Genomic DNA, 922,746 nt, shown 5'->3' with positions numbered 1-922,746 from the left:
TGCATGGAGAAACTGTTTTGGGAGCGCCCAGTAAAGCAGTCGTAAGATCCTTAAAACGCAGTTTAAAATACCTTGGTAAAGAAAAAAAAAACTTAGAGGATAAGTTGTTGGCCTTAGTGAACCTAACTCATCAAGATCTATTAACTCGTTTAAAAACGATTCCAAGTATTGGTCCAAAAACATCTATTATGCTAATAGTTTTAACAGGAGGTTTTGATCGCTTTAAAAGCGCAAGTGAATTATGTAGTTATGCAGGATTAACACCAGTAATTAAACAAAGTGGAAGTAGTGTAAAAGGGCGACCAAGAATTAGTAAAATGGGTAATCAAAAGCTTCGTAATTTATTATTTATGTGCAGCCTTAATGCATGTAAATGTAATAAAGCTTGTCGAGAACTTTATGAGCGAATAGTTGCAAAAGGAAAGAGTAAAAAATTAGCATTAATTGCAATTTGTAATAAGCTATTAAAACAAGCTTTTGCTATTGCTAAATCAGGATTAATATATGATGAAAGCTATAGAAGTGTTTTAGTGAAAAATTAATGGGATTTTACTTGTTTTTCACCACAGTACTTTGTTACCCAACGTTTTTATTTCGGTTATATAATTCAGTTTCCTTTCTTTCAAAAGCAGGTTTTGCTATAATTCCTTCCCAATTTTTATCTAATTTTTCTAAAGAATTTTATCATTGGTTGGTCATAATGAAGCACAACAAGGGAATAAAGATCGGTAGTTTGCTTTTTTTTATAATTTATTTGTTTTGAGTAAACGGCTTAATTATGGGTAACGTAACGGTTTTGTATAATTTAAGTTAGCTTTATTTACTTTTATTCCGTTAATTATTATTTCGTTTTTCAATTTCGACATAGTTTTTAATTCCGCCGTTGGATTCCACTCTCTTAAAATCAATTCGTTTTTATCAATTTTTATGATTGACCAAAAAATTCGTGAATAACCTAATCCGAATTTGTCGAATTGATATTCGTAATATATATATATATATTATTTGTTCGGTGAATTTGAGTCGGAAAGGATTATCAAATCAGATTCATTTAGAGGGTGTTCCGAATTAAAAGCTTCCACAACATCATTCAAATTCGAGTTGATTTTAATGCCAATTCCGATAATTCCAGCGGAGAGTCCTAATTATTTAGAAAATTATTAAAGAAGCAACGTCCCCTGCGAGAGACGTTGCTAAGAAAAAAGTAGAGTGATTTCATGCTGCAAAAACTAACATAGATAGACGTTGCAGAGTAAAAAAAGTTAACTAATTTATTGTTTTGGTTTCATTGAAGAAATGATTGTCTTATTATCCGGACCATACACTTCCCACGATTTAATGGACGTTTCATCTAGTCGCTTTAAAGTGAATTTATATTTAGTGGAATATAACCCAGTAGCATAACCCGGAGAAACTAGAACCGTCGTTTCCTTCCCACTAATTTTTTCTGTACCTGTAGATTTTTCATTTGTCCAAGCCATACCAAATTCTGCAGACATTTCAAACTTCACCGGGCTGGCCTCGCCTGTACCACCAGTTACCGAAACAGAAAAACTTTCTGTTCTAGAATTAGATTCCGATTCGGTAATACCGGAAGAGTAATAATATTTTATTTCGATTTCGTTATTATTTCCAGAGTTATCGGATTTGTCTATCTCAAGTATATATGATTCCTTAATTAGCTTGTAGAATGGTGAATACTTTATTTTTTCTGTATTAGTCAGTCCATTATCCTTTATAATAAAAGCAGGTAAATATTCAAACTCAGATGCAAAAGGCTTATCAGTTTTTGGATAAACCGGATTGCCATTAGACCAAGTAATTTCTAAGTTCGGTTTTTTATTGCTGGTTTCAGCATTAATTGAAGGAGTTCGCATGTTATATCCTTTTGCTTTCCATAAAACAATATTGCTTAAGCTGGGGGAATTAGCAGCATAGGTATACGTTACATTTCCAAAATTGCCATTACTTAAATGTTTAGCGCCCGAAAATGCTTTATTCCAATAAGAATTCTTAATAGTAAAGCCTTTACTGCTGTTGGGAATAAAAAGCCATTTCTGCCCTTTTTTTGCATCAAAATACATATTAACTACAGGATCTAAATCGTCGTAGCCACTCATGTTTAATGGTTTACCAGTATATTGATTGATAATATAATATTGCTCATAAGAAGTACCATCCAACCACACTGGTTGATCGCCAGTAGGTAAAATAAGCCACTGTTGCATCATTTTTGTATAGCCAGTATGTTTTCTATTATACCAATAAGTATTATCCATATCGCCGCTGCCGCTGACTGATAAAACATGGTCTTTGCCTGGTTTAATTACTTCTAATTGATACACATCACCAGTTGGGTTTTTGATATTGGGTAGATCATCGGTTCTTTGCCATTGTGTAGGATTAATTTCTACTTGTGCTTTAACTTCATTTACTCCGCTGCTCAAAAAGCAAATGACGAACAGAGAGATTTTAATGCAATTATTTAACATACAATTATTTTTATTGGTTAATACGAGACGATTGAATTATAATATCTGTGAAACTAATAATTAATTTTAAAGTGCACAATAATATCATACGTCAAACGAAGTTCGACTATTTATTTTACAATGTCAAGTTTATAAAAATCAAAACAGCCAAAACAAAATAGGTTTTGGCTGTTAAATCTAAATTAGATTAAATTAAATACTGTTTGTTAGCTTAATGTATTAATAATCTTCAATACTGTTAGTTTGTATAAGATTTTATTCAGAATTAATATTTTTAATTTTTTTGAAGTTTCATTTGCTGCCTTTTTTTAGGCATAAATAAGGCTTTCACTTCTATTCAAAGCATCTTCCTTTGTTTCTGAAGTGAATTTAGATGTTATAGAAATATATCCGTTTTTTGAATTTATATCAATCAAATTAGCGTCTGAATGATCCATCCAAACACCTAAATTGTTATTTGTTTTCATTAAACTTTAGTATCTTTTAATGTTCTTTTGAATAAGTTTCTAATATCTTATTTAGAGAATCTAAATAGTCTTTTAGTGCTTTGTTATTTACTTCTTTTTCTGTTTTTAATAAAAAGTTTCTTGGTATTTCATCTATGTATTTAATTAGTTCTGGATGTTCCTCTTGAATTTTTATGGTTGTCAATCGGATATTTTCATTAAGTTCATTTTGAGATTCCATTTCTGTGATTTTCTAAAAATTAAAAGTATCTTTTATTTAAAGATTTTTTTGATAAATGCTATATAGACTTAACGTTTATAGCATGTTGGTTTATATTTTTCTTTGTGTTTTTTTCTATGGGATGGCTATATATCTTGTTTTTAGCGATTCTCATTTTTCGTTTTGCTGTTTTTTTATGGTTGACTCACCAATCTTATACTCTTTGTTTAGTTGATTGGTATTACCAGTCGGGTTTGTTGGATTTGTTTGTTCTTTTAAATTTCTTTCTGTCTTTAATCACTCCCATGTTTGTTGTTTTAATTGTTCAATGATAGTATACAGCTTTAATGCTTAAACATTGCTAATACTATCTTAAAATCAGTAACTTATGGTTAATTAACTTAACCGTTAACGTTAGGTTTAATTAATATTTTTTATTTGACGTGATTATTGTTACGTCTAACTTCTCTGTTATTCTGTAAACATGGAAGTTTAGAGTTTTGTACTTAAAGGACGTTCTACATTATAGCTAATATTTTGTTCTATAAAACCGTTTAAATATTCTATACCAACGTTAAATAAAATTCGATTATTTATATTAAAAACTCAAGTTTATAAAAATCAAAACAGCCAAAACAAAATAGGTTTTGGCTGTTAAATTTATAGTAATAAAATACTGTTTATTTCTTCTCGGCAGTAAGCTCACAAATTTTACAAATTACTTCGGTTGCTTTTATCATACTCTCTACAGGTACGTACTCGTAACGGCCATGAAAATTATGTCCTCCTGCAAAAATATTTGGACAAGGTAAACCCATGTAACTTAATTGAGAACCATCTGTTCCACCACGAATGGCTTTAATTAATGGCGTAATACCTAATTGTTTCATTGCTTCTTCGGCAATATCTACAATATGCATTACAGGCTCTACTTTTTCCTTCATATTAAAATATTGATCTTTAATCTCAATTTCAATAACTTCTCTTCCGTATTGGCTATTTAACTCTTTAGTTAACTTTTGCATTACTTCTTTTCTAGCTTCAAAATGTCCAAGATCATGATCACGAATAATATACTCTAGCTTCGTGCTTTCAACCTCTCCTTTAATAGAATACAGGTGAAAGAAACCTTGGTAGCCTTCTGTATGTTCTGGTGTTTCCATGCGTGGTAAAGAGTTTATAAACTCTGTAGCAATGTACATAGAGTTTACCATTTTACCTTTTGCATAACCAGGATGCACTATTTTACCTTTTACGGTAACTACAGCTCCTGCAGCATTAAAGTTTTCGTATTCAAGTTCTCCAATTTGGCTACCATCCATTGTGTAAGCCCAATCTGCACCAAATTTTTCTACATCAAATTTGTGTGCGCCACGACCAATTTCTTCGTCTGGTGTAAAACCAACTTTAACGTCACCATGTTTTATTTGCGGATTAGCAATAAGATATTCCATAGCAGAAATAATCTCTGTAATTCCAGCTTTATCATCTGCTCCTAAAAGCGTTGTACCATCTGTTGTAATTAAGGTCTGACCTTTGTAAAGTAATAAATCGTCGAAATAATCTGGAGATAATACAATGTTTTCGGCTTCGTTAAGCATAATGTCTTTACCATCGTAGCTCTCAATAATTTGAGGTTTTACGTTAGCACCAGTAAAATCTGGAGTCGTGTCAAAATGCGAAATAAAACCAATAGTTGGTGTGTCGTAGTCTACATTACTAGGTAAAGTTGCCATAATATAAGCGTTTTCATCTATAGAAACATCGCTCATGCCAATAGCTTTTAATTCTTCGACTAGCGCGTTTGCTAAATCCCATTGTTTGGCAGTACTTGGTGTTGTGTCGCTTTCTGGATCAGATTCTGTATCAACAGTTACATAACCTACAAAGCGTTTTATTATATCTTGTTTAGAAATCATTTTATCAATGTTTTGTTTTATGAATTCGAGTGAGTGAACTTAATAACTCTTTAGAGTTTCAAAGTTACAATTATTAAGTTTTTTGGCTTTTGAATTGTTCATCTTTTTTTTTAGAAGTATTTTTGTACAAACATTATTAGATGTACAAATTACTACTAAGACCATTATTTTTTCTTTTCGATCCCGAAAAAATTCATTATTTCACTTTTTCATTAGTAAAATTCACTTCAAAAATTCCTGGAGTAGCAGCTTTATATAGAAGTCTATTTCTTATTGAAGATGCTAAACTAGAACGTAAGCTTTTTGGTTTAACCTTTAAAAATCCAGTAGGATTAGCAGCGGGTTTCGATAAAAATGCGGTGTTGTATAACGAATTAGCAAACTTTGGTTTCGGCTTTATAGAAATAGGAACTGTTACACCAAAAGGACAAGCTGGGAATCCTAAAAAACGTTTGTTTAGACTTAAAGACGATAAAGGAATTATTAATAGAATGGGTTTTAATAATGAAGGACTCCAAGCTGCCATAACACAACTTAAAAAGAATAAAGGCAAGTTAATTATTGGAGGAAATATTGGTAAAAACACGCAAACAAAACCCGAAGATTATACTAAGGATTATTTAGAATGTTTTAATGCATTACATCCTTACGTCGATTATTTTGTACTTAATGTAAGCTGCCCAAATGTTGGTAGCCATGCAAAATTAAATGATAAAGATTATTTGTTAGAATTGATTGGTGCTGTGCAAACAGCAAATAAAACATTTGATAAGCAAAGACCAATACTTTTAAAAATTGCTCCAGATTTAAATAACGGACAATTAGACGAAATTATAGAATTAGTTGCCGAAACAAACCTAGATGGTGTAATTGCAAGTAATACTTCTAACGATAGATCGGGTTTAAAAGCTTCGGAAGAAAGGCTTGCCGAAATAGGAAACGGAGGATTAAGCGGACAACCCGTTTTAGAAAAATCGACACAGGTTATTAAATACTTATCTGATAAGAGTAAGCAATCCTTTCCAATTATTGGAGTAGGTGGAATACACTCTGCCGAAGATGCTTTAGCAAAAATTGAAGCAGGAGCAGACTTAGTACAAATTTATACAGGTTTTATATACGAAGGACCTTCGCTTATTAAAAAAATAAATAAGGCAATCTTAAAAGACTTTTAAGTGAATTACGATATACTTATAGCGTTTATAATAGCGACTTCGGTTTTAGCGATCTCACCAGGGCCAGACAATATTTATGTTTTAATGCAAAGTATTGTAAACGGAACAAAATATGGTCTAGCAACTGTTTGTGGGCTAATTTTTGGTTGTTTGTTTCATACTACTTTAGTCGCGTTTGGAGTGTCTGCTATTATTAAAGAAAATGATACTTTATTTTTTGCTATTAAATGCTTAGGAGCCGGCTATTTGTTATACTTGGCTTATAAAGTATATAAAAGTGATGCAAAAGTGGATTTAAATAGTGATGCTGTACCCAAAAAAAGCATGTTGCAATTGTTTAAGCAAGGTGTAATTATGAATGTGCTTAACCCTAAAGTTTCAATTTTCTTTCTAGCTTTTTTTCCAGGGTTTTTATATTCTGAAACCTTAAGTTCTGTAAAGCAGTTTTATGTTTTAGGCTTGTTGTTTATGGCTACTTCATTTGTAATATTCTCAATAATAGCAATTTTGGCAGGTTCAATTTCTACGTATTTAAAATCTCATAAAAATATTGGAGTTGTTTTAAAATGGTTACAAATAGTGGTGTTTGTTGGTATTGCTATTTTTATTCTCTTTTCAGAAAAATAGAGTACTATAATTTCAGGAGTAATAGTAGCAAGTTTGGCTATGCCATTTGGTATTTTTTTAGGAGAATTAATTTTACCGTAATCTATAAAGAATAAAAAGTTGTAAACGACTAATCTTTTTTATCTTTGAATTTAATATGAAAGACCACGTTAAAGTTATAGAATGTCCAAGAGATGCCATGCAAGGCATAAAAGCTTTTATTCCCACGGAAAAGAAGGTGCAATACATTCAATCTTTACTTCGCGTAGGTTTCGATACTATCGACTTTGGAAGCTTTGTATCACCAAAAGCAATACCGCAAATGGTAGATACAAGAGCGGTGTTATCTCAATTAGATTTAAGTAAAACAACCAGTAAGCTATTAGCTATTATAGCTAATACTCGTGGAGCAGAAGATGCTTGTAAGCATCCGGAAATAGATTATTTGGGTTATCCGTTTTCTATATCTGAGAATTTTCAAATGCGTAACACACACAAAACTATAGCACAATCGGTAGTAACTTTACAAGAGATTTTAAATAAAGCAGACCAAGTAAATAAAGAGGTTGTGGTTTATATTTCTATGGGTTTTGGTAATCCTTATGGAGATCCATGGAGTGTAGAAATTGTAGGAGAGTGGACAGAACGTTTAAGTAAAATGGGTGTTAAAATTCTTTCTTTAAGCGATACTGTTGGGACTTCTAATCCAGAAAATATAGACTATTTATTTTCTAATTTAATTTCAGCTTATAAGGGTATAGAATTTGGTGCACATTTGCATACGACACCTACTACTTGGTTCGAAAAAATAGATGCAGCTTATAACGCAGGTTGCCGCAGATTTGATGGAGCAATACAAGGTTTTGGTGGTTGCCCAATGGCAAAAGATGAGCTTACAGGTAATATGCCAACTGAAAAATTACTCTCGTACTTAACAACTAAAAAAGTTTCAGATTTACATGCTATGGCTTTTGAGAGTAGTTATAATGAAGCGACTAAGATCTTCACTAAATATCATTAAGTAAAAACACTTTCTTTTCATAGAGGTGCTTGTTCTCACTATTCAGTTTTTTATTTCAAATGAAATAATTTAACACTATATAATTCATTGTATTTTAAATATTTACATCTAATTTTGTTTCTTTATTTAAAATTGTTCTAAATAAACTTGCACGAACTACTTTTCATTTCTATTTTTGCACTCGAAAATATAATTATTTATAATTAGTCTTAATAAGAATAAAGTAAATTTACAATGAAAAAAGCAATTTCAATTTTAACAATTTTAGTCAGTGCATTAGCTTTCGCACAAACAGCTCCAGATTCTTTATCTGTTAGCCCTCAATTACAACAAAATGCAGCACAACGCATTCTGTCTGGAAATATCAATTCAGGAGTTACTGTAGGTGGTTATGGAGAAATTACATACAACCAACCAGAATCTAAAAACGGAGAATTAGACGTACAACGTTTAGTATTATTATTTGGTTACAAGTTTAGTGATAAAGTGCAGTTTGTTACAGAAGTAGAATTAGAACATGTAGAAGAAGTGTTTGTAGAGCAAGCGTTTGTGCAATATAAGTTAGGCGAAAACATAAATGCACGTGGTGGTTTAATGTTAATTCCAATGGGAATTACCAACGAATACCACGAACCAACAACCTTTAATGGAGTAGAGCGCCCAAGTGTAGATGGTAGTATTGTACCAACAACTTGGCGAGAAATTGGAGTAGGAGTACAAGGTCGTTTTAACGAGATTTCTTTAGGATACCAAGCCTATGTATTTAACGGATTTCAATCTGTAAACGGAACGAAAGTATTAGGAGGAAGCAACGGTTTACGTAATGGTCGTCAAAAAGGAATTAAATCAACAGTAGATTCTCCAAACTTATCTGCAAAAGTAGATTATTATGGTCTTCCAGGTTTACGTTTAGGTTTAGCAGGATACTTTGGTAGAACCCAAGCAGAAGACGATGTAGAGAAAATAGATGGATCGAGTATTGGTATTTCTATGGTTGGCTTAGACGCAAGATATGCATACAGACGCATTACAGCAAGAGGACAATTTATTCATGCAAGTCTAACCGATACCGAAGATTATAACACTTTAAACAGTGCCGATTTAGGTAGCGCATTACAAGGTTGGTATTTAGAAGGTGCATACAATTTATTGCCATTAGCTAAAGAGCAACAGCTATTTGCTTTTGCTAGATATAGCGATTATGATACGCATGCTTCTGTAGCTGGTGGATTAGCAAAAAATGAGAGTTATAATAGAGACGAATGGACGTTTGGTTTAAGTTTTAAAATGGCTCCTGGAGCTGTGTTAAAAGGAGATTACCAATTAAAAGGTAATGCGTTAGATAATTCTGATACTGTTGGCCAATTAAACGTTGGGTTAGGTGTTTGGTTTTAAAATACAATTGTCATTGCGAGGAGTAAGCGACGTGGGAATCTCATAAAAATGAAACAACAACACAATTTTTTAAGTGCCTTATAGCTAATGCCGAAAATATATTTTTTCACATTAGCTATTTGGCATTTTAATTGCTTAATAAAATAAATAATCAATACTTTTGAAAAATGTACTTTAAAAAGATTTCAATATTAGTTTTTGCATTAACTTTTCTGTCTTTCGGATTGCCTAAAAACATACAGAAGAAAGTAGATAAAGAGATTAAAAGTGCTTTCGAAATTGAAAACTTTTCTTTCGAATCTAAGACTATTACTTCAGAGATTGTAAGTACATTACCTTCAGTTTTTGGCAAGGATAATTTCTTCAGTATAAAAAATAACAATAAACTTCTAGGCTATGCTTACGTGTCTAAGGCACCAAGTAAAACCGATGAGTTTGATTATTTAGTGCTTTTAGACGCGAACTTAATTGTAAAAAAAGCTAAAATATTAGTCTATAGAGAAGATTATGGTGGAGAAATAGGAAGCAAACGTTGGTTAAAACAATTTATAGGTAAAACTAAAACCGATGAGCTACGTTATAATGATACTGTTGTTGCAATTTCTGGAGCAACCATTTCTGTTCGTGCTATGACTACTGCAATGAACGATCTCTTACAGTCATTAAAAATACTTAACGAAAAAGGAATTTTATAATGCAAAACCTAAACGGACTCCTTTATACTTTCCCTAGAGAAATAAAATTATTGCTTACTGCATTTGTAATAGTATTAAGTGTTGGTTTTTTTACGGGTTTACTATTTGTAAATAATACGTCTTCTGTTAACCCAAATGGTATTCAAGAGCAATATTTAGGGAATGAAGATAATGAGGAAGCTGTAGAGATGAAGTTTAAAAAAACGGATAAACACATGCTAAATATTGTGCATAGTCACATATTATCTATGGCATTAATATTCTTTTTAATGGGTTTAATATTAAGTACAACACAGCTTAATTATAAATTAAAAGTCTTCTTAATGGTAGAGCCATTTCTTTCTGTAATTTTAACTTTTGGAGGTGTTTATTTCCTTTGGAAAGGTATCACCTGGATGAAATATGTGGTTATGGTTTCTGGTGCTTTTATGACTATAAGTTACTCGCTTTCTGCTTTTATTATTTTAAAACAATTACTTATTTCTAAAAATAAATAAATCGTATTTTATGCTTATATTTTGAGTCAAATACTCAAAATATCAATGAAACAATTGCTTTTATTATTCTATTCTTTTTTAATTTTTCGTCTCAAGCTCAGGAATGGAGATCTCTTAGTTGTTATAAAAAAAAAACAACAAAACAAGAAACCTTTTCGAAATCTAATTGGTTAAAAAAAGATATAAAGCATAACACGGTTGTGTAGCAAAATGCTAATAGGTCTAATCTAGAAAATAATCTACCACAAGCTTATATTACAATAAAATAACAGCGAGGCTTTTATGCTTGATATTATAGCGAGATTTTAAAAAAAAGGACATGGTGTTGTTTGTCTTTTAATGGCTAATTTTGTTTCAAATAAATTAACATAATCTTTATTTAGTAGCCGAAAATGTATTTCCTGTTTTTAGAAAAAAGCTGTTTAGATTAAACCTTGATAGTTTTTCTAAGCTTTTTATAATGAGTTTTTAATACCTTATTTTTAATATTGTTAAAAGGTATTTTAAAAATGATATTTAGAGGGGAATATTATTATATATATATCTTAATAATGCTTACCTTTACGCGCAATTAATTCCAATTGCAATGACAGCACACGAAAACAAGATAGTAGGTGAAGGTTTAACTTACGACGATGTACTATTAGTACCAGCTTTTTCTGAAGTTCTACCAAGAGAAGTCAATATTCAAACAAAATTTACACGTAACATTACTATTAACGTTCCTATTGTATCTGCAGCGATGGATACAGTTACAGAAAGTAGAATGGCAATTGCTATGGCTAGAGAAGGAGGAATAGGTGTTTTACATAAAAACATGACTATCGAAGAGCAAGCAGCTAAAGTTCGTAAAGTTAAACGTGCAGAAAGCGGTATGATTATCGATCCTGTTACATTACCTCTTACTGCTGTGGTTTCAGATGCTAAAAATGCCATGCGCGAACATAGTATTGGAGGTATTCCAATTGTAGATGATAACGGTAGGTTAAAAGGAATTGTAACGAATAGAGATTTACGTTTCGAACACGAAAACAATAGACCTATTGTTGAGGTGATGACGAGCGAAAACCTAATAACAGCTCCAGAAGGTACAAGTTTAAAAGGTGCCGAAATAATTCTTCAGAAAAATAAAATCGAAAAACTTTTAATAGTTAAAGATGATATTTTAGTTGGTTTAATTACGTTTAGAGATATTACTAAAGTAACTCAAAAACCAATAGCAAATAAAGATACTTATGGTAGATTACGTGTTGCAGCAGCTATTGGTGTAACAGGTGATGCGGTAGATAGAGCAGCAGCTTTAGTAAATGCAGGAGTAGATGCTATAATTATAGATACAGCACATGGTCACACAAAAGGTGTGGTAAATGTATTAAAAGAAGTAAAAGCAAAGTTTCCAAATTTGGATGTAGTTGTTGGAAATATAGCAACAGCAGAAGCTGCTAAATATTTAGTTGAAGCAGGAGCAGATGCCGTTAAAGTTGGTATTGGACCAGGTTCTATTTGTACAACACGTGTAGTTGCAGGTGTAGGTTTTCCTCAGTTTTCGGCAGTATTAGAAGTTGCAGCAGCTATAAAAGGCTCTGGAGTTCCAGTAATTGCAGATGGAGGAATTAGATACACAGGAGATATACCAAAAGCAATTGCAGCAGGTGCAGATACAGTAATGCTAGGTTCGTTATTAGCTGGGACTAAAGAATCTCCAGGAGAAACTATTATATATGAAGGACGTAAATTTAAGTCGTATCGTGGAATGGGCTCTGTAGAAGCTATGAAACAAGGTAGTAAAGACCGTTATTTCCAAGACGTAGAAGACGATATTAAAAAACTAGTACCAGAAGGTATTGTAGGTCGCGTACCTTATAAAGGTGAGCTAGATGAAAGTATCCACCAATTTATTGGAGGCTTAAGAGCAGGAATGGGATACTGTGGAGCTAAAGATATAGCAACGCTTCAAGAAACTGGAAGGTTTGTGAAAATTACAGCTTCTGGAATTAACGAAAGTCACCCACACGATGTAACCATTACAAAAGAATCTCCTAACTATTCTAGATAGAGTTTTAGGTTTATATACTATTGAAAAAGCACAACTTATGGTTGTGTTTTTTTTTTTTTTTTTTTTGAGATTCTTAAAACTGAAATAATTAGATGTTTTGGATAATTCATAAGCTAAATATAATGTTAAGCTCTTTTTGTTTTATTTATTAAAGATTCTGTCAGTGTTTCTATTAAAAGATCTCTCTGACTATAAATTGCATTCCATTGTTTTACGGTCCATGTTTCTGATTTAGTTAGAAACCAACCACGTGCTATAATATTTCTTAATTCGGAATATTTTTTGGCTCCAATCATTTCATTTTAAGATAATATTTTTTGTCTGATTATATTTTGCTCTGGATTAAAAGATAAAGCCGTTTGTATTTCGCCTATTATAGATTCGGGTATGGTTGATTGTGAGTAAAGTGTATTAACCAATAACAGCAGTGTAATTAATTTAAATTTCATGTCCGTATTAAGATAATAGACAATAATTCAATTACTAAATATTTAACTTTAAGCTAAAATATTTTAACAGTATAATACTTTAAAATATTAATGCTTACTTTGTTTAATAAGGATTTACAAGAGTTTTTTATGTGAAGAGATGAGGTAAGCTAAGAATGTTTAAAATAATGCATTACTCAGTATAAACTTGACCACGATGAGGTTTTAATACATCTCTAACTGGTTTCATTTCATCTTCATTAACAACCATAAATGCAATGGCATGAAAATCGGTAATGGTTTCAAAACCAGTAATGTTTAAACTTAAATTCTCAATAGAAATGTACTCTTTTAAATGAATTTCGTGATGTTGGGCTATTTTTAAACCATCAGGCCCTTTAAAATCCCATATTAATTTTAATTTACGCATGTTCTACAGAAGTGCCTTTTTCGGCAAAGTTTTTAAAATCGTTAAGGTACACCATAGATTGCTTTTTAAAAGACTTGGGTGCTAACAAAGTCATAAAATGCATAAAGAAATTTGTAGGTATAAATTCACTTTTACAAATCCATTTGGTATAGCCTTCTTGAGTTTGGTTAAAATAATTATGTTGTATGTTATGCATCCCTTTTGTATCATAGATTACATGTAATTCGCTAGTAGAAACATTTTCGGTAATGGTTTCAAGAAGCGTCATTTTACGTTTCCCAAAACTATAATTAAGCTTCATTTTAGCTCCAATTCTTCCAGGATCTCCAGAAACATGCTCAACACTCTCTAAGCCACGTTGCCAATGTTTCTTGTTTTCGAGACTATCCAATTTTTTTATAAACAGTTCAAGAGGAACTTCTACAATAATTTGCGAAGTGTATTTCATTTTAATTCAAATTAATGGAGTAAAATTATACAAATTAATAGTAGTAGTTATTAAAATTACGCTAAATGATTTTTTTATTCGTTAAAAGGAAACTAATAGCAGTATCTTGAAGCATTATATTAAACAAACAAGCAATTGTCACTACAATAAACATTCTTTATCTATCGTTTGGTATTGTACTTGTATTATAGGCTAATATTGTTATTTTTGTAGCACTTTAGAATATTTATATATGATTAAGAAACGAGCATGTTAAAAATATTATCATTTATAGAAATGATAAACAATAAACAGTCCCGAAGCTTCGGAAACTATTAAAAACAATTAATAAAAACACATGAAATTTAAACACCTATCATTAATTTTTGCTTTTATTTTCACATCAGTATCCTTAGTACAAGCTCAGGATAAAGAAGTTCTTTTTACAATTGATAAAGCACCAGTTTATGCTTCTGAATTTATTAGAGTTTACAATAAAAATTTAGACTTAGTTAAAGACGAATCTCAAAAAGACATCGATGGCTATTTAAAACTCTTTATTAATTACAAGCTTAAATTACAAGAAGCAAAACGCTTAGAATTAGATAAAAAACCAAGCTATTTACGTGAATTCGAAAGTTATAAAAATCAATTAGCTAAAAATTATTTAACAGATAATAAGGTAACAGATGCCTTAGTTGAAGAAGCCCATAATAGATTAAAAACCGAAGTTAATGCAAGTCACGTTCTAGTAAGAATAGACGAAAATGCAAGTCCAAAAGATACGTTAGCAGCATACAATGAAATTGTAAAACTAAGAGAGCGTGTTATAAACGAAGATTATAAGGTTGTGCAAAAAGATGTGCATAATGGTAAAACTATTTTTGCCGAAGATTTAGGTTATTTTTCAGCATTTAAAATGGTGTATCCTTTCGAGAATGCTGCCTTTAATACTAATGTAGGCGAAGTGTCCCAACCATTTAGAACGCGTTTTGGATATCATGTAGTTATCGTTTTTAATAAACGAGAAGCCAGAGGCGAAGTTTCTGTTGCGCATATAATGATTAAAACAGAAAAGGAAAACGATACCGAAAGTGAAACTAAAATTAACGAAATTTATAAACGTATTCAACAAGGAGAGGCGTTCGATGCTTTAGCAAAACAATTATCTGAAGATAAAAGCACTTCAAGTAAAGGAGGATTATTAAAACCATTCTCTAGCGGAGAAATTAGTGCTCAAGAATTCGAAGATGTAGCATTCAATTTAAAAAATATCGATGATGTTTCTAAACCTTTTAAAACCCAATTTGGGTGGCATATTGTAAAACTTAAGGCTAAAAAAGGAATTCAACCTTTGGCAGAAATGAAGCCACAACTAGAATCTAAAATTAAGCGAGATTCTAGATCTAAAGTTATTAACGACTCTAGAATTAAAGTATTAAAAGCAAAATATACTGTTACAGAAAGTGCTACTGATCTAAGCTATTTTAAAGAGATCCTAAATAAAGACTACTTTAATAATAGATGGAGTTTACCTTCAAGTTTTGATGCAGAAAAAACGTTTATTAAAATTGAAGATAAAACATTAAGTTATAACGATTTTGGTCAGTTTTTAATTAAAAATCAAAAGAGTTACAGTAATAGGACTTCAGCAATATCTGTTATTGTGGATAAGATTTATGAGACTTTTTTAGAAAATGAATTACAAAAATATCAAGAAGATAATTTAATTACAGAAAATAGTGACTACGCTCAAATTGTTGGAGAATATAGAGATGGTTTATTGTTATTTGATTTAATGGAAACCGAAATATGGAACGTTGCCAAAAACGATTCTGTTGCACTCGAAAAATATTATAACTCACATAAAAGTAGTTATTTTTTTTCAGAACGTGTAGATGTAGTAGTGGCTTCTTCGGCTAAAAAAAGCATTATAAAAAAGATAGCAAAATTAATGAAGAAAGGTGCAGATATTGAAGCTATTAAAAACTTAATCAATACTAAAGACCAGGTTAACGTTAGTTTTTCTTCAGGAGAAATGGATGGAAAGCATCAAGCATTACCAGAGCAATTCAGCTTTAAAAAAGGAGTATCTAAAGTTTATAAGCATAATGATGGCTATATTGTAGCCAATGTAAAGAGTGTTTTGTCTAAAACGCCAAAAACGTTTAAGGAGGCTAAAGGCAGAGTCACTAGTGATTACCAGTCTTTTAAAGAAGAAAATTGGCTTAAAGAATTAGCATTTAAATACACAATAAAAGTTAATCAAGACGTTTTAAGTACTATAAAACAAACTCTAAAAAAATAATATGTTAAAGCGAATTGTATTGTATGTAATTATTGCTTTGGCTTTTGCTTCATGCGAATATTTTAAGCAAGCCGAAAGTCAAGATGCAATTGCTAGAGTTAATGAAACCTATTTATATAAACAAGATATAAAAAACGCGCTCCCCGAGAATTACACAAAGCAAGATAGCACTGTTATAGTAAACAATTTTATTAATAATTGGGCAACTGAACAATTGTTGGTTCAAGGTGCTACTTTAAATTTAGACGAAAACACCCAAAACGAATTTAACGGTTTAATAGACCAATACAGAAACGATTTATACAGTAAAGCCTATTTAGAAGCTTTAGTTTATAAAAATTTGGATACTGCAGTCTCTACTATAGAAGCCACAAAATACTACGAAGAAAACAAGCAAGCTTTTAAACTTAATGAAAACCTTATAAAATTCAGATATATTAATATAGAAGAGAATAGACTAGATTTTAGTGACGTCAAGAAGAAATTTAAACGTTTTAATACTAAAGATAAACGCGAGTTAGATTCTATAGCAATTCAATTTAAGTCCTATTCATTAAACGATTCGGTTTGGATAAGATTAGATCAAGTTATTACTAAAATACCGACAGTTACTACAGATAATAAAAATGAACTGTTAAAAAAATCTAATTTTATACAAAGCAAAGATTCATTAGGACTATATTTGATGCAAATTAACGATGTCCTACTTAGAAATGCCGAAGCACCTTTAGAATATGTGCGACCAACAATTAAGCAAATAGTAGTAAACAAACGTAAGTTAGAACTAGTAAGACAACTGGAAAAGGATATTACAAAAGATGCAATTAAAAACAAACAATTTGAAATTTACAATTAATTTGAAACACATAATAGCAGTTTGCTTAACACTTTTTGTAGCTAATGGAATGTTAGCTCAGGAAATTATTGACGAAACACCTATAGTAGAAAAGGTAGAAGACAGTATTAAACCAACAACTAACATTAAAGTAGATGGCGTATCTGCTGTGGTTGGAGACTATATTATTTTAGAATCTGATATCGATAAAACATATTTACAATTAAAAGCGCAAGGTGGAGATCCTTCTGCAATTTCTAGATGTCAATTATTTGGAAAACTTTTAGAAGATAAATTATATGCGCATCATGCAATACAAGATAGTATTGTTATTAATGATGCCGAAATACGCTCTTATGTTAATCAACAATTAGAACAAATTAAGCAACAAGTTGGTGGCGAAATGCAACAAGTTCTTGATTTTTATAAGAAAGCGGACGAACAGAGTTTAAGAGACGAGATGTTCGAAATTAATAAAGCACAGAAATTAGGAGCAGAAATGCAACGTAAAATTATTGACGAGATTGAGGTGACTCCAGAAGAAGTACGTCAGTTTTTTAATAAAATACCTAAAGAGCAACGTCCTACATTTGGAACAGAGCTTAAAGTAGCACAAATAGTACTTAAGCCAGAACCAACACAAGCTGAGATAGATAATGTAATTGTTAAGCTTAAAGCTATAAAAAGAGACGTAGAAGAAAACGGAGCAAATTTTAGATCTAAAGCTTTATTTAATTCAGACGATCCAGGTTCTAAGAAAAATGGAGGAGCATTACCACCAATGAATAGGTCTAGACCTAAAATGGTAAAAGAGTTTAGAGAGGTTGCTTTTTCTTTACAAGAAGGTGAGATTTCAGAACCTTTTAAAACACAATATGGTTACCATATTATATTACTAGAGAAAATTAGAGGTCAAGAATACGATGTTAGACACATATTAATGATTCCTGAGGTAGCAGAAAGTTCTGTAAAAGATGCAAAAGATAAAATTGAAGAAACTAAGAAAAATATTGAAGAAGGTAACATTACTTTTGCAGATGCAGCAAGAGAAGTTAGTGACGAAGTAGAAACTAAGTTTCAAGGCGGTCAATTAATTAATCCTGCAACACAAGATTATAATTTTGAATTAACTAAAATGGATACAGAAATCTATGTAAAAATTCAAGATTTACCAAACAATACAGTTTCAGACGTTATTGTAGATAGAGATGAAATTGGAAATGTACAATTCAAGATTCTTACAGTTACAGATAGAATAGATGAACATGAAGCAAATTATTCTCGAGATTATCTTAAAATTAAAGAATTAGCACTTAACGAAAAACGTTTGGACGCTATTGGTAAATGGCAAGAAGAAAAAATACAAGACACTTACATTAAAATAAGTGGTGATTATAGAGATTGCGATTTTACTAACAATTGGCTTAAAAAATAATCTAGAAGAAAAAGAATGTCAGACGTAGCAGCTATCAACCAATTAGTAATTAAGTATAACGCATTAAGACAAGAGATTGCAAAAGTAATTGTAGGTCAAGACGATGTTGTTAATCAAATATTAATTTCCATTTTTTCTGGAGGACATGCCTTATTAATTGGTGTTCCTGGTTTAGCAAAAACGTTAATGGTAAATACCATTGCACAAACTTTAGGATTAGATTTTAAACGTATTCAGTTTACGCCAGATTTAATGCCTAGTGATATTCTTGGAAGTGAAATTCTAGACGAAAGCCGAAACTTTAAATTTATAAAAGGTCCAATATTCGCTAATATTATTTTAGCAGATGAAATAAACCGTACACCTCCTAAAACGCAAGCTGCTTTACTTGAAGCTATGCAAGAAAGATCTGTAACAGTTGCAGGGCATAATTACAAATTAGATTTACCATACTTTGTATTAGCAACACAGAATCCAATTGAGCAAGAAGGAACCTATCCTTTACCAGAAGCACAATTAGACCGTTTTATGTTTGCTATTAATTTAGATTACCCAACTTTCGATGAAGAGGTACAAGTAGTAAAAGCAACAACAAGCGATGCCAAACCAACTGTAAATGCATTATTTAATGCACAAGAAATTATAGATTTTCAGCAATTAATTCGCAGAATTCCTGTAGCAGATAATGTTATAGAATATGCTGTAAAAATGGTCGCTAAAACCAGACCAAACAAAGATACAGCTGCAGACTTAGTAAAGCAGTATATAGATTGGGGAGCAGGACCAAGAGCATCTCAAAACTTAATTTTAGCAGCAAAAACGCACGCTGCAATTAATGGTAAGTTTTCTCCAGATATTGAAAACGTACAAGCAGTAGCTACAAGTATTTTGCGTCATAGGATTATTAAAAATTATAAAGCTGAAGCTGAAGGTGTAAGTGAAGAGCAGATTATTCAAAGTCTGTTTTAAATGAAAGCTAAACAGTTTGTTCTCCCATTAGTTATCTTCATATTGGGAATCATCCTTACTATTATAGGTGCTTTATTCAAAATTCAGCATTGGCCATATGCACCGCAAATTCTAACATTAGGAACAATTGTAGAAGTTATTGGTTTACTCCTTTTAATAGTTGTGTTAATCAAGTATTTTTTTAAGAAATAGTCAATAACTATTCATTAATAGTAAAATATTATTTTGCAAATAGACTCCTTGTAGATAAACTAAATAGCATTTCTTATTAATATGGTATTTTTTAAACATTCAAATTACCATTTTAATAAAAAATAGCACCATTAAATTAATAATATTGAATTATTCGCAAACGTTTTCGTATTGCGTTACAAATTTTTAAATTCTTCAATATTTCGTACTTTTGAATTCCAATTTTAATCAAATATTTAATGTTATTTAAACATTAAATATATTTAGAATATGGAAAACATTAAAGCTTACTAACACAGCCTTAAAAGCTGCATAAAAACAGAACTAATTCTATTATATGAACATTTATAACGATTACCTTAAGCAGATCGAGAACCGAAAAGAGCAAGGGCTTCGCCCTCAACCAATTGATGGTGCTGAATTACTTAGCCAAATCATTGATCAAATTAAAGATTTAGATAACGAGCATAGAGAAGGTTCTCTTAACTTTTTTATCTATAACGTTTTACCTGGTACCACTAGTGCTGCTGGTGTTAAAGCAAAATTTTTAAAAGAGATTATTTTAGGGGAATCTGTAGTAAAAGAGATAACACCTACTTTTGCTCTCGAGCAATTATCACACATGAAAGGTGGACCTTCTGTAAAGGTATTGTTAGATATAGCTTTAGGTAATGATGCTGATTTAGCAAAACAGTCTGCTGAAATTTTAAAAACACAAGTTTTTCTTTACGAAGCAGATACAGATCGTTTAGAAGATGCTTTTAAAAATGGAAGTAAAATAGCAAAAGGTATTATTGAAAGCTACGCTAAAGCTGAGTTTTTTACTAAGCTTCCAGAAATAGACGAAACAATAGATGTAGTTACTTATGTTGCTGGTGTTGGTGATATTTCAACAGATTTATTATCTCCTGGAGGAGATGCGCATTCAAGATCAGATCGTGAATTACATGGTCAATGTATGTTTGAGCATAATAAAGACATGCAAAATGAATTACTAGCTTTAAAAGAACAACATCCTGATAAGCGTGTAATGCTAATTGCAGAAAAAGGAACAATGGGAGTTGGTTCTTCTAGAATGTCTGGTGTAAACAATGTGGCTTTATGGACAGGTGTTCCTTTTAGTCAATATGTACCATTTATTAATTTTGCTCCAGTAATTGCAGGTACTAATGGTATTGCTCCAATTTTCTTAACAACAGTAGGTGTAACAGGTGGTATAGGTTTAGATCTTAAAAACTGGGTACAACAAAAAGATGCAGAAGGAAATACTGTTAGAGATGAAAATGGTGAGCCAATATTAAAAGAAACGTATTCTGTAGCTACAGGTACAATTCTTACAATTAATACAAAAGAGAAAAAATTATATAACGGAGATAAAGAACTTAAAGATATTTCTGCAGCATTTACACCACAAAAAATGGAGTTTATGAAAGCAGGAGGTTCTTATGCTGTTGTTTTTGGTAAAAAATTACAAACATTTGCAGCAAAAACTTTAGGAATTGAAGCTCCTCAAGTATATGCTACTGCAAAAGAAGTGTCTATTGAAGGACAAGGATTAACAGCAGTTGAGAAAATATTCAATAAAAATGCAGTAGGAACTTCAGGAGCAACTTTACATGCTGGTTCTTACGTTCGTGCTGAAGTAAATATTGTGGGTTCTCAAGATACTACAGGATTAATGACGTCTCAAGAATTAGAGATGATGGCTGCTACAGTTATTTCTCCAATAGTTGATGGTGCATACCAATCTGGTTGTCATACAGCTTCTGTTTGGGATGATAAGTCTAAAGCTAATATTCCAAGATTAATGAGCTTCATGAACGACTTTGGTTTAATTACAGGTCGTGATCCAAAAGGAAAGTACTTTCCAATGACAGATGTTATTCATAAAGTATTAAACGATATTACAGTAGGAGATTGGGACATCATTATTGGTGGAGATTCTCATACACGTATGTCTAAAGGTGTTGCTTTTGGAGCAGATTCTGGTACTGTAGCATTAGCATTAGCTACGGGTGAGGCAAGTATGCCAATTCCCGAATCGGTTAAAGTAACTTTTAAAGGAGAAATGAAATCGTATATGGATTTCCGCGATGTTGTTCACGCAACACAATCTCAAATGTTAAAGCAATTTGGTGGTGAAAACGTATTCCAAGGTCGTGTTATTGAAGTACACATTGGAACGCTTACTGCAGATGAAGCTTTTACATTTACAGACTGGACAGCAGAAATGAAAGCAAAAGCATCTATTTGTATTTCTGAAGATGATACGTTAATTGAATCTTTAGAGATTGCAAAAGGTCGTATCCAAATCATGATTGAAAAAGGAATGGATAATGCTAAGCAAGTACTTAAAGGTTTAGTAGACAAAGCAGAAACTAGAATTATAGAGCTTAAAACGGGCATAAAACCATCTTTAAGACCAGATGCTAACGCTAAATATCATGCCGAAGTTATTATTGATTTAGATGAGATAGTAGAGCCAATGATTGCTGATCCAGATGTAAATAACGACGATGTTTCTAAACGTTACACACATGACAACATTAGACCATTATCTTACTACGGAGGAACTAAAAAAGTAGATTTAGGTTTCGTAGGATCTTGTATGGTTCACAAAGGTGATATGAAAATATTAGCTCAAATGTTAAAAAATGTAGAAGCTCAATATGGTAAAGTAGAGTTTAAAGCACCTTTAATTGTTGCACCTCCTACATATAATATTGTTGATGAGTTAAAAGCAGAAGGAGACTGGGAAGTTTTAGTAAGATACTCAGGTTTCGAGTTCGATGACAATGCACCTAAAGGAGAAGCACGTACAGGATACGAAAACATGTTATACTTAGAACGTCCAGGATGTAATTTATGTATGGGTAACCAAGAAAAAGCTGCGCCAGGAGATACTGTAATGGCGACTTCAACACGTTTATTCCAAGGTAGAGTTGTAAAAGATTCTGGAGAGAAAAAAGGTGAATCATTATTATCATCTACTCCAGTTGTAGTTTTATCTACAATTTTAGGTAGAACACCAACTATGGCAGAATATGAAGCTGCTGTTGATGGTATTGTTTTAACGAAGTTTAAACCTTCTACAAAGCAATTAGTGAGATAACATAAAGAATATATATATACTTAAAAGCCTGAATCGAAAGATTCAGGCTTTTTTATTTTAAATAATTATAGCATATAAAAAAACTATTTTAGAATCAATCTATAATATCAATAGTGTTTTTAAAGTCACTCTGTATTTTGTATATTAGGAGAATTAAACAATAAAAAAAAACAGTATGGCATTTGACATAGATATGATTAAGAAAGTTTACAGCCAAATGGCAGAACGCGTAGATGCAGCACGTGAAGTCGTTGGTAAGCCACTAACACTTTCAGAGAAAATTTTATACAATCACCTTTGGGATGGTAAAGCAACTAAAGCTTTTACTAGAGGTAAAGATTATGTGGATTTTGCTCCAGATCGTATTGCTTTACAAGATGCAACAGCTCAAATGGCTTTATTGCAATTTATGCAAGCAGGTAAAAGTAAAGTTGCAGTGCCAACAACTACGCATTGCGATCACTTAATTCAAGCTAAAGATGGTGCTTCTACCGATTTAAAAAACGCTAATAATACATCTAGTGAAGTTTTTAATTTCTTAGAATCGGTATCTAATAAATATGGTTTAGGTTTCTGGAAGCCAGGAGCAGGAATTATTCACCAAGTAGTATTAGAAAATTATGCATTTCCAGGAGGAATGATGATTGGTACAGATTCTCATACAGTAAACGCTGGTGGATTAGGAATGGTTGCTATTGGAGTTGGTGGAGCAGATGCTGTAGATGTTATGGCTGGAATGGCTTGGGAACTTAAATTCCCTAAATTAATAGGTGTTAAATTAACAGGTAAATTATCAGGTTGGACAGCACCAAAAGATGTTATATTAAAAGTAGCAGGAATTGTCTCGGCAAAAGGAGGAACAGGAGCAATAGTTGAGTACTTTGGAGAAGGAGCAACCTCTATGTCTTGTACAGGAAAAGGTACTATTTGTAATATGGGAGCCGAAATTGGAGCAACAACTTCAACTTTTGGTTACGATGATTCTATGGAACGTTATTTACGTGCTACAGATAGAGCAGATGTTGCAGACGAAGCAAATAAAATTAGACCATATTTAACTGCTGATGCAGAAGTTTATGCTAATCCAGAGCAATATTTTGATGAAGTTATTGAAATTAATTTATCTGAATTAGGACCATTGTTAAACGGACCTTTTACACCAGATTTATCTACACCAATTGGTAGAGATATGTCAGCTAAAGCAAAAGAAAACGATTGGCCTATAGCTGTAGAATGGGGATTAATAGGGTCTTGTACGAACTCTTCTTACGAAGATTTATCTCGTGCATCTTCTATTGCTCAACAGGCTATAGACAAAGGTTTAAAAATGAAATCTGAATTAGGAATTAACCCTGGTTCTGAAAAAGTAAGATACACAGCAGATAGAGATGGTATTTTAGGCATCTTCGAAAAACTAGATGCTAAAATATTTACAAACGCTTGTGGACCATGTATTGGACAATGGGCAAGATATAGCGATCCTAAAAATGCACCAAAAAATAGTATTGTACATTCTTTTAATAGAAACTTTGCTAAGCGTGCAGATGGAAACCCAAATACACATGCCTTTGTTGCATCACCAGAAATAACTGCTGCAATAGCAATTGCTGGTCGTTTAGATTTTAATCCGTTAACAGATAGTTTAATTAACGAAAACGGAGAAGAAGTAATGTTCGATGAGCCAACAGGATGGGAATTACCACCTAAAGGTTTCGAAGTTAAAGACAACGGTTACTTAGCACCTCAAGCAGATGGAAGTGGAGTAGAAGTTAAAGTGAGTTCAACGTCTGAACGCTTACAATTATTAACACCTTTTACACCAATTGGAAGTGAAATTAAAGGAGCTAAATTATTAATAAAAGCATTTGGAAAATGTACAACAGACCATATTTCTATGGCTGGACCTTGGTTACGTTTCCGTGGACACTTAGATAATATTTCTAATAATTGTTTAATAGGTGCAGTTAACGCATTTGGTAAGAAAACCAACTTTGTTAAAAATCAATTAACAGGAGAATTTGGTGGAGTGCCAGATACGGCAAGAGCTTATAAAGCTGCTGCAGTTCATACAATTGTAGTAGGGGATCATAACTATGGTGAAGGATCTTCTAGAGAGCATGCAGCAATGGAGCCAAGACACTTAGGTGTTGTTGCTGTTATTGTAAAATCTTTTGCACGTATTCACGAAACAAACTTGAAAAAACAAGGGATGTTAGGTTTAACATTTGCTACAGAAAGTGATTACGATTTAATACAGGAGGATGATACATTCAACTTTGTTGATATGGCAGATTTTGCACCAGGAAAACAATTAACACTAGAAGCTGTTCATGCAGATGGAAGTAAAGATGTTATTATGCTTAATCATACGTATAATCAATCTCAAATAGATTGGTATAACGAAGGTTCTGCATTAAATTTAATAAAAAAGGAGAACGTTTAATTAACCTCTCTTTTTAAAATTTTAAAACTCCTAATATTTATTAGGAGTTTTTTTATACTATTTCTGTAAGTAATATTAAAAGATTACGACAAGTAACTATTAGTAGTTAACAAACAATAATATGAATTCACTTTGGTTTTTCGAAGACACCAATCTTTTTAAAGTGCTGTGTCCTCACAAGTTTAAAGCATACAAGAAAGAGCACGATTTTGATGCCTACAAAAAGAAGGATTACATTTATTTTACAGAAGATTCTGCGAACAAAGTTTATCTTATAGAAAAAGGAAAAGTTAAAGTCGGCTATTATAGTGAAGATGGACAAGAAGTAGTAAAAGCTATTTTATCTAAAGGGCAGTTATTTGGTGAAAAAGCAATTCTAGGAGAATTAAAGCGAGATGAGTTTGCACAATCTATAGACAATAGTACTTCTATTTGTCCTATAAGTGTAGATACTATGCATGAGCTTATGAGAGATAATCAAACCTTTAGTTTTAAAGTGTATAAATTTATTGGATTTAAGTTTAAAAAATTAGAAAGACGTCTTCAGCTTTTAATGTTTAAAGACACTAAAACAAGATTATTAGATTTTTTAGATGAATTGTGTACAGAATATGGATACGATTGCCCGAAAACAGGAGATCATGTTATTAAACATCCTTATACTCAAAAAGATATAGCTTCATTAATAGGAACTTCAAGACCTACTTTAAATATTTTAATTAATGAATTGAAAGAAGAAAAGGTTTTAGATTTTAATAGAAATGAAATTAGAATGTTTAAAACATCAGCATGATTTAAAGGATGTTTTTTTAAAGTTAGAAATACAAATTACAACCATAGCATCTGCTATGGTTTTTTTTATAAAAGAAGAACCCATACTCTTTTTATAGGTTTTTTTAAAAAAATGAGCATATGTTAGCTAGCTAACATTTAATAAGAATTTACTCATCTAATTTTGTAATAACAAATACAAACTTTAAAAAAAAACAAAACAATGATTAGAAAAATGATTTTAGGAGCCTTGGTATTAGGATTTTTTGCCACCTCTTGTAGTAACGACGACGATGCAGTAGTAGCAGCATCAACAACTTCTGGTTTAACAGTTAACCTTGAAGGATTGGAAGCACTTGGAGATGATTTCGTGTATGAAGGTTGGGTAATAGTAGATGGAAATCCAGTATCGACAGGTACATTTAGTTCTGTAACTTTTCCACAAACATTTCAAGTAAATACAGCACAATTAAATGCAGCAACTACGTTTGTTCTTTCAATTGAACCAGCAGTAGATTCAGATCCATTACCAGCTACAACAAAAATATTAGCAGGAGATTTTTCAGGAAACTCTGCTGCAGTAAACTCTAATTTAGTAGCAGATTTTTCTCTAGTAGCAGGAACTTACATTTTAGCAACACCAACAGATATGGACGATACTAATGAGTCTAGTGGTGTTTGGTTTTTAGACAATTCATCAGGTAGTGCAGCTATTGGTTTAACATTGCCAACATTATCTAGTGGATGGAAATATGAAGGTTGGGCAGTAATAGAAGGAACCCCAGTAAGTACAGGTACATTTATAGATGCATCAATGGCAGATAATAATGCAGGAACATCACCATTTAAAGGAGATGCAGGAAATGGCCCTGGTTATCCAGGAGAAGATTACTTACAAAATGCACCAACTGGAATAACATTTCCAACAGATTTAAAAGGCGCAACAATTGTAATTTCTGTAGAGCCAAGTCCAGATAATAATGCAGCACCATTTACATTAAAACCATTAGCGCATATGGTGCCAAGTGATGCTATGGATCATACAGCAATAACTATGGGTACAGGTCCAGTAACTTCTTTGTCAGGATCAGTAACAAGATAATTATAGATAAAACCACAGAATACTATTAATTGCCGAAACAGTATATAAGGTACTATAGTATAGTTTGTTTTTATTAGATTTGAAGCGTTAACTCAAAAGGTTAGCGCTTCATTGTTTTATAGTAGTTACAAATAGAATTTAATATTGGTATATATTATGGCTAAAAGAAAAATTTCAACTAAAAATATAATTTTTATAATAATTATTGCTTTGTTAATTATTCCGCAAACACGTCAGCAAATTCAAATAGCTTTACATATTGTAATTGCAAAATCGAGCCCTAGTGTTGAAAAAGAAGATGCTTTAGAAAAGGTAAGTAGTTATAATTGGCAGTTACAGGACTTAGAAGGGAATAGCTTCCAATTAGATCAAGCAAAGGGAAAAGTAACATTGGTGAATATTTGGGCAACCTGGTGTCCTCCTTGTATTGCAGAAATGCCTTCACTTCAAGATTTATATAATGATTATAGCGATAAAATTGAATTTGTTTTAGTCTCTAATGAAAAACAAGAAGTAATAAAGACTTTCTTGAAAAAGAAGAACTATAATTTAAAAATCTACTCACCTTTAACTGAGGCTCCCGAAACATTTAATGTAAGCAGTATTCCAAGAACTTTTCTATTAGATAGAGAAGGTAATATTATTATTGACGAATCTGGCGCTGCAAATTGGAATAGCGAAACTGTTAGAAATACTATAGATGAATTGATAAAACTATAATGTTTTAAAAAAGGCCTTTATAAATGCTAAAGAAAATAAAGATTTCATAACTTTTAATTCTTCTAATAATGAAGAGTCTTCGTCTAAAAACCGAAACATAGTTTCAATAGTGTTTTTAGCATAAAATTGCTCGAAAATCCATTCTCCTTTTTTGTTTTCGTCTAGTAAAACTTTTAGAAACACCTTATCGTAAAACTCGTATTTTTGTTTAAATAGCCCTTTTGATGGCTGTTTGTATAGTTTTAAATTTTCTACAATTGATGCCACTTTTTTTTCTGTGTGTTTAAACGAATAGCCAGTAGAACCTTTAACCCAACCACCAGCTGTACCAATTTTTGTAATATTTTTAGTTGAATAATTTTCGAAAGGAAAATTCGTCATTGGGATGTTTCCGCTTTCTGTTTCTATTATTTTATAACTTTCAATTTTTAAAATATCTTGAATGTATTTTTTAATGTAAACATCGTAGGTTTCTTCATCTACCAAATTTGCAGTAAAATACGTAAACTCTACTAGTGCTTTAGTTTCAGAGAAAGGCAAAACGTAAGTAAATGTAGTTTGTTCTCCATCTTTAAGTCTATAATCCATCATTGTAAATTGAGCTGGATTAAAAACGGGAGTTTCAGTTTCAATAATCCAACCTTTAAAATGCTGAATAATTTTAGTATAATTGTTTAATTCTGAAAAATAAACGTCAGTAATTCTACTATCAAAAACATGATGAGCAGAGTAGGAGTTAGATGCTGTTTTTACTACTGGTTTTGCTAAATCTTCAACTAAAACAACTTCATCTATAATAAAATGAATATTAGATTTTTCTATAAGTCTTCGTTTGGCTTCAGTATAAAAATCTAAAGCATATATGGCTTTATAAGTATAGGGACTAAGGTTTAATGAAAGTTGTTTCTCAGAAGAATAAAACAAAGCTGTATTCCAAGATTTTTTAACAATATTATCCCATTTCCCTTTGCCTTTTTCCCAAAAACTCCAGGTTTTATCGTTTATGCTTTTTTTAGATTTATCTATTAAAGCAATTTGTTTTCCATCGAAAAAAGAATCTTCAGCAAGTGATAATGCTAATTGTAAACCAGCAAGACCATTGCCAATAATAATGTAATCGAAAGATTTGCTACTTAGCATATTCTGTTTTAACGCTTAAAATATTTAAATGGCACGAATAGCATTCCAAAACATTCTCCATCACCTTTCCCTAAATGTTTATGATGCATTTTATGAGCACGTCTTAAACCTTTAGCATACCAATTATTAGAGTTTCTCAAAAGCTTAAAACGTTGATGAATAAAAATATCATGTACAATAAAATAAGAAGCACCATAAGCCATTATAGCTAAGGCTATTGGTAGACAATACCAAATACCTTCGTAACTCCAAAGGTAAAAGCAGGTCATGCTTACTATAGCATAGAAAATAAAAAAAGTATCGTTACGCTCGAACCAACTATCATGTTCTTTATGGTGGTGATCTTTATGTAATGACCATAAAAAACCATGCATTATGTATTTATGGGTAAACCACGCCATAAATTCCATGGCACTAAATGTTACTAAAAAAACGAGGATCCAGAATAAAGTTTGCATTACAATAAATTTAGTTGATATTTTACGTAACTCCTAGTTAATAGCTCTACTTTTTTATAATTTGGAACTCTTATTCGTGTATTTTTAATTTCTAAAGCAGGTGTCTTTTTTAATTTTTTTAATAGTTGATTGTAATAACGATAAGCCATAAAAACACCAAATTTTGCTTCTATAGGCAGTAGTTTTACACCTTCAAGACCTTTTGCGAAATCACTTTCAATATCTTTTATAATTAATTGCTTAGCACTTTCGTCAAGATTATTTAAATCTGTATTAGGAAAATAAGAGCGTTCTAAAACATCAAAATCTGCTTTTAAATCTCTTAAAAAATTTACTTTCTGAAAAGCAGAGCCTAACGACATGGCTGATGCTTTTAATTCGTTGTATTTAGTATCATCTCCTTTAACAAAGACTTTTAAACACATAAGACCAACAACATCTGCAGAACCATATATATAATCATTGTATTCGTTTTCTGTTAAATAAGTAGTCTTAGAAAGGTCAAGTTTCATACTTCTCATAAAAGAATCTACCATATGCTTCTCAATGCTGTATTTATGGTATGTGTGCTGGAAAGCATTAAGAATTGGGTTTAAGCTTATTTTGTTTGCCAAAGAGTCTTCTAAATCTGCTTCAAATTTTATAAATAGTGTTTCCTTGTCGTAATCGTGAAACGAATCTACAATCTCATCTGCAAACCTAACAAAACCGTAAATATTATAAATATCTTGTCTAATCGAAGTCGCAAGCATTTTCGTAGCCATAGAAAATGACGTGCTGTAAGATTGGGTAACAATCTTACTACAACTATTAGAAACCGTATCGAATAATGCTTTCATAAATTAAATATGGTGTTTTTTTATTAATCCTGCAACCAGTTTTCCTGAGATAAGAGCTGGAGGAACTCCTGGACCAGGAACCGTTAATTGTCCAGTAAAATATAAATTATCTACTTTATTACTCTTTAAATTAGGTCTTAAAAAAGCAGTTTGCATTAAGGTATTTGCCATTCCGTATGCATTTCCTTTATAAGAGTTATAGTCTTCTATAAAATCGTTTACACAATAAGACTCTTTAAAGATAATCGATTCTCTAACATCTTGAGAAGTTAATTTTTCAAATCTTTTTAAAATTTTCTCAAAATATAGCGTTCTTAATGCTTCTGTATCTTCAATTCCTGGAGCTAATGGGATTAAAAATATTCCCGCTTCTTTTCCTTTTGGAGCAGAACTTTCGTCTGTAATACTTGGGAAACTAGCATAGAACAAAGGGTTTTCTGGCCATTTCGGATTGTCGTAAATATCTTGGGCGTGAACATCAAAATCCACATCAAAAAATAAAGTATGATGATTAACGTTTTTTAGTTTTTTGTCAAAACCAACATAAAATAATAACGATGATGGAGCGAATGTTTTTTTGCTCCAATATTTTTCAGAATACTGTCTGTACTCATTATCAAGCAAAGTCTCACTATGGTGGTAATCTGCACCACTTAAAATAACATCTGCTGTATGTGTTTCTCCGTTCGAAATAATACCAGTTGCTTTTCCATTATCTACGATAATTTTATCAATTGGGCTTTCTGTTTTAATAACAACTCCAAGAGATTTCGCTAAAGCTTCCATTGCGAGTACTACTTGGTACATTCCTTTTTTAGGATGAAATGTCCCGATACCAAAATCGGCATAATTCATAAAACTATAAAAAGAAGGAGTTCTACTTGGTTTAGCTCCCAAAAACAATACGGGAAACTCTAATATTTGAGCTAAACGTTCATTTTTAAATTCCTTTCTAACATCACGTTTTATAGTGCTTAAAAACTGACTTATTTTTTTTATAGTTACAGGAGTAACTAACTCTAATGGAGAAACACCAGGTCTATATACTAAGTCTTTTATAGCAACATCGTAATTGTTTTGAGCATTATCAATAAATTTCTTTAGCTTTTTTGCGCTTCCTGCTTCTTCTTTTTCAAATGCTGAATATATTTTTTCTATTGTATCTTCAATAGTGATGTAGTCGTCTTTTCCAAAGTAGACACTATAAGCTGGATTAAGTTTTTCTAATGTGTAGAAATCTGAAGGTTTTGTATTGAAATCAGAAAAGAAACGCTCGAAAACATCTGGCATCCAATACCATGTTGGCCCAATATCAAAGGTGAAACCTTCTTTTTTTAATTGTCTTGCACGACCTCCAATAGAGGAGTTCTTTTCAAAAATAGTTACTTCGTTACCTGACTGTGCTAAGTAGCACGCAGCAGATAATGATGAGAAACCAGAACCTAATATGTGTATAGTTTTTTTCATTTGTTCAACAAATATAATAAATAATTAAACAAAATTGTTTTTTATCTATATTGAGTTTAGTAAATTTTCTATTGAGTTAAATTTATATGTGCCTTTTGGAAGTTTTTCTTCACTAATAGTATTAGTTTTATAACCTAATATACAAAGATTTGCTACTCCATTATTTGTGATTTTTTTATTAAAATTACTTATGTAAGAATACATATCCTTATTATCAGGTTTAACCGTAAAGTAAGTTATAAACGTAATATCTTTAAAAAGGGTTTTAAAACTGCTTAAATTATCTAAAGGAACACTTTCTCCAAGATAAATAGTTTTGTAACCTCTACTTCTTAGTTCATAATTTACAAATAATAAACCAATATCATGAATTTCATTTTCAGGTAAGAATAAAACGAACGTTTTGGTTTCGTTCTCAGGAGCTGAGTTTGCTAGTCTTTCTATATTAATTAATACTTTTTGTTTTATTAATGTAGAAATGAAATTTTCATGAGCAGGTATTATTGTATTCGTTTGCCACAATAAACCAATGTCATTAAATAGTGGTAAGAAAATAGAATGAAAAATATCTTTAAACGATCTCTTTTCTATTTGCTTATTATAAGTATTATTAAATAAGACTTGGTCAAAATTTAACATCGAAATCTTTAATGCATTTATTGCATCATCTTCACTTTTTTCTAATAAAGCAATTTCTTTAACTTTTTCGGTAATGTCTTGCTCGTTTAACCTTGCTATTTTTGATATTTTTATACCATTATTATTTAGGTAAGTAATATTTAAAAGCTTCTGTAAACTTTCAAGATTATAGTTTCTAATATTGGTATCAGATCTATTGGGTTCAAGTAGCATATATCTTTTTTCCCAAATTCTTATAGTATGAGCCTTGACACCCGAAAGGTTTTCAAGATCTTTAATGCTAAAGTTTGTTTTAATATTGTTCATAGTATTGCTAAAATAGTTAAACAAAACAAAACAATAGCGTTTAGTATTAAAATTTTTTAAACTAAATTGAAAAATAAGAAACTGAAGAGTAATGTAAAAAGAAGGATTTAATTGTACGCACGAGAAGATTCGAACTTCCACGATCTTATCGATCACTGACCCCTCAAGCCAACGCGTCTACCAATTCCGCCACGTGCGCATTTAAAATTTAGGATAAAAAAAAGTTAAGCAGGGCTTAACTTTTTTAGTGACCGGGCTGGGGCTCGAACCCAGGACCCTCTCCTTAAAAGGGAGATGCTCTACCAACTGAGCTACCAGGTCATTTTGTTGTTCGAATGCAAGTCTTTACTTGTTATAGTAATGTACATAAATATACGTTTGCTATAAAAAAAAATAAAAAAAAAGTTAAGCAGGGCTTAACTTTTTTAGTGACCGGGCTGGGGCTCGAACCCAGGACCCTCTCCTTAAAAGGGAGATGCTCTACCAACTGAGCTACCAGGTCATTCGTTATTCGGGTGCAAATATAGAACCTTTTATTAGTATTCCAAGTGTATTTTAATTTTTTTTTTGTTTTTTTGTCTACTTGAATTCTACTTATTTAATAATCAAATAATAAGACATAAAATGAATATTGTTTTAATTGGATACATGGCATCTGGAAAGTCTAAAATAGGTGTAGAGCTTGCAAAAAAATTGAATTACACCTTCAAAGATTTAGATAATGTTATTGAAAAAGGAGAAAATAAAAGCATAAAAGAGATTTTTGTCGATTCTGGTGAATTGTATTTTAGAAAGAAGGAAAAAGAATATTTAGATTCTTTAATTAAAGAATCTAATAGTACAATAATTTCACTTGGAGGAGGAACACCGTGCTATTACGACACAATGGAAAGTATGTTAACTAATAGTAGTTTAAAAACCGTATACCTAAACGTTAGTACTCCTGTTTTGGTTAGTAGGCTAAATAATGAAAAGTCGAAACGACCATTAATAGCTCATATTAAAACAGATGAGCTATTAACAGAGTTTATTGGGAAGCATCTTTTCGAAAGAGCTTTTTATTATAATAAGTCAGAAGTGAAAATAAATGCTAATGGAAAAGTAGAAGATATAATAGAAGATATTATCCTTCAGTTATTTTAAATTTACTTCAAACTTTTTACCCTCTAAAATAACTTCAACATGTTCATTTAATGATGTAGAAAGAGAAATGCCTTTAAAATCTGCTTTAACAGGATATTTTTTATGATTTCTATTAACCAGTACAGCTGTTTTAAATTTCTTTAATGGTACATCTAAAAAGTGCTTAACTCCGTAAATTAATGTTGTCCCTGAGTTTAAAACATCGTCAATAAGGATTATCGATTTATTTTTATAATCTTCTTCTGGGATTGATGTTTTTATAGCCTCTAATGGGTTTTTCTTATCAATTATTACTTTACATAAAACTGGATTAATAGGAGAGATTCTACTAAGAACAGATTTTAGTTTTTTAGCTAAAATGTAACCATTAGAGTCTATTCCAGCTAAAATGACTTCAGTTTCATTACTATTAGCTTCATAAATTTGATAAGCGATTCTTCTTATTTTATGGGTTATCTCATCGTGAGAAAGAATACAATTTTTTAAAGTAGTCATAATCTTTTGTTTTAATTGAAAGAATAATTATTCTTCTTCATTTTCTTTATAGACGTCATCAATATCTCTTCTGTCCTTTTTAGTCGGCCTTCCTGTACCTTTTTTTCTATAGTAATCTTTTGCGAATTTAAGTAACTCCTGAGATTCAAAGGCAGATTTAGGTGTGGTATCAACCCTATAAATATCAACTAACTTAGCTCCAATACGGTTTGGAGGTATATCTAAAATAGAAACAGTATAGTTAATTTGATTCTTCCGTATTTCAATTTTATCTGTTGGATAAACATCTCTACTTGGTTTTGTAACTTGGCCATTCACCTTTATATGGCCTTTTTTACATGCTGTTGTAGCTATATTTCTAGTCTTGAAATATCTAACACACCATAAATACTTGTCAATTCGCATATAATTTAACTTAATTCTACGTTAATGATATTGTGCAAAGTTATTATATAGTTTATCTTGCACCCAAAAATAAGCAAAAATGAATTTAAGAAAATTTTTAATCCCAACTTTATCGTTGTTTTTTATAGCTTTCTCTTGTAAAGATGATGAGACAGAATTTGAAAGTACTCCACCAAGAGATAGACAAGAGGTTTACGACGAGAATGAGGTAGAAATTCAAACATATCTTGAAACACATTTCTTTAACTATGAAGATTTTGATTTCACCGATAATACCAATCCAGCTAACGACGAGTTTACTTTAGTTTTAGATCTTATTTCTACAGATAACGGTACTCAAGATAGAACACCAATTATCGATTATTTAAATCAAGCAGATGGTGTTTATCCAAGATTGGATATAAAAATAGTAACTGAAAATGATATAGATTATAACCTGTACATTTTAAAAGTTAGAGAAGGAGAAGGAGATAATATAAGTACACTAGATGCTGCTGCTATGACTTATAGTGGAACAATAGTAGACGGTTCTGTGTTCGATAGTCAAGTTAGTATAGAGTCTGGACAGCCTTTTATTCTTACAGGAGTAGGAAGTGTTGGAGGAGTTGTTGCTGGATTTAGAGAAGGAATAGTTGAATTTAAAACATCGACAGGGTATACAGAAAATGGAGATGGATCTGTAGGTTATCAAGGCCATGGAATTGGAGTAATATTTATGCCTTCAGGTTTAGGCTACTTTTCATTACCGCCAACTGCTGATATACCTCAATATTCACCTTTGTTTTTTAATTTAAAAGTGGTTTCAAGAAGTAATACAGATTACGATTCAGATGGAGTACCTTCACATTTAGAGCACCCAGATGGTGATTTTACAGAGGATGATGATGATACAGATGGAGATTCATTTGTGAATTTTATAGATAGTGATGATGATGGAGATGGTGTATTAACTAGTGATGAAGTGCAGCAAAAAGAATATGAAGATGATGGTACAAGCCAATTCATGACTAAAGCAGATGCACAAGCTTATTATACAGCTAATGCCGCTTCAGATGAAATATTTATTAGAATTGAAGCAGAGCTGGATGGAACATATACTTTACACACTTTAATAGTGCCAGCAACAATGGTAAATGGTGTTTCTTTACCTAACTACTTAAATTCTGCGATTACTACCGAATTAGAATAGTTTAATAAATACATAAAAAAAGCCCAATTTAAAATTTAAATTGGGCTTTTTACGTTTTAGAGGTTTTATAATTCAATAGAAAGACTTAATATTAATTGATTTGATCTTGTGTCTAATCTGTCAATATTTACTGTAGAATTGTTTGAAATAATAGTTACTTCATTATCCGTAAAACCACGTTCGTAACGTAAATCTATTCCAATAGAGTCAAAGTTTATTCCAATTCCAAAGTTTAGACCTACTGTAAAATCATTCTCTAGATTGCTAACACGTGCACTGTCAAAATCCGAATCTAAGATATATTGAAACGCAGGACCAGCAAAAACACTTAACGGTCCTAAAACTTTAATACCAACTAAAATAGGAGCATCAATACGTTTTTGCTCAAAATCTCCAGTATCATATTCACTGCCAGTTTTAGTATACATAAGTTCTGGTTTTAAGTACACTTTGTCTCCTATTTTACCAAAAACACCAATGTGATAGCCAATTGCTCGTGTTGGATCATCGAAAGTGTTACTAATAGAATTAAAGTAATCACCATTAGCATTGTAATTTATTCCACCTTTAATTCCAAATCCGCTTCCGTTTTGAGCAATTGCAGATAAAACAATAGCCAGAATAAAGATGGTAGATAAACATACTCTTTTACTTAAATCACTTTTACTAATGAAGTGATTCTGAAGATTTTCAAAATTTCTCATAATTGTCGCTTTTTAATGTGAACTGTAACTTTAAACGAAAATCATGCCAATATATTTTATTATACAATTGACTCTAAGATTGTAATAAATAAAAAAAGGCTAAAAAATTAATTAATTTTTTAGCCTTTTAAGAATGTTTTATTTTAAAGAATACTACTTTCTTTTTACCACTTTTTCACAAGCCTTAATAATAGCATTGGCATTTAAACCATACTTTTCCATTAATTGAGCAGGTGTTCCAGACTCACCAAAAGTATCGTTAGTAGCAACAAATTCTTGAGGTGTTGGTTTGTGTTGAGATAAAACTCTTGCAACACTTTCTCCAAGACCACCTAAATGGTTATGTTCTTCGGCAGTAACAATACATTTTGTTTTACTTACAGAATCTATAATTGCTTTAGCATCTAAAGGTTTAATAGTATGAATATCTATAACTTCGGCAGAAATGCCTTTTTCATTTAAAGATTTTGCAGCCTCTAGTGCTTCCCAAACTAAATGTCCCGTAGCAACAATAGTAACATCTGTACCATCTATTAAATGTAATGCTTTACCGATTTCAAATTTCTGATCAACAGGAGTAAAGTTTGCTACTTTTGGTCTTCCAAATCGTAAATACACAGGACCTTTATGGTCTGCAATTGCTATAGTAGCAGCCTTAGTTTGGTTGTAATCACAGGTGTTAATTACAGTCATTCCAGGTAACATTTTCATTAATCCAATATCTTCAAGAATTTGGTGTGTTGCACCATCTTCTCCTAAAGTTAAACCAGCGTGCGAAGCGCAAATTTTCACGTTTTTATCAGAATAAGCAATACTCTGTCTAATTTGATCATAAACACGACCAGTAGAAAAGTTTGCAAAAGTTCCCGTAAATGGTATTTTGCCACCAATAGTTAAACCGGCTGCAATACACATCATATTTGCTTCTGCAATTCCAATCTGGAAAAAGCGTTCTGGGTTTTCTTCTATAAATTGATCCATTTTAAGGGAGCCAATTAAATCTGCACAAAGTGCAACTACATTTGGGTTTGTTCTTCCTAATTCTGTTAATCCTGCTCCAAATCCTGAGCGTGTATCCTTATTTCCTTGATTTTCGTATGTTTTCATCTTTTGTCTCTTAATTTGAAGGATTAATAATCGCCTAAAGTTTCAGCATTCTGTGCTAAACCAATAGCTAATTGGGCATCGTTAGGTGCTTTTCCATGCCAAGCATGCGTATGCATCATAAAATCTATTCCATTACCCATTACTGTTTTTAATAATACGCAAACAGGTTTTCCTTTTCCAGTTAAAGATTTTGCTTCTGCCATACCTTTTAAAATAGCATCGATATTATTTCCTTCTTCAATTTCTAAAACAGTCCAACCAAAAGCTTCAAATTTACCTTTTATACTACCCATTGGTAATACAGTATCTGTCGAACCATCAATTTGCTGACCATTTAAATCTATTGTAGCAATTATATTATCTACATTTTTTCCTGCAGCATACATAATAGCTTCCCAATTTTGGCCTTCTTGTAATTCGCCATCTCCATGTAAGCTATAAATTAAGTGATTACAACCATTTAGTTTTTTTGCTTGTGCGGCACCAAGAGCAACACTCATACCTTGTCCAAGAGAACCTGAAGCAATACGAATACCTGGTAATCCTTCGTGAGTTGTTGGGTGTCCTTGTAAACGTGTGTTTAATAGTCTAAAAGTATTTAACTCTTCTACTGGAAAATAACCACATCTAGCTAAAACACTATAGTAAACAGGTGAAATATGACCATTAGAAAGGAAAAATAAATCTTCACCAATGCCATCCATGTCAAAACCTTCTTTTCTATCCATTATCTCGTTGTAAAGCGAAACAAAAAATTCTGCGCAGCCTAAAGAACCTCCTGGATGTCCAGAATTCACCTTGTGTACCATTCGTAAAATATCTCTACGAACTTGAGTTGTAATGTCTTCTAATTGTTGTGTGTTTGCCATTATTTTTAGCTTGATTTATAAAGCATCAAAAATAACTTTTTTTATGAAGCTAAACAAAGACAGAGTTAGTGCACTTATTAACGAATTAATACAATTTGCTAACAATTGTAAAGTTTTAGTGTATAATAAAAATTATTTGGGCGTTACCACAAGGGTCGCGCTATCCACTACAAGTCCTCGCACTTCCTACGTCAGGCTGTGGGCTTTCCGCTACTATCACTAACGCGCTTGCCTATAAAGTACAGTTAAACCACGATACTAATTTTATTTTTGTAAGTAATAGAAACTTTTTAGAATTTTATTAAATGTTTAAGAAGCTATGTTATTTTGTTAATTATCTTTACCAGCTGAATATTTCCATAAATTATGACATTCGAATTAAAAGGTAAAGATGCACAAAGTAGTGCAAGAGCAGGAGTATTGACTACAGATCATGGTGTAATAGAAACACCAATTTTTATGCCAGTTGGTACAGTTGCTTCTGTAAAGGGAGTGCACCAACGTGAGCTAAAAAACGATATCAATCCAGATATTATTTTAGGTAATACCTATCATTTATATTTAAGACCTCAAATAGACGTTTTAGAAAAAGCAGGAGGTTTGCATAAATTTATGAATTGGGACCGTAATATTTTAACAGATTCTGGTGGTTACCAAGTCTATTCTTTATCTGCTAATAGAAAAATTAAAGAAGAAGGCGTAAAGTTTAAATCTCATATCGATGGTAGTTACCATACATTTACACCAGAGAGTGTAATGGAAATTCAACGTAGCATTGGAGCAGATATTATTATGGCTTTCGATGAGTGTACACCATATCCTTGCGATTATAATTATGCAAAACGCTCAATGAAGATGACGCATAGATGGTTAGATCGCTGTATTAATCATTTAGAGAAAGTACCATTTAAATACGATTATTCTCAAGCATTTTTTCCAATTGTACAAGGAAGTTGTTATAAAGATTTGCGTGTGCAATCTGCAGAATATATTGCAAATTCTGGAGCAGTAGGTAATGCTATTGGAGGATTATCTGTTGGAGAACCAGCAGAAGAAATGTATGCGATGACAGAAATAGTAACAGCAATACTTCCAGAAGATAAACCACGTTATTTAATGGGAGTTGGTACACCAATTAACATTTTAGAGAACATTGCACTTGGTGTAGATATGTTTGATTGTGTTATGCCAACACGTAACGCAAGAAATGGGATGCTTTTTACAGCACATGGTTCCATAAATATTAAAAATTTAAAATGGAGAGACGATTTTTCTGCTTTAGATGAAATGGCAATTACTTGGGTAGATACAGATTATTCTAAGGCCTATGTAAGACATCTATTTACTGTAAACGAAAGATTAGCAGCCCAAATAGCAACTATTCATAATTTAGGTTTTTACATGTGGTTGGTTCGTGAAGCTAGAAAGCATATCTTGGCAGGAGATTTTAGAACTTGGAAAGATATGATGGTTAAACAAATGGATAAAAGGTTATAAAAATTGAATTTGAACTCGAAATTGAAACTAAAAAATAGAAAAAGTAAATAAGCAACAGTTTCCTTTCCTTTGGAAAGGATTAAGGATAGGAATTGTTAAAAGAGGATGAAAATACTAGATTGGTACATATTAAAGCGCTATTTACTCACATTTTTAATGATGATATTACTGTTTATTCCTATTGGAATAACAGTTCACCTTGCAGAAAAAATAGGAAAAATTTTAGAGAATAATGCGCCATTTGGTGAAGTAATGCTATATCTATTAGATTTTACCGTTTACTTCGCTCACCTATTATTTCCTTTGTTTTTATTCCTTTCGGTAATTTGGTTTACTTCAAAATTAGCAAATAATACAGAGATAGTTGCCTTTTTAAGTTCGGGAGTTTCATTTTCAAGATTTTTAAGACCTTATTTAATAGGTGCCACTATAGTTGGGTTAATTTCTATTGTTTTAGGCTTGTACCTAGCTCCAAATGCTAGTAAAGGGTTTAACGATTTTCAGTATAAATACTTAAAAGGAAGAAAAAGTACTCAAAGTCAAAAACTGTTTAAACAGATTAATGATAACGAAATTATTTACGTTAGTAGTTTTGATGCATCTAGAGCTCAGGCTTTAAACTTTACTCTTGAACATTTTGAAGAAGATAAATTAATCTATAAAATTAATGCAAATAGCATAAGATATATAGAGGAAGATTCTATTTATAGAATGCGTAATTATTTTAAACGTACAATTACAGAAGGAAATGATATTCTAGTTACTGAAAGAAAAAAAGACACTATTTTTAGTTTCGAGTTGGAAGACTTAGTACCAGACGATTATATTGCAGAAACTCTTAATTATATAGATTTAAACCGCTTTATTACACGCGAAGAAAAAAGAGGATCGTCTAATATTGGTCGTTATAAATTAGAATTATATAGAAAATGGAGTTTACCTGTTTCTGTATTTATATTAACAATTATAGCAGTTGCTGTGTCCTCAATTAAAAGAAGAGGTGGAATGGGCGTAAATCTTGCTTTTGGTATTACTATTGCCATGATTTTTGTGTTCTTCGATAAAGTCTTTGGTACTATGGCAGCGCAGTCCGATTTCTCACCATTAATAGCCGTTTGGTTTCCTAACGTAGTTTTTGGTATTTTAGCAGTTATATTATTATACAATGCTAAACGATAAACTTAAAAACTATTTACATTTACATTTTTTAGTCTTTATAGCTGGCTTTACAGCTATTTTAGGAAAACTTATTACTATTGAAGCTGTTTCTTTAGTATGGTTTCGTATGGTAATTGCTACCATATTCATGCTTATTTATATAAAAGTAGCAAAAGTAGATATCTCAATAGATAGAAAAACACTTTTTAAGTTTTCTGTTGGAGGAATTATTATCGCTTTACATTGGATTACATTTTTTGGAGCGATCGATGTTTCTAATATATCAATAGCTTTAGCTATGTTTTCTACAGGAGCATTTTTTGCTTCATTTATAGAGCCCATAGTTTATAAACGTAAAGTTATTTGGTACGAAATTCTCTTCGGAATTATAGTAATTATAGGAATTGCAATCATTTTACAAACAGAAATGAAGCATATTACAGGAATATTATTGGGTATTTTATCTGCCTTTTTTTCATCATTATTTGCAGTATTAAATGGTAAGTTTCTTGAAAAAGATTCAGCTACAAAAATTTCATTTTACGAGTTTATTGCAGGTGTTATTTTTATTTCACTGTTTATACTACTATTTGGAGATGGTTTTTCTGCAGAATACTTCAAATTAAGTCTTGAAGATTTTATATATCTATTAATTTTAGCAACCATTTGTACTGCTTATGCATTTATCGCATCAGTATATGTAATGAAGCAAATTAGCCCATATACAGTAGTGCTTACCTATAATTTAGAACCTATTTATGGTGTTGTTTTGGCACTTATTATATTTCCGTTAACAGAAACCATGTCACCTTCATTTTATTATGGAGCATTAATAATATTGACTACTGTAATATTAAATGGGATAATAAAAAACACAAAAGCCTTTAAAAATAAGAAGACACAAAACCAAAAAATTGTGTAATTTTGTAAACTAACTAAGAAATTATTAATACAATTCTCAATGGAATATTTAGAATTTGAATTACCAATAAAAGAACTAGAAGACCAATTAACTAAATGTCAAGTTATTGGTGCAGAAAGCGATGTAGATGTTACAGAAACTTGTAAACAGATAGAGAAAAAGCTTGTTGCTACTAAAAAGGACATCTACAAGAACTTAACACCATGGCAACGTGTACAAATGTCGCGTCATCCAAACAGACCATATACTTTAGATTACATTAAAGCTTTATGTGGAGACTCTTTTTTAGAGTTACATGGAGATCGTAATTTTAAAGACGATAAAGCCATGATTGGTGGTTTAGGTAAAATTGGAGACCAAAGTTACATGATCATTGGTCAACAAAAAGGGTACAATACCAAAACAAGACAATATAGAAATTTTGGAATGGCAAATCCTGAAGGTTATCGTAAAGCATTACGCTTAATGAAATCTGCAGAAAAATTTGGTATCCCTGTAATTACACTTCTGGATACTCCTGGAGCATATCCTGGATTAGAAGCAGAAGAACGTGGTCAAGGAGAAGCTATTGCTAGAAATATTCTTGAAATGACACGCCTTAAAGTACCAATAATTACTATTGTAATTGGTGAAGGTGCTTCTGGTGGAGCATTAGGTATAGGAGTAGGAGATAAGGTGCTAATGTTAGAAAACACATGGTATTCTGTAATCTCTCCAGAATCTTGTTCTTCAATTTTATGGAGAAGTTGGGAGTATAAAGAACAAGCTGCCGAAGCTTTAAAATTAACTGCTAACGACATGAAAAAAATGAAGATAGTTGATGAAATTATTAAAGAACCTTTAGGAGGAGCTCATAGCAATAGAGAAAAAACCTTTGCAACTGTAAAAATAGCTATAGAAAAATCTTACGATGAGTTTAAAAACTTATCACCAAAAGATTTAGTTGCTCAACGTATGGATAAATATTCTCAAATGGGAGTTTATAAAGGCTAACAGTAATAAATACTTAAAATATTAAAATCTGAAAGTTGACCTTTCAGATTTTTTTATGCTTATTAACAATATTATTGACTTATTAACAGTTCAATTGTTAATGAGGTGTTAAGATTCAACAGTCTTAAAAACCACATTCTCGTAACAATTGTTTTACATTCGCTTAAGATGAAGCAACCACAAAACGTATCTGGATACAAAGTAGATAAAAGTACAATTATCTCTCTTGAAAAAGGGAAAATACCACCGCAAGCTATTGATTTAGAAGAGGTTGTGCTTGGAGCGATGATGATTGATAAAAAAGGTGTCGATGAGGTAATCGATATTTTAAGCCCAGATGCTTTCTATAAAGAAGCGCATCAGCATATTTTTGAAGCCATCTTTATGTTGTTTCAAGAGAGTCAACCAATTGACTTATTAACCGTTTCTACGCAATTAAAAACTAATGCTAAGTTAGATTTATCAGGAGGTGATTTTTACCTTATTTCGCTAACCCAAAAAGTATCATCTTCTGCACATATTGAGTTTCATGCACGTATAATTTTACAAAAATTTATTCAGCGAAGCTTAATTAGAATTTCAAGCGAAATTATAGAAACAGCTTACGATGAAACTCAAGATGTTTTCGATTTATTAGATACTGCTGAATCTAAGTTATATGAAGTAACCCAAGGTAATATTAAAAAATCAAGTGAAACAGCTCAAGATTTAGTAATACAAGCCAAAAAGAAAATTGAAGAAATTTCGAAAAAAGACGGAATGAGTGGTGTTCCTTCTGGTTTCGATAAGCTAGATAAACTAACATCAGGATGGCAACCAAGTGATTTAATTATCGTTGCAGCACGTCCAGGTATGGGGAAAACAGCCTTTACTTTAACAATGGCTAGAAATATAGCTGTAATGCATAATATTCCTGTAGCTTTTTTCTCTTTAGAGATGGCATCTGTACAGTTAATTACAAGACTAATTTCTAGTGAAACAGGTTTGTCATCTGAGAAATTAAGAACAGGAAAATTAGAAAAACATGAGTGGGAACAATTAAATGTTAAGGTAAAAGCACTTGAAAAAGCACCTTTATTTATTGATGACACACCATCACTTTCAATTTTCGATTTACGTGCAAAAGCAAGACGTCTAGCATCTCAGCATGGCATTAAAATGATAATGATTGATTACTTACAGCTTATGACAGCTGCAGGTAGTGGAGGAAACAGAGAGCAAGAAATATCTACTATTTCTAGAAACTTAAAAGCATTAGCAAAAGAATTAGAAGTGCCTGTAATTGCACTATCACAATTATCGCGTGCTGTAGAGACACGTGGAGGAAGTAAAAGACCTTTACTTTCAGATTTACGTGAATCTGGAGCCATCGAGCAAGATGCAGATATTGTATCGTTTATTTACAGACCAGAATATTATAAAATTGATGAATGGGATGACGACGATCAATCTCCAACTGCTGGACAAGGTGAGTTTATTGTTGCTAAACATAGAAATGGTGGGCTAGATAGTATTCGTTTAAAGTTTATTGGAAACTTAGGTAAGTTCGATAATTTAGATGATTTCGATACACCTTTTTCATCTGGGCAAGAATTTCACAGTAAAATGAATGCTGCATCAAACGATGACACTTTTAAAACAGATAATTTTACAGCATCACCAGAAGATGCCTTTGGAGCTCCGGATGATGAGGTGCCATTTTAAAATATTTAAGCTTTAAAAGCTTAATCTACTGTTAAAATCAATAAATAAAAGTTTACATTAAATTATCTTTACATAAACAAGTGTAACAATAATGGATAAAGTCCGTACAACAAACTACTTACTGTTAATTATAGTAATACCAATAATATTTTATTTACTTAAAGTATTGTCGTTTATATTTATTCCGTTGTTTTTCTCAATGTTTATAGCATTGTTGTTTTTACCATTAATGCGTTTTCTAAAACGTAGAGGTGTGCATAAAATAATTAGTATTTGTATAGTATTATTAATAATAATTCTTGGTGTAAAGCTAGGAGTAGAGTTGGTAAAGTTATCGAGTAAGCAAATAATGGAAAGCGATTCTGCTTTCTTTCTAAAAGCACAAACTAAAGTAAATGATTTAGTTTACGATGTAGAATCTGTTTTTGGTACAGATACAATTAAAGATGACAACGCAAAACTATCGCGTTTTTTAAATAAAGATGCTATTTTTAAAAATTTCGGTAACACGCTAAGCGTTATTAGTAAGGCGCTTACAGCCTTGTTAATGACGGTTTTCTTTGTAGTACTTTGGTTAGCTGAATCGATAAATATTGAAAACCTTCTAAACAAAACCATATTAAAGAAAAGACACCAATCTATAAAAACGTTTATTAAAATTGAAAACGATTTAATAAAATTTATTAAAGTAAAAGTACTTGTTAGCTTTCTTACAGGCTTGTTTACAGGTTTAGCATGTTATTTCTTCGATGTTAGCTTTCCTATTTTTTGGGGATTATTTGCATTCTTGATCAATTTTGTACAAATGGTAGGTTCTTTTATTACGGTTATATTACTTTCTGTCTTTGCATTTGTAGAATTAGAAGCGTCCAGTGCATTACTATTTTTTATTATTGCAATTGCAGGAACACAAGTATTATATGGCTCTATATTAGAACCCATATTTATGGGAAAATCTTTTTCTATAAACGTTATAACAGTTCTTGTAGCCTTAATGTTTTGGGGATTTATTTGGGGAGTTCCAGGTTTAATAATGGCCATTCCTGTTACTGTATGCTTAAAAATTATTCTTGAGCAATTTCCTAGTACAAGAGAAGTGGCTAAGCTTATTTCGGCTTAATTAATTTTTACCATTTCTGTAATACCATTTCTAAAAAGGAATAATTTTTGATTATCTTTCAAGAGGATTATTTCAATACTAATCCTTTTTTGAAATAATTAGAAACAAGACAATGAGAAAAATACTATTCATATTAATTTTCCTATTAACAAGCCAAAGTTATGCATCATATATATTGGTGCCAATGGATTCCGAAACACAAGAAAATCACCTAAAAGCATATGGAATTACCTATTGGACGTTAGCAAAAGATATAAAAGTAAAATGGCTATTAAACTATAGAGGTGGTTCTTTTTTATTGCCAGACACAGACGAAATTCGAAAAGAATGTAAAATTAGAGGCGTAAGTTTCGAGGTGTTAAGTAATGATAATGCAGAAAGTATTCTTAAAGACATTAGCAGTCCAAGCAAAAATATGGAAGCTGTAGTTTTAGAAAAAGCACCAAAAATTGCAGTTTACACTCCAAAAGGTAAATTGCCTTGGGATGATGCAGTGACAATGGTATTAACTTATGCCGAAATACCATACGAAACCATTTATGATGAAGACGTATTAAAAGATGAACTTATTCTCTACGATTGGTTACACCTGCATCATGAAGATTTTACAGGACAGTTTGGCAAATTCTATGCACGATACAGGACAGCAGCTTGGTATATAGAAGAAAAACAATTAGCCGAGGCTCTAGCAACAAAATTAGGATATAACAAAGTATCTAACGAAAAAAGAGATGTCGCTCTTAAAATTAGAGACTATGTTGTAGGTGGAGGGTTTATGTTTGCTATGTGCAGTGCCACAGACAGTTTCGATATCGCATTATCTGCCGAAGGTGCCGACATCTGCGAGCCAATGTTCGATGGAGATGCAAGCGATGCCAATTACCAATCCAAAATACAATACCATAAAACCTTCGCTTTTAAAGATTATACATTAGAGCGCAGTCCAATGGTTTATGAGTTTTCTAGTATAGATATGACTTCAAAACGAAAAATCCCTAAACAAACAGATTATTTTACACTAATGGATTTCTCAGCAAAATGGGATCCAATCCCAACCATGTTATGCCAAAACCACACAGCTTTAGTAAAAGGCTTTATGGGACAAACAACCTCTTTTACTAGAGAGCAAATTAAAAGTAACGTGCTTGTAATGGGAGAAAATAGAACCAATGGAGAAGCAAAATACATACATGGTATTAAAGGAAAAGGCTTTTTTACCTTTTATGGAGGTCACGATCCTGAAGATTATACGCATAAAGTTGGTGATCCTAAAACAGAATTAGACCTGCATCCAACGTCTCCAGGTTATAGATTAATACTTAATAATGTGTTATTTCCTGCGGCTAAAAAGAAAAAGCAGAAGACTTAAATTATTTTAGACGTTACCAAAACATGCCTCAAAAGCATGTTTCGGTCAGGCTCTCGGCAGTCGCTTCCAGACAAAAAGTCTGGAGAGCTCCAACAATGCCTCCATCCTTAACGCAATATCCCAAACATAGTTTCTTAATTCAAATTACAGTAATACTTAAATATTAAGCAATGTCAGCAAAAGACGATATTTTAAAAAAAATTCAAATATTAATAACCAACCATTTTAGAACTCCAGAAGAAGCTTTTCGTTTTTTCGATGAGAATGGAGATGGCAAGCTCTCAAAATCTGAAATTAAAAACTTACTTAAAGAAGCAGAAATCAGTGGATTTATTCGTGGGATGGTAAGCTCTAAATTAATAGAAGGTTACGATAAAGATGGAGACCATTCAATAAACTGGGAAGAATTTAAAGCAGCAATAGACGAAATTTCTAATTAAATAAAAGTGAATAATTACATTTTACAATTTTTACGTTTATTAATACAAACAGTTGTTTTCTGGGTAATTGCCTTTAGTATTTTTATATATATAAGGTACTATGCTATAGGTTCCGAAGAAGGAAATATTGCTACAGATTATCATATATCAGATATATTAAGGTTTGGAATTTTATTAGGAACTTTAATTGGATCCATATTTGCCATAGTAGAATTTCTCTTTGATAAGTTCTTATCCAAAAACTTATCTCTTGCCTTAGTTTTGGTCGAAAAAATAATCATCTATTTAATGGGTCTAATTTTATCTTTAAATTATGTGTTTCCATTGGCAGAATACGAGTTGAATTTGGAGTTGACAACAGATAAAGGTTGGTGGAAAACAAGTGAAATATTCTGGATTACAGTTGGCTATTTTTTAATCTGTTCTATTATTTTTTCATTTATAAAAATTGCAAACGAAAAATTTGGTAGAGGAGTTTTCTTTAACTTTCTAATTGGTAAGTATAGAAAGCCAAGAGAGGAGAAGCGTATTTTTATGTTCTTAGATTTACAAGCATCAACAACCATAGCTGAGCAAATTGGGCATTACCACTACAGTGAGTTAATTCAAGATTGCTTCTACGATTTAAATAGAATTGTAACCAAATACGATGCAGAAATATACCAATATGTTGGCGATGAAGCTGTACTTAGTTGGAAATATAAAACAGGAATTAATAACAACAACTGTGTTAATCTATTTTTTCATTTTCAAAACCGTATTCTAAAAAAGCAAAAATACTATATGTCTAAGTACAATCTCGTTCCTGTATTTAAAGCAGGTTTACATGGAGGTAAATTAATAGTAACAGAAGTAGGTACAGTTAAAAAAGAAATTGCGTATCATGGAGATGTTATTAATACTTCGGCAAGAATACAAGGAGAGTGCAATAAATACAACGAGTTGCTATTGTGTTCAAACCTACTAATCGAAGATTTAACATTATCAACTAAATATACTACAGAGTTTATTGGAGATATTGAGTTAAAAGGAAAAGAAGAAAAATTTAAAATCTCAGCGATTAGAATGTTTTAATAGCAGCCTTTTTAGCTTCAATAGTTTGTTTTAATATATATTCAACACCATTTTCATCGTTACTTTTAGTTTCAAAATTAGCTACAGCTTTAACATCTGGGTGCGCATTTTGCATAGCGAAGCTAAACTTAGCCAATTTTAGCATTTCGATATCATTTTTATAATCACCAAACACCATTGTTTCCGCAGTAGTAATATTATAATTTTCTTGAATAAGTGAAATCGCATGGCCTTTATTAGCTTTGTTTTCAGAGATATCAACCCAATGGTTTGCGCTAACTTTTACTTTAAAACGTTTTTCAATGTGTTTCACAAATGGATAAATAAAACGCTCAGAGCTTACTTCATGAAATAAAGCAACCTTATAAATAGGTTCCGTAATCTGTAAAGGATTAGAAACGACATTATATTTCGGGTAGTATTCTTTAAGTAATTCTAATAGCTTTTGCGAATCACTTAAAACATATGCTTTATTTCTAGCACAAAATACAGCGTGTGCATCTTTTATACCAGAAGCTAAATCATATATTTCTTTAAAGTTGTCTCCATCAATAGGGTTAGATAAAAATAATTCTTCATTTTTTATGCCAAGTCCACCATTTTCAGAGACGATAATAATATCATCTTTAATTTTAGAGAGCTTATCTATCATACTATAATACGGTCGTCCACTAGCTGCAACAAATAAAATACCATGTGATTTTATTTGGTTAAATAATTCAAAAAAATCATCACTTACTTCATGCTTAGAATTAAGTAATGTACCATCCATATCTGTGGCAATTAATTTCACTTTAGATAAATCCATACTATTGCGTTTCTTTTAGGTCAAAGGTAATTAGTATTAGTAAAATAAACTTAGCAATAACATTAAGTTAACGTAAATGTTATATACAAAAAAAGTCCGATTCTTTCGAATCGGACTCTCTATCATATAAGTGAAATGATATTATTCAATTGGCAAAATGCCCTTATTTAATTTTGTTCACGATTGCTTCAAAAGCACCTGGGTGATTCATTGCTAAATCGGCTAAAACCTTACGGTTTAATTCGATATTGTTAGCTTTTACTTTTCCCATAAATTGTGAATAAGACATACCGTGTAAACGAGCTCCAGCGTTAATACGCGTGATCCATAATGCACGAAATGTTCTCTTTTTTACTCTACGGTCTCTGTACGAATATTGCATCGCTTTGTCAACCGCATTTTTTGCTACTGTCCAAACGTTTTTACGACGTCCGAAGTAACCTTTTGCTTGTTTAAGCACTTTTTTTCTTCTGGCTCTTTTGGCAACAGAATTTACTGATCTTGGCATAATTTAAATGTGTTTTGTAGCAGGCGGTCAATAATTTGACACTTGTTTTAAATCTGAGTTTGCCTAACTCCAGGGTTTATAAATAATTTGTAACCTATTAAGGTAATGTTACTTTAAACGTAGCATTACTTTAATATTGTTCTCATCGGCTTTATGTACTAAACCATCATGAGTTAATTTAAGCTTACGTTTCTTAGACTTCTTTGTTAAGATGTGACTCTTAAACGCGTGCTTTCTTTTAATTTTACCAGTACCTGTAAGCTTAAAACGCTTTTTAGCACTAGATTTTGTTTTCATTTTAGGCATCTTGTTTCCTAGTTTTTAATTATTTCACTTATAATATCTTTACTGCTGAACTTATTTCAGCATCTCTTCCTTTAATTCTAAATCTTCATTTGCAAGCAAATAAAAGTTTACTTTTTAGGAGCAATAAACATAGTCATTCTTTTTCCTTCCAACCTTGGCATTTGTTCAACTTTACCAAGTTCTTCTAGGTCTTGCGCTAAACGCAATAATAAAATTTGACCTTGCTCTTTAAACACAATAGAACGTCCTTTAAAGAATACAAATGCTTTTAATTTAGCACCTTCCTTTAAAAACTTTTCAGCGTGTTTCCTTTTAAACTGATAATCATGATCATCAGTTTGTGGACCAAAACGAATTTCTTTAATAATAACTTTCGTTGCTTTACTTTTTAAAGCCTTATCACGTTTCTTTTGTTCGTAAAGAAACTTCTTGTAGTCCATAATTTTACACACAGGAGGATCTGCTTTTGGTGAAATCTCCACCAAATCAAATTCTTGTTCTTCAGCCATGGCTAAAGCTTCCTTAGTTGTGTAAATACCAACTTCGATGTTCTCTCCAACTAGACGCACTTTTTCTGCTCTAATTTTTGAGTTTATTCTGTGTTGGTCTTCTTTAATGACTCTTAAAGGGCCTCTCGATCTTTTTCTACGTATTGCTATGACTTTATATTTTTAGTTAAACGTTATATTTAAAATTGTTTCAATGTCTTATTTATTTCTATAGTAACAATCTCTGAGAACTCTTCTACACTTATCGTGCCTAAATCTTCTCCTCCATGTTGTCTTACAGATATCTTGTTTTCATTCTCCTCATTCTCTCCTATGATAATCATATAAGGCGTCTTCTTCATTTCTGCCTCCCTAATTTTCTTACCAATAGTCTCACTTCTATTATCTACAAGTGCGCGAATTTCGTGTTTTTCTAGCAAATTTAAAACTTTTTCACCGTATTTTTCATATTTCTCACTAAGAGTTAATATAGAAACTTGATTTGGCATCAACCAAAGCGGAAAATTCCCACCAGTATGTTCTAATAAAATTGCTATAAAACGTTCCATACTCCCAAAAGGAGCACGGTGTATCATTATAGGTCTATGTAATTCGTTATCACTTCCTTTATAAGTCAATTCAAAACGTTCAGGTAAATTATAATCAACCTGTATTGTACCAAGTTGCCATTTTCTACCTAAAGCATCTTTAACCATAAAGTCTAACTTAGGACCATAAAACGCAGCTTCGCCAGTTTCTATAACATAATTTAAATTTTTATCTTTCGCTGCACTAATAATAGCCTGTTCAGCTTTCTCCCAATTTTCAAGACTACCAATATATTTTTCAGGAGTCTTAGGGTCTCTTAAAGAAACTTGTGCTGTAAAGTTTTCAAATCCTAAAGAACCAAAAACATAAAGAACTAAATCTATAACATTTTTGAACTCTTGATCTAATTGGTTTGGAGTACAAAATATATGTGCATCATCTTGCGTAAAACCACGAACACGAGTTAAACCATGTAATTCACCACTTTGTTCGTATCTATATACAGTACCAAATTCAGCAAATCTTTTAGGTAAATCTTTGTAAGACCATTGCATTGCGTTGTATATTTCACAATGGTGTGGGCAATTCATCGGTTTTAACAAAAATTCTTCATCCTCTTTCGGTGTTTTTATTGCTTGAAAACTATCCTCACCATATTTAGCATAATGGCCAGAAGTAACATAAAGTTCCTTTTGTCCAATATGTGGAGTCATTACCATTTCGTAACCCGCTTTTTTTTGTGCAGCTTTTAAAAAGTTTTCTAAACGCTCGCGTAGAGCAGCACCTTTTGGTAACCATAGAGGTAAACCAGCACCCACTTTTTGCGAAAATGTAAACAATTCTAACTCTTTACCAAGTTTTCTATGGTCACGTTTTTTAGCCTCTTTTAATAAAGCTAAATACTCAGTTAATTCCTTTTGTTTCGGAAATGTAATACCATAAATACGCGTTAATTGTTGCTTAGTTTCGTCTCCTCTCCAATAAGCTCCAGCTACAGATAGTATTTTAGGCGCCTTAATTATTCCAGTATTTGGAATATGTCCACCACGACATAAATCTGTAAACGTAGAGTGGTCGCAAAAAGTAATAGTACCATCCTCTAGATTTTTAATCAACTCCGTCTTAAACGAATTATCCTTATAAAACTCTAAAGCCTCAGCCTTAGAAGTACTTCTCATTTTAAAATCATGTTTTCCACGAGCAATCTCCAACATTTTGTTTTCAATCGTCTTAAAGTCTTTGTCGGATAAAACAGCATCACCAAAATCTACATCATAATAAAAACCACGATCAATAGCAGGGCCAATAGTCAATTTTGCATTTGGATATAATTCTTGTATAGCTTGCGCCAAAACATGAGCACTAGAATGCCAAAAAGCAGTTTTACCTTCATCATTATTCCAGGTATATAATACTATAGAGCCATCCGTTGTTAAAGGAGTAACTGTTTCAACCGTTTCTCCATTAAAACTTGCAGAAATAACATTTCTTGCAAATCCTTCGCTTATGCTTTTTGCAACATCCATAGGAGTCGAATTCGTTTCTAACGATTTAACACTCCCATCAGGTAAAGTAATTTGTATCATATATAAGTTTAAATTCAGTTAACAAAGATAATAGGTTATAAAGACACAAGCAATACATATATGTAAATTATCACTATTAACTATTTGGGCGTTACCTAAAGGTCGAGCTTTTCACTATATCTTTTTTCTAAAAGATAAAAAAGGATGCCGTTTCAATCCCTAACGCTGTATTTGTAAGGCTAACTTCTAATCTATTTTAGAGAAGGTAAACTACTACTAATAATAGGATAGAAGTTAGGCTTCAAAAACAACACTAAATAAGGTATATATAATAAGGACAATCAAGATAAAAATACAGCAAAAAAAATAGCACTACAACTAACTGATTAGAAGACTTTAAAACGCATTCCAAAAATTAAAACTAAAAAACATTAAAATAAAGCTTGTGTAAGTAAAAAACGGTTGTACATTTGCAGCCGCTTAGCGCCGCAGTCAAAACGATAAGGTAAAAAGCGAAGTTCCTAAACAAGACGAAAAATAAAAATATAAAAAACTTCAAAAAAAGCTTTTTATATTAAAAAAGGTTTGTATATTTGCAGCCGCTTAAAACGTCAAAATTTAGAGCAAAAAAGTTCAGTGAAATTCAGTGTTTTTTTAGAGTGTTAAAGCTTTAATATTTTTTAAAAGAAAAACAAAAAAAACATTGCACAGAAACAAAAAGGGTTTTACATTTGCAGCCCGCTAAGTAATTTACTTATTTAGCAAATTAAAAATAAGAATACAAGTTCATAAACATATTGAATTGACAGCGTAAGTTTATAACTGGAAACGGTTGTAAACAAACAAGAGAATAAACCATTCGAGTACTAATTTAATTTCTTTGGTTGTTAAGCATATTAGTGGAAACACTTAAAAATTTAACGATGAAGAGTTTGATCCTGGCTCAGGATGAACGCTAGCGGCAGGCTTAACACATGCAAGTCGAGGGGTAACAGAGAAGCTTGCTTTTGCTGACGACCGGCGCACGGGTGCGTAACGCGTATAGAATCTACCTTATACTAAGGAATAGCCTTTGGAAACGAAGATTAATGCCTTATAGTATGATGACTTGGCATCAAGATATCATTAAAGATTACGGTATAAGATGACTATGCGTTCTATTAGCTAGATGGTGTGGTAACGGCACACCATGGCTACGATAGATAGGGGCCCTGAGAGGGGGATCCCCCACACTGGTACTGAGACACGGACCAGACTCCTACGGGAGGCAGCAGTGAGGAATATTGGACAATGGAGGCAACTCTGATCCAGCCATGCCGCGTGCAGGATGACTGCCCTATGGGTTGTAAACTGCTTTTATACAGGAAGAAACACTCTCTCGAGTAGAGAGCTTGACGGTACTGTAAGAATAAGGATCGGCTAACTCCGTGCCAGCAGCCGCGGTAATACGGAGGATCCAAGCGTTATCCGGAATCATTGGGTTTAAAGGGTCCGTAGGTGGATAATTAAGTCAGAGGTGAAATCCTGCAGCTCAACTGTAGAATTGCCTTTGATACTGGTTATCTTGAGTTATTATGAAGTAGTTAGAATATGTAGTGTAGCGGTGAAATGCATAGATATTACATAGAATACCAATTGCGAAGGCAGATTACTAATAATCAACTGACACTGATGGACGAAAGCGTGGGGAGCGAACAGGATTAGATACCCTGGTAGTCCACGCCGTAAACGATGGTCACTAGCTGTTCGAACTTCGGTTTGAGTGGCTAAGCGAAAGTGATAAGTGACCCACCTGGGGAGTACGTTCGCAAGAATGAAACTCAAAGGAATTGACGGGGGCCCGCACAAGCGGTGGAGCATGTGGTTTAATTCGATGATACGCGAGGAACCTTACCAGGGCTTAAATGTAGTGTGACAGGACTAGAGATAGTTTTTTCTTCGGACACATTACAAGGTGCTGCATGGTTGTCGTCAGCTCGTGCCGTGAGGTGTCAGGTTAAGTCCTATAACGAGCGCAACCCCTGTTGTTAGTTGCCAGCGAGTCATGTCGGGAACTCTAACAAGACTGCCAGTGCAAACTGTGAGGAAGGTGGGGATGACGTCAAATCATCACGGCCCTTACGTCCTGGGCTACACACGTGCTACAATGGTAGGGACAGAGAGCAGCCACTGGGCGACCAGGAGCGAATCTTCAAACCCTATCACAGTTCGGATCGGAGTCTGCAACTCGACTCCGTGAAGCTGGAATCGCTAGTAATCGCATATCAGCCATGATGCGGTGAATACGTTCCCGGGCCTTGTACACACCGCCCGTCAAGCCATGGAAGCTGGGAGTGCCTGAAGTCCGTCACCGTAAGGAGCGGCCTAGGGTAAAATCGGTAACTAGGGCTAAGTCGTAACAAGGTAGCCGTACCGGAAGGTGCGGCTGGAACACCTCCTTTCTAGAGAAAGACGACCAAGAATATTTATATGGAAAAAATTGTTTATTCTCCTGCTGTTAATTTAAATAAAACTTATAGTAGAGTCTCATAGCTCAGCTGGTTAGAGCGCTACACTGATAATGTAGAGGTCGGCAGTTCGAGTCTGCCTGAGACTACTAACTACTATAATAAAGGAAATTCTAGAAGTTGTCAATTCTAAATAATAAAATTCTGAATGCAATATTCGGAATTTATAATTGGGGGATTAGCTCAGCTGGCTAGAGCGCCTGCCTTGCACGCAGGAGGTCATCGGTTCGACTCCGATATTCTCCACAATTCAGTTTTAGACTGAAAAACGTTCATTGACATATTGAAAAAAGATACATGAAATTAAAGATTTGAGATTCGTCTCAATGACAATAATATTAAATACTAATAGTTAGCCACGAGCGACTATTAGTAATGTAACTCATTAAAAAAGCAAATAGTACAATAAGCTAAATAAGAGCGTATGGGGAATGCCTTGGCTCTCAGAGGCGATGAAGGACGTGATAAGCTGCGAAAAGCTACGGGGATTGGCACATACAAATTGATCCGTAGATATCCGAATGGGGCAACCCAGCATGTTGAAGACATGTTACACCGTAAGGTGAGCAAACCCGGAGAACTGAAACATCTAAGTACCCGGAGGAGAAGAAAACAATAGTGATTCCGTTAGTAGTGGCGAGCGAACGCGGATTAGCCCAAACCAGTAATGTTAAGGCATTACTGGGGTTGTAGGACTGCGATATTTGAGCTGTAATGAATTAGAATAGTTTGGAAAAACTAACCATAGAGGGTGATAGTCCCGTATAAGTAAAGAGCAGTAAGATAGCAGTATCCTGAGTAGTGCGGGACACGAGTAATCCTGTATGAATCAGTCGGGACCATCCGATAAGGCTAAATACTCCTGAGAGACCGATAGTGAACTAGTACCGTGAGGGAAAGGTGAAAAGAACCCTGAATAAGGGAGTGAAATAGATCCTGAAACCATACGCTTACAAGCGGTCGGAGCCCTTTGGGGTGACGGCGTGCCTTTTGCATAATGAGCCTACGAGTTACCGTTGCTAGCAAGGTTAAGTGATTAAGTCACGGATCCGTAGCGAAAGCGAGTCTGAATAGGGCGCTTTAGTTAGTAGTGGTAGACGCGAAACCGTGTGATCTACCCATGGGCAGGGTGAAGCTGTAGTAACATACAGTGGAGGCCCGAACCGATATACGTTGAAAAGTGTTCGGATGACCTGTGGGTAGGGGTGAAAGGCCAATCAAACTCGGAAATAGCTCGTACTCCCCGAAATGCATTTAGGTGCAGCGTTGATTTATAGTTTTATAGAGGTAGAGCTACTGATTGGATGCGGGGGCTTCACCGCCTACCAATTCCTGACAAACTCCGAATGCTATAAAATGTTAATCAGCAGTGAGGGCATGGGTGCTAAGGTCCATGTCCGAGAGGGAAAGAACCCAGACCATCAGCTAAGGTCCCAAAATATATGTTAAGTTGAATAAACGAGGTTGAACTGCTTTGACAGCTAGGATGTTGGCTTGGAAGCAGCCATTCATTTAAAGAGTGCGTAACAGCTCACTAGTCGAGCGGTTCGGCATGGATAATAATCGGGCATAAACATATTACCGAAGCTATGGACTTGTAAAAGTGGTAGGGGAGCATTGTAGTGGCGTTGAAGGTGTGCTGTGAGGCATGCTGGAGTAGCTACAAAAGAAAATGTAGGCATAAGTAACGATAATGCGGGCGAGAAACCCGCACTCCGAAAGACTAAGGTTTCCTCAGCTATGCTAATCAGCTGAGGGTTAGTCGGGACCTAACGCGAACCCGAAAGGGGTAGTGGATGGACAACAGGTTAATATTCCTGTACCTGCTCTCATTAAAAGTGACGGAGGCGAAAAGTTAGTGCGCACAGACGGAATTGTGCGTTGAAGAGAGTGGTAACACCTCGATAGTACACTAAGACTACGGTCGCGGTGATAATCTAGCAAATCGACTTCCAAGAAAAGCGAGAGAAGCAGCCCGTACCCTAAACCGACACAGGTAGTTGGGATGAGAATTCTAAGGAGCTCGAGAGATTCATGGCTAAGGAACTAGGCAAAATAGACCTGTAACTTCGGGAGAAAGGTCGCCACCCTTCGGGGTGGCCGCAGTGAAAAGGTCCAGGCGACTGTTTATCAAAAACACAGGGCTATGCTAAATTGAAAGATGACGTATATGGCCTGACACCTGCCCGGTGCTGGAAGGTTAAGTGGAGTTGTTAGCTTCGGCGAAGCAATCAAATGAAGCCCCAGTAAACGGCGGCCGTAACTATAACGGTCCTAAGGTAGCGAAATTCCTTGTCGGGTAAGTTCCGACCTGCACGAATGGTGCAACGATCTGGACACTGTCTCAGCCATGAGCTCGGTGAAATTGTAGTATCGGTGAAGATGCCGATTACCCGCTGTGGGACGAAAAGACCCCGTGCACCTTTACTATAGCTTAGTATTGGTTTTGGATAAGTAATGTGTAGGATAGGTGGGAGACTTTGAAGCGGCGTCGCTAGGCGTTGTGGAGTCATTGTTGAAATACCACCCTTTGCTTATCTAGAGTCTAACCTTCATTGAAGGGACAGTGCTTGGTGGGTAGTTTGACTGGGGTGGTCGCCTCCAAAAGAGTAACGGAGGCTTCTAAAGGTTCCCTCAGCACGCTTGGTAACCGTGCGTAGAGTGCAATGGCATAAGGGAGCTTGACTGAGAGACCTACAAGTCGATCAGGTACGAAAGTAGAGCATAGTGATCCGGTGGTTCCGTATGGAAGGGCCATCGCTCAAAGGATAAAAGGTACGCCGGGGATAACAGGCTGATCTCCCCCAAGAGCTCATATCGACGGGGGGGTTTGGCACCTCGATGTCGGCTCGTCACATCCTGGGGCTGGAGAAGGTCCCAAGGGTTGGGCTGTTCGCCCATTAAAGTGGCACGCGAGCTGGGTTCAGAACGTCGTGAGACAGTTCGGTCTCTATCTACAGTGGGCGTTAGAAATTTGAGTGGATCTGACTCTAGTACGAGAGGACCGAGTTGGACTAACCTCTGGTGTATCTGTTGTTCCGCCAGGAGCATTGCAGAGTAGCTACGTTGGGAAGGGATAAGCGCTGAAAGCATATAAGCGCGAAACCCACCACAAGATGAGATTTCTTTAAAGGGTCGTGGGAGATTACCACGTTGATAGGTCATAGGTGTAAAGGCAGTAATGTCATAGCCGAGTGATACTAATAACCCATAGGCTTATTGTACGCCTGTTTTTTTACTAAGTACAATACATATTATTACGATTTTCATGTTTAATACACTTAAGTGTACTTTTTTCAATATGTTATTTTATACGGTTAAGTAGATGATGTAAATCACTACACACACCGAAAGATTTAAGGTGATTATTGCGATAGGGCTCACCTCTTACCATTCCGAACAGAGAAGTTAAGCCTATTTGCGCCGATGGTACTACATTCGTGGGAGAGTAGGTCGTCGCCTTTTTTAGAGAATCCTCAACATTTATTTGTTGAGGATTTTTTTTGTTTTAAACCTTTTTTGAAATACTTTAACTATTTAGAATACCACAGACTTAAGTTGATAGGCCTTGCTCTATAATTGAAAGAAAAGTAGCACTAAAAAAATATTAACTTCTTTATTAATATAGTCAGTTATTGTATGTTTATTCTTAAATAACGACTAATGGTTGAGATTAATTTTAATAATCAATTAATTCTAATTAAATTCGTAAATATGAATAACATTATTGAATCATCTTTATTAACTCTTCAGAAATCTAAAGATCTATTATTGAAACTGTCTAATGAAGAACTTAGTGATGCATCTGTATCTCCATACTACTCTAGTATTGGTTCGCACTTGCGACATATATATGATTTTTATTATTGTTCTTTAGAATTTAATAATGAAGGAAAGATTGATTTAACTTCTAGAAAGAGAGATTTAACCGTGGAAAATTGCTGTAATTCTGCGAGTAATTATCTTAATAAAATTATTGAAAGCTTACAAGCTGTTGAAGGTAAGTTAACAGATTCTATAATTGTTATAGACGATTTAGGTTGTGGTAAGATAGAGATTGATTATACTTATTCTGCATTATTGGCTCAAGCAAATAGCCATACGATACACCATTATGCTATAATAGGTTATATACTTGATAGACTTAATATTACTTTTGAAGATTCTAATTTTGGATATAATCCTACAACACCAAAAAAGGAAAGAGTATTGGTTAAGAATTAGTTTGACTTGTTACTTTTAAACATACTGTCTAGTATAGTATTTAACCCTATAAAAGCAAAGTAAATTGCTGATATGCAAGCCACTATTCCGATTATTAATAAAGGGATATAAAGTGGTTTTTCTTGATTACTAAAAGCTATATATATAAATGATGGACCAAGGAACATTAGTGCTAAAGATATCCCCATTTTTTTAAGACCTTTTGTTAGGACATCTTTATCTGTTTTTTTAGTTTCCATTTTTTATAGAATTATAAGCGTCTATTGATGCTCTTACATTATGATTTACCTTTAAAAGATTTTTTGCTTCTTGCTCGTCAATTTTTAGTTCTGACATAATCATTTTAACACCTCTATCTACCAGCTTATTATTACTAAGTTGCATATCGACCATCTTGTTACCTTTAACTTTGCCTAGTTTTATCATAGTAGAAGTTGTAAGCATATTTAGCACTAATTTTTGAGCTGTACCAGCTTTCATTCTTGAACTTCCAGTTACAAATTCAGGTCCTACAACAACATCGATAGGAAAATTTGCTGTATTTGACAAAGGACTTTTACTATTACATGAAATTGAACCTGTAATAATATTATTATTGTTGCATTCTTTTAAAGCTTCTATAACGTATGGCGTAGTACCAGATGCTGCAATACCTACTACTACATCATTTTTAGAAATATTATTTTCTTGTAGATCTTTCCATCCTTGATTTATAGAATCTTCGGCAAACTCTACAGCTTTTCTAATCGCTATATCTCCACCAGCTATTAGACCTACAACCATTTCATGCGGTACACCAAATGTTGGAGGACATTCTGAAGCATCTACAATACCTAATCTTCCGCTTGTTCCTGCTCCAATATAAAAGAGTCTTCCTCCGTTTTTTAGTTTTAAAACAATTTGCTCTACAAGTTTTTCAATTTGTAGCAATGCTTTTTCAACTGCTAATGGTACTGTTTGATCTTCCTTGTTTATGTTTGTTAAAAGTTCTAATGTGCTCATTTTTTCTAAATGATTATAATTAGATTCCTTTTCTGTAGTTTTTTCAAATGTCATAATTCAAAAATACGATAATTGTGTTTAATTGTTGTGTGGTATTTGCGTTAGTGGTAGAAGCGGCATCCTTTTTTCTAAATTTGAAAACTAATTTTATATTTAGACTTTAAGTTTATTAATAAGTCTGTTATTGAAGTTTTGGTACTGGTTCGGAAAAAGATATAGTGGATGACACGACGAAGACATGCTTTTTTAGCATGTGTTGGTAACGCCCCAATTATTTCACTCTATTATATAAATAACTTCTGTTGCTTGTGATACTCTAAAATAGCCAAATGGAAAGTTTTCTGGATTAGTTTGGTTTATGCAGTTACCACGAACGGTTGCTGGTTGAATTTCAAATGGTCCACCACCTCCATCTGAGGTTTGCTGTAATAGTAAATTCATGAATTCGTAGAATTGACTTGAAATACCATAATTTCTAATCATTAACTCGTTTCCTGTTTCTGTATCTTCATTGGTGTAAAAAGCGAATATTTGATTTCCGTTTATAAACTCATCATCGTAAACATCTAGCATAGGATTGGTTTCGAATTCTTCTTTAAATTCGAAAAAGTAAAAATTTTCTTCGTCTGCAGGATCTGTGTAGAATGCTTTTATTTCTATTTCATCACCAGAAAAACCACCATTGTCTTCTTGTTCTATAAAATCTATAGGTGTTACACTTTTCATGGTTTCTGAGCCAATATAGGTTTCGTTATTGTAAGTAATTGTTAGTGCGTATTCTTGATTTATTTGTGGATTAAAGTTGAAACATTCGTAAATACCGTTAGCATTAGAATCTACAAAGTTGAATATATTGTTATTTTGATCTGTAACAAGAACAGTTGCTCCTGTTGCTGGTGGAATTTCATTATTAAAAAATGGTGCAGAAAGTGTTAATTTGATAAATTGATTTGTTCCTGTTGTACCCTCAAACCAATTTAATGAAGCATCTATTACTAAACGTGTTTCGGCATTTGGTACTTCTAGCTCGATTACATCTTCGCAAGACGAAAACATAAAAAATAGTAATAAGATGTATAGTGAGTTTTTCATTTTTAGAATTTAAAGTTATAAGATATAGATGGTACAGCACCAAAAATGGATAAACGTGTCGCTTCATTATTACCTGTATCTTCATTTTGAGCAAAAGAAATAGAAGCTGCATTTCTTCTGTTGTAGGCATTATATAAACCAAAAACCCATGAGCCTTGAAAACCTTTAATTTTTTCAGGTTTTGGTGTGTAAGTTGCAGAAAAATCTAAACGATGATAGCTTGTTAGACGTGTAGAGTTTCGCGCACTATAATTTGGAACAACAATATTGTTATAAGTATATTGACCGTTTGGATAGGTTGTAGGTTGTCCTGTTTGGAAAAGGAAATTTGCATTAAAATCCCATTTCTTATTTAGATTATAACTTGTAGTAATAGACAAATCGTGAGTTTTATCGTAACCTGTATTATACCAATTGCCATTATTTATTCCGGTTTCGTTAGGATTTCGACCTTCGGTTTTTTGTTCAGATTTTGATATTGTATAAGCAATCCAACCTTTAAAGCGACCTTCGTTTTTTCTAAATAAGACCTCTAAACCATAAGCTCTAGCTTTTCCGTTTAATATTACGCGTTCTATGGCGTCGTTTGCAATTAGATTTGCGCCATCAATATAATCGATTCTGTTTTTCACATCTTTATAATAGCTTTCTATTTCGAAAGAATAGTCGCCATCTTTAATATTTTTAAAATAACCAATTGCATATTGATCTAAAATTTGTGGTTTAATATAGTTGCCACTAGGAGTCCAAACATCTAATGGTGTTGGCGAGCTTGTATTAGATAATAAGTGTAAGTATTGCGACATACGATTATAGCTTGCCTTTACCGATGCATTTCTATTAAATTGATAGGCTGCCGAAAAACGAGGTTCTAAATTTGCAAACGTTTTTATAGTTTTACTTCTGCTTGAAGATTCTGTACTTATAGCATCTGCACTTTGATATATTTGAAACTCGTTGTTAAAAATTACGGCCTCATTATTTTCATAAATATTTAATTCACTTTGGCCTAAACGTTGAAATGTACTTAATCTTAAACCGTAGGCAAGCGTTAGGTTATCTAATACTTTATGTTCTGCATCTATATAAACAGCATTTTCAAAAGCATACTTATCGATTAATTTTTGTGTGTTTATTCCAGAATCTGGAGTAGAAGGTTCTATTTCTCCAGGATTAAATTTATAATAGATGCTATTTAAACCATACTGTAACTTGAAATCATTGCTTATATAATGTTTAAAATCGTACTTAAAATTAAAATTCTGAATACCAGAATTCCATTTAAACTCCACAAAATCTAGATTTAGTCCGTAATAATAGTCTGAATAAATAAGAGACATATTAGAAAATAGTTTGTCATTAAATAAGTGATTCCATCTAAAGTTTACAATTGTATTTCCGTAGGTGTTTTCGAAACTATCAGATAAATTAAATACATCTCTACCAAAATAACCAGAGAGGTAAACGTTGTTATTCTCGTTTAATTTGTAGCTTAATTTTGTATTTAAATCGTAAAAATAAGCAACATTATCAAGATCGAATAAAGGTAGAAATAGATGAGCATAAGAACTTCTACCACCTAATAAAAAGGAACCTTTATCTTTCTTTAAAGGACCTTCGGCTAATAAGCGGCTAGACACAATACCAATTCCTCCATTGGCATGAAACTCCTTGCTATTTCCTTCTTTTTGATAGATATCTAAAACCGAAGAAACGCGTCCTCCATAACGAGCAGGAATACCTCCTTTATATAATTTTAAATCTTTAATTGCATCTGGATTAAACACAGAAAATAAACCAAATAAATGAGAAGAATTAAAAACAGTAGCCTCGTCCAAGAGAATTAAATTTTGATCTGCAGCACCACCACGAACATTAAACCCAGATGATCCTTCTCCAGCATTTGTAACACCAGGTAATAATGTAATTGCTTTTAAAACATCTGCTTCACCAAGCACAACAGGAATTTGTTTTATTGTAGAAGCAGAAAGTGCATTAACGCTCATTTGCGGTTTTCTAATGCTAAGTTTCTCAATGTTTTCTGTAATTATTACTTCTTCGAGACTCTCTGTAGCTTCATTTAAAAAAATATTTTTTTTAAAATTTTCATTAAATATTATTGTTTCAGTTTTGTCTGAATACCCAATATAACTTAGTACTAATTTATACTCACCTTTTGGTAAAGTAATGGAGTAAAATCCATACTCGTTAGTTGTTGTTCCAGTGTTAAGCTCAGGAAACAGAATATTTACACCTATTAAGGTTTCGTTAGTGTTTTCGTCTTGAATAACACCACTTAGGGTGAATTTTTCTTGAGCTAAAAGAAAGCTACAACTAAAAAAAAAGAGTAAGAATGCGATTGATTTTGATTGATACATTTATAGCAAATTTATTTAGGTAAAGTTAAGTAAAACTTAATTTTTTCAGGAATTGTTTAACATATATTTGGGCGTTACCAAGACTAGAAGAAAAACATTTCTTAGATAGTCTTTGGGTAGTCTCTCTATTTAAAGTTTCAACAAAGCTACACTTAAGAAGTATTTAAAATTTATTATTTTAATAATATTGATGTGTAATCCTTAACGTAAAAAAGCTCCCAGAAAGGGAGCTTTTAAAAGGACATTACTATTTATGTATATTATCCTAAAATACTATTAAACGTTTTACTTGGACGCATAGCAGCATTTATTAAATCTTCTTTTGGTTCGTAATAGCCACCAATATTTACAGGTTTTCCTTGTATATCGTTAAGTTCGCTTACAATTTTAGCTTCGTTAGCTTCTAATTCTTTTGCAATAGGAGCAAACTCTTTAGCTAAATCACCATCTGTAGTTTGGTTCGCTAACTCTTGAGCCCAGTACATAGCTAAGTAAAAGTGAGAACCTCTATTATCTAATTCACCAGATTTACGACTAGGTCCTTTTTTGTTTTCTAATAATGTTTCCGTAGCGTTATCTAAAGCATCTCCAATAACTTTGGCTTTAGGGTTGTTATTTACTTGGCTAAAATGCTCAAGTGAAACAGCTAAAGCTAAAAATTCACCTAAAGAATCCCAACGTAAATGGTTTTCTTCTGTAAATTGCTGAACATGTTTTGGTGCAGATCCACCAGCTCCAGTTTCAAATAAACCACCACCATTCATTAAAGGAACAATAGATAACATTTTTGCACTAGTTCCAACTTCAAGAATTGGAAATAAATCTGTTAAATAATCACGTAATACATTTCCAGAAACAGAAATGGTATCTTTTCCATCTTTTAATCTTTTACAAGTAAATATTGTAGCATCGATAGGAGATAGGATACGTATATCTAATCCGTTAGTATCATGATCTTTTAAATATGTATTTACTTTCTTAATTAATTGTGCATCGTGAGCTCTCTTTTTATCTAACCAGAAAACTGCAGGAGTTGCAGATGCTCTTGCTCTTGTAACAGCAAGCTTTACCCAATCCTGAATTGGTGCATCTTTAACTTGGCACATTCTCCATATATCTCCAGTTTCAACATCATGAGATAATAAAACCTTTCCTTTAGCATTTATAACTTCAACTTTTCCGTTAGAAGCCATTTCAAATGTTTTATCGTGAGAACCATATTCCTCAGCTTTTTGAGCCATTAATCCAACATTAGGAACTGTTCCCATTGTTGTAGGATCGAAAGCACCATTTTCTTTACAGAAATCTATAGTTGCCGTGTAAATTCCAGCATAACTACTATCTGGAATTACTGCTTTAGTGTCCTGAGATTTCCCATCTGCATTCCACATTTGTCCAGAGTTACGAATCATTGCTGGCATAGAAGCATCAATAATAACATCACTAGGTACGTGTAAGTTAGTAATACCTCTTTCGCTATTTACCATAGCTAAATCGGCACTATGTTCTAATGCGTAACGAATATCTTCTTTAATATCTTCACGTAAACCTTCTGGTAATTCTTTTAATTTACTTAGTAAGTTTCCAAAACCATTATTTACATCAACGCCAATTTTTTTGAATGTTTTACCGTGCTTTTTAAATAAACTTTTAAAGAAAACACGAACAGCATGACCAAAAATAATTGGATCACTAACTTTCATCATTGTTGCTTTCATGTGTAAAGAAAACAAAACACCTTTATCTAAAGCATCTTCAATTTGTTCATCTAAGAATTCAATTAAAGCAGTTTTACTCATTATTGTAGCATCAATAATTTCATCTTGTAATAATGCTAAATTATCTTTTAAAACTATCTTTTTTCCATTTTCGTCTGTATGCTGAATTTTAACAGTGGTAGCTTCTGTTAAAGTCACAGACTTTTCGTTATGTGCAAAATCTCCAGCTGTCATTGTAGAAACGTGAGTTTTAGAGTCTTTAGACCATGCTCCCATAGAATGCGGATTCTTTTTTGCGTAATTTTTTACTGCTTTTGGTGCACGTCTATCACTATTTCCTTCACGTAATACTGGGTTTACAGCACTGCCTTTAATTTTATCGTAACGAGATTGTATATCTTTTTCTGTAGCGTTAGTAGTCTCATCTGGATAACTAGGGATTTTAAAACCTTTTTCTTGAAGTTCTGCTATTGCTGCTTTTAATTGCGGAAGAGAAGCACTAACATTTGGTAATTTCACGATATTTGCTTCTGGTTTTTTTGCTAATTCTCCTAAGAAAGCTAAATCGTCACTCACCTTTTGGTCATCATTTAAAAAGTCTGGAAAGACAGCTAATATTCTAGCTGCTAGAGAAATATCTTTAGTTTCAATATCAATTCCTGAAGATTTTACAAAGGCTTGAACAATAGGTAAAAAAGAACGTGTTGCTAAAGCTGGTGCTTCATCTGTTTTTGTATAAATGATTTTTGGTGTTGTAGACATATATATTCGATGTTTAAATTCTTAATATTCCGAAAAAATTTCGGTTTACGAATATACAAAATTTCAACACCATTTTAAAGTGAGGAGTCTACGACTTTATGGGTTTTTTAAAGACTATAACTATTAGTCTTTTATTTTATTAAATTGATAATTTTATGGTCAATAAATTATTCAATTATAATATTATAGTCTTTTAAAAGTCCAAATATTTCGTTTTTAGAAAACTTGGCACCTTTTATTTTGTTTTTTGAAGGAGAGATAGAGTAGTTGTAAGCTGTTAAAAAGTTTACTTTTTCTAAGTTTGTATTCTCAAAGATGGATAGGTTTAAATCACAATTATTAAAAGTTGACTGTTTTAAATCTGTATTTGAAAAGTCTGTGCTTTCTAATTTACATTTTTCAAAAAGCGTGTTGTTTAGTTTTAAATTATAAAAGGAAGCTAAATTTAGTTGGCAATTTTTAAATGCCATTACTAGTAAGAAAGTATCACATTCATTAAAAGGAGTGCCAACTAATTTACAATCACTAAAAAGTACTTCTTTAAAAGAAGTTTCTCCTAATTTAACAGAACTTAAGTTACAGTCTATAAATTCACATTCTAAAAAGGAGAATCCAGATAAATAGGTATTACTAAAATCACAGTTACTAAAAGTACAGTTATCGTATTCTGCTTTTGGTAAATTGTTTGTTGTGTAATCTTTGGACTTGAATATTTTATCTGTTACTAAAGGAAGATTCATTTTATAAAAGTAATGCTTTTTGATATTCCTTCGAATCAGGAAACCACAATTACTTGTAGTTTTTATTAGATTCCTGCTTCCGTAGGAATAACACAAATATCCCAACCTTTCTTGGGATTAGTTCTACTAACACTTTTAAATACGCCTTTGGTTTTTTAGAAGTGAGTTTCACTAAAAAACAAAAGCCATAACACAATAGATTTAACTATTAGAATTATGGCTTTTTTTGAGATAACATCAACTGATCTATTTAGTTTTCACTAACTCAATTTAAAACCGGAGTTTTACATTTTTTTTCGATTCAAAATCTGTTAAATCAATGACACATTTGGGTAACTTTCAAAATGTATTGACCTGTTACGCCTCTTGCACCTGTAATTGTTTTTCTTTAAACTTTAACTTGTGTACCGCGTTTGCACGTTGTATTTGTTTTAAAGTCTTGTTTCGTCTTTTCGTATTCTCTTTCGATCTGTATTACTTATCCGAAAACTTTCAATTTATCTTACTACAATCTGCCTAGACATACTGTAATTTTTAAAATATCATGGTTTTATAATTGTCATAACTACATATGGTATTTTAAAACCTCAAAAAACAATCAATACTTAAAAGTTAAATTTAAGTACTTATTTTAAAACTCATTAGCTATTTTCATAACAAAGTTTTAAAATCAATTATATATAAATACCGTTTTTAAGCAGTAACCAACACAAGGTTGTTATTAATTGTTTTACTAAAGTACATTATAACTTCAATATAACAAGTGTTTTTAACACGCTACTTATCAACTAGTTATAAACCTGTGTTATTAACATTTGTTAATAACCAAAAAAGCCTAACTCGATTGAGTTAGGCTTTTTAATACTATTTATAAGGAGTAGATTATTTTCTTCTCGCTTCTTTAATTCTAGCTTTCTTACCAGTAAGACCTCTAAAGTAAAAGATTCTAGCTCTACGAACTTTACCTCTTTTGTTTACTTCAACTTTCTGTAATGCAGGTAAGTTAACTGGGAAGATACGCTCTACACCAATTGTTCCAGACATTTTTCTAATTGTAAAAGTCTCTGTTAAACCAGATCCTCTTCTTTGTAATACAACACCTCTAAAAAACTGTGTTCTACTTTTTTCACCTTCACGAATTTCGTAGTATACAGTAATTGTATCACCAGCTGAAAATTCTGCAAAGTCCTTTTTTGGTACAAACTCGTCTTGTACAAATTTAATTAAAGATTCCATCTTTATTGTTTTTTATTATTAATCCAGAACAACATTCACGTATATCGCCAGAGGTTAACCCGAAATTGGATGCAAAAATAAGTATTAATTACTAATCTACAACGTATTATTTAATTTTTTTGGGTGTTCCTTTTTAAGCTTGAAAATAGCTCAAAAAGTCAGGCTTTCACAAGTCGCTATCAAAGATGAGCTCCAACAATTGTTCAATCCTTAACACTTAAATCCTTTTTCATAATTTAATATGTGCTGCGATGACAAGCTTTCTTTATTATAATAATTTTTTCTAATAAAGAGATTGCCACACCATTACTGTGTTACGTCTCACAATGACGAAATTATTTAAGTTTTATAGGAATCCAAACCGTTTCTTCAGAATCTGGATTGTTACGTTTTGCTTTCTCGCCTAAGAGATTAAAATGTGGTCTTTGGTCTAGTTGGTATTTAGATTTTGGTAACCAATTTGTATAGATATAAGACATAAATACACCAAAGTCTTTAGGTAAGCCTTTGTAATTAAAGACAGCGTATAAACCAGAATCTAGGTTTAAATTTTTCATACCTTCTGGAATAGTATTGTAGTTTTCTACTGCAACACTTGCCCATTTTGTGAATGTATTTGCTGGATTAAAATTTTCGAGGTAGTTATTATCATATAGTAACACTTCAAATATATCTGTGCTTAAAGCATTTTTAATTTCCTTACGTTGTGGCATAAAACTAGAAAACAATTCAAACGTTTTATTTTCTACTAAAGACATTTCAATAGATTGTCCAACTAGTTTTTTGTTCTCTAAAGTTACAATGTTTGGAACTTGCTTCATTTTAAGTTTTTTGGAAATATAACAGTTCTCGATACAAAATTGCAAAAAAGCAATTTCACTCGAACTGACAAATGTAATAGTTCTCGATACAAAATTGCAAAAAAGCAATTTCACTCGAACTGACGAATGAATAGTTTCTAATTGCCGAGTTAATCGAGAAATTCAACCAAACCAACAATCAAATCTAATCTTCTAATAAATCTGGTCTTCGTTCTTGAGTTCTTTTATAGGCTTGATCTTCTCTCCATTTTTCAATGTTTGCTTTATGACCGCTAAATAATATTTCTGGAACTTTAAACCCTTTATAGTCTCTAGGTTTTGTGTAAATAGGTGGTGCTAATAAATTATCTTGAAAACTGTCTGTAAGTGCAGAAGTTTCATTTCCTAAAACACCAGGAATTAGTCTAATTATTGAATCGCATAATACAGCTGCTCCCAATTCTCCACCAGATAATACGTAATCTCCAATAGAGATTTCTTTGGTTACAAACATATCGCGAACACGTTGGTCTACACCTTTATAATGACCACAAAGAATTATTATATTTTCTTTTAAAGATAAATGGTTTGCAATACCTTGGTTTAAGGTAGTGCCATCTGGAGTCATGTAGATAATTTCGTCGTAATCGCGTTCTGCTTTTAAAGCCGAAATACATTTGTCTATAGGCTCACAGGTCATTACCATTCCAGCTCCACCACCAAATTGAGTATCGTCTACAGATTTGTAATTATCTGTAGTGTAATCTCTTAGGTTGTGAAAGTGAACCGAAACTAAATTAGCGTCTATTGCGCGTTTTAATATTGAGGCATCAAACGGGCTTTTTAGTAATTCTGGTAAAACGGTAATTATGTCTATTCTCATTATGTTTTATGTGAAATTATACTGATGAAAGGGATTGTTTTTTGAGGAGTTTCGAAATTAATATAACGGTATTGTGTATGATTAGTGGCGTGTTTAAGCAACTAAGTTAATAAATAAATACTGAATAGAAAATCCGCGAGGATTTTCGTAAGCAAGCTAAAACTAGCCATTAATTATACACGGTGTTACCCAACGTTTTTTTTCAAAGTGATAGTTCATTTATAGTTTCGACCATCGATTTTTTATTAGTGATTTTAAAAGTCAATTTCTCAATGTTTGTCATTCCACTTCTATTATTCGGCATACTGTGAAATCCGATTTTACATCTTGGACATTTCACATTACTAAATATTGGTTCAAATTCTCCATCACTCAATTTTGCGATTAATTTTAAACGAATATCTCTTTTTTTATAGTTGTTTTCATTTTCAAAAGTAGAGTCAGAATTCAGTTTTGCAGTTACTATTTTTTCTATGTTTTCATTTTCGAAGTAGTTAAAGTATCTAAATTTTCGAGTTTTATAATTCACAAACAGAAACTCTCCATAACTAAATTCAGAAAGACAAGGAATTAAAAATTGCTTCCAACAAACATAACATCTAACATTAAATTCAGCTATTTTCATACAGTATTTCTCAAATGTTGGGTAATGTCTCTAGAATATGATTCCGTTTCAATGCATTATATTCAACGTTATATTAATTTCGAATTTCGTCATTTTTTTTCACAAAGTCAAGTTTTTATTTTCTTGATTTTCAATATAAAGACTTAGACATGAGCGCATAAAATGATATTGCAATACAGAGTTTACACTATGAAAAAACTGCAAGAATCCAGCAGTATTGCCTTCCGCGAAAGCGTTATAAAAACAAAAATTATTCTCTATTAGTAACCTCTTCAGTCTCACAACCAAATAAGCTTTTCTCCATAATTAATTTGCTTACACCTTCTGGCAACATACTTTGCCAACCGTCTTCACCTTTATTAATCATGCTTAACACTTTTCTAGAAAAAATATTTAGAGTAGCAGGATCGTAGTCTGTAATATCTACTACTTTACCATTATATTTAAAGAACTTGTAAAGCTCTTTCATACGTGGATGTACCTTTAGGTTGTCGCTTGTGGTTAGTGTACCATCTTCGTTTTCCATTGGGTATAAATACACACGTAAATCTTTAAAGAATAGTTTACCAAAGGCTTCTAGTATTCCACCACTTAAATGTCTGTAGTATTTCTCGTCGAAAATATCTACTAAGTTATTTACTCCCATTGCTAAGCCCATTCTAGCTTTAGAGTATTGAGAGAAGTATTCTACTAGTTTGTAGTATTCTTGGAAATTAGATATTAATACGGTTTGCCCTAAAGAACATAATAACTTTGCGCGATCCATAAAATCTTGCTCGTCTATTTCTCCTTCTGCACGTAAGTTAGACAATGTGATTTCGAAAATAACTTGTGTTTTATCTTCGTCTACCTTATTTTCTTTTAAAAACATGTCTAAAGATTTTTTATACATGTCCATATTTACTTTGGTAACTGGTCTAAAACTTCCACGAAGTGTTAAAATGTTACGTTTGTAAAGTACTCTTGCTGGTAATACGTTATTTCCATCTGGAGCAAACATTACAGCATCTGTCATTCCGTTTTTAACAAGTTGTAAACTCATTAAACGGTTATCTACATTCTCGAAAACTGGACCTGAGAAATTAATAGTATCAATTTCTAATTGGTCTTTATCTAAATGATCGTATAAATAGCGTAGTAATTTTCTAGGTTGGTTATACTTGTAAAAAGCGCCATAAATAAGGTTTGTACCTAATTTACCTAAAGTTTCTTGTTGTAAACGCGCATCGTTTTCTTTAAAACGAATGTGTAAAACAATCTCGTTATATTCTTGGTCTGCATCAACTTGGTATTTAATACCAACCCAACCGTGTCCTTTGTATTTTTTAGCAAAATCTATAGTTGCAACCGTATTGGCGTAACTAAAAAACATTTTATGAGGATGCTTGTCTCTAGTAATACGTTGCTCTGTTAGGTTCATCTCGTGATCTAACATTTTACGTAAACGTGCTTCGGTTACATAGCGTTTATCGTCTTCAATACCATAAATGGCATCACTAAAATCTTTATCGTAAGCTGACATTGCTTTGGCTATGGTTCCAGAACCACCACCTGCTCTAAAAAACTGACGTACAGTTTCTTGTCCAGCACCAATTTCGGAAAAAGTTCCGTATATATTCTCGTTTAAATTAATACGAAGTGCTTTGTCTTTAAGTGAAGGAATAGATTCTATATCCTTGTCTCCTTTTAGTGTAATTTCCATAGTTTCAAGCATTGTTTTACTTACGTACAAAGGTATTAAATAACTAAAGCAAACAAAAAAAATATCTTACTTTTGTGATAAATAACACTGATATTGAAAATTACATTTTTAGGTACAGGAACTTCACAAGGTATACCAGTAATTGGCAGTACACATCCTGTTTGTTTAAGTGCTAACTCTAAAGATAAACGCTTGCGTGTTTCTATATTAGTAGAATGGCAAGATTTTACATTTGTTGTGGATTGCGGTCCAGATTTTAGACAGCAAATGTTACGTGCTAATCCAGAAAGAATAGATGCCGTAATTTTTACACACGAACATGCAGACCATACTGCTGGATTAGACGATATTCGTCCGTTTTTTTTTAGACAAGGAGATATTGATATTTATGCTCATAATCGTGTTTTAGGTGAGTTACAACAACGTTTTGAGTATATTTTTACTTCGGAAATAAAGTATCCTGGTGTTCCAAATCTTATTCAAAATGAAGTTAAAAACGAGCCATTTACTATTAATGGTTTAGAGATTATTCCTGTTGAAGGACTCCATTATAAACTGCCAGTTTTTGGTTATAGGTTTGGCAATTTTGCTTACCTCACAGATATGAAAACTATTGCTGAAGCCGAAAAACTAAAGCTTGAAAATTTGGGTGTTTTGGTGCTTAATGCCTTGCGTGAAAAAGAACATATTTCGCATTTTAATTTAGCTGAGGCGTTAGCTATTATTTCAGAATTAAAACCAAAAAAAGCCTACTTAACTCATATTAGTCATCATTTAGGATTTCATGACGAAGTACAACAAAAATTACCAGAGAACGTTTTTTTAGCCTACGATGGGCTTACAATAGACATTGCTAACTAATATATTTATTTTTAAAAAACCCATTTAATTTTTTATTATTATGAAGAATCGCATTTTTATGTACCTGTTTATATTTTCGGTTTTATTGTTGTTATTCAATTATATTAACTCGAAAAAAATATTTGACGATAGTAATGTTAGAGTAGCAAATTCTAAGGAGCAAGTAGTAAAATACAGAGATTCTATTTTAACTTTAAAAGATGATATTAATAGTTTGTCTCAATTTAGTTTCGATTATAACGAGTATTCTTACGACTACTTTTTAAAGCAAGGTTACGATGTAGAAAAATTAATGATTACTGTTAAAGATGCTTTGTATGCGCAAAACGAATATGAAGGAGACCAACATCCTTTAGTGCCTTATGCTTCTACAACCGGAAAGAAAATTTTAATAAATTCGATTAGAGTTTTAAACCATAAATGGATTATTGCCGATTTTACCGATGGACAACTTTGGGGAGAAATGCTAGTTGTTTATTCGCTTAACGACAAAGGCGAACTTAATTTTAGGGTTTCAGAATCTTTATTAAATCCTATGTAATTTAGTTTACATTAAAATAATTAGTGCTCACTGTATATTCTCCATTTGTATTATAACCTTCTAGTGTTATTTTATCGGCATAGGTATATAGTATCATAAAACATCCTTTTTGGTGAGAAAAGTATGTTTTAAATAATAAGTATTAATGATTACGATTTTTCACAATTAATTGTGCATTTTTCTACTAAATTACACAAAAACATGTTATTGAATAATATGTAATATGCTATCTTAAGGTTAAGTACTTAAAGATTTATAGTAAATTGGTTAACCATTCTTTAAGTTCGTAAAAGTTTTGTGGAGCAACACCATGACCTACAGGGAATTCAGAATATTTGTGTTTAATATTTAAAGCCGAAAGAAATTCTGGAGACTTTCTAGCCCAATCTACAGGTATAACTTGATCCACAGAACCGTGAGAACAGTAGAAGTTTAAATGCTTGTAGTTTGCTTCTGGTTGCGTTTCAAACAAATCGTCATTAATATAGCCACTTAAAGCAATAATGTTATTAATTTTTTCTGGGTAGGTGAGTGCTACTGCATAACTTAAAATAGTACCTTGACTAAAACCTAAAAGCGATACGTTGTCTTTATTAACAGGATATTTAGCTATTACTTCGTCTATAAATTTAGCAATTAAATCTCTAGATTCTATTGCTTGTTCATTATCACTCCATTTGCCTTTATCTGCATCAAAATTAATAGCATACCAAGCATTACCATAAGGTTGCATTGGGTAAGGAGCTCTTGCCGAAACAATAAATAATTCTTCTGGTAGTTCGCTAGCAAAAGAAAACAAATCGTTTTCATCGCTACCATAACCATGAAATAAAATAAGAAGTGGCGCATTGTCTTTTAAAGACGATTCGCGTATTACGTGAGTTAGAGATAAATTTGGCATTAGTTACCTAAGTCTTTAAACCATTGCTGAAATTTCTCACCAACAAAAGGAATTAATTTTGCTTCACCTTTTATGGCAAAAATTATTGCATATAGCCAGCTTGAAAATGTAACAAGCCATAAAATTGACCCAAATGTGCTGTTAACGTATTTTTCTACAACGTTAGATATAATAAGCATAAGTATTAAGCCTATCATTTGACGAAGGTGGAAGCTTGTAAAAGGATTCTTTCTTTCAAAATTCATAAAAATAGCAATAAAAGTACCTATAAATGTTAAGTAGCTAATTATTGCAAGTGTTTTTCCTTCTTCTATGGTTTCTTTATTCATTTTTATAAAACAGTTTTGTTATTTGCTATTATACCATAAACTTCACCTTTTAAGTCTTTGTTTAAAAAGAGACTGTTTTTAGAGGTAGAGTGTATGTTTTTTGTAGTAAACGTGTATTTTGTGTCTGGATTAAATAGGGTTAAATCGGCTTTGTTTCCTTCAGTAATTGTAGAGGTTTCAACATTAAACCTAGACTTTCCTTTTGTTAGTAATCGTACAGTTTTTTTAGTAGAAAAGAGTGTTTGTAAAGCTCCAAAAGCTGTTTCAAGGCCTATTGTTCCGTAGTCTGCATAATCGAATTCTACTTTTTTGTTTTCTATTGTTACAGGATTGTGATCGCTAGTAACCATATCTATTGTGCCATCTTTTATGCCTTCAATTAAAGCATCGATATCGCTTTGTGTTCGTAAAGGAGGAAGCACTTTGTAATGTGTATCGAAATCTTCTAATTCGCTATCTGTTAAACACAAGTTGTGTATTGCAACACTACACGTTACGTTTAGTTTTTTCTTCTTGGCGTTTCGTATTAAATCTATAGATTCTGTTGTAGAGATTGTTGGAATATGTAATTTTCCTCCTGTATATTCTAATAAGTATAAGTCTCTAGCGACTTGTAAAGCTTCGGCTAGACTAGGATTTCCTTTTAATCCTAAACCTGTACTTGTTATGTTTTCGTTCATAACACCATTACCAGAAATTCTGTTTTCTTGAGGGAAAGAGCATACTAAACCATCGAAATTACTAGCGTATTGTAAAGCTATTTTAAGTAAATTAGGATTGGTAATAGGTTTTTTATAATCTGAAAAGGCAACAGCTCCAGCTGTACTCATATCATACAACTCAGCTAAATCGACGCTTTCGCTATTTTTAGTTAATGCTCCAATTGGTAATAAGGTTACAGCATTATTTTGGGCTTTCATATTAATAAAAGCGATTGCTGAGTTTGTATCGATAATTGGATTGGTGTTGGCTTGCATAGCAACAGTTGTAAAACCAGACTTTGCAGCCGTTTTTAATCCGTTTGCTATAGTTTCTCGATCTTCGAAACCAGGTTCTCCAAAACACACACTACTATCGAACCAACCTTGAGAAACATGTAGATTGTCAAGATTAATCTCTTTGTAATTGTTTGTGTTTTCAATGGTTTTGGCAATTTTAGAAATGTTGCCTTTCTCGATTAAAATGTCTTGAGTGGTGTTATGAAAATCACTCTTAGAATCAATTATTGTTGCAGATTTTATAAGTACGTTCATTTAAAATATTTTAAGATGAGCATTTCAAAAACTAAAAGTATTAATGCTAAAATAACAAACCATTTCCATAGCTCGTTTGTTTTATTATCACTCTTTATAGTATTAAAAACTTCTGAAATTGAATTACTAACCGTTACATTATCTAGATTCGAGAAGTTTTGATAGAGTAAATTACTCTCGTTTCTATTGTAATTATAGCTCACATTTTCTATAATTTCAGCCTTGTTCTTTACATTGTAAATTCCAGCTTTTTCTGGAGTATCTGTTGTTGTAATTGCTACTTTATTATTAAAGTATTGTTGTTGCGGTATTACGTTTGCATTATCATTAACCAAAGTTAAAACGGCATCTTGTTGCAAATCTGTAACTACATCGTAAGTGTTTTCTTTACCAATGGTATAATATAGATTAGACAGTTTTAAACTGAGCTTCGAGATGTTGTAAAAAGTTGGTACAATTAAATTAATATCTTGAAAATTGGAGTTCTTTCTGTTTAAAGCAGAAGTAAATACAAACGCATTATTGTTTTCTGATAAAAAAGGTTTGTCATCTTCAAACGTTAGTACTGCTGATGCATTTGCTAAATTTTGAGGATAGTAAGATTTTATTTTAGGATATTGAAAATTAGAAACACGTTTTTCGAAAACACCATCACTATATAAAGGATGCGAATACTTTATGTTTGTTAATCGTTTTTCTATTTTAGAAAGTTTAGAAAAAGGAGCAAGGTTATAACTTAATAATAGGTTGTTGTATTCTTGAATATTAATTTCTTCGGAAGGAATAACAGCCAAAATACCACCATTACTTGTAAATGCTTTTAAAGCCGTTGTTAAAGAACTTGGTATTTGTTTTAACTCGTTTAAAACAATAAGATTTTGATTGGTAATATCGCTATAATTTAACTGATTAAAAGCAGTAGCTTTATAGTTGAATTCGTTTGCTGTGTATATGCTTTTTAAGAAATCGTTTTTAGTTTCATTAATAGCTAAAACATTAATTTTAGAGTTGTTATTAATGTTAAAAAACAATGTGTTGTCAAACTGAAGGTTAACATCTTCTATAGTTACTTTTCCATCAATACGCTCATTTGTTGGTAAGGTAAAAACAGTAGTTGCTTTATCTGTTATTTTAACCGAAGATTTAGTGAGTAAACTTCCATTGTTATATAAAGAAATAGGAAGGTTTTCTATTGTATTACCATTGTTTTTTAGGCTAACCGTTAATTCTATATTGCTAGATGTTCTTTTAGAAATGTAAACACTATCAATAGTAACATTACTATTACTAACAGGTTTTAATTGTACTAAATTAAGGTTGGTATTCTCATCTCCTTTAGCACTAAAATTGGTTTCTTTTTGCTGAAAATCGCTAATAAACACTAAGTTTTTAATGGTATTATCGTTTTTAGAGAAGTACTTTTTACTTTTTAGCAAAGCAGCATCGTAAGGCAATTGGTTTGTAGAGTAGTTAAGTTGCAACAAATCATTAGTAATGGCTTTTACAGTTGTGTTTCTAAAGCTATTATCATTTGTAATAAGCGAGATGTTTTCATCTTCTGGAACACTACTAATAATATCGCTTACAGCACGTTTTAGTAATTCGCCCTTATCTCCTTTTACTTGCATGCTAAAAGAGTTATCTAGATAGATTACAGTCTCCGATTTAGTATTAAAAGTTTTGTTTTTTGATGTAAAAGGTTGCGCAAAAGCAATAACTATTGCAGCAAGAATACCCATTCTTGTTAATAGCGTTAGCCACTTTTTTATTTGAGCACTTTTACGCGTTTGTAAAGAGACTTTCTTTAAAAAAGCAACGTTAGTAAACGCTTCTGTTTTAAATTTACGTAACTGAAATAAGTGAACAATAATTGGGATTAGCAGTAATAATAAGGCGTAAAGAAGTTCTGGATTTTTAAACTGCATTGCTAATTTTGATTAAGCAAATATAAAACTAATACTCAAATATGAGACCCTTTAACAAAAGAAAAAATAATCTCTCATCGATTCTTTTTTCAATTTAGAAAAATACGTTCTAATAATTACTTGTTCTTCTTTATTAGCAACGCTTACAATACTTTGAAAATGCGCTAATGTTTCTAAATGTTGAAATGGTTTCATTTCTACATCGTAAATATGTTTGCCTATTTTTTTAGGATTATCGCAAATCCATTGAAACGGAATATTTAAAGCAATTAATTTTTTAGCAATTGTTTTACCTTTATTTCCTGCTCCCCAAATTACTAATGGTTTCGATTTATCGAAATCTAATTTTAGAAAATAGTGCAGTTTAATGTCTATAAAACTGTTTTCGGCATAATTCGCATCTGTTCTAGAGGCACGTGTACCATAATCTCTCCATAAATGAAGCACTTTTTTACACGGTATTACTTTGTAATTAGCTTCGTAAAACCTAAAGGTTAAATCGTAATCTTCTGGATAGCGTGTAGGATTAAAAGCATCAATAGCTAGTAAGTCTTCTTTGGCAATCATCCAAGATGGAGAAGGGATTACACATTCTTTATAAATTTCAGAATAATTAGTACCTTCTGTAGTTAAACTGTTTAACCATTGTTCGTATTTTCTATAGCCATCGCTTATGCCTTCCGCAGAAAAATAACTAACCAATCCAGTTGCTATGTGGTTTTTTCCGTGTAGTTGTAAATTATTAAAGAGTGTTTCAAGTTTAATGTCTGGCATAATATCATCACTATCCATTCTAGTAATGTAGTCTCCTTTAGATTTTGAAAATGCCAGTTTTAAGGCATTAATAATTCCGGAACCTTCGTTTTTATATAATTTAATTCTATTATCTTTTTTAGCATAATCGTTAACCAAATTATAACTGTTATCTGTAGAATTATCGTCTATAATTAGTAGCTCCCAATTAGTGTGTGTTTGGTTTATTATGGAAACTAAACACTCGTCAAGAAATTCTTGAGTGTTTTTAAAAGGAATTAATACGCTAATTAGTGACTGCTGCATAGTTGCAATATAATATTCTGAAGCTTTGAATTTAACAGATATTAACAAAATTTTATAATTTGTAAATGTAACAGATTGTACATTTGGTCGTCATACTATTTTACACCATTAATAAAAAACCAATAAAAATGAAAAAACACCTATTAAGTGTTGCATTTGCTGGAGTTCTTCTAGTAGGTTGTAACGCTACAAAAACTGCTAGCGGAAAAGCTACAAACGATTTAGCTTCTTTAAATCCTATTGAAGCAACTTTAGATTTAACTAAAGTAATAGACGATAAAGCACCAGTTGTAATTAATCCTGGACGTTTTGCAGTAGAAACAGTAACGTATAGATTACCAAGAGTGGTACAAGGAACCTATTCTGTTAGTGATTTTGGAAAGTATGTAGACGATTTTAAAGCTATCGATTATAAAGGAAACGAATTACTAGTTGTAAAAACAGATACCAATACTTGGACTATTGCTAATGCTGCGAATTTAGACATGGTAACTTACAATGTTAACGATACTTTCGATATGGAAGCTAAAGGTGGTGGAATTGGTTTAGAAGTACCATTTTCTCCAGCAGGTACAAATATTGAGACTACAAATTACGTATTAAACTTACATGGTTTTATTGGGTATTTTGATTCTTTAAAAACTGCACAATATAAATTAGATGTTACTGCACCAAAAACAATGTTAAAAACATCTGCTTTACAGGAAACAGGAACAAAAATGAATGACGATGGCGTATCTATGACTTCTAGTTATTTAGCACCTAGATATTTTGATATTACAGATAATCCAATGTTTTACGGAGCATTAGATGTTGAAGAATTTCAAGTTGGAGATATTAAAATTGTATTAAGTGTATATTCTCCAAACAAAGTACATTCTGCTGAAAAAATTAAGGCAGTAATGGAGAAAATGATGCTAGCACAAAAAGCATATTTAGGTAATGTGAATACAACGCCTCGTTATGATATTTATTTATATTTATCTGAAGGTAAAGAAGAATCACCAAAAGGATTTGGAGCATTAGAACACCACACGTCTACAGTGGTAGTTTTACCAGAAGCGATGCCTTTTGAAGCATTATCTGAAAGCATGATTGATGTTGTTTCTCACGAGTTTTTTCATATTGTAACACCCTTAAGTGTGCACTCTGAAGATGTTCATTATTTCGATTACAATCAACCAACATTCTCTAAGCATTTATGGATGTATGAAGGTGTAACAGAATATTTTGCGACGTTGTTTCAAGTAGATCAAGGTTTAGTTACAGAAGATGAATTTTTTACTAAAGTAATGGGTAAAATTAAGTCTGCAGCTAACATGAATGATGCTATGAGTTTCACAGAAATGAGTGAAAATATCTTAGATGAGCCATACGCACCACAATACGTAAACGTATATTCTAAAGGCGCTTTAATTGGTATGTGTATTGATGTTTTATTACGCGAAGAAAGTAATGGAAATAGAGGAATCTTATCTTTAATGAAAGAATTATCTCTTAAATACGGAAAAAATAAGCCTTTTGAAGATGATAACTTAATTGCTGAAATTACAGAAATGACATATCCTTCTATTGGTGAGTTTTTAAACACTCACGTTGTTGGTGGAACACCAATTAACTATAACGACTTTTTTGCTAAAGCTGGTTTAATATTAGCAGAAGCAAAAGTGAAAACAAACTATATCCAGAATGATGGGACTTTAATTTTTGCACCAGATATGGCAACAATGACGCTTCCTTTCTCTGAAGCTGTAAAGAACAATAGTTTCTGGGCAGAAAACGGAGTTTTACCAGGAGATGTTATTAAAACTATCGATGGTAAAGAGTTAACAATGGCTAACGCTCAACAAATGTTAACGGAGGTTTATATGTGGAAACCAGGAAGAGATATCGATGTTAAAATAGATAGAAAAGGTAAAGAGGTTATTGTTAAAACAACATTAACACAATCTTACACTACAGGTTCTAGTTTAGCTGTAGATCCAAATGCAACACCTAAGCAAAATACGCTACGTGAAGCTTGGTTAAAAGGATAATAAACTCTTGCTAAAACAAGGAATCTTTTATATTAAAAAAGCCTGTTGAATACTTATATTCAACAGGCTTTTTTTTTGTTTTTTATTATTTTGTTAAATGATAATCTGGTTTAGCTATAGTGAAATTAAAACTAGTTTTTTCTCCTAATTTAGAATCTACTGTTATTGTTCCACCTAATGATTTTACTAAGTTTTGTACTGTAGATAAACCAATACCATGCCCTTTGTTACCATTTCTGTCTAAGTTTCCAACGGTAGAAAATAAATCGAAAATAGATTCTAGTTTGTCTTCGGGAATACCAACACCATTATCTGTTATCGAGAAATTGTAAAAATCATCTGTTATAAGACAAGAGATATCAATTACTGTATTTTCCTTATCGTTATATTTTAAGCTATTGCCAATAAGATTAAGGAGTATTTGTTCTAAAGCTACACGATTACAAACCATTTCAATATCCTCTTCTGGGAAATTAATATCGCAATTGGTGTTAATTTGTAATAAATCGACCAAATCTTCTAGTAGATGATTTACATAAAAAGATTCATGCCTGCCTTCAACTTTGTCACTTTCATAATGCTCTAATAAATTAGAAATATATTCGCTTAAAGTAAACGAAGCTCTTTTTAAATTACCTAAATACTCTAAACCTTTTTCGTCAAGTTTTCCTTCATATTTCTTTTTTAAAATATCTGAAGTTATTATCATATTAGCCAAAGGCATCTTCATGTCATGAGATACGTGGCCAGCGAAATTTTTTAATTTTTCGTTTTGTTGCACTAGTTCTTTACGTACTTCTCTAAGTTCTAAATTGTTTTTTCTAAGTTCGAAAAGTTGTACCACTTGTTTTGCTAAAACAATTAGCATTTCTTTTTGTTTCTTATTTAAAACTCTTGGTTTTGTATCAAAAATGCAAAGTGTTCCTAATGCAAAACCATCAGCATTTATTAAAGGAACTCCAGCATAAAAAATAGCTTTATGCTCTTTAACTAATGGGTTATCCTTAAATATTTCATCTTTTCTAGCATCTTCAACAATAAACAAATTGTCTTCACTTAAAATAGCATGGCCACAAAAAGAAGTAGATCTTGGAGACTCGTTAAAAGAAACACCATGATGTGATTTTAGAAAGTTTCTTTCAAGATCTAAAAGCGTTACTAATGCAATAGGAACGTCTATAACATTAGAAATTAAACTTGTAATGTTATCGAAATCTTCTTCTGGTAAAGTATCTAAAAGCTGGTATGAGTTAACCGCTTTAAGTCGAGCAGATTCGTTTTTAGGAATTTTAGGAGCTATCAAATTAAAACTATGCTTAAGTGGTTTAATATTAGTATATTATACTAGTGTGTAATGTGTTTATCCTTTGGTTCAAAGTTAAGCAAAATAAAAATTGAAGTTTTATTTTTTTATGATTGAAAAATAAGAAGCAATAGGAAACTATTTAAAGATATTAATACTGATTCCTCAAACTAAAAGCCTTCAAAAACACCTAATCCAAATAAGGCAAAATCGTATTTTACAGGATCGTTTATGTCTAGTTTTCTAAGGGAGGTGTCTAGTTCTGATAAAGCTTTACCGTCATTTTGCTTTCGGTTTAAAAGGCCAAGTTTTCTTGCTACATTTCCAGAGTGCACATCTAACGGACAAGATAATTGTGAAGGTGATAGTGATTTCCAAATACCAAAATCTACTCCAGTATTATCGTCTCTAACCATCCAACGTAAAAACATGTTTATGCGTTTTGCTGCCGAATTTTTAAGTGGGTCACTAACATGTTTTTGAGTGCGTTGTAAATGTTCAATTTCGAAAAAAGAGTGTTTAAAATAATGTATTGCTTTTTGTAACGAATCCTTTTCGGCATGTTTAGCAAATACAGCTTCTAAGCCCTTATGGTTTGTATAAATATGTTGAAGGCTTTTTATAAACGTAATAAAGTCGAAACCATTAAAAGTTCTGTGGACAAAAGGTTCTAATTTCTTTAAATCTTCTTCTTGATGATTTATTATAAAATCGTGAGGAGAATGATCAAGTAAATCCATCATTTTATTAGCATTGTTAATAATGCTTTTTCTGTTTCCCCAAGCAATAGTTGCGCTTAAAAAACCTGCAATTTCAATGTCTTCTTTTTTACTAAATAAATGCGGAATCTGTATTGGGTCGCTAGTAATAAAATCTGGTCTATTATATTGTTCTACTTTAGCGTCTAAAAATTCTTTGAGTTCGGTTTTATTCATATTTAAATATCCATAAATAATAAACTAGGCACAATTAAGATGCCATTAAATAGCATGTGGAATAAAATAGCATAAATAAACCCTAACTTTATTCGTGTGTAACCTAATATTAAGCCTAAAGTAATTTGTGGTGAAATTAATATTGGTGAAATTATTAATATCGTAGTAGAGATTTCGTAATTGGTAATATGTATTATCCCAAAGAGTAAAGCGAAACCATAATATATATATTTAAAATATTTTTTATTACAGAATAAGGTTAAAGGCGCTCTAAAAAATAGTTCTTCAAAAATTGGTGCAGCAATTACTGCCATTAAAAATATAACGGTTTTTGGTTTTTCGTTTAAAAGCTTACTTATGGCATGAGAATCCATTTCAATAAAACCAAACTGCGCTAAAATTGAAATTAAAACACCTAATGTAAAAGAAGTTCCAAAAGCGATTAATAGTAATTTAGATAGTGCTTTTAATTTTTCTAAGACAGAAATTTGTAATGTTTCGCAATTAGGTTCTTTTATATAATTAACTAATTCATTAAGCGTTGTTTGCATAGTAATTATAGAACAATTTTACCATCTACCATTGTTAGTTTTCTATCTGCTAAATTTGCTAATTCTTCATTATGTGTTACAATAACAAAAGTTTGTCCAAATTCGTCACGTAGTTTAAAGAATAAGCTATGAAGATTTTCTGCACTTTCACTATCTAGATTTCCAGAAGGTTCATCGGCAAAAATAAGACTTGGATTGTTTATTAATGCTCTTGCAACTGCAACACGTTGTTGTTCTCCTCCAGAGAGTTCGTTTGGTTTGTGGTTGTGTCTATGCGATAAACCTAAAAAATCTAATAATTCTTTAGCACGTTTTATAGCTTCAGCTTTAGGTGTTTTTTTTATAAATGCAGGAATGCATACATTTTCTATGGCTGTAAATTCTGGTAATAATTGATGAAACTGAAAAATAAAACCGATATGTTCGTTTCTAAATTTAGCCAGTTGTTTTTCAGAAAGTGAACTAATATTTTCACCATTAATTATAAGTGAAGCATCTTCGGTTTTAGAAATTGTATCTAAAGTACCTAAAATTTGTAATAAGGTTGTTTTTCCAGCACCAGAAGTACCAACAATAGAAACGACTTCGCCTTTTTTAATATGAACGTTTACGCCTTTTAAAACGTGTAAATCGTCGTAATATTTATGTATGTTTTCAGCTTTAATCATATAAAAAAATAAGAAGTTGAAAATTACTACATTACAAACTAATGTACAACTTTATATGGTTTTAGATTTTCCTTTAAAAACGTTTTTTAAATTACTATAGTCTATAAAGTATACCATTTTAAGAGAGAAGGTGTTACCATTTGGTTGGTCGAATAGGTCTTTTAAACTGTCATTAAAAGCTTGTGCTCCATCATTACTATAATTAAAAATACGATTACGGTATTGTGCAGTTAAAAAACTTCCAGGAGCAAATTGTAAAGAATAAGTTAAGTTTAAGTTCCAAGTACTAAAGTTTACATCTGGATCGTCTATATCGTCTTTTGTGTAATTATCGTCTCTATTTAATCTTCCATTATCACCCAATGCATAGATGTCATTTTCATATTGTACAGCACTCCAATAGTTTCTAAAACTTAAGGTTAAGCTATTCATAGCATTAAAATTATAACTTGTAGAAATGCTGTTTTCTATAGTAATCTGGTCGCGTTGACCATAAATAATATCGTCTCCAATAAAATCTATAAAACCACGTTCGCGAAGTTCTTGATCCCATTCAAAAGAATAGACAACTATAAAATTTTCGTTAAATTTTATTCTTGGCTCGATTTCAAAAAACACACTTTCATAACTTCTACTGTCTTCAAAAAGTGTTTCGTAGCCTACATTTACATCAATAGCAAAGGTTTTATTGTAGTTGGTAGATATAAATGTACTTGTGTTTAACCAATCTTCAGTTATAAAATAACGACCATCTACTCGAGGTCCAAAATAATCGTATTGTTTTCCAGGTTGTACATTAAAATTACCACCATAAGCCATTAAACTCTTTTTGCCAACAGCAAAAACACGACCACCAAAGTTCTTTCCTGTGTAAGTGTTTGGCTCGTATAATTGGTTGTAATTAGCCCAGAAATTAAGACTAAAATTATTGTGTTTTTCGGTAGGTTCGAAAATTTGGTAAGAGCCATCGACACTAAAATTATTATAGTTATTTCTAAATAAAATTCCCATATCGTTAATATCGTAGTCTTTATCTGCTAATCCATGAAAAGCACTCCATCTATATTTACCACTATTTTTACCAATACCTAAAGAGGTGCTAATTCCTGTTTTAGTGCCTTCTACAAGATTAAGGTTACTCATTTTAACCTCTGCAATAGCTCCATAAGTATTGTTTTTGTTCTTTAAATCGAAAAGCAAACCAGTAACATTAGCATCTCTAGAGCCAGATCCATCTCTGGTAACATTTGTATTAATTAAGCTTACAGAAGAGTTCTTATTAAACTGCTGGTCTACAACAAGAATATTATAATTAGTTATAGGTTCTACAGTTTCGTTACGTTTATCACCAGTTACGGTATCTAAAATATCGACATCAGTTTCTTCGGTAATGGCATTAAAAAAACCAATTCCTAAACCGTTTTTTGTTCTTCCAGATACTTTTACTGCGTTAAGTAAATTTGTTTTTCTAGGAAACTTGCCATCAATAACTTCGTTAGTTCCAAGCGTTGGATCTCCAATTGGAGCACTACCAATACGTCTTGTGTAGAATAAGTTTCCTTTGGTAAATAAATCTGTTCCTTCTGTAAAGAATTGTCGTTGCTCGGAAAACTGTTGTTCAAAAGGCCCTAGGTTTAGTTGTACATCGTCGAAACCAACTTGACTAAAATCTGGAATTAGCGTAGCATCTAATGTAAAATTTTCTGTAATACCGTATTTTATATCTAATCCTGCATTGTAATTTGGTTTAAAATCCGAATCGTAAACTATAGAAGCAAAAGGATAAAAACTTAAACGTGTTGGTGGTTCTAGATTTTTTAATCCATTTAATTCACCATTAAAATAACCAATTCCAGCTCCACTTGTAATATCTACTGCATTCCATGTTACTTGTTCGCGTGTATCTCTATAATGTCTATGAAATTGAATTCCCCAAGTTGGGCTTTCTTGTTGTGTAAAACGTAGTGCTCTGTAAGGAATTTTCATCTCAACAATCCAACCATCTTCAACGGTTTTAGTTGCACTTTCCCAAACAGCATTCCATCCAAAATCTTCACCATTACTTGGGCTTTCGGTAGCATCTGCTTGTGTTCCAGAACTAAATACAAAAAATTCTGAATTGTTTTGTGCATCGTTATTAGGGTTAAATATAGCTGCAAAAAAATCGGACTGTCCAAAATCATCACGTTGCGTAAACTGCTTCATCATGTCTTCGGGATTATCGTACAAATAAGCCGAAATATATATTCCAGAATCGTCGTAAGTCATTTTAACTTCTGTACGTTTATTTTCTGGCATTATTTTACCTACAGTTGGCCTAAACTCAATAAAATCTGTTGCTATTTGTGCTGTTTTCCATACTTCGTCGTCCAATATGCCATCAATTTTTGGTGCCTTATCTGTTCGTGAAATAGTATACGTTTTTTTATCTTGAGCAGTAACTTGAAATGACAGAAGAAATACGAAAGCAATAATTGAAAAAAGTTTCATTTAAAATGTGATTAGTTAATAATTGATAGCCTAAAGACTTCAATATTTTTAGTTTGTTACAGTTTAGTTTAACAAATCTACTTTTAGATGTATATTATTTTCATAATTAAAAGTTAAAATAATAAGCTAACGTAAGGTCTCATGTATTAAATAGACTTTTTTAATTAAATTTAAATAATGGAAAATGAAAAATTAAAAATAGCAACTTTTGCAAATGGTTGTTTTTGGTGTACAGAAGCCGTATTTAATAGAGTAATAGGAGTAGAGAAAGTAATTTCTGGTTTTACTGGCGGAAATATTAAAAATCCTGCATACAGAGAAATTACGACAGGTAGGACAGGACATGCAGAAGGTATTCAGATTTTTTATAATGAAACACTAATTAGTTATATCGAATTGCTAGAGATTTTCTTTGCAACTCACGACCCAACAACATTAAATAGGCAAAACCATGATGTTGGTACGCAATATAGATCGGCAATTTTTTATCATTCTGAAGATCAAAAGCATCAGGCTGAAGCTTTTATTACACATTTAGATTCTGAACAGATTTTCGATAGTAAAATTGTAACAGAAGTTACTGCTTTTGATGTTTTTTATAATGCTGAAGCAGACCACCATGAGTATTACGAACGTAATTATGAAAATTCGTATTGTCAATTCGTTATTCATCCAAAACTTGAAAAACTAAATACTTACTACAGCGATAAATTAAAGTAATAGTATTTAAAAATTGCAACCAAGAAAATGCAAGAAAATGGAATTTAAACAATTTGAAGAGTATAACATACAAGTTACAGACGACGTTAAGGAGCGTTATAAAAATATAATTGAAGATTTAGGAGAAGACACCAAGCGAGAGTGGTTATTAAAAATGCCAGAACGTGCTTGCTAAAGTCATGTAACTTTTAATACAAGGTTATCAAGATGCTGCCGAGATTTTAAAAGGTGCTATGTTTAAGGAAGATTATAACGATATGGTAATTGTAAAAAACATCGCGTTATATTCGCTTTACGAACACCATGTTTCACCATTTTTTTGTAAAGCACATATTGCTTACATACCAAATAGACGTATTGTTGACTTAAGTAAATAACCAAGAATTGTAGATGTCTTTTTAAGACGTTTACAAGTACAAGAGCGTTTAACACACCAAATACTAGATTGTATAAACGATACTTTAAAACCTGTAGGAGTTGCAGTTGTAATAGAAGCGTTTCACATGTGTATGATGATGCGTGGTGTGCAAAAACAAAATTCTACAACAAGACCTGGATTTAGAGGTGCTTTTGAAAATATTGAAACACGTACAGAATTTTAAAATTAATAAGTTCTAGTTTAGAATAGAAGATATTTCAAGCTAATTTAGAAATTACATTATTTTGGTTGTTTTTGTAACAAAACGTATAAAACACTTACTTATAGTTAAATAGATTCTTTTTTTTTGAAATATGAAGCGAAATTTTATTGCGCTAACTAAAAACGGAACACTATTTGCTTTATAAAAAGTATTAACAGACACAACACAATGAATTTAGAAAACACAAACAAGTACAAAATATTAGCAGCCAGTATCATTTTTGATGCAGTAGGTTATGCCAGCTTTATTATTCCTGGAATAGGAGAGATAATAGATGTGGTTTGGGCTCCAGCATCGGCTTACTTAATGACAAAACTTTATAAAGGTACAGCAGGAAAAGTAGGTGCAGCAGTTTCTTTTATTGAAGAAGCAATGCCAGGATTAGACGTAATACCAACATTTACATTAATGTGGTTGTACACTTATGTTTTTAAAACAAAAACAGAAGAAACAATTATTGAAGTGAATTAATTTACTTGATAATTTTAGATATAAAAAAAAGCACGCGTTTGCGTGCTTTTTTTGTTTTTAAAGTTACTTAAAATGTTATGCTTTCTAGTAAATAATTGAAGTCTTCGAAATTAAATTAACGTTTAGTATAAGAAACGTAGGGCAGGTGATAAGCGATACGTTTCGGTTTGGCGACTTTGTAAATAATCACAGAACTTTTGATTAAGCACAAAAGCCCTATGCTTTCTTATACCTTGTTACCATTAGTTTTTCTCTAACTGTTTCATTTCAAAAAAAAACGTTTAAATACGCTTTTTATCGATAAATAGACTACATTGTTTAATATTAACACAGATTAGTTAATCTTCTTCACTCTACATTTGGGTCGAAAAAAGACATAATCTTTAAAAAAAGCCCCAATGAGAAACACTACACTTGTAGCATGTCTATTACTTGCTACACAATTAATTTATTCACAACAAACCATTCCCGCATCAGGAGGAGAAGCCACAGGCAGTGGAGGTTCATCCAGTTATTCTGTAGGTCAGTTGGCTTATAACACTAATACTGGGTCTAATGGTTCAGTATCTCAAGGTGTACAGCAAAGTATCGAGCTCTTTACATTAAGCAATCCAGAATTGACTACCGTAAATTTATCAGCAGTAACCTATCCGAATCCAACGTCAGATTATATCATATTGAAGATTTCAGATAGCACTCTAGATAATTTAAGCTACACTCTTATAGACGTTAATGGTAAAGCCATAACTAATGGAAAAATTACAAATGTAGACACACAAATTAAAATGCAACATTTATCCACAGGAATGTACATTTTAAAAATAAACCAAAACAACCAAGAATTAAAAACCTTTAAAATCATTAAAAAATAACAAAGAGATGAAAAAAATCTACACATTTATAGCGGCAGTATTATTAGCTGCAACAAGTTTTTCCCAAGCGCCCGAAAAGATGAGTTATCAAGCCGTGGTAAGAAACAGTGGCGATAATTTAGTAGTAAGCCAAACTTTAGGTGTGCAAATAAGCATTTTAAAAAACACTGCTACAGGAACTGCAGTTTATGTAGAAACCCAAACGCCAACTACTAATGTAAATGGTTTAGTGACTTTAGAGATAGGAACAGGTATTACCTCAGATGATTTTACAGCCATAGATTGGTCAACAGGCCCTTACTTTATAAAAACAGAAACCGATCCAACTGGAGGTGTCAATTACACTATAACAGGAACAAGCCAACTAATGAGCGTACCGTATGCCTTACAGGCAAAAACAGCTACAAATGGTCTGCCTTCTGGAGGTACAGAGGAACAAATATTACAGATTATAAACGGCGTTGCAACTTGGGCTGATGCTGCTTCAACAAATGCATATTATGAGGACGCAGATGGTGATGGATATGGTAATATAAACACTCTTTTTTTAGCAACTTTAGCACCCAATGGATATGTTACTGATAATACGGATTGTGATGATACTGATTCTGATAAATTCCCAGGTCAAACGTGGTATATAGATGCCGATGGTGATGGTTATGGAGTTTCAAGTGCGATTTCTTGCGAACGTCCTACGAATGGATTTTTAGTTTCTGAATTATCAGGGACAGGCACCGATGATTGTGATGATACTGATTCTGATGAATTTCCAGGTCAAACGTGGTATATAGATGCGGATGGTGATGGTTATGGAGTTTCAAGTACGATTTCTTGCGAACGTCCTACGAATGGATTTATACTTTCTGAATTATCAGGAACAGGCACCGATGATTGTGATGACTTAGAAGCGTCTATCAATCCAGGTGCATCTGAAATTTTCGGGAATAATGTTGATAATAATTGTAATGGCGAAATTGATGAAATGGAAATAGGTCAAATTCATGAAGGTGGTATAATCTTTTATATATTTCAAGATGGCGATACCGGCTATATTGTAGGAGAAATACACGGTTTAGTTTGTGCTGTAGAAGACCAAAGTTCTGGAATACGGTGGCACAATGGGTCTAATCTTACTACAGGAGCAACAGAGACAGCCATAACCACAGGAGCTAGTAATACTGATGCTATTATAAGTGTTCAAGGCGCAACAGAAACAAATTATGCAGCAGGATTGGCAAGAGCTTATAATGGTGGTAGTTTTAACGATTGGTTCTTACCCAGCAAAGATGAACTCAACGAGATGTACCAGAATAAGGCAACTATTGAGGTTACAGCAACATCGAATGGTGGCAGCAGTTTTGATACTAGTAACTTCTATTGGAGTTCTACCGAGAACCAAATCAACAGCGCTTGGAGCCAGAGCTTAGATACTGGAGCCCAGTCCCCCAACGTTAAAAAATACATCGCATGGGTGGTGCGCGCAGTTCGAGCTTTTTAACAATTTAGTTATTTAAAATAATATCGCGTAAGCGGTCGCTTTTACAAAATAAAAAACCAATTCTATTTTAAAGTAGTAGAATTGGTTTATTGTTTTGGAGTAATTAGTGCCAACGTAACAATGATATAAGATCGTTTTAATGTTTTATATCAGCAGTTAGTTTAATTTCGAAGGTCGGCTATTTTTTTGACAAAGTCAAGTTTTTGTTTTCCCAAGTATACTGTAAATCTACATCCTTTTTCCAGCCCATACTTTCGTACAAATATTGCGCAGGATTATCTGTTTCCGTTTGTAAGGCCACAAACTTACAATGGTCTTGCTTTGCTCTTTCTTTAGCTTGGTTTAGTAAAGCTACACCAATACCTTTTTTACGATAGTTTTTGTCTACATACAAATCGTTTAAAATATAAATAGGTTGCATACCAACCGAGGTGAAGCTATGAAATAAATGCATAAAACCAACAGGTTTGTCTTCCGCGTAAGCGATATAAATTATAGTATCCTGTTTTTGTAAACGTTGTTTTAAAAACGTTTTTGCAGCTTCTGGATTACTGGTTTGTCTATAGAAAACTCTATAACCATCGAATAATGGTACGAGGTCGTTAAGGTGTTGTATTTGGGCTTTAATTATGGTCATAATATACTATTGTTAAACAAAAAAAATCTGTAACCGAAGTTACAGATTTTATATGTATTTAGAATGCTTAGTTTAGTTAGAATTCTTATGCTTATTTCTTTCGTCTTGCAATTGCCTACGTACTTTTTGTTCGCGTTCTAAAGCGATACGTCTGTGGTCTTCGAACTCTTCTTCTGTTTCTGCTAAAGATTTTTGAGCTTCTTTAGTAATAGAATTACTACTTTTAAAGCGATACATAAAGAATAAAGCTAATGCTAATAAACCACCAATAATAGACCACATAAGCCCATTATAACCACCTTTGCTCATTTGTATTCCAAAAAGAGACATACTGTCTTTTTCTGTATTTGTTTGTTCTAAAGTGCCTTTAGTAGAAGATAGGCTCGTTTTTAATTTAGATATTTCCTCGTCTTGTTTTGTAACAATAGCCTTAGTATCGTTAAGTGTTATGTGCACAGCTTTTAAAGAGTCTAAGGTGTTTTTTTTGATTTTCTCTATCCATTGTACTTTAATTACTTCGTAACGTTGTCCACGTTGATCTTTCCAACCATTAGATTTTTTGGTTAGATATTCAAACTGGTTTTCTATCGAACCACTATCTAAAGACAGTTTATCGTCTGCATCTACAGTTTCAGTTTGTGCTTGAATTTGTATTGAAAAAAAGGCTAATAATAGAAGTAAGGTAACTTTAGTAAAGTTCATTTTTATAATGTTGATTATTTCCTGCTGCAAAAGTAAAAAATATAGTTCGGTTTAATTGTATAATACTACAAAAGCCTCACATTTTGTGAAGCTTTTATATATACGTGTAAAATATAGCGCTTAGATGTTAATGGTGCTTAATTCTATTGTGTTTTGAATATTAGTCGTGTCTAAGTTGTATTGGTAAATGCCAGAATCTCCAACAAGAATTAATAAGTTGTCTTGAATAATAACATCGAAGGCATCGCGATTAATATTGTGAACTAGTTGTGCATTCTCAGGATCTGAAATATCGAATATTTTAACCTCGTCGTCACAAACAATTAAATAATTGTTGTACAAGCCTAAACCAATAGGTCTTGTTAAATTTCGAGTTGAAATTAATAACGGATTCTCTAAGTCTTCAACATTATAAATTTGTAGCTGGTTTAATGTATTACCACAGCCAATATTAGAATGTAAGGTTACAAACGCATGCGTGAAATTTGCAACCACAGGATCGCAAGCTGTAAAATGTTGTGCTTCAGATAAGAATGTAGGTGTTTCTGGGTTGTTTACACTATAGATGTACATACCATTTTGAGAACCTATAAAAAGATATTCTTTATAGTTAAAAAGTGTTTCGATATTAAAACCAATTTGTACTTCGTTTACTTGTACTGGTTGCTCGTTATCTAGTATGCTAAACACATTTAAATCTTGATTGTCTACTGTGTAAAGGTAATCGTTAAAGGTTGTAAATCGTGCTAGAGAGCCTCCTTGCCCTGTAGATTCGTTAGCACTACTAAAACTGCTATTATCATTACTATCTGAGCTCGAATCGCAACCCAAAACCAATAGTAAAACTAAAATCATGCTATACTTTTTCATTGTTATTCTGTTAAGATCCAGTTAATAATTATTTCGTTTGCAGGTGTGTTATGATAACAACAATTATTTGGAGGTGCCAATTCTGGAAAGGTGTTGCTAATGCGTTTTGTGATTTCGATAGTATTATTAGCGAAATTTGGTTTTACTGCTATTAAATCTGTTGCGTTGTTTATGTAAAGTACTTCGTTTTTAATACTTAAGTCTGAAGAGCCCAACACCTTTAAAAAGGCTAAGTTTACAGGAGCAGAAGGATTAGAATTATCGAAAACATGAAAGCCTTTATTAGGTCTATTAATAAATAAAAAACCATCTTTTACGTATATTTTTCCAGTTTCTGTAATAGGTTCTGCTGGTAATAATGCTGTAGAGTTTTCAAATTCTGAAATTAGCATAGTTACAGCTTCATATTGTTGTGGTTGTTGAAATCCTGGTTCAATAATATCATCGTCAACAGTATTCCAAATACAAGCGTTTAAAAGTAAGGTCATTAAAAGTAAAATGACTTTGTAAGTTGGTTTTTTCATAGTCAATGTTTTTTATTAGATGCAATTGTTTAATAAAGGTTGCGTGCGTTAGTGTTAAATGTTGCGCAGAAAAAATCTCACAATATATGTGAGATTTTTTTGATTATTATTATGAGACCTTCATCTTCATTAAGGTAAATTCAACTGCGCATTTTACAAAAGTAAAATACTATTTCATTAATAGTAAGTATAGCGTCTCACTTTAGCAATATGCTTAGCTAAACGAATAACTTGTTGGCTGTAACCATATTCATTATCGTACCAAACATAAAGTATAGCGTTCTTTCCATCTTTTCTAACAATGGTTGCTTTACTATCGTAAATAGAAGGAGCAGAGCTACCAACAATGTCTGTAGATACAAGCTCGTCGCTCATTTCGTATTTAATTTGCTCTACTAAATCGCCTTCTAAAGCATATTTTTTTATTGTAGCATTTATGCTATCTATACTAGCTTTAGATTTTAATTCTAAGTTTAATATTGCTAAAGAACCATTAGGAACAGGAACACGAATAGCGTTAGAAGTTAATTTGCCTTCAAAACTTGGTAAAGCTTTAGAAACAGCTGCACCTGCACCAGTTTCTGTAATAACCATGTTTAATGCAGCAGCACGACCACGTCTGTATTTACTGTGGAAGTTGTCTACTAAATTTTGGTCGTTAGTATAGGCATGTATTGTTTCTAAATGTCCACTTTTTACACCATAAGTGTCTTCGATAGCTTTTAAAATAGGAGTAATAGCATTTGTAGTACAAGAAGCAGCAGAGAAAATGTCTATTTCGTCTGGATTGTTTTCTAAATGGTTTACACCGTGTACAATATTAGGAATCCCTTTTCCTGGAGCAGTTAATAAAACTTTATCTGCGCCTGGAGAATTTTTTAATCGTGTTAAGGCTTCTTTATCTCTAAAAACACCAGTGTTATCAATAATTAATGCATTGTTGATACCGTATTTTGTATAATCGATATCTTCTGGTTGGTTAGCAGAAATAATACGAACCGTTGTACCATTAATTATTAAAGACTCGTTTTCTAAATCTACAGAAACTGTTCCTGAGAAATCTCCATGAACAGAATCGTTACGTAATAGTGAAGCTCTTTTTTCTAAAACGGTAATGTCATTTTTACCACGTGTTACAATTGCTCGTAAACGTAATTGGCTACCTTTTCCAGTTCTGGTCATTAATTCGCGAGCAACTAAACGACCAATACGTCCAAAACCATAAAGCACTACGTCTTTAGGTGTTATTTCTTCAGATTTCTCAGCACCTTTTAGTTTGCTAGAAACAAAAGCAATTGCGTTTGTATGTTTTTGATCTTCTAAATGAAACTCATAAGTTAATTTTCCAATATCTAATTTAGAAGGCGGAAAGTCTAAGGATTTTATAGCTTGAGCTATTTCTACAGAATCGAAAATTGAAATTGGCTTTTGTACAAATTCACCTGCATATTCATGAAGATTTAAAATCTGACTTACGTTTCTATCGATTAATTGGTTTCTAAAAAGAACCAGTTCAATAGAGTTATCGTACCAAAGGTCGCTAACAATTTTAATAAATTCTACTGTTGCACGACGTCTGTCGGCTTGGTATGCTAATTCGTTTTCGTAGGTTTCTTTAACAGGCATTTGCTTAAGTGTTTAGTGTTGTTAAATTACTTTCAGTTATACTGATTTTTTTTGCAAAAGTATAGAATTCAAACGTTTTCGTAAAGGATTTTGAGTAAAAAAATAAAAGCGCTTTAGAATTAACTAAAGCGCTTTTTGTTTTTGTAATAGTTATAACTAACTATCTTAAGCCGTATCTAAATGTTTGACCACTAGAGTTTACTAATTCTATGCTTAGAGGCTGGTTTAAATCTCGGCTTTTAATTATATTTTGAACATCTTCAACAGAGTTTACTTTAACACCATTAATAGTTGTAATAATATCGCCACTCTTTATGCCTTCACGCGAAAAATGTTGTGCATATCCTCCTGTTATTTGAGTTATTTTAACACCATTTTTAACCTTATAATCTCTTAAATCTTTGGGTTTAGCATTTTTTATTACACCAACGTGAGGCAATATATATGTGTTGCTTTTAAGTAAAGTTACTTCGGTTTGTTGTTGTACTCCGTTTCTTAAATAATGTACAGTTATAACATCATCAGGTCTTTTAGTGTCTAAGTAACCACGTAGATCTGATAGTTTTTTAATTTCAACATTATCTATCTTTTTAATAATATCTCCACTTTTAATATCTGCTTTTTCAGCTCCAGAATCTTCTATAACTTCATCAACATAAAAACCTTCCGTTTCATTAACACTTAATTTTTCGGCATAATAACTATTTAAAGAACCACCTTGAACACCTAAAATACCATTCTGAACATTTCCAAACTCCATAATATCTTGTATCACTTTCTTTGCAATATTACTTGGTACAGCAAAAGAATAACCAATATAAGACCCTGTTTGCGATGTTATGGCAGTATTTATACCAATAAGTTCGCCATTAGTATTTACTAAAGCACCACCGGAATTTCCTGGATTTACAGCAGCATCAGTCTGTATAAAAGATTGATGACTGTCTCCAGACAAGTCTCTCGATTTTGCGCTAATAATTCCAGCAGTAACTGTTGAGGTTAAATTAAAAGGATTACCAACAGCTAAAACCCATTCGCCAATTTTTGCAGTATCACTATCACCAAAGGTTGCGTATGGTAATGTTTCATCGCTTTCAATTTTTAATAAAGCGATATCTGTTTTTGGATCTGTACCTATTATAGTAGCTTCTAATGTTCTGTTATCGTTTAGTGTAACACTTAATTTTTCAGAGGCATCAATCACGTGGTTATTTGTAATTATATAACCATCTGGCGAAATAATAACACCACTTCCAGTTCCTAATTGCTTACGTTGCTGTACACGACCCAACATTAAATCTCGCATAGATGGTTGAGTAGTAGTAATAGTAATATTTTTAACGTGCACTACAGCGTCCAAAGTTTTCTCTGCTGCAGTTGTAAAATCTATACCTTCAATAGCAGTCAAACTTGTATTAGATGCCTTATAATTTACAGGTTGAAAAATAGGTTGACTTATTTGCTCTGTTTCTACAATTGTTTGTTCTTCTTTTTCAAGAAAGGTTTTATATGTTCCTAGGGTAATTGCACCTCCCAAAACAGAAACGAAAACCAACGTTGCTAACTTTTTCATTAAAATTTAAATTTTATTTCCGTGAAAACGGAAATCTGTTCGACATTTAGTTTAGAATTACTAGTATAACTATAAAGTTAATTTTTTTATTGCTTGATAAAACCAACTTTAACGAGACATTAACAACACAAATAAATTTTCAATACACTATATTTGTCGTAGTAAAACGCAGTTAATGACACATACTTTTTATAAATACCAAGGCACAGGAAACGACTTCGTTTTTGTAGATAATCGCGAAGAGTTATTTAATAAGGATAACACCAAATTAATTGCGCATTTGTGCGATAGACGTTTTGGAGTTGGAGCAGACGGCTTGATTTTGTTAGAAAACGATTCTTCTTCAGACTTTAAAATGGTTTATTTTAATGCAGATGGAAACGAAAGTACCATGTGTGGAAATGGTGGACGTTGTATTGTCGCTTTCGCGGAAATGCTAAACATCTTTAATAAAGAGACAACATTTAATGCTATTGATGGTTTGCATGAAGCAACTATTGAAAACGGATTTGTAAAGCTGAAAATGCAAGATGTAGACACTATTGAAGTTTTCGATACTCATGCCTTTTTAAATACAGGCTCTCCACATCACGTTGCTTTAGTAGAAAATATAAAACAATTTGATGTTAAAAATGAAGGTTCTAAAATACGATATGGCAGTCCTTATAATCAAGAAGGTACGAACGTTAATTTTGTAGAGCAAATAAATACTGAAACATTTGCAGTTAGAACCTACGAAAGAGGAGTAGAAGATGAAACGTTATCTTGTGGAACAGGAGTTACAGCAGTTGCTTTAGCAATGCATAATACAGGAAAAACAAATACTCAAGAAGTTGCTCTAAACGTAGAAGGAGGAAAACTTAAAGTGTCTTTCGAGAAAACTGTTAATGGTTATAAAAATATTTGGCTTCAAGGTCCTGCAACATTAGTTTTTAAAGGTGAAATGGAATGGTAACATTAAAAGGGGAACATACCTATTTACGTGCTTTAGAGCCTGAAGATTTGGAGTTTATTCATACTATTGAAAACGACGAAATCATTTGGGAGCTAAGTAGTACGGTATCACCTTATTCTAAGTTTTTAATTAAAGAATATTTAGAGCATTCGCATAAAGATATCTATGAGGTTAAACAATTACGTTTAATAATTTCAGATTATAACGATAATGCCATTGGACTAATAGATGTTTTCGATTTCGATGTTAAAAATCGTCGTGCAGGAATAGGGATATTAATTCATAATACTAACAATAGAGCTAAAGGTCATGGAAAAGAAGCTCTAGCTTTGCTATCTAATTACTGCTTCACGCATTTAGATTTGCATCAATTATATTGTAATATTTCTGAAACTAACGAAGCAAGTATTAAGCTTTTCGAAAACCAAGGTTTCAAAAAAATAGGATTAAAAAAAGACTGGAATTTCCAAAACGGAAAATACCTTAACGAATATTTATACCAACTCATTAAATAATGTACATTAAAAAAATACTTGGAGCAATCGCAATAATAGGCATAGCTGTGGCAGCTTACTTCGCTTACTTTATCTATGGAGCAATGTTAAAACCTAACACCGCTTTTAATAATGAGGAAGCTTATATTTTTGTGCCAACCAATGCAAAGTATGCAGAGGTTAGAGAGCAATTAGAACCTTTATTAAAAGACATCGACAAATTCGATGCGCTTGCTGAGCAGAAAAAATACAATACAAACATTAAAGCTGGTCGTTTTGTTATAAAAAAGGACATGAGTAATAATGATATTATTAACTCTATTAGAAGCAAAAATGTACCATTAAAAATAGCGTTTAACAATCAAGAACGTATTGAGGATTTGGCTGGACGTATTGCTTTTCAAATAGAAGCAGATAGTTTGTCGCTTATTAATGCAATGAAAGATGAAACGTTTTTAAATAAAAACGGCTTCAATAACGAATCGGCATTATCAATGTATATTCCTAATAGTTATGAAATATACTGGAATACTTCTGCCGAAAGTTTTAGAGATAAAATGTTAAAAGAATACCAAAGGTTTTGGAATGCTTCTAGAAATGAAAAAAGAAAAGCACTAAACCTATCTATTAATGAAGTGATGTCTATAGCTGCTATTGTTCATAAGGAAACGGCAAAAGTAGATGAGCGTCCAAGAGTTGCTGGTGTTTATTTAAATAGAATAAGAAAAGGTATGCCATTACAAGCAGATCCTACAGTAATTTATGCAGTTAAAAAGCAGTCTGGAGATTTTAACCAAGTTATAAAACGTGTATTGTATAAAGATTTAGAAATAGATTCTAGGTACAATACTTATAAATATAGAGAGCTTCCACCAGGTCCTATTTTTATGCCAGATGTGTCTGCAATAGATGCTGTATTAAATTCGGAAAAGCATAGCTATATCTATTTTGTTGCTAATGTGCAAAACTTTGGTTATCATAAATTTGCTAAAACATTATCGCAACATAATGCCAATAAGCAAGAATATGTACGTTGGATAAATAAGCAAGGCGTTAATAGATAATAGTGAAGCGCCTTCTACTATATCTGTTTTTTTTTAATGTATCACTTTCTGTATTTGCACAGCATGGCAACTTCTTTAAGCCAAGCGACACTTTAAATACCAAAAGACGAAATGCAGTAGTTCTTTCTGAAGCTGCTATTGGAGGTTTAACACTTTTAGGTTTAAATCAACTTTGGTATGCAGATTACAAGCGCTCTAAGTTTCATACAATAGACGATAATAACGAGTGGCTTCAAATGGATAAGTTTGGTCATGTGTTCTCTTCTTATCAATTAGGGAAGTTTGGTGCTCAAACTTTAAATTGGAGTGGATCAAGCAAAAATGACCAATTATTATATGGTGCAACTTTAGGTTTCGCGTTTCTTACAGCTGTTGAGGTATTAGATGGTTTTTCTAGTGAATGGGGATTTAGTTGGGGAGATTTTGCTGCGAATACTACTGGTGCAGGTTTGTATGTTGGTCAAGAATTACTTTGGCAAGAGCAACGTATCGTCATGAAATACTCTTTTCATCGTACTAAATATGCTTCGCTAAGACCAGGGAAACTAGGTGATGGCTTACTAGAAGAAGCTTTAAAAGATTATAATGGACAAACCTATTGGCTTTCAACTAATGTAAATTCCTTTTTTAAAAATAGTAAAATACCAAAATGGCTAAATGTAGCTATTGGCTATGGAGGAGAAGGCATGTTGTCTGGTAATGAGGGGCTTATTGTTAATAACACGTTGATAAAACAAAACAGGCGTCGTCAATTCTATTTAAGTTTAGATGTAGATTTGACAAGAATTAAAACCGACTCTGATCTATTAAAGTTAGTTTTCAGCGTTTTTAACAGTATAAAAATTCCATTTCCTACTTTGGAATTCACCGGTAAAAGTAGCGTAAAGCTCCACTCTATCTACTTTTAAGTACAGTTAATCGATTGGTTTTCAGAGTTAAATAAAATGTTGTACATTTGCACTCGAAATTTTAGGCACGCTATTTGTTTAGTAGCTGTTTTTAAAAAATCAAATGAATATGAATAAAAAAAGTATTGCAAAGTTAGTTTCATTAGCGTTTACAATATGTATTTTAATTATAGTATCGCTATCAAACAATTCTAATATCAAAGAGTATGCTCTGTTAGAAGACGACACTATTGAAGTTCAACAATTGGACAATACAATAGTTCAAGAAAAAACCGTAAGTGTATCTTCTATTGGGTATAAAAATGTTTTTTCTCCAGAGTTAGGTAAATCTTTCACTGGTTTTAAGGAGAAACTAGGTTTTAAAGAATCTCAAAACGATTATTTTAGAGTTAATACTTTGGGTTATTTAGGAAAATACCAATTTGGTAGAAGTACTTTAGAACTAATTGGTATTAATGATACAAAGCACTTTTTAAATACTCCAGAATTACAAGAGAAAGCATTTATTGCAAATGCTGAACGTAACAAATGGGTATTAAGAAGAGATATTAAGCGTTTTGTAGGCAAAAGTATTAATGGTATTGAAGTAACAGAATCTGGAATATTAGCAGCTGCACATCTTGCTGGTCCAGGAGGTGTAAAAAAATACTTAAGAAGTTACGGTTCTAATGGTTTTGAGGATGCTTACGGAACATCTATTAAAAACTACATGAAACGTTTTCAAGGTTACGATACATCTAGAATTATAGCAAACAAAAAAGCAAAAGTATTAATTAACGTTTAGTTGATATTCAATTTTAGCTTTTATGAATAATAAATAACGTTGGTCTTTTATGAAGGTCGACGTTATTTCTTTTCCAATCGTTTGCAGACATTGTTTTTATATACTCTGAAGGCAATGTAATATCGCAAGCCACACAAATGTCTGTATTACCATTTAGGGTATTACACAAATCTTCTAAAAATTTATTGTTTCTATACGGTGTTTCAATAAACAGTTGAGATTGGTTGTGCTCGTAAGATAAGCGCTCTAAGCGTTTAATCTCTTGTTTGCGTTCACTTTTATCTATTGGTAAATAGCCATTAAAAGCAAAGCTCTGACCATTCATTCCAGAACTCATCATTGCCATTAATATAGACGAAGGTCCAACCAATGGAACTACCTTGATATCGAATTCATGAGCTAATTTAACGATGTCGGCTCCTGGATCTGCAACACCTGGACAACCTGCTTCAGAAATTAAACCGACATTTAAACCTTCTTTACAAGGCTCTAAATAGGTTGGTAACTCACTAATGTCTGTAAATTTGTTTAATGGAAACAGTGTTAGGCTTGATTGCTCTTTATTAGGGCAAATTTTCTTGATGTCGCGTCTAGCTGTCTTTTCGTTTTCAACAATAAAAATATCTATTTGCTCAATGGCATTTTTTACTGTTAATGGTAAAACGTTTAAAGGATCTGTGTCGCCTAATGTTGTTGGAATAAGATATAGTTTTCCGTAAGTGTCGTTCATTTATTTAATAAGTAGTTTTTTTATTGTTTTTGAGCCATTAATATCTAATGTTTCAATAAAGTATAATCCTTTTGAATAATCTTTGGTTGAAAAGCTAAAGCTTTCAGATGCTAAGTTATTAAAAGTTTTTATTTGTTGTCCTAAACTGTTTTTAATTGAAAGTGTTTCAATATTAGAAAAAGTTGCACCAAAATTAACCGTTACTTCTCCATTTGATGGATTTGGAAATATTTTAAATTGAGCAGCTAGTTCTTCATCTGAAACGCTTAAAGTAGAGTCTGATATTTTATAAACAGCATTGCCACCAACTACATATAACTCTCCTAAATTATCTTCACCAAAACTAACCCAAGATAAATTAATATTGGGTAGTTGCCAGGACATAGTCCAATTACCTCCACTTTCGGTTAGTAATCCAATTTCTCCACTACAATAATCGGCAAATAAATATTTACCTATTATATTAGAATATTGGCTGCCTCTATAAACATAGCCACCAGTTATAGAGCATCTAAAACCATTAGGTCCATTGCCATAATTGTATTCGCTTACAGGAATTTTAGTAGAAGACATTGGAGGACAAGAACTTTCGTTATTATAATTATTTGCGCCTTCAAAACATCTCCAACCATAATTGTCTCCAGGAGTTCCAGAGCCTACAGATTTATTGATTTCCTCGTAAGAACTTTGTCCAACATCTGCAATCCATAAATCTCCATTGTTTTTGTCAAAAGACATTTTCCAAGGGTTTCTTAAACCAATCGCGTAAATTTCTGGTAAGCCACCAGTTGTTGCATAAGGATTTGTAGTTGGAATAGTATAGGTAGTACTACTAACATCTAGTCTTAATAATTTACCAAGTAGTGTGTTTGTGTTTTGTGAACGATTTCCAGGATCACCACCAGAACCACCATCTCCAGTGGAAATGTACAGAAAACCATCAGTGCCAAATGCTAATTTTCCACCATTATGATTATTATATGGCTGAGGGATTGTTAATAATATAGTTTCTGTTGTGTTTGCTATATTAGGATTACTACTAACAGTATATCTTGCTACAATTGTATTGGGTGTTTGCGTGCTAGAATCATCAGTGTAATTAACGTAAAAACGTCCAGAAGTAGCATAGTCTGGATCGAATGCGAGACCAAGTAAACCGCGTTCTCCACCAGAACCAACACTAGCACTTATGTTTAAAAAAGGTGTAGCATTTACAGTTCCATCATTATTTAATATTTTAATTACGCCGCTCTTTTCAACGACGAATAGTCTGTCGTCTTCAGTATGAGCTATTTCTACAGGGTCATTAAAATTATTAGCAAATTGAGTTAATTCTATAGTTTGAGAGAATGAGAAGATTGAGAAAAAACAGAATAGGAGCAATGCGTATATTAATTTCATAGTCATCGTTTTTAGTAAAGTTAATGAAAAAAGATACTCTATATACGAATCTATTTTACTGTTTTAGTTTTTTTGCTATCACATTACAAGCTTTATCTAGCATATTAAAAACATCATCAAATCCAGAATCGCCACCGTAATATGGATCTGGAACTTCTAAATTTTTGCTTGGATGACTTTCGTTTAGAATAAGCTTAACTTTTGCAATGTCTTCTACATTGCGTGCCATTTTTATAACATTTTCAAAGTTAGATTTGTCCATGACGTAGATATAATCATATGTTTCAAAATCTTCAACTATAAATTGTCTGCCATGTTGGTTGGAAATATCTAAGTTGTTTTTTTTAGCTACAGCGACAGAGCGTTTATCTGGCAAGCTACCAATATGGTAATTACTTGTTCCTGCAGAATCTACCTTGAAAGCTTCAGTGTCTAATTTTGAATCTAAAATACCATGAGCTAGTGGTGAGCGACAGATGTTTCCGAGGCATACCATTAAAATTCTAATCATAATTTAGGATTTTTTAGACAGACAGCTTTTTTGTCAAATCTTCAACATACTTTCTAAACTGCTTATCTGTAGAAGATAAATTATCAACCGTTTTACAAGCATGCAAAACAGTTGCATGATCACGTTTTCCAATTTGAGAACCAATACTGGCTAAAGAAGCTTTCGTCAGTTTTTTAGCAAAAAACATGGCTAATTGTCTTGCTTGTACAATGTGACGTTTTCTAGTTTTAGATTGAAGTGTATCTACATCCATTTGGAAATAATCTGATACCACTTTTTGTATGTAGTCTATAGAAACCTCTCGTTTTGTGTTTTTTACAAACTTTTCAACAACTTGCTTCGCTAGTTCTATGTTTATTTCTTTTTTATTAAAAGACGATTGTGCTATTAAAGATATAATTGCACCTTCCAGCTCACGAATGTTCGATTTAATATGCTTAGCAACATATTCTATAATATCATCAGGCATTTCTACACCATCACGATATAATTTGTTTTTTAGTATAGAAACACGAGTTTCAAAATCTGGTGTTTGTAGCTCCGCACTTAATCCCCATTTAAAACGGGAAAGTAAACGTTGCTCTATATCTTGCATATCTACAGGAGCTTTGTCACTTGTTAAAATAACTTGCTTCCCATTTTGGTGTAAATGATTGAAGATATGGAAGAATACATCTTGTGTTCCAGACTTTCCAGATAAGAATTGTACATCATCAATAACTAAAACATCTATTAATTGGTAGAAATGGATAAAATCGTTTCTATTGTTCTTCTTAACAGAGTCTATATATTGTTGTGTAAATTTTTCAGCAGAAATATATAAAACTGTTTTTTCAGGATATTTATCTTTTATGTCAACACCAATAGCGTGTGCTAAATGTGTTTTTCCTAGTCCAACACCACCAAATATTAATAATGGATTAAAAGAAGTGCCACCTGGCTTTGCTGAAACAGCTAAGCCAGCACTACGTGCTAAACGGTTAGAATCACCTTCTAAAAAGTTATCGAAATTATAGTTTGGATTAAGTTGAGATTCTATTTTTACATTACGAATTCCAGGTATAACAAATGGATTACGTAATTCTCTATCCCTATTTTTTAAAGGAACATCTACATCTTGAGATTTAACAGCAGAGCGATTAGAACTTGGAATTCTTTCTGTAAAAGGTTGTTTATTACCATAAGTGTTTTCCATTTTAATAATGTAAACCAGTTTAGCAGTTTCTCCTAATTCTTTTGTGAGTGCAACTTTTAAAATTTTAACATAATGCTCTTCAAGCCATTCGTAAAAGAATTTACTAGGCACTTGAATGCTTAAAGCATTATCTGTAAGCTTCACTGCCATGATCGGTTCGAACCAAGTTTTATATGCTTGAGGTTGAATATTGTCCTTTATAAAATTAAGACAGTTATTCCATACCGATTGCGCAGTTATACTCATTGTTAAATTTTTGTGTTTTTTGTTAGTTATTTACAGACAAAATATAGGGACATTAGCTATCTGTATTGTGCATGGCAAATATGTGAACAAAAAACTTAAAAAAAAAATGATTTGCTATTGAATTATTAGTTTTTTTTCCTCATACTGACAACTCAAACGAAACTACAGGAAATAATTCACAAATTATATATGAAGAAAGATAAAATTGATATAAGAGTACGTTATGCTGAGACTGATCAAATGGGCGTAGTTCATCATGGAAATTATGCATTATATCTAGAGATAGCTCGTATTGAGTGGTTGAGGAAATTGGGTATTTCTTATAGGAAAATGGAAGAAACAGGAGTTGGTCTTCCTGTGGTGTCATTAAGTGTAAAATATAAGAAATCTATTAAATATGATGACGTAATTACCGTTATAACAATACTTAAAAATGAGCCTTCAGTTAAGGTTGAGTTTGACTTCGAGATACTGAATGATTTAGGACAAATTCTATCAACTGCAAATGTGGTTTTAGTTTTTGTAGATTTAAAGACAAATAAACCAACAAGACCGCCGGAATATTTTTTAAAAGCTCTAAAAAAATAAATTCCGAATTATAAAAATTAGAATTTTATAAAAATAAATAAGTTGAGAAAGTAAAAATTTTAAGCTTTTTATTGAAATTTTAAGATTCAATCTCTTTTATTGAAACTTTATATATAGACTCGAATATTTCTAATATTGTGTATGCCTCTTTTTTTCTAACCGAAATAGTAATCTCGCAATCCAATTCTAATTTCTGATTGGTAATGTTTAAATTCTTTTCTTTAATAACGCGCATCACTTTATTCATTAATTCGTATTCGAATTTTATTAGAAAGTCAATATTAATGGTTAGCTCTTTTATTTTAGAAGCTTCTAAAGCCAATTGCGCTCCTGTTTTGTAGGCACTAATTAAACCACCAACACCTAACTTTACGCCTCCAAAATAACGAACAACAACTATTAATATATTGGTAACTTCAAACGATTGTATTTGACCATAAATTGGCATTCCTGCACTATTATTAGGTTCTCCATCGTCGTTTGCGCGATAGGTTATAGAGCTTTCTTCTTTGCCAATCTGGTATGCATAACAAAAATGTCCTGCTTTTTGATGTTGTTTTTTTAAATCTTCAAGATAATCTTTCACATTATCTTCGTTTATTATAGGAAAAGCATAACTATAAAACTTGGAGTTTTTATCCTTAAAAAGTACCTCTTCCGAAGGTTTTATAATTGTTTTATAAGTGTCGTTTATGCTTTCTTCCATTATGCCAAAGTTACTAATACTATCGAGAGTATCGCGATTGCTATACCTGACCAATTTTTAATGCTTAGTTTTTCTTTAAAAAATGCCAATCCTATTAATGTAGAAAGCATAACTATTGCGACATTGTTTATTGTGAAAATGTTTGAACTTTCAAAACTATCGACTTGTAATGCTTTTAGCAGCATATATATTGAGTAGTAATTTACGATACCTAAAATAATACCTCCAAAAACACTTCTCAAATCTAATTTTAATTTCCCTTTTATCGCTTCCGCGGAAATAATAACGATACCAATTATGCCAGCAATAGCAAAAATGGTTGCCGAAAATATTGGAATACCATTTTCCGAAACATAAGTGGTTTCAATATATTTTATTGAAGTATCAATAGTTCCCGAGCCAAAGAAAAGTAAAATTGGAAGCCATAAATTCTTAAGACTCACTTTGCCTGTTTTAGCTTTTACAGACGTTAAATAGACAGCAAAAAGGGCTAATAATATGCCTATGGTTTTTAAAATACTTAAGCTTTCATTATAAGCATACAGTCCAAAAAGTATTGGAATTACAACACTCATTTTACTTGCAACAGAAGCAACCGATAATCCGTTGCGTTGTGCTGTTAATGCCATGACGTTAAAAATAGTGATAAAAAGGAAGCCTAGAAAAAGGGCTCCGTAAAACCAGTCTTTATTAATAACTTCGTTAACGCTTAATGTCTCTGTAGAGCTTACGATGCCAGTAATAAAAGCAGTAAAATAATTAATAACAATAGCTTGAAGTGTGTTAATTTTGTATTTTCCAAATAGTGTGAAAATTACAAATATAAGAGTAGAAGCGAGGATGCTAAGTAATAGATAAATCAAAAAATATTTCTTTTAATGGTGAATAAGTCTACGATATCTTCTGTTTTTGGATCGTTATTCCAAACGTTAATTCCAAGTTTTGCTGCGGTTTCTGTATTTTCTAAAGTGTCGTCTATAAAAAGGCAATCTTCAGGTTTTAGTTTGTTTTCTTTTAATACAAATTCAAAAATATCTGCATTTGGTTTTCTTAGCATAATTTCATGAGACAAATAAAATTTGTTGAAAGCAGCTTTAAAATCATCATAAAAAGGAATGTGTTTTTTTATACATTCTATATGTAGATCGTTTGTGTTACTTAATAAAATAAGATTGTATTTTTTGTCTTTTGCTAATTGCTCTATAAACGCTAATCTTTTTGGTGGGAAATCGCAAATTATAAAATTCCAAGCCTCAATAATTTCTTGTTTCGATAATTTTGGGAAGTTTTCACGATAGAAATCTATAAATTCATCTGTAGACAATAGACCTTGCTCGTAAAGTGCGTTTATTGCTATTAAATCTTCAGAAAGTTCTTCCATTTCAAATAATTCTAAAGCATTTGCCATTGCACCTTCTTTATCAAGATTTATAAATACGTCTCCGAAATCGAATATTATTGTTTTTATCATAATTAGTTTTAAGTCGCTTTGAGTAATTTTTTTGAAGCATGGAAAAAATGAATCTAGAAGTCTTTAAGAGGTTCTCGATAAAATTCTGATCAAAAAAAATCAGAATCACTCGAACTGATAGCTGTTTTTGTAAATTCTTAATGTGTCTTCTAATATTTTTTCTTTAGTAATTAATGTTTCTGAAAATTTCGGCGCTTTCACGCCATCATTAAAATCAATTTTGCCTTTAAATATTCTAGCTTCATCCCAAAGACCTTCATCTATAAAAAGCTGAAGTGTTTTTGCGCCTCCTTCAATTATAATAGAATTGATACTGTTTGTAAATAACGTATCGCAAATACTTTTAGCAGTATTTTCTTTTAATAGAATAGTTTCGGCTTCATAATTAAATACCGAAAGATGCTTTTGTAGTTTTTCATTTTTATCTAAAACCACACGAATAGGATTGTTACCAGTCCAATCTCGAACGGTTAAACTAGGATTGTCTTGCAAAACAGTATTTGCACCAACCAAAATAGCTTGTTCTTCTGCTCGCCATTTATGGACTAATTGTCTCGATAATTGGTTTGTTATCCAAACTGGTTTTTGTTCGTCTCTAGAAGTAGGAGCAATAAAACCATCGCTAGTTTCTGCCCATTTTAATATAATATAAGGACGTTTTTTATTGTGAAAGGTAAAAAAACGTTTGTGGTGTGCCTTGCATTCTTTTTCTAAAACACCAATTGTAACATTGCAACCAGCTTCCATTAGTTTTTTTATGCCTTTTCCAGCAACTTCAGGATTATCATCTACGCAGCCAATAACGACGTTTGGTATTTTGTGGTGTAATATTAAATCGCTACAAGGAGGTGTTTTTCCATAATGAGAGCAAGGTTCAAGTGTAACGTAAATAGTGCTTTTTGCTAAAAGCAATTTATCTGTAACGGATTTAATAGCATTAACTTCGGCATGATTACCACCATATTTGCTAGTAAACCCTTCTCCAATAATTTTATTGTTATGTACAATTACAGCGCCAACCATTGGGTTTGGGCGTGTTGTGCCTAATCCGTTATTTGCAATTTGTATTGCGCGTTGCATGTATATTTCGTGAGTAGTCAATATTATAGTTTAATCTTTACATCTTCAATTTCATCCACATCGTATTTATGCGAAAAACCAAATACTTTATATTTAATCACACCTTTATATTGCACTTTCATAGATTTATTAAGCATACTACTTAAAACACTACTCAGATTATTAAGGTTTAATAATTTGTTAGTTGGAATATTTGCCGATAATGGAATAGAAAATTCCTTTTTAGAAGGCACATCGAACTCCTTAGAAGAGACAGTTGCAACTTCAATATCGTTTACAGTAATTGTAATGCCTTCAGTTTCTAATTTTCCGCCAACGCTATTTGGATTGTTAAAAAAAGCATCAGCAGTTAGTATTATAAATTCTGAATTAGAATCTGCAACTTCAATATTTTCTACACGTAAAAATTCTGGTTTTTCTTTAATCGAGCAACTTAAAAAACAAACTGTAATTGTTAATAAGATTATGAGTTTCTTCATCTTGAAATTTTTTAATTTGTTTGGTATTACTGTATCTTCAACCTTTAAATACTGGGTAAAAATACTATAATATCGTGAGTAATAATAATATTGTAATAAGAGAAATTAAAGCGGAAGATAATGCTCAGATTGAAAGTGTTATACGTGCCGTTTTTATTGAGTATAAGCTGCCATTAGTTGGTACAGCATACGCAGATAGCGAAACACCTAAAATGTTTGAATCTTATAGTAAAACAAGAGAAGCATATTATGTGGTTACTGTAGATGGTGTTGTAGAAGGTGGAGGAGGTTTAAAACCTTTAAATGGAATGGAGGACGATGTTTGCGAAATTCAGAAAATGTATTTTTCGTCGAAAGTTCGTGGCAAAGGTTATGGTAAAAAGATGTTTTTAAAATGTTTAGAAAAAGCGAAGGCTTTAGGTTTTAAGCAATGTTATTTAGAAACAATTCCAGAGTTAAAAGAAGCTATTCATATATACGAAACTAATGGTTTTAAGCATTTAAATGCACCTTTGGGAGAAACAGGACATTTTAACTGTGGTATTTGGATGATTAAAGATTTATAAATTAAGAAAAGAATAAACAGAGATTGTGTTAGTAAAAGACTTAGAAAATATATTTCATGAAACCTTAGATGCAATCTACGGTAAAGAAGAAGTGACTAGTTTCTTCTTTTTGTGTACAGATGCTTTTTATAATATTACACGTTTTGCATTGGCATTAGATAGAGATCTGTCTATTACAAAAGAAGAGCAACAACCTATTTTTGATGCTTTAGAAGCTTTAAAGAATGAAAAACCCATTCAATACATTTTAGGCGAAACAGAATTTTATGGTTTACCATTTAAAGTGGATGAGAACACACTAATTCCAAGACCAGAAACGGAAGAATTAGTACAATTAATTATCGATTGTCATTCAAAACAAAGTGAAGAATCTCAACCTTCAATATTAGATATTGGTACAGGAAGTGGTTGTATTGCGATTTCGTTAGCTAAAAACATTGGTAATGCACAGGTTTATGCAATGGATGTTTCCGCGAAAGCGATAAAAAAAGCAAAAGAAAACGCTGTTTTAAATAAAGTAGAAGTTGAGTTTATTGAAGCAGATATTTTAAATATTTGTCATTCCGCACTTGATGCGGAATCCACTTTTAATGTTATTGTATCTAATCCGCCATATGTACGTAATCTTGAAAAAGCAGAAATACAAAACAACGTATTAAATAACGAACCACATTTGGCTTTGTTTGTAGAAGATGATAATCCGTTATTATTTTATAAGGCAATTACTGAATTTGCTGTTGGGAAATTGAAAGAAAACGGACAACTATTCTTCGAAATTAACGAGTATTTAGGACCAGAAACGAAAATTCTAGTTGAGACTTTCGGGTTTAAAAACGTAGAAATAATTAAAGATTTATTTGGTAAAGACCGAATGATAAAAGCAGATAAATAATGAAAAGCATAGCAGTATTTTGTGGCGCAAGCATGGGAAATGATGATACAATTATTTCTGAAGCTTATGCTTTAGGTAAAACATTAGCGCAACAAAACATTACTTTAGTTTATGGTGCCGCCAAAATTGGTATTATGGGAACGGTTGCTAATGGAGCACTTGAAAACAACGGAAAGGTTGTTGGGATTATTCCTGATTTTTTAAAGACAAAAGAAATTGTAAGTGAAGGCTTAACAGAATTAATTGTAACCAGTAATATGCACAATCGTAAAGTGAAGTTATACGAGAAAAGCGATGGTTTTATAGTTATTCCTGGAGGTTTTGGTACAATGGACGAGTTTTTCGAAATATCAACTTGGGGACAGTTAGGGTTGCATACCAAACCTATTGGTATTTTAAATACTAGTGGTTATTACAGTGCGTTAATTTCTCAATTTAAAACAATGGTAGAAAAAGGGTTTTTAAAACAAGAAAATTTAGATGCTGTTGTTGTGGATAATACTATTGGTGGTTTGTTAAAGAAAATGAATAATTATGTGCCATTGCCAGCGCCAAAATGGTTAGATGTTTCTAAACTATAGGTTATGCAAAAGTTTGGTTTTGTTCTCGTATTCGTTTTCTTTTTTCTGAGTTGTAAAAAACAGAAAGAAGAGCAATTGCAACATGTTGAAGTTCCTGTGAAAGCAAAAACAGAGAACACAATTCCTGAAAAAACTCACGATTTTTCGTCTATACCTAAAGACACCATATTTGTTACTGGAAAGTATATTATTTTTACAAGACCATCTGACAAAGAATTCGAAATATTAAAAGAAGAAGAAGGTATTAATGAGGTGGATTCAGATTTTGGAGTGTATTCTTCCAAAGTAGTAGATTCGTTACAATCAACTTATAAAATAACAACTACTAGTAAGCGTATTATTGGTATTGTAAAACCTAATGACACCATTTATATCGATAGATTATCGCCTAAAGCAAGAGTGAGTCGAGATCCAATTCATTACTCTGCATTTTTAGTGTTTAACGATTATTTTTCAATCTATTCTAATGTTTATACAGATGGTGCTTACTATGGATTTATTAGAGACTATTATAATACAGTGCGTTTCGAAAAACCAATTGCAAATAAATATGTAATATCAAGAAATGGATTGAATATTAGGCAAGAAAACGGAACTGTAGATGGTAAATATAATAATGGAGATTTAGTTAATATTATAGGTTATACAGATGAAGTTATTGAGGTTGAAGATGAAGGAAAAATAATAAAAGGACGTTGGGCAATTGTACAATGGAGAGATGGAGGTACAACTTTAAAACGGTATGTGTTTGAAGGTTTTTTAGGAAATTTAGAAGATGTTATTATTTATGAAGATCAAATTTGTGTTGGTTCTAAACTTTCTGAAGCTACCAGGTATAATATAAAAGAAGCAGATATAGAATGTCTAACAGAGTATTTAGATTTTGAAGTGATTTCTAAAGCTAGTTTTAATGCCCTAAAATCTATTAAAAATGAGTTTTCAACTATTAACCCAGCAGTATTAATAAAAGATAACGAAGATAAAACTCAAGACATTACACTTCCTATTAAAGACAGTGTAATTGTATATAAAAGTAAAGTAGGTTACAGTAATGCTACACATGGTTATTATGGAGATATCGATTTTTTAAATCAATATTTAATGCATCATGTGTACCCAAAGGCAGAAGATGCTTTTTTTAGTTTTGTAGACAGAAGTACAGGCAAGGAGACCTATTCGTTTGCAGATTATCCTTATGTTTCATTAGATAAGAAAAAGATTGTTTCTTTTACATTCGATGTTTATGAAGAACAGTTTTTTATTGAAATTTATAAAATAAATCAAGATAAGAGCATCGTTTTAGAAAATGCTTTTTATTTTGTGCATTGGTTAAAAACCCATCAAAATGAAGTGAAGTGGATTTCGAATACAGAATTTGCAATAGAGATTGTAAATCAGAATATTTGGAATGGCAGTGCCATTAAAAATCCTCAATATTTAAAAATTAAATTAAAAGAATAGAGTAGTGGATAATATTAAAACTAAAATTGAAGCACTTCGTGTTGAGTTAAGAGAACACAATCATAATTATTACATTCTCGATAACGCAACCATTAGCGATTACGATTTCGATATAAAATTAAAAGAACTTCAAGCTTTAGAAGAAGCACATCCAGAGTTTTATGATGCGCATTCACCAACTTTACGTGTTGGAGGAGAAGTGACCAAGAATTTTAATACCATTGTTCATAATCATAGAATGTATTCTTTAGATAACTCTTATTCTTTGGAAGATTTACAAGACTGGGAAACTAGGGTTAAAAAAATGATTGATGGCGATGTTAGTTATACTTGCGAATTAAAATACGATGGTGCCTCAATAAGTTTAACCTACGAAAACGGTAATTTATTACGAGCAGTAACTCGTGGAGATGGTTTTCAGGGTGATGAGGTTACGGCAAATATTAAAACTATTAAATCTGTGCCTTTACAATTAAAAGGCGATTATCCTGCAAAATTTGATATTCGTGGCGAAATTGTTTTGCCTTTTGATGGTTTTATTAAAATGAATGAAGAGCGCGTTGCTAATGACGAAGAGCCTTATAAAAATCCAAGAAATACAGCGTCGGGAAGTTTAAAGTTGCAAGACAGTGCAGAGGTTGCAAAAAGACCTTTAGAGTGTTTGTTGTATAATTTAACAGGTGAGAATTTAGGTGTTCAAGATCAATTTGAAGGTTTAGAAAAAGCTAGACAAATGGGATTTAAAGTGCCAAATGAAGCACGTTTATGTAATTCTATAGATGAAGTTTTTCAGTTTATAAACCATTGGGATAAAGCAAGACACGATTTACCTTACGAAACAGATGGAGTAGTAGTAAAAGTGAATAATTTATACCAGCAAGAAGAATTAGGCTATACTTCTAAAGCGCCACGTTGGGCAATGGCTTACAAGTTTAAGGCAGAACAGGTTTCTACAAAATTAAAAGAGATTACTTATCAAGTTGGAAGAACAGGAGCCATTACTCCAGTTGCAAATTTAGAACCTGTAGAATTAGCAGGAACTATAGTTAAACGAGCTTCTTTGCATAATGCAGATCAGATTGAAAAATTAGATATTAGAATTAACGATACTGTTTTTGTGGAAAAAGGAGGAGAAATTATACCTAAAATTATAGCTGTAGATTTATCTGAAAGACCTTTAGATTCTCAGCCAACACAATATATTACAGAATGTCCGGAATGCCAAACACCTTTAGAGCGTTTGGAAGGTGAGGCAAAACATTTTTGTCCGAATTATAATGGCTGCAAACCTCAGGTTGTTGGGAGAATTCAGCATTATATTTCTAGAAAAGCTATGGATATTGAAGGTTTAGGTGGTGAAACTGTTGCGCTTTTAGTAACCGAAGGTTTGATTACCAATTATGCCGATTTATATACGCTTACCAAAGAGCAAGTAATGCCTTTAGAACGTATGGCAGAAAAAAGCGCAGATAACTTGATAAATGGTATCGAGGCATCAAAACAAATACCATTTGAACGTGTGCTTTTTGGAATAGGTATCCGTTTTGTTGGTGAAACTGTTGCTAAAAAATTAGCAAAGCAGTATAAAAGTATAGATGCTTTAGCAAGTGCTTCAATTGAAGATTTAGAAAAAGTAGACGAAATAGGAATTAGAATAGCCCAAAGTGTGGTTGCCTTTTTTGCTTCGGAAGAAAATGTAAACGCTATTCAGCGTTTAAAAGATTGTGGAGTGCAATTGGAAATCTCAGCAGATAAATTAGCAAACCAAACAAACAAATTAGAAGGAAAAGCTTTTGTGGTTTCTGGTGTGTTTACGCAAGTTTCTAGAACAGAACTAAAAAAACTAATTGAAGACAATGGTGGAAAGAACGTAAGTTCTATTTCTTCTAAAACAGATTATGTGGTTGCAGGAGATAAAATGGGACCAAGTAAAAAGGAAAAGGCAGAGAAGTTAAATGTGCCTTTGCTTTCTGAGATTGAGTTCTTGGCTCTGTTAAAGTAGGCTTGTATTTGTGTTTTAGACTTTTAAATTGAATTTGCGTAGATGTTTTTCATTTATCCATTATAAATATTTGTTTCCTAAATTTTGAATTCGTTATTTTGGGAAAGTTGATAATTCCTTAAACATTTAATGTCTAGATCTCTTTTTTTAATTCTAGTAGCAATTGCTGTTTTTACAGTTGTAATTGCTTTAGATTATTTTGATTTGGAAGCTCTGTCTTCTGTATTAGAGTTGTCTGTAGTGCCCTTAATTACTATAATGTATTTGTTTATTAGTAAAAATAAATGCGCACTTTTGTCTGTCTTTTTTATAACTTATACAATAGGAGATATTGTTAATATTTTAGATTTTAATGCGGTATCAAACTGGTCTTATTATGTTTGTAATACAGCTTATATAGTGGCTTATTTTTTTTTAATACTATATATTACTAAAAGTTTTAGTTTTAAGCGCGTATTTAAAAATTATCTATTTGAGTTTATTGTTTTACTTATGTTGGATTTTTATATGATTTATGTTTTAGTTAATATAATTAATCCTATAAATTTTGAATCCAATTATATTGAATTAGTTCAAGCTATTGAGTTCCTTTATAGTTTGATGATAATTATCGTTTTGTCTTTTTCTTTTTTAAATTATATTCAAAATATACGCAATAAGTATCTTTTATTGTTTGTTTCTTGTGTGTTAATTGCGTTTTCAGAATTAGTATTAATAGGTTACTACTATATTGTAGATGATATTAAAATAAGTTATGCTTCTACAATATTATTTGTATGTGGAATACTTATGTTGTTCTTTCATACATTTATGGAAGCTAAAAGAGGGTATTCAACTTAGATATCTTTATTTTTTTTTCGAATGCATAAACTTTATTGTCTTTTTATCGATTAAAAGCATATTTAGACGATTATTAGTAAATTTGCTTTATATTTGTAATACCTAAATTTATTACAATGAAAATTACTAAGCTACGGTTAGTAACTGGTTTGCTTATCGTTATCGCCAGTTTGTTCATGGTTGGCGTGTTGTTTGACGTAGAAACACTCTCTGATTTTTCAAGAGCTCTTATTTTACCATTTTTGGTGTATTTATATTTTACAGTATCCGAGGTTAAAAGTAAATTCTTTGCTCTATTTCTTATTTTTTGTGCTTTTGCAGAATGTGTAAAAGTAATAATGTACTTAGATGCTTACGCTTTGTCCAAAGTTAGCAATATTGCATATATTCTAGGCTATATAAGTTTACTGCTTTACATTTCCAAAAGTATTAATTTCCAAAGGCTTTTTTCTAAGTTTAAAGTGCCGATTATTGTACTAACTGTTTTTAATGGTTATTTAATTTTTGTATTAAATCAAATGATTTTAGCAGATAGTACTATAGCCATCTATACCTTCGAGTTTTTAATAGAATGCAGCTATAATATATGTATACTCTTGGTGCTTTCATTTTCTTTAATAAACTATTTATATCACGATACTAAAAAGGGATTAATACTTTTTTTAGCTAGCGCATGTATTGTGTTTTCAGAAATGGTCCAGGTTGCCTATATATTTGTGTCTTCAGAGTATATTTTAAGGGTTGCCTATTCGGTACTTTTAATAGTCGGTTTTTATCTTCTTTACGTGTATATAGTTTCTAAAATTAATACATTTTATAAAGTTTTATTTTAAAAACGGAATGTCTTTTCTGTAGAAAAAGAGTAGAATAGTAGCTAGTGTAAATGTTATTAGTGCTGTAACAAATAAAACACCTCCATCTCCATTTACGTCTATAACTATATTTGGCTATGTGCATAAATAGTGCGCCTCCAATTACAGAAATGGTAAGAGCTACGCCAATTCAAATAGTTTTTGGTACTAGTAATAGTACACCAGCAATAAACTCAAGTATGCCAAAAGTAATGCGTCTAATAGGTTCCTTGCCAATTTATTCAAAAAAAAGGAGCACTATCTGGATGAGTAGTGACTTTAAAACGCAGTGTTTGTATTAAAACAAGGGCTATAATTATGCGCAATCCTAGTAGTATTTTGGTTTTCATAATACTAATAGCTTTGGTCGCAATATATAGTTTTGTATTACACTATTATAGAAGTGCCATCTGCAGTTTTGTTCTTTTCGGCATCAAAATAAAAATCGATTTTACCTAAATTAATACCATAGCAACCCACTTGGTTTACCAATACGTTTTTGCCTTCGCTATTTTGGGCAACAGTCGGTTTTGGTAAAAAAGTATGTGTATGGCCTCCAATAATTAAGTCTATATTTTTAGTCGCTTTAGCAAGTGTAAGATCACACACTTTATCTGGGTTTTTTGAATAGTAGTAACCTAAATGTGACAAGCATATTATTAGGTCGCAATGTTCTTCTTCTTTAAGAACTCTAGACATATCTGTAGCAATTTCAATAGGATCTAAATAGTCTGTTTCCTTGTACATGCTTTTGTTAACTAAGCCATCCAGTTTAATGCCAACTCCAAAAACGCCAACTTTAATTCCGTCTTTTATAAACACATGATAAGGTTTAACATGAGTGTCCATTACTGTGTTTTTAAAATCGTAATTGGCAGATAAAAACTGAAAGCTTGCATGTGGTAACTGTGCGTATAAACCATCAATGCCATTATCGAAATCATGATTACCAATAGTGGCAGCATCGTATTTCATTTTAGACATAAGCTTAAATTCAAGCTCACCGCCATAATAGTTAAAATATGGCGTACCTTGAAAAATATCACCAGCATCAAGTAGTAAAGTGTTTGGGTTTTCATTTCTAATGGCCTCAACTAGAGTAGCGCGTCTTGCAACACCACCTTGATTAGCATTTCTAGCATCATCAGGACCAAAAGGATCTATATGACTGTGTACATCGTTAGTATGTAATATGGTTATTTTTTTAGTTTTTACAGTTGCATTGCATGACTGAAACCCAAATCCGCCAAGAGTAACCAAGGCTGTTGCAGCAGACGATTGTTGTATAAATGTTCTACGTTTCATTTTGTTTTATTATTTAGTTTGGGTAAAGCGATTATCAATCTTCGGGTTTATGGTATCTACTTTTTTAAAGTAATCAATCATAGCATTTCTAATTTTATAGTCTAGATGGTAAACCGAATCATTAGGCTTAAAAAAGCGCATTCCATCTCCACCATCGTATAAGTAATCATTAGTCGCTACATAGTATGTTTTATCTTTTACAATAGGTTTTCCTCCAATTAAAGCTTTAGAAATTTTATAGTCTTTGTCTAAAGTAAGCTGTATACCTTGTACAGGATGCGCTCTTTTTGCATAGCTTAAATACTGCATCATACTATCCATTTGCTGTCCTTTTAATGCAATAACTACAATACTGTTTTCAAAAGGCATCACTTGAAAAGCCGTTTCTGTAGTAATATCTCCTTTAGAAATTATCGAGCGAATACCTCCATGATTTAATATTACAGCATCAATATGTTTGTTAGTCCTTTTGTTAAAAACATAATCACCTTCTTTAAAAACAACGTCTGCCATAAGGTTTCCAATAGCTGTATTTAAATGTCCGTCAGATTTGCTGTAAGTTTCTGGAGCGTAAGATAACACAGCATGCATATCTTCTTCTAATCTATCTCGATATGGAGAAATTATTGCATCAAAATCTTGGTCTATTTCAAGACTGTCTTTTATGCCAATTTGTTTACCTTCAATCTTAAAAAGTGTAGGTGGCTCTTGCTTACAAGAGGATATACATATAAGAAAGCAAATTGAAATTAATAAGTGGTATTTTTTCATGTGTAATACTTAGAATTTTATAGAAAACATTTGGTTGGTTTTCCTACTTTTGTACAAAGCATAAATATAAATGATTTTAAAAGGATTTAAAGAAAAATCTAATAAAAACTATATTAATTCTCAGTTAAAAATGAGAGTTGTTTCACAGTCTAATACTAAAACAAAACGTATTGGAGTTATTTTTAATGCTGAAGAGTTAACTAATGTTCCTATTTTTAATGCTTTAGCTGAAGAATTAAATACTAAGAAAGAAAACATAGAAATAATAGCTTTTAAGCCTCAAGTAAAAAAAGAAGAGAAAGCTTATAGTCCAACCTATACATTGAAGCATTTAGGGTGGAAAGGTACTATTAAAGAAGCTGCATTAAAACAGTTTTTAAATACAGAGTTCGATCTCTTAATTAGTTATTATAAAAAAGAAACAACACCTTTAAAGCTATTAACGGTTGCATCTAAATCTAAGTTTAAAGTTGGAATTTTAGAAACTGATGAACGTATAAACGACTTAATAATTAAAACCGAAATAAATGATTTTAAAACATTTACTTCAGAATTAAAAAAATATCTCAATATTCTAAATAAAATATAGTTAAAATGAAAAACCCTTTTTTAGGAACAGGAATCGCAATAGTAACACCATTTACAACCAAAGGAGAAGTCGATCATGAAGCCTTAGCTAATATTGTAGAATTCAATATTAATAATGGCACAAATTATATTGTAATTAATGGTACCACAGGAGAAAGTGTAACCATTACTAAGCAAGAAAAACAAGCGTGTATTGCTACAATTAGTAAAGCTAATAATGGCAGACTACCATTGGTTTTAGGTATTGGTGGAAATAATACAGCAGAAGTAATAAAAGAAATAGAGGCTACAGATTTTTCTGAACTTGCAGGAATTCTATCTGTTTCTCCATATTATAGTAAGCCAACACAAGAAGGGATTTATCAGCATTTTAAAGCAATTTCTAATGTATGTCCTGTGCCAATTATTTTATATAATGTTCCAGGAAGAACAGCTTCTAATATGTTGCCAGAAACAACCTTAAGATTGGCTAACGATTTCGAAAACATAGTAGCAGTAAAAGAAGCAGGAAACAATGTTGCACAATATTTGCACTTACTAAAAGATAAACCAGAAGGTTTTGGAGTGATTTCTGGAGACGATGATTTAGCATTAAGTGTTGCTCTTGCAGGAGGAGATGGTGTGATTTCTGTAATTGGACAAGCATTACCAAAAGCATTTTCTAAAATGATATCACTTGGTAGAGCAGGAGAAGCAAAGGAAGCTTATAAACTTCATTTTGCTTTAATGGAGATAACAAGTCTTATTTTTTCTGAAAACAATCCAGCAGGAATTAAAGCTGTTTTACAAGCTTTAGATTTGTGTAATGATACTGTGCGTTTGCCACTTGTAGTTGCAACCGATGAATTAAAACTCAAGATAAAAAACTTTTTAGCACAATTTAATAATCGTTAAATATTACTTAAAGCGCGTGGTAGCTTAATTTCAACTCTTATTTTAGCACAGAAATTATATTTTTAAAATCCATATTAATAGCGTATTTTTGCATCTTGTTTGAAAATCTATGAAATGAGCTTTAGCGAATTCCATTAAAACAGATGAAAAAACATTAAAAAGACCTGATGAAAAACATATTTTATTTACTATTATTAGTCTTAACATTTACGTCTTGTAACGAATTTCAAAAGGCGCTAAAGTCTGAAGATGCCGCTACAAAATATAAAGTAGGAGAAGAGCTGTATAATGCAGGAAAATTTTCTAAAGCGAATCGTTTGTTCGAGCAAGCAATTCCTCAATACAGAGGTAAACCTCAAGCCGAAAGATTAATGTATCTAAATGCAGATGCCTCTTATCAAATGGAACAATTTTATGTTTCTGGTTATCATTTTGAGCGTTTTGTTTCTGCTTATCCAAAAAGTTCTAAAAAAGAAGAAGCTCTTTTTAAAGCAGCTAAAAGTTATTATCAACTTTCGCCTGTTTATTCTAAAGATCAAGAAGATACTTTTACAGCACTAGAAAAATTACAGGAATACATTAATGTATATCCAGAATCTACAAATGCTACAGAAGTAAACGCTTTAGTAAAAGAATTAAGTTATAAGTTAGAGAAAAAAGCATTCGAAACTGCAAAGCAATACAATAGGATTTCAGATTTTAAAGCATCAGTTTCTTCAATAGATAATTTTATAATTGATTTCCCAGGATCTTCACTTCGTGAGGAAGCTTTATATCTTAAATTCGATTCTGCTTATCAATTGGCAACAAAAAGTGTTGAGTATAAAAAGAAAGCACGTTTAGAAGCTACAATAACAAATTACAATACCTTTAAAAGAGGATATGCTACTTCAGAGTATTTAGAAGATGCTACAACAAAGTATGAAGATGCTTTAAAACAATTAGAACAGTACAATACAAAAAGTTAATATAACAACTATGGATTTAAAAAAAATCGATGCTCCTTTAAGTACAACAACTTACGATAGAAATAAAGTTGATGCACCAACAGAAAACATCTACGAAGCAATTTCAATAATTGCAAAAAGAGCAGAGCAAATTAATTCTGAAATTAAAAAGGAATTAATCGAAAAGTTGGAGGAGTTTGCAACTTATAACGATTCTTTAGAAGAAATCTTTGAAAACAAAGAGCAAATTGAAGTCTCTAAATTCTACGAAAAACTACCTAAGCCACATGCTTTAGCAGTTAAAGAATGGTTAGATGGTAAAGTTTACCATAGAAGTACAGAAGAAGAAAACCAAGACTAATTACTATGTCTATTTTAAGCGGCAAAAATATACTTTTAGGCATTAGTGCTGGTATTGCTGCTTATAAAACAGCCACATTAGTAAGAGTGTTTATAAAAGCAGGTGCAAACGTAAAAGTTGTAATGACGCCTGCTTCTAAAGACTTTGTAACACCTCTTACACTTTCCACACTATCTAAAAATCCTGTGCATTCTTCGTTTTATAATAAAGACGATGAAAATGCAGAATGGAACAACCATGTAGAGTTAGGCCTTTGGGCAGACTATTTTTTAGTTGCTCCTGCCACTGCAAATACCTTGTCTAAAATGGCAAATGGCACTTGCGATAATTTGTTGCTAGCAACTTATTTATCTGCTAAATGTCCAGTGTATTTTGCACCTGCAATGGATTTAGATATGTATATTCATCCTTCAACAAAAAACACTTTTGCTAAACTAGAAAGTTTTGGGAATATTATGATTCCTGCAACTTCTGGAGAACTAGCTAGTGGTTTGGTTGGGCAAGGTCGCCTTGCAGAACCAGAAGATATAGTTGCTTTTATGGAAGCAGATATTTTAAAAAACCTACCTTTAAAAGGTAAAAAGGTTCTTATTACAGCTGGTCCTACTTATGAAGCTTTAGATCCAGTACGGTTTATTGGAAATCACTCTAGTGGTAAAATGGGTTTTGAAATAGCAAAAGCATCAGCTAATTTAGGAGCTGAGGTTATTTTAATTACTGGCCCTACACACCAAAAAATAAAGCACAGTTTAATACAAGTTATACCTGTTATTAGTGCGCAAGACATGTACGTTGCTTCTCACGAGTATTTTAGTACTGTTGATGTTGCCATACTTTCTGCAGCAGTTGCAGATTACAGACCAAAAGAAATATCTAAGAGTAAAATAAAAAAGAAAGGTGAAACGTTAACACTAGAGTTAGAGAAAACAAAAGATATTTTAGCCTCATTAGGAGCTATAAAAACAAATCAACTTTTAGTTGGTTTTGCATTGGAAACAGATAATGAATTGGAATATGCAAAAGGCAAACTAAAAAAGAAGAATTTAGACTTAATTGTTTTAAATTCGTTAAAAGATAAAGGTGCAGGTTTTAAAACAGACACTAATAAAGTAACCCTTATCGATAATAAAAACAACATAAACGCTTATCAATTAAAATCTAAAGCAGAAGTGGCAATAGATATACTAAGTGTTATAACACAAAAATTAAATGCGTAATCTACTTATACTTTTAGTCTTTTTTACAACAAGTCTTGGGTTCTCTCAAGAGCTTAATTGTAATGTGGTTGTAAATGCACAGTTAACTGGTAACGAGAATATTCAGGTTTTTAAAACCTTAGAGAAACAATTAACAGAGTTTGTAAACAAAACACAGTGGACTAAAAGAAAATTTAAGCCTCAAGAGCGTATAGATTGTAATATTGTAATTAATATTACCGAGCAAAATGGTGAGAGTTTTGAAGGCTCAGTACAAGTGCAATCGTCTAGACCAGTGTTTGGTTCTACATACACAACGCCTATTTATAATATAAACGATAAAGATTTTTCTTTTAGATATTTAGAATTTCAAAATTTAACTTACAACGAAAACCAATACGAATCTAACCTTGTATCTGTATTAGCATTTCATATCAATATGGTGTTGGGTTTAGATGCAGAATCTTTTGCAATAGAAGGTGGAAACACTTATTTTAAACAAGCACAACGTATTGTAAATTACTCTCAGCAAGAAAACTATAAAGGTTGGAAATTAGAAGATGGGTTACAAAGTAAGTTTGCGCTTATCGATAATGTTTTATCTCCAACATTTAGCGACTTTAGAACCGTAATGTATAATTACCATAGAAAAGGTATGGACATTATGAGTACAAGCAATAAAGACGCTAAAAACGAAATAGCTTTAGCGCTTGCTTACTTTAGAAAAATGAATGCGAACAGACCAAACTCTTATTTAGCGCGTGTGTTTTTTGATGCTAAAGCCGAAGAAATTGAGCAGATTTTTTCTGCTGGTCCAAATGTAGATATTACTAGTTTAGTAGACTTATTAAATAGAATAGCACCAACGCATGCCAGTAAATGGAGGAATATTAAGTATTAAATAAATTTATTTTATTTAATATACAACCACTTATTGAATACCGAGTACTTAATACTGAGTACTAAATACCAAACACACCATGTTAACTTCGTTATCCATTAAAAACTACGCGTTAATCGACCACTTACAAGTTGGTTTTAATAATGGGTTTACTATAATTACAGGAGAAACAGGAGCAGGGAAATCTATATTATTAGGAGGACTCTCTTTAATATTAGGAAAACGAGCAGACTTAAATAGTCTTCGTGATAAAGAAACAAAATGCATTATTGAAGCTAATTTTGATGTCACTAACTACAAATTAGAAAGCCTTTTTAAAGCCGAAGATTTAGATTTCGAACCACAAACTATTATTAGACGTGAGATTCTGCCAAGCGGAAAATCTAGAGCTTTTGTAAACGATTCTCCAGTAAAACTGTCAAGTTTACAGCTTTTAGGAGCACGCTTAATCGATATTCATTCGCAACACGAAACACTTCAGTTGGTAGATGATGCTTTTCAATTTCAAGTTATTGATGCTTTAGCGAATACGCAAGAGGGCATTCAAGAGTATTCTCAAAAACGATTAGAATATAAAAAGCTAAACAAGGAGTTAGATCAACTTGTTGCTTTTCAAACCGAAGCTATAAAAGAACACGATTATAATTCTTTTTTGCTAAATGAATTAACCCAAGCCAAACTAAAGACAGGAGAACTAGAAACTTTAGAAGAAGAACTTGAGACATTAAGTAATATAGATGCTATTCAAGAAAAACTAACAGCTTCAACTCAGTTATTAAGCGAAGAGCAAATAGGTGTATTATCTAGTTTAACCGAATTAAAAAATACGCTTAAACAGTTATCGGTTTTTTCAAATAAATACGAAGACCTTTATAATCGTGCAAACAGCAGTTTAATAGAATTAGACGATGTATTTAGTGAGCTCGAAGTATTTCAAGACGACTTAGAAGCAGATCCAAATAGGTTAGCCGAAGTAAATAGCAGGTTAGCAACACTAAATAACCTGTTTCAAAAACATGTGGTAAACTCAATAGAAGAGTTGATTACTATAGATATGGAACTTTCGGATAAAGTATCGGCAACCGAAAATGTAGAAGCAGACATCGATAAAAAGAAATCTGAAATCTTAAAAGTAAAACAAGATTTAGATGCTGTGGCATTAGTTATTCATAATAAAAGAAAGAAAGCAATTCCTTCTTTAAAAAAGAAATTAGAAGCTATTTTGGTACAGTTAGGAATGCCAAATGCACAGTTTAATATCGAGTTAATAATTACAGATACTTATTATGCTAACGGAAAGGAAGATTTATGTTTTCTGTTTTCGGCAAATAAAGGAGGCGATTTTAAACCTTTAAAAAAGGCAGCTTCTGGAGGAGAGTTATCACGTATTATGTTAGCAATAAAATCTATTCTTACCCAATACATTAAGTTACCAACTATTATGTTCGATGAGATAGATACTGGTGTGTCTGGAGAAATATCGAATAAAATGGCAGATATTATGGCTGGAATGAGTACAACAATGCAAGTGTTTAGTATCACACATTTACCACAAATTGCAGCGAAAGGGCACACGCATTTTAAAGTGTATAAAGAAGATGTAAATGAGGTTACAACTACCAATCTTGTAAAACTTAATCATGATGAGCGTATAGTAGAAATAGCACAAATGCTTGGAGGAATAGAAGTTTCAAGTTCTGCTTTGGCGCATGCGAAAGAGTTATTGAATTAATATTTGCTAAGAATAACCTATCGAAGCGCGTTTTTGTAGCTATTAAAAAATAGCATGGCTTTTTTAATTCATGAAACCCTATTTTCAATAATTAAATCTATTTTATAGCATCTTAGGATACATAATACATAACTAACCACTAAACAAATAATAGCATGTCATACAATTTATTAAAAGGAAAAAAAGGAATTATATTTGGAGCATTAGACGAAAACTCTATAGCCTGGAAAACTGCAGTACGCGTTCATGAGGAAGGCGGAACATTTGTACTTACTAATGCACCAGTTGCAATGCGAATGGGACAAATAGATGAATTAGCAAAAATAACAGGTTCTCAAATTATTCCTGCAGATGCAACTAGCGAAGAAGATATACAAAATCTAATAGCGCAATCTATGGAAATTTTAGGCGGTAAAATAGATTTCGTTTTACACTCTATAGGTATGTCTATAAATGTAAGAAAAGGAAAACATTATACAGACCAAAATTATGCCTGGACCCAAAAAGGAACAGACGTATCTGCAATGTCTTTTCATAAGGTTATGCAAACGTTGTACAAGCAAGACGCAATGAACGAATGGGGAAGTATAGTAGCTTTAACCTATATGGCTGCACAACGTGTTTTTCCAGATTATAACGATATGGCAGACAACAAAGCCTATTTAGAAAGTATAGCGCGTAGTTTTGGTTATTTCTTTGGAAGAGATAAAAAAGTAAGAGTTAATACCATTTCGCAATCACCAACACCAACAACAGCAGGAACAGGTGTAAAAGGTTTTGATGGTTTTATAGCTTACGCCGAAAAAATGTCGCCTTTAGGGAATGCTACTGCAATGGATTGTGCTAATTATACAATAACTTTATTTAGCGATTTAACAAGACGTGTTACTTTACAAAACCTTTATAACGATGGAGGTTTTAGTAATATGGGAGTAAGTGATGCTGTTATGGAAGCTTTTGTGGAAGGACAGGAGAAATAATTGTTTTTAATTTATTTAAAAAGCCACCCAAATTTATTTGTGTGGCTTTTTTTGATTATAATAAAATGACTGTTAGTTTGTTCTTGAATTTTTATAGAATAGTTACTAGTGAATCAACTTTAATCGTGAAAAAACAGCACATTAACGATTTGTTGTTTTTTTAATATAATGTATAACATATTATCAATACTTTAGGAGGATAATTAACCTTTAACTAAAACCTTTTAATATGAAGAAAATTACTTTATTACTTTTAATGTTTTGTGCCTCATTCTCTTTTGCTCAATTGCAAGTAGGAGTTGGAACCAATGAAGCTCAAAATATGCCATTTGAAGCTTATTATGGATATTCTTACAGTCAAAGTATATACACTGCTTCGCAGATTAATTCTTCAGGAACTATTACAGGATTGCAATACTACTTTAGTGGAACATCAGCTTTACCAAATAGTCAAGATTTAACTATTTATATCGGTCACACAACAAGAACAAATTTTGCGGATGGATCTGATTGGGAGCCTGTAGCAGGATTAACTGCTTCTTACACTGGAGGAATTGATGTTTCTGCAGGACCAGGATGGGTAACTTTAACTTTAGATACTCCATTTGCTTATAACGGAACAGATAACTTATTAATTGGTTTTGACGAAAACAACGCTGGTTATGATAGTTCCGGAGATGATTTTTGGAATTCTGCAACACCTGAGGTAAGAAGTATTACCTACAGAAACGATAATACTAATCCAGACCCAGCTGCACCTCCAACAGCTAGTGGAACTTATTCTTTTAGTCCTACAATAATCTTTAATGGTTTAGTTGCTGCATTACCACCAAATTGTGATGCTACATTAACGACTCCTACAGATGGAGAAATGAATGCAGATTTAACTGCAGGTTTAGCTTGGAGTGCTGCAACAGGTTCAGCAACAGGTTATAAAGTAACTATGGGTACTTCTACTGGAGCAACTGATATAGCAAATGCTGTAGATGTTGGAACAGATTTAACATATGCAGTTACATTAACTGCTGGTACTACATATTTTGCAACAATTACACCTTATAACGCAAATGGAGATGCTACTGGTTGTACAGAAGCTACATTTACAGCAGCTTCTGCACCAATGTGTCCAGTAGTTACTGCTACACCAGATGCTGCTTGTGGTAATTATGATTCTAATATATCATGGGTTGCAATCGCAGGAGCAGATTCTTATACAGTTACTGTAGGAACAAGTACAGGAGCAACTGATATTGCAGATAACGTTGATGTAGGTACTGCATTAACATACGATTTTGCGTCAATGGCAGCAACAGATTATTTCTATACAGTTAATGCAGTGAATACAGCTGGAACATCTACAGGATGTGCTGAAGGTTCTTTTATTACTTTTGCAACAGGTTGCTATTGTGATTCTGATACTACTAGTGTAGATGGTACTGGTATAACAAATTTACAAGTTGGATCTACAGATTTCGCTAGTGGTGGAACATTAGGATATGAAGATTTTACTGGTGCACCCGTAGATTTAGGTCAAGGAACCACATCAAACGTACAAATAACGTACGATACTGGTTATGATTATGGTGTAAATATTTGGATAGATTTTAATGATAACTTTACGTTTGAAGTTTCAGAGCAAGTTTTTATGGATGGTTTAACTGCAAGTGATTCGCCTACTACTTTCGATGCTTCTTTTACTATGCCAGCAGCAGCAGTATTAGGAACACACAGAATGCGTATTTCTTCAGATGATACTCCTGCTCAAGCAACAGCTTGTAATATGTCTACTTGGCATGTAACAATGGACGTAGATGTAAATATTATTGCAGTTGCTTGTACTGCTCCAACAGGAACAGCTACTTTAGTTACAGATTGTGATAATGCTCAGTTTTCTGTAGATGTAGATATTACAGGTTTAGGAGATGGTACATCTCAAATTAACGATGGTACTACTACGTATGCAGCTACTGCTTTAGGAATAGTGACAGTTGGTCCTTATGCAGACGCATCTTCTGTAACTTTAGTTTTAGAAAACGGTACAGATCCTACTTGTGATATTAATTTAGGTACTTTTACTAATACTTGCCCACCAGCAAATGATACTTGTGCTGGTGTTATAGATTTAGGTACTCAAATGAGTCCATTATCTGCATCTACAGTTAATGCAAATAATGATTTTGGTTCTTTTGATTGTTTTAATACAAATAATGAATCTCCTGATATTGTATATTCAATTTTAGTGCCAGATGGTTATACGTTAACAATTGGTCAGACAGCTAATAGCTATGATTCTGAACATAGATTAGGTTATGGAGGTGCTTGTCCAGGTACTACATCTGTGGCTTGTACAGATGATTCAGATTTGACTATAGAATCATGGGCTAATGGTACAGGTGCAGATGAAACAGCTTATTGGATTCAATCAGCATATTCTAATGGATCTGGAACTTTTACTCTTGAATGGTCTCTAGCTGCTACACCTCCAGCAAATGATGATTGTGCAGCAGCTACTGTTGCTCCTCATATTTTAGCAGTTGGTACTCTTGTTAATGGAGATACTACTAATGCAACAGATTCTGGCGTAGCTGCTGGTGCTTGTGGAGCAACTGGTGGAGATAAAGATATTTGGTACTCATTTGTAGCAACTGCTACAATGGTAACAGAAGGAGCTAATTTTACAACAGATGCAGATCACGTAGTAGTATATTCAGGTGATTGTGCAACAGCTAATGAAATAGCTTGTTTAGCAACTGGAGAAAATACTCCTGTTTTAATAGATGGAACAACTTATTTAGTAAGAGTTTATAATTCAGGTATTGCTAAAGTTGCAGGACCAGTAGCAATTACTTTAAACGAAGGTTCTTTATCTACTAGAGATTTCGATAGTACTTTAGGTTTCTCTTACTATCCAAACCCAGTTAATAATACATTAACATTAAACGCGCAAAAAGCGATTTCTAATGTAGCTGTATTTAACATGTTAGGTCAAGAAGTTATTAGAACTGCACCAAATGCAGTATCTAAAGTTGTTGATATGTCTAACTTACAATCTGGAGCTTACTTTGTACAAGTAACTGTTGGATCTACTGTAGAAACAGTAAGAGTTATTAAAAACTAATAATTACTTATAAAATGTTTTACTAAATTTTAGTACAACATAAAATTTTTAAAAGCCACTCTGAAAAGAGTGGCTTTTTTATTGGAGTAAATTCAAGATAAAACTAATGAGTTAAAACCAAATTTTAAAGCCTAATACCAGAAGCTCCTTCCTTCAGTTGAAGGAAGGTGGTTTTTACTTTAGTAAAAACCGGATGGTTTGCTAAAAGCGCGAAGCTGCTTTAATAATAGTATGTTTTTTTTGTATATTTTATGTTTATTTACCTAATAGTTGTTTGTTATAAGTGCAACTTGTACTATACATAAATTAAATAGGTAATTTTTTTATTTAGATAATAACAATTGCATTCCGTTATTTTGAAGTTCAAGAGCTATTACTGTACATTTGTGTTATGCAATTATCGTTTTCATTTATTATTCCTGTTTACAATCGTCCTAACGAAATAGAAGAGCTTTTGCAAAGCTTTACTAAGTTAGAAGGTGCAACAGAATTTGAGATTGTTATTGTCGAGGATGGTTCTACAGATTCATCAAAACATATTGTGAGCAATTATAATTCGCAATTAAATATTTCATACTTTTTTAAAGAAAATTCTGGTCCAGGAGCTTCTAGAAATTTCGGAATGCAAAAAGCAAAAGGTAATTATTTTATTATTTTAGATAGCGATTGTATTCTACCAAAAGAATACTTAAACGAAGTAGAAAAGAATTTAAAGACCAAATACGTAGATTGTTTTGGTGGCCCAGATGCAGCTGGTGCTTCATTTTCAAACTTACAAAAGGCTATTAATTTTAGTATGACCTCGTTTATTACAACAGGAGGCATTAGAGGTAATAAAAATAGCGTCGATAAATTTCAGCCTAGGAGTTTTAACATGGGCTTATCTAAAAAAGCATTTGAAGCTACTAAAGGTTTTGGTCGCATTCATCCTGGAGAAGATCCAGACCTATCCATACGTTTATGGCGTTTAGATTTCGAGACTGCTTTTTTTGAAAGTGCTTATGTATATCATAAACGCAGAATTTCGTGGTCTAAATTTTATACACAAGTCAATAAATTTGGAATGGTAAGGCCTATTCTTAACAAATGGCATCCATCAACAAAAAAGGTGACCTATTGGTTTCCTACAGTATTTGTTTTGAGTGTTGTGTTTTCAGTTTTATTATCTTTTATTAATGTATTGCTGCCATTATATCTTATATTAGGTTATTATGGGTTTGCATTCATTACCGCTTTGCTTCAAACAAAAAATATAGTTGTAGCGTTTCAATCTTTAATAGCAGTAACAATTCAGTTTTTTGGTTATGGTATAGGTTTTTTAAAATCTACATTCTTTATAGGTGCTTTAAACCGAAATCCAGAACAGCAATTTCCAAAACTATTTTTTAAACATAAATAATGTCTTTAGTCACAAGTACAATAAAAAACTTTCTAAGAAGTAGGAAACTTAATGTGTTTCTAATCTTTTTTATGCTCGCTTTTTTTATTTTGGTGTTGGCTAGGCTTTCAGCAAGTTATACAAATACAGTTAAGTTTAATGTAGCGTTAAAGAATATTCCTGACGAAATGATAGTGCTTAACGATTCGTCTAATACATTAAATTTCACCATGACAACAGATGGTTTCGAGTGGATGAAATACTATATAAAAACACCTTCTGTTGAAATTGATTTTAAAAATGAAGTTAAAAAAGCCGATTCTCTGTACGTGTGGTCATTGTCTAGAGGTTATGCAGGTATTAATGGCCAGTTTAACAAAGACATTGTTGTAAAAACCATTAATCCAGATACGCTTTTATTTAAAGTAGATATTAATGCTGTAAAAACGATACCAGTTATACCAAACTTAAACATTAGCTATAGTCCAGGTTATAATGTTTTAAATGCTATAGTTGCAGTACCAGATTCTATAAAGATAATAGGCCCAGAATCTCTACTTTCTAAAATTAATAGTATTGAAACCAAAGTGTTAAACAGGAATGCCGTTAATAAGCCTTTTAGCACACAATTAGCGTTAAAGTTAGAGACTCTAGATTCTCAAATTAATGTAAAAACTAAAACAGTTAGTATTAATATTAAAGCAGAGAAATTTACTGAAGGCACTCTTAGTTTGCCCATAAATATTATTAATGTCCCAAATAATGTGAAGGTTAATTATTTTCCTAAGACTATTAATTTATCATACTATACAAGTTTGGAAAGTTATAACACTATCGATATAAACGATTTTGAAGTTGTTTGCGATTTTAAAGAACATAATAGCAAATCGTCTTATTTAACACCTAAATTAATAAAATCTCCAAAAGCTATTAAAACATTTCGCTTACACGAACAGAAAATAGAATATATAATTTCAGAATGATAACAGTAGGACTTACAGGAGGAATAGGAAGTGGTAAAACCACAGTTGCTAAAGCATTTGAAGCTTTAGGGATACCAATATATATAGCAGATGATGAAGCTAAAAAACTAATGAATACCTCTAAAGTTCTTAAGCGAAAACTAATTGCGCTTTTTGGTGAAGTTGCTTATAAAGACAATAAATTAAATAGACCTTATTTAGCAAAAGCTATTTTTAATAATAAAGCTTTATTAGAAAAAATGAATGCGATAGTGCACCCAAAAGTTGGAAAGCATTTTATAAAATGGAAAAACAAACAAGAAGCACCATACGTTATAAAGGAAGCTGCTATTCTTTTTGAAAATGGAAGTTATAAAAACTACGATTATATTATTACAGTTACTGCGCCAGAAAAAACACGTATAGAACGCGTTTTAAAACGCGATAATGCAAGCATAGAAAAAGTAAAAGCAATTATTGCTAACCAATGGAAAGATGAACTAAAAGTTAGCCTTTCGGACTTTGTAATTGTAAATACTAACCTCGATACTACAAAAAAAGAGGTTTTAAACACGCACAAGAAACTCTTAAAAAAAGCAAATAAATTTTAAATTTTAACATTTTTGTTAATGTAAGGTTAAATGCAAGGCTTACTAAATGTTAAAATATTAATTTTGAATGGATGAGTAAAAAAGTGTTTTTTGTACTAGCAATCTTAATGAGCTTGTCTCTTATAGGTATCATATTTGTGCAAAGCTACTATATTTCTAATTCTGTAAGTAATAAGGAAGATAACTTCAACTTTAATGTTAAGCAGGCCTTAAGCAAAGTTTCTAAAAATGTGGAATATGAAGAATTTAGAGATTATTTTAATAAGATAAGACCATTAATAGCTCAAGATGTTGACGTTATAAAAGATACAACAGCAATACGTAATCTTTATGTTAGACAAGAAGACCAAGCTAGAAACGAAACACTCGTTTATAGTTATGGAATCTTAGAAGAAAATTATAAATTATCTCCAGCGCTCTTTGACATAGGTTTAGATACTATTAGTATTAAAAAAATTATTAGTAAAAAGGAAACTAAAGTCTTTAAAGCAAATGATATTGATGGTAACCTTAATAATAATGAAGTTTTTGCTAAATATAGTAATACTGAAAAATTCTTGATTGATGATTATTATAAAGATTTTGCATACACAATACCAATACATCAGCGAATAACAAAAGAAAAACTAAACAGATTACTTACTTTTGAACTACAGCATTTTGATATTGGTATAGATTATGAGTTCGCTATTTACAGTAGTGATTTAGCAACAAAAATACAGACAGATAATTTTGAGTTAGAAGACCAAGTAACAATGGAAGTGCCAATTTTTTCTGAAGATAATGGAAATTATAATTACCGTTTGCTAGTCAATTTTCCAGATCGAAATAAGTTTATATGGTCTTCTGTAATTGGTATGTTGGGTTTATCTGTTTTGTTTACTTCAATAATAATTATTGCATTTGTAACAGCGTTATCACAGATTATAAAGCAACGCCAGATTGCTGAAATTAAAACAGATTTTATTAATAACATGACGCATGAGTTTAAAACGCCTATCGCAACTATAAACCTGGCTTTAGATTCTATTAAGAATCCAAAAATTATAGATGATAAAGAGAAGGTTAAACGCTATTTACAGATGATACGTGAAGAAAATAAACGTATGCATGCACAAGTAGAGAATGTACTAAGGATATCTAAACTTGAAAAAAATGAGTTAAACATTAGTAAGGAAGGTATTAGTTTACACGACTTAATAGAAGATGCTATCTCTCATGTAGAATTAATTGTAGAAGATAGACAAGGACATATAGAGACAGAACTTAAAGCAACTAAGTCTTCTGTACTAGCAAATGAAACGCATTTTATTAATGTTTTGGTAAACATTTTAGACAATGCTATTAAATACTCGCCAGAGGCCCCAAAAATTACTGTAGAAACAGTAAACGTTGGAAATAATATTCTGGTTAATATAAAAGATGAAGGTAGCGGAATGAGTAAAGCTGCCGTAAAACGTGTTTTCGAAAAGTTTTATAGAGAACACACAGGAAATATACATAATGTAAAAGGTCATGGTTTAGGCTTATCTTATGTAAAAAGAATTGTAGAAGACCACAGTGGTCACATATCAGTAACAAGTGAAAAAGGAAAAGGAAGTGCTTTCACGATAAAACTTCCGTTAATATCATAACATTATGGACGAACAAGAAAAGAAAATATTATTAGTAGAGGACGATCCAAATTTTGGAACAGTTTTAAAGGATTATTTAATGATGAATGACTACGCAGTTGTCCATGCTAAAAATGGTATGGAAGGCTTCGAAAAGTTTAAAAAAGACGATTACGACCTTTGTATCTTAGACGTTATGATGCCTTATAAAGACGGTTTTACACTTGCTAAAGAAATTAGAGAGAAAAATGCAGATGTGCCAATTATTTTTCTAACTGCAAAAGCAATGAAAGAAGATGTGCTTAAAGGTTATAAAGTAGGAGCAGACGATTATCTTAATAAACCTTTTGACAGTGAAGTGCTTTTAATGAAAATTAAAGCAATCATGACAAGAAAGGCAACAGATACAGTTGCAGATAGCAAACAATTTGATTTTGAAATTGGGCATTTTCACCTTAATTCGAAATTAAGATTCCTTACTTATAAAGGTGGTGAAGCTGTAAAATTATCTCCAAAAGAAAACGAATTATTACGTTTATTAGCTTTACATGAAAACGATTTAATGCCAAGAGAACTAGCATTAACAAAAATATGGAGAGACGATAATTACTTTACATCAAGAAGTATGGATGTTTATATTGCAAAATTGCGTAAATATTTAAAAGTAGACGATAAAGTAGAAATACTAAATATTCATGGTGAAGGCTTTAGACTTGTTGTAAACCCTGACTAAAAGTATAACACTATAACTATATTAAAAAGCTTGTAATTTTATTACAAGCTTTTTTGTTTTTATAAAAGGCTTTAAAACGTAATCTTTAAATTATTGATTTTTTTTAGTGTCTATGGTTATTACATCAAAAATTAAATGTCCTTCATTATTTTGCCCATTAATAATTAATTTAATTTCATCTAAATTATTATTGAATACTGTAATTAAATTGTCTGAGTTTGGTTTCAGGTCAGTACTCGGCAACCAGTCTAGTGTACTGTAATATTTTTTAGAATTATTAGTAGGGAATTGTAAATCGTATTCTTTGTAATTCTCTGTTGGAATTGTAAAACCAAAGTCTACATTTCCTTTTTTAACAGTAAACTTTGTATTGTTATTTTTTGCTTTATTTTTAAACGGATTTATCTCTCCTTTTGTTTTTAATATTACAACTCCTCCAAAACCATCTAAACCATAACCAGCTCCAGATGCATTAACTTTTGCCTCTATAATTTCTGTTGCATTTATGGTTCTTAATAAGTCGAAATCTGAAACTCTTACACCATTTAAAATTATTGCAACTTCATCATTTCTACTTCCCGCAATAATTGATTTTGCACCTCTTGTAGACCTAACTTTTGTAGATTGGATGTCAACTAGTATTCCAGGTAAGTCTTTAATAACATCCATTGCTGTTTGGCCTGTAGAGTATTTGCTTTCTATAATTGTATATGTTTTTGTAAAACTACTTCCACGCGTTTTAGGGTCTGGATAATCATCTGGTAAAACTATTTTTTTCTTCTTAGACTCAATTAAAACCTCTTCTAATGTTTCGTTCTTGTTATTAAATTCAGTTTTTATTATACTATTATTAAAGTCATCTACATAAAAATTTTCTAAATTTCTGGTAGAAATTGATGCAGGTTTATAGCTTAAAAACTCTTCTTTAATTTTTATAACAGCTTTTAATAGTTTGCCTTTGCTATCCACTAAAGATAATTTGTAAGCAGAGTTTTGTTTTAATAATAAACTATCAAAAACAAAAGTATTATTAGGCTTTAGTTTAGAAACTAAAATAATATTATTTTCTTGCGATGTTAGCATCACTTTAGAACTATTAATATCTACATTATTTATAATTATAGAACCGCTTACTTTCATTCCTATTTCAGAGTTTTTATACTCTTTCTTGTTAATTGGCGCGTTTTTAAAATCTGTTTTACTTTTAGTTTGTATATAACTATCTAGCTTGTCTAGGTTAAATCCTTCAGAGAAATAATCTGCCACATTACCAGTTTTATCTTTTAAATATGGAGTTACTAAAAAGTCTGTAAGAATATTGTTTTGGTTTTTATACATTAAGGACTCTGTTGGTAAAACCGAAATACTAACATTTGTATTTGTAAATACATTTTTAAGCATTAACGCTATTGTAGTAGAATCTTTTTTACGAATAGTTTTAGTTGCTTCTAACTTTATTATTTCCTTTTTATCATTATAAATATTACGCTCTGCAATTGGTTGATTGCTTTGGTTAAATATGGTAATAGTATTTACACCATTAAAAAGATCCTTTTTAAGAAGGTTTAAATTGAAACTATTATAATCACCATTTAATTCAATTGGAATAACAGACAATACATATCCTTTTCTGTGTATTACAACAAAAAAGGTGTTTCCCTTTTCTTTATCTAGTGTTGCTTTATTTGTTGCTATGCTTAAATTAATAGCATCACTATTTTTAGCATTCTTTTTTTTATGGATTATTAATCCACTCTCTTTTGCACTCGGGATTTCAAATTTAGAATCATTAACAGTAGCAAAATATTTAGTTCCTTTACTAGCTGTTAGTTTAAAAAAGCCAATTCCGTTTTCACCACTTTTATATTCTAAAATAACGTCTCCATTAGTATTTACTATTTTTCCATTTAATTTTAATGGAATATTATTTTTTGTTATAGTAAAATATATGGTGTTTTCTGTGTTTTCAAGTATTACGTTACTTTCAGGATAAAAACTAAAAACAGTTAAATTATCTAATGTATTATTGTTATTAGTTTTGTCTATAAAACCATCGTCTAAACTCTTTACTTGTATAGATTTAATATAAGTATTTTCGAAATTGGTGTTCCAATTGGTTTCTAATTCTATAAAATATGTTCCGGTTTTTAAGTCTTCAGGAAGTTCTATATTACCATTCACTTTCCCATTATTAACAAACACTAATTGATTTGCAACTAATTTTTTTTCTGAATCATAGATATTAATATAAAGATTCGAAGTTTTATAATTAGGTGTTTCTGTAATGTCATAAGCAACATAGGTCTTAAACCAAATATTTTCGCCTGAAAAGTAAACAGACTTATTAGTGTGCAGAGAGAATTTTTCTAAATGTTGTTTATGTAAAAAAGTATTTTGCTCACTAATGTTTTCAGATGTTATTGGATTGTTTTCTTGTGCAAAACTTAAATTAATAAAAAAGAAAACAATTAATATTATATAATCGGAATGGCGCATAGTAGGAGTTTTAATTTAAACTAAAAGTAATCAATTTTAAAGCAACATTTAATCCGTTATACTTATAAATGGATTACTTTATGTATTAAATCTCCTTCTGCATTAAAACCATTAATAATTAGTTTTACGCTCTCATTCTTTGGTTTTTTAATTTTTAAAATGTTAGCACTATTGGGCTTTAGTATAAAATCGGGAACCCAATCTATAGCGCTATAATAATATTCAGACTCTAGATTTGGAAACGTTAAAGCGTTATTTTCTAATTCGTTTTGGTTTAAACTAAAACCTTTTGTTGTTTTGTATGCTTTAACAAAAGAGTTTTTGCTTTTTTTGTAGCTAAAGTCGTTTCTTGTTATTAAATTAATAGCACCTCCACCGCCTTGCAGGCCATATCCAGCTCCAGAAACGTTTACACTAATAAATTCAAAATCTGTAACTCTATAATTAGCAAGATCTAAACCGCCTTCTTGACTCATTGGAGCTCCATCAATAAAAAAGAGCATATAAGGTGAAGAAGAAATACTTGAAGGCCTTGTATTTACTATAACATAACTGCCATCTACTAATCTACTTACTCGAATTCCTTGTAGTTCTTCTAGAAATTCTACTAAGCTTTTTAGTCCCTCTTTTTCTAAATCAATATAATAATCTTTGCCAAATCCAGCACTAATTCCTAAAAAGGGATTTTCTTTTTTTATCTCTTTTATTCTTATCTCTTTTATTCTTATCTCTTTTTTGCTTTTTGTCCCTTTTAAAATAACTTCTTCAAGAGATTCTATATTTTTAGACTTAGGAAGATAGTTAAAGACTTCTCTATTATTCTTTTCTATTGTTAAGCCTTTTTCTTCTGTAAGGTTATTATTTAAAGGTTTTTTTACAGCATTGTTTATTATTATGCTATCTACTTTATAATCAATAAATTCTTTATAGATGTAAAATTCTCCTTTAATAACTTTTCCAGCTTGGTCTACTAAAGCAAGTTTATAGTCTGAAGGATGTTTTAGTAGTAAGTTGTTAAACTCAAATTTTTTATCTGTAGAAATAGATGTAGTTAAAAGGACGTTGTTAAGATGCGAAGTCAACATTACTTTATATTCACTAGTATTTTCTATTTTAGAATTTATTGCACCACTAATTTTTAAACCATTCTCATTTTTATAAAAGAGCGTTCTATTAGCTGGACTTTTATATGGAAATATTTTATTTATTTGTTTTAAGCTTTCATCATCTTTAAGTAATGTGTTAGTAATAGATGCTTTGCTATCGAATACTTTAGAATCTTCGTGTAATACCGAAATACTAATATTAGTTTCGTTAAAGGTATTTAGCAATTTTAAGTCTAAACTAATAGAGTCGTTACTTTCTTTTATAATATCTGTAGTTATGTCAATTTGTTTTTCTGGCTTATTATAATAGTTTGTTTGTGCTAAAATTTTATTTTTAGTATCAAAAACTGTTACAGTGTTAAGTCCATTATACAATGTGTTCTTTAAATAATTTAGAGTATAAGTATTTGTGTTTTTTTTAAGCGTAATTGTTGCTACAGATTTTGGAGTTCCTTTTTTATGTAAAATAGCGTAAGCAAATTTTCCGTTTTCATTTAAAAGAGAATTTGCCTTAAATTGAAAACTTACAATGTCATTTTTTTTATTAAAAGTATTTAAGGTTAATGCGTTTTGCTCATCCTTATTTAAAACATCTGTTTCCAGTTCTGTATTTGTTAGTTCCTTATTATCTAGTTTTTCTATATTTTCGACTTCGGAAGGAGTAGTAGTACTGTCGTTAATATTATAAACCTCAATAGGGAAGAGGGCTCCTTCTTTAAAATTTCTATTCCATTGTGTATTTAATTGAATGGTATAATCTCCTGTTTTTATATTTTTAGGGATTTTAATTAATCCATTTGCAGTTCCATTTTTAACATAAAACAATTCACTTAATACCAATTCATTATTAGAATTATATAAACTAACATGAAGATTTGTAGTTTCTAAAAATGGTTTGTTGTCTTCTTCATGTACTACATAAGCCTTAAATAAAATATTTTCTTCTGTAAAATAGAAGTCTTTGTTGGTGTGTAAATAAAAATTCTCAACAGTATAATTATTAATATAATCACTATTAATAATTGTGTTAATATGGTCGTCGTTAACAGAGGTTTGCGAATAAGAAAAAAAAGAAGTTATAAAGACAAAAAGAAGCGTGGTTAGTTTCATGCAAAATGTATTTAGTGGTTAAATCTAATTAGTTAATAAAATGTTAAATCAATTTTTATGCCAAATTCAACTTTTAAAAATATACTCTAATTTACAATTTAGATTTTTCTATAGCTTTAATAATGTTGCTTACATCTTCTAAATAATCAAACCAGAAAGTATCTTTATTACGTTTAAACCAAGTAAGTTGACGTTTTGCAAAACGACGCGAATTTTTTTTCATTTCTTCAATAGCGAAATCAAACGTCCATTCTTCTTTAAAATAATTAAAGAGTTCTTTGTAGCCTACAGTATTTAACGCGTTAAGATGTTGTTTATCTATAAGCAATTTTGCTTCTTCAAGCTGTCCTTGAGCAAGCATAATATCTACACGTTTATTAATACGATTGTAAATTATTTCACGTTCTGCAGTTAAACCAATAGTAATAGTTTTAAAAATGCGCTTGTTTTTATCTTTATTTAAAAACGAAGAATAAGGTTTTCCGCTGCCAATACAAATTTCTAAAGCACGAATAACACGTTGCGGATTATCTATTGCAATTGTATTGTAAGCTTCAATATCAAGTTTTTTTAGCTGTAGCTGAAGTGTTTCTAGTCCTGTTTCAACCAATTCCGAATTCAAGCCTTCTCTGATGCTTTTGTCTACCTCAGGAAAATAATCTAATCCTTTTGTAACAGCATCTACATAAAGGCCAGAACCACCAACCATAATAACTACATCATGTGTTTTAAACAAAGTATCTAATGTTGCTATTGCTTCTTTTTCAAAAGCACCAACATTATAGATGTCTTCAATAGATTTATGATGAATAAAATGATGTTTTGCTTGCGCTAACTCATCAACCGTTGGAGCAGCAGTACCAATTTGCATTTCTTTGTAAAACTGTCTAGAATCTGCCGAGAGTATTTCGGTATTATAGTGTTGAGCAAGTTTAATACTCAAGCTCGTTTTTCCAATCGCTGTAGGTCCAACAATGGAAATTAGGTATTTGTTTTTAGAATTCAATATGTAGAATTAATCTATATGAAGGTTGTGGCCGCAGTTATAACAATATTCGGCACCATCTTTATGGTTCGTTGTTAAACAGTTTTGACAAGATTGAGAGTTAAGCTGAATTTTCTCAGGTTCACCATTATTTTCTTCCTCTTTTTTGGTTAATGTTTTGCTGTATTCTGCAGAAACAATTCCTGTTGGTACAGCAATAATACCATAACCTAAAACCATAATAAGCGTTGCAAGAAATTGGCCTAAAGGAGTTTGTGGTGTAATATCACCAAAGCCAACAGTAGTTAGTGTTACAATACACCAATACACACTCTTAGGGATATTTGTAAAACCATTTTCTTCGCCTTCTACTAAATACATTAGCGTACCAAAAATGATAGATGCAATAATTACAGCAAACAAAAATACAGATATTTTGGCTCGACTAGATTTAATAGCACTAGCTAATTGGTTCGATGCTCCCATGTATCTCGCCAGTTTTAAAATTCTAAAAACACGCAATAAACGTAAAGCTCTTAACGCTACTAAAGCGTGACTTCCAGCCAATATAAAAGACAAATACATTGGGATTGTAGATAGAAGGTCTATTATTCCATAAAAACTAAAAATATACTTTTTTGGTTTTTGTACTGTAATAACTCTGGCAATATATTCAATAGAAAAAAGAATAGTTACTAACCATTCTCCAATATATAATGCATTGTGATATCTAGCGTCAATAGAACTAACACTTTCTAGCATTACTAATGCAATACTAGCTAGAATAAAAATAAGCAAAATAACATCAAACAATTTTCCAGCAGGTGTATCTGCTTCGTAAATAATCTCATGGAGTTTGTTTTTCCAGTTATGTTTACTTGTTTTACTCATACTTCAAAAATACTAAATAATAATAAGCTATTTTTTCTTTAAAACAATTAGTGAATTTTTTTGCAAATCTACTATAGTACTAAAATACTCTTTTAAATAAGGATAATAGTTTTGATTGTAAATGGCTTCTTTAAAATTGAATTTAAAATAGATTATAATTTTAGAATCACTTTTTGTTACATTGAACAGCAGAGTTCCTTTTCCGTTAGGTAACTGGCATTTTTTTATTTCTGGAACTTCGCTTACTTCAAATAAATTAGTGTCGTAATCTAGTTTATATATGTAAGTGTAAGAATCTTTATAGCCAAAATCTATAGGATAAGTTCTTTCTTGAAGTTTAAAAGGGTTTTCGGCGAAAAAGGTTGTAATAAAAGGATTTATATAAATGGCGTTTCCAATGGTTTCAGATGGAATTTCAAAATCTACAACTTCAATAAACTCTTCACTATTTTTAGACGTTGTTTTAACTTCGTGATTTGTAATTGTAATGTTTGTGTTTTCGTTTTGATAGTCTGTTAGGTAACTAGATTTATTTTTAAAGTAATTTGCCTTTAAATCACTAGATTTATAACCTGTAGCTTGATGTTTTATAGAGCCATTAATAGTTCCTGTTTCATTAATTTTTGAAGTAACTTTATAGCTAACCGAAAATTTATCTTTTGGTTTAATGTCTACCCAAGAGCTTCCGGTTTTTAAATCTAACAGCCTACCATATTGGTTAAGGCATCTGTATGGTAATTGCCCAAAAGATAAATATGGGCTTGTAGCATCTAAGAAATATGTTTCTCCAGCTATTTTAGCTTGAATAATTATGTAGTTAAATTCTGAGATTACCGGAAATATTCGTGTTGGTAATCCGTTAGATCTTGTAGACATTAATATTGGTAGTACTTCAATATTATTTTCGTTAAGTAAATTAAATAATAACAAGTTAATTTCTGAAGCTCTACCAACTTTATTTTTTATTAAATCTTTTAAAGAAAGGTCTCCAAAAATATTAAATTTTTCATCCCATTTATAGTTGTTTTGTACATATTCTACAATAGCTTGAGCCTTTTTTAATTGATCTTTTTCGGTTGTAGTTTCATGAGAAAGTAGCTCTTTAACAACTGAACCTTTATTTAATTGTCTTCCAATACTTTTCTCTGTTTTTAATTCTTTGTCTACTGTTTTCCATGATTTGGTGATATTGTCTCTACGCCCATCAAAACCTGTATAAACCTTCAATTCGTATTCTACTTTTGAAATATAATTTTCTTTAGTAGTCATATATTCTTCATCTATAAAAGCTGGAACATCTTTCATAACATAAACAGTTTTAAAACAATCTGCTTTTGCTCCTGAAGATGATTTTAAACACTCTTTCTCAACATCGTTGGTATTTATATTTAAAGGTGTTTTGCCAACCAATTTAATGTTATAATCGTAATTAGCAGGTATACTTGCATGATACTCACTATATAGTGTCGGAATATTAGTTTGAAAATACCAGTTTCTATAATTAAAAATAAAAGGAGTATCTAAGGTATAGCTATATTTAATTACTGAGCCTTCTTTTATATTTGGCATTGTAAATTTAACTAAGGTATAATTGTCGTTATACTTTTCTGTGAAAATTTGACTTTTATTGAGTTTCTGGATGTCTAATGTTCCGTTAGTATTTGTATTAGTAGTAGTGCCAATTATTTTAGTTACTTTTTCTTTATTATCACTGTTTTTATATAGTAAAATGGAAACATTTGCTTGGTCGAAACCATCTCTATTAAGAATTTTAATTTTACGTTTAATCTCGGTTTTTAATCTAAAGTCATCTTGATCAAAATAGGAGTTTCCAAATTCATAAATCACTAAAGCATTTGCTGTAGAATCTTTAGCATATGTATTTTTTGTTAAATCGCTATTAGTAACATTATATCCAGAAGCATTAAATTTAGATTGAGAAAAACTAATAATTGCAAAAAATAAGAAAACTAGTACTATTGTGGTCTTTTTCATTTAAAATTTTAAAATTTTAAGACGTTTGTTTTTACGTAAATAGCTTTGTATTATATGCTGTGTGTGTCTATTATTAGTCATAGGGATAATAATAGATTTTAGAATATCTATATTGTTTATTTGGTGGTTTAAATCGTAAAAAGCATAACCTGTAAAAACACCATTTTCAATTAAAACAGCACTGCGTTCATCTACCTTTCTACCTTTATCTATAATAATCATGTTTTGATCTTTATAGCTGTATTTTTCAATAAACTCATTAACGCGCTTATTGTAAAGCACTGTGTTTTCTTCATTTAAACAAGCACCTTCACATTCTTTTAATTCATATCTAAAACAGCTATCAAGCGTTTTTTCTAAACCACAAAGTTTTAAACATAAAGAATACGTTTCTACTGCACGATGCAAAAAGTCTTTTGCACTTTGTTTATTGCTAAAAGTTGTTATAACTTTTTTGCGTCCATCTGCAGGATCAATAGTTAAATTTATATAACCATTACTATCTATAGAACTATACAATGCATGAGAAATTTTTGTTTTTCTCATTGCACGATTAAAAAGAGGTTTGTTTTGTTTTATTTCGTGACTCTCTTTTAGTAAGGCAATAAGTTCGCTACCAGTAGTATCGTAAGTTACTGTTGCTACTTGAATTTGAATTTTTTTAGATTTTCTATCTGTACCTGTAAAATGCTGATTTATTCGTTTTTTAATGTTCTTACTCTTACCAATATAAATAATGTTTCCATTTTTATTATGGATATAATAAACACCTGTTTCCGAAGGCATTTGAGCAATAATATCTGTTAGTTTTGGCTCTAATTGTAACTTAGGATGTTTTCTTAAAAAGGTTTGAATAATTGTTTTTTCGACATCTTTACTCAATAATAATTTAAAGAGTTTTACAGTAGCTAATGCATCTCCAGAAGCACGATGCCTGTCTGTAACAGGTATGCCTAAAGAACGTACTAATTTACCTAAACTATAAGACGGTAAATCTGGAATAAGTGTTTTAGCTAATTCTACAGTACATAGTGTTTCACGATCGAAATCGAAACCTAAACGTTTAAATTCTGTAGTTAATATTCGGTTGTCAAATTGTGCATTATGTGCTACAACTACGCAACCTTCTGTGATTTCTACAACTCGTTTTGCGATCTCGTAAAACTTTGGCGCGTTTTTTAACATGTTACTGTTAATACCAGTAAGGTTTACAACAAATGGTTGGATTTCTCTTTCCGGATTTACTAAACTAATAAATTGGTCTACAACTTCGTGACCATCAAATTTGTAAATAGCAATCTCTGTTATGCCTTCTTCGTTATACTTACCACCTGTGGTTTCTATGTCTATTATTGCGTACAAATAAGTTAAAAAATAATAATTAAAAGTTAATAGTTATTAGGCTTTTGATTTCATAGTGTTAATTGTCGAAACTAACATTTTTATTAATTCATTATTAGCAAAAATAAGTGTTTTACTAGTTTCTGAATCTATATAATTAGAGTCTTTTAATAAAGATATCCAATAGTCTGTTTCGTTAGCTTCTTTAAGAGCGATACTCATTTTACTAATAAAATCTTTATTAGATTGAGCAAACTCTGCTTCTCTAATATTAGCACCAATTGATGTGCCGCTTCTTAGTAGTTGTTTTGATAAAGTATATTCTTTATAATTAGAAGAAATAGATTTGTATACTGAAATAATTCTTAAAGCAAAATCATAACTTTTAGTCTTTAAAATTGATTCTCTCATGAGTATAACTATTAACTTTTAGTTGCGATAACCAAAGATACTACTTCCTACACGAACCATTGTACTTCCACACTCGATTGCTAGTTTGTAATCTCCACTCATTCCCATGGAAATAGTTTGTAGTTGACAGTTTGTAGTTTCAGTCACTTTTAAATCTTCTAAAGTAGACTTTAAAAGTCTGAATTCTTTTTCAATTTGAAGTGTGTTTTCTGTAAAAGTTGCCATTCCCATAACACCAATTACTTTAATATTTTTTAATGCTGAAAAATCTTCCGATTGTAATATATCTGAAGCTTCTTTTGCAGACATTCCAAATTTAGAATCTTCTTCGGCAATTTTAATTTGAAGTAAACAGTCTATTACTCTGTCGTGTTTTAAGGCTTGTTTGTTAATTTCTTTAAGTAGCTTGAAGCTTTCTACACCATGTATTAAGCTAACAAAAGGAGCCATGTACTTTACTTTATTGGTTTGTACATGTCCAATCATGTGCCATTCGATATCTTTTGGCATTTGCTCGAACTTGTCCGCCATTTCTTGGATTTTGTTTTCTCCAAAAATGCGTTGCCCTGCATTGTATGCTTCCATTAAATCACTCACAGGTTTCGTTTTAGAAACGGCAACTAATGTTACGTGTTCTGGAAGTGTTTGTTTTATGTTGTTTAGGTTATGTTGTATGCTCATTTTATTATCTAATGCTTTTTAGTTTCTAGATTGCTAATTAAAAGTAAAAACATTTGTCAAAACTCATAAATAGTAACACCGCTCCTCAATTTAGGCTCAATATAAGTGCTTTTTGGAGGCATTTTAAGGCCATCGTCTGCAATGCGTTTCATTTGTTCTATTGTAGCAGGAATCATACCAAAACCGACTTTAAACTCACCACTGTCTATTTTACTTTTAAGGTTTACAATATCTTTTTTTCCGCTTAAATAATCGATGCGTTTATCGTGTCGTAAATCTTCAATTTCTAAAATTGGTTTTAAAATGGTTTGATAGAGTAGTTGTGCGTCGAGCTCATCTAAAGAGGTTCCAAATTTATAACTAGTTTTACGTAAGTATAGCGAATAAAACTCACCATCTAAATACATGCTAAAATGATGAGGTTTCGATGGTTTGTATGGCATAATACCACGGTTTTCTATACGATATGTTGTATCTAGTTTAATTAAAAACTCTTCTTTTGTAAGTCCGTTTAAGTCTTTTACAAGCCTATTAAATTCATGAATTTGCAACTCAGACTCTGGAATTAAGAAACTCATAAAATAATTATAAGTTTCATCGCCATTGTGGTTTTTGTTTTCAGCTTTTAAATCTTCACAAAGCAAATGTGATGAAGATGAACGATGATGTCCATCTGCAATATAAAGCGTGTTCATGCTTGCGAAAGCTTCAGAAATTATTTTAATATGGGCTTCGTTATCTATTTGCCATAAATAATGTGTGTCTCTATAAGTGGTTGTGAATTCGAATTCTGCGCGCTCTTTCTGTATTTCGGTAATAACATTTGAAATAGCGTTATTATCTGGATAGGTGAGGAGTACTGGTTCTGCATTAAAACCAACCGTTTTTAAGTAGTCTTTAAAAACAATTTCACGACTAGCTATAGTGTCTTCATGTTTTTTAATAACATCGTTTTGGTAATCTTCTACACTTGCAGCCGCAACAATACCATTAAAGGTTTGGTGGTCACGATCTACAATTTTGTAAATGTAAAACGATGGTTTTTTGTCTTGTTTAAAAACATCATCTTCTTTAAATTCTAAATAGCGGTTTTTTACAAGTTGATAACGTGCTTCGCCAGAAATCTCCTTGGCATATTTGTAACCAGGATTAACAATATGTAAAAACGAAAACGGATTGTAATTTAAGCGGCCTTCGCGTTCTGCTTGCGTATAACTTTGGTACGAGCGTGAAGCTACAAGGCTTACTTTATCTCGTGTGGGTTTTACTGCGCGAAAAGGTTTTATGTTTGCCATAATTTACTTCCTATAAATTCAGGAACCTATTTAATTAGTTTTGTTATTCGATATTATAATATGTAATTACGAATTTTTTTCAATAAAAAAAACGTGGGAATCTATTTAATTGGATTTCAATTTAAGAGATTGCCACGTCCTTCGTCCTCGCAATGACAGCCTATTTAGCAATCAAAAAAGTAGGTTTACTTCAAAAACTGCTTCGCAACGTTCTCAGCTTTTCTACTTTCAGAGTAATCGTAAAAACCTTCACCAGATTTAATACCTAGTTTTCCAGCACGAACCATATTTACTAATAATGGACATGGTGCATATTTAGGATTTTTAAAACCATCGTACATAACGTTTAATATAGATAAACAAACGTCTAAACCTATAAAATCTGCTAATTGTAATGGTCCCATTGGGTGTGCCATACCTAATTTCATAACAGTATCAATCTCTTCAACTCCAGCAACACCATTATAAAGTGTTTCTATAGACTCGTTAAGCATTGGCATTAATATTCTATTGGCAACAAATCCTGGATAATCGTTTACTTCTGTTGGTGTTTTACCTAGTGTTCTAGATAATTCCATGATAGTATTTGTTACTTCGTCGCTAGTGTTATAACCACGAATAATCTCTACCAATTTCATAATTGGTACAGGATTCATGAAGTGCATACCAATTACCATTTCTGGTCTAGAAGTTACTGCTCCAATTTGAGTTATTGATATAGACGATGTGTTTGTAGCTAGAATAGTATCTTCTGGGCAAGCCTCGTCTAATTGCTTAAAAATCTTTAATTTTAAATCAATGTTTTCGGTTGCAGCTTCTACAACTAAACTTGCATATTCTACACCTTCTTTTACGCTTGTATATGTTGTTATATTAGCTAAAGTACCAACTTTATTAGCTTCTGTAATTCTCTCTTTAGCGACCATTCTATCTAAATTCATAGTAATGGTTGCGATTCCTTTTTTTAGTGACTCTTCGCTAATATCTATTAATTGTACTTTAAATCCTGATTGTGCAAAGGTATGAGCGATACCATTTCCCATAGTTCCTGCTCCAATTACTGCTACGTTTTTCATCTGTATTGTTTTTTGTCATTGCGAGACTTTTTCTAGTCGTGGCAATCTGTTTGTTTTATAACTTAAAATTTAATTTGAACATCAATTATAAAGATTACTTCAGTCGTTCCTCTTTCGTAATGACGACTTTTCTAAAACTGATCGATAATCATACTAGCAACACGTAAAGCTTCAGTACCATCGTGTAATGTAACTATTGGCTTTGTGTTAGTGTTTATAGCATCAGCAAAACTTTCTAATTCATCTAAAATCGCATTGTTGCTAGGCACATCTGGATTATCGAAATAAATTTGCTTCTTGATTCCTTCAGCATTTTGAAGAATCATATCGAAATCTCCAGGAGTTTCTGGAGCGTCTTTCATTTTTACTACTTCACATTTCTTTTCTAAGAAATCTACAGAGATGTAAGCGTCTTTTTGAAAGAAACGTGTTTTACGCATATTCTTCAACGAAATTCTACTTGCTGTTAAATTGGCAACACAACCGTTTACAAATTCTATACGTGCATTTGCAATATCTGGTGTATCACTAATTACCGAAACGCCACTTGCAGAAACACTTTTAACTTTAGATTGTACAACGCTTAAAATAACATCTATATCATGAATCATTAAATCTAAAACCACAGGAACATCTGTTCCTCTTGGGTTAAATTCTGCTAAACGATGTGCTTCTATAAACATTGGACTGTCTAGTTGGTGTTTTATAGCTATAAAAGCAGGGTTAAAACGTTCAACATGACCAACTTGTCCTTTAACACCATGTTCGGCAACTAAAGTTCTTAATGTTTCGGCTTCTTCAACAGTATTTGTAATAGGCTTTTCTATAAAAATATGCTTGCCTTTGGCAATGGCTTGTCTAGCACAATCGTAATGCGAAAGTGTTGGTGTTACAATATCTACCATGTCTACAGCATCTATTAAAGCTTCTATAGAATTAAAGTATTTATAACCAAATTCTGCTTCTACCTTTTTACCGTTCTCTTCACTAGAATCGTAAAAACCAACAAGGTTATATTTATTAGATTGATTAAGTAATCTTAAATGAATTTTCCCTAGGTGTCCAGCACCTAAAACTCCAGCGTTTAGCATTCTATTTACGTTTTTTTCAAAAATAAGATATTTACCTACGAATTTGGCAAATTTGATTGTATTTTTAATAGGTATTAACAATATAATTAAATTCCACTATTTACTTTTAAAACGAAGATTGTTTCATTAATTTTATCATTCTAAACTTTCCACCATTTTGCAAGATACTTTTAAACACAAAGGCCTAAGACAACAATTAGTTAATATATTAGTAAACAAAGGTATTACAGATAAAGCTGTATTAAATGCCATTGGAAAAATACCAAGGCATTTGTTTATGGATTCTAGCTTTTTAGACCATGCTTACCAAGATAAAGCGTTTCCTATAGCTGCAGACCAAACTATATCGCAACCTTACACAGTAGCTTTTCAAACCGAATTAATGGAAATTACTAGAGGCGATAAAGTGCTTGAAATTGGTACAGGAAGTGGTTACCAAACTGCTGTTTTGTGCGATTTAGGAGCTAAGGTTTATAGTATTGAAAGACAACAAGAGTTGTTTAAAAAAACAAGTAAGTTTCTACCTAAATTAGGATTTAGAGCTAAGAAATTTATTTTTGGCGATGGTTATAAAGGTTTGGTAGAAGAGGCACCTTTTAAAAGTATTATTGTAACAGCTGGAGCGCCTTTTGTGCCTAAGCCATTACTTGCACAACTTGAAATTGGTGGACGCTTGGTTATTCCTGTGGGAGATAGCGTGCAAACCATGACGCTTTTTGTAAGAAAAGGAGTGAAGGAATTTGATAAAACGGAGTTTGGTGAGTTTCGTTTTGTACCGCTTTTAGAGGATAAGAATTAATTCCATCCTTAATTCTTTCTAAAAGGAAGAAAACTATTATGGAAAATATAATAACATTAATAAATTCCTTCTCCTTTGGAGTGGGTAAGAGAGGAATGAAGAAAATTACTTTTATTATCATTTTAGTTTTTCAGTTTAGTTTTTCACAGAATTATACTGAATACCATACAGGAAACGTAACAGATTTAGTAGTAACTCCAAATTCAGGAGTCTGTTTAATGGGAGGAGCAAGTGAAAGCGATGAAGCTATGGTTTGGTTTTTAAATAAAGCAAATGGTGGAGATGTAGTTGTGTTAAGAGCTTCTGGAGGCGATGGTTATAATAATTATTTTTATTCAGGTTTAGGAATTGCCATCAATTCTGTGCGCACTTTTGTCATTAATAATGAAGCTGGAGCAATAGATCCTTATGTATTAGATAAAATAGAAAATGCAGAAGCCATTTGGTTTGCTGGTGGAGACCAATATAATTACGTTAATTACTTTAAAGACAATGCCGTTGAAACTGCTTTAAATAATTTTATTAATGTAAAACAAGGCGTTATTGGAGGAACAAGTGCTGGAATGGCTATTTTAGGAAGCGCATATTTTAGTGCAGAAAATGGAACGGTTACAAACGCTCAAGCTTTAGGTAATCCTTATCATAATAGAATGATTTTAGGGTATAACGATTTTTTAGAAGTCCCGTTTCTTGAAAATGTAATTACAGATACACATTACGATGATCCAGACAGACGCGCAAGGCACGCTGTTTTTTTAGCACGTTTCTCGAAAGACAATAACGCACGTTCTTTTGGTATTGCCTGTAACGAATACACAGCTGTTTGCATAGAGAATGATGGAAAAGCCTATGTTTATGGAGATTACCCAAATTACGAAGAGCATGCCTTTTTCTTGCAAACCAATTGTGCAATTACAGATTATATTCCTGAGAATTGTACCTCTGGAAATGCTTTGCATTGGAATAAAAGTGGAGAAGCACTTAAAGTATATAAAGTGCCAGGAATGACTACTGGTGAGAATTATTTCGATTTAAGCGATTGGACTACAGGTAGTGGTGGCAACTGGGAAAACTGGTTTGTAAATAATGGAAGTTTTAATACAGCAAGCACAGTTAATCCTAATTGTAGTGCCTTATCTGTTTCGGAATTTGAGTTTGAAAGTATAAAGTTGTTTCCAAATCCTTTTCAAGATAAGATTACCATTGCTAAAAACGAAACACTACTTAAAATTGAATGTTTTGATGCCTTCGGAAGAACTATCCCTTTAGATTTTAATGGAAAAACTATTGATACAAATGAATTAGCATCTGGTGTTTATTTTTTTAAAGTTTATACTGAAACTTCCTCTAAACTTTTAAAAATGATTAAAGAGTAATTATTTTGAAAGAGTTCGTTTACGTATTCGTGTATGGAACGTGCGTTTTTGCGTGCGAGGATTTTCCGAAGAGAAAATCAGAAGCTAGAAAAAAAGCACTTCCCATTTTGTTAAGACTAAATTAAGCATTTTTTTATACACTTTGTTTAGCACGTTTTTAATTAATTACTATTTCAACATTTATTTCTTGCTCATCTCTCAATTTTGGAATTAGAGCGTGATATGTTAAATTTGGTGCTACATTTGTTCCATTTTGATTGAAGGTAACGTTTAGGTTTTGGTTTCTAGTTTCACAATTTTCAATCAATTCATAGTCAATAGAAGTATTCCCATTCGTAAGTCCTTTTTTTCCAATTATCAAATCATAAACAGAAAAATCAATAGTAGGTTGGCAACTTCCTGATACAAATTCAGAAAAATCAAGTTGATTCCTAATAATCATATGATTTTCAGATAATTCTATATCCATTTGATGTTTTGTGTTTGTACAACCATATTCAATTTCAAGACTTGTCGTGTTTAAAACTATGTCTGTACAATCTTCATTATTACAGTTACAAGAAACGAGTCCAAGAAATAAAATAGAGATAATCAAAATTTGATATTTCATAATTCAGTTTTTTTATAAGATGCTCTTTTTTCGAATTGGTTGCGTCAAATTGACTACAATGTTCAAGATATGGTTCCGTTTTAAAGCATTAAATTTTTCGTAAACGAAGTTAAATTATTTTTTTACTAAGTTAAATTTATAAATTTATAAATTTCAAAACAAAAGGTTCCTGTTTTATCGTAATACGAATAGCACATAAATAGGAGTGTGTTAAAAAATTACTCGTAACCTAAAGATGGCATTGGGTGTTTTTTATGGTATTAACAATATGCTTTTTAAATTATTCTAGTCTGTTTATTCCGAAACTGCTTTTAGTCCTACAATTGATATAATTAAAGTAGTAATAAAAAATAGTCGCCATAATGTAGCTGGTTCCTTAAAAATAAAAATTCCAACCAAAACAGTTCCTACAGCACCAATACCTGTCCAAACCGTGTACGCTGTACCAATGGGTAATTGTTGTGTTGCTTTTAAAAGAAGAAGCATGCTTATTGCTACACAAACAAAAAAGCCAATGTACCAATAAGTTGATTCACTTCCTGTAGCTTCTTTAGCTTTGCCAAGGCAAGCAGCAAAAGCAACTTCAAAAAGGCCAGCTATTATTAATAGTATCCAATTCATTGGTTCTTAATTTCTTAATTTCTTTATTTAGAAAATGCATTTAAAACTTCCATTGCTTTTTCTGTGTCTTTTGTATCTACAAAAATATGATCGTGATAATAAGCAGCGACAACATTGCAACTAATTCCGTTATCGGATAATGCATTCGAGAAAGCTGCTGTTAAACCAACTGCTTCTAAAGAGGAGTGTACGGTAAGTGTAATCCATGAAGCGACAAAAGAATAGTCTAAGTTTAATTGGTCTGCGACCTCCTTTTTAGCAATAATGGTAGTGCTTTCTTCTTCTTTAAAAGACATAACAATTTGATTAAGGTTTATTTGTTCCAAATTATCAGTTTTACAAAACACAAATTCTCCTACATTATGTTTTGGTTTCATAGACTTTAAAAGGACGTCTAATTTCTTTTCTCCGCTCATTTATTTAGTGGTTTTGGTTAGTCTTTGTAATTCATTTAAATTCGCTTTTCCAACACTGTGTGCAGATTGTGGGTTTTGGCCAGTTACTAATCTTTGGCTTGTACTACATGTAGTCAACATATTTTTTTTAATAATTAAATCTGTAATTTTTATAACAGAGAATTACTGCTTACGCTGGAATTTGTTAAAAACTAATCCCAAACATAACAGCATCGTTAACAAAACCACTTTGGTATGAACGCACATAATCTACACGTAAGAATCTAAATTTACCAAATCCAATATTATCTACACCAATAGAGTATTCCGAATACGGTTTGTTTTCATGAGTAAATGCTGCTTTAGCACCTAAAATAAGATTAAAGTTTAGTTTGTTTATTAGCGGAATCTTGTTTAAAATGTAACCATTAAAACGATATTCGGTATGTAATTCTGCATAGCTATTGTTTGTACTTAAACCATAGTAAGGTAGGTTTTTAAACGAGTCTAAATAAGAGCCATCTAGTTTTACATTGGTTTGGTTGCCATTAAAGTGGTGGTAATCCATAAAAGCAATAGTATCTGCATTTGAAAAAAGACCTCCTTGTGCATTGTATTCAAATTCACCTTTATTTCCAAGATCTATACGTTGTCTTAGTCTGGCTTTAAACTGGTCGAAATTATAATTAGAATCTGTAGCAGCAAAGCCTTTTTCGTAACCTAAAGAAAGTATTGGGTACTTACTGTTTGGAATATTGTATTTGCCATCTGGATAACTTAAATAATCTTGAGCAAAATTAATAGTCGTATTTACATTAAGCTTTGCAATGTTGTGTGTGTTAAATGGTTTTGAGGTGAAATTGGTTTCGTCTAAAGGATTGTTACTAGTGTAAGCGTCTCTAACTTCGTTAACCAATACATAGTCCGAATTATTAAATAAGGCCTTTCTACGTTCGAAGCCTAATGTAGAATTTAATCTAACACCGTTAATAATTTCTTGGTAATACTGTCCTTGCACAAAACTTCTGTCGTAAAGTTTCATGTAGTTATCTTCAAAAATGAGTGTGCTTACTAAGTTTTCTGTTTTAGAAATAGGATTAGAACTATTAAACTGCTCTGTTTTTACACCTCCAGAAAGAGAAATAAAACGGTTGTTAATATTGTTGAATTTATAGCGCGCATTAGCTGTTCCGCGTAAGCGATCGTCTGCTTCTCCATAGTTAATATCTCCTGCAATACTGAAGTAGCGTTTGTACTCGTCGTAATTTTTGGTGTAGCGCATGCCAACAGTTCCATTCCAACCTTGTACAGTGTTAAAGGATATCTTCTCGATAGGAGAATCTATGCTAAAACGATAATTTTTATGAGAGTTTTGGTAGCTGTAACCACCTAAAACATCTCCTAGTTTAAAGGTGTTGTGTTTTGTGTCTATAGAATCTAAATATGGTTTAGATTCTTTAACCAATTGAATACTGTCTTTTCTAACATAATCTGTAGATTCTTCAACAGTTAAAGGTACAGGACGTTTTGTATCCCAAAAAAGTGAGTCTTTTTTATTAGAGTTTTCTTCGAAAGACAAAACTTCTCTTGTAAAATTCTTATCACTAAATTCTGGTGTAAAATTGTAATCGCTATAAACAGAAGTGTATCTGCCTTCTCCATTAAAGCCAAAAAGTCCATATTTAAAATCTAGCGTTTGCGAAATTAAAGCCCAAACAGAATCGGTTTCCGAAAAGGAAAAGGTTTGTTTTATTTTAAATACATCTATTGGTGGTATTCCTGATCTTTTTCCAGAAATACTAACATCTGCTGCATAAATTACCCATTGGTCTTCTACAATGTATATGTAGCCTGAAAAAGCGGCATCGTTATCGCGTTTTGGTGTGATTAGTATTTTATTGATGAGGTTATTATTGTCATCATAAAAAGTACCTTCAAGCTTGTATTTATAATAACTAAAAGCGTAATCTGCAATTGGAGAGACTACATTGTTTTCAAGTTCTATTGTGTTATCATAAAAGTTGTAATCTACATCTGAAGCAGTGTTAAAACTAAATCCATTAGAATCTCCACTCACTTTAGATGCTAAAATTTTCTCTTTTAAACGTCTTGATTTTTTATATTCAATTTCTGAAATAGTTTCAGATAGATAAATAATACCACTTCTTGTAGAGTCTAATTCAACATCTAACATTTCGTCAACATCTTGACCAAATATTTTTTCTGGTGCATTTTTTATCTTAATAAGTCCGCGAGAATAGAAGTTAGCTTTGTATTCGCTTAATTTTTCTAAAACGCCTTTTCGTTTTGCAATTGTATTTTTAATGATTTGGTTGGCAGGATTCTCTTCTGAATTAATAACTACTTCATTTAAAGTAATGTTTTCTTCAACAAGTTTCGCGTCTAATGCGTAAGGAAAAGACGTAATAGAAACTTCCTTTTTCAATGTTTTAAAGCCTAAATATTGAAAAACAATAGTGTAGTCTCCTGCTTTAGAAATGTCTAAGGTGTAATTGCCTTCTTCGTTTGTGGTTGTTCCTGTATAGGTATCGTTTAAATAAACATTAACAAACGGAAGTGCTTCGTTTGTATTAGCCGTTACGTTTCCAGTAATTTGCGCAAATGAAAAGTTTAAAACAAAAAATGAAAGGCAGAGTAGTTGGTATTTATTCATATTTAGTGGTTGGTGTTTATACTATAGACGCAATTTTTTGTAAAATGGTTGCCTGTAGATTAACCAAACTTAAATAAAATAAACAATTAAGGTTTTAGTTTTAACGCAATTTTAGTTAATTATCAGTTTTTTGGTAGTCGTAGTATTTTTAGTCTTTACTGTAACAAGGTATAATCCTTTAGATAGATTATTTACAGAAAGACTGTTTTTACTTTTAGTTAAATTAGTAGTAAGTACTTGTTGTCCTAATAAATTACGAATCTCTAAACTTGCTGCGTTATTATAATTATTTAAGTTAATATTTAAAACGCTATTGCTAGGGTTTGGATACATTACAAAAGGTGATTGGCTTTTAGTGTTTACACTTAGTGTATTATCTAAGGCTAACATAGCTGCTTGCATATTAGGAAAAGGACCAATATTACCTCCAGATCCTTGTGGTATTCCTGTATTAACCATTAAAGAACGCATTATGGCAGGTGACATATAGTTTCCTGTTTGCTCTAAATAATAAGATTGTAAAATGGCAGTAAATCCTCCCATAGTTGCAGTTGCAGAACTGGTTCCACCAAAACAAGAATTATAAGTCTGGTTAAAATCGTTGCCATAAACCGTTGTGCCAAAGCAAGATTCTCCTATAGTATGTACATTTTGTCCCCAACTATGCAAATCTACACGAGAACCGTATGTAGAAAAACTCATTTTGTGATGGCCTATGTTTGATGATCCTGCACCAACTATAATAGCACCACTATCACCTCTTGCGTTATAGGCATCGTAAAAAGAATCGTCTAGGTTTTCGTTTCCATTACCTGCTGCTGCTACAATAATAATTCCCGCATCTGTAGCTGCTTTTGTTAAATCCCAAATGGCTTGGCTGAATTCTGCAGGAACATATTCTCCATTTTGTCCTCCAGTTTGCATTTCAAAAATAACAATATCACCAGCTGTAGAATTTGCAATAGCATTAGATGTTGCTGTAACGCGATTGTAATTGTATTCTACAGTCCATTCTGGATATAAAATGTATTCTAAGGCATTGTAAGCTAAACCACTTATGCCATAGGTTCCTTTGTCTCCAATTACTATGCCTGAAACACTAGTTCCATGTTCTGTATAGGCCGTAGATGCACCAGGATTAATAGTTGCACCTGCTGTTATAGATACATTTTGATGGTCTAACTCTTCGTGCTCTAAATTTACACCATATTCAACTGCTCTTATTCTAATATTACTACCAGATATGCCATTATTCCAAGCATACCTAATATCAAGACCAGGATTAGATTCTATGTAACCTTGGTTGGCTTCTAAGTCGTTTGTTGTTGGAGCAATATCGTGAGGTGGAGTAATAGGTGTTGTTTTCGCGCTATAAGCGTAAAGTAAATTGTCTGTTTTTTTTAAGATGTCTAAAAAAGAACTTTTTTCAGTTTCTGTAAAAAAACCTTCAATTATAAAAGTGTTTTTTAAAGTAAAACCGGTTTTAGATTGTTTAGATAATTCTTCAATTTGAGTTTTCGTAAAGGAGTATGCGTTATTAATTTCAAATAGATAGTTTTCGTTTAAATTAAGTAATTCAGAATACTCTAATACCGCTTTTGGTGATGAGAATTCTAATTCTGAACTTAATTTAAAGTAAAAACGGGCAAATTCTTTATTGGTTTGCGCCCAACTTGTTAATGTTGCTAACAATAAGGCGAAAACAAATACTATGCTTGTTTTATTAAAAGTCCTTATCATATACGTTGAGTTTAATTATTATGATCCTTTTTTATACGAGCCAAATCACGTTTATTATCACGATCCTTAATAGTTTCACGCTTATCGTAAAGTTTTTTACCTTTTGCTAGTGCAATATCAAGTTTTGCATAGCCTTTTTCATTTATAAACAAGCGTAAAGGAATAATAGTTAAACCAGAATTTGTAACTTCTTTTTCAAGTTTTTTTAATTCTTTCTTGTTTAATAAAAGCTTACGTTCTGCTTTTGGTGCGTGATTGTAGTAGTTGCCATAAACATATTCTTGTATAGTCATGTTTATAACAAACAATTCGTTTTTGGTATTAAATTCACAAAAACTTTCGGCAATAGAGGCCTTACTATCGCGAATAGATTTAATCTCTGTTCCAGATAAAACGATACCAGCAGAGTATCTGTCTAATATCTCGTATTGAAATTTTGCCTTTTTATTAAGTATGTTTACGGTTTTCTGCATTATGGGACAAAACTAAACATTTTTAACTGTTTTAAAAAGAATATTAGATTTCCTTAGTCATTATTAACATTCCTCTTAATGGTTCGTGTAATAAATTGAAGTCTAAACTTGTTTTACCATTTATTTTGAAGCCTTGTTTAATATAGAATTTTATGGCCTGTTCTTGAGTATCCATTGCTTTTAACCATAATAAATTATTGTTATTTTCTTTAGCTCTAATTTCAATCCAATTAAAAATAGTTTTTGCTATACCTTTTCCTTGTGCTTCACTTCCCAAGTATATTCTATGAATATAAGTACCTGTTTCTATAGTTTTTAGAGGTTTGTTAAACTGAATTTTGCATATACCAACAGGTTCGTTTTCGTAAATTACAAAATAATATTCGGTGGCTTTTTCTAGTAGTTCTGTTTGTAGTTGTTCTAAATTATAAAAGGTATTGATATAGAAAGAACAGTCTTCATTTTTCCATAAATGCTTGTAAGCAGGAGGATAAATACGCTGTATTAGTTTAACTAGTCTGGAATGAGAATCTACAGTAATAAGTTCTAGTTGTACGTTATCACTAATGTTAATCAATATCAATTACTTTAGAAGTGGTTACATTTTTATTGTTAATAGTGACGATAAAAAGTTTACTGTTAATGGTTTCATTAATAGATTCGTGTTTTTCCTCGTCTATAATTTTATTTACAAAATTAGGCGTAGTATTACTATGTCCTACAATTAATACGGTTTGGTTTTTTGTTTGCTCTAAGAATATTTTAAGGTCTAGAGTTTTAGGATCGTAAGGTGTTATTTCCAAACCTTTATTCGTTGCAGTAGGTAAAGCAGTCTCGATTGTTCGATTGTAATTTGTGCTATAAACAGCATCTAAATTGATGTTTTTGAAATGATTTGACCATTTTTCTGCTCTTTTTTGTCCTTTTTCTATCAATTTAGGGTTTTGATTACTTGAATCACTTTTGTCTTTTTCAGCATGACGAATAAGATAGTAAGTGGTTGTTACTTTATTTACTTTAGTTTCATTTTGAGCTTTAACACAAGAAAAAGCAGTAATAAGAAGGCAAAATAGAAGTAGTTTTTTCATAAAAAATAAATTTAAGCCAGTTCTAATGCAATTTCTATCATATCCTTAAAAGTAGTTTCTCTTTCTTTACTAGTTGTTTTTTCACCTGTAACTAAAGAATCTGAAATAGTAAGTATTGTCAGCGCATTTACATTATGCTTTGCAGCGACTGTATATAACCCAGCAGTTTCCATTTCTACACAAAGCACTCCAAATTTACTCCATTTTTTGTAAGATTCGAAATCATCGGCATAAAACTCATCACTAGTAAATACGTTTCCAGCTTTTATAGGAATATTTTTAGCTTTTGCAGCCTCTGTAGCTTTTTGAAATAGCTCAAAATTTGCAGTAGGAGCATAGTCTGCACCACCAAAACGTAGTTCGTTTACTCCAGAGTTAGAAGAGGCTGCCATTGCAAAAACGACATCTCTAATTTTTATATGCTCTTGGTAAGAACCTGCGCTACCAACACGAATAAGGTTTTTAACACCAAACTGCGTAATTAATTCATGTGCATAAATAGAAATACTAGGCACTCCCATTCCTGTTCCCATTACAGATACACGTTTGCCTTGGTATGTTCCTGTGTAACCAAGCATGCCTCTAATTTCGTTAAAGCATACTGGGTTTTCAAAAAAAGTTTCTGCAATCCATTTTGCTCTTAAAGGGTCTCCAGGTAATAATATAGTTTCTGCGATATCGCCTTTTTTGGCTCCAATATGTATGCTCATTTTGTTAAGTTTAAAGGGTGAAAGTATTTAAAGTTTTTAAACCCTTGTTGTTAATAGTTTTTTTCTTCGGAAGGACCTCCTGTTACAATAGCAATCCCATTAGAAGTCCCTATTCTATCTACACCAAGGTTTATGTATTCTAAAGCTGTTTTAGTGTCTCTAATGCCACCTGAAGCTTTTATTTTAGTACCACAATCACCAATAACACTTTTTATTAGTTTTATAGTTTCAAGTGTTGCGCCTCCTGTTCCAAACCCAGTTGATGTTTTAATAAAATCTGCACCAGAATTTATTGCAAGCTCACTCGCTTTAATAATCTCCAGGTCTTCTAAATAGCATGTTTCTAGAATAACTTTAAGTGTATTGTTTGGCATTTCTTTTTTAACGGCTTCAATATCTTTCCAAACAGCATCAAAATCTTTACTTTTAATAAAGCCAATATTTATAACCATATCAATTTCGTCTGCTCCATCTAATAGCGCTTGTTTAGTCTCCTGTACTTTTGCATTTGTACTCATTGCACCTAAAGGAAAACCAATAACACTACATACTTTAATTTCAAACTCTTTTAATTCTTCTTTTGCTAAAGAAACATAACAAGAATTTACGCATACTGAAAAGAAGTTATGCGTTATTGCTTCATTACAAAGTTTAATAATATCGCTTTTTGTTGATACCGCTTTTAACAGTGTGTGGTCTATGTATTTGTTTAATTTCATTTTAGTGATAAATTGACTTTAAAATTACCTTATTTTTTCTAAAAAAGTGAAGTTTATTTTAATGATTTTGCTTTTTTTATCGATAAAAATAATAATTTCTCACCTATGATTTAAGTCATCTTTTGTAGCCTTTTTCGATATTATTTTTGCTTAAAATTTAAACCAAATTAATTATGAAGAAATTACTTTTTATTGCATTAATAGCAAGTTTAGCTATTACAAAAACAAACGCACAAGAAAACACTACAGTAGATAATGAATTTACTAAATTTCAAGTAAGATTAAGAGCTATAGCAGTAGTGCCAAATGAGTCTGCAACAATTGAAACAATTGGAGGAGATGCTACAATTACAAATGCTTATGTACCAGAATTAGATTTTACATATTTTTTCACTAAAAATGTAGCTGCCGAATTAATTTTAGCAACAACACAACACGATGTTAAAGCAATCTCAACTGCAGCTGGAAATATTCCATTAGGAGATGTAAGATTATTACCTCCAACATTAACAGTACAGTATCATTTTAATGGAGATCTTGTACATCCTTACGTTGGAGCAGGTATAAACTATACTTTGTTTTTCGATGCTAACTCTGGTCCTGTAGCAGATGATGTAGAATATGATAGCGCACTTGGTTTTGCTTTCCAGTTAGGATTCGATTTTGATATTAACGATAAGTGGTTTGTTAATTTAGATGCTAAATACATAATGTTAAATACAGATGTTACTGTAAATGCAACTACAGCATTAGGAGCAACAGTTGGAGCAGAAGTGGACATAAACCCTTTTATTGCAGGTGTTGGTATTGGTTATAGATTATTCTAATTTTAATATAAAATATAATTAAAGACTGTCTAAATAGGCAGTCTTTTTTTTTGGATTAAAATAGAGTTAAACCTTCCATTTATTTATATTTAGCTAAAACTATTGAAATGAGTCAAAATAAAATAGATATCAATAAAGATTACGATTTAGTATGTGTTGGTGCAGGTATTATGAGTGCAACATTAGCATTAATGGTGAAATTGGTTAAACCTGAAATTAATATTTTAATTTTAGAGCGTTTAAGTAAACCAGCTCAAGAGAGTTCTGCGGCATGGAACAATGCAGGAACAGGACATTCTGCTTTGTGCGAATTAAACTATACGCCAGAAAAAGAGGATACTGTAGATTGTTCTAAAGCTTATAAAATTTGTACACAATTTGAGTTGTCCAAACAGTTTTGGAGCTTTTTAGTTGAGGAAAATTTGATTGAAAATCCTCAAGATTTTATAAACCCTGTACCACACCATAGTTGGGTTACAGGAAAAGATAATGTCGATTTCCTAAAGAAAAGATTCGAAGCCTTAAAAGATCATTTTATGTTTCAAGGCATGGAGTTTACAGATGCTTTAGAGAAAATGAAAGAATGGTTTCCATTAATAGCAAATAATAGAAGTGAGGACGAGGTTATGGCTGCTACACGAATAGAACGTGGTGTCGAAATGAATTTTGGTGCACTAACCGAGAAGTTATTTCATATTCTAGAAACCAAATACAATACTCCTGTACAATGCAACGAAGAGGTCTTGGATATCGATCCAGACGAAGATGTTGAGTGGTCTGTGGAAGTAAAAAACAGAATAACAGGATGCAAGCAGTTACTAGATGCTAAACATGTATTTATTGGAGCAGGAGGAGGAAGTTTGTTATTGTTACAAAAAGTAGAAATAGAGGCAAAAGACGGTTATGGTGGATTTCCGGTAAGTGGAGAATGGTTAGTTTGTAAAAATGAAGATTTAATAAACCAGCATTTAGGAAAAGTATATAGTAAAGCAGGACCACACGATCCTCCAATGTCAACGCCACATTTAGATACACGATTGATAGACGGCAAACGACAATTAATGTTTGGCCCTTTTGCAGGTTTTAGCCCTAAGTTTTTAAAAGAAGGATCTTCTTTAGATTTGTTTAAATCTATAAAAGCAGATAATATAAAACCAATGCTAAGTGCCTTTTGGGATAATTTACCGCTTACAAAATATCTTGTAGAACAAGTAACAGCATCTCATGAAGATAGAATGAACGATTTACGAAAATTTGTAAAAGATGCTAAAAGTGAAGATTGGGAACTTTTAATCGCTGGACAACGTGTTCAAATTATTAAAAAAGATGAATATGAAGGCGGAAAACTTCAGTTTGGAACCGAGGTGGTTAGAAGTAAAGATGGAAGTATTACTTGTTTGCTAGGAGCTTCACCTGGAGCTTCAACTGCAACACATGTAATGTTAGAGGTTTTTGAAATTGCTTTTCCTGAAGTTGTTAATTCTAAAGAAGGAAAAGAGAAGTTAAAAAAAATTGTTCCTATTTGGAAGTTAGAATTGAATTCCAGAATTTTTAATGCCCAATTAGAAAAATCTAAAAAAGCTTTGAAATTATAATGAAATTGAAAAATTGAGAATCTTTATTTTTTTAAATTTTTATAAGAGTGTTTGGGTGTGTTATTTGGTAGGTGTTATTGGTTTCTACATTTTCTAGGTTAAAAATTTCGCCATTACTCCATTTTATTTTTATATCGGTTTTTTTATCATTGCCCAAACCAAAATGCTGCATTTTAGGATGCACAGAAAGGTAACCAGTTGTACTATGTATTTCTCTCCAAATGTTTTTATGATTTGGACTATTTAAAATTAATGAGGAACCAATAGCGTCTCTATTAATTTTTGATTCTGGATTGCCTACCAGTTTTATTTTTATCCAATGGTTTTCTTTAGACGTTTCGTTTTCAAGTAATGTCGCATTATCATGATAGTTATTAATAATAATATCTAAATCACCATCATTATCATAATCTAAATAACTTGCACTTCTAGCGTTACTATTTAAATCTGTTCCTAAAGCTTTAGCTTCATTTATTAAAATGCCATTATTATTGACAAAAAACACGTTTTTTTCACGACTACTTTTTGCATAGGTAACTGTATTTGACTTCTCACTACTCTTAAAATAAAATGGATTCTCAATAGAATACACGCTAAAGTCATTCATGCCATTTAGGCAATATAAATCTTCGTCTCCATCATTATCAAAATCAAAAAAATCGGCATCCCAAGACCATCCAGTTGCAGAATAGCCTCTTCCTATATTACTTGAGAGGTTAAATGCTTTTAAAGTGTCATTCTTTACTTCGGAAATAAACAAATCATTAGCTTCAATAGTTCTAATTCTACTCATTTTGTCTCTGTCAAATTTCATGGTAGTATTCTCATTCGGACTCACATATTTTTCGTCTTTTTGCATGACCACAATATTCGAAATGTAAAAATCTGGAAATAAATCGCCATTTAAATCTGAAATACCAACATTCATAGTGTAGGAAGGCTTATCTGTTTTTAACTGCTTGCTGACTTCATGAAAAATACCAGATTTAGAATTGTAATAGTATTTATTCACACCAAAATCATTACCAATAATAAGATCTTGTAATCCATCTTGGTTAATGTCTGCATGTCCTAGAGCTTGAGTCCATCCATTGTTTGATGATGTTTTTTGTGTAAATGGAACTTCAACAAATTTAAAATCTCCCAAATTTTTAAAAAGTTTGTTGGGCATTCCGTTTTGATTGTCTCTACTTAAATTTGGTAGTTTACCTTCAATATAATTTCCAAAATATCCAATAAAAATATCTAAAAGCCCATCGTTGTCAAAATCAAAAGTTGTGGCTGGTCCAGCAACAGCATTTTCACCGCCAAGATTTGTTAAGGAACTCACATCATTAAAATGTAATCCATCGGTATTGCTATACATTTTATGAGGCATATTTACATATGTTATAAAAATATCCTGAAAGCCATCGTTGTTAAAATCTGCAATAATAGGTTGTCTAGGCTCTCCAAAAGAATTTAAAGTAGTATCCCAATTATTGATTTTACTCACTTGAGTTACATCTTTAAACTTGCCAGATTTTGAGTTTAAAAAGAGTTTGTTTCCAAAGCCACCAAGTAGTAGAATGTCAATAAGCCCATCGTTGTTAATATCTTCGCAAGCCACGCCAGAACCACCAAATGCAGGCGGAATAGCTAGTTTTATTTTGTTTTCAGAATTTTAAACGGTATAACTTCGTATGTGTCTACTTAACCAATCAGATGATTTATGCGTAAAATCTAACCCTGTTTTCTTGTTACTGTTTTTAAATGTTGTATTGCTTTTATTATTTGTGCTTGCCGAATAAATTTTGGTTTCGGAAACTTGCTTTTTAGAAAAATCGTAGGTATTAATATAACTTTGTGTTATTGTAAATCCTTGTTGAATATCTGTAACATCTAAAAGTTTTTTTTCTTCACTATGCGAATATTCTCCTGCTAACCTTAAAACTAAAACGCCCATCTGTGCAATCCCTTCAACTAATAATTCTGCTGCATTTGGATCTATATTTTTTATATTATTTTTTTGAAGATCGTTTAATGCATATTCTAAAATATTCCAGTGAAAACCACTATCTCTAAAAGCATCTAAATCGTAAGATTCTATGGTTATTTGATTGGTTTCACTATTAGGAAAAAAGTTAACATCTTCAAACATGTTTATTGAAGCTGGTAAAAAAGCGTTTAATGCATTTTGAACATGATCTACTCTAATAATTGTATTAGAATTATTTGTTGCGTTTTTTTCTGAATATTGAATAAGTGCAGAAGTAAATTGTATTAAGGATTCTAGATAATATTGTCTTAACTCATTTGACAAAGCCTTATCTGTTGGCCATTTTTGTTTTGCAAAATAAACTTGAATATTTCTTAAAAACACACTAGCATTTAACTGGTTGTATTTTTCGTAAGATTTTAGTTTTTGTTTAATTATTGCTTTAACAATACTATTATTTGCTGAGGTAGTCGTATTGCTATTCTTAGAAGCACTTGGATACTCGTTTTTTGAAATGTTTTCAGCATTTTTAAATTGATTAAGCACTAAAATCCAACTGCTTGAGATAATATCTTTGGTGATAAAGGACACGTTGTTTTCTCTCGCTTTTGCATCAGCAATTTGTAATGTAACTAAAGTTATTAGGTTAACATAATGATTTGCTAATTCTAAAGCTTCGGTATTAAAAGGTAATAAGGTGTTGGTTGAAAAATACAATAAATCTTGCTCGACAGAAAGTAAAGAACGATAACTGTAAGATACAGAAGCATATTGATTGTAATCTAATTTTAAAACTGTAATAGTACGCGCTTTTAATTCAAAATTATAATCTTCAGATTCATTTTTGGTGTAAGATGATAAATTATTAATTATAGGTTGAATATGCTTGGGTTGTATAAATTTTAAACCTTCATTTTCTGCTTTTTCAGAACCTTTTTTTCTTATGTAGTAGATTATTTCTTTCTGAACTTCAATTTTTAAATTTCTAGCATCTTCATTTAATGGTGTCCCGTATATAAAATCTTCAAGCCTATTAGCTGTTGCATAGCATTTTGGGTCTTTTTCTTTTTCTAAATCATATATTTTTGAAATAATTTCTGAAACAGCTGTTTTTTCTTGAGAGAAAATTTGTTTTGGAAAGAAAATAAATAATAAGAAAACAGTCTTATAGAAACCTTGAATTTTCATTAATTTGATTTATTTAGATCTCGTAAATGTAAATAAAATATTGAGAAAATAATTTTACATTTTTTTTAAGCTTAAAAGACAAGAAACAGTTTTAATTCATTTTTAAAAAGACTAAATTTGAGCGCTATCTAATCTAACTAATTATTATTATTATTATTATGAAAAAACACTTACCTTACTTATTTATATTAACTATTTTTTTTTCAACGTCTTTATTTGCGCAAGCGGATCAAGATCTTCCAGTTCCTGAAGACCAAGTTATTAATGATGATTTGATAGTGGCATCTAGTCTAGGTGTTGGTTTTGATGTTGTTGATGGTGAAGATTTTGGTTTTGATACCGTTAGGTTAAAAGAAAATAATTTAAGAATCCATTTTGATGATTCTTCTGGTAGTGGCAATTTTCCAAATAATGACTGGAGAATTGCAATTAACGATACTGCAAATGGTGGTGCTAATTATTTTGCAGTACAAGATGCTACAGCAGGAACAACACCTTTTACAGTTACAGCAGGTGCTGGAAACAATGCATTGTTTATAAATGCCTATGGAAATGTTGGGTTTGGTACTGCTACACCAGTAGTTGAGTTACATCTTGTAGATGGAGATACTCCTGCATTTCGTTTAGAACAAGATGCTTCTAGCGGTTTTACTGCTCAAACATGGGATATTGGAGGTAATGAGCATTACTTTTTTATAAGAGATGCTACTAATGGTAGTAAATTACCCTTTAAAATTAAACCGGGAGCTCCAGATAATGCTTTGTTTGTTGCTGCAGATGGAGATATAGGTTTAGGTACAGGATCACCAACTCAAAAATTAGATGTAGATGGTAGTGCTGATGTTCGTGATGATTTATTTGTAGGAAATCAGATAAGTATTGGAATTACAATTCCAAATGCAAATGCATCATTAGATCTTACAGCAATAGACAAAGGATTATTATTAAACCGCTTAACAACAGTAGAAAAAACAACTTTAGGAACTTCTTTAGGTGCTACTGAAGCAGGAATGATGGTTTATGATACAGACGAATTAGGATTATATATTTGGAATGGTACAGCATGGGAAGAAATTGCTATTAATTCTGGTTCTGGTTCAGGAAGTGTTCCAGAATTATTAAATTATCAAGCAGCAATTAGAGATGCGTCTGGAGAATTTGTTGCAGACCAATCTGTTAATTTAAGATTTAGTATCCTAGATTCTAATACAGGTACAACTCCATATGCAGAAACTCATATTCAAACAACAACATCAAATGGAGTTGTGAGTTTAACAATAGGAAGTGGTACACCAACTGCAGGTCTTTTTACAGACGTAGATTGGTCTCATAACAATTCTTTACAAGTGGAAGCCGATGTTACTGGAGGTTCTACTTTCGTAATAATAGGAACAACACAATTTGTAAGTGTTCCTTATGCTTTAAGGGCTAAATATGCCGAAAACATTACAACATCTGTAGCTGCTAGTGCTAAATCTGGTGAGTCTAATAAAGATTTAAGTAATGCATTAAATGAAATAGAAGTATTGAAAAAAGAAATTAGTGTATTAAAGACTCAAATGCGACAAGTACTTAAAAATAAATAATATTAAATTAGTAATATTAAAATAACCATCTACTCGAAGTAGGTGGTTTTTTTGTTTAATAAATATTTGAATTAATCGAAACTCTTTGATGTAAGCTAAAGTCTTAGGCAGATATAAAATAAAAAAGCGACACTAAACTTTACGTATCATGTCGCTTTTTCAAACTAACTAACTAACTAACCATTATCTTAAAAACGAACTATTCCTTCGTTTATTTTAGCATTATTCTGAATTAACAATACTTTATGATTTTTGTCAAGTCGAGTGATTTCAAATACCATTTTTTCGTTTCTCAAAAACCACTATCAAGGACATTGTTTTTATGATTTTTATACTTCTTCAGTAACCAAATCATCTTGATTTCTAAATACTAATTGCTTATCGAAAGCATCAAGTAATATAATACTATCGGTTGTTACTTTGCCAGAGAGAATCTCTTTACTCAAAGCATTTAACACTTCTTTCTGGATTACTCTTTTAACTGGTCTTGCTCCAAACTCAGGATCGTAACCTTTTTCTGCTAAGTAAGTAATTGCTTCTGGTGTTGCATCGAATATTATACCTTGTTTGGCGATCATTTTGGTCACACTTTGAAGTTGAAGCCCAACAATTTCTGTAATGTTTTCTTTAGATAGAGGTGTAAACAAAATGGTGTCATCAATTCTGTTTAAAAATTCTGGTCTTACGGTTTGTTTTAATAAACCTAAAACATCAACCTTTGCCAATTCCATTGCTGTATCAATATCTTTTGTAGCTGTAAAACGATCCTGTATTAACTGACTTCCCATGTTTGAGGTCATGATAATAATGGTGTTTTTAAAATCGGCAGTTCTACCTTTATTGTCTGTTAAATGTCCTTCGTCTAACACTTGCAATAAAATATTGAAAGTATCTGGATGGGCTTTTTCAATTTCATCTAACAATACAACAGAATATGGTTTTCTACGTACAGCTTCAGTTAATTGTCCACCTTCTTCGTAACCTACATATCCTGGAGGTGCACCAACAAGCCTGCTTACTGCATGACGTTCTTGATACTCACTCATATCTATACGTGTTAAAGCACTTTCGTCGTCAAATAAATATTCTGCTAATGCTTTAGCTAGTTCTGTTTTACCAACACCAGTTGTTCCTAAAAATAAGAAGGTTCCAATTGGCTTTTTCGGATTCTGCAATCCAGCTCTCGAGCGTCTTACAGCATCACTTACAGCAATAATAGCTTCTTCTTGCCCAACAACACGTTTGTGTAATTCGTCTTCTAATTTTAAAAGCTTTTCACGATCAGTTTGTAGCATTTTTGTAAGCGGAATACCTGTCCATTTTGCAACAACTTCTGCAATGTCTTCGTAAGTCACTTCTTCTTTAATTAGCGACGTTTCAGATTTTGCATTAAATTCTGCCTGCATTTTTTCAAGTGCTTCTTGTGCCTCCTTAATTTTTCCGTAACGTAACTCTGCAACTTTTCCGTAATCGCCATCGCGTTCTGCTCTTTCGGCTTCAATCTTAAAGTTTTCGATATCCTGTTTTGTGTTTTGGATATTATCAACTACTGCTTTTTCACTTTTCCATTTGGCGTTAATCTCGTTACGCTCTTCTTTTATATTTGCTAAATCGCTTCGTAAAGACTTCAGTTTTGTTTCATCTTTCTCACGTTTAATAGCTTCAATTTCAATTTCTAACTGCATGACTTTTCTGTCTAAAACATCAAGTTCTTCAGGTTTAGAATTAATTTCCATACGCAATTTTGCTGCAGCCTCATCCATTAAATCAATGGCTTTGTCTGGTAAGAAACGATTGGTAATATAGCGTGTCGATAATTCTACAGCACCAATTATAGCTTCGTCTTTAATACGAACTTTGTGGTGTGTTTCGTATTTTTCTTTTATTCCTCTTAAAATAGAAATAGCACTTTCAGTATCTGGTTCGTTTACCATTACTTTCTGAAATCTACGCTCTAAAGCTTTGTCTTTCTCAAAGTATTTTTGGTATTCGTCTAAAGTGGTTGCTCCAATAGCCCGTAACTCTCCACGAGCTAATGCTGGCTTTAAAATGTTTGCAGCATCCATGGCGCCTTGTCCACCACCAGCTCCAACTAGTGTGTGGATTTCGTCTATAAATAGTACAATGTCTCCATCACTATTGGTTACTTCTTTTATTACTGCTTTTAAACGTTCCTCAAACTCGCCTTTAAATTTTGCGCCAGCAATTAGTGATCCCATATCAAGAGCAAATATTTGCTTATCGATAAGGTTTTCTGGAATATCTCCATCTACAATTCTATGCGCTAAACCTTCAGCAATTGCAGTTTTACCAGTTCCTGGTTCTCCAACTAATATTGGATTGTTTTTGGTTCTACGTGATAGGATTTGAAGTATTCTTCTAATCTCCTCATCTCTACCAATTACAGGATCTAGCTTTCCGTCTTTTGCTAATTGGTTTAGGTTTTTAGCATATTTATTTAATGCATTATAGGTTTCTTCTTGACTTTGTGACGTCACGCGATCACCTTGTCTTAATTCATCTATAGTCGCTTTTAAAGCTTTTTCTGTTACACCTTGATCTTTTAAAACTTGAGCAATTTTGCTTTTAGATTTAAAGATTGCTAGTATTAAATGTTCGATAGAAACGTATTCGTCGTTCATCTCTTTAGCAATAATCGAGGCTTCATTTAATGTTTTTGAAGCATCTCTTGAAATTGATAATTCTGCTCCAGAGACTTTAGAGAAGCTTTCAATTTGTTTATCTAAAATTTGTTTTAGCATAGGCACGTTTACATTCATTTTCTTTAAAATGAAAGGCAAAACGTTTTCATCAACTTCAAAAATAGCTTTAAAAATGTGTTCGTTTTCTATTTGTCCGTTGCCTAAACCTTGAGCAAGCTGTTGTGCTTGCTGTATGGCTTCCTGCGATTTTGTTGTATAGTTATTAAAATTCATATTTATAGTTTTGTTTCTTTCTTAGCTTCAAGTTAGAAGTAAGAAATCTTATTATTTTTCGTTTTACTTTTAGCTATATTTCAATTATCTTACCAAATGCAAAAGCAGGACAAAATGTCTTTTTTTAATTAATTTATTATGACTTTTTGTCAGCTAATGAATTTTTGTTTTGCATTTGTAAGTTAATCAAAAGGTCTCGACATAAATAATGATAAATGTCATGAAATTGATATTTTTGTTTAACCTAATGCAATGAAAATTGCTAAAATAGAATTACTATGTTTGGAAAATTATTTGGAGGATCGAAAGAACCAAAAGTTGAGAAAATATTACCTTGGAAACAGTTAACAACTGTAGACCAACTTAATGTTATAGAGAAATTATCTAAAGGAAAAACACAAGTTATCTTTAAACATTCTACGCGCTGTGGTATTAGTAGTATGGTTATGAATCAATTTGTGTCTGCATTTAATGTAGATGCTAATTTAGATTTATATTATCTAGATTTGTTGAGCTTTAGAGACGTGTCTAACGAAGTTGGGTTTAAGTTTCAAGTCATGCATCAATCGCCACAACTATTAGTTATTAAAAACGGAGTAACAGTAACTCATGCAAGTCATGGTGCTATTAATGAGATTGATTTATCCAAATTTGTATAATAAATTGTAAAAATGAAAAATGTATCGTTATTAATTTTTGTAAGCTTATTTGTTTTAGCATGTGGTAAAAACACTAAAGACGATGTGTTACCTTCTAATAATTGGGAAGCTATGCAATGGAATAGTAAGCTAGATACCTCTTTAGTTTCAGGAGCTACTTATCTCTCTGTTTATTCTCAAATTTATAGTACTACAGAGCATAAAACACATGATTTAACAGCAACTGTTAGTATAAGAAACATAAATAAAAGTGATACAATTTTTATTAAAAACGCGAATTATTTTAATACTAAAGGCGATTTATTAAGAACTTATTTTGAAGCACCAATTTATGTAAAACCGATGCAAACTATTGAAATAGTTATAAATGAGAAAGATAAGTCTGGTGGAACAGGTGCAAATTTTGTGTTTGATTGGTTAGCTCCAAAAAAAGAGAAAGCACCTTATTTTGAAGGTGTAATGATAACTACTTATGGACAACAAGGTTTGTCTTTTACAACGAAAGGCGTGATTATTAATGAGTAGAAACATTCATAGAGATTATATTTTTTTATAAATTCACAGGATATTTAAAATTTATGAAAATAAAAGTTTTAAGAGTAGTATTCTTATTGTTGATGATTACAAATTTTTCTTGCAATAGTGATTATGATGGTTGCAACGATAGTGATGTTCCAGTTAATTTTAATGTTAAAGTGAAATTGATTTCTACAAGTGGAGATAATTTATTTAATGACAACGATTTTAATGTATCGTTATTAAAGTTAACTGATTTAGATAGTGAAATAACTAGTCGTGCATTTTCTCAGGTAACAGAAAATGGAGAAGAATTAATTGAATTTGATGCTCTAAATATGAGTAGTGTTAGTTTTGTTTATGATGGCACAGAAAAGTTTTATTTTGGATTTCATGATATACAAATGGAAACAGTAGACTGTACTATTAGAGTTGCAAGTTATAAAGCAAAAAAACTAAATGGAGATTTAGTTTGCAACTGTAGAGTTAATGATACTTTAGTTATTACTTTAGGCTTATAAATATTAAAAACATAGAAGTAAAAAACTCCCAAAGCGATTTGGGAGTTTTTGTTTCTAGCTTCTAAAATTATAACGTGTTATTATATTTTTTAGTTTTAATTTAAGGTCTTCACCAGTATCGTAAACCATTTGCTCATTACTTGGAAAACGAATTCTTCTATTTTTAAGAATTTGTACGTCTTCGCTAGTTAAAGCTCTTTTGTCACCTCTTACAGTAGCATAAAGGTTATCGAATACAAATTCACTATCTATTGGGAAGCTTTCTAAAACTTGATTTTGTTTTAAATCACTATACACAACCTTAGCTATTACTTGTGTCGATTTAAACTGATTAAATTCGTTAAGCCTTGCTTTTGCTATAATTATTTTATCTTGCTTAATATCGTTACCAAGACTATCTTTTGCAACATTTCCATTTCCATCTAAAACATATTCCCAACCATCTATAATGCTCTTTTGTCTCAATAATTGTTTCTCGGTAATACGTTCTGGAGATACATTTATTCTTTTTAATTGTAATGCCATTGCGTAATCGTAATCTATAGTGTTATTTGCGTTTGCATGATATACTGTCCAAAAATCGTTTATACCATAAGTATCAAAGTTTAGCAAATCGTCTTGTAAACGTGCTGGTATTATTTGATGTGTTTGGTTTTCTATTTCTACAATAACATAGTCTGTTCCTTGATGGTGTGCAATATCTATAAGTTGTCTTACATCTTTAAAATTCGCATTTATACTTTCAATATATTCTAGAGTGTCAAAAGCATTTCTATTATCTACCTTGTTGTCGCTTTGCATTAAACTTAAAGCAGTGTCGTATTTATAGCTTGAAACTTTAGCTCTATATTCTACTATAGAATTGGTATAATCGCTAAAGTTTAAAGTCAATAGTTTTCCGCCAATATATAAAGGCATTACTGCTTTTATAGCACGTTGTCTATCATCTAAATCCAAATATGTATTAAAGATATTTTGATACTGTTCTGGGTTACCATCTTTTTTTAAATGATTGATATCACTATGGTTTTCTTCAACTACTTTGTAAAAGGCATCTTGAAGCATAACAATGTAATCTTGTTTACGCTTTTTGTCTTTGTTGTTCTCTAGTTTTTTTAGAGCGTTACTAATAGCCTGGTCATAATTTCCAGAGTGTAGTTGTTTTTCAATTTGTTTTCTTCCAACACATGATGTTAGTACTAGAAGAAGTACTGCTAATAATGTAAAGTTTTTCATCTGTTCGGTTTTTATTGGTTTATACATAGTATAAATTCAATTAACGTGCCAAACTTAAAAAAGCCTTTAAACACTGGGTGTTTAAAGGCTTTTTTAAAAAGTAATAATTATCGTTTATTTTTTCTTAGAGTTAAAAACAGGTAAAAGTTTAGTAGAAACTTCTCCAAAACCTATTCTTGTTCCGTCTTTTTCGCAATAACCACGCATAATAACAGTATCGTTATCGTTAATAAATTTACGCTCTGTGCCATTATTTAATTTTACTGGCTTTTCTCCTCTCCAAGATAATTCTAACATAGACCCATAAGAATCTGGTGTTGGTCCTGAAATAGTACCACTTCCCATCATGTCTCCAGAGTTTATTGGACAACCATTAATTGTATGGTGTGTTAATTGTTGAGCCATTGACCAATACATGTGCTTGAAATTAGAACGACTTACAACTGTTTCTTTAGCTTTTTCTGGTTGAATAGAAACCTCTAAATTAATATCGAAACTTCTTTTTCCTTTTTGTTGTAAATATTCTAATTGCTTTTTTAAAGGCTTTTGGCCTTCAATACGATAAGGTTCTAAAGCATCTAAAGTAACAATCCAAGGAGAAATTGATGAAGCAAAACTTTTTGCTAAAAACGGTCCTAATGGTACGTATTCCCATTTCTGTATATCTCTAGCACTCCAATCGTTAAATAAAACCAATCCAAAAATGTACTCTTCAGCTTCTTCAATTGGAATAGGTTCACCTAGATCGTTAGCATCTGTAGTAATAAAAGCCATTTCTAATTCGAAATCTACTAATTTACTAGGTCCAAAAACTGGTTGTGTTTCGCCTGCAGGTAAAGTTTGACCTTTTGGTCTGTGTACTGAAATTCCAGAAGGAATAATAGAACTACTTCTACCATGATATCCAACAGGTATGTGTAGCCAATTTGGTAATAATGCATTATCTGGATCTCTAAACATAGTCCCAACATTAGTTGCGTGTTCTATGCTTGAGTAAAAATCTGTATAATCACCAATTTGTACTGGTAATTGCATTTCTATTTCATCTAAACGGAATAATACAGCTTCTTTATGTTTAAGGTTTCCTTTTAGTGTTTCGTCTTCATCATCAAATATTTCAGCAATTCTATTACGCACTAAACGCCATGTTTTGCGTCCATCTGCAATGAAATCGTTTAAAGTATCTTGAAGAAAAATATCATCAGTAAGTGGAATATCTTCAAAATAGCCTAATTGGTGTAAAGCACCTAAATCTATGGCTGTGTCTCCAATTCTTGTTCCTATGGTAATAATATCATCTCTTGTTAAAAAGACACCAAAAGGGATGTTTTGAATTGGGAAGTCCGAATTTTTATCGACGTGTAACCACGATTTTCGGTCTGGATTATTAGCTGATAATGGCATATGTATAATTGTTGATTTGTTGTTTATAAATTCTAAGTAAATATATGTTTTTTGAATTATTTACCGTGGTTATTTCTTATTTTTGATAAATTTTTAACGTTAATCAATTTTCGAAATTACGGAAATTACCAAAAGATAAGCATATGCAACGCGACGAACAAATATTTGAATTAATTGAAGCCGAAAAACAACGCCAATTAAATGGTTTAGAATTAATAGCATCAGAAAACTTTGTAAGCGAACAAGTTATGGAAGCTACAGGTTCTGTTTTAACTAATAAATATGCCGAAGGTTATCCTGGGAAGCGTTATTATGGAGGTTGCGAAATAGTAGATGAGGTAGAGCAAATAGCTATCGATCGTGCTAAAACTTTATTTGGTGCTGTTTATGCAAATGTTCAACCACATTCTGGAAGTCAGGCAAATACAGCCGTTTACCATGCGTGTTTAAAACCAGGTGATAAAATTCTTGGTTTCGATTTGTCTCATGGTGGACATTTAACACATGGTTCTCCTGTAAATTTTTCTGGGAAATTATATAATCCTGTGTTTTACGGCGTAGAAGAGGAAACAGGCGTATTAGATTACGATAAAATTCAAGAAATTGCAACACGCGAGCAACCGAAGTTAATTATTGCTGGAGCTTCAGCGTATTCAAGAGATATCGACTTTAAGCGTTTTCGTATTATAGCAGATAGTGTAAATGCATTATTATTAGCAGATGTTTCTCATCCTGCTGGTTTAATTGCAAAAGGAATATTAAACGATCCTATTCCACATTGTCATATAGTAACTACTACAACTCACAAAACATTACGTGGCCCAAGAGGTGGTATGATTTTAATGGGTAAAGATTTTGAAAATCCTTTTGGAATTAAATTGAAAAATGGAAATTTAAGAAAGATGTCTTCTTTATTGGATTCTGGTGTGTTTCCAGGAAATCAAGGTGGGCCATTAGAGCATGTTATTGCTGGTAAAGCAATTGCTTTTGGTGAAGCTTTAACAGAAGAGTTTATGCATTATATGTTACAGGTTAAAAAGAATGCATCAGCAATGGCTGAAGCATTTGTAGCTAGAGATTATAAAATTATTTCTGGAGGTACAGATAACCATATGATGCTTATTGATTTAAGAAACAAAAACATTACAGGTAAAGAAGCAGAACAAGCATTAGTAAAAGCAGATATTACTGTAAATAAAAATATGGTCCCTTTCGATGATAAATCTCCTTTTGTAACATCAGGAATTAGAATTGGAACAGCTGCAATTACAACACGTGGTTTAAAAGAAAACGAAATGGAAGCTATTGTTAATTTAATAGACGAAGTAATAAATAATCATGAAGATGAAGCAGTGTTAGAAGCAATAGCTGTTAAAGTAAATGCTATGATGAGTGATTTACCTTTGTTTAAGATGTAAGTTTATTCATTTATAATTTAACAAAAAATCCCATTCGAAAGAATGGGATTTTTTATTGTTTTATATTTTGACTATCAAAGTCACTTTTTTTTGTTGAGTCTATAGATAGGTGAATTATAATCTATTCAAAAGTAATATGTTGATAAGCACCCAAATCTGGAGAAGCAGTTCTGTTAACTCCTAAAAGGTCTTGTGGCACTTGTGATGCAAAGGTTGAACTCCCTTCAGCATTTGCGTTAGAATCGTCACCTATTAATAAGTCGTTATTAAAAGGGTCGCTAAAATCTGGCTCTTGATTACGGATTATATTTTCGTAATGAGAAGTATCTGTAAAATCGTAATTATCTCCACTTGGACTATTTGAGGAATCTTCAAATTTCACTAAGCAATTTGTAAATTTAAAATCAAAAGTTACAGCAGGATCTGTTACTTCATCCATAATAAACTCAGGATTATCGTTACCGTAGATTATAGAGTTATTAAAATTGGCTTCTGTAAAAGCAGTAACATTTGTAATATTATTGGCATCGACAAAGAAGTTGTTTACTAAAAGAGCAGGAAATTGTCTAAAACTATTATTCCAGTAATTAGCAATTGTGCTATGTGTAAAGTTATATTTTCCTCCTTGAGTTAAAGCAACAGAAGATTGTCCTGCATTATTAGCCACTAAATTTTCTGCTTTTACAGAGCTGTTTCTTGCTAAAAGACCATAGTTACTAAAATTATAAAGTTGAGAATTTGTAATTGTTAACTTATTTTGAACAGCATCTGCATTACCATCGCTTAAAACACCAATGGTTCCGTTTTTAATTGTAGTATGGTTAATTGTATTATTTATACTATTCTCTAAAAGCCAGATGGTTCCCCATTGGCCAGGAACATCTGCAAAAGCAGGTTCTAATCTGTCGCTTTCAAAAACAACTTCATTCTCCATAAGTTCTTGATCTGTACTTAAACTTCCATTAACTTGAAGCGATGCGTTTTCTGAAACCAAAAGTCCAGAATTAGCATGAAAATGTACTCTTGTTCCAGCATCTATAGTTAGTGTTTCTCCACTTGGTACAGCTGCATAGCCATAAATAACATATGGTCTCTGGTTGGTGAATGTTAGCTCTGAAGGTAGTAGCTCGCGTCCTTGTATTTCTGTTTCTACTGGTTGTCCATCTACAGTTATAGTTAGTGTTTCTATAATTCCAGTGGTATTATCGCGATCTGGATATATAAAGACTGCATCTTTAACCAATGTTACTAAATCTACGGATTGTAGATTACTTCCTGCATCAAAATTTATCTTATCTGTATATAAAAATTCATTGTTTAATGTAGATTCATTTTCTATATCTATTGTAGTTTCAACAAAAATAAACAAACTGTCTTTTGCATGTATTTCTACATTATTAAATGTTTGTCCCGCATTTCCATCGACGTTTAATCTATAGTTAGAGGTTGCTCCACGTTCTAAAGCAATCGAAGGTATAGAAATATCATTGTCACTCCTATTATATACTTTTAAGTTGTAAGTACTAGAACCAATATTTGTAAAAACGGTATCTAAATAAACAGTGTCTTTAGAGAATTCAAGGCTTCCTGTGCTAGGAGCGAAGTCAAAATCTTGACGACAAGAGCTCCAAAGTAATAAAAAGCTAAAAATGGTAAGAAAGTAAAATATCCTTTTCATGTGCATTATTTATTGTTTTTTTATGGTTGCATGCTGTTCGCAATTACTCACTATGTTAAGTGATGAAATTTTTAACATGTTCGTTTCATAAAAGTGTAATTAAATGTATTCGCTTTAAGCGACTAAAATATAACTTTTGGATTTATGTTTTAGTATGTATTGGTATTTATTAACTGAATAGCTTTTTAATTTCCTCAGTAATACGAGTTGGTTTTAATGTTTTAGAATCTATAAAACACCATTTAGTTTCAGATTTTGCTAAAAGGATATTTGTTTTCGCATTTAAAATTTCTACTATTCTTATAGAAGTAACACCTTCTGCTTTTGTAACGTATGTTTTTAGTAGTAATCCGTCGTTTAAAAAAGCAGGTTTTTTGTAATCGATTGTATGCGATAATAACACCCAAAAATAATTATCAGTAATGTTTTTTGATGCCTTTTCTAGCCAATGCGATTTAGCAATATTATTTACCCAATCGATATAACGTACGTTATTAACGTGATTAAGTTCGTCTAGATCTTCTTTGGCTACTATTAGGGTTTGAGTAAAAACTTGCAAACTAATCTTCAATAATTTTTACCTCGAACAATTTATCCCAACGCTTACCAGTAACAAAAATAGTTTGTGTTTCTGGGTTGTATGCGATACCATTTAAAACATCTAAACCTTTATGTTTAGTTACACGTTCTTTTAAAGGTGAAAAGTCTATTACAGCTTCAGTTGCTCCATTTTCTGGATTAATAATTACTACACCATTTTTTTGGTAGATGTTAGCGTATATTTTTCCGTTTATCCATTCTAGCTCATTAAGCTTTCCTATTTTACCTTTATTTGTATAGACTTGTATATTACCATCTTCAACTAAAGTTTCAGGATTTAAATACCATATTTTTTCGGTACCATCACTTTTATAAAGCATTTTTCCATCGTTGCAAATTCCCCAACCTTCTTGGCTTTTTCCAAATTTAAAAGTACTAGTGCGTTTAAAAGTATCTGCATTATACACAAAGCCTTTGCCGCTTAACCACGTTAATTGGTAAATACTGTTGTTTAAAACGGTTAGTCCTTCACCAAAATAATTATCGGCTAAGTCTACGTTTTTAAGCACTTCACCAGTTTTGTAATTTACTTTACGCAACTTACTTTCTCCTTTTTGACCAGTACTTTCGTACAATTCGCCATTGTAAAACTCTAAACCTTGTGTGTAAGATGTAATATCGTGAGGATAGGTGTTAATAATTTCGTAACCCAATACCTTTGGAGACGTATTACTTACAATTGAAATATTTTGAGTAGCAGTTTCTGTTTCTCCATCGTAGGTTATTGTAGCAGTAATATCATGACTTCCAAGCTTAAAATCTGTTAAAATAGTAGCTTCATTAATGTCTTTACCATCCAAGGTGTAACTAACAGATTCTATTTTAAATTTCTTTGGATTTTGAATACTAAGCTTTAATTCTTGGTCTAAAGCAATAGTATTATTGGTTGCATTTGTAGAAATGCCAAAGTTTTTTTTAGCAGAACTGTCTCCACAGTTAGATAGAGTTGTAGCTAAAATTATGATAATTAGGTGTTTAAATACGTTCATTTTATTCTTGTAATTTTAAGCAAGATATTTATTAAAATTCGGTTTAAAAAATGATTGTGATAATATTAAAAGATTGTATCTTTGCAGCGGCAAGTCCTACACAACTAGCTCCTGTTGAATCCTCCAGGTCGGGAACGAAGCAAAGGTAAATGGTCGTAGCAGTGTGATGTAGGTAGCTTGCCTTTTTTTATGCAATAAACTCAAATCTTGAAAGCCTTGGCTAATCAGGATTTTTTAGTTTAATATACTCTCGTTAAAAACAATAAATATCATTATTTAAGTATATTGTATTTTAAATTTTAAGTTCTAAATTTATAAGATATGTCTAAAGTTATATTAATTACAGGTGGATCTTCCGGAATAGGAAAATCTATTGGTGAATATTTAAAGCAACACGGTTTTATTGTTTATGGTACAAGCCGAAGTCCAGAGAAATATACTAACCATCCTTTTAAAATTGTAGGTTTAGATGTAAAAAATGTAACTACTATTAATAACGCTGTTGCGGAAGTAATTGCTGCCGAAGGAAAACTAGACATCCTTATTAATAATGCAGGAGTAGGAATAACTGGACCAATTGAAGAAATTCCTGAAGCCGAAATACAAAACAACTTCGACACTAACTTCTTTGGACCAATAAACGTTATTAAGGCTGTTTTACCGCAAATGCGAAAGCAGAATAGTGGATTGATAATTAATATTACTTCTATTGCTGGATTTATGGGATTGCCATATCGTGGCATTTATAGTGCAAGTAAAGGTGCCTTAGAGTTATTAACCGAAGCTTTTAGAATTGAGTTAAAAGATTTTAATGTGAATATGACTAATATTGCACCTGGCGATTTTGCTACCAATATTGCTGCTGGACGTTATCATGCTCCTTTAAAAAATAACTCTCCTTATAAAAAATATGAAAGTGTTTTAAGCGATATCGATGAGCATGTTGATAATAGTAGCGATCCAATTGCTGTTGCCAAAATGGTTTTAAAAGTTGTGAATACTAAAAAACCAAGAACACATTATAAGGTTGGTGCTTTTATGCAGAAATTCTCTATAGTTTTAAAGTTTTTATTGCCTGATAAGGTTTATGAGAAGATGCTGATTAATCATTATAAGCTGTAAGTATCAGGTTTTATTTAAGAAATCTTTTTTTGTTAATATCATTTCATATCATTTTTTCTTGTAGCCTAAGTTAAATTGTAACTTTGTAGCGCGTTAAGGATAGAAGCGGCATCCTTTTTTGCTATTTGAAGCAAAAAAGATATAGCGTATAGCCTGACCTTTAGGTAACGCCCAAATAATAAACACAACTAAATATTTAATATGAAATTTTTTATTGACACAGCCAATCTTGAGCAAATTAAAGAAGCAGAAGATATGGGAATCTTAGATGGCGTAACTACAAACCCATCATTAATGGCTAAAGAAGGCATTACAGGAACAGATAATATTTTAAAACATTACGTAAAGATTTGTAATCTTGTTGAGGGTGATGTAAGTGCAGAGGTTATTGCTACCGATTTTGAAGGTATGGTAAAAGAAGGTGAGGCATTAGCCGAATTACACGAACAAATCGTTGTAAAATTACCTATGATTAAAGATGGTATTAAAGCATGTAAATATTTTAGCGATAGAGGAATAAGAACAAACGTAACTTTAGTGTTTTCTGCAGGTCAAGCATTATTGGCAGCAAAAGCAGGAGCAACGTATGTATCTCCTTTTATTGGTCGTTTAGACGATATTTCTACAGATGGTTTAAACCTTATTGCAGAGATTAGACATATCTATGATAATTACGCTTTCGATACTCAAATTCTAGCAGCATCTGTTCGCCATACAATGCATGTTATAGATTGTGCTAAGTTAGGCGCAGATGTAATGACAGGTCCTTTAAGTTCTATCGAAGGTTTACTTAAACACCCACTTACAGATATTGGTTTAGCTAAGTTTTTAGCAGATTATAAAAAAGGAAACTAGGTTTATTGTTTATAAATTTAGTGCATAAAAAAAGTTCTGAAAATTTAAATTTTCAGAACTTTTTTATTTTTATAAGGATGTAAAGTTATTGGTTTAAGATCCCTAATAATTCTTGCTCGAAACCTATACCAAACATATTGGCTTTGGCATTTATAATTTCTCCTTTTTTATTTATAATAAACACTTTTTGTATTGGTTTTATTGTAAGTGTTTCTTTAGATTGTTTTGGTGTTTTAAAGCGATATTCATTATAAATTCTAACATCATAACGGTTTAAAATATTTACCTGTTCTTGATAAGAAAGAGAGTCTACATTGATAGCGATGTACTGAAATTCAGGATATTTTACATTTAGCTCTTTTATGCGTTTATGTGAAGAAATTAAATGATTTTTATACTTTTTAGACCAAAAATAGAGAATAGTCGGCTTTTTAATTAGTTCGTAAAGACTAATTTCCTTGTTATTTTTATTAAGTAATTTAACTGGTGGAATTTTATTTCCTGGTTTTAGCCTTTTGTAAGAATTAACAAATTCTTCTGCGACCTCTATGTCTTTTTTATTAGTGCTTTTTGCTTTAAAAACTTGTAGCATTTCGTCGTAATCTTCGGTGTTTTTAGAGACGTTAATAAATTGACCTAAAACAAAACTTAATAGGTTATTCTTGATGTCTTCGTTACTTACTCTTTTGTCTATAAGCTCAAGCTTATCAAGGTTGTAATGTAGGTCTAACTTGTTGTAAGTGCTGTCTTTAGAATGTGTAAAGTGCTGTTGTAAAGCAATATTATTAAAATGAAATCTTAAAAAGGAAAGGTATGGACTATGATCTTTTAAGGTTGCATTGTTATAGTCTATATTTTCCCTATAATTATAAAAATCTTTTGGAAGGTTTTTAAAAGCATCTAGTTCGGATATTTTATAGTTAGCTAAAGGATAGAGCTCTTTGTGTGCATAATACTCATAATTAATGCTTGCTTCGGCAATTTCATTAAATAAAGAAGAGGTTTCATTTTTTAATTTTATTTTTTCTAGTTTTCTTAACTTCCAATCTCTTGATGCTCTGTAAATACTGTCAAACTCTTTAGCTGTTTTTTGTCCTAGATCAAGAATTTTTTTATCTTCTTTTTCATTTAACAAATACATTTCCATTAAGAAATTGTTCTCTTTTGCTCTATTACCTGTAAATACTAAAGACTCGTCAAAATATAAAGTGTTTAGACGTAGCATTAAACTATCGTTATGTTCAATTAAGAAGTTTTGGAATTCTCTGCCATCAAAAAAGCCATATAAACCAGGTTCAAAATCTTTTAAAGTATAAGAGAATCTATTTTGATGATTGAGCTTTACAGTATCAAGCGTGATGTCAGATTGCATAATAACTATATAATCACTATTAGGATTAATAATTTCACCTCCAATATATGCTTTGTTAAAAGAAGCATCTTCCTTGTCTTTTTTACAAGAAAATGTAGATGCCACTAATATTACAATAAGAAATAAAAAATTAGATTTCATAAATAAGCACACGCAATAGTTAGATAAACAAAAATATGTTTTGAAATTGAATAGAGGTGTTAATGCGTTGTTAAATTGAATATAAAATTAGTTAATTACTTAACTTTAAAGGTGTTGTGAAACATATATAACAGTGTATTTGTTTTCTAAAACCGAAGATATTATTTACTTTTGCAAAAAACTTGCAAACGCTTTTATGTCAAGGAGTAAATAGCACTAGGTTTATAAGTTTTTAGATTAAAAATAGAATAAAAATTTTCTGAGATAAAAATAAATAGAATAGATGTTATCAGTTTCAAATCTTTCAGTACAATTTGGTAAAAGAATACTTTTCGACGAAGTAAATACAACCTTTAATAATGGAAATTGTTACGGAATTATAGGCGCAAATGGTGCTGGAAAATCAACGTTTTTAAAAATAATTTCTGGACAGCAAGATGCTAATTCTGGAAATGTACACTTAGAATCAGGAAAACGTTTGTCTGTCTTAACACAAGACCACAACAAGCATGATGAAGACACGGTTTTAGAAACTATTTTAAAAGGAAATCAACCTTTATATAAACTGAAGTCTGAAATCGATGCATTGTACGCAGATTATACAGATGCTAATGCAGAGAAAATTGGAGAACTTCAAGTACAATTTGAAGAAATGAATGGTTGGAATGCAGATAGCGATGCAGCTGCAATGCTATCTAATTTAGGGATTAATGCCGATTATCACTATTCTTTAATGGGAGATCTTGATGGTAAACAAAAAGTACGTGTGTTATTAGCACAAGCGCTTTTTGGAAATCCAGATGTACTTATTATGGATGAGCCTACCAACGATTTAGATTACGAAACTATTTCTTGGTTAGAAAACTTTTTAGCAAATTACGATAATTGTGTAATTGTTGTTTCGCACGATAGACACTTTTTAGATGCAGTTTGTACACATATTAGTGATATCGATTTTGGTAAAATCACGCACTTCTCAGGGAACTATACATTTTGGTACGAGTCTTCTCAATTAGCTGCAAGACAACATGCACAACAAAACAAGAAAGCTGAAGATAAGAAGAAGGAGTTAGAAGAGTTTATTCGTCGTTTTTCTGCTAACGTTGCCAAAAGTAAGCAAGCTACCAGTAGAAAAAAGATGATTGATAAACTTAATATCGAAGATATTAGACGTACAAGTCGTCGTTATCCTGCTATTATTTTTGAACGCGATAGAGAAGCTGGAGATCAAATATTAAATGTTGAAGGATTAACTTCTACATTAGATGACGACGTTTTATTTAAAGACATCGATTTGAGTCTTAACAAAGGAGATAAAGTGGTTATATTCTCTAGAGATTCTAGAGCAACGACTGCTTTTTATCAAATATTGAATAATAACCAAAAAGCAGACTCAGGTAAGTTTAATTGGGGAGTTACAACAACACAATCTTACCTTCCTTTAGATAATAGTGGCTTTTTTGATAACGATTTAACCTTAATAGATTGGTTACGTCAATGGGCTCAAACAGAAGAAGAAAGAGAAGAAGTAAATATTCGTGGATTCCTAGGTAAAATGATTTTTAGTGGTGAAGAGGCCTTTAAAAAATCTACAGTATTATCTGGAGGAGAAAAAGTACGTTGCATGCTGTCTCGTATGATGATGACTAGAGCAAACGTTCTACAGTTAGACGAACCAACAAACCACTTAGATTTAGAAAGTATTACTGCTTTTAATAACTCTTTAAAGAATTTTAAAGGCACAGTATTGTTTACTACTCATGATCATGAGTTTGCGCAAACTGTAGGTAATAGAGTGGTAGAATTAACACCAAATGGAGTTATAGATAAATACAGCACTTTCGATGATTACATGCAAGATGCTAAGATTAAAGAGCTTAGAGAGAAAATGTATTCTGTAAAGTAGTACTTTAGTAAGTAGCCTTCGGTCAACAGTTTATTGTAAACAAGTTTTTAATATAACAAAAGCCTCAAAAATCTTAGATTTTTGAGGCTTTTGTTTTTAACTGAGCAGCAACTGTTTTTTTTTTTTTACTGCGATTGAAAATTAACTAGTTTCCATTTCGCCACGAACTGCTTCTACTATACGTGTAGCAACATCTGTTTCGCTTTCATGAACGTATATTTCTGCTTGCCCTACATACGCAGTACCAAATCCAGCTAAACGTCCAGACTCTGTTTCGTCTTTAATTATTGGATTTATACCTTCGTCTTCTAAGCGTTGTTTTATTACTTGAACAATAATAGTTCCACCTGTGTAAATTTTTATGTATTCTGAATCTGTCATAACTATTGTGTTTAAAGGTTATACTTAAATATACGAAATAATAAGGATAAACTTACAATAGATAATGTAGTTTAAGATTATTTTAAGAGATCTAAAGTCCTATTTATTTTGTATCTTATGTATGAGTTTATTAAAAAGTTACGAGATGAGTGGTGTAGGAAAATTAAAATATAGAATATTGTTATTGCTGTTTGGTTTTTCAATAATTGTGAATGCACAAAATATTGATAAAGATGAAAATAAAATAGAAGTAATTTTAGATTCTTTAATGCCGCAGCAAACAGACATTATTTCATTCCTATCTAATTCAAAAGAACATTCTACTTTTTTAAAATTACTAAAAGCAACAGGAGTAGACGAGGAGTTTTCTACAGAAACTCGTTTCACGCTCTTTGCGCCTACAAACGCAGCTTTCGAGAAATTGCCAAAAGGAACTTTAGAAAATTTAATGTTACCAGAAAGCAAATACAAGCTTACTAATATCCTTAATTATCATGTTATTTTGGGAAGCGTTAGCTCTACTAAAATGTCTGAAAATATCACTAAAAATAGAGGTAAAGCTAAGTTTCAGGCTAAAAGTGGAGGTGTAATTACTGTTTTTATTAAACAAGGAATATTTGCAATCGAAGGAGAAAAAGCTATACTAATAGAAAGCCCAGATAAGCAACAAAGTAATGGTTTTGTGCATATAATAGATTCTGTATTAATACCTCAATAGACTAGGCTTCTTTAATTAAAAATTAAAGCGCTAATAGAAGAAGAAATTAGAGCGTTTACTTTATTCTGCTTTTAAATAATTATAGAGTCTAAAGGCTCCATAACAAATCATGGCAATAGATAGTACTAGTCTTAATACCGAGATTGTCTCCTCTTCAAAAAAGTATCTATAAACAATATAACTTCCAAGACCTAAAAATAATAGTCCAGAGATTAAACTCCATGTGCTTTTTTGTGGCGCTCGATTATTTTGTGTTTCCATAATTATCTTAATTCTGCTCCTAATTTACTTTCAAAGTTGTTTTGAAGCTTATTCATTATTTTATCGACTACTTTATCTGTAAGTGTTTTGTGCTCATCTTGAAACATAAAGCTAACTGCGTAACTCTTTTTTCCATTAGGCAAGTTTTTACCTTTGTAAACATCGAATAGGCTTACGTTTTTAAGTAGTTGTTTTTCGGTTTGTTTTGCTATGGTGTGAATATCTTCAAACGTTACTTTGTTGTCTAATAATAAAGCGAAATCACGTCTAACTTCTGGGTATTTAGGAATAGCTGTAAATTTAATTTTGTTGCGTTTTGCAACTTCAATAATATTATCCCAATTAAAATCGGCAAATAAAACGGCTTGACTAATATCAAAATGCTTAGTGATTTTGTTTTTTACAATTCCAAAATCTACTAAAACCGTTTTGCCTAGACTGTATTGTATACCTTCTGCAAAGGCATCATTTTTTGTAGGTAATACTCTGTAACGTGAAACGCCTAAACGTTCTAAAGCAGCTTCAATAGTTCCTTTTAAGTAAAAGAAATCGCCTTTTTGTTGCGGTGTAGCCCAGCTTTCTTGCGTTTTATTTCCTGTAACAAAAAGCGTTAAGTGTTTATATTCTTCTCGAGTACCACTGTAATCGTGATATGTTTTTCCGAATTCAAAAAACTTTAAATCACTTCGTCTTCTGTTTATATTATATGATACTGCTTCTAGTCCAGAAAATAATAACGACTGTCTCATTACAGACAAATCATTACTTAATGGATTAAGCATTGTAATATTATGCTCTTCTTTTAATTGATCGCTAAGTGCTATATAATTAGGTGTAGTTAACGAATTAGCCATAATCTCATAGAAACCTTGTGCAGCTAATTGGTTACCAACAACATTCTGTATTTTATGATCTTCAAATTTAGAAGAATTAGAAATCGACGCATTAAGCTTCGTTGTGGTTTTAATATTATTGTAACCATACACACGAAGTATTTCTTCAATAACATCTGCTTCACGCTGTACATCATTTCTGTATGCAGGAATGGTTAAACCTAAACCAGTTTCGGTAACATTATTAACTTTAATCTCTAAAGAAGATAAGATACTTTTTATAGTCTCTTTATCAATTTCTTGACCAATAAGTTTGGTTACTTTATCGAAAGTAATATGTACTTGAAAATCTTCAATTTTATTAGAATAAGCATCAGAAACATCACTTGTAATTTCACCACCTGCAACTTCTTGAATTAATAGAGCAGCACGTTTTAAAGCATATTGTGTAATGTTTGGATCAATACCACGTTCAAATCTAAAAGAAGCATCAGTATTTAAAGCATGGCGTTTTGCTGTTTTTCTAACACTTACAGGATTAAAAAAAGCACTTTCTAAAAATATTTTTGTTGTGTTTTCAGACACTCCAGAATCTAGTCCACCAAAAACACCAGCAATACATAGTGGTTTTTTAGTATCGCAAATCATTAAATCGTCTTCATGTAACTCACGTTCTACACCATCTAAGGTTGTGAATTTTGTGCCTTTAGCAACGGTTTTTACTTCAATTTTATTGTCAGCAATTTTATCAGCATCAAAAGCATGTAAAGGTTGCCCTAATTCATGTAATACATAATTTGTAGCATCTACAATATTATTTATTGGCGATAAACCAATAGCTTTTAAGCGATGTTGCATCCAAGAAGGAGACTCTGCAATCTTAACTCCAGATATTGTTACACCACAATAACGTGGTGCTAATTCTTTATTTAAAACATCTACATCTATCTTTAACGAGCGACTATCTACATGAAACGCACTTACAGAAGGTGTTATTAATTCTAAATTAATGTCTTTATGTTGTAAACCAGCTTTTAAATCGCGAGCAGTACCAAAATGACTCATCGCATCTGCTCTGTTTGGCGTTAAACCAATTTCGAAAACCTGGTCGTTTTCAATTTTAAATAAATCTGCACAAGCAGTTCCAACAATAGTATCTTCTGGTAAAACCATAATACCATCATGAGATTTTCCTAAACCAAGTTCATCTTCAGCGCAAATCATTCCAAAGCTTTCTTCGCCTCGAATCTTACCTTTTTTAATGGTCCAAGCTTCACCTTCCTCAGTATATAAAGTAGTGCCAATAGTGGCAACAGGTACTTTTTGTCCTGCAGCAACATTTGGTGCTCCACAAACAATTTGTACAGGTTCGCTAGCTCCAATATTTACAGTAGTAACCTTTAGTTTATCGGCATTACTGTGCTGTACACAAGTTAAAACTTCGCCAACAACAACGCCTTCTAATCCGCCTTTAACGCTTTGGTAAGCGTCTAAACCTTCAACTTCAAGACCTAAATCGGTTAGTAATTCGCTGGTTTGCTCTGGTGTCCAATCTGTTTTTATAAATTGTTTAATCCAGTTGTAAGAAATCTTCATGTAATTTACTTTAAGAGCGCAAAGATAACAATAGTTACGGCTTATTAAAACCAAAGAAACGCTTTTTATTGCAATACGTTAGTTTGTATTAAAGTGTTAAAAAGTAGAGGTTAAACGTCTAAAATATTCAAGAGAACGTAAATAGTACTAAACATAAATTATTAATCCTTTTAAAATTATCCCACAAATGAAACATTTAAAAATCACATTGTTTTTTGCCGTAGTATTCTGTCTTGCAAGTACTCAATTTGTTGCAGCTCAAGTAGAAGTAGAAACAGAGGAAAAAGTAGAAACTGAAGTTGAGGTTAAAAAAGAAAAAGTAGAAATTAAAACTGTTGAAACTGAAGCTACAGAAACCGTTAAATTACCTAAAGCAGACGACGATGCAACCGACTTAAAGCGTTTGGATGGTGAAGGAACCAAAGAAGAAGACCTTGATATGGAAGATGAGGATGACGACGAGGACGATAATAACTAAGTTTTCCTTAAATTCATTTAGAAAAAGACATTGCGAAAGTAGTGTCTTTTTTTTAGTTTATAATTTGAGTAAGTATTTTAAAAGCCAAATACTGTATTATTTAAATTGTGGTTAACACATGTAATAAAACATATAAGCAGGATTAAACTAAAAACCCGTTTTTATTTGTTAGGTTTTTATCGTTACTTCGATTACTTAAATAAAAAACAAAACATGCGTAAAATACTAGCACTTTTAACCCTAGCAATAACCTTCTCTTGTCAAGACAATTCGACTCAAGAATTCCTTTATTTAGGAGACTACAGAGCAGAATTACAAATAAGTGATACCGAAGTAATACCATTTACTTTTAAAGTAAAAGACGCAAATAACTTAACTGTTTTTAATGCTGAAGAACAAATAGAAGTAAACGAAATAGAATACCGTAACGACTCTGTATTTATAAACATGCCAGTTTTTGAAGCGCTTTTAGCAGCAAAAATTAAAGACCAAACACTAACAGGAAACTTTATAATAGAAGGTAAAGATAGAGTAGTGCCTTTTAAAGCTGAAAAAAGCAACACACGTTTTAATGTTACAGCTAAAGCTGAAGCAAATATCTCTGGAAACTGGGAAACTGTATTTAGTCCAGAAACTGAAGCAGACAAATACATAGCAAAAGGTGTTTTTAAACAAAACGGAAACCAAATAACAGGAACCTTTTTAACCGAAACTGGAGATTATCGTTTTTTAGAAGGTGTTATTAATGGAACAGATTTAAAACTATCTACATTCGATGGAGCACATGCCTTTTTATTTACAGGTAAAGTAACCGATTCTACTATTAACGGAACCTTTTACTCTGGAAGCCACTGGAAAGAGCCTTTTACAGCGAAGCGTAATGCTAATTACAAACTACCAAGCGCAAATGCATTAACCTATTTAAACGAAGGTTACGATAGTTTGGCTTTTACCTTTCCAGATGCTAACGGAAACATGATTTCTCTAAAAGATGAGCGTTTTAAAAACAAAGTAGTATTAGTACAAATTATGGGAACCTGGTGTCCTAATTGTTTAGACGAAAGTAAATACTACGCAGAGTTTTACAAACAAAACAAAGACCAAGGTTTAGAAATTGTAGCCTTAGCTTTTGAGTATGCTAAAACCAACGAAAAAGCATTTGAAAGTATAAAACGTTTACAAGATAGAATAGATATTACTTATCCCATTTTATTAGCGCAAACAGGAACGACAAGTAAGAAAAAAGCACAAGAAAAATTACCAATGCTTAACCATGTATTAAGTTACCCAACTACAGTGTTTGTAGACAAGCAAGGAAAAGTACGTAAAATACACACAGGCTTTAATGGTCCTGCAACTGGTGAAAAATTTACAGAGTTTAAGAGTGAGTTTACCGAGTTTGTTGGTGAGTTGTTAGCAGAGTAATTTAATACACTTATTGAATTCTTGTAGCTTTTAAATAGTAATGATAACCTTCTAGCTCGCTTTCATGCACTTTTTCTACTTTTAATAACTCTTGTTTGTCTTTTAGAAAACCTTCTCTAGCCATAGGAGCATGACCAATAGAAAATTTTAATTCCGAAGAATTGATCTTAGTAGGTTTTGTATTAAATGTATTAGAATACATCCTTGCATGAACCGTAAAATCGTCTAACGCTAGTATTTTAGTTACACCATAAGTGCCATCTTTACTTTGTAATGTATAAAGACCTCCAGTTTTTAAGCTTTTAGGTTTTTTTGTTTTGCTTTTATACTTGTATACAACTAAGATGCTAATGAGGAGGATTATAATTATTATTACAATAGATGTAGTCTTCATATTTTAAATGATGTCTTAATTGATAGGTTGAAATGTTTCTTTCAAACTAATGAAACTAGTAGTTGTTTTTGGTTTCGCTAACGTTTATGTATAAGAATAGTTGCGGGTTTGTATGCGAGGATTTTCCGAAGGAAAATCAGATGCAACAAACACAAAACTAACTTTTGATTAAGCACTAAACCGCAATTATTTTTATACGGTGTTGTGTTTTAGTGCTTTTTCTGTTCTATTAATTTCTTTAATTCAGTCCATTTTTTGTCCATAAAATGAAAATTCGGCAGTTTTAATTTCGTTTTAATTCCGTTTGATTCGTATAAAATCCGATTCCGTTTTATTCCAATAATCTTATTTAATTCAATCCGTTCATTTTTGTTTTCGAGATAAATGTAGTTTTCGTCAAATTCAATTTCAGTCGGTTTGTCAAAAACTTTTTTCATTAAAATTAGAGCGTAAATCACGAATAACGAACAAAAGATAATAGCTACGACTTTTTGAGTCCAAATGCTATAAATCAGAAATCCAATTCCGCCGACAAGAATAATTCGAGCGATTATATATTGAGCATAATGCAAATTTGTATCGATTCGTTTTTTTGTCATTTTTGTTTTCGCTCGTGGTTTTTCGGCATTAAACACAATGTTTCGTTGATATAAAATCGTTTCAATGTTTTATATCAAACGTTAGCGAAGTTAGGTTTTTAAAAATTCAAACCGAATGATTTTGTATAGACATATATAAGTACTTATTAACAAAGTGCTAAGCTGTGTTTTCTTGCAACAACAGCAGTTACTTTAGCTCAATACTATCAATTAACAACTCAAAGCTTTCAGCCTTTTTGTTTCCTATTAAAAAAGCTAATTCTTCAATATTGGTTTTATCAAAACTTGGGTAGTCAAGCGTTCTTCCTCTAAAAGCAGGGTACATATCTTTTAAATTTATAGTAATGGTTTCCCATTCGCCAGAAGTTTTAAAAGTGGTAATGTAAGAGTAGCGTTCTTTTCTATTGGCTTTAATTCTAAATTGGTAGTCTTTGCTATCTCCTTTTAACTTAATGCATACTTTGGTGTGTTTAGAAATGGCTATGGTTTCTGTATCGTAACGTAGAGAAGAAAAACCACCATTGTTTTCTAAAGATATTTCACCACTAAAAACACCGTGACCATTATTGTTTAAAGCAAAGTTTCCGTTAGAGCGTCCACCCATAACTACATCGTCTATAATACGCCAATTAGAGATGTTAGCGTCTTTGGTGAAATTAAAAATAGGAGTAGAAGTCATAATTGTTGTAAATAGTAAGATTAAGGCTAATGGTTTCATAGCGTAGCTTTTATCAAATTTATGACTTTGTGCGTGGTTTTTGTCTCAATAAAAAGTTAAAAGCGATTTTGTCATTCCTGCGAAGGCAGGAATCTACTATCAATACTTAATTAAAATAGGTTGCTGCTTTGGTAGGAATGACAAGTGCTTATTTGTAATGTTATAAAATTCCTTTTCTTAAAGGCGTGTTTTAACCATGTATAGTTTCGCTTTTACCATAACTTTTTATTAATACACCTTCAAACTCTACAAGTTCTTGCCAGCGTTTATCTACATCAATACCTTTTCCGTATTGTCTAGCAAAGGTTATAAAAGTGGTATAATGTCCAGCTTCGCTAATCATTAAATCGTGATAAAACTTAGAGAGTTCTTCGTCGTTAATACGTTGAGATAATAATTTAAAGCGTTCGCAGCTTCGTGCTTCTATCATTGCCGAAAACAATAAACGGTCTACAAAGCTTTGTAGTCTGCTACCACCTTTGTTCATAAACTTATATAATTGGTTTACGTAATGGTCTTTGCGCTCACGACCTAAGGTGTAGCCACGTTTTTTAATAATATCGTGTACCATTTGAAAGTGCTCTAATTCTTCTTTAGCAAGCTTTAAAAGCTCTGTAACTAGCTCTTCGTGTTCGCTATTGTGTGTAATAATAGTAATAGCATTTGTAGCTGCTTTTTGCTCACACCAAGCATGATCTGTTAATATTTCTTCAATATTACTCTCTACAATGGTTACCCAACGTGGGTCGGTTTCTAGTTTTAGGTGAAGCATGCTCATGGTTTACTATTTTTAGGTAAAGATAATTATAATAGAGATTAAATTGTGATGTCACTTCGAGTGAAATTCTTTTTTTTAGAATTTTGTATCGAGAAGTCGTTAAGGTTTTACAAGGTTTTGCAACAGTTTAGGAAGGTTCTCGATACACTACTCCTAAAGTCGTATCACTCGAACTGACGAAGCTAACGAAAACTGTTATTTGTAAATGTGTTTTAGTTTTTCGAAAACAAATTGTGCACTAGTAATAGCGCCTTCCATTTTACCAGGAAATACAGCGCTTGTCTCTGCTCCAGCAATAAATAGCTTATTGTCTAAATAGATGTCTTTAAACAATGGATGACCATTATTTGCTTGTGGCATTAAAAAGCTGTCGCTTGCAATATTGGTGTGTTTCTGGTTTGCCCAATCGCATTCTTCATAGCTTTCGAAAGCTAAAGCCTGATCTCCATAATAGCTTTGTAACTGTTTTAAGGCTAGGTTTTTTCGTTCTTCTTTAGTGTGTTTAGAAAACGATGCATTTATAAAACCGCTTAATGCATATAAGTTTTTACCTGCATTAGAATGGTCGTAAAACTCTTGAATAATGCCAACACTACTGTAAATAGTACCACTTGTGCGTTCGGCTTTCCAAAATGGTGTTTTATAAGTAAAACCAATTCGTATAGAATTATGCATCCAAGTGTGTGTTTTATATAAAAGGTCTTGAATAGCTAATGGTAATGCAGGTTCTATGGTTATGCTTTTAGAAAACAACAATGGTGGAAGCGTGGAAACAATATGCTTACAATGGTATGTTGTATCGTTTGTGTTTGCCTCTAAGCCATTAGTAAACGGCTTAATAGATTGCACAGTTTGGTTACATGCAATGGTATTGGTATCTAGTTTTTGCTCTAAAGCTTTAATAATTGAATAAGTACCATTTACAACACGATAACTTATAGAGTTGTTTGCAGGTAATTGTACTAATTGCGCTGCTTGATTTTGGTTAGGATGGTAAATGGCTGTGTTACCATAATGTTGTGTAAAAACAGGTACATCAAGCGCTTTTAATAATGCTAAAGCATTGGTTTGTTGGTCTATTAACCATGTAGCGCCTAATTCTATTGGTGCTTGGTTGGTGTTGTATTGTGTTTTAATTCTACCACCAACTGCGTTGTTGGCTTCTAGAACCTTAACTTTTATGTTTGCATTTTTAAGGTAGTAGGCGAGTGTTAAACCAGTTAAACCAGCTCCAATAATAAGTATATCTGTTTTTATTGTTTCCATAAGTTGTTGGAGGTCTGTCTTTAGTTTTGGTAGAAGCTTACTTGAAGTGGTTGTTATTTTGGACGTTTTACTTGTGATTGGCTAAAGTAATACTAATAAAAAAAGAAGCTTCGCTCTTTTTCTTCAAACCATCCGCTTTTGTTATACAAAACCACCTTCCTTCAACTGAAGGAAGGAGCGTTGTGTGATTGGTGTTTGGCTTATGTTTTAGAGCTGTTTCTATAAAGTTTGTTATGTGGTGGCTCTCCTCTTTATTTAAAAGAGGAGAATGAATTTAAATTCCGATAGAGAATTTGAAGAAAGAGGAGTTTTTGTACTGTGTTGCTAGGTTGCGTTTTTAAAAGAAGCTTCGCTCTTTTTCTTCAAACCATCCGCTTTTGTTATACAAAACCACCTTCCTTCAACTAAAGGAAGGAGCATTGTGCGATTAACATTTGGGAAATGTAGAGTAGAGTAGAGTGTTTATGAAATGTAATTCCAGATGTTTTTATACTTACCCATTTGTCTATAAGTTTCTAAAATTACAGCATTTTCTGCATGACCAAGCGATGGATCTTTTTCTAAAAGTTTTTTAGCATGGTGTCTCGCATGTTTTAATATCTCGCTATCTTTTATAATATCTGCTATCCTAAGGTTTAGTATTCCACTTTGCTGTGTTCCCATAATATCTCCAGGTCCACGAAGGTTTAAATCTACTTCTGCAATTTCAAAACCGTCGTTGGTTTTTACCATGGTTTCAATTCGCTTTTTACTGTTTTCAGATTGCTTGTGGCTCGTCATTAAAATGCAATAACTTTGTTCTGTACCACGACCAACTCGACCTCTTAATTGGTGTAATTGAGAGAGTCCAAAACGCTCTGCACTTTCAATAATCATGACCGATGCATTTGGCACATTTACGCCAACTTCAATTACAGTTGTTGCCACCATAATTTGCGTTTGACCTTTAATGAAACGTTGCATTTCGAACTCCTTATCTGCAGGTTTCATTTTGCCATGAACTATCGAAATTTGAAACTCTGGAGCAGGAAAATCTCGAGCAATACTTTCGTAACCATCCATTAAATCTTTGTAGTCCATTTGGGCACTTTCTTGTATCAAAGGATAGACAATATAAACCTGTCTTTTCTTCTTGATTTCGGAGCGTATAAATTGGAAAACTTTTAATCTATTTGAGTCGTATCTATGGACCGTTTTTATTGCCTTTCTACCAGGTGGTAATTCGTCTATAACAGAGATGTCTAAATCACCATAAACAGACATGGCTAAGGTTCGCGGAATTGGTGTTGCTGTCATTACCAAAACGTGAGGAGGGAGAGTGTTTTTTTTCCATAATTTAGAACGTTGTTTTACACCAAAACGGTGTTGCTCGTCTATAACTGCTAAGCCTAAATTTTTAAATTTTACTTTATCTTCAAGTAATGCATGTGTACCAATTAAGATGTCTAATTCGCCGCTTTCTAGCATTTCGTGGATCTCGCGACGCTCTGAAGTTTTACTTGAACCTTGAAGTAGTTTAATGCTGATTTTTAAATCTTTACATAACTCAACTAAACCATTATAGTGCTGTACTGACAAAATAGCAGTAGGCGCCATTAAACAAGCTTGAAAACCATTTCCAACCGCTATTAACATTGACATTAATGCTACAATAGTCTTTCCAGAGCCAACATCGCCTTGTAAAAGACGATTCATTTGGGCATTACTACCCATATCTGCTCTAATTTCTTTGAGTACTCTTTTCTGTGCACCTGTTAATTCGAACGGTAAATGGTTTTTAAAAAAGGTGTTAAATTGTTCGCCAACGGTTTCAAAAGGAAAGCCTTTTATCTTCGATTTATGGATTAAATTTTTAAGAATTAATTGCAATTGTATGTAAAAAAGCTCTTCAAATTTAAGTCTAAATTCAGCCTTAAAAAGCGCCTCAGAATCCTTAGGAAAATGGATGTTTAAAAGGGCTTCAGATTTTGAAACTAATTTCAAGTTTTCGAGTAAATTTTTCGAGAGTGTTTCTACAAATTTCCCACCAGTTTCTATAAACAGATTTTGCATGATTTTTATCATCATTCTGTTCGTGATTCCTCTGGTAGATAACTTCTCTGTCGAAGGATAAATGGGTTGCAAAGCAGAGCGTAAATTTTGCTCATGTTCTTTCAATAATTCGATGTCGGGATGTGCCATGTTATACTTCCCCCCAAAACTATTTACCTTGCCAAATATTACATAAGAGACATTTAATTTTAGACCTTCTCTAATCCATTTTTGACCACGAAACCAAACCAATTCCATAGTGCCCGTTTCGTCTTGAAAAGTAGCAACTAATCGCTTGCCTCTTTTTTGAGCAATTTCCTTAAAACTAGTAATTTTTCCTATAACTTGTACTTCGGCAGTGTTTTGATAAAGCGTATTTATGTTGTAATATTTTGTACGATCTAAATAGCGATTTGGAAATAAATTGATGAGGTCTTGATAGGTGTGAATACCAAGTTCCCTGCGAAGCAAATCGGCACGATTTGGTCCAACACCTTTTAGGTAATCTATAGAAGTTTGAAGATTGGTAGTCATTTTTTGTAATAAAAAACTAAAATACATGATTTATCAAAAACAAATAGAATTTTTCCTAAATTCGTGCAACCACTAAAAAAATATAAAATGAATAAAACTAAGTTAGTAAAAGCTATTCAGCTAGTTACAGGTGTTATAGCAATGTTATTTATTATTAATTGTAGTAGTAACGACGATTCTGGAAACGCAACACCTGTAGCGAAAATAATAACTACAGGAAGTTTTACAAATTATGGAGAAGTGGATGTGTTAAGTCATTCTGCATCACAAAGTTTTGAAGTTGAAGGCGTAAGTTTAGTTGGAAACATAGCGATTGCTACCTCTGTTAATTTTGAAGTTTCTGTTGACGACGTAAGCTTTAGTAGTGAAGCAACTATAGATAAAGCTTCTGGAAATTCTGGCAACACAATTATATATGTAAGGTTTTCTCCAACGGCAAACGCTGTTGGTATTACTGCAGGAACTATAACTTTAGAAAGCTCGCAAGCTGCTACAAAAACACTCTCGTTAATTGGTACAGGTGTTAGCATTGCACCAATAATAAACGTAAATGGAGTTGTTAATAATTTTGGAGATGTTATGGTTTCTGAAAATTCTGAGACTCAGAATATTACTATTAATGGAGATCATTTGGTTTCTAATATTATGATTACTGCTAGTACAGATTTTAATGTGTCTTTAGATAATATTACATTTACCTCATCTGTACAAATTCCTGCTGCTTCAGCAAATAATGATGCAACAGTTTATGTGCGTTTTAGCCCAATTACTTTAGGTGCTGCAACTGGAACGCTTACATTAGCTAATGCTGATACAACAGATACTGTTATTGCTTTAGAAGGAAATGGAGCACCAGTAAGACATAATTATGTTGCTTTTAATGAGCAAGCCTTAGGTTATGGAGGCGGTTTTAATCAGTCTGAAGCACAAACATTTACTTTACATTCAGATTTAACAAACATTGCACAAATTAAAATGTATGTTCAAATTGATTGTCCGAGTTCAGGTTGCGATGATTGGGATCGTTTTGCTAACATTAAAGTAAAAGACCAAATAACAGGAGATTGGTACGAAATAGGACGTTATATTACACCATATTGGACAGGAACACAGCAATTAGATAGAGGTTTAGAGTTTGATGTAACCGATTTTAAAAGCTTACTAACAGGAGCAACAGAATTAAGAATTTATATTGAGAACTGGACTTCTAAAGCCGATTTAATTACTGTAGATTTCGATTATATTGAAGGGACTCCAGATTATCCTTATTATGCAGTTTCAGAGGTTTTAGGCTATCATGTTAATTCTATAGATGGTGTTCCATATGGTGTAGCGCATAGTTTCGATTTAGATAAACAAGTTGTTATTCCTGCTAACGCAGAAAGCACACATTTAAGAACTGTTATTTCTGGTTGGGGACACGCAACACCAAATGATGCTGGAGGAAGACCTTGTGCAGAATGGTGTTATAGAACGCACGATATAAAAATAGACGGAAGTAATACTTTTAGTCACTATTTAGGACCTTTAGGCTGTGCAGCTAATCCCGTAAATAATCAAAACCCAGGAAATTGGACGCAAGATAGAGCAGGTTGGTGTCCTGGAATGGCAGTACCAACAAGAATAGACGATTTAGGAGCTTCAATGGGAGGCAGTATTTTTACTTTTGAATATGACTTTGAAGATTGGGTTAATGATGGCGCTAATGGAAGTGCATATTATGCAACTTCTACATACGTAGTTGTAAAAAGTAATTCTGTAATAACTGCACCCGTTATAATAGATTAAACTTTAAATAGTTATACTAAAAAGACCACCAATTTATTTAAATTGGTGGTCTTTTTTTATGTGTAATAAAGCATGTATTATTGCTCTCCTTTAAGTACTAATAAAGGTTTTCTACTTTCGAAATCCGATTTTCTTACACTATTATCGTTAACTGTTTCGCTCCATAGTTTCTGGAAGAAACCACGTTTACGTCTAAAAACACAGATAAGATCTGGTTCTATAACATGTATGTATTCTAGAACACCTTGAAAAAGTGTTGCATTTTCTGTAGAGTAGTATTTAGAAGTTAAAGCCGCTAAATCTTTATCGAACATTAAATCTTCAGGAAGATACTCTGGCGTTTTAACTTGTAAAAGCGTCATTTGGGCTTTCAATTTTAAAAGTATAGTTTCAATAGGTTTTGTAGCTTCTTCAGTTTTAACAATACCAGATTTTATAGCAGTTAATACGGTTGCTATAGTTTCAAATTTATAATCTTCAGGTATTAATAAAACAGGCATATCTGTTTTTCTAACAATACTTCCAGATAAATCGTCGAGATAAAGTTTTTCATTAGTTTTAGGTGTTCTAGCAGATGCTACAACCAAATCTACTTTAAAATCTTCGCAAAACTCTTTAATATACTCTATTGTTTCACCTTCATAAAAACGAAAGTTAATATCAATGCCTTGACTTTTAGCATGTTCGATGATTTTTTCTAAATGATCTTTTTCATCAATTTCTGTTAATTGTATACCGTAAATCATTTCTGCTCCAACTGCTTTGGCAAAGTCGATAGCATAAATAAGTGTAGCTTTTTTTTCTTTAAGCGAACTAATAGGTACTAAAAATGTTTTCATTACTGTTTTTTTTAAGATTCTAAATTTTGTGCAAAAATAGTTTATTTCATAACATTTGCGATGTTGCTGCTGCTATTTCGTTTAAAGGCAGTTATTTAGTGTAAACTGATAGTGTTACTAAATATTCGAATGCTTAGCGTGATAAAAAAATTGTATTTTGGCTTGATACTTGTTTAAATCTACTTATGAAACACTTCTTTTATATATTAATTACGATGCTATGTTTTTCAGCGAAAGCGCAACAAACTGAATATGTTGATTTTAATTCAATAGATGCAGAATTAAACTTTAGAGATTTTGATAATAAAGTTTCAGGCTCAGTAAAAATTACTTTTGAAATTAAAAAAGATACCGATACAATTTTTATTGATGCTCGTAATATGAACCTTAGAGGTTTGTATCTTCATAATATTAAAAAAAATGAAAGAGAAGAAAATTTTAAACATTATTATGATGAATCTAAATTTTATATAATTAAAAAATTTAAAAAGAAAGAAAAATACTTCTTCAGGACTTCTGTTTTTTCACATCCTAAGAAAGCAATTTACTTCATTAAAAAAGATGATAACGACCAAATTTGGACACAAGGTCAAGGTAAATACACTAGTAATTGGTTACCGAGTATAGATGATGTAAATGATAAAATAGAGTTCGATTTATCAATTATATATCAGAATGGATACGAGGTTTTAGCAAATGGAAAACTTATTGATAAGGAAGTTGGTGAAAAAAGCACAGAGTGGCATTACGACATGCAAAAACCAATGGCAAGTTACCTAGTAGCATTGGCAATTGGTAAATACAATAAAAAAGAAATAACGTCTAAAAGTGGAATACCAATACAGCTTTACTATTACCCTGAAGATTCTGCAAGAGTAGAACCAACGTATCGTTACACAAAAGAAATGTTCGATTTCTTAGAAGAAGAAATAGGTGTAGCGTATCCATGGCAAAATTACAAACAAGTGCCAGTTAAAGACTTTTTGTATTCTGGAATGGAAAATACAAGTCTTACTATTTTTAGTGACGATTTCATGATTGATGAAACTAGTTTTGTAGATAAAAACTACGTAAACGTAAATGCGCATGAACTCGCTCACCAATGGTTTGGAGATTTTGTAACAGCAACCGAAGGTAAGCACCATTGGTTGCAAGAAGGTTTTGCAACATATTATGCTTTATTAGCTGAACGCGATATTTTTGGTGACAATTATTATTACAATACGCTTTATGAATATGCAAAGGAGTTAATTAATCAAGAAATAGCAGAAGAGGCAACAGCTTTACTGGATCCAAAAGCAAGTAGTGCTACCTTTTATAAAAAAGGTGCTTGGGCTTTACATGTTTTAAAGGAGAAAGTAGGAGAGAAGGCTTTTAAAGAAGCTGTAAAACGGTATTTAAACAAGCATGCTTTTAAAAATGTTGAGACTCAAGATTTTATAACTGAAGTTGAAAAAGTGTCTGGACAAAGTTTAAGTAGTTTTAAAAACGAATGGTTATTGTCTAAAAAACTGCCAATAGCAAAAATGAGAGCCACTTTAAAGAAGAATGAAAGTATCGCTTTTTTAGAAACTATAGTCGATGCCGATTATTTAACCTACAGAACAGACGAGAATGGCTATGTTTTTTCAAGCTTAGTAACAGCATTGCCTAAAGGTTTTTATACCGAAAGAATAGCGGTTTTAAAAGAAGCGATAAAGAAACCAGACTATCCAACGTATAAAGATTTAATAGATGAAGCTTTTAATTCTAAAGAGATTAAAACACGCCAGCTATTAGCAAGATATATTCCTGATGGTTTTAAGGAGGAAAATGAATCTTTATTACTAGACGCATCTTACACTACAAAAGAAATCGCATTATCAAATTTGTGTTCTAAATTCCCTAACGATAGAGCAAAGTACTTGAAAGCTACAGAAGGTGTTATTGGTTTTAACGATAAAAACATAAGGTGTTTGTGGTTAGCCTTAGCGTTGCTAACACCAGAATACAACGCAGCATTTAACAAAAGTTATATAAATGAATTGGGAGATTATACATCTTCTAAATATGGTTTTCAAACACGAGAAAACGCATTTACTTATATTAAAAACCTAGAGATTTTTAATATTGAAACACTAATCAATTTAATTGATGCAACAAATCACCATAATTGGAGGTTTAAAAGTTTTGCAAGAGATTTATTAAAAACCTTAGCCGAAGACGAAAAACATAAAGAGATAATCGCTAATTTGCAAGAGGAACTTAAAAAGCAATAGTTTTAGCTTATATTTCAAGTTGAAGAAGGATTAACTAACCAACACACTAGTATTAATTGAGAGCATTAGTAATTTCAGGAGGAGGAAGTAAAGGCGCATTTGCAGGCGGAGTTGCGCAATACTTAATTGAGCAAGAAGGCAAGGAATACGATATGTTTTTAGGAACCTCAACAGGTAGTTTGCTTGTGCCACATTTGGCTTCTAACGATATTGGTAAATTGTACGATGTCTTTACACATGTGAACCAGCATTCCATTTTTAGTATTAATCCATTCGTGATAAAAAAGAAAAAAGGAAGAGAGTACGTATCTATAAACTACTTTAATACCATGCTTCAGTTTATAAAAAAAAGACGCACGTTTGGTGAGAGTAAATCTTTAAAAAAATTAATTAAAAAGAACTTTACGGAAGAAGAGTATAATCGTATTCGAGAAGAAAAAGAAGATGTCGTGGTAACGGTTGCTAATCTGTCTAAAAACAGAACAGAATACAAGTCTATTAACGATTATAGTTACGAAGAATTCTGCGATTGGATTTGGATTTCGTGTAATTACATTCCGTTTATGTCTTTAGTAAAAAGGAATGGTTTTGAGTATGCCGATGGTGGTTTAGGTTGTGTTGTGCCTATTCGAGAAGCTATAAATAGAGGTGCAACAGAAATTGATGCTATTATTCTTGAAAGTGAAAATTTAGAATACAATAAAGTACTTGGTAAAAATCCGTTTTCATTAATGATAAACCTTTTTGGTCACTTATTAGACCAAGTAGAGAGAGGAGATATTACCATTGGTAAATTGGCGGCAAGGCATAAAAATGTAAAACTTAATTTATATTATACACCTACAAAACTTACAGAGAACTCACTTATTTTTAATAAGAAATTAATGGAGAAGTGGTGGATGGAAGGATTTTTATATGCTCAAGAAAAGCATGGAAGTGGAGATCCTATTGACTCAACAGTACCAGTAAAATATAAATTCTAAATATAAAATATATTTATTGAGATTAGAAAGCATTAAAAAAGCCATATCAATTTGACATGGCTTTTTTTTATGTGTTTTATTTTGGCTACTGCCATAGCTCGCGAACTTCTTGTTTTATGTAAGATAAACCAGCGCTGCTTGGAGGTGTTTTGTCTATCATATCTGTTAGAATGGCTTCTCTTAATTTATCTGCGGAATCTATTTTTTCGTTTAGAGTAGCTTTTCTTATAAGTTGTACAGTTGCACTTTTAGATGCGTTAATAATACTCCAACAATTATCTGTAACATAAATTTGTTGCGATAAGTTGTGCTCGAACTCTTGCTCAATACTGTTTACTAAAAGCGCTTCATAATCGTCTTTGTTAGAGGATACAGGAGCAATTCTAGTTAATAATTTGTTAGGTGAAATACGCTCTAGAAATAATGAAAAACGCTCGTAGGCTTGAAAACGTTGTGGTAACGATTCTTTTTGAAGCTGTTTAACCATAAGAAATTTACGTCTGTTATCTTCGTTTTCTACATGCTCTCTAAAAAACAGAAAAGCTATTGCGCCAACAATTAAAGAAGGTATAGCATACATTAATAAATTTAATAATTGATCTCCCATTTTTATTTGATTTTTGGATATTAAACAAACTTAATACGTTTTTAATTAGTGTACAAGAAAACCGATAATTGAATGAAAGTTGTTTTTCATAGAATGAAAACAACTTCTCGTATAATAGCATAGTTATTCTTAGCATTACAATGCTATTTTTGAAATGCTATTACTCTTTTGTTTATTAATCGACAGTACACACTAAATTTTATGTATTGTCGATTTTTTAGAATTAATAGTTAAACTAATTTCTAATCAAACTTATCTACGGTTTATACTTTTTACAAGTAAAAGTATTTCAGCTATAAAAAATAATTAGACACTCAATATAATATGTTTCCAGAGCTATTCGATTTTTCTTTACCAGATTTTATGGCAAGCCTATTTGGAGAAAAAAAAGCAACCGTTTATACCTATGCAACTTTAATAACAGTTGGTACACTATTAGCAGCGATTTATACTAAATGGAGTGCGAAAAAAGAATTAGGAGTTACTAACTTGCCAAATGCACTTTTCTATTGCATATTTATTGCAGGCTTTGTAGGTGGGAAGTTATTTTATTATTTGCAAGACCCTATACTATACATTAAAAACCCAAGCCTATTATTAGATAACTTTTCTGGAGGTTTTGTGTTTTATGGTTCGTTTGTAATCATTATCCCTTTTATTATTTGGTATTTAAAGAAGCGTAAGATTCCAGTTTTACCAATGCTAGACATATTTGCTATAACAACAACCATTGTTCATGCTATTGGAAGATTTGGATGTTTTGCTTCAGGATGTTGTTATGGCTCACCAACAACAAGTAGTTTTGGAGTAGTGTTTCCAACAACACATAATACACCAGTACATCCAACGCAGTTGTACGAAGTATTACTATTAATATCAATAATGTTGTTACTTTTTTTTGTTAAAAAACAAAAACAGTTTAACGGACAAATTTTCTTAGTTTATTTAATGCTTTATGCTTTTGGAAGAGGTTTTTTAGAGCTCTTTAGAGGTGATGACAGAGGTTTTATTATTGACGGCATTCTATCGCATTCTCAGTTTATTGGATTATGTTTTATTTGCATTTCGGCATATTTTTATTTTAAATTTTATAAAGAAACTAACTTAAAAACAATTAATATTTAACATTATGAAAAAACATTTTTTTAAATCAGTATTACCATTACTATTATTAGTAACAGCAGTTTTTATTATTGGAAGCGGTTGTGATGGACCTCCTGAAGGTTGTAATACATGGTATTTGGATTTAGATGGTGATGGTTATGGAACAAGAGAAGATGTAAATTGTGTTTCAGTCGACTTTCCTCAACCAAGTTCTTATGCAGATAACCCTAATGATTGCGATGACACAAATGTAAATGTTAATCCAGGAGCAACAGAAGTGGCAGATAATATTATAGATGAAGATTGTAATGGTTTACACGCTTTTACCTTTTATAAAGATGGAGATGATGATGGTTTTGGTAATGCAAATATTAGCGAAATTTTTGAAATAACTATTGGAGATCAACCACCAACAGGTTACGTGTTTAACAATGCAGATTGTGATGATAGCAACAACTTGATTAACCCATTAGCAGACGAGATTTTAGGTAATAATATTGATGATAATTGTGATGGTGATGTAGACTTTTTTGAAAACTATTTAGACGAAGATGGAGATGGTTATGGCTCTACAGAATTTGCAGCTGCAGATGGTGTACATAACAATATAGATTGTGACGATGATAATACTAATATACACCCATACGCTAACGAAATTCCCAATAATGGATTAGACGAGAATTGTGATGGTAATGATTAATAAAATATACTATTTAAACTTATTTATACAACGATAAATTATGAAAAAAATCTTAAAAACAGTGTTGTTATTTTGTATTGCATTTACATTTAGCAATTGTGATAACGACGACGATACTACTACGCCAAACGTAGATGTATGCAGCTATCAAGGCCTTACTTTTTTAGATGTTTCTAGTAATACGCAGACACTAATTCCTGAAACAGATTTAACAACAGATTATCTAACAGGTGGTTCAAATGGACCAGAAATAGAAGTGTATGAAACTAGTAATCCTGGAAATTTTAATTTTACTACAACAGTTGTAGATGACAATACTACTGGAATTTCAACTATTAATTATAATGGAAATACTTATTTAAATATCGCCACAACTTGCCAAAGAGGAGTTACGGGAACAACAGGAGCAGTTGTAGGAGATGAATTTAGATTCGATATTTCTGGAAATGGAGTAGAAATTGAACTTTGTATTATTGTTGATGTCTTGTCTTTAAGTTATATAGACGCAGATGGAGATGGTTGTGGCTCGCAAATTATTTCTTATTCTATTGGTGGAGTTGGAAATAGCTTAGATACAGATGATGGTGATGCTAGTATTTGTCTATAAAAACAAAACACTTATGAAAACAATAAAAACACTTTTACTACTTCTTATAATTTCACTTTTTAGTTGTGATAGTAATGATGACGAAGTAACTCCAGATCCAGTAGATCCATCTACAACTCTAGATGGTTTTACATACAATGAAAACAATGCAAATCCAACGTTTTATGAAACGTCTAATGCATACATAGAAATTGATGAAGATAATGATGATGCTTATCCATTAGCTCCAGATTATTATAGCTTCTTTTTTTTAAATGGAAGATTACTAGATAACGATACAGATATAAACGGAACAAGTGATGAGGTTTTATTATCTGTAAATACAACACAGTTTGTTGTACTTAGTGTACAAGTTGCAACGCATCCAAGTTTGCAAACAGGTATTCCACCAACAGCTGGTAACACTTATGTAGCTTCAAGTAATGATTCTAATGTTGTTACAGATTTACAGGTAGATTCTTCAAGTCCACAAACGTTTATAAATATAGATGGTACAAATGTAGAATTTGGGGAAGGTAATGAAGCTAATAGTACTATTTATAATCCTGCAACACTTGGTCACTCTGTTACAATTAACGCTATAAATATAGACAACACAAACCCAGCCAACAGTACAATAGATGTAGATTACACCTTTGTAAATACTTCTGGAGAATTAATTTCTGGGCATTATGAAGGAACTTTAGGTGTTTTTGAAGATTAAAAAAAATAAAAAATGAAAAAAATAATATACTTATTACTTATGTTATGCATTGTCACTTCATGTAATAATGATGATGATGGATCAACAACAACAGGAAATACAGACGAATATTTTAAATATTCTATTGATGGTTTGGAGCGTATATTTGATTATGAAGTAGAAGCTCATCTTGAGACAGACTTAACAACATTAATCGATAAGTACGAGATAAATGCATCTGGACAGCAACCAAGTGGAGATTTAAGACGTATTGCAGCAGTTTTTACTTTTGATAGCTCTGGACTATTTCTGCCAAACTCGACTTATAATTGGGGAGTTGCACAAGATAATAATCCTGCTGCTAAATTCTATTTTGCAGAAAACACTTCAACTAACTTTTTTATTCTTTCGGCAGATTATTCTGTACATCCAATAGATGCAGAAGTAACCTCTGCAAACCCAATAAATATTGGCGATTATATAACGTTTACTTTTAATGGTACGTTTCAAGATGAAAATAATGTGACACATAATATTGATGGTATGTGTCGAGTAAAAAGAGAAGTAGATCAAGATTATTAATACAATTAATTATATAATATGAAAACAATTTTAAAATTAAGTATGTTTTTTACATTCATATTAGTAGTAGCATGTGGGAGTGATGATGACGCTTCATGCGTAGAACAAACATGGTATCAAGACGCAGATGGAGACGCTTATGGAAATACAAGTGTAATACAGAATGCATGTACACAACCAGTAGGTTATGTTTTAGATAACACAGATTGTGATGATAATAATAACTCTAATAACCCAGGAGCTATTGAAATATTAGATGGTATAGATAATGATTGTGATGGTTTTACTGATGAATGTGTGGCTGATTCAGATTGTGGTGCTGGCGAGGTTTGTATAAATGGTATCTGCGAAGTAGTTACAACATATTACGCAGATGTAGATAATGATGGTTTTGGAGATCAAAATAATACAACACAAGCAGGAAATAACCCTCCTAATGGTTATGTTTTAGATAGTACAGATTGTAATGATTTAGATACATCTATAAACCCAAATGCTACAGAAATTCCAGATAATAGTATTGACGAAGATTGTAATGCGTCTAAAGATTACACGTTTTATGCCGATAATGATGGTGATGGTTATGGAGATGCTAGTAATAGTATGGTAGCTAGCTGTCCCGAGCCTTGTAATAATGAAAATGAAATGACAATCCCTAATGGTTATGTTTTTAATAATTTAGATTGTAATGATGCTGATGCAAGCGTCAATCCATTTTCTACAGAAAACACATCAGACACTATAGACAACACGTGTAATGGAAATACAGATATTGTTTATTATTACCAAGATAATGATGGCGATGGTTTTGGAGACGCTAACGATTCTGGAACCTCAGTTAATTTTGCAGGAAGTTCAATGAATAATACAGATTGTGATGATAGTAATTCAAATATTTTCTTCGGAGCTTCAGAAATTGCAGATGGTATAGATAATAATTGTAATGGTATTGTGGACGAGTTTTAATAAACTCTTAAAATTATTACATTTGTAATACATTAAAAAAAACAAACTATTGAAACAAAAAAAACTCCATATCATAATTTTATCTCTTTTGATGTGGCGTTTTTCATTTGCACAACAATTCACCAATTATACTACTAAAGATGGGTTGCCAAGTAACCATGTATATACTATAGTTCAAGATGCTAAAGGGTTTATGTGGTTTTTAACCGATAAGGGTATGGCAAGGTATAATGGTAACCAGTTAAAAACATTTACAACAAAAAATGGGTTGCCAAATAATGATGTTTGGGAAGCTTTTCCTACAACAGACGGAAAAGTATGGTATATGTCTAAATCTACTAAGTTAGGCTATATTGAAAATGATACTGTTATATCTTTTCCTAATAGCAATAAGGACGAGATTATTAATCCTATATATTCATCACAAGTTGGAGATTCAATATATCCAACAGGACCTAGAAACACCTTTACTTTAAAAGATGATAAATGGTATGGAGAAAAAAATAAATATGTAAAAAACTTAAAAGAAGATTGGATAAAAATAAGACATAAGCATGTTGGTTATATCTCTTTGAATCAATCAGACCAAACATTATACTTATATAATAAAGAATTAGAAAAATTAAATAGTATTCCAACCAAAAACATTTATGGAGTAACAGGAGTTAGAGGGCAACTAAACGATAGTTTGTTTTTTTGGACAAATGATAAGGCCTATTCTATACTTAATTTTAATACTCAAATATTTAAACAATTTAAATTAAATAAAAACATTGAAAATGTTTTAATGGTACAACCAAGAATTAATATTGCAGATAATGAGTTACAAATTTCAGGAAATGGTTTCGTGGCTAAACTAGATAAAGATTTAAAAATATTTAACCCATTTTATTTCCCTAAAGAATTACGTGCCCATTTTGGCTTTATAGATAGATCAAATACAGTTTGGTTAGCTACTTTTAACAATGGTGTGTATAAGTTTCCTTATGCAAAAAGAGACGTTCAGTATAAATTGCAAAACGAAAAAATTCAAAGCTTTAATACTATTGATGATAGCTTAGTTGTTGGCGTTTATAAAAAAGGAATTTATAAATATAACCCAAAAGAAAAATCATTTAAACAGTTTATTAAGAGTAACGATTATGTTTTTGGAGTAAGTCAAGTTAAAGAATTAAACACAAACTTTTATTTGTTAAAAAACTCTTTATTTAAAGAGTTTAATGGAAAAAGAGAAGGAGTAGATCTTTCAAAATTATACGACAAAAAAATAACCTCAAATGAGGTAGGACGAAAATTTATTTATTTTAATGAAAAATTATATGGTAATTTTTCATTTGGAATTAATAGATTAAATCCAAATCCTTTTGTAATCGAAAAAGAATATACTCAAAAAGGATGTAATGATATTATTCGTTTTAATAACCAACTCCTGGTTGCTACAACAAATGGATTAAAAGAAATAAAAGGAGACTTGTTAGTACCAGTTGTGTTTAATAATAGGGCCTTTAAAAAATCGATTTTAAGTCTAAATGTTATTGATGACACACGTTTATTAATAAATACTGATGGTTTTGGCTCGTATATTACAAATATGCAAACTTTAGAGCCTCTAAAAGAAACAGAGTTTTTAATAGTTGAGGAAGCTTTTAAAGAAGGTGCAAATTTGTGGTTAGCAACTAATTCTGGCGTATTAAAATTTAAAAAAAGCAATAAGACCTATAAGCTAAGCAAGACATATACGATAAGTGATGGCTTGCCTACAAACCATATAAACACATTGTATGTAGACGATAAAAACCTTATAGTTGGTACAAATAATGGTATTGCAATTGTGCCTAAAACCACAAAAAGTATCTCGCAATTTTTAGATGTGTTTATAGAAAAGGCTAAGTATAATAACGAAAGAATAACGGAAAGTAACTCAACGTTTAAATATCGAGAGAACAATAATGTGAGTTTTACTGTTTCTAATATAGATTTTTCAAATAATCATTCTAATTTTTCTTATGATTATAAATTAGAGCCTTTGCAAAAAGAATGGACAAACTCCAAGATTAATAGTTTTAATTTCAACGATCTTCAGCCAGGTAAATACACCTTTAATGTAAAGTCTAATAACCTTAAAAAAACATTAGATTTTACTGTAAAACCTCTTTTGTATCAAAGATTATCATTTAAAATTTTATCATTTTTACTTATAGTATTTTTAATAGTTTACTTATCTAAATTTTTTATTAAAAGAGCTCAGTTTAAAAAAAATAAAAAAATATTTGAAGATAAACGCTTGTCTGAGCTTCAGCTTAAAGCATTACGTTCTCAAATGAATCCTCATTTTGTATTCAACTCTTTGGCAGCAATTCAATATTACATTAACGATAATGATTTTGAGGCATCAGAAACTTATTTGGTTAAATTTTCAAAACTAATACGTCAATTTTTTGAGTTGTCTAAAGAAAATGAAATAGCATTAAGAACAGAAGTTAATCTATTAAAAAGCTATTTGGAGATAGAAAAACTTCGATTTAAAGAAAAACTAAATTTTATTATTAATGTTGATAGCATGTTAGATATCGATAAAGTTAAAATACCTACGATGTTGTTACAGCCAATAGTTGAGAATGCAGTTAATCATGGTGTTTTTAATAAAGAAGATGAAGGGTTAATAACTCTTAATTTTATTTTTATTGATGATCATGCATTTAAAGTTGAAATTATTGATGATGGAGTTGGTTTTGTTAATACTAAAAAAAGACAAAGTATGAAAATAAAATCTTCTAGTGTCTTAAAAGATAGACTTCGTTTTTTAAACCATTCAGAAAAATGGGTTATTACGTATAGCAAAGAAGAGGTTTCTCCAGAGAAAGAAGATAAAGGCAATAAATCAATATTTATTATTAAGCATAGAAACTAATGAGTAACATAACTGCAATATTAGTAGATGATGAAATTTCTAATTTAAAAGGACTTCATAAAAAGATAGATATCCTTTTTCCTGAAATTAAAATTTTAGGCTCATACCAAAAGCCTGAAGATGCTATTATAGCAATAGAAAAAGAACAACCAAATATTCTATTTCTAGACATAGAAATGCCAAGAATGACAGGTTTTGAGTTATTGTCTAAACTAAAAGAAGTCAATTTTCAAGTTGTTTTTGTAACGGCTTATAGTGAGTATGCTATTGAAGCATTTAAACAATCTGCAATTGATTATGTTTTAAAACCTATAGATAATAATGATTTGGTTGTAGCAGTAAATAAAGCTTTAGAGGTCATTAAACTAAAAAATGAAAGTGATAATAATGCTAAATTAGTAAATGTATTAGCTGAAAATATTTCTCAGAATAATAAAATTATTGTCCCAACAGCTAAAGGTCTTTCGTTTATTCCACAAGATGAGGTCTTAAATTTAGAAGGTTACGAAGGTTACACCAAAATCCACTTAGTAAACTGTACAACAATAATAAGTTCTTATAACCTTGGTAGGTTTGAGAAAATGTTAAGCTCTAAATTTTTTAAGTGTCATAAATCTCATATTATCAATTTAGAAAAAGTACGTCATTTTGAAAATGAAGGTTATCTTATTCTAGAAAATAATCAACGTATTCCAATATCTAGAGCTAATAAAAAAGCGTTTTTAGAGCTTTTTAATTAATAATATTTTAGCTGTTTTTTAAAATAAGGGTAACAAAATTGGAGTTGCCTTTATATAAGCTTGAACAATAAATAAATAACATTTTAAACCAAAATATTATGAAAACAAAAACAAGAACTTCAAAAATTATTTTAACAGTAATGCTAATGTTTACAGTACTATTTAATTCTTGCGATCCAAACGAAGGAATCGATGAAGCTTTTACAAATAACGAAACTGAAGCAGAAACAGGATCTACTTTAGATCAAGGAGCAGTTATACAGCGCGATTTTATGGGTAGAATAGTAAATGCAGCATCATTGCCAATTGATAATGTAAATATTACAATTGGTAACAAAACAGCTATTACAGATGCTAATGGTGTTTTTAAGATTATTAATGCAACTGTAAAAGAAAAGCAAGCATTTGTAATTGCAAATAAACCAGGTTACCTAAAAGGAATGCGTTCTGTAGTGCCAACACAAAATACTAGTAACGTTAGTATTATGCTTATTGCAGAAAGCTTATCAGGTACTGTAGCCTCAGGAGTTGATAGTGAAGTAACTTTAGGTAATGGAACTAAAGTTAGTTTCGATGGTGCTTTTAAAGATGAAAACGGAAATGCATATTCTGGAAATGTTGATGTTTACATGTATCATTTAGACCCTTCAAATCCAAACATTAATGCCATTATGCCTGGGAATTTACAAGCAATTAATGCAAATGAAGATGAACGTTTATTAGAAACCTATGGCATGTTAAACGTAGAATTGAAAGGTGATTCTGGACAAAAGCTAAACATTGCAGACGGTCATGTTGCAGAAATAGAAGTTCCTGTAGATCCAGCACAGAGTGGAGTAGCACCTTCAAGTATTCCATTGTGGCATTTTGATGAGGTAAATGGACATTGGATTGAAGATGGTGAAGCTACTTTAGTAGGTGGAAAATATGTTGGGGAAGTTTCTCATTTTTCTTGGTGGAATTGTGATGCTCAATTTCCAACTGTAACACTTTGTTTAGAAGTTGTCGATATTGCTAACTCTCCTTTAGCTAATGTTAAAGTGGAACTTTGGAGATCTAATGCTACATATCCAAGAGTTGGTTATTCTAATGGAAATGGAGAGATTTGTGGTTTAATTCCATCAAACGAGACATTAACTCTAAAGGCTTTTGATCAATGCGGAGTAGAAGTGCATTCACAATCAGTTGGCCCTTTTTCAACAGATACTAATTTAGGTCAAGTGGTATTGCCATCGGTTACTGCTGCAGTAATTACTGGAAGTTTAGTAGACTGTAGTTATGTTAATATTACAAATGGATATGTAACTTTAAATTATGGTTCTTTATATTCAGATGTTGCCGTAACAAATGGAGAATTTACTTTTAGTGTAATTGAATGTGCTTCTCAACCAACATTTACTTTAGAAGGTATAGATTATGCTGCTTTTCAAACCACTGGAGATTTATCGTTTAACTTTAGTAATACTAATATTGGTAATATTATAGCTTGTAATACTGTAACAGAATTTATTAGTGTACAAGTTGATAATAATCCTGTTGAATATTATTTAAATAATATATCTTCTGGACAATCTAGTACTAGTTTCTTAAATGTATCTGGTGGTAACAGTTCTAATGGATTCTTTTATCTTGATGGTTCTAATACAGCCTTGGGTACATTCGATTCAACTGTTTATAGTATAGAATGTTCAATAATGAATATAGATTATAGTCAGCCACAAAACATTAGTTATAACCTAAATGCTTATGGAGTTACTGGTCAATATATAGATATGAATTTTTCTGGGACATATATAGATGCTTCGGGAACAGCAAGAACTGTTGTTGGAAGTGTACATGTATTAAGAGATTAATACTTTGTATTAATATTTAAAAAGCTCATAACTTTAAAGTTATGAGCTTTTGTATTTTGATTAAGCTTTATAACCTCCTAAATACTCGCAATTTTTTAAAGATTGCATACCATTAAATGGTACAGGAGTTTTATTGTATTGGTAGGTCGTACTTAGTTCTGCAGACAAATTGTGATCATCTACGTTTATTTCAATATCTGTCATTTTAAATTCACAAGGATGCTCGTAACCAGCAGCATGTGTAATTTCTAAAAACTCTTTTCTAAAAGATTTAAAGTATTGTGCAGCACGTTCAGATTTTAGTGGCACATCAATACCGCGTTGTAACCATTGACTCTGTGTCGCAACACCACTTGGGCATTTGTTAGTATGGCAAACTTGCGCTTGAATACAACCAATACTCATCATAGCTTCACGTGCAACATTAATAATATCTACTCCCATTGAAAAGGCCATTGCAGCTTTACCAGGAAAACCTAATTTACCACTACCAATAAAAACCACTTGTTTTTCTAATTCCTTTCTTTGAAATAATTTATATAAATCTCCAAAACCGTAAACCCAAGGTAAACTAACATGATCTGCAAAACTTGGAGGTGCAGCACCAGTTCCACCTTCACCACCATCTACAGTAATAAAATCTGGGCCTTTTCCAGTGTTTTTCATAATATCTGTAAGCTCTTCCCATTGTTCTAATTTACCAATGGCAGCTTTAATACCAACAGGTAAACCGGTTGCTTCAGCTATAGCTTCAATAAAATCAACCATTTCTGGAATAGTATCAAACGCTTTGTGGTTTGGAGGAGATAAAACATCTTTACCAATTTCAACACCACGAATGTCTGCTATTTCTTTAGTAATTTTTGCTCCAGGTAAAACGCCACCTTTTCCAGGTTTTGCACCTTGAGAGAGTTTTAATTCTATAGCACGAATAAAGGGATTGTCTTCCACGAGTTTTTTCATCTTTTCCATAGAAAAACCACCATCTTCTGCACGAACACCAAAGTAGCCTGTTCCAAAATGAAATACCACATCACCACCATTGCTATGGTAAGGAGATAAACCGCCTTCACCAGTATTGTGGTATGCTCCAGCCATTTTTGTGCCTTTGTTAAGCGAGTCTACTGCTCTTGCAGATAGCGACCCAAAACTCATTGCAGATACATTAATAATAGAGGCAGGACGATAAGGTCTTCTACGTTTGTTATGTGCTCCAATAATTTTAGCACAAGGTAAAAAGTACTTGTCTTTAGTATTAACGTGGTCTTCTGGTATTTTATAAGGTATCATTGCATTATTAATGAAAATATGTTGATGCGTATAAATATCGCGATCTGTACCAAAACCTTCGTAATTATTTTCACCTTTTGCAGAGGCGTAAATCCAACCACGTTCTATACGATTAAAAGGTAATTCTTCTCTATTATTTGCAACAAAATACTGACGAATTTCTGGCCCAATGCTTTCAAACCAATACCTAACATGTCCAACAATAGGGAAGTTATGACTAATAGTGTGGCTACGTTGAAAAACGTCTCGAAGTGCAACGATTGCTAAAACGATTAATATCCAAAGCCACCAAGAAATGCTAGAAAGAAACGTTAGAATAGTATCCATATTTTTTTTTGAAATGTTTCATCAAAAATAAGAATAATCTTTAATTAAGATAATAAATACTATCATAAAAAAAGAACCATTGTTATTAATAACAATGGTTCTTAAATAGGTAATATAGATTGAATAATAGCTCTTGCAAGGTAAGCCCTATGCTAATATTTTCCAATACGTACTTATGTCGATTTATACGTATGGGTACGTAGTGTTTATTTTTATTATAAAGAAAGAATTAGTTCTTTATGCTGTTTTGCCCATACTGTAAGCGAATCGGTGTGCGAGGCTAAATCTAGTTTAGAAAGTATATTTGTGCGATGTTTTTGTACGGTTCTTATAGAGATTAATAACGACTCTGCAATCTCATTAGAAGAGCTTCCTTGAGCAATTAATCTAATAATTGTTCTTTCGGAAGGAGATAAGAATTTAATTTTCTTTATTTCTGGTGAAACTTCAGATTCAAAAACACTATCAAAAGTAGAACTAAAATACGTTTTGTTGTTAGATATTGAAGTGATACATTTTTGCATTTCTTCAAAAGGTTCATCTTTTAAAAGATAACCAGAGATATTTAATGTTTTTGCTTTAAAAATAAATCTACTTTCTTTATGAGAGGTTAAAACAATATATTTAGTTTTTAATTTTTTGTTTTCACATTTTTTAATAACCTCAAATCCTGTAAGTAAAGGCATTTCTATGTCTAAAATGGCAAGGTCTGGATTTAGTTTAGTAATTAACTCTAATGCAATTGCTCCATTTTCGGCAGTACCAATAACACTGTAGTTATTACTAATTAACTCTTCACAAAGTCCTTTTAGTAGCATTGGGTGATCGTCTGCAACTATTATTGTTGTTTTATTTGGCATTATTTAATTGGAATTTTTACAGTTATTATTGTGCCACTATTTAGTTTGCTGTCTATAGCGATTTCGCCTTTTAATATACGAATACGCTCGTTAATAGTTTTTAAGCCTAAGCTATTTTGTTTTTGTGCGTTTGCAACATCAAAACCTTTTCCGTTATCTCTAATTATTATTTCAATATCAGTATTTTTTGCAATTATACTAATAGATAATGCTTTTGCATTAGCATGTTTTAAACAATTATTTATACACTCTTGTATAAAGCGATAACAATTTAAAGTTTGGTCTTCATTAAAATAACTATCAATATTATATACATCTCCAGAGACAAACAAATTAGTTTGTTCGTCAACGTCTAATAGTAACTGTTCAATACTTTCGGTTAAACCTAATTGTTTTAATAATGGAGGGTATAAGCCTCTGGAAATAGCTCTTACCTCCTCTAAAATCTTGTGTGTTAGGCTGGTAATGTCTTCTTGTTTTGTGTTTTGGGCTTTCTTTTTAATTAATGTAAGTTGTTGACTTATGCTGTCATGAAGTTCTCTTGCTATGCGTTTACGTTCGTTTTCTTGTGAAATTATTAAGCCTTGAGCAAATTCTTCCTGTAATAATTTTCTCTTTTTTGCTTGTTTTAATAACCATAATAAAAATGCAATAATGGAAGCAGAGACAATTAAGAAAAACCACCATTTTTTATAAAAAAACTCAGTACTATGTATGTTTAAAAATAAAGAATTAGCTATTTTATTTCCAGAAAAATTTAAAGCTTCAATCTCTAAATGGTAATCCCCAGCAGCTAAGTTTGCAAATTGTATTGTGTTTTGATGTTTTAAATCTACCCAATCTTTATCATTATATCTATATCTGTAATTATAACCTTTATCAACAGCGCCAATGTTTTTAAGCGCAAAATCTATTTCTAATCTTCTGTTTTCTGAAGGTAAAACAATATCTGTATTGTTATTAAATAGCTTACGGTTAAATGTGTTTTTAAATGCCTTTTCAACCTTATCAAACTGATTTATTTTTAAAAGCGTTAAAACAGCAGAATCATTTTCTGCTTTCAAGTCTGATGGGTTAAAATAATTTAAACCTTTTAATGTCCCTATAAAAAAGCCATCTTTAGTTTTTAAAGCACTATAACGGTTAGCTTCAAAGTGACTAAAGCCATCTTTTTCAGAATATCTAGTTTTAGTTTTTGTCTTGGTATTAAAGGCAATAAATCCGTTAAAAGTATTAATCCACCAGATGTCATTATCAACTAAAATAGTAGCAATTCCAGCTTTAAAATCATCTTTGTAAATTGTAGTAAAAGTTTCTTTTTCTGAATTGAAAGCAACAATTTGCCCGTTTCTTGTGCCTAATAAATAACCATAATCTTTATGGTAATCTAGCATTAAAATATAAGTATCTTCTAAGTCTTTTTTGTTATTGTAAAGTTTATGTTTTTTGGTTAATAAATTGTAAGTTAATAGGCCTTTGTCTGTTCCAGCTACAATAAGATTACTATGTTTATTATATTGAATATCAAAAATAAAAAGCGAGTCTGTATCTACTAAAGCACGATGCGTTTTTGTTTGTGTGTTAAACTGCATTAAGTGATATTTTTTTGTACCATAAACAATAATGCTATCGTTTACTTTTTCCATACATATTACCGGAAAATGCTTATAATGATCTAATGTTTTGTTTTTAGTATTTACTTTTATTATTCCACCATTTCCATGAGACCATAATATACTATCCTCAAAAATAAAGTTTCTTGAGCCTATAGACTTAAACGGTTTGTTTTTATAGGTTAAAGGATAGGGTTCTATATTATCATTATTTGGGTTTAATTTAAACCAGCCGTCCATCTCACTTGCAACTAAATAGTTTACAGAGTCAAGAGGTTTGATAGTTCTAAGCTCCAGATTTGGTAAATAGTTTTTGATAGTTCTATTTGGAAACTTGTAATAATGAAGTTTACCATCTGTAGTTAGCCATGTGTATTTATTTAAGTTATTGGAGAGTACTTTAATTCCGTTAACATTTTTATAGCTAAAAAGGTGATTCTGTTTAAAGTTGCCATTATTAAAACTATTAAAAGCAATGTTATTATTATTGGAAGAAAAAACAAGAGTGTTTCCTAATTTGTCATTATATGCATTAAGATGTTTGTTAGATAAACTAATGTTTTTTACTGGTACTATGCTTTTTAAATGCTTATCAATCTTATAAAGATTTAGGTCATTATTTAAAAACAAATAGTGTTCCTCGTCTTGTATAAAAACTTCATCTATAACAATTCTTTTAGGTTTCTCTAGATTACTGTTATAAAAAGGAGCTATGGTTTTTAGTGATTTTCCGGACCAGTTAAAAATTTTAGCTGTAAAGTTATCGTCAGAAATTAGTACAAAATCATCAAAAAACAAGATTCTACTTGAGCTGTCTATTAATACTTTGTTTTCTGTAATAGGAAAGCTAAAAACTTCAGTAATGGATAGGTCTAAATCTATTTTTTTTATAGAAACTTTACTGCCTTTTTGGGACAGTAAATAATCTTCATTTTTGTAAGAATAAATGAAAGATAAACCGTCTAATGCGAACTCGATATTTTCAAAATTAACCAATTTAAATTCTGAAGTAAAAGGATTAAAAAGCAACAAGCCATAACCTTCTGTTAATTTGGTGGTTATATAAAATTGACCATCACTTCTTTTGTAAATTTGTTGGACTTGTTCAATTGTGTTTTCATAATATGGTAAATCTATATTATGAAAACTGTTTCCGTTAAAGCGTTGTAAGGATAATTTTTTATCGCTTGAAATAATTGTTCTATCATCCAGGTTGCTTCCTCCTAACCATAAAAAACCATCATTATCATAACATAACGCATAAATATTATCTATTTCAATACCATCTTGCTTAGTGTACGTTTTTTGATACAATTTATTGGATTGCGAAAAAGATGCAATAGAGAAGAAGAATAGGAAGTATAAAATACTTTTATTCATTATAAGAGAAGTTAGTTAGTAAGATAAAAGCATTGTAAATATATCTAAAAAAAACAAATAGGTAGTTTAGTTAGTAATTGTTTATAATTATTAACAAATCTAAAGGATAAAAACCTTTACAATAGTTATTTTTATACCCTACAAAAAAAGCACCAATTTGGAAAAGTACTTAAGTCAGTTAAACGAAGCACAATACGAGCCTACAGTCCAAATAAATGGACCTATGATTATTATCGCAGGAGCAGGTTCTGGAAAAACTCGTGTGTTAACGTATCGTATTGCTTACTTAATGAGTAAAGGAATAGACTCTTTTAATATCCTTGCATTAACATTTACTAACAAAGCTGCCAAAGAAATGAAAGGCAGAATTGCAGAAATTGTTGGTGATGGTGAAGCAAAAAACTTGTGGATGGGAACATTTCACTCTGTATTTGCTAAAATTCTACGTTTTGAAGGGCATCATTTAGGATTTCCAAGTAACTTTACTATTTACGACACACAAGATTCACAAAAACTTTTGGGTTCCATTATTAAAGAAATGGGACTAGAGAAAGATATTTATAAAACAAAACAAGTTTATAGCAGGATTTCTTCATATAAAAATAGTTTAATTACAGTAAAAGCATATTTTAAAAACCCAGACTTGTTAGAAGCAGATGCTATGGCTCGCAGACCAAGAATGGGAGACATTTATGCAGAATATGTAAACCGTTGTTTTAAAGCAGGAGCAATGGATTTTGACGATTTGTTACTGAGAACCAATGAGTTACTTACAAGATTCCCTCAGGTTTTAGCACAATATCAAAATAAATTTCGTTATATTCTGGTCGATGAGTACCAAGATACAAACCATTCGCAGTATCTAATTGTTAGAGCATTAGCAGATAAATTTCAAAACATTTGTGTGGTTGGTGACGATGCGCAAAGTATTTATGCCTTTCGTGGTGCTAATATTAATAACATTTTAAATTTCCAAAAGGATTACGAAGATGTTAAAATGTATCGTCTAGAGCAAAATTACCGTTCTACAAAAAATATAGTTGGTGCAGCAAACTCTGTAATCGAGCATAACCAAACAAAACTAGAAAAAATAGTTTGGACAGCAAATGATGATGGCGATAAAGTACAGGTAAACCGCTCATTAACAGATGGTGATGAAGGCAGATTTGTAGCAAGTACTATTTGGGAAGAAAAAATGACTAATCATTTAAAAAATAGTGATTTTGCCATTTTATATAGAACCAATTCACAGTCCCGTGCAATGGAAGAAGCCTTACGAAAGCGAAGTATTCCTTATCGTATTTATGGAGGCTTATCTTTCTATCAAAGAAAGGAAATAAAAGATGTTACCGCTTATTTACGATTAATTTTAAACTCGTCGGACGAAGAAGCATTAAAAAGAGTTATTAATTATCCTGGTCGTGGTATTGGCCAAACAACTATAGATAGATTAATAGTTGCTGCAAACGAAACTGGTAATACCATTTTTGGTTTGTTAGAGAACATTGATACCGTAGAGATAAATATAAATGGAGGGACTAAAAATAAGCTTAGAGATTTTGTAACGCTTATTAAAAGTTACCAAGTAATGAATCAAACAGCAAATGCTTTTGATTTGGCAGAATATGTTACTAAATCCAGTGGTTTAATAAGAGAGTTTAATAAAGATGGTACTCCAGAAGGCGTTACGCGTTTAGAGAATGTAGAAGAATTATTAAACGGTATTAAAGATTTTGTTGAAGGACAAATGGAAATTGCTGATTCTAAAGATGATTTAGCAGAATTTTTAGAAGATGTTGCATTAGCAACAGATTTAGATGGAGATAAAGGAGATCCAGATCACGTAGCATTAATGACTATTCACTCTTCTAAAGGACTAGAATTCAATCATGTATTTGTGGTTGGTTTAGAAGAAGATTTGTTTCCAAGTGCAATGAGCATGAACACTCGTAGCGAACTAGAAGAAGAACGTCGATTATTTTACGTAGCTTTGACGAGAGCAGAAAAGAAAGCGTATTTAACGTATGCTTTATCACGTTATCGTTGGGGAAAATTAGTAGATTCAGAACCAAGTCGTTTTATTGAAGAGATAGACGATGAGTTTTTAGATATTACAACACCAATAGAAGAGCGTCGCATCAATCCAATGTTATCAGCAGATATATTTGGAGATGTTGCACCAAATAAAATAAGATTTAAAAAAGCAGTACAACCAAAATTTCAAAAGAAAGTGGCAAAGAAGAAAGAACCTGTAAACTTCGAGATAAGTGTACCAAAAAAATTAAAAAAAGCTTCAGATATTGAAGCTCCAACCAGTGTAGATGAAATTCCAAATATACGTGGAAATATAAAAACTGAAGATATAGTTGTTGGATTGAAAGTAAAACATTTAAAGTTTGGTAGAGGAGAAGTATTAAACCTTGAAGGCAAAGGCGCTGATATTAAAGCAGAAATTGATTTTGAGTTTGGTGGTAAAAAGAAATTATTACTACGCTTTGCTAAGTTACAGCCTATACGTACGCGTACACGCGAGTATTAAAATGCTATTATTAATAAACAAAAGAGGCTTTTTTAAGCCTCTTTTGTTGTTTCTAATGGTTTGCCACTATAAACAATTTAAGCTTTGTCCAAGTATCAAATAAATTAGCGCCAATCCATCCATGTCCTTCATTTGGATAGAGAGTGAATTCGTGTGTAACGCCTAATTGAGTTAACTTAGCATTCATATCTATACCTTGAGAATTTGGTATTAATGGATCTATTCCACCATAAAATAAAATGGTTGGAGCAGATGTAGATTCTACTTGGTGTAATGGACTGTAAGTCTCTAAAAAAGCCGTAGATGGTGTTTCTCCAAAGTATTGCATAATCAAATCTATTTGAAAAGCAGGATTATCGTTATAAGCAGAATCGGCTAAATTTGTTGGTCCAACAATACTTGCAACCATATTTATATCATTTTCGGTATCGTAACTATAACTCCACAACATGGCTAAATGTGCACCAGCACTTACACCAACAAAACCGTAATTTTGAGAAATAAGATACTCGCTATGGTTTGCTTTTAAATGATTTATTACCGAAGTTATATCGTTAAGTTGCATTGGAAAAGGAGAAACACCTTGAGATGCTAAACGATAGTTCATATTAACAATGGCATATTCTGGAATGTCTTCTTGTGCAATCGTTTTATAAGCATTCATATCTGTTTTATCTCCAGATGTCCAACCACCACCATGAACAAGAATAAGAACTTTAGTGTTTTCGTCTCTATTTTCTGGTAGGTAAATATCGTAAACTTGCTTGCTATCAATTCCATAGGATACATTTAGCATTTGGGATGCTTCAATTGTATTAGCTGTATTTTGAGGTTCTGTTGAGGTCTCAGAATTCTCAGAACATGAAAAAATAACAATTAGTAGTAATAAAGTAAATAAATAATGAACAGATATTTTTTTCATAAACAAATTAGTATTTACTTTAGTAAACGATAGTTAAAGATACTTATTATGGCTGACTTTATTAGAATTTACGAAGAGAACCCTAATCCTAGGGAGATTAAAAAAGTTATAGACGTTTTAAAACGTGGAGGATTAATAATTTTTCCTACAGATACAGTTTATGCTTTAGGTTGCGATATTAATAATAACAAAGCCTTAGAGCGTATTGCTAGAATTAAAGGTGTTAAACTCGAAAAGGCTAAACTGTCTTTTATTTGTCATGATTTAAGTAATTTAAGCGATCATGTAAAGCAAATAGACACTTCTACATTTAAAATTTTAAAACGTGCATTACCTGGACCTTATACTTTTATATTACCAGGTTCAAAATCTTTGCCTTCAGTTTTTAAAAAGAAAAAAGAAGTAGGTATACGTATTCCTAACAATAATATTACGTTAGAAATAGTAAAGGCTTTAGGGAATCCATTAGTTTCTACATCTATTCGCGATGAAGATGAGGTTTTAGAGTATACTACAGATCCAGAATTAATTCTTGAAAAATGGGATAAGCTAGTTGATTTAGTTATAGATGGAGGTTATGGTGGAAACGAAGGTTCTACAATTGTAGATTTATCTAATGAAGAACCAGTAGTAGTTAGAGAAGGGAAAGGGAATTTAGAAATTTTTTAATTTACTATGTCATTGCGAGTAAATATGACGAAGTCAATCTCATTAAATAAAAATTAAATCTATGAAACCCATTAGTAATACAATAAATTATATAGAATTTAAAGCGCATAATCTAGAAGCAATTAAAGCATTCTACGGAAAAGCTTTTGGTTGGAAATTTACAGATTACGGAGAAAACTATATTGCTTTTTCTCAAGCAGAATCTGGATTAGATGGAGGTTTCGAAAAAACTGAAGAGGCCATTGTTAATGGTGTTTTGGTTGTGCTTTATCATAAAAATCTAATAAAAGCAAAACAAAATGTTATAGCTGCTGGCGGAAAAATTAAAGTCGACATTTTCTCTTTTCCTGGAGGTAGTAGGTTTCAGTTTATAGATCCATCTGGAAATGAACTTGCTGTTTGGATGCATGATCAAGCATAAAAAAAAGCCCAATCTTTCGATTGAGCTTTTCAGTATTATAATATGCTAAAGATTAGTTTTCTTCAGATAAGTTTTTCATTTCTGTTTCAATCATTTCATAGAACTGATCGATTTTTGGAAGAATATATATTTTAGTTCTTCTGTTTATTGCTCTATTTGTTGGAGAGTCGTTAGCAACTAAAGGTAAATGATCTCCACGACCTGCAGCAATTAACTGTTCTGGTTTTACACCTAAACTTTGTAATGCTCTTACAATTGCAGTACTACGTTTTACACTTAAATCCCAGTTGTCAATTAAAATAGAACCTTTGTAAGGTACATTATCTGTATGGCCTTCAACCATTGCTTCAAAATTAGGCTTACTGTTTATTACAGTAGCAACTTTGCCAAGAATTGTGTTTGCTCTATCGCTAATATTATAGCTACCAGATTTAAACAATAACTTATCAGATAAAGAGATAAAAACTACGCTCTTTTCAACATTAATTTCGATGTCCTCATCGTTTAAGCCAACTTCTTTCTTTAAGCTAGTAACTAAAGCAAGAGTTACACTATCCTTTTTAGTTAAAGCATCTTGTAAACGAGAAATTTTCAATTCTTTTTCTTTAATGCTTTCTAAAGATTTTTCTAAGTTTTTTGCACCTTGTGTTGTTAATACAGTCATGTCTTTAGAAGATTCTATTAAGACTTGATTGTTTGCTTTCATATCTGCAACACGTTGTTTTAATTCTTCTAAACGTGCAGAAGCAGCAGCTTCGTCTGCAAGGCACTTGTTTAGTTTAACAGTTGCAGTATTTAATAAATCTTGAGTTTCTTTTTGCTTTTCTTCAAGTGATAAAAAATCTTTTTTAGAGACACATGAACTTAAAGTCAATAGTGCTACAGCACTAAGTATTAATAGTTTTTTCATAATTATTATTGGATAAAATTAAATTTTAACACTTCAAAAGTAGCTAATTTTAATATGCTAAAAGAAGTATTAACAAAATTTTTGCTAAAAGGACTATAAATCGGTAAAGTGTTTCTTTTTACTAGCAAAATAAGACCATACCACAGATTTTGTTTTGTAATATTCGTTTTTTTTCGGAAGTGTTTTTCGTTGTTTTAAAAGTGTAGACAACCTACTATAAAAGCTAAAATGTGCTTTTAAAATGGCTAAGATGTGAGCGAATTTAAACGCTAACAAAAATTTCACACCTGCTAGGCCGTCTAAAGTTAATCTTGTTATGAGTAAACTAAAAATATTACCAGGTGCGTTTTTTGTTAATGTTGCAAGGCTATTCCTGAAATTTAGATATGTTTTTTTAGGATTTGTTGTGCTTAATGTTGCACCACCAACATGATATACTACAGACTGCGAAATATACTTAGATGTGTAACCTAAATTAAATGCTCTCCAACATAAATCTATTTCTTCCATATGCGCAAAAAACGATTCGTCGAAACCATTTAAAGCATTAAAAACGTCTTTTCTAATAAAAAAACAAGCACCAGAAGCCCAAAATATTTGAGAATTAGAATTGTATTGCCCTTTATCTTCTTCTATAGTGTCAAAAATACGACCACGACAAAATGGATAACCAAATTTATCTATAAAGCCACCTGCTGCTCCAGCGTATTCAAAATGTGTTTTCTTTTTGTAGTCTAATATTTTTGGTTGAATAATGGCTGTATTGTCTTCAGCATTAAAAGTGTGAATAATAGGAGTGAGCCAGTTTTTTGTAACTTCTATATCGCTATTAACTAAACAAAAAACATCTTCTTCTAAATGTTTTAAGGCATCATTATAACCTTTAGCATAGCCACCATTTTCTTTGTTCTCAATAATTTTTATTTGAGGAAATTCAGCTTTAATAAAAGTAATAGAATCATCTGTAGACGCATTATCTGCAACATAAATAGTTGCTTCTTGAGAATGTGCAACAATAGAAGGTAAGAACTTTTGTAAAAGTGCTTTTCCATTCCAATTTAATATGACTACTGCTGTTTTCAATTTTTGTTAGTCTGTTTTACTTTGAATTAAGTTATAGAAGAGATTTGTTTATTTACCAATTTCATCTATTAACTTATTTGGATTTGGCTTGTTTTTCTCCCAAGCCTTCTCTAAGTATTTATATAATAGATAACAACTTAAAAAACCAAAAGGTAACATTAATAAGCCAAGTAGAGTCTCATTGAAAGAGTCTATATAACCTGGAGCAATAATTTCGGCAGCCATTCCTAATATAAAACTAAACAACACAATTCCTCCATAATAAGAGACAATTCCTAAAATTGTAAATCCCCATTTACTTTTATTGTATTTTTCTGCTAATTTGTAATAGTATTTACCTATCCAATACAGTAATATCAATCCTAACATATTTTTTCATTTAATTTTATACTTATTCCTTTGAATTAGAAAATTCATATAAACCGCTATTATTTATTTCATACTATAATCAGGAATATCTTCCAAAAACTCATACTTTTCAGCTTTAAAATCCATAATACAATAATAATGATTTAATCCATTCGTCACCATAAGATATGTTGCGTTTAAAGCTAAATTGTATCGTGCTACTTGATCAAAAGTATCTTGTTTAATTTTTATTTTTGGTGCTTTACATTCTACAATTAGGTGAATACTTCCATCTGGATTAAAAATTACAATATCGTAACGTTTCTTTAAATCGTTGACTTTAAGTTCTTTTTCAACGTTTATAAGCGAAATTGGGTAACCTTTAACATCCATTAAGTACTGCACACAATGTTGCCTAACCCATTCTTCGGGTTGTAAAATCACAAACTTTTTACGAATAGCATCGAATATAGATACTTTATTTTCGCTATTTTTGAAACGAAAGGTAAACTTTGGAAAATTGAGTACTTGCATCAAAGCAATTTATAGTTTTTTCAAAGTTAAGCTTCAACAATCAAAAACCAAATAACAAACGCTATTTATTCGTTCAATTTTGGAATTTGAAATTATTTAATTTGGAATTTACACTACTTTGGACGAAGTCAAAAAAATTGTAACAGACATAAGGAATAAGAATCTTGCACCTATTTATTTACTAATGGGAGAAGAAGCATATTACATTGATAAAATTTCAGATTTTATTCAAGACAATGTGCTCGCTGAAGAAGAGAAAGGTTTCAACCAAATGGTTTTATATGGTCGCGATGTTACTATAGAAGACATTGTTGGTAATGCTAAGCGTTTTCCTATGATGGCTGATAGGCAAGTTGTTATTGTAAAAGAAGCTCAAGATTTATCGCGTACTATCGATAAATTAGCAGATTATGCTAAAAACCCACAACCTTCTACAGTTTTAGTTATTTGTTATAAATACAAAAGTATAGATAAGCGTAAAGCTGTTTATAAAACCATAAAAAAAGCAGGTGTAGTTTTCGAGAGTAAAAGGTTGTACGACAATCAAGTACCAGATTGGATAAGAAGAACACTATCTACCAAAGGCTATAAAATAGCACCAAAAGCATCGCAAATGCTAGTGGAATTTTTAGGTACAGATTTAAGTAAAATTAATAACGAATTAGAAAAGCTTCAGATTGTTTTGCCTCAAGGCACTGAGATTTCTCCATTACATATTGAAGAGAACATAGGTATTAGTAAAGACTATAATAATTTCGAATTACGAAAAGCTATTGGTTCGCGTAATGGTGCGAAAGCATTTAAAATTGTTAATTATTTTGGCGATAACCCAAAAGACAACCCAATGGTAGTCACAGTTTCGTTGCTATTTAATTTCTTTTCGCAATTACTGCAATTACATGGTATGAATGATAAATCGCCTAGAAGTGTAGCTTCTGCTTTGCGAGTGAATCCTTATTTTGTTAACGAATATTTGGATGCCGCACGTAATTTTCCAATGCGAAAGGTTAGTGGTATTATTGCTGTTCTTAGGGAGTTTGATGTAAGAAGTAAAGGTGTTAATTCTAATGCTGTACCGCAGAAAGATTTATTGAAAGAGTTACTGGTTAGGATCTTGAATTAATGGTCTAACGTTTTTGCGTTATATTTATAGCACATTATTCAAACTATTTCAAAATGAAACTATTAAAATACACTTTCCTATTATCTATTCTTGTTGTAATGTCTTGTAAGGAGAAAAAAGAACAAGAAGCTTTGTTTCCTGTAGATAAAACTAAAGTTAATAATAATTCAAAAACAGTATCGTTAGAACTACTTTGGAAAACAGATGCGTTACTTACAACATCAGAAGCTGTAAGGCACAACGAGAATAAAGATGTTATTTATGTTGCTAATATAGGTGCAGTACCTCCAAATGCTAAAGATGGAGATGGTACTTTGTCTATAATAGATACCAATGGAAAAATAGTAACCCAAAATTGGGTAACTGGTTTAAATGCGCCTAAAGGAATGAATATATTCAATGGCAAACTTTACGTAGCAGACATTGACGAAGTTGTAAAAGTTGATATTGAATCTGGAACCATAGAAAAGCACTTTAAAATTGAAGGATCAAAGTTTTTAAATGATATAGATATTGATGCTCAAGGAAGTGTTTATGTAACAGATACGTATGGTAATAAAATTTATAAAATAACTAATGATGAAGTTACCGAATGGAAAACGTTTGGAGATTTTAATCCAAATGGTATTTTTGTAGAGAACAATCGCATACTAGCAGTGTCTTACACTAAAGGAGATTTTATAGCTATAGATAAAGAGACAAAAGTAGAAACACTTTTAGCAAAAGGTATAAAAGGAGGAGATGGTATTGTCTCTATTGCAGAAGGTTATATTGTCTCTAATTGGGAAGGCGAAGTTTACTTTGTTTCAAAAACCTTAAAAGGCGAAGCTGCTACAAAAATTTTAGATACTAAAGACGAAAAAATTAATGCAGCAGATATTGCTATAATTCCAAATAAAAACATTTTGCTAATACCTACGTTTTTTGCTAATACAGTAGATGCTTATAAAATTAATGTGAATTAATAATTTTTGTTATGAAGAATAGAATGCTTGTTGCCATAATGGTAGAATATAGAAGAGCAACAGTAGAACTTAAAAATATTACTTCTAATTTAAATGAAGACGAGTTTTCTAAAATCAGAGATTTAAAAACTATAGATCCAGATTGTAAATCTATTCTAACAGTAGTAAACCATTGTATTCAATGTGGTTATACTTATGCGAATTATATTGATGCTCTAACTAAAGATAGTACTTGGCTGGAGTATGATAAAACGAATACAAATCCATTACTTGCTATTGAAGAACTGGATAAGATGTTGGATTACACCGAAAGTATTTTAGAAAAAATAAGTCATTTTACAGATAAAGAATTACAGCAATTTCAAATTAAAGTAAGATGGCAAGTTACTTACGATGTAGAGCAACTATTAGAGCACGCAATTGTACATGTTTTAAGACATCGCTTACAAATAGAGAATTTTCTTAAAGACTAGTATTTGATTTCTTGTATAATCCAAACTATGAAAACTAATGTTATACTAAGTGAGCCTTTGCTGAGCATAGACGAAGCCTTGAAGTAATAATTAATTCTAAAATGAAATATTACTACGTTTACATACTAGAATGTTCAGATAATTCTTATTATACAGGAATGACAAATGACATTGAAAGAAGGTTAGTACAACATAAAACAAAAAGAAGTAGAGATAGTTATACAGCTAGTCGATTGCCAATAGAGTTAGTTTGGCATCTTCAATGTACAAATCCAACAGAAGCTATAAAAATTGAAAAACAAATAAAAGGCTGGACACGAAAAAAGAAAAAAGCTTTAATTAATGAGAACTGTCAAGATTTAATAGCATTTTCTAAAAATTATACTGAATTTGGTCACCCAAGTAAACGAGAATAGTCTTCGACAAGCTCAGACTGACACTATCACTAGTAGTTGTCTTTTAAGGTTGTTTAATACAGAGAAAGTTAAATTTTAAGTAATATTACAACTATAAAAATTTTTGTCACACTGAGCTTGTCGAAGTGCATCATTATAAGAAAGAACATTATTAGTAAACAAGAATAATCTTCGACAAGCTCAGACTGACAGTTTAGTCTTAATTTGTCTTTTAATGTTATTTAATATTGAGAAAGTTAATTTTTAAGTAATATTACAGCTATAAAAAAACTTTGTCACACTGAGCTTGTCGAAGTGCATCATTATAAGAAGGAACATTATTAGTAAACAAGAATAGTCTTCGACAAGCTCAGGCAGATAGTTTAGCATTAATTTATCTTTTAAGGTTGTTTAATACTGAGAAAGTTAAATTTTAAGTAATACTAGAACTATAAAAAAGCTTTGTCATACTGAGCTTGTCGAAGTGCATCATTATAAGAAAGAACACTATTTATAAACAAGAATAATCTTCGACAAGCTCAGGCAGATAGTTTAGCATTAATTTATCTTTTAAGGTTGTTTAATACTGAGAAAGTTAAATTTTAAGTAATACTAGAACTATAAAAAAGCTTTGTCACACTGAGCTTGTCGAAGTGCATCATTATAAGAAAGAACACTATTTATAAACAAGAATAGTCTTCGACAAGCTCAGACTGACACTATCACTAGTAGTTGCCTTTTAAGGTTGTTTAATACAGATAAAGTTAAATTTTAAGTAATATTACAACTATAAAAAACCTTTGTCACACTGAGCTTGTCGAAGTGCATCATTATAAGAAGGAACATTATTAGTAAACGAGAATAGTCTTCGACAAGCTCAGGCAGATAGTTTAGCATTAATTTATCTTTTAAGGTTGTTTAATATTGAGAAAGTTGATTTTTAAGTAATAACACAACTATAAAAAACCTTTGTCATACTGAGCTTGTCGAAGCGCATCATTATAAGAAATAGCATTATTAGTAAACGAGAATAGTCTTCGACAAGCTCAGGCAGATAGTTTAGCATTAATTTATCTTTTAAGGTTGTTTAATATTGAGAAAGTTAATTTTTAAGTAATAACACAACTATAAAAAATTTTGTCATACTGAGCTTGTCGAAGTGCATCATTATAAGAAAGAACACTATTTATAAACAAGAATAGTCTTCGACAAGCTCAGACTGACACTATCACTAGTAGTTGCCTTTTAAGGTTATTTAATATTGAGAAAGTTAATTTTTAAGTAATATTACAACTATAAAAAAACTTTGTCACACTGAGCTTGTCGAAGTGCATTATTATAAGAAATAGCATTATTAGTAAACAAGAATAGTCTTCGACAAGCTCAGACTGACAGTTTAGTCTTAATTTGTCTTTTAATGTTATTTAATATTGAGAAAGTTAATTTTTAAGTAATATTACAACTATAAAAAAACTTTGTCACACTGAGCTTGTCGAAGTGCATCATTATAAGAAAGAACATTATCAGTAAACGAGAATAATCTTCGACAAGCTCAGACTGACAGTTTAATATTATTTTGTCTTAAAAAATAAAACTATAAAATGAAAAAGATTTTGTTAATATTAGTACTAGTAGTATTCTCCTGTAAATCTGCGCAAACACTTCCAGATCCTCTAGAAGCAGGTTGGGAAGGAGAGAAGGTATGCGAAGTCTTAAGTGAAATGAAAGCACAACGCATATTAAAATGCACGTTTCCGCCAAACGTAGGACACCAAAAACATTATCATAAACCACATTTTGGATATACGTTAGCAGGAAGTACTTTCCAGATAACAGACCTAAAAGGAACACGTAATGTTCCTGTTGCAACAGGTGTTAATTGGTCTAAAACAGAAATAAGCGAACATGAAGTACTTAATATTGGAGACAGTACAGCAGTATTTTTAATTATAGAACCTAAATAAGATAGTTCATTAATAGTCTAACATGAAAAAGCAACTCTTTCGAGTCACTTTTTTTATTAATTAAATATAGGAATAGCTTATTTACAAGCATCATATTCTTCAATAATATTGATTAAATTTTCAACATTTTTTAAATCGAATTCATTGTTTTCTATATCCTCAGAAAGTGTTTTGCAATCCTCTTTTAAAAATTTTGAAAAAGCTTCAGAAGCTTTTTCATTATTACGACCATCTATCATAAAACCAGCATCTTTATTTTTAAACTTGATAACGTAAATATCTTTGTCACCTGGCTTTACTAATAATTGATGTCCATTTATTTCTTTTACTTCTTTGTAAAAATAAGAGTTATTAAAACCTAAACTCATTGCGTTAGATAATTTTTTAAGTGCATTTCCTTTGGTTTTCATACCATAGAAACAAGCCTTTTCGCCTTCAATTTCTGTACAGAAAGAAGCACCTTGCTTTGCCATTAATTTTTTAGTACGTTTTCTTCCTTTAGCATTTGTGTATTTAACGCTTACAGTTTTTCCGTAGTTATCTATAGCATCAATATCTGCTATTCCGCTTTGTGTTTGGCTTTCGTCTAAAGATAGTTTTTCGAAAATAGCATAAAGAGTACCTTCAAAAACTTCACCTTCTTTATCTGTAGCAGAGCCAGAAACACCATATAAATTAATACTGTTTTCTTTAGCTATTTTAACCTTTTCGTTCCTTAATTCTCTTCCTTTTGTTTTAGCCTCACGACCTAATTTATAACCACGTCCAACTAACTCTTCAATAAAAATTTTGGCTTGAGAGTTTGAAAAACGACCAGTCATCATTGTTTTAGAACCATAATCGTATGAGAACTCTTGGTCAGTGTATGTTTTTACAGTAGTTTCTGTACATGTAGAACATCCAGAAGCAGTAGCAACTGTTATGCCATCTAAATCTTTCGCAACATAATAACTAGTACGATTTGGATTCATTTGATAAATAACTTTACCAACAATTTTTGTGCCTTGAGATCCACCAAAAACAACGGTTCCATTATCTTTTACATGTGGATTATATGCACCAATTGCTTTTTGTCTCGTTGCAGCATCTGCTTTAGCAGAAACAACTGCTTTGGTGTATTTATCGCTCAATTTTTCACGCTCTTGAGCAAAAAATGCAGCAATTTTATCTGTTTTTAAACCGCTAGCATCTAAAAGTTCATATTTAGAACTTAATAGCTTAACAATTAATTTTGTGGTGTTAAATGAAGTCATTAATACTTCGTATGGAATTTCGGTAACTTTTCCATCTACAGATGTCATTTCTAACCATTGAAAACCTTCAAGGTTTGAAGCAGATAAGCCTTTAAAAGCAACATCGAATACTTTTTCGCCATCTAATGTTTTAAATTTATAAAAGTTACGAGTGTCATCATTTACTTTTGCAACAGCGTTACCATCGATAGTTAAAAGGCCTTTTTTAAGCTTGATTTTTTGACCAAAAGTAAGTAATGGTAATACTAGTAAAAGTGTGAAAATAATTTTTTTCATGTTTGGGTTTTATATGTTTAAGGTGAATAATCCAAGAAGTGTACCAAAGAAAAATTCACATACGAAAGTAGTTAAATTTATTAGAACGTATATATTGTTTGAATTTTGCCTTATTTCCTTTAGGTGTTAATTATTAGAATGTTGCCGTGTTTTTGGTTAAGAAGTTGTGTTGCTAATTAGAGATAAGCTATAGGTTTTTAGCTTTTAAAAAGATAACTTCGCTTAGATGTAATATATAAAGGGTTAAAGCGGTTTTATAGTAACGCGATATTAGCTGTAAACTAAAAAAATATGCAGATAGAACACGAATTTTACCACGGAACTTCATCTCTGTTTATCGAATCAATTTTAAAAAATGGTTTAGGCGGAGTGAACCCTAATCTGAAATTTAAAAATATTGAATTGTTAAAATTTATTTACGGTCAATGCGAAAACACATTATTTAATGAGGAAAAATATAGTGTTTTAATGAGAGAAACGACTTTAGCAATGATTAGGCAAACTGACTTAATTAGTCGGATAGAAAATAAAGAAGATGAAATTTTTAATTTCAGACACAAAGAAATATATGTTTCATTATCTGAATTTAAAGCTATAACTTATTCTGTGACTAATAAAATAGGTAGCGAAATATTACAAAGGAGTTACGACTTGTACCAACTATTAGTTGAGAATAAAATAAAAGTTAATATACCTAAAGAGTTAAACTACTATGGAATTGAAAAGATAGAAGTTGAGAAACTAAAACCTTTATTAATAAAAACTAAAAGAATACAGAAAGATAATTTAATTCAAGAAAATGGACTTGACGGAGAAGAATTCATAGAAATTCTAAATGAACATTATGAAAAAATGACTAAAAATGATAAGTTTATTAACTTTCAATATATGAATTTTGGACTAAAAAGACCAGTAGCTATTGAAAGACAAGAAGTTTATGAAATAAAATACAATGGAAATATAAGGGAAAGAGATTTTGAATATAAACTAGTCGAATATGAAAAATCTACTGCTAACAACATACAAAAACCACACAACGAATCATACACAACAACATCAAGCAAACCCTAACGAACACTAAATAAATACTAAATAATTTTAAAAATCACGTACAAAAACGACAAAGTAATTAAACGTTAGAGAGAACCTTTTAAATTAAATATGGGTGAAACTATTTCCCACCACTCATTACTTTAGCCAAATAACTAGCATCTTTAGAAACACCACCCAAAGTAGCAGAACCGCGAGTATACATCCAAGGTAAGCCAATAAAATATAAACCTTTTATATTACTGACTCCTCTATGGTTTTTTGGGTAACTATTTGCATCCAATTCTAAGCCTTCTATCCATTTAAAATTTGGTCTATAACCTGTTGCCCAAATAATATTTTTAATGCTAGAGACTTTTTTGTTTTCAAAAATAACGTTGTCATTTAAAGCATCTTTAGTTCTCCCAACAGCGATTACATTTTTTCTGGCAAGAATACCTTTAACATCTGTACCAATTACTGGTTGTGTAGAAGAGTTAATTTTTTTTCCTATCCAACTGTATTTACTATAACTTAAAAAGCCAACCAATGTAAACCACCACCATAATGTTTTGCCTAAAATATGCTGTGGCAATGATCTTACGGTAGTATCTCCAGAGAAATAAACGGTTCTAGATTCGTTTTTAGAAACCTCGTTTAGTATTTGATATCCAGAATCTCCACCACCAACAACCAAGGCGTCTCCTTCTTGTAATTGGTCTGCACTTTTGTAATAATTACTATGCATTTGTAATGTGTTTTCCGACACTTTAGTATGGCAAGGAGGTGTATAAGGGATATGAAATGGACCAGTTGCTACAACAACGTTTTTGGCTTTAATTTCTCCATTTTTATGTGTAATATGAAAACCTTTTTCGGTTTTGCGAACAGACGTAATTAACGTATTAAGTTGCATTGGAATATTAAATTCCTCTACATAAGATTTAAAATAGTTGGCAACTTCAACTTTAGTAGGATAGTGTCCTTTTGGAGCATCAAATTTTAAACCTGGTAAATGGTTGTATTCGGTTGGTGTAAATAGTTTTAAAGAATCCCATCTGTTTAGCCACGAAGCACCAATTTCTCCTTCACCATCGATAACTACAAACTTTTTTTTCATCAACTGTAAATGATAAGCCATAGATAATCCTGCTTGTGCTCCACCAATTACTACATAATCCAACATCTTTTTGCTCGTTTTAATTCTTTACAAAAGTAGACACAATTATAGAAACTATGAGGTCTTATGTTAATTATAAAATTAAACTTATTAGGTTAATATTTCTTTTGTATTATAATACACGTTAATTGGTTATTAAAGTTTTAAATGCGATTGTAACATATAATCACGTATTTATACTCATAGCGCTTTGACTATGAGGTGTTAGTTTTGTTATGTGATAATTCTAATATAACTCAATATGAAATCCAACTTCGTTTTAATCTTAAGTTTACTTTACATTTTAACAACAAGCTGTAAAGGCAAAAACCCAGAAATAGTAGTTTTAAATAATTTGGATAGTCTAGAAGTTTCTAAAAGAGATACTATCATAGCAAAGACTATACCTACAAATTCTTTTTTATCTTTATCTCATGCACACTTAGATAGAGGAAGAGGTTATACAAAGTTTGGTAGCCATAATGACACAGGAGATTTGCCACATCATAAAAATGCTACTAGTGTTGAGAACGTTACACAAATGTTAGATAATTTGTGAGGGTTAACTATGGATATTCCATTGCAGTATTTACCTGGTAATAACAATTCGCTTGGTGGTGATTATAATTCCTTTTAGGATATTGAAGGAGATAATCCGTGTATCTGTAGATAAAAACACTACAGATACACGGCCAATATTACATGATATTAGCGGTAATGCTAAAATTTCTAATGTGGACTTTAATAAACAGTTTGGGTTTTATTCGACAGATTTAACTGTAGAGGAGAAACGTTAAAAATTATAGCATTAAATACTGTTATTTTTACTAGTGGGTACTATAAATATGATGATTTGTTAATCAAAAAAAAGCAGCACAGTTACAGTTTAATTGTCTCGAAGAAACACTAGATGTATTAGACAATAACACAGTTGTTTTAATGATGATGCATATTCCAACAGGATTAGATAATTATGGAGGTTTAATGTGGAATAATAGAGAGACTGTGAATATTACTAAAGATAGGGATACTTTATCATTATCATTTCAAAATGTATTTTTAGAATTAGTAGATAGTAAGAAAACACAAATTAAAGGAATACTTACAAGTCACACACATTTTGATGGACTTAGATGTTTATACAATAGTGATAGTGCAGATGCTAAAAAGCTTATTGCTGTTAGTCTTTGTACACCAGAAATTACTATTAACCATGGTAATAATCCTGGATTTAAACTCTTTGAATACAATGCGGATACTTTAGATGTTTTACAACTTAGTTATGCAAAACCTACAGTTTCTAGTGGTCAATTTGAATTTTTTGGTGATAATTATAGTTTTAAAAACACTTATGTAATTAGTGATCCAAAGGAAATTATTTACGAAAGTATTGCAGGTATGGATTCTGAAGAGGTTGTAGAATATATGAGCGAAATTTTAGCTGTAAAAAATTATAAAACTAATAAAATTGTAAGGACATATGATTTTATGAAAGTAATGAATGTATTGAAGAATCAATAAATTATATTAGAATGTTTATACCTATAATTATTTATCATCTCCTACATAAACTACAATCGAATTAGCAATCATATCATGTATTGCTCTTTTTTTAGAATCTCCTCCAATTGTAAGTAATGATATTGTACCAAGTAATGTTTTAACAATAAATCTAATTATAGCAATATGTAATGCAATTTTGTTTTGAGAATCATCATTTTTTTCGACTCTAATATCGCAAAACATATGTCCAATACTCGCTCCAAAAGCACTAACCATTATGGGCTCGTAAAGCAAGACAATTAGAACAAGAATACTGGATCTTAAGATGCTGTTTTCTCCATCAAAAGCATTAAATAATACCATTGCAGAATACAAAAGCATCATTAAAAAAAATAAATCAATTGTAGCAGCTTTTACTCTTTGAAACACTCCAGCCAAGTTTTTATTTTCCATTTATTAGTATCGTTTAATTTAACTCTTCTAATTCCATATTAAAATCGTACTGTAAATCTTCATGAAGCTTTAAAACCTTTTTGGTAATCGCTTCAATATTTCGATCGTAAATATTGGTTAGCGTTGTGTTTCTAGATATTGAAGGCTTCATAGCTTTTAACTTTTTACAAAAGTAGAGTAGGAGTTCTACTTCGGTTTCTTTGTTAAGCGAATAGCGAATGTACTTTTTAGTATTTCTTAGTATTTTACGAACACTTTTTTTAATGTAGAAATAACTGTCTGTGTTTATGGTTTCAAACTGCTCGTCCATTTCTTCTTTTACGGTTTCAATATAACCAGCTTCGCTGTCTGCTTCAAAAAGTAAATAAGTGAGTAGTTCTTTGTTTTCCTTTTTAAAACGCGATAAACGCAAGCAAAGCTCTGCAAGTTCTTCGTTAGACTTGTGTTTTAACTCTTTTCTTATAGTAACTACTGAAACTGCTTTCATCCAAAAAAATACTTTTTTGTGTTCCCATGAAAACGGGAACCTTTTGTTTATTGTGTAGATTCCTGCCTACGCAGGAATGACAAGTTACACTTTGTAATGCTTTTTAATGGTGTTTTTTACCTTAAACAAGCGCATTAAGCCAATTAATAAAATAATTGGAGCAATTATTAACAATGCTATTCCAAGGCTTTTAAGCTCTGTTAAAAACTCTAGCTTTAATATGGTAAAACCAGAACCTAGAAATACAATAAACGTTCTAAAATAAGCTAAAAAAGTACGTTCGTTTGCAAGTTTAGTGCGTTCTATGGCAAGCCAATCTCCTGTGGTTAGATTGTTTTCGTTTATCATAAATTTATCCTTTAAGCAAATTTACACTTACTGTCGCTAATTCACTATCTGGAAATCTAGAAAAATGGTTTGGATCTGGTTTTAGTCCAGCTTCTTCTGCTACTTTATTAAAAATAGCGACTTCCAAAATATATTGATCGCTATAACCATGTGTAGCATCGTATGCAGTTGCTGCTGTCTTACTAATGTTTTTAGCTGTTAATTCTGGCGCTATAGTATGTAATTCTATAATTAGTAATCCAAACTGTTCTACATAAGGTTTCCACTTTTGTAAATGTTCTAGTAAAGAATCTTCAACCAAGTTATTATTAATACGTTTGCCTTTATATGCAAATGCACCAGACGAATTACTTACACGATTTGTGGGCTTTTTTGGAGCTTCCCAAATACGATTATGATCTAAAAAAGTACGCACGTTTAATAAGTCTTTCAACTCAATATTATAATCTTCTCTTAAATCTTTTGCTAATAAATCAGGTCTGCCAATGTCTCCCCAAATTACTTTAGCCCAAATATCTGCTTTTATTAAATTGGCTCGTGTTACTTTTAGTGCAGCTTTATTAAAATCTGCTCCAACGAGTAATAATGGATATTCTTCAAGCATTTTACCGCGAAGTGTTTGGTGTTCTATCACATCGAATATGTGTTGAATAAAAGCACCATTACCACAACCCATATCTAAAATTCCTTTTGGTTGCTCGTCTATAGGTTTGTTAAAAAGCTTAATAATTACTTGATCTATTACCTTAAAATAAGTAGAATGTGCGCCTCCACTTCCCCAAACATTCATTTCTCTGTGTACATGTTTTTCGGTTTCACCATCTTTAGATTTTAACACTAATGGATTACCAAAAAGCAACTCGTCTAACTGTAAAAATGTAGGTAAATAAGAAACGGTTACACCATAGGCTGAAGCGCGTTTGGCAAAAAACAAACCTTTATCTGTAAACTGGTAGTTCCCGTTTTTCTTTTTAAACCATCCTAAATAACTTAAGAAGTCTAATATTTTTTTAAAGCTTTCAGGATCTTTATGGTATTCTTCTGCAGAAAAAGAAGCTTCCATAAAGTATTTATGAAACAAGCCGTTAACGCCCAACATTACCGTAATTGGTGCAACAATACAACCTTCAATATGTTTTAAAACTTGTTGTTCTACTGTATTTTCTTCAGGTTTATTTAAGCCGTAGTTATCGCTGTATTTTTTAAAAACACGTTCTAAAACAATAAAGGCATCACTTCTTATATGTTCTACAGGAAAATGTACTGCATAGTTTAAAATAGTTACAGCATCTTCGTAAAGGTGTGCAAGAGCAAAAGCAGTTTCACTGTTTTTATTAGTAGAATAGGTAACTGTATTGTTTTTGTTATCTAATTTTTGTTCTAGCCAACCTTGCGAACAGAGTACGCGAAGTGCAACATTTAAATAACCTTCGTTAGCTGTAAAGTGTGAAACTAGTTTAGAGAGTTCTACTGTTTTGTTTTTCAACAGAAAAGCTAAAACACCTTTTTTGTGTAACGAAAACATTGTGGTTGCAGTTGCAATGCCATCAAGATGTCTGAAAATATTTCCTCTTAGTTGAACTTTATCTTTTTTTGTTAGCATTTTTGATGTTTTAGAACTTAAAATGAAATATTAGTTTAGGATTTATTTTTTTGTGATTTGTGTTCAAGATACAGTTCCGTTTCAATGAACTATATCATTCATAAACGAAGTTAGCTTATTTTCTTTATAAAGTCAACTAAAATAAAGCCTTCAAAACACATCATAATTTAAAGCATAAAAAAAGCGCTTACTAAAAGTAAACGCTCTGTTTTTATGCTGAAATACTATCTCAATTTAGGATAGTCATCAGGATTATTTTCGTGCATTACTTCGTAAATAGCTTCATATATATCTTCGGCTGAAGGTTTAGAGAAATAATCGCCATCTGTACCATAAGCAGGTCTATGTTGTTTTGCTGCTAATGTTTTTGGTGCAGAATCTAAATATTGATAACCGTTTTGCTTGTTTAATATTTCATCTAACAAATAAGCAGAAGCGCCTCCAGGAACATCCTCATCTATAATCATTAAACGATTTGTTTTTTCTAAACTCTTAACCACATCATGGTTTATATCGAAAGGTAATAGAGATTGCGCATCTATAACCTCTACATCAATACCAACTTGCAATAATTCTTTTGCCACTTCTTGTACTATTCTTAAGGTAGAACCGTAAGATAAAATAGTAATATCGTTTCCTTCTTTTACAGTTTCTACAACACCAATTGGTGTTTTAAACTCTCCAAAATTAGTAGGTTTTTTTTCTTTTAATCTGTAACCATTTAAACATTCTACAACTAGAGCAGGCTCGTCGCTTTCTAACAACGTGTTATAAAAACCAGCAGCTTTAGTCATGTTTCTTGGTACTAAAACATGAATACCACGAATTAAGTTTAAAACGCCTCCTAATTGCGAACCAGAATGCCAAATACCTTCTAGTCTATGTCCACGAGTACGTACAATTAATGGTGCTTTTTGGCGACCTTTTGTTCTGTAATGCACTGTGGCAAGATCGTCGCTCATTATTTGTAATGCATACATGATATAATCTAAATACTGAATTTCTGCAATTGGTTTTAAACCACGCATTGCCATTCCTATACCTTGACCTATAATTGTAGCTTCACGAATTCCAACATCTGCCACACGTAACTCTCCGTATTTTTCTTGTAAACCTTCTAAACCTTGATTTACATCTCCAATATTTCCAGCATCTTCACCAAAAATTAATGATTGCGGATATTTACTAAAAATGGCATCAAAATTATCTCTTAAAACCACACGACCATCAACTTCTTCGTTGCTGCCATCGTAAATAGGTTTAATTTCTCTTATATGCTTTGCAGCAGAAGCAGTTTCATTATGTAAATGCGAACTGTATTTTGGTTGAACGACACTAAAATAAGTGTCGATCCATTGTATTAATTGTGTTTTTGCAGCAGAATTTTCTGAAACTAAATATCTTAAAACGCGTCTTGATGCAGAAACTAAGTCTTTACGAGAAGGTTCTAGAATAGCAAGTAAATCGTTATTAATTTTTTCAATAAATACTCTATTAGTACTTGATGCTGCTACTTGAGATAGTATTGCAGTAATTTCTGTGCGCTCAGTTAAAATTGGATTTAAGTAAGCATTCCAAGCGGCTTTTTTACCCTCTCTAACTGCTTTTTTAATTCCTTTTTCTATAGTTATTAATTCTTCGTCTGTAGAAATTCCGGTTTCTATCATCCATTTACGCAATTGTACATTACAATCGGTTTTTGCTTCCCAAGCCAAACGTTCTTTATCTTTATAACGTTCGTGAGATCCAGAAGTAGAGTGGCCTTGTGGTTGCGTTAATTCATTTACATGTATTAAAACAGGAACGTGTTCTGTTCTTGCAATTCTAGCTGCTTCTTGATAGGTTTCAATAAGTGCAACATAATCCCAACCTTTAACGCGAAGAATTTCGTAGCCTTTGGCTTCATTATCACGTTGGAAACCGCTTAAGATTTCAGAAATATTTTCTTTTGTTGTTTGGTGTCTTGCGTGAACAGAAATACCATAATCATCATCCCAAACACTAACAACCATTGGTACTTGTAAAACACCAGCAGCATTAATGGTTTCGAAAAATAAGCCTTCACTTGTACTTGCGTTTCCTATAGTTCCCCAAGCAATTTCATTTCCTTTATCAGAAAATTTATCAGTATTAATTCCTTTTACATTTCTGTAAATTTTAGAGGCTTGTGCTAAACCTAAAAGTCTTGGCATTTGTCCTGCAGTAGGTGAAATATCTGCACTTGAGTTTTTCTGTTTTGTAAGGTCGTTCCATTGGCCATTTTCGTCTAAACTAAAAGTAGAAAAGTGTCCACCCATTTGGCGACCACCAGACATTGGTTCTAGAGATAAATCTGTATTGGCATATAAACCAGAGAAAAAGGTTTGGATATCTAATGCTCCAATAGCCATCATAAACGTTTGGTCTCTATAGTATCCAGATCTAAAATCGCCATTTGCAAAGGCTTTTGCCCAAGCTAATTGTGGTACTTCTTTTCCATCACCAAAAATTCCAAACTTGGCTTTACCAGTTAAAACTTCTCGTCTACCAAGCAAGCTGCATTCTCGACTTGTAACAGCAATCTTATAATCTTCTAAAACTTGTGCTTTAAAATCATTAAAGGATAACTCTTTTTTTAAGTCGGAATTTGTGCTCATAGTTGTTGGTTTTTATAAATACAAATCTAGCAAATAAAAGTGATTTTCGCAATATGAAACTATCTTAAAAAAATGATAATTTTTTAATAATACTACAATTTAATTGCGAATAATTCAGAATTATGCAATAATTAAAAAAAAAGTTAAGAATTGCTTAATCTTTTAATACCATCTTCTGGTAAATAATTTAAGTAGTGTCTTTGGAGACAAAGTAACAATAAAACGAATGCTCTGGTCGTAGTTTGGTTGTGCTATTTCCCATCCTAAATTAGAATATACAGGAAGGTAGAGTTCAAAATAGTCTTCAACTAAGTTTAAACGGATTCCTGCATCGTAAACAAATTTAGGGTTCTTGTTGTGGTTTTTTACCAATCCTAAATCACCATAAGCCATAATATAGCGCCAAATAGTTGTGCTTGTATTCGCAGTTGTAATCCATTGGTTAGCAAATGCTGGCTCTAATTGCGATTTAAAACCACCTTCTGAAACAACCAATTGCTGACTTAATAATCCTGCTTCTTCAGAGCGACCTATATAATCGTAATCGAATAAATAATCTGTAGGTCTATCTAAAGCAAAGCTGTAGAAATTTGTAGTTTCATGAGTTTTATTATATAAAAACGATCCAGCGTATAAGCGCAAATTGTATTGCCTATTGCCTTCGGTTAGTTTTCTAAATTCTGCAGTAGCAGATAATTTACCAAAGTTTTTAGCCAATTGTAAGTCTGTGTTCCAAGCACTATAGTTTTTTAGATTAGGATCACTTTGTCCATATCTAGCATTAAAAACGCTGTATTTAGGTTCGCCATCTGTTTCAAATTCGCCAGTTGGGTCAACTTCTCTGTCGATATTTACATATCTAAAGTTTAAGTAACTTTTTCTATTGTCTCTTAAATTATTTGGATCTCTAAATCTAAAATCAATATACGGTGTGTATGAAGTATAGGATAGGTTAGGAGCATAATTGTAATATTCTCCACCAATACCATATTTAGTATAGTAGTTACGAGAATTCTGTCTTCTATCTGCATAACTTACAGAGGCACTACCAACAATTTGTTTACTTTTTATGGCGTATTTAGGGCTTAATTTATATAGAAAATTCTTAGATAAAAGCGTTTTGTTATAGAGCTTTAAACCAGGAGAAAAACCATCATAAAAATTATAGGCGAATTCTGGCATAAAGAATACTTGGCTATAATTGGGATCTTCAATGTCTTTGAACAATCTAAACTGAAGCGGCTTGTTGTTAGATAAAAAGCCTCCTAACGATTTCCAGTTGTTTCTTAAATTCATTTCTGGAATGGTAGTGTTGTAATTTAATGCTAGTTTATCTGCATCATTATTTGCAATTGTAATGGTTTTGTAGCCTTTAAAACCTTCAATCCATTGCTTAGATATTACACTATCGTTTTTTATAGTAAATAACGAAACTGGCATTAAATGATCCTTTTTGTTTTTAATAGTAATGGTAAGAGAATCATCTGTTTTTTCAACAGATTTAATTTTAAAATCTATTTTTTTACTAGTGCCTACATAGTCATCAAAAAACCAATTAATGTTTTTATCTGTATGGCTTTTTAAATAGTTTTTAAAAGCTTGAGAAGTTGTAGTCTCTAACTTGCTTTCTATTAAAAATTGAGTAAGCATTTTGTTCATGGAATTAGAATCCATGTATTCATCAAGATATTTTAAACCAACGCCTGCTTTATACTTATTGGCAATATTTTTATTGAATTTTAAAAGCGAATCTTTAGGCATGTTTAGTGGCTGATCTAAATTAGAACGCGCCATGTGCATGTATAAGAAATTATATTGATCGTTAAATTTTAAGTCTGAAGCATGAAATGCTCGAACTCCCCAAACATTAGCGAGTTTACCAAGAATTTTCATGTCTGGGTAATTTTCTTCAACGTATTTCATTAAATAATACGTTTGTATACCGTCTATTAACCACTGGTCTTCTCTTGGGTTTAATAGTAATGTATTTTCAAGATAGTTATATAATGTCGACTTTAATATTTTTAATTCATATTGAAAAGTATCAGAAAAAGGACGCACAAAATCTGGCAACAAGTTTAAGCCATAAATTGGGCTTTTCTTGTAGTCAATTTTTGTTAATAGCACTTTTTTATGCGGATAAGCGCCTAAGTTTTTTGTTATAAAACTTGCAACTTTATCTGTAACAATAGCAACTTCTTCAGGTTTTAAATTTTCTTCATCTATATTAGATTCAACAGTAAAGAAATCGGTTTCTACAGTTTTATAAGTATCTGTTTTATTTAGAAAGAGCTTTGAGTTAATTCTGTTTTTTCCTTTAAGTATAGTTGTTTTAGTTGCATTTTCGTTTATGTCTTTGGTAGACTCTTTATCTAGTTCACTAATTAAAGTATAGTTGTTTGGGTAATTGACTTTTAAACTAATGTCTGCTTTTGGTACAAATGCATCGTCTAAATTTTTGTTACTAAAATAGTGCCACTCTCCATTAAAAACAGCAGGAGTAATGTACCAATATCTTAAATTATAATCGCCTTCGTCTGTAATTCCGTAACGCGTAAATTTATCGTTAGGCACTTGTATAATATAGTTGAGTTTAAGTGTGTAACTTTCGTTTGGAGACAGTGTTTTGTTTAAAACTACTTTTATAATATCTGGCTTGTTTTTAAGACGTGTAAATATGGGTTCTGTGTCTTTTTCTTTAATTGATAATATTGTTGTAAATCCACGATCTTCATTTTTAGCAAAATGAAAAGTGTTTTTAAACTCTTCTGTAAATCGATCTGCTAAAGGTGTGTTTTTTGCTGAATAACTATGACTCCAATCTGTTAAGTAAATAGTGTCTAATGCAACCTTTGATGCATTAAAATACGTTATAGTTTGCTCAATAGCGATGCTTTTGTTTTCGATATTGAAAGTAGCATTAATATCTATTTTGTTTTGGCTTGAAGCCGAAAAACATAAGAATAGACATAATAAAAAAGAAATAAAATTTAGATTCAATTGACTTTTATAAATTTTAAAGGTTTCACATTTATACCATTTAATGCAACATAATACATTCCGTTTGAATATGAAGTTGTATTAACATTTAATTCTTCATTTTCTGTAATAAAAATGGTTTCTATTAGCTGTCCTATGGTATTATAGATACTTACGTAATTAGCAAAAGTTGGTTTTTTATTTACTTTAATTTTAAGCTGGTTTTTAACAATATTTGTACCTAGTATTTTAAAACTTGTTACATTTTCTTCAAATTCATCAATACTTAAAATGTTTCCTGTTGTCGTAATATTTAGTGTAACGGGAAGATGATCGCTAAAATTGTGTAGTGCATTTCTAATAGCAAAACTGTAATCTGTTCCTTCACAATTTGTAGAATTTATAGCATTATTATAGCAATTGGTATTTGCATTGTTACCAAATACTTTGTAACTGCCATTTTCGAATTGTAACTCTGGGTTGTTTTGCATGTTTTCAGACGCTAGAATAAAATCAAATCTATCATCGAAACCTCCAGCAGCTCCACCCAATGCGGTTGTAGTTCTTGTAGATTGCGTGAATACATCTATGTAATTAGTGTTGTTATGCCAACTGCCAATGCGATTTGCTGGGTCTATAAATGTAATGTTATTACTGGTGTCTAGAAACTCTTGAAAACCATTTTCACTATTGGTATAAAAATTGAAATCACCTCCAAATAAAACATATTCAGAACTTGAAAATGTATCTAAATACGTAGTTAAATCTTGAGCCATTTGGTAGCGTAAAGCAGCATTGTCTGTCCCACTTGATGCTTTTAAATGTGCAACAATAACGTTTAATAGTATTGGATTTGAATCCTGATTTACAGTATTCAGCTTTAACACATAATGATTAAAATCTCTATAAATAGTCGTGACTTCGTTTTGAGATTCTAAACTAAATTTGGTGTTATCGTAATAAATAATATTCTGTAAATCGTTTTGGTTACCAATGTTATCATCAGAAGAATTTAACACAAAATTTGCCATGGCATAGTTTGCATTAATATTTTGTTGCATTCTATTTAATATCATGTTTGCTCCACTTATATTATTAAGTTCGCAAACCATAAATAAATCAGGTTGATAGTTGGTTAAAACAACCTCTAATTCGTTTAATCTTGAAGCTACAGGTTCCTGCAAAGGAAAATTAAGCAAGTTATAAAACATTGCTTTAAAGGTTTCCTGAGCATAACTAATATTGCAGCTTAAAGCAATAAAAAATAGAATTAGAGGTATTTTACTTTTCATATAAAAAGACTAAATCCTTTTTAGAAATTAGGACTTAAACCCGATTCTTTATAGAAAGCATCTAAAATAGTTACAACTTCATCTTCTGTATCTACTAAATGAATTAAATCTAAATCGCCAGCACTTACATTTGCAAACTTGTCTAACATTGTACTTTTAATCCAGTCCATTAATCCAGACCAGAAATCTGTACCAACTAGAATAATTGGAAATTTTCCAATTTTATTAGTTTGAATTAAAGTGATGGCTTCAAATAGTTCATCTAAAGTTCCAAAACCTCCTGGCATCACTACAAATCCTTGAGAGTACTTTACAAACATTACTTTTCTAACAAAGAAATAATCGAAATCTAAACTCTTATCGTTATCAATATATGGGTTATCGTGTTGCTCGAAAGGTAAATCTATATTCAATCCAACCGAAGTTCCTCCTGCCAAATGTGCACCTTTGTTACCAGCTTCCATAATTCCTGGTCCACCACCTGTAATCACACCATAACCAGCTTCGCAAATACTTTTTGCAACGTTTTCTGCCAATTTGTAATACTTGTGGTCTGGTTTTGTTCTTGCAGATCCAAAAATAGAAACACAAGGTCCTATTTGGCTCATTTTTTCAAACCCGTTTACAAACTCTCCCATAATCTTGAAGATTGCCCAAGAATCGTTTGTTTTATTTTCGTTCCAACCTTTGTGGTGTTTCTCTTCTCTCATGTTTATATTATCTTTTTTATTTCCTTCATTTATGCCGAATTTATTTCAGTAAAATGAAAATATTATTTAATTTTTTACTTGCTTTTTTTTGATAAAAATAAAGCTTGCTAATATAATTCATTTTTTAAGACTTCAACAAGCTCAGCGTGACATTATTTTTGACTTAGTTCTTTCTTTAAAAAATGTGCTGTGTAACTTTTTTTATGTTTTGCTACTTCTTCTGGAGTACCTTTAACTACTATTTCTCCACCACCTTGACCGCCTTCGTAACCAACATCTATAATATAATCTACAGTTTTAATAACGTCTAGATTGTGTTCTATAATTAGTACAGTGTTACCTTTATCTGCAAGTTTGTTTAGTACAATCATTAACACGCGAATATCTTCAAAATGTAAACCAGTTGTCGGTTCGTCTAAAATATAAAAAGTATTTCCTGTATCGCGCTTACTTAATTCGGTTGCTAATTTTATACGTTGCGCTTCACCACCAGATAGTGTTGTGCTTTGTTGACCAAGTGTAATATAGCCTAAACCAACATCTTTAATCGTTTTAAGTTTTTTATGAATTTTTGGAATGTTTTCAAAGAAATCTACAGCTTCATTAATAGTCATATTCAAGACATCACTAATGCTTTTTCCTTTATATCTAATTTCTAAAGTTTCTCGATTAAAACGTTTGCCTTGGCATGTTTCGCATTCAACGTAAACGTCTGGAAGGAAATTCATTTCTATAACTCTTAACCCACCACCTTTACACGTTTCACAACGTCCACCAGTAACATTAAAACTAAAACGACCAGGTTTGTAGCCTCTAATCATGGCTTCTGGAATTTTAGCAAATAGACTTCTAATCTCACCAAAAGTTCCAGTGTAAGTAGCAGGATTACTTCTTGGCGTTCTACCAATTGGCGATTGATTAATATCGATAACCTTATCGCAATGTTCTAAACCTTTAATGCTTTTATATGGCATTGGTTTTTTTACACCATTAAAATAGTAAGCATTAAGAATAGGATAGAGGGTTTCGTTAATTAAAGTCGATTTTCCACTGCCAGAAACACCTGTAACGCCAATCATTTTTCCTAAAGGCAATTTAATCGAAACATTTTTTAGGTTATTTCCGGTACAACCTTTTAATTCCATAAACTTGCCATTGCCGTCTCTACGTTTTTCTGGAATTTCTATTTTCTTTTTACCGTTAAGGTATTCCGCAGTTAGCGTTTTTTCTTTTAATAATTGTTTTGGTGTGCCTTGGCTAATAATTTCGCCACCATGTTTTCCTGCTCTTGGGCCAATATCGATAACATGGTCTGCACGTTCTATCATGTCTTTATCGTGTTCTACAACAATAACAGAGTTTCCAATATCTCGAAGCGCAACCAAAGAATTAATTAGTTTTTCGTTATCACGTTGGTGTAAACCAATACTTGGTTCATCTAAAATATAAAGCACACCAACCAGTTGTGAACCTATTTGTGTTGCCAAACGAATACGTTGTGCTTCACCACCAGATAGGGATTTAGAGCTTCGGTTTAAAGATAAATATGTTAAACCAACATCTAATAAAAACTGAAGTCTCGCTTTAATTTCTTTAATTATTTCTTCGGCTATTATTAATTGTTTTTTAGATAAATTTTCTTCTAAAGTTTTAAACCATTCAGCTAAATCTAAAATATCTTTATTTGCTAATTCTGCTATGTTTTTTCCAGCAACTTTAAAGTATAAAGATTCTTTTCTAAGTCTAGAGCCTTCGCAAACAGGACATTTTATTTTATCCATATACTCCTTTGCCCAACGTTTTAAAGAGGTAGATTCTGCATTTTTATATTGGCTGTCTATAAAATTAGCAACGCCTTCAAAATCGATTTTATAATCTCTTTTAACACCAAGTGTTTTATTGTCTACAGAGAATTTTTCGTTACCTCCATATAAAATAATTTGTTTTGCTTCCTTTGGGATATCCTTATAAGCATCAGTCATTTTAAAATTGAAGCGTTCTGCAATTAATTCTAATTGCTTAAAAATCCAACTTTTCTTTTCTGGTCCATGAGGTGCTAAAGCACCATTTTTAATAGATAAACTATCGTCTGGAATTATTTTTTTCTCGTTAACTTGATATAAGTCTCCAATACCATTACAGTTTTGGCAAGCTCCTTTTGGTGAGTTAAAGGAGAAATTATTTGGCTCAGGGTTTGGGTATGAAACTCCCGAACTTGGGCACATTAAATTTCGACTAAAATAGCGCGCTTCTTGCGTGTCGTGATCTATAACCATTAACACATCGTCACCATGATACATGGCTGTGTTTATACTTTCGTCTAAGCGTTTATCGTTAGCAATGGTATCGTCAATTTTAAGCCTATCGATTACAATTTCGATGTCATGCATTTTGTAACGATCCAGCTTCATGCCTTTAACAATATCCTTGATTTCTCCATCGGCTCTCACTTTTACAAAGCCTTGCTTACCAATTTGCTCAAACAATTCGCGATAATGACCTTTTCGAGAACGCACAACAGGAGATAGAATATTTATTTTTTTGCCTTTGTAGCTTTCAATAATTAGCGTTTTTATTTGCTCATCGCTATAACTTACCATTTTTTCGCCAGTATTGTAACTGTAAGCATCACTTGCACGAGCGTAAAATAAACGTAGAAAATCGTAGATTTCTGTAATGGTTCCAACTGTAGAACGTGGCGATTTGCTAGTCGTTTTTTGTTCTATCGCGATAACAGGAGATAGGCCATCAATTTTATCAACATCTGGTCTTTCTAAACCGCCTAAAAATTGCCTGGCATAAGCCGAAAATGTTTCGATGTAACGACGTTGTCCTTCGGCATAAATAGTATCGAAAGCAAGAGACGATTTTCCACTACCTGATAAACCCGTTATTACTACTAGTTTTTCTCGCGGAATGGTAACATCTATATTTTTAAGGTTATGGACTCTGGCACCTTGTACCACAATGTTTTCTTCAAAATTTGTCATAGCAAAAGCATAACTCTACTCTTTTTAAGCAGATTTGCGAAGTTACGGTTTTTCGCTTTCTTTTTAAAATGGAATTAGTTAGGATTTTATTAAATCTGTGATTCTTGAAATAGCAGGAATTTTATTTTATTTTTTTACAATTTTGAGATTTAATTAATAACTTCGATTTCTAAATTACTGTCAGTTCGAGTGATTCTGATTTTTTTTTTTTTTAATCAGAATTGTATCGAGAACAGTTTTAAAATTAAGTTTAACATTAATAAGATTCCTGCCTTCGCAGGAAATGTATATGAAAATACTAGGAATAGGCTCAAGAATTAGCCATAGCGAATTTGGAAAAGGAGTTGTTACAAACGTCGATAACCAGCAATATTGGGTAACATTTATTGACAACGGATTAGAAACAATTTCGTTTAATGAAGAGATAGAAATAATAGAAGCAGCAGACAACGAAGTCGATACGGTTAGTTTTTTTGATGTCGAGCAAAGCTTTATGCGCTTACTTAAAAAGTATAGCGATGTTAGCGAAGTGGTACATATTGGTGATAAATGGAAAGGTGGAAAACTAATTTTAGAACCTGGTGATACCAATTTAAAAAGTAAGGAAATTAAGATAGACGATTTCTTTCATAAAATTACAATGGTTCGTGATCGTATTCGCGTTATTGAACAAAAGGTGAATTCTAGTAATCTTGAAGCGCAAGAAAAAATAGATATACAACAATATATTACACGTATTTATGGAAGCTTGACGACTTTTAATGTGTTGTTTAAGGATAAGGAACAGCAGTTTATAGGACAGAGGAGTAAGTAGTGTTTACTTCTCAGTTTTATGGTGTTTAAAAAAGTATGCTTTTTTTATTAAAAGAAAGTAGATAGCAATTGGAATAAAAACACAAATTATAACGGATGATGCTGTGTAATTACTACCAACACTATCAAAACCTTTTAAAAAGTCTGCTGATATATCGAATAACCAATTTGAAAAGACTGTAAAGTCATTAATAAAAAGCAATGTTATGGAGATAACAATAATGCTTATAATTTTAATGTAATTGAATTTATAGATTTTGTCTATTAAAAACGCCCAAGACAATGGTATTAAAATAAACCATACTATAATATTAATCTCTTTATAACTAAAACCTGTAGCTCGGGAAAGGAACATTAAAATTTCAAAAGTTATGTCGAAGAGTTTTTTCATTTAATCATTCTCTGTTTGTTTTAATCCCATCAATTTCCAATCCTAAAACCATCATTTTATGAAACGTTGGTAATTGTGCTCCAGTAGCTGTAGTTGTCCAATCGCTCCAAGTGGCTTCGAGTCCGCTAATTGGTAAAATATCTACCCACATTTGAAAGCTTTTAGGCTTGCCAGTGTCGTCTAAATGCCATAAATACGAATCTCCAGGAGTAGAGCCACCAGAACTATAAGTCACTAATAAAGCTTTTTCGTTATTCTCTAAAGTAACTATGCTTCTTGTTGTTCCTGAATCGTAAACCTTATAAGGAGCAACTAACCAAAAGGTATCGTTATTAAAATAGCTTATTGCTTTTTCTATTAATGCTGCACTATTTTCGCTTTCAATTTTTATTTCATTTTTAAAAGCTTCATTCTTAGAATTATCATTAAAATCTAAATTCACTTTATAGTTTTTCCAGTAGACTTCGCAAGTGTTTTCAGTTTTGTTCCATTTAAAATGATGACGCTTTTTAAAAGTGAATTCTATGTAATCTGTAGCTTTGTATGCATCGTAATTTAGTGCGTCTAACATTTTGTTAGCGAGCACATCTGCTTGAGCTGTTTCTTTGCCAACAGGTAGTTCTTCGTTGTATTTAAAATATAGAAAACCAAAGAGTAGAAGTGTAGGTAGTGTTATAAAAACAATTGCTCCAGCTACTATTTTTAGTATTCTTTTTGGTGTCAGTTTTTTTCTTTTTCTCATTGTGAGATTCTTTTTTGTCATTCCTGCGAAGGCAGGAATCTATTTTGATTCTTTTATTGTTTTGGTTCCTACCTCACTAATTCATTTCTATTCAAAATTAATGAATTTGGGAATCTTTAATTTTGTCGTAATGACAAGCTATTCTAATTCAGCCATTTTATAATTAAAAAATAGCTTTGCTCTTTTAGGTTCAAACCATCCGAATTCTACTGATTTAGAATTCACCTTCCTTCATCTGAAGGAAGGAACTGACAATGGAATGTGTTTTTATGCTTAGCAAACCTCTGTGTAAAAGTGTTTTCTTAAACTAAAGCAAAACATAACAGCTATGAGATTCCTGCTTTCGCAGCAATTTGGTTAAAAACCAGCAGCAGCATCATCACCACGAGAATCTGCACCACCTTCAAGAGAACCATTTGGTAATACTAAAATACCATCTACAACACCAATAACTGGCGAGCGTTCTTCGTTTATAGTATAGCCTTTTTGCTCTAAAGCGGTAATAGTTTCTTTATTAAAACGATTAGGTTCCATTCTAATTTCGTCTGGCAACCATTGGTGATGAAAACGAGGTGCATTAACAGCTTCTTGCATACCCATTTTAAACTCATGTACATTTAAAATAGTTTGTAAAACCGAAGTGATAATTGTGGAGCCTCCAGGTGTTCCAACGCTCATTAATAACTTGCCATCTTTTTCTACAATAGTTGGCGTCATAGAACTTAGCATGCGTTTTTCAGGTAAAATAGCATTGGCTTCAGCACCAATAAGTCCGTAAACGTTTGGCACTCCAGGTTTGCTAGAAAAATCATCCATTTCATTATTTAAAAAGAAGCCTAATTCTTGGCAATACAATTTAGAACCAAAATAAGAATTTAAAGTCGTTGTTACAGCTATAGCATTTCCAAATTGATCGACAATAGAGTAGTGCGTCGTTTCATCACTTTCTACAATATCAACAGTACCATGAGAAACTTCGGTTGAAGGTGTTGCTTTTTCAAAAGAAAAACTAGCCATTCTATTTTTTAAATACCCATCACTTACTAACTTATCTTGAGGGACTTCAACAAAATCAGGATCACCTAAATAATAACTTCTATCTGCATAAGCACGACGTTCAGCTTCAGCTAAAACCTGAATTGTTTTTGCAGAGTTGTGCCCAAATGTATCTAAGTCGTAACTTTCAACCGACTTTAATATTTGTGCCATAGTAATACCACCACTTGAAGGCGGAGACATTGAAATAATGCGTAAATCGTCGTAATTAAAAGTAATTGGTGTTCTCCATTTTGCTTGGTAATTTCCTAAATCTTCTTCAGTAATTATGCCTCCATTATCTTGAATAAATTGTGCTAATTTTTGTGCAGTTTCTCCTTTATAGAATTCATCACGACCGTTTTTCATTATTCGTGTTAAGGTATTCGCTAGATTAGGATATTTAATGGTGTCATTTTCTTTCCAATTATTTGTAAATAATATAGAATCTTTATTAGCCAGTTTAAAATCGGTTTGCTTTTCTGCAATTCTAATTTCTTGCTTTTTAGTAACAATAACACCTCTTTTTGCTAAAGCGATAACAGGTTTTAAAATGGTTTCAATTGGTAACGAACCAAACTTTTTATGGACTTCAAAAACACCAGCAATAGTTCCAGGAATTCCAACAGCTAATGCGCCTCGCGTACTTAAATCTGGAATAACATTTCCTATAGAGTCCAAATACATATCTTTTGTAGCTGCTAAAGGTGCTTTTTCCCTATAGTCTAAAGCGCCAATTTCACCATCGTTTAGCCTGTAAACCATAAAACCGCCACCTCCAATATTTCCTGCATTTGGATAAGCCACTGCTAAAGCAAGATCTGTAGCCATCATAGCATCAAAAGCATTTCCGCCTTGTTCTAGAATTTGTTTTGCAATGTTTGAAGCTTCAACTCTTGCCGAAACTACCATTGCTTTTTGTGTAACCAAGCCGCGAACGGGAGCTTTCTTTTTACAAGAGAAGCAGATTAGAAGTGTTGTAAAAGTTATAAGAGTATATTTTAATTTCATATTAATAGTGTTATTTATGAGATTGACACGTCGTTCCTACGTCACTTCTCGCAATGACAGGATTGTGTTTATTTATTTTCTATTTCTTTCAGTTTTTTAGCTGAAAATTTAATCAATTCATCAAAAAAGCGAGTAAATTCATCTTCAAATTCATCATAGAATTCTTGTAGTTCGTTTACGGCTAAATTCATTTGCGAACGGTTTTGTGTTCTTTTATTCATCCCAACTAAAACTTTGCCAATACCTTCAATTGTAGCATAGCTTAATAACCAATTATCGGCAATCATATAAGGCATCATTTTTTGAATTCTTGCTGGTAATACTTCAAAATTATTCTGTAAACTAGTGTAGAAATTATCGATGTATTCAGCTAAAGGCACATCAGAATAATGCATCCAGTTTTTAGCCAAAAAATGATCGTATAATATATCTACAATCACACCAGAATAATGTCCGTAATTCTCGTGAAGTCTTTTGGTGCTTACTCTTACTGTTTTATGTGCATCTGTAAAGGTGTCGATTTGGCGATGCAGTAAAATACCAGTTTGAATGTCTTTTGGGTATTTCTGGTATTTTTTTCCACGAATGCCATCGGCAATAAAATTACCAATAGTTATGTCTTCGTTATTTCCTGATAGATAAATGTGTGCGAGAAAATTCATAGGTCGAATTTACGAATTCAGAATAGATAAATCTGCTTTTGAAATACTATATTTGTACTTCAATTTTAAAAATTAATTTAATGACACTTATAAAATCTATTTCAGGAATTCGAGGAACAATTGGCGGAAACGTTGGTGAAAATCTTACACCAATTGATGCAGTGAAATTTGCTGCGGCTTATGGTACATGGTTAAAATCGCAACGTGTAAAAGAAGATTACAGAGTTGTGGTTGGCAGAGATGCTAGAATTTCTGGAGCAATGATTCAGAATTTAGTAATGAATACACTAGTAGGTTTAGGTATTGATGTTATAGATTTAGATTTGTCTACAACGCCAACTGTTGAAATTGCAGTGCCAATGGAACATGCAGATGGTGGTATTATTTTAACAGCAAGTCACAATCCAAAACAGTGGAATGCTTTAAAATTATTGAATGCTAAAGGTGAGTTTTTAGATGCAGCAGAAGGCGCAAAGATTTTAGAGATTGCAGAAAGTGATGCTATGCAATTTGCAGATGTAGATAGTTTAGGAGAAATTACTAAAAATGATGCTTATATAGATATTCATATCGACGAAGTTTTAGACTTAGAATATGTAGATAAAGATGCCATTGAAAAAGCAAATTTTAAAGTTGTTGTAGATGGTGTAAATTCTACAGGTGGTATTGCTATTCCATTATTATTAGAGCGTTTAGGAGTAGAGGCTGTAAAGTTATACTGTGATCCAACTGGAGAATTTCCTCATAATCCAGAACCATTAAAAGAACACTTAACAGATTTATCTGCCGAAGTAATAAAGCATCATGCAGATTTTGGTATTGTTGTAGATCCAGATGTTGACAGGTTAGCATTTATGGACGAAAACGGTGAAATGTTTGGCGAAGAATACACTTTAGTAGCTTGTGCAGATCACGTTTTAAGTAGAAACCCAGGAAACACAGTAAGTAATATGAGCTCAACAAGAGCGTTGCGAGATGTTACCGAAAAACATGGAGGAACTTACGAAGCAAGTGCTGTTGGAGAAGTGAATGTAGTAACATTAATGAAAAAAAATAACGCTGTAATTGGTGGTGAAGGTAATGGAGGTATTATTTATCCAGCGTCTCATTATGGGCGAGATGCTTTAGTTGGTGTGGCTTTATTTTTAACGCTTTTAGCGGAAAAGAAAATAACTGTTAGCGCGCTTAAAAAGACGTATACAAGTTACTTTATGAGTAAAAAGAAAATAGCTTTAACACCACAAATAGATGTTGATGCTATTTTATTACAAATGGAAGCAAAGTATAAAGACGAAAACATAAACACTGTAGATGGTGTGAAAATTGATTTTGCTGAAAATTGGGTACACCTAAGAAAAAGTAATACAGAACCAATTATTAGAATATATACTGAAGCAAAGTCGCAGCAAATAGCTGATGATTTAGCAGATAAAATTATCTCAGAGATTAAGGAAATCGCTAATATTTAGTACATTAGTAATATAAATTAAACGCTATGATTACTACAAAAGAACCAAGAGCAAGACATTCGGAATTAGAAAAGTATTTTTCACAATTTAGAAAACATATTGTTGGTGTAGACCAAGAATTTGAATCACCTTACGGAAGACAGAAGGTAATCTATACAGATTGGACTGCTTCTGGACGTTTGTACAGGCCAATTGAAGAGAAATTATTGAATCAATTTGGTCCTTTTGTAGCGAATACACATACAGAAACTACTGTTACAGGTACAGCAATGACAAATGCTTATCATAAAGCAAGAAATATTATTAAAGGTCATGTAAATACAAATGCAGACGATGTTTTAATTGTTTCTGGAAATGGAATGACTAGTGTTGTCAATAAGTTTCAGCGTATTTTAGGTTTAAAAGTACCAGAAAATATTGCTAAATACGCTAAAATACCAGACGAAATTCGTCCAGTTGTTTTTGTAACACATATGGAGCACCATTCTAACCATACCTCTTGGTTAGAAACTATGGCGAAAGTGGAAGTCATTCCTGCTGGAGACGATGGTTTATTCAGTTTAGAAAACTTAGAAATACTTTTAGAGCAATATAAAGACTGTACACTTAAAATTGCTTCAGTTATAGCAGGTAGTAATGTTACAGGAATACAAACACCACATCATAAAATTGCAAAAGTAATGCACAAACATGGTGGTGTTTGTTTTGTAGATTTTGCGTGTTCTGCACCTTATGTAGATATAGATATGCATCCTGAAAATGAAGACGAAGCACTTGATGCTATTTTCTTTTCACCTCATAAATTTTTAGGTGGACCAGGAACGTCTGGTGTTTTGGTTTTTAATAAAAAACTGTATAAAAATATGGTTCCAGATTGTCCAGGTGGTGGTACGGTATCTTGGACCAATCCTTGGGGAGAACACAAATATATAGACAGTATAGAAGATAGGGAAGATGGTGGTACACCAGGTTTTTTACAAACGATTAAAACAGCTTTATCAATTAAATTGAAAGAGAAAATGGGCGTTAAAAACATGCTTGACCGTGAGCATGAATTATTACACCAAGTATTTTCTAATTTAGATGGAGTAGATAATATTAAAATTTTAGCTGGAGATCACAAAGACCGTTTAGGTGTTGTCTCTTTTTATATTGAAGCGCTACACTTTAACTTAGGCGTTAAAATATTAAACGATAAATTCGGAATACAAACACGTGGTGGTTGTAGTTGTGCAGGAACTTATGGACACTATTTACTACATGTAGATCAAGAGCAGTCTCACGATTTAATAAACGAAATTACTCTTGGAGACTTAATGCGTAAACCAGGTTGGATACGTATGTCTATTCATCCAACAACTACTTGCGATGAGATAGATTACGTTTGCGAAAGCTTAATTGCCTTAGCCGAGAACCATAAAGAATGGGCTAAAGATTACGAGTATAATAAAGCTAATAATGAGTTTATTCATAAAACCTTTGTGCCTACTCAGGAATTGAGAGTAGATGGTTGGTTTGAACTTTAAAATTCCTTTAAAAAAAGGAATCTTTAATTTTTGTCATTCCTGCGAAGGCAGGAATCTTATGTTAGTTTGTGCTTTTGTTAATTATTAAAATGGATTATTCAAAATTCGCTTTGCTCTTTTGTGCTTTAAACCTTCCGAATTTCGCACACGAAATCCACCTTCCTTCGAATGAAGGTAGGAGCTGATTCTCTTTGTTGCTTAGTTTTTAATTACTGCGAAGGCAGGAATCTCTAATTTTGTCATTCCTGCGAAGGCAGGAATCTCCTGTTAGTTTGTGCTTTTGTTGATTTTTAAAATGGATTATTCAAAATTCGCTATGCTCTTTTGTGTTTTAAACCTTCCGAATTTCGCACACGAAATCCACCTTCCTTTGAATTAAGGAAGGAGCTGATTCTCTTTGTGGTTTAGTTATTAATTCCTGAGAAAGCAGGAATCTCTAATTTTGTCATTCCTGCGAAGGCAGGAATCTCCTGTTAGTTTGTGCTTTTGTTGATTTTTAAAATGGATTATTCAAAATTCGCTATGCTCTTTTGTGCTTTAAACCTTCCGAATTTCGCACACGAAATCCACCTTCCTTTGAATTAAGGAAGGAGCTGATTCTCTTTGTGTTTTTGTTATTGGAACTTAGTTTGTATTACTAATGTTTCATTGTTTGTGTGCTAAACAAGTCAATTAGTAATTTATAGTTTAAGATTCCTTTTTTTAAAGGAATTTGGCAGGTACTTTATCACGATGTTTCCAACGTTTGTGTGTCCATAAGTAATATTCTGGCTGTTCTTTTATTTGTGCTTCAACAAACGTCTTAAAAACGTCTGTAATCTCGTAATTACTAAACTCTTTTGGGTGTTCTGCAATGGTTTTAAAAGTCGTTTCGTAATACCCACGTTTTATTTTTCTAACATCAAAAAACACAACAGCCATATCTAAGTCTTTGGCTAGCATTTCGGCACCAGTGTAAAAAGGAACTTTAATACCCATAAAATCATTCCAATGGTGTGCTTTATCTACTTTTGGAGATTGATCTGCAACAAAGCCAGTAATACTTAATTCGCCACTTGCTTTTACATCTTTTAGTGTTTGCACGGTTTCTTTGGTCGTAATTAAATGGCTGTTGTAACGTGCACGAATACGTTTTACTAACGCATCAAAGTACTTATTGTTTAGTCTTTTGTATACGGCAAATCCTTTGTGGCTAACATAGGTTTGAAGAATAAAAATCCATTCCCAACTGGCATAATGACCACACATAATAATAAGGTCTCGTTTTTCTTTTTCTAGTTTCTGAAGGACTTCAATATTGGTAAATGCATACCGTTTTTTCATTTGAGCTTCAGAAATCGACATAGATTTTATCGCTTCAACAACCATATCACATAAATGATGATAGAATTTTTTTGTGATGGCATTTATGTCTTCCGAAGACTTCTCAGGAAAAACAAGATTTAAATTCTCCTGCACTATTTTTTTACGATAACCGAAAATACGATAGATAAAAAGGTAAAGAAAATCTGAAAATGCATACAATAACCTAAACGGAAGGATAGATACTAACCATAAAAACGGATAAATTAAAATGTACGCTATTAATTGCATGAATTAGTTTTAAATTTGTAGCAGCAAATATATGCTATATTTAAAAAATACGTTTATTGTTTATGGATATAAATATTATCACAATTATCATTATTGCAGCCAATGCAATTGCTTCTTTTAAAGGTTTTAATGATTTTGAGTTTTTCGAAAAATATAAGTTTAGTGTTGGAGCTATAAGCAGAGGTGGGAAAATTAGAATGATAACTTCAGGGTTTCTACATGTTAATCCGCAGCATTTATTCTTCAATATGTTTTCGTTATACTTTTTTGCTCCAGTAGTAATAGCAGAATTAGGAGATGTCTATTTTGTAATTATTTATATAGGAAGCTTATTGGTTGGTAATTTGTTATCCTATTATTTTCATAAAAACGAATACCATTACACAGCAGTTGGTGCAAGTGGAGCAGTTATGGGTATCATTTACTCTGCGATATTGTTGCAGCCAGGCATGAGTTTGTATCTCTTTTTAATTCCAATTCCAATTCCTTCTTATGTTTTTGGTGTTGGTTATTTATTGTATTCTATTTATGGAATGAGAGCAAAGGCAGATAATATTGGTCACGATGCGCATTTTGGAGGCGCAATTGGTGGTTATGTTTTAACACTTTTATTTGCAACATATCTTTTTAATACAAACTTTACAATGATTCTAGTATTGGCTATTCCAATTGTGTTATTATTTGTTTTAAAACGTTTAGGTAAAATATAGTCTTATGAATTATAATAACGATACCATAGTTGCATTAGCAACAGCCTCTGGTGCTGGAGCAGTAGCAATAATAAGGTTATCTGGTGAAGATGCTATTACTATTGCAGACAACAGTTTTCAATCTGTTAAAAAGAATAAATCGCTAATAACGCAAAAAACACATACTATCCATTTAGGACATATAATGGATGGAAAACGTACTATTGACGAGGTTTTGGTTTCGGTTTTTAAAAACCCAAACTCTTACACAGGAGAAAATGTAGTCGAAATTTCTTGTCATGGTTCTATATATATTCAGCAAGAAATTATTCAGTTGTTTCTTAGAAACGGTTGTAGAATGGCAAATGCAGGTGAGTTTACCTTACGTGCCTTTTTAAACGCCAAGTTAGATTTAAGTCAGGCAGAAGCTGTGGCAGATTTAATTGCTAGTGATAACGAAGCTTCACACCAAATAGCCATGCAGCAAATGCGTGGTGGTTTTTCTAGTGAAATCGCAAAATTACGCGAAGAATTAATGAATTTCGCTTCATTAATAGAACTAGAATTGGACTTTGCCGAGGAAGATGTGGAATTTGCCGACAGAACCCAATTTAAAGAATTAATAGTACGTATAGAGTTTGTTTTAAAGCGTTTAATAGACAGTTTTGCTGTAGGAAACGTAATTAAAAACGGAATTCCTGTGGCTATTGTTGGTGAGCCTAATGTGGGTAAATCGACACTTTTAAACGCGCTTTTAAACGAAGAACGCGCCATTGTAAGTGACATTGCAGGTACTACTAGAGATACTATTGAAGACGAGCTGGTAATAGAAGGCATTGGTTTTAGATTTATAGATACTGCAGGAATTAGAGAGACCGAAGATGTTGTAGAAAGTATTGGGATTAAAAAAACTTTCGAAAAAATGGAGCAAGCGCAAGTGGTTGTTTTATTGTTTTCTGCAGAAGAATTTAAAACCGAAAGTAAACGATTAAAGGTAGAAATAGAGAAGATAAAAAACCGTTTCCCATTAAAGCCATTAGTAATTATCTCTAACAAAATAGATACTTTAAATGAAGCGGAACTAAGTACGTTAAAATCGCAATTTGAAGAACTTCATTTGTTATCTGCAAAAACAGGTGTTGGAGTAGAAGAGCTTAAAGAAAAATTAATAGGCTTTGTAAATACTGGAGCACTTAGAAATAACGAAACTATAGTAACCAATACACGTCATTACGATTCGCTTTTAAAAGCATTTCAAGAAATTAACAGCGTAAAATCTGGTTTAGAAACTGGTATTTCGGGCGATTTATTAGCCATAGATGTTAGGCAAGCATTATATCATTTTGGTGAGATCACTGGGACGATAACAAGCGACGATTTGTTGGGTAATATCTTCGCTAATTTTTGTATTGGTAAATAACTATACAAATCAAAACAAACAAAAACGTTCTAAACCCTTATTTTATAAGGGTTTTTTTATTTGTTGTTTTTTGTTGTTTTGTTATAATAGGTACAAATTATGGTTTTTTTGTACCTATTTTGTACCTCGTTTTGATATATTTGGAGAATATAAACTTGAGGTTTAATTATGTCCCTTAGAACTTCTTAAAACCTCTTACGTTAATTTAAATACTCAAAAATCAGACAAATTATGAGTTCAAATATTCGTGTTGAAAAAATATGCCAGCATTGTAAAGCTGTATTTGTAGCAAAAACAACTAAAACTAAATTTTGTAGTGTAAGATGTGCAGGTAAAGCATATAAAATTAGAAAAAGAGAAGAGAAATTAGGGATAATAAGATCTGAAGTAAAACAAGAGAAACAAGTAATTAATAAAATAGATATTCAAGATAAAGATATCTTAAAAGTTTCAGAAGCTTCAATTTTAGTTGGCTGTTCAACAAAGACTATTTACAGGTTGATTAAGGGAGGAGAAATTAAGGCTCATAATTTTAGTCAGAGAATTACAAGAATTTCAAGATCTGAGATAAATAAATTTCTTGAAAAACCAGTAGGAAAAAGTGAAGTTTACTCTGTATTTAATAGAGGAGATTATTATACAATAACGGAGTTACAGGAACGGTTTAAAGGTAAATATTCTAAATCTTCAATTTTTGAAATACTAAAAGCTAAAAAAGTAACTAAAATTTCGAAAAAGAGGATGGTGCTTGTTTTAAAAGAAGAGGCTAATAATGCATTAAATTAATTTAAGATGATAAACGTAACGGTAAGACATAAAAAGATAGCAAATGGCAAGTTAAGCTTGTATTTAGACTTCTATCCTGAGATAATTCATCCATTAACAGGTAAATCTTCTAGAAGAGAGTTTTTAAAATTGAAAATTTTTGAAAAGCCAACTAATGATATGCAAAAAGCGCATAATAAGGAAACTATAAAACTAGCTGAGTTAATAAGATCAAAAAGGCTCATTCAGCTCAGGAATAAAGAATACGGATTTAAGGAGAATGTTAGTTTAGATATCAATTTTATTAGTTTTTTTGAGCTAATTGCAGATGAAGCATTGAATAGAACAACTTATAAAAATTATTTAATATGGAGTGCAGCTTTAAAATATTTTGTTCACAAATTTGGAAATGGTATTAAAACTAGACAATTAGATAAAAGTCACGTTAAAGGATTTCGAGAATTTTTATTGACAACTAATAATTTTAGAACTAATGAAAAGAAGAAGCTATCTGTTAACACTGCATCTACATATTATAAAAAGTTCATTTTTGTTTTAAAGGAAGCATATCGCAGAAATTTAACTGAGAATGACTTATCGCTTGAAGCAGATTACATAAAAGAAACACAAACATTTCGTGATTATTTAGATGAAGGTGAGCTTAGAAAACTTTGGACTACACCAATAAAGATTGAAAGTATAAAACATATGGCAATGTTTTCTGCCTTAAGTGGTTTAAGGTTTGTTGATATTTCTGCTTTAGACTGGTCTAAAATATATAATGATAAGCATCAAGGCTTTTATATTAGTTTAAAAGAAAAAAAGACAAATAATGTTAGTAATTTGCCTCTGTCTGTTGAAGCAATGAAAATAATAGAGCTCCAAGGAACAAATAAAGGTTTAGTATTTCCTGAAATAAAATATTCTCAAATTGTTAGACCAATAAAACAATGGGTTACAGATTCTGGTATTAATAAAAAGATTTCTTTCCATAATTTTAGACATAGTTTTGCGACACTCCAATTGGCAAATGGAACAGATATTTATACAGTATCAAAACTACTTGGTCATAAAAATGTATCAACAACTCAAATTTATACAAAGGTTATGGATAGAAATAAAATAGATGCTGTTAATAGAATAAATTTAGATTTAGATGGAATATAAAGATTTAATAATTTCAATAGAAAAAGAAGTTTTTGAAGAAATGAAGGAATTGTTTATTCAAATTTGCAATTCTCAACCTATAGTTATTTCATACAATATATTAAATCTTCAACTTGAAGAAGCTATTAATAATGAGGTAGGAATAATAACTAAACTTATTGATCACTATGATTTAAACTTAATAAAAATTTATGAATTGAGTAGATCTAAGTACGATGTTAGGGATTTAATAGAGCTACGTAATTATGTGTTAATTTATGATGTGCAACCTTTACTTGTAAACTTTGATACCTCAAAACAACTTGAGATAATCAAAAATATAGTAAAACATGATTATATTATAAAAGCATGCAATAATATGCAGAAGGAACATGCTTATTTAGATTTAGTGAGAAAGACTAAAAATTACGATTATTTTATGTACAATCGTGAAGATGGTTACGATTTTAGAGACACAAAAGAATATTCAGATTTGTATGAAATTGTGTACGACACACAATGGCAAGGAGGTTTTTATGCTAGATCTAAAACCACATCAACTGTGAGCAATGATATTAAAGAGTTTTCCGATAAAGAAATATTAGTGTTAAGAGGAATATTTTATAAAATTTTAGAAAAAGCTTACAATCATAAAGATCGAAAAATGCCATTTACTAAGAGTGATTTCAATAAAATGATTTCAATTTTGGGTAAGTTAGAAAAAGAGATTGACCTTTTTGAAAAGGCAGACCCTGGTCAATCATCATATATTCAATTTATTGGCCTATATAATAATTTAATAAAAACTACAAGACAGGATAATATAGAAGTGTTATTAAGTAAAGTTAAAAAATTTGATATCACTCCTTTGAATAAAGCACTGAAAATGTATAAAACAACAGGTAAGATTTAAGTATTCAATTCTATTTTACAACACATATAATATGCTTTTATGATACAATATCATGTGTAAAGCATTGTATTTCATATTGTTGATGTTTTGTTGTATAATTCTAGAGCGATTCAAGGCGTTACAAACTAACACAAAACACTACATAATATTGTTTCCATAATAATTAACCAATCAAATAATTATGGAGAACAAAATTCTTATTTTAAACGAAGATCTACTTGATAAATTAGTAGAAAAGTTAACAAGTAAAATAGTTAACAAAACCCAAAATCATGAAAATGATTCGGAAGAATTGTTAGATGTCACTCAAACATCACAATTAATTAAATTGACTAAGCCAACACTTTATGGTTTAGTTCATAAAAATAAAATTCCTTTTTATAAAAAAGGAAAAAAACTGTACTTCTATAAATCCGAAATTCTTAAATGGATTAATTCTGGTAGATCTACTACAAATAATGAATTAGAAGAACGAGCTAGTGAATACATGCTAAAAAATAGTCAGTTTTAATTATGGAAATCAATAGTAATAATAAGCCAAAACTGAATAATCAATTTTTTGATAATTTTAGTTTAGAAGATTCTATAGCAAACTTAATTGATACATGTAATTACAATCTTAATGAACGCTATTTATCACATGATGTGAAGGAAATCATTATTTTTTGTTTGAATGAACTTAAAAAAATTAAATGTTTTATAAAAAATGAAATAAGATTCGATTACCTAACAATTCAGAAAGAAATGGATCGGTTATATAAAGAGGATTCATCTATCACTGGTTATCATATTGTTTTCGATTTTATAGAAAAAGAGAATCCCAATAGAGCAAAGTTTAACGTATTAAAATCTAAAACCAACTAATTATGGAATATATAAGAGTAGGAACAGATTATTATAGAGTTGTAGATAGACCTCTTTTAAGTGGAGATACTATCAATACACTTGTAAAATGGACTAAAGGAGAAATTATAACAGATTATGGTAAAGACTATATTGCTGATATCCCTAAATACAATGGTTTTGTTACAATGCCTAGTAATATAAATTATGAAAAGGAAATTAAAGGCTTTTACAATGGGTATCATGAAATTGGTCATGAGTTAAAACAAGGATTATTTAATAGAACAGAATCATTTCTTAAACACATATTTGGGGAGCAATATGAGATTGGTTTAGATTACTTAACCATAATTTGGCAACAGCCAACACAGGTGTTGCCTATATTGTGTTTAGTAAGTGAGGATAGAAAAACAGGTAAGACTACATTTCTAAATTGGTTAAAGCAAGTTTTCCAAAAGAACATGACAATTAATAAAAATGAAGACTTTAGGAGTCAATTTAATGCAGATTGGGCTACCAAACTAATCATTGCTATAGATGAAGTTTTGTTGGATAGGAGAGAAGATAGTGAAAGAATTAAAAATCTATCAACCTCTAGAACTTACAAAATGGAGAATAAAGGAAAGGATAAGATTGAGACACCGTTTTTTGGTAAGTTTATTTTATGTTCCAATAATGAAGATAATTTTATTTTAGTAGACGAAAAAGAGATAAGATATTGGGTTAGAAAAGTGCCTTCTATTATAGATGCTGATGAGAATACAGAGTTATTGGAAGATCTAGAAAAAGAAATTCCATGTTTTTTAAATCATTTAAATACTAGAAAAATAGCAACACCTAAAAAAAGTAGAATGTGGTTTTCTAAGGAAGAAATTTTTACACCTGCACTTAGTAGATTGGTTAAAGGAAACAAAACTAATCTAGAAAAGGAGATTATAGAAATAGTTAATAATGACTTTTTTAGATTCGAAAAAGAAACAATATGCTATAGCGCTTCAGATTTAGTAGAACTACTTAAAAATAATAATATCAGGGCTTCTTCTTCTAAAGTGTCTGAAGTTTTGAAATCTAAATTTGGCTTATTGCAGAAAAACTCTTCGTATAAGCGTTATAATATATCTTCTATGTTATATACTAAAGAAGCAAAAACATTTATAGAGGAGACAATTGTAAAAGGGAGATATTACGAATTTAAAATAGAAAGTTTTGAATAAATTGTTGTTCTGTGGATTTTCTTCATGACACCCTTATATTACTTCATTAATCTGAGGCAACAACAAATCAACAATCATTCAACAAAGTAAAAAGCTATGTGTTGAAAGATTGTTGATTTCCTGTTGTTACTTGTTTGCTTGTGTATGCAAGGCTTTCAGGTTATTCTCAACGCTACAACGTGAGTTTTCACCCTTTTTTTTATAATAGGGTTTTACATTTGCAACAAAGCAACAAAGCAACAACTCAATAACGAGAGTAGAAATATGGAAAATACTTTAATTAGTTTTATGATTAAAGTTTTAAATATGTTTCTTTTGAACACCAGCACCAGCACCAGCACCAACTAACAACAATAACCAACACACCAACAACACTAATACCAACAACAATGCGTTGAATGTGCTTTTTGAAGAAAGGAGGTATTGTATCAAAATTTTATTTTAGGCACAAATTTATTTTCACTTAATATGCTTAAGATTAGTTGATTATGTTATTTTGTATGTGTGTTGTAAAAAAACAATAACATTTTGAGGATTCCCGTAAGGTCAATTTTTAAAAAGGTTTTATATTTAAAGTCTCCCTTTAAGATTAATAGCTGATTGAGTTTAAGATTAAATTAATTGCTGATAAGCATATAATAACAAGAAAATAGATACTTTTAAAAAGGTGCCTCAAATGAAAATGAAAACAAATTTTAGTTTTTTAGGAGATAATTATGTCGAATTATTTCAGTTAGCAGTGTTAGCTGAGCGCAACTGTTACGTTGATTCTAGTACGACCTTATCTAAACTGCGAATACTTACAGAAAAATTGGCTAGTATTTTAGTCGACTTCGAACAATTAGAAGAACCTTACGACAAAAAGCAAATGAGCAGATTAGCAATTTTAGCTAACAACTCAGATACACCAAGAGAAATAATAGATATTTTCCATACTATCAGAAAATCTGGTAATAAAGCATCACATTCAGGAGAAGGTACTCAAGCAGAAGCACGTTATATGCTTAGGCAGGCTTTTTACTTGACAAAATGGTTTATTGAGGTTTATGAAAATGAAGAGGTCGCTGTTGAATATACAACTCCAGAAGAGTCTTGGTTCATTGCAGATAATTCTAGAGCGAAAGAGCTTGAACAAGAGTTAGAACGTCTTAAGCAAGAAGTAGATAATTACAAGCAAAAAATACAAGAACAAACACAGATTTCTGAAGAAGCAAGACAACAGCGTAAAGAACGTGCTTTTGCTAAGGCTAAAAAGACAGAGGAAAACGAAGCAGAAACTAGAGATCGTATTGATAAACAATTACGTGATGCAGGTTGGGAATGTGATACACAAACCCTAAATTATAAATCGAAACGTACACTTCCTCAAAAAGGAAGGCAAATGGCTATTGCAGAATGGAAATGTGGCACTAAGTGGGCAGATTATGCTTTATTTAATGGTTTAGATTTAATAGGTATTGTAGAAGCTAAAAAGCACATTAAAAATGTAATGAGCGATTTAGGACAAGCAAAAAAATATAGCGAACTTGTAACTACAGATCAAAATATTTCATTTCCTAAGCATGCAAATAGTGAGAATTATAAAGTGCCATTTATGTTTTCTACTAATGGAAGACCATATTTAGAGCAATTTAAAACAGCCTCAGGTATTTGGTTTTGGGATGGAAGAGATCAGAAAAATTTAGCAAGACCTTTACCAAACTGGTTTTCTCCTAGAGATTTAGTAGAGAAGCTAAGCTATGATGAAAATGATGGTGTAGAAAAACTTCAAAAAACAGATTACGATTTACTTTCAGATCCAAGTGGTTTAAGTTTAAGAGAATATCAAATTGATGCTATTAAGGCTGTAGAGCAAAAAATACTTACTAATGTAGAAGATAGACGCGCTTTATTAGCAATGGCTACAGGTACAGGTAAAACGCGTACTATGATTGGTATGTGTTATCGTTTAATTAAGTCTAAACGCTTTAGACGTATTTTGTTTTTGGTAGATAGACGTATGCTTGGTACTCAAGCATCAGACTCGTTCAAGGAAGTTCATATCGAGGGATTACAAACCTTTGCTCAAATTTATGACTTACAAGATTTAGAAGATAAAGTGTTAGATATAGATACAAAAATACATTTTGCAACAGTGCAAGGTATGGTGCATCGTATTGCGTATTCAGATAATCCTCCAAGTGTTGGAGATTATGATTGTATTGTGGTTGATGAAGCGCATAGAGGTTATACCTTAGATAAGGAGATGGATGAAGAGGAATTTATTCTTCGTGACCAAATAGACTTTCAGAGTAAATACCGTATGGTATTAGACTATTTTGATGCGTACCGTATTGGTTTAACAGCAACTCCTGCCATTCATACCAAGGAAATATTTGGAGATCCTGTATTTATGTATTCGTATCGTAAAGCAGTTATAGAAGGCTATTTAATAGATTTTGAACCTCCTTACGTGTTTCAAACCAAACTATCAAAAGGTGGTATTGTTTGGGAAAAAGGAGATGAAGTAAAAATCTACGATCCAGAAGACAATGAAATTAAAGATTTAGGTGTTACAGAAGATGAAATTAAAGTAGATATTACTGGTTTTAATCGTAAAGTAATTACAGAAAATTTTAATCGGGTTATTTTAAACGAATTAATATCTACCTATGGTATTCACCCAGAAAATAAAGGAAAAACTTTAATATTTGCTACAACAAATGCGCATGCAGATATTATAGTAAAATTATTATATGAAGAGTTTCAAGCATTGGGAGAAAAAGTAGATGCAGATGCTATTGTTAAAATAACAGGAGATGTTTATAATAGAGAAGAGTTATTACGTAAATATAAAAATGATCCAACAATTCCTAATATAGTTGTTACTGTAGATTTGCTAACCACAGGAATAGATGTACCAAGTATATCAAATTTGGTGTTTTTACGACGCGTAAACTCACGTATTTTATACGATCAAATGGTTGGTCGTGCAACAAGACGTTGTGACGATATTGGTAAAGAAGTATTCAAAATATACGACTGCGTTGGCGTGACAGAGATTATGTCTAAAGAACAGGTAATGAAACCTGTGGCGCCTTTAGTTACCAAAACCTTTTCTAATTTAGTAGAAGAACTTGCTATTATTGAAGACAACTATAGTAAAGAAGCAAAACTAGACCGAATTATAGCGAAAATTCAACGTAAAATTTCTGGTTTTAACGAACAACAAAAAGAGCAATTCGAAATATTATCTGGAGAACCAACGGTAAGAGATTTTGCTAAAAAGCTAAAAGCAATAGATATAGATACTATAAATCAATCTATAGAAGATTATGGTCATTTATGGGAGTTTTTAGATCGCGAAAAAGGCAAAGCTTTAAACTATAATACTTTATACAGCGATCATGAAGATAAAGTAGAAGAGGTGTCTCGTGCTTACGAGAAAAACCTAAAACCTAAAGATTATTTAGAATCGTTTACCGAGTTTATTAATAATAACAGAAACGAAATTGCAGCTTTAAACATTGTATGTACAAAACCAAGCAGCTTAACACGAGCCGATTTAAAAGAGTTGCGTTTAATATTAGATACACAAGGGTTTAATAAAAACAACCTAAATACAGCATATAAAGAAGTTACTAATACTGATATTGTTGCAGATATTATCGCACATATACGTACGTCTGCTTTAGGTGAAGATTTAGTAAGCCATCAAGAGCGCATTACAAATGCAGTCGCTAAGCTTAAAACATCGCATAACTGGAATCAAATACAATTAAAGTGGTTAGATAAAATGGAAGCGCAATTGCAAAAAGAATCTATTATTACTTTAGAAGATTTAAATAAACCACCTTTTAGTGTAGATGGAGGATTAAAACGACTTGATAAAGTGTTTAAAAACGAAACAGCTCAGATTATTAGTGAGTTAAATAGCTATTTGTACGCTTAAATAGCTAAATAAAATAAATGAAAAATTTAATAAAAAAAGTTGCTGAAATTTCAAATAAATACGAGCAATTAAATAAAATATCAGGTAATGCTTTTAATGTTTTCGATGTTATAAATGTAACCACAAACGAAGTGAGATTGCATTCAAAATTTGTTGCAGAATTGTTAAACCCTAAAGGATCACATGGTCAAAATGATGTGTTTTTACAACTTTTTGTCAACCAATTTAATATTCAAATAGATACTGCTTCGGTAACAGTAGAAGTTGAAAAATATATAGGAAAAAAAACAGATACAGAAGGAGGTTATATAGATATTTATATTTCAGATAATAAAAATAGAAGTATAACAATTGAAAATAAAATCTATGCGATAGATCAAGAAAATCAATTATTACGTTACTATAATTTTAAAAAAGATAATATTTTATATCTTACTTTATTTGGAGATGAACCTTCTAAAAATAGTTATCAATTTGAGGATCAAAAATTAGAAATAGACAAAGATTTCAAGTTAACTTCATACAAAAATGATATCGAAGCATGGCTTATAAACTGTAGGAAAGAAGCAGTAGAGTTACCTTTATTAAGAGAAGGTATTACACATTACATTAATTTAATAAAAATACTTACAGGTCAATCTGCTAACAATAAAATGAATACAGAAATTAGAGATTATATCGCGTCATCTTCAGATAATTTAAAGCAAGCAGCTTTAATAGAAGAAAACATGATAACCGCAAAAGTTAAAATTCAATGGTTATTTTGGCAAAGCCTAAAAGAAAAAATGATTGCTAATGGCTTAGAAATAATCGAAAAGGGAAGTGTTTCATGGCAAAATGTAAATAACTATTATACTAAAAGTAGAAATAGAGATTTGTATTATGGTTTCTGGGTAAAGTTGTTTGAAAAAGATAACATAAGTATTCATTTCGGAATAGAGTTAGAGCAAAGTATTTATTATGGGTTTACTTTAGAAGAAAATGGAAAAGGCGGTATTTCTAATCTTGAAAAATTTGCAGAGTTTAAAAACTTAGTGAAAGAGATAAACCCTAGTTACACAAATAACCAAGCTTGGTTAGGTTGGAGACATACTGAAGAAAAGTTAAATTTTAGAGCATTTAATACCGAAGCTATTTTTAACTTGGCAGACCGAAAACTATTAGAAAAAACAACAGAAACTATTACTAAAAATATTTTAGTAGATATCAACGCATTAAAAATTAAATTAGAAAACATATAAATGGCATTATCCACCCAAGAAATAGTAAATAAACTCTGGAACCTTTGTAACGTATTACGTGACGATGGTATCACCTATCACCAATATCTTAACGAGCTTACCTTTATTCTGTTCCTTAAAATGGCAGAAGAAACCGATTACAACAACAAGTTACCAGAAGGGTATCGTTGGGAAGATCTTAAACAAAAAGAAGGGATAGAACTCGCTACGTTTTATCGAAAATTATTATTGCACTTAGGTACAGAAAGCACAGGTAAGATTCAAAAAATATACAACAACGCACAAACAAGTATTCAAGAACCAGCCAACCTACGTAAAATTATAAAGCATATAGACGAGCTGGATTGGTTTGAAGCCAAAGACGAAGGTTTAGGTGAAATGTATGAAGGCTTGCTAGAAAAAAATGCTAGCGAGAAAAAATCGGGAGCAGGACAATATTTTACACCAAGACCACTAATTAATGTGATGGTACGTTTAATGGATCCTAAAGTAGGCGAGCGCCTTAATGATCCTGCATGTGGCACCTATGGTTTTATGATTGCCGCACATCACCACATTTTAAACAACAACGATATTTATAAATTAAGTGAAGCCCAAAACAACCACTTGCAAAACGAGCAATATTCAGGTTGCGAGTTGGTAGGCGACACACACCGTTTAGCAATGATGAATGCCTTTTTACACGGTATGGGAGGAAACATTGCGCTAGGCGATTCTTTAAGCAGTTATGGCGAAAGCATTAAAAACAAAGATTTAGTCTTAGCAAATCCACCATTTGGAACCAAAAAAGGAGGAGACAGACCCACAAGAACCGATTTAGTATATCCAACTTCTAATAAGCAATTAAACTTCTTACAAGGTATTTACCGTAGTTTACATACTAGAGGAGGAGCAAGAGCAGCAGTTGTATTGCCCGATAATGTGTTGTTTGAAGATGGTGACGGACAAAACGTACGTAAAGACCTCATGGAAAAATGTAATTTACACACTATTCTACGTTTACCAACAGGTATTTTTTACGCAGCAGGTGTAAAAACAAACGTGTTATTTTTTGAGCGTGGTACTACAGATAAAGCCAATACCAAAGATGTATGGTTTTATGATATGCGCACCAACATGCCAAACTTTGGAAAACGTACACCATTTACCGAAAGCTATTTTGCAGATTTCGAGAAAGCATACACCGCCAAAGACCGAAACAAAATTAAAGACGAACGTTTTAGCTGTATTAGTAGAGCAACCATTGCGAAAAAGAATGACTCTCTAGATTTAGGTTTAATTGCAGATGATAGCATTACCAAAGCCGAAGATATTGGCGAACCTATAGAAATTGCCAAAGAAGCCTTAACCGAATTAACCAGCATTACCAAAGAGTTGAATGCCATAATTAAAGCATTGAACTAGATGGGAAAAGAATTACCAAAGAATTGGATTTTATCTAATATTGAAGATTCTATTGAAATATTAGACAATAAAAGAAAACCAGTAAGTGCTTCTGAAAGGGCAAAACGAATTGGAGATATTCCATATTATGGTGCGACTGGAGTAGCAGGTAAAATTGACGATTATATTTTTGATGAAGAGCTAATATTGTTAGGAGAAGATGGCGCACCATTTTTAGATTTTTCGAAGAATGTAGCCTATTTAATCTCAGGTAAATCATGGGTAAATAATCACGCTCACGTTTTAAAAGCTAGAAAGAATGTTACTTCTAATATTTTTCTATTACATTTTTTGAATCAATTTGATTACACAAATTATGTAGGAGGCACTACAAGATTAAAACTAAATCAAGGAAATTTAAAGTCTATTCCTTTTCCACTTCCACCACTTGTAGAACAACAACGCATTGTTGCCAAATTAGATGAATTATTTGGGTATCTAGACAGCCTTAAAACGCGTTTAAACCACATACCACAAATCCTTAAAAAATTTAGGCAAGCGGTGTTAACCCAAGCGGTAAAAGGGAAGCTTACTGAGGAATGGCGTGTTGGGAAGACGTTGGAGAAATGGAAAGAGGTTGAAAGTTCAAAAATATTTGAATTTGTAACAAGTGGTTCAAGAGGTTGGGCTAAATATTATAATGAATTAGGAGAGCAATTGTTCGTAAGGATCACAAATATGAACTATGGAAGTATGGAATTAGACCTCAGGGAAGAAAAGTGTCAATTCTTAAAACTACCTGATTCATCCGAAGGAAAAAGAACTCTTTTACAATCAAGAGATATATTAATTTCTATTACGGCTGATATAGGAATGATATCATTAATTCAAAATAGTTGGAATATTGAAGCATATGTTAATCAACATGTTTGTTTAGCTCGTCCAATCAAAGAAATAAATGAATTTTATTTATGTTTTTATTTAATGTCCGAAGATGGTTTTGGCCAATTAAAAAATCTTAAAAGAGGAGTTACTAAAGCTGGTTTAACTTTAGGGGATATTAAAAGTTTAGTTATTAAAATTCCTTCAAAAAAAGAACAAGCCGAAATCGTAAAACGTGTAGAACATTTATTTGCCAAAGCAGATGCTATAGAAGCGCAATACCAAAGCCTAAAAATAAAAATAGACAGCTTACCACAAGCTATTTTAGCAAAAGCCTTTAAAGGAGAATTGGTAGAGCAGTTAGATACAGATGGAGATGCAAAAGAGTTGTTGGAGGAGATACAGAAATTGAAGGAAGATTTGAAGCCTGTTAAGAAAACGGCTAGGAGGAGGAAGAAAACGTAAATAAATTATTGATGAATAAAATTATAAGTGTGTTAGAATCTAAAGTAGATCTTCTTAAAAGCTTGAGCTATTCTAAACTGAACATTCAAAAAGCAATAGACCTTAGTTTAGAGGTTAAGATCGAAGTTGATAAGTTAAAAGATTACGATAATTATGAGATTCAATTCTTTATAAGGAACTGGAGAGATTCAATTGATAATTTCGGAGCATTAACGATAGACAACGAAGAACACGATGATGTAAATAACTATTGGGATGATGCAATTAAGCAGATCTTGTTTGATATAGATATATTTATAATATACCTGAAGACACATGAATTATATATTTAGTAAGCCTAAAGTTAACCAATATAAAAGCCTAGAAAAACCACATTATGTCAAGAATTATTAAACCAAAGGATATTCCAAAGTCGCTATGGAATAATTCAAAGAAAACGATGACATTGCCTCACGCAATAATTGATTGTTGGAAGAAACTGCTTGGTGAAAAAGATTTGTTAAAAGAAGCTACTAAAAACAATCACCGAGGTGAAATTGGAGGTATTGATGAAGAAGCAACTCATAAACATTATTCTTTTAATTATAATGGGTCTTGTGCTCGATTTCAATTAGCCTTTTTAGATCCTAAAAAAGATTTAAAAGAAGTTTCAGACGCATTCGTAAAATCCCTTGGTGGATATGATGTGTTTATAACAGATATTCCATCAGGTACAGGAGCAGCTTCTCTTTCTTTACTTTGTAATATTGCTCAATTACGAGAGGAAAAAGTGTTTCCACCTATTCCTATGAATATAGAAATTTTGGCTGGTGAAATTTCACAAACAGCAATTGATATTTTTAAAGAATCTTTTGTTGAAATAAAGGAATATCTTGAAGAGTATGAAATTTATGTTCAATTACATACTGAAATTTGGGATGTTACAAACGATGCTTCTACATTACAATTAATGAACAGAATCACCTCGTTGAGTAAACAGAACAATAATAAGATTTTATTACTTGCAAATTTTACAGGATTTCTTGAACGAGAAGGTAAATGGAACGATGTAAAAGATCAATTTGAAAAACTATTTAATCATTTTTCTGGAAAGTCAACTGTTGCAATTTGGTTGGAACCCAAATATAAAATTAGTTTTATTAGCTTTTTCCCAAAGGCAATAAAGTGGTTTTATAATAAGTTTAAAAAACTTATTGGTTCAACTGAGGATATTAAAATAGAAACTTCACAAGCCTTATTTAATCATGGGTTAATAGATGTCGTATCAAGAACTAATGTTGCTGTCGTAAAATTTAATACGGAGAGAATATGAAATCAGAAACAATAGCTATAAAAGCAATCAATAATTATCGGAAGAGAGATATTATTGCTTACCTGTCTTTAAGATATTATTTAGATACATCTGTTAGTAAAACAGATGTTTGGGCTAAGGAGGTAGCTGTAAATCTTTCTATAAAAAATGAAACACCTAATTTTTTAAAGACGAAACACTTTAAATCATTTATAGATAATGAAATTAAACAAAGAACGATTTATGTGCCTGGACCAAATGACATAATAGCGGAGTCTGTGTTAATTAATGAATGTTCAAATTTTATTGAATTTTATTCGAATAAATCTGTCTATAGTTATCTTTTAGTCTCAGATGAAGAGGATTCAATTTATAAACATTACATGCATGGTTGGAAAGAAAGATATAACTCAATCAAACAAGCTTGCGAGAATAATATTGATCAAGAAGTAATATATTTTGATATTAAATCTTTTTATCCTTCAATTAGTTTGGATTTAGCAAGAGATAAATGGATAGAAGCATGTGGTAAAGCTAAAATTAATGATACAATAAAGAGATTAGGTATAAATTTTTTGAGTAAATATGAAAAGGTTCAAAGTGATTCAAATGAAAAGGGATTACTTGTTGGTCCTATGTTTAGTCATTTAATAGCAAATTTAGTGCTAAATGAAGTTGATGGAACAATGGAAACAATAACCAATGATAAATATTGGCGTTATGTGGATGATATTATTATCATTGGAACTTCAGAAGAAGTAAAGGTTTATGCTCAAAAGTTAACGGAACTACTTGAAGCGTTAAATTTAGATTTACATAAAGAAGATAAAATATTTCAAATTTCAACAAAAGATTGGTTATCAAATTCTATAGCAATTGATCAAGAGTTATCTAATAAATGGATGAAGCGAATTAATGATCTCAAGAATTTTATTAAAATGAGTTCTGATCAAATTAATGATCTTAATAATACATTTAAAAGAAATAATATTAGAATTGATATTCCTATGATTTCTGAAGATATTAGATCAAAGTCTCGCAGAAATCGTAGGCTAGAAGATTGGTTTGGTAATTTAATAGGAAATAGGAAACTGAGTGTGTCAGAAATAGTTAATGATTTTAAAATTTTAAATAAATATTATATTGACTTATTTAAGTCTAAGGTTGAATTAAAAATTGATAACACACTTGGGCTAAAATCGCATCATACACTTTTACGCTATTTAGTAGGTAGACTAATATATTTATCTTCGGAAGAGGATTTAATTATGGTAAGTTCAAAAATTGCAGACATACCAGAATTAAAACTTCAATATGAAATAATTAAGTCCTTAATTTCATTGGATATATCTATGATTTTAAGACTAGGGTCAAATGCAGCTCAAGCTGCTGCTCAAGTAATAAAAATAAAGTCAAAGGTTGTAAAATGTTATATTACTTCACCAAATAGTTACGAAATACAAGGATTATCTATTTTTAAATTTCATGGAATTTCTATTGAATTCGGGGAAGAAACTACAGTTGAAGAACCATTATTTAAATTTGCTTCAGGAAATATTAAGGCAAGTAAAAGCATAGATGATCAATTTTTAAATGAATTTGGAGCGTTACATGGTAATACTGAATCGAAACATGAAGAAACACTTGATTCTCTTTTTAATGAGAATGAGTCATGGTCTTTTGATGCAATGGAATCGGATTACGGTTATGGATATTAATATCATTTTTAAATAATTAAAATTAAATTGTAAAATGGATAACCAAAGAAAACAATTTTGCTTAAACTATCTTAAAGCAAGAAAAGCTTTTTTGAATTTGGCAAATAAAGATGAAGTATTACATGGCAACGATAATATCATAGGCAGAATTGGAGAGGCAATAGCACATTCTTTTTTAGAACAAATGGGTAGGCGTCCAAAAGTTGTAAAAAACCAATCTAATGAAGGTTATGATATTATTTGCGAACATGATGGCTCAAAAATATCAGTTAAAATGATTACTGCTGAAAATAAATATGGTCGCACTTCTAAAATTAATCCCAATTGGGATGAGCTTATTGGTGTAGAGTTAGGTGAGGATTTAAAAGTGATAAATTTTGGGCTTATAACTAAAGAAGCTTTTATAGAAGAGCAAAAAAGAAAAGACCAAAATTTGGAGCCAAACTTTAGTAGAGCCATGTTTAAAGAGAATGGCATTTTTGCTTTGGCTGGTACATTGTTTCCAATTGAGCAAATTGAAAAATATAATTTAATATAAAACACTATGATAGCACGTGTAAAAATTGATGGTAATTATTTAGAGACATTAGACTCTGAGGGTCGTAAAATAGCACGTACTTATTGTAAAGCTATGCTATTAGGCAATTCTAGTAAGATTGTAATAGTACAAGATGGTAACTATATAGAAGTGTTAGACCAAGACTTAAAGAAAATAGCACGTAAGTTTTTAAAAATAGATAGGTTTTTAGGAGCTTCGGGTGATACTTTTTCGGTTCAATCAGGTAACTACGCAGAAACTTATAATATGGAGTGTAAACAAATTAGTAGAAATTACTCAAAATAAATATGAGCACATCTAGTATTATAGACATTCCTAAAAAAGCAGGAGATAAAGATCAATTAGGGATAGAAGCCTATAAAAATGGTTTAACTAATTTTATAGATTCTGCACAAACACCTTTAACTATTGCTATTCAAGGTGAATGGGGATCTGGTAAAACATCGCTTATGAATGCTATCAAGCACGATTTGTGTGATAGTAATAGTAAGTTTCATGGCATTTGGATAAACACTTGGGAATACTCACTGCTTACCGACGAGTATACCACGATGACAAATATTATTCAAGGTATAATTGCTTCGGTTATTAGTGAGTTGTCTAAAGATAAAAACCAAGATTTACAAGCATTAAAAAGTAAGGCAGTTAACTTTTTTAAAGCAGCAACACGTGGAGCAACTAAATTTGGAGCAAATGCATTAACAGCAGGTGTGGCAGGAGATGCAACTGATGCTTTTTTTGAATCGACAGAAAAGCAATCTTCATTACGAGATTTGCATTCAGAACTACAGGAGCAAATAAATATTAGTGTAGAGAAAAACAAAGACATCAAAGGGTTCTTGTTTTTTATAGACGATTTAGACCGTATAAATCCACCAGTAGCTGTGCAAATTTTAGAGTTGTTAAAAAATATTTTCGATTTAGAAAACTGCATCTTTATTCTAGCTATAGATTATGAAGTAGTAGTAAAAGGATTAGAGCCAAAATTTGGTAAAAAAACAACCGAAAATGAACGTGAATTCCGTTCGTTTTTTGAGAAAATCATCCAATTACCGTTTACCATGCCTATTGGTCAATATCGTGTAAACGATTTGATAATTGACAATTTAATCAAACTACAGTATTTTAATGATGGCGAGTTAACACCAGAAATATCCGATGTTATAGTAGATATAAGTAACCTGACTGTTGGTTCTAACCCAAGAGCCATTAAGCGCTTGTTAAACAGTTTATCTTTAGTAAGAAGCATTATGCTTGCTGTAGAGAATGAAAGTAAACCTACAGCTTTTGAACAGCTTATAAACATTGGTGTGTTTAGTATTCAAATAGCCTATCCATTACTTTTTAGAGTTTTAGAACGCTATCCTGATTTTACCGCTTGGAATGATGAGGTTATGGAAACCTTTAAATTAAAAACTATTGATGCTGACTTAAAAGAAAAATTGTCTAAAAACGAATATTTTGATGAAGAATGGGAGCAAGTATTGTATCAATTATGCCAACGTGAGAACTTTCTAAGCAATCGAGCGATGCAAATTTCTAGGTTATTTAATACCTTAAAAATAAGAATAGAAAGTAATGCAACTGATGAGGCTAATGATTCGCAAGATGTAACTTTATTAGATGTTATGACAAATGCTATACAAATAGCATCTGTAACAAGTTACGATACAAATATTGAAGAGTCCAAGGTAAAAGAGATTCATAAATCTGGATTTTTAAAAGGGTTAAGAGAACGCATTAAAACATCACTTTTAGAACAAGCAGTTACAAAAAACATTAAGATGCTCTATCAGCAAAAGGCTGTAAAATCTAATCTTACTTTTTTAATTGAAAAAGAAAACCATAAATATCGTTTAGACCTTTCTGTGCATACAAGCGCTAAAGAATATCGTATACAGGCGCGATATGGCTGTTGGTATTTTGTAAAAGCAAGACATAGTAATTTTGAAAGTAATCTAGAAGAATCAGAAGCGAAAGCAGTTAAAGCAAAAGAGCGTTTTGAAGGTATGTTATTAAAGATGGATGTTTTGTCTAAAGAGTTACCCGATAACTATTACCTAAACCATTACGTACTAACAAACGATAAACATAATACTATTGTAGCTACAATGAATGTTACAACACCAAACGCTTGGGGTTTTATAAAAGATGAGCAAGCATTGGAAATCTATTTAGATAAATTAATAAAGTTTTTAGAAACAGTTGATGATATTAAAATTGTTGGTTGGTAAGTTTTATAATCTGTTGTCTAAAAGTAGTTTTTAAAAGAAAATTAGTTACGCAAAACGACGAAGTAATAATGATGGGTTATGTTATTCAGGATTATTTGATTAGCGAAAAATCACATGATGTAAAACCCAAAAACTTAATGCCTTTACTAATAGAAAAAGGATTTTTTAATAAAGATCATAGAGAAGGTTTGCCTTTACGAAATGTTTTAAGAGAATTGTATGATAAAAATCTACTTTATTTATTACCACAAGTAAGGTTTGAGCAAAAGTCTAAAAATAGATTTTGGTATTTTAATGCATTGCAATTGTAATACTTTAGATAAGAATGTAATATAAGCTGCAAATGTGTGTGTGCAGTTAATTAATTTATGTTTTTTTATAACAACGACATCTTTTGTCGTAGCTACGATATGATATTTGTATTCATTAAAAAATAAAACAATGGATAACGTATTAAAAGAGTTTAAAGACTATTTAAAAGTATATGAGAACATGACTTTTAAAGAAGCACGATCAAGCGTAAATAACCTTAAACAATTTGTAGCTAATTGTTTAAAAACAGTAAATATCAATATTTTACAATTAAAGACGCATAGGGAATTTGATCTAACTATGAGAGCTTATAATTTTATAAATAAAAATAAAAGCCAACGATTTGCTTATCAAAAGATAAATGAGCAATTTAACCAGTATTTGTTACACAAGACGGTTATGGATTGGCTGTAGTTAGTTCTCATGAATTAAGTTTTACGAGTAGATTAACTCAATTATAATAATTTTAAAAAAACAGATAAATAAATGAACATATTTAAAATTCTTGCAAACGGTCATGGCTCAATTAATGAGAATAACATTTCTGCCTTTTTAGGTTACTTGTTAGATCCCAAGGCAGATCATTCTTTAGGTTATACTTTTTTAGAGAAATTCTTGGAACCTGTAATTCCAAAGGATGAAAACTTTAATATCTATAAGTATGAATATAAAGTGTTTTTTGAACAAGGAAAGGAGCAAAGAGTGGATATAGTAATTGTATGTTATACAGATGAAAACTACGGTGGTAAAAATTCACAAATGATAAATTTTGTAACTGCAAAAAAATCTATCCATAAAGTGTTTTTAATCGAAAATAAAATAACGCTAACCTCGAGAACTGAAGATCAGTTAGAAAAACAAATTAAATCAACAACAGGTGAATTATCAAAACTTAAGGACTTTGAAATAGATAATCTTGACATTTATTCTATATATACTACACCAGAAGATGATAAATTTGATTTAGAATTTAAAAAATTGACTGCTAATAACAATAAAACTCATATATATTGGGATAATAAGGATGACGAAAAATCGAATACTACAATTAGAAGTATTTTAGAAAGATTACTTAAGGATGAGAATAACGCAAAAATAGAAACAATCAATACATACACTAAAGATACAATAAAATCATTCATTCAATTTATTGATAATGGATTTAAATCAGAAATTGCCGAGGAAGTAGTAATGAAAGAAAATCTCACTATCCCTGTTGAGTTAGTTCCTTCAAATGCAGATGATTTTAAGATAGCATTTTTAAAAAAAGGAGTTGCTACGGAGCGTTACCATTATGATGATGGTAGAATAGAAGAAAAATTATGGAAGGTTACTAAATTTAATGAAGATTCTAATTTGATGAGGAATATTTACAGTAAAAATATTAGTAGAAAAGGAAAATGGATTGATTTAGGTATTACAAAGCTTGAAATTATAGTGCATTAATTTAATGATGTATTCTATGCACTACCAAATAGAAACTAAATACTGGAGAAGACAAGTACCCAATATTCATGATGAATCTCATAATGAAACACCTACTAAAACCGATTTGGTAGAAACAAAAAATGAGTTTCATCATGAGTTACCAATAGAAGCCAGAAAAGAAGCCTTTCAGCATTTTGCGAGTATTTTGGACGTCTTGTACACTGGTTTGCATAAAACTCAAACCACAGACAAACAAGCGCGAATAGATTTACAACAGTATTTAGACTCAGGAAATGGAATAGAATACCTAAGTAAATATCCTGATAAAAAATATAAAATAAACAGTATCGATATGTATAATCGTATTGAGATTTACATGGTTGTTAATGGTGTAAAAACAGCTATTCATGGTATTAGATATTTAGATTACGTAGATCGGTTAGATTATGACCTTTTAGAAGATTTACAAGGTTTGGTGTTAGAATATAATACATATACTAAAAACAATTATTCTACGGCAGGTTATGAAACGAATGTTGATTTTACCACTGTTGGCGGAAAAAAAGAAACTTTTATTAAAACACCTGTAAACTGGAATGAGCTAGTTAGTGATTATGCTGGATTAGAATTAATTTCTTAAATATTATAAATGTCTGTACAAGGTAAAATAAAACGGTATTCTTTAATTATTGAAAAAATAAAAAAGGGTAAAAACACCTCTTTTGAAGCTATAAAAGATTTTTTATTTGATAATGGTTTTGAGCATACTAAACGGACAATTCAACGCGATTTTGACGATTTAAGAAATGAATTTGGTGTAGAGATTCTATATGATAGTGTTAAAAATAACTATTATATTGATTACGATAATAGTCCAAATTTTGAGAACTTTATTAGATTTATGGAGTTGGTAAATACGGCAGATTTATTAAAAGAAAGTTTTAAAAGCAAAAGTGAATCCTTGAAACATATTGTTTTCGATAATAGTGAAGGTCTTCAAGGAATACAGTATTTAGAGCTTTTTTTATCTGCTATAAAGCAGCATCGAGAAATTAGTTTTACACATTATAATTTTCAGAAAAATACGACTACAAAACGCTTACTAAAACCCTATTTGTTAAAAGAGTATGCTAATCGTTGGTATATTGTAGGAGAACAGGAAGGTGTAAATGAATTTAGAAATTTTGGAATTGATAGAGTTTCTAACGTACAATTAACTGAAAATACATTTATCCCAAATAGAGATGTGGATATTAATTATTTGTATCATGATGTTATTGGTATGGTGTATTCTGAAAACACCAAACAAAGAGTAATATTATCCTTTACTCCAGAACAAGGGCAATATGTAAAAACATTGCCTTTTCATCATTCTCAACAGACACTTTTAGATACAGATGTTGAGTTTCAAATCTCATTGGATGTAATACCTAATCGATCGCTTGTGGAACGAATTTTAATGTATGGAAAAGCGGTAAAAATAATCGAGCCAATTACTTTAATTAAGAAAATAGTTGATATTCATAGATCAGCTCTTTCTCAATATGATTTTTAGACATTTTGCTGTATCAATAATTGAAGTTAACTAAAGCGCTAAACTCATAAATAACTCTAGTATCATTTTAAAGTCTTCTCCAAAGCCTTCAATTCAACACCCAATTCATTAAACATACCTAGAATACTACTAATTTTTAGTTCCTCTTGAGTATATTCTTGAGTATTAATACTACATGTAAATTCCCAAATCTCTAAAACCTCATTAATAGGCACGCTGTACTCATTATAGATTTTATTATCAGATTTTAATACAAGCGTATTGTTTAAATCGATTTCATTATAAACACGTTTGTAAACCATTCCATCGTTTAAAGTTACAAGTACGTATGTTCTACCGCTTTTTATTTCACTTCTATCTTCTATAAAGCGTCCTATAACAAAAGAACCATCTTTCATTGGTAGCATAGAATCTCCTTTTATAGGGAATGCTCTATGTTTTCCTGTTGGTAAAAAAGGAAGTTTTATTTTTTGTAATTGCTCAATATATTCAGGATCATCATAACCTGCTAAATAACCAGCAGAAGCTTTTACAGGCACCACTTCAATTAAATGTTCATTAGCATCATCGACTGTTATTGGAAACAACACACGTTGATTATTTAGCTCAATAAACGAGAAGTCTTTAGCTTTTGTTAAGTCATTACGTAATAAAATATCTATTGGTATTTTAAAGTAATCAGAAAAAGCAATTAAAAACTCAATAGTAGGCGCAGAGCGATTCTCTTCGTAAGAGCCAATACGTGATCTAGTTACATTTAACTCTTCGGCTATTCCTTCTTGAGATAGCTTTTTAAGACTCCTTAAATGCTTTATGTTTTTAGAGATATAATTCATAATACTACAAATGTAAGCAATAAATACTTGAATTTGTAGCTAATTTTGTAGCATGCAAAATAATATTTTACATCTAGATTTAGACACGTTTTTTGTCTCATGCGAGCGACTAATAGATAGTCGTTTGCAAAACAGACCTTTACTAGTTGGTGGTACAGGAGATAGAGGTGTAGTTGCAGCTTGTAGTTACGAAACTAGAGTATTTGGCGTGCATTCTGGTATGTCCATGAAAGTAGCGAGACGCTTATGTCCAGAAGCAACAGTAATTAGAGGTGACGCTTCAATTTATACTAAATATTCGCATTTAGTAACTGAGATAATTAAAGAAAAAGCACCCATTTTTGAAAAAGCTAGTGTAGATGAGTTTTATGTTGATTTAACAGGCATGGATAAATTTTATGGTTGTTATAAATATGCTTCAGAATTACGTCAAAAAATAATTAAAGACACAGGATTGCCAATTTCGTTTGGTTTATCTACTAATAAAATTGTTTCTAAAGTAGCAACAGGAGAAGCAAAACCAAATAACCAATTACAGATAGATTCTGGATTTGAAAAAGATTTTTTGGCACCTTTATCCATTCGTAAAATACCATCGGTTGGAGAAAAAACATATCAAGTTTTAAGAGGTTTGGGTGTTGATACTATTAGTGTTATTCAGCAAATGCCATTAGAAATGATGATTAGTGCGCTTGGAGCAAATGGACGAACCATTTGGAAAAGAGCTAATGGTATCGATAATCCGCCTTTAGTTCCTTTTTACGAACGTAAATCGCTATCAACAGAACGTACTTTTGGAAAAGATACCATTGATATGGTTAAGCTTAGAACCACCATTTTTGCTATGGCAGAAAATTTAGCTTTTCAATTAAGAAAAGGAAATAAACTTGCAGGAACATTGAGTGTAAAAATTAGGTATTCAGATTTTAATACTTACACTAAGCAAGTTAAAATCACCTATTCGAGTGCAGACCATGTTATTATTCCAAAAGTATTAGAGTTGTTTGAAAAACTATACCAACGCAGATTATTAATCCGATTGGTTGGTGTAAAAATTAGCGATATAGTAACAGGTAATTATCAAATTAATCTTTTTGATGATACCGAAGAAATGCTAAGTCTATACAATGCAATGGATACCATAAGAAACAGATATGGAGATTTAAGCATCATGAGAGCGTCTGCAATGGGAGCAAAAACCATTGGTAGATTTGATAATCCTTTTAATGGTGAACCACCAGTTTTATTAGCACATCGTAATCAATAATGTATTTAAACTGTCACTCATATTATTCTTTACGTTTTGGAACATTTTCTGAAACTGATCTTTTAGATTTAGCTGAAGCTAATGCTATAGACACTATTGCGTTGACAGATATTAACAACACATCTGCTTGTATAAATTTTGTTAGGCAGGCAAAAAAGCGGAATATTAAGCCAATAATTGGTATCGATTTTAGAAATGGTACAGATCAAAACTATGTTGGTATTGCAAAAAACAATGCTGGTTTTAAAGCGTTAAATCAGTTTTTGTCGAAACATTCTGAGCAAAAATTACTGTTGCCAGATGTTGCAACACTGTTGTTGGCAAATGTTGCTACAACGTTGGCTAACGTTGCTATAATATATCCTTTTGAGAAAGTATTACAACAAAACAAGGTGCAATTCACTGATAATGAGTTTATTGGTGTATCTGTAGACGATTTGCGTAAACTTAGGTTTTCATCTCTAAAGCAACAACAACAACACAAAATAGTGTTGTTGCAACAAGTAACCGTAAGAGATAAAAAAGATTTTAATGCACATCGATTATTAAGAGCAATAGATAATAATACTTTACTAAGTAAACTAGAAAAAACAGAAGAGTGTAATCCTTCCGATAAAATGTTCTCTTTAGAGGAATTGAAAATAGCTGTTGCTGAATTTCCTTTTATTTTAGAAAATACAAAAAAATTGATGGATGAATGTGATGTCCATTTTGGGTTTGATGATGAACGCACGTCTCAAAATCAAAAATTATACACAGACTCATTTGAAAATGATTGTTTGCTATTAGAAAAACTTTGCAAAGAAGGTTTGCCAAAACGCTATGCAAATCCAACTCCAAAAGTACATGCACGTTTAAAAACAGAATTAGATACCATTAAAGCGATGGAATTTGTGTCTTTTTTTCTTATCAATCATGATATCGTGTCTTATGCTAACAGCAAAGGTTATTTTCATGTTGGTAGAGGTAGTGGAGCTAATAGTATAGTGGCTTATATTATTGGTATTACAGATGTAGATCCTATTGAATTAGATTTATATTTTGAACGCTTTATTAATCCATTTAGAGCATCACCACCAGATTTTGATATCGATTTTTCTTGGAAAGATCGTGATGATGTTACTGCTTATATTTTTAAAAGATTCAAGCATACTGCATTATTAGCAACATATAATACGTTTAAATATAGAGCGGTTGTTAGAGAATTAGGAAAGGTTTTCGGTTTGCCAAAAGAAGAAATAGATAAACTGAGTAAGCACAATTATAATATTTCTACTTTAGATGAAATTTCAAAACTGGTTTTAAAATACGGTAAACTTATTGAAGGTTTTCCAAATCATCTAAGTGTGCATTCCGCAGGAATTTTAATATTAGATCAACCTGTACATTATTATTCCGCAACAAATTTACCTCCAAAAGGATTTTCTACAGTACAATTTGATATGAATATTGCCGAAGATGTTGGTGTCTTTAAGTTTGATATTTTAGGACAACGTGGTTTAGCAAAAATTAAAGAAGCGCTAGAAATTATTGCGCAAAACAAACCAGAATTACCACCAATAGACATTACCAATGTTGAAGCTTTTAAAAGAGATCCTAAAATTAATAACTTACTTAAATCGGGTGGTGCAATTGGTGCATATTATGTAGAATCTCCTGCTATGAGAGGATTAATGCAACAATTACAAACACAAGATTATCTTGGTTTGGTGGCAGCAAGTTCTATAATTAGACCAGGAGTTTCTGGTTCAGGAATGAAGGAGGAATTTATTAAAAGGCATCGTAATCCTGAAAAAAGAAAAGAAGCGCATCCTATTTTGTATAAAATTATGCCAGAAACCTACGGAGTGATGGTTTATCAGGAAGATGTTTTAAAAGTGGCTAATCAGTTTGCAGATTTAACTTTAGGTGAAGCAGATGTGCTTAGAAGAGGAATGAGTGGTAAGTATAGATCTAAAAAAGAGTTTGAAGCTGTTGAAGAAAAGTTTATCTCTAATTGTAGAAGTAAAGGTTATAAAGACGACTTGATTTTTGAAGTATGGAATCAAATTAAAAGTTTTGCAGGTTATGCTTTTGCAAAAGGGCATTCAGCTTCTTATGCTGTTGAGAGCTATCAGAGCTTGTTTTTAAAATGCTATTTCCCTTTAGAATTTATGACTGCTGTACTTAATAATGGAGGTGGTTTTTATAGTGCAGAACATTATTTTCATGAAGCAAGGCAACAAGGAGCAACAATCTGTTTGCCTTGTGTAAACAGAAGTGATCACCCAAATAGACTTATTGATACATCTATTTATTTAGGATTTGGGTATTTAAAAAACTTAGAAGCTTATACTATTAAAAGATTATTGACTGAAAGGCAATTAAATGGTCTGTTTAAGTCTTTAGACGATTTTATTGATAGAATTGTAATTAGTATTGAACAGCTTACTATTTTAATTAGAATTGATGCTTTTAGGTTTACTAATAAACCAAAAGTAGAGTTACTTTGGCAAGCCATTTTTAAACTGAATGCAAAAGGTAAAAATACAGTACAATCAAAATTGTTTAAAACGGAACACAAACAATTTACATTACCAAAATTAGATAATAACTGGATTGAAAATGCTTATGATGAAATGGAACTCATTGGGTTTCCATTATGCAATTATTTTGATTTGGTTAATGAAGATATGAAACATGATGTTTTAGCATCGCAAATGAATCAGTTTATTGGTAAATCTGTTTTAATATATGGAAATCTGGTAACGACACGTTTTAATAAAACATCACAAGGTAAATTGATGCGCTTAAGTACATTCGTAGATAAAAATGGAGATTATTTTGATGCTGTACATTTTACAAATGTGGTGAATCAATTTCCAATTAATGGATTAGGAATCTATGCTTGTTATGGCAGAATAACAGATAGGTTTGGTTTTTATAGTATGAGTGTCGTGTGGAGTAAAAAATTATCAGTCGTTAATGATCCTAGAAATGTTTGATAAAAACTAAATTTTAATATTTTTGATTAAATTTTTTTAAGCTAAAAAAGTAATATATTAATGTTTTTTATTGAAGGTAATAATTTGTTTAAGTTTGTGTTTTTATTGTACCTGATAGTCTTTAAAGTATTGTTAATGCTGAATAAATAACTTCTGTATTGGTAAGTAAAATCATAACCCATAATAAATTTAAAAACACGCTAAACCCTTATTTAATAAGGGTTTTTTTATGCGTGTGTTTTTCTTAAGATTGCTTTTTCTAAATGTTTGCTTTTTTTATATAATTGTTATTTTGAAAAGATGAGCGATAAAAAAATATTTTATAGCCCAAAATATGATTAAATTTGAGCTATAAATAATAATTATATAGCTCATGGCTTATAAAATATGGAATTGGTTACTTAAAAATTGGCCTCATTTTTCTTATAATAAAGAAGAACTAGAAAAATTAGAACTTCAATTTTATCAAAATACAGGATCTGTATTTGGAGCTATAAAACATATTGAAGGAGTCTCAAAAGATGATTTGTTAGTAGAGATACTAAGTAATGAAGCTATTAAAACGTCAGAGATTGAAGGAGAAATTTTAAATAGAGAAAGTGTGCAATCCTCAATTAAGGGAAACCTTGGTTTTGCTGTAGAAAACAGAAAAATTGCTCCTGCCGAAAGCGGTATATCTACAATGATGGTTGATTTATACAAAAACTACCACAAACCTTTAACGCACAAACAACTTTTTGAATGGCACAAAATGCTTACCAATGGCAGAAGAGACTTAATTGATATTGGTAGTTATAGAACCCATAAATCACCAATGCAAGTAGTTTCTGGTAGATTAGACAAACCTACAATTCATTTTGAAGCACCTCCATCAGGAAAAATGAAAGCAGAAATGGAAGCGTTTATTTCTTGGTTTAACACAATACATCACCCAGATAATAACAGTATGTTACCGCTAGCAAAAGCAGGAATAACACATTTGTATTTTGTGTGTATTCATCCTTTCGAGGATGGTAACGGAAGAATTGGTCGCGCACTTGCCGAAAAATCCATTGCTTTAAGTACTGGTCAGCCCACATTAATTTCTTTATCGCACAGCATAGAAGCTAACAAAAAAGCGTATTACAATACGTTAGAAACAAATAATAAAACTCTTGAAATTACAAATTGGCTTCACTATTTTGGTGAAACAATTCTAGAAGCACAGCAAGACACTTTAAAACGTATTGATTTTATTGTTGAAAAAATAAAGTTTTTAGACCGTTATTCAAATCAATTAAATAAACGGCAACATAAAGTCATTCTTCGTCTTTTCGATGCAGGTTATACTGGTTTTGTTGGAGGTTTAAGTGCTAATAATTATACTAAAATTGCCAAAACGTCTGCTTCAACAGCCACAAGAGATTTAAAGGATTTAACAGATAAAAAAATATTAGTTAAAACAGGAGCACTAAAAGGTTCTCGATATGCATTAAATTTAAAAAACGAGAATAGTTTATAAAAGAATTAAGCTTTTAAAAATATTAATTTTTACACTTAATAATTTTTAACTACCTGTAAATCATAAGTTTATTTCAATTCTAAAATCAGAACAACTCTGTTTTAAAAAAATAATCACATTTTGAGGATTCCCGTAAGGTCAATTTTTAAAAAGGTTCTATATTTAAAGTCTCCCTTTAAGATTACAAAAGCGAATACTAACACTTGCTTTTGGAAGCGTACCGTATTATAATACACATAAACTAACACTATTAATGTCCGAAGAACAAAAACAACAAATACTAAAACAAACACTGTGGAATATTGCTAACGACCTTCGTGGTAATATGGATGCAGACGATTTTAGAGATTATATACTAGGCTTTATTTTTTACAAATATTTAAGTCGAAAAATGGAACTTTACGCTAACGTTATTTTAAAACCAGATGGTTTAGATTACGATACTGTAGAAGCACATCCAGAAGCCGAAGCGTTGCTAGAAGCTATTAAATTTGAAGCTTTAGACAAACTAGGCTATTTCTTAAAACCAAGCGAACTGTTTAGCGAATTGGCAAAACGTGGTAATTCGGGTAACAAAAACAACTTTATTCTAGGCGATTTAGCAAACGTGCTAACCAACATAGAGCAAAGTACCATGGGAAGCGAAAGCGAAGACGATTTTGGTAACCTCTTTGAAGACTTAGATTTAACAAGTAGTAAACTAGGTAAAACCGAAGACGCCAAAAACGAACTCATAGTAAAAGTACTAACCCATTTAGAAGGTATCGATTTCGATTTAGAAAACACAGATAGCGATATTTTAGGTGATGCTTACGAGTATTTAATTGGGCAATTTGCCAGTGGAGCAGGAAAAAAAGCAGGAGAATTTTACACACCACAACAAGTCTCTAAAATACTAGCGCAATTAGTAACTACAGGCAAAACCAAACTAAAAAGCGTGTACGATCCAACCTGTGGCTCTGGTTCGTTATTGTTACGTGTTGCCAAAGAAGTAGGAGACGTAGGCGAGTTTTTTGGACAAGAAAGCAACCCAACTACGTATAACTTGTGCAGAATGAACATGATTATGCACGACGTACACTACAAACGTTTCGATATTTATAATGAGGATACCTTAGTAAACCCAAGCCCAAACCATATAGACAAACGTTTTGAAGCCATAGTTGCCAATCCGCCATTTTCGGCAAACTGGAGCGCAAGCCCATTATTTATGAGCGACGATCGGTTTTCGGCTTACGGTAAACTAGCACCAAAATCTAAAGCAGATTTTGCATTTGTGCAACACATGGTGCACCAACTGGACGATAATGGTACAATGGCTTGCGTATTACCACATGGTGTGTTGTTTCGTGGCGCAGCCGAAGGACACATACGTAAATTCCTTATAGAAGATAAAAACTACCTAGACGCAGTAATAGGTTTGCCAGCAAACATATTTTATGGTACAAGCATACCAACTTGTATTTTAGTATTGAAGAAAAATAGAACAGAAGATGTCACTACGATCGCAGTCGAAGGGCAATCTACCAATAAAACCAAAACTGAAACTAAAAGTCATGCTGAGCTTGTCGAAGCACCAAAAAGAAACGAGTCTATTCTCTTTATAGATGCAAGCCAGCATTTTGAAAAAGTAAAAACACAAAATGTATTAAGAGAAAATGACCAGTTTAACGATATTGAAAACATTGTTAACACCTATAAAACAAGAGTAACCAAAGACAAATACAGTTATAATGCCAGTTTAGAAGAAGTTAAAGAAAACGACTACAACCTAAACATACCACGTTATGTAGATACGTTTGAAGAAGAAGAACCCATAGATTTAACAACAGTAGCCAAAGACTTAAAAGCATTAGATAAAGACATAGCAAAAACCGATGCTACTATTGCCGACTTTTGCAAACAGTTAAACATAGACACTCCTTTTTAATGGCAACACAAAAAAAGAAAGGAAACGTCAATACTTCGCAACCGTCATTGCGAGGAACGAAGCAATCTCATGATGTCAACGATAACAACAAACAGATTGCTAACAAGTCTGTCATTGCGAGGAACGAAGCAATCTCATCAAAAGAACCTAAAAAGCTAGTACCCAAACTACGCTTTAAAGAGTTTGAAGATGAATGGGAACAGAAGAAATTGGGAGAAATATCTAAATTAATAACTAAAGGAACAACTCCAAAAAAGTTTACAGAGAAAGGAATTAATTATGTGAAGATTCAAGGCTTAGATGGAATAAATATTAATAAAGAGAAATGTTTATATATAGATAAAGCAATACATGAAGGTGAGTTGAAAAGGTCGATTTTAGAAGAAAACGACTTATTGTTTGCTATTGCTGGTGCTACAATTGGAAAGATAGGAATTGTTACAAATGAAATTTTACCTGCTAATACAAATCAAGCTTTAGCTATTATTAGATTAAAGAGTACTGATTTTTTAGAATTTACGCTTCAGATTTTACAATCAAGAATAATGAAAAAGTATATTTCTGAAAGCATAAGTGTTGGAGCTCAGCCAAATCTAAATTTGGAACAAATGGGTAATTTTAAATTTTTTCAACCCAAACTCCCAGAACAACAAAAAATAGCCAATTTCCTAACAGCAGTAGACACCAAACTACAGCAACTAACCACAAAAAAAGAAACATTAGCCCAATACAAAAAAGGCGTGATGCAACAATTGTTTAACCAACAATTGCGTTTTAAACCAGACGTCATTGCGAGGACGCAGGACGAAGCAATCTCATCAAATGAAACGGAATTTCCGGATTGGGAAGAGAAGCGATTGGGAGAGGTGTTTAAATTTAAACAAGGGTTTCAATTTCCAGTAGAAGAACAGTTTGATGAACCTTTTGAGAATAGTGTTTATTTTATTAGAATAGTAAATGTAACCTCTTCACCCGATGACAAGAGATATGTCATAAAGCCAGAAGAACAGCATATATTATCTAAAAATGATTTGTTTATGGTTAGATATGGAGATGCTGGAAGGATTGCTACTGGATTTAATGGAATCATAGCAAATAATATGTTTCGATTATTACCAAAAATGAAAATAAGCGAGAAATGGTTTTATTTCTATTTAGATTCAATTTATGAAAAAATACATGCTTTAGCAGGTTCATCAACAATGCCAGCTATAAAATTTGGTACAATTGAAAATTTAAAAGTTGATACACCATCCCTAAAAGAACAACAAAAGATAGCCAATTATTTAAGTGCTATAGATTTAAAAATAGAAACAGTACAAACGCAACTAAGCAAAACGCAGGCGTTTAAAAAAGGCTTGTTGCAGGCGATGTTTGTTTAATTAAAACCGTCACTGCGAGGCACGAAGCAATCTCATGAAAGGAAACGTAAACGAGAGACAGATTGCTTCGTTCCTCGCAATGACACTCGTAACGTCACTGCGAGGCACGAAGCAGTCTCATGAAAGGAAACGTAAACGAGAGACAGATTGCTTCGTTCCTCGCAATGACGTAACTAGAAACCAGTATTTTCTTTAAATAAAAATAATAAGTGTTTTTCACTAAGTTAATGCATAAATAAGTGTTTTTCACTAATCGTAAGCGTTTTTCACTTATATTTGATAATAATTGTTTTTCACAAAAAGAGATGAGTAATAAACGTTTTTCACTTAAAATAACTGTTTTTCACGGCTTAAAAGCACCAGAAGAAGGTACTTTAGTAGGTTATGCAGCCTTAATTGAAGCCTATAAATTGGCAGTGCCTATGCCTAATCAATTAGTGCTTATTAGTTTTAAAAACAGAAAATACAGCACAGCGTCTTGGAAAGTGTTTACAACGAGACATCAACCAGAAGACACGCTTCATAAACAATTAGTATTTGCTTTAAAATACGAAGGCGTTAATTTATTGGTGTTAAAAAAACTGTTTCATGTTGTGCCTAAACAGGAAATCGAAAACATTATTAAATCTGAATCCTTAGGTCAATATACACGTAGGCTATGGTTTTTATACGAATGGCTATTAGAAGCCACATTAAATCTACCAGATTTAAATAGTGGCAATTATGTAAACGTGTTAGATACTAAATTGCAATACGCTATTAAAGGTACACGTTCTGCAAGACATCGTATTATTAACAACCTACCTGGTACACCAGAGTTTTGTCCATTAATATTTAAAACGGATAAACTAGACACTTATATTAACGCCAAATTATCAGAGCAGAAAAATACGTATTTAAACAGTATCCATAAAGATGTGTTACAACGTGCTTCTTCTTTTTTACTTTTAAAAGACTCAAAAGCATCTTTTACTATTGAGAATGAAAATCCAGGAACCAATAGAGCAATGCGTTGGGGAAAAGCCATTGGACAAGCTGGTAACAAACCATTAAGTATAGAAGAACTGGAGCGTTTACAGCAAATAGTTATTGAAAATGCCAGATTTGTAAAGCTAGGTTTAAGAGATGAAGGTGGATTTGTTGGAGAACATGATAGAAGTACAGGAGCACCATTACCAGAACATATATCGGCAAAACATGAAGATATAGCATCGTTATTAAATGGATTGGTTAGCGCCAATGTGTTAATGCAAGATGCAGCTATTGATGCTGTGTTAGCAGCTGCATCCATAGCATTTGGGTTTGTGTTTATACATCCATTTGTTGATGGAAATGGTCGTTTGCACAGATACATTATACATCATATATTAGCTAAAAAGGAATTTACGAAACAAGGTGTTATTTTTCCGGTTTCAGCATCCATTTTAGACCATATTGATGATTATAGGAAGACGCTTGAAAGTTATTCGCATCCACTATTAGATTTTATTTCCTGGAAAGAAACGGAAGATCATAATGTGATAGTTTTAAACAACACCATAGACTTCTATCGTTATTTTGATGCAACAAAACAAGCCGAATTTTTATACGATTGTGTTGATGATACGTTAAAACGTGTTATTCCAGAAGAAGTAACTTATTTGCAAAATTATGATGCCTTTAAAAGATATCTAGATAACGAATTTGAAATGCCAGATAAAATGGTGGCTACTTTAATTCGATTTTTAGAACAGAATAATGGTGTGTTTTCAAAACGAGCATTAAAGAAAGAATTTTCAGAATTAGAAGAAAACGAAGTTACTGAGATTGAAGATAATTATAAACTTATTTTTTTGAATGACTAAACAATCTGAACTACAACTAGAAAACAAGCTAATTAAACAATTAGTAGGTTTAGGTTACCAAAATATAACCATAACAGATGGAGACGCTTTAGTGTCTAATTTAAAAGCGCAATTAGAAGCGTTTAATAAAACGGTGTTTTCTACTAAAGAGTTTGATACTATTTTAAACCACCTAGCTAAAGGAAATGTGTTTGAAAAAGCCAAAACCTTACGCGATCGTTTTAATATTACCAGAGACAATGGAGACAGTTTTTATGTACGCTTTTTTAATAATGAGGATTGGACAAGTAATCTGTTTCAAGTTACCAATCAAATAACCCAAGAAGGGACTTACAAAAACCGATACGATGTTACGTTGTTAGTAAACGGTTTACCATTAGTACAAATAGAGTTAAAACGTCGTGGTTTAGAAATTAAAGAAGCCTTTAACCAGATTAATCGTTATCAACGTCATTCGTTTTGGTCTAATCATGGACTGTTTCAGTATGTGCAATTGTTTGTTATTAGTAATGGTGTAAACACTAAATATTTAGCTAATAATAAGTTGCAGTCTGTTAAGCAAACCTTCTTTTGGGCAGATGTAAACAATAAAAATATTACCAATTTAACCGAGTTTGCTAGTTCATTTTTAAACCCAAACCATTTGGGTAAAATGATTGCGCAATATGTGGTGCATAACGAAACGCATAAAATATTAATGGTCTTACGTCCATATCAGTTTTATGCAACAGAGAAGTTAGTAAATCAAGTCGCTATAAGTAACGACAACGGTTACATTTGGCACACTACAGGTTCTGGTAAAACCTTAACGTCTTTTAAAGCGAGTCAGATTATTATGGACTTGCCAAACGTACACAAAGTAGTGTTTGTGGTAGATAGAAAGGATTTAGATTACCAAACCATGTTAGAGTTTAATAGCTTTAAAAAAGACAGTGTAGACGTTACAGATAATACACAATCTTTGGTTAGGCAGTTAACAGACGATTCTAAATTGGTGTTAACCACAATACAAAAACTAAACAATGCGATTTCTAAAGCAAATTACGAGAAAAGCTTAACGCACTTACAAGATAAAAAAGTAGTCTTTATTTTTGATGAATGTCATAGAAGTCAGTTTGGAGATACACACAAAAAAATTACCGAATATTTTAAAAGTAGCCAACTGTTTGGGTTTACAGGCACACCAATTTTTAAAGACAATGCGTCTAAAAACGATTTAGGAAAACGTACTACTAAAGATTTGTTTGGAGCATGTATGCACAAATACGTGATTACAGATGCTATAAAAGATCAAAACGTATTGCGTTTTGGGATTGAGTATGTTGGTAAATACAAACAAAAAGGAAATACGTTAATAGATATTGAAGTAGAAGATATTAATACTGCTGAGGTTTTTGCTGACGAAAAACGTTTAGAAAAAATTGCAGATTATATGATTGCGTATCACAATCAGAAAACGTTCAATAAAGACTATTCGGCTTTGTTTGCAGTGAGTAATATTGATACGTTAATTAAGTATTATGATATCTTCAAACGTAAAAAAGAAGCAGGCGAACACGATTTACGTATAGCAACTATATTTTCTTACGGAACCAATGAAGAAGACGAAGATGCACAGGATTATATTCCTGGAGACCAATTACAGCAAGCAGCAGAGCCACAAGCACAATACAAAACAAGTCATACCAGAGAAAAGTTAGACGCATATATTTTAGATTACAACCAAATGTATAATACTAGTTTTTCGACTAAAGATAGTCAGCAGTTTGAAAACTATTTTAAAGACATTAGTAAACGTTTAAAAGAACGTGAAAAAACAACCTTTCAAGACAAAGACAGATTAGATATCGTGATTGTAGTAAACATGATGCTAACAGGTTTTGATGCTAAAAAGGTAAACACATTGTATGTCGATAAAAATTTAAAGTATCATGGTTTAATACAAGCGTTTTCTAGAACAAACAGGATTTTAGGCGAGCAGAAATCACAAGGAAACATTTTGTGCTTTAGAAACCTTAAAAAGGCAACTGATGAAGCAATAACTTTGTTTTCTAATAAGGATGCGATAGAAGATATTATTTTACCGCCTTATGAAGCTATTGCAGAAAAATTTGATGACGCTTTAAAAAATCTATTAGAGATTGTTCCAACGTTTCAAAGTGTAGACACATTACCAAGTGAAATAGAAGAGTTGCAATTTATAGAAGCTTTTAGACGTTTATTGCGTGCTAAAAATGTATTAGAATCTTACACCGATTTTGATTGGGAAGATTTGGGCATTGACGAGCAAACTTTTGAAGATTACAAAAGCAAGTATTTAGATTTACACGATAAAGTTAAAAACGATAGCCAAAAGCATAAAACATCAATTCTTGATGATATTGATTTTGAGTTAGAGTTAATCCATCGTGATCAAATTAATGTAGCTTACATTTTACAACTCTTAGCCAAATTAAAACATTCTAAATCTGCAGATGCTAAAGCACAGAAAAAGGCAATTATAGATATGTTGTCTGGAGACGTAGAGTTACGTAGTAAACGCGAATTGATAGAAAAATTTATTGAAGAAAATTTACCACATATTAGCGATGTAGATGCGATTCAAGATGAATTTGAACGTTTTTGGCATGAAGAAAAGGTATTAGCACTTGCTAAATTATGCGAAGAAGAGCATCTTGATAAAGCGCAGTTTAAAGCACTTATTGAAAGCTACACCTATAACGGAAGAGAGCCTTTACGCGATGAGGTTTTTAAATGTTTGGACAGTAGACCAAGCATTTTAAAAGCACGCGAAATTGGAGAACGTATTTTAGATAAAATGAAAGAATATGTTCAAGTTTTTGTTGAAGGGATGACAGGATAATGCTGTCACTGCGAGGCACGAATTGTATCGTCACTGCGAGGTACGAAGCAGTCTCATAATGCCAACGGTAACAATCAACAGATTGCTTCGTGCCTCGCAATGACAAGTAGTTTTGTCCTCGCAATGACATTAGAAAGGAGCAATGACAGTAGAAAAGGTGCAATGACACATATTAATTATGAAACCAGGTTACATTTACATTCTCACAAATAAAAATAATACCACATTATATGTTGGTGTAACAGCTTATTTAAAAGAACGTATACTGCAACATAAAGAAAAACACGATTTAAAATCGTTTACAGCCAGATACAATTTAGACAAACTAGTATATCATGAAGCACACCAAATGATAGGTGATGCAATAGCAAGAGAAAAGCAATTAAAAGGAGGAAGCAGAGCTCAGAAAACAGGTTTAATTGAAAGTGTAAATTCAGAATGGTTGGATTTATTTGAAGAACTTTAACGTTACTGTATTGGTTTCACTACGAAGCATGAATAATACCGTCATTGCGAGGACGCAGGACGAAGCAATCTCATGATGCGAGAACTAATACATTAAGAGATTGCTTCAGGTTTACTTCGTTACCTCGTAAAGCTCGCAATGACATTAGAAGATTTCTTCGTGCCTCGCAATGACAGAAAAAAATAAAACAAGAACAACATAACCACCCAATGAAATTACTAACCAAATCAAGATTTAAATTAGGACTTGAATGTCCAAACAAATTATACTACACACTTAAAAAGGAGTATGCTAATATTAAATTAGATGATCCGTTTTTAGAAGCATTGGCACAAGGTGGTTTTCAGGTAGAAGAACTAGCGAGACTACATTATCCAGAAGGTGTTTTAATAGAAGGCAACGATTGGGATTATGAGTTGTTATGGCAACAAACACAAGACTTACTAAAGCAAGAGAATGTTACCATTTTTGAAGCCGCATTTTTAATAGATGGTTTGTTTATTAGAGTGGATGTTTTAGTTAAAACAGGCAATAAAATTGAGCTTATAGAAGTAAAATCTAAATCTTTTGATCCTAATAATGAATATTTGTTAGTTGGTAAAAAAGGAGCTATGCGACCAAGTTGGAAACCATATTTATTTGATGTGGCTTTTCAGAAATACGTAATACAGAGTTGTTTTCCAGAGTGGAAAATTAACTCGTATTTAATGATGGCAGATAAAACCAAAAAAGCGAGTATTGATGGTTTAAATCAGTTATTTAGAATAAGCAAAAAGGAAGTCAATAGAACAGGAGTTACAAAAAAAGTGAGCACTTTAGAAGCCACTGGAAATCCAGTTTTAGGTAGAAAAAAAATCTCAGGTATCATTAAAGATATTGAAAGTAACAAACATAAATACCATACTAATTTAAACTTTATTGAGTCTGTCGAATTTTTAAAAGACACCTATTTAAAGGATGCTTATGCTAATTGGCCTACAAGTTATAAAGGCTGTAAGTCTTGTGAGTTTAAATGTAATACTAACGATAAAGAACAAGGACTAAAATCTGGATTTGAAAACTGTTTTACCAATCAGCACCAATGGACAGAAGAAGACTTTAAAACTGAAAACATTTTCGATATTTTTAATTTCAGAAAGGGAAGTAAATTGTTCGATGAAGGTATTTTCTTTAAAAATCAACTTACTGAAGATTCTATTAGTTTAATGGGTGATCCTGAAAAACTAACAACTTCTTACAGACAATGGTTACAAATTGAAAAAGCGGTTAATAACGATGACTCAATCTATGTAGATGAAGATGGTTTAAAGGACGAAATGGAAACTTGGGTGTTTCCGCTTCATTTTATAGATTTTGAAACCAGTACTGTTGCATTACCATTTAATAAAGGTGTAAAACCTTATGAGCAGATTGCGTTTCAGTTTTCGCATCACATCTATCATGAAGATGGACGTATAGAACATGCTAATGAATATATTAATAACACAGCAGGTGTGTTTCCTAATTTTGAATTTGTACGTGCTTTAAAAACTGCTTTAGAAAGTGATGAAGGTTCTATTTTTAGGTATTCTCATCATGAGAACACGATTTTAAATGCTATTTATTTTCAATTATTAGAATGTAACGAAAAAGATAAAGAGGAGTTAATGGCTTTTATACAACACATTTCGCATTCAAAAGGCGATAGTGCCATCACATGGAGAGGCCATCGTGATATGATAGATTTATGGCAAGTAGAAAAGAATTTCTATTATAATCCGTTAACAAAAGGCTCAAATTCTATAAAATCGGTATTGCCAGCAGCATTGGCTTCAAGTTCCTTTTTACAAGAAAAATACGCAAAACCTTTAAAAGATATTAATGTAACGAGTAAGAATTTTAAAGACAACCATACGTGGTTAACTTTAGAGAATGAAGCCGTTATAAGTCCTTATAAAATGCTGCCTGCTTTATTTAAAGATTGGAGCGAAGATGACATTGAAAATACATTGTCTGAAATTGAAGACATTGATAATGGAGGTGCTGCATTAACAGCTTATGGTAAATTACAATATACTGATATGTCTAAAAACGAGGTGACCGAAATTACTTCTGCTTTACTTAAATACTGTGAGCTAGATACGTTGGCTATGATTATGATTTATGAGCACTTTAGAGAATTGGTGAAATAAAATAAGAATGAATATAAAGGAGTTAATAGGTGAGTTTAGTATTGTTGGAAGCAACCAAGACCAAGCAGCAGCAAGCTACAAAGGCACACTAGAGTTAACGTTAAACGAAAACAATAGAATAAACGCCAAGTGGACCATAAACAACAACCAAGAGCAATTTGGAACAGGCTTCTTTAAGGATAACATTTTGGTTATTAATTTTAATTACAAAGGAGACGATGGGCTTGTTTACAAAGGTGTTGTGGTGTACAAATGCATTACTAAAGATATTCTAGACGGTTTTTGGTCTGAGAAACATGGTAATCCATTATATCTAGGCGAGGAGCGTTGTTTTAGAATTGGTTCTCAAAAGGAAGCCGCTAATTAATATAAGATTTAGTGTACATCCAGAAATCGGTTACTCGTTTTATTATAACATAAATATAATACTAAGTTTATAAATTAAACGCGAACTATAATTACATCAAAATAATATAGACTTATCTTGCAGCCGTTTTTAATTGTAGTCAATACAATTAATATAAAAGTAACAATTATGGAGAAAAGGGAAAGTAAAGAAGATAAAGTAACCCAAATAAATAAAGTAGTAGAAAATTACTTTAATACAAATACAAAAAAGGATTGGATTCCTGTAAAAGATATTATGCCAGCTTTAATTGAAGCAGGTGTTTTTACAAAGGATAATAAAAAAGGCTTACCACTTAGAAAAGTACTAAGAGCTTTAGATAAAGAAAACAAACTAGATACAATACCATCTGTTCATGCACAAAGAATAGAAACTGCTGTGTATTGGTATTTAGTAAGAGAAGGCGCTGAGTTTACAGAAAATGAAGCTATAGTTACGGTCTCTAAAAAAGACAGATCTAAAGAGCTAAGAGAAAACAGCGATGAATTCTACATCTTGGACCTTTGCGACGAGTTGCTTAAAGAGAAAGCCTCACGTAAGCACACTTTTGCAGGTTTATTAGGAGATATGCATAAAAAAGGAAAGACACGAACAAAACTACCTTTAGCAGCCTATTACGAAGATGCTAATTTAGTAATCGAGTTTTTAGAAAAGCAAAACAATACCGAAGCGCATTTAGAAAAGCTAAATGTTATGACAGTAAGTGGTATTACAAGAGGAGAACAAATAATAAGATACAATAAAAGACGAAGAGATATTCTTGAAAAAAAGAGCATCAATTTAATTGAAATCGATTATTCTTTATTCGAATGTGATAACAAAAAGAACTTAAGTCGTGAAAAGGATAAAGACGTAAGACTTCTTAATAAGATACTGACGAAGTATATTAAATAAGAGAACATATTCCAAAGTTATATTAAAAGAGATCGAAATTGCATACCTAAAAAGATGTAGTTTCGATCTCTTTTTTTATAATACGTTTTTTGTGTTTTTATATCCTAAAAAGATGTTTATATAAATCTTAAATAGTATTATAATAATACTTTATAGATTTTTTATTCACTGTATAATAAGTAAAAGTAAATTTGTAGATATTAATAATTTACAATTATTATGAAAGTGAAAATAACAATAGTACTATTGTACGATTCGAAAAAAAAGAGATAGAAAACGAAGCACTTTTTAATGCTCTTAAAAAGTATTCAAACTCCAGATCTAATATTGTAGAATGTGAAGATACAGAGTGTGATATGGTTTACATTACTGAGCACGAAAGCTATAGAAGAAACTACCTATACCATTTAGATAAATATAGAAAGCTTAAAGATGAGTTTTTTAGTAACATACAAGGCAAATTTGCTTTTGTGAAAAGCTAATTAGTTTAAACTAAACGCATTAATTTGGTAACATTACATAAAATAGATTTACACAGAAGGCTTTGTATTAAAAAGGATTTAAACGAGTTATGTTCTTTGCATAACGTTTTGGAAGCTTTTAATACAGAACTAGATCACTTAAGTGTGATAGAAAAACAACTATTAAAAAACGTTTCGGTTTCTAGTGCAATTCTTGCAATGCGTAGAAAAAATGTAATGTTAATGGCATGTTTTTGTAAGTATAAGCAAGAACTTAATACAGAACTTGAATATAGTAAAACAGAATACGATTTAAACCGACTAAAAGTTCACGAACAAAAGCGAGAGAGTTATATCTTATTAATTGAAGATTTTAGTGCTTTTAAAAACCAGTATTACACGTTGCTTAAAAAGTTTAAACGCGACTAATTTTTAGCTTAATTGAGATTAATAAGAGTTTTTAAGTATATAGATTCTCAATGTTGGATTAATTAAATCCAACATTTTTTTAAATTTAATTATGATTTTTGTATGGTTATTTAATTTCATTAATTAATAACCATACAAAGTTGTATATTGCATAACAACACTCTGTTATGTATTTAAAACACTATATATCATTATTACTGACTTCTGTATTGTTTTTTCATCAATTAGAAGCTCAAGAATTACCACCAATAAATGTATTTACACCACAACAATATAATGGTGAGAGCCAGAATTGGGCAATTTCTCAAGCGCAAGACAAAACAATATATGTTGCTAACAATGTTGGTCTTTTAGAATATAATGGTGCTAAATGGACAAGGTATAACTCTCCAAATGAAACTATTTTACGCTCAGTAAAAGTTGTTGGTAATAAAATTTATACAGGTTGCTATATGGAGTTCGGTTTTTGGTTAAAAAACAACTTTGGCATTTTAGAATACACTTCACTTTCTAAGAATAAACAATTTTCTTTAATAGAAGACGAACAGTTTTGGCAAATAATAAATTTAGATAATTGGCTGCTGTTTAGTTCTTTAAATCGAATTTATATTTATAACACTATAGATGAGAGTTTTAGAATAATAGAATCAGAATCTACTATAACCAAACTGTTTAAAGTAGATAATGCTATTTATTTTCAAGACCTAGACATAGGTATTTATAAAATTGTTAATGGCAAGAAATCTATTTTTATTGACCATAATAGTGTAAGAGAAAATAGTATAATAAATATTTTTAGTTATCAAGGTAAACTTTTGGTACAAACAGAAAACAAAGGTGTTTTCGAATTTTACAAAGGCACTTTATCTCCATGGGATAAAGAGATTAATAAAACATTGTCTAACTATAGCTTGTATAGTAGTATTAAACTTAAAGATGGTGGATTTGCTTTTGGGACCATTTCTAACGGAGTTATTATATTAGATAAAAATGGAGAATTAGTACATGAAATAAATCAAAATTTAGGCTTAAGTAATAATACTGTGCTTTCTGTTTTCGAGGATGTAGATAGTAACATCTGGCTAGGTTTAGATAATGGTATTAATTGTATTAATAGTAAATCTCCAATAAAGATATTTTATGATTCTAAAGGACAATTAGGTTCCGTTTATGCTTCAGCAATATATAACGGCAATTTGTATTTAGGTACAAATCAAGGTTTGTTTTATAGAGACGTTAATAATGCAACGCAATCATTTCGTTTTATTGAAGGTACTCAAGGTCAAGTTTGGTGTTTACAAATAATAGACAAACAATTGTTTTGTGGTCATAATTCTGGTACTTATTTAATAGTAGGAAATCAGGCTAAAAACATTTCAAATGCTAAAGGGACGTGGTCTATAAAAACTATTAAAGGAAAACCTAACTTACTATTACAAGGTAATTATAATGGTTTAAATATTCTTGAAAAAGAAAATGGTGTTTGGAGTTTTAAAAATAAAATTGAAGGTTTCGATATTTCTTCGCGTTTTTTCGAATTAGTTGATAGTACAACTATTTTTGTTAATCACGAATACAAAGGTGTATATAAAATTGATGTAGATGATGCTTTTACAAATGTTAAAACCATAGATATTAAATCGGTTAGTAAAGGGTTGCATTCTAGTTTGTTTAAGTATAATAATGGTGTGTATTATGTGTTTAGAGAAGGCTTTTATAAGTATAATTTTAATGAAGACAAGTTCTTGATTGACAGCTTAATAAGCAGATCTTTTAAGCCGGAAAACTATACGTCTGGTAAATTAATTCACGATTTAGAATCTAACACACTTTGGGGATTTACAAAAACTGATATTATTCATGTAAAGCCAGGGAAACTATCAAACAAGCCAGAGATTAAAGAAATTGCATTACCCACAAGTTTTAGGAATAGTGTAATTAGTTATGAGAATATTATTCATGTTAATGGTAGTAAATATCTTTTTGGCACCAATTCTGGGTACTTAATTTTTGATATAAATAGATTTGAAAATACAAAAGAAACTATTGCATTAAAAACCATAGCAAGCAGTAAGTCTAATGGTAAATCTAAATCTTTAAGTATATTAGAATCTGCCGATTTAGAACCTTATGAAAACAATATTGAGTTTACTTACTGCTTAACTCAGTTTAATAAATTTAAGGTTACAGAATATCAGCATCAATTGCTTGGGATATATAACGAATGGAGCGATTGGACCACAGAACCTAAAGTGTTATATAAAAATTTACCATCAGGAGATTACACCTTTAATGTTAGAGCGAGAGTAGGTGAAAATGTTTCAAAAAACACTTCAACCTATCAATTTTATATCAACAAAACTTGGTATGCTTCTAATGTTGCAGTTATAATTTATGTTCTTAGTGCTATTTTATTAATCCTTTTGTTGCATTATTTTTTTAATAACTATCATAAAAGACAAAGAGAGAAAATATTAAGTAAAGCTCAACGAGATTTAGAGCATAAAGAGTTGGAAAATAAGCAACAGCAAATGCAATTTAAAAACCAACAATTACATCAAGACATAGAAAGTAAAAGCAGGGAGCTTGCTATAGCTACTATGAGTTTGATTAAAAAGAACGAATTCTTAAATAGTATTAAAACGGAACTAAACAGTAAAGGTTCTGATGCTAATATTAAGTCTGTAATTAAAATAATTGATAAAAATATAAACACTACAGACGATTGGAAGTTTTTTCAAGAAGCCTTTAATAATGCTGATAAAGATTTTCTTAAAAAATTAAAAACAGTACACAGTACATTAACACCAAATGATCTTAAATTATGTGCGTATCTTAGATTAAATCTATCTTCTAAAGAAATAGCACCTTTGCTAAATATCTCTCCAAGAAGTGTTGAAGTAAAACGTTATCGTTTACGAAAGAAAATGAATTTACCTCACGAAACAAGCTTAGCGAACTACATCATCGAGTTATAAGTACACAACACTAAGCCAAAGCACCTATACATTACCACAACATTATCATTTTGTAAATGATTTTATAAAAATATTTAAACATTTTCGATACTCTAAAAGTCGCATTGTTTCTAATGTACGGTGCTGAATTCGCAATATTTTACTCTTTATTTTGCGATGTATGTTTTTTGTAGCGGTATGTTTTGGCAAATCAGCAACTAATAAAGTTAAATTTACGTTCAATAAAAGCACAGTTTTTAATTTTAAATCTAATATGGCTAAAAACCAAACTAAAAAACAATACATATGAGGAAGAACATTTTTAGAATTATTCTAATTTTAATTTCTGCATCATCGGTATTTGCTCAGGCAGATAAAGTAACTGTTCAAAAGAATAGTGACGGTATGAAATTAGTAGTTAATGGAGAGGACTTCATGATTAATGGAATGAATTGGGGCTATGTTCCAATTGGTAAAAATTATTCATATAGTTTATGGAAACAATCAGACGATGTTATAAAAGCTGCACTAGATAAAGAAATGGGACTTCTTAAAAATATGGGAGTTAATGCAATTCGTCAATATACAGGAGTGCAACCAAAATGGATTAAATATATCTACGAAAATTATGGTATTCACACCATGCTTAATCATTCTTTTGGTCGTTATGGTTTAACCATAGATGGGGTTTGGGTTCCTGTAACAGATTATAGAGACCAGAAAACACAAGCGATGTTGTTGAATGAAGTAACAGAACTTGCCGAACAATATAAAAACACTCCAGGTTTATTAATGTTTCTATTAGGAAACGAAAATAATTACGGTTTATTTTGGGCAGGTGCAGAAACTGAAGATTTTCCAGATGAAGAAGAAAAAAGAAAAGCTGTTGGCGAAAAGCGTGGAAGACCAATGTATAAGCTAATGAATGATGCTGCATTGAAAATAAAATCTATAGATGGTTCGCATCCAGTTGCAATATGTAACGGAGATTTATTGTTTTCAGATATTGTAGCTGAAGAATGTAAAGATGTAGACATTTATGGAACAAACATGTATCGAGGTGTTTCTTTTGGTGATGCTTTTGAAGAGGTTAAAAACAAATTAAATAAACCTATTCTTTTTACAGAATTTGGAGCTGATGCATTTAATGCTATAAATAATGATGAAGATCAAGAATCGCAAGCCTATTATATGGTTGGTAATTGGAGAGAGATTTACGAGAATGCTGCTGGTTTAGGTAAATCAGGAAACTCAATTGGAGGTTTTACTTTTCAGTTTAGTGATGGTTGGTGGAAATATGGACAAACAAAAAACTTAGAGGTTCACGATAACAATGCTTCGTGGGCAAATGGTGGATATTCAAGAGATTTAGCACCAGGAGAAAATAACATGAATGAAGAGTGGTTTGGTATCTGTGCTAAAGGGCAAACAAACGATAGAGGTTTATATGATTTATATCCAAGAGCTGCATATTACTCTTTAAAAGAAGCGCATCAAATTAATCCATATATAGATGGTGTAGATCAAGATTTTATCAGTAATCATTTTAATAATATTAATTTAATGGACGCCGTTTTAAGAGCGCGTGGTGATAAAGCAGCTTTAAAAGGAGCAAGTAGCGATAAAATCAAACTTAGTAATCTAAGAGCAGAATTTACAACTTATAATACAGGTGGTTCTTTATTAACAACACCAGATAATCAAGATCCAGAAAACCCAAATGCGTCTCCAAGTCAATTAGGATTCGATCATATGCAATCTTATTATATTGGTGTAGAAGCAAATCCTGCTCCAAACATGAGAGCAAATGTAAACGTTAATATTCTAGGTAATGTAGCAACTAATCCTATAGATGAAATCTTTTATGAGAATAGAGGACAGTCAAGATCGGTAAATACAGACGATGGTAATCTTAATCTTAGCGATTTAAATAGATTACAAGTTTATAATGCAGAATTCGAGTGGAATGGTAAAGAAGCAGATGTTAGAGGTTTTTATAGAACAGGACACTATCATTGGGGTTACGAAGGAGATTTCTTCGGTTTATATCCAGAAGCAAATTACGGACCAAATTTAGATATCTATAATGGAGAAATTTCGGGTATAGAAATAGATGCTAAAAAAGGATTAAAAGGATTAAAAGCAGCTTTCGGGCCACAATTGTGGTGGGGAGCCAATCCTGCGTTTCTATTAAAATATAGTAAAACATTTGGGAAATATGATGTTACAGGAGTGTATCATGAAGATATTGATGATGTAGGTGAAGCTGTAACTTCTATAGCTGTACCATTACCAAAAACACGTAGAGCAACATTACATGTAAAAAGGGATTTTGGTAATATAGGAGTAGAATTAGGTGGTATTTGGGGAGGACAACCTTTAAATGGCAGAGAATTTCAGTTTGCAGAAGGAGAATCTGGTAATTATATAATTTATACAGATAAAATTAATAACGAAGATAATTGGGGAGCCAAAGCAAAACTAACCTACCAAAAAGGACGATTTAATTGGTATGGCCAAGGATCTGTAATGGGATTAGTTGCTAATGGAGGTGGAGACCAAACACAAACATTTACTGGTTGGAGACTAAAGGATTCAGGAAGTGGTAATCAAACAAACTTCCTTTCTGGATTTACTTATTCTTTTGGTAATTTTCAAATAGCTCCAAATTTTTTATGGCAAAAACCAATTGTTGCAGCAATGCCTAACGATGTTAATGGAACAGGTAGATTAAGAAATATTCAAGACGATCCATTTGCCGTTAGAGCAAATAGAGAAACAACTGCAGGAGAACTTTTATTGACTTACGATCCAACACCAGGAACTTGGATGTACGAATGGGATAATGATAGAGCAGAGGATGCTAAATTTGCAATGAATCTTGGTTTTGTATATCGTCACCACCCAACTGCTCAAGATGCTGCAATTGGCTTTTTAGCCAATAGAACAGCATTTGCCTTCCCTAATGCTGCACCAGCCGAAGATTTATGGGAAATAAATACCAGAATAGTTTCTAAGGTAAGTCCAGATTTAGGACTTATAGCAAATTTTTATACAGGTAACGGACAAGCAAACGGAAGCGACGAAAGATTGATCAATCGTTTTGGAGGAGATATTAGAGTTATCTATAAAAAAATAAAAATTGTTCACGAACTTAAATTAAACGATTGGGGACCATTTGATTATCATCGCGATTACAACCTTACCTATCCATTACAAACAATGTTAGATATATCTACAACATTAGGTAAGCCAGGCTGGTTTGTTTTGCCAGATACAAAAATTGGAATTCGTGGAACTTGGCGTTCGCTAGACGAATATTCGCCTAGATACACTCCTAATAACACAGCTTCAGAGTTTTCAACTTCACCTATATTAAGTCCAGTTGGGTTTGGTAATGGTAGCGAATGGGAAATTAGAACATACATACATATTAACATTGGAAAATAAAAAGCAAATAGATATGAAAAATAGAACATATACTTTTTTAAAAAAAGCAGCCTTTTTTGGACTTCTTTTCATCTCAATATTAGGTTGCGAAAGAGAGCCGTCAAGCGATGTAGAATTTGCAACATATCCTACAAATGGAGATGTTTTTATTGATGGGTTTGTTGGAGGTTTAGATTACTTTCCTTTTACAGGTTCTTTTTTAGAGGCTTTTTCTGTAGAGGAAGACGAAACGTATCAAGGATCAGCATCTATGCGATTCGATATACCTAGTTTTGGAGTTAATTATGGAGGAGCAACTTTTCCAAGTTTAGGACCACGAGATTTATCTGGCTTCGATGCATTAACATTTTGGGCAAAAGCGTCTCAAGGTGCAGATATTAACGAAATTGGTTTTGGTATCGATGGCAATACAGATAATAAATATCAAGTTACTGTTCAAAATTTACAAATATCAACAGTTTGGACTAAATATATTATACCAATACCTGATCCTTCAAAATTAATAGAGGCAGGTGGAATGTTTTGGTATGCAGAAGGTGCAGAAAATGCTGATGATGAAGGTGGTTACACTTTTTGGATTGACGAACTAAAATATGAAAAATTAGGTAATATTGCGCAACCAAGACCAGCTATTTTTAATAGTCAAGATATTGTGCAAACTGCATTTTTAGGAGCACCAATTCCTTTAACAGGTTTAACACAAACCTTTAATTTAGGGTCAGGTGTTAACCAAACAGTAAGTGCTGCACCTTCCTATTTTACATTTACCTCTTCAAATACAAATGTAGCATTAGTAAGCGAGTTAGGTATAGTAACTATAGTTGGTGAAGGTAGTGCGGTAATTACGGCTAGTATAAACGGAGTTCCGGCAGAAGGATCCTTAACAGTTAATTCGGCAGGTAGTTTTGATTTAGCTCCAACACCTACAAGAGATCCAAACACTGTAATTTCTATTTTTAGTGACCATTACACTAATGTACCTGTAGATTTTTATAATGGATTTTGGGAACCTTTCCAAACAACAACGTCTGCAGATTTTATAGCAAGTGGCGATAATATTTTAGGGTATTCAAACTTTAATTTCGTAGGGACTCAATTTGCTAATCCAACTATAGATGCAACGAATATGAATTTTTTACATGTAGATATTTATATACCAGATGGATTACCATCATTATTTGACTTTCTAATCTCGGTTGTAGATTTTGGGCCTGACGGAGTAGATGGAGGCACAGATGATACTAGACAACAAATATTTATAAGTGCTTCTGATGTTCAAGCAGACACATGGGTTTCATTAGATTTACCTATAACCTTGGCTGATAGAGATCACTTAGGGCTTATTATATATGAGAATATTAATTTTGCCACGTTAACTGATTTTTATTTAGATAACGTTTATTTCTACGAATAATTAATAATATAAAAAGATGAATAAAATCAATTATAAAAAAGATCTATTGAAAACGATTTCTATGTTTTTTATAGCAATGTTGTTTTTAGCAATTACAAGTTGTTCAACAAACGAAAAACAAACTGTAGCAAACTTTACAGAGATTGTTATGCAAGATGAGTTTAATACTGATGGAGCACCTAATAATGCACTTTGGAATTTCAACATAGGTAATGGCGAAAATGGTTGGGGAAATAATGAACTTCAATATTATACAGATCGTACAGAAAATGTAAAAGTAGAAAATGGCTATTTGTTAATTACAGCAAAAGAGGAACAATATAATGGATCTTCTTATACATCATCACGACTTTTAACAGAAGGTAAATTCGATCAGGCTTATGGTCGTTTTGAAGCAAGTATAAGATTACCATATGGTCAAGGTATGTGGCCAGCTTTTTGGTTACTTGGAGAGGATTGTGACGAAGTTATTTGGCCGCAATGTGGAGAAATAGATATCATGGAATATCGAGGACAAGAACCAACTACAGTTCATGGAACTGTTCATGGACCGGGTTATTCAGCTGGTGAAGCTATAACAAAATCTTACACTTTAGAAAATGACCGTTTCGATACAGGTTTTCATGTATTTGGCATAGAGTGGACACCAGAATATATTAATTACTATGTGGATGACGTATTATACAACCAAATTACACCAGAAGATGTCACTGGCGAATGGGTGTTTAATAAGCCGTTTTTCATTATTATTAACCTAGCAGTAGGTGGGAATTATGTTGGCTATCCAAATACAGAAACAGTATTTCCACAAACCATGTTAGTAGATTACGTAAGAGTTTATAAAAATATTAGTAACTAAAAAAATAAGAATTATGAAACAATTATTTAACAAAACTAAAAGTATTTTAATACTAGTATTAGCCTTATCTTTTTTAGGTTGTAATGAAGATGATGATGCGTTACCTCAAATAGTAGCAGGTTTTACACATACTATCGATTTTAATACCAGAACAGTTACTTTTATTAATACATCTACAAAAGCTACAAGATATTCATGGGCCTTTGGAGATCAAACTACTCTAGCGGAAGAATCAACTTCAACAGAGGTGAATCCAATAAAAAAATTCGCTAATAATGGTTCGTATACCATTGTTCTTACTGCTTCAAATTCTGCTGGTGCTTCTGATACTTATTCAGACACAATAATCTTTTTAGATGCTGAAATCCCTTTAATTACCTTAATAGGAGATGCAACAATGAATGTAACTTTAGGAGATGCTTTTACAGATCCGGGAGCAACAGCTCTTGATGATGTAGATGGAGATATTACACCAAGTATTGTTGTTGGTGGTGATACCGTTGATACTGCTGTAGAAGGTAGTTATATCATTACTTATGATGTAATGGATACTCAAGGCAATGAAGCGATACAAGTTACTAGAACAGTTAATGTTACTACTATAGTATGTACTCAAGAAACTTCAGAATCAATAGCAGCAGTAGATTTAAATATCACTTTTCAAACGAATACGCCTGCTGTAGTTGAAGATAATGCAACATTTACTTGGATAGATAATCCAGATGCTGCCGATCCATTAAACACCTCATGCAAAGTAGGTCAGGTAATAAGAGCTAATAACTCTCCTTATGATAATATACAAATTGATTTAACAGATAAATTAGATTTTATTGCCTCTGAAGGTGTAAAAATGAAAGTTTGGTCTCCTGTATCAAATACACCAGTTTTATTGAAATTAGAAGAAATTGGTAACGCTGGAAATTCCGTAGAACTACTTGCTACTACAACTGTAGTTAATGGTTGGGAAGAATTAACTTTTGATTTTGAAGCAACAACAACACCGCAATTTAATAAGATGGTGATTTTCTTCAATTTTAACGTAGCAGATGCTAGTACATATTACTTTGATGATTTAATGGTATATGGAACAGGTTCAGGAACAGGAGGTTCTTGTGTGCCAGAAACATCACAGTCATTAAATACAGCAGACATTAATATAACTTTTATGAGTGATCCGGCAGCTGCAGGTAGTGGTGTAACGTTTATTGAAGATAATGCTACTTATGAGTATGTTGATAACCCAGATGTTAGTACTGCCGTAAATAATTCTTGTAAAGTAGGTAAAGTAACCAAATTAGGTGTAGAGTCTTGGGATAATATACAGATTGACTTTGCAGATAAAATTACGTTTACAAACGGTTCTAATTTCACTGTCAAAGTATTTTCACCAGTCTCGGGTTATAAAGTGACTTTTAAGTTAGAAGATACGGCTGATGGTAATATAAATACAGAAGTAGCTTCTACTATAAGTACAACTAGCACAAACGCATGGGAGGAATTAACGATTCCATTTGGTGCTTCAGATAGTAATAAATATGATAAACTTGTAATATTCTTCGATTTAGAAGGGCCTGCAAATACAAATACGTATTATTTCGATGATTTAAAATTAAACCTTGGTACTGGCGGAAGCGGTGGTGGTGGTGGTACTTACGACCTTACACAAACAATTGATTTTGAGTCTACTGGATTTGGAGCTAACTGGGCTTGGAATGTATTTGAAAATGTTGGTAATGCACCATTAGAATTTGTAAATAATCCTGACGCTTCAGGAATAAACACATCTACTTCTGTTGCAAAAATCACAGCATTACAAGCAGGTGCGCCATGGGTTGGAACTGAAACAGCGCATGGAGAAATGGGTATAACATGGGATCTATCTTCTTCTAATGCTATTATTAAAATTATGGTTTATAAAACGATAATTAGCGATGTTGGAATTAAATTAGTAAATCCTGCTGGAGGAGCTCAAGAAGAGATTAAAGTATCAAATACCGTTATTAATCAGTGGGAAGAATTAACATTTGATTTTACTGGACGTATAGGAAATGGACTAGATGGCTCTACAAATATTGATCAAATAGTTGTTTTTCCTGATTTTGATGCTGCAAGATCATCAGATAACGTAGTATATTTTGATAACATCACTTTTAATTAATCTGTACGAATAATTCTTTAACTGCGATTTAAAACTATAAATATTGAATAATTAATTAAATATTAATGCGGTCTTAATTTGTGTTAGGACCGTGTTTTTTTTTGTGTAAAAACAAAGTAAAGTCTTTATTTAATCAACCTAAAAGGAGAATATATTGCTAATGGAACAAGTAATAAATAATTTAGAAAAAGCTAATATATCAATGACACAAGTAACCATTGATAAAGAAACCTATTTTAAGATTTCTAATAACGATGAAATGCGTCCTTTTTTCATGAGTATCGTAAGTGACTCTAATCATTGGATGTTTATATCTAGTAACGGTGGTTTAACTGCGGGACGTAAAAATTCTGAATATGCATTATTTCCATATTATACAGATGATAAAATTACAGAGTCTGCAGATATAACTGGTAACAAATCGATCTTCAAAGTTAAAAAAGAAGATCAAGAGTTTATGTGGGAACCATTAGCTATTAGATCACTTGGTAGATATCGTACAACTCAAAACATATACAAAAACAGATATGGTAACAAAATTATTTTTGAAGAAATTAATCATGATTTAGAATTAACATTTAGATACCAATGGAGTTCAAGTAACACCTTTGGCTTTGTGAAAAAGTCTAAATTAATTAATACTTCAAAAACGTCTGTAAGTGTGACTCTTTTGGACGGTATTCAAAATATAATGCCAGCTAGCATTGGTAGTGATATTCAAAATCAATCTAGTAATTTGGTGGATGCATACAAACGTAATGAGTTAGAAGTAGCTACTGGACTTGGAATTTATGCGCTTAGTGCAATTCTTGTTGATAAAGCAGAAGCAAGCGAAGCTTTAAAAGCCAATGTAGTTTGGTGTTTAGGTTTAGATAACCCAAAACACCTATTATCTTCATTGCAACTTAACAATTTTAGATCAGGTCAACCTGTAATGCAGGAGGTAGATGTAAAAGCGGAAAAAGGTGCTTATTTTGTGTCTACAGAAATTGAACTATTGGCAGATTCATCTAAGGAATGGACGTTTGTTGCCAATGTAAATCAAAATCATTCTGATATTGCATTTTTGTCAAAACAAATAAGAGAAGATAACACATTAATTGATAAAATTAATGAGAATATAGCCTTTGGAACCAAACGTCTTGTCGAGCTAAATGCTGCTTCAGATGGTATTCAAGTTTCAGCAGATAGTTTAAAAGATACACGTCATTTTGCGAATACATTATTCAACATCATGCGTGGTGGGATTTTTGATGATAATTATCAAATTGAAAAATGGGATTTCAAGAATTATCTTGTCAATGCAAATAAAAAAGTAGCGCGAACATCAGAAAGTATATTAAATACGCTACCAGAGGTATTCTCTTTATCAGAAATTAAAAAAATAGCATATAATAATGAAGATAAAAACTTTAGACGTTTGTGTTTAGAGTATATGCCATTAAAATTTAGTAGACGTCATGGAGACCCAAGTCGTCCTTGGAATAAATTTTCTATTAATACAAGAAGTGAAATTGATGGATCTAAAATTTTAGATTATGAAGGAAACTGGCGTGATATTTTCCAGAATTGGGAAGCATTAGCGCACTCATACCCAGAGTTTATTGAAAGTATGATTCATAAATTTTTGAATGCGACTACTTTTGATGGTTATAATCCGTATCGTGTAACCAAAGGTGGTTTCGATTGGGAAACTATTGAACCAGACGATCCTTGGTCTTATATTGGTTATTGGGGAGATCATCAAATTATTTATTTGCTTAAGTTTTTAGAGTTTATTAATAACCACAAACCAGGTAAATTAGAAAGTTTCTTTACAAAAGATTTATTTGTCTATGCTAATGTGCCATATAAGATAAAGCCATACAAAGACTTATTAAAAAACCCTAAAGATACTATCGTTTTTGACGATGCCTTAGATTATAAAATTCATGAAGAGCGCGAACAATTAGGAGCAGACGGTGCATTGCTAAGAGATGAAAATAGATTTATTATCAAAGCAAATTTTGTAGAAAAAATATTAGCAACGTCATTAGCGAAGTTATCAAACTTTATTCCTGAGGGAGGGATTTGGATGAATACGCAACGTCCAGAATGGAACGATGCTAACAATGCTTTGGTAGGTAATGGAGTATCTATGGTTACGCTTTATTATTTACGAAGATTTTTCGATTTCTTTGAAGATTTACTTGCTAAAACAAATGTCGTCGAAGTAGAAATTTCTAATGAAATATTTGACTTCTTCAACAGCGTATTAGAAACCTTTGAAAGTAACAAGAGCTTATTGTCAGGATCAATTTGCGATACTGATAAAAAAATAATATTAGATAGTTTAGGAAAAGCAGGGAGTGATTATAGAACCCATATCTACGATCATGCTTTTACAGGAAGAAAGGTATCACTTTCAATAGATAGGTTAAAAGATTTTATTACAATTAGTAAATCTTATTTAGAGCATTCAATTAGAGCAAACAAGCGTTCAGATAATTTATATCATGCATATAATTTAATGACTGTTAATGCAAATAATTCTGTTTCTATTTCTTATTTAAGTGAAATGTTAGAAGGTCAAGTTGCTGTTTTAAGTTCTGGATATTTAAACGCTAAACAAACACTTGAAGTATTAAATGCTTTAAAGAAAAGTAAACTTTTTAGAGAGGATCAATATAGTTATATGTTGTATCCAAATAAAGAACTCAAAGGGTTTTTAGATAGAAATACAGTCTCTGAAAAAGCTGTTTTATCCTCGAAATTATTAAAAGAATTATTAAGTGATGGAAACGTTCAGATCATTGAAAAAGATGTGAACGGAGAATACCATTTCAACGGAAATTTTAAAAATGCAAGTGATGTTTCTACTGCTTTAGAAAATCTTTCAGAAACCAAATATCACTCGCTTTTAGAAACTGATACTCCAAAAATATTACAAGCTTTTGAAGCTGTTTTTAATCATAAAGCTTTTACAGGAAGATCAGGTACATTTTATGGCTATGAAGGATTAGGGTCTATATATTGGCATATGGTTTCTAAATTATTATTAGCTGTACAAGAATGCTGTATAAAAGCTGTTAATGATGGTGAAGATGAAGTTGTTGTAGGGCATTTATTAGAACATTTCTATGAAATAAACGAAGGCATTGGTTTACATAAATCACCTGAATTATATGGTGCTTTTTCAACAGATCCATATTCGCATACTCCAGGAGGAAAAGGAGCACAGCAGCCAGGAATGACAGGTCAAGTAAAAGAAGATATTTTAAGTCGTTTTGGAGAATTAGGGATAGTTGTAAAACAAGGAAAATTATTATTTAACCCATGTTTATTAAGAAAAGAAGAATTTTTTACTAAACCAGCTTGTTTTGAATACATAGACATTTTTAACGAAAGAAAAAATATTCAAATGGAAAAAGGATCATTAGGATTTACGTATTGCCAAGTACCAGTAGTGTATCAAATAGCTCAAAATAACAAATTAGAAATAACTTTTAAAGAGGGTAGTTTAAAATCGTTTGATAGCTTATCACTCGACCAAGAAACAAGCCAAAAAGTGTTTAATCGTTCTGGTAAAGTTCAAAGCATAAAAGTATCAATAAAAGAAAATTACTTAAAATAAAAAGTAAGACCATGGCTAATAAAGTTATCATATTATGTGTTTTAATAGCTATAACTATGATGTCATGCAATCGAAATAATAAAGACAAACAAACCCGTAAAATCCAAAAAAAATTGACAGCCAAAGATATATTAGGAAACCCAGATTATTTAGCAATTTCTTATGGTGGCTACCGCGAAACAACAAGAGACAGTCAGCCTTTAATTAAAGAGCTTAAAAACGATCTAAAACTATTGTCTGCAATGGGAATAAAAGTGTTGCGCACTTATAATGTGCAACCAAATTTACCACATGCAGCTAATCTTTTAGAGGCCATTACAGAACTTAAAAAAGAAGATCAAACATTTGAAATGTATGTAATGCTTGGCGCATGGATAGATTGCCTTAATGCATGGACAGATCAACCTCTTAATCATGATATCGAAAGCCCAAATAATGCAAGTGAAATTGATAGAGCTGTGGCTTTGGCAAACCAATATCCAGATATTGTAAAAGTAATCGCTGTTGGTAATGAAGCTATGGTAAAATGGGCAACCAGTTATTATGTTCAACCAAATATTATTTTAAAATGGGTAAAGCATCTACAAGCTTTAAAGGCTTCAGATAAATTACCAAAAGACTTGTGGATAACAAGTTCAGACGACTTTGCTTCTTGGGGAGGAGCCGATGATTTCTATAAAGTTGAAGATTTAGAAAATATAATTAAATCTGTCGATTATATTTCTATGCATTCTTATCCATATCATAACACACATTATAACCCACAGTTTTGGGGAGTTCCAGAAGTTGAATATGAACACACCGAACTTGAGAAAATAGATAATGCTATGAAACGTGCTATTGAATTTTCTAAAAAGCAATACGATAGTGTTTCTAATTATGTAAAAAGTCTAGGTGTAGATAAGCCTATTCATATTGGTGAAACAGGTTGGGCAAGTACCTCTAATGGTTTTTATGGAAATGGAGGATCTAGAGCAACCGATGAGTATAAGCAAGGTTTATATTATAAGTTGATGAGAGAATGGACTGATAAAGAAGGTATTTCGTGTTTCTATTTTGAAGCTTTTAATGAAAAGTGGAAAGATGCACATAATCCTGAAGGGTCAGAAAATCATTTTGGATTATTTACCATAGATGGAAAAGCAAAATATCCAATTTGGGATTTAGTAGATAAAGGTGTTTTTAGAGGCTTAACCCGAAAAGGAAATACTATAACTAAAACTTACAATGGTAGCATTAAAAAACTCTTAGAAGAGGTTTTAGTTCCACCATCAAAACATGAAATTATGAATAGATAGAAAAACTTAGAGAGTTTAATAAGTTTCATTCTTAGGTTTTTGCAAATTGATTATAACATCTAAAGCTTTAAATGAAAGAACAATAGTTGGTCAAGGTTTAAAACTTGATAGGTTATTATTAAAACATAATCATATGAACGCACTAAAATATGGCATCTATAGCCTCTTACTAATCACAATGAGTTGTAGTAACGAAGAAAAACAATTAGAAGTTGAAGTATTTGAAACTTCAGCCAGCGGAAATAATTTAACTAAGCTCACCAATTTCTCTGGAGAAACAGCTACAGATACCATCAAGCTTTTACCAAACAATAAATTGCAAACTATAACTGGTTTTGGTGGAGCATTTACAGAATCTTCGGCTTATTTACTCAATCGTTTGAGTAAGAAAAATAGAGACACAATTCTGCAAGCTTATTTCGCAAAAGATGGAGCTAATTATTCCTTAACCAGAACGCACATGAATTCTTGTGACTTCTCATTAAGTCAATATTCATATTCACCAGTTGCCAATGATATGGAGTTAGAACACTTCACTATTAAAGAAGACAAAGACGATTTAATTCCAATGATTAAAGATGCTATGGCAGCATCAGAAGATGGTTTTAAAATCTTTGCTTCACCCTGGACAGCAGCACCTTGGATGAAAGATAATAACGAATGGGTTGGTGGTAAATTATTACCAAAATACTATGATACTTGGGCATTGTTCTTTTCAAAATATATAGATGCTTATAAAGCTGAAGACATAGATATTTGGGGATTTACTGTAGAAAACGAACCACACGGAAACGGTAACAATTGGGAAAGTATGCATTTTACACCAGACGAAATGACCAATTTTGTACAACACCATTTAGGTCCAAAATTAGAAGCAGATGGTCATGGCAATAAAATTATTTTAGGTTACGATCAAAACAGAGCAGGTCTAAAAGAATGGGTAGACTCTATGTATGCTACCGAGGAAACTTCAAAATATTTTGATGGAACAGCAATACATTGGTACGAAAGCACCTATAAAATTTTCGCTGAAGAATTACAATATGCACACAACAAAGCGCCAAACAAATATTTAATAGAAACAGAAGGTTGTATAGATTCACAAGTACCTATGTGGAAAAACGATACTTGGTACTGGGAAAAAGAAGCTACAGATTGGGGATGGGATTGGGCTTCCGAAAAAGACAAGTATTTACATCCAAAATATGCACCAGTAAATAGGTATGCTAGAGATATAATTGGTTGTCTTAATAATTGGGTAGATGGTTGGGTAGACTGGAATATGGTATTAGATAGACAAGGTGGACCAAATTGGTTTAAAAACTGGTGTGTAGCTCCTATAATTGTAGATCCAGATGCAGACGAAGTTTATTTTACACCATTATATTACGTAATGGCACATTTTAGCAAATACATGCGTCCAGGAGCAGAAGTTTTTGAAGTAGAAAATACAGATAAAGACTTACAAGTTGCAGCAGCCAAAAATCCAGATGGCTCAATTGCGCTGGTGGTATTTAATGAAGGTAAAACGAATAAAAATTTCATTTTAGTATTAAACGATAAAAATGTAAGTATTAAAGTAAATGCACAAGCTTTACAAACAATTATGATAGCTAATTAACTGAGTGTATTAACTAACAAGCCACCTAACTAACAACTAAAAATTATGTCAAACACAAAAACGTCTTCAAAAGTGCCAATGGGTCAAAAAATTGCTTTTGGACTCGGTATGCTTGCTAACCAAATGTTTCCTGCTGCTTTGGGTATTTTTATGGTCGTTTTAGTTCAGAATCTAGGTTTTCCTACTTGGATGTGGGGCATTTTATTTTTTCTGCCTCGCGTTTTCGATTCTATAACAGATCCAATAATGGGATTCATTTCAGATAATACAAGATCTGTTTGGGGTAGACGTAGACAATATGTGTTTTTAGGCGCTATTATTATGGGGATTTCATTTGCCCTTATGTGGCAATTATATAAAGACGATGGTTTAATGTATAATTTCACTTACTTCTTAATTTGGTCTTTAGTTTTTTATTTAGGGCTTACCATTTTTTCTGTGCCTTATGTAGCAATGGGTTACGAAATGAGTGACGATTTTCATGAGCGTACAAATATCATGGCAGTGGCGCAATGGATAGGGCAATGGGCTTGGGTTATTGCACCATGGTTTTGGGTCATAATGTACGATCCTTCTTGGTTTGAAGGTGGTGCAGATGTTGCCACGAGAACAATTGCTATTTGGGTTGCTGTTGCATGTGCTATTTTAGCAATGGTTCCTGCTGTTTTTATAAAAAGTAAATCAACTAAAGATGATGTAAGTTTAACACCTTTAACACTAAAAACAATTGGAGGTAGTTTAAAACAAATTGTAGAGAACTTTAAAGAAGCCTTTAAAATTCCAGTTTTTAGAAAATTGTGTTTTTCTACATTTTTAATTTTTAATGCGTTTAATACAGTTGCTGGCTTTTCTTTTTTTATCGTCGTATATTATTTATTTAATGGAGACGCAGGAGCTGCTGGTATTTGGCCAACCTTATTAGGTAGTATAGGAGCATTAATAACTACTTTCTTGGTAATACCTATTGTAGCTAAGATGTCAAAAACATGGGGGAAAAAGAAAGCTTTTTTGGTATCTCAAGGAATTTCTGTTATTGGTTATCTTATGCTTTGGTTTTTATTTATTCCAGGCAAACCGTATATGTTTTTATTTGCATTGCCATTTTTCTCATTCGGGATTGGAAGTTTATTTACATTAATGATGTCTATGACTTCGGATGTTATAGATATAGATGAATTAAATACAGGAAAACGAAGAGAAGGCGTTTTTGGAGCCATCTATTGGTGGATGGTAAAGTTTGGTTTTGCAATAGCAGGATTATTAACAGGTGCAATTATGTCGTTAGTAGGGTTTGTACCAGATGCTGTAAATTCTGAAGCTTCTGTAACAGGAATTAGATTATTCTACTCAGGATTACCAATAGTAGGTACACTTGCAGCCATGTGGATTATGCGTAATTATGACCTTACAGAAGAAAAAGCAGTTGGAATAAGTGCGCAATTAGCTAAACGTAAAGCTGAAAAAAAATCAAAAGAAATCTCTTCAGGATATGGAGTAGGGAATTTATTAGGAATAAATGGCGATTTAAAATTAGGTAAATATTCAGAAATCGATTTTAGTAACAAAGACGCTAATCATATAGAATCTTTGTTTTCTACATATTTACAGCGTAGCATCAACGGTTTATGTTTTAGCCCATATATTGAAGGACAGGATGCAGGAGATATCCTCTCATCAGAACAAATTTACCGTCGTACAAAGGTAATTTCACCTTATATAAAATGGGTTCGATCATTCTCATGTATTGAAGGAAACGAACTCATCCCAGAAGCAGCACATAATAATAACAAAAAAGCAATGGTTGGTGCTTGGATTAGTAACGACAAAGCACGAAACGAAAAAGAGATCGAAGCCCTAATAAAGCTTGCAAAAGAAGGATTTGTTGATATTGCTGCAGTTGGGAATGAAGTGCTTTTGCGTGGTGATTTAACTGAAGAAGAATTAATTATATACATTAATAGGGTTAAAGAAGCGTTATCAGGTTTAAATATACCTGTTGGTTACGTAGATACTTATTACGAATATTATAACAGACCAAAATTAGTGGCTGCTACAGATATTATTTTAGCAAACTGTTACCCATTTTGGGAGGGATTTGCTATAGAAGAAGCATTAACACATTTAAGACAAATGCATGCTTTAATGCAGAATGTTGCAAACGGCAAGAAAATTATTATTGCAGAAACTGGTTGGCCAAGCCAAGGAGAGACAATTGATAATGCAAAACCAACCAAATTAAACGCCATGAAATATTTTATTCAAACTCAAGAATGGGCAACTAAAGAAGGTGTGGAAATGTTCTATTTTTCTTCATTTGATGAATCTTGGAAAATTCGTATTGAAGGAGAATTAGGTGCACGTTGGGGAATTTGGGATAAAGATGAAAAATTAAAATACAGCTAAAAGAGTATTCAAAATAAACGAATTAATCAACAAATTAAAATTAACTAGTTATGTCATTTAGAAACGAAGACTACTATCCTTACAACGGTGACAAATTTTCAGAACAATCAGAACAATCAGAGCAATCAGAGCAATCAGAGCAATCGAATTTTAATTTCTCTGAACACTCAGGAGTAGATTTTTCAGAATACACAACAGAAGACTTAAGAAAAAACTGGAGAGACAGCTTAAATAAAGGTATGCATGGTATCTGTTTTAGTATGTATGAAGATGGTCAACAACCAGGTGATACTATAACTGTTGAACAAGTAGAAAGACGTGTTGTAAAATTAAAACCACATACCAAATGGATTCGTTCTTTTTCTTGTATCGAAGGAAATGAGCATGTACCAAGAGTAGCCAAAAAACATGGTATAAAAACACTAGTTGGTGCTTGGTTAAGTGACAATAAAGAAGACAACGAAAAAGAAATAGAAGGCTTAATACAATTAGCAAAAGAAGGCTGTGTTGATATTGCAGCAGTTGGCAATGAAGTTTTGTATAGAAACGACTTAACCTTAGACGAGTTATTAGGTTATATATGGCGTGTAAGAGAAGCATTGCCAGGTGTTCCTATAGGTTATGTAGATGCTTATTATGAGTTTTCTAGACATCCACAACTGGTAGATGCCTCAGATGTTATACTAGCTAATTGCTATCCCTATTGGGAAGGTTGCCATATTGATGGTTCTTTAAACCACATGCAGCAAATGTATAGGCAAGCAGCACATGCAGCCAGTGGAAAAAAAGTAATTATTACAGAAACAGGCTGGCCAAGTGAAGGCGGAAGTTTAAAAGGTGCTTTTTCTTCTGAAGAAAATGCTATGAAGTATTTTGTAAATACACAAGCATGGGCCAAACAAGCTAATATTGAAACATTCTATTTTTCATCTTTTGATGAATCATGGAAAACTGGAGACGAAGGAGATGTTGGTGCATTTTGGGGGCTTTGGGATAAGCACGAAAAGTTGAAATTTTAACCTTTATTAAAAAATAATAAATTTTAGTATATTATAATTAGTCTTTTAAATTAAAAGTCTTTTTTCTGCTAATAACAGTTAATGGGCTTTTTTTATTTAAATTAGATTTTGATAATTCAGTATATTTATAAACACATATTATTAATTAAAATGAAGAATATTAAATTTCTAGTAGTACTGTTTATTTGTAGTTTATGTCTTTCATGTAATAATGATTCAGAACGTAATCTATATCCCGAAGAATTAATTGGTGGTTTTGAATTACTATCGTCTGAAAAAACAGGCATAGATTTTAATAATCGTATACAAGAATCCGAAAAAGTAAACCACCTATATTACAATCAAATATACAGTGGAGCAGGAGTTGCAATTGGAGATATTAATAATGATGGATTACCTGACATTTTCTTCTGTGGTAATCAGGTTAATGATAGATTGTATTTAAACAAAGGCGATTTTATATTTGAAGATATTACAAAAAAATCTAAAGTTGCTATAAATCCGGGATGGTCTTGGGGAGTAACTATGGCAGATGTTAATAATGATGGCTATTTAGACATTTACGTGAGTAGAAATGGCGAGTCTATGAATCCTGAAGACCGAAAAAATCTATTATATATTAATAATCAAGATCTCACGTTTACAGAATCAGCAATGACTTATGGTATCGCAGATGTTGGTTTTTCTTCACAAGCTGTGTTTTTCGATATGGATAATGATGGAGATTTAGACATGTATCAAGTCAATCAACTTCCAGATTCTAGATTGTTTAAACGCTACATTAATATTCCTAAAGAACGTTATAAATTCTATAGAGATAAATTATATATTAATGATGGTGGTCGTTATAGAGACATATCTAGACAAGCTGGCCTTAATAATAATTACACCTACGGATTAAGTGTTAGTGCTAGCGATTTTAATAATGATGGCTTTACAGATTTGTTTGTATCTAATGATTATGATGAGCCAGACTATTTATATTACAATAATGGCGACGGTACTTTTAAGAATGTAATTAATGAGAAGTTAAAACACATTTCTAACTTTAGTATGGGTACAGATACTGGCGATATTAATAATGATGGTTTTATGGACTTAATGACATTAGATATGGCTTCAGCAGATCATTACAGATCAAAAACCAATATGGGATCTATGAGTACTACAAAGTTTAATAAAATGGTAGCAGATGGTAAGCACTATCAATTTATGGCAAATACCTTGCAAGTTAATACTGGAGAAGGTAGTTTCTATGACATTGCTAGTATGACAGGAATGGCGCAAACAGATTGGAGTTGGGCAGGATTGTTAGTAGATTTGGATAATGATGGCTTGAAAGATGTAATCATATCTAACGGTGTTAAAAAAGATGTTAGAAATAATGATTTTTTAACAGGATTAAATAAGCAATTGGAAACAGATTCTAAGGATTTTTATAGCATGAGTAAGCTTGCACCTTCAGTTCCACTTTCTAATTATGTGTTTAAAAATAAAGGAGGTTTACAATTTAAAAAAACGACTAAAGAATGGGGATTAGAAACACCTAGTTTTTCTAGTGGTATGGCATATGGAGATTTAGATAATGATGGCGATTTAGATGTTGTAATGAATAATATGGAAGCTTCTGCATTTGTTTATAAAAACAAGGCAACAGGTAATTTTCTAAAGATTGATTTTAAGGGTTCTGAAAAAAATAAATTTGGATATGGAGCCAAAGCTATAATACATTATAATGACAAGATCCAAACTGGAGATAATACACCAACACGTGGTTATTTATCGTCGGTAGAGCCAAAATTATTTTTTGGTTTAGGTAAGGATGTTGAGGTTAGTAAAGTAGAGGTGATATGGCCAGATGGGAAAGTAAATGTTTATAAAAATGTTTTAGCAAATACCACTATAACTGCAAAATATGATAATGCAAAAGAGGTAACTAAAGCTCCTAAAATCGATAAAAAGCTGTTTAAAGCAATAAATCCATCCAATATTGGTATGTCATTTAAACATGAAGAAAACGACTTTAATGAATACGAGAAAGAAGTTTTATTGCCTCATAATATTTCTCAAAATGGCCCATTTTCAACTGTTGCAGATGTTAATAATGATGGTTTAGACGATTTGTTTGTTGGAGGAGCAGTTGGGCAAGCTGGTGTGCTTTATTTGCAAAATAAGGATGGGAGTTTTAAAACAAACGGTGCTCAACCATGGTCAAAGGATAAAGAATCAGAAGACTTAGGAGCACTGTTTGTAGATGTTGATGGTGATAGTGATCAAGATTTATATGTTACAAGTGGTGGTAGTGAGTTTGTAAGTGGAAACCCATTATTAAAAGATAGATTATATATTAATAATGGAACTGGAGTATTTACTAAGAGTACCGATGGTTTACCAAATATATATGAAAGTACTCAATGTGTTAAAGCATCAGATATCGATGGTGATGGGGATTTTGACCTATTCGTGGGTGTAAGACTTATTGCAAATAAATACCCATTTCCGGCTAGCAGTTATATTCTTATTAATACTAATGGTAAATTTAAAAAGGCAAATAGCACTATCGCACCAGATATGGAAAACATAGGGATGGTTACCGATGCCGTTTTTACAGATATTAATAACGATGGTGATAATGATTTATTGATAGTAGGCGAATGGATGGAAATTATAGCGCTTGAAAATGAGAATGGAACATTTGTAAATAACTCTAAACAATATGGTTTAGAAAATACAAGAGGTATTTGGTGGTCTATAACTGCTAGCGATTTAGATAATGATGGTGATGATGATTACATCATAGGAAACCTTGGTAAGAATATTAAATTCAAGGCTACTAAAGAGCATCCTTTTAAAATCTACGCTAACGATTTTGATAAGAATGGTACTAATGATGTCGTGTTAGCTAAATTCTACAAAGATGATTACGTTCCTATGAGAGGTAGAGAATGTACAAGTCAGCAAATGCCTTACATAGCAGAAAAATTTAAAGATTACCACAGTTTTGCTTCTTCAACATTATTAGATGTTCTTCCAGATGAAGAAGTTAAAAATGGAGTAGTATATGAAATCAATAATTTTGAAAGCATTGTTTTAATCAATAATAATGGTAAACTAGAACGTCAATATTTGCCTATAGCAGCACAAGTTAGCCCAGTAAAAGGAGCTTTGGTTGACGATTTCAATGCAGATGGATTTAAGGACATCCTAATAATTGGTAATCATTATGGAGTAGAAGTAGAAACCATACGTTATGATGCAGGATATGGCTCGTTATTACTAGGTGATGGTAATAACAACTTTAAAGCTTTACCACCTACTAACAGCGGTTTTCATATTCCTTTAGATAGTCGTTCTATAAAAGCTATTCAAATTAAGGAGGAGAAAGCAATAGTAGTAACTAATAATAATGATGGATTAAGTATCTATAAATATAATGTTATTAAATAGTATAATATTTTAGTTAGGAACTTGACCGTTTTTTATTGCACTTTTCTTAATACTATTACAGTATTAAAATAGTTTTTTCTGTTAACTCTTCTTAAAGTAAATTGTATTAAATAAGCTGATTTTAAACTTGTATAGCAGATAACTAGTTGTTATTTAATTAATTCGCTTAAAACATAAGCTATAACACCACAACATTACCACAACATTTTCACAACAAGCTATCTCTAAGCAGTTTATTAAACTAAAAACAAGGTGCTTTTATAATTTAAATAGACAACTGTAAAAGGCTTTACGTTGTGTATTCTATATATAATAGTACTCTTTTTATGTTCTGTATGTTTTTTGTAGTGGTACTATTTAGGAATTTCGTAAAGTTTTACACATATATTTATCAATATGGGAATTTGATATAATTTCCTTAATTTTTTATTAACTAAATAAATATATATCATGAAAAAAATTACCTTATTATTTATGATGCTAGCCGTATCTTTCGGTTATGCTCAAACTTTACCTTTTGATTTTCAAGGTACTCTTCACGGTTTTATAGGAGATGGTGGTCCTGGTGTAACAAATGGTTCAGGAAATGATGTGCTAGAAATTACAGCAGGTGTATCAGATTGGGATAATGCCCAAGTAACTTTTGCTTCACCAATAGACCTTTCGGATGCAGCAAATAATACGTTAAGATTTACAATACAATCAACAACAGCTGCAGCAGGAGAGGTACACCAACATGGTGTTAGTTTCCAAGGTGGTGGTGGTGCTCTTGAAGCGAATTTTCAAACTACAGGTACGGATGTTTTAAATGTAGAATTAAATTTCAATGCAGGTTTAGGCTCAAGAGAAAAGCTGGTAATTTTTACTGATGTTGGAGATTTGGGTGGCATAGCTGCTACTCCTAATGTAGCAGGTATGAATACTGCTAGTCTTTCAGGCACATACATTATAGATAATATTAGCTTAGGTTTTGATCCAGGAACGTGTTCAGACGGTGTATTAAATAACGGAGAAACAGCAATAGATTGTGGTGGACCTAATTGTACGCCATGTGCAGCAGACGTAACGCCACCAACTGCATTTACAGCAGTTTTAGGTACTGTAGGTGGAACTTCTGTAGAATTATTATTAAATGCAACCGATGATTTAGGAGGAGATATAACTTATGATGTTACTTATGATGGTGGAGGCACTGCACAAACTACAGGAGCTTCAGGTGTTGAAAAATCATTAATTATTTCTGGTTTAACATCAGAAACAATGTATACTTTTATGGTTTCAGCAAGTGATGCTGCAGCTAATCCTGCAGCTAATAATGCAATATCAGTTCCTGCTACTACTTCAGCAATTATTGCTTTACCTTTTAATTTTGAAGGCACTCTTCACGGTTTTATAGGAGATGGTGGTCCAGGAGTAACAAATGGTGCAGGAAATGATGTGCTTGAAATTACAGCAGGTGTATCGGATTGGGATAATGCTCAAGTAACTTTTACTGATCCAATTGATCTTTCGAATGAATTCAATAATACTTTAAGATTTACAATACAGTCAACAACAGCTGCAGCAGGAGAGGTGCACCAACATGGTGTTAGTTTCCAAGGTGGTGGTGGTGCTCTTGAAGCGAATTTTCAAACTGTAGGAACAGATGTTTTAAATGTAGAATTAAATTTCAATGCAGGTTTAGGCTCAAGAGAAAAAATGATAATTTTTACAGATGTTGGAGATTTAGGTGGCATAGCTGCTACTCCAAACCAAGCTGGTATGAATACTGCTAGTCTTTCTGGCACATACATTATAGATAATATATCTTTAGGAGCAGATCCAGAAACGTGTGATGATGGTATAATGAATCAAGACGAAACAGATATAGATTGTGGAGGTGCAAATTGTTTACCTTGTGATGTAACAGCACCAACAGCGTTTACTGCTGCAGCTGGAACTATTGGCGCATTTTCAGTAGAGTTGTTGTTAAATGCAACAGATGATTCTGCAGGAACTATAACTTATGACATCTCTTATAATGGAGGCGCAAATACAGTACAGACCACTGGAGATTCTGGAGTAGAAACTTCTTTTTCAGTAGGAGGGCTTATGGAAAACACAGCATATACATTTGAAGTATCTGCAAGTGATGCGGCAGGAAATTCTGCAGCTAATAACGCTATTACAGTAATGGCTACAACAGTAGTAGATACTAGTACACCTTGTGCAGGTTTCTCTAATGAAGCACTTGAAGGATCTTGGTCTCAAGGAATTAATTATACCTTTGTTACAAGTGGAACAGATGTTACAGTTACTTTTGAAGTATTAGATACAGATAAACCGGGTCTTAATCCAGAAATTTTTGTTGAGCCATCTACTTTCTTACCAATGGATCAATCTGGAGCTCCAACTTACACCTATATATTTACAGGTCAAACTGATGGAACAGATTTAATGTTTTCTTTACGTGCTGCATATGCAGGTGGTTTAGTAAGATCTAAAATATTTACTTACACAGTAGGAGATGATTGTGCAGCTTTAGCTAATGATGATTGTGCATCTGCTTCTGTTTTAAATGTAGGGATTCTTGTTAATGGAGATACTACTAACGCAACAGATTCTGGAGTAGCTGCTGGTACTTGTGGAGCTGCTGGTGGAGATCAAGATATTTGGTATTCGTTTACAGCTACTGCACAAATGGTTACTGATGGAGCTAATTTTACAACAGATGCAGATCACGTAGTCGTTTATTCTGGTGATTGTACAACACCTACTGAGATTGCTTGTTTAGCAACTGGAGAAAACACTCCTGTTTTAGTAGATGGAACAACTTATCTAGTAAGAGTTTACAATTCTGGTATTGCAAAAGTAGCTGGACCTACAGCAATTACTCTAAATGAAGGTTCTTTATCTACTAGAGATTTCAATTCTAACTCAATTTTCTCTTACTATCCAAACCCAATAAATAATACGTTAACATTAAACGCGCAACAAGCGATTTCTAATGTAACAGTATTTAATATGTTAGGTCAAGAAGTTATTAAAACAGCACCAGATGCAGTATCTAATAATGTTGACATGTCTAACTTACAATCTGGAGCTTACTTTGTACAAGTAACGGTTGGAACAGCAGTAGAAACTGTAAGAGTTATTAAAAACTAATAATCACTTATAAAATGTTATACTAAAGTTTAGTGTACATAAATATTTTAAAGCCACTCTATTTAGAGTGGCTTTTTTATTGGTGTATTTCGTCCTGAAAGAAGTTTACTTATACTTAATATAATTTTTATTTTATGTCTAGATGAAATGTTAAGAATAAACATTACAAAAAAAAATAAAAACGTATTTAAGTAATAGAAAAAAAACTAAAAGAGCTCGTGTTTTTTCACGGTATAAACTAAATTTGTAATGTATTAATACAAATAATGTATGTTAAATAAAATAGGAGGTATAGTGCTAATATTTGTTTTTTTTGTGAGTTGTTCTCAACAAAACAAATCCGATATTAATAAAGAAGTTACAAACGACTTAATTAACGAAACCAGTCCATATTTACTTCAACATGCTTATAATCCTGTTGATTGGAAAGCTTGGAATTCTGAAACGTTAAAACTAGCTAAAGAAGAAGGAAAGCTAATTGTTATTTCTGTAGGTTACTCTGCTTGCCATTGGTGCCATGTTATGGAAGAGGAAAGTTTTGAAAACGATTCTGTAGCTAAAATAATGAACGAAAATTTTATTAATATTAAAGTTGATAGAGAAGAGCGACCAGATGTTGATCAAATTTACATGAGCGCTGTACAGCTAATGACAGGAAGCGGTGGTTGGCCTCTTAATTGTATTGCTTTACCAGATGGAAGACCAGTTTTTGGAGGTACTTATTTTACAAAAGAACAATGGACTAAAATTTTAGAAGACATGTCCAATTTATATAAAAGCAATCCAGAAAAAGTGATTGCTTACGCAAATAAATTAACAGAAGGAATTAAGAACACCAATTTAATTACTGTAAACACGGATAAAGTTAAATATAATAAAGATGCTTTAGCACAAATGGTAGATGCATGGAAAAATGCTTTGGATTTTGAAAATGGAGGGCAAAAAAATGCACCAAAGTTTCCAATGCCTAGCAATTTGAATTTTTTATTACGCTATAGTTTTCAAAATAACGACATAGAACTACAAAAATTTGTAAAAACATCGCTCTTAAAAATGGCTAATGGAGGTATTTATGATCAGATTGGAGGCGGTTTTTCAAGATATTCTATAGATGAGAAATGGCATGTACCTCATTTTGAGAAAATGCTTTACGATAATGCACAGTTAGTTAGTTTGTATTCTAATGCCTATCAATTAACAAAAAACGAAACTTTTAAAACTGTAGTTAAAGAAACGCTTGAATTTATAGATAAAGAATTGACACATGAGAATGGAGCGTTTTATTCTTCGTTAGATGCAGATAGTAAAACTACAGAAGGAGTATTAGAGGAAGGTGCTTTTTATGTCTGGACCGAAGAAGAGTTAAAACCTTTATTAAAAGAAGATTATGAGTTGTTTAAATCCTATTATAATATAAATAGTAGTGCGAAATGGAAAAAAGATAATTATATTTTAAATAAAACAATGACTAATGAAGCGTTTTTAAAAACTGTAGATATCTCTAAAGAAGACTTCATTACAAAACTACAAAACTGGAAATCGAAGTTATACAATGAGCGCAGCAAACGAGAACGACCAAGAACTGATGATAAAGTCTTAACCTCGTGGAATGCATTGATGCTTAAAGGATATGTTGATGCCTATCGCGCTTTAGATGATAAATCTTATTTAAATAAAGCGATTGAGAACGGACAGTTTTTAAAAAAAAATCTAATTAAAGAAGATGGCTCTTTATTTCATAATTATAAAAATGAAAAAAGCACTATTATTGGCTTTTCAGAAGATTATGCACATACTATATCTGCGTTTATAGAGTTGTATCAGGCTACTTTAGATGAAGACTGGCTTCACACAGCTAAAAATTTATTGGATTATGCAATCAAGCATTATTTAAATAAAGAAAGCGAGATGTTTTACTTTACTTCAGATACACAGACAGATTTAATAACAAGAAAAACGGAAGTTATAGATAAAGTAATACCGTCTTCTAATTCCGTTTTAGCCAAAAGTCTATTTAAACTCGGACATTATTATTCTGATAAAAAATACACAGATAGGTCTAAACAGATGTTAAATAATATTATTGTTGATGCTGAAAAAGCACCTTCTGGTTATTCTAATTGGTTAGGATTGTACTTAAACTGCTCTAATCCATACTACGAAGTTGCTATTTCTGGAAAAGAAGCTTTGCTTAAATTAAAAAAAATTAATGAGTATTATCTACCAAATATTTTAATTGCTGGTGCTGTTAAGGAAAGCAAATTACCAATAATGGAAAGCAGGTTTAATGAAAACAATACTTATCTCTATGTATGTGTAGATGGCAGCTGTAAACTACCTGTAAAAGAAGTAAGAAACGCAGTAGATCAGCTTTTAAAATAGATAAATTTTTTACTTTTTAATACTAAAACTAAAAGTACTTCCAACACCTTCTGTAGAAGTAACAGAGATGTCTCCACCTTGGTTTTCTACTAATTTTTTTACAGTTGCTAAGCCAATTCCTGTACCTAAATTTCCATCTTTATCTTTTTGGCCTAATGTTGTAAATAAATCGAAAATTGAGTTTAATTTATCTACAGGAATACCATTACCATTATCTTTAATACTAAAGAGATAGTGACTACTTGAAGTCTCAAAGCCTATCATTATCTCTGTTGTATTCTTATCATTGTATTTTATTGCATTCGTAATTAAATTAACTAAAATTTGAAGAGCTACAGGTTTATTGATATTAATATTTTCAATATTTTCCGAATACTCAAGCTTGATGTCATTTTTTGGAATTGCAATTTTTTTGGCTTCCAAAATTAATGTATTGAAAGTTAAAGATTCTTTTTTAAAGCTATGTAAAAGGTCATTTTTATAGTACAATAAGATGCCATCTATATAATCTTTTAAAGAAGAAGAAGAACTTTTTAAATAATTAAGGTAAGTTTTAGAGTCTGCGTTCAGTTTACCTTCATTCTCTTGTTCTAATAGTTCGGTTAACGAGATTATGTTGGCTAAAGGCGATTTTAAATCATGAGAAACAATAGAAGCAAACTTGTCTAATTCTAAGTTTCGTTTTTCTAATTTATTTTTAATGTCCTTTAGAGTCTTATTTTGTTTATGCTGTTCAAAAAGCCTTACAACCTGTTTAGACATTGCAATTAAAGCCTTTTTTTGAGCTTCATCTAGTTGTCGTGGTTCGTGGTCGTAAACACATAACGTCCCTAATTTATAACCTTTCGGGTTTACCAATGGCACACCTGCATAAAAAATAGCATTGTGGTTTTTTACAAGAGGATTATCATGAAAACGCTTCTCTTTTCTTGCATCTTCAACAATCATTATTTCATCTTCAGATTGTATGGCATGTCCACAAAAAGAAATGTTTCTTGGAGACTCATTAAGAGGAAAACCACAATTAGATTTTATATAATTTCTATCGTTATCTAATAGTGTAATTAATGAAATGGGAGCTTTGGCTATATAGCATATTATTTCAGTAATGTTATCGTAGCTGTCTTCAGGAAAAGAATCTAAAAGGTTGTAACTCTCAACAGCACGTTGTCTTTCAATTTCATTATTAGGTGTAGGTGCCTCAATCATTAGCATTTTTTTTTCAGGCACCTAATTGATAATCAATTAAATACTTTTAGTTAGATAAAGTATATAATATTAGTGAATATGATTTTATTTCTTATTTAAAATACTACTAATTTTTTCATAAAAAATGAAAGAAAAATCATTCACAACTAAATTTGCTAAACTATAATCTTGGTTTTTAGAATGTAAACTATTGTAGCCAATGCAATAAATACTAGCAGATTTTGCAGCTTTAATTCCATTTGTGGAGTCTTCAATAACCATACATTCTGTTCTAGAGAATCCAGAAAGTTCTGCCGCTTTTTCAAATATTTCTGGATGTGGTTTAGAAGCTTTTAAATCTGCACCACTAATTTTTGTTATAAAGTATTGATCTAATTCAAAACGTGTAAACACATTGTTAATTGTAAGCATAGAAGCAGAAGAGGCAAGTACTAGGGTTAAGCCATTATTGTAGTAATCTTTTATTAAGTCTAAAACACCTTCAATAAGCTGTAAACTAGGATCGCTATGAAATAAGCTAGTAAATATTTTACGCTTACTTTGTACTAATTCTTCAGGATTGTTTTCTAAGCCAAATATCTCACACAGTTTCCTACAAACATTAATAGTAGATTGCCCTGTAGTAGATTCGTATAACTCATTTGAAACCTTGATATTAAACTGGTCAAACATCATAAAATAGGCTTTTTTATGAAGAGGTTCGGTATCTACAATAACACCATCCATATCGAATAAAACTGCTTTTAACATTGTTATTTGTTTTTTGCGAAGATAATTATAAAGTCCTTTTTTTACTATACATTTATTTTTTTCTGTCTTATATTTAGAATATTTTGCGACTACAATTTAACAAAATGATCTACATTCTTATTTTTATAGCATTCGTAATCTTTGTAGGTTATGCTTTTTCTAAAGCAAAGTCTAAAAAAGTAGAAAAAACACCAAAGCATTGGCACGATATATTAGTTAAAAGGGTTCTTTTTTATAAAAAACTTTCACCTGTAAATCAAGCTGTCTTTAGAAAGCGAATGATGCTTTTTTTAAGCCAGATAAACATTGATGGTGTTAATACCGAGATTGAAGAAATAGATAAAATATTAATTGCCTCTAGCGGAATTATTCCTGTGTTTGGTTTCTCAAATTGGAGTTATAATAACTTATCAGGTATCATTGTTTATCCAGATAGTTTTAATGAGGATTTGCAATTTTCTGATAAAGATGAAAATAAAAGAATACTAGGAATGGTAGGAACAGGAAGGTTTGAAAAACAAATGATTCTCTCTAAAAAAGCAATTCGTTTAGCCTTTAATAATAAAACAGATAAACACAATACTCCTGTTCACGAATTTGTGCATTTATTGGATAAAATGGATGGACAAACAGATGGTGTTCCAGAATTACTTTTTGGTAAAGAATACATTGCGCCTTGGCTAGAGTTAATGCACAAAGAAATGGAAGCTATTAATAATGATACTTCAGATATTCGAAAATATGGAGGAACAAGTGAAGCCGAATTTTTCTCTGTTGCTTCAGAGTATTTTTTCGAAAGACCAAAACTATTCAAACAAAAACATCCAGAATTGTATGCAATGCTTTTGCAATGTTTTCAGCAACCCAAAAATAGAGTTTAGTTTAAACTAGGATAGTAAAAAAGAATGTTGTGCCTATATCGAGAACAGAGTCGAACCATAATTTCCCATCATGAGACTCAATAATTTTCTTACAATGTGCTCGCTCAATTCTAGTACCTTCATATTCTTCTCTAGAATGTAAATGTTGAAAAATAGAGAAGATACGTTCTTTTTGTTTTTTCAGGGATTCCAATACCATTATCTGTAATAGAAAATTTCCAAAATGTCACAGCATTAATAATTATTTGTTCAGAATCAATTTTTATTAAAGGAGTAACATCTAAGTTTTGTAAACTTAAGACCATTATTAATTAAATTTTGAAGCAGTAATTAAAGTTTCTTTTAAATTTTAATACTATTCAATGTAACCTTTATTACATTTGGTAAAAGACAAAACATTAAATTTGCAATTGTAAAAATAGTTATGCTAAAAGCACTTACAGAACAATATGGTTACTTATTTGAAGACGAATTACTTCAAGAAATTAACGAAGTTGGTATTTATAAAGAAATCCCTCAAGGCTCAAAACTTATCGAGATAGGAGACTATATTAAATCGATGCCATTATTGGTAGAAGGTGCAATAAAAATTATTCGAGAAGACGAAAAAGGCGATGAATTAGTCTTGTATTTTATAGAACAAGGCGATACTTGCGCTATGACATTGTCTTGTTGTTTAGGTAGTGCAAAAAGTGAAATTAGAGCAGTAGCAGAGACAGACACAAAATTAATAATGATTCCTGTAGAAAAAATGGAATCTTGGCTTGGTAAGTATAAAACTTGGCAAAAATTTATTTTGAAAAGCTACCATGATCGTATGACAGAGCTACTTGAAGCGGTAGACACAATTGCTTTTTTAAAAATGGACGAAAGGCTGTTTAAATATTTAAAAGACAAAGCAATGGTTAATCATAACGATGTTATTATAGTTACGCATCAAGAAATAGCAAACGATTTGCATACCTCTAGAGTGGTAGTTTCTAGGCTTTTAAAAAAACTAGAAATTAATGGAGATATAAAATTGAATAGAAATAACATAAAAATTTTAGAGTTATAGTAATGCAACAAATGTTATTAATTAACGCTTAATTAAATAAGACTAATAACTTTTCTTAAAAATGGATTTACAACAAATAATAACTTACTTGGGGGCTTTTTTTATTGGAGCAATATTAGGTTTAATTGGAGGAGGAGGATCAATTCTTACAGTACCATTATTAGTATATTTTTTAGGATACAATCCAGTAATAGCAACGGCTTATTCTTTATTCGTAGTGGGTTCTTCGTCTTTAGTAGGTGTTATTCAAAAACATCAAAAGGGATTAGTAGATTTTAAAACAGGCTTAGCATTTTCTTTCCCATCATTTATAGCAGTCTTTATTTCAAGACGCTTTTTAGTGCCAGCAATACCCGAAACACTTTTTACTATTGGAGATTTTTCCTTGTCTAAGGGAATGGCAATAATGATATTTTTTGCAATTATTATGTTTTTAGCTGCTTTTTCAATGATCAAATCAAAACAAAATAAAGCTGTTAACAATGGATCTCAACCGTATTATAAAACGTTTATTCAAGGCATAGCTATTGGAGTTGTAACCGGACTTATAGGTGCAGGAGGTGGGTTTTTATACGTGCCAGCATTAGTCCTTTGGGCTGGTTTAGATATGAAAAAAGCAGTAGGTACATCTTTAATTATTGTTGCAATAAACTCGTTAATAGGTTTCTTTGGAGATTTGCAAACATTAGATGTAGATTGGTTTTTTCTACTAACATTTTCTTTATTAACAATAATTGGGATTTTAGTAGGTGGTTATTTTTCTAAATTTGTTTCTGGAAAAAAATTAAAAAAGAGTTTTGGCTGGTTTGTATTAGCAATGTCAATTTATATAATTTTAAAGGAGTTGGTTTTATAAGTATAGAAATTTAAAACATTAGTAAATTTGAAAAATTAAAAATAAATATAGCCCGAAACGAATGCGTTTTTTGCGAAATTTAAAATAGAATTAAAATGAAAATAGAACAAATATATACAGGTTGCCTTGCACAAGGCGCATATTACATAGAGAGTGAAGGCGAAGTAGCAATTATAGATCCTTTACGTGAGGTTAAAGGTTATATCGCTAAAGCGGAAAAAAATAAAGCTAAGATTAAATACATTTTCGAAACACATTTTCATGCAGATTTCGTTTCAGGACATGTAACGTTATCTAAAGAAACTGGAGCTCCAATTGTTTATGGACCAACAGCAAACCCTTCTTTCGACGCTATTATTGCTAAAGAAGATCAAGTGTTTAAACTAGGAAAAGTAACCATAACAGCATTGCACACTCCTGGTCATACTATGGAAAGCACAACGTATTTGTTAAAAGATGAAAACGGAAAAGATCACGCCATTTTTAGTGGAGACACCTTGTTTTTAGGAGATGTTGGGAGACCAGATTTAGCACAAAAAGCAGCAGATATGACTATGGAAGATCTTGCAGGTTTATCTTTCGATAGTCTTCGTACTAAAATTATGCCACTTGCAGACGATGTTACAGTCTATCCAGGACATGGAGCAGGTTCAGCATGTGGAAAAAACATGATGAAAGAAACGGTAGACACTTTGGGTAACCAAAAACAAATGAATTACGCTTTACGTGCAGATATGACTAAAGCAGAATTTATAAAAGAAGTTACAGATGGTTTATTACCACCACCAAAATATTTTCCTTTAAATGTAAAAATGAATAAGGAAGGTTACGAAGATATAGATAAGGTAATCGAGAAAGGTTCAAAAGCTCTATCTCCAGATGCTTTTGAAGCTGCAGCTAACGAAACTGAAGCACTAGTTTTAGATGTGCGTCATCAATCAGAATTTATAAAAGGCCACATTCCACGTTCAATTTTTATTGGACTAAAAGGCGGCTTTGCTCCTTGGGTTGGAGCCTTAATTGCAGATGTAAAGCAACCCTTATTATTGGTTGTAGATAAAGGAAACGAAGAAGAAGCCATTACAAGGTTATCTCGTGTAGGTTTCGATAATACTTTAGGATATTTAGAAGGAGGTTTTCAGGCTTGGGAAGCTGCAGGAAAAGAAACAGACGACCTAATCTCTATTTCAGCCGACGAATTTAAAAGCAGATTAGAAAAAGAAAATATTCCAGTGTTCGACGTAAGAAAAGAAGGAGAGTTTATTGCAGGACATATTGAAAATGCAAATTTCACACCTTTAGATAATTTAAACGAACATTTATCAGAATTCCCAAAAAACGAACCTTTTTATGTGCATTGTGCAGGTGGTTATCGTTCTGTAATAGCAGCTTCTATTTTAAAAAGTAGAGGCATTCATAATTTAGTAGACATAGCAGGAGGAATGGGAGCCATTAAAAAAGCGGGTATTACAATTTCAGACTTTATATGCCCAACAACGCTTAAAAAGTAATAATACTAAATGGATTTAATTTACAACACTTGGCCATGGTATGTGGCTGGACCATTAATTGCATTTACTATGTTCTTACTCATAAAAATGGGTAAAAAATTCGGAATGTCTTCAAATTTAAAAACCATGTGTTCTATTGCAGGCGCAGGAAAATTAGCCAACTTTTTTAAATTCGATTGGAAAAAAGACGCATGGAATTTATATGTAGTAGTAGGAACAATTCTAGGTGGATTTATAGCCTTACAATTTCTATCTCCAACTGCTCCACAAATAAACCCAGACGTAGTTGCACAACTTCAAGAACTTGGTATCAATAGTACAAATACAGCTTTTTTACCAACCGAGTTATTTAGTTTAGAAAGCTTATTAACCGTAAAAGGATTTGCAATACTATTAATTGGAGGATTCTTAGTTGGCTTTGGAGCACGTTATGCAGGAGGTTGTACTTCTGGACACGCCATTTCTGGTTTAAGTAATTTACAATTACCATCTTTAATAGCTGTAATAGGCTTTTTTATTGGTGGATTAGTAATGGTTCATTTAATATTTCCTTTAATTTTTTAATATGAAGAAATTTCTATCATTTTTCGGTATCGGTTTATTTTTAGGCATATTATTTATTAAGTCAGAAGTTGCTTCATGGTTTCGTATTTACGAAATGTTTCAGTTTAAAAGCTTTCACATGTATGGTATTATTGGCTCTGCTATTGCTTTAGGAATCATTATTATCAAGTACATAAAACACTCAGAAGCCAAAGATTTCAGTGGAAAAAATATTACCATTGACCCAAAAGAAAAAAGCTTCACAAGATACATTGCTGGAGGTATTATTTTCGGTTTAGGTTGGGCGCTTTCAGGAGCATGTCCAGGACCAATGTATGTGTTGTTAGGTACAATGTTACCAAGTATAATAGTTTTAATTCTAGGCGCACTTTTAGGGACTTTTGTTTATGGAGCTTTAAAAAATAAGTTGCCACATTAAAAGCTGTTTTTCCTTTTTAAAATATTAAACATATAAATTTGGGCGATACCACAAGGGTCGCGCTTTCACTACTCGCTCTTTTTGCGAAAAGCAAAAAGGAGCTCAAACAAACCGTTCAATCGCTAACGCAAATATACTCGGATGTGAAATTCGTCATAGATATATATAAAGTACATGCTTTAACTAGTTAAAAAGCATTATTGAGTTATTAAAAGCGACAACTAAAACTAAAGAGCAAACATAAAAAGCAACGATAGAATGTAAATTGAAGTTTTTTCTTTTCCAGCGCGTAGTGTCTTACCATTTAAATGTTTCACGTTGTTTTATGTTTTTACGCTTTTTAAAAAAACAGTAGTGTTTTATTTAATTGATTTACGCTGTTTTAAGAGAGAGTTTCTTTAGTGAAACTATAAATAAAAAGTAGATTTTTCTGTTTTCTTGTAACATTTTATAAGTTCATGCGTCTTATTAGTATCAATCAATCAGCTGTATTTATTTCAGCATACTAAATCAAAACGCTATGAAAGAAGATAGACAATTATTAGTTTTAACCCATTTAAGTCAATTATTAACAGCAATTACAGGTTTTGGAGGTTTAATAGTGCCATTAATAATATGGTTTACTAAAAAAGATGAGAATTACCAAATAGACGAGCAAGGAAAGAAAATTATTAATTTTCAGTTAAGTTTAATTGTGAACTTTATTATTTGTATTCCTTTAATTCTATTATTTGGACTTGGCTTATTAGGCTTTATAGTATTGGGTATTGTTTCGGTATTGTTTCCAATTATTAATGCTATTAAAGCTAATAACGGTGAAAATCCAACCTATCCATTAAGCTATAATTTTATAAACTAGTTAAGTATAAACAAAATACCTTTATCTTATAATTTTGTTAGTTAGTTGAATTTTATTTTAAGATAAAGAGAAACGCAACCTGAAAAGGTTGCGTTTTTTAATTATATATGTTTAAAAGTCTTATTATTGTTTTACAAATTCAAATTCTGAAAAACCTGGTAATAGTAAAATTTCTCCATTTGATAAAAATTGAAATGTTGTAACAACATCATCTAAAGTCAATATGTCGTTATTAATAGTCCAATTAAAATCACCTAAACTAGAAGTAGCTTCTCCAGTACTATAGGTTACACTACTAATAATATATCCTATTTTTCTAGTGTCACTTTCTAAAACTTGTTTTGTAAAAACTATTTTATATTGAATACTGTCTGTAGAGTCGGTACGTAACCATTCTCCAATAAAATCATTATCACTATTAATGTTTTCACTTGAGTCATCATCTGAGCTACAATTAAATAATGTTACACAAGACAGTATTAATAGAATTATTTTAATTTGATGTTTCATTTTATTATAGATTTGTTAGCATGGTAAAATCCGCAAGAGATTTTTTTTTAGGCTATGCAAACATCAATTAAATTTATATTAAACACAAAATTACTCGTTCTACAGTAGTATTCTAAAGCTAAACGCAACCTCGAGAGGTTGCGTTTTGTAATATTAGTCATTTTTTATTAAATGAAAACTTATTTCATTGTTGTGTTTAGAATCTACAGAACTAGCTGTTTAACATCACTGGCATCACCAACATTGTTACATGCTCACCTTCATCTAATCCATCAATAGGAGTTAAAATCCCAGCTCTATTAGGCATACTCATCTCTAATTGCACATCTGTAGCACTAAGGTTGTTTAACATCTCTGTTAAGAAACGAGAGTTAAAGCCAATTTGCATATCGTCTCCTTGGTAATCACAAGTTAAACGTTCTTCAGCTTTATTAGAGTAATCGATATCTTCGGCAGAGATATTTAATTCTGCACCAGCAATTTTTAATCTAATTTGGTGTGTTGTTTTATTAGAGAATATACTAACACGTTTTACAGAGTTTAAAAATTGAGTACGATCGATGCTTAATTTATTCGGGTTCTCCTTCGGGATTACTGCTTCGTAATTAGGATATTTTCCATCAATTAAACGACAAATTAAAACAGTATTCTCAAATGTGAATTTTGCGTTAGAATCGTTATAATCAATAGTTACATTTTCTTCACTTGCAGATAAAATTCCTTTTAACAATGTTAAAGGTTTCTTAGGCATAATAAATTCTGCAACTTGAGAAGCAGAAACATCTTCACGTGTATATTTAACAAGTTTGTGAGCATCAGTAGCTACAAACGTTAAATTATCTGTAGAAAACTGAAAGAAAACACCACTCATTACTGGTCTTAAATCATCATTTCCAGCAGCAAAAATAGTTTTACTAATAGCTGTTGCTAAAATGTGTCCTGCTATTGTTGTGCTAGAAGGATCTTCTAGAGCGACAGCTTTTGGAAACTCAGCACCATCTGCATAAGCTAAAGCATATTTACCATGGTTAGAGCTAATTTCTACTGTGTTATTCTCTTCAACTGTAAACGTTAACGGTTGTTCAGGAAACGTTTTTAAAGTGTCTAGTAATAAACGAGCAGGAATTGCAACACTTCCTTTGCTATCACTTTCAATATCTAATTTAGAAGACATTGTTGTTTCTAAATCACTTGCTGAAACAGTTAGTGAGTTATCTTCAATATCAAAAAGGAAATTATCTAAAATTGGTAAAGTATTAGAGCTATTAATTACACCTCCTAATACTTGTAATTGCTTAAGTAAATATGTACTTGATACTATAAATTTCATCTTATTTATGTGGTATTTATGGTCTGTATTATGGTTTTAAGAATGGTTGATAAATGAATATAAAACAAACTTAATCTTACTACAAATATAGAGTTTAACAGTCTAAAACAGAAACAAACTTATTAACAGATTTTTTTTACAAAAATAAAAAAAAGACAATGCTAATTTTAAGCCTTTTTAGCGTATTTACGTTTTCTTAAAAAGTTAAAAACAAACCCAAACAAGCCTAAAAGCAATAAAGGCAATACAATATTTATGGTTTGCCATTTCGTTTTTTCTTTTGCAATCTTTGCTTGATCCAAGAAAGCAACTTTTACTTCTTTGCTTCGAATGTTTATAAGTCCGTCATCGTCTAAAAGATAGTTAACAGCGTTTAGTAAGAATTCTTTGTTTCCATACGTTTCTTTTGTCCATTTATCGAATCCTAAAGCGGTTGGCCTTCCTTTGTCTAAATCATTTTTAATAACATCGCCATCTGCTACAATAATCATTTTAGTTTCAGAGCTTTTAGTTTTATCATTTTCAAGCTTAATAGGCTTTACACGATTGTTGTAAACCGAGGTAAATTCACCTTCCAATAGTACTGCAAGATTCTGCCTGTCTTTTGTAAATAATTCTGAAGGCGGTTCTTGTAAAGCAAAACTTAAACTAATTTCTTTTGGAGCACCTTCTAAACGACTTGGCATATCACTTTTAAGTAGAATAGTCTTCTTTATATCGTTTTTAAGCGTGTCTATTTGGTTTGCAAAATCAAACTTAACAAAGTTTATATTGTTTGTAATAGGATGATTTATATCGCTTAAAGCCAAAGGCGAATAAGGCCAACGGAAATGTTGAAGCTTTAAACTTTCATCTTGACCTGTTTCTAAAGTTATCCTTCCAATGTTTTGACTCTTAACACTTGTTAATAATGGGTTTATTCGTGCACCATATTTAAAAAAGAAGTTCGTTAAATTTAAATCACGAGGTACTGCAACGTTCATACCTTGAGGGTTAAATAGGCTATCTTTTTCCATGTTAATTTGGTCTATAAGCCAAAGGCTTTTTCCTCCATTCATGGTGTATTGATCAAGTACATATTTTTCTTCTTCAGAAAATGCTTCTGTTGGTTTTGCAGCAATTACTAAATCGTAAGTGTTTAAAGATTTAGATGCCTTTTGTGGGTTTGTAGCAACACTATCCAACGTAAAAGGAGCAATGTAATAGTATTGACCAAGTGTTTTTAGAAAGTCTGCAATCTTAATATCTGGTAATTCTGCATTTCCTTTTAAAACAGCAATTTTCCTCTTTTTAGGGTTTATAAGTTTACTTAAACCATCGGCAAAAGCATATTCTAAATGCTGTACAGAATTAGTAACTAACTCTTGCTGGTTTGCATTTACTTTGTATTTAACTAAAGGAATATCTACCGTTTGATTATTATAACTAGCCAAAGCCCAAGGAATAATAACACGTTGCGATTGCTTTCCATTTTCTTGAACGCTTAATTGCATTGGTGTTAAACCACGTTCTGTAAGTTGAGCAATAGCACGATCTCTAGTCGCTTCGTCTTCAATAGGATTTATAAAATTGAATTTTATATTACTATTATAGGCTGTAAACTCTTCTAACAATTGTTTTGTTTCAGTTTGGAGTCTTCTAAATTCAGAAGGAAAATCGTCTCCTTCTAAAAACACATCGATTACTATTGGAGAATCAACATCTTTAACCACGTTTAAAGAGGCTTTGTTTAAAGTGTAACGACTGTCTGAAGTCAAGTCAAAACGCTGGTAGAAAGAAGAACTAATAATATTTAAAACAATTAATGCTATTGGTATTATTGCAAGATGCAACCATTTTACAGGTTGAGAACCTTCTGCATTAATACGCTTTACAGTTAAAAAGATAAATAATACTGTAACACTTAAAAAGTAAATAATATCTCGCGTATCTAAAACGCCACGACTCATACTTTTAAAATGAGAAGCCATGCCTATTTGTTCTACAAAACCACCTAAAACATCTGCTAAACCTTCGAAACCGACATAAAATAAGAAGCAAAGAAAAACGGCTATAATAAAAGCCACAATCTGGTTATCGCTTAGAGTAGAGGAGAAGATGCCAATGGCTGTGTAAGCAGCGACTAAAAATAAGAGTCCAAAATAGGAACCTAAAGTACTCCCAACATCTAAATTACCTACAGGTTTGCCTAATTGGTTAACCGTATAGACATAAAGAAGTGTGGGAATAAGCGCAATAACTATTAATAAAAAAGCACCAAAATATTTACCGAGTACAATTTGTAAATTCGAGATTGGTTTGGTTAATAAAAGCTCTAAAGTTCCTTGTTTTTTCTCATCGCTAAAACTACGCATAGTTACAGCAGGAATAAGGAAAATAAGAATCCAAGGTGCAAGTAGAAAGAAAGAAGAAAGGTCTGCAAAACCATAATCTAAAATATTAAATTCTCCTTTAAATAGCCATAAAAACAAGCCATTTAATAATAAGAATATAGCAATCACCAAATAACCAATTGGTGAAGCGAAGAATGAGTTTATTTCTTTTTTTAAGAGTGCTAGCATTTAAATTTTAATATTTTTGTAAAAGTACTTACTAAATTTATGTTACGCTTAATTTACGTATCATTTTAGATAACAATTTTGGAAAAAAGCGTTTTGTATAAATGCCTAGTTTTTCTTTAAAACCAGCAATATAAACTTCTTGCTTCTTTTTATATATTGCTTTAGCCATTAACTGGGCAAAACGTTCTGGCGCTAATCCATTTTTGGTAGCATTATCCATTTTATTTTGTGCTTTGCCATTACCTGTTAAAGCGTTTAAAGATATATTGGTGTTAACAAAACCAGGGCAAACCAAAGTTACAGCTATATTGTTTGTGTGTATTTCTGCTCGTAAACTATCAAAAAAACCATGTAAAGCATGTTTACTCGCAGCATAACTAGAACGTAATGGTGTACCAATTTTGCCAACTATACTTGTAGTAACAACAAAATGGCCACTTTGTTGCTCAATAAAAAGAGGTAAAAGCGTTTTTGTTAAAGCAACACTTCCTAAGTAATTAACATCCATTATACGTTTGTCTACGTCAATGCTTGTTTCTTGTGCTAAAGAACGTTGGCTAATACCTCCATTGTTTACTAGAATATCTATAGAGCCAAAACAAGAAATGGCTTCGGTTACCTTAGTTTTAAAAGTAGTATAATCTTCTAAATCTAATGTAATTAATTTAACGTTTAGTGGGTTTTTACAGAGTGTTTTAACCGCTTTTAAAGCTTCTATGTTTCTTGAAGATAGAATAAGTTTTGCATTTAGATTAGAACATTCAATAGCTAAATGTTTGCCTATTCCAGACGATGCTCCAGTAATCCAAATAACTTTATCCGTGAAACTCATAGGTTAAAAATAAATTTTACTCATTCTTCTTGTTTTTTCTAAAATAACGACTACCAGTAAATAGGGTTAAATCAATTTCATAATTTAAAATTCATTAATCGTAGTTTACTATGCCAAACTCTCCAGTTTATCCACACTCCAAGCTTCAGGCTTAGCATTAAACATGGGTTTTGTTTCTGCCCAAATACCTTTAAATAAATCAGAATGTCTGTAGTTATTTAAATCGTCTTCAGTAGCCCAATAACTATAAGTAAAAAAAATATTTGTATTGTTTTTGTCTTGATATAATTCAAGAAACTGGCAACCTTTAAAGTTGCGTATTTTTTGTTTTACAGTTTCAAAATTAGCGAGAAATTGCTCAATATTTTCTTCAGCAAAACTCAATTTCACAATTCTTACAAACATTTTATCAGTTATCAGTTATCAGTTATCAGTTATCAGTTATCGGTTTGAGTTAGCAATTGTTTATTGTTAACTGCAATTAATTTTTTAAGAAATTAATACTAACGGTATCTCTAAGTTTTAATCCCATTAAAGAACTAGCACCACCAATACTTCCAGTATTACCTTTATAAATAGCAATCTCTAAATAGTTAGACGAGTTAAAAACCACCAAACCACGACCTTCATCGTTTCGGTTCTCTTCAGGCGTATCAAAATTTACAATATCGCTATACTTAGCATGTATTTTCTTAAACTTATGGCTTCTTGCAGAGACTTCGAAAGCACGTCCTTTTTGTATGTTCTCAAAAAATGCCTTTTTTATATTTGTTACCACATTACCATAGTTATCAATATAAATAATGCTGCCTATAATCTGTGTTTTTTCATCGTTAACATAGGGCTCAAGATTTCTAATAGGCTTAATAGTTTTAATACTTTTACCTATGACACCTAAAGTTCCACCACGAGCAATATGGCAAGCCACTTTCACAAAAACGTCTAGCACAGGAAAACTCGTTTCAATTTTATCGTGAATATTAATTTCTACAATTTGTTTAGGTGAGATTTCTGCACAAATCATACTCATAATTCCATTATTAGCGCATACAAAAAAGTGTCCATCTAACTCTATAGCAATATGTTTGTTTTCTTGATTAATTTCAGAATCTAGGCCAATAATATGTATTGTGCCATCAGGAAAACTACTGTAAGCATTTTGAATAATATAGGCAGCTTCAGGAATATTAAAAGGAGAAACAGAATGAGAGATATCAACAATTCTTACTTCTGGCATTTCGCTGTAAATAGCGCCTTTTATCGCACCAGCAAAGTGATCTTTCTCACCAAAGTCTGTTGTTAAAGTGATAATTGCCATTTAGTAATTGTTGATATTTATTTTGATTTTAGCGAATATAAGTGCTCTAACTTCATTAAGTTTATAACACAGAACAAAACTAAGAAAATAGATTATAAATTCTTAATTAAAACGATACGCTTTTGAACGAAATAATAATTCAACTTGAAGAAATCACTCCAAAAGAATTTTTTGGACCAGGAAATGAAAATATTAAGCTAATAAAAAAGCACTTTTCCAATTTAAAAATTGTTGCCAGAGGCAATCAAATAAAGGCTTTTGGAGAAGAGGAGCTTTTAGACGAGTTTAATAGAAAACTAAAAATGCTAATAAAGCATTTTATCAAACATAAAAAATTAGACGAAAACGCAATCGAGCGTGTACTAACAAGTAAAACTAGCGACGATTATAATACCACTGCAAAAAGCGGAGAAACAATAGTGCACGGCGTTAATGGAAAACTAATAAAAGCACAAACAGCAAACCAACGCAAATTGGTAGAGCTAATGAATAAAAATGATATGGTTTTTGCTATAGGTCCAGCAGGAACAGGAAAAACATATACAGGAGTTGCATTAGCAGTAAAAGCATTAAAAAACAAAGAGGTAAAACGTATTATTTTAACGCGTCCAGCAGTAGAAGCAGGAGAAAACTTAGGTTTCCTTCCAGGCGATTTAAAAGAAAAATTAGATCCATACATGCAGCCTTTATACGATGCACTTCGAGACATGATTGCTCCCGAAAAACTAGCACAATACATAGAAAACGGAACCATACAAATAGCACCTTTAGCCTTTATGCGTGGTCGTACGTTAGACAACGCGTTTGTAATTTTAGACGAAGGACAAAACACCACTCATGCACAAATGAAAATGTTTTTAACACGTATGGGAAAAAACGCAAAGTTCCTATTAACAGGAGATCCAGGACAAATAGATTTACCAAGACGTACCGTTTCCGGTCTTAAAGAAGCCTTATTGGTTTTAAAAGATATAGACGGTATTGGTATGGTTTTTCTAGACGATAAAGATGTAGTGCGCCATAAACTAGTTAAAGCTGTAATTGCTGCCTACAGAAACATTGAGAATATAGATGCATAGTCTTTTCTGGAGCCAGGAACCTGCTTTCCACTATATCTTTTTTAAGAAAAATAAAAAAGGATGCCGTTACAATCAGGGCTATACATAAAAACTTACGTCATTGCAAACCACTTTTTTGAGAGGTATAACAATCTGTTAAAAAAGAAAGGAACAAGAACACCCTTTCTCTACTTGTTATGATATAAAATTTAAAATTTATCAATATTTTTGTAACTCCTAAATTTTTAGGACACACACACAACTAAAACTATTCAATTCGTGGCTAATAACACAATTACAGACACTAACTTTAATTTTCCAAATCAAAAAAATCTTTACAAAGGAAAAGTAAGAGCGGTATATAATATCAACGATAAAGAGTTGGTAATGGTAGCAACAGATAGGCTTAGTGCTTTCGATGTTGTCATGCCAAAAGGCATCCCGTTTAAAGGGCAAATACTAAACCAGATAGCAACAAGTATGATGAAAGCTACCGAAGATTTAGTACCTAATTGGTTAACAGCAACACCAGATCCTAACGTAGCAGTTGGGCATTTGTGTGAACCTTTTAAAGTAGAAATGGTCATTCGTGGTTATATGTCTGGACATGCAGCAAGAGAATATAAAGCAGGAAAACGCATGCTTTGTGGTGTTGCAATGCCAGAAGGTTTAAAAGAAAACGATAAGTTTCCTTCGCCTTTTATTACGCCTGCTACAAAAGCAGAAATGGGAGATCACGATGAAGATATCTCGCGTGAAGATATTATTAGTAAAGCTATTGTTAGCGAAGAGGATTATATTGTTTTAGAAGACTATACACGAAAACTCTTTCAACGCGGAACAGAAATAGCAGCCTCTAGAGGTTTAATTCTTGTAGATACAAAGTACGAATTTGGGAAAACAAAAGACGGAAAAATAGTATTAATAGACGAAATCCATACACCAGATTCTTCACGTTATTTCTATAAAGAAGGTTACCAAGAACGTCAAGATAAAAACGAAGAACAAAAACAACTCTCTAAAGAGTTTGTAAGACAATGGTTAATTGCTAACGATTTTCAAGGCTTAGAAGGACAAACAGTTCCTGAAATGACCGATGAATATATTGAAACTGTTTCAGAAAGATATATTGAATTATATGAGAATATCATGGGAGAACCATTTGTAAAAGCAGATGTTTCTAATATTCAAGAACGTATTAGTAAAAATGTAGAAGCTTATTTAGCGCAATAATATTTTTTACAAAAAAAATTAGACCTCACAGTTTTTATAACTGTGAGGTCTTTTTTTTAGTTAAAGATTAAATAAAATATTTATTCAATTATTATACGTTTATTAATTATTTGCCCAGCATTTTCAATGCTTAAAATATAAACAGAACTTTCTAAGTCGCCTAATTGTATTGCTTTGTTAAATACACCAGACGTGTTTTTAAAAGATTGTTTGTTTATTAAACGACCTCTTAAATCGTAAAGGTTAACATTAACAGCATCATTATTTTGAGTGTTAAAAGAAACGTTTATTTCTCCTTGAGATGGGTTTGGCCATAAAGATAAAGAGCTGGCTAAACTAAACTCATCAACACTTAAAGAAGTTGTTCCGCAAATTTCGATAGAATAGTTTAAAAATGTTCCACCATCTGCAGAAGGATATCCATCTGTAGCAGTAAGTATCCAATCTCCAAAAGTACTTTCTCCATTAAAAACAGATAAAGGGTTTTCAGGTTGAATGATTCCTCCAACAGAAGGAGCGGTACTACTACAAATAACAGGTCCAGTAGCTTGGTCGTTATAAGTTACCGCAATATCATCTGTTCCATCATCACATTTACTATTAACTAGCATAATAACAGATGTTCCATTTGGTGATGTTAACATTAATTCCATATCACCTGCCCAAACATGAGTGATGTTTATAGTAGAATTTAAGTCTGTTATTGTTGTATCACTTGTAATATTAATTGTAGATGTAATTACGTGTGCTGTATTTCCAGTACTTGGGATATTAATGTTGTTTTCTGTAGAATTATAAGTTACACATGCAATTGATGCAGTTGTAAAGTTTCTTGTTGCTGAATAAGAAGACTCACCACAACTATTTATAGATTTTACTCTCCAAAAGTATTGAGTAGCAGATGTTAATTCGGGAGTATTAAAACTATTATTAGTAACAACATTAGATGTGTAGTTAGCTGTAAAAGCTGTATTAGTAGCCATTTCAACAGTATAACTTGTTGCACCTGTAATTGGGCTCCAGTCTAAGTTTAAGGTAATTGGTGTGTCTGTTGCACTATTTGCAGGACTTACTAAGGATGGAGTAGTTGGTATAGCTCCATCTACATTTAAGTCTACAGAAATAGAGTTTGTTGTAATTCCTGTTCCTGTAACTGTAATAGTATAGTTTCCAGAAGCAAGAGTGCTTAAATTACTTAAAGTAAGTTGTGTTGATCCATCTGCACTTAAAGATGTAGGGCTAAAAGAAGCAGTTGCTCCAGGTGGTAGATTTGTTGCTGTAAATGTTGTAGCATCTGTATTTCCACCTGTAGCGACATAATTAATAGTATATGCTGCTGTGTTTGTAGGATTACAAATATTTTCTTCAGAATTTGTTGTAGTTAAATCAAAATCTGGAGCGGCAGAACATTGTACTACATTTGGTTTAAACGTAGATTGAATAGACATAACGTAAGCTTCTGCTACTGTTGTTTGTCCTGCACTAAACATAAACATACAAGCATCGTTTGTGTAATCCATATAACTTTGAAATAATTCTTGCTCTGTAGGATCACAAGCTGGCTCACTATTTAATGCTGGACAGCCACCATTTGAGTTGCCTTGATTAGGAGTGTCTGCTATACCATCATCTGTAGAACAAGATCCAAAAACATGATCTAAGTTGTAAAAATGACCAAGTTCATGAGTTACAGTTCTTCCTAAATCGTAAGGAGCACCAGGAACAATACCAGAATTTGGACATCCAGCACCAGAACCAAAAGCGCCTAAATTCATAGTTACAGAATCACCATTAGCAATACTTCCTGGATAAGGAGAGAAGCCTAAAAGACCTCCACCAATATCTTTAACTAAAAAATTCATATAACCAGACCAGTTAGAATCGGTTTCGTTACCATTACCAAAGTTATAACCAATGGTAACAGCTGGACCTCCTTCAACCATATCAGAATCTAAACCTATTGGGTGATTTGTTGTTGCAATACAAAACAGAAAATTTGCAGCACCTGTATTTGTATTTGGATAATAAGGAGCAGCAGCTGTCCATCCAGCGATATCAGGATTTGTACCAGTAAAGTCTTCGTTTAATATATCTATTTGGTTTTGAGCTAAAGCTTCTAAACAAGCTCTGTCAGACTCTTGAGCTTCAGGGTAATGAACTGCAACGGGAATAATAATTGGGTCCACTCTTCTATTGTAGTTACCGATTAGGTTTTTTTCTAATTGCTTTTTAAATTTTGCTTGAGTAATTTTAAACTGTTTAGCATATTCAGGGTTTTTCATTTGTTCTTGCATGTATTCTACCATACCACAAGTACGTTCTTGGGCTTCAGTAGAAAACGCACACATTACAAACACAATACAAAGCAGTATGGAGTTCACGTTTAAAGTAGTTTTTTTAATCATAATTTAGAATTTTAGAAAATAAATTTTACGTAAATATAAAAAAAAACAATGAACAAGAGTGCTTGTGTAGTTTGCTTGTTATTAGTTTATTATAGTTTTTGATGTTGTTTAATTGTTACTAGCAAATTAATTCTTTCATATTATTTCAATACATTTATAAAAAAAAGAGAAGCCATTGAAAGAATTAGATCAATTTATTGCAGATTTCGCCTCATTTGTTTGGGGTCTTCCATTATTAATATTATTAATTGGAGGTGGTTTTTATCTTCTTGTATTATCTCGATTTTTACCATTTCGATATTTAGGGCATGCAATACAAGTGCTTCGTGGTAAATATGATAACAAGGAAGACGAAGGAGAAATTACACACTTTCAAGCCTTAACAACAGCATTATCATCAACCATTGGTATGGGAAATATTGCTGGTGTTGCTGTTGCTATTTCAATTGGTGGACCAGGAGCTGTTTTTTGGATGTGGATTAGTGCAATTATTGGTATGTCTACAAAATTTTTTACGTCGAGTTTAGCAATTATGTATCGTGGTAAAGATAGCGAAGGTAACACACAAGGTGGTCCAATGTATTTTATAATGGAAGGCTTAGGTAAGCATTGGAAACCATTAGCTGTATTTTTTAGTCTTTGTGGTTTAATAGGAGCATTGCCTGTTTTTAACGTCAATCAATTAACGCAAGCCATTAACGACATTGTTTTAAAACCAAATGGAATTGCAGTAAACTTTACTTCAAACTTAATTATAGGTCTTGTTTTAGTAAGTATTACATCTGTAGTAATTTTAGGAGGTTTAAATAGAATAAGTAAAGTAGCCTCTAAATTAGTACCAAGTATGGTATTGCTGTATTTTGTATTGATAATGATAATTTTGTTCGCTAATGCGGAAGTTGTGCCAACCTATTTTAAACTTATTTTCACTGATGCTTTTGCTGCCGAAAATTATAAAGGAGATGCTTTTTTGGGAGGTTTATTAGGAGGATTAATAATTTTGGGAGTACGACGAGGAGCTTTTTCTAACGAAGCTGGTATTGGTACAGCACCTTTAGCACATGGAGCTGCAAAAACAAACGAGCCAATTCGCGAAGGTTTAGTAGCAATGTTAGGTCCTGCTATAGATACTCTAATAGTTTGTACGTTAACAGCTTTAGCAATTTTAGTAACAGGCGTTTGGCAAACAACAGAAGCTAATGGAGTAAGCCTTACAGCAAATGCTTTTGGAGCTGCAATGCCAGTTTATGGTAGATACTTATTACTGCTTTGTATTATTATATTTAGTGTGTCTTCATTATTTTCTTATGCCTATTATGGCGGAAAATGTTTGTCGTTTTTAATTGGAGAAAAAAACAAACACTATTACAACTATTTCTATATTTTAAGTATCATTTTAGGAGCAACAACATCGTTAGCCTTAATGATTAATTTAATTGATGGTGTATTTGCATTAATGGCAATACCTACTATGACAGCTACCTTGATTTTAGCTCCAAGAGTAGTAAAAGAGGCGAAAGCTTATTTTAAACGAATGAAAAATGTTTAAGCCCTATTAATAGAGGTCTTAAATTGTTGAGGCGTCATTAATTCCATTTTTTTAAATTGTCTGTTAAAATAACTTGTGTTATTAAATCCAGATTTAAAGGCAATTTCCGACATTCTAAAATCTTTTGATTCTTTTATCAGTTTTTTAGAAAATTTAATCTTTTCAGAATTTATATAATCAATAGGAGAGATGCCTAATGTGTTTTTAAATTGTTTATGGAAGTGAGACGTGCTCATGTAAGCTTTCTTAGCTAACAAATCTACACTAATGTCTTTATTAGTTAAGTTGTCTTTAATATACTTAATAACGGTTCCAATTCTGGTATCGTTAAAGACTTGGTTAGGATCATTAATAATTAAAGACTTGGCTTTGGTTTGTAGCAGTCTTATAATTAATTCTTGTATCATTAAATCCAACAAGACATCCTTCGACTTATTGTTATTAGTAAAGGTGTAGGTTAAACGTTCAATTAAGTGATTAATATCAGTGTTATTTATTAAATGTGAAGTAGTTTCATCTAAATTCCAATCGTTATTCTCGTTTTCAATGGCTACTTGTTGATTAAATTTTTCAACAACCTCATCAATTTTAAAAGCGTCTATACCTAATGCTAAGCATTGTGTTGGACTATCTTTAGTTGCAATCGGGAAATCAATTATCATTTCTTTATTAGATGGCATCACAACAGATTCACCTGGAAAAAAATCAAAAGCTTCAAAGCCATCAAGGTGCATCACTTTTTTGCCAGTAAGCATGCTTGCAATTACAGGAAAGTTAAACGTTAACGATACTTGTTCAGCAAAGGCATGAGTTTCATAAATATTAAGTTCTGCATAATCAGCATTATAAGTCGTTCTGTTTTCCACTAAAGTGGTCAGTTTTCTATTATTTCTATGTTGATTTAAAATGGACTTCATATTCAATATTACTAAATTTTAATACATAAACACCTAAATAAGAGATATGTTCAAAACTATGATAAATACGTTCAAGATAATTAGAATATGATAAAATAACTTTATCAAAAATAAAGATAATATATTTTTTAGATAAAAAAATTATCTAATTACTAATTTAATAAAAATTTATATGAGTTATTCTAAACCTAAGTTTAAAGAGAAATATGCTAATTTTATTAACGGAAAGTTTGTCGAACCTATTGGTGGCCAATATTTTGAAAATACATCTCCAATAGATAATAGTTTAATTGCAAAATATCCGCGTTCTCAAAAAGAAGATGTAGAAATGGCTTTAGATGCAGCTAATGCAGCAAAAGAAGCTTGGGGAAATACCTCAGCTACAGAAAGAGCAACTTTATTAAATAAAGTTGCAGATATTATTGAAGCTAATTTAGAAGAGTTTGCACTAGTTGAAACTTGCGATAATGGTAAGCCAATTCGTGAGACTTTAAATGCAGATTTGCCTTTGGCAGTTGATCATTGGCGTTATTTTGCAGCTTGTATTCGTTCGGAAGAAGGTAGTGTATCAGAATTAGATCAGAATACATTATCCATGAATATTAAAGAACCACTAGGTGTTATTGGTCAAATTATTCCATGGAATTTCCCATTGTTAATGTTGTCTTGGAAACTGCCACCAGCATTAGTAACGGGTAACTGCGTGGTTTTAAAACCAGCAGAACAAACGCCATCTACAGCAACTTTATTAATGGAAAAAATTGCAGATGTTTTTCCTCCAGGCGTTATAAATATAGTACATGGTTTTGGACCAGAAGCCGGAAAACCACTAGCATCTAGTTCAAAAGTAGATAAAGTAGCCTTTACAGGAGAAACAACTACGGGACAGTTAATTATGCAATATGCATCTAAAAATCTAAATCCAGTAACTATGGAATTAGGTGGTAAATCTCCAAACGTATTCTTTAATTCTGTCATGGATCATGATGATGCTTATTTGGATAAAGCTATTGAAGGTGCTGTTTTATTCGCTTTTAATCAAGGAGAAGTATGTACTGCACCTTCTCGAATTTTAGTACAAGAAGATATTTATGATGCATTTATGAAGCGTGTTGTTGAAAGAACTAATGCTATAATTCAAGACAATCCATACGATGTAAATACAATGGTTGGAGCACAAGCTTCTAAAGATCAATATGAAAAAATAAAATCCTACATAGAAATAGGAAAAGAGGAAGGTGCAAAAGTGCTAGCAGGAGGTTCTGCTAATGCATTAGAAGGTAATTTGGCAAACGGATTTTATATTAAACCAACAATACTTGAAGGTCATAATAAAATGAGAGTGTTCCAAGAAGAAATTTTTGGACCAGTAGTTTGCGTTACTAAGTTTAAAGATGAAGCTGAAGCTTTAGAAATAGCTAATGATACACTTTATGGATTAGGTGCTGGTGTTTGGACACGAGATGCACACCAACTATATCAAATACCAAGAGCTATTAAAGCTGGTCGTGTTTGGGTAAATTGCTATCATGCATATCCTGCACATGCACCATTTGGAGGTTATAAAAAATCTGGATTTGGTAGAGAAAACCATGTGATGATGCTTAATTGCTATCGTCAAACTAAAAACATGTTAATCTCATACGATAAAAATAAATTAGGTTTCTTTTAATAGAAATTAAATAGTTGGAAGAGCTGAGTTACATTTTGTAATTCAGCTTTTTTTAAATAAACTTAAATTTTGGTTATGGAAAGAGTAGCAATTACAAAAGAAGCAGCAAAAATATTAGAACAGTTGAAAGCAAAATACGGTGATTTAATTTTTCATCAAAGTGGAGGCTGTTGCGATGGTTCTGCACCAATGGTTTTCGAAAAAGGCGATATGTATTTAGATGAAAGTGATATCCTTTTAGGAACACTAAACGATGTCAATTTTTATATGAATCAAGATCAATTTGAATATTGGAAGCATACACATCTTACAGTAGATATTACAGAAGGTCGTGGTGCTAGTTTCTCTTTGGAAATTCCGCTAGGTCTTCGGTTTTTAACACATTCAAGGTTGTTAACAAAAGAAGAAGAGTCTTTTTTTAATGGTTAACACTTACTTGTACAGTTAATAATATTCTCATTTTAATAATTTAAGCTCTGTAAATTAGGCGTAATCTTGGTTTTAGAGCTTTTTTTGTTAATAATTCTTAATTTTTTAACAATATGTTTTTATTTATATTGCTAAATTGATATATTTATGCTAAATTAATATACATGACAGTAGATTTATGCCCTAATTGTGGATCAGACCATTACATTAAAAGCGGAATTGTTAACGATAGGCAGCGTTATAAGTGTAAAAAATGCAACTATTTTTTCTCAGTAAATAAGATTGGTAAGAAGATAGACGACTACTACGTTAACAAATCACTACAACTATACTTAGAAGGCTTAACCTACCGAGAAATCGAACGCATTTTAGGAATCTCTCACGTAAGTATCATGAACTGGGTTAAAAAGTATAATATTAAACGTCCATACAATTCTAATTACCATCCTACATACAAGATTTTAAATGCTTCAGAATTAGCAGTTTATTTTAGTAATGCCGAAAATATAAAAGGAGCAGGCGTTGTAGTTACAGAGTTAGGAGATAAATTCATGCTCATTAAATGGGAGCGTTTTAAAGATTAGTATATTAAATTAACAAAAAAATATATTAATTTTTTATTAGCACATTGTTTTTAGGAGATTGTAGTGCACACAAAACTAATTAACTACTAATTAATCCTTTAAACAATGAGAAAACAAACCCTTTTATTGGTTGGACTCTTTTTAATGTCCTTTCAATTTATGAATGCTCAAGGCTCTCCAGATTACGATGGAGGTCTTAAGTTTAAATTTAACGAAGATGGTTCTAAATATCTTCGGCTTATCTCTTGGGCACAAGTCCAAGCTAATTACAATACAGACGATACTTTTGATGCCAACGGAAACGAAAACAGTAAATTAAATTTTAATTTACGTCGTGCTCGTGTTTTAATGTTTGCACAAATTAACAAAGACTTTTTAATCTTAACACATTTTGGATTAAATAGTTTAACAAGTTCTACATTAAGTCCAACAGGAAAAGGGGATGGTTCCCAGCTCTTTTTTCATGATGTTTGGGCACAATACAATTTAGGTAAGGATCACACAGTAGGAGGTGGATTACATTACTTTAATGGTATTTCTAGACTAAACAATCAAAGCACATTAAACATGATGACTTTGGATAACAACCGTCAATCTTGGGCTACTATTGGTTTGTCAGACCAGTTTGCACGTCATTTAGGTGTGTTTGCAAAAGGAAAATTCGATAAACTTCAATATCGTGTTGCCATAAACGATGCTTCGGTATCCTCTTTAGATGGTAGAACAGCTGTTGCAGGTGGTGATGCAGTTTATAATGGTCGTTCAAATCTAGGATCTAAAGACGCAGGAAAATCATACGCTGGTTATTTCGATTATAATTTCTTAGATCAAGAATCTAATTTTTTGCCATATAAAGTTGGAACATACCTAGGTGGAAAAAAAGTATTCAATGTAGGTGCTGGTTTCTTTTTGCATCCAAAAGGATCTGTAATAGATACAGGTACTGCTTTAACACCTAATCTAGAAGGTGAGGATGTGTCAATATTTGCAGTAGATGCTTTTTACGATGCTCCACTTGGAGACAATGGGAGTGCAATTACTGCTTATGCAGTATATCAAAATAGCGATTACGGTAAAAACTATTTATACAGTGCTTATGGTACAGGAAGTATGGTTTATGGTCATGTAGGTTATGTTTTTAAAGGTGATAAAACAAAAACAAGATACCAACCTTACGTAAGTTATGGCACACATAGTTATGATGCCGTAGGAGATGACAGATCTACTTTAGGTATTGGTGTAAATGCTTATATGAGTGGACACAATTCAAAATTAACTTTAGAATATAAAAATCAAGAATTTGGAGCTTTAGATTCGAATACTATTTCGCTTCAAGCCATGATATATCTATAAAACTAGCAAACTATGAGTGAAAAACAAAAAAACGCTTCTGCGTATTGGAAAGAGAACATAAAGTATTTAGCAATACTACTTGCTATATGGTTTGTGGTATCCTTTGGATGTGGCATTCTCTTTAGAGAAGAATTAAACCAAATTAGACTTGGAGGTTTTAAACTAGGTTTCTGGTTTGCTCAACAAGGCTCGATATATGTATTCGTAATTTTAATATTCGTGTACGTAAGATTAATGAACAAACTAGATAAAAAATATGGTTACGACGAATAGTCTTAACTAATAACTTAAAAAATAAATATTATGAGTGTACAATTTTGGACATGGTTATTAGTAGGACTTACTTTTGCCTTATATTTTGGAATCGCAATTTGGGCTAGAGCTGGCTCAACTAAAGAATTTTATATTGCTGGTGGAGGTGTTTCTCCGTTAGCAAATGGTATGGCTACCGCAGCCGATTGGATGAGTGCCGCCTCCTTTATTAGTATGGCAGGTATTATTTCCTTTTCAGGGTATGATGGTTCTGTTTACCTAATGGGTTGGACTGGTGGATATGTGTTATTAGCTTTATTATTAGCACCTTATCTACGTAAGTTTGGTAAGTTTACGGTTCCAGATTTTATTGGAGATAGATATTACTCAAACACAGCAAGAACTGTTGCAGTAATTTGTGCGTTAATTGTATCGTTTACATACGTTGCAGGTCAAATGCGTGGTGTAGGTATTGTATTTTCTCAATTCTTACAAGTAGACATTAATTTGGGAGTAATTATTGGAATGACGGTTGTTTTAACTTTCGCTCTATTAGGAGGTATGAAAGGTATTACATACACGCAAGTAGCACAATACTGTGTATTAATATTTGCTTTTATGGTACCTGCATTTTTCATTTCTATGCAAATGACAGGAAACATCATTCCACAATTAGGAATGGGAGGAACCGTTGAAGGCGGCGAATTCTTATTAGATAAATTAGATAAACTACACACAGAACTTGGTTTCCACGAATACACAAGTGGAACAAAATCTACTTGGGATGTCTTTGCAATTACTTTAGCGCTAATGACAGGTACTGCTGGATTACCACATGTAATTGTACGTTTCTTTACAGTGCCTAAAGTAAAAGATGCACGTAAATCTGCAGGTTATGCTTTATTTTTAATTGCAATTTTATATACAACAGCACCTGCAATAGCAGTGTTTTCAAGAACTAATTTAATAGAAACGGTTAGTAATAAAGAATACAAAGAAATTCCAGAATGGTTTAAAAACTGGGAGAATACAGGGTTAATTGCTTGGTCAGATAAAAATGGAGATGGAAAAATTCAATATGTAGCTGGTAATGCATTATCAAGTAAAAAACCAGTATATACAGATGCCAGAGGAGCAAGTGGAGAGCGTTTAATTTCTAACGCTAGTGATGCCAAAAACGAACTTTATGTAGATAGAGATATCATGGTATTAGCAAATCCAGAGATTGCAAACTTACCTAATTGGGTTATTGCATTAGTAGCAGCAGGTGGATTGGCAGCAGCATTATCAACAGCAGCAGGATTATTATTAGTAATCTCAACTTCTGTGTCTCACGATTTGGTTAAAAAACAATTGAAGCCAGATATTTCAGATAAAGATGAATTAAAAGTAGCTAGAATAGCAATTTTCGTAGCTATCTTAATTGCAGGATATTTTGGTATTAATCCACCAGGGTTTGTAGCTGCAGTCGTCGCGCTCGCCTTTGGTCTCGCAGCAGCCTCCTTTTTCCCGGCCATTATTCTAGGAATATTTGATAAACGAATGAATAGCCAAGGAGCCATTTCAGGAATGGTTGTAGGTATCGTTTTAATGATGTTCTACATGATGAAATTCAAACTAGACATGTTTGGTGGTGGTACAAAAGAAGATTGGTGGTTTGGTACATCTCCAGAAGGATTTGGTACTATTGCAATGGTTTTAAACGTTGTAATATCATTAGTCGTTTCAAGATTAACACCAGCACCTCCACAAGATGTGCAAGATATGGTCGAAAGTATAAGAATACCTTCAGGAGCAGGCGAAGCTCAAGATCATTAAAGTATTGAGTTCTGTCTTATTTTTTTTTAGCTTTTGCTAAAAAACATTGAACTTAATTTTAATTTAGTTAGTTAATAAATCAGCATTACATTTTTGTAGTGCTGATTTATTATATTAGTAAAGTTATTATTTTTTCGCTTTCGCGGAAATGAAAACCAATTTACCAAATGAAAAAACGGCACGAACAAAAGCTCGTTGTATTATCGATAGCATTATGTTTAGTTTTCAATATACCATTCATCCTTATTTTTAATTTTGAAGGTGCAGTTTATGGTATTCCAACCTTATATTTCTCAATATTTTCTATTTGGTTGTTATCTATAATTATTTCGTACATCGTATTAAAACGTCATTATGAATAATTCTGCTTTAATTGCTATTATTATCATCTATCTAGCAGCGTTGTTTTTTATTGCTTTTCTTGCCGAAAAAAAACGACAAAGCAAATGGGTTAACAATCCATATGTGTATACTTTGTCTTTAGCAGTATATTGTTCGGCATGGACGTATTATGGAAGTGTTGGTATTGCTGCAAATTCTGGTATTAACTTTTTGCCTATTTATTTAGGTCCAGTTATAGCAGCACCTTTATGGATTGTTCTGCTTCGAAAAATAATCAGAATTTCTAAACAACATAAAATTTCATCTATTGCAGATTTTATTTCCTTACGTTATGGAAACAGTAGGTTTCTTGGTGCATTAGTAACTATAATCTGTCTATTTGGAACATTGCCATACATTTCGTTACAACTAAAAGCAGTATCGGAAACGTTCGAAATTATGTCGGATGATACCAGTTACATTTCAACTGCAGTTATAGACGATTCTACATTTTATGTCGCTTTATTACTAGCCATATTTGCTACTTTTTTTGGTACTCAAAATACTGATGCTTCCGAAAAACATAAAGGGATCATTGCTTCAGTAGCTTTTGAATCGGTTTTAAAATTGGTGTTCTTTCTCATTATTGGTGTGTATATAACTTTTTACTTGTTTGATGGTACTACAGATATTTACAATCAAATAGCTATAACCGAAAACTTTAAAGAACTCACAACGCTTAGTGGAGTAGAAGATGGCTTTAATTGGTTTTTCATGATTGCCTTATCTTTTATGGCAATATTTTTACTGCCAAGACAATTTCAAGTTTCTGTTTTAGAAAACAATAGAGAAAAACATTTAAAAAAAGCCATATGGTTGTTTCCATTGTATTTATTGCTTTTCAATCTCTTTGTAATTTTTATAGCTTGGGCAGGAAAGCTTACTTTTGGAAGTACGCAAAATGCCGAATATTATTCCTTGTTATTGCCTTTAGAAAATGGTAATTCCTTTTTAGCAACACTTGTGTTTTTAGGTGGTTTTTCTGCAGTTATTTCCATGGTTATTGTATCTACATTAGCCTTATCCACTATGGTGAGTAATAACTTAATTATTCCTTACGGGTTTCTAGATAAATTCATTAAAAACCAACCAGAACGTAATTCAAAATATATTAAGAACATTCGTCGTATTTCTATTTTCACCATTATAATTACAGCGTATTTCTTTTATGTATCGTTTTCAAAAGAACTATCGTTGTATTCTATAGGATTAATTTCGTTTGTAATAATAGCACAATTAGGCCCTTCTTTTTTTATTGGATTGTACTGGAATCGAGGCTCCTCTAAAGCAGCAATTACTGGTATTATTGTCGGTTTTTTTATTGCTGTTTACACCTTAGTCTTACCATTTACATTACAAGCCTATACAGGAACAGACGATTTTACACAGTATGGTTTACTAGGTGTTTCTATATTAAAACCTTACGCTTTATTTGGTATCGATTTTTTAAGTCCACCAGCACATGCTTTCTTTTGGAGTATGACTTTTAATATGATGTCTTACTTAGTATTTTCATTAATATCTAAAGGAAATTATAGAGAACGTAATTATGCCGAAATGTTTGTAGATAGTAACAATTTCACAACCCTTCAAGACAATGCGCTGGTTTGGAAAGGAGAAGCGTATGTTGCAGATATTAAAAGTGTGTTAGTTCGCTTTTTAGGCGAAAAAAGAGCAACAAGAGCTTTGAAAATTTTCTTTACTAAATACAAATTATCACAAGACACGCAATTGGCAGACGCACGATTAATTAATTTTTCTGAAAAACTACTCACAGGAAGCATTGGTTCTGCTTCCGCAAAAATATTGATTGCAAGTGTTGTAAAAGAAGAGCAGATTAGTTTGGTAGAAGTTTTAAAGATTTTAGAAGAATCGAAAGAAAACATTGTTAGCAATAAAGTTTTAACAGAAAAGTCTAATGAGCTGTCTCAATTATCATCCAAACTAAAAGATGTTAATGAAGTGCTAATATCTAAAGACAAACAAAAAGATGAATTCTTAGATACAGTTGCGCATGAGCTAAAAACACCAATTACAGGTATTCGCGCTGCAACCGAGTTGTTGATGGATGACGATGATGATATGCCAAAAGAAATTAAAGCACAATTCTTAAAAAACATTCTTCAAGATTCCGATCGTTTAGGAAGATTGATACATAATATCCTTGATTTTGAAAAACTAGAAACAGGTAGATTACATCTAGACATGCAATATCAAGACATTCAAAAAACAATTGCAAAAGCAATTGGCAGTATTTCACAAATTGCAGCAAAAAAAGAAGTAGAAATTAGCAATAAAAATACACATGCTTTTAAAACAAATTATGATGAAGATCGCATCCTTCAGGTATTAACCAATTTACTATCTAATGCTATTAAGTTCTGCGAAGCTAAAAACGGAAAAATTGAGGTCGACTATAAGCTTGGAAATGAATTAGTAGAAATCTCTGTAACAGACAATGGTAAAGGGATTCCAGAAGAAGATCACGATTATATTTTCGATAAATTTTACCAATCGAAACATCAAAATACTATTAAACCACAAGGTAGTGGACTAGGATTAGCGATTACTAAACAAATAGTAGAAAAACATAACGGAGAAATTTGGGCAAAAAAAGACGTTAAAAATGGCGCAACACTTGTTTTTACGATACCTTTTAAGTAAATTGTAGTCATAAAGTATGAAGAAGAAAATTTTAATTGTAGATGACGAACCAAATATTGTAATGTCGTTAGAATACGCTTTCAAAAAACAAGGTTTTGAAGTGTTTATTGCAAGAGACGGAAGTGAGGCTTTAGAGATATTAAAACATCATGTTCCTAATGTAATATTATTAGATATTATGATGCCAAATGTAGATGGCTATCAAACCTTAACGCACATTAAAAATACAGACAGTTTAAAAGATACCAAAGTGGTGTTTTTAACTGCAAAAAATAAAGCTTCAGATATTGAAAAGGGTTTAAGACTAGGAGCAGATAAATATTTTACAAAACCTTTTTCAGTAAAAAAAATAGTTTCAGAAATACTGAAATTATTAATATAAAAAGTCTTCTTAAGTCTTTTTTAAATATTGGTTTTGTGTGCAAACAAACTAAGTTTAATTAAAGTTTAAAGACATGAAATTTCACATCAGCCCATTAGCGTCGGATATTATTATATGTATTTATGTAATAGCTACGCTTTATTTAAGGTTTAAATTCGAAAATAATACTAATGCAAGCCCTATGCTATCTATAGTTTTAGGAATTTGTTTTGTTGTTATTATTTGGGTGCTTATCAAACTAAAAATACTTAATCCTAATTGGTTTGGCTTACTTAATTCTAAAAAAAAGTAAGATATGGACTATCAAGAATTTTACCAAAAAAGTATTCAACAGCCAGAACAATTTTGGAATGAACAAGCCAAAAATATCGACTGGTTTAAAGCACCAGAAACCATTTTATCTAAAGATAAACAGGACTATAATCAATGGTTTGAAGATGGCGAATTAAACCTAAGTTATTTGTGTATAGACAAGCATATAAAAGATGGTTTTGGTTCGCAAAATGCTATTATTTTCGACTCACCAGTTACCAATACAAAACAGCATATTACCTTTAATCAATTACACCATGAAGTTTCTAAACTAGCTGGTGGACTACAAGTTTTAGGACTGCAAAAAGGAGATACTTGCATCATTTATATGCCAATGATTCCGCAAGCATTGTATGCAATGTTAGCTTGCGCTAGAATAGGAGTTATTCACTCGGTTGTATTTGGTGGATTTGCACCTCATGAGCTAGCTATTCGAATTGATGACTGTAAGCCGAAAGCAATTATTACAGCATCCAACGGAATAGAAATAGAACGTATTATTCCATACAAACCTTTTGTAGATGAAGCCATTGCTAAAGCAGAAAATAAACCAGAACACGTTATCGTTTTCGATAGACTATTAGGTGTAGAAATTCCGAAGAAAAACTACGATATAGATTATACTACTTTAGTTGAAAAATCGCCATCTATTGAAGCAGTTTCAGTTGAGTCAACTCATCCTTCATACATATTATATACATCAGGAACAACAGGAACTCCAAAAGGAATTATTAGAGATTCAGGAGGTTATGCAACCGCTTTAAAATTCTCAATGAAATACATTTACGGAGTAGACGAAGGCGATACCTTTTGGGCTGCAAGCGATGTTGGTTGGGTTGTAGGTCATAGTTATATTGTTTACGGACCATTATTAAACAGAAATACTACTATTGTTTTTGAAGGTAAACCAATACGAACTCCAGATGCTTCAACCTTTTGGCGTGTAATTAGTGAACATCGAGTAAAAGTTATGTTTACAGCGCCAACAGCAATTAGGGCTATAAAAAAAGAAGATCCAGAGGGAAAATTTATAAAACATTTCGATTTGTCATGCTTAAAATATCAGTTTTTGGCAGGCGAACGTTGCGATGTTGCAACTTTAACTTGGACAGAAGAACATTTAAAAGTTCCAGTTATAGATCATTGGTGGCAAACGGAAAGCGGTTGGCCAATGATAGCTAATATGGTTGGAGTACACTTACAAGAAGTAAAACCAGGATCTTCAAGTTTTCCAGTTTGTGGTTATGATATTCAAATTTTAAATGAAGAAGGAGAAGAAGTAGCCTCTAGTGTAGAAGGTTATGTGGCAGTAAAATTACCATTACCACCAGGAACATTAACCAATCTTTGGGGAAATCCTGAGCGTTTTAAAGCTGGTTATTTAGACCGTTTTCCAGGGTATTATTTTTCAGGAGATGGTGGTTATAAAGACGAGGATGGTTATGTATTTATAACAGGAAGAGTAGACGATGTTATAAACGTTGCAGGACATAGATTATCTACCGCAGAAATGGAAGAAATTGTAGCCTCACATAAAGCAGTTGCAGAGTGTGCTGTTTTTGGTGTGCATTGCGAACTAAAAGGACAAAAGCCATTAGGTTTAGTCGTTTTAAAATCTGGGGAAACTTCCGCAGAAATCCAAATTAAAAAAGAAATAGTACAAGATGTACGTCGAGAAATTGGTGCAGTAGCTTCCTTTAGAGATGTGCTAGTTGTTAATCGATTACCAAAAACACGAAGCGGAAAAATTCTTCGTAAATTGTTGCGAAATATAGCAGACGAACAACAGTATAATATACCATCAACCATTGATGATGTGCATATTATAAATGAAATAAAATCCGTGTATCAATCCCATCATATTGGGATTCATAAATAAGTTCTCGATACAATGCTCTTAAAATCGCATCACTCGAACTGACGAAATGGATAATTATAAAATAACTAATGTCACATCGAGTGATTCAAGAAGAATGAGTGAATTGTATCGAGATGCAATAAAATATAAACGAATTGTCAGGTCGAGCGCAATCGAGATCTAAATAATATTTAAACCAACACATTATGAGTAACTACCACATTAAACACCTAGAAGAATACTACCAAGTTTATAGAAAATCCGTTAGAAATCCTGAAAGTTTTTGGGAAGAAATAGCGGAAGAACATTTTTTATGGCGAAAAAAATGGGATAAAGTTTTAGAATGGGATTTCAAAAAACCAGAAGTAAAATGGTTTCAAGGCGCGCAACTTAACATTACCGAAAACTGTATAGACAGGCATTTAGCAACTCGTGGAGATAAAACTGCAATTTTATTTGAACCAAACGACCCAAACGAAGGCGCAGAACATATAACATACAATCAGTTACACCAACGTGTAAACCAGTTTGCAAATGTGTTAAAGGAAAATGGAATTAAAAAAGGAGATCGTGTGTGTATTTATGTACCAATGATTCCAGAATTAGCAATTTCTCTATTAGCATGTGCTAGAATAGGAGCAATCCATAATGTGGTATTTGCAGGTTTTTCAGCAAATGCGTTATCTACTAGAATTAACGATAGCGATTGTAAAATGGTAATTACTAGTGATGGCTCATATCGTGGAGCTAAAACCATCGATTTAAAAGGTATTGTAGACGAAGCTTTAGAAAGCTGTCCAGGAGTAAAAACGGTTTTAGTCGCAAAGCGAATTAATTCCGAAGTAAACATGAAAGAAGGTCGCGATAAATGGATACAACCTTTATTAGACGCAGCATCAAACAAATGTAAAGCAGAAGTAATGCAAGCCGAAGATCCACTATTTATTTTATACACTTCAGGATCTACAGGAAAACCAAAAGGTATGGTACATACAACTGCTGGTTATATGGTGTACACAGCATATACCTTTAAAAATGCATTTCAATATAGAGAAAACGATGTGTATTGGTGTACCGCAGATATTGGTTGGATTACAGGACACAGTTATATAGTTTATGGTCCATTAGCAAATGGAGCAACCACAGTTATGTTTGAAGGTGTACCAAGTTATCCAGATTTTGGACGTTTTTGGGACATTGTAGAAAAACATAAAGTGAGTCAGTTTTATACAGCACCAACAGCAATTAGAGCCTTAGCAAAGCAAGGTGTAGAATTAGTTGATAAATATGATTTAACTTCTCTTAAAGTTTTAGGCAGTGTTGGCGAACCAATAAATGAAGAAGCTTGGCATTGGTATAATGAGAATGTTGGTAAAAAGAAAAGCCCAATTATAGATTCTTGGTGGCAAACCGAAACTGGAGGAATCATGATAACACCAATTCCATATGTAACACCAACAAAACCAACGTATGCAACCTTACCTTTTATTGGAGTTCAACCTTGTTTAATGGACGAGAATGGCGAAGAATTAAAAGGCAATCAAGTAGAAGGAAGACTATGTATTAAATTCCCATGGCCAAGTATTGCACGAACCATTTGGGGAAATCACCAACGTTATAAAGAAACTTATTTTTCAACCTATGAAAACAAATATTTTACTGGAGATGGCGCACTACGAGACGAAGTAGGTTACTATAGAATAACAGGTAGAGTAGACGATGTTATTATAGTTTCTGGACACAATTTAGGAACTGCACCAATTGAAGATGCTATTAACGAGCATCCAGCAGTTGCAGAATCCGCAATAGTTGGCTTTCCGCATGACATAAAAGGAAGCGCATTATATGGTTATGTAACCTTAAAAGATGCGGGAGAAAGTAGAAATCACGACAACCTTCGTAAAGAAATAAATCAATTAATTTCAGATAGAATTGGACCAATTGCAAAACTAAATAAAATTCAATTTACAGATGGTTTACCAAAAACACGAAGCGGAAAAATTATGCGTCGTATCCTACGTAAAATAGCAGAAAAAGACACCAGTAATTTAGGAGATATTAGTACACTTTTAAACCCAGAAGTAGTTCAAGATATTATGGATAAAGCATTGTAATTCAAACATCACTTCGAGTGATTTTGAGGTGTGAAAAATTGTATAGAGAAGTAGGGCATTACACTTTTCCGCTAAAGCTACAAAGTGTCGGGCTTTCCGTTATATCTTTTGCAGAAAAAGCAAAAGGATGCCACTACAATCCCTAATGCAAAACCAAAAAACGCAACCCAAAAAAGGTTGCGTTTTTTGGTTACACTATTTAATAATGTAACATAAACCAATAGTAAACGTCTTATTTCTTGAATATTAGTTGCAGTTTACATTCGTTATTTGGTTAATACCAACAATGAATTGGGTGTTAGTCGCATTAAAATATAGATAAAGTATTTCTAACTAACTTTGTTATAACAGCATCAAAAACCATTCAAAATGAAAAAACTACTATTCATTGCATTAGCCTTACTATTTAGTTTTCAAGTTAAAGCACAAGATTCCAAAATCCCAAACGAAGTAAAAGAGTACATACAATCTAGAGTAGAAAACCAAATAAATGTTGGTATCGTAGTAGGTTATATAAACGGAGATACTGTAGATTATTACAGTTTTGGGAACACTGCGCAAGAAAACGGCACACCTGTAAATAAAGAATCTGTTTTCGAGATTGGTTCAATTTCAAAAACATTTACAGCAACACTTTTAGCATTAAAAGTTAATAGTGGAGAGATGAGTTTAGACGACCCTATTTCAAAATATTTGCCAGAAAATATTAAAACTCCAACACGTAATGGAAAGGAAATTACGTTAAAGCATTTGGCAACGCATACTTCTGGCTTACCCAAATTACCTGATAACTTATTGCAAACAGATCCTAAAAATCCTTATGTAGATTACACTTATGAACAATTATATAGTTTTATTTCTAGTCATGAATTAACCGTTGATATTGGATCTGTTACAGAGTATTCTAATGTTGGGATGGGACTACTTGGTCATATTTTAGAATTACAAAGCGAAAAAACATACGAAGAATTAGTAATCGAACATATTGCAAATCCGTTGGAAATGAATGACACTAGATTAGCGTTTACTCAAACCATGAAAAAACGCCTAGCAAAAGGACATGCTGGACTAAGCGAAACACCAAATTGGGATATAATTACACTTGGTGGAGCAGGAGGAATACGCTCTACAGTTAGCGATATGGTAAAATATATTAAAGCAAATATTAATGCAAACACTATAGACTCTAAATTACACAATGCAATGTCACTTGCGCACAAATCTGCATACAAAAATCCAGACCAAAAAGCAGAAATGGCATTGGCTTGGTTTATAGAAAATGGCAGGTTTTTAATGCATAATGGAGCAACAGGTGGTTATTGCGCAATGTCTGCAATAGATAAAGCATCAAAAAGAGGCGTTATTGTTTTAACTAATAGTAACGAAAACGTAGATGCTATTGCTATAAAATTAATGATACCTTCTTATCCTTTAAAACCTATTAAACCATCTATTGCTAAAGTATTAGCTAAAGAGATAAAAGTAAACGGTATCATTAAAGCCATTACTTTTTACAAAGAAGCTAAAACCAAACAAGCAAACGATTATAATTTTGAGGTTGAAGAATTAAATACTTTGGGTTATCAATTTTTTGCTGAAGATAAAAAGGACATTGCATTAGAAATTTTTAAATTAAATGTTGCTGAGTTTCCAGAAGCTTCAAATCCTTACGATTCTTTAGCAGAAGCTTATTTAGAAAATGGAGAACAAGAATTAGCAATACAAAATTATAAGAAATCTTTAGAGTTAAATCCAGCAAACGATAACGCTCGCGATGTTTTAAAAAGCCTAAAGGTTAATATAAAAGAAGTAACCGTATCTAAAGAAATGTTAGAAAGTTATACTGGTAAATATCAGTTAGCACCAACATTTGCTATTACAATTACAACAAAAGATGGGCGTTTGTTTTTACAAGCAACTGCACAACCTCAATTCGAAATTTTTCCTTCAGATTATAATACCTTTTTCTTAAAAGTTGTGGAAGCAAGAGTAGAGTTCAATACAAACTCTAAAGGCAAGGTGGATAGTATGACTTTGTTTCAAAACGGACAAGTATTACCAGGAAAACGAGTAGAATAGTTAAAATATATCGCGATATTTGTAATGGATAAGCGAATATGGTAAACATTAGAGAATACATAGAGAAAACAGTTGCTATTTCAGATGAAGATTGGCAACTTTTTTCTTCTAAATTAGAAAATAGAATCTTCAAAAAAAAGAGGACCATTGTTAGTGTTGGAGAGACCGAAAACTACATTTCATTTATAGACGAAGGTATTGCGCGCTTTTTAATTCCGAAGGAAGAAAAGGAAAAAGACATTACATTTGGGTTTTGTTTTAAAAACGAATTTGTAAGCGCTTACGATTCTTTTCTTACCAGAAAACCATCATTGTATAAACTAGAAGCCTTAACAGAGGTTTCAATGTGGAGTATTTCGTATGACGATTTGCAAGAAGTTTACGAGAAAAGTTTTGCTGGTAATGTTATTGGTCGTTTGTCTTCAGAGCGGTTATTTCTTATAAAATCTAAAAGAGAACAATCCCTATTAAACGAAACTGCAGAAGAGCGTTATCTTAACCTATTCACAGAGCGTCCAAAATTAATTAAAGAAATTCCTTTAAAATATATAGCCTCATATATTGGTGTTACAGCACAAGCATTAAGCCGTATTAGAAAACGTATTTCTTAACTTAGGTTCATTGTATAAAGTATTAGAACTATAGACCTTTGCGAAAAGCGAAGAACTATGATGATTTTAATATTAATAATAACACTTTGGTATACAGGATTGTTTTTCCAAACCTTCTTTTTACACCGTTATGCTGCACACCAAACTTATACTATGTCTCCAGTAATGGAGAAAATATGTTTTGTTTTAACTTGGGTAACTCAAGGATCTAATTATTTAAGTGCTTATGGTTATGGTGTAATGCATAGAATGCACCATGCTTATGCAGATACAGAAAAAGATCCACACTCACCAAAATACGATGCAACTGTATTTTCTATGATGTGGCGTACAAAAAACATTTACCAAGACATAAATAACAAAAGAATTGCAGTAGCAGATAAGTTTACTAAAAACGTTCCACAATGGGAAGGTTTCGATAAGTTTGCGAGTTCAAAATTTTCTAGATTAGCTTGGGCTGCAGTTTATACTGTGTTTTTTATTGTATTTGCAACAGCTTGGTGGCAATGGTTATTTTTACCTATCGCCTTTTTTATGGCACCAATTCACGGTGTAATAATTAACTGGTTTGCGCACATTTATGGTTATGTAAACTTTAAAGTTAACGACACTTCTAAAAACTTATTACCATTCGATTTTTTAATGATGGGAGAAAGCTATCACAATAACCATCACACACATTCTGGTCGTGCTAATTTTGGTGTAAAATGGCATGAGGTTGATTTTACGTATTTAATTATGGTAGTTTTAGATAAATTAAGATTGATTAAACTTAAAAAATCGACTGCAAAAGTATCTTAATAGTACACTATATTTTAAAATAAGAGTAATTGTATTTAATACCAATTACTATAGAATTAAGCCATTATTTGTAATGGCTTTTTTTATATTTGTTAGGCAATCAAAATATTATAATGAATAGCCAACCACTCTTATCTTACATTAATAAAATAGTAACATTAACAGAAGAAGAGGAAACTTATTTTACTTCAAAACTGGTCTATCGTAAATATTTAAAAGGGCAGTATATTTTACAACAAGGAGATGTAAGTAATAAGATATGTTTTATTGTTTCGGGTTGTGTTAAAATGTTTTATGTGGACGATTTAGGGCAGGAACACATTCTTATGTTTGGTGTCGAAAATTGGTGGACTTCAGATCTAGGTAGCTTTGTTTCGCAAGCACCATCAGATTTTAATGTGCAATGTATTGAAGACACAGAGTTAATTCAGGTTTCGCATAATAATATTGAAGACACGTATTCTAAAATCCCAAAATTAGAACGCTGTTTTCGTATAATAACCGAGAAAGCTTATGTTGCTTCACAAAAAAGAATCGTTAGAAATTTTAGTATGTCTGCAAAAGAAAGGTATTTAGTTTTCAATGAAAGTTATCCAGAAATAGAACAACGCATTCCACAATATATGGTAGCCTCTTACTTAGGTATTACTAAAGAGTTTTTAAGTAAAATTAAGAGCCAGATTGCTACAGAAAAATAAATGTTAAACTAGATTAACATTATTTAATAAACTAGGTCATCTTTTATGTCGTAGTGTTGTGAGATCTTTGCTACATAATATAAAAACATACAAAAATGAAAAAAGTTTTAACAGCAATTATAGCATTTGCAGCATTTACGTCAACTATTACGGCACAAACGAAAACTATTAACACAACAGATAGTAAAGTAGTTTGGAAAGGTTACAAAGTAACAGGTTCTCACGAAGGAACAATTAATTTACAATCTGGAGATTTAGCTTTTAAAGACGACGTATTAACAGGAGGAGCGTTTGTTATAGACATGACGACTATTAGTGCTACAGATTTAGAAGGTGAGTACAAAGGTAAATTAGATGGACATTTAAAATCTGATGACTTTTTTGGAGTAGAGAAATTTGCAACAGCAAAGTTAGTATTTACAAAAGTAGAAGCTTCAGGTAAAAACTCATACACAGTTACAGGAGATTTAACTATTAAAGGAAAAACAAATCCAGTAACAGTAAATGTATCTGTATATGGAAGTAAAGCAACAGCAACATTAAAAGTAGACAGAACAAAATTTGATGTAAGATATGGTTCTACTAGCTTTTTCGATGGTTTAAAAGACAAAGCAATTTACGACGAGTTTGATCTAGTTGTAGACTTACAGTTTTAAGCAAACCGTATTTATATAAAAATAATAGCAAATATTAAAAAACCAGAACAGTAATTGTTCTGGTTTTTTTCGTTTAATATATTATAGTTTTAACTCATTATTCAAACAAACTCACACAATACAATTTCACTTGTATTTCTGTTAAAACCGACGCATGGTTTATTAAAGCCTCAATCTGCTCGTCTTTTAAAGGCGTAAGATTAGTCTTTACATGTCGTGCAATTTCTAGTTGGGCTTTTGTATTAGCATTAGCAATTATCGCTTTATAATTAATACTCGCTTTTACTTTGTTTTTAATGGTTTCCCAATCTTTATTAGTAACATCATCTTCCGTAATATTATGATGTTTTAAAACCTGAGGTAAAATAATATCATCCTCAATACCATCTATAAACTTGCGTATCGAATCCTCAATATCCCAACCTAAAGACTGGTATGCAATTTCACGTTTATCGTTATTATGGTTTTGATACAGATAGTGTACCATTTGCAGATTTTTAATCCTATTCATAAACACATCGCTAGTTCTAATAAGCATTGTCAACGTGTTTCTGTACGTGTTTTTAAAAGGCATAGTATTTCCAGCATCGCTAATAATAACAATCTGGCTACCATAAGCACTTTTAGTTTGTGTAATTTTATGCGCACCTTGGTTATCGTAAACACCACCATCTACTAATCGCGGTTTTGCGCGCTTTGTATCTTCTGTATTACTAAAGAATTCTTTATCTATTTTAATAGGCGTAAACACAAAAGGCACAGCCGTTGAGGCAGCTACAGCACGAGCAATTGGAAAATTATCCGACTCAAATTTTATAGGTTCATCATCATCCGAAGGAAAATCGTAAACCGAATCTCCCATCGTATCATTACTAAACGTAAACAAACGTCCAGTCTCCAAATTTGTAGCATTTATAGCAAACCGAACATCTTTTCGTAAATCGTTTAAAGTCTTACCATTAAAGAAAAACGTATTGTACATCTTCTCGTTAAGCGTACTAATAGGAAACAAATTAAACTGAAAAAATAAGAACACTACAACCAAGGCAATTAACAAACCAAAACTTGACCAAGCATAGCCATTTGCCAATAAATAGAGTATTGTTAGCATCCAAAATAGAGTAGTAGCAAAAACCAATAAAAATTGCCAAGAAACTAACACACCTTTAATAACACTACGTTTTACACCTTGTCTTATTATGGCCTCGAAAGCTTCAAAATTATCTTTGTGTAAACCATAAGTTGCTCCAGTAATAGAACCTCCCGAATTGGTAGAAATCACATCTACTTTGTCAAGTATCTCTAATTCCTTTAGTTTTTTTAAAGTCCCTAAATGATAAATAGTAGCACGATAACCACCACCAGAAAGACTTAAACCTATTTTCTTTTTGTTCTTCATAAGAATGTTCTGCCTTAGCGGAAATATTCGTCATTCCCGCGAAAGTGGGAAACGCATCGAATAATTATTTGCATCTAATTTAATTAATAATAATTAGGGCATTACCTTTTGCTTAAAAAAAAAGCAAAACGTCAGGCTTTGCACTATATCTTTTTTAATAAAAATAAAAAAGGATGCCGTTTCAATCCTTAATGCAAAAAAGATCATTGCGAGCTTTACGAGGAACGAAGTAAACCTGAGGCAATCTGTTGTTTATTAGTTTTTGGTTTCGTGAGATTGCTTCGTGCCTCGCAATGACACATAATCAGAAAACTCTCTTTTAATAACCTCAAGTTTAGGATTAATAAATTGCGTGCAAAACGGTTTAGCAGGATTTTTTAAATAGTAATTTTGGAAAGCCTCTTCCGAAGCTTTAAACTCTGAAAACGGATACACTTGTGTAATAATCTTATTATTAAATTGTTCTTGAAAACCAGCAAGTAAACCCATAGCTTCTTGCTCTTGAGAATGAGAAAATGAATAAATAGCCGAGCGGTATTTTTTTCGCATAGAATGATTACTCGTACTTTTATGTGTTAATAAATGCACTTCTATTAATGTTTTTAAAGCGATAATTTCAGCTTGAAAATGTACAATAACAGCTTCCGAAAAACTACTATTTTCGGCTACCGAAGCCACAAAACCTTGTTCTGCTTTTTCTACACCTTTTAGAGATTGAAACACCGCTTCTGTACACCAATGGCAACCACCACCAAATGCGACTTTGGTTAATTCCATTGTAGATTTTTTCTTTCTGTCCAATAAAGTTCTGGAGCCGTTTTAAAAGTACTTAATAATTCGATTTCATTTTTAGAAAGAGAAAAAGAATTCGCTTTTAAATTTTCATTTAATTGCTCGGTATTACTAGCTCCACTTAAAACAATACTTTCAGGAATTGTTTGCTCACAATACTTTAAAGAAATAGCATCTACGCCAACTTTATATTTATCAGATAAAGTTTCTAAAACAGTATATAACGCTTTGTAATGAGGATATTTAATATTCTTAAAAATGCGACCATTTGCCACAGCTTCTTTAATAATAATCGATTTGTTTTGTCTTACTAACTCATTAGAAATGTCACTTAAACTTTGATCTAAAAAATTATAAGTCACTTGAAACACATCGAAAATCTGTTCACCATCAACCAATACATTTAAGGCTTCTTTTATAACTTCAACCTGGTTTGTTCCTGTTGTAGTTAGTCCTATTTTTAAATTGTGCTCTTTTTTTAAAAACGCCAGTTGTTGCAATACAGCTTCATTTTTTAAAACACCAGTTTGCAAAGTAGCAGAATGAATTTGATACACTTTTAAATAAGGAAAAAACAGTTTAGAGACTTTCCATTGTTCGTTTAGTTTCTCTAAACTGTGTTCTTTTATTTCGTGAACTTTTGCGTTAGCATTAAAATTAGCAACATAGGTGTATCCCCATTTAGTTGCGATTTCAATACTCGCATCGTTTTTGGTTTTCAACCATTCTAAAAGTAAATCTTCAGCCAAACCATAACCTGGAGCGGTGTCAAAATACCTAATGCCTAAATTGTAAGCATTCTCTAAAACAGAAAAACTATGTTTTCTAAAGGTTTCTATATCGGAGTTGTTAGCATGCTTTTGACGTATATTTATATATTGAGGTCTTCCAAGAGCTGCTGTTCCTAATCCTAATGTCATATTTTAATTTTTGAGATCAATTTTATTTAATAATCTAAAACTTACGAACTACAAGACAGCATTGAGCAACCTACTTTATGTCTAGCCCAATCTGGACGTTTTACAAACCATTTGTCATTTTCTGGTTGCTCATCGTATGGCTTTTTAAGAAGATTAAATAAATCATCTATTAGCTTGTAATCACCTTTATTCGCATCGTCTATTGCGAGTTGAGACATATAGTTTCTCAACACGTATTTAGGATTGACCTTGTCCATTGCAACCTTTCTATCTTCAAAAGAAAGTGTTTCATTTTGTAGACGCTTAGCATAAGTTTCAAACCAAGTATTCCATTGCTGTTCAACAGTACTGGTTACTTCATCTAAAACATAGAAAGCGCCTTTAATAACGTTTAATCCTTCTAAAGGTTTTAGAGCAGAGAAATTACTTAAATTTCTAAAAAATAGCGTCATATCAGTTTCAGTTAACTGTAAAACAGTCTCTAAAGCCGAAACAAGCTCAGCATCTTTGGGTTCTTCAGTATGTAAACCTAATTTACTTCGCATCATGCTTATATATTGAGAAGATGCCTTTTCGAAGTACCCATTTAAAATAGCTTCTAAGCCTTTGGCTTCACCAATTAAAGGATATATAGCGTTTGCTAATTGGTATAAATTCCAATGTCCAATGTCTAATTGCGATCCAAAACGATAGCGCTTATATTGGCTATCTGTAGTGTTTGGTGTCCAATCGAGATCGAAACCTTCTAACCAACCATAAGGTCCGTAATCTATAGTTTGACCAAGAATAGATAAGTTATCGGTATTCATAACACCATGTACAAAACCAACACGCTGCCAATGCACAATCATTTCTAAAGTACTATTTGATACAGCTTCAAAAAACCGTAAATAAGTGTCTTTATTTGGTTCGCCTAAATGCGAAAAATGATTATTTATGGTATAATCGACAAGTGTTTTTAAAGTCTCATTATCTTGTCTAGCCGCTAACAATTGGAAATTACCAAAACGTAAAAAACTAGGAGCAACACGGCAAACAATAGCACCTTTTTCGTAAGCTGCATTGCCATTATAAAGCATGTCTCTTAAAACTTGATCGCCAGATATAGCTAAAGATAACGCTCTTGTTGTTGGCACTCCTATGTGATACATAGCTTCGCTACATAAATATTCGCGCACAGAAGAACGTAACACGGCCAAACCATCTGCAGTACGAGAATAAGGTGTTTCTCCTGCACCTTTTAATTGTATTGCCCAATGTTTAGTATTGTGTTCAATTTCGGTTAAATTTATTGCACGACCATCTCCTAATTGTCCAGCCCAATTTCCAAATTGGTGTCCACCATAACACATAGCATAAGGCTTGGTATTTGGTAAAACACTATTACCAGTAAACACGTTTAGAAAGTCTTCACTTTTTGCATCTGCTTCAGTAAGTCCTAAATTTTTAAGCATTTCCGGAGAGACGTGGAGTAGTTCTGGTTTTTCGGTTTGCTTTGGCGTAACATAAGAGAAACAAGCCTTTTCAACCTGTCTTCTTGTGTTTTCAAGAATAGGATCTGCTGGTAATTCTTTATTAAATCTATCTTTTATATTTAGTTGCATTATTTTACTTTCTTTTTATACCAAACAAATTTAATTTATTATTTAAGTTTATTGGATATCATTATTCAATTATAGTTAATTTACTTGGTATGAGTTTATTTAACCATTTTTCTAAATCTTCTTTATATGGATTTCTTAACTTCTTTTTCCCTATTGTTATTGTTGGAAAATTAAGTTTTCTATTGTCATAAAGACCACGCAGTTCTTCTGCATGATCTTCATTTTTTTCTACATCTAAAAATTGATATGGCAACTCAGTTTTATCTAACAAAATTTTATAATAATTTGTTTTATGACAACCAGAAGCACCATATAATTTTATTACTGGAATGTTATTCATTTTTATAGTGTTTTTAAAAACTGAATAGCTGCATCTGGATTTAAATGAAAATCACTAAATACAACATTATCATGTTTATCAACTATAATAAACCATGGTATTCCTCCAGTTTTATAGTTTGTCATAATATTAGAACGTGATTTCCCATCGTTTCCAGCATCATGACCAAATGGTATTTTTAAATCGTATTTTTTCTGAGTTTCTACCATTTTTTCATAGGTATTGCTTTCATGACCTTCAAAAACTGTTTGTATTGCTAAAAACTGAATATTTTTTTTATCCTGCATAGCATCTACCATTTTCTTTAAATCTGGCAGTCCTTTGCTATGGCAACCTGGACACCAACTCTGGAAACAATATAGTATTTTAAATTGTCCTTTAAAATCGGATAGTTTTATTTGTTCTGTTTTATTTCCGTTGGCATCAATCCAATGTTGTACATTAAATTCTTGTGCGCGTTGTATAGATTCTTGTTTTGTTGTGTTCGACATGTTTTTTAATTTATGTCATTACAAGGCACGAAGCAATTTCATGATGATAGAGTTAGCAATTAACAGATTGCTTCGTGCCTCGCAATGACGGATTTATTTTTTTAAATGGTTCTCGATACAATTTCGATATCTCGAAATCACTGGAACTGACGTAATTTGATTATTTAAGCTTATCAGCATGAAGTTTTCTAAGCTTTGCTAATTTTGGAATGATTACAAAACCACAATAAACTCGTTCTTGGTTACTTCTGTAGAAATTTTGATGTTCTTTTTCAGCTTCATAAAAAATAGCTAAAGCACTAATTTCTGTTACTACTGGATTTTCGTAATAGCTAGTAATCTCCTTAGTTACACTATTTGCAATTTCTTTTTGTTTCTCGTTATGATAATAAATAACCGATCGGTATTGTGTACCTCTATCTGCACCTTGTTGATTTAAGGTTGTAGGATCGTGTGTGGTCATAAATATTACGAGAATGTCTTCATAAGAAATCACATTTGCATTAAAAGTAATTTGTATTACTTCTGCAAAACCACTTAATCCAGAACATATTTCGAGATAGGTTGGTTGTCTAGTTTTATTACCACTAGAATAACCAGAGACTACTTTCTCAACGCCTTTTACTTCTTGAAATACAGCTTCTGTACACCAAAAACAACCACCACCAAAAGTGGCCAATTGTAAGTTGTTAGCTTTCATTTTTTGTCCCTTTCTCTAATTGCATAGATTCAGAATTAATACAATAGCGTAAACCACTAGGTTCTGGACCATCAGGAAAAACATGTCCTAAATGTGCCTCGCAATTATTACACATAACTTCTACGCGAACCATACCAAATGCAGTATTTTTTAAATACTTAATGGCATTACTTTTAATAGGTTGTGTAAAACTTGGCCAACCAGTTCCAGAGCTAAATTTTATGGTAGAATCGAATAATGCAGTGTTGCAACACACACAATTATATTGTCCTTCTTCATAAATACTACAGAGTGCTCCACTATGTGCAACTTCTGTTCCTTTTTGTCTGGTAATTCTAAATTGTTCTGGAGTAAGTAGTGTTCTCCATTGGCTTTCCGTTTTTTCGACAGATCTGTCAGGCTTTGGATTGTCCTTTATAGTAAAATTAATTACATTTTTCCAAGTAAGCATACTGTAGTTCCTTTCTTTGTTAAATTAGTATATGCTTTTATACTTGGTCGTAATATTTAGGGATTCATTACAAAAGGAGATATGTGTTGTAAATGCTGGGTTTTAAATTAAAAAAAAACTGTTAAATCAAGTTTAGATTTAAAATCTTAACCTTCATTAACAGTTTGTGGTGGCTTGAGTTTTTCATCGCGTCACATTGTAAATGTAATCAATAAAAAACATTGGTGCTTATACTAATTTAAAATCTAATAAAAGTTCACCTTCTATAGACGCTTGGTGATGATTTCCTTTTTCGGTTAGACCAACACCTTTAGCAGGAGCACCAGTAAAAATAAGGTCTCCAGGCTCTAAAGTCATAAACTTAGAAACGTAAGTAATGATTTTGGCAAAAGAGTAAATCATGAAATCTGTATGTTCTACTTGTTTTTGTTCGTTGTTAATTTTCAAATCAAAATTAATAGCATTTAAATCTGTAAAACCACTAGCAGGTTTAAAGTTAGAAGCAGGAGAAGCACCATCAAAACCTTTAGCCAAAGCCCAAGGTCCTTTATTTGCTCTACTTGCTGCTAATACATCTTTAGCTGTAAAATCGATACCAACAGTAATTTTAGAAATATAACTATTAGCATCTTCTAAAGCGACGTCTTTACCTTGCGTTCCAATTTTAGCAACGAGTTCAACCTCGTAAGCTAATTCGTTAGTAATTGATGGAAAAGAAATATCTGCATTATTAGTAACTAGAGCGCTTTCAGCTTTTAAAAAAATTAACTGAGCACCAGTTTTTATAGTACTAACTTAGGCTTTATCATTAACGTAGTTTTTACCAACACCTATTATTTTCATGTGAGTTATTTTTGTTTAAAAAGTAAAAACAGCAATTTTATGTCCTGTTTATTTATAGAAGTTAATTTAATAGATAGCATCGGTTAAAAAATGCTAAATTCTCAAAAAAAGGATATGTTTTTCTATTAAAACTAGTAATAACTAATACTTATAATCTTCGCAAATATGAGTGGTTATAATATATTTTGTAATTTTTTTTAATGTTTTTCCAGTTTCAGGATGTAAACCTAAAGCTGTAAAATACTCTAACGTTCTTTTAGTGTTTTTTCCATACCATACATTTTCGCTACCATTTTCTTTAAAATATGCTGTTTTACAATTTGGACTTTCAATTTGTTTAAAACTTAGAATGCGTTCTTTTTTATAGACTTTTAATTGATTTAGATTATACTTTTCTACATTAAAACCGACTTCTATATATTGATTTTCCTGCCAGATCATCCATCGTGTTCTGTTTATATGTACTAAAAACAGCGTCGATAATATTAATAAAATGGTAATTAAATACACTTTGTTTTTTATAGTAAAGTTGCTGTCTTTTTGCGATACTAAGTTTTTATCTATTTTATCGTTCTTATTCTTTGCTTCATTTTCATTAAGAGTGTTTTCTTCTAAGTTAAATTTTTTTAATGGAATGCTATTTAAATCAGTATTAATAAAACCATTTTCATTTTCTGCATTTTTTTCAAAGGCATTAATTCTATAGTTTCTGTAAGGTCTAGGTTTAAAGTTAATAAGTATAGCAATTAACTCTATAGCATAATACTGTTTTATAGATTCTGTTTCTCCTTTTAAAAATTTGCAAATAGGTCTAAAGCCATCAATATCATAGTTTTTTATTTCATGTCTTAAATCGTCGCTTTCTTTTAATCCAAAAAAGTAGCGCATAGATTTTTCATCTTCTATAGATAGTTTTTCATCTACAAGATTTAAGCAAACATTTCTAATGTTAGCACGTGTTAATTTGTAAAGGTTAGCTCTTAGTACGTTTTGTTTTTCATCATTAATGTATTTCTTTTTTACATCAATTTCATAGGTTTTATTCGTTTTCATCATCGGTCTTTTTCGGTTTTTCAAGGAATCTTATGGCTTTTTCGGAATGTTCGGTTTTCCATTCTAAAAAGGCTTTTCTCTCAATCTACCTTTGTTTAAGGAGTCCATTTTAATTATGCATTGCTAACATAATTATTGTATGAAATAGATTCTTACGGAAATCCTCATTGTGGTAAAAAATAGCCCAATTGGAAAGTAGCTAAATACTACTGCATAAGGATTTTTCTTTTCGAAAAAAAAGCAAAGGAATAAGGCACTTTTTTTATGTGTTGCTGTGTAAACACAAGTAATCTGAGAAAATCTCGGACAGGCAATTCTTTGTTCAAATTTTAAAAACAGAAACTTATGAGAATTATTTTATTTTTATTTACGGCTCTTTTTATGAGCGCAAATTTTACATCTTGTACACCAACAAGTTTAATAGATAGCACTTTAACAGAGCAAGGAACAATAGGAGATGATGATGGAGAAATTTTACCTGAAGAAGCACAAGACGATGATGATTAATTTTTAGAAGTATATCTAAAAATAGTTTATAAATTAGAGGAATGAAATTAAAAAAGACATTCCTCTTTTTTTTGTTAGCGCTATTAAATCTTACACTAGTGTATTGCCAACAAAAGCAAGACAGTTTACCATATTATTATGCTTTAAGTAAGGATAGTAAGCATACAATTGAAGAAAAATTAGGGTATGTTGGTAAAGTTATACGTTTAGCGAAATCTAAAAACAATTACGACTATGAATTAAAAGGCTATAACCGAAAAAGTTATCTTTTAGGTAATTTAAAGCACTATGATAGTGCAATAGTAAATGCAAATTTACTTTTAGCAAAGAGTATTAAGTTAAGTAATTCTAAATATATATTAAAAGCTAATAGAAAATTAGGAGACTATCACAGGCTTAATGACAGTTTATTGTTAGCCTTTAAATATTACAAAGCTCATAAGAATTTTAGCTTGGTTAAAGGCGATACGTTAAGTGTAATTACAAATTTAAGATGGATTGCTAGTATTGAGAAAAAATTTGATGTGCCTTACGAAAGTCAAAGTTCTGCAGTTGAAGCTTTAAGTTTAATAGACAATATTAAGAATAAGAATGCTAAAATTATTGAAGCAGAAATTGGCCTATATAATCATTTAGGTCTTATTTATGGAGAGTTAGATAATTACGAGAAAGGACTCGAAAGTTATAATAAAGTAATAGAGATTACTACTAATCTTGAGCATAAAAGTATTGCGAGAAACAACAAAGGAAATATTTATAAAGCACAAGAGAAATACGAACTTGCATTAAAAGAATTCGATTATGCATATCAAAGCAGTTTAAATACAAAAGACGAGAAACAAAAATCGAGATATTTAAGTAACCTAGGATTAGTAAAATCTAAATTAAATTTACCAGATGCATTACTTAATATTAAAGACGCTTTAGCACTTAGAGTGCAAGAAGATTATAAACTGGGTATGTATTCAAGTTATATGCATTTATCAGAATATTATAGCGATAGAAAAGATACTAAAGAAGCTTTGTCTTATACTAACAAAGCCTACAATCTGTCTTTACAATTAAACTCGGAAAGCGATCAAGTTGAGGCCTTGGGTATTTTAATAGATTTGGGAGACAATAGTAAAGTTAAAGAATATAAAAGTTTGGTAAGTACAGTGTTTAAGCTTAAACAATTAAACAGTAATAAATTTGCATCAACAAAATATAACTATTATAAAAATGAAAGAGCATTAAAAGAAGCAGCATTAGAAAGTAAAAACCAAAAGAGTTTTAAGTTAATATACCTCTTGCTTTCAATTATAATACTATCTGTTTCCGTTTTTTTATACTTCATCTTAAAAGCCAAACACAGAAAACAAAAACGTCAAGAAATTTACAATACCGAAACACGTATTTCTAAAACAGTACACGATGAAGTCGCTAACGATATTTATCATGTTATGACAAAGCTACAAAGTGGTAATGATTTAAATGAAGAAGTACTCGACGATATGGAAAGCATTTACAATAGAACACGAGACATTTCTAACCAAAATAGTGCTATTGTACTTAACGATACTTTCGATACTATTCTTTCAGACTTATTACTAAATTACAAAAGCGAAACTGTAAGTATTATTACAAAAGACCTCTCTAAAATTACTTGGGATGCTATTTCTAACACTAAGAAAAAAATAATTTACAGAGTACTTCAAGAATTAATGGTAAATATGAAAAAACATAGCGAAGCCACAATAGTAGTACTAAAGTTTCGTAAACAAGGTCGAAAAATCTCTATAGATTATAAAGATAATGGCAAAGGTTTACCAATAAAAAAAGGAAATGGACTTGCCAATGTGGAAAGCCGCATTAAATCTATAAATGGAACATTTACTTTTGAATCTGAAAATAATAAAGGCTTTAAAGCCACGATAAGAATTTAAGGTATGTTTAAAAAAGTTTTAATTGCAGACGATCTAGGAAGTATTAATCAAGGTGTAACCACAGTATTAAATGCTTTAGGTATTAATAATATAGAGCAAGTGCAGTATTGTGATGATGCAGTACTAAAAATTAAACGTGCAGTTTTAGACAATGTACCTTTCGATTTGGTAATAACAGATCTCTCCTTTGTAATAGACCATAGAGCGCAAAAACTAACCTCTGGAGATGCATTAGCAAAATTTATTAATAACAATTATCCAGAACTTAAAGTTATTGTTTACTCTGTAGAAGATAGGTTGCAACGCGTACGCACTTTAATTAAAACAGACCAAGTTAATGCCTATGTATGTAAAGGCAGACGTGGTTTAATAGAAATAGAAAAAGCCATAACTGCAGTATACCTAAACCAATTGTTTGTGTCGCCTCAAGTAGCACAAGCACTAAGTAAAAAATCTAATCTAGATATAGACGATTACGATATTACATTGGCAAAACAACTCTCTCATGGTAAAGACCAAAAAGGCATAAGTGCCTATTTAGTAGCCAATAATATTACACCAAGTAGTGTAAGCTCTATAGAGAAACACTTAACCAAATTACGCATTCATTTTAAAGCAGATAATGCAACGCATTTAGTTTCTATAATGAAGGACTTAGGTTTAATATAAAAACGCTCATTTCTATTTAATAATAAAAGGCAATAGATTCTGCATAGAGGTTTCCGTTTAAGTTGTTATTGCTATAAAACGAGAACCTAAAATATTTCTATGGCTTTATACCAATAGTAATAGGTTTAAAAAAATCTTTTTTAATATTTATTTCACCTGATTGAGGATATCCGTAAAAAAAGAATTTTAAATGTATTTAAGTTCGCATTCTAAAGTTGTTGTGTTTTGATTAATCGCACAATATAAGCTAGTAGTCAGTTTTTTTTAAGTTGATTTCAAGGCCTTGCATTAACCAGTAAGGCTTTGTTATTTTTTATAATTAAAAGTTTAGCGATTGTGTTGTAAAAAAAAATAGTAGTCTATTGAGGATTTCCGTAAACATATAATATTTAATGAGTTTATGTTCGCAACTTAAAGTCGGAACTAGCCAAAAACAGACTCAAAACAGAAGTAGGTTTTAAAATTTAAATATTTATTTATGAAAAAAATTTCTTTTCTATTTGTTGTAATGTCTTTGTTTTTAACAAGTTGTGCAACTCATTATGGATTACCAAAAAACTACAACCAAAATACTACAGAAGTAGTACTAACTAAAAAGAATTTTAAAGTTGTAAAATTGGTAAAAGGCGAAGCACAAGCCACTTACATTTTTGGTATTGGAGGATTGGCCAAAAACGGATTAATAGCAGAAGCTAAAGCAAAAATGTTGAAATCTGCAGGTATGGAAGGTGCTGCTAGAACAGTAGTAAACGAAATAGTAGAGGTTAAAACATCAGGGTTTTTATTTGTAAATAAATACAAAGTTATAGTCTCTGGGCAAATAGTTGAGTTTACAGAGTAAGGTATTGCTGTAAATTAGTTTTGTTACCCAACATAAAAGCCTTGCTTAACCAGTGAGGCTTTTTTAACCTTAAAAATTAATTACTATTAAAATTTAAATATTTAAACATGAAGAAACTAATTTTAATACTTTTCGTTCTAGCTTATTTAATGCCTAAACAAGCAACAGCCCAAAACGAAGGAGCTGCAGCTGCAATTGGTGGACTTTTAGCCATTGGAGCAGGAATAGCAGCTGTAGAACAAATGAAAGAACAAGCAGAACTCACAGCAACACAATGGGTTTTAGCCAACCAGCCAGCACTTACTAGTTTCTCTTTAAAAACATTAGATTTTGATGGTAAAAAGGTGAAAGACATGTCGTCTACTTCTGTAATTTCATTTAAACTACAGGAGTTTACAGCTGGAGATAAACCAAAATTAGATGGCAAAAAACAAGTGTTATTTGGTTTTACAAGTCGTGGCTGGATTAGCGAATATGGTATAGATTTCGAAAAAGTAAGATGGTATTTAATAGACGATACAGAATGGATAAATATGATGGTAGCTTACGTAAAAGTAGCTTCAGGTGAAACAAATAAAAGTTCTATTGTATCTACATTAAAAGAAGGCAAAGTGGTAAACAAAGGTGTTAAGGTAAAGAGTAAATTAATCATTCCGTTTTTTAAATTAGAAGGCGATATGTACGTAGTAACAGATTACTCGGCAGATATGAAACTATTGTACAACGAACGTTCTTTAGGTATATTCTTAAAAGAAACTAAAGACCTTGTGCAAATTGGTAGAGGAGACATTATAAAAATTCACGACTTCTTTTTCGATGAAGATTAAAAGACACTAACAACTGCATTAATAAACCTTAAAGGTTATTTTTAAAGACTTTAATTTTGAAGTCTTTATTAATTAAAAAAAAGAAATAAGATGAATAAATTTTTACTTAGCTTACTATTTGTACTTAGCATGTTTAAAATAAATGCACAATCTTGTCAAGAAATGATAGATTTTGTAACATTAGATAATTATGGTACAACATACACTAATTATGATAGTAAAGCCATTTCTAAAGTAACGTTTTATAATAAACAGATAGAGTACCAAACGTATTATTTTGCAATAGTTTGTTTTAAAAAGGAGTATTCATATTCATGTAATAAATACATCTATCAAGTAAGTTCAAGTACAAAACTTAATTATTCTTTAAACTACTTAGACAGTGCAGGAAAAGCATTTTGGAAATATATTAAACCTTATAACGAAAACTTAAATTGCGCGCCTGATTAGTGTTCCTTAAAATGAAGTAAACTAACGGTATTAAATAAATAGTTAAACACGTGTTTTTTATTATGTAATACAACTCTTGTTTTTAAAAAGGTCTTATATTTAACTTTTCCTAATTAATTAACCCAAAACAAATACTAACACTTGCTTTTGGTACAAGTACAATACATAAACTAACCCTATTAATGTCCGAAGAACAAAAACAACAAATACTAAAATAAACGCTGTGGAATATTACCAACGCCCTTCGTGGTAATATGGATGCAGACGATTTTAGAGATTATATACTAGGCTTTATTTTTTACAAATATTTAAGTCGAAAAATGGAACTCTACGCCAACGTAATTTTAAAACCAGACGGTTTAGATTACGATACTGTAGAAGCACATCCAGAAGCCGAAGCATTACTAGAAGCCATTAAATTTGAAGCTTTAGACAAACTAGGTTATTTCCTTAAACCAAGCGAGCTGTTTAGCGAGTTGGCAAAACGTGGTAATTCGGGTAACAAAAACAACTTTATTTTGGGCGATTTAGCAAACGTGCTAACCAACATAGAGCAAAGTACCATGGGAAGCGAAAGCGAAGACGATTTTGGTAACTTATTTGAAGACTTAGATTTAACAAGTAGTAAACTAGGTAAAACCGAAGACACCAAAAACGAACTCATAGTAAAAGTATTAACCCATTTAGAAGGTATCGATTTCGATTTAGAAAACACAGATAGTGATATTTTAGGAGATGCTTACGAGTATTTAATTGGGCAATTTGCAAGTGGCGCAGGAAAAAAAGCAGACGAATTTTACACACCACAACAAGTCTCTAAAATACTAGCGCAATTAGTAACTACAGGTAAAACCAAATTAAAAAGCGTGTACGATCCAACTTGCGGTTCGGGTTCGTTATTATTACGTGTTGCCAAAGAAGTAGGAGATGTAGGCGAGTTTTATGGGCAAGAAAGCAACCCAACCACGTATAACTTGTGCAGAATGAATATGATTATGCACGACATACACTACAAACGTTTCGATATTTATAACGAAGACACCTTAGTAAACCCAAGCCCTAACCATATAGACAAACGTTTTGAAGCCATAGTTGCCAATCCGCCATTTTCGGCAAACTGGAGCGCAAGCCCATTGTTTATGAGCGACGATCGATTTTCGGCATACGGTAAACTAGCACCAAAATCGAAAGCCGATTTTGCATTTGTGCAACACATGGTTCACCAATTAGACGCTAATGGTACAATGGCTTGTGTATTACCACATGGTGTGTTGTTTAGAGGTGCAGCCGAAGGACACATACGTAAGTTTTTAATAGAAGATAAAAACTACCTAGACGCAGTAATAGGTTTGCCAGCAAATATATTTTATGGTACAAGCATACCAACTTGTATTTTGGTGCTTAAAAAGAAGCGCGAGCAACCAGAAAACATTTTATTTATAGACGCAAGCCAACATTTTGAAAAAGTAAAAAACCAAAATGTATTAAGAGAAAATAATGCGTTTAACGATATTGAAAACATTGTTAACACCTACAGAAACCGTGAAACAAAAGACAAATACAGTTATAATGCCACTTTAGCCGAAGTTAAAGAAAACGACTACAACCTAAACACACCACGTTACGTAGATGCTTTTGAAGAAGAAGAACCCATAGACTTAACAACAGTAGCAAAATACTTAAAAGCATTAGATAAAGACATTACAAAAACAGATGCAACCATTGCAGACTTTTGCAAACAGTTAAACATTGATACTCCTTTTTAATGGCAACACAAAAAGAAACGTCATTGCGAGGCACGAAGCAATCTCATGACGTGTAGAACTAATAGTAAACAGATTGCCATGTCCTAGTACTCGCAATGGCGTAGTGGTTAGCAGATTGCTTCGTCCTTATGTCTTCGCAATGACGGTTGCTATATACAGATTGCTTCGCTGCGCTCGCAATGACATTAATTTTTACTATATTTATATCTTAATTAAAAAGATAACACTCAAAATATAATATCATGGCAAAATCGCAGGATTCAAAAAAGAACGTAAAAAAGGAAGCAGCATTATCTCCAAAAGAAAAAAAGGCTGCAAAGCTGGCTAAAAAAACAGCTCGTAAATAATAAGAAAGTTATTACGAGGCACAAAGTAAACTCATGAAGCATAGAACTAACATTAAACAGATTACTTAGTGCCTCGCAATGATAGTAATTAAAAAAACCACTCAATTTTGAGTGGTTTTTTACATTAAAGCTATTATCTTTAGTAACAACAAATTAAAACAAGTAAAAGTGATAGATATAAAATTAGCAGTACTTATTGATGGAGATAATATACCATCTGCCAATGTAAAAGAAATGATGGAGGAGATTGCTAAATACGGTAACCCAACGATTAAACGTATTTATGGTGATTGGACGAAACCAAACCTAAACAAATGGAAAAGTCTGTTGCTAGAAAATGCGATTACACCAATACAGCAATACGGTTACACAACTGGTAAAAATGCTACAGATTCTGCAATGATTATTGATGCTATGGATATTTTATATTCTGAAAAAGTTGATGGTTTTTGTTTAGTATCTAGTGACAGCGATTTTACACGTCTAGCAACACGTTTACGCGAAGCAGGAATGAAAGTCTATGGCATAGGAGAGAAGAAAACACCTAATCCGTTTATTGTGGCTTGCGACAAGTTTATATACATTGAAATTTTAAAACACCAAACGTCTGAAAACGAATTAGAACCTGTAGATAAAACAACAGCGTCTAAAAACGACTACGATAAAATAACACTTAAAGAAGTTAGATTTATAGAATCTACAATAGATGATGTTGCAGATGATGATGGTTGGGCATTTTTAGGAGATGTTGGAAGTTTACTACAAAAGAAACAGCCTAATTTTGATTCTAGGAATTATGGTTTTAAAAAGCTAACACCTTTAATAAAATCTATTACAACTTTAGAATTAGAACGAAGAGAGGATTCTAGAGGACATAAGAAACTTATTTATGTTAAGATTAAGGAGGTAAAGAATAAAGGTAAGAAGAAGTAACTGTCATTATGAAATCGGGTTTTATTTACATACTTACTAATAAAAACAAGACAACTTTGTATGTAGGTGTTACTTCAAATTTAATCCAGCGTATTAATTAGCATAAAGAAAAACGAGACAAAAAATCGTTTACTGCACGTTATAATTTAGAGGTGTTGGTGTATTATGAAGCATTTCAGGAAATCGGTGCTGCAATAGCAAGAGAAAAGCAAGAGAAAAGCAATTAAAAGCAGGAAGTCGTGCTAATAAAATAGCATTAATAGAACGCGATAATCCTAATTGGGTGGATTTGTTAGAGACGTTGTTGTGAAGTGATGTGTACTGTCATTGTAAGACATGAAGCAACTCTTTAACGTCATTGCGAGGCACGAAGCAATCTCATGATCGTAGTACTAATTACAACAGGTTGCTTTGTCCTGCGTCCTCGTAATGACATTGTTATTGGCAGATTACCACGCTTCCCTCGCAATGACATTAGTAATCCCTTAACCTCAAATCTCGATTTTTCTTCTTCTTAAGTAAAGCAGATAACTTTAAAAACAACACAGCAGTTAAATATGCATCTCCAGAAGCAGTATGTCTATCGTGCATTGTAATATTAAAAGTATTGCATAGTTGGTCTAAACTATAGTGTTTATCCTCTTTTACGTATTTTGTGTTTTTATAAAGCTGTCCTGTATCTACTAATTTGTTTTTAAGTTTTGGTAAGTCCATGCGTTTTAAGGCTTGGTTTATCATAGCAACGTCAAACGCAATATGATGTGCAACCAAAACAGCACCTTCAATATGTTTTAAAAAGAGTTTAATGGCTTTTGTCTCTTCAATCTTAGTAATATTGCCAGCTTTTAAAAGACCATGTATTTCTACTGTTTCTGCATTAAAATGATCTTGTTGTAGGTAACACTCTAAACTATCTGCTACGTTTATATTAAAGTCTTGTACTGTTACTGTACCAATAGATAGAATATAATCTTGGTTTGGATTGAGTCCTGTAGTTTCGGTATCGAACACAACAAAGCGTGTCGCTTCTAAAGATTTCCTTTGATGTTTAAAACTTTCCGCGTAAGCGTTATAAAAATTAGGATATGTTTTATGTTTAAACCAGTTCATCTATAGTAATTGTGAGAGTTTAAAACGTGTTTTTAATAGTTCTTGAATATCTTTTATAGGTTTAAAACAGCCTTTAAGTTTTAGCCTATCGGCTTTACTTAAACTATTAACGTCTATAAAGCGTCCTGAATCGTCATGCTTTAAACCTTGTTGTGTTCTAAAACGTAGTAAAATTCTAAACGCTGAAATACAAGATGCATATAAGTCTTTGTTTTGTGGTTCTAGAGTTTCCATTTTTTGATAACGAGCAATAGTACTATTTATGTCTTTTATTTTATGAGACAAGACGAGTATGCGTGCTGCATCTACAAGTGGCATAATAGCACGTGCTTTAATATCAAATTGGTCTTTATGTTCACCAGAATCTTCGACTAGGAAACTCCTAAAAAAGCTTAAAGGAGCTGGGTTTTTTAAAGCGTTACGACTCATGAAATTTAAGAAAATTTCATAACTTTCTATCGCTTCGAAAATGCTACTAGACATTTCATCTACCAATTGATGATTACCATAAACCATATCGTAATCGAAAAAGATATTACAGAGCATTATTTTGTCGGCATCTGGATGTGTAACCCAGTTTTTAAATTGTGCTTTCCATTCTGAAACCGTTAAACACCATTTAGGGTTGCTAGCCATCATATTAGCAGGACACAATTCGAAACCAACCGTATTTAGTTTGTTATTAATGGCTTTTGCTAGTGTTAGAAAATAAGCATTGGCGATTTCCTTTTGGTTCTCAGCAACATCTTCAAACACTAATGCATTGTCTTGATCTGTGAGTAGTAATTGTTCTTTTCTGCCTTGACTACCAATTGCTAGCCAAGCAAATGGAACAGGAGGTTCTTGATTGGTTTCGGTAATGCTTAAGGTAATAATACGTTTGGTAATGGCTTCGTTGATAGCCGAAATAATATTAGCAATAAACGAAATTGGTATGTGTTGCTCGATATAATTATTAAGGAGTTCTTGTGCTTTCTCGCGAATGTATTTTAGTTGTTCTGTTGAGGTAGCACGTTTAATTTCTTTTATTAATACTGAAGGATTATTACCATGGATAACAATAATATCATGTTCAGATAGAATACCAATTAATTCAGAATTTGGCGTGCCATCTTTTGTAATACACAAATGTGAAATGTCGTTTTTTAACATGGCTATTTGTGCTTCGGCAACTGTAATGGTTGGCGGAAATGTAATAACAGGAGTCGACATAATCGCTTCTACTTTATGAGTAATAGCATGTAAACCTGTTGCTATTTTATTACGTAAATCTTTGTCTGTAATAATACCAATGGGTTGCTTGTTCTGGGTGATAACTATGGAGCCTACTTTATTATGGCTCATGACTAAACAAGCTTCTTTTATAATAGTATGTGCTTGACATACAATTGGATTTTTAGAGAACTTAGCCGATTGTATTTCCGAAAAACTAGAGGTATTGGGTTGTAAAAAATCTTCATTAGCAAAAAGGGTTCCTTTGTCTTCTTTGGAATATGGATTACGTGTATTGGTTGCAAAACTTGCAATTAAAAACTGATTGGCTTTTGGGTTTGTAATAATAATATCTTCTAATACTTTAGAAGACATGCTGTACACAATACTTTCCTCAATTGCTTTGGCATCTAATAAGTAGTGGTCTTTACGTATTAAGGCTCTTAAACCGAAGATATCACCTTCGTCGCACTCGTCTACCAAGTTATTATCTCTATAGACACCAATACCACCATCTTTTACAACGTAAAAGGAATCATGTAAACCTTCATTTTGCTTAAAAACATAACTATCTTTTTCTAGATACAGTACTTTAACCTGAGACGCAATAGTAAATAATTGGTCATAAGTTAAAGCATCAAAAGGAGGGAATCCTTTTAGGAAATCTAAAATACGTTCGGCAATCGTGTTTTTCATCTTACTAAGTTATAGAAAAACAATTAGTTATATGATGAGATTTATCAGGTATTTGCTAAATTACTATAGTTATAAGTCATTATTTATTTGATTAACTTAGTAAGCTAATAAATGTCTATTATGAAAACTAAAATAATATTCTTCAGTTTAATTATATTAATCTGTTTTAGCTGTAAGCAAGAGGCTTCTTTTGAGCACAATATAACTGAAACCAATACTTCCGCAGAAAACTATTTAAAACCTAATAAAGAAGATCAGTTTCTTGGTGGTATAAAAATGATACCAATCCAAACACCAAAAGGAGAGTTTAATGTTTGGACTAAGCGTGTTGGTAATAATCCAACCATGAAAGTATTATTGTTACATGGAGGACCAGGAATGACACATGAGATTTACGAATGCTTCGATGGGTACTTTCCGCAGGAAAACATAGAATACTATTATTACGACCAATTAGGTTCGTATTACAGCGACCAACCTGAAGATTTGAGTCTTTGGGATTTAGATCGTTTTGTTGAAGAAGTAGAGCAGGTGCGTATTGCTTTAAATTTAGATAAAGACAACTTCTATCTTTACGGACAAAGTTGGGGAGGTATTTTAGGTATGCAATATGCATTGAAATATCAAGAAAATTTAAAAGGATTAATAATTTCTAACATGGTGGCTTCAATTCCAGATTACCAGCAATATTCTGATGAAATACTAGCTCCTAAAATGAAACCTGAAGTTTTAAAAGAAATCATGAAATTCGAAGATGCCGAAGATTATAGTAACCCAAGATACATGGAGTTAATTGTAAATAACTACTACACAGAACACGTAATAAGAATGCCTGTTGAGAAATGGCCAGAACCAATAAATAGAGCTTTTAAACACTTAAACCCTGATGTTTATGTAACTATGCAAGGACCAAGTGAATTTGGAATAAAAGGAGATGCGACACTTAAAAATTGGGATGTTAAAGACCGATTAAAAGAAATTACGGTTCCTACCTTAACCATTGGTGCTACACACGATACTATGGATCCAGAACACATGGAATGGATAAGTACAGAGGTACAAAATGGTAGCTTTTTGTTGTGCCCGAATGGGAGCCATTTATCGCAATTCGACGACCAGAAAGTATTTTTTGAAGGTTTAATTGAATTTATAAAAAGTGTGGATGATGATACTTTTGAACCAAATGTAAATTCTAGTATTTAAATAACAAATTCCATAAACATATTTGCGTAAAGAGAAAAGAGTTTCCTGAAGCTGCGTTCTACACAAGTTGTCTTTTTTGCCATACCATCCGCTTTTTCGTTAAAATGAAAACCTACCTTTCTTCAACTGAAGGAAGGTGCACAATTCGAGATTTTTTTTCTTTTGATTGTATTTCAAATTTTTCTAGGAATCTCTTTGAGACTTTGCGAATAACAGTGTAATATTCCTTTAAGTAATCATATAAAAACAGGTATAATTCATGTCAAAAAAAATTAAACAACTTCGCTAAGACGTATACGTTTCATAAAAATAAAAATAACTAGAGACAACATTCCAAAAACTGTAAAGCCAATAAATAGAGGCAAAGCAGTTGTAGTAACAAAACTACCTATATAATTTGCAATTGGCACAGCCATTATTGTAGAAACAAATCCAGTAATTGCGGCTCCAATACCAGCAATATGCCCAATAGGTTCCATTGCAATTGCTCTAATGTTACCAAAAATAAATCCTATGCTAAAAAATTGAATAGCCATGAAAACTAATAGTATGTTTAGCTCAGGATTTGGAGCATTCCAGAATAAGAGAACATACACTAACGCATTAAAGCTAAATAAAATAATTGCTAAAAAGGACAGTTTCCACATACCTAAACGCATAACAAGATTACCATTTAAAAAAGTGGCTAAACCAACACCAACAGCTAATCCAGCAAAAATGTATGGAAACTCGTCTACTAATTCATATTGATTCTCAAAAATAACTTGAGATGCACTTAAATAAACTATAAAAGCACCTGAGATAAAACCAGAAATAATTGTAAAACCAAGCGTTATTTTATATTTAAGTAGTTCTTTAAGTCCATCTATAAAAACATGTTTAGTAAACTTTATTTTATGCTGAGGTTTTAGGGTTTCTGGTTGTCTTTTCCAGAACCAAATACCAACTAAAATTGCTATAATTAGTTGGCCATAGAAAATACCTGTCCAATCGTAATGATTTAAAATAAATTTACCTATTACAGGAGCAACAACAGGAATAAGTATAAAAATTGTAGTAATAAACGACATAATTTTTGCCATATAATCACCTTTATAAGTGTCTCTAATAACAGTAATAGCAATAGTTCTAGGAGCTGCTAAACCAATACCTTGCAAAATACGACCAAAAATCATCCATTCTATTGTTGGAGAAACAACACAGATAATACTAGCAATTACAAAAACAGTAAAGCCAACATACACTATTGGTTTTCTTCCAAAACTATCAGATAAAGGTCCAAAAACAAGTTGCCCAATTCCTAATCCCAAAAATATCATGGTAATTAGTAGTTTATTATCGTTTGCATCGACACTATTAAGATCTATAGCGATAGTAGAAATGGCAGGAAGCAAAGCATCAATAGCTAAGGCAACAATTGCCATTAATGAAGCCATTAAGGCAATAAATTCAAATCTTACGGTTTGGTTTGGTTGTTTAATAGATTCTTTATCTTGCATGCGGCAAAAGTAAATTAATTATCATCTATTTTCTGCTTTTCAAATACTAATAAAAAATTAAATTATGCTTATTGAAACCTTGATAAAACTCTTTAAAAGAGACCTAAATGCATTAATTCTTGAAATTGAAGCATATGTAGATGAAGACAACTTATGGATAGTAGATGGCTCTATAAAAAATTCAACTGGAAACTTATGCCTTCATCTCGTAGGGAATTTGAATACATTTATTGGAGCATCTCTTGGAAACACAGGTTACATAAGACAACGAGACTTAGAGTTTTTGCTTAAAAATGTACCAAAAACAGAATTGATTAAGCAAGTCGAGGATACAATTTTAGTAGTTGAAAACACATTAAGAACATTAGCAGAAACCGATTTGCAAAAAGAGTATAAACGGCGTGTTTTTGAAGACACAATGACGACAGAATATTTTTTAATACACTTAACAATGCATCTATCTTATCATTTAGGGCAAATAAATTATCATAGACGTTTGCTAGATAAGTAAAGATGGTTTTTAACATTATTACAACTTTAAGAGGGAGAATTCAGTCATATTATTTTTACATCTACACTTTCATTAAATAAAGCATAAAAATGTATAATCGTTGCCCAATTGGTATTCTTTTTTGTTTCTTCTAAAAATGAAACTATTAGAGTATTTAATACATTAGGTAAATTAATGCATTACTAAAAAGATATTAATTTAACTAATGACTTTAAAGTTGATATCTCTCAATACGTATCATGTTTGTATTTTGTTAGAATTAATAATGAAAATGGAGTAATAACAAAAAAGTTAATGGTTAAGTAACTAGCTAACTTCGTTAATACTAAATATAAAGTCCTCAAGAATAAAATGTCTTGAGGACTTTTTTTGTTTGTTTACTAAAAAAGGATCGCCATTCACAGTTTATTTTCAATTAACAAAACATTAATTTATTAGTAGAAGTTTATTGCTTTTTTCGAGCGTATCTTTGCGCAATAATTCTTTAATATGCGACATTTAAAAACTCAAGATTCTAAAAATAAAACAAAGCCAAAAGTAACCTTAAAACAGGCTTTTAAAACCATTATCTGGCCTAGACGTAAATTGGTATTTATTGGTCTAGTATTAATAATAATTAAAAGTATTTCTGGTTTAATACTGCCTTGGCAAAGTAAAGTATTACTAGATGATGTCGTACCAAGTGGAGATTCAAGTAAATTATGGACGCTTATTCTTATTGTAATTGCTGCAATAACAGTGCAAGCAATTACTTCTTATTTACTTACAAAAATATTAAGTGTACAAGCACAATATCTTATTTCAGAGTTACGTGCTCAAGTACAAAAGAAAGTATTATCACTACCTATTAGTTTTTTCGATAACACAAAATCTGGAGCTTTAGTTTCTAGAATAATGACAGATGTTGAAGGTGTAAGAAACCTTATTGGTACTGGTTTAGTACAATTAGTAGGCGGTACATTTACAGCAGTCGTATCTCTAGTGATTTTAATTAATTTAAATCCATGGATGACACTTTTTGTATTCATCCCTTTATCAATTTTTGGAATAATTGCTCTAAAAGCCTTTAAATACATAAGACCAATTTTTAGAACAAGAGGAAAAATTAACGCTGAGGTTACTGGTCGTCTTACCGAAACGTTAGCAGGTGTAAGAGTAATTAAAGCTTTTAATGCCGAAGAACAAGAGAATGTGGCTTTTGAAAAAGGAGTAGATAAATTGTATCAAAATGTAAAAAAGAGTTTAACAGCTACGGCTTTAATGACGAGTTCTTCAACATTTTTAATAGGTGTTGCTACTACCGGAATTATGGGAATAGGTGGCTATTATATGATTCAAGGTGAAATGACCACTGGAGATTTTCTTTTCTTCACTCTAGTATTAGGTTTTATGATTGCTCCAATTATTCAAATGAGTAATATTGGAAGTCAATTAACAGAAGCGTTAGCAGGTTTAGACAGAACAGAAGAGCTTATGAATATGGCTGCCGAAGATGATGACGAAAACCGTACGGTAGAACTAGAAAATGTTAAAGGAGATATTGCATTTAATAATGTCAATTTTTCTTATGAAGAAGGAAAACCTGTGCTTCATAATATAGATTTTAAAGCACCATCTGGTTCTGTAATTGCTTTGGTAGGAAGTAGTGGATCGGGAAAATCGACAATAGCAGGTTTATCTGCAACATTTTTAAACCCAGAATCGGGACAAATAACTATAGATGGTAAAGATTTGTCTAAAGTTAAACTGAACAGTTTTAGAAAGCATTTAGGAGTTGTTTTACAAGACGAATTCTTATTCGAAGGTACAATACGCGAAAACATTATGTTTCCAAGGCCAAATGCAACAGAAGCACAATTACAAGCAGCCGTTAAAGCAGCGTATGTTAATGAGTTTACAGATAGATTTGATGAAGGCTTAGAGACTTTAATAGGAGAAAGAGGAGTGAAGTTATCTGGAGGACAAAGACAGCGTATTGCCATTGCAAGAGCAATTTTAGCAGACCCTAAAGTTATTATTTTAGATGAAGCAACCTCGAATTTGGATACAGAGAGTGAAGCACTAATTCAGAAAAGTTTATCTCAATTAACAAAAAACAGAACTACAATTGTTATTGCGCACAGATTGAGTACTATTCGTAAAGCTGATCAGATTTTGGTTATCGAAGCAGGTAAAATAGCCGAACGTGGCAACCATGACGATCTTATTGCAGCTCAAGGTAGATACTACGATTTATACACCTATCAAGCTAAGATATAACAGCGCAACAATTGCTTAACATTACATTGTTTTTAATTACATATTATTAAAATAAAAGTAAACTTTCGGTAACATGCAACGCTGTAAAAAGTGGTGACTTTGCTGAAAAAACAATGGAGTTATTTTTAGTCGCTTTTGGCGCATTATTTTCAATCATGAATCCTTTAGGAACAGTACCTGTTTTTGTTGGATTAACAATGGAACACACTAAAAAGGAACGTGCAATTACTGCATTTTGGACCGCAATAGATGTTTTAGTTATTTTGCTTTTATCTTTTTTTGCAGGAAAGTATATTTTATCTTTTTTCGGCATTAGTTTAAATGCCTTAAAAATAGCAGGAGGTTTAATAATTGCTTCTTCTGGTTTTGCTTTGTTAACAGGTAAATTTAGAGAGCATAAGGGTATGAAGCGTCAAAAAGTACAAGACGATATTAATAGTCGAGATGCCATAAGTTTAACACCTTTGGCAATACCTATGCTTGCTGGTCCTGGAACTATTTCGCTATTAATTGCTTATAATCAGGAATTTCAAAAAATGGTAGAAATTGGAATTCTTGTTGGTGCTATGGTATTTGCTGCGTTAACTATTTATTTTGTGCTTAAAAGCGCACATATAATCGTGAAGTTTTTAGGAGCTTCTGGTATAAATGCACTTTCTAGAATAATTGGATTTATAGTTATTGCAATAGGAGTAGAGTATATTATTAATGCTGTTACAGTTATATTTGGCTTGTAGAATTAAAGCGTTTTAAACTTTTTTAAAGTGGAATGTTTCCGTGTTTTCTATTAGGTAAAACGACTTCTTTATTTTCTAACATAGCAAATGCTTTAATAAGTTTTCGTCTTGTATTTTCAGGAAGGATAACTTCATCTATAAAACCACGTTCTGCTGCTTTATAGGGATTCGCAAATAACTGAGCGTACTCTGCTTCTTTTTCTAGTAGTTTTTCTTCAGGATTATTTGATGCTTTAATTTCTTTCCTAAAAATAATTTCACTTGCGCCTTTTGCTCCCATAACTGCAATTTCGGCACTTGGCCAAGCGTAATTTAAGTCTGCTCCAATGTGTTTAGAATTCATAACATCGTAAGCTCCTCCATAAGCTTTTCTTGTAATAACAGTCACTTTGGGTACTGTAGCTTCACTTAATGCGTATAGTAATTTTGCACCATGTACAATAATTCCATTCCATTCTTGATCTGTTCCTGGTAAAAAACCTGGTACATCAACTAACACTAATAACGGAATGTTAAAGGCATCGCAAAAACGTGTAAAACGTGCAGCTTTACGAGAACTATTCACATCTAAAACACCTGCTAAAAATAGAGGTTGATTGGCCACAATACCAATACTTTTTCCTGCAATTCGAGCAAAACCTACTAAGATGTTTTCTGCGTAATTTTTATGAATTTCAAAAAAACTATCTTCATCAATAATACCATTTATTACCGCATGCATATCATAAGGTTTATTGGCATTATTAGGGATAATAGAGGCTAATTGTTCTCTAGTTTCTTCACCTAATGTATAATCTAAATCTTTAGGTTTTTCCACATTGCTTTGTGGTAAATAACTTAGTAAACGTTTAATATCTTCTAAACATTCTACATCATTAGAAGAGGTAATATGTGCTACTCCAGATTTTGTAGAATGTGTACTTGCTCCACCTAAAGCTTCACTTGTTACTTCTTCATTAGTTACCGTTTTTACAACATTAGGACCAGTAACAAACATATAACTGGTGTCTTCAACCATCATGGTAAAATCTGTCATTGCAGGAGAATACACAGCTCCTCCAGCACATGGTCCCATGATTGCAGAAATCTGTGGAATTACTCCAGAAGCTTTCACATTTCTATGAAAAATATCTGCATAACCACCTAAAGAGCGTACACCTTCTTGAATTCTTGCGCCTCCAGAATCGTTAAGACCTATTAAAGGTGCACCTATTTTTAAGGATAAATCCATGATTTTACAAATTTTCTCTGCATGAGTTTCTGATAAAGCACCACCAAAAACCGTAAAATCTTGAGCAAAAACATACACTAATCTTCCATTAATAGTTCCGTAACCAGTTATAACACCATCACCAGGAAACAGTTGGTCTTGCATTCCAAAATCTGTAGTTCTATGTATTACTAAAGCACCAATCTCTTCAAAAGAACCTTCATCCATTAAATAATCTACACGTTCTCGTGCAGTTAATTTTTTCTTTTGATGTTGTTTATCTATTCTAGCTTGACCTCCTCCAAGTTTAGATTGTGCTAGTTTTTCGTTTAATGTTTTTATTTTGGATTCCATAGTTTTCAATTAATACACTTTTACAAGCTCAGTGTGACAATAGTAATGTAATTGCAATTCTAGTTATTTGGTAATCTTAGTAGTTTTTTATCTTCTAAATACTGTTTTATAGCAAGCATTGCAGCTATTTTAGCTTCTTGTTCTGTTTCATGTTTTAAAGCTTCTGCCGAATAGTATTTTTTTACAAAATGGGTGTCAAAATTACCAGATTTAAAAGCATCATGTTCAAAAACAAACGTACCAAATGGTAAGGTTGTTTGTATGCCTTTTACATGGTAATTAGAAATGGCTTTTAGCATGAGTTGTATTGCTTCTTCTCGTGTTTTACCGAAGGTAATTAACTTTGCAAGCATTGGGTCGTAATAGATTGGAACATTCATACCTTCTTCTATGCCATTATCTACGCGAATACCTTCTCCTTCTGGTAATCTATAAATGTCTAAATGTCCAACGCTAGGCAAAAAATCGTTTAAAGGGTCTTCTGCATAAACACGTAACTCTAAAGCGTGACCATTAATTTTAAGATCTTCCTGTTTTATCTTTAATGCTTCACCACGAGCTACTTTAATTTGTAATTCTACCAAATCAAGACCTGTAATTATTTCACTAACAGGATGCTCAACTTGTAAACGTGTATTCATTTCTAGGAAATAGAAATTCTTATTTTCATCTAATAGAAACTCAACCGTTCCTGCGCCAACATAATCACATGCTTTGGCTACTTTAATGGCTGCTTGTCCCATTTCATGACGTAATTCTGGAGTTAAAACAACACTAGGAGCTTCTTCAACTACTTTTTGATGACGACGTTGAATACTACATTCACGTTCAAATAAATGAATGACATTACCATGAGTATCTGCCATTATTTGGATTTCGATATGTCTTGGTGATTCTACATATTTTTCGATAAATACAGAACCATCTCCAAAAGCATTAACTGCTTCACTAATGGCACGATTCATTTGCGATTCGAATTCACTTTCTTTTTCCACAATACGCATTCCTTTTCCACCACCACCTGCAGATGCTTTAATTAGTATTGGAAACCCAATGGTTTTGGCTATTTTTTTAGCTTCTGGAATATCTGTAATGGCTTGATCTGTTCCTGGAACCATTGGTATGTTGTAAGCTTTTACAGCATCTTTGGCAGCAAGTTTACTTCCCATAACTCTAATAGCATGAGATTTTGGACCAATAAAAGCGATGTTGTTTTTTTCGCAAAGCTCTGCAAAATCGGCGTTTTCACTTAAAAAACCATAGCCAGGATGAATGCCATCTACGTTTAAACTTTTAGCAACTTCAATAATTTTATCTCCTAATAAATAGGATTGATTAGAAGGCGATTCACCAATAAAAACAGCTTCATCGGCATATTTAACGTGTGGTGCGTTTCGGTCTACTGTAGAGTAAATAGCGACTGTTTTAATGCCCATTTTTCGAGCGGTACTCATCACTCTTATTGCGATTTCGCCACGATTGGCGATTAGTAATTTTTTCATACCTATCTAACCTTCCTAAAAGAAGGATTTTTATTTTTTATTCAAATTCTATTAGCAACTCACCCTTATCTACCGTGTTTCCTTTTATTCCAGAAACCGATTTTATAATCCCATCACGAGGTGATAAGATGCTGTTTTCCATTTTCATGGCTTCCAAAATTAATAAAGGACTGTCCATACTAATTTGGTCACCAACTTTTACCATAATATCTAAAATTAAACCAGGCATTGGCGCTTTGATATCATTAACAATTTTTGAAGCACCAACTTCGAATCCCATAGATTTAATTAAGGTATCTAAATCGTTTTCTATTTTAATAGAGTAGCTGTTATTATTAACTTTTACCACATAAGATTTAGTGTTGAAATCTGCTTCAATAATCTCGGCTTTGTACGGATTATTATTCTGTAGAATATGAAATTTAGAATCAGAAGTTTTAACACTATCTAAAGCAGAGGCTTCTTTATTCGTTATATTAAATTCTGTAGTATTATTGACTTTTATCTTGAAGTTTTCATTCATAATTATTCATTTTAAATGATAGTAAATATATAGATAATATAGGAACTCTATTAAAGTTATTATTAAATAGTTGCTAACTTGTTATAGTTATTTATAGAGGGAAGGCATTAAGCCATTTAGTTTGTTAAATAATAACATCTTTAAAACGTGAGTTCTTTTGGTGTCTTTTAATAGCGTTTCGCGATAATACAACACCAATAATTAATGAAACAAAAGCACCAACCCAAATACCAGGAATAAAATCGATAAATAGAAAGAAATCGTAAGTACCATGAAATAGAATAGCTAAGCCTAATCCTGTTAAGTTTAGCAACGTTCTATTTTTTGAAAATTTTGCTTTACCCATAAAGTATCCCATTAAAATCCCAAAGGTTGCATGAGCTGGAATTGCTGTAAAAGCTCTAAGTAAAGCTGTTGTTGCACCACTTTCCATAACATAAAAGATGTTTTCTGTAGCTGCAAAACCCATAGAAACCATTACTGCATATACAATACCATCGAATTGTTCGTTAAAGGCCTTGTTTCTTTGTGCGAAGAGTAAAACAACCAAATATTTGCTTAATTCTTCAGTGAAACCAACTACAAAAAAGGCTTGAATAAATTGTTGAAGTACACTTAAACTATTGGTTAATGGTACTGCTAATTCAAAAACACCATATAATACAGTGGTAATAATAATACTAACAATTGCACCAAGTAAAAATGAAATTATTAAGAGTCTTTTAGGTTCTTTTTCATATTTATCTTTTAAATAAATGTAGAAAATAACAACTGCAACAGGAGCAAGCGCGTAAATAATTAATTCCATTTAGCGAAAGTAATAAATAAATATAGTAAAAGTATAGGATTAGGTTAGTTCGAGTAAAATTGTCTTTTTACAATTTTGTATCTAGAACTTAATATATTTTATTTTTAATATAATAGCTTAAGTTATTTTTTCTAAAATAGCCGCTATCACTTTATCATAGTAATCGCTATTACTTGATACAAAATGACCATTATTTTTAGAATTTTCTAATAGATCGTGAAAAGCGTACATGCTTACTAGTTTTAAAGCTTCAACTTCCTCTTTTTGTGGTGTTAAATCGAATAGTAAGCCATCAAATTTAGCTATATAAGTATGATGGAATTCGTTGTCAATAATACCGTTAGAATAATTTTGAAAGCATTTAAAAACGCCTATTTTTTCTAATTCATTTTCAGAAACAGTTAAACCAATTTCTTCTTTAATTTCGCGTAATGCGCCAGATTTTAATGTTTCTCCAGCATCTATATGTCCAGCAACGCTAACATCCCAAAGCAAAGGATATATGGTTTTAGAAGCAGCGCGTTGTGCTAATAAAACTTCTCCATCGCTTGTGTAAAACCAAATATGCACAGTATTGTGGTAATGACCTTTAGCGTGTACTTCGCTTTTTAAAGCAGACTTTCCAGTTAGCTTACCTTCTTTAGTTACTATATCTATTAGTTCGTCTTGCATCTTGTAAATGTTATTTTGTTAATGTACAGAAAAAATCTAATGTATGTTTTGAATATTCTTGAAGTGTGTAGTCTTCTAGTTTAATACTATTTACTAATTCACTATTTTTTTTTAATAGCTTATTCCTATTGATTCTATTTGCAAATTCATATGGTATTTTAAGTAGTATAGCAGGTGTTTTATATTGTATTTTAAAAATATCAAAACGTAAAAAACGTTTAACAGATTGCTCGTTTTTTAAATAATAATTATCTGTCTTATTATTACCTTGAATGGCTTCAATACTGTATTCTAGAAAACTGTTTTTAATTAAGGTGTTTATTTCTGAATAATTATATTCTTTATAATGCCACGGGTTTCTGGCTATCGTTTTTTTAGAGTTGGGAGTCGTTATATATGCTTTGCCATTAGGTTTTAAAATACGATGAACTTCTCTAATAAAAAGCTCAGCATCTTTTATATGTTCAATAACTTGAAACGAAATAATTATATTAAAACTATTGTCTTTAATATTGGTTAACGGTGGTATGTTTTGGTGTAGTATTGTGGTTTTTGGATATCTGTTTTTAATTTTATCTAATACGTATTTAGATTTATCAATAACTGTTAAAGTGTTAGCCTTTTTTACTATAAGATCTAAACCATAACCTTCTCCACATCCAATCTCTAATACATCTCCATATACTTTTTCTGAAATTAAATGATAGGCTTTTAATGTTCTTTGAAATAAAGGATTGTCTGATTGTATATTAGAGGAAGTAATTTCGGTTGAAAATGAAAACATATATAATAAATAGATTAATAAGGCCAGTTTGTTTTTTGCCAGTTTATATAACTTGGTTGAAAATTTTTAAAGCGTTGTTCGTTAAAAATTATAATTTCTTCATCACCAGGAAATTGTTTTATCATTTGCAAAAACATGTTTTTTAATTTTTCAGCATGTTTTACATTAATAATCGGGTTTTGAGGATTAAAAGAAGTCGTCCATTTTAGTTCTTCCCAAAGATTATTAATTGCCAAAATACATATATTAGATCCTTTTTCAGGCAGTCCAGCTTTAAAATACAGTTTACCTAACGCATAGGCATATTGCTTATAAGCAATAGTTTTATTTGGAAAAAGAGAAAATGACTTATCTAAAACAGCTATAGCTTGTTTAGTTTTGCCTTCTTCTATTAATGCTTGTGCTAGAAAATAGTAGTTACGTCTTAAAATATCTTGAATGTAAGCTCTATTTTCATAGCTTAAAAACTTTGTATCATCATTCAATCCGTTAAATTGAACGTCTTCCATTAAATAAGTAAACATCATTTTAGTATTTACAATTTTAGGGTTTGCTAATGGGTTTTTTCTTTTAATTGGCGCCAACTGTTCTACTAGTCCATTTTGAATAAAATAATCCTGCAAGCCTAAATAATGACTAGTTTTTCCATTAATGGCAAAGCATATTGGTCTATTATGTATAGTATTATTAATCATATTTAATAATACAATTTCATTTAAACCATAAAAACTTTTAGCATAATCCCATTCTACTTTGTTGGTATATTGAGCATTAAATTCTTTAGCTATTAATCCATTTTTTTTAACTTTTAAGGTGTCTATTGGAATAGAGAATTTAGTAACAGGCATGTAATGCTTAAGTTTTCCATTCCAATTACGTCGTGTTGTACTATCTTTAAAAAAACTAAATAAGTTTGTTAATACCGCAGCATTATCTGTTTCTTTTTGTAATGGAATTAATCTATCTGCTCCATTGATATAGAAACGTTTTTCTAAATTAATTTCTATAGGATTAGAAGCTCTTATCTGTCGTTTTAGGTTTTCTATATTAGATTCTATATTTATTAAATCGAAATTAATAACTCTAACATCGGTTCGGTACTTTTCTACATCTTGTAAATACCATAAAGGAAAAGTCATATTATCGCCATTGGTAATAAGTATGGATTGTTTAGGGCAAGCATCTAAATAGGCTTTTCCTAAATCATAAGCAAAAGTATCATAATGTCTCTGATGATCATTCCAGCCTTTAGCGAGTAGTTGTAATGGAGAGCCAATAAAAACAAGAACAGAAACAACAATGAGTTTTGTTTTATTAGATTTAACAAATTTGAATGCGTTAAGGATTGGAAGAATGGATAACCCAACCCAAAGTGAAAATATAACAAACGAGCCAATAAAAATATAATCACGTTCTCTTATCATTATGCTAGAAGGTACAGGATTAATGTATATAGTAATCCCTAAACCAAAAGCTAAAAAGATAAAGAGTGTTGTAAGTAAATACTGTTTGTGTTTTATCAAAGATAAAAAACCTAATAGGCCTAAAATAAAGGGTATAAAATAATAAGTGTTTCTACTTTTGTCATTCTTAAACCGTTCTGGCATATTACTATAATCACCAACTCTAGATTTATCAATACTATTTATACCACTTATCCAATTACCATCTTTAACAAAGCCTAAACCATGATTATTATTTTGCTTACCAATAAAGTTCCAAAATAAGTAGCGTAAGTTTAACCATGAGACTTGATAATTAAAAAAAAAGTTAAAATTCTCTTTATAGGTAGGTTTTAATATTTTTATAGGTTTTCCATCTACAACATAATCAATTGGTTCTCCTTTTATTGTTGACCAAAATTTGTATTTGTTTTCATCTTTTTGTTCAAATAATCTAGGAAAGAACATTGAAAACGCTTCAGCATAGTTTGCATGTTTGTACTCTCCATTATCTACAGTAGTATATCTTTTTTTGTTAGTATCGAAAGTTAAAGTGGGTTTTCCGTCAACAAAAGGAATGCTTTTGTCTAATGGCGTATTATAAGTATAGCCTTTTAAAAGAGGAATATCTCCAATTCCAAATTGATCACCTTTAATATACTGTAACATCTTGTTACTTGTATTAACGTTATTTATAATAAGTGTATTTGCATTAGCCCTTTGTAGTGGCATTAAATAGGAGCTAAAGCCTACTAGAAAAAATAAGAATGCTAAAATAGTATAATGTAATATAATTTTTTTAGCCTTATTAGTATACCATAACGCTAATGAAAGGAAAATTATTAGCAAGAGTATAGTCGTTATAACACCTGTATTAACATTAAAACTTAGCGTATTAACTAACCAAACATCTAGTATATTACTTATTTTTATAATACCCTGAATAGCAAATAAGTAAATACTAAAAAATAATACACAGCCTATAATTAAGGAGAAGAGTGTTTTTTTTAGGTTTAGACCATATTTTTTATGGGTAAATAGTAGTGATAATGGAATGATTATAGAAATCGTAATTAAATGAACTCCAGTTGCTATACCCAATAAAAGAGCAAACAATAAAAGGAGTTTTATTTCTTCTTTTTTATTTGAGGCATTTTCCCATTTCAACAAGACATAAATCATTATTGTCATTAAAGCAAACGAAAGTGTGTAGACTTCTGTTTCTGTAGCTGCCACCCAAAAACTACTGGAAAAAGCTAATGTTAAAGCACTAACAATACCTGTAAAAAAAGGCAAGTATTTAGTCTCAAAATTAGAGGTGTTTGCCTGAATTTTAGTAGTAATATAAAACGTTACTTTAAATAGATAAGTAACTGTTAATGCCCCAAAAAAGGAAGATATTAGATTTGAAACAAAAGCAGCATTTGTTGCTGGAAAAAACTGCAAAATAACGCTACAAAGCATTGTGTAAAAAGGAGCACCTGGAGGATGCGTAGCTTGTAAATTATAACTACTTGTTATAAATTCTGGACTATCCCAAAAGGAGATTGTTCTTGGTGCTGTAATAGCATAAATTATAAAAACGATTAAAAAAAGAATTAAACTTATTACTCTATTTAATTTATGCATTGACAAAACTATTTAATATTGCTAAAAGTAAAAGATTTTTTTTTGGATGTACTAAATATTAATTAAAATAAAACAGGTTTGTTAGGATATGATTTTTGATAAATATATAAATCAAAGCATCATTTTATTTTTTTCAACACTTTTTATTTGAACAAATTAATCGAAATTATTTTTCTTTTATGTAAAAAGTATAAAAATGAAGTTTTAACAACTCCTAATCCATAATACAGACTTCTTTTAAAATTTATGGAGGAACTTTCAGAAGTATATCTTGTTGGGCATGTGATTTCGGCAATTTCAAAACCTTTATTAAAAATTTGACATATCATTTGATTATCAAAAATGAAATCATCAGAATTAATACTGAAGTTAATATTAGTAAGAACCTTTTTAGAAAAAGCACGATAACCACTATGATATTCTGAAAGCTTTTGACCTAAGAGTATATTTTGAAAAAAAGTTAAAAAACGATTTGCGATATATTTATAAATTGGCATTCCACCATTTAAAGCACCATTACCTAAAATTCTAGAGCCAATAACTACAGGATAAACTTTATTAGCTATTAAATAGGCCATGGAATGAATTAAATGTGGTGTATATTGATAATCTGGGTGAAGCATAATTACAATATCTGCATCTAAAGAAAGTGCTTTGTTATAACAACTTTTTTGATTAGCTCCATATCCCTTATTTTGATCATGTAAAATTATATGTTTAATACCAAGCTTCTTTGCAATTTGAATAGTGATATCAGAACTACAATCATCAACCAAAACAACATCATCTACAATATCAAAAGGTATTTCTTTATATGTTTTCTCTAAAGTAGTTGAAGAATTATATGCAGGTAGGATGATAATTAATTTCTGATCTTTAATCATAAAAATAAGAGTATATTGATGTTAAGAATTGAGACCTAAAATATAAAAATGAATATATTAATGTCAAAAAAAAGATTAAAATATTTTTTTTGTAGAATTTATAACTAATCTTTATCCTAAAATATTTTTTTAAATAAAAACGTCCCAAAAATGTCTAAAAAAGAGTTTTACTGGTTAGCTACCGGTTTATTATTAACACTCATCTTTTTTTTACCTATAGTTAACGGAGAATTTTTAAATTGGGATGACCCAGCTTATATTATTGATAACCCATTAATTAAAAACTTATCATTTGAGGGCATTAAAAATATTTTTATTACTGGAGAAGTAGTGGGTACTTATAGTCCTTTAGTCCTTTTGTCTTTGGCAATTGATTATAATATTTGGGGATTAAATCCTTCAATGTTTCACATTACTAATCTAGTTATTCATATAATAGTTGTTGTTTTAGTATTTTTATTTACTAAATTATTAAGCAAGAATAATATAATTGCATTTATTACTGCATTATTATTTGGTATTCATCCTATGCATGTTGAAGCTGTTAGTTGGGTTTCAGCAAGAAAAGATTTGTTGTATTCAATGTTTTTTGTAGCGGGATTAATAGTGTATTATTTGTACGTATCAAAAAACCAAAGTTATAAAAAGCCCTATCTATATGTAGCTTGTTACCTTTTATTCATAATGTCTTTATTATCTAAAGGAACAGCAATTGTATTTCCAATAATTCTTCTATTGATAGATTTTTTTAAAAAAAGGAATGAGTTTAAAAAAATAATATTAGAAAAAGTACCATTTTTTTTATTGAGTATTTACTTTTTTATTATTGCTATAACAATGCAGTCTAAAGAAGGAGCTATGGGAATTAGAGGATTTAATTCATGGATAGATTCTTTATCTGTTGGGTTTTATGGATATTTTATTTATTTAATAAAATCTATAATACCGTATAATCTAAGCCCATATCATCCATACCCAAATGGACAAGGTGTGCCTAATCCATGGTATTTTTATTTGGCAGCAGTTCCAGTTTTATTGTTGTTTTCTTATATAGTGTGGAAGTTGAAAAAGAAAAGACATTTGGCTTTTGGGTTTGGTTTTTTCTTTATCTGTTTAATTCCAGTAATTCAAGTATTACCATTTGGTACAGCAGTAATTGCAGAACGATATACATATTTACCTTATTTAGGATTGTTTTTTTTAATTGGTTTTTGGATAAATAATCTTTGTCAAAATTATATTAAAAGAAGAGTTCAGGTTTATACTGCGTTTTGTTTGTTCGTTATTATTCTTGGAGGATTAACATTTCAATACACCAATAAATTTAAAAATAGTGAAACTTTTTGGAGTCATGTTATTGAAAAATATCCTAATGATTATTTGGGATATTTAAATAGATCAAATCATAGGTTACGACTGGGACAATATAATTTAGCATTACAAGATGCAAGCGCGGCAATAGAAATTAATCAAAATAAACCTTTGTTATGGTATAATAGAGCATTGACTTATAAAAGATTGAATAAAAACAATCTTGCTTTAAACGATTTGAATAAAACGTTACAACTGGATAATAAATTTATTTCTGGATATATGAATAGAGGAATAATATATGGTGAGACTAAGGAGGTGCACAAAGCTATAGCCGATTTTACTAAAGTTATTGAGTTAGATCCTAATCGATACCTAGGATATTACAATAGAGCTTTGCATTTAAAGAATATAGGAGCATACGAAAAAGCATTAAAGGATATTAATAAAGTGCTTTCTCTTAATCAAAATCTTATAGCTCAGTCATACTTTATTAGGGCTGAACTTCAAATAAATTTTGGAAAAATTGATAAAGCTATAGTAGATTACAGTAATGTAATAAATTTAGATCCAGATATGATAGAATCCTTTACAAAGAGAGGAACATTGTATATTGAAAAAGGAAATTTAGAAAAAGCGATAAATGATTTTAATATGGTATTAAAGTTAGATGAAAATAATTATGAAGCTTTTATTAATCGAGGATTTATTTTTATGAATCAGTCTAAATTAAATGAAACTTTATTAGATTTTGAAAAAGCTAAAGAAATAAATGCTGCAGATGAAAAAATATACTATAATATGGCAATACTTTTTCAATTTCAAAAAAAATACCAACAGGCATTAGAAGAAATAAAAATGTGCTTAAAGTTAAATCCAGATTATGCTCCAGCAATAGAAACTCAAAAACAAATTATTGATGCAATGCAATAACTTTTTTTTTAATTAAAAAAACGCTTAGAATAGGCTATTGCACTTTTCGCAACTTTAACTCCGGTTCTTCTACCTTCAATGTCATCAACTGGTGGATGTATTCCTCCCCAAACTCTAGATAAACAAGTCTCAATGGCAGCGTCATAAAAAGTGGCCCATTGAAGTGTTATTGTTTCCGAAGGACCATTTTCAAACCCTAAAAACTCATCTTTTTCTGCAGTAAAAGTTTCTAATCCATCAGGAAAGTATGGCGAACCAGATATATAGGTTAATATTTCTGCACTAGCAATAGAAAAAGTTGAATGCCCAGAAGTATAACCAGCAAAATTTGGAGTTGTAAAAGTATAGCGTTGATATGGCCACCAATTTTCAGCTAGAATCCAACCAACACCTGCAGTATCTGTAAAAGGATCATTAATAGCGTCTGGACCTTTCCAATTATATATTTTAATTTTATTTAAATGTTTTTTTTGTTCACCAACCAAATCATCATTTTCTGTAACCAATTCTACAAGACCTTTTTCTAACTTTACTCCAGAACTGTTATAATTTGGCTTATTAGAATCTGATGATTGCCCTAAAGTAGCAAGATATCTAATTGCAGAAATAGGTCTTACATAATCATAATACCCTTTAGCACTCCAGCAAGCAATTGCAGCATCATGCAAAGTTCCAGTTAATAAAAAATAACTTTTTAAATCCCATTCTAATTGAGATAAGGATTCTCCTTTGCCATTCCATTGTCTTTTAAAGTCTGGATGGTAAGACACTTTATTTAAAAATTCTAACCAATGACCAGGAGGTGAGTTTGTGTTTGGTCCATCTACCCAAAACTCAGCAATCACTCTGCAATAATCTCCTTGATTAACGAGGTTTTTGGCATATGTTTTTTTTGTAATCGGGTTTTTAATGCGCTTCTTTCTTTTATTAGTTTCTACAGCTTTATAGTACGCTTTATAATTATCAAGCCCAATTGGTAAATGATTGTCTAGGTTTAGTATTCCTTTTGGCGAAATATCCCAAATTTCGGCATCTTTAGTATCTAACTTACTTGATAATCTTTGAACTAATGAAAATCCCCAACGATAAGCCTCAGTTTCGTCTTGATTACCAGTGTTAATATATGGTGGATGACCTGGATTAAAATGAATAGCTCCTGCTTTAGATTCTGTTGGTAAAGCAAACGATTGTACTTCTCCCCAAAATGGTGTTAAAAAATCTACATTACCTTCAATAAGTAGATGATTCCAGTCTTTTAGAGTTTTATCACTTCCTTTTTTTACAATATATTTATTTATATAAATTGGTTGCCAATGGTTAGGCTTTTTAAGTCCATTAGCACCAGGATTTTCTGGTAGTAATTTTTCATTTTTTGATCTGTATTTAGATAGTTCATGTCTATCTTCTTCCTTAGAACCATCACTTTTACCAAATAACAGTATTTGTTCAGCAATATAATTGCCTAAAGCTTCTGGACTTCCTGTTTCATAATTAGTCGCTAAATTTCTAAAACTAAATTGGTGTTTTTCAATGGTACTAATTAATATATCTATAGTGCGTCCTTTACTAGAATAATCATCATACCTTGATTTTAATATTCTAAAAGCGGCATAGCTTATAGCTATATGTCTTAAACTATCAGTATTTGTAGAAAGGTGTTTAAAATCTTTATTAAAAGGGATGGTTTTTCCATTCTTTTCTTTTCCAAGAAAATAAGTATTCTGCGTATCATCATATGCAGCCCAAGCATCGTGCATTGCGGCACTAACATGAAAAAAATTACGAGCATGTATGGTTGGGCCTTGTCCATCTTCTTTTACCATATCAAGCATAGTATCCATCCAATCTCTTGCAATAGAGTTGTTTTTTTGCCCAAATAAAATTAAGGGTAAAAAACTGAATATTATATACATAAGTGGCTTCATTTTTTTAGGTTTTTGCTCTAAATATAACAATAAAGACTATTAATAGGCTATATTTGATTTGCTATTAACGCTAAAATAAAAATCATGACAAAAAAACAACATTTAACGGCATTAATTTTAATGCTTTTCTCAGTATTTACTTATGCACAATTAATGAATGAGACACAAGGTTCAGGCTCAGGTGCAAATATAACTTCTGGAGATTATAACACACATTATGGAGATAGTTCTGGTTACAGTCTCTCTTCTGGGTCATACTCAACATTCATAGGTTATCAGGCGGGTAAAAGTATGCTTACTCAATTTGATAATACATTTATTGGTGCACGTGCTGGTGAATTCGCAGTTACAGGAACTGATAATACATTTATTGGGAAAGATGCAGGTCGTTATTGTGACGGGACTGATAATATTGCTATAGGTACTGAAGCTGGAATGAATATGATTAGTGGAGCTAGTGATAATGTTATTATTGGTGAAGAAGCAGGTCAAGCATTACTAGATGGTGATGACAATGTGTTTATAGGTGAAGATGCAGGATACAATACCACAACAGCAAGTGATAACACATTTGTAGGGAATACAGCTGGTAGAAGTAATACTACAGGTTTCGGAAATGCATTTTTTGGTGATGAAGCGGGTTATGATAATACAACGGGCTATTGGAACACAGCAGTTGGAGATTCTGCTGGGATTGATGGAGATATAGGAATCCAGAATACATATCTTGGACATGGTGCAGGATGTGCAACAGAGAACGCTAGTAGCAATACTTTTGTTGGAGCTTATGCAGGTGGAGATAATAACAGAACAAATAGTACAACAAACGCAAACCGTAATACTTATCTAGGAACTGCAGCTGGGTTTTCAAATAGAGAAGGAAGTGACAATGTTGGAATTGGATCTGGCGCAGATTTTGGAAATACAAACAGGTCAAGATGTATATTTATTGGTGGAACAGGTGTTGATACCCATGGTCAATGGGATGCAGATGGATACGATATGGTAAATGCGAATGATGCAACTGCTATAGGGTATCGATCGTATACAAACGCTTCGTATGCCATTGGTATTGGTACAGAAAATGATCAACACGGTGTTGAATCTGTAAGTATGGGATATTTAACAAATACTGAAGCAGCCGCTGATTATTCTGTGTTAATGGGCTCTAAAGGATATTTGGATAAGGCTTATTCCGTAGGATTGGGTTACGAAACATCTGTTTCAGGAACAAATTCAATTGCTCTTGGTGCACTCACAAGCGTTACAAATGATAATTCTATTGTTATAGGCTATCAAGCAAGTTCAACAGATGTAGCTGCATTAGTTCCATTAAATAATATTGCTATTGGAGTTGCTGCAAATGTACAAGGAAATAATTCTGTAGCCATTGGTAATGCAGCAACAGCTATAAATAATGATATAATGGTACTTGGTGGAGCAACAAACCCATTAAGTGTTGGTATTGGAACAGATGCACCAAATTCAAAAGCTTCTTTAGACCTAACAGGAACCACAAAAGGTCTACAACTAAACCGTATGACAACTACAGAGCGTACTGCATTTGGAACTACTTTGGCTGCAGTAGATGAAGGAATGGTAGTATATGATTCAGAAACATCGAATACGTATTATTGGGATGGGACAGAATGGAAAGGCATGATGGCAATAGATGAACAAGCCATTTCTGTTGCGTCAGATGTATTAAGTATTACGGGCAATGCAGGTACTGTAGATTTATCAGGTTATTTGGACAATACAGATGAACAAGCCATTTCAGTAGCAGCAAATGTATTAAGCATTTCTGGAGATGCAGGAACAGTAGATTTATCAAGTTATTTAGACAATACAGATAGTCAAGATTTATCATTATCAGGAACAACATTAAATATTGCTGGAGGAACAGGAGTAGATTTAGCTTCATTGTCTGATGGAACTGGAACCGATGCACAAGGTATTTCTTTAGCAACAAATACTTTAAGTATTACTGGTAATGCAGGAACAGTAGATTTATCAAGTTATTTAGACAATACAGATAGTCAAGATTTATCATTAACAGGAACAACATTAAATATTGTTGGAGGAACAGGAGTAGATTTAGCTTCATTGTCTGATGGAACTGGAACCGATGCACAAGGTATTTCTTTAGCAACAAATACTTTAAGTATTACTGGTAATGCAGGAACAGTAGATTTATCAAGTTATTTAGACAATACAGATAGTCAAGATTTATCATTAACAGGAACAACATTAAATATTGTTGGAGGAACAGGAGTAGATTTAGCTTCATTGTCTGATGGAACTGGAACCGATGCACAAGGTATTTCTTTAGCAACAAATACTTTAAGTATTACTGGTAATGCAGGAACAGTAGATTTATCAAGTTATTTAGACAATACAGATAGTCAAGATTTATCATTAACAGGAACAACATTAAATATTGTTGGAGGAACAGGAGTAGATTTAGCTTCATTGTCTGATGGAACTGGAACCGATGCACAAGGTATTTCTTTAGCAACAAATACTTTAAGTATTACTGGTAATGCAGGAACAGTAGATTTATCAAGTTATTTAGATAATACAGATAGTCAAAGTTTATCATTAACAGGAACAACATTAAATATTGCAGGAGGAACAGGAGTAGATTTATCTACAATTGCTGATGGAACTGGAACAGACAATCAGAACTTAGCTTCTGCAACTTTAAGTGGAAACACATTAACAGTAGCTATTGAAGGAGGAACATCTGTAAATGTTGATTTATCACCAGTGATAGCTGCTTTAGAAACAGAAAATACAAATCAACAAATTGAAATAGATGATTTAATTACAAGAATGGAAGCGATTGAAGCGTGTGCTTGTCAAACATTATCAGTTCAACAACCAGATGACAACACAAACAGAAGTGCAGGTCCTATTTTATACCAAAATATACCAAATCCGTTTAATGGAACAACAACTATTAAATATTATGTGCCAACCGATAATAAGAGTGCAGCCATAGTTTTTAGTAATACTTCAGGTCAAGTAATTGATAATGTTTCTTTAAAGCAATTAGGTGATCAAGAATTGTTTTTTAATAGCGATTCTCTTGCTTCTGGAATGTATTATTATACATTATATGTTAACGGAAGAAAGATTGATACTAAAAAAATGATTATTGAGTAACATCAACAATTTATAATTACAATAAAAAAAGCTACACTTTATGTGTAGCTTTTTATGTTATTGGTATAAGTTTCTTTAATTGTATTAAAACAGTATCGTAAATGAAAACACTTAATGTAGATAAACTAAATTTTGGGTTAATATTAGTCAGTTTTGCATTCGCTTGTTTTTTGCCTTTTAAACTCTTTCTTTTTGGTTATGCCTTTCTTGGGCCTTTACACTACTTAACAGAAACCAATTGGATTGCAGAAAAAAAATATTTTGTAATTAACAACGCTTGGAAATATTTAGTTTTAGGAGCTGCAATTATATACTCAATACCTTATGTTTTTAGCTTATCGGTTTTTTCAAGCTTCTTAAGTAAATCTACTATTTTGTTTTTTACAAGCACCTTAGTTAGGTATACAAATTTTCTGTTGTTTTTTATACTCATTACAGCTATTCTAGTGTTGTTTTATAAAACATATAAAGCATTTGTAATAAGTTTTATAATAGCACTTTTATTGTCTATATGGACGTATTCGTCCGAAGTTTATATTTTAATTAATGGCTTGTTACTACCAACTATTATTCATGTGTACCTGTTTACCATTCTTTTTATGATATATGGTGTGCGCAATAAGAAAACTAAATATGGAATACTAAATATAATATTGGTTATTCTATTACCCTTAAGCTTAGTGTTTATTGATACAGAGCTGTTTAATTATCAATTTTCTCAAGAGGTTAAAAGCACCTATGTAAATAATAATTTTCATGCGCTAAATGCCAATTTAGCTAAACTCTTTGGTGTGTACGATGATTTAAAGTTCTTTTTTTATGAAAAAATAGATTTAAAAATTCAAATATTTATTGCGTTTGCTTACATCTATCATTATCTCAATTGGTTTTCTAAGACAACAATTATAGGTTGGCATAAACAATTAACAACCATGAAAACAATAATTATTTTAAGTGTTTGGGTGATTATATTATGCAGTTACTGGTACGATTATAGATTAGGTTTAGTCTTATCAATTTTTTTAAGTGTAACACATGTTATGTTAGAGTTCCCTTTAAATATAATAACATTTAGAAGCCTATTTTTAAAAAAGAAAAATCCTGCTTTAAAATAATTATTTAGTTAAAACCGAAGACATACATTTTACAAATGTCGAAAAATCATGAGCAGTATTAAAGAGATGGCAAGACACTCTAATATAATTGCCTCTAAACGACACAAAAATGTTTTGCTCTTTTAATACCTGTTTTAAAACATTTATATCTAAACCTTCAGGTAATTTAATTCCGAAAAGATGATGAGTTCTATAATTGTCATCTTCAATTTTACAACCTAAAATTTTTAGCTCTTTTACAGCTTCCGCAGAAATAGTTTTGCAATACTCTTGGATTGCTTTTGGTGTCCATTCTATTATTTGCTTTAATGCAGCAATTTGCATTTTTACATAAATAAAGTTCCCACTTTCTCCAACTTGATAACGGCTTGCTAATGGTTTGTATTCTGGTTGGTAATTTGTTAAGTCAGCAAAGTTATCACTATCTAAACGGTTTGCCCAGTTTTCTTCTAGAGGTGTTCCGTTGTCAAAATGTTCTCCAAAATAGGCGTAAGCACAACCATAAGGTCCAAATAACCACTTGTAACCAGCACAAATTAGTGCATCTGGCTGAATCTCTTTAACCGAAAAAGGTAATGCACCAACACTTTGGCTACCATCGATAATTAGTAAGGCTTTGTGTTGTTTCGTTTTTTTGCTAATGGCTTTTAAATCGAATAAGCTTCCGTTGGACCAATGAATGTTTCCCATTGCAACAACAGCGGTTTTATTTGTGATTGCATTTAAAACGCTAGTGCTCCATTCTTCACCTTTAATAGGGCTAATGGTTTTAATTGTAGCATTATATTTATCTGCTAAATTTTTCCATGAATAATAATTACTTGGAAACTGCTCTCCAATTACTATAATCTCATCACCTTTATTTAAAGTAATATTATTTGCAACTGTAGCTATTCCGTAGGAAACGGAAGGCATAGTTGCAATTCTATTATAATCGTTTACATCTACTAATTTAGCGAACAGTTTTTTTAGTTCGGTTACAGGCTCAAAATAGTCTTTACCAGTAATAGTATAAGGTCTGTTTTTTTGTTTTAAACCTTCTAAACCTGCTTCGTAAATAGATTTAAATGCTGGAGATTGCGCAGCAGTATTTAAATAAGTTATGTCCTCAGGAATATCAAACAAGTGTTTTTGATGTTGTAAAGTCATATTTTATCAGATTTAAAAAAAGCCTCTATAAAGAGGCTTAATTATTATTCGGTTTTTTGCTAAATCCAGCTTAGCTGGTTATTTAAAATATGAAAATGTATCACCATCTTCAATCTTTAATAATGTTTCATAAATTAATTTAATCACATTTTCAACATCGTCTCTATGTACAGTTTCAACAGTAGTATGCATATAACGCAACGGTAAAGAGATTAATGCAGAAGCAACACCACCATTACTATACGCAAAAGCATCTGTATCTGTACCAGTAGCACGAGAACAGGCTGCACGCTGAAAAGGAATTTTCTTTTCGTCTGCAGTATCTGTAATTAAATCACGTAATTTTTGTTGCACAGCAGGAGCGTAAGCAATAACTGGACCTTTACCAATTTCTACTTCACCTTGTACTTTCATATCAATCATTGGAGTAGAGGTATCGTGTGTTACATCTGTAACAATAGCCACGTTAGGTTTAATAGTTTCGGTAATCATTTGTGCACCACGTAACCCAATCTCTTCTTGTACAGCATTAGTTATATACAATCCAAAAGGAAGAGTTTTCTTATTCTCTTTAAGTAAACGTGCAACTTCAGCAATCATAAAACCACCCATTCTGTTATCTAAAGCACGACAAACAAAATTGTTTTTGTTTAGGATATGGAATTCATCTGGATACGTAATTACACAACCTACATGCACACCAAGCGCTTCAACTTCTTCTTTAGTTTTGCAACCACAGTCTATAAAAATATTATCTGGTTTTGGAGCTTGTTCTTTTGCCTTACTTCTTGTATGTATTGCTGGCCATCCAAAAACACCTTTTACAATGCCTTTTTTAGTATGGATATTTACCACTTTACTAGGTGCAATTTGGTGATCACTACCACCATTTCTTACCACATAAATTAGCCCTTTATCACTAATATAGTTTACATACCAAGAAATCTCATCTGCATGACCTTCTATAACTACTTTATATTTTGCTTTTGGGTTAATAACACCAACAGCAGTACCATATGTATCTGTAAAAAACTCATCTACATAAGGTTCTAAGTAATCCATCCATATTTTTTGCCCATCCCATTCGTAACCTGTAGGTGAAGCGTTGTTTAAATATTTCTCTAAAAAGTCCATAGACTTTTTGTTAAGTATGCTCTTTTTTGCCATTGTTTTTAATTTTGTACTAAAATAACAATAATCGCAGTTATTTAATAGTTAACAAGAGTATAATTATTAATTTTGTTGCAGAAGCTTGAAACTATTTTTTGGAACGGTTTTAGCATAATATTTTATATGAAGTATATTTTACCACTTTTATTAGTGTTTCCGATGTTAATTTTCGGACAAACTCTAGAAATAGAACAAGACTCTACACATGTTGAATACATGATTGTTAAGGGAGATTCTATACCACGTGAAGCAATAAATCTTGACGAAGTTATGCTGTTGCACAAACTTAAATTCGATAGTAAAGAAAACAGAAGGCGCTATTATATTTTAAAACGAAAAACCATAAAAGTTTATCCTTACGCTAAAATGGCAGCCGAAAGACTAGACTCGTTAACCAAGCAATTAGCAACTTTAGATTCTAAAAGAAAACAGAGACGTTATGCTAAGAAAGTTCAAAAATATATTGAAAATGAATTTTCTGCCGAATTAAAAAAAATGACCAGAACCGAAGGTCAAATTCTTATAAAACTCATTAACCGGCAAACAGGAGAAACGGCCTTTTCTTTAATAAAAGAGTTACGCAGTGGCTGGAGAGCTTTTTGGTTTAATAACACAGCTTATTTTTTCGATATTTCTCTAAAACGTGAGTTTGATCCAGAAAATGAAAAAGAAGACTATTTAATTGAAGACATCTTACAACGTAATTTTCAGAATGGTGTTTTAAAAGAACAGAAATCGGCTTTAGACTTAGATTTTTACGAGCTTAGTAATAAATGGTTAAACGATGGTAAAAAGTCACCAGAAACCAAACAAAAAACCTAAATCTTAAATGCGCATACAAACTCAACGCGAAGAATTCTGGAACACCATTACACATGGAGTAGGAGCTATTTTGGGAATTATTGCCTTAGTATTATTTATACTTAAAGATACAGAGAAAACAAGCTATAGTTTATTTAGTGTTATTGTTTACGGTATCTCTATAATTGTTCTTTTTTCGGCGTCTACAATTTACCATTATGTTAAAAGTGAAAAGTATAAACATACCTTTAGAATTATAGATCACATAAGTATTTATCTGCTTATTGCAGGTACTTATACACCAGTGCTATTAATAAGCTTAGAGCAAAGTTTAGGTTGGATATTATTTGCTGTTGTTTGGGGAATTGCCGCTTTTGGTGTGGTTTTAAAAATATTCTTTACAGGCAGATTTAATGTGTTCTCCACACTCTTGTATCTAGTAATGGGTTGGTTAATTGTTTTCGATTTTTCTGAATTAAAAAATACAATGCCACCAGAAGGTATTACATTATTAATGCTTGGTGGTGCATCTTATACTATTGGCATTATTTTTTATGCACTTGAAAAGAAATTATTTTATCATGTTATTTGGCATTTGTTTGTACTTGCAGGTGCTATTTTTCACTTTTTAATGGTGTACTTTTATGTGGTTTAGAGGTGCTGGATTTTAGTTTCGTTTAACGGTTAGTATATGAAAAGTAGGCGATTTCGAAGCACTAAACTTTCGGTTAAGCACAAAGTTTGATATAATCCGTAAACTTTGAATTTAGTACTATTTCGCCTATTTTTTATATACATTGTTGTGCGTTCGGCTTTTTTAATTCCCAAGTAGTTTAGGTAAATAATCTAAAGCTATTGGGTCACGTTCTTTGAAATATTTTTGTGCATTTGTCTGAATCCAAACCTCAATAACGTATTTCCTAAACATCGGTAGCGCATCAATAGTGTATTTCCTTGTTGGTTGGTCAGGTCTTCCGTCGTCAAAAGAATGGTCGTAATATTCCCAAGAATCTTTATGTTCAGAGTCAATCTTTTTAAGGTAGTTAGAAAACATTCTACCTACTGAAATATCTGGCATTATCATTTTTCCATTTTCTGCTTTATTTGGTATAGTGTAACCAACTTTTTCGAGTTCAGAATACAATATTGTAAACAATTCACTTACAACTGAAAAATGTTTGTGTAACTCTATTTTATTAATATTTCCTAAATATCTTTTATAGAAGTTAGGAACTTGAGCTCTGTCTATTTTTCCATAGAAACCTTTTTTCCTAATTGAAGGAATTACCTCTTCAAATAACCACTCTTCGAACTTTTCAGCTGATGGTAATTTAGATTTAATAATTAACCTATAAACATTTGGCTCGTTGATTAAAGTTAATTGACTACCTGTATCAGATTTTAAGCTATCGTGTTTCACGATACCTTTAGGTTTACAGTGTCTTGATATAGCGTCAGGAGCATTTTTATAACCTAAAGTTTTAGCAACATCCGTAGCTACGAACCAAATTTCACCTTCAATTTCTACGGTTCTAATTTCGTTAAGCATTTGTTCTCCTTCGGGTTCAAATTTGAATATTTCTACTTGCATAAATTTATTTTAAAGTTCTTTTTCATTTTTAGCGGTATTTTTTTCAGCTGACGCACAATGTTTCATTGATAAAAAAGCGTTTCAATGTTTTTTATCAGATGTTAAACGAAGGTAGCGGAAATATTTTTGAAAGTCAAGCTTGTCAATCCTTCAAGTAGAACCACTTAATACTTCTAAATAATCTGTTTAAGATTATCTAGCATTTTTGCAGAGTTGACATACTTTTTCAAGCGATTATTAATTTAACTGACATAGTTGCTGATTAAATTATACGGCTATAATTTATTTTATAACAAGCCATAATGGCTACAGTTGCCTATTATAAGAGGATTACAGAGCTTTTATTTAGATTGAACGTATATGTTATCGATTTGTAAACCATCATTTTAGCTTTTTGGCGTGATTTTGGCACAAACTGAAACTATAAGTTTAAACTAAAATAGTTTTGTGTAATAATTATGCAAAACGTATTTTTTCAAATTAAAGAATAGAGTATGAGTCAAGTAAAAGAAAACAGTACAGTAAAAGTAAATTATACAGGTAAATTATCTGACGGAAAGGTTTTTGATACGTCTGAAGGAGAAGCACCAATAGAATTTGTTTTAGGACAAGGAAGATTAATTCCTGGTTTTGAAAAAGGTTTAATTGATATGAAAGTAAACGAAAAGAAAACCATTACTATTCCTAAAGAGGAAGCATATGGAGAGGTTAATAACGATTTGCTTCACGAAGTAAAAAAATCTGAGCTTCCACAAGATATGGCTCCAGAAGTAGGCATGGGACTTGTTTCTAAAGCTCCAGATGGTCAAGAAATGAATTTATTAGTTGTAGAGGTAAAAGAAGAAAGCATTGTTGTAGACGCAAACCATCCTTTGGCTGGTAAAGACCTTGTTTTTGATCTTGAAGTTGTAGAGATTAATGAAACTGTAATTACTGAATAAAGTAATTATATATTTTAAATAGTATTAAAACAGCCTTTGTTAAACAAGCTTTAACAAAGGCTGTTTACTTTTATAGGTATAACATTACGAGAGTATACCTTTTTCTTAAGATGCTGCGCAACTGCTTTATGCTTTCAAGAAATCTTCATGCTCATAATAAAAGGCTTCAAAAGCACTCATTTTTTCGTTTAAAAACACCATAACTTCTTGCCAAGTATTTTTATTGTGGATAGATACTTTATAACCTAAAGGCACGTATATTCTAGAGATTTCTTTTCCGTTATCGAGAAAATATTCTTCTTCATAAATAGCTTCTGGCAAAAACTCTGTAGTTAATATGGATTTTACTTGTTGTAGTTTCTCCCAGTAGTTAATACGGTTCTCTAAATCGTCTTCTAAATCTAAACTTACGTGAGCTGTTTTATTATCGAAATGAAATTTGAAACTAAAACCTTTTATTTTGGTGTTGTATAAAACCCATTTTGTTGGAAAGGATTTCCCAAAACTGGTCCAGAATAGTTGTTTTATTTGTCTTGATTCTTCTTTGCTAAACACGTTTTCAAGTTTATGGTTAATAATTTATTCTGTTGTCACTTCGAGTAAATTGTTGAAGCATGAAACAATTTGTATCTAGAAGATTCAGTTAATTCGCTTGTTCTTGATATTTCACTCTTTCAGGCTGTTTTGTCATTACTGCTAAAGCAGGAATCCATTTTAATCTAGAGTCCTGCTTTCGCAGTAATAACAAGTAACTAAATAAAATAAGCAATTATAATAGCACTAATAATAGTTAGTAACTTAGTAACATTAAAGGTGTGTCCTTCATTACTTTCAAATAAAATAGTAGTAGAAATATGTAAAAATATACCAATAACTATAGCCGAAATTTGAGTGTAATACGTTTCGAAAAAACTAAAATTTGCAGATAAAAAGACTCCTAAAGGAGTCATTAAAGCAAACAGTAAAAGAAAGGCTAACGATTTACTCTTAGGCATTTTAGAAGCCAAAAAGAATGTCGATAATATAATAGCCACTGGAAGTTTATGGATAATAATGCCATAAATTAAGTTGGTATGACCTTCTATTGGCAATCCTTCTAAAACACTATGAATGCTCAAACTTATAAATAATAACCAAGGAAATCCTGTTGTGTCTTTACTAATGTGTACATGACCATGCTCTGCACCTTTAGAGAAAAATTCTAAGATAATTTGCAACAGAATACCCAACATTATAAACAAACCAACATCTTTATAATTGTTTTTATAAACTTCTGGTAAAAAATGAAAAACGGTTATAGATAATAAAAATGCACCACTAAAAGCAAGTAGTAATTTTAAGTGTTTTGGTTGTTTTGGTTTTAGTGTAAAAACGACTATAAAACCTAAAACAACAGATATTATTGGAAGTATGATATTTAAAAGCATAGTTTACTTAAAAATAAGGATTAAACGTTCGGATGTTTTTTTATGGTATTTATTCAATTTATAATCTCCAAAAACATCAAGTAAATAGACACCTGCTTTTTCAAAAAGAGCTTCGAAATCTGCTAAAGTTAAAGCGCGAACGCGTTCTTGAAATTCAAATTCCTTGCCTTCAAAAGTAAAAGAAATGTCTTTTACTATATAGCCATTTTCTACACGACGTTTCTGGTGGAAGTCTATACCTTCAACTGTCTTAGTGTTTTCTTCAACTAAATTATCAATTATATATTCACTGTTTAGAAAATCGATAACACCAAAACCATATTCGTTTAAATCTTCTTTAATCGCTTTTATAGTGTTGAGATTATCTTCTTCATTTTCAAAATATCCAAAACTAGTAAAGAGGTTAAACACAGCGTCAAATTGTTCTGGGTATGGTTTGCACATATCGTGAACATTAAAATGTAGCGTATCGTTTTCAAACTGTTTTGCATGTGTTATGCTATTTTTAGATAAATCTACTCCTGTAACATTAAAACCTATTTTATTTAAATAAATGGCGTGTCTACCTTTTCCACAAGCAAGATCTAATATTTTACCATGTTCTGGAATGTTTAAGTATTCGGTAAGATTATACATGAAGTTTTCGCCTTCTGCATAATCTCTATCTTTATATAAAATATGGTAGAAAGGTGTATTAAACCATGAAGCATACCAAGTTGTGTCGTCTTTTAACATATTTATTTCCCATGAAAATGAGAATCTGATTTTAGTTTATTACTTGTTCGAACAAAAATAGAGTATTTTTGCATTCTATTAGACGAAAAGAATGGAAGATAATTTCAAAATGGTGGCCAAAACCTTATTTGGTTTTGAAGAAATATTAGCAAATGAGTTAACGCAACTTGGTGCTATGGAAGTAAAACAAGGTGTTAGAAATGTTAGTTTCTCTGGAGATAAAGGCTTTATGTATAAAGCTAATCTAGGTTTGCGAACAGCAATAAAAATTTTAAAACCTATTAAGACGTTTCGTATTAATAATGAGAAAGATTTGTATACCAATATCTATAAAATGGATTGGAACGAACATATGAAATCTTCTGGAACATTAGCGGTAAGTGCTACGGTTAATTCTACTGTTTTTACGCACTCTCTGTACATAGCTCAAAAAACAAAAGATGCGATTGTAGATAAGTTTAGAGATGAAACTGGCGAGCGTCCAAATGTAGATTTACGTTTTCCAGACTTGAAAATTAATGTGCATATAGATCGTACGGTTTGTACTATTTCTTTAGATACTTCTGGAGAATCTTTACATAAACGTGGTTATAAAACGGCAACTAATATTGCACCAATAAACGAAGTTTTGGCAGCTGGATTAATTATGCTTTCTGGTTGGGATGGGCAATCGGATTTTATGGATCCAATGTGTGGTAGTGGAACTATTTTAGCAGAAGCTGCAATGATAGCTTGTAATATACCTCCAAATTTAATGCGTAAAGAGTTTGCATTCGAACGTTGGACCGATTGGGATGTTGATTTATTTGAAAAAATAGAAGAATCTCTATTAAAGAAAACTAGAGATTTCCACCATAAAATAATTGGTTATGATAAATCGCCAAGTGCAGTTACTAAAGCGATAGACAATATAAAAAACGCACATTTAGACGAGTTAGTTTCGATACAGCATGAAGATTTCTTTAAAACCCGAAGAGGAGGAGAAGGGAAGTTACACATTGTTTTTAATCCGCCTTATGGAGAGCGTTTAGATATTGAAATGGAGAGTTTTTACAAGGAGATTGGAGACACTTTAAAGCAAGGGTATCCAAATACTGATGCTTGGTTTATTACTTCTAATTTAGAAGCAATAAAACATGTAGGATTACGTCCTTCGCGTAAAATAAAATTAATGAATGCGAAACTTGAATCTCGTTTATTAAAGTATGCAATGTATGCTGGAAGTAAAAAAGGGAAGTATATGGATAATGATTAATTGATTGTGATAAAAAATTTAAAAGAAAATTTAAGATCAATACTTCGTTTAACTCTAATTATGAGTTTTCCGTTATTGGTGCTTATGCTTTTAGGTTTTTTTATAATAACTCATGCTAAACAGTTCTTTAGAGAGCTTGGTGCTATATTTTTACTAACAACTATATTTGTTGGAATTATTTTGCTTTTTAATAGCACTAAATTTAAGAAAGTGCTGTTGTTGTTGTTTCAATTTTTACTTGCTTTTCTTGTTGCATTTAAGCTTTTTTTCTATTATACTTTTGGTGTAAAGCCAACAGCTTCAGCCATTTTTGTGATTTTTGAAACGAATGCTAATGAGGCCTCAGAATTCTTTTCGAGTTATTTTAATTTTTCAATTTTTCCAATACTAATTTTAAGTTTTTCGGTTTTTGTTTTTCTTGTTATTGGGTTATTTTATAAATCGAAAGTCTTTCAGTTTTTATATTTAAAAAAGTTACCTATACTATTTAAGTCTGCAATCATTTTATTAATAATTAGTTGTGGCTTTTTGCTTAAACGCTCGTTTAATGAACAGAGTGTATTATTGACTTTATCTCATTCTATTCAAGAATATAATAAAGCAAAAAATTACTATAAAGAACATTTGGCAAAGCCAGAAAGTGAATCTATAAAAATAATTTCTAAAAATGAAAAACCTCAAATAGGTATTGTTGTTATTGGAGAATCTACTTCTAGATGGCACATGCAATTGTATAATTATAACAGAGAAACAAATCCTTTGCTTTCCAAAATGAAAGATGAGCTTTATGTTTTTGATGATGTAATTGCTCCAAATGTAATGACTATTAAATCGCTTGAAAAAGCACTTACACTTTCTGATTATAACAATCCAAAAATTGAAAATAATTTTTCAGTTGTACAATTAGCAAATGCAGCAGGCTTTGAAACATTTTGGATTTCTAATCAACAACCTGTTGGTTTTACAGAAAGTACACCAACAATAATAGCAACAGCAGCTAAGCATAAGCGTTTTTTAGCTACAGATAGTTATTACTACAGTATTCATGATGGATCTTTAGTTCCAGAAATTAAAAAGGCATTAAACACTAAAAGTAATCGTAAACTAATATTTGTACATTTAATTGGAACTCACAGATTATACTCGAAACGTTATCCAAATGAGTTTAATTATTTTGAGGGTGTCAACGAACGCACAAAATATAAAACAGAATATTCTAAGACTAAAGTAAATGAATATGATAATGCAATTAGGTATAACGATTTTGTTGTTAGCGAAATTATTAATCTAGTAAAAGAAGCGCATAAAAATAGTTTTGTAGTTTATTTTTCGGATCATGGAGACGATGTTTTCGATACGCAAGATTTTGTTGGACATTACGGTACTAAGATGTCAAAACCAATGTTAGATATTCCTTTTTTCTCTTGGTTTTCTAAAGACTATTTATTGGCTAATAAAAAAATAGATTCATTAAATAATTACAGTAATAGAAAATATAATACTGAAGATTTTATTTATAGTTTTTCTGATATTATAGATGTTGAATTCGAAGGTTTTGATGCTTCTAAAAGTATTTTTAATTCTAATTTTAAAGAAAAGCAACGGTTATTAAGAGGTGGTTTAGATTACGATATTTGGAAAACAACAAAGGCTGATGAAGATTAATAACGTATTATCTAAAAAAGATACAACAGCTATAAAAGGTGTTGGTATATTATTAATTATTTGCCATAACTTTTTACATTGGATTAAACCAATGTTAGGTGAGAATGAGTTTAGTTTTAATCCAGTTTACGCACAAAATTTTATAGATAGTATTAATAGTAGTCCAATAAACATATTGCAGTATGTTATTGCATTTTCAGGACATTACGGCATACATTTATTTATTTTTATAAGTGGCTACGGACTTGCAATTAGCTATGCGAATTTTGATGTTAGTTATAAAGATTTTATAAAAAAAAGAATAGCAAAATTATATCCTGTTTTTACAATTGCACTATTAGCTCTATTTGTCTATAATTATTTAATTTTTAGAATGGAATTTAATAGCGATGTAGCTATAGACTTTTTAATAAGGTATTCACTGGTTGCTAACTTAATACCTAAAGAAGTCTTTGTTCTTAACGGTCCATTTTGGTTCTATTCTATGATTGTACAATTGTATTTACTATTTCCTTTTTTAATGATTTTACAAAAAAGAAACACGTATTTTTTATACATAATTGGCTTAGTTTCTTTTATTCTAATCTTTTGTTTTAATCAACAACTAACAGAATTAAACTTTAGTTTATATTATAATTTTATAGGACATTTTCCTGTCTTTATTTTAGGTATATTATATGCTGTAAAAGGCGCTATTTTTAATAAGTATTTAAAATGGTTTGCTTTACTAGGAGTAGCTATTATACTCTTGAGCCTTTACAATGTTTACTTTTGGTACTTATCTCATTTAAGTTTTATAGTACTTTTTCTATTCGTTTATTTAGCCTTTAAAAAGTGTCATTTTCCAAAGTTACTAACACGATTTATTCTTTTTACAGGAAGTTTATCTTACTACTTATTTGCAGTACATGGATTTTTAAGAAAACCTTGGGTGGGATTTGCAAACAAATTAGAATCTAATGTTATGAATTATGTGTTTTTAGCACTCTTTTTAATCGTAGCATATATTGCAGCGCTAGTTGTAAAAAAACTAGAACAATTGTATTTTTCTTATAAAAACAATAAATAATCCTTTTGTAGACGGTTAGTTTTTAACTTATTTTTCTTGTTTAGAAGTTTGTTTATCCTTCTTAAATATGGGAATAAAGTAAGAAATAGTATAGCCATATCCAACACCAAAATTTCCGCTGTCGTAAGTTTTATTAAAACCAGGAATGTGAAGATTTTCAAAACCATCTGGATTTTTATTAGATATTGTACTTTTTAATTGTGCGTTTATTCCAATAAATAGGTTGGTTAATACTTCTGATTTAATACCAATAATAAGTTCTAGCCAAGTTGCCGATAAACCGCTAAATTCCTGACTTTCTGTATTTGTTAATTGTGGTTGCCAGAACTGGTTTTGGTTGTAAACAGTATAACTGTTTCTAGTTTGCGAAAAGGTGCTAAAACCAGTTCTAAAACCGCTGTAAATCATGTTATTCATGTCTAGCCAATTGGTATACATGTTATAATCTACACCAACTTTAATATAACTACCATTGCCAGTCGCGCTTAAAAACTCTGTAGTTGTGGTCTTTTCTTCGTTACCTAGCTCTGCTGCGATATATAGTTTTTTTGTTAATCTAAAATCGCCATTAATTTCAAATCCAGAATAGTCATCGTCTGTTGCAGTGCGAATAAGTTTACTTAAATCTGTACCAACACGAAGCCCATATTTTTGGCTATATTTTATAGAATCTATACTAGTTTTAGTTTCTTCTTCTTGCGCACTAACAAATAGGCCGCAAAAGCATAATAAACAACTAGTGACGTATTGTATAGTGTATTTCATCTTCATTTATTACAGATTGGTTATCGTTTTCTGGTGCTGCAAATATCATCCAATTATCAGTACCAGCTTCTGGTGTTATAGTTAATAAGACGTTTTTATAAATAGTTTTATAGCCACAAGCACGAGAAACATAAATTTCTTCAGTGTCGTAAGTTATTGTTATTACATCTGGGTTACCTGTAATTGTACCATCAGTGTTAGCGTAACTTTTATAGACACGATATTTTGTTTCGTTAGCATCGGTTTTTAAAGGCAAAAGCATTTGATCTTCACTCGTAATACTATGATCATCATCAAGAGTACGTGTAGCATCATCAAAATCTTCAATACGAAGTCCTGCAACATTTTTAGTGTTATCTATTGCTGTAACATTTCTAAATTCTACTACCATTCTTGGAGTAGTAGGAGTATCTTCTGGACAAATATCATCGCGCTCGCAACTAAAAGCAATACAAACAAAGAGTAGCAGTAAGGTTATTATTTTTTTCATGTTTACTTTCCGCGAAAGCGGTAATATTATTATAAATTCATTTTCGCTAGACTAACCTTTTAACGTTTCTCTAAAAGTACAATATTTTCTACATGATGAGTTTGTGGAAACATATCTACTGCCTGCGTTTTTGTTACTTTATAAATGGCATCCATTAATTCTAAGTCTCTAGCTTGGGTTGCGCTATTGCAACTTACGTAAACTACTTTTTCTGGCGCAACGTTTAATATTTGTTTAACAACGTCTTTGTGCATACCATCTCTTGGAGGATCTGTAATAATAACATCTGGTTGTCCATGTGTATTTATAAATTCCTGGTTGAAGACGTTTTTCATGTCACCTACATAAAATTCAACGTTATCAATACCATTAAATTTTGCATTCTCTTTTGCAGCAGTAATAGCATCTGGTACAGACTCTACACCAACAACCTTTTTAGCTTGTTTGGCAACAAACTGTGCTATGGTTCCTGTTCCTGTATATAAATCGTAAACCAGTTCGTCTCCTTTTAAATTAGCAAATTCACGTGTAAGCTTATACAATTCGAAAGCTTGTGCAGAATTTGTTTGGTAGAAAGATTTGGCATTAATTTTAAATTTCAAGCCTTCCATTTCCTCAAAAATGTGGTCTTGTCCTTTATAGCAAATTACGTCTTGATCGTAAATAGTATCGTTAGCTTTTTCGTTAACAACATATTGTAAAGACGTTATCTGCGGAAAAGTCTCTGCTACATGATTTAATAACAACTCACGTTTTTCTTTATCTTCTTTAAAAAACTGAACCAACACCATTATATCTCCAGTTGAAGAGGTACGCAACATTAAAGTACGTAGTAATCCAGTCTGGTTTCTAGTGTTAAAAAACTCAAGACCATTTTCTATAGCAAAGTCTTTAATGGTATTTCTAATAGCGTTAGATGGATCTGCTTGTAAATGACATTTCTTTACATCTAATATTTTGTCCCACATTCCTGGAATATGAAAACCTAGAGCATTTCTATCGCCTAAATCTTCGTCACTTTGTATTTCATCAAGTGTTAACCAACGGCTATCACTAAAAGAGAATTCCATTTTGTTTCTATAAAAATACTGTTCTGCAGCAGCTTTTATAGGTGTTATTTCAGGTAATTCTATATGTCCAATTCTAATTAAATTATTGGTAACTTCCTTTTGCTTGTAAAATAGTTGATGCTCGTAAGCCATATCTTGCCATTTACAACCACCACAAACACCGTAATGTTCGCAAGCAGCTTCTGTTCTTTTATCACTTAGTGTATGAAAAACAGTTGCTTTACCTTCGTAATAAGCTTTACGTTTTTTAAATGTTTGTACATCTACAACATCTCCAGGTACTGCATTTGGTAGGAAAATTACTTTCCCATCTGGTGCTTTTGCTACCGATTTTCCTTTTGCTGCAGTGTCAAAAACTTCAACATTTGTAAAAACTTGCTTTCTTTTATTCTTTCTTGCCATGGTGCAAAAATAATAATAGCAGTAAATAAAATGTGTGTAAAATGAATTATCTTTAAAAAACTTCAAAATAAAATGAACCTTTTGCCTTTTTACACGTCTTTAGAGTATGCAAGTAACCAATATTCATAAGCGAAAGCTTAAGCTACCAAAAGATCAAGTAACTGTGTTATTTAAAACTTTAGCAACAAAAGAGGACAAGATTTGGCCTTTAGAAAATTGGCCAGCAATCCGTTTTAAAGAAACTCTTAAAGTAGGAGTAAAAGGAGGTCATGGAGGTATTCGTTATACTATAATTGATATTAAAGAAGGTAATAGTATAAAATTTAAATTCTCTAAACCAGATGGTTTTATTGGTACACACGAGTTTTATATTAAAGAAGTAGATGAAAACAGTACCGAAATAACGCATTAAATTAATATGAATACATCCACAATTAAAGCAATGTTGTTATGGATTGCGGTAGTACGTTGGTTACATGATGCACTTATTGAGGATGCTTTCGATAAAATAGAAAATAGTCATTCCGAAGAAAAAAAAGTAACAAAACACTCTATTTGGGTACATTTATTAAGAAACGCATATAAAAGGAAATCATTTAAAACAAAACAAGCATAATTGAAAATAAATAAACGTTTAGATGCAAGATTGGTCGAAGAATATCGATCTGGAAATCAAGAAGCTCTTGCTGCTTTGGTAAAACGTTGGCACCTTATTTTCTGTAACAAAGCTTTTTGGCTTGTTAAAGATGCAGATGCTTCAAAAGATATTGCGCAAGATACTTGGCAGACTATAATTAATAAAATTGATACTTTAAAAGATGTTTCTACTTTTGGTAATTGGGCTTTATGTATTGTCTATTCTAAATCTTTAGATGTGTTGCGTTTAAGAAGTGCAACATTGCATCAACAAAATGATGTTTCTAAAGAACAGATTGCAAATAATGAACTAGATGATGAAAAACTAGTAGTGAAAAATCAGCTTTTAAAAGCAATAAATAATCTTCCAGCGCAACAACAAATAGTTGTTAGGTTATTTTATTTAGAAGAATGCTCCCTTAAAGAGATTAGTAAAACATTACAAATTACTGTAGGAACAGCAAAATCAAGATTGTTTTATGCTAGAGAAAAATTAAGATTAACATTAAAAAATAATAACTATGAAAAATAATATAGAAGCTATAGATCAATTAATTAAAGAGACACTATCTCAAGAAGAAGCAAAGTTTTATGATGATTTAGACGAACAAAATGTGCTAGGCATGATTTTCGGTTTATTTAAAGGAAAGAATAAATGGCTATTAGTAATGATGAATGTTATGACAGTAGTATTTTTTGTACTATTTATTTATTGTGTTATACAATTCTTCAAAGTAGAAGAGACAAAAGACCTCTTAAAATGGGGAATAGGAAGCATCATTTTTATGCTTGGTGTAAGTATGCTTAAGATTTTTGCTTGGCAACAAATGGACAAAAATGCCATTCTAAGAGAATTAAAACGATTAGAACTACAAGTATCTTCTTTAACAGGTAAAATAGATAGCAATAATCACAATTTTAACAATTGAAATAACAAATACGCGAGCAATTGTGCTAGTTACTAAATTAACTTCTACATCCATCCCAATAATTATCGATAAAAAGCATAAGAGAAAATAAATGAATAGAAAATTTACAATTTTTATTTTATTAATATAAATAATCATTAATTTGCAAATTCTTAGGGATGATTTCTTTCCCACGCTGAATTTTCGACGCTTCGAAAGGATAAAGGTAGATAAGGAATGGATATTTTATTCATTAATTAAACACATTTAAAATGGCAGTTTTAGAACAATTAACATCGCAACAAGCGATGGATTTAGAAAACAAGTATGGAGCGCATAATTACCATCCGCTTCCAGTAGTATTAAGTAAAGGTGAAGGCGTTTATGTTTGGGACGTAGAAGGAAAGAAGTATTACGATTTCCTTTCGGCTTATTCTGCAGTAAACCAAGGACATTGTCATCCAAGAATTATTGAGGCAATGACAAATCAAGCTAAAACATTAACCTTAACTTCTCGTGCATTTTATAACGATATGTTAGGTAAGTTTGAAAAGTACGCTACAGAAACTTTTAACTATGATAAGTTGTTACCAATGAATACTGGTGCAGAAGCTGTAGAAACGGCATTAAAACTATGTAGAAAATGGGCATACGAAGTAAAAGGGATAGATGAAAATGAAGCTGAAATAGTTGTATGTGAAAACAATTTTCACGGAAGAACAACTACAATTATCTCTTTTTCTAACGATCCTGTTGCAAGAAAAAACTTTGGACCATATACTAAAGGATTTATAAAAATTGAATACAACAACCTTAAAGCTTTAGAAGAAGCACTTTCTGGTAACAAGAATATTGCTGGTTTTTTAGTAGAGCCTATACAAGGTGAAGCTGGTGTTTATGTACCAAGCGAAGGTTATTTAGCTAAAGCTAAAGCTTTATGCGAAAAGTATAACGTTTTATTTATTGCAGACGAAGTACAAACAGGAATAGCAAGAACAGGTCGTTTATTAGCAACTTGTGGAAATTGTTCATGTGTAGATAAGCATTGTTCTGGAACACCAGAAGTAAAAGCAGATATCCTTATTCTAGGTAAAGCTTTATCTGGAGGTGCTTATCCTGTATCTGCTGTTTTAGCAAATAATGCTATTATGGATGTTATTAAGCCAGGGAATCATGGTAGTACATTTGGAGGTAATCCTGTTGCTGCTGCTGTTGGTATGGCTGCTTTAGAGGTAATCAAAGATGAAAACCTTGCCGAGAACGCTCAAGTTTTAGGTGAATTATTTAGAGCTGAACTTTCTAAATTTAGCGAAACTTCTAACATTGTAAACGGAGTAAGAGGTAAAGGTTTGTTAAATGCTATTTTAATTAACGATACAGAAGATAGCGATACCGCTTGGAACATTTGTATGGCTTTAAGAGATAATGGCTTATTAGCGAAACCTACACATGGAAACATTATACGTTTTGCACCACCTTTAGTAATGACTAAAGAGCAATTATTAGATTGCGTGTCTATTATAACAAAGACATTAAAACAATTCGAAAAGTAGAATTATCCAATACGGTTAGACAATAGTGCTAACCTATAAAATAGAAAAAGCCTTTCAAAATAATTTTGAAAGGCTTTTTTATTTTAACAATGTTTTTATTTACTCTGCAGCAGCCTGTTCTTCTTGCATTTCTGTTAACATCTCCATATAGTTTTCTCTAAGCTCATCTAATTGGCCTGTTGAAACTAGGTAAATGTATGCGCCAGCTGTAATTACTCCTAAAATTAATCCAATAATTGCAATAATTTTGGCTGTTTTTACTTGTCCGTAATTACTATAACTCTCTGGGTTTTCAAGGTATTTCTTTTCATCTTTTTTTGCTAAAAATAGAGCAACACCAGATAAAACGATACCTCCAAATCCACTTGTACAGCAGCAACCAATAAATGATGTTATTCCTAAAATAATACTTATTAATGCGTTTGGTAGTTTTTGTTGTTCCATTTTTGTTAGTTTTTTAAATTATTTTCTTGACTATAAAACTAATAATAATAATTAAAACGGAAGCTATTGCAAGTCCATTAATAAGTTTATTTACATGTTTAAATTTATAAAAAAATGAGATTACTATTATAAGAGCTAAAGGAATAAGAGTATAAATAGCTGGATACATTTTAAAAGCAGCTATAAATTCGCCATGATACAAAAAAGAAAGGCTGCGTTGCATACCACAACCCATACACTCAAAACCAAAGAGTTTTTTGTTTAAGCAAGGTAACATGTATTGTTCTTGTAATATCATCATGCAGGCAAATGTAAAAAATATTCACAAAAAAAGCCGCTATTTAAATAGCAGCTTTTTTTTGTATTATTAGCGTAAGGATTACTTGTTAGCAATAATTACTTTTTTACTTATAGTATTGTTATTTTCTAAAGTTATAGTTGCAACGTAAACACCATCGCTTAAGTTTCTAGTAGAAAACTCGTATCTAGTAGTATTACTTAAATTTGTTTTTTTGAAAATTTGTTTTCCAGTAATATCCATTAATGCAACAAATTTTACTGTTAAATATTCTGGGTTAGCAACAACTAATTGAGATATTGTATTGTTTTGGAATAAAGAGAAATTAGAATTTGTAAATTCATCTGTAGAAAGTGCATTACTATCGTTAGTAAAAGTAATTTCAAAACGATCTGCGTATGTTCCTGTATCTAAATTGGTATCAAAATTTAATACCGTTAAATCATAATAAACATCAGCTACTTTATCGTGTAAGTAAATAGATTCGTCATTAAAATTTTGGACATCGTAGATTCTTACACGTAATGGCATGTCTACGTCAATGGTAACTACTAATGGTATTTTTAAATCAATATCATAAGCATGTGCTTGAGTAATATAAGGCATTGTACCATCAATAAAATAAGCATCTCTTGGATTTGGCGAATTATTGTTTGTTTCTAAACCATAATCGAATCCAGTTGTAGCCGAAGGCACAAAATTATGTAGTAATTGTCTAGTAATTTCGTTATTAAAATCCACATTTAATCTAAAACGTCTTATATCCTGACTTTGAGGTAAGATTTGATAACCTTCATCGCTATATTGAATCTCATTTGTAGTATCCGGTAGATTTTGAGTAGAAGAATTAGCATTACTTGTTCTAAAAAATTGACTCTCAGCACCAGATTCTTTATAAAAAGATCGATGTGCATTTTTAAAAGTTACTATACCAGTTGTGCCAGTTGCTCCTTCAATCATGAAACCTTGAGCAATTGGTAAATATCTACTAACAAATTTAGCAGTATTTGTACTTGTTATTGGAGGTGAACTAGTGTTTTCAAAACCATCATTTCCAAGAGTTACAAATGTTGCAGGTACATAAGACTCTATAAAACCACCCATTCCATCGTCATCAATTGTATAACTAGCATAACCACCAACATAATCTGTAAGATAATGTGAGTTAGCTGTTGGGTCGTGTTCCCAAAACAATAATGTTCCTAGCATATCTGATGAATTATCAGTATCATGAATAAATGCGTATGCATCTAAAGCAGAAGGATAAGGGTTTCCTACTAGAGTAAATTGTTCAGCTATAACATCTACATTTATGTCTCCAGTATTTGGTTTTCCAGCAAAATCGTATTGTTGGTCAAAAGAAGCTGTTGAGCCTTTCATACTAAATCCATAACCTGGACTTAATGAAGCTCCATTTCCTATATAATCCCAATCACTATATGTTGTTCCTGGACTGTAGCCATAAAGCCAATGATGGGAAATTGTTAATGGAGAAGAAGTACCATCGTGAGATGTACCTATTAATGCAGGAGTATTTGTTGTAGAAGTTACAACATCATTTAATACAGCTCCACTTGTAGCAACAAAACCTCTATTAGCATTATTATCTGAACCAACCTCTCCAACTGGAGATGTCCAATAATTATAGGCATAATTATTTACTGTTCCTTCTTGGTATACACTTAGTTTTCCTTGTCCAGAATTTCCTGTAGGTGTTCCAGAAACAGGACCATCGCCTTGTAAAAGCTGTCCTTCGTCCCTAAGGTAAATACGAGCACTGTTAGCAGTCCCTCCTCCTTCAAGTTTTATGTCGTCCTTAACGTAAATATACGTGCCTTTTACATAAACAAAACTAGTGTTTTTAACGCTAAGTTGAGCAAAAGAATAGGTGCAAATTAATAGTAATATAAGTGTGTTAAAGTAGGTTTTCATAATGAAATTTATTTAGGGGTAATAAATCTTTATTTGGGGTCACCTGCAAAGATAAAAAAAATATAAGTACTAACACCTTGATTTTTACACTATTTCAATGGTAGTTTATCGTGTTTATTTCTAATCATTCAGTTTGTTCTCTATTGAAAATATTTATCTTAGCCTTTTATTTAGAAAATGAAATATAAAAACACCATAAGCTACTGGCTTATTTTAATAGGAGGAAGCATCGCTATCTATGCAAATGCAAACGAAAAACAAAGTATTTTACTTTTGGTTTTGGGTATTTTTACTTTAATGTCTGGTTTGTTTATGCTTAATGCTTCATTGAGTAGTAAAACACCAAAAAGCGATTATGAAATTAACGACGAAGAAGAATGAGTTTTAAAATTGGTGATTACGTATATGTTTTAGATGAAGCACTTTCTGGAAAAGTTATTAAAATAGTTAATTCTGAAATTACAATTGAAGACCATGATGGTTTTGAGCTGTCTTTTAGTGCTAACGAAATTGTAAAGAAAGAAGGAGATAGTCTTAGAAAAAGTGCTTTTAGTAGCAAGAGTATAAATCAAGTGCTTTCGGAAAAAGAATCGAATAAAAAAAGAACATTACCCAAAGTAAAACCTAAAGAACGCTTTCAACCAACAATGGAAGTCGATTTGCATTTGCATCATTTAGTAAAATCTGAAAGAAACATGAGCAGTCATGATAAAAAATTAGTTCAGTTAGATACAGCAAAACACAAGCTGGAGTTTGCTATGCAAAAGAAAATACAAAAAATTGTATTTATTCACGGTGTTGGTGAAGGCACACTAAAAATGGAATTAGAGTATCTTTTTAGACGTTATAATAACGTGAAATTCTATGATGCCGATTATAAAAAATACGGTCAAGGTGCAACAGAGGTTTATATTTATCAAAATATAAAACCTTACGATTAGCTAATTTTTCTAATTTAATTCTGGAGTTACAGTTCTAGAATATGTAGTTGTTAATGTCCCAAAGTCTATAAAATCTTGTGTTAAAATTGGTAATGTTACATTTGTAATATTTAGTGCTAATTGAAAACTTTGTTGTATTGTATTTGCTCTATATAATGTAGTCCCAGCATTATAACTATCAACTTCACTGTTTAAATAATCTGCTATTCCATTAGAAGAAATATCATTTGATGGATTTAAGTCTGGCGTAAGAAAACCTTCTTCATTTATAGTTAAAACACCATCCTCATCATCATCTGTATCTAAATAATTAGGTATACCATCGTTATCTGTATCTAAAGCCTGTGTTAGTTCAAATTCTGTCGAGAAATTAGGCATTTCGGTGGCAGTTAATACATTATCACCATCATCGTCTGCATCTATATAATTTGGTAAACCATCACCATCTGTATCATCATTTTCATAATCACCATCACCATCTATATCTTCAAATTCTGCAGGAATACCATCGTTATCATCTTCTGTTAATACAATAATGAAATTTGCAAATCCTGTGGTAGAGACATAATCATTTGTAATACTTAAGTTTGAAGGTGGAATTGCACTACAAAAAACATTGTCACTAATTGCATTGTTATATGTTCTATAATTAAAAGGATAAGTAGAAGTAATACTAAAACTAGGTTGAAAGTCAACTAAATTAACTAATAATGGATTATCAGAATCTATTGTTGTAGTAATTAATTCTTCTATAGTAGTATTTATTAATACAGAAAGTGATTCGCTTGGGTCTGTTTTTATTTTATAGCATACTAATTCACCACAACTATTAAAAGTATCTCCAAAATCTAATTCTGCTGTTAAAATATCACCATCGTCGCAACTTGTAAAAAGAAAAGCTAAGGCTAAAAAAGAAAAAATAATTCTCATAAATAGTAGATTAAGCAACAAAAATAACAGAATTAGTTAAATGATAACGTAGCTTATTGTAATTAATTTTATTTGGCTTATTTTTGATGCCTTGTAAAAACCTTTTTTCTTTTAAAACTAAGTGATTACAAGGATTAATAGTAAATATTAAAGTTTTCCCAAAAAAATGAAGCAAGTATATTTTGATAGTGCAGCAACAACACAATTAAGAACAGAGGTTGTAGAGAAAATGACGACAACCATGCATGAATGTTATGGTAATGCTTCTTCTACACATAGTTTTGGACGTACATCTAAATCTATGGTTGAGAGTGCTAGAAAAACAGTGGCAAAACAACTTAACTGTTCGGCTTCCGAAATTATTTTCACCTCTGGAGGAACAGAAGCAGATAATCTAGCGCTTAGAAGTGCAGTTAGAGATTTAGGCGTTAAAACAATTATTACTTCGCGTATAGAACATCATGCAGTTTTATACACTGTAAACCAATTAGAACACGAATATGGTATAATTGTTAAGTTTGTAGATTTAGATGAAGATGGACATATAAATTACTCACATCTTGAAGAATTATTACAATCGCCTAAAAAGAAAATGGTGAGCTTAATGCACGTTAATAATGAGATTGGTAACATTTTAGATATTAAACGTGTTGGCGAATTGTGTAAAGTAAACAATACATTATTTCATAGTGACACTGTGCAATCTGTTGGGCATTACGAATTAGATTTACAAGATATTAATATAGATTTTTTAGCAGTAAGTGCACATAAATTTCATGGACCAAAAGGTGTAGGTTTTGCTTTTATTAGAAAAAACTCTGGTATAAAACCATTAATTTTTGGAGGAGAGCAGGAGCGAGGAACAAGAGCAGGAACAGAAGCTGTACATAACATTGTTGGTCTTGAAGAAGCACTAAAGATGTCTTACATTAATTTAGTTGACGAACGTGCTTATATCACATCTCTAAAAAAATATTTTATTAATGCCATAACTGAAGCCTTTCCAGATGCTACTTTTAATGGAAGTTCGGCAAATCTTGAGAAAAGTACGTATACTGTTGTTAATGTTTGCTTACCAATTGCTCCAGAAAAGGCACCAATATTATTGTTTCAATTAGACTTAAAAGGTATTGCGTGTTCTAAAGGAAGTGCTTGCCAAAGTGGTAGTGCTAAAGGTTCTCACGTACTATCACAAATTTTATGTTATGAAGATATGCAGAAACCATCACTAAGGTTTTCGTTCTGTAAATACAATACTACCACAGAAATTGATTATGTTGTAGCTGTTTTAAAAGACTTTATGTAATTTCGCTATATGTTAAACTATACTACTTATTTACATAAAACAGCAACCGAATGGGTTACTTTTGTTCATGGAGCAGGAGGAAGCTCGTCTATTTGGTTTAAGCAAATAAGAAGTTTTGGCGCAAGTTTTAACGTTTTAGTTTTAGATTTAAGAGGTCATGGAAACTCCAAGCCAGGCTTAAAAGATGCTTTTAATTCTAAATATACTTTCGATTCTATTACCAATGATATTGTAGAAGTTATAGACCATTTAAAGATTGAAAAATCCCATTTTATAGGTATCTCTTTAGGAACAATTTTAATTAGAAATCTTGCCGAAAACCATCCAGAACGTGTGCAAAGCATGATTATGGGAGGAGCAATTATGAAATTAAACTTTCGCTCTCAAGTACTTATTAAATTGGGTGTTGTCTTTAAATCTGTGGTTCCTTATATGTTACTTTATAAGTTCTTTGCATTTATTATTATGCCAAGAAAAAATCATAAAAAATCACGTTTACTGTTTGTAAATGAAGCAAAGAAACTCTATCAAAAAGAATTTGTTCGTTGGTTTAAATTAACGTCGGAAATTAATCCATTACTTCGTTTTTTTAGAGCTAAAGATATTAAGATACCTACATTGTATGTTATGGGAGAACAAGATCATTTGTTTTTACCGTCTATAAAAAACATAGTGGATAAGCATATAAAATCTACCTTACTAGTAATTGAAGATTGTGGACATGTAGTTAATGTTGAGCAACCTGAAACTTTTAATGTACAGACTATTAAATTTATAAATAGTTTAACTTAATTTAACTCGTTTTGTTTTCTTAGTAACTCTGTCTAAATTCCTTTTCTACCGAGAAATTAATCAGATTCATAAAATTATCATGCACACCAAGTGTAGTATCTAATTTTAATTGATTAATAATCTCAATAATACGTTTTGCATCGAACTGCAAATCTGGAATAGAGATGTAGTTTTTAAATAACTGTCCAATCGTTTTATAATATAGCGCTTCGAAGCTGTTAAGATCTAAAGGCATTTTGTCTATATACTCATAATTATTTATTTGAAAAGACTCCAAAACCTTACCAACATAATCTTTATGTAATACTTGTTTTGGATTTACAATATTTAGCTCCTTAATCTCTGGATGATCTACAGCATATAAAATAGCTTTCGAAACAAAATCTACTGGCACAATATTAAGTCCACTTTCTTTATCAATCCAAATTCTAAAAGCATCTGTAAATTTCTTAGCATATTTATCTAAAAACATTGGCCAAGAATAGAAAACATCGAATTTTGGAGTTTCAAAAAAAGGTTTGTCTATCAAGCGACCACATATAATACTTGGCCTTAAAATTTGAGAAGCAATATTAATTTCTTCGCATTTTTTGATAACGTATTGTTCGGTTTCGTATTTAGATTGCTCGTAAGGATTTCTAAAACTACTAACATTATATTCTGAAATATTATCGTTTACCACTTCGTTCTGGATGCCAAAAGAATAAGCTGTGCTTATATAAATAAACCGATTAACACTTTCCGGGAGATTTTCTAAAAGTTGTTGTGTTGCTTTATAATTTTGCTCGTGTACAACAGTTTTAGAATTTGTAGCATGAGATAAATTAGTAGATCCTGCACAATGTATAATAGTAGAAAAATTACAAGCTTCTAGCTTTTCTTTTTTAATGCTTACAAGGTCTTCTGCAATTACTGTAATCTTTTCAAGACACTTTTCTACACTAATATTTTTTAGATAATCTGGCTTTGTACTATTATTTAAAACATTTAATAAACGTTTTTTAGCCGATAGTTTACTATCTCTAATAACTAAGTATAAATGGTCTTTAGAGTTCTTGGTAATGGCTTGTTTAAGCCAATCGAATATTACGTGACTTCCAACAATTCCAGTTCCTCCAGTAAGTAAACAGTTCATAGCTAAATATTAAAATTTATTAATGGCGAAGATACTCTATTTACTGTTGTTGAAGTATTTCTATTTGCTCTAATACTTTTTGTGCTTCAGCTTGCTTTTTTCGCTTTCTATTCTGTTATTTATAGATAGTTTATAAGATTATTCTAGTGAGTTTTTGTAAGAGTTTTGAATCTTGTTTAGTTTTACTTTTAAGATTTTTTTTAAACACTTTTATAACAAAATATGCTATCCAAAAAATACAGAATGTAAATAACGTCCTGGCATAAATGTAAAAGCTCCTGCAATAATTATTGCACCAAAGTAGAGTAAAATCATTTTACGTTTATGCGATTTTATATTTCCTTTTTTAATAGCAATATAAGCTGTTGGAACTGTGTAAAGCGTTAAAAAACTAAAGAGATGAATCCATCCAAAATGACTTAAAACCGTTGGTCCAACTGCAGCAGGCATAAATAATGTTACTAGAGCTGTAAACAACATAAGCAGCATGTACATTCTACCTAATACTTTATGTAATTGTGTTCCTTTTTTTAAAATAAGACTAATAGTTCCTAGAATAAAGGCAGGGAGCACTGTAAACAAATGCGTGAACATTAAAAACTCGTAAGACATGGTTTGTCGTTTAATTGATTACCCAAAGATGCCCACTAAAAATAGCAATTAAATAATAAAAGGATTGAAGTGTTGTAATTTGGTTATGAAATGTATTTAAGTCTATTTTTATAGATATACAATCAAAGGTAATTCAGGTCTTAAATCAAATATTTTTCCTTGAATGTTATTATCAAAATACAATTCCATTAAATATTCTTCACTATTTTTAATAGTCAAATTTTCAATTCCTTTTAGGGCTTTAATTGTTTCCGTATTAGAATTTAAGTCTTTTGAACTTATTATGATATTAGTGATTTTTTCTGCACCATTTGGATGCTTGTAAAATTCTCTCCAAAGTGCGTACTCTTGAGGAATATTTTTTAGTTCGGAGTAAAGTATTAAATCTTTCCGATTCGATTTCAGGATAAACAACAAAAAGAGAAGGTTCGTTTAGTATCGTTTTAGAGTTTTTAGCAGAATAAATGTTTTTGTTTTCGTCCATCCAATCTTGGTGATAACGAATTGTTTTAAAAGGAATTTTTGTTAGTTTATAATCCTTTAGTTTAAGAGCAATACTAAAAGGTGATGCTCCACTTTTTTTAAAGCTTGCTCTTTCCTTAAAATCTAATTCGCTATTTTTTTTATTGTTTAGCTCAAACTCTTTTTGGTTAAGAATAAAAATCAATTCAAGGTATCCGTTTAAGAAATTAAAATACTTTCCAGTAGTGCCTTGTCCCATATGAATTTGTGAAAGCGAATCTGGAACAGATTTAAATCCAATATTGGTTAGCTTTTCTTTAGTTTTTTTAGGGTTTTCTACCCAAACATTTAAATGATCAACAAGTAGGTTGGAGTTAGTGTTTTTTGTTATTTCTTTTTGCTTTACATCAACCTTTTTGTCCTTGCAAGAGCATAAGTTAAGCATTATAATTAAAACTAAAATGTGATTTTGTATGTTCATTTTAAGCGTACATGTATTAGTCGTAATACAACAAAAAAATGGTTGCTATATGATTATTATCAGGCCTAAATATGGTTAAGTCAAAATTGATTTTATTTTTCTTTAAAATATTAAAAACGCATCGTAGTCCTAACATTAAACACTCTAGGCGTTAAATAATTAGGTATTGCATATTGCCTTTTGCTATACACATCGCGAACCCAAGTATTGGTGATTGAGTTTTGTACATCGAAAACATTAAAGATTTCGAAACCAAAAGAAAGATCCTTAAATGGTTTTTTCCAACCATGATCAAATTGTTTTTTAGCATCTACAATTACAAACTGAAAACCAATATCTGCACGTTTGTAATCTGGTAATCTACTTTGGTATTGGTATTTATCTGCATAACTTGGCGAACCACCTGGTAAACCTGTATTATAAACTAAGTTTAAATACATTTTAAAATTTGGTAAATTTGGCACGTAATCTTGAAAGAGTGCAGCAAATTTTAAACGTTGATCTGTAGGTCTTGCAATATTACCTCTGTTATTAATGTTTTCTTCAGTTTTAAGATACCCAAAACTAAACCAGCTTTCTGTTCCTGGAACAAACTCACCATTTAATCGCATATCTAATCCGTAGGCATAAGCTGTTGCATTATTTTCGGCAGCATAACGAATACGTACGTTTTCTACTGTGTATGGATTAACGTCGGTAAGGTTTTTGTAATATAACTCAGTGGTTAGCTTAAAAGGTCTGTCGTTCATTTTAAAACTATAATCATTTCCTAATACAAAGTGAACCGATTTTTGAGCCTTTACATTTGGTTGTACAGTTCCACTAGCATCTCGTAATTCTCTATAAAATGGTGGCTGATAATATAAACCTCCACTAACACGAAACAACATATCGTTTTCCCAATTTGGTTTAATAGCAAATTGCGCTCTTGGGCTAACTACTATTTGGTTATCTCCAGTAACATTAGCATCTTTAACTTGCCAATTATGAGCACGAATTCCTGCATTGTACCAAACGTCTGCATCGCCTAAAGTAGAACGCTTACTCCATTGTAAATAGGCTTGTATTCTATTTATTTGTGTGCTATTTTTTGCTTGTACGTTTTGAAAAGCTGTAATAGGAAACGTATCTGGCTCGTATGGTTCTTGAGTAAAACCTCCAGAAGCTGGTGGATTTATAGAAAATCCTGCTGAGTCGATTACTTCCCATTCTATTAAACGATCTCTAATATCTTCTTTTGTATATTTTACAGACCATTTAATTTCGTTATCATTAATATCTGCTGTTCCTTTATGTTCTATAGTTGTAATTAAAGCATCTAAATCGTTTCGTCCATGATTTAATTGACCTCCAATACCTTCAGAAAATTCTACCTCTCCTAGATCCTCATCTCCAATATTACTGTTTACTTCTCCTAAGCGGTATTGTGCCAAAATATCGAAGTGTTCTTCTTCTGTAGTATGGTATGTTGAAGCTACTAAGCCTAAATTCACTTTATCGTTTAACTCGTAATTAGCTTGTAAAGCACCAAAAAGTGTTTGGTAGCTATCGCGTTCTTGTCCTTCGTAAAAGACTAATAAAGCTAATGGATTATCTAAAGTTCCAAAATTGGTTTGTCTAGTTTGTGGTTCGTAATTGTATTTGTTAAGCGAAGCGTTTCCGAGGAAACTCAATTCTAACTTATCTGTAAAACGATACGTTAAATAGGTTTGCACATCTGCAAAAACAGGATTGTAGTTGGTTTCTGTTTCTTTTGCTTGTACTAAAAGTGAATTATCACGATAGCGCAAACCAGTTATGCTTGTAAATTTAGAATCTTTACTTGCTGTTTCTACAGCTACGCTTCCGCCAAGTAAGCTTAAATCTGCAGCTACTGCAAAATCTTTTGGTCTTTTATAAGTAATGTCTAAAACCGAAGATAATTTATCTCCATATTTTGCTTGAAAACCTCCAGCAGAAAAATCCACATTTTCTACTAAATCGCTATTTATAAAACTTAAACCTTCCTGTTGTCCGGAACGCACTAAAAATGGTCTGTAAACTTCTATACCATTTACGTAAACAAGATTCTCGTCAAAATTTCCACCACGAACAGAATATTGCGTACTTAATTCGTTATTACCACTTACGCCTGGTAATGTTTTTAGTAAATTCTCTACTCCAGCTTGAGCACCAGGGATTTTTATTAATGTCTCAGGATCTATATTAACAATACCTTGTACATCTTTTCGTTTTCTTCCGTTAAGAATAATCGTTTCAATTTGATCGACATCTGTTTTTAAAACAGGATTAAATTCGAAAAACTCACCATTCTTTAAGTTAACAGTTACTGTTACATTTTTATGTGATACATGAGAATATACTAAAGTAATATCTGTATTTGCAGGAATAGATAGTTGGTAAAAACCATTCTCGTTAGTAGATGTTCCTGTGGTTTGTGTTTTTACATTTACTGCTTGAAGCGGAAAATTACCTTCGTCTAAAATAACACCATTTACAGTTGCGGTTTGTGCTAATGCGTAGAGTGGAAGTAGTAAGGTTAATAGTTTAAGGAAGTTAGTTTTTGTAGTCAAGGTTGTTTTTTTATTTGTTTGCCAATCTGTACTTGTTGAAAATTTTTAAAGCTTATAGTTAATAAGCATTTCCAGAAGCTCAACGTGACGATATGTTTTTATTTCCTAAAAAAAGTAGTTTCAAATGTAGTATTATTTCCTACATTATCTGTTACTATTACTTTTAATTTATTTTTGGTTTCTGTTACAACAGCATCGTTAAAATCGTAAGTTAAGATTTTCTTTTTATAATTGTATTCCATTAAAATCCATTTGCCATTTACAGTCGCTCTATAGCTCGAAAGACCTGTACCTACATCGTTAATTTTTACTTTTAAATAACGGTATTTACTAAGCCAGCTGCCATCTTTAAAATTTACAGCTTTAATTGTAGGAGCAATGGTGTCTCTTGCTAAAACGTAGGTTCCTAAATCTTTAGTATATGTACTAAGCGTATTTCCTTTCCTTTTTGTTGTAGAATAGCTTGGCCAATCATTCCAGCCTATTAATTCGGCTATATATAATTGTTTTAAATCTTCTTCATTAAAATCGCTAATATCGTAAGAAATAGTAAAGCTTTTTTTAACGGGAAGTATTGGTTTGTGCAGTGTAAGTGTATCATTTTTAACACTAAAATCTATAAAAAAGCTATCGTAAAAGGTGTCTTTATAAAAACCGACTTTAAATTTATCTTGTTCTAATTCGGCTTCCAGATCGTGTTGTATGTAATGTTGCGTAGTCACTTTTTCTTCAACATCGTTAGGTAATTTAACGTCGCCTTTAATTGTAATGTCTAAGTTGGTTTCGTTGCCTTTAAAGTCGCTAATTTTAGCTTTGTAGACTGAAGCTGTGCTGTCGTAAATAGTAATGTAACCACTGTCAATAATATTATCGTACAAACTTAACGGATTGTTTTCTTCAATAAATAGCTTCTGAAGCCTTTGTTTTTCGGTTTTAAAATGAGAGTAATCTATTAAGCGGTTTAGGTGTTTTGTTTCTGCAAATGAAAAACGCTTGAAATCTATTTCGAAATTCTGAACACCATTAAAATAGGTAGATATATTATACACACCATTTTTGTTGGCAGCCAAATCTTGCCTATCTACAGTCTGTACAGCAAAACCAATAGTACCAAATGCTTTTAAATCTTCAATTTTATAATCTCCATTTTTTTGAGGAATCACACGAAGCTTTTGTTTTTTGTTCGAGCCATTAACATGAGAGTTGTCTCCAATTGGATAGGCGTAAACGTTGGAAATAATAGGTTTTGTAGTGTCTTTAACATCAACACCAAAAAGCATTGGGTTAATTGGTCTTTCGGCATTATCACGAATTTCGAAATGCAAATGCGGACCAGAAGAGCTTCCAGTGTTTCCAGAATAAGCTATTATTTCTCCTTTTGTAATTTTTAGTTCTTCAGAAGTTGGGAAAACTTCAATTTCAAAAGATTCTTTCTCGTATTGTTTGGCTTTAATATATTTTTCAATAGCAGGACTAAATTTTTGTAGATGAGCATAAACACTTGTATAACCATTAGGATGTGTGATGTATAAAGCTTTTCCGTAGCCAAAGTGAGCAATTTTTATTCTGCTAACATAACCATCTGCAACACCATATACTTTTAAACCTACTATTTGCTTAGTTTTAATATCTAAACCAGAGTGGAAGTGGTTGGAGCGCAACTCGGCAAAAGTTCCAGCCAAAACAATATTAATATCTAAAGGTGATCTAAAATAGTCCTGAGGATATTCGTTTTGCGAAAAAACAGAATAGCTAATTAGGAAAAATAAAAGGAATTTGCGCATATGCATTATTTATGTCGATTTTTAGTATTATCGAATAGTAGCGAATTTTGATATAGATGCTAAAATATACAATTGATTATTAATAGCAAAGACAAAATCAAAGACCAAGCCATTGTATTGGTTTTTTGTGGTTTAAATTTTAATAATAAAAAGGAAAGCCTATTTTAAATAATTTGGTACTCTCGAAGCTTCGGAACCAAATTATATATAGTTGATAAATTGAAATATTAATGGTTTTTTTAAGCTTCAAATAGATTTTATATTTGTAATTTTATAATGCAAAAACCGTGAATTTGTTACTTTTTATCTTTTATTGATTTTTAAGAGTGAGTTAAATGTAAAGTCAAGCCATAGTATTGGTTTTTTGAAGTTTAAATACTGATAAGTTGAATTTAGTGTTTTTATTTTAAATTTTATGAAAAAACAATTGTTAAATAGGTTGTGTTCTGTTAACTTTGTAGGATAAGTATTGATATTTGTAGATGAGTAATATAGAGGATATTGTAGATGCTTTAGATAAAAAAATAAGCAAAGTCCTGCAAAACAATGATGTTTTAAAGGAAACTAATTTAAAATTATCTCAAGAACAAGCACAATATCACAGTACAATAAAAAACCAAGAATTAGAAATTAAAGCTTGGAAAGATAAGTACAATACACTCAAAATGGCCAATACAATACTTGGCAGTGATGAAGATAAAAGAGAAACAAAACTCAAAATAAACGCATTAATAAGAGAAATAGATCATTGTATTGGTCAACTCTCTGAATAATGTAACATAGCAACTTATGGCAGAAATGCTTAAAATAAAGCTTTCGATAGCGAATAGAGTATATCCTTTAACAATTCCACCAAGTCAGGAAGAAGGTCTACGAATAGCAGCTAAAAAGATTGAAGCTATGATAAAACAGTTTGAGCAAAGTTATTCTGTTAGAGATAAACAAGATGTTTTAGCCATGTGTGCTTTACAATTTGCATCTCAAGTAGAACAGAAGACTTTAGATAAAGAACATGTAAACGAACACGTGGAAGAAAAGTTAAACGCTTTAAACCAAATGCTAGATTTACATTTAAGTTCGTAACGTTCTTATAAATAAAATTAGGTTACTGCCTACATTAATTATTTTTTTGATAAACTCAACAGTTAATTCTTTAAAAAGGGTGAGTTTAAGTTGTAAAAGCGTGCTGCTAATAGAGTATTGCTGAATTTATTCAGTATCTATTTGGGCAGATACTTGATCAGCTTGTTAACCCTAAACGTGTTTTTAAGGAGTTTATACAAAACCAAAATTAGTGTAGGCTTTTTTTATACAATTAAACTAACTAAAATGGATCAAACAATTATATTTAGTATTGCAGGAGTTGCTATTGGAGCTATTATTGGCTTTGTTATAGCAAAAATTATGGAGAAGAATAATGCTTCTAAACTGACTAAAAATGCAAAAAAGTCGGCATCAAACATCTTAAGAGATGCAAATAGCGAAGGCGAAAGCATTAAAAAAGATAAAATGCTTCAAGCCAAAGAGAAATTTATTGAGCTTAAGTCTGAGCATGAAAAAGTGATTTCTTCACGAGAAAAGAAAATATCGGAAGCCGAAAAACGTACTAGAGATAAAGAATCTCAAGTGTCTAGTGAACTTGCAAAGTCAAAAAAATCTAACTTAGAAGTTGAAGCTAAACAAAAAGACTACAACCATCGTTTAGAAGTTTTAGATAAAAAACAAGAGGAAGTAGACAGACTTCATAAAAGCCAAATACAGCAATTAGAAGTTATTTCTAGCTTATCTGCCGAAGATGCAAAAACGCAATTGGTAGAATCGCTTAAAGGCGAAGCTAAGATTGAATCTATGGCTTATGTTCAAGGTAAAATGGAAGAAGCGAAACTAACCGCTCAACAAGATGCTAAGAAAATAATTATTAATACCATACAACGTATTGGTACAGAAGAAGCAGTAGATAACTGTGTGTCTGTATTTAATATCGAGAATGATGATGTTAAAGGACGTATAATTGGTAGAGAAGGTAGAAACATTAGAGCTATTGAAGCTGCTACTGGTGTTGAAATTATTGTAGATGATACTCCTGAAGCGATTATATTATCTTGTTTCGATTCTGTAAGACGTGAAATTGCACGTTTATCTTTACACAAGTTAGTAACAGATGGAAGAATACATCCTGCAAGAATTGAAGAGGTTGTTAAAAAGACACAGAAACAAATAGAGCAAGAAATTATAGAAGTAGGTAAGCGTACAGTTATAGATTTAGGAATTCACGGTTTACATCCTGAATTAATAAAAATGGTTGGTCGTATGAAATACCGTTCTTCTTATGGTCAGAACTTACTACAACACTCGCGAGAAGTTGCAAAATTATGTGGTATAATGGCTGCTGAATTAGGTTTAAATCCAAAATTGGCTAAAAGAGCAGGATTATTACATGATATAGGTAAGGTGCCAGATGCAGAAGCAGATATGGAAACACCTCACGCTATTTTAGGTATGCAATGGGCAGAAAAATTTGGTGAAAAACCAGAGGTTTGTAATGCTATTGGTGCTCACCACGACGAGGTAGAAATGACTTCTTTATTATCTCCAATTATTCAAGTTTGTGATGCTATTTCTGGAGCAAGACCAGGAGCAAGACGTCAAGTTTTAGATAGTTATATCCAACGTTTAAAAGATTTAGAAGATATAGCTTTTGGTTTTCAAGGTGTAAAGAAAGCTTATGCTATTCAAGCAGGTAGAGAATTACGTGTTATTGTAGAAAGCGAAAGAGTAAACGATCAAAATGCAGCAGACTTATCTTTTAGTATCTCACAGAAAATACAAACAGATATGACGTATCCAGGTCAGGTAAAAGTAACAGTAATTAGAGAGACAAGAGCAGTTAATATTGCAAAATAGAAATTGTAAATATATTAGATTTCAAAACCCAATTAGTAAAACTAATTGGGTTTTTTATTTGGAATAATAATATTAAATTTAGTACCTATATTAACTTCACTTTCAATAGTAATTTCCCCACCAAAAGCTTCTACCTGATTTTTTGTTAAATACAAGCCTACACCTTCGGCATCTTCGTTGTGGTGAAATGTTCTATACAGCCCAAAAATATCTTTACCGTACTTATTAAGATCTATACCTAGGCCATTGTCTTTAATAGAAAGAATTAATTTGTCTTTTGTAAGTTCTGTACTAAAAGTTATAATTGGATCTCTTTCAGGATGCTTATACTTAATTGCATTTGTTAATAGATTTTGTATAATGCTCTCTAAATAAGCAGGACTGTAACAGACAAATAGTTCTGGGTTAATACTATTATTAATAGTAGCATTACTTTCAATAATAATAATATCTAATAACTTTAATGTTTCTTCAATAAAAGTACTAATATTAAGTTTTTGAATATCTGTCTCTTTTTTAGATTGGACTGAAACAATCTCGTTTAAATTTTGAATAGTTCTATTTAAACAAGTAGATACATCCTTTAAATGGACAATAAGTTCTTCTTTTTCTAAAACGGTTTCTGCTTGATCATAAAACTCTAACAAGCTTTCAAAATTTCCAGAATACTGTTTTAAATTATGAGTTACAATGTGTGCAAAATTCTTAAGCTTGTTATTTTGCTTTGTTGCGATGGTAAGCGCGTTATGGACTTTAACTTCGTTTTTTTCTTGTTCAGTAATATCTGTATGTGTTCCAATAAAATGAATGTAGCCATCTTTAATGTGATCGTTAATAATCTGGCCTTTATCTAAAATCCATTTATAAGATTCATCTTTACATAATACTCTATGTTTATTAATATAAAAGGTTGTCTTTCCATTTATATGATTGTTAAAATCTTTTTTATATTTTTTTTTGTCATCTGGATGTACTCTATCATTCCAGTCGTCAATATTATCACCAAAGGTGTTATCGTCTTCAAATCCAATTATTGCTTTTGATGATTTAGAAAAGAAGACCTTGTTTTTTTTTTCATTAAAATCCCAAACACCAATTTTAGATATTTCTAAAGCGGTTTGAAACTTTTTAAGGCTAGATTTGGGAGTATTTAAGTTCATTAAAAAAAAAGTAATAGTTCAAAAAATTATAAAACGTGATACAATTAATTTTGAAGGAATTTATTGTTTTTAGAAATAGTTATAGCTAAATATATAGAAAAAATACTTTTTTACTCACTTATTTATTATAAAATATTGCTTTACTGCCTTGGATGAAAGGATTTTATGACATTTTTTAAATGGCTTTTATCTACATGCATATAGATTTCTGTAGTAGTAATACTTTCATGACCAAGCATAAGTTGTATAGCTCTTAAATCTGCTCCATTTTCTAAAAGATGAGTAGCAAAAGAGTGTCTAAACGTGTGAGGAGAAATAGATTTGGTTAAATTTATTTTTATAGATAATTGCTTTATTATAGTAAAAATCATGGCTCTAGTTAACTGTTTACCTCTTCGGTTTAAAAATAAAGTGTCTTTAAACTCGTTTGGAATAGTTTGATGATTTCGTATTTCTTTTCTGTAGATATTAATATACTTTTTTGTAGCATCAATAATTGGCACAAAACGTTGCTTATCACCTTTGCCAGTAACTTTAATAAAGTCTTCCTCGAAGAACAAGTCCGAAATTTTAAGATGCGTTAACTCGCTTACACGTAATCCGCAACCATAAAGCAACTCTAAAATGGCACGATTGCGCTCACCTTGTGGTGTACTTAAATCTATAGCATCAATAAGTTGGTTTATTTCGCTTTCGCTTAATGTATCTGGAAGCTTTCTTCCAATTTTAGGAGAGTCAATTGCATCTAACGGGTTTGTTTCTCTATAATCTTCGAAAACTAAATAATTAAAAAAACCTTTTAAACCTGAAATTAATCTAGATTGAGAACGAGCGTTAACCTCTTTGGCAATAGTATAAATAAAGTGTTGAATAGTTTCTTTTGAAATTAAAATAGGAGAGATGGTAATATTATTATCTTCTAAGTACTTAATTAGTTTTTTAACATCAAAACTATAGTTGCTTATCGTGTTGTTCGATAAGCCACGCTCAATTTTAAGATAGAGTTGATAGTCTTTAAGTGCATTTTGCCATTTCATAGTACTAAAATAAAAAAGCCACTTTAATAAGTGGCTTTCTAATTTGTAAAATATTTTTTTTAGTAGAAGTTGTCTGTCAACATATTGATTAAATCAACTATTGCCCAAATACCCAGACCTCCAAAAGTTATAATAAATAGAATATTCCATCCTATTGGAGAGCCATGGAACCATCTGTGCGCTGCAAATGGCCATAAAAAAGCCCATAATGCGACACCAATCCATTTGTCATCACTTCCAGCAACTGCAGGAGAAGTAAACAATACTTGGTTTACATCAGATACATCCATTGTATCAGAATTAGAGGTTGTCGTTTCTGTTTTTACAGTTCTTTCAACTGGAAACGATGCGTAGCTTGAGGTTAAAGCTACAAAAAACACTAAGAGTGTTAAAAATAATTTAGTTTTCATAAGTTTTATTGATTAGTTTTACACTCAATATTAATACTTTTTTTTAACACAATGAAATACTTCACTAACTTTTTATTCGTTTTTTTATTCGTTAATGTTTCTTTTTCACAAAACAATTATGAGTATGTTGGAGCTATAAAATTGAATGACAGTTCTTTAATAACATATCAAATTAAATTTGTTGAAAAAAATGGTGAAATTAAAGGTTACTCTCTTACCGATGTAGGAGGCTTACACGAAACAAAGTCAAACTTATATGGTAAATACAATGCCATTGAGAAATTTATTGAGTTTAAAGAAAAAGATATTGTTTATACAAAGTCCCCAATTGTACAAGAAGATTTTTGTTTCGTAAATTTTAAAAGCTCTAAGTTTAAATTAGGGAATAGTAAAATTACAGGAAAGTTTAAAGGCCTTTTTTCTGATAACACACAATGTATTAATGGTGATATTTTATTAAGCACAAAAGAGAAAATGGAAAAGCGCATTGCAAAAGTGCAAAAGATTATTAGTAAAACTAAAAAAATACCAGATAGCCTTAAAGAGCGTAGTAATATTGTAAAAATCATGGATTCTGTTAACATGAATATCTTGAGAGACAAACAAGTTTTAAGCGTATTTTCTAAAAGTAAAAACATAAGAATTGAAATATTCGATGGTGGGAAACTAGATGGTGATAAGGTTACTTTAAAATATAATGGCAATACTCTTTTAAGAAATTTTGAAACTAAAAAAGACAGAAAAAGTATTCCATTAACTTTAGTTAATAAAAAGAACACATTTATTTTAACTGCAGATAATGTTGGAAGTATGTCTACAAATACTGCAGTAATAGAAATTTTTGTGGATAATTCTAAAATAAAAGCATTAACCAATTTAAATAAAGGAGAACAAACTCAAATTGATTTTTATTTAAAAGATTAATAATAGTCTATAAAAAATTACAAATGCTGCTTTTATGCAGCATTTGCATTTTTTTCTTGTTAAGAACCTTAAGGGTTATTACAAATACGCTAATTTATTTTTATAATTATTACAGAATCCTCTAATTTTATTTGTTTTTAATACAGAGTCTATTGTTTAATGGTTTTTCTACTGAAAAAAGTTTAAAAAGCAAAAACAAAACAGTGACAATAAGTTTTAAATATCTAATTTCTAAGCATTTATAAATATAAATTATGTTTTTGTTTAGTAAACAAAACTAAATTTTTTGTTAAAGTTTTTATTGAAAAAATTGATTTTTAAGTAGTTACAAATAGCACTATTTTTATTAACTATTTATACTTGTAAACACAAGTATGTTGCAATATTTTTGCTCGCTCAAATCAATAAATTAATTAAAAATGAAAAAATTATTATTTACAGCTGCAATTGCAGTATTAGGTTTTACAAGTGTTAATGCACAAGAAGACACAACAACAAGTGGATTTTCAAATGGAGATGTATTTATTTCTGGAGCGGTAGGTTTTGGTACTGAAACAACAGGAAATTTAGATTCTAATGTTTTTAATGTTGCTCCTAAATCAGGATACTTTGTATCAGATAACATTGCTGTTGGATTACAAGCAGGTTTTACATCATGGTCTGCAGATGTTGATGGAACTGATACAGTAGACGCAAATGAATTTGCTGTTGGTGTATTTGGTAGATATTACTTTGCTCCAGCTAGTCAATTTTCTTTATTTACTGAATTAGGTGTAGATTACACATCTGGTGATGATAAATTAGCAGATGTTGGTTACGATGGTTTTGAGGTTGCTTTTGCTCCAGGTATTAACTATTTTGTATCTAAAAACTTTGCTATCGAAGCAACAGTAGGTGTATTAGGTTACTCTACTTCTAAAGCAGATTTTGATGGTGCTGAATCAACAGATAATTTTAATGTTGGTTTAAACTTTAATGACATCAGTTTTGGTGTTGTTTACAAGTTTAACTAAGACTTAAAGTATATTTTTAAAAAAAGCCGAAGCTTAACGCTTCGGCTTTTTTATGCCATAACTTTTGTATTTTTACATTATGAAACGCGCTTGTTCAAAAATTATAAATAAGAATTTAATATTTATTAGCGAACAGCATGTGACAAAAAAAATAATAAAAAAATCACATGAAAAAAATAATCATCATTAACGGTCCAAACCTTAACTTACTAGGTAAGCGAGAACCTAATATATACGGAAGCTTAACATTTACAGAATTCTTTGATACAGTAAAAGAAAAATATCCTAACGTAGCTTTAGAGTACTTTCAATCTAATATAGAAGGAGAGCTAATAGGTAAAATACAATCTTGTGGTTTTAGTTACGATGGCATTATATTAAACGCAGCAGCATACACACACACTTCTATTGGAATAGGAGATGCCGTAAAAGCCATAGAAACTCCAGTTGTAGAAGTGCACATATCTAATACATTTTCTAGAGAAGAATTTAGACATCAATCTTTTATATCGCCAAATGCTAGAGGTGTAATTTTAGGTTTTGGTTTACAGAGTTATGAGTTGGCTATACAAAGTTTTTTGTAGGTTAATTTTAGTGAATAGTGGAGAAGTGAATAGTGAGAAATAATTACTTGGCATACCAAATAATCACAAAAAAAAATGCGATTCATATTAAATCGCATTTTTTGTACTTTATATTTTTTTAGAATTACTAAAAACTAAGAGTAATACATCTCACTTCTCACCATTTACATTTATAAATGTATCACCTCACCATAAGCAGCAGCAACAGCTTCCATAACCGCTTCACTCATTGTTGGATGTGGATGTACAGCTTTTAACACTTCGTGTCCTGTAGTTTCTAATTTACGTCCTAAAACAGCTTCAGCAATCATATCTGTAACACCAGCACCAATCATGTGGCATCCTAACCATTCGCCATATTTAGCATCAAAAATCACTTTTACAAAACCATCTTTAGTTCCAGCAGCACTTGCTTTACCAGAAGCCGAGAATGGAAACTTTCCAACTTTAATATCTAAACCTTGATCTTTAGCTTGTTTCTCTGTTAAACCAACACTAGCAATCTCTGGAGAAGCATAAGTACAACCAGGAATGTTTCCATAGTCTAACGCTTCAACATGTTGTCCAGCAATTTTCTCAACACATAAAATACCTTCAGCACTAGCAACGTGAGCTAAAGCTTGTCCAGGTGTTACATCACCAATAGCGTAGTAACCAGGAATATTTGTTTGGTAGAAATCGTTAACTAAAATCTTATCTCTATCAACAGCAATACCAACATCTTCAAGTCCAATCCCTTCAATATTTGTTTTAATACCAACAGCAGATAAAACTAAATCTGCTTCTAAAACCTCTTCGCCTTTACTTGTTTTTACAGTAGCTTTAACACCAGAACCCGAAGTGTCAACCTTAGTAACTTCGGCAGAAGTCATAATTTTTATACCACTTTTCTTAAAAGACTTTTCTAATTGCTTAGATACATCAATGTCTTCAACAGGTACAACATTAGGTAAATATTCTACAATAGTAACATCTGTTCCCATTGCATTATAGAAATAAGCAAACTCAACACCAATAGCACCAGACCCAACAACAATCATTTTCTTAGGCTGCTTTTTTAATGTCATCGCTTCTCTATAACCAATTACTTTTTTACCATCTTGTGGTAAACTTGGTAATTCGCGAGAACGCGCTCCAGTTGCAACAATAATATGATCGGCAGAATAGTCCTTACCATCAACTTCAACTTTTTTTCCAGGCTTTAATTTTCCAAAACCTTTTATAACATCGATTTTGTTCTTTTTCATTAAAAACTGAACACCTTTACTCATGCCTTCAGCAACGTTTCTACTTCTGTTAACAACAGCATCAAAATCCTTATCATATTCTTTAACAGATAATCCGTAATCGCTAGCATGCTTTAAGTATTCAAAAACTTGAGCAGATTTTAAAAGTGCTTTAGTTGGTATACAGCCCCAATTTAGGCATACACCACCAAGACTTTCCTTTTCTACAACAGCAACTTTAAAACCTAATTGCGAAGCTCTAATTGCAGTTACGTAGCCACCAGGACCACTTCCAAGAACAATAATATCGTATTTACTCATTGTATAATTTTTTGTCGTTATATAAAGCAACGAATTTACAAAACTAAGCCGAAATAATAAATCGAAGTTTCATTTTTATTTGGGCGTGACCTAAAGGTCGTGCTATTCACTATATCTTTTGCTTAAAAAAAAGCAAAAGGATGCCGTTACTATCACTCACGCAGATAAAGGTCGGTTTTATATAAAAAGATAGCTTTAGCAATGTTGGTGTTTTTTACCAACATTTTAATTCAATAGTTTTGTTGCGAGCTATTTGTTGGTAAAAAAACACCAACAAAGACATCTTATTTTGAAATTTAATTTTTAAAGGTCATCTGTAAAATGTTTTCGTCCTTTTTCTTTAGAAAATTTTTCTTCGTTGTAAGTCGTAGAATTTCCTTTTGGTATAGATAAAGCTTCCCAAGTGTTTCCTTTTAGTAGTTTTCCTAAAAAGACTATTTGCCCAATATGATAGGAGTAATGCGCAAGTTGTCTATTTATAGCTTCAGTAACAGTATGACCTTGGTTTCTTATATAAATAATGCTTTCCAAATCGTCTTCGGTTAATGGTCTAATGGCATCAAATAAACATTTCCAACCGGTTTCCCAAGCAGCAATTAAATCTTCGTTTGTAGTAAAAGTATCTTCAAATTCTTGATCGCGATGTCTCCATTCTTTTTCTCCATCTTCGGTTAAAAAATTTGTCCAACGCGAAAGCATATTACCAATAACGTGCTTAACAATAATAGATATACTATTAGCATCTTCATGGCTTTGCCATTGCAACTCTTCGAAAGTTAACTGTTTAAAAGTATTGTCGCCAAGATTTTTGTAATACTCAAGCTGCTTAATAACACTTGTTAAGTAACTATTTGTCTGGCTTATCAAATTTCACACTTATAGAGTTTACGCAATAACGCGTTCCAGTTTCTGTTGGTCCATCGTTAAAAACATGGCCTAAATGCCCTCCACAATTAGAACACACAATTTCTGTTCTTGTCATGCCATGTGCTTTATCTAAAACATATTTTACAGTTCCTTTAATAGATTCGTCGAAACTTGGCCAACCACAATGCGCATCAAACTTACTTGAGCTTTCAAATAATTGTTGGTTGCAACCCGAACACTTATAAGTACCTTCTTCAAAATGAAGATTAAATTTTCCAGTATGCGGTCTTTCTGTTCCTTTGTCTCTTAAAATATGGTATTCTTCGTCTGTAAGTTGGTCTTGCCATTCTTTATCAGACTTATTAATTTTGAAATTACTCATCTTTACTTGGTATAAATTTTAATGCAACACCATTAATACAATGTCTTTTACCTGTCGTCTTCGGACCATCATTAAATACATGGCCTAAATGCCCACCACAATTAGCACAATGCTCTTCGTTTCTAGAATAACCTAACTTGCTATCACTTCCAAAAGCAACATTGCCTTTTATTTCTCTATCAAAACTTGGCCATCCAGTTCCAGAGTCGAACTTATTTTCGCTTTTAAATAAAGGTATTTCACAGGCTGAACAAACATAGATTCCAGTACTATACTCTTTATTTAACTTACTAGAAAAAGGGCGTTCTGTTCCAGCTTCTCTTAAAACGTAGTATTCTTTTTTAGAAAGTTCTTTTTTCCATGTAGAATCTGTTTTTGTTACTGGATATTTTGTTCCTTTTTCAGTATCATTTTTTTGTGCAGAACTATTGCAACTAAATAAAACACTAATAAAACTTAATAATATCAATTTTCTCATAGTATAAATGTATTGTTTTTTCTCTTATCTATGTCGAAACAATTAATTATTCATTACGAAAACGATTTAGTAAAGTTTAAACTAGAACTAATTGTTAATAATTATAATCGGTAAAAAAATATTTATTAGCTTACAGGTGAATTTCGAATAATACTTGATGAAAATAATCCATATTAGTGCAGAATGTTATCCAGTAGCAAAAGTTGGTGGGTTAGCAGACGTTGTTGGCGCATTGCCAAAATACCAAAACGCTCTAGGCATGGAGAGTAGCGTAGTTATGCCATTTTATGATAATAAATTTACCAAAGAGCATACCTTTAAATCTATTTATAAAGCACAGGTTAAACTAGGAAAAGAAACGCATGAATTTAATGTATTAAAGCTTAAAAAAAACACTTTAGAATTTGATGTTTTTTTTATAGATATTAAGTCTTTACTGTTTAAAAATTATGTGTATTCTTTTGATGATACAGATCGTTTTTTAGCTTTTCAAATTGCAACTCTAGATTGGATGCTTACTTTAAAAGGTAAACCAAATATTTTTCATTGCCATGACCATCACACAGGACTTATTCCTTTTATGTTACAAGAAAGTTTTAAGTATAAAAACTTAAATAAAATTCCAGTAATAACAACCATTCATAATGCACAATATCAAGGTTGGTTTACTTACGATAAGTTGCATTTAATTCCTGAGTTTGATATTGAAAATACTGGATTGTTAGATTGGGGAGGTTCTATAAACCCATTAGCAGCTGCAATAAAATGTGCTTGGAGAGTTACAACTGTTTCGCCTAGTTATATGGAAGAGTTAAAGCTTGAAGCTAATGGATTACAAGATTTATTAAAGCATGAAAGCGCTAAATGTGTAGGTATCTTAAATGGTATTGATGTAGATGTTTGGAACCCAGAGACGGATCATTATGTTGTAGAGAATTTCTCTAAAAAGAATCTGCAAATAGGAAAGAAGAAAAATAAAAACTGGTTGTGTGAAACTTTTAATTTAGATAAAACCAAACCATTATTTGCATTTATTGGAAGACTAGTAGGAGAAAAAGGATCAGATTTACTTCCTGAAGTATTTAGTACTATTTTAAAAGAAAAAGAATGTTCAATCCTTCTTTTAGGTTCTGGTAGTAAAGATGTTGAAAATGAATTGAAAGAATTAAAAGAAGCATATAAAGGAAACTATGATGCTTTTATTGGTTACGATGAAAAGCTATCTCATATTATATATTCAGGAGCAGACTTTTTGCTAATGCCATCTCGTGTAGAACCTTGTGGACTAAACCAAATGTATTCTTTAAGATATGGCACTATACCAATAGTAAGAAGCATAGGAGGATTAAAAGATACAGTAATAGATATAGACACTAAAAACGGATTTGGTATTTGCCATAATGAAGTAACTGTTGTAGAAATAGAACATGCTATAAAAAGAGCTGTTACATTGTATAGCGACCAAGATAAATTTAAAAAAATAAGAAAATATATTATGAAGATAGATCATTCTTGGGATGCATCAGCTTTAGAATATATTAAATTGTATAAATCAATAAACTAAAAAATTATGATTAATGATAAGGTGTTATCTATTATTTTAGGAGGAGGACAAGGCTCAAGATTATATCCATTAACACAAGCAAGATCTAAACCTGCAGTTCCAATTGCAGGTAAATATAGATTGGTAGATATTCCTATTTCTAATTGTATAAATTCTAGTCTAAAAAGAATATATGTGTTAACGCAGTTTAACTCTGCGTCTTTAAATAAACATATAAAAAACACCTATCATTTTAGTTTTTTTAGTGAAGCTTTTGTAGATGTTTTGGCAGCAGAACAAACTATGCAGAGTGATAGTTGGTTTCAAGGGACAGCAGATGCTGTAAGACAAAGTATGCACCACTTTTTAAGTCATGATTTTGAGTATGCCTTAATACTTTCTGGAGATCAATTATATAATATGGATCTGGAAGACATGATTAAAAAGCATAAAGAAAGTAATGCCGAAATTACCATTGCAACCTATCCTGTAACAGCAAAAGAAGCCACTGGATTTGGACTTTTAAAAACAGATGATGAAAATACAATTACTTCGTTTATTGAAAAACCAGATGCAGATTTATTACCAGATTGGACCTCAGATGTAAGTGAAGACATGAAAGCAGAAGGTCGAAACTATTTAGCTTCTATGGGAATTTATATTTTTAATAGAGACCTATTGATTAAACTAATGGAGAACCCAGATACCAATGATTTTGGTAAAGAAATTATACCACAATCCATTCATGATCATAAAACAGTTAGTTATCAATATGAAGGCTATTGGACAGATATTGGTACTATAGAATCTTTCTTTGATGCTAATTTAGGCTTAACAGACGATATACCTAAGTTTAACCTATATGCAGACGATAGAGTATATACAAGAGCAAGAATATTACCAACATCTAAAATTTCTGGAACTTTATTAAACAAAACTGTAATTTCAGACGGTTGTATTATTCACGCAGCTAAAATTGAAAGAAGTGTTATCGGTATTCGTTCTAGAATTGGTAAAGAATCTGTTATTTTAAATACCTATATGATGGGAAATGATTCTTATGAATCTTTAAAAACAATTGATGATAATAAAATTGAAAACCTTTTAGGTATTGGTGATAGGTGCTACATTAACAACTGTATTGTTGATAAAAATTGTAGAATAGGTGATGATGTTAAAATAGAAGGCGGTATGCATTTAAAAGATACGGAAACAGAAACGTATCTGATAAAAGATGGAATTGTAGTTATTAAAAAAGGTGCAACAATACCAAAAGGAACTATTATAAAATAATTTATACTTACCCAAAAAACAATATATGTCTCAAGTAATAGCGCATAGCTTATTTACAGATTTCGATATTAATTTATTTAAATCTGGTAAACATTACAAACTTTACGAAAAATTTGGATCACACATTACTACAGTAAATGGTGTAGATGGAACCTATTTTGCAGTTTGGGCACCAAGTGCTAAACAGGTTTCTGTTATTGGCGATTTTAATTACTGGACAGAAGGAGAACACAAACTAAATGTACGTTGGGATGAAAGCGGAATTTGGGAAGGTTTTATTCCAAGCATTGGGAAAGGAACAACCTATAAGTATAAAATTGAAAGTAATAATAATGGTATAAAAACCGAAAAAACAGATCCTTACGGTAGGCGTTTTGAACATAACCCAAAAACAGCTTCTATAGTTTGGGAAGATGAATACAGTTGGAATGATACAAAGTGGATGAAATCGCGTAAAAAGAAAAATGCATTAAACGCACCTTTTTCTGTTTACGAAGTGCATTTAGGGTCTTGGAAAAAGCAAATTGAAGAGAATCGATTTCTTTCCTATGTTGAATTGGCAGACCAATTAGTAGACTATGTTAAAGAAATGAACTTTACACATGTAGAGCTAATGCCTATTATGGAGTTTCCATACGATCCAAGTTGGGGATATCAAGTAACAGGCTATTTTGCACCAACTTCACGTTTTGGGTATCCGGAAGAATTTAAACTTTTAGTCGATAAATTACACCAAAACGATATTGGTATTTTGTTAGATTGGGTACCATCTCATTTTCCAGAAGATGCACATGGTTTAGGTTTCTTTGATGGGTCTTGTTTATACGAGCATCCAGATAAAAGAAAAGGCTACCATCAAGATTGGAAAAGTTTAATTTTTAATTATGGACGTAACGAAGTAAAATCATTTCTAATAAGTAATGCGCTGTTTTGGTTAGACCAATATCATGCAGATGGATTGCGTGTAGATGCAGTTGCCTCTATGCTCTTTTTAGATTATTCTAGAGAAGAAGGAGAGTGGGAGCCAAATGAACATGGAGGAAGAGAAAATCTAGACGCTATTGCGTTTATGAAAGAGTTAAACGAAGCTGTCTACGGTACGTTTCCAGATGTGCAAGCCATTGCAGAAGAATCTACATCTTTTCCAGGTGTTTCTAAACCTGTATTTTTAGGAGGATTAGGATTTGGAATGAAATGGATGATGGGTTGGATGCATGACACATTAGACTATTTCGCTAAAGATCCTGCGTATAGAAAACATCACCAAAACGATCTAACGTTTAGTATGACGTATGCATTTTCCGAAAACTTTATGTTACCTCTAAGCCATGATGAAGTGGTTTATGGTAAAAAATCTATTTTAAATAGAATGCCAGGAGACGAGTGGCAAAAATTCGCAAATTTACGTTTGCTCTATAGTTATATGTTTACACATCCTGGAACAAAGCTACTGTTTCAAGGTGCCGAATTTGGGCAAAGTGAAGAATGGGATTTTCAAACAAGTTTAGATTGGCATTTGCTACAATACAAACCTCATAAAGGAGTGCAAACGCTTATAAAAGAATTAAACACCTTATATAAAACGGAGCCAGCTTTACATGAAAACCAGTTTACTCAAGAAGGTTTTGAGTGGATAGATTATAACGATGCAGAAAATTCGGTTTTAGTATATATTAGAAAAGGAAATAAACCAAAAAATAATCTAATTATAGTTTGTAATATGACTCCTGTTCCTCGAGAGAATTATCGTATTGGTCTTCCTAAAAAAGGAAATTTAAAAGAGGTCTTTAATAGTAATGAAAAAGAGTATTTTGGTTCTGGAGATTTTAAAAATAAAATGCTTACTTCTGAAGCGAAAAAATGGCAGAATAGAAATAATTCTATAGTCATTAATATTCCACCTTTAACCATGATTGCTTTTAAATACCAGTAAAATAGATATCTCATTTTAAGCCTTTCTTTTTAAAAATTTAATAAAATTCACGTACTAAAACGATGTAGTTAATAATTAGTAAAAAGAACTATTACGATAGTTTTTTTTACATCGTTTTTTTGTGTTTTTTTACACGCTACTTAAAAGATTACAAGATGATTGTAAATACAGAATTAGAACAAAAAGGAAACCTGTTTCCTTCAGAAATAACAAATTATAAGAAAGATGTAGATACACTACATTTTACTACAAAAAATGGTGTTGTATTACAATTAACCGTAGTAAGAGACAGTGTTATTCGTTTTAGATATAGTACAACAGGTAAATTTGAAAACGATTTTTCGTATGGAGTTACTGTTCATGCTAGTAGAGGATATAGTTTTTTAGAAGTTACAGAGAATGAAACTCACTATATAATTACCACTTCAAAATTAATTTGTAAAGTAGAGAAAAGTAGCTTGCAAGTTAAGCTTTATGACGCCCTAGACTTAAAGTTAATAAACGAAGATGAAATTGGTTTTCATTGGGAAGAAAGCTACGAGTATGGAGGAGATATTGTAAAAATGAGTAAAGCTTGTCAGAAAGCAGAAAGTTTTTATGGATTAGGTGATAAACCTGTAGATGTTAATCTTAAAGGAAAACGTTTTGCAAATTGGGCAACAGATTCTTACGCTTTTGGTAAAGACACAGATCCTATTTATAAAGCAATACCTTTTTATACAGCAATACAAGACAATAAATCTTATGGTATTTTCTTTGATAATACCTTTAAATCTCATTTCGATTTCGCGCACGAAAGAAGAAATGTAACTAGTTTTTGGGCTCAAGGAGGTGAAATGAATTACTATTTCATTTACGGACCGCAAATGGAAGATGTTGTTAAAAATTATACAGACTTAACAGGTAAGCCTCATGCATTACCTCCATTATGGGCTTTAGGTTTTCATCAATGTAAATGGTCTTACTACCCAGAAGCTAATGTAAAAGAAGTAACAAATACATTTAGAGATCTGCAAATTCCTTGTGATGCTATCTATTTAGATATCGATTATATGGACGGTTTTAGATGTTTTACTTGGAATAAAGAATACTTTCCAGATCCCAAAAGAATGGTGAAGGAGCTAGAAGACGATGGTTTTAAAACCGTTGTTATTATAGATCCAGGAATTAAAATTGACTTAGATTATGACGTTTTTAAAGAAGGATTAGATAAAGATTACTTCTGTAAACGAGCCGATGGACCTTACATGAAAGGTAAAGTTTGGCCTGGAGAATGTTATTTTCCAGATTACACTAAACCAGAAGTTAGAGAATGGTGGTCTGGTTTATTTAAAGAATTAATTGAAGATATAGGTGTAAAAGGTGTGTGGAATGATATGAATGAACCAGCAGTAATGGACGTTCCTAATAAATCTTTCCCAAACGATGTACGTCATGATTATGATGGAAACCCATGTTCGCATAGAAAAGCACACAATATTTATGGAACGCAAATGGCACGTGCAACGTACCATGGTTTAAAAAAATACGCATACCCAAAAAGACCTTTTGTAATTACAAGATCTGCATATTCTGGTGCGCAACGTTATACATCTACTTGGATGGGAGATAATGTGGCAACTTGGGAACATTTAGCAATTGCGAACAACCAAGCACAACGTATGGCAATGTCTGGTTTTTCTTTTGCAGGAAGTGATATTGGTGGTTTTGCAGAACAACCGCAAGGAGAATTATTTGCAAGATGGATTCAATTAGGTGTTTTTCATGCCTTTTGTAGAGTACATTCTTCTGGAGATCATGGAGATCAAGAACCTTGGGTTTTTGGAAAGGAAATTACAGATATTGTAAGAAAGTTTGTTGAAATTAGATACCAATTATTACCATATTTATATTCTGCTTTTTGGAAATATATAAATGACGGAACACCAATATTAAAATCTTTAGTTTTATACGACCAAGAAGATACAGCTACTCACTATAGAAGTGATGAGTTTGTGTATGGAGAACAAATTTTAGTTTGCCCAATATTAGAACCAAATGCCAAAGGAAGAAGAATGTACGTTCCTAGAGGTAAATGGTATAATTTCTGGACAGATGAAGTAATTGAAGGAGGAAGAGAAGTATGGGTAGATGCGGATTTAGATAGTATGCCAATGTTTATTAAAGAAGGAGCGGTAATACCTAAATATCCAGTGCAACAATATGTTGGTGAAAAGAAATTTGATGAAATTACTTTAGATGTTTACTATAAAGAAGGTAAAGAATCTTCAAAACTATATGATGATGCACATGATGGGTACGATTATAAGAAAGGAAGATTTAGTTTACGAACTTTTAAAGTAACAGGTAAAAAGGAAGAATTAATTCTACAACAACACAAACGTGGAGATTTTAACGCAGATTATAGTAAGTTTAATCTTGTACTACATAATTTACCTTTCAAAATCACCTCTGTACAAATAGATAATGTAGAAATTAATTTAGAAAGTGTTAATCTAGAAACGCAATCTATTTCTGTGGATAAAGAGTTTACAGAAATACATATTATCGGTAAATAATGACATTTAATAGAATAAGTTAAGATCAAGTAGTATATAAAAAATCAGTTATTCACTAAGTTTTATTAACTTTAACGAGATTAATAAAAACAAAATAAAAATGAAATTCAAATCTAGTATAACTTTAGCTTTAGCACTGCTACTTTTTTTCTCATGTTCAACAAATCCTTTTACAGGAAAGAAAACAATGGCATTACCTGGGACAGAAAACAGCTCATTATTTCCAACTGCTTTTGCACAATATAATCAGTTTTTAAATGAAAACAATATTGTTACAGGTACAAAAGAAGCAGAAATGATTTCTAGAGTTGGACAGCGTATTGCTGTTGCTGCAGAACGTTGGTTAAATGCTAATGGAAACCAAGGATATTTAAGTGATTATAAATGGGAGTACAATTTAGTAAAAGATGAAACTATTAATGCTTGGTGTATGCCAGGTGGAAAAATTGTATTCTATACAGGTATTTTACCAGTAGCACAAAATGAAGCTGCTGTTGCTGCCATTATGGGACACGAAGTTGCTCACGCTTTAGCAAACCATGGACAGCAACGTATGAGTGCAGGAATGGTACAGCAAGGTTTAGCATTAGCAGGAAATGTTGCTCTACAGGGAAAAGAGCGAGATTTATTTAACCAGTATTATGGTACAGCGTCTACTGTAGGTGGAATGTTACCTTTTAGTAGAAGTCACGAAACTGAAGCAGATAGAATAGGTTTAATTTTAACAGCTCTTGCTGGTTATAACCCAGACGAAGCAGCAAATTTATGGAGACGTATGGGAGCTGCAAGTGGAGGAGAAGCACCACCAGAGTTTTTAAGTACTCACCCAGCAACAACAACACGTATTGCAAATTTAGAAGCACTAGCACCAACTGCAAAAGCAGAAGCTAAAAAGTTTGGCGTTAAATCTTTTAGACCAGTAACACCTTACTAATAAAATATAAATTCTTACTTTCGAAGCCACTCAATTAACGAGTGGCTTTTTTTTATGAAAAAATTACAAAAAGGAGATCAAAAATTATTAAATGCTTGGGCTTTTTTCGATTGGGCAAACTCGGTATATACCTTAACAATTGCGTCTTCTATATTCCCATTGTTTTATGGCTTTATCTATCCTAATAAAGAGGAGTTGATAGGCTTTTTTCAACTAAAACCAACCGTTTTAGTATCTGCTGTAACAGCATTTACATTTCTTGTGGTGGCTTTTTTATCGCCTTTACTATCCGGAATTGCAGATTACGTAGGTAATAAAAAAATATTCATGAAAATCTTTTGCTACATAGGTAGCATAGGTTGTATAGGCTTATTTTGGTTTAGTAAGGAATACATTAATTTAAGTATGTTGTTTTATTTTATGGGCTTAATAGGATATTGGGGAAGTCTAGTATTCTATAATTCTTATTTGCCAGATATTGCCTTTCCAGAACAACAAGATAAAATAAGTGCCAAAGGTTTTAGTCTTGGCTATATGGGAAGCGTTATCCTTTTAGTTATTAATTTAGTAATGGTAATGAGTGTTGAAGGAGAAGCAGCGCTTACAATGATGCGCTATTCTTTTATAACCGTTGGTTTATGGTGGATAATATTTAGCCAATACACATTTTATATATTACCTAAAGGAGTGTCTACAGGACATAAAGTAACTAAAGCTGTTCTTTTTAATGGATTTAAAGAGCTTAAAGAAGTGTGGAAAGAATTAAAACAAAACAAGCGTTTAAAACGTTATTTAAATGCGTTTTTTGTTTTTAGTATGGCTGTACAAACTATAATGTTAATGGCTGTTTATTTTGGAGAGAAAGAAATAGCATGGGCAAATAACGATGAGAAAACAATGGGTTTAATTGCTAGTATTTTAGTTATTCAAGTGGTTGCTATACTAGGTGCTTTTTTAACTTCAAGAGCATCTGCTAAATTTGGAAACATTAAAACACTTATTGTTATTAATGCTTTTTGGATGTTTTTATGCTTCTATGCTTATTTTATGATAACACCAGTTCAATTTTATATAGCAGCAGGTATGGTAGGTTTTGTAATGGGAGGAGTACAATCGTTAGCACGTTCTACTTATTCTAAGTTTTTACCAGAAACAGAAGATACTACTTCTTATTTTAGTTTCTACGACGTTGCAGAGAAAATAGGTATAGTAATAGGGATGACCATTTTTGCAATAGTAGATCAAGTAAGTACCATGCGAAATGCAATTCTATTTTTATTCGTCTTCTTTTTTATTGGCATTATTTTACTTTTTAGAGTGCCTAAAGAGGAGGTTTCAGAATAAGTTTTCGTTCCTTATATTTGCGCAATAAATAATTTAATATATTATAAATGAAGAAATTTAAGTTAGCCTCAGTTTTTATACTTTCAATTTTATTTTCTACTTTTTATTCTTGTCAAAATGAACCTTTAGATAGTGCTTTTGTGGGTGTAGACGGTTCTGTAGGTTCAGGAGCAGGAAATGGAGGAACAAACAATCAAACAGGTATGTTTAAAGTAGATTTTGATGGACAAACCTATATAGCAGATGTTGTTGCTGCAACAGTTTTAGATGATGCAATAAATATTACTGGACTTAGAGGTAGTAATGGAGAAGCAGTTATAGTTACTATTACAGAAAATAATGGAGTTGGTACCTATCAATTAGGAGTAACTAATGGTGTACAGGCAAATGCAGTTGCTTATTCCGAAGCAAATAACACAGGATTTGGTACATGGATTGCTGCAACTACAGATGGTACAGTATCTCAAGGAGAAGTAATTATAACAGAGATTGATGCTGTAAATGAAAAAATATCAGGTACTTTTTCTTTTACAGGAAACAATTTAAGTCTTACACCAGCCGAAACTAAAGAGTTTACAAATGGTGTATTTTCTAACGTGTCTTACGCGGCTGATTTATCTACTCCAAATGGAAATGAATTTTTTGCTAAGATTGATGGGTCTGAGTTTGTAGAAGATACTGTATTTGGAATTCAAACTAGTCTTGCAGGATTTACAACTATAGGTATTACTGCTACAAAAAACAATTTAGAAAGTATAGGTTTTTCTTTACCAGCAGATATTACTACTGGAACTTATAACTTTAGTTTTGGTTCATTAGATGATGCAACGGCTCAATATAATGTTGGAATGAATGAAAACACCATTGGAGATGGAACAATTACAATTTCGTCTCATAATACAACAGATAAGAGAATTATTGCAACTTTTGAGTTTGTAGCTTCACCATTTATTGGTACCGGAAATAGCTATAATATTACTGAAGGTAGTTTTGATATAACTTATCAATAAAAAATATAGTTATAATAAAAAAGCCACTTTTCTATAATTAGAAAAGTGGCTTTTTTAGTTTTAGAATAGATTTTATATTCAACACTAGCAGAATTTGATGTAAATATTCTAGTCTAAAAAATAGATTTTAATAGTTGAAAGCTCTTTTCTATTCAATAATTAGCACAGTCCATATCTTATTCGTTTTATAGAGCGTTTAAAGATGTTATCGCAGATTAGCGTAATATTCCTTATGTTTGTTGTATAAATATTTATTATGAAAAAATTAGCCTTACCATTTTTAATGTTATTCTTATCAATGTCACTATTTACATGTGATAACGAACCATTAGAATCAAGTTTACAACCTCAAGGGCAAACAGAAAATTTAGACTGTTTAGCAGCAACACAATCATACATTACAGCAGTTACAGCATTTGCTGATTGGGATGGTAATGTAGGTACAGAATATACAGTTTTATGTAATGCTTACGCTTCATCGTTACAAGGTATTATAGATAATTGTGGAGATCCAAGTGGAAGCTTTCAAGCGATATTAACAACTTTAGGAGACTGTAGTGAGCCACTAGATCCAGATACTTGTGAAACTGCAATTGCAAACTCTGCTATTGCCGAAGCTAATTTAAATAATGCCACAAGCGATATGTATGCACAGTTTTGTAATGCATATGTACTAGCATTACAAGAACAAATAGTAATTTGTGGTGATGCAGATGGATCTATTCAAGTTACTATAGACGGTTTAGGAGATTGTTCGGAAACAGTACCAAATGCAGATATCGTTGGAACATGGTTATTAACAGCTTGGAATGGTGATGCTATAGACCTTAATAATGATGGTGATGAAAATATTAACTTTTTAGACGAAATGGATTGTTATACAAACGAAACATTAGTTTTTAACTCAGACAATACTGGTACAGCAATGAGTACTTCTTATGCAACCTTTACATTTGAAATAGAAGCTGGAACAACAAACTCTTATATTTACACTATAGAATGTGAAGATGAAATAGAAAATTCTAACTTTACATGGACGCAAAATGGAAACATAGTATCTATTACAGATACTGCAACGTCTGACGTTTCAGATTGGGCCATAAATGGCAATGATTTATCTACCGATATACCTAGTGGGTTTATTGCTTTCGATAGTGATGATTTCACGGTAGTAGTAACTCAAGATTTAACTTTTGTATACGAGAAACAATAGTTTATAATTTAACAACAAAAAAGCCACTTTTCTAACTATAGAAAAGTGACTTTTTTAATTTTTGCTAATTGCTAATTGCTAATTGCTAATTGCTAATTGCTAATTGCTAATTGCTAATTGCTAATTGCTAATTGCTAATTGCTAATACTACCAGAACCAGTAACCTTAGTATCTTCATGTTTTGGATTACCTTTATATTCAATATCTCCAGAACCTGTAACTCTTGCGTTTAAATCTCCATTACAAACAATTTCTACATCTCCAGAACCAATTACTTTTGCATCTACATCTATTGCATCTAAACCATAGCCATGGAAATCTCCAGAACCTGTTACGCTAGCCTTTAAATCTTTAGTCTTACCTTTTAGAGTTAAATCTCCAGAACCTTTTACAGAGCCTTCAATATCATTAGCTTCTATGTCTAAAACAATATCTCCAGAACCAGCAACTCTTGCTGTAAAGTTATTAGCAACAATTTTATCTTTACTTATAACATCTCCAGAACCAGATAAGCTTACGTAGTCTATATCCTTAAAAGGAATAGTAATTGTGATAGTTTTATTAAAACTAGTTTTTAAGCTAATATTGTTTTCAGTTTTAATTTTAAGGGTATTGCCTTCAACTTCAACAATAATGTATTCTAATAAGTTGCTTTCTCCTTTAATTTTAATTTCACCTTCTTTTCCTTTTACTAGTACAAAGTCCATCCATCCAGCACATTTAATTGCGTCGTAGTCTGATGTTGATCGTGTAATAGTAGTTACGTTTCCATTACCTTTTATTTTCTTGCTTCCCCAAAATTGTGCATGAGCAAAAGAGAAACTTAATAATGCGATAGCTATTAATAGCGTGTTTTTTGATGTATTCATGATTGTTTTTTTTAATGATTATTTTGATTGATTTTTTTTAATTCTGATAAAAAGTGACACTACCATATTCTGAATTTACCTTTACTAAACTTCCAGAGTTTTGTGTGTTATGGTAGCCAGTATAATAGCGGTCTGAAGATTCTACTCGTTTTTTAACAAAGTTGAAACTATCGTCACTATCTTTTAAAGAACCATATTCTAATTCTATATCAAAATCGAAAGCTAATAGTGGATCGTAACCAATTTTTATACCTACATAATCGCTATCTATAGAAACGTTTTTTAAGCTCTTTTGCAGTTTGGTTATTTTAATAGAACCATAATCTGCAGTGATATCTAAGTTTTTATATACATCACCAATTAAAACGGTTAAATAGTCACCATTACCTTTAAGGTTATTTACTTTGTCTATAGTAATGCCTCCATAATCGCAATTGTAGGTTACATTTTCGGCAACTTCCACTTTAGACTTTGTGTAGTCTGCAATAATTTCAAGAGTATTAGCTTTAGAGACAGTAAACCCACTATAATCTGCATCAATTTTACCGCTTTTTATAAACTCGAAATAACAGTTGTTAGAGTAATCGAAACTAATAAGATTATTATCTGCCATTAATTCTTTAGTAGTAATTTTACCATAGTCGCAATTTAATTCTGCACGACCTTCAAGTTTTCCTATATTAATATTTCCATAATCATTACTAAGGTTAACATTATTGGTAATTGGTATTTTAATAATGTAATTAATTTTCATTTGCACAGTATTACTATCTGTCCAGCTCCACCAAGATTTACTCTTATTTTTACTAAACTTTGTAATAGCAGTAACTAAATCTTGAGATCCAGAGAAATCTACTGTAATACCATCTAATTTTTGTTGTACTTTTTCTTCATCATTACCAGTTGTAGTGATTACTATTTCAAAATCTATAGTATTACCGTCCCAAGTCACGATATCTAAATTTCCGTAGCTATTGTCTACTTTTAGAGTCGCATTATCATTAACATTAAATGTTTTTGTAATGGTTTTTTCCTTTTTGTATTTACCATCTTTATCATTGCTGTTACTTGCAAATAATACTAGAGGTAGTAGGAGTAAAATGGTGAATAACTTATATTGTTGTACTTGTTTCATTGTTGTTTTGTTTAAATGTTTTTATACCTTCTATGTTTTCTAATACAGATTTTAGAATGTTAATTCTATTTCCAAAATTATCGATCATGGCATGGATTACACGCTTATCGTTTCCGCTTTCTTTTAAGTCTAATTTTAATTGTTTGTATTGTGTTTCTAATGTTTCCATTTGCGTCATGGCATCTTCAATAAGTGCTTCGGTTTCTGGAGTACGCTCGCTATTAATTTTTTCTAATTCTTCAGCAATAACAGAGGTGAAGAAATTTTGGGTATTTGCCATTTCTGGAGATACGCTTGCTAAATCTTGAGTTTCTGTTTCTGCATTAAAACTAAAAGTCAATGTTATTAGCAATACTATAGAAGCTGCAACACCTAAAAAAGGTTTCCATAAATTTCTATTTGTTTTTGTTACAACAACATCTTGCGATTGCTGTTGTGCTTTTAATTTTTCTAAAAATCTATTTTCGTGACCATGGTTTGGCACTTCAACATCAAAATCATGTTGGATTTTTTCGAAAAGCTGATTTATGTTATCGTTTTTCATCTTTTAGTGTTTCCGCGAAAGCGTTAATCTTTTAATTATTTCTTATTAATAATACTTCGATTATTCTTAGTATTACACTTATGATTTAGCCAACTAAGGCTTGCATTTTTTTTCTTAAACTTTCTTTTGCTCTTGAAATGGTTGTACGACAATTAGCGCTCGATATTCTCATAATATCGCTTATCTCATCGTAATCAAAGCCTTCTATTAAATGAAGCGTTAAGGCCATACGGTAATTCTCTTTTAAGGTTTTCATGGTTTCCATTACTTGTTTAGCTTGTATGTTAGTAAACTCGTAATCTTCTGTAATTCCATCTGTATCTTCAACTTTATAAAGTACATCGTCTAGAGGTACTTCATTAAACTTAGTGCTCTTATTATAGTGGTAAATACTTCTGTTAATTACTATACGTTTAAGCCAAGCTCCAAAGGTTTTAATCTCTTTTAAAGTATCTAGTTTTGAAAACGCTAATAAAAAAGCGTCTTGCATAACATCTTCGGCTTCAAAACTATTTTTTACAATACGGTAGGCAGTGTTGTACATGGCTTTGTAGTACCTATTGTACAGTTCCAATTGCGCGAATTGGTTGTCGGTTTTACAAAGCTCCACGAGCTGTTCGATATTGTGGTTGGTTAATGTCAATTCTAATGGTTTGTTGTAGTAAAGATATAAGTTAAATGAGTTTGTTACAGTTTTATAAAAATTTATTTAAAAATTTTCTAAAACGGTAAGCTGACAGGTTATTATTAAAAAGAAGAGCGGGTTACTATTATAGTAAGCGCACAAGAGTAAGTAAAACTATTAACTAAAAGAGATTGGCATATTAATTGAAGTTTTACTAACAAATACAAATACTAGATTGTTTTTAACGCGCTAATAATCAATGTGTTTAGTTGTTTTAAGTACTAATTTTATAAAAAAAGCATTATTAACCTATTACTATTTGGTGACATAATGACGTAAATATACATATGAAGAAATCTAATTTTATTAGTCTAGACAGTTTGTCATTGCAGGATTTTGATGAGAATTCAGAGTTAATTCCATTAATGACACCAGAAGACGAAGAGAAAATAAACAAAGAAGAGTTACCAGAAACATTGCCAATTTTATCGTTGCGTAATACTGTTTTATTTCCTGGTGTTGTAATACCAATTACAGCAGGACGAGATAAGAGTATTAAATTAATAGACGATGCTAATAAAGGTAACAAAGTTATTGGTGTAGTGTCGCAAAAGGACGAAGCAGTAGAAGATCCAAAAGCAGGAGATATACATTTCGTTGGTACAGTTGCACGTATTCTTAAAGTACTTAAAATGCCAGATGGTAACACAACAGTTATTATTCAAGGTAAAAAACGTTTTAGTGTTGCAGAGGTTATTACAGAAGAGCCTTATATTAATGCTACAGTAAGAGAAGTACCAGAAGCAAAGCCAGCAAAAAAGAATAAAGAGTTTAAAGCGATTACAGATTCTATAAAAGAATTAGCGCTTCAAATTATAAAAGACAGCCCAAATATTCCTAGTGAAGCTTCTTTTGCTATTCAGAATATTGAAAGCGATTCGTTTTTAATAAACTTTGTATCGTCTAACATGAATCTTCCTGTAGAAGATAAACAAAAGCTTTTAGAGATAAACGATCTTAAAGAACGTGCTTTAGAAACTTTAAAGTTTATGAATATCGAACTTCAGAAATTGGAGTTAAAAAACGATATCCAATCAAAGGTTCAAAGCGATATGAACCAGCAGCAACGTGAGTATTTCTTAAATCAGCAAATGAAAACCATCCAAGAAGAACTTGGAGGTGGCAATGCAGAGGAGATGGAAGAAATGAAAACGCGTGCTAAGGGTAAAAAGTGGGACGATAATGTAAAAGAGCATTTTGAAAAGGAATTATCTAAAATGCAACGCATGAACCCGCAAGTTGCAGAATACTCAATACAACGTAACTATTTAGACTTGTTTCTAGATTTACCTTGGAATGAATTTAGTAAAGATAAATTCGATCTTAAACGCGCTAAAAAGATATTAGATAGAGATCATTATGGTTTAGACGATGTTAAAAAACGTATTATAGAATACTTAGCAGTATTAAAATTACGTAACGATATGAAATCGCCTATTCTTTGTCTTTATGGACCTCCAGGAGTTGGTAAAACATCTTTAGGAAAATCTATTGCAGAGGCTTTAGGTCGCGAATATGTTCGTGTGTCTTTAGGTGGTTTAAGAGACGAAGCCGAAATTAGAGGGCACCGTAAAACATATATTGGCGCAATGCCAGGACGTATTATACAGTCTTTAAAAAAGGCAGGAACATCTAATCCTGTGTTTGTATTAGATGAGATCGATAAATTATCTAATTCAAACCAAGGAGACCCATCTTCAGCTTTATTAGAGGTTTTAGATCCTGAACAAAATAGCGAGTTTCATGATAATTTCTTAGAAATGGGTTACGACCTGTCTAAGGTTTTATTTATAGCAACATCTAATAGTTTAGGAAACATACAACCTGCACTAAGAGATAGAATGGAGATTATAAATGTTACAGGTTATACTATTGAAGAGAAAGTAGAGATTGGTAAACGTCACTTACTACCAAAACAACTTAAAGAGCATGGTTTAGAGGATAAACATTTAAAGCTTGGCAAGCCACAAATGGAAAAAATAGTAGAAGGCTACACAAGAGAATCTGGAGTAAGAAGCTTAGAAAAACAAATTGCAAAAATGGTGCGTTATGCTGCCATGAATATTGCAATGGAAGAAGAGTACGACCTTAAAGTAACTAATGAGACGGTTATAAAAGTTTTAGGAGGACCAAAATTAGAACGCGATAAATACGAAAATAACGATGTTGCTGGAGTAGTAACTGGTTTAGCATGGACTAGAGTAGGAGGTGATATATTGTTTATAGAATCTATTTTATCTAAAGGGAAAGGTGTAATGTCTATTACAGGAAATTTAGGTAAAGTAATGAAAGAGTCTGCAACCATAGCTATGGAGTATATAAAAGCTAACGCGGAAGAATTTGATATTAATCCAGATATTTTCGATAAATATAATGTACATATTCACGTGCCAGAAGGAGCAACACCTAAAGATGGTCCAAGTGCAGGAGTTACTATGTTAACTTCTTTAGTATCTTTATTTACACAACGTAAAGTAAAAAAGAGTCTGGCAATGACTGGAGAAATTACACTTCGTGGGAAAGTTTTACCAGTTGGTGGAATAAAAGAAAAGATTTTGGCTGCAAAACGTGCAAGAATTAAAGAAATATTACTTTGTGAAGACAATAGAAGAGACATTGCCGAAATTAAGCAAGATTACTTAAAAGGCTTAACGTTTCATTATGTTACAGATATGAAAGATGTAGTAAAATATGCTATTACAAAGCAGAAAGTAAAAAACGCTAAAAAATTATAAAAATGAAAGCAATTGCAATTGGTTTATTCAGTTTATTATCATTAGGAGTTTTTGCTCAAGAAACTGATGAAGAATTTCTTCCTATTAACGTAGAAGGAAAAGAGGCATTTATGTCTACTAAAACAGGAGAATTTACCTTTCGTGAGCATGCAAAAACAGATCCAGCTCAATTAAGAACCACTGCAAGTGGAGTTGTTTACACAGATATTTCTAGCCACACCATTAAAAAAGGCGAAACATTATCTGCTGTAGCCAAGAAAAACGGTATTACTGTTTCAGAACTTAAAATGCATAATAAAGTAGCAACTTCAAACTTAAAGATTGGAAGTAAACTTAAAATTGTAAAAAAAGTACTGGTTAAATCCAGTAGTCCAGTTATTAGTTATGCAGGAGAAGAACAAATTATAGCTAAACTTCGTCCAGGTGAATCTCCTGGACAGTTTGCAGCTCCACCTTCAGTGGCAGAAATAGAGAGTAAAGTTATAGAGACTAAGAAGACTGAAGAGAAACCTTCGGCTACTGTATATAAAGCAGAAACAAGTGTTAAGAATCCTATTTTTGGATTAGATAATACTGATGATGCAGTAGAGGAAGAAGAGTCTTTAGATGATCTTTCTAGAGCTATTAAAGCTGAGGTTACAGAGGCGAAAACAGAGACAAAAGAAGAGATTGTTGTAGTTGAAACACCAAGGGCAGTAGTGAAAGTTGAATCTAAAAAAGATAAACTAGCAAGACTGAAAGCAGAAATGCAAGCCTTAGAAGCAGAATTAGACGAAGAAGAGCCTACAAAGGAAGTTATTACAGAAGTTGTAGAGGAAGTAAAAGTTACAGTAAAAGAAACAAAAAATGTTTCTGTTGTAGCTAATAAGTCTAATATAGCAGAGGTTAAAGCCATTGCGAAAATAAAAGAAGCTAATCCTGATGCAGAAATAGAAGAAACTGCTAGTGGAAGAAAAGTTATGGTTTTCGAAAACAAGCCAAAAGCTGATGAATCTACTGCTGAAAAAGCAAAAGAAGCAATAGCTTCAGTTAGAAAAACGGAGAAAAAAGTTGAGGTTGCTAAAGAAGAAGTATTAGCCGAAGAAAAGGAAGTCGCTTCCAAGAGTGATTCCGAAGAAAAGAAAACAGAAGCTACGTATTACACTGTAGTTAAAGGTAACTCTTTATGGTCTATTGCTAATAAACATGGTATGACTGTAGATGCTATAAAAAAGCTGAACAGCTTAAAGAACAATAACCTTGATATTGGTCAGAAATTAAAAGTGACTCCTAAAAAATAATTCAATTTAAATGAATAAAATAATTCTGGCACTTATGTGTCTATTAAGTATTAGTGCGTTTTCTCAAGAAAATATAGTAGATGTCATTATGGATGGTAAACCTGCTAAAATGAATACCACAACCGGTGTTTTTACTTTTACAAATGGTGCACCTAGTAATTACACTTCAAATAATTCTAATACTACACCATCTAGTTCTAGTGTAGCAGATGGAGCTACTCACATAGTAAGTAAAGGAGAAACGTTGTATTCTATTTCTAAGAAGTATGAAATTAGTATGGCTCAAATAAAAAGTTTAAATAATTTAGAGACTAATGTATTAAGTGTAAATCAAGAACTTAAAATTGGCTATAATGCTTCTGCAGAAATCAACGAAAACGCTCTGTATACTGTAGAAAAAGGAAATACACTGTATCAAATTGCAAGAGATGCTAATCTTTCGGTTAAAGAATTAAAGCAACTAAATAATTTAGAAAGTAACATTATTAGTATAGGTCAAGAGCTTAAATTAAAATAAAAAAGACAACGCTACGTTTTAAGATAGATTTAGTTACTTTTGCCACTTTATGCTTAAAAAAATTATCCCTTTTAGTTTTATCTTATTTAGCACCTTTTGCTTTGCGCAATTAGGTGGACAATCTACTTACCAATTTTTAAATTTAGTTTCTTCGCCAAGGCAAGCCGCTTTAGGTGGTAAGGTCTTAACTAATGTAGATTGGGATGTTACACAAGCAATTTATAATCCATCGGCTATTAATGTAGAAATGGATAACCAGTTTGCACTAAATTACACAAGTTATTTAGGTGGTATTAAATATGGTACTGCAGCTTATGCATATACTGTAGATAGACGTGTGCAAACATACCATGCAGGAGTTACTTATGTTAATTATGGCGATTTTGCAGGTTACGATGAAGAAGGAAACGAAACTAATGAGTTCTCAGGTTCCGAAATTGCATTATCCATTGGTTACGCAGCTCAAGTAGGTTATAGCGATTTTTATGTAGGAGCAAATTTAAAGCTTATAAATTCTAACTTAGAACAATACAACTCGTTTGGTGTTGCTACAGATTTAGCACTTATGTATAGAGACGAGCGTTTAGAGTTTCAAGGTACTTTAGTGGTTAGAAACTTAGGTACACAAATCACTACCTATGCTGGGAGACAAGAATCGTTACCTTTAGAAGTAGATATAGGTTTATCTCAAACCTTAGAAAATGTACCATTACGCTGGCATTTAACTTTCGAGAACTTACAACAATGGCCAATAGGAGAACCTAATCCTGCTAGAGCCACTACAGATTTAGAAGGCAACCAAGCACAAGAAAAAGTTGGTTTTTTATCTCAAGTAATAAGACACACCATACTAGGAGCAGAGCTGTTTCCTAATAAAGGGTTTAATGTGCGTTTAGGTTATAATTTTAGACGTGCAGAAGAATTGCGTATCGAAGACCAACGTAATTTCTCTGGCTTATCTGCTGGTTTCTCAGTAAAGCTTAACAAAATGCGCTTTAGCTATACTCATGCTAAATATACTGCTGCTGCAAATTCTAACTTCTTTGGGTTACAGATTGATTTGAGGTAGTTATTTACTTGACTTTACAAAAAAAATCAACTAACTTCGTTTAACGTCTGATATAAAACATTGAAACGATTGTATATCAACGAAACATTACCTGTAATTTGAAAACACCGAATGAAAACGAAAAAAGCGCACGAAATAAAACTTGGAGATGCAATAATGGTTGATAAAAAATATTTTGTTGTGGACTGGATTGACCCTGAATTTATTTCAAATGAAATTTCAGAATTATATGAAGATAATGATGAAAATATAAAATCAGAACATTGCTTTTATACCTTTGAAGATGGTTTGACCTTAAACTTTAAAGAAAATTCTGAATCCCGAACAATATCTGTCTCATTTGACCATCAATTTGAATATTTAGGAAATGTAAAACACGAAGACTATGAAAAAGGACTTTATAATCGAACCGTCAAACCTAGATTAAGATATGAGATTCTTAAAAGAGACAATTGGACTTGCCAAAGTTGTGGAAAAGGAATAAAACAAGGTGCAACTCTGCATATTGACCATATTATTCCAGTAGCAAAAGGTGGAAAAACGAAACGAGAAAACCTACAGACACTTTGTGATAAATGTAATTATGGGAAAGGTGGAAGATGAAAACTACAGGTAACAACGTATAAAAATAATTGCTACATTAATGCTTAACCAAAGGTCGTTGCAATTTTGCTACATCTGATTTTCCTTCGGAAAATCCTCGCACACAAAACCGCAACTATTCTTATACATAAACATTAAACGAAACTCCTAAAAACAATCCCAAATAATAAAATAACAAATTAGTGCAAAAAATAACAATAGCCATAGACGGTTTTTCATCCACAGGAAAAAGTACAGTAGCAAAACAATTAGCTAAACATTTAGGTTTCATATATGTAGATACAGGAGCAATGTATCGTGCAGTAACCTTATTTACTATGCGCAACGGTTTTATTACTAAAGACCACTTTAACGTTAATGCATTAGTAGAAAAACTAGGTGAGATAAACATTAGTTTTAAGTTTAATCCAGACTTAGGTTTCGCTGAGGTTTATTTAAACGGTGAAAATATAGAACACGACATAAGAACACTTGAAGTCTCAAGTTTTGTTAGTAAAGTAGCAGCAATACCAGAAGTGCGTTACCAATTGGTAAAGCAGCAACAACAAATGGGAAAAGATAAAGGTGTTGTTATGGATGGCAGAGATATTGGCACAGTAGTATTCCCATATGCTGAACTTAAGCTTTTTATGATAGCTTCCGCAGAAAAAAGAGCAACCCGTCGTTTCGATGAGTTAATAGGTAGAGGAGACGATGTAAGTTATCAAGATGTTTTAAAAAACGTACAAGAACGCGATTATATAGATTCTAACAGAGAAGATTCTCCACTACGTAAAGCAGACGATGCTATAGAAATAGATAATAGCGATTTATCTTTAGAAGAGCAGTTTGCAAAAGTGCTTCAGTTAGTAGAAATGACTTTTGAAGATTTAGAGTAAAATTAGTTTACAGTCTCAGTATTCAGTTTGCAACATTTAAAAAATATAAAATCACACGTCATTACGAGCCTTTTCACTAGAAAAAAAGCGTGGTAATCTCATGATTGAAATTTTATTAAACAGATTGCCATGTCCTTCGTCCTCGCAATGACAAGATATAACAAGCAAAAAGCGAGTCAACAATTGTCAACTCGCTTTTCAAAAGAAATCGCTATTAATCCCTACCTACAAATTCGGGATTATTAGTTCTTGATTTGGGTGTATTACATCTGGATTTTTTAAAATATCGGTATTCGCTTTAAAAATACTATTGTATTTTCCAGCGCTTCCATAATATTGCTTTGCAATGGCTCCTAAAGTTTCACCACTTTTTACAGTGTGTCTAGCAAAAACGCTAGTATCTGCAACGGCAATATCTGCAACGATATCACTTGGGTTTTCGCCACCTGCAGCTTTAATTTCATCCCAAAGTAAATTCTTTTCATATTGTGTTGCAGCAGTACCTTTTACTGTTAAAACACCATTAGCTTCAGAAACGTCTCCGTTTTGAATCTTTAATTTTTCGCCTAAATCAAGTACACCTTGATATTTTGCTCTTACCATAGTTATTTGTTGTTTTTAATGTTAATTCTTACAGTACTAAAGATAGTAATTAATCAGTTAAAGAGTAACTATCTCAATTTGTTAATTGATTGGTTGTTCAGTATATTAGATAAAGTGCTCGTCTTTAACGGTAAATAGCTATTCTCTTAGAGGCTGAATTAGAAAATACGTACACGATTAACAATCATTATAGTCTTGAAATTCAGTGTTTTTAAACTTTTAGATATGTATTAGGTAATATTATTAAAAAGTATTATTTTTGCACTCCTTTTTAGCACCTCTAGGAAAGATAAAAAAGGGATTAAAACAAATTATTTATAACACTTCTGTGTGTTAGTGCTTTAGAATCTTCCATAACGTACAGAATACAACGCAAATGTAATAGCGTTTTTACACAAGTAAAAATGCGATTAAGCATTGCAGAATTATTTTTTAAATGGCTGAAAAAGCAAAACAAACAGAAGTTGCAGCAGAAGCTCAAGAAGCAGCAGCAGTAACAAAAGAAGCTCCAGTAGTATCTGAAGCACAAGCAAACCCTGAAAAATTCTTAGCAGAATTTAACTGGCACAATTACCAAGAAGGTATTGATGAAGTTGAAGATTCTCAATTAAAAGAATTTGAAAAATTAGTATCAGAAAATTTCGTTGACACTTTAGATGACGAGGTTGTAACTGGAGAAGTAGTTTTCATGTCTGACCGTGATGTTATTATTGACATTAACGCAAAGTCTGAAGGTGTTATTTCTTTAAACGAATTTCGTTACAATCCAGATTTAAAAGTTGGAGACAAAGTAGAAGTATTAATCGATGTTCGTGAAGACGCAACAGGACAATTAGTATTATCTCACAGAAAAGCACGTGTAATCAAAGCTTGGGATCGTGTAAATGATGCACACGATACAGGTGAAATCGTTAATGGTTTCGTTAAGTGTAGAACAAAAGGTGGAATGATCGTTGACGTTTTCGGAATCGAAGCTTTCTTACCAGGTTCTCAAATTGACGTTAAGCCAATTAGAGATTACGACCAATACGTAAATAAAACTATGGAATTTAAAGTTGTGAAAATCAACCACGAATTCAAAAACGTAGTAGTTTCTCATAAAGCGCTTATTGAAGCTGATATTGAAGAACAGAAAAAAGAAATTATCGGTCAATTAGAAAAAGGTCAAGTATTAGAAGGTATCGTTAAGAATATTACTTCTTACGGTGTGTTTATTGATCTTGGTGGAGTTGATGGTTTAGTTCACATTACAGATTTATCTTGGTCAAGAATTAACCATCCAAATGAGATTGTTGAGTTAGATCAGAAATTAAATGTTGTAATCCTTGATTTTGATGAGAACAAATCAAGAATCCAATTAGGTCTTAAGCAATTATCTAAACATCCTTGGGATGCATTAGGTGAAACTGTAGCTGTTGGAGACAAAGTAAAAGGTAAAGTAGTTGTAATCGCAGATTACGGTGCATTTATTGAAGTTGCAGAAGGTGTTGAAGGTTTAGTTCACGTTTCTGAAATGTCTTGGTCTACACACTTACGTTCGGCTAACGATTTCGTAAAAGTTGGTGATGTAATCGATGCTCAAATATTAACATTAGATAGAGAAGATCGTAAAATGTCATTAGGTATCAAGCAATTATCGCAAGATCCATGGACAGATATTACAACTAAATATCCTGTAGGTTCAAACCACAAAGGTATTGTACGTAACTTTACAAACTTTGGTGTTTTTGTTGAATTAGAAGAAGGTATCGACGGATTAATTTATATCTCTGATTTATCTTGGACTAAGAAAATTAAGCATCCATCTGAGTTTACAAACGTAGGTGATACTTTAGAAGTAGTAGTATTAGAGTTAGATGTTGAAGGACGTAAATTATCTTTAGGTCATAAACAAACAACTGATAATCCTTGGGATAAATACGAAACTGAGTTCGCTTTAGGTTCTACACATACTGCAGAAATTGCTGAAGTTGTAGATAAAGGTGCAACAATTGAATTTAATGAAGATATCGTAGCATTCGTTCCTTCTCGTCACCTTGAAAAAGAAGATGGTAAGAAATTGAAGAAAGGTGATTCTGCTGAATTCAAAATTATAGAATTTAACAAAGAGTTTAAGAGAGTAGTTGCTTCGCATACTGCAATCTTTAGAGAAGAAGAGATGGCAAATGTTAAAGCTGCACAAGCTAAACAAGTATCTCAAGCTGCTGAATCTAAACCAACTTTAGGTGATGCAAATGAAGCTTTACAAGCTCTTAAAGATAAATTAGACGGAAAAGTTTAATCTTTTTTGTTATTCCGTACTTGATGCGGAATCCATTTATTTAATATTTAAAAGCCTCTCGGAAACGAGAGGCTTTTTTTTGTTTAGTTGTCACTTCGAGTGATTTTTGAAGTATGAGAAAATTGTATCGAGAAGTTAATTAGTTCTCGATACAATGTTCCTTCGTTACATCACTCGAACTGACAATAATTTTTCATTTACCAATTTAGCTTTCTACTTCAAATAATTTAACCTAACTTTGTTCTTCAAATACCATCACAGCGTATATGAGTCAGAAAGTGCTACTTAATGCAACCACTATTAACATCATTCTTCATAGATTGGCTTGCCAATTAATTGAAAACCACAAAGACTTTTCTAATACCGTTTTAATAGGCATCCAACCAAGAGGCAAGTATTTAGCTAATCGTTTAGCCGAAATGCTAAGAGCCGAATACAAGATTAAAGACTTACAATTAGGACAATTAGATATTACTTTTTATCGCGACGATTTTAGACGAGGCGATAAAATACACGAAGCCAATTCTACAGAAATAGATTTTATAGTTGAAGATAAAAATGTTGTTTTTATTGACGATGTTTTATATACAGGACGAAGTATTCGTGCTGCATTAACAGCAATACAATCTTTTGGAAGACCAAATGAAATAGAATTATTAACTTTAATAGATAGACGTTTTAGTAGACATTTACCAATACAGCCAAATTATAGAGGCAGACAAGTAGATGCTATAAACGAAGAAAAGGTAAAGGTAAGCTGGAAAGAGAATGATGGAGAAGATGCTGTTTATTTAGTAAATAGTTAGTTTCGCTATACGGTTTACATATAGAGTAATTGAAGTACTTATAATTATGAATAAAATTTGTCATTCCTGCGTAGGTAGGAATCCACAATAAAGAATAAAGAAATAGATTCCTGCTTTCGCAGGTATGACAAAAGAGAAAAATATGAGCGAATTAAGTGTCAATCACTTATTAGGAATTAAAAACCTTCAAGAAAAAGATATTCAACTTATTTTTGAAACAGCAGATCATTTTAAAAAAGTGATTAATAGGCCAATTAAAAAAGTGCCTTCGCTTAGAGATATTACTATTGCTAACTTATTTTTCGAAAACTCTACTAGAACAAAATTATCTTTCGAATTAGCCGAAAAACGTCTATCTGCAGATGTTATTAATTTCTCAGCAGGACAATCATCAGTTAAAAAAGGAGAAACTTTAATAGATACAGTAAACAATATATTATCTATGAAAGTAGATATGGTTGTGATGCGTCACCCAAATCCTGGTGCATGCGTGTTTTTATCAAAACATGTAAAAGCTAATATTATTAATGCAGGAGATGGAGCACACGAGCATCCTACACAAGCACTTTTAGATTCTTATTCTATACGAGAGCGTTTAGGAGATGTTGCTGGAAAAAATGTAGTTATTGTTGGAGATATTTTACACAGTCGCGTTGCATTATCAAATATCTACGCTTTAAAATTACAAGGTGCTAATGTTATGGTTTGCGGACCAAAAACTTTATTGCCAAAATATATAGACCAATTAGGCGTTAAAGTAGAAACGAACTTACGCAAAGCATTACAATGGTGTGATGTAGCAAATATGTTACGCGTTCAAAACGAGCGTATGGATATTAGTTATTTCCCATCTACAAGAGAATATACACAACAATTTGGAGTTAATAAAGCATTACTAGATTCTTTAGATAAAGAAATTACCATCATGCATCCAGGACCAATTAATAGAGGTGTTGAGATTACAAGTGATGTTGCAGATTCTAAGCAAGCTATTATTTTAGATCAAGTACAAAATGGAGTAGCAGTTAGGATGGCAGTAATATATTTATTAGCTTCAAAAATAAAACAATAAATTATGATAATAGATCAAGAGGAAAACACGTCGATAATTACACAGGAAAAAGCTACTATTATAGAATTAGTAAAGAAGATAGAAGCACTTTATCCAAAATTTGAAAAACATAACATTATCATTAAATTATCTTCTTTAGGAAAAATAACTTTACAAAATATTAATGAGTTTTTACGTCTTTCAAAAAAACATCGTGCAGCAAAACATTCGTTTGTAGTGGTTACAAATGCAATGAGTGCAGACGAAACTCCGGATGAAATTATAGTTGTACCAACCGTTAAAGAAGCTTTCGATATTATTGAAATGGAAGTAATGGAACGCGATTTAGGTATTTAAAAAAATGTTGTGGAGTGGAGTAGTGCTTCGTTAAGTAGAATCTACTCCACAACAAACAACGAAACAACTTCACAACATTGAAATTAAATATCTTAGGTTGCTATAGCGCAACACCACGAACGTTTACAAATCCTACAGCGCAAGTATTAGAAATTAATAACCATGTATTTTTAATTGACTGTGGAGAAGGAACACAGGTAGAATTACGTAGACATAAGATAAAGTTTAATCGTATTAAGCATATTTTTATTTCTCATCTGCATGGTGATCATTTTTTTGGTTTAGTGGGTTTAATCTCAACTATGCGATTATTAACACGTGAAGTAGATTTGCATATTCATGCTCCAAAAGGCTTAAAAGAAGTAGTAACGTTACAAATGAAATTGGCAAATTCATGGACAAATTACAACCTTTACTTTCATGAGCTAACTAGTAAATTTTCAGAATTAATTTTTGAAGATGATAAAGTAGAAGTACATACCATTCCTTTAGACCATCGTGTTTATACTAATGGTTTCTTATTTAAAGAAAAAGAAGGAGAGCGTAAGTTAGATATGAATGCTGTCTTAAATGCAAATATTAATGTTGCTTACTATAGAAAGTTAAAGCAAGGCTCTGATGTTGAAAATAACGATGGGCAACTCATAAAAAACGAAACAGTAACATTTCCACCAGAAAAACCTAAAAGCTATGCTTTTTGTAGTGACACTGCTTATAAAGAAGATATTGTACCTATAATTAAAGATGTAGATGTGTTATATCATGAATCTACTTTTTTAGAGCAGCACGCACATTTGGCACTTAAAACAAAACACAGTACAGCAAAAGAAGCAGGAAGTATTGCTAAGCAAGCTAATGTTGGCACTTTGTTACTTGGACACTATTCTACCCGCTACGACGATTTAAACGTCTTTAAAACGGAAGCTCAAGAGTATTTTGAAAACGTAGAACTTGCAGACGATGGTAAGGTTTTTGAATTTTAAGATAGAAATTCTTTTAATTATACCGTATCGCGTATTTTTTTTTTTTTTTAATAATTAATTAAACTCATTTAAATTTGAAATCCAATTTATAGAGTCTTCTATGTTGCTTGCTCTTTTAACACTTTTCTTTGAAAATTGTTTTTCAATAGTTGCGTTAATGTAATTAATATGGGAATAACATACAGATACACTAGCAATAATAAAATCGTAATTTTCATAAAATTTTTCCCATAAGTTAGGCTCAAAGGAGTAAGAGTTAACTTTATTAGAGATATAGCCAATTTTACAATTTAACCCATAATGTAAAAAGACTATTTCTATTAGTTTTTCTATTTTATTCCAATCTAAATGGATGCCATAATTTATTTCTGAAAGAATAAACTTTGGAAAGAAATATATTTTACCAAAAGGTAATTCTTTAACTGTATATGAAAGCTTTTTACTTATCTGAGAGTTTTCAAATTGCATTTAAGGGATTGTTGGTACTTGATAAATATATCAATTTAAATCTCAATTCTACATGGTTTTTAAATTGTTTCAATCATTTCTCTATTTACTTTTTAAACAGACTAGGATAACTTTTTGCTATCAGTTTAACTACAAGTCAATTAGGCTTAGTATATTCCACTATAGAAGTATAACGTATTTTATTGTTTGCTAATGGCATAAAATTAATTTTCATAATATTTGTAGTATGTTTATGCTCGTAAAGCGCAAAAAAAAACTCTTTAGGTAAATTGTTTGTTATAATGATTTCAATAAGTTCTAGTTTATTGAATACTAATTTTTATTTAGCGTCTTTCTCACCTTTATTGCCACAAATTAGTGTTTTAGACTAAAATCCATCTTGATAGTGTTTTATATCTTCAGTATTAAAAAATGTATTTTGAATGGTTTTAATAACTGCATTAATATCTATGGCGCATGTAAATTTCATTATTTAATTTAAAAATTAGATTCTAAATTTGCTAAAACTATTTAAGATGATTTTTTATTCTTGTAAATTGCACTATGGAAAAAGATTTAGGAAATTATAGAAGATCTTATGAGAAAAGTGAATTACTTCTTAAAGACACACCAGAAAACCCAATAGAGTTATTTAGAACTTGGTTTAACGAAATCGATATTCATTTTCCAGAAGATGAAACTAATGCTATGACGATTTCTACAATTGGTTTAAACGGGTTTCCTAAAAGTAGAGTAGTGCTACTTAAAAAATTCACTTTTGAAGGCTTTATTTTTTATACTAATTACGAAAGTGAAAAGGGATTAGCGATACAAAACAATCCAAAAGTATGTTTGTCTTTTTTTTGGGCTGGAGCCGAAAGACAAATAATAATTAAAGGTAAAGCTGAAAAAATCGCTAAAAATTTAAGTGATGGTTATTTTGAATCTCGTCCAAGAGGCAGTCAATTAGGAGCAATAGTATCTAAACAGAGTAGTGTAATAGAAGATCGAGATATTTTAGAAGCTAAACTAATAGAACTTGAAAAAGAGTATGAAGGAAAAGAGATTATTAGACCAGAGTTTTGGGGAGGTTTTATTGTAAAACCAGTTGAAATAGAATTTTGGCAAGGTCGTCCTAACAGATTACATGATCGTATTCATTATAAAATGGATGAAGATTATTCTTGGATTAAATCTAGATTATCACCATAGTTAAATCGGTTTAAATGCTATTTTATTTCGTCTAAATGCGTTTTTTTTACTTTCTGACATTGTATTTTATCGATTAAAAACATTATTTTTCGATGAAACACATGTATTTCATCGATTTTAACATTTCCTTAACATTTCGTAAGCTTTTGGTTGGGTATATTTAAGTCCCAAACAAATCTATCCCTTATGAAAACGACACTTAACCTACTATTATTAACCTTATTTTTAACTTTTGCAACATCTTGTTCTACAGATAGTACAGACGATTTAAAACTTGAAGATATTACTATTCCTGAAGCAAAAGAAATTGAAATAGAAATAATGGAACTTATTAATGCTTATAGAATAGAACAAGGTCTAAATGCATTGTCAAATCATGATTTAGTTAAATCTCAAGCATACAGCCATTCAAGTTATATGGTTGAAGAAAATAATGTTTCACATGTAAACTTTTATTCTAGAAAGTCGTTTTTAGTAAATAATGCAGGAGCTAGTGTTGTAACAGAGAATGTTGCTTTTGGGTTTAAATCTGCACAATCCGTTGTTAATGCTTGGATAAATAGCGTCGACCATAGAATTAATATGGAAGGAAACTATACAAATTTTGATGTGTCGGCAGAAAAAAATGATCAGGGTAAGTGGTACTTTACAAATATATTTATGAAATAAAAAAAAGTTAATACATAAACAAAAAAAGCGTTTCTCTCGAAACGCTTTTTTTGTTTTAAATGGTGCAATTAGAATTGTAAATGATATGGAATTCAATAACCTATTATTCTATTAGATTACTTTAATGATTAAGAATTGGCTTAAATGAACTATCGCAATAGATTCTTTTGTCTAATCGTTTCTAAGTTTAAATTTAGTATTTGAAACAAGTTTCTCTAAAATGAAATTTTTACAGTAAATATAGTCTCTAACACTAAATGTTACAATCACTATTTTGTGTTTTCAAGAAAGCAATCTATAAATAATATTTTAAATAGATTCAGCTATTTAACATAACCTCCAGTTATAATAAATTTAGAACGCCTATTTTCTTGATGTTCTTCTTCACTACATTTTACACCATCACTACATTTGTTAATTAATTGACTTTCACCATAACCAATAGCGCTTTGTATTCTATTAACTTCTATTCCTCTTGTAAATAAGTAGTCTCTAGTAGACTTAGCTCTTCTGTCAGATAGTTTCTCATTATATGCCACTCGACCACGACTGTCTGTATGAGATTCTATTATTATAGTCATACTTGGATGTTCACGCATAACAGCAACAATATTTTCAAGCTCATAAGCTGCATCAGGTCTAACATCAGATTTGTTATAATCGAAGAAAATAGGATTAATAACAATTTCACTATCAATAATTAAAGGTGTAAGATAAAGATCTACAATAAATTCCTCTCCACTCTCTTGAGTTGTAGTAACATCTTTTTGATCAGGTCTGTATATCACTTTTTCACCGAGCACAACATAGGTTTTATCACAACCTACATCTTTAAACTCGTATTCACCTTTTTCATTAGAAGTTTCTCTTTGTAATACTTTTCCTTTTTCATCTAAAAGAGTTACAACTACTTTTGCTAATGGTTCGCTAGAAATTTTATCTCTTGTAATTCCTTTAATTATTTGATTACATTCATAACGACCAAAACTATAAATATCGTCACCACCTTTTCCACCTTCTCTATTAGAAGAGAAGTATCCTGTATTAGTTTCTGTATCAATAAAAAAAGCAAAATCATCGAAACCACTATTATAAGGAGCTCCTAAATTTTTTATATAAACTTCTGAAGTGTCTTTTTTAAGTAAATTACTTTCAAAAATATCATACAAACCTAAATTTAAATGTCCATCGGATGAGAAATATAAGGTAGAATCTTTTGCAATAAATGGAAAGTTTTCTCTTCCTTCTGTATTAATTTTTGCGCCTAGGTTAATAGGGGTACCAAAGGTTTCATCATTATTTATTCTTACTTTGTATATGTCTGTTAGACCTCTTGATCCTTCACGATCTGAAGAAAAATATAGTTCCTTTTCTGTTGGACTAAGAGCAGGAGAACCTGTAGAAAAGTCTTCTCCATTAAAAGGAAGCTCTTCTATTTTCTTCCATTTTCCATCAACTTTTTTTGCTCTAAATAATTTAATTTGAGAAGTACCTCCTTTATCGTATTTAGCTTTATTTTTTTTGTTTAAATTTATTCGTGTAAAGTACATTGTGCTGCCATCTTTAGTAATAGCAACAGAACTTTCATGAAAATCTGTGTTAATTTCATTAGACGCAATAGGTGTGGGTGAACCAACTATTTTAGTTCCTTCTTCAATGGTTATTCCAGATTGATATATATTTAGAAACGGTTCTTTATTCCATTGATAGATTTTTTCTTCGTCTAAAATTGAATCTTTAACTCTTGTTGAAGCAAAGTATAAAACATTATCTCTTTCAAAGCTTCCAAAATCTGAGTATTTAGTATTAATACCAAGGTTTTTAAAGTCTACATAAACACGATCTGTAGATTCTAAAGCTTCAAATTTTTCAATACTAAAGACATCTTCTTCCTTAACTCTTCTATCATTTTTTTTACGGTCTTTAAAAACGGTAGTCCATTTTTTCGATTCTTCAAATTGATTTAAACTACGTAAGGTTTGAATATATTTATAGATATATTCTGGATTTACATCTTTGTATTTAGTTATTGCTTTTTTATACCAATAACTAGCTAATTGTACGTTAGAATTATTATAATAACAATCACCAAGTCTAGTAAGCACATGCTCTGTGGTATCTCCTTTTTTTAAAACCTCTAAATAAAGTTCTGTAGCCTGGTAATAAGCGTAATCTTTAAAGAAGTTATCGGCTACTTTAATCTGTGCACTTGTTATAGAGACAGTAAAAAAGAATAATATGTATAGTAAACTGTTTTTCATTTTATATTAGAAATATCTTGGAGATTTAATACGTTTTCTTGGTTTGTATACTTCGAACATTAGTAAAATTTCATGTGTTCCGCTTGTATAAGGTCTTAAATCTGATAAAAAGTATTCATAAGAATATCCAATTCTTAATTGTTGAGACACTTGGAAATCTGCTAGAGTTCCAATGGTGGCAGTATCTTGATTGTAACGATAACCAGCACCAATCCAAAATTTCTCAAAAAACAATAGGTTTGCATTAATATCGAAAGAGATAGGAGCTCCATTTGTAACTTTGAATAACGTTGATGGTTTCAGTTTTAAGTTTTCATTTAACTCAAAAACATATCCACCGGTTAAGTAATAACCAATACGTTCTAAAGCTAAATATTCTGGGCCAGCATCTTGGTTTCCTTTTAAGTTATAATCTGTTTTTAGTATTCTAGGTGCAGATAAACCAACATACCATTTATTACTATGTAAGAAAAGGCCAACACCTATGTTTGGATTCCAACGACTTGAAATGTCGCTAAAAAACGGATCTGAATAGATTTCTTCTTCTTCTAAAAAATCTACAGTGTCTAAATTATAGTGAGTAAATCCACCTTTTAGACCGAAAGCTAGTTTTGTTGTTTCGCTTGTGTTTATAGTATATGAAAAATCACCATACATGAAAACAAAATTTTCATAACCTAATTGGTCATTTATTATAGAGAGTCCTAAACCTAATTTTTCATTTTTTAAGGGAGAATGAATAGAAAGTGTTTGTGTGCTTGGTCCTCCTTTTAGCCCTACCCATTGGCTTCTATGTAAACCAACTACACTTATTGTTTCTCTACTTCCAGCATATGCAGGGTTTACAGATATAGTATTAAACATATACTGTGAGAACTGAGGTAACTGTTGAGCAAAGGAAAAAACACAACTTAAAGCTATAATAGCAAATATGTAAATTTTATTTTTTTTCATTCAATTTTTTATTTTGTACCTAAATACAATGGACCAGTAATAGGGTCTAAACCACTTTCTCTTAATATTATAACATAATAATATGTGCCATTTGGAAGCTTGTCTGCTTTACCTAAAGATTGTTTAATAGCTTGACCACTCCAATCATTTTTATAATCTTTGGCATCATAAATTATGCCACCATAACGGTTAAATATTTGTAAATCTATTATGAAACCACATTTTAAGTCACCTTGTATAGTGAAGAAATCGTTATGTCCATCACCATTTGGCGTTACAGCTTTAGAAATAATAAACCCTTCGACACCACATGGTTTTACTACACATTCATCTGTAATTTGTATTGTAACTCTAATTGTAGCTCTACAATCTCCATTTGTTACAGAGTAATTAAATATATAATCACCAAGTTCTAAATCTATAGGATCGAAAGTTCCGTCATTATTTAAAATAACATCTCCTTGTTCTACTATCCATGTTCCAGAGTCGTCGATATCATCTACTAAATATAGGTAATCAAATAAATCAACTTCTCCATCAATAGTACAATGATCATCATTATGATCAATAACAAAATCTTCACTAACAACATTAACTATATGAGTATAAACGTTAGAGTTATCACAACTATCACTAACAGTCCATTCCCAAATAATTTGGTAATCTTCTCCATCACCAAGGTTATTATTTGTTTCATTAAAATCTATAGTAACATCTACATTAGAACATTCATCTGAAAACTCTAAAGTTGGAGGTACTGGAATTTGAGAACAGATAACATAAGATTCAGGCTCGATACTTGTTAATAAAGTAGGAGCAACCGTGTCTTCTATTGTTAAAGTAGCGATTAAAATCGATTCGTTTCCACAGTCATCAGCAACAGTATATGTTACTTCAATTGTTCCTCCAGCACCACAATCTGAATTTAAATTAACAAAAGCATAATTAGAGGTTACTGTATTTGTAGCTTCAGCATCACAAGCATCAACTCCGCAAGATAATAGAGTAGCAAGGTTTGTTGCGTTCCAATCATTAGCCATCGTTTCATTTTCACTACCATTACATTCTAAAGTCGTATCAGCCACATCAGTACATAAAGTTAAGTCTGGTGCAGTTGTATCTTCGATAGTTAAAGTAGCTGAAGTATTAATACTATTACCACAATCGTCTGCAATAGTATAAGTTACTAATACAGTACCACCAAGACCACAAGTTGAAACCAGGTTAGCAAAGTCGAAATCTGAAGTTACTGTGTAAACGGCATCAGCATCGCAATCGTCTGTTGGACAAGTTGTAAGTGCTAATATGTTAGCAGCATCCCATTCAGTAGCTAGTGTATCATTATTAGTTCCGCTACATTCTAAAGTCGTATCAGCCACATCAGTACATAAAGTTAAGTCTGGTCCAGTTGTATCTTCGATAGTTAAATTAGCTGAAGTGTTAATACTATTACCACAATCGTCTGCAATAGTATAAGTTACTAATACAGTACCACCAAGACCACAAGTAGAAACCAGGTTAGCAAAATCGAAATCTGAAGTTACTGTGTAAACGGCATCAGCATCGCAATCGTCTGTTGGACAAGTTGTAAGTGCTAATATGTTAGCAGCATCCCATTCAGTAGCTAGTGTATCATTATTAGTTCCGCTACATTCTAAAGTCGTATCAGCCACATCAGTACATAAAGTTAAGTCTGGTGCAGTTGTATCTTCGATAGTTAAATTAGCTGAAGTGTTAATACTATTACCACAATCGTCTGCAATAGTATAAGTTACTAATACAGTACCACCAAGACCACAAGTAGAAACCAGGTTAGCAAAATCGAAATCTGAAGTTACTGTGTATGTCGCATCAGCATCGCAATCGTCTGTTGGACAAGTTGTAAGTGCTAATATGTTAGCAGCATCCCATTCAGTAGCTAGTGTATCATTATTAGTTCCGTTACATTCTAAAGTCGTATCAGCTACATTAGTACATAAAGTTAAGTCTGGTGCAGTAGTATCTTCGATAGTTAAAGTAGCTGAAGTGTTAATACTATTACCACAATCGTCTGCAATAGTATAAGTTACTAATACTGTACCACCAAGTCCACAAGTTGAAACCAGGTTAGCAAAATCGAAATCTGAAGTTACTGTGTATGTCGCATCAGCATCGCAATCGTCTGTTGGACAAGTTGTAAGTGCTAATATGTTAGCAGCATCCCATTCAGTAGCTAGTGTATCATTATTAGTTCCGTTACATTCTAAAGTCGTATCAGCTACATTAGTACATAAAGTTAAGTCTGGTGCAGTAGTATCTTCGATAGTTAAAGTAGCTGAAGTGTTAATACTATTACCACAATCGTCTGCAATAGTATAAGTTACTAATACTGTACCACCAAGTCCACAAGTTGAAACCAGGTTAGCAAAATCGAAATCTGAAGTTACTGTGTATGTCGCATCAGCATCGCAATCGTCTGTTGGACAAGTTGTAAGTGCTAATATGTTAGCAGCATCCCATTCAGTAGCTAGTGTATCATTATTAGTTCCGTTACATTCTAAAGTCGTATCAGCTACATTAGTACATAAAGTTAAGTCTGGTGCAGTAGTATCTTCGATAGTTAAAGTAGCTGAAGTGTTAATACTATTACCACAATCGTCTGCAATAGTATAAGTTACTAATACTGTACCACCAAGTCCACAAGTTGAAACCAGGTTAGCAAAATCGAAATCTGAAGTTACTGTGTATGTCGCATCAGCATCGCAATCGTCTGTTGGACAAGTTGTAAGTGCTAATATGTTAGCAGCATCCCATTCAGTAGCTAGTGTATCATTATTAGTTCCGTTACATTCTAAAGTCGTATCAGCTACATTAGTACATAAAGTTAAGTCTGGTGCAGTAGTATCTTCGATAGTTAAAGTAGCTGAAGTGTTAATACTATTACCACAATCGTCTGCAATAGTATAAGTTACTAATACTGTACCACCAAGTCCACAAGTTGAAACCAGGTTAGCAAAATCGAAATCTGAAGTTACTGTGTATGTCGCATCAGCATCGCAATCGTCTGTTGGACAAGTTGTAAGTGCTAATATGTTAGCAGCATCCCATTCAGTAGCTAGTGTATCATTATTAGTTCCGCTACATTCTAAAGTCGTATCAGCCACATCAGTACATAAAGTTAAGTCTGGTCCAGTTGTATCTTCGATAGTTAAATTAGCTGAAGTGTTAATACTATTACCACAATCGTCTGCAATAGTATAAGTTACTAATACAGTACCACCAAGACCACAAGTAGAAACCAGGTTAGCAAAATCGAAATCTGAAGTTACTGTGTAAACGGCATCAGCATCGCAATCGTCTGTTGGACAAGTTGTAAGTGCTAATATGTTAGCAGCATCCCATTCAGTAGCTAGTGTATCATTATTAGTTCCGCTACATTCTAAAGTCGTATCAGCCACATCAGTACATAAAGTTAAGTCTGGTCCAGTTGTATCTTCGATAGTTAAAGTAGCTGAAGTGTTAATACTATTACCACAATCGTCTGCAATAGTATAAGTTACTAATACAGTACCACCAAGACCACAAGTTGAAACCAGGTTAGCAAAGTCGAAATCTGAAGTTACTGTGTAAACGGCATCAGCATCGCAATCGTCTGTTGGACAAGTTGTAAGTGCTAATATGTTAGCAGCATCCCATTCAGTAGCTAGTGTATCATTATTAGTTCCGCTACATTCTAAAGTCGTATCAGCCACATCAGTACATAAAGTTAAGTCTGGTGCAGTTGTATCTTCGATAGTTAAATTAGCTGAAGTGTTAATACTATTACCACAATCGTCTGCAATAGTATAAGTTACTAATACAGTACCACCAAGACCACAAGTAGAAACCAGGTTAGCAAAATCGAAATCTGAAGTTACTGTGTAAACGGCATCAGCATCGCAATCGTCTGTTGGACAAGTTGTAAGTGCTAATATGTTAGCAGCATCCCATTCAGTAGCTAGTGTATCATTATTAGTTCCGCTACATTCTAAAGTCGTATCAGCCACATCAGTACATAAAGTTAAGTCTGGTGCAGTTGTATCTTCGATAGTTAAAGTAGCTGTAAAAGCACTAGAATTCCCAGTGGCATCTGTTAGGGTATAAGTAACGAAAATTGTTCCTCCAAGACCACAAGTAGAAACTAGGTTTCCAAAGTCATAATCTGAAGTTACTGTAAAGTTATTATCACATGCATCAGTTGCACAATTTTGTAGTGCTAAAATATTTGCAGTATCCCAATTTATTGCGATATTTTCATTTTCAGTACCATTACATTCAACAGTTTCATCTAGAACATCACAATTAGAAATGTCTGGAGGTAATACATCTTCTATTAACTCAGTTATTATTTGAGATGTTGAAGTTTGGGTTGTTCCGGTTAGAACTTCTTGAGCAGTTGCAGTAGCTGTATTATTAACTTCTGTAGCGTCTATATCTATTTGAGTAACTAAATAAGTTGCTGTATATTCCCAAATTTCAGTTACATCTAATTGAGTGTCTCCATCGATATCTCCCGAAACAAATTCAATTAAAACTGGAGGAGTAGCGTTGGCTAATAATGGATCCGAAATAATTACATTTTCTAATGAAATACTTCCAGTATTAGTTACTGTGAATGTATAAGTTATTGTTTCATCAATCTCTGTACAATCATTTCCGTTCTCATTATTGAAAATTCCAGTTTTAACAATGTTAATACCAAAAGTAGGAGGACAGAATGTAATATCAGAACCAGTTGTATGTGTACTAGTTGCCGTTACATCGGTATCATTAAGAACTTCCACACCATTAGCAATTACTGTGTTGGTAATAATACCAGCATCAACATCAGCTTGAGTTACAGTATAATTAGGAGCAGTATAAATCCACGTTTCTGTAGGTTCAAGTACACCATCATTATTAGTATCACCTACAAGTGTAAGTAAGTTGTTATTTGTGTTATCAATGTTTAATAAAACATCTGTAATTAAGATATTATTTACAGATACTGTACCAGTATTAGTTAATGTGAAAGTATAAGTCATTTCACTATTAACAGTTAAACAAGGATCACCATTTGTAATAACAGCCGTTTTAACAATGTTAATACCAGAAGTAGGAGGACAGAGTGTAATATCTGTGTTATTCTCATCAATAATGTAAGTATCGGTTGCTTGAACAACAGGAGTTGCATTAGGCTCAAAACCATCAGCAGTTACTGTGTTGGTAATAATACCAGCATCAACATCAGCTTGAGTTACAGTATAATTAAGAGCAGTATAAATCCACGTTTCTATAGGTTGAAGAATATTATCTCCATCATCACCAGCAAGTGTAAGCGTTGCTGTAATATCACCACCTAATAAGGTATCGTTAATAGTTACCGTGTTAATTGATACTGTACTTGTATTTATTACAGTGAAAGTATAAATTATTTCACTACCAACATTTAAACAAGGTTCGCCGTTTGCAATAGTAGCAGATTTTACGATTGTAATAGTACCATCACCTTGACATAAAGTAATCACAGTAGCATCATCTGTAGTTGCTGTAGTACCAGAGATATCATTTACTGGCGCATCTGTAAGAACATTTTGTCCGTTAACCGTTGCTTGGTTTGTTACTTGAGCGGCATCAATATCAGCTTGCGTTACTGTATAGTCAGCAGTATATGTCCAAGTTTCCGTAGGATCTAATTCGTTATCATTATCAGTATCACCAGAAACCAATACAATAGCGACAACTGGGTTAGGAGCTTCAAGTAATGGATCAGTTAATACGATAGTATCGATAGAGACATTACCAGTATTTGTTAAAGTGAAAGTATAAGAAACAGTTTCACCAACATCAGTACAATTATCTTGATCTTCATCATTAAAGACTGCTGCTTTAACAAGCGCTATAGTTGTATCACCTTGACATAAAGTAATCACAGTAGCATCATCTGTAGTTGCTGTAGTACCAGAGATATCATTTACTGGCGCATCTGTAAGAACATTTTGTCCGTTAACCGTTGCTTGGTTTGTTACTTGAGCGGCATCAATATCAGCTTGCGTTACTGTATAGTCAGCAGTATATGTCCAAGTTTCCGTAGGATCTAATTCGTTATCATTATCAGTATCACCAGAAACCAATACAATAGCGACAACTGGGTTAGGAGCTTCAAGTAATGGATCAGTTAATACGATAGTATCGATAGAGACATTACCAGTATTTGTTAAAGTGAAAGTATAAGAAACAGTTTCACCAACATCAGTACAATTATCTTGATCTTCATCATTAAAGACTGCTGCTTTAACAAGCGCTATAGTTGTATCACCTTGACATAAAGTAATCACAGTAGCATCATCTGTAGTTGCTGTAGTACCAGAGATATCAGATACAGGCGCATCAGTCAATACGTTTTGCCCATTAACCGTTGCTTGGTTAGTCACTTGAGCGGCATCAATATCAGCTTGCGTTACTGTATAGTCAGCAGTATATGTCCAAGTTTCCGTAGGATCTAATTCGTTATCATTATCAGTATCACCAGAAACCAATACAATAGCGACAACTGGGTTAGGAGCTTCAAGTAATGGATCAGTTAATACGATAGTATCTATAGAGACATTACCAGTATTTGTTAAAGTGAAAGTATAAGAAACAGTTTCACCAACATCAGTACAATTATCTTGATCTTCATCATTAAAGACTGCTGCTTTAACAAGCGCGATTGTTGTATCACCTTGACATAAAGTAATCACAGTAGCATCATCTGTAGTTGCTGTAGTACCAGAGATATCAGATACAGGCGCATCAGTCAATACGTTTTGCCCATTAACCGTTGCTTGGTTAGTCACTTGAGCGGCATCAATATCAGCTTGCGTTACTGTATAGTCAGCAGTATATGTCCAAGTTTCCGTAGGATCTAATTCGTTATCATTATCAGTATCACCAGAAACCAATACAATAGCGACAACTGGGTTAGGAGCTTCAAGTAATGGATCAGTTAATACAATAGTATCTATAGATACATTACCAGTATTTGTTAAAGTGAAAGTATAAGAAACAGTTTCACCAACATCAGTACAATTATCTTGATCTTCATCATTAAAGACTGCTGCTTTAACAAGCGCTATAGTTGTATCACCTTGACATAAAGTAATCACAGTAGCATCATCTGTAGTTGCTGTAGTACCAGAGATATCAGATACAGGCGCATCAGTCAATACGTTTTGTCCATTAACCGTTGCTTGGTTAGTTACTTGAGCGGCATCAATATCAGCTTGCGTTACTGTATAGTCAGCAGTATATGTCCAAGTTTCCGTAGGATCTAATTCGTTATCATTATCAGTATCACCAGAAACCAATACAATAGCGACAACTGGGTTAGGAGCTTCAAGTAATGGATCAGTTAATACAATAGTATCTATAGATACATTACCAGTATTTGTTAAAGTGAAAGTATAAGAAACAGTTTCACCAACATCAGTACAATTATCTTGATCTTCATCATTAAAGACTGCTGCTTTAACAAGCGCTATAGTTGTATCACCTTGACATAAAGTAATCACAGTAGCATCATCTGTAGTTGCTGTAGTACCAGAGATATCAGATACAGGCGCATCAGTCAATACGTTTTGTCCATTAACCGTTGCTTGGTTAGTCACTTGAGCGGCATCAATATCAGCTTGCGTTACTGTATAGTCAGCAGTATATGTCCAAGTTTCCGTAGGATCTAATTCGTTATCATTATCAGTATCACCAGAAACCAATACAATAGCGACAACTGGGTTAGGAGCTTCAAGTAATGGATCAGTTAATACGATAGTATCGATAGAGACATTACCAGTATTTGTTAAAGTGAAAGTATAAGAAACAGTTTCACCAACATCAGTACAATTATCTTGATCTTCATCATTAAAGACTGCTGCTTTAACAAGCGCTATAGTTGTATCACCTTGACATAAAGTAATCACAGTAGCATCATCTGTAGTTGCTGTAGTACCAGAGATATCAGATACAGGCGCATCAGTCAATACGTTTTGTCCATTAACCGTTGCTTGGTTAGTCACTTGAGCGGCATCAATATCAGCTTGCGTTACTGTATAGTCAGCAGTATATGTCCAAGTTTCCGTAGGATCTAATTCGTTATCATTATCAGTATCACCAGAAACCAATACAATAGCGACAACTGGGTTAGGAGCTTCAAGTAATGGATCAGTTAATACAATAGTATCTATAGATACATTACCAGTATTTGTTAAAGTGAAAGTATAAGAAACAGTTTCACCAACATCAGTACAATTATCTTGATCTTCATCATTAAAGACTGCTGCTTTAACAAGCGCTATAGTTGTATCACCTTGACATAAAGTAATCACAGTAGCATCATCTGTAGTTGCTGTAGTACCAGAGATATCAGATACAGGCGCATCAGTCAATACGTTTTGTCCATTAACCGTTGCTTGGTTAGTTACTTGAGCGGCATCAATATCAGCTTGCGTTACTGTATAGTCAGCAGTATATGTCCAAGTTTCCGTAGGATCTAATTCGTTATCATTATCAGTATCACCAGAAACCAATACAATAGCGACAACTGGGTTAGGAGCTTCAAGTAATGGATCAGTTAATACGATAGTATCTATAGAGACATTACCAGTATTTGTTAAAGTGAAAGTATAAGAAACAGTTTCACCAACATCAGTACAATTATCTTGATCTTCATCATTAAAGACTGCTGCTTTAACAAGCGCTATAGTTGTATCACCTTGACATAAAGTAATCACAGTAGCATCATCTGTAGTTGCTGTAGTACCAGAGATATCAGATACAGGCGCATCAGTCAATACGTTTTGTCCATTAACCGTTGCTTGGTTAGTCACTTGAGCGGCATCAATATCAGCTTGCGTTACTGTATAGTCAGCAGTATATGTCCAAGTTTCCGTAGGATCTAATTCGTTATCATTATCAGTATCACCAGAAACCAATACAATAGCGACAACTGGGTTAGGAGCTTCAAGTAATGGATCAGTTAATACGATAGTATCTATAGAGACATTACCAGTATTTGTTAAAGTGAAAGTATAAGAAACAGTTTCACCAACATCAGTACAATTATCTTGATCTTCATCATTAAAGACTGCTGCTTTAACAAGCGCTATAGTTGTATCACCTTGACATAAAGTAATCACAGTAGCATCATCTGTAGTTGCTGTAGTACCAGAGATATCAGATACAGGCGCATCAGTCAATACGTTTTGCCCATTAACCGTTGCTTGGTTAGTCACTTGAGCGGCATCAATATCAGCTTGCGTTACTGTATAGTCAGCAGTATATGTCCAAGTTTCCGTAGGATCTAATTCGTTATCATTATCAGTATCACCAGAAACCAATACAATAGCGACAACTGGGTTAGGAGCTTCAAGTAATGGATCAGTTAATACAATAGTATCTATAGATACATTACCCGTATTTGTTAAAGTGAAAGTATAAGAAATAGTTTCACCAACATCAGTACAATTATCTTGATCTTCATCATTAAAGACTGCTGCTTTAACAAGCGCTATAGTTGTATCACCTTGACATAAAGTAATCACAGTAGCATCATCTGTAGTTGCTGTAGTACCAGAGATATCATTTACTGGCGCATCTGTAAGAACATTTTGTCCGTTAACCGTTGCTTGGTTTGTTACTTGAGCGGCATCAATATCAGCTTGCGTTACTGTATAGTCAGCAGTATATGTCCAAGTTTCCGTAGGATCTAATTCGTTATCATTATCAGTATCACCAGAAACCAATACAATAGCGACAACTGGGTTAGGAGCTTCAAGTAATGGATCAGTTAATACGATAGTATCGATAGAGACATTACCAGTATTTGTTAAAGTGAAAGTATAAGAAACAGTTTCACCAACATCAGTACAATTATCTTGATCTTCATCATTAAAGACTGCTGCTTTAACAAGCGCTATAGTTGTATCACCTTGACATAAAGTAATCACAGTAGCATCATCTGTAGTTGCTGTAGTACCAGAGATATCAGATACAGGCGCATCAGTCAATACGTTTTGCCCATTAACCGTTGCTTGGTTAGTCACTTGAGCGGCATCAATATCAGCTTGCGTTACTGTATAGTCAGCAGTATATGTCCAAGTTTCCGTAGGATCTAATTCGTTATCATTATCAGTATCACCAGAAACCAATACAATAGCGACAACTGGGTTAGGAGCTTCAAGTAATGGATCAGTTAATACAATAGTATCGATAGAGACATTACCAGTATTTGTTAAAGTGAAAGTATAAGAAACAGTTTCACCAACATCAGTACAATTATCTTGATCTTCATCATTAAAGACTGCTGCTTTAACAAGCGCGATTGTTGTATCACCTTGACATAAAGTAATCACAGTAGCATCATCTGTAGTTGCTGTAGTACCAGAGATATCAGATACAGGCGCATCAGTCAATACGTTTTGTCCATTAACCGTTGCTTGGTTAGTCACTTGAGCGGCATCAATATCAGCTTGCGTTACTGTATAGTCAGCAGTATATGTCCAAGTTTCCGTAGGATCTAATTCGTTATCATTATCAGTATCACCAGAAACCAATACAATAGCGACAACTGGGTTAGGAGCTTCAAGTAATGGATCAGTTAATACAATAGTATCTATAGATACATTACCCGTATTTGTTAAAGTGAAAGTATAAGAAATAGTTTCACCAACATCAGTACAATTATCTTGATCTTCATCATTAAAGACTGCTGCTTTAACAAGCGCTATAGTTGTATCACCTTGACATAAAGTAATCACAGTAGCATCATCTGTAGTTGCTGTAGTACCAGAGATATCAGATACAGGCGCATCAGTCAATACGTTTTGCCCATTAACCGTTGCTTGGTTAGTCACTTGAGCGGCATCAATATCAGCTTGCGTTACTGTATAGTCAGCAGTATATGTCCAAGTTTCCGTAGGATCTAATTCGTTATCATTATCAGTATCACCAGAAACCAATACAATAGCGACAACTGGGTTAGGAGCTTCAAGTAATGGATCAGTTAATACGATAGTATCGATAGAGACATTACCAGTATTTGTTAAAGTGAAAGTATAAGAAACAGTTTCACCAACATCAGTACAATTATCTTGATCTTCATCATTAAAGACTGCTGCTTTAACAAGCGCTATAGTTGTATCACCTTGACATAAAGTAATCACAGTAGCATCATCTGTAGTTGCTGTAGTACCAGAGATATCAGATACAGGCGCATCAGTCAATACGTTTTGTCCATTAACCGTTGCTTGGTTAGTTACTTGAGCGGCATCAATATCAGCTTGCGTTACTGTATAGTCAGCAGTATATGTCCAAGTTTCCGTAGGATCTAATTCGTTATCATTATCAGTATCACCAGAAACCAATACAATAGCGACAACTGGGTTAGGAGCTTCAAGTAATGGATCAGTTAATACAATAGTATCTATAGATACATTACCAGTATTTGTTAAAGTGAAAGTATAAGAAACAGTTTCACCAACATCAGTACAATTATCTTGATCTTCATCATTAAAGACTGCTGCTTTAACAAGCGCTATAGTTGTATCACCTTGACATAAAGTAATCACAGTAGCATCATCTGTAGTTGCTGTAGTACCAGAGATATCAGATACAGGCGCATCAGTCAATACGTTTTGCCCATTAACCGTTGCTTGGTTAGTCACTTGAGCGGCATCAATATCAGCTTGCGTTACTGTATAGTCAGCAGTATATGTCCAAGTTTCCGTAGGATCTAATTCGTTATCATTATCAGTATCACCAGAAACCAATACAATAGCGACAACTGGGTTAGGAGCTTCAAGTAATGGATCAGTTAATACGATAGTATCTATAGAGACATTACCAGTATTTGTTAAAGTGAAAGTATAAGAAACAGTTTCACCAACATCAGTACAATTATCTTGATCTTCATCATTAAAGACTGCTGCTTTAACAAGCGCTATAGTTGTATCACCTTGACATAAAGTAATCACAGTAGCATCATCTGTAGTTGCTGTAGTACCAGAGATATCAGATACAGGCGCATCAGTCAATACGTTTTGTCCATTAACCGTTGCTTGGTTAGTTACTTGAGCGGCATCAATATCAGCTTGCGTTACTGTATAGTCAGCAGTATATGTCCAAGTTTCCGTAGGATCTAATTCGTTATCATTATCAGTATCACCAGAAACCAATACAATAGCGACAACTGGGTTAGGAGCTTCAAGTAATGGATCAGTTAATACAATAGTATCTATAGATACATTACCAGTATTTGTTAAAGTGAAAGTATAAGAAACAGTTTCACCAACATCAGTACAATTATCTTGATCTTCATCATTAAAGACTGCTGCTTTAACAAGCGCTATAGTTGTATCACCTTGACATAAAGTAATCACAGTAGCATCATCTGTAGTTGCTGTAGTACCAGAGATATCAGATACAGGCGCATCAGTCAATACGTTTTGTCCATTAACCGTTGCTTGGTTAGTCACTTGAGCGGCATCAATATCAGCTTGCGTTACTGTATAGTCAGCAGTATATGTCCAAGTTTCCGTAGGATCTAATTCGTTATCATTATCAGTATCACCAGAAACCAATACAATAGCGACAACTGGGTTAGGAGCTTCAAGTAATGGATCAGTTAATACAATAGTATCTATAGATACATTACCCGTATTTGTTAAAGTGAAAGTATAAGAAATAGTTTCACCAACATCAGTACAATTATCTTGATCTTCATCATTAAAGACTGCAGCTTTAACAAGTGCTATTCCTTCCTCTGTACATAATGTAATCACAGTTGCATCATCTGTAGTAGTTGTTATACCAGAGATGTCAGATATAGTTACATTATCTAATGTTGATACTGTTACAGTAGCTTGATTAGTTACTTGACCAGAATCTATATTAGTTTGAGTTACTGCATATTCAGCAGTATATATCCATGTTTCTGTAGGATCTAATTCGTTATCATTATTTGTATCACCAGAAACCAATACAATAGGAACAACTGGGTTAGGCATTTGAAGTAATGGATCTGTAAGGGCTATATTATTTACATTTGCATTTCCTGTATTTGTAAGAGTGAAAGTGTAAGATATTGTTTCATCAACATTCGCACAATTATCTTGATTTTCATCATTAAATATAGCAGTTTTTACAAGTGCAATACAAGAGTCACTTATCGTAACAGGTAATGCAACTGTACAACCATATAGATCGGTTACAATGACATTATATGTATTACTAGCTAAATTTGTTGCAGTAGCTGTATTTTGATTAGATGTATCATCCCAAGCATAAGTATATGGTTCCATTCCTCCTGTTGGAGTAATAGTTGCCAGACCGTTAGAAGCTCCACAAACAACATTGGTTTGAGAAGTAATGGAAGCTGTAAGAGCAGTTAATGGACCAGTAATAGTATAAGTTTCACTAGCTTCACAGCCATTAAGATCAGTAGTTGTTACTGTATAAGAACCAACACCTAGGTTACTAATAGTTTGGGTAGTTTGAATTGGGTTAGTATCCCAAGAGTATGAATAATCACTTACAGAACCAACAGTTCCACCTGTAGAATTGGCAGTTAATTCACCAGTAGTATCACCAAAACATACTATATTAGTAATATTACCAGCGATAGTAACACCAACAATTTCACTAGGTTCTGTAATTTCTCTTGAAATAACAGCAGTACATCCTTTAATGTCAGTTACTGTTACTTCGTATAAACCAATTAATAAATTATTTAAATCTTGAGTTGTATTTGTAATGGCAACACCATCTTTAATCCATGAATATGTGTATCCTGGTGATCCACCACTAACTGTTAAATCTATAGAACCAGTAGCATCACCTTTACAAGCAACGGGATTAATTGCAATTCCAAGGCTTAAAATTGCAGGCTGTATAATTGTTATCGTCGTTGTTGTTGGACAAGCTTGAAAATCTAATACAGACACAGTATACTCACCAGCTTGTAATCCAGTAGCGCTATCTGTTAAATTAGTGGTATTAGTAGTTTGAATAACTGTATTAGTAGCATCAGTCCAAGTATATGTGAATGGTGCAGTTCCTCCAGTTATAGTTGCTGTTGCAGTTGAAGTATTTCCATTACAAAGAATTTCAGTAAAACTTCCATTTAAACTAATATTACAATTTATAGCATTTATAGTTGTGGTAGAAGTTGCAATACATCCCTTAGAATCTGTAACTGTTACTATATAATCTCCAGGAAGTAAGCTTCCTAAAGTTTGTGTTATTCCAATTTCTACTAATGGTGAATTTGCATTGGCCCATGAGTAAGTATATACAACTGTTCCTCCAGTAGGATTAGCTGTTACTTCTCCTTCAGTTCCATTTAAAGTTTGTTGATTTACATTGGTACTTGCATTAGCAACTAATACATCAACAGGCTCACCAATTGTTACACTAGCTTCAGAAAAACATCCTTTGTTATCAATAACAAGTACAGTATAAACACCAGTTATAATATTAGAGAGTGTAGACGAGTTACCACCAACTATTGTATTTGAAGAGTTTGTCCATTGGTATGTTAATGGAAGAAAGTTTGCTGTTACATTTGCCATGGCACTACCTGTAGCATTACCTTTACAATCTACATCTGTTGGTATTATAGAGTCTATAACTACAGCGGTATTACAATTAAAAGGATCGATAACAACACTATCCGTTGCAGAACAACCATTGGAGTCTGTAACAGTTACTTGGTATGTTCCAGGAGGAACATTAGAAACATTTTGAATATTATAAATACCAGTTTGAGAAGAACCATCAGTTTCTAAACTTAATAAATCCCAGACATAGGTTACATAAGTTAGAGAGCCACCAGTTGGAGTAGAACTTAAAGTCCCATCGTCGCAATTATTACATGTTTCATCTGTACTAGAAGCACCAGTTTGAAGTGCTGCAGTTGGTTCCGTAATAGTTACATTGACAGTATCAGTACAACCATTAGTATCGGTAACAGTAACCGTATAAGTTCCATCAGTTAAGTTAGAAGCAGTTGTTCCAGTTTGTACTGGCGAAGTATTCCATGAGTATGTGTATCCACCAGTGCCATCAACACCAGCAGCAGTTGCAGAACCAGTAGCTAAACCGAAACAAAGCACGTTAGTTTGTGCAGTAATTGTTGCATCAAGAACAGGTTGTGTTACGGTTAAAATTTGTATATGCTCTGTTGTTAAGTCACACTCATCTTTAGCAGTCCATGTTCTTGTTAATGTATAACTACCATTACATATATCTCCTAGTTGCTCCTCTGTAAAGATAACATCAACATCTCCACAATTATCATTTGCAGTTAATGTAGGTGCATTTGGAATACTATTAAAGTTTACCGTTTGATTAGGAGGTAAGCTTTCAATAAAAACAGGAGGTGTATTGTCTTCGACACTAATTGTTTGTGTATGTGTAACGGTTAAATTGCATTGGTCTGTAGCAGTCCATATTCTTGTTAATGTATAATTACCAGGACATGATCCATTAACTCTTGTTTCATCAAAAGTTACAACAGCAACTCCACAATTATCTGTTGCTTGAATTTCAGTAGGATCAGGAATGTTGTTGCAATCTACAGTAATATCTGTAGGTAAACTTGTAGAAAATTCAGGATTTGTAGTATCTAAAACAGTAATAACTTGTGTATAATTAGAAATGGTAACACCACATACATCTATAAAATTAAATGTATTAGTATAAGTACCATTATTAGCACAAGATTGATCTGCAACAAACCCTCCAGCATTTTTAACAGCTGTTAAACCAACACATGAAGCTACAGGAACAAGTGCTTGTGCTTGTTGTAATTTTAACGAGTTATTACATTCTACAGTTCTATCTAAATTCCCAGCAGCTGTATCCCAAGTTGCAATAGGTTGATTAACATTAATGGTGTATGGTAGCATATTACCAAGATTACAACCATCAACACCAGATGAACTTACAGTTGTTTGTGGATCAGGATTTATTTCTCCAACATAATTTGCAGAAAATTGAGTTCCAAATTCTAAATCGCATGAGTCTTCTAAAAAATAACACTCATCTTGAATAATAAATTCAAATTCTATAAATAATTCTGGGCTTCCTTGGTAAACTAATCCATTATCAACAGTAAAAGTTAAAACATTAGATACCAATGTGTAACTAACACCTGTAGGCAAATTATTTACTATTACGTTTGCTACTTGTGATGGCACAGTAGTAGATATAACTAAGTCTTTTACATCATCATTACCAGAGTTAATAATATTAAAATCAAAATTAATAGTACTTCCTGGATCTAAAGTAGCATTTCCAGAAGCTAAATTTAGAACAACAGGACTAATATCTGGTTTATAAACTTCTATAGCTAAACCCATAAGGTATAACCCATAAGTTTCTTGATTAGAAGTTAATCTAAAAGTAGCAGAAGTTTGGTTGTTATCTATTAATTTATTTCCATCGTTTTTTAATGGAAAGAGACCAGCATCAAAACCTAATGTATTTGTACTTGCAGGATTACGGTCGGTAAAATTATTACTACCATTACTATTACCAATAGTAATTCTACTGTTAAAAAAGTTACTTGCGTCTCTTAATGGAGAATCAATATCTACAAAAGTATTAGCTGTATTTCTAATTTGTAAGCGGTCTCCACTTAAATCTCTATCTCCTTCTAAAGCACCTATTAATGCATTCGATTTTACAGCTCCATTAGGAACTGTAACAAAACCATTAAAGTCAATATCAAAATTATTAGTTGAACTTGTTACATGTGCATAACCATCAAAAAGTGTAATATTTTTTTGTTTTAAGTCTGGGCTTTCATAAACAAAAACCACCTGCCATCCAGCAGATGTTCCAGTATTATTGCCATCGTGGGAAGATACCGAGCCTGTTTTTGCTTCAACATTTGCTACTTGGTATTTACCAAATGGGTTAGCTAAGTTACTTACTAAAGAAGAAATATCTTTTACACATACATAGGGATCATTTATAAAATGTGTAGTACGACCTCTAAATAAAACCTGGTCTGCAGTTAAGGTCGTATAAGTTGTTTGCCCAGGTAGCATTAACTTTACATCATCGAAATTCCAGCTTGGCTGGTTGTCTCCACCATTACTAAGTTCTTTATCTGCGGCTGCCCAATATAAATAAGCTCTTATTATAGATAAACACTTTGCATTAGGTGCAGGGTTTTTAAAATTAGCACTACTTGAGTTAAATGTTGTGGCATCACTATCAATATCTACATAGACATTATCTGTAAAATCGTGGTTACCAGCTTCTCCAACATAATCACCAGTAGCAGTTCTAGATAGCATATTATTTGCTACCATACCAAAATCTCCTTTTACAGCTTGATTAAACCTAGGAGTAAATTGTTGTTGTACTTGTGAAAAAACAGAAGTTAGACTTAAAAGCATAAGTGTAACTAACGTTAATTTTTTTATATGTAAAATAATAAGATTCTTCATAATCCAATTTTTGGAATATTTTTTATGCATTTATTTTAGTTTACTCTTGAAGAGTCTTGAACTAATGAATTCATTAATATTGATATTACTTTTTTGTTTTCCATATTTGTAGCTTCAATTAAACTACAGTTCCATGAAGATTTAATAGCATTATCAGGAGCAATCTTTTTAAGATAGAATTTAACCGAGCTATTTTTTTTAGCAATAATGTTGCCTAACAATTGTATTTTATTTAAATTATAAAACTCAAAAGTAAAATCGGTATGTTGTTTATGATCTCTATTCTCACAACTAAACTTTTTATTGTTTAAACTAAAAGTAGCTGGAGAAGATGTTTCATTAACAAGTTGTAAAATGTAGTAATGTGTTTTTTCAGTATTTGGCCTATCGCTTTTTTCAGCAATAAAAAGTTTATATTGTTCTTGTCCTGAAACAAAAAGAATACCAAAAAAGAATATACAAATAGTTAAAATATTTTTTTTCATACTTTATAGTTTAATTTGCTAATATCAAAAAAATGAAAACAAACTAATACTCTAAAAATTCTCTGGAGGGATATACCTTAAATATAATTAGGGTAACAGGTTTTAGGTTTTGATTTGGGATCACAATTGTTTAATAGCAAAACAAATTAATAATAATGTTATTTATTAATCAAATAAAGAAGATAAATCACTAAAATATTCGTTTAATGGTCAAAACCACACGATTTATCGTTAATACGCAAATAAACACGATTAAAAGAAGTAAAACAGTATTTTTAATTAGGCATTCTAAATCCTGTTGGGATAATGAATTGACTGATTTTGAGCGACCTATTAAAAAAAGAGGAATAGTGGATGCTAATTTAGTTTCTAATTATCTTAAAAACAGTGAGATAAATCCAGAGTTGATTTTATGCAGTTCTGCAGAAAGAGCAAAATTAACAGCAGAAATTTTTATTAAAAATTTGGCCTTAGCAAGTGTAAACATTAAGTATTTAAAAGAATTGTACGATTTTTCAGGAGAATCACTTTTGCGGGTTATCGAGTCTTGTAATAATTCATTCGATAGTGTGATGATTTTTGGGCATAATTTTGCACTTACAAATTGTGCTAATAATCTTGGTGATACTCATATAGAAAACGTTACTACATCTGGCTTTGTTAAGATTAATTTTGAAGCCAATAGTTGGAAAAACTTACCTAAAGGAAAAACAGAGAAAATTGTATTTCCAAAACATTTAAAATAGTGCAAATAATAGAATATATTTGTGTTGAAATTTTATGAAAATGATTAAAAAAACAAGACCAAACTACACTTATATTAACAGGGAATTAAGTTGGTTGCAATTTAATGGAAGAGTTTTGCAAGAGGTTGCAGATGAGAATGTTCCATTAATTGAACGTTTGCGTTTTTTAGGTATTTTTTCTAATAATCTTGATGAATTTTTTAAGGTACGATATGCTACTGTTAAACGTATAGATGAAGCAGGAAAAGCAGGTAAAAATCAATTAGGAGGAATTAAAGCTTCAGATTTACTTGAAATTATTACGGAAACTGTTATTAAACAGCAGTCTGAAAGTTTAAGTATTTTAAGTAACATTCAGTCTAAATTAAAAACTGAAGATATTTTTATTGTAAAGGAAAATCAAATCAGTATAAGTCAGAAAAAATTCATAAAAAATTACTTTATTCAACATGTAAGTCCTGCGTTAGTTACTATAATATTAAACGACGAGATTAGAATTCCAAATCTTAAGGATAGCGCTGCTTATTTGGCTATTAATATGTCTTTAGAAAATAATGATAACCAATATGCATTAATTGAAATTTCTAAAAACATGGATCGTTTTGTTGTGCTTCCAAAGGAAGGAAACAAAAATTACATAATAATGCTAGACGACCTTTTGCGTTATTGTTTAGATGATATTTTTAATATTTTCGATTATAAAACCATTTCTGCTCACATGATTAAAATTACTCGTGATGCGGAGCTCGATCTTGAAAGTGATTTAAGCAAAAGTTTTATGGAAAAAATTAGCGATAGTGTTAAAGATAGACAAGATGGTGAGCCTGTGCGTTTTGTTTATGATAAGACCATAGATAAAGAAACACTAAGTTTTTTAATGGCAAAAATGGGAATTGAAAGTTCAGATAGTATTATACCTGGAGGACGATACCATAATAGACGTGATTATATGAGTTTTCCAAGTTTAGGGAGAGCAGATTTATTATACAATAAAATAGAGGCTTTACCAGTAAAAGGGCTAAGTTTAGAAACTAGTATTTTCGAAGCTATTGCTAAAAAAGATTATTTGCAATACACTCCATACCATACTTTTGCATACACAGTGAAATTTTTAAGAGAAGCAGCTTTAGATCCCAAAGTTAAAACTATAAAAATTACAATTTATAGGTTAGCACAAATTTCTCACGTTGCTAGTTCGTTAATTAATGCAGCAATTAACGGTAAAAAAGTAACAGTTTCTATGGAAATTCAAGCACGTTTCGATGAGCAAGCAAACATTGATTATGCAGAGCAAATGCAACGAGAAGGTGTACAACTTATTTTTGGTGTTCAAGGTTTAAAAGTACACAGTAAAATGTGTATAATTGAACGCGAAGAAAAAAATAAAATAGTACGTTATGGCTTTATAAGTACAGGGAATTTTAACGAGTCTACTGCAAAAATATATACAGACTACACGCTATTTACTGCAAATCAGAAAATATTAAAAGATATAAATAAAGTCTTTAGTTTCTTTTCTGTTAACTATAAAGTGTATAGATTTAAACATATAATTACCTCTCCTCATTATACAAAAAATGCATTTTTTAATTTAATAGATACTGAAATAAAAAACAAGAAAGCAGGAAGACCTGCATATATCCGTTTGAAAATGAATAGTATTTCAAGCTATAAAATGATAAATAAATTATACGAAGCTAGTAATGCAGGTGTTAATATAGAGATGATTGTTAGAGGTATTTGTTGCCTTGTTCCTGGAGTTAAAGGAATGAGTGAAAATATAAAAGTAGTGAGTATCATAGATAAGTTTTTAGAGCACACAAGATTGTATGTTTTTTGTAATGATAACACACCCAAAGTGTATATTTCTTCGGCAGATTGGATGACTAGAAATATTGAAAATAGAGTAGAAGTAAGCTGTCCTATTTACGATAATGATATAAAAGACGAGTTAATAGATACATTTGAAATCTGCTGGAAAGACAATGTTAAATCAAGAATTTTAGACAAGAATCAGAGCAATACTTATAAACAAGATAATAACGATAAAATAAGAGCGCAGTTTGAAACGTATAACTACTATAAAAAACAATTAAATTAATGCTTAAAATACTTAAATATGCCGCAATAGATATAGGTTCGAATGCTGTAAGATTACTTATTTCCAGTATTGTAGAAGAGAAAAACAAACCAGCGCGTTTTAAGAAAACGTCGTTGGTAAGAGTACCTATTCGTTTAGGTTCAGATGTGTTTATAAATGATGAAATTTCAAAGGAAAACACTAGCAGAATGTTAGATACAATGCAAGCCTTTAAATTGCTCATGAAAACGCATCGAGTAGATAAATATAAAGCTTGTGCAACCTCTGCAATGCGTGAAGCTAGTAATGGAAAAGAAGTGTCAGATTTAATTAAGCAATCTACAGGAATAACTGTGGATATTATTGATGGAGAAGAAGAAGCTACAATAATAGCAGCAACAGATTTAAGTAACTTTATAGATAAAAATAAAACTTATTTATATGTAGATGTTGGAGGAGGAAGTACAGAGTTTAGTGTTATTTATAATGGAGAAAAAACAGCATCAAGATCCTTTAAAATAGGGACCGTTCGTTTGTTAAACGATATTGTGAAAAAAGAAACTTGGTTAGACTTAGAGCAATGGGTTAAAAAAGAAACAAAAGAACACGATGCTATAGAGGTTATAGGTTCAGGAGGAAACATTAATAACATTTTTAAATCATCAGGAAAAGCAACAGGCAAACCACTAACATACTTTTACTTAACATCATATTATAATATGTTGCAAAGCTACTCTTACGAAGAAAGAATAACAGAACTTAATATGAACCAAGATAGAGCAGATGTTATTATTCCTGCAACTAGAATTTATTTATCTGCAATGAAATGGAGTGGAGCTAAAGATATTTATGTTCCAAAGATTGGATTAGCAGATGGAATTATTAAAAGTATGTATAAAGAAACTATTTTAAGTCATACAAAGTTAAAATGATACACTTTATCTTTTTATTGTTTAAATTCTATAAAAAAAAATTATATTAGTGCTACTTTTAAAATCAACTAAGAATATATAAAATTATAAAACCAACTTTTATGAAAAAAATAGTATTTATCGCTGCCTTTGCAATGTTTTCAATTTACGGCTTTTCTCAAAATGCATTATATGGAGTTCGTGCAGGCGTTAACATTTCAAATTTAGATTTTAAACCAACAACAGGTTCATTTGAGAATATGCATAGAAATGGTTTTGCAATTGGTTTTTTTGCTGAATACAGTTTATGTACAAGCTTATCTTTAGCGCCAGAAATTCAATTTTCTGCCGAAGGAGCAAAAGAAGAATCTATTCGTATTGATTATATTCAAATGCCAATATTTTTTAAGTATAAAATAGCAGAAAACCTTTCTATTGGCTTAGGACCTCAAGTAAGTTTAAAAGGACATGATTACGAAGATGGGTTGCAAAACTTAGGATTTTCAGGTCTTGCAGGATTAGAATATATGATTTCAGATGAATTCTTTTTAGATTTTAGATACTCTTATGGATTAACTAACATCTTTGATGATGAAACTAATTTAGAAGCAAAAAATACCAATATGCAAATAGGATTTGGTGTGAAGTTTTAACCAAACCAATTTATATAAAACTAAAAAAATCCAATACAATTTGTATTGGATTTTTTTTATGCAATAAAGGGATTATGTCTATGTCTTTTTTTAATTTTGTTATAAAAATACAACAGTAGTTTAAAACTCTATAATAGTGTTTAATTATATAAATATATTATCCATGTATCGTTTCACTCTTGCTTAGATCTTTCATTATTTCTGCTTCATATTCTAAAAGCGCTTGCCACTTTTCATCAACTTCTGTTCTATCTCCATATTGTCTAGCAAAGCCTAAAAACATTGTATAGTGGTTCGCTTCGCTTACCATTAGTTTTTTGTAAAATTCGGCTAACTCTTTGTCTGCTAATTCTTCGCTAAGTAGCCTAAAACGCTCACAACTGCGTGCTTCAATTAAAGCAGCATACAATAGTCTATGTACCAATTGTGTCGTTCTACTACCACCTTTTGGGAAAAACTGAAGCAATTTCGCTACATACTCATCTTTACGATCACGACCTAGAACCCAACCATTTTTTAAGATTAAATCATGAACCATTTTAAAATGGCTAATCTCTTCTTTTACCAAAGCAACCATTTCTTCTACTAAATCTGAGTACTCAGGAAAGCTTACAATTAAAGAAATTGCAGTGCTTGTTGCTTTTTGTTCACAAAAGGCATGATCTATTAAAATCTCTTTAATATTTTTTTCTACTATGTTTACCCAACGTGGATCTGTTGGTAATTTAAGTCCTAACATAATTTATATTTTTTTTTCTACTTCATCAATAATGCGAATAATTCTATACTTTCCATCTTTTTCAATAATTAAGTTGAAAAACTCACATTGATCTGTCTCAGGTTTACAGAAATTAACATTAATTGTAATATTAGAATTTAATAATGATTTCTCCTCGTTAATCCAAACACCATTCATATTAGTGTCTTTTAATAATTCAGAAAATGTGTTGTCAAATTCAGAAAAGGTTTTTTTATCAATTAATTTATCAAATACAATTCCATTGTTAGTTACAACAATCGTTGCTTTGCTATCTCGATAGAAGTGTTTATGAGTTATATTATCTGCCTTAAATTCATTTAAATAACTGCTTTCCATATCTGTATAGGATTTAATTTTTACAGTAAACCCATTACTTAAAATAGTGTCAATTTTAAATTCGTTATATTTTTCAGGAAAGTACTTTATGTCTTCAGAAAAAGAATCAAGTAGTTTATGTTCTTTTAAAACGTCTGTATTAGATTTATATACTCGATCCTTACCATCGCAACCAAGAAATAAAATACTTACAATTGTTAGTATGAATAAAATATTTTTCATTTGAAGATTATTTATTTTTATGTCTAGAGGTTAAGCGGTTTTAAGTCTTTTTTTTTAAAGATCTAAATCAAAAGTTTTCCTTAACAACTCAATATTAGGATTCTTTTCTTTTAACTTTTCGTATTTATCCTCTGGAGTATATGCAAATTTCTTTTGCATTTCTTCATTTATCTCAATATCTAAATTAATATCGTAGTTCTTTAAACGCTTTCTTAGAAACTGTAATAAATCGAAAGACTGTCTTTCAACTTCTACTTTATTTGTAGAATTAGGGAACGTTAAATGTATAGTTGTTCCTTTTAAAGTAGGTTCGTCTATAGATAGTATTGCTGCAAGATTCATTTTACCTTCAGCTTCTATTTTTGTAACAAAAGTGTTCCAAGCTTCGGTTAATTGTTCTTGAGTAAAAGGTTCTTTAGGTAAATCTTCATCATCTACAACAACATCCATTTGCCTTATTTCATGCTCTTTTTTAGCACGAATGCTTTTTAAAGATAGACCAGAAGTACGTTTAGTATCTCTGTTTAAAATAATTTTAGGCTTGGTAACTTCTGGAGTTACAACAGGTTTAGGAGTACTATCTGCAATAATTTGCGATTTGTTTTCTGTAACTTCTTTAGCAATGTTTACAGTTGGCTCTAAAGGTTTTTTAACAGGAATAGGAGTAATACCAACACGTTTAAAATAAGATGGCGGAATTATGAACCGACTGCTATTTTTTTTTTCTCCATCGAAAGTGATAGAGGCAAGTTGCATGATACAAAGTTCGACGAGCAGTCGTTGGTTTTTACTAGACTTGTATTTTAAATCCGTTTCGTTAGCTAGCTCAATTCCTTTAAGTAAAAAGGATTGTGATGCTTTTTTAGATTGCTCTAAATATTTTTCTTTGGTTTTATCTCCAACTTCTAACAGCTCTATTGTTGCAGGATTTTGGCAAACTAATAAATCTCTAAAGTGAGAGGCTAAACCAGCAATATAATGGTGTCCATCGAAGCCTTTAGATAAGGTATCGTTAAACTGAAGTAGTAATTCTGGTATTTTATTTTCTAGTATTAAATCTGTACTCTTAAAATATGTTTCGTAATCGAGTACGTTTAAATTCTCTGTAACTGCTTGTCGTGTTAAGTCTTTTCCAGAAAAACTAACAACACGATCGAAGATAGATAATGCATCACGCATAGCTCCATCTGCTTTTTGAGCAATAATATGAAGGGCATCATCTTCTGCAGTAATGCCTTGTTCTTTTGCAATATACTTTAGATAATTTTTAGCATCTTTAACTGTAATACGTTTAAAGTCGAAAATCTGACAACGCGATAAAATCGTTGGGATAATTTTATGTTTTTCTGTCGTTGCTAATATAAAAATGCAATGCTTTGGTGGTTCTTCTAATGTCTTTAAAAACGCATTAAAGGCTGCTTGAGAAAGCATATGTACTTCATCTATAATATAGACTTTATATTTTCCAACTTGCGGAGGAATACGTACTTGGTCTGTAAGACTTCTAATATCGTCTACCGAATTGTTAGACGCAGCATCTAACTCAAAAATATTGAAAGCATAATCCTCTTCTCCAGTTTCTGTGCCATCGCTATTTATCATTTTTGCAAGAATACGTGCGCAACTGGTTTTACCAACACCACGAGGACCTGTAAATAATAAAGCTTGTGCTAAATGATTATTTTCAATAGCATTTAATAGCGTGTTTGTAATAGCAGATTGCCCAACAACGTCATTAAACGTTTGTGGTCTGTACTTTCTGGCCGATACTACAAAGTGTTCCAAATTATTTATGCTTTTTAATTATAAATTAGAATTTCAAAGTTAAAAAATTCAAAGTTAAGATTTACGTTTTTTGAAACTTAAAATTAGTAGGAGTTATTAACAATAAATAGTAAGGTTTACATTTTATTTATTAAAAATATTATGGTGTTATAATTATTAATTGTAATATTGCAATGAACTAATATAGTAGAAATGGGATTAGCTAAAACCGAAATGTTTACAGATGAACAAAATGAAATTGCTCTTTTTGCAAAAGTTTTTGGGCATCCTGCAAGAGTTTCTATTTTACAACACTTATTTAAAATAGATTCTTGTGTATGTGGTGATCTTGTTAATGAAATTGGTCTGGCTCAGCCTACTATTTCACAGCATTTAAAAGAACTTAAGCATTTAGGTTTAATTAAAGGAAGTGTAGAAGGAACAAGTGTTTGTTACTGTATAAACACAGAAAATTGGTCGGATATGAAAAAAATTATGTCTCAGTTTTTAGACCAAGACATTACTAAAACTGAATGTTGTTAAAAAAATTTAATCTATTAATCGTATTATCGCAATAAACTAATGTAAATTATGAAATTATCACAAGTAAAATTAACATTAAAAGAATTGGAAACCATAGGTTTTCAATTACCAGATGGAACTTTAGTTCCAAATCATTTTCATGTAACCGAAGTTGGTAAAATAACAAAACATTTTATCGATTGCGGTGGAACAGTAAGAAATGAAGAGGTTGTAAACTTTCAATTATGGAATGCAAATGACTATGACCATAGATTACACCCAGAAAAATTGTTGAATATTATAGAACTTTCTGAAAAGGTATTAGCTATTGAAGATTTAGAAATAGAAGTAGAGTACCAAGCTGATACTATTGGTAAATTCGGACTTGATTTCGATGGAAAAAATTTCTTACTAACTAATAAGGAAACTGATTGTTTAGCAAAAGATCAATGTGGAATTCCTGTAGAAAAGCCAAAATTAAAAATTTCAGATTTAAATAGCGAAACAAGTTGTACTCCAGGAGGAGGCTGTTGTTAATTTAGTTTTATAATAAGAACAAAAGCATGAAAGTAACAAAGTCAACTACACTTTTTCTAGAAATAAAAGAATTAATTAAAGGATTAAATACTGAAACTATTTTAGAAGAACGGAAAGTAGTTTTACAACCGCTAATAGAATTTATTCAAGAAAAAGCAAGTGCCAATAAAGAGATTAGAATAAACTTTATATGTACTCATAATTCAAGAAGAAGCCATTTGTCTCAAGTTTGGGCACAAACAATGGCTAACTATTTTAATATTAGAAATGTGTTTTGTTATTCTGGTGGAACAGAAGCTACAGCTCTTTTTCCTGTAGCTGCCCAAACATTACAAAACTCTGGTTTTAAAATAAAGATGATTTCTGAAGGGAATAATCCAATTTACAGTATAAAATATGCAGATAATGTACACCCAATAATTGGTTTTTCTAAGAAATTAGATGACGATTTTAATCCCAAAGCTGGATTTGCTGCAATCATGACTTGTTCGCAAGCAGATGGTGGTTGTCCTTTTATAGCAGGTGCCGAAAAACGAATTCCTGTAACTTTTGAAGACCCGAAAGCATTTGATAATACACCACAACAAGCAGAAAAATACAATGAAAGAAGTTTGCAAATTGCAACTGAATTATTTTACGTTTTTTCTAAAATAAACTCTTAAAATGCCAAGTAAAAAATTAAGTTTTCTTGACAAAAATCTAACGGTATGGATATTTGTAGCAATGGCTTTTGGAGTTGGGATAGGTTATTTTTTTCCAACATTTCCTAATGTTATAAATTCATTAAGTAGTGGTACAACAAATATTCCTATAGCGGTTGGTTTAATATTAATGATGTATCCACCTTTAGCTAAAGTTAACTATGCATTATTACCCAAAGTGTTTAGAAATACTAAAATACTTTCTATTTCACTTATATTAAATTGGATAATTGGCCCTGTTTTAATGTTTGTTTTAGCGATTACGTTCTTACGCGATTATCCCGAATATATGGTTGGACTAATTTTAATTGGTTTAGCACGTTGTATTGCAATGGTTTTAGTATGGAATGACCTAGCAGAAGGAAATAGTGAATATGGAGCAGGTTTAGTTGCTTTAAATAGTGTTTTTCAAGTGTTTGCATATAGTTTTTATGCTTGGCTATTTATAACTGTTCTTCCTCCTTATTTTGGGTTTGAAGGTGCTATTGTAGATATTTCTATTGGCACAATAGCAGAAAGTGTTGCTATTTACTTAGGACTCCCATTTGTAATGGGAATATTAAGTAGGCTAATTTTAGTAAAATTAAAAGGAGAAGAATGGTACACAAATAAATTTATTCCAACCATTTCACCACTTACTTTAATTGCCCTTTTGTTTACAATTGTAGTTATGTTCTCACTTAAAGGAGAGCTAATAGTAGAGATTCCCATGGATGTTTTAATTATTGCAGTGCCATTACTTATCTATTTTACATTAATGTTTATTATTGGTTTTTTTATGACAAAAGCCACTGGTGCAGATTATGATAAAACGGCATCAGTAGCTTTTACAGCTGCAGGAAATAATTTTGAATTAGCAATTGCTGTTGCTATAGCAGTTTTTGGACTAAATTCCGGCCAAGCTTTTGCAGGAGTAATTGGGCCTTTGGTAGAGGTTCCTGCATTAATTTTATTAGTTCGCGTGTCTTTTTGGTTGCGCAAAAAATATTTTGTAACCATTAAAGATTAATATGGATGGTAAGATTTTTAACACTCAAATATCTAAATATATATAGATAGTAGTACATGTTAATTGTACCTTTGTATCTAAGTAAATCGCCTTATCGCACAGATATTTATTGTTTGTGAGGAAAGTCTGGACACCATAGTGCAATATAGTGGTTAACAGCCACCAGCCGTGAGGTTAGGAAAAGTGCAACAGAAAGTATGTACAGGTCATGCTGTAGTGAAACCAGGTAAACTCTATTAGGTGCAATGTCATGTAAACTAGCGTTTGAGCGTGCACGCGCGAGCTAGAGGGTAGGCAGCTAAAGTATATTGGTAACAATACGCGTAGATAAATGATAAGGGTCAAGACATGATTTATCATCGTTTTGTAACAGAATCCGGCTTATAGATTTACTTAAATAAACAAGCCCTTTGAAATTTTCAAAGGGCTTTGTTTTATTATGTTATTTTCTACGCTATACTATTCTTCTTCATCGCTACTAGGCAGTGTAAAAAAACTAAACATATTAGCTCCGTAACTTTTAGAGTGGCTATAATTCTTAGAGCTAGAAATATCTGTGTATTTAGAGTGTTCAACTATTAATAAGCCATCAGCGTCTAATAAGTCGTTTTTAAAAATAAGCTCTGGAATTTTAGAGAATTGCTCGACAGTAAAATCGTAAGGAGGGTCTGCAAAAATAATAGTAGCTTTAGTTTTGCTTTTTTCTAAAAATTTAAACACATCACTTTTTATGGTTTGTATTTGCATGCCAAAACTCTCGGCTGTTTCGTTTATAAAACGAATACATCCAAAATCTTGATCTACAGATGTAATGTTTCTTGTACCACGAGAAGCAAATTCGTAACTTATATTTCCAGAGCCTGAAAATAAATCTAACACAGAAACATCCTCGAAATAATACTGATTGTTTATAATATTAAACAAAGATTCCTTTGCCATATCTGTAGTTGGGCGAATAGGAAGCTTTTTTGGAGCTGTAATTCTTCGGCCTTTAAATTCTCCTGAGATTATACGCATTTAAAAATGAGTTAAAAGTGTGAAATGTGAATGGTTGTTTTTTATGTCTTCGGTTACAGCAAAATTATCTTTCCTGCTACCAAAACTAATATGTCTAACATATTTGTATAGTATGTTGTAAAACGCATTGTCTTTAGTAATAGAGCCTAACAGTACCGTTTCAATTACTTCAGGATTGAGGCTTAATTGTTCTGCTGTAAATAATACGTAGTAAATAAAGTCTTCTACTGTATGGTATTCAAAAGTATTATAAAGCGCTAAAGTACCTTCTTTGATAACAATAATCTCAAAATGAGTAGTATCTACATGAATATACATTTTGTTTCCGCTAGCATTCTTTTCTTGAGCTAAAATTTCTTCAACTAAAATGGTAGAGTAGTGTTTGTATGTAAAATCTCCAAAACGTTCGTAAATGTAGTTGTTTACGTTTACATAAGGTACATAGACGTTTATGGTTTCATTTACAGAAATGGAATCGAAAGTTATAAAATCTGTTTTAAGTATTTTAGAATTAAGTTTTAGGTAATCTGCAATTGCATCTTCATTAAACAAAGGTTTTGGAACCAATGTAGCTAATTCATTTACATGAATAACTTGTACATTATCAAAGTCTTCATTTAGCCATTCTTCAGTATTAAAAGCATGCTTTACAGCATCAAGTAATTCGAAAGGTGTTACTTTTTTATCGAAAACAACATGTTCAATTTTTAAAACTGACTTGTCTTGAGTGTTTAGGATACAAAAAGAAAGTCCATTCAAACTTATTTGAATGGACAATGTTTTATAAGAAATATGTTTACTAATATTAGTCTTTGATTGGATCATAAACTTTAGGCCAGTTTCCATTTACTTTTACTTCATCCATAGAACCAATTTTAATAGCATCGCCATTAATTTCTTCTACAGAAAATGCATTTTCTTCTTTCTTTATTAAATCTTTAGGTTGATCGAATAAAATATCTTTTTTCCAAGCTACAGCTTCAAATACTGGTAATTCTTTACCTTTTTCACCAGTTATTCCTGCTTTTAATGCGAATGTTGTGCCTTCTTTTGTAAAAGGAATATTCATCATTGTTTTGTAACGATTCGATTTTTTAAATAATGAATCTCTTACAGAAACGAAATCTAAAGTATCTGTAATTGTAATTTCTTTGGTATATTTAATTCCACCGTAAGCCTTAGTTTTTTCTTCATCTAAAACGGTAGAATCTCTACGCTCAATAATAGCAAATTTTCCTGTTTCAATAAATTTAATTAACTCATTGTAGTTACCTGTAAACTCACCGTTTACTTCTTTGTATGCTAATTCCGAATCTCTAATATCTACTAGATTCTTAATAACCGCAGCGTAACGGTCTTGTTTAATGTTATGAAACTTAATTTCATCGTAAACAGAATTAAAGGTTAAGTAGCCTAAAGCAAAAATACCAATCCAAAGTAAAATGGATATTGGTGCCTTTAATTTTGAAGGAATAAACTTGTCTATTGCCCAAACAATTCCAACAGTTAGAAGAATTACAACTATTACAGCAATTATTATCATCATAATTTTAATTTATTTAGTTAATGGTCTATCGCAAATCTACAATTTTTTTTTGTTCGTAAAAACCAATAAGAGTAAAAATCATTTATATCTTTGAAATATTCTCAAAATCTTAATAGCATTAATGACATCTTCTCAATTTTATTCCCTTATAAAACAGCATTTTCCGTTTACTCCAACTGTGAAGCAAGATATATTATTATTACAACTTTCCGAATTTATTTTTAAAGATAATGATAATGACCTTTTTTTACTAAAAGGTTATGCTGGAACTGGTAAAACAACAATTATTGGTACAATAGTTAATAATTTACGGCATGCTAACATGAGTGCTGTGCTAATGGCGCCAACAGGTCGAGCAGCAAAAGTGATTAGTAATTATTCTAAAAAGGAAGCGTTTACTATTCATAAAAAAATATATTTTCCTAAAAAAGATAAAGGAGGAGGCGTAAAGTTTGTTTTACAGCCAAATAAACATAAAAACACCATTTTTATCGTAGATGAAGCATCAATGATTCCAGATGCACCTTCAGACTCTAAACTTTATGCTAACGGATCCTTATTAGACGATTTAATGCAATATGTCTACCAAGGCCAAAAATGTAAATTGCTTTTAATTGGAGATACAGCACAGTTACCACCTGTTAAACTAGATTTAAGCCCAGCACTAGACGAGCATATATTGAGTTTAAATTATAATAAAGAGGTAACTAAAATGGAACTAGACGAAGTCATGCGTCAAGGTCAAGATTCTGGAATTTTAGAAAACGCTACTTTATTAAGAGAAACAATTGCAGGTTCCTTTTTTGAAAGCTTTCAGTTTAATATTAAAGGTTATCCAGATATTGTTAGACTAGTAGATGGTTACGATATAATGGATGCCATTAACGATGCTTATAGCACTTTAGGAAACGAGGAAATGGCAATTATTGTTCGTAGTAACAAACGAGCAAATTTGTATAACCAACAAATACGTAGTAGGATTTTATTTAATGAAAATGAATTATCTGCTGGTGATTACCTCATGGTAGTAAAGAACAATTACTTTTGGTTAAAGCCAACAAGTGAAGCCGGTTTTATTGCCAATGGAGATATTATAGAAGTGCTTGAAATTTTTAGTATTAAAGAATTGTATGGCTTTAGATTTGCTGAAGTAAAAGTACGAATGGTAGATTATCCAAAAATGATTCCAATAGAAACAGTCTTATTATTAGACACTATTAATGCTGAAACACCTTCGCTACCTTACGAAGATTCTAACCGTTTATATCAAGAAGTGCAAAAAGATTACGAAGATGAAACGAGTAAATACAAGAAGTATTTAAAAATAAAAGGCAACAATCATTTTAATGCGTTACAGGTTAAATTTTCTTATGCTATAACATGTCATAAATCGCAAGGAGGACAATGGGACACAGTTTTTGTAGAACAACCGTATTTACCAGAAGGTATAAATCGTGATTATTTACGCTGGTTATATACAGCCGTAACTAGAGCAAAAGAAAAGTTGTATTTAATTGGGTTTCCAGATGAATTTTTTGAAGCCGAATAAAAAGGTTTTAAATCTTGTTGGCATAAAAAGCATGATTGATTTATTTTAGATAAATTTCATCAACAAGATTTTTTGAAAATTAATTTTAAGTACTATCTTAACAAAGAATTTAAAATATATTATAACACATTTTATTATGAAAAAACGCTTTCATTGGTTTATTGAAGGTCTCATTTTTGCTCTAATTATGTTTGTCTTTTCCATTGTATTAGATGTTGTTAGTAATGACTTTGCTTGGGATAAACTTCCTAAACAAATCCTTATATGGTTAGCAGGAGGTGTGGTTTACGGTTTTGTTATGCACTTTATTTATAAAAGATCACTTAATAAATTAAATAATGACGAGCGAAACAATAATTAGTATTTGCCTAGGCATAGGATTATCTGCATCAGTAGGTTTTCGAGTATTCGTACCGTTGTTTGCATTAAGTCTAACAGCCTTTTTAGGTAGCTGGGAATTAAATGAATCCTGGCAATGGATAGGAAGTTTGTCTGCATTAATAGTTTTAGGTGTTGCTACAGTTGTAGAGATTTTTGCCTACTATATTCCTTATGTAGATAATTTGTTAGATTCGGTAGCCATTCCGCTAGCTGCTATTGCTGGAACTGCAGTAATGGTTTCTACAGTTGCAGATCTAAGTCCAGTAATAACTTGGGCTTTAGCAATAATTGCAGGAGGAGGAACAGCAGCAGCTGTTGCAAGTACTTCTGGAGTAACTAGGTTAGCCTCGACTGTAACAACAGGAGGCATAGCAAATCCTGTAGTTTCTACGGTAGAAACAGGCACAGCAATAGTAATATCTGCTGTTTCTATTGTATTTCCAATAGTTGCTATATTTTTAGTTTTCATTATTTTGTTCATCATATTTAAGCTTTATAAAAAGTTTAAATCTCGTAAGGAATAACAAAAAAGAAATCTCCTGTAGCATTTTGATGACATTTGGTTTCAAAAAAATCTTTATTTCGGTTTAAAAATTATATTTTTGACTAGTTAATAATTCAGCTAAAAACTTCAGCTTTTATAAATGAAAATAATCGCAATGATTCCTGCACGATACAGTGCATCTCGTTTTCCTGGTAAACTCATGCAAGATTTGGGAGGTAAACCTGTTATTACTCGTACTTACGAGGCTACTGTTGCTACCCAATTGTTTGATGATGTGGTTGTGGTAACAGATAGTGATATCATTTTTAAAGAAATTGAAAGCATAGGCGGAAAAGTTATAATGAGTATTAAAGAACACGAATGTGGAAGCGATAGAATTGCCGAAGCTGTAGAGTTTTTAGATGTTGATGTTGTTATTAATGTTCAAGGAGACGAGCCTTTTATAGAGGTCGCTTCGCTTAAAAAACTAATAAAAGTATTTAAGGAAGACACTAAAAAAGAAGTAGATTTAGCGTCTTTAATGGTTCATATTACAGATGATGAAGAGATAAAGAACCCAAATACTGTTAAAGTAATTGTTGACCAAAAAGGCTTTGCTTTATATTTTTCTAGAAGCCCAATTCCGTATCCAAGAGACAAAGAAGTAGCAACAAAATACTATAAGCACAAAGGCGTTTACGCGTTTAGAAAACAAGCAATATTAGACTTCTATCGTTTGCCAATGCAAATATTGGAGGCTTCAGAGAAAATAGAATGTATACGTTATTTAGAGTATGGAAAGCGTATAAAAATGGTGGAGACAAATGTACAAGGTGTAGAAATAGACACACCAGAAGATTTAGAACGCGCTAAGAAGTTGTGGAAATAAGTAGGCAGTTTTAGCTTACTTAAGTTTGAATACTCAATATTTTTATAAAAATTTAAGAAGAAATAAAAATTGAACAAAGAGTACCAAAATATAAAAGTTATAGGTTTTGATGCAGATGATACGCTTTGGGTAAACGAAACTTATTTTCGTGATGCTGAAAGTGAATTTTCAAAATTGCTAAATAGATTTGAAACTGAAAATAAAATAGACCAAGAGCTCTTTAAAATGGAGATGAAAAACCTTCCAGTTTACGGTTATGGTGTTAAAGGTTTTGTTCTATCTATGGTAGAAATGGCATTAGAGTTATCTAATAATACAGTGTCTAATAAAACCATAGAGAAAATATTAGAGATAGGGAAAGAGATGATTAATAAGCCTGTAGACTTGTTAGATGGAGTAGAAGTAGTGCTTAAGGAATTATCGAAAAAATACAGGTTAATTGTAGTAACAAAAGGCGATTTGTTAGACCAAGAACGTAAGCTTCAAAAATCTGGATTGCTTGATTATTTTCATCATATAGAAGTTTTAAGCGATAAAAAAGAAGACAATTATAGTAGGTTACTTAAACATTTAGATATAAAACCTGAACATTTTTTAATGATTGGAAACTCATTAAAATCTGATATTTTACCATTAGTGGCAATAGGAGCAAAGGCAATTCATATTCCATTTCATACCACTTGGGCTCATGAAGAAGTAACAGAAAAAGATGCAAATAAAAAGACCTATAAAACTTTAAATAGTTTATTAGATCTTCCAAAATTATTAGAGTAAAATTGAAAACGTTAGATATAAATACATGGAATAGAAAGGAACATTTTGAGCATTTTTCAAAACTGAAAGACCCTTATTTTGGTATAACCATTCCTTTTAATGTTACTAAAGCTCACGCATTTTCTAAAGATAATAATATAAGCTTTTTTGGTACTTATTTACATGCTTGCATGCAAGCCATTAATAGTGTCGAGAATTTAAAATATAGAATTGTAGATAATAAGGTGGTAAGTTTTAATACCATTAATGCCTCTGCAACTATTATGAGAGAGAATAAAACATTTGGTTTTTCATATATAGATTATAACGAAAATTTAGACTTATTTTTGTCTAATTTTCAAGAAGAAAAACTACGTATTGAAAGCTCAAACAATCTTTTCCCACTTAAAAATGGGTTAGATTGTATTCATTGTTCTGCTTTGCCTTGGTCGGATTTTTCGGGCCACAAAGAGCCAGTTTCAGGTTTGCAAGAATCTGTTCCAAAATTGGCATTTGGAAAAATGAAAGAAATAAATAAAGAAAAAATAATGAATGTAGCAATAAATGTTAATCACGCTCTTGTAGATGGATATCATTTAAGTTTATTTTCAGAATTATTTCAAAAAAGACTAAATAAGTAATAACTTTACAAACTAAGACTAAAAGTCAATGAGTTATAAGAATTTTCCAATGGTGTCCAAGGTAATTTTTGGAAGAGGTAGTTTTAATCAGTTAGAAGAAATTCTTTCTCCTAAAAGGTTGAATACCAAAGCGCCATTTATATTTTTTGTAGACGATGTTTTTAAAGGTAATGCTTGGTTAACCTCAAGAATACCTTTGTCTTACGACGATAAATTAATATACGTCTCTGCAGCCAAAGAACCAGAAACGTCTCAAATAGACGAGTTAGTAGAGCAAATTATCCTTAATTTTAAAGAATTGCCATCTGGTATTATTGGTATTGGAGGTGGAAGCGTTTTAGATATTGCCAAAGCAGTTTCTATAATGCTTAAAAATAATGGAGAGGCCAAAGATTATCAAGGTTGGGACTTAGTAAAAAATCCTGCCGTTTATCATGTTGGTATTCCTACCATTTCGGGAACAGGAGCAGAAGTTTCTAGAACGACTATTTTAACAGGTCCAGAACGTAAACTTGGTATTAATAGTGATTATACACCATTTGATCAAGTAGTTTTAGATCCAGAATTAACAAAAGATGTACCTAAAGACCAGTGGTTTTATACAGGAATGGACTGTTTTGTACATTGCGTAGAATCGCTTAATGGAACGTTTTTAAATGCATTTAGTAAAACTTATGGAGAAAAAGCATACACACTTTGTAAAGAGATTTTCTTAGAAGATGATTTAAGTGATCAGGATTCTCAAGATAAACTCATGATGGCGAGTTGGCATGGAGGTATGAGTATTGCCTATTCTCAAGTTGGTGTTGCACATGCTTTAAGCTATGGTTTAGGCTATTTGCTTGGTGTAAAACATGGCATTGGTAATTGTATTGTATTCGACCACTTAGATGAATATTATCCAGAAGGAGTAGCTATGTTTAAAGAAATGAAAGCAAAGCATAAGATTACTTTACCTCAAGGTATTTGTAAAGACCTATCAGACAAAGAATTCGATATCATGATTAATGTTGCTTTAAGTTTAGAACCACTTTGGGAAAATGCTATTGGTAAACAATGGAAAAAAACAATAACACGAGACAAGCTTAAAGCACTCTATCAAAAAATGTAGTATGCTTAGTTTTTATAAATTTTTATACTTCAAATTATTAGGCTGGAAAATAGCAGGCAATACTACAATGTCTAAGGATACTGTAAAAAAAGCAGTAATAATTGCTGCACCTCATACCAGTTGGCATGATTTCTATATTGGAGTTTTCCTTAGAAGAGTTATTAATATAAAAACCAATTTTGTAGGTAAAAAAGAATTATTTACCTGGCCATTAGGTTATTATTTTAGAGCAATTGGTGGTGTGCCTTTAAACCGAAATACTAACGAAAATAAAGTAGAAGCTATAGCTAAAGAGTTTAATAAATTTGAAGAATTTAGAATAACCTTTGCTCCAGAAGGTACTAGAAGGAAAGTAGAGAAGTGGAGAACTGGTTTTTATTACATTGCTAAAGCAGCAAACGTACCAATAATAATGTTTACTCTAGATTTTAAGAATAAAACAAATACCATTTCTGAGCCCTTTTATCCTACAGATGACATTGAAGCAGATTTTAAGTATATGCATTCTTTTTACAAAGGAGTTATTGGTAAAATATCAGAATATTCCTAAAGTTATTTAGAATTAAACATTAGCAGCTGTTTTTTATAAAATAGTACAGCTTTTTTAAGTAGAATATTGTTTATGGTATAATAATTGGAATACAATATATGTAGTATGCGGATGAAACATAAAGTAAACTTTTACCCAAGTCCCTAAAAAGAAACATTTACCTACTACAAGATTCAAAAAGCTACTTAACCTGCGTGAAGTGGCTTTTTCTTTTGTTTTTTTTGATAGAGAAGTTTCAGAAGAAATAATCTATTATTTTAAGCAAATTCTAGTATTTTTTGTCAGGAAATGTTATTCTTTTACCTGTGTGCTACCTAAAAAAATAACCAAAGATTTAAGGCTTTCAATAGGACTTTCCTCCATAGGTGTATGGCCAATGTTTTCTAATATAATTAATGTGCTATTTGGTAAATCCTCTTGAAATTTATAAGCATTCTCCATAGGAATTAAGAAATCCTTAGCTCCCCAAAGTATAAGCGTTGGTTGTTTAATATTTTTAATATTAGTATAAGTCTTTGCCGCAGTTATATTAAGTCTATCTAAAAATGCTTGACGATTACCTTTTCTCAGAGTAAGTTCAAAATACCTATCAACTAAAGAGTCTGTTACTTTAGATTTATCAAAATATACATTTTCAACACTCGCTCTAACCATAAAACGAGGTGTTATGTAGGTAAGTAGTTTATTAAGCATAGGAGTCTGGCCTAATTTAAAAGCTATTGGGACACTTTTTGAGACTTTAGTATATCCAGCAGCATCTATTAAAATTAGCTTTTCTACCATCTCTGGCTGCTCTAAGGTGAAATTCCATGCTATTTGTCCTCCTAAAGAATTTCCAACTAATATACATTCTTTAATGTTTAAGCCCATTAAAAAATCTTTTAAGAAAGACGTATAATGATGTATAGAATAGTTGCCATCTGGAAAAGGTCCAGTTAAACCAAACGCTGGAAGATCCATCCTTATTACTCGATTCGTTTTTTTTAAGTTATTGGTCCAGGTATCAAACGTATGTAAGCTAGATGCTGTTCCGTGAATTAGTACAATTGGAATGGAATCGTTTTTGTTTCCTTCGTCACGAAAATGAACATCCATGCCATTAACAGAAATGAATGAAGAAGCTGCATTAGTGTACTTCGCTTTTAATTCATTTAACGGAATATTGCGATGACCAAACAAAAGGACTATACCTATAGTTACAAGTATAGTAATAGTTAAAATAATTTTTAAAACTTTAATTATGTATTTCATAGACTTATAGCTTTAATAGCTGTCAATTATTTTTAATCAATTATAGCTCCTTTTTTACTGGGTATTTGATCCATAGCTCGTTCTGCAATGGCTGTTATTGATAAAGAAGGATTTACTCCAGGATTTGAAGAAATCATAGAACCATCAATAATATAAAGATTTTTATACCCAAAGACTTTATTGTTTTTATCAATAACACCTTCTAATGGATTTTCTCCCATCACAGCACCTCCTAAAACATGTGCAGTCGAAGGAATACCTGCAATAGTTTCTAATGCAAATGAAGTACTCACACCATTTACAGCCTTACTATATTCTTTAATTAATTTAACAGATTCTTTAATAAAAGGAGTCGGTTTTTTTCCTGTACTAACTGTAGAACTCATAAAACCAAGACTGTTTCTCTTAAACTTAAGAGTACTATCTAAAGTTTGCATAAAAAGAAGAACAACAGTTTTTTTTGACCAACTATTCACAAAATAAATTTTAAAATATTTGACAGGCGATTTTATTAAAGCTATAGCAATTTTGGAAAAGCGAGAGAAGATGTTTTTACCTGTAACATAAGGTAGGTGTATTAATTTCCATGCATTTGATCCTTCAGAATATCTACAAATTTCGAGATGACTATTTTCATCAGTATCTAAAATACTACCAATTGCTACACCTTTAGAATAATTTTTATCTTTTTCAAGACTAGAAACACTAACTAAAGTTTCATTATTTGTTCTTACATCTTGTCCTAATCTATCAGAAATATTAGGTAATGAACTCGTTTTTATTTTTAGTAAAAGTTTAATCGTTCCTAAAACGCCTCCAGAAAAAATAACAGCTTTACTTTTAATTTTTTTTCGTTTGGTAAAGAATTTAGTGCTTGTTTTTAATGCTATTTCGTAGCCGTTTTCACCATCTTCGGTATCTAAAGGACTAACATTATATACCTCATGTTCTGCTAAAATTTCTGCTCCATATTTTTGAGCTAAATACAAGTAGTTTTTGTCTAATGTGTTTTTAGAATTATTTCGACATCCTGTCATGCAAGCACCACAAAAATTACAACCTGTTCTTTCTGGTCCCTTGCCATCAAAATAAGGATCGTCTTTTGTCACATTTTCTTCACCAAAATATATAGCAACATTTGTGGCATCAAACTTATCTTCCATATTAAGCTTTTTTGCTACTTTTTTTAGCCCAATATCTCCATCAAATAGTTTTGGTGTTTTGGTTGCTCCAAGCATTTTTAAGGCAACCTTATAATAAGGTTCTAATTCCGTTTCCCAGTCACCTAATTTACTCCAAGAACCAGTTTCAAAAAATGTTGATTTTGGGATAGGCAATGTATTAGCATAAACTAAAGAACCACCACCAACTCCAGTTCCAGATAGTATTGCTACATGTTTGAAGATACTTAGTTTCATGATCCCAAAGAAACGCAATCCTGGCATCCACAGCCATTTTCTAAAATTCCAATTGGTCTTCGGGAAATCTTTAGTCTCGAACCATTTTCCTTTTTCAATAATTAAAACTTTGTATCCTTTTTTTGATAATCTTAAAGCACTAACCGAACCTCCAAAACCACTTCCAACAATAATATAATCGTACTCCATTTTTATTTATTATAATGCATTTTTAATTGAGATACTGTAAGTCTAGAAAAAAATAATTAGGTATAATTCTATGTTTTGTATTTTAACGGAAGCGTCATAATTAGGTTTTTTTTTGAACTCAATTATTTTATAAAAAAAAGCCTTGATAGCTTAAAATTTTTCCTTTTCAATTATTATTAGAAAAATCAAATAAAAAGTTAAAATTTGTTGGTTTGCAAATGTGTTAATATCGTTTTGTTGAATTCCGCAATTAATTAATTTAGAAAAAGTAATCTTTAACGTTTCTAATTCACATTGATTGGAAAAGGCTTAAATCATTTAAAAAAAAAGCCAGATGTAAAAAATAGTACTAATCTTTAATTAAGCAATAACTACCGCTTAACTTTTAGAAGGTGTATATCAGTAATTATTTGTTAAGTTCTATTAATTTCCATTCTCCGTTCGGTTCTTTTGTTAGATAAACACTAACATTCAAATCCTTTTTATTTCCGAGAACTTTTATTTCTAGTTGAGCTTCTCCATATCCATTTGAAATATTCACACTTCCAGTTGGCATCATTCCGTAATCTTTTATTCCGCCAATTTCCGATAATATTTCTTCGTTTTGTTCAATTTCGATAATTGCTACTTTGTAGGCATCCGAATTTTTCATAGCCGAACCAGTAAACAAAATTGTAAACGTAAAAAAGGCAATTCCAATTCCAACTAATGCTAGAATTCTAGGCATCTTTGTTGGTTTATTTGGGTTTTTAACTACAATTGCTTTTGCAGTTTTATCTCCAAGTCTTTTTTTTTCTTGACTTGAGGCAAGAACTATAAATTCTACAGGCCAAATTATTAAAAATAAATTTCGGAGGAATAATCTACCTATAGAAGGAACTTCAGTTGGATTTTTTTCGTCTCTAACCATAATTCCCATAACCCATTTTCCAGGACTAATTCCTTTTATAGAGTCTTTTGCAAAGTATAAAAGAAAACCAACAAGCATTGCTGGTAACATTTTAGTAATTAGATTACTAAAATTATTTTCATCCATAAAATCTGTTCCTAATAATAAGAATACAATTCCTACTATTAGAAATGTTATTGTAAAATGGTCAATTAAAAACGCTGCTATTCGTCTTTTTCTACTTGACAAAAGATATTCTTTATCTAAATTTTCGGTCATTAGGTTAATGGTTAGTTTGTATTGGAGGCTAACGTGTTACCTAATAATAGTTACTACTCGTATTCTATAATAAAATCAGAAAACAAATATTTAATGATATTTATAACGACTATTCAGCACTCTCTTCCATAGTATGATACACGTTTTGTACATCATCATCTTCTTCTAATTTTTCTAGAAGTTTTTCTACATCTTCAGCTTGTTCTGGAGTTAACGCTTTATTAATTTGAGGTATACGCTCAAAACCAGAAGTAATAATTTCTAGAGAATTATCTTCTAAATACGATTGAATATTTCCAAAACTTTCAAAAGGTGCGTAAATAAGAATATAGTTTTGTTCTTCTCTATTTTCATCTTCATCTGTATCTTCAAAAATTTCTTCTACGCCATAATCAATAAGTTCAAGCTCTAATTCTTCAAGATCTAATCCTTCAGCCTTTATTTTAAAGTTACATGTATGATCGAACATAAATACTACAGAACCAGAAGTTCCTAAACTACCATCACATTTACTAAAATGGCTCCTTACATTAGCAACAGTTCTGTTGTTATTATCTGTAGCGGTTTCTACTAAAACAGCAATACCATGTGGTGCATAACCTTCGAAAATAACTTCTTTAAAATCGCCTTGATCTTTTTCACTAGCTTTTTTTATGGCACGCTCTACATTGTCTTTTGGCATGTTTACCGACTTTGCATTCTGTATCACTGCACGTAAACGCGAGTTACTGCCTGGATCTGGACCACCTTCTTTTACAGCCATTACAATGTCTTTTCCAATACGAGTAAATGCTTTACTCATAGCAGACCAACGTTTCATTTTTCTTGCTTTACGGAACTCAAAAGCTCTTCCCATAGAAAGTTATATTTTTTTATTTCCGAATATGTGGAAATGTATTAGTTAATTAATTTACTGTTTCACAAATTTAATAAATTATACGACGTATAAAAACTAAATCACTCTTCTTCCTCAACAATACCTTCTATTGCAAGTGCTAGTTTAATATCTTTTAAAGTAACGCCTCCAGCATCATGAGTCGATAATTTAATATTTAAAACATTGTAAGTGTTAGACCAATCTGGATGATGGTTTAGAGCTTCGCACTCAAAAGCGATTCTACTCATGGCACTAAAGCAATCTTTAAAATTATTGAATTCGTATTCTGTATGGATTGCATTGTCTTTGTAATCCCATTCTGGTAATTTTTCTAAGTGTTTTTCGATATCTTTTTCTGTGAGTTTTAACATGGTCTTTGTTTTAAGTTAATTCGTTATTTATCTAAAATATTTTGTGTCACAACTTTTGTTTCAATAAGCCTTTCTATATTTTGTATTTGAGAGGTATTCAAGTTATTAATAAACACTATAATATCGGCATTTAAATTTTTTGATAGTTCTTTTAATTCTTCAATTTTCCCTGTGCTTATGTAGGTTCGAGAACTAAGAGGTAAATCGAGCAGTTTAGAACCTCCTGGTTTTTTACTTCTAGAAACGCCTCTTCTTTGAACAAGTTCTCCAGCTATTTTTTCACCTTGATTTATTATCTTATTTCTAATAGGAATAAGATGGCTTTCTCGATTTAATTTTGATGAAACCAATCCTGAAATAATTACTCGCTTTTCGTTTACTTGGTTCGTTCTAATTTAGTCAATATTAATTGTTATTAAAATGGATAATGAAACAAATATGTTAAACCTCCAACTCTTTCAAAACAGTATCACTTTGTAACTGTAAATGTTTTGGTAATTTATTCTCTTTAGACAATACGGCTAAATAACGCTCTTCGTTAGTAGTATAAACATTTTTTAGTAACGGTTTTGTAGTTCCTAAAGTTTCAATAATTTCTTTTATAAAATCATCATGATGCACTAAATCGCTACTTCCAAGATGAAAAATTCCAGACTTATTCCTGTTAATTATATAATGAATTTGCTGTGTTAGTTTAGTGTCTGTAGTCACATTCATCACCAAATTAGGAAACACCTCAATTGGCAACCCTTCTTTTAAAAAGGCTTTAATCTCTTTAATTCTTGGTGATTGCGCTCCAAAAACCATTGGTAATCTTATAATTGCGACTTGCTTTTTGGGCATACGCAATAGCATGTTTTCAATTTTAATTTTAAAATGACCATACATGCTATGGCTTAAGGTTTTATCTAACTCGTAGCTTGGAAATTTACTGTAAGCATCGAAAACATTAGCAGAAGATAAGAATAATAGTTTAGCATTATTTGCAATTACATACTCGCAAATATGCGCATGTGCAATTACTTGAGCCGAAAAATTACCGCGAAGTGCAGATACAACAACTGTAGGTTTTACTATCTCTAGAATTTCGAAAATATCATCTTCCAAAACATTATATTGAAAGTAATGCTGATTCTTATCAAAGCTATAATTACCTGTTCTATAAGTTCCGTAGGTTTTAAAATAGGAGCAGAGCTCTCTATAAATAGCTTCGCCAATAAAGCCACTGGCACCTAAAACTAAAATTCTATGTTTTTTGTCTATTTCCTGTTTCATTAAATAACTCTAAATACTAAAAAATAGAACGGTTTGTCTTTGTGGTAAATTGCTCTAACGCTTGCATTCCTATAAGAGAATTTCCTTTTGCATTTAAACCTGGAGCCCAAGTAACAATAACAAAATTGTTTGGTAGTAAAGCTACAATGCCACCACCAACACCACTTTTTCCTGGTAAACCGACTTCGAATGCAAACTCTCCAGCCTCATCATAAAAGCCACAGGTAAGCATAATAGCATTAATTCTTTTTATTTGACTTAATGTTAAGTGTTGTATATTATTAACGCATTTTCCTCTGTTAGAAAAGAGATAGAATGCATTTGCAAGTTGCTCGCAATTCATCTCTAAAGCACATTGGTGAAAATAAAAATCTAAAACAACATCGACATCGTTATTTAGATTATTAAAAGATTTTAAAAGATTTGCTGCTGCATAGTTTTTAAAACCTGTTCGCTGCTCTGATGTTGCTACATCTAGATTATAGTCTATAGTTTGATCTCCAGAAATACCTCTAACATAATGTAAAAAATCTTCTTTAGGATTTTTAAGGTGTGTTACTAAAATATCTGCAACAACAATAGCTCCTGCATTTATTAATGGATTTCTTGGGATTCCGTTTTCTAATTCTAATAAAGATAAGTGATTAAACGGGTTACCAGAAGGTTCTACATCTACACGTTTCCAAATGTTATTACCTTCAAAAGCAATAGCTTTAGATAGTGCTAAAACCTTAGAGATACTTTGTATCGAGAATGGTTTATCCCAATCTCCAACATGGCAATTATCTCCACTTACATGCTTTAAATATATACCAAAACTAGTATTGCGCTGCTTTGCTAGTTCTGGTATATAAGAAGCTACAACACCTCTTTGTGTTGTAAGTTTTAAATCGTTATGGATTTCTTCAATAACATTTTGGAAATCTATCATACGTTTTTTTATCCTTTGTAGAAAGGTAATTTTACAACTGTTGCTGGTACTGCATTTTTACGAATTTGAATGTTAATTTTACTATTAACATCTGTAAAAACAGTTGGTACATAACCTAAGCCAATACCTTTTCCTAACATTGGAGACATAGTACCAGAAGTTACTACACCTATTTTTTTACCTTGTCCATCTACAATATCGTAACCTTGTCTTGGAATACCACGATCGTCAAGCTCAAAAGCAATTAATTTGCGTTCCACACCAAGACGTTTTTGGTCTTTTAAAGCTTCAGAATTTGTAAAGTTTTTGGTGAATTTTGTAATCCATCCTAAACCAGCTTCTAAAGGAGATGTTTCATCAGTAATATCATTTCCGTAAAGGCAATAACCCATTTCTAGACGTAACGTATCACGTGCAGCAAGACCAATTGGTTTTGCTCCAGCTTCGGTAACTTTATCCCAAATTTGTTTTACTTCATCGTTTTTACAATAGATTTCAAATCCTCCACTTCCTGTATAACCAGTTGCAGAAATAATTACATTCTCGATACCTGCAAAATCTCCAACTACAAAGTTGTAGAATTTTATTTCGGCTAAATCATGACTCGTTAATACTTGCATTTTTTCAACAGCATTTGGGCCTTGTATTGCTAAAAGAGAGTAGTCTTCGCTTAAATCGCGCATGGTAGCATCTACATTGTTTTTAGACGAAATCCAATTCCAATCCTTTTCAATATTACTAGCATTTACAACCAATAAATACGTTTCTTCTTTTAACTTGTAGATAATTAAATCGTCTACAATACCACCATCATCATTTGGTAAACAAGAATACTGTGCTTTCCCAACAGTTAGTTTAGAAGCATCGTTACTTGATACTTTTTGTATTAGTTTTAAAGCATTAGGACCTTCGATTAAAAATTCTCCCATGTGAGACACATCAAAAACACCGCAATCTTTTCTTACTGCTTCATGTTCTATGTTTACACCATCGTATTGTACTGGCATGTTATAGCCTGCAAATGGTACCATTTTCGCACTTAGTGCTTCGTGTGTTGTCGTTAATGCTGTGTTTTTCATGTAAAGTATATTTTTTTCCGTCTAGCGGAATTTCTTAAAATTTGTAAAACAAAAGTATTGAAAATTATTGAGTTGATTTCAAGGTCTTCCATATTAAAAATCTGTTAATTTTTTAGGTTCGTTTATTATGATTAATTTTCGATATTATTTTAATTAATCCAAAATTAAATGAAACACTTTTTACTTCTTATTGTACTTCTAATGTGTTCAACATCTTTATTTGCTCAGCATACTAAAAGGTATTTAGAACTTACTAAAAATTTAAAACCAGTGGATTCTGTAAAAGCAACTTTCAAGTACAAAGACAGAAAACAAATTATGTATATTGTTGAAAAGTAATTTATAATATAAATGAAGAAAATGTGGGTTGTAACTCTGGTGAAAGAATGTATTACTCTGAAAATGGAGAAATCATCAGAAAAACCAAATTTGATGATTTTGGTAACGTTTTAGAAGATATTGAATTCGATAAAAAAGGTAGAATAACAAAAGAAATAAAAGCAATAAAAATTAATTTTAAACCAGAATTAGATGAAGCTTCAAAATTAAATTTCGAATTTGAAACAACGCTTCATTCAGAGAAACAATATAAATATTCTCGAAAGCTAAAACAAATGTATGTTAGTGAAGAAGGTTTGTTATTAGATGATGAAAGAAATGGTAAATGGTTATTTTATAAGTCTAATGATGAATTAAAGAAAGAGAAAATCTACAAATAAAAATGAAATACCTATTTACAACACTTATCCTTGTTTTATTTATGTTTTCAGCATGCAAAAATGAAAGCAATCCAGATTTTGTAGGTTCAGTTAATTCTGAGAATCAGTTTGTTCCAATAGAAGGGATGATAACTTTTAAATTTAAAACTGAAGACAGTCTAAACCTTGTTATTTCAAGGCATAACCATCAAGACAAATACTGTTCGGTGCAATTATATCTTGAATACAAGAAAAAAGTAATTGATAAAATTAGTTTACCAAAACTGTTCGAACAGTGTAACCCAAATGTGGTTTTAAAACAAGATTTTGAGACTGTAAAATCTGTAGTTTTTCCAGAAGCTAATACCGAAGTTGGCTTAATTACTTTTAAGCTAGCTAACGGTACAACTTACGATTTACTTGTTGGACAAAGCAATAGAAAGTTATTAAAAATCGAAGATCCAATTGTGTTTTCTAAAGATGAACGTGTTGAAAGTATGCTAAAAGTTAAAGATACTTTTTTTACACTTAAAACCTTAATATTTAATAAGGTTTCAAATAAGGAAACCTCCAATATAACTAAACAATTAGAGGTTTTAGGCAGTGGAGAAGTGAGAACTCAAAAAGTATTTCCTGTAGCAGAACAAATTTTTAAACATAATTTTAAAAACACAAATTATAGTTACACTATTGTAGAAACAAAAAATAACTGGAGAGAAAGTGTCTATAAATCTAACTTACTAAAAGATGGAAAAGTAGTAGATTCTAATGTGCTTAAAATGGAAAAAAATTATATAGAAACGCTATATGATGTTAATGAAGTAAAAGAAACATATTCAGATTTTACTATTGGAAACGTTCAGGAATTAGTAGAAATAACCAATAATGGTTTAGGCGAAACTTGGGATGGCTATGCTTATAGTAATATGCTTTTTGGATATACAGAAACTAATACTTTAATTAACGAACGCTTTACACAAAGTGAAGGAGGAAACACCGAAAGTGATTATTCTCGTAGTTATAGAGCAGATGAAAATTTTGTAGTACCAAACTCCATGGCTGGTTTTAAGGATAGGATTATTATTAATAAAATTGGAAACGAAACGGTTTACGATGTTGATACAGATGATCAAGAAGGAAAAACCACAGCGTTTTACGATATAGATGAAATTTACGATTACAAAAATGGTGAATTTACTAAAGACATTATAACAGGTTTTGAAGCGTATGTTGATGCTAAAAACGGATTATGGGCTAGAAAGAAACCCGGTTTTACCGAACGCATAGATAAACTAGATTATAATACTAAAGTAAGAATTATTGCGAGATCTAAAATTGATTATATTTTAAAGGAAGCAAATAACAAAACGGTTACTGGTCGTTGGTGTAAAATACTATATAATAATGGAAAACAAGGTTATGTTTTCGATGGCTATTTGAGGAAGATTTGAGTTAAGTGATTTTCTTTGTCATTCTTGAGAAGGTGTAAACTACTAATTAAATATAAATTCTTCCTATTTTAAAAGTAGGCTATAACCAAGCAATTAATTATATGTGGTGCTGGCAACTGTAATTTTAAAATTAGAGAATATTTTTCAAATCTTGTTTTCCAACTATCACCATAATTTCCACGATATTATTATTTATCTTGTAATAAATACTATCAGAACCACAAACACAGCATCTAAATTTAGTTTTTATATAATCGACAGATTCAAAAAAAAATGGTTTTTCAGAAATAACATCAAAATTTTCAAAGAAAGAATCGAAATGTTTATTTGCTTGAGTGGTTCCAAATTTTTCAACACTATATCTATGAATTCTTATTAAATCTTCTTTGGCTAAATTACTTAGTTTGTAATCATCCATTAAATCAACAACTTAGATTCCGCTAATATTTGTTCTTTGCTTAAACTCGTAAATCCACTGTTTTCGGCTTTTTCCAATTTAGTACTTATCCAGTCAATTTGTCTTTGCTGCTTTCTTGCTTGTCTAATTAAATCGTTTACTAATTCACTTTTAGTTGAGTACTCTTTTTTATCAACTTGTTTTTTTAACCACTCATCATTCGGTTGAGTGAATGAATCACTTTTGCTTGCTTTGCATATGTCGATAAACTTCCTGTTACACGATCGTCAAAACGCATTCCTATTGCAATTAAAACTAAAAAAAACATAAAACCAGCATTATTTATTTCTATCCAATAGCCATCTGGATCTTGAAAATATATTTGTTGTATGCCATCGTCGCGAACGTAGTCTTTACTTGGTGTACCTTTCCAATCTCAGTATTCTATATTTAAACTATTAAGATGTTTAATAATTAAATCTAAATTAGGTGTCGCTAAAGCAAGATGAACTGCCTTATTGGTGTTAACTTCATAGGAATAAGATGTATTTATAGCCTGTTAAAGAGAGCCATCGCGTTTTAGAACGTGAAGCAGTACTTTTAACCTCTTCAAGTAATAATACTTTTTTATAGAAATGCACTGGTCTACATCCTTTAAAGAAAGCACAATATGATTTAATAAAAAAGTAAACATGATATTCTATTTTAAAAATGAGATTGCTTCATACTACGCAATGACATTTATTTCAATAAAAACGATTTTAAACCATCGTAACTACTAATTTTAGTTGCTTCTTTAGTTTTTCCCATAACCGATTGTATTTGCTCTGGTAGTGGTTGTTTTTCTTTAATAACGTCTTCAACTACATCTAAAAACTTTGTTGGATGTGCAGTTTCTAAAAACACGCAATGTGCATTAGGATTGTTTTCTAAATAAGCTTTACTGCCTAAATAACCAACAGCTCCATGAGGATCTGCAACATAGTTATATTTATCGTGAATTTCTTTTAACGCTACTTTAGTTTCAGCATCACTAAAACTATAAGAAGATAGATTGTTTTTTAATGTGTTAAAATTATTTTTATAGATTTCACGAATACGTATAAAATTACTTGGATTACCAACATCCATTGCATTACTAATGGTTTGTACAGATGGTTTTGGGTTATAATCTTCTGTTTTTAAGTATTGTGTTACAACGTTATTCTCGTTGTTAGATGCTATAAAATGTTTAATTGGTAAGCCTAACTGTTGTGCCATCATTCCTGCACAAACGTTTCCAAAGTTTCCACTTGGTACAGAAAATACAATTTCTTTATGTGTTTTATGTAATTGCTTGTAAGCAAATATAAAATAGAGTAGTTGTGGTAACCAACGCGCAACGTTAATAGAGTTTGCAGAAGTTAATTGCATTTTACTTGTTAATTCTTCGTCTAAAAAAGCACGTTTAACCATGTCTTGGCAATCATCGAAAACACCATCTACTTCAAGTGCTTTTATGTTTTGACCAAGTGTTGTTAATTGCATTTCTTGTATGTCGCTCACTTTTCCGCTAGGATAAAGAATAACAACATTTACACCTTTTACACCTAAAAACCCATTAGCAACTGCGCCTCCTGTATCTCCAGAAGTAGCAACAAGCACAGTAATCTCGTTTGTATTGTCTTTATTAAAATAACCTAAACAACGTGCCATAAAGCGTGCGCCAACATCTTTAAAAGCCATTGTTGGTCCATGAAATAGCTCTAAAGTAGAAATATTATCATTTAACTTTACAATAGGAAAATCGAAAGATAAAGTCTCTTCAACTATCGTTTTTAAAACAGCTTTAGGAATATCTGGACTTACGAATTGTTTAATAGCTTCGAAAGCAATTTCAGTATATGATAAATCGTCTATGTTATCGAAAAACGATTTTGGTAATGGTGTTATTGTTTCTGGGAAATACAATCCTTTATCTGGAGCTAATCCTTTAATTACAGCATCTTTAAATGTTGTATTTGGTGCTTTATGGTTGAGTGAGTAGTAGTTCATTTTTATTTTTCTAATTACTTGTCATTGCGAGGACAAAGGACTTGGCAATCTTTTTAATTATTGTACAATTTTAAATTTTCAGTGCTGTTCAAGAGATTCCCACGTCGCTAAAAAACGTCTCGTAATGACTATACATTTATATAATTTTCATACCTTGTGTATTAATTTTAGACACGTATACGTTAAAATTAATATTGGTTTTAGAATATACGTTTTTCATTGCTTGAGCAACAGCTTCAGCTTTTTCTTTTCCTTTAGATAAAGCAAAAATAGAAGGTCCCGAACCCGAAATACCTACTCCTAAAGCACCAGTTTTTAAACTTTCTGATTTAACGGAATCGAAGTGTGGAATTAATTTACTTCTATGTGGCTCTACAATAACATCGTTTAGCGAATTGCTTAACAAATTATAATCGTTAGTATGCATAGCATGAATTAAGCTACCAACGTTTGCCCATTGTGTAATGGCGTTTTTAAGTTCTATTTTTTTTGGTAAAATAGCACGAGAATCTGCTGTCTTAATTTCAATTTCAGGATGAATTATAGTTGCATATAATTCACTAGGTGTTGGAATCTCTAATATTTGCAAAGGCGTAGTAGATTTAACTAAAGTAAATCCACCAAAAAGAGCAGGAGCGAGGTTATCTGCATGTTCGCTTCCGCTTGCTAGTGCTTCACCTTTCATGGCAAAAGCTGTTAATTGTGTTGCGTTATATGGCTTTCCTAATAATTCATTCATTGCCCAAACACTTCCAGCTGCACTTGCAGCACTACTACCAATACCACTTCCAGGTTTAATTTTTTTGTAAATTTCAATTTCGAATCCGCAGTCTGGATTCGCATCATTAATCATTGCTAATGCAGAAACACCAGCAACATTTAATTCTGTTTCAAAAGGCAAATTGTATCCTTCAATTTTAGTAATTTTTATACCTTTTACTTTGGTTTTTCGTATTACCATTTCATCTCCAATATTGTCTAAGCAAAAGCCAAGAACATCGAATCCGCAAGAGACATTTGCCACAGTGGCAGGAGATAGTATTTTTATTTCGTTCATTGAAAAAAATATTTTCATTTCCGCAAAAGCGGTAATTTTATACAGTAATTTTATTATTTACTACCTACTTTTATAATATCTGCAAATAAACCAGAAGCAGTAACATCTGCACCAGCACCAGCACCTTTAATAATTAATGGTTGTTCAGGGTAGCGTTCTGTGTAGAACATAACAATATTATCTTTTCCTTCAAGATTGTAAAAAGGATGTCCTTCTGGAATTTCTTTTAATCCAACTTTAGCGTTTCCGTTTTTAAATTCTGCAACGTATTTTAATTGACAGTTTTTTCCTTTTGCTGAAGCATATAGCTTTTGAAAATGTGCTTCTTCAGTTTTAAGCGTTTTGTAAAAATCGTCTACAGTGTCGCTTTCTAAATTTGCTTTAGTTAAAAATGAGTCGTTTACAATAGATTCTATTTCCATTGCTCCACCATTTTCACGCGCTAATATTAATATTTTTCTAGCAACATCAATTCCACTTAAATCTATTCTTGGATCTGGTTCTGTATAGCCTTCAAATTGTGCTCGTTTTACAGTATCATGAAAATTAGTTTTATCGCTAAAATTATTGAATACAAAATTTAAACTTCCTGAAAGGACAGCTTGAATACTGGTAACTTTATCTCCAGAACTCACCAAATTGTTTAACGTATTAATTATTGGTAATCCTGCGCCTACATTAGTTTCGTAAAAAAAGGGTGTATTATATTTAAGTGCTAAATCTTGTAAAAGTTTATAATTACTATAAGTACTTGAACATGCAATTTTATTACAAGCTACAACAGCAATACTGTTTCTTAAGTAGTGTTCATACATTTTAGAAACACCTTCATTAGCTGTTATATCTACAAAAATACTGTTGCGTAAGTTAAGTTCTTTTGCTTTTTCTAAGAAGCCTTCTAAACTTGATTTATCTGCATGATGAAATTTGCTTGCCCAATTATCTAAATCGATACCTTCAGCATTAAAAATCATTTTCTTAGAGTTAGCCATACCAACAATACGAACATCAATTTTTAAGTTTTTCTTTAAATATTCACTTTGCTGTTGTATTTGGTCAATTAACTTTTCACCTACATTGCCAATTCCAGTTATAAAGACATTTAATTGTTTAATGTTGTCTTCAAAAAAGCGTTCGTGAATAGTATTCAATGCTTTTTCTACATCTTTTTCTGCAATTACGGCAGATATATTTCTTTCTGAAGCACCTTGAGCAATCGCTCTAATGTTTATATTATTTTTTCCTAAAGCGCTAAACATTTTACCACTAATACCTTGATGGCTTTTCATATTATCACCAACTAAAGCAATAATAGATAGGTTTTTTTCTACGGTTATAGGGTCTATTTTATGTTTAGAAATCTCATATTCGAAAGCTAAATTAATAGCAGCTTCAGCCTGATTTGCATCATCTTTAGAAATTCCGAAACATATTGAATGTTCAGAAGATGCTTGCGTAATTAATATGATGTTTATTTTTTCTTGTGATAACGTTTCAAATAAACGCTTTGAAAAACCAGGAATACCAACCATACCATTGCCTTGAAGGGTTAAAAGTGCAATGTCATTAATATTGGTAATTCCTGTTGCAGTAGATGATTTTGTATTCCCTTCGTTAGAAATAATAGTTCCAGCTTCTTTTGGTTTAAGCGTGTTTTTAATATGAATAGGAATGTTTAAATCTAAAACAGGCTGAATAGTAGGAGGATAAAGTACTTTCGCTCCAAAATGCGACAACTCCATAGCTTCGTGATAGCTAATACGTTCTATTGGGAAAGCTTGTTTAACAAGTTTAGGATTTGTTGTGTACATGCCACTAACATCTGTCCATATTTCAAGTTTTTCTACTTTTAAGGCAGCAGCAACAATAGCTGCAGTATAATCTGATCCTCCTCGACCAAGTGTAGTAATTTCAGCTAAATCTGACTTTGAAATAAAACCAGGAAGCATCGTTATATCTTGTGTCGATTCTTTAAAATAGTCTTGAATATTTTTATTGGTTACTTCAAATTTAACTTCAGCTTTTGTGAAATTAGAATTTGTTAAAATAAGTTCTTGTGTGTTTTTTCTAGTTGCATTTACTCCTCTAGACTTTAAAGTTTCGGCTATAATAAATGAGGATAAAAGTTCTCCAAAACTCACTAAACGATCTGAGGTTTGAGGAGATAATTCATTTATTAGAAAAATACCATCTAAAAGATTTTTAAGCTTTTTTAATTTAGTTTCTAATGCTGTAACAATTGCAGTGTTATTTTGAGGAATTAATTCTTCTAAAATATCTATGTGCTTATCTTTAATAGATTTGTATTCTATTTTATAATTTTTATTGTTAGTTTTTGCTAAGTTACCAGCTTTAAGAAGTTTATCTGTAATGCCACCAACAGCAGAAACCACACATATTACTTTATCTTTTTTAGAATAGCCTTCTAATATTGTAATAACTTTATTGATGTTTGTTGAAGAACCTACAGATGTTCCTCCAAATTTTAATACTTGCATTTGTATTTATTTTATAGTATTTATTTTTAAAAAAGCAGTAGAAATAAACTGCAAATTGTGACGGAAGGGTATATGATTTAAAGACCCAAAAGGGTAATAATAATTGAAGTTGAAAATGTAAACATAGCCATAGTCACTTCTAAAGAAGTAGTAGGAATATTAGTGATATTTAGCGTTTTGTTATACATTTTTTCTGTGTAATACTTAGTAAATGTATTACTTTTACACTAATATTAAAACTAATTCATCATTTTTATACAATTCTGAATTTTATTCAATTTAATTTTTAATTAAGGCGCTTAAATCGCTTAGGACTGAATTATCTTGAATAAATTTTAATATAGTATAATACTATAGATAGACAAATATGAAAATATTCTCTAAAGAACAAATTTACGAAGGAGACAAGCTAACTCAAGAAAAGCAAGAAATTTCCTCTACCGATTTAATGGAACGTGCTGGAACGCAAATTTTTAATTGGTTACATACTAGAATGCAAGGTGCTCAAGTACCAATTCATGTATTTTGTGGTATTGGTAATAATGGAGGAGATGGCTTAGTAGTTGCGAGACATTTAATTACACATGGTTATAACGTTAATACTTACGTTGTAAATTGTAGTGATAAACGTTCTAAAGATTTTTTAATTAATTATGATCGTATTAAAAATGTTACTAAAAACTGGCCAACTTTATTAAGCTGTGAAGACGATTTTAGTGCCATTAAAATTGACGAAAAAGATATAATTGTAGACGCTGTTTTTGGGATAGGCTTAAATCGTCCTGTAGACGCTTGGGTTAAAGGTTTATTTAACTTTTTTAGAGTTACAAAAGCGTTTACACTATCTATAGATTTACCATCAGGGTTACCTACAGATAAAGGTGTTGATGACCCAGAAGCAGTGGTTAATGCTGGATATACGCTTAGCTTTCAAACACCAAAATTAGTATTCTTTTTACCAGAAACGGCAAAATACACTGTACAATGGGAAGTTTTGGACATTGGTATTGATCCAGAATATTTATTTACTACAGATACAGAAGTAAATTTAATTGGTAAAAACGAAGTGCTGCCAATTTATAAACCTCGCGAAAAATACAGTCATAAAGGAAGTTTTGGACATAGTTTAATAATAGGCGGTAGTTATGGTAAAATTGGAGCTGTAACACTTGCAAGTCGTTCTGTTTTAGCAGTTGGAGCTGGAAAAATAACAGCTTATATTCCAAAATGTGGATATATACCATTGCAAACGGCTTTTCCAGAAGCTATGGTTATTACAGATACTGATGAAGAAAAAATAACTAAAATTGATTTTGATATTGAGCCAACAGTTATTGGTATTGGAGTTGGTTTAGGTACAGATTCTAAAACAACTTCTGCCTTGGAAGCATTTTTAAAAACTAACAAAAAACCTTTAGTTATTGATGCAGATGGTCTAAATATTTTAGCCAAAAAGAAAACATTATTAAAGTTGCTGCCAGAATTAACCATTTTAACGCCTCATCCAAAAGAACTTGAAAGATTAGTTGGAAAATGGAAAGACGATTTTGATAAATTAAAGAAAACAAAAGCTTTTGCTAAAAAGTATAAAGTTATTGTAGTTATAAAAGGAGCAAACACCATTACTGTTTTCGATGATAAGTTATATTTAAATGCTACAGGAAACCCTGGATTGGCAACTGCTGGAACTGGAGATGTTTTAACAGGAATGTTAACGGGTTTGTTATCTCAAGGTTATGATCCATTACAAGCCACACTTTTTGGTGTGTATTTACATGGGAAAAGTGCCGATATTTTAATTGAGCAATTAGGTTACCAAAGTATTATAGCAAGTAATGTTATAGATGGTATAAGTTTGGCTTATTTAGATTTGTTTAAACAGCCAGAAGTGCCACAAATTGAGCAGGCAGATGATGAAAAATAATAAAGCATAAAAAAAGCGAACTTTAAGAAGTTCGCTTTTTTTATGCTTTATTATTTAAGACTAGATACTTAAAGAATCGAATAACTCGATTAATTTAGGACTAGAAGGTCTTGGAGCATCAGCAGAAACAATGTTTCCAGCTGGATCTATTAATATAAATCTTGGAATACCGTTAATACCGTAATCTTGAACAAACTTAGATTCCCAAGCTTTATCAGCTAATAATTGAATACCGCCTAATTCTTTATCTTTTACCATAGCTTTCCATTTATCGTAAGCATTTGCTGTATCTACAGATGTACTTACAAAAGCAATGTTTTTTCCATGGTATTGTTTTTCTACTTTTTGAAGTGAAGGAATTTCTGCCTTACAAGGTCCACACCAAGTTGCCCAAACATCTACATAAACATACTTACCTTTTAAATCTGAAAGAGATGTTGTGCCACCTTTATGGTTTTCGTAATTTTCGAAAGTTGGAGACGTTTTTCCCATTACTAAAGCTTGAGACTTTTCGTAATTTACTTTAATGTCTTCTTTTGTTTTATCGTCTGTAGTATTTTCGCTTAAAAACGTGTACATCTCGTTTAAACTAGTATTACCTGGAGATAATGCCATTTTTGCTAAGTATTCAACAATCTCATTTTTTAATGCCGGAATTTTTATGTCGCTAACAGATTGCAACAAAGATGGATTTAATTCGCTAATATCATCAATACCATCAAAAATAGGATTAAGAATACTTCCAAAAGCTAATTGCTGATAAGCTGAAGAGTTTTTATAATCTACTTCATTATCGTAAGTCATGGTTTTTAATTCTGAAGGTAAAAAATCTTCAGAAGCTTTAAAGTCTTCTATTTTAGCAAAATGACCATGTGCATTTTCATAATCATTTAATAAAGCGTAAGAATCGTATTGTAGATTTTTTAATTCAGCTGCAACAAAATTTGCATCTGCACTTTCAAGTTTATTAAGTGTTTCTATATTAACATCCTTTAAAGCATTCACTTTAGCTTTAAAATCGGATTCATTTAAAGAATAAAAAGCAGCAGCATCACCTCTTAAAGTTGCGTTGTTTTTATCTTTAGTTTTAAAATAATTATTTACTGTAGCAGTTGGACCTTCAAAAGAAAAACCATTAGCACTCTTATTAACAGTAACATTATCCCCATGTTTAAGATAAAGCGACGCTCTTTCTCTTCCAACAGAAATATTGTAAAAACCACTTTCAGCTACTCTTAAAGTATCTGCAAAAGTCCCATCTTCTGCAATATTAATTTCTTGTTTAAAGTCAATACCATTAATCATTGCCTTTTTAGCTGCTGGAGCATCCATTTTACCAGAAAGAACAACATAATCAATTTTTGGTTCTTGCTTACAAGCTACTGTTGCCAATACTGATAAACCTAATAATAATTTTTTCATTTTTTAGTAGTTAAATTTTAACCAAAAGTATGAGATTAAAAGAGATTTTCATAAACTATTAATATTATTTGCATAATAATTAACATTTACTCAACTTTGGTGGACTTTAAAATAATCCAATGAGCACATTCCATTATATATCATCAGAAAAACTAGACATTGTAACTATTTACAATATTTTTAAAGACAATAAGAAACTGAAATTGTCTAAGGAATCTATTCAAAAAATTAAAACGTGTAAAACGTATTTAGACAAGAAACTAAGTGAAGCCGATAAACCATTTTATGGTATAAATACTGGTTTTGGTTCTTTATATAATGTAGAAATTTCTAAGAAAGATTTAACTAAATTACAAGAGAATTTAGTGATGTCTCATGCGTGTGGAACAGGAGATCGTGTTCCAGAAAAAGTAGTAAAAGTAATGCTACTTTTAAAAATACAATCTTTAAGTTATGGACATAGTGGTGTGCAGTTAGATACTGTAAACCGATTAATTGACTTTTTTAATAATGATGTTTTTCCGTTTGTATTTACACAAGGCTCGCTTGGAGCTTCTGGAGATTTAGCACCTTTAGCACATTTAGCTTTACCATTAATAGGTAAAGGAAAAGTGGTACACGATAAAAAAGAAGTTAAAGCAAGTACAATACTAAAGAAGTTTGGTTGGGATCCTGTAAAACTCGAGGCTAAAGAAGGTTTAGCACTGTTAAACGGAACTCAATTTATGAGTGCCTATGGTGTCTATCTTTTATTAATGTCTCACAAAACATCTTATTTGGCAGATGTAATTGCAAGTATCTCGTTAGATGCTTTTGATGGTAGAATAGAACCTTTTCACGATTTGGTACACCAAGTACGTCCGCATCCTGGACAATTAAAAGTAGCAAGACGTTTTAATGAGTTTCTAAAAGGAAGTGAATTAATTACAAGAGAGAAAGAGCATGTTCAAGACCCTTATTCTTTTAGATGTATACCTCAAGTTCATGGAGCAACAAAGGATACTTTAGATTTTGTTGAACGCGTTATTTTAACCGAAATTAATTCGGTTACAGATAATCCTAATATTTTCCCTGAAGAAGATTTAATTATTTCTGGTGGAAATTTCCATGGTCAACCATTAGCATTAGCGCTCGATTATTTAAAGATCGCAATGGCCGAAATTGGTAATATTTCTGAACGCCGTGTGTTTCAATTAGTTTCTGGCTTACGAGGTTTGCCAGCATTTTTAGTAGATAATCCTGGTTTAAATTCTGGTTTTATGATTCCTCAATATACAGCAGCAAGTATTGTGAGTGCTAATAAACAGTTAGCAACTCCTGCAAGTGTAGATAGTATTGTGTCTAGTAATGGACAAGAAGACCATGTTAGTATGGGAGCAAATGCTGCAACACAAGCTTATAGATTAATTAAAAATGTAGAACGTGTAATTGCTATAGAATTAATGAATGCAAGTCAAGCTATAGCTTTTAGAAACCCATTAAAGACCTCTCCATTTTTAGAGTCTTTTTTAGAGTCTTATAGAAAAGAAGTGTCTTTTGTTACAAAAGACCGTGTATTACACGATGATATTGAAGCTTCAATTCAGTTTTTAAGTGATGTTGATGTCGAAATTGAAGAGTTGTTTTTGAATAATTATGGGATAGATAAACGTAATTAACCAATTAGTTTTCGCTAAAGCCTTTTTAAGTTTATTTCTATAACTGAAAGTATTTCTTAGAAATTAAAAATACAGCATTGTTTTAGTTAGTTAAATTCCTTTACAAATTTGTTTGCCCAAAGCTTTGCTTCATCTAAATCTCTATATATTTTAAAGGTTTTATTAAAAAACTGCCTTTCTATCTCAGCATTTTTTAAACCCATATGATTATTAGATACAATAGCAAAACCAACTAAATTTTCAATTTTAGAGGCTACTTTATATATCTTTGGATTTACCGAATACGAATTAATACGATGTATAATGTAAACAAAAGGTTTACCATTGAAATGGGACAATATGTTTTCTATTAACGTTTTACTTTCATCAATTGAAACTATGACTCCTTCTTTTGGAGTGTTAATAATATAATTTTCACATAACCGTACTTTGCAAAAACCTAAATCTTTAATCGTCATAAATCGTTTTATTCGTTTATAGTTATTGTTTGGTTAGCTTGGTTTTTTTTTGGCGTGCAAATGTACACAGTTTTATTAAAAAAACAATAATTTAAATTACTAATAATGAATTATTTACAATTGATTTATTGAATATATGCTAAGTGCATAAAATTAATGAACATCTTACAGTAATAATAAACACTTAGTTAGAATTCACTAATAATTATCAAAATAGTTTTCCAATTAAAGTATTATTTATTGCACTCTCTTTTTTTATACAACAGCAAAACAAATTAGATTATTTATTTTTTGTATTAAAAGATATTGCAGGATTAACAGCGTAAGAATTTACATGATTCGATATATAAACAAAATTCTTATTTTGGAAAAAGGTTTCATCGATATCAATAAGTAATTTGTTAGATTCCACGTCTACAGTCTCACCTTCATTTATAACCACAATTAAATAATTTTCATGTATTGTAACAGCACCAATATCTAGGTGAGATTTTTTTTGTTATGTTTTATAATATACTCAAAAAAGAGGTTATTTAATTTTCATTAAATAACCTCTTTTTTTCTAGCTTGTAAATAATTAAGATTCTGTAGACTTTTTAGCCTTTTCAATTTTAATTGTTATTTCATCAGTTTTAGTATCTAAATCCATAATAATTTTATCACCTTCACTTACATGAGAAGTAATTATTTCTTCAGCTAAAGCATCTTCAACATACTTTTGGATAGCCCTTTTTAAGGGTCTTGCTCCATATTGTTTATCGAAACCTTTTTCTGCAATGTAATCTTTAGCAGTATCTGTTAACTCTAATTCGTAACCAAGATCTTTAATACGAGTTAAAAGTTTTTCTAACTCTATATCTATAATCTTATTAATGTCTTCTTTTTCTAAAGAGTTAAATACTACTACATCATCAATTCTATTTAAAAATTCTGGTGCAAAAGATTTTTTTAAAGCATTCTGGATTACTGCACGAGCATTCGCATCTTCTTGAGATTTTTGAGATGCTGTACCAAATCCAATTCCTGTTCCAAAATCTTTTAGTTTACGAGCTCCAATATTAGAAGTCATAATAATGATGGTGTTTCTAAAATCAATTTTACGACCAAGAGAGTCTGTTAAATAACCATCATCCAATACTTGTAAAAGCATGTTAAAAACATCTGGATGGGCTTTTTCAATTTCATCTAAAAGAACAACTGCATAAGGTTTACGTCTTACTTTTTCTGTAAGTTGTCCACCTTCTTCGTAACCAACATATCCTGGAGGTGCACCTACTAAACGTGAGATAGCAAATTTCTCCATGTATTCACTCATGTCTATTCTAATAAGTGACTCTTCACTATCAAATAATTCACGAGATAACACTTTGGCTAATTGCGTTTTACCAACTCCTGTTTGGCCTAAGAATATAAATGAACCAATTGGCTTATTTGGGTCTTTTAGTCCAGCACGATTTCTCTGTATGGCTTTTACAACCTTTGCAACAGCTTCGTCTTGACCTATAACTTTACCACTAATAAGATCTGGCAATTCTGCAAGTTTATTACTTTCTTTTTGCGCAATTCTATTTACAGGAATACCTGTCATCATAGACACAACATCTGCAACATTATCTTCAGAAACTATTTCTTTATTTAGCTTAGTATCTTCTTCCCATTTTTCTTGGGCAATAGCTAACTCTTTTTCTAAACGTTTTTCGTCATCACGTAAACGTGCAGCTTCTTCATACTTCTGTTTTTTAACAACAGAATTCTTAGTCTCCTTAACTTCTTCAAGCTTTTTTTCAAGCTCAATAATTTGCTTAGGCACATCAATATTTGTAATGTGAACACGAGAGCCAGCTTCGTCTAAAGCATCAATAGCTTTATCTGGAAGAAAACGCTCTGTCATGTAGCGATCGGTAAGCTTCACACAAGCCTCTATTGCTTCATCTGTGTATTCTACGTTGTGATGTTCTTCGTATTTATCTTTAATATTATTAAGGATTTCTATAGTTTCTTCAACAGTAGTTGGCTCAACAATTACTTTTTGAAAACGACGCTCTAAAGCACCATCTTTCTCGATATATTGTCTGTATTCATCTAAAGTTGTTGCACCAATACATTGTATTTCTCCTCTTGCTAAAGCAGGTTTAAACATATTAGAAGCATCTAGACTTCCAGTTGCTCCACCAGCACCAACAATGGTGTGTATTTCATCTATAAACAAAATAACATCGTTATTTTTTTCAAGTTCGTTCATAACAGCTTTCATGCGCTCTTCAAATTGTCCTCTATACTTTGTTCCAGCAACTAAGCTAGCTAAATCAAGAGTAACAACACGTTTTCCAAAAAGGATACGAGACACTTTTTTACTAACAATCCTGTTTGCTAAACCTTCTGCAATGGCACTTTTACCAACTCCAGGCTCACCAATTAATAAAGGGTTGTTCTTTTTTCTACGAGATAAAATTTGCGATACACGCTCAATTTCTTTCTCACGTCCAACCACAGGATCTAATTTTCCTTCTTCTGCCATTGCAGTAAGATCGCGACCAAAGTTGTCTAAAACAGGTGTTTTAGACTTCTTGTTGCTCTTTCCTCCACTAGGTGTATTAAATATGTCTTTAGACTCGTTACCATCGTTTTCTTTAGAGCTGTCATCCTGAAAAGATTCTGATGTTGGTTCTATATAATTACTATCGTCGTTTGTAAGCATAGACTTAAATTTTTCTTTAACATTATCATAATCTACTTTAAGCTTATTTAAAAGCTTGGTCGTAGGATCGTTTTCATTTCTTAAAATGCACAGCAGTAAATGTGCTGTGTTAATAGAGGTGCTTTGAAATAGTTTAGCTTCTAAAAAAGTAGTTTTTAAAGCACGCTCTGCTTGCCTAGTTAGGTGTAGGTTTTTTTTGTCAGTAGAGGTAATGGTAACATTGGGATTTGCTGGGCTTAATATTTCGACTTTTCGTCTTAAATGATTTAAATCAATATCTAAGGCATTTAATATATTTATCGCTTTTCCGTTTCCATCTCTTAATAAACCAAGCATAAGGTGTTCGGTCCCAATAAAATCATGACCTAAGCGAAGCGCTTCTTCTTTGCTGTAAGCTATTACATCTTTTACTCTTGGTGAAAAATTATCATCCATATAGTTGTTCCTTTTCGTCAATAAATTTAGTGAATCATACTATCAATGGCAAAAACTATTCCTTAAATAATTATTAAATAATATGAAGATAGCTAATAGACAAAAAAAAGTTTATAACATCAAAACAATTAACAAGATAGTTATTAACGAAAAAGGGTATGCAAATTGTTAATAAAAACTCTCAAAAAGTAAGCATAAAGACCTACCGTTACTAATGAAATAATTATATTAGCGCGTTAGGAAATAACTATAAAAATTTAATTAAGATTATATATGGCAGAAGGCGAAAAAGTGATTCCAATTAATATTGAAGATGAAATGAAATCGGCTTACATTGATTATTCAATGTCAGTCATTGTGTCACGTGCTTTACCAGACGTAAGAGATGGTTTAAAACCAGTACACAGACGTGTACTTTATGGTATGCATGAACTGGGTGTTAGAGCAAACAGTGCACATAAAAAGTCTGCAAGAATTGTTGGTGAAGTTTTAGGTAAGTATCATCCACATGGTGATACATCTGTTTACGATGCAATGGTTCGTATGGCTCAAGAATGGAGTTTACGTTATATGCTTGTCGATGGACAAGGTAACTTTGGTTCTGTAGATGGAGATAGTCCAGCAGCAATGCGTTATACAGAAGCAAGAATGCGTAAGATATCAGAGGATATGCTTGCAGATATTGATAAAGAAACAGTAGACCATAAATTAAACTTTGATGATACTTTAGAAGAGCCAACAGTGCTTCCAACACGTATTCCTGGTTTATTAGTAAATGGGGCTTCTGGTATTGCAGTAGGTATGGCAACAAATATGCCGCCTCACAATTTAACTGAAGTTGTTGATGGAACTATTGCTTACATCGATAATAATGATATAGAGATTGATGAGTTAATTACACATATTAAAGCACCAGATTTTCCAACAGGTGGAACAATTTATGGTTATGATGGTGTTAAGGAAGCTTTTCATACAGGACGTGGACGAATTGTCATGCGTGCAAATGCTAATATTGAAGAGGTTCAAGGTAGAGAATGTGTTATTGTAACAGAAATTCCTTACCAAGTGAACAAGGCAGACATGATTAAAAAAACTGCCGACTTAGTAAACGATAAGAAACTTGAAGGTATCTCGACCATTAGAGATGAGTCTGACAGAAACGGAATGCGTATTGTTTACGTTTTAAAACGTGATGCAATACCTAACATCGTTTTAAATAAATTATACAAATACACAGCATTACAATCGTCTTTTAGTGTCAATAATATTGCATTAGTAAAAGGACGTCCGCAATTATTGAACTTAAAACAATTAATTCAATATTTCGTAGAACACAGGCATGAGGTTGTTGTAAGACGTACAACTTACGAATTACGAAAAGCCGAAGAACGTGCGCATATCTTAGAAGGTTTAATTATTGCTTCAGATAATATAGATGAAGTAATAAAAATTATTAGAGCATCTTCTAATGGAGATGAAGCACGTAATAATTTAATTGAACGTTTTAAATTATCAGAGATTCAAGCGAAAGCTATTGTCGAAATGCGTCTGCGTCAATTAACAGGACTAGAACAAGACAAGCTTCGTAATGAGTTTGACGAAATAATGAAAACGATTATAGACCTAAAAGATATTTTAGGTGATGAAGCGCGCAGAATGTCTATTATTAAGGAAGAACTAGTTGTTATTCGTGATAAATATGGAGATGAGCGTCGTTCTGTAATAGAATATGCTGGTGGAGACTTAAGTATTGAAGACATGATTCCAGATGAAAAAGTAGTGATTACTATTTCTCATGCAGGATATATTAAACGTACTTCTCTATCAGAATACAAAACACAAAATAGAGGAGGAGTTGGACAAAAAGCTTCGACTACGCGTAACGAAGATTTCTTAGAACATTTATTTGTTGGTACAAACCACCAATACATGTTATTCTTTACACAAAAAGGAAAGTGTTTCTGGATGCGTGTTTACGAAATTCCAGAAGGATCTAAGACTTCAAAAGGTAGAGCAATCCAAAACCTAATAAATATTGAGCAGGATGACAAAGTAATGGCATTTATTTGTACTCAAGATTTAAAAGATGAAGATTATGTAAATAGTCATTACGTAATTATGGCTACTAAAAAAGGTCAAGTTAAAAAGACTTCTTTAGAGCAATATTCTAGACCAAGAACTAATGGTATTAACGCTATTACTATTAAGGAAGGGGATACTTTATTAGAAGCGAAGTTAACAACTGGTGAAAGCCAAGTGATGTTAGCATTAAAATCTGGGAAAGCTATTAGATTCGAAGAAGCTAAAACAAGACCAATGGGACGTGGAGCATCTGGAGTAAGAGGTATTAGACTGCAAGACGAGAAAACCGATGAAGTTATTGGAATGATTGCTGTAGACGATATGGAAAGTAATATTCTTGTAGTTTCAGAAAATGGTTATGGTAAACGTTCTAGTTTAGAAGATTACCGTATTACCAATAGAGGCGGAAAAGGAGTGAAAACAATATCTGTTACCGAAAAAACAGGTAATTTAGTATCTATCAAGAATGTAACAGATGAAGATGATTTAATGATTATCAATAAATCTGGTATTGCAATTAGAATGGCAGTTGCAGATTTACGTGTTATGGGTAGAGCAACACAAGGTGTGAAACTTATTAACCTTAAAGGAAAAGATTCTATTGCAGCAGTAGCTAAAGTTATGCACGAAGAGGATGAGATTGAGTTAGACGAAGATGGAAATGTAATAATTCCTGAAGGCGCTGAAAGCACTGATGATTCTGAAAACGGCACGACTGTTGATTCTAATGAAGAAGAATAAATAATTTAAAACTTAATTCCGGTCAGGAATATAAAAACTTAAACTAATGAAAAAACAACTAATCTTTACACTAGCCTTATTAATAACTCTTTTTTCTTTTGGACAAAAGAAAGAATTGAAAACTTTAGAAAAGGCTGTTAAAAACAACAATTTTGCAGAAGCTAAAGTCGCAGCAACTACATTAGAATCTATGCTTGGTAGTATGGACGATAAAACGAAGTCTAAATTCTATTTTAATAGAGCTAAGGCATTATATGCTAATGGAACTGGTAATATTGCCGATTTTGATACTGCTTTCGTTGATTTAACTAAAGTTGATAGTAAGTATGTAAGTGATATAGCAGATACAAAAAAGTTTATTCAAAACGAATTACTTTTGAAAGCCAATGAAATCTATACTAATGGTAATTACACTGAAGCATCTAGTATGTTTTCAATGTTATATAAATTAGTGCCAGAAGATCAGTCTTACTTATATTTTGCAGCAGTAAGTGCTATTCAAGGACAAGATTTTGATTCAGCTTTAAAGCATTATATAGCTTTAAAAGATCTTGGTTATACAGGAGCTAACAAAGAGTACTTTGCTATAAACAAAGAAACTGGTGAAGAAGAAATTTTAGACAAAGGAACTCGTGACTTATTTGTAAAAACAGCTAAAACGCATATTAGTCCTGGTGAAAGAATGACAGAATCTAAAGCTGCAGAAATAGCTAATAAAATTGCATTAATATATGTTAGTCAAGATAAAAATGAGAAAGCTTTAGAAGCTATAAAAGAAGCTAGAGCTATTGACCCTTCTAATACAGATTTAATTCTTACTGAAGCTAACGTACAAATTAAATTAGGAAATACTGATGCATATGGAGAACTAATAAAACAAGCTATATCTAATGATCCAAATAACGTAGATTTACTTTATAATTTAGGAGTTATATCTTCAAAAGCAGGAAATGCTAAAGAAGCTAGAGTGTATTATGAAAAAGTTCTTAGTATTAAACCAGATTACCTAAATGCATTAAAGAACATATCTGCTTTAATTTTAGAAGAAGAAACGTCTATTGTAAAAGAAATGAATAATTTAGGAAATTCGGCTTCTGATAATAAAAAATACGATGAATTAAAAGCTAAACGTATAACTGTTTATAAAGATGCTGTACCTTATTTAGAAGGAGTGTTAAAAGTTGATTCTACTGATATTGCATTTGCAAAAACATTAGCAAATATATATAGTGCAATTAGTGAAACAGAAAAAGCTAAAGCTTTGAAAGTGAAATTTGGATTATAAAAATCTAAATTTATTGCAAAACAAACCTGAAGTAAATACTTCAGGTTTTTTTTGTTAAATAAATTGAATATTTATTCCATTGAATAAAAATATTGCTCACTAGCAATCTTTCCCTTTTTAATTTCATAAACACAAACTTCTTCCATTTTCTGTCTTCCACGTTCTTTAAAAGTGCAATCGAAACCCATTTTTGCAGTAAAAAAATTTCCAGCAACAATTGGTTCTCCTATTTCGCTTGCATGAAAATTTTCTACACTTTCAAGCCATTGCTTACTTTTATTCCAAACGTTTTGCTTTCCAGAAATAACTTCACCAGGCATTCCAGGCATTTCTCTACTTACTACGTTTTCGGCATACAGTTCGTTTATACATTCTAAGTTTTTACCTTCTTCGCACATCTGTTTCCATTTCGAGGCTACTTCTTTAGTATTCATTGCTTTATGTTTTATAAGTTGAATTATAAAGTTAGTAAAAAAATACAATATGCATTTATAGAATTACGAAACAGCCTCTTTATAAACTCTTAAGCAACGTTCTCTAGCTTCTTTGTGATCTACAATTTGAGTAGCATAAGTAAGTTCTTGATATTCTGGAACCCATTTTTTTATATAGTCGTGTTGTTTATCGAATTTTTCGATTTGAGTAGTTGGATTAAAGATTCTAAAGTATGGAGCAGCATCTACACCACAACCTGCAACCCACTGCCAGTTACCAATATTGCTAGACATATCATAATCGTGTAGCTTTAATGCAAAATAGGCTTCACCAAAACGCCAATCTATTAATAAATGCTTACATAAAAAACTACCAACAAGCATACGTACACGATTATGCATAAAGCCAGTTGCGTTTAATTGTCGCATTCCTGCATCTACCAAAGGATAACCAGTTTTGCCTTCACACCATGCTTTAAATTCGGTTTCGTTGTTACGCCATTCTATGCGTTCATATTTTGGTTTAAAACTGTCTTTAGCTGTGTGTGGAAAGTGCCATAGTATTTGCATAAAAAACTCTCGCCAAATTAACTCTTTTAGAAAGGTAATATTTTGTTGTTTTGAAGCTTCATCTACCATTTTACGAATACTTACGGTTCCAAAACGTAAATGTGGACCTAATTTAGAAGTATTATCTTGTGCAGGAAAGTTTCGTGTTGTTTCGTAATCTGCAATTAGAGTAGGTGTAACTGTATAGTGTTCTACTTTAACTTTAGCTTCTTGAAAACCAATGTCTTTTAAACTTAAATTTGGCAATTCTGAATTTTGTAATGTATTATTGAGTAGTTCTTCCGAAGGAAAAAACAGCAACCCATTTCTTCTAAATTCATCTATCCATACACGAGAAAAAGGTGTGTAAACTCTATAAGGTGTACCATCTTTTTTTACAATCTCGTTACGTTCAAAAATTACTTGATCTTTAAATGTTTTAAAATCAATTTTATTGGTTGTTAAAAGTGTTTCTATTTGCTTATCTCTAGAAAGTGCGTAAGGTTCGTAATCTCTATTAGTATAAATAGATTCTATAGAATAGATTTCAATTAATTGTTTAAATATTATTTCTGGTGTGCCATAATATATAGCGATACTTGAGTTGTATTCTTTTTTAAGAGTGTCTTGCATTGCTTGTAAACTTTCATGTATAAAAGTAAGGCGTGCATCATTTTTAGGGAGTTTACTTAATATCGTTTCATCGAAAATAAAGATTGGTAATACTGGTTTACCTGCTTTTAGAGCTTCATAAAAACCATGATTATCTTCTAAACGTAAATCTCTTCTAAACCAAAATATGTTTATGGGTTGTTTCATATTTAATATTTCCCGAATAATTCTTCTAACTTTTGTGTTCGATATTTAAAAATCTCTTCCAATTTTGGTCTTACTAAAATGGGATTAACCATTTGCCCTAAAATACCCATAGGTACTTTGTAATCTATTATATCTTCCATTTCAACACCACCTTCAATTTCCTTAATAAAGTGTTTGTGATGCCATAAAGCGTAAGGACCAAAGCGTTGTTCGTCTACAAAATATTCACCATCTACAACATGAGTAATTTCTGTAACCCATTTAGTTTTAATCCCTAAAACAGGTGTAACTATGTATTGAATTATTTGTCCAGCATACATTGGCCTATCTGCTCCCGAAAGTATGTCGAATCCCATATAATCTGGAGTAATAGTTTTTAAGTTTTTTGGACTTGACAAAAAAGCCCAAGCTTGCTCTTTGGTAATTGGTAAGTTTTGCTTTTTATGGAATGTGTATATTTTCATTTTAAAATTTGTTTTTTTATTTCCGCGAAAGCGAAAAATCACTTTAATTATAAAATAATATGTAAGCGTTTAATGAGGTTGCGATTAGGAGCCAAATCATGTACGGTAAAAGGAGATAGCTTTTGCTTTTCATCGTTTTTAAATTACTAAAGAAAAAGGTAAAAACAACCACTGTTAAGGCAGATATAATAACCAAGCCTAAAGAGACTAAATGCTGATTAAAAAATATATAGTTCCATATTACGTTTAAAAATACTTGTATAGCGAAAGCTAATCTTAACTTATTACTATCTGCTTTTAAAAATAAGTAGCTTAAATAAACAGAAAAAGAAATCATTATTAAAGTCCACGCAACTCCAAAAACCCAACCTGGAGGCGTCCAAGGTGCTTGGTTTAGTGATTGATACCAAGTGGTCATTGGTCCGTTATCCATTAACCAGCTACCAAAAGCGAGGCTTCCAAAATTTATGATTAGAAAGAAGATAATGTATTTTACAAACTTCATATTTATTATTTTAAGGCCATTATTTTATCTTGTATGGCTTCTGCTTCAGCCATTTTAGCATCGCTAGCACTACGATTCGATTTAGAGAGATTAAAAGATTCTTTTAATAATTTCTCATATTGCTTTTGAAGTTTTTCTGCTTCAGTTGTTTTTTTAAATAATCCGAACATAATCTTTATTTTAAGTGTTTAGTTATTTTAACGTTTGTAGGTTTTGTAGTAGAAAAATAGTAATCGATTAATTTTCCTTCAGAATTTACTAAATATTTTTGAAAATTCCACTTTACAATAGAGCTAGAAACTCCATTTTTACTCTTTTGTGTCAGCCACTTATATAGTGGATGTATGTTACTGCCTTTAACTTCTGTTTTTTCAGAAATTAAAAAAGTGACACCATAATTTACTTCACAAAAGGTCTCTATTTCTTTAGTATTTCCAGGTTCTTGTTTGCCAAATTGATTACAAGGCACTCCAATAATTACTAATTTTTCTTTATATGCATCATGCAATTCTTGCAGATCTTTATACTGAGGAGTGAAACCACATTTAGAAGCTACATTGACAAATAAAAGATGTTTGCCTTTAAAATTGGAAAGCACAATAGGTTTACCGTTTATGCCATTAATTTCTATATTGTAAATAGATTGGAGACTATTTATGTTGTCTGTTTCTTTTGAGAATAATGTACGTGCAAATATTTTGAATGGATTCATAGTTATATTTTAAAGCTAACAATACCACAATCCATTTGAAAAATTTGACCTGATATTGATGCTGCTTTTTCCGAGGTTAAAAATTCTGCCATTGTTGCAACTTCTTCTGGATTTAAAAACTTTTTAAGAGGATGACGTTCTGTAATATTCTCAATCATTTTTTCATTCCGTAATAATTTTGCTGCTAGATCTGTATTAGTTACAGTAGGCGCAATAGCATTAACTCGAATTGTTGGTGCTAACTCTGCTCCTAATGATTTGGTTAAACCTTCCACAGCAGATTTTGCAGCTGCAACACTAGCATGATATGGCATTCCTAATTTAGCAGCGACTGTACTAAATAGTAGGATAGAAGGTGCATTTCCATTCTTTAATAAAGGTAAATATTTTTGAATTGCTTTTACTGCACCAATTACGTTTATTTCAAAATCTTCTCTAAAATTTTCGAGTTTTAATCTAGAAATTGGCTTTAAATTAATACTTCCTGGACAGTAGATTAAAGTATCTATTGCTTCTATTTCTGGAAGTTCATCACTTAAAACATCACAGCTGTAATGCGTTAAGTTTTTATGTTTTATTTCTGGTTCAGTTCTACTAATATTAAATACTTTATTGTCTCCAATTAGATTGTTAACTATTGCGTTTCCAATACCTTTACTTCCGCCTATTATTACTATGTTTTTCATTTTGAATAATGATTTTATATTATAGATACAATTTTAATAAACACAATCTATTCTAATATTGCGCACGACAAATGAGTCGTTTATATTTATTTTAATCTCTAAGGTAATTTTGTAATTCTGTTATTTTAGCTTGTGTTTTAAAAGCACCTCCATAATAAGAAGTTACTGTTGACGAAGTCTCATCTTTAATTCCTCTTGAGGATACACATAAATGTTTAGCATCTATAATAACAGCTACATTTTCTGTCTTTAGAATCGTTTTTAATTCGTTTGCTATTTGATTTGTTAAACGTTCTTGCACTTGAGGTCGATTTGCAAAATATTGAACAATTCTATTTAATTTAGAAAGACCAATAACCTTACCCGAAGAAATATAAGACACATGTGCTTTACCTATTATTGGTACAAAATGATGTTCGCAATTTGAGTAAAACGTGATGTTTTTTTCTACCAGCATCTGGTTATATTGATACTTATTATCAAATAAAGTAATTGCTGGTTTATTTGCAGGGTTTAGTCCAGAGAAAATTTCTTCAACATACATTTTAGCAACTCGTTTAGGGCTTCCTTTTAAAGAATCGTCTGTTAAATCCATGCCTAAAACATCCATTATTTTACTAAATAATTCTTCTATTTTTTCTTTTTTCTCAGTGTCAGAAATATCAAAAGCATCAGCTCTCATTGGCGTATTTAAACCTGTAAACCAATGGTCATCTCCAATATCTGCATTAGATCCTCCGTTTAAAACCTTATTGGTTTCTTCTTTAAGTAAATTTAAATTAGTCTTGTTCATAGCAATATTTATCTCTTACTTATTTTATTATGTGTTATTTGCTTCTGTCTAGAACATTTAAAACGGCCATCTTCAAAGTTTCTATTTTTAGAATGTTTTGTTTTTCTACCTTGAACTCTAGCGCGCCACATTCTAAAACTACTGGACTTCATTTCTTTACGCATGAGCTCGATAACTTCCTGCTCTTTAATACCAAACTGAAACGTTATAGCATCAAAAGGCGTTCTATCTTCCCAAGCCATCTCTATAATGCGATCAATGTCTTCGATAGTGAAATTTTCTGGGCTATTTGGTTTGGAAATTATTCTGTTCATCAAATTTTATTTTTTCATTTAAAAGTGTATCAAAAAACAATGTATTCTCTTTAGGCACTTGCAAGCTTCCTTATCATGCCATTAAATATGAAACCATGAAATGGCAATACGCTATACCAATATAATCTTCCGGCTAAACCTTTTGGCCTAAAAACAGCACGTTGGTATACTTTTCCTTTAGCTACTCTAAATTCTAGCCATGCTTCTCCGGGAAGCTTCATTTCGGCAAAAAGTAGTAAGCGTTTATTTTCTTCATCTATTAAAAGTACCCGCCAAAAGTCTAAAGCATCGCCAGTTTTAATGGTGTCTTTATTTGTGCGACCTCTTCTAAGGCCAATACCTCCAAATAATTTATCAATAAAACCACGAATTTTCCATAAAGCAGTTCCGTAGTACCAGCCATTATTACCACCTATTGCACATATTTTTACAAATGTGCGTTCTTCATCTAAAACCTTACGTTCTTTTACATCTTTAAAACAACCATATTTTGGAACATTAATGTACTTGGCAGACACTCGTTTTCTACTTCGACTGCTTGCAAAAGAGTCTTTCCAGCTAGAAATAATACTATTTTGTTTAATTTTTACAAAAGCAAATTTTAAAGCTTTTTCATAACTCATCGGATGAACACCTAATAAGACATTGATATCACTAGCTTTACCAATAATCTCAACTCCCATACTATTTACCAAAGTTCTTGCTAACTTGTAAGACGTAGAGGTAACAAAGTATAACCAATAACTAGACAACTGTGGAGTCATTATAGGAAATGTAATAATAGTTCTTTTTAGGTTTCTTGATTTGGCAAACCTTAATAGTAACTCTTTATAAGTTAAAATTTCTGGACCAAAAATATCGTAAGAATTATTATATAACCTTTGGTCACCCAAACTACGAGTTAAAAAAGCAAGGACATCTCTAATAGCAATTGGTTGGGTTTTTGTATTTAACCATTTGGGTGCTACCATAATAGGAAGTTTTTCTACTAAATCTCTAATAATTTCGAAAGAACTACTTCCAGAACCAACAATAATTCCTGCTTTAAAAACAGTTAAACCATATTTTGTTGATACTAATGTATTTTCTACATTTTTACGTGAAAGTAGGTGTTTAGATAGTTTGGTATCATTAGTAATACCACTTAGATAGATAACTTGTTTACAGTTTGTTTTTTCTATTGCGTTCTTGAAGTTTACAGCGCAATCTTTCTCCATTTGTTGGAAATGAGAAACAGAATTAGACATAGAGTGAATTAAATAATAAGCAGCATCTATATCTTTTGGAATGTTTTCTAAAGTCTCTTTGTTTAAAAAATCGACTTCAACAACTTGAATTTTATTTTCTTCGCTGTAGCGTTTTTCTGTTCTTAGCTTACCTCTTACAGCACAAATTACAGTATGACCTTGCTCTATAAGTAACGGAATAATACGTTTCCCTATATAACCTGTTGCACCTGTAACTAATATTTTCATGGTTTTTTAAATTAGTAATAATTATCTAATAATTAACTATTTACGACTTAGGCCTTTGGTAAGTTAACCTTTCTTTTAATTTTGGAAACGTATAACCATCTAGTCCATTAATGGCAGCAACTTTTGCTTCAGATAGATTTATAAAACCATCTTCAGTCACAATATTTTCATTTATATAAAGTCCTTGAATTTCACCTAAAACCAAAATGGTTCCATTTTCTTTTATATTATATTCTCCAACAAATTTCATTTCTAATTGAATAGGAGCGTCCTTTACAAAAGGAGCAAAGCAGTTTTCTCTATATTCTGAAATTAGGTTTGTTTTATCAAACTCTGAAATACTTGAATCGTATTTAGCTGAAGTATGATGTGCGTCTTCAAAATTAGATTCATTTACATGATTTAGAGTATAAGTTCCTGTTGTTTTTATGTTTTCGTAGGTATCTCTGGTAACTGTTGTTGGTCTACAAAAGAAACTTAAAATTGGAGGATTAGAACCAACATGAGTTACAGAACTAAAAACCGCAACGTTTTCAATTCCATCTTTTGATTTTGTGCCTATTAAGTTTGCAGACTTAAATCCTGAGCAACTATTAATCAGGTTTATTTTGTATAAATGCTGTAAATTATTAATATCGTCTAGACTAAAATATTGCATTTATAAAGTTTTATAATTATTGATTTTAATATCCTGTGCTTTTAGATCGAACATTAAATTATACAAGCCAAAGAACGTACGATTGATGTAGATAAAATGTTTAGAACCTCTATTACCATTCATTTTACGCAACTCAGCACTCTTACTGTATTTCTGACCTAATTCTGTTATTTTACCAAAAAATTCAGGATCGGAAAAATCAAATGTTTCACTTTGTAAAGGCTGTGTGAAGAGACTTAACATTTCATGAAATAGGCTTCTGAAAAAGGCTAATTCTTCAGGAGAATCGTCTTCACGTAAAATCTCTAATTGATACATTTTGGTATCGAAAATTTCGGCATTGTCTATGCTTTCTCTCTTTGCTAATTCAAAATAGGGAACATAAAACTCTTCTGGTATGGTTTTCATACATCCAAAGTCTAAAGCAATTAGTTCCACTTCTTTCGAAATTAAGAAATTACCAGGATGCGGATCTGCATGTACTTTTTTTAACTCGTGCATTTGAAACATATAGAAATCCCAAAGTGCTTGACCTATTTTATTTGCTTTTTCTTGATCGGTGTTGTAGGCAGTAAACTCGCTTAAATGTTCACCATCCATCCAATCCATAGTAATTATTCTTTCGGAAGATAATTCTTCATAATACTCTGGAAATTTTAAATTTGAAATGTGTTTACAAGCAGCTACTATTTCCTTACTTTGAGCTATTTCAAGAATATAATTAGTTTCTTCAACCAATTTATTCTCTACTTCTTTAAAGTATTTGTCGCTGTCTTTTCCTTTAATATTAAACATTTGGATTGCAATAGGTTTTACCATTGCCAAATCACTAGAAATACTATCTGCGACACCAGGATATTGAATTTTCACAGCAAGCTTCTTCCCATCTTTTTCTGCTAAATGCACTTGACCAATACTGGCAGCATTAACAGACGTTGAATTAAAGGTGTCGTAGATTTCATTAGGCAATTTGCCAAAGTATTTCTTAAATGTTTTAATTACTAAAGGAGCAGAAAGTGGTGGTACAGAAAATTGCGCAAGAGAAAATTTTTCCACATAAGCTTGTGGTAAAATACTCTTTTCCATACTTAGCATTTGTGCCACTTTTAGTGCACTTCCTTTAAGTTTTTTTAGTCCGTCGTATATATCTTCAGCATTATTCTCGTTTAAACGAGACTTTGCTTCTTCTTCGGTTTTTGTTAATTTATCTCCATAGTATTTAAGATAGTTAACGCCAACTTTAGCACCTGTTTGCACAAGCTTTGAAGCACGCTGAATTTTTGATGTTGGTATTTTGTCTATTGTTTTCAATAGTTTGTGTTTTATCTTTTTTAGGAATTAGAAATAGATTCTTAGTTTCGGTTTGAATGACACTAAGATTTGTACTTTAACTCTTCTTTATTTTTTCTTTGAAAATAAATTTCCCAAAGTCTATTAAGCTTTTTAGAGGTGCAATATTTAGAGCGTCGAAACTAGTATTAACTGATTTTTCTATAAAAATGTCTGTTTTTCCGAAACTAGGAGAATCGTCATCCATCCAATACTTCATAGTTAATAACAATTGTAGCCATGCTGTTTCTTTTAGCCCTCGATTTTGAATTTTTTCTAAGCGGTCTTCTTTTACATCAATAAGTTCAATACCTAAATCTTGAATATAATGGGAAAAACTAGATTTTAGTTTTGCTAAAGATTTGTAAGATTTTAAACTGTTATTTTGCTTGTGTAATGCATATACCACATAACTTCTATTAGCTGTTAAATTCTCGAAAAAAGTATAGTAGTAACTTAATAGTTTATTTCTAGGTTCAAAACCTGAATAGTCTACACTTTTGTTTAAAGCTATTATTGTATTATCATGAAATGCTTTAAATACATGTTTTTCAACTGTTTCAAAAGAATCAAAGAATTCATAAAATTTTAATTCTTCAAAGTTGTTATGCTTTGTAAAACTAGACACTGATTTTGGTTGGTGGTTATGCTCTAAAACATAATCCATGTAGAATAAAATGATATCATTCTCATTAATATTTTTCTTTTTAGCCATTATATCAATTTTTGATACTATAAAGATACAAAATGTTTAATCATTTTGTTTCTTTATTAAACAAAATTAACATGAGATTATGACTTCATTAGTTTTAAAGTAAGCTTTTAGATGTTTTAAACTTTTAATTCGATAGAGAATGAATATCTTTATTTTAAGGTTTTATTAACAAACTAAGCTATTGGTTATGCGTAAATTTACGTTGGAAAAATTAACTCTAATCAAATAAAAATATTATGAAAAAACTATTGATGATTGCTTTAGTGTTTACAGCTTCTTTTACTGTAAATGCTCAAATTGAAACACCACAACCAAGTCCTGCTGCAAAAGTAGAGCAGAAGGTAGGTTTAACAGATTTAACGTTAGAATATTCTAGACCAGGAATGAGAGGGCGTACTATATATGGGAATTTAGTGCCTTACGGTAAATTATGGAGAACAGGAGCTAACAAAAACTCTATGATTACTTTTAGTGACGATGTTACTATTGGAGGAAAAGAAGTAAAAGCAGGATCTTACGCTATTTTTACAACACCAAACGAAAAGTCTTGGGATGTTGTTTTTTATGCTAATACAGATAATTGGGGAACACCTGCTAAATGGGATGACAGTTTAGTTGCTGCTAAAGTAACTGTAGATGTTATGAACATGCCTATGAAAATGGAAACATTTACGATGCTTTTTGATGATTTAACAAACGATTCTGCAATGTTAGGTATCCTTTGGGAAAGTTCTTATGTTGGTATTAAAATAGAAGTTCCAACAGCAAAGAAAATGAATGCTAGTATTACTAAAGTAATGAATGGTCCTGGAGTTTCAGATTATTATGGAGCTGCACGTTACAACTTAGAATCTGGAGGAGATATTAAGCAAGCTGTAACTTGGATTGATAAAGCTATTGAAATGTCTAAGGATGATCCTAAATTTTGGATGTTACGTCAACAATCTTTAATCCACGCAAAAGCAGGAAATACTAAGATGGCTATTAAAGCTGCAAAAGCGTCTTTAGCAGGAGCAGAGAAAGCAGGAAATGCTGACTATGTAAAAATGAATAATGATTCTATTAAAGAATGGGGAGGAATGTAGTCTTGACTACTTCAATTTCTAAATTCTTAGAATTTAATAATTTAAAAAGCGCAATCTTATGGATTGCGCTTTTTGCATTTTATTCGTTTCCTTAAAGTGAAAATAATTATTGAACATGAATTATTATAGAACTCTTTTATTTGTTTATAAATAAACAGTAATCAATTCAATAGTATCGATTACTGAAAAATTAGATGATAGAAGTTTAAACTTCTATCATCTAATTTTAGATATTATTAATTAATTTTGCCAACGTATGTATTTCTAGATTGAAGTAAACAAGCAATCCCAATAACAATAACGCATCCAATAAAATTAAGCCATAAAAAGGGAAGGTTTATTAATTGGTAATTATCTAAAAGGAAAAGTGTAATTACTAAAAACTGAGTAATAAAAGCAGCTACAAAAACGGCATTTGCTTTTACATGTTTAAAAAAGAATGCCAGTAAAAATATACCCAATACATTACCATAAAATATAGAGCCAATAATATTTACTAATTGTATTAAATTCTCTGCGAGATTAGCAACACAGGCGACTCCAATGGCTAATATTCCCCAAATTAAAGTAAACCATCTTGATGCAGCAACCATTTGTATTTCTGTTTTTTCGCCAACTCTGTGTTTGTATAAATCGATAGTAGTTGTACTTGCTAAAGCATTTAATTCGCTGGCAGTACTAGACATTGCAGCAGATAGAATTACTGCTAATAACAAGCCTATTAAACCTCTTGGTAAATTGTTTAGTATAAAATGAATAAAAACGTAATCTTTATCATTGCTTTCTACTTTTACATTATTAGCATCTCCTGCTTTCTCTATTAAGGCTTTTGCTTTTTCTCTTAGAGCATCGTTAGCAGTGTTAAATGAAGCTATGCTTGCTGTATTTGTATTGTTTTTAGCTAAAACAAAATGATTAATTGCTGCTTTTTTATTTTCAAATAGTGTTTTTTGTTCTTGTTGAATCGCCTTGTATTCTTCAGCATATTCAGAATTTAAAACCACTTCTGTAGCTGTAGGATTAAAGTTTACAGGAGCTTGGTTAAATTGATAAAAAACAAATACCATTACACCAACAAACAGAATAAAAAACTGCATTGGTATTTTTAAAAGACCATTAAACATTAAGCCTAATTGCATTTCTCTAACAGATTTTCCAGATAAGTAACGTTGTACTTGACTTTGGTCTGTTCCAAAATACGACAACATTAAAAAGGTTCCACCAATTATACCTGTCCAAAAAGTATAACGATTATTCAAGTCGAAAGAAAAATCTAAGACTTCCATTTTCCCACTAGCTCCAGCAATTTCTATTGCTTTTGAAAATGAAATATCTTCCGGTAATTGATTCATTATTAGAACAAAAGCGATAATCATTCCAGTAAATATCACAATCATTTGATGCTTTTGTGTAACATTAACAGCTTTTGTTCCACCAGAAACAGTGTAAATAATTACTAAAACACCAATAATAATATTTAGTAATAATAAGTTCCATCCTAAAACAGCCGATAGAATAATGGCAGGAGCGAAGATGGTAATACCAGCAGCCAAACCACGTTGTATAAGAAATAGAATTGCAGTAAGTGTTCTTGTTTTTCTATCGAATCTATTTTCTAAAAACTCGTATGCTGTGTAAACTTTTAGCCTATGGTATAGTGGAATAAATACCATACAAATAACAATCATGGCAATTGGCAATCCAAAATAGAATTGTACAAAGCCCATACCATCGTTAAATGCTTGTCCTGGAGTAGATAGAAATGTAATAGCACTTGCTTGTGTTGCCATTACAGATAAACCGATAGTCCACCATTTAGACTGATTTCCACCCTTTAAGTAGTCCTCCACATTTTTACTTCCTCTGGTTTGAATAGTACCATAAATTACTATGGTTAGTAGTGTTCCTATTAAAACAACCCAATCTAATGCTTGCATATATTAAAACGCTTTTGTGATAAAGTAGAATGCAATAATGTAAACAGCGTTTGCTACAAGAATTAATGTGTAGAGGTTATTCCACTTGTATTTTGGTTGGTTATTTTCCATATTAGTTCTTTATTTTAGATTCATTAGCGATATCTTCTTTTCCAATACTCAACATATTTGCAAACAATCTATAAGCACCAGAAACACCTGCAGGAAACTCTCTAAAGAAACTTAAACCTGTATAAATATAATGTCCTTTTCCATGTTTTGCTACTAGTAAACTTCCTGTTTTTGCTGTTTCTCCTTTATCGTGCATGGATAGAATTGGAGTGAACTCGCTAGACCATTCTTTAGGAAAATACAAACCACGTTCTTGTGTCCAACCTTTAAAATCTTCTTGAGTAATTTTATTTGGGCTGTTTAGTACTTCGTGATTAGGATTTACAAAAGTAACATCTGCAAACTCGTCTGTAACTCTGTCTCTAGAAAGTGTTAAACTATAAGGTGCAATATTATCTACTTTAATTCTATGGCTTGTATTGTATTGCACAATCATATTACCACCATTTTTTACAAAATCGAATAGCGCTTCTTGTCTATAATTTAAGGCTTCAACGGTGTTATAAGCTCTAATACCAACTACAACAGCATCAAATCTATTTAAGTTTTCTGTTGTAATATCTTCTGGCGAAATAATAACCACATTATATCCAATTTGCTTTAAGCTTTCTGGTACAACATCTCCAGCACCTTCAATGTATGCAATATTTTCGCCTCGTTTTTTAATGTCTAAACGCACAATTTTTGTTTCGCTTGGTAACAACACGGTTTGAAACGGAATATGGTCGTAATCAATCTCTATTAATTCTTTTGTGTACACTTTATTACCAATTGTAACTTTAGGAGTTATAGTGCCTTCATTTTGGTTTTTAGGAGGAATAATAGTAAAAAATACTGTTTGTTCTTGACCTTTGTGTTCTATATTTATTTTTTGTTGCTTCGGAAAAACACGCCATCCTTTTGGGTAATTTAAGGTAATATAACCTTCTAAATTATCTCGTCCTGCTTTAACTACAACAGGTATTTCTTTTTGAGAATCGTTTGCGAAAATGATTACTTTTTCTAAAATTTTAGCAGAAGCTTCTGGAATAATCTCAAAAGGTTTATAAACTTCTCCTTTTACAGGATCGTTGGTTTTATAGATAATTGCTTTTGTAAAAGAAATAGGAGTGCCTTCAATTTTTAAATTGAATTTTACAGTTGCAGTTGTTAATGTTTCAGGTAAACCAATCCAATCTTTATTTTTCACCTTATACATTCCTAAAGTTCCTTTTTCTTCTAACCAATATGGAACCGAATAATTGTCTTCGTTAGAAATGTAATATTCTAATGCATCTTTTTTAGAAACATTATTAGCTAAATTGATGTTTTTAGAGATTGTTTTTCCATCATCAGATTTAGTAAGCGATAGTAATTCTATACTAGAAGCGCTTCTGTTTATTGCTTCAATATTTAACTGAATTTTATTGTTTAAAGTACTTGTACTTTCCTTAGCTACAGCTTCTAAATACAATCCGCTACAAGCCGAGATGATGTCTTTTATTTCTTCAGTTTTATTTATTTTCCAATGGCTGTCTTCTAAATTTTGAATTAAAGTATAAGCACTCATTAACGCTTTTAAAGATGCTGATGGATTATTAAAGTTATAATCTACTTGTACTTTCTCTAAAATTTTACCAATCGCTTTTCCGCCTTTTACACGATGCCATGAAGTATCTATACCATCAAAAATATTGTTTTTATCTTTTGGCATTTCACCTTTAACTAATTCTATATATTCTATTTGTTCTCCACGAGTTCCAGTATTACCAAAACCTTGAGATTTATGTTGACTACGACTTAAAGAAGCTATTTCGGTATTACTTAATCCAGAACTTGGATAATATTCACCAACATCAAAATTTAATAAATTAGATTTATCTGCTGCATCAAATTTTTCTTGACTACCGTAAAACCAGTAAGAGGTATTAAAAAACTCTCGTTTTGGTTGCCAAGTGCCATATTGTTTTACTTGATTTGGATAAACGGTTGCATCTCCTGCAATATCGAAAGCTTCAAAGCTTAACATTGCAGAACTTGTATGATGACCATGAGTAGAACCTGGGCTTCTATGGTCGAAACGGTTAATAATAACATCTGGCTTAAATTGACGAATAGCCAACACAACATCGCTTAATACTTCTTCTTTATTCCAAATGGCTAAAGTTTCGTCAGGATGCTTAGAGTAGCCAAAATCATTAGCTCTTGTAAAACGCTGTTCTCCACCATCTATTTGTCTAGCAGTTAGTAATTCTTGAGTTCTAATAACGCCTAAAAGTTCTCTAATTTCTGGTCCAATAAGGTTTTGCCCGCCATCACCACGCGTTAAAGATAAATAAGCAGTTCTTGCTTTTACATGGTTTGCCATGTAAGAAATAAGCCTTGTATTTTCGTCGTCTGGATGTGCCGCAACATATAAAACCGAACCTAAGAAATTTAGTTTTTCTATAGATTGGTATATTTCTGATGCATTGAGTTTTTTTGGTTGTTGAGCGAAACTATTTATTGAAAAAATGCAAATAAATAGGAGTGAAGCAATAGTTTTTGACATTGTTTTTTCTTTGAATTTTACTCGAATAAAGACGAATACTCAAATATAAACAATCACTTTTTTAATTTCAAATTTTAGGTTTTCTTTAACTAAATGATAACGCTTAGATTATTTTTTTTATAACACGTAGTTTGTGTGTATGCATTTTTGTATCCACATTATAAATACCAGAATGATCTAATCTATCTATTCTTACTTTTCCATGAGCGTGAATAATGTAATTGTCTTCCATAATAATACCTACGTGCACTATGTTTCCTTCTGCATTATCGAAAAAGGCTAAATCTCCAGGCTCACTTTCTTCAATAAAACTTAAGGCTTCACCTTGAGTTGCTTGTTGTGAGGCATCACGAAGTAATTTATAACCATTCATTTTATATACCATTTGTGTAAAACCAGAGCAGTCTATGCCAAAAGGTGTTTTTCCGCCCCAAAGATATGGTGCGTTTAAATAGTTAAAAGCAGAAGTAATAAGTTGGTTTTTCTCTTTTTTCCCTTGAGTAAGTTCACCTTCAAAAGTATGTTCTAACAGAGATAAACTATTAAGTTGAGAACCTAAAGGGATAGCGTAGAGTTGCTGGTTTTTGTCTTCAATAAATTCTATTAAATCTGAAGACAGTTTAGGCGATTCTTCACGTAAAATATCGTAATCTTCTTTACTAATTTCAAAATATTGTTTGGTGTCAATCCAGCCTTCATATTTATCGAAAGCCAACCTTATTTTACACCAAGATTTGCGCATTTCAGTAATTTTAAATATATCTCCATATAAAACTTGCGATACCAATTCACTGGTATCGCTAGCTTCAAGTCTTAAAGGGACAATGCTTAAATTACAAATGCCGTATTGCATTTATTGAAATTGAATTTTTGTTATTATTTAATTAGTACACAATTGAAAACAGTCTACTAATTTTAAGCACGTTCTAATATTAATGCCGAAGCACCACCACCACCATTACAAATAGCAGCTGCACCAATTTTAGCATTGTTTTGCTCTAAAACGTTTAATAATGTAATTAATATTCTAACTCCAGAACAACCTAACGGATGCCCTAAAGAAACAGCACCACCATTTACGTTTACGTTACTATCGTTAAGTCCTAATATTTTCATGTTAGCTAAACCAACAACAGAAAAAGCTTCGTTAAATTCAAAGAAATCTACATCTTCAATATCTAAACCAGCTCTGCCTAAGGCTTTTGGTAAAGCAATTGATGGAGCAGTTGTAAACCATTCTGGTTCGTGAGCTGCATCTGCATAACCTTTAATTGTAGCTAAAGGTTTTAAGCCTAATTCGTCTGCTTTTTCTCTACTCATTAATACCATTGCTCCAGCACCATCATTAATTGTCGAAGCATTTGCAGCAGTAACTGTACCTTCTTTTGTAAAAGCAGCACGTAAAGTAGGAATTTTATCCATTCTTACATTTTTATATTCTTCATCTTCACTCACTATTACATCATCTCCACGTCTTTGTGGTACAGCAACAGGAACTACTTCGTTATTAAATTTGCCCGCTTCCCATGCAGCAGCAGATCTTTTATAAGACTGTATAGCATAAGCATCTTGGTCTTCACGAGAAAACTCATATTTTGTAGCACAAGCGTCTGCACTAACTCCCATTGCTTTTTGGTCGTAAACATCTACTAAACCATCTTTTTGCATACCGTCTACCATTGTTGCAGGACCAAATTTAGTAGCGCTTCTTGCATGAAAGTAATGTGGAATTAAACTCATGTTTTCCATACCTCCAGCAACTATAATATCTGCATCACCTAAAGCAATAGCTTGAGCAGCTTGCATAACGGTTTTCATACCAGAAGCACAAACTTTATTTATTGTAGTACAAGGTACAGTGTTTGGAATACCAGCAAATATTGCAGCTTGCCTAGCAGGAGCTTGACCTGTACCAGCTTGCACAACATTACCCATTAAAACCTCTTGAACTAATTCTGGCTTTAAATTGATTTTATCTAATGCGCCTTTAATAGCGATAGCTCCTAATTTTGGAGCTGGAATTGTTGATAATGCGCCTAAAAAACTACCAATTGGTGTTCTTGCAGCCGATACAATAACTACTTCTTTATTCATTTTATGAGTATTAAGTTTTATGTCTTGCGAAAATAATCAATTTTTAGTAAAAATTATACTGATATAATTATAATCGGCAATATTGAAATCATAATTTATTACATTTGAATTTAAAGAATAAATCTTACTTTATATAATGAAAGACTTAGTAAATAAATTTTATAAAAACCATGCTTTAATTTACAAGGTGCTTTTGTTTATTGTTACTACATTTTTAATTGTTTATTTATTTCCAAAAAGCGGAAAATTTAAATACGATTTCGAAAAAGGGAAACCTTGGCAATCTGAAACACTTTACGCTCCTTTTGATTTTGCTATTCAGAAAACAAATGAAGAATTAGAACAAGAAAAAATACAAATTGAAAAAAGTGCTATAAAATATTTTAATCTTGAAGAGACTGTAAAAGCTAATGTTTTAAAGGAATACAATACAAATTTTAATGCTTCTTTTCCAGATTCAGTTTATGCTTCTAAAGCTAAAATCAAACAATTTGGAGAAAATCTTATTGAAACACTTTACGAATATGGAGTTACCAATGAAGACGAACTTATAGCTAATAAATCGGCAGTTACAATTTTAAAAAATAGAGTAGAGATTAGTAAAACCGACTTTTCTAATATTTATAAACAAACACAGGTAAAACCAAAAATTGACGAAGAATTAGAAAAGAACAATTTAGAAGAGTTTGCCAAACCTCTGTCTATTTTGTTTTTCAATATTATAAAACCTAATCTAGAGTTTGATAAAAATCTATCAGACAAAGCCTTAGAAGATCGCTTAAATTCAATATCTTATAATAGAGGAAGTATAGAAAAAGAACAATTAATTATTTCTAAAGGAGAAGTTGTTGAGGGTAATAAGTTTCTAATTCTTAAATCTTTAGAATCCGAATACAAATCTCAAGTTTGGAATCAATCAAATTATAATTTAATCATTTTCGCTTACACATTATTGGTCGCACTTGCGTTATTAATGCTATTACTTTTCTTAAGAAAATATAGACTCGATGTATTTAATAATAATACTAAAGTCACCTTTATTTTTTTCAATGTATTCCTAATGGTTTTGTTAACAACCATAGTAGTTAATTACGATTCTAAGTATATTTATATTGTACCAATAGCAATACTTCCATTAGTACTTAAGGCCTTTTTTGATGCACGTTTGGGATTATTTACTCACGTAATTACTGTCTTACTACTAGGTTTTATTGTACCAAATAGTTATGAGTATATGTTCTTGCAAATTATTGCAGGAATAGTTACCATCCTTACAGTTTCAGAATTATATAAGCGTGCTAATTTATTTATATCTGTTGGACAAATAACAATTATTTACATTATAGCCTATTTCGCTTTCTTCTTAATTCATGAAGGAAGTATAGATACCTTAAAATGGGATACTTTTGGCTTATTTGTATTATGCGGTCTGGCAACGCTATTCGTGCAACCACTTATTTATATATATGAAAAACTCTTTGGTTTAGTTTCAGATGTATCTCTTTTAGAGCTGTCAGATACGAATTCTAAGCTTTTAAAACGATTGTCTAATGAAGCACCCGGAACTTTTCATCATTCCCTTAACGTTGCTAATTTAGCAGAAGCTGCTGCCAATGAAATAGGAGCAAACGCTATGTTAATTAGAGTAGGTGCTTTATATCATGATATTGGTAAAATGCAAAATCCTACTTATTTTACAGAGAATCAATCTTCAGGGCTTAATCCGCATGACGAATTATCGCCTAAAGAAAGTGCAACGGTAATTGTAGATCATGTTATCAATGGTATCGAGATAGCAAAGAAAAATAATTTACCAGATCGTGTTATCGATTTTATAAGAACGCACCATGGAGATAGTAGTGTCTACTATTTTTATATGAAAGAAAAAGCAATAAACGAAGACGTAGATATTTTAGACTTCTCTTATCCTGGACCTAAACCATTTAGTAAAGAAACAGCTATATTAATGATGTGTGATAGTGTAGAGGCGGCTTCTAAAAGTTTAAAAGAACCGACCTCTACAAAAATTGATAATTTTGTAGAAAACATACTAAATAAGCAAATGGACGATGGGCAATTTCTAAATGCGAACATAACTTTTAAAGAAATTCAATCTATAAAAAAAGTGCTAAAACGCAAGCTTGCAAATATTTACCATTTAAGAATTGAATACCCTGAATAAAAATTAAAAAAAATAAATAAAATTGTTGCGTTTTACTAGATGTTATCTTACATTTGCAGCCGCAATTTATTGCAACGTTCATACAAAATATTTAAAATAATTGGAGAGGTGCCTGAGTGGCCGAAAGGAACGGTTTGCTAAATCGTCGTACCAGCAATGGTACCCAGGGTTCGAATCCCTGTCTCTCCGCAATTAAATTAAACAGATAATCGTTTTCGGGGTGTAGCGTAGCCCGGTTATCGCGCCACGTTTGGGACGTGGAGGCCGCAGGTTCGAATCCTGCCACCCCGACTATTAAAGTTTAAAATTTATTTTAAACTTTTTTTATTGCTACGGGCTCGTAGCTCAGCTGGATAGAGCACCTCCCTTCTAAGGAGGCGGTCACAGGTTCGAATCCTGTCGGGCTCACAGAATCCCTTTCATTAATTTGGAAGGGATTTCTTGTTTTATAACCTTTCTTATACTAAATTACTATCTATGGCAAAATCTGGAAGTGCTAAAAACACAAAAAATAAAGCGAAGCATACTAAGTTAATGGATAAGAAGAAGAATAAGCTTCGTCAAGAAAAAATAGCTAGAAAAGAAAAGCTTAAGGCGATTATAGCTAAAGTTAAAGCTAATTCTGATAGTCTTTAGGTTTTGACATAATCATTCTACTATAAAACACTTCTCGCTTAAAAGCTTAATATTTATTAAACGCAAACGTTTTAAGTGTTTAGTTATTCTGCTATCTTAACTAAAGGCAGGCTATATAATATTTGTTAAATAATAGGGCAATCTTATTTTCGTTTTAAAAAATTAGATTGTAAAATTTAAAAATTCTTAATATCAGGGTTGTACGTCTGTATAACAGATGTTTATTTTGTTTCATTTTTGTCTACACTTTTGTTGAATGTTAAATAAAATAGGGTTTTGTCGATTTTATTTGCTTTTTGTCGATTGTCTGTGATTTGAATCTACTCAATAAAAGAAAAAGAGGGTAGGCATGGTACTTTTGCAGTCCCAAATAAAAAATAATGAAATATCTATTAAAAAAATTATCGCTAGTATTAGTAATCCTAGTAGCCTCTAGTTGTTCAGTTGAAGATATCGACAGTAAATTCATTGGAGGAAGTTCTACAAGTACTTTTACTTGTACAGATGCTAATCCAGAAGCATGTTTTGTTAATAATGGCGCAATTGCGTTCGATTTTAAAATTTATGATTCTAATATGGTATTATTAGGAGATTTTCAAAATGTTGCTCCAGGAAGTACTACTAGTTGGACTACTTTCGCTGAAGGTGAGTTGTTGTTTGTTTTAGAAGAAACAACAGAATCGGGAGTTTCAGATCAAAAAATGGAGTCTATTATGTATAATTGCTCAACATTAGAAGTAACTATTGATGCTAATAATGAATTACAAGATAATTCTCCAGTTGAAATTTAGTATAAATGAATAAACTTAAAAAAAGCCTAATTAGAAATAATTAGGCTTTTTTTACGCTTTTGTTGTAATAATTATAATTGTTTTGTTTTCTATATTTTTAGTAAAAAACAGATAATCATCTCCACCATCTTTTAAATTGAGCTTCTTACGTATTTGTTGCACAGTTTCAGGGAAGTTTCTAGTCGTAACATTCGCTTTAACGTTTTTAAACTCACGTTTAAACTTCTTTTTATTGTATTCTAAAACGTTATTTATTTTAAAAGATCTACCTGGAAAGTTAATTAGTTTTTCTGAAGTATATAAATGTGAATGCTTATGTAGTTTTTTTAAATTTAGCTTATCAGCTAACACTTCAAAAGCACCGGCTTTTAAAATTGCTGCATTTGGTTCGTATAAATAGGCTAGTGGCTGGCTAAGCTCAACATTAGCAGAGAATTCTTCATTTAAATAAAAATTAAATTCTTGTTTATTCTCTTTGGTTATGTTTGCAGTTTTAATCTCAATCTCATTATTATAATCACGCTCTAAAACCCATAATAACTCTTTAACTTCGTTATTTACAGCTATACAATGAATGGCTTTTACATTACTCAATTCTGAAATTCCCGAACTAATATCCAATAATGGAGAGGTTTTAATCATTATATTTTTAGAATACTTAAAAAGTAATTCTATATGTTCTGGCACACTAGGAAGGCAATCTTTAAGCAAAAACACTTTACCTTTAATGTCATTACGTCTTGAAGGATCAATATATATCCAATTGTAATGCTTTTTCTCTTCTTCTAAGGCTGTAATTCCGCTTTTAGCTATACATGTAATATTATCAACATTAAGCTGCTTATAGTTGTGCTGTACAATTTTAGACAAGTTCTCGTTGATTTCGCAGTGAAATACATTTTTCACCTGTTTTGAAAAGTAATAACAATCCACACCAAAGCCTCCAGTTAAATCTATTAAAGCATCTCCACAAACTAAATTAGATTTGTATTGCGCTGTAGTTTCAGAAGAGGTTTGCTCTATATTTAGCTTGTTTGGATAATATATGTTTTTTGTAGAAAACCATGTTGGAAGCTTTTTTTGACACTTTTTTTTTGCTTCAATTTGATTTACTAACTCTTTTGTGTTTGCGGTAGAAGTTGAGACTCCTTTTAGTGAAAACTTATTAATATCTGAATTTATATTTTCATATATAATTATTTGATTTTCAGTATTTAATATTTCTTTATTCAAAGTGTTGCTTAAATGTTTTTAGTCAATTTTTTTACTATTTTATTATCAGATAAAAACTCTTTTAAAATCACTTTTATAGCAGTGTAAGCAGGAATAGCGACTATTAAACCAACAACTCCAAACAAAACACCAGCAACAAGAATAACTAAAAATATTTCTAAAGGATGCGATTTTACACTCTTCGAGAATATAATAGGCTGACTAAAAAAGTTATCTATTAATTGTCCAATAACAAAACCAATAATTACCCATAAAGTTGCAGGCATAATTACTTCTTTAAAGCTTTCTCCTAAGTTGCTAGTCATCGATAGGATAATCATTAACACACCACTTATCATTGGTCCAACGTAAGGTATCAAGTTTAGTAAAGCACATAAAAATGCAATAATTACAGCATTTTCTGTTCCAGAAATTAATAAGAATATGGTGTAAATAATAAACAGAATTAGAATTTGAAATATTAAACCAACAAAATACCTTGATAATAAATCTTTAATTTTAGTTGAAGAGTTTTCCCAACGCGACTCTTTAGTTTCAGGAATGAAGGTTAAGATGCCGTTTGCAAAGAGTTTACTGTCTTTTAAAAAGAAGAACGAAATAAATAAAACCGAAAACAATCCAATGCTAAAGCTACCTAAACCACCTATTATGGAATTTAAAAAATTAGGGATAATTGAATAATCAATTTTGCTTAAAATATTAGATTCTTTAATTGATTTCTCGACATCAATATATTTTAGATCGAAATGTTCTACTATCTGTAAGTATAAATCTTCTGTGTTTTGTTGCAATTGGTTAATATCTAAGAGCGATAAATTATGTCCTTGCTCGATAATTAGCGGAATAAACAGCATTATTAATCCTATTAATAATCCTATTAAAAGCAGCATTGTTGTAATAACGGCAAGCGCATTTTTAAATTTTAACCGTTCTCTTAAAAATAAGACAATAGGTCTTCCTATTAGCGATATTACAGCAGCAATAGCTATATAAACGATTATAGATTGAATTTTATAAAGAAAGAAAAGTACTAAAAACACACCTACCAAAATGGCAATGGATTTTAATATTCCGTTTGAGATTGCTTTTGAATTCATTTAGTAAATATACTGATTGAATTAGAAATGATATATTATTTTATATCGAATTGTTAAACCTAATTTATTGCAATTGTTTTGTTATCTCATAAAGTGCAATATTTGTAGCTTGCACAACATTCATGCTACTGTTTTGACCAAACATGTTAATATGAAGAATATGTTCGCACTCTTTTAATATAGTTTCGGAAACTCCAAAATTCTCGTCACCAATTATTAAAGCTATTGGTTTATCTGCCGAAAACTTAAATGCATGAATAGGAGTACTGTTCTCTGTTATTTCTAAAGCGATACATTGATAATCTTGAGCTTTTAAATTTGAAATAACTTCCAAAGCATGTTCACAAACCTCATAATTTACTACTTTTTCTGTAGCACGAGAGGTTTTTGTCATTTTTCTACCTAACGGGATATCATTAGCGCAAAAGATTATTTTTTCTACTCCAAAAGCATCTGCTATACGAAATAAGCTACCAATATTTGGAGCGTTAGTTACGTTCTCGCAAACTAGAGTTATTGGGAATATTTTTTTGTTGAAGTTCGTGGTGTAGTGGGTGAGCTGCATTTTTTCAATTATCGGTTATCATATATCAGTAATCATTAATTATTGTTCAATGCTAATTGATTACTGCTAATTTTCAAAAGCATATTTCACAATATTTGCTCCCATTTGTAAGGCTTTCAATCTAATATCTGCAGGATCGTTGTGTACTTCCTGGTCTTCCCAGCCGTCTCCTAAATCACTTTCGACAGTAAAAACAAGTACTAATCTATTCTCGTGGAATAAACCAAACGCTTGTGGTCTTTTGCCGTCGTGCTCATGTATTTTTGGTAAACCTTTTGGGAATGCGAATGCAGTTTTAAATATGTCGTGACTTGCTGGTAACTCTTTTAATTCTTGATTAGGAAACACTTTTTTAAGTTCTTTCGTTATGTATTGTTGCATTCCATAATTATCGTCAATATGCAAAAAACCACCAGAAATTAAGTAATCGCGAAGGTTTTTAGCTTCATCTTCACTAAAAAAAACATTGCCATGACCTGTCATGTGTAATAACGGATATTGAAAAATGTCTGTACTACCAGCCTCAACGGTTTCTGGCTTTTCATTCATTTTTGTATCTATATTTTCATTGCAAAATTTAATAAGATTAGGTAGTGCTGTAGGATTAGAATACCAGTCGCCACCACCTTTGTATTTTAAGATCGCTAAGTCTTGAGAAAAAGAGACTATAGAGATTAGAAATAAAGCAATTGTTAGGTGTTTTTTCATACTACTCATTTGTAAAAGCAACAGAATGGCAAGCTACAATTGCTGCTGTTTCTGTACGTAAGCGTGTTTCTCCCAAAGTTACAGGAATAAATTTACTATTAATAGCCATTTCAATTTCTTTGGTGCTAAAATCGCCTTCAGGACCAATTAAAATAGTGGTGTTTTGATTTTGTTTCAGTTCTTGTTTTAACGATTTCCGGTTGGTTTCTTCACAATGAGCAATAAATAAATTGTCTGAGAAATCTTGTTTTAAAAAATCCTTTAAAGGAATAGCTTCGTTTAATTTAGGTAGATAGCAGCTTAAAGATTGTTTCATTGCAGATTGCAATATTTTTTCGAAACGTTCATGTTTAATGAACTTACGTTCGCTATGATCGCAAATAATTGGTGTAATTTCTTGAACACCTATTTCTGTAGCTTTTTCTAAAAACCATTCGTACCGATCGTTCATTTTAGTAGGCGCAACTGCTAAATGCAAGTTAGATTTTGGTTTGTCTTTAAATTGACTCGTTTTAATTTCTGCAACACAGTTTTTTATATTGTCTGAAATTATTTCAGCTTGAAACAACCAACCATTACCATTAGTAATGTGCATGATGTCTCCAACTTTTTTACGCAAAACCTTTACAATATGCTTGCTTTCCTCTTTTGGGAAAGAAAATTGTGTTGTTTCTTCGGTTATTTCAGGATTATAAAATAGTTGCATTATTTAAAATTAGTCTATAGTTTCTTGTACTTTTAGTACGTATACTTCTTTTATGATTTGTAATCTGTGTGTTTTTTTTATAATATAAAACCCATTGTCGTCTGTAATACCAACATCGAAAATGGCATCTAACTCATGCTTTAAATCGTTTGATTCTTCTTCAATTTCAATAGGTAACTGTCCATCTTTTACCCAACCAGAATCGCCTCCTTTTATAGCATTTTCTGCCATAGAGTATTTTTTTGCTAAATCGCCAAAATCAACACCTTTACCGTATTTTAACATAATTGTTTTACGAAGTCTATAAATTTCGGCTACAGGCATTTTATTACCATCGAAAAAGATATAACTTATTCTGTAATGTGGTTCTTTTTCCTTCTGAATTACTTTGTAAAATGTCTTTTTAAACTGAGTTCTTTCAGTTTTTGTTAGACCTACAGGCATTTCTAAAAGTTCTTTAGCAAGTTTACTTTGATGTTTTTCTTCGTTAAACACCATTAATTTTTTCTTTTTCGACTTTGTTTCCCCAATATATTCTTCGGCTTGCTCTAAAGTTTCAATTTTTTTAAGCTCTTTCTTAGCATTAGTTTGTGCAAAAGTAGAAAGTGATAGACTTAGTAAAAGTAGGATTACGATTTTATTCATTATAATAAATGTATTTTCTATTTAATAGAACAAAAAAACGAAAAATTAAGACGTCTATTGTAATAGTTGATAAGGTTATTAACAAGTATTTTAACAACGGTGTTTCTATAAGGTTACAAATAGTATTGTAATTTATTGAAAGTAAGATTTTTACAAGTAAAAGATAATTATAATTTGTTTTTTGTATGTTCAAAACCTAACTCTATATAATGAAATAGTTCTATTTCAGTTTTAAAACCATCTTGAGAAACATAAGCAAATTCTTTCATTGGTTTTTTAGTGAAATCTATTGGTCTAACATGTTCGTTTTCTATTTTATCACCAATAACTCTAACCATTAAAACTTTTTCATAATACCAATAGTCATTTTTCCTTTGTGTAAAAAGTGAGTCCGCCAAACATTTTCTTTTCGGTAAACGCTTCAGAATAAAACTTTAGTTGCTATCTGTTCGTTATATTTTTTTCACGAATATTTATATCTTCAATCTAGAAGAAGCCATAACGTCGCTTTGGGCAAAGTCCTTTTCTAAATACTTTAAATAACCAACAATACCAATCATGGCTGCATTATCGGTTGTGAATTCGAATTTTGGAAGGTAAGTAGTCCAGCCAAATTTTTGTTCTCCATCTTTTAATGCTTTTCGAATACCGGAATTAGCTGATACACCTCCACCAATTGCAATATGTGAAATACCAGTTTCTTTGGTTGCTAGCTTTAGTTTATCCATTAAAATACCAATAATAGTGTATTGTATAGAAGCACAGATGTCGTTTAGATTTTCGGCTATAAAATTTGGATTCTTTTTAACTTCACGCTGTATAAAATAGAGCACAGCAGTTTTAAAACCTGAGAAGCTAAAGTTTAATCCTGCAACTCTTGGTTTTGTAAATTGAAACGCTTTTGGGTTTCCTAATTGTGCTCGTTTATCTATTTCTGGACCAGCAGGATAACCTAAACCAAGTATTTTTCCGCTTTTATCATAAGCTTCACCAACAGCATCATCAATAGTTTCTCCAATAACTTCCATATTAAAATGGCTGGTTACCTTAACAATTTGTGTGTGACCTCCAGAAATTGTTATACCCAGAAAAGGAAAGATTGGTTTAGTAAAACCGTCTTCAGAAATAAAATGTGCTAAAATATGGGCTTGCATATGGTTTACATCTATTAATGGAATATCTAAACCGTAAGCTAAAGATTTTGCAAAACTTGTACCAACCAAAAGTGAACCCATTAAACCTGGTCCACGTGTAAAAGCAATAGCATGTAGTTGTTCTTTAGTAATATTAGCTTCTTTTAAGGCTTGGTGTACTACAGGTACAATGTTTTGTTGGTGAGCACGAGAGGCTAGTTCTGGTACAACACCTCCAAATTCTTCATGAATTTTTTGGGTTGCTACAACATTGCTTAAAACAGTGTCATTGTACAGTATAGCAGCCGATGTATCGTCGCAAGAAGACTCAATACCAAGTATATAAATATTTTGTGAGGACATTAGTTAATATTCGGCATTATAATTGTTAATTTTGAATTGAATTTAATCGAAAACAAAGGTAGCTTTTTAAACTTATAAACGCTCATCAAGAAATTTCTAAAAATAGTAGGCAAATTAATAGCAATTTTATTGCTTCTCTTCATCATTTTGGTGTTGGTTTTCTCTATTCCTGCTGTTCAAACTAAAGTTGGGAACTATATTACTAAGCGTATTAACGACGATTTTAAAACCGATATAAATATTGGTAAAGTAGGACTTCAGTTTAATGGAGATGTTGAGTTAAAAGAAATTTTAATTCGCGATTTTAAACAGGATACACTTATTAGTGCTACAGAGTTGAATACTTCAATTATAAATTTTAGGAATTTATTTGATGGTACTTTAAATTTTGGAGATATAGATATGGAAGATCTTATCTTTAATGTGGTTACCTATAAAGGAGAAACAGATACAAATCTAGATATTTTTGTTGCAAGATTTGATGACGAAAATCCAAGATTAGAAAAAAGTACATTCCTATTATCTTCAAGCGATGTGTCTATATATAACGGTATCTTTAGATTAATAGATGAGAATAAAGAAACTCCCAAGATGCTTGAGTTCAGTAAATTAGATATTAATGCCACAAATCTTCTAATTAATGGTAGTGATGTAAGTACACGAATAAATACGCTTTCGTTTTTAGATAGTAGAGGTTTGGTAATACAAAACATGTCTACTAATTTTAAATATACGCTTGAAAATATGGTTTTTAATGATCTTAGTATTAAAACCAAGAATTCAACACTTAAAGGGAATCTAACATTTAATTATGATAGAGAAGATTTTAAAGATTTTGAAAATAAAGTAAAAGTAGAAGCTCATTTTAGTGATGCTAATATTGCTTTAGATGAATTAAATGTATTCTATGACGAATTTGGTGTTAACCAACGTGCTCGTTTTAATACTGAAATATCTGGTACTTTAAACGATTTAAAACTTAGTAACCTAAGACTAAACACCAGTACGAGCACCAAAATTTATGGTGATATTATTTTTAAAAATCTATTAAATAGTGAAGAGAACAACTTTGCTATGAATGGTAATTTTTCTAACTTAACTTCAAACTACAAAGACTTAAAACGATTACTACCTAATGTTTTAGGCGCTTCTATTCCTTCAATATTCGATAAACTTGGAGATTTTGTTATTAAAGGAACTACTAATATTACACCAACAAAAATTAATGCAGATCTAAATATTAATACAGATCTTGGATTTATAAAATCTAATTTAAGTTTAACAAATGTAGACGATATAGATCATGCGACTTATAAAGGGAATATTATTTTCGATCAGTTTAATATTGGTTTATTTCTAGAAGATCCAAATTTGGGAGAGATATCTTCTAATCTCGATGTAGATGGACTTGGTTTTAAAAAAGAAAATTTAAGAACAGGAATTAAAGGAGATGTTTACGCTATAAATTATAATAAATACAACTACCAAAACATAGTGGTAAATGGAGAATACGAGCAAAGTGTCTTTAATGGAAAGCTTGTTGCAAACGACCAAAACCTTAAAGTAGAATTTAATGGATTGGCAGATTTATCTACAGATGTTAATACATTCGATTTTTCTGCAAATGTTGAATATGCCAATTTAAAGAAACTAAATCTATACACAAGAGATTCTCTGTCACTCTTTAAAGGGAATGTGCAAATGAAGGTGAAAGGCACAACGCTAGATGATGCTGTTGGTAATATTACTTTCAAAAAAACAAATTATAAAAACGAAACAGACGATTACTATTTTGAAGATTTTGCTGTAACATCAAGTTTTGAAGACAAAGAACACATTATTAACGTTAACTCTCCAGATATAGTAGAAGGCACAATGCGTGGTGAATTCCTTTTTAAGGATGTTCCAAATTTATTCGAAAACTCTATTAAAGACATTTATACAAGCCAGCCACCAAATGCAATAGATACAGATCAGTTTATAAATTTTAACTTTAAAATTTATAATAAAATAGTTGAAGTGTTTTATCCAGATTTAAAGTTAGGAAAAAACACCTATGTAAGAGGTCGTGTAGAAACAGACGAAAAAGAGTTTAAGCTAACGTTTAAGTCTCCAAAAATAGAATGGCTTGAGTATTTTGCAAGTGAAATAGAAGTGCAGGTAGATAACAAAAACCCACTTTTTAATACTTATGTAGAAATAGATAGTCTAAACACTAACTTTTATAACATTTCTAAATTCAATTTAATTAACGTAACTTTAAACGACACGCTTTATATGCGTAGCGAATTTAAAGGCGGAAATACTAATACAGACGAATACAACCTTAGTTTCTATCATACTATTAACGAAAAAAACAACTCTGTTGTAGGTTTTAAAACAAGCGAAGTTACCTTTAAAGACAACCTTTGGAAACTTAATGAAGCATCAGATAAGTACAATAAAGTTGAGATAGCTAATGGTTTTAAAGATTTCAACATAGAAAAACTTGTTTTAAGCCATAACAACGAAGAAATAAGGCTTGCTGGAGTTGTAAGAGATTCTACATACAAAGATTTAAAACTTAATTTTAAAGATGTAGATCTAGCTAAAATTACGCCTAGAATAGACAGTTTGTCTTTAGCAGGTAATGTAAATGGTAAGTTAGATTTACTTCAAAAAAACGGAAGCTACCTTCCTAATTCTACAATTACAATAGACGATTTAGAGATTAACAATACTTATTTTGGATCTTTCGATGCGAACATAAAAGGCAATCAATCGCTTACTAATTATACTGTAAGAGCTAATATTAAAGACGATACAAAAAAATCTTTTGAAGCTATTGGAGATATCGACCTATCTTCTAAAAACGCATCAATAGCTATAGATTTGCTTTTTAACGATTTCAATATAAATATATTATCACCTTTATTAGAGCCCGCATTAAGTAGGGTTAGAGGAGATGTTACTGGTAAAATTGCAGTTGTTGGAAATTTAAAACAACCTAACTTTAATGGCGCATTGCGTATTGATAATGGAGGTTTAAAAGTACCTTATCTAAATGTAGATTTCGATTTCGAAAACAACTCATCAGTAACATTAGATAACCAAAATTTTAATTTTAATAATATTAAAATAACAGACGTTAAATATAATACCAAAGGACTATTAGATGGTACTATAAGCCATATTAACTTTGCAAAATGGCGCTTAAATTTAGCTCTAGAAACAGATAGACTTTTAGTATTAGATACTAAAGAGACAGAAGAGGCCTTGTATTATGGAACTGGATTTATTGCAGGTAGTGCAAATATTTTTGGTCCAACCGAAGCATTAAGAATTACTGCGGAAGCTGAAACTAAAGAGGGAACAGAGTTCTATATTCCTTTAAGTGATGTAGAATCTTTTGGCGACAACTCTTTTATTCATTTTTTAACTCCTGAAGAAAAACTAGCTAAATCTGAAGGTAAAATAATAGAAACCAAAAACATTTCTGGTTTAGAACTCTTTTTCGATTTAGATGTAACACAAGATGCGCTTATAGAAATTGTAATGGATAAAGAATCCGGAAGTACTATTCGTGGTCGCGGAAATGGAAGTTTATTATTTAATATTAATACAAATGATAAATTCGAAATGTATGGCGATTTTGTAGTGTACGAAGGTGTTTATAATTTTTTATATGGTGGTATTGTACAAAAAGAATTTAGTGTAAAACCTTACGAAAGTACAATAGCATGGAATGGAAAACCTTTAGATGCCGAAATTAAAATTCAAGCAATCTATAAAACAAGAACGAATCCTTCTCCATTATTAGACAACCCAATAAATAGAACCATTCCTGTAGAATTAGAAATTAACCTATCAGGTAAGTTAGAAAGACCAGATCCTGAATTTAGATTCGAGTTTCCTAATGCCAGTTCAACAATTAAATCTGAGTTAAATTACAGGTTAGACTCCAAAGATGATACAGAAAACCAAGCATTATATTTATTAATGACAGGCGGTTTTAACAGGCAATTACAAGATGTAAATTTTACAGGAACTATTGCAGAGCGTATTAATGGTCTTATTAACGGGATATTTACAGATGCAGATAATAAAATTAAAATAGGTTTAAATTACGAAGCTGGACAAAATCGTCCAGATTACAATACAGACGATCGCGTAGGCTTCACGTTACAAACAAAAATTACGGATCGTGTTCTTATTAATGGTAAAGTAGGTGTTCCAGTTGGAGGCGCAGGAGACTCTGTAATCGCAGGAGACGTACAAGTAGATTTCTTATTAAATGAAGAAGGTACACTAACTGCAACGGTATTTAATAGAGAAAATAGTATTAGAAATTTTGGAGAAGAAATAGGTTATACACAAGGACTTGGTTTAGCATACTCTGTAGATTTTGATACTTTTGGTGAATTGCTTCGAAAAATCTTTAATAAAAAAGAAAAAGAAACTCCAGAAGAAGAACCTGAAAAAAAACCAATTTCCGAAGAAAAAGACAATCCGCTTCCTTCTGGATTCGAATTTATAAAGAAAGATTAATTCTTTATCTCATTCTATTAAAGTATATTTTTTTAAGCTTAAATTAATTTACCTATTATTAATTAATTCAGCCCTATTTAAACAACCCAAATTCATTTCGAAAAGTGATTTTTTAACAATTTAATTGTTCATAATTAATCACTTTTTTAACCTTTTTTAAACAATTTTACTAACTAAAACGTTATAGTAAAAATACACTTGTTAATTTTTAACAAATACGTAGTATTATATTAATTTACTTTACTAGCTTAGCTTCAAACAAGGTAAATAAATGTCTAAAAAGATAAAAAAAATTGGAGTAATGACCTCTGGAGGAGATGCTCCAGGAATGAATGCCGCAATAAGATCTGTAGCTAGAACTTGTGCCTTTCATAATATTGAATGTGTAGGGATTTATCGTGGTTACGAAGGTATGATTGAGGGTGATTTTAAGGAATTAACTGCAAGAAACGTAAAAGGTCTTATTAATAAAGGAGGAACCATTTTAAAATCTGCACGCTCTAAAGAATTTAGAACACCAGAAGGTAGAAAAAAAGCATACGATGCTTTAACAGCAAAAGGAGTGGATGCTCTAGTAACTATAGGTGGAGATGGTACATTTAATGGTGCACTAATTTTTAATCAAGAATACAGTTTTCCTGTAATGGGAATACCTGGTACTATAGATAACGATATTTTTGGAACATCACATACACTAGGATACGATACTGCATTAAACACTGTAGTAGAATGTATAGATAAAATTCGTGACACAGCAAGTTCTCATAATAGACTGTTTTTTGTAGAAGTTATGGGGCGAGATGCTGGACACATTGCTTTAAATGTTGGTATTGGAGCAGGAGCAGAAGAGATTTTAATTCCTGAAGAAAATTTAGGTTTAGATCGTTTATTAGAGTCTTTAAGACGAAGTAAAAAATCAGGTAAATCTTCAAGTATTGTTGTTGTTGCCGAAGGTGATAAAATTGGTAAAAATGTTTTCGAATTAAAAGATTATGTTGAAGAAAACATGACTGAATACGAAGTGCGTGTTTCGGTTTTGGGCCACATGCAACGTGGTGGACCTCCATCGTGTTTCGATCGTGTTTTAGCAAGTAGAATGGGAGTTAAGGCTGTAGAAAGTTTAATGGAAGGCAAATCTAATTTTATGGTTGGTCTATTAAGCGATAAAATAGCATTAACGCCTTTAGAAAAAGCAGTAAAAGGAAAATCAGAAGTAAATAAAGAATTAATTCGTGTGTCAGATATTATGACCACATAATAATAGAAAGTAGAATTATGTCAAAATTAAAATTAGGAATTAACGGATTTGGTAGAATTGGTCGTATTGTATTTAGAGCGACTGTTAAGCGTAGCAATGTAGATGTTGTTGCAATTAACGATTTATTAGATGTTGAGCATTTAGCGTATTTATTAAAGTATGACTCTGTGCATGGAAGATTTGATGGAACTATTGAAGTTAAAGATGGTAACCTTGTTGTCGATGGAAAAACAATTAGAGTTACTGCAGAAAGAGATCCTAAAAACTTAAAGTGGGATGAAGTAGGAACAGATGTTGTTGCAGAATGTACAGGTATTTTTACAACTTTAGAAACAGCAGATTATCATATTCAAGGTGGTGCTAAAAAAGTAGTAATTTCTGCACCAAGTAAAGATGCTCCAATGTTTGTAATGGGAGTAAATGATAACAAATTAACTGCAGCACATACAATTGTATCTAACGCATCTTGTACAACAAACTGTTTAGCGCCTTTAGCTAAAGTTATCGAAGATAATTTTGGTATTGAAGAAGCATTAATGACAACTATTCACGCTGCAACCTCTACACAATTTACAGTAGATGCACCATCACGTAAAAACTATCGTTTAGGTCGTAGTGCAATAAATAATATTATTCCTACTTCTACAGGAGCAGCTAAAGCTGTTGGAAAAGTAATTCCAGAATTAGATGGGAAAATTACAGGAATGGCATTTAGAGTTCCAACTGTAGATGTATCTGTTGTGGATTTAACAGTGAAAACGAAAAAAGCAACGTCTTTAGCAGAAATTAAAGCCGCTATGAAAAAAGCAGCTGAAGGTTCTATGAATGGGGTTTTAGGATATACAGAAGATGCTGTGGTGTCTCAAGATTTTGTTAGTGAAACTAAAACAAGTGTTTTCGATGCAGATTCTGCAATCGAATTAAACTCTACATTCTTCAAATTAGTATCTTGGTATGATAATGAGTTTGGATATTCTAATAAATTAGTAGATTTAGCTGAAAAAGTAAACAACTTATAAGCTTTTGTCTATATTATAATTTTAAAAGCGCAGTTTAAAGTTTCAAAACTTTTATTGCGCTTTTTTATTTAAAAAATTAAAATAACTTTAGATTATGATATTAATAGTTGATAGTGGTTCTACAAAATGTGATTGGATTGCAGTAGACAAAGAAGGTAATCAATTACTAGAAAAAATTAGAACAAAAGGTTTGAATCCTGCTATTCTTTCTGAAAAGAAATTAAAAAAAACTATTCTAAAGAGTAAAGATCTAAAAAAGAACAAAGAGAAGGTTACTAATATTTATTTCTATGGTGCAGGGTGCGGTACCGAAAATCCAAGATTAGCATTAAAAGTAGTTCTACAACAAATTTTTACTAATGCTAATGTTGAAGTAAATGAAGATACTTTGGCTGCTGTATTTGCAACAATAAATACTCCAGATGAGGCTGCTGTGGTTTGTATTTTAGGTACAGGTTCTAATTGTAGTTATTTTGATGGCAAAAAGTTAGAGCAACGTGTGCATTCATTAGGTTATACATTAATGGATGACGCTTCAGGTAACTATTATGGTAAGCAGTTAATTCGTGATTATTATTTTAATCATATGCCAGAAGGTATTAAAATTGCTTTTGCAGATAAATACAATTTGGAAGCAGATTTTATTAAATACAACCTTTATAAGCAACCCAATCCAAACGCATACTTAGCCAATTTTGCTGAGTTTATGATTTTGAATAAGGACTCAAAATACATAAAAGAACTTATTAAAAGAGGTATTCGCGTATTTGCAAAAAACATGATTCTTCAGTTTAAAGAAGAAATAAAAACGGTTCCAGTTCATTTTGCTGGATCTATTGCTTTTTTCTGTAAAGATGAAATTATAGAAGTTGCACAAGAATTAGGTTTTAAGACAGGGAATTTTGAAAGGAGACCTATTGAAGGTTTGGTGAAGTATCATTGTAAAACCAAAACTAATTAATACTAATGTAATAATAATTGTACTTTAGGACAGTGTCATAAAACTAAAAAACGCCTGAACAAATGTTTAGGCGTAACTTTTTTAGATAAGTTAAATATTATTTTACAGCAATCATACTAATTTCAACATTAACAAACTTTGGTAAGTTTGCAACTTCTACAGTTTCACGAGCAGGAGCAGTAGCTTCATTAAAATACTTTCCATAAACTGTGTTTATTGCTCCAAAATTATTCATATCACTAATAAATATTGAGGACTTAATTACGTTTTCAAAGGTCATGTCTGCTGCAGCTAAAACTGCTTTCATATTTTCCATAACTTGTTTTGTTTCAGTTGAAATATCATCTAAAACTAATTCACCAGTTTCTGGATGCAACGCAATTTGTCCAGATGTGTATAAAGTATTCCCACTTAAAACGGCTTGATTGTATGGTCCTATTGGAGCAGGAGCGTGCTTTGTTGTTATTATTTTTTTCATAAAAGTATTCTTTTTTTTATTTCCGCGTAGACGGAAATTTTTAAGTTGTTTTTTAATTCTGTGCCAACTTGAGCATAGTTGGAAATCAAATTTCGTTTTAAAAGTTTGAGTAAGCACTGCTAACTGAGACTCTAAACTGAATATTAACTTACAGCCCTTGATCTGGCTTTAGACGTTTTTCGTATTTTAAATCTTTTAATATGTTAGATTTTATACCAATAAAGAAATTCCAAGAACTTCTACTACTAAAAGGTATCCAGCTAAAATTCATACGCCAACTCATTAAATCTCTTGCAAAACGTAATTGCGTATAAGAGAAGCCTTGATTTTTAAAATCATAACCAGAAGAGCCTCCAATACTCCATTTAGGTGAAATTTCAATATCGCCAGAGAACATTAAAGAATGTGAAGATATCTCGTCTTGACGCTGAGCATTTGAGTAATTTACTGCATAAGCTAAACGTAAATTCCATGGTACGTTGTAGTTGTAAAGATCTCCAAGTTCTTCCTCTTTTTCATCGTCTTCTTCGTTGTAACGCTGGTCTGCAAAATCTTGAGAACGTCCAAATAAATCATCATCACGACCTCCACTGTCTAAAGTTTCAGTTCGACTTCTATCACTAGTATTAGACTTTTTGTCGTTGCCTTTACTATTTAAGCTGTAACCTAAAGTAAGATTTGCGCTTGTTAACCTAAATAAACTTCCACCATTTTTTATATTAAATTCATCTACCTTTTTATTGTTATTATCTAGTGCGTAAGGATCTAGAGTTGCACCAAAATTAACATTCATTTTATTATCGAATAGTTGTGTACCACCACTCATTCTAACGGGACTAATACGTAAAGAATCTCCTGCAAGATTATAAGAAGTTGAAAAGTTTAAATTATTTAATAAAATAATTTTTTTAGCCTCTGTTATTGTACTGTCTTTATCTCTTACTTTAGCCTCAATATTGTTACTTAACGACAAGCCAATAGAACTAGAATAGGTTTTGTTTGGAGCTCCAAAGAGACTGCCTTCAAAACGTGAGAACTCGTCTTCACGTATGGTTTCTCCATTAATATCTGTAACCTCGTAAGAATCGTAATACCTATCGAAAGCTGGATTTATGTTATAACTAATGCTTGGTCGCATAACATGCCTTATAGCTTTTATTTTTTTATCTTCACCTTCATCTTCAAAATTAAACTGTCCATATACAGTTGTACCAACACTTGCACCAAAATTATAGGTTCTATAGGCATCGAAACCTTTAATGTCTTCGGTTATTGTTTTACTAAGATCACTATCATAATAACGGTTAATTGTATTTAATGTCCATGCTTCGTCAAAACTTGCATTAGCACTTACACTAAAGTAATTAAAAACTTTAAAATTGGTAGTAATAGGAATAGAGTGTTTCATTCCAATTTTTGCATCATCAAACATTTCACTTTTAAAAAAAAGTGAATCTGTAGTTTTTATACTATTTTCACCTCTTACACTATATTGCAAGTTTATATTTTGAATTATCCCTTTCTTTGAACCAACTTTAGGAGCGAAAGGATAAACACGACCAACACTAGCTTGTAAGGTTGGTAAGGTTAGATTTATTGCTTCAGTTTGCGTGTTTTGCGAATGTGTGGCAGTTAAACTCATGTTAACCTGTGGTTCGCCTTCAAAGGTTTTAGAGTACGATACTGAAGAAGCTAAGGTGTTATTTAGAAAACTAGCTGTATTTACTTGATTTTGAGATTGCTGATAATAATTACTACTTCCTAAATTTACAGAAGCTGAGAATCGAGAACTTGGGCTAGATTTAGTGTCTTGAGTATGAGACCAACGTAAATTATATACAGTAGTTTTAGCATAATCTGAAAAACCACGTTCACTAGTAATTAGATTTTCATATCTAAAACCTAGACGACCATTATATTTATAACGTTTTTTATAATTATTTTCTAAACGCAAACCATAACTACCATTAGTATAATAATCTCCTAAAACGGCTAAATCCACATAATCACTAATAGCAAAATAATAACCTCCATTTTGTAGAAAATATCCGCGATCATTTTGTTCTCCAAAACTAGGGAATATAACACCAGACGTTTGTTTTTTACTTAATGGAAAAAAGGCAAAAGGAACTATAATAGGAGTAGGAACGTTGTAAATAAACATTTGAGCAGAACTTGCTACAATTTTCTTGTTTGGAACAAGTTTAGCCTTGTCTATCATGAAATAATATTCGGGATCATCTTCGTTCTCAGCTGTGGTAATTCGCATTTTATTTAAAAAATAAACCGAATCATTTTCTTTTTTAGAACGCTCAGATCTAATTTTCATACCTTGTTGTTCGGTATTAGAATTAAAAATTATTGCTTTCTTGTTTTTAAAATTAAAGATCATAGAATCTGGCTCTATGAGATTATCTCCTTGTTTAAAAACAGGTCTTTGAGAATAGACACCAGCAGTATCTTTTGTTCTTCCTGCGTAAATTAAATTTTTACTGTAATCTATAACTATAGAACCAGCAGTAATTTCCATATCTGTATAATTTACTTGAGCTTCATTATACAAATACATTTTTTGCTCTTTTCTATTAAAGGCATTATAATCTTTTGCTTTGTAAGTTACTATAGCTTGTAAAAGAGCAGGTTTTGGTTTTATAGAATCTGTTTCTGTAGAGTCAGTCTCTTTTGTTGCAATTAATTTTTCAACAGGAATAACAATCGAGTCGTTAACCTTAGTAAAAGGCTTTATGGTTTCAACCTCTTTTTCTTTAGGAATTTCAATGCTTTTATCTTCGCCATCAACTTGGGCAAAGCTAAAAGTGTTGATAAACACTGTAAAACTTAAGGCAAAAAGTATGTGAATTCTATTTGTATGCAATGCTTTTGTGTGTATTTTTGCTAAAGTATGGCTCGATATTTGAATTCACAAAATTACATATATTTTTTATGATTAATTTATCATATCTATATAATTTGTAAATCCATACTAAACGCTTATAAAATTGGTTATATCACTATGCAAACGAAACTAAAAACGCTTTTCTTATTAATTATAATAACATTAACAGTATCACTATCTGTAAATGCACAAACAGAGTCTGGTAAATTTATAGTTGTTTTAGATGCTGGACATGGAGGAAAAGATCCTGGGAATTTAGGAAGTGGCTTCAAAGAAAAAAAAATAGCTTTAAATATAATTCTTAAAGTTGGTGCTGCTCTAGAGAAAATGCATGATTTTAAAGTAATTTATACTAGAAAAACAGATGTTTTTATAGAGCTTAGAGAAAGAGCAGCAATTGCAAATAGGGCAGATGCAGATTTATTTGTATCGGTACATTGCGATTCACACACCTCTCAAGCACATGGAGCAGGAACATTTGTAATGAGTTTAAGTAAAAGTTCTCAAAATTTAAGCACTGCTAAAAAAGAGAATGAAGTAATATATCTTGAAGATAATTATGAAGTAAAATATTCTGGTTTTAATCCAGATAAACCAGAATCATTAATAGGAATAAGCGCACTTGCTGAAGAAAACTTAGATAATAGTATTCTGGTTGCAAACATTATTCAAGAAAAAATGGTAAAACTAAAGCGTAAAAACAGAAAAGTAAAACAAGATGTTTTTTGGGTGCTTCATAATACTTATATGCCAAGTGTTTTAGTTGAAACAGGATTTTTAACCTACAAAAAAGAAGGCTCATATTTAAATTCTAATAAAGGGCAAACGGAAATGTCTAAAGCTATAAAAGATGGTATTGTAAGTTATAAAAAGCAAATTGATGGTAATTTTGTGGATTCCGATTATATAATTATTAAAGACGATGAAAACGAAACCGTTATCCCTGCCGAAGAAAAAATAATTCCTAACACCATTTTTAAAGTACAAATTGCTGCAGCTTCAAAAAAAGTAGAGCCTAAATCTTATAATTTTAAAGGTTTAAAAGAGGTTTCACGAGATAAAGAAGGAAAGTTATATAAGTATTTTTATGGCTATACTTCAGACATTAATAAAATACAAAAAATGAAAAAGGTTGCTAAACAAAAAGGATTTAAAAGCGCATTTATTGTTGCCTACAGAGATGGTGAGCGCATAAGTTTGCAAAAAGCCTTAAATAGTGGCGCAAAATAGAACCATTCTTAGTTTATTTATTTTATTTTTGTTACCAAATCAAACACTTTCAATTTGAAAATATCCAGAGAAGTCAAAACAGCCATATTAGCTATTGCAGGAATAACTTTATTTATTTTTGGTTTCAGCTATCTAAAAGGCACCAACCTTTTAGAGAACGATATAATTGTTTATGCTAAATACGATAATGTAGAAGGTTTAAAACCATCAACACCTGTAACCGTTAATGGTTACGCTATTGGAAAAGTATTAGACATTTATTTTGAAGACGAAAAATCTGGGACTTTAATTGTAAAAATGAGTGTCGATACCGATTTTAAATTCTCTAAAAACAGTAAGGCAGAATTGTTCCAAAATGGATTTATTGGCGGAAAAGAAATACAAATCCTTCCAGCCTACGATAATGCTGAAAACGCAAAAACTGGAGACTACCTTACAAGCACAACAAAAGAAGGCATGATGGAACTAGTTAACGAGCGTTTAACACCATTACAAGAAAAAATAGAAAAAGTAATGAGTGAAACCGATACGCTTTTAGTTGGTTTTAACAATATTTTCGATGCCAAAGCACAAGCAAACTTAAGAAATAGTATTGCTGGTTTAAGCGCCACAGTAGCTAGTTTTAATGCAACAGCAAAATCTTTAAATGGTTTAATAGACACTAACAAAGCAAAATTAGATAATACACTTACTAATTTCGAAACTACTTCTGGAAACCTTACTACAATGACTAATAAATTAGCTAAAGTAGATATAGCCAAAACAGTAGAAGAGTTGCAAGCAACCATTAAAAAATTCGACAATGTAATGGCAAGTGTAGAAAATGGTGAAGGTTCTATTGGGAAATTATTAAAAGACGAAAAACTTTACGAGAATCTTGAAGGTGCTTCAAAGCAAATGGAAGAATTACTTGAGGATATGAAACTAAATCCTAAACGTTATGTACATTTTTCATTATTTGGAAAAAAAGCAAAACGTTACGATGCCGAAGGCAACGAAATTGAAGAAAAAAAATAAACTAACTAACAACCAAAAATGAATTACCTACCAAACATAATATTTGCCATTATCCTTATTGTAGGCATTGGTTTCTTTGCGAAAAATGTACAAAAATTATTTCGTAACATTAAGTTAGGAAAAGATAAAGAGATAAACGACAATAAACCACAGCGTTGGAAAAACATGGCAATGATTGCTTTAGGGCAAAGCAAAATGGTAAAACGCCCAGTCTCAGGGTTTTTCCATATTATAGTTTACGTAGGTTTTGTAATTATAAACATAGAGGTTTTAGAAATTATTATCGATGGTTTATTTGGAACACATCGTATAGGACATCAAGTACTACCAGAATCACTTTATGGATTCCTAATCGGAACTTTCGAAATTCTTGCAACCTTAGTTTTTATAGCAGTAGTAGTCTTCTGGATTCGTAGAAACATTATAAAACTAAAACGTTTTATGAGCGCAGAAATGACTGGATGGCCAAAAAACGATGGAAACTTCATTCTATATTTCGAAATGGTTTTAATGACCTTGTTCTTGGTAATGAATGCAACAGATTCATCATTTCAAGACCTAAACTCAGGAAACATAATTAGTCAATTCATCTCGCCATTATTTGGCGACAATCCAGAAACCTTACATATAATAGAACGTAGTGCATGGTGGCTTCACATAACAGGTATACTAGTGTTTTTAAACTACCTATACTATTCTAAACATTTACACATATTATTAGCATTTCCAAACACCTATTTTGGAAAACTAACACCAAAAGGGCAATTTCCAAATAACAATGTTGTAACCAAAGAAGTAATGTTAATGATGGATCCAGACGCAGATCCTTACGCAGCACCAGCAGAAGATGTAACCGATGAACCTCCTGCAAAATTTGGAGCAAGTGACGTACAAGACCTAAGTTGGTTAAACTTACTAAACGCATATTCATGTACAGAATGTGGACGTTGCACAAGCGAATGTCCAGCAAATTTAACAGGCAAAAAATTATCGCCTCGTAAAATAATGATGGACACCAGAGACCGTCTAGAAGAAGTAGGTAAAAACATAGACGCCAACAAAGGCGTATTTGTAGACGATGGTAAGCAATTACTAAACGATTACATTACACCCGAAGAGTTGTGGGCATGTACCAGCTGTAATGCCTGTGTAGAAGCCTGCCCAATAAGCATCGACCCATTAAATATTATTATGGAAATGCGTAGCTATCTCGTAATGGAAGAAAGCGCAGCACCAATGGAGCTTAACAATATGATGACAAATATTGAAAACAATGGAGCACCTTGGCCATACAACCAAATGGATAGATTAAACTGGAAAGACGAGTAGCATAATTTGGGCGTTACCTAAAGGTCAGGCTTTCCGCTATATCTTTTTAAGAAAAATAAAAAGGATGCCGCATCAATCCTTAACGCAATACTTACTAATACTATTACTAAATTAATGGTCAGTAAATGTTAAAAATGAATTAAGTAGACCACAATAAAAAGTATAAACTAAAATTTGAAAAATGGTTAAAATTTGGATAACAGCAACAGTTCTTTTTTTGATAATTACTTTCATCTTTTGGAAGTTAACTATTGGTCATTTTAAAAAAGATTATAATAATAAAATGTGGATACTATCTGGAACGAGAACTTTTTATTGGCAAGGTTCACTATTAATTAGTGGAGGAGCTACAGTTCTAGTAATTTTTCTTTTAAAAGCGATAAATATTTTTTCTTTTTAAAAGTAAAAAACTAATAAAACGAGAATACTATGAACACCAAATATAAATACACACTAATTTTTGTGCTGTTTTTATGTTGTACAATAGTGTCTGCTCAAAGTTTTAAAAAAGATTCGTTACAAATAAAAGCCTATACAGAAATTGAATACAAAGCAGGCAAACCAATAAACATTACATTAAAAAAAGTATTTTGCGATTACTGCTCTAAAACACAATTAACATTGTTAGGAGAGGATGCTATTAGGAGAGCTGATGGTGAAAAGCAAAATCCAAAAAATAAGTTAGTAGACGGCAAAAAGAAATTAGCAGTCTATATTAGAATTGCAAAAACAGATTTTGCAAGCATAAAAGAAGAAGAGTAAACAAAATTAAGTAACATGAGCGAACAACTAATAGTGCCAACAATGGCAGAAATGATGGCAGAAGGTAAAACACCAGATATTTTATTTTGGGTTGGCTCTGCTGGAAGTTACGACGATAGAGCAAAAAAAATAACAAAAGCATTTGTTAAAATTCTAAACAAAGCAAACGTAAACTTTGCTGTTTTAGGAACAGAAGAAAGCGCAACAGGAGATCTTGCAAAAAGAGCAGGAAACGAATTCTTGTTTCAAATGCAAGCTATAATGAACATCGAAGTATTAAACGGTTACGAAGTTAAAAAAATAGTAACCTGCGATCCGCACTCATTTAACTGTTTAAAAAACGAATATCCAGGTTTAGGTGGTAAATACGAAGTATTGCACCATACACAGTTTATAAAAGAGTTAATTAATACAAAGCAACTCGAAATTAAAGACAGTGACTATAAAGGTAAACGTATTACTTTTCACGATCCTTGTTACTTAGGAAGAGCAAACTCAGAATACGAAGCACCAAGAGATGTTTTAAAAACATTAAACGCTACTTTATTAGAAATGAAGCGTAGTAAATCTACAGCTTTATGTTGTGGAGCAGGAGGAGCTCAAATGTTTAAAGAACCAGAAAAAGGAGATAAAGACATTAACGAGCTTCGTACAGAAGATGCGTTAAAAACAAATCCAGATATAATTGCAACAGGTTGTCCTTATTGCATGACTATGATGTCTGATGGTGTAAAAGTTAAAGAAAAAGAGAACGAAATTAAAGTTATGGATATTGCAGAATTAATTGCAAGTTCTCAAAATTTATAAGTTTGTCATTCCGCACTTGATGCGTAATCCAAAATCATAAAAAAAATAAACTAATGCTAGTAGAATTCAATACACTCCCAGAACACTCAAAAATCTGGATATATCAAGCCAATCGTTCATTCTCTGAAACAGAACTAGAAGCTATAAAAGAAAAGCTAAACATCTTTATTACAAATTGGACTGCACATGGAAGCGACTTAAACGCAGGATTTGATATTAGATACAAGCGTTTTATTATTCTTGCTATAGATCAAGATTCTCAAGCAGCAACAGGTTGTAGTATTGATGCTTCAGTTCGATTTATTCAGGAATTAGAAAAAGAATATGGTGTAGATTTAATGGATAAAATGAATGTATCCTACAAACAAGGAGAATTTGTTGCTTATAAAACCTTAACCGATTTTAGAGCCATGGCAAAACAAAAAGCCGTTTCTAAAAACACAATCGTTTTTAATAACCTTGTGACTAATATTGCAGAGTTAAACGAAAATTGGGAAGTTCCAGCAAGCGATAGCTGGCATAATAGATTCCTAAATTAAACGATTCCTTTTTAGTAATTTTTCAATATACTTATGAAGAACGAAATCTTCTTATTAAACATTTCAGGTCAAGATAAACCAGGATTAACAGCAAGTTTAACAGCAGTTTTAGCATCTTCTGGTGCAAAAATATTAGATATTGGTCAAGCCAATATTCACGATACTTTATCTTTAGGTATATTATTTCAAATAGAATCTGAAGTAAATTCTTCACCAGTTTTAAAAGATTTACTTTTTAAAGCTTACGAACTTGGTATTCAAGCTAAATTTACACCAATTACATTAGAAAACTACGAGAAATGGGTAACGCTTCAAGGTAAAGACCGTTATATAATTACCATTTTAGGAGAAAGATTATCTGCTGAGCAAATTTCTATGGTAACCCAAGTGATTTCAGATAAAAACCTAAATATAGATGCCATAAAACGTTTAACTGGTAGAACATCGCTAATTAAAAAAGACGAATACCCAAGAGCATCTATAGAATTATCAATTCGTGGTAGAATTGAGAATAAGTCTGAGTTAACAGAGAGATTTATGCAAATTTCTAGAGCGTTAAATGTGGATATTGCTTTTCAAGAAGATAATATTTATAGACGTAACAGGCGTTTAGTTTGTTTCGATATGGACTCTACATTAATCCAAACCGAAGTAATAGACGAATTAGCAGATTTAGCAGGTGTTGGAGCAGAGGTAAGAGCCATTACAGAATCTGCCATGCAAGGAGAAATAGACTTTAAGGAGAGTTTTAAAAAACGAATGAAACTACTTAAAGGTTTAAAAGAAGAAGTACTTCAAGATGTAGCTATAAATTTACCTATTACAAAAGGAGCAAGACGTTTAATAGATACATTAAAGAGTTACGGTTTTAAAACAGCTATTTTATCTGGTGGTTTTACTTATTTTGGTCACTACCTTCAAAAAGAATTAGGTATCGATTATGTTTATGCAAACCAATTAGAAATTATTGATGGTGTGCTTACAGGTAATTATCTAGGAGAAATTGTAGATGGCAATAAAAAAGCAGAATATCTTCAGGAAATAGCAAATAAAGAAGGTTTAAACATTAGTCAAACCATTGCTGTTGGTGATGGTGCTAACGATTTAGCCATGTTAAATCTAGCAGGTTTAGGTATCGCGTTTCATGCAAAACCAAAGGTTAAAGACAATGCGCAAAGCTCAATTTCTAGTATTGGTTTGGACGGTGTATTATATTTATTGGGTTATCATGACAAGCATATTGATTTGTTAAAATAGTAATTTTAACTCAATTGTAACATTAGTTGCAAAACAATTGGATAAGTATAGCGTTATTAGCTTAATAATATTAAACCAATTTTAGCCTTTAAAATGAGAAAAATACTTACCGTTACATTCATATCATTAATTTCTTTAACCTGTTTTGCTCAAGAATGGCAAAATAATTTAGATAAAGCCAAACAAATAGCCACTGAAAATAGCACAAGCATAGTTATAGTTTTTCAAGGTTCAGATTGGTGTGCACCATGCATTAAATTAGATAGAGAAATTTGGAGTACTAAAGCGTTTCAAGATTTAGCAAAAGATCATTTTGTAATGTTGAAAGCAGATTTTCCAAAAAGGAAAAAAAACAAACTTTCCATAGAACAACAAGAACACAATAATGCTTTAGCAGAAAAATATAATCCAAATGGATATTTCCCTTACGTTGTTGTTTTAGATGCAAAAGGAAAAGCATTAGGAAGTTTAGGTTACGAAAAAACAATTCCAGAATCATTCTTTAATAAATTAACAGCTTTTGAAAATTAGAGTATTTATACTATCTCTTTTAATCTCGACTATTAGTTTTAGTCAAGAAACCTACAACAAAACCCTAATATTAATGGGTAGTCGATTTGATATTACTGTTGTTACAAACTCTCAAAAGCAAGGCGATTTATATATAGATAGTGCTATTTCTGAAATTTCAAGAATAGAAAAATTAATTTCTTCTTGGGATAAAAATTCTCAAACGTCTTTAATAAATAAAAACGCTGGAATTAAACCAGTAAAGGTTAATACTGAGTTGTTTAATTTAATAGAACGCTCATTAAAAATATCTAAATTAACCGAAGGAGCATTTGACATTAGTTATGCTTCAATGGATAAGGTTTGGAAGTTTGATGGCACAATGACAGAAATGCCTTCTGAAGAAATTATAAAAAAGTCTGTTCAGAAAGTTGGTTACCAAAACATTATTTTAGATAAAAAAAATCAAACTGTTTTTTTAAAATTAAAAGAAATGAAAATTGGCTTTGGCGCCATTGGAAAAGGTTATGCTGCAGATAAAGCCAAAGTATTATTAATAGAAAAAGGAGTTAAATCTGGGATTATAAATGCATCTGGAGATTTAAATACTTGGGGAAAACAACCTAGTGGTAAAGATTGGATGGTTGCTATAGTAAATCCATTAAATAAGGAAAAAGTATTTTCTTGGTTACCAGTAAATAATAGTGCTGTAGTTACTTCTGGTAACTATGAAAAATATGTAAAATTTAACAATGTACTTTATTCACACATTATAGATCCAAGAACAGGCTATCCTGCAACTGGTATTTTAAGCGTCACTATTTTTACTAAAACTGCAGAATTAGCAGATGCGTTGGCAACTTCAATTTTTGTAATGGGAAAAGATACAGGATTAAATTTTATTAATCAATTGAAAGGAGTAGAGTGTATTATTATTGACGAAAATAATAGCATTATTACATCAGAAAACATAGAATTAAATACATTAAATAATGATTAAAAAAGTAACTATTTTAGTTGTACTTATTATTTCTTTTAGCTCTTGTACAGTAGTTAAGGAGTATGAAAAAGTAAACTTGAGCGATCCTGATATGGCATTGGCTCAAAAAAAAATTGATCGTTTTGAAACAGCGTTTCAGGTTTATCGCGAAGGTGCTTCTGGTGCTAATGGTGGAAAATCTGGTGGTGGTTGCGGTTGTAATTAAGTAAAACAAGGTTTTTATAAAAAAACCATAAGTAGAACTTATCCTGCTGTATAGCAGAATCTTATTATTTCATTTTAAAAATTACATATGAAAAACATAATACCAATAATCCTTCTTTTTTCCTTCGGAAGCATTGCTGCACAACAAGATTCGACCTTAGTGTATAAAAAACGAGTGTTAGAAACTACTGAAGTCGATTTTTTAACCAGTTATTATTCTCAAGATGGTAATAATGCTTCGGTTACTGGAGGAATTGGTACTGAAGAGTTAACAGATTTAACAGGAACCATAGTTGTTAGTATGCCTATGAATGATGACGATGTGCTAACAGTTGATGCTGGTTTTTCTGCTTATACATCTGCTTCCTCAAGTAATGGGAATCCTTTTGATATATCTGGTGCTTCGGGAAATGGAGAAGATGACGACGACAAAGTACAAGCTCCAGGTGATGTAATTGGTAGTCCTTGGGTAGCATCATCAGGTGCTTCAGCTTCTGATGTTTGGGGAAGTGTAAATGCTGATTACTCACACAGTTCTAACGACAGAAATACAATATGGAATGCAGATGTATCTTTTGCTACAGAATATGATTATAGTTCTATTGGATTTGGTGGTGGTTTAACCAAGCTTTTTAATGAAAAAAATACAATATTTGGCATTAGTGGAAAAGTATATTTAGATACGTGGAGACCTATTTATCCAACAGAATTAAAAGCTTTTGAAGATACAAACGGTAATTTAAATCAAGGTTTTTTTAATGGTATAACAATTATAGATCAAAACGGAAATACATCTACAGCTTGGAATCCAACAAACTACCAGTCTATTTCAGATAAAGGCCGTAATTCATATTCTTTATCATTAAGCTTTTCTCAAATTTTAAGTAAAAACGCACAAATTTCTATTTTTGCAGACTTTGTAAGGCAGCAAGGTTGGCTAGCAAACCCATTACAACGTGTCTATTTTGGAGATGTTGAAAATTATTATATTGGAAATGCTTCAAGTATATCTAATTATACAAATTCAAGCAATACTGATGTCTTTCATTTGGCTGATGATATAGAACGTCTTCCAGATAATAGGTTAAAAATCCCAATTGGTTTTAGATTAAATTATTATTTAAATGAAGTGTTTACTGTAAGAACGTATTACAGATATTATTTTGATGATTGGGGAATAAGATCAAACACAGCTAGTATAGAAGTCCCAATAAAAATTTCTTCTAAATTCACACTATATCCTTCATACAGGTATTATAATCAAACCGAAGCAGATTATTTTGCTCCATATGATGAACATTTGTCTACTGATCTATATTATACTTCTGATTACGATTTATCTAAATTTAGTGCCAACCAATATGGATTTGGGATAAGCTATACAGATATCTTTAGTAGTGCTCATATTTGGAAATTAGGATTAAAAAGTATCGATTTTAGATACAATAACTATCAACGCGATACAGGTTTAAGTGCAAATTACTTCGGTCTCGGTTTCAAATTTGTCATGGATTAGAAATGTTAAAAAATCCTTCATAAATCTATTATAAAATCTTTAATAAGAGTCCGAAAAATAATAACTTGGCATAGTTTTTAGTTGTATAATATTATAGCAACTCCAATACTTAAAATTTTATGCGCAAATTAATCCTATTATTTACTTTATCCCTTATAACATCAGCTATCCACGCTCAAAAAACTAGCAATCCCTTGTTAGCAAAAGATGTCGAAGGACAAAAAAAATGGGTAGATAGCGTCTATAATTCATTAACATTAAACGAGAAAATTGCACAATTATATATGGTGCAGGTTTTTTCTAGTCAAACTGAAGCAGAAAAAGCTAAAGTTCTTGATTTAATTAATAATAATAAAATTGGAGGTATCATTTACTCAAAAGGTGGACCTTATAGACAAGCCAAACTAAATAACGAATTACAAGCTGCTTCAAAAACACCTTTACTTATAGGTATGGATGCTGAATGGGGATTAAGTATGCGTTTAGATTCTACGTATTCTTTTCCTTGGAATATGACGCTTGGTGCTGTAAAAGACAACTACTTAATAGAGCAAACAGGAAGACAATTAGGAGAGCATTGTAAACGATTAGGTGTTCATTTTAATTTTGCACCAGTTGTAGACATTAATACAAACCCAAACAATCCTATTATTGGAAACCGTTCTTTTGGAGAAGACAGAGATAATGTTACCGAAAAAGCAGCCGCTTTTATGAAAGGTATGCAAAGTGCAGGAGTGTTAGCAAATGCTAAACATTTCCCTGGTCATGGAGATACAGAATCCGATTCGCATTTAATGCTACCAACAGTAGCTTTCGATGCAAAACGTATAGACTCTGTAGAGTTATATCCTTATAAAACATTAATTAAAGAAGGATTGTCGAGTGTAATGGTTGCGCATTTAAACATTCCTAGCTTAGAGCCTCGACAAGATTACCCATCATCGATTTCAAAAAATATTGTGACTAACATTTTAAAAGAAAAGTTAGGTTTTAAAGGTCTTATTTTTACAGATGCTTTAACAATGAAAGGTGCTGCAGATTATCAATTTGAAGGTTTAGATGGTGTTACAGAAGGTTCTACAGATACGGTTGGTAATATAGATTTAGCAGCTTTCCTTGCAGGAAACGATATTATGTTAATGTCTGTTGATCCCGAATCTGGTATTGCAAAACTTGAAAAAGCCTATAACAAAGGCTTAATTACAGAAGAGCGTTTAGCGCTGTCTGTTAAAAAATTATTGCAGGCAAAATACAAAGTTGGTTTAAGCAATTATAAACCGATTTCTACATTCAACCTTAGTAACGATTTAAACCGTTTACATGATGATATGTTATACGAAAGGCTAATGGAGCAAGCCATTACAATTGCTCGTGATAGTTCAAATTTACTACCATTACGTCATTTAGAAACTAAAAAAATAGCTTACGTGCAATTAGGTGATGACGATGGGAAACCATTTTTAAATACTTTAAAAAAATACGCTCAAGTACATGAAATTAAAGCAGATAATTTAAGCAACTTAATAGCAAAGCTTCAAAATTACAATACAGTTATAGTTGGTTTTCATAAATCGAATGACAATCCGTGGAAATCTTATAAGTTTTCAGATAAAGAACTCACTTGGTTATACGAGATTGCACGAACAAACACAGTAATTTTAGATGTGTTTGCAAAACCTTACGCTTTGTTAGATTTACAAACAGTAACAAATATCGAAAGTGTAGTAGTTAGTTACCAAAATAGCGAAATTGCACAAGAAACATCAGCCGAAATTATATTTGGAGCATTAGCAGCAAAAGGATGTTTGCCAGTTTCAGCTGGACCCTATTTTAAAGTTGGTGATGGTAAGCAAACAAACTCTTTAGAGCGTTTAGGTTATAGTATTCCAGAACGTGTAGGTTTAAGTTCTTATCGTTTAAAAAAGATAGATTCTATTGCAAATCATGCAGTAAATGCGGGAATGACTCCAGGAATTCAGCTTATAGTAGCAAGAAAAGGAAAGATAGTCTACAATAAAAACTTTGGAAAACACACTTACAGTAAAAATGCCCAAGAAGTTAGAGGAGACGATATTTACGATGTTGCGTCATTAACAAAAATTCTAGCCACTTTGCCATTATTTATGGAAATGGAGGAACAAGGTATTGTATCACTAGACACAAAACTTTCAGAAGCTATTCCATATTATAAAAAATCGAATAAAAAGAATATTACATTTAAGAAAATGTTGTCGCATTATGCACAATTAAAACCTTGGATTCCTTTTTATTATGCCACATTAGATACTGTTACAAAACAACCTTCAACTAAGTATTACCGTAAAACGTCAACAGAGAAATTTAATATTAAAATAGCGAATAACCTATACATGCGAGAGGATTACCAAGATTCTATTCCGAAGATAATTAAAGAAACAGACTTGCTTTCACGTTTGCGTTATCGTTATAGCGATTTGCCTTATTACATTCTTAAACAATATATTGAAGGACACTATAACAAGCCTTTAAACGAATTGGTTCAAGATCATTTTTATAAATCTTTAGGTGCAAATAACACTATTTATAATCCATATAAAACAATTAGTAACACGCGTATTGCTCCAGCCGAAGAGGATGATTATTATCGTTTTCAAAAAGTGCAAGGTTATGTTCATGATATGGGAGCAGCAATGCAAGGTGGTGTTGGTGGACATGCAGGCGTTTTTAGTAATGCAAATGACGTAGCAAAAATTATGCAAATGTATTTGCAAAAAGGCTATTATGGAGGTGTTAGGTATTTAAAACCAGAAACAATAGATAAGTTCAATACCTGTTATTTTTGCGAAAACAAGGTGAGAAGAGGTATTGGTTTCGATAAGCCGCAACTTGGTGAGTCTGGACCAACTTGTGGTTGTGTTTCTATGACGAGTTTTGGTCATTCAGGATTTACAGGAACTTACACTTGGGCAGATCCTGATGAAGAATTAGTATATGTTTTTATGGCAAATAGAACATATCCATCTTCAAAAGGAAAAAATATGTTGCTACGTGCAGACATTAGAACCAATATTCAAGAAGCTATTTATGAGGCTATTATACGATAAGCACATAAAAGTAATAGTATTTAGAATTATAAAGTAGAAATGATATGTAAGTATTCTTCATTTTAACTACTAATCAATTAACCAAAAATTAAATCTTTCTGTTTTAAGCATAAGTAATAAACTTTAAATACTTAAAACTTTAGACACTTAAAACTAATTAAATGAAAATAGGAATTGTTTGTTATCCAACATTTGGAGGAAGTGGAGTAGTAGCAACAGAATTAGGTCTAGAGCTTTCTAAGCGTGGTCATACCATTCATTTTATAACTTATAATCAACCTGTTCGGTTAGAACTTTTAGGCGACAATATCCATTATCACGAAGTTAATGTTCCTGAATATCCTTTATTCCATTATCAACCCTACGAATTGGCTTTATCAAGTAAATTGGTAGATATGGTCAAGCTTCATGGTATAGAAATTTTGCATGTACATTATGCTATTCCGCATGCTTATGCAGCCTATATGGCGCAGAAAATGTTGTTAGAAGAAAATATATATGTACCAATAGTAACAACACTTCATGGTACAGATATTACTTTAGTAGGTAGCCATCCATTTTATAAACCTGCAGTTACATTTAGTATCAATAAATCTGATGCAGTTACAGCAGTTTCACAGAGTTTAAAAGACGACACTTTACGTTTGTTTGATATTAAAAAGGAAATAAACGTAGTTACAAATTTTATAGATTTAAATAAATTTAATCATGGTTTTACAGATTGCCAACGCGCAATGATGGCAAATGATGATGAAAAAATTATTACTCACATTAGTAATTTTAGAGAAGTAAAACGCATTCCAGATATTATTAATATTTTTTATAACGTACAGAAAGAATTACCAGCAAAACTAATGATGGTTGGCGAAGGACCAGAGCGCGAGCCAGCAGAAAGATTGTGCAGAAAATTAGGCATTACAGATAAAGTTGTATTCTTTGGTAATAGTAATGAAATAGATAGAATTTTGTGTTTTAGCGACTTGTTTTTATTGCCAAGTGAGACTGAAAGTTTTGGTCTTTCGGCATTAGAAGCAATGGCATCTGGTGTTCCAGTAATTTCTAGTAATACAGGTGGTATTCCAGAAGTAAACGAAGATGGTTTTTCTGGTTACTTAAGTAATGTTGGTGATGTTGCAGAAATGAGTAAAAATGCAATTATGCTTTTAAAAGATGAAAAACTCTTGGCTAAATTGAAGCAAAATGCCAAGGCACAAGCTAAAAAGTTTGACATTCATAACATAGTGCCACAATATGAAGCTATCTATGAAGACACGTTGAAAAACTGCTTATTTACGCAGAAGCTATAACAAATACCATAATAAAATATAAATAGTATTCTTTTTTAGTTTAATATTTTATAACTTTCTGTTCTAATTAACCAACATATTATGAACAGAAAATCCTTCCTTAACCTTACTGCAAGAGCAGGCTTGTTTTTAGGTGTTACTCCATCTTTAATAGCATGCGCAAACGATAAAAAATCTGAAAAACAAATACTTGAAGAACTATTAAAATCTGAAAAAGTACTGGGTACAGCAGTAAACTTAACTACAGAAGCTATTAGCAAAGTTCGTGTAGGTATTATTGGCATGGGAAATAGAGGTAGTGTACTAATTCAAATGTTTGAATATTTAATTAGAAATAATTATGCTGAAATTGTTGCACTCTCTGATATCAGCGAAAAAAAGCTTCAAAAAAATCAAGAATATCTAAAAACCATACAAGATAAAGAAGCAGCTTTATATTTTAAAGATAAAGACGATTGGAAAAACCTTGCCAAGCGAGACGATATCGATTTAATCCTCATTGCAACACCTTGGGAATACCATACAGAAATGTCTGTTTTTGGAATGGAACATGGTAAACATGTTGCTTGCGAGCAACCAATGGCAATGACTTTAAAAGATTGCTGGAAACTTATAGAAGTTGCAGAACGCACAAAACAACATTGCATGTACATGGAGAATTGCTGCTTTAATGGAGAGGAGCTTTGGGTGCTAAATATGATAGATCAAGGTGTTTTTGGAGACGTAAATCATGCAGAAGGTGCCTATATTCACGATTTACGTAAGCATATGATGGACGAAACGTATTATGAAGACCAATGGCGAATTAAACACCATGAAACTACAAATGCAAACCTTTATACAGGTCATGGATTAGGCCCAGTAAGTATGTATATGGATATTGGAAGAGGAGATAATTACGATCATTTAGTAAGTATGAGTTCTCGAGAACAAAGTTTGAGTACTGCTGCAAAAAAAATAAATTTTAGAGCTCAGGAATTTGCATGTGGTGACATGAATACAACACTAATTAAAACTAAAAAAGGAAAAACCATTATGTTACAGTTCGATACACACACTGGAAGACCTTATACGCGTTTAAATACAATTACCGGAACAAAAGCAGTGCATCAAGGCTATCCATCACGTTTGTATGTTGGTCACGACGATTTGCAATGGTCTCATGGTTGGTTAAAGGATGACGATTATAAAACGTATCGTGAAAAATACGATCATCCACTTTGGAAAAAATTAAAAGAGCAAATAGATGCAAATGCAGTTGGTCATGGAGGAATGGATTTTGTAATGATTTATAGGTTAATTCGTTGCTTAAATCAAGGTTTGCCTTTAGATATTAATTTGTACGATAGTGTAATGTGGAGCGCAATAACACCTTTATCAGAATTATCTGTAGCCAATCAAAGTGCAAGCATAAAAATTCCAGATTTTACAGGTGGAACTTGGGCTACCAAACGAAAAGCAGAAGTATTAAGAGATATTCTGTAATTAATTTTTTTAAAATTTTAATCTCTGGTATAACAGACTTTAGTATTTGTTTCATAATTATAAATTATTTTAATAGTAAAAGAAAACAAAACATTATACCAAATAAAAAAGCCATTTCAATACTATTGAAATGGCTTTTTTAATACTATAATTTTATATTTATTTAGAATTGATATCTAATACCTAATGCAATATCGAAATCTAGATCGTCTCTAAAGTCTCCAAAACCAAGCTCTGGCCTAGCGTCTAAAGACAGCATTAATGGAATATCGAAATTATACTCAACACCAATATTTCCTGCTGCAAATAAAAAGGTTTCGCTTTCATCTTTTGTTGGAGAAGGCAATTCATAACTATAATTACCTAAACCACCACCAACTCCAGCATACCAATTAAAATCACCATCTAATACCCAAACCCATTGGTAAAGTCCTGCTAGTTTAAAACCATCGTAATTACTACCCGATCTAATACCAAGGTCAACCTCTAAACGGTTGTTTTCCCCTAAAGCGCGTTGGTACGAAATTTCGCCACCAAATCCATCATTATCTCCAATTCGTAATCCAATAGCATTTTCAGAAATTTCCTGAGCAGTTGCAGCGTAGCTAAATCCTAGAATAGCTATTGCTAATAAAAGTATTTTTTTCATCTTTTTTTTAAGTTTTTAAATTAAATCTAATTTAACAATTAACATTTGATTATGTTAAAAGAATAACGCTAATATTTAGTTAATAATTGTTAAGATGTCTTAAATTTGGAATACAGTGGAAATAAAAAAACCAACCTTATATAGCTTAGCGAAAAACCTTGAAGGCGAACTGCACTTTAGCGATTTAATGAAACGGCTTTATGCTACAGATGCTTCGGTTTACAGAATGTTGCCATTGGCTGTAGCTTTCCCAAAGTCTATTAGTGATATAAAAAAACTAGTCGCTTTTGCGTCTAAAAATAAAACATCTTTAATACCAAGAACTGCAGGTACTTCTTTAGCAGGACAATGTGTTGGAACTGGCATTGTGGTTGATGTGTCTAAGTATTTTACAAAGATTCTAAATATTAATGAAACAGCCCAAACAGTTACAGTACAGCCTGGAGTGGTTAGAGATGAACTTAATAATTACTTAAAACCTTTTGGTTTGTTTTTTGGCCCAAACACTTCAACTTCAAATCGTTGCATGATTGGTGGAATGGTAGGTAATAACTCCTCTGGAACAACCTCTATTAGATATGGAGTAACACGAGATAAAGTAATTGAACTAAAAACCATTTTAAGCGATGGAAGTGAAGCCGTTTTTGCAGAATTAACCCAAGAAACTCTTCAAAATAAAACAGAGTTAAACACTTTAGAAGGCGAGATATATAAAACAATTGTTTCAGAATTATCTTCGGAAGCCACTCAAAACGAAATAATAAATAGCTTTCCAAAACCAGAAATACATAGAAGAAATACGGGCTATGCAATAGATGAGCTTATTAATACTACTGAAGCTTTTAACCTTTGTAAACTCCTTACAGGAAGCGAAGGAACTCTCGCTTTTACAACAGAAATTACTTTAAAACTAGATAAGCTACCTCCAATCCAAAGCATAATGGTTGCTGCACATTTTAATTCAATTAACGATTGTTTAAAAGCTGTAGAGCCAGTAATGCAACACAATTTGTTTACTTGTGAAATGATGGATAAAACCATTTTAGATTGTACAAAAAACAATAAAACACAAACAGAAAATAGACAATTTATTCAAGGAGATCCTGAAGCTATTTTAATGTGCGAAGTGAAAGCTGAAAGCTTGAACGCTGTACAATTGCAAGCAAACGAACTTATTAAAACACTTGAGAACACAGGATTAAGTTATGCTAATATTAGCTTAAAAAAGGAAGAAATACATAAAGCTAATGAACTACGAAAAGCTGGTCTAGGTTTGCTTGGAAATATTATTGGAGATAAAAAAGCGGTTGCTTGTATAGAAGATACAGCAGTTGCACTTCCAGATTTAGCTAATTACATTTCAGAATTCACTTTATTAATGGAAAGCTATAAGCAAGATGCTGTGTATTACGCGCATGCTGGAGCAGGAGAGCTACATTTAAGACCAATTTTGAACCTTAAAAAAGCCGAAGATGCCGTACTATTTAGAAAGATAACGACTGATGTTGCTACATTAGTAAAAAAATATAAAGGCTCTTTTAGTGGCGAACATGGTGATGGTATTGTGAGAGCAGAATTTATAAAATATATGATTGGTGATACTAATTATCAATTATTAAAACGAATAAAATCTACTTTCGATCCTGGAAATATTTTTAATCCTGGAAAAATTGTAGATGCTTTTCCAATGGATAAAAACTTACGCTATCAAATAGATAGAGAAGAACCTGAAATAGAAACATTATTAGATTTCTCTGCATCGCAAGGCATTCTTAGAGAAGCAGAAAAATGCAATGGTTCTGGAGATTGTAGAAAGCTTCCTGAATTTGGTGGTACTATGTGTCCAAGTTATCGTGCCACAAGAGACGAGAAAGATACAACGAGAGCAAGAGCAAACGTATTACGCGAATATTTAACAAACTCTGAAAAAGCTAATAAATTTGATCATGAGGAATTAAAAGAAGTTTTCGATTTATGTTTGAGCTGTAAAGCTTGCGCTAGTGAATGCCCAAGTAGTGTAGATGTGGCGACTTTAAAAGCGGAATTTCAGTACCAATATCAAAAAACAAATGGTACAAGTTTAAGAACAAAACTATTTGCATATAATAATAAATTAAATACTATTGGAAGCCCATTTCCAAGTCTTACAAACTTTATGTTTTCTAATGGTTTTACATCAAAAATTATAAAAAAAACATTGGGGATTGCTAGTGAAAGAAGTTTGCCTTTAATATCAAGTAAAAGTTTATATAAAGAATTTCAATTAATTAAAAAAGAAATAGTTAAAAATAAATTTATTAAAACTGTTTATTTGTTTAATGATGAATTTACTAACTATTTAGACACTTCAATAGGAGTAGACACTGTTACGCTTTTACAAGCCTTAAATTACGAAGTTAAGCTTGTTAAAAACAATGAATCTGGTCGTGCTTTTATATCTAAGGGATTGTTAGAGCAAGCTAAAAAAGTAGCTAATGCTAATGTTACTCTTTTTAAAAACCTGATTTCGGATTATACACCACTTTTGGGTATTGAACCTTCAGCCATTTTAACTTTTAGAGATGAATACATAAAACTAGCAGAAGACAAAGCTTCAGCTAAAGCAATAGCAAAAAACACATTTCTAATTGAAGAATTCTTAAGTAATGAAATTTCTATTGGTAACATAAAACCATCACAATTTACTTCCGAAGAAAAAGTAATTAAGTTTCATGGGCATTGCCACCAGAAAGCACAAAGCAATCAAATACATAGTTTTAATGTTTTAAATTTACCAAAAAACTATAAAGTAACTATTATACCTAGTGGTTGCTGTGGTATGGCTGGAAGTTTTGGTTACGAAAAAGAACATTACAAAGTGAGTATGCAGGTTGGAGAGCAAACCTTATTTCCTGCTATTCGTAAAGCTGATATTAATATTGCTATTTCTGCAAATGGCACGAGTTGTAGGCATCAAATAAAAGATGGAACAAATAGAGTAGCGCTACATCCTGTAAGTGTTTTAAAGGCTGCTTTAAAATAAAAAAATCACCTAATTAAGATTAGGTGATTTTTATTAAAAGTAAAATATTTTTACTAGTTTAAAATATAACTATCAATTTCTTGATTGTTAGTACTACTTGCAGTAGTTGGTATACCTATATCAATATTTTGTCCCTCTAAAAGCATAACAAAAGAACTACTAATCTCGTAACCTTGTGTTGCATTTGCTTTAATAAGACCTTTGTCTTTAGCAAAATAATAATCTATAGACATTATATCTTGAGAATCTAACACACTTATATTTAATTGCTGTCCAAATGCGTTTATAGTAACAGTAACGTCTACATTTAATCTTAAATTAGATTTAATGACATCACTAAAAGTCTCACCATCTAATGTAAGGCTATTACTACTGGCTAATTTTGTTGTAGAAAAAGAATAGTTTAAAGTTAATGGCACAATAGTACCGTTTAAATCTAAATCTTGAGTTATAGTACCAGATTTGGTAGATAACTCTTCATTATCATCAGCATTTAAACTGTATAATAGTACATTGTCTAGAGAAATTGATGTATTAAATAACTCCGAAATTACATCAGGAGTACTTATAGATCCATTATATATTAAAGTATCATCTGTACTTGTTAAAGTACCATTTACTAAAAAGCCATTCATAGTACCTAAAGCAGGCGTATTATTAGCCGATAAAGTATAATTACTTCCAGTAGAAGAACTAATAGTTAATGATTCAACTTCTGTAAAATCTAAAGTAGCATCTTCAGGATTAGTGTTTACTACATTATAAATCCATAAATTGCTTAATGCATTAGGGAAATAATCTCCAGTAAGAGGTTCCGATTGAGTTAGAGTAGCTGTTCCACCATCATCATCGGTACTACATGCAAATATTACCAATCCTAAAAAAATTAAAGTAATTTTTTTTAATACTTTCATAATCAATGTTTTGTTTTTTTTTGCAAATGTAATAGTCTCAAAAAGAATAACCAATAAAGCAGTATACAATTTTTGTTTCTGTAATATAACTTTTACATTAGCATAAATAAAACTTATATGGCAGGAAATTCCTTCGGAAAATTATTCAATCTCACAACTTTTGGCGAGTCTCATGGAGTTGCTATTGGAGGCGTTATAGATGGTTGCCCTCCAAATATCACTTTAGATTTTGATGCTATTCAAAATGAAATGAATAGACGTAAACCAGGTCAGTCTTCAATTGTTACACAACGTAAAGAGCCAGACGAAGTAAAATTTCTATCTGGAATTTTTGAAGGTAAAACTACTGGAACTCCAATTGGCTTTGTAATTGAAAACGCAAATCAGAAATCTAACGATTACTCACATATTAAAGATTCTTATAGACCAAGTCATGCAGATTATGTGTACGACAAAAAATATGGTCATCGCGATTATCGTGGTGGTGGACGAAGCTCTGCAAGAGAAACAGCAAGTAGAGTTGTAGCTGGAGCAATTGCAAAACAAGTTTTAAAGGATATTAAAATTAATGCATTTACGTCTTCGGTTGGAGATATTTTTATAGATAAACCATATCAAGATTTAGATTTTTCTAAAATTGAATCTAATATTATTCGTTGTCCAGACCAAGCTATTGCAGATAAGATGATTGCTCGCGTTAAAGAAATACGTAAAGAAGGCGATACAATTGGTGGAACAGTTACTTGTGTAATAAAAAATGTACCAGTTGGCTTAGGCGAACCTGTTTTCGATAAATTACATGCAGATTTAGGTAAAGCCATGCTTTCTATTAATGCTGTAAAAGGTTTTGAGTATGGTAGCGGATTTTGTGGTGCAAAAATGAAAGGTAGCGAACACAACGATTTGTATAATAGCGATGGAACAACCAAAACCAATCTTTCTGGTGGTATTCAAGGCGGAATAAGCAACGGAATGGATATCTATTTTCGAGTAGCTTTTAAGCCAGTTGCAACAATAATGCAAAAACAAGATACTATAGATAAAGATGGAAATATAGTAGAGATGCTAGGTAAAGGGCGTCATGATCCTTGCGTTGTACCTAGAGCTGTGCCTATTGTTGAAGCAATGGCAGCATTGGTTTTAGCCGATTTCTATTTGCTGAATAAAATGTATTAAAAATTCCTGCGAAAGTAGGAATCTCATAAAATGAAGTATAGAATTTGAATTTAGAAGAGCAAAATACTAGTAAACGAAAACTGGAACCATTAACAAGTTCTGAGTGGTTATCATTTTTATTTTTTCCTTATAGAAAACATGGCACTTGGGATATTGAAAATACAGACAGGTTTAATGAAATTGAAGAAGAACGGTTTGAGAAGTATGGTCTTGAAAGAAAACAGAAAGAATCCTCAATAGCTAGAACTTATAGTTATACTTCATATTTAATGATTTCAATTATTATCATATCTTTATTTTTTTAAAATGAAACAAGATATATACTATACTGCCTTAAACACTTACGATTCAGAGAATAAAGAAGGCTTTAGCTGGAATGAGTATATTGAATGGTCAGAATTAAAGCATTTAGAGGAATTAGTTTCTTTAGACGGTAATTTAAATAGTTTAGCATTTGCTCTAGATTTAGATTCTGCAGAAGAATGGAATCATTTTATAACAGACCACAACATGGTTATGTTCTATTTCAATAGTTTAAACTATGTACTTAGTAAAGTAGACCATTTAGAACGCTTTAATTTATTAGCAATAATAAAAGAACCTCGTAAAGAAAAAGCCGACTTAAATAATGATTATAATTTTATAGGTTACGACTTAATAGAAATTGGAGGAAACACAAGTGCTTTAACAAACTGTGGCGGTTTTGATGAAACATTTCTACCAAACGACTTAAATACTTATGGTTTAGTTTCCCAATATGATAGAGCTAAACAAATCTGTGAAGCGTTACCAATAAATAATCCAGAAGAATCTCATGTAGATTGTTATCTTTATGAAGTTTGGAGACATAAAATAATAGGAAGAAAAAACTAACTAAACCATAAATAAGACCCTCGCTTTCTCGAGGAATGCATATGAAAAAACTAGCACTACACTGGAAAATACTATTAGGAATGGTCTTTGGGGTCTTATTAGGACTTATAATGACCAATTTTGATGGCGGAAAAGAATTAGTACAAGATTGGATTAAGCCATTTGGTAAAATATTTATTAAATGTTTAAAAATGATTGCCATTCCATTAATTCTAGCTGCACTAATTAAAGGTGTTTCAGATTTAAGAGATATTTCTAAACTTTCAAAAATGGGAGGAAGAACTATAGGGATCTACATTATGACTACTGTAATTGCTGTTTCTATTGGACTTCTATTAGTAAATATTGTAAATCCGGGTAAATCTATTTCTGAAGAAACGAGAACAGAAATGGTAGAAAATTACAGTGGTAGTACAATTAAATATAAAGATGAAGCAAAAAACCAAAAAGACTCTGGACCATTACAAGCTTTAGAAGATTTAGTACCAGAAAATATTTTTGCAGCAGCTACAAGCAATAGAAACATGTTACAAATTATCTTTTTTGCTATGTTTTTTGGTATTAGTTTAATACTTATCCCAGAAGAAAAAGGAGAAACAGTAAAAAAGTTTTTTGATGGTTTTAATGAAGTTATCTTAAAAATGGTAGATATCATTATGCTCGCAGCTCCTTATGGTGTATTCGCTTTATTAGCAGCAATAGTCGTCGAGTCGCCTAGTATAGATTTATTTAAAGCGCTTGGTTGGTATGCTTTTACAGTTGTTTTAGGTTTAGCATTAATGATTGTTATCTATATATTAATAGTTAAGCTCTACACAAAAAAATCGCCTAAATTCTTTTTAAATGGTATTTCTCCTGCTCAACTTTTAGCGTTCTCTACAAGTAGTAGTGCAGCAACTTTACCTGTTACAATGGAACGTGTAACAGAACATTTAGGAGTAGAAGAGGAGGTTTCAAGTTTTGTATTACCAATTGGAGCCACTATAAATATGGATGGAACAAGTTTATACCAAGCTGTTGCTGCAGTATTTATTGCACAAGCCTTTGGTATGGAATTAGATATTAGTACACAATTAGGAATTATTGCAACCGCAACATTAGCCTCTATTGGTAGTGCTGCTGTTCCTGGAGCAGGAATGGTTATGCTTGTTGGTGTTTTAGGTTATGCAGGAATTCCTGAAGCTGGATTAGCTTTAATTTTCGCAGTAGACAGGCCTTTAGATATGTGTAGAACCGTAATTAATGTTACAGGAGATGCTGCAGTTTCTATGGTAGTTGCTAAATCTGTAGACAAATTAGGAGAGCCAAATGTAAAAGACTGGGACGATAATTATGAAGCTGTAAAATAAACCAATAGCACCAATCTATTTTTAAATATTATGTCGAAAATAAATGCATTAGAAAATATAGTTTCAGTAACATGGTTAAACAATCATTTACAAGATGAAAACATACTAGTGTTCGATGCAACAATTTCTAAAGTAGTTGGTGATATTTCAGCTTTATCAAATTCTAAAATTCCTGGTAGTCAGTTTTTCGATATAAAAAAGAAGTTTAGTATTGCAAATTCATCATTTCCAAATACGATTCCTTCAGCAGAACAATTTGAAAAAAATGTACAAGCATTAGGTGTAAATAACGATTCAATAATTGTTATTTACGACGACCATGGTATTTACTCTAGCGCTAGAGCATGGTGGTTATTTAAAACCTTTGGCTTTAATAACGTTGCTGTTTTAGATGGAGGTTTACCAGAGTGGAAGGCAAAAGACTTTTCTTTAGAAGATAAAGCGACTAATCATTCGCATAAAAAAGGAAACTTTAAAGCAATATACAAACCTAACAACGTTGTGTATTTTGAATCTTTAGAAGCCATATCTAAAGACGATAATTACAAAATTATTGACGCAAGATCTAGTGATCGTTTTAATTGTATTGTTGCAGAACCTAGAGTAGGATTAAGAAGTGGTATAATACCATCTTCATCTAACTTGCCTTTTAATAAGGTTTTAGATGAAAATAAATTGAAACCAAAAAAAGAATTACAAACCGTTTTTAAGAACCTCGCAAAAAAAGATCAGCATTTGGTGTTTTCATGTGGTTCTGGAATTACGGCTTCAGTTCTAGCATTAGCTGCAACTGTTGCTGGTTATAATAATAGTGTCTACGATGGCTCGTGGACAGAATATGGAAGTTTAACAATAGCATAAATTATGGACAACCCTCAAAATTGGTCAAAAAACGAATTAGTAGCATATATACTTTTATATGTTGCCAATGCAGATTTACACGAAAGTAAAGAAGAGAAAGATTTTATTCTTACAAAAGTTGATAAGAAAACCTTTGCTTCAATTCACAAAGAATTCGATAAAAATAACGACTACCAGTGCATTCAAAACATAATTGAAGGTGTAAAAGCACACGATTATTTTGGTGATGATTATGCAGAGCTTTTTGCAGATATTAAATTATTACTCTATGCAGATGGAGAAGCAGATAGAATGGAAGAATCTACACTAATGTTTCTACGAAAAATACTAAAAGAATAATTTTATAAAAAACTTCTATTCTATAGTGAAGCGTTTGAAATAAATACATGGCTAGATTTATAATACTATTTTTTTGTTTATGTTCTTTCTGGTGTTCTACAGCGCAAAATATAAAGGTTAATGATAAGAATAGTCATAAAGATTTTGCAAAGACGCTAACCAATTCAAAAGAGGATCGTTACAATGTTATTTTAAATAAGTATGATGCTTACATTAAGTTGCATCCCAACGATATAAGTGTACAAATCTATAAATGTAAATTTATTGGTAGTGCCTATTATGATGAGTATGAAGACTATAATTTAAAGTACGATGAAACCTTCGATTGTGTCACTAATTTAGCTGAAAAATATCCAGAAAACCCTAAAGTTATACTCTATAAATTAGAGTATACTTATGGTGAAGAAAGAGAGCCTTTAATTGAAAAAACCATAGGTTTATATGAAAGTAATACCATTGATTGGGATGCGGAAGACACTTCTGCGCTATTCGAAATTAGTTCAGGTTTTTATACAGAAGATGATGACTACAAGTCAATTAAACATGCTGAGTTAGCCGAAAAGTATAACGACACATTAGATTTGTCAATTTTAAAAACCAATGCGTATTTACGATTAGAAAATGAAGACAAGGCTAGAGAAAGTATACTTAAAAACTTAGATGCTGAACAACCTAATTGGGTTTTAAATACTAAAGGCGAACTACTAATTTCTTTAAATGAAGATGCCGAAGCTTTAAAACTTTACGATCGTATTAAAGAAAACGATTCTACATTTTCTATAAATGAGAGTCTTTATAAAATTTTTAAGCAAAAAGAAGATTATAGTCAAGCAAGAACGTACATAGTTAGCGACACTATTGCAACTTGGAATAAGACTAATAATTTGCAAAGGCTTGCTAATCATGATTTAGAATATTCGGATCCAGAAGTAGCCATACGCTCGTTAAGACGTATGTACAAAGAAAGTTATTACGATGATTACTTTGGTATAAAACGACTGCGTTTAGCCTTTAAAGCACCAAGTTACTATTGGTCTATCGGTGAGATTTCACATCTATTTGTTTTAGTTTTATTTGTGCTCATTTTACTAGCTATTCCTTATTTATGGGTGTTACCTATTTATAGTCTTAGTAATTACTTTAATTTTAAAAAAGTAAAAGAAGCGGTGAAGCTTCCTGGAGATTGGACTTTAAGGCATTTCTGGCTAATGAACTTTTTTTACATGCTTACGTTGTTTCTTTTAATTGTAGTATTTAATTATCAAGAAGAACTAAATTATTATTTCGATATTGTCGATTATTCTAGCGAAATAGCAGAAGAAACAGATCTTGTTTTAGCTAATGCACAACTACTATTCTGTGGTTTATTGTTATTTTTTACTTTAGTATTGCTCAACAAAAAGCGATTACAATTTGTTTTTAGAACCAATAACTCATTAAGGCAAACCATAGGATTAAGTATTCTATTTTTAATATTTAATAATATTGTACTTAGAATTCTTGGTACATTTGTAGACATTACTGATGTAGCAGAATTTATTTCATCATTAAGCGCAAAAGAAGAAATTCAAGCACTATTAAACGAATACGGCATATATATTACCGTTTTAGTAGTAGCTGTGATAGTTCCGTTTTATGAAGAAATTATTTTTAGAGGTATCATATTCACATCAACCGAAAAACATCTAGGTTATAGAGTAGCAAACGTTCTACAAGCTTCATTATTTGCATTAGCTCACTTCAATTTAAACTTATTTATATTTTACTTTGTTTTTGGTTTGGTAACAGGTTATTTTGTTAAAAGAACTAATGGTTTATCTACAGGTATCGTTTTTCATATGGTAAATAATTTTGTGGTTACTGTAGCTTTGTTTTATGCTAATTAAATAGATTATTATAAAAAAGTCTCAAAGCTAATACATTCCTTTCAGTTACCATTATGTCAAACAACTTCTTGATATAACTGAAGCTTCTAAAGTCTAGACTAAAAACCTTAAAAGAGCGTACTCATTCTTAATTCACAGGAATTAAGGTAAACTAATTGTATTATGCTTTGAGACTCTAAGCATCTCAACAGTTATAAAGTTAGCGCTATAAACACGTTTTTTATAACTAAAATGAGCGAAGCGCAGCTTTCATTGAGTGAATGCCATATTCTATTTAGGGAATAAAACCGTGTATTTAGTCGATGATAATTGTATAAAAAGTACGCAAATCAAATACTTAGGTAGTTTACCGATTATTTAATTGATAGTCAGTAATCCATTATATCTTAGCAGTGTTAAACCTACTTAATTACCTAAACAATGAAATTACTAACAACATTACTTTTACTTTTTTTTGTTTCTTTTGCTTCGGCTCAAGAAAATCAGCCCCTCGAAATTAAAGAAGTAAAAACTGAAACATCTAATACATTAGAAGCTGAAAACACTGTTGTTATAAGTGTAAAAGGCATTAAGACAATGGAAGAAATTGACATTGAAAATTACAACAAAGCAGTTTATTTAAAGTTAATTGCTTCTAAAAAGCAAAAACCTAAAATGTGCTAATATTATTTAATTATCCAATCTAAATAAAAGTGCTAAAAAGCCTGAAATTATTTTCAGGCTTTTTTTTATGCCTAGTTTAAGCATTCTTTTAAGCTCGAAAGGAATAATAAAAGGTAGTAGGTGTTTGGTTATGTGTTTATTTTACCAATAAATTTAGCCTTTAATTCTGGAGTAGGAATCCAGCAACTTTCTTTCTTACCATACCATTTATAACGATTCTTGGCTATAAAATCGTAAACCCAATTACGTATAAAAGGCGGAACTATTAAAAATACAGATAATAAATTCCTAGGGAAACCTAAACCTTTAGCAACATGTAAAGCAGCCGAAGATTTAATTTTTAATGAGTCTTTTTCTGGAGAATAGAGTAGGATAGAGTCCGTTTTTGAAGCATCAATTTTAAAATGATTGATTACTTGCTCACCAACATCACTTTGCAAAGCCGCAAACATAAAAACATTGTTTTTATCATGTGTAATCGCGTATTGTACAGATGCGCTGCAAAGGTTGCAAACACCATCGAATAGGATTAGTTTTTTATGTTTTGGCAATTGTTCTATCACACTACAAAAATACGAATTTAGAAAACAGTATTGCAAGTCATTGCGAGGAGTTTTTATGATGTGGCAATCTCATAATATCAATAACTAACATCATGATATTGCTTCGTTCCTAGCCATGACGACAATTATTTTTATCTAATTTAAAGCCCAAATTAAGGCCTTCTCTTTTGTGGCTCTAAAAATGGTGTTATGCTTTTCGTTTGGCTCGTCTGAGTAGGTCCAAGTAAGTGTACTTGGAGCATTTGTTTCTAAGGTTTTTGCCAAACGATTGGTATAAATTGAAATATCTTCTGCATTAGAACCTGCAAACCAAAACTTCTGTTTAGTTTCAGGAAATTGAGATAAATAATCTTTAGACGTTTTTGTTATTAGTGCATTATTCCACCATAACGATGGATCCATAGCTATATAAAAATTAAACATCTCTGGCTTTAATAACAACGTTTCTACAACAAATAATCCTGCTACAGATTCCCCAATTACTCCTTTATAATCTGTTGTCCTATAACGCTTGTTTATTTCAAGAAACAACTCATCACTTACAAATTTTCTAAATCTTGAAGCGCCATCTGTTAAAGGCGCAATGCCTTCATCTTCTTTTATTTGAGACGCTCCAGTTAAATCTCTTCTTCGCTCTGTGTTTTCTATTCCTACAAGAATTATTGGAGGAATACTTTTGCTTTCAACAAGCTTGGAAATTGTATTTGCAATATGCGGAAAGTCCTCTTTAACACCACCATCTAACATGTAAATAACAGGAAGTGAATCTGTGGTCTTAAAGTAGTCTGCAGGCTTCCAAACAGTAATAACTCTTGCCTCTGCAACTTCACTAGATTCTATAGTAAAAGTATCATGATTTGGTATTACATCTTGTACTGTTGTAGTTTCAATGCATCCTGTAACGATTAAAGACAGTAGTATTATGCAAAAAGTGTTTTTCATGATTTCAGTTTTAAGAATTAAATATACTAATAAAATTAGTTTAAGTAAAACGCTCTTTTTATCATTTCCAAGAAGTTAGGAGTTAAAATGTGTATTGGTTTTATTGTGGATTCCTGCCTTCGCAGGAATGACAGGCTTCTCGGTACTTTGATTAGTCTGTTTTGTTATGCCATTAAAACAAGCTACTATTTTGCATCTTTGTTAAATAAATTACCTTTTTGAAAACAGAAGGCTAAGTCTAATTCTCCGGTTTGTCATTTCTGCGAAGGCAGGAATCCACTTTGTTTGTTGTGATGTTTTTATGGATTCCTGCCTGCGCAGGAAATGACAGTATTCAGTAAGTACTATGATTAGTTTGTTTTATTATGCTACAAAACAAGTACTATTTTGCAGCCTTGTTAAGTAAATTACCATTTTGGAAATTGAATATTAAGTATAATTCTTCGGTTTGTCATTCCTGCGAAGGCAAGAATCCACTTGAGTACTATAAATTACGTATCTTAGTAATACCCTTATGTTCAAAACACAACATCAATATTATTTATACATTCTTTCTAATAAGTTTAACGGTACTCTTTACATTGGTGTCACAAATAATTTAGAACGTAGACTCTTTGAACATAAAAATAAATTAGTTGAAGGTTTTTCTAAACGTTACGATTTGAAAAAGCTTATTTATTTTGAAACTTTCCAGTATGTAAATGATGCTATAAAGAGAGAAAAGAACATGAAAAAATGGAAACGTGACTGGAAAATTAAATTGATTCAAGAAGACAATCCAAATTGGAGTGATTTAGCAGAAGATTGGGATGCTTACAAGTAATAAATTCGTTTTAACAAGGTGGTAAGTAGGTTTGTCAATCCTACGGAAGCAAGAATCCACTTTGTTTTGTTGTGGTGTTCTTAATGGATTCCTGCCTTCGCAGGAATGACAGGCTTCGGTAGTTTGATTAGTCTGTTTTATTATGCTATAAAACAAATACTATTTTACACCCTTGTTAAATAAATTATCATTTTGAAAACTGAGAATTAAGTATAATTCTTCGGTTTGTCATTCCTGCGGAGGCAGGAATCCACTTTGTTTGTTGTAGTGTTCTTAATGGATTCCTGCCTTTGCAGGAATGACAGTATTTAGTACTTTGATTAATCTGTTTTATTATGCTATAAAACAAATACTATTTTACACCCTTGTTAAATAAATTATCATTTTGAAAACTGAGAATTAAGTATAATTCTTCGGTTTGTCATTCCTGCGGAGGCAGGAATCCACTTTGTTTGTTGTAGTGTTCTTAATGGATTCCTGCCTTTGCAGGAATGACAGTATTTAGTACTTTGATTAATCTGTTTTATTATGCTATTTAAACAAATACTATTTTACACCCTTGTTAAGTAAATTACCATTTTGAAAATTAAATATTAACTACAATACCTAGGTTTGTCATTCCTGCGGAGGCAGGAATCCACTTTGTTTGTTGTGATGTTCTTAATGGATTCCTGCCTTCGCAGGAATGACAGACTTCGGTAGTTTGATTAGTCTGTTTTATTATGCTATAAAACAAATACTATTTTACACCCTTGTTAAATAAATTATCATTTTGAAAACTGAGAATTAAGTATAATTCTTCGGTTTGTCATTCCTGCGGAGGCAGGAATCCACTTTGTTTGTTGTGGTGTTCTTTATGGATTCCTGCCTTTGCAAGAATGACAGTATTTAGTGCTTTGATTAGTCTGTTTTATTATGCTATTTAAACAAGTTACTGTTTTACAACCTTGTTAAATAAATTATCATTTTGAAAATTAAATATTAACTACAATACCTAGGTTTGTGATTCCTGCGGAAGCAAGAATCCACTTTGTTTTGTTGTGGTGTTCTTTATGGATTCCTGCCTTTGCAGGAATGACAGTATTCATAGCGATAACAGCATTCGCAGGAATGACAGTGTTTTTAGAAGTGATAGTATTCGCAGGAACGATAGTCTTAAAAAAAAACACCAAACCACAATAACAACCTACTTCTTCTTAACAGCCTCAACAAGCTCCAGTAAATCCACATTTACATTAGTAGTAAACATACCGTAATTAACAACAGCTTTCTTTTTTTCAAGCTTATCTATAGTACCAACAGCACGACCATCTTCCATGCGCACGCGATCTCCAATTTTAAGAATATGCTTTGGTTTTTCTGGTATTAGTTTCGCTTTAGCTTTTGCTTCTTTCTTTTTCTTACGTATAACTTCAACAGTCTTTTCTGCTTCTTGTTTTACTTGTGTTACTTTTATTTTTTCGGCTTTAGCCTGTTTTACGGTTACTTTTTTACGCTTAGAATTTTCAATTTGAACCAAACGGAATAACTCTCCCATCAACTCTTTTTTCTTTTTATCGTTAAAAAACTTCTCCGAAATATCGTTTACCTTTTGTCCTAAGTAAATTAAACGCTGATTACTATCGTATAATTCCTGGTAGTTCTCAAGTTTCTTTTGCACCTTAGCATTTATCTCTTCAAGCTTATCGGCTTCAGTTTGTTTTTTCTTTTCGTTTACTTTTAAAGATTCGCTTGTTTTCTCAAGCTTTGCACGTTGTTTTTGAAGCTTAGCAATAGTTGCATCAAAACGTACTTTAGAGCGTTCTATCTTCTTCTTAGACCTGTTAATTAAACTATAAGGTATTCCGTTTTTTTGTGCCACTTCAAATGTAAACGAAGAACCTGCTTGACCTAATGCCAATTTGTACATAGGTTCTAACGTGCGCTCATCGAACATCATGTTCGCGTTTATCATTTCTTCTTTCTCGTTGGCTAACATTTTTAGGTTTGCATAATGCGTGGTAATAATACCAAAAGCATTTCTGGCGTAAAACTCTTCTAAAAAAGTTTCGGCTAAAGCACCACCAAGTTCTGGATCAGATCCTGTTCCAAATTCATCAATTAAAAACAAGGTGTTTTTATTTACTTTCTTTAAAAAGTAATTCATCTGTTTTAAGCGGTAACTGTAAGTACTTAAATGGTTTTCTATAGATTGGTTATCTCCAATATCTGTTAATATACGGTCGAAAACAGTAACAACACTACGTTCGTGAACAGGAATAAGCATACCACTTTGTATCATTAACTGCAGTAAGCCAACCGTTTTTAAGGTGATACTTTTTCCACCAGCATTTGGTCCAGAAATAACAATTATGCGACTCTCTTGGTTAAGTTCTATGGTTTGCGGAAAGGTTTTTTCTTTCTTCGCAACATTGTTTAAATAGAGGATAGGATGGTAGGCCTCACGTAAAAACAATTCCTTTTTGTCGCTAATTTCTGGTAAAATACCATTCATAGATTTAGCATATTTTGCTTTAGCAGCAATAATATCTATATCTATTAAAAAGCTTTGGTAGTGTTCTATTAACGGTAAAAAGTCGCGTAAAAAATTAGTCACTTCTTTTAAAATACGTACAACTTCTTCGCCTTCTTCGTATTCTAAATTATTAAGTTCTCGTGTGTGTTGTAAAGTGGTTTCTGGCTCTATGTAAACTATACTACCAGTTTTACTTCCACCCATTATTGCACCTTTAACCTTACGTCTGTACATAGCTTTTACAGCTAGTACACGTTTGTTTTCGACTACAGATTCTCTAATATCATCTAAATAATCTAAATTATGGTATTGGTTTAAAGCCGAAGTAAAACTAGAGTTAATTTTACCTTTTAGCTTATTCATGGTTTGTCTAATCTCAGAGAGTAGAGCAGAGGCACTATCTTTTACATCTCCAAAACGATCCACAATACTGTCTATTTTCTCTATAATGGCAGTAGTAACTTCAATACGATGCGAGAAGTGTTTTAGGTTTGGGTAATATTCTTCGAACTTGTTTAGAAACTTTACAATCTCGTTTGCTGTAATAGAAATAGAAATAATTTTTTTTAAACTATGCGTTTCTAAATAGGTGTTTTCTATGCGTAGTAATTGTAATTCTTTGGTAATAGCATCGAAGCCATGGTTTGGTATGCGGTTACCATTATCGTACGAAGACACATACTCATTGGTTAATTGTAACGCATTAAGTAATGTTTCCTTGTCTTGAAAGGGCTCTATTGTTAAGGCTTTTTTATTACCTAAATTAGTAACGCAGTATTCGCTAACTTGCTCTAAAACCGTTGCGAATTCTAAGTCCTGTAATGTTTTTTTGTGAATGTTTATCATCTTTTAGTTTCCATGGAAATGGAAATCTCTTTATAGGTTCTTTTTTCTTAGCAGAACAAAGTTAATAAATAGATTTTACATATGTTTAATTATATAACTATGCTAGTATTTATTGTTTTTACCATTCCTTTTTTTACAAAAACATATTTTTCTATTCCTAATCAATAGCACTATAAACTTGTAAAAATCTGTTTTTAAGGCTAATAAATTATATATTTGGAATTTTATTTGTTAAAAAACAACCAAGATTGCAATTGTTATTTTATATATCTGGTAAACCAATCTGATTAACCAATAAATAAAACACTTTGTTTATTTCTTAATTTTAAATAATTAAGTTCAAACAGATTAAAATTAATAGCAAAATGAAATAATATATTAATTCATTTTGTCTTAAAACTACATTTAATTATTTAGTATTAGTAATACTTTTTCGGCTTATAACTGTACTGCGGAAGGCATAAATTCTACAAATAAAAATATTAGAAAACCTAAGCGAATTCGGTATTATTAATGTAGAACTATTGAAGTCTACAATCTCTTCATCATTTAAAATATGGAGTTGAGAGTTACTACTTAAAAAGTCTAAAAATTAATAAATGTGTAATTACTATTTAAAAAATAAAAATCAATTTAATTAATTATTAGAATTAGTCGTCTTTATTTAATTATTTTTAAAAACAGAAGTTAAATCTTCTGTTTTTTTGTGCTTTACAAATCTTGAGGCTTAACAATTGTGTTCAATCTTTTAAACTTTCCCTATTTAGTAAATTAGTCTAGATTTTCGAGTAAGAATGTCGCGAGTTCAGGAAGTTTAATAATAAGATCTTCAATAACCTTAGGATCACTCAAATCTGTACGTATTCCAGGCATCATACTCAATTCGGGATCATCGAAATCTGCGCATCCCATTGCCCAATTTGAGAAAAGGCAACTGTCTACAGAAGAATCTAAAATAATTTTAACTTCTTTATGACGTGGATCTTTAAGTAAACGTATAAAAAGACTGTTAACAACGTCTGATTCGCCTTCAATAACTTGAAGAAAACACCCATTTCTATGCATAAGAACACCACTAATATTATCTATTGTATTGAAAGCGCGAGAATCATGAAGCAAATCTAGTAAGCTACGTTTACTAAACTGTTTCGATGCTTGACTTGTGTAGACGATGCGACGAAGTGCCATATTAGAACATATTGGTTTATTTAATTACTAACAGTTAAACTAATCCGTAACGGTTTCAATACTTTGTATTAAATGTTAAACTAAATTACAATTTTAATAGTTTCTAAAACAGCTAAAGACACCTTTTTAAAGCAGTATTATAGTTAAGAGGTTTTATATGACGTTATTTTTTATTTTTTTCTAATTCCAACCAATCTTCATACGAAAGGACTAAACTGCCTTTTTCTGGACTATATTTCCCTGGAAGTTTCCCTATAAACTCTAAAGGATGTCCATCTGGATCTGAAAAGTAAATTGCAATTGCTGGAATGTTAGCAAATACCATTGGCTTTTCTGAATTATCATTTAAAAAATTCCAAAAATGTAAGTCATTAGATTTTAAAAAATCTACAGATTCGTTTAAAACCCATTCCCAATTACATTCAAAAGCAAAATGTCTTAAATCAATTTCATCTTTAGGCTTTTCCCATAATCCTAACATTGCCTGTCTTGGTTCTTCTCCAATCCAGAATAAAGCAGCTCTTCTTTCTTCTTCAAAAAGGTAAAGCTCAAGCTTGAGTATGTTAGTGTAAAAATCTATGGAACGTTCTAAATTTTCAACAAACAAATGAGTTTCAAAAAGTCCTTTTATCATCTGTATTTTTGTTTTTTCATTATAACTTATAGCAGTTAACCGAATACGTAACGGTTTCAATGTTTTGTATTAGATTTAAACTAAGTTAGGCTTTTTTTAGAGAAACAAAGTTTTAAATATTTGTTGGAAGGCTAATTTTATAGCACTCGCTTAACGTCTAGGCTTTGATTTGTTACATCTCTATTATATTCCTAGATTCCAGCCTAAAACTAATTTAATAGCATTTGTTTTTGCAGTTCCACCAGCTTGTCTTGAAACACCTCCTATGTCTATAATTCCAAAATCGTCTCTTAGTTCAATTGTTAAGTCATTTTTTTCGTTAAGAGAGATGTTTGTCCCAATTCCTAATGAAAGCCCAAAGTCTATATTTTTAAGATCTGTAATAAAGTCGCTGTTATCATTAGGATAATCATTATCAATTTTATTTTTTAATAAAAAGCTCAAAAAGGGACCTCCATTTACGAAGAATTTTGAATTTCCAAATTCATATTTTAATAAAACTGGTAAGTTTATATAGTCGTAAGTCTCTTTAAAATCTTCTTTTCCAATTTCCTCAGCGTTGCTATTGTTATAGTACGTTAGTTCTAATTTCCTTGTTTTTCTTTCGTAGTTAACATTCGCTTTTAATGATAGATTTTCTTTTAAGTAATAGTCTAAAGAAACTCCAAAAAGGTATCCAATACTAAAATTGTTATTTTTATAATTCCCATTATATATAATATTTGGGTAATTTAATCCAGCGTTAACACCTATTTTAAATTCATTTTGAGCACTAAGTTTAATTGAAAAAAGCAATCCAATTACGATTAAAATTATTTTATTTTTAGTCATTTAGTTTTTAATATTTTTATTGAGTTTTAATGTTTGTTTCAGAGAGGATTTGTTTAGCTCGCTTAACAATTAAACTGATATACAACCGTTTTAATGTTTTATATCGTGTTTGTATATGGTTTGTTGTGTATTTCTAGTAAATAATTAGCGACCAAGAAAGCCCGCGAGGACTTTCGTAAGTAAGCTAGAACTAGCAATAAATTATATACGGTGTTAGCCGTAGTTATTTCTTTGTTTCAGTTTCTTTAATTTCTTGATTAATCTTATAGTTTTTTGATGAATCAATTTTTATTAAGTCTTTTGATTCAATGTTTAATGTTTTTTCAAATTTAGTTTCAGTTGTAGTTTTTTCATTTTTTTCCATAAATGATAAAGTAATTGTTGATATAAAAAACAGAACAAATAAAACTAATCCGTTTCTAATTAATATGAACGAAGCATAAGTTAAGTTTGCAATTTTCACGTGTATTAATTCATTTAAAGACCTACTACGAATTAATTCTTTTAACAGAGAAGAAGCTTTCTTGTCTAATCGGATTTTGAATTTATTATTGTTTAATTCAATATTAGTTTGGTCAATATTAAATTCCTTAATATTTAAAGTTTGTAAAGCTCGAATTCCTCCAATAACAAAATGAGTAATACTGAAAAATATAAAAATAATTGGAATAATTTGATTCGCATTCTCTTTTAAATAATCAAGAGAAAATGTAATTGTGGTTATTGCCAATGTTATAATAAATAATAACGATTTAGCTTTATCTTCTAATTTTATTTTTCTTTCAAGTTGTAAATTGACTTCATTTTTTAATTTTGAAATATATTCATCCTTTTGTTTTTTGATTTCAGAGATGTCAATATCAATTTCTTTTTGCTTGACGTAAGTTTCTGAAATCTTTTTGTTAATAATCGTAGCATTTATGCCTGGAAAAATTTGTTGTTTTAGGAATTCACGAATCTTTTTCATTTCTTTAGAGAATTAACAATTACAGTATCAATTTTATATCCAGTATTTTGTTGAAGCCACGACCATTCACCAGTAGGATTAATTTCGATGAAATAATAATTCCCATTATGGAAAACTAAATCAATTCCCCCAAATTTTAAATTAAACTCTTTTAAAAAATCAATACATAGTTGTTTAATTTCATTTGGTAAATCTATTATTTCATAATTTAATTCATCCTTAATTCTTCTCCAATCAATATTAATTTCTTCAATGTCAGATTTAAATATTTTTATAGCAATTACCTCTTCTTCAATTACTGTAACTCTTATGTCAATTTTAGGTACTAAACCTTGTTGCATAAAAAAAGGTGATAAGAATTTTTCTTCTGTAATTTCATTCTTTTTATATATTTCTGTATAAACAAAGCCTTCTTTTTCTCCAAGATTAATAATTGCGGTATCAATTGATTTTATGGCAATATGGTCAAAATTTAATTTTTTAGTTTTATTTGTAATAAGTGTTTCTGGAACTTTAAACCCAATTTTGTTTGCAATAAAGAGTTGATATGGTTTTATTTCAGCTTTATAAATGTCAACTGGATTATTCAGCCAAGTAATATTTTCGAACACAGCTAGTGAACGAACAAAAGCAGTCCATTGACTTCTAATTAATTGTTCTTCTTCATTTATATTATCTTGAAATATATCTCTTAAGAAAGTTGGAGCTCTGTAATAAATAGAGTTTAAATACTCTTTAGAAATACAGAATTTTATATTTTTAAAAGAGCCATTTATAGAAGGAATCAAAGGATTAAATTCAATTATGTAGTCCTTTAATTCATCTCTATTTATTCTTAAATATGGAATGTTTTGTTGATCTAGTTCAACAGCTATAAAATCGCTAGAAAAATCGTATCGATTAGAAATTATTAATACTCTTGGATATAAAATATTATTCACTTTATTGTCCTTTATTATCTTCTCCCGTTTCAATATCTAATTTTTTAGTTGCTTGAGCTTTAAAGTCAGTTGAATTTATTAATAAATTACTTAATTTATCTTTCCAAGCTCCTAAAATATAATCATATTCATAATTTTTCGGAGGAGTTATTTCTTTTCGTTTTTTATAAACTAAAGCTTTTTGAAATAAAATATGTTTCATTTTTAGGTTTTTTGCGTTATTACGGCTAACAGATGTTAAGCGAAGTTAGGTTTTTAAAAATTTAAAAGCAGTAAGCTATTGCTTTTCAAAAAACAAAGTTTTTAACATATGTTAATTACTTTCACTCTTAAATTTTAACTTCAAAACCAAATGTAAATTAAGTTTTTAAACAATAATTGAGGAAATCCGCAATCGTGTAAAATTTAAGAAAAATACACAAGTAAAATGGCTTGTTCTTTTTAGGATAGTATGTTAACTACTTTGTTTTTTATTCATATTGATGCTATGCCATAAAATAGTAATTTCTGTTAATAGTATAATCAAACCATCAATTAAAAAAGCTATTCCAAATCCTTCTGCAAAGATTCCACAAGAATGGTCGTAAGTAGTCATTAACAAAGTAATTAATTGTACACGTTGTTGGCAGTAGTTTTAATTAAGACTCGTTTTTTAAATTAAATTTTTTTTATCCAAATTAACTTGAAAGTCTTTGTATAAGTAGCAATTTCAAGACTAATTTTATTGTTTTTGTAACCACAACCTAATTTCTTTTCGTAAAGAAACTTCAGGTTTTGGTAACGGAATTGTTTGTCCAAATTGTTTACTTCTATTAAATTTTGAAAATGTAATTTTATGTTTTTTCCAAACTTCAGGATACAATTCTAAGAACTTACTAAAAAAACTGCGTTCATTAATTTCCCCTTCTATTTTAGAAAGTACCTCTTTAAATTTTTGCTCTTGTTCTATAATCATTTTGTTATTATTCAGTAATAAATAAAACTATTTGTAGTTTCTAATTTTATTCTTTTTAATTGTGGTTAACAGTTAAACTGATATGCAACCGTTTTATATCAGACTATAATGCAAATTTACACTAAGTTTAAATTATTCTAAACCAACACGCAACATATTTACCAGATTATGAGTGCTGTCCAATTCTAAAAATGGATACTCAACCTTACTAAGAAAAAGACCATTTGCATGTGCAGCGTAAGTTACTTTTAACTCTTTTTCTTGGTTTAAAATTTGTCTAAATTCTTCTAAAGTTATTTTACCACGACCAACTTCTAGTAAATAGTACACACAAATTCTAACCATACCACGCAAAAAACGGTTACTGGTTATAGAAAAGCGTATTCTGCCTTGTGCTTCGTTAATATAGAGTTGGCAGTCGGTAATGTTACAATACGTATTATCGTATAGATCGGGTTGTTTGCAAAAGGCTTTAAAGTTTTTGGTTTCGAGAATAAGCGCAGTAGCTTGTTTCATTACATCGAAATCTAACTTGTAATCTTGGTAAAAGGAGCTATTATTATGGAGCAATTGGTTTTTATGCCAATGTATAAAATAGTCGTAAGAGCGCGCTGTTGCATGGTAACGGCAATGTTGCTCTACGGTAACTTCTATAATCTCGAATACTGCGATGCTGTTGGGTAGGTTTTTATTCATCCGAAATTTTAAATCGAATGTTGGTGCTTCGTCTAAATTAACCTGAATTACATATTGGCTAGCGTGAACGCCTGCATCTGTTCTGCCACAACCATAAATGCTAATATTCTTCTTAAATATTTTAGTAAGTGTATTTTCTATAACTTCTTGTACAGTATTTGTGGTGGTGTTTTGCTTTTGCCAACCACTATAATCGCTACCATTAAAGCCTAAATGTATAAAATATCGCATGTGTTGTATTAGAAAAAGTAAAACTAAGAATTGTAAAATGGTTACAGCTTAAATAAATAGGATAGTTATTATATGTTTTAAATGTTGCAGCTGCTATTGCATAAAAAAGCATAAACCGTTTAATTTATGCTTTTTGGTGTATTAAATACTACTGAGTTTTTTACTTTCTGCTATTCGTTGTAATAAAAACGTTTCTCGCTCTATAGACATGCCTTTTTTATCGCTTGTAGCCATTATTTTAATATTATGAGCAATTGCTATGTGTATATTAACCCAAACGGCTTTCATACCATTATTTGTTTCGTAGGCTTCTAAACTGGTATTGCCAAGTGCTGTGTTAATATCGCAAGTGTAGCAATAGGAGATCATGTGCTGTACATCGAAATCTGGTTTGTACCAAGGTCTATATTCTTCGTAAATACCAAAAGGCTTAATGTTTCTAATGTTTTGGGCTCCAGTTTCTTCGTTAAGCTCTCTTTTCATGCCTTCTATTTTATCTTCGTTAACATCTAAACCACCTCCAGGAAGACTGTAATCTTCATATCTTTTAGTGTAAAGTAGTAAAATAGAATCGCCATTAATAACGATGCTTCGTGTGGTTAACCTTGTAAAGACAGATTTGTTTTCGAGGTCTATAACCTCTGGATGATAATGTGTTTTTAAATTCTGCATGTAGAGCGTTTAATGTTGCACAAAAATAGTTGTTTTTGTTTTCTATATAGGAGTAGTGCTGCTGCTAGTTTTCTTCTTTTGTAAATGTGTTGTTTATTAAACAAAATAAAGCCCTGGATTATCCAAGGCTTCATTATTACATTAATTTAATGTGTTTTAATTAAAAGAATCCCATAGGCTTCTTGTCGTAAGAGATTAACATGTTTTTTACAACACGGTAATGATCTAAAGCCATTTTATGATTTTCACGACCAAATCCAGATTCTTTAACACCGCCAAAAGGAGCGTGTGCAGGATAAGTATGGTATTGGTTTACCCAAACTCTACCAGCTTGTATAGCACGAGGCACTTGGAATAATTCGTGTGCATCTCTAGACCAAACACCTGCTCCTAAACCGTAAGGCGTATCGTTTGCAATTGCAATAGCTTCTTCGGTAGAACTAAATGTTGTTAAAGCTACAACAGGACCAAAAATTTCTTCTTGGAAAATACGCATCTTATTATTTCCTTTTAAAACAGTAGGTTGGATGTAGTATCCTTCAGAAAGTTCGCCTTCGTAATTACCAGCATCACCACCAGCAACAACTTCTGCACCTTCTTCTTTTCCTATTTTAATATAGTCAAGAATTTTGTCGTATTGTGGCTTAGAAACTTGAGAACCAATCATTGTTTCTGGATCTAATGGGTTTCCTGTTTTAATTGCTTTTAAACGCACTTTCATTTTTTCGATAAAAAGATCTGCAATATCCTCATGCACTAAAATACGTGATGGAGCAGTACAAATTTCACCTTGGTTTAAGGAGAACATTAATGCACCTTCAATAGCTTTACTAAAGAAATCGTCATCATGATCTGCTACAGATGGAAAAAATACGTTTGGAGATTTACCACCTAATTCCATAGTTACAGGAATAATGTTTTCGGCAGCATTGTGTAAAACTTTACGTCCAGTTTCTGTAGAACCAGTAAAAGATAGTTTTGCAATACGCTTAGATGTTGCTAAAGCTGCACCTGCTTCTGCACCAAAACCAGTTACAATGTTTAATACACCTGCTGGTAAAATATCGCCAATAAGTTCCATTAATGCAATAACACTAGTAGGAGTTTGTTCTGCTGGTTTTACAACAGCTGTACAACCTGCTGCTAAAGCTGGAGCAATTTTCCATGCTAACATTAACATTGGAAAATTCCAAGGGATAATTTCTCCAACAACACCAATAGGTTCGTTTAATACAATACTTACAGTGTCTTTGTCGTGTTCTGAAATACTACCTTCGTCTGCACGAATTACACCTGCGAAATAACGAAAGTGATCGATACAATAAGGGATATCTGCTGCACGAGATTCGCGAATTGGTTTTCCGTTATCGATAGTTTCTAAAGTTGCTAAGTACTCGAAGTTATCTTCCATTACTTGTGCAATTTTTAATAACATATTACTACGCTCTGTAGCCGATGATTTACTCCAAGATGGGAACGCTTCGTGCGCTGCATCAAGTGCTAAATCTATATCTTCTTGTGTTGAGCGTGCTGCTTGCGTAAATACTTTACCATCTACTGGAGAAACGTTATCGAAATATTGACCTTTTACAGGTGCTACGAATTTACCTCCAATAAAGTTACCGTATCTTTCTTTAAATACAGGTTTTGTTACATTTGCCATAATTATAATTTTTAATTTTGATTCTTAAATAGTGCTTGTAAAAACAAGCGTTGTTTAATTATGGTGCAAATGTATGTTGGGTTATTACCTTTCTATTTATTGAAACGGCTCAATAACTTATGAAAAAAGGTCAATGTTGTTTATTTTGAAAAATAAATAGCGCATATTATTATTAAAAGATTGAAAATCAATTAATTAAATATTGTTTATTTAATTTTAAATATCTGATGGGCTAATTCCGAACTTGTTTTTAAAGGCTACACTAAAGTTAGACAGGTTGTTATAGCCAATTTCTAAGTAAATATCTGATACTTTTAATTCACCTCCTTGTAACAATTCTTTGGCTTTTTGCAGACGTTTATCTTGCAACCATTTCCCTGGAGCTTGGTTGTATTCGTTTGTAAAATGACGTTTAAAAGTAGATAAACTCATATTGCAGAGAAAGGCAATTTCTTCTAACTTTAAATTAGAATGCACATTGTTTTCTACTATATTTTTAAATGGCGAAACCTCTTTAGAAATTAAAGAATGTAAGTAATACTCGAATGTGTCACCATATTTATTTAATAAGTACAATACAATTTCTTCAAACTTTAAAGCTAACAATGCGTCGCTAAAATTATGATTTTCGAATGTATTTGATGCTAACGAACTAATAAAAGAAGCAATATATGCATCGTTTTCTATTACAAAATAAGGCACGTCTTCTTTATACGGCTTGACATCGTTTGTGTATTTACTTAAAAAATCGGTTAGTTTTTCTTCAGAAAAGAAGAAGAGTTTACAGTAATAAATAGCTTCTGTGTCTAATAATTCTGTCCAAAGCCAATTTCCTTTTTTCAGTAATAATGATTGGTCTTTATTTACTGCAACCGATGTTCCTGCAAAATGTACTTGTTTTTTCCCTACTTGAAGAAAACTAAACATATTCATGCCTAAATTCACTTTACTTTTAACAACATCTGTTGTCATTTTAAAGTCGTAAACAAATAAATCTGGACTTTCTTTTTTATTCTTAATGTAGATTTCAGGTATATTTTCTATTGCCATTTATTTTGTTTTATATTTTGAATCACAGCTAAAACAGATAAACGAGACGAATAGGAGTAGTGTGTATTTCATATAAATAAAAATTAGTCTTTTAAATCGTAAACAGAGTACATGTTTTTGTCTATTAGTTTTTTAGGAAGTGTACTAAATAGTGCATTCCTCACGGAATAACCTGTATTTAAGTTCGCTATTTTCCCTGTAAACCAAGATTGTTTCACTATGTTATTTACACGTTTAAAGCGTTTGTTTTCGAAGGCTTTAAAATTGTTTTCGGTTGGGTTTTTAGCAATCAGTTTTCCTAAATAATAGGCATCTTCTATAGCTTGTGCACCACCTTGTCCCATATTGGGTGTTGTTGCATGTGCTGCATCTCCAATAAGGCAAACGTTATCTTTTTGCCAATGTTTTATGGGTTTTAAATCGGTAATATCGTTTCTTAATATAGCGTTGATTTCTGTGTTACTAATCAGCTCATTTACCAAAGGATGAAAATCTTTAAAGTAGGAGAGTAGTTTCTTTTTTAAAACGGCTCTATCGTCTTTTTGAAACGCTTCGCTATTTTTTACTGCAAACCAAGAGGTTTCGTTTTCTGAAAGTTGAGACAAACCAAACCTGATGCCTTTTCCCCACATTTCGATGCCTCTGTCTTTATATTCTGCTGGTAAAGCGCTTTTCATGACACCTCTCCAACAGGTTTGTCCAGAATAACGTATTTGTGATTTTGGAAATAGTTGTCCTCGAACTTTAGAGTCTATACCATCTGCACCAATAAGGTATTGGCTTTGTGTTGTTGTACCATCTTGAAACGTTACGGTTACAGCATTATCTTCTTGTTTATAAGATGCAAAGGCTTTGTTCCAGTGTATTTTGTCTTTTGGGATGGCTTTTATTAAAGCCAGTTGTAGTTTTGCACGATGAATAGCGACTGTAGAAAAACCGTATTTTTCTTTGGCAGGTAATTGACTACTATCGGCTAATGGTTTTAGTTTTTCGTTAGATAATGTAATACGATCTACAACATTACTAACCTTAAAAATGCTATCTATAACACCTGCAAACTCTAAGACTTGTAATGCATTTGGTGCCAACCAAATTCCTGCACCTAATGCGTTTGGCCGTTTGGATTTTTCGTATAATTGATAGTCTATGTTTAATTTCTCGAAGACTACAGCAGTTGTTAAACCACCAATTCCGGCACCTATAATTGTGTACATTGAACTTGTTTAGTGTGTTGTTGGTTATAATGATTTCGAAGTATGGGAAACTTTCATAATGTTCTCGATACAAAACCTATAATTTCATTTCAATCAATTAAAGATTTCACTCGAACTGACAAATCTCTATTAATTATAATAGCTGATTTTACTATAAGTAACAACTTTTTTGTTCCTATAAATATACGGAAATCGTCATCACTAATAAAGTAAAAACAATCAAAGTAATAAACAAAGGCATGATAAATTTAAGCCATTTATTATAGCCCACTTTTACTATTGCCAAAGAGGCTAATATTAATCCTGTTGGGTTTACTAGGTAGAATAATCCCATTCCGTATTGATAAGCATTGACTACAATTTCTCTTCCAACACCAACACCATCTGCTAAAGGCGACATAATTGGCATGGTTAAAACAGCCATTCCCGAAGAACTAGGAATAAAGAAAGAGAGTACAGCGTAAATACCTGTTATAGCACTTGCAAATACACCTTTATTCATTCCGTTTGTAATATCGCTTGCATAATATAACATGGTGTCGCTAATTAGACCGTCTGCCATGATAACTGTAATACCTCTTGCAATACCAATAATTAAAGCAACACCCAACAAATCGGCCGCACCTTTTACAAAAGTATCTACAAAGGTAGATTCTTTAATACCTGTAATAATACCTATTAAAATAGAACCTACTAAAAAGGTTGCTGTCATTTCTACAAACCACCATTCTAAGAATACCACACCATAAATCATGATAGCAAAACACATAGCGAAAACAAATAAAGCTAAACGTAAACGTGATGTAAACTTAATAGTTTCGGTTGAAGTATTACCAAATAAAGCGGCAATTTGTTGTTGTTGATCGTAGATAATAGATTTTGTAGGATCTTTTTTTACACGACTAGCATAACGTAAAATGTAAATAATACAAATAGCCAAACAAGATACTAACATTAAAACGCGACCAAAAGCACCTGTAGTCCAACTTATTCCAGCAGCATCACTAGCAATAATAGTGCTAAACGGATTTATTGTAGAGCACATAGTACCAATGGACGAACCTATAAATATACAAGCGACACCAACTAAGGCATCGTATTTTGCGGCGAGAAATACAGGAACTAGAATAGGGAAGAAGGCAATGGTTTCTTCGGCAAAGCCAAAGGTTGTTCCGCCAATTGCTACTAAAGTGGTTACCAAAATAATGAGTATAAATTCTCTTCCTTTTAAAGCGTTTGCAAGCCATGAAATTCCAGCATCGAAAGCACCTGTACTATTTATTATTCCTATTAAACCTCCAATAATTAATACTAGAAAAATAATATCGGCAGCTTCAATAATACCTTTTATTGGCGATTTTATAAACTCTAAAATACCTTGTGGTCTAGACTCTAGTTTTTTGTAAGTATTTGGGATGTTAATGGCTTTATAAATATCGCCTTCTGTAAATTTATCTAATGGTATTTTTACAGATAACGTGTTTAATGTTTCTTGTGTCGCTGGAAGATTAATAGATTTCTCGATACTTGCTTGTGTAAAGTTATTAGTGTCTTTATTATAAACTAAAGTATCGTATTTTCCTGCAGGAATAAGCCAAGTTAACAACGTTACAAGTGCAGCAATAATTAGTAAAATGGTTTGTGCTGTTGGAAATTTCATGTTTTTCATATCTATTTCCCGAGAAAGCGGGACGCTTATATTTTTGTTTCCGCGTAGACGGAAAATCTTATTTATTAACTTCTATTTGAAATAATGCTGCTGGCTGATTGTGATAATGGTCTGGCAATCCCTTTGTGTTATTTAAGGTAAACATTCCTAAAAAATTGAAACCTGCTTTTTCGTAATATGAAATGAGCTTGGTGTTATGTCCCAAAGTATCTAATCTTATAAAATCTATTTCATTTTTTGCAGCGTAAATTTTGGCCCAATTTACAATTTTAGTAACAAAATCTTGTCCTCTAAACTCCGGATTTGTTGCAATACGATGAATATAAATGGCTTTATGGTTTTTACTATTTTCCCAAATTTGATCGTCTTTAAAGGCAACTGCCCAAACACAAGCAATTTCGCCATCTATAATAAGTTTGAATTGTCTGTTTTGGGTGATTTCATTTTCTACTAATTCACGCTCGAAATCTGGCCAAACTACAACGGTTTTCTTTGCTCTTTGGTAGTTTGAAGCTATCTTATATAGTTTGAAAATGCCGTCAATGTCTTGGATTGTTGAGTTTTTAATCGTCATTTAATAGTTTGAATTGGTATAGATCTTAAAGATAGTATTATTTTGTGCTGAATTTAATAGTTGCTATTATAAAAGTTATGAACCCAAGCATTCACCAAAGTTGGAAATTACAATTGCAAACAGAGTTTGATAGTCCGTATTTTAAGGACTTAATGACTTTTGTAACGAACCAATATGCCGAAACACAATGTTTTCCACCTGAAAACCTAATTTTTAATGCTTTTGAAAAATGCCATTTCAAGGATTTAAAGGTTGTTATTATTGGTCAAGATCCTTATCATAATTACAATCAAGCCAATGGTTTGTGTTTTAGTGTGAATGATGGTGTAAAACATCCGCCTTCGTTAATCAATATTTTTAAGGAAATTGAAACCGATTTAGGCATTGCTTATCCTATAAGTGGAAATCTAGAACGTTGGGCAGAACAAGGTGTGTTTTTGCTGAATGCGACTTTAACGGTTCGTGCGCATGAAGCTGGAAGTCACCAAAAACAAGGTTGGGAAACGTTTACTGATGCTGTTATTAAAACTATAAGCGATAAAAAAGAGAATGTTGTTTTCTTACTTTGGGGAGGTTTTGCTAAGAAAAAAGCAAAGTTGATTGATGTTAGCAAGCATTCTATTTTAGAATCTGGTCATCCTTCTCCTTTGAGTGCTAATCGTGGATATTGGTTTGGGAACAAACATTTTAGTGAGACTAATGTTTTGTTGGGGAAACTTGGCTTGGTAGGTGTGGTGTGGTAGCTTAAAAATTGCTTCGCATTTTTCTTCAAACTCTCCGTCTTTTCTTTGAAAAGCCACCTCTCTTTGACTAAAGAGAGGAGCTATACTAGATTGTAATTATTTAAAATTTATGATTGCTTGTTGATACAACAGTTAGTGTCTACTATATTTTGCATTTATGTTGAATTGTACTGGCTCTCCTCTTATTTGAAGCCGAGTAATGCATTTTATCTCCCTAAGAAATGGAAAGAAAGAAAGAAAGAAAGAAAGAAAGAAAGAAAGAAAGAAAGAGGAGTTAACAATAGTTATAATTTAACACAGTTCTGTACTAGACAACTTAAAATAGCTTCGCATTTTTCTCCAAACTCTCCGTCTTTTCTTTGAAAAGCCGCCTCTCTTTGACTAAAGAGAGGAACTATGCAAGATTATATTTCTTTTTTATTTATGATTTTTGTTAATACAAAAGTTATGGTTTTTTTTCTTTGTATTGAAGTTAAACTGTATTAGCTCTCCTCTTATTTTAAGCCGAGCAATGAATTTTCATTTCCTTAGAAATGGAAAGAAAAAGGAGTTAGTAATTACTATATTTTCTATAAATTATTAATCTGATCTTCAATCTCCATATAAATGGATGGTAAATTCTCGAATGCCATTTTGTTTTCGAACCTAATTACTTTGTACCCTAAACCTTCTAAGTATTGAGTTCTAATTTCATCTTTCTCAAATTGATTAGGTGTATTATGGATTTCGCCATCTAGTTCAATAATGAGTTTATATTCAGCACAATAAAAATCGACTATGTAATAACCGATGCTGTGTTGTTTTGTAAATCTAATTCCTTTAAACTGTCTTGCTTTTAATTTAGACCATAAATAAGCTTCAGCAGGCGTTAGAGATTTTCTTAAAACAGATCTGAGTTTTTTTAATTCTTCTTTAGAATGTAGTTTTTTTCTGTACACTCTTCTAAGTTAGTGATTTTGCGGGCAAGATAAAATAGCTTCGCATTTTTCTTCAAACTCTCCGTATTTTCTTTGAAAAGCCACCTCTCTTTTACTAAAGAGAGGAGCTATGCTAGATTGTAATTATTTAATATTTTATTAATACAATAGTTGTGGCTATTATGCTTTGTATTGATGTTGAATTGTACTAGCTCTCCTCTTATTTTAAGAGGAGAATGAATTTTCATTTCCTTAGAAATGGGAAGAAAGAGGAGTTAATAATAGTTCTAATTTAACTCAGCTCTGTACTAGATAGCTTAAAATAGCTTCGCATTTTTTTTCCAAACTCTCCGTCTTTTCTTTGAAAATCCACCTCTCTTTGACTAAAGAGAGGAACTATGCTGGGTTGTATTTCTTTAATATTTATGATTTTTTGTTAATACAAAAGTTATGATTTAATATGCTTTGTATTGAAGTTGAACAGCATTGGCTTTCCTCTTATTTTAAGCTGAGTACTGCATTTTATTTCCCTAAGGAATGGAAGGAAAGAGGAGTTGAATTAAAAAAGCATGAACAAAAAAAAAGAGGCGTTAATTTACAGTAAACTCAAAATAACCATCTGGATTCGCTTCAACTATTTCAGAATAAATATTTACAAAAGCAAATTCTGATACACCACCAATAATTTGTAATTCTCCAGGACTATTATTTTGTGAATAAGAATAGTAATCTCCAGATAAGTAATACGAACCAGCTTCTGATAAAGTTATACTTACTTTGTTATTATAACTATTACCATTAAACGCAGCTTCAATAAATAAAACACCATTTTGTATTGTTGTAGTTCCTTCAATTAAATTAATATTTGAAATGTTTAAAGGAATTTTTGAGCTAGAGCCAAAAGCATTTAACTTGTAAAGTGCTAAACTATAGCTATAAAAAGATTCAGGTTCGGAATAATCATAATCTGCTAATGAAATTTCTTGACCAGTAGTTCTTGTTTGATTAAGTCCTATATTAGTTTCAATTATTATAGCCTCTCCAACCGTATATGTGTTTTGGTTATCTTGAACTTGTACAATAGTATCGTTTTCTATATTGATGTTATTCTCAATATAATCATCTTCTTCAGGACAACACAAGCTAGCACATATAGCTATAGATAAAGAAATAATTGCGGTAGTAATTTTCATAATTCGTTTATTATTTAGATGCTGAATTATTAAAAAGGTTGCGTTAAAATATTATAAAGTTTCCACCAAATCCTTATAATCCCATTTCTCAGGAATAATATTTAAGGCAAACAATTCGTCTTGAACTTTATTAATAGTTTCTTTAGAAATGTTTTCCTGAGACCATTCTGTAAGACTTAACCATTCTTGCACATCTTCAATTTCTTGCTCGTAACGGTTAGCAATCATTCTATCGATACTTGGAATATCTTTAAACTCTGCAGTTGTGTTATTTACTATATCTAAAATGGTTTTAACATCTATTTTACTCTCCTTTAAAAAATCTTCTCTCACAGCAACAACAAAGCAAGGCCAAGGGCTTGGACATTCGTCTATGCGTCTAAAAACACCTTTATCTACAATGGGTTTCGTCATGAATTTTTCCCATAAAAAATAATCTGCTTTTCCTTCGGTTAAACCTTCAACAGCGCCATCAAGATTTTTTATAACTTCAAAATCAAGATCTTTTTCTAAATTCCAATTGTTATTCTCCGCATTTACATAAGCCATTAAATGAGATCCAGAACCATAGCGACTAATAGCAGCTTTTGTTCCTTTTAGCTCATCAATTTCTTTATATTCTGAATTAGCAGCAACGTGAACACCCCAAATAAGTGGCGTTTTTACAAAAACCTGGACAATTTTACACTTATTTCCAGCAATTATATCTTTAATAATGCCTTCTGTTAAAATAACAGCCATATCAATATCTCCATCACGAAGACCTTTACACATAGCTCCAGTGCCACCAAAATAGTCTTTCCAGCGTAGGTTTATATCTGCATCTTTATACTCGGCATTTTTAAGTCCTAAATACCAAGCTAGATTAAAATGTTCTGGTACACCACCAATGTTTATTGTTTTCATAGTCTTATTTGTCTTTCGACTGCGCTTAAGATAAACTTAAACGATAATTTTATTTGTTACGATTTAATGAATTTAAAACCCTTAGTCGCAACTTTATAATTTTACTTAAATACAAATGGCTAATAACCTTTTATATTAGTTATTCAACTAATTTATTTAATGTATAAATAATTAGTTCTTCAACAATTTTATTTGGATTCTCACTAAATTTTCCTGAAGCACGATTAGCTATAATAGCGTTCATAGATAATGCTTTGTGTCCTAAAAGTTTAGAAATACCATAAATTCCAGCAGTTTCCATTTCTAAGTTAGTAATGGTTTTACCTTTAAAATTAAAGTTAGCTAATTTATCGTTTAAATCGTTATCCTGAAGTGCTAATCTTAAAACTCTTCCTTGAGGACCGTAAAAACCAACGTTAGTAGCAGTAAATCCAGTAACTGTTTTATTAGAACTTAATTGCTTTAATAAATCTGCATCACAATTAACAATGTAAGGATCGGACTTTGCTTTGTACCAATTTGTATGTTTCATTAAAGCATTAGAAATGTCTTTGTTTTGAAACGCTTCGCTATCATAGAAATGAAGTAAACTATCGAAACCAGCAGCCATTTCGCTAATTACAATAGAGTCTACAGGTATCTCTTTTTGAATGGACCCTGAAGTTCCAACACGAACAATAGTAAGTGATGTTAACTCTTTCTTAATTTCACGTGTTTCTAAATCGATGTTTACAAGTGCATCTAATTCGTTAAAAACAATATCTATATTATCTGTACCAATTCCTGTAGAAATAACGGTTATACGTTTTCCTTTGTATATTCCTGTTTGTGTATGAAATTCTCGCTTTCTTGTTTCGAATTCAATACTTTCAAAATGTTTAGTTACGTTAGACACTCTATCTGGATCACCAACTGTTATTATGGTGTTCGCTAAATGTTCAGGTTTTAGATTTAAGTGATAAACACTACCATCTGGATTTAATATTAATTCTGATTCTTTAATTGGCATCTACTGTATTTTTAATCAATTGATTTGTTTTTTTATCAAACTGAAATTCTCTTTTATTAACACCTCCAAAAACAAAATTACAATTTAGTTCTTTTCTAAAGTTTTTTTGGTGTTCGAGCGCTAAATGTCCATCTCTGTTTAGCGTTAAGGTGTCTTCAGTTTCAGTATAAAATATTTCTAATTCGTTTATTAAGCGTACAATTTGCATATCTCCAAAGCCATAATAACCTTGGTAATGCAACACATAACCAACCAAATGATGACGCGATTTTATAGTATGCTCTTTAATTAAAATTAATATATTATACTCTAAAGTACTTAAGCCACTTCGTGTATCTGGAAAACGCTTTAAATGTGCTTTTAAGCAAATGCTTAAATATTTAAAATTTGAGACTCTTGTAATTAACGGTTTTAATAAATTATGATCTCCTTCACAATAAATGCTCCATGCTTTTTGTGCTGTAGCAATATCGTCTATTGTTAATTCAATTCTATTTTGATAATGTTCTTTTAGTTGTTTAGGAGAAAGCTCTGGTAATCCTTTTAAACCTTTTTCACCTTTAACACGTCCACTACAAACTAAAAACATTGGAACTCTAATGTCCTTTTGTTTTAATAAACTAATTGCTGCAATAAGATTAATATGGCAAAACAAATCATATTCGAACCAAAGGATAACTTCTTTGTACTCGTTAATATTGTTTGTTTTTTGTATTTCGGATTGTATTTTTAAAATATCGTATTCTGCATCGTAAACCGATTCTAAAAACGCTTTTCGTGTTTCGAAAAAAGAAGTAGTATCTATTTCTATTTCGGTTGGGCCTTCACATAACATTTCGTGCCATGTAAGCATTTCGCCTTCGTATTTCTCTTTTTCAAGATACTCTGTAAGGCTTGATCCATTGGTAATATTCAGCGTCTGTTTTGTCATAAAAATCAACCTCCTACACGTTTTACATTAAAACCTTTCTCTTTTAGCATAGCCATTATTTTATCGCGATAATCGCCTTGAATAATGATTTTGTCATCCTTAAAACTTCCGCCAACACTTAGTTTTTGCTTCAACTCCTTTGCTAAAGCTTTAAAATCTGCTGTTGCTCCTGTATAACCTTCCAAAATGGTAATAGGCTTACCTTTTCGTTTTTCATATTTACAAATAATAGGATTGTCTTGCAACCATAGAGAAGGTTTTTCTTCAGTTGATTTAACGTTCTTTTCTTCGTGTTCTGGAAAGAGATTTTTTAATTGATCTTTTAAATCCATCTTTTTAGTATTCAGTCTTCAATATACAGTCTTCAGTCAGTTCGTATAGATTACGATTGTAAACTGAAGACTGGATACTGCCTACTTATTTTTTTAATCCTAATTCAATTAAACGTTGATCTAAAAATTCGCCAGCAGTAATATCGTCAAACTGCTTTGGATTTTCAGCATCAATACAACTGTCTAAAACGTCTAATTTCATTTCACTTATTGGGTGCATAAAAAACGGAATAGAGTAGCGGCTTGTTCCCCAAAGCTCTTTTGGTGGATTAATTACTCTATGTATTGTCGATTTTAATTTATTATTGGTATGTCTTGATAACATATCTCCAACATTAATCATTAACTCGTCTGGCTCAGCAATAGCATCTAACCATTCGCCTTCATGATTTTGCACCTGTAAACCACGACCTTGAGCACCCATTAATAAGGTGATTAAATTAATATCTCCATGAGCAGCAGCACGTTCGGCAGCTTTAGGTTCTTCAGTAATTGGTGGATAATGTATTGGTCTTAATATAGAATTACCATTATGTATGTAATTATCGAAATACATTTCATCTAAATCTAAATGAAGCGCTAATGCTCTTAATACATACTTTGCTGTTTTTTCTAGCATTTGGTACGTTTCCTTTCCAGCTTTATTAAATGCAGGTAATTCTTTTACATCTACATTTTTAGGATATTCTTTAGCACGTTCTACATCGTCTTCTACATACTGCCCAAAATGCCAGAACTCTTTTAAATCACCTTCTTTTTTACCTTTTGCACTTTCTTTTCCAAAAGAAATATAACCACGTTGACCACCAATACCAGGTATTTCGTAATCTTGTTTTGTATCAACTGGCAAGGTGAAAAAGTTTTTTATTTCAGAATACAATCTATCCACTAGTTTTTCATCTAAAAAATGCCCTTTTAAAGCAACAAATCCAATCTCTTGGTAAGCTTTTCCTATTTCATCTATAAATTTTTGTTTTCTCTTTGGATCATCAGAAAGAAAATCTTCTAAATTAACACTTGGTATACTCGTCATGTCTAGTTATTTTTATTAATCATCTATATACAAATGTAAAGAAAAGATTGCAAAATTAATAATCAATAATTTATAGTATCAATTATTGAATTTTATGCAATAATGTTATATTTGACAAACCTTATTTGTGATGTCTAATATACTTATGAAACGAGCATGTTAAAAACAGTATCATCTACGGAAATGATTTTATGGAGAACAACATGTGACCATAAAAAAAACAATAAAATACACACATGAAATCTAATATAAAGTACAACAAAACAAAACTATCTTCAGAAACAAAAATTGCGCTTTATAGAGCGATGCTAAAACCGCGTTTAATAGAAGAGAAGATGCTTATTCTATTACGTCAAGGTAGAATTAGTAAATGGTTTTCTGGAATAGGTCAAGAGGCCATTTCTATAGGTGTTACTATGTCTATGCAACCTGAAGAATACATTTTACCAATGCACAGAAATTTGGGTGTTTTTACTACGCGTGAAATTCCTTTATATAGGCTTTTTAGCCAATGGCAAGGTAAAGCAAACGGTTTTACAAAAGGTAGAGATCGCTCTTTTCACTTTGGTACTCAAGAATATAATATTGTTGGAATGATATCTCATTTAGGACCACAATTTGGTGTTGCAGATGGTATTGCTTTAGCTAGTAAACTAAAAAATAAAAACCAAGTAACTGCTGTTTTTACAGGAGAAGGAGGAACAAGTGAAGGTGATATACATGAAGCCTTAAACGTTGCTTCTGTTTGGCAATTACCAGTGTTATTTTGTATTGAAAATAATGGTTACGGATTATCGACACCAACTACGGAACAGTATAATTGTAAAGATTTAGCAGATCGTGCCTTAGGTTATGGTATGGAATCACATATTATAGATGGTAATAATATTTTAGAAGTTTACACTAAAATTTCTGAAATTACAGAAAGCATAAGAAAAAATCCACGACCTGTTTTAATAGAATTTAAAACCTTTAGAATGCGTGGTCATGAAGAAGCTAGTGGTACAAAATACGTACCTCAAGATTTATTGGATACCTGGGAAAAGAAAGATCCTATCGATAATTATCGCGCACATTTAATTTCTGAAAATATACTTACAGAAAAACAAGATGCTATTTTTAAAGCCGAAATTAAGGCTGAATTAAACACGCATTTAGACAAAGCTGATGCTGAAGAAAAAATAACATCATCTATAAGTAACGAGTTAAATGATGTTTATCAAGAGCTTGATTATCAAGAAGTTGAAGAAAACTCAAAAACCGAAGAGTTGCGCTTGGTTGATGCTATCCATGAAGGCTTAAAACAATCTATGGAGAAGCATAATGACTTAGTTATTATGGGACAAGACGTTGCCGAATATGGTGGTGTTTTTAAAATTACAGATGGTTTTGTAGAAGCCTTTGGAAAAGACAGAGTAAGAAACACACCAATTTGTGAGTCTGCAATTATAGAGACAGCAATGGGTTTAAGTATTGCTGGTATTAAAAGTGTTGTAGAATTACAGTTTGGAGATTTTGTAACTTCTGGTTTTAATCCAGTGGTTAATTATCTTGCAAAATCGCATTATCGCTGGAACCAGAATGCAGATGTAGTATTACGTATGCCTTGTGGAGCAGGAGTTGCTGCAGGACCTTTTCACAGTCAAACAAACGAAGCTTGGTTTACAAAAACACCAGGTTTAAAAGTAGTATATCCAGCATTCCCAAAAGATGCAAAAGGCCTATTAGCAACAGCTATTAACGATCCTAATCCTGTGTTATTCTTTGAACACAAAGCATTATATAGAAGTATTCGTCAAGAAGTACCAACAGATTATTACACGATTCCTTTAGGCAAAGCAGCCGTTTTAAGAACAGGAGAACAAATTACTGTTATTGCTTATGGTCAAGCCGTGCATTGGGCAATGAACACCTTAGACAAGCATCCAGAAATTGATGCTGATTTAATAGATTTACGTTCGTTACAGCCCTTAGACACAGAGACTATTTATGCCTCTGCTAAAAAGACTGGAAAAGTAATTATTTTACAAGAAGATTCTTTATTTGGTGGTATTGCTAGTGATGTTTCGGCATTAATTATGGAAAACTGTTTTGAGCATTTAGATGCTCCTGTTAAACGTGTAGCGAGTTTAGAAACGCCTATTCCTTTTATTAATCAATTAGAAGACCAATATTTATCGCGTGATAAGTTTGAAGGTGAATTGTTGGAGTTGGTTGCTTATTAATTTTAAATTTCACTTAGATATCGTCCGAAGCCTTAATGTTTTACAAACAACACAAAGGAATTCTTTCATTAATAGGTCTCATAAAAAAGAAAAAAACAGATTTTTGTAATTGATAAAAACTTTTTTTACTACAATTCAAGACTAGGAGAAATTGGTGAAATTGATGTTGAATGGATATCATTTATAAAAAAAGGTGATTTTTATAATAAAGAATGTGTTTCAATTGGTATTAAAGATGAAAAGAAAATAATATTCAAATATAAAATGAATGCTTTTAGACAAAAAATGTCCGAAATATTTTTCAAAGATACTGGAGCAGAAATTGTTATTACACCAGATGAAACTTCAATGCCAACTATTGATTTTATAAAATTACTAAACCAAAAATTGAATAAATAAGTTTCTATTTCATCTCCTCAGCCACAGCCTCAACGTCATCCAAAACTCTTAATAAGTTACCACTCCAAAGCTGTTCTATATCAGGTTCTGTATAACCTCGTTTAACAAGCTCTAATGTTACATTAAAGGTTTCACTAGCATCGCTCCAACCTTCAATACCACCACCACCATCAAAATCGCTACTAATACCAACATGGTCGATACCCATTTTTTCTACTAAGTAATCAATGTGGTTTACAAAGTCTGAAACATTAACTTGTTCAGGAAAATCAGGTATTTGCTCTGCTTTAGTATTCGTAATTTTCATTAATCGATCTATTATTCCAGAATCTTTAATTTTTTGTTGTTCTTCTTTAGTAAGTTTTTTCCAATTATCTTCAATATACCATTGTCCATTATAAGATTTATCACCATTATTATATAACGAATCTGCTATTTTAGCACTTAAAGCCATTAATGCCTTTTGATAAATTTCTTGTTTCTTTTCGCTTAAATAACTATCGAAAGCAACAGTTTGTACAACTCCACCATTTTCCTTTAACCATTCTAATTGTTCGTCGTCTAAATTTCTACTGTGATTACACAATGCTCGTGCTGAGGAATGCGAAGCTATTATTGGCGCTTTAGATAGTTCTATCATTTGTCGCATAGCTTCTTTTGAAGGATGCGAGACATCTATCATCATGCCAAGTCTATTCATTTCTACTACAACTTCTTTACCTAAATCACTTAAACCATCGTGTAACCAATCGTCTTTTTCTTCACCTGTATTACTATCGCATAATTGGCTGTGTCCATTGTGAGATAAAGACATATAACGCGCTCCAAGGTTATAAAATTTCTCAACGTTTTTAATGTCTAGTCCTATAGGATAACCATTCTCTATCCCAATCATAGCAGCCTTTTTACCAGATTTAATAATACGTTCCACATCACTAGAACTTACAGCCAATTCAATATCATTTGGTGCAATCTCTTTTGTAAGTTTATGTATTGCATCAAATTTAGCCATGGCATTTTCGTACGCTTTTGCATAGCCAGTATCTGTTAAAGAATCTTGTCCTGTATACACAATTAACCAAGCGACATCAAGACCACCAGATTTCATTTTTGGTAATGTAATTTGTGTACTTAATTCTTGGGTATAATTTATAGAGTCTGTAAAGTTCTTTACATTAATATCGCAATGCGTATCTAAAGTAATCACACGTTCGTGAATGGCTTTAGCTCTTGCTAGAAGTTGCTCTTCTGTTTCAAGTTTTGTTTCTGTTTTACAAGAGAATAGGAGTGTGGCAATACAAAAACTTATAACTATTGATTTCATTTTTTATGGATTTATTAGCCATGTGAAGTTACAAAAACTAGAACATAAAAAAACCAGCGAACCCTAATTCACTGGTTTTATTTCGATTATTCGAGTTAGTTATTAATGTACATAGCGTTTTGCGCCATTCCATAATCCATCTCTTGAGTTGCTGAATCTATAGATTTCTCTACTAACATGTAAACGTTCTTCAGTAATACAATTCGTTTTTCTTAAGGTGTTAATAATTGCTCTCATAATCTTTGGTTTTTTTTGATTGATTTCGATTGATGCTGAATTATTTCAGCACTTGATTGATGATACTAAAATTACCTGTAACGTCTTCTTGTATTCCAAGTATTACTTTTAGTTCCTTTTAATGTTCCTGTTAATTGATTGTTGTTTAAAGTTCTCATAATTTTATGGTTTTAATTTTATTGATAATTTGTTTGTTATATAAGAAAGACGACACAAAATTAGTTTTGTTACAGTACTATGCATAACAAAGTACAATTTTAACAGAATTTAACTATTTATAGGCATTTTAAAAGAGGTAGAGCAAAATTATGTGCTCTTTTATATTCAAAATGAAATTATTTTTAAGAGATTAATAAAACTTTAATAGTTAGGTATAGTTTTTGTATTATTTTCGACAAATAGATTTATATGAACATGAAGTTTAACTTGTTTTTCCTTTTTACATTCTTTTTAGTGCTTTCTACAAGTGCTCAAATTGATAGTGAGAACATGTCTATAATAATTCCTGCGGAAGAAGTAGAAGATCCAAAAGAAGACAATGAACTTTTAGTAATACCTGAAGAAAAAAACAGTGCAGAAGCAGATAAAGAGGCCGAAAACGAAATAACACTACCTAAAGTTGAAGAACTACCAGTTGCAGAACGCAAAGACTTCTCAATGATTAAAGAGAATAAGTTTAGAAATCCTGCAGAGTTATATCAAAAACAGTTAAAACAAGCTTTAAAATTAAGAAACGATGACGAACGTAAACATAATGGGAGTGAAGTTACTCAGTTTTTAGGTGAGTATAGTACCAAAGCAAAACGCGTTAACATTATATATAGAGACCATCAAGCAGAGGATGGCGATTTAATTCGCGTCTATGTAAATGGAAATATTGCGCAGTCTCGAGTATTATTACAAAACCATAGTAAAGGTTTCTTTTTAACACTAACTCCAGGAGATAATATTATAGAATTTGAGGCTCTAAATCAAGGAACAAGTGGTCCAAACACCGCAGAATTCCAAGTATTAGATGACAGTGGCACTCCGTTTATAACTAATCAATGGAATTTAGCTACAGGAGTAAAAGCAACCATAACAGTGGTTAAAGCTAAGGACAAAGAATAGTAAACTTTATTATTTCCTTTAATTAATCAATAGAAAATCGTATTTTTACAAACAAAATTAGCATATAAGCTAATAATTAACATTACACAGAAGAAGAATGGCAAAGTCGCAACAGACATTTAACAAATTAGAAAAAGAGAAAAAGCGCCTTAAAAAGCGTGAAGACAAGAGAAAGAAAATGGAGGCTAGAAAGGCTGAATCAGCAGAGAATGGCTCACAAGGTATTCAATTTGCTTACGTAGATTTCAATGGGAATTTGGTAGATACTCCACCAGATCCAGAAGACAAAGTAAAAATTAAAGCTGATAATATTGTATTAGGCGTACCTAAAAAAGAAGATTTACCAGAGGTAGATCCTATTAGAAAAGGTAAAGTGTCTTTCTACGATTCTTCTAAAGGTTTCGGTTTTATTATCGATGCAGAAGATTCAGAAAAATATTTCTGTCATGTAAGTGGTTTAATTGATGAAATCACAGAAAACGACAAAGTACAATTTGAACTAGAAAAAGGCATGAAAGGCTTAAACGCTGTACGTGTAAAAAAAATATAACATTTGCTATTAAAGTGTGATTGAACACAGTTGGCCTTGATTAGAAATAGTCAAGGCTTTTTTGTGTTAAGTATCTATATTTGGTAGTTAATAATAATTCTAATAAAATAAAGCAGATATAAATAAGGACTAGTACACAATGGAATTAAAAGAAGAAGTTAAAATAACGACAGTAGAAAATAAAAAAGGAGGTACAAGAAGTTTGGATACTTTATACCGCACACTTTCCCGAAACCACTACAGTCTTTTAAGAATGGTTGACAACAAATCGGCTATAATTTTAACGGTTAATTCTATTTTGGTTACTATGCTATTTGGAGCAACTCATCTTGCAACAGGAGTTGAAAAAGAGAACATTGGAGTTTTTATTTCATCAATAATCTATTTTTGTTTGATTTCAATGTTGTTTGCACTTGTTGGCATGTTACCACATAAATATTATGGCAAAAAATATAGGCAGAGTGGATATAATGGAAGTTTGTACGCTGGAAATTTTGCAAGTATGTCTTTGTTCGAATTTAAAACTGAATTTACTAGAATAACAGAAAACGGAAAAACTGTTTATGATGAAATTACAACAGATTTATATTTTCTAGGACGCGCTATTAAGCATAAACAAACTATGATTAAAGGAGCTGTTTTTACTTTAATTTTGGGCTTAGTTTGGTCTGTAATTTATACTGTTTTTAAGACTTAGGCTATTCTTAAATAGTCTTTATTTAAATCTTAATTCAAAACTATTCCTAAACTAGTAAATAGCTTCGCTTTAGTATTATAAAATTTATTTTTAAGCTTAAGCTGTTTTAATTGCGCATCAATTAAGCTAGACTCTCGATAGTTTATAAGAAATATAGAACTTTCTCCAAAACTAAATTTACGCTCTTCGGCAGATAGTAGCGTTTTATAATCTTCAACAACTTTTTCTATTATTTCATTTTGATATACATAAGACTCTAATTCCTGTTGTAGAGATTCTACTTTATTACTTAAACTTAAAGAGGTGTTTGTACGTTCGAATTTAGATGCTTCAATTTTTAGTTTAGACAATCTTAAATCACCACGTTCTTTTCTTAAAAACAAAGGAAAAGCTATATTTAAACCAGCTTTATAGTTAGAGTTGCTATAGGTATTACTTATGTCTGGATCTTGAGTTATAAAGTTATACTGTATATCTGCTTTAAGTAATAACTTGTTTGCCTTAAGCCTTTTTTCTACTTCTAAACCACTAATTTTACTATCTAATGCTTTTAATTTTGGATGAGTTTCTACATTAAAATTTAGCAACTGCTCTAGTTTTAAAATAGCATCTACTTCATTTACATCTAATTGTTTTGGTGCTACACTTGGATTAATTTCTAAAGGTGTTTGATTGTCTAACCATAAAAAATTAGAAACCATTAATCTGTTTTTCATTAAACCAACTTTAGATTGCTCTAAGGCAAGGGCTCGATTATTTATGTTAATATTAGCTTCCAAGCTATCTATTCCTGCTTTATCTCCAGCAAGAACACTTGCTCTTACTCCTTTATATCTTGTTTTTGCATTAGCAAGAAAACGCTGGTACATTTCTGTTTCGTTAAAAGATTGCAACCAACTAAAATAAGCAATAGATGCCTGGTAAATAATATCATTAATTTGTAAATTTCGTTCTGCTTTGGTTTGCTCCTTATAAAATTGTGCTTTTTTTAAGGTCGCCATTCGTTCATTAATAAATAATCCTTGTCCTAAAGACGCAGAGATTCCTGCTGTAAACAAACCATTATTAGGGACATTATTTTGTGGATTTAAAAATACTCCACTATTGTCTTCAAAATTTGCTTTAGCTTCAATTCCATACCAAGTTGGAACTTTAAAAGTTGCGTTAAATAGATTGTAATATTCTTTATCCTTAAAGTCTTTTCTGTCGTAATCTATTTCAATTTTAGGATCGAAACCGCCACGTGCTTTAATTAAATAGGCTTGACCTTCTTCTAGTTTTAAATTAGCTTGTTTCGCAATAGGATGATACTGCTTTACATAACCCAAATATTCGCTAAAAGTTAACAGCATATCGTTTTCTGTCTGCGATAAAGCAATTGTAGATACAAAGAAACTGAAGATTAAAATGTAATGTTTCATAATATTACTTTTTTGCTTTAGTATTATTAATTATTGGAACATAATAATCTGGAGGAAAACCATTAAGCTGTCTCCATACTTCGAACCAAATAGGCACATCATTTAATAAACCAATAGCTCTTACTCCAGAGCCAACTCTTATAGCTTCTGGCCAAGCATATTCATCCTCATTATCTGGAGCCAATAGAATTCTAAATTTCCCATTCTCGCTAATAAAACTTTCTATGGCTACAACTTTTGCTCCATAAGTTCCATAAGACACATCAGGCCAACCACTAAATACAATTGCAGGCCAACCATCAAACTGAACTCTAAATGTTTCTCCAATATGAACCAAAGGCAAATCTATTGGCTTTATATAAGTTTCCACAGCAACATCATAGTTTGCTGGCATAATACCAACCAAACGCTCTCCTTCTTTAAAACTTTCTCCAATTCCTGTTTTTATAGCTTTATTTATATAACCATTAAAAGGCGCTTTTATATAATACATGGTGTTTCTAATTTCGTAATTAGAACGGTTATTTTCAAGTTTTGAAACTTGAACTTCGGCATCAAACTGATTAGATTCTGCCGAAAACTTATCGCTTTGCGCTTTAGATATCTTATCTATATATTCTGCTTTAGTTCTTGTAATTTCAACTTGAGCATTTAAAATTTCGTTTTTAGCTACTAAAAATTTATTCTCCTGGGAAATTAACTTCGCTTGTGTTTCTTGAAGCTTTAAACGTTTTTGTTCAACATCTGTTAAAGATTTTAAACCTTCAGCTTGTAAAGTTTCTGTACGTTTAAATTGTTTTGTAGCAATTTCTAAATTAGTTTTCGATGCTTCAAAATCTATACTATCACTTTTTACTTTCAGCTTAGCTTGCAATAACTTGTTTTCAGCTTGTTTTAATTTTAAACCACGTTCATTACTTAAAGCCGAAATTTGATTATTAAGTGCATTAACTTTAGAACCATAACTTTTTACAGAAGCATTTTTAGACTCTATTTGTTGTCCTGTTCTTTGGATTAAATTAGGATCGAAATAATCATTTTTTACTTCAGAAATAAAAAGAATAGTATCTCCTTTTTTTACAAAATCACCTTCTTTAACATACCATTTTTCTATTCTTCCAGGAATAGGAGATTGTATACTTTGTGGTCTTTGATCTGGTGTTAATGTAGTTACAGTTCCTGCTGCATTTATGTTTTGAGTCCAAGGTAGAAACAAGATGATAATGCAAACGATTGCAGATACAATTAATAATCTATTAAATTGTTTAAAGTGTTTTTTACCAAATACTTTTTTAGAAGAAGTGTAGTTAGAAATATCAACTTTAGTATTTAGTTTATTTTCTGAGATATTTAACATGCTATAAAGTGTTAGTTATTTCTCCTTTATTTAAGGTTATTGTTTTTGTAGCTTTATTATTCCATAATATATTTTGACTAACAACTACAAGTGTCCAATTGTGAGACGGATTAGTTAAATAATCTATTATTTGTTTGGCTTCGTTTGTTTCAAATTGATCTAATGGCTCCTTTAGTAGTAGTAATTTAGGACGTTTAACAATACTTCTAGCCAACATTATTTTTTTAGAAACGGTAAACGAAATACCTCTCCCTTCAGGATATAGAACCGTTTTTAAACCTAATGGTAATGCTTTTACAAAATCTTTTAAACCAACATTTTTAATAGCATCGTTTACTTGATCTGTAGTAATATTTTTATCTCCAAAGGTTATATTCTCTAACAAAGTACCTTCAAAAGGTGTTTCTTCTGTTAATGCTTGTCCAATATGCGAACGGTAAGAATTAATATTTAACCCAATTAACGATTTGTTATTGGCGTATATTTTTCCTCTTGTTGGAGAAATTAAACCTGCAACTAGTTTTAATAAACTTGATTTGCCAGAACCACTTTTACCTGTAATTAATATAACTTGTTTAGGTTCTATTTTAAGTGAAATATTATTTAATATAGGTGTATCTCTATCTGCTACTGAGTAATTTACTTCGTCTAATTCTACAATTAATTGATCTTGCTCTAAATCTAAAATCTCACCTTCTTGCGATTCTAAAGGCTTATCAACAATTTTCCCTAATTTCTCGATAGAAGTAAGGACATCGTAAATAGTTTCTAATCCAAGAATTAATTTTTCTACAGAAGCAATAACTAATAAAATAATAATCTCTGCCGCAACAAATTGTCCAATATTCATTTGCTGATTTAAAACTAATAAACCTCCAATAATTAATAATCCAGCAGTTACTAATACTTTAAAACCAATAAGTTGTATAAACTGAAGAATTAGAATTCTAAAATGATTTTCCCTAGCTTCTAAATAACTTGTTACTAGTTTATCATTTTTTTCCATAGCTAAACTTGTACGTCCAGAGAGTTTAAAACTTAAAATAGAACGTGCTACTTCTTGTAGCCAATGTGCTACTTTATACTTATTATCCGACTCTTCTAAACTAGTTGCAAGTCCTTTTTGTGCTGTAAATTTAAACACAATGTACATAAGTATTAATAGGAGTATACCGTAAATTATAAAGAACGGATGGTAAAATGACAAGAGTATTAATCCAAGAATAATTTGCAATAAAGCAGCAGGGAAATCGATTAATATTTTCGACAATCCTTTTTGAATCGTAAGTGTATCGAAAAACCTATTTACCAATTCTGGTGGATAATAACCATTTAATCCGCTCATTGTCATTTTTGGAAAACGATAAGCAAATTCAAATGATGCTCTAGTAAATATTTTTTGTTGAACGTTTTCTATAATTCTAATTTGCATTAATTGCAAAATCCCAACAAACACAACTCCTAAAGTCACCAAACCAACCAGTACCATCCACGATGTACTAATTTGAGCACTTTGTAGTAGATTAATAATTGCTTGTATTCCTAGAGGAAGTGACAAACTTACTAATCCGGCAAAAATGGCATAGAAAAATATTTGTCTAACATCTTTTTTATCTAGCTTAAGTAAGCCCACAAAGCGTTTCCACGCTACAACAACATTTTTAGGCATTTATTTAAGTTTTAAAGTATTAAACACTAAATCTTTAAAGAAATCTGTAGGCTGAACAGTAGTATTACACTCTGTAATAGATTGAAAATGATCTTTTAAAAAGTGTTGATGCATTGCGCCATCTATTACTGTACTAGCTAAGGTTAATGGATATTTATAATCGTTATCTATAGCAACAATAATATCCTTTAACCTATTCACTAATCTTTTATAGACCGAAAAATAACCTTCTTTATTTTTACTATCGACTTCCTTTGTTAAGTATGATTTAGAATATTCGTTAATAACTATTCGCTTTAATACAACCTCGTCAATATGGCTAAAAGCAGAATCTATTATAGTTGTTTGGCAAAGCACTGTTATGGCTTTTTCTAACTTATCATTTTTGTTTTCTATACTATTAGTTGATAATACCAATTGGTATTCTAGCCAAGTCCAATACCAGGATGTTAAATAAAGTAGAAGCATGTGTTTGCTCTCGAAATAACGATAAATAGAGCTTTCATTAGAACCAATTTTAGTTCCTACTTTTTTAAAAGTAAAAGCATCAAAACCAATCGTGTCTATTAAAAGAATACTATTCTCAATAATACGCTTTCCTAGATCTGAAGATTCTGGATCTTTTAAATAGATTTTTTCGTTAATATTAATCTTAATGTTCGAGAGTAAATATTTCATAATAATTAATTTGAATGCAAATATAATAGCATTGCTATTAATATTAAAATCAGATTAACAGTTAATTAACATTTTCTTTTTTTTAAGGAAGAGAGGTTATTTAGTTTTAAAGTTACTAGAACTTGGGTATTCAAAAATTTCTAAATCAAAAGCTGGAACTGCAGCAAGAAAATGATCAAACAAATCTGACATTACATATTCGTAATTTTCCCATCTTTTATCTTTACTAAAAGCGTAAATTTCCAAAGGAACACCTTCTGCAGTTGCTTGTAATTGCCTAGCCATTAATAGCATATCCTTGTTAATTGCCGAGTGGCTTTCTAAATATGTTTGAATGTATTTTCTAAAAACACCTATATTAGTAAGGTTTCTTCCGTTTAATAAAAGTGTTTTATCTATACTGTTTTGTGTATTATAGCTGTCTATTTTACCTCCCATTTGCTCTAAATAGGCACTAATTATCTCTATGCCTTTTAAGCGTTCAATATCCTTTGCTGTTAAAAATTTAATAGAATCTTGCTTAATCATCAAGTGTCTTTTAATTCGTCGACCATCAGAATTCGTCATACCTCTCCAGTTCTTAAAAGAATCTGAAATCATAGCATACGTAGGAATAGTAGTAATAGTATTATCGAAATTCTGAACCTTTACAGTTGCTAGGTTTATTTCTACAACATCACCATCTGCTCCATATTTCTCGAAAGTAATCCAATCTCCAATACGAACCATATCGTTAATAGACACTTGAATACTTGCTACAAAACCAAGAATAGTATCTTTAAAAATAAGTAGAATAATAGCAGAAGCAGCACCAAAACCAGTAATAAACTTCAATATAGACACATCGCTAAACACTGCAATAGCAGCAAAAACACCAGCAACCCATGCAAAAATCATGAATACTTGAATATAACTATCTATAGGCTTATCTCTTAAACGCGGTAAGGTTTTAAAGTAATCTTCGAGCGTAAACAAAATACTTCTAACAATCCATAATGTTAAAACTATAAAGAGTACTTGAAGTATTTTACGAATAGGAATTTCTATAATACTAAAATCAATAAAAACAATTGGTAATAATTTTAATGCAATTATTAACGGTATAATATGTGCTACGTTTCGTGGCACTTTATTAGCTAATAACAAATCATCAAAAGGAGATTTGGTATGCTTTGCAACACGAACAGATATTGCTCGCAAAATTGTTCTAATAACTCTATCTATAACATAGGTTACAATAAGTGCTATTAGCAACAATGTAAACATATTAGCATACTTAGACATATTTGGAGTAAGCCCAAAAGCTTGGTAATAATTAGAAAAGAAATAGGCTATTTGCTCTTTCATTCTTAGTTTTAATTTTAAACAAAATTAGTCAGATTTATTCAGTATAAACTATTAAAAACAATAAATAATAGTTAAAGCGTGCTTGGTATATTTATAGGTCTAACTTCCTCATTTTTCATGTTATTAATCGCTATATTACCAACACGAACACGCACTAATCTTAAGGTTGGAAAACCTACTGCGCTTGTCATTTTGCGAACTTGTCTAAATTTCCCTTCCGTAATTGTTAAAGAAACCCATGAAACAGGACCATGTCTAGCGTCTCTAATTTTTTTTGAGCGTTCTGGGAAATCTGGTTCAGATTCTAATTTAAAAACCTTACAAGGTTTGGTTTGGTACTTTTTACCATCGAAACCAATTTCTACACCTTTCTGGAGTTCTTCAATTTTTTCTTGAGTAATAGCTCCATCTACTAGGGCATAGTATTCTTTCTCAATACCACTAGAATTTATATAATCACTTAATTTTCCATCTGTAGTTAATAATAGTAGTCCTTCACTTTTTTCGTCGAGCCTACCAATTGGCATTGTTCCTTCAGGAAAATTACCTAATTCACCCAGAAAACGTTTGCGTTTTTGTTGGGTAGAGTTACTTGCGAATTGCGAAAGCATTCCGTAAGGTTTATATATTTTGAAGTGATTGTGGTTATTCAATTAATTTATTTTTTATTGCTTCTCGATACAATTTCTCATGCTTCGAAATCACTCGAAGTGACAATAGATACAAATGATTTGTCAGTTCGAGTGTTTTGTGAGGCACGAACAAAATGTATCGAGAATTTTACAAGTTTTTCGATAACAAAACCCTTAAATAAAAATTCATTTAAAGTGACAGTTATTCTCCTTTTAATATCTTAAAAACTAAATCCTTGGTTAATTGTTGTCCATTGGCTTTTTCACGAATAGCATCGTAGCTAAATCTAAAGTCGCAACCTTCTTTATAAGCACTACAACCATAAGCTGTTTTTCCTTTTATAATGGTTCCTTTATTACATTTCGGACAAATATTTTCTTCGGAAGCACTCTTAATTTCAACTTTACCTTTTTTAGGCTCGAATTTAAGTTTAAAGTTTTCATCAAATCTTACTAATCCTTCAGCAGAAGCGTTATCAATTTTAAAGCCTTTTAAATTTACAGTCGATCCTTTTTGAAACAACCTAACATATTGTTTTTCTGAAATTGTTTTACCTTCAAATTTAAACGGAATAACGAAATCACAAGTCTTTTTAAACTCTGAACAACCATAAGCCGATTTCCCTTTAAGAACAGTACCATTTTTACATTTCGGGCATTTTTCAGAAGTAATCCCTGCCGATTTATTAGTAATCTTTTTAGTTACACTTTTCTTAGAATTTGCTGGTTTATTATTTACTGCCGAAATATTAGCTTTCTTAGTTTCACTTCTCACTTCATAAACCAAACGATCGACCATTTGTTTCATCTGCTTGATAAAACTTCCAGCACTAAACGTACCTTTTTCAATATCTTTTAACTGCTTTTCCCACTTTCCTGTAAGCTCGGCAGATTTTAGCATTTCATTTTGAATGGTATCAATTAACAGAATTCCTGTAACGGTTGGGATTACCTGTTTTTTATTACGTTTTATATATTTTCTTCGGAATAATGTTTCAATAATATTGGCACGTGTGGAAGGACGGCCAATACCGTTTTCTTTCATAATCTCACGAAGCTCGTCGTCATCCACCTGTTTTCCTGCTGTTTCCATAGCACGTAGGAGTGAGGCTTCTGTAAATTGACTTGGTGGTTTTGTTTGTTTTTCTAAAAACGAAGGTTCGTGTGGTCCTTTTTCACCTTTCTCGAATGTAGGTAACATTCCTGCTTCTTTAGTTGTTGAATTTGGTGTTTCGAATACAACTCGCCAACCTTTTTCTAATACCTCTTTTCCTGTGGTTTTAAACTTTACTTTTTCTGCTTTACCAATAACAGTGGTATTAGAGACTTTACAATCTGGATAAAACACTGCAATAAAACGACGTACAATAATATTGTAAACCTGTTGCTGGTTGTATTGCAAATTCATTTGTTGACCAGTTGGTATAATTGCGTGGTGATCTGTTACTTTACTGTCATCAAAAACTTTTTTAGTTTTCTTTAGCTTTTTACCATGTAAAGGTGCTGTTAAAGCTGCATAATTGGTTAAGTTTTTAAGTATTCCTGCTACTTTTGGATATACATCGTTTGGTAAAAATGTAGTATCTACTCTTGGGTAGGTAACTACTTTTTGCTCGTATAATTTCTGAACAATTTTTAAAGTTTCGTCTGCAGAAAAACCATATTTAGTGTTACAATACACTTGTAAACCTGTTAAATCGAACAGTTTTGGTGCATATTCATTTCCTGCTTTTTTGGTTGTAGACACAATTTCGAAATCGTGAGTTTTTACAATGGCTGCAAGTTTTTCACCATCTTCAACTTTAAGAAAACGACCTTCTTCATAACTAAATAAAGTATCGCGATACATGGTTTGCAACTCCCAATACGGTTGTGGCTTAAAGTTTTCTATTTCTTTAAATCTATTTACTAGCATTGCTAGAGTAGGTGTTTGCACACGACCAACAGATAATACTTGCTTGTAACCACCATGTTTTACAGTGTATAAACGTGTAGCATTCATACCTAAAAGCCAATCTCCAATAGCACGCGAAAAGCCTGCGTAATATAAATTATCGTAATCTTCAGAAGGTTTTAAGTTATTAAAACCTTCTTTTATAGCCTCGGTTGTAAGCGACGAAATCCAGAGTCTTTCTACTTTGCCTTTATAACCTGCTTGGTTTAAAACCCAACGTTGTATTAATTCTCCTTCTTGTCCTGCATCGCCACAGTTTATAACAACATCTGCTTTATCGAATAAACTTTTTACAATTTTAAATTGTTTTCTTATACCAGAATCTTTAGACACTTTGGTTTCAAAACGCTCGGGTAACATTGGTAAATTGTTTAAATCCCAACTTTTCCAGTACGGTTTATAATCGCTTGGTTCTTTAAGTGTACAAAGATGTCCAAAAGTATAAGTTACAGCATAACCGTTGCCTTCGTAGTAACCATCACGTTTTGTGGTTGCTCCAAGAACAGAAGCAATTTCTCTTGCTACAGATGGTTTTTCGGCGATACAGACTTTCATTTATTTATATGAATTATGAATCGCAAAGTATGAAATTTAAATGTTTGTTTAAAATGAATTTATAGGGAGTTATTAACGAGTTTAGAATAAAAAACGACTACATTTTAATTATCTTTTTTACAACTTCTGTTTTATTGGTTTTTATTTTTGCAAAATAAATTCCTGAGTTCAATTTAGCGATATTATATACTTCAGTTTTAATAAATTTTAAAACTCTTTTTCCTGAAATGTCATATAACTCAACTTCTTCAAATTCAACTCCACCAGAGTTGTTTATTTTAAAATAATCTTTAGTTGGATTTGGATAGATTGTAATTAAACTATTTAAATTAAATTCATCAACACTTAAGTTTTCTTGTATTGTTGTGGTTTCGTTATTAGTTATTATTGGAGCATTAAAATCAAAATAAATTTTTGCTTCATTACTAAAACTATCACCTAAAACTAAACTTGATAGCGTTTTAATTTTAAATAAAATATAACCATCATTGTTAGCATCATCAAAAGGCAAACTAATATTTTCGAATATAAATTCTACTTCATTTCCATTACTAATTCTTGTACTAAAAGCATGACTAGAATTTAATGGTATTAATGAATTTACACTATATTTAGTAGTATCAATAGCATCTTTTACAACAACATTTACAGCATTTGCAGTACCATTATTCTCAAATCTAATTAAATAATGTACATACTTTCCAACTTGGTCTATTGTTATGGTTTCTCCTTCCAAACATGTTTTATCATTAGGATCGAAAGCGTTAACTACTATTTGGTTTAAAACAAACGTATTATCATCTGGTGTCTCATCCGAAACTGATGGATTTACAGTAGTTTCAAAAGTTAATACATCATCGCTATTTAATGGAAAGTCAGGATGTGTTGGTGTATTTAAAGTCATCGTTAAATCGATTTCTCTAACCTCAAAAGGCTGCAAGCTTGTATAATTCCAAGATAAAAAACCAGAAGATTGAGAATCTACCATTGGGCTTACAGTTAGTAAGTTCATTAAATCATCATTATAAGTAAAGATAATATCACCAGATAGTATTGTGTTTCCTTTGTTTTTATAAACTAATTTGTAATCTGTATTAAAACCAGGAACCGCTTGTTCTATTGGTACAATTGTTATTTCTAAATCGTCATGAACACCATTAGGAGTAATACAAAAATCTTGTGTATGTGGACTAGCATCTGTTGGGAAATTTAAATCTATACTCGACGGCGTCACTGTCCAATAATCCATACCAATAAGCTGACTCGTTAATGTATGATTACCTTCTGGCAAGGTGTAAGAATAATTATTGGTGTTATTTGCGTAAAAGATATCTGCATTTAAACCATCTGTTACTGTAAACTGCAAATCAAATATAGATCCATTAGTATATGCTAAACATCCAGTACCTATATCTACCAATATATCTCCAGTAACCTCATAGTATTCACCTCCTAAAACAAATGTGCAATACGGATGTATAACAGCTGGTAAATTAGTGTTGTTATAACCATTTTCGACTATGCTTAGCTCTTCACTATCGACACATATAAATTGAATATCAGTATCAAAACCACTATAAAAATATTGTAATGTATTACCGTTTTTTAAATTAAGCTCAGTAAGACTAGATGTGTTAAAAGAGACACGTTCTGTTTCTACCGTAGATAAATCTAATGGCAAATTAGTTATCAATTCTTGAAACGTTAAAAACTTCAATCCTTCAATGTTTGATAAATTTAATTGCGTTGGATTTGTATTTATAATTGAGAGTGCTGCATTTAAAGAACTATCTATATAAGTAAAATTACTATTATTAATATCGATTATATCATTTACAAAATAGAGTTCTATTTCACCAATATCTGAAATATTATTACTCAAAGAAAAAGAATTAGCACCATAAACAGTTACATCATTTAATGACTGATTATTTAAGATCACATCTAAATTAGATGGGCTGTTATAATAATTGTCTTGACTAAAATCTATTCTTTGTAATGAACTAGAAGCATCTAATCCTGTTATTGTAGTTGTATTATCTGTGTATCTAAAAGAAAACTCTTCTAATACTGTAGCGTTAGAAATATCAATACTTGTACCAATAAATTCATCTATTGTTAAATATTTTAAAGCTGGCATTCCAGATAAATTTAATGTTGAGTATGTACCAGCCGCAATTATTAATTCTTCAAGATTATTATGTGTTCCAAAAATTAAATTATCTGTTAGCCCAGAACTCTGTATTCTTACATACTCTAAGTTTGGTAGGTTTGTTAAATCGAAAAGTGGATTATTAAACCCAACATTTTGAAGCTGAAAACTAGTTAACAATGGATTATCAAATACAAAGCTGTCGATAGAAGAAGATAGTTTAATAGACTCTAAAGACAGCCACACACTAAAGTCTAAATAAGTTATATCTATAGTAGACACATCTATATGCTGCAGGCTACTAAAGTTTTCAAAGCCACCTAAATCATCAATATTATTAGCTAGTGTACTAAATTTAAAGCTTAAAACTTGCTGTGCTTCACTTAATTGAATTTGATCATCGTTATTAAAATCTGCATTAGAGTCAAAAACACCATCACCATCTGTATCTACACATATTTTAGTTGTAAGATAAGAGAGTAAATCTGGGTCGTTAAACTGAATATCCTGGCTATAACCAATTGCAGAAAATAATATAAAGAGAAAAGTAATTTTATTCATTCTATGTTTTTTTAATATAATAGTTAATACTAAAAATATAATTAATAGCTAACAAGGTAGGTGAAATTTCAGTTTTCTACAAAAACTTTTTAATAGGTGCTTACCTATGCCTTTCTAAAAACATGAATACAGACTAATAATTGCAGATACTTTTTATTTACTAATAAATTGTTGAAATATTATTTAAAATAGTTAACACACCACAAAACACTTCTCAATCTCACCATTCTCTTGTTTTAACCATAACATTGGTGAATAACCTTCAGTTTCATAGATGTTTAATTCTGGCAGAATAGCATCATACGTTTTCCAATCTACATTTGGTGTTACATCAAGTAACCAATCGGTTTTCTTTGGTTTATAAAACTTACATTCTATAAATTTTGATATTTGAGCATACTTAAAATAGAAACCATAAATGCACTTTGAGTTTAATGTTTTTAGCTGAATAGTTTTTCCGTATGGCACAAAAACCTGTGCTTTAAAATATATTTTTTGAATAAAATCTTCAGCCTTTAAATTTAAACTATTCAACAATGGCTTCGTTTCATTGGCATAGAGTAGTGGTAATTGCTTTTTTTTAAGTTTGGTTAGTTTTTCTATTAAACTATCTCTTCGCATTGGACCAATACAATGGTCAATTTCGGTTTTACCAAGAGATTCATCGTACAAATAAAACTTAAACTGTATTTCTAAATGCACAGGTTGTTCACCTTCTAAATACAAGCAATCTAATTCACCAATGGTTAGATTGTTTTCGGTTTGTATTTGAGGGTTTTCGGATAAAATTTTAATATTTTTATTTAAACGCAGTTCAGTACCAACAAAGCGTTCTACACGTTGTCCAAGTCTTATTTTCTCTAACCCTAAACCTTCAAAAATTGGCATGTTTTGTTTCAGAGTAATTAAAGATTGCATACCTAAAACTGGCTCTAAAAGTAGATGTGGTGTATTATAAAATCCACTAAACTGGGCTTGTAAATTATCTGAGATGTTTTTCATATATATTAACGAAAGTAATCATTTAAAAATTTTTTAAATATTATTCGTTGTAAGCCTTTAATTCGTTGTATTTTTGCACATCTCAAAATTTCAAAAACATTAATGAAGGTTACAGCTTTAGAATTAGAAGAAAGACAAGAAGGGAAGAGTTTATATAGTTACCAAAAAGGTGCAATTGATAAAATTTTTACGTGTTTTGAAGATGCGCCAGAAGATTATCATTTACTTTATCAACTACCAACTGGTGGTGGTAAAACGGTTATTTTCTCTGAGATTGTTCGTCAATATTTAAAGCATCATAAAAAGCAAGTGTTAGTAATGACACATAGAATAGAGCTTTGCAAGCAAACGTCTAATATGCTGTCTGAATTTGGTGTAAGTAATAAAATTGTAGATTCTAAAGCAGATTTAAGTGATCAAGGCGATTTTAATTGCTTCGTTGCCATGGTAGAAACGCTTAATAATCGTTTAACAGATAATAAACTAGATATTAGTGATATTGGTTTAGTAATTATTGATGAAGCGCATTATAACTCGTTTACTAAACTGTTTAAGTTTTTTGAGAAATCTTTTATATTAGGAGTAACTGCAACACCTTTAAGTAGTAATATTAACCTTCCAATGAAGGATAATTATAACGAGTTAATTGTTGGTGAAACTATCCATTCTTTAATTGAAAATGAGTTTTTAGCACGTGCCGAAGTATATTCTTACAATGTAGGTTTAACCTCTTTAATTGTTGGTGCTAATGGTGATTATACTGTAAAATCTTCTGAAGATTTATATACAAATACAGACATGCTTACCAAGCTTGTACAATCTTACGAAGAGCGTTGTAAAAACAAGAAAACATTAATATTTAATAATGGTATTAACACCTCTTTACATGTTTACGATACCTTTAGGAGAGCAGGATACAATGTAGCTCACTTAGATAATAACAATACTAAAAAAGAGCGTAAAGCCATTTTAAAATGGTTTAAAGAAACACCAGATGCTATATTAACTTCGGTAAGTATTTTAACAACAGGTTTCGATGAGCCAACAGTAGATTGTATTATTTTAAATAGAGCCACAAAATCGTTAACTTTATACTACCAAATGATTGGTCGTGGATCGCGTATTTTAAAAAGTAAAAATAAATTTACTGTTATAGATTTAGGAAACAACCTTCACCGTTTTGGACCTTGGGGAAGCGACTTAGATTGGCATAAAATATTTAGATCTCCTAATTTTTATCTTGATGGTATTTTAAGTGATGAAGATTTAGAAGAAAATTTTAGATATGAAATGCCAGACGAACTTCGTGCAGAGTTTGCAAAGTCTGAAGATGTTTATTTCAATATAAAAGCCATGTACATTCAATCTGTAAGAGAAGGAGATTCGTCTAAGGTAATTTTAGAACGTTCTATTGCGCATCACGCAAGAATTTGTATTGAGAATAGTGAAGATGTATGGGATGCTTTAGGTTTGGCAAAAATGCTAAAAGACGATATAGATTACCGCATACAACGTTACACTAAGTGCATTAGTAAAAGTACTTTTAATTTTGTAGAATGGTTAAAAGACGATTATAAAAAGAAATTAAACGCTTATTTACGTACTAATTTTGATGAAGTTTACGAGGAAATTCATGGATTTCCACCAGTAGAAGAATAAAGCAAGCATTTAATAGTTTTTGGTAGATAGTATTTACTGGAATATAATTATTTACACTATGTCTCGTCGAGCGCAGTCGAGACGTTTTTATTTGATACTTAATAAGGTCTCGACTGCGCTCGACCAGACAAAAACAAACATTAATGAGTACATTTAAAGACCTAGGAATACATAACGACTACGTAAAATCGCTTAAAGAATTAGGAATTAAAACACCTACAGATATTCAAGAACAAGCAATACCAATACTAATTAAATCTAAAAAAGATTTTATTGGCTTAGCGCAAACTGGAACTGGAAAAACTGCTGCTTATGGCCTACCTGCTTTACATAAAGTAGATCCTAGCAAAAGAGCTGTTCAAGGTTTAATTATTGCTCCAACACGAGAATTGGTTCAGCAAATTAAAAAACAACTTTTTAAATTCACGAAATATAACACCAAAAAAATCTTTGTAGAAGGTGTTTATGGTGGTGAAAAAATAGACATCCAAATTAGTAACTTACAGCGACCAACGCACATTATTGTTGCAACTCCTGGTCGTTTAGTAGATTTGTTAGACAGAAACATAATAGATTTAACACATATTAATACCCTAATTTTAGACGAAGCAGATGAAATGCTAAGTATGGGTTTTAAAAAAGATTTAAATACCATTTTAGATGCGACTACAAAAAGTGCTCGTAATACGTGGTTATTTTCTGCAACAATGCCAGATGAATTAAAAAATATAGTTTCTCGTTACATCTCTAAAGATGCTGCTCGTGTAGAAATAGACCGTGAGAGTATTGTAAACGCTAACATTTCTCATCATTATGTAAAATCTTCTATTGTAGATAAAGCACATACTGTTATGCGTTTGTTAGAAGATAGAGAAGAAGAACGTGGTATTATTTTTTGTAGAACAAAAGCAGGAACGCAATCTTTAAAACAACAATTACAAAAGGAAGGTTTTAATGTCGATGCTCTAGAAGGTGATATGACGCAGAAAGAACGCGATAAAGTAATGAGAGCGTTTAAGAATACTAATTTACAAATATTAATATCTACAGATGTTTCTGCTCGTGGAATAGACGTTAATAACTTGGCTTTTATTATCCACCATCAATTACCAGAACATATAGAATACTACACACATAGAAGTGGACGTACTGCAAGAGCAGGAAAAAAAGGACAATCTATTGCGTTAATACTACCAAGCGAACTTAATAAAATAGTAGACGTAGAAAAGACTTTAGGTATTAAAATTAAGGAACTTACGCTATAATTATCATGTCTCAGTTCACTAAAAGTATTACTTCAAGTTACACGCCTAAACGATTAGCAACCAAGCTAAACGCTAATGGAGAACGATTTGTGCTACAAGGTCATCCTTGGTTGTTTAGTGATAACATTACTAAAATTAACGACGATGCCAAAAGTGGAGATTTGGCTATTATCTTCGGAAAAAATAAAAATAAAGTTATTGGTCTTGGTTTGTATGATGGTAATTCACCTATTCGTATAAAAATGTTACATAGTGGAAATACTGGTGCAACTATAAATGCTGAGTTTTTCAATACTAAAATTGAAGAAGCCTTTGCTAAACGCCAATCTTTACTACAAACAAATACTAACAGTTACCGATTGTTATTTGGTGAAAACGATGGTTTTCCAGGACTAATTGCAGATGTTTATGCACATGTATTAGTGGTTAAGATATATTCTGAAATATGGCTTCCGTATTTAGAATATATTTTAGAAAGCTTACAAGCTGTTTCTAAGGTTAAAACGATAGTGATTAGACTTAGTAGAAGCATGGAACAATCTAAATTACACAACCTCCAAAATGGCGAGGTCGTTTATGGTGTTTTAGAAAATGAAGTTGTTGAATTTGTAGAGCATGATGTTAATTTCTCGGCAAATGTTATTAAAGGTCATAAAACAGGTTACTTTTTAGATCATAGAGCCAATAGAAAGCAAGTAGGCGAGTGGAGTAAAGGAAAAACGGTTTTAGATGTGTTTAGTTATGCTGGCGGATTTTCGGTTCATGCACTTGCAAATGGAGCAAAAGAGGTTACTAGTTTAGATATTAGTAAGCAAGCCTTGGAAATTGCCGTTTTAAACGGAAAGTTAAATCCGTATTCTGGAACGCACAAAACCATTGCAGACGATGCATTTGCTGCTATGAAGCAAATGATTAAAAACAAGCAAACCTTTGATGTTGTTATTATAGATCCTCCAAGTTTTGCAAAACAACAAAGTGAAATAGAATTAGCGAAAAAAAAATATGCACAATTAGCACAATTAGGAGTAAAGCTTACTGCTAAAAAAGGCTTGTTGGTTTTAGCATCGTGTTCTTCGCGAGTGTTAGCCGATGTTTTTTTCGATATTAATACTCATGTTTTAAATGAAAGCAGTAGAACGTCGGAATGTATCTTAAAAACATATCATGATAGCGATCATCCTATTGGTTTTCTCGAAGGTGCTTATTTAAAGTGTGGTTATTATCGTTTTGAAGGTTAATTAGTATTTTCTAAACATTAAACGTTGAGATTTGAATACCCTTGTTAATCTCTAAAATGAGATATTAAGTTTTTATTCTTGCTTTTAGAAAGCTGCTTTGCGCTTTTCTTCAAACCATCCAAATTTTACTGAAGTAAAATCCACCTTCCTTTAACTAAAGGAAGGAGCTAAATATTAAACAAGCTACACCATTTTTTTGCCTAACTATTGTAATTAAATTTTGTTAATACATAATACTATTTGTTTGTGGCTCTCCAGTTTATTTTAAGAGGAGAATGAATTCTTATTTTCTTAAAAAAAATTAGAAGAAAGAGGAGTTAACACTACTACCTTTTAAAGTTATAAATCGTGAAATTCTTAAACAAAAAAAAGCCACTCGATAGAGCAGCTTTAATTCAATGTATTATATTTTCTAATGCGTTTGCATTACACCTTTTCGTTTTTCTAGTTGTCTCTCAAGCGCTGAAATAACTTCTGATGCACTTTTGTGAAAAGAATCACTTGTAGTGTCTGCAAACAATCTTGGCCCAGGAGCACTAAGTCTAATTGATGTTTTCATTTTAGAATTTCTAGTTGAAGTGTTTTCTGTCTTAAAAAAAACGTCTGCACGTACTATAAATTCATATTTACTAAATAATTTATCTATTTTTCCTTTTACGTAAGTTTCTAATTCTGGGCTAGCTGTTACACCATCGTATTCATAGTTCACTGTCATATATTAATGTTTTAAGTTGTACTTAAATATACAAAAAACTCTAATACAGAGTTCCTTTTTAACCAAAATTTATGAATTTAATCTATTAGAGAGAGAATGATTCAGTTATTATCTTTTTCGTATTTTTAATCTTCAATGCTATAATTAATTTATTATCAATGGATAACAAACCAATTTCCGATTTACACAACCATCCTAGTTTAAAACCGCATGGTAATACAATAGACATAAAAACCATTTGGGATCGCTTTGAAAACAAGAAACCGAAAGATTATTTTAAAGGAATAAGTGTTAGAAAATGGATTATTAACATTGTACTCAAGAAAATGGCAACATATTCGCAGTCCAATCTAGATAGTTGTTTTGAAGGCCATAATCGTTTAGTATTCTGTTCTGTTTACCCAATAGAGAAACCATTTTTAAAGCCAACCAGACCATTTAAAAAGAGTAGTGGTGTTCATCGGTTTATATTAGGTCTCATTTTTAAAAAGAAAACCAATTCACGTGCTATTGCAATTGATAAGAAAATTGTGTCTCTACTTTCTGGAATTTCTATTAAAACAGCAAGTCGGCTAATAGATCCTATTCACGATGACCGCATTGATACCATCGATTATTTTAGTGACTATATTATTGAATATCAATATTTATTGAACGCAAGCGGAAGCACTTCAAACAAAACCATTCATGGCAAGCAGCCAAAATTTAATCTTGTAAAAAACTACGAGCATTTTTTAGAAATGCAGTCTGATAGTACTGTTTGTGGTATTATGACGATAGAAGGTATGCATGCATTAGGTGTTTATAATAAGAAAGATTTATTTGAAACCGCCAAAATTGAAAATTTACCTCCTGAAAGACAGAATAAACTAAAGCTTTCATTTATTAAAAATATAGAAGCGATAAAGAAAGAAGAATATCCTCCGTTTTTTATAACGTATGCACATCATTTTAATAATTTACTACTTGGTCATGCTAAAAGTTTTATGGATGCAAAAGGAACGTTTGATCCTGGTTTTGCAGATATTTTTGACCAAAGTTTAGGTCAAGATTTGGGGATTTCGAGTTTTGGAATGCTATTAATCATAGAGCATTTACTTTCTCGTGATAATGGTCAACGTATATTAATAGATGTTAAACACATGTCTGTTAAATCGCGCCAGAGTTATTATGAATTATTGGCTAATATGCGAGAATATAGTGATGCTTTACAAGATAATGTGCCAATTATTAGTAGTCATACAGCAATAAGTGGTATTCCAACATTAGAAAAAGCCTTAGCTGAAAAAGATAGTTTTAACCTCGATAAAAACTCTTACGTTAGTCTTTGGGATATTAATTTAACAGATGAAGATATTGTAGCCATATTTAAATCCGATGGCCTAATTGGTGTTTGCATGCACGATGGAAGGATGCCAGGTAATAAATTTAGAAAACTATTAAAAAAAGCAGGAGAAGAAACCACTAAGAAACTGCATGTACAGATGTTTCTTACTAATGTGTTTCATATAGTGAAGGTTAATCTTGCTTATATTAGAAAAGTAAATAAAACACGAGCAACCTCTAAAATTGATGAAGTAGAAGCGTGGAAGACTATTTGTTTAGGTACAGATAATGATGGTATTGTGGATCCATTCGATCATTATAGTACATCTGCAGATTTACCTGCTTTTAGAGCAAAAATATCTGAAGCTTTAAACAATTATGTAATGCCAGATTATAAAGGTTATAATGTTATTAATTTACCAAGTGAAACACAGTATTCACTAGGTGAAATTGATGATTTAATGTCTGGTCAACCTTGGGTAGAAGCTATAGATAAAGTGTTTTATAATAATACAGATGCTTTTTTGCGTAAGTATTTTAGTAAGACATATTTGGCTCAAAAGGAAGATGATTTAATTGTTTAATATGAAATATATTACTTTTCTTTTTATAGCTTTTGGCATTCAAATAAACAATGCACAAAACAATACCATAGATAATTTACGGTTAGGTTTTGGTGTGACGCTTACTGCCGAAATTCAAAATGGTTATCATTTAAAATTTAGAGCTAGTGCAGCTGGTGGTATTGGACAATACCTTGCTGTTAATAATAATGGATTTGGAGCTTTACCAACAACACATTTAGGTATTATGGTTTACAATCGTGGCATTTTAGGCAGCCAGTTAGATAAAGAATATAAAAACAGTGTTTTTTTAGACTTTTTTGCAGATGCTACTTTTACTGTTGGAGGCAAAAATATTACTGAAATAAATAGGCTAGAGGATAGGTTAGTAACTTTATATCATTTTGCGGATTTCACTGCAAATCCATTACAAAACACTTTTAAACACTCTCTTTCTTTTGGTTTAAATTTAATTCTAAATCCAGATAAAAATCGTGAAGCACAAATGGTAGGTTTCTTTAATTTAAATGTTGCTAGAACTGCACAAATATCATATTATAATGATGGTGGACCAGTTTTAAACTTATTAGGAGATGGCAAGGATCGCTATTATACAGGTGGTTTTGTACTTTCCGCGCATTTAAAAACACAGACTTATATTAATTTAATAGAATTAAGTTTTCATAAGTTTACAGGTTGGCAACCATTAGCTTTCGATGCTAGCGACAAACTACAATTAGATCATATTCCATATAAAAACAAGGATGTATTTGGGTTTAATCAGCAGCAGTGGAAATTAGCAGTGCATAGTTTTAATCATAATTTTTCTGCCTATGTTTCGGCTTACGATGTGAATGTTTGGGATGTACAAGATATACTTCATTTTAGCAGAGACAATCCTTATCATCCAGATTATTTTTATGGCTTTCGTATTGCAATTGGTGGTGCTTATGAATCCTTTAATTATAAAAATCAATTATGAAAATCGCATCTAAACTAATAGTATTTGTTTTGTTCTTTTTTATTTTGAATGGCTGTGCTAATAGCTATAAAATATCGACAATAGACACTGTAAACGTTGACGATTATAGTGTTTATGTTTTTCGGTTATGTGAAAAAATTAGAGTGGAAGGCACGCAACGTTTCTTGCTTTGTGATACTGATTGCAAACCAAATGACATTAATAGTTTAGAAGGTATTCAAGTAAGAGAAGAATTATATTTCTTAATTGAAAAACAAGGAAATAAAGTAATTTATCTTACTACAAAAACAGATAGAAGTTTTGATATTGAACCTGATATTTTTAATAGCGAAGCACATAAAGAGTTTGTATTTGTTGATGATTTAGAAAATGTTTATTATGGCATATTAGATAAGAATTCTATTATTTTTACTAATAAAAATGAAATTTTAAAATTTGAAATAGCTCCAAGAGAAGATTCTTCTTGTAATTATAGAATTAGTACTTTATTAAGTAATAGTAAAGAAGATCCTACAGTAATTAATAATAGGTTAATATCTTTACAAGATATTTATAGCGTACCATTACAGTTTATAAAATCTGAACGTGTTCTTGCTATCAAAGAAAACAGAAAATATGAATTAGATAGTTTACAAACTATTAAGCTAACTGGTAAGCGTATTGTGTTTAAAGGTAAACGAGATAGCATTAGAAGGTCTCAACGTAAACGATTAAAGTATCATCCAGAGTTTGACTAATTTGAAATTTATATTAAAGTAGAAGAATACTATACTTAATAAAATATTCTATTTTACATAATATTAATTATAGTACAAATGTTATCATTGGTATTTTATGAGAGGAGTCCATTTGATAGCTATAATGTAGTATTATGTAAAATATCCCAGAAGCATTGTATTCCATTAGAATAATTTAAACTTGGGTTATTAAACTAATAAGCGGTTTGCTTCGCAGCGTTTTTTAAAACATTTGTATCTATAATTAGCCGTTATGTAAAATAGCCGCATGCCAATGCGCTCGATTGCTTTTTAAAAACTTAAATGCCTTATATGGCATTTATTTTTAAACACAATTTCCAACCGCTTTGCCAGCGCCAAAAAAAAGCTAGCTTTTAGATTGTTATCAAAATTCTCGTAATTGAGTATTTGTAGTTAATATTTTTTTCTACGCGATTCTCGTGGCATACCATAAGAGCTTAAATTTTAAGAAAAATAAAATTCTAAGCACTTATTCTATTCTCATTACTATTTAAACTTTTTTTGACTGGAACTATTTATATTATGTAAAATAGAAATTAAACTTTTGAACTTCTTAAGTTTTCATTCTTATCTTTTTTTCTTGATAAAAAAAGAAACAAAAAAATCAAGACTGCATAAATTTTTGGAAACAATTACGGTTCGTTACACTATATTTTAGGAAGGTTCTGAACTGATAAAGACTGTACTGAAATGTTTTTAAAAATTGAAACTCTTTAGTTTATGTATTGCTAGATCCCTAAAATATCACGCTCCACTCACCTATTGTTTAACCAAAATTTTATGAGGTCGGTTTGCCAACGCTTCATCTGGGTAAAAGCGCACATTCTATTTTACATAATATTGAGTTTTGATTTAAAACACAATTACAATCAGACTAGAACCTGAAATAAATCAGGCTTATCATTCAAGTATTCTCCAAAGAATTTTTTAGTTCTCATCTTTACTATAAGTTGATCAATATCTTTTGGATTTGCTATTTCTAAACCAACTATTGCAGGACCAGAATTCCTGTTGTGTTTTTTAGAATATTCAAAATGTGTTATATCATCATTTGGGCCTAATATGTCATTCAAAAACTCTCGCAATGCGCCAGCTCTTTGCGGAAATTTTATGATGAAATAATGTTTATGTCCAGAATAAAGCAAAGCACGTTCTTTAATTTCCTCCGTTCTGGTAATGTCATTATTTGAACCACTGATTAAACAAACTACGTTTTTACCTTTTAACTCATCAGAAAACTGGTCTAAAACAGCTGTGGTTAATGCGCCTGCTGGCTCAACTACTATTGCGTTTTTATTGTATAAATCTAAAATAGTTTGACACACTTTTCCTTCGTGTACCGTTACCATTTCGTCTAAATATTCTCTGCAAATTTCAAAGTTTAAATCACCCACTTTTTGAACAGATGCTCCATCAATAAATTTATCTATATTTTCTATTTTTGTATTAAATCCATTTGTTATAGAAATAGACATTGAAGGTGCACCTTTTGGTTCTACACCAATAATTTTTGTATTGGGCGAAAGTTCTTTAAACATAATGGAAACACCAGCTGCCAAACCGCCTCCGCCAACTGGTAGAAACAAATAATCTATTGGTTTTTTGCTTTGTGCTAATATTTCTAAAGCGATAGTTGCTTGTCCTTCTATTACTTTTATATCGTGAAAAGGATGTACAAATGACATCTTTTTTTCTGTGCAATAAAGCATTGCCGTATCATAAGCATCATCAAAAGTATCGCCAGTTAAAACAAGTTCTACATATTCTCCTCCAAACATTTTTACTTGTTCTATTTTCTGATTGGGTGTAGGTGTTGGCATAAATATGACACCTTTTATCTTTTTTAGTTTGCACGAGTAAGCAACACCTTGAGCGTGATTCCCTGCACTTGCACAAACTACACCTTGGTTCAATTCCTCTGGAGTTAAAGATGTAATTTTATGATAAGCACCTCTTATTTTAAAAGAACGAACTTCTTGTAAATCTTCTCTTTTGAAAACAATATTTGCATCATATTTATCAGACAAAAACTGATTTTTTTGTAAAAGTGTTTCTAAAACAACATCCTTCAAAAGAGATGCTGCTTTTTTTACATTTTTTAAAGTAATATATTGGGTTTGTGTTGTCATTAATTTAAGTTTTGCATTGCGGTCATAGAAGTTCTCAAAGTTGCACCTATTTTTTCTATAGGATGATTTCTCAGAGCTTGATTTACTGCAATTAACTTTTTATTATCCACTTGATTATCTGTTGAAAATGGTTTACCAATTAAGTTTGTATCCATATTTTTCATAAAATCGGATAACATAGGTTTGCAAGCGTGATCAAATAAATAACAACCATATTCTGCTGTATCTGAAATAACTCTGTTCATCTCATAGAGTTTTTTTCGTGCTATAGTGTTGGCAATTAATGGTGTTTCGTGCAGTGATTCATAATAAGCAGATTCTGCTTTTATTCCAGAATCTGTCATAGTCTCATAAGCCAATTCTATTCCTGCTTTTAAGAATGCAGCCAATAAAGTTCCATTATCAAAAAACTCTTGCTCACTAATAAATTCGTCAGTAGCTTTTGTTTGTTCAAAAACAGTTTCACCTGTTGCTTTTCGCCAGTTCAACAAATCTTTGTCGTTATTTTCCCAGTCTTTCATCATTCCTTTAGAAAATTCACCAGACATAATATCGTCCATATGTTGGTTGAATAAAGGCGTCATAATTGTTTTTAATTTCTCTGCTAATTCGTAGGCTTTTACTTTTGCTGGGTTTGAAAGTCTGTCCATCATATTAGTTAAACCTCCGTGTTTTAGGGCTTCGGTCAATGTTTCCCAACCATATTGAACCAATTTTGCAGCATAATTTGCATCTAAACCATTTTCAAGCATTTTATCGAAACATAAAATAGAAGCCGATTGCAACACACCACAAAGTATGGTTTGTTCTCCCATTAAATCTGATTTTACTTCAGCTACGAAAGAAGAATGTAACACACCAGCTTTATCGCCTCCAGTGGCAACCGCATAGGCTTTTGCTAATTCAAGACCTTCATTTTTCGGGTCATTTTCTGGGTGAACCGCAATTAATGTTGGTACACCAAAACCTCTTTTGTATTCTTCCCTAACTTCAGAACCTGGCGATTTTGGAGCCATCATTATTACTGTTAAATCTTCCCTTATTTTCATTCCTTCTTCCACAATATTGAAACCGTGAGAATAAGATAAAGCTGCTCCTTTTTTCATTAAAGGCATTACTTTACTTACCACATCTGTATGTTGTTTATCAGGCGTGAGGTTTAAAACCAAATCTGCGGTTGGTATCATTTCTTTATAAGTTCCAACCTTAAATTTGTTTTCATTTGCATTTTTAAAAGATTGTCTTCACTCTTTTATAGCACTTTCTCTCAAAGTAAAAGAAACGTCCAATCCAGAATCACGCATATTCAATCCTTGATTCAAACCTTGTGCTCCACAACCTATAATTACAATCTTTTTTCCTTTTAAAGAAGTTACGCCATTTTTAAATTCTGAGCTATCCATAAAGTCACATTTTCCTAATTCTGACAGTTGCTCTCTTAATGATAATGTATTAAAATAATTTTCCATTTTGTTTTTTAATTTTTTACTAATTTTTCTAATTGTTCTACTATTGACGATAATGTTTTCATTGGTTTGGTAATGGCAACTCTTCCAGAACGTACAAATTCCAATATTCCAAAAGGTTTTAAATCGTCAAATAATTGCTGTGTTTCTTCTTTGTGTCCCGTTTTTTCTAAAACAGTAAATTCCGTTTCTACAGATAAAACTCTTGCATTATGTGAACGCACAATTCTTTCTGCATTTCCACCAGAGGCCAAAACACCTGTTTTTACTTTGTAAAGTGCTATTTCTTGGTGCACAATTTCTTCATCAGGATGAAAAACTGCTTTCACCACTTCTACTTGTTTTTCCAGTTGACCAACCACTTTTTTAACTTGATCTTCTGTTTCTGTAATTACAATGGTATATCTATAAATTCCCTTAATTTCACTTTCAGACGCAGCAATACTTTCTACATTTATTTTTCTTCTCGTAAAAATTATCGACACTCTATTGAGGATTCCCACTACATCTTCTGTAAATACCGATATTGTAAATCTTTTCTTTTCCATAATTTTATTTTAATCTTATTTCTGAAACAGATGCACCAGTTGCTATCATTGGAAACACATTGTTCTCTTTTCCAACCATCACTTCAAGAAAATAGGAACCTTCGTGTGCCAACATTTCCTTCACTGCTTCTTCTAAATCCTCTCTTTTTTCTACCTTTTTTGTTTTAATGCCATAACCTTTTACAATCGTTTGAAAATCTGGATTGACCATTGTAGTTGAGGCATATCTTTTTTCAAAAAATAACTCTTGCCATTGCCTTACCATTCCTAAAAATTCATTATTTAATACCACAATTTTCACAGCAGTTTTAAACTGAAAAATGGTTCCTAATTCTTGAATTGTCATTTGAAAACCACCATCTCCTATAATTCCAATGACCTGTACATCTGGTCTTCCCATTTTTGCACCAATGGCAGCAGGTAAACAAAAGCCCATAGTTCCCAATCCACCAGAAGTTATTAAAGAACGAGTTTGTTTAAATTTAGCATATCGGCAAGCTATCATTTGGTGTTGCCCTACATCTGTTACAATGATATTTTTTTGGTCGGAATGAAGGTTTATTTTGTTCATCACTTCACCCATAGTCATTAATTCTGCTTTGGGATTTAGCTCTTCATTAATAACTTTATTAAATTCTTCTTTTTCTAAATCTCTGAATTTCGCCAACCAATCTTTGTGTTCGTTTTTACTAATTAATTCTGTTAATGCACTTAAACTTTCTTTGGCATTTCCCAAAACGGCAACATCTGTTTTTACATTTTTGTCTATTTCCGCAGGATCTATTTCCAAATGAATAACTTTTGCTTGCTTGGCATATCTGCTTAAATCGCCTGTAACACGGTCGTCAAAACGCATTCCTACAGCTATCAACACATCACATTCATTGGTTAATTTATTGGGTGCATAATTACCGTGCATTCCCAACATTCCCACATTTAGATTATGGTCAGAATCTAAGGCCGACAATCCCATAATTGTCCAAGCAGAAGGCAAACCAGATTTTTCTATAAATGCTTTAAATTCTTTTTCCGCTTCCGCTAAAAGCACACCTTGCCCAAATAACACAAAAGGTTTTTTTGCTGAATTAATTAATGCGGCTGCTTCAGCTACTTTTGTTAAATTCAACTGTGGAGTTGGCACATAACTTCTCATTCCTTTAAAAGGTTTATAATCAAAATCAAGTGTTTCAAATTGAGCATCTTTAGTAATATCAATCAAAACAGGGCCTTGTCTTCCGGTTCTTGCGATATAAAAAGCTTTCGCCAAAGCAAAAGGAATTTCTTCTGCTCGAGTAACTTGAAAATTCCATTTGGTAACAGGCATAGAAATACCAATGATATCCGTTTCCTGAAAAGCATCTGTTCCTAATAAATTACTCGAAACCTGTCCAGTAATACACACCAATGGAGTAGAATCTATTTGTGCATCTGCAATTCCAGTTATTAAATTGGTTGCTCCAGGACCAGAAGTTGCTAAACAAACGCCAACTTTTCCTGTTGCTCTTGCAAAACCTTGTGCTGCGTGTGTTGCGCCTTGTTCGTGTCTGGTTAAAATGTGTGTTAACTTATCTTCTACATCATAAAGTGCATCATAAACAGGCATAATTGCTCCGCCCGGATATCCAAATATTAAATCAACACCTTCTGCTATAAGTGAATGAACTACAGCTTGTGAGCCAGTCATTACTTGTTGTTTTGTTTTCGTTTTTATTGCTGTTTTTTCCATTTTATTATTTTATTAAAATTCATCTGTCACACATCCTTCAGATGCACACGAAACAGTTCTTGCGTATTTATACAACACGCCTTTTTTGTGTTTCAAATCGGGTCGTTTCCAGTTGGCTTTTCGTTTTGATAACTCTTCTTCGCTCACATCAAAATCAATGGTATTTTTTATAGCATCAATGGTTATTTTATCTCCATTTTGTACAAAAGCAATAGGTCCACCAACTTGTGCCTCTGGCGAAATATGTCCAACCACAAAGCCGTGTGTTCCACCTGAAAATCTACCGTCAGTAATTAGCGCCACATCATTTCCCAAACCAGCTCCAATAATTGCTGCGGTAGGTTTCAGCATTTCTGGCATTCCAGGACCACCTTTTGGTCCTTCATATCTTATCACCACAACATCTCCTTTTATTACTTTTCCATCTCGAATGCCATCATTGGCATCATATTCAGAATCAAAGACTTTTGCTGTTCCACTAAATTGAAAACCTTCTTTTCCTGTAATTTTTGCTACAGCACCTTTGGGCGATAAATTTCCTCTCAGTATTCTTAAATGTCCAGTTTCTTTTATAGGATTTTCTAATGGTTTTATAATTTCTTGACCGGCTAATAAATCAGGAACATTTTTAAGGTTTTCAGCTAATGTTTTACCTGTTACGGTTAAACAATCTCCGTGTAATAATCCATTTTTTAATAAATATTTTAGAACGGCAGGAATACCTCCAATTACGTGAACATCTTCCATCAAAAATTGACCGCTTGGTTTTAAGTCTGCTAAAAAAGGTGTGGTGTCTGCTATTCTTTGAAAATCATCTAAAGTAAATTCTACTTCTGCAGTTCTAGCGATAGCCAAAAAGTGTAAAACGGCATTAGTAGAACCGCCCATTATGGTCACTAATCTTATAGCATTTTCTAATGCTTTTTTGGTAACAATATCTTTTGGTTTAATGTCTTTTTCAAGCAATAAACGAACTGCTTCACCAGCTTTTATGCTTTCTACTTTTTTCTCTTTTCCCAAAGCTGGGTTTGACGAATTATAAGGCAAGGACATTCCCAAAGCTTCAATGGCAGATGCCATAGTGTTTGCCGTGTACATTCCACCACAAGCACCTGCTCCTGGACACGCTTTTTCTATCACATTTTGATATTCTTCATCATCCATTTTTCCTGCTACTTTTTGTCCCCAAGCTTCAAAAGCAGAAACGACATCCAGTTTTTTACCTTTGTGACAACCAGATGCAATCGTTCCACCATAAACTAAAACGCCTGGTCGGTTGGTTCTGAGCATTGCCATTAATGCGCCAGGCATATTTTTGTCGCAACCAACTACTGTAACCAAAGCGTCATAAGACATTCCTTCCACCACAGTTTCCATAGAATCGGCAATGACGTCTCTTGAAGGCAAAGAATATCTCATTCCGGGTGTTCCCATAGAAATACCGTCACTCACGCCAATGGTGTTGTAGATTAATCCAACTAAATTTGCGTTTTTTGTTCCCTGTTTTACTTCAAGAGCCAAATCGTTTAGGTGCATATTGCACGGATTGCCTTCATAACCTGTGCTAGCAATTCCTACAAAAGCCTTTTCGAAATCTTCTTTGGTTAAACCGATAGCGTGCAACATTGCTTTTGCTGCTGGTTGTGAATCGTCTTGTGTTACGCGTTTACTGTATTTAATTCCATTTTTATGTTTTTTAAAAGTCTTTTATTTATTTTGTATGAACACATTTTTGATACGCTGATGCCAATTTGTAACCAATAGTTTTTTCCCAAGGCAAAATGAAACTATGATTATCTAGACTTCCAATTGCAGCAACTTCTGCTGCCGTTCCTGTGAAAAAAGCACCATCTGCTTGATACACTTCTTCAACTTTAAAAAACTTTTCAACGACTTCAAAACCCAATTCTTCGGCTAATTCAAAAATGGTTTGTCTTGTTATTCCAGAAAGGATATTACCGAGCGGAGCTGTATATAATTTACCTTCTTTTTCATAGAAGAAATTTGCTCCAGGGCCTTCAGCTACATTTTCGTTCATATCTAAGAGTAAAGCTTCATCAAAACCTTTTTGTTTAGCTTCGGTAGTTGACAATATTGAATTGGTATAATGTCCGCTTACTTTTGCTTCTACAAAACAAGATTTTGGATTGGGTCTTTGAAAAGAAGAAGTCATTAATTTGAGTTGCGTATCGCCTAAATATCTTCCCCAATCCCAAGCACAAAGCATTACGTGCACATCTTCTGTTGGTTGAAGAGACATATTTTCTCCTAAATAAACCAATGGGCGGATGTAAGCATCTTCCAAGTTGTTTCTTTCAAGTAACTCATAACTTAGATCAATTAATTCCTCTACTGAATAGTTAAGCTTGATGTGCATTTTTTCGGCAGAATAATGCAATCGTTCAAAATGTTCTTTGGCTTTAAAAATACTTGTACCTTTGTTGGTTTTATAAGATCTAATTCCTTCAAAAACACCAGCTCCATAATGTAGCGTTTGACTGTACAAGTTTGTTTTTCCATCTTGGGCTTTTATCCATTCGCCATCCAAAAATATTTGGGATTCTTTGTTGTAATACATTGTTATATTTTCTTTTATTAATTTTTTGTCAAAAAAAAAGCCCTTCTCATTAAATGAGAAGGGCTTTCATATTAGTCAATACAATTCCGTTCTCACCTGGGCGGTAAAATAATAATGCTAATAATAATGTTGCTAATTATAGTAGTCATCAAATTGATTGTATATAAATTCTGTGTTTTCATTGTTTGTTTATTCTAAAATTTTAGTAAAAAAAAAGCCATCCGATATCGGATGGCTTTTAATAAATATATTTAATTTATAGGCATCCTTATCTTTCGTGACTAATAATCGCGATTTCGATAATTGATACTATAATTTTATTTTCTTGCATTGTGGTGCAAATATATACTTTCTTTCTATGAATCCTAATAGTTAATGTGAAAATTGACTTAAAGCAAAATCTGATACCATACTTGGCAACAAGATAATTTGTTATGAGATCAAATATCGATTTGTTAAAGTCCAATATATATCCCATTTCACACACTTTCCCTCCACTTCTACTGCCAAAGCTGTAAAGAGTGTTCCATTACATTTTTAAAGATACTTTTAGAAAGAAAAAAATAAAGAAAATGTGGTATTAAACTTTCGCTTTTAGCCAAAGCTCAAGTTACATAACGCAGAACATTATAGTACATTTTTAATATTGGATAATCCTGTGGATGATTCAATATTAAAACAACATTTAGTACTAAGTATGATGTTTGTTACTGTGTAAGCTATAATTCAATATTATGTAAAATATCCCATTATGTGTTGTTTTCATAACAAACGTTTGTACTTGGGTAATTAAACATTAGTATTTTACTGCTCGTTTAAATTGAATATTCTGTACAATGGTTCAAGTTTTTTTAAATACGCGATTTATCAAGAAACTTCAGAACTTCATTTTTGTATCTATAATTAGTCGTTATGTAAAATTGTCACTGCCAATGCGCTCGATTGTTTTATAAAAATAAATTGCGAAAGCAATTTATTTTACACGCAATTATCCATATGGAGTTATTTATAAAGTATCAATTACTCTTTTCACCTCATCTAGTGTAATTGGTTTTATTATGTAGTCAGAGATTTGATTTATTTTATTGGCTCTTTCTATGTCGATAGGGTCCACTGAAGAACTTACCATAAATATCTTTATTTTTTTTTTAATTTGAGTTTCTAAAATTGCATATTCTTCTATAAACTGCCAACCATCCATGATTGGCATATTACTATCAAGAAAAATAAGATCTGGTATGTTGCCTAATGTTGAAATATTATCAGACAAAAAATCAAGAGCAAGTTCTCCATCTAAAAAAGACAAAATCTCTCTGGCAAACTTGTGTTTGTTAATAATTCTTGTTAATGTAAATTGGTAAATTTTATCATCATCTATAATGCCAATCAAAGGAAGGTTTTTTTTCATAACAAATTTTTATTTAGTATTATTTTGAATGTGGTTCCTATACCTATTTCACTTTCTACAGTGATAGAACCTCCTATAGCTTCTATTTGAGTTTTGATCATAAAGAGTCCAACTCCCTTGGAATCAGGATGTCTATGGAACGTGTTATTGAGACCAAAGAGTCTGTGATGGTGTTTTTCTAAATCTATTCCTAGTCCATTATCGGTAGCGATAAGCGTTATTTCATCATTCTTTAATTCTGTGCTGAAATGGATCTCAGGAATACAATCTGATGAACGGTATCGAATGGAATTAGACATGAGGTTTAGCATAATACTTTCTAGATAAACTTTCGGGTATTTAATATTAGTTGCTTCATGAAAATTTGAGGTCACTACTGCTTTTGACTCTAAAATTTGATCTTCTAAAATTTCTACTGTTTTATTAAAAACAATATCAAAGTTTATTAGATCGTGCTTTATGTTTACATCTCCCTGAATTTTTACAGATTCAATTAAGTCATTCAAAGTTTCATTGAGATGGCCTACAACTATTTCAAATTTATCAAAAAGCATTGCCTTATCTTCTATATCAATACTATTATTGTAGAAGTTGAGCAATGAATTTAGATTACTAACAGGTGCTCTTAAATTATGAGATGCAATATGGGCAAAGCTGGAAAGTTGTCTATTTGTATTTTCTAAATTATAATTTAATCCTTCTAATTGATTTTTTTGGTTTAAAATTAATTCAGAACCACTTCGCAATTCTTTATTTGATTGTTTTAACTCATCTGAGAGTTCGATCGCTTTTCTTTCGGCAGTCTGAAGTTCTAATTCATAATCTTTTCTTTGAGAAATATTGAATATAGAAGACTGAATAAATAGGTGGCGTCCTTCTGTATCTTTAATTTCTACAGAATTAATAAGGACTGGGAATTTAGTTCCATCTTTTTTTATAAAATCAAAATTTATCTCTTCTATAAATCCACTTAACTTTAATTTTTGAGAAAAGACAGTCTCAAAATATATTTTACCTCCTACCGAAAGAAAATCTGTAAACTTTTTTTTTTTAATTACCTCTTCTCGATCATAGTTTGTAAATTCTAAAAATCTTTTGTTAGAATCAATAATAGTACCATCAGCTAATGAGCAAATATACCCACAAGGAGATGTGTCGTAAAGTTTCTTATAATCTAAATTTTGATTCATATGGGGCGTCTAGTTTTACTAGTACTTATTTTAAAAATGTTTTGATTGCCGCTACAGTTTGGTCAGGAGAACTAATATGGGGACAATGACCTGTTGCGTCTAATACTACAAACTTACTATTAAAGATATGATTATGGACATATTGCCCTACTTTAATTGAAGCTATAGCGTCTAGTTTACATTGAAGTATAAGAGTATCGGTAGTAAGCTTTTCTAAATCACTTCTGTTATCTCCTAAGAATGTAACTCTTGCAAAGTGCTTTGCTATTGCAGGATTACTTTGGCAAAAGCTATGTTCTAACTCTTCTGCTAATTCGGGTCTATCTAAATTACTCATAATCACAGGAGCCATTGTACTTGTCCAGCCTAAGTAATTAGAATCTAAAGTTTTTAGAAGTTCCTCAATATCGTTTTCAGAAAAACCTCCAAAATACTCATTATCATCAATATATCGAGGAGATGGACTAACCATAATTAATTTTTTAAAAATAGCGGGTCTTTTTAAAGCTGCAAGAACTCCTATCATTGCGCTCACAGAATGCCCAACTAAAATAACATCCTTTAAGTTTAAGGCGTCACAAATTTCGACTACATCATCAGCATAACCTTGAAGCGAACTATACTTATCGTAATCATAGGCATTTTCATCAGATTTTCCAGAGCCCACAAGATCAATAAGGATTATTTGGTAATCGTCTTTAAATTGGGGAATAATAAACCTCCACATGTTTTGATTGCATCCATAGCCATGGACAAACAACATAGATTTGTTACCATCTCCATGTATTGTTATATTATTTCTTATAATTAACTTTTTCAACATATAAAATTTTTTAGTTTTACTATGGCATCCAAGTTAATAGCGTATTTATAAAGATACACTATATTATTAACTTTAATACAATCCTATCCTTAATGAACTTCTGAAACACTGGTTATAGATCTATTCAATATCTAAGAAATAATCCCATTCCACTTCTCTCCTATCGTCGCTTCGTGAAAAGAGTGTTCCATTAACATTGTAGAGAAACATTTGAGAGGAAAAAAATAAGAAAAAGTAGTAATTTAACTTCGCTTTTACCAAAGCAAAGTTACATAACGCGGTACATTATAGTACTCTTTTAATATTGGATAATCCTGTAGATGATGCAATATTAAAACAATATTTAACAATAAGTTTATTGTTTGTTACTGTGTAAGCTATAATTCTATATTATATAAAATATTCCAGAATATTTTTGTTTTCACAAGTAGCTATAGTACTTGGTTTTTAAACATTATCATTTTACTAATAGTTACAATTTAACTTCTCGTTTAAATAGAGTATTCTATACAATGATTCATATTTTTTTTCAAATACACGATTTATAAGAAACTTCAGAACTAGCGAATTTGTACTATAATTAGTCGTTATGTAAAATTGCCGCTGCCTTTACGCTCGATTGCTTTTTTTTAATAATTTATGCTAACACATTAAATTTTTTAAAACTCAATATCCAACCGCAAAGCCAACGCCAAAAAAAGCAAAACTTTTAAACTCCTTATTAATGTTTAGAAATACATGGATGATTCTAGTTGTAAAAAAAACATAAACATTTAGTTAAGTTTCCGCAACAGTATAAAATTTTTAAGCCACATTTGCCATGCTCTAAAATTTCTATACCCTTGCTATATTTTTATTTTCATTAGAAAATTTTTTAATCACTACTTCTAATATTATCTAAAATAGAAATCAACATTTATTTTTCATAGGTTTTAATTCATTTCACCAGATTGGTTCATTTTCATTTCGTGGTCGTATTTACAACACCCTGGTAAACCATCATAAGCATCTAAATTTCCAGTAACTTTTTCGGTATCATAACCTGATGCTGCAATTGCATTATGGATTGCCATTGCATCTGTTTTTGTATCATAAAATGACACATCCATTTTCTTTTTATCTACGTCCCAAGTTGCTTTAGCTACTCCATCAACTTTGTTTACAGCTTTTTCGATAGTGTTTTTACACATTCCACAATTTCCTCTTACTCCAAAAGATATGTCTGTCATTGCCATTTCTTTAGATACTTCGGTTGTTGTTTCATTTTCTTTTTTGGTTTTGTTTTTACAACTTGTTAAACCAATAGCCATTATTACAGCTACACTTAAAATTACTTTCTTCATTGTTTTAAAATTTAATTATTAATATTTGATTTTAAATTATTCTATTACTTGTTTTACTTCACCACAGGTAAGCATTGCATTACCAAAATATGGATTGATTACTTTTTTTTCTGTACTCAACCAATATGCACCATTGTTATTATCTGCCATTGGACAAAACTGATGGTAAACTTTTTCATTAATTCCGAATACTTCTATTGCATTTGTTACATGTGAAGAAAGGTTTTTAAAATATGTTCTTTGTTCTTCAATTTTAGTTGTGTTTGAAATGGAAGTTACAGCCATTTTTATTTCTTTTTCAATGGACATCCAATGTTTGTGAGTTTCTTTGACTGTTAACAGTTTCATATTTACTTTAGATAAATCATTCAATATTTTTTTTGATTCTGCTTTAGCGTTATTTGAATCCTCTTTTACCAAAGCATCTTTCAATTTTATATAATCATTAAAAATTATTTTCAGTTGTTTTTGAAAGTCCTTTGATACATTTATTCTTTCATTACTATTAGAAGGTTTTTTATTAGTTACTTCAGAGGTGCTTTCCATTCCAAGATGTCCTTCGTGACCAGTCATAACCTTGCCTCCTTTTTTATTCATCATAGATTTTTTCCCTTGTAATTGTGCTGCTGCATCTACTGTAAATGTTCCATTAGTTACAATTTCATCTCCATTATTTAAGCCTTCTAAAACTTGATAGTTATCTCCAATTTTATTGCCTAAAGTAATTTCACGCATTTCAAAAATAGGTTGTGTAGAATCTGTTTTTATATAGACAACTGAACGTTTTCCTGTCCATAAAACAGCTGTAGATGGTATGGTCAACACTTGCTCTTTACTGGATGTTATTCCGTTAATTTTCCCTTCAACAAATAGTCCTGGTTTAAAAATTTCTTCTTTATTATTAAGTACAACTCTTAATTTTACGGTTCTTGTTCTAACATCTAAAACAGGATCTATAAAATCTACTTTTCCTTTAAATTCCTTGTTAGCATAAGCATTGGTAGTTATAGAAATTTCTTGACCTTTTTTAAACAGATCGATTTGATTTTCATATACATCAAAATTTGCCCAAACTGTACTTAAGTTTGCAATTTTGAGTAAGGCTTGTCCTTGTTTTACATAATCGCCTTGTTCAACTAATTTTTCTGAAACTGTTCCTGAAACCGTTGCGTATACAGGAAAATTTTCTTTAACCTTACCAGAGGTTTCTATTTGATTAATTTGGTTTTCAGAAAGCTTCCATAATTTTAATTTATTACGAACTGCTTTGTACAATGCTGGTTGCGATTCTTTTAATGAAGCTGCTGTAATGAGTTCTTGTTGAGCAGCATATAATTCAGGCGAGTAAATAGTTGCCAATAGTTGTCCTTTGCGAACTTCTTCACCTGTAAAATTCATATTAAGTCGTTCTATTCTTCCAGAAAAATAACTTACCTGTACTGCATTAGCTTCTTCATTGGCAACAATCTTCCCAGATAATTTAATGGTATTATCTTCTGCTTTACCATTACCAACAATTGAAGTTTGAATGTTTGCCAATGCCATTGCATTTTCTGTAAGTTTAAATTGGTCTGCTAATAATCCTTCCGAACTATTTTCTGCTGGAATTAAATCCATTCCGCAAATTGGACAATCTCCAGCTTCTGGTTGCATAATTTGTGGATGCATAGAACACGTCCACATTTGATTGGTTTCTGAAATGGTATCGTGATTGTGTTCTGTTTCTTTAGTTGATACATTTCCAAAAAGCAACCAACCTAAAAGTAAGCCAATAGCTAATATTCCGATATAAATTATATATTTTTTCATTTTATTATATTTTAATTACTCAATTTTAAAATTCTTAAAGCACCTTGAATTACTATTGTAAAAACGATTATTCCTATTATTAAATCTGGTATTCCAGAGTGTAGCCAATTCACTAACAGTCCTGCAATTATTACACCTACATTGATAATAATATCGTTAGAGGTAAATATCATACTTGCACGCATATGCGCTTCTGTACTTTTAGATTTTTGTAATAAGAAAAGACAAATTCCATTGGCGATTAAAGCAAAGATTGAAACGACAATCATTGTAGAAAACACAGGCAAAGCATCAAAACCTAAAAATCTACGAACAACCTCAATAATGCCTATGACAGCAAGTGTTATTTGTAAATAACCTGCATATTTTGCAATGCGTTTCTTTTTTAAAACTGTTCCACCAACTGCTAAAAGGCTTAAACCATATACAAAAGAATCGGCAAGCATATCTAAACTATCAGCCACCAAACCCATTGATTTTGAAATGATTCCTGTACTCATTTCTATTATGAAGAATAGAAAATTGATTATTAAAACCGTCCATAAAAGTTTGGATTGATTTGTACTAGATTCTTCCATAATTATTTCCGTTTGCTCGGAACTAACTTTACTTTCTTTTAGATTTAGTTCCTTTATAGCATTTTCAATAGGAATAACTTCGTTAATATGAAATACCGTTAAAATTCTATTCTCTAAATCAAAACCAAGTTGCTTGATGCCATCTATATCTGATAGTTTCATTCGTATCAGATTTTCTTCAGAAGGACAATCCATTTTTGATATTTTAAAAACTGTTTTAAACATCTATCTATATTTTAATATTTCTTAATCTTAAAGCATTTACAATTACGGATACCGAACTAAAACTCATTGCCAAAGCAGCAATCATTGGTGAGAGTAATAATCCGAAAATAGGATATAAAAGACCAGCTGCAATTGGAACTCCTAAGACATTATAGATGAATGCAAAAAAGAGATTCTGTTGAATATTTTTTACCACTTTATGGCTTAATTTTTTCGCTTTTACAATACCTTGCAAATCGCCTTTCACCAAAGTTATTGAGGCACTTTCTATGGCAACATCAGTTCCTGTTCCCATTGCAATACCAACATCAGATTGAGCTAATGCAGGTGCGTCATTAATACCATCGCCTGCCATTGCAACCACTTTACCTTGTTCTTGAAGTGTTTTAATTTCGTTAAGTTTATCTTCTGGAAGACATTCTGCTTTGTAATGCTTTAGGTTTAATTGTGCTGCTACTGCTTTTGCAGTATTCTTATTATCACCTGTTAGCATTATAACTTCAACGCCATTATTTTGCAATTCTGTTATTGCTTTTTGACTTGTTTTTTTAATGGCATCAAAAATAGTGACATAACCAACTGCTTCATTTTCTACAGTTATATATGAAACTGTTTTACCTTGTTCTTGTTCAGCTACAACTTTGTTGGCTAAATCTTTTGAAATTGAAATAGAAAACTGTTCTAACAGTTTGGCATTACCCAATGTTATCTTTTTTGAATCCACTGTACCAATAACTCCTTTTCCTGCTACTGCTTCAAAATCGTTTACTTTAGTGATGGATATTTCTTTCGATTTCCCATAATTAACGATTGCTTTTGCTAAAGGATGCTCGCTATATTGGTTTAAAGATGATATGTATTTAAGTAAGTTTTTTTCTTCTATTTTATTTACAGAAATTACTTTTTCTACAGATGGTTTTCCTTCCGTAATTGTTCCTGTTTTATCAACAATAAGCGTATCCACTTTATTCATTTTTTCTAAAGCTTCTGCATTTTTTATTAAAACTCCAGATTGTGCAGCTCTACCAACACCAACCATAACAGACATTGGTGTTGCCAAACCTAATGCGCAAGGACACGCAATAATTAATACTGCAATAGCATTTACAAAGGCAAACACATAAGCAGGTTCTGGACCAAAAATTGCCCATGCAATAAATGTGATTACTGAAAGGATTAAAACGATAGGGACAAAATATTTAGAAATTCTATCAGCTAATTTTTGAATTGGTGCTTTAGAACGGCTGGCATTATTTACCATATGAATAATTTGCGAAAGTAAAGTTTCTGAACCTACTTTTTCGGCTTTCATTACAAATGATTTTGATCCGTTTATGGTTCCAGAACTCACTTTGTCATCCACATTTTTATCTACTGGAATAGGTTCTCCAGTAATCATAGATTCATCAATATTACTATAACCTTCAACAATACTACCATCGACTGGTATTTTCTCGCCAGGCTTAACACGTAGTAAATTCCCTTGTTCAATCTTATCAATTGCAATGACTTCATCTACTCCATTATTAACAAAAGTTGCTGTTGATGGTACTAATTTTAGTAATTCCTTAATTGCTCCACTTGTTTGACTGTGTGCTCTTGCTTCTAATAATTGACCTAATAAAACTAATGTTAGAATAACTGTTGTTGCTTCAAAATACACAAATACATTACCATCAGCAGTTTTGAAATCCGCAGGAAAAACCTCAGGAAACAACATTGCAAATACACTAAATAGCCAAGCTATTCCTGAACCAATACCAATAAGCGTAAACATATTAAGGTTCATTGTTTTTATGGAAGTCCAAGCACGCTTAAAGAACATCCAAGTTGCATAAAAGACGACAGGAATTGATAATGAGAACTGAATCCAATTCCAATTCTTTTGCCCTAAAACAGCATACAATGGATTGTTTTCTAACATTTCAGACATTGCGATTAAAAATATAGGAACAGTAAAAATGACTGCAATCCAAAACTTTTTTAATAGCTTTTTATAGGTTTTATCTTCTGCTGAAATATCTGCTTCTAATGGCACTAAATCCATTCCGCAAATTGGACAAGCTCCAGCTTCGTCTTTTATAACTTCTGGGTGCATAGAACACGTCCATTGATTGGATAAAGCTGTTGATAAATTTCGTTCTTCCACTAAATCCATTCCGCAAACAGAACAATCGCCAGCTTTATCATAAGTTTTTTCGCCTTCGCAATGCATTGGGCAATAAAATGTTCCTATTCCTTTAACAATTGGTTTTTCTTCTTTTCTGTCGATAGGATGCTGTTCTCCAAAATTATTAATACTATATCGTCCACCATCATTTTTAAGCGCTTTTTGAAATGTTTCTAATGCAATATGTGATTCCATTTCGATAGTTGCTTCTGCTTTTTCTAAATCAACAGTTGCTTTTAAAACACCTTTCACTTTTGAAAGCGTTTCTTCTACGTGATTACGACAACCGTTACAGGTCATTCCGTGAATGTGATATGTGTGTTTCATTATTACTGTGTTAAATAGTTAATAATTGTAGTTTGTAAATAGTAGGTTTTAATAGATTCTATTTGATTTATTTGAAACTTTAATTGTAGTTCTTGAATATCTAAAACATCATTAAAATCTATGGTTCCTGTTTCGTAGCTTCTTATTAAAATGGTTTCAGCATCTTTGGCTTGTTTTAAGTTTTTAGTTTGAGTATTATAACTTATTCTTCCTGAAATTCTTTCGTTTACTGCTTTATCTAAAAGCGTTTCTAACATATTTAAGCGTTCTTGCTTTTGAGCTAAAATTACTTTTTGTTGCAACTCATTTTGCTTGGTTTGCGATTTGTATTTATTATTGAATATTGGAATTGAAAGCGAAACCATTGGCATGAAGATATCCTTTCCGTTGTCACTAAAATTCATATTAGGACGTTCGTTAACGCTTATATAATCTAGTCCAAAACCAATCATTGGACTGCTTTCTTTTTGATTCAATAATTCGGATTGTTCTACGGAACTATAAAGTTTATCATATTTCAACAATTCTGGATGTAATGCTAAATTTTCAGAAGTTATTTCAAAATCTTCCGAAGGTAAATTCAATTCATTTATAACATTTATTGCAATAGTTTTGTCTCGATTTAATAGTTTATTAAAAGTGGTTTGTTCAGCCAAAAATTCTTGGCTCAATACCTCTAATAATTGTTGCATTTCATTTTGACGCATTTGTAATCGTAATACATCTACAGCTGATGCTTTACCAACTTCAACAGATGTTAGTGCTAATGTTTCGTAGGTTTTTAGAAGTTTTATATTTTCTGTTAGTACATCTTGTTTTCCTTTACTAGCATACAAATTGTAATAGGATTGAGAAATTGAAGCTATTACTTTTCGTTTTGCAATAACAATGTCTTCGTATTTAGCATCTGCCAATGAACTTACATAACTTTCGCGTGAAGTAATAGTACCAAACCAAGGCAACATTTGTTTTGCTGATACTTTAAAACGTTGTGCTCCTGTTCTGGTTTCTGGTTCACTTATAAAATAACCTACACCAAATTCAGTATTTGGTAGTGTCTTAACTTCATTCACTTTTTCAGTAGCAATGTTATACTGTAATTCGAATTTTTGAATTTCAGGATTATTGTTTAATCCTTCATCAATGAAAATTTCTAATTCTTGTGCATTAGAAAAACCAACAGTTAAAAGACTTATGAGTATAAAAATTATTCTTTTCATTTGTTTTTTCTTTTTAGTTTAAACTCTTCTCTCCAACTATATAAAACTGGAACAATAAAGTAAGACGTGATGTCTATGACCATTCCTCCAAAAATTGGAATTGCCATAGGAATCATAATATCACTTCCTTTTCCTGTGGATGTTAATACAGGTAATAAGGCAAGAATAGTAGTTACTGTAGTCATTAAACAAGGTCTAATGCGTTTTTCTGCTGCATGTAAAGCAGCGGTTCTAATACTTTTTTTATCTGAAGGTTTTTCGCGATCAAAAGATTGTGTTAAGTAGGTTGCCATTACTACTCCATCATCTGTAGCAATACCAAATAGTGCAATAAAACCAACCCAAACTGCTACACTTAAATTGATGGTTTTCATATTAAATAGGTCTCGCATATTCTCACCAAAGAAGCTAAAATTGAAAAACCAATCTTGACCATATAACCAAATCATAATAAAACCACCTGCAAATGCAACAGTAATTCCTGTAAAAACCATTAACGATGTAGTTACAGATTTAAACTGAAAATACAGAATCAAGAAAATAATAGCAAGTGCTAATGGAACGACAACAGACAATGTTTTTTCTGCTCGTAATTGGTTTTCGTAAGTTCCTGTAAACTTATAACTGATGCCTTTTGGAACAATTAATTCGCCAGAATCTATTTTCTGTTGAAACAAAGCTTGTGCATTTTCTACTACATCCACTTCTGCAAATCCGTCTAATTTATCAAACAACACGTAACCTACTAAAAAGGTGTCTTCACTTTTTATAACTTGTGGACCTTGTTCATATCGAATAGTTGCTAATTCGCTTAATGGTATAGGACTTCCTTTTTCAACAGGAATATAGATGTCTTTTATATCTTCTGGATTACCACGCAACTCTCTTGGATAACGCACTCGTATACCATAACGTTCTCTTCCTTCAACGGTTTGAGTTAATTGCATTCCGCCAATTGCGACTTTTAAAACATCTTGTACATCTTGAATAGATATGCCGTAACGTGCTATTTTTTCTCTATCAATATCAATTAGCAAATAGGGTTTACCAACAATTCTATCTGCAAAAACTGCTTCCACTTTAACACCTTCTGCTTGTTTTAAAAGACTTTCTAATTGTAAACCAAAAGCTTCAATTTGTTTTAAATCTTGTCCTTTTACTTTTATTCCCATTGGTGCGCGCATTCCTGTTTGAAGCATTACCAATCTGGTTTCTATAGGTTGTAATTTTGGAGCAGAAGTTACTCCTGGTAATTTGGTGACTCTTACTATTTCATTCCAAATATCATCAGGATTTTTAATTTCTGGTCGCCAGTTTCTATAGAATTCACCATCGTTATCTATAATTAATTGAGAATGCTCAAGTTTCGTAAGCGTTGTGTTTTCTGAATTGTTAGGATTTGCAATAAAACGTTCATCTTTTAATTCGAATAAACCATCGTCATTTACTTTGTAGCGTTGTCTTTTTCCTTCTGAATTACGCATATATTCAGATTTGTACTGAATCATATTTTCGTACATTGATAAAGGTGCAGGATCTAAAGCAGATTCTGTTCTACCAGCTTTTCCTACTACAGTTTCAATTTCTGGAATAGTAGCAACAGCCATATCTAATTGTTGCAATACACGTTTATTTTCTTCAACACCAGAATGTGGTAAAGACGTTGGCATTAATAGAAAAGAGCCTTCGTTTAAAGATGGCATAAATTCTTTTCCTGTATTATTCATAATCCAAGCTCCAGAAATAAGAACGGTTGCAGGAATTATTAAAAACAATACTTTATTTGCTAAAGCCCATTTTAAAATTTGACCATAATATTTTCTAAAAATTGTGAATATTCCTAAAATTCCGAAGCAAATAATAGATACAAAAATTAAGTTGATTAAAATACTTCTATCAAAGCCTAACGGTCTCCAATATTCGGCAAGTAGAAATACAATTGCAACCGAAGAAATAATAATATTTATTAGATTTATTTTTTTGGTATCTAGTTTTCCAAAAACGCCTAATAATCCAGTAATTCCGAAAGCTATTAAAATAGTTCCTAACCAATAACCACTTATCACAATTACAATTCCTACACCTATTAAAGCTCCATTTAAAAGATATCTAAACGAATTTTTAAGTGTTGTTTTTCGGAATAAATACGCAGCAAATGGTGGAATTAAAAACAAGGCAATAACTAAAGATGCTGATAATGCCATTGTTTTTGTAAACGCTAAAGGTCTAAATAGTTTTCCTTCTGCTCCAATCATTGTAAACACAGGTACAAAACTTATAATTGTAGTTAAAACAGCAGTTAAAATTGCTCCAGAAACTTCGGCAGTTGCATTGTAAACCACTTCATTTATAGTGTATTCTGTGCCATCTTCACGCAATCGTAAATTGTTATCATCCAGATGCCTTATCATATTTTCTGCAAGTATAACACCTACGTCTACCATAGTTCCAATAGCAATAGCGATACCAGAAAGTGCTACAATATTAGCATCTACATTAAACAGTTTCATAGCGACAAAAACCATTAGTACTGCAACAGGTAGTAATCCAGAAATTAAAATAGAAGCTCTTAAATTAAAAACCATAATTATAATCACCAGAATGGTAATTAATATTTCTAGTGTTAATGCTTCGTTAAGTGTGTCTAAAGTTTCTTCAATAAGTTCGGTACGATCATAAAAAGGAACAACGGTTAATTGAGATATGCGTCCATCTGCTAATACTTTTGTTGGTAATCCTCCTTTAAGTTCGTCTATTTTAGCTTTTACATTTGTAATCACTTCCATAGGATTTGCACCATATCTTGCAACAACAACACCACCAACAACTTCTGCACCTTCTTTATCTAATAAGCCTCTGCGTGTTGCAGGACCTATTGATACTTTACCAATATCTTTAATTTTAATAGAAGTATAATCTTCTGAAGTTACTACAGCATTTTCGATATCTTCAATCGATTTTACATAGCCTAAACCACGAACTAAATATTCGGCTTGATTTATTTCTAAAGTTTGCGCTCCAATGTCTTTATTGCTTTCTTTTACAGCTTTTACAACTTGGTTTAAACCTATATTATATTGACGCATTAATTCTGGATTAACATCTACTTGATATTCTTGTACGTAACCGCCAATAGATGCCACTTCAGAAACACCACTTGCAGCTGACAGCGAATATTTTACATAGTAATCTTGAATACTTCGCAATTCCTGTAAATCCCAACCACCAGTTACTTTTCCGTTTTCATCACGACCTTCCAATGTGTACCAAAATATTTGCCCTAAACCTGTGGCATCTGGTCCCAATGCAGGATTTACATTTTCGGGTAATAATCCGTTTGGTAATGAGTTTAGTTTTTCTAAAATTCTACTTCTACTCCAGTAAAACTCAATATCTTCCTCAAAAATGATATAGATGCTCGAAAACCCAAACATTGATGAACTACGAATTGTTTTTACTCCAGGAATCCCAAGTAAAGATGTGGTTAATGGATACGTGATTTGGTCTTCAATATCTTGTGGCGAACGACCATCCCATTTGGTGAAAACAATTTGTTGGTTCTCGCCAATATCTGGAATAGCATCTACAGCTACAGGATTACTTGGTAAAAATCCAGTTTCCCAATTAAAAGGTGTGTTGACAGTTCCCCATCCAACAAAAAGGACGAGTAATAGCACTGCAACGAGTTTATTCTCGATAAGAAATTTGATTGCTTTATTAAGCATATAGTTTGATAATTAAACAGTTAGACATTGGCGCTATGAAAACACCGAATACAACAAATTATCCTTATAACAATACAGTTATAGGATAAAACAGTCTATTGTTTAAAAATCAAATTAAGTAAGTCTCGTCAATCTTGAAGATTTCTTTTATGATGAGTGGTGGTTCGTATTCTTCAAACGAAGATACATTTTCATTTAAACCTTCAAAAAGGTTAATATATGTGTAAACAAATGAAGCTATAAATACTTGTTGTTCAAAAGAAATTTTATCGACTTGTAATTTTAATTCGTTCTGACCATCAACTATTAATTGCTTATCATCACAACAATTTTTCTTGTTAATTGAACAACCTTCGGAAGAAGGTTTTTGCATTTCCATACCACAGCCTTTTGCTTTTTGGAATATGGCAGTTTCTACTAAAGTACCTCCACAATAATGCATGCTCATTGTAAAGGACATTGTAGAGAATAACACTACAAAAGCCATTAGAATTGACAATATTTTATGTGATACTTGCTTCATCTTAATTCCAAAGGTATGAAATTTTAACAACTCTAAATTTTGTTTAACATAAGTTTAGAGTAAAAAAGTTTATTATAACCTTCAAATTTCATTATTTTAAAATCAAAAAGGCTATCCTACATATCTTATCCTTTAAATGCTTATTAGGTTTTATCCAATACTTTCCGTTTTCATAGGATTATCAATTGCTAGTCAACTTATGCAATTAAGCTTTGTAGTAATATAACACATTTCACTTCGCTCTTACGTCGCTTCATAAAAAGAGTGTTCCATTACAGTATATAAGAAACTTTTATAGAGTTTTTTTTATGTAAAATAGAGATAATTAGACTTTGCTTTGCCCAAGCAAAGTTAAATAACGCAGAACATTATAATACATTTTTAATTAGGGATTATTCAGTGGATGATTCATCATTAAAAGCTATTTAGAACAAACTTCATATATATTGTTTTGTAGCTATAATTCTATATTATGTAAAATAGCCGCTGCCAAACGCTCGATTGCTTTTTAAAAATTTAAATACTCATGGCATTTATTTTTAAATACAATTATCCATCGCTTGCCAACGCCAAAAAAAAGCTAGTTTTTAGTTGTTATCAAAATTCTCGTAATTGAGTATTTATAGGTGATATTTTTTTCTACACGATTCTCGTGTCATTCCATAAGAGCTTAAGTTTTAAGAAAAACAAAATTATAAGCACTTGTTCTAATACAGCATTTGTATATCATTTTTTGGCTTTTAGAGTTTAATGAGATTTAGATCTGGAATTAGAAATTGTTAGCTTTAATAGTTAATTATTATCTTTTTTTCTTGATAAAAAAAAGAAACAAAAAAATCAAGGCTCACATACAAATTTGGAAACAATTACGGCTCAATAGCTATATTTTAGAATAAATTATAATGATTAAAGTAACTTTTAAAATATTTTAATCTTTTGATTATCAATAGTATTTTGTGCTAACTCTCTAAAATATCTCACGCTCATTAACCTATTGTTTTACCAAATTTATATTAGGCCTTTTGCCAACGCTTCATCTGGGTAAAAACCTGTTACGCTATTTAACATAATAAATTAAACTTTAAGTTTATTAGTCATATTTTCTAAAGCATATTTTGCTAATTCTGGAATTGTGTTTGAAGAAACATTAATTTCCTAATTTAATAAACTGGGCATTAATCTAACATTATTTTCTATGAAAATATTGCTATTTACTTGCAATAAATCTTTTGATGGAATTAGATAAAAAACCTTCGGTTCTTGATCTATTATTAAAACTAAAACAACAAACAAGTTGTCTTTTAATTCTCCTAAATCTTGTTTTTTTATTTTTATACTTCTTTGTTGAAGTGTCTAAATCTATGGATTGCAGATATAATTGGTTTTCTCCGATTAAAAAATCTACTCCTTCTCTCCCATTTTCTCTTTCATAAAATTTAATTTGAGCTTTTATAGGCTCTGACTTCATAAATTCTAATATACTTTTATTTATAGAATTCATTTTTTTAATTTTATCTAAAAAAAATATAATGACAATTACTAACTAGGAAATTGTTCAGCAATAAGTCTTTCTAATTGGGAATGTACATCAGCTCTTTTGGTTCTCTCCTATCGTCGTTTCGTAAAAAGCGTATTCCATTAAATTTTTAAATAAAGATTTGAGAAGAAAAAAAACAAAAAAAGTTGAAGTAATAATCTCGCTTTTACCAAAGCAAATTAATACCGAGTCGAGCTCTGCACAGGCGCCACGCAGAACATTGTGATACAGTTAGTTAGGTTTTTTTAATCTTAACAATAAATATGCAATTATAGATTGTTCTAACCCTTCTGCCAAATCTTTCATCTGCCTTTTGTCTCGAATGTGTTTACAAAAACCCATCCAAGATTCTTTGGTAATGTTTTGTAATAAATCCAATTGAAAGGAAGTTCTTAAAATTAGGTTTTGATACGATTCTAAAGAAGTCAACATATTTTCTTTAGGAACCGACCAATTGCCTACCCAATGGGAATCATACAAGAGTACGTCTGAGAAAATAAATTCTCCTCCTTTTTTTAAGACTTTATATGCTTCTGCTAAAAAAGTTTCTCTCGTATGAAAATGAAATACTGCTTCTACAGAAATAATCAAATCAAAATGATTTTCAGGAAAAGAAAGTTGTGCAGCATCCATCACTTTAAAATAGCAATTAGGATACTGTTGTTGCGCATAGGAAATTTGTCTAGAAGAAATATTTATTCCCGTAACTTTTGCATTGGGAAACTTTCTTTGAATGGCGTTTGTAGTTGCTCCCAAACCACAACCGACATCTAAGATCGTTATTGGCGCTGTTGTAAGATTGATCAAATCTAAATGTTTTTCCATTAAAGCCTGACATGCTTCTTTGAGTAACATATTTGAATGTTCCCAATAGCCTACATTATAAAAAGCACTATCATTGTACAATTCTCTCATCACTGGAGAAAGAATCATATCATCATAGTTATTAATAAAATAATTTTTAGCTGTTGTCATTCCAATCAATTTTTACAGGTATAGAAGCCGGACCTCTTTGTACAAAAGGATGCATTCTCCAAGAAATTTCATCTAACTTAGGATTGTATGCTGCTACATGTTTTAACCAACTATTTAATCCTGTAGACGCTTGTAATTGTGCCAATCTAGCTCCAATACAACGAAAAGCTCCTACTCCATAGCCTAAATGTTTATATTCCCTGTCTAATATGAGTTGCTCAGGGTTTTCAAAAACGGAAGCATCTCTATTTGCTGCGCCTACTGATACTAACAATTGACTTCCTGCTGAGATATGTTTATCATCAATCTTAATATTTTCTTTCGCAATTAGCATAATATATTGAAGCGGACTATCATACCGAATAAGTTCATCAACTCCTTTGTTTAGTAACTTCGGATGTTCTCTAAGTTCTTGCTGCGTTTTTGGATGATCATGCAGTGTTAAAAGTGAATTCCCAAAAAAGTTCATCATATTTTGGTGACCTGCATAAAACAGTAAAATCAGCATGGAGATCAAAAAAGCTTCCTGATCGGGTTCTTGATGACTATTTTCTAACAAAACTGAACAAAGATCATTGCCCAATTCGTTTTTCTTTAGTTTGATGAGTTCTTTTAATTGTTGAATAAAAGCGGCGCCTTCTTTTGTTTGTTTTCCCGTTTCGATATCAATACAAGATAAATAACCGTTGTCCATTTTTGCAACTAGATTGCTAAATGTTGCTCGTTGATTTTCTGGAATTCCGATGATTCTACAGATCGTTCCAAACGTAAAAGGATGTGCAAAATCACTGATAATATCAATATTGCTTTTCCCTTTTAAATTCATCAGTAAATCATCTGCCAACGCTTGCATTGATTTTTCATCAATTTTTAAACTTCTTCCTGCTAGTTGATGTAAAATTTGCTTTCTATAAGGCCGATCACCTTCTGGAGATAGTGTATACAACGTTGTTGCGATTGCTTTTTCTATTGGAGGAAGGTTTCCAAAAATCCGTTTATCTTGTCCCCAATGCAAACATTTTGGACTTTGTAACAATTCATGCGCATTTTTATAATCAAAAATAATCCATTGACCTGATGGTAATTGATATACAGATTCTTGCTCCTGCATCCTTTTGTATGCAGGATATGGATTTTTCATGCCAATCGAAAATGTATGTGCTGTTTTTGTCATAAGCTATTAATAATCAACTGAAGTAATTTTTTCTGTTTTTGAATATACTAAGATACTATTGAAGCTTTTATGATTCTTGATTCAAATAATTCATATTCCGTAACTATTTTTACTGAGTCTCTTTAAATCATCAGTTTAGGAAAAAGAGAAGTATCTTTTTTTGGTGCATGTTCTTTTAAATTTTCGATTGCTTGTATATTTTTAGGAGTAGTTCCTAGTTGATGACTAAAATAAAAATCATCAGCAACCTTATATGCCTTAAGTTCTACTGGATCTGTTTCAAATTTTCTGTGATAATAGAACGTAGGTTTTTCTTCTGGTAGTAAAACGCTTGTGGCTACTACTCTATTTTCTTTACTCATATTTGGAGGAGATGCATGAAATAAAGTCTGGTCAAACACTATAGCTTGCCCTTTTTTTGTGGGTATTGCTTTTAAATAATGTTCTCTAAGTTTTTCTTCTTTTTCTATTAAAGGAAATGGTGTTCCTGCGGCTCTTTCATGTCTATAAAACAGATGGCTTTTGGGTACAAGTTGAAGGTTTCCATTATTTTCGTCAGTACAGGCCAACGGAAACCAAAAACTTAAGCCAGGTCTGCCTTTAGGTTTTACCATAGAAATATCTTGATGCAATGGCATATAACTATTGACATCATTTGCTTTTTTTACCGCATATCCACAACACATTTGCCGGTATGATTTAAAATAACGTTTTATGGTAGCTGCTAAAATGCTAGATACTTTTTCATGTACTAATTTTCGATGTGAATGGTCTGGAACTAAAAGAGTTGCCGTAAATCCAACTTGATAATTTAAAGAGATTTCATTATATACTGCTAATAATTCATCCAAAACATCAAAATTATCAATGGTAAGTAGTTGAAATCCTTGAGCTGCAAATTCAAAGTTCATAGTCTCATCATGAAAAATATCCCAATTAGTATTATGTTTCATATTTCTAAATTTATATTAAAATTGATCGAATTAGATTGAACCACACAAGAGTCTCGTTCGTACGGAACGTTTTTTTAGTCATAAATCATTTGTTTTAGCACTTTAATCACTGTTGCTGTTGTGATAGTACTAGCATAATCACAATATAACTTTCCTTTAGGGTTTTCCCATGGTTTTTCACAAGACGGATCCGTCACTCTAAGATTAAAACCGCCAGGAAATCTACCATCAAGTAGTTGTGTATTTAATAAATTCATAATCTCAGCAGTGGTATCCATATTTCGAAGTTGCTTACTTCCAATTATTAGAGCTTGTTCAAATACAGTGGCTCCATTAGATGGGTACTCAATATTTTTATAGAATTCATCTTCTGACAATTCTAATTTTTTAAATAATTCTAAATAATGATACGTGCTATAGAGATGATTTTTCCACCAATAACTTCGCCATTGCCCATTAGTTGGAGCTATGCTCTTTAGGTATTGAATGAGTTCAGGATATAGTTGTTCTTGATTTTTTGTTGATAATGCCATATATGATATTGGAGTAACGCAAGGATGCGCATCTGCCCAATGTTCTGGTTCTGTATATGTTGAAAAACCTCCTGATGACTTCCAGTATGACATTAAAAATTCTTCATCTTTTGAGTGAGTAGGCCTTTTTAATAGTTTTAACAATCTAAGTGTCCAAGCAGTAGAATCAGCATCAGCTCCAGTTGTTAAATTATATCCCCAACCTTTTTCATAATCTCTATCGTTTTCTAGCCAATCGGCTGCTTTATTTGCAGCCTCCATAGCTTTTTCAAACCCAGAGATATGTCCAATCTCAGCCAGCGCATAGCCAACATAAGCTGTTATCCAACCTATAGATGTTCCAACTGGTAAATAGTAATCTCCCCATGATCCATTTTCATTCTGGATATGAATTAAATACTGAATAGCTCTTTGAAGTTTTGTCTGAATATAATCGTTAAAATTAGCTGAACTAGATTCAAAGTTTATAGGCCATTTAGGTTTCAGGTATACATTGATTCTTGTTGCATTAGAAGAAGAAACTCCCATGCCTAAAAAAGCAACTTCGTTTTTGTTATCCAATAAAGATTTTTCAATATTTATTTTTTGTAACCCGTTTTCTTTTGTTAGCTCATTTATTACATTTATCCATTCAGCATTTGATTTTGTGATACAATGTCCACATAAATCAATTTTTGCATCTTCTAAATCTCCTGTACTTAAATCAAACCCAATGCTAAATACCGTTCCAGATAAGCTCATGGATTGATTTGAGATCACTTTTGTAAGGAAATTGTTTATTTGTGGAGTATTCAGTGGATTAGTTCCCAAATTGCGTAAGAGTGTTGGTGCTGTTAGCCTAAAATAAATTTTTGCTCTTCCTAATTGTGGCGTAAGAGCTTCCAATCCAATACTAGCAGTTACCGCATATTTCCTAAGAATTTGGACAATCTTTAGACTTTCACTTGTATCTGGAAGTACTTTAACTAACCATTTCTCTGACATATCCCATCCACCTTTAATTCCTAAAGGTTTAGTATCTAAATATAAAGCAATTCCTGGTTGATCTGGTGAAGCACCAATCCAACAAGCTCCTCTGTAGAAATCATTGAGTTGAGAAACTGTATCACAATGTAAGACTTCATGAAATAAATAATCACAGTATGCTTTTAATGAAGTAGTTTTTGTCTGAACTAATGTCTCTTCTAAGATTTTTTTACTAGCAGCAATTCTAAGTTTAGGCTGAAAAATTTCGCATGCGGGATCAGCAATGAGTCTCATCTTCACTTTTTTAGCATTAGAAGATAAACATAATTGTAAGGGTGATCCATCATTATTGAGTTCTGAAACTCCTCCAAGACGTTTGGATTTTTTGTCAAAATTCAATAAAGTTTCACCTAAAAGATTGATTTCTTTCGTATTCTCAGAATAGGAATGAGCTAAATTTAATAACGTATTTACCTCATTCCCTAGACTTAATATTTCTTTCATTATAAAATATAATTGTTCTTTCCTAATTGTCTTTTCAACCTATTAGTCAGCAACAATATGAATAATACTCACAGTACCTTGAATAGTACCACTTTCACCAACTGCTCCAGCCATCCCTGACTGACCTGTGCTACCACTTGATTTTCCACTTCCACCGTTTCCACCGTTTCCACCGTTTCCACCAACTCCACCAGCTCCAACAGCTGATTTAGCTGTTTTTCCTGTAACACTATACTGATCGGATTTTTTGTAAGTAATGTTGACTGTGGTTCCATTACCACAATTTCCACCGTTACCACCATTTCCGCCATTGGCACCATTGCCTCCGTTTCCACCAGGAGATCCATCTGCTCTATAAGCTCCATCAGAATCACCGTTTCCGCCGTTTCCACCTTTTCCACCGTTTCCACCGCTTCCGCCGTTACCGCCGTTACCGCCGTTACCGCCAGCGCTATAAACTTCTATATTTCCTGTTAATTCTCCAATATTAAAGGTTGCTGGTCTTGCTGCTTGGCCATCTTCGCCATTTTGTCCTGCGGCTCCATGTAATCCAGAACCTCCTGAACTACCCACCGTAGATTGGTCACAACCTGATGCCCAATTACAATGAGCATTTCTTCCAGAAGCTCCATCAACTCCTAAACCTCCATCAGGTCCGTTAGCTCCGTTAGCTCCTGCTCTTCCTACTACTACTATATTTTTGGAATCTGTTTTACTATTTTTTGACATAATAAATAATTTAATTAGTTTTTGTTACTATTTTGATCGTTACTTGCGCTATAATTTTGAGCGTAAATTTGTATTCCTTTAATTTCAAGATCATTGAATACAATAGAAATAAGATCCTATTTATTAAAGGTTATTGGCATAACTATCGTTTAATTGTTAATAAATATAGCTTGCTCAGTCTTTGTAAGACTTCCTATTGAAGCGTGACAAATTGCACGTGTTTCAAATTGTCCGTTTCCCAGAATTTTCATTTCTTCAATTAACAATACTGCTGGGTTACCTTTTAGAATAAGTTTTCCTCCTGGTTGAATGATGATTCTACGGAAATTATATAGTGAAGCTTCAAAAGTTCCACGGAATTGCTCAATAGCATTTTTGTAGTCAGCTACTTTGTTAGCATCATTAAATAAATAAATCCAACCTGCTTTTTCTATATCTGAAACTTCTGTAGCACTAAGTTCTGATGAAGCTATGAATTTTTTAGTACTCCAAGCTTTAGAAGGCATTTTCCAAGGATAATTATCCGCATATTTATTGCTTCTTCCAATCCATTGTTTGAATTTGTCAACACTTTTAGTAGAAATAATTTGCGGTTCTAGACTCATACTCATATTCTTTTCTTCACCAATTACTACTGTTTCACCAACAGAAATTAGTAAATCGCTACCTACTTGCTTTATATTGAAAAGGCTTTTTCTTTCAGTTAGTAAACTTGACGATTGTTTTAAAGTTGCCATTTTACTTTCTTCAAATAGATTAGAAAAATCTTTTAAATCTGACTTCTTAAGAAGAGAATTAAATTCATTCATAACTTTACAATTATTAATTTTCGCCTACTCTTTAATGGATTTTCAGCTTTCTCCGTATATTTTAAAACAAAAAAATAGTGAATTCTTACTATAAATTTGAAAATAATTATTTAATAGAATCTCATGTGGTGACATATAATCTATATCTGTTTTTGTGAACATGTTTCGGATTCCTCTATACTAAGTTGATGCTGTACTTAAATCACTCATTTTAATGTATTAATAGTTATAAAAAACATCTTAAACCTTTAGTTATTCTTATTATAATATAAAATTGAAAGCTTTCATTTAAGATAGCTCAAATTAAGTATAATTAAAAAGATGAAATAGAGTATAAATACCTGATTTTATACTCTTTTTTAGAAGCAAAAGACCTAAAGAAGCATTACATTTTTATATTCTTATCAAATAAATAGCTTCATCTATTTTGAATAAAAAAGAGAAAAAAAAGACTTTAAAATGAATTGATTGAAAATGCAAATGAGAAATTAAAAAAATGAGATTATAGATTTTAAAAAGATAATTAATTATTCAATAGGTAGGAAATAACCACATTCCTTACACATTCCCACTTCACTCCTATTGTCGTTTCGGGCAAAGCGTATTCAATTACTTTTTTAAATAAAATTTAGAAAAGAAAAAAAGAAATAATTATTTGGTTTATGTCGCTCGCTTTTAGCCAAAGCGAAGTAACATAACATTATAGTGCAAATGTATTGTTTAGTTAATAAGAGTAGTTTATCCATTTGATAGCTATAATGCAGTATTATGTAAAATATTCCAGTATGTGTTGTTTTCATAACAAACGTTTGTACTTGGGTAATTAATTTAGCTTTTTAATTAAACTATAAAAATTTTAAATAAAATTGCTAACATAAAAATCCGTTTGAAAATTATTTTTTTATTAGCGGAATATTAATTTGCTTCCCATTTTTTAATATCACTTTTACTATATAATATCCTGATGATTTAATTGAATTTTCAATAGTTAAACTACTCTCTGCATTTTTATATTCTTTTTGATATACTTTTTGCCCTAATATGGTATATATATTTATAAGAATATCTTCACCATTAAAAGCATTACTCATGATATTGAAAGAATCATTTGTTGGATTTGGGTAAATAATCACTTTATTTTCTAGTGTAAAATCAATAACACTTAAATTGCAGTCAATATTTACACCAGTTGCTATTAAATTTGAAGGTTGCCATAATGGTTGTCTTGTAGGATGATTTAATGCCGCTATAACTCTATTAATTTGACCTTGAGTAAACATTTTATAGCAACCACCATAATAGGCTTTATAGCCCATATAATTTTCATAATTAACATTATTACCGCATTGAACGTTTTGAGAGCAAAAATTTTGTATATCAGAATATAGTATTTCCGCAGGAGTATCCATTACTTGATCTAAATTTCCACAGTCTCCTTCATGAGTATGGATTAAATTAAAAAAATGGCCAATCTCATGTGTTAATATAGAAGCGGTTTCACTATCTGTATTACCTGTTAAATAAATTCCATTATATACAACTCTAGCTATATTGTCATCTGACATTTGTGTACTTGGATACCATGCTACACCATTGTAAAAGAGATATCCATTTGCATAGAGATCATTAGTAATATAAATATTCATATACTTATAGTTGTCCCAAGCATCGTTTGGAACGATAGTGCTATTATAGTTTGCTTGCCCTGATGCTACAGAATGAAAAACAACACCATCTGTACAATTTCCATCCGGATCTAGTGTTGCTAGTTTAAATTCTATATCTAAAGAACCTCTAATTCCCATAAAATAAGCATCAACTGTATTATAATCTGTATTTAAACCTTGAAATTCTTCATTTACTTGTGCTATAGTATTTACTATTGTTTGATAATCTACTGGTAGTCCACCTTGAACTTCTCCATAAACATGCACAACAACAGGAATTACATACGAAGTTGTGCGTGATAATTTATTCTGTTTTAGGTTATTAATAAATTTTTTTGAATACTCATTAAACTGTTTGTATTCATTTAAAGATTTTGGGTGTTGTTGAAAATATATATCATTAACTTCTGAAGCATTACAATCTAAACTTGAATTTTGGGCTGTAATACTTAATGATACTATAAGTGTTATTAGAACTAAGAATATTGTAGTTGATTTCATTTTTCTTATTAAGATAGTGAATTTTCCTATTTTATAAAAATAATGTTAATATTAAATAAAGGGAATTACACTTTTTGTGCTTTTATTTGAATGTCTGATTTTTAATGCCATTCCAAGCACATTTCACTTTTCTCCAATCGTCGCTAAGCAAAAAGAGTGTTCCATTAACATAGTAAAGAAACATTTTAGAATAATTTTTTTAAGAAACTGAAGAAGAACCTTTCGCTTTTAACCAAGATTCTGGTTACATAACGCGATACATTATAGTGCCAATTAGATATAATCCTCAGTTTAATAGTACAATCTAAAATCAAGTAGTTTACACATTTTGTAATGTTTTTGATGCAACTCTTCCACAACATTTAACATATTATCATCTTCGGTAAATAAATTAAAGAATACTATATCAAGATTTGAGCTAGTTATTCCAATTCTTTCATTACCGTAACCAGAAACGCCTTTTGCACCAGTAACATCCAAAAAATATTGTGCTTCTTCTTCGTCTAAGTCTAAAACTTTTGCATTCGAAAAATGTAGAATCTTACCTTGTAATCGTCCTTCAAAAATTTCTGCAATTTCTTGTAAACTATAGTAGTAATCGTTTAAGCAAATACTATTTGCTTCACCTGTAATAACCAAGTAAATTATTTCGTAGTCTTTAAAATTATGGTCATCTAAAGCCAATGCATTTAAGTTAGATTCTAATCCTTCAATAGTGTCGCATGTATTATAAATACTGGCTACACCATATTGCATGGATAATTGTTCTAGTTTTTGTTGTGCTTCGGTAACGGTATCTATTTCTATATCTTCAACCGCTTCTAAACAGTAAATAAAATAATCTGTATCTATTAATTGTTCTTGTGGTAATTGTTGTCTTTTATCTAACAAATTTCAGAATTTATGGATAGTTATAAATCACAAAACTACTATAAATCTTTTATTCTTTTTAATGATTTTGTATAAAACACATGGAGACTAATTCATGAAAATAATTGTAATTAACTTAATCTTCAAACAAACTTCCATCTGCCAAACCCAAAGCAAAATATGCCAAGTTTTTCATTTGTAAATAATGGTCTTTCATTTCTAGATTCAAATTAACATAATTAAAATTTTGATGCCTTCAAAAAGCCGCAGCTGTAGCAGTATAAACTGTAAATGCTTTAGCACTTTTTTTTCGATTTCTAAAAGCTCTATTTCTTGTTGATTACTAGAAAAAGAAAGAGCAGTGTTTATAATAAAAATAGGAAGTAAATATTCGACAGAACTTAAAAGTGGCTAAATAGTAGTTATTAAATATTTGCATATAATAAACCTCCAACACCAAATTAAAGCCTGTAATTGTTATTAGTATTAAGTTTACACTAATATTAATACCATCAACAGTAGTGGTAATATTAATAAATAAAACAGAGGTTAACTGAATATTTACATTATATATACATTTCTACTCCGCTCCTATCGTCTTTTCTGGCAAGAGTATTCCATTAAATTCATAATTTAATTTTTTTATTTTGTTTAATATTAACTATTAAACGTTAAACATTTTGTATTTTTGCTTTATATTTTATTATTAAAACACCATATAAAACTTACTATTATGTTTGGATTATTTAAAAAGAAATCAGAAAAAGATAAGTTGTATGAACAATATCAAAAACTTACTAAAGAAGCACATAGTCTTTCTTCAACTAATAGAAAACTAAGCGATCAAAAGGTATTTGAAGCTGAAGAGCTTATGAAAAAAATAGAGAAGCTAAAATAAGAAAAATAACATTAGTAAACGTTAATGCAAAACGATACAAATATAAAAATGCATTTTCCAGCAGAATATAATGCTATACTAAATAGAATAGCAACCATAGATCCTGTTGGTTATGGTAAATCTAGAGATTATATAGATGGTGCAGTAAGTTATTTATCGCCTTATATTTCTCGTGGTGTTATTTCTACAAAATTTGTTTATCAAGAATTATTAAAACTTGGTTTTCAACCAAATACTATATTAAAATTTATTCAAGAGCTCGCGTGGCGAGATTATTGGCAACAGGTTTGGATTGCCAAAGGAGATGCTATAAATCAAGATATAAAGCATACTCAAACTCCAGTTGTAACAAACGGAATTTCCAAAAATTTAGCGAATGCGAATACGGGTATTATAGCGATAGACAATAGCATTGAACAATTTTACAAAACAGGCTACCTTCATAATCATTTAAGAATGTACATGGCTTCAATTGCTTGTAACATTGGTCAAAATCATTGGAAACATCCTGCTAAATGGATGTACTATCATTTATTAGATGCAGATTGGGCTAGCAATGCATTAAGCTGGCAATGGGTTGCAGGAGCAAATAGCAATAAAAAGTATTATGCAAATCAAGAAAACATTAATACCTTTTGTTATAGTGACCAAACGGGCACTTTTTTAGATGTATCTTATGATGATTTTAAAAACTTAGCAATACCTACTGTATTGTTACCTTCAGAAAAATTAGAATTAAAAACGCCGCTTCCAGAACCAAAATCGATACGTATAAATAAAGAGCTACCTACGCTTATTTATAATTTCTACAACTTAGACCCAATTTGGAAAAAGGAACAACCAGCAAATCGCGTTTTTTTATTAGAGCCTTCGCATTTTGAAGACTATCCAGTATCTCAAAACACGATTAATTTTATAATTGGTCTTTCAAAAAACATAGAAAATATTCAACTATTTGTGGGAGAATTTAATGCCCTTAAAACCACATATAATTTAGAAAGTATCTATTACAAAGAACACCCTTTAAACAAACATTACCAAGGTATTGAAACGCAAAGAGATTGGCTATTTTCTGTAAAAGGCTACTCCCCTTCTTTCTTTTCTTTTTGGAAAAAGTGTAAAAAGGAAATTATATTTTGAATACAAAACCCATAAATATAGTTTGGTTAAAACGAGACTTGCGATTGCAAGATCACGAACCTTTGCATAGCGCAGCGCAAGCAGGCATTCCGTATCTTATTATCTACCTTTTTGAACCCAATATTATTGAGTATCCAGATACGAATTTAAGACATTTACAGTTTGTGTATCATTCTATAAAATCACTTAATAACCGCTTAAAAAACTACAATCGTTGTGTTGATGTTTTTTATGGAGAAGCCACAGAGATCTTTACTTTTCTTAGTAAAAACTATTCTATTCAACAACTTTTTAGTTATCAAGAAAGTGGTACAAAAACCACTTGGAAACGTGATAAACAAATCAAACAATTTTGTGATAATAGTAACATTGTTTGGAAAGAAAGTCAGCGAGATGGTATTATAAGAGGGCTTAAAAATAGAGATACTTGGAATAAGCGATGGCACGCTACAATGCACGCGCCTGTTATAAAAAACAGCTATTCAGTTTCAGAACTAAATACACTAGAACATTCTTATGTAGTACCTTCAGAATTAGTTTCTAAATTAGAAAACTATCCCAAACACTATCAACCTGCAGGAGAAGAAAATGCGTGGCGTTATCTGAAGTCTTTCACTCAAAAAAGAGGCTTTAATTATCATAGGCATATTTCTAAACCTACAGAAAGTAGAATTGGGTGTAGTAGATTGTCTCCCTATTTTGCTTGGGGAAATATAAGTATCAAGCAAGTGTTTCAGTTTGTAGGCACACATCCAAACGGAACAGCAAACAATCGCGCCTTTTCTGGAATGCTAACACGTTTACATTGGCATTGTCATTTCATCCAAAAATTTGAAGTAGCATGTATCTATGAAACGTTATGTATTAATAAAGGGTACGAACTGTTAGCGCACAAAAAGAACGAAACATATATTAAAGCTTGGAGAACAGGACAAACTGGCTATCCCTTAATAGATGCCTGTATGCGTGCTGTTGAACAAACAGGATGGATTAATTTTAGAATGCGTGCCATGGTTGTTTCCTTTTTAACCTTAAATTTAGATCAAGATTGGCGAGATGGTGTGTATCATTTAGCACGTCAGTTTTTAGATTATGAACCTGGTATTCACTATCCGCAATTTCAAATGCAAGCAGGAACCACAGGCATTAACACCGTACGACTTTATAATCCTGTAAAAAATTCAGAAGAGCACGATGCTAAAGGGATATTCATTAAAAAATGGATTCCTGAATTAGAGAATGTTCCAGAAAGGTACATTCATGAACCTTGGACAATGAGCGCTATGGAGCAAACCTTTTGTGGTGTAACCATTGGTGTAGATTACCCATTGCCAATAGTTGATCTTAAAGCAAGTGCTAAAATGGCAAGAGATAAAATTTGGGGCCATAAAAAGCATCCAGCAGTTAACGCTGAAAAAAACAGCATTTTAGCAACACACGTAAATAAAAGACGATGAAAAAAACCAATTTACCACAAAAGATATGTGTGGTCTGCGACAGACCTTTTACATGGCGTAAAAAATGGGAAAAGAATTGGGAGGAAGTAAAATATTGTAGCGAACGTTGTAGAAGAAATAAAACATAAATGAAAAAAGTAAATCTAATTTTTCCGCATCAACTTTTTGAATCGTCTCCACTTTTAGAGAATGGTTTTCCTGTATATATTATTGAAGAATTTTTATTCTTTAGGCAATTTAACTTTCACAAACAGAAAATAGCTTATCATAGAGCAACAATGAAACATTACGAAGCTTTTTTAGCTTCTAAAAATAGTGAAGTTGTTTATGTAGAATCAATAGATACTATTTCAGATGTTCGAGAATTAATTCCGTTTTTAAAATCGAAAGGTATTACCAATATTAACTATATAGATCCTGTAGATAATTGGCTTCAGAAAAGAATTGAGAAAGGCTGTACTGCTAATACTATTGAAAGAACCGTCTTTGATTCGCCATTATTCTTAAATACTAAAGAAGATTTACAGCCTTTTTTCCGAAGTGATAAAAAGAAATACCACCAAACGTCTTTCTATACAGACCAAAGAACTAAAAGGCATATTCTTATTGATTCAGACGGAAAGCCAACTGGCGGAAAATGGACTTTTGATACTGAAAACAGAAAAAAATATCCTGCAAAAAAAATACCACCAGCAATTCAATTTCCAGACGTTGATTCCTTTTACAAAGAAGCGCTTGATTATGTAAATAAAAACTTCTCAAAAAATATTGGCCAACTCAGTGAGAACTCTTTATATCCAACAAATTTTAAGACCTCTAAACAATGGTTTCAGCAGTTTTTAGAACAACGTTTCTTAGAATTTGGGACCTATGAAGATGCTATTGTAGCAGAGAATTCTATATTAAATCATAGTGTATTAACACCAATGCTAAATGTGGGTTTGATTACACCTAAAAATATCATTGAACAAAGTATCACTTTCGCGAAAGCAAATAATATCCCTATTAATTCATTAGAAGGTTTTGTGCGTCAAATAATAGGTTGGCGCGAGTTTATACGTGGCATGTATGAAAGCAGAGGAAGTGATGAACGAACACGTAATTTTTGGGGATTCACTAAAAAAATTCCGAAGTCATTTTATGATGGAACAACAGGTATTTACCCAATAGATCAAACCATTAAAAAAACACTAGAAACAGGTTATTGCCATCATATAGAACGCTTAATGGTGTTGGGCAATTTTATGATGCTTTGCGAATTTGATCCAGACGAAGTATACCGTTGGTTTATGGAACTCTTTATAGATAGCTATGATTGGGTAATGGTGCCAAATGTGTATGGAATGAGTCAGTTTGCAGATGGCGGATTAATGGCTTCAAAACCCTATATAAGTGGTAGTAACTACTTAATGAAAATGAGCAATTATAAGAAAGGCGAATGGCAAGCCGTTTGGGATGGATTATTTTGGCGATTTATGGATACACATCGCGGTTTCTTTAAGAAAAATCCAAGATTAGGAATGTTGGTTGCTATGTTTGATAAAATGCCACAAGAAAAAAGACAACAGCATATTGAAAATGGTGAAAAATATTTACAAAGTTTAACCCTCTAAATAAAAAACAATGGTATTTGATACAACCTATAAAAATGAAGATTATAACCAACAAAGTCTATTGCTTGTAGGAAAATCGTTTCGCTTTATAGAACGAATAAAACAAGGAGGGATTGGCTCAAGTAGATTAATTATTAAATCAAAAAGCCCAAAATTAGATCTTGGAAAATTAAAATTTGGAGAAATAGATTACGGCAATATAGAGCTTCGTCCAAAAGGTATTATTGTACATTATACAACAAAACTAGAGCGTTTCTCTTGGATTATTCCATACTACCGATTGGTTATTTACAACTCACAATTTTTTAGTATTCATGCCAATGGAAATTGTATCCAATTTTTGAAAAACAAGAATTACAGTACTAACAAAAAATTTATTAATAAAATGATTGCTATAAAAAATGAGTATTTAAATCTTTCTTATTATGATTCATAGCATAAAAACCAATAGAAAAAACTTAAATTAGCTAAAGCATTTTTATTTATTATTAATCAATTACGTATGACCAAAGAAGAGTATAATATATATATTATAGGTGCTGGAGTAAGCGGATTAATAGCTTCAAAAGTTTTAGAAGATAATGGGTACAAACCCACTATAATTGAAGCAACAGATCGTGTTGGTGGAAGAGTTAAAACAGATGTTATTAAAGGCTATCAATTAGATCACGGATTTCAAGTATTGCTTACCGCCTACCCAAGTGCTCAAAAATATTTAAATTTTGAAGCTTTAGAATTACAACATTTTATTCCTGGCGCTACTATTTTTAGTAATGGTAACCAAAAAACTATTGGAGATCCTTTACGAAATATAGCGTTACTTTTTCCAACCTTATTATCTGGGATAGGAAATTTTTCAGATAAATTAAAAATATTGAAGCTAAATAGGCTTTTAAAGAAAACAACACTTGCTGAAATTTTTGATAAAACTGAAAAAACGACACTTCAATATTTATTAGATTTTGGTTTTTCTGAAGAAATGATTTCTCAATTCTTTAACCCTTTCTTTAGTGGTATCTTTTTAGAACCTGAATTAGAAACATCAAGTAGGATGTTTGAATTTGTCTATAAAATGTTTGGAGAAGGATTTGCGACAGTACCTAAAGATGGTATTGAAGCCATTCCGAAGCAATTAAAAGCGAATTTAAAACAAACTACATTTCAGTTTAACACAAAAGTAAAGTCTGTAGAAGAGGATAAAATAATACTTGAAGATGGCACTGAACTAAAAAGTCATTTTACAATTATTGCAACAGAAGCTAGCCAACTTATAACAAATCTAAAAATCCAAAAGACGGAATGGAAATCTTGTGATACGCTCTATTATGAAACCAATACCAGAACGATTACCAAACCGCTTATTGGATTGATAGCAGACAGTGATGCGCTTATAAATAACATATTCTACCACACTAGTGTTTTATCAAATTCAGTAGGAAAAAAGGAATTATTATCTGTTACCGTTGTAAAGGAACATGGTTTATCTCAGGAAGCATTAAAAAAACATGTTCAAAAAGAACTACAACACTATTGTGGAATAGATTCGTGTAGCTTTATAAAGCATTACGCAATACCAAAAGCATTGCCCAAATTAAATGGATTAAAATATGAAATGCTTCCATCTGAAACTAAAATAACTAATCGTATCTTTCTTGCGGGAGACACAGAACTAAACGGTTCGTTGAATGCCGCTATGATTTCTGGAGAGAAAGCTGCTTTAAATGTAGTACAAACTTTAAAATCTAGTTTAAAAATTGATTAACTTACTTGAATCTTAAAAGAATAATCTAATTGCTAAAATATCTAACTTTTAAAAAATAATTTAATGGAATATTTAATTAATACGATCAAAATTGTAATTGCCATAAGTATTATAAATGTGTGGCTATTTCGTATAAAAAAATCTACAGCGTGGAGAGCTAATAATGCAAATAATATGAAAGAAGAATTTAAAGCTTATGGTTTGCCTGAGTGGTCAATGTATATTATTGGCACCTTAAAGGTACTGTTCTCATTAGGTCTTTTGATTTCGATATATTATAACCAATTAGAAATTCCATCGGCATTTGGTATCGCATTTTTAATGCTTGGAGCAATAATAATGCATGTAAAAATAGGTGATCCAATTAAAAAATCTTTGCCTGCTTTTATATTTTTATCATTATCCTTAATAGTTGCTCTAGTTCAATAAATTAAAGGTAAATATTTAGAAAATACACAAACAGATACCCATTAAAAATTATAAAGACAAATGATGGTAAGGATAGTATAATTGAATCTTTAATTCTCAGTCTTACCATAAAACCTAATAGCATTTGAATGGTTAGTCCTGCAGTGGCTATAACTCCTATTAATGGACTTATGAAGCTAAAAAGAAGAGCTAAACCAGCGATTATTTGTAAAACTCCTGTTATTTTTCGTTGTGTTTCACTCAATTTAAAACGCAGAAACTCTTGCTTCATTTTATTAGAAAACAAACAACCGTATCCATAAAATAAAAATGAGATTGCTGAGAAAATAATTAAAATAGTGTGTAGAGTTTTCAAATTACGGTTAATTGATATCAGTTTCGAATAGCTCAGCTATTTTATAAGCTTTAAGTAAAACTATTCTTAAAACCCAAATTACATCGTTTTAAAGTGATTATTAGTACTATTATCAACTTTATAAAAATAAAATATTTACAAACAAATATTTTAATTGGGTGGTATTATTAAATAGCTTCATATCGTTTTAAAAGCTCAAGAGATGTAAACTCTAATGCTTTTTTAAGTGTGCTTTCAAGAACAACTGAAGGCACAACACCTTCTTTTTCTGCTTGTAACCATCAAGATATGCACTAACACCATTTAGAACCTGCTACAAGTCCTGGAAATTGCCATTGTGGTATTTGCATACTTAAATTGTTTCCTTTTAATTTAGTATAATCTAAAAACTTAGTAGTCATAATTGCATAAACAATGTTATTACCTGTATCTTGAGATATTGTTCTGCAATACCCATCTCTACCAATACCCAGTTGCAGGATCTGTAAAACAGGGCTTTAACTCTGTTCCTAATACATTTAATTCCATAATCTAAAAAGCTGGTTCAGGTCTTCCTTTTAAACGCTTTTCAATTTTTTTCTTCTTTGCAGTTAAACGCTTCATTATATCCATTAAACTAGTGTCCTTAGATTTTTTATAAATCTCGTTCAAGGCTAGTATTAGGCGCTTTGCTTCTCTAGATGCAACTACTCTATCACTTGTAGACATATTGCTCATTTTTGCATTTTCAAACTCTAGTGCTTCGCTTATTAATTCCATAGTTTTATTTTTTGTTTATTGTTTCACAAATTTAATTAAACAAAATACATATTCAAAGAATATACAATTGATTATGATTATTTTAGGATTGATTTGAGTTATGTAAAAAAACAAAAAAAATGATTTCCTTCCGTATATACCATTACTGAAAAAAAGTATTTGATTAATTAAGAATTCAAACATTAATTTGTCATTCCACACACATTCCACTAAACTCCTATCGTTGCTTCGTAAAAAGAGTATTCCATTAACATTGTAGAAGAAACTTTTAGAATAATTTTTTTTAAGAAACTTAAGAAGAACCTTTCGCTTTTAACCAAAGCTCAGGTTACATAACGCGGTACATTATAGTACACTTATATTTATATAATAAATTAATGTGTAATTTATTAGAAAACCACTTTAGTACAAAATCCAAATTTAATGCATCAGGTCTAAGAATTACTGTTGCTTATTTAATGGACAGGTTCCTGCATCAGGAATTACACTTTTAACAGGAGGGTTTGGATAGTATTGCATAGTACGCTGAACGTTGATAGCGCTAGCTGTTCCTGCAATTAATTCGATTAAATAGAATGCTTCATCTAGCCCAGAAGAAATTCCGCCTCCTGTAACTCTATTTCCGCTTTTAACATAACGAGGATGCCCATTTATAACAGTAACTTCTGGATAGTTACCAAAGCAATTAACAAATGCCCAATGAGTTGTGATTGTATGTCCATTCAATAAACCAGTATTAGCTAGTAGTATTGCTCCTTCACAAACAGAACATACCCAATCAGCTTTTAATCCTGCACTTTTTACATATGCAGTATAAGGCGATTTTGGATCTTTAATTATAGTATTTAATGCTTTTGGACATCCTCCTGGAACCCAAATTAAGTTGGGCTGCTGTACATCTGCATCACTAAATGTAGCTTCAACGGTAATTGTAACACCATTATTAGTTGTAAAAGTCCCTTCTTTTCTGCCAACATATTTTATAATAACATCTCTTTGAAATGAGTCGTCTGTTGCTAGCCAGCCAAATATTTCACGAGGTGCTGCAATATCAATTAAATCAACACCATCAAAAATGGGGATAACAATAAGAAAATGGGGAAGCAATTGTTTTTGTTTAGATTTTTTAGGTAGCATATTCTATATATAGTTTATCTTATTAAAAAAAAAGAATGCTTAAATAATTTTATGATCTTATGGCTAGTCTGTTTAGAAAAATTACTGAGCACAATTAAAAATAGAATGATATACAACCAATAGGTTTCGCTAAGTTTTACATAATACGTTAGAAGTAAAATAGAAATTCCTAAACCATAAAAAATAATGCTTAACCATGCTTTATTTAAATAGTGTTTTCGCAGTAATAAAAAGCTCCCAATTAATAATAGACCAAGAATAACATAACTCCAATTAGAATTATAGCTAATAGACTCTAAGCCTATAAAACTAAACAGAGACGCATAGGCTGCCCAACAGAGTGGGCATTTTGGAAAGAGAAAAAGTAACACTACAGATAGACTATTTAACACACTCATTTTTTTATCACCTTTTGTAGGTGTTTTTTTTAATGAATTGCGGTTACTACATGCGCACGACGCTTTTTTTAAATTTTCCATCTGAAGTGAATTTTAGGTGTTATACATATTAGTTTTTAGAGGTTGGCTTTGGTACATCTTTTTCCCAAACTGCTTTTTTAAGCAACCAGCTAAAGTCACCAGATAATTGAGATCCTTGCCCTAAGGTCATTTCACCGTTTTGAAGTGTATATGAATCAAAGAGGTAAGCACTAGAATGACAACCAATACAACTTTCTGTTCCAAAAATGGTCATATCAGATTGCGAGTTCTCCATAAGGCCTGCAACTTGGTTTCCTCCTTGAAAAAAAGTTTCCATAGAGATATTAGTAAGAAATGTCAAATTTGGCTTTCCTCCTGATTTATTGACCACACTTTCTGGTAAATGGTATTCTGTAGCTGTACTAACAGCTGGTTTTGCATCCTGATATACAGGATATTGAGTGTCAATTAATTGATAATATTGCCATATACTACCTTGTTGTTTAAAATACTCTTGCATCATATTATTAATTTGTTTGACACGTACAGGGATATCGATCATACGCTTAGATTGCGTTTTCATTATAGTTGCATCTGCATAATATTTTTTAGGATCTTTAGTGATTTTCCAGTAATTACCATGCTCTGTATTATGCTGCTCATAGGTATTTCCTCCATTAGTAGCATCAACATTTACTGGACATGTTTCACAATCAGGATCTGTAAGTGTTGGATGTATAACAGTTGTCTTACCTCCTACTTCAACAGTATTTTGATCTAAATTGTCTATATGTTCAAATGTTGACCACACCCATTGCTTGCCTGTTGGTGTTTTCTGGCTGATATGAAAACCAATTAATCCAAGAAGTGCTTTTTCGGGTTCTCCTGTGGTTGCATTAATAATATAGCCTTCATCTCTAAAATAACGCTCTTTATGTGGATCTGTAACTTTTAAGATGCGCCAAGCTAGTTTAATCTCTGTCGCTCCAAGTTGCCCATTTTCATAGTTTCCTTTAGGGAAATTGGCTTCGGTATTTGTCTTAGAAAATTCTAATTGGCCGTTAATATTATAAAGTTTGTTTTCTACAACGTAATCAAACTCTTCCTTGTTCATTAATACTTCATAAACGACAACTTCACCGTTTTGATCAAATAATTTGCCTGCAAAAGCCTGATCGATTTCATCTGCAGTATTATTATGACCTTTATGTGTTGGTGTATTGCTACTTAAAATAACTCTAGAACCACTATCATCTAGCAAACTTGTTTTAAGTCCTAAACCACTATCTGTTCTAGGGCTATCCCAAGCTGCTGGTTTTTTACCATCTGCACGATATACTTGAAAAGCTTCTTTCCATTGTAACCAAGCAGGTGAGCCATCATCTGTAAAATTCTTAAGTGCTTCTCCTTTAAGGTCTAAAGGCCAGTTTATTGCAATAAGTGCTTGCCAACTATAGATGTTATAAATTTCATTAAGTTGGTATATATCATTTGCTTCTTTTAATATTTTTTGTAATGCAGGATCTACATCTACTGGAATGTTTGGCGTAAACTCTGCTGGAGCTTCAAGAGCTACATAGTCACCTGTGCTTGTTTGATTACAAGATAATATGAGCAATCCAATAGAAGCAAAGCAAATGAGGCTTAGTTTTGATATGAATAGAGAGACTATTAGTTTAAAATAATTGGTAAGTTTCATGGCGAATAGTATTAACTGTGTGATTTGTTCATCTGTTTTTTTAAGGCTACAACATCATCAAATACTTAGTGAATAAGACGAATATTGATAGTTGGACCACCTATTTTATTAAAAGGAATTACAGGACGTTTCCCATCGCTGTTCTCACTTGAAAGTTGTATTTCAACCTTCACTTTTCCATCTGCTTTTTGCAGTTTTTCATTTTCAATTTCAAAATCAAAGCTTACAAGTGCTTGTTTTACGCAGTTTGCACAATTTCCTGGGTTTGTAGCTTGTAAAAAGAATCTTGTTTGTAGTAATTCTCCTCCTAAATACAAGGACACTGTAAAAGAACCAGGTATTTTTAAACGATCTACATCTTTAACTCTAAGAGATACATAAGACATATTGCTTACAGTAAATGCACTCTTGTTGGATTGCCCTTTATTAACACTGCGACTTAAAGCCATTTCTTTGGTAGAAAAAATTTCGGGTTTAGTTAATGGAAGCGCTGGCTCCACATAGTTAATTCCCATGTCATTTAGGTTGATGGTCTTATCTACGGTAAGTCCTAAAGATTCAGTAAAAGGATCCAAATTATTTAATCCAACGCCATCTATCCAATCTGTATTATCGCCACAGGCTTTAACATTTTTCTTGAAATCAGACACATTTGTTGTGTGATGCAATTTTTGCCATTGCCACATTAAGCGATCCCAATTTGCATGGAATAACCAAAAAACAGGTTCAAAACCGGTGACATCCTGATTTGCAGTAGTAGCTCCGTTGCTATTATGGATCATATCATGCGCATGCATTAATGACTCTGAAGCAACATAACTTCCACTTTTATCCAATCCATTAAATGCATTCCATAATGGTGATTGAATGATTTTATCAAGATACACTTTGTTTATATTTGTTGAATCATGAGTAGCGTCTCTAATATATTTCCATTTATTCTCATTATAGACTGTAGCATTATTACGAATAATACTTCCATCTGCTTTTAGTGATCCATATTTTACCTCATTAGGGTAATCCGTCATAAACTTTGGTGGAAGTTTGTAAGTAGAAGGTGTTGGCTTCTTGTCTTGAGGATGAGAAGCAATGAATGGGCCTTCTGAAAATATCTCTGGATATGTATCATCCGAAATATCCCAATAAGGAAGTGTCACGTCTTCACAGCCATTAATAGAGCGTAATGCGTTTTCAAATTGAAGAATATATGCCCTGTGCCATGCTAAAAATGGATGAATATGATGTTCACAATAGGTGTTTCCAGGGTACCAGTGTATGCCTCCTAATGTGTAAAAACTATTAGGATGATTGTTAGGTAGATCCATAATACCTTGAAATGCTTTGAGAAGGTTTTCCTTTTCAACTCCTTTAATATCATTTATGTTTTTCCTATGACGTAGGTTAGTGTCTTTTGAAATAGCAACTTGTTTATTTTTAAAAACCTCTAAAGCAGCAGTGTCTTTTGGACAACCATGCGTAAGCCAATTACGAAAAGAAAACAATTTGTTTTGGTTCCATTTGGTTTTACCCATTGGCATAAATTGGTAATAGACATAATAATAGATTTTAGCGCTCAAGCCACTCACCTCAGAATAGCTTTTGAGGTCAATAGTTCTAGCATTCTCATTTTTAGCGTCATTATTAGCATGCATCATGCAGTTATAATCTTGATCATCAAAAAAGTACTGGACTTCTTTTTCCCAAACGGGTTCGGCTATAATAGATGAAAAATCAGGGTTGTTTAGTTCTGCTTTGGTCATAATATTTTCTTTTTTTTAGTATGAATTATGTCTTAAGTTTATAAATTTTAACTTTTTATATATGTTTTTAGTTTGTAAAAAAACTCTTAAACATATAGCTATTACTCTATAAAATAGAAAGCGATTATTTAAGATAAGTCAAATTTATATTAATAAAAAAAAATAGGATAGAGTATAAATACCCGTTTTACGACGAAATATCTATAGTAGGATTAATTATTTTGATGTTCTTATAAAGAAGATAGCTTAATCTGCTTAGATTAAAAATGAATAAAAAAAAGAAAAAAAATCGCTTTTAGGAGTATGTATAATTGAAACTCTTAAGATAAGCCCAATCTAAACGCTCAGGCCTACTTTAAACTAAAGCTCAAGTATTAATAGTATTAAATAAAACCTTTATTTCTAATTTATCGAAAGTATTTGCGAATATTTTTATCATAAAAAACAGTAATAAATTCTGGTTTTGCGCCTTCTTTAATTTTATTAAACTGAATTGAATAAACTCTTCTTACAAGTATACCATGATAGGAATTGGTGTTTGATTTTGGTCTAAACTAAACATGGCAGAATAACCTATACTCCATTTTGTTCCATACAGTAAACCATTATTGTGTATTAATTCGTTTAAATCTATTTCAGCTTTATTGGCTAAATATTCTTTTTCAAGGGCCTTGAATTCTTCTTCTTTCGTTATTTCGCCTCTATTTTTTTCACCAACGATGGAACACATTTCATTAGAAAAATCTTTCTTGTAATAAATATTAGATTTCCATCCTCTTGGCCAATGAAATATATAGATATTACAAAATAGCATTAATACTAATAACACAATCCCGAAAATAATTTTTAGTATATAGACGAATACTGGTATTTAATCTACCAATAAGATAATTTCATCGATAGCTTAATTTACAAAACACATTGCAAATAGTATTCAATTTCTTTTAAGTTATTATTATAATGGCTGTATACTATTCCGTTTTTTAGAAACTAATTAATATCTTTGAAATGATGCAAATACAGCAAAACCTTCATTAAATGACAAAAAGAGAATCTGTTAGTACTCGTTTTTTAAAAAACACAAATGCTATCGATATTATATTTTACCTTTTCTTTTTAGCATCTATTGTTGTGAGTATTCTTTTTGACAAAGCTCAATTGTTATATACAACACCAATTGTAATTATTTCAATTATTATTAAATACATAAGCCTTACCAAAAAAAAAGCTAATCCATTTTTTATTTTTGCTTTATTAGCTACATTAGTTTCTAATGTACTATCGCTTTATTGTTTTGAAAGCTGTTTTGGATGGGTTGCGACATTCACTTCTCTGTATTTAATATCTTGTTCGTTTGTTCTCAAAAAATACTTATATAGAGGAAAAGTTAGATCTTTACTATCTTTCTCTGTTATAGTTAGTGTTATACTAATTATCTATGTTTTATATACAATTCTTGAATTACTTATATACTCTATTTCTGATAATCAGATGTTTTTTATCTTTTTAGCCACGTTAAGTTTAATAGTTTACACCATTACATTTGCAATTATTTATATAAATGATAATTACAATAATGGCACCGTTTTATTAGCGTCTGGTATTTTTACTTTTTTTCAAATTGCACTAGTTTCAATTAATGAGTTTTTACATTTTAATAAAACTTTTACTGTACTTATTAGTATTTGTCATATAATGGCCATTTATCTTCTCATGAATTTTATAGCAAAAACTGAAGTTATAAAACCCGAGGATATAAAAAACAAGTTTTTTTAGATTTAAAAAATCTGCCAAAAACCAACCATCCTCATTTCTTTAATACAAACTATTTTGTAAGCTCTCGTTCCATTAATTTGTACTTTTCGTATAGAATAATAGCATATTAAAAAAACGTTTCATCGTTTATTACTTCTTTTCGTAATCCTTCTCATATACTATAGATCCAAATTTTGGGTATATAACTTCGTTTGATAACTATAATTCAATACCATGTATAATACCCTATAAAAATTCGTCTACTAAAAAACTATGCAGAACTTGAAAATGGTTTGCTTAGTTTCATTAAAAACACATTTGTAGTTATAATTATACATTATATAAAATTGTTTTGCTAACCTCTTTTATTATGTAATTATTGTATCTGCCTGGCTTTTGGTTTATTTATAAAAATGTTTTAGCAAAATTTTATGAGTTTAAATATTTGGTTGTATCGTATTTAAATGTACATTTGTTAACCACATGGTTAAACTGTTTAGTTAAATGAAGAAAACGAAAAACGAAAATACAGAAGAACAAATTTTAAAAGCAGCAAAAAACATTTTTCAATCTAAAGGAATGGATGGTGCTCGTATGCAAGAAATAGCAGATAAAGCAGGAATTAATAAAGCCATGCTTCATTACTATTATAGAAGTAAACAATTGCTTTTTGAAGCAATTTTTAAAAATGCTTTTTCACTTTTAGCACCACAATTAAATGCAATTTTAAATGATGATTCTTCTATTGAAGAGAAGATAAAAAGCTTTACGTTAAACTATATCACGTTTATTATTAAACACCCTTATTTACCAAATTTTATTATTCAAGAACTAAATAGAAACCCGGAATTTATATTAAAATTAAAAGAAAATAAAGGATTTCCAAACATTAAAAAATTTAAAGCACAGGTTGAAAACGATGTTAAAAACGGGCTAATAAAACCAATTAGTGCAGAACAGTTATTCATAAATATTCTAGCACTAAATATTTTTCCTTTTGTAGCAAAACCATTAATAATGGCATTTACAAATACAGAAAACAAAACCTATGAGCAACTTATGGAAGACCGTAAAATTGAAGTTGCCGACTTTATAATTAATTCAATAAAAAAATAAGATGAAAAAGATTTTATTCATTTTAACGTTAACGTTTAGCATCTCTGTTTTTTCTCAGCAAAGCATAACGTTAAACGAATGTTACAGTTTAGTGGAAACCTATTATCCTTTGGCTAAACAAAATGATTTATTAGCAAATCAAAATAAAATAGATTTAGATGTTATTTCAAATTCTAAATTGCCACAAATTAGTTTAGATGTGCAAGCAACCTACCAATCTGATGTAATAGAAATCCCTATACCAAATGCAGAGATTGAAGGATTAAACAAAGATCAATATCGTGCAACGGTTTCTGTTAATCAAATAATTTATAATGGAGGATTAACAGATGCATCTTTAAAGGTTAAAACGGCTCAACTAAAAACGAAACAAAAACAAGTTGAAGTTATTTTATACCAGCTAAAACAGCAAATTAATCAACTCTATTTTTCTGTTTTATTAGCACAAGAATCTCAGTTGTTATTAAAGGCTAAGCAGACGCAATTACAAGCCAAAATTAAAGAAGTGCAATCTGGTATAAAATACGGTGTTATTTTACCTGCTTCAGATAAAATATTACAATCCGAATTATTAAAAGTAGATCAACAATGTCAAGAAATAGAAAGTAACAAAAGCGCACTTATAGAAACACTTTCTAGTTTAATTAGTAAGCCATTAAGTGCTTCTACCCTATTTCAAAACCCAGAGTTAGAAACAAAGTTGCAAGAAAAATTAAACAGACCTGAGTTGGAATTATTTCAATTAAAAAAAGAAGAAATTGAAAATTCAGAAAGCCTCTTGTCAAAACAAAATTCGCCTAAATTACTAGGTTTTGCAACAGGTGGATATGGTAATCCAGGATTAAATATGCTTGATAATTCATTTCAAACATTTTATACACTTGGTGTTAAAGTGAATTGGAATATTTTCGATTGGAATACTAACAAAAAGCAAAGAGAATCTTTAGCTATAAATAAAGATTTTATAGAGAATGAAACTGAAATTTTTAAACTAAATACTAACATTGCCCTAAATCAACAACAAAAAGAAATAGAAAAATTTGAAACTTTTATTATTTCGGATTTAGAAATAATAAACCTTAGAAAAGAAGTGCTAAAATCTGCAGATTCGCAACTTAAAAACGGCGTGATAACCTCTTCTGCATACATTACAGAACTTACCAATTTATTCGAAGATGAAAACACAATGGTAAAGCATAAAACTCAATTACAACTAGCAAAAGCAAATTACAATGTTATTAAAGGACAATAAATATATACCCATGAAAAATTACACATATATTTTAGGATTAAGCATCATGATTTTTACGCTGTTTTCTTGCGGAAACGATAACGAAAAAGCTGATGGTTACGGAAATTTTGAAGCGACAGAAATAACTGTTTCTGCAGAAAATAACGGAAAATTAATACAGTTTAATCTTGATGAAGGCGATATACTTCAAAAAGAACAATTTATTGGTTATATAGATACTATTCCGTTAACATTAAAACGTGAGCAGTTAGAAGTATCTAAAGCTGTGATTAGTTCAAAATCAAGAGGTGTTTTGTCACAAATTAATGTGTTAAATGCAAAGCTAAAAACTGTAAATACAAATAAAAATCGCGCTCAAAATCTTATAAGAGATAATGCAGGAACACAAAAACAATTAGATGATGTTTTGGGTGAAATAGGTGTTATAAAAAGCCAAATAAGAAGTGTCGAAATTCAAAATGCTCCTGTTGTAAATGAGCTTAAATCTATCGATGTACAGTTAAAACAAATTGACGACCAAATCCAGAAAAGTAAAATCATAAATCCCTTAAACGGAACCGTTTTAACAAAATATGCAGAACCAAATGAAATTACTGCTTTTGGAAAACCATTGTACAAAATTGCAGATTTAAACACCATGCAATTACGTGTTTACATCAGCGAAACGCAATTGGTTAATATTAAAATAGGACAAAAAGTAACTGTGAAAATTGATGATTCAGATGCTATGGAATCGTATAAAGGAACGATTAGTTGGATAGCCTCAGAAGCAGAATTCACACCTAAAATAATTCAAACAAAAGAAGAGCGTGTAGCTTTAGTTTATGCTGTAAAAGTTGACGTTAAAAATGATGGCAGTTTAAAAATTGGTATGCCAGCAGAAATGTGGCTATCATCTAACAATTAATATAAACACATATGAAAAAAGCAATCTTACTAATAGTAATACTCCTTTTTATAGGATGTAAAAACAACGAAAATACAACAGCACAACAATTTAAAAATACATATCCCAAAATGAATTTAAAAAATATACATTCAGAAGACAAAGCTGTACAAACTAAACTGCTTCTAAAAGTCGAAGAAGGCAAAGTTGTATCATTACAAATAGCAGCTGGAAAACAACTAAAAGAGCATGTAAGTAATGTGCCTGCAATTTTAATATGTGTTTCAGGAAAGTCTGTTTATAAGGAATCATCTGGAGAAACCACTTTAGTCACAGGTGATTTTGTAATGATCAATAAAGACGTTAAACACGAAGTGGATGCTATAACAGATAGCAACTTCATTTTAGTGAAGTAATGAGCATCAGCATTGTAAACATATCAAAATCCTATAAAAGTGTAAAAGCTTTAGAGAGCATTACTTTTAATGTGAAAGAAGGCGAACTCTTTGGGTTAATTGGTCCTGATGGAGCAGGTAAAACAACGTTATTTAGAATTTTAACTACGCTCTTAATTGCCAATGAAGGCACAGCAACGGTTGCAGGATTTGATGTAGTTAAAGATTATAAAAAAATTAGAAATAGTGTTGGCTATATGCCTGGAAAATTCTCACTCTATCAAGATTTAACTATTGAAGAAAATTTAAATTTCTTCGCAACCATTTTCGGAACAACCATTGAAGAAAATTACGATTTAATAAAAGAAATTTATGTACAAATAGAACCTTTTAAAAACCGTCGTGCAGGAAAGTTATCTGGAGGAATGAAACAAAAGTTGGCTTTATGTTGCGCTTTAATTCATAAACCAAAAGTGTTGTTTTTAGATGAACCAACAACAGGAGTAGATCCAGTGTCTAGAAAAGAGTTTTGGGAGATGCTAAAACGTTTACAGCAAAAAGGAATTACAATTTTAGTATCCACACCTTATATGGACGAAGCTGCATTGTGTGATAGAATTGCATTAATTCAAGATGGGAAAATTTTACAAATTGATGCTCCTCAGGCTATTGTGAAGCATTATCCAAAGCAAATTTATAACGTAAGTGCAAATGATACGTATCAATTACTTAATAGCTTAAACGCCTATAAACACAACCATAGTGTGTATCCTTTTGGTGAGTTTGTGCATTATACAGATAGTAGATCAGATTTTAATCCGGAAGATTTAAAAGTCTATTTAGAATCTAAAAACTTATCGAATATAGATATAGAAAAAACAGAACCAACCATAGAAGATACCTTTATGGAATTAGCTAAATAATGAAAAACGAAAACGTCATAGAAGCTCAAAACCTAACTAAAATGTTTGGTGATTTTACAGCAGTAAATGCCATTTCTTTCGAAGTCAAAAAAGGAGAAATATTTGGTTTTCTAGGAGCAAATGGAGCAGGAAAAACAACAGCTATGAAAATGCTGATTGGAATTTCTAAACCAACTTCTGGAGCTGCAAAAGTCGCAGGTTTTGATGTATATAAACAAGCTGAAGATATAAAGAAAAACATTGGCTATATGAGTCAGAAATTTGCTTTGTATGACGATTTAACGGTTAAAGAAAACATCACATTCTTTGGTGGAATTTATGGTTTGTCAAGAAAAAATATCAAAGAAAAATCGACTGTTTTAATTAAAGAGTTAGGTTTAGAAGAAGTCGCAAATAAATTAGTAGGCTCCTTACCATTAGGATGGAAACAAAAATTATCTTTTTCGGTGTCTCTGCTTCACGATCCTAAAATTGTATTTTTAGATGAGCCAACAGGAGGAGTTGACCCAATAACGAGGCGCCAATTTTGGGAAATGATTTACAAAGCAGCCAATAAAGGAACAACCGTTTTTGTAACCACGCATTATATGGATGAAGCTGAATATTGCGATAGAGTTTCCATAATGGTAAACGGAAAAATAGAAGCTTTAGACACACCAAAAAAGCTTAAGCAGCAATTTAACGTTGCAAATATGAACGATGTATTTTTAAAACTAGCTAGAGGATGAAACGAGAATTAACAAAATTTAAAATCAAATTCAATTTTAAAATTTTTAATGCGAGAACGAAGTGGTTACACACGCTTTCAATTTTTGAATTAATTTTTATAAAAACGAATTTTAAAAATTTAATCGTGTGAAAAGATTCATAGGTTTCATAAAAAAAGAATTCTACCATATTTTTAGAGATAGACGCTCGTTGTTTATTCTTTTCGGAATGCCAATTGCCCAGATTATGCTATTTGGTTTCGCAATTACTAATGAAATAAACAATGTAGATATTGCAGTTTTAGATCATTCTAAAGATGCAACAACAAAAGAAATTATTAATAAAATTTCAGCTTCAAAATACTTTAGTATCAATCAATTTATTGACAGAGAAGCAGATATTGAAACTATTTTTAAAAAAGGAAAAGTAAAAGCAGTTTTAAATTTCCAAAAGGATTTCAGTAAAAAGCTAATCAAAGATCACAAAGCAACTATACAGATTATTACAGATGCTACAGATCCTAATACTGCAAATACAGTAAGTAATTATGTAAACGCCATTCTTCAGCAATATCAAAAAGGATTGAATAAAGACATTACAATTACTTATCAAATTGTACCACAAACAAGAATGGTTTATAATCCAGAATTAAAAAGTGTGTACATGTTTGTTCCTGGCGTTATGACTATTATTTTAATGTTAGTTTCTGCAATGATGACATCCATTTCTATTACAAGAGAAAAGGAATTAGGAACCATGGAAATACTTTTGGTATCGCCAATAAAACCAATTCAGGTTATTGTAGGTAAAGTGTTTCCATATATTTTTCTATCTATTATAAACGCTATCGTCATTGTGGTTTTAAGCATCTTTATATTTAAAATGCCAGTGCAAGGAAGCTTGTTTTTATTAGCAATGGAGAGCATTCTATTTATTATTTCAGCATTAGCTTTAGGTATTTTAATTTCAACAATTTCTGCAACACAGCAAACAGCAATGATGATTTCTTTAATGGGATTAATGCTACCTGTAATTCTATTATCTGGTTTTATTTTTCCAATCTCAAGCATGCCTTTACCTCTACAACTTATAAGTAATATCATTCCTGCAAAATGGTTTATTATCATATTAAAAGGGATTATGCTAAAAGGAGTAGGATTGCAATATCTATGGAAAGAAACCTTGATTTTAATAGGAATGACCATCTTTTTTATTGGATTAAGTGTGAAGAAATATAAAATTAGATTAGAATAATGAAAACAATTTTATACATCATACAAAAGGAGTTTAAGCAAATCTTTAGAAATAAAGGCATGCTTCCTATCATTTTTGTTTTGCCATTATTGCAGCTCGTTATATTATCTAATGCAGCTACTTTTGAAGTAAAGAACATAAAATTTGGTTATATTGATAATGATCACACATCAACATCTAGGGCGTTAGTTGAAAAATTTAATGCATCTACTTACTTTAATGTTTTAACAGATTTTCCTTCGGAAGCATTAGCAAGTTCTTCAATGCTAAAAGGTGAAGTGGATGTGCTTTTACAAATTCCACACTATTTTGAACGCGATTTACAAAAAGAAAAGCAGAACAGCTTAGGTGTAACTATAAATGCAATTGATGGTGCAGCTGCAGGTGTTGAGAATGTATATGTCACACAAATTCTACAAAGCTTTAATCAAAACATAAAAGCCTCTTTATTACAAGTTTCAGACAAGCAGATACAACCTATTGCTATTGAAACTATTCCATTATTTTGGTATAATAAAACTTTAAATTATAAAACCTTTATGGTTCCTGGAATATTGGTTTTATTAGTAACAATGATAACGCTTTTCCTTTCAGGAATGAATATTGTTCGCGAAAAAGAGATTGGTACGCTAGAGCAAATAAATGTGACACCAATTAAAAAAAGCCAGTTTATTATTGGGAAACTTTTTCCGTTTTGGGTTATAGGAATGGGTTTATTAACTGTAGGCTTAATTTTAGCTAAAGTCATCTTTAATGTTCCAATGATTGGTAGCTTACCACTACTCTACTTCTATACGTCTATTTACATTCTAGTTATTTTAGGCATCGGTTTATTCATCTCAAATTTTACAGATACACAACAACAAGCTATGTTTATTGCTTGGTTTTTTACTGTTATTTTTATTTTAATGAGTGGTTTATTTACACCAATAGAGAGTATGCCAAAATGGGCTCAAACGCTAACAGAATTTAACCCAATAAGATATTTCGTAGAAGTAATGCGTATGGTCATGCTTAAAGGCTCAGGATTCATGGATATTCTTCCACAGCTATTAAAAACACTTCTTTATGCCATTATTATGAATGGATTGGCAGTTTGGAGTTACAAGAAAACGACTTAAAATATGAGGTATGAAAACAGAGGAAAACATCAAATTATCTAAAGACGAATCTTTATTTGTAAGAGGCCCTTTATCTCGATTTAAAGAATTATCCTTTGCATTTAAAGTGTTTTTTAATTTCATTAAAGCCTTCAGAAAAATGCATTTTATTGGACCTTGTGTTACAGTATTTGGTTCTGCACGTTTTATAAAAGATTCCGAGCATTATAAAAATGCTGAAAAAATTGGTGCTGCTTTAGCAAAAAAAGGTTTTACAGTAATGACAGGTGGTGGTCCAGGAATTATGGAAGCCGCCAATAAAGGCGCTTTTGAAGCTGGTGGAAACTCGGTTGGATGCAATATTATTTTACCTTTTGAACAAAAGCCAAATCCGTATCTACATAAATGGATTGATATTCCATACTTCTTTTTAAGAAAAGTAATTCTTGTAAAATACTCATATGCTTTTGTGGTCATGCCTGGTGGTATTGGGACTTTAGATGAGCTGTTTGAAGCATTAACTTTAATTCAAACCAAAGTAATCCAAGATTTTCCAGTTGTGATTTTTGATTCTGAATATCATAAAGAATTATGTGAACATATTCATTTAATGGCTGAAAACGAAAGCATCAGTGCAAAAGACATGAAACTACTATTTGTAACCGATTCTGTAGAAGATTTAATGACGCATATAGAAACATATTCCATTAAAAAATTCGGTTTAGTTACAAAACAAGACAAACCAAAATGGTGGTTAGGAGAACGTATTGATAATAAACAATAAATAGAAGTGATTTGAAAATTAAAAAAATTATAACTCTTTTCTTTTTAACTAGCAATTTGATTTTTTCTTATTCGCAGGTAAGAGATTTGTTGTTGCCTCAAATCAATTTAGAAAAAATTGCTCAAGTAAATCAAGGAGAAAGTTATATTACTTTTCCTTTTGATATTGGAAATTTAGAGCCATTAATATTTGAAGCAAATGTAAGTCCTAACTTTATAATTCGAGAACGTAAAGATTCAAGATTAATGGCAGTACTTACTGGTCAAATTGTTATTAGAATGTACGATGAGTATTCTTTTCCTGTAAAAACGCCAAGTTATATTCCTCAAATAGCCTTTTATTTTTTAACTGGACATAAAGAGTCTGTTAATAAGCTAACTTTATTTGGTAAAATTGCCCATCATTCTAATGGTCAAGACGGTAATTTTTATGACGAAAATGGAGATATTAACTTACAATCAGGAAATTTTGCAACAAATTATGTTGAATTAGGTTTTTTAAAGTCATCCTATAGTAACAAACTTAATGCCTTCAAATTTATTAAGAGCGCTATTGAAGTTCACCCAAAACCTTGGATGCTAGAAGAACTTCAAGGTCAATATAGCGGACTTCGATGGCATAATACTTTTTTAGCATATAAATTCCCCATAAAAGGTAGTATTATTAAAAGTAAAGAGCAAAGAGCAAACTTCTCTCTAAAAGCTGAAACCACTTGGATGCTGGACAATTTTAATAACAATAATGCCTTTAATATAAACAGACTGAATGCTAGTTTAATTGTTTATTATCATCCAAAATTTTTGGAAGATATAGGGTTGTTCATTCAATTATACCATGGAATGGACTATTATAATGTTTATTTTAATCATCAATTATCTATTATTCGATTTGGAATAATGACAGAGGTATTAAGATTTTAACAATAAAAGAGTATGGAAAAGCAAATTTATATTAAAAAAGGTAATGATGAAATGGAACTTTTTTCTTTCGAAAAATTAAAAAATTCTCTTCAGTTTACAGGAGCCTCCAAAGATGTTGTAGAAACAATAATAGATGACATTCAACCCGTTATTTATGATGGTATGTCATCAAACAAAATATATAAAAAAGCATTTGCCTTATTAAAAAATTATAATAAGGTTTGTGCTTCTCGCTATAGTTTAAAACGTGCTCTTTTCGATTTAGGACCTACTGGATTTCCATTTGAACGATTGGTTGGAGCATTATTAAAAGAAAAAGGATACAAAACCAAAGTAAGTATTATATTAGATGGTGCCTGTGTAACCCACGAAATAGATGTACTAGCAGAAAAAAATGGTAACGTATATGCTATTGAATGTAAGTTTCATTCGGATGCTAAAGGATCTAGCAATGTGCGAGTGCCATTATATATTAATTCTAGATTTTTAGATATTCAAGAACAATGGAATAACAATTCAAAAAATGAAACACATTTAAAACAAGGTTGGTTGGTTACCAATACTAGGTTTAGTGAAGATGCTATAAACTATGCAAAATGTGTTGGATTAACTTTATTAAGTTGGGATTACCCCAAAAATCACGGATTAAAAGCAAATATTGATTCTATGGCTTTATATCCAGTTACTACTTTAACAACATTAACTAAAAGAGAAAAACACCAACTTATAGAAAAAGATGTTGTTTTGGTTAAAGAGCTACTTAATGCTTCCAATAAAATGAAAAATATTGGAATTTCAGAAAAAAGAATTCATCGTGTTTTAGAGGAAGTTAAAAAATTGTGCTATTTAACACAACAAAATACTTAACAGAAATCGACTAAAAAAAACTCTAGTTTTATGGATATTCTTCCACACGTATTAAAAACATCACTTTATACTTTAATAATGAATGGTTTAGCTGTTTGGATTTATAAGAAGACAAATTAGCGTAGTGTAACTTTTGATACACTATTCAATTTTTATTAGTTCTAAATTTGTTTTTTAACTAAAAATATTCAATGAAATTAAACACATACTTATCTTTTTTTATCGCATTATTTATAATAAGTTGTAATTCAGCACAAGAGCAATTTTTAGTCAAAATTGAACCGTTCACAATTACTGATGCTCCAGGAATACACTCTTATTCTATGGGGAAAACAAGTGATGAGAAATGGTTAATACTGGGAGGCAGAATAGAAGGTCTGCATAAAATGAGACCTTTTGAAGCTTTTAGACAAAAAGAGAACAACAAAAATGTATTCTTAATAGATCCAGAAAACAATAAAACTTGGAGTGTAGATTTAAGTGTTTTACCTTCTTCAATTTTTGAGCAATTACAAGCTACAAACCAAGAATTTTATCAAAGAGAGAATACATTGTATGTTATTGGAGGTTACGGTTATAGCGATACTGCGCAAGATCATATTACGTACAATAATTTAACAGCAATAGATATTGATGGTTTAGCAAATGCTATTATAAATAAAACGAGTATTACTTCTTTTTTTAGGCAAATAAGCGATGATAATTTAGCTGTAACAGGTGGGCAATTAGGATACTTAAATAATCAGTTTTATTTGTGTGGAGGTCAATATTTTGAAGGAAGATATAATCCAATGGGTCCAAATCACGGACCAGGATTTACTCAAGAGTATACAAATGAAATTAGAAAGTTTGAAATTTTAGATGATGGCACAAATCTATCTATAGATAATTATTCTGCAAATAAAGATGAACAAAACTTACATAGAAGAGATTTTAATATGGTGCCTCAAATCTTTCCAGATAGCACAAAAGGATTCACAATGTTTAGCGGAGTATTCCAATACGATGCAAACATACCTTGGTTAAACTCGGTAGATGTAAAAGAAAGTGGGTATAAGGTGAATAATGATTTTAATCAACTTCTAAGTCAGTATCATAGCGCTAAAGTTCCTATGTTTGATTCTGAAAAAAATAATATGTACACAATCTTTTTTGGCGGTATGAGTCAATTTCAATTTAATGAAAATAAAGAACTAATTAAAGATGATGATGTACCTTTTGTTAAAACGATTAGTATGGTGATAAGATCTAAAAATGGCACAATGTTAGAAAAAGATTTAGGTATAAAAATGCCTGGTTTTTTAGGATCTGGAGCAGAATTTATTCCTTCAGAAAATCAAAACATGTATTTAGAAAACGGTATTTTAAATTTCAATAAGTTGAAAAAAGGAAATAACCTAGTTGGTTATATTTATGGCGGAATTGAGAGTATTAAAGAAAATATTTTCTTTAATAATAATGGAAGTCAAAGTAAAGCTAGTAGTAAAATTTTCAAGGTATATGTTTATAAAAATTAATTAAATGATGAGAAAAATTAACTTTATTATATTATTGTTCTGTTTGGTTTTAACCAACGAAAGTATTGCACAAGACCAATTTATAGTTCAAATTGAGCCATTAACTATTCCAAATGCACCAAATGTCCATTCTTTTTCTTGGGGACAAACTAGTGATGGAAAATGGATAATTATTGGAGGAAGAACTGAGGGTTTACACCAAAGGCAACCTTTTGCTGCTTTTCAAGAAAATGATAACAACAAAAATGTTTACGTAATAGATCCTGTGACAAATCAAACTTGGAGCACAACAATAAGTACTTTACAAGCATCAATGTTTGAACAGTTACAATCCACTAATCAAGAATTTGTTCAAAGAGGAAACACACTATATGTGATAGGAGGCTATGGGTTTAGCACTACACAAAACGATCATATTACTTATAATAAGCTAACAGCTATTGATGTAGACGGATTAGCAAATGCAGTTATAAATAGCACAAGTATTATTTCATTCTTTAGACAAATATCAAACACCAATCTTGCCGTTACTGGAGGACAATTAGGCATACTGAATAATGTTTTTTATTTATGTGGTGGACAATATTTTGAAGGAAGGTACAATCCAACGGGACCAGGTAATGGCCCTGGGTTTATTCAGAACTACACAGATGAAATTAGAACTTTTGAAATCAATGATGATGGCACAAATCTTTCTATAATAAATTATTCTGCTCAAAACGATACTAATAATTTACATCGAAGAGATTATAATATGTCACCTCAAATATTTCCTAATGGAACAGAAGGGTTTACTATGTTTAGTGGTGTTTTTCAGCATACAGCAAATTTACCTTGGTTAAACACTGTAGATGTTACTGCTTCTGGGTTTACTGTTAATAATACATTTAATCAATATTTAAGCCAATATCATAGTGCAAAGATTCCAATTTATGATACTTCAAATAATATAATGCATACTTTATTTTTTGGAGGTATGAGTCAATACAAATTAGATACAAATAATAATCTTATACAAGATGATAATGTACCATTTGTAAAAACAATAAGTAAAGTATCAAGGTTTAGCGACGGAACAATGTCAGAAAGTAGTTTAGGTATAGAAATGCCAACTCTATTAGGTACAGGAGCAGAGTTTATTCCATTAAATAATAGTTCAAATTATTTAACAAATGAAATTTTAGACATTAATAATTTACAAGAAGGCATTACACTTGTAGGCTATATTTTTGGAGGTATTGAAAGTACTCAAGAAAATATTTTCTTTATTAATGATGGGACTCAAAGTAGTGCTAGTAATTTAGCCTTTAAAGTATTTATTAATAAGACATCACTAAGTGTAGATGAAGTAACACTTAACCCTAGTAATATCTATAATTTAAAAGTATATCCAAATCCATCTAATGGTATTTTTTATGTTGACGTTTTTATTCCAAATATTGAAAAAAGCACATTGGATTTATATGATATGTTAGGTAAAAAGATTAAATCAATAATATTAACAAAATCTATAGGGTTACAAACAAGCCAGATAGATTTATCAAAAGTAGCATCTGGAGACTATCTTTTAATATTTAAAAACAATACAAATATTATCGAAAAAAAAGTATTAAAATTATAATTTAACTAATCTAGTTTTTAATTGGTTTTTAATAAAAAGAGGTTGTAAAATTTTACATCCTCTTTTTTTATTAATTAACATAATGCTATGTAACAAAAGTTACTGTGTGATTGGTATAAAAAGACAATCTTTACAATAGGAATTGAGGTGTTCTATTCTGCAGACAATCAATATGATAAATATCATTTGGTAGCCTTCACTTTTAAACTAAATTCACAATATTAAATCATAAAAAAAATGTCTAAAATCGTCATTTTAGGAGCAGGTATTTCTGGTCATGTTGCAGCAGCGCATCTTCGCAGAAAACTATCTAAAGACCATGAAGTTGTTGTGGTATCTCCTAACAGTAACTACCAATGGATTCCTTCCAATATTTGGGTAGGAATTGGCAGAATGAAATCTGAAAAAATCTTATTTCCATTAGCTCCTTTGTATAAAAAGAAAGGCATTGGATATAAACAAGCAAAAGCAATTTCATTTTTTCCGGAAGGCGATAAAAAGGAAGAAAAACCTTATGTTTTAGCAGAATATGTCACAGGAAATAATAAAGGTCAACAAGAAAAAGTGACTTACGATTATTTAATTAATGCTACAGGTCCAAAACTAAATTTTGAAGCAACTGAAGGGTTGATTCCTGGTAAAAATAAAACCTATTCTGTTTGTACGTACACACATGCAGATCATGCTTGGGAAGGCTTAAATGAAGTCATCCAGCAAATGAAATCTGGTAAAAAAATAAAAATTTTAATAGGTACAGGACATGCAAAATCTACCTGTCAAGGTGCAGCTTTTGAGTATATATTAAATGTAGAACAAGAATTACGCAGACATAATGTGCGCGATATGGCAGAAGTGACGTGGATTTCTAACGAATATAAGTTAGGAGATTTTGGAATGGATGGTATGCTGCTAAGCTATGGAAGTATGACGATGAAATCTCATGAAATGGTCGAAATGATTTTTGAAGACAGAGACATTAAATGGGTACTTGGTGCAGGAGTTAATAAAGTTATAGATGGTATTGCATATTACGAAAATCTAGAAGGCGAACATAAAGCCGAAACCTATGATTTCGCAATGCTAATCCCATCATTTTCAGGTCATGGTTTTAAAGCTTATGATAAAAATGAAAATAACATCACAAAAAAACTCTTTAAAGGATTTATGATTGTTGATGCAGATTATACACCAAAACCATATGAAGAATGGTCTGTAAAGGATTGGCCAGAAACGTATCAAAACCCTAGTTATAAAAACATATTTGCACCAGGAATTGCATTTGCACCACCACATGCTATTTCTAAACCAAGAGTAAGTAAAAACGGAACGGCAATTTCGCCTGCACCACCACGAACAGGAATGCCTTCTGGTATTACTGCCAAGTTGGTAGCAGATAATATTATAGATTCTATTAAAAGTGGAAAAAAATCTTTAAACCATAAAGGATCTATGGGTAATATGGGAGCTGCTTGTATTGCTTCTGCAGGTTACGGAATGACAAAAGGAAGTGGTGTAAGTATTACAACGTATCCAATTGTGCCAGATTATGAAAAATATCCAAAAACGCAAGGGAGACAATTAGGGAAAACTTTTGGGGAAATAGGTTTAGCAGGTCATTGGTTAAAATTGGCTTTGCATTATGCTTTTATTTACAAAGCAAAAATGCGCCCATTTTGGTGGTTAATTCCTGAATAAGCAGAGTACCCAAGTTTTTTAATTGGTGTAAATCGCTTCTCAGAAAGACCAAAGAGATGTTCTGGATCTCATGAAAACTTTATAAAATTTAACAATTAGTAAAATGACACAAAGAATATCAAAATATCAAAGATTTAAAATGATGAATCCTGTTATTCAATTTTTCAAGTTTATTTATTTAAGTATAAAAATAATGCTTGTTGTTGCTGGAGGACATGGAGGCACGAGAAAAGTAAACTGATGTGGTTATCAGTTTTTTTGGTTAGTTAATTAGTTCGTAAACAGGTTCTTATAAATACTTATAAGAACCTGTTTCTTTTGTATAAAAAAGAACTAGTTTCCTTTTACACGTTGCCATAATTCGGTTAGCAATTTTTTACCATCACTATTATCTTTAGGCTCTTCAATAAATGTAACTTTACAAGAACTATCAATATCTAGCCTGTATTTAAAAACAAAATTTTCAGATTTAGGAGCTAAACTTAAAAGGCCAAATCGTAAATCGTTAAAATAAAGCGTATCATCCTTTTTATTAATTGTGTACCAACCTTCCGTAATAGCAATCATACGTTTTACGCTTTCATCTTCAATAAAACTACCTAATAACTTATGGTTTTTTGGATAGCTTTCAAAAGTGATTGATTGTGTATCAAAAAACGAATAATCCCCAAGTAAATAAGCATCTTCTGTTTGCACATTTGCACTCCAAAGCACTGTGTTTAAAGGAGAAGGTCTTGTATCTAATTCTAGATATGCTATGTTTTGTGCTGCTAAAACAGATTCAAATTTAGTATAAGCAATCCATTTTAAAACTAATGTTAGTAGCAAATAAGATGTGCTTATTATTAATCCCATTTTATTATAAAAACGACGTTTTTCAGCAGTACGTTTTTGTCGCATCGCCAAAATTAAAAACACTAAAAAAGGTACAGTATATAATGGGTCAATTACAAATATGTTTTTAAAAGCTAATCGTATATCAAAAGGCCAAAACAATTGCGTTCCCCAAGTAGTATGTGCATCTAAAATTGGATGTGTTACGAAAGACCAAAAGAATAACCACGACCAGTTTTTAAAGTTTTTATAGGTTTCGTAACGCGATACAATCCATCCAAAAATGGGCGCAAAAAGCACAGAAAACACAATAGAATGTGTAAATCCACGATGTATGGCAAGTGCAGAAACTGTATCTGTAAAGTAAGATGCAAAGACATCGAAATCTGGAATAGTTCCAGCAATTGCACCATAAAGCACCGCTTTATTTCCAATCTTTTTACCTAAAACGGCCTCTCCAACAGCTGCTCCTAATACTATTTGTGTTAATGAATCCATATAGAATACAAAAGTAAGCGATACCATAATATTTATAACAACACTTTGTTTTTAAGTTATTTTTTGCTTGCTTAATAAAAGGTGTTTGTCAGAGTTTTTTTATTTAAAATTATATAATAATTTAACAACCAATATCTTATATGATAATTATCAGTGTGTGTACTTTTTGTTTATTCTAAATTTAGAACTATTAATGATGTCTTGATTCATATTCCTTTTCTTAAGTAACCTATGTTACTGACTAAAGTAAATTTCTGAACTATTTTTGTACTGTAAAATAATAATTAATGAAAAAATACATTTATACACCAGTGTTGTTTTTTGTTTTCAGTCTTTCTGTTAAAGCACAAGAAGTCGTGCCTATTGCAAAATATGATGTTTTATCAAAAGTATCTGAGAATAACACAAGTATTAAAATTTCTGAACAAGAATTTAATGCAGCCAAAGCAGATTACAGACAAACAAACGCAGTGTTTTTACCAAATATTACAGCAAGTCATACTGCAATCGCAACTACAAATCCGTTAATGGCATTTGGGTCTAAATTAAATCAGGAAATTTTAACGCAGAACGATTTTAATCCTACTTTATTAAATGATCCTTCTCAAATTGAAAACTACGCAACAAAGCTAGAAATTCAGCAACCATTAATAAACTTAGATGGTATTTACCAACGTAAAGCTGCCAAGTCTAAAATGGAAGCCATGTCTTTAAAGACAGAACGAACACAAGATTATTTAGTATTTGAAGTCGATAAAGCCTACATGCAATTACAATTAGCTTATAAAGCAGTTGCTGTTTTAGAAAAAGCGTTAGAAGCTGCAAATGCTAATAAAAAATTAGCAGATGATAGTTTTAAACAAGGCTATTTACAACGTGCAGATGTGTTGAATGTTGAAGTACGCGTAACAGAAGTACAAAATCAATTGCACTCGGCAAAAAGTAATGTGCAAAATGCGTCTAATTATTTGTCTTTTTTAATGAATGATGAAACCTATGTGGTTTACATTCCTGCTGACGAATTAGCGATTACAACCTTTACTATGGAAGACAAAACGGTTTCAGAAAATCGTTCTGATATTAAAGCGATGCAATTAGCATCAAATGCTTATGAAGCTATGAATAAAGCCGATAAGATGGCCTTTTTACCACGTTTAAACGCTTTTGGAAGTTACGAATTGTATGACGATAAAATCTTTCAAGGTGATGCTAATGGATATTTATTTGGCGCACAATTAAGTTGGGATATTTTTAAAGGCTCAAAACGTTTTGGAAAAGTGCAAAAAAGTAAAGCCGAATTTGAAAAATCGAAGCTTGAATACACACAATATGTATCACAAAGTAATTTAGAATTAAATAAAGCAAAACGTGCCTTTTTAGATGCTGAAAGCAAATTAAAACTTACCACTTTAGCTTTAGAACAATCGGAAGAATCTTTAAGAATTAGAACTAATAGATTTAAAGAAGGATTAGAAAAAACATCAGATTTATTAATTGCTGAAACACAATTTGCACAAAAACAATTAGAATATTACCAAACCATTTTCGAATACAATTACGCACAAGCATACTTACAATTTTTAACTAAAGAATAATTTTTAAGATGAAAAAAATATATACAATCCTAACATTTTCTGTAGTGCTATTAGTAGCAAGTTGTGGAAGCGAAAATAAAAAAGCAGTTATAGATAATACACCAGCAATTAGCGTAAAAACTAGTCAAGTAGCAGTAAATAGCAACAGTCCTTTTTTATCTGTAAGCGGAAAAATTCAAGCAACAAATAGAGCAGATTTAAGTACTAGAATGATGGGTTACGTTAATAAAGTGCACGTAAACGTTGGAGATAAAGTGCGTAAAGGGCAATTATTAGTGTCTATTAATAATAGCGATTTACAAGCTAAAAGAGCTCAGGTAAATGCAGGAATTACCGAAGCTAATGCAGCATTAAGTAATGCACAAAAAGATTACAACCGTTTTAAAAACTTATTTGCAGATAATAGTGCTTCTCAAAAAGAGATGGATGATATGACTGCTAATTACGAAATGGCAAAAGCTAGAGTTGAAGGTGCCAACCAGATGAAAAACGAAATAAACGCACAATTTACTTACAGTAATATTACTGCTCCTTTTAACGGAACAGTAACTAGCAAAAACGTAGAAGCTGGAAATATGGCAAATCCAGGAGCATCATTAATAAGCATAGAAACACCTGATAATTTTGAAGTGATGGCAATGGTTCCTGAAACAGAAATTTCTGAAATTAAAAAAGGCGCTACTGTAGATGTTTTAGTAAAATCTATCAACCAAACTATAAAAGGAAAAGTTACTGAAGTAAGCACATCTGCAAAAAATACTGGTGGACAATATCTAGTAAAAATAGATTTAGACAAAACAGATGCTAATATTTTATCTGGCATGTTTACAACTGTTCAGTTTCCTATTGCGCGAAAAGCAAAATCGGAAATGGTTTTAATTCCAACCGAAGCTATAATAACTAATGGTCAATTATCTGGAATTTACACTGTAAGTCAAAGTAATACTGCATTATTACGTTGGTTGCGTTTGGGTAGAACTTTTGGAAATCAAGTTGAAGTATTATCTGGTTTAAATACAGACGAAGCATACATTGTTTCTGCTGATGGAAAACTTTATAATGGTGTAAAAATTACAATTAAATAACTAATAAGTCGCGTTAAGGATAGAAACGGCATCCTTTTTTAACTTAATAAATAAGCAGTTATTACGAGGAGTGAAACGACGTGGTAATCTCCCAATCGATTAAGAGATTGCCACAGTAAATAAAAAAATCACTTCGCAATGACGGTTAAAAAAGATATAGTGGATAGCCTGTTAAAACGCCCAAAATATATAAAATAATGAAAGAAGGAATCGCTGGGAAAATTGCCAAAGTCTTTATGCAATCTAAGTTAACAGTATTGTTAATGGTTGTATTTATGGTTGTTGGCGTGTATGCTTCGTTTTTAATACCGCGTGAGGAAGAGCCGCAAATTGATGTGCCAATGGCAGACATTTTTGTAGGTTATCCAGGAGCAAGCCCTACAGAAGTGGAGTCGCGAGTAATTAAGCCATTAGAGCAATTAATTTCGAATATTAAAGGTGTGGAATATGTGTATTCTACGTCGATGAAAGAACAAGGAATGGTGATCGTGCAGTTTTATGTGGGCGAAGATATTGAGCGTTCTTTTGTGAAATTATACAACGAAATTAACAAGCACATGGATCAAATGCCAGCAGGTGTAACGTTTCCATTAATAAAAACGCGTGCCATTGACGATGTGCCAATGTTGGGTCTAACGTTGTGGAGTGAAAATTATAGCGATTACCAATTGAGCCAAATGGCACAAGAATTAGAGTCTGAAATTAAGAAAATAAACGATGTTGCGATTACGCATAAAATTGGTGGTAGAAATCGCCAATTACGTGTGGTTTTAGATAAAGAAAAATTGGCTGCAAGTGGATTGGATTTCTTGTCGATTTCTGAAATGATTAAAGCAAATAATGCGCAAATGAGCGCTGGAAGTTTTGATAAAAATGATACTGAATTTTTGGTAAATACTGGTAAATTTTTAGAATCTGTTACAGATGTTGAGAATTTGGTGGTTGGTGTACAACAAAATCAACCTATTTATTTAAAGCAAGTTGCTAAAATTATTGATGGACCAGAAGTGCCTTTAAATTATGTGAGTTTAGGTTTTGGAAAAGGAAGTGTAAAATCTTCGGATTATAAATCGGAATATCCTGCTGTTACTATTTCTGTTGCTAAACGAAAAGGTGCAGATGCCATGAAACTTTCGGGAATTATTATTGATAAAGTAGATCATTTACGTGCAACTTTAATTCCAGATGATGTGCATGTTGAAGTGACTAGAAATTATGGAGAAACAGCTTCACATAAAGTATCGGAACTACTTTGGCATCTTATAGGTTCTATTTTTGCAGTAACACTTGTTGTGATGTTAGCAATGGGTTGGCGAGGTGGATTGGTGGTGTTTTTATCTGTTCCAATTACGTTTGCTTTAACGTTGTTGAGTTACTATATGATGGATTATACGCTAAACCGAATTACATTATTCGCTCTGGTTTTTGTAACTGGAATTGTAGTAGATGATTCCATTATTATTGCAGAAAACATGCACAGGCATTTTAAAATGAAACGCTTGCCTTTTAAAGAAGCTGCTTTATACGCGATTAACGAAGTTGGAAACCCAACAATTTTGGCAACATTTACAGTAATAGCGTCGGTTTTACCAATGGCTTTTGTTTCTGGATTAATGGGTCCATATATGGCTCCAATGCCAATTGGAGCATCGATTGCTATGATTTTATCCTTATTTGTGGCCTTAACCATTACACCTTATTTAGGTTATATTTTCTTAAGAGAAAAAGATAAAAAAGGAGCGGTAGAAAAACCACAGAAAGCGGTTGAAGAAACGTTTATCTATAAAATTTATAACAAATTTGAACGCCCTTTATTAGAAAGTAAAGGAAAACGTTGGCTATTTCTAGGTGGTACTTTTCTTGTATTAATGGCAACAATGGTGTTGTTTTATACCAATTCGGTTGCAGTGAAAATGTTACCCTTTGATAATAAAAACGAATTTCAAGTGGTTATTGATATGCCAGAAGGGACAACTTTAGAGCGTACAGGGATTGTGACACAAGAGATTTCACAGTATTTATCTACGCGACCAGAAGTTGTGAATTATCAAAATTATGTTGGTACATCTGCACCAATAACTTTTAACGGTTTGGTACGTCATTACGATTTGCGAGGCGGAAGCAATATGGCAGATATTCAAGTAAATTTAATTGATAAAGGTGAACGTGATATACAAAGTCATGGCATTGCAAAATTAATGCGTCCAGATATTCAAAAAATTGCTGCAAAATATAATGCTAATGTGAAGTTAGTGGAAGTTCCGCCAGGACCTCCAGTTTTATCAACAATAGTTGCAGAAGTTTATGGACCTGATTATAATGAGCAGATTAAGATTGCAAATAGTGTTCAAAATATTTTAAAGAATACTGCTGATGTTGTAGATATTGATTGGATGGTGGAAGACGACCAAATAGAATATCAATTTGATATAAATAAAGAAAAAGCAATGCTGTATGGTGTTGCACCACAACAAATTGCATACACTATGAATATGGCGTTGTCTAATAGGCCAATTACTAATTTGTATGATGAAAATGCGGTGAATCAAGTTGGTTTGGTATTGACTTTAGATGAAAAGGAGAAATCTACAATTAGTGATATTTCACAATTAAAAGTAAAATCTAAACAAGGAAATATGGTTCCAATTGCAGATTTGGTAACTATTACAGAAACTATTGCAGCAAAAAGTATTTATCGTAAAAACCAAAAACGTGTGGTTTATGTAATGGCAGATATGGCTGGAGAGTTAGAAAGTCCTGCCTATGCTATTTTAGGAATGGAAGAAAAGTTAAAAGAAATTCCGTTACCAAAAGGTTATGAGTTAAACGAAATGTATTTAGGTCAGCCAGATTTTGAAGATAATTACACTGTAAAATGGGATGGAGAATGGCAAATTACTCTAGAAGTATTCAGAGATTTAGGAATTGCCTTTTTAGGAGCTATTATTTTGATTTACATTTTAATTGTAGGATGGTTCCAGAACTTTAAAGCACCAATTGTAATGATGGTTGCTATTCCATTATCATTAATTGGTATTATAATTGGACACTGGATTATGGGAGCGTTTTTTACTGCAACCTCATTTATTGGGATGATTGCTTTAGCAGGAATTATGGTTCGAAATTCGGTATTACTAATAGACTTTATCAACTTAAGAACAACGGAAGGTATCCCGTTAAAACAAGCTTGTATTGAAGCTGGAGCAGTGCGAACCACTCCAATTTTATTAACAGCAGGAACGGTTGTTATTGGAGCATTTGTGATATTATTTGATCCTATTTTTCAAGGATTAGCAATCTCATTAATGGGAGGAACTATAGTGTCTACAGTGTTGACGCTGTTGGTTGTGCCATTAGTATATTATATGATAGAAAAGAAGAATTATAAATAAAAAAAAACAATCAAAATGTTAAATACATATTTTAGAGTAATAGTAGGTGTAATGGTATTATTAAGTGTTGTGTTATCAGTTTATGTAAGTCCGAATTGGATGTGGTTTACAGTATTTATTGGTGTAAATTTAATTCAGTCTGCATTTACAAAATGGTGTTTACTGGAAACCATTCTAGTTAAGTTAGGAGTTAAAAAAGATGGAGGAAACTGTTCGACTTGTTAAGTTGATAAGATTAATTAGAAGTTACTATTCTACATTTTTTATTCATTTTTATGAAGTAGAATGTTTTTTAAACTCTTCTATCAAGTTTTAAATATAAAAAAGCAGTTCAAAAAAAAAATGAACTGCTTTTAAAATTTTACTAGATTCCGTTTTCACGGGAATGACAGTTTTATAATACCTCGTGGAATGCCGTTTTAATCTTCTAAATACCCAAATTTTCCTGTATTAAAATCTTGAAACGCATCTACCAGCTCTTCTTTAGTATTCATTACAAAAGGACCATGTGCAGCTATTGGCTCGTTAATAGGCTCTCCACTTAACACTAAAATCACAGCATCATTTAAAGCTTCAATAGTAAAGGATTCTCCATCATTACTAAACATTATAAAATGGTCTTGTGGTGCATTAGTGTCGTCATTCACTTTTGCATCACCTTCTACAATTAATAGTGCTGTTGTATAGTTTTCTGGAAAATCAAACTGAGTTTTTTTTCCTTTTTTCAACTTCACATTAAACATATTTATAGGCGAAAATGTAGATGCAGAACCTTTATTACCTTGATAATTGCCAGCAATAACTTCAACTTCTCCTGCGTTATCTGGCAAAGCAATTTTTGGTATCTCTGTATTTGCAATGGCTTGATATTTAGGAGGACCCATTTTATCTTTCGCAGGTAAATTTACCCATAATTGCACCATTTGAAATTCACCTCCTTTTTTACTCCATTCGGTTTCATGAAACTCTTTATGTAAAACACCCGAAGCAGCTGTCATCCATTGTACATCTCCTTCTCCTATTACACCTCCTCCTCCAGAACTATCATCATGTTCTATACGACCTTTGTAAGCAATGGTTACGGTTTCGAAACCTCTGTGAGGATGCACACCAACACCTTTTGGTTTATTTGTTGCTGGGAAATTATATTTTGAATTATAATCTAGCATAATAAATGGATCCATACGTTTCATAGTGGATGTTCCTGGAATAAAGTTATGTACTCTAAATCCGTCTCCTACAAAATGTGGTGTTCCTGGCCTTGTTACTTTTTCTATGGTTTTTGTTTTCATTTTTCTTTATTTAATTATTGATTTGAATGGATACTATTAGCCAATTTTATTTCAAACCAATTATCCAAATAATTACGCTCTGCTCCTGGTTTGTTTTTTGGCCAATAGCTTGCTTTTACTGTTTCGGATAAAGATTTATCGTTGTTATATTCAACTAGAATTATAGTGTTGTCTAAAATTGATAGTATTTGATTTAACTTACGTTTATCTACCTCATTGAAATTATGAGAAATAGCGACAACTTTATAAGGTTGCTGTTGTAATTTTTCGATAGCAGTTTCGATAGTATCGACCGTAAAAACTTGCCAATTTAAGATTCTTTGTGTTGTCGTGTATTTTGTAACAACTAATACTTCTAAATGTTTCATAAATACATTCCTTTCTTTTAATTACTGTAAAATTACAGCAACTATAAAAGGTATGCATTGACCTATGGTAAGATGTTAAATATTAAGAATAAAAACTACTTGTTATTAAAATTTTCTTGAGCTAAAGCTTTACGAACACGACTTAAACTTTCTGGAGTAATACCTAAATATGAAGCAATCATCCATTGCGGAACACGAAGCATAATATCTGGATACATATTAACAAATTCTAAATATCGAACTCTTGCAGATGCCCCTAATAATAAGCTAACACGTTTGTATAAATGACGAATATGGTTTTGCAACAGCGTTTCGTTTTGTTTCCTAAAATTTTGGTTGATTTTAGCGACTTCGTTAACAAAATCTTCATCTAGCATAACGGCTAATGTATCTTCAATTGCATCTATATAGTATGTTGAAGGTTCTTGAAAAAAGACACTTCCACGATCACTAACAATCCAGTTTTCTGTAGCAAATTGCAAGATATTTTCTTTACCTTCTTCATTTAAAGAATAGAAACGCAACACGCCTTCTTCTACAAAAAAGGAATGTGAACAGATATCACCTTGTTTTAAAAGGAAGTCGTTTTTTGCAATTGTCTTTGTTTTAATATAGGGTTCTACTTGAGCAAACTCTTCTTGCGATAGTCCACCTTTATCGATGAGATGTTTTTTGAAGTTTGGTAAATTCATAATAAAGATAAAGGTAAATAAATAGAATCTAAAATTTTACCGTTTATTAGTTAATTGTCCTTTTCTGTACATTGTAATACTCTTTAAAGCATTTAATTCTGTTTTTGCTATTTTATAGATTATAATAACTAAATTCCATCTCTTTTTAAGAAACTAATTAATATATTTGGAATGATAGAAACGGTGAAACTCTTAATAAATGCCTAAAAAAAAATCTGTTAACACTCCTTTTTATAAGGTAACTAATGTTATCGATATTATATTATACGTTTCCTTTTTTGCGGCAATTATTATGAGTATTTTTTTAGAGAAAAAGCAATTAATATATGTATTGCCTATTGTAATTATTTCTCTTCTTTTTAAATATATAAATCTTACTAAAAAAAAGGCTAACCCTATTTTTATATGTGCTATACTAGCAACATTAGCTTCGGATGTATTATCCTTTTACTGCTTTGAAGACTGCTTTGGAGGGATTGCTACATTAACTTCTATATACCTAATATGCTGTGCTTTCACTCTCAAAAAATATTTACATATAGAAAAACTAAGATCTTTACCATCTATTTCGGTGATGATTAGCATTGTTCTAATTTCCTATATTTTATTTTCCATTTTAAAATTACTAGTCTATTCTATACCTGATAATCATTTGTTTTTTGTCTTTTTATGTGCCTTAAGTTTAATAGTTTATACCATTACATTTGCTATTGTCTATTTAAATGATAATTACAATAATAGCCCAGTTTTACTAGCCTCTGGCCTTTTTACTTTTTTTCAAGTTGTATTAGTTTCAATTAATGAATTCTTATATTTCAATAGTACTTTTACTGTACTTATTATTATTTGCCATATAATGGCTATTTACCTATTTATGAACTTTATTGTAAAAACTAAAGTTATAAAGCCAGAGAATATTAAGGAAAACTTTTTTTAATACTTATTTCTTAATTAAAAAAGCTATTACAAGCATCCTTTTTATTATGATATTCTCCATTAAGTAGTCTTTAAATATGAAGAATCTGAGGTATCTTTGTATCATATGAAAAGTATTAAATAATGATAGTAGTAATAGCTCCAGAAAATGATATCCCAAACGAAATAGAGATTCTTAATCAGTTATTTCAAGAAGGTTTAGAATATTATCATTTGAGAAAACCATCTAAAGACTATAAAGCACATTGCGATTATTTAAATAAAATAGATAAGCAATATCACAACAAAATTGTTGTACACTATCATCATGAGTTAATAAACGATTTTAATTTAAAAGGGATTCATTTTCAAGAACAAAAAAGAATAGATAATATAGATAATCCTGGTCGTTACTTTAAAAGTCTTAATCTCTTCGGAAAAACTATAAGTTCCTCTTTTCATGAGCCAAAAGATCTTGAAGATTGTTATTTTGAATTTGATTATCATTTACTAAGTCCTGTGTTTTCATCATTATCTAAAGCAGGCTATAATGGTCGTGGTTTTGATGTTAATGCTATTGATAAAATAATTATTGGAATGGGAGGAGTTACAGCAGATAACTTAGTAGATTTCGATACGTTGGGTTACAATGGTGTTGGTATTTTAGGTGGTATTTGGAATAATGATACACCTGTAGCTGTTTTCAAAAAAATAAAACTTCACTTTAAATAATTAGAGTAAAATTGAAGAATCCAATAACAAGAAACAAAAACATGATTATACCAAAACTACATTATATAGCCGAAGGCGATTCACCAAAAACCATTCTTGAAAACATACAAAAAGCATGTACTTCTGGCGCAGAATTGGTGCGACTTGTTATGGAGAACGCTTCAGAAAAAAAGGTTTTAAAAGTAGCCAAAGAAGCTATAAAAATAACAACTCACTACCAAACCAGATTAATAATTAGTGGGCATTACAAAATAGCTAAAGACATTAAAGCAGATGGTGTGTATTTAGAAAAAACAGACTCCTGTCCTACTCTAGTAAGAAAGCATTTATTTCCTTGGCAAAGTATTGGAGGAACTGCAAATACTTTAGCAGATTGTGAAACATTATTAGATAAAGAAATCGATTATATAAATTTAGGTCCTTTTAGAGACACAGCTAATAAAGATAGTTTGGATCCTGTTTTAGGTTTAAAAGGTTATACTGCAATTACAGATATTTTAAAAACGCCTAAGCCAATTCTTGGTTTTGGAGGCATAACTCTAGAGGATATTCCAGACTTATTAAAAGCTGATATTTCTGGTATTGCAGTTTCTAAAGCGATAACTCAAGATTTTGATAGTATAAAAACATTTAACAAACTACTAAACGCGTCTTCTACACAAGAGCAACGCCATACTTTTGAGTAGTAAATTAATTTAATTCTTTCATAATCTCTGCAAATAATTTGTAAGATTGTATTCTGTCTTTAATATCATAAATATTAGTTACAGCAATAAGCTCATCGGCTTGAGTTTGATTCATAAACTCTTTTACTTGCGCTTTTACAGTTGCTTTACTTCCAATAAAAGAATATTTTAACATTTGATGAACCTGTGGATTTTGCATAACCTCTTTTAACTCATCTGTCATGTCTATTGCAGGTTGTACAAAATCGCGTTTACCTGTAAATATGCCAACAATCATTCTAATTAATGAAGTTGATAAACGTTGGGCTTCTTCATCTGTATTTGCTATAATAATATTTACTCCTGCAATTACATAAGGTTTTTGTAAAACACTTGATGGTTTAAATTCTTTACGATAAATAGCTAAAGCATCCCATAAATGTGTGGTTGCAAAATGACTAGCAAAAGCATAAGGCAATCCTTTTTTTGCTGCCAAATGTGCGCTATCTGTACTAGAACCTAATATATAGACTGGTACTTCTACTCCTTCTGCTACAGTAGCACGCACTTTTGAAGTAGCATTATCTGTAGAAAAATAGGTTTGTATTTTTTCTAATTCATTAGGAAAAGAATGTGCAGCTTCCATAAAGTCTAATCTTATAGCTTGAGCCGTTTCTCTATCTGTTCCTGGTGCTCTACCTAAGCCTAAATCAATTCTATTAGGATATAAAGAACCTAACGTACCAAACTGTTCTGCAACTATTAATGGTGAATGATTAGGCAACATAATACCACCAGAACCTATACGTAATGTATTAGTCCCTTGTGCTACATAACCTATTAAAACTGATGTTGCACTACTACCAATATTTGCAGAGTTATGGTGTTCTGCCAACCAATAGCGTGTGTAACCAAATATTTCGGCTTGTCGCGCTAATTCTAAGGCGTTATTATAAGTTTGCTTAAGTGAATGGTCTTTGGATACTAAAGCAAGATCTAAAATAGAATATAAGGTTTGTTTCTTGTCCATAACTAACAGTAATCAATTGTAATATTAAGTTTAATATAATTACCTTTATTTAAACAAAGTTACATAACGTAGTATATGTATAGTCTAATAATTTGTTAATTAAATTCTACTACTTTTTTTAATTGATTTATACTGTTTTTTATGCTCTAAAAAAATGAATAACCAATAGTTAATTGTGCTACACCATTTCTAAATTTATCTGTAGAACCATTAACATCATTAATATTTGATAATCCAAAATTATATCGAGCACCAAAATTTAGTCCGTTTTCTAGCTTATAGCCCAATCCTAAATTAACGCCATAATCTATAGACTTAAAACTGTCTTTTACATCTATATTTTCATTTTTTGCAGATAGTAAAAAACCTATTTGTGGTCCAGCTTCAAGGCTTAAGCCTTTAGTTACATAATACTTTCCCATTAACGGAACATTTATATAATTTAGTGAGACAATATTGTCTGTTGACAAAACATTATCCACAACACTAAATCCTTGAATAGAATACATGATTTCTGGTTGAAAAGAGAATTTTTCGGTTAATGAGATTTCAGAATAAACTCCAAAATTAATAACACTAGTTATCATTTCGATATCATCAGTTGTGTCGCCATAAATAGATGAGAAATTTGCACCAATCTTAGCTCCAAACTCAACATCTTGAGCTTGAGCTTTTGTTAATCCAAAAATGGAAATTGCGGTAATGAGTAATAATTTTTTCATTGTATATTGTTTTAGTTGGTTACAACAAATAAATACCTTTTTCTATTTCGAAATTTCCTCTTTATAATAGTTTTAACTTTTTTAACCAATTTTAACAACGTGTTAAAATACAGCCGATTATATTAAATTATAATGCTTTTTAGTCTATTATTCTCTCTCGGACTTATGTCTTATTAGAAACTTCAGTTTTATCAAAATAATGAACAAAAAAAAAGTGCTATCATAATTTAATATGATAGCACAATTTATAAAAAGTAAATTGAATTTACTTAGCAGAAATGTCAATAGTTAATTCTACTCTTCTGTTTGCTGCTCTTCCAGCCTCTGTATTATTAGGAGCTATTGGTTGAGTTTCTCCTTTACCAGAAATAGAAATTAAACTATTAGTTATGTTTTTAGAAGTAAGGTAATCTTTAATAGCTTGTGCTCTTACTACAGAAAGATTATAGTTATAATTATCACTTCCTCTACTATCTGCATGACCTTGAATAGAAATACTAAAGTTAGATTTATCTGCCATAATATTTTCAGCAATATCATCTAATATAGATTTAGCATTCTCATCAAGCTTAGAGCTATCATAGTTAAAATATACTTTTCTTTGACCAACAACTGCTGGTATAACTGTTACAACTGGTGTAGGCTCAACAACTTTTGCTGGACAACCATTATCAGTTCCTTTTACTTCAGGACAATTATCTTTGTTATCTGGAAAACCATCTCCATCTGTATCAGGACATCCACCAAACTCAATTAAACCTTTTACTTCAGGACATAAATCGTCTTTATCAGTAACACCATCACCATCTGTATCTGGACAACCTCCAAGGCTAACTAGACCAAAAGTATCTGGACATAAATCGAATTCATTTGGTATAGTATCACCATCTCTATCATTAGAAACTTCTTCTTTCTTTTCACTTCCAAGTTTATAAACTAAACCTAAGTTATGATCGAAATGCTTCGGTAAGTAATCTTTAAACGAATGCTTGTAAGTTGTTTGTAAATTCACACCAATTTTATCATTAAACCAGTACTTAACACCTATAGAACCATTTGCAGTACCTGCTCCTACTAAATTATCTGAACCTTTAACAGTAGAAAATGTATTATATAAACCTTCTTCAATCCAAGTATAACCACCACCAACAGCAATAAAAGGTTGTAATTTACCTTTACCAAAACTGTAGTTTACCATACCATCAAGTCCGTAATACTTAAGGTTATCTACCAATGCACTTTCATCGGCTTGACCTAAATCTCCCCATTTACTAATTTCGTTTACTGTACCTTTTGCCGAAATAGATATATTATTAGTTAGATTTCTAGTAGCACCTACATAAAAACCTAAATTATAATGGTCGTTAAGGTTAAGGAATTCGTCAAAATAGTCACCTTGAGGAGTATTTTCTCCAACAGGATAAAGATCTACAGCACTTAAACCTGCTTCAAAAAACCAACGGCTTGGTGTAGAAGTTACTTTTTTAGTTTCTATTCCTTCTTGTTCTTCTTTATTTAATTTATAAATGATACCTAAATTATGATTCCAATGCTTAGGTAAGTAATCTTTAAAAGTATGCTTGTAAGTTGTTTGAAGATTAACTCCAAACTTATCACTAACCCAGTATTTAACTCCTACAGAACCATTAACTGTACCTGCTCCTACTAAATTATCTGAACCATTAACAGTAGAAAATGTGTTATATGTACCTTCTTCAATCCAAGTATAACCACCACCAATTGCAATAAAAGGTTGTAATTTACCTTGACCAAAACTATAGTTTACCATTGCGTCAAGTCCGTAATATTTAAGGTTATCAACTAGTACACTTTCATCGGCTTGACCTAAATCTCCCCATTTACTAATTTCATTTACTGTACCTCTTGCAGACAAAGATAAATTTTTAGTAAAGCTTCTTGAAGCTCCAACATAAAAACCTAAATTGTAATGGTCGTTAAGGTTAAGGAATTCGTCGAAATAGTCACCTTGTGGTGTATTTTCTCCTACAGGATAAAGGTCTACTGCACTTAAACCAGCTTCAAAAGACCAACGGTTAGAATTATCTTCTTGAGAAAAAGATAATTGAGTACATAAAGTTAATAATAACGTGAATGCCAAAATGTTGTAATAATGTTTCATAAACTTATAATTGTATTAAATATTTTCTTCCTTTTTATTAATCTATTCGTTTATTTCCTTAAAAAGGTTTGCGAAATAACAACATATATTAGTAAGAATTGACTTATATTTTGGTTAATTTCTTACATCCAAAAAAACATAAATTCACTGTTTTATTAAAAATTCAAAATGAAACTTAATAACTTATTAATTCTGCAGTAATCGAAGCTTATAATCATTAAAACGCTTTAAATTAAGAGTTTTTTTATCACTTAGATAAGTGTTTAAATTCATGTATTAATAATTTTTATAAACTATTATTACATAATACTATACAGTACTTTTAAACTAGCCTAGTTTTTATAAAATTAAACTTTTGTTAAAAAAAAGAATGAACGTTCATTTTTGTATATCTTTGTATTAGAATAAAAAACAAAATGGCTAAACTTCAAAAAAGCATAGACAAACGAAATGCACTAATAAAAGCAACTATAGAATTGGTAAACAATAATGGTTTCCATGCTACACCAATGAGTAAAATTGCTAAAATGGCAAACGTTTCGCCTGCTACTATTTACTTATATTTTGAAAACAAACAAGATTTAGTTAATCAAACATACATAGATGTAAAAGCAGAATACACCAATTATGCTTTCGCAGATTTTGATAAAACGATACCTGTTGAGGCTGGTTTTGAGTTAATATGGAAACGTATTGCAGACTTTAAACTAAAAGAGTGTGAAAACGCAATGTTTTTAGCACAGTGTGATAACACACCAATGATAGATGAACATAGTAGACAAGAAGGTATTAAACACTTACAACCACTACTCGACCTCTGGGCTCGTGGTAAAAAAGAAGGTATTATTAAACCACTATCAGACTATCTATTATATGCCTATTCTATAAATCCGTTATCTTTTTTAATGATGACTCAAAAACGAGGTGCATTTCAATTAGATAAAACACATTTAGAAGAAGCCTATCAATCTGCTTGGAGCAGTATAAAAGTTTGTAATTAATATGAAAAAAACAGCAATTATATTAGGTGCATCTGGCTTAACAGGTAATCTTTTACTTCAAAAATTAATTGAAGACAATAGATATGAAAGCATCAAATTATTTTCACGTTCTAAAATTGAAGTTCAATCTAATAAAGTAACACAATTTATAGGTAACCTTTTAGACCTAGAACAATTTAAAACAGATTTTACAGCTCACGAAGTGTATTGCTGTATTGGCACCACTGCTAAAAAGACACCAGACAAAACGGTTTATAAACAAATAGACTATGGCATTCCTGTTGCTGCTGCTAGGCTTTCAAAAGAAAATAACATTAACACATTTTTGGTTATTTCAGCATTAGGAGCCAACGCAAAAAGCAGTGTGTTTTATAATAAAACTAAAGGCGAAATGGAAATGATATATTAAAACAAGACATTAAAAAAGCCTTTGTTTTAAGACCATCGCTAATTGGAGGAAACCGTGAAGAAACGCGCACATTAGAAAAAATAGGATTAGCAGTATTTAAGGTTATTCAACCTCTATTTGTTGGAAAACTAAAACAATACAAAATAACAGAACCAGAAGATATTGCACAAACCATGATAAATTTAGCAAATAGTACAAGTCATGCCGAAGTTATTATTTCTTCAAACGATATAAAAAGGATTACTAAAAACAATTAAAAAAACATATGGAATTATTAGATAAATTAAAGTGGAGATACGCAGCAAAAGCAATGAATGGCAAAAAAGTTGCCGAAGATAAAATAGAACGTATTTTAGAAGCTGCTCGTTTATCACCAACATCAAGTGGATTACAGCCTTTTGAGATTTTTGTAATTAAAAATCAAGACCTTAAAGAAAAAATAAGACCAGTAGCATGGAACCAATCTGTAATTACAGACTGCTCTCACCTACTCGTTTTTGCTGCTTGGGATACTTATACTGCAGAGCGTATTAACCACATGTTCGATTTAACAAACGAAATTCGTGGGTTTGAAAACGAAGGATGGGAAAATTACCGTCAGATGTTATTAAGTTCTTATCCTCAAAAAGACGCTGAAGAAAACTTTAATCATGCTGCAAAACAAGCATACATTGCTTTTGCAAATGCGGTTACTGCTGCTGCTTTCGAAGGTGTAGACGCAACACCTTTAGAAGGTTTTGATCCTGCTGCTGTAGACAAAATACTAGGCTTACGCGAAAAAGGTTTACGTAGTGCTGTATTATTACCAATTGGTTACAGAAAAGAAGATGCAGATTGGTTAGTAAACCTTGTAAAGGTTAGAAAACCTATGGAAGAGTTAGTAACTGTTATAGACTAAAAAAAAAACAATTATGATTAAAACCATAGTATTAAACAATAGACCAGAAGGGAAACCTACAGTTTCAAATTTTGAATTTGTTACTGAGGACAAGCAGCTAACTATTAATGAAGGCGAAATTCTTTTAGAAGCTGCTTATGTATCTGTAGATCCTTATTTAAGAGGAAGAATGAGTGATGCGAAATCGTACATTCCTTCTTTTGAATTAAACAAACCTGTACAATCTGGTGTTATTGCTAAAGTAATCGCATCTAAAAACAACAACTTTAACCAAGGCGATTTTGTTTCTGGTATGCTAAACTGGCAAACACAACAAGTTTCTAATGGTGAAGGACTTTTAAAAATAGATGGTACAAAAGCGCCTTTAAGTACCTATTTAGGGATTTTAGGAATGACAGGTTTAACAGCATATTTAGGCCTTAACGAAATTGGTAAACCTAAAGCTGGAGAAACCATTGTTGTTTCTGGAGCTGCAGGAGCTGTAGGAAGTGTTGTTGGACAAATAGCAAAAATTCTTGGACTTACCGTTATTGGAATTGCTGGTACAGACGAAAAGATAGAGATGCTTAAAACTAAGTTTGGTTTTGATGCTGGTATTAATTACAACACAAGTAAAAACATTACTGCAGACATTAAAAAAGCTGCTCCTAATGGTGTAGACATTTATTTCGATAATGTTGGAGGACCAATATCTGATGCTGTATTATTTAACATTAACAGATTTGCAAGACTTATTATTTGTGGAGCTATCTCTGTTTATAATAATACCGAATTACCAAAAAGTATAAGTGTACAACCGTTTTTAGTAAAAAACAGTGCCTTAATGCAAGGGTTTATTGTCTCTAATTATGCCGAAAAATTTCCAGAAGCCATGAAACAGATATCTACTTGGTTAGCCGAAGAGAAATTAACATACACAGAAACTGTTGTAAATGGTTTTGATAATATACCAACTGCTTTTATCGATTTATTTGAAGGTAAAAACAAAGGTAAAATGATAGTTAAAATATAAATTAAAAAAGAAAAAGAAGATGAACAATTTTGAATTTAAAAACCCAACCAAAATTATTTTTGGAAAGGACACAATAGAGAAATTAGAAAACGAAATTCCTAACGACGCTAAAGTATTATTGCTTTATGGTGGTGGAAGCATCAAGAAAAACGGAATTTACGACCAAGTAAAAACAGCTTTAGCTAAAGTAGATGTTGTAGAGTTTGGAGGTATTCCTGCAAATCCAGAATACTCGGTATTAATGGAAGCTTTAAAAGTAATTAAAGACCAAAACATCACCTATTTATTAGCCGTTGGTGGAGGTTCTGTAATTGATGGCACTAAATTTTTATCTGCTGCTGCTGTTTACGATGGAGATACACCTTGGGATATTTTAACCAAAAACATTAGAACAGAAGTTGGTATGCCTTTTGGAACGGTTTTAACATTACCAGCAACAGGATCTGAAATGAATTCTGGAGCAGTAATTACAAGAGCAGAAACTAAAGAAAAGCTTGCAATGGGTGGACCTGGTTTATTTCCTGAGTTTTCAATATTAGATCCTCAAGTAATTACCTCTATTCCAGAACGTCAATTAGCAAACGGTATTACAGATGCTTTTACACACGTTTTAGAACAATACATGACGTATCCAATTGGAGCATTATTACAAGACCGTTTTGCAGAGAGTATTTTACAAACTTTAATAGAAGTTGCACCAAAAGTAATTAAAGATCCAACAGACTATAAAGCAGCTTCTAACTTTATGTGGAGTTGTACCATGGCTTTAAACGGATTAATACAAAAAGGAGTCCCTACAGATTGGGCTGTACATGCTATTGGTCATGAGTTAACTGCTTTATTTGGTATCGATCATGCACGAACATTAGCAGTAATTGCACCAAGCCATTACAAGTTTAATTTTGAAACTAAAAAAGAAAAATTAGCACAATATGGTGAGCGTGTTTGGAATATTACAGAAGGTAGTATAGACGATAAAGCTTATGCTGCAATCGAGAAAACAACAGCCTTTTTCCATGAATTAGGTATTGATACTAAGTTGTCTGACTACACAAAAGATTACGAAGGTACTGCTGAAGAAATCTCAAAACGATTTACAAATCGTGGTTGGACAGCATTAGGAGAACACAAAACATTATCGCCAGATAAGGTTGAGAAAATAGTAAAAATGGCATACTAAATTTTAAAGATGAATTTAATAAAAACACTAGCATTAACGCTTACCATTATTACAGCTTCTAGTTGTAAAGATGCAAAAAGCGAAACACCTTCTGAAACCGTTTTAGAAGCAAAAACAGAATTAAAAAAAGAAAAAACTATGAACGTATTATTTGTATTAACCTCTCACGATAAATTAGGAGATACAGAAAAAAAAACAGGGTTTTGGGTTGAAGAATTTGCAAACCCATATTACACATTATTAGATAAAGGTGCTAACATTACTATTGCAACACCAAATGGAGGTGCTGCACCAATAGATCCAAGTAGTGATTCTCCAGATGCTGCAACAGAAGCTACAGAGCGTTTTAATAAAGACGCTACTGCAAAAGCTAAAATTGCAAATACTAATAAATTAGCAGATATAAATGCAGACGATTTTGATGCTGTATTTTATCCAGGTGGTCATGGTCCTTTATGGGATTTAGCAAACGATAAAACTTCTATTGCTTTAATAGAGAAATTTAACACACAAAATAAGCCTGTAGCATTTGTATGCCACGCTCCTGCTGCTTTAAAAGGTGTTAAAAACGCAGATGGAACACCTTTAGTTAAAGGAAAAAAAGTAACAGGTTTTACTAATACCGAAGAAGCTGCTGTTGGTTTAACAGACGTTGTTCCATTTTTAGTAGAAGATATGTTAAGCGAAAATGGTGGAATCTATTCTAAAAAAGAAGATTGGGCTGCTTACGCAATACAAGATGGTAATTTAATTACTGGTCAAAATCCAGCTTCCTCTGAGTTGGTTGCTGAGAAATTATTAGAAAGTTTGAAATAATAGTAAGCTTTATTTATATTAAAAAAGGTTGTCCGTTTTGGGCAACCTTTTTTGTTTTAAATGTTTTTTGAAGTTTTTTAATAAATCAATCTTCATCAAATCCAGGTAATTCTAAAGCTTTTACAGATTGTATCGCGTTTCCTGCAATACCTTTTATAGAACCATACATATCAATAGTATTGGTAGTTACTTTATCTATTTGCTTTTCTCTTTGTTTCCAAATACGTTGCATGGAACGCTTTTCACTTTCTAAATCAGATTTCATTTGTGTAAAACCTTCAACAATAGCTTCTATTTGCATTCTAAATGTATTACTAGTAAGGTAATCATAAAGCAAATCCATTTTATCTCCTTTATTTTCTTGCGTTATTATTGCATTATTTACTTGTAGAATTCCTTCTCTTAAAACAGAACACAATCCTTTAAACTCTTCGTAATTACAAATCCAGATGCCATCTTTTAAACCCATTCTGTCCATATCAGAAGGCATAACTTCGGTTACTAACACACCTATATTTGCACCTTTATCTCTAATATCTGCTTTAAACTTTTCAATCCAACTTGGTTGAAAATCCTTTGTCCTTTTACTTTCATAATAGATAGTACCACAATTTTGCTCTGTTCTAGAATGTACAATTTGAATACAATCTCCACCTCTAGCTCCTTTTTTAATTTCTTGAATAGTATCTAAAGGAAACTTTGAAGCCAACCATTCTTCTATTGCTAATTCTTGAACTTCTCCTTGTAATTGCATAGAACCTTGCTCTTGCTTACGTTTCATCTCTTCAGTAAGCTTTTTCTGGTCTTCTAATTGCTTTTGCATTTCTTTAAAACGCAATTCGTTTTTGTCTTCTTCAGATTTCTTGATTTTTTCCTTTTCAGAAATTAAAATCTCATTAAGTTTTTTCTGTGCTTCAGCCTCTGCTAAACCTTTTAATTCGTCTTTTTCTCTTTTAAGTTTTTCTATTTCTGCTTTAGATTTGTTTAGCTCTTTTACTTGCTCAGACTTTTCATTCAACTCTTTTTGTAAAGCTTCAAATTGTTCAGACTGTTCTTCTTTTAATTTAAGCTTTAGCTTCGCTTCTATTTCTTTTTTATCTTCTTTAAGTTGATTTTCTAAACGTTCTTGAAATAACTCGTTTTCTTTCTTTTTCTTTTGCTCGAAATCAAGTTTTTCTTGTTTTAATTTTTCTTGTTCAGCCTCGTACTTCTTCTTTTCTTGCGCAATTTGAGATTGATATTTTTGCTTTATTTCTTCTTCAAGTTGATGCGATAAGATGTCTTGAACATCAATTGATGTTCCACAGTTTGGGCATTTTATTTGGTTTTCGTTTTTCATTATCAATTTCTTTAAAAATCTTTTTGTATTTCTTTAAAACGCTCATAATCTGATTTTAAATCGTCCATTGTTGGTGGAGAATGATGTTCCTCTGGATGACTATGTGCTCTTATAAATCCACTTGCACGTCCAAACATACTATCAATTTCGGCTTTATGCTTTTCAATCATATCTCCTTTTACAGTTGGAAATTTAGTCATCATTATATTATTTCTATATCTACCAACAATTTCTAAAAAAATATTATTAGAAACTAATAATTCCAATCCTGACCTAATATAAGCATAACCTTCTGCTGCGACTTCATTTTCCTCTCTGCCATTCGTTCCATTATTACAAATCACGTTAAGCTTAGTCGTGTAAGTTTTTAACTTATTAATAGGAATTCCATCTGACAAAATTCCAGTATTAGAACCATTTGTACTTACTCTATAAAATTTAAATTCAACTTTATCTTTATAAAGTGCATGTTTTTCTAAACCAAAAAATGAATTATAAAAAATAACATTATGTGTAAAAATAACTACTTGACGTTCTTTAGACAAGTCAACTAATCTTTTTGCAACATCTTGCATTATATTATGATCAAGAGAACTTACTGGATCATCAAAAACAACTGGTGCAATAGTAGCATCTAGTTGCAATTCTGTTAAAAATTCGCAAAGCGCAATTGTTTTTTGTTCTCCTTCACTTAAGACCATGTTAATATCATGACTAGCTACATTTTGACGAATTTTTGAATTGCCTTGCTGTGAAAAGAAACTAATATTAACACCTAAATGTTGTTTTCGAAAACCTATTAACTCAGCCAAAAATTTATCTTGAAAATCTTGTGCAACAAGCTCATCTCGTGCTTGAGTCGTTTTGGCACTTAAAGACAAAGTATTAAATTGATTCTTATTATCATTTAATGTTTTTATTGCTAAAAGATTAGAAATACACTGAACTACCTCTGATTTCTTTAATGATAAGATATGCCTGTCATTTAATTCGTTTATCTCTTTTTTAAGTTTTGCTTCAGCTGATTCTAAATTTGTTAAAGCTTTTGTTGTTTTAGCTTTTGATTCTGAAAATTCTGTTTGTTTTTTTTCAAGTAAATCAATTAATAATACATAGTTAATATCAAAATCCAGCTTAGCATCAACAGTATTATTAATTATATGGCTTTTAAATAATTTTACTTTTCGATTAAAGTCAATAATCTCTTGAGGTTGTATAATATTATAACTTTCCGAAATGCCAAATACAGGATGATGAAATTCAATTTGTTCTTTAATTAAACTTACGTATTGTATAATCTCTTCTTTCAATTTATTAATTTTTACTATTTCAGCCTGTTTAGTATCATTTAGTATTTTAGAATAATTATCAACTAGCTTTCTTGCTGCCTCATCTGAAAAGGATTGTTTACAGTAAACACATGTGTCTTCTGGATTATTAGGGTAATTCTCTTTTGACAGTAATTTAATGTACTCGTCAGCGGATTTTAAAAAATCAGAAAACTGTTCTGTATCAAATTTTGATAACCCATAAATTTCTGCTATTCCAGCAATACCACTTTGTGTTTCTTTCGCTAACTTTTTTAAATCTTCATTATATACAATAATTTTATTCCAATCTGTTTTAACTAAATTCGATTGTGTATGCTTTACTGATGCTATAATATTAGCTAATTCAACAAGAATAAAATTATTCGTTTTGAGGTTAGCCTCTAAAGCTTTTTTATTCAAATTTTTAAGACTGTCTTCTTTCTCTTTTAAATCTGCTAAATTTTCTTGAGTGAAAATTGAAATTTCTTCAAATTTCTTTTTGTCAGAATCGTGAGTTAATGAATCTAAATATTTTTTTTGTTGAGTTCCTTCTTTAAGCTGTGCTTTCCATTCTAGAGTTATTGGATACCTTGATAGTTGTTGAGCATGCATAGAATTTAAGGCTACTAGTTCATTTTTTATAAGCGAAAAAAGATAAAACCCTTTTGGTGTAACAAGTAATTCTCTAGTATTAGAAAGTGAAATATTTACACAATCACTGTTAAAAACTGAAACTGTATTTAAATCTGATTGTAGATTTGTTCCTTGCCAATTAATAGACGATGAGTTTCCATCAGATATAAAATCAATTTTTGCACTTTGACTAGTTTCTTTATTATGGACATTAGAAAGAATGTTAATGTTATTATCAAAACTATAACCTTGAGCTTTCAAAACACGACTGTAACCTGTCTTTCCGACTCCATTATTTCCATACACAACAGTAATATTAGGACTAAATACCATTTCTTGGTCTTCAGCTAAACGATTTACACCTTTAATTTCTGATAATTTAGTAAGAGAAACTTCTTTAGCTATTGGAATAAATGATGGCTTAAGTATTTCTAAAATAGGTAATGGTGGTTTCAGTTCAAATCCAATTTCTTGTATATAATAATTAAAAACATTTTCTTTTTCAGTCTGAGATAATGATGATTGGGATGTTGAAATTTTTTGAACCAAAAGTTTTGCCCAATAACCTTTAGATTCAGCCCATTCCCATAAATAATCAATCAATTCGCGTTGTGTATTTGTTGTACTCATATTTTTTTATTCTAACATTAATAAAATACTCCTTTCAACTAAACTTGTTATTCAAAGAGTAACTATCTTTTTTTATCATTTTAAGGGAAAATAAACTAATACAAAACACAATCCTTACGGAAATCCTCATTCTCCTAAAATAAATCTTAAAACAAAAAAAAAGCCTCACAAGTTTGGTCTATTCTATAAAGCAATAACAACAATTTTACACTTTTTTTGCATTTGTTTGACACTTTCAGCCTTTATTAACTCTAGGTTTACTCAAAATTATAAAACAAAAAATTATGAACAAGTTTATTGTAATTACTGTATTGCTATTTAGTATGTATAGCTCTAAAAATAACAACAAGATTGAAAGTGCTATAGATTATAAAGGCATTATAATTGAAAATGCTGAATATACTATGCAGATCGATATAGAGAAGGCAGAAAACAATCTAGCCAACTTAATCGTTAAAATGGAGTTAAAAAATGGATCGCATTTTATATCTCCAAACTATAAAGGAAATGCTAGCGGAAAATTCCATATGGATTTAGGCGATTACACTGCTATAGATTTTAATGGTAATATTAAAGAGTTTCCAAAATCTAAACTAGTATCTGGTCCTGAAGGTTTTGGTAATCACAAAGCAAATTGGGTAACAACAAATACAAGCTATACGCAAGCCATTAACATAAAATCTAAAGAAGATTTTGAAGTTTTTGGAAGAGTAAAATTTGTTATCGAGCCAAAATGCACATTAGAAGTAACAACATTTGGAATCGTTTCTAAAAACGGAATACTTACAATAACTTCACCTAAATGTTAATTGAATGATAAGGTTTAGAACGGTTTAATTTCACAGAAAATCTTAAAATAAAATTCTAAAACATAAAAAACCAAGCTTCAAAACTTGGTCTTTTTATAAATAGATATTGCTATATACTAGTTATTTCTTGCTATAAGGAGCTGTACTAATATCTGTACCATAATAACGGTAAGAATCTTCAGTTTTGTCTATTACTGGTGCTTGTCCTTCTTGAAAAAGCATAATAATATCTGAGCCTCCAAACAGGAAGTAACCAAACTCCTCTCCTTTTGCAATGTTATTATTTACTGTAGCACTCATATGTACTCCAGATACTTGACACATACCAACTGGTATTATTGCTACAACGCCTCTATTTCCTTCATTAGAATTTGTGGTATCTATGGTTAGTATGCCTCTGGCTTGCGTAAACTCGTAGCCTTCTTTTGGTGCTGCTGGATAATCTGATCCATCTGGTGCACTAAATTGTTTATCGGTAATATTAACGTCTAAATACGTTAAACCTGTTACTGCACGACATTCTTTTACCAAACCAGATACTGGAGCATGAAAACGATGGTAAGAATATGGACCTAAAAAGTAATGTACAAAGGTTCCGTTTGCAAAAGTGTTAGCATATGGACTGCCTTCTAACAAATCGTTAATATTACCAATTACATGTGTGCCTTTTAAAACTGAGGTATTAATATTAGAATCTTTATCTATTGGATACATTTTACGATACGTACAATCTGCTGGTGCAACTACTGTTGCATTATTACCAACACCAGCTATTGGACGTAAACCTGGATTTAACTCGCGTGCAAAAAACTGATTAAAGGTTAACCAACCACTTGGGTTATTTGGTTTACCGTTTACTAGAGAATCGTCTATTCTATAATATGGTGCATAGTCTTTAAAAGATTGCCAAATGGTATCGTTAAAAGAGTCTGTAGTGTTTAAAAAATCTCCCCATAAATTAGCATAGGTTATTAACCACTCTTTAAAACCATCTAAATTTTGTACTATGGTTGTGTTACCTGGTCCTACTTTTTGGTCTATTAAATAATAGAAATGGCATAACCTATCGTACACTTCTTGTGTGTAGCCTGTGTCTGGATCTTTCCAACCCTCAAAACGGGTTTGATGCGGTATCCATTGGCTAAACTCTACGATGTAACTAATCCATTCACTTTCTGTTGTTGGCCAATACAACAAGTCGTATAATTCTTGATCCAAAGTTCCATTTGCTGCATTGCTTGCTGCATTAATAGACTCTACTAATAAACCCGAAAGTTGCGGATTGTTGTCTAGCATGTCTTTAATAACAGTAATAGCGTTTTGTGTGCTTTTAATTTCAAGTGTTTCCATGATGTAAATTTTTAAGTTATTAAAAAATCCAATTGAAATATAAATATTACACTAACAGATTAATTAATAAAAAATTAATATACAGCAAGTTAAGTTTGATTTTATTTAAAATTAAGCGTGTATTTACGTGTTTTTAAAAGCTAGGGAAATTACTTGCAAGAAAAATTGTAGATGGTTTTTCAATTTTTAAACAACACTTACTAGTTTATTTCCAAGTCACAATATCTTTAAAATCTCTTCTAGACTTTTCGTGTGGTGGATTTTCTTTTCTATAACCAAAAGCAACCATAAATGATAAACCATATTTATCTGTATCGATCCCAAACTTTTCTTTTAATAAAACTTCTGATTTTTCTTGATGAAATCCTTCAATAGGGCAACTATCAATACCTGTTAAAGCTGCAGAAGTCATCATATTACCTAAAGCAATGTAAGTTTGCTTTGCAGACCAATCTAATAATTTTTTGTCTGTATTTAAATTGAAATCATTTTCTTGAAACTCTCTATAAAACTTAGAATACATTTCAATAACATCTTCGGGAAATTGCTTTACATCTTTCATCATATGCATAATGTACTCTGCATCGTGCTTTACCATTGGTGCTTTCATGCTTAAACCCAAAATAAAATGACTTGCAGTGTCTAATTTTAATGGTGCTCCCCAAGCTACAGGTTTTAATAACTCGCGCAATGCTTTATCTTGAACTACTACAAAATGCCACGGCTCGAAACCAAACGAACTTGGTGATAAATGTGCTGTTTCTAAAATGAAGTTAATATCTTCATCTGAAACTGTTTTAGTAGTATCAAACTCTTTTGTTGCATGTCTAAATTGAAAAGCATTAATAATGTCTTTTTTTTTAATGTTTGGTGTATTCATCTGTTTAATTTTTAACTCATTCGTTTATAGTGTCAATATACTATCAAAAGTATAGTTGCAAAAGTAATAACTGTTTTGTTATCTCGCAATAACGGTCGAAAATGATAGTATAAAACACAACGCTATTATTTTTATTAATATACTGAATAACAAATGATTATAAATTTAAAAAAGCACTATAAAAAGTATAGTTGTATAATTAAAGATAGTATTGTAGTTTTGTGAAAATTATCACATTAAATTATGGAAGTAGAACACAAAAAACGACTTATTAAGTTTAACGACAAAATGTTTTCTTGTACTACAAGTATTGCTATGGAATTAATTGGTGGCAAATGGAAAAGTGTGATTTTAATTTATCTTGTTGGTGGAAAAAAACGCTATAATGAATTGTATAAATTAATATCTACAATTACAGAGCGCACCTTAAGCTTACAACTTAAAAAATTAGAGCAAGATGGTTTAATTACACGTAAAGTATACACAAAAAAACCACCATTAAAAGTTGAATATGCCTTAACGCCTTTTGGGGAAAGCTTAGCTCCTGTATTGATTTCTATTGCTGATTGGGGAAAAAAAGTAGCCGACGAGAAAGGCGAAATTATAGAATAACATTTTATTACATACAATTATTATTTTCTAAATCTACAAGTGTAGGATTAAATGCGTTTTTCGAAATATCGAAATAAGAAACATTATTTGCACAACCTTCTGTTTTTAAACCACCAGGCGTTTGAATTAAAGTTGGTCAAGTCGCATAAATTTGTTGGGCTATTATTATTTTTAACATGAACAAATACTCCAAATTACTGTTAAGCATATTTAAACCATCAAAATTAGTAATAAATGCCAAAAGGCTTAATTCTTAAATCTACTTCTAAGCTTTGGTAATTATTATTTATAAACCTTCAAAACAAAAACATTAAAATTTGATATTTTATCCTTTTTAAGAATTAAATATCTAATATTTCACCCAAAACACTTTATCGTACAAATCAGCTTTTTACCCAACATTCAAACCGTTTATCTGATAATAAAGTATTTTAATCGATGAAAAAACATAAAGAAAAATACAAATAGAGTTGTTTTTTTCAATTATTTGTATAGATTTGTTTTATACATATTAAATATCCCAAAATGAAAGCAAAAACTACACTTTTTACCGTTATTTTTTTTATGCTTATAAGTATCGGTTTCGCACAAACAAAGAAAAAATCACCTCAATTAATTACAGGAAAAGTAAGTATTAGTAAATACCATAATCTAGACGAATTAAACAAACTATCTAAAGGCGATTTACTTACCCTATATATACAACGTATTGAAGTAATAGTAAATATTCTACCAAATATTGCATTTGCAACCAAACCAAATGTTACTATGGCTTCTTTAGGTATTCCTGAAACAAAAGAAAATATAAAGGCCTTAGAAGCAAATCGTGAAGCTTCTGTAGAATATTTTGATAGTACTGTAGAGTTTCAGAAATCAGTATTACCATACTCAGATTCTGGAGATCTTATAGCTGCGATATTATTTTATGAAGAAACATTAAAATCACTTCATACTTATAACGATTTTAAAGTGGATTAATATCTTAAGCCTTAAATTATTACTAAAGTCTTAAGAAAATTAGCTTATTCTATTTTGTTTACTAAAAGTATTTATTCCACTAATGAATAACTATCTATAAAAATTAAATTTTGTAAGAAAAATAATATAATTAAATTTAATGAGTGTATTTCGTCGATATTTTTTGCATTTAACATGAAATACTCATATCTTTGGTATGTAAATTATTCCCCAATAATCTATAAAATAAATTTAACCACTATGAAAAAAATCACTTTAACTACTCTGCTTTTATTAGTTACGTTAAGTAGTTTATTCGCTCAACAAGAAAAAGGAATAACTGGTTTTAAAAACTGGCTTAATCCTTGGACAGAATTTAAGCCAAACAAAGTTGAATATGGTAAGCCTACTCAAATTCTTAGTGGTAGTATTACTAAAGACACAAGATTATATAAAAGCGAGATTTACCTTTTACTTGGTGATGTCTTTGTTACAGATAGTACTACATTAATAATTGAGCCTGGAACAATAATAATGGGCGACTTTAAAACTAAAGGCTCGCTTACTATAAGTAATGGTTCTACAATTGTTGCCAATGGAGAAGATACAGACCCAATTATTTTTACATCAAACCAAAGTGTGAAAAAACCTGGAGATTGGGGAGGCCTTTTTATTCTGGGTAATGCACCAACAAATATAATTAATAATGATACCGTTTTAAATTACGGTTTAAATGTAACAGATGCTAAAAATATAAGCTATGGTGGTGATAATCCAGAAAGCTATTCTGGAATTTTAAACTATGTTAGAATTGAGTATGCAGGCAAAAGGACTAAAGACTATGGTTATTTTAACGGCCTTACTTTAGCAGGTGTTGGTAATACAACAACGCTAGAAAATGTAATGGTAACTTACTGTGAAGGTAACTCGTTTGCTATTCTTGGTGGTGCTTTAACTTTAGACAAGTTTGTCTCTTATAAATCTAGTAGTAATGATTATATAATAAACTATGGTGCACAATGCACAATGACTAATTCTCTTGCTATAAAATCGCCTTATGTGTCTAGAGCAGAAGCTTCAAGGTGCTTATATGTATTAAATAATGATTCAATAGAGAATACCGATTTAACAAAAAACAACACAACAGTTGATGCTGGTAATCTTACCTTAATTAACCTTAGTAGTGATTTAGACTATGATATTAAAGTTGGTTTAGTAAATGAAGCTATTTATATTGGAAATAAAGTTGCTTTTAAAATAAACGAGAGTGTGATCTCTGGCTTTAATCCTGCTGCAATATTGGATAATAAGATTACGGTAAATAATGATAACCTGGAAAAAATAGTATTTACAAGCAATTATTTTAATAATTGTAATGGAAATATTTTTGTTAAAGACAATAGTAGTAATGAAGATTTAGAAAATTGGTATGGTAGTAGAGCATTTAATAATGTATACTCTAAAGGTCCAGATTCTGAAACTTTTATAGAAGCTAAGAACTCTAAACATCCAGATTACAGATTAAGAATTAACCGAATTGTTGCTTCTAGAAACGACTAAATAGATTATAATATTTAAATACTTATCCTTTAAACTAAAGCTTAAAATCAAACCCACCTAAACCTAAAAAACCTAATTGCTTATAGAAAAGAAAATTACCAGCTAACCCAATGTACACCTACAAAAAAAAATACAAACTATATTTATTACTCTGTTTTCTAATTCTTATTTGTCAAGAAAAAGTTAATTCACAAATAGTAATTGGAACTCCAAATTTAGGCTTTAGTCAAGCATGCGCAAGTGCTAATTTTAACACCTACTCTACTACTTTTGTTTTTTCTCCAGAGAACGGGTTAAATACTTCAAATCAATTTTTAATTGAGTTATCCGATGCTAATGGCGATTTTTCAAACGCAACTATTATATTTACATCAAATTCTGGAACGGTAACAACCTCACCAGCAACATTAGATTTTTCATTACCAAACACCACTGCTGGAGAAAACTATAGAATTCGTATAAAAAGTAGTGCACCTGTTGCAACTAGTTCTGGTTCTTTACCTTTTGCTGCTTATTATAAAATTCAAGATGCTCCATTTACTATAAATAATTTAGTCTCAACTGGAGTTTATTGTGCAGGCGGAAGCTATTTACTAACTATAGATAATCCTGGCTCAGGTAATAATGATTCTCCTTTAAATTATCCATCGCTTACTTATAAATGGTATAAAGAAACTAGTGCAACGACCTCTATTTTTGTGTCAGAAGGTTCATCACTTACAATAAATCAAGAAGGCACTTATTTTGTAGAAACGAATTATGGTAGTTGTACTTCAAATTCGTTTTCTAATCGCGTAACTATTAGTTCTGTTACTTCAGGACAAGCAGATGCAGGTATCTCTTCAAGTTTAGGGAATCCGTTTTGTCCAGATCTAGGTGCAACAACTTTAAGTACTATTGGAGGAAATAGTTATCAGTGGTTTAAAGATGGTGTTATTATTCCAGGCGCAACTAATCAAATGTATGAAACCATAGAATCTGGTACCTATGCGGTTCAAGTAAACTTAGGAAGCTGCTCTGCATCTGGAGCTATTGTATTGCAAAGTGAACTTTTTGACGCCTCTATTAATGTAGATGAAACAAATACTATTGAAGCAGAAGATACTTTAACCATAATAATTTCTAATACTGCTAACACTCCAGAATTTGAATGGTATTTAGACAACGTTTTAATTTCTAGTGCTAATGAAGATACTTTTGATGCTACAGCTTTTGGAAACTACAAAGTGGTTGTTACAGAAAATTCTGGCTGTACCGCTTCTAGAACTTTTTTATTCGAAATAGTAGAAGCATTTGATCCTTTTCCTGAAGTAGAAAAAATTCCAAATCTTATTAGCCCTAATGGAGACACCATTAATGATACATGGATTATACCAACAAAATACGTAACTGGCTCTAATACACAAGTAACTATATTAAACAATCGTGGATTAGTAGTATTACAAACAAACGATTACCTCAACAATTTCCCAGAGAACGATTTAAATATTACTAACATCAATCAAGTGTATTATTATATAATAACAACGCCAGATAATGAAGTAATTAAAGGCTCAATAACAATTATAAAATAATATGAAAACACTATTTCTTGTTTTAGTATTATGCTTCTGTTCTATACAGATGAACTATTCTCAAGAGGATGATGGTGTGGTTGCGCTTAATCTTCCGCTAAGGAACTCATTAACATTTAATCGTTTTACAATAAACCCAACTTTTAGCTTTGTAAGAGAACAAAGTAAATACATTAGTATTTCTAATAAAAGAGAATGGGTACAATTTGAAGATGCACCAGAAACCTATTTAGCAAGCTATTCAGGAAGATTTGGAGAAAATATTGGTGCTGGAATTGGTGTGTTTCAACAAAATTATGGCGTATTAACCACTTTTGGTGGTCTTTTAAATTTCGCATACAATGTAAGATTAGATAGAGATAGCAATCTTACTTTTGGTCTTAATATTGGAGCTTATAAAAGCGGTTTAAATACCGGAAAAATAGTCACAAATTTCGATGATCCTTCAATAGAAAATGTTCCAGAAAATTTCTTAATAACAGTAAACCCAGGCATTAACTATGGGACTGGTTTTTTCGATTTTGGTGTGTCACTAAAAAATATAGCAGCCTATAATTTTCAGTCATCAATGCTTATTGAAGATAATCCAGAACAAGGTATAGAAGGCTACCTAATGTATACAGGATACTTAACATCTCGAGGTTTTTTTGATGAAAGTAAATTTACAACTTTACTGAAATCCGAATTTAGAAAAGAAGAAACTATTCTTTCTGCTATGGCAATGCTTACCATTCCTAAAGGTATTTGGGCACAAGCAGGTTTTAATTCTGTTTATGGTGCTTCTGCAGGAATAGGTATTAATATTAGTCCTCAAATTGCTATTGAATATAATTTTGAAAAAGCAATTGGCGATTTAACCGTTTTTGAAACTTCTCATGAAATCTCACTTGCCTATAGGTTTAAGAATACAGAAAATTATGAATACAGCAGTGGAGATGAAGTTAGTAGCCTAATTACTGGAAATAAAAGAAAACGTAAAAAGAAAAAAATAACAAGAACACAAGACGATATTAAAGTAGTTGCTGAACAAAAAACTAAAGATAAGACTGATACACAAGCAAAACTTCTAGCAGAACAACAAGCTAAAGAAGTAGCTGATGCTCAAGCAAAACTTCTAGCAGAACAACAAGCTAAAGAAGAAGCTAATGCACAAGCGAAATTACTAGCAGAACAACAAGCCAAAGAAGAAGCTAATGCACAAGTGAAATTACTAGCAGAACAACAAGCCAAAGAAGTAGCTGATGCACAAGCAAAACTTCTAGCAGAACAACAAGCCAAAGAAGTAGCTGATGCTCAAGCAAAACTTCTAGCAGAACAACAAGCTAAAGAAGTAGCTGATGCTCAAGCAAAACTTCTAGCAGAACAACAAGCCAAAGAAGTAGCTGATGCTCAAGCAAAACTTCTAGCAGAACAGCAAGCCAAAGAAGTAGCTGATGCTCAAGCAAAACTTCTAGCAGAACAGCAAGCAAAAGAAGTAGCTGATGCTCAAGCGAAACTTCTAGCTGAACAGCAAGCCAAAGAAGTAGCTGATGCTCAAGCGAAATTACTAGCTGAACAGCAAGCTAAAGAAGTAGCTGATGCTCAAGCAAAACTTCTAGCAGAACAACAAGTTAAAGAAGTAGCTGATGCTCAAGCAAAACTTCTAGCAGAACAACAAGCCAAAGAAGTAGCTGATGCACAAGCAAAACTTCTAGCAGAACAACAAGCTAAAGAAGTAGCTGATGCTCAAGCGAAACTTCTAGCAGAACAACAAGCTAAAGAAGTAGCTGATATTAAAGCTGAAGACCCAATATTAAAAACTACTGATGCGCTTGGTAAAGCTATACTTACTATTGCGCAACAAACCGAAGAATCGAAAACAAGACAAAGTCAATTATTACAAGAATTTGATGATATAGTTGCTATTAAAGATAAGGATCTTCAGGATTTAAAAGAAGAGAACGATTTAAGCGAACAAGGTATTTTAGTTAAAGCAAAACCTTTTAAAAGTATCACAAAAGAAAATAATGCTTTAAACAAAATCAAGTCTGATTTAGAAAACATCATTACAATTCGAAATGAAGAAATTATAGCTTTAAAAAAGTTAGAAAAAGATAATTCAGAAGCTGGTATAATAATGTTAGATAACGTAGACCTTTATTATAAGAAAACCGTAAAACGTTTAGAATCTGAACAAAAAGAAGCTACAGAGGCTAAAAACAAATTAGATACAAGATTAAAAAACATTAAAGTTTCTACAGAATTTGAACGTAGAAGAAGAATTAAACGTGCTGCATTTGATAATACAGATGAACGTTATACACAAGACAGAGAGACATTGCAACGTATAAAAGAAAGTGATGTTTCAAGTACTACTGAATTAACTTCAGAAGATTTTGATTTTGGAGAAAAACAAAGTGATAATATTCAAATTTTAAAGAACGTTAAAAATGTAGAAAATGGATACTATTTAGTAATTGCTGTACATAGTGATGTTAATAAGCGAGACGATTTTCTAACAAAAGTTGTTCAATCAGGTCTTACGGATGTTAACTTTTTCTACGATATCAATTCTAGTAAATATTACATTTACAGCGCAAAATTCGATAATATTCAATCCGCTAACAAATCCTTAAACACTAAAGGAAACAAGCTATATAATACCAAAATGTCAATAGTGAAAATAGAAAATTAAATAATTAATTCTCATTCAGTTATCAACATCCCCTAAAGTTGAAAATAGAATGAGAATAAAATAAAACAACATGAAAATCCCTACTTATGTTAAATCGATACTCACTGTATCATTCCTTTTTTTAGGTTTCATATCCTATGCACAAAATTACGAACCTTTCTCTCCAAGATTCGACCAAGATTTAAAAGGAGATATCGTCCTTATTGGTAACAATATTCTAGGTCCAGACAATAACGCTTTCAATAACAATAATGTCTATAACCATAATGTCAATATGACCTATATAGATATTGATGGTGATAATACAACATTTAGTTCTTCGAGTGCAGATTTAGAGATACCTAATCCAAATTGTTATCGTATAAAATATGCTGGTTTATATTGGGGAGCTGTTAATCCAGGAAATGAAATAATAACAAATGTAAAATTTAAAGGACCAATAGGTGGTTATAATAATATTCAAGGTACTATTATATATGATGCTAACGGTAACTCTGTTGACGGTGGAAATAGTTTTTCTTATGCATGTTATGCAGATGTAACAGACATTGTTACAGCTTTTGGCTCTGTCACAGATTTAGGAACTTACACAGTTGCTAACGTGTCTTCAGCTGAAGGCGAAACTTCAAATTTTACACCATATAATGGTACTGGTCAATCAGCTGGTTGGTCACTTTTTGTAGTTTATGAAGATCCTACTTTACCAGGAAAATCAATTACAAGTTTTGATGGTTTTAGCGCTATTAGTGCTTCAGAAAATCCAAACGCAGATATTCCTATTAGTGGTTTTAGAACTGTGCCTGCTCCTGCTCCAGTAAGAGCAAACTTTGCATTCGCTACATTAGAAGGAGATAGCCCAATTACAGGTGATAAAATGTTACTTAATGGTGTGAATTTATCAGCAGTAGATCGTCCTGTAAACAATTTTTTTAATAGTTCAGTAACTCAATTAAACGCGTTACCTGTTAATAGTAGAGTACCAAATAGTACTAATACATTAGGATTCGACACAGGAGTTATGGCTATTCCAAATCCTGGAAATTCTGTAATTGCAAATGATGCAACATCAGCTATTGTGCGTCTAGAAACAAGTGGAGACACCTATTTTCAATATTTTTTCGCTTTTGCTGTTGAAATAATAGAACCAGATATTGTCCTAACTAAAATAGTAGAAGATGATGCTGGTAATGATATTGGTGGAGATACCGTAGGTTTAGGCTCTTCATTAAATTATGTTATTGGTTTTCAGAATACAGGAAATGACAACGCAACAAGTTTTCAAATTAGAGATGTTTTACCTATAAATATTATTTTTAATTATCCAGCAGACTTAGTGCTTCCTCCAGGAGTTACTGTGGCTAGTTATAATCCTGTAACAAAAGAGATTATTTTTAATATTGAAGACTATTTGGTTGAAGAAAATGATCCAGTCTATGAGATTCGTATAGAAGTACAAGTCGTTGATGATTGTAACCAATTGGCAGACGCTTGTTCTAACATTATTAATAATCAAGCCTTTGCTACTTATAGTGGTTTTTTTAATCCTATGTTTCAAATTACAGACGATCCTAGTTTAAATAGTAATACAGGTTGTTTACTAATACCTCAAGCTACTAATTTTCTAGCAGATTTAAATTGTGAGTTTTCTCAAAATGAAATACTCTGTGGTTCCAGTTTAGAATTAACAGCTGCTGATGGTTACGATACATATTCTTGGTCTACAAGTGCGACAGGAACTCCAGTAATTGGGACTACCCAAACAATTACAGTTACAGCAATTGGAACTTATTACGTGTTTAATACAGCTATTGCACCTTGCCAATCTATTATTCAAGAATTTAATGTAAATCTTTTTGGAGGAAACATAGAAAACCCTGTTATTCCTTATGCAGATGAGGTTGTTACTTGCCCTAACGATGGTAAATTACTACCTAATATCTTTTTATGTGGCGCAAATGATTCTAGAAATATACAAACAAATATTACTGGAGCATCATCTATTATATGGGAACAATTAGACGAATCTAGCTGTAATGCAGTTATAAATTCAGATTGTGCGAATGAAGATGATACTTGTGTTTGGAATCAAGTAGCAACAGGACCTAATTTTTTAGCAAATGCTGCAGGACAGTTTAGATTAACAATTAATTATTCTGGCGGTTGTTTTGTTCAGTTCTATTTTAACGTCTATCAGAATTTATTAAATCCAACAGTAGTTGCTACAGATATTATTTGCACAACACCTGGAAGTATTACAGTTAACAATGTGCCTTCTGGTTATGAATATAGTCTAGACGATATTACATACCAAGCCAGCAATATTTTTACTATAAATACAGCTGGAGTTTATACTGTTTATATAAGACAAATTAATGTCTCAACCAATCCATGTGTATTTTCTGTACTAAATGTTCAGATTAGAGAACGTGACTTTACAGTATCTTCAACTATTACACAACCACTTTGTCATGGCGATAAAGGAAGCATTCTATTGGCAGCAAATGATGTTGATCCACAATATTCATATACTTTACATGAAAATGGAACTTTAGTAAATAGTGTTGGTCCTATTTTAGAAAATACTTATGCTTTTGAAAACTTAAATTCTGGAACGTATACAGTTACAGTAGAAACAGAAAATGGTTGTACTTATACTGAAGACATTATTATTATTGAACCTCCATTATTAACTGTTACAGCAGCTATTACTAATCCGCTAACATGCACAGATGGTGAAATTACTGTATATCCTGAAGGCGGAACACCACCTTACTTCTATTTTGTTAATAGTACTACAGATTTTCAAACAGTTCCAGAAATAGTAGTTACTACTGGAGGGCTTTTTAATATTACTGTTATAGATTCTAACAACTGTGTAGCGTCTACAACTATCTCATTAGAATCTAATCCCGAACCAGAATATAATATTAATCATACTAATATATTATGTTACAATGATAATACTGGAGAAATTCAATTTAATGTTATAAATGCTAATGGATATACGCTAGAATACAGTGTAGATAATGGTCTAACTTATACAACAAGCTCAACACTTTCTAATCTTTACGCAGGTGATTATCAAGTAATAGTAAGGTATATACTTGGCACATCAGAATGTTTTACTACAGTAGAAACTATAACAATAGATCAACCAGATGAAGCCTTAACTGCTACAGCAGGAATTTCAGAACTTTCAGGTTGTGGTCCTAATGAAGAAGGTAAAATTAGAATAACAAACCCACAAGGAGGCACACCATTTCCTGCACCTAATTTTTACGAATATAGCTTCGATAATCAAGCAACATGGACAACAACAAACGAAGCTTACGTGAGTCCTGGAACCTATACAGTATATATTCGTGATGCTAACGGCTGTATTTTTGCAATGCAAGATATAATCTTAGACCAAGAACCTCCTGCTCCAACTATTTCTTTAGATGAAACAGTTTTTAACTGCGATGGTACAGGAAATAGTACTGTAACAGTTACCAATAATGGTGGCACTAGTTATAGTTACGATTATTATTTAGACGGAGTACTAAACCCTAACACAGTAGATCCTCAAACTTTTAATAATGTTCCTTCTGGTTCACATACAATAAGTGTTGAATATACATTATTAACAGTCCCTACTTTTAGTAATTTACTTTATGAAACTTTTGGATATGGTGAAGACACTACTTCTCCTGGAATTAACCCAACTTATTATTGTTTTGAAAGACAAGTTACAGCTACACAATGTGGAAATAGTACTACCATTAACGATGGAGAATATTCGGTTACTTCTAATATAGAAAATCCTTATGGAGCTTGGGTAAACCCAGTAGACTTTACGCCTGCTACAAATCCAACAACACCAGATGGAAGATATTTAGTTGTAAATATTGGCGCTACTATACCAACAACAGAAATTCTTTACGAAAAACAAATAAATGATATTATCCCAAATCAACCAATTCAGGTTGAGTTTGCTGCAATGAATTTACTATCAATTGGAAATAACCAATTTGACCCAAATTTAAGGGTCGCTTTAGTAGATGGCACAGGAACAGAAATTTCATTTTACAGTACAGGAGATATACCTAAGACCGAAAATTGGATAGAATATCCTACTACTCCAATATCTCTTGATCCTGGAACTAATACCAGTTTAAAGTTTATTTTAAGGTCTAATGTTCAACAAACAAGTGGAAACGATGTTGCTATAGACGATTTAAAAGTCTATCAGCTTCCTATAGCTTGTACTACAGTTGTAGACTTTCCTTTTATTATACCAACAGGTAACGCTTTTACCGCAGATATAACAGGAACATCTATGATTAGCTGTTCTGGTGCAGCAGATGGTGCCATCACTATCGCAGCAGAAAATTTCGATCCTATTTTAGGATTCCAATATTCAATTGATAATGGGACAAGTTGGTTAACGCAAATGTTTTCTCCGTATACAATAACAGGACTAATTGATACTACTTATGATATTCAAATTAGATATGATGATACATCAAATTCGTGTTTATTTTCATTTACAGAAACAATAGATTCTCCAGATCCTTTAACAATAAGTGTTTCTAATACAGAAGTTACTTGTTTAGAAGGAGCAACAATTACTGCCACTTCCACAGGTGGTACACCTGCATACACTTATCAATTAATTGATACTGTTACTCCTTTTACAACTACCAACTTCGAAAGTAATGGGATATTAACAAATGTAGCAGCAGGAACCTACAATGTTGAGGTTACAGACACTCTTGGTTGTACTGAATCATTTGAAATAACATTAACCTCTCCTTCTATTCCAACTGCAACTATAAATGTTACATCAGATTTATGTTACGATAATTTTAATGCAGCCACTATAGAAGTTTTAACAACTTCAGGGCAATCTCCATATCAGTATAATATTAATGGAGGTGCTTTTCAATCAAGTAATATCTTTAATAATTTATCACCTGGCAATTACACTATTATTGTAAGAGATTCTTATGGTTGCGAAGTTACTTTACCTACACAAACAATAGAGCTTCAATTAACACTTAGCACTATTATTACAAAAAACTTAGACTGTACAGCATCTCCAGATGCAGTAATTACAGGAACTATAGTAGGTGGAACGACTCCCTTTACATACGATGTATCCGAGAATGGAGGTGCATATGTTTCATTAGGCACTACTGGTTCTCCTTTTACTTACACATCACCCAATGCAGGAACGTACCAATTTCAAGTTACAGATGCACAAGGTTGTGTAGCAGAATCTGAAATTAATACCATTGATAGTATTTCTACACCTACCGGAACAGCAAATAGTATCGACCCAATTTGTTTTAATGAAACTAATGGAGAAATTCAATTATTTGCAGCTGATGGATCAGGTGGTTATACTTTTAGTTTTAATGGAGGTTTATTTACCACTACTTCACTTTACACGGGATTAAATGCCAACACAACTAATGCAACAACTACTGAATATACTTATCAAATACAAGACAGTAATAGTTGTTTATCTCCTATTTATACCATTACTTTAAATAACCCTACAGAAGTTGTTGCAGACGCAACAATAACAGATAATACAAACTGTAGTACTACAACAAATATTACTGTAACTGCTTCTGGAGGAACTGGCAACTATACTTATAGTTTTAATGGTAACACTAATTTTACAACTACAAATACATTAACTGTTACAAATACTAGTATAATACAAATAGTTACTTATGCTGTAAGAGATGAAAATGGTTGTATTAATACTAAAACTATTAATATTCCTCCTTTTAATCCGCTTACAGGAATGACTATAGATTCTAATACCATAACATGTAATGATACAACTACAGATGTAACTATAACTCCTACAGATGGAATAGCTCCTTTTTTATATGAAATTACTGATCCTATAACATCAAATACATCTGGTGCTTCGAATGGAATTTTCACAAACTTATCTCCTGATAATTACATTTTCCAAATAACTGATGCAAATGGTTGTGTAACTAGCGCTTCTCATACTATTTCTCCTGCTATTAATATAGTTATTGCAGAGACAAATACAAACCAAATATGTTTTGGTGCAGATGATGGTACTGCTATTTTTACAATGACCAATGTTAGTAGTACTGGCAACTATACTTACACATTAACACCAACTGCCGGAACTACAAATCAAATAAACAACGAAGTTACTGTAACAAATTTACCAACTGGAACTTATACTTTTAATGTAGTAGATTCTACATCTGGATGTAGTGATACAACTAGTGTTACTATTAATCCAACAACACAAATTAATTTTACAGTAAGTGCAAGTAATATAAGTTGTAATAATACAATTTCTACAATTACATTTCCTACAATATCTGGAGGAACTGGCAATTATACTTATGCTTTTGTAGCTTCTGGAAGTCCTGCTCCAATAAGCACCGATTATACTACTGTAACTAGCGTAGACACAAGTGTTCTAGGTCTAGTGATAGATGTGTACGTAATGGATAGTAATAACTGTATTGTTATGGATACCGTAACTCTTACCAGTGATGTTTTACCTACAGTTTCAGCTACATTAGATAATCAATGTACAGGAACAGGAAATAATTTTACTATAACAGCAAATGCTACTGGTATTGCAACTTTAATGTATAGTATAGATGGAACAAATTTTCAAACAGGAAATACATTTACAGTAACTCCTGGTACTTATACTGTAACTGTAAGAGATGGAAATGGTTGTGAAGCAACAGATACTATTATTGTTAACCAACAATTAATATTATCTGCTGTATTAGACAAGGATATTACATGTTCTTTACCACAAGAAGCTCAAGTAACATTAACAGCTACAGGAGGAGATACTTCAATATATACTTATGCATATTCTACAAATGGAGGTGGTACTTATACCAACATACCTACTAATATATTAAATATAATAACACCTGGAAGTTATATATTTATGGTTACCGATGCTAATTCTTGTACATCTACAACCACCACTACTATAGATATTACTACTGCGGTTAATCCAGATATTACTGTAACGCAGACAGGATTCATTAACTGCAATGGAGAAGAAACCGCTGCTATTTCAATTATAGCCGATACTACAGTTGGACAAGCGCCATTTGTTTTTGAAGTATTAAATACAACAACTAGTACTTCTTATGGTTCACAAACATCAGGTTTACCAGCAGGTACTTATACTATTACAGTAATAGATGCTAGAGGCTGTACAGAAGTAGAAACTATTATTATAGCACAACCAGATTCGATAATTGTTAACCATTCTGCAGTACCAATTACTTGTACTGGTACTGGTGTTTCTCAAGGATCTGTAATTGTTGATAGTGTAACAGGTGGTACAGGACCTTATAACTATTTTGTAACAGGTACAAATGGTTATAATGAGGTTGAACTTAATAACATAGGTGACACCTCAACTACTTTCGACATTGTTGATTTTGGTTTATATCAAATTAATGTTGTTGACTCTAATGGATGTTCTGTATTAATACAAGATGTACTAGTAGCTTCTCCTCCAGATGATTTAGATATTACTATTAATGCAACTGCAGACTGTACTACTGGTGGAGAAGCTGTTGTTACTGTAAATACAGCCTTAGCTGGCTCAGGTCCTTTTTACTTTGATATCTATAATGGTACTATACCTTCTCCTCCACCTGGTGGAACGTGGCAATTAGAAACATCACCAGGCTCAATAACTTTTACAGGTTTAACTACTGGTGTTTTGTATACTTTTATTGTTTATGATTCCCTAACAGGTTGTTCTTATTTTGAAACTGCATCTGCCCCAATACCTACAAATTCAACATTAACAGCTACAGCCTTAAGCTCTAATAATATTACATGTACTGGTAATGCAGATGGTAATGTCTCTTTTTCAATAAATAATCCTGAGGCTGTTTCTATTGATGTAGACTATGAAATATTTAATTCATTGTCATTAGATACAACAGGAATTAATGGATCTGGAACAGTAACAGCAGGTGGTGTACTTAATGTTACTAATTTAGGTGCTTTACCTTTTGGTAACTATTATGTTTTAATTACAGAAACTTCTGGTACAAATTCAGGCTGTAGTATTGTTTCAGCTCCTTTTAATATTACAGAATCTGCTATAGATTTCAATTTAACAGCTTCTGTTTCTTCTAATGAAAATTGCAACTATTTAGGAGTTATAACAGCAATAGCAAGCGATGGTACAGCACCATATCAATATCAAATTTTATTAGATACAGATCCTGCTCCAGTGGCAAATAACACAAATTGGGCTCCTGAAAACACATTTACTGTTGCAGCTAACACTTATACTGTTTATGCTATTGATGCTTATGGTTGTATTAGAGATTTCGATGTCACTCTTATAAGAGATTTAGAACCTACTATAGATCCATTAATAGCACCTTGTTTTGTTGGTAATCCAATAACAGATACAATTACTGGAAGTGTTTCTATTGGGAGCGCATTATATAGTACAAATGGTACTACTTTTGTTTCTTCACCAGATTTCACAGTATCTTCTCCAGGAACATATACATTGTATATTCAAGATGGTAATGGTTGTGTTGCTTCTACAACATACATAGTTAATAATCAATTATTATTAAGCGTAGCTTTAACAAGCTCTTTAGATTGTTCTACGATACCAAATGCAGAAATTACATTAACAACAACAGGTGGAGATAATGCTTCGTACACTTATGAGGTTTCTACAGATGGTATTACTTTTAATCCTATGCCAACTAACGTGTATTCTACTTCAATATCTGGAACATACACTTTTATGGTTACAGATGCTGCTGGTTGTGAATCTACTACAAGTTATATTTTAGATCCAATACAACCTACAACTTTTACTACTGCCGAAACAGATGTTAGTTGTAATGGTGGTAATAATGGTACTATTACAGTTACTACCACATCACCAACTGGTCCTTTTACCTATCAATTAGATTCTGGAACTCCACAAAATTCTAATGTATTTACAGGGCTTATTCAAGGAACTTACACTGTTACTGTTATTGATTCTAATTCGTGTACTTATACTAGTGGGCCAATTATTATTAACGAACCTTTACCATTATCCGCAACCAATTCTATTTCAAATAACACGACATGTGATGTAGCAACAGTTTTTACTGTATTAGGTCAAGATGGAACACCTACCGTTTTAGGCGAATACTATTATAGTTTTAATGGCAATGGATTTTCTACAACTAATACTTATACTGTTAACAACAATGGTACTGTACAAACAATAAATTATATTGTAAGAGATGAAAATGGTTGCGAAGTCCTAGGCAGTGTTATAGTTAACCCATTAGATTCTCCGCTAGATTTAGACTTCTCTTCAACACCAATTACATGTATAGATAGTACAAGTGATGTTACATTAACAGCTATTGGTGGTACTGGAGTATTAAATTATGAAATTTTGTCTCCAGCAACTGCAATCTCAAACACAACTGGAGCAGCAAATGGGATCTTTACAGGATTAACACCAGATAATTATATATTCCAAATTACAGACGCTAATGGTTGCGCTTACCAAGAACTTTATGTTATAGATGATGTTGATAATATTAACGTTAATGGTCAATTAATTAGTGATGTTTCTTGTAATCCAGGAGCAAATGGTGAAGTGCTATTTACTATTTCTAATTTCACAGGAACTTACAGTTACTCTATTAATGGAGCTCCAGAAGTAACCAATCAAACAAACTCTACAGTTGCCATAACTGGAATAAATGTTGCTAGTACACAAACTATTATTGTTACAGATGAAACAACAAGATGTACTGCTACAACATTTATAAATGTATCTCAAACCTCTCCTTTAGCTTTAGTAGCAAATCCTTTTATAAATGCTAATTGTAATTCTGGTGCTCAAGTAAGTATTACAGCCTCTGGTGGTAATGGTTCTTACAGCTACTCATTTGTAGTAAGTGGAACACCAGCAGGAACGTATTCTAGTTCAAATACTGCTGTATTAGATCCTAATACTGCAACAACATGGGACGTTTATGTTCAAGACACTAACAATTGTACAATCTCGAGTCCATTAACAATTACAATCGACACAGATCCTATTCCTACAGGAATAACAGTTACAGGCTCTCAATGTCCAAGTTCTACAAACGATTATACATTTACTGTAAATGTTGCTTCTGGAATAATGCCTTTTGAATACAGTATCGGTAATGGGTTTCAATCTAGTCCAACTTTTACAGTAAACAATCCTGGTACATATAATATAATTTTACAAGATGCAAATGGATGCACAAACACAATACCTTATATTATTGAAGAACCTGTAACCTTAAGTGCTCTCACTACACCACCAAGTTGTAGTGATAACGATGGAGAAATTGCAATAACAGGTTATGGTGGAACAGGATCATACAGTTATTCTATAAGCCCAAACCCATCATCAATAACTTTAACTGGTAACCTATTTACAGGTGTACCTTCTGGAAATTATACTGTTACTATTACAGACATCACAACAACATGTTCTTATGACTCCAATATATCATTAGAACCAGCAACTCCTGTAGCATTTACATTAGAAGCTAATAGTGCTACCTGTAATGGTTCAAGCTCTGGTGTTATTACAGTTAACTTACCAACAAGTAATAATAATCCTATCTATAATTACGAAATTATTGCTCCAATTACGATTGCTCCACAAACCTCTAATGTTTTTACTGGTTTAGTAGCAGGAACTTATACTGTACAAGTAAGTTCCGGTAAAGGATGTGTTGCTACAGATACTATTACAATTACAGAACCTAATGTAATTAGTGTCTCTGCTCCTACAGTATCTCAATACGCTTGTAATTCAGGGAACACGATAAACTACGCAAGTATTACAATAACAAGTGTAACTGGAGGATCTGGAACTTATGTTATTTACGAATTTATTGAAAATGGCACAGTTGTACAATCTGGAAGTAATAATGTTTATACAGAATCTAATGGAAATGGAGGTAATTATACTGTTAATGTTTATGATGACCAAGGTTGTTTAGGCGCAACTAATACAGCAGTAATTATTAATCCATCTATAGATTTAGACTCTGTAAATATTACGGTTGATAATGCAATAACATGTACAAACTTAGAAGATATTACAGTAACTGCTGCTTCTACTGGAGGAACACCTATAAATTTAGAATTTACTGTTGAAGATGTTACTGGAACCGTAACAGGTAGTATTTACAGCCAAACAAATACTACTGGTATATTTACGGGATTAGATATTGGAAACTATATCATTTCAGTTACAAATTTAGATACAGGTTGTAATCTTGAAAGTGTACATTATGTAAATAACCCAAACACTTTCGATATTATTATAGATTCTGTTATCGATGTTACATGTTTTAACGATAACAATGGTAGCGTAAATGTTACTTTTGTAGATGACGTTGTTACAAGTACTAACCCAGATCAATCAGGACCATTTAACTATACTATTGTAGATAGTGCTAGTACAACTGTTAATTCTGGTGCAACTGCAAATGCAGGACCTATTACTATTACTGGTTTAATAGGCGGAACTTATACCATAAATGCAACATTAATTTCTAATCCTTTTTGTACAGTAAGTAAGAATTTTACAATTACAAGACCTACTGAAGCATTAGCACTTACAACAACTCAAACTTCGGTAACTTGTCTAGATGGTATAGGTACTATTACAGCTGTTAGTTCAGGTGGTTGGGGAAATACAGAATATGAATTAACAGGAGATGCTACTATTGCTTACTCATCTAATGGAACATTTACTGGCCTGTTTACTGGAAACTATATTGTTAATGCAAGAGATGCACAAGGTTGTATTGTTTCCGAAGTTATAATTTTAGCACCACCAACTCCAATTAGTGCTACTTTCACAGCAAATGCGAGTACACTATCGTGTTTTGGAGATCAAGATGCAACTATAACAGTAACTAATGTTGCTGGTGGACAAGGTGCTAATTACACCTATACACTTAACAGTTCTTCTCCTAATATTACTAACTCAGGACCACAAACTTCTAACGTATTTACAAACTTAGCAGCCGGAACATATTCTATTACTATAGAAGATGGGTTTAACTGTACAATCACGTCGGCAGATATTATAATAAACCAGCCAGCACTAATACAGGCAAGTTTAATTAATTCTAGTCAACCTTGTCCTATAGCATACGAGCTAACCTTATCTGCAACTGGAGGAACAGGAATTTATACTTATAGTAACACAAGTAATTTTACGAACATTCTAGGCACTTTTAATACCTCTACAACTATTTCTGTAACACCTGGAATTCATGCGTATTATGTTAGAGACGCTAATGGTTGTGTTGCTAATGTATCTAACCAAATAACAATCGATACGCTTCCAGACTTAATTATTAATTTGCAAAGTGATAATCCTACAATTAATTGCGCAGGAGATAATAACGGAAGTATTGTTGCTACTGCACAAGGTGGCTTAGGTAATTACACGTATACTTTAGAAGACGATCTTGGTAATACTATTGCCACTACTCCAAACAGTCCAGCTAATTTTACAGATTTACTTGCTGGTACTTATAACGTTATCGCATTGAGTGATAATTGTATAACAGCTTCAGAAACTGTTACTATTACAGAACCTACAACAGCATTGCAAGTAGATTTCGAAGTTAACAATATTACCTGTAGTGGTAGTAACGATGGTAGCTTAATAATTACTGCAACTGGTGGAACTGGTGTTATTAAATACGCCATTTCACCACAATTAAATCAGTTTTTCGACACCAATAGTTTCGAAAACTTAGCACCAGGAACTTACGAGTTTATTGTTCAAGATATTTTAGGATGTTATTATACAGATACATTTACTATTACAGATCCTGTTCCTGTTATTCTTCAAATTGTGGCAGATTCTATATTTGCAGAAGATTGCGAAGGAGATGCAAATGGAGCATTCAGTATAGATATATCTGGCGGAAGTTTACCATACAGTATCCTTTTAGACAATAATAATGGAAACTATATATCTGGAAATTTAACACAAACTGTTTTCAACTTTACAAATTTAAGTGGAGGAGATCACATTGTTTATGTACTTGATGCATTAGGCTGTGAGACTGAATGGAATATAACCTTCCCAGAATCTGTTAGAATAAATCCAACATTAGAAATTGAGTATCTATGTGAAAATAATATCCTTACAAACACTGTTACTGTTATTGTAGATGAAAGCATAACAGACCTTAGTTTGTTAGAATTTTCTTTAAATGGTATTGGTTCTCAAGCCAGTAATGTTTTTACAAATGTAGATTATGCTTCTGGAGCAGAACACTATGTAGAAGTTACACATACCAATGGCTGTGTACAATACACAGACTTCTTTACAATAGAAAATTATCAACCTTTATCTCTAATATTAGTTGAAGGTGATGAGCCAGGTGAAATTATAGCACAAACTACTGGTGGTACAGGAGATTATACTTACACATTAAATAATACTAATTATGGTAGCACCAACGAATACATAGTAACAGAAGCTGGTACTTATATCGTATTTGTTACAGACAGTTATGGCTGTCAAGCAGAAGCAAAAATTAAAATAGAATTTATTGGACCATGTATGTCTAATTACTTTTCACCAAATGGTGATGGCATAACAGATACTTGGGCTCCAGGTTGTGTAGAAGATTTTCCAAACTTAACCTTCGATATTTTCGATCGCTATGGTCGTAAAGTAGCTACATACAGAGTGGGACAATATTGGGACGGAAGATATAACGGAACCGAATTACCAACAGGCGATTATTGGTATGTAGTAAAAACTAACAGTACTCTATTAGACAAAGAGTATGTTGGCCATTTTACACTTTACAGGTAATACTAAAGAATTATAAAAACCTAATCACATGAAAAAATTCACACTATATATCGTTCTTTTTATTTCTTCGTTAAGTTACACACAAGAACTAAATTTACCTGTCTTTACACAATACTTGGCAGATAACGATTTCATTATTTCTCCGACTTATGCAGGCATTGGAGACAATTTAAGAATTAGAGCAAACGGATTAACACAATGGGTAGGTATTAAAAACGCACCTGATAACCAAGCATTATATGCCGATTTTAGGATTGCTAATCAATCGGGTGTTGGAATATCCCTTTATAATGATAAGAACGGAAACACACGTCAAAAAGGAATTAAATTCTCTTTTGCGCATCATATCGTTTTAGATTATAAATCGCAACAGTATTTATCTTTTGGCTTGTCTTACAACATTAATAGTTTTAGAATTGATATCGAAAACTTCGAAGGTACCGAAGAAATGCCAATTGTAGATCCAAGTATTACAGACGATCGCGCTATTAACAACAGTAATTTTGATGTTGGCTTGCTGTATCGCTATAAAATGTTTTATTTGAGTTTAAATGCTAACAACATTCTAGAAAAAGATATTGATAACTTTACAGGAATAGAACCTAGTAAACTATTAAATTATCAAGGGTATGCTGGCTATATTATTCAAACTGCAAAAAACACAGAGATTGAGCCATCTGTTTTTTACCAACGTTACAATAACGATGGTCGCTCTAGTACAGATCTAAATTTTAAATATCGAAAATTTAATCGTTCTGGAGATTATTATTGGATAGGTGCTTCGTATCGTTTTTTAAACGACCAAGCCTTAAAACCTTTAAATATAGGGCCAATGGCTGGTGTTATGAAAAAAGGCTTCTATTTAGGTTACTCGTACCAAATAACCATTAACGATTTATCTGGATTTAATTCTGGAACACACGCACTTACTATAGGTATAGACTTTTTACAAGGTATGAGTGATTGTCCTTGTACAAAAGGTACCAGTTGGAGAAAATACAGAGGAGCAGGTTTAAATAAAAAGAATTAAGGTTAAGTTTCAACAATAATCTTTTTAATTTTCAATATTCTGTACTATGGACTAATAAATTCTCAAATACACGAATTCTAAAACAATTATTTTTTTGCTGAAAAATAAAACAGCGCATCTTGTTAATACTTAGCAAAAAGGTTTTGAACTACAATTTTAAATCTAAATTTGTAAATAGTAATGATATAGAAAAACCTAAAAATGAATAACCAACCAATACAACACATACAAGTTAAAGATTTAGATGGTATTGCTGTAGATTTAATAAAAATCTATAAAAATAAAGTGTTGCTACTTATTATTTATAATAACGATTGTTTAGGTTGTACAGGTCGCGCTATACCATTGGCTTACGAGTTTCAACAAAAACATCCATCTATTGTAGTAGCAGGTATCCATGCCAATTTTATAAACAGAGAAGGAACAAAAGCAAACATTAAAAGTGTTTTTACTAGTGGAGAAAATCCATTTCCAATTTTTATAGACGAGCAGCACAAAGTTTACGATCAGTTTAATGCAGAAGGCACACCACAATGGTTACTAATTACAGAAAAAGGAGAACTGTTCCGATCTATTTTTGGGTCTCAAGAGAATGCGAAAAATAGATTATATTATGCGCTAGAGAGCGTTGTAGGAAATGAATAGCAATTGCATTTTATCAACATAAAACAGTACATACTTTATAAATGAAAATGTTTTTTACCCGTAATTTTTTTACTTAAAAATTTTAAAACAAGTTTGATAGTAGATTACTATTTCTCTACACATTTTATTAAAAATCGTTCACTATTTTAATTACAAAATCCTTTAAAAAACTATATTCGCGCCATGTGGATGTATTTAGGCTTATTAGCCGCACTTTTTTTAGGGTTACACAACTTATGCAAGAAACATGCAGTACAAGGAAACGAGGTGTTTCCTGTGCTTTTGGGTACTGTATCTAGTGGCTTTTTATTTGTGTCTACATTTTATTTACTCTCTATATTTTATCCAGGATATGCACAAGAGAAAGGCTATAATTTTCAAGATATAGCTTGGAGAGTGCATGGTTTTATTTTTATAAAATCTGCTATAATGGCGAGTTCGTGGATTTTGGCGTACCAAGCTTTAAAGCATTTGCCATTAACTATTGTAACTCCAATACGTTCGGCTGGACCATTTTTTACTTTTATTGGAGCAATTGTAATTTATAAGGAAAGCCCTAATGCTTACCAATGGGTTGGGTTTTTCTTGATTATATTTTCGGTGATATTATATTCTAAAATTGGTAAAAAAGAAGGTATAAACTTTAAACGTAATAAATGGATATTTGCCATTATTGCAGCCACTTTTTTAGGTGCTTCTAGTGGTTTATACGATAAATTCTTAATACAAAACTTAAGTTTAAATCCGCAAACCTTACAATTCTGGTTTTGCTTTTATACCATCATTATTTTATTGGTTATTTTAAGTATTACTTGGTTCCCATATGCTGCAAAACGCAAAGCGTTTAAATTTAGATGGTCTATTGTTGCTGTTGGTGTGTTGTTAGTAGCCGCAGATTACTTTTACTTTAAAGCATTACAAGATCCTGAGGCTTTAATTATGTTACTATCTGCTATAAAAAGGAGCCAGTTAATAATTGCAGTGGTTATTGGAGGCATCGTGTTTAAAGAGAAAAACAAGCGGAAGAAACTAGTGCCTTTAGCAGGAATTATGCTTGGTGTATTTTTGATTTTATATTCTAATTAAAAAATATGTAAAAGCAAAATTACTTTAAATAAAAAAAGCCCGTCAATAAATTGATGGGCTTTTGTAAAAACTTACAGTATATATCTTAGATAACTTTTACGTTAACTGCGTTTAATCCTTTGTTTCCTTCTTGAAGGTCAAATTCAACTTCATCTCCTTCTCTAATCTCATCAATTAATCCTGAAATGTGTGCAAAATGATCTTTATCTACACCTTCTTCTGTGATGAATCCAAATCCTTTCGCCTCGTTGAAAAATTTAACTGTTCCTTTACTCATAATAATATAATATTTAATTTTAATAATTACTAACTAGAATACAAAGATGATGCCAAAGCTATGTTAGACCTCGAATTTTATAGCTTTCCCAAAACGAAGAGCTACATACTTTGCGTATAAAAATTATAGTCTTTTAAAATAACATCTATAAATTCTTTATCATTTTGATGTGAAGATTTAATTCCTGTAACCTCAATGATCTTGGAACGTAACTTAATAAGAGTTTTATAGTCATTAAGTTTAGTTGCCGTTTTAAAAGTGTCTTTTATTATCCTGGCATCATTATCCGATAGTTTAATAACTGCAGGATAAGCTGGCTTATAAGTATCTGTTATTTTTTCTAAAATAGTATCCGAAAACTTAGCATCATCTTTTAAAGAAACAACTACTGTATTTGCCATAATATCTCCAAAGCGTTGATTTTTTTTAGTAAATAGTATCAATAAAAAACCAACAAGTTTTCCAATTAAAAAGATAAAAATCAGTAATTCATCATTAGTATCTAGACCTAAAGAAGCTATATAAACAAAGATTAATGAGAAAAAATTAAAATCAATAACTCTTAAAAACCATCTAATGGCATAATCTGCAATAGAAGGTTTAAAGCCATCAATATTTATCACTTTAATTTTAAGTAGCTTCTTCCCAATTGTTTGACCGTTTAGTAAAATTTCAGAATATAAAGAATAAAAAGTTATTGGTAAAAAGATTAAAACATCTAATGCTCTTATAGACCATTGATCATCATTAAAGGTATCTTCTATGAGTTGAAAGTCAAAAAAAGTAATAGCAAAATAGATATAAGCGAACTTTATAACGTTATCTACTATAAAGGCTAGCAAACGTTCACCAGCATTAGCCATTGCAAAATTGACGTTTACAATTTGTGCTGTTTTTATTTGGAGTGTTTTCATGCAATGTTTAAATTCGCCTTAATGAGAGAAGTCGCTTTTATAAAGCAAAATAAAGAAAAATGGCTTGAATTTGAGCAAAGAAGTTCGAATAAAGAAAAAAAAAGCCCAGATGACATAGCAAATTTGCACATTAAAATCATGAACGATTTAGTGTACGCGCAAACGTATTACCCTAAAAGCAAGGTTACTACCTATTTAAATAAGTTAGCAAAAACTAGTTTTAATATTGTTTATCATACTAAAAGAAGAGATAAAAATGTTTTTTTAAATTTCTTTTTTGACACCATTCCACTTCTCGCTTATAAACATAGAAAATACATTTACATTTCGTTTATTTTTTTCTTCCTATGTTTCTTTATTGGATTATTATCTACGTTTAACGATGATACTTTCGCAAGACAAGTTTTAGGAAACGAATATGTAGATTTAACTTTAGAAAACATTGAAAATGGCGATGCCATGGCCATTTATAAAGGAGGTAGTAATTGGGGAACTTTTATTGGCATATACGATAACAACCAGCGTGTTGGTTTAAACATGTTTCTTTCTGGTTTATTTGTTGGAATTGGTACAGGATTTTACATTGTATATAATGCTATAATGGTTGCTGTTTTTCAAGCCTTCTTCTATCAACACAATAGTTTTTTCGATAGTTTAAAAGGCATATGGATTCATGGTACTTATGAAATTTTTGGAATGATAATAGAGGCAGCTGCAGGTTACATTATTGGAGCTAGTATATTGTTTCCTGGTACTTTAAAAAGGTTAGAGTCTTTTAAAATTGGAGTTCGAGAGGCTTTTTATATATTTATTAGCACCATTCCATTTACTATTATTGCTGCGTTTTTAGAAGGCTATGTTACTAGATATTCTAATAAAATGCCTGTGATTTTTTGTTTCATAATTATTTCATTTAGTTTAATTTCCATTAGTTATTATTATCTAATCCTACCTTTTAAGGTAGCAAAAAAACACGGGTTAAGATAATGAAAAAGCGCTTTCTTCTTTTACTGTTATTAACTTCTCTTATTGGGTTTTCTCAAGACTATTATGATGGTGTAGTAATAATTGAAGGAGACTCTATCGTACACAATAAAAACACAAAAATTGAAGATGCAGTATCTTTTAAGTCTGATTTAAAAGAAAAATATAACTCTGAAGATTTTATATACAAAGACGATTTAAAAGAGCCTGAGTCTAAAGAAAAAGAAGAGTCCACTTCTACTCCAAATAATAATAACAACTCTACAGCTTTAGTTGCTTTTGGTGGTTTTATGAGCTATATTTTTCCATTTCTATTAGGAATTATTATAGTTATAATTATTTTAAAAACCTTTTTAGGAACAGAATCTGGCTTTTGGAACTTTAAAAGTGCAACTAAAAAAGTAGCAGAAAAATTAGTATATGAAGATGAAGATATACATGAATCAGATTTCCCTAGACTACTTGAAAAAGCAATACTCGAAAAGAATTTTAGATTAGCAACTAGATATTATTATTTATCGTTATTAAAAAAACTATCTGATAAAAAAACCATAGAATATCATAAAGATAAAACCAATACAGAATATACATTTGAAATTGAAAACAAAACTATTAGAAAACAATTTTCCGAAGTATCTTACATATACAGCTATGTTTGGTATGGTGAATTTCCAATAGACTCGCTTAAGTTTAAAACAGTAGAGAAAAAATATAAATCTATTTTTAATTCCATTAATTGATTATAAATCCTAACATAAAAAATTATATAATTCTATTTGTTTTATTTAGTCTAGTAGGCTGTAATAAAACAAATTGGCACGAAAACTTTAAAGAGAAAAACAAAAACCCTTTTGGTACGTATATTATTTATAATGAAACCGAAGAATTATTTAATAGCAACGAAGTACATTATTTAAAAGAGAATATTTACGACTATCTTTTTAAAAATGAAAAAGGTGCAGATTTTGGTAATTACGTCTGTATTAAACCTAGAGCTAGTAAACTAGATGAAGATGGCTTAGATTATTTATTAAAAGACTTTGTGCAAACTGGTAATAATGCTTTTTTCGCTCTCAATCATTTTTCAGAACATATACAAGACTCCTTAAAGTTTACTATAAATAATGTAGACAAAAATATTTATGCTCCAGAAGAATTAAAAATATTAAGCGGGAAATTGTATTTAGAAAACAAAGATTTTAAAAACCAACCTTTCTTGTTTGATAGAAATATTAGAAGAAGTTACTTTGAAACTTATAATAAAAATAACACTATTGTATTAGGAACAATAGATATAGATGGTGAAAAGAAACCAAATTTTATTAAAATTTACTATGGTCAAGGCGTTGTTTATTTACATACAAATCCTGTAGTTTTCACTAATTACAACATGTTAAATGGAAATGAAGAATATGTGGAAAATATTCTTTCTTATTTACCATCAGAAGGTGTATTATGGGATCCACAAATAAAGTCTAGTAAATTCTCTAATAAAACGAAAGAAAAAGAAGATTCTATTTTTAAATTCTTTTTACAGCATCCAACATTAAAATGGTTTTTACTCGTATCGCTTTTTGGGCTTCTTTTGTTTATGTTATTTAATGCTAGAAGAAAACAAAGAGCAATTCCTGTTATAAAACCTTTACAAAATTCTACTATAGAGTTTGCGCACACTATTGCTAACTTGTACCTAAAAGAAGAAGATCATAAAAATTTAGTAGATAAAAAAATAGCTTACTTTTTAGAAAAAATTAGAGAGCAATATTTAATAGATACTAGTAATTTAAATAGTCTATTTATTAAAAAACTAGCCTCAAAATCTGATAATGAAATCAGTAGTACTAAATATTTAATAAATACTATTATTGCTTTAAACAAAAAAACGGAATGCTCTGACACAGAGCTTATTGTTTTAAACAAAATGATAGAAAATTTCTTTAAAAAATAACACTATGGAAGAACAAATTAATAATGAAGCTTCAGAGAATTTAGAATTTAAAAACAGAATAGATGTCTCTGAATTGCAAGAAACTGTTCATAAAATAAAAAAGGAATTAAAGAAAGTTATTGTTGGTCAAAAAGACATGATGGACCTTCTAATTGTATCTCTTTTAGCAAATGGACACGCTTTAATTGAAGGTGTTCCAGGCGTTGCAAAAACTATAACTGCTAAATTATTATCTAGAACTATGAATATAGATTTTAGTAGAATTCAATTTACACCAGATTTAATGCCATCAGATATTTTAGGAACCTCTGTTTTTAATGCAAAAACTTCAGATTTCGAATTTAAAAAAGGCCCTATCTTCTCTAGTATGATTTTAATTGATGAAATTAATAGAGCTCCAGCAAAAACACAAGCAGCACTGTTTGAGGTTATGGAAGAAAAGCAAGTTACTATTGATGGTAAAACCTATAAAATGGAAGAGCCTTTTATTGTTTTAGCAACACAAAACCCAATAGAACAAGAAGGTACGTATAGGTTACCAGAAGCACAGTTAGACCGCTTTTTATTTAAAATTAATGTAGGATATCCAACTGCAGAAGAAGAATTAGAAATTATTATTCGAGAACAAGCTCTAGAGAATACTACCAAAATAGAAAAAATTGAAGAAATAATTACTGCTGCCGAAATTAAAAAATATAGAGCCTTAGTCAATCAAATAAACATAGAAGAAAATTTACTAAAATACATTTCTAGTATAGTGGTAAATACAAGGTCTAATTCGTTTTTATATTTAGGAGCATCACCAAGAGCAAGCATAGCTATTTTAAAAGCATCTAAGGCATTTTCTGCTATAGAAGGAAGAGATTTTGTAACACCCGAAGATATTAAAAAGGCAGCAGTTCCTGTGCTACAACACAGAGTAATTGTAACACCAGAAAGAGAAATGGAAGGTTTAACAAGTAAACAAATTATTGAACAAATTATTGAAGCAGTAGAGATTCCTAGATAACTTATTAATACCTCCTCAAGCGAGGTTTAGAGGTTTTTAAGTAGGTTACGACTGCGCCCAACCAAACAGCAATTAAATTATATATTTTTTGAAACACTATTATAATTCTTTATTTTTAAACAATAGATTCTTCTACATTTTAGCTGTTATAGCTGTGCTATTTGTAATCGGTTTTTTTGCTCCACTGTTTTCTTATATTTCTAAAGTATTACTATTAATTTTATCTCTTTTAGTATTGGTAGATGTGTTCATTCTTTTTAAGAATAAAAATGGTATTAAAGTAAAACGTTTCTTACCCGAAAGATTATCCAATGGAGATGCTAATAAAATTACGCTTCAAATTAAAAACAAGTATTCATTTTTAAGTCATTTATCAATTATTGAAGAACTTCCTTTTCAATTTCAAAAGCGAGATTTTATTTTTGATTTAAAGATACCTTCCAAACAAGATAAAACTATTCATTACGATGTAAAACCAACACAAAGAGGTGTTTATAATTTTGGACATATCAATATTTATGCTTCTACTCCGCTTCAGTTAGCAACAAAAAAATATGTTTTAGGTAAAGAAAAAGAACTAAAATGTTATCCTTCATTTTTAAAGCTAAGAGATTTTAATTTTAAAGCATTTACAGACGCTACAATTTCATACGGAACAAAAAAAGTAAGAAGAATTGGGCACTCCTTGGAATTCGAACAAATTAAAGAATATGTTTCTGGAGATGATATAAGAACTCTAAACTGGAAAGCTACAGCGAAACGTAATCAATTAATGATTAATCAATATGTGGAAGAAAAATCGCAACCTGTATACTCTATTATCGATAAAGGTCGTGCCATGCAAATGCATTTTAATAATATTAGCCTCTTAGATTATGCCGTAAACGCAACATTAGCAATTAGTAATGTGATTTTACGAAAACAAGATAAAGCTGGTATGTTATCATTTTCTAAAAAATTAGAGGATATTGTAGTTGCAGAACAAAGGAATTCACAAATGAATTTAATTTCTGAAGCTTTATATAATATAAAAACAGATTTTTCAGAATCAGATTTTAGTAGTTTGTATGCCGTTGTAAAGCGTAAAATAACCAATAGAAGCTTACTAATTTTATATACAAACTTTGAAACAATGGATGGTTTAAACAGGCAACTCTCCTATTTAAGAGCCTTAGCGAAAAATCATTTACTGTTAGTTGTATTCTTTAAAAACACAGAATTAGAATCTGTAATTAATTCTAAATCAGATAACATACAAGATGTTTATGATACTATTATTGCTGAAAAATTTATGCACGAAAAAAAGAGGATTGTAAGCGCCTTAAAAAAATATGGTATACAATCTGTTTTAACAGAACCACAAAACTTAACAGGAGATACTATAAACAAATATCTAGAATTAAAGTCTAGAGGTCTTTTTTAATAAAAACAAATTAAAATAACGAAGCATGAAATGGTATTTACATTGCATTAAAAATTACACAAATTTTTCTGGTAGAGCAAGAAGAAGTGAGTATTGGATGTTTCTATTATTTAATATTCTTATAGTAATTGCTTTATCTTATTTATCAAGTATTATTAATGAAGTATTAGATTCAGATAATTTCATCTTTATTCCTTTCGTTTACATATTATTAATAATTGTCCCACATTTTGCTGTTGTAGTAAGAAGGCTGCATGACATTAACAAATCAGGAACGTATTGGTTTGTTAGGTTTATTCCATTAGTTGGCCCTATTTGGCTATTAGTATTATTGGTTGAAGATAGTTCTATTGGTGTAAATAAATATGGTAGAAATCCTAAAAAAGAAATCGACGAAAATTCTATTGATTTAATTGGTAAAGAATAGATTTTTATTAAATTTATACCCTAACCTTAAAACTTAATAAATGAATTGGTATCTAAAAGTATTAAAACAATATACAGACTTTAGTGGAAGAGCAAGACGAACAGAATATTGGATGTTCTTTTTATTTAATGTATTAATTTCAATAGTAATTAATATAATTGTTATTGCTGGAGAAATGCCTTCTCTTAGCATTATAGACACCATATATTCATTTGCAGTATTAATTCCTGGAATTGCAGTTGGAGTAAGACGTATGCATGATGTTGGAAAAAGTGGATGGTATTTATTAATTCCTATTTATAGTTTAATATTAGCTTGTACAGATAGTGAAGCAGGATCTAATAAATGGGGAGAAAACCCTAAGCAAATTGGTAACGATGATGCTATCGATTTAATTGGTAAAGAATAAAACTTAATAATTAGTTATTATAAAAAAAGCCCATCAATAAATTGATGGGCTTTTGTAAAAACTTTAAGTATATATTTTAGATAACTTTTACGTTAACTGCATTTAATCCTTTGTTTCCTTCTTGAAGGTCAAATTCAACTTCATCTCCTTCTCTAATCTCATCGATTAATCCTGAAATGTGTGCAAAATGATCTTTATCTACACCTTCTTCTGTGATGAATCCAAATCCTTTCGCCTCGTTGAAAAATTTAACTGTTCCTTTACTCATAATAATATAATATTTAATTTTAATAATTACTAACTAGAATACAAAGATGATGCCAAAGTGGTATTTAATAAGTAGTCTTCAGGAAACAGCCTTCAGTAATTACTCTTGTATCATTTCTCCTATTGCAATTACCATATCCTTCTTTCCTAATTGTTTAAGTGTTTTAGTATGATCTACAATTGCTTGAAAAAATGATTTTTTAACATGGTAAGGCATGCCAAACTCTATTGCAGTCTCTTTTACTATTTCTGCTAAATTTTGATAGTGTACATGGCAAACATCTGGCAATACATGGTGTTCTACTTGATAGTTTAAACCACCTAGAAGCCAAAATAGAAATTTACTTTTAGGAGCAAAATTACACGTAGTTGCAAATTGATGCGCATACCAATTATTATTCATAGCACCATCTTCGTCTGGCAACGGAAAAGTGTTATCATGCATTATATGTGCAACTTGAAAAACAGTACTTACCAAAAGGCCTGTAACAAAATGCATGCATATAAAGGCTAATAATATAGTATACCAAGCAAATGGTAATAAAACCATTGGTAACACAATAGCATAAGTATAATAAGCAAGTTTCCATGCAGTCATGCTAATTAATGCTTTCTTATACTCGTTCTTTTTGTTTAAAAACCCCATATCTCTGTAGCGTTTTAAACGCACAAAATCTTTCGTCGTAATCCACGATATAGTAGAAATGCCGTAGAAAAACCAAATATAAAGATGTTGGTATTGGTGAGACTTATAATGTTTTGCATGTGGTGAAAACCTAAGAAAAAAAGGTGCATTTAAATCGTCGTCTGCATGATCAATATTAGTATATGTATGGTGTAAAACATTGTGTTGTATTCTCCAAACAGTTGCATCACCTCCAATAAGATTAAAAGAATAACTTAATAGTTTATTCACGTTCTTATTTTTAGAATACGAGCCATGGATTGCATCATGCATAACACCCATACCAATACCTGCCATACCAAATCCACTAAGAATATATAAAGTAAATAATTGCCAAGTTGCAGTTACCAAACCTGAAGACAGTAATGCTAATGGTACAGTAAACAACGATAGCATAATAATTGTCTTAATAACCATTGTTGCATTGGCATTTCTGCTTTTTTTATGCGTTTTAAAATAGGCGTTTACTCGTGATCTTAACGTTCTTGCGAAGTCTGGATTTATGTCTCTTGAGAATTTTGGATTATTGATGCTATTAATTTTTAAATTAAAATTTTACGACGCACAGATTTTTTATACTGAAAAAACGTCTATTTAAAAATTGGAAAAAGCAAAGAATCAATTAAAAGGGAAAATTTATAAGAATAAAGCTATCAACAACTAATATTGTAAATATAGATTAAATATATAGTGTTATGCGAAACTATTTGGTCTTTTTATAACTACCGCATTCAACCTCTAGCTTAGTAAACAACTTTATAACAAAAAAGCCCATCACTAATGATGGGCTTTTGTAAAAACTTGAAGTATATATCTTAGATAACTTTTACGTTAACTGCGTTTAATCCTTTGTTTCCTTCTTGAAGGTCAAATTCAACTGCGTCTCCTTCTCTAATCTCATCGATTAATCCTGAAACGTGTACAAAATGATCTTTGTCTACTCCTTCTTCTGTAATAAATCCAAATCCTTTTGTGTCGTTGAAAAATTTAACTGTTCCTGTACTCATAATAATATAATATTTAATTTTAATAATTACTAACTAGAAAGCAAAGACAGTGCCACAAATTAAAACACTATACTTTTTTTCTTGAAGTAATAAAATAAACACCTGTTAATAGTACTACTGCTGCTACTATAGATTGTGTACTTAGTTGTTCGTCTAAAACATACCAACCTAAAAGCATTGCTACAATTGGATTTACATAAGCAGAAGTTGCTACTTTCTCTGTAGAGACTTGTTTTAACAAGTAATTAAAGGCTGTAAAAGCAACAATACTTCCAAAGGTTATTAATAAAAGCATAGATATTTTTACATCTGCACTCCATTCTAATGGAGAAATCCATTCTTCTTTGGTTAATAAACTTGCACAAAGCAACATTATACTTCCAATAGCCATTTGGTAACCTGTTGCTACAAAATAATTTTTAGGCATATCGGCTTTAGAAACAAATACACTAGCATAACTCCAACCTATAACACAAGTAAAAATCATGAATATCCCTAAAAGCACACCTTCATTAGCTACTAAATCTTGCTGACTTACCAATAAATACATACCTACAAGACCCAAGCCTACTCCAATTAAAGACTTCGGTTGCATTTTTTTGTTATCCATTAAACGCATTAATAACAATACAAATAAAGGTTGAGTAGATGCTAATAATGCTGCAAAACCACTATCTACATACTTTAAAGCCCAAACAAAGACTCCGTTTCCGTAGACTAGAAATAGAAAACCAACTAGTATCGAGTTTCGAAACTGTTTTTTGGTAATAGACAGTTTCATTTTCATAATTTTTGCTATGCTAAAAATTAAGACACTTGCGCAAGAAAAACGAATGGCTGCCAAGAAAAATGGAGACAACTCGGTAACTGCAATTTTATTAAGCAAATACGTTGATCCCCAAATAATATAAATAGAGAAAAACGCTACTATAATCAGGGCTTTGGTGTTAGACTTTGGCATACTATTTTAGTTAATTTTAAAACACTAAAAGTAAACTTTTTAATAACACCGATAATAGGTAATAGTTTTTTTGAAGTAATACTTTTTCAAAAAAAAAAATAAAAAAAGCTTTCAAAATTTGAAAGCTTTTTAAATGTATTTTATGTCTCTTTTAGTCTTTAAAAGAATTTATTACCTAAACAAAGGCTTACCAATCTATTGGGAAATAATCCTTCAAGAATTTACCACTCCAATGCTTACCAGTATTAATACCATCTATTAATGGATCCATTACTCGTGCTGCACCATCTACAATATCTAAAGGTGGTTGGAAATCGTGTACTTCTACTTTCTTTTTAGATAAAGCTGCTGGATCTTCGTCTGTAACCCAACCTGTATCTACTGCATTCATGTAAATACCAGACTTAGCAAAGGTTCCTGCAGAAGTATGCGTTAGCATATTTAAGGCTGCTTTTGCCATATTGGTATGTGGATGTCTGTCTTCTTTTTTAAACCTATGAAACTTCCCTTCCATTGCAGACACATTAATAATGTGCTTTTTACCTGTGTTTTCTTTCATCATGATATTAGACAAACGATTACACAATACAAAAGGAGCTACAGCATTTACAAGCTGTACTTCTACCATTTCGGTAGTTTCAATTTCACCTAATTTTAGTCTCCAACTATTAGTTTTACGTAAATCTACTTGTTGTAAATCTGCATCTAATTCACCTTCCGGGAAAACCTCGGCTGTTTGCAATGAATTATCGAAACTATAAGGGATTTGAGAGAGCTCTGCCGAATTACGTAATCCAATTCCAGGTTCTGGACCATGCCAAGTTACTGGCAACACATTGTTTTTATCTGTTTTGGAAGGTCCTACACTTAAGCTAGACAACTCTTCTAAACAACTTTCATGATCTTGTAATAATGTTTGAGCAAGCTTTGGTAACTTATCGATAGGTAATTTTTCATTTTCCATTAAATGGAAATAAAAACCAGATGGACGCCTAACTGTTTGTGCTGCGTTATTGATTAATATATCTAAGCGATCGTATTTTTGCTCGATATAATTACAGAAAATCTCTACACTAGGTATGTGTCTTAAATCCAAACCGTGAATATGTAAACGATCACTCCACGTTTTATAATCTTCTTCTTTAGAAAAACGAATAGCAGAATCTGCAGGAAAACGCGTAGTTGCAACAACCGTTGCTCCAGAACGCAATAACATTAATGTAATATGGTATCCAATTTTTAATCGAGAACCTGTAATTACAGCCACTTGATCTTTTAAATCTGTAGTTTGAAAACGTTTAGCATAGTTTAAATCGCCACAATCTGTACACATAGTATCATAAAAATGATGCAGTTTAGTATAGACTGTTTTACAAACGTAGCAATTTCTTGGTGATTCTAATTCTGGAGTATCTTCATTAATTACAGCTGCTGCCAATAATTTCGGAGCTACAAATAAAGTGGCTTCTCTTGCAGATCTAATACCTGTAGATTTTCTAGCATGCTTGTCGCTTTCAATCATTTTACGCTTTGCCGCTTTTTTAGCGTCTTTACGTCTACGTTGAAACTCGTCACGACTTGGTCGCGTTAAGGCACCAGCTACTTTAAAAAGGGCAACTCTTTGGTCTTCTGGCAATTCAAAAAGCTGGTCGGTATCATCCAATAGCTTCTGAATTGTAGCAATACAGTTTTCAATCTCTAAATTACTATTCTTTTCCTTCATAAAATTATCTAACGGTGTATTGTCACTTCTAGTGATTTTTTTTTTCATCTGAATTATTTCGGGAACAATTTAGAGTTAAACTTCTCGATACAATTCCTTATACTTTGCAATCACTCGAAATGACAACATTCTATTATAAAATTACTTACTTTTCTTCTTTTTAGACTCTTCTGGCTTTTCTTTACTTGCGTTGGTTTGCATCAAGTAATTCGCCAATATTTTATCTACTAATTCCTCTTTTGTTAAGTGATGGAATATCGTTTTAATTTGTCCTTTTAAAGCTTCATTGACCTCTCTATTAGGCTTCGCTTTAAATATTTTTTTAGCCCATAATAAGGTGTTATTATCTTCTATACTTTGTGCATCTGGCTTTTTAAACGGCGTAAAACTAATGTTTAGTTCTTCTTCAAACTCACCAATATCTTCTACTTCTTCTTTCTGGATAATAGTAAGCGATAAACCGTTTGCACCTGCTCTAGCAGTACGTCCACTTCTATGCACATACGCTTCGTATGTGTCTGGTAAATGATAGTTTACTACCCAAGACAACTCTTTTACATCAATACCACGCGCTGCTAAATCTGTAGCAACCAAAATATCAATATGGCCTTCTCTAAATTGTCCCATAATACGATCTCGAATACCTTGTGTTAGGCTTCCGTGAATAGCTCCTGATGAGAACTTATTAATCGCTAGTTTTTTTGCTAGCTTGTTTACTGCTGCTTTGGTTTTACAGAATATGATACCACGTTGTCCTTCATTTGCATTTAAAAAATGAAGTAAAACTTCCAGTTTCTCTATAGGTTCTACAACTATATATTGGTGATCGATACCTTGATGACCAACAGATTCCATATCTGCTTCAATTTGCACAACATGTTTAGACATGTAATTTTGAACCATTTGTTTAATGGTTCCTGGCATTGTAGCTGTAAAAAGTAATGTTCTTCTGTTTTTTGGTAAAGCTTTAATAATAGTATCTACTCCTTCTTTATGAGCACTTACCATTTCGTCTGCTTCATCTAACACAAAATAAGTAATGTCTTTTACGTTTATAGCATTTCGTTCTATTAAATCTGCTAAACGCCCTGGAGTTGCTACTACTATATGTGTTGCTTCTTTCAGTCTTTCTATTTGTGGTTTTATTGGTATTCCTCCAAATAATCCAGCAATAGATACCTGCATACTATTTGCTTTATAAGACTCTAGATTATTAAAAATCTGTTGTCCTAACTCTCTAGTTGGAGCAAGAATAACAGCCTGAATATTAACTTCATCAATGTCTATAAGTTGTAATAGTGGTAAACCAAAAGCGGCAGTTTTACCCGTTCCTGTTTTTGCTAATGCAACAACATCTTCTTTTTGGTTTAGAATAATAGGAATAACTTTTTCTTGAATATCTGTAGGTACAGAGATTTGCAAAGCCGCTAAACTTTCTTGAAGTTGCTTATTAATCCCAATATCTGAAAACTTTTTTGACATAAAATATTTTTTTGGTAAAGATAATACCATTTCTTGTTTGAAATAGCTGTAAAAGAAAAAGATGATTTTTTTCTTTATAAGAAAATATAAAATTTAAGCATTGCTTTAGTTCTTGTTTCTATTGAATTAGAAAAGAGAAAAGGACTATGTATTACAGTTATATCAATGAAAAACTGCTGTAGCCACACTTTTTGGAAGACAAATTATAAAGCATAAAAAAAGCCCATCTATTAAAGATGAGCTTTTTTGAAAATATATGAATATATTCTTAGATAACTTTTACGTTAACCGCGTTTAATCCTTTGTTTCCTTCTTGTAAATCGAATTCAACTTGGTCACCTTCTCTAATCTCATCGATTAATCCAGAAATGTGTACAAAATGATCTTTATCAACACCTTCTTCTGTGATGAATCCAAATCCTTTAGCGTCGTTGAAAAATTTAACTGTTCCTTTACTCATTGTAATGTAATTTAATTTATTAATGTTTTGCAAATATAATGCCATTAATTTAGAAAACAACAATTTTTATATAAAATAAACATTTTTTATTCACTAATAAAATTCCTTTAAGTAAAAATCTAATAAATAACACCTTAATAGTACTTAGAAAACAATACCACAGCCCTAACTAATTGCTTGTTAAATAATTAAAAATCATAATCCGTAATGGTTGATATAAATTTAGTTAATGAATAGCTGTAGCTTAATACATTACTGTTTTACTTGTGATTGGAGTATAGAATGCGTGAGAATTTGGAAATTACATCTCCAGTTTATAACCTACTCCATGAACATTGGTAAGCTTTATAGAATCGTCGTCTTTTAGTTTTTTACGCAACTTAGAGATGTACGTATCTAGACTTCTACCAACTATTACACCATTGTCTTCCCATACTCTTTTGGTAAGCTCGTCTCGTTTAATAATTTGATTAGGATTAGCCACAAAAATGGCTAATATTTCGCATTCCTTTTTTGAAAGACTAATTTCGGTTGCTGCTTTCACTAATTTATTTTGCTCTGGATAAAATTGAAAAACACCTAGTTTTTCAAAATCGGCGGTTGCGTTTTCGAGTTCAATAATATTATCTTTACGCTTCTTTTTATTTAATATTAACTTTATAACAAAAATAAGTAACCCAACACCTAGTAGAGATAATAACCAAATATAACCACTACTCGATTCTACCTTATCTAAAAAAGTAATTTCTATTGTATAACAGCCATTTGGCAATAATCGTCCTGCACATGGAATAAGAGTCCGTTCTTTTTCTGTATGAATCTCATAACTGTAAGCAACTTCGTTATCTCTACATTGTAGCACTTCTACACGATAGTTTTTTGGTAATGAAGTCTTTTGAAAACTGCTATTAATGGCTGCTACTAATTGATTGGGTTCAAAAGTTAAAGGTTGATTAAATTCTAGTTTATAAACTGAAGATTGGAGTTCTAAAACTGGCAATATTAAAGAAGTAGAATCTTGATTCTTAAGTAGCAATTGATTTCCAGCTTCTCTTATTGTAACTTTAGTTGTAGCCGAAACACTGTCATTGTTCTTTTCTTTCTGACATGAAAAAAATGAAATCGAAATTAGTAGTATAAAAAGTATTCTATAGATTTTCAATATGCTTTTATTAATTAAAAGTAAATAACTCACTATTTACTGACTTTAAAGAGCAATTGACACTTATTTTACATTTTTTTGACAATTGAAATCATTCTAAAAACCCTTTAAACGATTGTAACGCGAACTTTTCGCTTCTTTATACGCATGTTATTTACTTTCTCTACAATTGCCAATGCTTTAGCTTTTGGTACAGCAACAAAAGCACAGTCTTGTTTTAATTCTATAACTCCTAATTCGTTACGTTCTAAATTGCCTTGTTTAAAAAATAGGCCTGCAATATCCCCTTTAGAGATCTTATCTTTTCTACCTCCAGAAATAAATAAAGTAGACCATTCACTTTCTATTTTTGTAGGCTTACTGCTTAACTTTGTTATTTCAGACGAGGTGATAAAATCTGGCAAATACTCGTTTTCCCATTGCAAAACATAGGCTGTTCCTTGCGCATTCATTCTTCCTGTTCTACCGTTTCTATGGGTGAACTCTTCAGCTTTTAATGGTAATTGGTAATGGATAATAAAATTCAACTCAGGAATATCTAGACCACGAGCAGCTAAGTCTGTAGCTATAATAATTTGATGCGAGCCATTTCTAAATTTAATAAGCGCACGTTCTCTATCTATTTGTTCCATACCACCAAAAAAGCAGCCATGAGCAATATTGTTAGTATTTAAAAAATCACTTACATATTGAATAGTATCTTTAAAATTACAAAATATAATACCTGGTTTATTACCTATATGATGTAATAAATCTACTAATGTTTGTAGTTTGTTTTTATCTGGAGAGATTACTTTTTTAACTACTAAATTCGATATTTTAGTGTCTAAATAATCAATTGTTATTTCGTTTTCGAGACCTACAAATCTTGGTATTTCCATATCCTGAGTTGCAGATGTTAGAATACGCTTTTTAATATTTGGTAAACTACCTAGAATCTCACTCATCTCCTTTTCGAAACCTATCTCAAGAGATTTATCGAATTCGTCTAAAACCAAAGTTCTAATATCTTCTACTGAAACCGTTTTTTTTCTTAAATGATCTGCAACACGCCCAGGTGTCCCAATTAGAATTGCAGGCGCATGAGCAAGTTCAATTTTATCTTTAGTAAAAGGTCTTCCTCCATAAACAGCATTGGCTTTAAAACCAGATCCTATTTCTCTTATCACCTGCTCTATTTGTATAGCTAGTTCACGAGAAGGTACTAAAATTAGTAACTGTACATTTTCGCATTTTGAAGACAACTCGTTAATTGTAGGTAATAAAAACGCAAGTGTTTTTCCTGTTCCTGTTGGCGATAACAAAACAGTATTAGCAATAGATGAGATAGATAAATACGCTTCCTCTTGCATAGGATTTAGCGCTTCAATATTCAATTTATCTAAAATTGCTTTTTGCGATTTCTTTTGGTTTGACATTACTTGTTTTTTTGCAAAGATAGCGACAGTTTTTGGTTTGTGTTATTTTTTTCTATTTTTGAATAAATCTTTTATTTCTGAATTTAAAAAAAACTAAGCATGGCATATATTTTATTTTCTATCATAATCGGTTACTGGATTTTTAAACTAGTAAAGAAAAAAAAATAACTACAGTTTAATAAACTAAAAGATTTTATTGATTTTATAATCGTGATTCTAAATTAGTTTTAATTCCATCAAACCATTCGTCTTTTAAAATACTTAGTATAATACTGTCTCGCCTTGCTCCATTTGGTGTGGCACAATTTTGCCTTAAAATACCTTCCACAGTACAACCTAAACTTTTCATGGCTGCAATACTTCTTTTATTATTATTGTCTGCTCTAAATTCTACACGCTCAACTCCAAGTGTTTCGAAAGCTAAAGACAGCATTAAAAACTTACAATTTTTATTTAATCCTGTACCTTGAAATGCTTTCCCATACCAAGTATAACCTAACTGAATTGTGTTGTATTGTTCTTGATAATCATAAAAACGTGTACTTCCAGCATACTCATTTGTTCGTTTATCGAATACTAAAAAAGGATACGCTTTTTTATCTGCTTTGTCCTGCAATGCTTTGTCTAAATAAGATTTTAAATTATCTAATCCATTTGCTGGTTGTAGAGAATATTCCCACAACGTTGGCTCATTTAAAGAAAAGGTTGAAAGAATATTAAAATCTTCAGGTTTTAAAGGTATTAATTTAACACTATCGTTTTCTAATATGTATTCTTTACTAAAGTCTAGAGGTTTCATCATTTTTCAAATAATTGGTTGTTTTTTGTGCAAAAAGCTTAGTCCTTCGAATAAAGTAAGCACAAAAAAAGTAAACTATTAAGTTTCCCTAAATTAATGATTTTTCTTAAATGAGTTAAATACCAAAAATATCGAGTATTTATGCTAAAAAAATAGCTTATAAATAAATAAATAAAAATTCACATTAATAAATAAGATATTTTTGCATGTAGATTAATCATAAAAACAATGTTTAGAAAAATAATCCCTTTACTAGTAATTCTTATTGCTTTAAGCTTAAAAACAGAAGCACAAGAACTTAATACAAAACAAATTAAAAACTTAATTGAAGCTTATAAAAAAGATGCTCGAGGTCCTTTTAATCGTATCAAATGGTTTTGTGAAGATGGTACCGAACGCGAACCAAAAGATCCATGCCCAGACAGTATTGGTGGAGGAATACAACATGCTAATTTTAAAGAATCTGCTATAAATTTAAGAAAAACTAATAACCTTTACTTTGGTGAAATTATTGCTGCAGTAAAGCAAAATGAGTTTTTAGATAGAAAGAATAATTTTAGCCGATTAAAACAATACCAACTAGGTAGATATCTAGCGAGTGTTGATGATGGTTGGGTATTACAAAAAGCGCAATATTATAGAGGCGCTTTGCAAAGTGAAGATGAAGAAGCTTGGGGAAAAGACTTTTTTGAATGGTTATTAAAAGACGAGCAGTTTATTGATGCAAACTACTATTTTTTAAGACAGACTTTAAAAGATATCCCGCATAATGGCGATGATAATATTGCGCAATTAATGAGAAGCCAGAGTAAAACCATATCTGAAGATTTCAAGCCATTTATGGATATTAGAATAAAAATACACGGACAACCTGAGGTTACAGATATTAAGCTTGTTAAAGATTTTATGGAATCTAAAACTATTCCAGAAAAACTAAAGAAAGATTTTGATGCTTTATTGACAACCATGTATAAATTCTACTCTCCTATCGATTTTACAAGATTGGAAAATGAATTAAAATCGTTACCAAGTAATAATATTACGACTAAAAGAATTCAAGATTTTATTGCTGCTAATAAAAGTGATAGAACATCTGCTTCTTTTATTTCTGAAATCGCTACTATTTTAGTTGAAATTAGAAGTAATATCTTAAGCTACAAAAGCAGTAAAGACCGTTTAAAAGTGTTGGATTTATCTAATCAATTAGAATATATTTTACTTACCGAAACTCAAAATTGGCAAACCAAAACACCTGGAGAGAGCCTAGATAAAATTAGTGCTTTGTCTTGTGCTGCTTTGGGATCTGGTTTAATTGAAGACTGGGAATACAACGCTATAGAACAAACAACTAATAGTAAAATTGCAAATAATGATTTAAATATTAATGATTTAAACCAATTGCTAACCACAAGCCGAAGTGTTGTAGAATGGAGTGCTGCAATGGTTAAAGCAAATTATCAAGATATTGTAGACGATTACACAGCATTTGAGCCTTTATCTTATGGATTTATAGACGACCGCGTTAGAAGTAGCGTTGCCTTAAGTTTAGGTGAAACTGTTAGCGAATTTGGGGCTTTTGTTTCTAAAACGTCTAAGATTAACAATAACGTTATGTCTATAGAAAACCAAAGTGCTATAAGAGGATTAAATCCTGGATATGCCTTTGGAGAATTGGTTGTTGTAGATGGCAATCCTGATGACGTTGAAGTGATCAGTAATAATATTTATATTTTTGAAAAACCACCTCACGATTTAAAACCAGTTGCTGGAATAATAACGGTTTCTGAAGGCAACTTAGTGTCTCACGTACAACTTTTAGCTCGTAATTTAGGAATCCCTAATGCTGTATTATCTTATGATAATTTAAAAGCAATGAAAAAATACAATGGCAAAACGATTTTCTATGCGGTGTCTAATAAAGGTAGTGTGATTATTAAAGCTGAAGACGCTATGTCTTCTACCGAAAAAGAGCTTTTTAGCAAAAAAGAGCGTAGTAAAAACATTATTGCTGTCCCTGTAGATCAAATTCGTTTAGATGTATCAAAAGTGCTTAATATGCGTGATGTTGATGCTAAAGACTCTGGTAAACTATGCGGACCAAAAGCTGCGAATTTAGGTGAGTTAAAGCAATTGTTTCCTGAACAAGTTGTGGAAGGTATTATTATTCCTTTCGGAATTTTTAGATCGCACATGAATACCCAAATGCCAAACCAAAACAAAACGTATTGGGAATACCTAAACGCTACGTTTACGGTTGCTAACGATATGCGTAATAATAAAACTGACGAAGCATCAGTTGAAGAATTTCAGCTTAAAAACTTAAAAAAGTTGCATGATGCTATTATAAACATGCCTTTAGAAGTTAGTTTTGTTACCGATATGAAAGTTAATTTTAAATCGGCTTTTGGGAATACAATTGGTAATGTTCCTGTGTTTTTACGTAGTGATACCAATATGGAAGACTTGAAAGAGTTTACTGGCGCTGGTTTAAATTTAACGTTGTTTAATATTAAAGATGAAGATGCCATTGTAAAAGGCATAAAACGTGTTTGGGCAAGTGCCTACACAGAACGTAGCTTTAAATGGCGTCAAAAATATTTAAGTAATCCTGAAAATGTATTTCCTTCTATTTTAATAATACCAAGTGTAGATGTTGATTATTCTGGTGTTATGATTACTAAAGGTATAAACTCTGGAAATGATAACGATTTAACTGTTGCTTTTAGCCGTGGTGCTGGTGGTGCTGTAGATGGACAAAGTGCAGAGACACGTTTAATCTCATCTAAAACAGATGAATTATTAGCGCCTGCAAGACAAAACGATTACATAAGACTTCCAGATTATGGAGGTACTAAAAAATATACGACAACTTTTGAGTCTCCAATTTTGAATGCTCGTAATATTAGTGACATTAGAACATTGGCAACCGAAATTAGAAAAAAAATGGTGCAACATGCCGATACTCCAAATCAAGCTTACGATGTAGAATTTGGTTTCAAGGATGATAAATTGTGGTTGTTTCAAATTCGTCCGTTTGTGGAAAATAAGCAAGCGAAAAGTTCGGAATACCTCTCTTCTATCTCACCAAAAATTGAAGGCGTTACATTAATTAGTCTTTCAGAAAAACTATAAAAAATATTATGAAAAAAATATTCTACGTATCAATTGGTCTTTGTATTCTACTTTCTTTTGGTTTTATATCATATCCAATAGATGGTTACGAGCGTACTGGAATTAAACGTTTGTACCAAATACATAAAATGCAAATAGACAGTGTGCCTTATAACCGTATTCCGTTTGGTGCCTATAAAAAGTTAGCAGATATTAAACTTAATTTAACGTCTAGAACCGAAGATAGCATTAAAGAATTATTTGTAGAGAATAAGGAATTTGCAGAACGCATAAAACGCTTGGTACCAAGTGGTGCTTATTCTTTAGCAGTTATGGACATGACGAATGCTAACGATTTAAAATATGCAGCTTATAGAGAAAATGTAGGTTATCAACCAGGAAGTGTTGGTAAAATAGCTGTTTTAAATGCTGTATTTACGCAAATGGCTAAGGTTTGTACCGATTTCGATCAGCGTATTATGTACCTAAAAGATATTAAAGTGTCTTCTCGTTATTGGGGAACTGGAGATCACCATACTGTGCCAATTTATGATATTGAAAAAGATAAACTAACAAAAAGACAAGTTGTTGCTAGCGATAAATTTTCGTTATTCGAATGGTTAGACCATATGGTTTCTGTGAGTAATAATGGTGCTGCAAGTGTTATGTACAGAGAGGCAATGTTAATGGCTGCCTTTGGTTCAGATTATGTTAATTTAACTGAAGAACAAGGCGAAAACTATTTTAAAGACACACCAAGAGATAGCTTAACTAACTTAGCAAATATGGTTGTAAACGAACCTTTAAGAACTTTAGGAATAACTGAAGACGATTGGAGACTTGGTGGTATGTTTACACGTACAGCAGATAAGTATGTTGGTAGAAAAGGTGGTAGTATTGGTACGCCTAAAGGTTTAATGAAATGGTTTATAAAACTAGAACAAGGTAAAATTGTAGATACAAATACAAGTCTTGAAATGAAACGACTACTCTACTCTACAGATAGACGTATTCGTTATGCAAAATCTAATAGACTAGATAGTGCTGCTGTATATTTTAAGTCTGGTAGTTATTACAAATGCGATAGAAAGAAAGATCCTAATTGTAAGGATTATGCTGGAAATGTATTTAATTATATGAACTCTGTTATTATTGTAGAGCATCCTAACAACGGCTCTAAATACATTGTTTGTTTAATGTCTAACGTATTAAACAAGAATTCAGCTGGAGCACACATGTATTTAGCAAGCAAGATTGACGATTTAATTGAAAAAAACAACGAAAACTCCGATGCTAAATTAGATGAGAACTTTAAAGACAAAGATGATACTGGCGGAAACTAACGTCTAACATGTTTGTGTATGGTTAGTTGCGTGGTTAAGCAACTAAGTTATCAAATAAATACTGGATAGAAAATCTGCATGGATTTTCGTAAGCAGTCTAAAACCAATTAATTATACACGTTGTCGGCAGTAGTTATTTTTTCTTCCGCTATACTTTTATTCAGTTTGTTTATTTTTGGTTGCAAAAACCAAATTCCGATTGGTAAAAACACAAAGAGAAAGAAATATCCAATGCTTTCACGTTTTTTTGATTTCCGATTTAATTCCATTGATTTTATAATTCTACCTGCGAATCCGAATGATTGCAGAAAAGCATAAAATAGATAAAATCCGAATAGAGCATAAATTCCGCTAAAATTAACATCGTTTCCATCATTCAAATACATAGCAGAAAAGTAAACAACGGAAAATAGAATCGCATTTATATAATAAAGATTAATTTTTAATCCGTATTGTTTCGGAACCATTTTAATCAGTTCCTTTGTCAGAAGAAATAACCAAATTAATATGGCACTAAACCCGATTAAATTAATCCAATATAAATTCCCTAAATCGCCTTGAAAATCAATCGAAGTCAATATTATAAAAGGAAATAATAATAGAAAAATTTGCCAGTGTTTTGCTTTTAAAATCCAATTCATTTTTTATTAAAGGTATGAGTATTATAATTAACGTCTAACATCTGTTAAGCTATCAATAGTAGCGTAAACAAAGAATTTCACGTCCTTATTACGATGCTTCTTTAAAGGCATTACAATTGGGACGTATTTTTTATTATCAAGTACTTTAATAAGATGTAACACCTCAAGTTTAACGCGTTTACCTCTTCTTTTAATTAACATCGATAAATATGCTTTTTCAGGAATAATATTAATTTTTAATATTATAGAATCAAAATGATCTTCCTCAATAACAGTATGTTCTATTAATGGAAATACTCTAGACTTTAATTGGGAGTTTAACAGGTTGTCTAAGAACTCTAAGGCATTAACTCTTGCTTCTTTAACTTCACTAAAAAGACCAGAATAAGTAACTCCAATATCTGCTTCATCGTAAACCAAACTTAGCAGCTTAAAAATACACGTTAAGCTTGTTTCTAATTGATCGTCTAAAACGTCTATTAGACTTTGCCTTGCAATAAAAACCTCAGTAACATTATCGTTTCCAGGTTCTAAAAGGGCATGATTAATAGTGTTTTGGATTGATGCGATAGCATCTATAGTGTTTTTATAGTACCTGCTTTCTCTTAATATTACATTCTTAAAAATGCGTTTATTATAAAAAAGCGCTTGATTTTTCTGTCTTAATTTTAATAAAGCTTTTGAAGATTCAAGCCTTATAACAACATCATTACTCTTTAACAATCTTAATAAAATCTTTACAGAATTTTGAGAGTTAAAAGCACTTATTACTTTTGGTAATTGTTGCTTGATATTATCTGCTAAGTTTTCAGACTTGTCTAAATCTAAAATTGTTTTAGTTATTCCTGTACCATAATTTTTTAATGCTTTAACTGCGTTTTTCCTATATTCTTTAATGGATAAATAATTCAACAATTCATCAACAAAACGCTCATTAGCTGTTATTCCTGCTGCTTTAATAGCATGTTTCACTATATATTGATCTCTATTATTTAAATGTACAATTATAAAAGGATAAAACTTCTCAATTCCAGAATATGCAATAGTTACTAATAACTTTGCTACAGCTTCTTTTCTACTAAATCCTTCAGGTGTATTTAAAGTTCTAACATGTTCTGCAATTCTTGAATGCAAATTGTATTTAAGAGATAACTTACTATTGTTTACACCTTCTTTTGCAAGACATAGCAAGGCTGCATTAGAAATATAATCGGTTTCATGATTTAAATACTTATTAAAAAACTCATTAGTATTTATATTAGAATGATGTATAATGTAATTTAAAGCAGTGTAAACTAAATCGTCGTTTTGCTTTGTAACTAGTGCCTCTACTTTATTAATAGCTGTTCCTTTATCGTATTGAAATAATTGTTTTATTGCTTCCGTTTTAACGGCATCCGCTGGATGCTCTAATAAACTTATAATGCTATCCTTTAATGGTATTAGTCTATAGGGATTTAATTGCTCCAAAAGACTTAATATTTCTTTTTCAGCTCCAGAATTTAAAATACGTCTAGCAGCAACTAAGGTTGTTTCGTATTTTTCTCTCTTCTTTGCTTTAGCTTCAACAACTAATGTTTTTTGAATATTAGTTCTAAAGGAATCAAAATAAGCTTCTCGCAATCTGTAAATTAAAAGAATCCATATAAAGACAAAAAAGAGAATTATAATTGTAATATAGGAAGTGCTTAAATCTAATTTCTTTATTAAAAAAATAAGTAAAAAACCAGCAACACCAGTAGCAACACTATCTACTGCAACGTCAATAAATGATTTTGCTTGATTTTTAATATTGTTTGGAATTGGCATTATGGATAACTCTACAGCTGCTTTATTTAGCGATTGCTTAAAACTACCATCGATACCTTTTATAATAACTAAAACCCAAAGTTCTGGAAAAGTTAAAAACAATAAACTACCCAAGGCAATACCTAAAGGTAAAATTAATAATGTAGATGAAACTCCCAAACGGCTTAAAAAGCGGTTTGTAATAAATAACTGAAGTACTAAGGCTATTACATTAAAAGTAGAGAACCAAAAGCCAAAAAAAGAAGCCAATTCATCGGAATCTGTAATGGCTTTATTTGCAAAATCACTAAATTGAAAATCTACCAATTTTGCTACAATAACACTAATACCTGTTATTAAAGCTAAGTAAGTTAAATGCTTAGATTTTAATATAAGTTTGAAAGAAGAATCCTGTACAGTAGACTCGTTATCTTTACGTTGTTTTCTAACATAAGTTGTCATTTTTCGGATTCTCAATCTCCAAATTTTTAGAATAATCGGAATACAGCACAAAATAAGAAGTGCAGCAATAAATATAGCGTATTTATTACCGTAAGAAGATACAATAACACTTGTTAAATAGCCTCCAAACACACCACCTGCTATTGCTCCTGCTCCAATAAACCCAAACAGACGCTTAGCTTCTCTTGCATTAAAGACCATATTGGCAAGGATCCAAAATTGAGATGTTGCAATTACAGCGAAAAGAGAAATACTTAAATAATAAAAATAGAGTAACCCTTTTTCAAGAACATTGTAATGTAAAACGATACTTAATGCAATAAACGCTAAACTAAAAATAACTAAAGAACCAATGGTTACTTTAAGTAAGGAAAATGCTCTAACAGCTCGATTATAAAATATTGAGGTTAGTACAGCAACTAATGCTACTAGCAAATAACCATACGGTAAACTATCTGCTCCAAGTTTATTAACAAATAGAGCGTTAACCGTAGGCTTAACAATTAACAGCACAGTTATAATTATAAAGATATATAACTGCATTAAAAAAGAGATGTATATTTCACCATCTCTTAATCCAAATGTTTTATTAAGTATGTTTTTTAGTAAGGACAACTAAAAGTCTTTTATGTTTTTGCTAAAGAACGTGATTTTTTAAGAACTTTCTCAATTGGTATTACTAAATTTCTAGCAATTTGCTCACCCAAATCGTTTTCTATTAATGCTACAATTATGTACTTTCTTTTTGGTCCCCAAACTAGTGCAGAATCTGCATGAAAATTTTTCCAAGAACCAGATTTTCTATAGACTGTTGCTTTAGGTGCTATTTTATCTAACGTATTAACAAATTTATGATGCAAAGCAGGATTTTTCATTATTTCTAACATTTCCTTAGAGCGTTCAGTATTTACCAAATTACCCATAGCTAGTTGATAATAGAAGCTACAAACTTGTTTTGTAGTTGCAGCATGACTTAATCCTTTCATTGGCTCTGGATGACGTTTTCCTCCTGCTGCATATCGTTTTCCAACCCAAAGTCCTCCACCAACTTCTTCGTCATAAAGTTTGTTTTCTGGTGCTCTTAAAACAGCTTCAATTTTATCGTAACCAACACGATCAATCATACGCGTAGATGCTTGATTGTTAGATTTGCTAATCATTAAACGCATATCCTTACGTACTTCTTTAGTGTCTTTTAATTCACCATTATCTATAGCATCCATTGCTGCTAATAATATTGCGATTTTTGGTAAGCTCGCTGCATACATCATGTGGTCATCATTTAAGCCAGCGTATTTAATATTACATTGGTCTGTTAAATCTACAATAGCAACAGACATCTTCTTATTTTGAATTAGACTCTTCCAAGTGTTATTTTTATAAATTTCAGCTTGAAGAAGGTTTTGCAAGTCTGCATTTTGCAAGTCTGCAATAGGATTAATTCCTTCAGTTGTTTTTAATGGTAATTCGGTTTGTGAAAAACCTAATATACCTAAGAACAATACTACCGTAGAAACCGCATTTTTTATCGTGTTATTCATTTAATTTTTTAAGTTTTAATTGTAACCAATATAGTATACAATATATGTGCCAAAGATGCTGTTTTTTATTCATAATTTAATGTTAATATTTTTAACTTAAATTACTGATTTTTAGATGTTTAAAAACTATAACTTATTGCCATTAATATCTAACTCAACAATTGTCTTTCCAAGCTTCTTAACTTCTTCAAATTGAGTCATTTTATCACCTACAATTACATAAATCATGTCTTCTTCAACTAAATATTTATTAATAATATTTTTATAATCTTCTAAAGTCATATTTACTAGCTCTTCTTGATCGTCTTCCGTAAAAGTTTGAGACAAATTGTACTTACTAATATTCCTAAGCATACTTAATTGCGCTCCAAGACTTTCGAAAGCTCTAGTATTTCCTTTTAAAATTTTGTTTTTGGTAAGTTCTACTTCCGTTTCTGTAAAATCATTAGCATAATTAGTAACCATGTTTTTAATAATCTCTAACGATTTTAAAGTAGCATTCGCTCTTACACTTGTTCTAATTGTAAAAGGTGATACTTCCTTGTTATCTACTATACTTGAATAAGCTCCATATGTATAGCCTTTACCTATTCTTAAAGTTTGAAATAATTTTCCGCTTGAACCACCTCCTAAAATTTCGTTAGCAAAGCTTAAATTATTTGCTTCATCATTTTCTTGAGACAACGCTAATTTGCCTATTAAAACCACAGATTGTTTTGCTCCAGGAAAATCTATAAAATACAATTGATTCTTCTTTGTGCTTTCTGGTAATTGATATTCTGGAATAGCTACACTTTTAGTGTTCCAATTATTTAAAGAAGATAATGTGTTTTTAATAGTTGCTTTGTCTAATGCACCTGCTATATGAAAAGTTGCTTTTTCTGGTGAAAGATTCTTGTAATACGCTTTTAAGTCTTGAATATTAATAACTTTAACAGATTCTTGAGTTCCAGAACTTGGAACCGAAAATATATGATTTTCACCATATATTAACTTATTATAAACCTTAGACGCAATACTATTAGGATTAGCTTCCCTTCCTTTTAAGCTTGTTTCTAAAGCATCTTTAAGTCTATTATACTCGTTCTCGTCCCAACGTGGCTCTAAAATAATCTCTTTTACTAAGGCAATAGTTTCATCGAAATTCTTAGCCAAACAAGAACCTGTAATATGAAAATCTTCAAATGTTGAATACGTGTTAATATTAGCACCTAAAAGACCTATGGCTTCTTCTAAATCTGCCGATGTTTTGTTTACAGTACCTTCCATTATTAAATCGCTTAATAAATTGGCTACTCCAGATTTATTAATTGGGTCTAATGCGTGTCCTCCAGGAATGGTAATATCGAATTGTACTAAAGGCACTTCGTTATTTTCAATACCATAAATTGTTAAGCCATTAGTTAACGTATCTGTCCATACAGATGGAGATTTAAATAATGGTAATTTTCCATAAGCAGGTTCACTTCTATCGTGCTTTGAAGGTGTTTTATCGTAAACAGCTTCGGCACCTTGACTTACTTCTTCGTTAGCGACATCTTTTTTAACTTCTTCAATCCAAACGGTTGCTTTGTCAGCTTCAGCTATAGCCAAATCTAAACTTCCTTTCGGTACAACGCTTGTCATCACATAATTTTTACCTTTAATATATTTGGTAAACACACGCATAATATCTGCTGCAGAAACAGCATTTGTTAATTTTGCTGTTTGTGTTATATAACTTGGATCTCCTTTATACTCATTATCTTCAACTAATTGGAATGCCTTATTTAAAACCGTACTAATTCCTCTATATAAATTGGTTTCTAGTTCTGCTTTAATACGTTTTAAATCACTTTCATTAACACCTTCTTTTTCAAAACGCTTTAAACCTTGATCTATAGCCGTTTTTACATTATCTAAATCTACATCTGCATTTGCACGCACTATAAAAACAAACTCTCCTGCTAATTCGCTACTACTTTGATAGGTTCCAACGCTAGGTGCTAATTTTTGTTCTTCAACAATTGTTTTGTAAAGTGGTGCTTTTTTACTTCCGCTTAACAACTGACCTAAAATTTCTAACGCATATTTATCTTGGTTATATTGTTCGACGGTTGGAAACGTCATGCGCAATTCGGGTAGTTTTGCAAAACCATCTTCAAAATACAATGATTTAGTTTTCTCTAAAGTCACTGGCATTGGCTGTAAAGCTTCTACTTCTGGTCCACTTGGTATTTCTCCAAACCATTTCTTAACAAGTGCTTTTGTTTCTGCAATGTCAATATCTCCTGCAATAACTAAAGAGGCGTTACTTGCGCCATAATATTGCTTGTAAAACTCTTTAACATCATCTATAGTTGCAGCTTGTAAATCTGGCAAAGCACCAATTACTGTCCAATTGTATGGATGTGTTTCTGGATATAGGTTTTTACGTTTAATCTCATCTGTATATCCATAAGCTGCATTATCTACTCGCTGACGCTTTTCGTTTTTAACTACTTGCTTTTCGCGTTCTAAAGCTTCTGTAGTTACGGTATTAATCATATATCCAAAACGGTCAGAATCTATCCAAAGAATCTTCTCAAAAGCATCTTTAGGCACCACTTCGTAATATACTGTATAATCGTTAGAAGTTCCACCATTTCTACTTCCTCCCCATTCTGGTATCATTTTTCGGTTGGCACCAACAGGAACATTTTCACTGTCGTTAAAACTCATATGTTCGAAAAAATGAGCAAATCCTGTACGTCCAGGTTTCTCTCTATTTGAACCAACATGCATCATGGTTGCAACCGCTACAATTGGGTCACTATGGTCTTCGTGAAGGATAACTTCGAGTCCATTATCTAGTGTGAATTTTTCATAATCAATTTTAAACTCTTTTTCTTTAGAATCTAATTTTTCAGAATTTGAACAACTAAATAAAAGTGAAATGATGCTTAATAGAAGGATTCGATTTAATAAACGCATGATTATTTTTTTTTGATTTTGATAAAGATAATTATTCTAAATAAATGATGGTTAAAATATGACATTTCTTAACTTTGCTTTTTTTAATTACAAAAAAACAGACTATGCTTAAAGCTTTTAGAATTGTTGCCTTTTTAGAAGGTATTTCATATTTATTATTAATGGCAGCTTCAATATACAAACGTATGCCAGAAGGAAACGATGAATATGTTCAGCATTTAGGTATGCCTCATGGCTTATTATTTGTAGCCTATGTTGCTTTAGCCATTTTCTTACGTTCGACTTATAAGTGGGATACTAAAGCATTTATTATCATTTTATTAGGCTCTCTTGTACCTTTCGGGACTTTCTATGTTGATAAAAAATATTTAAAACCTTTAGCATAATTAAAAATTGTTGTAATATTCGGTTTTAATTATTGAATATATGTCCAATTTCCCTCGTTTTGCTATTGTAATAGCATGTTTTTTATTGTTTCAATGTAATCAGTTTTCTAAATCTGAAGAAGCTTCTACAGTGCAAAGAGAAACTATTGAAAACCAAGATCCTATTAGATTAAATAATGAATTTTTAATTCAAGGCGCTTCTTTTTCACCAGATAATACAAATATTTATCTCTTTAAAGCTGAAGATGATTCTTTCGCATTAGTAGACTCTACTATAATTAATAATACTAAATTTCAGTTTAAAGGTTTAGCTGAAACTCCATCATTATATCGTATTTCGGAAATACGAAATAAAAACAAAGGCTTCCCTTTATTAGTTGATGCTTCAGAAATACATGTGTTTTTAAACAAGCGTATCGATTATTCAACTGCTTCCTCTACTTCTACTGTACAAAAAGAATATCTAGACTACACATCGCAAATGACTGATTTTAAAGACAAAGGCATGTCTTTATATTATGGCTTAAAAGGGAATTTTTCTTCAGAAAACATAAATAAATTAAAACAAGATCGTTTAGCATTGTTTACAGAACAGAACAATTTTATAGAGACCTATATTAAAAAACATTCTAACTCTTATGTCGCTGTTCTATTAGTAAAAGAAAACGTTAGTACATACAATGCAAAAACACTTAGAACATTATATAATGGTTTATCTCAAAATATTCAGGATTTAGATTTTTCGAAATCTATAGACTCATTAATAGTTGAAAAAGAATCTAAAATTGGAGAACGTTTACCTGTTGTAACTGCTAAAAAAAATGAAGAAAATTTTAAAGAAGAATATAGACCAAAGGCTTATAAAATAAGCGGTATAAACCCTTATGGAGAAACTGTATCGTTAAAATCTATACCTAAAGGTAAAGTGATTCTAGTAGATTTTTGGGCAAGTTGGTGTGGACCATGTCGTGCTACAAATCCAAATTTGGTTGCATTACACAAAAAATATAAAAGCCAAGGTTTTGAGATTTTAAGTGTTAGTGAAGATAAGGCTGAAGCACAATGGTTAAACGCTATAGCTACAGACGGCTTAACTTGGGATTACCATGTTATAGACAAGAATAAAAGCATTGCTTTTCGTTATGGTGTAGAATCTATTCCGTTTAAACTATTAATAGATAAAAACGGAAATATTGCTAGTGAAAAAATTTCTGGTCGCGCTTTAGAAACCAGAATTCAGCAGTTATTAAAAGAGTAAATTATTCTTTTAATCTATCACTTATATACTCAGTTTCTGTTTTTCCATGTGCCTTTGGTTTGCCATCATCATCTAGATTAACCATAATAATATCTTCAACAGTGATAATGGTTTCTCGTGTCATCATGTTTCTAACTTCACATTTTAATGTGATTGATGATTTTCCAAAGTTTTTAACCTCCATTCCTATTTCAACAATATCACCTTCTACCGCTTTGCTTTTAAAATTTATTTCACTCATGTACTTGGTCACAATTTTAGAGTTATTTAACTGTACCACAGTATAAAGTGCTGCTTCCTCATCTATCCAAGCCAATAAACGACCTCCAAATAAAGTACCATTAGGATTTAAGTCTTCGGGTTTTACCCATTTTCTTGTGTGAAATCTCATAGTTTAAAATAAGTTTTGTTGCGGTTCGACAGTTGTATCGTTTGGGATTTTTAAATCGTAACCAAGTTCGTTATTTAATTTTTTAATAAAATATGCAGAAAGTAAAGGCGATTCTTTTTCTAAATTTTGATGAATAAAGAAATCTATCTCTTTAACACCTTGTTCTTTCCAGTCTTTTATACGTTCTATCCAATCATCTAATCTAGAATAATCACTTGGGTGGTTTGCACCAACATAACGTACAAAAGCTGTGCTATTTGTTAAACGCATATGCATGATGTCTCTTCTTCCGGCAGTGTCAACAATAATATTTGAAATATTATTTGCTTCTAAAAGTTGATATAGTTCTTCTGCAATTTCTGTATTGTACCAATCTGTATGTCTAAATTCTACTGCTAAAGGAATCTCTTTTGGCCAATTCTCTATAAAATCAACCACACGAGTATAATCTTTAGGCGAAAAATTAGTGTGCATTTGTAAAAATATGGTTCCTAGTTTTTCTTTTAAATTTGAAGCATTATATAAATAGTTTTCAACTACTGCATTAGTATCTTGTAAGCGTTTCCAATGAGAAATCTCTTGATTCAACTTTAGAAAAAACTTAAAATTTGATGGTGTCTTATCATACCATTTTACAAATTGTTCTGCTGGAAATATGCGATAAAAAGTTGCATTTAATTCTATAGAATTGAATTGAGATGAATAATAAGCCAATTCGTCTTTTGTGCCTCTTGGGTAAAAACCTTTAAGGTCTGCTTTATTCCATTTTGCACAGCCAACATATATTTCTGGCACATAATTGTCTTTTACCAAATTAAGCACACGTTTAGTGTCTTTATGGTCTTTTGGTAAAGTAAAGTCTATTAATTCTGGATTGTCTACGTTACCGAATTTCATCTCTTAAAATTTAAATAAAGATAATGCTTTGTTCATTATAAATTTAAGACTTAAAAGATCTATTGTCTTTTATTTCTATAATAAATTTTATAGTTGTTTCTATCGCTCCATTAAGGTAAAAAATGTTCGTTTATTACAGTAACAATACTCTTTATAAGTGTTTTCTTACCACTCATAGAAAAAAAAATAGTTTTCATTATTAATATTTATATATTACATACTTTTATTATTCCTACAAATTTAAACCAAAATTATTCATGAAAACGTACCTAAGTTTCCTTTTAATTTTTTCAACTGCACTTGTTTTTTCTCAAAAGGAAGTTGTTGTAAAAAACAATTGGTCTGTTGTAAAAACTCAAGAGAGCATATTTAAAATAAGTAAGCGTATTGTTGAGGTTAACGACAAAAAGAATGACATATATAAATCTTATTATCAATATAAGTTTGAAAATGAAACCGAAGAAAAATTATCCATAAACTGGAATTTTATTACACAATACAAAAATTTCTCATCTACAAATTTACCAACCAACGAGAACTATCGTGCGTTAACATTAGATCCAGGACAAACTTTTGTTCCTGATTTTCTTGACATAGAACAGAAAAAATTCTTTGTGTTTAATAAATTTCTAAATAGACCCACTAAAGTTTCTTTAGAATCTGTAGAGTTTCATCAATTAAAATATAAATTGCTATAATCTAAACTATATGAAAAAGACATTAATCTTTTTTACCTTTTTACTCCATTTTTCTTTTTTCTCATATGGACAGTGTCCAGATCCAAGTGGTCAAACTTTAATAGCGATAACAGAAACTACAGCCCAGATTAATTGGACTGAAAATGGTACAGCTACCACATGGGAAATAGAAATTGTATTATCTGGAGCAACACCTTCAGGAGCAGGAACAATAATTACAGACAACCCTTATACGGCAAGTAATTTAGTTTCTGGTGAAACTTATGATTTTTATATTCGTTCAGATTGCAATAATAGCAGCAATGGAGAAAGTAATTGGGTAGGACCATTAACAGCAACTACACTATCTTGTATATTCTCTGTAGATTCAAACGAAGTTCCAGAAGGATGTCTGGAATATTGTTTTTATGCTAATGGCGCACAATTTGGTACGTTTTTCGATTTTAATTCAGGTGTATTACCTGTAGGATGGAACTCTTCACCGTTTACCGTTGGAGCTCCATGTATAACAAACATGATTGACAACTCCCCATACTTTTGGGCAGGTGTTACAGATAGTAACAATGAAAGACAAGTAACTACCAATCCATTAGATGTTACTCTTGGAGGAATTATTCAATTTTATATGCGTTATGGGTCAGACGATCCTGATCCTGGTTGTGAAACAGCCGATTTACCCGAAGAAGGAGTAAACCTTCAATACTCAATAGATAATGGTACAACATGGGTAAATATTAATTATTGGCAACCAACTGATGTTTTAACAGATCCTCTTTATGCATGGACTCAATACACAGAAACTATTCCTGTTGCTGCTCAAACAAACAACACCTTATTTAGATGGTATCAATCTGACAACAGTGGTGCTCAATTTGATAATTGGGGTTTAGATAATGTTTTAGTATCTGCTAATACAAACGCTAATTTTAATTGGGATTTTGGAGATGGAAACACATCTACTTCAAGCTCACCTTGTCATAGTTACTCTGCTGAAGGTTCTTATACCGTAACTTTAACTATAGATGCTCCAAACTGTAATAATACAGTAAGTACAGATATTTTTATTGAAGATAATATTGTGCCTACGGCAATTTGCCAAAATACAACTATTAGTTTAGACGTTAATGGAGCCGCTGTTTTAACACCTGCAGAAATAAATAATGGTAGTTTTGATAACTGCGCAATACAAAGTATTACTTTATCCCAAACAGATTTTGATTGTAGCGATGTAGGAACCAATAATATTACAATGACAGTAACAGATATATACGGAAACGTAAGTAGTTGTGATGCTGTAGTTACTGTAAGCTCTAGTATTATAGCTTCTGGATCAATAGTTGCTATACCTCAAACACCTACTTCTGCTGAAATATATTGGACACCTGGCGGAAGTGAAACATCATGGGAAATAGAAATAGTACTTGCAGGAACTACTCCAACTGGTGTAGGTGTAATTACCTCTGCAATTCCTTATCTAGCAACATCTCTATTAGAAAATACAGATTACGAAGTTTATATACAAGCTATTTCTTCATCTGGTTGTTCTGAATGGGAAGGCCCAGTCCCTTTTGATACCAGTTGTTTTGTACAAGCAGTTCCTTATGTAGAAACAGCAGAAACGCAAATTTTAGGAAATGCAGATGATATTGATAACTGTTGGAATGCACAAAACACAAGTTTTAACTGGAGAGCTAATTCTTTTGGGACAACATCTAGCGGAACTGGCCCTAACGCAGCAGCTACAGGTACTAATTATTTTTATACAGAAGCAACAGGTGCAAATACTGGTGACGTAGCTATATTACTATCTCCATTTTTTGATTTAACAACATCAACAAATACTTTCTTGCATTTTAACTACCATATGTATGGAGCAAGTATGGGAGAATTACACGTTGATTTATTTAATGGTACCACTTGGATAAATGATGTTTTCTTGATTAGTGGAGAACAACAAACATCTAATAATGCAAATTGGATTCAACAATTTATAGATATTAGTATTTACGAAACGGTTGATAACTTTCAAGTACGCTTTAGAGGTGTAAGAGGAAATGATTTCACGTCTGACATGGCTATAGACGATATTACTATAGAAAGTCTAACGTGTCCAGCTCCAATTAATTTTGCTCTCGCAAATACAACTGGCACATCAGTAGATTTAAGCTGGACAGAAACGGGATCTGCAACACAATGGGAAATTGAAGTTGTACCATCAGGTACTACTCCAACTGGAACAGGAACTTTAGTTTCTACTAATCCATATACAGTTACTGGTCTTTTGTCTTCAACACTCTACGATTTTTATATTCGCGCATTCTGTGGAACTGGAGATCAAAGTTTATGGGTTGGCCCTATCACTTACCAAACACCTTGTGGAGTATTTGCTGTACCTTATGTAGAACCTGTTGAAACACAAATAACAGGAAGTGCAGATGCTATTGAAGAATGTTGGTCTGCTTCAAATAACACCAACTTTCAATGGGAAGCAAATAGTAATGGTACAACATCCTCAAACACAGGACCCAGTTCTGCAGCCAATGGTATTAATTATTTTTATACCGAAGCAACTGGTGCTAATACTGGAGATGTTGCCGAATTATATTCACCTCTATTTGATTTAACAACATCAACAAACACCTTCTTGCATTTTAACTATCATATGTATGGAGCAGATATGGGAGAATTACATGTTGATTTTAATAACGGAACAACGTGGATTAACGATGTTTTTGTATTAACTGGACAACAACATTCCTCTAGTAATGCTGCATGGATTCAAGAGTTTATTGATATAAGTACCTATGAAACTGTAGCTAACTTTCAAGTACGTTTTAGAGGAATAAGAGGAAATGATTTTACATCAGATATGGCGATAGATGATATTACCATAGAGAGTATTGTAACAATTTGTAATGATATTAGTTTTGATGCTTGTCCTACAGATATTATAATTCCAACAGATAATGGACAGTGTTATGCAATTCCAAATTATACAATTCCAAATGTTATAGATAATTGTGATGCAACTAACACTGCAATTACACTTTCTCAAGGATTACCTCCTAATGGACAATTTCCAATAGGTACAACAACTGTAGAATACACAGCATCAAATTCTGCTGGAACAACAATTATCTGTTCTTTCGATGTAACAGTTACAGATCCTTTTACTGGATTAAATATTCAAGCCTCAGAAACAATTATTTCAAATACGGTAACATTGTGTAATAGTAACACTGTAGATTTTTCTACTACTGGCGGAAATTTTGATGGCTCTGAAACTTATGAATGGCAATTAAATGGCACTTCAATACCTGGAGAAATCACGAATACACTTTCTAGTATTGCTATTGCTGGAAACTATACGGTTGTTATAAGCTTAGGCACATGTTCTCAATCATTTATGCTAACTGTGTCTCAATTTGTTGCCCAAGCGGCTTTTACTTTTAACAATTTAGAATGTGATGGAGCTACAACAACTATAACCGGAACAACTGGAGGCTTATTTACATTTGATACGGCTCCTACAGATGGTGCTTTATTAGATACTAATACAGGAACCATAAGTAATGGAACTAGTGGAGCAACTTATAGTGTAACTTACACTACACCTTTAATAGGGTCTTGTCAAGAAAGTTCAACAGAAACTGTTACACTACTTAATTTAGATGATGCTGGTTTTTCTTTTAATAATCCAAACTGTGATGAAGCTACTGTATCAATTACTGGTCTATCTGGAGGGACATTTACATTTACCAATACACCAACAAATGGTGCTTTATTAGATGTAAACACAGGTGCAATTAGTAATGGAACTAGTGGTGAAACTTACAGTATAACTTATACTACACCAGCAGGAACTTGCCAAGAAAGTTCAATAGAAACTATAACGCTACTTAATTTAGACGATGCTTCTTTTTCTTTTAACAGTCCAGAATGTAATGAAGCTACAGTATCCCTTACTGGCATATCTGGCGGAACATTTACATTTGCTAACACACCAACAGATGGAGCGTTATTAAATGCAAATACAGGAATGATAAGTAATGGAACTAGTGATCAAACTTATACTGTAACTTACACTACTCCTTCAGGATCTTGTCAAGACAGTGTTACCAAAAGTATTACTTTATTATCTTTAGATGATGCAAGTTTCTATATTGATCCGGATTCAATTAGTTGCTACTCTGCTAACTTAATTATTACTGGTTCAACTGTAGGTGTTTTTAGTTTTGATCCTCACCCAAATGACGATGCTGTAATTAACCAAACTACAGGAGAAGTTACTGATACAACTCCAAATAGCACATACACAATCGTTTACACAACAAATGAAACCTGTAGTAATTCTGAAGCGATTACCTATACAACTCCAGATAATTGTATAATTCCTCAAGGTATTTCACCTAATAATGATACTATTAATGATTACTTTGATGTTGCTTGGCTTAAAGCTACTAATATTAATATCTTCAATAGATATGGTACTAAAGTTTATGAAAAAGCTAATTATCGCGACGAATGGAATGGAGTTTCTAATGATAATCTAGAGCTTCCTGTAGGAACCTACTTTTACGTTATTGAACTAGAAGACAATAAAACTATAACTGGATGGGTTTATATTAATAGATAGACTCTTGATAGACTCTTGATTTATATGTTAATAATAACGTTAACAAATATTTAGACTGCTTAATGTGTAAGTGATTTTTATTATTAATTTTATAAAAAAACTTACATATGGCAACTAGAGACTTACAATTATTAGACATTAGACCAATAATAAATTCTATTAAAACAAGTGGTAATACAAGTAAAGGCGAGCGTTTTCAAAACGTTACGTTGCGCCCAATTATTAAACTACAAAATGATTTATTTGTTGCTGTTTTTAGAAATTACATTGCAAAACATAAAAATGTATTTTATGAGTTTACTTTAGAAAAAAGGCTGCACTATATAGATAATGCTTTGCACAAAGACATCAAGTTTAGAAATTCGATTAAAGGAATGATAATTGGCCAGTTTACAACTGAAGAATATTTACTTTACATAGAAAACTCATCTGCATTAAATAAACGCATGATGAATATTGTTATACAACGCTTGCAAAGCAATATTCAACTATTCGAAAAAGTTAAAATTGCTGCAACTGTTTAGTCATCTATTAATGAAACACCATTTAAATCTGTAGTTAAAATAGCGCTCATATAATTGAAATATGGTCGTATGGTTTTAAAACCATTATCGATAATATCAATTAATTCTTTGCTTTGTATCTCTTTATCAGTAAGCTTTTTAGTAAAAATAAATTGTTTTCGCCTTATCAAATCAATTGCTTTATGCTCCTTATCGAAACCTTTTGGAGCTGTTTTTAATTCGTCTCCTTCTAATTCTCCCCAAACAGATTTAAAGGTTTTATTCTTTATTATTGTTCTTATTTCCTCATCGTCCATTTCAAATTCTTTTCTAATTCGTAATAGATCTTCTTTTGCAGGATCCCAAAAACCTGTAGCGATAAAGCTTTCGTTATTAGGTTGAATATGAAAATAATAACCACCACGTAATCTGGGTTTTACTCTATGAAAAGAACCACTAAGATGTGTTTTATAAGGTAGTTTGTTTTTAGAAAAACGGACATCGCGATAAATCCTAAAAACTTTTACCTTATCTGTCTCATCATGAACATTTAATCTTTCGTTTATTGTATTGTAAAAATTTTTAACCTCTGTTTCTAATGTTTTAAATTCTGGTTTATTATCGTTAAACCAGTCTCGGTTGTTATTCTTTTCTAATTTTTTTAAAAAATTAAATACGTTTTTTGAAATCATAAACTGAGTTTGAAATTGAATTATAAAAATACAAAAAAAGTCTCAGTTTTAAATTCTGAAACTGAGACTATATCTAAAAACTTAACACTAAAATTAATCAACTACATCTTCAATGTCATCCGCAACATCTTCAACGGCATTTTCTATCTTGTCTCCAGTTGATTCTTCTCTACAGCTTGATAAAGCTATAGACATTGTAAATAAGGCTATAAATAAATATGGTATTTTTTTCATTTTTTGTTATTTTTTTAATCGTTAAGCATTATAATAAATTTACAATTAAACTAAATATCTCTATTAAAAAAATTGATTTATTTTTCATAATAATTATAAAAATTATCGCTTTCCTCTAATTAAGGATAGCACAAATAATACTAAAAATATAAAGAAACATATTTTAGCAACTCCTGATGCTGCTCCTGCTATACCTCCAAATCCTAAGACTCCAGCTATAATTGCAATAATGATAAATGTAATGGTCCAACGTAACATGTTTTTTTTGTTTTAAATGGTTAAATAATTGCTTACAAAAACTAATTTTTAGCTTTGAGAAAATTCCAATTCCTTACTATGATCTAAGCTTAATTTGTTATCAAATTGTAGCGTTCTAATAGGAAATGGTATATTAATATCTTTTTTATCGTAAGCCTTTTTAATTTCTATAATGGCTTTGCTTTTTGCCTTTAATTTTTCTAATGCGTTTTCAGAATCTATCCAAAATCGACATAAATAATTTATAGAACTTCCGCCATATTCTGTATAATAGAACTCCACCTCTTCAGGCGAATTAATTTGATCGAATGTATCTGCAATAGTTTGTTTTGTTAATGCTTCAACTTCATCAAGATCTGACTCATATCCTACTCCACATTCTAAAAATATTCTCATTTTTGTAGTTAAAGAATAATTTTTAACTGGGTTTTCTAGTATAGATTTGTTAGGAATAAGGACTAAATTATTATCTGCCTCTTTAACAACAAAGTTTTTTAAACTAATCTCAACAACTTCTCCCGAAAACCCATTAGTTTCTACCCAGTTCCCTAATTCTATGCTCTTTCTAAAACTTAACACAATACCTGCAAAAGTATTACTAAGCGTCCCTTGTAAAGCTAAACCTATAACCAAACCAGAGACACCTGCTGCTCCAATTAGTGTTTCTAATGTTTTACTTAAATTCATTATACCTAAAGCAAGAAATAACCCTACTGCAATAATTGTAATACCAGATATTTTAGTAATTATATTTACTAAAGAATCTTGTTTTACTTTTTTAGAAATTAGTTTTCCTATTAATCGCGAAACGTATTTAGAAATGTAATAAAATACTACAAGTACTATAATTGCAATAACAAGATTTGGTAAGTTTTCTAAAAAGGCATTTAACCAGCCTATTAATTTACTTGATATTAGTTCGTATGCTGTGTTTAATTGGTCTGTCATGTATTCTCTAAAGTTTAAAATTAATATTTAGTGTATTTGTGGATTACTCTAAAAACATTAATTTTTAACTTCTTCAAGAATTGACTCTTCTCTATAATTTTTTGACCAAGCATTCAACTGCCAACTTGTTTTTTCTAACTCACGAATATAAGCTCCAATTAAATCTATAGTTCCTTCGTCTTTTGCTGATTCAGCTTTAGCAACAACTTGAGACATTTGTGCTAACATTATTTTATGATCATTTAATAATTCTCCAATCATATCTTTATCCGAAATCATTACTGAAGCTTCAGACAAGGATGATATTTTAAGGTAGTCGCTAAACTTACTTACTGGATGATGCCTTAAAGTTAAAATGCGCTCGGCTATCTCATCTACTTTAGTTTTTGCTTCACTATACATATTTTCGAACTGTTTGTGTAAATCAAAAAAATTTCGTCCTTGTACATTCCAATGAAAGCTTTTTAATTTTTGGTAGTATAAATTGTAGTCTGATAATAATGTATTTAATTCCATTACTACTGGTAATAATTTTTCATCTTGCATATTCAAATAACTCATAATTAATAGTTTGTATTTTGGTTCCCTATTAATATAAGCGTATAAGTAATTTTGTCAAGTGATTTAACGGCCTTTAACGTTATGAAAAAAAAATTAACATAAATTATGTTAAAGAAGCATGAGGTTTGTTAACACAATTAACACTTTATTCGAATTGAAGGCTTTTAAGAATTAAACCTGAAGCTGGTGCAATATACTCCATTCTTATAGTGTTTTCGGGTACTAAAGAGTCTTCAATATCTTTTATGGTAAGCTTACCTTTACCTAAATCTATTAAAGTCCCCATCATTAATCGAATTTGGTTTCTCATAAAACCTTTACCTCTAACTCTTAATAAATAAGTTCTCTTTGGAAAGAAACTAGCCGTGTAAATATCGTTTTCTACAATCTCGCAAGTTAAGATCGTACGTGTATAAATTCCGTTGTCTGATGGTTTATAGCAATATGTTTTTAAGTAATTTTCTCCTTCAAAAAGTTTCGCGCCTTGTTTCATTAATTCAACATCCAAACCATCTAAAATGGTTGTTAATATTGGAGCACAAAATGGATGAAACTTATCTCCACAAGCAAACAAATACAAGTATTCTTTAATTTTTGAACTTTGAATAATATTGAATTTAGCATCAACCTCTTCAATAGTTAATGCACGAATATCTTGAGGTAAATTTCTATTGAATAACTCTAAAAAAACATCAAAATCTTCAATTGGTTCGTATAAAAACAACTCAATAGCAGTTTCTTCGGCAGAGACCATTGCATCTGTTCGTCCAGAAGCCAAGCTTTTAAAACGCTTACCTTCCATTATAAAATTCAATGTGCGATCCACCATTAAATGCAATGTTTTTACATTGGGCTGTTTTTGCCAACCGTGAAAGCGATAGCCTAAATATTGAATCTTAATAAGGTAAAAGTACTTCTTTGTGAACATTGCTAAATATTGACTTCGAAAATAATCTATAAAACGATGTTAAGCAAAATTTATATAACTTGTATTTTCAATAACTAACTAAAAAATAAATATTATGACAGTAAACTCAACACAAAAACCACCAATTTGGTTCTGGATAGTAACCGTAATTGGTCTTATTTGGAACGGAATGGGAGTTAATCACTACTTGCAACAAGCTTACAATACAGAAAGCTTTAGAAATATGTATACTCAAGAACAATTAGACATTGTAGCCAATACTCCAACTTGGGTAACAGCTGCTTTTGCTATTGCTGTATTTGCAGGCTTCTTTGGTTTTGTATTTATATTACTAAGAAAAAAACTTGGATACACTTTAATGCTATTATCCCTTTTGGCAGTAATTATCCAAATGAGCCATATCCTTATTAGTGGTAACGCAAGTAGCATTGGTATGACGATTATGATTATCGTTTTCGCTATAATTTTTGTTGTTTTAGCAAGACTATTTAGTGTAAAAGGTTGGATTAAATAGAAAACGAACAAAACACTATTAAAAGCATCAATCTCTAAATTTTAAGTTTGATGCTTTTCTGTTTTTCTCTACTTTTTAAAACAGAAACTACATCATTGAGTTTAAACCCTTTTGCTTGTAACAACATTAAATAATGAAATAGTAAATCTGCACTTTCACTTAAAAACAAGTCGTCGTTGTTATCCATTGCTTCAATAACAACTTCTACAGCCTCCTCACCTACTTTTTGAGCTACTTTATTAATACCTGAAGCAAATAATGAAGCTACATAAGATTTCTCTGCATCTCCGGCTTTTACTCTGCTTTCAATAGTGTTTTCTAATTTTGAAATAAAACCAAAATTCTCAGTATTTTCATCATTCCAGCACGTATCTGTTCCTTTATGGCATGTTGGTCCTTTTGGATTTACCTGAATTAATAACGTATCGTTATCGCAATCCAGTTTTATATCTACTAAATTTAAAACGTTTCCGCTTTCTTCTCCTTTAGTCCACAAACGATTTTTAGTTCTACTAAAAAAGGTTACTAATTTAGTTTCCTTCGTTTTATTGAACGCTTCTTCGTTCATATAACCCAACATTAACACGTTTTTTGTTGTTGCGTCTTGTATAATTGCTGGCACTAAACCATCGTTGTTTTTATTGAAATCTATATTCATTTTGTTTTATTATTTACGCCAGTTCTAATCACATTGTGTTTTCTACAATTTAGTATCAAAAGCCATTTTTAAAAGCTTCTCGATACACTTTGTTCATGCTTCACAAATCACTCGAAGTGACATTATGTACAACTATAATCGTACTGCTATATTATTTTCTTTTAATGCTTCTTTTAATTCTGAAATTGGTATTTCTCCAAAATGAAATACACTCGCAGCCAAAGCAGCATCTGCCTTTCCTTTTTTGAAAGTATCAACAAAATGCTGAATAGTTCCTGCTCCACCTGAAGCTATAATTGGAATATTTAACGCTTCAGATAATTTTGCTAAAGCATCGTTTGCAAAACCATCCTTTGTACCATCGTTATCCATAGACGTAAACAAAATCTCTCCTGCTCCACGTTGTTCTACTTCTTTTGCCCAATCGAATAAATTTAGTTTCGTTGGAATAGTTCCTCCTGCTAAATGCACAATCCAATTACCATCTACATTTTTAGCATCTATAGCAACAACAACACACTGACTTCCAAATTTATTTGCCAATTCGTTAACCAATTCAGGTCTTTTTATTGCTGAGGAATTTATAGAAATCTTGTCTGCTCCACACTTTAATAAAGCGTCTACATCTTCAATACTCGAAATTCCACCACCAACTGTAAACGGAATATTTACGTGTTCGGCGACTTTTAAAACCATATCATGCATGGTTTTTCTACCTTCTAATGTTGCAGAAATATCAAGAAACACTAACTCATCCGCTCCTTTTAAAGCATATTGCTTGGCTAATTCTACAGGATCTCCAGCATCTCGTAAATCGACAAAGTTTACGCCTTTTACTGTTCGTCCGTTTTTAATATCTAAGCAAGGTATTATTCGTTTTGTAAGCATTTTTATATGTTCGTCATTGCGAAGAACGAAGCAATCTGTTTCTCAATTAAGAGATTGCTTCGTTCCTCGCAATGATACTTATTTATTAATTATATAATTCTCTAATTGTTTTAAGCTAATTCTGTTTTCATAAATTGCTTTTCCAATAATAACACCTTCACAACCCAATTCTGCTAATTTAGGCAACTCATCGAAAGTTGAAATTCCTCCCGAAGCTATTAATTTAATAGATTCTTCGCTTTGCTCTGAGTGACAACCCTTTAAAATACGCTCATACAGCTCAAAACTAGGGCCTTCAAGCATACCATCTTTAGAAATATCTGTGCAAATAACGTAACTTACTCCTTTTGCTTGATACTCTTTAATAAAAGGAATTACTTTTAAATCACTTTCTTCTAACCAACCACTAATAGCAATGTTTTCGTTATTACAGTCGGCTCCAAGAATAATTTTATCGCTTCCAAACTTAATTAACCATTCTTGAAAAATCTCAGGATTTTTAACTGCAATACTTCCTCCTGTAATTTGAGAAGCACCAGAATTAAAAGCTATTTTTAAATCTTCATCGGTTTTTAATCCGCCTCCAAAATCTATTTTCAATTTGGTTTTAGCTGCTATTTGCTCTAAAACCTTATGATTAATAATGTGTTTTGCTTTTGCGCCATCTAAATCTACAACGTGCAAATACTGGATTCCTGCACCTTCAAAAGACTTAGCTACTTCTAACGGACTCTCGTTGTATATTTTCTTTGTGTTATAATCTCCCTTACTTAAACGAACACATTTTCCGTCTATAATATCTATTGCTGGTATTATTCTCATGTTTACTTCCCACGAAAATGGGAATCTGTTTTAATTAATACTTATTCTTTTATTGTGGATTCCGCATCAAGTGCGAAATGACAAAACATTATATCTTACTATTAAATTCTGAATCAAGTTCAGAAAAACTTTAAAGCGTCAAAAAATTCTTCAAAATTTGCTCTCCTACTACACTACTTTTCTCTGGATGAAATTGCACACCATAAAAATTATCTTTCTGTAATGCAGATGCGTAATTAAACTCATAATTTGTAGTTGCAATTTGCTCGTTACACGCTTCGGCATAAAAACTATGTACTAAATACATAAATGCATCTTCCTTAATGTCTTTAAACAATGGTGATTTTAATTCTGAAATAGTATTCCATCCCATTTGTGGCACTTTTACAGCATTTGAAAAACGTTTAACATCCACATTAAAAATACCTAAACCTTTTGTATTGCCTTCTTCCGAAGATTTACACATTAATTGCATACCCAAACAAATTCCTAAAACAGGCTGTTTTAAAGTTGGTATTAACGTATCTAATCCTGAGGCTCTAAGCATTTTCATTGCTGAGTTTGCTTCACCAACGCCTGGAAAAATTACTTTATCTGCAGCTTTTATTTCTTCTGGAGTGTTAGACAAAATAGCATCTACACCAAGTCTTTTAAAAGCAAATTGAATACTTTTAATATTTCCTGCTCCGTAATTTATTATAACTAGTTTCATAATAGGCTTGTTTTGTCAGTTCGAGTGAAATTTCTTTTTTTTGAAATTTTGTATTGAGAAATTTTCATGACTTCTCGATACAATTTCTCGTGCCTCAAAATCATTGGAAGTGACAATAATATAATTTAAAGCATTCCTTTAGTTGATGGTAAAAACATTTTATTTGAATCGCGCTTTACTGCCATTTTCATAGCTTTTGCAAAGGCTTTAAAAATGCCTTCTATTTTGTGGTGTTCATTTTTACCTTCAGCTTTTATATTTAAATTACATTTTGCACCATCTGTAAACGATTTAAATAAATGGAAAAACATTTCTGTTGGCATATCTCCTATTTTTTCACGTTTAAAATCTGCTTCCCACTCTAACCAATTTCTACCTCCAAAATCTACTGCTACTTGCGCTAAGCAGTCATCCATTGGTAAACAGAAACCGTAACGTTCTATTCCTAATTTGTTCCCTAAAGCTTTGTTGAATAACTCACCTAAAGCAATCATTGTATCTTCAATTGTGTGGTGTTCGTCTACTTCTAAATCACCTTTTACTTTAATGGTTAAATCCATTGCACCATGACGACCAATTTGGTCTAACATATGATCGAAAAAAGATAAACCCGTATCAATATCGTTTTTACCAGTACCATCAAGATTTAGTTTAATGTAAATCTGAGTTTCGTTAGTATTACGCGTAATTTCTTCTACACGATCTTCTAGTTTTAAAAACTCGTAAATAGCTTCCCAATCTGTACTTATTAAAGCGATACAGTCTAAGATTGCTTGTTTAGATGTTTCAATTTCATCTGCTCCTAATTCAAGGTTTTCAGATAAAAAGATACCTTTTGCTCCTAAATTTTTAGCCAATTCCATATCAGTAATTCTATCTCCTAATACAAAAGAGTTTTCTAAATCGTATTTATCTTTATCAAAATATTGCGTTAACAAACCTGTTCTTGGTTTGCGTGTTTCGGCATTTTCGTGAGGAAACGTTTTATCTATAAAAACTTCGGTAAAAACAACACCTTCTTTTTCGAAAGCGCTCATTACCTTGTTTTGAGCAGGCCAAAAGGTGTCTTCTGGAAAAGAATCTGTTCCTAAACCATCTTGATTTGTAACCATTACCAATTCGTAATCCAATTCTGAAGCTATTTTAGCCATATATTGAAACACTTTTGGGTAGAATTCTAACTTCTCTAAACTATCTAACTGATAATCTAATGGTGGCTCTAATACTAATGTTCCGTCTCTATCTATAAATAATATTTTTTTCATCATGATTAACGTGTTAATCAATCCTGAACTTGATTCAGGATCTTTTAAATTAAATTTCTAATATTTTTAAATCTGGATTCGTAACCTTTATAAGATCCCATTTCCATTCTTTATTCCAATTTTTAAGCTGCTTTTCTCTTGATTTAGCTTCTTTCATTGTTATGAATTTTTCAAAATGCAACAATTCATAACAATTATATTTTTTTGTAAATAAAGCTCCTGTTCCTAAACGATGTTGTTTTACTCTTTGTTTTAAATCTTTTGTATAACCAATATATAATACAGTTTTATTCTTATTACTTAGAATATAGCAATAGTATTTTTGATTATCATTCATAAGGGTTACTTCATTTTAAAAGTTCCTGAATCAAGTTCAGGATTTCGAAATTAATTGAAGGCATTCTATTAATTTCTCATTCTCCTCAGAAGTACCAATAGTAATACGAATACAGTTTTCTACTTGTGTATTTCTATTTCTAATAATTACTTTTTCTTCAATTAAATATTGATACGTTTTATTAGCGTTTTCAACCTCTACGAGTAAAAAATTAGCATCCGTTGGATGTATCTTTTTCACTATAGATAATGTACTCAAAGCTTCTTTTAACTTTGTTCTTTCGTCAAGAATTATTTGAATGTTTTCGGTAACTGCTTCAAAATTATTTAAACTTTTTATAACGGCTTCTTGATTTAAAGTACTGACATTATATGGTGGTTTTACACGATTATATAATTTTATAATGTCTTCGCTTGCATATGCAACTCCTACTCTAACACCTGCTAATCCCCAAGCTTTACTAAACGTTTGGCTTACTATTAAGTTATTGTATTTATTAATATTTTTAATAAATGATGTTTGTGCACTAAAATCTATATAAGCCTCATCAACTATAACTATGCCTTCAAAATTTCCTAAAACATATTCAATATCTTCAGGATTAACACTGTTTCCTGTTGGGTTATTTGGTGAACAGATAAAAATGATTTTTATGTCTTCGAAATCCAAATACGGTTGTAATTGGTTTAGGCTAATTTGAAAATCGTTAATTAACGGTTGTTTTATAATCTCAATATTATTGATATTCGCAGAGACATCGTACATTCCATAAGTTGGAGAAAACGTTAATACTTTGTCTTTTCCTGGTTCGCAAAAAATACGAAACGCTAAATCGATAACTTCATCGCTACCATTACCAATAAAAATTTGATTTGTTTCTACCGTTTTAAGTGCAGCTAACTTCTCTTTAATTTCTTTTTGTTGCGGATCTGGATATCTATTTAAGGTACCGAATGGGTTTTCATTCGCATCTAAAAAAACATCGGCAGTACCTTTAAACTCATCTCTTGCAGATAAATAAGGCTTTAAAGCTTTTATGTTGTCTCTAACGAGGTTGTTTATATTTACACTTTGTTTCATACTCTTATTGTTTGTCTGTTCGAGTGAAATTTCTTTTTCTGAAATTTTGTATCGAGAACCGTTTTATACTTCAAATGCTTCTCGATACAATTTCTCATACTTCGAAATCACTCGAAGTGATATTATTTTTCTAAATCTCGAAGTCTTAAAGTTACAGCGTTTTTATGCGCATGTAATCCTTCGGCTTCAGCCATTAACTCAATAGTGTTTCCAATATTTAAAATACCTTCTTTTGTTATTTTCTGGAACGTAATTGCTTTTGTAAAACTATCTAAATTCACTCCAGAATAGGCTTTACTAAATCCGTTAGTTGGTAAAGTATGGTTGGTTCCTGATGCATAATCTCCAGCACTTTCTGGTGTATAATTACCTATAAATACTGAGCCTGCGTTTCTTATATTATTTACAAAAAAATCGTTATTTCGTGTTGCAACAATTAAATGTTCTGGTGCATAATTATTAATTAATTCTAAAGCTAAATCTGCATCTTCAATAACAATAGCTTTAGAATTTGTAAGTGCTTTTTCTGCAATTTCCACTCTTGGCAATTCTAAGAGTTGCTTTTCAATTTCATTTTGTACAGATTCTATTAATTTTATTGAATCTGAAACTAAAATAACTTGACTATCTGCTCCATGTTCGGCTTGACTTAACAAATCTGAAGCAACATAAGCTGCATTTGCAGAATCGTCTGCAACAACCAACAACTCACTTGGTCCAGCAGGCATATCTATAGCGACACTAAACTTGGTTGCAATTTGCTTTGCAACGGTTACAAACTGATTTCCTGGTCCGAAAATTTTATAAACCTGAGGAATTGTTTCTGTACCAAACGTTAAACCTGCAATCGCTTGAATACCTCCAACTTTAATAATTTTAGTAACACCACATAAATTTGCTGTGTATAAAATTTCGTTAGCTACTTTACCTTCTTTATTTGGTGGTGTACATAATACCAATTCTTTACAACCAGCAATATTTGCAGGAGTTGCCAACATTAGTACTGTAGAAAATAATGGTGCAGTTCCGCCTGGAATATATAAACCAACTTTTTCTATTGGTCTTTTTTCTTGCCAACATTGAACACCTTTTACAGTTTCTACTTCAACTTTATCTGTTTTCTGAGCACTATGAAATGCTTCTATATTAGACTTCGCTTGCTTTATCGCTTGTTTTAATGCTTCAGAAACTAAAGCCGATGCCTTTTCTATTTCTTCAGCCGTAACAACATTTGAAGCCAATTCGCAACCATCAAATTTCTTAGTGTATTTAACAATGGCTTCGTCTCCATTTTTAGATACATCTTCAAAAACCTGATTCACAGTTTTCTCAATATCATCAACTGTTTGTGTTGGTCTTTTTAATAATTCTGACCAAGTTGATTTGTTTGGGTTTATTATTGTGTTCATATTTATTTTCCGCGAAAGCGGTAATCTTTTTAAATGACTTCTCGATACAATTTTTCGTACCTCAAAATCACTCGATGTGGTGTTAATTAAAGTACCATTTTTTCAATTGGACAAACCAATATCCCTTGAGCTCCTTTAGCTTTAAGCTCATCGATAACATCCCAAAATAAGTTTTTATCGATAACCGAGTGTACGCTACTCCAACCTTCTTCGGCTAATGGTAATACAGTTGGGCTTTTCATCCCTGGTAATATTGAAATAATTTCTTCTAATTTATCATTTGGCGCATTTAATAAAACGTATTTAGAATTCTGTCCTCTTAAAACCGATTGGATTCTAAATTGAATTTTATCAAGTAACGCTTCATTCTCTTTAGATAATTTTGGTGATTTTGCTAAAACAGCTTCAGATGTTAAAAGCACTTCTACTTCTTTTAATCCGTTTTTAAATAACGTACTTCCACTAGAAACAATATCACAAATACCATCAGCCAAGCCTATATTTGGAGCAATTTCTACAGAACCATTAATAATGTGAAGGTTTGCTTCTATTCCCTTTTTATCTAAAAAGTGCTTTACTGTATTTGGGTACGATGTTGCAATGCGCTTGCCTTCTAAATCTTTTAAACTTGATGCATTAGATTCTTTTGGTACTGCAATAGAAACTTTACATTTTGAAAAACCTAAGCGCTCTACAATTGGTAAATCGTTTCCTTTTTCTATTAAAACGTTCTCGCCAATAATAGCAATATCCACAACGCCATCTCTTAAGTACTGAGGTATATCGCCATTTCGTAGATAAAACACTTCTAAAGGAAAATTTCTAGCCGATGCTTTTAATTGGTCTTTTCCATTCTCGATAGAAATACCAATGTCTTTAAGAAGCTTCATCGAGTCTTCGTTTAATCTTCCTGATTTCTGTACTGCAATTCTAAGTTTACTCATCTTTGTGCCCGCGAAAGTGGGTATCTTTTTAATTCAACTTTAATTTTACTTCTCTTTTTTAAGATTCCCATTTTCATGGGAACTATTTTTAATCGCTTGCAAAGTGATTAAAAATAAAAAATCCGTTTGATTAGCTCAAACGGATTTAAAAATATGTTGATTTTATTCAATACATCTTCATCTCGCTTGATTGCAAGTATGAAAATGATGATGTAATTGAATAATGTTCATTTCTTTTATATTATTTACAAATATTGTAAAAATTAGTTTTTAAATCCTAATTAAAATAAATTAAAATTTAATTTTTATGAAATCCTTAAGATTTCAACCCTAATTTATTGATTTCCTAAAATAATAGGCATTCCACTTTCTCCAGATCCAATGATAATAACTTTACTATTAGGTGATTCAGACAATTTAACAGTAGCCTCAATACCTTTATCTTGTAAAATTTTATCTGTTAAAGAGGCGCTTAAAATACGGTTAGACTCTGCTTTACCTTTAGCGTCGATAATAACTTTTTGGGCTTCTTTTGCTGCTGTTACTAATCTAAATTCGTATTCTAAAGACTCCTGCTCTTGTTTTAATTTACGTTCAATCGCTTCCTTAATTGTTGGTGGCAATTTAACATCTTCTACTAAAACACGCTTTACATTTAAGAATTGCCCTTCTAATAATTTAGTGACTTCGTCTAAAATTTCTTGCTCAATAACATCACGTTTACTAGAATATAACTGCTCTGGTGTATAACGACCAACAACACTTCTTGCAGCTGCGTTTATAGCAGGATCTAATAATTCGCGCTCATAATCTTCACCTTTGGTTTTTATTAGCTTACCTAAATTTTCGTATTCTGGCTCGTACCATATAGTTCCGTTTACTTTTACCTCTAATCCATTTACAGATAATACGTTCATCTCGTCTGAAATTGATTGTTGACGCACTTTACGTACAATCATATCATTCCAAGGTGCTACAATATGAAAACCTTCTCCATAAGTTTTTTCTGTGTTAATACCATTTCCTAATCTTTCGAAAATAACACCTCCTTCTCCAGGACCAATTGTAACTGCTGATTTTACTACTAAAAATAGTATTAATACAATTCCTATTATTACAGGTACTCCTAATTTTGGTAATTTCTCCATTTCTTATTTTTAAATTATATTAATCCGTTATATTTTCTCAGAAACCATTCTATTGCAAGCGTTAATGCTATTAGCGCAAGAAGGTATTTCCAATCGATTAAAGGTACGATATTTTTAATGCTTTTTTGCATAGGTTTATAACGATTGTCATTAATTAAATCTTTTATCAACGTATTGTAATCACTAATAAAATAGGCACCTCCTTTACTTTGATTTGCAATGGTTTTTAATTTTGAAACATTAGCATTTATAAACTGCTGCTCAACATTATATTCTAATATTTTAAAATTACCAGATTTCGAAATATTTTCACGAGTTGCCTTTACTGTAAAAGTGTAATCTGAAGCTGGTAACGTACTTAAATCGACTTGATAGTTGTTGTTTTTTAAAATGAAAGGAATTGTTTTAGACGTTTTATTAACCTTGTCTGTTATGATAACATTTAAGCTTTCATTAGCATCAAACTCATAGTTTTTGTTAAAAAACTGAGCAGACATTACTATATTGCTACTTCCTTGGTAAAAGGATTCGTAATCCAGATTTAATCTGTTTTTGCGTTTATTAGACGCTAGATACTGTATTAGTTTTCCTGTAAAATTATCGAAAGCATTAAAACCTTCTGTATTAATAAAACTTTGTGCTCTCCATTTCCATAAGCTTTCACCAAATAAGACAGCTTCTCGCCTTTCGTTAATTTCGAAAGTTGCCAAAAGTGGTTCTTCAGTATTTATAGATCCTATTTTTTTATAAAGGATACTTTCAAAAGGAACAGAAAAAGTAGGTTCTCCAAAATTAGCTAGTAAAGGTGGGAATGATTCGAAATCTAAATCGTCCACAATAAACGAACTGTAATTTACATTCAATGCTGGTTGATAATCTTCAGTTTGAGAAGTTATATCGTGTTGGTAATTTTCACTAACTTTATTCAAGAATTTGAAGTCTGTCTTTGAACCAGCAATTACAAATTTGTTTTTATTTTGAAGCTTTAAAGCTTCAAACAAAGAGCTAAAGCTATTGTTTGGTTGATACACAATAACCAATTGAAAATCATTTAATTGATTAATAGCCTCTTGTGGTTTTAAAAATACCACTTCACGTTGCTCGTTAGTCTCAATACTCTTTTTTAGCATTCCTAAATCTGGATGCAAAACTGAGCTTACAATAGCTACTTTTGTTTTTTCATCTACTACTTCTACTGCAAAATTATTACTATTATTTGCTTTATTTTTTTCTGTAGCAATAGGAATTATAGATGCTCTATAACTTTTTACACCAACACTATTTGCTGGTAAAGTAAAGTTTAAGATTTTAGAATTATCGTTTTCAGAAAAACTTAAATTCTTAGAATACAAAGTACTCTTTCCTGAAGTTACTACAAATTTAGTATTTACGTTTTGATCTCCATTGTAAACCAAAATCGCTTCTACAGGAAACTTGTTCTTTAAAAACGCGTATTTATTGACGTTAAGTTGTTTTAGTTTTAAATCTGAATAACGCGTGGTATCACCAATAACTATTGGATAAATAGGCTGATTATATTTTTTAGCTGAATACTCGTAATCGTTTCCGTAGGTTTGATTTCCATCAGAAATAATAATGGATGGAGACACTGTTCTTTTATAAACCTGACTTAACTCCCTAAAAGCCTTATCAATATTGGTTTGATTCTCTGTAAATGATAATGAATCTGAAGCATTAAGCGTATTTCCAAAGGAAAATACATCAATATTAAATTTATTCTTTAGCTTTTTATCTTCTTTAATACGTTGTACTATACTAGCAACATTCTCTTCTTGGTTAAAGTATTTTATAGAATTAGAATTGTCTACAGCCACTACCAAGTTAGGTTTTTCGTTATAAACGTTTACTTGTTCTAACTTAGGATTGATAAGTAATAGTAGCACACCAAAAATGCTTAAAAAACGAAAAAAAGCAAAAAGCGCATTCTTTTTAGATGCTTCTTTTACTTTGTGTTTATATTGAAAAAGCGCTAATAAAAGCGCTACGATTCCAGCTAATATAATCAATAAGAGTGTTTGTGTAGACAAGTTATTTTTTTAATGCTTTTTTAATTTTACTATTTATATTTTCAATATGTCTTGATTTCAAATTATACGAAGACATAACGCCTGCTATATAATTACGATATACTATTTCTCCAGTTTTAGAATTGACAATATGCACAAATTTTTGAGCATTCACTCTCACATAACGCAGATAATAAAATTCTTCACCTGATAATATCCTTCTATCTATTTCATTTTTATCTTGAAATTCAAACTTGTACTTGTAATTCTCAATTACTTTTTCAAAGCCTTCTTTATCCTTCGAAGCTTTTCTTTTCCATGGATTATATTTTATAAAATGATAATTTGGAATATATAAAGTATGCTTTGCTAGTTTTTTTAATTCTGGCAGAAAATCATTCTCATACATCCAGTACTCTTGACCTGATTTTAATTGATTATTTACTTTTTGAAAATAATTTTTAAGGAAACCCGTTTTATAATTATAAAAAACATCTTTATTATAGATAGAGTCCATTATTACTGATGATTTCTCTCTTAAAGCAGTTGGCACAAATGTATCTTTAGGAAATAGGTCTACTCTAGCTAATTTAATTTTATTAGACTCAAATGCTTTTTCATATTTCTTTTTATACCTCGAACTACTTTTATCTAATTTACTTAAATCATTTTCTAAACCTTCTCCATCGAGCATAAAAAAGTTAATGTAGATATACAAGTATTCTAATTTACCACCAGATTCCATTTCTTTTGTTATGTGGTAACCTTCTAAATTTGCAAAAGAATAATCGCCAACAGTATAATCTAAGAGATTAAAATCTTTACGATACATTAATTTATAAGGCGTAATATCCCAAGAACTATCTAATATTTCTTTGTAAGTATTAGCGTCAATGATATCTGATAATACAAATATAGTTTCAGTTTTTTTAAACTTATCTAAACGTCCTTTAGGAAATTTTTTTTGTTTCCCAACGTGCCTTGCTCCAATGCTAACTTGTGCGTTTACAGCTGATAACACAAACAGGCATAGTAAAAAAAATAATTGTTTTTTCATAAATCACATGGCCTTAAGCCGTTTATTATGTTAACATTCCTCCATCAACATTCAAGGTCTGTCCTGTAACATAAGCAGACATATCACTAGCTAAGAATACACAAACATTTGCAATATCCTCTGGAGTTCCACCACGCTTTAATGGAATTGCATTACGCCATGATTTTACAGTTTCCTCGTCTAACTTTGCAGTCATTTCAGTTTCAATAAAACCTGGAGCGATTACGTTACTTCTAATGTTTCTAGATCCTAACTCTAAAGCTACAGACTTAGAAAAACCAATAATACCAGCTTTAGAAGCTGCATAGTTTGTTTGTCCAGCGTTTCCTTTAACACCAACAACAGAACTCATATTAATTATAGAACCTTTACGTTGCTTAAGCATTGTACGCTGTACAGCTTTTGTCATATTGAAAACAGATTTAAGATTTACCTCGATTACTTTATCGAAATCTGCCTCACCCATTCTCATTAACAAATTATCTTTTGTAATTCCTGCGTTATTAACTAATATATCGATACTTCCAAATTCTGCTAAAACATCTTCAGCTAATTGTTGAGATTCATCAAAGTTTGCTGCGTTACTTTTATATCCTTTTGCCTTAACTCCTAAAGCATTTAATTCTTTTTCTAACGCGTTAGCTGCTTCTACTGAAGAACTGTAAGTAAATGCTACATTAGCTCCTTGCTGTGCGAATACTTCTGCTATACCTTTTCCAATACCACGACTAGCTCCTGTAATTATTGCTGTTTTACCTTCTAAAAGTTTCATGTGTTTTTAATTTATTGTTTTTATAATTCACATACTGTTCGCTATTTATCATCTCGTTAAGCGATAGACTTTTTAGCATGCTCGTTTCATATAAAAAATTGGTTTAATTCTATTTCCGATGGTTTACGGAGTATTAATTTTTGTATTTCAAATATAGTAATTACTATCTTCTTCATAATAAAAAACCTCACAATTAATTAATAATTGTGAGGTTATACTATATAAATATTAAAATTTTATCCTAAAACTTCTTTTACTTTTTTACCTATTTCTGCAGGAGAATCTACTACGTGAATTCCACATGTTCTCATAATTGCTTTTTTAGCTTGAGCAGTATCATCACTTCCTCCAACAATTGCTCCAGCATGTCCCATAGTACGACCTGCAGGCGCAGTTTCTCCAGCAATAAAACCAATAACTGGCTTTTTAGATCCACTAGCTTTATACCAATTAGCAGCATCTGCTTCTAATTGACCACCAATTTCACCAATCATTACTACACACTCCGTTTCTGGATCGTTTATTAATAACTCAACAGCTTCTTTAGTTGTTGTTCCAATAATTGGATCTCCACCAATACCAATTGCAGTAGTAATACCTAAACCTTGTTTTACAACCTGGTCAGCAGCTTCGTACGTTAATGTTCCTGATTTAGAAACAATACCAACAGTACCTTTTTTAAAAACAAAACCTGGCATAATACCAACTTTAGCTTCACCTGGAGTAATAACTCCTGGACAGTTTGGTCCAATTAATCTACAGTCTTTTCCTTTGATGTAATCTGATGCTACAATCATATCTGCAACAGGAATACCTTCAGTAATACAAATAATTACTTTAATTCCTGCATCTGCAGCTTCCATAATAGCATCTGCAGCAAAAGCAGGTGGCACAAAAATAATTGTTGTGTCTGCTCCTACTTTTACAACAGCTTCTTCAACTGTATTAAAAACAGGTCTATCTAAGTGTGTTTGACCTCCTTTTCCTGGAGTTACACCACCAACAACATTTGTTCCGTACTCAATCATTTGTCCAGCATGAAATGTTCCTTCACTACCAGTAAATCCTTGAACTATAATTTTTGAATCTTTGTTTACTAAAACGCTCATTTGTATGTTTTTTGTCCCATTGTCTTTTCAGACATTTCCCAAAGGGAAACAAAAATGGAGTTGTTTTTATTTATCTGCTACAAAAGTAAGTTTTTGATAGCTATTTTTTTAATCTATTTTAATTTTTTATTTCTAAAAATGAATTTGAATCTAAAGTTTTTCCATCTGCTTGTTGGCTAATTTCATGGCAACGAAATAATTTACCATCTTTCACTTCCCAAATAGATATATAATGAGCCATAGGTGTCTCATTATCTGGGTCTTCTATAGTTTGACCATATAATGTATGCCTGCTAGTTACAAATCCATTATCTTCTAAGAGGTGACTAATTTGAAATCTTATTGAGCTGTATGATTTACGCGTACCTTCAAAAAAATCAACAATATCATTATATTTTAAAATCATAAAGCCATGACTACTATTCCAATGCATTATACACTCTTTATGAAAGAATTTTGAAACCACATCTGCATCATTTGCAATATCCGATTCATAAAAGGCTTTTACCAATGCTTTAGTTGACATATTATTTGTTTTTTAGTTGATCTATAATATTAGGAATTTGCTTAACATAAGCTAGTTCCTTTAATTTAACTCGAGCCTCTTCAACTGGAGTGCCAAAATAACTTTTTCCACCAGCAACAGACTTTGTAACTCCTGTTTGGCCAAGAATAACAGCTTTTTTACCAATAGTAATTCCACTATTTGTACCTACCTGTCCCCAAATTGTTACCTCGTCTTCAATAATACAACAACCAGCAATCCCTACTTGCGATGCAATAAGGCATTTTTTCCCAATAACAGTATCATGTCCAACCTGTATTTGATTATCCAATTTTGAACCAGCACCAATAGTTGTATCTCCTGTTACTCCTTTATCTATAGTACATAAAGCACCAATATCTACGTTATCTTCTATAACAACGCGGCCTCCAGAAACTAATGGATCGAAACCTTCTGGTCTGTTTTTATAATAGAAAGCACTTGCTCCTAAAATAGTTCCAGAATGTATCGTCACATTATTACCAATAACTGAATCGTCATAAATAGTAACATTTGCATGAATAATACAATTATCTCCAATTGTTACATTGTTACCAATAAAACAATTAGGCTGTATTACTGTATGCTCTCCTATTTTAGCTGAAGCTGATATACTACTTGTAGCGGCTTGAAAAGGTTTAAAATGATGCGTTAATTTATTGAAATCACGAAAAGGATCCTCACTTATTAATAATGCTTTTCCTTCTGGACAATCTACGTCTTTGTTAATTAAAACAATAGTAGCAGCAGATTGTAATGCTTTATCGTAATACTTTGGATGATCTACAAAAACAATATCTCCAGGTTCTACTACGTGAATTTCATTCATTCCTAAAACCTGAAAATTATCTGCTCCAACGTAATCACAATCAATTATTTGAGCAACTTGTTTTAAGGTATATGGATTTGGGAATTTCATTTTTCAATTATCATTTAACAATTTTCATTTAACAACGTTCTTTACAATTGTTAAATGGAAATTGTTTAGTGTATAAATTTATTCTTTTACACGTTCTTTATACGTTCCTTTTGCAGTTTCAACCTTAATTTTATCACCTTCATTTATAAATAAAGGGACGTTTACTTCTGCTCCAGTTTCAACAGTTGCAGGCTTTGTTGCATTAGTTGCCGTATTCCCTTTTACTCCTGGCTCTGTAGCTGTAATCTCTAATATAACTGTTGCAGGTAATTCTACCGACAAAGGCATATTGTCTTCCGTATTAATTTGAATAGTCACGACCTCTCCTTCCTTCATTAATCCAGGATTATCTAAAGCAGATTCTAAAAGCCTTATTTGAGTATAATCTGATTCATTCATAAAATGATAAAATTCGCCATCATTATATAAATACTGAAATTTATGAGTCTCTACACGAACATCTTCTAACTTATGTCCTGCAGAAAATGTATTATCTAATACTTTTCCGTTGGTAACACTTTTCATTTTAGTACGAACAAAAGCAGGACCTTTTCCTGGCTTTACGTGTAAGAACTCAATAATTTTATAAATATCATTATTGTATTTAATACATAATCCGTTTCTTATATCTGAAGTAGTAGCCATTTTATTGTTTGTTATTAAGTTGTTTGTTGTTGAGTTGATTATTACTTACAGTTTTAGCCTGAACTAAAACGACAAGATTTTTCTCTTTTTTTTATTATTTAAGCTCTCTTATACAAAAGAATTAATTTGATTTGAAGTAACCTTTCATAATTCCACGATGAGAATTCTTAATAAATTGAAGAATTTCGTCACGCTCTGTCGTTGCTTCCATTTCTGCTTCTAAAATACTTGCAGCTTGGGTATTGTTATAATTTTTTTGATATAATATTCTATAAATATCTTGGATCTCTCTAATTTTCTCTGTTGCATAACCTCTACGCCTTAATCCTACAGAATTAATACCAACGTAAGATAAAGGTTCTCTACCTGCTTTTACAAAAGGTGGCACATCTTTTCTTACTAAAGATCCACCAGTTACAAATGCATGGTTTCCTACAGAACAAAACTGGTGTACTGCAGTCATTCCTGCCAATATAACATAATCTCCAATAGTAACATGTCCTGCGAGCGTACTGTTGTTAGAAAAAATACAATTATTACCAACAATACAATCATGTGCAATATGGCAATACGCCATTATTAAACAGTCATCTCCGATAATCGTTTTCATTCTATCAGTTGTACCTCTATTTATAGTAACACATTCTCTTATAGTTACATTATTACCAATAATAGTTAAAGTATCTTCATCATCATACTTTAAATCTTGTGGTACTGCAGAGATTACAGAACCAGGAAATATACTACAGTTTTTACCTATACGAGCACCTTCCATAATGGTAACATTACTTCCAATCCAAGTTCCTTCTCCAATGGTAACGTTGTTGTATATAGTTGTAAAAGGCTCAATAACCACGTTCTTTGCGATTTTTGCTCCTGGATGTACGTATGCTAATGGTTGGTTCATTTTTGTGAAATTATTTTAAGCTGTAAAAAATGTATTTGATATTAAAGGTTTCTTCTTAAAAAATTACAAAGTATTTACTTTGTTCCTTTTTTTATAAAATTACTTAATTTTAGATATTTGTGCCATTAATTCGGCTTCTGCACATAGTTTCCCATTTGCATAGGCGTAGCCTTGCATGTGGCAAATACCTCTTCTAATAGGTGTTATTAGTTCACATTTAAAAATTAATGTATCTCCAGGAACTACTTTTTGTTTAAACTTTACTTTATCCATTTTCATGAAGAATGTTAAGTAATTTTCTGGATCCGGAACAGTACTTAAAACTAAAATACCTCCTGTTTGCGCCATCGCTTCTACAATTAAAACGCCTGGCATTACTGGTGAACCTGGAAAATGACCTTTAAAGAACTCTTCGTTCATGGTCACATTCTTCATACCAATAACCTTACTACTTGTTAGCTCAAAAACCTTATCAATTAGTAAAAAAGGCTGCCTATGTGGCAACATATCCATTATTTGATTAACGTCCATTAGTGGTGTTTGATTTAAATCTACCACAGGAACATTATTACGTCTTTCGTTTTTAATTAATTTAGACATTTTCTTTGCAAACTGCGTATTCACAAAGTGCCCTGGTTTATTAGCAATCACCTTACCACGAATTCGTGTACCAATTAACGCTAAATCTCCAATTACATCTAGCAACTTATGTCTTGCAGCTTCGTTAGGGTGGTGTAAAGTTAAATTATCAAGTATACCATTAGCGTTTACAGCGATAGCATCCTTATTAAAAGCAATTTGCAGTTTTTTCATTGTTTCTGGCGACAATTCTTTGTCTACATAAACAATAGCATTGTTTAAATCTCCTCCTTTAATTAAACCATGTTCTAAAAGCGACTCTAATTCATGTAAAAAACTAAATGTACGAGAATCTGCAATATCTTTTTTGAAATCTGATAAACGATTAAGCGTAGCATTTTGAGTTCCTAAAACTTTAGTCCCAAAATCTACCATAGTAGTTATTTGGTATTCTTTTGCTGGCATTACTAATATTTCACTACCAGATTCTTCATCTACATAAGAAATTACATCTTTTACAACATATTCTTCCCTAAAAGCCTCTAACTCTACAATTCCAGATTTTTCGATGGCTTCTACAAAGAATTTTGAAGAACCATCCATAATTGGAGGTTCAGAGTTATCTAATTCTATAATTGCGTTATCTATATCTAGACCTACAAATGCTGCTAAAACATGCTCACATGTTTGTATGGTTACACCATTTTTTTCTAAACAAGTACCTCGCTGTGTGTTGGTAACATAGTTAGCATCTGCCTCTATAATTGGACTGCCTTCAAGATCTATTCGTTTAAAAGCGAATCCAGAATTTGCTGGAGCAGGTTTAAAAGTTAAAGACACACTTTTTCCTGTATGTAATCCTACACCAGTTAAAGAGACTTCACTGCCAATTGTTTTCTGTTTAATTTCCGAATTAATTATTGCCATTTCCTTTTTTTTCTAATTCGTTTATAGTTTTTACTAGTTTAGGTAAGTTTTTAAAGTAAACATAAGATTTATTCCAGTCTCCATAACCAAAAGCTGGTGAGCCTTGCAAAATCTCGTCATCCTTAATATTCTTTCCTACTCCAGACTGCGCTTGTATTTTTACATTATTTCCAATTACTAAATGTCCAGCAAAACCTACCTGACCTCCAATTTGGCAATTTTCACCAATTTTAGTCGAGCCTGCAATACCTGTTTGTGCAGCAATTACTGTGTTTTTGCCAATTTCAACATTATGCGCAATCTGAATTTGATTGTCTAATTTAACACCTTTTCTAATAATTGTAGAACCTAATGTTGCTCTATCTATTGTGGTAGCAGCTCCAACATCTACAAAATCTTCTAGGATTACATTTCCTATTTGTGGTACTTTATCATATTCTCCTGCTTCATTTGGTGCAAAACCAAAACCGTCTGCTCCAATTATTACTCCTGAATTAATTACACAGTTTTTACCGATAATGCATTCCGAATAAATTTTTGCTCCAGCAAACAGTACTGTATCATTACCAATAGTTACATTGTCTCCAATATAACATCCTGGAAAAATTTTAACATTATCTCCAATAATTACATTATTCCCGATGTAAGAAAATGCTCCAACGTAAATATCACCTCCTACTGTTGCAGAGTCTGATATAAAAGATGGCTGCTCAATTCCAAACTTATTAAGTTTAACTTGATTGTAGTATTCTAATAGTTTTGAAAACGATTTATAAGCATCGTCAACTTTAATTAAGGTTGTTGTAATTTCTTGCTCTGGCTCGAAATCTTTATTTACAATTGCAATTGATGCTTTTGTACTATATATATAAGGAGTGTATTTGGGATTAGCCAAAAATGTTAATGCGCCTTCGACACCTTCTTCTATTTTTGATAATTTAGAAACTTCTACTTGTGGATTACCAACAATGTCACCTTCTAAAATACCAGCTATTTGTTCTGCTGTAAATTTCATCTCTCGCAAAAATAGAAAAAATGTATCATATATTGTGGAAAGTTGTTAAGTTGTTTGATGTATTGTTGTTGGCTTGGCTTAAAAGGTGTTTTTAGCACTTATTAAGATTGTTTAGAATGTTGTAGCAAAAAAAAGACTACAAACTAGTTTTTAGGATAACAGATATAATATTTAGTTACAGGTTTCGCGAGCGCTTTAAGATTTAATTGGTCGCTTGCTTTTACTATATCTTCTATCTTTCCGTTTTTGTGTAAAATATTTATACCTTGTTTTTTACGTGTATAGGCTTGATTCGATATTTTCCCTGTGAATACAAAATAGTCCGCTTCTGCTTCAGAAATTGAATGCTTTTCAATTAATTCATTTTTATGCTGAATTAATAACGATTCTTTAATCTCATTTTTCTTGATTTTAACTTTCAGTAAATCCCTGTTAATTATCATCTGGCAGAGGTTCTTCAACACAAAATCATCATGATATTGCCACTCTTTCATTGCTGAAACAATATCATAATCATCTAATTTAGAAAACGTTTCAAGGCTTTCGGTATTAAAATTATCAAGGGTTATTTCTTTATTTAAAAAATATTGAAGTGGTTTGCTAGCAGGTAATTTCTCGCCTTTTTTTGACAACTCTTTAGCTCGTTTTAGTACTCTAATTAACAGCTGCTCTGCAGTTAAGCTTGTTTTATGTAAATACACTTGCCAATACATTAAACGCCTAGCAACCAAGAACTTTTCTATGCTATAAATTCCTTTATCTTCAACAACTAATTTATCGTCCTTAACATTAAGCATCGTAATTAAACGCTCGCTATTAATGTTACCTTCAGCAACTCCTGTGTAAAAACTATCGCGCTTTAAATAATCTGCTCTATCCATATCTATTTGACTAGAAATAAGCTCGCACATAAACTGACGTGGATATTCTCCTTTAAATATTTGTATTGCCAACGTTAAATCGTTGTTAAATTCCGCATTCAATTTCTCCATAAAAAGCATAGAAATATGCTCGTGAGAAACACCGTTTACAATGCTATGTTCCATAGCGTGAGAGAATGGTCCATGACCAATATCGTGTAATAAAATAGCTATATATAGCGCGTTTTTTTCTTCTTCAGAAATCTTAACACCTTTAAAACGTAACACTTGCACAGCTTTCTGCATTAAATGCATGCAACCTATAGCGTGTTGAAAACGTGTATGATGAGCTCCTGGATAAACAAGATAACTCATTCCCATTTGAGTGATGCGACGAAGCCTCTGGAAATAACGATGTTCGATTAAATCGAAAATTAACGAATTAGGGATTGTAATAAAACCGTAAATTGGGTCGTTTAATATTTTAAGTTTGTTACTTTTCTGCAAGCTGATGATTTTTTTACTGATTTAGATAAACAAATATACATGGATAAAATAAAAATACTTTGGGTTGACGATGAAATCGATTTACTAAAACCACATATTATCTTTTTAGAGCAAAGAAACTACATTGTTACCAAATGTAATAGCGGTACAGAAGCGCTTGAAATTTTAGATGACGAAAAGTTTGATATTGTATTTTTAGACGAAAACATGCCTGGTTTAACAGGTTTAGAGACGCTTAACGAAATAAAAGAGAAACAAGACACACTTCCTGTGGTTATGATTACCAAAAGTGAGGAGGAATATATAATGGAAGACGCGATTGGTAATAAAATTGCAGATTACCTTATAAAACCAGTAAACCCAAATCAGATTTTACTTAGTTTAAAGAAAAATTTGGATCATTCGCGATTAATTTCAGAAAAAACAACCTCTAATTACCAACAAGAGTTTAGAAAAATTGCTATGGATATGGCAATGGTAAACACTTATGAAGAATGGGTTGCACTTTACCAAAAACTTATTTACTGGGAAATGCAATTGGAAGATATTGAAGATACTGGCATGTTCGAGATCTTAGAGTCGCAAAAAAATGAAGCTAACGTGTTATTTGGAAAATTTATTGACAAAAATTACCCAACTTGGTTTGAGCCTAATGTAGATGCACCTACTCTATCTTATAATTTATTTAAAGATAAAATAGTTCCAGAATTAAGCAAAGAACAGCCTACACTTTTAGTAGTTGTAGATAATTTACGTTACGACCAATGGAAAGCTTTCGAACCTTTTGTAACTAATCATTACAAAAAGAAAAGCGAAAGTGCATTTTTTAGCATCTTACCTACAGCTACCCAATATGCTAGAAATGCAATTTTTTCTGGACTCATGCCTAGTGATATGGAAAAATTACATCCTGAATTTTGGAAAAATGATATAGATGAAGGTGGTAAAAACATGCATGAAAACGATTTTCTTGAAGCACAAATGAAACGTTTAGGCTTGTCTAATTATAAGCATGAGTATTACAAGATAACTAATTTAAAGAATGGCAAAAAATTAGCAGACAACTTTAAGGGCACTAAAGACAACGATTTAACTGTTGTAGTTTACAACTTTGTAGACATGCTCTCGCACTCTAAAACAGAAATGGATGTTGTTAAAGAATTAGCCTCTAACGATAAAGCGTATCGTTCTTTAACACAAAGTTGGTTTAAAAACTCTCCGCTTTTAGAAATGATTCAACAAGCACAACAAATGGGCTTTAAATTAATTATTACTACAGATCATGGTACTATTAATGTAAAAAACCCTTCTAAAGTAGTTGGAGATCGTGATACTAGTTTAAACTTACGTTATAAAACAGGACGCAGTTTAAGTTATGAAAATAAAGATGTATTGGCTGCTAAAGACCCAAAATCGATACACTTACCTTCTATGTCGATGAATAGCTCTTTTATATTTGCTAAAAGTGATTTGTTTTTTGCATACCCTAATAATTACAATCATTATGTGAGTTATTATAGAAATACATACCAACATGGAGGTGTTTCTTTAGAAGAAATGATTATTCCTTTTGTAGTATTAGATCCAAAGTAATAACAAATACTTATATAAATAAGGAGTAACTGTGGTAATCTATCTAATTTCAATTTAGATAGATTACCACATTCTTTTTCTATATCACTTCTAACGGTAAAGAACTTGTTGTTGTTTTTAATTTCTATTTTTTTTTTATAACGCTTTAATTTTAGTTTTTTGAGATTTAGCTTTAATTTTGCAACATGCTAGAAATAGAATACACCTTAAAAGATATAGACAATGTTGCTAAACAAGTTTTAAAACATGCAACCACAAAGTATTTTCTTTTTAAAGCCGAAATGGGAGCTGGCAAAACCACTCTAATAAAAGCCTTAGTTAAAATTTTAGGTTGTAATGACACTGTTAGTAGTCCAACTTTTTCTTTAGTAAACGAATACCAGTCTAAAAATGAAACTATATATCATTTCGATCTCTATCGTGTAGAAGATGAAAGTGAACTTTACGATTTTGGTATTGAAGAGTATTTAAATTCCGGTGCTTATCTGTTTATAGAATGGCCAGAACTAGCTAAAGATTTAATTGAAACGTATAATTGTATTACAATTAGCGTGAAAAATGACACGTCTAGGATACTAAAAATGACTTAAAATTAAAATTATAACGTTTTTTTATCTCACTAAAAAGTGTATTTTTGACTCGATTACGGTTTTTACAGTAACCAAAAAAGCTTAAAACGTTGTTTTTAACAAAATTTTAACATTTGCCGCGAAATACAAGTAGAGATTTATTTAGATTTGAGTAATTAATTAATCTAAATCCCTATAAATTATGCAAAGTAAAAAGTATTTAATAGCATTAGCTATTTTCGGAGGTGTATTGTTCACCGCAAACGCGACAAACATTATTGACTTAAATGACCAAACAGAAACAGGAATTGAAAGGTGTAAAATCAAAAGACCTTCTCAAGAATAATAAGAATTTTTTATTAGGAAGTATTGTAGCTACTATACTCGCAGTATCTCCATATATATTTTATTCATATGAGGTTATCCCAGATACTAAAATTTGGGATAACTTTTTATTTACGTATAATAGTAATTACTATGAAAGCGCCTTAACTGCGTGGTGGACAATAATGGGAAAAGCTTTTCCTTTATTTTTACTTTTTATTTGGTTTTTTACTTGTCGTCATTGGTGGCATCATGTTTTATTGATTCCTATCACCATGTATATGTTTCAATTAGGAAATGTTCTTAATGATGATTTAACATATGTAGATAATTATCAATTCAAATACTTAATTCCTGTGATGGCAATAATTATCCCTTCGATATATTTAGTTAGAGCTAGAATTTTTAATAAGTTAAATACAGTTGATAAAACCACACAAGAACTTGAAGACGAATTAACATTTAAACCAAATACACTTTGGGGAAAAATAAAACAGTTTTTTTAGTCATATTTCATTAATACCACATAAAACACTTGTTAATTTACTATTTATTCGTAATTTAAATCTTTGAAAATAACGAATAGCAACACATGGCAAAACCCATTACTCCATTTTCTAAGGCGCAACTCTTACCACAAGAGGAAACTTTAGAAATTTCAAAGCAAAAAAGCTCACTATTTATTGGCATACCAAAGGAAACCGCTTTTCAAGAAAAGCGTGTTTGTCTAACACCAGATGCTGTTTCAGCTATTGTAAATAACGGCCATCGCGTGCTTGTAGAATCTGGCGCAGGAAAAGGTTCAAAATTTAGCGATAAAGATTACAGCGAAAATGGAGCAGAGATAACCAGTGATGTTGCAAAGGTATATGCTTGCCCAATGTTATTAAAAGTAGAACCTCCCACTCTGGAGGAATTGAAATTAATAAAACCAAAAACCATATTAATTTCTGCTTTACAGATAAAAACACAATCTAAAAAGTATTTCGAAACTTTAGCCAACAAACGTATTACTGCATTAGCTTTCGAGTTTATTCGAGATGAAGATGGTGCTTACCCAGCTGTTCGTGCATTAAGTGAGATTGCTGGAACCGCTTCAGTTTTAATTGCGTCAGAATTATTAAGCAATACAACCAATGGAAACGGATTAATGTTTGGAAACATTAGTGGTGTTCCGCCAATAGAAGTTGTTATTCTTGGTGCTGGGACCGTTGGAGAATTTGCTGCCAGAAGTGCTATTGGCTTAGGTGCAAATGTGAAGATTTTCGATAATTCTATAACCAAACTACGTTGCGTACAAACTAACTTAGGCAGAACACTTTACACGTCTACCATTCAACCTAAATATCTAAAAAAAGCATTAAAACGCTGTGATGTAGTTATTGGAGCCGTTCGAGGTAAAGATCGTTCACCTATAATTGTTACGGAAGATATGGTTGAGCAAATGAAAAAAGGAGCTGTTATTATCGATGTAAGTATAGATATGGGTGGCTGTTTTGAAACTAGCGACGTTACAACGCACAAGCACCCAGTATTCGAAAAACATGGTGTAATACATTATTGTGTTCCTAATATTCCTGCTCGTTATTCGCGAACAGCGTCTGCTTCTATAAGTAATATTTTTACACCTTATCTACTTAAAATTGGAGAGGATGGCGGCTTAGAACATTCACTAAGAATGGATCATGGGCTTAAAAACGGACTCTACTTCTATCATGGTATTTTAACCAATCGTGCTGTTGGCGAATGGTTTGACATGAGTTATAATGACATAAATCTCCTTATTTTTTAAATTCCATTTTATTAGGTTTTTCTCTATTTTAAACCAGTTTTATTCACGAATTTTGTTGAAATTAATGTTATCCTGAAACAGCTTCAGAATAACACAAAGAAATTTTTAGATGAGTTTACTTAAAAGATTTGGTTATTATTTTGGAGGTTTTGCTATAGGTCTAGTGCTTTTAGCCTTTTTTTTAAACGGAAAGAAAGCATCTTGTGATTATGGTCCAGATGCAAGAGTTTTAAAAAACATTAGAAACAAACCATTAGTTTATTCTGAAAAAGCTACAGTATTTATGTCTTCGAAAAAGATAGACACTACTAAAATTAACTATATCTTATTTAAAGGCGATATTAACTTCTCTAAAAGCGATACAAGAAAAAAACCATGTGGTATTTATTTTGTTGAAGGCAACATCGATGGTTTAGATACAGGTGTTTTAGTAGAAAATTGCGAAAAAACCGCAACTATATATTCTGTTGAATTTTTAGATTAATTTTTTCTACGCTTACGCTCTTTTTTTAGCAAACCTAGTTCTCTACTTGTTTGTCCAGCAACAGATGTATTCTCTTCAGCTCGACGAATTAAGTAAGGCATCACATCTTTTACAGGTCCAAAAGGCAAGTATTTTGCTACATTATAGCCGCTTTTAGCAAGATTGAAACTAATATGATCACTCATGCCATATAATTGGCCAAACCACACACGGTTGTCTTCTTTTGCAATACTTAAGGTTTCCATTAACTCTAAAGCCATATAAGTACTTTCTTCATTATGAGTACCAATAAATATAGAAATATCTTCAAGATTATCTAAAATATAGCGTTGGCAATTATTAAAATTATCATCTGTAGTTTTCTTGTCTGCACAAATTGGAGAATCGTATCCATTTTCTTTAGCTCTTTCGCGCTCTTTTTCCATATAAGCACCACGAACAATCTTAAAACCAAGTTTATACCCTTTTTCTTTAGCTCGCTTATGAGAGTCTTTTAAATAAGCGAACCTATCCCAACGATAGGTTTGTATTGTATTGTAAACAATAGGCACATCTTTATTATAAAGCTCCATCATTTCCTCGATTAAATCATCTGCAGCATCTTGCATCCAACTTTCTTCGCCATCAATTAACACTTCAACATCTTTAGATTTTGCTAAACCACAAAGCGTCTTGAAACGTCCAACAATTCTATTCCACTCTTCATTTTCTTCGGTAGTAAACTCTTTTCCTTCTCCTTTTTTCTGAAATAAAGCAAAACGACCTAAACCAGTTGGCTTAAAAACAACAATTGGCATCGCTTCTTTTTTATCTGAAAACTCAATAATTTTTGCTAAACGCGCAGTTGCATCATCAAATTGATTTTCTGATGCTTTACCTTCAACCGAATAATCTAAAACAGAACATACACCTACAGTAAACATTTTATCTATAGCTGGTAAGCAATCTTCCTCACTTACACCTCCACAAAAATGATCGAAAACAGTGGCTCTAATTAAACCTTCTACTGGCAACTTAGCGTTTAAAGCAAATCTTGTTGCTGCTGTACCAATACGAACCAATGGTTCGTTAGCAATCATTTTAAATAAAAAATAAGCGCGTTCTAATTGCGAATCACTTTTTAAAGAGAAAGCAACTTCTGTATTATCGAAGATATTTTTTGATATCATTTTTAAGAAAAATTATTTACACAAATATAAATTAACTAAGTCATATTTCTTTAAAAACTTCTTATTTTTACATCATATTAAAACACTTTTAATGACAACGATTACAACTCAAGATTATACTATTCATTTTAATAGCGAAGGCTACAAGGCACTAAATCAACATTTAAAAGCTTCAAATTATTCTAAAGTTTTTATTTTATGCGATACTAATACTAATATAGATTGCGTGCCCTTTTTTCTAGCAAATATTGATACAGATATTGCTTACGACATTTTAGAAATTGATCCAGGAGAGGAGTCTAAAAACCTTGACATTTGTTTAGGACTTTGGGAAGCCTTGTCTGAATATGGTGCAGATAGAAAAAGTCTTATTATTAATATTGGTGGCGGAGTTGTTACAGATTTGGGTGGTTTTGTAGCCTCAACTTTTAAACGAGGTATCGATTTTATAAACATCCCGACATCATTATTAGCAATGGTTGACGCCTCTATTGGCGGTAAAACAGGAATAGACTTAGGTACCTTAAAAAACCAAATTGGTGTTATTAATACTCCGGAACTAATTATTATTGACACTTCGTATTTAGAGACACTACCACAATTAGAAATGCGATCTGGCTTGGCCGAAATGTTAAAACACGGCTTAATTTACGATGAAAAATATTGGAACAAACTTAAGGATTTATCTCAATCTACAATAGATGATTTAGACAACTTAATATACGAGTCAATTATAATAAAGAAAACAATAGTTGAACAAGATCCAACAGAGCAAGGCTTGCGTAAGACTTTAAATTATGGTCACACCTTAGGTCACGCTATAGAGTCTTATTACATGGACAATGACGGTAAAGAACGCTTGTTACATGGCGAAGCTGTTGCTATTGGGATTATATTAGCTAATTATCTTTCGGTTAAATACTGTGGTTTTTCCGAAGAAAAAAGTAACTCCATTAAGAGCGTCATTAAAGCTGTTTATGGTCATGTTGAAATTAACGAGGCAGACTATTCACCTATTATCGAGCTATTAAAATACGATAAAAAAAACGAACATGGCAATATTAACTTTGTCTTATTAGAAGCTATAGGTAAACCAAAAACAGATTGCACAGTAGAAAATGAAGCCATACTAGAAGCTTTTAAATTTTACAAATCATAATATGATTTGTGAATAAAAATTTGTAATTTTATAACTAACAACCACGTTCTAAACTAAATGAAGCCTCTAACTTAAACCTTTATTGTTATGCGTAGAGTTATTGTAGATTACAAAAAGTTAACACCAGAAGTACTAACATTACTTACTCAAAAGTATCCTGATGGCTATGGAGACGATGATATTCTTATTTTCGACAACCATAGAAATGAAACCATTGAAGCTGTAGAAGTAAAAACAGAAGACATTATTTACCTAGTAAAAATAAGCAGTAAGCTACATTACACTATGGCAAATTTTGGAGACACAGACGATTTAGTCTTAAACGACGAAGGACACATTTTAATTAAAGAATCCTTTAGTAACGAGGAAGAAGAATAGCAGAAATTTACAAATAACGCTCTCTTATTATATCGCAATGGTGCTTTTCGTGCCCAGCAATTAAAAACCCTAATGCACGAACAGAAACCTCTCCTCCTCCTGCAATACCAGTTCTTTTTAATATTTCACTATCACTACCAAACGTTTTATAAAGCGCTATTGAAGCTTGCCTTACCAAGGTATATTCTTCTAATAAATCTTCTATAGCTCTATTATTCGCAGCACTTTCTAAAGCATAGTCGTTTTCATCAAAACCAGCAACAGGAGTTTTGTCTTTTCTCGCAAAACGCAATGCTCTGTAAGCAAAAATACGTTCAGAGTCTATTAAGTGGCTTACTACCTCTTTAATAGTCCATTTATTAGCCTCATAACGGTACTCTAACTTCTCTACAGGAATAGACTTTAAGAAACTAGTCGTTTTTTTTAACCCAGCTTCCAAACCTTCCAAAAGTATTAAATCGCTAATTTTATTGATATACGGTTGAAAATATGGTAAATACTCACTTTTATTTAAATCTGCTGCTTTCATTTTTTTAAAATTTTATTCATAAAAAAAGTCCTCCAGCAAGATAGCCAAAGGACTTTAATATATAATAGTTTTGTTTCTATAAAGAATTAAAAATATCGTGCATTAAACGTTTTTTATCGTTTATACTCTCTTCTAGAGAAATCATTGTTTCTGTTCTATAAACACCTTCGATTGCATCAAGCGTAAAAATCACATCTTTAGCGTGCTCAGTATTTCTTGCTCTAATTTTACAAAAAACATTAAACTTCCCTGTAGTAACGTGAGCTACAGTAACAAAAGGAATTTCGTTAATACGCTCTAAAACAAATGTTGTTTCCGATGTGTTTTTAAGAAAAACACCAACGTAGGCTATAAATGAATATCCTAGTTTTTTATAATCTAATGTAAGTGAAGAACCTTTAATAATTCCAGCGTCCTCCATTTTCTTTACTCTAACATGAACAGTTCCTGCAGATATTAATAGTTTTTTTGCGATATCTGTAAAAGGAACTCTTGTATTATCGATCAACATATCAAGAATTTGGTGATCTATTTCGTCTAATTTAAATTTTGCCATTTCGTCTGTTTTCTTAAATAAAAATCAAAAATAATACATTTTTACTGAATTATCTTCATCAAAAATACAGATTAATCAAATTTTAATGAAAATTTTACATTATTTATAATCACGAAATCGTTTTCGCTACCTATTGTTAGAGGATTACTTTTAACGTCTAACACCACATTATCACTAGCATTCAAATGGTTATGTGCAAAAAAAGGACTAAGATTACCTGTTTTTTCTATTTTTGGAATGAAATGTAATTTTTCACCTATTAATCTTTCTTGATACTGAATAGCGATGTCTAATCGTTTATTATCATGAATTGCATCTTTTATTATTACATCAAAAAACAGCTTTTTGTTTTGCGGAATTGATATATAATCTTGATAGTCCTCTAAATCAATAACTTCTTCTGTAATCGTTTTTAAAGCAACTATATAAGACTGAAAAACATAGCGCCTTACCTCTTCTCTATCATAATCGTTAGCACAATGGCCAGCTTCAAACAAAACAGTAGGCACATTTAAGCTCTGGAAAGCGTCTCCAACGCAGTTAACATTAAAGGCATCATCGTATGTTCCAACTTGGTTTGGAATCTCCTTTTGCAGCATTGCATTCATTTTAACTATAATAGACATAGCCACCTTTCTATTATCAGTAATTGTACAGTCTTTATCTTGAGCAGGTGATAAAAAAGACAAGCTTGCCGAATTATTAGTTTTCCCTACACTAAATATAGTTCGCTGACCATGTAAATTGAAGCAATAATGCGGTTTAAAGCTATTAAAGACACTTTTTAACACCTTACTTTCTGGTTGTGTTAGAGTTTGTGCATCTCTATTTAAATCGACTGCATTAGCATTTAATCGCGTGTATGCTTTTGCTCCATCTGGATTTAAAATAGGAATTACTACTATCGTACAAGCTTTTAAAATAGATTTAGCAAGACTGTTTTCCAGAAAAAAGTTAAGTAAATCGAAAATAGCCTTAGTGGTCGTCGATTCGTTTCCATGCATTTGAGACCACATTAATATCTTTTTTTTACCAGTCCCTATAGTTATAGAATAAATATTTTCTTCTAAAACCGACTGTCCAATAACGGTAATTTTAAAACTATTAGCATGCTTCTCTAAAAGAGGAGTTATATGTTTTGTGTGAATATATCGCCCAAAAAGAGCCTTCTCTTTATGTGTATTAAATATAGTCTTTAACGCTTTCTCTTGCATATAGGTTTTGTTTATGTTACAAATGTAAACAATATCTGTTTTACATTTGTAACCAATGATTGTTACAAATGTAATTTACAAGTGTAACCAATAGTTTAAAAAATCACATGCAGTTGGTATCCATTTTAACAAAATCATACTTCTGTTTTTGTTTTAAATAATAAATATTTCAATTTCAGAGATTTAAATTGTTAATGTTAAAGTAATTATTTAAAAAATACACTCGTATTAATATGCCTAAAATTATAATTACACTGTTAAATACACAAATGTAAACACTCTGTTTCTTTTATATTGTTTACATTTGTACAACAATGATAAACAACGAAGAATTTACTAAAAGACTTAAAAAAGTTATAGATTACTATGGTGAAAGCGCGTCTTCTTTTGCCGAAAAAATTAGTGTGCAACGCTCAAGTATTTCGCATATACTTTCTGGTAGAAATAAACCAAGTTTGGAATTTGTATTAAAAGTACTCTCCTCTTTTCCGGAAGTAGAATTGTATTGGTTGATGAATGGAAAAGGAAATTTTCCTTCTGATAAAAATGAAGAACAAAAAGTAGAACAAAAACCAAAACCTGAAAATGAAGATTTATTTTCAGAATCTCAAACTAAAAAAAATCCAACTGAAATTTCTGAAGTAAAACAAATTACTTCAAATTCTAAAAAAGAAATTGATCGCATTATTATTTTCTACAAAGATGGTAGTTTCTCAAATTTTGAGAATTAAGAATTATTTTTTTATAACACATAATTTTCTTAAAAACCAAATTCCACTTTTCTAATAGAAACCTTTTTTTTCTTCACTCTAATTTTATTTTCAAAATCATACAGATTAAAAACAACAAACTCAATTATAGTAAAAATCTATCGTTTTACGATTTTATATAAATATTTTTTGTTTTTTTAGAATTTCACGAATTACAAACAAAGCTTCGGAAAAATTTAAATACGCGATTCTAAGAGAATCAAAAAAAAGCCCTTTTTTAATCTATTCATTTTGTAATTTTGTTAAAAGCAAATTATTAAAATGAAACACTTACTCTTCCTATTTATTCTTATTGTTAGTTGCCAACAACCAGAACGAAATTGTACTGATTATAAAACAGGTTCTTTTGAATTTAATTACAATGATAATGGCGTCGAAAAAACGGGACACATATTAAGGACAGAAAAGCTCCAAATAGAAACTTACGATAATAAAATAGATTCATCCGAAGTAAGATGGATTAACGATTGCGAAGTGGTATTTAAAACCATCAACCCAAAACGTATGGCTGATAAAAATGATATTCATTTAAAAATTCTAAGCACTACAGATTCTGGTTATACTTTTGAATATTCTTATGTTGGAAAATCTGAAAAGCAAAAAGGCACTGTTACAAAAACTAAATTAATTAAAGACTAAATATATGCTTGACTTTCTTCTAACTTCAGATGCTATTTTTGCTTTATTAACTTTAACCTTTCTTGAAATTATTCTTGGTATAGATAATATTGTATTTATTTCTATTGCTGCAAATAAACTACCAGAAGAGCAACGTGGAAAAGTAACAAACATAGGATTACTGTTTGCGATGGTACAACGTATAATTTTACTATTTTTTGTATCGTTTTTAGTTGGCTTATCTAAACCTTTTAAAATAATTGAAACGAACTGGTTTCACCTTGAAATTAGCTGGCAAGCATTGATACTGTTTTGTGGTGGTTTATTTTTAATTTATAAATCTACTTCAGAAATAAGAGAAAAAGTAGAAACACCAAAACATGATGAAAACGAAGTAAAAGGAAAAGTGATAAAGTCTTTTCAGCAAGCTATTGTACAAATACTAATTATTGATTTTATTTTTTCTATTGATTCTATTTTAACTGCTGTTGGAATGACTAACGGGTTATCCGACAACCAAGACCATAACTTAATTTTAATGATAATTGCTGTGGTTATCTCCATTGCAATAATGATTGGCTTTGCAAACAAGATTAGACGCTTTATAGACGAAAACCCAAGTATTCAAATATTAGGCTTATCGTTTTTAATATTAATTGGCTTTATGCTTCTTACAGAAGCTGCCCACTTATCTCATACAGAATTTTTTGGAAACACTGTTGGAGCAATACCTAAAGGCTATTTATATTTTGCAATTGCCTTTTCTTTATTGGTAGAGTTTTTGAATCAGAAAGTTAGTAAAACGAAAGAAGACAATTAAAACTATTTTAATTGTCTTCTTTCTTCCTATTTATATAGCGTGCTTAGTAGCTTTAAATAATTTCTTTAACCTCTGTGCTTTCAGCTAATTTAGCATTGCTTGAATAATAAAGCTCTTTGGCTACGTTATTAATAGCTTCAACTTTAACTGCTTTCCATTTATCAAAATCGTTTTCATATTCCGAATTAAAAATTGTTTTAGATAAATCACCAATTAATATGTAGTTAGCATAATTATGAGAATAGTTTCTATCTTTATTAGAAGCACTGTTTAAAAACTCAAACAATTTGCTGTACATCGTTTCTTCTGTTAAATACATAAGCTCAACAAGTTTAGCTCTATATTCTAAGTCCGCAGTACTTAAATTTGGATAATCATTTAGGTCTGTAAAATGTAATGTTTCGTGTTTTAAATAAGAAATATTAAATTCTTCTGTACCTAAAGCATAGGCTGTCTTATTACAATACAATGTTGCCTTTTCCTCTATTGCCCAACCACCAACGTTTGATGAGCCATAAGTTACAAAGTTATCGAAATCTTCTAAATGAAAACTATTAATAAAAACAACAGTAGTGTTTATAGTGTCTTTTGGTAAAACCACAGTGTATTCCTTTTTAGTAATATCATTCCAAATAAGCAATTCATCAATACCATTTCTAGCAAGAAACCTATATTCAAAATCATCTTTTCTTAGCAAACTTGCAATTTCATCTATAATAAAATCAGGATCGCTTAAACTGTCTTTAGGATGTGTCGTTAATTTATTAGTATTGAGATAATTGCCTAATTTTTTATATAGTTTTTCACTACTTCTATCTTTTAAGTTTTCTTTTAAAAACTCGTCTGCATAATAATTACGATAAATTTTTGAAAGACCGTTAACCATTGTATTATCAGACGTGTTTTTAAAAACTTCGTCTTTATCTATAAATCTAGAATACATTTCACCTTTCCATTTATTATAAACTAAACTTACTATAGGATTAGTGAAATTATTAGGTTTTTTTAATTCGTTAAATATTGTTTTGGAATCTGCATTTAAAGCTAATGTTTTTATACGAATTAGCTCTTGTTTGTCTTTTTCGAAATTATAGCATCCGTAAAAAAATAATGCAGTAATAATTGCTACTACTATTAATAGTCGCTTTTTGGTTTTAGTTTTCATTGATTGATTGGTTTGATTGACTTATTATATAAGACAACAAAACTTGGAAAATGTTACATTTTAAAACAATGAAGTTTGATCCTTTTCTTCTTGATCATCTTTTTTCTTTTGTATAGCCCTTTCTAAAGCCTTTTTAGCTTTGTCTTCTTTGTTTTTAAATTCTCTTGTAGGCTTTTCAATGTCAACAACAGGAACATCTATTGGCAAAGTATCCTCTACCACAACGGCATCAACAACGTTAATTTCTTCAACAGGAATTTCCTCCGGAGCTTCGTATGGCAAAGACTCTAACAAATTAACCTGGTTTACCTTATATTTCGTTAATTGGTTTCCTAAAGCAGTAATTCCTTTAACCGAAATAAAGTCTTCAATATTAACCGCTTCGTCTTCTCTTCTATCTTTACCTCTTTCTTTGGCAAATACAATTTCTGCCATAGGTTTCCAATCTGTAGATACAATTTCTAATTGCGACTTTTCGTGCTCTGTAATAAAACTCTCTTCTCTGCCTTCATGTTCAATTACAAAACGCTTAACGTAATATTTCTCTTTTTCGCCATCGAAATAAATAGCCGAAATTGGTTTCTTCGGAATCCACTTTTCCATAACAATCATATCATCATCAAAATGAAGCGTCACTTCTGGAGTTACTGTTTTTACCATACCTTTTTGGTTGATAGTTAACAGCATATCTTCGCCTTTAAATTCACCTACTAATTCTCCTCTACCATCAACATTTAAACGTTGCACAGTATCATCGAACCATATTTTACGTGGTTTTAATGTTGAAATTCCTTTCTCCTTTAATTCTATAGATTTAATTGGATATTTAGTAACCACATTACCTTTTGAAGCACGGCCTTTAATTAAAATATCTGTAAAATCGACATCCCATTTTAATTTTTTCACACTACCAACTTGACGCAGAGAAATCGAAATAACTTCTGCTTCTCCATTAGGGTTTGCAGAGAAATACCATAATTTAGAACTTTTTGTTCCATTTGTTAAATCGTATTCCTTATCTCTAGTAATTGAGGTAACTGCAAAACGCTTTATATAAGACGCACCTTTACTTCCATCTCGATAAATTAGGTTATAAATAGTACGCTTGTCTTTCTTTTTAAATATTGCGACGTGAATAATATCTTTACCAATAAAGGTTTTAGAATCCACTTTAGTAACCATCATTTTTCCGTCTCCTGTAAATGCAATAATATCATCAATATCACTACAATCACCAACATACTCATCTTTACGCAAAGAAGTACCAATAAAACCTTCTTCTCTATTAACGTAAAGTTTCGTGTTTCTAATAATAACTTTGGTAGCATCTACATCTCCAAACGTACGGATTTCCGTTTTACGCTCTCTACCTTCTCCATATTCCTTTTTTAACCTAGTAAAGTATGCAATTGCATAATCTATAAGATTTGCAAGATGATGCTTTACCTCTGCTATTTGCTCTTCTAAAGCATCAATTTTTTGTTGTGCTTTGTCAATATCGAATTTTGAAATACGCTTGATTCGAATTTCAGTTAAACGTGTAATATCTTCTACAGTTATTGCGCGTTTTAAATGTTTTATATGTGGCTGAAGCCCTTTATCGATAGCAGTAATTACACCATCCCAAGTTTCTTCTTCTTCAATATCACGATAGATTCTATTTTCTATAAAAATACGTTCTAAACTTGCAAAATGCCATTGCTCTTCAAACTCTCCTAATTTAATTTCAAGTTCTTGTTTTAAGAGTTGGACTGTGTTATCTGTACTTCTACGAAGCATTTCGGTAACACCAACAAATAACGGCTTGTTATCTTCAATAACACAACCTAAAGGTGAAATTGAACTTTCACAACTTGTGAAAGCAAATAAGGCATCTATAGTTTTATCTGGTGATAAACCAGATGGTAATTGAATTAATATTTCTACGTTAGCAGCTGTATTGTCTTCAATCTTTTTAATCTTAATCTTTCCTTTATCATTGGCTTTTAATATAGAATCGATAAGTGATGATGTTGTGGTACCAAAAGGAATTTCGGTAATTACCAACGTGTTTTTATCGGTTTGAGAAATCTTAGCACGAACACGTACTTTTCCGCCTCTTAAACCATCATTATAATTTGAAAAATCTGCAACACCAGCCGTTGGGAAATCTGGAAGAATAGTAAAACGCTTGCCTTGTAAATGTTTTATTGAAGCGTCAATCAATTCAATAAAATTGTGTGGTAATATTTTAGTCGATAAACCTACTGCAATTCCTTCTCCTCCTTGCGCTAATAATAACGGAAACATTACAGGTAAATTGGTAGGCTCTTTACGTCTACCATCGTAACTCTGCTGCCACTCTGTAATTTTAGGATTAAAAACAACATCTAATCCAAATTTAGAAATTCGTGCTTCAATATAACGTGAAGCTGCTGCTCTATCTCCTGTTAATATATTTCCCCAGTTTCCTTGTGTATCTATTAGTAAATCTTTTTGGCCAATTTGAACCATAGCATCTGCAATACTCGCATCTCCATGTGGATGATACTGCATGGTGTGACCTACAATGTTTGCTACTTTGTTGTAACGACCATCGTCAAGATCCTTCATAGAATGCATGATACGACGTTGCACAGGCTTAAAACCATCCTCAATAGCTGGCACTGCACGTTCTAAAATTACATACGAAGCATAATCAAGAAACCACTCTTTATACATTCCAGTAATTCTGGTAATGGTTTCTTGTGGTTCTTGGTTTTCTTCGTTAGTTAAGTTTTCTAAATCGTCGTTTTGGTCTTCTGTCATATTTCTCTATTCCTACATAAGTAGAACTTTATTCTTTTTTGTGAATTCCGTATCAAATACGAAATGACAAACGTTATTTATCTTTTAATGTAGTTTTATAATCGTATACATTTTTAGCTAAACCTAATACCGAAATTAATACTGCTACATAATACATTGTATTAGTTTTAACCTGTAAGTCGTTTGTATATATTTTATAAACCCAATAACATATTAGCGCAATCCAACCTACTATTTTAAATATCTTCATTTGATTATAAATGGTTCTTTTATTTTTCCTCCTCAATTAAATCAACCTCAACCTTCAAATTATTTATAATAAATTCTTGTCGTGTTGGTGTATTTTTTCCCATATAGAAAGATAATAATTCATCTATAGACATATTATCGTCTAACATTACTGGATCTAAACGAATATCGTCGCCAATAAAATGCACAAATTCGTCTGGCGAAATCTCACCAAGTCCTTTAAATCGGGTAATTTCTGGTTTTGGTTTTAATTCTTCTAATGCGTTTCTTTTTTCTTCATCAGAATAGCAATAAATTGTTTTCTTCTTGTTACGCACTCTAAACAAAGGTGTTTGTAAAATATACAAATGTCCTTCTTTTATTACTTCTGGAAAAAACTGAAGAAAAAATGTAATCAATAACAAACGAATATGCATACCATCGACATCTGCATCTGTTGCTATTACTACGTTATTGTAACGCAAATCGGCAAGAGATTCTTCTATATTAAGTGCAGCTTGCAATAAGTTAAATTCTTCGTTTTCGTAAACAATTTTCTTTGTTAATCCATAACAGTTAAGCGGCTTTCCTTTTAAACTAAAAACAGCTTGTGTATTTACATCTCGAGATTTGGTAATACTACCAGATGCGGAATCTCCCTCTGTGATAAAAAGCGTCGACTCTAAATTTCTAGGATTTTTTGCATCACCAAAGTGCACACGACAATCGCGTAACTTCTTATTGTGTAAATTAGATTTTTTAGCTCTGTCTTTGGCTAATTTTCTAATACCAGATAATTCTTTACGCTCGCGTTCTGCTTGCATAATTTTACGCTGAATTTTCTCTGCTGTATCTGTATTCTTGTGTAAATAATTATCTAGTTGTGTTTTTAAAAAGTCGTTTATATAAGTTCTAACGGTTGGCAACTCGCCTCCCATATCTGTAGAACCTAACTTTGTTTTTGTCTGACTTTCGAAAATAGGCTCCATTACTTTTATTGCAATGGCTGATACAATAGATTTTCTAATATCTGATGCATCGTATTGCTTCCCAAAGAAATCACGAATGGTTTTAACAATGGCTTCTCTAAAAGCTATTAAGTGTGTTCCTCCTTGTGTTGTGTTTTGTCCGTTTACAAAACTGTTATACTCTTCGCTATATTGTGTTTTACTGTGTGTTAATGCAACTTCTATATCATCACCACGAAGATGAATAATTGGATAGAGCAAATCTGATTCTGCTATTTTTTCAGATAATAAATCTTTTAAACCGTTTTCACTGAAATATTTTTCGCCATTAAAAACTATAGTTAAACCTGGATTTAGGTATACATAGTTTTTTAGCATTTTCACTATGTACTCTGGTCTGTATTTATAATTTTTGAAGATAACTTCATCTGGAACGAAAGATACTTTTGTTCCTTTTCTTCTACTCGATTCTTCTAAAAGCTCTTGATCTATAAGGTTACCTTGCTCGAAATCTGCAGAGGCACTTCTACCATCTCGAGAAGATTCTACTCTAAAGTAAGATGATAATGCGTTTACTGCCTTTGTACCAACACCGTTTAATCCTACCGATTTTTTAAAGGCTTTAGAATCGTACTTTCCACCAGTATTCATTTTAGACACTACATCTACAACTTTTCCAAGTGGAATACCTCGACCGTAATCGCGAACAATCACTTTTGTACCTTGAACAGAAATCTCAATGGTTTTACCTGCTCCCATTACAAACTCATCTATAGAGTTGTCTAACACTTCTTTAAGTAGAATATAAATACCATCGTCTGGCGAAGAACCATCACCTAATTTACCAATATACATTCCTGGACGCATACGAATGTGTTCTTTCCAGTCGAGCGAGCGTATATTATCTTCGGTATATTTAGTTTCTTCAGCCATAGAATTGAGAGCGAAATTAAGATCGAACTGCTAATATAATGTAACGCTTTAAAAAATGAAACACTGCGTCGATAAAGTAATTAACAATAAAAAGCCAATGTTGTTGAGAACATTGGCTTTTTAGTTTTTTATTGAATAATATTAAGTAAAATAACTCGAAATTGTTTCAAAATCTGTTGCTAGGTTTAGCAAAATAAATAATAAACAAGAAATGTAAGAAGGAAGGAAGAAAAGTTTTATTTCAATTTTAAAATAAATTAAAATGAAAAGATGAATAAAAATAGTATTAAACCAAAAAACTAAACCTAAATCGAAAGCAGGTATTTCTCCAAAAACAACTCTACTAAATATTGAATTATTACAGTAGGCATTAAAGCAATAAAAAAAACAATTAAAGAACCTATAAATGGAACTTCATTGATACTATTAAAACTTTTATACTTTTCAGAAGAAATAGATGCAAATAACATTTTTACACATTAAATAAGAAATGCATAACATCTCCATCTTTAACAGTATAAGTCTTACCTTCTACTCTCATTTTACCAGCTTCTTTTACTTTAGCTTCACTTCCAAACTCTACGTAATCATCATAACCAATAACTTCAGCACGAATAAAACCTTTTTCGAAATCTGTATGAATAACTCCTGCTGCCTGAGGTGCTGTTGATCCAATATTTATTGTCCAAGCACGCACTTCTTTAACTCCTGCTGTAAAATAGGTTTGTAGGTTTAATAACTTATAAGCCGAACGTATTAATTTAGCTGAACCTGGCTCATCTAAACCAATATCTCCTAAAAACATTTGGCGCTCTTCGTAATCATCTAATTCTGTAATATCAGCTTCCGTTCCTACTGCAAGCACTAAAACCTCAGCACCTTCACCTTTAACTGCTTCTCTAACTCTATCTACATACTCGTTTCCATTAACTGCAGCACCTTCATCTACGTTACAAACATACATTACTGGTTTATCTGTAATTAACTGAGATGGTTTTACAAACTCTCTATCCTCATCTTCTGTAAACTCTAAAGCGCGAACAGATACTCCTGCTTCTAATCCTGCTTTTAGTTTTAAAAGTACAGCTTCTTCTTTCTGAGCTTCTTTATTTCCTGTTTTTGCAGCACGCTTTACTTTATCAAGCTTCTTATCTACTGTATCTAAATCTTTTAGCTGTAATTCTATATCGATAGTTTCTTTATCACTAATAGGATCCACTTTTCCATCTACATGAATAATATTATCGTTATCAAAACAACGTAATACGTGTAAAATAGCATCAGTCTCACGAATATTCGCTAAGAATTGGTTTCCTAAACCTTCTCCTTTACTAGCTCCTTTTACAAGACCTGCAATATCAACAATCTCAACAGTTGCTGGTAAAACACGTTCCGGATTTACTAATTCTTCTAATTTTTGAAGTCTTAGATCTGGTACATTTACCACACCTATATTTGGTTCTATAGTACAAAAAGGAAAGTTTGCACTTTGCGCTTTTGCATTAGATAAACAATTAAATAAAGTTGATTTTCCTACGTTTGGTAAGCCTACTATTCCTGCTTTCATTTTATAAAATTTTAAAGCTGCAAATATAACACACTATATATTAAAGTACAGGTAATAAATATTATTTAAAATATTAATACAAACACTGATTTTTACATAAAAAAAACGCTAAATCCTTAACATATGTTTAGGGTTTAGGTGTTTTTTTTAAAAATTATTATGCTTGCATAGTTAAATTGTGATTTCTTTAACATAATTTAGCAGAAATTAACTTAAACCATATTACATGAAAAAAATTAACTTATTATTTGCCTTACTACTTTGTTCGGCATTTACTTTTGCACAACAATCCCTTACAGGAAAAGTAACAGATGTCGATGGCTCTGCTCTTCCTGGTATTAACATTGTGGAAAAAGGCACACAAAACGGAACTGCTACAGATTTCGATGGAAACTACACTATAAATGTTGGTGATAATGCCACATTAGTATATAGCTCTGTAGGCTATGCGAAACAAGAAATAAAAGTAAAAGGAAAATCTACTATCAATGTAACAATGGCAGATGGTGAAGCTTTAGAAGAAATTGTTCTTGTAGGATCTCGTACTGCACCAAGAAGTAATGCTGACACAGCTTTACCAGTAGATATCGTTGGTTCTGACGAACTAATCTCTACAGGTCAAGCAACTTTCGATAAAGCATTACAATATAGAATACCATCATTTAACACGGTACAAACTCCTGTTAATGATGCAACTTCTTTACTAGATCCTTACGAAATTAGAAACATGGGTCCTAGTAGAACTTTAATCCTTATTAACGGTAAACGTAAAAACTTAAGTGCTTTATTATACACACAAACTTCTCCTGGTCGTGGTGAAACTGGCGCAGATATCTCTGCAATACCAACAGACGCGATTAAAAGAGTTGAAATATTACGTGATGGTGCTTCTGCACAGTATGGTTCTGATGCCATTGCAGGTGTAATGAACATTATCTTAAAAGACGATGTTAACAAAGGTTCTGCAACATTAAGAACTGGAATGACTTCTGAAGGTGATGGTGAAATGATTGGTATTTCTCTTAACAATGGAACTGAAATTGGAGACGATAAAGGTTTTATTAATTATACAGTAGATTTTTCTAAAAAAGAGTTAGCAAATAGACCAGGTACAGTTAGTGCCGAAGGTGAAGCTGATGGAAATACTGGATTTGGAGCTGATATAGATGTTGTTAGAGAATTCTTATCTAGGAATCCTGATGCAAACAATATTAATGGTTCTCCAGAAACTGCTGCTTCTAAGTTTTCTGTAAATGCTGGATATGATTTATCTGAAAGCACACAATTATATGCTAATGCAGCTTATGTATTTAAAAAAGTAAATAGTTTTGCAAACTACAGAACTCCTTATTGGAGAACTGTTGAATCAATGCCTTATTTAGCAACATTCTTCCCTGGAGACCACCCAACAAATGCAGGTGGATACGATGGTTATGTACCAACATTTGAAGGAGACTTAAGTGATTATAACGGTACAATTGGTTTTAAATCTAAGATAAATGATTGGAATTTAGATTTAAGTTTTACAACCGGTGGAAACACACAAACATATAAAGTAAACAACTCTCACAATAGAAACGATGTATCCTCTGATCCAGTTTGGACAGATGCTAACGAAAACCATGAAGTAGATCCAGGAGAAATAAGCTTTACTCCATTATACAGAGAAAACAGCCCAAGATCATTTGATCCAGGTGGAACTCGTTTTTCACATAACGTAGGGAATATTGACATCTCTAGAGTATTATCTGACAAAGTAAGTATTGGTTTTGGTGCTGAGTTTAGAAGTGAAATATTTGAAGTTATTGAAGGTGGTGCTGCATCTCATCAAGGTGGTGGAGCAGATTCTTTCGCTGGTAATGCGCCAGAGAATTCAGGTAAATTTAGCAGGTATAATTTAGGTGGTTATTTTTCTTTAGATTATGACGTAAGTGATGCCTTTTTATTAAGTGGTACTGTTAGAACAGAGAACTATTCAGATTTCGGTAACACATTTGTTTATAAATTAAGTTCTCGTTATAAATTAACAGACAATTTAACAGCAAGAGCTTCTCTATCTACAGGATTTAGAGCTCCTACACTTCACCAAATATATACTCAAAAAGCACAATATAGCTTTAGTGGTGGTGGAATTGTTGTTGGTGGTTTAGTTAATAATGTATCTCCTCAAGCTAATGCTTTAAGCATACCTAAATTAGATGCTGAAGAATCAAACAACTTTACTATTGGTTTTGGTGGTAAACTTGGTAATGGTATCTCATTTACATTAGATTATTACAATATTGTTGTTAAAGATAGAATTGTATTAAGTACAGAAATAACTGGTACTGCTTTCGATACAGATGGAAATAATATAGGTACAACAGCCTTAGATGATGTATTAAGAGATGGTGGTATTAGCGATCTTAGTTTCTTTGCTAATGCAATAGACACAAGAACTTCAGGTATTGATGCTGTAGTAAGCAAAAGAAATATTGCAATAGGAAACGGTAAACTAGATTTAAATCTTTCTGGTAACATTACTTTACAGAACGAAAGAGATGGTGCTGTTAAAAACCCTAAAATTGTTGAAGACGCAGGACAATCTGTAGTTAACGCAACACAAGAAGCTTTATTCTTTACTTCTCGTCCTGAAACAAAATGGATTTTAGGTGCTAATTACGATATTGGTAAATTTGGATTCTCTTTAAATAACACTTACTTCGGTAAGACTACTTTTCAACAAGGTGATTTAAATGAAAATATTCGTACTGAATTTATTCCAAAGGTCGTAACAGATTTAGGTGTTAATTATAATGCAACAGAAAAGCTAACTATTGCTTTAAACATTAACAACTTATTAAATGTTTTACCTGAATGGGAATTTAAAGCTAATAATGCTGAAGGTCAAGCAATAATGAATGATACGACAATAACTAGTTCTGGATTAACACCAATCCAAAATGAGTCTAATGCAATTACATTTAACCAACGTTATTCTCAAATGACTTACGATGGTTCTCACTTTAGTCAATTAGGAACTCTATTTAACTTATCGTTAAACTATAAATTCTAATTAATTAATTAATTTATATTTTTTTATTAAAAGCTGCAACTTAACTTAAGTTGCAGCTTTTTTTTTAACTTTAAACAAAGTAAACAAATATGAAATTATTAATAATTGGAGGAAATGGTACAATTGGTAGTACAGTAACAGAACATTACAAAGCAAATAATAATGTTATTGTAGCAGCTAGAACTAATGGAGATGTTAATGTTGATATTGCCAATAGCAATTCTATAAAAGCAATGTTTCAAGAAGTTGGCAAAGTAGATGCTATTGTTTGCATTGCTGGAGAAGCAAAATGGGCACCTTTTAACGAACTTACTGAAGACGATTACTATATTGGCCTAAAGAGCAAACTTATGGGACAAGTAAACATAGTACGTATTGGTAAAGATTATCTCAACGAAAATGGGTCTATAACTTTATCTACAGGTATTTTAGCAGACGATCCAGTGCTAAAAACTGCAAGTGCAGCGATGGTAAATGGTGGTATTCACAGCTTCGTAAAGGCTGCTGCTTTAGAAATACCTACAGGAACTAGATTAAATGTTGTATCACTTGGCATGGTTGAAGCTGCTTACGATAAATATAAAGGTTACTTTCCAGGTCATAATCCAATACCAATGCGTAAAGTTGTTAATGCTTATATAAGAAGCATTGAAGGCAAAATAAATGGAAAAGTAATAAGGCACTACGAATAATATGCAAAGCTTATACTCCAATGGTTTTGAAGCTATTTACGACGAAATGCACCAAACCTTTATAGATTATAATGAAGAGTATCATTTTTATAATAACATCTTATCTAAATACAATAAAAAAGAAGTTTTAGAAATTGGATCAGGCACAGGTAATTTAGCAAACCACTTTATAAAAAATGATTTTAATTATTTAGGTATAGACTATAGTCAAGACATGGTAAATCTTGCAAAATCAAAGCTTAATAAGGATTGTTTTTTACAAGGAAACATGTGTTCTTTTAATCTAAAAAAAACAGTTGAGAGTATTATTATAACAGGAAGAACCTCTAGTTACCTACTTTCTAACAAGGATGTTGATAGTACTTTAAAAGCAATTCATAAAAACCTAAAAAAAGATGGCATACTATGCTTCGACTTTATAGATGCTAATCGTTTTTTTAAAGATATTAAAGGTGGTTTAAAAATAAAACATTCTGCTACATTCAATAATAAAAAGTATAATAGAGATAGCTTTTTAATACCAACAACCTCTAATAATTTTATGTTTAATTGGGAGTCTAAGTATTATGAAACTCAAAACAAAAAGAAACAATTAATAGCCAAAGATAATTCTGAAGTTCGAGCATTTACAAAAAACGAATGGGAAATATTTTTGCACCTCAGTAATTTTAAACTTATCGAGTTTATCGACAAACCTGCATATATGTTTGACACTTATATAGTTGTAGCCAAAAAAAGGTAGGAGTTTTAATATTAAAGTTGTTCTATTTATATATCACTAAAACCAACCACTATGAGACCAATTATTTTATCAGCATTATTACTATTATTTGTTTTCTCTTGTTCTGAAGATGAAAAACCAAGTACAACTCCTGAAAGTATTAATATCTCTGGCAAACTACTTGCTCCAAACAATGTAGATCCTATAGTAAATGCTAAAATTTCTGCATCACAGAATAATATAATTTCTTATGAAACCACAACCGATGCTCAAGGTAATTTTCAATTATCTCTTGAAAAAGGTGATTATAATTTAAAACTAGCTAAAGGTTTATTTACTACTCAAAAACAAATCACTGTTGAACAAGAAGCAACCTTAGAAAGTTACAAAATAGAAACACTTCCTAATATAGGAGTGATTACAGGAAGTTACGATAATATAGAAAGTGTACTATATGGTATAGGTATAGTAAACCCTATTACTGGAGAACCATTATTCGATATTATAGATGGAATTTCTACAAATAAAAATGCTTCTTCAATTCACGCTAAGCATTCACATGGAACCAATAAAAGTGGTAACCAAATGAAAAACTCATTATTAGATCCCAATGTAAGCTTTTCTTACATAGATTTAATGTCTGACCCAGCGCTTTTAGCATCTTATGATATTTTATTTATTAACTGCAGTAGTCACTCAGAGAATCCTACATACGAGCAAAACCTAATGGACTACGTTAATAATGGAGGCTTTTTATATGTTACAGATTGGTCATCAAGCCTATTAAATACAATTACAGATAGCGATACAGATTATTTATCTTTCTACACTCCTAGACGTAGCGGACAATCTTTAACAACAACAGCAACCATTTTAGATAGCAATTTAAGCGCTTGGTTATTATTAAATTTTGGAATATCTGTTAATAGTACTGTAGTAATTGATGAATTCTTACCAGGTTGGCAAGTTGTAGATTCTTACGATCCTGCAACTACAATTTCTTGGTTAAGTGGCTCTGTTGATTATAGAGATGACAGTGCTACAATTATTACAGAGAATAAAGACTTAGCATTTACCTTCTTATTAGGGCAAGGCGCCATTTTTTACTCTTCTTTTCATACAGAAAACGATGAATTCGATTTTACAACAACAGATCGAGTTATGGAATATTTAGTATTTGAAATGACAGATATAGAATAAAAACAAAATACTAGCATTAAAAAAGCCGAACATTTTACATGTTCGGCTTTTTTATATAATTAAATGTCGATTAATAATCCTGAATTTATTCCAGTATCGACCAACTATCCATCAGGATGCATAAACTTCTGCTTTCCTAATAATACATCTTCTGTTTCAACGTGGTCATCATCAGGAACACAACAGTCTACAGGACAAACAGCAGCACATTGTGGCTCTTCATGAAACCCAACACACTCTGTACACTTATCTGGTACAATGTAATATATCTCATCGCTAATAGGCTCTTGAGCTTCATCTGCATCTACAGCTTTACCATCTGTAAGCACAATACTTCCTTCTAAACTTGTTCCATCTTTATATCTCCAATCGTCAGCACCTTCATAAATTGCAGTATTCGGGCACTCTGGCTCGCATGCTCCACAATTTATACATTCGTCTGTTATAATAATTGCCATAGTAATTGTTTTATTTTGTTTGCGTAAATTTGCAATTGCAAAAATAAAGCCAAAACCATTCATAACCAAATACAGAATGACTTTAGAACAAAGAATTAACGCTTTCACAAAATTAGGTACTTTTATTAGTCAGTTTTCTTCGGAAGAATTCGAAAAACATGACAACATTCCGCATAACGATTTATTTTTCGATGGATTCAAGCATCAAATAAAATTAGCACAAGAATATAATGGCTGGTTTACAAAAACTAATATTGTTTTTGCTTTAAACGGATGGATTAGTTCTTTAACAGAAAAGCAATTAACAAAATGGACTTCTTCGTATAATTTTACAGAACGTTCACCTCAAAACGTAGCCATTATTATGGCCGGAAATATTCCTTTAGTTGGTTTTCACGACTTTATTTCTGTTTTACTTTCGGGACATTCAGTTTTAGTAAAGCAATCGTCTAACGATAAGCATTTATTACCTTTTCTTTCTAAATATTTAGAACATGTTGAACCTGGGTTTAAAGGAATGATAAAATTTACCGAAGGAAAAATGGAGAATTTCGATGCAGTAATTGCTACAGGAAGCTCTAATACAGCACGTTATTTTGAATATTATTTTAAAGACAAGCCTTCAATAATTAGAAAAAACAGAAATTCGGTTGCTGTTCTAACAGGAAAAGAATCTCATGAAGAGCTTGAAAATCTTTCCGAAGACATCTTTAGATATTATGGTTTAGGTTGTAGAAACGTTTCTAAGCTATTCTTACCAAAAGACTATAACTTTGATGCTTTTTTTAAAGCGATGTACAAGTGGAATCCTATTATTAACGAATCTAAATACGCTAATAATTACGATTATAACAAAGCCGTTTATATAATGAGCGAGTTCGATATGCTAGAAAATGGTTTTCTTATGATTAAAGAAGATAAAAGCTTTTCGTCTCCAATAGCAACAGTGTTTTACGAGTTTTATGATGATACTAAAGCGCTTGAAAATACATTAAAAAATGAAGAAGATAACATACAATGCATAGTCGCTAAGGGTTTTACAAAAAATGAAATTCAATTTGGCAACACACAAAAACCAGAACTTTGGGATTATGCAGATACTGTAGATACTATTGCTTTTTTGTTAAAATTATAGAATATATAAATAGCGTTCAGTTTTTACACAGCTTTACTTTTGGCTTAATTATTAAAACACTTGACAATTTATTTAAAAATAATTTTAAACAAAATTCACAAAACTCATTAATGCATTTTGTTTAGATTTTTGAACAGCGTATCGTTTAAAAGCCAAACACACTAAATGTCAGTACATTAAAACTAATTTCACCAAGTTAAAAACTGTACCAAAAACAGTATTTAATTTAGGTTATAATATTATTATTGTTCTTTTGCGCAAAGTTAAATATTAACATTTCTTAAAATTAACGCTAATAAATTATCATATTAATAACAGAAAACAATTCAATATTTAGCACCTTTGTATTCTTGTTATTCAAATCATTTTTAAAAGAAAATGAAATATTAATACATCCTGAAATAAATTCAGCATACCATGAAAAGACACAATTTTAGCGCAGGACCTTGCGTATTACCTAAAGAAGTAATTTTAAAAGCTTCGGAAGCCTTATTAGATTTCGATAACGGATTATCTTTAATAGAGATATCGCATAGAAGTAAACCTTTTGTAGATGTTATGGAAAAAGCTAGAGCTTTAGCTTTAGAACTTTTAGGCTTAGAAGGAAAAGGCTACAAAGCTTTATTTTTACAAGGTGGAGCAAGTACGCAGTTTTTAATGGTTGCACTTAATTTACTAGAAAAAAGAGCAGGATACTTAAATACAGGTGCCTGGAGTGATAAAGCAATTAAAGAAGCTAAAATTTACGATGATGTTTACGAAGTAGCTTCTTCAAAAAATGCTAACTACAATTACATTCCTAAAGGTTACGATGTACCTTCAGATTACGACTATTTTCACTGTACGTCTAACAATACCATTTTTGGAACACAAATGAAAAGTTTTCCAAAAGTAGATATTCCGTTGGTTTGTGACATGAGTAGTGATATTTTCTCTCGTACATTAGACTTTTCAAAATTTGATTTAATATATGCTGGAGCTCAAAAAAATATGGGACCTGCAGGAACAACTTTAGTTGTAATTAAAGAAGATATTCTTGGTAAAGTATCTCGTAAAATGCCATCTATGATGGATTATAAAGTGCATATCGATAAAGGTAGTATGTTTAATACTCCTCCAGTATTTGCTGTCTATACTTCTATGTTAACTATGCAATGGTTAAAAGATTTAGGTGGAATTAAAGCAATAGAAAAAGAAAACGATAAGAAAGCAATTGTAATGTATTCTGAAATAGATTTAAATCCACTTTTTAAAGGTTATGCTGCTAAAGAAGACCGTTCTAAAATGAATGCAACCTTTACACTAGAGAACGAAAACCTTAAAGAAACTTTCGATGCTATGTGTAAAGAAGGCGGTATTAACGGTATTAATGGCCACAGAAGTGTTGGTGGTTACAGAGCATCAATGTACAATGCTTTATCACTTGACAGTGTAAAGGTATTGGTAGAGATTATGAGTGAATTAGAGAGTAAAGCTTAAAACAGTTGGCAGTGAGCAGTCTTTACTTGGCAGCCTTACCCAAACTTATTTAAATAAAATATTAATTAAAGAGATTTCCGTCTTCACGGAAATGAAAAAATAAATTTTTTCAATGAAAGTATTAGCAAACGATGGTATTTCTCAAAGTGGAATTGACGCTTTAGAAAGCGCGGGATTCGAAGTATCTACAACAACAGTAGCACAAGAGCAATTAGCAAACTATATTAACGAAAATAAAATTAGTGTTGTTTTAGTACGTAGTGCAACAACAGTAAGAAAAGAAGTTATTGATGCTTGTCCAGATTTAAAAATTATTGGACGTGGTGGTGTTGGTATGGATAATATAGATGTAGATTATGCACGTGAACAAGGATTACACGTAATTAACACACCTGCTGCTTCTTCTCAATCTGTCGCTGAATTAGTATTCGCTCACCTTTTTACAGGTGTGCGTTATTTATACGATTCTAATAGAAACATGCCGTTAGATGGTGATACTCAATTTAAGAAACTTAAGAAAAACTACGCAAAAGGAGTTGAATTAAGAGGGAAAACTCTTGGTATTATTGGTTTTGGACGTATTGGACAAGAAGTTGCAAAAATAGGTTTAGGTGTTGGTATGAAAGTTATTGCTGCCGATAAATTTATGGATACTGCAGATGTATCTGTTACTTTTTTCGATGGACAATCTGCAAACTTCAATATTAAAACGCAACCAATGGATGACGTTTTAAAAGAATCGGACTTTGTTACGCTTCACGTACCTGCACAAAAAGACTATGTAATTGGTAAAGCCCAATTTGATCTGATGAAAGATGGTTCTGCTTTAATAAATGCTGCTCGTGGTGGTGTTGTAAATGAAGTAGAGTTAGTAAAAGCTTTAGATAGTGGTAAAATTGCATTCGCAGGTTTAGACACGTTTCAAGACGAACCAACTCCTGCTGTTCAAGTACTTATGAATCCGAAAATATCTTTAACACCACATATTGGCGCTGCAACTAACGAAGCACAAGATCGTATTGGTGTTGAATTGGCGACACAAATCAAAAACTTGTTACTCACCGACAAAAACTAACCGTTTGTCGTTTAAATTTCAAAACAAAATAAAATCTAAAGCCTTAATATTAACGTTAAGGCTTTTTTTATGTACCTTTTCAACACAATAACAACTTAAAAAATATTAAAGAATGTCGGGAATTTTAGATTTATTAGGAAGTGATTTAGGAAAATCAATAATTAGTGGTGTTGCCGGATCAACAGGACAAGACCAAGGAAAAACAGGTAGTTTATTAAGTATGGCTTTACCTGTTTTAATGAAAGCAATGGAACGTAATGCATCTACTCCAGAAGGAGCAGAAGGATTAATGGGAGCAATTAATGGTAAGCACAATGGAAATATCTTAGATAATCTTGGTGGATTATTTGGTGGTGGTGTTAACGACGATGTTAAAAATGATGGAGATAAGATATTAGGTCATATTTTAGGAAATAAAAAAACAAACGTTGAACAAGTACTAGGTCAAAAAGCTGGTATGGACGCAAGTGCAGTTGCAGATATTTTAAAAGTTGCAGCACCAATTCTAATGGGTGTTTTAGGAAAACAAGCAAGTCAAAACAATGTAAGTTCTGCAGGAGACTTAAGTGGTTTACTTGGTGGTTTACTTGGTGGAGCTAGTTCTGCAGGAGGAAGAACACAAGAACAAACTTTCCTTGAAAAAATGTTAGATAGTGATGGAGATGGTAGTATTATAGATGATGTTGCCGGAATGGTATTAGGTCAAGCAACTAAAGGAAAAGGTGGTCTTGGTGGATTATTAGGTGGTCTTTTTGGAAAATAATATTTATCAAAAATTGAAATAATATATAAAAGAGTCAAATTAAGGTTTGGCTCTTTTTGTTTTACAACTAAACTCACCTCTAAAATTCGTATTTTTTTAAAAATTAAACTCATGAAAAATACACTTCTATTACTTAGTATTATGGTTCTTATTTTTGCTTGTAATTCTTCTAAAGAAACGACAAGATCACAAAAAAATGAAGAAGTTCAAGTAAAAAAAGGTGATACCATTAAAATTTCGGGAGACACTATTGAGTACGATGTTATAATTATTGAAGCTGGATTTGGCTCATACCTTGCTTCTAATGCTAAACCTGAAGGGTTCTATACACAAAACTACTTAGAAACCAAGAATATTCGTTACGTTCAAGAATGGAATAGACGCGTATTACAGCCTGGACAATACAACTCCAATTTATACGAAATGGAAATTAATTATACTTATGGAACCGATTATGGTTACGATGTTAATTACAAAATATATAACTACTTTATTTATTTTCAAAACAGATACAATCAAAACCTTTTAGGCGGCAGAGTCCCTCAAAATTAATTTATATTTGCAGCTTCTAAAAAAAGGCAATGAAGCAATTTAAAAAAAGTTGGGAAATCACAAAAAACTGGCAATTACTATTTCCTTTAATAGGTTTGTTAGGCCTTTTTTATTCTAGCTTTAAAATAGCAGGATTATTTAGAGAAGAAAACCATATAGCCTTCCAAATTGCATTTGCGCTCCTAATTTCTTTTATCCTTTTACGCCTAGTTCTAGTAATCTTCAAAAAACTAGAAAATAAGTGGGTAGTTAAACAACGCTGGGAAATAATTAGAATATTTATTGTTTTTTCTATTACTGGTTCTTCGTCTTTGCTTGTAGGCAGACCTTTTATTAAGTTTTTAGGAATTACTAAAGAAAACTTAAATGTCTTTGTTTATTGGTTATTATACGTTACTATTGGCATTATTTTCTACCAAATTTTATTAGTAATTATTGGTTACTTGCTTGGTCAAGGCAAGTTTTTCTGGGAATTCGAAAAGAAAATGTTACGTCGTTTTGGCTTAGGACGCTTTTTAGATTAAATGGAATACAAAATTCAACATATAATAATTAAGAGTATTGCAATACTGCTATTGTTTGCTGTTGTCTTACCTTCTGTTGTGAAATTTGCCCATATTTTTGAAAATCACAAACATGAGGTATGCACTAATCCTTCAGACAGCCATTTTCATGAAGTTGAAGTAGACTGTGAATTTTACAAGTTTAAATTAAATACAGTATTTGCATTTGAGGCAATTCCTTCAGAAGTAATAATTGTAGAAAACAATCATAAAATAACTAAATCACAATATCATTTTATAAGTGATTTTCAACGTTTACCATTCTCTCTTCGTGGACCTCCACAATTAATTTAATAATCGTTTTTTTTCGCTGAAACACTTAACATTCAGCTACATAATTATTAAATTAAAATTATAAATATGAAATATTTAATTTTAGTTGTCGCATTCATGGCAACTAACTGCGTATTAGCGCAACAAACAATAACAGGTAAAGTTACAGACAATTTCACTCAAGAACCTTTAGAGGATGTAACTGTATATTTTGCACAACTTGAAAAAGGCACAATTACAAATAGTGAAGGATTATTTAATCTTTCTGGATTACCAGAAGGTAATCAAACCATTATTTTTTCTATTCTTGGTTTTGAAACCGTTTCAAAAACCATAAATCTTCCATTAAAAGGTACTTTAAATATAGCACTTAACTCTTCCGCAATAGAAATGGAAGAGCTCATTATTTCTACTCCTTTTCATAGATTACAAAGTGACAACGTTATGAAAGTAGAACGCGAAAGCATGTCTGCTTTAAAACAAAACGGAGCTGTAACATTAGCAGATGGTATTACAAGTATTGCAGGAGTAGAAAGTATTTCTACAGGATTAAGCATTGGTAAACCTGTAATTCGTGGCTTAAGTTCTAACCGTGTTTTAGTTTATGCACAAGGCGTTAGATTAGAAAATCAACAATTTGGAGGCGAACATGGATTAGGAATAAATGGCTCAGGAATTGAGAGTGTAGAAATTATAAAAGGACCTGCTTCTCTACTCTATGGTAGCGATGCGATTGGTGGTGTATTATACATTAACCCAGAACGTTTTGCTGTGCAAAATACTTCTTCAGCCGATTTTAATACCAATTATTATAGTAATACTAAAGGCTATAGCACAAATGTAGGTTACAAATCGTCATCAGATAATTTTAAATTTCTGTTTAGAGGAAGTCTGGCTGAACATTCCGATTATAAAACTGAAGATTATCGTGTTACAAACACGCGATTTAGAGAACAAGATTTTAAGGCTGGTTTAGGCTACCAAAAAGAAGGATTTAAAACCGATTTCCGTTACAACGTCAATCATTCAAAATTAGGATTACCTGAAGAAATTGGAGAACAATCTACTGCAAAAACGCCATTGTTACCTTATCAAGATTTAACAAATCATATTTTTAGCTCTAAATCTAAAGTGTTTTTTAATAATTCTAGTCTAGATGTAAACTTAGGCTACACTTATAATGATAGGAAGGAGTTTGAAGAACACCATGACGAAGAGGAACATGACGAAGCACATGAAGATGAAGTGCTAGCTGCTGCTTTACATATGAAACTAAAAACAGCGAATTATAATATTAAATATAATTTACCAACACTTGGTAAATTTGAAACTATAGTTGGTGTTCAAGGCATGCACCAAATCAATTCTAATTATGGTGAAGAGCAATTAATTCCTGATGCAACAACTAACGATTTTGGCATTTTAGCAACATCACATATTCATTTTAATAAAGTAGATGTGCAATTAGGAGCGCGTTACGATAACCGAAATATAAATGTGATTGACGGTCTAAACAAAGAATTTAATAGTATAAATGCTGCTATAGGAGCAAAAACAAATCTCACAGAAAAAGTAGTAGCAAGATTAAATATTGCTTCTGGTTTTAGAGCTCCAAATTTAGCAGAACTCACTAGTTTTGGATCTCACGAAGGTACAAACCGATTTGAAATAGGAAATACTAACTTAAAAAATGAGCAGAACTTCCAAGCAGATTTAGCTTTAGAATATAAAAATGAACATGTTGAAGTTTTTGCTAACGGATTTTATAATAGTATAAATAACTACATTTATCTTACTCCAAACGGGACTTTTATAAACGAAGATCCTGTTTTTAATTACTTACAGCAAAATGCAAATTTATATGGAGGAGAGTTTGGTTTACATTTTCATCCTCATCCTTTAGATTGGTTACACTTCGAGAGTAGTTTCGAGACTGTAACTGGAAAACAAGACAATGGCGATTATTTACCATTAATTCCTGCTAATAGTTTAACAAACACTATTCGTGTAGAATTTGATAAAAAATGGATTAATAAAAGCTATGCTTTTGTAAAACTAAAAAACACTTTCCAGCAAAATAATGTAAGTAATTTTGAAACTCCAACAGGTAGTTACACTTTGTTAAGCGCAGGATTTGGTGGTGATTTTACGGTGTTTAACAATCGGTTATCATTATCTGTTTCTGGTAATAATTTAACTAATAAAACATACATTAATCATTTATCGCGTTTAAAAGGTGACGGTGTTTTTAATATAGGACGCAACATTAACGTTGGATTGAGCTATAAAATATAACGAGTTCAAAATTTTAACAAAACCCAATAGTTTCATTTTTAATTATTGGGTTTTATTGTTTTACTATTGGGGTAATCAATTGTGATGTTGTATCTTTGAAGTGACTTACACAATCTTGTAAACAGGTATATTCCACAGTACAGATTTCTATGAAAACATATGTCAAAACTACCCAAGGAGCATAAATTTATTGATCTTTCAGATTATGGAAGACCAATAGCCAGAGTTATTGCAAACAGCTTAAAAAACACAACACTCACTCCTATTCATGTTACTATTGGCTTTATAATTTCTGGATTATTAGCCATTTATTGTATTCTTAATAACCACTATGAATTAGCTGCATTTTTTCTAATTTTAAAATCTATTTTAGATGCTGCAGATGGTGAACTAGCTCGTGTTAAACAAACACCATCTTATACTGGACGGTTTTTAGATTCAATCTCAGACATTATTTTAAACTTTTTAATTTTCATTACAATCTGCTATATCACAGATACCAGTATCTGGCTTACCATACTTGCTTTTTTAGGAATACAATTGCAAGGCACACTATACAATTACTATTATGTTATTTTAAGGAACAAATTTGATGGAGACACAACAAGTCGTGTGTTTGAAGACAAAATACCAATTGCCTTACCTGGTGAAAAACAAAAACATGTTACTTTCCTTTTTAAGTTATATAAAATATTATATGGTGCATTTGATAGTATTATCTATAAACTAGACCATAATGCTAGCAAAGGCAAAATATTCCCTAATTGGTTAATGTCTAGCATTTCTACCTTTGGATTAGGCTTTCAATTACTAATAATTGCTGTAATGTTAGTATTAGGGTTTAAGCAATTTATTATTCCTTTCTTTTTAATCTATACTCTAATGGTTTTTGTGTTTATTGGTATTAGAAAGATTTTCTACTAAAAAAGCACCCTAAAAAGAGTGCTTCATTTATATATTTATTTACTTCTGTAGATTATAACTCAAGAATTTGCGCAGCATGATCTTTAGTTTTTACCTTATCAATAACATGAACTATTATTCCATTCTCATCTACTAAAAAAGTTTTTCTATGGATGCCATCATAAGTTTTACCCATAAATTTCTTTTCTCCCCAAACTCCAAAAGCTTCAAGAACTTCTTTGTTTTCATCTGCTAATAAATCAAAAGGAAAACCATACTTTTCTTTAAATTTAGTTTGGCGTTTTTCAGAATCTGCACTTACACCTAATATCTCGTAGCCTTTATCCTGTAAAGCTTTATAATTATCTGTTAAATTACAAGCTTCTGCTGTACAACCAGGTGTACTTGCTTTAGGATAAAAAAATATTACTAATTTTTTTCCTTTAAAATCTGATAAAGACACTGGATTACCATCTTGATTATTTACTGTAAAACCTGGTACTTTATCGCCTTGCTTTAATGTATTCATAGTTGTAATTTTGCTTTTCATTTATATGTCTCAAAAATACAACTAATGACTAAACAAGAAAAGGTAGATTTCGTTATAGAAACGTTAAATAAATTATATCCCGAAATTCCTATTCCGTTAGACCATAAAGACCCTTACACTCTTTTAATTGCTGTATTATTATCTGCACAATGTACAGACGTTCGTGTAAATAAAATTACACCTTTGCTATTTGCAAAAGCAGATAATCCTCATGATATGATAAAAATGAGCGTAGAAGAAATCAAAGAAATTATTAGACCCTGCGGATTATCACCAATGAAAAGTAAAGGGATTCATGGTTTATCCCATATATTAATTGACAAACATAATGGTGAAGTACCACAAAGTTTTAAATACTTGGAAGAACTTCCTGCCGTTGGACATAAAACAGCAAGTGTAGTGATGTCTCAAGCTTTTGATGTCCCAGCATTTCCAGTAGACACACATATACACAGGTTAATGTATAGATGGAACTTAACAAACGGAAAGAACGTTACCCAAACAGAAAAAGACGCTAAACGATTGTTTCCTGAAGAAACTTGGAACGACTTACATCTTCAAATTATTTGGTATGGCAGAGAGTACTCTCCTGCTCGCGGTTGGGATTTAGATAAGGATATTATAACTAAGACTATTGGAAGAAGTACTGTTTTAAAGGATTATGAGAAGTCTAAAAGATAACGAAACATCAAATATAGTGGCTTAATAATTGATGTTATGAAGAAAATCTAACCAATGAAAAACGTTCTTATAATACTTGCAATACTATTATTTACGACCTCTTGCTTCCCTGTAAAAATTGCTCCAAATATTGAAACCCATAAAATAACAACAGCTAAAAAGTTTAAAAGAAAACTCCCAAAAGAGGCTTCTTTTATTTTTAATGATCCTAAAAATGCTGGAGAATTCTACGATTATTTAAATGCTAAATATAATTTAGATCATGTTAATGTAGGAGCAAATACACCTTTTAATATTGGTAATGAAACCTATTATTTATCATATAGAGAAGCAGAAAGAGAAACGAAAACTATTAATCTAGCATTAGCAGCTATAGATGCTAAAAGAGAATCTAATGGAAATTCAAGACTTTTTGAAGATGATTACTCTAAAAGAGTAGGTATATGGTATATTTTATTAACTGTTTACGATGATGATTTTAACAACTGTTTAAAACCAGAGTATACAAATAATAAAAAAGTGGTTTTATATTTAGAAGCAATTAGAAAAGAATACTTAAGGACTCAAAACTATTTAGAATTACAATTCAAAAAAAAGTCCTGATTCTCATCAGGGCTTTTTCAGTCTAATTCAGAAGTGCTTCAAACTTCATTTTTTTATAATTTATAACACTTAAAGCCTTGGAATAATTAAGAATGAAACTAATGGTTTCTTCTTTAGGGATCATTTTATTATTTGTTTTAGAATTCTCAGAGTAAATTTTCGCCATGTATTTATTTGTTTATTTCAAATAGATAACGCAGTATTTATTCTAATATTGTATTATTCCTAATTGGTTAAAATAATATTATGCTTTTCTATAACTTTACGCATATTAATTAATGCATAACGCATACGTCCTAAAGCTGTATTAATACTAACTCCAGTACGTTCTGATATTTCTTTAAAACTCATATCCTGATACATACGCATTACCAAAACTTCCTTTTGGTCGTCTGGTAATTCTTCTATTAAACGCCTTACATCTTCCTCAACCTGCTCCTTAATAATTGCTTTTTCAGCATTTAAACTCGTATCACTTAATACAGAAAAAATACTAAAATCTCCACTATTTTGAAACTTTGGCATACGATTACTCTTTCTAAAATGATCGATTACCAAATTATGTGAAATACGCATAACCCAAGGTAAAAATTTACCTTCTTCGTTATATTTCCCTAATTTAAGTGTACGAATAACCTTAATAAACGTGTCTTGAAAAACATCTTCAGCAACATCTCTATCGTAAACTTTCGAGTAGATAAAACTGTAAATACGTTGTTTGTGTCTTTTAATTAAAACTTCTAGAGAAGATTCGTCGCCTTTCATATAACTACTTACTAGAGTAGCATCTGAGATAAGTTCTTTACGCATAATCATTACTTTTAATAGCAGAAGTTAGGGCTTCAGCTTGGGTTAATTAATTTAAAAAGTAATGTTGCGTTATAGGCTTTGTAATAAGATTATTAATATTGAGGTAAATATAACGACAATCATTCCGTAAAAACAAAAAAAATTAAATTTTTAACATTTTATTGTGCAATAAACTGTTTTATAAGCTCCTATTTAAGTGTTATCTTTGTTCTCCTTTTAGATTAAAACACTTATGAACACTAAGCTTTCCGAAGTAAACCCTAAACATAATATTATTATAAAAGGTGCTAGATTGCACAACCTAAAAAATATTGATGTTGTAATACCAAGAAACAAATTAGTTGTAATTACCGGTTTATCTGGTTCTGGAAAGTCTAGTTTAGCGTTCGATACTTTGTATGCAGAAGGTCAAAGACGCTATGTAGAAAGCCTTTCAAGCTACGCTAGGCAATTTTTAGGGCGTTTAAATAAACCGAAAGTAGATTATATAAAAGGCATTGCACCAGCTATTGCCATTGAGCAAAAAGTGAATTCTACAAATCCGCGTTCAACCGTAGGTACAACTACAGAAATTTACGATTATTTTAAGTTATTATTCGCAAGAATTGGTAAAACCATTTCGCCAGTTTCTGGGCTAGAAGTAAAAAAAGATAGCGTTACAGATGTTTTAAATTATATAAAATCTATAGCTCAAGGCGAAAAACTACTACTCCTCGCTCCTATTCATTTAGAAGAAGGGCGTGAAATGAATGACAAACTTAAAGCATTGAATGCGCAAGGTTATGCTAGAATTAAAGCCAATGGAGAGGTTTTACGATTGGATAAAGCTGAAGGTATTACCGAAAAAACCAAAAATCTCTTTTTAGTAGTTGATAGAATTGTAACAAAAGATGACGAAGATTTCTACAATAGATTAGCAGATGCTATACAGACTGCATTTTTTGAAGGTAAAGGCGAATGTTTTATAGAACAATTAAGTGATAACACAACGCGACAGTTTTCTAATAAATTTGAATTAGATGGCATTACTTTTTTAGAACCTAACGTACATTTATTTAGTTTTAATAATCCTTATGGCGCTTGCCCAAAATGTGAAGGTTATGGAGATGTTATTGGTATTGACGACGATTTAGTAATTCCAAATACAGCATTATCTGTTTACGAAAATGCTATTTTTCCTTGGAGAGGAGAAAGTATGAGTTGGTATCGCGATCAACTGGTTAATAATTGTCATAAATTCAATTTTCCTATACACAAACCATACTTTGAATTAGAGCAAAAAGACAAAGACTTAATTTGGACAGGGAATAAGTATTTTGAAGGTTTAAACTCTTTTTTTACTGAGCTAGAAAGTAAAGCTTATAAAATACAGAATCGAGTAATGTTATCGCGTTACAGAGGTAAAACGAAATGTAAAATTTGTAATGGTAAACGTTTAAGACCTGAAGCAAATTATGTAAAAATAGCAGGTGCTACTTTAACCGATTTGGTAGAAATGCCTTTAGATAAACTAACCGTTTTCTTTAAAGAATTAGAACTTAACGATCACGATACAACTATTGCAAAACGATTATTAAAAGAGATTGAAAACCGTTTGGCTTTTTTATCTAACGTTGGTTTAGATTATTTAACATTAAACAGAAAATCGAATACTTTATCTGGTGGAGAAAGTCAGCGAATAAACTTAGCAACATCACTTGGTAGTAGCCTTGTTGGCTCTATGTATATTTTAGACGAACCTAGCATTGGCTTACATCCTAAAGATACTGAAAGACTTATTTTAGTATTGAAAGCATTACGCGATTTAGGAAATACAGTAATTGTTGTCGAGCATGATGAAGACATTATGAAAGAAGCCGACGAAATTATAGATATTGGACCAGAAGCCGGAACTCTTGGTGGACATGTAGTTGCCACAGGAACGTTTAAAGACATTTTAGCTTCAGATTCGTTAACTGCACAATATTTAAATGAAACGCTTAAAATTGAAGTCCCAAAGAAACGACGCACTTCTAAATACAGTATTGAAATAAAAGGTGCTAGAGAGAACAACTTAAAAAATATAGATGTAAGTTTTCCTTTAGGAATGCTAACTGTTATTACAGGTGTTTCTGGAAGCGGAAAGAGTACTTTAGTAAAAAAAATTTTATATCCTGCAATACAAAAGAAGCTTACTGGATTTGGAGATAAACCTGGACAATTTTCAGAATTAAAAGGAAACTTTAGTAATATTAAACATATTGAGTTTGTAGACCAGAATCCTATTGGTCGTTCTTCGCGTTCAAATCCTGTAACTTATATTAAGGCTTACGATGATATTCGTGCACTTTACAGCAAGCAAAAACTAAGTACTATTAGAAATTATGCTGCAAAACATTTTAGTTTTAATGTGGATGGAGGACGTTGCGAAACCTGTAAAGGAGATGGTGAAGTAACTATAGAAATGCAGTTTATGGCAGATGTGCATTTAGAATGTGAAACTTGTAAAGGCAAGCGTTTTAAAAAGGAAGTATTGGAAGTCACTTTTGCAGATAAAAATATAGATGATATTTTAAGCATGACTATTGATGATGCTATTTCGTTTTTTAACGATAACCATGTTACCAAAATAAAAAACAAACTACAACCCTTGCAAGATGTTGGCTTAGGGTATGTAACACTTGGACAAAGTTCTTCTACGCTTTCTGGCGGAGAAGCACAACGTATTAAATTAGCTTCATTTTTAGGAAAAGGAAACACTAAAGAAACTGCTCTTTTTATTTTTGATGAACCTACAACTGGATTACATTTTCATGATATTAAAAAGCTATTAAAGTCTTTTAATGCTTTAATTGAAAAAGGCCATTCTATAATTGTAGTAGAGCATAATTTAGAACTTATTAAATGTGCAGACCATATTATCGATTTAGGTCCAACTGGTGGCGAATATGGTGGGCAACTTGTTGCTTTTGGTACTCCTGAAGAAGTTGTGAAAGTTAGAGCATCTGAAACAGGCAAATATTTGAAAGAAAAATTATAGTCTTTTGGATATTGAAGACATAAAAATAAAAACTAAAATAAGTCCACTATCTAAAGGTGGTTCTAATTTTGAAACTCACGTTCTCTTTAAAAAAAATAATAGTGAACTTGTTATTAAACCTACATTTGGACTCGCTTTATTTGTAGCTGTCTTTACAATATTTAGCATCTGTTTTACAGGATTTCCACTTTACAAATTAATACATAACAAAACAGGCTCTTGGGAATTCAACACACTTTTGTTTGTTGCAGTAGGGTTGATTTTTTTCTGTGTTAGTATGTATTTACTATTCAATTATTTCTCGCCACATGGCTTTGATAAAACTTCCAATAGATATTACAGAGGCTTTAAAAGTATTCAAACTAAAATGTCTGTAGATATAAAATTAACAACCATTGTTGCAATACAAATAATTGGAGAAACAGTCTCAGACGAAGACGGTAACTTTAAAAGTTTTGAACTGAATATCATTTTAAATAATGCGGAAAGATTAAATGTTATTGACCATTCTAATCTTAGAGGTATTATTAACGATGCTGAAATTTTAAGCGAATTCTTAAATATCCCTATTTGGCACGCCGAATCTAATAAAACATAAAAGAAAATAATAGCACTAAAGCTGAAACGATAATTAGAATCGGAAAAAACATCATTGTAGATAAGCTTCCTTTTAAAAAGCTTTTAAACCATCCTTGTTTATAAAACTTTTTTAATGCTATTATAAGATAAAAGAAAACAGATAGAACAATTAAAGAGTCTATGTAATCTGGAATATCTACAATAAAGTTAGTAATAATAACAAGATTAAACACTGTAAATAAGAACGCAAAATAATAAAAACTAAACACTAAATGGTGTGCATAAAGTCCGCGTTTTCTATAAAACAACATCAATATTAAAGCAAAAATTGGTAGTATAAAAAACATTGCTATTGGAGCTGCGTCTAAAAATGCTAAAAGAATACCTCCTCCTTGTTTAGATTTAATAAACTTTAGTGCTTGGCTGTAAAGTCTTTTTGCAAAAGCACTATCATCTTCTTTTAAACCCATTTCTTTTAAAATCTCACTATCAGGGACTTTAGCTTCAATTAAAGAATCTATTTTCTTACCAGAAAAACTAAAGGTGTTTTTTTCATTATTAAAATTTTCATTATTAACTAAAGAATCGACTTGTTTATCTGTTATTCCTGTAAGATTTGAATTCTTTTTAAGTGCTATTCGTGCTTCTTCTATTAAAACAGAATCGACCATTACTTTTGCCTCCAACGCCTTTACAGACAATGAATCAATTTTTGTGTTTTTTTCAAACGATTGTGATAATCCTTTATCAAATTCATTTGCTCCTTTTTTTGCACTAAATGAAAATAAAAAGAAAAACAAAACGGCTGCAAAAAGATACATTTGCCCTGGATGTAAATACAATAAACGCTTTCCTGAAACAAATTTTGTAGCTAAATAACCTGGTCTTAATAATAAAGGAATAAAGCTCTTAAAAAAACGAGCGTCGAAAGAAAAATAATTACTAACAGTATTATAAAACAAAACACCTAAGGTCAATTCCTCTTTTTCATTCATTCCACAATGTGGACAAAAATCGAAATTCTCTCTAAAATCGTTTTCACAATTTTTACAGTTTTTGTATTGAATTGACATAGATTGGTTATGTTGATAAATGTAAATATAATATTAAAATCGAGTTTTTCAATATTAAATCCACTATTATCCTTTCATTAAAACCTTTTAAAACATCAACAAAATCAATAGTTAACAAGTTTGGCACGCGTATTGAAACATTAAAAGCAAATAGCGTAAGCCGAAAAGCTAAAGAGTAGGCACAAAATCTAAAACCTTAATACTATGAAAAAACTAGTACTATTATTTACAGCTTTGTTAATTGGATTAACAACTGTAACAGCAGCAGAAAAAGTTGAATCTGCATCGAAAGGTAAAGATTTAACAAGTAATCGCTACAACAATTACACACAACCAATTCAATTTACAGAGCGTGGTGTAGAATTTTTAATTTTCCCGGATGGAACTTTCGATTTTAATACACATATTGAAGACAACCATTATGATACTGGTTACGACACTGAATATTACAGAAAATCGAATACAAAAAGACGTTCTATTAATACCACTTTTGGTGCTCCTGGAACTCGAGTAAGATATACAACTCCAAGAAGTAGAGGAACAATTATTACACATGACGCTAGCGGAAAAGTAAGACGCATTGGTAATGTATTTGTAAATTATAACCGTATTGGGCAAGTTAAACGCTTAGGCAGTGTTTACATGAGATACAACCGAAGAGGCGTTTTAACACAAGTTGGTGGTCTACATTTAAAGTATAATAGGCGTGGACAATTAATAAGAATTATTGGTCAAGTAAACCACCATAATCATGGTTGTGGTATATGTGGAGGAACATCTTGTTCTACAAACCATTTTGGTAGTTCTCACCAACAAGATAACGATTGGGATAACAATTGGGATAATGACGACGACCATTACTATTATAAGAAAAACGGAAAAGTAACGAAGCAGAAAAAACTTAATAACGAAAAGAGAAAAAGATAATTTCTTCTGTAATTATTAAAATAGAAAAAATCCCACAGGCTTATGGCTTGTGGGATTTTTTATAATTGATATTATTTATTTAACCGAAACAACCTGCGCACGATACATAAAGGTATCTTCAAAACGTTTCAATCTTGGGCTTAATTTTTCGGCAAAAACAAGATATTGACATTTATCTATACTTTCTGGAATACGGTTAATTGCGGCAAAATAGAGTCCTTTTTCAGCAAATTCTGCATCTTCTATAATGTATAATTTTAATTGACTTAAGTCTAAACTATTCATTAAATAGAGCTTGTTTAACCGTTTTGGCGTTGCAATTAAGATATCTTGTCCGTAATAAATTTCTTCACGTTGTTGATCTAGTGTTTGCTCATCGTAAGCTGTGTAAACTCTAAGCGTTCTTGGTTTTATAAACTTCTCGAATTCTTCTTTAAGTTTTAGAGCTTGAGCTTTTGTCTCTACTAAAATTAAAGCACGAGGCGCATCACCAACAGCTTTACATTTTAATTTTTGTAAAACGCTAATTACAATAGTAGTAGTTTTCCCGCAGCCTTTACTACCAATACAGAATACGTTAGCACCTCCTTTAATTACAGGTAATGCTTTCTTTTGCAATGGTGTTGGTGCTTCAAAATCGTTGATTTCTAAAGCTTCTAAAATTTCTGGGTTTAATTTTTTAAAAGACATAAATGCTTACTATCGTTAAGTATGGTGCGAAACTACGTGTTATTCTTCGGTTTACAAAACTACATCCTTTTAGTTTTGGCACGATGCTTGCATTTTAGCTAATATTCAATCTTAAAAACAAACATTATGAAACACTTAATCTACCTATTCTCAGCTTTACTCCTTACGAGTTTTACTGTTAATGCAGACGAAACTAATAACCTAGACGCTTTAGAAAGCAATATATCAACCTCTTATAGAGGTTATGGAAAATCTTTTATTTTTAATGAACAAGGTATAGAATTTTCTATTTATGCAGATGGTCAGTTTGATTTTTACATGCCTAATTATGGTCCTAAAGTAAATGTAACTGTTGGTTCTCCAAATGTAAATATTAGTTTTAACTCTGGTTACGATTATGGTTCTTATGTACAATACGATGAGTTTGGAGCCATTATTCAAATTGAAAACACACCTATTTATTATGATTATTATGGAAGAATAAGCCAAGCTGGAGATGTACGCATAAACTACAATAGTAGAGGTTATATTACTAGTGTTGGTGGATTATATGTCCATTATAACAGATACAATGCATTCGATTACTGTTCTGGTTACATAAACGTTTACAATAGAGCTTATGTTTACAGACCATGGCACATGTATTATGCAGCACCAAGTTTTAACTATTGTGTAGTTTTTAACAGTCCTTACAGACAATATTACACACCTATTCGTTATAACTACAATAGACCTTATACAAACAATTACAGACGTAGTACTGCTGTTGCAAGCCGAAGAGGTAATACAGTAACAAGAAACAGAAGCTATGCTTCTAGAACAGAAGGTAGAACTCGTGTAGCTTCTACTCCAAGAACTAGAACACGTAACAATTCTACTAATTCTACACCTAGAACTAGAGGTAATAATGTAACAGCACCAAGAACGCAAACACGTGGTAACACAACAACATCTACATCAAGACCTAGAGTAAATACAGCAACAAAACCAAGAACGCAAACTCGTGGTAATACAACAACATCTACATCAAGACCTAGAGTAAATACAGCAACAAAACCAAGAACGCAAACTCGTACTAAATCAAAGACATCTACACCAAGAACTAGAACAACACAACGTAGCACTTCTAGAACTCAAAATAGAGTTGCATCTACAAGTAGAAGTACACAATCTAGAACATCTAGACCTTCTTCAAGTACTAATCGCTCATCGTCTAGAAACAAATCTAGTCGTAGATAAAACAAAAGGTATTTATACCAAAAAACCTGCTGCCTTGTTTCCCAAAGCAAGTAGCAGGTTTTTTTACGCAAAACTTGTTTCAGTATCTCTATAACCTGAAACTATCTTCTCAGTATTTTATTTAGAATATTAGAAATGTCTTCTGAAAATCTAAACCTATAGACTACAAATCCATAAATAACAGTAACTATAAAAGATTTAATAATGATATTAATTATAGGATGAAAACTGAATTCCCAAAAGTAAAACGAAGCTGACAGTACTAAGATTAGCAATAATGAATACAATGTATTTACCGAAAATGGGTGCATTTTAAACTTCAAATTTACATACCACACTTTTAAACTTCCATATAATAGCATTGCTAAAAATGTAGCTATTGCTGCTCCATTAATATCGTATATTGGAATTAATATGTAATTTAGAATAACTGCTACTACAATAATTAATACGCCAAAAAAGAGTATGATTCTATAGTAGTTAGAATTAAAAATGATAGAATTATTAATACCCAAAAGATTATCAGATAATTTTACGGTTGCAATTATTATAACTACATACAAAGCCTGACTATATTCTGGCTTTAACATCTCATATAATTGATTGATATTTACTATAATTAATATAAAAATAAGACCACTAACAATTATAAGGTTTAAAGAAGATTTTTTATATAAATCTGCTAATGAAATCTTATCATTCTCATTTAAATACTTAGCTGTTAAAGGATATGTAATTTGATGCATAGCTCTTGCAGGTACTGCAATTACAGCAGCTACAAATACAGCAACATTAAAATAAGCAATTTTTTTTATTTCAATAAGTTTTCCTAACATCGTTTTATCTAGATCTAGCATAAGCATAGCCACAGATCCAGCGATAATAATAAGAAAGCTATACTTTAAAACAGAAAACACCTCAAAATTAAATTTAAAATCGAGCTTTGGGAATCTTATACTAAAAGCATAAAGTTTCATAATCACCATTCTCACTACATAAACTATTGCAATCGCAGTAATAAACTGTTCTACAGTGAGTAATTGATAATGTAACGCTAGTAATAAAAACAAAATACAAACACGATGAAAAATCTCTTTCATTATGTTACCAAAAGCACTTTTAAAATGAATTTTACTCCACGCAAAAAACACCTCAAAATAGGCCATTGCAACAGCAATAACAAAAATTAAGTATGTATAATCTTTAATAATTGCATTTTCTGAAGCTAACCAATTACTAATAGCCTCATAACTAAAAACACCAATAAAACCAATAGGTATAATAGCTATTAAAGGCAAAAAGAGCATTAGTGTAAGAAAACTGTTTTGTTGTTTTTTTGTTTTATAAGACGAATAGAATTTTACTAACGTATTACTAACACCAAACATAAAAAACGGCATCATTACATTAGCAGTAGATAACAAATACCCAACTAAACCGTAATATTCGGGAGTCATAAACTCTGTGTAGAGAAATAATGTATTTACAGCACCTATAGCAAAACCCAAATAGGTTGTGATAGTGTTTTGAATAGACTGTTTTATTACAATTCCCATAGCTTTTTAAAATTCCAAAATTAAAGTTTCAAATTTTATAAACTTACTCTTTAAGAATAACTTCGGATAGTTTTCTAGTTAAATTTTCTCTACTATATTGGCTTAATCCTATTGAATTCGTTTTTAAATTTCCAACTTTAAAGGCTTCAAAATGATTTAAAATTTTGGATTTTAAAGATTCTAAAGCATTATAATAAAAGTAATCTCCAGTGTTGGTTTTCTTGATTATTTTTTCGACATCTGAGCCAGTTGGTCCAATAGCAATTATTGGTCTATTAGATATCATGTACTCAAATAACTTTCCTGGAATAATTGCTTTTGTATCTTCAGAATCTATTTCAATTAATAATAATAATTGTGATTTTTTTTGAAAATTAATAGATTGATTATGTGAAACATATCCAACATTATTTACATAATTAGTTAAACCATATTTTTTTATATTTCTTATAACTTCTTCACTAACTAATCCTACTAAATTAAGCTTAAAACACTTTGCAAAGTCTTGGTTCTCATTCACCAATTCTTTTAAAACTTGCCATAAAATTTCTGGATTTCGTTTAGATAAAAACGAACCAATATGAGCTAAAGTAAATTCCGAATCTAATGTTACAACGCTGCTTTTTGTAACATCGTAACCATTTGTTATAACTTCTATTGGCTTATTAGTTAACTCTTGAAATTCTGTTTTAGTAACTGCACTAGTAACTATAATAGTGTCTGCTGTATTAAGTACTTCACTCTCTAGTTTTTTGTGCTTGTTTTTAGAGGCTTGTGTTAGTTTTAGTTGCTTATGGTAACCAATGGTTGTCCATGGATCTCTAAAATCTGCAATCCAATTAACACCTAATTGCTGTTTTAATTTTAAACCAATAATATGTAAACTATGTGGTGGACCTGTTGTAATAATGGTGTCTATCCCAAAGTCTTGAATATAAGTAGACAGATATCTTACAGATGGTTTTATCCAATTTTTTCTAGCATCTGGAATAAAAAAATTGCCACGAACAAAAAGCATTGCTTTTTGAACAAGACTTTGCTTCTTTTGTTCTGGAATAACACCTTTACTAATAGCTTTAGAGTCTTTAGAAAAGAAATTAGCAAGCTTATAAGGCTCATTAATTGGCTGCTTAAGTATTGTTATATCGCTTGATACTTCATCTAATAAACTATCGTCTGTTTGCGGATAGATAGGATTCGAAGGACAATAAACAATAGGCTCTATACCAAATTTAGGTAAATATTTTACGAATTTTAACCAGCGTTGTACTCCTGGTCCTCCAGCAGGTGGCCAATAATAAGTAATGATTAAAACTTTCTTTTTATTCATTTTTCTTTTTAAACTGAAAAAACAATCCTCCCAAAACAATTAGCCCTAATAAAATAGAACTCGTTAAAGCTATTGAACCTCCTGTTTTTACAACTTGTGGTTCAAACTTAAACTCAATTGTATGTTTTCCTTTAGGCATTTCCATACCTCTTAAAAGGTAGTTTACACGATTGTAATTCGTTATTTCGTTGTCTATATAAGCATTCCAACCGTTTGCGTAATACATTTCTGAAAATACGGCATAACCATTATTTAAATTGTTGGACTCGTATTTAATATAGTTAGGTTGGTATTCTAAAACTTTAATTGAAGCTAACGAATCTACAACATGATTAAATTGTGTTATAGCTTTATTAGGTACTGCTTGTGAAACAGTCTCATAAGTTTCTATAGAACTTCTGTCTACCACAGCTGTTTTCTTAGTATTCAAATCTAGTAAAGAAAGCATCTCTTCGTCTGCTGAATTAACTTCAGTAATATTGTCTACAAACCAAGCATTCCCATTGGCATCTGTATTTAAAAATGGATAAGGTTGTTTATTTTCATCTTCACTAATAATATACTTAACATTAAACATATTAAGCATTTCGGGATGTCTTGTAAATGGGAAGAAATTTGAAAGCTCATCAAAACGTTTCAGCTTTGCTGCATGATAACCATTTATAGTGTTATGAAAATATGGCGCAGATGTTGAACCTGTTGCCATAGCATTTACTTTTTGAGAAATTGCTCGTCCTGTACCAGAGCTAACATCGTACACTCTAAAATGTCCAGATTCGCTTAATATTTTCTTATCTGCATTATTAGCTTGAAAAGGTCTTTGCACCTCTCTGCTTGATACAAAATTCTCAGTATTTACATAGCGTCTATCTACACCAACCAAGTCGAAAAGAATTAAAGCAGCGAAGACAATAATAACTTTTCCTTCGGAAAGCTTTTGTTTTAAAAACATATAAATAGCTCCTGCTGAAAGTAATACTAGTAATAAAGTACGCAACGTATCTTTTGTGAAAATAGATTTTCTATCTGCTACAATCGCATCTACAAATGGTTGTCCACCACCTTGAGACCAACCTGTATCTCTTATACCTTCAAAATCTAAAACAATTCCTGTGTATCTTAATAATAAGAACAATAAACATAATCCTGTAGTGATTATTGCTGAAAATTTTAAAGCTTTAAATTTATCTTCATCTTTTTCGTAGTCATTAAATAGTCTAACTAATCCAAAGATTGCTAAAACAGGAATACAAAGTTCTAAAAGCACTTGTATTGAGGTAACTGCTCTAAATTTATCGTAAAGTGGCACAAAATTAATGAAGAAGTCTGTTAAGAAACCTAGGTTTTTTCCATAAGACAACAACAACGCCAAAATTGAACCAGCAACTAACCACCATTTTAATCTTCCTTTCACAAGAAATAATGCAAATACAAAAAGAAATAATACTACAGCTCCAACATAAGCTGGCGCTTCTACTATTGGTTGGTTTCCCCAATAAGTAGGAACAGATTTAGCAGCTTCAGCAGCATCCAAAGGAGGAACACCTTGACTTCTATAAAATTCATAAAAAGCAGATTCTTTACCTAAGTCTTCTCCCATTCCGCCACCTAAAAATCTAGGAATAAAAAGATTAAAGGTCTCAAGATATCCGTAACTGTATTCTGTTATTTTTTCTTTTGCTAAACCAGAACTAATGTCTTTTTTAGGTGAGCCATCAGGATTTATGGTTAACTCTGTCTTACTACGTGTACTTTCTTTAGCATATTCTTGTGTTGCCATAATATTGGCAGCGTTTAAACCAATAGCAAGAATTACTGCAGTAAATAAAATACCAACCGATTTAAAAAAATGTGGTAATACTTTTTTCTTATAAGCATCAATTAAATACACAATGCCAAGTACAATAACTAGTAGCATTAAATAATACGTCATTTGAAAATGATTCGCCACCAATTCTAATCCCATGGCAATAGCAGTAACAATAAAACCAAGTATATATTTCTTTCTAAAGGTTAAAACTATTCCGCTTAAAACCAAAGGCATATAGGCAATAGCATGTGCTTTACTATTATGTCCTACACCTAAAATAATAATTAAATAGGTTGAAAAACCAAAAGCTAATGAGCCAAGTGCTGCAAGTTTATAATCTACTTTTAAACATAATAATAGAATATAAAACCCAACAAAATATAAGAAAAGATAATCTGCTGGACGTGGTAAAAAACGAAGTCCTAAATCAAGATTTTTAATATAAGTATGTGGATATCTAGCTCCTAATTGATAGGTTGGCATACCACCAAAAGCACTATTAGTCCAATACGCTTCTTCACCAGTATTCGCTTTAAAATCGCGTTGCTGTTTAGCCATACCATTATATTGCAAAATATCACTTTGTAATATTTGTTTACCTTGTAAGACAGGGCTAAAATAGGCTAATGACAGAATAACAAACCCTACAAACACAAGTAAATGTGGTAAGATTTTTTTTAAAGTTAATTGCATAAATAATAGTATGATTCTTAAAACCGAAAATTAATCAATTTCCTCGTAATCTACATATTCACCAACCGTTTTGTTTGAAGATTTATTTTCAGGCATTTTATCTATAGAGATTTCACCTTCTTGTTGCTTTGGTTGTTCCTGTTTTTGTTGATTGCCAAAACCACGAAATTGTCCTCCAAAACGCTCGGTTGCTTTTTTTGTGAAATATTTAAGTATAAAGGGTCCAAAAAATCTAGATAAGATTTTGAATCCGTAATAAAATAACAATATTATAAGTATGGTCTTTAGTAATCCCATAGAAAAATCAAAATATTAAATGTTGTTATACAAAAATACAACTCTTGTTGAGTAATTTCAGATTTATTTACTTAAAAAATATATAAAATCTCTATATTTGAAGCTAAACCTAGAACTTATGTTTTTAAATAAAACCTATTTAACTATAGTCCTGTGTATTGCTGGTTTAACAGCACATGCGCAATATACAGAAGTTATTAATTCTAATCGACCTGGTGTTTCTAGGTCTGCTTTTTCCGTTGGTACAAATGTTGTCCAGTTTGAAGCTGGTCCATATACAGTAAAAGAAGAACACACACCTTTAAAATATGATGTATCTGGTTTTGGAGTTGATTTTGCAGCACGTTATGGCTTACTTTTTCCTCAATTAGAAATTAATATAGAAGGTGTTTATCAAAATGATACACAAACAGATTACCGTTCTACAATACCTTTAGACTTAAAGCGTTCTAATTTTAAAAACCTAACACTTGGTGCTAAATATTTAGTTTACGATCCTTATAAAAATGCAGGTGAAGAAAAACCAAATATTTTTAGTTACCATGCGAACAAACGTTTTAAATGGAGTAATTTAATTCCTGCTGTTGCCGTTTATGTTGGCGCAAACTTTGATTCTGCAGATAATCCATACACTGCTCCTGGAGTAGAAGGTTTTAGCCCTAAAGTAATGGTTGCAACACAAAATAATTTTGCTAGCGGTTGGGTATTGGTAATGAACTTTTCTAAAGATAGAATTGGAACCGATTTTTCAGATTTTCAATACATAATTACTTTAACAAAAGCTATTAATGAGCAATGGGTTTTGTTTGGAGAAACACAAGGAATACATAGTGATTTTTATGCAGACAATCTTTTTAGATTTGGTGGCGCTTATCTTTGGGGCAAAGATTTTCAGTTAGATACAGCCGTAACGTTTAATACTAAAGATACGCCTTCAGTTTTCGGATTAAATTTAGGAGTTTCTTATCGTTTAGATTTCCATAAAGATCCAGGAATGGATAATGGAACATCTGCAGAAGAAGAGGCAGAACGTAAAGCCAATAAAAAACGTAAGAAGAATAAAAAGAAAGGTGATGATGCTTCTCCTGACAGCGATAACAAACGTAAAAAAGAAACTCAGGACATAGATTTTGATGATGAGTAATGCCTATGATTACAACTAAACTAGTAACTACCAAAAAGGACTTAAAGACCTTTGTTAAATTTCCGTTTTCGCTATATAAGGACTCTAAATACTGGGTCCCTCCTATTATTAGCCAAGAGATGGAGACTTTTAACAAAGACAAGAACCCTATTTTTAATGATGCTGAAACCACATTAATTCTTGCCTATAAAGGCGATAAACTTGTTGGTCGCGTAGCAGCCATTATTAATTGGTTGGAAGTAAAAAACCAAAAACATCTTAAAATGCGTTTTGGTTGGTTCGATTTCATAGATGATTTAGAAGTGTCTAAAGCGCTATTAAATGAAGTAAATAGAATTGGAAAACAACATAATCTAGAATATACTGAAGGCCCAGTTGGGTTTTCGAATTTAGATAAAGTTGGAGTGATGACCGAAGGTTTCGACCAAATTAGTAATATGATAACTTGGTACAACCATGAGTATTATGTAAAACATTACGAAGCACATGGTTTTACTGTAGAAAAAAGTTATTCTGAAAGCAAATTTCCTTTTGTAAACGTAAAACCTGAAAATTTTAAAAAAGCGCAAGAGCTTATAAAAAGACGCTACAAATTAACTGCATTACAACTTACTAAAACATCTGAAGTGATGCCTTACGTCGATAAAATGTTCGATTTGTTTAATGCTTCTTATGAAAGTTTATCTTCTTTTGTTGAAATAACAGACATACAAAAAGCGTATTTTAAAAAGAAATTTATCTCATTTGTAAATCCCGAATACATAAAGTTTGTAGTAGACGAAAATGATGATATGGTCGCCTTTGCTATTGTAATGCCAAGATTTGCATCTGCATTACAAGAGATGAATGGCAAATTGTTTCCTTTTGGTTTTGCTAAATTATTAAAAGCAAAAAAACATAGCAAAGATGTAGTTTTCTACTTAATTGGTGTGCATCCAGAATATCAAAACAAAGGTATTCATGCCGTGATATTTAATGAATACTATGAAACATTCAGGCAAAAAGGAATTATTAATTGCTACAGAACTCCAGAGTTAGAAGATAATGAAGCTATCCATAAAATTTGGAAACATATTGAAACTGTTGTAGTAAAACGTAGAAAAACATTTAGAAAGAATATTATTTAAGACTTTTTAACAAAATAAAAAAAATCCAATTCTTACGAATTGGATTTTTTTTATAATAGGTTGAAATAGAAATTATTCTCCCATTGCTTTTATTAAAGCAGCAGACATTCTTTTATAAGTTCCATTTTCTAAACGTGTTCTAATAGCATCAAAAGCATCTAATGTTTCATTTACATCTTGAATTGTATGTGTTGCTGTAGGAATCATACGTAATAATATTAATCCTTTTGGTATTACTGGATATACTACAATAGAACAGAAAATACCGTAATTCTCACGTAAATCTCTTACTAAAGCCATAGCTTCAGGAATACTTCCTTTCAAGTAAACTGGTGTAACACAACTTTGTGTTGTACCAATATCGAATCCTCTTTCTTTTAGTCCTGATTGTAATGCATCTACAATTTTCCATAAGTTTTCTTTTAACTCAGGCATTGTACGTAACATATCTAAACGCTTTAAAGCACCTACTACCAATTGCATTTGCAAAGATTTTGCAAACATTTGAGAACGCAAGTTATACTTTAAATAGTCTATAATTTCTTTATCTGCAGCAATAAAAGCTCCAGTACTAGCCATAGATTTTGCGAAAGTTGCAAAATAAACGTCTATATCATCTTGAACTCCTTGCTCTTCTCCTGCTCCAGCACCTGTTTTACCAAGTGTACCAAAACCGTGAGCATCATCAACAAAAAATCTAAAGTTATATTTTTTCTTAAGAGCAACAATTTCTTTTAAACGTCCTTGTTCTCCACGCATACCAAAAACACCTTCAGAAATTACTAAAATTCCTCCTCCAGTTGTTTCTGCCATTTTTGTAGCACGCTCTAAGTTTTTTTCTAAACTTTCAATATCGTTGTGCTTGTAAGTAAAGCGTTTACCGTGGTGTAATCTCACACCATCAATAATACATGCATGTGCATCTACATCGTAAACAATAACATCGTCTTTAGCTACTAAAGCATCTACAGTAGATACCATACCTTGGTATCCAAAATTTAATAAATATGAAGCTTCTTTGTTAACAAAGGCTGCTAATTCATTTTGAAGTTGTTCGTGTAACTCCGTATGACCAGACATCATTCTAGCTCCCATTGGGTAAGCCGAACCATATGCAGCTCCTGCTTCAGCATCAACCTTACGCACTTCTGGATGATTTGCTAAACCTAAGTAATCGTTAATACTCCATGTAATAACATCTTTACCTTGGAATTTCATTCGGTTAGATATTTGTCCTTCCAGCTTTGGAAAAACAAAATAACCTTCAGCTTGCTCAGCCCATTTTCCTAATGGTCCTTTATCTTTATATATTTTTGCGAATAAATCTTTCATCTGTACTTTGTTAGTTTAGAATTTACAAAATTAAGCAATTCTACGTTTTTTGCATAATATTTTCACACTCAATTAACAACATAAAAAAAACTGACACCATTTTACTAGTATCAGCTTCGATATTTATTATAAAATCACTTTTATTTTATGAATTGAATACTTTGTGCTGCTTCCGCATTTACGCTATCAAAAAAGCCTTGTTCTCTCATCCATTTATCGCTATAAATCTTACTCATATAGCGTGATCCATGATCTGGAAAAATAACAACTATATTATCTGAATCTTTAAACTCACCAGATGCACTTAGTTGTTTTATAGCTTGCATTGCTGCTCCAGAAGTATAGCCTACAAAAAGGCCTTCGGTTTTTGCTATTTCTCTTGCTGTATGTGCACTTTCTTCGTCTGTAACTTTTACAAACTTATCAATAGCGTCAAAATCTGTTGCTGTTGGAATTAAATTTTTACCTAAACCTTCAATACGATATGGATAAATTTCTTTATCATCGAACTCTCTAGTTTCATGATATTTTTTTAATACAGAACCAAAAGCATCAACACCAATAACTTTAATATTTGGATTTTGTTCCTTTAAATACTTAGCAGTACCCGAAATAGTTCCTCCAGTACCACTACAAGCTACTAAATGTGTTATTTTACCTCCAGTTTGATTCCAAATTTCTGGTCCAGTTGAAGCATAATGTGCATCTATATTTAACTGATTGAAATATTGGTTTATATAAACTGAACCTTTCATTTCATCGTGTAAACGTTTTGCTACTTGGTAGTAAGACCTTGGATCGTCTGCGCTAACATTTGCTGGGCAAACATAAACCTTGGCTCCCATATTCTTTAGCATATCTATTTTATCTGCTGAAGATTTTGAGCTTACTGCAAGAATACAATCGTAACCTTTAATAACACTTACCATTGCAATACTAAACCCTGTATTACCAGAAGTAGTCTCAATAATAGTGTCACCAGGCTTTAATATACCTTGCTTTTCTGCTTGTTCAATAATGTATAGTGCTATTCTGTCTTTTGAAGAATGTCCTGGATTGAAAGCTTCAACCTTAGCTAAAAAATTTCCTTTAAATTCCGAAGTCATTTTTTTTAGTTTTATCATTGGTGTATTGCCAATTAAGTCCAATACATTATCAAAAACCTGTTTGTCGTGTGTCATAAACAATATTTGATCAGTTACTTTTAGTTAGAAATGCAACTTAAAACCTTGCAAAAATAAGACTTTTTTTTTTAACAGTTAATTCCTTCTAAATCAAGTAAAAACGCATATTCTAATGCTACTTCTTTTAAACTTTCAAAACGCCCTGATGCTCCACCATGTCCAGCTTCCATGTCTACATAAAACAATAATTTGTTAGTGTCTGTTTTCAATTCTCTTAATTTTGCTACCCATTTTGCTGGTTCGAAATATTGTACTTGAGAATCGTGTAAACCTGTTGTAACTAAAATGTTTGGATAATTTTTAGGCGTCACATTATCGTAAGGTGAGTACGATTTCATATAATCATAGTATTTTTTATCATTTGGGTTTCCCCATTCATCGTACTCTCCCGTTGTTAATGGTATAGTATCGTCTAGCATTGTCGTTACAACATCTACAAAAGGTACTGCGGCAATTACGCCATTATATAACTCTGGATTTAAGTTAATTATAGTTCCCATTAATAAGCCACCTGCACTTCCTCCCATAGCATATAAATGCTGTGGAGATGTATAATTTTCTTCTATTAAAAAATTAGAACAATCTATGAAATCTGTAAAAGTGTTCATTTTAGTAAGTAATTTACCATTTTCGTACCATTCTCTGCCTAAATACTCTCCTCCTCTTATATGTGAGATTACATAAATAAAGCCTCTATCTAATAGACTTAATCTAATGGTAGAAAAATATGGATCTATTGTTGAACCGTAAGAGCCATAAGAATATTGTAAAACAGGATTTTTACCGTTTAATTCTATTCCTTTTTTATAAACTATAGACATTGGTACTTTTACACCATCACGAGCTGTTGCCCAAATACGCTTAGATTCATAATTATTTTTATTAAACTCACCTCCTAAAACTTCTTGTTCTTTCTTTACCGTTTTAGCCTTTGTTTTAAAATTGTAATCTATTACAGAACTTGGTGTTGTTAATGAGTTATATCCATAACGCAATTCGTTACTATTAAAATCCGGGTTGTTACCTAAACCAGCGGTATAGGTTTCGTTATCGAATGCTAAATGATAATCTTCTTCACCATTCCAGCTAATAATTCTTATTTTATTTAGCCCGTTTTCACGTTCACTTACTACAAGATAATCTTTAAAGATTTCTATATCTTCTAGTAGAACTTCTTTTCTATGTGGTAGCACATCATTCCAATTTTCCTTTGCGGTATTGATTTCAGATGTTTTTTGAAGCTTAAAATTAGTGGCATCATCCTTATTCGTAATAATATAGAAACTATCCTTATAATGTGCGATTGAGTATTCTAATTCGCGTTCTCTTTCTTGAAATACTTTAAATTCACCATCAGGTGTATCTGCTTTTAAAATGCGATATTCTGAAGTTAATGTACTCGAAGATCCAATAACGATATACTTTTTAGATTTTGTTTTATACACAAATGAATTAAATGTATCATCTGTCTCATTAAAGATCAAAATATCTTTTGATGCTTCGGTATATAATTTATGTTTGTATATTTTGTCTGAACGCAAGGTTACTTCATCTTTCTTGGTATAAAACAATGTTTTATTATCGTTTGCCCAAGTAGAACTCCCAGTTGTATTTTCTATTTTATCTGGAAAAACTTCACCTGTCTTTAAACTCTTAATTTGAAGCGTGTATTGTCTTCTACTCACTGTATCTAAGGCAAAACTAGCCATTGTATTATCGGGACTTATTGACACTCCTCCTAACTTAAAATAAGCATGATCTTTAGCCATTTCGTTACAATCGAAAATAATTTCTTCTGGTGCTTCTAAAGTTTCTTTTTTTCTTGTATAAATAGGATAGTCTTTTCCTTTTTCGAATTTAGTAACGTACCAATATCCATTTAGTTTGTATGGCACAGAACTATCATCCTCTTTTATTCTACCTTTCATTTCCTCAAAAAGGTCTTTTTGAAATGTTTCTGTATGCTTTAAAACAGATTTAGTATAAGTGTTTTCTGCATTAAGATGATCTATAACATTTTGATCTTCTCTATCGTTCATCCAGAAATAATTATCGATACGTATATCGTTATGTTTCTCTAGAGACTTCGCTATTTTTTTTGCAATTGGAGGATTGATTACTATTGTAGATTCTGACATGTTTTGATTTTGATTACAAGATTATGTTACATCATTAATAAAAGATTTAACATGCAACAAAAGTAAAACTTAAAGCTAATAAAAGTGTTGGATTTTTCAATAGATATTATATTGGTTATTAACTATTGAATTTTATAAATTTGCAGCTACATTAATACAAAATAAAATTATGTTTGGAGATTTAGCAGGAATGATGGGTAAACTTAAAGAAACTCAACAAAAAGTAGAGGACACTAAAATAAGATTAAACACTGTTTTAGTAGATGAAGAAAGCAACGACGGTTTATTAAAAGTAACCTTAACTGCAAATAGAACAATAAAAGCTATTACAATAGAAGATTCTTTATTAGAAGATAAAGAGCAATTAGAAGATTATTTAATACTAACTCTAAACAAAGCGATCGAAAAGGCCTCTCAAATTAATGAAGCAGAATTAGCTGCGGTAGCAAAAGACGGTATGCCTAGTATTCCAGGAATGGATATGTTTAAATAAATAGTTTAAGCATTAAATAATACTATTATTAATAAAGCCTCACTCAATATAAATATTGAATGAGGCTTTATTTTATAAATACAATTACGAATATTAGAGTATGCTATTTAAGGGCATTAAAGTAAATACTTCTATAATACCAAAAAGTATATATCTAACTACACCAAGTTATAGGCTTTTAAGTATATAACAAAAAAAAGAAGCCCGAAGGCTTCTTTTTTTATATAAATGAAATAAGAATTACATCTTAGTTAGCATTGATAACTCTAAATTGAGTTCTTCTATTTGCTAAGTGTTCTCTTTCTGTACAAGAAACACCATCAGAACATCTGTTAGCTAATCTAGACTCACCATATCCATTAGAAACAATTCTTGAAGAATTGATTCCTTTAGAGATTAAGTAGTTAGTTACAGCTTGTGCTCTTCTTTCAGATAAAGATCTGTTAGATGAAGCAGAACCTCTAGAATCTGTGTGAGATGCAATCTCTACAGAAACTCCGTTTTGTAATACTGGTAATAATTTAGCATTAATCTCAGCTTTAGCAGCAGGAGTTAAAGTTGCAGAACCTAATAACCAGTTTATGTTAAGATCGTTATACTCAACGATTTTACAATCAACTTCTTTCCAAGTAGTTAAACCACCTTTTGTTTGTAAAACTTCTTTAGTAACTGTTTTATTAACAGCAGGAATAGTAACTTCTTCTACTCTAGCATCACTAGCTAATATCGTTCTCTTTAAAGACGAAGTCTTTTGCGCTATATCAATTACTCTAGTTGTAGGAGGAGTACTCATTACTGTACGCTTCATAGTTTTAGTTACAGCAGGAATATCTATAGATCTTGTAGATTCTGGAGTAACAACAGTTTTTCTAATTGTAGTTGACTTAGAAGGAATATCGATAGCTCTTGTTGTAGGAGGTGTTGCCATAACAGTACGCTTTAACGTTTTAGTAGTAGCTGGAATTTCTGTTACTCTTGTTGTAGCAGGCGTTACTAATGTAGTACGCTTCATTGTTTTAGTAACTGCAGGAATAGCAATAACTCTTGTAGTTGGAGGTGTTACCATTACAGTACGCTTAACTTCTTTAGTTACAGCAGGAACATCGATAGCTCTTGTAGTTGGAGGAGTTACCATTACTTGTCTAGTAACCTCTTTAGTAACTTGAGGAATATCAATAACTCTTGTAGTTGCAGGAGAAACTAATACTGTCTTCTTGATAGTTTTAGTTACAGCAGGAATAGCTATAGTTCTTGTAGTAGCAGGCTGAGTCATTACAGTACGCTTAACTTCTTTAGTTACAGCAGGAATATCAATTACTCTTGTAGTTGCTGGAGTTTGCACAACTCTTCTTGTATAAGTTCCCATACCACAATCTGCTGAATTTGAACTTCCATTATCACAACCAGGAGTTGTAACTACAGACGCATCATTAGATAAAGTAGTAGTATTAACTGTAATGTTTTGAGCTGGTACATTTTTATAACACCAGTATCTACAATCGTTAGGATCACTAGACTGACAATCTGCAGCAGGAGTATCACTCATTCCCCATTTAGCAGTAGCTGGCTTAGTTTCAATAACTTGGTAATCTGTAGAAAAACTAGCAGGAACTACTTTTAAAGTATTTCCAAATTCTCTTTTCTTATAAGATAAAGTTTCAGTTCCCCATTTTGCAGGTATAACTTCTAAACGTTGGCTAGCATTTTGTACTACAACAGTTTCAGTTTCGCTACCATATTGAGCAGGAATAATTTCTAATCTAGAAGATGCTGGTTGAACAACAATCTCTACACTTTCAGTTCCCCATTTTGCAGGTATAACTTCCATACGCTGACCAGCAGCAGTAACAACTACAGTTTCTGTTCTTGTCTCGTATTGAGCAGGTACTGTTTGTAGTTTTTGGTAAGCTTGTTGTACAATAACAGTTTCTGTTCTTGTCTCGTATTGAGCAGGCACAACTTCTAAACGCTGACTAGCCTCAGTAACAACAACTTCAAACATTTCTGTTCCTAGTTTTGCAGGTACAACAGATAAAGTTTGTCCTCCTTCAGATGTAGTAACATCAAAAGATTGAGTTTCGTACTGTGCAGGTACTACTGCTAATTCTTGATATCCTGGTTGGATAATCATTTCCTCAGTAGTAGAATCTGTAGATCCAGCTACTTTCTCAAGTCTTTGAGCAGGTCCTTGAACAGTAACCTCGAAAGTTTGTGTTTCGTACTGTGCAGGCACAACTGATAATTCTTGACCAGCAGACTGAACAACAACTTCTTCGTTCTCTGTTCTGTACTGTGCAGGTACTACTTTTAATTTTTTGTAAGCTGGTGCAACTTGAAT

Annotated in this window: 790 protein-coding genes, 8 tRNA genes, 3 rRNA genes, 3 other RNA genes and 4 pseudogenes (2 of these 808 only partly in view); 410 read left to right on the top strand and 398 right to left on the bottom strand. The window is 31.4% G+C overall.

What is annotated here, in order from left to right; all coding sequences use genetic code 11:
- Nucleotides 1-542, top strand: a pseudogene (locus CW733_RS07745) (IS110 family transposase) (it extends 430 nt beyond the left edge of the window).
- 729 nt (nucleotides 543-1,271) lie between these two features.
- Here CW733_RS07745 and CW733_RS07740 read toward each other — a convergent pair.
- The 4 genes from CW733_RS07740 to pepT all read right to left on the bottom strand — a co-directional run bounded on the left by CW733_RS07740 (nucleotide 1,272) and on the right by pepT (nucleotide 5,077).
- Nucleotides 1,272-2,447 (bottom strand): hypothetical protein, encoded by a 1,176-nt coding sequence (locus CW733_RS07740; RefSeq protein ID WP_100996650.1) that lies wholly within the window; start codon nucleotides 2,445-2,447, stop codon nucleotides 1,272-1,274.
- 353 nt (nucleotides 2,448-2,800) lie between these two features.
- Nucleotides 2,801-2,959, bottom strand: a complete 159-nt coding sequence (locus CW733_RS16440; protein WP_157811558.1) for a hypothetical protein — start codon at nucleotides 2,957-2,959, stop codon at nucleotides 2,801-2,803.
- Between the two features lie 16 nt (nucleotides 2,960-2,975).
- The gene (locus CW733_RS07735) at nucleotides 2,976-3,179 is read right to left on the bottom strand and encodes a hypothetical protein (protein WP_100996649.1); all 204 of its coding nucleotides are present in this window, start codon (nucleotides 3,177-3,179) and stop codon (nucleotides 2,976-2,978) included.
- A gap of 659 nt (nucleotides 3,180-3,838) precedes the next feature.
- Nucleotides 3,839-5,077 carry a peptidase T gene (pepT, locus tag CW733_RS07730; RefSeq protein ID WP_100996648.1) on the bottom strand — a complete coding sequence of 413 codons (1,239 nt, stop codon included), beginning with the start codon at nucleotides 5,075-5,077 and terminating at the stop codon, nucleotides 3,839-3,841.
- A 140-nt stretch (nucleotides 5,078-5,217) separates the two neighbouring features.
- Here pepT and CW733_RS07725 point away from each other — a divergent pair, with 140 nt between their 5' ends.
- The 7 genes from CW733_RS07725 to guaB all read left to right on the top strand — a co-directional run bounded on the left by CW733_RS07725 (nucleotide 5,218) and on the right by guaB (nucleotide 12,522).
- A complete protein-coding gene (locus CW733_RS07725) occupies nucleotides 5,218-6,252 on the top strand; it encodes a quinone-dependent dihydroorotate dehydrogenase (RefSeq protein WP_100996647.1) in 1,035 nt (344 codons plus the stop codon).
- The gene (locus CW733_RS07720) at nucleotides 6,253-6,879 is read left to right on the top strand and encodes a LysE family translocator (RefSeq protein ID WP_100996646.1); all 627 of its coding nucleotides are present in this window, start codon (nucleotides 6,253-6,255) and stop codon (nucleotides 6,877-6,879) included. It abuts the gene before it with no gap.
- Between the two features lie 136 nt (nucleotides 6,880-7,015).
- Entirely contained in the window at nucleotides 7,016-7,879 is an 864-nt protein-coding gene (locus CW733_RS07715) for a hydroxymethylglutaryl-CoA lyase (RefSeq protein ID WP_100996645.1), read from the top strand.
- Nucleotides 7,880-8,113: 234 nt separating this feature from the next.
- Nucleotides 8,114-9,274 (top strand): hypothetical protein, encoded by a 1,161-nt coding sequence (locus tag CW733_RS07710; protein WP_100996644.1) that lies wholly within the window; start codon nucleotides 8,114-8,116, stop codon nucleotides 9,272-9,274.
- 167 nt (nucleotides 9,275-9,441) lie between these two features.
- Nucleotides 9,442-9,969, top strand: coding sequence for an FMN-binding protein (locus CW733_RS07705; protein ID WP_100996643.1), 528 nt, complete (start codon nucleotides 9,442-9,444; stop codon nucleotides 9,967-9,969).
- Nucleotides 9,969-10,466 carry a hypothetical protein gene (locus CW733_RS07700; protein ID WP_100996642.1) on the top strand — a complete coding sequence of 166 codons (498 nt, stop codon included), beginning with the start codon at nucleotides 9,969-9,971 and terminating at the stop codon, nucleotides 10,464-10,466. The genes CW733_RS07705 and CW733_RS07700 overlap by 1 nt, the downstream gene beginning before the upstream one ends.
- A gap of 586 nt (nucleotides 10,467-11,052) precedes the next feature.
- Nucleotides 11,053-12,522 carry an IMP dehydrogenase gene (guaB, locus tag CW733_RS07695; protein WP_100996641.1) on the top strand — a complete coding sequence of 490 codons (1,470 nt, stop codon included), beginning with the start codon at nucleotides 11,053-11,055 and terminating at the stop codon, nucleotides 12,520-12,522.
- A gap of 621 nt (nucleotides 12,523-13,143) precedes the next feature.
- Here guaB and CW733_RS07690 read toward each other — a convergent pair.
- Nucleotides 13,144-13,380 carry a hypothetical protein gene (locus CW733_RS07690; RefSeq protein WP_100996640.1) on the bottom strand — a complete coding sequence of 79 codons (237 nt, stop codon included), beginning with the start codon at nucleotides 13,378-13,380 and terminating at the stop codon, nucleotides 13,144-13,146.
- Nucleotides 13,373-13,828, bottom strand: a complete 456-nt coding sequence (locus CW733_RS07685) for an SRPBCC family protein (RefSeq protein ID WP_100996639.1) — start codon at nucleotides 13,826-13,828, stop codon at nucleotides 13,373-13,375. The genes CW733_RS07690 and CW733_RS07685 overlap by 8 nt, the downstream gene beginning before the upstream one ends.
- A 337-nt stretch (nucleotides 13,829-14,165) precedes the next feature.
- Here CW733_RS07685 and CW733_RS07680 point away from each other — a divergent pair, with 337 nt between their 5' ends.
- The 9 genes from CW733_RS07680 (at nucleotide 14,166) to CW733_RS07635 (ending at nucleotide 27,694) form a co-directional block, all read left to right on the top strand.
- Nucleotides 14,166-16,115, top strand: coding sequence for a peptidylprolyl isomerase (locus CW733_RS07680; RefSeq protein WP_100996638.1), 1,950 nt, complete (start codon nucleotides 14,166-14,168; stop codon nucleotides 16,113-16,115).
- Nucleotide 16,116: 1 nt separating this feature from the next.
- Nucleotides 16,117-16,971, top strand: coding sequence for a peptidylprolyl isomerase (locus tag CW733_RS07675; protein ID WP_100996637.1), 855 nt, complete (start codon nucleotides 16,117-16,119; stop codon nucleotides 16,969-16,971).
- Entirely contained in the window at nucleotides 16,934-18,385 is a 1,452-nt protein-coding gene (locus CW733_RS07670) for a peptidylprolyl isomerase (RefSeq protein ID WP_100996636.1), read from the top strand. Before CW733_RS07675 ends, CW733_RS07670 begins: the two co-directional genes overlap by 38 nt.
- Nucleotides 18,386-18,400: 15 nt before the next feature.
- Entirely contained in the window at nucleotides 18,401-19,354 is a 954-nt protein-coding gene (locus CW733_RS07665) for a MoxR family ATPase (RefSeq protein WP_100996635.1), read from the top strand.
- Nucleotides 19,355-19,883: 529 nt separating this feature from the next.
- On the top strand, nucleotides 19,884-22,658 hold the full coding sequence (locus tag CW733_RS07655) for a bifunctional aconitate hydratase 2/2-methylisocitrate dehydratase (RefSeq protein ID WP_100996633.1): 2,775 nt from the start codon (nucleotides 19,884-19,886) through the stop codon (nucleotides 22,656-22,658).
- 175 nt (nucleotides 22,659-22,833) lie between these two features.
- The gene (locus tag CW733_RS07650) at nucleotides 22,834-25,101 is read left to right on the top strand and encodes an aconitate hydratase (protein WP_100996632.1); all 2,268 of its coding nucleotides are present in this window, start codon (nucleotides 22,834-22,836) and stop codon (nucleotides 25,099-25,101) included.
- Nucleotides 25,102-25,222: 121 nt separating this feature from the next.
- Entirely contained in the window at nucleotides 25,223-25,894 is a 672-nt protein-coding gene (locus CW733_RS07645) for a Crp/Fnr family transcriptional regulator (protein WP_100996631.1), read from the top strand.
- 201 nt (nucleotides 25,895-26,095) lie between these two features.
- Nucleotides 26,096-26,974, top strand: a complete 879-nt coding sequence (locus CW733_RS07640) for an anti-sigma factor (RefSeq protein WP_157811557.1) — start codon at nucleotides 26,096-26,098, stop codon at nucleotides 26,972-26,974.
- Between the two features lie 156 nt (nucleotides 26,975-27,130).
- Nucleotides 27,131-27,694: a TlpA disulfide reductase family protein gene (locus CW733_RS07635; protein WP_100996629.1), complete on the top strand. Its 564-nt coding sequence runs from the start codon at nucleotides 27,131-27,133 to the stop codon at nucleotides 27,692-27,694.
- On the opposite strand, the gene CW733_RS07630 is transcribed toward CW733_RS07635, so the two are convergent.
- From CW733_RS07630 to CW733_RS07595, 8 genes are all read right to left on the bottom strand, one after another.
- The gene (locus CW733_RS07630) at nucleotides 27,689-28,834 is read right to left on the bottom strand and encodes a lycopene cyclase family protein (RefSeq protein WP_100996628.1); all 1,146 of its coding nucleotides are present in this window, start codon (nucleotides 28,832-28,834) and stop codon (nucleotides 27,689-27,691) included. The genes CW733_RS07635 and CW733_RS07630 overlap by 6 nt on opposite strands.
- A gap of 8 nt (nucleotides 28,835-28,842) precedes the next feature.
- Nucleotides 28,843-29,292 (bottom strand): sterol desaturase family protein, encoded by a 450-nt coding sequence (locus tag CW733_RS07625; RefSeq protein ID WP_100996627.1) that lies wholly within the window; start codon nucleotides 29,290-29,292, stop codon nucleotides 28,843-28,845.
- The gene (locus tag CW733_RS07620; protein ID WP_100996626.1) at nucleotides 29,292-30,131 is read right to left on the bottom strand and encodes a phytoene/squalene synthase family protein; all 840 of its coding nucleotides are present in this window, start codon (nucleotides 30,129-30,131) and stop codon (nucleotides 29,292-29,294) included. Before CW733_RS07620 ends, CW733_RS07625 begins: the two co-directional genes overlap by 1 nt.
- A 3-nt stretch (nucleotides 30,132-30,134) precedes the next feature.
- Nucleotides 30,135-31,598: an NAD(P)/FAD-dependent oxidoreductase gene (locus tag CW733_RS07615; RefSeq protein WP_100996625.1), complete on the bottom strand. Its 1,464-nt coding sequence runs from the start codon at nucleotides 31,596-31,598 to the stop codon at nucleotides 30,135-30,137.
- A 45-nt stretch (nucleotides 31,599-31,643) separates the two neighbouring features.
- Nucleotides 31,644-32,543 carry a MerR family transcriptional regulator gene (locus CW733_RS07610; RefSeq protein WP_100996624.1) on the bottom strand — a complete coding sequence of 300 codons (900 nt, stop codon included), beginning with the start codon at nucleotides 32,541-32,543 and terminating at the stop codon, nucleotides 31,644-31,646.
- 114 nt (nucleotides 32,544-32,657) lie between these two features.
- A tRNA-Leu gene (locus tag CW733_RS07605) sits at nucleotides 32,658-32,742 on the bottom strand.
- A 49-nt stretch (nucleotides 32,743-32,791) separates the two neighbouring features.
- Nucleotides 32,792-32,864 (bottom strand) — tRNA-Lys (locus CW733_RS07600).
- Between the two features lie 108 nt (nucleotides 32,865-32,972).
- Nucleotides 32,973-33,045, bottom strand: a tRNA-Lys gene (locus CW733_RS07595).
- Between the two features lie 122 nt (nucleotides 33,046-33,167).
- Here CW733_RS07595 and CW733_RS07590 point away from each other — a divergent pair.
- Nucleotides 33,168-33,686: a shikimate kinase gene (locus CW733_RS07590; protein ID WP_100996623.1), complete on the top strand. Its 519-nt coding sequence runs from the start codon at nucleotides 33,168-33,170 to the stop codon at nucleotides 33,684-33,686.
- Here the strand turns inward: CW733_RS07590 and CW733_RS07585 are convergent.
- Together CW733_RS07585 and CW733_RS07580 are read right to left on the bottom strand one after the other, a co-directional pair.
- The gene (locus CW733_RS07585; RefSeq protein WP_100996622.1) at nucleotides 33,678-34,181 is read right to left on the bottom strand and encodes a phosphoribosyltransferase family protein; all 504 of its coding nucleotides are present in this window, start codon (nucleotides 34,179-34,181) and stop codon (nucleotides 33,678-33,680) included. The genes CW733_RS07590 and CW733_RS07585 overlap by 9 nt on opposite strands.
- A gap of 27 nt (nucleotides 34,182-34,208) precedes the next feature.
- Nucleotides 34,209-34,586 (bottom strand): RNA-binding S4 domain-containing protein, encoded by a 378-nt coding sequence (locus CW733_RS07580; protein WP_100996621.1) that lies wholly within the window; start codon nucleotides 34,584-34,586, stop codon nucleotides 34,209-34,211.
- 79 nt (nucleotides 34,587-34,665) lie between these two features.
- Between CW733_RS07580 and CW733_RS07575 the strand changes: the two genes are divergently transcribed.
- Nucleotides 34,666-35,775, top strand: coding sequence for an FKBP-type peptidyl-prolyl cis-trans isomerase (locus tag CW733_RS07575; protein WP_100996620.1), 1,110 nt, complete (start codon nucleotides 34,666-34,668; stop codon nucleotides 35,773-35,775).
- A 65-nt stretch (nucleotides 35,776-35,840) separates the two neighbouring features.
- On the opposite strand, the gene CW733_RS07570 is transcribed toward CW733_RS07575, so the two are convergent.
- The 3 genes from CW733_RS07570 to CW733_RS07560 form a co-directional block, all read right to left on the bottom strand.
- Nucleotides 35,841-36,479 (bottom strand): outer membrane beta-barrel protein, encoded by a 639-nt coding sequence (locus tag CW733_RS07570; protein ID WP_100996619.1) that lies wholly within the window; start codon nucleotides 36,477-36,479, stop codon nucleotides 35,841-35,843.
- Nucleotides 36,480-36,632: 153 nt separating this feature from the next.
- Complete coding sequence (locus tag CW733_RS07565; RefSeq protein ID WP_100996618.1) at nucleotides 36,633-37,586, bottom strand: transketolase family protein; 954 nt, start codon at nucleotides 37,584-37,586, stop codon at nucleotides 36,633-36,635.
- 23 nt (nucleotides 37,587-37,609) lie between these two features.
- Nucleotides 37,610-38,455: a transketolase gene (locus tag CW733_RS07560; protein ID WP_100996617.1), complete on the bottom strand. Its 846-nt coding sequence runs from the start codon at nucleotides 38,453-38,455 to the stop codon at nucleotides 37,610-37,612.
- Between the two features lie 366 nt (nucleotides 38,456-38,821).
- On the opposite strand from CW733_RS07560, the gene tgt reads away from it, so the two are divergent.
- From tgt to CW733_RS07515, 9 genes are all read left to right on the top strand, one after another.
- A complete protein-coding gene (gene tgt, locus CW733_RS07555; RefSeq protein WP_100996616.1) occupies nucleotides 38,822-39,952 on the top strand; it encodes a tRNA guanosine(34) transglycosylase Tgt in 1,131 nt (376 codons plus the stop codon).
- 105 nt (nucleotides 39,953-40,057) lie between these two features.
- On the top strand, nucleotides 40,058-41,131 hold the full coding sequence (locus tag CW733_RS07550) for an LptF/LptG family permease (protein ID WP_100996615.1): 1,074 nt from the start codon (nucleotides 40,058-40,060) through the stop codon (nucleotides 41,129-41,131).
- Nucleotides 41,118-42,032: a DMT family transporter gene (locus CW733_RS07545; RefSeq protein WP_100996614.1), complete on the top strand. Its 915-nt coding sequence runs from the start codon at nucleotides 41,118-41,120 to the stop codon at nucleotides 42,030-42,032. Before CW733_RS07550 ends, CW733_RS07545 begins: the two co-directional genes overlap by 14 nt.
- 39 nt (nucleotides 42,033-42,071) lie before the next feature.
- On the top strand, nucleotides 42,072-43,025 hold the full coding sequence (locus tag CW733_RS07540; RefSeq protein WP_100996613.1) for an acetyl-CoA carboxylase carboxyltransferase subunit alpha: 954 nt from the start codon (nucleotides 42,072-42,074) through the stop codon (nucleotides 43,023-43,025).
- A gap of 168 nt (nucleotides 43,026-43,193) precedes the next feature.
- Nucleotides 43,194-44,729, top strand: coding sequence for a replicative DNA helicase (dnaB, locus tag CW733_RS07535; protein ID WP_100996612.1), 1,536 nt, complete (start codon nucleotides 43,194-43,196; stop codon nucleotides 44,727-44,729).
- A gap of 91 nt (nucleotides 44,730-44,820) precedes the next feature.
- Nucleotides 44,821-45,849, top strand: a complete 1,029-nt coding sequence (locus CW733_RS07530) for an AI-2E family transporter (protein ID WP_100996611.1) — start codon at nucleotides 44,821-44,823, stop codon at nucleotides 45,847-45,849.
- A gap of 112 nt (nucleotides 45,850-45,961) precedes the next feature.
- On the top strand, nucleotides 45,962-47,218 hold the full coding sequence (locus tag CW733_RS07525) for an asparagine synthetase B (RefSeq protein WP_198520119.1): 1,257 nt from the start codon (nucleotides 45,962-45,964) through the stop codon (nucleotides 47,216-47,218).
- Between the two features lie 170 nt (nucleotides 47,219-47,388).
- Nucleotides 47,389-47,658, top strand: coding sequence for an EF-hand domain-containing protein (locus tag CW733_RS07520; protein ID WP_100996609.1), 270 nt, complete (start codon nucleotides 47,389-47,391; stop codon nucleotides 47,656-47,658).
- 6 nt (nucleotides 47,659-47,664) lie between these two features.
- On the top strand, nucleotides 47,665-48,732 hold the full coding sequence (locus CW733_RS07515) for an adenylate/guanylate cyclase domain-containing protein (RefSeq protein WP_100996608.1): 1,068 nt from the start codon (nucleotides 47,665-47,667) through the stop codon (nucleotides 48,730-48,732).
- On the opposite strand, the gene CW733_RS07510 is transcribed toward CW733_RS07515, so the two are convergent.
- From CW733_RS07510 to thrS, 5 genes are all read right to left on the bottom strand, one after another.
- Entirely contained in the window at nucleotides 48,719-49,540 is an 822-nt protein-coding gene (locus CW733_RS07510) for an HAD family hydrolase (RefSeq protein ID WP_100996607.1), read from the bottom strand. The genes CW733_RS07515 and CW733_RS07510 overlap by 14 nt on opposite strands.
- 163 nt (nucleotides 49,541-49,703) lie before the next feature.
- A complete protein-coding gene (gene rplT, locus CW733_RS07505; protein ID WP_055446578.1) occupies nucleotides 49,704-50,048 on the bottom strand; it encodes a 50S ribosomal protein L20 in 345 nt (114 codons plus the stop codon).
- A 108-nt stretch (nucleotides 50,049-50,156) separates the two neighbouring features.
- Entirely contained in the window at nucleotides 50,157-50,354 is a 198-nt protein-coding gene (rpmI, locus tag CW733_RS07500; RefSeq protein ID WP_055435293.1) for a 50S ribosomal protein L35, read from the bottom strand.
- A gap of 107 nt (nucleotides 50,355-50,461) precedes the next feature.
- On the bottom strand, nucleotides 50,462-50,971 hold the full coding sequence (infC, locus tag CW733_RS07495) for a translation initiation factor IF-3 (protein ID WP_255411496.1): 510 nt from the start codon (nucleotides 50,969-50,971) through the stop codon (nucleotides 50,462-50,464).
- A 71-nt stretch (nucleotides 50,972-51,042) separates the two neighbouring features.
- Entirely contained in the window at nucleotides 51,043-52,977 is a 1,935-nt protein-coding gene (gene thrS, locus CW733_RS07490; protein ID WP_100996605.1) for a threonine--tRNA ligase, read from the bottom strand.
- Nucleotides 52,978-53,837: 860 nt separating this feature from the next.
- On the opposite strand from thrS, the gene CW733_RS07485 reads away from it, so the two are divergent.
- From CW733_RS07485 to CW733_RS07460, 6 genes are all read left to right on the top strand, one after another.
- Nucleotides 53,838-55,358, top strand: a 16S ribosomal RNA gene (locus CW733_RS07485).
- Between the two features lie 81 nt (nucleotides 55,359-55,439).
- A tRNA-Ile gene (locus CW733_RS07480) sits at nucleotides 55,440-55,513 on the top strand.
- An 83-nt stretch (nucleotides 55,514-55,596) separates the two neighbouring features.
- Nucleotides 55,597-55,670: transfer RNA gene (locus tag CW733_RS07475), tRNA-Ala, on the top strand.
- 157 nt (nucleotides 55,671-55,827) lie between these two features.
- Nucleotides 55,828-58,648: ribosomal RNA gene (locus CW733_RS07470) — 23S ribosomal RNA — on the top strand.
- A gap of 133 nt (nucleotides 58,649-58,781) precedes the next feature.
- Nucleotides 58,782-58,889: ribosomal RNA gene (rrf, locus tag CW733_RS07465) — 5S ribosomal RNA — on the top strand.
- The 16S, 23S and 5S rRNA genes sit together here with 2 tRNA genes alongside, the layout of an rRNA operon.
- Before the next feature lie 249 nt (nucleotides 58,890-59,138).
- On the top strand, nucleotides 59,139-59,648 hold the full coding sequence (locus CW733_RS07460) for a hypothetical protein (protein WP_100998733.1): 510 nt from the start codon (nucleotides 59,139-59,141) through the stop codon (nucleotides 59,646-59,648).
- Here the strand turns inward: CW733_RS07460 and CW733_RS07455 are convergent.
- The 11 genes from CW733_RS07455 to CW733_RS07405 form a co-directional block, all read right to left on the bottom strand.
- Nucleotides 59,645-59,887 (bottom strand): DUF6095 family protein, encoded by a 243-nt coding sequence (locus CW733_RS07455; RefSeq protein ID WP_100996604.1) that lies wholly within the window; start codon nucleotides 59,885-59,887, stop codon nucleotides 59,645-59,647. The genes CW733_RS07460 and CW733_RS07455 overlap by 4 nt on opposite strands.
- A complete protein-coding gene (gene murQ, locus CW733_RS07450; protein ID WP_100996603.1) occupies nucleotides 59,877-60,704 on the bottom strand; it encodes an N-acetylmuramic acid 6-phosphate etherase in 828 nt (275 codons plus the stop codon). Before murQ ends, CW733_RS07455 begins: the two co-directional genes overlap by 11 nt.
- A 222-nt stretch (nucleotides 60,705-60,926) precedes the next feature.
- Nucleotides 60,927-61,742 (bottom strand): DUF4249 family protein, encoded by an 816-nt coding sequence (locus tag CW733_RS07445; protein WP_100996602.1) that lies wholly within the window; start codon nucleotides 61,740-61,742, stop codon nucleotides 60,927-60,929.
- A gap of 2 nt (nucleotides 61,743-61,744) precedes the next feature.
- On the bottom strand, nucleotides 61,745-64,120 hold the full coding sequence (locus CW733_RS07440) for a TonB-dependent receptor (RefSeq protein ID WP_100996601.1): 2,376 nt from the start codon (nucleotides 64,118-64,120) through the stop codon (nucleotides 61,745-61,747).
- A gap of 260 nt (nucleotides 64,121-64,380) precedes the next feature.
- Nucleotides 64,381-66,600, bottom strand: a complete 2,220-nt coding sequence (locus CW733_RS07435) for an NADP-dependent isocitrate dehydrogenase (protein ID WP_100996600.1) — start codon at nucleotides 66,598-66,600, stop codon at nucleotides 64,381-64,383.
- A 167-nt stretch (nucleotides 66,601-66,767) separates the two neighbouring features.
- Entirely contained in the window at nucleotides 66,768-67,340 is a 573-nt protein-coding gene (locus CW733_RS07430; RefSeq protein ID WP_100996599.1) for a pentapeptide repeat-containing protein, read from the bottom strand.
- 882 nt (nucleotides 67,341-68,222) lie between these two features.
- Entirely contained in the window at nucleotides 68,223-68,576 is a 354-nt protein-coding gene (rplS, locus tag CW733_RS07425) for a 50S ribosomal protein L19 (RefSeq protein WP_100996598.1), read from the bottom strand.
- A gap of 335 nt (nucleotides 68,577-68,911) precedes the next feature.
- Entirely contained in the window at nucleotides 68,912-69,397 is a 486-nt protein-coding gene (locus tag CW733_RS07420) for a GyrI-like domain-containing protein (protein WP_100996597.1), read from the bottom strand.
- Between the two features lie 184 nt (nucleotides 69,398-69,581).
- Nucleotides 69,582-70,259: a tRNA (guanosine(37)-N1)-methyltransferase TrmD gene (gene trmD, locus CW733_RS07415; protein WP_100996596.1), complete on the bottom strand. Its 678-nt coding sequence runs from the start codon at nucleotides 70,257-70,259 to the stop codon at nucleotides 69,582-69,584.
- A gap of 202 nt (nucleotides 70,260-70,461) precedes the next feature.
- The gene (locus CW733_RS07410) at nucleotides 70,462-70,884 is read right to left on the bottom strand and encodes a hypothetical protein (RefSeq protein ID WP_100996595.1); all 423 of its coding nucleotides are present in this window, start codon (nucleotides 70,882-70,884) and stop codon (nucleotides 70,462-70,464) included.
- A 250-nt stretch (nucleotides 70,885-71,134) separates the two neighbouring features.
- Nucleotides 71,135-72,586, bottom strand: coding sequence for a nicotinate-nucleotide adenylyltransferase (locus tag CW733_RS07405; protein WP_100996594.1), 1,452 nt, complete (start codon nucleotides 72,584-72,586; stop codon nucleotides 71,135-71,137).
- A 93-nt stretch (nucleotides 72,587-72,679) separates the two neighbouring features.
- Here CW733_RS07405 and CW733_RS07400 point away from each other — a divergent pair, with 93 nt between their 5' ends.
- Together CW733_RS07400 and CW733_RS07395 are read left to right on the top strand one after the other, a co-directional pair.
- Nucleotides 72,680-73,447, top strand: coding sequence for an MBL fold metallo-hydrolase (locus tag CW733_RS07400; RefSeq protein ID WP_100996593.1), 768 nt, complete (start codon nucleotides 72,680-72,682; stop codon nucleotides 73,445-73,447).
- A gap of 40 nt (nucleotides 73,448-73,487) precedes the next feature.
- On the top strand, nucleotides 73,488-73,988 hold the full coding sequence (locus tag CW733_RS07395) for a hydrolase (RefSeq protein WP_100996592.1): 501 nt from the start codon (nucleotides 73,488-73,490) through the stop codon (nucleotides 73,986-73,988).
- A 253-nt stretch (nucleotides 73,989-74,241) separates the two neighbouring features.
- Here CW733_RS07395 and CW733_RS07390 read toward each other — a convergent pair whose 3' ends face one another.
- From CW733_RS07390 to CW733_RS07370, 5 genes are read right to left on the bottom strand one after another with little or no spacing between them, the layout of a single operon-like run.
- On the bottom strand, nucleotides 74,242-74,889 hold the full coding sequence (locus CW733_RS07390; protein WP_100996591.1) for an alpha/beta hydrolase: 648 nt from the start codon (nucleotides 74,887-74,889) through the stop codon (nucleotides 74,242-74,244).
- Complete coding sequence (locus CW733_RS07385) at nucleotides 74,889-75,218, bottom strand: hypothetical protein (protein WP_100996590.1); 330 nt, start codon at nucleotides 75,216-75,218, stop codon at nucleotides 74,889-74,891. The genes CW733_RS07390 and CW733_RS07385 overlap by 1 nt, the downstream gene beginning before the upstream one ends.
- 2 nt (nucleotides 75,219-75,220) lie before the next feature.
- Nucleotides 75,221-76,471, bottom strand: coding sequence for a dihydroorotase family protein (locus CW733_RS07380; protein WP_100996589.1), 1,251 nt, complete (start codon nucleotides 76,469-76,471; stop codon nucleotides 75,221-75,223).
- Complete coding sequence (locus CW733_RS07375) at nucleotides 76,468-78,396, bottom strand: BatA and WFA domain-containing protein (protein WP_100996588.1); 1,929 nt, start codon at nucleotides 78,394-78,396, stop codon at nucleotides 76,468-76,470. The genes CW733_RS07380 and CW733_RS07375 overlap by 4 nt, the downstream gene beginning before the upstream one ends.
- A gap of 51 nt (nucleotides 78,397-78,447) precedes the next feature.
- Complete coding sequence (locus CW733_RS07370; protein ID WP_100998731.1) at nucleotides 78,448-79,455, bottom strand: glycosyltransferase family 2 protein; 1,008 nt, start codon at nucleotides 79,453-79,455, stop codon at nucleotides 78,448-78,450.
- Between the two features lie 128 nt (nucleotides 79,456-79,583).
- On the opposite strand from CW733_RS07370, the gene CW733_RS07365 reads away from it, so the two are divergent.
- The gene (locus tag CW733_RS07365) at nucleotides 79,584-81,491 is read left to right on the top strand and encodes a peptidase M61 (protein ID WP_100996587.1); all 1,908 of its coding nucleotides are present in this window, start codon (nucleotides 79,584-79,586) and stop codon (nucleotides 81,489-81,491) included.
- A gap of 85 nt (nucleotides 81,492-81,576) precedes the next feature.
- On the opposite strand, the gene CW733_RS07360 is transcribed toward CW733_RS07365, so the two are convergent.
- The 5 genes from CW733_RS07360 to CW733_RS07340 all read right to left on the bottom strand — a co-directional run bounded on the left by CW733_RS07360 (nucleotide 81,577) and on the right by CW733_RS07340 (nucleotide 87,438).
- Nucleotides 81,577-82,794, bottom strand: a complete 1,218-nt coding sequence (locus CW733_RS07360) for an ATP-binding protein (RefSeq protein WP_100996586.1) — start codon at nucleotides 82,792-82,794, stop codon at nucleotides 81,577-81,579.
- A 170-nt stretch (nucleotides 82,795-82,964) separates the two neighbouring features.
- Nucleotides 82,965-83,729 (bottom strand): TIGR02757 family protein, encoded by a 765-nt coding sequence (locus CW733_RS07355; RefSeq protein WP_100996585.1) that lies wholly within the window; start codon nucleotides 83,727-83,729, stop codon nucleotides 82,965-82,967.
- A 2-nt stretch (nucleotides 83,730-83,731) separates the two neighbouring features.
- On the bottom strand, nucleotides 83,732-84,280 hold the full coding sequence (locus CW733_RS07350) for a CPBP family intramembrane glutamic endopeptidase (RefSeq protein ID WP_100996584.1): 549 nt from the start codon (nucleotides 84,278-84,280) through the stop codon (nucleotides 83,732-83,734).
- Nucleotides 84,281-84,285: 5 nt separating this feature from the next.
- Nucleotides 84,286-84,948, bottom strand: a complete 663-nt coding sequence (locus CW733_RS07345; protein ID WP_100996583.1) for an ABC transporter ATP-binding protein — start codon at nucleotides 84,946-84,948, stop codon at nucleotides 84,286-84,288.
- A gap of 51 nt (nucleotides 84,949-84,999) precedes the next feature.
- The gene (locus CW733_RS07340; RefSeq protein WP_100996582.1) at nucleotides 85,000-87,438 is read right to left on the bottom strand and encodes a DUF5916 domain-containing protein; all 2,439 of its coding nucleotides are present in this window, start codon (nucleotides 87,436-87,438) and stop codon (nucleotides 85,000-85,002) included.
- 177 nt (nucleotides 87,439-87,615) lie between these two features.
- Here CW733_RS07340 and msrA (CW733_RS07335) point away from each other — a divergent pair, with 177 nt between their 5' ends.
- The 5 genes and pseudogenes from msrA (CW733_RS07335) (at nucleotide 87,616) to CW733_RS07315 (ending at nucleotide 91,640) form a co-directional block, all read left to right on the top strand.
- Entirely contained in the window at nucleotides 87,616-88,158 is a 543-nt protein-coding gene (gene msrA, locus CW733_RS07335) for a peptide-methionine (S)-S-oxide reductase MsrA (protein ID WP_100996581.1), read from the top strand.
- Nucleotides 88,159-88,195: 37 nt separating this feature from the next.
- Nucleotides 88,196-88,786 (top strand): annotated as a pseudogene (gene folE, locus CW733_RS07330) (GTP cyclohydrolase I FolE).
- Nucleotides 88,787-88,967: 181 nt separating this feature from the next.
- Nucleotides 88,968-89,270 (top strand): hypothetical protein, encoded by a 303-nt coding sequence (locus tag CW733_RS07325; RefSeq protein ID WP_100996580.1) that lies wholly within the window; start codon nucleotides 88,968-88,970, stop codon nucleotides 89,268-89,270.
- A 398-nt stretch (nucleotides 89,271-89,668) separates the two neighbouring features.
- Nucleotides 89,669-90,142, top strand: coding sequence for a T9SS type A sorting domain-containing protein (locus CW733_RS07320; RefSeq protein WP_100996579.1), 474 nt, complete (start codon nucleotides 89,669-89,671; stop codon nucleotides 90,140-90,142).
- A gap of 7 nt (nucleotides 90,143-90,149) precedes the next feature.
- The gene (locus CW733_RS07315) at nucleotides 90,150-91,640 is read left to right on the top strand and encodes a MopE-related protein (protein WP_100996578.1); all 1,491 of its coding nucleotides are present in this window, start codon (nucleotides 90,150-90,152) and stop codon (nucleotides 91,638-91,640) included.
- 178 nt (nucleotides 91,641-91,818) lie between these two features.
- Here CW733_RS07315 and CW733_RS07310 read toward each other — a convergent pair whose 3' ends face one another.
- The 6 genes from CW733_RS07310 to CW733_RS07285 form a co-directional block, all read right to left on the bottom strand.
- A complete protein-coding gene (locus CW733_RS07310; RefSeq protein WP_100996577.1) occupies nucleotides 91,819-92,277 on the bottom strand; it encodes a GNAT family N-acetyltransferase in 459 nt (152 codons plus the stop codon).
- Between the two features lie 72 nt (nucleotides 92,278-92,349).
- Complete coding sequence (locus CW733_RS07305; protein ID WP_100996576.1) at nucleotides 92,350-92,979, bottom strand: tRNA (guanine-N1)-methyltransferase; 630 nt, start codon at nucleotides 92,977-92,979, stop codon at nucleotides 92,350-92,352.
- A gap of 120 nt (nucleotides 92,980-93,099) precedes the next feature.
- Nucleotides 93,100-93,849 (bottom strand): hypothetical protein, encoded by a 750-nt coding sequence (locus CW733_RS07300; protein WP_100996575.1) that lies wholly within the window; start codon nucleotides 93,847-93,849, stop codon nucleotides 93,100-93,102.
- Between the two features lie 2 nt (nucleotides 93,850-93,851).
- Nucleotides 93,852-94,373 (bottom strand): hypothetical protein, encoded by a 522-nt coding sequence (locus CW733_RS07295; RefSeq protein WP_100996574.1) that lies wholly within the window; start codon nucleotides 94,371-94,373, stop codon nucleotides 93,852-93,854.
- A gap of 177 nt (nucleotides 94,374-94,550) precedes the next feature.
- Nucleotides 94,551-95,999: a glyceraldehyde-3-phosphate dehydrogenase gene (locus CW733_RS07290; protein ID WP_100996573.1), complete on the bottom strand. Its 1,449-nt coding sequence runs from the start codon at nucleotides 95,997-95,999 to the stop codon at nucleotides 94,551-94,553.
- Nucleotides 96,000-96,159: 160 nt separating this feature from the next.
- Entirely contained in the window at nucleotides 96,160-97,572 is a 1,413-nt protein-coding gene (locus CW733_RS07285) for a trypsin-like peptidase domain-containing protein (protein WP_100996572.1), read from the bottom strand.
- Nucleotides 97,573-97,747: 175 nt separating this feature from the next.
- Here CW733_RS07285 and dapF point away from each other — a divergent pair, with 175 nt between their 5' ends.
- The 5 genes from dapF (at nucleotide 97,748) to CW733_RS07260 (ending at nucleotide 101,777) form a co-directional block, all read left to right on the top strand.
- Nucleotides 97,748-98,527, top strand: coding sequence for a diaminopimelate epimerase (gene dapF, locus CW733_RS07280; protein ID WP_100996571.1), 780 nt, complete (start codon nucleotides 97,748-97,750; stop codon nucleotides 98,525-98,527).
- Nucleotides 98,521-99,042 carry a GNAT family N-acetyltransferase gene (locus CW733_RS07275; protein WP_100996570.1) on the top strand — a complete coding sequence of 174 codons (522 nt, stop codon included), beginning with the start codon at nucleotides 98,521-98,523 and terminating at the stop codon, nucleotides 99,040-99,042. The genes dapF and CW733_RS07275 overlap by 7 nt, the downstream gene beginning before the upstream one ends.
- Nucleotides 99,042-100,085, top strand: coding sequence for an endolytic transglycosylase MltG (gene mltG, locus CW733_RS07270; RefSeq protein ID WP_100996569.1), 1,044 nt, complete (start codon nucleotides 99,042-99,044; stop codon nucleotides 100,083-100,085). Before CW733_RS07275 ends, mltG begins: the two co-directional genes overlap by 1 nt.
- Before the next feature lie 2 nt (nucleotides 100,086-100,087).
- Complete coding sequence (locus CW733_RS07265; RefSeq protein ID WP_100996568.1) at nucleotides 100,088-100,993, top strand: DUF2279 domain-containing protein; 906 nt, start codon at nucleotides 100,088-100,090, stop codon at nucleotides 100,991-100,993.
- A gap of 109 nt (nucleotides 100,994-101,102) precedes the next feature.
- On the top strand, nucleotides 101,103-101,777 hold the full coding sequence (locus CW733_RS07260; RefSeq protein ID WP_100996567.1) for a peptidoglycan-binding protein LysM: 675 nt from the start codon (nucleotides 101,103-101,105) through the stop codon (nucleotides 101,775-101,777).
- A gap of 13 nt (nucleotides 101,778-101,790) precedes the next feature.
- On the opposite strand, the gene CW733_RS07255 is transcribed toward CW733_RS07260, so the two are convergent.
- Genes CW733_RS07255 through dnaA form a run of 4 tightly spaced genes read right to left on the bottom strand, consistent with a single transcriptional unit; the run spans nucleotide 101,791 to nucleotide 105,860 of the window.
- The gene (locus tag CW733_RS07255) at nucleotides 101,791-102,507 is read right to left on the bottom strand and encodes an SAM-dependent methyltransferase (protein WP_100996566.1); all 717 of its coding nucleotides are present in this window, start codon (nucleotides 102,505-102,507) and stop codon (nucleotides 101,791-101,793) included.
- Nucleotides 102,508-103,908 carry a PQQ-dependent sugar dehydrogenase gene (locus CW733_RS07250; protein WP_100996565.1) on the bottom strand — a complete coding sequence of 467 codons (1,401 nt, stop codon included), beginning with the start codon at nucleotides 103,906-103,908 and terminating at the stop codon, nucleotides 102,508-102,510.
- Between the two features lie 55 nt (nucleotides 103,909-103,963).
- Complete coding sequence (locus tag CW733_RS07245) at nucleotides 103,964-104,419, bottom strand: low molecular weight protein-tyrosine-phosphatase (protein ID WP_100996564.1); 456 nt, start codon at nucleotides 104,417-104,419, stop codon at nucleotides 103,964-103,966.
- A 13-nt stretch (nucleotides 104,420-104,432) separates the two neighbouring features.
- On the bottom strand, nucleotides 104,433-105,860 hold the full coding sequence (gene dnaA / locus CW733_RS07240) for a chromosomal replication initiator protein DnaA (RefSeq protein WP_100996563.1): 1,428 nt from the start codon (nucleotides 105,858-105,860) through the stop codon (nucleotides 104,433-104,435).
- Between the two features lie 189 nt (nucleotides 105,861-106,049).
- Between dnaA and CW733_RS07235 the strand changes: the two genes are divergently transcribed.
- Entirely contained in the window at nucleotides 106,050-106,448 is a 399-nt protein-coding gene (locus tag CW733_RS07235) for a thioesterase family protein (protein WP_100996562.1), read from the top strand.
- A 79-nt stretch (nucleotides 106,449-106,527) separates the two neighbouring features.
- On the opposite strand, the gene CW733_RS07230 is transcribed toward CW733_RS07235, so the two are convergent.
- The 5 genes from CW733_RS07230 to CW733_RS07210 all read right to left on the bottom strand — a co-directional run bounded on the left by CW733_RS07230 (nucleotide 106,528) and on the right by CW733_RS07210 (nucleotide 110,184).
- Nucleotides 106,528-107,154 carry a YigZ family protein gene (locus CW733_RS07230; RefSeq protein WP_100996561.1) on the bottom strand — a complete coding sequence of 209 codons (627 nt, stop codon included), beginning with the start codon at nucleotides 107,152-107,154 and terminating at the stop codon, nucleotides 106,528-106,530.
- Nucleotides 107,154-108,017, bottom strand: coding sequence for an EamA family transporter (locus CW733_RS07225; RefSeq protein WP_100996560.1), 864 nt, complete (start codon nucleotides 108,015-108,017; stop codon nucleotides 107,154-107,156). Before CW733_RS07225 ends, CW733_RS07230 begins: the two co-directional genes overlap by 1 nt.
- Complete coding sequence (locus CW733_RS07220; protein WP_100996559.1) at nucleotides 108,014-108,625, bottom strand: HAD family phosphatase; 612 nt, start codon at nucleotides 108,623-108,625, stop codon at nucleotides 108,014-108,016. Before CW733_RS07220 ends, CW733_RS07225 begins: the two co-directional genes overlap by 4 nt.
- 105 nt (nucleotides 108,626-108,730) lie before the next feature.
- Nucleotides 108,731-109,726, bottom strand: coding sequence for a bifunctional diaminohydroxyphosphoribosylaminopyrimidine deaminase/5-amino-6-(5-phosphoribosylamino)uracil reductase RibD (gene ribD, locus CW733_RS07215; RefSeq protein ID WP_198520118.1), 996 nt, complete (start codon nucleotides 109,724-109,726; stop codon nucleotides 108,731-108,733).
- 2 nt (nucleotides 109,727-109,728) lie between these two features.
- The gene (locus CW733_RS07210; RefSeq protein WP_055436497.1) at nucleotides 109,729-110,184 is read right to left on the bottom strand and encodes an LEA type 2 family protein; all 456 of its coding nucleotides are present in this window, start codon (nucleotides 110,182-110,184) and stop codon (nucleotides 109,729-109,731) included.
- Between the two features lie 74 nt (nucleotides 110,185-110,258).
- Here CW733_RS07210 and CW733_RS07205 point away from each other — a divergent pair, with 74 nt between their 5' ends.
- From CW733_RS07205 to CW733_RS16435, 8 genes are all read left to right on the top strand, one after another.
- Complete coding sequence (locus CW733_RS07205; RefSeq protein ID WP_100996557.1) at nucleotides 110,259-110,750, top strand: GNAT family N-acetyltransferase; 492 nt, start codon at nucleotides 110,259-110,261, stop codon at nucleotides 110,748-110,750.
- 25 nt (nucleotides 110,751-110,775) lie between these two features.
- A complete protein-coding gene (gene prmC / locus CW733_RS16535; protein WP_198520117.1) occupies nucleotides 110,776-111,642 on the top strand; it encodes a peptide chain release factor N(5)-glutamine methyltransferase in 867 nt (288 codons plus the stop codon).
- The gene (locus CW733_RS16530; RefSeq protein ID WP_198520116.1) at nucleotides 111,642-112,223 is read left to right on the top strand and encodes a TIGR00730 family Rossman fold protein; all 582 of its coding nucleotides are present in this window, start codon (nucleotides 111,642-111,644) and stop codon (nucleotides 112,221-112,223) included. The genes prmC and CW733_RS16530 overlap by 1 nt, the downstream gene beginning before the upstream one ends.
- Nucleotides 112,224-112,226: 3 nt before the next feature.
- Nucleotides 112,227-113,684 carry a hypothetical protein gene (locus tag CW733_RS07195; protein ID WP_100996556.1) on the top strand — a complete coding sequence of 486 codons (1,458 nt, stop codon included), beginning with the start codon at nucleotides 112,227-112,229 and terminating at the stop codon, nucleotides 113,682-113,684.
- A gap of 4 nt (nucleotides 113,685-113,688) precedes the next feature.
- On the top strand, nucleotides 113,689-115,686 hold the full coding sequence (gene ligA, locus CW733_RS07190; protein ID WP_100996555.1) for an NAD-dependent DNA ligase LigA: 1,998 nt from the start codon (nucleotides 113,689-113,691) through the stop codon (nucleotides 115,684-115,686).
- Nucleotides 115,687-115,815: 129 nt separating this feature from the next.
- Nucleotides 115,816-116,526, top strand: coding sequence for a hypothetical protein (locus CW733_RS07185; RefSeq protein WP_100996554.1), 711 nt, complete (start codon nucleotides 115,816-115,818; stop codon nucleotides 116,524-116,526).
- 116 nt (nucleotides 116,527-116,642) lie between these two features.
- Nucleotides 116,643-117,359, top strand: coding sequence for a hypothetical protein (locus CW733_RS07180; protein WP_100996553.1), 717 nt, complete (start codon nucleotides 116,643-116,645; stop codon nucleotides 117,357-117,359).
- Nucleotides 117,360-117,475: 116 nt separating this feature from the next.
- Nucleotides 117,476-117,679: a hypothetical protein gene (locus CW733_RS16435; RefSeq protein WP_157811556.1), complete on the top strand. Its 204-nt coding sequence runs from the start codon at nucleotides 117,476-117,478 to the stop codon at nucleotides 117,677-117,679.
- Between the two features lie 85 nt (nucleotides 117,680-117,764).
- Here the strand turns inward: CW733_RS16435 and CW733_RS07170 are convergent, their stop codons facing one another.
- On the bottom strand, nucleotides 117,765-118,682 hold the full coding sequence (locus CW733_RS07170) for a bifunctional UDP-sugar hydrolase/5'-nucleotidase (protein ID WP_100996552.1): 918 nt from the start codon (nucleotides 118,680-118,682) through the stop codon (nucleotides 117,765-117,767).
- 9 nt (nucleotides 118,683-118,691) lie between these two features.
- Nucleotides 118,692-119,453, bottom strand: coding sequence for a 5'-nucleotidase C-terminal domain-containing protein (locus CW733_RS07165; protein ID WP_100996551.1), 762 nt, complete (start codon nucleotides 119,451-119,453; stop codon nucleotides 118,692-118,694).
- A gap of 70 nt (nucleotides 119,454-119,523) precedes the next feature.
- Here CW733_RS07165 and CW733_RS07160 point away from each other — a divergent pair, with 70 nt between their 5' ends.
- From CW733_RS07160 to CW733_RS07095, 14 genes are all read left to right on the top strand, one after another.
- A complete protein-coding gene (locus tag CW733_RS07160; RefSeq protein WP_100996550.1) occupies nucleotides 119,524-120,042 on the top strand; it encodes a hypothetical protein in 519 nt (172 codons plus the stop codon).
- A 5-nt stretch (nucleotides 120,043-120,047) separates the two neighbouring features.
- On the top strand, nucleotides 120,048-120,935 hold the full coding sequence (gene dapA / locus CW733_RS07155; RefSeq protein WP_100996549.1) for a 4-hydroxy-tetrahydrodipicolinate synthase: 888 nt from the start codon (nucleotides 120,048-120,050) through the stop codon (nucleotides 120,933-120,935).
- A gap of 167 nt (nucleotides 120,936-121,102) precedes the next feature.
- Nucleotides 121,103-121,903 (top strand): outer membrane protein assembly factor BamD, encoded by an 801-nt coding sequence (locus CW733_RS07150; RefSeq protein WP_100996548.1) that lies wholly within the window; start codon nucleotides 121,103-121,105, stop codon nucleotides 121,901-121,903.
- A 10-nt stretch (nucleotides 121,904-121,913) separates the two neighbouring features.
- Nucleotides 121,914-122,243 carry a DNA-directed RNA polymerase subunit omega gene (locus CW733_RS07145; RefSeq protein WP_055446514.1) on the top strand — a complete coding sequence of 110 codons (330 nt, stop codon included), beginning with the start codon at nucleotides 121,914-121,916 and terminating at the stop codon, nucleotides 122,241-122,243.
- Between the two features lie 5 nt (nucleotides 122,244-122,248).
- Nucleotides 122,249-123,460 (top strand): bifunctional phosphopantothenoylcysteine decarboxylase/phosphopantothenate--cysteine ligase CoaBC, encoded by a 1,212-nt coding sequence (gene coaBC, locus CW733_RS07140; protein ID WP_100996547.1) that lies wholly within the window; start codon nucleotides 122,249-122,251, stop codon nucleotides 123,458-123,460.
- A complete protein-coding gene (locus tag CW733_RS07135; protein ID WP_100996546.1) occupies nucleotides 123,453-124,340 on the top strand; it encodes a DUF4835 family protein in 888 nt (295 codons plus the stop codon). Before coaBC ends, CW733_RS07135 begins: the two co-directional genes overlap by 8 nt.
- 79 nt (nucleotides 124,341-124,419) lie before the next feature.
- Complete coding sequence (gene recN, locus CW733_RS07130) at nucleotides 124,420-126,072, top strand: DNA repair protein RecN (RefSeq protein ID WP_100996545.1); 1,653 nt, start codon at nucleotides 124,420-124,422, stop codon at nucleotides 126,070-126,072.
- A gap of 155 nt (nucleotides 126,073-126,227) precedes the next feature.
- A complete protein-coding gene (locus CW733_RS07125) occupies nucleotides 126,228-127,052 on the top strand; it encodes an enoyl-ACP reductase (protein ID WP_100996544.1) in 825 nt (274 codons plus the stop codon).
- A gap of 229 nt (nucleotides 127,053-127,281) precedes the next feature.
- Nucleotides 127,282-130,170 carry a T9SS type A sorting domain-containing protein gene (locus CW733_RS07120; RefSeq protein WP_100996543.1) on the top strand — a complete coding sequence of 963 codons (2,889 nt, stop codon included), beginning with the start codon at nucleotides 127,282-127,284 and terminating at the stop codon, nucleotides 130,168-130,170.
- A 391-nt stretch (nucleotides 130,171-130,561) separates the two neighbouring features.
- The gene (locus CW733_RS07115) at nucleotides 130,562-131,569 is read left to right on the top strand and encodes a glycosyltransferase family 2 protein (protein WP_100996542.1); all 1,008 of its coding nucleotides are present in this window, start codon (nucleotides 130,562-130,564) and stop codon (nucleotides 131,567-131,569) included.
- Complete coding sequence (locus CW733_RS07110; RefSeq protein ID WP_157811555.1) at nucleotides 131,569-132,531, top strand: CdaR family protein; 963 nt, start codon at nucleotides 131,569-131,571, stop codon at nucleotides 132,529-132,531. The genes CW733_RS07115 and CW733_RS07110 overlap by 1 nt, the downstream gene beginning before the upstream one ends.
- Nucleotides 132,528-133,121, top strand: a complete 594-nt coding sequence (gene coaE, locus CW733_RS07105) for a dephospho-CoA kinase (protein ID WP_100996540.1) — start codon at nucleotides 132,528-132,530, stop codon at nucleotides 133,119-133,121. The genes CW733_RS07110 and coaE overlap by 4 nt, the downstream gene beginning before the upstream one ends.
- A 71-nt stretch (nucleotides 133,122-133,192) precedes the next feature.
- Nucleotides 133,193-134,755 (top strand): sensor histidine kinase KdpD, encoded by a 1,563-nt coding sequence (locus CW733_RS07100; protein WP_100996539.1) that lies wholly within the window; start codon nucleotides 133,193-133,195, stop codon nucleotides 134,753-134,755.
- Between the two features lie 4 nt (nucleotides 134,756-134,759).
- Nucleotides 134,760-135,467, top strand: a complete 708-nt coding sequence (locus CW733_RS07095; RefSeq protein WP_100996538.1) for a response regulator transcription factor — start codon at nucleotides 134,760-134,762, stop codon at nucleotides 135,465-135,467.
- A 90-nt stretch (nucleotides 135,468-135,557) separates the two neighbouring features.
- Here CW733_RS07095 and CW733_RS07090 read toward each other — a convergent pair whose 3' ends face one another.
- The 11 genes from CW733_RS07090 to CW733_RS07040 form a co-directional block, all read right to left on the bottom strand.
- The gene (locus CW733_RS07090) at nucleotides 135,558-137,963 is read right to left on the bottom strand and encodes a hypothetical protein (protein WP_100996537.1); all 2,406 of its coding nucleotides are present in this window, start codon (nucleotides 137,961-137,963) and stop codon (nucleotides 135,558-135,560) included.
- A 62-nt stretch (nucleotides 137,964-138,025) separates the two neighbouring features.
- On the bottom strand, nucleotides 138,026-140,179 hold the full coding sequence (locus tag CW733_RS07085) for a hypothetical protein (protein ID WP_100996536.1): 2,154 nt from the start codon (nucleotides 140,177-140,179) through the stop codon (nucleotides 138,026-138,028).
- A 91-nt stretch (nucleotides 140,180-140,270) separates the two neighbouring features.
- The gene (gene miaA, locus CW733_RS07080) at nucleotides 140,271-141,185 is read right to left on the bottom strand and encodes a tRNA (adenosine(37)-N6)-dimethylallyltransferase MiaA (RefSeq protein WP_100996535.1); all 915 of its coding nucleotides are present in this window, start codon (nucleotides 141,183-141,185) and stop codon (nucleotides 140,271-140,273) included.
- Nucleotides 141,186-141,194: 9 nt separating this feature from the next.
- Nucleotides 141,195-142,055: an ion transporter gene (locus CW733_RS07075; RefSeq protein ID WP_100996534.1), complete on the bottom strand. Its 861-nt coding sequence runs from the start codon at nucleotides 142,053-142,055 to the stop codon at nucleotides 141,195-141,197.
- A 27-nt stretch (nucleotides 142,056-142,082) separates the two neighbouring features.
- Nucleotides 142,083-144,050: a DUF3857 domain-containing protein gene (locus CW733_RS07070; RefSeq protein WP_100996533.1), complete on the bottom strand. Its 1,968-nt coding sequence runs from the start codon at nucleotides 144,048-144,050 to the stop codon at nucleotides 142,083-142,085.
- Nucleotides 144,051-145,412 carry an exonuclease domain-containing protein gene (locus tag CW733_RS07065; RefSeq protein ID WP_100996532.1) on the bottom strand — a complete coding sequence of 454 codons (1,362 nt, stop codon included), beginning with the start codon at nucleotides 145,410-145,412 and terminating at the stop codon, nucleotides 144,051-144,053.
- 36 nt (nucleotides 145,413-145,448) lie between these two features.
- Nucleotides 145,449-145,802, bottom strand: coding sequence for a four helix bundle protein (locus tag CW733_RS07060; protein ID WP_100996531.1), 354 nt, complete (start codon nucleotides 145,800-145,802; stop codon nucleotides 145,449-145,451).
- A gap of 18 nt (nucleotides 145,803-145,820) precedes the next feature.
- Nucleotides 145,821-146,483: a YggS family pyridoxal phosphate-dependent enzyme gene (locus CW733_RS07055; RefSeq protein ID WP_100996530.1), complete on the bottom strand. Its 663-nt coding sequence runs from the start codon at nucleotides 146,481-146,483 to the stop codon at nucleotides 145,821-145,823.
- Nucleotides 146,484-146,539: 56 nt separating this feature from the next.
- A complete protein-coding gene (locus CW733_RS07050; protein WP_100996529.1) occupies nucleotides 146,540-147,778 on the bottom strand; it encodes a DUF1015 domain-containing protein in 1,239 nt (412 codons plus the stop codon).
- 185 nt (nucleotides 147,779-147,963) lie between these two features.
- Nucleotides 147,964-148,854, bottom strand: coding sequence for a 3-hydroxybutyryl-CoA dehydrogenase (locus tag CW733_RS07045; RefSeq protein ID WP_100996528.1), 891 nt, complete (start codon nucleotides 148,852-148,854; stop codon nucleotides 147,964-147,966).
- A gap of 131 nt (nucleotides 148,855-148,985) precedes the next feature.
- Entirely contained in the window at nucleotides 148,986-149,945 is a 960-nt protein-coding gene (locus CW733_RS07040; RefSeq protein WP_100998729.1) for a Gfo/Idh/MocA family protein, read from the bottom strand.
- Nucleotides 149,946-150,102: 157 nt separating this feature from the next.
- On the opposite strand from CW733_RS07040, the gene CW733_RS07035 reads away from it, so the two are divergent.
- The gene (locus tag CW733_RS07035) at nucleotides 150,103-150,744 is read left to right on the top strand and encodes a protein-L-isoaspartate(D-aspartate) O-methyltransferase (protein WP_100996527.1); all 642 of its coding nucleotides are present in this window, start codon (nucleotides 150,103-150,105) and stop codon (nucleotides 150,742-150,744) included.
- Nucleotides 150,745-150,782: 38 nt separating this feature from the next.
- On the top strand, nucleotides 150,783-152,120 hold the full coding sequence (locus CW733_RS07030; RefSeq protein ID WP_232730408.1) for a cyanophycinase: 1,338 nt from the start codon (nucleotides 150,783-150,785) through the stop codon (nucleotides 152,118-152,120).
- Between the two features lie 157 nt (nucleotides 152,121-152,277).
- Here CW733_RS07030 and CW733_RS07025 read toward each other — a convergent pair whose 3' ends face one another.
- From CW733_RS07025 to deoC, 10 genes are all read right to left on the bottom strand, one after another.
- Nucleotides 152,278-152,730, bottom strand: a complete 453-nt coding sequence (locus CW733_RS07025) for a hypothetical protein (protein WP_100996525.1) — start codon at nucleotides 152,728-152,730, stop codon at nucleotides 152,278-152,280.
- Nucleotides 152,731-153,024: 294 nt separating this feature from the next.
- Entirely contained in the window at nucleotides 153,025-153,351 is a 327-nt protein-coding gene (locus CW733_RS07020) for a multidrug efflux SMR transporter (RefSeq protein ID WP_100996524.1), read from the bottom strand.
- Nucleotides 153,352-153,374: 23 nt separating this feature from the next.
- Nucleotides 153,375-153,767 (bottom strand): ACT domain-containing protein, encoded by a 393-nt coding sequence (locus CW733_RS07015; RefSeq protein WP_100996523.1) that lies wholly within the window; start codon nucleotides 153,765-153,767, stop codon nucleotides 153,375-153,377.
- A gap of 184 nt (nucleotides 153,768-153,951) precedes the next feature.
- A complete protein-coding gene (locus CW733_RS07010) occupies nucleotides 153,952-156,420 on the bottom strand; it encodes a DUF5686 and carboxypeptidase regulatory-like domain-containing protein (protein ID WP_100996522.1) in 2,469 nt (822 codons plus the stop codon).
- Between the two features lie 111 nt (nucleotides 156,421-156,531).
- A complete protein-coding gene (locus CW733_RS07005) occupies nucleotides 156,532-158,160 on the bottom strand; it encodes a S8 family peptidase (protein ID WP_100996521.1) in 1,629 nt (542 codons plus the stop codon).
- 11 nt (nucleotides 158,161-158,171) lie between these two features.
- Nucleotides 158,172-158,633 (bottom strand): SsrA-binding protein SmpB, encoded by a 462-nt coding sequence (gene smpB / locus CW733_RS07000; RefSeq protein ID WP_100996520.1) that lies wholly within the window; start codon nucleotides 158,631-158,633, stop codon nucleotides 158,172-158,174.
- A gap of 43 nt (nucleotides 158,634-158,676) precedes the next feature.
- Entirely contained in the window at nucleotides 158,677-159,210 is a 534-nt protein-coding gene (locus tag CW733_RS06995; RefSeq protein ID WP_157811554.1) for a GNAT family N-acetyltransferase, read from the bottom strand.
- Entirely contained in the window at nucleotides 159,203-159,721 is a 519-nt protein-coding gene (locus CW733_RS06990; protein ID WP_100996518.1) for a histidine phosphatase family protein, read from the bottom strand. Before CW733_RS06990 ends, CW733_RS06995 begins: the two co-directional genes overlap by 8 nt.
- A gap of 11 nt (nucleotides 159,722-159,732) precedes the next feature.
- Nucleotides 159,733-160,431 (bottom strand): purine-nucleoside phosphorylase, encoded by a 699-nt coding sequence (gene deoD, locus CW733_RS06985; RefSeq protein WP_100996517.1) that lies wholly within the window; start codon nucleotides 160,429-160,431, stop codon nucleotides 159,733-159,735.
- A gap of 50 nt (nucleotides 160,432-160,481) precedes the next feature.
- Nucleotides 160,482-161,150: a deoxyribose-phosphate aldolase gene (gene deoC, locus CW733_RS06980; RefSeq protein ID WP_100996516.1), complete on the bottom strand. Its 669-nt coding sequence runs from the start codon at nucleotides 161,148-161,150 to the stop codon at nucleotides 160,482-160,484.
- 173 nt (nucleotides 161,151-161,323) lie between these two features.
- Here deoC and CW733_RS06975 point away from each other — a divergent pair, with 173 nt between their 5' ends.
- On the top strand, nucleotides 161,324-161,977 hold the full coding sequence (locus CW733_RS06975) for an OmpW family protein (protein WP_100996515.1): 654 nt from the start codon (nucleotides 161,324-161,326) through the stop codon (nucleotides 161,975-161,977).
- A 107-nt stretch (nucleotides 161,978-162,084) separates the two neighbouring features.
- Nucleotides 162,085-163,572 (top strand): malate dehydrogenase (quinone), encoded by a 1,488-nt coding sequence (gene mqo, locus CW733_RS06970; protein ID WP_100996514.1) that lies wholly within the window; start codon nucleotides 162,085-162,087, stop codon nucleotides 163,570-163,572.
- 31 nt (nucleotides 163,573-163,603) lie between these two features.
- Here the strand turns inward: mqo and CW733_RS06965 are convergent, their stop codons facing one another.
- Complete coding sequence (locus CW733_RS06965) at nucleotides 163,604-165,181, bottom strand: CRTAC1 family protein (protein ID WP_100996513.1); 1,578 nt, start codon at nucleotides 165,179-165,181, stop codon at nucleotides 163,604-163,606.
- A 54-nt stretch (nucleotides 165,182-165,235) separates the two neighbouring features.
- Nucleotides 165,236-166,738: a hypothetical protein gene (locus tag CW733_RS06960; protein ID WP_100996512.1), complete on the bottom strand. Its 1,503-nt coding sequence runs from the start codon at nucleotides 166,736-166,738 to the stop codon at nucleotides 165,236-165,238.
- 158 nt (nucleotides 166,739-166,896) lie between these two features.
- Between CW733_RS06960 and CW733_RS06955 the strand changes: the two genes are divergently transcribed.
- Nucleotides 166,897-168,324, top strand: coding sequence for a hypothetical protein (locus tag CW733_RS06955; protein WP_100996511.1), 1,428 nt, complete (start codon nucleotides 166,897-166,899; stop codon nucleotides 168,322-168,324).
- A gap of 329 nt (nucleotides 168,325-168,653) precedes the next feature.
- Here CW733_RS06955 and clpB read toward each other — a convergent pair whose 3' ends face one another.
- A complete protein-coding gene (clpB, locus tag CW733_RS06950; protein WP_100996510.1) occupies nucleotides 168,654-171,260 on the bottom strand; it encodes an ATP-dependent chaperone ClpB in 2,607 nt (868 codons plus the stop codon).
- A gap of 272 nt (nucleotides 171,261-171,532) precedes the next feature.
- Between clpB and ytxJ the strand changes: the two genes are divergently transcribed.
- The 3 genes from ytxJ to CW733_RS06935 are packed head-to-tail and all read left to right on the top strand — an operon-like array spanning nucleotide 171,533 to nucleotide 172,956.
- The gene (ytxJ, locus tag CW733_RS06945; protein WP_100996509.1) at nucleotides 171,533-171,919 is read left to right on the top strand and encodes a bacillithiol system redox-active protein YtxJ; all 387 of its coding nucleotides are present in this window, start codon (nucleotides 171,533-171,535) and stop codon (nucleotides 171,917-171,919) included.
- Between the two features lie 12 nt (nucleotides 171,920-171,931).
- Complete coding sequence (locus tag CW733_RS06940; RefSeq protein ID WP_100996508.1) at nucleotides 171,932-172,444, top strand: DUF3124 domain-containing protein; 513 nt, start codon at nucleotides 171,932-171,934, stop codon at nucleotides 172,442-172,444.
- Between the two features lie 53 nt (nucleotides 172,445-172,497).
- Entirely contained in the window at nucleotides 172,498-172,956 is a 459-nt protein-coding gene (locus CW733_RS06935) for a hypothetical protein (protein ID WP_157811553.1), read from the top strand.
- Between the two features lie 54 nt (nucleotides 172,957-173,010).
- Here CW733_RS06935 and CW733_RS06930 read toward each other — a convergent pair whose 3' ends face one another.
- Both CW733_RS06930 and fahA read right to left on the bottom strand, forming a co-directional pair.
- On the bottom strand, nucleotides 173,011-174,192 hold the full coding sequence (locus CW733_RS06930) for a hypothetical protein (protein ID WP_100998727.1): 1,182 nt from the start codon (nucleotides 174,190-174,192) through the stop codon (nucleotides 173,011-173,013).
- Between the two features lie 114 nt (nucleotides 174,193-174,306).
- Nucleotides 174,307-175,596, bottom strand: coding sequence for a fumarylacetoacetase (gene fahA, locus CW733_RS06925; protein ID WP_100996506.1), 1,290 nt, complete (start codon nucleotides 175,594-175,596; stop codon nucleotides 174,307-174,309).
- Between the two features lie 143 nt (nucleotides 175,597-175,739).
- Between fahA and glyA the strand changes: the two genes are divergently transcribed.
- Nucleotides 175,740-177,014 carry a serine hydroxymethyltransferase gene (gene glyA, locus CW733_RS06920; RefSeq protein WP_100996505.1) on the top strand — a complete coding sequence of 425 codons (1,275 nt, stop codon included), beginning with the start codon at nucleotides 175,740-175,742 and terminating at the stop codon, nucleotides 177,012-177,014.
- A gap of 121 nt (nucleotides 177,015-177,135) precedes the next feature.
- Here the strand turns inward: glyA and CW733_RS06915 are convergent, their stop codons facing one another.
- The 3 genes from CW733_RS06915 to CW733_RS06905 form a co-directional block, all read right to left on the bottom strand.
- Complete coding sequence (locus tag CW733_RS06915) at nucleotides 177,136-178,692, bottom strand: hypothetical protein (protein ID WP_100998725.1); 1,557 nt, start codon at nucleotides 178,690-178,692, stop codon at nucleotides 177,136-177,138.
- A 169-nt stretch (nucleotides 178,693-178,861) separates the two neighbouring features.
- Complete coding sequence (locus CW733_RS06910; RefSeq protein WP_232730407.1) at nucleotides 178,862-179,263, bottom strand: thioesterase family protein; 402 nt, start codon at nucleotides 179,261-179,263, stop codon at nucleotides 178,862-178,864.
- Nucleotides 179,253-180,281: a glutaminyl-peptide cyclotransferase gene (locus CW733_RS06905; protein WP_100996504.1), complete on the bottom strand. Its 1,029-nt coding sequence runs from the start codon at nucleotides 180,279-180,281 to the stop codon at nucleotides 179,253-179,255. Before CW733_RS06905 ends, CW733_RS06910 begins: the two co-directional genes overlap by 11 nt.
- Before the next feature lie 87 nt (nucleotides 180,282-180,368).
- Between CW733_RS06905 and ffs the strand changes: the two genes are divergently transcribed.
- From ffs to fsa, 3 genes are all read left to right on the top strand, one after another.
- Nucleotides 180,369-180,467: signal recognition particle sRNA small type (gene ffs, locus CW733_RS06900), an RNA gene on the top strand.
- 135 nt (nucleotides 180,468-180,602) lie between these two features.
- Nucleotides 180,603-181,403, top strand: coding sequence for an SDR family oxidoreductase (locus CW733_RS06895; RefSeq protein ID WP_100996503.1), 801 nt, complete (start codon nucleotides 180,603-180,605; stop codon nucleotides 181,401-181,403).
- Between the two features lie 201 nt (nucleotides 181,404-181,604).
- Entirely contained in the window at nucleotides 181,605-182,258 is a 654-nt protein-coding gene (gene fsa, locus CW733_RS06890) for a fructose-6-phosphate aldolase (protein ID WP_100996502.1), read from the top strand.
- 85 nt (nucleotides 182,259-182,343) lie between these two features.
- Here the strand turns inward: fsa and CW733_RS06885 are convergent, their stop codons facing one another.
- Nucleotides 182,344-183,771 carry a redoxin domain-containing protein gene (locus tag CW733_RS06885; RefSeq protein ID WP_100996501.1) on the bottom strand — a complete coding sequence of 476 codons (1,428 nt, stop codon included), beginning with the start codon at nucleotides 183,769-183,771 and terminating at the stop codon, nucleotides 182,344-182,346.
- A 283-nt stretch (nucleotides 183,772-184,054) separates the two neighbouring features.
- Here CW733_RS06885 and CW733_RS06880 point away from each other — a divergent pair, with 283 nt between their 5' ends.
- Complete coding sequence (locus CW733_RS06880) at nucleotides 184,055-185,677, top strand: ABC-F family ATP-binding cassette domain-containing protein (protein WP_100996500.1); 1,623 nt, start codon at nucleotides 184,055-184,057, stop codon at nucleotides 185,675-185,677.
- A 141-nt stretch (nucleotides 185,678-185,818) separates the two neighbouring features.
- On the opposite strand, the gene CW733_RS06875 is transcribed toward CW733_RS06880, so the two are convergent.
- On the bottom strand, nucleotides 185,819-186,058 hold the full coding sequence (locus CW733_RS06875) for a putative signal transducing protein (RefSeq protein WP_100996499.1): 240 nt from the start codon (nucleotides 186,056-186,058) through the stop codon (nucleotides 185,819-185,821).
- 121 nt (nucleotides 186,059-186,179) lie between these two features.
- Here CW733_RS06875 and CW733_RS06870 point away from each other — a divergent pair, with 121 nt between their 5' ends.
- Nucleotides 186,180-186,776 carry a fasciclin domain-containing protein gene (locus tag CW733_RS06870; protein WP_100996498.1) on the top strand — a complete coding sequence of 199 codons (597 nt, stop codon included), beginning with the start codon at nucleotides 186,180-186,182 and terminating at the stop codon, nucleotides 186,774-186,776.
- Nucleotides 186,777-186,836: 60 nt separating this feature from the next.
- Here CW733_RS06870 and CW733_RS06865 read toward each other — a convergent pair whose 3' ends face one another.
- Both CW733_RS06865 and pheT read right to left on the bottom strand, forming a co-directional pair.
- Nucleotides 186,837-187,037 carry a hypothetical protein gene (locus tag CW733_RS06865; protein ID WP_100996497.1) on the bottom strand — a complete coding sequence of 67 codons (201 nt, stop codon included), beginning with the start codon at nucleotides 187,035-187,037 and terminating at the stop codon, nucleotides 186,837-186,839.
- A gap of 2 nt (nucleotides 187,038-187,039) precedes the next feature.
- Nucleotides 187,040-189,466: a phenylalanine--tRNA ligase subunit beta gene (gene pheT, locus CW733_RS06860; RefSeq protein ID WP_100996496.1), complete on the bottom strand. Its 2,427-nt coding sequence runs from the start codon at nucleotides 189,464-189,466 to the stop codon at nucleotides 187,040-187,042.
- A 187-nt stretch (nucleotides 189,467-189,653) separates the two neighbouring features.
- Between pheT and CW733_RS06855 the strand changes: the two genes are divergently transcribed.
- A complete protein-coding gene (locus tag CW733_RS06855; protein WP_100996495.1) occupies nucleotides 189,654-189,944 on the top strand; it encodes a hypothetical protein in 291 nt (96 codons plus the stop codon).
- A 213-nt stretch (nucleotides 189,945-190,157) separates the two neighbouring features.
- Nucleotides 190,158-191,369 carry a peroxiredoxin gene (locus CW733_RS06850; protein WP_100998721.1) on the top strand — a complete coding sequence of 404 codons (1,212 nt, stop codon included), beginning with the start codon at nucleotides 190,158-190,160 and terminating at the stop codon, nucleotides 191,367-191,369.
- 10 nt (nucleotides 191,370-191,379) lie between these two features.
- Here the strand turns inward: CW733_RS06850 and CW733_RS06845 are convergent, their stop codons facing one another.
- From CW733_RS06845 to recG, 6 genes are all read right to left on the bottom strand, one after another.
- Nucleotides 191,380-191,763, bottom strand: coding sequence for a hypothetical protein (locus tag CW733_RS06845; protein ID WP_100996494.1), 384 nt, complete (start codon nucleotides 191,761-191,763; stop codon nucleotides 191,380-191,382).
- 209 nt (nucleotides 191,764-191,972) lie between these two features.
- The gene (locus tag CW733_RS06840) at nucleotides 191,973-192,362 is read right to left on the bottom strand and encodes a hypothetical protein (protein WP_157811552.1); all 390 of its coding nucleotides are present in this window, start codon (nucleotides 192,360-192,362) and stop codon (nucleotides 191,973-191,975) included.
- 187 nt (nucleotides 192,363-192,549) lie between these two features.
- A complete protein-coding gene (locus tag CW733_RS06835) occupies nucleotides 192,550-193,080 on the bottom strand; it encodes a CIA30 family protein (RefSeq protein WP_100996492.1) in 531 nt (176 codons plus the stop codon).
- A gap of 190 nt (nucleotides 193,081-193,270) precedes the next feature.
- Entirely contained in the window at nucleotides 193,271-193,852 is a 582-nt protein-coding gene (locus CW733_RS06830) for a tRNA-(ms[2]io[6]A)-hydroxylase (RefSeq protein WP_100998719.1), read from the bottom strand.
- Nucleotides 193,853-194,053: 201 nt separating this feature from the next.
- Nucleotides 194,054-195,181 carry an FAD-dependent oxidoreductase gene (locus CW733_RS06825; protein WP_255411495.1) on the bottom strand — a complete coding sequence of 376 codons (1,128 nt, stop codon included), beginning with the start codon at nucleotides 195,179-195,181 and terminating at the stop codon, nucleotides 194,054-194,056.
- Between the two features lie 405 nt (nucleotides 195,182-195,586).
- Nucleotides 195,587-197,689, bottom strand: coding sequence for an ATP-dependent DNA helicase RecG (recG, locus tag CW733_RS06820; protein WP_100998717.1), 2,103 nt, complete (start codon nucleotides 197,687-197,689; stop codon nucleotides 195,587-195,589).
- Nucleotides 197,690-197,776: 87 nt separating this feature from the next.
- On the opposite strand from recG, the gene CW733_RS06815 reads away from it, so the two are divergent.
- Complete coding sequence (locus tag CW733_RS06815) at nucleotides 197,777-199,477, top strand: peptide-N-glycosidase F-related protein (protein WP_198520115.1); 1,701 nt, start codon at nucleotides 197,777-197,779, stop codon at nucleotides 199,475-199,477.
- A 77-nt stretch (nucleotides 199,478-199,554) separates the two neighbouring features.
- Here the strand turns inward: CW733_RS06815 and CW733_RS06810 are convergent, their stop codons facing one another.
- Entirely contained in the window at nucleotides 199,555-200,316 is a 762-nt protein-coding gene (locus tag CW733_RS06810; RefSeq protein WP_100996490.1) for a universal stress protein, read from the bottom strand.
- Nucleotides 200,317-200,501: 185 nt separating this feature from the next.
- Here CW733_RS06810 and CW733_RS06805 point away from each other — a divergent pair, with 185 nt between their 5' ends.
- Complete coding sequence (locus tag CW733_RS06805) at nucleotides 200,502-202,574, top strand: M1 family metallopeptidase (RefSeq protein ID WP_100996489.1); 2,073 nt, start codon at nucleotides 200,502-200,504, stop codon at nucleotides 202,572-202,574.
- Nucleotides 202,575-202,630: 56 nt separating this feature from the next.
- Nucleotides 202,631-203,557 carry a patatin family protein gene (locus CW733_RS06800; protein ID WP_100996488.1) on the top strand — a complete coding sequence of 309 codons (927 nt, stop codon included), beginning with the start codon at nucleotides 202,631-202,633 and terminating at the stop codon, nucleotides 203,555-203,557.
- 85 nt (nucleotides 203,558-203,642) lie between these two features.
- Here CW733_RS06800 and CW733_RS06795 read toward each other — a convergent pair whose 3' ends face one another.
- Nucleotides 203,643-204,164 (bottom strand): hypothetical protein, encoded by a 522-nt coding sequence (locus CW733_RS06795; protein WP_100996487.1) that lies wholly within the window; start codon nucleotides 204,162-204,164, stop codon nucleotides 203,643-203,645.
- Between the two features lie 324 nt (nucleotides 204,165-204,488).
- Here CW733_RS06795 and CW733_RS06790 point away from each other — a divergent pair, with 324 nt between their 5' ends.
- The 9 genes from CW733_RS06790 (at nucleotide 204,489) to CW733_RS06750 (ending at nucleotide 214,309) form a co-directional block, all read left to right on the top strand.
- Complete coding sequence (locus CW733_RS06790; RefSeq protein WP_100996486.1) at nucleotides 204,489-205,289, top strand: prolipoprotein diacylglyceryl transferase; 801 nt, start codon at nucleotides 204,489-204,491, stop codon at nucleotides 205,287-205,289.
- Between the two features lie 4 nt (nucleotides 205,290-205,293).
- Complete coding sequence (locus CW733_RS06785) at nucleotides 205,294-205,968, top strand: MopE-related protein (RefSeq protein WP_100996485.1); 675 nt, start codon at nucleotides 205,294-205,296, stop codon at nucleotides 205,966-205,968.
- A 40-nt stretch (nucleotides 205,969-206,008) separates the two neighbouring features.
- Nucleotides 206,009-206,575, top strand: coding sequence for a hypothetical protein (locus CW733_RS06780; protein ID WP_100996484.1), 567 nt, complete (start codon nucleotides 206,009-206,011; stop codon nucleotides 206,573-206,575).
- A 13-nt stretch (nucleotides 206,576-206,588) separates the two neighbouring features.
- Entirely contained in the window at nucleotides 206,589-207,278 is a 690-nt protein-coding gene (locus tag CW733_RS06775) for a hypothetical protein (protein ID WP_100996483.1), read from the top strand.
- 12 nt (nucleotides 207,279-207,290) lie between these two features.
- Nucleotides 207,291-207,839: a hypothetical protein gene (locus CW733_RS06770; protein ID WP_100996482.1), complete on the top strand. Its 549-nt coding sequence runs from the start codon at nucleotides 207,291-207,293 to the stop codon at nucleotides 207,837-207,839.
- Nucleotides 207,840-207,857: 18 nt separating this feature from the next.
- Entirely contained in the window at nucleotides 207,858-208,805 is a 948-nt protein-coding gene (locus CW733_RS06765; protein ID WP_100996481.1) for a putative metal-binding motif-containing protein, read from the top strand.
- A gap of 91 nt (nucleotides 208,806-208,896) precedes the next feature.
- Nucleotides 208,897-211,716: a histidine kinase gene (locus tag CW733_RS06760; RefSeq protein ID WP_100996480.1), complete on the top strand. Its 2,820-nt coding sequence runs from the start codon at nucleotides 208,897-208,899 to the stop codon at nucleotides 211,714-211,716.
- The gene (locus CW733_RS06755; RefSeq protein WP_100996479.1) at nucleotides 211,716-212,456 is read left to right on the top strand and encodes a LytTR family DNA-binding domain-containing protein; all 741 of its coding nucleotides are present in this window, start codon (nucleotides 211,716-211,718) and stop codon (nucleotides 212,454-212,456) included. The genes CW733_RS06760 and CW733_RS06755 overlap by 1 nt, the downstream gene beginning before the upstream one ends.
- A 98-nt stretch (nucleotides 212,457-212,554) precedes the next feature.
- Entirely contained in the window at nucleotides 212,555-214,309 is a 1,755-nt protein-coding gene (locus tag CW733_RS06750) for a hypothetical protein (protein ID WP_100996478.1), read from the top strand.
- 60 nt (nucleotides 214,310-214,369) lie between these two features.
- Here CW733_RS06750 and CW733_RS06745 read toward each other — a convergent pair whose 3' ends face one another.
- The 3 genes from CW733_RS06745 to CW733_RS06735 form a co-directional block, all read right to left on the bottom strand.
- On the bottom strand, nucleotides 214,370-215,926 hold the full coding sequence (locus CW733_RS06745) for an FMN-binding glutamate synthase family protein (protein ID WP_100996477.1): 1,557 nt from the start codon (nucleotides 215,924-215,926) through the stop codon (nucleotides 214,370-214,372).
- A 215-nt stretch (nucleotides 215,927-216,141) separates the two neighbouring features.
- Nucleotides 216,142-216,786: a response regulator transcription factor gene (locus CW733_RS06740; RefSeq protein ID WP_100996476.1), complete on the bottom strand. Its 645-nt coding sequence runs from the start codon at nucleotides 216,784-216,786 to the stop codon at nucleotides 216,142-216,144.
- Nucleotides 216,786-219,779 (bottom strand): sensor histidine kinase, encoded by a 2,994-nt coding sequence (locus CW733_RS06735; RefSeq protein WP_100996475.1) that lies wholly within the window; start codon nucleotides 219,777-219,779, stop codon nucleotides 216,786-216,788. Before CW733_RS06735 ends, CW733_RS06740 begins: the two co-directional genes overlap by 1 nt.
- Nucleotides 219,780-219,936: 157 nt before the next feature.
- Between CW733_RS06735 and CW733_RS06730 the strand changes: the two genes are divergently transcribed.
- Complete coding sequence (locus tag CW733_RS06730; protein WP_100996474.1) at nucleotides 219,937-222,318, top strand: ATP-dependent helicase; 2,382 nt, start codon at nucleotides 219,937-219,939, stop codon at nucleotides 222,316-222,318.
- 52 nt (nucleotides 222,319-222,370) lie between these two features.
- On the opposite strand, the gene CW733_RS06725 is transcribed toward CW733_RS06730, so the two are convergent.
- Entirely contained in the window at nucleotides 222,371-223,240 is an 870-nt protein-coding gene (locus CW733_RS06725; RefSeq protein WP_100996473.1) for an alpha/beta hydrolase, read from the bottom strand.
- 48 nt (nucleotides 223,241-223,288) lie between these two features.
- Here CW733_RS06725 and CW733_RS06720 point away from each other — a divergent pair, with 48 nt between their 5' ends.
- Both CW733_RS06720 and CW733_RS06715 read left to right on the top strand, forming a co-directional pair.
- Nucleotides 223,289-223,909: an L-threonylcarbamoyladenylate synthase gene (locus CW733_RS06720; protein ID WP_100996472.1), complete on the top strand. Its 621-nt coding sequence runs from the start codon at nucleotides 223,289-223,291 to the stop codon at nucleotides 223,907-223,909.
- 61 nt (nucleotides 223,910-223,970) lie between these two features.
- Nucleotides 223,971-224,330 carry a VOC family protein gene (locus CW733_RS06715; RefSeq protein WP_100996471.1) on the top strand — a complete coding sequence of 120 codons (360 nt, stop codon included), beginning with the start codon at nucleotides 223,971-223,973 and terminating at the stop codon, nucleotides 224,328-224,330.
- Nucleotides 224,331-224,382: 52 nt separating this feature from the next.
- On the opposite strand, the gene CW733_RS06710 is transcribed toward CW733_RS06715, so the two are convergent.
- The 4 genes from CW733_RS06710 to CW733_RS06695 all read right to left on the bottom strand — a co-directional run bounded on the left by CW733_RS06710 (nucleotide 224,383) and on the right by CW733_RS06695 (nucleotide 227,205).
- Nucleotides 224,383-225,240, bottom strand: a complete 858-nt coding sequence (locus CW733_RS06710) for an OmpA family protein (protein ID WP_100996470.1) — start codon at nucleotides 225,238-225,240, stop codon at nucleotides 224,383-224,385.
- Nucleotides 225,241-225,333: 93 nt separating this feature from the next.
- Entirely contained in the window at nucleotides 225,334-226,323 is a 990-nt protein-coding gene (locus CW733_RS06705; protein ID WP_100996469.1) for a glycosyltransferase family 2 protein, read from the bottom strand.
- Nucleotides 226,324-226,371: 48 nt separating this feature from the next.
- A complete protein-coding gene (locus tag CW733_RS06700) occupies nucleotides 226,372-226,692 on the bottom strand; it encodes a hypothetical protein (protein ID WP_100996468.1) in 321 nt (106 codons plus the stop codon).
- Between the two features lie 63 nt (nucleotides 226,693-226,755).
- Nucleotides 226,756-227,205, bottom strand: coding sequence for a type I restriction enzyme HsdR N-terminal domain-containing protein (locus tag CW733_RS06695; RefSeq protein WP_100996467.1), 450 nt, complete (start codon nucleotides 227,203-227,205; stop codon nucleotides 226,756-226,758).
- Nucleotides 227,206-227,323: 118 nt separating this feature from the next.
- Here CW733_RS06695 and holA point away from each other — a divergent pair, with 118 nt between their 5' ends.
- The 5 genes from holA (at nucleotide 227,324) to CW733_RS06670 (ending at nucleotide 232,125) form a co-directional block, all read left to right on the top strand.
- A complete protein-coding gene (gene holA, locus CW733_RS06690) occupies nucleotides 227,324-228,328 on the top strand; it encodes a DNA polymerase III subunit delta (RefSeq protein ID WP_100996466.1) in 1,005 nt (334 codons plus the stop codon).
- Between the two features lie 53 nt (nucleotides 228,329-228,381).
- The gene (locus CW733_RS06685) at nucleotides 228,382-229,293 is read left to right on the top strand and encodes a gluconolaconase (RefSeq protein WP_100996465.1); all 912 of its coding nucleotides are present in this window, start codon (nucleotides 228,382-228,384) and stop codon (nucleotides 229,291-229,293) included.
- An 11-nt stretch (nucleotides 229,294-229,304) separates the two neighbouring features.
- Nucleotides 229,305-229,766: a DinB family protein gene (locus CW733_RS06680; protein WP_157811550.1), complete on the top strand. Its 462-nt coding sequence runs from the start codon at nucleotides 229,305-229,307 to the stop codon at nucleotides 229,764-229,766.
- A 101-nt stretch (nucleotides 229,767-229,867) separates the two neighbouring features.
- Nucleotides 229,868-230,182, top strand: a complete 315-nt coding sequence (locus CW733_RS06675) for a GIY-YIG nuclease family protein (RefSeq protein ID WP_100996464.1) — start codon at nucleotides 229,868-229,870, stop codon at nucleotides 230,180-230,182.
- Between the two features lie 1,580 nt (nucleotides 230,183-231,762).
- A complete protein-coding gene (locus CW733_RS06670) occupies nucleotides 231,763-232,125 on the top strand; it encodes a hypothetical protein (protein WP_100996463.1) in 363 nt (120 codons plus the stop codon).
- Between the two features lie 77 nt (nucleotides 232,126-232,202).
- Here the strand turns inward: CW733_RS06670 and CW733_RS06665 are convergent, their stop codons facing one another.
- The gene (locus CW733_RS06665; RefSeq protein WP_100996462.1) at nucleotides 232,203-233,654 is read right to left on the bottom strand and encodes a hypothetical protein; all 1,452 of its coding nucleotides are present in this window, start codon (nucleotides 233,652-233,654) and stop codon (nucleotides 232,203-232,205) included.
- A 291-nt stretch (nucleotides 233,655-233,945) separates the two neighbouring features.
- On the opposite strand from CW733_RS06665, the gene CW733_RS06660 reads away from it, so the two are divergent.
- A complete protein-coding gene (locus CW733_RS06660; RefSeq protein WP_100996461.1) occupies nucleotides 233,946-234,725 on the top strand; it encodes a hypothetical protein in 780 nt (259 codons plus the stop codon).
- 100 nt (nucleotides 234,726-234,825) lie between these two features.
- Here the strand turns inward: CW733_RS06660 and CW733_RS06655 are convergent, their stop codons facing one another.
- A complete protein-coding gene (locus CW733_RS06655; protein WP_100996460.1) occupies nucleotides 234,826-235,869 on the bottom strand; it encodes an NAD(P)/FAD-dependent oxidoreductase in 1,044 nt (347 codons plus the stop codon).
- Between the two features lie 235 nt (nucleotides 235,870-236,104).
- On the opposite strand from CW733_RS06655, the gene CW733_RS06650 reads away from it, so the two are divergent.
- The 3 genes from CW733_RS06650 to CW733_RS06645 all read left to right on the top strand — a co-directional run bounded on the left by CW733_RS06650 (nucleotide 236,105) and on the right by CW733_RS06645 (nucleotide 237,363).
- Nucleotides 236,105-236,401, top strand: a complete 297-nt coding sequence (locus CW733_RS06650; protein ID WP_100996459.1) for a hypothetical protein — start codon at nucleotides 236,105-236,107, stop codon at nucleotides 236,399-236,401.
- Between the two features lie 82 nt (nucleotides 236,402-236,483).
- On the top strand, nucleotides 236,484-236,639 hold the full coding sequence (locus CW733_RS16430; RefSeq protein WP_157811549.1) for a hypothetical protein: 156 nt from the start codon (nucleotides 236,484-236,486) through the stop codon (nucleotides 236,637-236,639).
- Nucleotides 236,640-236,781: 142 nt separating this feature from the next.
- The gene (locus CW733_RS06645; RefSeq protein ID WP_157811548.1) at nucleotides 236,782-237,363 is read left to right on the top strand and encodes a hypothetical protein; all 582 of its coding nucleotides are present in this window, start codon (nucleotides 236,782-236,784) and stop codon (nucleotides 237,361-237,363) included.
- A 27-nt stretch (nucleotides 237,364-237,390) separates the two neighbouring features.
- On the opposite strand, the gene CW733_RS06640 is transcribed toward CW733_RS06645, so the two are convergent.
- The 9 genes from CW733_RS06640 to uvrA (CW733_RS06600) all read right to left on the bottom strand — a co-directional run bounded on the left by CW733_RS06640 (nucleotide 237,391) and on the right by uvrA (CW733_RS06600) (nucleotide 250,843).
- Nucleotides 237,391-237,798, bottom strand: coding sequence for an RDD family protein (locus CW733_RS06640; RefSeq protein WP_100996457.1), 408 nt, complete (start codon nucleotides 237,796-237,798; stop codon nucleotides 237,391-237,393).
- Nucleotides 237,799-237,811: 13 nt separating this feature from the next.
- A complete protein-coding gene (locus CW733_RS06635) occupies nucleotides 237,812-238,285 on the bottom strand; it encodes a hypothetical protein (RefSeq protein WP_100996456.1) in 474 nt (157 codons plus the stop codon).
- 84 nt (nucleotides 238,286-238,369) lie between these two features.
- Nucleotides 238,370-238,633 carry a DUF202 domain-containing protein gene (locus CW733_RS06630; protein WP_100996455.1) on the bottom strand — a complete coding sequence of 88 codons (264 nt, stop codon included), beginning with the start codon at nucleotides 238,631-238,633 and terminating at the stop codon, nucleotides 238,370-238,372.
- A 4-nt stretch (nucleotides 238,634-238,637) separates the two neighbouring features.
- Complete coding sequence (locus CW733_RS06625; protein ID WP_100996454.1) at nucleotides 238,638-240,236, bottom strand: class I SAM-dependent methyltransferase; 1,599 nt, start codon at nucleotides 240,234-240,236, stop codon at nucleotides 238,638-238,640.
- Nucleotides 240,237-240,460: 224 nt separating this feature from the next.
- On the bottom strand, nucleotides 240,461-242,872 hold the full coding sequence (locus CW733_RS06620) for a thiamine pyrophosphate-dependent enzyme (RefSeq protein ID WP_100996453.1): 2,412 nt from the start codon (nucleotides 242,870-242,872) through the stop codon (nucleotides 240,461-240,463).
- A 162-nt stretch (nucleotides 242,873-243,034) separates the two neighbouring features.
- Nucleotides 243,035-245,872 (bottom strand): metalloprotease, encoded by a 2,838-nt coding sequence (locus tag CW733_RS06615; protein ID WP_100996452.1) that lies wholly within the window; start codon nucleotides 245,870-245,872, stop codon nucleotides 243,035-243,037.
- Complete coding sequence (locus tag CW733_RS06610) at nucleotides 245,869-247,143, bottom strand: endonuclease/exonuclease/phosphatase family protein (RefSeq protein WP_100996451.1); 1,275 nt, start codon at nucleotides 247,141-247,143, stop codon at nucleotides 245,869-245,871. Before CW733_RS06610 ends, CW733_RS06615 begins: the two co-directional genes overlap by 4 nt.
- A 20-nt stretch (nucleotides 247,144-247,163) precedes the next feature.
- Entirely contained in the window at nucleotides 247,164-247,853 is a 690-nt protein-coding gene (locus tag CW733_RS06605; RefSeq protein WP_100996450.1) for a TIGR00730 family Rossman fold protein, read from the bottom strand.
- 152 nt (nucleotides 247,854-248,005) lie between these two features.
- Nucleotides 248,006-250,843 carry an excinuclease ABC subunit UvrA gene (uvrA, locus tag CW733_RS06600; protein ID WP_100996449.1) on the bottom strand — a complete coding sequence of 946 codons (2,838 nt, stop codon included), beginning with the start codon at nucleotides 250,841-250,843 and terminating at the stop codon, nucleotides 248,006-248,008.
- Nucleotides 250,844-251,132: 289 nt separating this feature from the next.
- Here uvrA (CW733_RS06600) and CW733_RS06595 point away from each other — a divergent pair, with 289 nt between their 5' ends.
- Nucleotides 251,133-251,657 carry a hypothetical protein gene (locus tag CW733_RS06595; RefSeq protein ID WP_100996448.1) on the top strand — a complete coding sequence of 175 codons (525 nt, stop codon included), beginning with the start codon at nucleotides 251,133-251,135 and terminating at the stop codon, nucleotides 251,655-251,657.
- 3 nt (nucleotides 251,658-251,660) lie between these two features.
- Here CW733_RS06595 and CW733_RS06590 read toward each other — a convergent pair whose 3' ends face one another.
- The 4 genes from CW733_RS06590 to CW733_RS06575 form a co-directional block, all read right to left on the bottom strand.
- Entirely contained in the window at nucleotides 251,661-252,047 is a 387-nt protein-coding gene (locus CW733_RS06590; RefSeq protein ID WP_100996447.1) for a hypothetical protein, read from the bottom strand.
- A 4-nt stretch (nucleotides 252,048-252,051) separates the two neighbouring features.
- A complete protein-coding gene (locus CW733_RS06585) occupies nucleotides 252,052-252,789 on the bottom strand; it encodes a hypothetical protein (protein ID WP_100996446.1) in 738 nt (245 codons plus the stop codon).
- A 357-nt stretch (nucleotides 252,790-253,146) separates the two neighbouring features.
- On the bottom strand, nucleotides 253,147-254,835 hold the full coding sequence (gene ggt / locus CW733_RS06580; RefSeq protein WP_100996445.1) for a gamma-glutamyltransferase: 1,689 nt from the start codon (nucleotides 254,833-254,835) through the stop codon (nucleotides 253,147-253,149).
- 68 nt (nucleotides 254,836-254,903) lie between these two features.
- A complete protein-coding gene (locus tag CW733_RS06575) occupies nucleotides 254,904-255,497 on the bottom strand; it encodes an ACP phosphodiesterase (protein WP_100996444.1) in 594 nt (197 codons plus the stop codon).
- Nucleotides 255,498-255,577: 80 nt separating this feature from the next.
- On the opposite strand from CW733_RS06575, the gene glmM reads away from it, so the two are divergent.
- Together glmM and CW733_RS06565 are read left to right on the top strand one after the other, a co-directional pair.
- The gene (glmM, locus tag CW733_RS06570; protein WP_100996443.1) at nucleotides 255,578-256,966 is read left to right on the top strand and encodes a phosphoglucosamine mutase; all 1,389 of its coding nucleotides are present in this window, start codon (nucleotides 255,578-255,580) and stop codon (nucleotides 256,964-256,966) included.
- 26 nt (nucleotides 256,967-256,992) lie between these two features.
- Nucleotides 256,993-258,492: an aminotransferase class V-fold PLP-dependent enzyme gene (locus tag CW733_RS06565; RefSeq protein ID WP_100996442.1), complete on the top strand. Its 1,500-nt coding sequence runs from the start codon at nucleotides 256,993-256,995 to the stop codon at nucleotides 258,490-258,492.
- 702 nt (nucleotides 258,493-259,194) lie between these two features.
- Here CW733_RS06565 and CW733_RS06560 read toward each other — a convergent pair.
- Complete coding sequence (locus CW733_RS06560; protein WP_100996441.1) at nucleotides 259,195-260,085, bottom strand: lysophospholipid acyltransferase family protein; 891 nt, start codon at nucleotides 260,083-260,085, stop codon at nucleotides 259,195-259,197.
- A 62-nt stretch (nucleotides 260,086-260,147) separates the two neighbouring features.
- On the opposite strand from CW733_RS06560, the gene CW733_RS06555 reads away from it, so the two are divergent.
- From CW733_RS06555 to CW733_RS06520, 8 genes are all read left to right on the top strand, one after another.
- Nucleotides 260,148-260,795 carry a rhomboid family intramembrane serine protease gene (locus CW733_RS06555; RefSeq protein WP_100996440.1) on the top strand — a complete coding sequence of 216 codons (648 nt, stop codon included), beginning with the start codon at nucleotides 260,148-260,150 and terminating at the stop codon, nucleotides 260,793-260,795.
- A 4-nt stretch (nucleotides 260,796-260,799) separates the two neighbouring features.
- On the top strand, nucleotides 260,800-262,194 hold the full coding sequence (gene mnmE / locus CW733_RS06550) for a tRNA uridine-5-carboxymethylaminomethyl(34) synthesis GTPase MnmE (RefSeq protein WP_100996439.1): 1,395 nt from the start codon (nucleotides 260,800-260,802) through the stop codon (nucleotides 262,192-262,194).
- 231 nt (nucleotides 262,195-262,425) lie between these two features.
- A complete protein-coding gene (locus tag CW733_RS06545; RefSeq protein WP_100996438.1) occupies nucleotides 262,426-262,980 on the top strand; it encodes a helix-turn-helix domain-containing protein in 555 nt (184 codons plus the stop codon).
- A gap of 6 nt (nucleotides 262,981-262,986) precedes the next feature.
- Entirely contained in the window at nucleotides 262,987-264,126 is a 1,140-nt protein-coding gene (locus CW733_RS06540; protein WP_100996437.1) for a site-specific integrase, read from the top strand.
- Nucleotides 264,116-265,018, top strand: a complete 903-nt coding sequence (locus CW733_RS06535) for a hypothetical protein (RefSeq protein ID WP_100996436.1) — start codon at nucleotides 264,116-264,118, stop codon at nucleotides 265,016-265,018. Before CW733_RS06540 ends, CW733_RS06535 begins: the two co-directional genes overlap by 11 nt.
- A 181-nt stretch (nucleotides 265,019-265,199) precedes the next feature.
- Nucleotides 265,200-265,529 (top strand): helix-turn-helix domain-containing protein, encoded by a 330-nt coding sequence (locus tag CW733_RS06530; RefSeq protein WP_100996435.1) that lies wholly within the window; start codon nucleotides 265,200-265,202, stop codon nucleotides 265,527-265,529.
- 2 nt (nucleotides 265,530-265,531) lie between these two features.
- Nucleotides 265,532-265,882 (top strand): hypothetical protein, encoded by a 351-nt coding sequence (locus tag CW733_RS06525; protein WP_100996434.1) that lies wholly within the window; start codon nucleotides 265,532-265,534, stop codon nucleotides 265,880-265,882.
- Between the two features lie 2 nt (nucleotides 265,883-265,884).
- On the top strand, nucleotides 265,885-267,075 hold the full coding sequence (locus tag CW733_RS06520) for a primase-helicase family protein (protein ID WP_100996433.1): 1,191 nt from the start codon (nucleotides 265,885-265,887) through the stop codon (nucleotides 267,073-267,075).
- A gap of 300 nt (nucleotides 267,076-267,375) precedes the next feature.
- On the opposite strand, the gene CW733_RS16700 is transcribed toward CW733_RS06520, so the two are convergent.
- A complete protein-coding gene (locus CW733_RS16700) occupies nucleotides 267,376-267,507 on the bottom strand; it encodes a hypothetical protein (RefSeq protein ID WP_255411482.1) in 132 nt (43 codons plus the stop codon).
- Nucleotides 267,508-267,751: 244 nt separating this feature from the next.
- On the opposite strand from CW733_RS16700, the gene hsdR reads away from it, so the two are divergent.
- The 15 genes from hsdR (at nucleotide 267,752) to CW733_RS06445 (ending at nucleotide 284,074) form a co-directional block, all read left to right on the top strand.
- Nucleotides 267,752-271,006, top strand: a complete 3,255-nt coding sequence (gene hsdR, locus CW733_RS06515; RefSeq protein WP_100996432.1) for a type I restriction-modification system endonuclease — start codon at nucleotides 267,752-267,754, stop codon at nucleotides 271,004-271,006.
- A gap of 17 nt (nucleotides 271,007-271,023) precedes the next feature.
- Nucleotides 271,024-272,247, top strand: coding sequence for a PD-(D/E)XK nuclease family protein (locus CW733_RS06510; protein WP_100996431.1), 1,224 nt, complete (start codon nucleotides 271,024-271,026; stop codon nucleotides 272,245-272,247).
- Complete coding sequence (locus CW733_RS06505) at nucleotides 272,248-273,651, top strand: N-6 DNA methylase (RefSeq protein WP_100996430.1); 1,404 nt, start codon at nucleotides 272,248-272,250, stop codon at nucleotides 273,649-273,651.
- Nucleotides 273,652-274,977, top strand: a complete 1,326-nt coding sequence (locus CW733_RS06500; protein ID WP_100996429.1) for a restriction endonuclease subunit S — start codon at nucleotides 273,652-273,654, stop codon at nucleotides 274,975-274,977.
- A gap of 11 nt (nucleotides 274,978-274,988) precedes the next feature.
- Nucleotides 274,989-275,309: a hypothetical protein gene (locus tag CW733_RS06495; RefSeq protein WP_100996428.1), complete on the top strand. Its 321-nt coding sequence runs from the start codon at nucleotides 274,989-274,991 to the stop codon at nucleotides 275,307-275,309.
- A 44-nt stretch (nucleotides 275,310-275,353) separates the two neighbouring features.
- Nucleotides 275,354-276,289: a hypothetical protein gene (locus CW733_RS06490; RefSeq protein WP_157811547.1), complete on the top strand. Its 936-nt coding sequence runs from the start codon at nucleotides 275,354-275,356 to the stop codon at nucleotides 276,287-276,289.
- A complete protein-coding gene (locus tag CW733_RS06485; protein ID WP_100996426.1) occupies nucleotides 276,286-277,986 on the top strand; it encodes an RNA-directed DNA polymerase in 1,701 nt (566 codons plus the stop codon). Before CW733_RS06490 ends, CW733_RS06485 begins: the two co-directional genes overlap by 4 nt.
- 97 nt (nucleotides 277,987-278,083) lie before the next feature.
- Complete coding sequence (locus CW733_RS06480) at nucleotides 278,084-278,524, top strand: hypothetical protein (RefSeq protein WP_157811546.1); 441 nt, start codon at nucleotides 278,084-278,086, stop codon at nucleotides 278,522-278,524.
- Between the two features lie 6 nt (nucleotides 278,525-278,530).
- Nucleotides 278,531-278,830: a hypothetical protein gene (locus CW733_RS06475; RefSeq protein ID WP_100996424.1), complete on the top strand. Its 300-nt coding sequence runs from the start codon at nucleotides 278,531-278,533 to the stop codon at nucleotides 278,828-278,830.
- A 2-nt stretch (nucleotides 278,831-278,832) separates the two neighbouring features.
- Nucleotides 278,833-280,779, top strand: a complete 1,947-nt coding sequence (locus CW733_RS06470; RefSeq protein ID WP_100996423.1) for a P-loop NTPase fold protein — start codon at nucleotides 278,833-278,835, stop codon at nucleotides 280,777-280,779.
- Nucleotides 280,773-281,090, top strand: coding sequence for a hypothetical protein (locus CW733_RS06465; protein ID WP_100996422.1), 318 nt, complete (start codon nucleotides 280,773-280,775; stop codon nucleotides 281,088-281,090). Before CW733_RS06470 ends, CW733_RS06465 begins: the two co-directional genes overlap by 7 nt.
- Nucleotides 281,091-281,220: 130 nt before the next feature.
- Nucleotides 281,221-281,505 (top strand): hypothetical protein, encoded by a 285-nt coding sequence (locus CW733_RS06460; protein WP_100996421.1) that lies wholly within the window; start codon nucleotides 281,221-281,223, stop codon nucleotides 281,503-281,505.
- Between the two features lie 72 nt (nucleotides 281,506-281,577).
- Complete coding sequence (locus tag CW733_RS06455) at nucleotides 281,578-282,537, top strand: PD-(D/E)XK nuclease family protein (protein ID WP_100996420.1); 960 nt, start codon at nucleotides 281,578-281,580, stop codon at nucleotides 282,535-282,537.
- 16 nt (nucleotides 282,538-282,553) lie between these two features.
- Nucleotides 282,554-283,159 carry a hypothetical protein gene (locus CW733_RS06450; protein WP_157811545.1) on the top strand — a complete coding sequence of 202 codons (606 nt, stop codon included), beginning with the start codon at nucleotides 282,554-282,556 and terminating at the stop codon, nucleotides 283,157-283,159.
- Nucleotides 283,160-283,168: 9 nt separating this feature from the next.
- Complete coding sequence (locus CW733_RS06445; protein ID WP_100996418.1) at nucleotides 283,169-284,074, top strand: YafY family protein; 906 nt, start codon at nucleotides 283,169-283,171, stop codon at nucleotides 284,072-284,074.
- Nucleotides 284,075-284,136: 62 nt separating this feature from the next.
- Here CW733_RS06445 and CW733_RS06440 read toward each other — a convergent pair whose 3' ends face one another.
- Complete coding sequence (locus CW733_RS06440) at nucleotides 284,137-284,910, bottom strand: LexA family transcriptional regulator (RefSeq protein ID WP_100996417.1); 774 nt, start codon at nucleotides 284,908-284,910, stop codon at nucleotides 284,137-284,139.
- A 52-nt stretch (nucleotides 284,911-284,962) separates the two neighbouring features.
- Here CW733_RS06440 and dinB point away from each other — a divergent pair, with 52 nt between their 5' ends.
- The 25 genes from dinB to CW733_RS06315 all read left to right on the top strand — a co-directional run bounded on the left by dinB (nucleotide 284,963) and on the right by CW733_RS06315 (nucleotide 333,273).
- A complete protein-coding gene (gene dinB / locus CW733_RS06435; protein ID WP_100996416.1) occupies nucleotides 284,963-286,177 on the top strand; it encodes a DNA polymerase IV in 1,215 nt (404 codons plus the stop codon).
- Nucleotides 286,177-289,161 carry a DNA polymerase III subunit alpha gene (locus CW733_RS06430; RefSeq protein WP_100996415.1) on the top strand — a complete coding sequence of 995 codons (2,985 nt, stop codon included), beginning with the start codon at nucleotides 286,177-286,179 and terminating at the stop codon, nucleotides 289,159-289,161. Before dinB ends, CW733_RS06430 begins: the two co-directional genes overlap by 1 nt.
- A 373-nt stretch (nucleotides 289,162-289,534) precedes the next feature.
- On the top strand, nucleotides 289,535-290,662 hold the full coding sequence (locus tag CW733_RS06425) for a Fic family protein (RefSeq protein WP_100996414.1): 1,128 nt from the start codon (nucleotides 289,535-289,537) through the stop codon (nucleotides 290,660-290,662).
- A 253-nt stretch (nucleotides 290,663-290,915) separates the two neighbouring features.
- Complete coding sequence (locus CW733_RS06420; protein WP_100996413.1) at nucleotides 290,916-292,592, top strand: type I restriction-modification system subunit M; 1,677 nt, start codon at nucleotides 290,916-290,918, stop codon at nucleotides 292,590-292,592.
- Nucleotides 292,592-293,974: a restriction endonuclease subunit S gene (locus CW733_RS06415; protein WP_100996412.1), complete on the top strand. Its 1,383-nt coding sequence runs from the start codon at nucleotides 292,592-292,594 to the stop codon at nucleotides 293,972-293,974. The genes CW733_RS06420 and CW733_RS06415 overlap by 1 nt, the downstream gene beginning before the upstream one ends.
- A 305-nt stretch (nucleotides 293,975-294,279) precedes the next feature.
- Entirely contained in the window at nucleotides 294,280-295,818 is a 1,539-nt protein-coding gene (locus CW733_RS06410) for a Fic family protein (protein WP_100996411.1), read from the top strand.
- Nucleotides 295,811-298,681 carry a type I restriction endonuclease subunit R gene (locus CW733_RS06405; protein WP_100996410.1) on the top strand — a complete coding sequence of 957 codons (2,871 nt, stop codon included), beginning with the start codon at nucleotides 295,811-295,813 and terminating at the stop codon, nucleotides 298,679-298,681. Before CW733_RS06410 ends, CW733_RS06405 begins: the two co-directional genes overlap by 8 nt.
- Before the next feature lie 178 nt (nucleotides 298,682-298,859).
- Complete coding sequence (locus CW733_RS06400) at nucleotides 298,860-299,147, top strand: GIY-YIG nuclease family protein (protein ID WP_100996409.1); 288 nt, start codon at nucleotides 298,860-298,862, stop codon at nucleotides 299,145-299,147.
- Between the two features lie 209 nt (nucleotides 299,148-299,356).
- A complete protein-coding gene (locus tag CW733_RS06395) occupies nucleotides 299,357-301,318 on the top strand; it encodes a DUF2779 domain-containing protein (RefSeq protein ID WP_100996408.1) in 1,962 nt (653 codons plus the stop codon).
- A 7-nt stretch (nucleotides 301,319-301,325) separates the two neighbouring features.
- Complete coding sequence (locus tag CW733_RS06390; protein ID WP_100996407.1) at nucleotides 301,326-301,685, top strand: hypothetical protein; 360 nt, start codon at nucleotides 301,326-301,328, stop codon at nucleotides 301,683-301,685.
- A gap of 168 nt (nucleotides 301,686-301,853) precedes the next feature.
- The gene (locus tag CW733_RS06385) at nucleotides 301,854-302,618 is read left to right on the top strand and encodes a hypothetical protein (protein ID WP_100996406.1); all 765 of its coding nucleotides are present in this window, start codon (nucleotides 301,854-301,856) and stop codon (nucleotides 302,616-302,618) included.
- A gap of 506 nt (nucleotides 302,619-303,124) precedes the next feature.
- A complete protein-coding gene (locus CW733_RS06380; protein ID WP_100996405.1) occupies nucleotides 303,125-303,508 on the top strand; it encodes a hypothetical protein in 384 nt (127 codons plus the stop codon).
- Between the two features lie 167 nt (nucleotides 303,509-303,675).
- Nucleotides 303,676-306,486, top strand: coding sequence for a LuxR C-terminal-related transcriptional regulator (locus tag CW733_RS06375; RefSeq protein WP_100996404.1), 2,811 nt, complete (start codon nucleotides 303,676-303,678; stop codon nucleotides 306,484-306,486).
- A 285-nt stretch (nucleotides 306,487-306,771) separates the two neighbouring features.
- On the top strand, nucleotides 306,772-309,915 hold the full coding sequence (locus CW733_RS06370) for a glycoside hydrolase family 2 TIM barrel-domain containing protein (protein WP_100996403.1): 3,144 nt from the start codon (nucleotides 306,772-306,774) through the stop codon (nucleotides 309,913-309,915).
- A 13-nt stretch (nucleotides 309,916-309,928) separates the two neighbouring features.
- A complete protein-coding gene (locus CW733_RS06365; protein ID WP_232730406.1) occupies nucleotides 309,929-311,329 on the top strand; it encodes an Ig-like domain-containing protein in 1,401 nt (466 codons plus the stop codon).
- A gap of 16 nt (nucleotides 311,330-311,345) precedes the next feature.
- A complete protein-coding gene (locus tag CW733_RS06360) occupies nucleotides 311,346-312,188 on the top strand; it encodes a family 16 glycosylhydrolase (RefSeq protein WP_100996402.1) in 843 nt (280 codons plus the stop codon).
- Nucleotides 312,189-312,201: 13 nt separating this feature from the next.
- Nucleotides 312,202-314,346: an immunoglobulin-like domain-containing protein gene (locus tag CW733_RS06355; protein ID WP_100996401.1), complete on the top strand. Its 2,145-nt coding sequence runs from the start codon at nucleotides 312,202-312,204 to the stop codon at nucleotides 314,344-314,346.
- A gap of 160 nt (nucleotides 314,347-314,506) precedes the next feature.
- Entirely contained in the window at nucleotides 314,507-317,959 is a 3,453-nt protein-coding gene (locus CW733_RS06350; RefSeq protein ID WP_100996400.1) for a hypothetical protein, read from the top strand.
- Nucleotides 317,960-318,015: 56 nt separating this feature from the next.
- Entirely contained in the window at nucleotides 318,016-319,257 is a 1,242-nt protein-coding gene (locus tag CW733_RS06345; RefSeq protein WP_369806631.1) for a glycosyl hydrolase family 17 protein, read from the top strand.
- A gap of 133 nt (nucleotides 319,258-319,390) precedes the next feature.
- A complete protein-coding gene (locus CW733_RS06340) occupies nucleotides 319,391-320,878 on the top strand; it encodes a glycoside hydrolase family 30 beta sandwich domain-containing protein (RefSeq protein ID WP_100998709.1) in 1,488 nt (495 codons plus the stop codon).
- 45 nt (nucleotides 320,879-320,923) lie between these two features.
- Nucleotides 320,924-323,281 carry an MFS transporter gene (locus CW733_RS06335; protein ID WP_100996398.1) on the top strand — a complete coding sequence of 786 codons (2,358 nt, stop codon included), beginning with the start codon at nucleotides 320,924-320,926 and terminating at the stop codon, nucleotides 323,279-323,281.
- A 50-nt stretch (nucleotides 323,282-323,331) separates the two neighbouring features.
- The gene (locus CW733_RS06330; protein ID WP_100996397.1) at nucleotides 323,332-324,300 is read left to right on the top strand and encodes a glycosyl hydrolase family 17 protein; all 969 of its coding nucleotides are present in this window, start codon (nucleotides 323,332-323,334) and stop codon (nucleotides 324,298-324,300) included.
- A 150-nt stretch (nucleotides 324,301-324,450) separates the two neighbouring features.
- Nucleotides 324,451-327,747 (top strand): VCBS repeat-containing protein, encoded by a 3,297-nt coding sequence (locus CW733_RS06325; RefSeq protein ID WP_100996396.1) that lies wholly within the window; start codon nucleotides 324,451-324,453, stop codon nucleotides 327,745-327,747.
- A 450-nt stretch (nucleotides 327,748-328,197) separates the two neighbouring features.
- Nucleotides 328,198-330,891 carry a T9SS type A sorting domain-containing protein gene (locus tag CW733_RS06320; RefSeq protein WP_100996395.1) on the top strand — a complete coding sequence of 898 codons (2,694 nt, stop codon included), beginning with the start codon at nucleotides 328,198-328,200 and terminating at the stop codon, nucleotides 330,889-330,891.
- 270 nt (nucleotides 330,892-331,161) lie between these two features.
- Nucleotides 331,162-333,273 (top strand): thioredoxin domain-containing protein, encoded by a 2,112-nt coding sequence (locus tag CW733_RS06315; RefSeq protein WP_100996394.1) that lies wholly within the window; start codon nucleotides 331,162-331,164, stop codon nucleotides 333,271-333,273.
- Nucleotides 333,274-333,282: 9 nt separating this feature from the next.
- Here the strand turns inward: CW733_RS06315 and CW733_RS06310 are convergent, their stop codons facing one another.
- Nucleotides 333,283-334,482, bottom strand: coding sequence for a GAF domain-containing sensor histidine kinase (locus tag CW733_RS06310; RefSeq protein ID WP_100998707.1), 1,200 nt, complete (start codon nucleotides 334,480-334,482; stop codon nucleotides 333,283-333,285).
- Nucleotides 334,483-334,566: 84 nt separating this feature from the next.
- Nucleotides 334,567-335,232 (bottom strand): HAD family phosphatase, encoded by a 666-nt coding sequence (locus tag CW733_RS06305; protein ID WP_100996393.1) that lies wholly within the window; start codon nucleotides 335,230-335,232, stop codon nucleotides 334,567-334,569.
- A gap of 104 nt (nucleotides 335,233-335,336) precedes the next feature.
- On the opposite strand from CW733_RS06305, the gene CW733_RS06300 reads away from it, so the two are divergent.
- The gene (locus CW733_RS06300) at nucleotides 335,337-336,113 is read left to right on the top strand and encodes a zinc-dependent peptidase (protein ID WP_100996392.1); all 777 of its coding nucleotides are present in this window, start codon (nucleotides 335,337-335,339) and stop codon (nucleotides 336,111-336,113) included.
- Nucleotides 336,114-336,244: 131 nt separating this feature from the next.
- Here CW733_RS06300 and CW733_RS16425 read toward each other — a convergent pair whose 3' ends face one another.
- A complete protein-coding gene (locus tag CW733_RS16425; RefSeq protein WP_157811544.1) occupies nucleotides 336,245-336,418 on the bottom strand; it encodes a hypothetical protein in 174 nt (57 codons plus the stop codon).
- Nucleotides 336,419-336,537: 119 nt separating this feature from the next.
- Between CW733_RS16425 and CW733_RS06295 the strand changes: the two genes are divergently transcribed.
- The 6 genes from CW733_RS06295 (at nucleotide 336,538) to CW733_RS06270 (ending at nucleotide 341,378) form a co-directional block, all read left to right on the top strand.
- Nucleotides 336,538-337,170 carry a Crp/Fnr family transcriptional regulator gene (locus tag CW733_RS06295; protein WP_100996391.1) on the top strand — a complete coding sequence of 211 codons (633 nt, stop codon included), beginning with the start codon at nucleotides 336,538-336,540 and terminating at the stop codon, nucleotides 337,168-337,170.
- 61 nt (nucleotides 337,171-337,231) lie between these two features.
- Nucleotides 337,232-338,026, top strand: a complete 795-nt coding sequence (locus tag CW733_RS06290; protein WP_100996390.1) for a sulfite exporter TauE/SafE family protein — start codon at nucleotides 337,232-337,234, stop codon at nucleotides 338,024-338,026.
- A gap of 95 nt (nucleotides 338,027-338,121) precedes the next feature.
- Nucleotides 338,122-339,537 (top strand): rhodanese-like domain-containing protein, encoded by a 1,416-nt coding sequence (locus tag CW733_RS06285; RefSeq protein WP_100996389.1) that lies wholly within the window; start codon nucleotides 338,122-338,124, stop codon nucleotides 339,535-339,537.
- A gap of 9 nt (nucleotides 339,538-339,546) precedes the next feature.
- Entirely contained in the window at nucleotides 339,547-340,101 is a 555-nt protein-coding gene (locus CW733_RS06280; RefSeq protein ID WP_100996388.1) for a YeeE/YedE family protein, read from the top strand.
- A gap of 1 nt (nucleotide 340,102) precedes the next feature.
- On the top strand, nucleotides 340,103-340,519 hold the full coding sequence (locus CW733_RS06275) for a DUF6691 family protein (RefSeq protein WP_100996387.1): 417 nt from the start codon (nucleotides 340,103-340,105) through the stop codon (nucleotides 340,517-340,519).
- A gap of 520 nt (nucleotides 340,520-341,039) precedes the next feature.
- Nucleotides 341,040-341,378, top strand: coding sequence for a DUF4870 domain-containing protein (locus CW733_RS06270; RefSeq protein ID WP_100996386.1), 339 nt, complete (start codon nucleotides 341,040-341,042; stop codon nucleotides 341,376-341,378).
- Nucleotides 341,379-341,501: 123 nt separating this feature from the next.
- Here CW733_RS06270 and CW733_RS06265 read toward each other — a convergent pair whose 3' ends face one another.
- From CW733_RS06265 to CW733_RS06240, 6 genes are all read right to left on the bottom strand, one after another.
- Complete coding sequence (locus CW733_RS06265; protein ID WP_100996385.1) at nucleotides 341,502-341,888, bottom strand: hypothetical protein; 387 nt, start codon at nucleotides 341,886-341,888, stop codon at nucleotides 341,502-341,504.
- A 211-nt stretch (nucleotides 341,889-342,099) separates the two neighbouring features.
- Nucleotides 342,100-343,218 carry a DNA polymerase III subunit beta gene (gene dnaN / locus CW733_RS06260; protein WP_100996384.1) on the bottom strand — a complete coding sequence of 373 codons (1,119 nt, stop codon included), beginning with the start codon at nucleotides 343,216-343,218 and terminating at the stop codon, nucleotides 342,100-342,102.
- Between the two features lie 167 nt (nucleotides 343,219-343,385).
- The gene (gene gldG, locus CW733_RS06255; RefSeq protein ID WP_100996383.1) at nucleotides 343,386-345,779 is read right to left on the bottom strand and encodes a gliding motility-associated ABC transporter substrate-binding protein GldG; all 2,394 of its coding nucleotides are present in this window, start codon (nucleotides 345,777-345,779) and stop codon (nucleotides 343,386-343,388) included.
- A 37-nt stretch (nucleotides 345,780-345,816) separates the two neighbouring features.
- Entirely contained in the window at nucleotides 345,817-346,611 is a 795-nt protein-coding gene (locus tag CW733_RS06250) for an SDR family oxidoreductase (protein WP_100996382.1), read from the bottom strand.
- A 108-nt stretch (nucleotides 346,612-346,719) separates the two neighbouring features.
- The gene (locus CW733_RS06245; RefSeq protein ID WP_100996381.1) at nucleotides 346,720-347,016 is read right to left on the bottom strand and encodes a putative quinol monooxygenase; all 297 of its coding nucleotides are present in this window, start codon (nucleotides 347,014-347,016) and stop codon (nucleotides 346,720-346,722) included.
- Between the two features lie 76 nt (nucleotides 347,017-347,092).
- Complete coding sequence (locus tag CW733_RS06240; protein WP_100996380.1) at nucleotides 347,093-347,929, bottom strand: S-adenosyl-l-methionine hydroxide adenosyltransferase family protein; 837 nt, start codon at nucleotides 347,927-347,929, stop codon at nucleotides 347,093-347,095.
- Between the two features lie 122 nt (nucleotides 347,930-348,051).
- Between CW733_RS06240 and CW733_RS06235 the strand changes: the two genes are divergently transcribed.
- Nucleotides 348,052-349,008: a PhoH family protein gene (locus tag CW733_RS06235; protein ID WP_100996379.1), complete on the top strand. Its 957-nt coding sequence runs from the start codon at nucleotides 348,052-348,054 to the stop codon at nucleotides 349,006-349,008.
- Nucleotides 349,009-349,266: 258 nt separating this feature from the next.
- The gene (locus CW733_RS06230; RefSeq protein ID WP_100996378.1) at nucleotides 349,267-350,220 is read left to right on the top strand and encodes a phosphoribosylaminoimidazolesuccinocarboxamide synthase; all 954 of its coding nucleotides are present in this window, start codon (nucleotides 349,267-349,269) and stop codon (nucleotides 350,218-350,220) included.
- Between the two features lie 80 nt (nucleotides 350,221-350,300).
- Here CW733_RS06230 and CW733_RS06225 read toward each other — a convergent pair whose 3' ends face one another.
- Nucleotides 350,301-352,625: a T9SS type A sorting domain-containing protein gene (locus CW733_RS06225; protein ID WP_100996377.1), complete on the bottom strand. Its 2,325-nt coding sequence runs from the start codon at nucleotides 352,623-352,625 to the stop codon at nucleotides 350,301-350,303.
- Between the two features lie 175 nt (nucleotides 352,626-352,800).
- On the opposite strand from CW733_RS06225, the gene CW733_RS06220 reads away from it, so the two are divergent.
- A complete protein-coding gene (locus CW733_RS06220; RefSeq protein ID WP_100996376.1) occupies nucleotides 352,801-354,174 on the top strand; it encodes a sodium:alanine symporter family protein in 1,374 nt (457 codons plus the stop codon).
- Here the strand turns inward: CW733_RS06220 and CW733_RS06215 are convergent.
- Nucleotides 354,171-355,091 carry an AraC family transcriptional regulator gene (locus CW733_RS06215; protein WP_100996375.1) on the bottom strand — a complete coding sequence of 307 codons (921 nt, stop codon included), beginning with the start codon at nucleotides 355,089-355,091 and terminating at the stop codon, nucleotides 354,171-354,173. The two genes, CW733_RS06220 and CW733_RS06215, sit on opposite strands and share 4 nt — an antisense overlap.
- A gap of 172 nt (nucleotides 355,092-355,263) precedes the next feature.
- Here CW733_RS06215 and CW733_RS06210 point away from each other — a divergent pair, with 172 nt between their 5' ends.
- The 16 genes from CW733_RS06210 to CW733_RS06130 all read left to right on the top strand — a co-directional run bounded on the left by CW733_RS06210 (nucleotide 355,264) and on the right by CW733_RS06130 (nucleotide 373,755).
- A complete protein-coding gene (locus CW733_RS06210; protein ID WP_100996374.1) occupies nucleotides 355,264-356,763 on the top strand; it encodes an aldehyde dehydrogenase family protein in 1,500 nt (499 codons plus the stop codon).
- 75 nt (nucleotides 356,764-356,838) lie between these two features.
- The gene (locus tag CW733_RS06205; RefSeq protein ID WP_100996373.1) at nucleotides 356,839-357,192 is read left to right on the top strand and encodes a DUF779 domain-containing protein; all 354 of its coding nucleotides are present in this window, start codon (nucleotides 356,839-356,841) and stop codon (nucleotides 357,190-357,192) included.
- A 164-nt stretch (nucleotides 357,193-357,356) separates the two neighbouring features.
- Nucleotides 357,357-357,776 (top strand): helix-turn-helix domain-containing protein, encoded by a 420-nt coding sequence (locus CW733_RS06200; protein ID WP_055446300.1) that lies wholly within the window; start codon nucleotides 357,357-357,359, stop codon nucleotides 357,774-357,776.
- 105 nt (nucleotides 357,777-357,881) lie between these two features.
- Nucleotides 357,882-359,129, top strand: coding sequence for a hypothetical protein (locus CW733_RS06195; RefSeq protein ID WP_100996372.1), 1,248 nt, complete (start codon nucleotides 357,882-357,884; stop codon nucleotides 359,127-359,129).
- A gap of 12 nt (nucleotides 359,130-359,141) precedes the next feature.
- Entirely contained in the window at nucleotides 359,142-359,402 is a 261-nt protein-coding gene (locus CW733_RS06190; protein WP_100996371.1) for a DUF4212 domain-containing protein, read from the top strand.
- 30 nt (nucleotides 359,403-359,432) lie between these two features.
- Nucleotides 359,433-361,199, top strand: a complete 1,767-nt coding sequence (locus tag CW733_RS06185) for a sodium:solute symporter family protein (RefSeq protein ID WP_100996370.1) — start codon at nucleotides 359,433-359,435, stop codon at nucleotides 361,197-361,199.
- 354 nt (nucleotides 361,200-361,553) lie between these two features.
- Entirely contained in the window at nucleotides 361,554-364,244 is a 2,691-nt protein-coding gene (locus CW733_RS06175) for a sensor histidine kinase (protein WP_100996368.1), read from the top strand.
- 16 nt (nucleotides 364,245-364,260) lie between these two features.
- Complete coding sequence (locus tag CW733_RS06170) at nucleotides 364,261-364,626, top strand: response regulator transcription factor (RefSeq protein ID WP_100996367.1); 366 nt, start codon at nucleotides 364,261-364,263, stop codon at nucleotides 364,624-364,626.
- Between the two features lie 73 nt (nucleotides 364,627-364,699).
- Complete coding sequence (locus tag CW733_RS06165; RefSeq protein WP_100996366.1) at nucleotides 364,700-364,918, top strand: hypothetical protein; 219 nt, start codon at nucleotides 364,700-364,702, stop codon at nucleotides 364,916-364,918.
- A gap of 3 nt (nucleotides 364,919-364,921) precedes the next feature.
- Nucleotides 364,922-366,817, top strand: a complete 1,896-nt coding sequence (locus tag CW733_RS06160; RefSeq protein WP_100996365.1) for an acetate--CoA ligase — start codon at nucleotides 364,922-364,924, stop codon at nucleotides 366,815-366,817.
- A 185-nt stretch (nucleotides 366,818-367,002) separates the two neighbouring features.
- Nucleotides 367,003-368,910: an acetate--CoA ligase gene (gene acs / locus CW733_RS06155; RefSeq protein WP_100996364.1), complete on the top strand. Its 1,908-nt coding sequence runs from the start codon at nucleotides 367,003-367,005 to the stop codon at nucleotides 368,908-368,910.
- Nucleotides 368,911-369,279: 369 nt separating this feature from the next.
- Nucleotides 369,280-370,989, top strand: coding sequence for a serine hydrolase (locus CW733_RS16525; RefSeq protein WP_198520114.1), 1,710 nt, complete (start codon nucleotides 369,280-369,282; stop codon nucleotides 370,987-370,989).
- Between the two features lie 38 nt (nucleotides 370,990-371,027).
- The gene (locus CW733_RS06145) at nucleotides 371,028-371,600 is read left to right on the top strand and encodes a Crp/Fnr family transcriptional regulator (protein WP_100996363.1); all 573 of its coding nucleotides are present in this window, start codon (nucleotides 371,028-371,030) and stop codon (nucleotides 371,598-371,600) included.
- A gap of 57 nt (nucleotides 371,601-371,657) precedes the next feature.
- Nucleotides 371,658-372,401 carry an acyl-CoA desaturase gene (locus CW733_RS06140; RefSeq protein ID WP_100996362.1) on the top strand — a complete coding sequence of 248 codons (744 nt, stop codon included), beginning with the start codon at nucleotides 371,658-371,660 and terminating at the stop codon, nucleotides 372,399-372,401.
- A 113-nt stretch (nucleotides 372,402-372,514) separates the two neighbouring features.
- Complete coding sequence (locus CW733_RS06135; RefSeq protein WP_100996361.1) at nucleotides 372,515-373,099, top strand: Crp/Fnr family transcriptional regulator; 585 nt, start codon at nucleotides 372,515-372,517, stop codon at nucleotides 373,097-373,099.
- A gap of 95 nt (nucleotides 373,100-373,194) precedes the next feature.
- Nucleotides 373,195-373,755, top strand: coding sequence for a YceI family protein (locus CW733_RS06130; RefSeq protein ID WP_100996360.1), 561 nt, complete (start codon nucleotides 373,195-373,197; stop codon nucleotides 373,753-373,755).
- A gap of 97 nt (nucleotides 373,756-373,852) precedes the next feature.
- On the opposite strand, the gene CW733_RS06125 is transcribed toward CW733_RS06130, so the two are convergent.
- The 10 genes from CW733_RS06125 to CW733_RS06080 all read right to left on the bottom strand — a co-directional run bounded on the left by CW733_RS06125 (nucleotide 373,853) and on the right by CW733_RS06080 (nucleotide 382,348).
- Nucleotides 373,853-375,154 (bottom strand): patatin-like phospholipase family protein, encoded by a 1,302-nt coding sequence (locus CW733_RS06125; RefSeq protein WP_100996359.1) that lies wholly within the window; start codon nucleotides 375,152-375,154, stop codon nucleotides 373,853-373,855.
- Between the two features lie 255 nt (nucleotides 375,155-375,409).
- Entirely contained in the window at nucleotides 375,410-375,931 is a 522-nt protein-coding gene (locus CW733_RS06120; protein ID WP_100996358.1) for a peptide-methionine (S)-S-oxide reductase, read from the bottom strand.
- Nucleotides 375,922-376,866 (bottom strand): aldo/keto reductase, encoded by a 945-nt coding sequence (locus tag CW733_RS06115; RefSeq protein WP_100996357.1) that lies wholly within the window; start codon nucleotides 376,864-376,866, stop codon nucleotides 375,922-375,924. Before CW733_RS06115 ends, CW733_RS06120 begins: the two co-directional genes overlap by 10 nt.
- A gap of 41 nt (nucleotides 376,867-376,907) precedes the next feature.
- On the bottom strand, nucleotides 376,908-378,470 hold the full coding sequence (locus CW733_RS06110; RefSeq protein WP_100996356.1) for a YdiU family protein: 1,563 nt from the start codon (nucleotides 378,468-378,470) through the stop codon (nucleotides 376,908-376,910).
- Nucleotides 378,471-378,531: 61 nt separating this feature from the next.
- Nucleotides 378,532-378,810, bottom strand: a complete 279-nt coding sequence (locus tag CW733_RS06105) for a glutaredoxin domain-containing protein (RefSeq protein WP_100996355.1) — start codon at nucleotides 378,808-378,810, stop codon at nucleotides 378,532-378,534.
- Between the two features lie 2 nt (nucleotides 378,811-378,812).
- A complete protein-coding gene (locus CW733_RS06100; protein WP_100996354.1) occupies nucleotides 378,813-379,301 on the bottom strand; it encodes a peroxiredoxin in 489 nt (162 codons plus the stop codon).
- Between the two features lie 160 nt (nucleotides 379,302-379,461).
- The gene (gene msrA / locus CW733_RS06095) at nucleotides 379,462-380,001 is read right to left on the bottom strand and encodes a peptide-methionine (S)-S-oxide reductase MsrA (RefSeq protein WP_100996353.1); all 540 of its coding nucleotides are present in this window, start codon (nucleotides 379,999-380,001) and stop codon (nucleotides 379,462-379,464) included.
- Nucleotides 379,991-380,452, bottom strand: coding sequence for a peptide-methionine (R)-S-oxide reductase MsrB (gene msrB / locus CW733_RS06090; RefSeq protein WP_100996352.1), 462 nt, complete (start codon nucleotides 380,450-380,452; stop codon nucleotides 379,991-379,993). Before msrB (CW733_RS06090) ends, msrA (CW733_RS06095) begins: the two co-directional genes overlap by 11 nt.
- Before the next feature lie 228 nt (nucleotides 380,453-380,680).
- Nucleotides 380,681-381,217 carry a fumarylacetoacetate hydrolase family protein gene (locus tag CW733_RS06085; protein ID WP_255411494.1) on the bottom strand — a complete coding sequence of 179 codons (537 nt, stop codon included), beginning with the start codon at nucleotides 381,215-381,217 and terminating at the stop codon, nucleotides 380,681-380,683.
- A 219-nt stretch (nucleotides 381,218-381,436) separates the two neighbouring features.
- On the bottom strand, nucleotides 381,437-382,348 hold the full coding sequence (locus CW733_RS06080) for a hypothetical protein (protein ID WP_100996351.1): 912 nt from the start codon (nucleotides 382,346-382,348) through the stop codon (nucleotides 381,437-381,439).
- Between the two features lie 345 nt (nucleotides 382,349-382,693).
- On the opposite strand from CW733_RS06080, the gene CW733_RS16420 reads away from it, so the two are divergent.
- From CW733_RS16420 to CW733_RS16760, 9 genes are all read left to right on the top strand, one after another.
- Entirely contained in the window at nucleotides 382,694-382,855 is a 162-nt protein-coding gene (locus CW733_RS16420) for a hypothetical protein (protein ID WP_157811543.1), read from the top strand.
- Nucleotides 382,856-382,896: 41 nt separating this feature from the next.
- Nucleotides 382,897-384,780, top strand: a complete 1,884-nt coding sequence (locus tag CW733_RS06075) for an ATP-binding protein (RefSeq protein WP_100996350.1) — start codon at nucleotides 382,897-382,899, stop codon at nucleotides 384,778-384,780.
- Between the two features lie 3 nt (nucleotides 384,781-384,783).
- On the top strand, nucleotides 384,784-385,449 hold the full coding sequence (locus CW733_RS06070) for a response regulator transcription factor (protein WP_100996349.1): 666 nt from the start codon (nucleotides 384,784-384,786) through the stop codon (nucleotides 385,447-385,449).
- 478 nt (nucleotides 385,450-385,927) lie between these two features.
- A complete protein-coding gene (locus CW733_RS06065; RefSeq protein ID WP_100996348.1) occupies nucleotides 385,928-386,290 on the top strand; it encodes a DUF6567 family protein in 363 nt (120 codons plus the stop codon).
- A 107-nt stretch (nucleotides 386,291-386,397) separates the two neighbouring features.
- Nucleotides 386,398-387,117, top strand: coding sequence for a hypothetical protein (locus tag CW733_RS06060; RefSeq protein ID WP_100996347.1), 720 nt, complete (start codon nucleotides 386,398-386,400; stop codon nucleotides 387,115-387,117).
- A 90-nt stretch (nucleotides 387,118-387,207) separates the two neighbouring features.
- Entirely contained in the window at nucleotides 387,208-387,567 is a 360-nt protein-coding gene (locus CW733_RS06055; RefSeq protein ID WP_100996346.1) for a hypothetical protein, read from the top strand.
- 221 nt (nucleotides 387,568-387,788) lie between these two features.
- A complete protein-coding gene (locus CW733_RS06050) occupies nucleotides 387,789-389,333 on the top strand; it encodes a type I restriction-modification system subunit M (RefSeq protein ID WP_232730423.1) in 1,545 nt (514 codons plus the stop codon).
- A gap of 518 nt (nucleotides 389,334-389,851) precedes the next feature.
- Nucleotides 389,852-390,613 carry an NYN domain-containing protein gene (locus CW733_RS06045; protein WP_100998703.1) on the top strand — a complete coding sequence of 254 codons (762 nt, stop codon included), beginning with the start codon at nucleotides 389,852-389,854 and terminating at the stop codon, nucleotides 390,611-390,613.
- Nucleotides 390,614-390,621: 8 nt separating this feature from the next.
- Complete coding sequence (locus CW733_RS16760) at nucleotides 390,622-390,714, top strand: GIY-YIG nuclease family protein (protein WP_369806630.1); 93 nt, start codon at nucleotides 390,622-390,624, stop codon at nucleotides 390,712-390,714.
- A 373-nt stretch (nucleotides 390,715-391,087) separates the two neighbouring features.
- Here CW733_RS16760 and CW733_RS06035 read toward each other — a convergent pair whose 3' ends face one another.
- Complete coding sequence (locus CW733_RS06035) at nucleotides 391,088-391,723, bottom strand: PolC-type DNA polymerase III (protein WP_100996345.1); 636 nt, start codon at nucleotides 391,721-391,723, stop codon at nucleotides 391,088-391,090.
- On the bottom strand, nucleotides 391,724-393,631 hold the full coding sequence (locus CW733_RS06030; protein ID WP_100996344.1) for a DUF294 nucleotidyltransferase-like domain-containing protein: 1,908 nt from the start codon (nucleotides 393,629-393,631) through the stop codon (nucleotides 391,724-391,726).
- 120 nt (nucleotides 393,632-393,751) lie between these two features.
- On the opposite strand from CW733_RS06030, the gene CW733_RS06025 reads away from it, so the two are divergent.
- Nucleotides 393,752-394,834 carry a proline iminopeptidase-family hydrolase gene (locus CW733_RS06025; RefSeq protein ID WP_100998701.1) on the top strand — a complete coding sequence of 361 codons (1,083 nt, stop codon included), beginning with the start codon at nucleotides 393,752-393,754 and terminating at the stop codon, nucleotides 394,832-394,834.
- Between the two features lie 272 nt (nucleotides 394,835-395,106).
- On the opposite strand, the gene CW733_RS06020 is transcribed toward CW733_RS06025, so the two are convergent.
- Nucleotides 395,107-396,333, bottom strand: a complete 1,227-nt coding sequence (locus tag CW733_RS06020; protein WP_100996343.1) for a multidrug effflux MFS transporter — start codon at nucleotides 396,331-396,333, stop codon at nucleotides 395,107-395,109.
- A 64-nt stretch (nucleotides 396,334-396,397) separates the two neighbouring features.
- Here CW733_RS06020 and CW733_RS06015 point away from each other — a divergent pair, with 64 nt between their 5' ends.
- From CW733_RS06015 to CW733_RS06000, 4 genes are all read left to right on the top strand, one after another.
- Nucleotides 396,398-396,844: a DinB family protein gene (locus CW733_RS06015; RefSeq protein WP_100996342.1), complete on the top strand. Its 447-nt coding sequence runs from the start codon at nucleotides 396,398-396,400 to the stop codon at nucleotides 396,842-396,844.
- Between the two features lie 192 nt (nucleotides 396,845-397,036).
- Nucleotides 397,037-397,150, top strand: coding sequence for a T9SS type A sorting domain-containing protein (locus CW733_RS16755; protein WP_100998699.1), 114 nt, complete (start codon nucleotides 397,037-397,039; stop codon nucleotides 397,148-397,150).
- Between the two features lie 183 nt (nucleotides 397,151-397,333).
- A complete protein-coding gene (locus CW733_RS06005; protein WP_100996341.1) occupies nucleotides 397,334-399,103 on the top strand; it encodes an ABC transporter ATP-binding protein in 1,770 nt (589 codons plus the stop codon).
- 113 nt (nucleotides 399,104-399,216) lie between these two features.
- On the top strand, nucleotides 399,217-399,840 hold the full coding sequence (locus tag CW733_RS06000; protein ID WP_100996340.1) for a MarC family NAAT transporter: 624 nt from the start codon (nucleotides 399,217-399,219) through the stop codon (nucleotides 399,838-399,840).
- Between the two features lie 22 nt (nucleotides 399,841-399,862).
- Here the strand turns inward: CW733_RS06000 and CW733_RS05995 are convergent, their stop codons facing one another.
- The 8 genes from CW733_RS05995 to CW733_RS05960 all read right to left on the bottom strand — a co-directional run bounded on the left by CW733_RS05995 (nucleotide 399,863) and on the right by CW733_RS05960 (nucleotide 409,648).
- Nucleotides 399,863-401,404, bottom strand: coding sequence for an acyl-CoA carboxylase subunit beta (locus tag CW733_RS05995; RefSeq protein ID WP_100996339.1), 1,542 nt, complete (start codon nucleotides 401,402-401,404; stop codon nucleotides 399,863-399,865).
- A gap of 59 nt (nucleotides 401,405-401,463) precedes the next feature.
- Nucleotides 401,464-402,906: an acetyl-CoA carboxylase biotin carboxylase subunit gene (accC, locus tag CW733_RS05990; protein WP_100996338.1), complete on the bottom strand. Its 1,443-nt coding sequence runs from the start codon at nucleotides 402,904-402,906 to the stop codon at nucleotides 401,464-401,466.
- 37 nt (nucleotides 402,907-402,943) lie between these two features.
- Nucleotides 402,944-403,429, bottom strand: coding sequence for an acetyl-CoA carboxylase biotin carboxyl carrier protein subunit (locus CW733_RS05985; RefSeq protein WP_100996337.1), 486 nt, complete (start codon nucleotides 403,427-403,429; stop codon nucleotides 402,944-402,946).
- A gap of 124 nt (nucleotides 403,430-403,553) precedes the next feature.
- Nucleotides 403,554-404,237, bottom strand: a complete 684-nt coding sequence (locus CW733_RS05980; RefSeq protein ID WP_100996336.1) for a PrsW family intramembrane metalloprotease — start codon at nucleotides 404,235-404,237, stop codon at nucleotides 403,554-403,556.
- Between the two features lie 117 nt (nucleotides 404,238-404,354).
- Nucleotides 404,355-404,909 carry an NUDIX domain-containing protein gene (locus CW733_RS05975; protein WP_100996335.1) on the bottom strand — a complete coding sequence of 185 codons (555 nt, stop codon included), beginning with the start codon at nucleotides 404,907-404,909 and terminating at the stop codon, nucleotides 404,355-404,357.
- Nucleotides 404,910-404,919: 10 nt separating this feature from the next.
- On the bottom strand, nucleotides 404,920-405,693 hold the full coding sequence (locus CW733_RS05970; RefSeq protein WP_100996334.1) for a bifunctional 2-polyprenyl-6-hydroxyphenol methylase/3-demethylubiquinol 3-O-methyltransferase UbiG: 774 nt from the start codon (nucleotides 405,691-405,693) through the stop codon (nucleotides 404,920-404,922).
- Between the two features lie 14 nt (nucleotides 405,694-405,707).
- The gene (locus CW733_RS05965) at nucleotides 405,708-408,764 is read right to left on the bottom strand and encodes a DUF2723 domain-containing protein (protein ID WP_100996333.1); all 3,057 of its coding nucleotides are present in this window, start codon (nucleotides 408,762-408,764) and stop codon (nucleotides 405,708-405,710) included.
- A 143-nt stretch (nucleotides 408,765-408,907) separates the two neighbouring features.
- The gene (locus CW733_RS05960) at nucleotides 408,908-409,648 is read right to left on the bottom strand and encodes a glycosyltransferase family 2 protein (RefSeq protein ID WP_100996332.1); all 741 of its coding nucleotides are present in this window, start codon (nucleotides 409,646-409,648) and stop codon (nucleotides 408,908-408,910) included.
- A 150-nt stretch (nucleotides 409,649-409,798) separates the two neighbouring features.
- Here CW733_RS05960 and CW733_RS05955 point away from each other — a divergent pair, with 150 nt between their 5' ends.
- Nucleotides 409,799-411,892, top strand: coding sequence for a tetratricopeptide repeat protein (locus CW733_RS05955; protein WP_100996331.1), 2,094 nt, complete (start codon nucleotides 409,799-409,801; stop codon nucleotides 411,890-411,892).
- A gap of 8 nt (nucleotides 411,893-411,900) precedes the next feature.
- Here the strand turns inward: CW733_RS05955 and CW733_RS05950 are convergent, their stop codons facing one another.
- Nucleotides 411,901-413,817: a vanadium-dependent haloperoxidase gene (locus CW733_RS05950; protein WP_100996330.1), complete on the bottom strand. Its 1,917-nt coding sequence runs from the start codon at nucleotides 413,815-413,817 to the stop codon at nucleotides 411,901-411,903.
- Nucleotides 413,818-413,901: 84 nt separating this feature from the next.
- Here CW733_RS05950 and CW733_RS05945 point away from each other — a divergent pair, with 84 nt between their 5' ends.
- Complete coding sequence (locus tag CW733_RS05945) at nucleotides 413,902-416,985, top strand: T9SS type A sorting domain-containing protein (protein WP_100996329.1); 3,084 nt, start codon at nucleotides 413,902-413,904, stop codon at nucleotides 416,983-416,985.
- Nucleotides 416,986-417,086: 101 nt separating this feature from the next.
- Nucleotides 417,087-418,100, top strand: a complete 1,014-nt coding sequence (locus CW733_RS05940; protein ID WP_100996328.1) for a hypothetical protein — start codon at nucleotides 417,087-417,089, stop codon at nucleotides 418,098-418,100.
- Here CW733_RS05940 and CW733_RS05935 read toward each other — a convergent pair whose 3' ends face one another.
- Nucleotides 418,101-419,249 carry an aminotransferase class V-fold PLP-dependent enzyme gene (locus CW733_RS05935; protein ID WP_100996327.1) on the bottom strand — a complete coding sequence of 383 codons (1,149 nt, stop codon included), beginning with the start codon at nucleotides 419,247-419,249 and terminating at the stop codon, nucleotides 418,101-418,103. It lies immediately after the preceding gene.
- Nucleotides 419,250-419,327: 78 nt separating this feature from the next.
- On the bottom strand, nucleotides 419,328-420,416 hold the full coding sequence (locus tag CW733_RS05930; RefSeq protein ID WP_100996326.1) for a M42 family metallopeptidase: 1,089 nt from the start codon (nucleotides 420,414-420,416) through the stop codon (nucleotides 419,328-419,330).
- Between the two features lie 126 nt (nucleotides 420,417-420,542).
- On the opposite strand from CW733_RS05930, the gene CW733_RS05925 reads away from it, so the two are divergent.
- Both CW733_RS05925 and CW733_RS05920 read left to right on the top strand, forming a co-directional pair.
- On the top strand, nucleotides 420,543-421,241 hold the full coding sequence (locus CW733_RS05925) for a DUF4294 domain-containing protein (RefSeq protein WP_100996325.1): 699 nt from the start codon (nucleotides 420,543-420,545) through the stop codon (nucleotides 421,239-421,241).
- Nucleotides 421,242-421,248: 7 nt separating this feature from the next.
- Complete coding sequence (locus CW733_RS05920) at nucleotides 421,249-421,875, top strand: hemolysin III family protein (RefSeq protein WP_100996324.1); 627 nt, start codon at nucleotides 421,249-421,251, stop codon at nucleotides 421,873-421,875.
- A gap of 162 nt (nucleotides 421,876-422,037) precedes the next feature.
- On the opposite strand, the gene CW733_RS05915 is transcribed toward CW733_RS05920, so the two are convergent.
- On the bottom strand, nucleotides 422,038-422,811 hold the full coding sequence (locus tag CW733_RS05915; protein ID WP_100996323.1) for a BRO family protein: 774 nt from the start codon (nucleotides 422,809-422,811) through the stop codon (nucleotides 422,038-422,040).
- A 494-nt stretch (nucleotides 422,812-423,305) separates the two neighbouring features.
- Between CW733_RS05915 and CW733_RS05910 the strand changes: the two genes are divergently transcribed.
- Complete coding sequence (locus CW733_RS05910; RefSeq protein WP_100996322.1) at nucleotides 423,306-423,752, top strand: peptidylprolyl isomerase; 447 nt, start codon at nucleotides 423,306-423,308, stop codon at nucleotides 423,750-423,752.
- Between the two features lie 126 nt (nucleotides 423,753-423,878).
- On the opposite strand, the gene CW733_RS05905 is transcribed toward CW733_RS05910, so the two are convergent.
- The 3 genes from CW733_RS05905 to CW733_RS05895 all read right to left on the bottom strand — a co-directional run bounded on the left by CW733_RS05905 (nucleotide 423,879) and on the right by CW733_RS05895 (nucleotide 425,914).
- Nucleotides 423,879-424,307, bottom strand: coding sequence for a DUF4268 domain-containing protein (locus tag CW733_RS05905; protein WP_100996321.1), 429 nt, complete (start codon nucleotides 424,305-424,307; stop codon nucleotides 423,879-423,881).
- A 197-nt stretch (nucleotides 424,308-424,504) separates the two neighbouring features.
- Nucleotides 424,505-425,179, bottom strand: coding sequence for a ZIP family metal transporter (locus tag CW733_RS05900; protein WP_100996320.1), 675 nt, complete (start codon nucleotides 425,177-425,179; stop codon nucleotides 424,505-424,507).
- 3 nt (nucleotides 425,180-425,182) lie between these two features.
- Nucleotides 425,183-425,914, bottom strand: coding sequence for a bifunctional 2-polyprenyl-6-hydroxyphenol methylase/3-demethylubiquinol 3-O-methyltransferase UbiG (locus CW733_RS05895; RefSeq protein ID WP_100996319.1), 732 nt, complete (start codon nucleotides 425,912-425,914; stop codon nucleotides 425,183-425,185).
- 91 nt (nucleotides 425,915-426,005) lie between these two features.
- On the opposite strand from CW733_RS05895, the gene CW733_RS05890 reads away from it, so the two are divergent.
- The 3 genes from CW733_RS05890 to CW733_RS05880 are packed head-to-tail and all read left to right on the top strand — an operon-like array spanning nucleotide 426,006 to nucleotide 429,903.
- On the top strand, nucleotides 426,006-427,169 hold the full coding sequence (locus CW733_RS05890) for a class I SAM-dependent RNA methyltransferase (protein ID WP_100996318.1): 1,164 nt from the start codon (nucleotides 426,006-426,008) through the stop codon (nucleotides 427,167-427,169).
- Between the two features lie 60 nt (nucleotides 427,170-427,229).
- Nucleotides 427,230-428,834 carry a sulfatase-like hydrolase/transferase gene (locus CW733_RS05885; RefSeq protein ID WP_100996317.1) on the top strand — a complete coding sequence of 535 codons (1,605 nt, stop codon included), beginning with the start codon at nucleotides 427,230-427,232 and terminating at the stop codon, nucleotides 428,832-428,834.
- A complete protein-coding gene (locus CW733_RS05880) occupies nucleotides 428,824-429,903 on the top strand; it encodes an acyltransferase (RefSeq protein ID WP_100996316.1) in 1,080 nt (359 codons plus the stop codon). The genes CW733_RS05885 and CW733_RS05880 overlap by 11 nt, the downstream gene beginning before the upstream one ends.
- Nucleotides 429,904-429,930: 27 nt before the next feature.
- On the opposite strand, the gene CW733_RS05875 is transcribed toward CW733_RS05880, so the two are convergent.
- The 3 genes from CW733_RS05875 to rlmD are packed head-to-tail and all read right to left on the bottom strand — an operon-like array spanning nucleotide 429,931 to nucleotide 432,630.
- Nucleotides 429,931-430,668, bottom strand: a complete 738-nt coding sequence (locus CW733_RS05875) for a DUF6048 family protein (protein WP_232730405.1) — start codon at nucleotides 430,666-430,668, stop codon at nucleotides 429,931-429,933.
- Entirely contained in the window at nucleotides 430,640-431,158 is a 519-nt protein-coding gene (locus CW733_RS05870) for a DUF6452 family protein (protein WP_100996314.1), read from the bottom strand. The genes CW733_RS05875 and CW733_RS05870 overlap by 29 nt, the downstream gene beginning before the upstream one ends.
- A gap of 59 nt (nucleotides 431,159-431,217) precedes the next feature.
- Nucleotides 431,218-432,630: a 23S rRNA (uracil(1939)-C(5))-methyltransferase RlmD gene (gene rlmD / locus CW733_RS05865; protein WP_100996313.1), complete on the bottom strand. Its 1,413-nt coding sequence runs from the start codon at nucleotides 432,628-432,630 to the stop codon at nucleotides 431,218-431,220.
- 106 nt (nucleotides 432,631-432,736) lie between these two features.
- Here rlmD and CW733_RS16615 point away from each other — a divergent pair, with 106 nt between their 5' ends.
- The 5 genes from CW733_RS16615 (at nucleotide 432,737) to rocD (ending at nucleotide 435,727) form a co-directional block, all read left to right on the top strand.
- A complete protein-coding gene (locus CW733_RS16615) occupies nucleotides 432,737-433,042 on the top strand; it encodes a hypothetical protein (protein WP_232730404.1) in 306 nt (101 codons plus the stop codon).
- Nucleotides 433,043-433,048: 6 nt separating this feature from the next.
- Nucleotides 433,049-433,246: a hypothetical protein gene (locus tag CW733_RS16610; protein ID WP_232730403.1), complete on the top strand. Its 198-nt coding sequence runs from the start codon at nucleotides 433,049-433,051 to the stop codon at nucleotides 433,244-433,246.
- Entirely contained in the window at nucleotides 433,247-433,798 is a 552-nt protein-coding gene (locus tag CW733_RS05855; protein WP_100996312.1) for an RNA polymerase sigma factor, read from the top strand.
- Nucleotides 433,788-434,195, top strand: coding sequence for a DUF6768 family protein (locus CW733_RS05850; RefSeq protein WP_100996311.1), 408 nt, complete (start codon nucleotides 433,788-433,790; stop codon nucleotides 434,193-434,195). The genes CW733_RS05855 and CW733_RS05850 overlap by 11 nt, the downstream gene beginning before the upstream one ends.
- Nucleotides 434,196-434,446: 251 nt before the next feature.
- Entirely contained in the window at nucleotides 434,447-435,727 is a 1,281-nt protein-coding gene (rocD, locus tag CW733_RS05845) for an ornithine--oxo-acid transaminase (protein ID WP_100996310.1), read from the top strand.
- Nucleotides 435,728-435,826: 99 nt separating this feature from the next.
- On the opposite strand, the gene CW733_RS05840 is transcribed toward rocD, so the two are convergent.
- The 3 genes from CW733_RS05840 to CW733_RS05830 form a co-directional block, all read right to left on the bottom strand.
- The gene (locus CW733_RS05840) at nucleotides 435,827-436,171 is read right to left on the bottom strand and encodes a CCC motif membrane protein (RefSeq protein WP_100996309.1); all 345 of its coding nucleotides are present in this window, start codon (nucleotides 436,169-436,171) and stop codon (nucleotides 435,827-435,829) included.
- Between the two features lie 13 nt (nucleotides 436,172-436,184).
- Nucleotides 436,185-436,472 carry a DUF2752 domain-containing protein gene (locus CW733_RS05835; RefSeq protein WP_100996308.1) on the bottom strand — a complete coding sequence of 96 codons (288 nt, stop codon included), beginning with the start codon at nucleotides 436,470-436,472 and terminating at the stop codon, nucleotides 436,185-436,187.
- A gap of 78 nt (nucleotides 436,473-436,550) precedes the next feature.
- Nucleotides 436,551-438,401, bottom strand: a complete 1,851-nt coding sequence (locus CW733_RS05830) for a T9SS type A sorting domain-containing protein (RefSeq protein WP_100996307.1) — start codon at nucleotides 438,399-438,401, stop codon at nucleotides 436,551-436,553.
- A gap of 177 nt (nucleotides 438,402-438,578) precedes the next feature.
- Here CW733_RS05830 and CW733_RS05825 point away from each other — a divergent pair, with 177 nt between their 5' ends.
- Nucleotides 438,579-438,782, top strand: a complete 204-nt coding sequence (locus tag CW733_RS05825; protein ID WP_100996306.1) for a hypothetical protein — start codon at nucleotides 438,579-438,581, stop codon at nucleotides 438,780-438,782.
- A complete protein-coding gene (locus CW733_RS05820) occupies nucleotides 438,779-439,342 on the top strand; it encodes a Smr/MutS family protein (RefSeq protein WP_100996305.1) in 564 nt (187 codons plus the stop codon). The genes CW733_RS05825 and CW733_RS05820 overlap by 4 nt, the downstream gene beginning before the upstream one ends.
- Nucleotides 439,343-439,351: 9 nt before the next feature.
- Here CW733_RS05820 and CW733_RS05815 read toward each other — a convergent pair whose 3' ends face one another.
- Complete coding sequence (locus CW733_RS05815) at nucleotides 439,352-440,272, bottom strand: hypothetical protein (RefSeq protein ID WP_100996304.1); 921 nt, start codon at nucleotides 440,270-440,272, stop codon at nucleotides 439,352-439,354.
- A gap of 166 nt (nucleotides 440,273-440,438) precedes the next feature.
- Between CW733_RS05815 and CW733_RS05810 the strand changes: the two genes are divergently transcribed.
- The gene (locus tag CW733_RS05810; RefSeq protein ID WP_100996303.1) at nucleotides 440,439-441,578 is read left to right on the top strand and encodes a cysteine desulfurase family protein; all 1,140 of its coding nucleotides are present in this window, start codon (nucleotides 440,439-440,441) and stop codon (nucleotides 441,576-441,578) included.
- 9 nt (nucleotides 441,579-441,587) lie between these two features.
- On the top strand, nucleotides 441,588-442,370 hold the full coding sequence (locus tag CW733_RS05805; protein ID WP_100996302.1) for an alpha/beta fold hydrolase: 783 nt from the start codon (nucleotides 441,588-441,590) through the stop codon (nucleotides 442,368-442,370).
- Nucleotides 442,371-442,389: 19 nt separating this feature from the next.
- Here the strand turns inward: CW733_RS05805 and CW733_RS05800 are convergent, their stop codons facing one another.
- The 5 genes from CW733_RS05800 to CW733_RS05780 all read right to left on the bottom strand — a co-directional run bounded on the left by CW733_RS05800 (nucleotide 442,390) and on the right by CW733_RS05780 (nucleotide 449,417).
- On the bottom strand, nucleotides 442,390-443,505 hold the full coding sequence (locus tag CW733_RS05800) for an SDR family oxidoreductase (RefSeq protein WP_100996301.1): 1,116 nt from the start codon (nucleotides 443,503-443,505) through the stop codon (nucleotides 442,390-442,392).
- Between the two features lie 225 nt (nucleotides 443,506-443,730).
- Nucleotides 443,731-444,117, bottom strand: coding sequence for a DUF2306 domain-containing protein (locus CW733_RS05795; RefSeq protein ID WP_100996300.1), 387 nt, complete (start codon nucleotides 444,115-444,117; stop codon nucleotides 443,731-443,733).
- A 289-nt stretch (nucleotides 444,118-444,406) separates the two neighbouring features.
- Nucleotides 444,407-445,060 carry a hypothetical protein gene (locus CW733_RS05790; protein WP_100996299.1) on the bottom strand — a complete coding sequence of 218 codons (654 nt, stop codon included), beginning with the start codon at nucleotides 445,058-445,060 and terminating at the stop codon, nucleotides 444,407-444,409.
- A 110-nt stretch (nucleotides 445,061-445,170) separates the two neighbouring features.
- Nucleotides 445,171-447,633, bottom strand: coding sequence for a carboxypeptidase-like regulatory domain-containing protein (locus tag CW733_RS05785; RefSeq protein WP_100996298.1), 2,463 nt, complete (start codon nucleotides 447,631-447,633; stop codon nucleotides 445,171-445,173).
- Between the two features lie 98 nt (nucleotides 447,634-447,731).
- Nucleotides 447,732-449,417, bottom strand: a complete 1,686-nt coding sequence (locus CW733_RS05780; RefSeq protein ID WP_369806629.1) for a M23 family metallopeptidase — start codon at nucleotides 449,415-449,417, stop codon at nucleotides 447,732-447,734.
- 482 nt (nucleotides 449,418-449,899) lie between these two features.
- Here CW733_RS05780 and CW733_RS05775 point away from each other — a divergent pair, with 482 nt between their 5' ends.
- The 4 genes from CW733_RS05775 to rny all read left to right on the top strand — a co-directional run bounded on the left by CW733_RS05775 (nucleotide 449,900) and on the right by rny (nucleotide 452,321).
- Complete coding sequence (locus tag CW733_RS05775; RefSeq protein WP_100996296.1) at nucleotides 449,900-450,190, top strand: hypothetical protein; 291 nt, start codon at nucleotides 449,900-449,902, stop codon at nucleotides 450,188-450,190.
- A gap of 16 nt (nucleotides 450,191-450,206) precedes the next feature.
- Complete coding sequence (locus CW733_RS05770; protein ID WP_100996295.1) at nucleotides 450,207-450,500, top strand: cell division protein ZapA; 294 nt, start codon at nucleotides 450,207-450,209, stop codon at nucleotides 450,498-450,500.
- A 53-nt stretch (nucleotides 450,501-450,553) separates the two neighbouring features.
- A non-coding RNA gene (gene ssrS / locus CW733_RS05765) (6S RNA) lies at nucleotides 450,554-450,694 on the top strand.
- A 52-nt stretch (nucleotides 450,695-450,746) separates the two neighbouring features.
- On the top strand, nucleotides 450,747-452,321 hold the full coding sequence (gene rny / locus CW733_RS05760; RefSeq protein ID WP_100998697.1) for a ribonuclease Y: 1,575 nt from the start codon (nucleotides 450,747-450,749) through the stop codon (nucleotides 452,319-452,321).
- A 41-nt stretch (nucleotides 452,322-452,362) separates the two neighbouring features.
- Here the strand turns inward: rny and CW733_RS05755 are convergent, their stop codons facing one another.
- From CW733_RS05755 to CW733_RS05745, 3 genes are all read right to left on the bottom strand, one after another.
- Nucleotides 452,363-453,481, bottom strand: coding sequence for a PAS domain-containing sensor histidine kinase (locus CW733_RS05755; protein ID WP_100996294.1), 1,119 nt, complete (start codon nucleotides 453,479-453,481; stop codon nucleotides 452,363-452,365).
- A gap of 140 nt (nucleotides 453,482-453,621) precedes the next feature.
- Nucleotides 453,622-454,518 carry a site-specific tyrosine recombinase XerD gene (xerD, locus tag CW733_RS05750; RefSeq protein WP_100996293.1) on the bottom strand — a complete coding sequence of 299 codons (897 nt, stop codon included), beginning with the start codon at nucleotides 454,516-454,518 and terminating at the stop codon, nucleotides 453,622-453,624.
- A 59-nt stretch (nucleotides 454,519-454,577) separates the two neighbouring features.
- Nucleotides 454,578-454,928 carry a TM2 domain-containing protein gene (locus CW733_RS05745; RefSeq protein ID WP_100996292.1) on the bottom strand — a complete coding sequence of 117 codons (351 nt, stop codon included), beginning with the start codon at nucleotides 454,926-454,928 and terminating at the stop codon, nucleotides 454,578-454,580.
- Between the two features lie 51 nt (nucleotides 454,929-454,979).
- Here CW733_RS05745 and CW733_RS05740 point away from each other — a divergent pair, with 51 nt between their 5' ends.
- From CW733_RS05740 to aroQ, 3 genes are all read left to right on the top strand, one after another.
- Nucleotides 454,980-455,852 (top strand): hypothetical protein, encoded by an 873-nt coding sequence (locus CW733_RS05740; protein WP_100996291.1) that lies wholly within the window; start codon nucleotides 454,980-454,982, stop codon nucleotides 455,850-455,852.
- Nucleotides 455,853-456,271: 419 nt separating this feature from the next.
- The gene (locus tag CW733_RS05735; RefSeq protein ID WP_100996290.1) at nucleotides 456,272-456,865 is read left to right on the top strand and encodes an outer membrane beta-barrel protein; all 594 of its coding nucleotides are present in this window, start codon (nucleotides 456,272-456,274) and stop codon (nucleotides 456,863-456,865) included.
- Between the two features lie 167 nt (nucleotides 456,866-457,032).
- Nucleotides 457,033-457,449, top strand: coding sequence for a type II 3-dehydroquinate dehydratase (gene aroQ / locus CW733_RS05730; RefSeq protein WP_100996289.1), 417 nt, complete (start codon nucleotides 457,033-457,035; stop codon nucleotides 457,447-457,449).
- 170 nt (nucleotides 457,450-457,619) lie between these two features.
- On the opposite strand, the gene lpdA is transcribed toward aroQ, so the two are convergent.
- The 4 genes from lpdA to msrB (CW733_RS05710) all read right to left on the bottom strand — a co-directional run bounded on the left by lpdA (nucleotide 457,620) and on the right by msrB (CW733_RS05710) (nucleotide 460,723).
- On the bottom strand, nucleotides 457,620-458,996 hold the full coding sequence (gene lpdA / locus CW733_RS05725; protein ID WP_100996288.1) for a dihydrolipoyl dehydrogenase: 1,377 nt from the start codon (nucleotides 458,994-458,996) through the stop codon (nucleotides 457,620-457,622).
- 303 nt (nucleotides 458,997-459,299) lie between these two features.
- Nucleotides 459,300-459,863 (bottom strand): DUF1572 family protein, encoded by a 564-nt coding sequence (locus tag CW733_RS05720; protein WP_232730402.1) that lies wholly within the window; start codon nucleotides 459,861-459,863, stop codon nucleotides 459,300-459,302.
- Nucleotides 459,844-460,245 carry a peptide-methionine (R)-S-oxide reductase MsrB gene (msrB, locus tag CW733_RS05715; RefSeq protein WP_100996287.1) on the bottom strand — a complete coding sequence of 134 codons (402 nt, stop codon included), beginning with the start codon at nucleotides 460,243-460,245 and terminating at the stop codon, nucleotides 459,844-459,846. The genes CW733_RS05720 and msrB (CW733_RS05715) overlap by 20 nt, the downstream gene beginning before the upstream one ends.
- The gene (gene msrB / locus CW733_RS05710) at nucleotides 460,238-460,723 is read right to left on the bottom strand and encodes a peptide-methionine (R)-S-oxide reductase MsrB (protein WP_100996286.1); all 486 of its coding nucleotides are present in this window, start codon (nucleotides 460,721-460,723) and stop codon (nucleotides 460,238-460,240) included. Before msrB (CW733_RS05710) ends, msrB (CW733_RS05715) begins: the two co-directional genes overlap by 8 nt.
- Before the next feature lie 157 nt (nucleotides 460,724-460,880).
- Between msrB (CW733_RS05710) and CW733_RS05705 the strand changes: the two genes are divergently transcribed.
- From CW733_RS05705 to CW733_RS05670, 8 genes are all read left to right on the top strand, one after another.
- The gene (locus tag CW733_RS05705) at nucleotides 460,881-462,287 is read left to right on the top strand and encodes a glycogen synthase (protein WP_100996285.1); all 1,407 of its coding nucleotides are present in this window, start codon (nucleotides 460,881-460,883) and stop codon (nucleotides 462,285-462,287) included.
- Nucleotides 462,288-462,293: 6 nt separating this feature from the next.
- Nucleotides 462,294-463,559, top strand: coding sequence for a glucose-1-phosphate adenylyltransferase (locus CW733_RS05700; protein WP_100996284.1), 1,266 nt, complete (start codon nucleotides 462,294-462,296; stop codon nucleotides 463,557-463,559).
- A 25-nt stretch (nucleotides 463,560-463,584) separates the two neighbouring features.
- Nucleotides 463,585-465,492, top strand: coding sequence for a 1,4-alpha-glucan branching protein GlgB (glgB, locus tag CW733_RS05695; protein WP_100996283.1), 1,908 nt, complete (start codon nucleotides 463,585-463,587; stop codon nucleotides 465,490-465,492).
- 155 nt (nucleotides 465,493-465,647) lie between these two features.
- The gene (locus CW733_RS05690; RefSeq protein WP_100996282.1) at nucleotides 465,648-468,050 is read left to right on the top strand and encodes a glycoside hydrolase family 31 protein; all 2,403 of its coding nucleotides are present in this window, start codon (nucleotides 465,648-465,650) and stop codon (nucleotides 468,048-468,050) included.
- 100 nt (nucleotides 468,051-468,150) lie between these two features.
- Nucleotides 468,151-468,984: a M48 family metallopeptidase gene (locus CW733_RS05685; protein WP_100996281.1), complete on the top strand. Its 834-nt coding sequence runs from the start codon at nucleotides 468,151-468,153 to the stop codon at nucleotides 468,982-468,984.
- A 54-nt stretch (nucleotides 468,985-469,038) separates the two neighbouring features.
- A complete protein-coding gene (locus tag CW733_RS05680) occupies nucleotides 469,039-470,328 on the top strand; it encodes an MFS transporter (protein ID WP_100996280.1) in 1,290 nt (429 codons plus the stop codon).
- Nucleotides 470,329-470,375: 47 nt separating this feature from the next.
- Nucleotides 470,376-471,338 (top strand): DUF6252 family protein, encoded by a 963-nt coding sequence (locus CW733_RS05675; RefSeq protein ID WP_100996279.1) that lies wholly within the window; start codon nucleotides 470,376-470,378, stop codon nucleotides 471,336-471,338.
- Between the two features lie 256 nt (nucleotides 471,339-471,594).
- A complete protein-coding gene (locus CW733_RS05670; protein ID WP_100996278.1) occupies nucleotides 471,595-472,551 on the top strand; it encodes a hypothetical protein in 957 nt (318 codons plus the stop codon).
- A gap of 134 nt (nucleotides 472,552-472,685) precedes the next feature.
- On the opposite strand, the gene CW733_RS05665 is transcribed toward CW733_RS05670, so the two are convergent.
- The 4 genes from CW733_RS05665 to CW733_RS05650 all read right to left on the bottom strand — a co-directional run bounded on the left by CW733_RS05665 (nucleotide 472,686) and on the right by CW733_RS05650 (nucleotide 475,742).
- The gene (locus tag CW733_RS05665; RefSeq protein WP_100996277.1) at nucleotides 472,686-473,420 is read right to left on the bottom strand and encodes a head GIN domain-containing protein; all 735 of its coding nucleotides are present in this window, start codon (nucleotides 473,418-473,420) and stop codon (nucleotides 472,686-472,688) included.
- Between the two features lie 37 nt (nucleotides 473,421-473,457).
- Nucleotides 473,458-474,555, bottom strand: coding sequence for a hypothetical protein (locus CW733_RS05660; RefSeq protein WP_100996276.1), 1,098 nt, complete (start codon nucleotides 474,553-474,555; stop codon nucleotides 473,458-473,460).
- Complete coding sequence (locus CW733_RS05655) at nucleotides 474,533-475,099, bottom strand: hypothetical protein (RefSeq protein ID WP_100996275.1); 567 nt, start codon at nucleotides 475,097-475,099, stop codon at nucleotides 474,533-474,535. Before CW733_RS05655 ends, CW733_RS05660 begins: the two co-directional genes overlap by 23 nt.
- Nucleotides 475,100-475,184: 85 nt before the next feature.
- Nucleotides 475,185-475,742: an RNA polymerase sigma factor gene (locus CW733_RS05650; protein ID WP_100996274.1), complete on the bottom strand. Its 558-nt coding sequence runs from the start codon at nucleotides 475,740-475,742 to the stop codon at nucleotides 475,185-475,187.
- A gap of 329 nt (nucleotides 475,743-476,071) precedes the next feature.
- Between CW733_RS05650 and lon the strand changes: the two genes are divergently transcribed.
- The 6 genes from lon (at nucleotide 476,072) to cmk (ending at nucleotide 482,866) form a co-directional block, all read left to right on the top strand.
- A complete protein-coding gene (gene lon, locus CW733_RS05645) occupies nucleotides 476,072-478,519 on the top strand; it encodes an endopeptidase La (RefSeq protein ID WP_100996273.1) in 2,448 nt (815 codons plus the stop codon).
- A gap of 2 nt (nucleotides 478,520-478,521) precedes the next feature.
- The gene (locus CW733_RS05640; protein WP_198520113.1) at nucleotides 478,522-479,799 is read left to right on the top strand and encodes a LysM peptidoglycan-binding domain-containing protein; all 1,278 of its coding nucleotides are present in this window, start codon (nucleotides 478,522-478,524) and stop codon (nucleotides 479,797-479,799) included.
- 10 nt (nucleotides 479,800-479,809) lie between these two features.
- The gene (locus CW733_RS05635) at nucleotides 479,810-480,316 is read left to right on the top strand and encodes a LysM peptidoglycan-binding domain-containing protein (protein WP_100996272.1); all 507 of its coding nucleotides are present in this window, start codon (nucleotides 479,810-479,812) and stop codon (nucleotides 480,314-480,316) included.
- A 49-nt stretch (nucleotides 480,317-480,365) separates the two neighbouring features.
- Nucleotides 480,366-481,385: a type IX secretion system protein PorQ gene (porQ, locus tag CW733_RS05630; protein WP_100996271.1), complete on the top strand. Its 1,020-nt coding sequence runs from the start codon at nucleotides 480,366-480,368 to the stop codon at nucleotides 481,383-481,385.
- Nucleotides 481,386-481,496: 111 nt separating this feature from the next.
- A complete protein-coding gene (locus CW733_RS05625) occupies nucleotides 481,497-481,988 on the top strand; it encodes an HNH endonuclease (RefSeq protein WP_198520112.1) in 492 nt (163 codons plus the stop codon).
- A gap of 182 nt (nucleotides 481,989-482,170) precedes the next feature.
- The gene (cmk, locus tag CW733_RS05620; protein ID WP_100996270.1) at nucleotides 482,171-482,866 is read left to right on the top strand and encodes a (d)CMP kinase; all 696 of its coding nucleotides are present in this window, start codon (nucleotides 482,171-482,173) and stop codon (nucleotides 482,864-482,866) included.
- Between the two features lie 225 nt (nucleotides 482,867-483,091).
- Here the strand turns inward: cmk and CW733_RS05615 are convergent, their stop codons facing one another.
- Nucleotides 483,092-483,469 (bottom strand): LysM peptidoglycan-binding domain-containing protein, encoded by a 378-nt coding sequence (locus CW733_RS05615; RefSeq protein WP_100996269.1) that lies wholly within the window; start codon nucleotides 483,467-483,469, stop codon nucleotides 483,092-483,094.
- 436 nt (nucleotides 483,470-483,905) lie between these two features.
- Here CW733_RS05615 and rpsA point away from each other — a divergent pair, with 436 nt between their 5' ends.
- From rpsA to CW733_RS05590, 5 genes are all read left to right on the top strand, one after another.
- Nucleotides 483,906-485,750 carry a 30S ribosomal protein S1 gene (gene rpsA, locus CW733_RS05610; protein WP_100996268.1) on the top strand — a complete coding sequence of 615 codons (1,845 nt, stop codon included), beginning with the start codon at nucleotides 483,906-483,908 and terminating at the stop codon, nucleotides 485,748-485,750.
- 266 nt (nucleotides 485,751-486,016) lie between these two features.
- Nucleotides 486,017-486,556, top strand: coding sequence for a bifunctional pyr operon transcriptional regulator/uracil phosphoribosyltransferase PyrR (gene pyrR, locus CW733_RS05605; RefSeq protein WP_100996267.1), 540 nt, complete (start codon nucleotides 486,017-486,019; stop codon nucleotides 486,554-486,556).
- 142 nt (nucleotides 486,557-486,698) lie between these two features.
- Nucleotides 486,699-487,628 (top strand): aspartate carbamoyltransferase catalytic subunit, encoded by a 930-nt coding sequence (locus tag CW733_RS05600; protein ID WP_100998690.1) that lies wholly within the window; start codon nucleotides 486,699-486,701, stop codon nucleotides 487,626-487,628.
- Nucleotides 487,629-487,631: 3 nt separating this feature from the next.
- Complete coding sequence (locus CW733_RS05595; protein WP_100996266.1) at nucleotides 487,632-487,964, top strand: ribonuclease Z; 333 nt, start codon at nucleotides 487,632-487,634, stop codon at nucleotides 487,962-487,964.
- A 77-nt stretch (nucleotides 487,965-488,041) separates the two neighbouring features.
- Nucleotides 488,042-488,947, top strand: coding sequence for a ribonuclease Z (locus CW733_RS05590; RefSeq protein WP_100996265.1), 906 nt, complete (start codon nucleotides 488,042-488,044; stop codon nucleotides 488,945-488,947).
- Nucleotides 488,948-489,001: 54 nt separating this feature from the next.
- Here the strand turns inward: CW733_RS05590 and CW733_RS05585 are convergent, their stop codons facing one another.
- The gene (locus CW733_RS05585; RefSeq protein ID WP_100996264.1) at nucleotides 489,002-489,415 is read right to left on the bottom strand and encodes a hypothetical protein; all 414 of its coding nucleotides are present in this window, start codon (nucleotides 489,413-489,415) and stop codon (nucleotides 489,002-489,004) included.
- Nucleotides 489,416-489,958: 543 nt separating this feature from the next.
- On the opposite strand from CW733_RS05585, the gene pdxH reads away from it, so the two are divergent.
- Nucleotides 489,959-490,606, top strand: a complete 648-nt coding sequence (gene pdxH / locus CW733_RS05580) for a pyridoxamine 5'-phosphate oxidase (RefSeq protein ID WP_100996263.1) — start codon at nucleotides 489,959-489,961, stop codon at nucleotides 490,604-490,606.
- 186 nt (nucleotides 490,607-490,792) lie between these two features.
- Nucleotides 490,793-491,275: a CAP domain-containing protein gene (locus CW733_RS05575; protein WP_100996262.1), complete on the top strand. Its 483-nt coding sequence runs from the start codon at nucleotides 490,793-490,795 to the stop codon at nucleotides 491,273-491,275.
- Between the two features lie 323 nt (nucleotides 491,276-491,598).
- On the opposite strand, the gene CW733_RS05570 is transcribed toward CW733_RS05575, so the two are convergent.
- Genes CW733_RS05570 through CW733_RS05555 form a run of 4 tightly spaced genes read right to left on the bottom strand, consistent with a single transcriptional unit; the run spans nucleotide 491,599 to nucleotide 512,464 of the window.
- Nucleotides 491,599-493,536, bottom strand: a complete 1,938-nt coding sequence (locus CW733_RS05570; RefSeq protein ID WP_100996261.1) for an OmpA family protein — start codon at nucleotides 493,534-493,536, stop codon at nucleotides 491,599-491,601.
- 6 nt (nucleotides 493,537-493,542) lie between these two features.
- A complete protein-coding gene (locus tag CW733_RS05565) occupies nucleotides 493,543-494,490 on the bottom strand; it encodes a type IX secretion system membrane protein PorP/SprF (protein ID WP_100996260.1) in 948 nt (315 codons plus the stop codon).
- An 8-nt stretch (nucleotides 494,491-494,498) separates the two neighbouring features.
- Nucleotides 494,499-511,979, bottom strand: coding sequence for a gliding motility-associated C-terminal domain-containing protein (locus CW733_RS05560; RefSeq protein WP_198520111.1), 17,481 nt, complete (start codon nucleotides 511,977-511,979; stop codon nucleotides 494,499-494,501).
- A 35-nt stretch (nucleotides 511,980-512,014) separates the two neighbouring features.
- The gene (locus CW733_RS05555) at nucleotides 512,015-512,464 is read right to left on the bottom strand and encodes a hypothetical protein (protein ID WP_100996258.1); all 450 of its coding nucleotides are present in this window, start codon (nucleotides 512,462-512,464) and stop codon (nucleotides 512,015-512,017) included.
- 206 nt (nucleotides 512,465-512,670) lie between these two features.
- On the opposite strand from CW733_RS05555, the gene CW733_RS05550 reads away from it, so the two are divergent.
- From CW733_RS05550 to CW733_RS05535, 4 genes are all read left to right on the top strand, one after another.
- Nucleotides 512,671-513,210: a histidine phosphatase family protein gene (locus tag CW733_RS05550; protein WP_100996257.1), complete on the top strand. Its 540-nt coding sequence runs from the start codon at nucleotides 512,671-512,673 to the stop codon at nucleotides 513,208-513,210.
- Nucleotides 513,211-513,250: 40 nt separating this feature from the next.
- Complete coding sequence (ppk1, locus tag CW733_RS05545) at nucleotides 513,251-515,311, top strand: polyphosphate kinase 1 (RefSeq protein WP_100996256.1); 2,061 nt, start codon at nucleotides 513,251-513,253, stop codon at nucleotides 515,309-515,311.
- Entirely contained in the window at nucleotides 515,311-516,222 is a 912-nt protein-coding gene (locus CW733_RS05540) for a Ppx/GppA phosphatase family protein (protein WP_100996255.1), read from the top strand. The genes ppk1 and CW733_RS05540 overlap by 1 nt, the downstream gene beginning before the upstream one ends.
- A gap of 101 nt (nucleotides 516,223-516,323) precedes the next feature.
- Nucleotides 516,324-516,854, top strand: a complete 531-nt coding sequence (locus CW733_RS05535; RefSeq protein ID WP_100996254.1) for a porin family protein — start codon at nucleotides 516,324-516,326, stop codon at nucleotides 516,852-516,854.
- A gap of 157 nt (nucleotides 516,855-517,011) precedes the next feature.
- Here the strand turns inward: CW733_RS05535 and CW733_RS05530 are convergent, their stop codons facing one another.
- Genes CW733_RS05530 through CW733_RS05520 form a run of 3 tightly spaced genes read right to left on the bottom strand, consistent with a single transcriptional unit; the run spans nucleotide 517,012 to nucleotide 519,957 of the window.
- A complete protein-coding gene (locus tag CW733_RS05530; protein ID WP_100996253.1) occupies nucleotides 517,012-517,593 on the bottom strand; it encodes a tRNA-(ms[2]io[6]A)-hydroxylase in 582 nt (193 codons plus the stop codon).
- A gap of 3 nt (nucleotides 517,594-517,596) precedes the next feature.
- Nucleotides 517,597-518,172 (bottom strand): hypothetical protein, encoded by a 576-nt coding sequence (locus CW733_RS05525; protein WP_100996252.1) that lies wholly within the window; start codon nucleotides 518,170-518,172, stop codon nucleotides 517,597-517,599.
- Between the two features lie 54 nt (nucleotides 518,173-518,226).
- The gene (locus tag CW733_RS05520) at nucleotides 518,227-519,957 is read right to left on the bottom strand and encodes a DNA polymerase III subunit gamma/tau (RefSeq protein ID WP_100996251.1); all 1,731 of its coding nucleotides are present in this window, start codon (nucleotides 519,955-519,957) and stop codon (nucleotides 518,227-518,229) included.
- A gap of 192 nt (nucleotides 519,958-520,149) precedes the next feature.
- On the opposite strand from CW733_RS05520, the gene CW733_RS05515 reads away from it, so the two are divergent.
- The 5 genes from CW733_RS05515 to rnpB all read left to right on the top strand — a co-directional run bounded on the left by CW733_RS05515 (nucleotide 520,150) and on the right by rnpB (nucleotide 523,105).
- The gene (locus CW733_RS05515) at nucleotides 520,150-520,479 is read left to right on the top strand and encodes a helix-turn-helix transcriptional regulator (RefSeq protein WP_100996250.1); all 330 of its coding nucleotides are present in this window, start codon (nucleotides 520,150-520,152) and stop codon (nucleotides 520,477-520,479) included.
- Nucleotides 520,480-520,527: 48 nt separating this feature from the next.
- Complete coding sequence (locus CW733_RS05510) at nucleotides 520,528-520,995, top strand: DUF6428 family protein (protein WP_100996249.1); 468 nt, start codon at nucleotides 520,528-520,530, stop codon at nucleotides 520,993-520,995.
- Between the two features lie 26 nt (nucleotides 520,996-521,021).
- Nucleotides 521,022-521,657: a low molecular weight phosphatase family protein gene (locus CW733_RS05505; protein WP_100996248.1), complete on the top strand. Its 636-nt coding sequence runs from the start codon at nucleotides 521,022-521,024 to the stop codon at nucleotides 521,655-521,657.
- A gap of 1 nt (nucleotide 521,658) precedes the next feature.
- Nucleotides 521,659-522,705, top strand: a complete 1,047-nt coding sequence (arsB, locus tag CW733_RS05500; RefSeq protein ID WP_100996247.1) for an ACR3 family arsenite efflux transporter — start codon at nucleotides 521,659-521,661, stop codon at nucleotides 522,703-522,705.
- 78 nt (nucleotides 522,706-522,783) lie between these two features.
- Nucleotides 522,784-523,105: RNase P RNA component class A (gene rnpB, locus CW733_RS05495), an RNA gene on the top strand.
- A gap of 59 nt (nucleotides 523,106-523,164) precedes the next feature.
- Here rnpB and CW733_RS05490 read toward each other — a convergent pair.
- Genes CW733_RS05490 through CW733_RS05480 form a run of 3 tightly spaced genes read right to left on the bottom strand, consistent with a single transcriptional unit; the run spans nucleotide 523,165 to nucleotide 525,268 of the window.
- Nucleotides 523,165-523,722: an RsmD family RNA methyltransferase gene (locus CW733_RS05490; protein ID WP_100996246.1), complete on the bottom strand. Its 558-nt coding sequence runs from the start codon at nucleotides 523,720-523,722 to the stop codon at nucleotides 523,165-523,167.
- On the bottom strand, nucleotides 523,723-524,547 hold the full coding sequence (locus CW733_RS05485) for a DUF3822 family protein (RefSeq protein ID WP_100998688.1): 825 nt from the start codon (nucleotides 524,545-524,547) through the stop codon (nucleotides 523,723-523,725).
- The gene (locus CW733_RS05480; RefSeq protein WP_100996245.1) at nucleotides 524,528-525,268 is read right to left on the bottom strand and encodes a hypothetical protein; all 741 of its coding nucleotides are present in this window, start codon (nucleotides 525,266-525,268) and stop codon (nucleotides 524,528-524,530) included. The genes CW733_RS05485 and CW733_RS05480 overlap by 20 nt, the downstream gene beginning before the upstream one ends.
- Nucleotides 525,269-525,389: 121 nt before the next feature.
- Here CW733_RS05480 and CW733_RS05475 point away from each other — a divergent pair, with 121 nt between their 5' ends.
- The 8 genes from CW733_RS05475 (at nucleotide 525,390) to CW733_RS05440 (ending at nucleotide 531,626) form a co-directional block, all read left to right on the top strand.
- Nucleotides 525,390-526,817 (top strand): ATP-dependent RecD-like DNA helicase, encoded by a 1,428-nt coding sequence (locus tag CW733_RS05475; protein ID WP_100996244.1) that lies wholly within the window; start codon nucleotides 525,390-525,392, stop codon nucleotides 526,815-526,817.
- A 136-nt stretch (nucleotides 526,818-526,953) separates the two neighbouring features.
- Nucleotides 526,954-527,178: a hypothetical protein gene (locus CW733_RS05470; protein WP_100996243.1), complete on the top strand. Its 225-nt coding sequence runs from the start codon at nucleotides 526,954-526,956 to the stop codon at nucleotides 527,176-527,178.
- Entirely contained in the window at nucleotides 527,156-527,722 is a 567-nt protein-coding gene (locus CW733_RS05465; RefSeq protein ID WP_100996242.1) for a DUF4126 domain-containing protein, read from the top strand. Before CW733_RS05470 ends, CW733_RS05465 begins: the two co-directional genes overlap by 23 nt.
- A 120-nt stretch (nucleotides 527,723-527,842) precedes the next feature.
- Nucleotides 527,843-528,571, top strand: coding sequence for a 3-deoxy-manno-octulosonate cytidylyltransferase (kdsB, locus tag CW733_RS05460; RefSeq protein WP_100996241.1), 729 nt, complete (start codon nucleotides 527,843-527,845; stop codon nucleotides 528,569-528,571).
- A gap of 69 nt (nucleotides 528,572-528,640) precedes the next feature.
- The gene (locus CW733_RS05455) at nucleotides 528,641-529,345 is read left to right on the top strand and encodes an HAD family hydrolase (RefSeq protein ID WP_100996240.1); all 705 of its coding nucleotides are present in this window, start codon (nucleotides 528,641-528,643) and stop codon (nucleotides 529,343-529,345) included.
- Between the two features lie 2 nt (nucleotides 529,346-529,347).
- Nucleotides 529,348-529,965, top strand: coding sequence for a CatA-like O-acetyltransferase (locus CW733_RS05450; RefSeq protein ID WP_100996239.1), 618 nt, complete (start codon nucleotides 529,348-529,350; stop codon nucleotides 529,963-529,965).
- A gap of 28 nt (nucleotides 529,966-529,993) precedes the next feature.
- A complete protein-coding gene (locus CW733_RS05445) occupies nucleotides 529,994-531,076 on the top strand; it encodes an iron-containing alcohol dehydrogenase family protein (RefSeq protein WP_232730400.1) in 1,083 nt (360 codons plus the stop codon).
- Nucleotide 531,077: 1 nt separating this feature from the next.
- Nucleotides 531,078-531,626: a 1-acyl-sn-glycerol-3-phosphate acyltransferase gene (locus CW733_RS05440; RefSeq protein ID WP_100996238.1), complete on the top strand. Its 549-nt coding sequence runs from the start codon at nucleotides 531,078-531,080 to the stop codon at nucleotides 531,624-531,626.
- A gap of 291 nt (nucleotides 531,627-531,917) precedes the next feature.
- On the opposite strand, the gene CW733_RS05435 is transcribed toward CW733_RS05440, so the two are convergent.
- The 9 genes from CW733_RS05435 to gcvT form a co-directional block, all read right to left on the bottom strand.
- Nucleotides 531,918-532,877 (bottom strand): alpha/beta fold hydrolase, encoded by a 960-nt coding sequence (locus tag CW733_RS05435; RefSeq protein ID WP_100996237.1) that lies wholly within the window; start codon nucleotides 532,875-532,877, stop codon nucleotides 531,918-531,920.
- A gap of 32 nt (nucleotides 532,878-532,909) precedes the next feature.
- On the bottom strand, nucleotides 532,910-534,484 hold the full coding sequence (locus tag CW733_RS05430) for a GMC oxidoreductase (protein ID WP_100996236.1): 1,575 nt from the start codon (nucleotides 534,482-534,484) through the stop codon (nucleotides 532,910-532,912).
- Nucleotides 534,485-534,890: 406 nt separating this feature from the next.
- A complete protein-coding gene (locus CW733_RS05425) occupies nucleotides 534,891-535,652 on the bottom strand; it encodes an RDD family protein (protein WP_100996235.1) in 762 nt (253 codons plus the stop codon).
- A gap of 109 nt (nucleotides 535,653-535,761) precedes the next feature.
- On the bottom strand, nucleotides 535,762-536,508 hold the full coding sequence (locus tag CW733_RS05420; RefSeq protein WP_100996234.1) for a YebC/PmpR family DNA-binding transcriptional regulator: 747 nt from the start codon (nucleotides 536,506-536,508) through the stop codon (nucleotides 535,762-535,764).
- A 101-nt stretch (nucleotides 536,509-536,609) separates the two neighbouring features.
- Nucleotides 536,610-536,900 (bottom strand): 4a-hydroxytetrahydrobiopterin dehydratase, encoded by a 291-nt coding sequence (locus CW733_RS05415; RefSeq protein ID WP_100996233.1) that lies wholly within the window; start codon nucleotides 536,898-536,900, stop codon nucleotides 536,610-536,612.
- A gap of 23 nt (nucleotides 536,901-536,923) precedes the next feature.
- On the bottom strand, nucleotides 536,924-537,250 hold the full coding sequence (locus tag CW733_RS05410) for a hypothetical protein (RefSeq protein ID WP_157811542.1): 327 nt from the start codon (nucleotides 537,248-537,250) through the stop codon (nucleotides 536,924-536,926).
- Nucleotides 537,251-537,341: 91 nt separating this feature from the next.
- Complete coding sequence (locus CW733_RS05405) at nucleotides 537,342-538,175, bottom strand: sugar nucleotide-binding protein (RefSeq protein WP_100996231.1); 834 nt, start codon at nucleotides 538,173-538,175, stop codon at nucleotides 537,342-537,344.
- A 16-nt stretch (nucleotides 538,176-538,191) separates the two neighbouring features.
- Complete coding sequence (locus CW733_RS05400) at nucleotides 538,192-539,106, bottom strand: glutaminase (RefSeq protein ID WP_100996230.1); 915 nt, start codon at nucleotides 539,104-539,106, stop codon at nucleotides 538,192-538,194.
- A gap of 8 nt (nucleotides 539,107-539,114) precedes the next feature.
- Nucleotides 539,115-540,185: a glycine cleavage system aminomethyltransferase GcvT gene (gene gcvT / locus CW733_RS05395; RefSeq protein WP_100996229.1), complete on the bottom strand. Its 1,071-nt coding sequence runs from the start codon at nucleotides 540,183-540,185 to the stop codon at nucleotides 539,115-539,117.
- Between the two features lie 362 nt (nucleotides 540,186-540,547).
- On the opposite strand from gcvT, the gene CW733_RS05390 reads away from it, so the two are divergent.
- Nucleotides 540,548-540,904, top strand: a complete 357-nt coding sequence (locus CW733_RS05390) for a hypothetical protein (RefSeq protein ID WP_100996228.1) — start codon at nucleotides 540,548-540,550, stop codon at nucleotides 540,902-540,904.
- Between the two features lie 2 nt (nucleotides 540,905-540,906).
- Complete coding sequence (locus tag CW733_RS05385) at nucleotides 540,907-542,334, top strand: SH3 domain-containing protein (protein ID WP_100996227.1); 1,428 nt, start codon at nucleotides 540,907-540,909, stop codon at nucleotides 542,332-542,334.
- A gap of 130 nt (nucleotides 542,335-542,464) precedes the next feature.
- On the opposite strand, the gene CW733_RS05380 is transcribed toward CW733_RS05385, so the two are convergent.
- The 6 genes from CW733_RS05380 to thrA all read right to left on the bottom strand — a co-directional run bounded on the left by CW733_RS05380 (nucleotide 542,465) and on the right by thrA (nucleotide 548,320).
- Nucleotides 542,465-542,752, bottom strand: a complete 288-nt coding sequence (locus CW733_RS05380) for a type II toxin-antitoxin system RelE/ParE family toxin (RefSeq protein ID WP_100996226.1) — start codon at nucleotides 542,750-542,752, stop codon at nucleotides 542,465-542,467.
- A complete protein-coding gene (locus CW733_RS16605; protein ID WP_100998684.1) occupies nucleotides 542,752-542,991 on the bottom strand; it encodes a CopG family transcriptional regulator in 240 nt (79 codons plus the stop codon). Before CW733_RS16605 ends, CW733_RS05380 begins: the two co-directional genes overlap by 1 nt.
- Nucleotides 542,937-543,059 carry a hypothetical protein gene (locus CW733_RS16695; protein WP_255411479.1) on the bottom strand — a complete coding sequence of 41 codons (123 nt, stop codon included), beginning with the start codon at nucleotides 543,057-543,059 and terminating at the stop codon, nucleotides 542,937-542,939. Before CW733_RS16695 ends, CW733_RS16605 begins: the two co-directional genes overlap by 55 nt.
- A 413-nt stretch (nucleotides 543,060-543,472) precedes the next feature.
- Nucleotides 543,473-544,765 (bottom strand): threonine synthase, encoded by a 1,293-nt coding sequence (thrC, locus tag CW733_RS05365; RefSeq protein ID WP_100996225.1) that lies wholly within the window; start codon nucleotides 544,763-544,765, stop codon nucleotides 543,473-543,475.
- Nucleotides 544,766-544,901: 136 nt separating this feature from the next.
- Complete coding sequence (locus CW733_RS05360) at nucleotides 544,902-545,822, bottom strand: homoserine kinase (RefSeq protein WP_100996224.1); 921 nt, start codon at nucleotides 545,820-545,822, stop codon at nucleotides 544,902-544,904.
- A 53-nt stretch (nucleotides 545,823-545,875) separates the two neighbouring features.
- Nucleotides 545,876-548,320 carry a bifunctional aspartate kinase/homoserine dehydrogenase I gene (gene thrA / locus CW733_RS05355; protein ID WP_100996223.1) on the bottom strand — a complete coding sequence of 815 codons (2,445 nt, stop codon included), beginning with the start codon at nucleotides 548,318-548,320 and terminating at the stop codon, nucleotides 545,876-545,878.
- Nucleotides 548,321-548,687: 367 nt separating this feature from the next.
- Between thrA and CW733_RS05350 the strand changes: the two genes are divergently transcribed.
- Nucleotides 548,688-550,244, top strand: coding sequence for an NAD(P)H-hydrate dehydratase (locus CW733_RS05350; protein WP_100996222.1), 1,557 nt, complete (start codon nucleotides 548,688-548,690; stop codon nucleotides 550,242-550,244).
- Between the two features lie 60 nt (nucleotides 550,245-550,304).
- Here CW733_RS05350 and CW733_RS05345 read toward each other — a convergent pair whose 3' ends face one another.
- Nucleotides 550,305-551,666, bottom strand: a complete 1,362-nt coding sequence (locus CW733_RS05345; protein WP_100996221.1) for a TlpA disulfide reductase family protein — start codon at nucleotides 551,664-551,666, stop codon at nucleotides 550,305-550,307.
- A gap of 119 nt (nucleotides 551,667-551,785) precedes the next feature.
- Here CW733_RS05345 and hutH point away from each other — a divergent pair, with 119 nt between their 5' ends.
- Complete coding sequence (gene hutH, locus CW733_RS05340; protein WP_100996220.1) at nucleotides 551,786-553,324, top strand: histidine ammonia-lyase; 1,539 nt, start codon at nucleotides 551,786-551,788, stop codon at nucleotides 553,322-553,324.
- Nucleotides 553,325-553,410: 86 nt separating this feature from the next.
- Here the strand turns inward: hutH and CW733_RS05335 are convergent, their stop codons facing one another.
- Both CW733_RS05335 and CW733_RS05330 read right to left on the bottom strand, forming a co-directional pair.
- Entirely contained in the window at nucleotides 553,411-553,782 is a 372-nt protein-coding gene (locus tag CW733_RS05335; protein WP_100996219.1) for a hypothetical protein, read from the bottom strand.
- Between the two features lie 577 nt (nucleotides 553,783-554,359).
- Nucleotides 554,360-556,915, bottom strand: a complete 2,556-nt coding sequence (locus tag CW733_RS05330) for an ATP-dependent Clp protease ATP-binding subunit (protein WP_100996218.1) — start codon at nucleotides 556,913-556,915, stop codon at nucleotides 554,360-554,362.
- A 273-nt stretch (nucleotides 556,916-557,188) separates the two neighbouring features.
- On the opposite strand from CW733_RS05330, the gene gyrA reads away from it, so the two are divergent.
- Together gyrA and CW733_RS05320 are read left to right on the top strand one after the other, a co-directional pair.
- Nucleotides 557,189-559,738 carry a DNA gyrase subunit A gene (gene gyrA / locus CW733_RS05325; RefSeq protein WP_100996217.1) on the top strand — a complete coding sequence of 850 codons (2,550 nt, stop codon included), beginning with the start codon at nucleotides 557,189-557,191 and terminating at the stop codon, nucleotides 559,736-559,738.
- Between the two features lie 46 nt (nucleotides 559,739-559,784).
- Nucleotides 559,785-561,023 (top strand): tetratricopeptide repeat protein, encoded by a 1,239-nt coding sequence (locus CW733_RS05320; RefSeq protein WP_100996216.1) that lies wholly within the window; start codon nucleotides 559,785-559,787, stop codon nucleotides 561,021-561,023.
- 71 nt (nucleotides 561,024-561,094) lie between these two features.
- Here the strand turns inward: CW733_RS05320 and CW733_RS05315 are convergent, their stop codons facing one another.
- The 13 genes from CW733_RS05315 to CW733_RS05260 all read right to left on the bottom strand — a co-directional run bounded on the left by CW733_RS05315 (nucleotide 561,095) and on the right by CW733_RS05260 (nucleotide 570,476).
- Nucleotides 561,095-561,457, bottom strand: a complete 363-nt coding sequence (locus CW733_RS05315) for a SnoaL-like domain-containing protein (RefSeq protein ID WP_100996215.1) — start codon at nucleotides 561,455-561,457, stop codon at nucleotides 561,095-561,097.
- A 63-nt stretch (nucleotides 561,458-561,520) separates the two neighbouring features.
- Nucleotides 561,521-562,825: a deoxyribodipyrimidine photo-lyase gene (locus tag CW733_RS05310; RefSeq protein ID WP_100996214.1), complete on the bottom strand. Its 1,305-nt coding sequence runs from the start codon at nucleotides 562,823-562,825 to the stop codon at nucleotides 561,521-561,523.
- 2 nt (nucleotides 562,826-562,827) lie between these two features.
- Nucleotides 562,828-563,289, bottom strand: coding sequence for an SRPBCC family protein (locus CW733_RS05305; protein ID WP_100996213.1), 462 nt, complete (start codon nucleotides 563,287-563,289; stop codon nucleotides 562,828-562,830).
- Nucleotides 563,290-563,332: 43 nt separating this feature from the next.
- Entirely contained in the window at nucleotides 563,333-563,794 is a 462-nt protein-coding gene (locus tag CW733_RS05300; protein ID WP_100996212.1) for a TspO/MBR family protein, read from the bottom strand.
- 5 nt (nucleotides 563,795-563,799) lie between these two features.
- Nucleotides 563,800-563,964: a Lacal_2735 family protein gene (locus CW733_RS16415; protein WP_157811541.1), complete on the bottom strand. Its 165-nt coding sequence runs from the start codon at nucleotides 563,962-563,964 to the stop codon at nucleotides 563,800-563,802.
- Nucleotides 563,965-563,969: 5 nt separating this feature from the next.
- Nucleotides 563,970-564,506: a glutathione peroxidase gene (locus tag CW733_RS05295; protein WP_100996211.1), complete on the bottom strand. Its 537-nt coding sequence runs from the start codon at nucleotides 564,504-564,506 to the stop codon at nucleotides 563,970-563,972.
- 2 nt (nucleotides 564,507-564,508) lie between these two features.
- Nucleotides 564,509-565,192, bottom strand: coding sequence for an SDR family NAD(P)-dependent oxidoreductase (locus tag CW733_RS05290; protein WP_100996210.1), 684 nt, complete (start codon nucleotides 565,190-565,192; stop codon nucleotides 564,509-564,511).
- Between the two features lie 91 nt (nucleotides 565,193-565,283).
- Entirely contained in the window at nucleotides 565,284-565,985 is a 702-nt protein-coding gene (gene folE, locus CW733_RS05285) for a GTP cyclohydrolase I FolE (RefSeq protein ID WP_100996209.1), read from the bottom strand.
- A gap of 8 nt (nucleotides 565,986-565,993) precedes the next feature.
- The gene (locus CW733_RS05280; RefSeq protein ID WP_100996208.1) at nucleotides 565,994-566,299 is read right to left on the bottom strand and encodes a TIGR03643 family protein; all 306 of its coding nucleotides are present in this window, start codon (nucleotides 566,297-566,299) and stop codon (nucleotides 565,994-565,996) included.
- Between the two features lie 50 nt (nucleotides 566,300-566,349).
- Entirely contained in the window at nucleotides 566,350-567,774 is a 1,425-nt protein-coding gene (locus CW733_RS05275; protein ID WP_100996207.1) for an SDR family oxidoreductase, read from the bottom strand.
- A 40-nt stretch (nucleotides 567,775-567,814) separates the two neighbouring features.
- A complete protein-coding gene (locus CW733_RS05270; RefSeq protein WP_100996206.1) occupies nucleotides 567,815-568,432 on the bottom strand; it encodes a flavin reductase family protein in 618 nt (205 codons plus the stop codon).
- Nucleotides 568,433-569,743 carry an AarF/ABC1/UbiB kinase family protein gene (locus CW733_RS05265; protein ID WP_100996205.1) on the bottom strand — a complete coding sequence of 437 codons (1,311 nt, stop codon included), beginning with the start codon at nucleotides 569,741-569,743 and terminating at the stop codon, nucleotides 568,433-568,435. It abuts the gene before it with no gap.
- 76 nt (nucleotides 569,744-569,819) lie between these two features.
- The gene (locus CW733_RS05260) at nucleotides 569,820-570,476 is read right to left on the bottom strand and encodes a TetR family transcriptional regulator C-terminal domain-containing protein (RefSeq protein WP_100996204.1); all 657 of its coding nucleotides are present in this window, start codon (nucleotides 570,474-570,476) and stop codon (nucleotides 569,820-569,822) included.
- A 236-nt stretch (nucleotides 570,477-570,712) separates the two neighbouring features.
- On the opposite strand from CW733_RS05260, the gene CW733_RS05255 reads away from it, so the two are divergent.
- Complete coding sequence (locus tag CW733_RS05255) at nucleotides 570,713-571,561, top strand: DUF2911 domain-containing protein (protein ID WP_100996203.1); 849 nt, start codon at nucleotides 570,713-570,715, stop codon at nucleotides 571,559-571,561.
- A gap of 236 nt (nucleotides 571,562-571,797) precedes the next feature.
- Here the strand turns inward: CW733_RS05255 and CW733_RS05250 are convergent, their stop codons facing one another.
- The 4 genes from CW733_RS05250 to CW733_RS05235 all read right to left on the bottom strand — a co-directional run bounded on the left by CW733_RS05250 (nucleotide 571,798) and on the right by CW733_RS05235 (nucleotide 578,233).
- Nucleotides 571,798-573,498, bottom strand: a complete 1,701-nt coding sequence (locus CW733_RS05250) for a sodium:solute symporter (protein ID WP_100996202.1) — start codon at nucleotides 573,496-573,498, stop codon at nucleotides 571,798-571,800.
- Between the two features lie 112 nt (nucleotides 573,499-573,610).
- Nucleotides 573,611-576,139 carry a PIG-L family deacetylase gene (locus CW733_RS05245; RefSeq protein WP_100996201.1) on the bottom strand — a complete coding sequence of 843 codons (2,529 nt, stop codon included), beginning with the start codon at nucleotides 576,137-576,139 and terminating at the stop codon, nucleotides 573,611-573,613.
- Nucleotides 576,140-576,242: 103 nt separating this feature from the next.
- A complete protein-coding gene (locus CW733_RS05240; RefSeq protein ID WP_100996200.1) occupies nucleotides 576,243-576,992 on the bottom strand; it encodes a C40 family peptidase in 750 nt (249 codons plus the stop codon).
- 62 nt (nucleotides 576,993-577,054) lie between these two features.
- Complete coding sequence (locus tag CW733_RS05235) at nucleotides 577,055-578,233, bottom strand: acetyl-CoA C-acyltransferase (RefSeq protein ID WP_100996199.1); 1,179 nt, start codon at nucleotides 578,231-578,233, stop codon at nucleotides 577,055-577,057.
- 136 nt (nucleotides 578,234-578,369) lie between these two features.
- On the opposite strand from CW733_RS05235, the gene CW733_RS05230 reads away from it, so the two are divergent.
- From CW733_RS05230 to CW733_RS05210, 6 genes are all read left to right on the top strand, one after another.
- Nucleotides 578,370-580,415: an HD family phosphohydrolase gene (locus CW733_RS05230; RefSeq protein WP_100996198.1), complete on the top strand. Its 2,046-nt coding sequence runs from the start codon at nucleotides 578,370-578,372 to the stop codon at nucleotides 580,413-580,415.
- Between the two features lie 102 nt (nucleotides 580,416-580,517).
- Nucleotides 580,518-580,604: transfer RNA gene (locus tag CW733_RS05225), tRNA-Ser, on the top strand.
- Between the two features lie 27 nt (nucleotides 580,605-580,631).
- Nucleotides 580,632-580,706, top strand: a tRNA-Pro gene (locus CW733_RS05220).
- 43 nt (nucleotides 580,707-580,749) lie between these two features.
- Nucleotides 580,750-580,823 (top strand) — tRNA-Arg (locus CW733_RS05215).
- A gap of 69 nt (nucleotides 580,824-580,892) precedes the next feature.
- Nucleotides 580,893-581,051 (top strand): hypothetical protein, encoded by a 159-nt coding sequence (locus CW733_RS16520; RefSeq protein ID WP_198520110.1) that lies wholly within the window; start codon nucleotides 580,893-580,895, stop codon nucleotides 581,049-581,051.
- A gap of 380 nt (nucleotides 581,052-581,431) precedes the next feature.
- A complete protein-coding gene (locus CW733_RS05210; protein ID WP_100996197.1) occupies nucleotides 581,432-581,842 on the top strand; it encodes a hypothetical protein in 411 nt (136 codons plus the stop codon).
- Nucleotides 581,843-581,893: 51 nt separating this feature from the next.
- On the opposite strand, the gene CW733_RS05205 is transcribed toward CW733_RS05210, so the two are convergent.
- From CW733_RS05205 to tsaD, 8 genes are all read right to left on the bottom strand, one after another.
- Entirely contained in the window at nucleotides 581,894-583,075 is a 1,182-nt protein-coding gene (locus CW733_RS05205) for an SAM-dependent methyltransferase (RefSeq protein WP_100996196.1), read from the bottom strand.
- 8 nt (nucleotides 583,076-583,083) lie between these two features.
- A complete protein-coding gene (locus CW733_RS05200; protein WP_100996195.1) occupies nucleotides 583,084-584,172 on the bottom strand; it encodes an AI-2E family transporter in 1,089 nt (362 codons plus the stop codon).
- Nucleotides 584,173-584,236: 64 nt separating this feature from the next.
- A complete protein-coding gene (locus CW733_RS05195) occupies nucleotides 584,237-584,737 on the bottom strand; it encodes a TrmH family RNA methyltransferase (protein ID WP_100996194.1) in 501 nt (166 codons plus the stop codon).
- A gap of 66 nt (nucleotides 584,738-584,803) precedes the next feature.
- Entirely contained in the window at nucleotides 584,804-585,445 is a 642-nt protein-coding gene (locus CW733_RS05190) for a DUF4159 domain-containing protein (RefSeq protein WP_100996193.1), read from the bottom strand.
- Nucleotide 585,446: 1 nt separating this feature from the next.
- Nucleotides 585,447-586,151 carry a 16S rRNA (uracil(1498)-N(3))-methyltransferase gene (locus tag CW733_RS05185; protein WP_100996192.1) on the bottom strand — a complete coding sequence of 235 codons (705 nt, stop codon included), beginning with the start codon at nucleotides 586,149-586,151 and terminating at the stop codon, nucleotides 585,447-585,449.
- 9 nt (nucleotides 586,152-586,160) lie between these two features.
- The gene (locus CW733_RS05180) at nucleotides 586,161-586,796 is read right to left on the bottom strand and encodes a peptidylprolyl isomerase (protein WP_100996191.1); all 636 of its coding nucleotides are present in this window, start codon (nucleotides 586,794-586,796) and stop codon (nucleotides 586,161-586,163) included.
- Nucleotides 586,797-586,963: 167 nt separating this feature from the next.
- Nucleotides 586,964-587,194 carry a hypothetical protein gene (locus CW733_RS05175; protein WP_100996190.1) on the bottom strand — a complete coding sequence of 77 codons (231 nt, stop codon included), beginning with the start codon at nucleotides 587,192-587,194 and terminating at the stop codon, nucleotides 586,964-586,966.
- Between the two features lie 75 nt (nucleotides 587,195-587,269).
- On the bottom strand, nucleotides 587,270-588,292 hold the full coding sequence (gene tsaD / locus CW733_RS05170; RefSeq protein WP_100996189.1) for a tRNA (adenosine(37)-N6)-threonylcarbamoyltransferase complex transferase subunit TsaD: 1,023 nt from the start codon (nucleotides 588,290-588,292) through the stop codon (nucleotides 587,270-587,272).
- A gap of 129 nt (nucleotides 588,293-588,421) precedes the next feature.
- Between tsaD and CW733_RS05165 the strand changes: the two genes are divergently transcribed.
- The 4 genes from CW733_RS05165 to CW733_RS05150 all read left to right on the top strand — a co-directional run bounded on the left by CW733_RS05165 (nucleotide 588,422) and on the right by CW733_RS05150 (nucleotide 596,057).
- Entirely contained in the window at nucleotides 588,422-592,819 is a 4,398-nt protein-coding gene (locus CW733_RS05165) for a translocation/assembly module TamB domain-containing protein (protein ID WP_232730399.1), read from the top strand.
- A 271-nt stretch (nucleotides 592,820-593,090) separates the two neighbouring features.
- Entirely contained in the window at nucleotides 593,091-594,077 is a 987-nt protein-coding gene (gene pfkA, locus CW733_RS05160; protein ID WP_100996187.1) for a 6-phosphofructokinase, read from the top strand.
- Between the two features lie 17 nt (nucleotides 594,078-594,094).
- On the top strand, nucleotides 594,095-595,096 hold the full coding sequence (gene gap / locus CW733_RS05155; protein ID WP_100996186.1) for a type I glyceraldehyde-3-phosphate dehydrogenase: 1,002 nt from the start codon (nucleotides 594,095-594,097) through the stop codon (nucleotides 595,094-595,096).
- Between the two features lie 94 nt (nucleotides 595,097-595,190).
- The gene (locus CW733_RS05150) at nucleotides 595,191-596,057 is read left to right on the top strand and encodes an N-acetylglucosamine kinase (RefSeq protein WP_100996185.1); all 867 of its coding nucleotides are present in this window, start codon (nucleotides 595,191-595,193) and stop codon (nucleotides 596,055-596,057) included.
- A gap of 97 nt (nucleotides 596,058-596,154) precedes the next feature.
- Here the strand turns inward: CW733_RS05150 and CW733_RS05145 are convergent, their stop codons facing one another.
- Both CW733_RS05145 and CW733_RS05140 read right to left on the bottom strand, forming a co-directional pair.
- Nucleotides 596,155-596,535, bottom strand: coding sequence for a Rid family detoxifying hydrolase (locus CW733_RS05145; RefSeq protein ID WP_100996184.1), 381 nt, complete (start codon nucleotides 596,533-596,535; stop codon nucleotides 596,155-596,157).
- 148 nt (nucleotides 596,536-596,683) lie between these two features.
- A complete protein-coding gene (locus tag CW733_RS05140; protein WP_198520109.1) occupies nucleotides 596,684-599,410 on the bottom strand; it encodes a putative LPS assembly protein LptD in 2,727 nt (908 codons plus the stop codon).
- Nucleotides 599,411-599,548: 138 nt separating this feature from the next.
- On the opposite strand from CW733_RS05140, the gene CW733_RS05135 reads away from it, so the two are divergent.
- The 14 genes from CW733_RS05135 to CW733_RS05065 all read left to right on the top strand — a co-directional run bounded on the left by CW733_RS05135 (nucleotide 599,549) and on the right by CW733_RS05065 (nucleotide 615,477).
- The gene (locus CW733_RS05135) at nucleotides 599,549-600,661 is read left to right on the top strand and encodes an N-acetylmuramoyl-L-alanine amidase (protein WP_100996182.1); all 1,113 of its coding nucleotides are present in this window, start codon (nucleotides 599,549-599,551) and stop codon (nucleotides 600,659-600,661) included.
- Nucleotides 600,662-600,715: 54 nt separating this feature from the next.
- A complete protein-coding gene (locus CW733_RS05130; protein ID WP_100996181.1) occupies nucleotides 600,716-601,678 on the top strand; it encodes an MlaD family protein in 963 nt (320 codons plus the stop codon).
- Nucleotides 601,679-601,696: 18 nt separating this feature from the next.
- Complete coding sequence (locus CW733_RS05125; protein WP_100996180.1) at nucleotides 601,697-603,007, top strand: 4Fe-4S dicluster domain-containing protein; 1,311 nt, start codon at nucleotides 601,697-601,699, stop codon at nucleotides 603,005-603,007.
- 429 nt (nucleotides 603,008-603,436) lie between these two features.
- A complete protein-coding gene (locus CW733_RS05115) occupies nucleotides 603,437-603,769 on the top strand; it encodes a hypothetical protein (RefSeq protein ID WP_100996178.1) in 333 nt (110 codons plus the stop codon).
- A 15-nt stretch (nucleotides 603,770-603,784) separates the two neighbouring features.
- Nucleotides 603,785-604,576 (top strand): (Fe-S)-binding protein, encoded by a 792-nt coding sequence (locus CW733_RS05110; RefSeq protein ID WP_100996177.1) that lies wholly within the window; start codon nucleotides 603,785-603,787, stop codon nucleotides 604,574-604,576.
- A 53-nt stretch (nucleotides 604,577-604,629) separates the two neighbouring features.
- The gene (locus CW733_RS05105) at nucleotides 604,630-605,115 is read left to right on the top strand and encodes an ABC transporter ATPase (RefSeq protein WP_100996176.1); all 486 of its coding nucleotides are present in this window, start codon (nucleotides 604,630-604,632) and stop codon (nucleotides 605,113-605,115) included.
- Between the two features lie 33 nt (nucleotides 605,116-605,148).
- Complete coding sequence (gene serB, locus CW733_RS05100; protein ID WP_100996175.1) at nucleotides 605,149-606,372, top strand: phosphoserine phosphatase SerB; 1,224 nt, start codon at nucleotides 605,149-605,151, stop codon at nucleotides 606,370-606,372.
- A gap of 93 nt (nucleotides 606,373-606,465) precedes the next feature.
- A complete protein-coding gene (locus CW733_RS05095; protein WP_100996174.1) occupies nucleotides 606,466-606,903 on the top strand; it encodes a thioredoxin family protein in 438 nt (145 codons plus the stop codon).
- Entirely contained in the window at nucleotides 606,893-607,882 is a 990-nt protein-coding gene (locus CW733_RS05090; RefSeq protein WP_369806628.1) for an FAD:protein FMN transferase, read from the top strand. The genes CW733_RS05095 and CW733_RS05090 overlap by 11 nt, the downstream gene beginning before the upstream one ends.
- Nucleotides 607,875-608,087: a DUF4266 domain-containing protein gene (locus CW733_RS05085; protein WP_100996172.1), complete on the top strand. Its 213-nt coding sequence runs from the start codon at nucleotides 607,875-607,877 to the stop codon at nucleotides 608,085-608,087. The genes CW733_RS05090 and CW733_RS05085 overlap by 8 nt, the downstream gene beginning before the upstream one ends.
- Before the next feature lie 87 nt (nucleotides 608,088-608,174).
- Nucleotides 608,175-609,602, top strand: a complete 1,428-nt coding sequence (locus CW733_RS05080; protein WP_100996171.1) for a DUF3570 domain-containing protein — start codon at nucleotides 608,175-608,177, stop codon at nucleotides 609,600-609,602.
- Between the two features lie 119 nt (nucleotides 609,603-609,721).
- Nucleotides 609,722-612,685, top strand: a complete 2,964-nt coding sequence (locus CW733_RS05075; RefSeq protein WP_100996170.1) for a glycoside hydrolase family 3 N-terminal domain-containing protein — start codon at nucleotides 609,722-609,724, stop codon at nucleotides 612,683-612,685.
- 161 nt (nucleotides 612,686-612,846) lie between these two features.
- Entirely contained in the window at nucleotides 612,847-613,992 is a 1,146-nt protein-coding gene (gene bshA / locus CW733_RS05070) for an N-acetyl-alpha-D-glucosaminyl L-malate synthase BshA (RefSeq protein ID WP_100996169.1), read from the top strand.
- 81 nt (nucleotides 613,993-614,073) lie between these two features.
- Nucleotides 614,074-615,477, top strand: a complete 1,404-nt coding sequence (locus CW733_RS05065) for a Gfo/Idh/MocA family protein (RefSeq protein ID WP_100996168.1) — start codon at nucleotides 614,074-614,076, stop codon at nucleotides 615,475-615,477.
- Nucleotides 615,478-615,640: 163 nt separating this feature from the next.
- Here the strand turns inward: CW733_RS05065 and CW733_RS05060 are convergent, their stop codons facing one another.
- Nucleotides 615,641-616,126 (bottom strand): hypothetical protein, encoded by a 486-nt coding sequence (locus tag CW733_RS05060; protein ID WP_100996167.1) that lies wholly within the window; start codon nucleotides 616,124-616,126, stop codon nucleotides 615,641-615,643.
- 187 nt (nucleotides 616,127-616,313) lie between these two features.
- On the opposite strand from CW733_RS05060, the gene CW733_RS05055 reads away from it, so the two are divergent.
- Nucleotides 616,314-619,148: an FAD-binding and (Fe-S)-binding domain-containing protein gene (locus CW733_RS05055; protein WP_100998682.1), complete on the top strand. Its 2,835-nt coding sequence runs from the start codon at nucleotides 616,314-616,316 to the stop codon at nucleotides 619,146-619,148.
- Nucleotides 619,149-619,201: 53 nt separating this feature from the next.
- On the opposite strand, the gene CW733_RS05050 is transcribed toward CW733_RS05055, so the two are convergent.
- Nucleotides 619,202-620,062: a hypothetical protein gene (locus CW733_RS05050; protein ID WP_100996166.1), complete on the bottom strand. Its 861-nt coding sequence runs from the start codon at nucleotides 620,060-620,062 to the stop codon at nucleotides 619,202-619,204.
- Between the two features lie 117 nt (nucleotides 620,063-620,179).
- On the opposite strand from CW733_RS05050, the gene aroC reads away from it, so the two are divergent.
- From aroC to CW733_RS05010, 8 genes are all read left to right on the top strand, one after another.
- Complete coding sequence (gene aroC, locus CW733_RS05045; protein ID WP_100996165.1) at nucleotides 620,180-621,238, top strand: chorismate synthase; 1,059 nt, start codon at nucleotides 620,180-620,182, stop codon at nucleotides 621,236-621,238.
- 44 nt (nucleotides 621,239-621,282) lie between these two features.
- On the top strand, nucleotides 621,283-621,543 hold the full coding sequence (locus CW733_RS05040) for a hypothetical protein (protein WP_100996164.1): 261 nt from the start codon (nucleotides 621,283-621,285) through the stop codon (nucleotides 621,541-621,543).
- A gap of 1 nt (nucleotide 621,544) precedes the next feature.
- On the top strand, nucleotides 621,545-622,111 hold the full coding sequence (locus CW733_RS05035; RefSeq protein WP_100996163.1) for a hypothetical protein: 567 nt from the start codon (nucleotides 621,545-621,547) through the stop codon (nucleotides 622,109-622,111).
- Between the two features lie 41 nt (nucleotides 622,112-622,152).
- Complete coding sequence (locus tag CW733_RS05030; RefSeq protein ID WP_100996162.1) at nucleotides 622,153-623,460, top strand: dicarboxylate/amino acid:cation symporter; 1,308 nt, start codon at nucleotides 622,153-622,155, stop codon at nucleotides 623,458-623,460.
- Between the two features lie 30 nt (nucleotides 623,461-623,490).
- Entirely contained in the window at nucleotides 623,491-624,321 is an 831-nt protein-coding gene (locus tag CW733_RS05025) for a sulfurtransferase (RefSeq protein WP_100996161.1), read from the top strand.
- 3 nt (nucleotides 624,322-624,324) lie between these two features.
- Nucleotides 624,325-624,660: a hypothetical protein gene (locus tag CW733_RS05020; protein WP_100996160.1), complete on the top strand. Its 336-nt coding sequence runs from the start codon at nucleotides 624,325-624,327 to the stop codon at nucleotides 624,658-624,660.
- A gap of 47 nt (nucleotides 624,661-624,707) precedes the next feature.
- Complete coding sequence (locus tag CW733_RS05015; protein ID WP_100996159.1) at nucleotides 624,708-626,546, top strand: CPBP family intramembrane glutamic endopeptidase; 1,839 nt, start codon at nucleotides 624,708-624,710, stop codon at nucleotides 626,544-626,546.
- Between the two features lie 420 nt (nucleotides 626,547-626,966).
- A complete protein-coding gene (locus CW733_RS05010) occupies nucleotides 626,967-627,209 on the top strand; it encodes a hypothetical protein (protein ID WP_100996158.1) in 243 nt (80 codons plus the stop codon).
- A 128-nt stretch (nucleotides 627,210-627,337) separates the two neighbouring features.
- On the opposite strand, the gene CW733_RS05005 is transcribed toward CW733_RS05010, so the two are convergent.
- Together CW733_RS05005 and CW733_RS05000 are read right to left on the bottom strand one after the other, a co-directional pair.
- Nucleotides 627,338-627,769: a thiol-disulfide oxidoreductase DCC family protein gene (locus CW733_RS05005; protein ID WP_232730421.1), complete on the bottom strand. Its 432-nt coding sequence runs from the start codon at nucleotides 627,767-627,769 to the stop codon at nucleotides 627,338-627,340.
- A 138-nt stretch (nucleotides 627,770-627,907) separates the two neighbouring features.
- Nucleotides 627,908-628,714 carry an alpha/beta hydrolase gene (locus CW733_RS05000; protein ID WP_100996156.1) on the bottom strand — a complete coding sequence of 269 codons (807 nt, stop codon included), beginning with the start codon at nucleotides 628,712-628,714 and terminating at the stop codon, nucleotides 627,908-627,910.
- Between the two features lie 514 nt (nucleotides 628,715-629,228).
- Here CW733_RS05000 and CW733_RS04995 point away from each other — a divergent pair.
- Nucleotides 629,229-629,537, top strand: a complete 309-nt coding sequence (locus CW733_RS04995; protein ID WP_100996155.1) for a GIY-YIG nuclease family protein — start codon at nucleotides 629,229-629,231, stop codon at nucleotides 629,535-629,537.
- Between the two features lie 974 nt (nucleotides 629,538-630,511).
- Here the strand turns inward: CW733_RS04995 and CW733_RS04990 are convergent.
- From CW733_RS04990 to CW733_RS04915, 17 genes are all read right to left on the bottom strand, one after another.
- The gene (locus CW733_RS04990) at nucleotides 630,512-630,706 is read right to left on the bottom strand and encodes a hypothetical protein (protein ID WP_157811540.1); all 195 of its coding nucleotides are present in this window, start codon (nucleotides 630,704-630,706) and stop codon (nucleotides 630,512-630,514) included.
- A 17-nt stretch (nucleotides 630,707-630,723) separates the two neighbouring features.
- Nucleotides 630,724-632,898 carry a DNA mismatch repair protein MutS gene (locus CW733_RS04985; RefSeq protein WP_100996153.1) on the bottom strand — a complete coding sequence of 725 codons (2,175 nt, stop codon included), beginning with the start codon at nucleotides 632,896-632,898 and terminating at the stop codon, nucleotides 630,724-630,726.
- A gap of 771 nt (nucleotides 632,899-633,669) precedes the next feature.
- Nucleotides 633,670-634,086 carry a BLUF domain-containing protein gene (locus CW733_RS04980; RefSeq protein WP_100996152.1) on the bottom strand — a complete coding sequence of 139 codons (417 nt, stop codon included), beginning with the start codon at nucleotides 634,084-634,086 and terminating at the stop codon, nucleotides 633,670-633,672.
- Nucleotides 634,087-634,249: 163 nt separating this feature from the next.
- Nucleotides 634,250-634,720, bottom strand: coding sequence for a VOC family protein (locus tag CW733_RS04975; protein WP_100996151.1), 471 nt, complete (start codon nucleotides 634,718-634,720; stop codon nucleotides 634,250-634,252).
- 183 nt (nucleotides 634,721-634,903) lie between these two features.
- Nucleotides 634,904-635,551 carry a porin family protein gene (locus tag CW733_RS04970; protein WP_100996150.1) on the bottom strand — a complete coding sequence of 216 codons (648 nt, stop codon included), beginning with the start codon at nucleotides 635,549-635,551 and terminating at the stop codon, nucleotides 634,904-634,906.
- A 223-nt stretch (nucleotides 635,552-635,774) separates the two neighbouring features.
- A complete protein-coding gene (locus tag CW733_RS04965; RefSeq protein WP_100996149.1) occupies nucleotides 635,775-636,518 on the bottom strand; it encodes a hypothetical protein in 744 nt (247 codons plus the stop codon).
- A complete protein-coding gene (locus CW733_RS04960; RefSeq protein WP_100996148.1) occupies nucleotides 636,515-637,459 on the bottom strand; it encodes a RimK family alpha-L-glutamate ligase in 945 nt (314 codons plus the stop codon). The genes CW733_RS04965 and CW733_RS04960 overlap by 4 nt, the downstream gene beginning before the upstream one ends.
- A 1-nt stretch (nucleotide 637,460) precedes the next feature.
- Complete coding sequence (locus tag CW733_RS04955; RefSeq protein WP_100996147.1) at nucleotides 637,461-637,661, bottom strand: hypothetical protein; 201 nt, start codon at nucleotides 637,659-637,661, stop codon at nucleotides 637,461-637,463.
- A 252-nt stretch (nucleotides 637,662-637,913) separates the two neighbouring features.
- Nucleotides 637,914-638,054, bottom strand: a complete 141-nt coding sequence (locus tag CW733_RS16410; RefSeq protein ID WP_157811539.1) for a hypothetical protein — start codon at nucleotides 638,052-638,054, stop codon at nucleotides 637,914-637,916.
- Between the two features lie 126 nt (nucleotides 638,055-638,180).
- Nucleotides 638,181-638,414: a hypothetical protein gene (locus CW733_RS04950; RefSeq protein WP_100996146.1), complete on the bottom strand. Its 234-nt coding sequence runs from the start codon at nucleotides 638,412-638,414 to the stop codon at nucleotides 638,181-638,183.
- Nucleotides 638,415-638,546: 132 nt separating this feature from the next.
- Nucleotides 638,547-639,341, bottom strand: a complete 795-nt coding sequence (gene truA / locus CW733_RS04945; RefSeq protein WP_100996145.1) for a tRNA pseudouridine(38-40) synthase TruA — start codon at nucleotides 639,339-639,341, stop codon at nucleotides 638,547-638,549.
- Nucleotides 639,342-639,482: 141 nt separating this feature from the next.
- Entirely contained in the window at nucleotides 639,483-640,013 is a 531-nt protein-coding gene (locus tag CW733_RS04940; protein WP_100996144.1) for an NUDIX hydrolase, read from the bottom strand.
- A gap of 160 nt (nucleotides 640,014-640,173) precedes the next feature.
- Entirely contained in the window at nucleotides 640,174-641,676 is a 1,503-nt protein-coding gene (locus CW733_RS04935; RefSeq protein WP_100996143.1) for an aldehyde dehydrogenase family protein, read from the bottom strand.
- A 216-nt stretch (nucleotides 641,677-641,892) separates the two neighbouring features.
- Nucleotides 641,893-642,726, bottom strand: coding sequence for a helix-turn-helix domain-containing protein (locus tag CW733_RS04930; RefSeq protein ID WP_100996142.1), 834 nt, complete (start codon nucleotides 642,724-642,726; stop codon nucleotides 641,893-641,895).
- 83 nt (nucleotides 642,727-642,809) lie between these two features.
- Nucleotides 642,810-643,940, bottom strand: coding sequence for an FAD-dependent monooxygenase (locus CW733_RS04925; RefSeq protein ID WP_100996141.1), 1,131 nt, complete (start codon nucleotides 643,938-643,940; stop codon nucleotides 642,810-642,812).
- 175 nt (nucleotides 643,941-644,115) lie between these two features.
- A complete protein-coding gene (locus tag CW733_RS04920) occupies nucleotides 644,116-645,609 on the bottom strand; it encodes a YfcC family protein (RefSeq protein ID WP_100996140.1) in 1,494 nt (497 codons plus the stop codon).
- 58 nt (nucleotides 645,610-645,667) lie between these two features.
- Entirely contained in the window at nucleotides 645,668-646,183 is a 516-nt protein-coding gene (locus CW733_RS04915; RefSeq protein ID WP_100996139.1) for a GNAT family N-acetyltransferase, read from the bottom strand.
- A 77-nt stretch (nucleotides 646,184-646,260) separates the two neighbouring features.
- Here CW733_RS04915 and ung point away from each other — a divergent pair, with 77 nt between their 5' ends.
- Nucleotides 646,261-646,926: a uracil-DNA glycosylase gene (gene ung / locus CW733_RS04910; RefSeq protein WP_100996138.1), complete on the top strand. Its 666-nt coding sequence runs from the start codon at nucleotides 646,261-646,263 to the stop codon at nucleotides 646,924-646,926.
- Between the two features lie 569 nt (nucleotides 646,927-647,495).
- Here ung and CW733_RS04905 read toward each other — a convergent pair.
- The 7 genes from CW733_RS04905 to CW733_RS04875 all read right to left on the bottom strand — a co-directional run bounded on the left by CW733_RS04905 (nucleotide 647,496) and on the right by CW733_RS04875 (nucleotide 653,247).
- Nucleotides 647,496-647,864 (bottom strand): endonuclease domain-containing protein, encoded by a 369-nt coding sequence (locus CW733_RS04905; RefSeq protein ID WP_100996137.1) that lies wholly within the window; start codon nucleotides 647,862-647,864, stop codon nucleotides 647,496-647,498.
- A gap of 569 nt (nucleotides 647,865-648,433) precedes the next feature.
- Nucleotides 648,434-649,036 carry a hypothetical protein gene (locus tag CW733_RS04900; RefSeq protein WP_100996136.1) on the bottom strand — a complete coding sequence of 201 codons (603 nt, stop codon included), beginning with the start codon at nucleotides 649,034-649,036 and terminating at the stop codon, nucleotides 648,434-648,436.
- Nucleotides 649,037-649,087: 51 nt separating this feature from the next.
- Entirely contained in the window at nucleotides 649,088-649,942 is an 855-nt protein-coding gene (locus CW733_RS04895) for a substrate-binding domain-containing protein (protein WP_100996135.1), read from the bottom strand.
- Between the two features lie 139 nt (nucleotides 649,943-650,081).
- Nucleotides 650,082-650,951 carry a nucleoside phosphorylase gene (locus CW733_RS04890; RefSeq protein WP_100996134.1) on the bottom strand — a complete coding sequence of 290 codons (870 nt, stop codon included), beginning with the start codon at nucleotides 650,949-650,951 and terminating at the stop codon, nucleotides 650,082-650,084.
- A complete protein-coding gene (locus tag CW733_RS04885; protein WP_100996133.1) occupies nucleotides 650,941-651,882 on the bottom strand; it encodes a DUF1835 domain-containing protein in 942 nt (313 codons plus the stop codon). Before CW733_RS04885 ends, CW733_RS04890 begins: the two co-directional genes overlap by 11 nt.
- Before the next feature lie 5 nt (nucleotides 651,883-651,887).
- Nucleotides 651,888-652,214 carry a translation initiation factor gene (locus CW733_RS04880; RefSeq protein WP_100996132.1) on the bottom strand — a complete coding sequence of 109 codons (327 nt, stop codon included), beginning with the start codon at nucleotides 652,212-652,214 and terminating at the stop codon, nucleotides 651,888-651,890.
- Nucleotides 652,215-652,299: 85 nt separating this feature from the next.
- Entirely contained in the window at nucleotides 652,300-653,247 is a 948-nt protein-coding gene (locus CW733_RS04875) for an isopenicillin N synthase family oxygenase (protein WP_100996131.1), read from the bottom strand.
- Between the two features lie 236 nt (nucleotides 653,248-653,483).
- Between CW733_RS04875 and CW733_RS04870 the strand changes: the two genes are divergently transcribed.
- Nucleotides 653,484-655,472 carry a thiamine pyrophosphate-dependent enzyme gene (locus CW733_RS04870; RefSeq protein WP_100996130.1) on the top strand — a complete coding sequence of 663 codons (1,989 nt, stop codon included), beginning with the start codon at nucleotides 653,484-653,486 and terminating at the stop codon, nucleotides 655,470-655,472.
- A gap of 403 nt (nucleotides 655,473-655,875) precedes the next feature.
- On the opposite strand, the gene CW733_RS04865 is transcribed toward CW733_RS04870, so the two are convergent.
- Both CW733_RS04865 and CW733_RS16690 read right to left on the bottom strand, forming a co-directional pair.
- A complete protein-coding gene (locus CW733_RS04865; RefSeq protein WP_100996129.1) occupies nucleotides 655,876-657,195 on the bottom strand; it encodes a dipeptidase in 1,320 nt (439 codons plus the stop codon).
- Nucleotides 657,196-657,297: 102 nt separating this feature from the next.
- Nucleotides 657,298-657,432: a hypothetical protein gene (locus CW733_RS16690; protein ID WP_255411477.1), complete on the bottom strand. Its 135-nt coding sequence runs from the start codon at nucleotides 657,430-657,432 to the stop codon at nucleotides 657,298-657,300.
- Nucleotides 657,433-657,840: 408 nt separating this feature from the next.
- Between CW733_RS16690 and CW733_RS04860 the strand changes: the two genes are divergently transcribed.
- The 3 genes from CW733_RS04860 to CW733_RS04850 all read left to right on the top strand — a co-directional run bounded on the left by CW733_RS04860 (nucleotide 657,841) and on the right by CW733_RS04850 (nucleotide 659,789).
- Nucleotides 657,841-658,542 (top strand): hypothetical protein, encoded by a 702-nt coding sequence (locus tag CW733_RS04860; RefSeq protein ID WP_100996128.1) that lies wholly within the window; start codon nucleotides 657,841-657,843, stop codon nucleotides 658,540-658,542.
- A gap of 97 nt (nucleotides 658,543-658,639) precedes the next feature.
- Nucleotides 658,640-659,092, top strand: a complete 453-nt coding sequence (locus CW733_RS04855) for a cold-shock protein (protein WP_100996127.1) — start codon at nucleotides 658,640-658,642, stop codon at nucleotides 659,090-659,092.
- Nucleotides 659,093-659,231: 139 nt separating this feature from the next.
- Nucleotides 659,232-659,789, top strand: a complete 558-nt coding sequence (locus tag CW733_RS04850; protein ID WP_100996126.1) for a Pycsar system effector family protein — start codon at nucleotides 659,232-659,234, stop codon at nucleotides 659,787-659,789.
- 29 nt (nucleotides 659,790-659,818) lie between these two features.
- Here CW733_RS04850 and CW733_RS04845 read toward each other — a convergent pair whose 3' ends face one another.
- From CW733_RS04845 to CW733_RS04805, 9 genes are all read right to left on the bottom strand, one after another.
- Nucleotides 659,819-661,210 carry a TolC family protein gene (locus CW733_RS04845; protein WP_100996125.1) on the bottom strand — a complete coding sequence of 464 codons (1,392 nt, stop codon included), beginning with the start codon at nucleotides 661,208-661,210 and terminating at the stop codon, nucleotides 659,819-659,821.
- A gap of 4 nt (nucleotides 661,211-661,214) precedes the next feature.
- Nucleotides 661,215-662,567 (bottom strand): HlyD family secretion protein, encoded by a 1,353-nt coding sequence (locus CW733_RS04840; protein WP_100996124.1) that lies wholly within the window; start codon nucleotides 662,565-662,567, stop codon nucleotides 661,215-661,217.
- A gap of 1 nt (nucleotide 662,568) precedes the next feature.
- On the bottom strand, nucleotides 662,569-664,236 hold the full coding sequence (locus CW733_RS04835; RefSeq protein WP_100996123.1) for a peptidase domain-containing ABC transporter: 1,668 nt from the start codon (nucleotides 664,234-664,236) through the stop codon (nucleotides 662,569-662,571).
- Nucleotides 664,237-664,914: a TetR/AcrR family transcriptional regulator gene (locus CW733_RS04830; protein WP_100996122.1), complete on the bottom strand. Its 678-nt coding sequence runs from the start codon at nucleotides 664,912-664,914 to the stop codon at nucleotides 664,237-664,239.
- Between the two features lie 96 nt (nucleotides 664,915-665,010).
- Nucleotides 665,011-666,261, bottom strand: a complete 1,251-nt coding sequence (locus CW733_RS04825) for a mechanosensitive ion channel family protein (RefSeq protein ID WP_100996121.1) — start codon at nucleotides 666,259-666,261, stop codon at nucleotides 665,011-665,013.
- A 71-nt stretch (nucleotides 666,262-666,332) separates the two neighbouring features.
- Nucleotides 666,333-666,914 carry a pseudouridine synthase gene (locus CW733_RS04820; RefSeq protein WP_100996120.1) on the bottom strand — a complete coding sequence of 194 codons (582 nt, stop codon included), beginning with the start codon at nucleotides 666,912-666,914 and terminating at the stop codon, nucleotides 666,333-666,335.
- Between the two features lie 181 nt (nucleotides 666,915-667,095).
- Nucleotides 667,096-669,402, bottom strand: a complete 2,307-nt coding sequence (locus tag CW733_RS04815) for a type IA DNA topoisomerase (RefSeq protein ID WP_100996119.1) — start codon at nucleotides 669,400-669,402, stop codon at nucleotides 667,096-667,098.
- Between the two features lie 97 nt (nucleotides 669,403-669,499).
- Entirely contained in the window at nucleotides 669,500-672,115 is a 2,616-nt protein-coding gene (locus tag CW733_RS04810; RefSeq protein WP_100996118.1) for a T9SS type A sorting domain-containing protein, read from the bottom strand.
- A 192-nt stretch (nucleotides 672,116-672,307) separates the two neighbouring features.
- Entirely contained in the window at nucleotides 672,308-673,117 is an 810-nt protein-coding gene (locus CW733_RS04805; RefSeq protein ID WP_100996117.1) for a DUF1853 family protein, read from the bottom strand.
- Between the two features lie 102 nt (nucleotides 673,118-673,219).
- Here CW733_RS04805 and CW733_RS04800 point away from each other — a divergent pair, with 102 nt between their 5' ends.
- From CW733_RS04800 to CW733_RS04790, 3 genes are all read left to right on the top strand, one after another.
- Nucleotides 673,220-674,776: a DEAD/DEAH box helicase gene (locus CW733_RS04800; protein WP_100996116.1), complete on the top strand. Its 1,557-nt coding sequence runs from the start codon at nucleotides 673,220-673,222 to the stop codon at nucleotides 674,774-674,776.
- Nucleotides 674,777-674,919: 143 nt separating this feature from the next.
- Nucleotides 674,920-676,041 carry a DEAD/DEAH box helicase gene (locus CW733_RS04795; RefSeq protein ID WP_100996115.1) on the top strand — a complete coding sequence of 374 codons (1,122 nt, stop codon included), beginning with the start codon at nucleotides 674,920-674,922 and terminating at the stop codon, nucleotides 676,039-676,041.
- 5 nt (nucleotides 676,042-676,046) lie between these two features.
- Nucleotides 676,047-677,279 (top strand): class I SAM-dependent rRNA methyltransferase, encoded by a 1,233-nt coding sequence (locus CW733_RS04790; protein WP_100996114.1) that lies wholly within the window; start codon nucleotides 676,047-676,049, stop codon nucleotides 677,277-677,279.
- A 412-nt stretch (nucleotides 677,280-677,691) separates the two neighbouring features.
- On the opposite strand, the gene hpf is transcribed toward CW733_RS04790, so the two are convergent.
- Nucleotides 677,692-677,994, bottom strand: a complete 303-nt coding sequence (gene hpf, locus CW733_RS04785) for a ribosome hibernation-promoting factor, HPF/YfiA family (RefSeq protein ID WP_100996113.1) — start codon at nucleotides 677,992-677,994, stop codon at nucleotides 677,692-677,694.
- A 158-nt stretch (nucleotides 677,995-678,152) separates the two neighbouring features.
- Between hpf and CW733_RS04780 the strand changes: the two genes are divergently transcribed.
- The 3 genes from CW733_RS04780 to CW733_RS04770 are packed head-to-tail and all read left to right on the top strand — an operon-like array spanning nucleotide 678,153 to nucleotide 681,602.
- Nucleotides 678,153-679,904 carry a hypothetical protein gene (locus tag CW733_RS04780; protein ID WP_100996112.1) on the top strand — a complete coding sequence of 584 codons (1,752 nt, stop codon included), beginning with the start codon at nucleotides 678,153-678,155 and terminating at the stop codon, nucleotides 679,902-679,904.
- 1 nt (nucleotide 679,905) lies between these two features.
- A complete protein-coding gene (locus CW733_RS04775) occupies nucleotides 679,906-680,865 on the top strand; it encodes a hypothetical protein (protein ID WP_100996111.1) in 960 nt (319 codons plus the stop codon).
- The gene (locus tag CW733_RS04770; RefSeq protein ID WP_100996110.1) at nucleotides 680,862-681,602 is read left to right on the top strand and encodes a hypothetical protein; all 741 of its coding nucleotides are present in this window, start codon (nucleotides 680,862-680,864) and stop codon (nucleotides 681,600-681,602) included. Before CW733_RS04775 ends, CW733_RS04770 begins: the two co-directional genes overlap by 4 nt.
- Before the next feature lie 890 nt (nucleotides 681,603-682,492).
- Here CW733_RS04770 and ilvA read toward each other — a convergent pair.
- The 25 genes and pseudogenes from ilvA to CW733_RS04645 all read right to left on the bottom strand — a co-directional run bounded on the left by ilvA (nucleotide 682,493) and on the right by CW733_RS04645 (nucleotide 716,650).
- Nucleotides 682,493-683,752, bottom strand: a complete 1,260-nt coding sequence (ilvA, locus tag CW733_RS04765) for a threonine ammonia-lyase IlvA (protein ID WP_100996109.1) — start codon at nucleotides 683,750-683,752, stop codon at nucleotides 682,493-682,495.
- Nucleotides 683,752-685,221, bottom strand: a pseudogene (gene ilvC / locus CW733_RS04760) (ketol-acid reductoisomerase). The gene ilvA and the pseudogene ilvC overlap by 1 nt, the downstream one beginning before the upstream one ends.
- An 8-nt stretch (nucleotides 685,222-685,229) precedes the next feature.
- Nucleotides 685,230-685,766 carry an acetolactate synthase small subunit gene (gene ilvN / locus CW733_RS04755; protein WP_100996108.1) on the bottom strand — a complete coding sequence of 179 codons (537 nt, stop codon included), beginning with the start codon at nucleotides 685,764-685,766 and terminating at the stop codon, nucleotides 685,230-685,232.
- A 4-nt stretch (nucleotides 685,767-685,770) separates the two neighbouring features.
- Complete coding sequence (ilvB, locus tag CW733_RS04750; protein WP_100996107.1) at nucleotides 685,771-687,492, bottom strand: biosynthetic-type acetolactate synthase large subunit; 1,722 nt, start codon at nucleotides 687,490-687,492, stop codon at nucleotides 685,771-685,773.
- A 12-nt stretch (nucleotides 687,493-687,504) separates the two neighbouring features.
- Nucleotides 687,505-689,172, bottom strand: a complete 1,668-nt coding sequence (ilvD, locus tag CW733_RS04745; RefSeq protein WP_100996106.1) for a dihydroxy-acid dehydratase — start codon at nucleotides 689,170-689,172, stop codon at nucleotides 687,505-687,507.
- A gap of 31 nt (nucleotides 689,173-689,203) precedes the next feature.
- On the bottom strand, nucleotides 689,204-690,070 hold the full coding sequence (locus tag CW733_RS04740; RefSeq protein ID WP_100996105.1) for a branched-chain amino acid transaminase: 867 nt from the start codon (nucleotides 690,068-690,070) through the stop codon (nucleotides 689,204-689,206).
- 1,006 nt (nucleotides 690,071-691,076) lie between these two features.
- Nucleotides 691,077-691,478 (bottom strand): response regulator, encoded by a 402-nt coding sequence (locus CW733_RS04735; RefSeq protein ID WP_100996104.1) that lies wholly within the window; start codon nucleotides 691,476-691,478, stop codon nucleotides 691,077-691,079.
- A complete protein-coding gene (locus CW733_RS04730; protein ID WP_100996103.1) occupies nucleotides 691,475-692,668 on the bottom strand; it encodes an ATP-binding protein in 1,194 nt (397 codons plus the stop codon). Before CW733_RS04730 ends, CW733_RS04735 begins: the two co-directional genes overlap by 4 nt.
- Before the next feature lie 25 nt (nucleotides 692,669-692,693).
- A complete protein-coding gene (locus tag CW733_RS04725; protein ID WP_100996102.1) occupies nucleotides 692,694-693,491 on the bottom strand; it encodes an alpha/beta fold hydrolase in 798 nt (265 codons plus the stop codon).
- Nucleotides 693,492-694,423: 932 nt separating this feature from the next.
- Nucleotides 694,424-694,834, bottom strand: coding sequence for a heavy-metal-associated domain-containing protein (locus CW733_RS04720; protein ID WP_100996101.1), 411 nt, complete (start codon nucleotides 694,832-694,834; stop codon nucleotides 694,424-694,426).
- A gap of 36 nt (nucleotides 694,835-694,870) precedes the next feature.
- The gene (locus tag CW733_RS04715; protein ID WP_100996100.1) at nucleotides 694,871-696,643 is read right to left on the bottom strand and encodes an efflux RND transporter periplasmic adaptor subunit; all 1,773 of its coding nucleotides are present in this window, start codon (nucleotides 696,641-696,643) and stop codon (nucleotides 694,871-694,873) included.
- A gap of 11 nt (nucleotides 696,644-696,654) precedes the next feature.
- Nucleotides 696,655-697,446, bottom strand: a complete 792-nt coding sequence (locus CW733_RS04710; RefSeq protein WP_100996099.1) for a cation transporter — start codon at nucleotides 697,444-697,446, stop codon at nucleotides 696,655-696,657.
- Nucleotides 697,447-697,450: 4 nt separating this feature from the next.
- Nucleotides 697,451-699,943 carry a heavy metal translocating P-type ATPase gene (locus CW733_RS04705; protein ID WP_100996098.1) on the bottom strand — a complete coding sequence of 831 codons (2,493 nt, stop codon included), beginning with the start codon at nucleotides 699,941-699,943 and terminating at the stop codon, nucleotides 697,451-697,453.
- Nucleotides 699,944-699,945: 2 nt separating this feature from the next.
- Nucleotides 699,946-701,163: a TolC family protein gene (locus tag CW733_RS04700; protein ID WP_100996097.1), complete on the bottom strand. Its 1,218-nt coding sequence runs from the start codon at nucleotides 701,161-701,163 to the stop codon at nucleotides 699,946-699,948.
- On the bottom strand, nucleotides 701,160-704,888 hold the full coding sequence (locus tag CW733_RS04695; protein ID WP_100996096.1) for an efflux RND transporter permease subunit: 3,729 nt from the start codon (nucleotides 704,886-704,888) through the stop codon (nucleotides 701,160-701,162). Before CW733_RS04695 ends, CW733_RS04700 begins: the two co-directional genes overlap by 4 nt.
- Nucleotides 704,889-704,997: 109 nt before the next feature.
- Nucleotides 704,998-705,411, bottom strand: a complete 414-nt coding sequence (locus tag CW733_RS04690) for a hypothetical protein (protein ID WP_100996095.1) — start codon at nucleotides 705,409-705,411, stop codon at nucleotides 704,998-705,000.
- A 1,207-nt stretch (nucleotides 705,412-706,618) separates the two neighbouring features.
- The gene (locus CW733_RS04685; protein WP_100996094.1) at nucleotides 706,619-706,912 is read right to left on the bottom strand and encodes a hypothetical protein; all 294 of its coding nucleotides are present in this window, start codon (nucleotides 706,910-706,912) and stop codon (nucleotides 706,619-706,621) included.
- A 267-nt stretch (nucleotides 706,913-707,179) separates the two neighbouring features.
- Nucleotides 707,180-707,923: a class I SAM-dependent methyltransferase gene (locus CW733_RS04680; protein ID WP_157811538.1), complete on the bottom strand. Its 744-nt coding sequence runs from the start codon at nucleotides 707,921-707,923 to the stop codon at nucleotides 707,180-707,182.
- The gene (locus CW733_RS04675; RefSeq protein ID WP_100996092.1) at nucleotides 707,910-709,097 is read right to left on the bottom strand and encodes a cytochrome P450; all 1,188 of its coding nucleotides are present in this window, start codon (nucleotides 709,095-709,097) and stop codon (nucleotides 707,910-707,912) included. The genes CW733_RS04680 and CW733_RS04675 overlap by 14 nt, the downstream gene beginning before the upstream one ends.
- 122 nt (nucleotides 709,098-709,219) lie before the next feature.
- Entirely contained in the window at nucleotides 709,220-710,050 is an 831-nt protein-coding gene (locus CW733_RS04670) for a phytanoyl-CoA dioxygenase family protein (protein ID WP_100996091.1), read from the bottom strand.
- Nucleotides 710,051-710,124: 74 nt separating this feature from the next.
- Entirely contained in the window at nucleotides 710,125-712,053 is a 1,929-nt protein-coding gene (locus CW733_RS04665) for a prenyltransferase/squalene oxidase repeat-containing protein (RefSeq protein WP_100996090.1), read from the bottom strand.
- Between the two features lie 42 nt (nucleotides 712,054-712,095).
- Nucleotides 712,096-712,782 (bottom strand): hypothetical protein, encoded by a 687-nt coding sequence (locus CW733_RS04660; RefSeq protein ID WP_100996089.1) that lies wholly within the window; start codon nucleotides 712,780-712,782, stop codon nucleotides 712,096-712,098.
- Between the two features lie 149 nt (nucleotides 712,783-712,931).
- A complete protein-coding gene (locus tag CW733_RS04655) occupies nucleotides 712,932-713,591 on the bottom strand; it encodes a hypothetical protein (protein ID WP_100996088.1) in 660 nt (219 codons plus the stop codon).
- A gap of 893 nt (nucleotides 713,592-714,484) precedes the next feature.
- Nucleotides 714,485-715,759 (bottom strand): zinc-dependent metalloprotease, encoded by a 1,275-nt coding sequence (locus CW733_RS04650; RefSeq protein WP_100996087.1) that lies wholly within the window; start codon nucleotides 715,757-715,759, stop codon nucleotides 714,485-714,487.
- A 291-nt stretch (nucleotides 715,760-716,050) separates the two neighbouring features.
- Nucleotides 716,051-716,650 carry a DUF6642 family protein gene (locus CW733_RS04645; protein ID WP_100996086.1) on the bottom strand — a complete coding sequence of 200 codons (600 nt, stop codon included), beginning with the start codon at nucleotides 716,648-716,650 and terminating at the stop codon, nucleotides 716,051-716,053.
- 712 nt (nucleotides 716,651-717,362) lie between these two features.
- Here CW733_RS04645 and CW733_RS16405 point away from each other — a divergent pair.
- The 8 genes from CW733_RS16405 to CW733_RS04610 all read left to right on the top strand — a co-directional run bounded on the left by CW733_RS16405 (nucleotide 717,363) and on the right by CW733_RS04610 (nucleotide 723,928).
- Entirely contained in the window at nucleotides 717,363-717,527 is a 165-nt protein-coding gene (locus CW733_RS16405) for a Lacal_2735 family protein (RefSeq protein ID WP_157811537.1), read from the top strand.
- Nucleotides 717,528-717,551: 24 nt separating this feature from the next.
- Nucleotides 717,552-718,667, top strand: coding sequence for an FAD-binding domain-containing protein (locus tag CW733_RS04640; protein ID WP_232730396.1), 1,116 nt, complete (start codon nucleotides 717,552-717,554; stop codon nucleotides 718,665-718,667).
- Complete coding sequence (locus CW733_RS04635) at nucleotides 718,664-720,124, top strand: cryptochrome/deoxyribodipyrimidine photo-lyase family protein (RefSeq protein WP_100996085.1); 1,461 nt, start codon at nucleotides 718,664-718,666, stop codon at nucleotides 720,122-720,124. The genes CW733_RS04640 and CW733_RS04635 overlap by 4 nt, the downstream gene beginning before the upstream one ends.
- The gene (locus CW733_RS04630; RefSeq protein WP_100996084.1) at nucleotides 720,121-720,252 is read left to right on the top strand and encodes a DUF2256 domain-containing protein; all 132 of its coding nucleotides are present in this window, start codon (nucleotides 720,121-720,123) and stop codon (nucleotides 720,250-720,252) included. Before CW733_RS04635 ends, CW733_RS04630 begins: the two co-directional genes overlap by 4 nt.
- On the top strand, nucleotides 720,253-721,737 hold the full coding sequence (locus CW733_RS04625) for a cryptochrome/photolyase family protein (protein WP_100996083.1): 1,485 nt from the start codon (nucleotides 720,253-720,255) through the stop codon (nucleotides 721,735-721,737). It abuts the gene before it with no gap.
- Nucleotides 721,738-721,747: 10 nt separating this feature from the next.
- Nucleotides 721,748-722,173 (top strand): hypothetical protein, encoded by a 426-nt coding sequence (locus tag CW733_RS04620; RefSeq protein ID WP_100996082.1) that lies wholly within the window; start codon nucleotides 721,748-721,750, stop codon nucleotides 722,171-722,173.
- A 66-nt stretch (nucleotides 722,174-722,239) separates the two neighbouring features.
- Nucleotides 722,240-723,499 (top strand): NAD(P)/FAD-dependent oxidoreductase, encoded by a 1,260-nt coding sequence (locus tag CW733_RS04615; protein ID WP_100996081.1) that lies wholly within the window; start codon nucleotides 722,240-722,242, stop codon nucleotides 723,497-723,499.
- A 63-nt stretch (nucleotides 723,500-723,562) separates the two neighbouring features.
- Nucleotides 723,563-723,928, top strand: a complete 366-nt coding sequence (locus tag CW733_RS04610) for a DoxX family protein (RefSeq protein WP_100996080.1) — start codon at nucleotides 723,563-723,565, stop codon at nucleotides 723,926-723,928.
- 1 nt (nucleotide 723,929) lies between these two features.
- Here CW733_RS04610 and CW733_RS04605 read toward each other — a convergent pair whose 3' ends face one another.
- The 7 genes and pseudogenes from CW733_RS04605 to CW733_RS04570 form a co-directional block, all read right to left on the bottom strand.
- Entirely contained in the window at nucleotides 723,930-724,283 is a 354-nt protein-coding gene (locus tag CW733_RS04605) for a DoxX family protein (RefSeq protein WP_100996079.1), read from the bottom strand.
- A gap of 167 nt (nucleotides 724,284-724,450) precedes the next feature.
- Nucleotides 724,451-724,699, bottom strand: a pseudogene (locus CW733_RS04600) (DUF2237 family protein).
- A 115-nt stretch (nucleotides 724,700-724,814) separates the two neighbouring features.
- Entirely contained in the window at nucleotides 724,815-725,042 is a 228-nt protein-coding gene (locus tag CW733_RS04595; protein WP_100996078.1) for a hypothetical protein, read from the bottom strand.
- Between the two features lie 441 nt (nucleotides 725,043-725,483).
- The gene (locus CW733_RS04590; protein ID WP_100996077.1) at nucleotides 725,484-726,179 is read right to left on the bottom strand and encodes a DJ-1/PfpI family protein; all 696 of its coding nucleotides are present in this window, start codon (nucleotides 726,177-726,179) and stop codon (nucleotides 725,484-725,486) included.
- Nucleotides 726,180-726,686: 507 nt separating this feature from the next.
- Complete coding sequence (locus tag CW733_RS04580; protein ID WP_157811536.1) at nucleotides 726,687-728,297, bottom strand: hypothetical protein; 1,611 nt, start codon at nucleotides 728,295-728,297, stop codon at nucleotides 726,687-726,689.
- A 65-nt stretch (nucleotides 728,298-728,362) separates the two neighbouring features.
- Nucleotides 728,363-730,057 carry a tyrosinase family protein gene (locus CW733_RS04575; protein ID WP_100996074.1) on the bottom strand — a complete coding sequence of 565 codons (1,695 nt, stop codon included), beginning with the start codon at nucleotides 730,055-730,057 and terminating at the stop codon, nucleotides 728,363-728,365.
- 508 nt (nucleotides 730,058-730,565) lie between these two features.
- A complete protein-coding gene (locus tag CW733_RS04570) occupies nucleotides 730,566-730,871 on the bottom strand; it encodes a hypothetical protein (protein WP_100996073.1) in 306 nt (101 codons plus the stop codon).
- Between the two features lie 224 nt (nucleotides 730,872-731,095).
- Between CW733_RS04570 and CW733_RS04565 the strand changes: the two genes are divergently transcribed.
- The 16 genes from CW733_RS04565 (at nucleotide 731,096) to CW733_RS16515 (ending at nucleotide 747,091) form a co-directional block, all read left to right on the top strand.
- Nucleotides 731,096-731,833, top strand: a complete 738-nt coding sequence (locus CW733_RS04565; protein WP_100996072.1) for a hypothetical protein — start codon at nucleotides 731,096-731,098, stop codon at nucleotides 731,831-731,833.
- A 483-nt stretch (nucleotides 731,834-732,316) separates the two neighbouring features.
- Nucleotides 732,317-732,928 carry a TetR/AcrR family transcriptional regulator gene (locus CW733_RS04560; protein WP_100996071.1) on the top strand — a complete coding sequence of 204 codons (612 nt, stop codon included), beginning with the start codon at nucleotides 732,317-732,319 and terminating at the stop codon, nucleotides 732,926-732,928.
- Nucleotide 732,929: 1 nt separating this feature from the next.
- Entirely contained in the window at nucleotides 732,930-734,180 is a 1,251-nt protein-coding gene (locus tag CW733_RS04555) for a TolC family protein (protein ID WP_100996070.1), read from the top strand.
- A gap of 10 nt (nucleotides 734,181-734,190) precedes the next feature.
- Nucleotides 734,191-735,087, top strand: a complete 897-nt coding sequence (locus CW733_RS04550) for an HlyD family secretion protein (protein ID WP_100998677.1) — start codon at nucleotides 734,191-734,193, stop codon at nucleotides 735,085-735,087.
- 11 nt (nucleotides 735,088-735,098) lie between these two features.
- Complete coding sequence (locus tag CW733_RS04545; RefSeq protein ID WP_232730395.1) at nucleotides 735,099-735,482, top strand: hypothetical protein; 384 nt, start codon at nucleotides 735,099-735,101, stop codon at nucleotides 735,480-735,482.
- Nucleotides 735,482-736,384, top strand: a complete 903-nt coding sequence (locus CW733_RS04540) for an ABC transporter ATP-binding protein (protein ID WP_100996069.1) — start codon at nucleotides 735,482-735,484, stop codon at nucleotides 736,382-736,384. Before CW733_RS04545 ends, CW733_RS04540 begins: the two co-directional genes overlap by 1 nt.
- A complete protein-coding gene (locus tag CW733_RS04535; RefSeq protein ID WP_100996068.1) occupies nucleotides 736,384-737,112 on the top strand; it encodes an ABC transporter ATP-binding protein in 729 nt (242 codons plus the stop codon). Before CW733_RS04540 ends, CW733_RS04535 begins: the two co-directional genes overlap by 1 nt.
- Before the next feature lie 127 nt (nucleotides 737,113-737,239).
- Nucleotides 737,240-738,346: an ABC transporter permease gene (locus CW733_RS04530; protein ID WP_100996067.1), complete on the top strand. Its 1,107-nt coding sequence runs from the start codon at nucleotides 737,240-737,242 to the stop codon at nucleotides 738,344-738,346.
- Nucleotides 738,346-739,467: an ABC transporter permease gene (locus tag CW733_RS04525; RefSeq protein ID WP_100996066.1), complete on the top strand. Its 1,122-nt coding sequence runs from the start codon at nucleotides 738,346-738,348 to the stop codon at nucleotides 739,465-739,467. The genes CW733_RS04530 and CW733_RS04525 overlap by 1 nt, the downstream gene beginning before the upstream one ends.
- A gap of 10 nt (nucleotides 739,468-739,477) precedes the next feature.
- On the top strand, nucleotides 739,478-740,230 hold the full coding sequence (locus CW733_RS04520; RefSeq protein WP_100996065.1) for a TIGR00730 family Rossman fold protein: 753 nt from the start codon (nucleotides 739,478-739,480) through the stop codon (nucleotides 740,228-740,230).
- Between the two features lie 56 nt (nucleotides 740,231-740,286).
- Nucleotides 740,287-741,150 carry a hypothetical protein gene (locus CW733_RS04515; RefSeq protein ID WP_232730394.1) on the top strand — a complete coding sequence of 288 codons (864 nt, stop codon included), beginning with the start codon at nucleotides 740,287-740,289 and terminating at the stop codon, nucleotides 741,148-741,150.
- Between the two features lie 12 nt (nucleotides 741,151-741,162).
- Complete coding sequence (locus CW733_RS04510) at nucleotides 741,163-742,017, top strand: restriction endonuclease (RefSeq protein ID WP_100996063.1); 855 nt, start codon at nucleotides 741,163-741,165, stop codon at nucleotides 742,015-742,017.
- 191 nt (nucleotides 742,018-742,208) lie between these two features.
- Nucleotides 742,209-743,534 carry a T9SS C-terminal target domain-containing protein gene (locus CW733_RS04505; protein ID WP_100996062.1) on the top strand — a complete coding sequence of 442 codons (1,326 nt, stop codon included), beginning with the start codon at nucleotides 742,209-742,211 and terminating at the stop codon, nucleotides 743,532-743,534.
- Between the two features lie 4 nt (nucleotides 743,535-743,538).
- Complete coding sequence (locus CW733_RS04500; protein WP_100996061.1) at nucleotides 743,539-745,155, top strand: T9SS type A sorting domain-containing protein; 1,617 nt, start codon at nucleotides 743,539-743,541, stop codon at nucleotides 745,153-745,155.
- 237 nt (nucleotides 745,156-745,392) lie between these two features.
- A complete protein-coding gene (locus tag CW733_RS04495; RefSeq protein WP_100996060.1) occupies nucleotides 745,393-746,850 on the top strand; it encodes an NAD(P)/FAD-dependent oxidoreductase in 1,458 nt (485 codons plus the stop codon).
- A 103-nt stretch (nucleotides 746,851-746,953) separates the two neighbouring features.
- The gene (locus CW733_RS16515; protein WP_162838499.1) at nucleotides 746,954-747,091 is read left to right on the top strand and encodes a hypothetical protein; all 138 of its coding nucleotides are present in this window, start codon (nucleotides 746,954-746,956) and stop codon (nucleotides 747,089-747,091) included.
- 92 nt (nucleotides 747,092-747,183) lie between these two features.
- On the opposite strand, the gene CW733_RS04490 is transcribed toward CW733_RS16515, so the two are convergent.
- Nucleotides 747,184-748,182 carry a metal-dependent hydrolase gene (locus CW733_RS04490; protein WP_100996059.1) on the bottom strand — a complete coding sequence of 333 codons (999 nt, stop codon included), beginning with the start codon at nucleotides 748,180-748,182 and terminating at the stop codon, nucleotides 747,184-747,186.
- A gap of 287 nt (nucleotides 748,183-748,469) precedes the next feature.
- Here CW733_RS04490 and CW733_RS04485 point away from each other — a divergent pair, with 287 nt between their 5' ends.
- From CW733_RS04485 to CW733_RS04470, 4 genes are all read left to right on the top strand, one after another.
- Complete coding sequence (locus tag CW733_RS04485) at nucleotides 748,470-749,777, top strand: TolC family protein (RefSeq protein WP_100996058.1); 1,308 nt, start codon at nucleotides 748,470-748,472, stop codon at nucleotides 749,775-749,777.
- Between the two features lie 8 nt (nucleotides 749,778-749,785).
- Complete coding sequence (locus CW733_RS04480; protein ID WP_100996057.1) at nucleotides 749,786-750,862, top strand: efflux RND transporter periplasmic adaptor subunit; 1,077 nt, start codon at nucleotides 749,786-749,788, stop codon at nucleotides 750,860-750,862.
- Nucleotides 750,863-751,059: 197 nt separating this feature from the next.
- The gene (locus CW733_RS04475) at nucleotides 751,060-754,254 is read left to right on the top strand and encodes an efflux RND transporter permease subunit (protein WP_100996056.1); all 3,195 of its coding nucleotides are present in this window, start codon (nucleotides 751,060-751,062) and stop codon (nucleotides 754,252-754,254) included.
- A gap of 15 nt (nucleotides 754,255-754,269) precedes the next feature.
- On the top strand, nucleotides 754,270-754,479 hold the full coding sequence (locus tag CW733_RS04470; RefSeq protein ID WP_100996055.1) for a DUF2892 domain-containing protein: 210 nt from the start codon (nucleotides 754,270-754,272) through the stop codon (nucleotides 754,477-754,479).
- A 194-nt stretch (nucleotides 754,480-754,673) separates the two neighbouring features.
- Here CW733_RS04470 and CW733_RS04465 read toward each other — a convergent pair whose 3' ends face one another.
- The 3 genes from CW733_RS04465 to CW733_RS04455 form a co-directional block, all read right to left on the bottom strand.
- Entirely contained in the window at nucleotides 754,674-755,546 is an 873-nt protein-coding gene (locus CW733_RS04465; RefSeq protein ID WP_100996054.1) for a pirin family protein, read from the bottom strand.
- Nucleotides 755,547-755,560: 14 nt separating this feature from the next.
- Complete coding sequence (locus tag CW733_RS04460) at nucleotides 755,561-755,914, bottom strand: hypothetical protein (RefSeq protein ID WP_100996053.1); 354 nt, start codon at nucleotides 755,912-755,914, stop codon at nucleotides 755,561-755,563.
- Between the two features lie 95 nt (nucleotides 755,915-756,009).
- Complete coding sequence (locus CW733_RS04455; protein WP_100996052.1) at nucleotides 756,010-756,606, bottom strand: Crp/Fnr family transcriptional regulator; 597 nt, start codon at nucleotides 756,604-756,606, stop codon at nucleotides 756,010-756,012.
- 199 nt (nucleotides 756,607-756,805) lie between these two features.
- On the opposite strand from CW733_RS04455, the gene CW733_RS04450 reads away from it, so the two are divergent.
- The 3 genes from CW733_RS04450 to CW733_RS04440 all read left to right on the top strand — a co-directional run bounded on the left by CW733_RS04450 (nucleotide 756,806) and on the right by CW733_RS04440 (nucleotide 758,939).
- Nucleotides 756,806-757,543, top strand: a complete 738-nt coding sequence (locus CW733_RS04450; RefSeq protein ID WP_100996051.1) for a hypothetical protein — start codon at nucleotides 756,806-756,808, stop codon at nucleotides 757,541-757,543.
- Between the two features lie 122 nt (nucleotides 757,544-757,665).
- Nucleotides 757,666-758,253 (top strand): thiamine phosphate synthase, encoded by a 588-nt coding sequence (locus CW733_RS04445; protein WP_100996050.1) that lies wholly within the window; start codon nucleotides 757,666-757,668, stop codon nucleotides 758,251-758,253.
- Between the two features lie 41 nt (nucleotides 758,254-758,294).
- The gene (locus CW733_RS04440; protein WP_100998673.1) at nucleotides 758,295-758,939 is read left to right on the top strand and encodes a thiamine phosphate synthase; all 645 of its coding nucleotides are present in this window, start codon (nucleotides 758,295-758,297) and stop codon (nucleotides 758,937-758,939) included.
- 4 nt (nucleotides 758,940-758,943) lie between these two features.
- Here the strand turns inward: CW733_RS04440 and CW733_RS04435 are convergent, their stop codons facing one another.
- The 3 genes from CW733_RS04435 to CW733_RS04425 form a co-directional block, all read right to left on the bottom strand.
- Nucleotides 758,944-759,948: an LLM class flavin-dependent oxidoreductase gene (locus tag CW733_RS04435; RefSeq protein ID WP_100996049.1), complete on the bottom strand. Its 1,005-nt coding sequence runs from the start codon at nucleotides 759,946-759,948 to the stop codon at nucleotides 758,944-758,946.
- Nucleotides 759,949-760,094: 146 nt separating this feature from the next.
- Nucleotides 760,095-760,670 carry a porin family protein gene (locus CW733_RS04430; RefSeq protein WP_100996048.1) on the bottom strand — a complete coding sequence of 192 codons (576 nt, stop codon included), beginning with the start codon at nucleotides 760,668-760,670 and terminating at the stop codon, nucleotides 760,095-760,097.
- A gap of 265 nt (nucleotides 760,671-760,935) precedes the next feature.
- The gene (locus CW733_RS04425) at nucleotides 760,936-762,810 is read right to left on the bottom strand and encodes an OmpA family protein (protein ID WP_100996047.1); all 1,875 of its coding nucleotides are present in this window, start codon (nucleotides 762,808-762,810) and stop codon (nucleotides 760,936-760,938) included.
- Between the two features lie 416 nt (nucleotides 762,811-763,226).
- Between CW733_RS04425 and CW733_RS04420 the strand changes: the two genes are divergently transcribed.
- The 6 genes from CW733_RS04420 to CW733_RS04395 all read left to right on the top strand — a co-directional run bounded on the left by CW733_RS04420 (nucleotide 763,227) and on the right by CW733_RS04395 (nucleotide 768,126).
- Nucleotides 763,227-763,811, top strand: coding sequence for a TetR/AcrR family transcriptional regulator (locus CW733_RS04420; protein ID WP_100996046.1), 585 nt, complete (start codon nucleotides 763,227-763,229; stop codon nucleotides 763,809-763,811).
- Nucleotide 763,812: 1 nt separating this feature from the next.
- Nucleotides 763,813-764,220 carry an NAD(P)H-binding protein gene (locus CW733_RS16750; protein WP_369806627.1) on the top strand — a complete coding sequence of 136 codons (408 nt, stop codon included), beginning with the start codon at nucleotides 763,813-763,815 and terminating at the stop codon, nucleotides 764,218-764,220.
- Nucleotides 764,221-764,485: 265 nt separating this feature from the next.
- Nucleotides 764,486-765,118: a nitroreductase family protein gene (locus tag CW733_RS04410; protein ID WP_100996045.1), complete on the top strand. Its 633-nt coding sequence runs from the start codon at nucleotides 764,486-764,488 to the stop codon at nucleotides 765,116-765,118.
- Between the two features lie 13 nt (nucleotides 765,119-765,131).
- A complete protein-coding gene (locus tag CW733_RS04405) occupies nucleotides 765,132-766,130 on the top strand; it encodes an NADP-dependent oxidoreductase (RefSeq protein ID WP_100996044.1) in 999 nt (332 codons plus the stop codon).
- Between the two features lie 19 nt (nucleotides 766,131-766,149).
- Complete coding sequence (locus tag CW733_RS04400) at nucleotides 766,150-767,310, top strand: iron-containing alcohol dehydrogenase (RefSeq protein ID WP_100996043.1); 1,161 nt, start codon at nucleotides 766,150-766,152, stop codon at nucleotides 767,308-767,310.
- Between the two features lie 9 nt (nucleotides 767,311-767,319).
- A complete protein-coding gene (locus tag CW733_RS04395; protein WP_198520108.1) occupies nucleotides 767,320-768,126 on the top strand; it encodes a type 1 glutamine amidotransferase domain-containing protein in 807 nt (268 codons plus the stop codon).
- Between the two features lie 85 nt (nucleotides 768,127-768,211).
- Here CW733_RS04395 and CW733_RS04390 read toward each other — a convergent pair whose 3' ends face one another.
- A complete protein-coding gene (locus tag CW733_RS04390; RefSeq protein ID WP_100996042.1) occupies nucleotides 768,212-769,465 on the bottom strand; it encodes a DUF2130 domain-containing protein in 1,254 nt (417 codons plus the stop codon).
- A gap of 11 nt (nucleotides 769,466-769,476) precedes the next feature.
- Complete coding sequence (locus CW733_RS04385; protein ID WP_198520107.1) at nucleotides 769,477-772,011, bottom strand: AAA family ATPase; 2,535 nt, start codon at nucleotides 772,009-772,011, stop codon at nucleotides 769,477-769,479.
- Nucleotides 772,012-772,322: 311 nt separating this feature from the next.
- Here CW733_RS04385 and CW733_RS04380 point away from each other — a divergent pair, with 311 nt between their 5' ends.
- Nucleotides 772,323-772,847 (top strand): hypothetical protein, encoded by a 525-nt coding sequence (locus CW733_RS04380; protein ID WP_100996040.1) that lies wholly within the window; start codon nucleotides 772,323-772,325, stop codon nucleotides 772,845-772,847.
- 120 nt (nucleotides 772,848-772,967) lie between these two features.
- Here the strand turns inward: CW733_RS04380 and CW733_RS04375 are convergent, their stop codons facing one another.
- The gene (locus tag CW733_RS04375) at nucleotides 772,968-774,197 is read right to left on the bottom strand and encodes a phosphatidylserine decarboxylase (protein WP_198520106.1); all 1,230 of its coding nucleotides are present in this window, start codon (nucleotides 774,195-774,197) and stop codon (nucleotides 772,968-772,970) included.
- Between the two features lie 205 nt (nucleotides 774,198-774,402).
- Nucleotides 774,403-775,077, bottom strand: a complete 675-nt coding sequence (locus CW733_RS04370) for an NAD(P)H-dependent oxidoreductase (protein WP_100996039.1) — start codon at nucleotides 775,075-775,077, stop codon at nucleotides 774,403-774,405.
- Between the two features lie 243 nt (nucleotides 775,078-775,320).
- Between CW733_RS04370 and CW733_RS04365 the strand changes: the two genes are divergently transcribed.
- The 9 genes from CW733_RS04365 to CW733_RS04325 all read left to right on the top strand — a co-directional run bounded on the left by CW733_RS04365 (nucleotide 775,321) and on the right by CW733_RS04325 (nucleotide 799,118).
- The gene (locus CW733_RS04365; RefSeq protein ID WP_100996038.1) at nucleotides 775,321-775,689 is read left to right on the top strand and encodes a helix-turn-helix domain-containing protein; all 369 of its coding nucleotides are present in this window, start codon (nucleotides 775,321-775,323) and stop codon (nucleotides 775,687-775,689) included.
- A gap of 525 nt (nucleotides 775,690-776,214) precedes the next feature.
- Nucleotides 776,215-776,667 carry a hypothetical protein gene (locus CW733_RS04360; protein ID WP_100996037.1) on the top strand — a complete coding sequence of 151 codons (453 nt, stop codon included), beginning with the start codon at nucleotides 776,215-776,217 and terminating at the stop codon, nucleotides 776,665-776,667.
- Nucleotides 776,668-776,907: 240 nt separating this feature from the next.
- Nucleotides 776,908-778,206 (top strand): hypothetical protein, encoded by a 1,299-nt coding sequence (locus CW733_RS04355; protein WP_100996036.1) that lies wholly within the window; start codon nucleotides 776,908-776,910, stop codon nucleotides 778,204-778,206.
- A 110-nt stretch (nucleotides 778,207-778,316) separates the two neighbouring features.
- Nucleotides 778,317-779,780: a gliding motility-associated C-terminal domain-containing protein gene (locus tag CW733_RS04350; RefSeq protein WP_100996035.1), complete on the top strand. Its 1,464-nt coding sequence runs from the start codon at nucleotides 778,317-778,319 to the stop codon at nucleotides 779,778-779,780.
- Nucleotide 779,781: 1 nt separating this feature from the next.
- Complete coding sequence (locus tag CW733_RS04345) at nucleotides 779,782-782,454, top strand: PorP/SprF family type IX secretion system membrane protein (RefSeq protein WP_100996034.1); 2,673 nt, start codon at nucleotides 779,782-779,784, stop codon at nucleotides 782,452-782,454.
- Nucleotides 782,455-782,524: 70 nt separating this feature from the next.
- Entirely contained in the window at nucleotides 782,525-796,357 is a 13,833-nt protein-coding gene (locus tag CW733_RS04340) for a T9SS type B sorting domain-containing protein (RefSeq protein WP_100996033.1), read from the top strand.
- Between the two features lie 28 nt (nucleotides 796,358-796,385).
- Complete coding sequence (locus CW733_RS04335; protein WP_100996032.1) at nucleotides 796,386-797,387, top strand: type IX secretion system membrane protein PorP/SprF; 1,002 nt, start codon at nucleotides 796,386-796,388, stop codon at nucleotides 797,385-797,387.
- Nucleotides 797,388-797,588: 201 nt separating this feature from the next.
- Complete coding sequence (locus CW733_RS04330) at nucleotides 797,589-798,032, top strand: redoxin domain-containing protein (protein WP_100996031.1); 444 nt, start codon at nucleotides 797,589-797,591, stop codon at nucleotides 798,030-798,032.
- A gap of 183 nt (nucleotides 798,033-798,215) precedes the next feature.
- Entirely contained in the window at nucleotides 798,216-799,118 is a 903-nt protein-coding gene (locus tag CW733_RS04325; RefSeq protein WP_100996030.1) for an EamA family transporter, read from the top strand.
- 85 nt (nucleotides 799,119-799,203) lie between these two features.
- On the opposite strand, the gene CW733_RS04320 is transcribed toward CW733_RS04325, so the two are convergent.
- The gene (locus CW733_RS04320; protein WP_100996024.1) at nucleotides 799,204-799,395 is read right to left on the bottom strand and encodes a cold-shock protein; all 192 of its coding nucleotides are present in this window, start codon (nucleotides 799,393-799,395) and stop codon (nucleotides 799,204-799,206) included.
- 101 nt (nucleotides 799,396-799,496) lie between these two features.
- Nucleotides 799,497-800,309, bottom strand: a complete 813-nt coding sequence (locus tag CW733_RS04315; RefSeq protein ID WP_100996029.1) for an RDD family protein — start codon at nucleotides 800,307-800,309, stop codon at nucleotides 799,497-799,499.
- A gap of 21 nt (nucleotides 800,310-800,330) precedes the next feature.
- On the opposite strand from CW733_RS04315, the gene CW733_RS04310 reads away from it, so the two are divergent.
- The 7 genes from CW733_RS04310 to CW733_RS04280 all read left to right on the top strand — a co-directional run bounded on the left by CW733_RS04310 (nucleotide 800,331) and on the right by CW733_RS04280 (nucleotide 806,509).
- Complete coding sequence (locus CW733_RS04310) at nucleotides 800,331-801,296, top strand: stage II sporulation protein M (protein ID WP_100998667.1); 966 nt, start codon at nucleotides 800,331-800,333, stop codon at nucleotides 801,294-801,296.
- On the top strand, nucleotides 801,296-802,033 hold the full coding sequence (locus tag CW733_RS04305; protein ID WP_100996028.1) for a hypothetical protein: 738 nt from the start codon (nucleotides 801,296-801,298) through the stop codon (nucleotides 802,031-802,033). The genes CW733_RS04310 and CW733_RS04305 overlap by 1 nt, the downstream gene beginning before the upstream one ends.
- The gene (locus CW733_RS04300) at nucleotides 802,030-803,241 is read left to right on the top strand and encodes a hypothetical protein (protein WP_232730393.1); all 1,212 of its coding nucleotides are present in this window, start codon (nucleotides 802,030-802,032) and stop codon (nucleotides 803,239-803,241) included. The genes CW733_RS04305 and CW733_RS04300 overlap by 4 nt, the downstream gene beginning before the upstream one ends.
- A gap of 4 nt (nucleotides 803,242-803,245) precedes the next feature.
- Complete coding sequence (locus CW733_RS04295) at nucleotides 803,246-804,250, top strand: MoxR family ATPase (protein ID WP_100996027.1); 1,005 nt, start codon at nucleotides 803,246-803,248, stop codon at nucleotides 804,248-804,250.
- 88 nt (nucleotides 804,251-804,338) lie between these two features.
- Entirely contained in the window at nucleotides 804,339-805,673 is a 1,335-nt protein-coding gene (locus CW733_RS04290; RefSeq protein WP_198520105.1) for a DUF58 domain-containing protein, read from the top strand.
- A 25-nt stretch (nucleotides 805,674-805,698) separates the two neighbouring features.
- Nucleotides 805,699-806,100, top strand: a complete 402-nt coding sequence (locus CW733_RS04285; RefSeq protein ID WP_100996026.1) for a DUF805 domain-containing protein — start codon at nucleotides 805,699-805,701, stop codon at nucleotides 806,098-806,100.
- A 40-nt stretch (nucleotides 806,101-806,140) separates the two neighbouring features.
- Complete coding sequence (locus tag CW733_RS04280) at nucleotides 806,141-806,509, top strand: DUF805 domain-containing protein (RefSeq protein WP_100996025.1); 369 nt, start codon at nucleotides 806,141-806,143, stop codon at nucleotides 806,507-806,509.
- Between the two features lie 76 nt (nucleotides 806,510-806,585).
- On the opposite strand, the gene CW733_RS04275 is transcribed toward CW733_RS04280, so the two are convergent.
- The 10 genes from CW733_RS04275 to CW733_RS04230 form a co-directional block, all read right to left on the bottom strand.
- Nucleotides 806,586-806,777, bottom strand: a complete 192-nt coding sequence (locus tag CW733_RS04275; RefSeq protein ID WP_100996024.1) for a cold-shock protein — start codon at nucleotides 806,775-806,777, stop codon at nucleotides 806,586-806,588.
- Nucleotides 806,778-806,876: 99 nt separating this feature from the next.
- Nucleotides 806,877-807,878 (bottom strand): acyl-CoA desaturase, encoded by a 1,002-nt coding sequence (locus CW733_RS04270; protein WP_232730392.1) that lies wholly within the window; start codon nucleotides 807,876-807,878, stop codon nucleotides 806,877-806,879.
- A 398-nt stretch (nucleotides 807,879-808,276) separates the two neighbouring features.
- The gene (locus CW733_RS04265) at nucleotides 808,277-808,468 is read right to left on the bottom strand and encodes a cold-shock protein (protein ID WP_100996022.1); all 192 of its coding nucleotides are present in this window, start codon (nucleotides 808,466-808,468) and stop codon (nucleotides 808,277-808,279) included.
- Between the two features lie 67 nt (nucleotides 808,469-808,535).
- On the bottom strand, nucleotides 808,536-809,429 hold the full coding sequence (locus CW733_RS04260) for an EamA family transporter (protein WP_100996021.1): 894 nt from the start codon (nucleotides 809,427-809,429) through the stop codon (nucleotides 808,536-808,538).
- A 187-nt stretch (nucleotides 809,430-809,616) separates the two neighbouring features.
- Entirely contained in the window at nucleotides 809,617-811,152 is a 1,536-nt protein-coding gene (locus tag CW733_RS04255) for an SDR family NAD(P)-dependent oxidoreductase (RefSeq protein WP_100998661.1), read from the bottom strand.
- A gap of 141 nt (nucleotides 811,153-811,293) precedes the next feature.
- Nucleotides 811,294-812,634, bottom strand: coding sequence for a DEAD/DEAH box helicase (locus CW733_RS04250; RefSeq protein WP_100998659.1), 1,341 nt, complete (start codon nucleotides 812,632-812,634; stop codon nucleotides 811,294-811,296).
- 268 nt (nucleotides 812,635-812,902) lie between these two features.
- A complete protein-coding gene (locus tag CW733_RS04245) occupies nucleotides 812,903-813,094 on the bottom strand; it encodes a cold-shock protein (RefSeq protein ID WP_034058905.1) in 192 nt (63 codons plus the stop codon).
- A 301-nt stretch (nucleotides 813,095-813,395) separates the two neighbouring features.
- Nucleotides 813,396-814,289: a winged helix-turn-helix domain-containing protein gene (locus CW733_RS04240; protein WP_232730391.1), complete on the bottom strand. Its 894-nt coding sequence runs from the start codon at nucleotides 814,287-814,289 to the stop codon at nucleotides 813,396-813,398.
- Nucleotides 814,290-814,363: 74 nt separating this feature from the next.
- Entirely contained in the window at nucleotides 814,364-815,674 is a 1,311-nt protein-coding gene (locus CW733_RS04235; RefSeq protein ID WP_100996019.1) for a DEAD/DEAH box helicase, read from the bottom strand.
- Nucleotides 815,675-815,876: 202 nt separating this feature from the next.
- Complete coding sequence (locus CW733_RS04230) at nucleotides 815,877-816,473, bottom strand: GNAT family N-acetyltransferase (RefSeq protein WP_100996018.1); 597 nt, start codon at nucleotides 816,471-816,473, stop codon at nucleotides 815,877-815,879.
- 228 nt (nucleotides 816,474-816,701) lie between these two features.
- Between CW733_RS04230 and CW733_RS04225 the strand changes: the two genes are divergently transcribed.
- Nucleotides 816,702-819,605 (top strand): PEP/pyruvate-binding domain-containing protein, encoded by a 2,904-nt coding sequence (locus tag CW733_RS04225; RefSeq protein ID WP_100996016.1) that lies wholly within the window; start codon nucleotides 816,702-816,704, stop codon nucleotides 819,603-819,605.
- 8 nt (nucleotides 819,606-819,613) lie between these two features.
- A complete protein-coding gene (locus CW733_RS04220) occupies nucleotides 819,614-820,927 on the top strand; it encodes a serine hydrolase (protein WP_100996014.1) in 1,314 nt (437 codons plus the stop codon).
- A gap of 107 nt (nucleotides 820,928-821,034) precedes the next feature.
- On the opposite strand, the gene CW733_RS04215 is transcribed toward CW733_RS04220, so the two are convergent.
- The 4 genes from CW733_RS04215 to CW733_RS04200 form a co-directional block, all read right to left on the bottom strand.
- A complete protein-coding gene (locus tag CW733_RS04215) occupies nucleotides 821,035-821,568 on the bottom strand; it encodes a hypothetical protein (RefSeq protein ID WP_100996012.1) in 534 nt (177 codons plus the stop codon).
- A 27-nt stretch (nucleotides 821,569-821,595) separates the two neighbouring features.
- Entirely contained in the window at nucleotides 821,596-824,433 is a 2,838-nt protein-coding gene (locus CW733_RS04210) for an NTP/NDP exchange transporter (RefSeq protein WP_100996010.1), read from the bottom strand.
- A gap of 11 nt (nucleotides 824,434-824,444) precedes the next feature.
- On the bottom strand, nucleotides 824,445-825,359 hold the full coding sequence (locus tag CW733_RS04205) for a serine hydrolase (protein ID WP_100996008.1): 915 nt from the start codon (nucleotides 825,357-825,359) through the stop codon (nucleotides 824,445-824,447).
- Between the two features lie 126 nt (nucleotides 825,360-825,485).
- On the bottom strand, nucleotides 825,486-828,311 hold the full coding sequence (locus CW733_RS04200; RefSeq protein ID WP_100996006.1) for a pitrilysin family protein: 2,826 nt from the start codon (nucleotides 828,309-828,311) through the stop codon (nucleotides 825,486-825,488).
- A 104-nt stretch (nucleotides 828,312-828,415) separates the two neighbouring features.
- On the opposite strand from CW733_RS04200, the gene CW733_RS04195 reads away from it, so the two are divergent.
- On the top strand, nucleotides 828,416-828,697 hold the full coding sequence (locus CW733_RS04195) for a DUF3817 domain-containing protein (RefSeq protein ID WP_100996004.1): 282 nt from the start codon (nucleotides 828,416-828,418) through the stop codon (nucleotides 828,695-828,697).
- 40 nt (nucleotides 828,698-828,737) lie between these two features.
- A complete protein-coding gene (locus tag CW733_RS04190; protein ID WP_100996002.1) occupies nucleotides 828,738-829,955 on the top strand; it encodes a thioredoxin-like domain-containing protein in 1,218 nt (405 codons plus the stop codon).
- Nucleotide 829,956: 1 nt separating this feature from the next.
- On the opposite strand, the gene CW733_RS04185 is transcribed toward CW733_RS04190, so the two are convergent.
- A complete protein-coding gene (locus tag CW733_RS04185) occupies nucleotides 829,957-830,346 on the bottom strand; it encodes an acyl-CoA thioesterase (protein WP_100996000.1) in 390 nt (129 codons plus the stop codon).
- Nucleotides 830,347-830,349: 3 nt separating this feature from the next.
- A complete protein-coding gene (locus tag CW733_RS04180) occupies nucleotides 830,350-831,243 on the bottom strand; it encodes a DUF72 domain-containing protein (RefSeq protein ID WP_100995998.1) in 894 nt (297 codons plus the stop codon).
- Nucleotides 831,244-831,500: 257 nt separating this feature from the next.
- Between CW733_RS04180 and CW733_RS04175 the strand changes: the two genes are divergently transcribed.
- The 3 genes from CW733_RS04175 (at nucleotide 831,501) to CW733_RS04165 (ending at nucleotide 837,101) form a co-directional block, all read left to right on the top strand.
- Complete coding sequence (locus CW733_RS04175; RefSeq protein WP_100995996.1) at nucleotides 831,501-831,941, top strand: hypothetical protein; 441 nt, start codon at nucleotides 831,501-831,503, stop codon at nucleotides 831,939-831,941.
- A gap of 10 nt (nucleotides 831,942-831,951) precedes the next feature.
- On the top strand, nucleotides 831,952-836,577 hold the full coding sequence (locus tag CW733_RS04170; protein ID WP_100995994.1) for a gliding motility-associated C-terminal domain-containing protein: 4,626 nt from the start codon (nucleotides 831,952-831,954) through the stop codon (nucleotides 836,575-836,577).
- A gap of 107 nt (nucleotides 836,578-836,684) precedes the next feature.
- On the top strand, nucleotides 836,685-837,101 hold the full coding sequence (locus CW733_RS04165; RefSeq protein WP_100995992.1) for a glyoxalase: 417 nt from the start codon (nucleotides 836,685-836,687) through the stop codon (nucleotides 837,099-837,101).
- Here CW733_RS04165 and CW733_RS04160 read toward each other — a convergent pair.
- The 6 genes from CW733_RS04160 to CW733_RS04140 form a co-directional block, all read right to left on the bottom strand.
- A complete protein-coding gene (locus tag CW733_RS04160) occupies nucleotides 837,098-837,772 on the bottom strand; it encodes a DUF2461 domain-containing protein (protein WP_100995989.1) in 675 nt (224 codons plus the stop codon). The genes CW733_RS04165 and CW733_RS04160 overlap by 4 nt on opposite strands.
- A 93-nt stretch (nucleotides 837,773-837,865) precedes the next feature.
- Complete coding sequence (locus tag CW733_RS16510; RefSeq protein WP_198520104.1) at nucleotides 837,866-838,006, bottom strand: hypothetical protein; 141 nt, start codon at nucleotides 838,004-838,006, stop codon at nucleotides 837,866-837,868.
- Between the two features lie 102 nt (nucleotides 838,007-838,108).
- On the bottom strand, nucleotides 838,109-838,264 hold the full coding sequence (locus CW733_RS04155) for a DUF1328 domain-containing protein (RefSeq protein ID WP_100995987.1): 156 nt from the start codon (nucleotides 838,262-838,264) through the stop codon (nucleotides 838,109-838,111).
- A gap of 48 nt (nucleotides 838,265-838,312) precedes the next feature.
- Nucleotides 838,313-839,212 (bottom strand): mechanosensitive ion channel family protein, encoded by a 900-nt coding sequence (locus CW733_RS04150; protein ID WP_100995985.1) that lies wholly within the window; start codon nucleotides 839,210-839,212, stop codon nucleotides 838,313-838,315.
- Between the two features lie 57 nt (nucleotides 839,213-839,269).
- The gene (locus tag CW733_RS04145; RefSeq protein WP_100995983.1) at nucleotides 839,270-839,773 is read right to left on the bottom strand and encodes a Dps family protein; all 504 of its coding nucleotides are present in this window, start codon (nucleotides 839,771-839,773) and stop codon (nucleotides 839,270-839,272) included.
- A gap of 145 nt (nucleotides 839,774-839,918) precedes the next feature.
- The gene (locus tag CW733_RS04140; protein WP_100995981.1) at nucleotides 839,919-840,701 is read right to left on the bottom strand and encodes a hypothetical protein; all 783 of its coding nucleotides are present in this window, start codon (nucleotides 840,699-840,701) and stop codon (nucleotides 839,919-839,921) included.
- A 94-nt stretch (nucleotides 840,702-840,795) separates the two neighbouring features.
- Here CW733_RS04140 and CW733_RS04135 point away from each other — a divergent pair, with 94 nt between their 5' ends.
- Nucleotides 840,796-841,215 (top strand): hypothetical protein, encoded by a 420-nt coding sequence (locus CW733_RS04135; RefSeq protein ID WP_100995979.1) that lies wholly within the window; start codon nucleotides 840,796-840,798, stop codon nucleotides 841,213-841,215.
- A gap of 34 nt (nucleotides 841,216-841,249) precedes the next feature.
- Here the strand turns inward: CW733_RS04135 and hisIE are convergent, their stop codons facing one another.
- From hisIE to CW733_RS04030, 21 genes are all read right to left on the bottom strand, one after another.
- Nucleotides 841,250-841,873, bottom strand: a complete 624-nt coding sequence (gene hisIE, locus CW733_RS04130; RefSeq protein ID WP_100995976.1) for a bifunctional phosphoribosyl-AMP cyclohydrolase/phosphoribosyl-ATP diphosphatase HisIE — start codon at nucleotides 841,871-841,873, stop codon at nucleotides 841,250-841,252.
- A 132-nt stretch (nucleotides 841,874-842,005) separates the two neighbouring features.
- Nucleotides 842,006-842,761 (bottom strand): imidazole glycerol phosphate synthase subunit HisF, encoded by a 756-nt coding sequence (gene hisF / locus CW733_RS04125; protein WP_100995974.1) that lies wholly within the window; start codon nucleotides 842,759-842,761, stop codon nucleotides 842,006-842,008.
- A gap of 78 nt (nucleotides 842,762-842,839) precedes the next feature.
- Nucleotides 842,840-843,583 carry a 1-(5-phosphoribosyl)-5-[(5-phosphoribosylamino)methylideneamino]imidazole-4-carboxamide isomerase gene (gene hisA, locus CW733_RS04120; RefSeq protein ID WP_100995972.1) on the bottom strand — a complete coding sequence of 248 codons (744 nt, stop codon included), beginning with the start codon at nucleotides 843,581-843,583 and terminating at the stop codon, nucleotides 842,840-842,842.
- A gap of 130 nt (nucleotides 843,584-843,713) precedes the next feature.
- Complete coding sequence (gene hisH / locus CW733_RS04115; protein ID WP_100995970.1) at nucleotides 843,714-844,295, bottom strand: imidazole glycerol phosphate synthase subunit HisH; 582 nt, start codon at nucleotides 844,293-844,295, stop codon at nucleotides 843,714-843,716.
- A 125-nt stretch (nucleotides 844,296-844,420) separates the two neighbouring features.
- Complete coding sequence (gene hisB / locus CW733_RS04110; RefSeq protein WP_100995968.1) at nucleotides 844,421-845,560, bottom strand: bifunctional histidinol-phosphatase/imidazoleglycerol-phosphate dehydratase HisB; 1,140 nt, start codon at nucleotides 845,558-845,560, stop codon at nucleotides 844,421-844,423.
- Between the two features lie 49 nt (nucleotides 845,561-845,609).
- A complete protein-coding gene (locus CW733_RS04105; protein ID WP_100995966.1) occupies nucleotides 845,610-845,897 on the bottom strand; it encodes a GIY-YIG nuclease family protein in 288 nt (95 codons plus the stop codon).
- Nucleotides 845,898-845,933: 36 nt separating this feature from the next.
- Nucleotides 845,934-846,977: a histidinol-phosphate transaminase gene (gene hisC / locus CW733_RS04100; protein ID WP_100995964.1), complete on the bottom strand. Its 1,044-nt coding sequence runs from the start codon at nucleotides 846,975-846,977 to the stop codon at nucleotides 845,934-845,936.
- Nucleotides 846,978-847,099: 122 nt separating this feature from the next.
- Nucleotides 847,100-848,386: a histidinol dehydrogenase gene (gene hisD, locus CW733_RS04095; RefSeq protein WP_100995962.1), complete on the bottom strand. Its 1,287-nt coding sequence runs from the start codon at nucleotides 848,384-848,386 to the stop codon at nucleotides 847,100-847,102.
- Between the two features lie 86 nt (nucleotides 848,387-848,472).
- Nucleotides 848,473-849,330, bottom strand: a complete 858-nt coding sequence (hisG, locus tag CW733_RS04090; protein WP_100995961.1) for an ATP phosphoribosyltransferase — start codon at nucleotides 849,328-849,330, stop codon at nucleotides 848,473-848,475.
- Between the two features lie 335 nt (nucleotides 849,331-849,665).
- Complete coding sequence (locus tag CW733_RS04085; RefSeq protein ID WP_100995959.1) at nucleotides 849,666-850,478, bottom strand: prohibitin family protein; 813 nt, start codon at nucleotides 850,476-850,478, stop codon at nucleotides 849,666-849,668.
- 14 nt (nucleotides 850,479-850,492) lie between these two features.
- Nucleotides 850,493-852,526: a VWA domain-containing protein gene (locus tag CW733_RS04080; RefSeq protein ID WP_100995957.1), complete on the bottom strand. Its 2,034-nt coding sequence runs from the start codon at nucleotides 852,524-852,526 to the stop codon at nucleotides 850,493-850,495.
- A gap of 1 nt (nucleotide 852,527) precedes the next feature.
- Complete coding sequence (locus CW733_RS04075) at nucleotides 852,528-853,562, bottom strand: hypothetical protein (protein ID WP_157811535.1); 1,035 nt, start codon at nucleotides 853,560-853,562, stop codon at nucleotides 852,528-852,530.
- 25 nt (nucleotides 853,563-853,587) lie between these two features.
- The gene (fabG, locus tag CW733_RS04070) at nucleotides 853,588-854,334 is read right to left on the bottom strand and encodes a 3-oxoacyl-[acyl-carrier-protein] reductase (RefSeq protein ID WP_100995952.1); all 747 of its coding nucleotides are present in this window, start codon (nucleotides 854,332-854,334) and stop codon (nucleotides 853,588-853,590) included.
- Between the two features lie 236 nt (nucleotides 854,335-854,570).
- On the bottom strand, nucleotides 854,571-855,443 hold the full coding sequence (gene sucD, locus CW733_RS04065; protein ID WP_100995950.1) for a succinate--CoA ligase subunit alpha: 873 nt from the start codon (nucleotides 855,441-855,443) through the stop codon (nucleotides 854,571-854,573).
- A 118-nt stretch (nucleotides 855,444-855,561) separates the two neighbouring features.
- A complete protein-coding gene (locus CW733_RS04060) occupies nucleotides 855,562-855,969 on the bottom strand; it encodes a nuclear transport factor 2 family protein (RefSeq protein ID WP_100995948.1) in 408 nt (135 codons plus the stop codon).
- A gap of 1 nt (nucleotide 855,970) precedes the next feature.
- Entirely contained in the window at nucleotides 855,971-856,906 is a 936-nt protein-coding gene (locus CW733_RS04055; protein ID WP_100995946.1) for a UDP-3-O-(3-hydroxymyristoyl)glucosamine N-acyltransferase, read from the bottom strand.
- Nucleotides 856,907-856,984: 78 nt separating this feature from the next.
- The gene (efp, locus tag CW733_RS04050; protein WP_100995944.1) at nucleotides 856,985-857,551 is read right to left on the bottom strand and encodes an elongation factor P; all 567 of its coding nucleotides are present in this window, start codon (nucleotides 857,549-857,551) and stop codon (nucleotides 856,985-856,987) included.
- Nucleotides 857,552-857,672: 121 nt separating this feature from the next.
- Nucleotides 857,673-858,458: an acyl-ACP--UDP-N-acetylglucosamine O-acyltransferase gene (gene lpxA, locus CW733_RS04045; protein ID WP_100995942.1), complete on the bottom strand. Its 786-nt coding sequence runs from the start codon at nucleotides 858,456-858,458 to the stop codon at nucleotides 857,673-857,675.
- Nucleotides 858,459-858,557: 99 nt separating this feature from the next.
- On the bottom strand, nucleotides 858,558-859,964 hold the full coding sequence (locus CW733_RS04040) for a bifunctional UDP-3-O-[3-hydroxymyristoyl] N-acetylglucosamine deacetylase/3-hydroxyacyl-ACP dehydratase (RefSeq protein WP_100995940.1): 1,407 nt from the start codon (nucleotides 859,962-859,964) through the stop codon (nucleotides 858,558-858,560).
- Entirely contained in the window at nucleotides 859,951-860,979 is a 1,029-nt protein-coding gene (gene lpxD, locus CW733_RS04035) for a UDP-3-O-(3-hydroxymyristoyl)glucosamine N-acyltransferase (RefSeq protein ID WP_100995938.1), read from the bottom strand. Before lpxD ends, CW733_RS04040 begins: the two co-directional genes overlap by 14 nt.
- Nucleotides 860,980-861,122: 143 nt before the next feature.
- Nucleotides 861,123-862,346 (bottom strand): HD domain-containing protein, encoded by a 1,224-nt coding sequence (locus CW733_RS04030; protein WP_100995936.1) that lies wholly within the window; start codon nucleotides 862,344-862,346, stop codon nucleotides 861,123-861,125.
- A 39-nt stretch (nucleotides 862,347-862,385) separates the two neighbouring features.
- Between CW733_RS04030 and CW733_RS04025 the strand changes: the two genes are divergently transcribed.
- From CW733_RS04025 to CW733_RS04005, 5 genes are all read left to right on the top strand, one after another.
- The gene (locus tag CW733_RS04025; RefSeq protein ID WP_100995934.1) at nucleotides 862,386-863,939 is read left to right on the top strand and encodes a bifunctional response regulator/alkaline phosphatase family protein; all 1,554 of its coding nucleotides are present in this window, start codon (nucleotides 862,386-862,388) and stop codon (nucleotides 863,937-863,939) included.
- Between the two features lie 185 nt (nucleotides 863,940-864,124).
- Nucleotides 864,125-864,529: a tRNA (adenosine(37)-N6)-threonylcarbamoyltransferase complex ATPase subunit type 1 TsaE gene (tsaE, locus tag CW733_RS04020; RefSeq protein ID WP_100995932.1), complete on the top strand. Its 405-nt coding sequence runs from the start codon at nucleotides 864,125-864,127 to the stop codon at nucleotides 864,527-864,529.
- Between the two features lie 266 nt (nucleotides 864,530-864,795).
- Nucleotides 864,796-865,338 carry a hypothetical protein gene (locus tag CW733_RS04015; protein WP_100995930.1) on the top strand — a complete coding sequence of 181 codons (543 nt, stop codon included), beginning with the start codon at nucleotides 864,796-864,798 and terminating at the stop codon, nucleotides 865,336-865,338.
- A gap of 86 nt (nucleotides 865,339-865,424) precedes the next feature.
- The gene (locus tag CW733_RS04010) at nucleotides 865,425-866,624 is read left to right on the top strand and encodes an alanine dehydrogenase (protein WP_100995928.1); all 1,200 of its coding nucleotides are present in this window, start codon (nucleotides 865,425-865,427) and stop codon (nucleotides 866,622-866,624) included.
- A gap of 109 nt (nucleotides 866,625-866,733) precedes the next feature.
- Nucleotides 866,734-867,108: a DUF4258 domain-containing protein gene (locus CW733_RS04005; protein ID WP_100995926.1), complete on the top strand. Its 375-nt coding sequence runs from the start codon at nucleotides 866,734-866,736 to the stop codon at nucleotides 867,106-867,108.
- Here the strand turns inward: CW733_RS04005 and CW733_RS04000 are convergent.
- Nucleotides 867,105-868,277, bottom strand: a complete 1,173-nt coding sequence (locus tag CW733_RS04000; RefSeq protein WP_100995924.1) for a proline dehydrogenase family protein — start codon at nucleotides 868,275-868,277, stop codon at nucleotides 867,105-867,107. The genes CW733_RS04005 and CW733_RS04000 overlap by 4 nt on opposite strands.
- 91 nt (nucleotides 868,278-868,368) lie before the next feature.
- On the opposite strand from CW733_RS04000, the gene aroB reads away from it, so the two are divergent.
- Complete coding sequence (gene aroB, locus CW733_RS03995) at nucleotides 868,369-869,436, top strand: 3-dehydroquinate synthase (RefSeq protein WP_100995922.1); 1,068 nt, start codon at nucleotides 868,369-868,371, stop codon at nucleotides 869,434-869,436.
- An 87-nt stretch (nucleotides 869,437-869,523) separates the two neighbouring features.
- Nucleotides 869,524-869,814 carry a hypothetical protein gene (locus CW733_RS03990; protein WP_100995920.1) on the top strand — a complete coding sequence of 97 codons (291 nt, stop codon included), beginning with the start codon at nucleotides 869,524-869,526 and terminating at the stop codon, nucleotides 869,812-869,814.
- A 7-nt stretch (nucleotides 869,815-869,821) separates the two neighbouring features.
- Here CW733_RS03990 and CW733_RS03985 read toward each other — a convergent pair whose 3' ends face one another.
- The 3 genes from CW733_RS03985 to CW733_RS03975 all read right to left on the bottom strand — a co-directional run bounded on the left by CW733_RS03985 (nucleotide 869,822) and on the right by CW733_RS03975 (nucleotide 872,113).
- Nucleotides 869,822-870,343, bottom strand: a complete 522-nt coding sequence (locus CW733_RS03985) for a DinB family protein (protein ID WP_100995918.1) — start codon at nucleotides 870,341-870,343, stop codon at nucleotides 869,822-869,824.
- Nucleotides 870,344-870,419: 76 nt separating this feature from the next.
- A complete protein-coding gene (locus tag CW733_RS03980) occupies nucleotides 870,420-870,899 on the bottom strand; it encodes an Lrp/AsnC family transcriptional regulator (protein WP_100995916.1) in 480 nt (159 codons plus the stop codon).
- Nucleotides 870,900-870,970: 71 nt separating this feature from the next.
- Entirely contained in the window at nucleotides 870,971-872,113 is a 1,143-nt protein-coding gene (locus tag CW733_RS03975) for a M14 family zinc carboxypeptidase (protein WP_100995914.1), read from the bottom strand.
- 314 nt (nucleotides 872,114-872,427) lie between these two features.
- Between CW733_RS03975 and CW733_RS03970 the strand changes: the two genes are divergently transcribed.
- From CW733_RS03970 to CW733_RS03960, 3 genes are all read left to right on the top strand, one after another.
- A complete protein-coding gene (locus CW733_RS03970; protein ID WP_100995912.1) occupies nucleotides 872,428-872,844 on the top strand; it encodes a helix-turn-helix transcriptional regulator in 417 nt (138 codons plus the stop codon).
- Between the two features lie 300 nt (nucleotides 872,845-873,144).
- Nucleotides 873,145-873,522 (top strand): DNA topoisomerase IV, encoded by a 378-nt coding sequence (locus CW733_RS03965; RefSeq protein ID WP_100995910.1) that lies wholly within the window; start codon nucleotides 873,145-873,147, stop codon nucleotides 873,520-873,522.
- Between the two features lie 4 nt (nucleotides 873,523-873,526).
- Nucleotides 873,527-874,321 (top strand): TerC family protein, encoded by a 795-nt coding sequence (locus CW733_RS03960; protein ID WP_100995908.1) that lies wholly within the window; start codon nucleotides 873,527-873,529, stop codon nucleotides 874,319-874,321.
- 52 nt (nucleotides 874,322-874,373) lie between these two features.
- Here the strand turns inward: CW733_RS03960 and CW733_RS03955 are convergent, their stop codons facing one another.
- The 5 genes from CW733_RS03955 to ychF form a co-directional block, all read right to left on the bottom strand.
- Nucleotides 874,374-875,486, bottom strand: coding sequence for a hypothetical protein (locus tag CW733_RS03955; protein ID WP_100995906.1), 1,113 nt, complete (start codon nucleotides 875,484-875,486; stop codon nucleotides 874,374-874,376).
- Nucleotides 875,487-875,546: 60 nt separating this feature from the next.
- Nucleotides 875,547-878,273, bottom strand: coding sequence for a DNA gyrase/topoisomerase IV subunit A (locus tag CW733_RS03950; protein WP_100995904.1), 2,727 nt, complete (start codon nucleotides 878,271-878,273; stop codon nucleotides 875,547-875,549).
- A gap of 73 nt (nucleotides 878,274-878,346) precedes the next feature.
- Nucleotides 878,347-878,523 (bottom strand): hypothetical protein, encoded by a 177-nt coding sequence (locus CW733_RS16400; protein ID WP_157811534.1) that lies wholly within the window; start codon nucleotides 878,521-878,523, stop codon nucleotides 878,347-878,349.
- Between the two features lie 19 nt (nucleotides 878,524-878,542).
- Nucleotides 878,543-880,402 carry a DNA topoisomerase IV subunit B gene (locus tag CW733_RS03945; RefSeq protein WP_100995902.1) on the bottom strand — a complete coding sequence of 620 codons (1,860 nt, stop codon included), beginning with the start codon at nucleotides 880,400-880,402 and terminating at the stop codon, nucleotides 878,543-878,545.
- A 472-nt stretch (nucleotides 880,403-880,874) separates the two neighbouring features.
- A complete protein-coding gene (gene ychF / locus CW733_RS03940) occupies nucleotides 880,875-881,969 on the bottom strand; it encodes a redox-regulated ATPase YchF (protein WP_100995900.1) in 1,095 nt (364 codons plus the stop codon).
- A gap of 226 nt (nucleotides 881,970-882,195) precedes the next feature.
- On the opposite strand from ychF, the gene CW733_RS03935 reads away from it, so the two are divergent.
- The 4 genes from CW733_RS03935 (at nucleotide 882,196) to CW733_RS03920 (ending at nucleotide 887,637) form a co-directional block, all read left to right on the top strand.
- A complete protein-coding gene (locus tag CW733_RS03935) occupies nucleotides 882,196-885,024 on the top strand; it encodes a TonB-dependent receptor (protein WP_100995898.1) in 2,829 nt (942 codons plus the stop codon).
- Nucleotides 885,025-885,113: 89 nt separating this feature from the next.
- On the top strand, nucleotides 885,114-885,716 hold the full coding sequence (locus CW733_RS03930) for a short chain dehydrogenase (protein WP_100995896.1): 603 nt from the start codon (nucleotides 885,114-885,116) through the stop codon (nucleotides 885,714-885,716).
- A gap of 1 nt (nucleotide 885,717) precedes the next feature.
- Nucleotides 885,718-886,458: a class I SAM-dependent methyltransferase gene (locus tag CW733_RS03925; protein WP_100995894.1), complete on the top strand. Its 741-nt coding sequence runs from the start codon at nucleotides 885,718-885,720 to the stop codon at nucleotides 886,456-886,458.
- A 51-nt stretch (nucleotides 886,459-886,509) separates the two neighbouring features.
- Entirely contained in the window at nucleotides 886,510-887,637 is a 1,128-nt protein-coding gene (locus tag CW733_RS03920) for a carboxypeptidase-like regulatory domain-containing protein (protein ID WP_100995892.1), read from the top strand.
- A gap of 104 nt (nucleotides 887,638-887,741) precedes the next feature.
- Here CW733_RS03920 and CW733_RS03915 read toward each other — a convergent pair whose 3' ends face one another.
- On the bottom strand, nucleotides 887,742-888,095 hold the full coding sequence (locus CW733_RS03915; RefSeq protein WP_100998657.1) for a 4Fe-4S dicluster domain-containing protein: 354 nt from the start codon (nucleotides 888,093-888,095) through the stop codon (nucleotides 887,742-887,744).
- A gap of 76 nt (nucleotides 888,096-888,171) precedes the next feature.
- On the opposite strand from CW733_RS03915, the gene CW733_RS03910 reads away from it, so the two are divergent.
- From CW733_RS03910 to CW733_RS03870, 9 genes are all read left to right on the top strand, one after another.
- A complete protein-coding gene (locus CW733_RS03910) occupies nucleotides 888,172-889,230 on the top strand; it encodes an acyl-CoA reductase (RefSeq protein WP_100998655.1) in 1,059 nt (352 codons plus the stop codon).
- Between the two features lie 417 nt (nucleotides 889,231-889,647).
- Entirely contained in the window at nucleotides 889,648-890,709 is a 1,062-nt protein-coding gene (gene serC / locus CW733_RS03905) for a 3-phosphoserine/phosphohydroxythreonine transaminase (protein WP_100995890.1), read from the top strand.
- A gap of 112 nt (nucleotides 890,710-890,821) precedes the next feature.
- The gene (locus CW733_RS03900) at nucleotides 890,822-891,784 is read left to right on the top strand and encodes a D-2-hydroxyacid dehydrogenase (RefSeq protein WP_100995888.1); all 963 of its coding nucleotides are present in this window, start codon (nucleotides 890,822-890,824) and stop codon (nucleotides 891,782-891,784) included.
- A gap of 112 nt (nucleotides 891,785-891,896) precedes the next feature.
- Nucleotides 891,897-892,547 carry a DUF937 domain-containing protein gene (locus CW733_RS03895; protein WP_100995886.1) on the top strand — a complete coding sequence of 217 codons (651 nt, stop codon included), beginning with the start codon at nucleotides 891,897-891,899 and terminating at the stop codon, nucleotides 892,545-892,547.
- Between the two features lie 111 nt (nucleotides 892,548-892,658).
- Nucleotides 892,659-893,099, top strand: coding sequence for a DUF6146 family protein (locus CW733_RS03890; RefSeq protein WP_100995884.1), 441 nt, complete (start codon nucleotides 892,659-892,661; stop codon nucleotides 893,097-893,099).
- A gap of 29 nt (nucleotides 893,100-893,128) precedes the next feature.
- On the top strand, nucleotides 893,129-893,623 hold the full coding sequence (locus tag CW733_RS03885) for a DUF6787 family protein (RefSeq protein ID WP_100995882.1): 495 nt from the start codon (nucleotides 893,129-893,131) through the stop codon (nucleotides 893,621-893,623).
- A gap of 78 nt (nucleotides 893,624-893,701) precedes the next feature.
- Nucleotides 893,702-893,956: a hypothetical protein gene (locus CW733_RS03880; RefSeq protein WP_232730390.1), complete on the top strand. Its 255-nt coding sequence runs from the start codon at nucleotides 893,702-893,704 to the stop codon at nucleotides 893,954-893,956.
- 66 nt (nucleotides 893,957-894,022) lie between these two features.
- On the top strand, nucleotides 894,023-896,230 hold the full coding sequence (locus CW733_RS03875; RefSeq protein WP_100995881.1) for a TonB-dependent receptor: 2,208 nt from the start codon (nucleotides 894,023-894,025) through the stop codon (nucleotides 896,228-896,230).
- Nucleotides 896,231-896,389: 159 nt separating this feature from the next.
- Complete coding sequence (locus CW733_RS03870; protein ID WP_100995879.1) at nucleotides 896,390-897,154, top strand: CDP-alcohol phosphatidyltransferase family protein; 765 nt, start codon at nucleotides 896,390-896,392, stop codon at nucleotides 897,152-897,154.
- Nucleotides 897,155-897,206: 52 nt separating this feature from the next.
- On the opposite strand, the gene bcp is transcribed toward CW733_RS03870, so the two are convergent.
- Nucleotides 897,207-897,662, bottom strand: coding sequence for a thioredoxin-dependent thiol peroxidase (bcp, locus tag CW733_RS03865; RefSeq protein WP_100998650.1), 456 nt, complete (start codon nucleotides 897,660-897,662; stop codon nucleotides 897,207-897,209).
- 45 nt (nucleotides 897,663-897,707) lie between these two features.
- Between bcp and nth the strand changes: the two genes are divergently transcribed.
- Nucleotides 897,708-898,364 (top strand): endonuclease III, encoded by a 657-nt coding sequence (gene nth, locus CW733_RS03860; RefSeq protein WP_100995877.1) that lies wholly within the window; start codon nucleotides 897,708-897,710, stop codon nucleotides 898,362-898,364.
- A 54-nt stretch (nucleotides 898,365-898,418) separates the two neighbouring features.
- A complete protein-coding gene (locus CW733_RS03855; protein ID WP_100995875.1) occupies nucleotides 898,419-898,967 on the top strand; it encodes a hypothetical protein in 549 nt (182 codons plus the stop codon).
- Nucleotides 898,968-899,192: 225 nt separating this feature from the next.
- On the opposite strand, the gene CW733_RS03850 is transcribed toward CW733_RS03855, so the two are convergent.
- The gene (locus CW733_RS03850; RefSeq protein ID WP_100995873.1) at nucleotides 899,193-899,777 is read right to left on the bottom strand and encodes an RNA polymerase sigma factor; all 585 of its coding nucleotides are present in this window, start codon (nucleotides 899,775-899,777) and stop codon (nucleotides 899,193-899,195) included.
- 232 nt (nucleotides 899,778-900,009) lie between these two features.
- Here CW733_RS03850 and uvrA (CW733_RS03845) point away from each other — a divergent pair, with 232 nt between their 5' ends.
- Nucleotides 900,010-902,796: an excinuclease ABC subunit UvrA gene (gene uvrA, locus CW733_RS03845; RefSeq protein ID WP_100995871.1), complete on the top strand. Its 2,787-nt coding sequence runs from the start codon at nucleotides 900,010-900,012 to the stop codon at nucleotides 902,794-902,796.
- Nucleotides 902,797-902,800: 4 nt separating this feature from the next.
- Entirely contained in the window at nucleotides 902,801-903,394 is a 594-nt protein-coding gene (locus CW733_RS03840; RefSeq protein WP_100995869.1) for a hypothetical protein, read from the top strand.
- On the opposite strand, the gene CW733_RS03835 is transcribed toward CW733_RS03840, so the two are convergent.
- Nucleotides 903,381-904,448, bottom strand: a complete 1,068-nt coding sequence (locus CW733_RS03835; RefSeq protein WP_100995867.1) for a DUF3667 domain-containing protein — start codon at nucleotides 904,446-904,448, stop codon at nucleotides 903,381-903,383. The two genes, CW733_RS03840 and CW733_RS03835, sit on opposite strands and share 14 nt — an antisense overlap.
- Nucleotides 904,449-904,652: 204 nt before the next feature.
- Here CW733_RS03835 and CW733_RS03830 point away from each other — a divergent pair, with 204 nt between their 5' ends.
- Nucleotides 904,653-905,375: a hypothetical protein gene (locus CW733_RS03830; RefSeq protein WP_100995865.1), complete on the top strand. Its 723-nt coding sequence runs from the start codon at nucleotides 904,653-904,655 to the stop codon at nucleotides 905,373-905,375.
- A gap of 75 nt (nucleotides 905,376-905,450) precedes the next feature.
- On the opposite strand, the gene CW733_RS03825 is transcribed toward CW733_RS03830, so the two are convergent.
- On the bottom strand, nucleotides 905,451-906,065 hold the full coding sequence (locus CW733_RS03825) for a DEAD/DEAH box helicase (RefSeq protein WP_100995863.1): 615 nt from the start codon (nucleotides 906,063-906,065) through the stop codon (nucleotides 905,451-905,453).
- Between the two features lie 126 nt (nucleotides 906,066-906,191).
- Here CW733_RS03825 and CW733_RS03820 point away from each other — a divergent pair, with 126 nt between their 5' ends.
- A complete protein-coding gene (locus tag CW733_RS03820) occupies nucleotides 906,192-907,304 on the top strand; it encodes a hypothetical protein (RefSeq protein WP_100995861.1) in 1,113 nt (370 codons plus the stop codon).
- A 101-nt stretch (nucleotides 907,305-907,405) separates the two neighbouring features.
- Here CW733_RS03820 and CW733_RS03815 read toward each other — a convergent pair whose 3' ends face one another.
- The 4 genes from CW733_RS03815 to CW733_RS03800 are packed head-to-tail and all read right to left on the bottom strand — an operon-like array spanning nucleotide 907,406 to nucleotide 912,990.
- On the bottom strand, nucleotides 907,406-908,860 hold the full coding sequence (locus CW733_RS03815) for a polysaccharide biosynthesis C-terminal domain-containing protein (RefSeq protein WP_100995859.1): 1,455 nt from the start codon (nucleotides 908,858-908,860) through the stop codon (nucleotides 907,406-907,408).
- 43 nt (nucleotides 908,861-908,903) lie between these two features.
- Nucleotides 908,904-910,190 carry a glycosyltransferase gene (locus CW733_RS03810; RefSeq protein ID WP_100995857.1) on the bottom strand — a complete coding sequence of 429 codons (1,287 nt, stop codon included), beginning with the start codon at nucleotides 910,188-910,190 and terminating at the stop codon, nucleotides 908,904-908,906.
- The gene (locus CW733_RS03805; protein WP_100995855.1) at nucleotides 910,183-912,693 is read right to left on the bottom strand and encodes a YfhO family protein; all 2,511 of its coding nucleotides are present in this window, start codon (nucleotides 912,691-912,693) and stop codon (nucleotides 910,183-910,185) included. Before CW733_RS03805 ends, CW733_RS03810 begins: the two co-directional genes overlap by 8 nt.
- Nucleotides 912,694-912,723: 30 nt before the next feature.
- Nucleotides 912,724-912,990, bottom strand: coding sequence for a DUF4834 family protein (locus CW733_RS03800; RefSeq protein ID WP_100995853.1), 267 nt, complete (start codon nucleotides 912,988-912,990; stop codon nucleotides 912,724-912,726).
- A 118-nt stretch (nucleotides 912,991-913,108) separates the two neighbouring features.
- On the opposite strand from CW733_RS03800, the gene CW733_RS03795 reads away from it, so the two are divergent.
- Together CW733_RS03795 and CW733_RS03790 are read left to right on the top strand one after the other, a co-directional pair.
- Nucleotides 913,109-914,134: a transporter gene (locus CW733_RS03795; RefSeq protein WP_100995851.1), complete on the top strand. Its 1,026-nt coding sequence runs from the start codon at nucleotides 913,109-913,111 to the stop codon at nucleotides 914,132-914,134.
- 5 nt (nucleotides 914,135-914,139) lie between these two features.
- Nucleotides 914,140-915,261 carry a GNAT family N-acetyltransferase gene (locus tag CW733_RS03790; protein WP_100998649.1) on the top strand — a complete coding sequence of 374 codons (1,122 nt, stop codon included), beginning with the start codon at nucleotides 914,140-914,142 and terminating at the stop codon, nucleotides 915,259-915,261.
- Nucleotides 915,262-915,333: 72 nt separating this feature from the next.
- Here the strand turns inward: CW733_RS03790 and CW733_RS03785 are convergent, their stop codons facing one another.
- The 3 genes from CW733_RS03785 to CW733_RS03775 all read right to left on the bottom strand — a co-directional run bounded on the left by CW733_RS03785 (nucleotide 915,334) and on the right by CW733_RS03775 (nucleotide 919,915).
- A complete protein-coding gene (locus CW733_RS03785; protein ID WP_100995849.1) occupies nucleotides 915,334-916,593 on the bottom strand; it encodes an aminotransferase class I/II-fold pyridoxal phosphate-dependent enzyme in 1,260 nt (419 codons plus the stop codon).
- Nucleotides 916,594-916,733: 140 nt separating this feature from the next.
- On the bottom strand, nucleotides 916,734-917,774 hold the full coding sequence (locus CW733_RS03780) for a PLP-dependent cysteine synthase family protein (protein ID WP_100995846.1): 1,041 nt from the start codon (nucleotides 917,772-917,774) through the stop codon (nucleotides 916,734-916,736).
- 71 nt (nucleotides 917,775-917,845) lie between these two features.
- Nucleotides 917,846-919,915, bottom strand: a complete 2,070-nt coding sequence (locus CW733_RS03775; RefSeq protein ID WP_100995844.1) for a S9 family peptidase — start codon at nucleotides 919,913-919,915, stop codon at nucleotides 917,846-917,848.
- 169 nt (nucleotides 919,916-920,084) lie between these two features.
- Between CW733_RS03775 and CW733_RS03770 the strand changes: the two genes are divergently transcribed.
- Complete coding sequence (locus tag CW733_RS03770) at nucleotides 920,085-920,408, top strand: YbaB/EbfC family nucleoid-associated protein (protein ID WP_100995842.1); 324 nt, start codon at nucleotides 920,085-920,087, stop codon at nucleotides 920,406-920,408.
- A 247-nt stretch (nucleotides 920,409-920,655) separates the two neighbouring features.
- On the opposite strand, the gene CW733_RS03765 is transcribed toward CW733_RS03770, so the two are convergent.
- Nucleotides 920,656-922,746, bottom strand: partial view of an OmpA family protein gene (locus tag CW733_RS03765; RefSeq protein ID WP_100995840.1) — the 3' portion only. It continues 141 nt past the right edge of the window; only the last 2,091 of its 2,232 coding nucleotides appear in the window; its start codon lies off the right edge, out of view — the gene reads right to left on this strand; it ends in the stop codon at nucleotides 920,656-920,658.

It is taken from the genome of Lacinutrix sp. Bg11-31 (genome assembly GCF_002831665.1).
In the GTDB taxonomy this organism is placed as follows: Bacteria; Bacteroidota; Bacteroidia; order Flavobacteriales; family Flavobacteriaceae; genus Lacinutrix.
The sequence above is the reverse complement of the archived record's forward strand: the minus strand, read 5'-3'. Positions and strand labels throughout refer to the sequence as shown.

Excerpts from the sequence above, each read along its gene's own strand:
- CW733_RS04150 (WP_100995985.1), bottom strand. The coding sequence starts at position 839,212 with ATGACAGACCAATTAAACACAGCATACGAACTAATATCAAGTAAATTA.
- CW733_RS05505 (WP_100996248.1), top strand. The coding sequence starts at position 521,022 with ATGAAAGTAACAAAGTCAACTACACTTTTTCTAGAAATAAAAGAATTA.
- CW733_RS16510 (WP_198520104.1), bottom strand. The coding sequence starts at position 838,006 with ATGAAAAAAATACCATATTTATTTATAGCCTTATTTACAATGTCTATA.
- mltG (WP_100996569.1), top strand. The coding sequence starts at position 99,042 with ATGTACATTAAAAAAATACTTGGAGCAATCGCAATAATAGGCATAGCT.
- CW733_RS04590 (WP_100996077.1), bottom strand. The coding sequence starts at position 726,179 with ATGCTACCTAAAAAATCTAAACAAAAACAATTGCTTCCCCATTTTCTT.
- CW733_RS06320 (WP_100996395.1), top strand. The coding sequence starts at position 328,198 with ATGAAAAAAATTACCTTATTATTTATGATGCTAGCCGTATCTTTCGGT.
- aroQ (WP_100996289.1), top strand. The coding sequence starts at position 457,033 with ATGAAAAAAATAATCATCATTAACGGTCCAAACCTTAACTTACTAGGT.
- CW733_RS05350 (WP_100996222.1), top strand. The coding sequence starts at position 548,688 with ATGAAAATATTCTCTAAAGAACAAATTTACGAAGGAGACAAGCTAACT.
- CW733_RS04160 (WP_100995989.1), bottom strand. The coding sequence starts at position 837,772 with ATGATTTCAAAAAACGTATTTAATTTTTTAAAAAAATTAGAAAAGAAT.
- dnaN (WP_100996384.1), bottom strand. The coding sequence starts at position 343,218 with ATGAAATTTATAGTATCAAGTACATATTTACTTAAGCAATTACAAGTA.
- CW733_RS07650 (WP_100996632.1), top strand. The coding sequence starts at position 22,834 with ATGGCATTTGACATAGATATGATTAAGAAAGTTTACAGCCAAATGGCA.
- CW733_RS07395 (WP_100996592.1), top strand. The coding sequence starts at position 73,488 with ATGAAGAATCGCATTTTTATGTACCTGTTTATATTTTCGGTTTTATTG.
- CW733_RS04970 (WP_100996150.1), bottom strand. The coding sequence starts at position 635,551 with ATGACTAAAAATAAAATAATTTTAATCGTAATTGGATTGCTTTTTTCA.
- CW733_RS04215 (WP_100996012.1), bottom strand. The coding sequence starts at position 821,568 with ATGAATTGGATTTTAAAAGCAAAACACTGGCAAATTTTTCTATTATTA.
- CW733_RS03835 (WP_100995867.1), bottom strand. The coding sequence starts at position 904,448 with ATGTCAATTCAATACAAAAACTGTAAAAATTGTGAAAACGATTTTAGA.
- CW733_RS05840 (WP_100996309.1), bottom strand. The coding sequence starts at position 436,171 with ATGGAACAACAAAAACTACCAAACGCATTAATAAGTATTATTTTAGGA.
- CW733_RS06455 (WP_100996420.1), top strand. The coding sequence starts at position 281,578 with ATGAACATATTTAAAATTCTTGCAAACGGTCATGGCTCAATTAATGAG.
- CW733_RS07090 (WP_100996537.1), bottom strand. The coding sequence starts at position 137,963 with ATGCGCCATTCCGATTATATAATATTAATTGTTTTCTTTTTTATTAAT.
- CW733_RS06355 (WP_100996401.1), top strand. The coding sequence starts at position 312,202 with ATGAAACAATTATTTAACAAAACTAAAAGTATTTTAATACTAGTATTA.
- CW733_RS06635 (WP_100996456.1), bottom strand. The coding sequence starts at position 238,285 with ATGAAAGCAGTTTCAGTAGTTACTATAAGAAAAGAGTTAAAACACAAG.
- CW733_RS04310 (WP_100998667.1), top strand. The coding sequence starts at position 800,331 with ATGAGAGAAGTCGCTTTTATAAAGCAAAATAAAGAAAAATGGCTTGAA.
- CW733_RS04520 (WP_100996065.1), top strand. The coding sequence starts at position 739,478 with ATGAAAACAGAGGAAAACATCAAATTATCTAAAGACGAATCTTTATTT.
- CW733_RS05405 (WP_100996231.1), bottom strand. The coding sequence starts at position 538,175 with ATGAAACAGGAAATAGACAAAAAACATAGAATTTTAGTTTTAGGTGCC.
- murQ (WP_100996603.1), bottom strand. The coding sequence starts at position 60,704 with ATGACATTTGAAAAAACTACAGAAAAGGAATCTAATTATAATCATTTA.
- CW733_RS06340 (WP_100998709.1), top strand. The coding sequence starts at position 319,391 with ATGAACGCACTAAAATATGGCATCTATAGCCTCTTACTAATCACAATG.
- CW733_RS06370 (WP_100996403.1), top strand. The coding sequence starts at position 306,772 with ATGAGGAAGAACATTTTTAGAATTATTCTAATTTTAATTTCTGCATCA.
- CW733_RS07635 (WP_100996629.1), top strand. The coding sequence starts at position 27,131 with ATGGCTAAAAGAAAAATTTCAACTAAAAATATAATTTTTATAATAATT.
- CW733_RS06210 (WP_100996374.1), top strand. The coding sequence starts at position 355,264 with ATGAGTTATTCTAAACCTAAGTTTAAAGAGAAATATGCTAATTTTATT.
- CW733_RS05815 (WP_100996304.1), bottom strand. The coding sequence starts at position 440,272 with ATGAGAATTATTTTTTCTTTTTTAGCCTTAGCTTTTCTTTTTACAAGT.
- CW733_RS04040 (WP_100995940.1), bottom strand. The coding sequence starts at position 859,964 with ATGGCAATAATTAATTCGGAAATTAAACAGAAAACAATTGGCAGTGAA.
- lon (WP_100996273.1), top strand. The coding sequence starts at position 476,072 with ATGAAGAAATCTAATTTTATTAGTCTAGACAGTTTGTCATTGCAGGAT.
- CW733_RS05245 (WP_100996201.1), bottom strand. The coding sequence starts at position 576,139 with ATGTCAAAAACTATTGCTTCACTCCTATTTATTTGCATTTTTTCAATA.
- CW733_RS04245 (WP_034058905.1), bottom strand. The coding sequence starts at position 813,094 with ATGAGTAAAGGAACAGTTAAATTTTTCAACGACGCTAAAGGATTTGGA.
- CW733_RS07520 (WP_100996609.1), top strand. The coding sequence starts at position 47,389 with ATGTCAGCAAAAGACGATATTTTAAAAAAAATTCAAATATTAATAACC.
- CW733_RS05010 (WP_100996158.1), top strand. The coding sequence starts at position 626,967 with ATGAAATTACTAACAACATTACTTTTACTTTTTTTTGTTTCTTTTGCT.
- CW733_RS05115 (WP_100996178.1), top strand. The coding sequence starts at position 603,437 with ATGAACACCAAATATAAATACACACTAATTTTTGTGCTGTTTTTATGT.
- CW733_RS05230 (WP_100996198.1), top strand. The coding sequence starts at position 578,370 with ATGAAAGACTTAGTAAATAAATTTTATAAAAACCATGCTTTAATTTAC.
- CW733_RS06065 (WP_100996348.1), top strand. The coding sequence starts at position 385,928 with ATGAAAAAAATTTCTTTTCTATTTGTTGTAATGTCTTTGTTTTTAACA.
- CW733_RS16615 (WP_232730404.1), top strand. The coding sequence starts at position 432,737 with ATGCAAGTAACCAATATTCATAAGCGAAAGCTTAAGCTACCAAAAGAT.
- CW733_RS06190 (WP_100996371.1), top strand. The coding sequence starts at position 359,142 with ATGAGTGAAAAACAAAAAAACGCTTCTGCGTATTGGAAAGAGAACATA.
- CW733_RS07160 (WP_100996550.1), top strand. The coding sequence starts at position 119,524 with ATGATTTTAAAAGGATTTAAAGAAAAATCTAATAAAAACTATATTAAT.
- CW733_RS04105 (WP_100995966.1), bottom strand. The coding sequence starts at position 845,897 with ATGAATGATAATCAAAAATACTATTGCTATATTCTAAGTAATAAGAAT.
- CW733_RS07525 (WP_198520119.1), top strand. The coding sequence starts at position 45,962 with ATGAGAAAAATACTATTCATATTAATTTTCCTATTAACAAGCCAAAGT.
- lpxD (WP_100995938.1), bottom strand. The coding sequence starts at position 860,979 with ATGAAATTTACAGCAGAACAAATAGCTGGTATTTTAGAAGGTGACATT.
- CW733_RS06360 (WP_100996402.1), top strand. The coding sequence starts at position 311,346 with ATGAATAAAATCAATTATAAAAAAGATCTATTGAAAACGATTTCTATG.
- CW733_RS04695 (WP_100996096.1), bottom strand. The coding sequence starts at position 704,888 with ATGCTTAATAAAGCAATCAAATTTCTTATCGAGAATAAACTCGTTGCA.
- CW733_RS04255 (WP_100998661.1), bottom strand. The coding sequence starts at position 811,152 with ATGAAGGAAAAGAATAGTAATTTAGAGATTGAAAACTGTATTGCTACA.
- CW733_RS07060 (WP_100996531.1), bottom strand. The coding sequence starts at position 145,802 with ATGAGAGAATCAATTTTAAAGACTAAAAGTTATGATTTTGCTTTAAGA.
- CW733_RS05625 (WP_198520112.1), top strand. The coding sequence starts at position 481,497 with ATGAAAACGAAAAAAGCGCACGAAATAAAACTTGGAGATGCAATAATG.
- CW733_RS05875 (WP_232730405.1), bottom strand. The coding sequence starts at position 430,668 with ATGAAATACACTATACAATACGTCACTAGTTGTTTATTATGCTTTTGC.
- CW733_RS04985 (WP_100996153.1), bottom strand. The coding sequence starts at position 632,898 with ATGATAAACATTCACAAAAAAACATTACAGGACTTAGAATTCGCAACG.
- CW733_RS07170 (WP_100996552.1), bottom strand. The coding sequence starts at position 118,682 with ATGAAACGTAGAACATTTATACAACAATCGTCTGCTGCAACAGCCTTG.
- CW733_RS16520 (WP_198520110.1), top strand. The coding sequence starts at position 580,893 with ATGGCAAAATCTGGAAGTGCTAAAAACACAAAAAATAAAGCGAAGCAT.
- CW733_RS04340 (WP_100996033.1), top strand. The coding sequence starts at position 782,525 with ATGAAAATCCCTACTTATGTTAAATCGATACTCACTGTATCATTCCTT.
- CW733_RS04525 (WP_100996066.1), top strand. The coding sequence starts at position 738,346 with ATGAAAACAATTTTATACATCATACAAAAGGAGTTTAAGCAAATCTTT.
- CW733_RS06170 (WP_100996367.1), top strand. The coding sequence starts at position 364,261 with ATGAAGAAGAAAATTTTAATTGTAGATGACGAACCAAATATTGTAATG.
- CW733_RS04375 (WP_198520106.1), bottom strand. The coding sequence starts at position 774,197 with ATGGAAACACTTGAAATTAAAAGCACACAAAACGCTATTACTGTTATT.
- CW733_RS04950 (WP_100996146.1), bottom strand. The coding sequence starts at position 638,414 with ATGATTATAGAACAAGAGCAAAAATTTAAAGAGGTACTTTCTAAAATA.
- clpB (WP_100996510.1), bottom strand. The coding sequence starts at position 171,260 with ATGAATTTTAATAACTATACAACAAAATCGCAGGAAGCCATACAGCAA.
- CW733_RS07725 (WP_100996647.1), top strand. The coding sequence starts at position 5,218 with ATGTACAAATTACTACTAAGACCATTATTTTTTCTTTTCGATCCCGAA.
- CW733_RS05985 (WP_100996337.1), bottom strand. The coding sequence starts at position 403,429 with ATGAATGAAAACTTCAAGATAAAAGTCAATAATACTACAGAATTTAAT.
- CW733_RS05190 (WP_100996193.1), bottom strand. The coding sequence starts at position 585,445 with ATGAAAAAACACCTAACAATTGCTTTATTTCTAATCTCTATAGTCTCT.
- CW733_RS06640 (WP_100996457.1), bottom strand. The coding sequence starts at position 237,798 with ATGGAAAATAAAAACTTGGCTGGAGTGTTTCAAAGAGTAAAAGCTGCT.
- CW733_RS05210 (WP_100996197.1), top strand. The coding sequence starts at position 581,432 with ATGAAATATCTATTAAAAAAATTATCGCTAGTATTAGTAATCCTAGTA.
- fabG (WP_100995952.1), bottom strand. The coding sequence starts at position 854,334 with ATGAAACTTTTAGAAGGTAAAACAGCAATAATTACAGGAGCTAGTCGT.
- nth (WP_100995877.1), top strand. The coding sequence starts at position 897,708 with ATGACTAAACAAGAAAAGGTAGATTTCGTTATAGAAACGTTAAATAAA.
- CW733_RS05195 (WP_100996194.1), bottom strand. The coding sequence starts at position 584,737 with ATGCAGCTCACCCACTACACCACGAACTTCAACAAAAAAATATTCCCA.
- CW733_RS06105 (WP_100996355.1), bottom strand. The coding sequence starts at position 378,810 with ATGAATAACATTCCAGTAATAAAATTATATGGTGCTTCTGGTTGTCAT.
- CW733_RS03825 (WP_100995863.1), bottom strand. The coding sequence starts at position 906,065 with ATGTCTTTTAAAAAATTAAACCCAGAAATTTTAGAAGCTTTAGAAATC.
- CW733_RS07235 (WP_100996562.1), top strand. The coding sequence starts at position 106,050 with ATGAAGAAAGATAAAATTGATATAAGAGTACGTTATGCTGAGACTGAT.
- CW733_RS05360 (WP_100996224.1), bottom strand. The coding sequence starts at position 545,822 with ATGAACGAAATAAAAATACTATCTCCTGCCACTGTGGCAAATGTCTCT.
- CW733_RS05270 (WP_100996206.1), bottom strand. The coding sequence starts at position 568,432 with ATGCAATATTTTAGTCTAGACGATATTAATAATTTACAGCATTTATAC.
- CW733_RS05385 (WP_100996227.1), top strand. The coding sequence starts at position 540,907 with ATGAAATACCTATTTACAACACTTATCCTTGTTTTATTTATGTTTTCA.
- CW733_RS06185 (WP_100996370.1), top strand. The coding sequence starts at position 359,433 with ATGAGTGTACAATTTTGGACATGGTTATTAGTAGGACTTACTTTTGCC.
- CW733_RS07630 (WP_100996628.1), bottom strand. The coding sequence starts at position 28,834 with ATGCTAAGTAGCAAATCTTTCGATTACATTATTATTGGCAATGGTCTT.
- CW733_RS07355 (WP_100996585.1), bottom strand. The coding sequence starts at position 83,729 with ATGAATAAAACCGAACTCAAAGAATTTTTAGACGCTAAAGTAGAACAA.
- CW733_RS05675 (WP_100996279.1), top strand. The coding sequence starts at position 470,376 with ATGAAGAAATTTAAGTTAGCCTCAGTTTTTATACTTTCAATTTTATTT.
- CW733_RS04860 (WP_100996128.1), top strand. The coding sequence starts at position 657,841 with ATGAACATGAAGTTTAACTTGTTTTTCCTTTTTACATTCTTTTTAGTG.
- CW733_RS07710 (WP_100996644.1), top strand. The coding sequence starts at position 8,114 with ATGAAAAAAGCAATTTCAATTTTAACAATTTTAGTCAGTGCATTAGCT.
- CW733_RS06400 (WP_100996409.1), top strand. The coding sequence starts at position 298,860 with ATGAAACCAGGTTACATTTACATTCTCACAAATAAAAATAATACCACA.
- CW733_RS04570 (WP_100996073.1), bottom strand. The coding sequence starts at position 730,871 with ATGCTATTTTGTAATATCTATATATTTCATTGGCCAAGAGGATGGAAA.
- pyrR (WP_100996267.1), top strand. The coding sequence starts at position 486,017 with ATGAGTCAGAAAGTGCTACTTAATGCAACCACTATTAACATCATTCTT.
- CW733_RS06665 (WP_100996462.1), bottom strand. The coding sequence starts at position 233,654 with ATGAAAAAAATTATTTTCACACTTTTACTAGTATTACCATTACTTACT.
- CW733_RS04350 (WP_100996035.1), top strand. The coding sequence starts at position 778,317 with ATGTACACCTACAAAAAAAAATACAAACTATATTTATTACTCTGTTTT.
- CW733_RS03815 (WP_100995859.1), bottom strand. The coding sequence starts at position 908,860 with ATGGGAATTGTAATAAAACAGTCTATTCAAAACACTATCACAACCTAT.
- CW733_RS04005 (WP_100995926.1), top strand. The coding sequence starts at position 866,734 with ATGAGTTTACTTAAAAGATTTGGTTATTATTTTGGAGGTTTTGCTATA.
- CW733_RS04720 (WP_100996101.1), bottom strand. The coding sequence starts at position 694,834 with ATGAAGAAAGTAATTTTAAGTGTAGCTGTAATAATGGCTATTGGTTTA.
- CW733_RS06410 (WP_100996411.1), top strand. The coding sequence starts at position 294,280 with ATGAGTAATAAACGTTTTTCACTTAAAATAACTGTTTTTCACGGCTTA.
- CW733_RS06440 (WP_100996417.1), bottom strand. The coding sequence starts at position 284,910 with ATGAATTATATCTCTAAAAACATAAAGCATTTAAGGAGTCTTAAAAAG.
- CW733_RS04380 (WP_100996040.1), top strand. The coding sequence starts at position 772,323 with ATGAACAAGTTTATTGTAATTACTGTATTGCTATTTAGTATGTATAGC.
- CW733_RS06245 (WP_100996381.1), bottom strand. The coding sequence starts at position 347,016 with ATGTTTGTAAGAATTGTGAAATTGAGTTTTGCTGAAGAAAATATTGAG.
- dapF (WP_100996571.1), top strand. The coding sequence starts at position 97,748 with ATGACACATACTTTTTATAAATACCAAGGCACAGGAAACGACTTCGTT.
- CW733_RS06875 (WP_100996499.1), bottom strand. The coding sequence starts at position 186,058 with ATGACAGATTCAGAATACATAAAAATTTACACAGGTGGAACTATTATT.
- CW733_RS05150 (WP_100996185.1), top strand. The coding sequence starts at position 595,191 with ATGATATTAATAGTTGATAGTGGTTCTACAAAATGTGATTGGATTGCA.
- CW733_RS05790 (WP_100996299.1), bottom strand. The coding sequence starts at position 445,060 with ATGAACATACAAAATCACATTTTAGTTTTAATTATAATGCTTAACTTA.
- CW733_RS07045 (WP_100996528.1), bottom strand. The coding sequence starts at position 148,854 with ATGAAAAACGTAGCAGTAATTGGAGCAGGAACTATGGGAAATGGTATC.
- CW733_RS06000 (WP_100996340.1), top strand. The coding sequence starts at position 399,217 with ATGGAGTTATTTTTAGTCGCTTTTGGCGCATTATTTTCAATCATGAAT.
- CW733_RS03965 (WP_100995910.1), top strand. The coding sequence starts at position 873,145 with ATGAAACACTTACTCTTCCTATTTATTCTTATTGTTAGTTGCCAACAA.
- ung (WP_100996138.1), top strand. The coding sequence starts at position 646,261 with ATGAACCCAAGCATTCACCAAAGTTGGAAATTACAATTGCAAACAGAG.
- CW733_RS07580 (WP_100996621.1), bottom strand. The coding sequence starts at position 34,586 with ATGCGAATTGACAAGTATTTATGGTGTGTTAGATATTTCAAGACTAGA.
- coaE (WP_100996540.1), top strand. The coding sequence starts at position 132,528 with ATGATAACAGTAGGACTTACAGGAGGAATAGGAAGTGGTAAAACCACA.
- CW733_RS04810 (WP_100996118.1), bottom strand. The coding sequence starts at position 672,115 with ATGAATAAAATTACTTTTCTCTTTATATTATTTTCTGCAATTGGTTAT.
- CW733_RS05955 (WP_100996331.1), top strand. The coding sequence starts at position 409,799 with ATGTCTAAAAAAGAGTTTTACTGGTTAGCTACCGGTTTATTATTAACA.
- CW733_RS05885 (WP_100996317.1), top strand. The coding sequence starts at position 427,230 with ATGAGTTTTCCGTTATTGGTGCTTATGCTTTTAGGTTTTTTTATAATA.
- CW733_RS03830 (WP_100995865.1), top strand. The coding sequence starts at position 904,653 with ATGAAAAAACTAGTACTATTATTTACAGCTTTGTTAATTGGATTAACA.
- CW733_RS04275 (WP_100996024.1), bottom strand. The coding sequence starts at position 806,777 with ATGAGTAAAGGAACAGTTAAATTTTTCAACGAGGCGAAAGGATTTGGA.
- CW733_RS06420 (WP_100996413.1), top strand. The coding sequence starts at position 290,916 with ATGTCCGAAGAACAAAAACAACAAATACTAAAACAAACACTGTGGAAT.
- CW733_RS05305 (WP_100996213.1), bottom strand. The coding sequence starts at position 563,289 with ATGAAAATATACACATTCCATAAAAAGCAAAACTTACCAATTACCAAA.
- CW733_RS04795 (WP_100996115.1), top strand. The coding sequence starts at position 674,920 with ATGAGTACATTTAAAGACCTAGGAATACATAACGACTACGTAAAATCG.
- CW733_RS05585 (WP_100996264.1), bottom strand. The coding sequence starts at position 489,415 with ATGCAATTTGAAAACTCTCAGATAAGTAAAAAGCTTTCATATACAGTT.
- CW733_RS06540 (WP_100996437.1), top strand. The coding sequence starts at position 262,987 with ATGATAAACGTAACGGTAAGACATAAAAAGATAGCAAATGGCAAGTTA.
- CW733_RS04345 (WP_100996034.1), top strand. The coding sequence starts at position 779,782 with ATGAAAACACTATTTCTTGTTTTAGTATTATGCTTCTGTTCTATACAG.
- CW733_RS16690 (WP_255411477.1), bottom strand. The coding sequence starts at position 657,432 with ATGAGAGCAATTATTAACACCTTAAGAAAAACGAATTGTATTACTGAA.
- pheT (WP_100996496.1), bottom strand. The coding sequence starts at position 189,466 with ATGAAGATTTCTTACAACTGGATTAAACAATTTATAAAAACAGATTGG.
- CW733_RS06960 (WP_100996512.1), bottom strand. The coding sequence starts at position 166,738 with ATGAAAATTCAAGGTTTCTATAAGACTGTTTTCTTATTATTTATTTTC.
- CW733_RS04540 (WP_100996069.1), top strand. The coding sequence starts at position 735,482 with ATGAGCATCAGCATTGTAAACATATCAAAATCCTATAAAAGTGTAAAA.
- CW733_RS05275 (WP_100996207.1), bottom strand. The coding sequence starts at position 567,774 with ATGAAAATATTAGTTACAGGTGCAACAGGTTATATAGGGAAACGTATT.
- CW733_RS04060 (WP_100995948.1), bottom strand. The coding sequence starts at position 855,969 with ATGTCAACTAAAGCATTGGTAAAAGCCTTTTATGAATCGGATATTGCA.
- CW733_RS05525 (WP_100996252.1), bottom strand. The coding sequence starts at position 518,172 with ATGAAAAATATTTTATTCATACTAACAATTGTAAGTATTTTATTTCTT.
- CW733_RS04175 (WP_100995996.1), top strand. The coding sequence starts at position 831,501 with ATGAAAACGTACCTAAGTTTCCTTTTAATTTTTTCAACTGCACTTGTT.
- CW733_RS04305 (WP_100996028.1), top strand. The coding sequence starts at position 801,296 with ATGAAAAAGCGCTTTCTTCTTTTACTGTTATTAACTTCTCTTATTGGG.
- gap (WP_100996186.1), top strand. The coding sequence starts at position 594,095 with ATGTCAAAATTAAAATTAGGAATTAACGGATTTGGTAGAATTGGTCGT.
- bshA (WP_100996169.1), top strand. The coding sequence starts at position 612,847 with ATGAAAATAGGAATTGTTTGTTATCCAACATTTGGAGGAAGTGGAGTA.
- CW733_RS07585 (WP_100996622.1), bottom strand. The coding sequence starts at position 34,181 with ATGACTACTTTAAAAAATTGTATTCTTTCTCACGATGAGATAACCCAT.
- CW733_RS05075 (WP_100996170.1), top strand. The coding sequence starts at position 609,722 with ATGCGCAAATTAATCCTATTATTTACTTTATCCCTTATAACATCAGCT.
- CW733_RS06390 (WP_100996407.1), top strand. The coding sequence starts at position 301,326 with ATGAATATAAAGGAGTTAATAGGTGAGTTTAGTATTGTTGGAAGCAAC.
- CW733_RS05240 (WP_100996200.1), bottom strand. The coding sequence starts at position 576,992 with ATGCAATACGGCATTTGTAATTTAAGCATTGTCCCTTTAAGACTTGAA.
- CW733_RS05480 (WP_100996245.1), bottom strand. The coding sequence starts at position 525,268 with ATGATGATAATAATTGCTGTAATAGTTGTAATTCTTCTAACTGTTGGA.
- CW733_RS07150 (WP_100996548.1), top strand. The coding sequence starts at position 121,103 with ATGAAAAACATATTTTATTTACTATTATTAGTCTTAACATTTACGTCT.
- CW733_RS03800 (WP_100995853.1), bottom strand. The coding sequence starts at position 912,990 with ATGGGATTACTAAAGACCATACTTATAATATTGTTATTTTATTACGGA.
- CW733_RS07210 (WP_055436497.1), bottom strand. The coding sequence starts at position 110,184 with ATGAAGAAACTCATAATCTTATTAACAATTACAGTTTGTTTTTTAAGT.
- CW733_RS05260 (WP_100996204.1), bottom strand. The coding sequence starts at position 570,476 with ATGGCTAAAAAGAAAAATATTAATGAGAATGATATCATTTTATTCTAC.
- hisIE (WP_100995976.1), bottom strand. The coding sequence starts at position 841,873 with ATGAATATAGATTTCAATAAAAACAACGATGGTTTAGTGCCAGCAATT.
- CW733_RS06535 (WP_100996436.1), top strand. The coding sequence starts at position 264,116 with ATGGAATATAAAGATTTAATAATTTCAATAGAAAAAGAAGTTTTTGAA.
- CW733_RS04500 (WP_100996061.1), top strand. The coding sequence starts at position 743,539 with ATGATGAGAAAAATTAACTTTATTATATTATTGTTCTGTTTGGTTTTA.
- CW733_RS03930 (WP_100995896.1), top strand. The coding sequence starts at position 885,114 with ATGAAATTATTAATAATTGGAGGAAATGGTACAATTGGTAGTACAGTA.
- CW733_RS05510 (WP_100996249.1), top strand. The coding sequence starts at position 520,528 with ATGAAATTATCACAAGTAAAATTAACATTAAAAGAATTGGAAACCATA.
- CW733_RS05655 (WP_100996275.1), bottom strand. The coding sequence starts at position 475,099 with ATGAAAAACGATAACATAAATCAGCTTTTCGAAAAAATCCAACATGAT.
- CW733_RS06680 (WP_157811550.1), top strand. The coding sequence starts at position 229,305 with ATGAAGAATAGAATGCTTGTTGCCATAATGGTAGAATATAGAAGAGCA.
- CW733_RS05745 (WP_100996292.1), bottom strand. The coding sequence starts at position 454,928 with ATGAAAACTAAATTATTTTTAACACTCTTAGTGTTTTTTGTAGCTTTA.
- CW733_RS07145 (WP_055446514.1), top strand. The coding sequence starts at position 121,914 with ATGGATTTAAAAAAAATCGATGCTCCTTTAAGTACAACAACTTACGAT.
- CW733_RS07030 (WP_232730408.1), top strand. The coding sequence starts at position 150,783 with ATGGAAAATATAATAACATTAATAAATTCCTTCTCCTTTGGAGTGGGT.
- CW733_RS07530 (WP_100996611.1), top strand. The coding sequence starts at position 44,821 with ATGGATAAAGTCCGTACAACAAACTACTTACTGTTAATTATAGTAATA.
- CW733_RS04730 (WP_100996103.1), bottom strand. The coding sequence starts at position 692,668 with ATGAATCAAAATTTAGATTATAAGAAACTTTACGACACATCTCCTTGT.
- CW733_RS06575 (WP_100996444.1), bottom strand. The coding sequence starts at position 255,497 with ATGAATTTTCTCGCACACATTTATCTATCAGGAAATAACGAAGACATA.
- aroC (WP_100996165.1), top strand. The coding sequence starts at position 620,180 with ATGGCAGGAAATTCCTTCGGAAAATTATTCAATCTCACAACTTTTGGC.
- CW733_RS04430 (WP_100996048.1), bottom strand. The coding sequence starts at position 760,670 with ATGAAAAAATTATTACTCATTACCGCAATTTCCATTTTTGGATTAACA.
- pepT (WP_100996648.1), bottom strand. The coding sequence starts at position 5,077 with ATGATTTCTAAACAAGATATAATAAAACGCTTTGTAGGTTATGTAACT.
- CW733_RS04535 (WP_100996068.1), top strand. The coding sequence starts at position 736,384 with ATGAAAAACGAAAACGTCATAGAAGCTCAAAACCTAACTAAAATGTTT.
- CW733_RS06290 (WP_100996390.1), top strand. The coding sequence starts at position 337,232 with ATGGATTTACAACAAATAATAACTTACTTGGGGGCTTTTTTTATTGGA.
- ggt (WP_100996445.1), bottom strand. The coding sequence starts at position 254,835 with ATGAAATTAAAATATACTCTTATAACTTTTACAACACTTCTAATCTGC.
- CW733_RS06740 (WP_100996476.1), bottom strand. The coding sequence starts at position 216,786 with ATGCCAAATAAAACAACAATAATAGTTGCAGACGATCACCCAATGCTA.
- CW733_RS05770 (WP_100996295.1), top strand. The coding sequence starts at position 450,207 with ATGGCAGAAATGCTTAAAATAAAGCTTTCGATAGCGAATAGAGTATAT.
- CW733_RS06780 (WP_100996484.1), top strand. The coding sequence starts at position 206,009 with ATGAAAAAAATCTTAAAAACAGTGTTGTTATTTTGTATTGCATTTACA.
- CW733_RS06700 (WP_100996468.1), bottom strand. The coding sequence starts at position 226,692 with ATGTTAGGATTGATATTACTGTATTGGATAGGTAAATACTATTACAAA.
- CW733_RS06755 (WP_100996479.1), top strand. The coding sequence starts at position 211,716 with ATGAGTAACATAACTGCAATATTAGTAGATGATGAAATTTCTAATTTA.
- CW733_RS05635 (WP_100996272.1), top strand. The coding sequence starts at position 479,810 with ATGAATAAAATAATTCTGGCACTTATGTGTCTATTAAGTATTAGTGCG.
- CW733_RS06865 (WP_100996497.1), bottom strand. The coding sequence starts at position 187,037 with ATGGAAACACAAAATAATCGAGCGCCACAAAAAAGCACATGGAGTTTA.
- CW733_RS16400 (WP_157811534.1), bottom strand. The coding sequence starts at position 878,523 with ATGAAGATATTTAAAATAGTAGGTTGGATTGCGCTAATATGTTATTGG.
- CW733_RS04625 (WP_100996083.1), top strand. The coding sequence starts at position 720,253 with ATGAAAAAAGTAAATCTAATTTTTCCGCATCAACTTTTTGAATCGTCT.
- CW733_RS05475 (WP_100996244.1), top strand. The coding sequence starts at position 525,390 with ATGACATCTTCTCAATTTTATTCCCTTATAAAACAGCATTTTCCGTTT.
- CW733_RS07290 (WP_100996573.1), bottom strand. The coding sequence starts at position 95,999 with ATGCCTGTTAAAGAAACCTACGAAAACGAATTAGCATACCAAGCCGAC.
- CW733_RS03875 (WP_100995881.1), top strand. The coding sequence starts at position 894,023 with ATGAAATATTTAATTTTAGTTGTCGCATTCATGGCAACTAACTGCGTA.
- CW733_RS07430 (WP_100996599.1), bottom strand. The coding sequence starts at position 67,340 with ATGAATCTTCCTTTAGTAACAGATAAAATATTCAAGTCCAAAGATTAC.
- CW733_RS07575 (WP_100996620.1), top strand. The coding sequence starts at position 34,666 with ATGAATTTAAGAAAATTTTTAATCCCAACTTTATCGTTGTTTTTTATA.
- CW733_RS04025 (WP_100995934.1), top strand. The coding sequence starts at position 862,386 with ATGGATAAAATAAAAATACTTTGGGTTGACGATGAAATCGATTTACTA.
- CW733_RS05065 (WP_100996168.1), top strand. The coding sequence starts at position 614,074 with ATGAACAGAAAATCCTTCCTTAACCTTACTGCAAGAGCAGGCTTGTTT.
- CW733_RS06060 (WP_100996347.1), top strand. The coding sequence starts at position 386,398 with ATGAAGAAACTAATTTTAATACTTTTCGTTCTAGCTTATTTAATGCCT.
- CW733_RS03935 (WP_100995898.1), top strand. The coding sequence starts at position 882,196 with ATGAAAAAAATTAACTTATTATTTGCCTTACTACTTTGTTCGGCATTT.
- CW733_RS07620 (WP_100996626.1), bottom strand. The coding sequence starts at position 30,131 with ATGAAAGCATTATTCGATACGGTTTCTAATAGTTGTAGTAAGATTGTT.
- CW733_RS04965 (WP_100996149.1), bottom strand. The coding sequence starts at position 636,518 with ATGAAAAAGATTCGTGAATTCCTAAAACAACAAATTTTTCCAGGCATA.
- CW733_RS06250 (WP_100996382.1), bottom strand. The coding sequence starts at position 346,611 with ATGAGTTTCACGGATAAAGTTATTTGGATTACTGGAGCATCGTCTGGA.
- CW733_RS05515 (WP_100996250.1), top strand. The coding sequence starts at position 520,150 with ATGGGATTAGCTAAAACCGAAATGTTTACAGATGAACAAAATGAAATT.
- CW733_RS04270 (WP_232730392.1), bottom strand. The coding sequence starts at position 807,878 with ATGGTTATTAAGACAATTATTATGCTATCGTTGTTTACTGTACCATTA.
- CW733_RS06560 (WP_100996441.1), bottom strand. The coding sequence starts at position 260,085 with ATGCAATTAATAGCGTACATTTTAATTTATCCGTTTTTATGGTTAGTA.
- CW733_RS05795 (WP_100996300.1), bottom strand. The coding sequence starts at position 444,117 with ATGTCTTACGAGTTTTTAATGTTCACGCATTTGTTTACAGTGCTCCCT.
- CW733_RS06395 (WP_100996408.1), top strand. The coding sequence starts at position 299,357 with ATGAAATTACTAACCAAATCAAGATTTAAATTAGGACTTGAATGTCCA.
- CW733_RS05300 (WP_100996212.1), bottom strand. The coding sequence starts at position 563,794 with ATGAAGTTTGTAAAATACATTATCTTCTTTCTAATCATAAATTTTGGA.
- CW733_RS06425 (WP_100996414.1), top strand. The coding sequence starts at position 289,535 with ATGGCTTATAAAATATGGAATTGGTTACTTAAAAATTGGCCTCATTTT.
- CW733_RS06020 (WP_100996343.1), bottom strand. The coding sequence starts at position 396,333 with ATGCAAGATAAAGAATCTATTAAACAACCAAACCAAACCGTAAGATTT.
- CW733_RS06335 (WP_100996398.1), top strand. The coding sequence starts at position 320,924 with ATGTCAAACACAAAAACGTCTTCAAAAGTGCCAATGGGTCAAAAAATT.
- CW733_RS04420 (WP_100996046.1), top strand. The coding sequence starts at position 763,227 with ATGGCTAAACTTCAAAAAAGCATAGACAAACGAAATGCACTAATAAAA.
- CW733_RS06110 (WP_100996356.1), bottom strand. The coding sequence starts at position 378,470 with ATGCAACTAAATATAAAAGATAGATTTAATAAAGAATTACCAGCAGAT.
- CW733_RS05255 (WP_100996203.1), top strand. The coding sequence starts at position 570,713 with ATGAAAAAACTATTGATGATTGCTTTAGTGTTTACAGCTTCTTTTACT.
- tgt (WP_100996616.1), top strand. The coding sequence starts at position 38,822 with ATGACATTCGAATTAAAAGGTAAAGATGCACAAAGTAGTGCAAGAGCA.
- CW733_RS06270 (WP_100996386.1), top strand. The coding sequence starts at position 341,040 with ATGAAAGAAGATAGACAATTATTAGTTTTAACCCATTTAAGTCAATTA.
- CW733_RS07560 (WP_100996617.1), bottom strand. The coding sequence starts at position 38,455 with ATGGCAAACACACAACAATTAGAAGACATTACAACTCAAGTTCGTAGA.
- CW733_RS06895 (WP_100996503.1), top strand. The coding sequence starts at position 180,603 with ATGTCTAAAGTTATATTAATTACAGGTGGATCTTCCGGAATAGGAAAA.
- folE (WP_100996209.1), bottom strand. The coding sequence starts at position 565,985 with ATGAACAAGACTAATTTAAATTTACTTAAAGAAGAAACCAATAAGGTT.
- msrB (WP_100996287.1), bottom strand. The coding sequence starts at position 460,245 with ATGAGTAATTTCAAAATTAATAAGTCTGATAAAGAATGGCAAGACCAA.
- CW733_RS06100 (WP_100996354.1), bottom strand. The coding sequence starts at position 379,301 with ATGTCGAACACAACAAAACAAGAATCTATACAACGCGCACAAGAATTT.
- CW733_RS05290 (WP_100996210.1), bottom strand. The coding sequence starts at position 565,192 with ATGAAAAACATAGTAATAATAGGCGGAAGTAAAGGTATTGGAAACGCA.
- CW733_RS05735 (WP_100996290.1), top strand. The coding sequence starts at position 456,272 with ATGAAAAAATTATTATTTACAGCTGCAATTGCAGTATTAGGTTTTACA.
- CW733_RS06990 (WP_100996518.1), bottom strand. The coding sequence starts at position 159,721 with ATGAAAAAACTACTTCTATTTTGCCTTCTTATTACTGCTTTTTCTTGT.
- CW733_RS04680 (WP_157811538.1), bottom strand. The coding sequence starts at position 707,923 with ATGACAACAGCTAAAAATTATTTTATTAATAACTATGATGATATGATT.
- CW733_RS06345 (WP_369806631.1), top strand. The coding sequence starts at position 318,016 with ATGATGTCATGCAATCGAAATAATAAAGACAAACAAACCCGTAAAATC.
- CW733_RS06315 (WP_100996394.1), top strand. The coding sequence starts at position 331,162 with ATGTTAAATAAAATAGGAGGTATAGTGCTAATATTTGTTTTTTTTGTG.
- acs (WP_100996364.1), top strand. The coding sequence starts at position 367,003 with ATGAGTAACTACCACATTAAACACCTAGAAGAATACTACCAAGTTTAT.
- CW733_RS04595 (WP_100996078.1), bottom strand. The coding sequence starts at position 725,042 with ATGGAATTAATAAGCGAAGCACTAGAGTTTGAAAATGCAAAAATGAGC.
- CW733_RS06145 (WP_100996363.1), top strand. The coding sequence starts at position 371,028 with ATGGTAAACATTAGAGAATACATAGAGAAAACAGTTGCTATTTCAGAT.
- CW733_RS07305 (WP_100996576.1), bottom strand. The coding sequence starts at position 92,979 with ATGAACTTTACTAAAGTTACCTTACTTCTATTATTAGCCTTTTTTTCA.
- CW733_RS04790 (WP_100996114.1), top strand. The coding sequence starts at position 676,047 with ATGTCTCAGTTCACTAAAAGTATTACTTCAAGTTACACGCCTAAACGA.
- CW733_RS05880 (WP_100996316.1), top strand. The coding sequence starts at position 428,824 with ATGAAGATTAATAACGTATTATCTAAAAAAGATACAACAGCTATAAAA.
- CW733_RS03805 (WP_100995855.1), bottom strand. The coding sequence starts at position 912,693 with ATGCAATTAACTTTAAAAAAAATCTTACCACATTTACTTGTGTTTGTA.
- hpf (WP_100996113.1), bottom strand. The coding sequence starts at position 677,994 with ATGACAGTGAACTATGAATACGATGGTGTAACAGCTAGCCCAGAATTA.
- CW733_RS05665 (WP_100996277.1), bottom strand. The coding sequence starts at position 473,420 with ATGAATACATCAAAAAACACGCTATTAATAGCTATCGCATTATTAAGT.
- CW733_RS04805 (WP_100996117.1), bottom strand. The coding sequence starts at position 673,117 with ATGAAAAACATCTCAGATAATTTACAAGCCCAGTTTAGTGGATTTTAT.
- CW733_RS06530 (WP_100996435.1), top strand. The coding sequence starts at position 265,200 with ATGGAGAACAAAATTCTTATTTTAAACGAAGATCTACTTGATAAATTA.
- CW733_RS06070 (WP_100996349.1), top strand. The coding sequence starts at position 384,784 with ATGTTTAAAAAAGTTTTAATTGCAGACGATCTAGGAAGTATTAATCAA.
- CW733_RS05825 (WP_100996306.1), top strand. The coding sequence starts at position 438,579 with ATGAAATATAAAAACACCATAAGCTACTGGCTTATTTTAATAGGAGGA.
- CW733_RS04840 (WP_100996124.1), bottom strand. The coding sequence starts at position 662,567 with ATGTTAAATATCTCAGAAAATAAACTAAATACTAAAGTTGATATTTCT.
- CW733_RS07645 (WP_100996631.1), top strand. The coding sequence starts at position 25,223 with ATGAATTCACTTTGGTTTTTCGAAGACACCAATCTTTTTAAAGTGCTG.
- CW733_RS07195 (WP_100996556.1), top strand. The coding sequence starts at position 112,227 with ATGCAAAAGTTTGGTTTTGTTCTCGTATTCGTTTTCTTTTTTCTGAGT.
- CW733_RS07010 (WP_100996522.1), bottom strand. The coding sequence starts at position 156,420 with ATGAATAAATACCAACTACTCTGCCTTTCATTTTTTGTTTTAAACTTT.
- gcvT (WP_100996229.1), bottom strand. The coding sequence starts at position 540,185 with ATGAAAAACACAGCATTAACGACAACACACGAAGCACTAAGTGCGAAA.
- rpmI (WP_055435293.1), bottom strand. The coding sequence starts at position 50,354 with ATGCCTAAAATGAAAACAAAATCTAGTGCTAAAAAGCGTTTTAAGCTT.
- CW733_RS07410 (WP_100996595.1), bottom strand. The coding sequence starts at position 70,884 with ATGAAAATAGCTGAATTTAATGTTAGATGTTATGTTTGTTGGAAGCAA.
- CW733_RS05555 (WP_100996258.1), bottom strand. The coding sequence starts at position 512,464 with ATGAAAAAAAATATTTTAACTATTTGTATATTCTTTTTTGGTATTCTT.
- CW733_RS04770 (WP_100996110.1), top strand. The coding sequence starts at position 680,862 with ATGAAAATCGCATCTAAACTAATAGTATTTGTTTTGTTCTTTTTTATT.
- CW733_RS06365 (WP_232730406.1), top strand. The coding sequence starts at position 309,929 with ATGAAAAATAGAACATATACTTTTTTAAAAAAAGCAGCCTTTTTTGGA.
- CW733_RS04155 (WP_100995987.1), bottom strand. The coding sequence starts at position 838,264 with ATGTTACGTTGGACCATTACATTTATCATTATTGCAATTATAGCTGGA.
- CW733_RS07640 (WP_157811557.1), top strand. The coding sequence starts at position 26,096 with ATGATTAGAAAAATGATTTTAGGAGCCTTGGTATTAGGATTTTTTGCC.
- CW733_RS04670 (WP_100996091.1), bottom strand. The coding sequence starts at position 710,050 with ATGAAACATAATACTAATTGGGATATTTTTCATGATGAGACTATGAAC.
- CW733_RS06760 (WP_100996480.1), top strand. The coding sequence starts at position 208,897 with ATGTGGCGTTTTTCATTTGCACAACAATTCACCAATTATACTACTAAA.
- CW733_RS04485 (WP_100996058.1), top strand. The coding sequence starts at position 748,470 with ATGAAAAAATACATTTATACACCAGTGTTGTTTTTTGTTTTCAGTCTT.
- CW733_RS06770 (WP_100996482.1), top strand. The coding sequence starts at position 207,291 with ATGAAAAAAATAATATACTTATTACTTATGTTATGCATTGTCACTTCA.
- CW733_RS06450 (WP_157811545.1), top strand. The coding sequence starts at position 282,554 with ATGCACTACCAAATAGAAACTAAATACTGGAGAAGACAAGTACCCAAT.
- CW733_RS07070 (WP_100996533.1), bottom strand. The coding sequence starts at position 144,050 with ATGAAAAAGACCACAATAGTACTAGTTTTCTTATTTTTTGCAATTATT.
- CW733_RS06785 (WP_100996485.1), top strand. The coding sequence starts at position 205,294 with ATGAAAAAACATTTTTTTAAATCAGTATTACCATTACTATTATTAGTA.
- CW733_RS06935 (WP_157811553.1), top strand. The coding sequence starts at position 172,498 with ATGAAAATAAAAGTTTTAAGAGTAGTATTCTTATTGTTGATGATTACA.
- CW733_RS04980 (WP_100996152.1), bottom strand. The coding sequence starts at position 634,086 with ATGGCACTTCGTCGCATCGTCTACACAAGTCAAGCATCGAAACAGTTT.
- CW733_RS04800 (WP_100996116.1), top strand. The coding sequence starts at position 673,220 with ATGAAGGTTACAGCTTTAGAATTAGAAGAAAGACAAGAAGGGAAGAGT.
- CW733_RS03920 (WP_100995892.1), top strand. The coding sequence starts at position 886,510 with ATGAGACCAATTATTTTATCAGCATTATTACTATTATTTGTTTTCTCT.
- CW733_RS06375 (WP_100996404.1), top strand. The coding sequence starts at position 303,676 with ATGTATTTAAAACACTATATATCATTATTACTGACTTCTGTATTGTTT.
- CW733_RS06645 (WP_157811548.1), top strand. The coding sequence starts at position 236,782 with ATGATGATGCATATTCCAACAGGATTAGATAATTATGGAGGTTTAATG.
- CW733_RS05380 (WP_100996226.1), bottom strand. The coding sequence starts at position 542,752 with ATGGATGATTACAAACTAAGTAATTTAGCCAAAGAAGATTTAATAAGA.
- CW733_RS06710 (WP_100996470.1), bottom strand. The coding sequence starts at position 225,240 with ATGAAAAAACTATTAATACTTAGTGCTGTAGCACTATTGACTTTAAGT.
- CW733_RS04865 (WP_100996129.1), bottom strand. The coding sequence starts at position 657,195 with ATGAAATCAATAGTTATAAGTTTTTGTATTGCCACACTCCTATTCTCT.
- glyA (WP_100996505.1), top strand. The coding sequence starts at position 175,740 with ATGCAACGCGACGAACAAATATTTGAATTAATTGAAGCCGAAAAACAA.
- CW733_RS06130 (WP_100996360.1), top strand. The coding sequence starts at position 373,195 with ATGAAAAAAGTTTTAACAGCAATTATAGCATTTGCAGCATTTACGTCA.
- dapA (WP_100996549.1), top strand. The coding sequence starts at position 120,048 with ATGAAAAACCCTTTTTTAGGAACAGGAATCGCAATAGTAACACCATTT.
- CW733_RS07295 (WP_100996574.1), bottom strand. The coding sequence starts at position 94,373 with ATGAAAAAACCAACTTACAAAGTCATTTTACTTTTAATGACCTTACTT.
- hisF (WP_100995974.1), bottom strand. The coding sequence starts at position 842,761 with ATGCTTACAAAACGAATAATACCTTGCTTAGATATTAAAAACGGACGA.
- CW733_RS05250 (WP_100996202.1), bottom strand. The coding sequence starts at position 573,498 with ATGCAAGCATTAGATTGGGTTGTTTTAATAGGAACACTACTAACCATA.
- CW733_RS05805 (WP_100996302.1), top strand. The coding sequence starts at position 441,588 with ATGTTAAACTATACTACTTATTTACATAAAACAGCAACCGAATGGGTT.
- CW733_RS04495 (WP_100996060.1), top strand. The coding sequence starts at position 745,393 with ATGTCTAAAATCGTCATTTTAGGAGCAGGTATTTCTGGTCATGTTGCA.
- CW733_RS06555 (WP_100996440.1), top strand. The coding sequence starts at position 260,148 with ATGGATATAAATATTATCACAATTATCATTATTGCAGCCAATGCAATT.
- CW733_RS04885 (WP_100996133.1), bottom strand. The coding sequence starts at position 651,882 with ATGACAAAACAGACGCTGAATATTACCAATGGATCAAGCCTTACAGAG.
- CW733_RS05425 (WP_100996235.1), bottom strand. The coding sequence starts at position 535,652 with ATGACCGAAAATTTAGATAAAGAATATCTTTTGTCAAGTAGAAAAAGA.
- hisC (WP_100995964.1), bottom strand. The coding sequence starts at position 846,977 with ATGAAACAAAGTGTAAATATAAACAACCTCGTTAGAGACAACATAAAA.
- CW733_RS06745 (WP_100996477.1), bottom strand. The coding sequence starts at position 215,926 with ATGGATACTATTCTAACGTTTCTTTCTAGCATTTCTTGGTGGCTTTGG.
- dinB (WP_100996416.1), top strand. The coding sequence starts at position 284,963 with ATGCAAAATAATATTTTACATCTAGATTTAGACACGTTTTTTGTCTCA.
- CW733_RS04450 (WP_100996051.1), top strand. The coding sequence starts at position 756,806 with ATGCCTAAAAAAAAATCTGTTAACACTCCTTTTTATAAGGTAACTAAT.
- CW733_RS05295 (WP_100996211.1), bottom strand. The coding sequence starts at position 564,506 with ATGAATCCATTCAAAATATTTGCACGTACATTATTCTCAAAAGAAACA.
- ppk1 (WP_100996256.1), top strand. The coding sequence starts at position 513,251 with ATGATTAAAAAAACAAGACCAAACTACACTTATATTAACAGGGAATTA.
- CW733_RS16410 (WP_157811539.1), bottom strand. The coding sequence starts at position 638,054 with ATGACTACTTACGACCATTCTTGTGGAATCTTTGCAGAAGGATTTGGA.
- CW733_RS06495 (WP_100996428.1), top strand. The coding sequence starts at position 274,989 with ATGAATAAAATTATAAGTGTGTTAGAATCTAAAGTAGATCTTCTTAAA.
- CW733_RS03990 (WP_100995920.1), top strand. The coding sequence starts at position 869,524 with ATGCGTAGAGTTATTGTAGATTACAAAAAGTTAACACCAGAAGTACTA.
- rplS (WP_100996598.1), bottom strand. The coding sequence starts at position 68,576 with ATGGAATCTTTAATTAAATTTGTACAAGACGAGTTTGTACCAAAAAAG.
- CW733_RS04330 (WP_100996031.1), top strand. The coding sequence starts at position 797,589 with ATGAATAACCAACCAATACAACACATACAAGTTAAAGATTTAGATGGT.
- CW733_RS06470 (WP_100996423.1), top strand. The coding sequence starts at position 278,833 with ATGAGCACATCTAGTATTATAGACATTCCTAAAAAAGCAGGAGATAAA.
- CW733_RS06300 (WP_100996392.1), top strand. The coding sequence starts at position 335,337 with ATGATCTACATTCTTATTTTTATAGCATTCGTAATCTTTGTAGGTTAT.
- CW733_RS06125 (WP_100996359.1), bottom strand. The coding sequence starts at position 375,154 with ATGAAGAACAAAAAGAAAATAGGTTTAAGTCTTTCTGGTGGTGGTTAT.
- CW733_RS06605 (WP_100996450.1), bottom strand. The coding sequence starts at position 247,853 with ATGAGAGAAGAGAAACACCACAAAGGTTGGAACGAAAATAAAACAAAC.
- CW733_RS07460 (WP_100998733.1), top strand. The coding sequence starts at position 59,139 with ATGAATAACATTATTGAATCATCTTTATTAACTCTTCAGAAATCTAAA.
- CW733_RS06135 (WP_100996361.1), top strand. The coding sequence starts at position 372,515 with ATGAATAGCCAACCACTCTTATCTTACATTAATAAAATAGTAACATTA.
- CW733_RS05085 (WP_100996172.1), top strand. The coding sequence starts at position 607,875 with ATGATTAAAAAAGTAACTATTTTAGTTGTACTTATTATTTCTTTTAGC.
- CW733_RS04920 (WP_100996140.1), bottom strand. The coding sequence starts at position 645,609 with ATGAAAAACATGAAATTTCCAACAGCACAAACCATTTTACTAATTATT.
- CW733_RS07390 (WP_100996591.1), bottom strand. The coding sequence starts at position 74,889 with ATGCCAAATTTATCTCTAACTCACGTAATACGCGAATCGTCTTTAAAA.
- CW733_RS05050 (WP_100996166.1), bottom strand. The coding sequence starts at position 620,062 with ATGAAAGTATTAAAAAAAATTACTTTAATTTTTTTAGGATTGGTAATA.
- CW733_RS04480 (WP_100996057.1), top strand. The coding sequence starts at position 749,786 with ATGAAAAAAATATATACAATCCTAACATTTTCTGTAGTGCTATTAGTA.
- rocD (WP_100996310.1), top strand. The coding sequence starts at position 434,447 with ATGGCAGTTTTAGAACAATTAACATCGCAACAAGCGATGGATTTAGAA.
- gyrA (WP_100996217.1), top strand. The coding sequence starts at position 557,189 with ATGGCAGAAGGCGAAAAAGTGATTCCAATTAATATTGAAGATGAAATG.
- CW733_RS05435 (WP_100996237.1), bottom strand. The coding sequence starts at position 532,877 with ATGAAATACATAATTAAAGTTTTAAAAATTATTTTAACTATTACTATA.
- CW733_RS06805 (WP_100996489.1), top strand. The coding sequence starts at position 200,502 with ATGAAACACTTCTTTTATATATTAATTACGATGCTATGTTTTTCAGCG.
- CW733_RS03890 (WP_100995884.1), top strand. The coding sequence starts at position 892,659 with ATGAAAAATACACTTCTATTACTTAGTATTATGGTTCTTATTTTTGCT.
- CW733_RS03985 (WP_100995918.1), bottom strand. The coding sequence starts at position 870,343 with ATGAAAGCAGCAGATTTAAATAAAAGTGAGTATTTACCATATTTTCAA.
- CW733_RS04205 (WP_100996008.1), bottom strand. The coding sequence starts at position 825,359 with ATGAATAACACGATAAAAAATGCGGTTTCTACGGTAGTATTGTTCTTA.
- CW733_RS04085 (WP_100995959.1), bottom strand. The coding sequence starts at position 850,478 with ATGGAGAAATTACCAAAATTAGGAGTACCTGTAATAATAGGAATTGTA.
- arsB (WP_100996247.1), top strand. The coding sequence starts at position 521,659 with ATGCCAAGTAAAAAATTAAGTTTTCTTGACAAAAATCTAACGGTATGG.
- CW733_RS04460 (WP_100996053.1), bottom strand. The coding sequence starts at position 755,914 with ATGAAACATTTAGAAGTATTAGTTGTTACAAAATACACGACAACACAA.
- CW733_RS06005 (WP_100996341.1), top strand. The coding sequence starts at position 397,334 with ATGCGACATTTAAAAACTCAAGATTCTAAAAATAAAACAAAGCCAAAA.
- CW733_RS06510 (WP_100996431.1), top strand. The coding sequence starts at position 271,024 with ATGAAAAATTTAATAAAAAAAGTTGCTGAAATTTCAAATAAATACGAG.
- CW733_RS05740 (WP_100996291.1), top strand. The coding sequence starts at position 454,980 with ATGAAATACTTCACTAACTTTTTATTCGTTTTTTTATTCGTTAATGTT.
- CW733_RS03785 (WP_100995849.1), bottom strand. The coding sequence starts at position 916,593 with ATGAAAGATTTATTCGCAAAAATATATAAAGATAAAGGACCATTAGGA.
- CW733_RS06930 (WP_100998727.1), bottom strand. The coding sequence starts at position 174,192 with ATGAAAAACTTTACATTATTAGCAGTACTTCTTCTAGTACTAACATCA.
- CW733_RS04365 (WP_100996038.1), top strand. The coding sequence starts at position 775,321 with ATGGAAGTAGAACACAAAAAACGACTTATTAAGTTTAACGACAAAATG.
- CW733_RS06830 (WP_100998719.1), bottom strand. The coding sequence starts at position 193,852 with ATGCTTCACCTAAAACTAGAAACCGACCCACGTTGGGTAACCATTGTA.
- CW733_RS04360 (WP_100996037.1), top strand. The coding sequence starts at position 776,215 with ATGAAAGCAAAAACTACACTTTTTACCGTTATTTTTTTTATGCTTATA.
- CW733_RS07315 (WP_100996578.1), top strand. The coding sequence starts at position 90,150 with ATGAAAAAAATCTACACATTTATAGCGGCAGTATTATTAGCTGCAACA.
- CW733_RS05470 (WP_100996243.1), top strand. The coding sequence starts at position 526,954 with ATGAAAAAACGCTTTCATTGGTTTATTGAAGGTCTCATTTTTGCTCTA.
- CW733_RS04440 (WP_100998673.1), top strand. The coding sequence starts at position 758,295 with ATGATTATACCAAAACTACATTATATAGCCGAAGGCGATTCACCAAAA.
- CW733_RS05705 (WP_100996285.1), top strand. The coding sequence starts at position 460,881 with ATGAAAATAATCCATATTAGTGCAGAATGTTATCCAGTAGCAAAAGTT.
- CW733_RS06940 (WP_100996508.1), top strand. The coding sequence starts at position 171,932 with ATGAAAAATGTATCGTTATTAATTTTTGTAAGCTTATTTGTTTTAGCA.
- CW733_RS05110 (WP_100996177.1), top strand. The coding sequence starts at position 603,785 with ATGAGCGAACAACTAATAGTGCCAACAATGGCAGAAATGATGGCAGAA.
- CW733_RS03855 (WP_100995875.1), top strand. The coding sequence starts at position 898,419 with ATGAAAAACGTTCTTATAATACTTGCAATACTATTATTTACGACCTCT.
- CW733_RS07325 (WP_100996580.1), top strand. The coding sequence starts at position 88,968 with ATGAATTTAGAAAACACAAACAAGTACAAAATATTAGCAGCCAGTATC.
- CW733_RS03770 (WP_100995842.1), top strand. The coding sequence starts at position 920,085 with ATGTTTGGAGATTTAGCAGGAATGATGGGTAAACTTAAAGAAACTCAA.
- glmM (WP_100996443.1), top strand. The coding sequence starts at position 255,578 with ATGACACTTATAAAATCTATTTCAGGAATTCGAGGAACAATTGGCGGA.
- serC (WP_100995890.1), top strand. The coding sequence starts at position 889,648 with ATGAAAAGACACAATTTTAGCGCAGGACCTTGCGTATTACCTAAAGAA.
- CW733_RS06685 (WP_100996465.1), top strand. The coding sequence starts at position 228,382 with ATGAAACTATTAAAATACACTTTCCTATTATCTATTCTTGTTGTAATG.
- CW733_RS03960 (WP_100995908.1), top strand. The coding sequence starts at position 873,527 with ATGCTTGACTTTCTTCTAACTTCAGATGCTATTTTTGCTTTATTAACT.
- CW733_RS06835 (WP_100996492.1), bottom strand. The coding sequence starts at position 193,080 with ATGAAACCATTAGCCTTAATCTTACTATTTACAACAATTATGACTTCT.
- CW733_RS05700 (WP_100996284.1), top strand. The coding sequence starts at position 462,294 with ATGATTAATGATAAGGTGTTATCTATTATTTTAGGAGGAGGACAAGGC.
- CW733_RS07675 (WP_100996637.1), top strand. The coding sequence starts at position 16,117 with ATGTTAAAGCGAATTGTATTGTATGTAATTATTGCTTTGGCTTTTGCT.
- CW733_RS06565 (WP_100996442.1), top strand. The coding sequence starts at position 256,993 with ATGATTACTACAAAAGAACCAAGAGCAAGACATTCGGAATTAGAAAAG.
- deoC (WP_100996516.1), bottom strand. The coding sequence starts at position 161,150 with ATGAAATTAAACAAATACATAGACCACACACTGTTAAAAGCGGTATCA.
- CW733_RS04630 (WP_100996084.1), top strand. The coding sequence starts at position 720,121 with ATGAAAAAAACCAATTTACCACAAAAGATATGTGTGGTCTGCGACAGA.
- deoD (WP_100996517.1), bottom strand. The coding sequence starts at position 160,431 with ATGAGCATACATATTGGAGCCAAAAAAGGCGATATCGCAGAAACTATA.
- CW733_RS06120 (WP_100996358.1), bottom strand. The coding sequence starts at position 375,931 with ATGGAATTAACCAAAGTCGCATTTGGTGGTGGTTGCCATTGGTGTACA.
- CW733_RS06215 (WP_100996375.1), bottom strand. The coding sequence starts at position 355,091 with ATGAAGTCCATTTTAAATCAACATAGAAATAATAGAAAACTGACCACT.
- CW733_RS03810 (WP_100995857.1), bottom strand. The coding sequence starts at position 910,190 with ATGAATAAAAAGAAAGTTTTAATCATTACTTATTATTGGCCACCTGCT.
- serB (WP_100996175.1), top strand. The coding sequence starts at position 605,149 with ATGAAGAACGAAATCTTCTTATTAAACATTTCAGGTCAAGATAAACCA.
- CW733_RS04700 (WP_100996097.1), bottom strand. The coding sequence starts at position 701,163 with ATGAAAAGAATAATTTTTATACTCATAAGTCTTTTAACTGTTGGTTTT.
- rplT (WP_055446578.1), bottom strand. The coding sequence starts at position 50,048 with ATGCCAAGATCAGTAAATTCTGTTGCCAAAAGAGCCAGAAGAAAAAAA.
- CW733_RS05945 (WP_100996329.1), top strand. The coding sequence starts at position 413,902 with ATGACAAAAAAACAACATTTAACGGCATTAATTTTAATGCTTTTCTCA.
- CW733_RS05830 (WP_100996307.1), bottom strand. The coding sequence starts at position 438,401 with ATGAAAACCTACTTTAACACACTTATATTACTATTAATTTGCACCTAT.
- CW733_RS04550 (WP_100998677.1), top strand. The coding sequence starts at position 734,191 with ATGAAAAATTACACATATATTTTAGGATTAAGCATCATGATTTTTACG.
- CW733_RS07230 (WP_100996561.1), bottom strand. The coding sequence starts at position 107,154 with ATGGAAGAAAGCATAAACGACACTTATAAAACAATTATAAAACCTTCG.
- CW733_RS04780 (WP_100996112.1), top strand. The coding sequence starts at position 678,153 with ATGGATAACAAACCAATTTCCGATTTACACAACCATCCTAGTTTAAAA.
- fsa (WP_100996502.1), top strand. The coding sequence starts at position 181,605 with ATGAAATTTTTTATTGACACAGCCAATCTTGAGCAAATTAAAGAAGCA.
- CW733_RS04615 (WP_100996081.1), top strand. The coding sequence starts at position 722,240 with ATGACCAAAGAAGAGTATAATATATATATTATAGGTGCTGGAGTAAGC.
- recG (WP_100998717.1), bottom strand. The coding sequence starts at position 197,689 with ATGACTACCAATCTTCAAACTTCTATAGATTACCTAAAAGGTGTTGGA.
- CW733_RS04580 (WP_157811536.1), bottom strand. The coding sequence starts at position 728,297 with ATGAAACTTACCAATTATTTTAAACTAATAGTCTCTCTATTCATATCA.
- CW733_RS04900 (WP_100996136.1), bottom strand. The coding sequence starts at position 649,036 with ATGAAAATTACTACCGCAATTATTTCTTTATCTATAGCTATATGTGCT.
- CW733_RS06225 (WP_100996377.1), bottom strand. The coding sequence starts at position 352,625 with ATGATTAAAAAAACTACTTTAAACGTGAACTCCATACTGCTTTGTATT.
- CW733_RS05980 (WP_100996336.1), bottom strand. The coding sequence starts at position 404,237 with ATGGAATTAATTATTTACGCGCTTGCTCCTGTTGCAGTTGTTATTTTC.
- CW733_RS07510 (WP_100996607.1), bottom strand. The coding sequence starts at position 49,540 with ATGGATTTATCTAAAGTGAAATTAATTGCCACAGATATGGATGGTACA.
- CW733_RS05080 (WP_100996171.1), top strand. The coding sequence starts at position 608,175 with ATGAAAAACATAATACCAATAATCCTTCTTTTTTCCTTCGGAAGCATT.
- CW733_RS07665 (WP_100996635.1), top strand. The coding sequence starts at position 18,401 with ATGTCAGACGTAGCAGCTATCAACCAATTAGTAATTAAGTATAACGCA.
- CW733_RS03870 (WP_100995879.1), top strand. The coding sequence starts at position 896,390 with ATGTCAAAACTACCCAAGGAGCATAAATTTATTGATCTTTCAGATTAT.
- CW733_RS07625 (WP_100996627.1), bottom strand. The coding sequence starts at position 29,292 with ATGCAAACTTTATTCTGGATCCTCGTTTTTTTAGTAACATTTAGTGCC.
- CW733_RS03945 (WP_100995902.1), bottom strand. The coding sequence starts at position 880,402 with ATGGCTGAAGAAACTAAATATACCGAAGATAATATACGCTCGCTCGAC.
- CW733_RS06165 (WP_100996366.1), top strand. The coding sequence starts at position 364,700 with ATGAAATTTCACATCAGCCCATTAGCGTCGGATATTATTATATGTATT.
- CW733_RS05200 (WP_100996195.1), bottom strand. The coding sequence starts at position 584,172 with ATGAATTCAAAAGCAATCTCAAACGGAATATTAAAATCCATTGCCATT.
- thrS (WP_100996605.1), bottom strand. The coding sequence starts at position 52,977 with ATGATACAAATTACTTTACCTGATGGGAGTGTTAAATCGTTAGAAACG.
- CW733_RS07615 (WP_100996625.1), bottom strand. The coding sequence starts at position 31,598 with ATGAAAAAAACTATACACATATTAGGTTCTGGTTTCTCATCATTATCT.
- ilvA (WP_100996109.1), bottom strand. The coding sequence starts at position 683,752 with ATGACAACACAAACCCAATATATTACTTTAAAAAATGTAAAAAAAGCA.
- hsdR (WP_100996432.1), top strand. The coding sequence starts at position 267,752 with ATGAAAATGAAAACAAATTTTAGTTTTTTAGGAGATAATTATGTCGAA.
- CW733_RS04445 (WP_100996050.1), top strand. The coding sequence starts at position 757,666 with ATGATAGTAGTAATAGCTCCAGAAAATGATATCCCAAACGAAATAGAG.
- CW733_RS06610 (WP_100996451.1), bottom strand. The coding sequence starts at position 247,143 with ATGAAAAGTAAAATACCTCTAATTCTATTTTTTATTGCTTTAAGCTGC.
- CW733_RS04675 (WP_100996092.1), bottom strand. The coding sequence starts at position 709,097 with ATGACAAAAACAGCACATACATTTTCGATTGGCATGAAAAATCCATAT.
- CW733_RS03950 (WP_100995904.1), bottom strand. The coding sequence starts at position 878,273 with ATGACAGAAGACCAAAACGACGATTTAGAAAACTTAACTAACGAAGAA.
- CW733_RS07435 (WP_100996600.1), bottom strand. The coding sequence starts at position 66,600 with ATGTCTACAACACCAAAAATCATTTATACAAAAACAGATGAAGCACCA.
- ilvB (WP_100996107.1), bottom strand. The coding sequence starts at position 687,492 with ATGGAAAAAACAGCAATAAAAACGAAAACAAAACAACAAGTAATGACT.
- CW733_RS16515 (WP_162838499.1), top strand. The coding sequence starts at position 746,954 with ATGACACAAAGAATATCAAAATATCAAAGATTTAAAATGATGAATCCT.
- CW733_RS04410 (WP_100996045.1), top strand. The coding sequence starts at position 764,486 with ATGGAATTATTAGATAAATTAAAGTGGAGATACGCAGCAAAAGCAATG.
- CW733_RS06670 (WP_100996463.1), top strand. The coding sequence starts at position 231,763 with ATGAAAAAGATTTTGTTAATATTAGTACTAGTAGTATTCTCCTGTAAA.
- CW733_RS04925 (WP_100996141.1), bottom strand. The coding sequence starts at position 643,940 with ATGTACACAATTATAGGTGCCGGAATTGGTGGTTTAACAACTGCTGTA.
- CW733_RS04575 (WP_100996074.1), bottom strand. The coding sequence starts at position 730,057 with ATGACCAAAGCAGAACTAAACAACCCTGATTTTTCATCTATTATAGCC.
- CW733_RS05560 (WP_198520111.1), bottom strand. The coding sequence starts at position 511,979 with ATGAAGAATCTTATTATTTTACATATAAAAAAATTAACGTTAGTTACA.
- CW733_RS05920 (WP_100996324.1), top strand. The coding sequence starts at position 421,249 with ATGCGCATACAAACTCAACGCGAAGAATTCTGGAACACCATTACACAT.
- hisA (WP_100995972.1), bottom strand. The coding sequence starts at position 843,583 with ATGAGAATAATACCAGCAATAGATATTATAGACGGAAAATGTGTTCGT.
- CW733_RS04555 (WP_100996070.1), top strand. The coding sequence starts at position 732,930 with ATGAAAAAGATTTTATTCATTTTAACGTTAACGTTTAGCATCTCTGTT.
- CW733_RS05930 (WP_100996326.1), bottom strand. The coding sequence starts at position 420,416 with ATGGCAAAAAAGAGCATACTTAACAAAAAGTCTATGGACTTTTTAGAG.
- CW733_RS07135 (WP_100996546.1), top strand. The coding sequence starts at position 123,453 with ATGCGTAATCTACTTATACTTTTAGTCTTTTTTACAACAAGTCTTGGG.
- CW733_RS07445 (WP_100996602.1), bottom strand. The coding sequence starts at position 61,742 with ATGAAAAACTCACTATACATCTTATTACTATTTTTTATGTTTTCGTCT.
- CW733_RS03975 (WP_100995914.1), bottom strand. The coding sequence starts at position 872,113 with ATGCAAGAGAAAGCGTTAAAGACTATATTTAATACACATAAAGAGAAG.
- CW733_RS04775 (WP_100996111.1), top strand. The coding sequence starts at position 679,906 with ATGAAATATATTACTTTTCTTTTTATAGCTTTTGGCATTCAAATAAAC.
- CW733_RS07250 (WP_100996565.1), bottom strand. The coding sequence starts at position 103,908 with ATGAAATTAATATACGCATTGCTCCTATTCTGTTTTTTCTCAATCTTC.
- CW733_RS07365 (WP_100996587.1), top strand. The coding sequence starts at position 79,584 with ATGAAAAAACACCTATTAAGTGTTGCATTTGCTGGAGTTCTTCTAGTA.
- CW733_RS03795 (WP_100995851.1), top strand. The coding sequence starts at position 913,109 with ATGTTTTTAAATAAAACCTATTTAACTATAGTCCTGTGTATTGCTGGT.
- CW733_RS07040 (WP_100998729.1), bottom strand. The coding sequence starts at position 149,945 with ATGCTAAACGCTGGAGTTTTAGGTGCTGGACACCTAGGGAAAATTCAT.
- CW733_RS16440 (WP_157811558.1), bottom strand. The coding sequence starts at position 2,959 with ATGAAAACAAATAACAATTTAGGTGTTTGGATGGATCATTCAGACGCT.
- CW733_RS04075 (WP_157811535.1), bottom strand. The coding sequence starts at position 853,562 with ATGAAAAAACAATTATTTTTTTTACTATGCCTGTTTGTGTTATCAGCT.
- thrA (WP_100996223.1), bottom strand. The coding sequence starts at position 548,320 with ATGCAAGTATTAAAATTTGGAGGAACATCTGTAGGTTCTTCAACAAAC.
- CW733_RS06765 (WP_100996481.1), top strand. The coding sequence starts at position 207,858 with ATGAAAACAATTTTAAAATTAAGTATGTTTTTTACATTCATATTAGTA.
- CW733_RS06750 (WP_100996478.1), top strand. The coding sequence starts at position 212,555 with ATGAAAACAAAAACAAGAACTTCAAAAATTATTTTAACAGTAATGCTA.
- CW733_RS04320 (WP_100996024.1), bottom strand. The coding sequence starts at position 799,395 with ATGAGTAAAGGAACAGTTAAATTTTTCAACGAGGCGAAAGGATTTGGA.
- CW733_RS16530 (WP_198520116.1), top strand. The coding sequence starts at position 111,642 with ATGAAAAGCATAGCAGTATTTTGTGGCGCAAGCATGGGAAATGATGAT.
- CW733_RS04725 (WP_100996102.1), bottom strand. The coding sequence starts at position 693,491 with ATGTTGAAAAAGTTAATTATAAGAAATAATATAACAATACATGGAGAT.
- CW733_RS06855 (WP_100996495.1), top strand. The coding sequence starts at position 189,654 with ATGAAACATTTAAAAATCACATTGTTTTTTGCCGTAGTATTCTGTCTT.
- hisD (WP_100995962.1), bottom strand. The coding sequence starts at position 848,386 with ATGAACACAATAATAAACCCAAACAAATCAACTTGGTCAGAATTATTA.
- CW733_RS04140 (WP_100995981.1), bottom strand. The coding sequence starts at position 840,701 with ATGTTCACAAAGAAGTACTTTTACCTTATTAAGATTCAATATTTAGGC.
- msrA (WP_100996581.1), top strand. The coding sequence starts at position 87,616 with ATGGAAAATGAAAAATTAAAAATAGCAACTTTTGCAAATGGTTGTTTT.
- CW733_RS04470 (WP_100996055.1), top strand. The coding sequence starts at position 754,270 with ATGTTAAATACATATTTTAGAGTAATAGTAGGTGTAATGGTATTATTA.
- CW733_RS07120 (WP_100996543.1), top strand. The coding sequence starts at position 127,282 with ATGAAGAAAATTACTTTATTACTTTTAATGTTTTGTGCCTCATTCTCT.
- CW733_RS04370 (WP_100996039.1), bottom strand. The coding sequence starts at position 775,077 with ATGAATACACCAAACATTAAAAAAAAAGACATTATTAATGCTTTTCAA.
- porQ (WP_100996271.1), top strand. The coding sequence starts at position 480,366 with ATGCTTAAAAAAATTATCCCTTTTAGTTTTATCTTATTTAGCACCTTT.
- CW733_RS04545 (WP_232730395.1), top strand. The coding sequence starts at position 735,099 with ATGAAAAAAGCAATCTTACTAATAGTAATACTCCTTTTTATAGGATGT.
- CW733_RS05995 (WP_100996339.1), bottom strand. The coding sequence starts at position 401,404 with ATGGAATCCAAAATAAAAACATTAAACGAAAAACTAGCACAATCTAAA.
- CW733_RS03980 (WP_100995916.1), bottom strand. The coding sequence starts at position 870,899 with ATGGCAAAATTTAAATTAGACGAAATAGATCACCAAATTCTTGATATG.
- CW733_RS06590 (WP_100996447.1), bottom strand. The coding sequence starts at position 252,047 with ATGAAAAAACTCTTCGACATAACTTTTGAAATTTTAATGTTCCTTTCC.
- CW733_RS07375 (WP_100996588.1), bottom strand. The coding sequence starts at position 78,396 with ATGCAGTTTAAAAATCCAGAACTTCTTTACGCCTTATTATTACTGCTA.
- CW733_RS06330 (WP_100996397.1), top strand. The coding sequence starts at position 323,332 with ATGTCATTTAGAAACGAAGACTACTATCCTTACAACGGTGACAAATTT.
- CW733_RS07220 (WP_100996559.1), bottom strand. The coding sequence starts at position 108,625 with ATGATAAAAACAATAATATTCGATTTCGGAGACGTATTTATAAATCTT.
- CW733_RS06655 (WP_100996460.1), bottom strand. The coding sequence starts at position 235,869 with ATGTTGGATTATGTAGTAATTGGTGGAGCACAAGCAGGATTATCTATG.
- CW733_RS06735 (WP_100996475.1), bottom strand. The coding sequence starts at position 219,779 with ATGAATAAAAGTATTTTATACTTCCTATTCTTCTTCTCTATTGCATCT.
- CW733_RS05420 (WP_100996234.1), bottom strand. The coding sequence starts at position 536,508 with ATGGGAAGAGCTTTTGAGTTCCGTAAAGCAAGAAAAATGAAACGTTGG.
- CW733_RS07300 (WP_100996575.1), bottom strand. The coding sequence starts at position 93,849 with ATGAAAAAGTATAGCATGATTTTAGTTTTACTATTGGTTTTGGGTTGC.
- CW733_RS04930 (WP_100996142.1), bottom strand. The coding sequence starts at position 642,726 with ATGGCAATAGAAAATATACCTGAAATCTACATTAAGAATAAAAAAGAA.
- CW733_RS04475 (WP_100996056.1), top strand. The coding sequence starts at position 751,060 with ATGAAAGAAGGAATCGCTGGGAAAATTGCCAAAGTCTTTATGCAATCT.
- CW733_RS05835 (WP_100996308.1), bottom strand. The coding sequence starts at position 436,472 with ATGATGATATTACAAGAACAATACATGTTACCTTGCTTAAACAAAAAA.
- CW733_RS04455 (WP_100996052.1), bottom strand. The coding sequence starts at position 756,606 with ATGAATTTACCAAACTTCAAAAAACATCTCATCGATAAAGGTGGACTA.
- CW733_RS07385 (WP_100996590.1), bottom strand. The coding sequence starts at position 75,218 with ATGAATAAAGAAACCATAGAAGAAGGAAAAACACTTGCAATAATTAGC.
- CW733_RS06505 (WP_100996430.1), top strand. The coding sequence starts at position 272,248 with ATGGCATTATCCACCCAAGAAATAGTAAATAAACTCTGGAACCTTTGT.
- CW733_RS06520 (WP_100996433.1), top strand. The coding sequence starts at position 265,885 with ATGGAATATATAAGAGTAGGAACAGATTATTATAGAGTTGTAGATAGA.
- glgB (WP_100996283.1), top strand. The coding sequence starts at position 463,585 with ATGTCTCAAGTAATAGCGCATAGCTTATTTACAGATTTCGATATTAAT.
- CW733_RS05670 (WP_100996278.1), top strand. The coding sequence starts at position 471,595 with ATGAAAAAATTAGCCTTACCATTTTTAATGTTATTCTTATCAATGTCA.
- CW733_RS04815 (WP_100996119.1), bottom strand. The coding sequence starts at position 669,402 with ATGAAAGTCTGTATCGCCGAAAAACCATCTGTAGCAAGAGAAATTGCT.
- CW733_RS05030 (WP_100996162.1), top strand. The coding sequence starts at position 622,153 with ATGAAAAAACTAGCACTACACTGGAAAATACTATTAGGAATGGTCTTT.
- CW733_RS06015 (WP_100996342.1), top strand. The coding sequence starts at position 396,398 with ATGCTTATTGAAACCTTGATAAAACTCTTTAAAAGAGACCTAAATGCA.
- CW733_RS05440 (WP_100996238.1), top strand. The coding sequence starts at position 531,078 with ATGCTTAGTTTTTATAAATTTTTATACTTCAAATTATTAGGCTGGAAA.
- pfkA (WP_100996187.1), top strand. The coding sequence starts at position 593,091 with ATGTCTAAAAAGATAAAAAAAATTGGAGTAATGACCTCTGGAGGAGAT.
- CW733_RS07165 (WP_100996551.1), bottom strand. The coding sequence starts at position 119,453 with ATGAAAAAATACCACTTATTAATTTCAATTTGCTTTCTTATATGTATA.
- CW733_RS06280 (WP_100996388.1), top strand. The coding sequence starts at position 339,547 with ATGGATTTAATTTACAACACTTGGCCATGGTATGTGGCTGGACCATTA.
- CW733_RS16415 (WP_157811541.1), bottom strand. The coding sequence starts at position 563,964 with ATGTTCGGATTATTTAAAAAAACAACTGAAGCAGAAAAACTTCAAAAG.
- CW733_RS06055 (WP_100996346.1), top strand. The coding sequence starts at position 387,208 with ATGAATAAATTTTTACTTAGCTTACTATTTGTACTTAGCATGTTTAAA.
- aroB (WP_100995922.1), top strand. The coding sequence starts at position 868,369 with ATGACAACGATTACAACTCAAGATTATACTATTCATTTTAATAGCGAA.
- CW733_RS06955 (WP_100996511.1), top strand. The coding sequence starts at position 166,897 with ATGAAAAAACACTTACCTTACTTATTTATATTAACTATTTTTTTTTCA.
- CW733_RS06625 (WP_100996454.1), bottom strand. The coding sequence starts at position 240,236 with ATGCTAACAAAAAAAGATAAAGTTCAACTAAGAGGAAATATTTTCAGA.
- CW733_RS06845 (WP_100996494.1), bottom strand. The coding sequence starts at position 191,763 with ATGAAGACTACATCTATTGTAATAATAATTATAATCCTCCTCATTAGC.
- CW733_RS04250 (WP_100998659.1), bottom strand. The coding sequence starts at position 812,634 with ATGTCAAAAAAGTTTTCAGATATTGGGATTAATAAGCAACTTCAAGAA.
- CW733_RS05965 (WP_100996333.1), bottom strand. The coding sequence starts at position 408,764 with ATGCATAAATTAAATAGAGTAATAAGTTTAATTCTTTTTTTAATCGTT.
- CW733_RS06295 (WP_100996391.1), top strand. The coding sequence starts at position 336,538 with ATGCTAAAAGCACTTACAGAACAATATGGTTACTTATTTGAAGACGAA.
- CW733_RS07690 (WP_100996640.1), bottom strand. The coding sequence starts at position 13,380 with ATGCGTAAATTAAAATTAATATGGGATTTTAAAGGGCCTGATGGTTTA.
- CW733_RS04890 (WP_100996134.1), bottom strand. The coding sequence starts at position 650,951 with ATGCCAATTAAAGAATCAGAATTAATATTAAATCCAGATGGTAGTGTT.
- CW733_RS04395 (WP_198520108.1), top strand. The coding sequence starts at position 767,320 with ATGAATTTAATAAAAACACTAGCATTAACGCTTACCATTATTACAGCT.
- CW733_RS06880 (WP_100996500.1), top strand. The coding sequence starts at position 184,055 with ATGTTATCAGTTTCAAATCTTTCAGTACAATTTGGTAAAAGAATACTT.
- CW733_RS05145 (WP_100996184.1), bottom strand. The coding sequence starts at position 596,535 with ATGAAAAAAATAATAACAACAAAGCACGCTCCTGCTCCAATAGGACCA.
- CW733_RS04690 (WP_100996095.1), bottom strand. The coding sequence starts at position 705,411 with ATGAAGCAAGTATCACATAAAATATTGTCAATTCTAATGGCTTTTGTA.
- CW733_RS04715 (WP_100996100.1), bottom strand. The coding sequence starts at position 696,643 with ATGAAAAAATATATAATTTATATCGGAATATTAGCTATTGGCTTACTT.
- CW733_RS05950 (WP_100996330.1), bottom strand. The coding sequence starts at position 413,817 with ATGAAGCCACTTATGTATATAATATTCAGTTTTTTACCCTTAATTTTA.
- CW733_RS06265 (WP_100996385.1), bottom strand. The coding sequence starts at position 341,888 with ATGAAACATCAAATTAAAATAATTCTATTAATACTGTCTTGTGTAACA.
- CW733_RS04185 (WP_100996000.1), bottom strand. The coding sequence starts at position 830,346 with ATGAGATTTCACACAAGAAAATGGGTAAAACCCGAAGACTTAAATCCT.
- CW733_RS05660 (WP_100996276.1), bottom strand. The coding sequence starts at position 474,555 with ATGAAACAAGTACAACAATATAAGTTATTCACCATTTTACTCCTACTA.
- CW733_RS05780 (WP_369806629.1), bottom strand. The coding sequence starts at position 449,417 with ATGCGCAAATTCCTTTTATTTTTCCTAATTAGCTATTCTGTTTTTTCG.
- CW733_RS06500 (WP_100996429.1), top strand. The coding sequence starts at position 273,652 with ATGGGAAAAGAATTACCAAAGAATTGGATTTTATCTAATATTGAAGAT.
- thrC (WP_100996225.1), bottom strand. The coding sequence starts at position 544,765 with ATGAACTACTACTCACTCAACCATAAAGCACCAAATACAACATTTAAA.
- CW733_RS05935 (WP_100996327.1), bottom strand. The coding sequence starts at position 419,249 with ATGACTTTACAACATCAAAAACACTTGTTTGATATTCCTGAGGACATA.
- CW733_RS07380 (WP_100996589.1), bottom strand. The coding sequence starts at position 76,471 with ATGAACGTACTTATAAAATCTGCAACAATAATTGATTCTAAGAGTGAT.
- CW733_RS05020 (WP_100996160.1), top strand. The coding sequence starts at position 624,325 with ATGGACAACCCTCAAAATTGGTCAAAAAACGAATTAGTAGCATATATA.
- uvrA (WP_100996449.1), bottom strand. The coding sequence starts at position 250,843 with ATGACAAATTTTGAAGAAAACATTGTGGTACAAGGTGCCAGAGTCCAT.
- CW733_RS06905 (WP_100996504.1), bottom strand. The coding sequence starts at position 180,281 with ATGAACGTATTTAAACACCTAATTATCATAATTTTAGCTACAACTCTA.
- CW733_RS06485 (WP_100996426.1), top strand. The coding sequence starts at position 276,286 with ATGAAATCAGAAACAATAGCTATAAAAGCAATCAATAATTATCGGAAG.
- CW733_RS04655 (WP_100996088.1), bottom strand. The coding sequence starts at position 713,591 with ATGAATGAATTTAATTCTCTTCTTAAGAAGTCAGATTTAAAAGATTTT.
- CW733_RS04325 (WP_100996030.1), top strand. The coding sequence starts at position 798,216 with ATGTGGATGTATTTAGGCTTATTAGCCGCACTTTTTTTAGGGTTACAC.
- CW733_RS06790 (WP_100996486.1), top strand. The coding sequence starts at position 204,489 with ATGTTTCCAGAGCTATTCGATTTTTCTTTACCAGATTTTATGGCAAGC.
- hisH (WP_100995970.1), bottom strand. The coding sequence starts at position 844,295 with ATGAAACTAGTTATAATAAATTACGGAGCAGGAAATATTAAAAGTATT.
- CW733_RS04870 (WP_100996130.1), top strand. The coding sequence starts at position 653,484 with ATGAAATCTAATATAAAGTACAACAAAACAAAACTATCTTCAGAAACA.
- CW733_RS04710 (WP_100996099.1), bottom strand. The coding sequence starts at position 697,446 with ATGTTTAAAACAGTTTTTAAAATATCAAAAATGGATTGTCCTTCTGAA.
- CW733_RS05575 (WP_100996262.1), top strand. The coding sequence starts at position 490,793 with ATGAAAACGACACTTAACCTACTATTATTAACCTTATTTTTAACTTTT.
- CW733_RS05025 (WP_100996161.1), top strand. The coding sequence starts at position 623,491 with ATGTCGAAAATAAATGCATTAGAAAATATAGTTTCAGTAACATGGTTA.
- CW733_RS04640 (WP_232730396.1), top strand. The coding sequence starts at position 717,552 with ATGCAAAACGATACAAATATAAAAATGCATTTTCCAGCAGAATATAAT.
- CW733_RS07540 (WP_100996613.1), top strand. The coding sequence starts at position 42,072 with ATGGAATATTTAGAATTTGAATTACCAATAAAAGAACTAGAAGACCAA.
- CW733_RS06870 (WP_100996498.1), top strand. The coding sequence starts at position 186,180 with ATGAGTTTATTAAAAAGTTACGAGATGAGTGGTGTAGGAAAATTAAAA.
- CW733_RS05595 (WP_100996266.1), top strand. The coding sequence starts at position 487,632 with ATGATAATAGATCAAGAGGAAAACACGTCGATAATTACACAGGAAAAA.
- CW733_RS04510 (WP_100996063.1), top strand. The coding sequence starts at position 741,163 with ATGGAAAAGCAAATTTATATTAAAAAAGGTAATGATGAAATGGAACTT.
- CW733_RS04665 (WP_100996090.1), bottom strand. The coding sequence starts at position 712,053 with ATGAAAGAAATATTAAGTCTAGGGAATGAGGTAAATACGTTATTAAAT.
- CW733_RS05975 (WP_100996335.1), bottom strand. The coding sequence starts at position 404,909 with ATGCAAGACGAACTAATAGATATAGTAACTAAAGAAGGTAAGCTAACT.
- CW733_RS04465 (WP_100996054.1), bottom strand. The coding sequence starts at position 755,546 with ATGAAAACAAAAACCATAGAAAAAGTAACAAGGCCAGGAACACCACAT.
- CW733_RS05095 (WP_100996174.1), top strand. The coding sequence starts at position 606,466 with ATGAGAAAAATACTTACCGTTACATTCATATCATTAATTTCTTTAACC.
- CW733_RS07680 (WP_100996638.1), top strand. The coding sequence starts at position 14,166 with ATGAAATTTAAACACCTATCATTAATTTTTGCTTTTATTTTCACATCA.
- CW733_RS07110 (WP_157811555.1), top strand. The coding sequence starts at position 131,569 with ATGTCTTTAGTCACAAGTACAATAAAAAACTTTCTAAGAAGTAGGAAA.
- CW733_RS06775 (WP_100996483.1), top strand. The coding sequence starts at position 206,589 with ATGAAAACAATAAAAACACTTTTACTACTTCTTATAATTTCACTTTTT.
- CW733_RS06385 (WP_100996406.1), top strand. The coding sequence starts at position 301,854 with ATGGAGAAAAGGGAAAGTAAAGAAGATAAAGTAACCCAAATAAATAAA.
- CW733_RS04055 (WP_100995946.1), bottom strand. The coding sequence starts at position 856,906 with ATGAAATTCCCAAATCCATATACCTTAAAACAAGTTGCTCAAATAATT.
- CW733_RS04685 (WP_100996094.1), bottom strand. The coding sequence starts at position 706,912 with ATGAATTCTATAAATAAAAGTATATTAGAATTTATGAAGTCAGAGCCT.
- CW733_RS05055 (WP_100998682.1), top strand. The coding sequence starts at position 616,314 with ATGAAACGGCTTTATGCTACAGATGCTTCGGTTTACAGAATGTTGCCA.
- CW733_RS05900 (WP_100996320.1), bottom strand. The coding sequence starts at position 425,179 with ATGCTTTTAAATATCATACTTCCAATAATATCTGTTGTTTTAGGTTTT.
- CW733_RS03955 (WP_100995906.1), bottom strand. The coding sequence starts at position 875,486 with ATGAAAACTAAAACCAAAAAGCGACTATTAATAGTAGTAGCAATTATT.
- CW733_RS16525 (WP_198520114.1), top strand. The coding sequence starts at position 369,280 with ATGAAAAAACTACTATTCATTGCATTAGCCTTACTATTTAGTTTTCAA.
- CW733_RS05960 (WP_100996332.1), bottom strand. The coding sequence starts at position 409,648 with ATGATTAAAGATCAGAAATTAATTATCATCCTACCTGCATATAATTCT.
- CW733_RS04195 (WP_100996004.1), top strand. The coding sequence starts at position 828,416 with ATGCTTAAAGCTTTTAGAATTGTTGCCTTTTTAGAAGGTATTTCATAT.
- CW733_RS07735 (WP_100996649.1), bottom strand. The coding sequence starts at position 3,179 with ATGGAATCTCAAAATGAACTTAATGAAAATATCCGATTGACAACCATA.
- CW733_RS06850 (WP_100998721.1), top strand. The coding sequence starts at position 190,158 with ATGCGTAAAATACTAGCACTTTTAACCCTAGCAATAACCTTCTCTTGT.
- CW733_RS06715 (WP_100996471.1), top strand. The coding sequence starts at position 223,971 with ATGAAACCCATTAGTAATACAATAAATTATATAGAATTTAAAGCGCAT.
- CW733_RS07705 (WP_100996643.1), top strand. The coding sequence starts at position 9,442 with ATGTACTTTAAAAAGATTTCAATATTAGTTTTTGCATTAACTTTTCTG.
- CW733_RS07005 (WP_100996521.1), bottom strand. The coding sequence starts at position 158,160 with ATGATAAGGACTTTTAATAAAACAAGCATAGTATTTGTTTTCGCCTTA.
- CW733_RS06725 (WP_100996473.1), bottom strand. The coding sequence starts at position 223,240 with ATGAAAAAAATATCTGTTCATTATTTATTTACTTTATTACTACTAATT.
- CW733_RS05530 (WP_100996253.1), bottom strand. The coding sequence starts at position 517,593 with ATGTTAGGACTTAAATTACCAACAGATCCACGTTGGGTAAACATAGTA.
- CW733_RS06650 (WP_100996459.1), top strand. The coding sequence starts at position 236,105 with ATGAAATCCAACTTCGTTTTAATCTTAAGTTTACTTTACATTTTAACA.
- CW733_RS07590 (WP_100996623.1), top strand. The coding sequence starts at position 33,168 with ATGAATATTGTTTTAATTGGATACATGGCATCTGGAAAGTCTAAAATA.
- CW733_RS16435 (WP_157811556.1), top strand. The coding sequence starts at position 117,476 with ATGTGCATAAATAGTGCGCCTCCAATTACAGAAATGGTAAGAGCTACG.
- CW733_RS06240 (WP_100996380.1), bottom strand. The coding sequence starts at position 347,929 with ATGGCAATTATCACTTTAACAACAGACTTTGGTGAGAAAGATCACTTT.
- CW733_RS04940 (WP_100996144.1), bottom strand. The coding sequence starts at position 640,013 with ATGCAGAATTTAAAAACACATTATCATCCAGAGGTTATAGACCTCGAA.
- CW733_RS06545 (WP_100996438.1), top strand. The coding sequence starts at position 262,426 with ATGAGTTCAAATATTCGTGTTGAAAAAATATGCCAGCATTGTAAAGCT.
- CW733_RS05940 (WP_100996328.1), top strand. The coding sequence starts at position 417,087 with ATGAAAACACTTAATGTAGATAAACTAAATTTTGGGTTAATATTAGTC.
- rlmD (WP_100996313.1), bottom strand. The coding sequence starts at position 432,630 with ATGGCAAGAAAGAATAAAAGAAAGCAAGTTTTTACAAATGTTGAAGTT.
- CW733_RS07260 (WP_100996567.1), top strand. The coding sequence starts at position 101,103 with ATGAATAAAAAAAGTATTGCAAAGTTAGTTTCATTAGCGTTTACAATA.
- CW733_RS04975 (WP_100996151.1), bottom strand. The coding sequence starts at position 634,720 with ATGATAAAAGGACTTTTTGAAACTCATTTGTTTGTTGAAAATTTAGAA.
- coaBC (WP_100996547.1), top strand. The coding sequence starts at position 122,249 with ATGTCTATTTTAAGCGGCAAAAATATACTTTTAGGCATTAGTGCTGGT.
- CW733_RS07285 (WP_100996572.1), bottom strand. The coding sequence starts at position 97,572 with ATGAAAAAGTTAGCAACGTTGGTTTTCGTTTCTGTTTTGGGAGGTGCA.
- CW733_RS05330 (WP_100996218.1), bottom strand. The coding sequence starts at position 556,915 with ATGGATGATAATTTTTCACCAAGAGTAAAAGATGTAATAGCTTACAGC.
- CW733_RS05345 (WP_100996221.1), bottom strand. The coding sequence starts at position 551,666 with ATGAAAAAATTATTATTAGGTTTATCAGTATTGGCAACAGTAGCTTGT.
- CW733_RS06080 (WP_100996351.1), bottom strand. The coding sequence starts at position 382,348 with ATGAAAACGAATAAAACCTATGAAATTGATGTAAAAAAGAAATACATT.
- mqo (WP_100996514.1), top strand. The coding sequence starts at position 162,085 with ATGAGTCAAAATAAAATAGATATCAATAAAGATTACGATTTAGTATGT.
- CW733_RS04355 (WP_100996036.1), top strand. The coding sequence starts at position 776,908 with ATGAAAAAAATCACTTTAACTACTCTGCTTTTATTAGTTACGTTAAGT.
- CW733_RS06175 (WP_100996368.1), top strand. The coding sequence starts at position 361,554 with ATGAATAATTCTGCTTTAATTGCTATTATTATCATCTATCTAGCAGCG.
- CW733_RS04170 (WP_100995994.1), top strand. The coding sequence starts at position 831,952 with ATGAAAAAGACATTAATCTTTTTTACCTTTTTACTCCATTTTTCTTTT.
- CW733_RS04740 (WP_100996105.1), bottom strand. The coding sequence starts at position 690,070 with ATGTATTACAACAAAGAATCCCAAATATTTTTGGATGGCGAATGGATA.
- CW733_RS07125 (WP_100996544.1), top strand. The coding sequence starts at position 126,228 with ATGTCATACAATTTATTAAAAGGAAAAAAAGGAATTATATTTGGAGCA.
- CW733_RS07670 (WP_100996636.1), top strand. The coding sequence starts at position 16,934 with ATGCAATTAAAAACAAACAATTTGAAATTTACAATTAATTTGAAACAC.
- CW733_RS07610 (WP_100996624.1), bottom strand. The coding sequence starts at position 32,543 with ATGAACAATATTAAAACAAACTTTAGCATTAAAGATCTTGAAAACCTT.
- kdsB (WP_100996241.1), top strand. The coding sequence starts at position 527,843 with ATGAAAATAATCGCAATGATTCCTGCACGATACAGTGCATCTCGTTTT.
- CW733_RS03915 (WP_100998657.1), bottom strand. The coding sequence starts at position 888,095 with ATGGCAATTATTATAACAGACGAATGTATAAATTGTGGAGCATGCGAG.
- CW733_RS03850 (WP_100995873.1), bottom strand. The coding sequence starts at position 899,777 with ATGCGTAAAGAACTTATCTCAGATGCTACTCTAGTAAGTAGTTATATG.
- CW733_RS06675 (WP_100996464.1), top strand. The coding sequence starts at position 229,868 with ATGAAATATTACTACGTTTACATACTAGAATGTTCAGATAATTCTTAT.
- fahA (WP_100996506.1), bottom strand. The coding sequence starts at position 175,596 with ATGCCATTATCAGCTAATAATCCAGACCGAAAATCGTGGTTACACGTC.
- CW733_RS07570 (WP_100996619.1), bottom strand. The coding sequence starts at position 36,479 with ATGAGAAATTTTGAAAATCTTCAGAATCACTTCATTAGTAAAAGTGAT.
- CW733_RS07015 (WP_100996523.1), bottom strand. The coding sequence starts at position 153,767 with ATGAGCGGAGAAAAGAAATTAGACGTCCTTTTAAAGTCTATGAAACCA.
- CW733_RS07370 (WP_100998731.1), bottom strand. The coding sequence starts at position 79,455 with ATGCAGCAGTCACTAATTAGCGTATTAATTCCTTTTAAAAACACTCAA.
- CW733_RS04825 (WP_100996121.1), bottom strand. The coding sequence starts at position 666,261 with ATGAAAGAGCAAATAGCCTATTTCTTTTCTAATTATTACCAAGCTTTT.
- CW733_RS04280 (WP_100996025.1), top strand. The coding sequence starts at position 806,141 with ATGAATTGGTATCTAAAAGTATTAAAACAATATACAGACTTTAGTGGA.
- CW733_RS06160 (WP_100996365.1), top strand. The coding sequence starts at position 364,922 with ATGGACTATCAAGAATTTTACCAAAAAAGTATTCAACAGCCAGAACAA.
- CW733_RS07185 (WP_100996554.1), top strand. The coding sequence starts at position 115,816 with ATGTCTAGATCTCTTTTTTTAATTCTAGTAGCAATTGCTGTTTTTACA.
- sucD (WP_100995950.1), bottom strand. The coding sequence starts at position 855,443 with ATGAGCGTTTTAGTAAACAAAGATTCAAAAATTATAGTTCAAGGATTT.
- CW733_RS04620 (WP_100996082.1), top strand. The coding sequence starts at position 721,748 with ATGGTATTTGATACAACCTATAAAAATGAAGATTATAACCAACAAAGT.
- CW733_RS07020 (WP_100996524.1), bottom strand. The coding sequence starts at position 153,351 with ATGAATTGGATACTATTAATAATAGCTGGCCTTTTTGAAGTTGCTTTT.
- CW733_RS06030 (WP_100996344.1), bottom strand. The coding sequence starts at position 393,631 with ATGAAAAACACGATTGCCGAACGTATTTTAGATTTCCTAAAAGGATTC.
- CW733_RS04565 (WP_100996072.1), top strand. The coding sequence starts at position 731,096 with ATGACAAAAAGAGAATCTGTTAGTACTCGTTTTTTAAAAAACACAAAT.
- CW733_RS04880 (WP_100996132.1), bottom strand. The coding sequence starts at position 652,214 with ATGGATTTAAAAGATCAATTAAAAAATCTCTTTCCAGAACACGAAGAA.
- CW733_RS04935 (WP_100996143.1), bottom strand. The coding sequence starts at position 641,676 with ATGGCAAATGTAACAAAACCTGTATTTAAAGAAAGATACGGTAACTTT.
- CW733_RS05550 (WP_100996257.1), top strand. The coding sequence starts at position 512,671 with ATGGTCAAAACCACACGATTTATCGTTAATACGCAAATAAACACGATT.
- CW733_RS07345 (WP_100996583.1), bottom strand. The coding sequence starts at position 84,948 with ATGATTAAAGCTGAAAACATACATAAATATTACGACGATTTACACGTT.
- CW733_RS07115 (WP_100996542.1), top strand. The coding sequence starts at position 130,562 with ATGCAATTATCGTTTTCATTTATTATTCCTGTTTACAATCGTCCTAAC.
- CW733_RS04220 (WP_100996014.1), top strand. The coding sequence starts at position 819,614 with ATGAAAAAAATATTCTACGTATCAATTGGTCTTTGTATTCTACTTTCT.
- CW733_RS07350 (WP_100996584.1), bottom strand. The coding sequence starts at position 84,280 with ATGCAAACAACGCTTAATGAATTAGTTAATTATATAAAAGAACCTAAT.
- CW733_RS07440 (WP_100996601.1), bottom strand. The coding sequence starts at position 64,120 with ATGTATCAATCAAAATCAATCGCATTCTTACTCTTTTTTTTTAGTTGT.
- accC (WP_100996338.1), bottom strand. The coding sequence starts at position 402,906 with ATGAAAAAATTACTAATCGCCAATCGTGGCGAAATCGCAATAAGAGTG.
- CW733_RS07545 (WP_100996614.1), top strand. The coding sequence starts at position 41,118 with ATGCTAAACGATAAACTTAAAAACTATTTACATTTACATTTTTTAGTC.
- hisG (WP_100995961.1), bottom strand. The coding sequence starts at position 849,330 with ATGAGTAAACTTAGAATTGCAGTACAGAAATCAGGAAGATTAAACGAA.
- CW733_RS03820 (WP_100995861.1), top strand. The coding sequence starts at position 906,192 with ATGAAACACTTAATCTACCTATTCTCAGCTTTACTCCTTACGAGTTTT.
- lpdA (WP_100996288.1), bottom strand. The coding sequence starts at position 458,996 with ATGAGTAAATACGATATTATTGTTCTTGGAAGTGGTCCTGGTGGCTAC.
- hutH (WP_100996220.1), top strand. The coding sequence starts at position 551,786 with ATGAGCACATTCCATTATATATCATCAGAAAAACTAGACATTGTAACT.
- CW733_RS04295 (WP_100996027.1), top strand. The coding sequence starts at position 803,246 with ATGGAAGAACAAATTAATAATGAAGCTTCAGAGAATTTAGAATTTAAA.
- CW733_RS07100 (WP_100996539.1), top strand. The coding sequence starts at position 133,193 with ATGAGTAAAAAAGTGTTTTTTGTACTAGCAATCTTAATGAGCTTGTCT.
- CW733_RS04705 (WP_100996098.1), bottom strand. The coding sequence starts at position 699,943 with ATGAAACACACATATCACATTCACGGAATGACCTGTAACGGTTGTCGT.
- CW733_RS16695 (WP_255411479.1), bottom strand. The coding sequence starts at position 543,059 with ATGTTTTTTTTAGTTTTAATTGCAATAGGAATGCGTTTTGACGATCGT.
- CW733_RS04260 (WP_100996021.1), bottom strand. The coding sequence starts at position 809,429 with ATGCCAAAGTCTAACACCAAAGCCCTGATTATAGTAGCGTTTTTCTCT.
- CW733_RS06195 (WP_100996372.1), top strand. The coding sequence starts at position 357,882 with ATGAGAAAACAAACCCTTTTATTGGTTGGACTCTTTTTAATGTCCTTT.
- CW733_RS05000 (WP_100996156.1), bottom strand. The coding sequence starts at position 628,714 with ATGAAAAACACTTTTTGCATAATACTACTGTCTTTAATCGTTACAGGA.
- CW733_RS07565 (WP_100996618.1), bottom strand. The coding sequence starts at position 37,586 with ATGAAAACATACGAAAATCAAGGAAATAAGGATACACGCTCAGGATTT.
- CW733_RS04955 (WP_100996147.1), bottom strand. The coding sequence starts at position 637,661 with ATGAAACATATTTTATTTCAAAAAGCTTTAGTTTATAAAAAACGAAAA.
- CW733_RS07310 (WP_100996577.1), bottom strand. The coding sequence starts at position 92,277 with ATGACCATAATTAAAGCCCAAATACAACACCTTAACGACCTCGTACCA.
- CW733_RS05870 (WP_100996314.1), bottom strand. The coding sequence starts at position 431,158 with ATGAAAAAAATAATAACCTTACTGCTACTCTTTGTTTGTATTGCTTTT.
- truA (WP_100996145.1), bottom strand. The coding sequence starts at position 639,341 with ATGCGATATTTTATACATTTAGGCTTTAATGGTAGCGATTATAGTGGT.
- CW733_RS06585 (WP_100996446.1), bottom strand. The coding sequence starts at position 252,789 with ATGAGAAAAAGAAAAAAACTGACACCAAAAAGAATACTAAAAATAGTA.
- dnaA (WP_100996563.1), bottom strand. The coding sequence starts at position 105,860 with ATGAGTATAACTGCGCAATCGGTATGGAATAACTGTCTTAATTTTATA.
- CW733_RS16610 (WP_232730403.1), top strand. The coding sequence starts at position 433,049 with ATGAATACATCCACAATTAAAGCAATGTTGTTATGGATTGCGGTAGTA.
- CW733_RS05185 (WP_100996192.1), bottom strand. The coding sequence starts at position 586,151 with ATGCAACTATTTTATAATCCTGAAATAACCGAAGAAACAACACAATTT.
- CW733_RS07255 (WP_100996566.1), bottom strand. The coding sequence starts at position 102,507 with ATGAACGACACTTACGGAAAACTATATCTTATTCCAACAACATTAGGC.
- CW733_RS04505 (WP_100996062.1), top strand. The coding sequence starts at position 742,209 with ATGAAATTAAACACATACTTATCTTTTTTTATCGCATTATTTATAATA.
- CW733_RS04200 (WP_100996006.1), bottom strand. The coding sequence starts at position 828,311 with ATGCGTTTATTAAATCGAATCCTTCTATTAAGCATCATTTCACTTTTA.
- CW733_RS06350 (WP_100996400.1), top strand. The coding sequence starts at position 314,507 with ATGGAACAAGTAATAAATAATTTAGAAAAAGCTAATATATCAATGACA.
- CW733_RS07180 (WP_100996553.1), top strand. The coding sequence starts at position 116,643 with ATGAAAATTACTAAGCTACGGTTAGTAACTGGTTTGCTTATCGTTATC.
- pdxH (WP_100996263.1), top strand. The coding sequence starts at position 489,959 with ATGGAAAAAGATTTAGGAAATTATAGAAGATCTTATGAGAAAAGTGAA.
- hisB (WP_100995968.1), bottom strand. The coding sequence starts at position 845,560 with ATGAAAAAAATATTATTTATAGATAGAGACGGAACATTAGTATTAGAG.
- CW733_RS16420 (WP_157811543.1), top strand. The coding sequence starts at position 382,694 with ATGAGAATTATTTTATTTTTATTTACGGCTCTTTTTATGAGCGCAAAT.
- CW733_RS05910 (WP_100996322.1), top strand. The coding sequence starts at position 423,306 with ATGAGTCAAGTAAAAGAAAACAGTACAGTAAAAGTAAATTATACAGGT.
- CW733_RS03885 (WP_100995882.1), top strand. The coding sequence starts at position 893,129 with ATGAAGCAATTTAAAAAAAGTTGGGAAATCACAAAAAACTGGCAATTA.
- CW733_RS06025 (WP_100998701.1), top strand. The coding sequence starts at position 393,752 with ATGAAAACTAAAATAATATTCTTCAGTTTAATTATATTAATCTGTTTT.
- CW733_RS04875 (WP_100996131.1), bottom strand. The coding sequence starts at position 653,247 with ATGACGAGTATACCAAGTGTTAATTTAGAAGATTTTCTTTCTGATGAT.
- CW733_RS03900 (WP_100995888.1), top strand. The coding sequence starts at position 890,822 with ATGAAAGTATTAGCAAACGATGGTATTTCTCAAAGTGGAATTGACGCT.
- CW733_RS04650 (WP_100996087.1), bottom strand. The coding sequence starts at position 715,759 with ATGAAATCAACTACAATATTCTTAGTTCTAATAACACTTATAGTATCA.
- CW733_RS05465 (WP_100996242.1), top strand. The coding sequence starts at position 527,156 with ATGACGAGCGAAACAATAATTAGTATTTGCCTAGGCATAGGATTATCT.
- CW733_RS04855 (WP_100996127.1), top strand. The coding sequence starts at position 658,640 with ATGGCAAAGTCGCAACAGACATTTAACAAATTAGAAAAAGAGAAAAAG.
- CW733_RS04180 (WP_100995998.1), bottom strand. The coding sequence starts at position 831,243 with ATGAAATTCGGTAACGTAGACAATCCAGAATTAATAGACTTTACTTTA.
- CW733_RS06620 (WP_100996453.1), bottom strand. The coding sequence starts at position 242,872 with ATGAGCACAAATTCCGACTTAAAAAAAGAGTTATCCTTTAATGATTTT.
- CW733_RS06285 (WP_100996389.1), top strand. The coding sequence starts at position 338,122 with ATGAAAATAGAACAAATATATACAGGTTGCCTTGCACAAGGCGCATAT.
- CW733_RS05820 (WP_100996305.1), top strand. The coding sequence starts at position 438,779 with ATGAGTTTTAAAATTGGTGATTACGTATATGTTTTAGATGAAGCACTT.
- efp (WP_100995944.1), bottom strand. The coding sequence starts at position 857,551 with ATGGCTACTACTTCAGATATAAGAAACGGATTATGTATTAAATACAAT.
- CW733_RS06310 (WP_100998707.1), bottom strand. The coding sequence starts at position 334,482 with ATGATTGAGGCACCTACACCTAATAATGAAATTGAAAGACAACGTGCT.
- CW733_RS04225 (WP_100996016.1), top strand. The coding sequence starts at position 816,702 with ATGTTTAGAAAAATAATCCCTTTACTAGTAATTCTTATTGCTTTAAGC.
- CW733_RS04425 (WP_100996047.1), bottom strand. The coding sequence starts at position 762,810 with ATGAAACATTATTACAACATTTTGGCATTCACGTTATTATTAACTTTA.
- CW733_RS05890 (WP_100996318.1), top strand. The coding sequence starts at position 426,006 with ATGGAAGATAATTTCAAAATGGTGGCCAAAACCTTATTTGGTTTTGAA.
- CW733_RS05895 (WP_100996319.1), bottom strand. The coding sequence starts at position 425,914 with ATGTTAAAAGACGACACAACTTGGTATGCTTCATGGTTTAATACACCT.
- CW733_RS05315 (WP_100996215.1), bottom strand. The coding sequence starts at position 561,457 with ATGAATACTAAAGAAGTAGCCTCGAAATGGAAACAGATGTGCGAAGAA.
- CW733_RS04015 (WP_100995930.1), top strand. The coding sequence starts at position 864,796 with ATGACCAAACAGAAACAGGAATTGAAAGGTGTAAAATCAAAAGACCTT.
- ychF (WP_100995900.1), bottom strand. The coding sequence starts at position 881,969 with ATGAAAGCAGGAATAGTAGGCTTACCAAACGTAGGAAAATCAACTTTA.
- CW733_RS07685 (WP_100996639.1), bottom strand. The coding sequence starts at position 13,828 with ATGAAATACACTTCGCAAATTATTGTAGAAGTTCCTCTTGAACTGTTT.
- CW733_RS05015 (WP_100996159.1), top strand. The coding sequence starts at position 624,708 with ATGGCTAGATTTATAATACTATTTTTTTGTTTATGTTCTTTCTGGTGT.
- CW733_RS07275 (WP_100996570.1), top strand. The coding sequence starts at position 98,521 with ATGGTAACATTAAAAGGGGAACATACCTATTTACGTGCTTTAGAGCCT.
- CW733_RS07405 (WP_100996594.1), bottom strand. The coding sequence starts at position 72,586 with ATGGAAATTACACTAAAAGGAGACAAGGATATAGAATCTATTCCTTCA.
- CW733_RS05125 (WP_100996180.1), top strand. The coding sequence starts at position 601,697 with ATGAATTACCTACCAAACATAATATTTGCCATTATCCTTATTGTAGGC.
- rny (WP_100998697.1), top strand. The coding sequence starts at position 450,747 with ATGGATCAAACAATTATATTTAGTATTGCAGGAGTTGCTATTGGAGCT.
- CW733_RS05320 (WP_100996216.1), top strand. The coding sequence starts at position 559,785 with ATGAAAAAACAACTAATCTTTACACTAGCCTTATTAATAACTCTTTTT.
- CW733_RS05690 (WP_100996282.1), top strand. The coding sequence starts at position 465,648 with ATGATTGTAAATACAGAATTAGAACAAAAAGGAAACCTGTTTCCTTCA.
- CW733_RS05415 (WP_100996233.1), bottom strand. The coding sequence starts at position 536,900 with ATGTTAAAACTCACAGAAAAAGATATCGAAAAACACTTAGAAAAATTA.
- CW733_RS07245 (WP_100996564.1), bottom strand. The coding sequence starts at position 104,419 with ATGATTAGAATTTTAATGGTATGCCTCGGAAACATCTGTCGCTCACCA.
- CW733_RS04835 (WP_100996123.1), bottom strand. The coding sequence starts at position 664,236 with ATGCCTAAAAATGTTGTTGTAGCGTGGAAACGCTTTGTGGGCTTACTT.
- CW733_RS04135 (WP_100995979.1), top strand. The coding sequence starts at position 840,796 with ATGACAGTAAACTCAACACAAAAACCACCAATTTGGTTCTGGATAGTA.
- CW733_RS07095 (WP_100996538.1), top strand. The coding sequence starts at position 134,760 with ATGGACGAACAAGAAAAGAAAATATTATTAGTAGAGGACGATCCAAAT.
- CW733_RS06275 (WP_100996387.1), top strand. The coding sequence starts at position 340,103 with ATGAAGAAATTTCTATCATTTTTCGGTATCGGTTTATTTTTAGGCATA.
- CW733_RS04235 (WP_100996019.1), bottom strand. The coding sequence starts at position 815,674 with ATGTCAAACCAAAAGAAATCGCAAAAAGCAATTTTAGATAAATTGAAT.
- CW733_RS05970 (WP_100996334.1), bottom strand. The coding sequence starts at position 405,693 with ATGTTTTCATTTTCAACCGAAATTACTTCCTCTAATATACAATCAGAC.
- CW733_RS05335 (WP_100996219.1), bottom strand. The coding sequence starts at position 553,782 with ATGACGATTAAAGATTTAGGTTTTTGCAAAGTACGGTTATGTGAAAAT.
- CW733_RS07550 (WP_100996615.1), top strand. The coding sequence starts at position 40,058 with ATGAAAATACTAGATTGGTACATATTAAAGCGCTATTTACTCACATTT.
- CW733_RS07715 (WP_100996645.1), top strand. The coding sequence starts at position 7,016 with ATGAAAGACCACGTTAAAGTTATAGAATGTCCAAGAGATGCCATGCAA.
- CW733_RS03780 (WP_100995846.1), bottom strand. The coding sequence starts at position 917,774 with ATGACACACGACAAACAGGTTTTTGATAATGTATTGGACTTAATTGGC.
- CW733_RS06305 (WP_100996393.1), bottom strand. The coding sequence starts at position 335,232 with ATGTTAAAAGCAGTTTTATTCGATATGGATGGTGTTATTGTAGATACC.
- smpB (WP_100996520.1), bottom strand. The coding sequence starts at position 158,633 with ATGCAGAAAACCGTAAACATACTTAATAAAAAGGCAAAATTTCAATAC.
- CW733_RS04660 (WP_100996089.1), bottom strand. The coding sequence starts at position 712,782 with ATGTCAAAAAATAGTAAAACAGATTCCAAAAATATAGTAGTAGTAGGA.
- rpsA (WP_100996268.1), top strand. The coding sequence starts at position 483,906 with ATGGCTGAAAAAGCAAAACAAACAGAAGTTGCAGCAGAAGCTCAAGAA.
- CW733_RS04190 (WP_100996002.1), top strand. The coding sequence starts at position 828,738 with ATGTCCAATTTCCCTCGTTTTGCTATTGTAATAGCATGTTTTTTATTG.
- CW733_RS06205 (WP_100996373.1), top strand. The coding sequence starts at position 356,839 with ATGGAAAGAGTAGCAATTACAAAAGAAGCAGCAAAAATATTAGAACAG.
- CW733_RS03910 (WP_100998655.1), top strand. The coding sequence starts at position 888,172 with ATGACTTTAGAACAAAGAATTAACGCTTTCACAAAATTAGGTACTTTT.
- CW733_RS06445 (WP_100996418.1), top strand. The coding sequence starts at position 283,169 with ATGTCTGTACAAGGTAAAATAAAACGGTATTCTTTAATTATTGAAAAA.
- CW733_RS04145 (WP_100995983.1), bottom strand. The coding sequence starts at position 839,773 with ATGAGTTATTTGAATATGCAAGATGAAAAATTATTACCAGTAGTAATG.
- CW733_RS04845 (WP_100996125.1), bottom strand. The coding sequence starts at position 661,210 with ATGAAACATTACATTTTAATCTTCAGTTTCTTTGTATCTACAATTGCT.
- CW733_RS05565 (WP_100996260.1), bottom strand. The coding sequence starts at position 494,490 with ATGAAAAAAAATAAAATTTACATATTTGCTATTATAGCTTTAAGTTGT.
- CW733_RS07085 (WP_100996536.1), bottom strand. The coding sequence starts at position 140,179 with ATGAAACTAACCACGCTTCTTTTTGTCTTTATAACTTCTTTTTTTTCT.
- CW733_RS06405 (WP_100996410.1), top strand. The coding sequence starts at position 295,811 with ATGACTAAACAATCTGAACTACAACTAGAAAACAAGCTAATTAAACAA.
- CW733_RS05490 (WP_100996246.1), bottom strand. The coding sequence starts at position 523,722 with ATGCGTATAATCTCAGGAGAATTTAAAGGCCGAAGAATTACAGCTCCA.
- dnaB (WP_100996612.1), top strand. The coding sequence starts at position 43,194 with ATGAAGCAACCACAAAACGTATCTGGATACAAAGTAGATAAAAGTACA.
- CW733_RS05755 (WP_100996294.1), bottom strand. The coding sequence starts at position 453,481 with ATGAACTTAAATACTCCCAAATCTAGCCTTAAAAAGTTTCAAACCGCT.
- CW733_RS04000 (WP_100995924.1), bottom strand. The coding sequence starts at position 868,277 with ATGATATCAAAAAATATCTTCGATAATACAGAAGTTGCTTTCTCTTTA.
- CW733_RS05800 (WP_100996301.1), bottom strand. The coding sequence starts at position 443,505 with ATGAACTGTTTACTTACTGGAGGAACTGGAATTGTTGGAAGTCACGTA.
- msrB (WP_100996286.1), bottom strand. The coding sequence starts at position 460,723 with ATGAGAAAATTGATATTATTAAGTTTTATTAGTGTTTTATTTAGTTGC.
- CW733_RS04995 (WP_100996155.1), top strand. The coding sequence starts at position 629,229 with ATGTTCAAAACACAACATCAATATTATTTATACATTCTTTCTAATAAG.
- CW733_RS07655 (WP_100996633.1), top strand. The coding sequence starts at position 19,884 with ATGAACATTTATAACGATTACCTTAAGCAGATCGAGAACCGAAAAGAG.
- CW733_RS03790 (WP_100998649.1), top strand. The coding sequence starts at position 914,140 with ATGATTACAACTAAACTAGTAACTACCAAAAAGGACTTAAAGACCTTT.
- CW733_RS04405 (WP_100996044.1), top strand. The coding sequence starts at position 765,132 with ATGATTAAAACCATAGTATTAAACAATAGACCAGAAGGGAAACCTACA.
- CW733_RS05105 (WP_100996176.1), top strand. The coding sequence starts at position 604,630 with ATGCTAGTAGAATTCAATACACTCCCAGAACACTCAAAAATCTGGATA.
- CW733_RS04850 (WP_100996126.1), top strand. The coding sequence starts at position 659,232 with ATGGAATTAAAAGAAGAAGTTAAAATAACGACAGTAGAAAATAAAAAA.
- CW733_RS05180 (WP_100996191.1), bottom strand. The coding sequence starts at position 586,796 with ATGAATAAAATCGTAATCCTACTTTTACTAAGTCTATCACTTTCTACT.
- CW733_RS04735 (WP_100996104.1), bottom strand. The coding sequence starts at position 691,478 with ATGAAAAAAAACCTTCCTTTGATTGGCATTATAGATGATGATAAAATT.
- xerD (WP_100996293.1), bottom strand. The coding sequence starts at position 454,518 with ATGAAATGGCAAAATGCACTTAAAGACTATCAACTCTATCTTAAAATT.
- CW733_RS06695 (WP_100996467.1), bottom strand. The coding sequence starts at position 227,205 with ATGCAAGTACTCAATTTTCCAAAGTTTACCTTTCGTTTCAAAAATAGC.
- CW733_RS07420 (WP_100996597.1), bottom strand. The coding sequence starts at position 69,397 with ATGAAGCAAGTTCCAAACATTGTAACTTTAGAGAACAAAAAACTAGTT.
- CW733_RS07320 (WP_100996579.1), top strand. The coding sequence starts at position 89,669 with ATGAGAAACACTACACTTGTAGCATGTCTATTACTTGCTACACAATTA.
- CW733_RS07700 (WP_100996642.1), top strand. The coding sequence starts at position 9,969 with ATGCAAAACCTAAACGGACTCCTTTATACTTTCCCTAGAGAAATAAAA.
- CW733_RS05535 (WP_100996254.1), top strand. The coding sequence starts at position 516,324 with ATGAAAAAAATAGTATTTATCGCTGCCTTTGCAATGTTTTCAATTTAC.
- CW733_RS05035 (WP_100996163.1), top strand. The coding sequence starts at position 621,545 with ATGAAACAAGATATATACTATACTGCCTTAAACACTTACGATTCAGAG.
- CW733_RS06595 (WP_100996448.1), top strand. The coding sequence starts at position 251,133 with ATGAAAATACTAGGAATAGGCTCAAGAATTAGCCATAGCGAATTTGGA.
- CW733_RS05850 (WP_100996311.1), top strand. The coding sequence starts at position 433,788 with ATGAAAAATAATATAGAAGCTATAGATCAATTAATTAAAGAGACACTA.
- CW733_RS04895 (WP_100996135.1), bottom strand. The coding sequence starts at position 649,942 with ATGAAAACAATAAACATTGGTGGTGTACCAGAACATTTTAATCTAGCT.
- recN (WP_100996545.1), top strand. The coding sequence starts at position 124,420 with ATGTTAACTTCGTTATCCATTAAAAACTACGCGTTAATCGACCACTTA.
- CW733_RS04400 (WP_100996043.1), top strand. The coding sequence starts at position 766,150 with ATGAACAATTTTGAATTTAAAAACCCAACCAAAATTATTTTTGGAAAG.
- CW733_RS05060 (WP_100996167.1), bottom strand. The coding sequence starts at position 616,126 with ATGAAAAAAATACTTTTATTAGCAATAGCTATTCTAGGATTTAGCTAC.
- CW733_RS06325 (WP_100996396.1), top strand. The coding sequence starts at position 324,451 with ATGAAGAATATTAAATTTCTAGTAGTACTGTTTATTTGTAGTTTATGT.
- tsaE (WP_100995932.1), top strand. The coding sequence starts at position 864,125 with ATGCTAGAAATAGAATACACCTTAAAAGATATAGACAATGTTGCTAAA.
- CW733_RS05915 (WP_100996323.1), bottom strand. The coding sequence starts at position 422,811 with ATGCAAGTAGAAATATTCAAATTTGAACCCGAAGGAGAACAAATGCTT.
- CW733_RS07455 (WP_100996604.1), bottom strand. The coding sequence starts at position 59,887 with ATGGAAACTAAAAAAACAGATAAAGATGTCCTAACAAAAGGTCTTAAA.
- CW733_RS03925 (WP_100995894.1), top strand. The coding sequence starts at position 885,718 with ATGCAAAGCTTATACTCCAATGGTTTTGAAGCTATTTACGACGAAATG.
- CW733_RS06475 (WP_100996424.1), top strand. The coding sequence starts at position 278,531 with ATGATAGCACGTGTAAAAATTGATGGTAATTATTTAGAGACATTAGAC.
- CW733_RS16425 (WP_157811544.1), bottom strand. The coding sequence starts at position 336,418 with ATGGTCTTAAGTTTACAAAACTTAGATGTTACTCCTTTAATAAAAATT.
- CW733_RS05810 (WP_100996303.1), top strand. The coding sequence starts at position 440,439 with ATGAAGCAAGTATATTTTGATAGTGCAGCAACAACACAATTAAGAACA.
- CW733_RS06035 (WP_100996345.1), bottom strand. The coding sequence starts at position 391,723 with ATGAACTGGTTTAAACATAAAACATATCCTAATTTTTATAACGCTTAC.
- CW733_RS05615 (WP_100996269.1), bottom strand. The coding sequence starts at position 483,469 with ATGGTAAGAGCAAAATATCAAGGTGTACTTGATTTAGGCGAAAAATTA.
- CW733_RS05600 (WP_100998690.1), top strand. The coding sequence starts at position 486,699 with ATGAGCGAATTAAGTGTCAATCACTTATTAGGAATTAAAAACCTTCAA.
- CW733_RS06885 (WP_100996501.1), bottom strand. The coding sequence starts at position 183,771 with ATGAAATCTAATTTTTTATTTCTTATTGTAATATTAGTGGCATCTACA.
- CW733_RS06460 (WP_100996421.1), top strand. The coding sequence starts at position 281,221 with ATGGATAACGTATTAAAAGAGTTTAAAGACTATTTAAAAGTATATGAG.
- CW733_RS04265 (WP_100996022.1), bottom strand. The coding sequence starts at position 808,468 with ATGAGTACAGGAACAGTTAAATTTTTCAACGACACAAAAGGATTTGGA.
- CW733_RS07075 (WP_100996534.1), bottom strand. The coding sequence starts at position 142,055 with ATGAGTAAAACAAGTAAACATAACTGGAAAAACAAACTCCATGAGATT.
- CW733_RS05640 (WP_198520113.1), top strand. The coding sequence starts at position 478,522 with ATGAAAGCAATTGCAATTGGTTTATTCAGTTTATTATCATTAGGAGTT.
- CW733_RS16760 (WP_369806630.1), top strand. The coding sequence starts at position 390,622 with ATGAAATCGGGTTTTATTTACATACTTACTAATAAAAACAAGACAACT.
- CW733_RS04830 (WP_100996122.1), bottom strand. The coding sequence starts at position 664,914 with ATGAAATATTTACTCTCGAACATTAAGATTAATATTAACGAAAAAATC.
- CW733_RS06840 (WP_157811552.1), bottom strand. The coding sequence starts at position 192,362 with ATGACAAAAAAACGAATCGATACAAATTTGCATTATGCTCAATATATA.
- CW733_RS06140 (WP_100996362.1), top strand. The coding sequence starts at position 371,658 with ATGATGATTTTAATATTAATAATAACACTTTGGTATACAGGATTGTTT.
- CW733_RS06720 (WP_100996472.1), top strand. The coding sequence starts at position 223,289 with ATGGCTGACTTTATTAGAATTTACGAAGAGAACCCTAATCCTAGGGAG.
- CW733_RS05775 (WP_100996296.1), top strand. The coding sequence starts at position 449,900 with ATGAGTAATATAGAGGATATTGTAGATGCTTTAGATAAAAAAATAAGC.
- CW733_RS05235 (WP_100996199.1), bottom strand. The coding sequence starts at position 578,233 with ATGAATAAAGAAGTAGTTATTGTATCGGCTGCAAGAACACCAATTGGT.
- CW733_RS07055 (WP_100996530.1), bottom strand. The coding sequence starts at position 146,483 with ATGAGCATACAACATAACCTAAACAACATAAAACAAACACTTCCAGAA.
- CW733_RS05925 (WP_100996325.1), top strand. The coding sequence starts at position 420,543 with ATGAAGTATATTTTACCACTTTTATTAGTGTTTCCGATGTTAATTTTC.
- CW733_RS04315 (WP_100996029.1), bottom strand. The coding sequence starts at position 800,309 with ATGAAAACACTCCAAATAAAAACAGCACAAATTGTAAACGTCAATTTT.
- CW733_RS16750 (WP_369806627.1), top strand. The coding sequence starts at position 763,813 with ATGAAAAAAACAGCAATTATATTAGGTGCATCTGGCTTAACAGGTAAT.
- CW733_RS05540 (WP_100996255.1), top strand. The coding sequence starts at position 515,311 with ATGCTTAAAATACTTAAATATGCCGCAATAGATATAGGTTCGAATGCT.
- msrA (WP_100996353.1), bottom strand. The coding sequence starts at position 380,001 with ATGAAAGCTAACAACTTACAATTGGCCACTTTTGGTGGTGGTTGTTTT.
- CW733_RS06075 (WP_100996350.1), top strand. The coding sequence starts at position 382,897 with ATGAAATTAAAAAAGACATTCCTCTTTTTTTTGTTAGCGCTATTAAAT.
- CW733_RS06200 (WP_055446300.1), top strand. The coding sequence starts at position 357,357 with ATGACAGTAGATTTATGCCCTAATTGTGGATCAGACCATTACATTAAA.
- ilvN (WP_100996108.1), bottom strand. The coding sequence starts at position 685,766 with ATGGAAAAGAAAAGATTTACAATATCGGTATTTACAGAAGATGTAGTG.
- CW733_RS04285 (WP_100996026.1), top strand. The coding sequence starts at position 805,699 with ATGAAATGGTATTTACATTGCATTAAAAATTACACAAATTTTTCTGGT.
- bcp (WP_100998650.1), bottom strand. The coding sequence starts at position 897,662 with ATGAATACATTAAAGCAAGGCGATAAAGTACCAGGTTTTACAGTAAAT.
- CW733_RS04010 (WP_100995928.1), top strand. The coding sequence starts at position 865,425 with ATGGCAAAACCCATTACTCCATTTTCTAAGGCGCAACTCTTACCACAA.
- CW733_RS04230 (WP_100996018.1), bottom strand. The coding sequence starts at position 816,473 with ATGAAACCTCTAGACTTTAGTAAAGAATACATATTAGAAAACGATAGT.
- mnmE (WP_100996439.1), top strand. The coding sequence starts at position 260,800 with ATGAATTATAATAACGATACCATAGTTGCATTAGCAACAGCCTCTGGT.
- lpxA (WP_100995942.1), bottom strand. The coding sequence starts at position 858,458 with ATGAACCAACCATTAGCATACGTACATCCAGGAGCAAAAATCGCAAAG.
- CW733_RS07025 (WP_100996525.1), bottom strand. The coding sequence starts at position 152,730 with ATGAAATATCAAATTTTGATTATCTCTATTTTATTTCTTGGACTCGTT.
- CW733_RS06630 (WP_100996455.1), bottom strand. The coding sequence starts at position 238,633 with ATGATAAACGAAAACAATCTAACCACAGGAGATTGGCTTGCCATAGAA.
- CW733_RS06795 (WP_100996487.1), bottom strand. The coding sequence starts at position 204,164 with ATGGGAGATCAATTATTAAATTTATTAATGTATGCTATACCTTCTTTA.
- msrB (WP_100996352.1), bottom strand. The coding sequence starts at position 380,452 with ATGCTTACTTGGAAAAATGTAATTAATTTTACTATAAAGGACAATCCA.
- CW733_RS05310 (WP_100996214.1), bottom strand. The coding sequence starts at position 562,825 with ATGAAACAACCCATAAACATATTTTGGTTTAGAAGAGATTTACGTTTA.
- CW733_RS03775 (WP_100995844.1), bottom strand. The coding sequence starts at position 919,915 with ATGTCAGAATCTACAATAGTAATCAATCCTCCAATTGCAAAAAAAATA.
- CW733_RS05685 (WP_100996281.1), top strand. The coding sequence starts at position 468,151 with ATGAAATTCAAATCTAGTATAACTTTAGCTTTAGCACTGCTACTTTTT.
- CW733_RS03970 (WP_100995912.1), top strand. The coding sequence starts at position 872,428 with ATGATAAACAACGAAGAATTTACTAAAAGACTTAAAAAAGTTATAGAT.
- CW733_RS06810 (WP_100996490.1), bottom strand. The coding sequence starts at position 200,316 with ATGAAAACATTTTTAGTACCTATTAGTTCGCTTAAAGAAAAAAAAGCT.
- CW733_RS06975 (WP_100996515.1), top strand. The coding sequence starts at position 161,324 with ATGAAGAAATTACTTTTTATTGCATTAATAGCAAGTTTAGCTATTACA.
- CW733_RS06430 (WP_100996415.1), top strand. The coding sequence starts at position 286,177 with ATGTATTTAAACTGTCACTCATATTATTCTTTACGTTTTGGAACATTT.
- CW733_RS05680 (WP_100996280.1), top strand. The coding sequence starts at position 469,039 with ATGAAAAAATTACAAAAAGGAGATCAAAAATTATTAAATGCTTGGGCT.
- CW733_RS06115 (WP_100996357.1), bottom strand. The coding sequence starts at position 376,866 with ATGACATTAGGATTAGGAACAGCAGCTCTTGGAAGACCTCAATATATA.
- gldG (WP_100996383.1), bottom strand. The coding sequence starts at position 345,779 with ATGCTAGCACTCTTAAAAAAAGAAATAAACTCATTCTTCGCTTCACCA.
- CW733_RS04165 (WP_100995992.1), top strand. The coding sequence starts at position 836,685 with ATGGCAACTAGAGACTTACAATTATTAGACATTAGACCAATAATAAAT.
- CW733_RS05400 (WP_100996230.1), bottom strand. The coding sequence starts at position 539,106 with ATGATAGATTTCCAAAATGTTATTGAAGAAATCCATAACGATTTAAAA.
- CW733_RS04915 (WP_100996139.1), bottom strand. The coding sequence starts at position 646,183 with ATGACGATTAAAAACTCAACAATCCAAGACATTGACGGCATTTTCAAA.
- CW733_RS04490 (WP_100996059.1), bottom strand. The coding sequence starts at position 748,182 with ATGGATTCATTAACACAAATAGTATTAGGAGCAGCTGTTGGAGAGGCC.
- CW733_RS05280 (WP_100996208.1), bottom strand. The coding sequence starts at position 566,299 with ATGAACAGAATAATTTCCAAACCAAATAGCCCAGAAAATTTCACTATC.
- CW733_RS16405 (WP_157811537.1), top strand. The coding sequence starts at position 717,363 with ATGTTTGGATTATTTAAAAAGAAATCAGAAAAAGATAAGTTGTATGAA.
- tsaD (WP_100996189.1), bottom strand. The coding sequence starts at position 588,292 with ATGTCCTCACAAAATATTTATATACTTGGTATTGAGTCTTCTTGCGAC.
- CW733_RS04435 (WP_100996049.1), bottom strand. The coding sequence starts at position 759,948 with ATGGACAAGAAACAAACCTTATATTCTATTTTAGATCTTGCTTTAGTA.
- CW733_RS05485 (WP_100998688.1), bottom strand. The coding sequence starts at position 524,547 with ATGATCCAATCAAAGACTAATATTAGTAAACATATTTCTTATAAAACA.
- CW733_RS07340 (WP_100996582.1), bottom strand. The coding sequence starts at position 87,438 with ATGAAACTTTTTTCAATTATTGCTTTCGTATTTCTTCTGTCATTTCAA.
- CW733_RS03895 (WP_100995886.1), top strand. The coding sequence starts at position 891,897 with ATGTCGGGAATTTTAGATTTATTAGGAAGTGATTTAGGAAAATCAATA.
- CW733_RS05430 (WP_100996236.1), bottom strand. The coding sequence starts at position 534,484 with ATGGAGTACGATTATATTATTGTTGGAAGTGGTTTTGGAGGTTCGGTT.
- CW733_RS05570 (WP_100996261.1), bottom strand. The coding sequence starts at position 493,536 with ATGAAAAACAGTTTACTATACATATTATTCTTTTTTACTGTCTCTATA.
- CW733_RS06415 (WP_100996412.1), top strand. The coding sequence starts at position 292,592 with ATGGCAACACAAAAAAAGAAAGGAAACGTCAATACTTCGCAACCGTCA.
- trmD (WP_100996596.1), bottom strand. The coding sequence starts at position 70,259 with ATGAGAATAGACATAATTACCGTTTTACCAGAATTACTAAAAAGCCCG.
- guaB (WP_100996641.1), top strand. The coding sequence starts at position 11,053 with ATGACAGCACACGAAAACAAGATAGTAGGTGAAGGTTTAACTTACGAC.
- CW733_RS07050 (WP_100996529.1), bottom strand. The coding sequence starts at position 147,778 with ATGGCAAACATAAAACCTTTTCGCGCAGTAAAACCCACACGAGATAAA.
- CW733_RS05135 (WP_100996182.1), top strand. The coding sequence starts at position 599,549 with ATGCAAACGAAACTAAAAACGCTTTTCTTATTAATTATAATAACATTA.
- CW733_RS06525 (WP_100996434.1), top strand. The coding sequence starts at position 265,532 with ATGGAAATCAATAGTAATAATAAGCCAAAACTGAATAATCAATTTTTT.
- CW733_RS06660 (WP_100996461.1), top strand. The coding sequence starts at position 233,946 with ATGCAGATAGAACACGAATTTTACCACGGAACTTCATCTCTGTTTATC.
- CW733_RS06815 (WP_198520115.1), top strand. The coding sequence starts at position 197,777 with ATGAATAAAACTAAGTTAGTAAAAGCTATTCAGCTAGTTACAGGTGTT.
- CW733_RS06915 (WP_100998725.1), bottom strand. The coding sequence starts at position 178,692 with ATGAAAAGGATATTTTACTTTCTTACCATTTTTAGCTTTTTATTACTT.
- CW733_RS05445 (WP_232730400.1), top strand. The coding sequence starts at position 529,994 with ATGAGTTATAAGAATTTTCCAATGGTGTCCAAGGTAATTTTTGGAAGA.
- CW733_RS04335 (WP_100996032.1), top strand. The coding sequence starts at position 796,386 with ATGAAAAAATTCACACTATATATCGTTCTTTTTATTTCTTCGTTAAGT.
- CW733_RS04390 (WP_100996042.1), bottom strand. The coding sequence starts at position 769,465 with ATGAAAAACGAAAACCAAATAAAATGCCCAAACTGTGGAACATCAATT.
- CW733_RS04610 (WP_100996080.1), top strand. The coding sequence starts at position 723,563 with ATGGAATATTTAATTAATACGATCAAAATTGTAATTGCCATAAGTATT.
- CW733_RS06490 (WP_157811547.1), top strand. The coding sequence starts at position 275,354 with ATGTCAAGAATTATTAAACCAAAGGATATTCCAAAGTCGCTATGGAAT.
- uvrA (WP_100995871.1), top strand. The coding sequence starts at position 900,010 with ATGAACACTAAGCTTTCCGAAGTAAACCCTAAACATAATATTATTATA.
- CW733_RS04560 (WP_100996071.1), top strand. The coding sequence starts at position 732,317 with ATGAAGAAAACGAAAAACGAAAATACAGAAGAACAAATTTTAAAAGCA.